At 71.4% G+C, this 901743-nt stretch carries 878 protein-coding genes, 8 tRNA genes, 6 pseudogenes and 5 riboswitches (2 of these 897 cut by a window edge); of the genes and pseudogenes, 435 read left to right on the top strand and 457 right to left on the bottom strand.

Features of this window, described 5'->3' with window-relative positions; all coding sequences use genetic code 11:
- Positions 1 to 179 carry the end of an MrcB family domain-containing protein gene (locus AFR_RS45315; RefSeq protein ID WP_084298113.1) on the top strand. It extends 778 nt beyond the left edge of the window, so 179 of the gene's 957 nt are visible here — the last part of the coding sequence; its start codon lies off the left edge, out of view; its stop codon occupies positions 177 to 179.
- Between the two features lie 217 nt (positions 180 to 396).
- Here AFR_RS45315 and AFR_RS23255 read toward each other — a convergent pair whose 3' ends face one another.
- The 3 genes from AFR_RS23255 to AFR_RS23245 form a co-directional block, all read right to left on the bottom strand.
- Positions 397 to 2544, bottom strand: a complete 2148-nt coding sequence (locus tag AFR_RS23255; protein ID WP_063749544.1) for an MMPL family transporter — start codon at positions 2542 to 2544, stop codon at positions 397 to 399.
- 86 nt (positions 2545 to 2630) lie between these two features.
- Positions 2631 to 2972, bottom strand: a complete 342-nt coding sequence (locus AFR_RS23250) for a nuclear transport factor 2 family protein (protein ID WP_023363399.1) — start codon at positions 2970 to 2972, stop codon at positions 2631 to 2633.
- Positions 2969 to 3667: an alpha/beta fold hydrolase gene (locus AFR_RS23245; protein WP_041841067.1), complete on the bottom strand. Its 699-nt coding sequence runs from the start codon at positions 3665 to 3667 to the stop codon at positions 2969 to 2971. Before AFR_RS23245 ends, AFR_RS23250 begins: the two co-directional genes overlap by 4 nt.
- A gap of 46 nt (positions 3668 to 3713) precedes the next feature.
- Between AFR_RS23245 and AFR_RS23240 the strand changes: the two genes are divergently transcribed.
- From AFR_RS23240 to AFR_RS23225, 4 genes are read left to right on the top strand one after another with little or no spacing between them, the layout of a single operon-like run.
- Complete coding sequence (locus tag AFR_RS23240) at positions 3714 to 4313, top strand: TetR/AcrR family transcriptional regulator (RefSeq protein WP_023363397.1); 600 nt, start codon at positions 3714 to 3716, stop codon at positions 4311 to 4313.
- Positions 4314 to 4338: 25 nt separating this feature from the next.
- Positions 4339 to 5115: an SAM-dependent methyltransferase gene (locus tag AFR_RS23235; protein WP_023363396.1), complete on the top strand. Its 777-nt coding sequence runs from the start codon at positions 4339 to 4341 to the stop codon at positions 5113 to 5115.
- Between the two features lie 2 nt (positions 5116 to 5117).
- Positions 5118 to 5960: a PHP domain-containing protein gene (locus AFR_RS23230; RefSeq protein ID WP_041841066.1), complete on the top strand. Its 843-nt coding sequence runs from the start codon at positions 5118 to 5120 to the stop codon at positions 5958 to 5960.
- 3 nt (positions 5961 to 5963) lie between these two features.
- A complete protein-coding gene (locus tag AFR_RS23225) occupies positions 5964 to 6533 on the top strand; it encodes a histidine phosphatase family protein (protein ID WP_052359440.1) in 570 nt (189 codons plus the stop codon).
- Positions 6534 to 6538: 5 nt separating this feature from the next.
- On the opposite strand, the gene AFR_RS23220 is transcribed toward AFR_RS23225, so the two are convergent.
- Together AFR_RS23220 and AFR_RS23215 are read right to left on the bottom strand one after the other, a co-directional pair.
- Entirely contained in the window at positions 6539 to 7798 is a 1260-nt protein-coding gene (locus AFR_RS23220; RefSeq protein ID WP_023363393.1) for an epoxide hydrolase family protein, read from the bottom strand.
- Positions 7795 to 9012, bottom strand: a complete 1218-nt coding sequence (locus AFR_RS23215) for an epoxide hydrolase family protein (protein ID WP_023363392.1) — start codon at positions 9010 to 9012, stop codon at positions 7795 to 7797. Before AFR_RS23215 ends, AFR_RS23220 begins: the two co-directional genes overlap by 4 nt.
- Before the next feature lie 233 nt (positions 9013 to 9245).
- On the opposite strand from AFR_RS23215, the gene AFR_RS23210 reads away from it, so the two are divergent.
- From AFR_RS23210 to AFR_RS23180, 7 genes are all read left to right on the top strand, one after another.
- Positions 9246 to 12002 carry an AAA family ATPase gene (locus AFR_RS23210; protein ID WP_052359439.1) on the top strand — a complete coding sequence of 919 codons (2757 nt, stop codon included), beginning with the start codon at positions 9246 to 9248 and terminating at the stop codon, positions 12000 to 12002.
- Positions 12003 to 12090: 88 nt separating this feature from the next.
- On the top strand, positions 12091 to 12708 hold the full coding sequence (locus AFR_RS23205) for a VOC family protein (RefSeq protein WP_023363390.1): 618 nt from the start codon (positions 12091 to 12093) through the stop codon (positions 12706 to 12708).
- Positions 12705 to 13430: an SDR family NAD(P)-dependent oxidoreductase gene (locus tag AFR_RS23200; RefSeq protein WP_023363389.1), complete on the top strand. Its 726-nt coding sequence runs from the start codon at positions 12705 to 12707 to the stop codon at positions 13428 to 13430. Before AFR_RS23205 ends, AFR_RS23200 begins: the two co-directional genes overlap by 4 nt.
- A gap of 14 nt (positions 13431 to 13444) precedes the next feature.
- Positions 13445 to 13957 (top strand): hypothetical protein, encoded by a 513-nt coding sequence (locus tag AFR_RS43825; RefSeq protein ID WP_023363388.1) that lies wholly within the window; start codon positions 13445 to 13447, stop codon positions 13955 to 13957.
- A complete protein-coding gene (locus AFR_RS23190; RefSeq protein WP_023363387.1) occupies positions 13954 to 15426 on the top strand; it encodes an MFS transporter in 1473 nt (490 codons plus the stop codon). The genes AFR_RS43825 and AFR_RS23190 overlap by 4 nt, the downstream gene beginning before the upstream one ends.
- On the top strand, positions 15423 to 16145 hold the full coding sequence (locus AFR_RS23185) for an SDR family oxidoreductase (protein WP_023363386.1): 723 nt from the start codon (positions 15423 to 15425) through the stop codon (positions 16143 to 16145). The genes AFR_RS23190 and AFR_RS23185 overlap by 4 nt, the downstream gene beginning before the upstream one ends.
- A 10-nt stretch (positions 16146 to 16155) precedes the next feature.
- Positions 16156 to 17886, top strand: a complete 1731-nt coding sequence (locus AFR_RS23180) for an MOSC and FAD-binding oxidoreductase domain-containing protein (RefSeq protein WP_023363385.1) — start codon at positions 16156 to 16158, stop codon at positions 17884 to 17886.
- 342 nt (positions 17887 to 18228) lie between these two features.
- Here the strand turns inward: AFR_RS23180 and AFR_RS23170 are convergent, their stop codons facing one another.
- On the bottom strand, positions 18229 to 18927 hold the full coding sequence (locus tag AFR_RS23170) for an alpha/beta fold hydrolase (protein ID WP_023363384.1): 699 nt from the start codon (positions 18925 to 18927) through the stop codon (positions 18229 to 18231).
- A 70-nt stretch (positions 18928 to 18997) separates the two neighbouring features.
- Between AFR_RS23170 and AFR_RS23165 the strand changes: the two genes are divergently transcribed.
- The 3 genes from AFR_RS23165 (at position 18998) to AFR_RS23155 (ending at position 21323) form a co-directional block, all read left to right on the top strand.
- On the top strand, positions 18998 to 19600 hold the full coding sequence (locus tag AFR_RS23165; protein ID WP_052359791.1) for a TetR/AcrR family transcriptional regulator: 603 nt from the start codon (positions 18998 to 19000) through the stop codon (positions 19598 to 19600).
- 89 nt (positions 19601 to 19689) lie between these two features.
- Entirely contained in the window at positions 19690 to 20610 is a 921-nt protein-coding gene (locus AFR_RS23160; RefSeq protein ID WP_023363382.1) for an NAD(P)H-binding protein, read from the top strand.
- A complete protein-coding gene (locus AFR_RS23155; RefSeq protein WP_023363381.1) occupies positions 20607 to 21323 on the top strand; it encodes a CPBP family intramembrane glutamic endopeptidase in 717 nt (238 codons plus the stop codon). Before AFR_RS23160 ends, AFR_RS23155 begins: the two co-directional genes overlap by 4 nt.
- A 6-nt stretch (positions 21324 to 21329) precedes the next feature.
- Here AFR_RS23155 and AFR_RS23150 read toward each other — a convergent pair whose 3' ends face one another.
- Together AFR_RS23150 and AFR_RS23145 are read right to left on the bottom strand one after the other, a co-directional pair.
- A complete protein-coding gene (locus tag AFR_RS23150; protein ID WP_238547123.1) occupies positions 21330 to 21626 on the bottom strand; it encodes an STAS domain-containing protein in 297 nt (98 codons plus the stop codon).
- Between the two features lie 36 nt (positions 21627 to 21662).
- Positions 21663 to 22271, bottom strand: coding sequence for a DedA family protein (locus tag AFR_RS23145; protein ID WP_158510561.1), 609 nt, complete (start codon positions 22269 to 22271; stop codon positions 21663 to 21665).
- 158 nt (positions 22272 to 22429) lie between these two features.
- Here AFR_RS23145 and AFR_RS23140 point away from each other — a divergent pair, with 158 nt between their 5' ends.
- The 4 genes from AFR_RS23140 (at position 22430) to AFR_RS23125 (ending at position 27245) form a co-directional block, all read left to right on the top strand.
- Complete coding sequence (locus AFR_RS23140) at positions 22430 to 23464, top strand: phosphotransferase (RefSeq protein WP_084298420.1); 1035 nt, start codon at positions 22430 to 22432, stop codon at positions 23462 to 23464.
- A gap of 26 nt (positions 23465 to 23490) precedes the next feature.
- Complete coding sequence (locus AFR_RS23135; RefSeq protein ID WP_023363377.1) at positions 23491 to 24177, top strand: TetR/AcrR family transcriptional regulator; 687 nt, start codon at positions 23491 to 23493, stop codon at positions 24175 to 24177.
- Positions 24164 to 25642: an FAD-dependent monooxygenase gene (locus AFR_RS23130; protein ID WP_023363376.1), complete on the top strand. Its 1479-nt coding sequence runs from the start codon at positions 24164 to 24166 to the stop codon at positions 25640 to 25642. The genes AFR_RS23135 and AFR_RS23130 overlap by 14 nt, the downstream gene beginning before the upstream one ends.
- 157 nt (positions 25643 to 25799) lie before the next feature.
- Positions 25800 to 27245 (top strand): cellulase family glycosylhydrolase, encoded by a 1446-nt coding sequence (locus tag AFR_RS23125; protein ID WP_023363375.1) that lies wholly within the window; start codon positions 25800 to 25802, stop codon positions 27243 to 27245.
- Positions 27246 to 27359: 114 nt separating this feature from the next.
- On the opposite strand, the gene AFR_RS23120 is transcribed toward AFR_RS23125, so the two are convergent.
- The 4 genes from AFR_RS23120 to AFR_RS23105 all read right to left on the bottom strand — a co-directional run bounded on the left by AFR_RS23120 (position 27360) and on the right by AFR_RS23105 (position 41523).
- Positions 27360 to 27905, bottom strand: coding sequence for a GNAT family N-acetyltransferase (locus AFR_RS23120; RefSeq protein WP_023363374.1), 546 nt, complete (start codon positions 27903 to 27905; stop codon positions 27360 to 27362).
- Positions 27906 to 27949: 44 nt separating this feature from the next.
- A complete protein-coding gene (locus AFR_RS46180) occupies positions 27950 to 40102 on the bottom strand; it encodes a fibronectin type III domain-containing protein (RefSeq protein WP_023363373.1) in 12153 nt (4050 codons plus the stop codon).
- A 90-nt stretch (positions 40103 to 40192) separates the two neighbouring features.
- On the bottom strand, positions 40193 to 40612 hold the full coding sequence (locus AFR_RS43820; RefSeq protein ID WP_023363372.1) for a hypothetical protein: 420 nt from the start codon (positions 40610 to 40612) through the stop codon (positions 40193 to 40195).
- A gap of 56 nt (positions 40613 to 40668) precedes the next feature.
- The gene (locus AFR_RS23105) at positions 40669 to 41523 is read right to left on the bottom strand and encodes an MmyB family transcriptional regulator (RefSeq protein WP_023363371.1); all 855 of its coding nucleotides are present in this window, start codon (positions 41521 to 41523) and stop codon (positions 40669 to 40671) included.
- Between the two features lie 149 nt (positions 41524 to 41672).
- On the opposite strand from AFR_RS23105, the gene AFR_RS23100 reads away from it, so the two are divergent.
- A complete protein-coding gene (locus tag AFR_RS23100) occupies positions 41673 to 42692 on the top strand; it encodes an alcohol dehydrogenase catalytic domain-containing protein (RefSeq protein WP_023363370.1) in 1020 nt (339 codons plus the stop codon).
- A gap of 4 nt (positions 42693 to 42696) precedes the next feature.
- Here AFR_RS23100 and AFR_RS23095 read toward each other — a convergent pair whose 3' ends face one another.
- A complete protein-coding gene (locus AFR_RS23095) occupies positions 42697 to 43005 on the bottom strand; it encodes an ester cyclase (protein ID WP_023363368.1) in 309 nt (102 codons plus the stop codon).
- Positions 43006 to 43035: 30 nt separating this feature from the next.
- Entirely contained in the window at positions 43036 to 43407 is a 372-nt protein-coding gene (locus AFR_RS23090) for a DUF4267 domain-containing protein (RefSeq protein WP_023363367.1), read from the bottom strand.
- A 101-nt stretch (positions 43408 to 43508) separates the two neighbouring features.
- Between AFR_RS23090 and AFR_RS23085 the strand changes: the two genes are divergently transcribed.
- Entirely contained in the window at positions 43509 to 44324 is an 816-nt protein-coding gene (locus tag AFR_RS23085) for an alpha/beta fold hydrolase (protein ID WP_041841063.1), read from the top strand.
- A 10-nt stretch (positions 44325 to 44334) separates the two neighbouring features.
- Here the strand turns inward: AFR_RS23085 and AFR_RS23080 are convergent, their stop codons facing one another.
- From AFR_RS23080 to AFR_RS23060, 5 genes are all read right to left on the bottom strand, one after another.
- Complete coding sequence (locus AFR_RS23080) at positions 44335 to 45396, bottom strand: hypothetical protein (RefSeq protein WP_148308032.1); 1062 nt, start codon at positions 45394 to 45396, stop codon at positions 44335 to 44337.
- Positions 45397 to 45495: 99 nt separating this feature from the next.
- Entirely contained in the window at positions 45496 to 46083 is a 588-nt protein-coding gene (locus AFR_RS23075; protein ID WP_023363361.1) for an aminoglycoside phosphotransferase/kinase family protein, read from the bottom strand.
- Positions 46084 to 46092: 9 nt separating this feature from the next.
- The gene (locus tag AFR_RS23070) at positions 46093 to 47619 is read right to left on the bottom strand and encodes an MFS transporter (protein ID WP_052359437.1); all 1527 of its coding nucleotides are present in this window, start codon (positions 47617 to 47619) and stop codon (positions 46093 to 46095) included.
- 63 nt (positions 47620 to 47682) lie between these two features.
- Entirely contained in the window at positions 47683 to 48249 is a 567-nt protein-coding gene (locus tag AFR_RS23065) for a helix-turn-helix domain-containing protein (RefSeq protein WP_023363358.1), read from the bottom strand.
- A gap of 9 nt (positions 48250 to 48258) precedes the next feature.
- A complete protein-coding gene (locus tag AFR_RS23060; protein WP_023363357.1) occupies positions 48259 to 49146 on the bottom strand; it encodes a LysR family transcriptional regulator in 888 nt (295 codons plus the stop codon).
- Positions 49147 to 49232: 86 nt separating this feature from the next.
- On the opposite strand from AFR_RS23060, the gene AFR_RS23055 reads away from it, so the two are divergent.
- Together AFR_RS23055 and AFR_RS23050 are read left to right on the top strand one after the other, a co-directional pair.
- Entirely contained in the window at positions 49233 to 50012 is a 780-nt protein-coding gene (locus AFR_RS23055) for an inositol monophosphatase family protein (RefSeq protein WP_023363356.1), read from the top strand.
- Complete coding sequence (locus tag AFR_RS23050) at positions 50012 to 50629, top strand: NAD(P)-dependent oxidoreductase (RefSeq protein ID WP_023363355.1); 618 nt, start codon at positions 50012 to 50014, stop codon at positions 50627 to 50629. Before AFR_RS23055 ends, AFR_RS23050 begins: the two co-directional genes overlap by 1 nt.
- Before the next feature lie 7 nt (positions 50630 to 50636).
- Here AFR_RS23050 and AFR_RS23045 read toward each other — a convergent pair whose 3' ends face one another.
- A complete protein-coding gene (locus AFR_RS23045) occupies positions 50637 to 51632 on the bottom strand; it encodes an aldo/keto reductase (protein ID WP_023363354.1) in 996 nt (331 codons plus the stop codon).
- A 127-nt stretch (positions 51633 to 51759) separates the two neighbouring features.
- On the opposite strand from AFR_RS23045, the gene AFR_RS23040 reads away from it, so the two are divergent.
- Together AFR_RS23040 and AFR_RS23035 are read left to right on the top strand one after the other, a co-directional pair.
- Positions 51760 to 52611, top strand: coding sequence for a helix-turn-helix transcriptional regulator (locus AFR_RS23040; RefSeq protein WP_023363353.1), 852 nt, complete (start codon positions 51760 to 51762; stop codon positions 52609 to 52611).
- Between the two features lie 179 nt (positions 52612 to 52790).
- Positions 52791 to 55175, top strand: a complete 2385-nt coding sequence (locus AFR_RS23035; RefSeq protein ID WP_041842578.1) for a phosphoketolase family protein — start codon at positions 52791 to 52793, stop codon at positions 55173 to 55175.
- A gap of 1 nt (position 55176) precedes the next feature.
- Here AFR_RS23035 and AFR_RS23030 read toward each other — a convergent pair whose 3' ends face one another.
- Positions 55177 to 56019, bottom strand: coding sequence for a patatin-like phospholipase family protein (locus tag AFR_RS23030; protein ID WP_023363351.1), 843 nt, complete (start codon positions 56017 to 56019; stop codon positions 55177 to 55179).
- 74 nt (positions 56020 to 56093) lie between these two features.
- Here AFR_RS23030 and AFR_RS23025 point away from each other — a divergent pair, with 74 nt between their 5' ends.
- Genes AFR_RS23025 through AFR_RS23000 form a run of 6 tightly spaced genes read left to right on the top strand, consistent with a single transcriptional unit; the run spans position 56094 to position 59475 of the window.
- Positions 56094 to 56447 carry an ArsR/SmtB family transcription factor gene (locus tag AFR_RS23025; RefSeq protein WP_023363350.1) on the top strand — a complete coding sequence of 118 codons (354 nt, stop codon included), beginning with the start codon at positions 56094 to 56096 and terminating at the stop codon, positions 56445 to 56447.
- Entirely contained in the window at positions 56448 to 56675 is a 228-nt protein-coding gene (locus AFR_RS23020) for a hypothetical protein (protein WP_023363349.1), read from the top strand. It abuts the gene before it with no gap.
- Positions 56672 to 57262 carry a CDP-alcohol phosphatidyltransferase family protein gene (locus tag AFR_RS23015; RefSeq protein ID WP_023363347.1) on the top strand — a complete coding sequence of 197 codons (591 nt, stop codon included), beginning with the start codon at positions 56672 to 56674 and terminating at the stop codon, positions 57260 to 57262. The genes AFR_RS23020 and AFR_RS23015 overlap by 4 nt, the downstream gene beginning before the upstream one ends.
- The gene (locus AFR_RS23010) at positions 57259 to 57729 is read left to right on the top strand and encodes a hypothetical protein (protein WP_023363345.1); all 471 of its coding nucleotides are present in this window, start codon (positions 57259 to 57261) and stop codon (positions 57727 to 57729) included. The genes AFR_RS23015 and AFR_RS23010 overlap by 4 nt, the downstream gene beginning before the upstream one ends.
- 46 nt (positions 57730 to 57775) lie before the next feature.
- Entirely contained in the window at positions 57776 to 58603 is an 828-nt protein-coding gene (locus AFR_RS23005) for an alpha/beta hydrolase (protein WP_023363344.1), read from the top strand.
- Positions 58600 to 59475 carry a sigma-70 family RNA polymerase sigma factor gene (locus AFR_RS23000; RefSeq protein ID WP_238547122.1) on the top strand — a complete coding sequence of 292 codons (876 nt, stop codon included), beginning with the start codon at positions 58600 to 58602 and terminating at the stop codon, positions 59473 to 59475. The genes AFR_RS23005 and AFR_RS23000 overlap by 4 nt, the downstream gene beginning before the upstream one ends.
- A gap of 2 nt (positions 59476 to 59477) precedes the next feature.
- Here AFR_RS23000 and AFR_RS22995 read toward each other — a convergent pair whose 3' ends face one another.
- Entirely contained in the window at positions 59478 to 60023 is a 546-nt protein-coding gene (locus tag AFR_RS22995) for a DUF4240 domain-containing protein (RefSeq protein ID WP_023363340.1), read from the bottom strand.
- A 57-nt stretch (positions 60024 to 60080) separates the two neighbouring features.
- Here AFR_RS22995 and AFR_RS22990 point away from each other — a divergent pair, with 57 nt between their 5' ends.
- The 3 genes from AFR_RS22990 to AFR_RS22980 are packed head-to-tail and all read left to right on the top strand — an operon-like array spanning position 60081 to position 61380.
- Positions 60081 to 60401, top strand: coding sequence for a PadR family transcriptional regulator (locus tag AFR_RS22990; protein WP_238547121.1), 321 nt, complete (start codon positions 60081 to 60083; stop codon positions 60399 to 60401).
- A complete protein-coding gene (locus tag AFR_RS22985) occupies positions 60395 to 61189 on the top strand; it encodes a hypothetical protein (RefSeq protein WP_023363337.1) in 795 nt (264 codons plus the stop codon). Before AFR_RS22990 ends, AFR_RS22985 begins: the two co-directional genes overlap by 7 nt.
- Positions 61189 to 61380: a hypothetical protein gene (locus AFR_RS22980; RefSeq protein WP_023363335.1), complete on the top strand. Its 192-nt coding sequence runs from the start codon at positions 61189 to 61191 to the stop codon at positions 61378 to 61380. The genes AFR_RS22985 and AFR_RS22980 overlap by 1 nt, the downstream gene beginning before the upstream one ends.
- 37 nt (positions 61381 to 61417) lie before the next feature.
- Here AFR_RS22980 and AFR_RS22975 read toward each other — a convergent pair whose 3' ends face one another.
- From AFR_RS22975 to AFR_RS45225, 6 genes are all read right to left on the bottom strand, one after another.
- Entirely contained in the window at positions 61418 to 61936 is a 519-nt protein-coding gene (locus AFR_RS22975; RefSeq protein WP_438829906.1) for an RNA polymerase sigma factor, read from the bottom strand.
- A gap of 473 nt (positions 61937 to 62409) precedes the next feature.
- Positions 62410 to 63162, bottom strand: a complete 753-nt coding sequence (locus AFR_RS22970; RefSeq protein ID WP_023363332.1) for an SIR2 family NAD-dependent protein deacylase — start codon at positions 63160 to 63162, stop codon at positions 62410 to 62412.
- A complete protein-coding gene (locus AFR_RS22965) occupies positions 63162 to 63830 on the bottom strand; it encodes a response regulator transcription factor (protein ID WP_052359435.1) in 669 nt (222 codons plus the stop codon). The genes AFR_RS22970 and AFR_RS22965 overlap by 1 nt, the downstream gene beginning before the upstream one ends.
- A 96-nt stretch (positions 63831 to 63926) precedes the next feature.
- Complete coding sequence (locus tag AFR_RS22960; RefSeq protein WP_023363329.1) at positions 63927 to 65135, bottom strand: APC family permease; 1209 nt, start codon at positions 65133 to 65135, stop codon at positions 63927 to 63929.
- Positions 65132 to 66070 (bottom strand): alpha/beta hydrolase, encoded by a 939-nt coding sequence (locus AFR_RS22955; protein WP_023363327.1) that lies wholly within the window; start codon positions 66068 to 66070, stop codon positions 65132 to 65134. Before AFR_RS22955 ends, AFR_RS22960 begins: the two co-directional genes overlap by 4 nt.
- 1 nt (position 66071) lies before the next feature.
- The gene (locus tag AFR_RS45225) at positions 66072 to 66701 is read right to left on the bottom strand and encodes a phosphotransferase (protein WP_023363325.1); all 630 of its coding nucleotides are present in this window, start codon (positions 66699 to 66701) and stop codon (positions 66072 to 66074) included.
- Positions 66702 to 66829: 128 nt separating this feature from the next.
- Between AFR_RS45225 and AFR_RS22945 the strand changes: the two genes are divergently transcribed.
- Genes AFR_RS22945 through AFR_RS22935 form a run of 3 tightly spaced genes read left to right on the top strand, consistent with a single transcriptional unit; the run spans position 66830 to position 71120 of the window.
- Complete coding sequence (locus tag AFR_RS22945) at positions 66830 to 67636, top strand: FAD binding domain-containing protein (protein ID WP_023363324.1); 807 nt, start codon at positions 66830 to 66832, stop codon at positions 67634 to 67636.
- Positions 67633 to 70311, top strand: coding sequence for a molybdopterin-dependent oxidoreductase (locus AFR_RS22940; RefSeq protein ID WP_023363322.1), 2679 nt, complete (start codon positions 67633 to 67635; stop codon positions 70309 to 70311). Before AFR_RS22945 ends, AFR_RS22940 begins: the two co-directional genes overlap by 4 nt.
- A gap of 17 nt (positions 70312 to 70328) precedes the next feature.
- Positions 70329 to 71120, top strand: a complete 792-nt coding sequence (locus AFR_RS22935) for an SAM-dependent methyltransferase (RefSeq protein ID WP_023363321.1) — start codon at positions 70329 to 70331, stop codon at positions 71118 to 71120.
- Here the strand turns inward: AFR_RS22935 and AFR_RS22930 are convergent.
- Positions 71093 to 73354: a hypothetical protein gene (locus tag AFR_RS22930; protein WP_023363319.1), complete on the bottom strand. Its 2262-nt coding sequence runs from the start codon at positions 73352 to 73354 to the stop codon at positions 71093 to 71095. The genes AFR_RS22935 and AFR_RS22930 overlap by 28 nt on opposite strands.
- Positions 73355 to 73406: 52 nt before the next feature.
- Positions 73407 to 75638, bottom strand: coding sequence for a putative bifunctional diguanylate cyclase/phosphodiesterase (locus AFR_RS43815; protein ID WP_023363317.1), 2232 nt, complete (start codon positions 75636 to 75638; stop codon positions 73407 to 73409).
- A 72-nt stretch (positions 75639 to 75710) separates the two neighbouring features.
- Here AFR_RS43815 and AFR_RS22920 point away from each other — a divergent pair, with 72 nt between their 5' ends.
- Positions 75711 to 77315, top strand: coding sequence for a methyl-accepting chemotaxis protein (locus tag AFR_RS22920; protein WP_052359434.1), 1605 nt, complete (start codon positions 75711 to 75713; stop codon positions 77313 to 77315).
- Positions 77316 to 77382: 67 nt separating this feature from the next.
- Here the strand turns inward: AFR_RS22920 and AFR_RS22915 are convergent, their stop codons facing one another.
- The 5 genes from AFR_RS22915 to AFR_RS22895 all read right to left on the bottom strand — a co-directional run bounded on the left by AFR_RS22915 (position 77383) and on the right by AFR_RS22895 (position 82070).
- Positions 77383 to 78294, bottom strand: coding sequence for an endonuclease/exonuclease/phosphatase family protein (locus AFR_RS22915; RefSeq protein ID WP_023363313.1), 912 nt, complete (start codon positions 78292 to 78294; stop codon positions 77383 to 77385).
- 65 nt (positions 78295 to 78359) lie between these two features.
- Positions 78360 to 79298 carry a cation diffusion facilitator family transporter gene (locus AFR_RS22910; protein ID WP_023363312.1) on the bottom strand — a complete coding sequence of 313 codons (939 nt, stop codon included), beginning with the start codon at positions 79296 to 79298 and terminating at the stop codon, positions 78360 to 78362.
- Between the two features lie 69 nt (positions 79299 to 79367).
- Positions 79368 to 79970 carry a class I SAM-dependent methyltransferase gene (locus AFR_RS22905; RefSeq protein WP_023363310.1) on the bottom strand — a complete coding sequence of 201 codons (603 nt, stop codon included), beginning with the start codon at positions 79968 to 79970 and terminating at the stop codon, positions 79368 to 79370.
- A complete protein-coding gene (locus AFR_RS22900) occupies positions 79967 to 81130 on the bottom strand; it encodes a molybdopterin molybdotransferase MoeA (RefSeq protein ID WP_023363308.1) in 1164 nt (387 codons plus the stop codon). The genes AFR_RS22905 and AFR_RS22900 overlap by 4 nt, the downstream gene beginning before the upstream one ends.
- A 16-nt stretch (positions 81131 to 81146) precedes the next feature.
- Entirely contained in the window at positions 81147 to 82070 is a 924-nt protein-coding gene (locus tag AFR_RS22895; RefSeq protein WP_023363306.1) for a MerR family transcriptional regulator, read from the bottom strand.
- A gap of 117 nt (positions 82071 to 82187) precedes the next feature.
- On the opposite strand from AFR_RS22895, the gene eno reads away from it, so the two are divergent.
- Together eno and AFR_RS22885 are read left to right on the top strand one after the other, a co-directional pair.
- Positions 82188 to 83447 carry a phosphopyruvate hydratase gene (eno, locus tag AFR_RS22890; protein ID WP_023363304.1) on the top strand — a complete coding sequence of 420 codons (1260 nt, stop codon included), beginning with the start codon at positions 82188 to 82190 and terminating at the stop codon, positions 83445 to 83447.
- A gap of 85 nt (positions 83448 to 83532) precedes the next feature.
- Entirely contained in the window at positions 83533 to 84003 is a 471-nt protein-coding gene (locus AFR_RS22885; RefSeq protein WP_023363302.1) for a hypothetical protein, read from the top strand.
- Positions 84004 to 84958: 955 nt separating this feature from the next.
- Here the strand turns inward: AFR_RS22885 and AFR_RS22880 are convergent.
- Genes AFR_RS22880 through AFR_RS22865 form a run of 4 tightly spaced genes read right to left on the bottom strand, consistent with a single transcriptional unit; the run spans position 84959 to position 90582 of the window.
- Positions 84959 to 86272 carry a UDP-glucose dehydrogenase family protein gene (locus tag AFR_RS22880; RefSeq protein WP_023363300.1) on the bottom strand — a complete coding sequence of 438 codons (1314 nt, stop codon included), beginning with the start codon at positions 86270 to 86272 and terminating at the stop codon, positions 84959 to 84961.
- 22 nt (positions 86273 to 86294) lie between these two features.
- Entirely contained in the window at positions 86295 to 87458 is a 1164-nt protein-coding gene (locus AFR_RS22875) for a right-handed parallel beta-helix repeat-containing protein (RefSeq protein ID WP_023363299.1), read from the bottom strand.
- Positions 87455 to 89302: a right-handed parallel beta-helix repeat-containing protein gene (locus tag AFR_RS22870; RefSeq protein WP_052359789.1), complete on the bottom strand. Its 1848-nt coding sequence runs from the start codon at positions 89300 to 89302 to the stop codon at positions 87455 to 87457. Before AFR_RS22870 ends, AFR_RS22875 begins: the two co-directional genes overlap by 4 nt.
- Before the next feature lie 2 nt (positions 89303 to 89304).
- The gene (locus AFR_RS22865) at positions 89305 to 90582 is read right to left on the bottom strand and encodes a glycosyltransferase family 2 protein (RefSeq protein WP_023363293.1); all 1278 of its coding nucleotides are present in this window, start codon (positions 90580 to 90582) and stop codon (positions 89305 to 89307) included.
- Positions 90583 to 91058: 476 nt separating this feature from the next.
- Here AFR_RS22865 and AFR_RS22860 point away from each other — a divergent pair, with 476 nt between their 5' ends.
- Positions 91059 to 92492 (top strand): LysM peptidoglycan-binding domain-containing protein, encoded by a 1434-nt coding sequence (locus tag AFR_RS22860; RefSeq protein WP_148308030.1) that lies wholly within the window; start codon positions 91059 to 91061, stop codon positions 92490 to 92492.
- Here AFR_RS22860 and AFR_RS22855 read toward each other — a convergent pair.
- Entirely contained in the window at positions 92489 to 93094 is a 606-nt protein-coding gene (locus AFR_RS22855) for a TetR/AcrR family transcriptional regulator (protein WP_023363287.1), read from the bottom strand. The two genes, AFR_RS22860 and AFR_RS22855, sit on opposite strands and share 4 nt — an antisense overlap.
- Positions 93095 to 93159: 65 nt before the next feature.
- Here AFR_RS22855 and AFR_RS22850 point away from each other — a divergent pair, with 65 nt between their 5' ends.
- Positions 93160 to 94326 carry an FAD-dependent oxidoreductase gene (locus AFR_RS22850; protein ID WP_023363284.1) on the top strand — a complete coding sequence of 389 codons (1167 nt, stop codon included), beginning with the start codon at positions 93160 to 93162 and terminating at the stop codon, positions 94324 to 94326.
- A gap of 1 nt (position 94327) precedes the next feature.
- Here the strand turns inward: AFR_RS22850 and AFR_RS22845 are convergent, their stop codons facing one another.
- The 3 genes from AFR_RS22845 to AFR_RS22835 are packed head-to-tail and all read right to left on the bottom strand — an operon-like array spanning position 94328 to position 96797.
- Positions 94328 to 94813, bottom strand: coding sequence for a hypothetical protein (locus AFR_RS22845; RefSeq protein ID WP_023363281.1), 486 nt, complete (start codon positions 94811 to 94813; stop codon positions 94328 to 94330).
- Positions 94813 to 96483 (bottom strand): alpha/beta hydrolase, encoded by a 1671-nt coding sequence (locus tag AFR_RS22840; RefSeq protein ID WP_023363278.1) that lies wholly within the window; start codon positions 96481 to 96483, stop codon positions 94813 to 94815. Before AFR_RS22840 ends, AFR_RS22845 begins: the two co-directional genes overlap by 1 nt.
- Entirely contained in the window at positions 96480 to 96797 is a 318-nt protein-coding gene (locus tag AFR_RS22835) for a type VII secretion target (protein ID WP_023363275.1), read from the bottom strand. Before AFR_RS22835 ends, AFR_RS22840 begins: the two co-directional genes overlap by 4 nt.
- A 160-nt stretch (positions 96798 to 96957) precedes the next feature.
- Between AFR_RS22835 and AFR_RS22830 the strand changes: the two genes are divergently transcribed.
- From AFR_RS22830 to AFR_RS22775, 12 genes are all read left to right on the top strand, one after another.
- Entirely contained in the window at positions 96958 to 98241 is a 1284-nt protein-coding gene (locus AFR_RS22830) for a serine/threonine-protein kinase (RefSeq protein WP_238547120.1), read from the top strand.
- Between the two features lie 241 nt (positions 98242 to 98482).
- Positions 98483 to 99619 (top strand): inositol-3-phosphate synthase, encoded by a 1137-nt coding sequence (locus AFR_RS22825; RefSeq protein WP_023363269.1) that lies wholly within the window; start codon positions 98483 to 98485, stop codon positions 99617 to 99619.
- Complete coding sequence (locus tag AFR_RS22820) at positions 99616 to 100464, top strand: SCO3242 family prenyltransferase (protein WP_023363266.1); 849 nt, start codon at positions 99616 to 99618, stop codon at positions 100462 to 100464. Before AFR_RS22825 ends, AFR_RS22820 begins: the two co-directional genes overlap by 4 nt.
- Positions 100461 to 101303 (top strand): sugar phosphate isomerase/epimerase family protein, encoded by an 843-nt coding sequence (locus tag AFR_RS22815; RefSeq protein ID WP_023363263.1) that lies wholly within the window; start codon positions 100461 to 100463, stop codon positions 101301 to 101303. The genes AFR_RS22820 and AFR_RS22815 overlap by 4 nt, the downstream gene beginning before the upstream one ends.
- Entirely contained in the window at positions 101300 to 101905 is a 606-nt protein-coding gene (locus AFR_RS22810) for an EboA domain-containing protein (protein WP_023363260.1), read from the top strand. The genes AFR_RS22815 and AFR_RS22810 overlap by 4 nt, the downstream gene beginning before the upstream one ends.
- Positions 101905 to 102753 (top strand): TatD family hydrolase, encoded by an 849-nt coding sequence (locus AFR_RS22805; protein WP_023363257.1) that lies wholly within the window; start codon positions 101905 to 101907, stop codon positions 102751 to 102753. The genes AFR_RS22810 and AFR_RS22805 overlap by 1 nt, the downstream gene beginning before the upstream one ends.
- Positions 102753 to 103904: a metabolite traffic protein EboE gene (gene eboE / locus AFR_RS22800; protein ID WP_023363254.1), complete on the top strand. Its 1152-nt coding sequence runs from the start codon at positions 102753 to 102755 to the stop codon at positions 103902 to 103904. Before AFR_RS22805 ends, eboE begins: the two co-directional genes overlap by 1 nt.
- 53 nt (positions 103905 to 103957) lie before the next feature.
- Positions 103958 to 105283: an alkaline phosphatase family protein gene (locus AFR_RS22795; protein WP_238547380.1), complete on the top strand. Its 1326-nt coding sequence runs from the start codon at positions 103958 to 103960 to the stop codon at positions 105281 to 105283.
- Positions 105280 to 106350, top strand: a complete 1071-nt coding sequence (locus AFR_RS22790) for a polyprenyl synthetase family protein (protein ID WP_041841058.1) — start codon at positions 105280 to 105282, stop codon at positions 106348 to 106350. The genes AFR_RS22795 and AFR_RS22790 overlap by 4 nt, the downstream gene beginning before the upstream one ends.
- A gap of 57 nt (positions 106351 to 106407) precedes the next feature.
- On the top strand, positions 106408 to 107163 hold the full coding sequence (locus AFR_RS22785; protein WP_274519426.1) for an ABC transporter ATP-binding protein: 756 nt from the start codon (positions 106408 to 106410) through the stop codon (positions 107161 to 107163).
- Complete coding sequence (locus tag AFR_RS22780; protein WP_023363242.1) at positions 107163 to 107924, top strand: ABC transporter permease; 762 nt, start codon at positions 107163 to 107165, stop codon at positions 107922 to 107924. Before AFR_RS22785 ends, AFR_RS22780 begins: the two co-directional genes overlap by 1 nt.
- Positions 107925 to 107939: 15 nt before the next feature.
- Positions 107940 to 108731, top strand: coding sequence for a MerR family transcriptional regulator (locus AFR_RS22775; protein WP_041842566.1), 792 nt, complete (start codon positions 107940 to 107942; stop codon positions 108729 to 108731).
- A gap of 13 nt (positions 108732 to 108744) precedes the next feature.
- Here the strand turns inward: AFR_RS22775 and AFR_RS46175 are convergent.
- A pseudogene (locus AFR_RS46175) lies at positions 108745 to 108936 on the bottom strand (SUKH-3 domain-containing protein); the annotation flags it as partial.
- A 56-nt stretch (positions 108937 to 108992) separates the two neighbouring features.
- Entirely contained in the window at positions 108993 to 111113 is a 2121-nt protein-coding gene (ftsH, locus tag AFR_RS22770; RefSeq protein WP_023363235.1) for an ATP-dependent zinc metalloprotease FtsH, read from the bottom strand.
- 139 nt (positions 111114 to 111252) lie between these two features.
- On the opposite strand from ftsH, the gene AFR_RS22765 reads away from it, so the two are divergent.
- Both AFR_RS22765 and AFR_RS22760 read left to right on the top strand, forming a co-directional pair.
- Positions 111253 to 112431 carry an LCP family protein gene (locus AFR_RS22765; RefSeq protein WP_052359432.1) on the top strand — a complete coding sequence of 393 codons (1179 nt, stop codon included), beginning with the start codon at positions 111253 to 111255 and terminating at the stop codon, positions 112429 to 112431.
- Positions 112432 to 112654: 223 nt separating this feature from the next.
- Positions 112655 to 113440, top strand: coding sequence for an alpha/beta fold hydrolase (locus AFR_RS22760; protein ID WP_023363229.1), 786 nt, complete (start codon positions 112655 to 112657; stop codon positions 113438 to 113440).
- A 16-nt stretch (positions 113441 to 113456) separates the two neighbouring features.
- On the opposite strand, the gene AFR_RS22755 is transcribed toward AFR_RS22760, so the two are convergent.
- Positions 113457 to 114305, bottom strand: a complete 849-nt coding sequence (locus AFR_RS22755; RefSeq protein ID WP_023363226.1) for an alpha/beta fold hydrolase — start codon at positions 114303 to 114305, stop codon at positions 113457 to 113459.
- A gap of 301 nt (positions 114306 to 114606) precedes the next feature.
- Here AFR_RS22755 and AFR_RS22750 point away from each other — a divergent pair, with 301 nt between their 5' ends.
- Both AFR_RS22750 and AFR_RS22745 read left to right on the top strand, forming a co-directional pair.
- Positions 114607 to 114993, top strand: coding sequence for a VOC family protein (locus AFR_RS22750; RefSeq protein ID WP_023363224.1), 387 nt, complete (start codon positions 114607 to 114609; stop codon positions 114991 to 114993).
- A gap of 93 nt (positions 114994 to 115086) precedes the next feature.
- On the top strand, positions 115087 to 115275 hold the full coding sequence (locus AFR_RS22745) for a hypothetical protein (RefSeq protein ID WP_023363221.1): 189 nt from the start codon (positions 115087 to 115089) through the stop codon (positions 115273 to 115275).
- On the opposite strand, the gene AFR_RS22740 is transcribed toward AFR_RS22745, so the two are convergent.
- Entirely contained in the window at positions 115250 to 116218 is a 969-nt protein-coding gene (locus tag AFR_RS22740; RefSeq protein ID WP_023363218.1) for an SDR family NAD(P)-dependent oxidoreductase, read from the bottom strand. The genes AFR_RS22745 and AFR_RS22740 overlap by 26 nt on opposite strands.
- 51 nt (positions 116219 to 116269) lie before the next feature.
- Here AFR_RS22740 and AFR_RS22735 point away from each other — a divergent pair, with 51 nt between their 5' ends.
- Genes AFR_RS22735 through AFR_RS22720 form a run of 4 tightly spaced genes read left to right on the top strand, consistent with a single transcriptional unit; the run spans position 116270 to position 118666 of the window.
- Positions 116270 to 116830 (top strand): TetR/AcrR family transcriptional regulator, encoded by a 561-nt coding sequence (locus AFR_RS22735; protein ID WP_023363215.1) that lies wholly within the window; start codon positions 116270 to 116272, stop codon positions 116828 to 116830.
- Between the two features lie 45 nt (positions 116831 to 116875).
- A complete protein-coding gene (locus tag AFR_RS22730; RefSeq protein ID WP_023363212.1) occupies positions 116876 to 117574 on the top strand; it encodes a hypothetical protein in 699 nt (232 codons plus the stop codon).
- A gap of 37 nt (positions 117575 to 117611) precedes the next feature.
- Positions 117612 to 117914: a PadR family transcriptional regulator gene (locus AFR_RS22725; protein ID WP_023363209.1), complete on the top strand. Its 303-nt coding sequence runs from the start codon at positions 117612 to 117614 to the stop codon at positions 117912 to 117914.
- Positions 117911 to 118666 (top strand): hypothetical protein, encoded by a 756-nt coding sequence (locus AFR_RS22720; protein WP_023363207.1) that lies wholly within the window; start codon positions 117911 to 117913, stop codon positions 118664 to 118666. The genes AFR_RS22725 and AFR_RS22720 overlap by 4 nt, the downstream gene beginning before the upstream one ends.
- Here AFR_RS22720 and AFR_RS22715 read toward each other — a convergent pair.
- Positions 118663 to 119370: a nicotinamide mononucleotide transporter family protein gene (locus AFR_RS22715; RefSeq protein ID WP_023363205.1), complete on the bottom strand. Its 708-nt coding sequence runs from the start codon at positions 119368 to 119370 to the stop codon at positions 118663 to 118665. The genes AFR_RS22720 and AFR_RS22715 overlap by 4 nt on opposite strands.
- 74 nt (positions 119371 to 119444) lie before the next feature.
- Positions 119445 to 119575, bottom strand: a riboswitch (FMN riboswitch).
- Between the two features lie 39 nt (positions 119576 to 119614).
- Positions 119615 to 120391 (bottom strand): DeoR/GlpR family DNA-binding transcription regulator, encoded by a 777-nt coding sequence (locus AFR_RS22710; protein ID WP_023363202.1) that lies wholly within the window; start codon positions 120389 to 120391, stop codon positions 119615 to 119617.
- Positions 120392 to 120515: 124 nt separating this feature from the next.
- Here AFR_RS22710 and AFR_RS22705 point away from each other — a divergent pair, with 124 nt between their 5' ends.
- The 9 genes from AFR_RS22705 to AFR_RS22665 all read left to right on the top strand — a co-directional run bounded on the left by AFR_RS22705 (position 120516) and on the right by AFR_RS22665 (position 129404).
- On the top strand, positions 120516 to 121808 hold the full coding sequence (locus AFR_RS22705; RefSeq protein WP_023363199.1) for an alpha-glucosidase/alpha-galactosidase: 1293 nt from the start codon (positions 120516 to 120518) through the stop codon (positions 121806 to 121808).
- A 72-nt stretch (positions 121809 to 121880) separates the two neighbouring features.
- The gene (locus AFR_RS22700) at positions 121881 to 122768 is read left to right on the top strand and encodes an SIS domain-containing protein (protein WP_023363196.1); all 888 of its coding nucleotides are present in this window, start codon (positions 121881 to 121883) and stop codon (positions 122766 to 122768) included.
- A gap of 40 nt (positions 122769 to 122808) precedes the next feature.
- Complete coding sequence (locus AFR_RS22695) at positions 122809 to 124128, top strand: ABC transporter substrate-binding protein (protein ID WP_023363193.1); 1320 nt, start codon at positions 122809 to 122811, stop codon at positions 124126 to 124128.
- On the top strand, positions 124128 to 125072 hold the full coding sequence (locus AFR_RS22690; RefSeq protein WP_023363190.1) for a carbohydrate ABC transporter permease: 945 nt from the start codon (positions 124128 to 124130) through the stop codon (positions 125070 to 125072). Before AFR_RS22695 ends, AFR_RS22690 begins: the two co-directional genes overlap by 1 nt.
- Positions 125072 to 125890 carry a carbohydrate ABC transporter permease gene (locus AFR_RS22685; protein ID WP_023363187.1) on the top strand — a complete coding sequence of 273 codons (819 nt, stop codon included), beginning with the start codon at positions 125072 to 125074 and terminating at the stop codon, positions 125888 to 125890. The genes AFR_RS22690 and AFR_RS22685 overlap by 1 nt, the downstream gene beginning before the upstream one ends.
- 55 nt (positions 125891 to 125945) lie before the next feature.
- Positions 125946 to 127154 (top strand): helix-turn-helix domain-containing protein, encoded by a 1209-nt coding sequence (locus AFR_RS22680; RefSeq protein WP_023363185.1) that lies wholly within the window; start codon positions 125946 to 125948, stop codon positions 127152 to 127154.
- A gap of 4 nt (positions 127155 to 127158) precedes the next feature.
- The gene (locus AFR_RS22675; protein ID WP_023363182.1) at positions 127159 to 127944 is read left to right on the top strand and encodes a GNAT family N-acetyltransferase; all 786 of its coding nucleotides are present in this window, start codon (positions 127159 to 127161) and stop codon (positions 127942 to 127944) included.
- A gap of 7 nt (positions 127945 to 127951) precedes the next feature.
- Positions 127952 to 128707: a class I SAM-dependent methyltransferase gene (locus tag AFR_RS22670; protein WP_023363179.1), complete on the top strand. Its 756-nt coding sequence runs from the start codon at positions 127952 to 127954 to the stop codon at positions 128705 to 128707.
- 160 nt (positions 128708 to 128867) lie between these two features.
- Positions 128868 to 129404, top strand: coding sequence for a P-loop nucleotide/nucleoside kinase family protein (locus AFR_RS22665; RefSeq protein ID WP_023363177.1), 537 nt, complete (start codon positions 128868 to 128870; stop codon positions 129402 to 129404).
- Here the strand turns inward: AFR_RS22665 and AFR_RS22660 are convergent.
- Complete coding sequence (locus AFR_RS22660; RefSeq protein WP_023363174.1) at positions 129401 to 130297, bottom strand: carbohydrate kinase family protein; 897 nt, start codon at positions 130295 to 130297, stop codon at positions 129401 to 129403. The genes AFR_RS22665 and AFR_RS22660 overlap by 4 nt on opposite strands.
- A 247-nt stretch (positions 130298 to 130544) precedes the next feature.
- On the opposite strand from AFR_RS22660, the gene AFR_RS22655 reads away from it, so the two are divergent.
- The 4 genes from AFR_RS22655 to AFR_RS22640 are packed head-to-tail and all read left to right on the top strand — an operon-like array spanning position 130545 to position 134563.
- On the top strand, positions 130545 to 131375 hold the full coding sequence (locus AFR_RS22655) for an endo alpha-1,4 polygalactosaminidase (RefSeq protein ID WP_023363171.1): 831 nt from the start codon (positions 130545 to 130547) through the stop codon (positions 131373 to 131375).
- A 5-nt stretch (positions 131376 to 131380) separates the two neighbouring features.
- Entirely contained in the window at positions 131381 to 132436 is a 1056-nt protein-coding gene (locus tag AFR_RS47950; RefSeq protein WP_023363169.1) for a 1-phosphofructokinase family hexose kinase, read from the top strand.
- An 11-nt stretch (positions 132437 to 132447) separates the two neighbouring features.
- Positions 132448 to 133299 carry a class II fructose-bisphosphate aldolase gene (locus AFR_RS22645; protein WP_023363166.1) on the top strand — a complete coding sequence of 284 codons (852 nt, stop codon included), beginning with the start codon at positions 132448 to 132450 and terminating at the stop codon, positions 133297 to 133299.
- A gap of 1 nt (position 133300) precedes the next feature.
- Positions 133301 to 134563: a Gfo/Idh/MocA family protein gene (locus AFR_RS22640; protein WP_023363163.1), complete on the top strand. Its 1263-nt coding sequence runs from the start codon at positions 133301 to 133303 to the stop codon at positions 134561 to 134563.
- Here AFR_RS22640 and AFR_RS22635 read toward each other — a convergent pair.
- The 3 genes from AFR_RS22635 to AFR_RS43810 are packed head-to-tail and all read right to left on the bottom strand — an operon-like array spanning position 134556 to position 138477.
- The gene (locus AFR_RS22635; protein ID WP_023363160.1) at positions 134556 to 135821 is read right to left on the bottom strand and encodes a nucleotide disphospho-sugar-binding domain-containing protein; all 1266 of its coding nucleotides are present in this window, start codon (positions 135819 to 135821) and stop codon (positions 134556 to 134558) included. The two genes, AFR_RS22640 and AFR_RS22635, sit on opposite strands and share 8 nt — an antisense overlap.
- Positions 135818 to 137776: a glycosyltransferase gene (locus tag AFR_RS22630; protein WP_023363158.1), complete on the bottom strand. Its 1959-nt coding sequence runs from the start codon at positions 137774 to 137776 to the stop codon at positions 135818 to 135820. The genes AFR_RS22635 and AFR_RS22630 overlap by 4 nt, the downstream gene beginning before the upstream one ends.
- 59 nt (positions 137777 to 137835) lie before the next feature.
- On the bottom strand, positions 137836 to 138477 hold the full coding sequence (locus AFR_RS43810; protein ID WP_023363156.1) for a cellulose binding domain-containing protein: 642 nt from the start codon (positions 138475 to 138477) through the stop codon (positions 137836 to 137838).
- Between the two features lie 55 nt (positions 138478 to 138532).
- Here AFR_RS43810 and AFR_RS22620 point away from each other — a divergent pair, with 55 nt between their 5' ends.
- The 8 genes from AFR_RS22620 to yicI all read left to right on the top strand — a co-directional run bounded on the left by AFR_RS22620 (position 138533) and on the right by yicI (position 147464).
- A complete protein-coding gene (locus tag AFR_RS22620) occupies positions 138533 to 139330 on the top strand; it encodes a class I SAM-dependent methyltransferase (protein ID WP_023363154.1) in 798 nt (265 codons plus the stop codon).
- Positions 139331 to 139411: 81 nt separating this feature from the next.
- Entirely contained in the window at positions 139412 to 140419 is a 1008-nt protein-coding gene (locus AFR_RS22615; protein WP_023363152.1) for a LacI family DNA-binding transcriptional regulator, read from the top strand.
- A 56-nt stretch (positions 140420 to 140475) separates the two neighbouring features.
- Complete coding sequence (locus tag AFR_RS22610; protein ID WP_023363151.1) at positions 140476 to 140928, top strand: VOC family protein; 453 nt, start codon at positions 140476 to 140478, stop codon at positions 140926 to 140928.
- A gap of 5 nt (positions 140929 to 140933) precedes the next feature.
- Positions 140934 to 142043 (top strand): tetratricopeptide repeat protein, encoded by a 1110-nt coding sequence (locus tag AFR_RS22605; protein WP_158510560.1) that lies wholly within the window; start codon positions 140934 to 140936, stop codon positions 142041 to 142043.
- A gap of 112 nt (positions 142044 to 142155) precedes the next feature.
- Positions 142156 to 143463 carry an extracellular solute-binding protein gene (locus tag AFR_RS22600; RefSeq protein WP_041841055.1) on the top strand — a complete coding sequence of 436 codons (1308 nt, stop codon included), beginning with the start codon at positions 142156 to 142158 and terminating at the stop codon, positions 143461 to 143463.
- Entirely contained in the window at positions 143460 to 144362 is a 903-nt protein-coding gene (locus AFR_RS22595; RefSeq protein WP_041841054.1) for a carbohydrate ABC transporter permease, read from the top strand. The genes AFR_RS22600 and AFR_RS22595 overlap by 4 nt, the downstream gene beginning before the upstream one ends.
- A 2-nt stretch (positions 144363 to 144364) precedes the next feature.
- The gene (locus tag AFR_RS22590; RefSeq protein ID WP_023363143.1) at positions 144365 to 145192 is read left to right on the top strand and encodes a carbohydrate ABC transporter permease; all 828 of its coding nucleotides are present in this window, start codon (positions 144365 to 144367) and stop codon (positions 145190 to 145192) included.
- A gap of 34 nt (positions 145193 to 145226) precedes the next feature.
- Complete coding sequence (gene yicI / locus AFR_RS22585; RefSeq protein WP_023363142.1) at positions 145227 to 147464, top strand: alpha-xylosidase; 2238 nt, start codon at positions 145227 to 145229, stop codon at positions 147462 to 147464.
- On the opposite strand, the gene AFR_RS22580 is transcribed toward yicI, so the two are convergent.
- On the bottom strand, positions 147450 to 148001 hold the full coding sequence (locus AFR_RS22580) for a TetR/AcrR family transcriptional regulator (protein WP_023363140.1): 552 nt from the start codon (positions 147999 to 148001) through the stop codon (positions 147450 to 147452). The genes yicI and AFR_RS22580 overlap by 15 nt on opposite strands.
- 94 nt (positions 148002 to 148095) lie before the next feature.
- Here AFR_RS22580 and AFR_RS22575 point away from each other — a divergent pair, with 94 nt between their 5' ends.
- Both AFR_RS22575 and AFR_RS22570 read left to right on the top strand, forming a co-directional pair.
- On the top strand, positions 148096 to 148992 hold the full coding sequence (locus tag AFR_RS22575) for an NmrA/HSCARG family protein (RefSeq protein ID WP_023363138.1): 897 nt from the start codon (positions 148096 to 148098) through the stop codon (positions 148990 to 148992).
- Between the two features lie 39 nt (positions 148993 to 149031).
- A complete protein-coding gene (locus tag AFR_RS22570) occupies positions 149032 to 149799 on the top strand; it encodes a dihydrodipicolinate synthase family protein (RefSeq protein ID WP_023363136.1) in 768 nt (255 codons plus the stop codon).
- On the opposite strand, the gene AFR_RS22565 is transcribed toward AFR_RS22570, so the two are convergent.
- Positions 149776 to 150279, bottom strand: a complete 504-nt coding sequence (locus AFR_RS22565; RefSeq protein ID WP_023363134.1) for a hypothetical protein — start codon at positions 150277 to 150279, stop codon at positions 149776 to 149778. The two genes, AFR_RS22570 and AFR_RS22565, sit on opposite strands and share 24 nt — an antisense overlap.
- A gap of 64 nt (positions 150280 to 150343) precedes the next feature.
- Positions 150344 to 151708, bottom strand: a complete 1365-nt coding sequence (locus AFR_RS22560) for an APC family permease (RefSeq protein WP_023363132.1) — start codon at positions 151706 to 151708, stop codon at positions 150344 to 150346.
- 133 nt (positions 151709 to 151841) lie between these two features.
- On the opposite strand from AFR_RS22560, the gene AFR_RS46825 reads away from it, so the two are divergent.
- Positions 151842 to 152249 (top strand): universal stress protein, encoded by a 408-nt coding sequence (locus tag AFR_RS46825; protein WP_023363130.1) that lies wholly within the window; start codon positions 151842 to 151844, stop codon positions 152247 to 152249.
- 7 nt (positions 152250 to 152256) lie between these two features.
- Positions 152257 to 152853, top strand: a complete 597-nt coding sequence (locus tag AFR_RS22550) for a GyrI-like domain-containing protein (RefSeq protein WP_023363128.1) — start codon at positions 152257 to 152259, stop codon at positions 152851 to 152853.
- Between the two features lie 4 nt (positions 152854 to 152857).
- Here AFR_RS22550 and AFR_RS22545 read toward each other — a convergent pair whose 3' ends face one another.
- From AFR_RS22545 to AFR_RS22535, 3 genes are all read right to left on the bottom strand, one after another.
- On the bottom strand, positions 152858 to 154738 hold the full coding sequence (locus AFR_RS22545) for an ABC transporter permease (protein ID WP_023363126.1): 1881 nt from the start codon (positions 154736 to 154738) through the stop codon (positions 152858 to 152860).
- A gap of 10 nt (positions 154739 to 154748) precedes the next feature.
- On the bottom strand, positions 154749 to 155498 hold the full coding sequence (locus AFR_RS22540) for an ABC transporter ATP-binding protein (RefSeq protein WP_023363124.1): 750 nt from the start codon (positions 155496 to 155498) through the stop codon (positions 154749 to 154751).
- Between the two features lie 70 nt (positions 155499 to 155568).
- Positions 155569 to 156366, bottom strand: coding sequence for a phosphotransferase (locus AFR_RS22535; protein WP_023363123.1), 798 nt, complete (start codon positions 156364 to 156366; stop codon positions 155569 to 155571).
- A 232-nt stretch (positions 156367 to 156598) separates the two neighbouring features.
- Here AFR_RS22535 and AFR_RS22530 point away from each other — a divergent pair, with 232 nt between their 5' ends.
- The 12 genes from AFR_RS22530 to yiaA all read left to right on the top strand — a co-directional run bounded on the left by AFR_RS22530 (position 156599) and on the right by yiaA (position 169319).
- Complete coding sequence (locus tag AFR_RS22530; RefSeq protein ID WP_023363121.1) at positions 156599 to 158200, top strand: ABC transporter substrate-binding protein; 1602 nt, start codon at positions 156599 to 156601, stop codon at positions 158198 to 158200.
- Positions 158197 to 159108 (top strand): ABC transporter permease, encoded by a 912-nt coding sequence (locus tag AFR_RS22525; protein WP_023363119.1) that lies wholly within the window; start codon positions 158197 to 158199, stop codon positions 159106 to 159108. Before AFR_RS22530 ends, AFR_RS22525 begins: the two co-directional genes overlap by 4 nt.
- A 3-nt stretch (positions 159109 to 159111) precedes the next feature.
- Positions 159112 to 159966: an ABC transporter permease gene (locus tag AFR_RS22520; protein ID WP_023363117.1), complete on the top strand. Its 855-nt coding sequence runs from the start codon at positions 159112 to 159114 to the stop codon at positions 159964 to 159966.
- Positions 159963 to 161519 carry a dipeptide ABC transporter ATP-binding protein gene (locus AFR_RS22515; protein ID WP_023363115.1) on the top strand — a complete coding sequence of 519 codons (1557 nt, stop codon included), beginning with the start codon at positions 159963 to 159965 and terminating at the stop codon, positions 161517 to 161519. Before AFR_RS22520 ends, AFR_RS22515 begins: the two co-directional genes overlap by 4 nt.
- Positions 161516 to 162652: an LLM class flavin-dependent oxidoreductase gene (locus tag AFR_RS22510; protein WP_023363113.1), complete on the top strand. Its 1137-nt coding sequence runs from the start codon at positions 161516 to 161518 to the stop codon at positions 162650 to 162652. Before AFR_RS22515 ends, AFR_RS22510 begins: the two co-directional genes overlap by 4 nt.
- Positions 162645 to 163952, top strand: a complete 1308-nt coding sequence (locus AFR_RS22505) for an NtaA/DmoA family FMN-dependent monooxygenase (protein WP_023363112.1) — start codon at positions 162645 to 162647, stop codon at positions 163950 to 163952. The genes AFR_RS22510 and AFR_RS22505 overlap by 8 nt, the downstream gene beginning before the upstream one ends.
- On the top strand, positions 163949 to 164980 hold the full coding sequence (locus AFR_RS22500) for an LLM class flavin-dependent oxidoreductase (protein WP_023363110.1): 1032 nt from the start codon (positions 163949 to 163951) through the stop codon (positions 164978 to 164980). The genes AFR_RS22505 and AFR_RS22500 overlap by 4 nt, the downstream gene beginning before the upstream one ends.
- A gap of 2 nt (positions 164981 to 164982) precedes the next feature.
- Positions 164983 to 166086 (top strand): LLM class flavin-dependent oxidoreductase, encoded by a 1104-nt coding sequence (locus AFR_RS22495; protein ID WP_023363109.1) that lies wholly within the window; start codon positions 164983 to 164985, stop codon positions 166084 to 166086.
- Positions 166087 to 167643 carry an FAD-dependent oxidoreductase gene (locus tag AFR_RS22490; RefSeq protein ID WP_023363108.1) on the top strand — a complete coding sequence of 519 codons (1557 nt, stop codon included), beginning with the start codon at positions 166087 to 166089 and terminating at the stop codon, positions 167641 to 167643. It abuts the gene before it with no gap.
- Positions 167640 to 167984 carry a 4Fe-4S dicluster domain-containing protein gene (locus AFR_RS22485; RefSeq protein ID WP_023363107.1) on the top strand — a complete coding sequence of 115 codons (345 nt, stop codon included), beginning with the start codon at positions 167640 to 167642 and terminating at the stop codon, positions 167982 to 167984. Before AFR_RS22490 ends, AFR_RS22485 begins: the two co-directional genes overlap by 4 nt.
- 309 nt (positions 167985 to 168293) lie before the next feature.
- Positions 168294 to 168821, top strand: a complete 528-nt coding sequence (locus tag AFR_RS43805) for a hypothetical protein (protein ID WP_023363106.1) — start codon at positions 168294 to 168296, stop codon at positions 168819 to 168821.
- A gap of 63 nt (positions 168822 to 168884) precedes the next feature.
- Positions 168885 to 169319, top strand: coding sequence for an inner membrane protein YiaA (gene yiaA / locus AFR_RS22475; protein ID WP_023363105.1), 435 nt, complete (start codon positions 168885 to 168887; stop codon positions 169317 to 169319).
- Here the strand turns inward: yiaA and AFR_RS22470 are convergent.
- From AFR_RS22470 to AFR_RS22460, 3 genes are read right to left on the bottom strand one after another with little or no spacing between them, the layout of a single operon-like run.
- Positions 169305 to 170036, bottom strand: a complete 732-nt coding sequence (locus tag AFR_RS22470; RefSeq protein ID WP_023363104.1) for an ABC transporter ATP-binding protein — start codon at positions 170034 to 170036, stop codon at positions 169305 to 169307. The two genes, yiaA and AFR_RS22470, sit on opposite strands and share 15 nt — an antisense overlap.
- Positions 170009 to 170827 (bottom strand): ABC transporter permease, encoded by an 819-nt coding sequence (locus AFR_RS22465; protein ID WP_023363103.1) that lies wholly within the window; start codon positions 170825 to 170827, stop codon positions 170009 to 170011. Before AFR_RS22465 ends, AFR_RS22470 begins: the two co-directional genes overlap by 28 nt.
- Positions 170824 to 171771, bottom strand: a complete 948-nt coding sequence (locus AFR_RS22460) for an aliphatic sulfonate ABC transporter substrate-binding protein (RefSeq protein WP_023363102.1) — start codon at positions 171769 to 171771, stop codon at positions 170824 to 170826. The genes AFR_RS22465 and AFR_RS22460 overlap by 4 nt, the downstream gene beginning before the upstream one ends.
- 47 nt (positions 171772 to 171818) lie before the next feature.
- Between AFR_RS22460 and AFR_RS22455 the strand changes: the two genes are divergently transcribed.
- The gene (locus AFR_RS22455; RefSeq protein ID WP_023363101.1) at positions 171819 to 172967 is read left to right on the top strand and encodes an LLM class flavin-dependent oxidoreductase; all 1149 of its coding nucleotides are present in this window, start codon (positions 171819 to 171821) and stop codon (positions 172965 to 172967) included.
- Here the strand turns inward: AFR_RS22455 and AFR_RS22450 are convergent.
- Positions 172957 to 173364: a RidA family protein gene (locus AFR_RS22450; protein WP_023363100.1), complete on the bottom strand. Its 408-nt coding sequence runs from the start codon at positions 173362 to 173364 to the stop codon at positions 172957 to 172959. The genes AFR_RS22455 and AFR_RS22450 overlap by 11 nt on opposite strands.
- A gap of 42 nt (positions 173365 to 173406) precedes the next feature.
- Here AFR_RS22450 and AFR_RS22445 point away from each other — a divergent pair, with 42 nt between their 5' ends.
- Positions 173407 to 174024: a TetR/AcrR family transcriptional regulator gene (locus AFR_RS22445; protein WP_041841052.1), complete on the top strand. Its 618-nt coding sequence runs from the start codon at positions 173407 to 173409 to the stop codon at positions 174022 to 174024.
- A gap of 37 nt (positions 174025 to 174061) precedes the next feature.
- Here the strand turns inward: AFR_RS22445 and AFR_RS22440 are convergent, their stop codons facing one another.
- From AFR_RS22440 to AFR_RS22395, 11 genes and pseudogenes are all read right to left on the bottom strand, one after another.
- On the bottom strand, positions 174062 to 174994 hold the full coding sequence (locus tag AFR_RS22440) for a GNAT family N-acetyltransferase (RefSeq protein ID WP_023363098.1): 933 nt from the start codon (positions 174992 to 174994) through the stop codon (positions 174062 to 174064).
- 149 nt (positions 174995 to 175143) lie between these two features.
- The gene (locus tag AFR_RS22435) at positions 175144 to 176469 is read right to left on the bottom strand and encodes an FAD-binding oxidoreductase (protein WP_023363097.1); all 1326 of its coding nucleotides are present in this window, start codon (positions 176467 to 176469) and stop codon (positions 175144 to 175146) included.
- Positions 176466 to 177581, bottom strand: a complete 1116-nt coding sequence (locus AFR_RS22430) for an acyl-CoA dehydrogenase family protein (protein ID WP_023363096.1) — start codon at positions 177579 to 177581, stop codon at positions 176466 to 176468. Before AFR_RS22430 ends, AFR_RS22435 begins: the two co-directional genes overlap by 4 nt.
- A complete protein-coding gene (locus tag AFR_RS22425; RefSeq protein WP_023363095.1) occupies positions 177578 to 178576 on the bottom strand; it encodes an ABC transporter substrate-binding protein in 999 nt (332 codons plus the stop codon). Before AFR_RS22425 ends, AFR_RS22430 begins: the two co-directional genes overlap by 4 nt.
- The gene (locus AFR_RS22420) at positions 178573 to 179658 is read right to left on the bottom strand and encodes an LLM class flavin-dependent oxidoreductase (protein ID WP_023363094.1); all 1086 of its coding nucleotides are present in this window, start codon (positions 179656 to 179658) and stop codon (positions 178573 to 178575) included. Before AFR_RS22420 ends, AFR_RS22425 begins: the two co-directional genes overlap by 4 nt.
- Positions 179659 to 179667: 9 nt before the next feature.
- The gene (locus AFR_RS22415; protein WP_023363093.1) at positions 179668 to 180624 is read right to left on the bottom strand and encodes an ABC transporter substrate-binding protein; all 957 of its coding nucleotides are present in this window, start codon (positions 180622 to 180624) and stop codon (positions 179668 to 179670) included.
- Positions 180621 to 181310, bottom strand: coding sequence for an ABC transporter ATP-binding protein (locus AFR_RS22410; RefSeq protein ID WP_023363092.1), 690 nt, complete (start codon positions 181308 to 181310; stop codon positions 180621 to 180623). Before AFR_RS22410 ends, AFR_RS22415 begins: the two co-directional genes overlap by 4 nt.
- Positions 181310 to 182176, bottom strand: coding sequence for an ABC transporter permease subunit (locus AFR_RS22405; RefSeq protein WP_023363091.1), 867 nt, complete (start codon positions 182174 to 182176; stop codon positions 181310 to 181312). Before AFR_RS22405 ends, AFR_RS22410 begins: the two co-directional genes overlap by 1 nt.
- Entirely contained in the window at positions 182173 to 183006 is an 834-nt protein-coding gene (locus tag AFR_RS48815; RefSeq protein ID WP_438829944.1) for a sulfurtransferase, read from the bottom strand. The genes AFR_RS22405 and AFR_RS48815 overlap by 4 nt, the downstream gene beginning before the upstream one ends.
- Positions 183007 to 183117: 111 nt before the next feature.
- Positions 183118 to 184017, bottom strand: a pseudogene (locus tag AFR_RS48810) (ketopantoate reductase family protein); the annotation flags it as partial.
- Complete coding sequence (locus AFR_RS22395) at positions 184014 to 184742, bottom strand: alpha/beta hydrolase (RefSeq protein ID WP_023363089.1); 729 nt, start codon at positions 184740 to 184742, stop codon at positions 184014 to 184016. The gene AFR_RS22395 and the pseudogene AFR_RS48810, both read right to left, overlap by 4 nt.
- 275 nt (positions 184743 to 185017) lie before the next feature.
- Between AFR_RS22395 and AFR_RS22390 the strand changes: the two genes are divergently transcribed.
- Both AFR_RS22390 and AFR_RS22385 read left to right on the top strand, forming a co-directional pair.
- Positions 185018 to 185887 carry a LysR family transcriptional regulator gene (locus AFR_RS22390; RefSeq protein WP_023363088.1) on the top strand — a complete coding sequence of 290 codons (870 nt, stop codon included), beginning with the start codon at positions 185018 to 185020 and terminating at the stop codon, positions 185885 to 185887.
- Positions 185888 to 185896: 9 nt separating this feature from the next.
- Positions 185897 to 186970, top strand: a complete 1074-nt coding sequence (locus AFR_RS22385; protein ID WP_023363087.1) for a M20 family metallopeptidase — start codon at positions 185897 to 185899, stop codon at positions 186968 to 186970.
- 24 nt (positions 186971 to 186994) lie between these two features.
- Here AFR_RS22385 and AFR_RS22380 read toward each other — a convergent pair whose 3' ends face one another.
- The 3 genes from AFR_RS22380 to AFR_RS22370 are packed head-to-tail and all read right to left on the bottom strand — an operon-like array spanning position 186995 to position 188552.
- A complete protein-coding gene (locus tag AFR_RS22380; RefSeq protein ID WP_023363086.1) occupies positions 186995 to 187435 on the bottom strand; it encodes an SRPBCC family protein in 441 nt (146 codons plus the stop codon).
- Positions 187436 to 187438: 3 nt separating this feature from the next.
- The gene (locus AFR_RS22375) at positions 187439 to 188089 is read right to left on the bottom strand and encodes a protein kinase family protein (RefSeq protein WP_148308029.1); all 651 of its coding nucleotides are present in this window, start codon (positions 188087 to 188089) and stop codon (positions 187439 to 187441) included.
- Positions 188090 to 188135: 46 nt separating this feature from the next.
- Entirely contained in the window at positions 188136 to 188552 is a 417-nt protein-coding gene (locus AFR_RS22370; RefSeq protein WP_023363084.1) for a MarR family winged helix-turn-helix transcriptional regulator, read from the bottom strand.
- 72 nt (positions 188553 to 188624) lie between these two features.
- On the opposite strand from AFR_RS22370, the gene AFR_RS22365 reads away from it, so the two are divergent.
- The gene (locus AFR_RS22365) at positions 188625 to 189098 is read left to right on the top strand and encodes a YbhB/YbcL family Raf kinase inhibitor-like protein (protein ID WP_023363083.1); all 474 of its coding nucleotides are present in this window, start codon (positions 188625 to 188627) and stop codon (positions 189096 to 189098) included.
- 53 nt (positions 189099 to 189151) lie between these two features.
- On the opposite strand, the gene AFR_RS22360 is transcribed toward AFR_RS22365, so the two are convergent.
- The 6 genes from AFR_RS22360 to AFR_RS22335 form a co-directional block, all read right to left on the bottom strand.
- Positions 189152 to 189736: a DoxX family protein gene (locus tag AFR_RS22360; RefSeq protein WP_023363082.1), complete on the bottom strand. Its 585-nt coding sequence runs from the start codon at positions 189734 to 189736 to the stop codon at positions 189152 to 189154.
- Positions 189737 to 189842: 106 nt separating this feature from the next.
- Entirely contained in the window at positions 189843 to 190787 is a 945-nt protein-coding gene (locus AFR_RS22355; RefSeq protein ID WP_023363081.1) for an Acg family FMN-binding oxidoreductase, read from the bottom strand.
- A complete protein-coding gene (locus tag AFR_RS22350) occupies positions 190787 to 191749 on the bottom strand; it encodes an Acg family FMN-binding oxidoreductase (protein ID WP_023363080.1) in 963 nt (320 codons plus the stop codon). Before AFR_RS22350 ends, AFR_RS22355 begins: the two co-directional genes overlap by 1 nt.
- Before the next feature lie 73 nt (positions 191750 to 191822).
- Positions 191823 to 193487, bottom strand: a complete 1665-nt coding sequence (locus tag AFR_RS22345; RefSeq protein WP_023363079.1) for a GAF domain-containing sensor histidine kinase — start codon at positions 193485 to 193487, stop codon at positions 191823 to 191825.
- 66 nt (positions 193488 to 193553) lie between these two features.
- A complete protein-coding gene (locus AFR_RS43800; RefSeq protein ID WP_023363078.1) occupies positions 193554 to 194078 on the bottom strand; it encodes a pyridoxamine 5'-phosphate oxidase family protein in 525 nt (174 codons plus the stop codon).
- On the bottom strand, positions 194078 to 194410 hold the full coding sequence (locus tag AFR_RS22335) for a hypothetical protein (protein WP_023363077.1): 333 nt from the start codon (positions 194408 to 194410) through the stop codon (positions 194078 to 194080). Before AFR_RS22335 ends, AFR_RS43800 begins: the two co-directional genes overlap by 1 nt.
- Before the next feature lie 423 nt (positions 194411 to 194833).
- Between AFR_RS22335 and AFR_RS22330 the strand changes: the two genes are divergently transcribed.
- Positions 194834 to 195475, top strand: a complete 642-nt coding sequence (locus AFR_RS22330) for a response regulator (protein WP_023363076.1) — start codon at positions 194834 to 194836, stop codon at positions 195473 to 195475.
- 3 nt (positions 195476 to 195478) lie between these two features.
- Here AFR_RS22330 and AFR_RS43795 read toward each other — a convergent pair whose 3' ends face one another.
- The 3 genes from AFR_RS43795 to AFR_RS22315 are packed head-to-tail and all read right to left on the bottom strand — an operon-like array spanning position 195479 to position 197978.
- Positions 195479 to 196456 carry a CU044_5270 family protein gene (locus tag AFR_RS43795; RefSeq protein WP_023363075.1) on the bottom strand — a complete coding sequence of 326 codons (978 nt, stop codon included), beginning with the start codon at positions 196454 to 196456 and terminating at the stop codon, positions 195479 to 195481.
- Positions 196453 to 197025 carry an RNA polymerase sigma factor gene (locus AFR_RS22320; protein WP_023363074.1) on the bottom strand — a complete coding sequence of 191 codons (573 nt, stop codon included), beginning with the start codon at positions 197023 to 197025 and terminating at the stop codon, positions 196453 to 196455. The genes AFR_RS43795 and AFR_RS22320 overlap by 4 nt, the downstream gene beginning before the upstream one ends.
- 44 nt (positions 197026 to 197069) lie before the next feature.
- Entirely contained in the window at positions 197070 to 197978 is a 909-nt protein-coding gene (locus AFR_RS22315) for a nucleoside hydrolase (RefSeq protein WP_023363073.1), read from the bottom strand.
- A 58-nt stretch (positions 197979 to 198036) separates the two neighbouring features.
- Here AFR_RS22315 and AFR_RS22310 point away from each other — a divergent pair, with 58 nt between their 5' ends.
- Positions 198037 to 198993 carry a TIGR03885 family FMN-dependent LLM class oxidoreductase gene (locus AFR_RS22310; protein ID WP_023363072.1) on the top strand — a complete coding sequence of 319 codons (957 nt, stop codon included), beginning with the start codon at positions 198037 to 198039 and terminating at the stop codon, positions 198991 to 198993.
- Between the two features lie 60 nt (positions 198994 to 199053).
- Here AFR_RS22310 and AFR_RS22305 read toward each other — a convergent pair whose 3' ends face one another.
- The 3 genes from AFR_RS22305 to AFR_RS22295 are packed head-to-tail and all read right to left on the bottom strand — an operon-like array spanning position 199054 to position 201091.
- Positions 199054 to 199716: a lysophospholipid acyltransferase family protein gene (locus AFR_RS22305; RefSeq protein ID WP_023363071.1), complete on the bottom strand. Its 663-nt coding sequence runs from the start codon at positions 199714 to 199716 to the stop codon at positions 199054 to 199056.
- Complete coding sequence (locus AFR_RS22300) at positions 199706 to 200275, bottom strand: TetR/AcrR family transcriptional regulator (protein ID WP_023363070.1); 570 nt, start codon at positions 200273 to 200275, stop codon at positions 199706 to 199708. Before AFR_RS22300 ends, AFR_RS22305 begins: the two co-directional genes overlap by 11 nt.
- 36 nt (positions 200276 to 200311) lie before the next feature.
- Complete coding sequence (locus AFR_RS22295) at positions 200312 to 201091, bottom strand: SDR family NAD(P)-dependent oxidoreductase (protein WP_023363069.1); 780 nt, start codon at positions 201089 to 201091, stop codon at positions 200312 to 200314.
- Between the two features lie 64 nt (positions 201092 to 201155).
- On the opposite strand from AFR_RS22295, the gene AFR_RS22290 reads away from it, so the two are divergent.
- Positions 201156 to 201734, top strand: coding sequence for a TetR family transcriptional regulator (locus AFR_RS22290; protein WP_023363068.1), 579 nt, complete (start codon positions 201156 to 201158; stop codon positions 201732 to 201734).
- Between the two features lie 2 nt (positions 201735 to 201736).
- On the opposite strand, the gene AFR_RS22285 is transcribed toward AFR_RS22290, so the two are convergent.
- Complete coding sequence (locus tag AFR_RS22285; RefSeq protein WP_238547119.1) at positions 201737 to 202504, bottom strand: hypothetical protein; 768 nt, start codon at positions 202502 to 202504, stop codon at positions 201737 to 201739.
- A 93-nt stretch (positions 202505 to 202597) separates the two neighbouring features.
- On the opposite strand from AFR_RS22285, the gene AFR_RS22280 reads away from it, so the two are divergent.
- Complete coding sequence (locus AFR_RS22280; RefSeq protein WP_148308028.1) at positions 202598 to 203548, top strand: hypothetical protein; 951 nt, start codon at positions 202598 to 202600, stop codon at positions 203546 to 203548.
- Here AFR_RS22280 and AFR_RS22275 read toward each other — a convergent pair whose 3' ends face one another.
- Together AFR_RS22275 and AFR_RS22270 are read right to left on the bottom strand one after the other, a co-directional pair.
- Positions 203549 to 204409: a GNAT family N-acetyltransferase gene (locus AFR_RS22275; RefSeq protein ID WP_023363065.1), complete on the bottom strand. Its 861-nt coding sequence runs from the start codon at positions 204407 to 204409 to the stop codon at positions 203549 to 203551.
- Entirely contained in the window at positions 204387 to 204794 is a 408-nt protein-coding gene (locus tag AFR_RS22270; protein ID WP_023363064.1) for a VOC family protein, read from the bottom strand. The genes AFR_RS22275 and AFR_RS22270 overlap by 23 nt, the downstream gene beginning before the upstream one ends.
- A gap of 45 nt (positions 204795 to 204839) precedes the next feature.
- Here AFR_RS22270 and AFR_RS22265 point away from each other — a divergent pair, with 45 nt between their 5' ends.
- The 3 genes from AFR_RS22265 to AFR_RS22255 all read left to right on the top strand — a co-directional run bounded on the left by AFR_RS22265 (position 204840) and on the right by AFR_RS22255 (position 208790).
- The gene (locus AFR_RS22265; RefSeq protein WP_023363063.1) at positions 204840 to 205172 is read left to right on the top strand and encodes a YciI family protein; all 333 of its coding nucleotides are present in this window, start codon (positions 204840 to 204842) and stop codon (positions 205170 to 205172) included.
- 192 nt (positions 205173 to 205364) lie between these two features.
- Positions 205365 to 206576, top strand: coding sequence for an alginate lyase family protein (locus tag AFR_RS22260; RefSeq protein WP_041841049.1), 1212 nt, complete (start codon positions 205365 to 205367; stop codon positions 206574 to 206576).
- Between the two features lie 30 nt (positions 206577 to 206606).
- Positions 206607 to 208790 (top strand): RICIN domain-containing protein, encoded by a 2184-nt coding sequence (locus AFR_RS22255; RefSeq protein ID WP_023363061.1) that lies wholly within the window; start codon positions 206607 to 206609, stop codon positions 208788 to 208790.
- A gap of 225 nt (positions 208791 to 209015) precedes the next feature.
- On the opposite strand, the gene AFR_RS22250 is transcribed toward AFR_RS22255, so the two are convergent.
- The 3 genes from AFR_RS22250 to AFR_RS22240 are packed head-to-tail and all read right to left on the bottom strand — an operon-like array spanning position 209016 to position 212458.
- A complete protein-coding gene (locus AFR_RS22250; protein ID WP_023363060.1) occupies positions 209016 to 210632 on the bottom strand; it encodes an MFS transporter in 1617 nt (538 codons plus the stop codon).
- Complete coding sequence (locus AFR_RS22245) at positions 210629 to 211441, bottom strand: MBL fold metallo-hydrolase (RefSeq protein ID WP_023363059.1); 813 nt, start codon at positions 211439 to 211441, stop codon at positions 210629 to 210631. Before AFR_RS22245 ends, AFR_RS22250 begins: the two co-directional genes overlap by 4 nt.
- 30 nt (positions 211442 to 211471) lie before the next feature.
- The gene (locus tag AFR_RS22240) at positions 211472 to 212458 is read right to left on the bottom strand and encodes an aldo/keto reductase (RefSeq protein ID WP_023363058.1); all 987 of its coding nucleotides are present in this window, start codon (positions 212456 to 212458) and stop codon (positions 211472 to 211474) included.
- A gap of 210 nt (positions 212459 to 212668) precedes the next feature.
- Between AFR_RS22240 and AFR_RS22235 the strand changes: the two genes are divergently transcribed.
- Together AFR_RS22235 and AFR_RS22230 are read left to right on the top strand one after the other, a co-directional pair.
- Entirely contained in the window at positions 212669 to 213592 is a 924-nt protein-coding gene (locus tag AFR_RS22235) for a helix-turn-helix transcriptional regulator (RefSeq protein WP_023363057.1), read from the top strand.
- A gap of 223 nt (positions 213593 to 213815) precedes the next feature.
- Positions 213816 to 215054: an erythromycin esterase family protein gene (locus AFR_RS22230; protein ID WP_023363056.1), complete on the top strand. Its 1239-nt coding sequence runs from the start codon at positions 213816 to 213818 to the stop codon at positions 215052 to 215054.
- A 51-nt stretch (positions 215055 to 215105) separates the two neighbouring features.
- On the opposite strand, the gene AFR_RS22225 is transcribed toward AFR_RS22230, so the two are convergent.
- The 4 genes from AFR_RS22225 to AFR_RS22210 are packed head-to-tail and all read right to left on the bottom strand — an operon-like array spanning position 215106 to position 218203.
- Positions 215106 to 215882: an ABC transporter permease gene (locus AFR_RS22225; RefSeq protein ID WP_023363055.1), complete on the bottom strand. Its 777-nt coding sequence runs from the start codon at positions 215880 to 215882 to the stop codon at positions 215106 to 215108.
- Positions 215879 to 216799, bottom strand: a complete 921-nt coding sequence (locus AFR_RS22220; RefSeq protein ID WP_023363054.1) for a daunorubicin resistance protein DrrA family ABC transporter ATP-binding protein — start codon at positions 216797 to 216799, stop codon at positions 215879 to 215881. The genes AFR_RS22225 and AFR_RS22220 overlap by 4 nt, the downstream gene beginning before the upstream one ends.
- On the bottom strand, positions 216799 to 217665 hold the full coding sequence (locus AFR_RS22215) for a DUF4097 family beta strand repeat-containing protein (RefSeq protein WP_023363053.1): 867 nt from the start codon (positions 217663 to 217665) through the stop codon (positions 216799 to 216801). Before AFR_RS22215 ends, AFR_RS22220 begins: the two co-directional genes overlap by 1 nt.
- Before the next feature lie 37 nt (positions 217666 to 217702).
- Entirely contained in the window at positions 217703 to 218203 is a 501-nt protein-coding gene (locus AFR_RS22210) for a hypothetical protein (protein ID WP_023363052.1), read from the bottom strand.
- Between the two features lie 87 nt (positions 218204 to 218290).
- On the opposite strand from AFR_RS22210, the gene AFR_RS22205 reads away from it, so the two are divergent.
- From AFR_RS22205 to AFR_RS22190, 4 genes are read left to right on the top strand one after another with little or no spacing between them, the layout of a single operon-like run.
- The gene (locus AFR_RS22205) at positions 218291 to 219217 is read left to right on the top strand and encodes an acyl-CoA dehydrogenase family protein (protein WP_023363051.1); all 927 of its coding nucleotides are present in this window, start codon (positions 218291 to 218293) and stop codon (positions 219215 to 219217) included.
- Positions 219211 to 219933: a PIG-L deacetylase family protein gene (locus AFR_RS22200; protein WP_023363050.1), complete on the top strand. Its 723-nt coding sequence runs from the start codon at positions 219211 to 219213 to the stop codon at positions 219931 to 219933. Before AFR_RS22205 ends, AFR_RS22200 begins: the two co-directional genes overlap by 7 nt.
- On the top strand, positions 219930 to 220538 hold the full coding sequence (locus tag AFR_RS22195) for a class I SAM-dependent DNA methyltransferase (RefSeq protein WP_023363049.1): 609 nt from the start codon (positions 219930 to 219932) through the stop codon (positions 220536 to 220538). Before AFR_RS22200 ends, AFR_RS22195 begins: the two co-directional genes overlap by 4 nt.
- Positions 220532 to 221206, top strand: a complete 675-nt coding sequence (locus AFR_RS22190) for a glycosyltransferase family 2 protein (protein WP_023363048.1) — start codon at positions 220532 to 220534, stop codon at positions 221204 to 221206. The genes AFR_RS22195 and AFR_RS22190 overlap by 7 nt, the downstream gene beginning before the upstream one ends.
- On the opposite strand, the gene AFR_RS22185 is transcribed toward AFR_RS22190, so the two are convergent.
- Positions 221195 to 221377, bottom strand: a complete 183-nt coding sequence (locus tag AFR_RS22185; protein WP_023363047.1) for a hypothetical protein — start codon at positions 221375 to 221377, stop codon at positions 221195 to 221197. The two genes, AFR_RS22190 and AFR_RS22185, sit on opposite strands and share 12 nt — an antisense overlap.
- Before the next feature lie 87 nt (positions 221378 to 221464).
- Complete coding sequence (locus tag AFR_RS22180) at positions 221465 to 222118, bottom strand: sensor histidine kinase (RefSeq protein ID WP_238547118.1); 654 nt, start codon at positions 222116 to 222118, stop codon at positions 221465 to 221467.
- A 30-nt stretch (positions 222119 to 222148) separates the two neighbouring features.
- On the opposite strand from AFR_RS22180, the gene AFR_RS22175 reads away from it, so the two are divergent.
- Positions 222149 to 222784, top strand: coding sequence for a response regulator transcription factor (locus tag AFR_RS22175; RefSeq protein ID WP_041842548.1), 636 nt, complete (start codon positions 222149 to 222151; stop codon positions 222782 to 222784).
- Positions 222785 to 222823: 39 nt separating this feature from the next.
- On the opposite strand, the gene AFR_RS22170 is transcribed toward AFR_RS22175, so the two are convergent.
- Complete coding sequence (locus AFR_RS22170; protein WP_023363044.1) at positions 222824 to 224080, bottom strand: Nramp family divalent metal transporter; 1257 nt, start codon at positions 224078 to 224080, stop codon at positions 222824 to 222826.
- A gap of 171 nt (positions 224081 to 224251) precedes the next feature.
- Between AFR_RS22170 and AFR_RS48460 the strand changes: the two genes are divergently transcribed.
- Positions 224252 to 224485, top strand: coding sequence for an Orn/Lys/Arg family decarboxylase (locus tag AFR_RS48460; protein WP_084298102.1), 234 nt, complete (start codon positions 224252 to 224254; stop codon positions 224483 to 224485).
- On the opposite strand, the gene AFR_RS22165 is transcribed toward AFR_RS48460, so the two are convergent.
- Both AFR_RS22165 and AFR_RS22160 read right to left on the bottom strand, forming a co-directional pair.
- On the bottom strand, positions 224395 to 225174 hold the full coding sequence (locus AFR_RS22165; RefSeq protein WP_023363042.1) for a cytochrome c oxidase assembly protein: 780 nt from the start codon (positions 225172 to 225174) through the stop codon (positions 224395 to 224397). The two genes, AFR_RS48460 and AFR_RS22165, sit on opposite strands and share 91 nt — an antisense overlap.
- On the bottom strand, positions 225171 to 225653 hold the full coding sequence (locus AFR_RS22160) for a DUF2243 domain-containing protein (protein WP_023363041.1): 483 nt from the start codon (positions 225651 to 225653) through the stop codon (positions 225171 to 225173). The genes AFR_RS22165 and AFR_RS22160 overlap by 4 nt, the downstream gene beginning before the upstream one ends.
- Before the next feature lie 128 nt (positions 225654 to 225781).
- Here AFR_RS22160 and AFR_RS22155 point away from each other — a divergent pair, with 128 nt between their 5' ends.
- On the top strand, positions 225782 to 226699 hold the full coding sequence (locus tag AFR_RS22155) for a manganese catalase (RefSeq protein WP_023363040.1): 918 nt from the start codon (positions 225782 to 225784) through the stop codon (positions 226697 to 226699).
- 445 nt (positions 226700 to 227144) lie between these two features.
- Here the strand turns inward: AFR_RS22155 and AFR_RS22150 are convergent, their stop codons facing one another.
- Together AFR_RS22150 and AFR_RS45200 are read right to left on the bottom strand one after the other, a co-directional pair.
- Positions 227145 to 227594 carry a DUF4383 domain-containing protein gene (locus AFR_RS22150; RefSeq protein WP_023363039.1) on the bottom strand — a complete coding sequence of 150 codons (450 nt, stop codon included), beginning with the start codon at positions 227592 to 227594 and terminating at the stop codon, positions 227145 to 227147.
- Positions 227595 to 227670: 76 nt separating this feature from the next.
- Positions 227671 to 228555, bottom strand: a complete 885-nt coding sequence (locus tag AFR_RS45200) for a ricin-type beta-trefoil lectin domain protein (RefSeq protein WP_023363038.1) — start codon at positions 228553 to 228555, stop codon at positions 227671 to 227673.
- A 229-nt stretch (positions 228556 to 228784) separates the two neighbouring features.
- Here AFR_RS45200 and AFR_RS22140 point away from each other — a divergent pair, with 229 nt between their 5' ends.
- On the top strand, positions 228785 to 230482 hold the full coding sequence (locus AFR_RS22140) for an alpha/beta fold hydrolase (protein WP_023363037.1): 1698 nt from the start codon (positions 228785 to 228787) through the stop codon (positions 230480 to 230482).
- A 39-nt stretch (positions 230483 to 230521) separates the two neighbouring features.
- On the opposite strand, the gene AFR_RS22135 is transcribed toward AFR_RS22140, so the two are convergent.
- The 4 genes from AFR_RS22135 to AFR_RS22120 all read right to left on the bottom strand — a co-directional run bounded on the left by AFR_RS22135 (position 230522) and on the right by AFR_RS22120 (position 234813).
- The gene (locus AFR_RS22135; protein WP_023363036.1) at positions 230522 to 232858 is read right to left on the bottom strand and encodes a VIT domain-containing protein; all 2337 of its coding nucleotides are present in this window, start codon (positions 232856 to 232858) and stop codon (positions 230522 to 230524) included.
- Entirely contained in the window at positions 232855 to 233451 is a 597-nt protein-coding gene (locus AFR_RS22130; RefSeq protein WP_023363035.1) for a MerR family transcriptional regulator, read from the bottom strand. The genes AFR_RS22135 and AFR_RS22130 overlap by 4 nt, the downstream gene beginning before the upstream one ends.
- Positions 233452 to 233497: 46 nt before the next feature.
- Positions 233498 to 233983: a hypothetical protein gene (locus tag AFR_RS22125; RefSeq protein WP_023363034.1), complete on the bottom strand. Its 486-nt coding sequence runs from the start codon at positions 233981 to 233983 to the stop codon at positions 233498 to 233500.
- Between the two features lie 218 nt (positions 233984 to 234201).
- The gene (locus AFR_RS22120) at positions 234202 to 234813 is read right to left on the bottom strand and encodes a uridine kinase family protein (RefSeq protein ID WP_148308026.1); all 612 of its coding nucleotides are present in this window, start codon (positions 234811 to 234813) and stop codon (positions 234202 to 234204) included.
- Positions 234814 to 234880: 67 nt separating this feature from the next.
- Between AFR_RS22120 and AFR_RS22115 the strand changes: the two genes are divergently transcribed.
- Positions 234881 to 235585: a cyclase family protein gene (locus AFR_RS22115; protein ID WP_023363032.1), complete on the top strand. Its 705-nt coding sequence runs from the start codon at positions 234881 to 234883 to the stop codon at positions 235583 to 235585.
- On the opposite strand, the gene AFR_RS22110 is transcribed toward AFR_RS22115, so the two are convergent.
- From AFR_RS22110 to AFR_RS22095, 4 genes are all read right to left on the bottom strand, one after another.
- Positions 235561 to 237651 carry a M6 family metallopeptidase gene (locus tag AFR_RS22110; protein ID WP_023363031.1) on the bottom strand — a complete coding sequence of 697 codons (2091 nt, stop codon included), beginning with the start codon at positions 237649 to 237651 and terminating at the stop codon, positions 235561 to 235563. The genes AFR_RS22115 and AFR_RS22110 overlap by 25 nt on opposite strands.
- Positions 237652 to 237738: 87 nt before the next feature.
- Entirely contained in the window at positions 237739 to 238005 is a 267-nt protein-coding gene (locus AFR_RS22105) for a hypothetical protein (RefSeq protein ID WP_023363030.1), read from the bottom strand.
- A 37-nt stretch (positions 238006 to 238042) separates the two neighbouring features.
- Positions 238043 to 238843 (bottom strand): ABC transporter permease, encoded by an 801-nt coding sequence (locus tag AFR_RS22100; protein ID WP_023363029.1) that lies wholly within the window; start codon positions 238841 to 238843, stop codon positions 238043 to 238045.
- Positions 238840 to 239739 (bottom strand): ABC transporter ATP-binding protein, encoded by a 900-nt coding sequence (locus tag AFR_RS22095; protein ID WP_023363028.1) that lies wholly within the window; start codon positions 239737 to 239739, stop codon positions 238840 to 238842. Before AFR_RS22095 ends, AFR_RS22100 begins: the two co-directional genes overlap by 4 nt.
- A 131-nt stretch (positions 239740 to 239870) precedes the next feature.
- On the opposite strand from AFR_RS22095, the gene AFR_RS22090 reads away from it, so the two are divergent.
- Both AFR_RS22090 and AFR_RS22085 read left to right on the top strand, forming a co-directional pair.
- Entirely contained in the window at positions 239871 to 241151 is a 1281-nt protein-coding gene (locus tag AFR_RS22090) for a sensor histidine kinase (protein WP_023363027.1), read from the top strand.
- Complete coding sequence (locus tag AFR_RS22085) at positions 241148 to 241807, top strand: response regulator (RefSeq protein WP_023363026.1); 660 nt, start codon at positions 241148 to 241150, stop codon at positions 241805 to 241807. The genes AFR_RS22090 and AFR_RS22085 overlap by 4 nt, the downstream gene beginning before the upstream one ends.
- Positions 241808 to 241813: 6 nt before the next feature.
- Here the strand turns inward: AFR_RS22085 and AFR_RS22080 are convergent, their stop codons facing one another.
- The 3 genes from AFR_RS22080 to AFR_RS22070 all read right to left on the bottom strand — a co-directional run bounded on the left by AFR_RS22080 (position 241814) and on the right by AFR_RS22070 (position 244555).
- The gene (locus AFR_RS22080) at positions 241814 to 242593 is read right to left on the bottom strand and encodes a hypothetical protein (RefSeq protein WP_023363025.1); all 780 of its coding nucleotides are present in this window, start codon (positions 242591 to 242593) and stop codon (positions 241814 to 241816) included.
- A 69-nt stretch (positions 242594 to 242662) separates the two neighbouring features.
- Positions 242663 to 243322, bottom strand: a complete 660-nt coding sequence (locus AFR_RS22075; protein WP_041842540.1) for a hypothetical protein — start codon at positions 243320 to 243322, stop codon at positions 242663 to 242665.
- 30 nt (positions 243323 to 243352) lie between these two features.
- On the bottom strand, positions 243353 to 244555 hold the full coding sequence (locus tag AFR_RS22070) for a dipeptidase (protein ID WP_041842539.1): 1203 nt from the start codon (positions 244553 to 244555) through the stop codon (positions 243353 to 243355).
- 267 nt (positions 244556 to 244822) lie between these two features.
- Between AFR_RS22070 and AFR_RS22065 the strand changes: the two genes are divergently transcribed.
- Both AFR_RS22065 and AFR_RS22060 read left to right on the top strand, forming a co-directional pair.
- Complete coding sequence (locus AFR_RS22065) at positions 244823 to 246523, top strand: CBM96 family carbohydrate-binding protein (protein ID WP_023363022.1); 1701 nt, start codon at positions 244823 to 244825, stop codon at positions 246521 to 246523.
- Between the two features lie 69 nt (positions 246524 to 246592).
- Complete coding sequence (locus tag AFR_RS22060) at positions 246593 to 247066, top strand: anthrone oxygenase family protein (RefSeq protein WP_023363021.1); 474 nt, start codon at positions 246593 to 246595, stop codon at positions 247064 to 247066.
- A 6-nt stretch (positions 247067 to 247072) separates the two neighbouring features.
- Here the strand turns inward: AFR_RS22060 and AFR_RS43785 are convergent, their stop codons facing one another.
- Complete coding sequence (locus AFR_RS43785) at positions 247073 to 248890, bottom strand: diguanylate cyclase domain-containing protein (protein ID WP_023363020.1); 1818 nt, start codon at positions 248888 to 248890, stop codon at positions 247073 to 247075.
- A gap of 161 nt (positions 248891 to 249051) precedes the next feature.
- Here AFR_RS43785 and AFR_RS22050 point away from each other — a divergent pair, with 161 nt between their 5' ends.
- Both AFR_RS22050 and AFR_RS22045 read left to right on the top strand, forming a co-directional pair.
- Complete coding sequence (locus tag AFR_RS22050; protein WP_023363019.1) at positions 249052 to 249690, top strand: NADPH-dependent F420 reductase; 639 nt, start codon at positions 249052 to 249054, stop codon at positions 249688 to 249690.
- On the top strand, positions 249642 to 250307 hold the full coding sequence (locus AFR_RS22045; protein ID WP_023363018.1) for an alpha/beta hydrolase: 666 nt from the start codon (positions 249642 to 249644) through the stop codon (positions 250305 to 250307). Before AFR_RS22050 ends, AFR_RS22045 begins: the two co-directional genes overlap by 49 nt.
- Here the strand turns inward: AFR_RS22045 and AFR_RS22040 are convergent.
- Together AFR_RS22040 and AFR_RS22035 are read right to left on the bottom strand one after the other, a co-directional pair.
- Positions 250304 to 250867 (bottom strand): TetR/AcrR family transcriptional regulator, encoded by a 564-nt coding sequence (locus tag AFR_RS22040; protein ID WP_023363017.1) that lies wholly within the window; start codon positions 250865 to 250867, stop codon positions 250304 to 250306. The genes AFR_RS22045 and AFR_RS22040 overlap by 4 nt on opposite strands.
- On the bottom strand, positions 250864 to 251274 hold the full coding sequence (locus AFR_RS22035; protein ID WP_023363016.1) for an MmcQ/YjbR family DNA-binding protein: 411 nt from the start codon (positions 251272 to 251274) through the stop codon (positions 250864 to 250866). Before AFR_RS22035 ends, AFR_RS22040 begins: the two co-directional genes overlap by 4 nt.
- Before the next feature lie 126 nt (positions 251275 to 251400).
- Between AFR_RS22035 and AFR_RS22030 the strand changes: the two genes are divergently transcribed.
- Positions 251401 to 254118 (top strand): putative bifunctional diguanylate cyclase/phosphodiesterase, encoded by a 2718-nt coding sequence (locus AFR_RS22030; protein ID WP_023363015.1) that lies wholly within the window; start codon positions 251401 to 251403, stop codon positions 254116 to 254118.
- A 230-nt stretch (positions 254119 to 254348) separates the two neighbouring features.
- On the opposite strand, the gene AFR_RS22025 is transcribed toward AFR_RS22030, so the two are convergent.
- Positions 254349 to 255260 carry a 5'-3' exonuclease gene (locus AFR_RS22025; protein ID WP_023363014.1) on the bottom strand — a complete coding sequence of 304 codons (912 nt, stop codon included), beginning with the start codon at positions 255258 to 255260 and terminating at the stop codon, positions 254349 to 254351.
- Between the two features lie 83 nt (positions 255261 to 255343).
- On the opposite strand from AFR_RS22025, the gene AFR_RS22020 reads away from it, so the two are divergent.
- The 3 genes from AFR_RS22020 to AFR_RS46820 all read left to right on the top strand — a co-directional run bounded on the left by AFR_RS22020 (position 255344) and on the right by AFR_RS46820 (position 258014).
- Positions 255344 to 256486, top strand: a complete 1143-nt coding sequence (locus tag AFR_RS22020) for an acyl-CoA dehydrogenase family protein (RefSeq protein ID WP_023363013.1) — start codon at positions 255344 to 255346, stop codon at positions 256484 to 256486.
- 44 nt (positions 256487 to 256530) lie between these two features.
- Positions 256531 to 256986 (top strand): Lrp/AsnC family transcriptional regulator, encoded by a 456-nt coding sequence (locus AFR_RS22015; protein WP_041842535.1) that lies wholly within the window; start codon positions 256531 to 256533, stop codon positions 256984 to 256986.
- 890 nt (positions 256987 to 257876) lie between these two features.
- A complete protein-coding gene (locus tag AFR_RS46820) occupies positions 257877 to 258014 on the top strand; it encodes a hypothetical protein (RefSeq protein ID WP_158510559.1) in 138 nt (45 codons plus the stop codon).
- A 343-nt stretch (positions 258015 to 258357) separates the two neighbouring features.
- On the opposite strand, the gene AFR_RS22010 is transcribed toward AFR_RS46820, so the two are convergent.
- Both AFR_RS22010 and AFR_RS22005 read right to left on the bottom strand, forming a co-directional pair.
- Entirely contained in the window at positions 258358 to 259203 is an 846-nt protein-coding gene (locus tag AFR_RS22010; RefSeq protein WP_023363011.1) for an alpha/beta hydrolase, read from the bottom strand.
- Between the two features lie 43 nt (positions 259204 to 259246).
- Positions 259247 to 259924: a response regulator gene (locus AFR_RS22005; protein WP_023363010.1), complete on the bottom strand. Its 678-nt coding sequence runs from the start codon at positions 259922 to 259924 to the stop codon at positions 259247 to 259249.
- 44 nt (positions 259925 to 259968) lie between these two features.
- Here AFR_RS22005 and AFR_RS46815 point away from each other — a divergent pair, with 44 nt between their 5' ends.
- Together AFR_RS46815 and AFR_RS22000 are read left to right on the top strand one after the other, a co-directional pair.
- On the top strand, positions 259969 to 260136 hold the full coding sequence (locus tag AFR_RS46815; RefSeq protein WP_158510558.1) for a hypothetical protein: 168 nt from the start codon (positions 259969 to 259971) through the stop codon (positions 260134 to 260136).
- Positions 260133 to 260882: a phosphotransferase enzyme family protein gene (locus AFR_RS22000; RefSeq protein ID WP_023363009.1), complete on the top strand. Its 750-nt coding sequence runs from the start codon at positions 260133 to 260135 to the stop codon at positions 260880 to 260882. Before AFR_RS46815 ends, AFR_RS22000 begins: the two co-directional genes overlap by 4 nt.
- Here the strand turns inward: AFR_RS22000 and AFR_RS21995 are convergent.
- Positions 260868 to 261584, bottom strand: a complete 717-nt coding sequence (locus tag AFR_RS21995) for a class I SAM-dependent methyltransferase (protein WP_023363008.1) — start codon at positions 261582 to 261584, stop codon at positions 260868 to 260870. The two genes, AFR_RS22000 and AFR_RS21995, sit on opposite strands and share 15 nt — an antisense overlap.
- A gap of 150 nt (positions 261585 to 261734) precedes the next feature.
- Here AFR_RS21995 and AFR_RS21990 point away from each other — a divergent pair, with 150 nt between their 5' ends.
- Entirely contained in the window at positions 261735 to 261926 is a 192-nt protein-coding gene (locus AFR_RS21990; protein ID WP_023363007.1) for a CsbD family protein, read from the top strand.
- Between the two features lie 57 nt (positions 261927 to 261983).
- Here the strand turns inward: AFR_RS21990 and AFR_RS21985 are convergent, their stop codons facing one another.
- The gene (locus AFR_RS21985) at positions 261984 to 263387 is read right to left on the bottom strand and encodes a KamA family radical SAM protein (protein WP_438829943.1); all 1404 of its coding nucleotides are present in this window, start codon (positions 263385 to 263387) and stop codon (positions 261984 to 261986) included.
- Between the two features lie 104 nt (positions 263388 to 263491).
- Between AFR_RS21985 and kdd the strand changes: the two genes are divergently transcribed.
- The 9 genes from kdd to AFR_RS21940 all read left to right on the top strand — a co-directional run bounded on the left by kdd (position 263492) and on the right by AFR_RS21940 (position 273565).
- Entirely contained in the window at positions 263492 to 264550 is a 1059-nt protein-coding gene (gene kdd, locus AFR_RS21980; protein ID WP_023363005.1) for an L-erythro-3,5-diaminohexanoate dehydrogenase, read from the top strand.
- A gap of 5 nt (positions 264551 to 264555) precedes the next feature.
- Positions 264556 to 266097 (top strand): amidohydrolase, encoded by a 1542-nt coding sequence (locus AFR_RS21975; protein ID WP_041841048.1) that lies wholly within the window; start codon positions 264556 to 264558, stop codon positions 266095 to 266097.
- A gap of 5 nt (positions 266098 to 266102) precedes the next feature.
- The gene (gene kamD, locus AFR_RS21970) at positions 266103 to 267659 is read left to right on the top strand and encodes a lysine 5,6-aminomutase subunit alpha (protein ID WP_041842533.1); all 1557 of its coding nucleotides are present in this window, start codon (positions 266103 to 266105) and stop codon (positions 267657 to 267659) included.
- Between the two features lie 64 nt (positions 267660 to 267723).
- Positions 267724 to 268458, top strand: a complete 735-nt coding sequence (gene kamE, locus AFR_RS21965) for a lysine 5,6-aminomutase subunit beta (protein WP_023363002.1) — start codon at positions 267724 to 267726, stop codon at positions 268456 to 268458.
- The gene (gene kal / locus AFR_RS21960; RefSeq protein WP_023363001.1) at positions 268455 to 268820 is read left to right on the top strand and encodes a 3-aminobutyryl-CoA ammonia lyase; all 366 of its coding nucleotides are present in this window, start codon (positions 268455 to 268457) and stop codon (positions 268818 to 268820) included. The genes kamE and kal overlap by 4 nt, the downstream gene beginning before the upstream one ends.
- A complete protein-coding gene (locus AFR_RS21955) occupies positions 268817 to 270082 on the top strand; it encodes a glutamate mutase L (RefSeq protein ID WP_041841047.1) in 1266 nt (421 codons plus the stop codon). Before kal ends, AFR_RS21955 begins: the two co-directional genes overlap by 4 nt.
- 470 nt (positions 270083 to 270552) lie before the next feature.
- On the top strand, positions 270553 to 272151 hold the full coding sequence (gene lnt, locus AFR_RS21950; protein ID WP_052359429.1) for an apolipoprotein N-acyltransferase: 1599 nt from the start codon (positions 270553 to 270555) through the stop codon (positions 272149 to 272151).
- Positions 272152 to 272169: 18 nt separating this feature from the next.
- On the top strand, positions 272170 to 272979 hold the full coding sequence (locus AFR_RS21945) for a polyprenol monophosphomannose synthase (RefSeq protein ID WP_023362998.1): 810 nt from the start codon (positions 272170 to 272172) through the stop codon (positions 272977 to 272979).
- A 55-nt stretch (positions 272980 to 273034) separates the two neighbouring features.
- On the top strand, positions 273035 to 273565 hold the full coding sequence (locus AFR_RS21940; protein ID WP_023362997.1) for an FxsA family protein: 531 nt from the start codon (positions 273035 to 273037) through the stop codon (positions 273563 to 273565).
- Positions 273566 to 273633: 68 nt separating this feature from the next.
- On the opposite strand, the gene AFR_RS21935 is transcribed toward AFR_RS21940, so the two are convergent.
- The 6 genes from AFR_RS21935 to AFR_RS21910 all read right to left on the bottom strand — a co-directional run bounded on the left by AFR_RS21935 (position 273634) and on the right by AFR_RS21910 (position 280351).
- Positions 273634 to 273972, bottom strand: coding sequence for an RNA polymerase-binding protein RbpA (locus AFR_RS21935; protein ID WP_015622005.1), 339 nt, complete (start codon positions 273970 to 273972; stop codon positions 273634 to 273636).
- Positions 273973 to 274182: 210 nt separating this feature from the next.
- On the bottom strand, positions 274183 to 275409 hold the full coding sequence (locus tag AFR_RS21930) for a coiled-coil domain-containing protein (protein WP_438829905.1): 1227 nt from the start codon (positions 275407 to 275409) through the stop codon (positions 274183 to 274185).
- A gap of 66 nt (positions 275410 to 275475) precedes the next feature.
- Complete coding sequence (locus tag AFR_RS21925) at positions 275476 to 278214, bottom strand: ATP-binding protein (RefSeq protein WP_023362995.1); 2739 nt, start codon at positions 278212 to 278214, stop codon at positions 275476 to 275478.
- 31 nt (positions 278215 to 278245) lie between these two features.
- A complete protein-coding gene (locus AFR_RS21920) occupies positions 278246 to 279040 on the bottom strand; it encodes an alpha/beta fold hydrolase (protein WP_023362994.1) in 795 nt (264 codons plus the stop codon).
- Between the two features lie 12 nt (positions 279041 to 279052).
- Positions 279053 to 279760 (bottom strand): SRPBCC family protein, encoded by a 708-nt coding sequence (locus AFR_RS21915; RefSeq protein ID WP_023362993.1) that lies wholly within the window; start codon positions 279758 to 279760, stop codon positions 279053 to 279055.
- Between the two features lie 3 nt (positions 279761 to 279763).
- Positions 279764 to 280351 (bottom strand): ArsR/SmtB family transcription factor, encoded by a 588-nt coding sequence (locus AFR_RS21910; protein WP_023362992.1) that lies wholly within the window; start codon positions 280349 to 280351, stop codon positions 279764 to 279766.
- A gap of 74 nt (positions 280352 to 280425) precedes the next feature.
- Between AFR_RS21910 and AFR_RS21905 the strand changes: the two genes are divergently transcribed.
- Complete coding sequence (locus AFR_RS21905) at positions 280426 to 281454, top strand: aminoglycoside phosphotransferase family protein (protein ID WP_023362991.1); 1029 nt, start codon at positions 280426 to 280428, stop codon at positions 281452 to 281454.
- Here the strand turns inward: AFR_RS21905 and AFR_RS21900 are convergent.
- The 4 genes from AFR_RS21900 to AFR_RS21885 all read right to left on the bottom strand — a co-directional run bounded on the left by AFR_RS21900 (position 281451) and on the right by AFR_RS21885 (position 283869).
- Entirely contained in the window at positions 281451 to 282050 is a 600-nt protein-coding gene (locus AFR_RS21900; protein WP_041841045.1) for an HIT family protein, read from the bottom strand. The genes AFR_RS21905 and AFR_RS21900 overlap by 4 nt on opposite strands.
- Before the next feature lie 273 nt (positions 282051 to 282323).
- Entirely contained in the window at positions 282324 to 282884 is a 561-nt protein-coding gene (locus AFR_RS21895; RefSeq protein WP_023362989.1) for a histidine phosphatase family protein, read from the bottom strand.
- Entirely contained in the window at positions 282881 to 283675 is a 795-nt protein-coding gene (locus AFR_RS21890) for a CbtA family protein (RefSeq protein ID WP_023362988.1), read from the bottom strand. The genes AFR_RS21895 and AFR_RS21890 overlap by 4 nt, the downstream gene beginning before the upstream one ends.
- Positions 283666 to 283869: a CbtB domain-containing protein gene (locus tag AFR_RS21885; protein WP_023362987.1), complete on the bottom strand. Its 204-nt coding sequence runs from the start codon at positions 283867 to 283869 to the stop codon at positions 283666 to 283668. The genes AFR_RS21890 and AFR_RS21885 overlap by 10 nt, the downstream gene beginning before the upstream one ends.
- A gap of 60 nt (positions 283870 to 283929) precedes the next feature.
- A riboswitch (cobalamin riboswitch) is annotated at positions 283930 to 284000 on the bottom strand.
- A 126-nt stretch (positions 284001 to 284126) separates the two neighbouring features.
- Between AFR_RS21885 and mycP the strand changes: the two genes are divergently transcribed.
- The 3 genes from mycP to AFR_RS21870 are packed head-to-tail and all read left to right on the top strand — an operon-like array spanning position 284127 to position 286803.
- Positions 284127 to 285341 carry a type VII secretion-associated serine protease mycosin gene (mycP, locus tag AFR_RS21880; protein ID WP_023362986.1) on the top strand — a complete coding sequence of 405 codons (1215 nt, stop codon included), beginning with the start codon at positions 284127 to 284129 and terminating at the stop codon, positions 285339 to 285341.
- 47 nt (positions 285342 to 285388) lie between these two features.
- Complete coding sequence (locus tag AFR_RS21875) at positions 285389 to 286270, top strand: Vgb family protein (RefSeq protein ID WP_023362985.1); 882 nt, start codon at positions 285389 to 285391, stop codon at positions 286268 to 286270.
- A complete protein-coding gene (locus tag AFR_RS21870) occupies positions 286267 to 286803 on the top strand; it encodes a DUF6817 domain-containing protein (protein WP_023362984.1) in 537 nt (178 codons plus the stop codon). The genes AFR_RS21875 and AFR_RS21870 overlap by 4 nt, the downstream gene beginning before the upstream one ends.
- On the opposite strand, the gene AFR_RS21865 is transcribed toward AFR_RS21870, so the two are convergent.
- Positions 286716 to 287111 carry a DUF6223 family protein gene (locus tag AFR_RS21865; RefSeq protein WP_023362983.1) on the bottom strand — a complete coding sequence of 132 codons (396 nt, stop codon included), beginning with the start codon at positions 287109 to 287111 and terminating at the stop codon, positions 286716 to 286718. The two genes, AFR_RS21870 and AFR_RS21865, sit on opposite strands and share 88 nt — an antisense overlap.
- A gap of 212 nt (positions 287112 to 287323) precedes the next feature.
- Here AFR_RS21865 and AFR_RS21860 point away from each other — a divergent pair, with 212 nt between their 5' ends.
- Positions 287324 to 288445 (top strand): sensor histidine kinase, encoded by a 1122-nt coding sequence (locus AFR_RS21860; protein WP_023362982.1) that lies wholly within the window; start codon positions 287324 to 287326, stop codon positions 288443 to 288445.
- The gene (locus tag AFR_RS21855; RefSeq protein ID WP_023362981.1) at positions 288442 to 289110 is read left to right on the top strand and encodes a response regulator; all 669 of its coding nucleotides are present in this window, start codon (positions 288442 to 288444) and stop codon (positions 289108 to 289110) included. The genes AFR_RS21860 and AFR_RS21855 overlap by 4 nt, the downstream gene beginning before the upstream one ends.
- Here the strand turns inward: AFR_RS21855 and AFR_RS21850 are convergent.
- The 8 genes from AFR_RS21850 to AFR_RS21815 all read right to left on the bottom strand — a co-directional run bounded on the left by AFR_RS21850 (position 289101) and on the right by AFR_RS21815 (position 297455).
- The gene (locus tag AFR_RS21850) at positions 289101 to 290900 is read right to left on the bottom strand and encodes a GH39 family glycosyl hydrolase (RefSeq protein ID WP_023362980.1); all 1800 of its coding nucleotides are present in this window, start codon (positions 290898 to 290900) and stop codon (positions 289101 to 289103) included. The two genes, AFR_RS21855 and AFR_RS21850, sit on opposite strands and share 10 nt — an antisense overlap.
- The gene (locus AFR_RS21845; RefSeq protein ID WP_023362979.1) at positions 290900 to 292414 is read right to left on the bottom strand and encodes a glucoamylase family protein; all 1515 of its coding nucleotides are present in this window, start codon (positions 292412 to 292414) and stop codon (positions 290900 to 290902) included. Before AFR_RS21845 ends, AFR_RS21850 begins: the two co-directional genes overlap by 1 nt.
- 9 nt (positions 292415 to 292423) lie before the next feature.
- Complete coding sequence (locus AFR_RS21840; RefSeq protein ID WP_023362978.1) at positions 292424 to 293278, bottom strand: carbohydrate ABC transporter permease; 855 nt, start codon at positions 293276 to 293278, stop codon at positions 292424 to 292426.
- 3 nt (positions 293279 to 293281) lie between these two features.
- On the bottom strand, positions 293282 to 294226 hold the full coding sequence (locus AFR_RS21835) for a carbohydrate ABC transporter permease (protein ID WP_023362977.1): 945 nt from the start codon (positions 294224 to 294226) through the stop codon (positions 293282 to 293284).
- Between the two features lies 1 nt (position 294227).
- Positions 294228 to 295496, bottom strand: a complete 1269-nt coding sequence (locus tag AFR_RS21830; protein WP_041841044.1) for a sugar ABC transporter substrate-binding protein — start codon at positions 295494 to 295496, stop codon at positions 294228 to 294230.
- Entirely contained in the window at positions 295493 to 296515 is a 1023-nt protein-coding gene (locus tag AFR_RS21825; protein WP_023362975.1) for a LacI family DNA-binding transcriptional regulator, read from the bottom strand. The genes AFR_RS21830 and AFR_RS21825 overlap by 4 nt, the downstream gene beginning before the upstream one ends.
- An 86-nt stretch (positions 296516 to 296601) precedes the next feature.
- Positions 296602 to 297138, bottom strand: coding sequence for a TetR/AcrR family transcriptional regulator (locus tag AFR_RS21820; RefSeq protein WP_023362974.1), 537 nt, complete (start codon positions 297136 to 297138; stop codon positions 296602 to 296604).
- Positions 297135 to 297455 carry a DMT family transporter gene (locus AFR_RS21815; RefSeq protein ID WP_023362973.1) on the bottom strand — a complete coding sequence of 107 codons (321 nt, stop codon included), beginning with the start codon at positions 297453 to 297455 and terminating at the stop codon, positions 297135 to 297137. Before AFR_RS21815 ends, AFR_RS21820 begins: the two co-directional genes overlap by 4 nt.
- Positions 297456 to 297611: 156 nt before the next feature.
- Here AFR_RS21815 and AFR_RS21810 point away from each other — a divergent pair, with 156 nt between their 5' ends.
- From AFR_RS21810 to AFR_RS47940, 3 genes are read left to right on the top strand one after another with little or no spacing between them, the layout of a single operon-like run.
- On the top strand, positions 297612 to 298778 hold the full coding sequence (locus AFR_RS21810; protein WP_023362972.1) for an FIST signal transduction protein: 1167 nt from the start codon (positions 297612 to 297614) through the stop codon (positions 298776 to 298778).
- 10 nt (positions 298779 to 298788) lie between these two features.
- Positions 298789 to 300975: a putative bifunctional diguanylate cyclase/phosphodiesterase gene (locus tag AFR_RS21805; RefSeq protein WP_023362971.1), complete on the top strand. Its 2187-nt coding sequence runs from the start codon at positions 298789 to 298791 to the stop codon at positions 300973 to 300975.
- Positions 300976 to 300986: 11 nt separating this feature from the next.
- Positions 300987 to 302096 (top strand): EstA family serine hydrolase, encoded by a 1110-nt coding sequence (locus tag AFR_RS47940; RefSeq protein WP_023362970.1) that lies wholly within the window; start codon positions 300987 to 300989, stop codon positions 302094 to 302096.
- A gap of 66 nt (positions 302097 to 302162) precedes the next feature.
- On the opposite strand, the pseudogene AFR_RS45195 reads toward AFR_RS47940, so the two are convergent.
- Positions 302163 to 302918 (bottom strand): annotated as a pseudogene (locus tag AFR_RS45195) (dihydrodipicolinate synthase family protein); the annotation flags it as partial.
- Between the two features lie 70 nt (positions 302919 to 302988).
- Here AFR_RS45195 and AFR_RS21795 point away from each other — a divergent pair.
- Positions 302989 to 303906, top strand: a complete 918-nt coding sequence (locus tag AFR_RS21795) for a LysR family transcriptional regulator (protein WP_023362968.1) — start codon at positions 302989 to 302991, stop codon at positions 303904 to 303906.
- Entirely contained in the window at positions 303903 to 304469 is a 567-nt protein-coding gene (locus tag AFR_RS21790) for a dienelactone hydrolase family protein (protein ID WP_023362967.1), read from the top strand. The genes AFR_RS21795 and AFR_RS21790 overlap by 4 nt, the downstream gene beginning before the upstream one ends.
- On the opposite strand, the gene AFR_RS21785 is transcribed toward AFR_RS21790, so the two are convergent.
- From AFR_RS21785 to AFR_RS21775, 3 genes are read right to left on the bottom strand one after another with little or no spacing between them, the layout of a single operon-like run.
- On the bottom strand, positions 304462 to 304734 hold the full coding sequence (locus AFR_RS21785) for an HAD family hydrolase (protein ID WP_023362966.1): 273 nt from the start codon (positions 304732 to 304734) through the stop codon (positions 304462 to 304464). The two genes, AFR_RS21790 and AFR_RS21785, sit on opposite strands and share 8 nt — an antisense overlap.
- Positions 304727 to 305086 (bottom strand): nuclear transport factor 2 family protein, encoded by a 360-nt coding sequence (locus AFR_RS21780; RefSeq protein WP_023362965.1) that lies wholly within the window; start codon positions 305084 to 305086, stop codon positions 304727 to 304729. The genes AFR_RS21785 and AFR_RS21780 overlap by 8 nt, the downstream gene beginning before the upstream one ends.
- Positions 305083 to 305796, bottom strand: a complete 714-nt coding sequence (locus AFR_RS21775; protein ID WP_023362964.1) for a TioE family transcriptional regulator — start codon at positions 305794 to 305796, stop codon at positions 305083 to 305085. The genes AFR_RS21780 and AFR_RS21775 overlap by 4 nt, the downstream gene beginning before the upstream one ends.
- Positions 305797 to 305854: 58 nt before the next feature.
- Between AFR_RS21775 and AFR_RS21770 the strand changes: the two genes are divergently transcribed.
- Positions 305855 to 307027 carry an erythromycin esterase family protein gene (locus tag AFR_RS21770; RefSeq protein WP_023362963.1) on the top strand — a complete coding sequence of 391 codons (1173 nt, stop codon included), beginning with the start codon at positions 305855 to 305857 and terminating at the stop codon, positions 307025 to 307027.
- Here AFR_RS21770 and rox read toward each other — a convergent pair.
- Complete coding sequence (rox, locus tag AFR_RS21765; RefSeq protein ID WP_023362962.1) at positions 306929 to 308422, bottom strand: rifampin monooxygenase; 1494 nt, start codon at positions 308420 to 308422, stop codon at positions 306929 to 306931. The two genes, AFR_RS21770 and rox, sit on opposite strands and share 99 nt — an antisense overlap.
- A 151-nt stretch (positions 308423 to 308573) precedes the next feature.
- On the opposite strand from rox, the gene pip reads away from it, so the two are divergent.
- Entirely contained in the window at positions 308574 to 309554 is a 981-nt protein-coding gene (pip, locus tag AFR_RS21760) for a prolyl aminopeptidase (protein WP_023362961.1), read from the top strand.
- A gap of 36 nt (positions 309555 to 309590) precedes the next feature.
- On the opposite strand, the gene AFR_RS21755 is transcribed toward pip, so the two are convergent.
- Positions 309591 to 310343, bottom strand: a complete 753-nt coding sequence (locus tag AFR_RS21755) for a class I SAM-dependent methyltransferase (RefSeq protein WP_023362960.1) — start codon at positions 310341 to 310343, stop codon at positions 309591 to 309593.
- 202 nt (positions 310344 to 310545) lie between these two features.
- On the opposite strand from AFR_RS21755, the gene AFR_RS21750 reads away from it, so the two are divergent.
- Positions 310546 to 311655, top strand: a complete 1110-nt coding sequence (locus AFR_RS21750; RefSeq protein WP_041841043.1) for an EcsC family protein — start codon at positions 310546 to 310548, stop codon at positions 311653 to 311655.
- Positions 311656 to 311667: 12 nt separating this feature from the next.
- On the opposite strand, the gene AFR_RS21745 is transcribed toward AFR_RS21750, so the two are convergent.
- Complete coding sequence (locus tag AFR_RS21745) at positions 311668 to 312348, bottom strand: response regulator (RefSeq protein WP_023362958.1); 681 nt, start codon at positions 312346 to 312348, stop codon at positions 311668 to 311670.
- On the bottom strand, positions 312345 to 313442 hold the full coding sequence (locus tag AFR_RS21740; RefSeq protein WP_023362957.1) for a sensor histidine kinase: 1098 nt from the start codon (positions 313440 to 313442) through the stop codon (positions 312345 to 312347). Before AFR_RS21740 ends, AFR_RS21745 begins: the two co-directional genes overlap by 4 nt.
- A 132-nt stretch (positions 313443 to 313574) precedes the next feature.
- On the opposite strand from AFR_RS21740, the gene AFR_RS21735 reads away from it, so the two are divergent.
- Both AFR_RS21735 and AFR_RS21730 read left to right on the top strand, forming a co-directional pair.
- A complete protein-coding gene (locus AFR_RS21735; RefSeq protein ID WP_023362956.1) occupies positions 313575 to 314291 on the top strand; it encodes a hypothetical protein in 717 nt (238 codons plus the stop codon).
- An 82-nt stretch (positions 314292 to 314373) separates the two neighbouring features.
- Positions 314374 to 314892: a pyridoxamine 5'-phosphate oxidase family protein gene (locus AFR_RS21730; protein WP_023362955.1), complete on the top strand. Its 519-nt coding sequence runs from the start codon at positions 314374 to 314376 to the stop codon at positions 314890 to 314892.
- Here the strand turns inward: AFR_RS21730 and AFR_RS21725 are convergent.
- The 5 genes from AFR_RS21725 to AFR_RS21705 all read right to left on the bottom strand — a co-directional run bounded on the left by AFR_RS21725 (position 314871) and on the right by AFR_RS21705 (position 320144).
- Positions 314871 to 315527: a response regulator gene (locus AFR_RS21725; protein ID WP_023362954.1), complete on the bottom strand. Its 657-nt coding sequence runs from the start codon at positions 315525 to 315527 to the stop codon at positions 314871 to 314873. The genes AFR_RS21730 and AFR_RS21725 overlap by 22 nt on opposite strands.
- Entirely contained in the window at positions 315524 to 316735 is a 1212-nt protein-coding gene (locus tag AFR_RS21720; protein WP_023362953.1) for a sensor histidine kinase, read from the bottom strand. Before AFR_RS21720 ends, AFR_RS21725 begins: the two co-directional genes overlap by 4 nt.
- A 25-nt stretch (positions 316736 to 316760) precedes the next feature.
- Positions 316761 to 318260 carry an alpha/beta hydrolase gene (locus tag AFR_RS21715; protein WP_023362952.1) on the bottom strand — a complete coding sequence of 500 codons (1500 nt, stop codon included), beginning with the start codon at positions 318258 to 318260 and terminating at the stop codon, positions 316761 to 316763.
- 135 nt (positions 318261 to 318395) lie between these two features.
- Positions 318396 to 319178 carry a protein phosphatase 2C domain-containing protein gene (locus AFR_RS21710; RefSeq protein WP_023362951.1) on the bottom strand — a complete coding sequence of 261 codons (783 nt, stop codon included), beginning with the start codon at positions 319176 to 319178 and terminating at the stop codon, positions 318396 to 318398.
- A 42-nt stretch (positions 319179 to 319220) separates the two neighbouring features.
- Positions 319221 to 320144 carry a DUF2332 domain-containing protein gene (locus tag AFR_RS21705; protein WP_023362950.1) on the bottom strand — a complete coding sequence of 308 codons (924 nt, stop codon included), beginning with the start codon at positions 320142 to 320144 and terminating at the stop codon, positions 319221 to 319223.
- Positions 320145 to 320219: 75 nt separating this feature from the next.
- Between AFR_RS21705 and AFR_RS21700 the strand changes: the two genes are divergently transcribed.
- From AFR_RS21700 to AFR_RS21690, 3 genes are read left to right on the top strand one after another with little or no spacing between them, the layout of a single operon-like run.
- Positions 320220 to 321899 (top strand): alkaline phosphatase family protein, encoded by a 1680-nt coding sequence (locus AFR_RS21700; protein ID WP_023362949.1) that lies wholly within the window; start codon positions 320220 to 320222, stop codon positions 321897 to 321899.
- A gap of 49 nt (positions 321900 to 321948) precedes the next feature.
- Positions 321949 to 322308, top strand: a complete 360-nt coding sequence (locus tag AFR_RS21695) for a DUF6204 family protein (RefSeq protein WP_023362948.1) — start codon at positions 321949 to 321951, stop codon at positions 322306 to 322308.
- Positions 322305 to 323162: an LLM class F420-dependent oxidoreductase gene (locus AFR_RS21690; protein ID WP_023362947.1), complete on the top strand. Its 858-nt coding sequence runs from the start codon at positions 322305 to 322307 to the stop codon at positions 323160 to 323162. The genes AFR_RS21695 and AFR_RS21690 overlap by 4 nt, the downstream gene beginning before the upstream one ends.
- Here AFR_RS21690 and AFR_RS21685 read toward each other — a convergent pair.
- Together AFR_RS21685 and AFR_RS21680 are read right to left on the bottom strand one after the other, a co-directional pair.
- Positions 323077 to 323571 carry a GNAT family N-acetyltransferase gene (locus tag AFR_RS21685; RefSeq protein ID WP_023362946.1) on the bottom strand — a complete coding sequence of 165 codons (495 nt, stop codon included), beginning with the start codon at positions 323569 to 323571 and terminating at the stop codon, positions 323077 to 323079. The genes AFR_RS21690 and AFR_RS21685 overlap by 86 nt on opposite strands.
- A complete protein-coding gene (locus AFR_RS21680; RefSeq protein ID WP_023362945.1) occupies positions 323568 to 323957 on the bottom strand; it encodes a VOC family protein in 390 nt (129 codons plus the stop codon). The genes AFR_RS21685 and AFR_RS21680 overlap by 4 nt, the downstream gene beginning before the upstream one ends.
- Positions 323958 to 324115: 158 nt before the next feature.
- Between AFR_RS21680 and AFR_RS21675 the strand changes: the two genes are divergently transcribed.
- Positions 324116 to 326020, top strand: coding sequence for an elongation factor G (locus AFR_RS21675; RefSeq protein WP_023362944.1), 1905 nt, complete (start codon positions 324116 to 324118; stop codon positions 326018 to 326020).
- Here the strand turns inward: AFR_RS21675 and AFR_RS21670 are convergent.
- A complete protein-coding gene (locus AFR_RS21670) occupies positions 326013 to 326483 on the bottom strand; it encodes a heme-degrading domain-containing protein (protein WP_148308025.1) in 471 nt (156 codons plus the stop codon). The two genes, AFR_RS21675 and AFR_RS21670, sit on opposite strands and share 8 nt — an antisense overlap.
- A 148-nt stretch (positions 326484 to 326631) precedes the next feature.
- Here AFR_RS21670 and AFR_RS21665 point away from each other — a divergent pair, with 148 nt between their 5' ends.
- Positions 326632 to 327423: an endonuclease/exonuclease/phosphatase family protein gene (locus AFR_RS21665; RefSeq protein ID WP_023362942.1), complete on the top strand. Its 792-nt coding sequence runs from the start codon at positions 326632 to 326634 to the stop codon at positions 327421 to 327423.
- Here the strand turns inward: AFR_RS21665 and AFR_RS21660 are convergent.
- Positions 327420 to 327914: a GNAT family N-acetyltransferase gene (locus AFR_RS21660; RefSeq protein ID WP_023362941.1), complete on the bottom strand. Its 495-nt coding sequence runs from the start codon at positions 327912 to 327914 to the stop codon at positions 327420 to 327422. The genes AFR_RS21665 and AFR_RS21660 overlap by 4 nt on opposite strands.
- A 76-nt stretch (positions 327915 to 327990) precedes the next feature.
- Here AFR_RS21660 and AFR_RS21655 point away from each other — a divergent pair, with 76 nt between their 5' ends.
- Genes AFR_RS21655 through AFR_RS21645 form a run of 3 tightly spaced genes read left to right on the top strand, consistent with a single transcriptional unit; the run spans position 327991 to position 329691 of the window.
- Positions 327991 to 328437, top strand: a complete 447-nt coding sequence (locus tag AFR_RS21655; protein WP_023362940.1) for a MarR family winged helix-turn-helix transcriptional regulator — start codon at positions 327991 to 327993, stop codon at positions 328435 to 328437.
- A 14-nt stretch (positions 328438 to 328451) separates the two neighbouring features.
- Positions 328452 to 328871 carry an organic hydroperoxide resistance protein gene (locus tag AFR_RS21650; RefSeq protein ID WP_023362939.1) on the top strand — a complete coding sequence of 140 codons (420 nt, stop codon included), beginning with the start codon at positions 328452 to 328454 and terminating at the stop codon, positions 328869 to 328871.
- Between the two features lies 1 nt (position 328872).
- Positions 328873 to 329691 (top strand): alpha/beta fold hydrolase, encoded by an 819-nt coding sequence (locus AFR_RS21645; RefSeq protein ID WP_023362938.1) that lies wholly within the window; start codon positions 328873 to 328875, stop codon positions 329689 to 329691.
- Here AFR_RS21645 and AFR_RS21640 read toward each other — a convergent pair.
- The 4 genes from AFR_RS21640 to AFR_RS21620 form a co-directional block, all read right to left on the bottom strand.
- Complete coding sequence (locus tag AFR_RS21640; protein ID WP_023362937.1) at positions 329688 to 330638, bottom strand: tyrosine-type recombinase/integrase; 951 nt, start codon at positions 330636 to 330638, stop codon at positions 329688 to 329690. The two genes, AFR_RS21645 and AFR_RS21640, sit on opposite strands and share 4 nt — an antisense overlap.
- A gap of 1376 nt (positions 330639 to 332014) precedes the next feature.
- The gene (locus AFR_RS21630) at positions 332015 to 332425 is read right to left on the bottom strand and encodes a VOC family protein (protein ID WP_023362936.1); all 411 of its coding nucleotides are present in this window, start codon (positions 332423 to 332425) and stop codon (positions 332015 to 332017) included.
- Between the two features lie 5 nt (positions 332426 to 332430).
- Entirely contained in the window at positions 332431 to 332808 is a 378-nt protein-coding gene (locus AFR_RS21625) for a helix-turn-helix transcriptional regulator (protein WP_148308301.1), read from the bottom strand.
- Between the two features lie 62 nt (positions 332809 to 332870).
- Entirely contained in the window at positions 332871 to 333479 is a 609-nt protein-coding gene (locus AFR_RS21620; protein ID WP_023362934.1) for a TetR/AcrR family transcriptional regulator, read from the bottom strand.
- Between the two features lie 63 nt (positions 333480 to 333542).
- Between AFR_RS21620 and AFR_RS44570 the strand changes: the two genes are divergently transcribed.
- A complete protein-coding gene (locus AFR_RS44570) occupies positions 333543 to 334988 on the top strand; it encodes a methyltransferase domain-containing protein (protein WP_063749542.1) in 1446 nt (481 codons plus the stop codon).
- Here AFR_RS44570 and AFR_RS21610 read toward each other — a convergent pair.
- Positions 334978 to 335547 (bottom strand): TetR/AcrR family transcriptional regulator, encoded by a 570-nt coding sequence (locus AFR_RS21610; protein ID WP_023362932.1) that lies wholly within the window; start codon positions 335545 to 335547, stop codon positions 334978 to 334980. The genes AFR_RS44570 and AFR_RS21610 overlap by 11 nt on opposite strands.
- A gap of 102 nt (positions 335548 to 335649) precedes the next feature.
- Here AFR_RS21610 and AFR_RS21605 point away from each other — a divergent pair, with 102 nt between their 5' ends.
- The 6 genes and pseudogenes from AFR_RS21605 (at position 335650) to AFR_RS21580 (ending at position 341532) form a co-directional block, all read left to right on the top strand.
- Entirely contained in the window at positions 335650 to 336438 is a 789-nt protein-coding gene (locus AFR_RS21605; RefSeq protein ID WP_023362931.1) for an SDR family NAD(P)-dependent oxidoreductase, read from the top strand.
- 9 nt (positions 336439 to 336447) lie between these two features.
- Entirely contained in the window at positions 336448 to 336873 is a 426-nt protein-coding gene (locus tag AFR_RS21600) for a MarR family winged helix-turn-helix transcriptional regulator (protein ID WP_023362930.1), read from the top strand.
- Between the two features lie 29 nt (positions 336874 to 336902).
- Entirely contained in the window at positions 336903 to 339239 is a 2337-nt protein-coding gene (locus AFR_RS48455; RefSeq protein ID WP_052359426.1) for an ATP-binding protein, read from the top strand.
- Positions 339239 to 339937 (top strand): VOC family protein, encoded by a 699-nt coding sequence (locus AFR_RS21590; RefSeq protein ID WP_023362928.1) that lies wholly within the window; start codon positions 339239 to 339241, stop codon positions 339935 to 339937. Before AFR_RS48455 ends, AFR_RS21590 begins: the two co-directional genes overlap by 1 nt.
- Positions 339938 to 340023: 86 nt before the next feature.
- Positions 340024 to 340717 (top strand): annotated as a pseudogene (locus tag AFR_RS21585) (hypothetical protein).
- Between the two features lie 35 nt (positions 340718 to 340752).
- Positions 340753 to 341532 (top strand): lysophospholipid acyltransferase family protein, encoded by a 780-nt coding sequence (locus AFR_RS21580; RefSeq protein WP_041841040.1) that lies wholly within the window; start codon positions 340753 to 340755, stop codon positions 341530 to 341532.
- On the opposite strand, the gene AFR_RS21575 is transcribed toward AFR_RS21580, so the two are convergent.
- On the bottom strand, positions 341509 to 342336 hold the full coding sequence (locus AFR_RS21575) for a M55 family metallopeptidase (protein ID WP_023362924.1): 828 nt from the start codon (positions 342334 to 342336) through the stop codon (positions 341509 to 341511). The two genes, AFR_RS21580 and AFR_RS21575, sit on opposite strands and share 24 nt — an antisense overlap.
- Before the next feature lie 25 nt (positions 342337 to 342361).
- On the opposite strand from AFR_RS21575, the gene AFR_RS21570 reads away from it, so the two are divergent.
- The gene (locus AFR_RS21570; RefSeq protein ID WP_023362923.1) at positions 342362 to 342997 is read left to right on the top strand and encodes a VOC family protein; all 636 of its coding nucleotides are present in this window, start codon (positions 342362 to 342364) and stop codon (positions 342995 to 342997) included.
- Positions 342998 to 343017: 20 nt separating this feature from the next.
- On the opposite strand, the gene AFR_RS21565 is transcribed toward AFR_RS21570, so the two are convergent.
- Positions 343018 to 343581, bottom strand: coding sequence for a DUF1062 domain-containing protein (locus AFR_RS21565; RefSeq protein WP_023362922.1), 564 nt, complete (start codon positions 343579 to 343581; stop codon positions 343018 to 343020).
- Between the two features lie 374 nt (positions 343582 to 343955).
- Here AFR_RS21565 and AFR_RS21560 point away from each other — a divergent pair, with 374 nt between their 5' ends.
- A complete protein-coding gene (locus AFR_RS21560; protein ID WP_023362921.1) occupies positions 343956 to 344732 on the top strand; it encodes a maleylpyruvate isomerase family mycothiol-dependent enzyme in 777 nt (258 codons plus the stop codon).
- Between the two features lie 1448 nt (positions 344733 to 346180).
- Here AFR_RS21560 and AFR_RS21555 read toward each other — a convergent pair.
- Together AFR_RS21555 and AFR_RS44565 are read right to left on the bottom strand one after the other, a co-directional pair.
- A complete protein-coding gene (locus tag AFR_RS21555) occupies positions 346181 to 346723 on the bottom strand; it encodes a hypothetical protein (protein WP_023362920.1) in 543 nt (180 codons plus the stop codon).
- A complete protein-coding gene (locus AFR_RS44565; RefSeq protein ID WP_023362919.1) occupies positions 346720 to 349482 on the bottom strand; it encodes a LuxR C-terminal-related transcriptional regulator in 2763 nt (920 codons plus the stop codon). Before AFR_RS44565 ends, AFR_RS21555 begins: the two co-directional genes overlap by 4 nt.
- Before the next feature lie 342 nt (positions 349483 to 349824).
- On the opposite strand from AFR_RS44565, the gene AFR_RS21545 reads away from it, so the two are divergent.
- The 3 genes from AFR_RS21545 to AFR_RS21535 are packed head-to-tail and all read left to right on the top strand — an operon-like array spanning position 349825 to position 353623.
- Positions 349825 to 351189, top strand: a complete 1365-nt coding sequence (locus AFR_RS21545; RefSeq protein WP_238547316.1) for a dynamin family protein — start codon at positions 349825 to 349827, stop codon at positions 351187 to 351189.
- Entirely contained in the window at positions 351186 to 353030 is a 1845-nt protein-coding gene (locus AFR_RS21540; protein ID WP_023362917.1) for a dynamin family protein, read from the top strand. Before AFR_RS21545 ends, AFR_RS21540 begins: the two co-directional genes overlap by 4 nt.
- Positions 353027 to 353623 carry a hypothetical protein gene (locus tag AFR_RS21535; RefSeq protein ID WP_023362916.1) on the top strand — a complete coding sequence of 199 codons (597 nt, stop codon included), beginning with the start codon at positions 353027 to 353029 and terminating at the stop codon, positions 353621 to 353623. Before AFR_RS21540 ends, AFR_RS21535 begins: the two co-directional genes overlap by 4 nt.
- Here the strand turns inward: AFR_RS21535 and AFR_RS21530 are convergent.
- On the bottom strand, positions 353611 to 354006 hold the full coding sequence (locus tag AFR_RS21530) for a hypothetical protein (RefSeq protein ID WP_023362915.1): 396 nt from the start codon (positions 354004 to 354006) through the stop codon (positions 353611 to 353613). The two genes, AFR_RS21535 and AFR_RS21530, sit on opposite strands and share 13 nt — an antisense overlap.
- Before the next feature lie 125 nt (positions 354007 to 354131).
- Between AFR_RS21530 and AFR_RS21525 the strand changes: the two genes are divergently transcribed.
- Genes AFR_RS21525 through AFR_RS21515 form a run of 4 tightly spaced genes read left to right on the top strand, consistent with a single transcriptional unit; the run spans position 354132 to position 356694 of the window.
- On the top strand, positions 354132 to 355502 hold the full coding sequence (locus AFR_RS21525) for an MFS transporter (RefSeq protein ID WP_023362914.1): 1371 nt from the start codon (positions 354132 to 354134) through the stop codon (positions 355500 to 355502).
- Between the two features lie 20 nt (positions 355503 to 355522).
- Positions 355523 to 355879 carry a GntR family transcriptional regulator gene (locus AFR_RS21520; protein ID WP_023362913.1) on the top strand — a complete coding sequence of 119 codons (357 nt, stop codon included), beginning with the start codon at positions 355523 to 355525 and terminating at the stop codon, positions 355877 to 355879.
- A gap of 10 nt (positions 355880 to 355889) precedes the next feature.
- Positions 355890 to 356114 (top strand): epoxide hydrolase N-terminal domain-containing protein, encoded by a 225-nt coding sequence (locus AFR_RS47930; RefSeq protein ID WP_238547315.1) that lies wholly within the window; start codon positions 355890 to 355892, stop codon positions 356112 to 356114.
- Positions 356077 to 356694 (top strand): alpha/beta fold hydrolase, encoded by a 618-nt coding sequence (locus AFR_RS21515; protein ID WP_238547314.1) that lies wholly within the window; start codon positions 356077 to 356079, stop codon positions 356692 to 356694. Before AFR_RS47930 ends, AFR_RS21515 begins: the two co-directional genes overlap by 38 nt.
- On the opposite strand, the gene AFR_RS21510 is transcribed toward AFR_RS21515, so the two are convergent.
- The 9 genes from AFR_RS21510 to AFR_RS21470 all read right to left on the bottom strand — a co-directional run bounded on the left by AFR_RS21510 (position 356666) and on the right by AFR_RS21470 (position 364997).
- On the bottom strand, positions 356666 to 356872 hold the full coding sequence (locus tag AFR_RS21510) for a ferredoxin (RefSeq protein ID WP_023362912.1): 207 nt from the start codon (positions 356870 to 356872) through the stop codon (positions 356666 to 356668). The two genes, AFR_RS21515 and AFR_RS21510, sit on opposite strands and share 29 nt — an antisense overlap.
- Positions 356869 to 358074 carry a cytochrome P450 gene (locus AFR_RS21505; RefSeq protein ID WP_023362911.1) on the bottom strand — a complete coding sequence of 402 codons (1206 nt, stop codon included), beginning with the start codon at positions 358072 to 358074 and terminating at the stop codon, positions 356869 to 356871. Before AFR_RS21505 ends, AFR_RS21510 begins: the two co-directional genes overlap by 4 nt.
- Before the next feature lie 89 nt (positions 358075 to 358163).
- On the bottom strand, positions 358164 to 358721 hold the full coding sequence (locus tag AFR_RS21500) for a TetR/AcrR family transcriptional regulator (RefSeq protein WP_041841036.1): 558 nt from the start codon (positions 358719 to 358721) through the stop codon (positions 358164 to 358166).
- Entirely contained in the window at positions 358714 to 359544 is an 831-nt protein-coding gene (locus AFR_RS21495) for an alpha/beta fold hydrolase (RefSeq protein WP_023362909.1), read from the bottom strand. The genes AFR_RS21500 and AFR_RS21495 overlap by 8 nt, the downstream gene beginning before the upstream one ends.
- A 95-nt stretch (positions 359545 to 359639) precedes the next feature.
- Positions 359640 to 360617 (bottom strand): hypothetical protein, encoded by a 978-nt coding sequence (locus AFR_RS21490; protein ID WP_023362908.1) that lies wholly within the window; start codon positions 360615 to 360617, stop codon positions 359640 to 359642.
- 2 nt (positions 360618 to 360619) lie between these two features.
- The gene (locus AFR_RS21485; RefSeq protein ID WP_023362907.1) at positions 360620 to 361522 is read right to left on the bottom strand and encodes a DUF3626 domain-containing protein; all 903 of its coding nucleotides are present in this window, start codon (positions 361520 to 361522) and stop codon (positions 360620 to 360622) included.
- Complete coding sequence (locus AFR_RS21480; RefSeq protein ID WP_023362906.1) at positions 361519 to 362364, bottom strand: undecaprenyl-diphosphate phosphatase; 846 nt, start codon at positions 362362 to 362364, stop codon at positions 361519 to 361521. Before AFR_RS21480 ends, AFR_RS21485 begins: the two co-directional genes overlap by 4 nt.
- Before the next feature lie 55 nt (positions 362365 to 362419).
- Positions 362420 to 363391: a tyrosine-type recombinase/integrase gene (locus AFR_RS21475; RefSeq protein ID WP_023362905.1), complete on the bottom strand. Its 972-nt coding sequence runs from the start codon at positions 363389 to 363391 to the stop codon at positions 362420 to 362422.
- A 13-nt stretch (positions 363392 to 363404) separates the two neighbouring features.
- Positions 363405 to 364997: an ABC-F family ATP-binding cassette domain-containing protein gene (locus AFR_RS21470; RefSeq protein ID WP_023362904.1), complete on the bottom strand. Its 1593-nt coding sequence runs from the start codon at positions 364995 to 364997 to the stop codon at positions 363405 to 363407.
- A 217-nt stretch (positions 364998 to 365214) separates the two neighbouring features.
- Here AFR_RS21470 and AFR_RS21465 point away from each other — a divergent pair, with 217 nt between their 5' ends.
- Complete coding sequence (locus tag AFR_RS21465) at positions 365215 to 365556, top strand: PadR family transcriptional regulator (RefSeq protein ID WP_023362903.1); 342 nt, start codon at positions 365215 to 365217, stop codon at positions 365554 to 365556.
- On the top strand, positions 365553 to 366593 hold the full coding sequence (locus AFR_RS43770) for a hypothetical protein (protein ID WP_023362902.1): 1041 nt from the start codon (positions 365553 to 365555) through the stop codon (positions 366591 to 366593). The genes AFR_RS21465 and AFR_RS43770 overlap by 4 nt, the downstream gene beginning before the upstream one ends.
- Here AFR_RS43770 and AFR_RS21455 read toward each other — a convergent pair.
- The 6 genes from AFR_RS21455 to AFR_RS21430 all read right to left on the bottom strand — a co-directional run bounded on the left by AFR_RS21455 (position 366581) and on the right by AFR_RS21430 (position 371519).
- Positions 366581 to 367441, bottom strand: coding sequence for a sigma-70 family RNA polymerase sigma factor (locus AFR_RS21455; RefSeq protein WP_023362901.1), 861 nt, complete (start codon positions 367439 to 367441; stop codon positions 366581 to 366583). The genes AFR_RS43770 and AFR_RS21455 overlap by 13 nt on opposite strands.
- A 144-nt stretch (positions 367442 to 367585) precedes the next feature.
- A complete protein-coding gene (locus AFR_RS21450) occupies positions 367586 to 368197 on the bottom strand; it encodes a response regulator transcription factor (RefSeq protein WP_023362900.1) in 612 nt (203 codons plus the stop codon).
- The gene (locus tag AFR_RS48450; protein ID WP_023362899.1) at positions 368194 to 369294 is read right to left on the bottom strand and encodes a sensor histidine kinase; all 1101 of its coding nucleotides are present in this window, start codon (positions 369292 to 369294) and stop codon (positions 368194 to 368196) included. Before AFR_RS48450 ends, AFR_RS21450 begins: the two co-directional genes overlap by 4 nt.
- Before the next feature lie 21 nt (positions 369295 to 369315).
- The gene (locus tag AFR_RS21440) at positions 369316 to 370101 is read right to left on the bottom strand and encodes an ABC transporter permease (RefSeq protein ID WP_023362898.1); all 786 of its coding nucleotides are present in this window, start codon (positions 370099 to 370101) and stop codon (positions 369316 to 369318) included.
- Positions 370098 to 371036 (bottom strand): ABC transporter ATP-binding protein, encoded by a 939-nt coding sequence (locus tag AFR_RS21435; RefSeq protein WP_041841035.1) that lies wholly within the window; start codon positions 371034 to 371036, stop codon positions 370098 to 370100. Before AFR_RS21435 ends, AFR_RS21440 begins: the two co-directional genes overlap by 4 nt.
- A 69-nt stretch (positions 371037 to 371105) precedes the next feature.
- The gene (locus tag AFR_RS21430; protein ID WP_041842511.1) at positions 371106 to 371519 is read right to left on the bottom strand and encodes a VOC family protein; all 414 of its coding nucleotides are present in this window, start codon (positions 371517 to 371519) and stop codon (positions 371106 to 371108) included.
- A 72-nt stretch (positions 371520 to 371591) separates the two neighbouring features.
- Between AFR_RS21430 and AFR_RS21425 the strand changes: the two genes are divergently transcribed.
- Positions 371592 to 372572, top strand: a complete 981-nt coding sequence (locus AFR_RS21425) for an NAD-dependent epimerase/dehydratase family protein (protein WP_023362895.1) — start codon at positions 371592 to 371594, stop codon at positions 372570 to 372572.
- Between the two features lie 1404 nt (positions 372573 to 373976).
- Here AFR_RS21425 and AFR_RS47920 read toward each other — a convergent pair.
- Entirely contained in the window at positions 373977 to 374735 is a 759-nt protein-coding gene (locus AFR_RS47920) for a hypothetical protein (protein ID WP_238547313.1), read from the bottom strand.
- Here AFR_RS47920 and AFR_RS21420 point away from each other — a divergent pair.
- Genes AFR_RS21420 through AFR_RS21405 form a run of 4 tightly spaced genes read left to right on the top strand, consistent with a single transcriptional unit; the run spans position 374709 to position 378975 of the window.
- A complete protein-coding gene (locus AFR_RS21420; RefSeq protein ID WP_338012113.1) occupies positions 374709 to 375779 on the top strand; it encodes an IucA/IucC family protein in 1071 nt (356 codons plus the stop codon). The two genes, AFR_RS47920 and AFR_RS21420, sit on opposite strands and share 27 nt — an antisense overlap.
- Positions 375776 to 377395 (top strand): IucA/IucC family protein, encoded by a 1620-nt coding sequence (locus AFR_RS21415; RefSeq protein WP_023362893.1) that lies wholly within the window; start codon positions 375776 to 375778, stop codon positions 377393 to 377395. The genes AFR_RS21420 and AFR_RS21415 overlap by 4 nt, the downstream gene beginning before the upstream one ends.
- Positions 377382 to 378530 (top strand): alanine racemase, encoded by a 1149-nt coding sequence (locus AFR_RS21410; RefSeq protein WP_023362892.1) that lies wholly within the window; start codon positions 377382 to 377384, stop codon positions 378528 to 378530. The genes AFR_RS21415 and AFR_RS21410 overlap by 14 nt, the downstream gene beginning before the upstream one ends.
- A 1-nt stretch (position 378531) precedes the next feature.
- Entirely contained in the window at positions 378532 to 378975 is a 444-nt protein-coding gene (locus AFR_RS21405) for an NUDIX hydrolase (RefSeq protein WP_023362891.1), read from the top strand.
- Between the two features lie 23 nt (positions 378976 to 378998).
- Here AFR_RS21405 and AFR_RS21400 read toward each other — a convergent pair whose 3' ends face one another.
- From AFR_RS21400 to AFR_RS21385, 4 genes are read right to left on the bottom strand one after another with little or no spacing between them, the layout of a single operon-like run.
- Positions 378999 to 379655: a class I SAM-dependent methyltransferase gene (locus AFR_RS21400; RefSeq protein ID WP_023362890.1), complete on the bottom strand. Its 657-nt coding sequence runs from the start codon at positions 379653 to 379655 to the stop codon at positions 378999 to 379001.
- A complete protein-coding gene (gene def, locus AFR_RS21395; RefSeq protein ID WP_023362889.1) occupies positions 379652 to 380149 on the bottom strand; it encodes a peptide deformylase in 498 nt (165 codons plus the stop codon). The genes AFR_RS21400 and def overlap by 4 nt, the downstream gene beginning before the upstream one ends.
- Before the next feature lie 14 nt (positions 380150 to 380163).
- Positions 380164 to 380655 carry a SigE family RNA polymerase sigma factor gene (locus AFR_RS21390; RefSeq protein ID WP_023362888.1) on the bottom strand — a complete coding sequence of 164 codons (492 nt, stop codon included), beginning with the start codon at positions 380653 to 380655 and terminating at the stop codon, positions 380164 to 380166.
- 11 nt (positions 380656 to 380666) lie between these two features.
- Positions 380667 to 381401 carry a hypothetical protein gene (locus AFR_RS21385; RefSeq protein ID WP_023362887.1) on the bottom strand — a complete coding sequence of 245 codons (735 nt, stop codon included), beginning with the start codon at positions 381399 to 381401 and terminating at the stop codon, positions 380667 to 380669.
- An 89-nt stretch (positions 381402 to 381490) separates the two neighbouring features.
- Between AFR_RS21385 and AFR_RS21380 the strand changes: the two genes are divergently transcribed.
- Complete coding sequence (locus tag AFR_RS21380) at positions 381491 to 382615, top strand: hypothetical protein (RefSeq protein ID WP_148308023.1); 1125 nt, start codon at positions 381491 to 381493, stop codon at positions 382613 to 382615.
- On the opposite strand, the gene AFR_RS21375 is transcribed toward AFR_RS21380, so the two are convergent.
- Positions 382596 to 383861 carry a chorismate-binding protein gene (locus AFR_RS21375; RefSeq protein WP_052359424.1) on the bottom strand — a complete coding sequence of 422 codons (1266 nt, stop codon included), beginning with the start codon at positions 383859 to 383861 and terminating at the stop codon, positions 382596 to 382598. The two genes, AFR_RS21380 and AFR_RS21375, sit on opposite strands and share 20 nt — an antisense overlap.
- Before the next feature lie 122 nt (positions 383862 to 383983).
- Between AFR_RS21375 and AFR_RS21370 the strand changes: the two genes are divergently transcribed.
- A complete protein-coding gene (locus tag AFR_RS21370) occupies positions 383984 to 384184 on the top strand; it encodes a DUF5999 family protein (protein ID WP_023362884.1) in 201 nt (66 codons plus the stop codon).
- Positions 384185 to 384285: 101 nt separating this feature from the next.
- On the opposite strand, the gene gcvP is transcribed toward AFR_RS21370, so the two are convergent.
- Entirely contained in the window at positions 384286 to 387090 is a 2805-nt protein-coding gene (gene gcvP, locus AFR_RS21365) for an aminomethyl-transferring glycine dehydrogenase (protein ID WP_023362883.1), read from the bottom strand.
- Positions 387091 to 387178: 88 nt separating this feature from the next.
- Positions 387179 to 387268: riboswitch (glycine riboswitch) on the bottom strand.
- A gap of 95 nt (positions 387269 to 387363) precedes the next feature.
- On the opposite strand from gcvP, the gene mgrA reads away from it, so the two are divergent.
- From mgrA to AFR_RS21340, 5 genes are all read left to right on the top strand, one after another.
- Positions 387364 to 388323 (top strand): L-glyceraldehyde 3-phosphate reductase, encoded by a 960-nt coding sequence (gene mgrA / locus AFR_RS21360; protein ID WP_238547375.1) that lies wholly within the window; start codon positions 387364 to 387366, stop codon positions 388321 to 388323.
- A 9-nt stretch (positions 388324 to 388332) separates the two neighbouring features.
- Entirely contained in the window at positions 388333 to 389007 is a 675-nt protein-coding gene (locus AFR_RS21355) for a nucleotidyltransferase domain-containing protein (protein ID WP_023362881.1), read from the top strand.
- The gene (locus AFR_RS21350; protein WP_023362880.1) at positions 389004 to 389750 is read left to right on the top strand and encodes a nucleotidyltransferase domain-containing protein; all 747 of its coding nucleotides are present in this window, start codon (positions 389004 to 389006) and stop codon (positions 389748 to 389750) included. The genes AFR_RS21355 and AFR_RS21350 overlap by 4 nt, the downstream gene beginning before the upstream one ends.
- A gap of 101 nt (positions 389751 to 389851) precedes the next feature.
- The gene (locus AFR_RS21345; RefSeq protein WP_041841034.1) at positions 389852 to 390202 is read left to right on the top strand and encodes a hypothetical protein; all 351 of its coding nucleotides are present in this window, start codon (positions 389852 to 389854) and stop codon (positions 390200 to 390202) included.
- A 1403-nt stretch (positions 390203 to 391605) separates the two neighbouring features.
- Positions 391606 to 392250 (top strand): nucleotidyl transferase AbiEii/AbiGii toxin family protein, encoded by a 645-nt coding sequence (locus tag AFR_RS21340; protein WP_023362878.1) that lies wholly within the window; start codon positions 391606 to 391608, stop codon positions 392248 to 392250.
- A gap of 5 nt (positions 392251 to 392255) precedes the next feature.
- On the opposite strand, the gene AFR_RS47145 is transcribed toward AFR_RS21340, so the two are convergent.
- Complete coding sequence (locus tag AFR_RS47145; protein WP_169739459.1) at positions 392256 to 392432, bottom strand: hypothetical protein; 177 nt, start codon at positions 392430 to 392432, stop codon at positions 392256 to 392258.
- Positions 392433 to 392744: 312 nt separating this feature from the next.
- Here AFR_RS47145 and AFR_RS21335 point away from each other — a divergent pair, with 312 nt between their 5' ends.
- Entirely contained in the window at positions 392745 to 395243 is a 2499-nt protein-coding gene (locus AFR_RS21335) for a DEAD/DEAH box helicase (protein WP_023362877.1), read from the top strand.
- Here AFR_RS21335 and AFR_RS21330 read toward each other — a convergent pair.
- Positions 395221 to 397002: a sensor histidine kinase gene (locus AFR_RS21330; protein WP_023362876.1), complete on the bottom strand. Its 1782-nt coding sequence runs from the start codon at positions 397000 to 397002 to the stop codon at positions 395221 to 395223. The two genes, AFR_RS21335 and AFR_RS21330, sit on opposite strands and share 23 nt — an antisense overlap.
- On the bottom strand, positions 396999 to 397682 hold the full coding sequence (locus AFR_RS21325) for a response regulator transcription factor (RefSeq protein ID WP_041842508.1): 684 nt from the start codon (positions 397680 to 397682) through the stop codon (positions 396999 to 397001). Before AFR_RS21325 ends, AFR_RS21330 begins: the two co-directional genes overlap by 4 nt.
- 166 nt (positions 397683 to 397848) lie before the next feature.
- Between AFR_RS21325 and asnB the strand changes: the two genes are divergently transcribed.
- Positions 397849 to 399768: an asparagine synthase (glutamine-hydrolyzing) gene (gene asnB / locus AFR_RS21320; protein WP_023362874.1), complete on the top strand. Its 1920-nt coding sequence runs from the start codon at positions 397849 to 397851 to the stop codon at positions 399766 to 399768.
- Positions 399769 to 399809: 41 nt separating this feature from the next.
- Positions 399810 to 400547, top strand: a complete 738-nt coding sequence (locus AFR_RS21315) for a DUF3152 domain-containing protein (protein ID WP_023362873.1) — start codon at positions 399810 to 399812, stop codon at positions 400545 to 400547.
- 196 nt (positions 400548 to 400743) lie between these two features.
- Here the strand turns inward: AFR_RS21315 and AFR_RS21310 are convergent, their stop codons facing one another.
- Positions 400744 to 401313 (bottom strand): helix-turn-helix domain-containing protein, encoded by a 570-nt coding sequence (locus AFR_RS21310; RefSeq protein WP_041841033.1) that lies wholly within the window; start codon positions 401311 to 401313, stop codon positions 400744 to 400746.
- 47 nt (positions 401314 to 401360) lie between these two features.
- On the opposite strand from AFR_RS21310, the gene AFR_RS21305 reads away from it, so the two are divergent.
- Together AFR_RS21305 and AFR_RS21300 are read left to right on the top strand one after the other, a co-directional pair.
- Positions 401361 to 402206: a class I SAM-dependent methyltransferase gene (locus AFR_RS21305; RefSeq protein ID WP_023362871.1), complete on the top strand. Its 846-nt coding sequence runs from the start codon at positions 401361 to 401363 to the stop codon at positions 402204 to 402206.
- 14 nt (positions 402207 to 402220) lie between these two features.
- On the top strand, positions 402221 to 402520 hold the full coding sequence (locus AFR_RS21300; protein ID WP_023362870.1) for a cold-shock protein: 300 nt from the start codon (positions 402221 to 402223) through the stop codon (positions 402518 to 402520).
- Here AFR_RS21300 and AFR_RS21295 read toward each other — a convergent pair.
- Positions 402470 to 403369 (bottom strand): EamA family transporter, encoded by a 900-nt coding sequence (locus AFR_RS21295; protein WP_023362869.1) that lies wholly within the window; start codon positions 403367 to 403369, stop codon positions 402470 to 402472. The genes AFR_RS21300 and AFR_RS21295 overlap by 51 nt on opposite strands.
- Before the next feature lie 82 nt (positions 403370 to 403451).
- On the opposite strand from AFR_RS21295, the gene AFR_RS21290 reads away from it, so the two are divergent.
- Positions 403452 to 404315, top strand: a complete 864-nt coding sequence (locus tag AFR_RS21290; protein WP_023362868.1) for a LysR family transcriptional regulator — start codon at positions 403452 to 403454, stop codon at positions 404313 to 404315.
- Here AFR_RS21290 and AFR_RS43765 read toward each other — a convergent pair whose 3' ends face one another.
- From AFR_RS43765 to AFR_RS21220, 14 genes are all read right to left on the bottom strand, one after another.
- The gene (locus AFR_RS43765; RefSeq protein ID WP_023362867.1) at positions 404316 to 405902 is read right to left on the bottom strand and encodes a PP2C family protein-serine/threonine phosphatase; all 1587 of its coding nucleotides are present in this window, start codon (positions 405900 to 405902) and stop codon (positions 404316 to 404318) included.
- A gap of 28 nt (positions 405903 to 405930) precedes the next feature.
- Positions 405931 to 406551: a class I SAM-dependent methyltransferase gene (locus tag AFR_RS21280; RefSeq protein ID WP_023362866.1), complete on the bottom strand. Its 621-nt coding sequence runs from the start codon at positions 406549 to 406551 to the stop codon at positions 405931 to 405933.
- 60 nt (positions 406552 to 406611) lie between these two features.
- On the bottom strand, positions 406612 to 408876 hold the full coding sequence (locus AFR_RS21275) for an ATP-binding cassette domain-containing protein (RefSeq protein WP_023362865.1): 2265 nt from the start codon (positions 408874 to 408876) through the stop codon (positions 406612 to 406614).
- The gene (locus AFR_RS21270; RefSeq protein ID WP_041841032.1) at positions 408866 to 409423 is read right to left on the bottom strand and encodes a MerR family transcriptional regulator; all 558 of its coding nucleotides are present in this window, start codon (positions 409421 to 409423) and stop codon (positions 408866 to 408868) included. Before AFR_RS21270 ends, AFR_RS21275 begins: the two co-directional genes overlap by 11 nt.
- A 176-nt stretch (positions 409424 to 409599) precedes the next feature.
- Positions 409600 to 410064 (bottom strand): bifunctional nuclease family protein, encoded by a 465-nt coding sequence (locus tag AFR_RS21265; RefSeq protein WP_023362863.1) that lies wholly within the window; start codon positions 410062 to 410064, stop codon positions 409600 to 409602.
- Between the two features lie 139 nt (positions 410065 to 410203).
- On the bottom strand, positions 410204 to 410884 hold the full coding sequence (gene ftsR / locus AFR_RS21260; protein ID WP_041841031.1) for a transcriptional regulator FtsR: 681 nt from the start codon (positions 410882 to 410884) through the stop codon (positions 410204 to 410206).
- Positions 410885 to 410952: 68 nt separating this feature from the next.
- Positions 410953 to 411405, bottom strand: a complete 453-nt coding sequence (odhI, locus tag AFR_RS21255) for an oxoglutarate dehydrogenase inhibitor Odhl (protein ID WP_023362861.1) — start codon at positions 411403 to 411405, stop codon at positions 410953 to 410955.
- 202 nt (positions 411406 to 411607) lie between these two features.
- Positions 411608 to 411988, bottom strand: a complete 381-nt coding sequence (gcvH, locus tag AFR_RS21250; RefSeq protein WP_023362860.1) for a glycine cleavage system protein GcvH — start codon at positions 411986 to 411988, stop codon at positions 411608 to 411610.
- Positions 411989 to 412016: 28 nt separating this feature from the next.
- The gene (locus AFR_RS48600; protein ID WP_438829942.1) at positions 412017 to 412898 is read right to left on the bottom strand and encodes a DUF881 domain-containing protein; all 882 of its coding nucleotides are present in this window, start codon (positions 412896 to 412898) and stop codon (positions 412017 to 412019) included.
- Between the two features lie 1395 nt (positions 412899 to 414293).
- Positions 414294 to 414626 carry a small basic family protein gene (locus tag AFR_RS21240; protein ID WP_023362858.1) on the bottom strand — a complete coding sequence of 111 codons (333 nt, stop codon included), beginning with the start codon at positions 414624 to 414626 and terminating at the stop codon, positions 414294 to 414296.
- Positions 414626 to 415516 carry a DUF881 domain-containing protein gene (locus AFR_RS21235; RefSeq protein ID WP_023362857.1) on the bottom strand — a complete coding sequence of 297 codons (891 nt, stop codon included), beginning with the start codon at positions 415514 to 415516 and terminating at the stop codon, positions 414626 to 414628. The genes AFR_RS21240 and AFR_RS21235 overlap by 1 nt, the downstream gene beginning before the upstream one ends.
- Positions 415513 to 416157, bottom strand: coding sequence for a cardiolipin synthase ClsA (gene clsA / locus AFR_RS21230; protein WP_023362856.1), 645 nt, complete (start codon positions 416155 to 416157; stop codon positions 415513 to 415515). Before clsA ends, AFR_RS21235 begins: the two co-directional genes overlap by 4 nt.
- A 269-nt stretch (positions 416158 to 416426) precedes the next feature.
- Entirely contained in the window at positions 416427 to 418388 is a 1962-nt protein-coding gene (locus tag AFR_RS21225) for a vWA domain-containing protein (RefSeq protein WP_023362855.1), read from the bottom strand.
- 2 nt (positions 418389 to 418390) lie between these two features.
- The gene (locus AFR_RS21220; RefSeq protein ID WP_041841030.1) at positions 418391 to 419815 is read right to left on the bottom strand and encodes a sigma 54-interacting transcriptional regulator; all 1425 of its coding nucleotides are present in this window, start codon (positions 419813 to 419815) and stop codon (positions 418391 to 418393) included.
- A 103-nt stretch (positions 419816 to 419918) separates the two neighbouring features.
- Here AFR_RS21220 and AFR_RS21215 point away from each other — a divergent pair, with 103 nt between their 5' ends.
- The gene (locus AFR_RS21215) at positions 419919 to 420749 is read left to right on the top strand and encodes a PhzF family phenazine biosynthesis protein (protein WP_023362853.1); all 831 of its coding nucleotides are present in this window, start codon (positions 419919 to 419921) and stop codon (positions 420747 to 420749) included.
- Between the two features lie 23 nt (positions 420750 to 420772).
- Positions 420773 to 422407, top strand: a complete 1635-nt coding sequence (locus tag AFR_RS21210) for an ABC-F family ATP-binding cassette domain-containing protein (protein WP_023362852.1) — start codon at positions 420773 to 420775, stop codon at positions 422405 to 422407.
- Here AFR_RS21210 and AFR_RS21205 read toward each other — a convergent pair.
- On the bottom strand, positions 422397 to 424019 hold the full coding sequence (locus AFR_RS21205) for a glycoside hydrolase family 10-like protein (RefSeq protein ID WP_023362851.1): 1623 nt from the start codon (positions 424017 to 424019) through the stop codon (positions 422397 to 422399). The two genes, AFR_RS21210 and AFR_RS21205, sit on opposite strands and share 11 nt — an antisense overlap.
- A gap of 32 nt (positions 424020 to 424051) precedes the next feature.
- On the opposite strand from AFR_RS21205, the gene AFR_RS21200 reads away from it, so the two are divergent.
- Positions 424052 to 424951, top strand: coding sequence for an NAD(P)/FAD-dependent oxidoreductase (locus AFR_RS21200; RefSeq protein ID WP_023362850.1), 900 nt, complete (start codon positions 424052 to 424054; stop codon positions 424949 to 424951).
- On the opposite strand, the gene glgA is transcribed toward AFR_RS21200, so the two are convergent.
- On the bottom strand, positions 424933 to 426156 hold the full coding sequence (gene glgA, locus AFR_RS21195; RefSeq protein ID WP_023362849.1) for a glycogen synthase: 1224 nt from the start codon (positions 426154 to 426156) through the stop codon (positions 424933 to 424935). The genes AFR_RS21200 and glgA overlap by 19 nt on opposite strands.
- 60 nt (positions 426157 to 426216) lie before the next feature.
- Here glgA and glgC point away from each other — a divergent pair, with 60 nt between their 5' ends.
- Positions 426217 to 427449 carry a glucose-1-phosphate adenylyltransferase gene (gene glgC / locus AFR_RS21190; RefSeq protein WP_023362848.1) on the top strand — a complete coding sequence of 411 codons (1233 nt, stop codon included), beginning with the start codon at positions 426217 to 426219 and terminating at the stop codon, positions 427447 to 427449.
- A gap of 217 nt (positions 427450 to 427666) precedes the next feature.
- On the top strand, positions 427667 to 428725 hold the full coding sequence (locus AFR_RS21185; RefSeq protein ID WP_148308022.1) for a DUF6461 domain-containing protein: 1059 nt from the start codon (positions 427667 to 427669) through the stop codon (positions 428723 to 428725).
- A gap of 10 nt (positions 428726 to 428735) precedes the next feature.
- Here the strand turns inward: AFR_RS21185 and AFR_RS46160 are convergent, their stop codons facing one another.
- The 6 genes from AFR_RS46160 to AFR_RS21155 form a co-directional block, all read right to left on the bottom strand.
- Positions 428736 to 429194, bottom strand: coding sequence for a hypothetical protein (locus tag AFR_RS46160; protein WP_148308021.1), 459 nt, complete (start codon positions 429192 to 429194; stop codon positions 428736 to 428738).
- Positions 429191 to 429460, bottom strand: a complete 270-nt coding sequence (locus tag AFR_RS21175) for a hypothetical protein (RefSeq protein WP_023362845.1) — start codon at positions 429458 to 429460, stop codon at positions 429191 to 429193. The genes AFR_RS46160 and AFR_RS21175 overlap by 4 nt, the downstream gene beginning before the upstream one ends.
- 298 nt (positions 429461 to 429758) lie before the next feature.
- A complete protein-coding gene (locus tag AFR_RS21170) occupies positions 429759 to 430784 on the bottom strand; it encodes an AraC family transcriptional regulator (RefSeq protein WP_023362844.1) in 1026 nt (341 codons plus the stop codon).
- Positions 430785 to 430821: 37 nt separating this feature from the next.
- Entirely contained in the window at positions 430822 to 431163 is a 342-nt protein-coding gene (locus AFR_RS21165) for a hypothetical protein (protein WP_023362843.1), read from the bottom strand.
- Positions 431160 to 432566, bottom strand: coding sequence for a DUF4331 domain-containing protein (locus tag AFR_RS21160; RefSeq protein ID WP_023362842.1), 1407 nt, complete (start codon positions 432564 to 432566; stop codon positions 431160 to 431162). Before AFR_RS21160 ends, AFR_RS21165 begins: the two co-directional genes overlap by 4 nt.
- Before the next feature lie 51 nt (positions 432567 to 432617).
- On the bottom strand, positions 432618 to 432896 hold the full coding sequence (locus AFR_RS21155; RefSeq protein WP_041841028.1) for a hypothetical protein: 279 nt from the start codon (positions 432894 to 432896) through the stop codon (positions 432618 to 432620).
- A gap of 345 nt (positions 432897 to 433241) precedes the next feature.
- Between AFR_RS21155 and AFR_RS21150 the strand changes: the two genes are divergently transcribed.
- Positions 433242 to 433946 (top strand): chitinase, encoded by a 705-nt coding sequence (locus AFR_RS21150; RefSeq protein WP_041841027.1) that lies wholly within the window; start codon positions 433242 to 433244, stop codon positions 433944 to 433946.
- Here the strand turns inward: AFR_RS21150 and AFR_RS21145 are convergent.
- The 13 genes from AFR_RS21145 to AFR_RS21085 form a co-directional block, all read right to left on the bottom strand.
- Positions 433936 to 434619: a hypothetical protein gene (locus tag AFR_RS21145; protein ID WP_023362839.1), complete on the bottom strand. Its 684-nt coding sequence runs from the start codon at positions 434617 to 434619 to the stop codon at positions 433936 to 433938. The genes AFR_RS21150 and AFR_RS21145 overlap by 11 nt on opposite strands.
- Positions 434620 to 434667: 48 nt before the next feature.
- Positions 434668 to 435942: a hypothetical protein gene (locus tag AFR_RS43760; protein ID WP_023362838.1), complete on the bottom strand. Its 1275-nt coding sequence runs from the start codon at positions 435940 to 435942 to the stop codon at positions 434668 to 434670.
- Positions 435939 to 437162 (bottom strand): MFS transporter, encoded by a 1224-nt coding sequence (locus AFR_RS21135; protein WP_023362837.1) that lies wholly within the window; start codon positions 437160 to 437162, stop codon positions 435939 to 435941. Before AFR_RS21135 ends, AFR_RS43760 begins: the two co-directional genes overlap by 4 nt.
- Before the next feature lie 4 nt (positions 437163 to 437166).
- The gene (locus AFR_RS21130) at positions 437167 to 438222 is read right to left on the bottom strand and encodes a hypothetical protein (RefSeq protein WP_023362836.1); all 1056 of its coding nucleotides are present in this window, start codon (positions 438220 to 438222) and stop codon (positions 437167 to 437169) included.
- A gap of 22 nt (positions 438223 to 438244) precedes the next feature.
- Entirely contained in the window at positions 438245 to 438640 is a 396-nt protein-coding gene (locus tag AFR_RS21125) for a DUF6232 family protein (RefSeq protein ID WP_023362835.1), read from the bottom strand.
- A 48-nt stretch (positions 438641 to 438688) separates the two neighbouring features.
- Positions 438689 to 439711, bottom strand: coding sequence for an ABC transporter ATP-binding protein (locus AFR_RS21120; RefSeq protein ID WP_023362834.1), 1023 nt, complete (start codon positions 439709 to 439711; stop codon positions 438689 to 438691).
- Positions 439708 to 440502 carry an ABC transporter permease gene (locus AFR_RS21115; protein WP_023362833.1) on the bottom strand — a complete coding sequence of 265 codons (795 nt, stop codon included), beginning with the start codon at positions 440500 to 440502 and terminating at the stop codon, positions 439708 to 439710. The genes AFR_RS21120 and AFR_RS21115 overlap by 4 nt, the downstream gene beginning before the upstream one ends.
- Complete coding sequence (locus tag AFR_RS21110; RefSeq protein ID WP_023362832.1) at positions 440490 to 441410, bottom strand: ABC transporter permease; 921 nt, start codon at positions 441408 to 441410, stop codon at positions 440490 to 440492. The genes AFR_RS21115 and AFR_RS21110 overlap by 13 nt, the downstream gene beginning before the upstream one ends.
- A gap of 2 nt (positions 441411 to 441412) precedes the next feature.
- Entirely contained in the window at positions 441413 to 442540 is a 1128-nt protein-coding gene (locus AFR_RS21105; protein ID WP_238547311.1) for an ABC transporter substrate-binding protein, read from the bottom strand.
- A gap of 93 nt (positions 442541 to 442633) precedes the next feature.
- Positions 442634 to 443731, bottom strand: coding sequence for a serine hydrolase domain-containing protein (locus AFR_RS21100; protein WP_023362830.1), 1098 nt, complete (start codon positions 443729 to 443731; stop codon positions 442634 to 442636).
- Positions 443732 to 443781: 50 nt separating this feature from the next.
- Complete coding sequence (locus AFR_RS21095; RefSeq protein ID WP_023362829.1) at positions 443782 to 444285, bottom strand: hypothetical protein; 504 nt, start codon at positions 444283 to 444285, stop codon at positions 443782 to 443784.
- Positions 444282 to 444956, bottom strand: a complete 675-nt coding sequence (locus tag AFR_RS21090) for a hypothetical protein (protein WP_202964010.1) — start codon at positions 444954 to 444956, stop codon at positions 444282 to 444284. The genes AFR_RS21095 and AFR_RS21090 overlap by 4 nt, the downstream gene beginning before the upstream one ends.
- The gene (locus AFR_RS21085; RefSeq protein WP_023362827.1) at positions 444953 to 445660 is read right to left on the bottom strand and encodes an ABC transporter ATP-binding protein; all 708 of its coding nucleotides are present in this window, start codon (positions 445658 to 445660) and stop codon (positions 444953 to 444955) included. The genes AFR_RS21090 and AFR_RS21085 overlap by 4 nt, the downstream gene beginning before the upstream one ends.
- A 111-nt stretch (positions 445661 to 445771) precedes the next feature.
- On the opposite strand from AFR_RS21085, the gene AFR_RS47915 reads away from it, so the two are divergent.
- Both AFR_RS47915 and AFR_RS21075 read left to right on the top strand, forming a co-directional pair.
- Positions 445772 to 446722 (top strand): sensor histidine kinase, encoded by a 951-nt coding sequence (locus AFR_RS47915; protein ID WP_023362826.1) that lies wholly within the window; start codon positions 445772 to 445774, stop codon positions 446720 to 446722.
- A 56-nt stretch (positions 446723 to 446778) separates the two neighbouring features.
- Positions 446779 to 447387 carry a response regulator gene (locus AFR_RS21075; RefSeq protein ID WP_041842497.1) on the top strand — a complete coding sequence of 203 codons (609 nt, stop codon included), beginning with the start codon at positions 446779 to 446781 and terminating at the stop codon, positions 447385 to 447387.
- 44 nt (positions 447388 to 447431) lie between these two features.
- Here the strand turns inward: AFR_RS21075 and AFR_RS21070 are convergent, their stop codons facing one another.
- A complete protein-coding gene (locus AFR_RS21070) occupies positions 447432 to 447926 on the bottom strand; it encodes a MarR family winged helix-turn-helix transcriptional regulator (protein ID WP_023362824.1) in 495 nt (164 codons plus the stop codon).
- 73 nt (positions 447927 to 447999) lie between these two features.
- On the opposite strand from AFR_RS21070, the gene AFR_RS21065 reads away from it, so the two are divergent.
- Positions 448000 to 450021, top strand: a complete 2022-nt coding sequence (locus AFR_RS21065) for an MMPL family transporter (protein ID WP_041842496.1) — start codon at positions 448000 to 448002, stop codon at positions 450019 to 450021.
- An 88-nt stretch (positions 450022 to 450109) separates the two neighbouring features.
- Here AFR_RS21065 and AFR_RS21060 read toward each other — a convergent pair whose 3' ends face one another.
- Positions 450110 to 450808 carry an anti-sigma factor gene (locus AFR_RS21060; protein ID WP_023362822.1) on the bottom strand — a complete coding sequence of 233 codons (699 nt, stop codon included), beginning with the start codon at positions 450806 to 450808 and terminating at the stop codon, positions 450110 to 450112.
- Positions 450762 to 451334, bottom strand: a complete 573-nt coding sequence (locus tag AFR_RS21055; RefSeq protein WP_023362821.1) for an RNA polymerase sigma factor — start codon at positions 451332 to 451334, stop codon at positions 450762 to 450764. The genes AFR_RS21060 and AFR_RS21055 overlap by 47 nt, the downstream gene beginning before the upstream one ends.
- Positions 451335 to 451474: 140 nt before the next feature.
- Between AFR_RS21055 and AFR_RS21050 the strand changes: the two genes are divergently transcribed.
- The 4 genes from AFR_RS21050 (at position 451475) to AFR_RS21035 (ending at position 455242) form a co-directional block, all read left to right on the top strand.
- Positions 451475 to 452287 carry a DUF4397 domain-containing protein gene (locus AFR_RS21050; protein WP_023362820.1) on the top strand — a complete coding sequence of 271 codons (813 nt, stop codon included), beginning with the start codon at positions 451475 to 451477 and terminating at the stop codon, positions 452285 to 452287.
- Positions 452284 to 452976, top strand: a complete 693-nt coding sequence (locus tag AFR_RS21045) for a class F sortase (RefSeq protein ID WP_041841024.1) — start codon at positions 452284 to 452286, stop codon at positions 452974 to 452976. The genes AFR_RS21050 and AFR_RS21045 overlap by 4 nt, the downstream gene beginning before the upstream one ends.
- Before the next feature lie 292 nt (positions 452977 to 453268).
- Complete coding sequence (locus AFR_RS47910) at positions 453269 to 454834, top strand: hypothetical protein (RefSeq protein ID WP_023362818.1); 1566 nt, start codon at positions 453269 to 453271, stop codon at positions 454832 to 454834.
- Between the two features lie 87 nt (positions 454835 to 454921).
- On the top strand, positions 454922 to 455242 hold the full coding sequence (locus AFR_RS21035; protein ID WP_041842494.1) for a hypothetical protein: 321 nt from the start codon (positions 454922 to 454924) through the stop codon (positions 455240 to 455242).
- Here AFR_RS21035 and AFR_RS21030 read toward each other — a convergent pair.
- Positions 455239 to 455712, bottom strand: a complete 474-nt coding sequence (locus AFR_RS21030; protein ID WP_202964009.1) for a hypothetical protein — start codon at positions 455710 to 455712, stop codon at positions 455239 to 455241. The two genes, AFR_RS21035 and AFR_RS21030, sit on opposite strands and share 4 nt — an antisense overlap.
- A gap of 83 nt (positions 455713 to 455795) precedes the next feature.
- On the opposite strand from AFR_RS21030, the gene AFR_RS21025 reads away from it, so the two are divergent.
- On the top strand, positions 455796 to 456398 hold the full coding sequence (locus AFR_RS21025; protein ID WP_023362815.1) for a class I SAM-dependent DNA methyltransferase: 603 nt from the start codon (positions 455796 to 455798) through the stop codon (positions 456396 to 456398).
- A 1-nt stretch (position 456399) separates the two neighbouring features.
- On the opposite strand, the gene AFR_RS21020 is transcribed toward AFR_RS21025, so the two are convergent.
- Both AFR_RS21020 and AFR_RS21015 read right to left on the bottom strand, forming a co-directional pair.
- Positions 456400 to 458610, bottom strand: coding sequence for a putative bifunctional diguanylate cyclase/phosphodiesterase (locus AFR_RS21020; protein WP_023362814.1), 2211 nt, complete (start codon positions 458608 to 458610; stop codon positions 456400 to 456402).
- 64 nt (positions 458611 to 458674) lie between these two features.
- Positions 458675 to 459655, bottom strand: coding sequence for an aldo/keto reductase (locus tag AFR_RS21015; protein WP_023362813.1), 981 nt, complete (start codon positions 459653 to 459655; stop codon positions 458675 to 458677).
- Between the two features lie 64 nt (positions 459656 to 459719).
- On the opposite strand from AFR_RS21015, the gene AFR_RS21010 reads away from it, so the two are divergent.
- Positions 459720 to 460697, top strand: a complete 978-nt coding sequence (locus AFR_RS21010) for an ArsR/SmtB family transcription factor (RefSeq protein WP_023362812.1) — start codon at positions 459720 to 459722, stop codon at positions 460695 to 460697.
- Between the two features lie 138 nt (positions 460698 to 460835).
- Positions 460836 to 461534 carry a cutinase family protein gene (locus tag AFR_RS21005; RefSeq protein ID WP_052359422.1) on the top strand — a complete coding sequence of 233 codons (699 nt, stop codon included), beginning with the start codon at positions 460836 to 460838 and terminating at the stop codon, positions 461532 to 461534.
- Between the two features lie 634 nt (positions 461535 to 462168).
- On the opposite strand, the gene paaE is transcribed toward AFR_RS21005, so the two are convergent.
- The 9 genes from paaE to paaN are packed head-to-tail and all read right to left on the bottom strand — an operon-like array spanning position 462169 to position 470320.
- Positions 462169 to 463227 (bottom strand): 1,2-phenylacetyl-CoA epoxidase subunit PaaE, encoded by a 1059-nt coding sequence (paaE, locus tag AFR_RS21000; RefSeq protein ID WP_023362810.1) that lies wholly within the window; start codon positions 463225 to 463227, stop codon positions 462169 to 462171.
- Between the two features lies 1 nt (position 463228).
- Positions 463229 to 463720, bottom strand: coding sequence for a 1,2-phenylacetyl-CoA epoxidase subunit PaaD (gene paaD / locus AFR_RS20995; protein ID WP_023362809.1), 492 nt, complete (start codon positions 463718 to 463720; stop codon positions 463229 to 463231).
- Positions 463714 to 464589 carry a 1,2-phenylacetyl-CoA epoxidase subunit PaaC gene (gene paaC / locus AFR_RS20990; RefSeq protein ID WP_023362808.1) on the bottom strand — a complete coding sequence of 292 codons (876 nt, stop codon included), beginning with the start codon at positions 464587 to 464589 and terminating at the stop codon, positions 463714 to 463716. Before paaC ends, paaD begins: the two co-directional genes overlap by 7 nt.
- Positions 464590 to 464599: 10 nt before the next feature.
- On the bottom strand, positions 464600 to 464896 hold the full coding sequence (gene paaB / locus AFR_RS20985; RefSeq protein WP_023362807.1) for a 1,2-phenylacetyl-CoA epoxidase subunit PaaB: 297 nt from the start codon (positions 464894 to 464896) through the stop codon (positions 464600 to 464602).
- A complete protein-coding gene (gene paaA / locus AFR_RS20980) occupies positions 464893 to 465834 on the bottom strand; it encodes a 1,2-phenylacetyl-CoA epoxidase subunit PaaA (protein ID WP_023362806.1) in 942 nt (313 codons plus the stop codon). Before paaA ends, paaB begins: the two co-directional genes overlap by 4 nt.
- Complete coding sequence (locus AFR_RS20975) at positions 465831 to 466688, bottom strand: 3-hydroxyacyl-CoA dehydrogenase family protein (RefSeq protein ID WP_023362805.1); 858 nt, start codon at positions 466686 to 466688, stop codon at positions 465831 to 465833. The genes paaA and AFR_RS20975 overlap by 4 nt, the downstream gene beginning before the upstream one ends.
- Entirely contained in the window at positions 466685 to 467425 is a 741-nt protein-coding gene (locus AFR_RS20970) for an enoyl-CoA hydratase/isomerase family protein (protein WP_023362804.1), read from the bottom strand. The genes AFR_RS20975 and AFR_RS20970 overlap by 4 nt, the downstream gene beginning before the upstream one ends.
- Complete coding sequence (locus AFR_RS20965; RefSeq protein WP_023362803.1) at positions 467425 to 468639, bottom strand: thiolase family protein; 1215 nt, start codon at positions 468637 to 468639, stop codon at positions 467425 to 467427. Before AFR_RS20965 ends, AFR_RS20970 begins: the two co-directional genes overlap by 1 nt.
- Entirely contained in the window at positions 468632 to 470320 is a 1689-nt protein-coding gene (gene paaN, locus AFR_RS20960; RefSeq protein ID WP_023362802.1) for a phenylacetic acid degradation protein PaaN, read from the bottom strand. The genes AFR_RS20965 and paaN overlap by 8 nt, the downstream gene beginning before the upstream one ends.
- A 94-nt stretch (positions 470321 to 470414) precedes the next feature.
- On the opposite strand from paaN, the gene paaI reads away from it, so the two are divergent.
- From paaI to paaK, 3 genes are read left to right on the top strand one after another with little or no spacing between them, the layout of a single operon-like run.
- Positions 470415 to 470819 (top strand): hydroxyphenylacetyl-CoA thioesterase PaaI, encoded by a 405-nt coding sequence (paaI, locus tag AFR_RS20955; protein WP_041841022.1) that lies wholly within the window; start codon positions 470415 to 470417, stop codon positions 470817 to 470819.
- Positions 470816 to 471463, top strand: a complete 648-nt coding sequence (locus tag AFR_RS20950) for a TetR/AcrR family transcriptional regulator (RefSeq protein WP_023362800.1) — start codon at positions 470816 to 470818, stop codon at positions 471461 to 471463. The genes paaI and AFR_RS20950 overlap by 4 nt, the downstream gene beginning before the upstream one ends.
- A gap of 18 nt (positions 471464 to 471481) precedes the next feature.
- Complete coding sequence (gene paaK, locus AFR_RS20945) at positions 471482 to 472789, top strand: phenylacetate--CoA ligase PaaK (protein ID WP_023362799.1); 1308 nt, start codon at positions 471482 to 471484, stop codon at positions 472787 to 472789.
- On the opposite strand, the gene AFR_RS20940 is transcribed toward paaK, so the two are convergent.
- Positions 472786 to 473781, bottom strand: a complete 996-nt coding sequence (locus AFR_RS20940; protein ID WP_023362798.1) for a LacI family DNA-binding transcriptional regulator — start codon at positions 473779 to 473781, stop codon at positions 472786 to 472788. The two genes, paaK and AFR_RS20940, sit on opposite strands and share 4 nt — an antisense overlap.
- Positions 473782 to 473926: 145 nt before the next feature.
- Between AFR_RS20940 and AFR_RS20935 the strand changes: the two genes are divergently transcribed.
- The 3 genes from AFR_RS20935 to AFR_RS20925 all read left to right on the top strand — a co-directional run bounded on the left by AFR_RS20935 (position 473927) and on the right by AFR_RS20925 (position 478116).
- The gene (locus AFR_RS20935; RefSeq protein WP_023362797.1) at positions 473927 to 475093 is read left to right on the top strand and encodes a Gfo/Idh/MocA family protein; all 1167 of its coding nucleotides are present in this window, start codon (positions 473927 to 473929) and stop codon (positions 475091 to 475093) included.
- 19 nt (positions 475094 to 475112) lie between these two features.
- Positions 475113 to 476117 (top strand): sugar phosphate isomerase/epimerase family protein, encoded by a 1005-nt coding sequence (locus tag AFR_RS20930; protein WP_023362796.1) that lies wholly within the window; start codon positions 475113 to 475115, stop codon positions 476115 to 476117.
- Positions 476118 to 476730: 613 nt separating this feature from the next.
- Positions 476731 to 478116 carry an OmpA family protein gene (locus AFR_RS20925; protein WP_158510557.1) on the top strand — a complete coding sequence of 462 codons (1386 nt, stop codon included), beginning with the start codon at positions 476731 to 476733 and terminating at the stop codon, positions 478114 to 478116.
- Positions 478117 to 478665: 549 nt separating this feature from the next.
- On the opposite strand, the gene AFR_RS20920 is transcribed toward AFR_RS20925, so the two are convergent.
- Entirely contained in the window at positions 478666 to 479655 is a 990-nt protein-coding gene (locus AFR_RS20920) for a LacI family DNA-binding transcriptional regulator (protein ID WP_023362794.1), read from the bottom strand.
- Between the two features lie 96 nt (positions 479656 to 479751).
- Between AFR_RS20920 and AFR_RS20915 the strand changes: the two genes are divergently transcribed.
- Together AFR_RS20915 and AFR_RS20910 are read left to right on the top strand one after the other, a co-directional pair.
- Positions 479752 to 480735: a Gfo/Idh/MocA family oxidoreductase gene (locus AFR_RS20915; RefSeq protein WP_023362793.1), complete on the top strand. Its 984-nt coding sequence runs from the start codon at positions 479752 to 479754 to the stop codon at positions 480733 to 480735.
- Positions 480732 to 481517 (top strand): TIM barrel protein, encoded by a 786-nt coding sequence (locus tag AFR_RS20910; protein WP_041842489.1) that lies wholly within the window; start codon positions 480732 to 480734, stop codon positions 481515 to 481517. Before AFR_RS20915 ends, AFR_RS20910 begins: the two co-directional genes overlap by 4 nt.
- Here AFR_RS20910 and AFR_RS20905 read toward each other — a convergent pair.
- The 11 genes from AFR_RS20905 to iolC form a co-directional block, all read right to left on the bottom strand.
- A complete protein-coding gene (locus AFR_RS20905; RefSeq protein ID WP_023362791.1) occupies positions 481486 to 482346 on the bottom strand; it encodes a sugar phosphate isomerase/epimerase family protein in 861 nt (286 codons plus the stop codon). The two genes, AFR_RS20910 and AFR_RS20905, sit on opposite strands and share 32 nt — an antisense overlap.
- On the bottom strand, positions 482343 to 483359 hold the full coding sequence (locus AFR_RS20900; RefSeq protein ID WP_023362790.1) for a Gfo/Idh/MocA family oxidoreductase: 1017 nt from the start codon (positions 483357 to 483359) through the stop codon (positions 482343 to 482345). Before AFR_RS20900 ends, AFR_RS20905 begins: the two co-directional genes overlap by 4 nt.
- A gap of 31 nt (positions 483360 to 483390) precedes the next feature.
- Complete coding sequence (locus AFR_RS20895; RefSeq protein ID WP_023362789.1) at positions 483391 to 484206, bottom strand: ATP-binding cassette domain-containing protein; 816 nt, start codon at positions 484204 to 484206, stop codon at positions 483391 to 483393.
- Between the two features lie 2 nt (positions 484207 to 484208).
- Positions 484209 to 485240, bottom strand: coding sequence for an ABC transporter permease (locus tag AFR_RS20890; RefSeq protein ID WP_023362788.1), 1032 nt, complete (start codon positions 485238 to 485240; stop codon positions 484209 to 484211).
- A gap of 109 nt (positions 485241 to 485349) precedes the next feature.
- Positions 485350 to 486345 (bottom strand): substrate-binding domain-containing protein, encoded by a 996-nt coding sequence (locus tag AFR_RS20885; protein WP_023362787.1) that lies wholly within the window; start codon positions 486343 to 486345, stop codon positions 485350 to 485352.
- Positions 486346 to 486368: 23 nt separating this feature from the next.
- Complete coding sequence (locus AFR_RS20880; RefSeq protein WP_023362786.1) at positions 486369 to 487268, bottom strand: TIM barrel protein; 900 nt, start codon at positions 487266 to 487268, stop codon at positions 486369 to 486371.
- Between the two features lie 9 nt (positions 487269 to 487277).
- Positions 487278 to 488774 carry a CoA-acylating methylmalonate-semialdehyde dehydrogenase gene (locus AFR_RS20875; RefSeq protein ID WP_023362785.1) on the bottom strand — a complete coding sequence of 499 codons (1497 nt, stop codon included), beginning with the start codon at positions 488772 to 488774 and terminating at the stop codon, positions 487278 to 487280.
- Between the two features lie 15 nt (positions 488775 to 488789).
- The gene (iolD, locus tag AFR_RS20870; RefSeq protein WP_023362784.1) at positions 488790 to 490643 is read right to left on the bottom strand and encodes a 3D-(3,5/4)-trihydroxycyclohexane-1,2-dione acylhydrolase (decyclizing); all 1854 of its coding nucleotides are present in this window, start codon (positions 490641 to 490643) and stop codon (positions 488790 to 488792) included.
- A complete protein-coding gene (iolB, locus tag AFR_RS20865) occupies positions 490640 to 491515 on the bottom strand; it encodes a 5-deoxy-glucuronate isomerase (protein WP_023362783.1) in 876 nt (291 codons plus the stop codon). Before iolB ends, iolD begins: the two co-directional genes overlap by 4 nt.
- Complete coding sequence (locus AFR_RS20860) at positions 491512 to 492381, bottom strand: Cgl0159 family (beta/alpha)8-fold protein (protein ID WP_023362782.1); 870 nt, start codon at positions 492379 to 492381, stop codon at positions 491512 to 491514. Before AFR_RS20860 ends, iolB begins: the two co-directional genes overlap by 4 nt.
- Positions 492374 to 493327: a 5-dehydro-2-deoxygluconokinase gene (iolC, locus tag AFR_RS20855; RefSeq protein WP_023362781.1), complete on the bottom strand. Its 954-nt coding sequence runs from the start codon at positions 493325 to 493327 to the stop codon at positions 492374 to 492376. The genes AFR_RS20860 and iolC overlap by 8 nt, the downstream gene beginning before the upstream one ends.
- A 173-nt stretch (positions 493328 to 493500) precedes the next feature.
- Between iolC and AFR_RS20850 the strand changes: the two genes are divergently transcribed.
- Positions 493501 to 494262, top strand: coding sequence for a GntR family transcriptional regulator (locus AFR_RS20850; protein ID WP_023362780.1), 762 nt, complete (start codon positions 493501 to 493503; stop codon positions 494260 to 494262).
- A gap of 172 nt (positions 494263 to 494434) precedes the next feature.
- Here the strand turns inward: AFR_RS20850 and AFR_RS20845 are convergent, their stop codons facing one another.
- Positions 494435 to 494674 (bottom strand): hypothetical protein, encoded by a 240-nt coding sequence (locus tag AFR_RS20845; protein WP_023362779.1) that lies wholly within the window; start codon positions 494672 to 494674, stop codon positions 494435 to 494437.
- Positions 494675 to 494783: 109 nt separating this feature from the next.
- On the opposite strand from AFR_RS20845, the gene AFR_RS20840 reads away from it, so the two are divergent.
- Complete coding sequence (locus tag AFR_RS20840; protein WP_202964008.1) at positions 494784 to 495503, top strand: TetR/AcrR family transcriptional regulator; 720 nt, start codon at positions 494784 to 494786, stop codon at positions 495501 to 495503.
- A 462-nt stretch (positions 495504 to 495965) separates the two neighbouring features.
- Positions 495966 to 496109 (top strand): hypothetical protein, encoded by a 144-nt coding sequence (locus tag AFR_RS46810; RefSeq protein ID WP_023362777.1) that lies wholly within the window; start codon positions 495966 to 495968, stop codon positions 496107 to 496109.
- Positions 496110 to 496293: 184 nt separating this feature from the next.
- On the opposite strand, the gene AFR_RS20830 is transcribed toward AFR_RS46810, so the two are convergent.
- From AFR_RS20830 to AFR_RS20815, 4 genes are read right to left on the bottom strand one after another with little or no spacing between them, the layout of a single operon-like run.
- Positions 496294 to 496965 (bottom strand): class I SAM-dependent methyltransferase, encoded by a 672-nt coding sequence (locus AFR_RS20830; protein ID WP_023362776.1) that lies wholly within the window; start codon positions 496963 to 496965, stop codon positions 496294 to 496296.
- A gap of 60 nt (positions 496966 to 497025) precedes the next feature.
- Positions 497026 to 497616 carry a GNAT family N-acetyltransferase gene (locus tag AFR_RS20825; RefSeq protein WP_023362775.1) on the bottom strand — a complete coding sequence of 197 codons (591 nt, stop codon included), beginning with the start codon at positions 497614 to 497616 and terminating at the stop codon, positions 497026 to 497028.
- Entirely contained in the window at positions 497613 to 499106 is a 1494-nt protein-coding gene (locus AFR_RS20820; protein WP_023362774.1) for an APC family permease, read from the bottom strand. The genes AFR_RS20825 and AFR_RS20820 overlap by 4 nt, the downstream gene beginning before the upstream one ends.
- A gap of 22 nt (positions 499107 to 499128) precedes the next feature.
- A complete protein-coding gene (locus tag AFR_RS20815; protein ID WP_023362773.1) occupies positions 499129 to 499776 on the bottom strand; it encodes a GOLPH3/VPS74 family protein in 648 nt (215 codons plus the stop codon).
- 326 nt (positions 499777 to 500102) lie between these two features.
- On the opposite strand from AFR_RS20815, the gene AFR_RS20810 reads away from it, so the two are divergent.
- The 6 genes from AFR_RS20810 (at position 500103) to AFR_RS20785 (ending at position 505668) form a co-directional block, all read left to right on the top strand.
- Positions 500103 to 501356 (top strand): DUF1800 domain-containing protein, encoded by a 1254-nt coding sequence (locus tag AFR_RS20810; RefSeq protein ID WP_023362772.1) that lies wholly within the window; start codon positions 500103 to 500105, stop codon positions 501354 to 501356.
- 14 nt (positions 501357 to 501370) lie between these two features.
- Positions 501371 to 502582: a DUF1501 domain-containing protein gene (locus AFR_RS20805; RefSeq protein WP_023362771.1), complete on the top strand. Its 1212-nt coding sequence runs from the start codon at positions 501371 to 501373 to the stop codon at positions 502580 to 502582.
- Between the two features lie 62 nt (positions 502583 to 502644).
- Positions 502645 to 503415 carry a dioxygenase family protein gene (locus AFR_RS20800; protein WP_023362770.1) on the top strand — a complete coding sequence of 257 codons (771 nt, stop codon included), beginning with the start codon at positions 502645 to 502647 and terminating at the stop codon, positions 503413 to 503415.
- A gap of 117 nt (positions 503416 to 503532) precedes the next feature.
- Positions 503533 to 504528 (top strand): TerC family protein, encoded by a 996-nt coding sequence (locus tag AFR_RS20795; protein ID WP_023362769.1) that lies wholly within the window; start codon positions 503533 to 503535, stop codon positions 504526 to 504528.
- Between the two features lie 126 nt (positions 504529 to 504654).
- Entirely contained in the window at positions 504655 to 505350 is a 696-nt protein-coding gene (locus tag AFR_RS20790; protein ID WP_023362768.1) for a VOC family protein, read from the top strand.
- Between the two features lie 12 nt (positions 505351 to 505362).
- Positions 505363 to 505668, top strand: coding sequence for a hypothetical protein (locus AFR_RS20785; RefSeq protein WP_023362767.1), 306 nt, complete (start codon positions 505363 to 505365; stop codon positions 505666 to 505668).
- Positions 505669 to 505725: 57 nt separating this feature from the next.
- Here the strand turns inward: AFR_RS20785 and AFR_RS20780 are convergent, their stop codons facing one another.
- The 3 genes from AFR_RS20780 to AFR_RS20770 all read right to left on the bottom strand — a co-directional run bounded on the left by AFR_RS20780 (position 505726) and on the right by AFR_RS20770 (position 511311).
- Positions 505726 to 505971: a hypothetical protein gene (locus AFR_RS20780; protein WP_023362766.1), complete on the bottom strand. Its 246-nt coding sequence runs from the start codon at positions 505969 to 505971 to the stop codon at positions 505726 to 505728.
- 256 nt (positions 505972 to 506227) lie between these two features.
- Positions 506228 to 508456: a M4 family metallopeptidase gene (locus AFR_RS20775; protein ID WP_023362765.1), complete on the bottom strand. Its 2229-nt coding sequence runs from the start codon at positions 508454 to 508456 to the stop codon at positions 506228 to 506230.
- An 89-nt stretch (positions 508457 to 508545) separates the two neighbouring features.
- The gene (locus AFR_RS20770) at positions 508546 to 511311 is read right to left on the bottom strand and encodes an AAA family ATPase (RefSeq protein ID WP_023362764.1); all 2766 of its coding nucleotides are present in this window, start codon (positions 511309 to 511311) and stop codon (positions 508546 to 508548) included.
- Between the two features lie 166 nt (positions 511312 to 511477).
- On the opposite strand from AFR_RS20770, the gene AFR_RS20765 reads away from it, so the two are divergent.
- Positions 511478 to 512254, top strand: a complete 777-nt coding sequence (locus tag AFR_RS20765; RefSeq protein ID WP_148308017.1) for a thioesterase family protein — start codon at positions 511478 to 511480, stop codon at positions 512252 to 512254.
- Here the strand turns inward: AFR_RS20765 and AFR_RS20760 are convergent.
- The 7 genes and pseudogenes from AFR_RS20760 to AFR_RS20730 form a co-directional block, all read right to left on the bottom strand.
- Positions 512251 to 512769: a hypothetical protein gene (locus AFR_RS20760; RefSeq protein WP_023362762.1), complete on the bottom strand. Its 519-nt coding sequence runs from the start codon at positions 512767 to 512769 to the stop codon at positions 512251 to 512253. The genes AFR_RS20765 and AFR_RS20760 overlap by 4 nt on opposite strands.
- 8 nt (positions 512770 to 512777) lie before the next feature.
- On the bottom strand, positions 512778 to 513977 hold the full coding sequence (locus AFR_RS20755; RefSeq protein ID WP_023362761.1) for an ABC transporter permease: 1200 nt from the start codon (positions 513975 to 513977) through the stop codon (positions 512778 to 512780).
- Positions 513974 to 514708, bottom strand: a complete 735-nt coding sequence (locus AFR_RS20750) for an ABC transporter ATP-binding protein (protein ID WP_023362760.1) — start codon at positions 514706 to 514708, stop codon at positions 513974 to 513976. The genes AFR_RS20755 and AFR_RS20750 overlap by 4 nt, the downstream gene beginning before the upstream one ends.
- Entirely contained in the window at positions 514705 to 515877 is a 1173-nt protein-coding gene (locus tag AFR_RS20745) for an efflux RND transporter periplasmic adaptor subunit (RefSeq protein WP_023362759.1), read from the bottom strand. Before AFR_RS20745 ends, AFR_RS20750 begins: the two co-directional genes overlap by 4 nt.
- Positions 515855 to 517454: pseudogene (locus AFR_RS20740) on the bottom strand (sensor histidine kinase); the annotation flags it as partial. The gene AFR_RS20745 and the pseudogene AFR_RS20740, both read right to left, overlap by 23 nt.
- Positions 517451 to 518206 carry a response regulator transcription factor gene (locus AFR_RS20735; protein ID WP_023362757.1) on the bottom strand — a complete coding sequence of 252 codons (756 nt, stop codon included), beginning with the start codon at positions 518204 to 518206 and terminating at the stop codon, positions 517451 to 517453. The gene AFR_RS20735 and the pseudogene AFR_RS20740, both read right to left, overlap by 4 nt.
- Positions 518207 to 518272: 66 nt before the next feature.
- The gene (locus AFR_RS20730; RefSeq protein WP_041841019.1) at positions 518273 to 519454 is read right to left on the bottom strand and encodes an efflux RND transporter periplasmic adaptor subunit; all 1182 of its coding nucleotides are present in this window, start codon (positions 519452 to 519454) and stop codon (positions 518273 to 518275) included.
- Between the two features lie 165 nt (positions 519455 to 519619).
- On the opposite strand from AFR_RS20730, the gene AFR_RS20725 reads away from it, so the two are divergent.
- Complete coding sequence (locus AFR_RS20725) at positions 519620 to 520165, top strand: hypothetical protein (protein ID WP_023362755.1); 546 nt, start codon at positions 519620 to 519622, stop codon at positions 520163 to 520165.
- 1 nt (position 520166) lies between these two features.
- Here AFR_RS20725 and AFR_RS20720 read toward each other — a convergent pair whose 3' ends face one another.
- The 3 genes from AFR_RS20720 to AFR_RS20710 form a co-directional block, all read right to left on the bottom strand.
- A complete protein-coding gene (locus tag AFR_RS20720; RefSeq protein WP_023362754.1) occupies positions 520167 to 520628 on the bottom strand; it encodes a hypothetical protein in 462 nt (153 codons plus the stop codon).
- Positions 520629 to 520713: 85 nt separating this feature from the next.
- On the bottom strand, positions 520714 to 521823 hold the full coding sequence (locus AFR_RS20715) for a hypothetical protein (RefSeq protein WP_023362753.1): 1110 nt from the start codon (positions 521821 to 521823) through the stop codon (positions 520714 to 520716).
- Positions 521820 to 522788, bottom strand: a complete 969-nt coding sequence (locus AFR_RS20710) for a LacI family DNA-binding transcriptional regulator (protein WP_041841018.1) — start codon at positions 522786 to 522788, stop codon at positions 521820 to 521822. The genes AFR_RS20715 and AFR_RS20710 overlap by 4 nt, the downstream gene beginning before the upstream one ends.
- 196 nt (positions 522789 to 522984) lie before the next feature.
- Here AFR_RS20710 and AFR_RS20705 point away from each other — a divergent pair, with 196 nt between their 5' ends.
- From AFR_RS20705 to manD, 6 genes are read left to right on the top strand one after another with little or no spacing between them, the layout of a single operon-like run.
- On the top strand, positions 522985 to 523974 hold the full coding sequence (locus tag AFR_RS20705; RefSeq protein ID WP_023362751.1) for a LacI family DNA-binding transcriptional regulator: 990 nt from the start codon (positions 522985 to 522987) through the stop codon (positions 523972 to 523974).
- Positions 523975 to 524001: 27 nt separating this feature from the next.
- On the top strand, positions 524002 to 525219 hold the full coding sequence (locus AFR_RS20700; RefSeq protein WP_023362750.1) for an extracellular solute-binding protein: 1218 nt from the start codon (positions 524002 to 524004) through the stop codon (positions 525217 to 525219).
- Complete coding sequence (locus AFR_RS20695; protein ID WP_023362749.1) at positions 525216 to 526277, top strand: ABC transporter ATP-binding protein; 1062 nt, start codon at positions 525216 to 525218, stop codon at positions 526275 to 526277. Before AFR_RS20700 ends, AFR_RS20695 begins: the two co-directional genes overlap by 4 nt.
- Positions 526277 to 527152, top strand: a complete 876-nt coding sequence (locus AFR_RS20690; protein WP_023362748.1) for an ABC transporter permease — start codon at positions 526277 to 526279, stop codon at positions 527150 to 527152. The genes AFR_RS20695 and AFR_RS20690 overlap by 1 nt, the downstream gene beginning before the upstream one ends.
- On the top strand, positions 527152 to 527991 hold the full coding sequence (locus AFR_RS20685) for an ABC transporter permease (RefSeq protein WP_023362747.1): 840 nt from the start codon (positions 527152 to 527154) through the stop codon (positions 527989 to 527991). The genes AFR_RS20690 and AFR_RS20685 overlap by 1 nt, the downstream gene beginning before the upstream one ends.
- 1 nt (position 527992) lies before the next feature.
- Positions 527993 to 529201, top strand: coding sequence for a D-mannonate dehydratase ManD (gene manD, locus AFR_RS20680; RefSeq protein WP_023362746.1), 1209 nt, complete (start codon positions 527993 to 527995; stop codon positions 529199 to 529201).
- Here manD and AFR_RS20675 read toward each other — a convergent pair.
- Positions 529187 to 530401, bottom strand: coding sequence for an MFS transporter (locus AFR_RS20675; RefSeq protein WP_023362745.1), 1215 nt, complete (start codon positions 530399 to 530401; stop codon positions 529187 to 529189). The two genes, manD and AFR_RS20675, sit on opposite strands and share 15 nt — an antisense overlap.
- 43 nt (positions 530402 to 530444) lie before the next feature.
- Here AFR_RS20675 and AFR_RS20670 point away from each other — a divergent pair, with 43 nt between their 5' ends.
- Positions 530445 to 531539, top strand: coding sequence for an ROK family transcriptional regulator (locus tag AFR_RS20670; protein WP_023362744.1), 1095 nt, complete (start codon positions 530445 to 530447; stop codon positions 531537 to 531539).
- A 75-nt stretch (positions 531540 to 531614) separates the two neighbouring features.
- Here the strand turns inward: AFR_RS20670 and AFR_RS20665 are convergent, their stop codons facing one another.
- Positions 531615 to 531980, bottom strand: coding sequence for a VOC family protein (locus AFR_RS20665; protein ID WP_023362743.1), 366 nt, complete (start codon positions 531978 to 531980; stop codon positions 531615 to 531617).
- Position 531981: 1 nt separating this feature from the next.
- Positions 531982 to 532758, bottom strand: a complete 777-nt coding sequence (locus AFR_RS20660; protein ID WP_023362742.1) for an oxidoreductase — start codon at positions 532756 to 532758, stop codon at positions 531982 to 531984.
- Between the two features lie 67 nt (positions 532759 to 532825).
- Here AFR_RS20660 and AFR_RS20655 point away from each other — a divergent pair, with 67 nt between their 5' ends.
- Positions 532826 to 533410 carry a TetR/AcrR family transcriptional regulator gene (locus AFR_RS20655; protein ID WP_023362741.1) on the top strand — a complete coding sequence of 195 codons (585 nt, stop codon included), beginning with the start codon at positions 532826 to 532828 and terminating at the stop codon, positions 533408 to 533410.
- Between the two features lie 181 nt (positions 533411 to 533591).
- On the opposite strand, the gene AFR_RS20650 is transcribed toward AFR_RS20655, so the two are convergent.
- The 8 genes from AFR_RS20650 to AFR_RS20615 all read right to left on the bottom strand — a co-directional run bounded on the left by AFR_RS20650 (position 533592) and on the right by AFR_RS20615 (position 541589).
- Positions 533592 to 534155: a histidine phosphatase family protein gene (locus AFR_RS20650; RefSeq protein WP_023362740.1), complete on the bottom strand. Its 564-nt coding sequence runs from the start codon at positions 534153 to 534155 to the stop codon at positions 533592 to 533594.
- A gap of 136 nt (positions 534156 to 534291) precedes the next feature.
- Positions 534292 to 534906 (bottom strand): FMN reductase, encoded by a 615-nt coding sequence (locus AFR_RS20645; protein ID WP_023362739.1) that lies wholly within the window; start codon positions 534904 to 534906, stop codon positions 534292 to 534294.
- The gene (locus tag AFR_RS20640; protein ID WP_023362738.1) at positions 534903 to 536006 is read right to left on the bottom strand and encodes an LLM class flavin-dependent oxidoreductase; all 1104 of its coding nucleotides are present in this window, start codon (positions 536004 to 536006) and stop codon (positions 534903 to 534905) included. The genes AFR_RS20645 and AFR_RS20640 overlap by 4 nt, the downstream gene beginning before the upstream one ends.
- A 131-nt stretch (positions 536007 to 536137) precedes the next feature.
- On the bottom strand, positions 536138 to 536734 hold the full coding sequence (locus AFR_RS20635) for a LysE family translocator (RefSeq protein ID WP_023362737.1): 597 nt from the start codon (positions 536732 to 536734) through the stop codon (positions 536138 to 536140).
- A gap of 117 nt (positions 536735 to 536851) precedes the next feature.
- Positions 536852 to 538201, bottom strand: coding sequence for a carbohydrate-binding protein (locus tag AFR_RS20630; protein WP_041841016.1), 1350 nt, complete (start codon positions 538199 to 538201; stop codon positions 536852 to 536854).
- Positions 538202 to 538369: 168 nt separating this feature from the next.
- Positions 538370 to 539452, bottom strand: coding sequence for a winged helix DNA-binding domain-containing protein (locus tag AFR_RS20625; RefSeq protein ID WP_023362735.1), 1083 nt, complete (start codon positions 539450 to 539452; stop codon positions 538370 to 538372).
- 55 nt (positions 539453 to 539507) lie between these two features.
- Positions 539508 to 541133 carry a glucose-6-phosphate isomerase gene (gene pgi / locus AFR_RS20620; RefSeq protein ID WP_023362734.1) on the bottom strand — a complete coding sequence of 542 codons (1626 nt, stop codon included), beginning with the start codon at positions 541131 to 541133 and terminating at the stop codon, positions 539508 to 539510.
- Positions 541134 to 541214: 81 nt separating this feature from the next.
- Positions 541215 to 541589: a DoxX family protein gene (locus tag AFR_RS20615; RefSeq protein ID WP_023362733.1), complete on the bottom strand. Its 375-nt coding sequence runs from the start codon at positions 541587 to 541589 to the stop codon at positions 541215 to 541217.
- Positions 541590 to 541681: 92 nt separating this feature from the next.
- Between AFR_RS20615 and AFR_RS20610 the strand changes: the two genes are divergently transcribed.
- Positions 541682 to 542146, top strand: coding sequence for a MarR family winged helix-turn-helix transcriptional regulator (locus AFR_RS20610; protein ID WP_023362732.1), 465 nt, complete (start codon positions 541682 to 541684; stop codon positions 542144 to 542146).
- 105 nt (positions 542147 to 542251) lie between these two features.
- On the opposite strand, the gene AFR_RS20605 is transcribed toward AFR_RS20610, so the two are convergent.
- Genes AFR_RS20605 through AFR_RS20595 form a run of 3 tightly spaced genes read right to left on the bottom strand, consistent with a single transcriptional unit; the run spans position 542252 to position 544725 of the window.
- Positions 542252 to 543070, bottom strand: a complete 819-nt coding sequence (locus AFR_RS20605) for a MetQ/NlpA family ABC transporter substrate-binding protein (RefSeq protein WP_023362731.1) — start codon at positions 543068 to 543070, stop codon at positions 542252 to 542254.
- A gap of 15 nt (positions 543071 to 543085) precedes the next feature.
- On the bottom strand, positions 543086 to 543742 hold the full coding sequence (locus tag AFR_RS20600) for a methionine ABC transporter permease (RefSeq protein ID WP_041841015.1): 657 nt from the start codon (positions 543740 to 543742) through the stop codon (positions 543086 to 543088).
- Positions 543739 to 544725, bottom strand: a complete 987-nt coding sequence (locus tag AFR_RS20595) for a methionine ABC transporter ATP-binding protein (RefSeq protein ID WP_023362729.1) — start codon at positions 544723 to 544725, stop codon at positions 543739 to 543741. The genes AFR_RS20600 and AFR_RS20595 overlap by 4 nt, the downstream gene beginning before the upstream one ends.
- Positions 544726 to 544966: 241 nt before the next feature.
- Here AFR_RS20595 and AFR_RS20590 point away from each other — a divergent pair, with 241 nt between their 5' ends.
- The 3 genes from AFR_RS20590 (at position 544967) to AFR_RS20580 (ending at position 549159) form a co-directional block, all read left to right on the top strand.
- Positions 544967 to 546157 (top strand): GDSL-type esterase/lipase family protein, encoded by a 1191-nt coding sequence (locus tag AFR_RS20590; protein ID WP_023362728.1) that lies wholly within the window; start codon positions 544967 to 544969, stop codon positions 546155 to 546157.
- 9 nt (positions 546158 to 546166) lie between these two features.
- Positions 546167 to 546982, top strand: coding sequence for an alpha/beta fold hydrolase (locus tag AFR_RS20585; protein ID WP_023362727.1), 816 nt, complete (start codon positions 546167 to 546169; stop codon positions 546980 to 546982).
- 77 nt (positions 546983 to 547059) lie between these two features.
- A complete protein-coding gene (locus tag AFR_RS20580; protein WP_023362726.1) occupies positions 547060 to 549159 on the top strand; it encodes a catalase in 2100 nt (699 codons plus the stop codon).
- Positions 549160 to 549226: 67 nt separating this feature from the next.
- On the opposite strand, the gene AFR_RS43750 is transcribed toward AFR_RS20580, so the two are convergent.
- Positions 549227 to 551185 (bottom strand): putative bifunctional diguanylate cyclase/phosphodiesterase, encoded by a 1959-nt coding sequence (locus AFR_RS43750; protein WP_023362725.1) that lies wholly within the window; start codon positions 551183 to 551185, stop codon positions 549227 to 549229.
- A gap of 98 nt (positions 551186 to 551283) precedes the next feature.
- Between AFR_RS43750 and AFR_RS20570 the strand changes: the two genes are divergently transcribed.
- Positions 551284 to 552441 carry a branched-chain amino acid ABC transporter substrate-binding protein gene (locus AFR_RS20570; RefSeq protein WP_023362724.1) on the top strand — a complete coding sequence of 386 codons (1158 nt, stop codon included), beginning with the start codon at positions 551284 to 551286 and terminating at the stop codon, positions 552439 to 552441.
- Positions 552442 to 552456: 15 nt separating this feature from the next.
- A complete protein-coding gene (locus AFR_RS20565; protein WP_023362723.1) occupies positions 552457 to 553464 on the top strand; it encodes an NAD(P)H-dependent flavin oxidoreductase in 1008 nt (335 codons plus the stop codon).
- A gap of 7 nt (positions 553465 to 553471) precedes the next feature.
- Here AFR_RS20565 and AFR_RS20560 read toward each other — a convergent pair whose 3' ends face one another.
- Entirely contained in the window at positions 553472 to 554581 is a 1110-nt protein-coding gene (locus tag AFR_RS20560) for a sugar phosphate isomerase/epimerase family protein (protein ID WP_023362722.1), read from the bottom strand.
- 150 nt (positions 554582 to 554731) lie between these two features.
- The gene (locus tag AFR_RS20555) at positions 554732 to 556354 is read right to left on the bottom strand and encodes an ArnT family glycosyltransferase (protein WP_023362721.1); all 1623 of its coding nucleotides are present in this window, start codon (positions 556352 to 556354) and stop codon (positions 554732 to 554734) included.
- A gap of 82 nt (positions 556355 to 556436) precedes the next feature.
- Here AFR_RS20555 and AFR_RS20550 point away from each other — a divergent pair, with 82 nt between their 5' ends.
- The 4 genes from AFR_RS20550 to AFR_RS20535 all read left to right on the top strand — a co-directional run bounded on the left by AFR_RS20550 (position 556437) and on the right by AFR_RS20535 (position 559092).
- Positions 556437 to 557573, top strand: coding sequence for a sensor histidine kinase (locus AFR_RS20550; protein ID WP_041841013.1), 1137 nt, complete (start codon positions 556437 to 556439; stop codon positions 557571 to 557573).
- A 5-nt stretch (positions 557574 to 557578) separates the two neighbouring features.
- Positions 557579 to 558220 (top strand): response regulator, encoded by a 642-nt coding sequence (locus tag AFR_RS20545; protein WP_041842471.1) that lies wholly within the window; start codon positions 557579 to 557581, stop codon positions 558218 to 558220.
- A gap of 92 nt (positions 558221 to 558312) precedes the next feature.
- Positions 558313 to 558813, top strand: coding sequence for a hypothetical protein (locus AFR_RS20540; RefSeq protein ID WP_023362718.1), 501 nt, complete (start codon positions 558313 to 558315; stop codon positions 558811 to 558813).
- Between the two features lie 9 nt (positions 558814 to 558822).
- On the top strand, positions 558823 to 559092 hold the full coding sequence (locus AFR_RS20535; protein WP_023362717.1) for a DUF2277 domain-containing protein: 270 nt from the start codon (positions 558823 to 558825) through the stop codon (positions 559090 to 559092).
- Here AFR_RS20535 and AFR_RS20530 read toward each other — a convergent pair.
- Positions 559089 to 559586, bottom strand: a complete 498-nt coding sequence (locus AFR_RS20530) for an RlpA-like double-psi beta-barrel domain-containing protein (protein ID WP_023362716.1) — start codon at positions 559584 to 559586, stop codon at positions 559089 to 559091. The two genes, AFR_RS20535 and AFR_RS20530, sit on opposite strands and share 4 nt — an antisense overlap.
- A 306-nt stretch (positions 559587 to 559892) precedes the next feature.
- Between AFR_RS20530 and AFR_RS20525 the strand changes: the two genes are divergently transcribed.
- Positions 559893 to 560258 carry an ArsR/SmtB family transcription factor gene (locus tag AFR_RS20525; protein ID WP_041842470.1) on the top strand — a complete coding sequence of 122 codons (366 nt, stop codon included), beginning with the start codon at positions 559893 to 559895 and terminating at the stop codon, positions 560256 to 560258.
- Positions 560251 to 560886, top strand: coding sequence for an SRPBCC family protein (locus AFR_RS20520; protein WP_023362714.1), 636 nt, complete (start codon positions 560251 to 560253; stop codon positions 560884 to 560886). The genes AFR_RS20525 and AFR_RS20520 overlap by 8 nt, the downstream gene beginning before the upstream one ends.
- Here AFR_RS20520 and AFR_RS20515 read toward each other — a convergent pair whose 3' ends face one another.
- The 4 genes from AFR_RS20515 to AFR_RS20500 form a co-directional block, all read right to left on the bottom strand.
- The gene (locus AFR_RS20515; protein WP_023362713.1) at positions 560887 to 561390 is read right to left on the bottom strand and encodes a hemerythrin domain-containing protein; all 504 of its coding nucleotides are present in this window, start codon (positions 561388 to 561390) and stop codon (positions 560887 to 560889) included.
- Positions 561391 to 561445: 55 nt separating this feature from the next.
- Positions 561446 to 562174 (bottom strand): YcnI family protein, encoded by a 729-nt coding sequence (locus AFR_RS20510; protein ID WP_023362712.1) that lies wholly within the window; start codon positions 562172 to 562174, stop codon positions 561446 to 561448.
- Positions 562175 to 562261: 87 nt separating this feature from the next.
- On the bottom strand, positions 562262 to 563035 hold the full coding sequence (locus tag AFR_RS20505) for a class I SAM-dependent methyltransferase (RefSeq protein ID WP_023362711.1): 774 nt from the start codon (positions 563033 to 563035) through the stop codon (positions 562262 to 562264).
- A gap of 41 nt (positions 563036 to 563076) precedes the next feature.
- Entirely contained in the window at positions 563077 to 563874 is a 798-nt protein-coding gene (locus AFR_RS20500) for a L,D-transpeptidase (RefSeq protein ID WP_084298089.1), read from the bottom strand.
- A gap of 89 nt (positions 563875 to 563963) precedes the next feature.
- Between AFR_RS20500 and AFR_RS20495 the strand changes: the two genes are divergently transcribed.
- Positions 563964 to 564701 (top strand): DUF429 domain-containing protein, encoded by a 738-nt coding sequence (locus AFR_RS20495; RefSeq protein WP_023362709.1) that lies wholly within the window; start codon positions 563964 to 563966, stop codon positions 564699 to 564701.
- Here AFR_RS20495 and AFR_RS20490 read toward each other — a convergent pair.
- Together AFR_RS20490 and AFR_RS20485 are read right to left on the bottom strand one after the other, a co-directional pair.
- Positions 564684 to 566006, bottom strand: coding sequence for a sensor histidine kinase (locus tag AFR_RS20490; RefSeq protein WP_052359769.1), 1323 nt, complete (start codon positions 566004 to 566006; stop codon positions 564684 to 564686). The genes AFR_RS20495 and AFR_RS20490 overlap by 18 nt on opposite strands.
- A gap of 41 nt (positions 566007 to 566047) precedes the next feature.
- A complete protein-coding gene (locus tag AFR_RS20485; protein WP_023362707.1) occupies positions 566048 to 566716 on the bottom strand; it encodes a response regulator transcription factor in 669 nt (222 codons plus the stop codon).
- 102 nt (positions 566717 to 566818) lie between these two features.
- Here AFR_RS20485 and AFR_RS20480 point away from each other — a divergent pair, with 102 nt between their 5' ends.
- Genes AFR_RS20480 through AFR_RS20470 form a run of 3 tightly spaced genes read left to right on the top strand, consistent with a single transcriptional unit; the run spans position 566819 to position 569743 of the window.
- Positions 566819 to 567967, top strand: a complete 1149-nt coding sequence (locus AFR_RS20480) for a LolA family protein (protein WP_041842467.1) — start codon at positions 566819 to 566821, stop codon at positions 567965 to 567967.
- Complete coding sequence (locus tag AFR_RS20475) at positions 567964 to 568896, top strand: ABC transporter ATP-binding protein (protein WP_023362705.1); 933 nt, start codon at positions 567964 to 567966, stop codon at positions 568894 to 568896. Before AFR_RS20480 ends, AFR_RS20475 begins: the two co-directional genes overlap by 4 nt.
- Positions 568883 to 569743, top strand: coding sequence for an ABC transporter permease (locus AFR_RS20470; protein WP_041841011.1), 861 nt, complete (start codon positions 568883 to 568885; stop codon positions 569741 to 569743). The genes AFR_RS20475 and AFR_RS20470 overlap by 14 nt, the downstream gene beginning before the upstream one ends.
- 3 nt (positions 569744 to 569746) lie before the next feature.
- Here AFR_RS20470 and AFR_RS20465 read toward each other — a convergent pair whose 3' ends face one another.
- Both AFR_RS20465 and AFR_RS20460 read right to left on the bottom strand, forming a co-directional pair.
- On the bottom strand, positions 569747 to 570247 hold the full coding sequence (locus tag AFR_RS20465) for a winged helix-turn-helix transcriptional regulator (RefSeq protein WP_023362703.1): 501 nt from the start codon (positions 570245 to 570247) through the stop codon (positions 569747 to 569749).
- Positions 570248 to 570305: 58 nt separating this feature from the next.
- Positions 570306 to 571700, bottom strand: coding sequence for an alpha/beta fold hydrolase (locus AFR_RS20460; RefSeq protein ID WP_041841010.1), 1395 nt, complete (start codon positions 571698 to 571700; stop codon positions 570306 to 570308).
- 132 nt (positions 571701 to 571832) lie between these two features.
- Here AFR_RS20460 and AFR_RS20455 point away from each other — a divergent pair, with 132 nt between their 5' ends.
- The 3 genes from AFR_RS20455 to AFR_RS20445 are packed head-to-tail and all read left to right on the top strand — an operon-like array spanning position 571833 to position 574420.
- Positions 571833 to 573005, top strand: a complete 1173-nt coding sequence (locus tag AFR_RS20455) for a sensor histidine kinase (protein ID WP_023362701.1) — start codon at positions 571833 to 571835, stop codon at positions 573003 to 573005.
- Positions 572993 to 573670 carry a response regulator gene (locus AFR_RS20450; RefSeq protein ID WP_023362700.1) on the top strand — a complete coding sequence of 226 codons (678 nt, stop codon included), beginning with the start codon at positions 572993 to 572995 and terminating at the stop codon, positions 573668 to 573670. The genes AFR_RS20455 and AFR_RS20450 overlap by 13 nt, the downstream gene beginning before the upstream one ends.
- Before the next feature lie 54 nt (positions 573671 to 573724).
- A complete protein-coding gene (locus AFR_RS20445; protein ID WP_023362699.1) occupies positions 573725 to 574420 on the top strand; it encodes a Clp protease N-terminal domain-containing protein in 696 nt (231 codons plus the stop codon).
- A 5-nt stretch (positions 574421 to 574425) separates the two neighbouring features.
- On the opposite strand, the gene AFR_RS20440 is transcribed toward AFR_RS20445, so the two are convergent.
- A complete protein-coding gene (locus AFR_RS20440; protein ID WP_023362698.1) occupies positions 574426 to 575442 on the bottom strand; it encodes a DUF695 domain-containing protein in 1017 nt (338 codons plus the stop codon).
- 9 nt (positions 575443 to 575451) lie between these two features.
- The gene (locus AFR_RS20435) at positions 575452 to 576159 is read right to left on the bottom strand and encodes a Stf0 family sulfotransferase (protein ID WP_023362697.1); all 708 of its coding nucleotides are present in this window, start codon (positions 576157 to 576159) and stop codon (positions 575452 to 575454) included.
- An 88-nt stretch (positions 576160 to 576247) separates the two neighbouring features.
- Here AFR_RS20435 and trpB point away from each other — a divergent pair, with 88 nt between their 5' ends.
- The 4 genes from trpB to AFR_RS20415 all read left to right on the top strand — a co-directional run bounded on the left by trpB (position 576248) and on the right by AFR_RS20415 (position 579883).
- Positions 576248 to 577402, top strand: coding sequence for a tryptophan synthase subunit beta (gene trpB, locus AFR_RS20430; RefSeq protein ID WP_023362696.1), 1155 nt, complete (start codon positions 576248 to 576250; stop codon positions 577400 to 577402).
- The gene (trpA, locus tag AFR_RS20425; protein WP_023362695.1) at positions 577399 to 578196 is read left to right on the top strand and encodes a tryptophan synthase subunit alpha; all 798 of its coding nucleotides are present in this window, start codon (positions 577399 to 577401) and stop codon (positions 578194 to 578196) included. Before trpB ends, trpA begins: the two co-directional genes overlap by 4 nt.
- The gene (locus tag AFR_RS20420; protein WP_041842464.1) at positions 578156 to 578893 is read left to right on the top strand and encodes a GntR family transcriptional regulator; all 738 of its coding nucleotides are present in this window, start codon (positions 578156 to 578158) and stop codon (positions 578891 to 578893) included. The genes trpA and AFR_RS20420 overlap by 41 nt, the downstream gene beginning before the upstream one ends.
- An 81-nt stretch (positions 578894 to 578974) precedes the next feature.
- Positions 578975 to 579883 carry a hypothetical protein gene (locus tag AFR_RS20415; protein WP_023362693.1) on the top strand — a complete coding sequence of 303 codons (909 nt, stop codon included), beginning with the start codon at positions 578975 to 578977 and terminating at the stop codon, positions 579881 to 579883.
- Here AFR_RS20415 and AFR_RS20410 read toward each other — a convergent pair whose 3' ends face one another.
- On the bottom strand, positions 579884 to 580522 hold the full coding sequence (locus AFR_RS20410) for a type 1 glutamine amidotransferase domain-containing protein (protein WP_023362692.1): 639 nt from the start codon (positions 580520 to 580522) through the stop codon (positions 579884 to 579886). It lies immediately after the preceding gene.
- Between the two features lie 74 nt (positions 580523 to 580596).
- On the opposite strand from AFR_RS20410, the gene AFR_RS20405 reads away from it, so the two are divergent.
- Positions 580597 to 581463 (top strand): LysR family transcriptional regulator, encoded by an 867-nt coding sequence (locus AFR_RS20405; protein WP_023362691.1) that lies wholly within the window; start codon positions 580597 to 580599, stop codon positions 581461 to 581463.
- A 7-nt stretch (positions 581464 to 581470) separates the two neighbouring features.
- Here the strand turns inward: AFR_RS20405 and AFR_RS20400 are convergent, their stop codons facing one another.
- On the bottom strand, positions 581471 to 581824 hold the full coding sequence (locus AFR_RS20400) for a methyltransferase (protein ID WP_023362690.1): 354 nt from the start codon (positions 581822 to 581824) through the stop codon (positions 581471 to 581473).
- A 134-nt stretch (positions 581825 to 581958) separates the two neighbouring features.
- Here AFR_RS20400 and AFR_RS20395 point away from each other — a divergent pair, with 134 nt between their 5' ends.
- The 3 genes from AFR_RS20395 to AFR_RS47905 all read left to right on the top strand — a co-directional run bounded on the left by AFR_RS20395 (position 581959) and on the right by AFR_RS47905 (position 583878).
- Positions 581959 to 582348 (top strand): SCO5389 family protein, encoded by a 390-nt coding sequence (locus AFR_RS20395; protein WP_023362689.1) that lies wholly within the window; start codon positions 581959 to 581961, stop codon positions 582346 to 582348.
- Between the two features lie 101 nt (positions 582349 to 582449).
- Complete coding sequence (locus AFR_RS20390) at positions 582450 to 582905, top strand: MarR family winged helix-turn-helix transcriptional regulator (protein WP_023362688.1); 456 nt, start codon at positions 582450 to 582452, stop codon at positions 582903 to 582905.
- A gap of 37 nt (positions 582906 to 582942) precedes the next feature.
- Positions 582943 to 583878, top strand: a complete 936-nt coding sequence (locus AFR_RS47905) for a transglutaminase-like domain-containing protein (protein ID WP_023362687.1) — start codon at positions 582943 to 582945, stop codon at positions 583876 to 583878.
- On the opposite strand, the gene AFR_RS20380 is transcribed toward AFR_RS47905, so the two are convergent.
- The 4 genes from AFR_RS20380 to AFR_RS20365 are packed head-to-tail and all read right to left on the bottom strand — an operon-like array spanning position 583799 to position 588244.
- On the bottom strand, positions 583799 to 584977 hold the full coding sequence (locus AFR_RS20380; protein WP_023362686.1) for a YibE/F family protein: 1179 nt from the start codon (positions 584975 to 584977) through the stop codon (positions 583799 to 583801). The two genes, AFR_RS47905 and AFR_RS20380, sit on opposite strands and share 80 nt — an antisense overlap.
- On the bottom strand, positions 584974 to 586149 hold the full coding sequence (locus AFR_RS20375) for a sulfite exporter TauE/SafE family protein (protein WP_023362685.1): 1176 nt from the start codon (positions 586147 to 586149) through the stop codon (positions 584974 to 584976). The genes AFR_RS20380 and AFR_RS20375 overlap by 4 nt, the downstream gene beginning before the upstream one ends.
- Positions 586146 to 587339, bottom strand: a complete 1194-nt coding sequence (locus tag AFR_RS20370; protein ID WP_023362684.1) for an AAA family ATPase — start codon at positions 587337 to 587339, stop codon at positions 586146 to 586148. Before AFR_RS20370 ends, AFR_RS20375 begins: the two co-directional genes overlap by 4 nt.
- A gap of 32 nt (positions 587340 to 587371) precedes the next feature.
- Complete coding sequence (locus AFR_RS20365) at positions 587372 to 588244, bottom strand: alpha/beta fold hydrolase (RefSeq protein ID WP_202964007.1); 873 nt, start codon at positions 588242 to 588244, stop codon at positions 587372 to 587374.
- A gap of 71 nt (positions 588245 to 588315) precedes the next feature.
- On the opposite strand from AFR_RS20365, the gene AFR_RS20360 reads away from it, so the two are divergent.
- Positions 588316 to 588798: a CGNR zinc finger domain-containing protein gene (locus tag AFR_RS20360; RefSeq protein ID WP_023362682.1), complete on the top strand. Its 483-nt coding sequence runs from the start codon at positions 588316 to 588318 to the stop codon at positions 588796 to 588798.
- Here AFR_RS20360 and AFR_RS20355 read toward each other — a convergent pair.
- Positions 588774 to 589550 carry an SDR family NAD(P)-dependent oxidoreductase gene (locus tag AFR_RS20355; protein ID WP_023362681.1) on the bottom strand — a complete coding sequence of 259 codons (777 nt, stop codon included), beginning with the start codon at positions 589548 to 589550 and terminating at the stop codon, positions 588774 to 588776. The two genes, AFR_RS20360 and AFR_RS20355, sit on opposite strands and share 25 nt — an antisense overlap.
- Positions 589551 to 589657: 107 nt before the next feature.
- On the opposite strand from AFR_RS20355, the gene AFR_RS20350 reads away from it, so the two are divergent.
- On the top strand, positions 589658 to 591100 hold the full coding sequence (locus tag AFR_RS20350; protein ID WP_023362680.1) for a sensor domain-containing diguanylate cyclase: 1443 nt from the start codon (positions 589658 to 589660) through the stop codon (positions 591098 to 591100).
- Here the strand turns inward: AFR_RS20350 and AFR_RS20345 are convergent.
- A complete protein-coding gene (locus AFR_RS20345) occupies positions 591064 to 592149 on the bottom strand; it encodes an epoxide hydrolase family protein (protein ID WP_202964069.1) in 1086 nt (361 codons plus the stop codon). The two genes, AFR_RS20350 and AFR_RS20345, sit on opposite strands and share 37 nt — an antisense overlap.
- Before the next feature lie 62 nt (positions 592150 to 592211).
- Between AFR_RS20345 and AFR_RS20340 the strand changes: the two genes are divergently transcribed.
- The gene (locus AFR_RS20340) at positions 592212 to 592631 is read left to right on the top strand and encodes a MarR family winged helix-turn-helix transcriptional regulator (protein ID WP_023362678.1); all 420 of its coding nucleotides are present in this window, start codon (positions 592212 to 592214) and stop codon (positions 592629 to 592631) included.
- On the opposite strand, the gene AFR_RS20335 is transcribed toward AFR_RS20340, so the two are convergent.
- From AFR_RS20335 to AFR_RS20320, 4 genes are all read right to left on the bottom strand, one after another.
- Entirely contained in the window at positions 592606 to 593508 is a 903-nt protein-coding gene (locus AFR_RS20335; RefSeq protein ID WP_023362677.1) for an aminoglycoside phosphotransferase family protein, read from the bottom strand. The two genes, AFR_RS20340 and AFR_RS20335, sit on opposite strands and share 26 nt — an antisense overlap.
- Positions 593509 to 593579: 71 nt before the next feature.
- Positions 593580 to 594569, bottom strand: a complete 990-nt coding sequence (locus AFR_RS20330; RefSeq protein ID WP_023362676.1) for a C40 family peptidase — start codon at positions 594567 to 594569, stop codon at positions 593580 to 593582.
- A 14-nt stretch (positions 594570 to 594583) separates the two neighbouring features.
- Positions 594584 to 594718, bottom strand: a riboswitch (cyclic di-AMP (ydaO/yuaA leader).
- Between the two features lie 134 nt (positions 594719 to 594852).
- Entirely contained in the window at positions 594853 to 595770 is a 918-nt protein-coding gene (locus AFR_RS20325) for a M56 family metallopeptidase (RefSeq protein ID WP_023362675.1), read from the bottom strand.
- The gene (locus tag AFR_RS20320) at positions 595767 to 596135 is read right to left on the bottom strand and encodes a BlaI/MecI/CopY family transcriptional regulator (protein ID WP_041841009.1); all 369 of its coding nucleotides are present in this window, start codon (positions 596133 to 596135) and stop codon (positions 595767 to 595769) included. Before AFR_RS20320 ends, AFR_RS20325 begins: the two co-directional genes overlap by 4 nt.
- A gap of 74 nt (positions 596136 to 596209) precedes the next feature.
- On the opposite strand from AFR_RS20320, the gene AFR_RS20315 reads away from it, so the two are divergent.
- From AFR_RS20315 to cydC, 3 genes are read left to right on the top strand one after another with little or no spacing between them, the layout of a single operon-like run.
- Positions 596210 to 597601 (top strand): cytochrome ubiquinol oxidase subunit I, encoded by a 1392-nt coding sequence (locus AFR_RS20315; RefSeq protein WP_023362673.1) that lies wholly within the window; start codon positions 596210 to 596212, stop codon positions 597599 to 597601.
- 9 nt (positions 597602 to 597610) lie between these two features.
- On the top strand, positions 597611 to 598591 hold the full coding sequence (gene cydB / locus AFR_RS20310; protein ID WP_023362672.1) for a cytochrome d ubiquinol oxidase subunit II: 981 nt from the start codon (positions 597611 to 597613) through the stop codon (positions 598589 to 598591).
- Positions 598588 to 601959 (top strand): thiol reductant ABC exporter subunit CydC, encoded by a 3372-nt coding sequence (cydC, locus tag AFR_RS20305; RefSeq protein WP_023362671.1) that lies wholly within the window; start codon positions 598588 to 598590, stop codon positions 601957 to 601959. The genes cydB and cydC overlap by 4 nt, the downstream gene beginning before the upstream one ends.
- A gap of 3 nt (positions 601960 to 601962) precedes the next feature.
- On the opposite strand, the gene AFR_RS20300 is transcribed toward cydC, so the two are convergent.
- On the bottom strand, positions 601963 to 603309 hold the full coding sequence (locus AFR_RS20300) for a serine/threonine-protein kinase (RefSeq protein ID WP_238547310.1): 1347 nt from the start codon (positions 603307 to 603309) through the stop codon (positions 601963 to 601965).
- Positions 603310 to 603411: 102 nt separating this feature from the next.
- On the opposite strand from AFR_RS20300, the gene AFR_RS20295 reads away from it, so the two are divergent.
- On the top strand, positions 603412 to 604089 hold the full coding sequence (locus AFR_RS20295; RefSeq protein WP_023362669.1) for a hypothetical protein: 678 nt from the start codon (positions 603412 to 603414) through the stop codon (positions 604087 to 604089).
- Here AFR_RS20295 and AFR_RS20290 read toward each other — a convergent pair.
- Entirely contained in the window at positions 604082 to 605188 is a 1107-nt protein-coding gene (locus AFR_RS20290) for an alpha/beta fold hydrolase (RefSeq protein ID WP_023362668.1), read from the bottom strand. The genes AFR_RS20295 and AFR_RS20290 overlap by 8 nt on opposite strands.
- Positions 605189 to 605340: 152 nt before the next feature.
- Between AFR_RS20290 and AFR_RS20285 the strand changes: the two genes are divergently transcribed.
- Positions 605341 to 605877, top strand: coding sequence for a hypothetical protein (locus AFR_RS20285; protein WP_023362667.1), 537 nt, complete (start codon positions 605341 to 605343; stop codon positions 605875 to 605877).
- On the opposite strand, the gene AFR_RS20280 is transcribed toward AFR_RS20285, so the two are convergent.
- The 10 genes from AFR_RS20280 to AFR_RS20235 form a co-directional block, all read right to left on the bottom strand.
- Positions 605831 to 606463 carry an HAD-IA family hydrolase gene (locus AFR_RS20280; RefSeq protein WP_023362666.1) on the bottom strand — a complete coding sequence of 211 codons (633 nt, stop codon included), beginning with the start codon at positions 606461 to 606463 and terminating at the stop codon, positions 605831 to 605833. The two genes, AFR_RS20285 and AFR_RS20280, sit on opposite strands and share 47 nt — an antisense overlap.
- Positions 606464 to 606467: 4 nt before the next feature.
- Positions 606468 to 608708, bottom strand: a complete 2241-nt coding sequence (locus tag AFR_RS43745) for a putative bifunctional diguanylate cyclase/phosphodiesterase (RefSeq protein WP_023362665.1) — start codon at positions 608706 to 608708, stop codon at positions 606468 to 606470.
- Between the two features lie 64 nt (positions 608709 to 608772).
- A complete protein-coding gene (locus AFR_RS20270; RefSeq protein WP_023362664.1) occupies positions 608773 to 609288 on the bottom strand; it encodes a GNAT family N-acetyltransferase in 516 nt (171 codons plus the stop codon).
- Positions 609285 to 609845: a helix-turn-helix domain-containing protein gene (locus AFR_RS20265; protein ID WP_041841007.1), complete on the bottom strand. Its 561-nt coding sequence runs from the start codon at positions 609843 to 609845 to the stop codon at positions 609285 to 609287. Before AFR_RS20265 ends, AFR_RS20270 begins: the two co-directional genes overlap by 4 nt.
- A gap of 25 nt (positions 609846 to 609870) precedes the next feature.
- On the bottom strand, positions 609871 to 610284 hold the full coding sequence (locus AFR_RS20260; RefSeq protein ID WP_023362662.1) for a ChaB family protein: 414 nt from the start codon (positions 610282 to 610284) through the stop codon (positions 609871 to 609873).
- Between the two features lie 37 nt (positions 610285 to 610321).
- Entirely contained in the window at positions 610322 to 611182 is an 861-nt protein-coding gene (locus AFR_RS20255; RefSeq protein ID WP_023362661.1) for a tetratricopeptide repeat protein, read from the bottom strand.
- 36 nt (positions 611183 to 611218) lie between these two features.
- On the bottom strand, positions 611219 to 612169 hold the full coding sequence (locus AFR_RS20250) for a TIGR03557 family F420-dependent LLM class oxidoreductase (protein WP_041842458.1): 951 nt from the start codon (positions 612167 to 612169) through the stop codon (positions 611219 to 611221).
- Positions 612170 to 612246: 77 nt separating this feature from the next.
- Positions 612247 to 612885, bottom strand: a complete 639-nt coding sequence (locus AFR_RS20245) for a DUF3618 domain-containing protein (RefSeq protein ID WP_023362659.1) — start codon at positions 612883 to 612885, stop codon at positions 612247 to 612249.
- Positions 612861 to 613289: a phage holin family protein gene (locus tag AFR_RS20240; RefSeq protein ID WP_023362658.1), complete on the bottom strand. Its 429-nt coding sequence runs from the start codon at positions 613287 to 613289 to the stop codon at positions 612861 to 612863. The genes AFR_RS20245 and AFR_RS20240 overlap by 25 nt, the downstream gene beginning before the upstream one ends.
- On the bottom strand, positions 613286 to 614152 hold the full coding sequence (locus AFR_RS20235) for a hypothetical protein (protein WP_023362657.1): 867 nt from the start codon (positions 614150 to 614152) through the stop codon (positions 613286 to 613288). The genes AFR_RS20240 and AFR_RS20235 overlap by 4 nt, the downstream gene beginning before the upstream one ends.
- A gap of 185 nt (positions 614153 to 614337) precedes the next feature.
- Here AFR_RS20235 and AFR_RS20230 point away from each other — a divergent pair, with 185 nt between their 5' ends.
- Positions 614338 to 615576 (top strand): sulfite oxidase, encoded by a 1239-nt coding sequence (locus AFR_RS20230; protein WP_023362656.1) that lies wholly within the window; start codon positions 614338 to 614340, stop codon positions 615574 to 615576.
- Between the two features lie 58 nt (positions 615577 to 615634).
- A complete protein-coding gene (locus tag AFR_RS20225; RefSeq protein WP_023362655.1) occupies positions 615635 to 616834 on the top strand; it encodes an MFS transporter in 1200 nt (399 codons plus the stop codon).
- On the opposite strand, the gene AFR_RS20220 is transcribed toward AFR_RS20225, so the two are convergent.
- Together AFR_RS20220 and AFR_RS20215 are read right to left on the bottom strand one after the other, a co-directional pair.
- Entirely contained in the window at positions 616737 to 618470 is a 1734-nt protein-coding gene (locus tag AFR_RS20220; protein WP_023362654.1) for an ABC transporter ATP-binding protein, read from the bottom strand. The two genes, AFR_RS20225 and AFR_RS20220, sit on opposite strands and share 98 nt — an antisense overlap.
- Positions 618467 to 620086: an ABC transporter transmembrane domain-containing protein gene (locus AFR_RS20215; RefSeq protein ID WP_202964068.1), complete on the bottom strand. Its 1620-nt coding sequence runs from the start codon at positions 620084 to 620086 to the stop codon at positions 618467 to 618469. The genes AFR_RS20220 and AFR_RS20215 overlap by 4 nt, the downstream gene beginning before the upstream one ends.
- A gap of 164 nt (positions 620087 to 620250) precedes the next feature.
- On the opposite strand from AFR_RS20215, the gene folP reads away from it, so the two are divergent.
- A complete protein-coding gene (gene folP / locus AFR_RS20210; protein WP_023362652.1) occupies positions 620251 to 621132 on the top strand; it encodes a dihydropteroate synthase in 882 nt (293 codons plus the stop codon).
- A gap of 1 nt (position 621133) precedes the next feature.
- Here folP and AFR_RS20205 read toward each other — a convergent pair whose 3' ends face one another.
- The 5 genes from AFR_RS20205 to AFR_RS20185 form a co-directional block, all read right to left on the bottom strand.
- Complete coding sequence (locus AFR_RS20205; protein ID WP_023362651.1) at positions 621134 to 621865, bottom strand: SDR family oxidoreductase; 732 nt, start codon at positions 621863 to 621865, stop codon at positions 621134 to 621136.
- A 78-nt stretch (positions 621866 to 621943) separates the two neighbouring features.
- Positions 621944 to 623005 (bottom strand): amidoligase family protein, encoded by a 1062-nt coding sequence (locus tag AFR_RS20200; RefSeq protein ID WP_023362650.1) that lies wholly within the window; start codon positions 623003 to 623005, stop codon positions 621944 to 621946.
- On the bottom strand, positions 623002 to 623676 hold the full coding sequence (locus AFR_RS20195) for a hypothetical protein (RefSeq protein WP_023362649.1): 675 nt from the start codon (positions 623674 to 623676) through the stop codon (positions 623002 to 623004). The genes AFR_RS20200 and AFR_RS20195 overlap by 4 nt, the downstream gene beginning before the upstream one ends.
- A complete protein-coding gene (locus tag AFR_RS20190; RefSeq protein ID WP_041842455.1) occupies positions 623673 to 624191 on the bottom strand; it encodes a SigE family RNA polymerase sigma factor in 519 nt (172 codons plus the stop codon). Before AFR_RS20190 ends, AFR_RS20195 begins: the two co-directional genes overlap by 4 nt.
- Positions 624192 to 624233: 42 nt before the next feature.
- A complete protein-coding gene (locus AFR_RS20185; RefSeq protein ID WP_023362647.1) occupies positions 624234 to 624803 on the bottom strand; it encodes a TetR/AcrR family transcriptional regulator in 570 nt (189 codons plus the stop codon).
- Positions 624804 to 624873: 70 nt separating this feature from the next.
- Between AFR_RS20185 and AFR_RS20180 the strand changes: the two genes are divergently transcribed.
- Positions 624874 to 626292, top strand: coding sequence for a DHA2 family efflux MFS transporter permease subunit (locus AFR_RS20180; RefSeq protein WP_023362646.1), 1419 nt, complete (start codon positions 624874 to 624876; stop codon positions 626290 to 626292).
- A 35-nt stretch (positions 626293 to 626327) separates the two neighbouring features.
- On the opposite strand, the gene AFR_RS20175 is transcribed toward AFR_RS20180, so the two are convergent.
- Complete coding sequence (locus AFR_RS20175) at positions 626328 to 626711, bottom strand: MerR family transcriptional regulator (RefSeq protein WP_023362645.1); 384 nt, start codon at positions 626709 to 626711, stop codon at positions 626328 to 626330.
- A gap of 9 nt (positions 626712 to 626720) precedes the next feature.
- Positions 626721 to 628178, bottom strand: a complete 1458-nt coding sequence (locus tag AFR_RS20170) for a SulP family inorganic anion transporter (protein WP_023362644.1) — start codon at positions 628176 to 628178, stop codon at positions 626721 to 626723.
- Positions 628179 to 628364: 186 nt separating this feature from the next.
- Between AFR_RS20170 and AFR_RS20165 the strand changes: the two genes are divergently transcribed.
- Entirely contained in the window at positions 628365 to 630050 is a 1686-nt protein-coding gene (locus AFR_RS20165) for a glycoside hydrolase family 99 protein (RefSeq protein WP_023362643.1), read from the top strand.
- A gap of 90 nt (positions 630051 to 630140) precedes the next feature.
- Here the strand turns inward: AFR_RS20165 and AFR_RS20160 are convergent, their stop codons facing one another.
- The 4 genes from AFR_RS20160 to AFR_RS20145 form a co-directional block, all read right to left on the bottom strand.
- Positions 630141 to 630698 carry a SigE family RNA polymerase sigma factor gene (locus tag AFR_RS20160; RefSeq protein ID WP_023362642.1) on the bottom strand — a complete coding sequence of 186 codons (558 nt, stop codon included), beginning with the start codon at positions 630696 to 630698 and terminating at the stop codon, positions 630141 to 630143.
- Positions 630695 to 631285 (bottom strand): permease-like cell division protein FtsX, encoded by a 591-nt coding sequence (locus AFR_RS20155; protein WP_023362641.1) that lies wholly within the window; start codon positions 631283 to 631285, stop codon positions 630695 to 630697. Before AFR_RS20155 ends, AFR_RS20160 begins: the two co-directional genes overlap by 4 nt.
- A 132-nt stretch (positions 631286 to 631417) precedes the next feature.
- Positions 631418 to 633205: a LamG-like jellyroll fold domain-containing protein gene (locus AFR_RS20150; protein WP_238547309.1), complete on the bottom strand. Its 1788-nt coding sequence runs from the start codon at positions 633203 to 633205 to the stop codon at positions 631418 to 631420.
- 107 nt (positions 633206 to 633312) lie between these two features.
- On the bottom strand, positions 633313 to 635325 hold the full coding sequence (locus AFR_RS20145; RefSeq protein WP_041842451.1) for a neutral/alkaline ceramidase: 2013 nt from the start codon (positions 635323 to 635325) through the stop codon (positions 633313 to 633315).
- A 124-nt stretch (positions 635326 to 635449) separates the two neighbouring features.
- Here AFR_RS20145 and AFR_RS20140 point away from each other — a divergent pair, with 124 nt between their 5' ends.
- On the top strand, positions 635450 to 636457 hold the full coding sequence (locus AFR_RS20140) for a LacI family DNA-binding transcriptional regulator (RefSeq protein ID WP_023362638.1): 1008 nt from the start codon (positions 635450 to 635452) through the stop codon (positions 636455 to 636457).
- A gap of 667 nt (positions 636458 to 637124) precedes the next feature.
- Here the strand turns inward: AFR_RS20140 and AFR_RS20135 are convergent.
- Together AFR_RS20135 and AFR_RS20130 are read right to left on the bottom strand one after the other, a co-directional pair.
- A complete protein-coding gene (locus tag AFR_RS20135) occupies positions 637125 to 638165 on the bottom strand; it encodes a hypothetical protein (protein ID WP_023362637.1) in 1041 nt (346 codons plus the stop codon).
- A 144-nt stretch (positions 638166 to 638309) separates the two neighbouring features.
- Positions 638310 to 639701, bottom strand: a complete 1392-nt coding sequence (locus AFR_RS20130; RefSeq protein WP_041842450.1) for a cation:dicarboxylate symporter family transporter — start codon at positions 639699 to 639701, stop codon at positions 638310 to 638312.
- 85 nt (positions 639702 to 639786) lie between these two features.
- On the opposite strand from AFR_RS20130, the gene AFR_RS20125 reads away from it, so the two are divergent.
- Both AFR_RS20125 and AFR_RS20120 read left to right on the top strand, forming a co-directional pair.
- Complete coding sequence (locus AFR_RS20125) at positions 639787 to 641358, top strand: sensor histidine kinase (protein WP_023362635.1); 1572 nt, start codon at positions 639787 to 639789, stop codon at positions 641356 to 641358.
- A complete protein-coding gene (locus AFR_RS20120; RefSeq protein ID WP_023362634.1) occupies positions 641355 to 642038 on the top strand; it encodes a response regulator in 684 nt (227 codons plus the stop codon). Before AFR_RS20125 ends, AFR_RS20120 begins: the two co-directional genes overlap by 4 nt.
- 3 nt (positions 642039 to 642041) lie before the next feature.
- Here AFR_RS20120 and AFR_RS20115 read toward each other — a convergent pair whose 3' ends face one another.
- Both AFR_RS20115 and AFR_RS20110 read right to left on the bottom strand, forming a co-directional pair.
- Entirely contained in the window at positions 642042 to 644204 is a 2163-nt protein-coding gene (locus AFR_RS20115) for a transglycosylase domain-containing protein (RefSeq protein WP_084298086.1), read from the bottom strand.
- A gap of 19 nt (positions 644205 to 644223) precedes the next feature.
- Positions 644224 to 645207 (bottom strand): alpha/beta hydrolase family protein, encoded by a 984-nt coding sequence (locus AFR_RS20110; protein WP_041842449.1) that lies wholly within the window; start codon positions 645205 to 645207, stop codon positions 644224 to 644226.
- 127 nt (positions 645208 to 645334) lie between these two features.
- Between AFR_RS20110 and AFR_RS20105 the strand changes: the two genes are divergently transcribed.
- Both AFR_RS20105 and AFR_RS20100 read left to right on the top strand, forming a co-directional pair.
- The gene (locus AFR_RS20105; RefSeq protein ID WP_023362631.1) at positions 645335 to 645820 is read left to right on the top strand and encodes a hypothetical protein; all 486 of its coding nucleotides are present in this window, start codon (positions 645335 to 645337) and stop codon (positions 645818 to 645820) included.
- Between the two features lie 10 nt (positions 645821 to 645830).
- Positions 645831 to 646616: an LLM class F420-dependent oxidoreductase gene (locus AFR_RS20100; protein ID WP_041841003.1), complete on the top strand. Its 786-nt coding sequence runs from the start codon at positions 645831 to 645833 to the stop codon at positions 646614 to 646616.
- A gap of 21 nt (positions 646617 to 646637) precedes the next feature.
- On the opposite strand, the gene AFR_RS20095 is transcribed toward AFR_RS20100, so the two are convergent.
- A complete protein-coding gene (locus AFR_RS20095; RefSeq protein ID WP_023362629.1) occupies positions 646638 to 647297 on the bottom strand; it encodes a response regulator in 660 nt (219 codons plus the stop codon).
- Positions 647285 to 648517: a sensor histidine kinase gene (locus tag AFR_RS20090; protein WP_023362628.1), complete on the bottom strand. Its 1233-nt coding sequence runs from the start codon at positions 648515 to 648517 to the stop codon at positions 647285 to 647287. Before AFR_RS20090 ends, AFR_RS20095 begins: the two co-directional genes overlap by 13 nt.
- 157 nt (positions 648518 to 648674) lie before the next feature.
- Between AFR_RS20090 and AFR_RS20085 the strand changes: the two genes are divergently transcribed.
- From AFR_RS20085 to AFR_RS20075, 3 genes are read left to right on the top strand one after another with little or no spacing between them, the layout of a single operon-like run.
- A complete protein-coding gene (locus AFR_RS20085) occupies positions 648675 to 648860 on the top strand; it encodes a hypothetical protein (protein WP_023362627.1) in 186 nt (61 codons plus the stop codon).
- A complete protein-coding gene (locus tag AFR_RS20080) occupies positions 648857 to 649570 on the top strand; it encodes an ABC transporter ATP-binding protein (protein ID WP_023362626.1) in 714 nt (237 codons plus the stop codon). The genes AFR_RS20085 and AFR_RS20080 overlap by 4 nt, the downstream gene beginning before the upstream one ends.
- Complete coding sequence (locus AFR_RS20075) at positions 649570 to 652086, top strand: FtsX-like permease family protein (RefSeq protein WP_023362625.1); 2517 nt, start codon at positions 649570 to 649572, stop codon at positions 652084 to 652086. Before AFR_RS20080 ends, AFR_RS20075 begins: the two co-directional genes overlap by 1 nt.
- A 36-nt stretch (positions 652087 to 652122) precedes the next feature.
- Here the strand turns inward: AFR_RS20075 and AFR_RS20070 are convergent, their stop codons facing one another.
- Both AFR_RS20070 and AFR_RS20065 read right to left on the bottom strand, forming a co-directional pair.
- Positions 652123 to 653619, bottom strand: coding sequence for a GntP family permease (locus AFR_RS20070; RefSeq protein ID WP_052359420.1), 1497 nt, complete (start codon positions 653617 to 653619; stop codon positions 652123 to 652125).
- Positions 653620 to 653736: 117 nt separating this feature from the next.
- Positions 653737 to 654420, bottom strand: coding sequence for an SDR family oxidoreductase (locus AFR_RS20065; protein WP_023362623.1), 684 nt, complete (start codon positions 654418 to 654420; stop codon positions 653737 to 653739).
- Between the two features lie 81 nt (positions 654421 to 654501).
- Here AFR_RS20065 and AFR_RS20060 point away from each other — a divergent pair, with 81 nt between their 5' ends.
- Positions 654502 to 655080, top strand: coding sequence for a TetR/AcrR family transcriptional regulator (locus AFR_RS20060; protein ID WP_023362622.1), 579 nt, complete (start codon positions 654502 to 654504; stop codon positions 655078 to 655080).
- Here the strand turns inward: AFR_RS20060 and AFR_RS20055 are convergent.
- Positions 655077 to 655676 (bottom strand): acyl-CoA-like ligand-binding transcription factor, encoded by a 600-nt coding sequence (locus tag AFR_RS20055; protein ID WP_023362621.1) that lies wholly within the window; start codon positions 655674 to 655676, stop codon positions 655077 to 655079. The two genes, AFR_RS20060 and AFR_RS20055, sit on opposite strands and share 4 nt — an antisense overlap.
- On the bottom strand, positions 655673 to 657217 hold the full coding sequence (locus AFR_RS20050) for a DHA2 family efflux MFS transporter permease subunit (RefSeq protein ID WP_023362620.1): 1545 nt from the start codon (positions 657215 to 657217) through the stop codon (positions 655673 to 655675). Before AFR_RS20050 ends, AFR_RS20055 begins: the two co-directional genes overlap by 4 nt.
- Positions 657218 to 657269: 52 nt before the next feature.
- Here AFR_RS20050 and AFR_RS20045 point away from each other — a divergent pair, with 52 nt between their 5' ends.
- The 3 genes from AFR_RS20045 (at position 657270) to AFR_RS44560 (ending at position 659528) form a co-directional block, all read left to right on the top strand.
- Positions 657270 to 658142, top strand: coding sequence for an amidohydrolase family protein (locus AFR_RS20045; RefSeq protein ID WP_023362619.1), 873 nt, complete (start codon positions 657270 to 657272; stop codon positions 658140 to 658142).
- Between the two features lie 80 nt (positions 658143 to 658222).
- The gene (locus AFR_RS47140) at positions 658223 to 658378 is read left to right on the top strand and encodes a hypothetical protein (RefSeq protein WP_023362618.1); all 156 of its coding nucleotides are present in this window, start codon (positions 658223 to 658225) and stop codon (positions 658376 to 658378) included.
- A gap of 10 nt (positions 658379 to 658388) precedes the next feature.
- The gene (locus AFR_RS44560; RefSeq protein ID WP_023362617.1) at positions 658389 to 659528 is read left to right on the top strand and encodes a PfkB family carbohydrate kinase; all 1140 of its coding nucleotides are present in this window, start codon (positions 658389 to 658391) and stop codon (positions 659526 to 659528) included.
- A 250-nt stretch (positions 659529 to 659778) separates the two neighbouring features.
- Here the strand turns inward: AFR_RS44560 and AFR_RS20030 are convergent, their stop codons facing one another.
- From AFR_RS20030 to AFR_RS20015, 4 genes are read right to left on the bottom strand one after another with little or no spacing between them, the layout of a single operon-like run.
- A complete protein-coding gene (locus tag AFR_RS20030) occupies positions 659779 to 660864 on the bottom strand; it encodes a hypothetical protein (RefSeq protein WP_148308013.1) in 1086 nt (361 codons plus the stop codon).
- A 45-nt stretch (positions 660865 to 660909) separates the two neighbouring features.
- Positions 660910 to 661971 (bottom strand): hypothetical protein, encoded by a 1062-nt coding sequence (locus AFR_RS47305; RefSeq protein WP_023362615.1) that lies wholly within the window; start codon positions 661969 to 661971, stop codon positions 660910 to 660912.
- Between the two features lie 46 nt (positions 661972 to 662017).
- On the bottom strand, positions 662018 to 663100 hold the full coding sequence (locus AFR_RS47300) for a hypothetical protein (protein WP_023362614.1): 1083 nt from the start codon (positions 663098 to 663100) through the stop codon (positions 662018 to 662020).
- Positions 663101 to 663142: 42 nt separating this feature from the next.
- Entirely contained in the window at positions 663143 to 664561 is a 1419-nt protein-coding gene (locus tag AFR_RS20015) for an MFS transporter (protein ID WP_041841000.1), read from the bottom strand.
- Between the two features lie 101 nt (positions 664562 to 664662).
- On the opposite strand from AFR_RS20015, the gene AFR_RS20010 reads away from it, so the two are divergent.
- The gene (locus tag AFR_RS20010) at positions 664663 to 665037 is read left to right on the top strand and encodes a MarR family winged helix-turn-helix transcriptional regulator (RefSeq protein ID WP_041842444.1); all 375 of its coding nucleotides are present in this window, start codon (positions 664663 to 664665) and stop codon (positions 665035 to 665037) included.
- A gap of 129 nt (positions 665038 to 665166) precedes the next feature.
- Positions 665167 to 666030, top strand: coding sequence for a poly(ethylene terephthalate) hydrolase family protein (locus AFR_RS20005; protein WP_023362611.1), 864 nt, complete (start codon positions 665167 to 665169; stop codon positions 666028 to 666030).
- A 60-nt stretch (positions 666031 to 666090) separates the two neighbouring features.
- Here AFR_RS20005 and AFR_RS20000 read toward each other — a convergent pair whose 3' ends face one another.
- Positions 666091 to 667101 carry an NADP-dependent oxidoreductase gene (locus AFR_RS20000; protein WP_023362610.1) on the bottom strand — a complete coding sequence of 337 codons (1011 nt, stop codon included), beginning with the start codon at positions 667099 to 667101 and terminating at the stop codon, positions 666091 to 666093.
- A 59-nt stretch (positions 667102 to 667160) separates the two neighbouring features.
- On the opposite strand from AFR_RS20000, the gene AFR_RS19995 reads away from it, so the two are divergent.
- Complete coding sequence (locus AFR_RS19995; RefSeq protein ID WP_023362609.1) at positions 667161 to 667667, top strand: TetR-like C-terminal domain-containing protein; 507 nt, start codon at positions 667161 to 667163, stop codon at positions 667665 to 667667.
- Here the strand turns inward: AFR_RS19995 and htpG are convergent.
- The gene (gene htpG / locus AFR_RS19990; RefSeq protein WP_023362608.1) at positions 667664 to 669490 is read right to left on the bottom strand and encodes a molecular chaperone HtpG; all 1827 of its coding nucleotides are present in this window, start codon (positions 669488 to 669490) and stop codon (positions 667664 to 667666) included. The two genes, AFR_RS19995 and htpG, sit on opposite strands and share 4 nt — an antisense overlap.
- A 206-nt stretch (positions 669491 to 669696) precedes the next feature.
- On the opposite strand from htpG, the gene AFR_RS19985 reads away from it, so the two are divergent.
- Genes AFR_RS19985 through AFR_RS19975 form a run of 3 tightly spaced genes read left to right on the top strand, consistent with a single transcriptional unit; the run spans position 669697 to position 673029 of the window.
- Complete coding sequence (locus AFR_RS19985; protein ID WP_023362607.1) at positions 669697 to 671055, top strand: ferredoxin reductase family protein; 1359 nt, start codon at positions 669697 to 669699, stop codon at positions 671053 to 671055.
- A 4-nt stretch (positions 671056 to 671059) separates the two neighbouring features.
- Entirely contained in the window at positions 671060 to 671560 is a 501-nt protein-coding gene (locus AFR_RS19980) for a GNAT family N-acetyltransferase (RefSeq protein ID WP_023362606.1), read from the top strand.
- Positions 671561 to 671616: 56 nt separating this feature from the next.
- Positions 671617 to 673029, top strand: coding sequence for a hypothetical protein (locus AFR_RS19975; RefSeq protein ID WP_148308012.1), 1413 nt, complete (start codon positions 671617 to 671619; stop codon positions 673027 to 673029).
- On the opposite strand, the gene AFR_RS19970 is transcribed toward AFR_RS19975, so the two are convergent.
- Positions 673013 to 673444 carry an ASCH domain-containing protein gene (locus AFR_RS19970; protein WP_023362604.1) on the bottom strand — a complete coding sequence of 144 codons (432 nt, stop codon included), beginning with the start codon at positions 673442 to 673444 and terminating at the stop codon, positions 673013 to 673015. The two genes, AFR_RS19975 and AFR_RS19970, sit on opposite strands and share 17 nt — an antisense overlap.
- Positions 673445 to 673477: 33 nt before the next feature.
- Between AFR_RS19970 and AFR_RS19965 the strand changes: the two genes are divergently transcribed.
- Positions 673478 to 674263, top strand: coding sequence for an SMP-30/gluconolactonase/LRE family protein (locus AFR_RS19965; protein ID WP_023362603.1), 786 nt, complete (start codon positions 673478 to 673480; stop codon positions 674261 to 674263).
- Here AFR_RS19965 and AFR_RS19960 read toward each other — a convergent pair.
- Positions 674251 to 674712: a GNAT family N-acetyltransferase gene (locus tag AFR_RS19960; protein ID WP_023362602.1), complete on the bottom strand. Its 462-nt coding sequence runs from the start codon at positions 674710 to 674712 to the stop codon at positions 674251 to 674253. The two genes, AFR_RS19965 and AFR_RS19960, sit on opposite strands and share 13 nt — an antisense overlap.
- 77 nt (positions 674713 to 674789) lie before the next feature.
- On the opposite strand from AFR_RS19960, the gene AFR_RS19955 reads away from it, so the two are divergent.
- Both AFR_RS19955 and AFR_RS19950 read left to right on the top strand, forming a co-directional pair.
- On the top strand, positions 674790 to 675701 hold the full coding sequence (locus AFR_RS19955; protein ID WP_023362601.1) for a helix-turn-helix domain-containing protein: 912 nt from the start codon (positions 674790 to 674792) through the stop codon (positions 675699 to 675701).
- Between the two features lie 24 nt (positions 675702 to 675725).
- Positions 675726 to 676085: a VOC family protein gene (locus AFR_RS19950; protein WP_023362600.1), complete on the top strand. Its 360-nt coding sequence runs from the start codon at positions 675726 to 675728 to the stop codon at positions 676083 to 676085.
- A gap of 131 nt (positions 676086 to 676216) precedes the next feature.
- On the opposite strand, the gene AFR_RS19945 is transcribed toward AFR_RS19950, so the two are convergent.
- Both AFR_RS19945 and AFR_RS19940 read right to left on the bottom strand, forming a co-directional pair.
- The gene (locus AFR_RS19945; protein ID WP_023362599.1) at positions 676217 to 677596 is read right to left on the bottom strand and encodes a nucleobase:cation symporter-2 family protein; all 1380 of its coding nucleotides are present in this window, start codon (positions 677594 to 677596) and stop codon (positions 676217 to 676219) included.
- A gap of 74 nt (positions 677597 to 677670) precedes the next feature.
- Complete coding sequence (locus tag AFR_RS19940; RefSeq protein ID WP_023362598.1) at positions 677671 to 677886, bottom strand: hypothetical protein; 216 nt, start codon at positions 677884 to 677886, stop codon at positions 677671 to 677673.
- 214 nt (positions 677887 to 678100) lie between these two features.
- Between AFR_RS19940 and AFR_RS19935 the strand changes: the two genes are divergently transcribed.
- Genes AFR_RS19935 through AFR_RS19925 form a run of 3 tightly spaced genes read left to right on the top strand, consistent with a single transcriptional unit; the run spans position 678101 to position 680655 of the window.
- Positions 678101 to 678871 (top strand): alpha/beta hydrolase, encoded by a 771-nt coding sequence (locus AFR_RS19935; protein WP_041840998.1) that lies wholly within the window; start codon positions 678101 to 678103, stop codon positions 678869 to 678871.
- A gap of 57 nt (positions 678872 to 678928) precedes the next feature.
- Positions 678929 to 679768 carry an alpha/beta fold hydrolase gene (locus AFR_RS19930; RefSeq protein WP_041840997.1) on the top strand — a complete coding sequence of 280 codons (840 nt, stop codon included), beginning with the start codon at positions 678929 to 678931 and terminating at the stop codon, positions 679766 to 679768.
- Positions 679769 to 679770: 2 nt separating this feature from the next.
- Positions 679771 to 680655 carry an ABC transporter substrate-binding protein gene (locus tag AFR_RS19925; protein ID WP_023362595.1) on the top strand — a complete coding sequence of 295 codons (885 nt, stop codon included), beginning with the start codon at positions 679771 to 679773 and terminating at the stop codon, positions 680653 to 680655.
- Positions 680656 to 680657: 2 nt separating this feature from the next.
- Here AFR_RS19925 and AFR_RS19920 read toward each other — a convergent pair whose 3' ends face one another.
- Complete coding sequence (locus tag AFR_RS19920; protein WP_041840996.1) at positions 680658 to 681464, bottom strand: CDP-alcohol phosphatidyltransferase family protein; 807 nt, start codon at positions 681462 to 681464, stop codon at positions 680658 to 680660.
- A gap of 105 nt (positions 681465 to 681569) precedes the next feature.
- Here AFR_RS19920 and AFR_RS19915 point away from each other — a divergent pair, with 105 nt between their 5' ends.
- From AFR_RS19915 to AFR_RS19880, 8 genes are all read left to right on the top strand, one after another.
- Positions 681570 to 682553 carry a zinc-dependent alcohol dehydrogenase gene (locus tag AFR_RS19915; RefSeq protein WP_023362593.1) on the top strand — a complete coding sequence of 328 codons (984 nt, stop codon included), beginning with the start codon at positions 681570 to 681572 and terminating at the stop codon, positions 682551 to 682553.
- Positions 682554 to 682952, top strand: coding sequence for a 6-pyruvoyl trahydropterin synthase family protein (locus tag AFR_RS19910; RefSeq protein ID WP_023362592.1), 399 nt, complete (start codon positions 682554 to 682556; stop codon positions 682950 to 682952).
- The gene (locus AFR_RS19905) at positions 682949 to 684028 is read left to right on the top strand and encodes a glycosyltransferase family 4 protein (protein ID WP_023362591.1); all 1080 of its coding nucleotides are present in this window, start codon (positions 682949 to 682951) and stop codon (positions 684026 to 684028) included. The genes AFR_RS19910 and AFR_RS19905 overlap by 4 nt, the downstream gene beginning before the upstream one ends.
- Positions 684025 to 684828, top strand: a complete 804-nt coding sequence (locus AFR_RS19900) for a methyltransferase domain-containing protein (RefSeq protein ID WP_023362590.1) — start codon at positions 684025 to 684027, stop codon at positions 684826 to 684828. Before AFR_RS19905 ends, AFR_RS19900 begins: the two co-directional genes overlap by 4 nt.
- A gap of 60 nt (positions 684829 to 684888) precedes the next feature.
- Positions 684889 to 685947: a lysylphosphatidylglycerol synthase transmembrane domain-containing protein gene (locus tag AFR_RS19895; protein ID WP_023362589.1), complete on the top strand. Its 1059-nt coding sequence runs from the start codon at positions 684889 to 684891 to the stop codon at positions 685945 to 685947.
- A gap of 73 nt (positions 685948 to 686020) precedes the next feature.
- Positions 686021 to 686710, top strand: a complete 690-nt coding sequence (locus AFR_RS19890) for a RibD family protein (protein ID WP_041840995.1) — start codon at positions 686021 to 686023, stop codon at positions 686708 to 686710.
- A gap of 41 nt (positions 686711 to 686751) precedes the next feature.
- Positions 686752 to 687399, top strand: coding sequence for a GTP cyclohydrolase II (locus tag AFR_RS19885; protein WP_023362587.1), 648 nt, complete (start codon positions 686752 to 686754; stop codon positions 687397 to 687399).
- A 142-nt stretch (positions 687400 to 687541) separates the two neighbouring features.
- Complete coding sequence (locus AFR_RS19880; RefSeq protein ID WP_023362586.1) at positions 687542 to 689509, top strand: SpoIIE family protein phosphatase; 1968 nt, start codon at positions 687542 to 687544, stop codon at positions 689507 to 689509.
- Here AFR_RS19880 and AFR_RS19875 read toward each other — a convergent pair.
- Complete coding sequence (locus AFR_RS19875; protein ID WP_041842441.1) at positions 689455 to 690819, bottom strand: alpha/beta hydrolase; 1365 nt, start codon at positions 690817 to 690819, stop codon at positions 689455 to 689457. The genes AFR_RS19880 and AFR_RS19875 overlap by 55 nt on opposite strands.
- A 119-nt stretch (positions 690820 to 690938) precedes the next feature.
- Here AFR_RS19875 and mptB point away from each other — a divergent pair, with 119 nt between their 5' ends.
- The 8 genes from mptB (at position 690939) to AFR_RS19835 (ending at position 700296) form a co-directional block, all read left to right on the top strand.
- Positions 690939 to 692240, top strand: a complete 1302-nt coding sequence (gene mptB, locus AFR_RS19870; protein WP_041842440.1) for a polyprenol phosphomannose-dependent alpha 1,6 mannosyltransferase MptB — start codon at positions 690939 to 690941, stop codon at positions 692238 to 692240.
- Positions 692237 to 693355, top strand: coding sequence for a glycosyltransferase 87 family protein (locus tag AFR_RS19865; protein WP_023362583.1), 1119 nt, complete (start codon positions 692237 to 692239; stop codon positions 693353 to 693355). The genes mptB and AFR_RS19865 overlap by 4 nt, the downstream gene beginning before the upstream one ends.
- Entirely contained in the window at positions 693352 to 695193 is a 1842-nt protein-coding gene (gene recQ, locus AFR_RS19860; RefSeq protein WP_023362582.1) for a DNA helicase RecQ, read from the top strand. Before AFR_RS19865 ends, recQ begins: the two co-directional genes overlap by 4 nt.
- A gap of 929 nt (positions 695194 to 696122) precedes the next feature.
- A complete protein-coding gene (locus AFR_RS19855) occupies positions 696123 to 696953 on the top strand; it encodes an NAD(P)H-binding protein (RefSeq protein ID WP_023362581.1) in 831 nt (276 codons plus the stop codon).
- A gap of 21 nt (positions 696954 to 696974) precedes the next feature.
- The gene (locus AFR_RS19850) at positions 696975 to 697337 is read left to right on the top strand and encodes a YybH family protein (RefSeq protein ID WP_023362580.1); all 363 of its coding nucleotides are present in this window, start codon (positions 696975 to 696977) and stop codon (positions 697335 to 697337) included.
- Complete coding sequence (locus AFR_RS19845; protein ID WP_023362579.1) at positions 697337 to 698161, top strand: class I SAM-dependent methyltransferase; 825 nt, start codon at positions 697337 to 697339, stop codon at positions 698159 to 698161. The genes AFR_RS19850 and AFR_RS19845 overlap by 1 nt, the downstream gene beginning before the upstream one ends.
- Before the next feature lie 52 nt (positions 698162 to 698213).
- On the top strand, positions 698214 to 699449 hold the full coding sequence (locus tag AFR_RS19840) for an EAL and HDOD domain-containing protein (protein WP_238547308.1): 1236 nt from the start codon (positions 698214 to 698216) through the stop codon (positions 699447 to 699449).
- 10 nt (positions 699450 to 699459) lie between these two features.
- Positions 699460 to 700296: a glutathione S-transferase C-terminal domain-containing protein gene (locus tag AFR_RS19835; RefSeq protein WP_023362577.1), complete on the top strand. Its 837-nt coding sequence runs from the start codon at positions 699460 to 699462 to the stop codon at positions 700294 to 700296.
- On the opposite strand, the gene AFR_RS19830 is transcribed toward AFR_RS19835, so the two are convergent.
- Together AFR_RS19830 and AFR_RS19825 are read right to left on the bottom strand one after the other, a co-directional pair.
- Positions 700293 to 701450: an RNA polymerase sigma factor gene (locus AFR_RS19830; protein WP_023362576.1), complete on the bottom strand. Its 1158-nt coding sequence runs from the start codon at positions 701448 to 701450 to the stop codon at positions 700293 to 700295. The two genes, AFR_RS19835 and AFR_RS19830, sit on opposite strands and share 4 nt — an antisense overlap.
- Positions 701451 to 701503: 53 nt before the next feature.
- Positions 701504 to 701860: a YciI family protein gene (locus AFR_RS19825; protein WP_023362575.1), complete on the bottom strand. Its 357-nt coding sequence runs from the start codon at positions 701858 to 701860 to the stop codon at positions 701504 to 701506.
- Positions 701861 to 701958: 98 nt separating this feature from the next.
- On the opposite strand from AFR_RS19825, the gene AFR_RS19820 reads away from it, so the two are divergent.
- Entirely contained in the window at positions 701959 to 703107 is a 1149-nt protein-coding gene (locus AFR_RS19820) for a hypothetical protein (RefSeq protein ID WP_041840994.1), read from the top strand.
- On the opposite strand, the gene AFR_RS19815 is transcribed toward AFR_RS19820, so the two are convergent.
- Positions 703104 to 704105 (bottom strand): 3-oxoacyl-ACP synthase III family protein, encoded by a 1002-nt coding sequence (locus AFR_RS19815; protein WP_023362572.1) that lies wholly within the window; start codon positions 704103 to 704105, stop codon positions 703104 to 703106. The genes AFR_RS19820 and AFR_RS19815 overlap by 4 nt on opposite strands.
- Before the next feature lie 185 nt (positions 704106 to 704290).
- On the opposite strand from AFR_RS19815, the gene AFR_RS19810 reads away from it, so the two are divergent.
- Both AFR_RS19810 and AFR_RS19805 read left to right on the top strand, forming a co-directional pair.
- On the top strand, positions 704291 to 705853 hold the full coding sequence (locus AFR_RS19810) for a M4 family metallopeptidase (protein ID WP_023362571.1): 1563 nt from the start codon (positions 704291 to 704293) through the stop codon (positions 705851 to 705853).
- A 63-nt stretch (positions 705854 to 705916) separates the two neighbouring features.
- Positions 705917 to 706186, top strand: coding sequence for a hypothetical protein (locus AFR_RS19805; RefSeq protein WP_023362570.1), 270 nt, complete (start codon positions 705917 to 705919; stop codon positions 706184 to 706186).
- 19 nt (positions 706187 to 706205) lie between these two features.
- Here AFR_RS19805 and AFR_RS19800 read toward each other — a convergent pair whose 3' ends face one another.
- Positions 706206 to 706442 (bottom strand): hypothetical protein, encoded by a 237-nt coding sequence (locus AFR_RS19800; protein WP_023362569.1) that lies wholly within the window; start codon positions 706440 to 706442, stop codon positions 706206 to 706208.
- A gap of 87 nt (positions 706443 to 706529) precedes the next feature.
- Here AFR_RS19800 and AFR_RS48445 point away from each other — a divergent pair, with 87 nt between their 5' ends.
- On the top strand, positions 706530 to 706658 hold the full coding sequence (locus tag AFR_RS48445; RefSeq protein ID WP_274519533.1) for a hypothetical protein: 129 nt from the start codon (positions 706530 to 706532) through the stop codon (positions 706656 to 706658).
- Positions 706659 to 706670: 12 nt separating this feature from the next.
- On the opposite strand, the gene fdhA is transcribed toward AFR_RS48445, so the two are convergent.
- The 3 genes from fdhA to AFR_RS19785 all read right to left on the bottom strand — a co-directional run bounded on the left by fdhA (position 706671) and on the right by AFR_RS19785 (position 711983).
- Positions 706671 to 707918, bottom strand: a complete 1248-nt coding sequence (gene fdhA / locus AFR_RS19795) for a formaldehyde dehydrogenase, glutathione-independent (protein WP_023362568.1) — start codon at positions 707916 to 707918, stop codon at positions 706671 to 706673.
- 46 nt (positions 707919 to 707964) lie between these two features.
- Complete coding sequence (locus AFR_RS19790) at positions 707965 to 708963, bottom strand: hypothetical protein (RefSeq protein ID WP_148308009.1); 999 nt, start codon at positions 708961 to 708963, stop codon at positions 707965 to 707967.
- Between the two features lie 146 nt (positions 708964 to 709109).
- Positions 709110 to 711983 carry a M36 family metallopeptidase gene (locus AFR_RS19785; RefSeq protein WP_023362566.1) on the bottom strand — a complete coding sequence of 958 codons (2874 nt, stop codon included), beginning with the start codon at positions 711981 to 711983 and terminating at the stop codon, positions 709110 to 709112.
- A 142-nt stretch (positions 711984 to 712125) separates the two neighbouring features.
- Between AFR_RS19785 and AFR_RS19780 the strand changes: the two genes are divergently transcribed.
- From AFR_RS19780 to AFR_RS19770, 3 genes are read left to right on the top strand one after another with little or no spacing between them, the layout of a single operon-like run.
- Positions 712126 to 713574, top strand: a complete 1449-nt coding sequence (locus tag AFR_RS19780; RefSeq protein WP_023362565.1) for an FAD-linked oxidase C-terminal domain-containing protein — start codon at positions 712126 to 712128, stop codon at positions 713572 to 713574.
- A complete protein-coding gene (locus tag AFR_RS19775; protein ID WP_023362564.1) occupies positions 713574 to 714719 on the top strand; it encodes an FAD-binding oxidoreductase in 1146 nt (381 codons plus the stop codon). The genes AFR_RS19780 and AFR_RS19775 overlap by 1 nt, the downstream gene beginning before the upstream one ends.
- On the top strand, positions 714719 to 716074 hold the full coding sequence (locus AFR_RS19770) for a (Fe-S)-binding protein (protein ID WP_023362563.1): 1356 nt from the start codon (positions 714719 to 714721) through the stop codon (positions 716072 to 716074). The genes AFR_RS19775 and AFR_RS19770 overlap by 1 nt, the downstream gene beginning before the upstream one ends.
- On the opposite strand, the gene AFR_RS19765 is transcribed toward AFR_RS19770, so the two are convergent.
- The gene (locus tag AFR_RS19765) at positions 716065 to 716601 is read right to left on the bottom strand and encodes a TetR/AcrR family transcriptional regulator (RefSeq protein WP_023362562.1); all 537 of its coding nucleotides are present in this window, start codon (positions 716599 to 716601) and stop codon (positions 716065 to 716067) included. The genes AFR_RS19770 and AFR_RS19765 overlap by 10 nt on opposite strands.
- A 67-nt stretch (positions 716602 to 716668) precedes the next feature.
- Between AFR_RS19765 and AFR_RS19760 the strand changes: the two genes are divergently transcribed.
- Positions 716669 to 717208, top strand: coding sequence for a hypothetical protein (locus AFR_RS19760; RefSeq protein WP_023362561.1), 540 nt, complete (start codon positions 716669 to 716671; stop codon positions 717206 to 717208).
- On the opposite strand, the gene AFR_RS19755 is transcribed toward AFR_RS19760, so the two are convergent.
- Positions 717195 to 719384 (bottom strand): rhamnogalacturonan lyase family protein, encoded by a 2190-nt coding sequence (locus AFR_RS19755; RefSeq protein WP_023362560.1) that lies wholly within the window; start codon positions 719382 to 719384, stop codon positions 717195 to 717197. The two genes, AFR_RS19760 and AFR_RS19755, sit on opposite strands and share 14 nt — an antisense overlap.
- A 193-nt stretch (positions 719385 to 719577) precedes the next feature.
- On the opposite strand from AFR_RS19755, the gene AFR_RS19750 reads away from it, so the two are divergent.
- A complete protein-coding gene (locus tag AFR_RS19750) occupies positions 719578 to 720699 on the top strand; it encodes a cellulose binding domain-containing protein (RefSeq protein WP_023362559.1) in 1122 nt (373 codons plus the stop codon).
- Between the two features lie 42 nt (positions 720700 to 720741).
- Here AFR_RS19750 and AFR_RS19745 read toward each other — a convergent pair whose 3' ends face one another.
- Positions 720742 to 721068 (bottom strand): putative quinol monooxygenase, encoded by a 327-nt coding sequence (locus AFR_RS19745; protein WP_023362558.1) that lies wholly within the window; start codon positions 721066 to 721068, stop codon positions 720742 to 720744.
- Positions 721069 to 721264: 196 nt separating this feature from the next.
- Between AFR_RS19745 and smpB the strand changes: the two genes are divergently transcribed.
- Positions 721265 to 721747: an SsrA-binding protein SmpB gene (gene smpB, locus AFR_RS19740; RefSeq protein ID WP_023362557.1), complete on the top strand. Its 483-nt coding sequence runs from the start codon at positions 721265 to 721267 to the stop codon at positions 721745 to 721747.
- A gap of 7 nt (positions 721748 to 721754) precedes the next feature.
- Here smpB and AFR_RS19735 read toward each other — a convergent pair whose 3' ends face one another.
- Entirely contained in the window at positions 721755 to 722231 is a 477-nt protein-coding gene (locus tag AFR_RS19735) for a hypothetical protein (RefSeq protein WP_023362556.1), read from the bottom strand.
- 78 nt (positions 722232 to 722309) lie between these two features.
- Here AFR_RS19735 and AFR_RS19730 point away from each other — a divergent pair, with 78 nt between their 5' ends.
- From AFR_RS19730 to AFR_RS19700, 7 genes are all read left to right on the top strand, one after another.
- Positions 722310 to 723257 carry an ATP-binding protein gene (locus tag AFR_RS19730; protein ID WP_023362555.1) on the top strand — a complete coding sequence of 316 codons (948 nt, stop codon included), beginning with the start codon at positions 722310 to 722312 and terminating at the stop codon, positions 723255 to 723257.
- Between the two features lie 119 nt (positions 723258 to 723376).
- Positions 723377 to 724558, top strand: coding sequence for a hypothetical protein (locus AFR_RS43740; protein ID WP_023362554.1), 1182 nt, complete (start codon positions 723377 to 723379; stop codon positions 724556 to 724558).
- Positions 724559 to 724581: 23 nt separating this feature from the next.
- The gene (locus AFR_RS19720) at positions 724582 to 725439 is read left to right on the top strand and encodes an SCO6745 family protein (protein ID WP_041842433.1); all 858 of its coding nucleotides are present in this window, start codon (positions 724582 to 724584) and stop codon (positions 725437 to 725439) included.
- Positions 725440 to 725540: 101 nt separating this feature from the next.
- Positions 725541 to 726263: an energy-coupling factor ABC transporter permease gene (locus AFR_RS19715; RefSeq protein ID WP_023362552.1), complete on the top strand. Its 723-nt coding sequence runs from the start codon at positions 725541 to 725543 to the stop codon at positions 726261 to 726263.
- Positions 726260 to 726607 carry a PDGLE domain-containing protein gene (locus AFR_RS19710; protein WP_023362551.1) on the top strand — a complete coding sequence of 116 codons (348 nt, stop codon included), beginning with the start codon at positions 726260 to 726262 and terminating at the stop codon, positions 726605 to 726607. The genes AFR_RS19715 and AFR_RS19710 overlap by 4 nt, the downstream gene beginning before the upstream one ends.
- On the top strand, positions 726607 to 727368 hold the full coding sequence (cbiQ, locus tag AFR_RS19705; protein WP_023362550.1) for a cobalt ECF transporter T component CbiQ: 762 nt from the start codon (positions 726607 to 726609) through the stop codon (positions 727366 to 727368). The genes AFR_RS19710 and cbiQ overlap by 1 nt, the downstream gene beginning before the upstream one ends.
- The gene (locus tag AFR_RS19700) at positions 727365 to 728105 is read left to right on the top strand and encodes an energy-coupling factor ABC transporter ATP-binding protein (protein WP_023362549.1); all 741 of its coding nucleotides are present in this window, start codon (positions 727365 to 727367) and stop codon (positions 728103 to 728105) included. The genes cbiQ and AFR_RS19700 overlap by 4 nt, the downstream gene beginning before the upstream one ends.
- On the opposite strand, the gene AFR_RS19695 is transcribed toward AFR_RS19700, so the two are convergent.
- A complete protein-coding gene (locus AFR_RS19695; RefSeq protein WP_023362548.1) occupies positions 728086 to 729267 on the bottom strand; it encodes a thiolase family protein in 1182 nt (393 codons plus the stop codon). The two genes, AFR_RS19700 and AFR_RS19695, sit on opposite strands and share 20 nt — an antisense overlap.
- An 83-nt stretch (positions 729268 to 729350) precedes the next feature.
- Here AFR_RS19695 and AFR_RS19690 point away from each other — a divergent pair, with 83 nt between their 5' ends.
- Entirely contained in the window at positions 729351 to 729899 is a 549-nt protein-coding gene (locus AFR_RS19690) for a TetR/AcrR family transcriptional regulator (protein WP_052359419.1), read from the top strand.
- A gap of 89 nt (positions 729900 to 729988) precedes the next feature.
- Entirely contained in the window at positions 729989 to 740437 is a 10449-nt protein-coding gene (locus tag AFR_RS46805) for a hypothetical protein (RefSeq protein WP_158510556.1), read from the top strand.
- A 323-nt stretch (positions 740438 to 740760) separates the two neighbouring features.
- Here AFR_RS46805 and AFR_RS19680 read toward each other — a convergent pair whose 3' ends face one another.
- On the bottom strand, positions 740761 to 741816 hold the full coding sequence (locus tag AFR_RS19680) for a LacI family DNA-binding transcriptional regulator (protein ID WP_023362545.1): 1056 nt from the start codon (positions 741814 to 741816) through the stop codon (positions 740761 to 740763).
- Positions 741817 to 741887: 71 nt separating this feature from the next.
- Between AFR_RS19680 and larE the strand changes: the two genes are divergently transcribed.
- From larE to AFR_RS19660, 4 genes are read left to right on the top strand one after another with little or no spacing between them, the layout of a single operon-like run.
- Positions 741888 to 742682, top strand: coding sequence for an ATP-dependent sacrificial sulfur transferase LarE (larE, locus tag AFR_RS19675; protein WP_238547307.1), 795 nt, complete (start codon positions 741888 to 741890; stop codon positions 742680 to 742682).
- The gene (larB, locus tag AFR_RS19670) at positions 742675 to 743337 is read left to right on the top strand and encodes a nickel pincer cofactor biosynthesis protein LarB (RefSeq protein ID WP_023362543.1); all 663 of its coding nucleotides are present in this window, start codon (positions 742675 to 742677) and stop codon (positions 743335 to 743337) included. Before larE ends, larB begins: the two co-directional genes overlap by 8 nt.
- Positions 743334 to 744512 carry a nickel pincer cofactor biosynthesis protein LarC gene (gene larC / locus AFR_RS19665; protein WP_023362542.1) on the top strand — a complete coding sequence of 393 codons (1179 nt, stop codon included), beginning with the start codon at positions 743334 to 743336 and terminating at the stop codon, positions 744510 to 744512. The genes larB and larC overlap by 4 nt, the downstream gene beginning before the upstream one ends.
- Positions 744509 to 744853, top strand: a complete 345-nt coding sequence (locus AFR_RS19660; RefSeq protein ID WP_023362541.1) for a VOC family protein — start codon at positions 744509 to 744511, stop codon at positions 744851 to 744853. Before larC ends, AFR_RS19660 begins: the two co-directional genes overlap by 4 nt.
- On the opposite strand, the gene AFR_RS19655 is transcribed toward AFR_RS19660, so the two are convergent.
- The 6 genes from AFR_RS19655 to nhaA all read right to left on the bottom strand — a co-directional run bounded on the left by AFR_RS19655 (position 744850) and on the right by nhaA (position 751091).
- Positions 744850 to 745407 carry a DNA topoisomerase subunit B gene (locus tag AFR_RS19655; RefSeq protein ID WP_023362540.1) on the bottom strand — a complete coding sequence of 186 codons (558 nt, stop codon included), beginning with the start codon at positions 745405 to 745407 and terminating at the stop codon, positions 744850 to 744852. The two genes, AFR_RS19660 and AFR_RS19655, sit on opposite strands and share 4 nt — an antisense overlap.
- A gap of 4 nt (positions 745408 to 745411) precedes the next feature.
- The gene (locus tag AFR_RS19650) at positions 745412 to 746530 is read right to left on the bottom strand and encodes a sensor histidine kinase (protein WP_041840993.1); all 1119 of its coding nucleotides are present in this window, start codon (positions 746528 to 746530) and stop codon (positions 745412 to 745414) included.
- On the bottom strand, positions 746523 to 747194 hold the full coding sequence (locus AFR_RS19645) for a response regulator transcription factor (RefSeq protein ID WP_023362538.1): 672 nt from the start codon (positions 747192 to 747194) through the stop codon (positions 746523 to 746525). Before AFR_RS19645 ends, AFR_RS19650 begins: the two co-directional genes overlap by 8 nt.
- Complete coding sequence (locus AFR_RS19640; RefSeq protein WP_023362537.1) at positions 747182 to 747868, bottom strand: VanZ family protein; 687 nt, start codon at positions 747866 to 747868, stop codon at positions 747182 to 747184. Before AFR_RS19640 ends, AFR_RS19645 begins: the two co-directional genes overlap by 13 nt.
- Before the next feature lie 59 nt (positions 747869 to 747927).
- Positions 747928 to 749142 carry a serine hydrolase domain-containing protein gene (locus AFR_RS19635; protein WP_023362536.1) on the bottom strand — a complete coding sequence of 405 codons (1215 nt, stop codon included), beginning with the start codon at positions 749140 to 749142 and terminating at the stop codon, positions 747928 to 747930.
- A 65-nt stretch (positions 749143 to 749207) separates the two neighbouring features.
- Positions 749208 to 751091, bottom strand: a complete 1884-nt coding sequence (nhaA, locus tag AFR_RS19630) for a Na+/H+ antiporter NhaA (protein WP_338012111.1) — start codon at positions 751089 to 751091, stop codon at positions 749208 to 749210.
- 86 nt (positions 751092 to 751177) lie between these two features.
- Between nhaA and AFR_RS19625 the strand changes: the two genes are divergently transcribed.
- Positions 751178 to 752635: a peptide MFS transporter gene (locus AFR_RS19625; protein WP_023362534.1), complete on the top strand. Its 1458-nt coding sequence runs from the start codon at positions 751178 to 751180 to the stop codon at positions 752633 to 752635.
- On the opposite strand, the gene AFR_RS19620 is transcribed toward AFR_RS19625, so the two are convergent.
- Together AFR_RS19620 and AFR_RS19615 are read right to left on the bottom strand one after the other, a co-directional pair.
- Positions 752632 to 753486, bottom strand: coding sequence for an oxidoreductase (locus tag AFR_RS19620; RefSeq protein WP_023362533.1), 855 nt, complete (start codon positions 753484 to 753486; stop codon positions 752632 to 752634). The genes AFR_RS19625 and AFR_RS19620 overlap by 4 nt on opposite strands.
- Before the next feature lie 64 nt (positions 753487 to 753550).
- Positions 753551 to 753985, bottom strand: coding sequence for a MarR family winged helix-turn-helix transcriptional regulator (locus AFR_RS19615; RefSeq protein ID WP_023362532.1), 435 nt, complete (start codon positions 753983 to 753985; stop codon positions 753551 to 753553).
- A gap of 100 nt (positions 753986 to 754085) precedes the next feature.
- Here AFR_RS19615 and AFR_RS19610 point away from each other — a divergent pair, with 100 nt between their 5' ends.
- Complete coding sequence (locus tag AFR_RS19610; RefSeq protein ID WP_023362531.1) at positions 754086 to 755255, top strand: MFS transporter; 1170 nt, start codon at positions 754086 to 754088, stop codon at positions 755253 to 755255.
- A gap of 4 nt (positions 755256 to 755259) precedes the next feature.
- Here AFR_RS19610 and AFR_RS19605 read toward each other — a convergent pair whose 3' ends face one another.
- Positions 755260 to 755676 carry a nitroreductase/quinone reductase family protein gene (locus AFR_RS19605; protein WP_023362530.1) on the bottom strand — a complete coding sequence of 139 codons (417 nt, stop codon included), beginning with the start codon at positions 755674 to 755676 and terminating at the stop codon, positions 755260 to 755262.
- A gap of 53 nt (positions 755677 to 755729) precedes the next feature.
- Here AFR_RS19605 and AFR_RS43735 point away from each other — a divergent pair, with 53 nt between their 5' ends.
- On the top strand, positions 755730 to 756128 hold the full coding sequence (locus AFR_RS43735) for a nuclear transport factor 2 family protein (RefSeq protein ID WP_023362529.1): 399 nt from the start codon (positions 755730 to 755732) through the stop codon (positions 756126 to 756128).
- Here AFR_RS43735 and AFR_RS19595 read toward each other — a convergent pair.
- On the bottom strand, positions 756047 to 756685 hold the full coding sequence (locus AFR_RS19595; protein ID WP_023362528.1) for a TetR/AcrR family transcriptional regulator: 639 nt from the start codon (positions 756683 to 756685) through the stop codon (positions 756047 to 756049). The genes AFR_RS43735 and AFR_RS19595 overlap by 82 nt on opposite strands.
- A 140-nt stretch (positions 756686 to 756825) precedes the next feature.
- Between AFR_RS19595 and AFR_RS19590 the strand changes: the two genes are divergently transcribed.
- The 3 genes from AFR_RS19590 to AFR_RS19580 are packed head-to-tail and all read left to right on the top strand — an operon-like array spanning position 756826 to position 759096.
- Positions 756826 to 757161 carry a PadR family transcriptional regulator gene (locus AFR_RS19590; protein ID WP_023362527.1) on the top strand — a complete coding sequence of 112 codons (336 nt, stop codon included), beginning with the start codon at positions 756826 to 756828 and terminating at the stop codon, positions 757159 to 757161.
- Positions 757158 to 758102: a permease prefix domain 1-containing protein gene (locus AFR_RS19585; RefSeq protein ID WP_023362526.1), complete on the top strand. Its 945-nt coding sequence runs from the start codon at positions 757158 to 757160 to the stop codon at positions 758100 to 758102. Before AFR_RS19590 ends, AFR_RS19585 begins: the two co-directional genes overlap by 4 nt.
- A gap of 28 nt (positions 758103 to 758130) precedes the next feature.
- Positions 758131 to 759096 (top strand): NAD(P)-dependent alcohol dehydrogenase, encoded by a 966-nt coding sequence (locus AFR_RS19580; protein WP_023362525.1) that lies wholly within the window; start codon positions 758131 to 758133, stop codon positions 759094 to 759096.
- Here the strand turns inward: AFR_RS19580 and AFR_RS19575 are convergent.
- From AFR_RS19575 to AFR_RS19565, 3 genes are read right to left on the bottom strand one after another with little or no spacing between them, the layout of a single operon-like run.
- Entirely contained in the window at positions 759093 to 759938 is an 846-nt protein-coding gene (locus tag AFR_RS19575; protein ID WP_023362524.1) for a sugar ABC transporter permease, read from the bottom strand. The genes AFR_RS19580 and AFR_RS19575 overlap by 4 nt on opposite strands.
- Positions 759935 to 761524: an ABC transporter permease subunit gene (locus AFR_RS19570; RefSeq protein WP_023362523.1), complete on the bottom strand. Its 1590-nt coding sequence runs from the start codon at positions 761522 to 761524 to the stop codon at positions 759935 to 759937. The genes AFR_RS19575 and AFR_RS19570 overlap by 4 nt, the downstream gene beginning before the upstream one ends.
- Entirely contained in the window at positions 761521 to 762777 is a 1257-nt protein-coding gene (locus tag AFR_RS19565) for a sugar ABC transporter substrate-binding protein (RefSeq protein ID WP_041842426.1), read from the bottom strand. The genes AFR_RS19570 and AFR_RS19565 overlap by 4 nt, the downstream gene beginning before the upstream one ends.
- Positions 762778 to 762962: 185 nt before the next feature.
- Here AFR_RS19565 and AFR_RS19560 point away from each other — a divergent pair, with 185 nt between their 5' ends.
- Positions 762963 to 764015: a LacI family DNA-binding transcriptional regulator gene (locus tag AFR_RS19560; RefSeq protein WP_052359418.1), complete on the top strand. Its 1053-nt coding sequence runs from the start codon at positions 762963 to 762965 to the stop codon at positions 764013 to 764015.
- A gap of 261 nt (positions 764016 to 764276) precedes the next feature.
- Complete coding sequence (locus AFR_RS19555; RefSeq protein WP_023362520.1) at positions 764277 to 766061, top strand: carbohydrate-binding module family 20 domain-containing protein; 1785 nt, start codon at positions 764277 to 764279, stop codon at positions 766059 to 766061.
- Positions 766062 to 766077: 16 nt separating this feature from the next.
- On the opposite strand, the gene AFR_RS19550 is transcribed toward AFR_RS19555, so the two are convergent.
- Positions 766078 to 766986 carry a 2-hydroxyacid dehydrogenase gene (locus AFR_RS19550; protein ID WP_023362519.1) on the bottom strand — a complete coding sequence of 303 codons (909 nt, stop codon included), beginning with the start codon at positions 766984 to 766986 and terminating at the stop codon, positions 766078 to 766080.
- Between the two features lie 121 nt (positions 766987 to 767107).
- Here AFR_RS19550 and AFR_RS19545 point away from each other — a divergent pair, with 121 nt between their 5' ends.
- The 3 genes from AFR_RS19545 to AFR_RS19535 are packed head-to-tail and all read left to right on the top strand — an operon-like array spanning position 767108 to position 768558.
- Positions 767108 to 767479 carry a hypothetical protein gene (locus AFR_RS19545; protein WP_023362518.1) on the top strand — a complete coding sequence of 124 codons (372 nt, stop codon included), beginning with the start codon at positions 767108 to 767110 and terminating at the stop codon, positions 767477 to 767479.
- Between the two features lie 34 nt (positions 767480 to 767513).
- The gene (locus tag AFR_RS19540; protein ID WP_041840992.1) at positions 767514 to 767966 is read left to right on the top strand and encodes a GNAT family N-acetyltransferase; all 453 of its coding nucleotides are present in this window, start codon (positions 767514 to 767516) and stop codon (positions 767964 to 767966) included.
- Positions 767967 to 768015: 49 nt separating this feature from the next.
- A complete protein-coding gene (locus tag AFR_RS19535; protein ID WP_041840991.1) occupies positions 768016 to 768558 on the top strand; it encodes a 2'-5' RNA ligase family protein in 543 nt (180 codons plus the stop codon).
- A gap of 1 nt (position 768559) precedes the next feature.
- Here the strand turns inward: AFR_RS19535 and AFR_RS19530 are convergent, their stop codons facing one another.
- Positions 768560 to 769480 (bottom strand): AraC family transcriptional regulator, encoded by a 921-nt coding sequence (locus tag AFR_RS19530; protein ID WP_023362515.1) that lies wholly within the window; start codon positions 769478 to 769480, stop codon positions 768560 to 768562.
- Positions 769481 to 769664: 184 nt separating this feature from the next.
- On the opposite strand from AFR_RS19530, the gene AFR_RS19525 reads away from it, so the two are divergent.
- From AFR_RS19525 to AFR_RS19510, 4 genes are read left to right on the top strand one after another with little or no spacing between them, the layout of a single operon-like run.
- The gene (locus AFR_RS19525) at positions 769665 to 772448 is read left to right on the top strand and encodes a glycoside hydrolase family 78 protein (protein WP_041840990.1); all 2784 of its coding nucleotides are present in this window, start codon (positions 769665 to 769667) and stop codon (positions 772446 to 772448) included.
- Between the two features lie 25 nt (positions 772449 to 772473).
- On the top strand, positions 772474 to 773787 hold the full coding sequence (locus tag AFR_RS19520) for an ABC transporter substrate-binding protein (protein ID WP_023362513.1): 1314 nt from the start codon (positions 772474 to 772476) through the stop codon (positions 773785 to 773787).
- Between the two features lie 5 nt (positions 773788 to 773792).
- Complete coding sequence (locus tag AFR_RS19515) at positions 773793 to 774659, top strand: carbohydrate ABC transporter permease (RefSeq protein ID WP_023362512.1); 867 nt, start codon at positions 773793 to 773795, stop codon at positions 774657 to 774659.
- Positions 774656 to 775483, top strand: coding sequence for a carbohydrate ABC transporter permease (locus AFR_RS19510; protein ID WP_023362511.1), 828 nt, complete (start codon positions 774656 to 774658; stop codon positions 775481 to 775483). Before AFR_RS19515 ends, AFR_RS19510 begins: the two co-directional genes overlap by 4 nt.
- A gap of 402 nt (positions 775484 to 775885) precedes the next feature.
- On the opposite strand, the pseudogene AFR_RS48880 reads toward AFR_RS19510, so the two are convergent.
- Positions 775886 to 776416: pseudogene (locus tag AFR_RS48880) on the bottom strand (helix-turn-helix transcriptional regulator); the annotation flags it as partial.
- A gap of 81 nt (positions 776417 to 776497) precedes the next feature.
- Between AFR_RS48880 and AFR_RS19500 the strand changes: the two are divergent.
- Together AFR_RS19500 and AFR_RS19495 are read left to right on the top strand one after the other, a co-directional pair.
- On the top strand, positions 776498 to 777403 hold the full coding sequence (locus AFR_RS19500; protein ID WP_023362509.1) for an alpha/beta fold hydrolase: 906 nt from the start codon (positions 776498 to 776500) through the stop codon (positions 777401 to 777403).
- Between the two features lie 98 nt (positions 777404 to 777501).
- Positions 777502 to 778962 carry an aldehyde dehydrogenase family protein gene (locus AFR_RS19495; protein WP_023362508.1) on the top strand — a complete coding sequence of 487 codons (1461 nt, stop codon included), beginning with the start codon at positions 777502 to 777504 and terminating at the stop codon, positions 778960 to 778962.
- Here the strand turns inward: AFR_RS19495 and AFR_RS19490 are convergent.
- Genes AFR_RS19490 through AFR_RS19475 form a run of 4 tightly spaced genes read right to left on the bottom strand, consistent with a single transcriptional unit; the run spans position 778907 to position 782323 of the window.
- On the bottom strand, positions 778907 to 779722 hold the full coding sequence (locus tag AFR_RS19490) for an ABC transporter ATP-binding protein (protein ID WP_338012110.1): 816 nt from the start codon (positions 779720 to 779722) through the stop codon (positions 778907 to 778909). The two genes, AFR_RS19495 and AFR_RS19490, sit on opposite strands and share 56 nt — an antisense overlap.
- A complete protein-coding gene (locus AFR_RS19485; RefSeq protein WP_023362506.1) occupies positions 779719 to 780573 on the bottom strand; it encodes an ABC transporter permease in 855 nt (284 codons plus the stop codon). Before AFR_RS19485 ends, AFR_RS19490 begins: the two co-directional genes overlap by 4 nt.
- Positions 780570 to 781361: an ABC transporter permease gene (locus AFR_RS19480; RefSeq protein ID WP_023362505.1), complete on the bottom strand. Its 792-nt coding sequence runs from the start codon at positions 781359 to 781361 to the stop codon at positions 780570 to 780572. The genes AFR_RS19485 and AFR_RS19480 overlap by 4 nt, the downstream gene beginning before the upstream one ends.
- Positions 781358 to 782323: an ABC transporter substrate-binding protein gene (locus tag AFR_RS19475; RefSeq protein WP_023362504.1), complete on the bottom strand. Its 966-nt coding sequence runs from the start codon at positions 782321 to 782323 to the stop codon at positions 781358 to 781360. The genes AFR_RS19480 and AFR_RS19475 overlap by 4 nt, the downstream gene beginning before the upstream one ends.
- Positions 782324 to 782445: 122 nt before the next feature.
- Here AFR_RS19475 and AFR_RS19470 point away from each other — a divergent pair, with 122 nt between their 5' ends.
- Genes AFR_RS19470 through AFR_RS19430 form a run of 9 tightly spaced genes read left to right on the top strand, consistent with a single transcriptional unit; the run spans position 782446 to position 789691 of the window.
- The gene (locus AFR_RS19470; RefSeq protein WP_023362503.1) at positions 782446 to 783585 is read left to right on the top strand and encodes a 4-hydroxybenzoate 3-monooxygenase; all 1140 of its coding nucleotides are present in this window, start codon (positions 782446 to 782448) and stop codon (positions 783583 to 783585) included.
- Positions 783582 to 784385 carry a CoA transferase subunit A gene (locus AFR_RS19465; RefSeq protein WP_023362502.1) on the top strand — a complete coding sequence of 268 codons (804 nt, stop codon included), beginning with the start codon at positions 783582 to 783584 and terminating at the stop codon, positions 784383 to 784385. The genes AFR_RS19470 and AFR_RS19465 overlap by 4 nt, the downstream gene beginning before the upstream one ends.
- Positions 784382 to 785140 (top strand): CoA-transferase subunit beta, encoded by a 759-nt coding sequence (locus AFR_RS19460; RefSeq protein WP_023362501.1) that lies wholly within the window; start codon positions 784382 to 784384, stop codon positions 785138 to 785140. Before AFR_RS19465 ends, AFR_RS19460 begins: the two co-directional genes overlap by 4 nt.
- On the top strand, positions 785137 to 785808 hold the full coding sequence (pcaH, locus tag AFR_RS19455; RefSeq protein ID WP_023362500.1) for a protocatechuate 3,4-dioxygenase subunit beta: 672 nt from the start codon (positions 785137 to 785139) through the stop codon (positions 785806 to 785808). Before AFR_RS19460 ends, pcaH begins: the two co-directional genes overlap by 4 nt.
- On the top strand, positions 785805 to 786308 hold the full coding sequence (pcaG, locus tag AFR_RS19450) for a protocatechuate 3,4-dioxygenase subunit alpha (protein WP_023362499.1): 504 nt from the start codon (positions 785805 to 785807) through the stop codon (positions 786306 to 786308). The genes pcaH and pcaG overlap by 4 nt, the downstream gene beginning before the upstream one ends.
- Positions 786283 to 787758, top strand: coding sequence for a lyase family protein (locus tag AFR_RS19445; protein ID WP_023362498.1), 1476 nt, complete (start codon positions 786283 to 786285; stop codon positions 787756 to 787758). Before pcaG ends, AFR_RS19445 begins: the two co-directional genes overlap by 26 nt.
- Complete coding sequence (gene pcaD / locus AFR_RS19440) at positions 787755 to 788516, top strand: 3-oxoadipate enol-lactonase (RefSeq protein ID WP_023362497.1); 762 nt, start codon at positions 787755 to 787757, stop codon at positions 788514 to 788516. Before AFR_RS19445 ends, pcaD begins: the two co-directional genes overlap by 4 nt.
- Complete coding sequence (pcaC, locus tag AFR_RS19435) at positions 788509 to 788889, top strand: 4-carboxymuconolactone decarboxylase (RefSeq protein WP_023362496.1); 381 nt, start codon at positions 788509 to 788511, stop codon at positions 788887 to 788889. The genes pcaD and pcaC overlap by 8 nt, the downstream gene beginning before the upstream one ends.
- 16 nt (positions 788890 to 788905) lie before the next feature.
- Positions 788906 to 789691 carry an IclR family transcriptional regulator domain-containing protein gene (locus AFR_RS19430; protein WP_041840988.1) on the top strand — a complete coding sequence of 262 codons (786 nt, stop codon included), beginning with the start codon at positions 788906 to 788908 and terminating at the stop codon, positions 789689 to 789691.
- Here the strand turns inward: AFR_RS19430 and AFR_RS19425 are convergent.
- The 3 genes from AFR_RS19425 to AFR_RS19415 form a co-directional block, all read right to left on the bottom strand.
- Positions 789672 to 790727 carry a diguanylate cyclase domain-containing protein gene (locus AFR_RS19425; protein WP_023362494.1) on the bottom strand — a complete coding sequence of 352 codons (1056 nt, stop codon included), beginning with the start codon at positions 790725 to 790727 and terminating at the stop codon, positions 789672 to 789674. The two genes, AFR_RS19430 and AFR_RS19425, sit on opposite strands and share 20 nt — an antisense overlap.
- A gap of 307 nt (positions 790728 to 791034) precedes the next feature.
- Complete coding sequence (locus AFR_RS43730) at positions 791035 to 791394, bottom strand: STAS domain-containing protein (protein ID WP_023362493.1); 360 nt, start codon at positions 791392 to 791394, stop codon at positions 791035 to 791037.
- Positions 791391 to 791696, bottom strand: a complete 306-nt coding sequence (locus AFR_RS19415; RefSeq protein WP_023362492.1) for an STAS domain-containing protein — start codon at positions 791694 to 791696, stop codon at positions 791391 to 791393. Before AFR_RS19415 ends, AFR_RS43730 begins: the two co-directional genes overlap by 4 nt.
- 124 nt (positions 791697 to 791820) lie before the next feature.
- Here AFR_RS19415 and AFR_RS19410 point away from each other — a divergent pair, with 124 nt between their 5' ends.
- The 6 genes from AFR_RS19410 to AFR_RS19385 are packed head-to-tail and all read left to right on the top strand — an operon-like array spanning position 791821 to position 796070.
- Complete coding sequence (locus AFR_RS19410) at positions 791821 to 792498, top strand: response regulator transcription factor (protein ID WP_041840986.1); 678 nt, start codon at positions 791821 to 791823, stop codon at positions 792496 to 792498.
- On the top strand, positions 792495 to 793847 hold the full coding sequence (locus tag AFR_RS19405; RefSeq protein ID WP_023362490.1) for a sensor histidine kinase: 1353 nt from the start codon (positions 792495 to 792497) through the stop codon (positions 793845 to 793847). Before AFR_RS19410 ends, AFR_RS19405 begins: the two co-directional genes overlap by 4 nt.
- Positions 793844 to 794398 (top strand): GerMN domain-containing protein, encoded by a 555-nt coding sequence (locus tag AFR_RS19400; RefSeq protein ID WP_023362489.1) that lies wholly within the window; start codon positions 793844 to 793846, stop codon positions 794396 to 794398. Before AFR_RS19405 ends, AFR_RS19400 begins: the two co-directional genes overlap by 4 nt.
- 4 nt (positions 794399 to 794402) lie before the next feature.
- Positions 794403 to 794780 (top strand): hypothetical protein, encoded by a 378-nt coding sequence (locus tag AFR_RS19395; protein WP_023362488.1) that lies wholly within the window; start codon positions 794403 to 794405, stop codon positions 794778 to 794780.
- On the top strand, positions 794777 to 795085 hold the full coding sequence (locus AFR_RS19390) for a hypothetical protein (protein ID WP_041840985.1): 309 nt from the start codon (positions 794777 to 794779) through the stop codon (positions 795083 to 795085). Before AFR_RS19395 ends, AFR_RS19390 begins: the two co-directional genes overlap by 4 nt.
- A 31-nt stretch (positions 795086 to 795116) precedes the next feature.
- Positions 795117 to 796070 carry a hypothetical protein gene (locus tag AFR_RS19385; RefSeq protein ID WP_023362486.1) on the top strand — a complete coding sequence of 318 codons (954 nt, stop codon included), beginning with the start codon at positions 795117 to 795119 and terminating at the stop codon, positions 796068 to 796070.
- A 10-nt stretch (positions 796071 to 796080) separates the two neighbouring features.
- On the opposite strand, the gene pdxR is transcribed toward AFR_RS19385, so the two are convergent.
- Positions 796081 to 797478: a MocR-like pyridoxine biosynthesis transcription factor PdxR gene (gene pdxR, locus AFR_RS19380; protein WP_238547306.1), complete on the bottom strand. Its 1398-nt coding sequence runs from the start codon at positions 797476 to 797478 to the stop codon at positions 796081 to 796083.
- A 52-nt stretch (positions 797479 to 797530) separates the two neighbouring features.
- Between pdxR and AFR_RS19375 the strand changes: the two genes are divergently transcribed.
- The 3 genes from AFR_RS19375 to AFR_RS19365 are packed head-to-tail and all read left to right on the top strand — an operon-like array spanning position 797531 to position 800437.
- Positions 797531 to 798472, top strand: coding sequence for a DMT family transporter (locus AFR_RS19375; protein WP_023362484.1), 942 nt, complete (start codon positions 797531 to 797533; stop codon positions 798470 to 798472).
- Positions 798469 to 799146 (top strand): B3/B4 domain-containing protein, encoded by a 678-nt coding sequence (locus AFR_RS19370; protein WP_023362483.1) that lies wholly within the window; start codon positions 798469 to 798471, stop codon positions 799144 to 799146. Before AFR_RS19375 ends, AFR_RS19370 begins: the two co-directional genes overlap by 4 nt.
- 37 nt (positions 799147 to 799183) lie before the next feature.
- On the top strand, positions 799184 to 800437 hold the full coding sequence (locus AFR_RS19365) for a PA0049 family protein (RefSeq protein WP_023362482.1): 1254 nt from the start codon (positions 799184 to 799186) through the stop codon (positions 800435 to 800437).
- Positions 800438 to 800480: 43 nt separating this feature from the next.
- Here the strand turns inward: AFR_RS19365 and fliQ are convergent, their stop codons facing one another.
- Together fliQ and add are read right to left on the bottom strand one after the other, a co-directional pair.
- A complete protein-coding gene (fliQ, locus tag AFR_RS19360) occupies positions 800481 to 800750 on the bottom strand; it encodes a flagellar biosynthesis protein FliQ (RefSeq protein ID WP_023360261.1) in 270 nt (89 codons plus the stop codon).
- Positions 800751 to 800840: 90 nt separating this feature from the next.
- Positions 800841 to 801785, bottom strand: a complete 945-nt coding sequence (gene add, locus AFR_RS19355) for an adenosine deaminase (RefSeq protein ID WP_023362481.1) — start codon at positions 801783 to 801785, stop codon at positions 800841 to 800843.
- Between the two features lie 159 nt (positions 801786 to 801944).
- Between add and AFR_RS47135 the strand changes: the two genes are divergently transcribed.
- On the top strand, positions 801945 to 803012 hold the full coding sequence (locus AFR_RS47135) for a SemiSWEET transporter (RefSeq protein ID WP_023362480.1): 1068 nt from the start codon (positions 801945 to 801947) through the stop codon (positions 803010 to 803012).
- 15 nt (positions 803013 to 803027) lie between these two features.
- Here AFR_RS47135 and AFR_RS19345 read toward each other — a convergent pair whose 3' ends face one another.
- Positions 803028 to 805766 carry a hypothetical protein gene (locus AFR_RS19345; RefSeq protein WP_023362479.1) on the bottom strand — a complete coding sequence of 913 codons (2739 nt, stop codon included), beginning with the start codon at positions 805764 to 805766 and terminating at the stop codon, positions 803028 to 803030.
- Between the two features lie 118 nt (positions 805767 to 805884).
- Here AFR_RS19345 and AFR_RS19340 point away from each other — a divergent pair, with 118 nt between their 5' ends.
- On the top strand, positions 805885 to 808116 hold the full coding sequence (locus AFR_RS19340; RefSeq protein ID WP_023362478.1) for a putative bifunctional diguanylate cyclase/phosphodiesterase: 2232 nt from the start codon (positions 805885 to 805887) through the stop codon (positions 808114 to 808116).
- Here the strand turns inward: AFR_RS19340 and AFR_RS19335 are convergent.
- From AFR_RS19335 to AFR_RS19320, 4 genes are all read right to left on the bottom strand, one after another.
- Positions 808097 to 808684 carry a DUF305 domain-containing protein gene (locus AFR_RS19335; RefSeq protein WP_148308008.1) on the bottom strand — a complete coding sequence of 196 codons (588 nt, stop codon included), beginning with the start codon at positions 808682 to 808684 and terminating at the stop codon, positions 808097 to 808099. The genes AFR_RS19340 and AFR_RS19335 overlap by 20 nt on opposite strands.
- A gap of 61 nt (positions 808685 to 808745) precedes the next feature.
- Positions 808746 to 810011: a copper amine oxidase gene (locus AFR_RS19330; protein WP_023362476.1), complete on the bottom strand. Its 1266-nt coding sequence runs from the start codon at positions 810009 to 810011 to the stop codon at positions 808746 to 808748.
- Positions 810012 to 810025: 14 nt separating this feature from the next.
- Positions 810026 to 810736: a hypothetical protein gene (locus AFR_RS19325; RefSeq protein ID WP_023362475.1), complete on the bottom strand. Its 711-nt coding sequence runs from the start codon at positions 810734 to 810736 to the stop codon at positions 810026 to 810028.
- A 200-nt stretch (positions 810737 to 810936) separates the two neighbouring features.
- Entirely contained in the window at positions 810937 to 812019 is a 1083-nt protein-coding gene (locus AFR_RS19320) for an aldo/keto reductase (protein WP_023362474.1), read from the bottom strand.
- A 123-nt stretch (positions 812020 to 812142) separates the two neighbouring features.
- On the opposite strand from AFR_RS19320, the gene AFR_RS19315 reads away from it, so the two are divergent.
- The 3 genes from AFR_RS19315 (at position 812143) to AFR_RS46800 (ending at position 814330) form a co-directional block, all read left to right on the top strand.
- Positions 812143 to 813030, top strand: coding sequence for an AraC family transcriptional regulator (locus AFR_RS19315; protein ID WP_023362473.1), 888 nt, complete (start codon positions 812143 to 812145; stop codon positions 813028 to 813030).
- A gap of 28 nt (positions 813031 to 813058) precedes the next feature.
- Positions 813059 to 814093 carry an LLM class flavin-dependent oxidoreductase gene (locus AFR_RS19310; RefSeq protein WP_023362472.1) on the top strand — a complete coding sequence of 345 codons (1035 nt, stop codon included), beginning with the start codon at positions 813059 to 813061 and terminating at the stop codon, positions 814091 to 814093.
- 63 nt (positions 814094 to 814156) lie between these two features.
- Entirely contained in the window at positions 814157 to 814330 is a 174-nt protein-coding gene (locus tag AFR_RS46800; protein WP_158510555.1) for a hypothetical protein, read from the top strand.
- A 639-nt stretch (positions 814331 to 814969) separates the two neighbouring features.
- On the opposite strand, the gene AFR_RS19300 is transcribed toward AFR_RS46800, so the two are convergent.
- The 5 genes from AFR_RS19300 to AFR_RS19280 all read right to left on the bottom strand — a co-directional run bounded on the left by AFR_RS19300 (position 814970) and on the right by AFR_RS19280 (position 819026).
- Positions 814970 to 815761, bottom strand: a complete 792-nt coding sequence (locus AFR_RS19300; protein ID WP_023362470.1) for an SAM-dependent methyltransferase — start codon at positions 815759 to 815761, stop codon at positions 814970 to 814972.
- 29 nt (positions 815762 to 815790) lie between these two features.
- Positions 815791 to 817851 carry a bifunctional diguanylate cyclase/phosphodiesterase gene (locus AFR_RS19295; RefSeq protein ID WP_023362469.1) on the bottom strand — a complete coding sequence of 687 codons (2061 nt, stop codon included), beginning with the start codon at positions 817849 to 817851 and terminating at the stop codon, positions 815791 to 815793.
- Positions 817851 to 818333, bottom strand: coding sequence for an RNA polymerase sigma factor (locus tag AFR_RS19290; protein WP_023362468.1), 483 nt, complete (start codon positions 818331 to 818333; stop codon positions 817851 to 817853). The genes AFR_RS19295 and AFR_RS19290 overlap by 1 nt, the downstream gene beginning before the upstream one ends.
- Before the next feature lie 244 nt (positions 818334 to 818577).
- On the bottom strand, positions 818578 to 818886 hold the full coding sequence (locus AFR_RS19285) for a hypothetical protein (RefSeq protein ID WP_023362467.1): 309 nt from the start codon (positions 818884 to 818886) through the stop codon (positions 818578 to 818580).
- A 56-nt stretch (positions 818887 to 818942) separates the two neighbouring features.
- Positions 818943 to 819026 (bottom strand) — tRNA-Tyr (locus AFR_RS19280).
- A gap of 78 nt (positions 819027 to 819104) precedes the next feature.
- Between AFR_RS19280 and AFR_RS19275 the strand changes: the two genes are divergently transcribed.
- Together AFR_RS19275 and AFR_RS19270 are read left to right on the top strand one after the other, a co-directional pair.
- Positions 819105 to 819926, top strand: coding sequence for a metallophosphoesterase family protein (locus AFR_RS19275; protein ID WP_023362466.1), 822 nt, complete (start codon positions 819105 to 819107; stop codon positions 819924 to 819926).
- A complete protein-coding gene (locus AFR_RS19270) occupies positions 819923 to 820336 on the top strand; it encodes a hypothetical protein (RefSeq protein WP_023362465.1) in 414 nt (137 codons plus the stop codon). Before AFR_RS19275 ends, AFR_RS19270 begins: the two co-directional genes overlap by 4 nt.
- Here AFR_RS19270 and AFR_RS19265 read toward each other — a convergent pair.
- Entirely contained in the window at positions 820317 to 821270 is a 954-nt protein-coding gene (locus tag AFR_RS19265) for a GlxA family transcriptional regulator (protein WP_023362464.1), read from the bottom strand. The genes AFR_RS19270 and AFR_RS19265 overlap by 20 nt on opposite strands.
- Before the next feature lie 152 nt (positions 821271 to 821422).
- Here AFR_RS19265 and AFR_RS48440 point away from each other — a divergent pair, with 152 nt between their 5' ends.
- Complete coding sequence (locus AFR_RS48440; protein ID WP_274519532.1) at positions 821423 to 821554, top strand: hypothetical protein; 132 nt, start codon at positions 821423 to 821425, stop codon at positions 821552 to 821554.
- 57 nt (positions 821555 to 821611) lie between these two features.
- Here AFR_RS48440 and AFR_RS19260 read toward each other — a convergent pair whose 3' ends face one another.
- A complete protein-coding gene (locus AFR_RS19260; RefSeq protein ID WP_023362463.1) occupies positions 821612 to 822412 on the bottom strand; it encodes a hypothetical protein in 801 nt (266 codons plus the stop codon).
- Positions 822413 to 822604: 192 nt separating this feature from the next.
- On the opposite strand from AFR_RS19260, the gene zwf reads away from it, so the two are divergent.
- Positions 822605 to 823999, top strand: a complete 1395-nt coding sequence (gene zwf, locus AFR_RS19255; protein WP_023362462.1) for a glucose-6-phosphate dehydrogenase — start codon at positions 822605 to 822607, stop codon at positions 823997 to 823999.
- 9 nt (positions 824000 to 824008) lie between these two features.
- Here the strand turns inward: zwf and AFR_RS19250 are convergent, their stop codons facing one another.
- Genes AFR_RS19250 through AFR_RS19240 form a run of 3 tightly spaced genes read right to left on the bottom strand, consistent with a single transcriptional unit; the run spans position 824009 to position 826060 of the window.
- A complete protein-coding gene (locus AFR_RS19250) occupies positions 824009 to 824755 on the bottom strand; it encodes a metallophosphoesterase (protein WP_023362461.1) in 747 nt (248 codons plus the stop codon).
- A gap of 37 nt (positions 824756 to 824792) precedes the next feature.
- Complete coding sequence (locus AFR_RS19245) at positions 824793 to 825470, bottom strand: fibronectin type III domain-containing protein (RefSeq protein ID WP_023362460.1); 678 nt, start codon at positions 825468 to 825470, stop codon at positions 824793 to 824795.
- A complete protein-coding gene (locus AFR_RS19240) occupies positions 825467 to 826060 on the bottom strand; it encodes a hypothetical protein (protein WP_041840982.1) in 594 nt (197 codons plus the stop codon). The genes AFR_RS19245 and AFR_RS19240 overlap by 4 nt, the downstream gene beginning before the upstream one ends.
- Before the next feature lie 133 nt (positions 826061 to 826193).
- Here AFR_RS19240 and AFR_RS19235 point away from each other — a divergent pair.
- The 4 genes from AFR_RS19235 (at position 826194) to AFR_RS19220 (ending at position 828114) form a co-directional block, all read left to right on the top strand.
- Positions 826194 to 826267, top strand: a tRNA-Gly gene (locus AFR_RS19235).
- A gap of 38 nt (positions 826268 to 826305) precedes the next feature.
- A complete protein-coding gene (locus AFR_RS19230) occupies positions 826306 to 827838 on the top strand; it encodes an ankyrin repeat domain-containing protein (RefSeq protein ID WP_023362458.1) in 1533 nt (510 codons plus the stop codon).
- 24 nt (positions 827839 to 827862) lie between these two features.
- Positions 827863 to 827937, top strand: a tRNA-Trp gene (locus AFR_RS19225).
- Between the two features lie 104 nt (positions 827938 to 828041).
- Positions 828042 to 828114: transfer RNA gene (locus tag AFR_RS19220), tRNA-Ala, on the top strand.
- A 231-nt stretch (positions 828115 to 828345) separates the two neighbouring features.
- Here the strand turns inward: AFR_RS19220 and AFR_RS43725 are convergent.
- A complete protein-coding gene (locus tag AFR_RS43725) occupies positions 828346 to 828918 on the bottom strand; it encodes a TetR/AcrR family transcriptional regulator (protein ID WP_023362457.1) in 573 nt (190 codons plus the stop codon).
- A gap of 92 nt (positions 828919 to 829010) precedes the next feature.
- Between AFR_RS43725 and AFR_RS19210 the strand changes: the two genes are divergently transcribed.
- The 15 genes from AFR_RS19210 (at position 829011) to AFR_RS19145 (ending at position 841960) form a co-directional block, all read left to right on the top strand.
- Entirely contained in the window at positions 829011 to 829415 is a 405-nt protein-coding gene (locus AFR_RS19210) for a hypothetical protein (RefSeq protein ID WP_023362456.1), read from the top strand.
- Positions 829416 to 829470: 55 nt separating this feature from the next.
- Positions 829471 to 829983 carry a flavin reductase family protein gene (locus AFR_RS46135; protein ID WP_063749617.1) on the top strand — a complete coding sequence of 171 codons (513 nt, stop codon included), beginning with the start codon at positions 829471 to 829473 and terminating at the stop codon, positions 829981 to 829983.
- A gap of 10 nt (positions 829984 to 829993) precedes the next feature.
- Positions 829994 to 830509: a (2Fe-2S)-binding protein gene (locus AFR_RS19200; protein ID WP_041840980.1), complete on the top strand. Its 516-nt coding sequence runs from the start codon at positions 829994 to 829996 to the stop codon at positions 830507 to 830509.
- Positions 830506 to 831477, top strand: coding sequence for an FAD binding domain-containing protein (locus AFR_RS19195; RefSeq protein ID WP_023362453.1), 972 nt, complete (start codon positions 830506 to 830508; stop codon positions 831475 to 831477). Before AFR_RS19200 ends, AFR_RS19195 begins: the two co-directional genes overlap by 4 nt.
- The gene (locus AFR_RS19190) at positions 831474 to 833690 is read left to right on the top strand and encodes a xanthine dehydrogenase family protein molybdopterin-binding subunit (protein WP_023362452.1); all 2217 of its coding nucleotides are present in this window, start codon (positions 831474 to 831476) and stop codon (positions 833688 to 833690) included. The genes AFR_RS19195 and AFR_RS19190 overlap by 4 nt, the downstream gene beginning before the upstream one ends.
- Before the next feature lie 15 nt (positions 833691 to 833705).
- The gene (locus tag AFR_RS47895) at positions 833706 to 834098 is read left to right on the top strand and encodes an XdhC family protein (RefSeq protein ID WP_169739457.1); all 393 of its coding nucleotides are present in this window, start codon (positions 833706 to 833708) and stop codon (positions 834096 to 834098) included.
- On the top strand, positions 834031 to 834816 hold the full coding sequence (locus tag AFR_RS19185; protein WP_169739456.1) for an XdhC/CoxI family protein: 786 nt from the start codon (positions 834031 to 834033) through the stop codon (positions 834814 to 834816). Before AFR_RS47895 ends, AFR_RS19185 begins: the two co-directional genes overlap by 68 nt.
- Positions 834817 to 834946: 130 nt before the next feature.
- Positions 834947 to 835019, top strand: a tRNA-Asp gene (locus AFR_RS19180).
- A gap of 21 nt (positions 835020 to 835040) precedes the next feature.
- Positions 835041 to 836369, top strand: a complete 1329-nt coding sequence (locus AFR_RS19175) for an SDR family NAD(P)-dependent oxidoreductase (protein WP_023362451.1) — start codon at positions 835041 to 835043, stop codon at positions 836367 to 836369.
- Positions 836366 to 837508, top strand: coding sequence for a leucine-rich repeat domain-containing protein (locus AFR_RS19170; RefSeq protein ID WP_023362450.1), 1143 nt, complete (start codon positions 836366 to 836368; stop codon positions 837506 to 837508). The genes AFR_RS19175 and AFR_RS19170 overlap by 4 nt, the downstream gene beginning before the upstream one ends.
- Complete coding sequence (locus AFR_RS19165) at positions 837505 to 838674, top strand: AAA family ATPase (RefSeq protein WP_023362449.1); 1170 nt, start codon at positions 837505 to 837507, stop codon at positions 838672 to 838674. Before AFR_RS19170 ends, AFR_RS19165 begins: the two co-directional genes overlap by 4 nt.
- On the top strand, positions 838671 to 839831 hold the full coding sequence (locus AFR_RS19160) for a vWA domain-containing protein (RefSeq protein WP_023362448.1): 1161 nt from the start codon (positions 838671 to 838673) through the stop codon (positions 839829 to 839831). The genes AFR_RS19165 and AFR_RS19160 overlap by 4 nt, the downstream gene beginning before the upstream one ends.
- Positions 839832 to 839856: 25 nt before the next feature.
- On the top strand, positions 839857 to 841056 hold the full coding sequence (locus AFR_RS19155; RefSeq protein ID WP_023362447.1) for a CobW family GTP-binding protein: 1200 nt from the start codon (positions 839857 to 839859) through the stop codon (positions 841054 to 841056).
- 3 nt (positions 841057 to 841059) lie between these two features.
- Entirely contained in the window at positions 841060 to 841317 is a 258-nt protein-coding gene (locus tag AFR_RS19150; RefSeq protein WP_023362446.1) for a type B 50S ribosomal protein L31, read from the top strand.
- Positions 841318 to 841417: 100 nt separating this feature from the next.
- A complete protein-coding gene (locus AFR_RS19145) occupies positions 841418 to 841960 on the top strand; it encodes a mycothiol transferase (RefSeq protein ID WP_023362445.1) in 543 nt (180 codons plus the stop codon).
- On the opposite strand, the gene AFR_RS19140 is transcribed toward AFR_RS19145, so the two are convergent.
- Entirely contained in the window at positions 841961 to 842563 is a 603-nt protein-coding gene (locus AFR_RS19140; RefSeq protein WP_041840979.1) for a TetR/AcrR family transcriptional regulator, read from the bottom strand. It lies immediately after the preceding gene.
- 49 nt (positions 842564 to 842612) lie between these two features.
- On the opposite strand from AFR_RS19140, the gene AFR_RS19135 reads away from it, so the two are divergent.
- The gene (locus AFR_RS19135; protein WP_023362443.1) at positions 842613 to 844082 is read left to right on the top strand and encodes an MFS transporter; all 1470 of its coding nucleotides are present in this window, start codon (positions 842613 to 842615) and stop codon (positions 844080 to 844082) included.
- Here AFR_RS19135 and AFR_RS45175 read toward each other — a convergent pair.
- The 8 genes from AFR_RS45175 to AFR_RS19095 form a co-directional block, all read right to left on the bottom strand.
- Positions 843969 to 845270 (bottom strand): MFS transporter, encoded by a 1302-nt coding sequence (locus tag AFR_RS45175; RefSeq protein WP_023362442.1) that lies wholly within the window; start codon positions 845268 to 845270, stop codon positions 843969 to 843971. The two genes, AFR_RS19135 and AFR_RS45175, sit on opposite strands and share 114 nt — an antisense overlap.
- Positions 845267 to 846145 (bottom strand): TIGR03619 family F420-dependent LLM class oxidoreductase, encoded by an 879-nt coding sequence (locus AFR_RS19125; RefSeq protein ID WP_023362441.1) that lies wholly within the window; start codon positions 846143 to 846145, stop codon positions 845267 to 845269. Before AFR_RS19125 ends, AFR_RS45175 begins: the two co-directional genes overlap by 4 nt.
- Positions 846142 to 846639 (bottom strand): nucleoside deaminase, encoded by a 498-nt coding sequence (locus AFR_RS43720; protein ID WP_023362440.1) that lies wholly within the window; start codon positions 846637 to 846639, stop codon positions 846142 to 846144. The genes AFR_RS19125 and AFR_RS43720 overlap by 4 nt, the downstream gene beginning before the upstream one ends.
- 64 nt (positions 846640 to 846703) lie before the next feature.
- Positions 846704 to 847258: a hypothetical protein gene (locus AFR_RS19115; protein WP_023362439.1), complete on the bottom strand. Its 555-nt coding sequence runs from the start codon at positions 847256 to 847258 to the stop codon at positions 846704 to 846706.
- A 150-nt stretch (positions 847259 to 847408) separates the two neighbouring features.
- Positions 847409 to 848422, bottom strand: a complete 1014-nt coding sequence (yjfF, locus tag AFR_RS19110; protein ID WP_023362438.1) for a galactofuranose ABC transporter, permease protein YjfF — start codon at positions 848420 to 848422, stop codon at positions 847409 to 847411.
- Positions 848419 to 849450, bottom strand: a complete 1032-nt coding sequence (locus AFR_RS19105) for an ABC transporter permease (protein ID WP_023362437.1) — start codon at positions 849448 to 849450, stop codon at positions 848419 to 848421. Before AFR_RS19105 ends, yjfF begins: the two co-directional genes overlap by 4 nt.
- Positions 849447 to 850970: a sugar ABC transporter ATP-binding protein gene (locus tag AFR_RS19100; protein ID WP_023362436.1), complete on the bottom strand. Its 1524-nt coding sequence runs from the start codon at positions 850968 to 850970 to the stop codon at positions 849447 to 849449. Before AFR_RS19100 ends, AFR_RS19105 begins: the two co-directional genes overlap by 4 nt.
- Positions 850971 to 851039: 69 nt before the next feature.
- The gene (locus AFR_RS19095) at positions 851040 to 852047 is read right to left on the bottom strand and encodes an ABC transporter substrate-binding protein (RefSeq protein WP_052359414.1); all 1008 of its coding nucleotides are present in this window, start codon (positions 852045 to 852047) and stop codon (positions 851040 to 851042) included.
- A 344-nt stretch (positions 852048 to 852391) separates the two neighbouring features.
- Here AFR_RS19095 and AFR_RS19090 point away from each other — a divergent pair, with 344 nt between their 5' ends.
- Entirely contained in the window at positions 852392 to 853384 is a 993-nt protein-coding gene (locus AFR_RS19090; RefSeq protein WP_023362434.1) for a LacI family DNA-binding transcriptional regulator, read from the top strand.
- Positions 853385 to 853430: 46 nt separating this feature from the next.
- On the opposite strand, the gene AFR_RS19085 is transcribed toward AFR_RS19090, so the two are convergent.
- Genes AFR_RS19085 through AFR_RS19075 form a run of 3 tightly spaced genes read right to left on the bottom strand, consistent with a single transcriptional unit; the run spans position 853431 to position 860165 of the window.
- On the bottom strand, positions 853431 to 854552 hold the full coding sequence (locus tag AFR_RS19085; RefSeq protein WP_023362433.1) for a lytic polysaccharide monooxygenase: 1122 nt from the start codon (positions 854550 to 854552) through the stop codon (positions 853431 to 853433).
- 11 nt (positions 854553 to 854563) lie between these two features.
- Entirely contained in the window at positions 854564 to 857488 is a 2925-nt protein-coding gene (locus AFR_RS19080; RefSeq protein WP_023362432.1) for a glycoside hydrolase family 48 protein, read from the bottom strand.
- Positions 857489 to 857516: 28 nt separating this feature from the next.
- A complete protein-coding gene (locus AFR_RS19075) occupies positions 857517 to 860165 on the bottom strand; it encodes a cellulose binding domain-containing protein (protein WP_023362431.1) in 2649 nt (882 codons plus the stop codon).
- Positions 860166 to 860453: 288 nt separating this feature from the next.
- Between AFR_RS19075 and AFR_RS19070 the strand changes: the two genes are divergently transcribed.
- Together AFR_RS19070 and AFR_RS48435 are read left to right on the top strand one after the other, a co-directional pair.
- A complete protein-coding gene (locus AFR_RS19070; RefSeq protein WP_052359752.1) occupies positions 860454 to 861791 on the top strand; it encodes a cellulase family glycosylhydrolase in 1338 nt (445 codons plus the stop codon).
- Between the two features lie 117 nt (positions 861792 to 861908).
- Positions 861909 to 863486 (top strand): GGDEF domain-containing protein, encoded by a 1578-nt coding sequence (locus tag AFR_RS48435; RefSeq protein WP_023362429.1) that lies wholly within the window; start codon positions 861909 to 861911, stop codon positions 863484 to 863486.
- Here the strand turns inward: AFR_RS48435 and AFR_RS19060 are convergent.
- The 4 genes from AFR_RS19060 to AFR_RS19045 form a co-directional block, all read right to left on the bottom strand.
- Positions 863473 to 864234 (bottom strand): hypothetical protein, encoded by a 762-nt coding sequence (locus AFR_RS19060; protein ID WP_023362428.1) that lies wholly within the window; start codon positions 864232 to 864234, stop codon positions 863473 to 863475. The two genes, AFR_RS48435 and AFR_RS19060, sit on opposite strands and share 14 nt — an antisense overlap.
- A complete protein-coding gene (locus AFR_RS19055) occupies positions 864218 to 864745 on the bottom strand; it encodes a SigE family RNA polymerase sigma factor (protein ID WP_023362427.1) in 528 nt (175 codons plus the stop codon). Before AFR_RS19055 ends, AFR_RS19060 begins: the two co-directional genes overlap by 17 nt.
- 223 nt (positions 864746 to 864968) lie before the next feature.
- On the bottom strand, positions 864969 to 865937 hold the full coding sequence (locus AFR_RS19050; RefSeq protein ID WP_023362426.1) for a TolB family protein: 969 nt from the start codon (positions 865935 to 865937) through the stop codon (positions 864969 to 864971).
- Positions 865934 to 867154, bottom strand: coding sequence for an MFS transporter (locus AFR_RS19045; RefSeq protein ID WP_023362425.1), 1221 nt, complete (start codon positions 867152 to 867154; stop codon positions 865934 to 865936). The genes AFR_RS19050 and AFR_RS19045 overlap by 4 nt, the downstream gene beginning before the upstream one ends.
- Before the next feature lie 100 nt (positions 867155 to 867254).
- Here AFR_RS19045 and AFR_RS19040 point away from each other — a divergent pair, with 100 nt between their 5' ends.
- Positions 867255 to 868601: a CBM96 family carbohydrate-binding protein gene (locus AFR_RS19040; RefSeq protein WP_023362424.1), complete on the top strand. Its 1347-nt coding sequence runs from the start codon at positions 867255 to 867257 to the stop codon at positions 868599 to 868601.
- Here the strand turns inward: AFR_RS19040 and AFR_RS19035 are convergent.
- From AFR_RS19035 to AFR_RS19005, 7 genes are all read right to left on the bottom strand, one after another.
- On the bottom strand, positions 868595 to 870595 hold the full coding sequence (locus tag AFR_RS19035) for a beta-galactosidase (protein WP_023362423.1): 2001 nt from the start codon (positions 870593 to 870595) through the stop codon (positions 868595 to 868597). The genes AFR_RS19040 and AFR_RS19035 overlap by 7 nt on opposite strands.
- Positions 870596 to 870617: 22 nt before the next feature.
- A complete protein-coding gene (locus tag AFR_RS19030) occupies positions 870618 to 873257 on the bottom strand; it encodes a DUF6493 family protein (protein WP_023362422.1) in 2640 nt (879 codons plus the stop codon).
- Positions 873254 to 874549 (bottom strand): DprA-like winged helix domain-containing protein, encoded by a 1296-nt coding sequence (locus tag AFR_RS19025; RefSeq protein WP_023362421.1) that lies wholly within the window; start codon positions 874547 to 874549, stop codon positions 873254 to 873256. The genes AFR_RS19030 and AFR_RS19025 overlap by 4 nt, the downstream gene beginning before the upstream one ends.
- Before the next feature lie 78 nt (positions 874550 to 874627).
- Positions 874628 to 875173 (bottom strand): LysM peptidoglycan-binding domain-containing protein, encoded by a 546-nt coding sequence (locus tag AFR_RS19020; RefSeq protein ID WP_023362420.1) that lies wholly within the window; start codon positions 875171 to 875173, stop codon positions 874628 to 874630.
- A 2-nt stretch (positions 875174 to 875175) separates the two neighbouring features.
- Positions 875176 to 875361: riboswitch (cyclic di-AMP (ydaO/yuaA leader) on the bottom strand.
- Positions 875362 to 875447: 86 nt separating this feature from the next.
- The gene (menC, locus tag AFR_RS19015; RefSeq protein ID WP_023362419.1) at positions 875448 to 876563 is read right to left on the bottom strand and encodes an o-succinylbenzoate synthase; all 1116 of its coding nucleotides are present in this window, start codon (positions 876561 to 876563) and stop codon (positions 875448 to 875450) included.
- Positions 876560 to 877417, bottom strand: a complete 858-nt coding sequence (locus tag AFR_RS19010) for a hypothetical protein (protein ID WP_023362418.1) — start codon at positions 877415 to 877417, stop codon at positions 876560 to 876562. Before AFR_RS19010 ends, menC begins: the two co-directional genes overlap by 4 nt.
- The gene (locus AFR_RS19005; protein WP_023362417.1) at positions 877414 to 878544 is read right to left on the bottom strand and encodes a M20 family metallopeptidase; all 1131 of its coding nucleotides are present in this window, start codon (positions 878542 to 878544) and stop codon (positions 877414 to 877416) included. Before AFR_RS19005 ends, AFR_RS19010 begins: the two co-directional genes overlap by 4 nt.
- A 128-nt stretch (positions 878545 to 878672) precedes the next feature.
- On the opposite strand from AFR_RS19005, the gene AFR_RS19000 reads away from it, so the two are divergent.
- The 4 genes from AFR_RS19000 to AFR_RS18985 all read left to right on the top strand — a co-directional run bounded on the left by AFR_RS19000 (position 878673) and on the right by AFR_RS18985 (position 881857).
- Positions 878673 to 879641, top strand: a complete 969-nt coding sequence (locus AFR_RS19000; RefSeq protein WP_084298079.1) for a serine/threonine-protein kinase — start codon at positions 878673 to 878675, stop codon at positions 879639 to 879641.
- 53 nt (positions 879642 to 879694) lie between these two features.
- A complete protein-coding gene (locus AFR_RS18995) occupies positions 879695 to 880309 on the top strand; it encodes a hypothetical protein (protein ID WP_041840977.1) in 615 nt (204 codons plus the stop codon).
- A complete protein-coding gene (locus tag AFR_RS18990) occupies positions 880306 to 880812 on the top strand; it encodes a hypothetical protein (RefSeq protein ID WP_023362416.1) in 507 nt (168 codons plus the stop codon). Before AFR_RS18995 ends, AFR_RS18990 begins: the two co-directional genes overlap by 4 nt.
- A 130-nt stretch (positions 880813 to 880942) precedes the next feature.
- The gene (locus AFR_RS18985) at positions 880943 to 881857 is read left to right on the top strand and encodes a ricin-type beta-trefoil lectin domain protein (protein WP_023362415.1); all 915 of its coding nucleotides are present in this window, start codon (positions 880943 to 880945) and stop codon (positions 881855 to 881857) included.
- Here the strand turns inward: AFR_RS18985 and AFR_RS18980 are convergent.
- The 6 genes from AFR_RS18980 to AFR_RS18955 all read right to left on the bottom strand — a co-directional run bounded on the left by AFR_RS18980 (position 881854) and on the right by AFR_RS18955 (position 886677).
- Complete coding sequence (locus AFR_RS18980; RefSeq protein ID WP_148308006.1) at positions 881854 to 882939, bottom strand: glycoside hydrolase family 26 protein; 1086 nt, start codon at positions 882937 to 882939, stop codon at positions 881854 to 881856. The genes AFR_RS18985 and AFR_RS18980 overlap by 4 nt on opposite strands.
- 194 nt (positions 882940 to 883133) lie before the next feature.
- Complete coding sequence (locus AFR_RS18975) at positions 883134 to 883418, bottom strand: ArsR/SmtB family transcription factor (RefSeq protein ID WP_023362412.1); 285 nt, start codon at positions 883416 to 883418, stop codon at positions 883134 to 883136.
- Positions 883415 to 884209: a metal ABC transporter permease gene (locus AFR_RS18970; RefSeq protein ID WP_023362411.1), complete on the bottom strand. Its 795-nt coding sequence runs from the start codon at positions 884207 to 884209 to the stop codon at positions 883415 to 883417. The genes AFR_RS18975 and AFR_RS18970 overlap by 4 nt, the downstream gene beginning before the upstream one ends.
- Positions 884206 to 885036: a metal ABC transporter permease gene (locus tag AFR_RS18965; protein ID WP_023362410.1), complete on the bottom strand. Its 831-nt coding sequence runs from the start codon at positions 885034 to 885036 to the stop codon at positions 884206 to 884208. The genes AFR_RS18970 and AFR_RS18965 overlap by 4 nt, the downstream gene beginning before the upstream one ends.
- On the bottom strand, positions 885036 to 885773 hold the full coding sequence (locus tag AFR_RS18960; RefSeq protein ID WP_023362409.1) for a metal ABC transporter ATP-binding protein: 738 nt from the start codon (positions 885771 to 885773) through the stop codon (positions 885036 to 885038). The genes AFR_RS18965 and AFR_RS18960 overlap by 1 nt, the downstream gene beginning before the upstream one ends.
- The gene (locus AFR_RS18955; protein ID WP_023362408.1) at positions 885766 to 886677 is read right to left on the bottom strand and encodes a metal ABC transporter substrate-binding protein; all 912 of its coding nucleotides are present in this window, start codon (positions 886675 to 886677) and stop codon (positions 885766 to 885768) included. Before AFR_RS18955 ends, AFR_RS18960 begins: the two co-directional genes overlap by 8 nt.
- Positions 886678 to 886747: 70 nt before the next feature.
- Here AFR_RS18955 and AFR_RS18950 point away from each other — a divergent pair, with 70 nt between their 5' ends.
- A complete protein-coding gene (locus AFR_RS18950) occupies positions 886748 to 887080 on the top strand; it encodes a cupin domain-containing protein (protein ID WP_023362407.1) in 333 nt (110 codons plus the stop codon).
- On the opposite strand, the gene AFR_RS18945 is transcribed toward AFR_RS18950, so the two are convergent.
- Positions 887064 to 888317: a hypothetical protein gene (locus AFR_RS18945; RefSeq protein ID WP_041840975.1), complete on the bottom strand. Its 1254-nt coding sequence runs from the start codon at positions 888315 to 888317 to the stop codon at positions 887064 to 887066. The two genes, AFR_RS18950 and AFR_RS18945, sit on opposite strands and share 17 nt — an antisense overlap.
- Before the next feature lie 38 nt (positions 888318 to 888355).
- The gene (locus AFR_RS18940) at positions 888356 to 889216 is read right to left on the bottom strand and encodes an NAD(P)-dependent oxidoreductase (protein WP_041840974.1); all 861 of its coding nucleotides are present in this window, start codon (positions 889214 to 889216) and stop codon (positions 888356 to 888358) included.
- Positions 889217 to 889514: 298 nt separating this feature from the next.
- Between AFR_RS18940 and AFR_RS18935 the strand changes: the two genes are divergently transcribed.
- The 3 genes from AFR_RS18935 to AFR_RS18925 all read left to right on the top strand — a co-directional run bounded on the left by AFR_RS18935 (position 889515) and on the right by AFR_RS18925 (position 889740).
- A tRNA-Leu gene (locus AFR_RS18935) sits at positions 889515 to 889587 on the top strand.
- A 1-nt stretch (position 889588) separates the two neighbouring features.
- Positions 889589 to 889661 (top strand) — tRNA-Ala (locus AFR_RS18930).
- A gap of 5 nt (positions 889662 to 889666) precedes the next feature.
- A tRNA-Met gene (locus AFR_RS18925) sits at positions 889667 to 889740 on the top strand.
- A 5-nt stretch (positions 889741 to 889745) separates the two neighbouring features.
- On the opposite strand, the gene AFR_RS18920 is transcribed toward AFR_RS18925, so the two are convergent.
- The gene (locus AFR_RS18920; RefSeq protein WP_023362404.1) at positions 889746 to 891056 is read right to left on the bottom strand and encodes a hypothetical protein; all 1311 of its coding nucleotides are present in this window, start codon (positions 891054 to 891056) and stop codon (positions 889746 to 889748) included.
- 37 nt (positions 891057 to 891093) lie between these two features.
- Positions 891094 to 891666: a DUF6642 family protein gene (locus AFR_RS18915; RefSeq protein ID WP_041840973.1), complete on the bottom strand. Its 573-nt coding sequence runs from the start codon at positions 891664 to 891666 to the stop codon at positions 891094 to 891096.
- A gap of 184 nt (positions 891667 to 891850) precedes the next feature.
- On the opposite strand from AFR_RS18915, the gene AFR_RS18910 reads away from it, so the two are divergent.
- Genes AFR_RS18910 through AFR_RS18905 form a run of 3 tightly spaced genes read left to right on the top strand, consistent with a single transcriptional unit; the run spans position 891851 to position 893642 of the window.
- Positions 891851 to 892807 (top strand): hypothetical protein, encoded by a 957-nt coding sequence (locus AFR_RS18910; RefSeq protein WP_023362402.1) that lies wholly within the window; start codon positions 891851 to 891853, stop codon positions 892805 to 892807.
- A gap of 57 nt (positions 892808 to 892864) precedes the next feature.
- Positions 892865 to 892990 carry a hypothetical protein gene (locus AFR_RS48430; RefSeq protein ID WP_274519531.1) on the top strand — a complete coding sequence of 42 codons (126 nt, stop codon included), beginning with the start codon at positions 892865 to 892867 and terminating at the stop codon, positions 892988 to 892990.
- A gap of 1 nt (position 892991) precedes the next feature.
- Positions 892992 to 893642 carry a DsbA family oxidoreductase gene (locus AFR_RS18905; RefSeq protein WP_023362401.1) on the top strand — a complete coding sequence of 217 codons (651 nt, stop codon included), beginning with the start codon at positions 892992 to 892994 and terminating at the stop codon, positions 893640 to 893642.
- On the opposite strand, the gene AFR_RS18900 is transcribed toward AFR_RS18905, so the two are convergent.
- Positions 893618 to 894742 carry a DNA alkylation repair protein gene (locus tag AFR_RS18900; protein WP_023362400.1) on the bottom strand — a complete coding sequence of 375 codons (1125 nt, stop codon included), beginning with the start codon at positions 894740 to 894742 and terminating at the stop codon, positions 893618 to 893620. The two genes, AFR_RS18905 and AFR_RS18900, sit on opposite strands and share 25 nt — an antisense overlap.
- Positions 894743 to 894798: 56 nt before the next feature.
- On the bottom strand, positions 894799 to 895683 hold the full coding sequence (locus AFR_RS18895; protein ID WP_023362399.1) for an AurF N-oxygenase family protein: 885 nt from the start codon (positions 895681 to 895683) through the stop codon (positions 894799 to 894801).
- Between the two features lie 53 nt (positions 895684 to 895736).
- Between AFR_RS18895 and AFR_RS18890 the strand changes: the two genes are divergently transcribed.
- Together AFR_RS18890 and AFR_RS18885 are read left to right on the top strand one after the other, a co-directional pair.
- Positions 895737 to 896408: a TetR family transcriptional regulator gene (locus tag AFR_RS18890; RefSeq protein ID WP_023362398.1), complete on the top strand. Its 672-nt coding sequence runs from the start codon at positions 895737 to 895739 to the stop codon at positions 896406 to 896408.
- The gene (locus AFR_RS18885; protein WP_023362397.1) at positions 896405 to 896701 is read left to right on the top strand and encodes a DUF4873 domain-containing protein; all 297 of its coding nucleotides are present in this window, start codon (positions 896405 to 896407) and stop codon (positions 896699 to 896701) included. The genes AFR_RS18890 and AFR_RS18885 overlap by 4 nt, the downstream gene beginning before the upstream one ends.
- Here AFR_RS18885 and AFR_RS18880 read toward each other — a convergent pair.
- Positions 896655 to 897671: an AraC family transcriptional regulator gene (locus tag AFR_RS18880; RefSeq protein WP_041840972.1), complete on the bottom strand. Its 1017-nt coding sequence runs from the start codon at positions 897669 to 897671 to the stop codon at positions 896655 to 896657. The genes AFR_RS18885 and AFR_RS18880 overlap by 47 nt on opposite strands.
- A 90-nt stretch (positions 897672 to 897761) precedes the next feature.
- Here AFR_RS18880 and AFR_RS18875 point away from each other — a divergent pair, with 90 nt between their 5' ends.
- The 4 genes from AFR_RS18875 to AFR_RS18860 form a co-directional block, all read left to right on the top strand.
- Positions 897762 to 899189, top strand: a complete 1428-nt coding sequence (locus tag AFR_RS18875) for a flavin-containing monooxygenase (RefSeq protein ID WP_023362395.1) — start codon at positions 897762 to 897764, stop codon at positions 899187 to 899189.
- Positions 899186 to 900028 (top strand): SDR family NAD(P)-dependent oxidoreductase, encoded by an 843-nt coding sequence (locus tag AFR_RS18870; RefSeq protein WP_023362394.1) that lies wholly within the window; start codon positions 899186 to 899188, stop codon positions 900026 to 900028. Before AFR_RS18875 ends, AFR_RS18870 begins: the two co-directional genes overlap by 4 nt.
- Positions 900025 to 900876, top strand: coding sequence for an alpha/beta fold hydrolase (locus tag AFR_RS18865; protein ID WP_023362393.1), 852 nt, complete (start codon positions 900025 to 900027; stop codon positions 900874 to 900876). Before AFR_RS18870 ends, AFR_RS18865 begins: the two co-directional genes overlap by 4 nt.
- Before the next feature lie 91 nt (positions 900877 to 900967).
- A protein-coding gene (locus AFR_RS18860) for a S1 family peptidase (RefSeq protein ID WP_023362392.1) crosses the window boundary here: on the top strand, positions 900968 to 901743 show its 5' portion. The gene runs 238 nt beyond the window's last position; only the first 776 of its 1014 coding nucleotides appear in the window; it begins with the start codon at positions 900968 to 900970; its stop codon lies off the right edge, out of view.

Below are 901743 nucleotides of genomic sequence, written 5' to 3'. Positions count from 1 at the left end.
CATATGAAGCCGCGAATTTGTATTCGACTGAATATTGGTTCGGCGACATGCCGGATGATTCGGAAATAGTGGATGACTTGCGTGTCTTGCTCAATGCGCAACAGCTACTTATCTCGGCTGGGGCGAAGCAGGTGAGGCGGGGCCGGACGTTGAAGAGCCAACGCAGAGTCATGTACTAATCTGCCGCAGAGAACGCGCGCTGCGTCCCGCCGCCGCCCGCGCCCAGTGCGCTGGGCGGTACGCACGTAGTCACCCTTGATAACGCAACAACCTCGCTCGCAGCGACGTCGCGGTGGAGCGGGAGGTTAAAACGGCAAGCTGATTCGCCATGATCGGGATCGCTCCTCGTCGCCTTGTACTCGGCATGCCCTGCGCCTGCACCGACAGGATCCGGCCTCATGACGGCGGGCTTACGCCGTTGGGCGCTTTCGGGGCGGCGGTCGACCGCGAACGTGGGGAGGGTTCCGGCGGGAGGCGCAGTAGGACGGCGAGCGGCCGCGGTAGCGACCAGTTGAGCCGGCCGAGCAGCACCACCAGGGCGGGGGCCAGGAGCGCGCGCACGATCAGGGCGTCGATGGCGATTCCCAGTGCCAGTGCCGTGGCGAGGATCTTCACCTCGACGGCCGGCACGGTGGACAGGGCGACGAAGGCCAGGAAGAGGATCAGCGCCGCGGAGGTCACCAGCCGGCCGGTACGGGCGATGCCGTCGATCACCGCCCGCGGCGTGGAGCCGTGCTCGTCGTAGGCCTCGCGCATCCGGGACAGGATGAAGACCTCGTAGTCCATCGACAGGCCGAAGAGGAACGCGAAGACGGCGATCGGCACCCAGATGGTGATGGCGCCGCTGGCGGGCGTGCCGAAGATCAGGTCGCTGCCGGCGCCGTCCTGCCAGATCAGGACCGTGATGCCGTACGCCGCGGCGATCGAGACCACGTTGAGCAGCAGCGCCTTGATCGGTAGCCAGAGTGAGCGCAGGGCCCGGGCCAGCAGCAGGAACGTCACCAGGACGATGCCGAGCACGACGAACGGGGCGTCGCTGTAGACCGCGGTGACGAAGTCGGCGTCCTCGGCCGGGTGCCCGCCGACCTGAGCACCCGGGATGGTCGCTGCGGCGTCGCGTACCGCCCGCACGGCTGTCCGGCTGGTCGCCGTCGCGGGGTCCTCGCTGGTCCAGACCTGGATGAGTTGCCCGGCGGGGGTGGTCCAGCCGGCGGACGCCGGGGCGACCGCGGCGGCGACACCGGGCAGGGCGGCGAAACGCGCCACCGCGCCCGGCGCCTCGGCGGGTGGCAGGAGCACCTCGGTCGGGCGCAGCACTCCCGGGCTGATCCCGGAGGCCGTGAGCTGTGCCGTGGCGACACCGGCCGGGGTGCTCGCGTCGTACGCGTCCAGCCGTGGTGAGCCGAGCCGAAGGCCCAGCAGGGGTGCCGCGAGTCCCAGCAGGAGCAGGGTGCTCGCCAGGGCGACGAGCGCGGGGCGGCGTACCGCGACGGTGGCGATCCGCCGCCAGGCTCGGCTGCTCGGATCGGTGATCCGGCGGCGAGGCCACTGAAGGCGTTCACCGGCGGTGGCCAGCACGACCGGTACGAGGGTGGTGGCGGTGGCGACGCTGAGCAACGGGATCAGCAGGCCACCCAGGCCGATGCTGCGCAGGAACGGCAGTGGCACCAGCACCAGGGCGGCGAGTGAGACGGCGACCGTGACACCGCTGAACACCACCGACCGCCCGGCGGTGGCCATGGCGGCCACGACTGCGGCCGTGCCGTCCAGGCCGCCGGCCCGCTCTTCGCGCCATCGCATGACGATGAGCAACGAGTAGTCGATGGCGACACCGAGCCCGATCAACGCCACCAGGTACTGGACCACGAACGACACGTCGGTGAGCGCGGTCAGGCCCAGCAGGCAGAGAAAGGTGGCGAGGATCGACACCACGGCGACGAGCAACGGTACGGCGGCCAGCAGCGAGCCGAACACCGCGGCGAGCACGATGAGCGCACCCAGCCCGCCCAGGACGACCTCGACGAGCACCCCGCGCCGCCCGCCGCTCGAGGTCTCCTCCAGCACCGTGGTGCCGGTGACGGTGAGCGGGCGCCCGCCGACGTCGGTCCGGGCGGCGGCGGCTTCGAGCGCAGGTAGGGCTGCGGCGTACGGCTCCGGTCCCGGCAGGACGCGGGGGTAGACCAGGGCGACCAGGACGCTGCCGTCCGGGGATGCCAGCTCGCCGGCGGCGGCCGGCGTGACCACCCGGCTGCCCGGGGCTGCGGCGGTGACCCGGGCCACCTGGGTCTCGAACGCTGCGCGCGCGGGCGGCCCGGCCTGGCGCGGGCGGGCGACGAGGACCAGCGGGTCGACCGCTCCGCCGCCGCCGGTTGCCGTGGTGATGCGCTGGTTGGCCTCGTAGGCGGGCTGGCCGGGCAGGGCGAACTCGTACCGCAGTGCCTCAACGGTGCGCGGGGCGAGGACGCCGCCGGCCGTGGCGACGAGGACCCAGGCGGCGACCACCAGGGCCCGATGGCGCAACATCCAGGTGGTCCAGCGTCGCATGATCCCGCCCGACTAGAAGGGGCTCCACGGTCTGTCAGGAACTTTATCGGCGAGGCTGGTGCAGGTGGACGACGAACAGCCGGCGTTCATGTCTTGATGTCCAGCCTGGCGGCGAGGCCGTCCCGGATCTCGAAGACGTGCAGGAAGCGGCCCGTCGACACCGGCGAGCCGTCCGGTCTGCGTACCGTCTGGTTGATCCGCACCGCGATCCGGCCGTCACCCAGATCGACGGGATCGCCCGGCTCGTCGTGAGTGCGGGTGCTGATCCATTGACGCTGCCAATAGTTGCGCAGGGCGTCCTTGCCCCGCAGCCGGGCCGGGCCGTCCGGCCAGTCGACGTCGTCGGTCAGGAGCGTGAGCAGCTCTTCGGCGTTCTGGTTGTTGTAGGCGGCGTACATGCGCCGGACCAGATCCGCCGTTCCGGTCATGACAGGCCGGCCAGGAGGTCCGCGATGGTTTCCGGCTGGGACAGGAACGGGTGGTGGCCCGCCGCCACCTCGACGACCTTGTCGGCGCGGCGGGCGAATTCGCGCTGGGCCGCTGCCGGGGTGCCGCGGTCCTCGGTGCACACCACGTACGTCGTGGGCAGGTCGTGCCAGGCGACCGCCTGCACGGGCTGCTGGGTGACGGTGATCGTCTGGCGGGTCAGGCGGGCGGTGCCTTCCTGGATGATCTCCGGCGGGCAGTCCTGCACGAACGTCTCGGCGAACAGCTCCGGCACGGCGCCGAACGTGCCGCCCTCGGGGTCGAAGTCCAGGAACTGCGGTGGCTCCGGGGCGCCGAACGTCGACAGCGACTCGCCCGGCTCGGGCAGGTAGCTCGACACGAACACCAGGTGGCGCACCGGCTCGACGCCGACGGCTGCCTCGGCGGCCACGATGCCGCCGTAACTGTGGCCGACGATCACGGTGGGCTCGTCGCTCGAGGCCAGGACTGCGCGCACCGCGGCGACGTCCTCGCTCAGTCCTGCACCCTGTAGCCCAGCCGGCCGGTCACCCTCGCCGCAGCTCGGCAGGGCCGGGGCGACGCTGCTAACGCCGCGCCTCTCCAGCGCTTCGGCGGTCAGGTGCCACCACCAGGCTCCGTCTCGTACGCATGCTCCGTGCACAAACACAACTCTCATGGTGGCAACGGTAGACGTATCGCCAGTTACGTGAAAAAGTGCGGAGGTGGGACGGCACAAACAACCCGAGATCCGCGATCGCATCCTCGACGCCTGTGTCGATCACGCGCTCGCGCACGGGCTGCCCGATCGGCTCGAACCGTTCGTGGCGGCCTCGGGGACCTCGATGCGGATGCTGATCTACCACTTCGGGACCAGGGACGCGTTGCTGACGGAGACGCTGCGCCGGGCGCGACGGCGGCAGCGCGACTTCTACGGCGAGCTGATGTCACCCCGAGCGGACGAGCCCTACCTGCGCACTCTGCGCCGGATGTGGCAGGCCATGACCGGTCCGGAGGGTCGCCCGTTCCTCCGGATGTTCGGCTGGCTCCGGGAGAGCACCGAGCAGCAGTTGTGGCCCGGCTTCCGCCGCGAGGCCACCACGGACTGGTTGCAGCCGCTGGAGGACGGCATGCGTACGGTCGGTCACCCTGAGCTGGCCACCCTGGTGCTGGCGGTCATCCGCGGTCTCATCCTCGACCTCGAGGCCACGGACGACGTGACGCGAGCCGACCAGGCCTTCGACGACTTCCTGACCGCCCTCGCCCTCCTGACGGACCCGGCGTTGTCCAAGCAGGACGGGTCAGTGCCTATGATCGCTGTCTGACAACCGCCTCATCGAAGGGGTTCCGATGACCGATCCCAGCATCGACACGAGCCGGCCGAGCAGTGCGCGGGTGTGGAACTACCTGCTGGGCGGTAAGGACAACTTCGCCGTCGACAGGGAGCTGGGCGAGGCGCTGCGCAAGGCGAACCCGGCGATCGCGTCGGTCGCCCAGGCCCAGCGGCGGTTCCTCATCCAGGCGGTCACGCTCTTCGCCGGTGAGGCCGGCATCCGGCAGTTCCTGGACATCGGTACGGGTCTCCCGACGGCCGACAACACTCACGAGGTCGCACAGCGGGTGGCTCCCGAGTCGCGGATCGTCTACGTCGACAACGACCCGCTCGTGCTGGTGCACGCCCGCGCCCTGCTGACCAGTTCCCCCGAGGGAGAGACGGCGTACATCGACTCCGCCGTGGAGAACCCGGAGCGGATCCTCAGCGAGGCGGCCCGGACGCTCGACTTCAGCAAACCCGTCGCGCTGACCATGATCGGCATCCTGGGTAACGTCGCCGACTACGCGCAGGCCCGCTCGATCGTCAAGCAGCTGCTGGACGCCGTGCCGTCGGGCAGCTACCTCGCGGTGAGTGACGGCACGAGCACCAGTGCGCAGAGCGTGGAGAGCCAGCGGGTCGCCAAGCAGAGCGGCCACCCCTACAACCTGCGTACGCCCGAGGAGATCACCGGCTACTTCGAGGGGCTGGAGATTCTCGAGCCCGGTGTGGTGTCGACCTCGCAGTGGCGCCCGCAGCAGGGAGCACCCACGGAATCCCTCGACGTCTACTGTGCGGTAGGCCGCAAACCCTGATCGTGCCGTTACCTCCGGATCTCCACGTCCACAGTGAGTTCTCGTGGGACACACCGGTGGGCGACATGGAGCAGTCCTGCGCCCGGGCGGTGGAGCTCGGCCTGCCGGCGATCGCGTTCACCGAGCACCTGGACCACACGGTGTGGCGCATCGACGCGGACAGTCCTTACCGCTCGGACCATCTTGCTGCGCTTCTCGACGCCGACGGGCTGCTGACGCCGCCGCCCTTCGACGCCGCCGGCTACTTGGCGGCTGTCGAACGCTGCCGCGAACGGTTTCCCCAGCTGAGGATCCACAGCGGGCTCGAGCTGGGCGAACCGCACCGCCACGCCGGCCAGATCGCCCGGGTGCTGGCCGCCGGCCGCTTCGACCGGCTGCTCGGCTCCCTGCACACCCTTCCTGATCAGGGCGCCTTCGCGGAGCCCTGGGGCATCTACCCGCACCGGGACGCGGACGAGGTGGTGCGGGCCTATCTCGCCGACGTCGTCACGATGGTCTCGACCAGCGAACTCTTCTCGGTGCTGGCCCACATCGACTATCCGGTGCGCTCCTGGCCGGCCGGTGCCGGCCCCTTCGACCCCGCCCGTTTCGAGGAGGAGTTCCGCTGGGCGTTGCGGGCCACCGCACAGTCGGGCCGGGCGCTGGAGGTCAACACCCGGCTGCCGCTGCACGCGACCGTCCTCACCTGGTGGCATCAGGAAGGCGGGGACGCGATCACCTTCGGCAGCGACGCGCACCTTCCCGCTCTGGTCGGCCACGGCTTCCGCGAGGCCGCTGACCTGGCCGAGGCACACGGCTTCCGGCCCGGCCTGAACCCGTACGACCTCTGGCGCAGGGTGGACTGAACGATGACAACAACCGAGATCGCGCTGGTCAGGCATGCGCAGTCCGTTCCGCCGGCTGCTGACGGGCCGGACGACCTCACCCGCCCGCTGACCCCGGACGGGTTGAGACAAGCGGATGACTTGGTCGCCGCGCTGTGCGCACTGCGTCCGGCGGCGGTGTGGTCCAGCCCGTACCGGCGTGCGATCCAGACCGTCCAGCCGGCCGCCGACGTGCTTGGACTGCCGGTTCGCACCCTGGGGGAGCTGCGCGAGTGGGACGACGGCCTCGCGTACACCGACGACTGGGAACGGCACTACGTCCAGAGCTGGGCCGACCCCTCGTACGCACGACCCGGCGGGGAAAGCCTCGACCAGCTCAGCGCGCGGTCCGTCGCCGTCGTGCGGAGGCTCGTCCGCGAGCACCCCGGCCAGGTGGTGCTGGTGGGTGGCCACGGCACGATCATCTCGCGGGTGCTGGCCGGCTTCGGCGTACCCGTGGGGTGGGAGACGGTGAAACGCATGCCGATGCCGGCGATCTTCCGCCTCCGTTTTGCCGGCCCGGACACCCGTCCCGAGGTGTCCGGACCGAGCTGACGGGCTCAGCGGATCGAGCGGAAGGCGGCGCGGAGCTCGCGGGTGAACAGGGCCGGTTCCTCCCAGGCCGCGAAGTGGCCGCCGCGTCCGGCCTGGTGGTAGTAGCTCAGCGTCGGGTAGCTGGTCTCGGCCCAGCTGCGGGGCGCCACGAAGATCTCGCCGGGGAAGGCGCTGAACGAGACCGGGACCGCCACCGGCGGGAGGGTGTGGCCGGCTGACTGGGTTCGTTCCCAGTACGCCCGGGCCGCGGATTCGCCGGTGCCGGTGAGCCAGTAGAGCGAGACGTTGTCGAGGACGTGCTCGCGGGTGAGGTTGCCGGACGGGCGTCCGCCGCGGAAGGCGTGGGAGATCTTGAGGTAGCTGTCGGTGTCGTGGTCGAGCATCCACGCGGCCAGGGCGACCGGCGAGTCCCGTACGGCGTAGCCGACCGTCTGCGGCCGGGTCGCCTGCTCGACGATGTAGCCCTTGCCGCTCGCCGAGAAGGTCTGCAGTGCGGCCGCGGCGGCTTTCTCCTCGGTGGTGTTCGTCGGCAGGCCGGCGGTGCTGCCGAGCGCGGACACCAGCAGGTTCAGGTGGATGCCCAGCAGACCGGCCGGCGCCAGGCGGCCGAGGTTGTCGGTGACGGCGGCGCCCAGGTCTCCGCCCTGGGCGACGTAGCGCGGGTAGCCGAGGCGGCGCATGAGTTCCGCCCAGGCGCGTGCCGTGCGGGCGGTGTCCCAGCCGAGGTCGCCCGGTTTGCCGGAGAAGCCGAAGCCGGGGATCGACGGGAGGACGAGGTGGAAAGCGTCCGCCGCGGTGCCGCCGTGGGCCGTCGGGTCGGTCAGAGGGCCGATGGTCTCCAGCAGCTCGACGATCGAGCCCGGCCAGCCGTGGGTCATGACGAGCGGCAGGGCGTTGCGGTGCTTCGAGCGTACGTGGACGAAGTGGATGTCGACGCCGTCGATCTCGGTCTTGAACTGCGGCAGGGAGTTGAGCTTGGCTTCGAAGCGGCGCCAGTCGTAGCGGTTCGTCCAGAACCGGGCGAGGGCCTGAGCCGTCGCCAGCTGCACACCCTGTGAGCGGTCGTCGACGAGCTCGCGGGTCGGCCAGCGGGTCGCGGCGACGCGGCGGTGCAGGTCGGCCAGCTGCTCGCGCCGGACGGCGACCCGGAACGGGCGGATGCCGGTGGCCGGGGCGGCGTCGGCCGGGACCTGGACCAGCACGGTGGAGGCGGCGACGGCCAGGCTGCCTTGCAGCAGCTGGCGGCGAGTGGGCTGGGGGATCATCGTCGTCCACCCCGCAGCGGACGGAATGCGGCCCGCACCTGCTCCGCGAAGAGTTCCGGCTCCTCCCAGGCGGCGAAGTGGCCGCCGCGTTCGGCGACCCCGTAGTAGTTCAGGGTGGGGTAGGACTGCTCGGCCCAGCTGCGCGGCGTCCGCCAGATCTCGCCCGGGAAAGTGCTGAAACCCACCGGCACGCGAGGGTCCGGCAGCGGTGGCCGGCCGGCGGCGGGCGCGTCCGGTCCATAGGCCTCCCAGTACGAGCGGGAGGTGGACGCCCCGGTTCCGGTCAGCCAGTACGCCGTGATGTTGTCGAGAATGTGGTCGGCGGTGAGGTTGCCCGAAGGTTTGCCGTCGACGAACGCACTCGCGATCTTGTAGTAGGCGTCGGTGTCGTGGTCGATCATCCAGGCGGCGAGGGCGGACGGCGAGTCCAGCAGCGCGTACCCGATGGTCTGCGGCCGGGTCGCCATCTCCACGAAGTAGCCGTTCCCACTGGTCTGGAAGACCTTGAGCGCCGCGAGGGCGGCCTGTTCCTCCTCGGTGGTGTTCGGCAGCGACGCCGGGTCGTTGAGCGCCGTCACCAGCAGGTTGGTGTGGATGCCGGCCAGCCCCTGCGGGCCCAGCCGCCCCATCGCATCGGTGACACCCGCACCGACGTCACCACCCTGTGCCACGTACCGGTCGTAACCGAGGCGGTCCATCAGCTCGGCCCAGGCGCGGGCGGTGCGGACGAGGTCCCAGCCGAGCTCGACCGGCTCCGCCGAGAAGCCGTACCCGGGCAGCGACGGCAGCACCAGGTGGAAGGCGTCCGCGGCGCTGCCGCCGTGCGCGGTCGGGTCGGTCAGCGGGCCGACCGAGTCGAGCATCTCGATGACCGATCCCGGCCAGCCGTGCGTCATGATCAGCGGCAGGGCGTCCGGATGCCGCGACCGGATGTGCAGGAAGTGGATGTCCACACCGTCGATCACGGTGGTGAACTGGGGCACCGCGTTCAGGCGGGACTGGACCCGCCGCAGGTCGTACTCCTTCTCCCAGTACTGGCCCAGCGCTTCCATCGTGGCCAGTTGCACCCCCTGGGAACGATCGCCGACGAGCTCGCGGGTCGGCCGGAGGGTGGCCGCCAGGCGGCGGCGCAGATCGTCGAGCGCCCCTTCGCGGAAACGGACCGTGAACGGTCGGATCGCCCGGCTGGCCGGTTGCTGTTGCTGCGTTGTCATCACTCGCACTGCCTTTCGGTCGGAGTCCCGTTCACAGCCTGGCCAGGCCCGGACACGGCTCGCACCCGTGAGCAACCCTGGTGAGCAACCCTGGTGAGCAACCGGGTGAGCCCCCGTGACCGACGTGACAAAAGGCTTCAAAGGGGTTTCCTTCGGCGCCGATGAGGACGACGATGACGCCGGTCGGCGAGCGCGTTCAGGCACGGAACGAACCTCGACGAAGGCGGACATCGGTGGCGCAATGGGGGACAGGCGCGGGCGACGGCGGAACGCTGCGCCTGCTCGGGCGGAGCCGGGAAAGCGCGGAGCTCGACCGGATGGTGGCCGCGGCCCGGAGCGGTGAGAGCCGCGTGCTGGTGGTGCACGGCCCGCCGGGCGTCGGCAAGACCGCCCTGCTCGATCACGCACGGCAGGCGGCAACCGGCCTGCGGGTGCTGCGGGTGTTCGGTGTCGAATCCGAGATGGAGCTGGCGTTCGCGGCGCTGCATCAGGTGTGTGCGCCGCTGCTGGAGCTGCTGCCCCGCCTGCGGGCGCCGCAGCGGACCGCGCTCGAGACCGTGCTGGGCCTGCGTGCCGGCGCGCCGCCCGACCGTTTCCTGGTCGGCCTGGCCGTGCTGAGCCTGCTGTCGGAGGCGTCCGAGCAGGGTCCGCTGCTCTGCGTCGTCGACGATGCACAGTGGATGGACCGGTCCTCGGCCCAGACGCTGAGCTTCGTCGCCCGTCGCCTGCTGGCCGAGTCGGTCGCGCTCCTCTTCGGTACGCGCGACCGCGACCCGGATCTGCTCGGCCTGCCCGAGCTGGAGGTCACCGGGCTGCGCGACGCCGACGCGCACGCCCTGCTCGACGCGGTCACCCGCGGCACCCTGGAGCGGCACATCCGTGACCGGATCGTCGCCGAGACCCGGGGCAACCCGCTCGCCCTGGTCGAGCTGCCGCACGGGCTCTCGGTGACCGAGCTGGCCGGCGGGCTCGGTCTGCTGCGCGCCGGTGCGCTGCCGGGCCGCATCGAGCAGAGCTTCCTCGGCCGCATCAGGGAGCTGCCCGACGAGACGCGGACATTGCTGCTGGTCGCCGCGGCCGAGCCGGTGGGCGACCCGGCGCCGGTGTGGCGGGCCGCGGGCAGGCTCGGGGTGACACCGGCGACTGCCCTGGCCAAGGGAACGGACGGGCTGCTGTCGATCGAGGAGCGGGTGACGTTCCGGCATCCGCTGGTCCGGTCGGCCGTCTACCACTCGGCCGAGCCCGGGGAGCGCCGGGCGGTGCACCTGGCGCTGGCCGAGGTGACCGACGGGACGACCGATCCGGACCGCCGGGCCTGGCATCTGGCGTCGGCCGCCGCCGCACCCGACGAGGCCGTGGCGGCCGAGCTCGAACGCTCGGCGGGGCGGGCGCAGGCCCGTGGCGGACTGGCCGGCGCCGCGGCGTTCCTGCAACGGGCCGTGCAACTGACGACCGACCCCGCCCGCAGGGCCGACCGGGCGCTGGCCGCGGCCGGCGCCACCCTGCAGGCCGGCGACATCGAGGCGGCGGGCCGGCTGACCGCGATCGCCGTCCGGGACGCTCCGGACGAGTTCACCCGGGCGCGGGCGGCGCTGATCCGCGGCCACATCGCCTTTTCCGCCGGTCGCCACGACGAGGCGCCCCGCGGTCTGCTGGCGGCGGCCCAGCGGCTCGAGCCGTTCGACGCGAAGCTGGCCCGCGAGACGTACATGCTGGCGTGGGGTGCGGCGTTCATGGGCGGTGGCCAGGAAGATCTGCTCGCGATCTCCCGGGCTGTCGCCGCCCTGCGGCGCCGCGGTGGACCGCCGCTGCCGATCGACCTGGTGCTCGACGGGTTCTCCTCGCTGGTCCTGGGGAGCCGGACCGACGCGGTCCGGGTGCTGCAGCAGGCCACGGTGGCGCTGGCGGACCTGCCCGTGGAGGACATCCTGCTGTGGGGCTGGGTGGCCAACACCGTTCCGGTGTCCGTCTGGGACGACGTGGCGATGCAGACGATCACCGACCGCTGGGTCGACGTGATCCGGGCCGCCGGCGCCCTGGGTCATCTCCCGCTCTACCTGACCGGCGCGGGCATGTCACGCTCGTTCACCGGCGACCTCGCCACCGCCGGTGATCTCGCCAGCGAGGCCGACACCGTCGCCGCCGCGCTCGCACTGCCGATCTCGCCCTACCTGCAGCTGCGGCTGACCGCCCTGCGGGGCCGGGAGCCCGAGGCGTCGGCGCTGATCACGGAGACGATCGCCCGGGCGGACGCCGCCGGTGAGGTACTGGGGGTGACGATCGCCCAGTGGTCGGCCGCGGTCCTGGACAACGGCCTGAGCCGGTTCGACCAGGCGATGTCAGCGGCCCAGGTCTGCACCCGCATCGCCGAGCTGTGGATCTCGGTCTGGGCGCTGCCCGAGCTGGTCGAGGCGGCGGCCCGCCTGGGTGAGCTGGAGATCGCCCGGGCCGCCCTGGACCGGCTGACCGAATCGGCCGGGCCGTGCGACACCGACTGGGCTCAGGGCACTCTGGCGCGGTGCCGGGCGCTGCTCAGCGAGTCGTCGGCCGCGGAGGGCCACTTCCGGACGGCCGTCGAGCGTCTCGGCCGCACCGAGCTGCGTCCCGAGCTGGCCCGGGCCCACCTGCTCTACGGCGAATGGCTGCGCCGGGACCGGCGGCGGATCGAGGCACGGGAACAGCTACGGACCGCGTACGAGATGTTTGTCCTGATCGGGATGGAGGCCTTCGCCGAGCGGGCCCGCAGAGAGCTGCTGGCGACCGGTGAGACGGTGCGGAAACGCCGCGTGGAGGCCGCGGCGCCGGACCAGCTGACACCCCAGGAACGCCAGATCGCCGTGCTGGTGCGCGAGGGTTTCTCCAACCCGGAGGTCGCCACCCGGCTGTTCATCAGCCCGCGCACGGTGGAGTGGCACCTGCGCAAGATCTTCACGAAGGTCGGGGTGACCTCGCGCCGGCAGCTCCGCGAGGCCCTGCCCCGGGACACGTGAACCAGTGTGTCTCCCTGGCGCGACGGGGTCGCGGGTCGCGCGAACCTCCTCGGGTCGGCAATCGCTGCGAACGCAGGAGGCGCACGTCATGGACATGAAGCTCGAGGTTGTCGTGGTCCCGGTCTCGGACGTCGATCGGGCCAGGGACTTCTACACGGGACTGGGCTGGCGGCTCGACGCGGAATTCGCCGCCGGGGACGGCTTCCGGGTCGTGCAGGTGACCCCGCCCGGCTCCCCGGCCTCGGTCATCTTCGGCACCTCGGTCACGGCCCAGGCGCCCGGCTCGGCGCAGGGCCTGCACCTGATCGTGAACGACATCGACGCCGCGTACGACGAGCTGAAGCGGCACGGCGCCGAACCGGGCGAGGTGTTCCACGACGCGGGTGGCGTCTTCCACCACGCCGGGACCGACGCCCGGGTGCCCGGCCCGCACCCGGAGCACGCGAGCTACGGCTCGTTCCTGTCGTTCAGCGACCCGGACGGCAACGGCTGGATCCTGCAGGAGGTCACCACCCGGCTCCCGGGGCGGGTCGATCCGGCGGCCACGACCTTCGCCTCGACCGCCGACCTGGCGGCCGGGCTGCGCCGGGCGGCCGCCGCCCACGGTGAGCACGAGAAGCGGATCGGCGCCGAGGACCCGGACTGGCCCGACTGGTACGCCGACTACCTGGTCCGAGAGCAGGCCGGTACAGAGTTGCCGTCGTGACGTCCCGCCGTCCCGAGCCGCTGGAGGGTGCGGTCGCGCTCGTCACGGGGGCCGGCGACGGCGTCGGTGCGGCCACCGCGCGGCGACTCGCCCGCGAGGGTGCGGCGGTGGCCCTCGTCGGCCGCCGCCGTGACCGGCTCGACACGGTGGTCGGCGAGATCAAGCTCGCCGGCGGTCACGCGGTGGCGATGGACACCGACATCACGGAGCCGGACCGTGCGTACGAGGCGGTGCAGGACACGATGGACCGGTTCGGCCGCCTCGACGTGCTGGTCAACACCGCCGCGATCATGCTGCTCAACTCCGCGCTGCACGCCGGTGTCGAGGAGTGGGAACGGATGATCGCGCTCAACGTGCGGGCGCTGCTGCACGTCACGCACGCCGCCGTGCCGTTCCTCATCGACGCCGCCTCGACGTCGCCGCGGCAGGTCGCGGACCTCGTCAACGTCAGCTCGACCGCCGGGCGGGTGGCCCGGCCCGGCAGCAGCGTCTACAACCTGACGAAGTTCGGCCTCAACGGGTTCACCGAGTCGCTGCGCCAGGAACTCATCCCCGAACGGGTCCGGGTCAGCGTGGTCGAACCCGGCACGGAACCGGTGATCGCCGGGGCCGAGGCGCTGTGGGCGGACGACATCGCGGACGCCATCGGATACATCGTCACCCGCGACCGGCGGGTGGCAGTCAACGAGATGCTGGTCCGGGCGGGCGACCGGACGTGGTGAGGGGAGCACAGGCGATGGGATCGACGACACCACTGGGCGCGGTCGTCCGGGGACTGGTGGCCGGAGCCGTCGGCACGCTGGCGATGGACGCCCTGCTGTACGCCCGCTACCGGCATGGCGGTGGCCAGGAGAACTGGCGCCGGTGGGAGTTCTCCGGCGACGTCCACGGCTGGGACGACGCACCCGCACCGGCACAGGTCGGCCGCCGCCTCGTCGAGGGTGTGTTCCAGCGCAAGCTCCCGGACTCGCGGGCACGGCTGGTCAACAACATCACCCACTGGGCGTACGGGATCGTGGCCGGCGCCTCCTACGGGCTGCTCGCCGGGTCGACTTCCAAGCCACGGGTGTCCTTCGGGCCCCTCTTCGGCGCCGGTGTCTGGGCGACCGGCTACGTCGTGCTGCCTCCGGCGGGTCTGTACAAACAGATCTGGAAGTACGACCGGGTCACGCTGGCCAAGGACCTCTCCGCCCATCTGCTCTACGGCACCACCACGGCGGCCGCGTTCGCAGCACTGGCGCGGCGATGATCCGCCTGCGCAGCCGTACCGGTGCCGCGTTGATCACCGCGACGGTCCTCGCCTCGATGGCCGGATTCCTGGACGCCAGCGTGGTCAACGTGGCGATCCCGGCCATCGGCCGTGACCTCCAAGCCGGCGTTGTCGCTCTGCAGTGGACGGTGGCCGGATATCTGCTCACCGCGGCCGCACTGCTGCTGGTGGCGGGCGCGCTCGCCGACCGGTTCGGCCGGCGCCGGGTGCTGATCGCCGGTCTGGCGGTCATGCTGGTGGCGTCCGTGCTGTGCTCGGCCGCGTCCTCGGCCGGTGAACTGATTGCCGCCCGGGTCCTGCAAGGTGTCGGCGCCGCGCTCGTCGTGCCCAGCAGTCTGGCCCTGCTCAACGGCACCCTGTCCGGGGCCGACCGGGCACCCGGCATCGGCATCTGGGCCGGCCTGTCCTCGCTCGGCGGTCTGCTGATCGGCCCGTTCGCCGGGGGCTGGCTGGTCGACCACGTCTCCTGGCGGGCCATCTTCCTGCTCAACATCCCCCTGATCCTGGCCGCCCTGCTGGCGCTGATCCCGGTCCCCGAGGCGGCACACCCCACCGAGGGCCGGCTGTCCATCGACACGGCCGGCGCGCTGCTGGCCGTGCTCGGCCTCGGCGGTCTGATCGACGCGCTGACCACCGGGTCGGTCGAGGGCTGGACCAGCCCCCGGGTGATCGCCGGACTGACCGTCGGCATCGTCTGCCTCGCCGCGCTCGTGCCGGTGGAGAGGCGTGTCCGGCAGCCGATGCTCAAGCTGTCGCTGTTCGGGTCGCGCCAGTTCAGCGCGATCAACCTCGCCACGGTGCTGTTCTACGGCGCTCTGGCCGCCGCCGGATACCTGCTGGTGCTGCGCTGCGAGCTGACACTCGGCTGGTCGGCGACCAGGGCGGGTTCCGTACAGATTCCGGCGTCCGCGGTCTTTCTGGCTCTCTCGCCCGTCAGCGGTGTCCTGGTACGCCGGGTCGGCCCGCGCCTGCTGATGACCGCGGGAATCGCCGCGGTCGGCCTGGCCTTCCTGTGGCTCGCGATCGTCCGCGGCGGGTACGCCGGGGCGATTCTGCCCGCCGTCCTGCTCTGGGGTGTCGGTCTCGGGCTGACCGTGACACCACTGACCGCCGCCGTCCTGGCCGCGGTCGGCGACGGTGACCTCGGCGAGGCCTCCGCGATCAGCGACGTCGCCTCCCGGCTGGGCGGTGCGGTGCTGACCGCGCTGGTTCCCGTGCTCATCGGGGTCCAGGCCGGGCGAGGGCTCGGTCCGGCTCTCACCGACGGGTACCGCCCGGCGATGATCGTGCTCGCTGCCCTCTGCGGTGTCGCCGCGGTGATCGCGGCCGTCTACGTCCGGGCCGGCCAACCCGTCGCATCATCCCCGATCCGCTTCGCTCCACCCGCCCCCTTCCACGGGTGCGCCCCGGTCCGTACCGTCGTCCGACCCTCGGAGGTGTCCTCATGACCGGCTCCCTGCTCGGCCAGACCGTCGTCGTTCTCGGCGGCAGCGCCGGCATCGGCCTTGCCACCGCCCGCGCCGCCACCGCCGAGGGCGCCGGTGTTGTCATCACCGGCCGCACCGGGAGCAGGCTCGAAGAAGCTGCCAAGGACGTCGGCGCGGTCGGTCACGCCGCATTCGACGCCACCGACTCCGGCCGTCTCGGGACCTTCTTCCGTACGCTGCCAGGGCCGGTGAACCACGTGCTGGTCAGTGGGAGCGGCCCGATGTACGCGCCGCTGGCCGAGCTCGACACCGCGGCGGCCGCCCGCCATGTGGGCGATCACTTGAAGCTGTACCTCGACGTGGCCCAGCTGGCGGCGACCGCCGTGCAGCCCGGCGGCACCGTGCTCTTCATCAGCGGCACCGGCGGAAGGCGTCCGGCCGTCGGGCTCAGCGTGATCTCGCTGCTGACCGCCGGGATGCCCGCGCTGGTCAAGAATCTGGCCCTGGAGCTCGCACCGGTCCGGGTCAACCTCATCGCGCCCGGTTTTGTGGACACGCCGCTGTCCGCGTCCCTGCTGGGCGACGGACTCGACGCACGGCGGGCCCAGCTCCGTGAGACGCTGCCGATCAGGCGTGTGGTCGGGCCGGACGATGTCGCCGCGGTCGCCGTGCACCTCATGGTCAACACCGCGCTGACCGGCGCGACCTTCGACGTCGACGGCGGACAACAGATCATCTGAGGAGCGGGCGATGGGCACTCTGCGATCGGTCAACGTAGGCAGACCCCGGAACGTGTCCTGGCAGGGCCGCACGGTCCACACCGGCGTCTGGAAGGCTCCGGTCGACGGCCCGGTGACCGTACGCAGGCTCAACGTCGACGGAGACGGTCAGGGTGACCTCGGCGGCCACGGTGGCGAGCAGCGGGCGGTCTTCGTCTACCAGCTCGACTCCTACCGCTACTGGCAGGACTTCCTGCACCGCGACGACTTCACCCACGGGCAGTTCGGCGAGAACTTCACCGTCGACGGGCTCGGCGACGACGAGGTCTGCATCGGTGACCGCTACCGCATCGGCGGGGCCCTGCTGGAGGTGACGCAGCCGCGGGTCACCTGTTACCGGGTCGGCATCCGGATGGCGGACCCGCGAATCCCGGCGTTGCTCGTGCAGCACCACCGCCCCGGCTTCTACTTCCGTGTCCTCCAGGAGGGTGAGGTGACTGCCGGCGACGACATCATCAAGGTCGCCGACGGCCCGCAGCGCATGACGGTCGCCGAGGTGGACGCGCTGCTCTACCTGCCCGGCCACGCACCCGCGGACGTCGAGCGGGCGCTGCGGATCCCGGCGCTGAGCCCCGGCTGGCAGGCGTCGTTCCGGGCGATGGCCGGGGCGCCCGGCACACCCGGCAACGTCGGCCTGGTCGCGACGGCACCACCGCCGGCCTGGCCGGGCTTCCGCCCGCTGCGGGTGACCGCCGTCGTCCCGGAGAGCACGACGATCTCGTCGATCCTGCTGGCCGACCCCTCCGGCGCCCCTCTGCCCCGAGCGCTTCCGGGCCAGTTCCTCACGGTACGCGTACAGCCCGGCCCGGACGCCGCACCGCTGATCCGCAGCTACTCCCTGTCCGGGGCGCCCGGCGCCGATCAGTACAGGATCAGCGTCAAACGGGAGGACCACGGCGCCGCCAGCACGTACCTGGACGCGCGGCTCCGGGCCGGCTCGCTGCTGGAGGCCGCCGCACCCCGCGGCACCTTCACCCTCGCCACCGGTACGGCTCCCGTGCTGCTGGTCAGCGGTGGTGTCGGCGCCACCCCGGTGCTGGCCATGCTGCACGCACTGGCCGCCGAGAAGTCCGACCGGCCGGTGTGGTGGATCCAGGCCGCCCGCAGCGAGGCTGCCCGCCCGTTCGCCGCGGAATCGGCTGCGCTCCTCGAACGCCTCCCGTCACCACGGTCGCTGGTGTGCCTGAGCCGCCCGGACCCGGGTGACGACTTCACCGCGACCGGCCACCTGTCCGCGGAACTGCTGACCGGGCTCGACCTCCCGGCCGATGCTGACGCGTACGTCTGCGGCCCGGCGGCTTTCCTCCAGGAGGTGACGGCGGCGCTCGTCACGGCCGGTGTTGCGCGGATCCACACCGAGGTGTTCGGTGCGCAGGCGGCGCTGACACCCGGGATCGCCGCGACCCGGGCCGGGCCGCCACATCCGCCCGCCGGCCCGCCCGGCACCGGGCCCGACGTGTCCTTCGCCCGCAGCGGCCTGTCCGTTCCGTGGCAGGACGGCTACGGCAGCCTGCTCGACCTGGCCGAGGCGTGCGACGTCCCGGTGCGCTGGTCGTGCCGCGCCAGCGTCTGTCACAACTGCGAGAGCGGGCTGCTGGCGGGCGAGGTCCGTTACGACCCCGAACCCGCCGACCCGCCCGCCGACGGCACCGTCCTGATCTGCTCCTCCCGACCCACCGGCCCGGTGGTGCTCGACCTCTGAGGGATCGTCGGTCCACTACAGCTGGGAAAGGGGGAAGCGCAGTCGTTCGAGCAGCTCGGGGTCGTCGGCGATGTCCCACTTCGTTGCCGATCGCCGGCGCGTGGCCAGCGAAAGGCATTGCACGCAACGCCGGAACTCCCGCGCGGGGAGCAACTCATCCGACTCGTCGCGAGTCTGAGTGCCCACTGCATTGAGCGAGAGAGGCTCGCCGCACACCGGGCAACGGTGAGTGGGATGCGGTTTTCGGACGGACCCGCCACGTGCGTCAGTCACCGTCGAAGCCTATTCAGCGGGGACCGGGAGCGGTCGTGAAACTCCGAGGCCTGCGCGACTTCTGAGAGATCACCCGGCCAGGAGTGCCTTGGCCACCTCGTCCGGGCTGGTCAGGAGGGCTTCGTGGCCGCCGGGAACCAGGACCGGCTGCACGCCGACCCGGGCGGCGAGTTCGGTCCCGGGGGCGGCCAGGGAGATGTCGTTCTCGGCCAGGACGTAGGTGATGGGCAGGCCGAGCGTCTCCACACCGGGCAGGTCCAGCGCGTCGAGCATGTAGCCGCCGGGCTGAGGCATCAGCTGGTCGTAGACGAGCCGCTGCACCGCCTCGGGTTCGCCGGGCATGAGTCCCTGCTGGAAGGTGGGGAAGTCCAGCCCGATGGTGCGGTCCGGCGAGGCGGCGATGGTGTCCGTGAGGAAACCCTCCATCGGCCCCATCGCCCGGGCCATCGACTCGCCGCGCCGGGGGATGAAGGCGCTGAAGTAGCTGATGCCGGCGAGCCGGTCACGCAGCCGATGGGCGGCGCCGGTGATCGGGATGCCGCCCCAGCTGTGGCCGACCAGGACAACTTCGCGCAGGTCGCGACATTCGACAGCGGTGACGATGTGGTCGACGGCGTCGTCCAGCGACAGGCCGGCCGGGTCGTCGCCGAGGCTCAGGCCGGGCATGGTCAGCGCGGTGGCGCCGTGGCCGGCCTCGCGCACGCGGTGCCCCACCGGATGCCAGGACCATCCGCCGTGCCAGGCGCCGGGGATGAAAACGAAGTGCATCGGACCTCCATGAGTTGATCAGAGTGCACTCTAGCGAGTGGATGACGCTCTCGGCTCTATGATCACCGTCATGCCGTCCGCCCGCCGAGCCGAGTACGCCGACCAGACCCGCCGGGCCATCCTGGAAGCGGCCCGGTCCCTGTTCACGGACCAGGGCTACTTCGCGACGAGGGTCGAGCAGATCGCCGCCGCCGCGCGGGTCGCCCCGGCCACGGTCTACGCCGTCGGCGGCGGCAAGAACGGCCTGCTCCGCACGCTCATCGAGTCGGCCGTGACCTCGGACGAGAACGCCCGCATCTTCGCGGAGATCGAGGCCGCCACCGACCCGGAACGCCTGATCGCGCAGGTCGTCGGCGTGTCCCGGACCAAGTTCGGGCAGTGGTCGGCACTGATGCGTCAGGTCGTCGCCGCGGCTCCCCAGGAGCCGGCGGTCCGCGAAAGCATGGAGATCGCCCACGCGGGGCTGCGCAACGGTATGCGCCTGACCGCCGAGCGCCTGGCAGCGCTGGGTGCACTTCGTGACGGCGTGGACGCAGCCGAGGCCGCCGACATCCTGTGGCTCCACCTGTGCAACGCGGCCTACTTCATCCGCACGGACGACCTCGGCTGGTCGCTCGACAAGTCGGAGGCCTGGCTCAACGCGGTTCTGCCGCGCGAGCTGCTGCGCCGCTGACACGGTCGCCGGCACGCCGGGAAGATTTGCCGGTGTGAGCCTGGCGGCGTGCGGGTGGGTCCAGGCGGCATCGGGGGTAGTAGAACCGCGTGACCAAGACAGTTCTGGTGAGTGGTGCGTCCGGTTTCATCGGTTCCCATGTGGCGACGCGCCTGGTCGAGGAGGGCTACCGGGTGCGTGCCATGACCCGGCACCCCCGGGATTACCACGGTGCGGGTGAGCCGGTCGAGGCCGACGTGTCCGATCCAGGCAGTCTGGCGGCGGCGTTCGCCGGGGTCGACGTGGCCTACTACCTGGTTCATTCGCTGGGGTCGGACGACTTCGAGCAGCGCGACGCCGATGCCGCCCGCAACTTCGCCGAGGCGGCGGCCGCCGCCGGCGTGGAGCGGCTGATCTACCTCGGTGGTCTCGGCTCCAACACCGGGAAACTCTCGGCGCATCTGCGGTCGCGGCGTGAGGTCGAGACGATCCTCAGGGCCGGTGCGGTGCCGGTGACCGTGCTGCGCGCCGCGGTGGTCATCGGTCACGGCGGCATCTCCTGGGAGATGACCCGCCAGCTCGCCGACCGCCTGCCGGCGATGGTCACCCCCCGATGGGTACGCACCCGGACGCAACCGATCGCCCTCCCGGACGCGGTCCGCTACCTGGTGGGAGTCCTGGAGCCGGTCGAGGCCCGCGGCCGCACCTACGAGATCGGCGGGCCGGAGGTGCTGCGGTACATCGACATGCTGCAGCGGGTGGCCCGGATTAGGCACAGCCGCCTGCCGAACCTGACCGTGCCGCTGCTCACACCGCGGTTGTCGTCGGCGTGGCTGCGGTTCGTCACGGATGTCGACTCGGCGACTGCCCGCAACCTCGTCGACTCGATGACCACCGAGGTGGTCGTCAACGACGACGCCATCACCCGGCTCGTGCCGGGAACGCCCATCGGGTACGACGAGGCGGTGCGGCTCGCCCTGGCCGATCGTGCCCGGGCCGCCGGGAACGACCAGGTCCGGGCTGCACGATGACCTCGCCGTGGCTGGCCCGCGCCAGACGTGCCGTGGCGCCCTCGCTGATCGATCAGGTCGAGCGCGACCATCAGCAGACGGACCAGGAGTTCCGCCGGCGGCGCATCGTCGTCGTGGTCACCCTGATCGCCGGCGCCGTCCTCCTCGGGATCTCCCTGTCGGTACGCCCGGGCGACGACGTCTTCTACCTGCTCACCGTGCTCGTCGCGCTGACCTGGGTCGCCGGGGCGCTGCTGTCCGGGCCGCTGCACCTGGGCCACATCCCGTTCCGGGACCGGCTGCGCCGCCCGATCGTCACCCCGATCCTCACCGGGCTGGTGCTGGGCGCTGTTTTTGTGGTGGGCTCGCTCGTCGTCCGTGAGGTGCCGCCGCTGCGTGAGCTCGTCAACAGCGTCCTGGCCCACGCCCGTTACGGCGCCCTGGTGCCGATCGTGGCGGTCACCCTGCTCAACGGCGTGGCCGAGGAGGTCTTCTTCCGCGGCGCCCTGTTCGCGGCGATCGGGCGCCGTCACGCCGTCCTGATCTCCACCGTCGTCTACGCCGCGGCCACCATGGCGACCGGCAACCCGATGCTGGTCTTCGCCGCGTTCCTGCTCGGTCTGGTCCTGGGTCTGCAACGGCGGGCGTCCGGTGGCATCCTTGCGCCGATCCTGACCCACATCACCTGGTCGACGACGATGGTGCTGGTGCTGCCCGCCCTCATCCAGCAGTAGGCGGAATCAGCTGTCGTCGGCCTTGCGCACCAGCACACTGTCGAGACCCGCGATCTGCAGCACCATGTTGACGACCGGGCCGGGCTCGCTGACCGTGAGCTCGATGCCCTTGGCCGCGGCGGCCCGGCGGGCGGCCACGATCATGCCGAGCCCGGTCGAGTCGAGGAACGTGACCGAGCGCATGTCGACGTCGATGTGGCCGCCGTCGAGGCTGGCCACCGCCTGCCGCAGCACTTCCCGCATCGCATCGACGGTCTCCACGCCGATGTCGCCCTCGGGAACGACGGTGATGGTGGAACCCACCCGCTCGATGGTGCAGTCGAAGGACACGTGCGTGACTCACTTCCAGGCGGCAGCTGCGGACCGTTCCGGGAGATCGTATCGGTCGCTTTTGGCGCCGGGTGCGCCCCTCCGCCGCTTCTCGACGAGCGCGCACACGCCGGCCAGGCTCATGCCGAACGCCAGCCCGGCGATCGTGCCCAGCAGCGGCGACCCGGCGAACGCCGCACCACCGAGCCGGCCCAGACCGATGGTGTAGATCGCCCAGGCCGTGCCGGCCAGTGCGGTGAACAGCCGGAAGCGGCCCATCGGCAGAGCCATCGATCCTGAGGTCAGGGTGGTGGCCGTGCGCCCGTACGGGAGGAACCGGCCGACCAGGATCGCAGCGCCGTCGTGCCGTCTGAGGGCTCGCTGGGCCTTGTCCTTGGCCGTCGCGAGCTTGCCGGTGGTCATCCGCCCACCGGCCCGGCCCCCGAGACCGTAGGAGATCCGGTCGCCGATCATGCTGCCGGCCACGACCGCCGCCGCGAGCGCCACCACGTTCGGCGAACCGTTCGCCGACAGCGCACCGAGCCCGATGACCACCGTCTCGGACGGCACGACGGGGATGAACCCGTCGACAGCCACCACCACCAGCACGATGAGATAGAGCCACGGGGATGAGGTCAACCCCAGAAGATGGTCCAGCATCGTCTCCCCCTAGATCCGCTGCCCAGAACGGTACGGATCAGGGAGGCGCAGCTCAGGAGTGCTAAGTCCTCAGGAGTTGGTAGGGATAACGTGACCACGCCGCGGGCGTTCCTCCGGCTGGTGATGGGATGGACCGCATGGTCGAGTCGCAGGCGCCGGTGCTGGAGATGTTGTGGGAGCCCCGGGATTCCCGTCAGGTGCTCGAGGAACGGTTCGGGTTTGCCGACGGGTCGGGGGCCGCCCGCTGGGTTGCCGCCACGGTGGACGAGCACTGGGGTGTTCGGGTCGACCGCTGCGAGCGGATCGTGATGAGTGGCGGCAACGCGCTGGCCTGGGTCACCACATCGTCCGGGCGGCTGCTCGTGAAGTGGTCGGTGATTCCCGATCGATTCCCGCGGCTGGCGGAGACGGCACGGCTCACGGGCTGGCTCCACGACCGCGGGCTGCCGGTCTCGGCGCCGGTTCCGGCACGGGACGGTCGCCTCCAGGTCGAGGCCGGTCTTGTCTCGATCGGCGTTCAGCGGGAGATCACCGGTGACCTTCTCGACACCCGCGATCCCGGTCGGGTGCGGACGGCCGGCGCTGCTCTGGCCCGGTTGCAGGACGCGCTGGCGGTCTACCCGGACGCCGATCGGATCCCCGGCGCCGCACTCTCGCCCCTGCCGTTCGAGGACCGCATCACCGGCTGGCTCGCCTCCAGCGCCGATCACCTGCCGGAGGTCCGCAGCACGCTGCGCGAGCGGGTCGCCGGCGCGCCACCGGGGCGGTTCCCGGCGCAGCTTGTCCACTTCGACTTCCGCTCCGCCAACATCCTGTGCAAGGGCGGTGAGATCGTCGCGATTCTCGACTTCGAGGAAGCCCGGCGCGAGCCCCCGCTGTTCGAACTGGCCCGCGCGGCGGTCCTGCTCGGCACCCGCTACCACAACTGGGGGCCGGCGCCGGCCGAGGTGCACGAGGAGTTCGTCGCCGGTTACGAGTCCGAGCGCCCGCTGACTCCGGCCGAGGGGGAGTGGCTGGACATCCTCCTGCTCTGGCAGGCACTGGAGATGGTGCCACCCGGCGCCGACCCGACCGGGTGGGGAGCGTCAGCGCTCGACCTCAGCCGCCGGCCGGACGTTCGATCTCGAGACGGACGTCCGTCCCGGGCCATCGGTGCCAGGTGCTATAAATAGACCGACGGTCGGTTTATGGAGGCGAGATGGCTCGGTCGGTCAATGAGCGTGATCACGCGGCCCGGCGTGACGCGATCATCAGCGCCGCCTATCGGCTGATCGCCACCAAGGGCTATCAGCAGATGACCGTCCAGGACCTGCTGGACGACCTGACCATCTCCAAGGGCGCGTTCTACCACTACTTCGATTCCAAGCCTGCCCTGCTCGACGCGTTCATCGACCGCGTGATCACCGCGTACGAAAGTCAGCTTGTGCCGGTCGCGTCGGACGGTGGGCAACCGCCGCTGGAGCGTCTCCGGGGCAGCCTGGTGGTCATGTGCGGAGCCCGGATCTGTGACCGGGCGTTCCTGGCGGCGCTGCGGGTGCTGCACTCCGACGACAATGCCGTGGTGATGCAGCGGTCCCGGGTGGCGGGGATCCGCCGGTTCGGGCCGTTGCTCGCACCGATCCTCGCCGAGGGGGCCGCCGCCGGTGTGTTCCGGGTCGATCGTCCCGAAGCGGTCGCTGCGGCGCTGGTGACCCTCGTGCAGGACCTGGTCGACGCGGCGGGGCGGCTGCTGCTGGACCGGGCGGACTGGCCGGCGGTCGACGCCGTCGTGAGTGTCTACACCGAGATCGTCGAGCGCACCCTGGGCCTGCCGCCCGGGTCGGTGGAACTGCTCGACCGTCGCCTGCTCGAACAATGGGTCGAGGAGCACCATGGATCCGAGTGACACCACGGACACCGCCGTCATCGTGGCCGGGATGGGTCCGGTCGGCGCGGCGCTGGCCGCACTGCTCAGCAGCCGGGGTGTGCCGACGGTGGTGGTCGAGCCGCAGGATCGGCCTTATCCCAAGCCCCGGGCCGCCGTGCTCGACATCGAGGCGATCCGCGCGCTGTCAGTGATTCCGGGCATGCCACCGCTGGAGACGTGGGCGACGCCGCTGGCCCGCAACGGTGCCGTCGGCCCGGACCATCGGCCACTCTTCCTGATCGAGCACACCGCCCTGGCGTACGGGCTGCCGCAGATCGTGCGCCTCGACCAGCCTGCTCTGGAAGCGGGTCTGCGCGCCGCCGCCACCAAGGCGGAGGTTCTTTCCGGGCGCGGCGTGTCTGCCGTCGAGCAGGACGACGACCGGGTGACCGCGGTGCTCGACGACGGCCGGCGCGTGACCGCCCGGTGGCTGGTGGGCTGCGACGGCACGGGCAGCACGGTACGCACGGCGGCCGGCGTCGGCTTCCCCGGCGAGACGTTCGAGCAGCCGTGGCTCGTCGTCGACGCCGCTGTCCGGCCGGGTGCCGCCGTCACACCCGGGGTCGGTGGCGCGGTCGACGGCGGCGCGAGCATCGCGTTTGTGCTCGATCCGGCACGCCCGCAGGTGGCCATGTCCCAGCGGGATCGCTGGCGCTGGGAGTGGATGCTGCTGCCGGGTGAGGAACCGCACGACGAGATCGTGCGGTCGCTGATCAGCGCCTGGGTGGATCCCGCCGACCTGGACATCGAGCGGACGGCGGTCTACACGTTCTACGCCCGGACGGCCGAGCGGTGGCGGGCCGGGCGGGTGCTGCTGGCCGGTGACGCCGCCCATGCCATGCCGCCGTTCGCGGGCCTCGGTCTGGGCATGGGGATCCGCGACGTGATCGCGCTGGCCTGGCGGCTCGCCGACGTGGTCGACGGTGGCGACCCGCACGTGCTCGACGCCTACGAACGCGAACGCCGGCCCGACGTCGAGCGTTCCACGGCGCTGGCTCTGCGTATCGGCCGGCTGGTGCAGACCCGCAACCGGACGACGATGCGGCTCAGCCGGGGTGCCCTGCGGGCCCTGGCCTCCCTGCCCGGTCTCAGGTCCCGGCTCGGCCGCGAGCCGATGCCCGCCCGCCGGCTGTCAAAAACCGTGGCCGGCCCGCTTCCCGATGCCGGCCGGGTCCTGCCCAATCCCCGGGTCAGCGTCGCCGGAGGCCCACCGGTACGCCTCGACGAGGTCATCCGTTACCGCTGGGTCTACATCGGACACGGCTGTGACCCGCGCACCGTGGCCGGTGACATCCCGAACGACGCGGTGCTGCTCGCCCTGCACCACCCGGACGCGGCGCCGGGCTGCCTGCCGATCGACGACCTCGACGGACTCCTGGCGGGACGCCCGGGCAGCGTGACGGTGGCCCGCCCCGACCGCTTCCTGCACGGAACCCTGAACTGACACAGCCGCTCTCCGGGGCGGCTTCCTTTTGCATTCAGGTCGTCCATGTACGTGGACGCCGTACAGTCCCTTGAACTTCCTGGGCTACCGCTCTAGCATCGACGGGCATCACTCTGGCAAAGAGTTTAACAATCCCCTCGAGTCAGGCGGCACCCCCATGAGAAGACCCAGATTCCGTACGCAGGCAGCCGCGCTGGCCGCCGTCGCCCTGGTCGGCGGCGGGCTGGTGTTCGCCGGCGGGCGGGCCGACGCGGCGACCACGGCGTACGAGGCCGAATCCGCCACGATCACCGCCGGTGTGGTGGAGTCCAACCACGCCGGCTACCTCGGCAGCGGCTTCGTCAACACCGACAACGCCGTCGGCAGTGCCGTGCAGTGGTCCCCGCAGGCGGTGGCCGGCAGCGCCACCCTGCGGTTCCGTTTTGCCAACGGCACGACCGTCAACCGGCCGATGCGCATCACCGTCAACGGCACCGACGTCAGCGGGGCGGTCACGTTTGCCGGCACCGGCGCCTGGACCACCTGGCAGGAGGCCACGGTCACCGCGACCCTGCGCGCCGGCACCAACACCGTGCTCGCCACCGCCACCACGGCGAACGGCGGCCCCAACCTCGACCGGCTGACCGTCGTCGACGGCGCCACCACACCACCGCCGACCGGCGTCACGCCGGTCGCGCAGAACGGCCAGCTGCGGGTCTGCGGTGTCAAACTCTGCAACCGGTACGGCCAGCCGATCCAGCTGCGCGGCATGAGCACCCACGGCCTGCAGTGGTACCCCCAGTGCGTGAACGACGCGTCCCTCGACGCGCTCGCCGGCGACTGGGGCGCCGACCACGTGCGACTGTCCATGTACGTCCAGGAGGGTGGCTACGAGACCAACCCGCGGCTGTTCACCGACCGGATGCACACGCTGATCGAGCAGGTCAGCGCCCGCGGCATGTACGTGATCGTCGACTGGCACCAGCTCACACCCGGTGACCCGAACGCCAACCTGGCGATGGCCAAGACGTTCTTCACCGAGATCGCACAGCGGCACGGCAGCAAGCCGAACATCCTCTACGACGTCGCCAACGAGCCCAACGAGACGCCGTGGTCGCGGATCAAGGCGTACCACGAGGCGATCATCCCGGTGGTCCGCGCGGCCGACCCCGACGCCGTGATCCTGCTGGGCACGCACGGCTGGGCCTCGCTGGGTGTCTCGGACGGCGGCAGCGAGACCGACATCATCAACAACCCGGTCAACGCCACCAACATCATGTACACGTTCCACTTCTACGCCGGCTCGCACGGCACCGAGTACCTGAACACCCTGTCGCGGGCGGCCGACCGGATCCCCGTCTTCGTGACCGAGTTCGGCACCCAGACCGCTTCCGGTGACGGTGCGAACAACTTCACGCGGTCGCAGCAGTACCTCGACCTGATGGCCCAGAAGAAGATCAGCTGGACCAACTGGAACTACTCCGACGACAGCCGCTCCGGCGCGGTCTTCACCCCGGGCACGTGCCCCAACGGCCCGTACGCCGGTACGTCGCGCCTCAAGCCCGCGGGCGTCTGGGTCCGCGACCACATCCGCACCCCGGCGGACAACTTCCCGTCCTCCTGACAGTCCCGATCCCGGGCGCAGGCCCAACTTCAAGGAAGTTGGGCCTGCACAGGGCCACTCAAGCGCGCCCGGCTCACCTCGTGCTGGGTTCCGGTTCTGCCGGCGAGCGGCGTATCACTCAGCGGAAGCACCGGCCGTGGTCGGTGGTTGCTCGGGGCGAGGGAAGGCGTACAGAGCGAATGGCTCCCCCCGGAGGGAGAAGTTCCGGCGGTAGTGAAAGCCGAGCCTTTCCATGACAGCCCGCGAACGTTTGTTCCGCGTCTCGGTGAAGGACACGACTTCATCCGCATCGAGTTCGTCGAAGGCCATCCTCAAGCCGGCGCGCCCGATCTCAGCGGCGTAACCGTGCCCCCAGAACCGCTGGTGCAAGGCCCACCCGAGTTCCAGGTGTTCGTCGCCGTCGAGGTGTTTCCGGGACAGACCACCTCGTCCGACCACCTCGTCCGTCACCCGGTCGTATGCCATCCACTTGTGGACTCCGTCGACTCTCCAGCACCGGGCTGTCCGGGCCACCTCCAGGTCGATCTGCTCGCGCGTCCACTCCCCGTACCACTCGGCCACGGCAGGATCTCGATACAGAGCGAACAGGTCATCAGCGTGGCGGACGTCCATCGATTCGAGGCGCAACCGCTCGGTGAACCGAACATCTGAGTGCGACATCGCACCATCGAACCGCAGAGCGTCACGCTCCTCCTGCTCGGAGGTCAGCGGCGGTCGCGGCGGACGAGGACCAGGCCGGTGCCGACGCAGATCATCAGGAGGCCGAGGGCGGCCACGAGGGCGATGTTCTGGCCGGTCTTCGGCATGGAAGTGCCCGGCTCCGGGTCGACTGATGGGGCCGTGGGTGCGGACGTCGCGGCCTTTACGGTCACGCTCAGCGTGCGGACCAGCACGTTCCCGTCGGGGTCGACGCCGGTGGCCAGCAGTGTGTGCTGTCCGGCAGCCAGGCCGGCCGGGAGGCGGACGAGCTTCCGGAACGAGCCGTCGGCATCGGTCACGACCGTGTCGAGCAGCTGCGGCTTGGAGTAGACCGCGATCTGGACCGTCGAGTGCGGCGCGAAGCCGTCGCCGACGAGCACGATCTCCTGCCCGGGTACGGCCGTGGTGATATCGCCGTCGGCCGTGGTCAGCGACGGCGCGGACGACGGCGGTGCGGTGGGCAGGGACGGTGCGACCGGCGTCGCGGTGGCTGATGCGGTGGAGGTTGTCGAGCCGCCGGTGCTGAGGGCGACCACCCGCACGGTGTACTCGACTCCGGCCCGGCCGCCGAGCACACAGGACGTCTCGCTGGGTCCGGTGGTGCACGTGGCCGGCCCGGGGGAGGCCACGGCCCGGTACCCGGTGACGGGCACCGGGCTGTTGTCCGGCGGCGCCCACGTCACGAGGATCGACGACGTACGCCCGGTGGCGGTCACAGCCTGGGGTGCACCCGGTGCCGTGGCGACCGTGGACGTGACGGCGTCGCTGGCCCGTCCGGGGCCGGCCTCGTTGACCGCCCGCACGCGGAAGCGGTACGTGCTGGTGTTGTCGAGGCCGGTCACCGTGGCGGTCAGCGGTGAGGTGCCCTCGACGGCGAGGTCGGTCCAGGTCGCGCCGTTGTCGGTGGACACCTGATATCCGGTGATCGTCTCGTCGTCGGGCGGGGTGAAGGTGAGGGTGGCGGACGCGTCGCCGCGGGTCACCGCCAGCTGGGTCGGTGCGGCGGGCGGGGTGGACGCGGCGAACTCGCTGTCGGCCGGTCCGGCGCCGACGGCGTTGCGGGCGCGCAGGGCCACCGCGTACACGGTTCCGCTGGTCAGGCCGGTGACGGTGACCGTCAGTGTGCCCGTACCGGTGGGGGTGACGGGGTTGAAGGTTGCGCCGCCGTCGAGGGAGAGCTCGTAGGCGGTGACAGGGCTGCCGCCGTCGGTGGCGGGCGCGGTGAACGTGATGGTGACGCTGGTGGTGGTGAAGACGACCGAGCCCAGCGTCGGTGCGCCGGGCAGCGTCGCCGGGGTGACCGTGACCGCCGGGGTGGCGGGTCCGGCGCCGGCGGGGTTGACCGCGCGGACGGCGATCGCGTAGGTGGTGCCGTTGGTCAGGCCGGTCACGACGCGGTCGGCGGCCAGCGCCGTCCAGGTCACGCCGCCGTCGGCCGACACCTCGTAGCTGACCGGGTCGCCGCCGCCCGCGGTGAAGGCCACCGTGGCCGAGCCGTCCCCGCGGGTGACGGTCAGCCCGGTCGGCGCGCCCGGCAGCGCGACCGCGGGGGTCACCGTCGTGGCCGCGCTGGGTGCGCCGGTGCCGACCTCGTTGACCGCGCGAACCCTGATCAGGTACGCGGTGCCGTTCGTGAGCCCGGTGACGATCCGGTTGCCGGCCAGGGCTGCCCACGTGGTGCCGTTGTCGGTGGACACCTGGTAGCCGGTGATGGCGGCCCCACCGGTCGAGGCGGGCGCGGTGAAGTTCACCGAGGCGGAGGCGTCACCGGGTGAGACAGCCACCGCGGTCGGCGCGCCCGGAGTGGTCGCGGGGGTGACGCTCGCCGTCGCGCTGGGTGCGCCGGCGCCGACCTCGTTGACCGCACGGAGCCTGATCGCGTACGCGGTCCCGTTCGTGAGCCCGGTGACGATCCGGTTGCCGGCCAGGGTGGCCCAGGTGGTGCCGTTGTCGACCGACACCTCGTAGCGCAGGATGGCGGCTCCACCCGTGGACGCCGGAGCCGTGAACGCGACGGATGCCGACGCATCACCGCGGGCCGCGGTCACCGCCGTGGGCGCACCCGGGGTCGTCGCGGGTGTGACGGTGACCGTGGCGATCGCGCCCGCCCCGACGGCGTTGCGGGCGCGGACAGCGATCGTGTACGCCGTGCCGTTGGTCAGGCCCGTGACAATGCCGCCGGCCTGCAGCGTCTGCCACGTCGCCCCGCCGTCGATCGACGTCTCGTAGGAGGTGACCGGTGTGCCACCGGTCGCACCCGGGGTGAAGGTCAGCGTCGCCGATCCCGGTCCGCGGGTGGCGCTCAGCGCGGTCGGCGCCGCGGGTGTGGTCGCCGGTGTCGTGACGTATCCGGGACTTGCCGGGCCGGCGCCGGTCGCGTTCCGGGCGCGGATCCGGACCGTGTACGCGGTCCCGTTGGTCAGCCCGGCGACGATGCCGTTCCCGGCCAGGGTGGTCCAGGTGACACCGTCGTCGATGGACACCTCGTAGCTGGTGACCCCGCCCGTGGGTGGTGTGAATGCGATCGAGACCGACGCGTTGCCCGGGGTGACCGTCACGTCGCCGGGCGCGGACGGCAACCCGGTCACCGGTGTCACGGCCACGGCCGCGCTCGGTGCGCCGGGGCCGACGTCGTTGCGGGCCCGGACGCGGACCTGCACCTCGGCACCGTTGGTCAGGCCGTCGACCATGCCGGTGCGGGTGGCGCCGGTACCGGCCACGGCGAGTGTGGCCCACGAGGCGCCGTCGTCGGTGGAGATCTCGTACCGGGTGATGGGGCTGCCACCGGCGTTCGGCGGGCTGAAGGTGACCGTCGCCGAGGCGTCACCCGGGGCGGCGCTGAGGCCGGTCGGGGAGGCGGGCACGGTCGCGGGTGTGACGGTGACCGCCGCGCTGGCCGGTCCGGTGCCGGCGCCGCTGAGAGCACGGACCCGGATCGTGTACGCCGTGCCGTTCGTGAGCCCGGTGACGATGCCGGTCCCGGCCAGCGCAGCCCAGGTGGTCCCGTTGTCGACCGACACCTCGTAGCCGGTGATCGTGCTGCCTCCGTCGGATGCCGGGGGAGTGAACGTGACCGTCACACGGCCGTCACCGGGGACCGCGGACACACCCGTGGGTGCGCCCGGTCCGGCGGCGGGAGTGACCGGTGGTGCGACAGCGGCTGGTCCGGCGCCGACATCGTTGCGGGCGCGGACCCGGATGGTGTACGCCGTCCCGTTGCTGAGCCCGCCCACGACACCGTCGTCACCGAGGACGGTCCAGGTGTCGCCGCCGTCGACGGAGGTCTCGTACCCGGTGATCGGCGCGCCACCGTCGCCGGCCGGCGGGGTGAACGTCAGGGTGGCACTGCGGTCGCCGCGGACGGCGGTCACCTGGGTCGGCGCACCCGGGGTGGTGGCCGGCGTGACAGTGACGCTCGGACTGGCCGCCGAGGTGCCGCTGTTGTTGACGGCCCGGATGCGGACGGCGTAGGTGACGCCGTTGGTCAGCCCGGTGATGGTGCCGTCGGCGGGCAGGGTCCGCCACGTCTCGCCGTCGTCGGTGGACACCTGGTAGCCGGTGACCGTACCGCCGCCGGGTGTGAAGGTGACGGTCGCCGACGCGTTGCCCCGGGCCACCGACACGCCGCCGGGCGTACCCGGGAGTCCTGCCGTGGGTGTGGCCGTGGCGTTGGCGCTCGCGGGGCCGGCACCGGCGCTGTTGCGGGCGCGGACCCGGACGGCGTACGTGGTGCCGTTGTCCAGCCCGGTCAGCGTTCCGGTCCTGGTGGTGGCCCCGGACACGGTCAGCGGCGACCAGGTGGTGCCGTTGTTGCTCGAAGCCTCGTACCCGGTGATCGGCGACCCGCCGTCCGCTGGTGGGCTGAAGGTTACCGAGATCGACGCGTTGCCCGGGGTGGCGGTCAGACCGGCCGGGGCGTCGGGAACTGTCGCCGGCGTGACGGTCACCGGGTTGCTCGCCGGACCCGCCCCGACACTGTTCCGGGCGCGGACCCGCACGGTGTACGTGTCACCGTTGGTCAGGCCGGTGACCACCCCGCCGGCCAGCGGCGCCCAGGTCACGCCGTCGTCGGTGGACACGTCGTAGCCGGTGATCGCGGAACCGCCTGCGGCCGGCGCGGTGAACGAGAGCGTCGCTGTTCCGTCGCCGGGTACGGCAGTCAGGTCCGTGGGCGCGCCGGGCACGGCTGCGGGAGTGACGGTGACCGCGGCGCTGGCCGGCCCGGCACCGGCGCTGTTCCGGGCCCGGATCCGCACGGTGTAGGTGGTTCCGTTGGTCAGGTCGGGGACCGTGCCGTTGGCGGCGAGGCTGCGCCAGGTGGCGCCGTTGTCGGTGGAGACCTCGTAGCCGGTGATGGTGGCACCGCCGTCGGCCGGTGGTGTGAACGCGATCGTGGCGGAGGCGTTCCCCGGTGTCGCGGTGACGTCGGTGGGTGCGCCGGGCAACGCCCGTGGCGTGACGGTCACGGCCGCACCGGCCGGACCGGCACCCACGTCGTTGACCGCGCGTACGCGGACGGAATAGGTCGTTCCGTTGGTGAGCCCCGGGATCCGGCGGTCGTTCGCCAGGGCGGCCCAGGTGACGCCGTTGTCGGTGGAGACCTCGTAGCCGGTGATCGCGGCGCCGCCGTCGTCCGCGGGAGCGGTGAAAGCGACCGTTGCCGTGGTGTCGCCCGCCGTGACCCGCAGGCCGGTGGGCGGGCCCGGGACGGCGGCCGGGGTGACCGGGACGCCGTCGCCGGCCGGTCCGGCGCCGGTCGTGTTGACCGCACGGACGCGGACGACGTAGGTGGTGCCGTTGGTGAGCGCGGGGATGACACCGGACGGGGCCAGCGGCGCCCAGTTCCAGCCGTCGTCGGTCGACACCTCGTAGCCGGTGATCGCCGAGGAACCCGGATCGGCCGGTGGTGTGAAGGTCGCCGTGGCCGACCGGTCGCCCCTGGTGACGCTGAGCCCGGTCGGTGCGCCGGGCAGCCCGCCGACCGGTGTGATGGTGACGGCGTCGGTGGCGGCGCCGGGCCCGGCGGCGGTGACGGCCCGGACGCGTACCTGGTAGGTCACGCCGTTGGTCAGCCCGGTGACGATCCGGTCACCCGCGACGGCCGCCCAGGTGGTGCCGTCGTCGACGGAGACCTCGTACCCCGTGACGGGGTTGCCGCCGTCGGAGGCGGGCGGGCTGAACATGAGCTGGAGGCTGCTGTCACCGGCGGTCACGGCGAACGAGGCCGGTGCGTCCGCCGCGGTCGCCGGTGTCACCGTGACGCTGTCACTCGGCGCTCCGGGGCCGGCAGCGGTGAGCGCGCGGACGCGTACGGGATAGGGGGTTCCGTTGGTCAGGCCCGTGACGGTGCCGGTCAGCGTGGTCGTCCCGGACACGGTCAGCGGGGACCAGGTGGTGCCGTTGTCGGTGGACACCTCGTAACCGGTGACCGGGTCGCCGCCGGTGTCGGCGGGCGCGGTGAAGGTGAGGGTCGCGACGGAGTCACCGGCATCGGCCGTCAGCCCGGTCGGGGCAGCCGAGGTGGTCACGGGGATCACCATCACCTCGGCGCCGGCCGGTCCGGCGCCGGTGCTGTTGCGGGCGCGGACGGCGATGAAATAGGCGGTGCCGTTGGTGAGGCCGGTGACGACCCTGTTCCCGGCCAGCGGCGTCCACGTCACACCGCCGTCGATCGTGACGTCGTAGCCGGTGATCGCGCTGCTGCCCGGATCGGCCGGTGCAGTGAAGGACAGGGTGGCGGTCGTGTTCCCGGCGGTGGCGCTGAGCCCCGTGACCACGCCCGGACGGCCCTGCGACGGGGTGGCGGTCACGGGATCGCCGGCAGGTCCGGCGCCGACGTCGTTCACGGCGCGAACCCTGATGGTGTAGGCGTTTCCGTTGGTCAGGCCGGTGATCGTACGGTCGCCGGGCAGGGCCGCCCAGGTGCCACCGTCGTCAGTGGACACGTCGTATCCGATGATCACTGCGCCGCCGTCGTCCACCGGTGCGCGGAACGCCAGGGTGACGGTGGTGTCGCCGGGGTTGGCGGTCAGCGCGGTGGGGGCCTGCGGTGTGGTCGCCGGTGTGGCCGTGACGCTGTCACTCGCGGGGCCGGGACCGACGGCGTTGCGCGCACGGACCCAGAAGTCGTAGGCGGTGCCGTTGGTGAGGCCGGTGACGATGCCGTCGCCCGCCAGCGCCGTCCAGGTCACACCGGCGTCGGTGGAGACGTCGTACCCGGTGATCGCGCTGCTGCCCGGGTCGGCCGGTGCGGTCCAGGTGAGCGTGACGCTGCTGTCGCCGCGTACGGCGGTCAGGCCGGTGGGTGCGCCCGGCACGCCGGCGATCGGCGTGACCGTCGCCGAAGCGCTCGGCGGGCCGGTCCCGGCGCTGTTGAGGGCCCGGATCCGGACGGTGTACGTCGTCGCGTTGGTCAGCCCGGTGACGATGTGGTCGCCGGCGAGGGCCGCCCAGGTGGTGCCGTCGTCGACGGACACCTCGTAGCCGGTGATCTGGTCACCGCCGTCATCAGGCGCCCGGAACATCAGCGTCGCGGTGCCGTCGCCGGCGGTCGCGGACAGGCCGGTCGGCATGCCCGGCGCGGTGGCGGGAGTGACGAGGGCCGGGGCACTCGCGGCGCCGGGACCCGAGCTGTTCACCGCGCGAACCCGGATCGTGTAGGTGACACCGTTGGTCAGCCCGGTAACGACACGGTCGCCGGCCAGGGAAGCCCAGGTGACGCCGTTGTCGGTGGACACCTGGTAGCCGGTGACCGGGTCGCCGCCCGTGTCGTCCGGCGCGGTGAAGCTCAGGGCCGCGCTGCCGTTGCCGCGGACGGCGACCAGGGCGGTGGGCGCGCCGGACGAGGTGGCCGGGGTGACCGTCACCGGGGCGCTCGGTGTGCCGGGTCCGACGCCGTTGACAGCCCGGACCCGGATGGCATAGGTGGTGCCGTTGGTCAGTCCGGTGACCGTCCGGTCGCCGGCCAGGGTGACCCAGGTCGCGCCGTTGTCGGTGGACACCTGATAGCCGGTGATCGGGTCGCCGCCGTCGTTCACCGGCGCGGTGAACGTCAGGGTCGCGCTGCGGTTGCCGCGTGAGGCCCGGACTTCGGCAGGCGCACCGGGTGCGGCGGCCGGGGTGACCGTGGCGCCACCGCTGGCCGGGCCGGCGCCGGCGTCGTTGACGGCCCGGACCTGCACCGTGTACGTCGTGCCGTTGGCCAGTCCGGTGACCCGGCGATCGGGGGCCAGTGCCGCCCAGCTCGCGCCGTTGTCGGTGGACACCTCGTACCCGCTGATCGCGCTGCTGCCCGGGTCGGCGGGCGCGGTGAACGTCAGCGTCGTGCTGCGGTCACCGCGGGCCGCGACCAGCGCGGTCGGTGCGCCCGGCAGGCCGTCGACCGGTGTGACCGAGGTGGCGGCGCCGGCCGGGCCGGGCCCGGCGGCATTGAGTGCGCGGACCCGGATCGTGTACGTCGTGTTGTTGCTCAGCCCGGTGACCGTGCCGTCCGCGGCCAGGGTGTCCCAGCTGACCCCGTCGTCCGTGGAGACCTCGTACCCGGTGATCGGCGAGCCGCCGTCCGAGGCGGGCGGTGTGAACGTGACGACCGCGCGGTTGTCGCCGGGCGTGGCCGTCACCCCGGTCGGGGCACCGGGTGTGGTCGCCGGTGTGGCCGTGCTGCCCGCGGTGGCCGGGCCGGGGCCGACGCTGTTCACCGCGCGGACCCGGAAAGTGTAGGAGGCGCCGTTGGTCAGGCCGGTCACGGTGCGGTTCGCGGCGAGCGGCGCCCACGTCGTGCCGTCGTCGGTGGACACCTCGTATCCAGTGATCGGGTCACCGCCGGTGTCGCCCGGCGCGGTGAAGGCCAGCACGGCCCGGGTGTCACCGATCGTCACGGTCAGACCGGTCGGTGCCCCGGGAAGCGTGGCCGGCGTGACGGTGACGGCCGCGCCCGCCGGTCCGGCACCGGAAGCGTTCACCGCCCGGACCCGGATCGTGTACGCCGTGCCGTTGGTCAGTCCGGTGACCCGGCGATCGGAGGCCAGCGCCGCCCAGCTCGTGCCGTCGTCGGTGGAGACCTCGTACCCGCTGATCGGGCTGGTACCGGTCATCACCGGTGGTGTGAAGGTCAGCAACGCGCTGCGGTCACCGCGCTCGGCGGCGAGACCGGTCGGCGGATCGGGTGTCGCGGGGATCGGGGTGACCGTGGTGCTCGCGCTCGCGGTGCCCGCGCCGACGGCGTTGACCGCGCGGACCCGGACGGCGTACGCGACGCCGTTGGTCAGCCCGGTCACGAGTCCGCTGTCGGGCAGGGCGGCCCAGGTCGTGCCGTTGTCGGTGGACACCTCGTACCCGGTGATCGGCCGCCCGCCGGTGGCCGCCGGGGGAGTGAACGTCACCGTGATCTGCGTGTTGCCCGCGGCGGCGGCGACAGCGGTCGGTGCTCCGGGGACGGTCGCGGGGATCACCGCGGTGGCGGCGCTGGGTGTGCCCGCCCCGGCGAGGTTGCGGGCGCGGACGCGGATCGCGTACGTGGTGCCGTTGGCCAGCCCGGTGACCGTGCCGGTGTTGTCGGTGCCCGAGGTCGCGACGGTGAGCGTGGTCCAGGTCGCGCCGTCGTCGGTGGACACCTGATAGCCGAGGATCGGGTACCCGCCGTCGCCCGGTGTCGTGAACGTCAGGACGGCCTGGCCGTTGCCCGGCACCGCGGAGAGCCCGGCCGGTGCGTACGGCGTACCCCGAGGAGTGGCGGTGGTGCTGTCGCTGGTGGCGCTCGCCCCGGCGGCGTTGGTGGCGCGGACCCGGACGGTGTACGTGACGCCGTTCGTCAGCCCGGTCAGCGTTGCGGTGCGGTTGCCGAGCAGCCCGGCAGCCGTGGTGATCGGCGCCCAGGTCGTGCCGTTGTCGGTCGAGGCCTCGTACCCGGTGATCACCGCGCCGCCGTTGGTCGCGGGCGGCGCGAAGCTGACCGAGATCGTGGTGTCGCCGGCGGTCGCGAACAGTGCCGTGGGCGCCGCGGGCACCAGCGCCGGCAACACCACGGCGGTGCCCGCGCTCGCCGCGCCCGTCCCGCCGAGGCTCACCGCGCGGACGCGGATCGCGTACGTGGTGCCGTTGGTCAGCCCGCCGACCGCGCCGGTGTTGGTGGTCCCGGACGTGGTGACCGCCAGGTTCGACCAGGTCGTGCCGTCGTCGGTGGACACCTGGTACCCGAGGATCGGGTTGCCGCCGTCGCGCGGGGTGGTGAAGGTGACGGTCGCCTGGGTGTTGCCGGCCACCGCGGACAGCCCGGTGGGTGCGTACGGTGCGCCCTTCGGGGTCGCGTTGACACTCGTGCCGGCGGGGCCGGGGCCGACCGCGTTCACGGCACGGACCCGGACCGCGTACGTCGTGCCGTTGGTCAGCCCGGTGAGCGTCGCGGTGCGCGTGCCCAGCAGTCCCGCGGCGGTCGTGATCGGCGCCCACGTGGTGCCGTTGTCGGTCGAGGCTTCGTAGCCGGTGATCGCCGACCCGCCGTCGGTGGCCGGTGGTGCGAAGCTGAGCGCGATCGTCGTGTCACCGGCCAGCGCGACCAGTCCGGTCGGCGCCCCCGGCACCAGCGCCTGCAGAACGACAGGCACTCCGGGGCTGGCCGCTCCGGTGCCGAGAAGGCTCGCCGCCCGGACCTTGACGGTGTAGGCGACACCGTTGGTGAGCCCGGTGACGGTGGCGGTGTTGGTGGTGCCCGAGGTGGTCACCGCCAGCCCCGACCAGGTGGCGCCGTTGTCGGTCGACACCTGGTAGCCCAGGATCGCCGAGCCGCCGTCACCCGGGGTCGTGAAGGTCACGCCGATCTGCCGGTCACCGGCCACCGCGGTGAGCCCGGTGGGTGCGTAGGGCGCGCCCCGGGGCGTGGCGGCCGCGCTGCCGCCGGCCGGGCTCGGTCCGACTGCATTGACGGCCCGGACGCGTACGGCGTAAGCGGTGCCGTTGGTCAGCCCGGTGAGCGTCGCGGTCCGCACACCCAGCAGCCCCGCGGCGGTGGTGATCGGCACCCACGTCGTGCCGTTGTCGGTCGACGCCTCGTACCCGGTGAGGGCGCTGCCCCCGGTGCTCGCCGGCGGCGCGAAGCTGAGCCCGATCGTCGTGTCCCCGGCGGTCGCGACGAGCCCGGTGGGTGCGTCCGGCACCAGCGCGGCCAGGGAAACCGTCGTGGCCGCGCTCGGCACGCCCGCGCCCGCCAGGTTCAGGGCCCTGACGCGTACGGGATAGACCGTGCCGTTGCTCAGATTGGTGAGGGTCGCGGTGTTGGTCGTGCCGGAGGTGCTCACCACCAGGCCCGACCAGGTGGCGCCGTCGTCGGTGGACACCTGGTAGCCGAGGATCGTGTTGCCGCCGTCGGGCGGGGTGGTGAAGGTGAGCGTCGCCTGGGCGTTGCCGGTGGTCGCCGTCAGCGCGGTCGGGGCGTAGGGCGCACCCCGCGGCGTGGCGCTGACCCCGGCGGTGGCCGGACCCGCGCCGACGACGTTGGCCGCCCGCACCTGGAACGTGTACGAGATGCCGTTGGTCAAGCCGGTGACCGAGCCGTTGCGGACACCCAGCAAACCCGCGGTGGTGGCGATCGGCGTCCAGCTGCTCCCTGTGTCGGTCGACACCTCGTAGCCGGTGATCGCGCTGCCGCCGTTGCTCAACGGCGGGCTGAAGGACAGCGCCGCCGCGGCGTCACCGGCGAGGACCACCAGCCCGTACGGCGCGTCGGGCGCGGTTGCCGGCGTGACGGTGGTCGCCGCGCTGGCCGCGCCGTTGCCGATGGCGTTGAGCGCGCGAACCCGTACGGTGTAAGCGGTTCCGTTGGTCAGACCGGTCACCGTGCCGGTCCTGGTGGTGCTCCCGGTGACGGTCAGCGCTGCCCAGCTGGTCCCGTTGTTGGTGGACACCTCGTAGCCGGTGATGGCGCTGCCACCGTTGCCCGCCGGCGGCGAGAACGTCAGGACCGCCCGTGACGGACCCGGTACGGCCGACAGCCCGGTAGGCGCGTCGGGTGCGGTCGGCGCCGCGATCCGGAGCAGATAGTTGTAGGTGCTGTCACCGACCACCAGGGAACTCGGTGCGGTCGCGGTCAGGGCGGTGACCGTGCCCAACGGCGAACTGGTGGCGGTGCCCGGGTTCGGCGTACCCGTGCCGCCGCTCCCGGCGACCAGCGACGGCGCGCCGTTACCGCTCAGGGTGAACGACAGGATCTGACGACTGGAACTCTCGGCGACGTAGAGAGTCGAAGCGCTGTCGAAGGTCATCGCGGCCGGAGTCGGTACGGGTGAACTGGTGCTCCCCGGCACCGGGCTCCCCGTCGTCCCGTTGCCGGCGAAGGCGCTGAGGATCTGCCCCGTGGTGACCAGGTAGATCCGGTTGTTGCCGGTGTCGCCGATGTAGAGGTTGCCGGAGGTGTCGACGGCCAGGCTGCTGGGCTTGTTGAGGTTGGCCAGCGTGGAGATGCCCGGCAGCGTCAGACCCGCGTTCCCGGTGCCCGCATACCGCGTCAGCGCCCCCGCCGCGGTGATCTTCAGGACGGAGGCGCGGCCGACGTACCCGACGAACACGGTGCCGGTGCTGTCCACGGCCAGGCTGTCCGGAACGACCGAGGACAACGTCGCCGATCCGTTGGTCGTCGCCCCCACGGTCCCGTTGCCGGCAAAAACGGACAACGTCCCGCCGGGAGTGACCTTGTAGATCCGCGCCGAGCCGCTGTCGCCGACGAACAGATTCCCGGAGCCGTCCACCGCGAGCGAGGTGACGTTCGTGGACAGGGCCGACTGGAGTGCGTCACCGGCGCTGCCGGTCCCACAGGTGCCACTGCCGGCGACCGGGGACAGCACACCCGCCGGCGAGATCTTCACGACCCGGCAGGCGGAGCGCACGTAGACGTAGACGTTGCCCGCGGCGTCCGAGGTCATCGCGTCCGGACGCCCGATCGGGCTGGCGGACACCGGACCGGCCACCGGGGCCGCGGCAGCACCCGTCCCGCCGTAGATCGACAGCACGAACCCGCCGGCCGCAGCCGCGGGTGACGCCAGACCGATCACCGAGGAGAGGACGGCCAGCGCGACGACCGCAGCCATCGCCACCGAACGCCGCGGACCGGAAACCCGCCGAACCGCCATCGCCCACTCCTGCACCCGCCGCGGCAGCGCGGTCGCCACCGAGGATCAGCGTATGCAGCACAAAAGGCGTAAAAGGGAGAATCACTCGTATCCTGATAGCGGTGGTGCGGGAGTGACGGAGGGGACCGGTCACTCCCTCGTCAACGCGTACCGGTAGAACGCCGAGATGCTCTGCTCGGGCCCCAGGTCGAGCCGCTTGGCCACCTTGTTGTGCGGAAAGGCCCGCAGCCCGTTCGGCAACACGACCACCGCGGCGTTCTCCTTGGTGTCGTAGGCCCACAGGCCGCCGCCGTTGCGAACGAGCAGCTCACCCAGGAACGCGCCCATGCTCATCACGACACTGTGGCGACGCTCGGCGGTGGGACCGGTGGCCAGGAAAGCGTCGCAGAGCCCGTCGAGCCGGTCGGCCTCGTCCGGCCCCCAGCCGAACGGCACCCCCTCGGCCTTCGAACCGCTCCGGAACACCTCCGCCAGATCCCGCATGGCTTCCGCGGTCTCCTCGTCGGTCGGCTCCGCAGGCCTGCGGAACCGGTCGAAGAACTGACTCACGACGCGCCCCTCCCTACCGGAGCGGGCAGCCTACCAACGGGGCTGCGGGGCGACACCTAACGGCGCTGGTCGCGTACCTGGATCATTTCGGCGAGGAGGTCGATGGAGCGGCGGGAGGGGGAGCCTTCCTTGGTGGTGTAGATGAACAGCGTGCGGTCCGGGTCGCCGGGCAGCGTGAGGGTTTCGTAGTCGATCGTGAGCTCGCCGGCGACCGGATGCCGCAACCGCTTGAAGCCGAACGTCCGCTGGTAGACCCGGTGCTCCTCCCACCAGCGGCGGAACTCCGGGCTGCGGGTGCCGAGGTCGGCGATCAGGTCGCGGGTGGCCTGGTCGTCGGGGTGCCGGCCGACCTCCAGGCGGAGGCTCTCGACGGCCGCGCGGGCCTGCTCCTCCCAGTCGAGGAAAAGAGCGCGGGCCTCGTCGCTGAGCAGGACCCAGCGGGCGTAGTTGCGGTCGCGGGCCGGGAGGCGGTCGAAGTCGGCGAGGAGGGCTTTGGCCATGCGATTGGCGGCCAGGATGTCCGAGCGGCGGCCGAGAATGAACGCCGGCTGGTGTTCGAGCGCGTCCAGGAGCTGGTAGAGGCCCGGGCGGACCCGCGCGCTCGACGAAGGGGACGGGGACACCGCCGGGGTGGCGCCGACCAGGTCGCCCAGGTGGGCACGACCGGTCGTGTCGAGGGCCAGCGCACGGGCGAGGGCGTCCAGGACGCTGTCGGACGGGGTGATGGCGCGGCCCTGCTCGAGGCGGACGTAGTAGTCGGTCGAGACGCCGGCCAGGTAGGCCACCTCCTCGCGGCGCAGGCCCGGGACACGGCGGACGCGGCCGTCGGCGGGCAGCGGGACATGGGAGGGGTCGATGCTGCTGCGGGCGCGGCGCAGAAAGTCGGCGAGCTCCCGGTTGGACTCCGGCATGACGCCATTCTTTCAGGCCCTGCCGGATCGTACGTAGGACTGTGAGTCCTAGGCGGAACCGGGTCAGTTATGGCGGTCCATCGGCCTTCCGCGGCTGCTGTACTTCAATGGCAGCAAGCAATCAGCGGTTGCCGGAAAGGAATCAGAAAATGACAACGCAGATGAAGGCCGTCGTCGTGGCGAAGGAGAATGCCACCTGGGAATTGCAGGACCGGGACCGTCCGGAAGCAGGACCGCACCAGGTGCTGGTCCGTGTCCGCGCCTGCGGAATCTGCGGTACCGACGTGTGGATGGCCCGGGGAACCCTGTCGTTCCAAGAGTTCCCGATGGTTCTCGGCCACGAAGGAGTGGGCGAGGTCGTGGCGGTCGGTGACGGGGTGACCGAACGCAAGATCGGCGACCGCGTCGGTGTCCCGATGGTGCAGAAGAACTGCGGCGCCTGCGATTTCTGCCGCGAACAGCACCCGAACAGTTTTGTCACCGCGGCGAATTGTGCGGCGCCGACCCTGACCGGTGTCAACGTCGACGGTGCGCACGCCGAATATCTGGTCGCCGACGTCAGCGGAACGGTGCTGCTGCCGGACGCGGTCACCTACGAGCAGGCTGCGCCGACCCTGTGCGCCGGCTACACCGTGTGGGCCGCGATCCGCCGGGCCGACCCCCGCCCCGGCGGCCGCATCGCCGTGGTCGGCGTGGGCGGTCTCGGCCACCTGGCGATCCAGTACGCCAAAGCCGCCGGCTTCCACGTCACGGCGGTCACGCGTACGCCTGACAAGCAGGACCTGGCCCGGCAGCTCGGCGCGGACGTGGTTGTCGCCGACGGCGCGGCCCTCAAGGCCGCCGGAGGCGCCGACCTGCTGATGCACACGAGCAGCTCGCACGCCGCCGTCACCGACGCGATGGCGGGCCTCAGGCCGTGGGCCAAGGTGGTGATGATGGGCATCGCCGAGGACGAGCTGACCCTGCCGTCGCTGCCGCTGGTGTCGAACAGCTACCAGATCGTCGGCTCGGCCCACAACGGCCTGGAGTACCTGGTCGAGGCGCTCGACTTCGTCGCCCGCGGCCAGGTCGAGCCCGTGGTCGAGGTCTTCGACAAGGAACGGATCGCCGAAGCCTACGACCGGGTCAACTCCGGCGCCGTCCGCTTCAAGGCGGTCGTGAGGTACTGACGGGTCAGGCCCAGGCCCCGGGAACGGCGGCGCCGGCCGGTGCGGACAGTTGCGCCAGCAGGCCCCCGTAGTCCTCGAGGTGCCAGGTGGCGACGATCCGGCCGTCGCGGACCTGGTGGATGTCCAAGGTGCGCATCGTGATCCGCCGGCCGGTCGGCTCGAACCCCAGGAAAGCGCCCTGGTGGGTGCCGCTGACGGTGTTCCTGACAGCGACCCGGTCCTCCCCGACGACGAAGTCCTCGTGCACGACGTCGTAGTCGGGCACGGCCCGGCGGAACTCCCCGATCTGGGCGACGCCGTTCGGTTGTTTCATGACAAGCCTTTCTGAAGCGACGCGGAAGAGCTAGACGAGGAACAGCAGGACCGCGCTGATGAGGACGATCACGGCGGTGGCGAAGTGAACGCCGAAGGCCACCGCACGGGTGCCGCCGTGGCGCAGCACGATGACCATGTCGCCGAGGGGGATGAGGGCGGCGGCGAGCATGAACCAGGCACCGGCTTCGGCGCCGACGAACGCCAGCAGCAGCAGGCCCATGACGCCGAGACTGACATCCCGGACGCCCTTGACGGCCTGATAGGCGGTGTCGGCGCCGGACCGGACCGGCACGCCGTACCCGGCGGCAGCAGTGTGCGGCGCAAGCACAAAACGAACGCCGATGAAGACGATGAAGAGGTCGAGCGCGACAGCAAGACCGTAGGCAATCACAGAGAACACGGCGAGGCCTTTCGACAATATCTAGCACTGCTAGGAACACGATCGACACTAGCATGGTGTTGACAGATTTGCTAGCAGTGCTAGATGTCTAGGGTGGCGGCGTGTTCGCTTATGAGATCGGTTCCGGTAGGCCGGTGGTGCTGCTGCACGGATTCGGCCTGGATCACCGGAGTCTGCTGCCGCTGGAGCCGGTGTTCGAACGGTCGGGGCGGTGGCGGCGCATCTATCTCGACATGCCGGGCGCGACCGGGTCGCCGGCGAACGGCTTGGGCAGCACGCAGGAGGTTGCCGAAGCGGTGGCCGGTGAGATCCGGGCGCGCGTCGGCGACGAACCGTTCGCCGTTCTGGGGAACTCGTTCGGTGGGATGATCGCCCGATACGTCGCCCACGAGCTGCGCTCGCAGGTTCTCGGTCTCGCCACCGTGGCCGGCGTTTTTGTCGCCCGGCACGACCGACGCACCGTGCCGGCCCGGACGGTCCTGCGGCGGGAGCCCGGGATCGTGCCGCTGCTCGGGGCGGAGCTCGACGAATACCGGGCCGACGCCGTGGTGGAGTCGGTGGACGACGCGCGGGTGTTCCTCGAGTACGTTCTGCCGGGCGTTCGCGCCGCCGATCAGCCGGCCCTGGAACGCATCGCCGAGCGTTACTCGCTCGACCGCGAACCCGAGGACGCGCACCCCGAACCCTTCACGCAACCGGCTCTGCACATCACCGGCAGGCAGGACGACGTTGTCGGCTACAGCGATGCCTGGAGCCGGGACGGTCACTACCCGCGAGCGTCGTTCGCCGTCCTCGACGCGGCCGGTCACAACCTCCTGAACGAGCAGCGCGACCTCTGTGCGGCACTGATCACCGACTGGCTGCGAAGAATCGTGAGTGCCGTGCCGGAGGACCTGAGGCCCTCCGGCACGGGGTGATCACCGAAGGTCAGTCTTTGCGTTCGATGACCGAGAAGATCGAGCCGGCTGTGTCGCTGTCCTGGCCGACCGCCCAGAACGACGAGGTCCCGGGGATGTTGGCGATCGCCGACAGGTAGGGCGAGGGCGGTCCCTGCACCGTGGTCCACTTGCCGGCGCGGTAGCGCAGGAACAGTGACTTCGGGTAGTCGTAGGCGCCGACCCAGACCGTGCCCGTGGCGTCCCCGGCGACCGAGGACAGGGTGCCGGTTGTCAGCGCGGTGGTGACACGCTGCCAGGTGCTGCCGTCCCAGTGCATCAGCAGCGGCTTGGGAACGCCGTCGTAGTCGGTGGAGCCCACCGCCCAGGCGTCGGTGGCCGAGCGGGCCCACACGTCGAGGAGACGCGCGGTGGGGATCTTCGGGAGGGCGGCGACCTTCCAGGAGCCGTCGGTGCGCTGCAGGACCAGCGGTTCCGGATAGCCGGCGTCGTCGACGTTCCACGAGCCCACGGCGAACGCCGAACCGTCCGTGGCCCTGGTCACGGCGTTCAGGCCGCCGTACCAGGTGTCCGTGCCCGGAACGGTGATCTCGGTGAAGTCGGTGCCGTTCCATTCGGCCAGGAGGGCGTGGCTGTCACCCCCGGCGAGCAGGGCGTTGCCGCCGCGGGCCTCGACGTCGCTCACGATCTGGCCGCCGAGGATTCCGAACGGGCGGAAGGCCTGCCACGCCGATCCGTTCCAGTGTGCGGCGTACGCGGATTGGGTGTTGTCCGTCCCGCCGGTCCACACGTTGTCGGGCGAGGCGGCGCTGATGCTCGACATGGTGAGCGAGTTCTCCGGCAGCTGGCGCTGTGACCAGGTCCGGCCGTCCCAGCGCAGCAGCGCGTACGGGTGCGGTGAGACCCGGCCGTAGACGTCGTCCTGATATCCGACGGCCCAGGCGTCCGACGGCCCGGTGGCGCTGACGTCCAGCAGCGCGTTCGACGGTTTCAGCGGTGGTGGCGTGACGGTGCGCCAGGCGGTCGCGGCCTGCGCCGGGACCGCGGCGGTCAGGCCGAGCACCACGGCACCTATGAAGACTGGAGTTCGCACGAGCATCTCCCCCGATCGATGGAGCTCTGAGTCTCATCGATGCCGGCGGACCGTGCAGTGTGGAACGACAACCGTAAGAACCTCGTAAGCAATCGCCGGTCAGGGGTTCCAGAAGGTGGCCGGGAGGGCCTCGAGGTCGGTCGCGGAGCGTTCGAGCATCTCCGCGACGGGAAGCAGCCCGATCGAGGCCGGGTCCCCGGCCTCCGCCATGCTGCGGATGACGCCGGCTTGCCGCCGGGCCCGCTGCGGCACCACGGTCGAGAACGCGTGCCGGTCGCCGTCGTAGCCGTACGCGTCGAGCAGCAGCTGCAGGCGGCGGGACTGCTCGCCATGATCGGAACGCGTACCGTCCCAGGGTGAGGCGAGCGGCACCCACGACAGCGCCGAGAACGCCAAGTCCCATTCGCGGGTGGACGGGCCGGCGATGTCCCAGTCGCAGAATCCGACCAGCCGGTCGCCGTCCACCACCGCGTTGTAGGGCGCCGCGTCCTGGTGCCCGACGATCAGCCCGGGCTGCACCGTGCCGCCGATGAACCAGTGCTCGTCCGCCGGCGCCGGGAAGTCGGCCGTGAGGTCGTGGACCCGTCGCAGCCACCGGCCGACCTGCTCCAGCATCGGATCGGCCGAGGCCCAGGGCGCTGACTCCCCGGCGCCGATCGTTTCGCCCGGCAGGGTCTCCTCACGCATCCACCGTGTCTACCGCGCTTCCGTGGTCACCGGTACCGAGTTACGCCCGCCCACCAGGACGTAGACGAACAGGACCGTCATCACGGCGACGCCGGCCCACATGGCCTGTTGCCAGCCGTCGACGAAGGATTCCTGGGCGGCGCGGACGAGTGCGGGCCGGCCTTCGGCCGCGGCGAGTGCGGTGGCGATGCCCTCGCGGGCCGTTGCGGCCGTGCCGTCGTCGAGCCGGGCGTCGATCGCGCCGCGATAGCCGGCGGACAGGACCGCGCCGAGCAGGGCGACGCCGAGCGCCGTGCCGAATTCGCGGGTGACGTCGTTGAGGGCGGAGGCGACCCCCTGGCGTGCGCGGGGCAGGGCGCTGGTGATGGCCTCGGTCGCCGGTGTCATCGTCAGGCCCATGCCGAGTCCCATGGCGAGCATGCCGGGCAGCACCGACAGGTATCCGCCGTCCACGGAGACGAAGAGCGCCATCAGGGCCAGACCGGCGCCGCCCAGGAAGATTCCCGCTGCCATCGTCGGCCGGCTGCCGGCCCGGGCGGCCACCCGGGGTGCAAGGCCGGACGCGGCCATCATCAGCAGCGCCATCGGCATGAGTGCCAGAGTGGCGCGCAGGCCGGACCAGCCGAGCACGGCCTGGAGGTACGGGAACAGCACCACGAAGATGCCCGCCTGCACACCGAAGACCGCGAGCAGCGCCACGGATCCGGTGGCCAGGCCACGCTTCCGGAACAGCCGGACGTCGAGCAGGGGAGCGCCGTGGCGCAGTTCCCACATCACAAAACCGGCGGCGCCGACGACACCGACGAGCAGGCTCAGCAGCGTCACGGGCGCTGTCCAGCCGCGTTCCGGGCCCTCGTGCAGCACGAAGATGAGGCCGACGACGGCGACCACCGAGGACAGCGAACCGGTGATGTCGAACCGCTGCCCGGTCGTCTCGCGGGAGTTCGGGACCGAGCGCAGCGCCAGGATACCGGCCGCGACGACCAGCGCGACCGGCAGCACGAAGAGCCAGCGCCAGCTCGCCACGTCGACCAGCACCGCGGACAGGTACATGCCGAGCAGGCCACCACCTCCGGCGACGCCGGTCCACACGCCGATCGCGCGGGAGCGTTCCTCGTCCGGAAAGGTCGACGTGATGACGGCCAGGGTGACCGGCATGATCATCGCGGCGCCTGCGCCGGCGAGGAGCCGGGCGGCGATCATGACCTCGGACGAGGTGGCCAGGCCGGCCGCGGCGCTCGCCACCCCGAAGACGATCAGGCCCGTGAGCAGCACCGGCTTGCGGCCCCAGCGGTCACCGACGGCGCCCAGCGGCAGCAGCAGTGCGGCCAGGGTGATCGTGTAGACGTTGATGATCCACAGGACGGTGCCCTGCGAGGCGCCGAAGGCGAGGGCGATCTCCTGCTGGGCGACGTTGAGCCCGGACACCGAGGCGATGACGGCCATGAGGGCGACGCAGACCGCGATCAGGATCGCCCGGCGGCGTCGGGGGTCGTTGATGGTGGGGTCGGCGACGCCCACGAGCGGTGAAGTCATGCTCGAAAGCTAGCGCCGACTTGCAGATATGGCATCAGGCCTTGCAGAAAACGCAAGAGGAGATCAGGCCGAGTGGGCGCGCTCGCCCTCCCGGTCGAACATCGTGAGAATCTCGACCGGGCCGTCCAGCGCGGCGATCGAGTGCGGGATCATCGTGGAGAACTCCGCGGCCTCCCCGGTCTCGACCCGGATCTGCCGCTCACCCAGGTGCAGCAGCGCCGTCCCCGAGATCACCGTGAACCACTCCCGCCCGGGGTGGACACTCAGATGCTCCGGTCCGGTACGCCGTTCGGCCGTGATCCGCATCTTGGCCACGTGGGTGCCGCCGCGCTCCGCCGGGTCGCGGGAGAGCATCCACGTGGTCAGCCCGGCCTCCGTGTGCTGGACCGGCCGGATGATCACGTCGGCGTCGTCGACCGGCTCGACCAGGTGGTCGATCGTCGTGCCCAGCGCGCGGGCGAGGGCGACGAGCTGGTCCAGGTCGATGCGGCGTGGTCCCGTCTCGATCCGGCTCAGTGTGGATGGGCTGAGGTCGCAGCGGGCGGCGAGCACGTCGAGACTCCACCCGCGCGCCTGCCGCAAACCGCGAAGCCGTTGCCGGACCACCTCGGACAGCTCATCGTCGGGCATCGCACCAGCCTAGGCCCGCTCGAACGCCTCGCGGACGCAGGCGCGCAGCCAGGCGTGGGCCTTGTCGTTGCTGAAACGCTGGTGCCACAGGACGATCAGGTCCACCGGTGGCACGGTGAAGGGCAACTCGAGGGTGGTCAGCCGCAGTGCGTCGATCATGGCCGCGCACGCGGCGCCGGGGACGGCGACGAGCATGTCGCTGCGGGCGGCGATCGCCAGGGCCGTGGTGCTGGTCGGGGCCGAGGCCACGACACGGCGGCGCAGGCCGTGCCCGGACAGGATGTCGTCCATCGGGTCGGTGAGCCGCCCGCGCCGCGAGACCGTGAGGTGGTCGGCAGCTGCGAAGTCCTCCAGGGTCAGCGCACCGGACGCCAGGGGATGACCGGTCCGCATCGCGACCACGAGCCGGTCCCGGCCGATCCGCTCACCGGTGATCTCCGGGAGTTCGGGTGCGGTGGAGCCGATCTCCAGGTCGACCTGGCCGTGGCGCAGCTCGTTGGTGTCTGCACTGGCCTCGGCGAGCAGGCGTACGGCCACACCGGGCGCCCGCTCCCGCACGATGCCGAGCAGTTCGGGACCCAGGGCCGTCGTCACCGCGTCGTGGCCCCGGACCGTGAAGGTGCGTTCGAGAGTGCCGAGGTCCAGCGGCCGTTCCGGGCGCAGGGCGGTCTCGGCGCGTTGCACCAGATCGTGGACCTCGGCCTGGAGGGTGAGGGCGTGCGGTGTCGGCGTCATCGTGCGACCGGTCCGCACCAGGATCTGGTCACCCGTGGCCTTGCGGATGCGGCTCAGCGTCCGGCTCATCGCCGGCGGTGACAACCGCAGCCGCTCGGCCGCACCCGTGACGCTGCGCTCGTCCAGCAGGGCGTCGAGCGCCGTCAGGAGGTTGAGATCCACGCGTCCCCCATCATTGCGTCTGAGTAAACATTGAAGTGCCAAAGATGCATTGGACATCATGTCAGACCGCGCCCAGAGTGGAACGCATGACAACACTTCTGCAAGACGTCGAGATCGTCGTCAAAGAGGCCGGGGCTCACCTGCTGCGGCGTTACTCCGCCGGGTCGCGGCAGGACAGCTTCGAGGACATCGTCTCCTCGGTACGCGCGAACGACAGCGCCGTCCTCGCCATCCTCCGCCCGGGACTGACCGCGGCCCGGCCGGACGCCGGCTGGGTCGACGACGAGCACGCCAGCGGCCCGATGCCCGCGGGCGAGTGGTGGGTCGTCGACCCGGTCGGCGGCAACGTCAACACCATCCACGGCCTGCGCGACTGGAACATCGGCGTCACCCTGGTCCGCGACCAGCAACCCGTCCTCGCGGTGCTGTACTCGCCGTTGGGCGACGAGCTGTACACGGCCGAGGCCGGCGCGGGCGCGTACCTGAACGGGGTCCGTCTGACGACCTCGGCCAAGACCGGGCTGGACGCGGCGCTGGTCGGGACCGGTCAGGCCAAGCCCGGCCTGGACCCGCGGAACGCGGCGCTCCTCGGTGCGTCCGTGACCGCGATGCTGCAGGCCGCGCTCTACGTCCGTGTGTCGGTGCCGGTGACCCACCAGTTGTCGCAGGTCGCGGCGGGTCGCATGGACCTGCACTGGCAGTTCGACAACGTCCGGTCCCACCTGGCCGGCCTGCTGCTGATCAAGGAGGCCGGGGGAGTGGTCACCGATCTGGACGGCCGTCCCTGGGATCTGACCAGTGAGCACTACCTCGCCGCCACACCGGGGCTGCACGCCGCTGCGCTCAAAGTTCTGGCCGGGTCCTGATGCGGATCACCGTTCTCGGCGCTTCCGGCGCCACCGGGCGTCTCCTGGTCGAGCAGGCGCTCGGCCGCGGCCACCACGTCACGGCGATCGCCCGGAACCCGGCCTTCTCGGAACCAGGGCACGAGCACGACCGGCTGACCGTCGTTCGCGCTGACGTCCGCGACACGGCCGCCATCACCGCGGCGCTGCGGGACGCCACCACGATCGTCTCCGGTCTCGGTGTCAGCCACCGCAACCAGGTCGGCGTGCTGACGGCCGGTGCCCGCGCCGCCGTGGCCTCGGGAGCCGGCCGGGTCCTCTGGATGGGCGCCTACGGCACCGGCGCGTCGGCCGCGGCAGCCGGGCCGCTGACCCGCACGTTGCTGCGGTTCCTCGGCCCGGAGCTGCCCGACAAGGTCACGGCCGACACCCTCGTGCTCGACGCGGGCGGCGCGGTCTTCCACTGTGGACCCCTCACGAACGGTCCACTCGGTGAACGCCGGGGCGTCTCTCCGCTGAGTGCGGCTCCCCGGACGCTGTTCCCCACCCGGGTCAGCCGGGCGACGGTTGCCGCGACCATGCTCGACGTCGCCGAAGCACCCGGCTTCACCAGCGGTGTGCTGATCCCGGCGGCGTGACGTTCCGTCAGTTGCCGGCGCCGAGCGAGGACATGAACGCGGCCGGGTAGCGGTCGCCCCGCGCCGAACCGGCCGGCACGGCCTTCTCGATCTCGGCCAGGTCGTCCGCGGTGAGGTCCAGCTCCAGCGCGGGCAGGGCCTCGGACAACCGCTCCCGGGTACGGGCACCGACCAGCGGGACGATGTCCCCGCCCTGCGCGGCCACCCAGGCGATGGCCAGCTGAGCAACCGTGCAGCCCTTGGCCTCGGCGACCCGGCGCAACGCGTCCACCAGCGTCAGGTTGTGCTCGACGTTCTCACTGGCGAACCGTGGGCTGAAGCCCCGCACATCGCCGGCACCGCCCACCCGTCCGGCACTCCAGTGGCCGGAGATCAGTCCACGGCTGAGCACCCCGTACGCGGTCAGGCCGATCCCCAGCTCCCGCAGCGTGGGCAGGATGTCGGTCTCCACGGCGCGGGAGATCAGGGAGTACTCGAACTGGAGGTCGGCGATCGGGTGCACGGCGTGCGCACGCCGGATCGTCGCGGCGTCGACCTCGGACAGGCCGACGTGGCGGACGTGGCCGGCGTCGATCATCTCCTTGATCGCGCCGACGGTCTCCTCGATCGGGACCGCGGGGTCGAGGCGGGCCGGCCGGTAGATGTCGATGTGGTCGGTGCCGAGCCGCGTCAGCGAGTACGCCAGGAAGTTCTTCACCGCCTCGGGCCGGCCGTCCTGCCCGCCGAACTGGGGTCCGGGCCCCCGCAGCATGCCGAACTTGACGCTCAGCTGGTAGCTGTCCCGGCTCCGGCCGCGCAGCGCCTCGGCGACGAGCAGCTCGTTGTGACCCATGGCGTAGAAGTCGCCGGTGTCGATCAGGGTGACGCCGGCGTCCAGTGCGGCGTGCACCGTGGCGATGCTCTCCGCCCGGTCCGCCTCGCCGTACGCGCCGGACATGCCCATCGCGCCGAGGCCGAGGGCGGAGACAACCGGTCCGGTGCTGCCCAGGGTTCGTGTGTGCATCAGGTGCTCCTCGTGGTCGGTCGTGGCACCCACTCTGCGGGCGTACCGGTGGGGGCGGGAGCGGAGCGCTTATCGTGGGAGAGCCGCTCCCTGGCTCGGGGGCCCGGCCGCGCGGGAGGATTGGGACATGCAGCGTGAGCAGCTCGCGGACTTCCTGCGCCGCCGCCGTGAGGCGATCCGACCGGCCGAGGTGGGCCTGGCCGGCGGCCCCCGCCGCCGCACCACCGGTCTGCGCCGGGAGGAGGTCGCGCTGCTCGCCGGGATGTCGGTCGACTACGTCGTCCGGCTCGAGCAGGGCCGCAGCAGTCAGCCGTCGACGCAGCTGCTCGGCGCGCTGGCCCGGGCGCTGCGGCTCTCCGACGACGAGCGTGACCATCTCTTCCACCTGGCCGGTCATCAGCCGCCGCCCGCCGACGGGGTGGCCCGCCTGGCCCGCGCCGGGCTGCTGCGGATGCTCGACCTGCTCGGTGACACCCCGGCCCTGGTGATGTCCGACCTGGGGGAGGTCCTGGCCCAGAACCGTGCGGCCCTGCTGCTGATGAGCGACCTCACCGGCTTCTCCGGCGACCGGCGCTACATCGCCTACCGCTGGTTCACCGAGCCGGCTGCCCGCGTGACGCATCCGGGCGCGGAGGCGGACCGGCACTCGCGGCAGCTCGTGGCCGACCTGCGTGCGGTCGCCGGGCGGCGGGCCGCCGACTCCACCGTGACCGGACTGATCGACCGGCTGCGGGCGGCGAGCGCGGAGTTCCGCCGGCTGTGGGCCGAGCACGAGGTCGGGGTCCGGCGCGCCGACCGGAAGACCATCGTCCATCCGCGGGTGGGCCCGATCCTGCTGGACTGCGAAACCCTGGTCACGCCCGATCTGGGTCAGCAGCTGCTGGTCCTGACCCCGGCGGACGCCGAGGCCCGCGAGTGCCTGGAGCTGCTGCGTGTGCTCGGCCTCGAGGAGTTCCCTGCGGGCGTACCAGCGGTTTGAGGTCGTGGGTCCGGGGCACGCGGGCGACAGGGGCGAAAGTCCCGGGACCGGCGTCCTTCGCCCCTGCCTGAGGGGGCACGTCGCGCACTAGCGTGAAGGAGGCCAGTCAGGCAGGGATGACGGGAAGGAACGACGTGACCGCCGTATCGGAACATGAGGTCCGCACCCCCGACGACGAGGTGGTGCGCGCCCTGGCCGCTCCGGACGACACGGAGATCGACCGGCTCGACGCCTGGTGGCGGGCCAACAACTACCTCACCATCGGGCAGATCTACCTCGGTGCCAACCCGCTGCTGCGGGAGCCGTTGCGGCCCGAGCACATCAAGCCGCGGCTGCTCGGGCACTGGGGGACCAGCCCCGGTCTGTCGTTCGTCTACGCGCACGTCTCCCGGCTGATCCGGCACACCGGTCAGCAGGCGATCTACCTCGCCGGACCCGGGCACGGCGGTCCCGCCCTGGTCGCCGCCGGCTATCTGGAGGGCACCTACAGCGACATCTACCCGAAGGTGTCCCAGGACGAGGCCGGGATGCAGCGGCTGTTCCGGCAGTTCTCCAGCCCCGGCGGCATCCCCAGCCACGTGTCCGTGACCACGCCGGGCTCGATCCACGAGGGCGGTGAGCTCGGTTACGTCCTCGTGCACGCCTTCGGCGCGGTCATGGACAACCCCGACCTGCTCGCGATCGCCGTGGTCGGTGACGGTGAGGCGGAGACCGGGCCCCTCGAAGGCTCGTGGAAGGGCATCTCGTTCCTGAACCCCGCGCACGACGGCGCGGTGCTGCCGATCCTGCACCTCAACGGCGCCAAGATCGCCGGGCCGACCGTGCTGGGCCGCAAGGACCCCGACGAGGTGCGCTCGCTGCTCAGCGGTCACGGCTACGAGATCATCGAGGTCGAGGGTGAGGACCTCCCGGGCATGCACCACCGCTTCGCCGCCGCGCTGGCCGAGGCCTGGGGCAAGATCCGCGCGATCCAGCACGCGGCCCGCGCGGGGGAGTGGGACGGCGAACGCCCGCACTGGCCCCTGATCATCCTGCGCTCCCCGAAGGGCTGGACCGGTCCGGCCGAGGTGGACGGCGTCAAGGTCGCCGGCACGTGGCGCGCGCACCAGGTGCCGCTCTCGGGTGTCCGCGACAATCCCGAGCACCTGGCACTCCTCGAACGCTGGCTGAAGTCGTACCGTCCGGAAGAGCTCTTCGATTCCACCGGGGCGCCGATGGAGCTGGTGCGGTCCCTGGCGCCCGAGGGTGACTTGCGGATGAGCGCCAGCCCGCACGCCAACGGCGGCAAGCTGACCCGCGACCTCGACATCCCGGATTTCCGTGACTACGCGGTCGAGGTCGAGCGTCCGGCGGCCGAGCACGCCGAGTCGACCCGCAAGCTCGGCGAGCTGATGCGCGACATCTACCGGCGCAACCCCGACCGCTTCCGGCTCTTCTGTCCGGACGAGACCAACAGCAACCGTCTCGGTGCCGTCTTCGAGGCCTCGGACCGCGGCTTCATGGAACGCGTGACCCCCGAGGACGTGAAGATCAGCCGCGACGGGCGCGTCATGGAGGTGCTCTCCGAGCACAACTGCCACGGCTGGCTGGAGGGCTACACCCTGACCGGCCGGCACGGCATGTTCGCCACCTACGAGGCGTTCGCGATGGTCAGCGCCTCGCAGACCGTCCAGCACGGCAAGTGGCTCCAGGAGGCGAGGAACCTCCCGTGGCGCGAGAAGGTGCCGAGCCTCAACGTCCTGCTGACCTCCACCGCGTGGCGCAACGACCACAACGGCTTCTCGCACCAGGGCCCCGGCCTGATCCAGGTGGTCCTCACCCAGCGTGGTGACGTCGCCCGGGTCTACCTGCCGCCGGACGCGAACACCCTGCTGTCGGTCGCCGACCACTGCTTCCGGTCGCGGTCCTACATCAACCTGATCGTCATCGACAAGCAGCCCCAGCTTCAGTTCCTCACCATGGACGAGGCGATCGAGCACGCCCGGATCGGCGCCGGCATCTGGGAGTGGGCCGGCACCGACGACGGCACCAGCGACCCCGACATCGTGCTCGCCTGCGCCGGTGACGTGGTCACCATGGAGACCGTGGCGGCGGCCCAGATCCTCAAGGAGAGGCTGCCCGGTCTCAAGGTCCGGGTCGTCAACGTCGTCGACCTCATGACCCTGGTACGCCCGAAGGACCACCCGCACGGCATGAGCGAGACGCTGTTCACGGAACTGTTCACGGACACCGTCGACGTGGTCTTCTCGTTCCACGGCTACCCCGGCGCCATCCACCAGCTCGTCCACGGCCGCCCGGACGCCGACCGGTTCCGGGTCCGCGGCTTCATCGAGCAGGGCACGACCACCACCCCGTTCGACATGACGGTCCGCAACAAGGCGTCCCGCTATCACCTGGTGATGGACGCGATCAACAACACCAAGCGGCTGCCCCGCGGCGCGACCGAGCTCAAGGCGTGGTGCGAGAGCCAGCTGGCCCGGCACGAGGCGTACGTGGTGGAGCACCTGGAGGACATGCCGGAGGTCCGCGACTGGACCCTCGGCGACTGGGCCGGCCAGGGCTGATCTACCCCCGGAGGTCCGCCGCCCGGGAGCGATGTTCCCAGGAGCGGCGGGCCTCCGCCACCTCCACCAGCGCCTGCACGAGGGGCAGCGCGTCCTCGGCCGCCGCCTGCCCCGCGAGCCCGAACTCCGTCATGCGGGAGAGCTCCCAGAACGCGTACGCGTCGACGTCCGGCGTCAGCACCAGATCGGCGTCCCGGGCGAGCTGCTCGGCGACACCGCTCTGCAACGTGCTCGCAGCCACCATCACCTGCACCATCGTCTTCGGACGCCGCCGCGGCAACGGCCCGGACACGTCGACCGCCACCACGATGTCGGCGCCGAGGCTGCGGGCCAGCCCGGCGGGCACCATGTCGACGAGACTGCCGTCGACCAGCAGCATCCCGTCGCGCTCGACCGGCGGGAACACCCCCGGGATGGCCGAGCTGGCCAGCACCGCGCTCGCCACCGGCCCGTCGCTCATCACGACCCGCCGGGCGGTGGTCAGTTCGCACGCCACGGCGGCGAACGGCAGGTCCAGCGCCGCGAAGTCCCTGCCGTCGAGAGCATCGTTCAGGTACGCCCCGAGCCGCGCCGTCTCGAACAACGCCCGGCCGGTGATGCTGGGCCGCACCAGGCGTTTCCACTGCAGACCACCGGCCATCGACGTGATGTCCGCGGCGCTCAGCCCGCCGGCGTAGAGAGCCCCGACCAGCGCCCCGGCGCTGCAGCCCGTGACGACTGCCGGGGCGAAGCCGGCCTTGACCAGGACGTCGAGCACACCGATGTGTGCCGCACCCCGGACCGCCCCGCCGCCCAGCGCGAGGCCGATCCGCACCGGCTGGTCCTGATCCACGCTGGGCTCCATCGCCCCAGGGTGCCGCGCTGCCCGCCGCTTGCCAATGTTGACTCTCTCGCTTTCACGTGCCAATAATAGTTGGCATGAGCAAAGGCGAGTGGGAGCTGACCGGTGACCGGCTGGTCGAGGTGCTGGCCACGCTGGCCAGCCCGCACCGGCTGCGCGTGCTCGCGGCGCTGACCGGCGGCCGCACCTACGTGTCCCAGCTCGCCCGCGACCTGGGCATCAGCCGCGCACTGCTGCAGGTGCACCTCAAGAAGCTCGAGAAGGCCGGGCTGGTCACCGCGCAGCTGGAGCTGTCCGAGGACGGCAAGGCCCTCAAGTTCTACGAGGCCACGGCGTTCTCGCTGCACCTCACACCCGACGTGGTGGCGGCCGCCGTCACGACCCTGAGCACCGCCGGCGACGGCGACGCCGTACCGAAAGGAACCAGTTAGATGGACATCACCGCCTCGGTCTTTCTCGTCGTCCTGGCCGCCCTGCTCATCTCGGTCGTCTGGTACGCGGGAGTCCGCACCCGGACCGCCGTGTCGAGCGACCTGCAGCGGCAGTACGCCGACCAGGCCGCCGAGACGCAGCGGCTGCTCACCGACGTGACCGCACAACTGGCCGACCTCAACCGGCGCACCGCGGACATGCACCGCATCCTCAAGGACGCCGAATGACCGCCCTCGGCCTCAGCCCGCCGGTCACGCTCCTCAACGTCCCCAACACGATTACCGCGGTACGCACAGCCGCCGCCGTCGGGCTCGCTGTGGCGGCGCTGACCCACCGCAGCGCCCACCTGCTCGTGGCCGCGTACCTGATCTACTGGATCGGCGACATCCTCGACGGCGCTGCCGCCCGGGCCCTGGGCCAGGAGACCCGCACCGGCGCGGTCTTCGACATCGTCGCCGACCGCGCCTGCACCTCGGCCTGCGCCGCCGCCCTGGTCGTGCTGCGCCCGGACACCGCCCTGCCGATCGCGGTGTTCCTCGTCCAGTTCATGGTCATCGACCAGCTCCTGAGCCTGATGTTCCTCCGCTGGCCCCTGCTCAGCCCCAACTATTTCGCCCGCGCCGACCGCCGCATCCACCGCTGGAACTGGTCACCCCCGGCCAAGGCCCTCAACACCGCCGCCGTGGTGCTCCTCGCCCTCTTCGCGCCGGCGCCCGCGGCCGTCACGGTGGCGCTCGCAGTCACCGTGGTGAAGGTCGCCTCGCTCATCGCCGCCGCCCGGCTGCCGGCGGACCTGCCGCTCAACCGGCCATGATCGCCGTCCTGGCGGCCCTGGCCGTCGGGTTCCTGTCGGCCTTCCTGCCCTTCACCCCGGCCGAGCCCTACCTGATCGCAGCCGTGGCAACGACCGGCGCACCACCCGTGGCCCTCGGCCTGGCCGCCGCAACCGGCCAGACCGCCGGCAAGGTCCTGATCTTCCTGGCCGCCCGCGGCGCGATCCGCTCGGCCTGGCTCCAACGCCGCCTCACCAAACGCCGGCCCGCGGCACCGGGCCGGCTGGGGAGGTTCCTGGCCCGGTTGGTCGCTGCCCTGGACCGCCCCCGCCAGTCCACCGGGATCCTCCTCGCCAGCGCCATCACCGGATTTCCACCCCTGCTGGCCGCGAGCGTCTACCTCGGCCGCACCCCGATGCACCCCCTCACCTTCGCGGCGACGTGCCTGCTGGGCCGGGCGATCCGCTTCGTGACGATCGCTTTCGCCCCCCACCTCGCCGGCCACTGACGGCCGCCACCGATTCCTTTCGGGAACCCGCACGGTCGGTACTGACATGGATGCCATCAAGGAGATGTACACACGCTGGGCTGCCGGAGGTATGGGCGAGGACGACCAGTGGGGTGATGTGACGGCCGAGCCGCGCGGCGTGGACTACGTGGAGGTGTCGGCGGGTGGGGTGCCGGCGATGTGGCTCAGCCCGCACGGTGCCGACCCCGACCGGGTCATCCTCGCGCTGCACGGTGGCGGGTTCGTGAGCGGATCGCTCTACACCCACCGCAAGATGTACGGGCACCTCGCCAAAGCGGCGGGCGTGCGGGTGCTGCTGGTCTCGTACCGGCTCGCCCCGGAGTTCCGGTACCCGGCGCAGATCGAGGACGCGGTGGCGGCGTACCGGTGGGTGGCCGGGCGTACCCGGAAGGTTGCGGTGGCCGGTGACTCGTGCGGCGGTGGTCTTGCCGTGCAGGTCGCCCTGCGCGAACCGGGTGCGGCCGCGCTGGTGCTGGTGTCGCCGTGGATCGACATGGACCCGGCCCAGACCGCATCCTCGTACGAGGAGACCGCCACCACCGACCCGTTCTTCACGCGCCGGATGGTGCAGGCTCTCCTCCAGCAGTACCTTCCCGAGGGCGTCAGCGGCCTGGAGCCGGAGGTCAACTCCTTCCACGCCGACCTGTCCGCACTGCCCCCGGTGTACGTGCAGTGCGGCGGCGACGAGAGCGGCCGGGGCGACAGCGAGCGCATCGCGAAGGCGACCGGCGGCGAGCTCGACGTCGTCGACGGGCAGCAGCACATCTTCCAGATGGCCGCCGGGCGCGCCCCGGTGGCCGACGAGGCGATCGGGAGGCTGGCGGCATGGGTACGCCCTCAACTGGGTCTTTGACCGAGGCTGTGTCTCTGACCGAGGCTTTCGAGGCGGAACGCCGGGGCTTGCTCGCCCACGCGTACCGGATGCTCGGCGCCTTCCACGAGGCCGAGGACGTCGTGCAGGACACGTACGTCCGAGCCCTGCGCGGCTGGAAGACGTTCGAGGGGCGTTCGTCGGTGCGCACCTGGCTCTACCGGATCGCGACCAACGTCTGCCTCACGGTGCTCGACGGCCGGGGGCGGCGCGCGCTTCTGACCGGCCTCGTCCCGGACGACCTCGAGGTGTGGGTCGCGGCCGACCCGGGCGACCTGATCACCGACCGGGAAAGCGTACGGCTCGCCTTCGTTGCTGGACTGCAGCACCTCGCGCCCCGGCAGCGGGCCGTCCTGCTGCTGCGTGAGGTGCTGGCTTTCTCAGCCGCCGAGACCGGCGTGGCCCTGGGCATGTCCGTGCCGGCCGTCAAAAGCGCCCTGCAACGAGCCCGGTCCCGGTTGGCCGAGGTGGCCCCGACCCGCGACGACGTCCTCGACGTCTCTTCACCCCGCGCCCGCGAACTCCTCGACGGCTACATGACGGCGTGGGAGGCATCGGACGCCGACGCGTTCCGCGACCTGCTCTGCGCGGACGCGTCCATCGAGCCGGTCGGTGCGCACAGCTCGTACGCCGGTCGCGAGGCGTGCCTGGCTTTCGCGACCCCGTCGATGGGCGCCGCGGGGGATTGGCGCATGGCCCCGACCGAGGCGAACAGCCAGCCCGCAGCGTCGGTCTGGTTCCGCGGCGAACCCTGGGGCCTCGCGGTCCTGACGATCGTCCAGGAAGGCATCAGAGCCGTCACCCTCTTCCCGAACCAGGAGCTGATCGCCGACAACTCCGCGCGGGTGGGCTGAAATCAGGTGGTGGCGCGGGTCCAGGGGCGTTCGATCCAGGTGTTGTGGTCGAGGTAGGCCGTCAGGCGGGGGAAGCGTCGCCTCGTGCCGGGTTCGTCGGTCAGGTCGGTGGGGGTTCCCGTCGGGTCCTCGGGTCCGTCCGGGCCGTCGACGGCGAAGGGGCGGCCGGTTGCGGCGATGTGTGCTTCCATCGGGAGGCCGGTGAACCAGTCGATGCGGGCGTTGTGGCGGTCCGGAGCCAGCTCGACGAGGTTGTCGGGGTCTTCCTGGACGCGCTTCATTGTTTGCCTGCCGTGGGAGACGATCCAGTCTTGGACGACGAGCAGGGCATCGTCGTTCACCGGTCCCAGCAGGAGGGTCGCGGCGTCGTGGACGGGCCAGCTGTAGAGCTCGTCCTGCACTTCAGCCCACAACGCTCCGAAGTGTTCGATCTCGTCCGGGCTCAGGCTGCGGAGGCGGCGGAGGAGCACCTGCGCGACACGTTCGGTGTCGGTGCCCGCCTCCGCGCGGGCGCCCTCGACGATGCGCCAGAAGACTGCCCTGTCCATGGCTCGCACCGTAACAGGGGCTATGCAGAACTAGGAATAGCTATATAGAGTACGGGCATGGCCCAGTTACGAATGACGACGCCGCGGTTGCTGGTGTTGGAGGCGTTGTTGCGCGATCACGAGCGGGAGTCGTACGGGTTGGAGCTGGCGCAGGTGGCCGGGCTCGAGCCGGGGACGATCTATCCGATCCTGGTCGCGTTCGAGGGAGCGGGCTGGCTGCGGAGCCGGGCCGAGGACGTCGACGTGCATGCCGCCGGACGTCCGCGCCGCCGTTACTACGTGCTCACCCCCGCGGGTGTCGAGGCCGCGGGTGCCGCCGTTGCGAAGGCCGCGGCCCGTCGCAAGGCGCCCAGGACGACCGGTGAGCTGGCGTGGTGAACGAATTGCGCCCGGTCGACCGCGCTGTCCTGGCCGTTCTCGGCCGGCTGTTGCCAGCGGCGTTCCGGGAGCGGCAGCAGGGCGAGTGGGCCTCCGACCTGCTGACCCTGCCCGCCGACACCCGCCTGCGCTACCTGACGGGCGCGGCCCGGACCTTGCCGAGCCTGCGCGCCCAGGTGCGGCGCGGTCACGTCGTCCCGGAGCTCGAGGTGGGGCCGGGACTGGCCGCCGGGTTCGCCCGGATCGTGTTCTTCGGGCTGGCCTGGCCGATCCTGTCCTGGCTGCTCTGGGTGCCGTTCCGCTACTACGCATTCAGCGTGGACGACCGCCTGGCCGCCGCCACCGACCCGGAGTACACCATCGATCCGCAGTCGGTGTGGCCGTTCGACGTCACCCCCGGCTGGCTGATGATCGTGTGGTGGCCACCGCACCTCGGCGCCTGGATGGCTGTCCTCTCCGGCCCGTTCCTGATCGTCGCCGTGACCGTGTTCGGCAGCCTGCTGGCCTTGCTGGGCCGTCGTGCCCGCCGTCGTGTGGTGCTCCTGGCCGCGGTGATCGTCGGCGTCGTGGGAGCGGCGGCGACTGGGGTGCTCGTCGCCCTGGAGATCAGCGACAACGGCTTCGCGGCGGGCTTCCTCGGTGCCGTCGCCCTGGGCCTCACCGTCGTGAAGGGACTGTCCACCCGCCTGCGCACCGGTCTTGTTGTCGTCGGCCTCGGCGCGATTGCACTCTTCGTGGCGTTCCACACCGGCGAGGGCCAGGCGATGCTCGGGTGGTTCCAGGACTGATGGCAGCCCGGCGGCGGTACGTGGCCCGTGGCGTACCCGGTGGTTATCAGATCTGGGACAACCGGGCTCGACGGTGGTGGGGCGAGCTCTACGAGGTCTGCCCCGACGACCTGCTCGGTGAGCTGAACGGCGCCGCCGAGCCCGCGCGCATCACCGAACTGCTCCGGAGATACCGCGGTCTCAAGCGGTAGAGGGGTGCGACAGGTGATTCACAGGAACTCATAGCGTTCACCCAGGTGGGCACGCGCCGCGGTCCGCGCCCGCCGGGCGCGTGACTTGACCGTCCCTTCCGGTACGCCCCAGCAGCAGCGCCGTCTCGCGCACCGACAGCCCGTCCAGCACCGTGGCGCGCAGCACGTCGCGCAGCTCAGGTGGGAGCGCCAGCAGGGCCCGTCCCAGATCCTCCGTCACCTCGGCTCCGGACGCGCGGACGGGAGAGACGATCGGAGGTGGTGTTCGCGTCTGGCGGGCCCGGCGCCGGAACGCGTCGACCAGGCGGTGCGCGGCGATGGTCCAGAGCCAGCCGACCGCGCTGCCCGAGACGGAGGCGCCCGCGAAGCTGCCCGCGGCCCGCCACACGGCCAGGTACGTCTCCTGCAGGACGTCGGCGACCACGTCCTCGTCGGCGCACCGGCGCCGCAGCCGGACCGCCAGCCACGGTGAGGTGCGCTGGTACAGCTCGTCGAACGCCTGCCGGTCGCCGCGGGCGATCCGGCGGACGAGTTCCTCCTCGTCGGCGGGCTGCACACCCGGGATCATGCCCTTCCTGGGCACATCCTGGGAAAAGCCGCGTTCTGTTGACCGCGATCGAGAGCAGGCGGACCCTGGGAAGGGTGGGGAGGTAGCGCCATGATCGGAAATTTGCTGCTCGTCGCCCTTTTTCTCGTCGCGGCCGTGATCAGCGGTCTCGCCCTGCTGTCCGGCACGGGCCATCCGCATCCGCGACACCGCGAACGCTGATCAGAGGGCCAGCACCCGCGGCGCCGCAGGCGCTGATCAGGCGGCCGGCGCCCGCGACGGCGCGGACGCTGCTCAGAGGGCCGGCGCCCGCTGCGGCGCGGAAGCTGATCAGAGGGCCGCCGTCCGTGGCGGCGCGGAAGCTGATCAGAGGGCCAGCGTCCGTTGCGGCGCGGAAGCTGATCAGAGGGTCGGCGCCCGCTGCGGCGCGGACGCTGCTCAGAGGGCGGTTGCCCGCGACGGCGTGGGCGCTGATCTGCGGGTCAGCGGGTCAGCAACGGCAGGATCTCCGCGGCCGCGCCGTGCAGATTCACGTCGGCGACCGCGTCCAGTGGTGTGGGTTGCGGGTTGATCTGGACCACGGCGGCGCCGAGGCGGGCCGCCACGTGGGGGATCTCGGCGGCGGGATGAACCAGGCCTGACGTGCCCACGGTCAGCAACAGGTCGCACGACGCCGCGGCCTCGACCGCCCGATCGAGGACGTCCGCGGGCAGGGCTTCGCCGAACCACACCACGCCCGGACGCACCGGACCGGCGCAGTGGGCGCACGCGGGCGGGGGCAGCCGACGTCCCTCCAGCGGCTCGTCGGCGGTCCCGTCCGGCCGGGCGGCGGGTCGGCCGCAGTCGGCGCAGCGTGGTGCGAAGAGGCTCCCGTGCAGGTGCAGCGGGGCCGCCGAGCCGGCGCGTTCGTGCAGGTCGTCGACGTTCTGGGTGATCACCACCGTGCCGGGGTGGCGGGCCTCGACGGTGGCGATGGCGCGATGGGCCGCGTTCGGCGAGGCGCGGCTGACGGCGGTGCGCCGCCACTCGTACCAACCCCAGACGAGGGCGGGGTCGGCGCGGAAGGCCTCCGGTGTGGCCAGGGCCTGGGCGTCGAAGCGTTCCCACAGGCCGGTGAGGGAGTCGCGGAACGTCGGGATGCCGCTCTCGGCGGACACCCCAGCCCCGGTGAAGACGACCACCCGGCGCGCACCGGCCAGCAAGGCCCGGGCCTTGTCGACGCTGTCGGGGACCATCAGGGCAGGCCCGCCCGCAGGGCGTACCCGAAACCGCGGTGGGTGACGATCAGCGGCGCACCGAGCCGGTCCAATTCGGTGCGCAGGGAGGTGACGTCGGCGTCGACGTCCGGTGAGGCGGTGGCGGCCTCGATCTGGCCGCGGGAGAGGACCCGCCCGGAGTTCTGCAGGAAATACCGCAGGACCTCCAACTCGGTACGGCTCAACGGCACCACCTCGCCCCCGCGCCGCGCCTCGTGGGTGTCCTGGTCGAGCTCCACGTCGGCGTAGCGCAGCAGGCGGTCGCCCGACGGTGAGCCGCTGCGGCTCAGCAGGGCGCGGACGCGGGTCAGCAGGACCTCCACGTCGAACGGCTTGGTGATCCAGTCCTCGTCGCCGTACGCGAGACCGGCGATCAGGTCGGCGCTGGCGTCGGGTGCGGTGAGGAACATGATGCCCATGGCCGAACCGCCCGCGCGCAGCCGCCGGCACACGTCCAGGCCGTCGCCGTCGGGCAGCATCGTGTCGAGCAGGACCAGGTCGGGGCTGTGTTCGGCGGCTTTTTCGACCGCCTGTTCACCGGTGCGGGCGGTGTCCACGGCGAACCCGTGGAAGGTCAGTACCGAGGCGAGCATGTCGACGACGGTGGGCTGGTCGTCGACCACCAGAATGCGCGCATTATCCGACATGTTGCCCCCATGGAAACACTGCGTGATGTGACGACGGTGCTCCCGTTGGCCACTGGCCGGAAGAGACCGTCCACATGGCAGGAACGCCGGCCCCGGTCAGACCCGCCTCGCGCGGACGAACCAGAGCACCGCCCCGGCGGCGAACACCGCCAGCCCGGCCCCCACAGCCGGGAGCGGCAGGGTCGCTGCCAGCAGCAGGCAGCCTGCCAGGCCGGTGATCGGGACCCAGCGCCGGGGCGCACCTTCGTCCGGGCGCAGGGTCAGCGCGGAGGCGTTGGTGATCGCGTAGTAGACGAGGACCCCGAACGACGAGAATCCGATCGCGCCGCGCAGGTCCGTGACCAGCACGAGCAGGGCAACCGCGACACCGACGGTGACCTCGGCGCGGTGCGGCACCCCGCGGGCGCCGACCGCGTCCAGTCCCGCGGGGAGGTGTCGGCCGCGGGCCATCGCGAACGTTGTCCGGGACACTCCGAGGATCAGGGCGAGCAGTGAACCCAGCGCCGCCACCGCCGCACCCACCCGCACGACCGGGCCGAGCCACTCCGGCCCGACCTCGGCCAGCGGGGCGGTCGCGGCGGCGAGCCGGGCCGGGCCGAGCGTGCCGAGCAGGGTGAGCGCCACCGCGGCGTACAGGATCAGGGTGATCGTGAGGGCGATCGGGATCGCGCGGGGGATGGTGCGGGCGGGGTCGCGGACCTCCTCGCCGAGGGTGGCGATGCGGGCGTACCCGGCGAAGGCGAAGAACAGCAGGCCGGCGCCCTGGAGGACGTCCCAGGGCGAGACGACCGGCCCGCCGGCGCTCAGGTGCAGCCCACCCGAGGTGCCGGCGACGATCACGGCGATCAGGACGGCGATGACCGCGGCGACGAGGATCCGTGCGACCGGCAGCGACCGGTGGACACCGGCCAGGTTCAGCGCCGTGAGCGCGGCCACGGCGGTCACGGCGAGCAGCCGCTCGTGCCCGGGTGCCACGTAGGCGCCGAAGGTCAGGGCCATCGCCGCGCACGACGCCGTCTTGCCGAGGACAAAACCCCAGCCCGCGAGGAAGCCCCACAGGTCGCCGAGGCGCTCCCGGCCGTACACGTAGGTGCCGCCGGAGGCCGGGTAGACGGCCGCCAGCCGGGCCGAGGAGATCGCGTTGCACCAGGCCACGAGCGCGGCGACCGCCAGCGCGACCGGCAGCCAGGCACCCGCGGCCGCCGTCGCCGGCCCGAACGCGGCAAAAACGCCGGCACCGATCATCGCGCTCAGGCCGACGACCACCGCGTCGGTCGTGCGGAGACGCCGTGTCAGCTCGGTCAAGGTGTCAGTCCGGCGGCGGCGAGCCAGGTGGCCAGCGCGGTGGTGGTCTCGGCGGGGGCCTCGAGCATGACCTCGTGACCGGCGTCGATCGTGGTCTCGGTGAGATCGGTGCAGGCCGCCCGCATCGGCTCGGCCAGGCGGCTGCCGCGCGTCTCGCAGATCGCGTCCCAGGCCGCGTGGACGAACAGCACAGGCATCCGGAGCTCCGGGTACGCCGCCCGCGCGGCGTACGCCACGTTCGCGTCGTCGTTGAGGTACCAGGCGCCGGGCCCGCGGAAGCCCTTGGCGCTCAGCGACGCGACGATGGTGGCGTGGTCCTCGGCGGACAGCATCGTCTCGTCGCGCGGGAGCTGCGGGGCCCGCCGGGCGGCCCCGAACCAGCCACCGTTCGCCCGGACACCGGCACTGCGGGCGGGCCGTTGCACCGACTCGGGGCGGCCGCGGCGGAACAGCAGCGACACCGTGGCCTCGACGTCAGCCTCGAAGTCGGCCGTCACCTGCTCGAAGCTCTCCGCGTAGTAGCGGTAGTAGTCCCACTGGCCGTACGGGAAGCGCTCGGCCGGGTAGAGGTCCCGGTCGACCAGCGGCACCAGCGTCTCCAGCGCGAACCCCTGCGGCAGGTACGGCACACACAGGCTGGCCACCGCCCGGACCCGCTCGGGGTGATGCGCGGCAAGCGCCCACACCACCGGGCTGCCCCAGTCGTGCCCGACCCACACCGCGGGCTCACCGCCGAGACTGTCGTGCAGGGCGATCAGGTCGGCGACGACGTGCTCGACGGCGTACGCGGAGGTGTCGTCCGGCGCGGGCGCCGTGCCGTACCCGCGCAGGTCCGGGGTGACGCACCGCCAGCCGGCGGCAGTGAAGTGCTCGGCCTGCGCCCGCCAGACCAGCCCCAGCTCGGGCCACCCGTGCACAAAGATCATCAGTGACATGTCATTCCGCCCAGTCGGAGGTCGTGGCGATGTGGCCCTCCCAGCGCGTGTAACCGGGGTCGGCGGTGCCGAGTTGGCGGCGCAGCGCCAGCATCTGACGGCACTTGGCGAGCATGGCGCTGCGGCGCTCGTTCCAGGGCGGGCGGCTGCCGTAGCCGGCGAAGAGCTCGGGCAGCGCCCCGGTTTCGGCCGGGTGGTGGGTGCGAACGATCCACTCGCACCAGGCCAGGTCGCCGATCGTGCCGGTGCCCGGGTGCGACCATTCCCAGTCGAGGACCGCGGACACCTCGTACGTGTGCGCGTCGAAGAGCAGGTTGTTGGGCCCGTAGTCGCCGTGCACGACACCCTCGGACTGCAGCCGCCGCAGCATCGTCCCGCAGGAGTGCAGCACGGCGGGTGCCTGACCGGCATCGATCAGTTCCTGCCCGTGCACTCCGGGCAGGTGGGCCAGGTGCAACTCCCCGGTGCGCGCGGCGAGCACCGCAGGGACGGGCAGGCGGCCCGCGAGGGTCTCCAGGGCGTCACGCTCCGTGGCCCAGCGGCGCGGGGCGTCGGGTCCGGTGTACCGCTTGATCACCACACTGCCGTCACCCCGGGTGTCATTGGTGTACCCGTGCCGCAACGGCCGCATCAGCGCCTCGTCTCCCCGTCGATCACTGCCCGCAGGCGACGATAACTGTTCGCGCGCCGGAAACACACGCCGCGTAACGTACCGTTGTTCCGGACCAGGCACCGCAGTGGAGGATCGGGGGATCACACGTGGATCTGCACACGGTCGTCGAGGTGGTCAGCCCGGCCGCGGTGGGGCAGTGGCGTCCTGGTGACGCCTGGCTCGCCGGCGGGACGGCGCTCTTCGCCGAGCCGGATCCCGGCGTCACGCGGCTGCTGGACCTGGCTGCCGCCGGCTGGACCCCGATCACGGTGCGTGACGACGGGCTGGAGATCGCCGCGACCTGTACGGTCGCCGACCTGGCCGGTTTCGAGGGCGCAGCGCACTTCACCGCCTTCCACGGGCTCGCCACCGCGTGCTGCCGGGCGTTCCTCGCCTCCTTCAAGATCTGGAACGTCGCGACGGTCGGCGGCAACCTCTGCGCCGCCCTGCCCGCCGGCCCGATGATCGCGCTGACCGCCGCGCTGGACGGCGAGTGCCTGATCCTCGGTCCGGGCGGCGAACGACGGATGCCGGTCGCCCGCTTCGTCACCGGCGAGGGAACGACCGCGCTGACCGACGGCGAGCTGCTGCGTTCGATCACGCTGCCCGCGGCCGCACTGACCGGGCGTACGGCGTTGCGGCAGGGTTCGCTGTTCACCCACGGCCGGTCCGCGGCGCTGATCGCCGGGCGGCTCGAGCCCGGCGGTGGCCTGGTGCTGACGGTGACCGGGTCCACAGTGCGTCCGTTCCAGCTCCGCTTCCCGGACGTTCCCGCGGCCGGCCTGCTCGCCGCGGCGCTGCGGGACACCATCGCCGACGACGACTACGTCGACGACGTGCACGGCCTCCCCGCGTGGCGCCAGCACCTGACGGGACGCTTCGCGGAGGAGATCCGGGCGGAGCTGGCCGCATGAGCGTCCGGATCAACGGCACCGACCACGAGCGGGCACCGCGGGCAGGGCAGTGCCTGCGCACCTACCTGCGCGAGGAGGGCTGCTTCGGTGTCAAGAAGGGCTGCGACACCGGCGACTGCGGCGCCTGCACGGTGCACGTGGACGGACAGCCTGTGCACAGCTGCGTCTACCCGGCGTTCCGCGCGCAGGGCCGGCAGGTCACCACGATCGAGGGCCTGGCACCGCCGGACGGCCTGCACCCGGTGCAGCAGCGTTTCCTGGACGCGCAGGGCTTCCAGTGCGGGTTCTGCACCGCCGGCATGATCATGACCACGGCCGCGCTGGACGAGGAGAAGCTCGCCGATCTGCCCCGGGCGCTCAAGGGCAACCTCTGCCGCTGCACCGGTTACCGCGCGATCGCCGATGCGATCCACGGTGTCCGCACGGTCGAGGAGCCGGGCGCGGGTGAGGCCGTCGGTGCGAGTCTCGGCGCACCGGCCGGACCGCAGGTGGTCACCGGCACCGCCCGCTACACGTTCGACGTGGACGTTCCGGGCCTGCTGCACCTCAAGGTGCTGCGCTCGCCGCACGCGCACGCCCGCATCGTCTCCATCGACACCACCGAGGCGCTCGCCGTGCCCGGCGTGCAGGCGGTGCTGACCCACGAGGACGCACCGGCCCGGCACTTCTCCACCGCCCGCCACGAGCATCCGGTCGAGGACCCCGCCGACACCCGTGTGCTCGACGACGTGGTGCGGCACGTGGGCCAGCGGGTCGCCGCCGTTGTCGCCGACACCGAGGGTGCGGCCGAGGAGGGGTGCCGGCGCCTGCGCGTGGCGTACGAGATCCTGCCCGCGGTGACCGACCCGGAAGCCGCGATGCGGCCGGGAGCACCGGCCGTGCACGGCGACAAGGACGCGAGCCACCGCATCGCGCGCCCGGCGGAGAACGTCGTCGGTGAGCTGCACGCCGAGCTGGGTGATGTCGCCGCCGGCTTCGCGGACGCCGCAGTCGTGTACGCCCAGACGTTCCGCACTCCCCGCGTCCAGCACGCCGCCCTGGAGACCCACGGCGCGCTCGGCTGGCTCGACGACACCGGCCGGCTGACCCTCCGGTCGAGCACGCAGACCCCGTTCCTGACCCGCCGCGCCCTGGCCGACCTCTTCGACCTGCCCCTGGACGAGGTCCGGGTGCTCACCGGCCGGGTCGGCGGCGGCTTCGGTGGCAAGCAGGAGATGCTGGTCGAGGACCTGGTCGCCCTGGCCGTACGTAAGACGGGCCGCCCGGTCAAGCTCGAGTACACCCGCGCCGAGCAGTTCACCTCGGCCACCACGCGGCACCCGTTCATCGTCGAGATGAAGGCGGGCGCCCGCAGCGACGGCACCCTGACGGCGTTGTCGTTGCGGGTCGTGTCGGACACCGGCGCCTACGGCAACCACGGACCGGCGGTCATGTACCACGGCTGCCACGAGTCGATCGCCGTCTACCGCTGCGCGAACAAGAAGGTCGACGCGTTCGCCGTCTACACCAATACCGTCCCGTCCGGAGCGTTCCGCGGGTACGGGCTGGGTCAGGTCTCGTTCGCGGTCGAGTCGGTCCTGGACGAGCTGGCCCGCCGCCTCGACCTGGACCCGGTGCTGCTGCGCGAGCGCAACATCGTGCGTCCCGGTGAGCCGCTGGCTGCCCCCGGTGACCACGCCGACGACCTGATGATCGCCAGTTACGGTCTCGACCAGTGCCTCGACGCCGTCCGGGCCGCCTCCCACGATCCGGCCCCGCCGGCGCCCGAGGGGTGGCTCACGGGTGAGGGCATGGCGCTGGCGATGATCGCGGCCGGTCCGCCCGGCGGGCACTTCGCGGACGCGGCGGTCACCCTGCTGCCGGACGGCCGGTACGAGATCGCGGTCGGTACGTCGGAGTTCGGCAACGGCAGCACCACCGTGCACACCCAGATCGTCGCCGACACGCTCGGCACCACGCCGGACCGCGTCCTGGTCCGCCAGTCCGACACCGACGTCGTCGGCCACGACACCGGCGCGTTCGCCTCCACGGGTGTGGTCGTCGCAGGTCAGGCCGTCCTGCACGCCGCCCGGGCGCTGCGCGAGCAGCTGCTGACGCTGGCCGGTCCGGGTGCCGTCGGTCTCGCTCCCGACGCCGTCGAGCTGCAGAACGGCCGGCTGACGCTCAAGGACCTGGCGGCCTCGGCGGCGTCCCCGATCCGGGCCGAGGGTCACTGGACGGGCAGCCCGCGGTCGGTCGCGTTCAACGCCCAGTGGTTCCGCATCGCCGTCGACCCCGGCACCGGTGAGCTGCGGATCCTGCGCAGCGTCCACAGTGCCGACGCCGGCACGGTCATGAACCCGCTGCAGTGCCGGGGCCAGATCGAGGGCGGTGTCGCCCAGGCCATCGGCGCGACCCTGGCCGAGCACGTCGACCTCGACGACGGGGGCCGGGTGACGACCGCCGGGTTCCGGCAGTACCACCTGCCGACGTTCGCGGACGTGCCGCACACCGAGGTCGTCTTCGCCGACACGGCCGACTCGATCGGGCCGCTCGGTGCCAAGTCGATGAGCGAGAGCCCGTTCAATCCGGTCGCCCCCGCCCTGGCCAACGCCCTGCGCGACGCGACCGGGGTGCGTTTCACCGACCTGCCGTTCACCCGCGACCGCATCTGGGTGCGTCTGCAGGACGGCTGAAGTCCTATGCTGACGACGTGGCCGAACCTCTGGATACCGGGCGTCCCCACCCCGCGCGCGTCTACGACGTGCTGCTCGGTGGCAAGGACAACTTCGCCGCCGACCGTGCCGCCGCGGCCGAAGGCCTCAAGGTCAACCCGAACGCCGCCACGGCACCCCTGCAGAACCGTGCTTTTCTTCAGCGGGCCGTGCGTTTCCTGGCCGGTGAGGCCGGCGTCCGGCAGTTCCTCGACATCGGTACGGGCCTGCCCACCTCACCCAACGTCCACGAGGTCGCGCAGGCGATCGACCCCACGGCCCGCATCGTGTACGCGGACAACGACCCGATCGTCCTCACCCACGCCCGCGCCCTGCTGACCAGCAGCCCCGAGGGCCGGACGGCCTACGTGGACGCCAGCCTCCAGGACGTCGACGGGATCCTGAAGGCACCGGAGCTCCGCGAGACCCTCGACCTCGACGAGCCCGTGGCGGTGCTGCTGCTCGCGATCCTGCACTTCCTCGACGACGACGCCGACCCGTGGTCGATCGTCGACCGGCTGATGGCCGGTCTGCCCAGCGGGAGCTGGCTGGTGCTGTCGCACATCACCGACGACCACGACCCGGAGTCGTGGGCCCGCTTCGCCGCGATCATGCGCCGCCAGGGCATCACCACCCGCTTGCGCGGCCACGACGACGTTGCTCGCTTCTTCACCGGTCTGGAGCTCGTCGAGCCGGGCGTCGTGCCGATCCTGCGCTGGCGCCCCGACCACGAGGAGACCCTCACCGACGCCCAGGTCGCGCTCTACGGCGGTGTGGCCAGCAAACCATAGGGCACCTGGCTCAGCCGCAGCTCCTTGACCTCTTCCACCGCCGCGGCCCACTCGGGGGCGTCGGTGTAACCCGAGTGGCCCAGGGTCGGCGGGTACGAGATGTCGCCGGCGGCGCGGCCGAAGACCGGGTCCACCAAGGGTCGATCGACGCAGTCGGCGCCGAGGACCGGACCGCCGATCGGGTCGCTCGGGCGGTAGAGGTTGCGCCACGGCCACCGGGCCACCGGGAGGTCCGTACCGTGGACGAGGAACGAGCCCGTGCGGCGCAGCTGGGCCGGGCCGAAGTACGCCGGGAAGAACGGCGCGTACAGCCGGTCCAGCGGGGCGCCGTAGGTCAGCAGCGCGACGGAGCTGCTCTGTTCGTACGTCAGCTGCATGATCACCGCGGCGCCCAGCACCGTGCCCTGGGAGTGGCAGGAGAGCAGCACGTTGGCGGTGCCGTCCCGGCGCAGGTGGTCGATGCGGTTGACGAGCTCGGGGACCGCCCGCTCGGCGTAACAGGGCGGCGCCAGGGGATGGGCGGCCCGTGGCCAGAAGGTGCCCAGGTCCCAGATGATGCCGACGAGCCTCCGGGTGTTGGCATTCCGGAAGGTCTGCCGCCCGAGGTAGAGCAGCCCGGCGGCGAACAGGCCGATGAGCCAGTCGCCGACGTTGGCCATGCCCGCCAGCACCGGGGTGTCGGTGACCGCGGTCTGCTCGGCCGCGTAGCCGATGCAGGCCGCCACGATCAGGACCACGGTGAGGGCGACGAACCGCCCGGCCACCTGGCGCAGAGTTTTGTCGGCGGTGGCCAGGGCCCACTGCTTCGCGATCGCTCTGGCGCGTACGGGATCGGTGTTGCCGGGGTAGGTGATGTTGACCTTGGTGAGCATGGCGCCGCGGGCGAGCCGGCGCAGCGACCAGTATCCGTAGAGGCCGACGATCACGGCTGCCGCGGCGACGACGAGCGCGAGGGCGGCCGCCCAGAAGTAGGGCATCGGCGTGACGAGGGGATCGATGCCCCGGTCGCGCGGCATCGGCTTGCCGAGCAGGTGGGCGACGGCCAGCACCATCGCCGCCGCGTAGGCGCCCGACAGCGCCGACCCGAAGAGCATCAGGATCGCGGTGGCATATCCGAACCAGGCTGCGCCCTTGTTGTGGCGGCGGACGGCGGTGAGCAGGACCACCATGATGATCAGCAGCACGATCTGGACGGTGATGCCGATGTGGACCGCCGCCGACAACCACGGCAGTGACGTGCGGGGTGCACCGGGTGAGCCCGTCGGCACCGGCTTCGCGAACCACATCCAGGCGAGCGAGACCGCGACCAGGCCGAGGGTCAGCCACGGCAGTGAGGCGATGAACCGTGTGGAGGCCCCGCCGTCGTCCTCGGTGCCGGTGTCCGGCCGGTCGGACATGCTCGGCAGGCAGACCAGGACCAGGCTCAGCAGTCCGGTCGCCAGCAGAACGCCCATCAGGCTTCCGGACAGCAGCGTCGGCCGGTCCCGGGTGAAGGGCGCCAGGGCCAGGATCCCGACGAGGGCCAGCGCGGCCGTGACGTGCACGGCCCGCAGCCGGCGTACGGGCCGGGCACTGTTCCACATGCGGCGGTTCTCGAGAGGTGAGTGCTGGCCGTTGTCCGCGTCGACGGCCTCGACCGGGGTGACCTCGTTGGCGCACCACGTCTTGTTGGCGAGCCACCACAGCAGGGCGACGACGGCGATCGGCACGAGCGCGGTCAGCGCGATCCGCCGCCCCGGTGTGTCCAGCCACGGCCAGGAGAGGAAACCCGCCCAGGCCGAACTGCACGACCCCGCACCGCCGGGCCGGACACACTGCCAGCCGGCGAAGTCCATCGACACGTTCACCGTGGCCAGCACCAGCGTCGCGGTGATGGTGAGCGCGAACAACCGCTGCACCGCCTCGCCGAGCCGCTGCCGGAAGCCCGGACGGTCCGCGGGCCGCGCGTAAAAAGCCACGTTGGCCAGCAGGAACGGGATCAGCAACAACCACAGCGCCCGCAGCTTGCTGCCCGCGGTCAGACCACCCCACGAGTACGCCTCCAGGACGCTCGTGCGGTCGTCGGCGGCGATCGACCGCGCCTGCCACACCCGGCGGTAGAAGCCGCTGGCGGCGTCGCCGGAGACCCTCCGCACCGTGGGGTGCTCGAGCATCGCCTCCGGCGGGGTGCCCGAGACCCCGTGGACGCGCAACTCGGTCCAGTCCGCCGTACCGTGCTCGACCCATCCAGCCATGGCGACGGTTTAGCACGCCTTCGACCGGCGGCGCAGTCACCAAGCCGATGTATCAGACGCCCTGACGTGTTGTCGTCATGAGCTGGTCGAGGTCGGGTCCGGGCAGCGGCCGGGCGTACAGGTAGCCCTGCCCGGTGTCGCAGCCCAGGGTGAGCAGTTCGGCGGCCTGCTCGGCCGTCTCGATGCCCTCGGCCACCGTGGTCAGGTTCAGGACCTGGCTGAGCCGGATGACAGCCTCGGTGATCGCGGACCCGGCGGGAGTGCCGTTGAGCTCGCCGACAAAGCTGCGGTCGATCTTGAGGATGTCGACGGGCAGCCGCGTCAGGTACTGCAGGGAGCTGTACCCGGTGCCGAAGTCGTCGATGGCGACGCGGATGCCGTGCTCCCGCAACGCGCGCAGGGCAGCGATGCCGGTCTTCTCGTCGACGATCGCGGACTCGGTGACCTCGAGGACGAGTGATTGCGGCGGCACACCCGTGCGGCCGAGGACGGCCAGGATGTCGTGCACGATCGTGGGCTCGCTCAGCTGTCGCGGCGAGAGGTTGACGCTGATGTAGAGCGGCTGCCGCCAGGCTTTGAGCTGCAGCAGCGCCTGTTCGAGAACGAACAGCCCGATCTCGGTGATGATCCCGGAGCGTTCGGCGATGGGGATGAACCGCACCGGGGAGACGATGCCGCGGGTCGGGTGCTGCCACCGGACCAGGGCCTCGGCGCCGATCGGCCGGCCGCTGGTCAGATCGACCATGGGCTGGAAGAGGACGTGGAGCTCGCCGCGGTCGAGGGCCAGCGCGAGGTCGTCGGAGAGGGCGGCGTCCTCGGCGCGCCGGTCGGTCATCGACGGGTCGTGCAGCGTCCAGGCGTGGGTCCCGGCCCGCTTGGCCTGGTACATCGCCACGTCGGCGCGGCGCAGCAGGTCCTTGGTCGAGTCCTCACCGGTCCCGATCGCCACACCGATGCTCGCCCGGATCGGCAGGACGTCCTCGCCGAGCCGGACGGGGTTCGCCGCCGCAGCGGCCAGGATCCGTTGGGCGGCGGCGGTGGCGTGCTCGGGTGTGGTGATGTCGGTGAGCAGCACCGCGAACTCGTCACCACCGATGCGGGCGGGCACGTCGCCGGTGCGAACGGTCGACCGCATCTGATGGGCGAACTCGACCAGCACCGTGTCACCGGCGGCGTGCCCGTACGCGTCGTTGACCAGCTTGAAGCCGTCGAGGTCGATGAGCAGGACCGCGACGTGCTCCCGGCGCTTGACCGCCTGGGTGATGGCGTTGTCGAGGCCGGTGCGGTTCGCCAGCCCGGTCAGCATGTCGGAGACCACGAGGTCACGGCTGTCGCGGAGCGAGATCACCTGGCGCAGCATGACGGCCGCGGCCATCACGATCAGGCCGATGACCAGACCACCCCAGGGCATCATGTCGTCCTCGCGCACGGTGACGACGAGCATCAGGGTCCCGCCCAGCCCGAGCGCGAGGGCGGGGAGCCGCGCCGACCACTTCGGCTGCTCCGACAGGCGGCTGCGAACCCCGGGCGCCTGAGGTCCGGAGGCCAGCAGCATCGGCGAGAGGGTCAGCAGCAGACAGGCGAGGACCATGAGCAGGCAGGCGAGCGCAGAGTCGGCCGGCTCGGCGCCGTGCACGCTGATCGACGACCACGCCGAGTCCGCGACGAGATAGAGCGCCATGCCCATCACCAGGGGTGCGACGGGATGCCGGAGGTGGGGGACCGCGCCGCCCAGCAGCAGGGTGCTCGCGGCGATCAGCAGCAGCAGGTCGCCGGCGGCAAAACCGATCGTCGAGACCCACAGGTGGCTCGGCTCACCGCTCAGGAACATGGGATTGAGCACGAAATACCAGACCAGCATGAACCCGCCGGCCAGCACGGTGAGGATCTCGGCCAGGAACGCGTGCCGGCGCCGGCCGCGTAGCTCCATGATCCGGCTGGAGAAGGCCCCGGCCGCCAGCAGGACGAACATCAGCAGGCGGCTGAACGTGCCCACCCACCACCAGACCTCGTCCCCGGTCGCCCCGCTCACCATCAGCGTCACCGTGGTGACCACCGCGGCGCTGCGGGCGACCCCCGCGCACTGCCACGCGAGCGGGTACGGGCTGCGCCGCGCCGCCCGGAAGCTGTAGACGGCGCCGAGCAGGTCGAGCAGGGGCACCGAGGCCGCGAGGATCCACGGCCGGGCGGACGCGTCGAGGACGCTCACGACCTGCCCGAGCAGGGTGAGCGTGACGACCGCCAGAACGGCCGGCGAGAGTCCTCGCCAGGTGAGAGTCCGCACGTCCGTACATCGGTCCCGCCACCATCGGTCTGAAGCATTCCGGACGTTTTGCGGGTCGCCTGGTGGTTTCCTATGGGAGTGGCGGACCCCGGCGTGCTCCGAGTGCTGACCGACCGGCGGGTCGGCACCAAGATCATGATCGCGGTGGCCGTCATCGCCACCTTCAGCGTCGCCGACGGCCTCTACGCCCTCACCAGCCTCGACAGGACCAACGACCAGGTCAAGACGGTGTACGGGCACAGCCTCGAGCTCAACACCATAGGAGAACTGCGCAGTGCGGTGAACCGGACCTGGCTGGCCGCCGACGACTACCTCCTGGCCGCGACCGACGCCGAACGCGCGAGTGCCGCGACCGCGCTGAAGACCGCCGAGGACCAGGTCGCGCAGACCACCGCCCAATACCGGACGTTCCCGATCGGCGCCGGCGAGACGGCCGCGATCACGTCCTTCCAGACGAAGTGGGCCGGATATCTGAGCTTCGTCCAGGACCGGCTGCTGCCCGCCGCCGGGGACACCCAGCGGCTCAACGCCGTGCGCTCCGGCGAACAGGCCACCCAGCTGACCGCCCTGCGCGCCGACATGTCCACCCTCTCCGAGGAGACCGTCGCGTCGGCCGCAGCGCAGGAGGCGTCCGCCGAGACCCTCTACCACTCCACACGTCTGTGGGTGCTCGGGGTGCTGCTCGTCAGTGCCGTCATCGGCCTGGTCGTGGCGGCGGGGATCGCCCGGCTCATCGTGGGGCCGCTGGCGCGCTGTGTGCGTACCCTGACCTCGATCGGGGAGGGTGACCTGACCGCGCGGGTGGAGGTCACCGGGCGCGACGAGATCGCCCAGCTCGCCGGGACGCTCAACCACACCGCGCAGGCCATGGCCGACCTCGTCGGCAAGGTCACCGGCAGCTCCCACACCCTCGCGTCGGCCTCCGAGCAGCTCTCCGCGGTGTCGCTCCAGCTCTCCGCCTCCGCCGAGGAAACGTCCGTGCAGGTCACCACGGTGTCGGAGTCGGCCGGACAGGTCTCGCACAGCGTGCAGGCCGTCGCGGCCGGCGCCGAGGAGATGGGCCTGTCGATCCGGGAGATCGCCGACAACGCCGGTGAGGCGGCCGGTGTCGCCGCGGGCGCCGCCCGCACCGCCGAGGCGACGAACACCAGCGTGGCCCGCCTGGGCAAGGCCTCCACCCAGATCGGCGACGTCATCAAGCTGATCACCGCCATCGCCCAGCAGACGAACCTGCTCGCCCTGAACGCCACCATCGAGGCCGCCCGCGCGGGCGAGATGGGCAAGGGTTTTGCCGTCGTCGCCAGCGAGGTCAAGGACCTGGCCCAGGAGACCGCCAAGGCGACCGAGGACATCTCCGCCCAGGTCGCGGCCATCCAGGCCGAGAGCAACGGCGCGGTCGAGGCGATCCGGGAGATCGCCCAGGTCATCGCCACGATCAACGACTACACGACGACCATCGCCTCCGCCGTGGAGGAGCAGACCGCGACCACCAGCGAGATCGCCCGCAGCGTCGGGCACGCGGCCGAGGGCTCGAGCAGCATCGCCGAGACGATCTCCGGGGTCGCGCAGGCCGCCCAGCAGGTCACCAGCGGCGCGACCGAGACCCAGCAGACCGCCGCCGAGCTGGCCCGCATGGCCGCCGAACTGAGCACGACCGTCTCGGCCTACCGCGTCTGATCCCGGCCGCCGCCGACGTGCCGCCGGGGCCTTGACCTGGTCTTCCGCTGACCGGCGCGGGCGAGTCTCAGGCGGTGTCGAGCTCGGCCACGACAGCGCGGTGGTCGCTGCCCGGGGCGCGGAGCACCCAGGAGCGCTGGGTCGACATGCCGCGCTGAAGGATGTGGTCCGGGCGGAGCACCGGCAGGTCGGACGGCCAGGTGAAGCCGAAGCCGGCCCCGGCCTCCTGCTGGGTGTCGCGCAGCGGTGCGAAGGTGTCGAACTGCCGGTCGGTCGTCGTGGTGTTCAGATCTCCCGCGACCAGGACACGGGGGCTCTCGTCGGCGGCCACGGCGGCGGCCAGGGCGGCGATCGTCTGGTCGCGTTCGGCGGTCGCGGCGGGCCGGGCCGAGGCCAGGTGGGCGGCGTAGACGCGGACCGGGCCGTCCGGGGTGGGCACGGTCGCCCGCAGCGCCCGCGTCCAGCCGATGCCGATGTCGACCGGACCGGTCTCGGACAGCGGCAGGGTGCTCCACAGACCGACCGTGCCCGTCACCTCGTGATAGGCCCAGTCGCCGTCGAGCTCCCGCTGCGCCGCGGCGAGGTTCCTGTCGGTGAGCTCCTGGAGGATCAGGACGTCGGGTCCGGCGGCGACCACCGCGCGCAGCGCCAGCTCCGGGCTCGCATTCGCGGCGCCCAGGTTGAGCGTGGCCACCCGCAGGTCGTGATGGTCGGCGGACGAGCGCGGGACCAGCACCGGCCCGAACATCGCGGCCCAGAACACCGCGGGCAGCAGACAGACGACAAAGGTGCGTGTCGACCGGCGCAGGGCGGCGACACCGAGCAGAGCCGGCACGAGCAGGCCCAGCCACGGCAGCCCGCTGTCGAGCGCCGTCCCGGCGGCGCCGGGCACCAGCCGGTGCAGCGCCAGGACACCCGACAGTCCGACCGCGGCGACAGCGATGAGCGCACTGCCCTTACGCCACCGCCCGATCACCATCAGACCAGCCTAGGGGGCGCCGCCGAAGCCCACGGCGACTCCACGACGAGGTCCAGCTTTCGGGCTCAGCTGTGCGCGTGTTCGGGGTCGGGGTGGATGAGAGCGGTGGTGAGGCGGGGGACAGCGTGGCTCAGGCGGTGCTCGGCGTCGACGGCGATCGCGTGCGCCGCGGCGAGGGACAGGTCCGCACCGACCGTGATCTCTGTTTCGGCGTGCAGGCGGTGACCGATCCAGCGCAGCCGGACCGTGCCGACCCCGAGCACACCGGGTGTGTCCCGCAGGCAGGTCTCGGCCCGGTCCACCAGGGCCGGGTCGACCGCGTCCATCAGCCGGCGGTAGATCTCGCGGGCCGCGTCCTTGAGGACGAGCACGATCGCCACGGTGATCAGCAGGCCGACGACCGGGTCGGCCCAGCGCCAGCCCAGTGCCGCCCCGCCGGCGCCGAGCAGCACGGCCAGAGAGGTGAAGCCGTCCGTACGGGCGTGCAGACCGTCGGCGACCAGGGCCGCGGAGCCGATGCGCCGGCCGACCGAGATCCGGTACCGGGCTACGAGCTCGTTGCCCGCGAATCCGGCCACTCCGGCCAGTGCGACGTACCCGATGTGGGTCATGTCCTGGGGGTCCAGGAGGCGGCGGACCGCCTCGTACCCGGAGAACACCGCCGAGGCCGCGATGGTCAGGACGATCACGATGCCGGCGAGGTCCTCGGCGCGTCCGAATCCGTACGTGTACCGCCGGGTCGCCGCGCGCCGCCCCAGCAGGAACGCGACGCCGAGCGGGACCGCCGTGAGCGCGTCCGCGACGTTGTGGAGGGTGTCGCCGAGCAGGGCCACCGAGCCGGAGGAGGCCACCACGACGGCCTGCACGGCGGCGGTCGCCCCGAGCACCGCCAGTGAGATCCACAGTGCCCGCAGACCGGCGCGCGACGACTCCAGTGCGGTGTCCACCTTGCCGGCGGAGTCGTGCGAGTGCGGGGTGAGCGCGTGGCGCAGGCGGTGGCTCATACCCGGGACAGTAGGCGCTGACCCGCCTGCGCGACAACGCCGCAAAAGCCCGTGACCTGCAACAACAACCTACTGGCGGGCCGCGATCGCGAGGAAGCGGTCGTCCGCGTCGGCGTACCGGGTCAGGGCCCAGCCGGTCCGGCCGGCCGCCTCCCGCAGGGGTTGTTCGGCCAGGGGCTCGTCGGGGCGCAGGGTGTGGCCGTGGCGGGCGGCGAGGGCGGCCCGGCCGATCGGGTGGAACAGCACGAGGGTGCCGCCGGTCCGGGTAACGCGGGCGAGCTCGCGCAGCCCGCCGTCCGTGTCGGGCAGGTGGGTGAGGAGGCCGGCCGCGAAGACGGCGTCGAGGCGCCCGCCGGCGATCGGCAGGCTCAGGGCGTCGGCCTCGACCAGGTGGGCGCCGTGCTCGCGAGCGCGGGGTGCGGCCACCGCGAGCATCTGCGGTGTGAGGTCGAGCCCGAGCACAACGCCGTCCGGCCCGGCCGCCGCTCGCAGCGCCGGAAGGGCACGCCCGGTGCCGCAGCCCACGTCGGCGACCACCGCGCCGGCGCGCAGCCCCGCTTCGGCAACCGCCGCGGCATAGGCCGGCAGGTCGCTGCCGAACTTGGTGTCCCAGGTGGCCGCCCGGGCCGCGAAGAACTCCTGCGATTCGCTGCGGGACCGCTGCCGGCTCACGAGTTCAGCCCGTTCAGGGGGATCAGGTCGGCCGGGATGCCGGTGGTCCAGCCGTCCTCCAGCACCGCGAGGGCGTCGGCGAGGGCTGCGCCCCGCAGGCTGGCGGGACGTCCGCCGGGCACGACCAGCGCGTGGTCGCCGGCCAGCCGTACCGGGACGAGCCGGGTGACACCCGGGGCCGGGCGCAGGTCGCCGGTGACCGGGAGCCGGATCAGATCGGGGGCGGCCCGCCCGCTCAGACCGTGGAGCAGTGGCCCGAGCACGGTCACGCAGGCGACCAGACCCGCGAACGGGTTGCCCGGCAGCCCCACGACCCAGCGCGTACCCGGCAGCTCGGCCAGCAACTGCGGGCGTCCCGGGCGGCACGCGACCTGGTCCACGAGCCGGCGCGCGCCGATGCCGTTCAGGACACCGTGCAGGTGGTCCGCGGCGCCCGCCGACGACGAGCCCGTCACCACGACCACGTCCGCGTCGGCCGTGGTGAGGGCGGCGGCCAGGAGCTCGGGCTCGTCGCCGATCAGCACCGCGTCGGTGACGACCCCACCGGCCGCGGCCACCAGCGCCGACACCATCGGCGTGAACACGTCACGGACCTGTCCGGGCCCCGGCACCCCGGCCGTGACCAGCTCATCACCCGTGACGACCAGCCGTACCGTGGGCCGGCCGTGGACCGTCACGGAGTCCGCCCCGGCCTGGGCGAGCAGCCCGGCCACCGCCGGCGTCACCAGCCGCCCGGCGGGCAGCAGCTCGTCACCCGCCCGGGCATCCTCGCCGGCCCGGCGGATGTGCGCCTTCGGCCCCGGGCCCGCAGCGTTCAGGTCGGCGGTCTCGTACGGCAGCACGGCGACAGTTCCCGCAGGCACGACCGCACCCGTCATGATCTCGACCGCCTCACCGGCGCCGAGCGGCGCGGGCCACACCGGGCCGCCCGCGTACACCTGGCCGAGCACCCGCCAGGGCCCGCGGCCGGCCACGGCGTAACCGTCCATCGCCGAGGCGTCGAAGCCGGGCAGATCGCCGCGGGCCAGGACCGGTGCGGCGAGCACCCGGCCGGTGGCCTCGCTCGACGGGACCACCGAGGGCGGCAGGGGAGTGGCGGCGCCGGTCGCGATCTTCACGGCGGTACGCCACGGAACGGGGCTGTGGTCGATGGAGGGCATCGCTGTGAGTGTCACATCAGCGGCCCGTCCCGGCACGGTCGAGGGCGAAGTGTGCGCGCCGGGTCAGCCAGCGCAGCACCTGCCGGGGGTGCGAGGCGGGCTCGGCGATCGGGTGGAACACGTGCTCGATCACGTCGTCGGCCGCCACCAGCGTCAGGCGTTCGTAGAGCGTCATGTCACCCGCGGTGAACGTCGGCAGCCCCGGATCCTCGGCCAGCGTCAGCCGGGGATCGGGGATCAGCGGGTACGGCAGCCGGAGCCGGTGCACGAGCTCGCGCTGGTACCCCGACGACTGCGCGGACAGGCCGTAGACGCGGGCCGCTCCGGCGCGCCGCAGCTCGGCGTGGTGGTCGCGGAACCACGCCGCCTGCTCGGTGCCACCGCGGGCGCCGGGGATCTCCAGCAGGCCGTTGGGCAGGTCGACGCCGGGGCGGCCCGTCAGGGGGTACACGAAGATGATGCTGCGACCCGGACCCAGGGCACTCAGCTCGACCGGCCGCCCGTCCGTGCCGTGGAAGCGCAGGGACGGCAGCCGGGTGCCGGTCAGGCCGGCCGGGTCCCTCCCGGTCACCGCGCCGCCGGTCGTGACGCGGCCCGCGGCCGCGTCGAGCCGGGCATCGAGGGCCTCCCGCTGAGCGGTCAGCCTCCCGATGCGTTCCTGCAGGCCCGTGATGGTGCTCCTGTACGTGGCCAGCGCCGCCGCACACACGTCGGCGTCGTCTGCGCCGTCCGCGATCGACTCGACGAACGGGCGGGTCTCCTCGACACTGAGCCCGAGCGCCGTCAGCTCCCGGATCTGCGCGACCAGACGCACCGCGATCGGGTCGTACTCGCGGTACCCGTTGCCGAGCCGCCGGGGCACGACGAGGCCCGCCGTCTCGTAGTAGCGCAGCGCCCGGATCGTCGTCCCGGTCCGCCGCGCCAGTTCCCCCACCCGCATCCCGCGACCCTAAACCCGCACCCCCGGGTACGGGTCAAGGTGTTCATCGTGACCCTTCCCGGGCTGCCGTTCCGTTGCCACGCTGGCCCCGCGAACATCAGCGAACAGGGAGCCGACATGACCGTGATCAGCCGTGTGACGGGCCGCCAGATCCTCGACAGCCGGGGCAACCCGACCGTCGAGGTCGACGTGGAGCTCGAGGACGGATCGCTCGGAAGGGCAGCCGTGCCCTCGGGCGCCTCGACCGGCTCGCACGAAGCGGTCGAACTGCGCGACGGCGACCCGTCCCGCTTCCACGGCAAGGGCGTGCGCCGGGCCGTAGCGGCGGTCAACGGCGAAATCGCCGCGGCCGTGACCGGCCTGCCGGCCGAGGACCAGGCCCGCATCGACCAAACCATGATCGACCTCGACGGTACGCCCGACAAGCGGCGACTCGGCGCCAACGCCATCCTCGGGGTGTCCCTGGCCACGGTGAAGGCGGCGGCGCTCGCACACCGGCAGCCGGTCTACCGCTACGTCGGCGGCGCCGGTGCCCGGGTGCTGCCCGTGCCGATGATGAACATCATCAACGGCGGTGCCCACGCCGACAACCCGCTCGACTTCCAGGAGTTCATGATCGCTCCGGTCGGCGCGGCGAGCCTGTCCGAGGCCGTACGCATGGGCTCGGAGGTCTTCCACACGCTGCGCAAATCCCTGGCCGCCGCCGGGCACAACACCAACGTCGGCGACGAGGGCGGCTTCGCCCCGCACGTCGTCACCGCCGACGAGGCCCTGGAGTTCGTGCTCGGCGCCGTCGAACAGACCGGGTACCGGCCCGGCACCGACATCACCATCTGTCTCGACCCGGCCAGCTCGGAGTTCTACTCGGACGGCGTCTACGACTACGCCGGCGAGGGCCGCAAACGCACGGTCGAGGAACACGTCGACTACCTGCGCGGCCTCCTCGACCGCTATCCGATCTCGTCGATCGAGGACCCGATGGCCGAGGACGACATCGCCGGCTGGCAACACCTGACCCGCCTCGCCGGCGACCGCGTCCAGCTCGTCGGCGACGACGTCTTCTGCACGGACGTCACCCGCCTGCGCGCCGGCATCGAAGGCGGCTACGCCAACGCCATCCTGGTCAAGGTCAACCAGATCGGCACCCTGACCGAGACCCTCACGACGGTCGACGCGGCCCACAAGGCGGGCTACCGCGTGGTCATGTCACACCGATCCGGCGAAACCGAGGACACCACGATCGCCGACCTGGCCGTGGCCGTCGGCTGCGGCCAGATCAAGACGGGCTCCCTGTCACGCTCCGACCGCACAGCGAAATACAACCAGCTCCTGCGCATCGAGGAGGAACTCGGCGACAGCGCCCGCTACGGCAACTGACCCCTCATCCGTTCGCGTGACGCAATGGTCGATCCCGGACATCCCCGCCTAGGGTCGTGGCAGGCGAACGAGAGGGCGTGCGACTGTGGACGACGACGTATTCCCGCGAACTGGTGCGGACGTCGTCCGGCAGGTCCTGGCCGCCCTGGCGCCCGGCGAACTGCCGTACGTCGCTTCGGTCCTGGAGGCGTACCGGGTCGACCCGTGGACCCTCGACGGCCGGGAGGCCGGCATCCCCGCCGACCAGGTGAACGCGTGGGCGCCCTTCGTGCTCGGCTTCGTCGCCGGGACGGTGGTGGCGCCGGCGGAGGAGCCGGTCTTCCCTGCCGGGCGTGGACGGTTGTCGACGCTGGTGCAGCGCTTCTGGCGGCCGCGCTTGGCTGATCTGGCCGGGGTCCCGGACACGCCGGTCCCGGCGCTGGCGGCGGACGAGCTGCGCCGGGTGTGGGCGGCGGCTATCGACGCCGCGACGCTTCGGGGCTGTTCCGCCCGGGACCGCGAGGCGTTCGCGGCTGCTGTGGTGGCCGCGCTGGCCGTGGGCCACCTGCCGAACTGAGACGACGGCCCCGCTCACGCCCAACTTCCTTGAAGTCGGGCCTTCACGGACTGGGGTGGGCCCGACTTCGTTGATGTCGGGCCTTCACGGACTGGGGTGGGCCCGACTTCGTTGATGTCGGGGCTTTGTGGGCTGGGGTGGGCCCGACTTCGTTGATGTTGGGCCTTCGCGAACACGGTCAGGCCCAACTTCCTTGAAGTCGGGCCTTCGCGGCCTGGGGTGGGGCCGACTTCCTTGATGTTGGGCCTTCCCGGCCTGGGTTGGGGCCGACTTCGGTGAAGTTGGGCCTTCCTGGTCCCCGGCCGGCCCGAGCCTCGGCGGGGCCGTGCCTTCGCGGATGCGGTTAGGCCCAACTTCCTTGATGTTGGGCCTTCCCGGCCTGGGTTGGGGCCGACTTCGGTGAAGTTGGGCCTTCCTGGTCCCCGGCCGGCCCGAGCCTCGGCGGGGCCGTGCCTTCGCGGATGCGGTCAGGCCCAACTTCCTTGATGTTGGGCCTTCCCGGCCTGGGTTGGGGCCGACTTCGGTGAAGTTGGGCCTTCCTGGTCCCCGGCCGGCCCGAGCCTCGGCGGGGCCGTGCCTTCGCGGATGCGGTCAGCCCCAACTTCCTTGATGTTGGGCCTTCCCGGCCTGGGTTGGGGCCGACTTCGGTGAAGTTGGGCCTTCCTGGTCCCCGGCCGGCCCGAGCCTCGGCGGGGCCGTGCCTTCGCGGATACGGTCAGCCCCCACTTCCTTGAAGTTGGGCTTTGCGGTCCGGGTTGGGGCCGGCTTCGCCGGTGTTGGGGCTTCGTGGGGCGGGTTCGGCCCGACTTCGGCGATGTTGGGCCGTTGCGATTCCAGCCAGCCCCAACTTCGGTGATGTTGGGGCTTCCTGGGCGCCGGCCCGGCCCCGCCTCGGCGGAGCGGGCACGGCTCAGGCCCAACTTCAACGAAGTTGGGCCTGAGCTGGCGCCGTCGGTCAGGGGCGGCCGAGCGCCTTGTACTCCCAGCCCGCCGCGCGCCACGCGTCGGAGTCGAGGGCGTGCCGCCCGTCGAAGATCCGCTGGGCGCCGACGACCTCGGCCATGGCCTCCGGGGCGATCTCCCGGAACTCGGTCCACTCGGTCAGGAGCACCACCACGTCGGCGTCGCGGGCGACGTCGAGGGCGCTGGTGCCGTAGTTGAGCTCCGGGTGCGCCTTGCGGGCGTTCTCCATCGCCGCCGGGTCGAACACGTGCACGTCCGCGCCCATGCTCGCCAGCGTGCTGGCCACGTCGAGGGCGGGTGCGTCGCGAATGTCGTCGGAGTTCGGCTTGAACGCCGCACCCAGCGCCGCGATCTTCTTACCCGCGACGTCCCCGCCGCACAACTCGACGACGAGGTCGACGGTCCGGGCGCGGCGGCGGCCGTTGATGCCGTCGATCTCGCGCAGGAAGCCGACAGCCTGGCCCACACCGAGCTCTTCGGCTCGGTGTGCGAAAGCGCGGATGTCCTTGGGCAGGCACCCGCCACCGAAGCCGAGCCCGGGGCGCAGGAACTTCCCGCCGATCCGCTCGTCGTAGGCCAGAGCCTCGGCGAGGTCGTGCACGTCGGCGCCGGTGGCCTCACACACCTCGGCCATCGCGTTGATGTAGGAGATTTTGGTGGCCAGGAACGAGTTCGCGGCGACCTTGACCAGTTCGGCGGTCTGCAGGCTGGTGACCTTCACCGGCACGCCCTGGGCCAGGACGGGGGCGAACGCGGCTCGGAGCTGTTCTTCGGACCAGGCGGAGGTGACGCCGAAGACCATCCGGTCGGGCTTCATCGTGTCGTCGACGGCAAAGCCCTCACGCAGGAACTCGGGGTTCCAGGCCAGCTCGACCTGATCCCCGGCCGGTGCGGTCGTACGAATCAGCTCGGCCAGCCGAGCAGCGGTACCCACCGGCACGGTCGACTTACCCACGACCAGCGCCCGGCGGTGCAGGTGCTTGGAGAGCTCGGTGACCGACGCGTCGACGTAGGTCATGTCGGCGGCCTCGGAACCCTTGCGCTGCGGGGTGCCCACGCAGATGAAGTGGACGTCGCCGAATTCGCCGGCTTCCTGGAAAGACGTGGTGAAGCGCAGGCGTCCGCTCTCGAGGGCTTTGGTGAGCAGCTCGGGCAGGCCGGGCTCGAAGAACGGCACCTCGCCGGAGTTGAGGCGCTCGACCTTGGCGGCGTCGACGTCGACACCGATGACGTCGTACCCCATGACGGCCATGCAGATCGCGTGGGTGGCACCCAGGTAGCCGGTGCCGATCACAGTGAGGTTCATCAGAGGATCTCCTTGGAGGGGGTCAGTGACAGTCGACGTTGGCGAGGCCGAGGGCAGCGCCGGTGGCCTTGTTGGTGCAGGCGACCCGGTTGTTCTCGACCGGGGCGAGGTGGAAGCCGTATCCGGGCCCGTCGACCTGCGCGATGTTGCCGGTGAAGGTGTTGCCGCGGCCCCAGCCGTCGTAGACCTGGTGGGTCTGGAAGCCGTCCTCCGGGCTGCGCTGCCCGGTGTTGCCGCTGATGGTCCAGTTGTTGCCCTTGACGTCGACCCACGAGTCGGCGCCGGTCAGCGCCGCACCGTCGAAGGTGTTGCCGGTGACGGTGCCGCCGGTGGTGCCTTCCTTGATGTCGACGGCCTCGGCCGTGGTCGCGCTGATCGTGTTGCCGCGGACCACGTTGCGGTCGCTGGTGTCGGGGGCGCCGCCGGTGATGCCGGCCCAGTTCGAGTTGGCCGAGCCGATGTAGACGCCCTCGCCGAACTTGTCGCGCCGCTTGCCGGTGTCGCGGATCGTGTTGCCCTCGACCACGTTGTCGGAGCTGAACTTGCGCAGGTGGATGGCCTCGTCGCCGATCTGCTCGACGGTCAGGCCACTGATCACGGTGTGGTTGACGCTGTCGGCCATCACACCTTTCTGCGCGTTGCGGACGGTGAAGCCCACGAGCCGCCAGTGGTCGGCGCCGTCGAGGTGGAAGCCGTAGCCCTTCTTGATGCCGCCGCCGTCGAGGACCGCACCGGGCCCGCCGCAGACGAAGATCGGCTTGGCCGCGGTGCCCTTGGCGTCACCGACGAACGCACCCTCGTAGACGCCGTCCGCCAGCAGGATGCTGGTGCCGGGCTGCGCCTGGTCGAGCGCGGCGGTCAGGCTGTCCGCGTCGCCGACCGAAACGGTCGCCGCCGGGCAGGTCGTGCCGCCGGCCGCCACCGTCGTGGTGGGGAGAGGGCCGGTGGCGGGTGCCGTGCCGTCGGTCGAGGGCGGTGCGGTGGGGACGATCGCTCCCGCGGGGACGGTCGGTCCAACCGGTCCGGTCGCGCCCGCGACCGGCTCGGCTCCGGCCGTACCGGTCAGGGAGATCACCAGGGCGATCACCGCGACCAGCAGGGCCGCGCCGCCGAGCCAGAGGCCGGGCCCGCCCGGCAGCGCCGCGAGGCGCCGCCGGACGACGGGCCAGTTCGAACCCTGGGTCATGCCTGTGTTCCCGCGCCGACAAGCTCCCGGGCCGGCGGGTTCAGCGGCATGGTGTTCGCGTACGGGCCGCGGACACCGGCACGGCGGCGGCGGACACCCAGCGCGGCCGAGCCGATGATCAGGACGATGATGGCCGCCCAGAGCATCGTCATCGGGCTCGCGTAGTGCCGGAACCGGATCCAGAACGAGCTGGTGTCGTGCCAGGCCGAGATCGTGTTGTGCTCGACCTCGACGTCACCGCGGGCCCGTGAGCTGTCCAGCGCGCTCGGACCCACCCCGGCGACCACGTTGTACGTGACCAGCGAGCCGCCGGTCGCGTCGACCAGGGCGATGCCGTGGTTCGTGGCGCCGTGGACGGTGTTGCCGCGGATCTCGGCGACCGAACTGCGGACGTAGATGCCGTTGTCCGCGTCGCTGACCACGTTGCCGGTGATCAGCGCGTTGGTCACGCCGTCGCGGACCGCGATGCCCTGCCGGCGCTGACCGCTGACCTGGTTGCCGCTGATGGCGACCGTGTCGGCGCCCTGGCGGGCCACGATGCCCATGTCGCTGCCGACGACCGTGTTGTTCTGCACGGCGAGGTTCAGCCCGCCGATGATCTCGATGCCGTAGTGCGCGTTGTTGCGGGCCACGCTGTTGGCGATGGAGTTGTTGCCGTAACTGCCGACGAACTCACCGGACGCCGACGCCCCGACGGCCAGCGGCAGGCCGTTGACCGTGAAGCCGTTGCCGCCGTTGCCCTGCGCGGTGCTCGCGCTGACGCGTACCTGCTGGGCGGCGCGGGAGAGGACAAAACCGTCGCCGCCGTTGTCGAGCGAGGTGACCCGCTCGACGTCCGCGCTGGAGGCGAAGCGGTGCAGCACCAGACCGTCCTGCAGGCTGTGGGAGATCGTGGTGTCCGTGATGCTGATGCCGTTGGCGCTGGAGACGAAGAGCCCGAACGCGTTCCCCGTGATGCTGGCGTGCGAGATCTGACCGGACACGTAGGACAGGCCGGGCACGTCGAACCGCGTGTCGGGGGAGACCAGGTTGCCGCTGGGCTGGGCGAAGACGTCGCCGGCACCCGGCGCCGCGTCGGCCTGCGCGTCGGTGGCCAGCCGGTCGGCCTTGGCCTCGTGGCGCTGCGTCTTGGTCAGGTGGGTCGGGCCGTCGACGTCACCGGTGTTCGGCCGGTCCGTGCCGGTCAGGCTCACACCCGCGGTGCGGCCGCTCCAGAACCCCAGGTCCGAGATCTGAGCGTACGACATGGCGAACTGACCGCCGATGGCCCGGATGTACGCCCGGCCGTCGTCGACGCGGGTGTCCGGGAGCCCGGTCCGCACGTCCCAGCTGGTGATCTTCGTGGGTGCCTGCGGGGTGCCCTCGATGGTGATGCCCCCACCGAACGACACGATCGACACGAACCCGTTGGTGGTGCTGGCCATCCGCAGTGTCAGCCCGCCCGGGTTGGCCAGCCGCAGCTTCGCCCCCGAGTTCAGGTAGAGGTTCTCGGTCAGCAGGTAACTGCCGTCGGCCTGGCGCACGAACGTCTGCGGTGCCAGCCGCAACAGGTCCGCGATCGTGTACGGCTCCCGCTGCTGCGTCAGCACCAGGGTGTAGCCGTCGCCGGTGTCGAGGCGGTACGGCTTGGCCCAGCTCAGTCCGCGCGTCGGTGCGACCGCGGTGACGGCGCGGACCTGGGTCAGGCGGCGGTCCTCACCGGCGACCAGGGCGGCCTGCTGCTCGGCGGATTCTGCGGTGGTGCCGGCGTTGGCCGTACCCTCGGGGTCCGCGAGAGCGGGGGAGCTCAGAGCGAGAGCGGCGGCGGTGGTGACCAGCGCCGTGGTCATCCTGGTGGCGCGCATGATCACGCCCCCTTTCCGGCGAGAGCGGGCTCTGCGGTGGTCAGCGTCGCGGCGCTCTGGCCCTCGCCACCGATGCTGTCCGCGGTCCGCGTCAGCCAGCCCTGCTTGTTCATGGTGAAGAACGCGTAGAGCTTGATCGGCAGCGCGATGAAGATGACGACCAGCGAGGTCAGGGGCAGCAGCAGGATCTCCTGCGGGTGCCGGCGCAGGTGCGAGTAACCACGCACTCCGCGGCCCAGCAGCAGCCAGACCAGCGCGATGACGATCGAGTGGACGGTCAGCTCGAGGCGGCTGAAGATGAGGTACGCCAGGGCCATGCCCATGGTCACCGGGGTGAGCAGGATCTGCAGCACCGTGATCTTGGTGACCATCGGTACGCGCCAGAGCCAGCCCTTCCACAGCGCGGTCAGGTACGTGCGGTACGAGTTGCGGCTCCACCGGACGCGCTGCTTCACGAACGCCGAGAACGAGGACGGGAACATCGACAGCGCCCGTGCGGACGACTGGTGAACCGTCTTGTAGCCCGACGCCAGCACCAGCCAGGTCAGCCGGCCGTCGTCACCGGCGACACAGCGGCGGCCCAGGAAGAACTCGTCCTCCAGGTGCGGCAGCACCGGCACGATCGCCGAGCGGCGGTACGCGGCCGTCCGCCCCGAGAGGCAGGCCACGGCCCCGGCCCGGCCCATCGCCGGCACGTAGTCGTAGTACCGCAGGTTGACCAGCCAGTCGGCGATCCGCCGCCAGACGCTGGTGGTGCGCTGGTAGACGTTCTGCTGGGTGCCGACACCACCGACCTCGGGGTCGACGAACGGCATCTGCACGGCATCGAGCAGGCCCGGCTCCCAGCGGGTGTCGGAGTCGGCCAGCACGACCAGCTCGCCGGTGGCGGCACGGATGCCGACCCCGAGCGCCGAGCGCTTGCCGCGGTGCACGAACGGGATGACCTTCAGCCGCGGGTCGTCGACCTCGGCCAGGCGCGCCAGCACCTCGGTGTCCTCGACGTCCGGGACGATGATGACCTCGTACGGGTCCTGCGACAGCCAGCTGTCCAGGCACTCGAGCAGGATCTCCGGGTCCTCACGGTACGCGGGGACGACGACGGAGACGGTGGTGCGGAAGTCGTTGACGACGGGGCGGGCGAAGCGGGACAGCACCGCCCGGTAGAGCCAGAGGACCCAGACGAAGAGGCCGGCGAGACCGAGCGGCATGACGTCACGCCATGACGTCTCGCCCGCGGCCTCGACGATCCAGGACCAGGACACGTCGAAGTAGTGCGACAAGGTGGACTCCCTTGAGCTGGTGCAGCGCATGCGGAAGGGGTGTCACCTGCTCCGAACCGGTGCCGGGAGGGGGAATCCGGGCACGCGGCGGCCACCGGGGAGCGGTGGCGGGGAACAGGGAGCGGAGCCGGCGGCGGCATTGCCGCGACTCGGTGCGGAGCGGGACGCCTTACGGGGTCCGGCTACCGGCTCGACCTGCTGCGTTCAAGGGACGGTGCGCGGGTGGTGCGGGCTGACATACTCATCGAGCGATCTCCTTGGCGGGACCAAGGACGTCGGTTTCGCCTCTGGCTCCCCGCCGGACATGGGCGACCAACTCGCCCGGCGGATCAACACCTCGCCCACGACTCCGTGTGAGTCGTACGTGAAGATACTGTCATTTCGGTATTTGTCCGTCTTCAGCCGATCGGCCAGGGTTCGATGGGATGCACGGACCGGGCCGCTGATCTTCTCGATCGATGAGTATGGTGACGCCCATGGTCCTGCGCTCCCTGCTCGCAGCGCTCGCCCTCGCGCTCGCCGCCGCCACTCCGGTGTCCCCGGCCACCCCGGTGGCGCCCGTCGCCTTTCACCGGACCGAGCAGGGCCGGACCGAGCAGGGCCGGACCGAGCAGCGCTGGGCGGAGCAGCGCTGGGCGGAGCAGCGCCGGGCGGAGCCGGGCGACGTGAAGTGGTACCGCGTCCGGCCCAGCTTCGACGGCGAGGAGGAGTACCTCTACGAGATCGCCGAGCGTTTCCTCGGTGACGGCGACCGCCACGACGAGATCTTCCAGCTCAACAAGGGCCGCGTGCAGGCGGACGGCGAGAGCCTCACCGTTCCGGACGAGATCGAGTCGGGCTGGGTGCTCCAGCTTCCGGATGACGCGACGGGACCCGGCGTGGAGGTCGGCCCGCTGCCGACCGCACCGCCATCGGTGTCCGCTGCTCCGCTCGCCTCACCCCCTGCCGTCGGCGCCGCCCCGGAAGCGGCCGCCGACGAAGACTCCGGCCTGCTGCTGCCCCTGCTGGGTGGCGGCATCCTGGTGCTCGCCGGGGGAGCGCTGCTGGCCTTTTTGCTGGTGCGCCGCCGTCGCGTGCCACCACCGACGCCGCCCGCGTTCATCCCCCGGCAGCGGACCGGACCGCCACCGCTGCGCCCGCTCGACCCGGCCGCCGCCTGGACCGTCGACCGCGCCCTGCGGGTGCTCGTCACCTCGGCCGAAGCCGCCGGCCGCCCGGTCCCGCCGGTTCTCGGCGTCACGATCGACGACAGCTGGGTGAGCCTGCGGCTCTCCGCGCCGGACGAGCAGCCGTTCGCGCCGTGGGAGGCCCGCTCGCAGGGCCGGGTCTGGATCGCCCCGCTGCGCGGTCTCCAGGCGCTCCCCGCCGATCCCGCCACCGGTACGCCGTGCCCGCGCCTGGTCACCCTCGGCACCGCCGCCGGCACCCGCGAGTTGCTCGACCTCGGCCGCGCGCCCGGCCCGATCGCCGTCCGCGGCGACACCACCGCCGCCCGTGCCCTGCTGGCGGCCTGGGCCGTCGAGCTGACGAACAGCCCGTGGTCCGCCGGCGTCCGCGTGGTCGCCGGTGGCCTGCGCCCCGAGATCGAGGACGAGCCGCGCGTGGTCTCGGCCGAAACGCCCGCCGCGGCCCTCGCCGAGATCCTCGGTCCTGCCCCGGACCCCGTCGCCGAGCCTGACGACACCGAGCCTGGCACCGCCGAGCCCGACACCGCCGAGCCGGGGCTAGCGGACGGCTGGCTGGGCGTGCTGATCCTCAGTGCCCTGCCGGACCGCCTGCCCGAACTGCCCGACGGCTGGACCGTGGTGGTCCTCGGCCGCGCCCGGCAGGACGGCTGGCAGATCACCGTCGGCCCCGACGGCACGGTCGACACCGGCCGTCTCGGCATCTCGATCCACGCCGCGCCCTAAGCCAGGCGGCCGATCAGACGGCCCAGCTGCTCCCGGTATTCGGCGAAGAACTCGGGGGAGTCGGCCGGCTTCCCCGTGAAGTCCTCCGCGAAGTGCGCCAGCAACGTCGGTGCGAGAGCCGCCCCGAAAAGCGCCAGCTGCAGGTGACCGGGATCCAGGTCGGCGGCGATCTCGCCGGCCTCCTGGCGGCGGCGGAGGTCGTCGACCATCGCCTTGCGGTATTCCTGGCCGCCCTCCTCGCGGTCACCCTCGAGGGCCTGCCAGATCAGCAGCCGGGCCCAGTGCCGCTGCGTCTCGCCGACCTGTGTGAACGCCCCGACCACCTCGGCCAGGGAGGCGTCCGGGCGGCTGAGCTCCTGGCTCATCGAACGCCACCGCTGGATCAGGGCCCGGTAGAGGCCTTCCTTGCCGTCGAAGTAGTACGAGATCAGCTGCTGGTTGGCCTCGGCCCGCCGCGCGATGGCGCCGATCCGGGCGCCGGCGTACCCGTGCTCGCCGAACTCGATCAGCGCCGCGTCGAGGATGCGTTCGCGGGTGCGTTCCGCGTCGCGCTTGCGCTCGGGCCCGGCCGGTGAGCGCCGGGATCTCGGCTGTTCAGGCATGACCCCGAGCCTATCAATCAAACGAATGGTTGACAGTTTCATGTGAATGATTGACGCTGGGAGCCATGACGGATCTCGACGTGATGATCATCGGCGGGGGCATCGGCGGCCTGGCGCTGGCGCAGGGACTGCGCCGCGCGGGCATCACCACCCACGTCTACGAACGCACCCACGAACGCACCGACTGGCTGCAGGGATACCGGATCCACATCAGCCCGGCCGGGGCCCGCGCCTTGCGCGACTGCCTCGGTCCCGAGGGCTGGCAAGCCTTCCTCGACACCGCCGCGCCCGGTGGCGGTTTTGGCTTTCTCGACGACCGTGGCCGTGAGCTGCTGGCTTTCACCGAGGAGGAGATCGGCGACCGGCACTTCGGCATCAGCCGCACGGGTCTGCGCGAGGTCCTGCTCCGCGGGCCGTTGCACACGGGCAAGACCTTCGTCGGCTACGAGGAGACAGGCGACCACGTCACCGCTCGCTTCGCGGACGGCTCGACCGCCACCGCCGGCTTGCTGATCGGTGCGGACGGCGCCAATTCCCGGGTACGCGCCCAGCTGCTCCCGCACGCGCACCGCGTCGACACCGGTGTTGTCGCGGTCGCCGGTCGTTATCCGCTGAGCGCCGGGGCCTTGCCGCCGGCGTTGACGGGACGTGCCGCCCTGGTCGTCCCGCGGGGGCACGGCTCGCTGTTCACCGCGGTCAGTGAACCGGACGGGTACGTGCTGTGGGGCTTCTCCGATGCCACCACGCGCTTCCCGGACGGCGCCGACAAGCTGGCCGGCCCCCGCCTTCAGCAGCTCGTCGCCGAGCGCATCCGGAGCTGGTCACCGGGCTTCCGCCGGCTGGTCGACGGCAGCGACCCGGCGACGATCAACGCCTTCCGGGTGCGCAGCGCGAGCCCGGTCGACCCCTGGCCCACCAGGCGGGTGACACTGCTCGGCGACGCGATCCACAACATGACACCGATGGCCGGGGTCGGCGCGAACACCGCCCTGCGCGACGCCGACCTGCTCCGCCGCAAGCTCATCGGCGAGCAGCCGCTGCTCGACGCGGTCGCGGAGTACGAGCGGGAGATGCTCGGCTACGGCTTCGCGGCCGTGCGTCTGTCGCTGAGGAACGCGCGGAGCGTCGCGACCTCCACCAGGCTCAGCCGCGCGGGCTTCCGGGGCGTGCTGCGCCTCACGAACGCGGTCCCGCCGCTGCGCCTGCGGATGGCACGCGGTCTGGGGCGCTGAGTCAGAACTGGAAGCAGGGCGAGCTGCTGCGCAGGTAGACGTCGACCTTGCCGCTGCTGCGCCGGGAGATCAGGTAGCCGATGTGGTACCCGTCCGATTCCTTCTCCACGACCAGCTCCGGCGTGGTCGCGTCGTTGCGGTCGTCACGGACGATCTTGTAACCGCTGCGTTCCCAGTACGCGCTCAGATCCGCCATCGAGCGGTCCACCGGCCAGCCTTCCGGGTACTCGACCTGGTAGTTGGTCTCGACGAACTGCTCGCCGTCCCGGTCCTGGTCGTTGCAGGTGAGGTCGGGCTGGTGCAGGCGCTGCTTGAGGGTCGCGCCGGCCGGGAGCGCCTGCAGGGCCTCCTGGGCCCGGTCGGCGACCACCTGCACGACTTCTTCTCTGCTCACAGTGGACTCCTGGGTGCTGTCGCAACCGGCGGCGAGAGCGCCGGCGGTCAGGAACGCGAGGACGAGGGCGACGGTGCGCCGGGAGGACGACATCAGCTGACCTGGCCTGGTTGGTCGGTGACGATCAAGGCGATGTTCCGCCGGGACGGGTTGCCCTGGTCCCAGTATTGCGAGTGTGTCGAGATGGGATCCCAGAAGTCCCCCTCGGCGCTGGTGAAGCGCTGACCGCCGAAGCCGGGGTTGTCGGGATTTTCGCCGTGGATCATGTTGTCGTCCAGCCCGGAGCCGCGGATGACGTCGTTCTTGGCGGTGCTGGCGTAGACGTCGCCGGAGTCGCCGTCGAAGTGCAGGCCGGACGCCGAGTCGACGCCGACGCCCGGGCTGCCGACGAAGATGAGCGCGTCGGCGCTCAGGTGGCCGTCCCGGGCGGCGTACCCGACGGTGGTGCTGCCGTAACTGTGCCCGATGATCGTGTTGTGCGACGGCCCGCCGTCGTGGGTGGCGCGCAGGCCTTCCTGGAAGGTGCGCAGTGCTGGTGCGCCCTCCTCGGCGTAGGAGCCCGAGACGGCGTTCGGGATGGTGTCGGGTGCGTCGTAGCCCAGCCAGACGATCGACGCCGTCGTGCCGTCGCCGTACTGCTCGGCGTCGAAGGCCATCGTGTCGGCCCGCTGCAGGTCGGTCTTGATGCCGGGCAGGTCGGAGGTCGTGCCGGGCACGTAGGTGACGACGTTGTCGGCGGTGTCCGGGTCGCCGATGGAGACCACGGCACGGCCGTCGCCGGCCGGGTCGAAGCCCAGCAGCAGGGCCGGTGGCTGGTTCGGGTCGGCGAGCCGGTTGCCGATGGTCGTCGCGCCGGTCAGGGTGCCCTCGGCGGCCTTGCGCTGGTCGGCGAGCTGGTCGAGCTCGGCGTACATCGAGCCGACCGGGTTGCCCGAGTGCGGGTAGACCTCGCCGAGGCGGCCCTGCTCGGCCATCGCCTTGAGGTAGGCCTCGCGGTTGTTGGCGGCGGTGACCTGGCCCTGCAGGTCGGTGACGGTGCGGTCGAGCACGATGCGGTTGGCCACGTCGCGGTCGGTCGCGGGGACACCGTCGAGCCAGCCGACCAGCTCGGGGTGGTCGGCGATCGCCTGTTCCTGCTGCTCGGGGGTCAGGGTGTCCCACCAGGCGGCAACATCCTTGGGCGGGCGGCCCTTCTGACCGAGCAGGTCCTCCCGGGAGACCGGCCGCAGGCTCAGCGATCCGAACCCCGTCTTCGGGTCGGGCAGGTTGATGTTGATCAGGCTGGTCGTCCGGTCGTCCGACTCCGCGGCCCGGTCCAGGATGCCCTGCAGCTGACCCACGTACGCGCTGACCGACTGCGCCACCAGGTGCGGACTGGTCGTCTCGTCGTACATGCGCTGCGGGGCGCTGACCGTGCCCGCGGCGATGTCCACGTCGAAACCCTGGGAGCTCGCCGACGTGGTCACCTGGCGCAGCGACTCCTGCAGCGCGCGGACGGTGTCGGCGTGCTCACGCAGCGCCAGACCGATCCGCCGGCACGGGTTGTACGCGTTGCTGACCTCGGCCCGCAGCTCAGCGGCCCGTTTCGCGGCGGCCTCGGCGGCCGGACCGGACGGCCACACGTCCTCGATCTCGCGCGTGCCGCGGATGACCTCCTCCGCGGCGTTGTCGATGTCCTCGGCCATCGCGGTCCAGGCCGTGGCGCGCTGGGCGATCGCCTCCGGGCTGGTGTCCCACAGGACCTTCAGTGTCAGCGCGCTCACCGCGGCCCACCGCCGTACGCCCCACCGGCGCGCTGTGCGGCCGCCTGATCCGCCGCCTGATAGTCCTTCGCGGACTGGGTCAGCCCGGCGGCGTACGTGTGCAGCTCACCCTTGAGCCGCGTCATGAACGCCGACCAGCCCTGTTCGGCGGCGCCGAGCGCGGGCCCGCTGGCCCAGCCGTCGAACGACGACCCGGGTGTCAGGTCGCCGGCGTGGGCACTGTGCGCCTTGCCCCAGGTGACGGAGGCCTGCTCCGCGGTGGAACCCACCCTGGTCAGGCCGGGTATGTCAACTTCCTGAACCGGTTCGTACATGCTGTCGTTCCCCCGTGGACGCCGAAGCGCTCTGTGCCGGGCACGGTACAACACCGCGGCCCGTCGCAGGGGGCGGTGACCGCGCGGTCACAGGTCTCGCCGGGGGCACGAACCCCGCGCGGAAGGTTTCATGTGCCGCAGCGCCGGGGAAGCGAACCTGGTGAATGATCGTTATCGGCTACGGGAACGGCTCGGCACGGGTGGCATGTCGGTGGTGTGGCGTGCCCACGACGAGGTGCTCGGCCGCGACGTGGCCGTCAAGGTGCTCGCCCCCGGCGCCGGTGCCGACCCCACGATCTCGGCCCGCATCCGGCTCGAGGCCCGGGCGGCCGCCGGTCTGCGGCATCCGAACATCGTCGAGGTCTACGACTTCGGCGAGGCGGGCCCGGACCGGCCGTACGTGGTGATGGAGCTGGTCGACGGCCGCACCCTCGACGACGTCCTGGGTGGCCAGGCCCTGGACTGGCCCGCCGCCGCCGGGATCTGCGGCCAGGTCGCCGCCGCTCTGGCCGCAGCCCACGCCCGGGGTGTGGTCCACCGCGACGTCAAGCCCGGCAACGTGATGGTGACCGAGCACGCGGTCAAGCTGGTCGACTTCGGCATCTCGGCCACCGCCGGTGAGGCCGACGAGACGGACGGGCAGGTGCTGGGCACCCCGGCCTACCTGGCGCCCGAGCGTCTCGACGGCGGCCCGGTGCGGCCCGCCACCGACGTCTACGCCCTGGGCCTGCTGCTCTACAAGACCCTGGCCGGCCGTCTGCCCTGGTCCGGGTCGACGGTCACCCAGATGGTCGGCAACCACCTGTACGCCGAACCGGCACCGCTGCCACCGGTCCACGGCCTCCCGCCGGAGGTAGCCGACCTGTGCCGCCGCTGCCTGGCCAAGCGCCCGGAGGACCGCCCCTCGGCGGCCCAGGTCGCCGCCGTCCTGACCGGTGCGGTGCCGTCCGGGACAGTGCCGGCCTGGTCCGGCGCTCTGGTGGCCGGCACGCCGACGGTGGCCTTCGCCGCCCCGCGCCGCTCGGCACGGGCGGCCGCGACGATGGCCGGCACCCACCTGCTGGCCGCTGCTCGCCGGGCACGGCGGCCCCGCCGCGCCGGCTCCCTGGTCGCTGCCGGGGCGGCGCTTGCCACGGTCGTGCTGGGTGCGTCGTTCCTGCGCCCGCCGGAGGGGGAGCGTCCCGTCCGGGCGGAGGTCGGCCCTGTCCCGTCGGCGACCGCGACCGCGCCCCGGACCGCCACCTCGACCACCCCGGCACCGCCCGCGTCGACGGCCACCACGAAGTCCGTGAGTCGCGGCGCTCCGAAGCGGCCTGCGGCGAAACGGCCCGCGGCGAAACGGCCCGCGGCCGAGCCGGTCGCCCCGAAGCCCGCCGCCCCCGGGAAGGTCAAGGCCGCGAAGGTGAAGGCCGGCAAGGGCAAGCCGGCCAAGCCCGGCAAGTAACCCGGTTCCAGCACGTCGTCGAGCCCGGAGGCCATCCCCGCCTCCGGGCTCGCTGCTGTGCGCCGGGACTTTTGTACGCCTGGTGAAAAAGTTTTGGTCCTGGATGGAGAACTTTCTCAATATCGACTCTTTCCTTTGTGCTCCGAGCTGGGTTAGCGTCGCTTCACGTAACACAGAGGACACATCGTGTTATCGCGATGCACGTCCATGCCTCGGGCCAGGTCAGGGGAGGGGTCGCTCCATGCGTACCGGAATCTGGTTGATCGGAGCGCGGGGCTCTGTCGCCGTGACAGCCGTGGTCGGCGCCACCGCGCTGCGGGCCCGCCTCGTCGAACCCAACGGCTGCGTCACGGAGCTGCCGCAGCTGCGCAGCCCGGCTCTGCCCGCCTGGTCCGAACTGGTCTTCGGCGGCCACGACATCGTCACCACCCCGGTGCTGAAGAAGGCCGACGCGCTCGCCGCGGCCGGTGTGCTGCCGGGACGGCTGGTCTCGGCGCTGACCGCCGATCTCACGGCGATCGAGCACGAGCTGCGCCCGCTTCCGGCCGGTGACACCCAGGCGCTCGTCGCGGACCGGATCGCGGCCGACCTGCGCGACTTCCGCGACCGCAACGCCCTCGACCGGGTCGTGGTGGTCAACGTGTCGACCACCGAGCCGATCGTGACGCCCCACCCCGCGCACGCCGATCTCGCCCGGCTGACCGAGGCGCTGGCCGGGCCGGATCCGGTGCTCCCGCCCAGTTCTCTTGCCGCGTACGCGGCCTTCCGGGCGGTTTGTGCGTTCATCGACTTCACGCCGTCGACCGGCGCGCGGCTGCCGGCGCTGGCCGAGCTGGCCCGCGTCCAGGGTGTGCCGTTCGCGGGCAACGACGGCAAGACCGGCGAGACCCTGGTCAAGTCGGTGCTGGCGCCGATGTTCGCGCTGCGCAACCTGCGGGTCCGCAGCTGGTCCGGGCTCAACCTGCTCGGTGGCGGCGACGGCGCCAACCTGGCCGACCCGGCGGCCAACGCCGCCAAGGTCGCCAGCAAGCAGCGGGTGCTCGGCGACGCGCTGGGCTACGTGCCCGAGGGCACGAGCCGCATCGACTACGTCGCCGAGATCGGCGACTTCAAGACCGCCTGGGACCTGGTCACCTTCGAGGGCTTCCTCGGTACGGGCATGCGGATGGAGTTCACCTGGCACGGCTGCGACTCCGCCCTCGCCGCGCCGCTGGTGCTCGACCTGGCCCGGCTGACCGCCGCCGCGCACAGCGCCGGGCGCAGCGGCCCGTTGCCCGAGCTCGGCTTTTTCTTCAAGGACCCGCTCGGCGACGGCCCGTCGGCGCTCGCCGAGCAGTGGGCGACCCTCGCGACGTTCACGGCGGGGCTGGAGTCGTGAAGTCGCCGCTGCGTACTCTCGCCGAGCTGGTCCGGGCGCCCGCGGCGCTCTCCGTGCCGGGTGACGTGATCGCCGGTGCCGCCGCGGCCGGATCGCTCGCCCCGGCTACCGCGGGTCTGGCGGGTGCGTCCGTCTGCCTCTACTGGGCCGGGATGGCTGCCAACGACTGGGCCGACCGCGACCTCGACGCCACCGAGCGGCCCGAGCGCCCGATCCCGTCCGGCCGCATCTCCGCCCCGGCCGCTCTCGGCATCGCGGCCGGCCTCACCGCGGCGGGTCTCGCCCTCGCCGCACGGTCCGGCGGCGCTCGGGCGCTGGCCGTCGCCGGTCCGCTCGCGGCCGCGGTCTGGGCCTACGACCTGCGGCTCAAGAACACCGCGGCCGGGCCCGCCGGGATGGCCGTCTGCCGCGCCCTCGACGTCCTGCTCGGTGCGAGCACGGGCAATCCGGTACGCGCACTGCCCGCCGCCCTGGTGGTCGCCGCGCACACGTACACGGTCACGGAGCTGTCCCGCCGCGAGGTCGCCGGCAGCACCACCGCCGCGCTGCCTGCCGCCACCCTGGCCGCCACCGCCGGCCTCGCCGGTGCGGTCGCCGCGCGCAGCGGGACCGTCACCGCGGTCCTGGCCGGTGAGTACGCCACCAGCTACGGCCGTGCCCAGGCGAAGTTGTTCGGTGATCCGTCCGCACCCCGGGTCCGGGCGGCGGTCGGCGCCGGCATCACCGCGCTGCCCGCGTTGCAGGGCGCCCTGACCGCCCGGGCCGGCCGGACCTGGGCGGGTGTCGCCGTCGCGGCCGCTGCCCCGCTGGGCCGGCTCCTCGCCCGCAAGGTCTCACCCACATGAGCACGCTGCGGTACGGGTACGGCACCAACGGCTTCGCCAACCACCGGCTGAGCGACGCCCTGACCGTCATCGCCGACCTCGGGTACACCGGCGTCGCGCTCACCCTCGACCACGACCACCTCGACCCGTACGCGCCCGGGCTGGCCCGGCAGGTGACCGAGACCGCCGACCGGCTGCGCGACCTCGGGCTCGGCGTGGTCATCGAGACCGGCGCCCGCTATCTGCTCGACCCTTGGCGCAAGCACGCCCCGACGCTGCTGCACGACGACCGCAAGCTGCGGCTCGACTTCCTGCGCCGGGCGGTCGCGATCGGCGCGGACCTCGGCGCCGAGGCGGTCTCCTTCTGGGCCGGCGTACGCCCCGGCGACGTCGACGAGCGCACCGCCTGGCGCCGCCTGGTCGACGGCTGCGCCGAGGTGACCGAGGCCGCCACCGACGCCGGTGTGCCCCTGGGCTTCGAGCCGGAGCCGGGCATGGAGGTCGAGGACATTGCGGGCTGGCGCCGCCTGTACGCCGACCTGGGCGAGCCGGAGATGTTCGGGCTGACCCTCGACATCGGACACTGCCGCTGCCTCGAGGAGTTGTCCGTGCCCGACTGCGTCACCGCGGTGGCCGAACACCTCGTCAACGTCCAGATCGACGACATGCGCCGGGGCGTGCACGAGCACCTCGAGCTCGGCACCGGCGAGATCGACTTCCCGCCGGTGCTGCGGGCCCTGATCGACGGCGGGTACGGCGGCCTGGTCGCCGTCGAGCTGCCCCGGCACTCCCACGCGGCGCCCACTGTTGCACGGGAGTCACTGGCGTTCCTGCTGGCGGCCGAGGAGGAGGGGCGATGATCGAGGACCTGCGGGCGGCGCTGACCCGCGTACCGGGGAAAGAATGGCTGGACGACGCGCTGGCCTGCGTGCGCAGTGACCCGGACACCCTCGGGCCGTCGTTCGCGCGGGCCGAGCGGAAGCTCGGCCGCGAGCCGTTGTTCCCGGACAGCGCGTGGACCGCCGGCCGGGCCGGGCGTGCGCTGCTGCTCGCGGAGGTCGGCGACCCGGAGCGGATCGTGACGCTCTATCAGCAGGGTGACGCCGCCGAACGCCTCGCGGTGCTGGTCACGCTGCCGCTGCTCGACGCCGGTGACACGTTCGTGCCGCTGCTGCACGACGCGCTGCGCACCAACGACACCCGGCTGGTGGCGGCCGCGCTCGGGCCGTACGCGGAGCATCTGGACGCCGCGACCTGGCGGCAGGGTGTCGTGAAGTGTGTCTTCATGGGCATCCCGCTCAGCGCGGTCGACCGCCTCGACGACCGGGCCGACCAGGAGCTCGCGGGCATGCTCGCCGCCCTGGCCACCGAACGTGCCGCGGCCGACCGGCGGATGCCCGCGGACGCGCTCGCCCTGCTCGACCGGCTGTCCCTGGCGAACCCCACGAGGAAGCAGGATTGATGCGCATCTTCGACCCGCACATCCACATGACCTCGCGCACCACCGACGACTACCGGGCGATGGCGGCCAACGGCGTGCTGGCCGTGGTCGAGCCGGCGTTCTGGCTCGGGCAGCCGCGCACCAACCCGGGCTCGTTCGCCGACTACTTCGACTCGCTGATCGGCTGGGAGCCCTACCGGGCGTCGCAGTTCGGCATCCGGCACCACGCCACGATCGCCCTGAACCCCAAAGAGGCCAACGATCCGCGCTGCCGCAGCGTGCTCAACCTGCTGCCGCGCTACCTCGACAAGGACGGTGTGGTCGCGGTCGGTGAGATCGGGTACGACTCGATGACCCCGGCCGAGGACGAGGCCTTCGCCGTCCAGCTCGCGCTGGCCGTCGAGTACGAGCTGCCCGCCCTCGTGCACACACCCCACCGCGACAAGGCGGCAGGCACCAAGCGGACGCTCGATGTCGTGGCCGAGTCCGGCATCGCTGCCGGGATGGTCGCCGTCGACCACCTCAACGAGGTCACGGTCGGCCTGGTCAAGGACACCGGCTGCTGGATGGGCTTCTCGATCTATCCCGAGACGAAGATGTCACCGCCCCGGATGGTCGAGATCCTCCAGAAGTACGGCACCGAACGCGTCCTGGTGAACTCCGCCGCCGACTGGGGGCACTCCGACCCGCTGCTGACCGTGGAGACGGGAAAGGCGATGCTGGCGGCCGGGTTCACCGCCGACGAGGTCGACCAGGTGCTGTGGCGCAACCCCGTCGAGTTCTACGGCCAGTCCGGGCGGCTCGACCTGTCGTCGGTCAGTCCCGAGGCGTCGTTCGAGGGCAGCTCCATCAAGCGGGGAGGCAGCTGATGCGGCTGCGGCACCCCGGCGGGCAGACCGTCCACCTGTCGTACTGCACCAACGTGCACGCCGCCGAGGACTTCGCGGGGATTCTCGCGCAGCTGGACACGTACGCCGTACCGATCCGGGAACGGCTCGGCACCGACGTGCTGGGGCTCGGTCTGTGGCTCGCGGCGCCGGTCGCGGCCGGGCTCGCCTCCGACGTCGCGGGGCGCCAGCGGTTGCGCCGGGAGCTCGACGCTCGCGGACTGGAGGTGGTGACGCTCAACGGGTTCCCGTACCAGGCGTTCCAGGCGCCTGTGGTCAAGCACGCGGTCTACCAGCCCGACTGGAGTACGCCGCAGCGGCTCTCGTACACCCTCGATCTGGCCCGGGTGCTGACCGACCTGCTGCCGGACGACGCCGTGCGGGGCTCGATCTCCACGCTGCCGCTCGCCTGGCGCGACCCGTGGACCGCCGACCGGGCCGACGCCTGCCGGCACCACTTGGACGAGCTCGCCCGCACGCTGTCCCGCGGTGAGCGCGACATCCGGGTCGCCTTCGAGCCCGAGCCCGGCTGCATCATCGAGAACACCACCCAGGCCGCCGAGCTGCTGGCGGACGTGGACACCGACCGGCTCGGCGTCTGCCTCGACCTGGCCCACCTCGCCTGCGCCTGGGAAGAGCCCGCCGAGGCGCTACGAACACTGCGCGAGGCAGGGCTACCGATCGTCAAGGTGCAGGTGTCGGCCGCGCTCGCCAGCGCCGACCCGCGAGCCGACGCGGCCGTGCTGGGGGAGTACGTCGAGCCGCGGTTCCTGCACCAGACGCGCGGGCCGCTGGGACTGTCCACCGACGACCTCGACGAGGCGCTGGCCACACCCGGCGCCCGGGACGAGCCCTGGCGGGTCCACTACCACGTGCCGTTGCACGCGCCTCCCGTACCGCCGCTGCAGACCACGGTCGGGGTGCTCGCCGACTCGCTGGCGTTGCTCGCCGGCGGGCCGGAGCCGCTGTGCGACCACTTCGACGTGGAGACGTACACCTGGAACGTGCTGCCGCCGACCTCGCGGCCCGGCAGCCCGGCCGAGCTCGCCTCCGGGATCGCCTCCGAGTTGTTCTTCGCCCGCGCCCAGCTCACCGCGCTGGGACTCACCGCACAACAGGGGGTCACGCCGTGAAGCCCGTGGTCGTACTCGACGTCGCGGGGCTCACCCCCCGCCTGCTGGACCACATGCCGCGCCTCGCCCGGCTCGCCGGTACGGGGTTCCGGGCCACCCTCGGAACCGTGCTGCCGGCGGTCACGTGCTCGGTGCAGTCCACCATCCTCACCGGAGCCCTGCCCGCCGAGCACGGCATCGTCGGCAACGGCTGGTACTTCCGCGACCTCGGCGAGGTCCTGCTCTGGCGGCAGAGCAACGCGCTCGTCGGCGGCGACAAGCTGTGGCACGCGGCCCGGCGGCAGCAGCCCGGCTACACGGTCGCCAACGTCTGCTGGTGGTACGCCATGGGCGCCGACGTGAACTGGACGGTCACCCCGCGGCCGGTCTACCACGCCGACGGCCGCAAGGACCCCGACTGTTACACCGACCCGCCCGAGCTGCACGACGAGCTCACCGCGAAGCTCGGCACGTTCCCGCTCTTCAGCTACTGGGGTGCCAACGCCGGCCTGCCGTCCTCGGCCTGGATCGTCAAGGCCGCCGAGCAGATCATGGCGGACCACCAGCCGGACCTGACCCTCGTGTACGTCCCGCACCTCGACTACGACCTGCAGCGGTACGGCCCGTCCGCGCCCCAGGCCGCCGCGGCCGCCGCCGAGCTGGACGTCACCCTGGGCCCGCTGCTGGACGCCGCCGCCGCGCGGGACGCCACGGTCGTGGTCCTGTCCGAGTACGGCATCACGGACGTGTCCCAGCCGGTCGACATCAACCGGCTGCTGCGCTCCGAGGGGCTGCTGAACGTCTACACGCAGGCCGGGATGGAGTACCTCGACCCGTGGACGTCGCGGGCCTTCGCCGTCGCCGACCACCAGATCGCCCACGTCTACGTCCGCGACCCCGCCGACCTCGAGGCCGTGACCAAGCTGTGCGAAGGGCTGCCCGGTGTCGCCGAGGTCCTCGATGCCACCGCCCAGCACGAGTACGGCCTCGACCACGAGCGCTCCGGCGACCTCGTCCTCGTCGCCGAGCCGTACGCCTGGTTCACCTACTACTACTGGCTGGACGACGCGAAAGCGCCGGACTTCGCCCGCCTGGTGGAGATCCACCGCAAGCCCGGGTACGACCCCGCGGAGCTCTTCTTCGACCCGGCGGGACCCGGCGCCGCGAAGGGCCGCGCCGGAGTCGCCCTGCTCCGCAAGAAGCTCGGCATGCGGTACATGATGAGTGTGGTCGGCCTCGACGCCGGAGCCAGGGCGGTCCGCGGCTCCCACGGGCGGCTGCCGTCCGACGAGCGCGACGCCCCGGTGCTGATCTGCTCGGACCCGGCCTTCGCCCGCGACCGGGTCGAGGCCACCGACGTCAAGGACCTGCTGCTGCGCCTGGCCGGGCTCGCCTCATGACCGTGGGCATGGCGCCGGAGACCGACGCCGCGGGTCTGGCCCGCCGCTGCGAGTCGGCGCTCATCGAATACCTCGACCGGCAGCGCCCGCACTGGCCCGACGGCACGCCGGCCGGTGTGCTCGACGCCGTCCGCCGGTTCGTCCTCGCCGACGGCAAGCGTCTGCGCCCGATGTTCTGCTACTGGGGCTGGCGCGGTGCCGGGCAACCCGACAGCCCGCAGATCGTCGTCGCCGCGGCCGCCCTGGAGCTGTTCCACGCGTTCGCCCTGATCCACGACGACATCATGGACGGCAGCACCCTGCGCCGCGGCCAGCCGACCGTCCACCGCCACTTCGCCGACGTCCACACCCGCCACTCCTGGCGCGGCGAGGCCGTCCGGTACGGCCACAGCGCCGCCCTGCTCTGCGGTGACCTGTGCGCCGCCTGGGCCGACCACATGCTCCACGAGTCGGGCCTGCCGGTCGAATGGATCCACCGCGGCTACCGCCTCTTCACCGTCATGCGGACCGAGGTCATCGCCGGGCAGTACCTGGACCTCGTCTCGGGGGTGGGCGACGGTTCGGTCGCGGGTGCGCTGACCGTCATCCGGATGAAGGCTGCGCGCTACACCGTGACCCGCCCGCTGCAGATCGGCGCGGCGCTCGCGGGTGCCCCCGACGACCTCCAGACGGCCCTGCAGGACTTCGGTGACCCGCTCGGCGACGCCTTCCAGCTGCGCGACGACGTCCTGGGCGTCTTCGGCGACCCGGCGGTCACGGGCAAACCGGTGATCGACGACCTCCGCGAGGGCAAGCCGACTGTCATGATCGCAATGGCCCGGGACCGCGCCGACCGCCCGCAGGCCGCCCGCATCCGGCAGCTCTTCGGCGACCCCGCACTCGACGACACCGGTGCCGGGGAGCTCCGCGACATCATCGTCGCGACCGGTGCCCGGCAACGGATCGAGGACCTGATCTCCCAGCGGGCGTCCGAGGCCATGGCTGCCCTCGCCGGTGCCCCGTTGACGCCTGACGCCCGTACGGCCCTCGCCGCCCTGGCGTCCTCGGTCGTCGCCCGCCACCGCTGAAGTTCCCCGCGCGCGGGCTTGACCCTGACGCAGCGTCAACCCTCCATGCTTGCCGTCATGACCGCGATACAGGTGCAAGGCCTGGAAAAATCGTTCAAGGACCTGAAGGTTCTGCGGGGCGTCGACCTCGAGGTGGAGCGGGGCAGCATCTTCGCCCTGCTCGGCTCGAACGGCGCCGGCAAGACCACCCTCGTGAAGATCCTGTCCACACTGCTCAAGGCGGACGCCGGGACCGCCCGGGTCCACGACTTCGACGTCGCGACGCAGGCCGGTGAGGTCCGCGAGTCGATCAGCCTCACCGGGCAGTTCGCCGCGGTCGACGAGATCCTCACCGGGCGGGAGAACCTGATCCTGGTCGCCCGGCTGCGCCACCTCAAGAACTCCGGCGCGATCGCGGACGACCTCCTGAAGCGCTTCTCGCTGACCGAGGCCGGTGCCCGCCGGGTCGCGACGTACTCGGGGGGCATGCGCCGCCGCTTGGACCTCGCGATGAGTCTCATCGGGGACCCGCCGGTCATCTTCCTCGACGAGCCGACCACCGGGCTGGACCCGGAAGCGCGCCTGGACGTGTGGCAGGCCGTCAAGGACCTCGCCGAGGGCGGCACGACCGTGCTGCTCACCACGCAGTACCTCGACGAGGCGGAACACCTCGCCGACCGGATCGCGATCCTCCACGAGGGCCGGATCATCGTGAACGGCACCCTCGCCGAGCTCAAGCAGCTCCTCCCGCCGGCCAAGGTCGAGTACGTCGAGAAGCAGCCCACGCTGGAGGACGTCTTCCTCAGCCTCGTCGGCGCCAAGAAGGACAACTGATGACCAAGCACTTCTTCGGCGACACCGCCGTCCTGCTGGGCCGCTCGCTGCGCCACATCAGCCGCAGCCCGGACACCATCATCACCACCGTGGTCACGCCGATCATCATGCTGCTGCTCTTCGTGTACGTCCTCGGCGGCGCGATCAGGACCGGGACCGGCTCGTACGTGAACTACCTGCTGCCCGGCATCCTGATCATCACGATCGCCTCGGGGATCGCGTACACGGCGTACCGGCTCTTCTCCGATCTGCAGGGCGGCATCTTCGAACGCTTCCAGTCGATGCCGATCGCCCGCCCGGCCGTGCTGTGGGTGCACGTCGTGACCTCGCTGGTCGCGAACCTCATCTCGCTCGTGGTCGTGGTCCTCGTCGCCCTGGTCATGGGCTTCCGCAGCAGCGCCGGTGTCCTGGCGTGGCTCGCCGTCGTCGGCATCCTGATGCTGTTCACCCTGGCCCTGACCTGGCTGGCCGTCATCCCCGGCCTCACAGCCAAGTCCGTGGACGGCGCGAGCGCCTTCTCCTACCCGCTCATCTTCCTGCCGTTCCTCAGCTCGGCCTTCGTGCCCACCGACACCATGCCCGGACCGGTACGCGCCTTCGCCGAGCACCAGCCGGTGACCTCCATCGTCAACACGATCCGGGATCTCTTCACCGGACAGCCCGTCGGGTCCGACATCTGGACCGCCCTCGCCTGGTGCATCGGCGCCCTCGTGGTCGCCTACGTCTTCGCCGACATCACGTACCGTCGCAGGATCTCCTGAAGGCTGGTGCAGAGCATGCTGACTATCGGGCAACTCGCGTCGTACGCCGGCGTCACCGTGCGGGCGGTGCGGCACTACCACCAGATCGGGCTCCTGCCCGAACCCGCACGGGACGCCTCGGGCTACCGGCAGTACGGCGCGACGGCGGTCGTGTCACTCATCAGGATCCGCACCCTGGCCGAGGCCGGCGTACCCCTGTCCGAGATCGGTGAGATGCTCGACGCCGACGAGACTGCCTTCGCCGCGGCTGTGGAGCGGATCGACGGCCGGCTGAGCGACGAGATCAGCCGGTTGGAGAACAGCCGCAAACAGATTGCGCAGCTGGCCGCCGGGGACAGCCTGGTGCTTCCGCCCGCGGTGGTCCACTACATCGACCGTCTGCGGGAGATCGGAGCGTCGGGACGGATGCTGGAGGCCGAACGGGACGGCTGGATCCTGCTGACGGCCCGCTGGCCCGACCGCATCAGCGAATGGATTCCCTCCAAACTCGCGCAACTGGAGGATCCCCGGCTCGTCCGGCTGTACCTGATCCTGTCCGAACTCCTGGAGACGGAGGGGGTCGACGACCCCCGCCTGGAGGAGGCCGCCGACATCATGGCGGCCCTCGCCGAGCAGGCCTACACCGCCGGCGAGACGATCGCCGCCGAACAGTCGCAGGACGAGCTGTCGTTCGACCTGCTCGACAGCCTCGCCGTCGAGTCCGACCCCCGGGCCGTCCGCATGGTCGACCTGATGCGCCAACGGGGCTGGACCGGCTGGAACAGGATCGAGCGTGTGCCTCCGGTCACCGGCCCACCCGAATCCTGACGCCGGCCTCCGCTCAGCTCGGTGTCAGGTCGCGGGGCTTCACGCCGAGGATCAGGTTGTCGAGAGCCTCCGGCATCCGGCCGAAGGTCGCCAGCCAGGTCTCCACCAGGTAGATCTCACCGGTGTCGTCGATGCCGAGGAAGAACCGGCCGTGGTCGAGCTCGCCGATCGGGAAGAGCGGGCGGCCGAGCTCGGCACTCCAGTCGAGGAAGCGGCCCTCCTCGCCCGCAGCAACACCCTTTGCGCCTTCGAGCCCATGCGTTACTCCGCCGCACCGTTCTTGCTGGCGCCGGTGGCCTCTCGGGGCGCGACGTCCGCCGGGGCTGCCGGATCCTCGGGTGGGAGGCCCGGGGCCGGGGGAATGCCGGGGACCTCGCCGCGGGCCAGGGCGCCCGGTGCGGCGTCGCGGGAGATACCGGCGGCGGCGTAGGCGTCCTCCTCGTCTAGGGTCTCCGACTCCAGGAGCCGGTGGGCGAGGGCGCTGAGCTGGTCGCGGTGGCCGCGGAGCAGGGCGAGCGCCTCCTCGTAACACTCGTCGACGATCTTGCGGACCTCGGCGTCGATCAGCTCCTTGGTCGCCGGGGCGACGCCGTCGAGGCCGAACGGCGACTCGCTGCCGGGTGGGGGCAGGACCGTGACCGGGCCGATGGCCTCGGACATGCCCCAGCGACCGACCATCTGCCGGGCGATGTTGCTGACCTGATCGAGGTCGCTCTCCGCGCCGGTGGTCATGTCGCCGTAGACGACCTCCTCGGCGGCCCGGCCGCCCAGCGCGCCGATGATGCGGCCGCGCAGGTATTTCGCCGAGTAGCCGTAGCGGTCGGCGGACGGGCTCTGGAACGTCACACCCAGGGCCTGGCCGCGCGGGATGATCGAGATCTTGCGGACCGGGTCGGCGCCCGGCGTGAGCATGCCGAGCAGCGCGTGACCCGACTCGTGGAACGCGGTGCGTTCCTTCTCCTCGGGCGTGAGCATGATGCCGCGGACCGTGCCGAGCACGATCTTCTCGAGGGCGTCGGTGAAGTCGGCGGTCACCACCGTGGCGTGGGCCCGGCGGGCGGCCAGCAGCGCCGCCTCGTTGACCAGGTTTTTCAGGTCGGCGCCGACCATGCCCGGGGTGGCCGAGGCCAGGGCCTGGAGGTCGACGTCCGGCCCGACCGGCACCCCGCGGGTGTGCACCTCGAGGATCTTGCGCCGGCCGCTCAGGTCCGGCGGGCTGACGGTGACACGCCGGTCGAAGCGGCCCGGGCGCAGCAGCGCCTGGTCGAGAATCTCGGGCCGGTTGGTCGCGGCCAGCACGACCACACCCTCGCTGCCGGTGAAGCCGTCCATCTCGGTGAGGATCTGGTTGAGAGTCTGCTCGCGTTCGTCGTTGCCACCCAGCGACTGGGCGCCACCGCGGGCCCGGCCGATCGCGTCCAGCTCGTCGATGAAGATGATCGACGGGGCGACCTTCTTGGCCTGCTCGAAGAGATCCCGGACGCGGCTCGCACCCACACCGACGATCATCTCAATGAACTCCGAGGCCGACATCGAGAAGAACGGCACCTTCGCCTCGCCGGCGACCGCCCGCGCAAGGAGCGTCTTGCCCGTACCGGGCGGGCCGGACAGAAGGACGCCGTGCGGGATCTGCGCACCGAGCTTGCGGTACTTCTCGGGCTCGCGGAGGAAGTCGACGATCTCGGTGACCTCCTGCTCGACCTCCTCGATGCCGGCCACGTCCGCGAAGGTCGTGCGCGGCCCGCCCTCGGGCTGGTAGAGCTTGGCCCGTGACTTGCCGAAGCCGCCGATGCCACCACCGGCCCCGGCGGCCGCACGTCTGAGGAACCAGATAAGCAGCCCGACCAGCAGGAGCGTCGGCCCGAACCCGAGCAGCACCTGCTGCCAGATCGGTCGTGGCGCGTCCGGCGGGTTGGCGTTGACGGGCACACCGTTGGCCTGGAGCTTCGCAAAGAGGTCGTCGTCGGCGAAGGACGGCCGCTGGGTGGTGAACCGGTCGACCTGTTCGGCCTTCTTCTCACCGACCGGTGTGTAGGCCGCCTTCTTGCTGAAGGTGCCTTCGATGGTGTCGGCGGTCGAGGTGATGTCGGCCACGTTCTTCGCATCGACCTGGGTCAGGAAGAACGTGTAGGAGACCGGGGTGCGCGGTTCCGGCGCCAGCAGGAACGACGAGATGATCCAGTTCAGCGCGAGCAGGACGAGCAGCATCCAGCCGAACCGCTGCCAGGCCGGCCGTCGTTTGGGCTGGTCCGGCCCGCGACCACCCTCCGGCGCGCCCTCGACCCGCCACGGCGGCGGGGACGGCGGCCGGTCGTCACCCGCGCGGTTGCCGAGGCCGGCACGAGCGAGCGGGCCCTTCTGATCAGACCCAGGAGTGGTCATGGCGCGACGCTACTCCGGTCCGGGACCGGTCGGCCCCTCTGCGTGATGTGGCCTACGCATCTCTTTGTTCATGGACCGGGCCGCAACGTTTCACGTCTCTGCTTCCGTCATGGAGATCGAGGGGGTCAGGATGAAAAAAATGGACCAAGACCGGGACCGCGACGATATATCGGGCAAACGCCGCACAAGGCGCTCACCGCGGTGGGCGTTGTGGTGTGTTGTCGTCGGGGCCCTGCTGATGGCCGGCAGCGGCGCCGCCGTCGCCGGCACGCGTGTCCTGCTCGGCTCCGCGACCGAGACGGTCACCCAGCAGAACCTGCTCGGCGAGACGCGGACCGAGGTCAAGCACGTCAGCGTCAAGGGCGCCAAGACGATCCTGCTCGTCGGTCTCGACACCCGTCCCAACCAGGACCCGAGCAAACTGACCCGCTCGGACTCGATCATCCTGCTGCACGTCCCGGCCGACCACAAAGCGGCCTACCTGGTCTCGCTGCCCCGCGACAGCTACGTGCGGATCCCGAAGTTCGACAACGGCAAGGTCCCGTACGCCGGCGGAAACAACAAGATCAACGCCGCTTTTGCGTACGGGAGCAGGGGTCTGACCGGTGACAAGGCGCTCACCGGCGGCTTCACGCTGCTGGCCAAGACGGTGAAGAACACGACCGGCATCACCCCCGACGCCGGCGCGATCATCGACTTCCAGGGCTTCCGCAAGGTGGTGAACGTCCTCGGCAAGGTCTGCATGAACGTCGACACCACCACGACGTCCATCCACATCGGTCACGACAACGACACCGGCAAGATCTCCCCGCCGTACCGGATCAATCCGGACGGCACGGTGCGGTCGAAGATCCCGGGGGTCACGCCGAACATCTACAAGAAGGGTGACCACTGCTTCACCCCGACCGAGGCGCTGGACTTCGTCCGCCAGCGTGACCTGCTCAAGGATCGCAGTTACGACTACGGCCGGCAGCGCCACCAGCAGCAGTTCCTCAAGGCCATCCTGACGAACATCATGGACAGTGGCCTCGACTCGCCGACCAAACTGCCGGGCCTGCTGTCCGCGCTGGGCAAGACGATGACGGTCGACGACGGCGGCATCCCGCTGCAGGACTGGGTCTTCGCCCTGCGCGGCATCCGCCCCGACGACCTGGTCACCATCAAGACCAACAACGGCACGTTCAACAGCCGCCCCGTCCCCGGCGTGGGCAGCGCCGAGATCCTGAGCGACACCAGCCTGGACCTCCTGAAGGCGGTCAAGAACGACTCCGTCGACAAATTCATCCTGGACAACCCGACGTGGGTCACCCGCAGCTGACCGTCCGATGCGCCCGCCGGGCGCGGCCCGCGGCAGGGCGACACGTGGATCTACCAGGGAGGAACCACCCGTTCCACCGTCGTGTTCAGTGACGGCAACCGCGTCCAGACCGTCCTGCACGAGCGCACCGATGACGGAACGACCTACCGGACATCCATGAAAGTGACTCTCCTCAAGGTTGAATGAAGGTTCATGCAGTCACGCCTCGAGGAGGGACGGATCCGTGGAGAACCTCGCCTCTGTCGGACGGTACGAGACCTTCGGACGGGGGCGCCCGGTCGTCATCCTCAGCAATCCGCAGGCCGATCCGGCCTGGTGGGCCGGGCCGCTGGTCACCGCGCTCACCGGCGCCGGCTATCGGGCCGTCACCTTTGTCCACACCGGGCCCGCCTACGACCCCGAGAGTGTCGCGCGTGATGTCAGCACGTTCCTGGACCACCTGGGCCCGGAGCCGGTCCGCCTGCTCGGCTGGTCCCAGGGCGCGGCCATCGCCCAGGAGGTCGCCCTGCTGCGGCCCGACCGCGTGGTCGCCGCGGCCCTGATCGCCGGGTACGGCAGGCAGGGCGCCGTCGACGAGGTGCTGCAGCAGGCCTGGCAGACCCTCGACGCCGCCGGCCCCGACCTCGACCCCGTACGCCTGGCCATGCTCCTGCTGACCAGCTATCCGGCCGCGGACCTGAGCCACGACGAGACCTTCGACGCCATCCTCGCCGGTGTCTCCCACTGGTCCTCCGGCACGGTCTCGGAGGCACGACTGCGTTCCCGGGCCTTCATCCACGGGTACCGGCACCGGCTCAAGGCCCTGCACGACATCCGGATCCCCTGCCTGGTCCTGGGTTTCGGCCAGGACACCGACACCTTCGCCCGCCGCGCGCGGGAGGTCGCCGCCGCCATCCCGGACAGCCGTTACCTCGAGCTTCCCGACGCCGGCCACCTCGCCCCGGTCACCCGTCCCGCCGAGGTCATCGACCCGATCCTGACCTTCTTCGCCGACATCGACGCCGCGTGAAGGCGCCCTCTCGCTGTCATCCGACGACCTCGCCGACCACGGACACGACCTGACCGAGCTGGTCCGCCGTGGTCAGGTGACCTGTGCCGGGGAGGACCCGCAGGCTGAGGTTCATGCTGCGGCGCACGGCCGGCCCGAGGCGCCCGGGCGGCAGGAACCGGTCGTGCTCCCCGGTCGCCACGACGCACGGCTGCTCAGCGCGCGTCGCCAGGAGGCGTGGGGGGAGAGGCGGCGGTGCGAGCGTCGTGCGGCAGCAGCGGGCCATGAGCGTCATCCACTCGACCTCGGTGGCGGGCGGTTCGGCGCCGGGCGCCACGAAGAACCTGAGCATGCGGCGTGTGCTTCCCGTGGTGGGACGTAACAGCCAGGCCGTCGAAGCCAGGGCCACCTGCGGTTCGACGCTGAGACGGACGAAGCCGGCGGGTGAGATCAGGGCCCGCGCCGCGATCCGGGGTGACGAGGCAGCCAGTGCCACAGCAGCGCCCAGCGAGTTGCCTACAACCACCACGTCGTCGGCGTCCATGGCGGCCAGGACCTCGTCCAGCACCTGCCCGTACCAGGTGGTCCGGCCCCGGCCGGGCCGGTGCGGATCGCTGAGTCCCGGCTGACCCGGCAGGTCGACCACCGTGGTCGGCCAGCGAACCGACAACGCCCGGAGCCAGGGCAGAGCCACGGCAGCGTTGAAACCCGTCCCGGGCACGAGAACCACCCGAGACCGCCCGGCGCCGGCCGACGTGAGCTCGACCGGCCCGGCACTGGTGTCCAGGGTCCTCCGCGTCAGGGGAAAGCCGGCCTGCGCCAACGTCTCCGAACACCACCCGCGCACCGCGCGCTGCCCGTCCGGCGTCTTGTACACAGTCGGCATCGCGTCATTGTCACCCGGCGCGACGGCCTGTCGGCATACTGAGCGGCGGAACGTGTCCAGAACCGGCAGGCCGGCTCCAGTGACCGGCGTGCCTGCCGTCACCGTGTCGAGGCAGTCCGGGCGCACCTGCTGGAGCGGTCGGGTGATCCCGGTGCCGCCCGCGACGCCTATCTCGACGCGGCCAGGCTCGCCACGAGCCTGCCGGAACAGCGCTACCTGCAGGTTCGGGCGGCGGGCCTGCCGGACCCGGGGCCTCGGCGGGCCTAGGATGCAGACCTCCGGCCTGGTGAGGGGCGACTTGATGGAACGTGTGAACGGCATCGGTGGGCTGTTCTTCCGGGCCCGTGACCCCGAACTGCTGGGCCGGTGGTACGCCGAGCGTCTCGGCGTCGACCAGCCACCGTCCTCGTACGACACGTCGTCGTGGTGGCAGGCGCCCGGGCCGACCGTGTTCACCGCGATGGCGGCTGATTCGGAGCACTTCGGGCGGCCGGAGCAGCAGTGGTCCGTCAACTTCCGGGTCGACGACCTCGATGCGATGGTGGAGCAGCTCCGGGGTCACGGCGTACCCGTGAAGGTGGATCCGGAGGAATATCCCAACGGCCGGTTCGCGGAGTTGCACGATCCTGAGGGCAACCCGGTCCAGCTGTGGCAACCCGCCGGCGCCGACCGGCGGGGGCCCGCCTGACGGGGCTGTCACAGATCGCGGCGCTGTCCTGTCCTGACTGGTGCAGGGGCGGCACACCCGTCGCCCGGTTCAGTCCGGAAGGTGAGGTCCGCGATGGCCGTCATCACAAAAACCCACATGCTCGGTGTCGTTCGTCGTGCCTACGGGCCCGAGCAGGCCGAAACCCTGTCGGGGCGCCTGCCCGATCGGATCGACCTGGAGAGTCCCGCCGACAGTGCTCTGCTGTTCGAGCTCGGCCTGACACCCGACCGGTTGTTCAGCGCGCTCGGTGGGGAGCTGTGAGGTCGAGGGACAGCGCCCACAGCCGGCGGGCGGCGCCGGGGTCGAGCGCCCACTCCTTGACGCCGTGGCTGTGCTCAAAAAGATCAGCTTCGTTGCCCACCGTGTACGCCTCACGCCCGTCGTCGAGGTAGTGGCCACCCGTGCGGACGAACTCGGGGGCGACCGCCGCGACGAGTGTGGTGGCGGCGCCCTGCTGGACGGTCTTGTAGGTGAACGCGCCGGAGGCTTCGGCGGCGGCGAGGTAGTCCTTCTGCTTCTGGGTGAAGTCCCGCTGGAGTCCGGTGGAGACTCCGCCGGGGTTGACCGTGTTCGCGAAGATGCCGTCGGCGGCCCAGCGGCGGGTGGCCTCGACGGCGAAGAGCGAGTTGGCCGTTTTGCTCTGGGCGTACGCGGCCTGCGGATCGTAGGCGCGCCGCTCGAAGTGGAGGTCGTCGAAGACCACCGGTGACCTCATGTGTGCCGTGGAGCTCAGCGACACGATCCGGGCCTCGCCCCGCTCCCGGGCGCCCGCGGCGAGTGCTTCGTGCAGGCCGGCGCTCAGGGCGAAGTGCCCGAGGTGGTTGGTCGCGAACTGCAGCTCCCAGCCTTCGGGGGAGTGCTGCAGGGTGCTGACGATCATCCCGGCGTTGTTGACCAGCAGGTGAAGCGGTCCAGTCCAGCGTTCGGCGAACGCGGTGACGGACGCGAGGTCGGCCAGATCCAGCGCGCCGACACGGACGGCGCCGTTGCCGGTCGACCGGGTGATGTCCGCGGCCGTCCGGGCGCCGGCGTCGGTGTTGCGGACCGCCAGGGTGACCTCGGCGCCGGCCCGCGCGAGGGAGCGCGCGGTCTCCACGCCGATCCCGGACGACGCTCCGGTGACAACGGCACGGACGCCGGTGAGGTCGAGCCCGGCAACAACGTCGTCCGCGGTGCTGGTGCCGTCGAATCGAGTAGTGATCATGAATCTACTATACGCACAAGACAACTTCTGTATAGCTGGTAGAGTCGACGTGTGACGGAGATCGAAAGCGGGCGTCGTGAGCAGGTCCTGGAGTCGGCGCTCGTCACCTTCGCCCGCTTCGGGTTCAGGAAGACCTCGATGGAGGACGTCGCGCAGGCGGCGAACATCTCCCGCCCGGGGCTGTACTTCCTCTTCTCCTCGAAGCAGAGCCTCTTCCAGGCGGCCGTCGTCCATGCGCTCGATGCCGACGTCGACGCCGCCGAGCGGGCCCTGGCCGACGTCCGGCGTCCGCTGCGCGAGCGTCTGATCGAGGCGTTCGACCTGTGGACGGGGCGTTACCTCGGCCCGATGGTGCAGGAGGTCGCGGTGCTCAGGGAGACCAGTCCGGAGTTGCTGGGTCCCCTCGTCGCCGGCTACCCCGCGCGTTTTGCCGCGATGGTCACCGAGGCGATCGCCGCCGAGGTGCCTCCCGGCCTGGTGGAGGCCGTGGCCCGGACCCTGATCAGCACGTCCGGCGGCATCAAGCACGAGGTCTCCACCCGGGAGGAGTTCGTCGAGCGGGTGACCGTTGCCGTCGACCTTCTCCTGAGGGCCGGGCGCGCGGCCGGTTGAGGACAGTCACGGTCCGGCCGGCGGCCACCGTGCCACCTTCGGCTCATGACTCCCGAGTACGGCTGGTGGATCCGCGAGACCTATCGCCTCACGCTGCTCGGGGTGCAGACGGCCACAGTGGAGGCCGAGGCAACCGTCGCGCGGCTGACCGAACAGCTCGACCGTGTGGCGCGGGCCGCCCCGCCACCGCCACCGGGTACGACTCTGAGCGCTGCGCTGAATGCCGAGTGCGAGGACCTGGCTCAGCGTCCGGCGGGTCTGCCCGGGAGTCTGGCCGCCGGATATCAGGCGGGCCGGGCGGCGTTCCTGAACGGGCTGCGGGCGCGCGCGAGCAACGTGCGCCGTGCCGGGCCGGACGATGCGCGCCCCTACCCGGGATCCGATGAGCCGCCCGGAAAGCCGGCGGAGGCGTACGGGTACTACCGGTTCCTGATCGCCAAGACGGTTCCCGGTGTGCCCGAGGCGGCCGAACGGCAGCTCGCCGAGGCGCAGGCCGCGCTGAACGTCCTCGAGCAGCGGATCCTCGAACTCCGTGCCCGCCAGTCCCGGTACGCCGCCCGCATCTCCGCGGCCGACGCCCGCTGGCGCAATGCGCTCGCGGCCCACCTGCGGGCGCACGCCGACGAGGTGGCGGCCCGGTCCGGGTACACCGATGCGTTCACCATCGGTTACAACCTGGCCGCCGACAGCCTCGCGCGGCGGCTGCGGCAGCGTGCCGACGAGATCGCCGTGCCGACGTCCTGACCTTTACATATGTAAGTAAACGACATATGGTGGCCGCATGAGGGAGCCGACGTACTTCATCCTGGCCGCGCTCCAGGACGAACCCCGCCACGGGTACGCGATCATCACGCGTGTGGGGGAGTTGTCCCAGCAGCGCGTCGCACTCTCCACCGGCACGCTCTACCAGGCGCTCGACCGGCTGGCCCGGGCCGAGCTGGTCGAGGTCGTCCGCGACGAGGTGGTCAACGGCCGCGCACGCCGGCACTACGCGCTGACGAACGACGGCCACGCCGCGCTGCGGGCCGAAGCCGTCCGGATGGCCGAGGCCGCCAAGGTCGTCCTGCGCGTGAGGCCGGCATGAGCGCCTACACCGTGCTGCTGCGCCTCTACCCGTCCGACCACCCGCGTGACGAGATGCTCGGTGTGCTCGAGGAGAACGGCCGGCCCTGGTGGCGCGAGGCACCGTCCCTCATCGCCGGTGCCGTGCGCGCCCGCACGGGCGAGGGCCAGCCGCCGAGCCTGCGCTGGCTCTACGCCGCCCGCGCCGCCGCGCTGATGCTGCTGGTCGCCGGCACCACCACCCCGCTGATCGACCTGCACTACGGCGTCGAACTGCGTACCGGGATGACGGTTGCCACCTGGATCTGCGCCGGCCTCGCGGCCGTGGCGGTCATGGCCGGCGTCCGCCTCGTGGCGCTCGGTCTGACCGCCGCCGCGCTGGTGCTCAGCGGGATGGACCAGATCAGCACAGTGGCGATCGCCGGTTACACGCTGGCCGCCGTTCTCCTGCTGCTGCCAGGCCGCCGTCTCCGGGTCCTCAACCCGCTCCCGGTCCTGCTCGCCCTGTCCTGGTCGCTGGACTACACGCTGCCGGCCGTGCTGCGAACGGCCCTGGTGGTGGCGGTGATCCTCTGGACCGTGATCGATGAGCGCATCCTGCTGGCCGCCGGCCTGGCGCTCTTCGCCGGTCTCATCACCGCGTCCACCGAAGTGGCCGAGGTCGGTGACACCCGCGGCCTCCTGATCATGGCCGCCTGGCACCTGGCCCTCCCAGCCACCCTGGTCGCCATCGCAGCCCTGCTCACCCAACGCCGCACCAGATTCCTCGGCTAAGCGACCGTCTCCATGGCGGGTGAGTCGAGGCGGGGCGGCTGGAGCGTACGGGAGAGGCGCAGCCAGACGACGAAGCCCCAGATGACGAAGGCGGCGTAGACGGCGTAGAGGATCGCCGAGGGGTAGTAGCCGAAGTGGAGGAGTTCGGGGACGCCGACCAGGTCGACCGCGATCCAGCAGAGCCAGAACTCGACCCAGCCGCGGGCCATCGCGTACGTGGCGAGGATCGAGCCGACGAAGATCCACGAGTCGGCGAGGTAGTACCACCAGGGGACCGGGAAGCCGGCGCCGATCGCGCGGAAGGCGAAGAAGCACCCGACGACGGCGGCCAGGGCGAGCGGGAGGTACAGCATTCGTTCGCGGTTGGTCGCCCAGCGGGGCACGACCGTCTCGCCGCCGGTGGCCTGGCGCCAGCGCCACCAGCCGTAGACGCTGGTGATGATGAAGAAGACCTGGCGGGAGGCCTGGCCGTAGAGCGGGGTGCCCTGGTCGTTGCCGAGGGCCTGACCGAGGAACACCGTGAAGAGCAGGACGTTGCCGACGATGCCGACCGGCCACGCCCACACGTTGCGGCGCAGGCCGAAGAGGGCGGAGCCGAGACCGAAGGCGTTGCCGACGATCTCGCGCCAGTAGATCGCCTGGGTGTCGGTGACCTGCCATTTGGCGTCGTAGAACGCGGTGAGCAGTTGGTCGAGCCAGTGCACGGGCACCTCCGGAAAAAAGCACAGAGGTGCACGCCGGGGAAAGCCGCGCACACAACAACGACGGTCGAGCCACGTTCAGTGCTGCCTACCATCCGGACTTTCACCGTCGGTACCGGAATTACACCGGTTCAACCGGCCGCCGGCTGCGGTCGGGTCGCGGACTGTCACCGCCGGTTCGGAATTGCACCGACCCCGGAGCACTAGGGATGATCGTAGGCCTGCCGGGGCGAAACGGAACTATGACCTACGCAACGATCACCTCGGTGCCGGTGCGGCGGATCGCCTCGACACCCGCGGGGTCGGCGCTCGAGTCGGTGACGAGCGTGGCGACACCGGTGATGGCGCAGATGCTGGCCAGGCAGACGCGGCCGACCTTGGAGCCGTCCGCGACCACGATCACCCGGTCGGCGCGGCGGATCATCGTGGCGTTGGTGTTCGCCTCGATCTCGTCGTGGGTGGTGAGCCCGCCCCGGGCGCTGATGCCGTCGACGCCGACGACCGCCACGGCCATGTTCAGACCGGCGAGGGCCTGGTCCGCGATCGGCCCGACCAGCTCGTACGACTGGGTGCGCGAGACGCCACCGGTCATGATCAGCTTGAGGCGGGGGCGCAGGGCCAGCTCCGCCGCGATGTTGAGCGCGTTGGTGACCACGGTCAGGTCGACCCGTTCGGCGAGCAGCCGGGCCAGCAGGTGTGTTGTCGTGCCGCCGGTCAGCCCGAGGGTCAGCGGACCCTTGGGCAGCAGCGCCGCCACCCGTTGCGCGACGAGTGCCTTCTCCTCACGGTGCTGGCCGACGCGGTAGCGCACCGGCAGCTCGTACGCGACGTCGACCGCGACGGCGCCTCCGTGCGTACGGGAGAGGAGTCTTTGATCCTCGAGGACCTGGAGGTCACGGCGGATGGTGGCGGGGGAGACCTCGAACTCGTCGGCGAGGTGGCCGGCGTCCACGGAACCGTGGCTGGCCACGCGCTCCAGGATGGCCGACACGCGGTCGGCCCGGCGCAGGGAACTCTGGGGCATGTGACCTCACCACGGGTTTCAGGACAGCATCATATTGAGCAAACGCGCAGTCACCATAGTTCGTTTCCAAGCGAAACACCAGAATTCCTTGCGCGCTTCGGACGCGTACGCGAACAATCCCGCCATGACCACGATCGCCTTTCTCGGCGCGGGCAGCGTCGTCTTCACCCGTGAGCTGCTCGCCGACATCCTGACGTTCGACGAGCTCCGGGGCGTCACCCTCGCCCTGCACGACATCGATCCCGAGCGGCTCGAAACCGCCGAGGCGATCGCCCGGCGCACCGCCGAGCAGCTCGGCGCCAAGCCCACGATCACGACCAGCCTCGACCGGCGCACCGTGCTCGACGGTGCCGACTTCGTCATCAACGCCATCCAGGTCGGCATGCACGCGGCCACCGTGCGCGACTTCGAGATCCCCGCGAAGTACGGGCTGCGCCAGACCATCGGCGACACCCTGGGTGTCGGCGGGATCTTCCGTGCGCTGCGCACGTTCCCGGTGCTCGCGGGCATCGCGGCAGACATGCGCGAGCTGTGCCCGGACGCCTGGTTCCTCAACTACACCAACCCGATGGCGATGAACATCGGCTACCTCGCGGCGATCGCCCCGGACCTCAAGGCCGTCGGCCTGTGCCACTCGGTCTACTGGACCGTGCGCGATCTGAGCGATCTGCTGGGAGTTCCGTACGACGAGGTCGACTACACCGGCGCCGGGGTGAACCATCAGGCGTGGCTGCTGCGCTTCGAGCACCGCGGCGAAAACCTCTATCCGCGGCTGGATGCCTTGCTGGAGCGCGATCCCGAGCTGCGCCGCCGTGTCCGCATGGACATGTACAAGCGCCTCGGCTGGTTCCCGACGGAGACCAGTGAGCACTCCAGCGAGTACCTGCCGTGGTATCTGCACGACGACGCCGAGATCGAGCGGCTGCGCATCCCGGTCGGCGACTACCTGCGGATCAGCGCGGACAACGTGACCGAATATCACGAGACGCGGCGTGCGGTGCTGGCCGGCGAGCCCCTGGATGTCAGCCGTGACGCCACCGAGTACGCCCCGCAGGTCATCCACAGCATCACGACCGGCACCCTGCGCCGCATCCACGGCAACGTCGCGAACCGGGGGCTGATCAGCAATCTGCCGGAGGACTACGCGGTCGAGGTGCCGTGTGTCGTGGACGCTCTGGGCGTACGCCCGGAACGGGTCGGAGCGCTCCCGGCGCAGTGTGCCGCGCTCAATCGGAGTTTTGTGAACGTCGGTCAGTTGACCGTGCAGGCGGCGCTGACCGGTGACAAGCGGATGGTGCGGCAGGCCGCGATGGTCGATCCGAACACCGCCGCGACGCTGAGCGTGGACCGGATCTGGGAACTGTGCGACGAACTGACCGCCGCGCACGGTGACCTGATCCCTGAGGCACTGCGCTAGACGTGCATCGTGGAATGTTCGTTTGAGCGCGAGGCCTTGTGAAGCGAAAACAAACGAGCATAATCCTCGAACATGAACGACACGTCGGAGGAAATCGCCAGCCAGCCCGCAGTCTGGGAGCAGGGTCTCGCCCTGACCGACCAGGCCCGTCGTGAGCTCGCTGCACCGGGGGAACGGATGCTGGTTCTGGGCTGCGGCACCTCGTGGTTCGTGGCCCAGAGCATCGCCGAGTTGCGGGAGAGCGCCGGTCTCGGTGAGACCGACGCGGTCTGCGCCTCCGAGTACGTCCCGCGGCGCCGGTACGACCGGGTCGTCGCGATCACGCGCTCCGGCACCTCCACCGAGGTGCTCGACGCGCTCCGGCAGGTGCCCGAGGGCACCCACCGGGTGGCCGTCACCGCGGTCGCCGGGATGCCGGTCGACACCCTCGCCGAGAGCCGCCTGCTGCTCGACTTCGCCGACGAGCGCAGCGTGGTGCAGACCCGCTTCCCGACCACCGTCCTCGCGATCGCCCGGGCGGCGTTCGGTGAGGACCTGAGCCACCTGATCGCCGACGGGCACGCCGCACTGGACGCGCCGCTGCCCGCCGACCCGGCCGCCATCGACCACCTGGTCTTCCTGGGCACCGGCTGGACCGTCGGGCTCGCCCACGAGGCGGCGCTCAAGGTCCGCGAGGCGGCCCAGGCCTACTCGGAGTCGTACCCGGCCATGGACTTCCGGCACGGACCGGTCGCCGTCGCGGGTACGCGGAGCCTGGTCTTCTCCTTCGGCGCCGTGCCGATCGGCCTGGACGAGGTCGGCCGCTCGGCCGGCGCCACCACCTACCGCGACGAGCGTGACCCGCTCGCCCAGCTGGTCCTGGCCCAGCGTTTTGCCCTCGCCCTGGCCGCCCACCGCGGCCTCGACCCCGACCGCCCCCGCCTGCTCACCCGATCCGTCGTCCTCACCGACGCCGCTTGACCAGCAACCGCGACATCCGACGAGATATCGAGGTACAGGGATGACCACCTTCACGCGCGGCCGGTCGGTCCGGCTGCTCGCCGCGACCAGCGCGGCCACCTTGCTCCTGACCGCCTGTACGGGCGGCGACAGCGACGACGGCAAGGACGCGGCAGCGGGGTACGACCCCGCCGCCACCGTCGAACTCACCTGGTGGACCGGGCAGACCTCGGAGGCCGAGAAGGTCGCCGAGAAGCTCGCCGCCGACTACCACACCGCGCACCCGAACGTGACGATCAAGACCTCGGCGGGCGCACCGACCACGGACGACCTGCTCACCAAGCTCTCCGCCGGTTTTGCCGGCGGCAGTTACCCCGACATCTCGTACGCGTTCGGCAACTGGGCGGGTGACCTCGGCGCCAGCGGCAAGACCCAGGACCTGACCTCGTTCGTCGCCGACCCGTCGTTCGCCTGGAACGAGATGCCGGAGGCGGCCCGCACGGTGGCGACCGCGGATGGCAAGGTCATCGGCGTCCCGGCACTGGTCGACAACCTGGCGCTGATCTACAACCCGAAGCTCTTCGACGACGCCGGGATCGCCTACCCGACCGACGAGTGGTCCTGGGAGGACTTCCGGGCCGCGGCCAAGAAGCTCACCGACCCGGGCACCAACACGTACGGGACGGCGTACTCGGTCTCCGGCAGCGAGGACACCACCTGGCACCTGTGGCCGCTGCTGTGGCAGAACGGCGGGAAGATCCTCGACGGCACCAAGCCCGCGTTCAACTCCGAGGCCGGCGTCAAGGCGCTCGAGACGCTGCGGGCCATGGCCGTCGACGACAAGTCGATGTACCTCGACCAGACCGACGAGAAGTACGGCCCGCTGTTCAACAGCGGCCGCGTCGGCATGATGCTCTCCGGCCCGTGGGCGCTGCTCGACCTCAAGGACGCCAAGCTGAAGTACGGCGTGACCGCCCTGCCCGGCGTCAACGGCGACCACCAGACAGTCTCCGGCCCCGACCTGTGGGTGCTCTTCGACCACGACGACGCCAACCGCGCCGGCGCCTCCCGCGACTTCATCAAATGGCTGACCAGCGCCGAGATCGACGCCAAGTGGAACCTCGCGGTCGGTAACCTGCCGCTGCGGAGCGTCGAGCAGAGCACACCCGAGTTCGCGGCCTACGCCAAGGAGTACCCGGGCGGGCAGAAGTTCTTCGACAACCTCGCCAACGCCAAGCAGGCGCGGCCCACCGTGCCCGGCTACGAGGTGATGTCCCGCAACGTCGGCGATGCCATCGCGAAGGTGCTCCAGGGGGCGGCGAGCCCGAAGGAGGCCCTCGACGAGGCGGCCCGCAAGTCCGCCGACGCCCTGGAGGAATGATGGCGCTGACGTTCGCGGCGACACCGCGTACGCACCAGCAGGTGGCACCCCGGCCGCGCGGCAGGCGCGGCCGGGCGGCCCGGCGCACCCTCACCGGGTGGGCCTTCGCCGGCCCGGCGACCCTGATCGTCGTCGGGCTCTCGATCTTCCCGGCGGTCTGGGCGTTCTTCATCTCCCGGACCCGCTGGAACGGCATCGCCCCGGCCCGGGACGTGGGGTGGCGCAACTACGAACGGATCGCCACGGACCCCGACGCGATCACGGCGGCGAAACACACGCTGCTGCTGACCGCACTGTTCGTGCCCGGCTCGATCGTGCTGGGCATCCTCATCGCGGTGGCCCTGAACCAGAAGATCCGGCTCATCGGCTTCTACCGCACGTGCATCTTCGTCCCGTACGTCGCGTCGGCGGCGGCCACCGGCATCCTGGCCAGCTTCGTCTTCAACCCGCAGTTCGGCGCGGCGAACGAGGCACTGCGCCGGCTCGGGCTGCCCGCACAGCAGTTCCTGGAGAGCCCCGGCCAGGCGCTGCTGGTCATCTGCCTGATCGCACTCTGGGGTGAGGTCGGCTTCACCGCCGTCATCTACCTGGCGGCGCTGCAGGACATCCCCCGCGAGCTGATCGAGGCGGCCACGGTCGACGGCGCGAGCCGGTGGCGCACCTTCCTCCACATCACGCTGCCGGAGCTGCGGCCCGTCACGGTCTTCGCCGCGATCTGGCAGACCATCACGGCGATGCAGCTGTTCGACCTCATCTACACGACCACGCGCGGCGGTCCGATGAACAGCACCCAGACCATCGTCTACTACATCTACGAGCTCGCCTTCCAGACCCAGAGACTCGGGTACGGCGCAGCCGTCGCCTACCTGCTCTTCGTGGTGACGATGCTCCTGACCGTCTGCGTCATCTGGTACAGCCGCCGTTCCGGATCGGAGGCCTTCTGATGCGCCGGCTCCCGTTCAGCCCCTGGCACCTGCTGCTGATGCCGCTCGCCCTGATCTTCGTCCTGCCGCTGGTCCAGATGGTCCTGACCTCGTTCATGACCTCGCAGGAGATCAACCAGTTCCCGCCGAAATTCCTGCCGACCAGCATCCACCTGGACGGGTACAGGACGCTGCTGTCGGAGTCGAACATCCTGCAGTGGTTCGGCAACACCGTGCTGGTCTCGGCGATCGCCGTGCTCTCGCACCTGGTCCTCTGCTCGCTCGCCGGCTACGGTTTCGCCCGGCTCAAGTTCGCCGGCCGCGGCCTGGCCTTCCTGGCGATCGTCGCCACGGTCATGATCCCGATCCAGCTGCTGATGATCCCGACCTACCTGATGTTCGCCCGCGCCGGCATCGTCGACACCCTCGCCGCGGCGTTCGTACCCTGGCTGGCCTCGGCGTTCGGGATCTTCCTGATGCGGCAGTTCTTCCTCGGGCTGCCCGCCGAGCTGGAGGAGGCGGCGGTCCTCGACGGCTGCAGCACCCTGCGCACGTTCCTCAGCGTCGTGCTGCCGCTGGCCCGGCCCGCCCTGGCCACCCTGGCGATCTTCACCCTGCTGTCGAGCTGGAACGACCTGCTCTGGCCCCTGGTGGCGATCAGCGACGACAGCAAGTTCACCCTGCAGGTCGGGCTGGCCAGCTTCCAGGGCACCCGGCGGACGGAATGGTCGCAGCTGATGGCCGGCAACGTCATCGCGACGATGCCCCTGATCATCGCCTTCCTGGTGGCCCAGAAGCGGTTCATCGCCACGATGACCTTCAGCGGCCTGAAGGGGTAGAGCCGCCGGTACAGGCTTGCACCACCCGCGCCGCGAGCGCGGTTACGTTCCCCTCATGACCCCACGACCGAGTGCCGACCCGACCATCGGCGAACGCATCCAGGCGCGCCGGCTGCGGCGCGGCTGGAGCATCCGCCACGCCGCCAGCCGCGCCGGCCTCTCCCACGCGACCTGGAGCCGCATCGAACGGGGGCGCCAGGCCGCCGACAACCGTTTTGTCCTCGCCGACATCGCCGGCGCCCTCGAATGCTCACCCGCCGACCTAGCGGGCACCGCGGTGCCCGCCGCCGACCGGGCCGCCGCCGCTGCCCAGGCCGCGGTGCACAACATCCGGCAGGCGCTGATCGACATCGACCTCACCGAACCGGCGTCCCGGCCCGCGCCGCCGGTCGCCGGACCCGCCCGGACCGTCGCCCTCGCCGACACGCTGCGGCAGGCCTGCGACTACGCCGGAACCGCCCGCCTGCTGCCCGGGCTGCTGCGGGACCTGCACGCGGTGGCCGCCGGCCCGGACCGCGGCCCGGCGCTGCGGTTGCTCTGCGACGCCACCTTCATGGCGTCGTCGGTGCTGCGCAACCTCGGTCACCCCGCCGACGCCTGGCTCGGCGCCGAACGCTGCCGCGAGGCCGCCGACGCCGCCGACGACCCCGTGCTGCGGGGCTACGCGGCCTACGCCCGCGCCGGCGCCGCCACCGCCTGCGGCTCGTACGCGCGTGGACTGGCCCTGGCGAGCCGGGCCGTCGACGACCTGCGCCGCCACACCGACCGCCCCGGCGGCACCGCGATGCTGGGCTCGTTGCAGCTCGTCTGCGCGTACGCGAGCCGGGGTCTCAAACGCACCGAGGACAGTCGCGCCTGGACCACGGAGGCCGCCGCTCTGGCCGCGACCACGGGGGAGACCACCGAGCTGGGCATGTTCTTCGGCCCGACCAACGTCGGCATCTGGAGCATCGGCATCGAGGTCGACGGCGGTGACCCGGAGCGTGCCGCGGAGATCGCCCGCACCACCAACCCGGCGACGATCCCGGCGGGGTTCCGGCAGGTGTTCTACTACGCCGACACCGCCCGTGCCCTGGCCCGGACCCGCGGGAGCGAGCGCGAGGCCGTCCGCTTCCTGCTCACCGCCGAACGCCTCGCACCGCAGCACGTGCACACCTCGCCGCTGGCCCGCGAAACCACCCGTGCGCTGCTGGAACGCTCCCGCCGCAAGGCCGGTGGCTCGGAACTGCGCGGCCTGAGCGAGCGGATGCAGGTCGAAAGGTGACATCGTGGGCAGCGTGTTGCTGCGTGCGTACGACAACGAGGTCCGGCCCGTGCCACCCGCCGCCCGGGAAGGGCTGGTGCAGGAGACGGACGGGCCGGTGTTGCGGACGCTGAGCGCCCGCGGTGGGCGGATCTCCTACGTGGATCTCGGCGGGCTGACCGGGGACGAGCTCGATGCGTTCATCCGCAGGCAGCGGGATCACTTCGTCCGGCTGGACCGGCCGGTCGACTGGATCACCTACACCCACGACGAGCCGCAGGATCTGCCCGGCCGCCTCGAGGCCGCCGGTTTTGTCCTCTGCGAGACCGGGACGATGCTCGCCGGGCGCTGTGACCGGCTGGCGTCCCCGGTGCGGTTGTCAGGCGGGCTGACGATCCGGGAGATCGGTACGCGGGAGGACTTCGAGCGGGTCGCCGCGCTGCAGGGTGCGGTGTGGGGCATCGACGCGAGCTGGCTCGTCCCGCAGCTCACCGGTCAGCACACCGGCGAGCCGGACCGCTGGACCTTCCTGGTCGCCGAGTCCGGCGGTGAATTCGTCTCGGCCGGCTGGACGCGCTACTACACCGACCGGTTCGCCATGCTCTACGGCGGCGCAACCCTGCCCGGCTTCCAGGGTCGCGGGATCTACCGGGCGCTGGTCGCCCGCCGGGCGCAGTACGCGCTCGACCGCGGCCGGGAGTTCGTCGTGGTCGACGCCTCGGAGAGCTCCCGGCCGATCCTGCAGCGGCTCGGCCTGCAGCCGTTCGCCACCCGCGTCACCTACCGCTGGACGCCACCCCGGGTGGAATGATGACCGTATGGACGTGGTCGGCCACTACAGCGGAGGCGACGAGAACGTCCGGATGGCCCTGGACCGCAACCGCGTCGAATGGGACCGGACGTGTGAACTGCTCGCGCGCTGGCTCCCGGCACCGCCGGCCACCGTCCTCGATGTCGGCGGTGGCCCGGGCCGTCAGTCTCGCCACCTGCTCGACCGGGGCTACGACGTCACGCTGTTCGACCTGACACCCAAACACGTCGACCAGGCGACCGCCCGCGGGGTACGCGCCCACGTGGCCGATGCCCGGCAGTTGCCCGTGGACGACACGTCCGCCGACGCTGTCCTGCTGCTCGGCCCGCTCTACCACCTGCCCGACGCCGGGGACCGCGCCCGGGCCCTCGCCGAGGCCTGGCGGGTGCTGCGCCCGGGCGGTGTTGCGGTCGTCGCGGCGCTGTCGCGCTGGGGACGGGTCTTCGTCCGTGCCGCCGCAGGTCAGCTCGGCGACCCGGACCGGCACCGGCACACCCTGGCGACGATGCGCGACGGGTACGTCGGTGCCGGCGACACCTGGGACGAGGTCGCCTACCTGCACGACACACACGAGCTCGCGGCGGAGCTGACAGCCGCCGGCCTGCACGACGTCACCGTGGTCGGTGTCGAGGGTCCGGCCGGCGCCTGGGCCCGCCGCGACCCCGCGCTCAACGCCCACGCCCTCGAACTGGCCCGGATCGCCGAGGCGGCCATGGCCGAGACCTCGATCCATCTGCTGGCGCGGGGCGTCAAGGAAAGCTGAGCGCCGTCGGCTATCTTGGCGGCATGTGTTGCTGCGCAGTCATGGAGATCCGTACCGCCTGACGGCGGTACAGCGATCCCTGCCCTACCGCCGGATCAGTGTCACGCCGGCAGACACCCACATCTGTGCTGCCGGACCATCTCGGGTGATCCGGAGTGCCATGTCTCAGAACCATGCCCAGCTGTTCCTGATGGTCGGTCTTCCCGGCGCGGGGAAGACCACCCGGGCCAAGGAATTCGCCGCGTTGCGCCTCACCCCCGACGAGTGGATGGTGCAGCTGTTCGGGGAGCCGACGGCCGGTCGTAAGCGCGACGTCCTGGAGGGGCGGCTGATCCTCGTCGCGCTGGAGGCCTTGCGGCTCGGGACCAGTGTTGTGCTCGACTTCGGGCTCTGGGGCCGTGACGAACGGTCGGCGCTGCGCCGGCTGGCCGCCTCGGCCGGGGCGTCGTGTCAGGTGATCTACCTGCCGGTCGGCCGGGAGGTCCAGCGGGAGCGGATCGCCCACCGGCAGGCGACCGCGCCCCACACGACGTTCCCGATGTCGGAGGACGACATCGACAGCTGGCGGAAGCAGTTCCAGGAACCGGACACCGCCGAACTCCTCGGCGTCGACCGGCCCGAGCCGCCGCCGGGGTGGACCGGCTGGCCGGAATGGGCCGCGGACCGCTGGCCGCCCCTGGTGGTCCTGCTGAGTTAGGCCAGTTCCGCGCGGGTGGCCTGGGCGGCGGTGCCGCCGGAGGCGCGGGTGCTCAGGGAGCCGGCGGTCGCCGCCCAGCCGATCGCCTCGGGGATCGGCAGGCCGGCGAGCCGTCCGGCCAGGAAACCCGCGTTGAAGCTGTCACCGGCGCCGGTCGTGTCGACGACGTCCACCGGGCGGCCGGGTGCCGAGCACTCGCCGCCCGGCCACCAGGCACGGGCGCCCGCGGCGCCGTTCTTCATCACCACGGTGGTGCCGGTCGCGACCAGCGAGGCCGCGGCCCGGTCGACGTCCGTGCTGCCGGTGACCGCGCGCAGCTCGTTGGCGTTCGGCAGGAACACGTCCGTGTACGCGAGGATGTCGGTGATCGACTCCCACTTCTCCGTGGGGTCCCAGTTGGTGTCCAGCGACGTGCCGACGCCCAGGGCCCGGGCCCGCGCGAAGACGCCTGCGAGCCCGGCGGCGAGCCGGGGCTGGAGGTAGAGCGACGCCACGTGCACGTGGCGGGCGGCGGACAGGTGTGCGTCGGTCACGTCCTCCGGCCGCAGGGCCGGGATCGTGCCGGGCAGCGTCAGGATGGCCCGGTCGTCGCCGGGCGGGGTCAGGATCACGCTCAGGCCGGTCGGTACGTCGCCGGACGGCTGCAGCAGCAGGGTGACGCCGCGCTCCTCGAGCCGCTGACGGGTGATGACCCCGAAGACGTCGTCGCCGAGCGCGGTGAGCAGTAACGTGTCCAGCCCGAGGCGGGCGCAGCCGGCCGCCGTGATCGCGGCGGAGCCGCCCAGCACCAGGTCCGCGCCGGTCAGCAGCTGTTCCGCCTGGCCGAAACGCGGGCGGACGTCCCCGCGCAGCACCAGGTCCGGGTTCGCGTCACCGACCACGAGGACATCCATGCTTCTCCTTCGATCACTGTCCAAATGAACATTCTGAATTGCGCACTTGCCCTTTAACACCCCCGGCAAGCAGCACGGGAGCACCATACGCGCACAAACGACTGTTGACACCTGCGCGTTCGATCAGTTGAATCGGCGTCAACGATCCAGCCCAGCCGGTAATCCCCAGCCCGGCATCAGGTCGCCAGGGCGCACCCCCAGTGCCCGAGGCGGGGCAGATCCCTGAGCACCTTTGGGAGTCTCAGCCGTGGTCACCCGTACCGTCCGTCATGCCCTGCTCGCCGGGCTCGCCGCCCTCTCCGTCGCCGCCGGTGTGTCGCTGAACGCCGACGCCGCAACCATCGGCAAGTCCGCCGCCGCGGTGACACTGCCGCCGGTCAACGCCAAGTTCGACTACCAGATCGGTGAGGCCTACCCGCCGCCCGCCGGTGTCCAGGTCGTCAGCCGCGACCGGGAGGCCGCACCCGCCGCCGGGCTCTACAACATCTGTTACGTCAACGCGTTCCAGGTGCAGCCGTCCGAGGTCGGCTGGTGGAAGAGCAACCACGACGACCTGCTGCTGCGCGACTCCTCCGGCGAGTACGTCATCGACGGCGCGTGGGACGAGATCGTGCTCGACATCCGTACGCCGGCCAAGCGCACCGCCCTGGCCTCGATCGTCAACGGCTGGGTCGACGGGTGCGCCGCGGCCGGGTTCAAGGCGGTCGAGCCGGACAACATCGACACGTACGACCGCTTCGACGACCTGCTGACCCGTGATCAGGCCGTCGCCTACCTGCAACTGCTGGCGCCGCACGCGCACAGCAAGGGCCTGGCGATCGCCCAGAAGAACACCACCTCCCTCGAAGGCCGGGGCAAGGCCGCCGGCCTCGACTTCGCCATCGCCGAGGAGTGCGGCCGCTACGGCGAGTGCGGCGACTTCACCGACGTCTACGGCAACAACCTGATCGTCATCGAGTACACGGCGAACGCGTACAAGAAGGCCTGCACGGCGGTCGGCGCCAAGGTCTCGGTGGTCCGCCGCGACGTGAACGTCACCGCCCCCGGGAGCAGCACCTACGTCTACAACGCCTGCTGATCCCGATGATCGTCACGGTGACCCTGAACCCGGCGCTCGATCTGACCTACCGGGTCGGCACGCTGGTCCCGCACGGCACCCACCGCGTCTCGCAGGTCGCGGAACGCCCCGGCGGCAAGGGACTCAACGTGGCGGGCGTGCTGCACGCGCTCGGCGAGCCGGTCCTCGCGACCGGCCTGCTGGGCGGCACGACCGGCGGCCGGGTGACCACCCTGCTGGCCGGTGACGCGGTGCCGGCCGCGTTCGTGCGCATCGCCGGTGAGACCCGCCGGACGGTCGCGGTCGCCGACGACGTCGACGCGACCGGCTTCTGGGAGCCCGGACCCCAGGTCACGCCGGGGGAGTGGGCGGCCTTCGTCGCCCACTTCCGCGACCTGCTCGGCACCGCCGACGTGGTCGCCCTCTCCGGCTCCCTCCCGCCCGGCGTCCCCGTCGACGCGTACGCCACACTCGTCCACCTCGCAGCCGAGTACGCCGTGCCTTCGATCCTCGACACCAGCGGTGAGGCGCTGCGGCACGGTCTGGCGGCCCGCCCCGACCTGGCCAAACCCAACACCACCGAGCTGTCGGCGCTCCTCGCCTCGGCATCGGTCCCGGGCGGGGCCGCGATCACCGCGGGCCGGGACCGCACCTTCGCGGACGCCGCGCCCGGTCGTGCAGGGACCGACGCGGGCCCGTCAGGGGCGCGGGACGCCGACGCCGGCCCGGCTCTGCTGGAGGCGCGCGGGGGCGGCCGTGAGCTCGCGGACGCCGCGCGGGCCCTGGAGCTGGGGGCGAGGGCGGTCGTCGTGTCACAGGGACCGGACGGGCTGCTCGCGCTGACCGTCGACGAGGCCTGGCGCGGCGTCCCCTCCGAGCGCCTCGAAGGAAACCCGACCGGTGCCGGCGACGCCTGTGTCGCCGCCCTCGCCCGGGGGCTGCGCGACCGCACGCCCTGGCCCGCCCTGCTCGCCGACGCGGTGGCCCTGTCGGCCGCCGCCGTTGCCGCTCCCGTCGCCGGTGCCGTCGACGCCGCGACCTACCGACGCCTGCTGCCCGCCGTACGCGTCAGTGCTGCCTGAGAGGAACCACCATGCTCAACCCGACCGGAGAGATCGTCGCCGCCGCCCGCGCCGCGGGCGGCGGCGCAGGCGCCTTCAACGTGATCACCGTCGAGCACGCCGAGGCGATCGTGACCGGTGCGGAGGAGGCGGGCCTGCCCGTGATCCTGCAGATCAGCGAGAACGCGGTGCGCTTCCACCACGGCCGGCTCGCACCGATCGCCGCGGCGGCGCGGGCCATCGCCGTCTCGTCGACCGTGCCCGTCGCCCTGCATCTCGACCACGTGGAAAGCGACGACCTGTTCGACCAGGCGGCGGCGCACGGCTTCGGCTCGGTCATGTACGACGCGTCCACCCGCCCGTACGCCGAGAACGTGGCGGCGACCGCGGCTGCCGTACGCCGCGGCCACGCCACCGGGCTGTGGGTGGAGAGTGAGCTCGGCGCGGTCGGTGGCAAGGACGGCGCGCACGCTCCGGGCGTACGCACGGATCCCGGGGAGGCAGCGGCGTACGTCGCGGCAACCGGTGTCGACGCGCTGGCCGTCGCGGTGGGTTCGTCGCACGCGATGCACACGCGGACCGCACGCCTGGACCACGATCTGATCGGCCGGCTGCGTCTGGCCGTGCCGGTGCCGCTGGTCCTGCACGGCTCGTCCGGTGTGCCCGACGACGAGCTGGTCGCAGCGATCCGCGCCGGCATGGTGAAGATCAACATCGGGACGGCGCTCAACAGTGCGTTCACCGGTGCGGTCCGCGACACCCTGGACGGCGATGCCGCGCTGGTCGACCCGCGGCGCTACCTGGCGTCGGCCCGGACCGCGATGGCGGGCACGGTCGCCGCGGCGCTGCGGCTGCTCGCCACGCCGACCGTGGTGGCCGGCTGACATGGTCACCCTCGCTCTGGTCGGGGCCGGTCTCCGGGGCCTCACGTACGCACGGCACGCGGTTGCCACCGGCTCGGGCCGTGTCGTGGCGGTCGCCGAGCCCGATCCCCGGCGCCGGACGGCCGCGGCGCAGGAGTTCGGCATCCCGGCCGCGCAGGTCTTCGCCGACTGGGCCGGACTGGCCGCCGCGGACCGGCTCGCGGACGCCGCGGTGGTCGCCACCCAGGACCGCATGCACCACGACCCGGCGATCCGGCTGGCCGGGCTCGGCTACCACATCCTCCTCGAGAAGCCGATGGCGCCGACCGACGCCGAGGCGACCGAGATTGCGGCCGCGGCGCAGCAGCACGGTGTCATCTTCGCCGTCTGCCACGTGCTGCGGTACACGCCCTACACGCGGCTGCTCAAGCAGGCGCTGGCGGAGGGCCGCATCGGGCGCCTGATCAGCGTGGAGCACCTGGAACCGGTCGGCTGGTGGCATCACGCGCACTCGTTCGTCCGCGGGAACTGGAGCCGCGAGCAGGAGTCCGGCCCGATGCTGCTGACCAAGTCCTGCCACGACATCGACTGGCTGGTCCACGTCATCGGAGCCGTGCCGGCGCGGATCAGCTCGTTCGGCAGCCTCACGCACTTCCGGCCCTCCGAACGCCCCGACGGCGCGGCGGACCGGTGCCTGGACTGCCCGGTCGAGACCACCTGCCCGTACTCCGCGAAGCGCCTCTACCTCAACGCCCTGGCCGACGAGGAGCAGCACTTCTGGCCGCTCGGCGCGGTCACTCCCGTCGCCACGGAGGAGGCCGTGCTGGAGGCGTTGCGCACCGGCCCGTACGGCCGGTGCGTCTACGACGCCGGCAACGACGTCGTCGACCACCAGGTGGTCAGCATGGAGTTCCCGGACGGCGCCACCTGCTCGTTCACGATGAGCGCGTTCACGCCGATGGAGCACCGCCGCACCCGCCTGATGGGTACGCACGGCTTCCTCGACGGCGACGGTGAACGCCTGCGCTACGTCGACTTCCGTACCGGTGCCGAGGAGGTCCTGGAGGTCGGGGCCGGCGGCCCGTCGGCGTCGGACGGCCACGGTGGCGGCGACGAGGGCCTGACCGAGGCGTTCCTGGCCGCGGTCGCCGCGGGTGACCCGTCCCTGGTCTCGTCGGACGCGACGCAGAGCCTGGCCACCCACCGCGTGGTCTGGGCCGCCGAGCACGCCCGCCGCACCGGCGAGGTCGTGCGCCTGGCACCCGACGGTTCCCTGCTCAGATGAGCGCCGCCCGGGCCAGCAGCGGGCCCGGCTTGGCACGCAGCTGCTCGCCGAGCTCGGCGGTGACGGCGGGCGAGCTCCCGGCCAGGAGCTCCCGCACGGCGTCGGCGATGGCGATCGGCGTCACCTTGTTGGGGTCCAGGGCCGCGCCGGTCCCGCTGGCCTCGACCGAGGCCGCACCCGCGAACTGATCGGTCGAGAACGGCAGGACGAGCATCGGCACCCCGCTGGTCAGCGCCTCGGTGACACTGTTGTTGCCACCGTGGGTGACGGCCAGCGCGGCGCGGGCCAGCAGCGCCGTCTGCGGCAGGTGTGTCCGGGCCAGCCAGGTGTCCGGCAGGGCGGGCAGGGCCCGCGCCGAGCCGGTCGCGACGGCCACCCGGACGTCCAGCGACCGCAGGCCGACGAGCACCTTGGCCAGGACGTCTCCGCGGGCCGACAGGAAGCTGCCGAAGCTCACGTAGACCAGCGGCCGGTCGTCCGCGTCGAGCCACGTCGCGATGTCGGCCGGGACCGTCTCGGTGCGCACGGCCGAGCCGAGGAAGGCGTGCGGTGGCAGCAGCGTGGTCCGGGCCGGATCGTGCAGGGCCTCCGGATAGTTGAGCAGCAGCGGCGCGCCGTGCGCGGCCAGGGCGTCGTCGCTCGGCTTGGCCGAGGGGGACAGCACCCGCAGGGCGGCGTTCCACTCCTGGGTGAACGCGTCGCGGACGTCGCGGCACACCTGGTGCAGGCGGGCGAGGGCCATCGGCGAGGGATCGAACGCCGCCGGCCAGTCGGTCGGATAGCCGTAGACCTCACCCCCGACCGGCAGCGCCGACGGGTGGCCGAGCACAACGTCAGCGTGCGGTACGTCGAACGCCGTCAGGCCCAGCCGGGCACTGAACGCGAGGTGGTCGACGATGATCCGGTCCGGCTTGACCTCCTCGACGGCCTTCAGCACCGCGTGGGCGCGGCCGACCGGGTCCCACAGCAGGTCCGAGCGGCGGGCCCGGGCCTGGTGGAGCAGCGTCTCCACCAGCCCGCGCCGGGTCGCGGCGAAAAAGCCGCGCAGGGCGTCGTCCTCGGGCTGGATCACACCCGCGTTGGAGTTGCGGCCCAGCGACAGGTCGGTCCGCTCGTAGCCGAACGACGTGACGATCGGCGCGGTGGCCGGGCCGGTCGCCACGACCACACGTTCCCCGGCGTCGCGCCAGGCGGTGGCCAGGGTCGCGAGCGGCAGCAGGTGCGAGGCGTAGTCGGGGCTGATGACGAGGAGGGTCACGGCCGGTCGACCTCCTTCGTGACGGTGGTGTAGATCTTGCCCAGTGTGGCGGCCATCGCCTGCACGGTGAAACCGGCGCGGACCCGCTCCCGGGCGAAGGCCGCCCGGGCAGCCTGTCCTTCTCCGGCCGCAAGGTCCAGTGCACCACGGAAAGCCCGGGCGAGTTCCGCCGGACGGGTCGTGTCGGTGAGCAGCCCGGTACGCCCCTGGTCGACGTACGCCGGTGGCCCGCCCGCGTCCGGCCCCACCACGACCAGCCCGGCGGCGAGCGCCTCGAGCAGGGCGAGCCCGAACTCCTCCTTGAGGCTGGCACACACGTAGACCGAACCCGGCCCGGCGCTCGCCAGCCAGCGGGCGACCACGTCGTGCTGCTGGTGACCCGGCATGACAAGCCCGTTGGCCGCCTCGGGGTGGCGGCGCAGCACGTCGGCGATGAGGTCCAGCTGGCCGCGTTCGTCGGCCGACGGGTTCGCCAGGTCGCCGCCGAGGATCACCAGGTTGCAGCGCTGCCACAGCCCGGGGTCGCTCGCCCAGACCTCGACCAGGGTCGCCATGCCCTTGACCCGGTGCAGCCGTCCGACGCTGAGCGCGAGCGGCAGGCCACGCCGTGCCGGTGGCAGGTCCAGCGCCACGGTCGCGCCGGCCGCGGCCTCGGTGACCGTCAGGTCGATGCCTTCCGGTACCACGGTGAAGCGGTCCGGGTCGGCCGCGATGTCGGTGCCGGTCAGCCGCAGCAGGTCGTCATGCAGCCGCGCTCGCGGGAAGAGCGCCACGTGGGCGGCGTCCGCGGTCAGCCGCCGCACCAGCCGGGCCCGGAAGAACAGGTGCTCGCGCTGATCGGCCGCCCCGAAGTCCTCCCGGGGCAGGAACTCGATCGCGCCGTGCGGGTCCGGAGCGAGGGTGAAGACGATCGGGATGCCGAGCTCGGAGGCGGCCTCCGCCGCGGCCAGGCTGCCGACGTCGGCCATTCGGAGGTGCAGCAGGTCGACGGAGTGGGCGCGCAGCAGACGGCGGATGCCGCGGCGGGCCGCAGCCCAGGCGGGCCACGCCTCCGCGGCGCTGCCGGCCGGCCTGAGCAGCGGCACAGCGGCCAGCTGATGGCCCTCGAAGGGGCGCAGGGCCGTCAGGGCGGACTCCGCGGTGCCCCGCGACATCGTCAGGACACGCCCGATGCCGCGTTCGGCGACCAGCGCGCCGCCCAGACGGACCAGCAGCGTCGCGATCCCGCCCGTGTCACCGGCGCCGGCCCGGCTCAGCTGGGGGTCCAGGTCGGCGTGCAGGAACAGCTGGGCGACGGTCAGCCCCTGATCGCGTACGGGTGCAGCGTCGCCCGCGAGATCGGCGGCAGCCAGCCGGGCCACCGCCCCCAGCTCGCCGTCTTCGCTGATCAAGCCGCTGATGATCTCCAGGGCCGTGGGGTCGCCGGTCCGGTCGCCGAGCGCGGCGACGGCCGCGATCCGCACCCGCGGGTCCTCGTCCGCGTCGGAGGCGACGGCGTCGACGGCCCGCGCGGCAACCGCACCGGCGGTGATGCCGAGCGTCTCCACGATCCGGGCGCGGACCTCGGCGTCCGGTGCGTCGTGCCAGGCGGTGATCAGAGCGTCGGCGCCGGTGCCCCAGCCGGCGAGGGTGCGCTGGGCCAGCATCCCGCCGAAACCGCCCGCGACGACCGCGGCCACCAGGTCGTCGAGGGCGTCCTCACGCGCGGGCAGCGACATCAGCGCCCAGGAGGCGTGCTCGCGGAGAACGGCGCGGGGGCTCGACAGCAACCCGGCCAGCACCGGACCCGAGATTTCCGGGTCGGCCGCGCTCAGGGCGTGCACCGCCGCGATCGCCGTCAGATCGTCGGTTCCGCCGGCCGCACGGATGAGGACTGCGGGGTCGGTGAGGCGGTTGTCACCCACGATCTCCGCCAGGATCGAGGACTGAGGGACCGCGGACGACGTGAGGCGCATACCTGAGGGTTCGGCCGCCCCGGCGCCGATGGATGCAGTTCAGCGCGATGAGGTGTGGATCACTGCGTGCCGGTGCAGGCGGTGCGGTTGACCGTGCACGAGGCCGGCCGGTCGCGGGTGCCGGAGAACTGGAAGCGCAGGGCGACGCTGCCGCGGGCGGCGACCGGAACCCCCGAGCTCCAGACGAACCGGTCGCCTGCCCGGCTCAGCGTCGCCTGAGGGGCCGATTCGACCCAGGAAGTCACCAGGTCGCCACCATCGTCCGGAAAGCGCAGCTCGACCCGCCAGTCCCGATCGCGCCCCGAGGTGTTGCGGACGAGCACCTCACCGATGAACCCGTCCGGGAACGAGTCGACCACCCGGTAACGGCCGGTCACGTCGGGTGGCGTGGGTGATCGCGGCGGATTGGTCGCCGGGGCGTCGGTCGCCGCGGTGGTCCTCGGCCGGGATCGTGCGGGTGACGGTGGGTTCGGCGTCGTCGTGGTCAGGATCGGCACCGGCGCTTCCGTGCCCGGCGTCAGCCCGAGCGGCGGCACAGGGAGAAAGGTCGGCGCGGGCGGCGGCGGTGCAGCCTCGGGCGACGACGAGAACCGGGTGGCCGTGACGATCAGCAGGGCGATCAGCGCACAGATCGCGAGCAGCGTCGGCACCCACGGCAGCAGCTCGCGAACGGCGGGCCGGTCTTCCCGGAAAGGCACCATGGCGCGAGAACACTATCGACATCGGACTGCCGGGCGGAACCCCTAGGATCGGCCTGTGGGTCAGGTCTGGCAGGTCGGGGACAATTACGAGGCGTACGTCGGCCGGTGGAGCCGCCGGGTCGCGCGCGAGTTCGTGACGTGGCTCGGTGTGCCCGCGGGCCGCACCTGGCTCGACGTCGGCTGCGGGACGGGCGCCCTGCTGGCGGCAGCGCTCGCGGTGGCTCCGGCCCGGCTCACCGGTGTCGACCGGTCGACGGGGTTCCTGGCGACGGCGCGGGCGCGCGTACCGGAAGCGGATCTGGTGGCCGGGGACGCCGCGGCCCTGCCCATCGAGGGCGGCCGGGCCGAGGTGGTCGTCAGCGGTCTGACCCTGAACTTCGTCGGTGTCCCGGCGCGGGCGGCGGCCGAGTTCGCCCGGGTGGCCGCGCCCGGCGGGACAGTGGCGGCCTACGTGTGGGACTACGCCGACGGCATGGTCATGATGCGGCACTTCTGGGACGCCGCGACCACGCTCGACCCGGCAGCGAGCGCCTTCGACGAAGGCAGCCGCTTCACCCTGTGCCGGCCCGGCCCGCTCGCCGAGCTGTGGACGGCGGCCGGGCTGACCGGCGTCGAGACGCGCGCGATCGACGTGCCGACCGTGTTCACCGGCTTCGACGACTACTGGCAGCCGTTCCTCGGCGGGCAGGGCACCGCGCCCGGATATGTGGCGTCGCTGAGCGAGGAGCGGCGCGGGGCGCTGGCCGGGCTCCTGCGGGAACGCCTGCCGCGGGCCGACGACGGTTCGATCCGGCTCACCGCCCGGGCCTGGGCCGTCCGCGGCCTCGCCACGCAGGCGCGGCCGGTGCGCTGACCAGGTGGTGACGGTCAGTAGGATCGGCTGACCAGGACCGCGGGAGCCCGTCCCGCACGAGTCCCGGCCGGGGGAGGGGCGATGCCGACGATCAGCGACGTCGCCCGCGCGGCGGGTGTCTCGATGAGCACGGTCTCCTACGTCCTCAGCGGTCGCCGGCCGATCTCCGCCGAGACGCAGGCGCGGGTCAAGGCGGCGATCGCCGAGCTCGGCTACCACCCCCACGCCGGGGCCCGGGCCCTGGCCAGCAGCAAGACCAGCGTGCTCGCCCTGGTCGTGCCGCTGCGCGTGGACGTCAGCGTCCCGGTCATCATGCAGTTCGTGACCGCGGTGGTGACCGCAGCCCGCACCTACAACCACGACGTCCTGCTGCTCACCAAGGACGAGGGCACCGCCGGCCTGGAACGGGTCGCCGGCGCCACGATGGTCGACGCGCTGATCGTGATGGACGTCGAACGCGACGACGTCCGCATCCCCGCGCTGGGACGCCTCAAGCAGCCGTCGGTGCTCATCGGCCTGCCCGACGACGCCGCCGGGATAGCGTGTGTCGACCTGGACTTCGCCGCGACCGCCGCCGAGTGCCTGAGCCATCTGGCCGGGCACGGTCACCGCCGCATCGCCCTGGTCGGACCGTCACCCGCCGTCTACGAGCGCGGCACGACCTACGCCCCGCGCTTCCTGAGCGGTTTCACCGAGGCGGCCACCGACCTGGGCCTCTCGACCGTCGCCCACCCGTGCGAGCCGGGCGCCGAGGGTGTTCGCGAATGTCTGGCCCAGATCGACGCCGAGCTGCCCGGGACCACGGCGCTGGTGGTCCACAACGAGGAAGCCCTGCTCCCACTGCTGGGGGAACTCCGTGCCAGTGGGCGCCGCGTGCCGGAAGACCTGTCGATCGTGGCGGTCTGCCCCCGCGACGTGGCGGTCGGCCTGCCGGTCCGGCTCACCTCGGCTGACATCCCCGCCCACGACGTCGGCACGCTGGCGGTCGAGACGGCGATGAACCTGCTCGACGGCCGGAGGACCCCGCAGACCCGCCTGCTGCCTCCGACCATCGTCGAACGGGACAGCTGCGCGGCTCCCCACCGGTGAGCGCGGTCGGCGGGTCCGGTTGCGCCCAGTGCCATGTAACTACTATAAGTGGTTACATGGCACTCGGATGGAAGCTGGTCATCGACAGCAGCGACGCCCCCGCGCTCGCCGACTTCTGGGCCGCGGCGCTCGAGTACGAGGTGGAGGACCCGAGTGCGCTCATCGGGCAGCTCCTGGCCGCGGGTCACCTCCCCGAGCAGGCCGTCGCCGAGCACCGCGGCCGCAAGATCTTCCGTGGCTTCGCGGGCGTCCGCCACCCGGACGATCCGTTCGACGCGTCCAGTGGTGTCGGCAAGGGGCGGCGACTGTTGTTCCAGGACGTTCCCGAGGGCAAGGCGGGCAAGAACCGCCTGCACATCGACGTCCACAGTGAACCCGGTGGTCTCGCTGATCTGGTGGCCCGTCTCGAAAAGCTCGGGGCGACCCGGGTCGAGGAGTTCGACAAGGGTCCCGCCGGTCACTGGTGGATGATGCGTGACCCCGAGGGCAACGAGTTCTGCGCGCAGTGATGAGCGTGGCCGCCGCCCTTGTCGAGAACGGCTATCTGGAGCTGGCGCGGCAGGAGGCCCGGCGCGGCGATTTCGACTGTGCCGACGCCCTCGCCCGGGCCTGTCCCGAAGAGGCGGTCGAGCTCTACCGGCCCTTCGCCGCCGCGGGCGTGTGGATGGCCGTTCACCGTCTCACCGGCGTGCTTCCGGCCGAGGAAGCCATCGCTCTGGTCCGGCCGCAGGCCGAGGCCGGTGAGCGACTTTTTGTGGTCCGGCTCGCTGAGTTGCTGGCTGAGCAGGGACGCATCGACGAAGCGATCTCGGTGCTCCGGCCGGGCCTCGACGACTGGTACCTCGCCCGCGCGCTGGTCGAGCTGACGGCCGGTCGCGACCGCGATGACGAGGTGCTGAATCTGTTGCTGCACCACGAAAGTCTGCGGGCCACCGTCCTGGAACGACAGGGCCGTCCGGACGAAGCGGTCGCCCTCCTGACGTCGAAGTTGCGCGGCCCCGACTCCTACGACGTCGGCCACGCGCAGCAGATCGCCCGCATTCTGGCGTGGCACGATCCGCCCGCGCTGCTGGAGTTCGCCGCCGGCGACGGCCGTGAGTACGCCACCCGCATCCTCGCCGAGTCCCTCGAGGACCAGGGGCGGACCGACGAGGCGATCGAGGTGCTGCGGGGCGACCCGAGCCTCCCCGAGCTGCTGGTGAGGCACGGCCGGCTCGACGAGGCGATCGAGCTGCTTCACCCGCTCGTCGAAGCCGATCCTGAGCAGCACTTCCAGCTCCTGTGCACGCTGCTCATCCGGCAGGGGCGCGCCGGCGAGAGGCCGGAGGTCCCCGGGCTCGACCCGTTCGACGTACGGATGGACTGGGTCGAAGCGCTCGTGGAGTGCGGCCGCACGGAGGAGGCGATCGCGGCGCTGCGGGACGATCCGGACGCTGACAGTGGCTTCGTGCGGGCCCGCCTCGCCACGCTCCTTGCCGACGAGGAGGCGATCGCGGTCCTGCGGCCGGACGAGGAGGCGGAGCTGCTGGCGACGCTGCTCATCCGGCAGGGCCGGCCCGGCGAGGCCCTGGAGCTGCTGCGCCGCGGCGACGGGAAATCTGCTCGTCACACTGTTGACATCTAGGTGAGGCGTTCCCTACCGTCTGCCCCAGCCCCGATCATCGAAGCGCTTCGACACTGCACATCATCGAAGCGCTTCGACGGCGGGAAAGGGATGGACCCCTGGGAGGCACGGCATGTTCAGACCACGGATGAGCCTCGCCGCGGGCGCGCTGCTTCTGGCGGCGTCCCTCGGCCTTACCGCTTGCAGTGATTCCGGCTCCGGCGACGAGGGCGCTGACGCCAAGACCCTGACACTCTGGCACTACGAGGGCCCGACCAGCGCGATGGGCATCGCCTGGAACAGGGCGATCGAGCTCTTCAAGGCGAGCCACCCCGGTGTCGAGGTGAAGTTCGAGGAGAAGAGCTTCGAGCAGATCCAGCAGAACGCCGGCATGATCCTCAACTCGGACAGCGCGCCGGACATCCTCGAGTACAACAAGGGCAACGCGACCGCGGGCCTGCTGTCGAAGCAGGGGCTGCTCACCGATCTGACCGAGCAGGCCACGCAGCGGGGCTGGGACAAGGCGCTGAGCCCGAGCCTGCAGACCACCGCCAAGTACGACGGCGACGGCATCATGGGCAGCGGGAAGATCTTCGGCATCCCGAACTACGGCGAGTACGTCATGGTCTATTACAACAAGGACCTGTTCGCCAAGAACAAGATCGCCGTGCCCACCACGCTCGCGGAGTTCGAGGCCGCGATGGACACCTTCGCCAAGGCCGGTGTCACCCCGCTCTCGGTCGGCGGCGCCGAATACCCCGCCCAGCAGATCCTGTACGAGCTCGCGCTGTCCAAGGCGAACCGTGCCTTCGTCGACAACTACCAGCTCTACAAGAGCAAGGTGGACTTCCACGGGCCCGAGCTGACCTTCGGCGCGCAGACGTTCGCCGACTGGGTGGCCAAGGGGTACATCGCCAAGAACTCGGCCGGCATCAAGGCCGAGGACATGGGTGTCGCGTTCACCCAGGGCAAGTTCCCGATCATGATCTCGGGCAGCTGGTGGTACGGCCGTTTCACCTCGGAGATCAAGGACTTCCAGTGGGGCACGTTCCTGTTCCCGGGGAACTCGCTGCACCCGGGGTCGAGCGGCAACCTCTGGGTCGTACCGGAGAAGTCCAAGGCCAAGAGCCTGGCGTACGACTTCATCGACATCACCATGAAGCCGGAGATCCAGGACCTGCTGGGCAACAACGGTGGTGTCCCGGTGGCGGCGGACCCGGCGAAGATCACGGATCCGAAGAACAAGGAGCTCATCGACAACTTCGCCAAGATCTCGTCGAGTGACGGCCTGGCGTTCTACCCGGACTGGCCGGCACCCGGGTACTACGACGTCATGGTGGGCGGTGTGCAGGGCCTGATCAACGGGTCGAAGACGCCGCAGCAGATGCTGGACGAGGTCGCGAAGCCGTACGACGACAACCTCGCCGATCTGGGCAGATGAGCAACCGGGGAGGCCGGCACGCCGGCTATGGGGTGTACCTGATCCCGGGGGTGCTGGCCTCCCTCGCGGTGATCGTGGTGCCGCTGGTGATGACCGTCGGGATCAGCTTCACACGCTGGTCCGGCATCGGCAGTCCGCCGTGGATCGGGTTCGACAACTACACACGGCTGTTCCACGACGCGAACTTCTGGGCGTCGTTCGGCCACATCCTGCTGCTGATCCTGGCGATGGCGGTCGTGCCGACGCTGCTCGGGCTCCTGCTCGCGGCGGTGCTGTTCGACTACATCGCGAAGATCTTCGGGCCGCGCTGGGCGAGCGTCTTCCGGTCCGGGTTCTACCTGCCGCAGGTGCTGCCGGTCGCGGTCACGGGCATCGTCTGGGGCTGGATCCTGCACCCGAGTTACGGCGCGCTCAACCGGATCCTCGACACCGTCGGGCTGTCCTCGCTGAGCCGCAACTGGCTCGGCGACCCCAAGTATGCGCTCTACAGCGTCATGGCCGTGATGATCTGGTTCCAGCTGGGCTACCCGATCGTCATGTTCATGTCGGGGCTGCAGCGCATCGACCCCGAGCTGTACGAGGCGGCGGACCTCGACGGCGCCGGCTGGTGGCAGCGCTTCCGGCACATCACCGTGTACCTGATCCGGCCCGAGTTCTACGTCGTGCTGGTGACCACCACCATCGCCGCGCTGAAGATCTTCGGGCAGATCTTCGTGCTGACCCGCGGCGGCCCGAGCAACGCGACGCTCGTCCCGTCCTACTTCGCCTACAAGAACTTCTTCGAGAAGGCCCAGGTCGGGTACGGCTCGGCGATCTCGACCGTCCTCACCGTGATCATCATCGTGCTGGCGTTCGTCTTCCTGCGCCTGCAGACCCGTGACCAGCGAAAGGGGCTGTAACGATGACCAAGCGTTATCCGGCCCGGTACATCGTGCTCGCGGTCCTGATCGTCCTGCTCCTGCTCACCGTGGCGCCGCTGCTGGTCGTCGCCCTCAACGCCGTCAAGAGCCCGGCCGACTACGCGAGCAACGGCCCGCTGTCGATCCCGAAGTCGCTGCACTGGTCGGGCATCGTCGACTTCTGGCAGCGGGTCGACTTCAGCCGCAAGCTGCTCAACAGCTTCATCACGGCGTCGGTCGTGGCCGTGCTGGGCGTGCTTCTTTCGGTGCTCAACGCGTACGCGCTGGGCATCGGCCGGGTGAAGGGCCGGGTCTGGTTCCTGGTGTTCTTCCTGGTGGCCAATCTGCTGCCGCAGGAGGTGCTGGTCTACCCGCTGTACTACCTGTCGAAGAGCCTGCACCTGTACGACAGCCTGCTCTCGATCATCATCATCTTCACGGTGATCCAGAGCGCCTTCGGCACGTACCTGCTGTCCTCGGTCTACGCGGAGTTCCCGACCGAGCTGCTGGACGCGGCCGCGGTCGACGGCGCCGGGCGCTGGCGGACGCTGTGGCGGGTGGTCGTCCCGGTGAGCGGGCCGACGCTGGCCGTGCTGTTCACGTTCTTCTTCATCTGGACCTGGAACGAGTTCTTCCTGCCGCTGGTCTTCCTGATCTCGAACGCGAACCAGACCGTGCCCGTCGCGCTCGGTGTGCTGCAAGGGGACAGGCAGATGGACGCGACGACAACCAGCGCGTCGGCCCTGATCGGCATCCTGCCCGCGATGCTCTTCTTCCTGATCTTCCAGCGCACGCTGACCCGCGGCATCACCGCCGGCGCCATCAAGTAGCCCGCCGAGGACTCCGAGAGAGCAGAGGACGTGCATGAAATTCACCGACGGCTACTGGCGCAAGCGCGACGGCCTGACCGTCCTGCACCCGGTCCAGCTCCAGGACACCTCGGTTAGTAAACACTTACTAACCGGGTTTGCCACGGCGAGGCGCGTGCAGGAGCGCGGGGACACGCTGGACGCGCCGATCATCACCGTCGGGCTCAGCGCACCCGCGGCCGACGTCGTCCGAGTCACGATCAGCCACTTCGCCGGTGCCGTGCCGCGCAAGCCCGACTTCGAGATCACCGAGGACCCGGACTTCGTGCCGCAGATCGACGGGACCAGCCTGACCGCGGGTGCGCTGACCGCGCGGTTCGCGGGTGGTGACCGCTGGCGGCTGGACTTCGAGGCCGGCGGCAAACGCCTGACCGGCAGCGGCCACAAGGGCATCGGCGTTGTCGACACCGCCGACGGCGACCACTACGTCCACGAGCAGCTCGACCTCGGTGTCGGCGAAGCGGTCTACGGCCTCGGCGAGCGCTTCGGCCCGCTGGTCAAGAACGGCCAGACGATCGACATCTGGAACGAGGACGGCGGCACCAGCAGCGAGCAGGCGTACAAGAACGTGCCGTTCTATCTGACCAACCGCGGTTACGGCGTGCTGGTCGACCACCCCGGCCGGGTGTCGTTCGAGGTCGGGTCGGAGCTGGTCTCGCGCACGCAGTTCAGCGTGGGCGGGCAGACGCTGTCCTACCTGGTCATCTACGGTCCGACGCCGGCCGACATCCTGCGGAAGTACACCGCGCTGACCGGCCGTCCCGCGCTGCCGCCCGCGTGGTCGTTCGGGCTCTGGCTCACGACGTCGTTCACCACCTCCTACGACGAGGAGACGGTGACCAGCTTCGTCGACGGGATGGCCGAGCGGGACCTGCCGCTGAGCGTCTTCCACTTCGACACGTTCTGGATGCGCGAGTTCAGCTGGTGCGACTTCGAGTGGGACGCCCGGATCTTCCCGGACCCGCCGGGCATGCTCAAGCGCCTCGCCGACCGTGGCCTGCGCACCTGCGTGTGGATCAACCCGTACATCGCGCAGCGGTCGGCGCTGTTCGCGGAGGGCATGGCGGCCGGCTACCTCGTCCGCAAGCAGGACGGTGACGTCTGGCAGTGGGATCGCTGGCAGGCCGGCATGGCCCTCGTCGACTTCACCAACCCCGAGGCCCGCCTTTGGTACGCCGCCAAGCTCCGCGCCCTCCTCGACATGGGCGTCGACGCGTTCAAGTCCGACTTCGGCGAGCGCATCCCGACCGACGTGGTCTGGCACGACGGCTCCGACCCGGAACGCATGCACAACTTCTACACGCAGCTCTACAACAAAGTGGTCTTCGACGTGCTGCGCGAGCACCGCGGCGAGGGCGAGGCTGTGGTCTACGCCCGCTCGGCCACCGTCGGTGGCCAGCAGTTCCCGGTGCACTGGGGCGGCGACAACTCCTCGACGTACGAGTCGATGGCGGAGAGTCTGCGCGGCGGGCTGTCCCTGTCGGCGTCCGGTTTCGGCTTCTGGAGTCACGACATCGGTGGCTTCGAGGGGCTGCCCGATCCGGCCGTGTTCAAGCGGTGGATCCCGTTCGGGCTGCTCTCCTCGCACAGCCGCCTGCACGGCAACCAGACGTACCGGGTGCCGTGGCTCTTCGACGACGAGGCCGTCGACGTGCTGCGGGCGTTCACGAAGCTCAAGCACACGCTGATGCCGTACCTGTTCGGGGCCGCGGGGAGGGCCCACCGGGAAGGCCTGCCGGTGATGCGGCCGATGATCTTCGGTTTTCCGGACGATCCGGCGGTGAGCCACCTCGACCGGCAGTACCTGCTGGGCGACAACCTCCTCGTCGCGCCGGTGTTCAGCGAGGAGGGCGACACGTCCTACTACGTGCCGGCGGGCCGCTGGACGAAGTACCTGACGGGTGAGGTCGTCGAGGGGCCGCGCTGGGTGCACGAGAACCACGGCTTCGCCAGCGTGCCGCTGCTGGTGCGGCCGGACTCGGTGCTGGCGGTCGGTGCTTGCGAGGACCGGCCCGACTACGACTACCGCGACGGCATCACCTTGCGGCTCTTCGAACTCGCCGAGGGCACACGGACGACAACGGTGGGGGAGACGACGTTCGCCGTGACGCGCGAGGGCGGGACGGTACGCGTGGTGCGTACCGGGGAGGACCTGGCCTGGAAGGTCCGGGCGGGGGACACCGTGGTGGAGGTCGCCGCCGGCGAGGCGACCTGCGAGCTACGCCTGGGGTGACGGGTGGATGCCGTCGATGGCGAGGCCGAGCAACCGCCCGGCCTCGCTGCCGTTGTCACCCGGGCAGTGCTCGACCGCCATCGCCACGGCGTTGACCAGGGTCAGCAGGTCCCTGATCGACACGTCGGTGCGGACGGCGCCGGCCGCGCGGGCACTGGTCAGCAACTCGTCACCGGCCGCCTCGACCAGGCTGAGGCAGACGTTGTCGCGGCTCGGAACGAGTGACGAGGCGAGGCCGCGGGTCGAGGACACGTAGGCGCCGACCGCTCGCAGCCAGATCCCGAGGGCGGGACCCGGTTCGGCGCCCTCGGCGAGTTCCCGGGCCTGGGCGCAGAGCGCCTCGACCCGGCCGTGGAAGACGGCGTTCAGCAGGGCCTGCCGGGAGGCGAAGTGGCGGTGCAGTGTGGCCGAGCCGACCCCGGCCTGCCGAGCGATCTCCTCGAGGGAGGCGTCGGCGCCGTCGCGCGCGAACGCCGCAGCCGCCGCGGTCACCAGCGCGTCGTAGTTGCGCTGCGCGTCGGCGCGTCTGGGTCGCATGGCTCACTCCTCCAGCGGTTGTGAAACGGGGTGCCCCTCCGTATCGTAGCGTCCAAGAAACGGGGGCCCACCCCGTTTACTGAAGGGATCACCCATGGAACCTGTACTGGTCACCGGCGCCACCGGCAAGCAGGGCGGCGCGGTCGCCCGGGCCCTGCTGGCAGCGGGAACACCCGTCCGGGCCCTCGTCCGTGATCCGCAGACCGAGCCCGCGAAGGCGCTCACCACGCTCGGGGCCGATCTCGTCGTCGCGGACCTGAACGACCCCGCATCCCTGGAGGTCGCCGCGACCGGTGTCCGGGGTGTGTTCTCGATCCAGATCGCGGACCTCGACAACCTGGCCTCCGACGCCGAGGTCGTCCGCGGTCGCAACCTGGTCGCGGCCGCGCGGGCCACCGGGGTCCGGCAGTTCGTGCACACGTCGGTGTCCGGTGCCGGTGAGTACCACCGCAGCGCACCCGGCTGGACCGAGGGACGCTGGCCGCAGACGCACTACTGGGAGAGCAAGGCCGCGATCGACGAGGCGGTCCGGGGTGCCGGCTTCGAGACCTGGACGGTGCTGAAGCCGTCGACGTTCATGGAGAACCTCATCGGGTGGTCGTACATGTTCGGCAACTGGGAGCGGGACGGCTTCGTGACCGCGTTCCGGGCTGACACCCGGCAGAGCTGGGTCGCGGTGCAGGACATCGGTGCGGCGGGAGCGGCGGCCTTCGCTGATCCGGCACGTTTCCACGGCGTCGACCTCGAGCTCGCCGGTGACCGGCTCACCATGACCGAGGTCGCGGCGATCCTCACCGACGTGCTCGGCCGCGACATCACCGCGCCCGTCTACACCCCGGAGGAGGCCGTGGCGCGGGGCATGCTGCCCATGATGGTGCCGATGCACGAGTGGACCGACGTGGTCGGCAGTCCGGCGCGTCCGGAGCACGCTCACGCGTACGGGCTGGTCACGACCGGTCTGCGGGAGTGGGCGGCGGCCAATCTGAGCTGACCTTTGGCGCCGGGCGGGCCGCTGCGGGAGGCTGGGAGCATGGTGACTCGACCGCTCTGGACCGGCCCCGCCGTCGCACTCGTCAACCTCTTCGACCACACGGGCGCCGTCGAGGCGAAACAGACCGCGCAGCATGCCGCCCGGCTCGTCGCCGCCGGCATCAAGGGTGTCCTGGTCAACGGCAGCACCGGTGAGGCGAGCACGCTGACCGACGCCGAACGGGTGGACCTGGTCTCGGCGGTCCGCGAGGCGTGCCCGGGAGTGCCGGTCATCGCGGGTGCGTCGGGGGAGTGGTGGCAGCCCGCCGCGATCCGGGTCGCCGCGGCCATGGAAGCGGGTGCCGACGCCGTCCTGGTCGCGCCGCCACGGCTCGGCGGATCGCTCACCGAGTACTACCGGCGGGTCGCGGAAGCAGCCGCGGGGGCGCCGGTGCTGGCCTACCACTACCCGGGTGTCGCAGGCGGGCCGGTGCCGGTCGACGCCCTCACCGGGCTGGGCGTCGCCGGGGTCAAGGACTCCAGCGGCGACCCGGTCCGCCTGGGCCACGAGCTCGGCCTCGGCGGTTCCCTCACCGTCTACACCGGAGCGTCGGCACTGCTCGGGTACGCGGGCTGGCTCGGCGCCGCGGGGGCGATCGTGGCCGCGGCCAACCTCGTACCGGAGGAATGTCTGAAGGCCTGGGACCGCGACGCCGCCGCGCAGCACGTGGTCCTGCGCACCGAACGGGAGAGCAAGGCCCTGCCGGGCGGCCTCAAGGAAGCCCTGGCCGCCCGGTTCGGGACGTCACCCTTCCGCCGGATCGGCTGACTCCGGGATCATCCAGATGCGCAGCGGGCCGATGCTCCGGAAACCGGCCGCGTGCGCCGCCGGGAGGGTGTCGGCGGTCTCGTAACCGACCAGCGGCAGACCGGGGAAGTGCGCGGAGATCGCGGCGACGGCGTCCTCCCAGACGTCGTCGCCGCGCACGTTCGAGATGCCGACACAGCCGTCACTGAGATTGCCGATCGCCCCCTCCACCTCGACGACCGGACGATCCGTCCGCGGGTAGCGGCTCGGACCCGGCGACTCGACCGGCTCGCGGTAGATCCACTCGGCGTCGAACAGGACCTCGAACCCGGCCGGGGCCAGGTCGAGGGTGGCGAAGCTGTCCTTGACCGAGCAGCCCGGCGACAGGTCGATCCCGGCCAGGATGTCCCGCGGGCGCTCGGTCAGCGAGACGGCGTCCGGATAGAACGGCGGGGACCGGCGCAGGGCCAGCCAGCGGTCCGGCTCGAACCGCGTCGGCACCCCGGCGGCACGGCAGACCAGATCGCACCAGTCGGCGTTGTTGCGGGCGGCGAGAGAAGTGAGCTCAGGCAGTGTGCCGCCTCCGGGTGAAGTAGGTGATGGCCCACAGGACCACACCGACGACGAGCAGAATGCCGGCGACCTTGTAATCGGCGGTGGCCCGGCCCGAGAGCGGACTGGCCAGGTAGGCACAGGCGACCGCGCCGATCACCGGGATGGCCGTGGGCGCCTTGAAGTGCTTGTGCTCGACCCGGTCACGCCGCAGCACCAGCACCGCGACGTTGACGATGGTGAAGACGCAGAGCAGCAGCAACGCCGTCGTCCCGCCGAGAGCGGTCAGATCGGCGAACCAGATCAGCCCGAACGCGATCAGCGTCGTGAAGATGATCCCGACCCACGGCGTACGCCGGGTCCGGTGCACCTTGCCCAGGATCTTCGGCAGGACACGCTCGTTGGCCATGCCGTAGAGCAGCCGGCTCGCCATCAACATGTTGATCAGGGCCGAGTTGGCCACCGCGAACATCGTGATGAACGCGAAGATCGTCAGCGGGAAGCCGGGTGCGCCGGCCGACACCACCTTGAGCAGCGGCGCGTCGCCCTCGCTCAGGTCCTCCGGCGAGACGAGCGCGACAGCCGAGATCGCCACCAGCACGTAGATCAGCCCGGTGATGCAGAGGCCGGTCAGCATCACCTTCGGGAAGATCCGCACCGGGTCCTTGGTCTCCTCGGCCATGTTCACCGAGTCCTCGAAACCGACCATCGCGAAGAACGCCAGCGCCGTCGCCGCGGTCACCGAGAAGAACGCGGACTCCCCGGGCGGCGAGTTGAACTCCGTCAGCCGCGACAGGTCCCCGTCACCACCACCGAGCGCCCACGCGCCGATGCAGATGACGATCAGTAGACCGGTCAGCTCGACACAGGTCAGCAGCACGTTGACCTTGACGCTCTCGCCGACACCCCGGAAGTTGACCAGGGCGATCAGCGTCATGAAACCCACGGCGACCGCGGTCAGCCCGAGCCCCTCACCGAGCGACAGATCGAACGCCTCGGCGAAGTTCCCCGCAAACGCTTTTGCCGCGCTCGACGCACTGGTCAGCCCCGAACACATCACCGCGAAGGTCACCATGAAGGTCAGGAAATGGATCCCGAACGCCTTGTGGGTGTACAGGGCCGCACCGGCCGCCCGCGGATACTTCGTCACCAGTTCCAGATAACTGAACGCCGTCAGCAGCGCGACGACAAACGCGACGAGGAACGGCAGCCAGACAGCCCCGCCGACCTCCGCGGCAACCTTGCCGGTGAGGGCGTAGACCCCGGTGCCGAGGATGTCCCCGACCACGAACAGCAGCAGGAGTCCGGGCCCGATGACCCGGTTCAGGGTGGGTTGTTCACGCTCTTCAGTGCTGTCCTGTGTTCCAGGGTCCGCCATACCGCGTACCTCCACATCGACTGCCCAAGGCCTCACGGTAAGGGATCGAACGCCCGCGCGCCGCTCGTGCCGACTTGTCCCGGCGCGCCGGGCGGGTGAGGATCGACGCAACCCCCACCATCGGAGGACACAGATGCGCATCGTGCTGGCCGTGAAACCCGGCACCGATCAGCCCTGGATCACCGACGCGGTGGCCCGCCTCGCCCGGCAGACCGGCGCGTCGGTGGCCGTGGTGGCGGTCGACCACGTCGAACTCGAACGCTTCTCACCCGCCCCCCGCACGGTCTTCGTCCAGAGCGCCCGCGAATCCGCCGACCTCGCGGCCCAGCGCCTGACCGCCGCCGGCATCGACGCGGACGCGACCGTCCGCAGCGGCCGCCCCCTCGAAGGGACCCTGGCCTTCGCCGAGGAACAACAAGCCGACCTCATCGTCGTCGGCGCCAGCACCCGCCCCGCCGTCGCCGAACGCCTCCTCGGCAGCGTCCCCCTTGAACTCATCAAAAGATCCGCCCGCCCGGTCCTCGTCATCACCCACCCCTGACGGCCCGATGGCACCGAAGACCGACTTCAAGAAGACCCTTGACTCGTACGCGGCCACGCGCGGCAAGTTCCGGGTCGTGGAGGTGCCTGAGCGGCAGTACCTGATGGTCGACGGGCGGGGTGATCCGAACACGTCACCGGAGTTCGGTGCGGCGATCGAGGCGCTCTATCCGGTGGCGTACAAGGTGAAGTTCGCCAGCAAGAACGAGCTCGGACGCGATTACGTCGTCCCGCCGCTGGAGGGGCTGTGGTGGGCGGACGACATGGATGCCTTCACCGACCGGCGGGACAAGGCGCAATGGGAGTGGACGTTGCTGCTCATGGTCCCGGACTGGATCGACAGCAGCATGGTCGACGCCGCCGTCGCGAAGGCCGGGCCGAAGCAGGACGTCCGGCTGGAGACGTTGTCCGAGGGGCGGTGTGTGCAGACGCTGCACGTCGGCTCCTTCGACGAGGAAGCCGACGTGCTCCGGCGTATGCATGACGAGGTGATTCCGGCTCAGGGACTGACGATGGCCGGCAAGCACCACGAGATCTATCTGAGTGACTTCCGGCGGGTGGAGCCGGCCAAGCTGCGCACCATCCTCCGGCAGCCGGTCGCCTGAGCGGCTATTCGCGGGCGCCGAGCAGGGACACCGGGGCCGGGCGCAGGGCCGACCAGGAGGTGATGATGCTGGTCAGGCCGGTGACGGCGAAGGCGCCCAGGCCGACCACGGCCATCAGCGTCCAGGGCAGGTCCAGGGTGGCGACGCCCGTGACCGCCGAGGTGGTCGTCAGGACCGCGACGTAGGTGCCGATCGCGGCCACCGTGCCCAGGAAGATGCCGATCAGGGTGACCGCTGCCGATTCGAGCAGGGCTGCCCGCAGCACCTGGCCGCGGGTCAGGCCGGTCGCCCGGGCCGCCGCGAACTCCCGGCCGCGTGCCGCCGCGGCGATGACGACCGCGTTGACGACACCGATGAGGGCGTAGAGGCCGCCGAGGCCGAGGACGATCAGCATGATGTTGTTGCCGGTCTCCGTACGGCTCTCGGCGTCGCGGGTGAGCCAGTCCTCGACGCCCGTCACGGGGCCGAGGGCGGTCAGGGCGGCCGTGACAGCAGCCCGGTCCGCGCCGGGGGCGAGGCTGACGAACGTACGGGAAGGCGCGTCGGCGAGTTGCGCGGCGGGGATCACGCCGGCCGGGACCAGCAGGCCCGCGCCGCCGCCCATGGTCGTGGGCACCGCGGCCACGACCGGGAGACGCTGGTCGGTGTCGGCGAAGCGGACCGTCACCGTGTCGCCCGCCGAGAAGCCGTCGCCGCCGGGGCCGCGGGCGACCGCCGTGCCGCGCAGGGCCGTGAGGTCGCCGCTGCCCGGGTGGGCGGCCGTGTACGCGGCCGGGTCGATCACCAGTGCCGAGACGATGTCCGCCTCCCGCTCGTCGTCGCTGCCGGTGGTCACGCTCGCCGGTGTCTCGGTCTCGGTCGACGACGCCGCGATGCCGGGGATGCCCGTGACCGGAGCCGGGCCGGTGGTCTCGACGACCAGGTCGGCGTTCGTGGCGGCGCGCTGCTCGGCGACACCGGACGCGGTGAACGACGTGGTGGCGCCGGCCTGACCGAAGACGATGCCGATCAGGACGATCAGGGGTGCGGCGGTGGCGGCGCTGCGGCGTACCTCGTCGCGGAGGTTGGCCCGGGCCAGCATTCCGGTCACACCGGTGGCGGGGAGCAGGCGGGCGACGGCCGGGACCAGCAGCGGCCCGAACATCGTGAGCGCCACGGCCAGGCACAGCGACACGTTCATCGTCATGGCCTGACCACCGCCGGCGCCACCGACCGGCGCGAGGATGATCAGCGCGATCGCGCCGGCGAGGAAGAACAGGCCCGCGACCCAGCGACCGGCGGTCATCACGCGGCCCGCGTCGGGCTCCCGCAGGGCGTCGAGTGGGCGTACCCGGGCGGCCCGGCGGGCGGCGACCAGGACGCCGGAAACGGCGAGCCCGAGGCCCACCCCGCCGGAGACACCGAGGATCCAGTCGCGCCACTGACCGGTGAAGCCGTCCGGCACGAAGCCGAACCCGGTGAGCAGCCGGGTCTGCACCCGCATGACCCCGATCCCGGCCGGGATCCCGGCAGCGGTTCCGACCAGGCCGAGGAGCAGCGCCTCACCGAGCAGCAGCCGGCGCACGTGCCGCCGGCCACCGCCGACGAGCCGGAGCAACGCCAGGTCCCGGCGGCGCTGGGCCACCGTGAACGCGAACGTCGAACTGATGATGAAAACGGCGAGGAACACCGAGAAACCCAGCGTCACGCCGAGCAGCGCGACCGAGGCGTCCGCGCCGTCGGAGAAACGCAGACGCTCGGCCGGCGTCAGGCCCGGCGGCGGGTCGAGCACCGCCGCCGAGATCAGCAGGAGCAGCGACGACTGCACCAGCGCGACACCGAGGCACACCGACAGGGCGGCCCCGACGAACAGCTTCCAGCGTTCGTCCAGGCCGGACCAGCTCATCCGCAACATCTCAGTGCTCCAGATCAACAAGACGGTCGGCAACCTCGCGGGCGCTCGCACCGGTGACGTGATCGACCAGCCGGCCGTCGCGCAGGAACAGAACACCGTCCGCCCGGGCCGCCGCAGCCGGATCGTGGGTGACCATCACGATGCTCTGGCCGTTGTCAGCCATCGCCCGCAGCAGGTCCAGCACCGTACGCGCGGACGTCGAGTCGAGCGCGCCGGTGGGTTCGTCGGCGAAGAGCACCTCCGGCCGGGTCACCATGGCCCGGGTGATCGCGACGCGCTGCTGCTGCCCGCCGGACAGCTCCCGGGGGCGGTGCCGGGCCCGATCGGCGAGCCCGACGTCGGCGAGGGCCGCGCGAACCTCGGACCGCCCCGGCCGCCGCCGGGCCAGCCGCAACGGCAGCGCCACGTTCTGCTCGGCGGTCAGCGACCCGATCAGGTTGAAACTCTGAAAAACAAACCCGATCCGGGTACGCCGCAACGCGGTGAGCTCCTCGTCCCGGGCAGCCGTGATGTCGGTGTCGCCGAGCAGCACCCGTCCACTGTCGGCCCGCTCCAGACCGGCGGCAAGGTGCAGCAACGTGGACTTGCCGGAGCCGGACGGCCCCATGACGGCCGTCCAGGTGCCGCGCCGGAACTCCACGTCGACCTGATCGACGGCCCGGACAGCGGTCGACCCCCGGCCGTAACTGCGGCTGACGCCGTGCAACGCGACCGCGGTGGCGGCGGCGCGAGGTGCGATGGTTGTGGTCACCGCTCGAACATATGGATTTCCACCTGCAAAAACGCTCCTGTGGTCCCCCCGATCCGGGGTAGGGCTACCCCTACGTGCCGGATCGGGCCGCCGTGTCGCGGCCTGGCAGGAAGCTGAGCAGCCACTCGCGGGAGCGGCGGTTCATCGGCTCGTAACCGTCCGCCCACATCGGTGCATATCCCGGGTGGCCGGCCGCCGCTTTCTCGCGGATGTCGGCCAGGGCCACGTCGAGGAAGCCGATCAACAGCTCCACCACGCGCCGCCGGTCGTCGGTGCTGAGCTCGTGGACGTCGGCGAACAGCGCAAAGCGGCGGGACAGATCCGTACCGGCCCGGGCGTCGGTGATGTCGGCCGGATCACGCAGGGGGATCCAGTGGCGGGCCGCGACCGCGATGTCGAAGAGCCGGTCGACCGGCAGGGCCAGGTCGAAGTCGATGAAGGCGGCGGCCCGTCCGTCGCGGACGACGACGTTCTCCAGGCACAGATCCGTGTGGCAGACCAGCTCGCCCTCGGCGCCGGGCGGGAGGGTGCGGGTGGCCCAGGACATCCCGCTGGGCAGGGTGAAGCCGGCCGCTGCCGAGTGCAGAGCGGATTGCAGGGCGGCCACGCTGAGCAGCAGTTCCTCGTCCGCGGCCCAGTCCGGGTAGGGCGGGACGGCGACATCACCCGGCAGGAAGTCGAGGACCTCCCGGCCGCGGGAGTCGAGGCCGAGGAAACGGGGCGCGGCGGTGAACCCGGCCCGCGCCAGGTGGCCGAGCAGCAGGCGTACGGGCTCGGCGTTGCTGCCGCCGGGACGCCGGACGGTGTCGCCGACCCGGACCACCGTGCCGCCGCTGTCGAGGCCGCCGGGTAGGGGCTGTTCGGTCATGCAGTGATTCTCACCGGGCGGGAGGGGCTTGCTCATTTCCCACTTTGGCTATAGGAAATAGGTATGCCCGCACCGGTGCTCCTCACCCGGCGACTCAGCATCGACCTGTGTCGTCGCGCCGGCATGTCCTGTCGCCGCTGACAGCAACCGACCTTCGTTCTTGTCCGCCCCGCCGTTCCGGATGGGGTGCGCCGCCGCATGTCCGTGCGCCCCGTAGCGACAGGAGTTCGCCGTGCACCGCCGACTTGCCCTCATCGCCACCGCCGCTCTTCTTCTGGCCGGGTGCTCGAGCACCGCCACCGATGCCGCCGACGCCGGGCAGCCGGTCAGTGGCGGGCCCCTGACCTGGGGGATCGAGACCGAGCCGATCACCTTCAACCCCCACCAGTACGCCCAGGCCAAGGCCCGCCTGCTGGTCTGGAACACCTTCGAGGGCCTCCTGACCCACGACACGAACGGCGGTTTTGTGCCGTTGCTCGCCACCGGTTACGAGGCCTCACCGGACGGCCTGACCTACACCTTCAAGCTCCGTACCGGCGTCACCTTCTCCGACGGGACACCGTTCGACGCCGCTGCGGTGAAGGCCAACATCGATCAACTTCTCGCACCCGGGTACGCCCCGGCGGTGGCCGCCGTCCAGCTGAAGAACCTCGAGAGTGTGGAGGTGGCGGATCCGGCCACGGTGAAGTTCCACCTGGCGAGACCGGACGTGCTGCTGCTCGACTTCCTCTCGGCCCCGCAGGGCGCCGTCGTCTCGCCGAAGTCGCTGAAGAGCGCCGCGAACCTCAAGGCCGGCGGTCCCGACCTCGCCGGGACCGGCCCGTTTGTCCTCGACCGGTACGCGGCCGGCCAGGAAGCGCACTACAAACGCAACCCGTCGTACTGGGGTGAGCGTCCGGCCTACCTGGACGAGGTGACCTACCGCTTCCTGAAGGAGTCGTCGGTGCGCGTCGGCGCCCTCACCTCCGGCCAGGTGCAGGTCATCGAGGGAGTCCCGGCCACCGATCAGGAGCTGATCACCGGTGATCCGCGACTGTCGCTGACCCGCGGTCTCAACTCCGGCTCGGCGTACTCGTACTACCTCAACGTGTCGCGGGCGCCGTTCGACGACCTGAAGGTGCGGGAGGCGTTCCGGGACGCGTTCGACGTGGACACTGCTCTGAAGGCCGTCTACCGCGGGACCGCCACGCGGGCGTGGAGTGTCATCAGCCCGACGAGCCCGCTCTACGACAAGTCCCTCGAGGGCTCTTACGGCAACAACCCGGCCCGCGCCAACCAGTTGCTGGACGAGGCCGGCTGGACGCAACGTGACGCCGACGGCTTCCGGACCAAGGACGGCAAGCGCCTGACCGTACGCCTGGTGCAGAACGCGCCGTTCGTCCGCGACCGCCGCGACATCCTGGCTCAGACCGTGCAGGCCGCGGTCAAGCAGAGCGCCGGCATCGACCTGAAAGTGTCCCTGGTCGACCAGGGCACCGCGACCAAGGCCCTCGAGGACAACGAGTACGAGGTCTTCGACAACTCCCGGGCGGACACCGACGCGGGCGCCGCGCTCGGCCTGCTGCTGCACTCGGCCGGGGCCATCAACCGGACCGGCGCCAAGGACCCGGCGCTGGACAGGCTGCTCGACGAGGGGCAGGCCACCGCCGACGCCGGGAAGCGGCTGGCGACCTACCGGGCCATCCAGCAGCAGGTGGTGGCCGACCAGGCCGTCGTCCTGCCGCTGTACGCCCCCAGCGACCAGATCGCCGCGGCCAGAACCGTCGGCGGCCTGAGCTTCGAGCCGACCGCGGGTGTGCCGAACAGCGCCTACAACGTGTGGATCAGCAGGTGAAGGCTGTCCTGCGGCGGGTCGCGACCGGTGTGGTGGTCCTCTGGGCCGCTGCCACCGCGGCGTACCTCGCGCTGCTGGCGGCGCCGGGGGACACCGTGGACAGCATCGTCGGTGACGGTGCGGACACGCCGCTGATCCGCTCGCAGATCATCACCGAGTGGGGCCTGGACCGGCCCGCCGTCGTGCAGTACGCCGACTACCTCTGGCGGCTCGCGCACGGTGACCTCGGCCGGTCGTACCTCCTGCAGAGACCCGTCCGCGACATCATCGGCGAACAGGTGTGGCCCACGCTCAAGCTGGCGCTGTTCGCGGCGTTGCTGGGTGTGGTGCTGGCGCTGATCCTGGCGGTGACGACCCGGCGGCCCTGGGCGCGCCGGGTCAGCTCCACCACCGAGCTGGTGCTGGTCTCCACGCCGCCGTTCCTGATCGGGATCGTGCTGCTCAGCGTCTTCTCGTTCCGCTTCGGTCTCTTCCCCGTCGCCGGTGACCGGGGCTTCGCGGCGCTGATCCTGCCCGCGGTCACCCTGGCCCTGCCGATCGCCGGGGTCCTCACCCAGGTGCTGCGGGAAGGCCTGGACCGGGCGCTCGACGAGCCCTTCGCCGTCACCGCCCGGTCGCGCGGACTGCGGGAGAGCGCGGTGCTGGTCCGGCACGCCCTGCGACACGCGCTGCTCCCGGCGGTCACGCTGACCGGCTGGCTCTTCGGCATCCTGCTCGGCGGCGCCGTAATCATCGAGCAGGTCTTTGGCCGGCCCGGCCTAGGCCAGGTCACCCTGCAGGCCGTCAACGCCAAGGACATGCCGGTCGTCCTGGCCGTGGTGGTCCTGTCGGCCGCGGTCTACGTCGTGCTGAACACCGCCGCCGACCTGGCCTACCTGCTCATCGACCCGCGGTTGCGAAGGAGTTGAGCGATGACCATCGCCACCGAACGGCCCCTCGCCGGGCGCCTCAGCATCAGCCTGCGCCGGCCGCGTCCCGGCGTGGCGGTTGCCACGGGCTTTTTGGGCCTCATCCTCGTCGCCGTGCTGTGGCCGGGCCTGCTCGCCGGTGATCCACTCGCCGCCGACCCGTTCCACGTCCTGCAGGCGCCCTCGGCCACCCACTGGTTCGGCACCGATCAGCTCGGCCGGGACGTCTTCGACCGGGTCGTGCATGGCGCCCGGCACTCCCTGGCCATCGGCGCGCTGGCCACCCTGATCGCCGTCACCGCCGGGATCCTGCTCGGCGTCCTCGCCGGCCTCTCCCACCGGTACGCGGACGAGGCGCTCAGCCGTTCCTTCGACGCCCTCTCGGCGTTCCCGCTGCTGCTCCTGGCCCTGCTGTTCATCGCTGTCGCCGGGCCGGGCACGGTCAGCCTGGTCGTAGCCATCGGCATCGCCACGCTGCCGCACTACGCGAGAGTCGTGCGGGCGCAGACCTTCGTCGTGCGGCAGGCGGGCTACGTCACCCAGGCCGTGGCGTACGGCGACTCGCGGACCCGGCTGGTGCTGCGGCACGTCCTGCCCAACGTCCTCGGGCCGATCCCGGTGCTGGCGATGATCGGTCTCGGTGAGGCCGTGCTCGCCGCCGCGGGGCTCAGCTTCCTCGGACTGGGACCACAACCGCCGTCACCGGAGTGGGGAGCGATGCTCTCCGAGGGCCGCGGCTACCTGCGGATCGCCTGGTGGGCGTCGGTGCTGCCGGGCCTGGTCGTGACCGCCACGGTCATCGCCCTGACCGTCACCGGCCGGCACCTGCAGCGCCGCTTCGAGGGGCGGGACCGATGAACCCCCTGGTACGCGTCGAAGACCTGCACGTCACCTTCGACACCGGCCGCCGGCGCATCGAGGCCGTCCGGGGCATCAGCTTCACCGTGGAACGCGGCGAGTGCCTCGCGATCGTCGGGGAGTCCGGGTCGGGGAAGAGCGTCACCGCCCGTACCCTCGTCGGTCTGGCCGGACCCGGCGCCGAGGTCCGCGCCGCCGCGCTGGAGCTCGACGGTCACGACGCCCGCGGTTTCACCGAACGGGACTGGCGCAAGGTCCGCGGCGGCTTCGCGGGCCTGGTGCTGCAGGACGCCCTCGTGTCGCTCGACCCGCTGAGGCGCGTCGGCGACGAGATCGGCGAGGTGCTGCGGGTGCACCGGGGCAGCAAGAAGGTCGAGCAGCTGCTGACCGAGGTGCACGTGCCCGAGCCCGCGCGCCGCGCCCGGCAGTATCCGCATCAGCTCTCGGGCGGCCTGCGGCAGCGTGCACTCATCGCCTCGGCCGTCGCGGGTGAGCCGCCGCTGCTCATCGCCGACGAACCCACCACCGCGCTCGACGTCACCGTGCAGGCGCAGATCCTCGCGCTGCTGGCCGAGCGGAAGGCCGCGGGGGAGACGCTGCTGCTGATCAGTCACGACCTCGCGGTGGTCTCCCAGGTCGCCGACCGGGTGATCGTGCTGAAGGACGGCAGGGTGCGAGAGTCAGGGACGACGTCGCTGCTGTTGTCCGGCCCGCGGGACCCGTACACGAAGAAGCTGCTGGCGGCGATCCCGTCGGCGGCCTCCCGCGGACGCCGGCTGGCCGGACCGGGGGAGGTTCCGGTTGTCCGGCCGGAGGGCGGTGTGGTGGCCGAGGCGACCGCGCTGCGCAAGGCTTACGGCCGCATCACCGTGGTCGACGACGTCAGCCTGACCATCGGCCGCGGTGAGATCGTCGGTCTTGTCGGCGAGTCCGGATCCGGCAAGACCACCGTGGCCCAGCTGCTGTTCGGCCTGGTCGCACCCACCTCGGGCAGTGTCACCTTCGAGGGTGCGCCGTGGTCGGGTGTGGCCGAGGGTCGGCGTCGGCCGGTGCGCCGCAAACTGCAATTCATCTCGCAGGACCCGCTGTCGTCCTTCGATCCGCGGTGGACGGTCGCCCGGATCGTCGGTGAGGCGCTGCCGCGCGGTGCCGATGTCACCCCACTGCTGGACCGTGTCGGGCTCGCCGCGGACGTGCAGGACCGGTATCCGCGGCAGCTCTCCGGCGGTCAGCGGCAGCGGGTCGCCATCGCCCGGGCCCTGGCGCCGCGGCCGAGCCTGATCATCTGCGACGAGCCCGTCTCCGCGCTCGACGTCTCGGTGCAGGCGCAGGTGCTCGACCTGCTCGCCGACATCCGCGCCACCGACGGCACGGCTCTGCTCTTCATCTCGCACGACCTCGGCGTCGTGCATCACCTCGCCGACCGGGTGCTGGTCATGCACGACGGCAAGGTCGTCGAGCAGGGCCCGGTCGAGTCGGTCTTCGCCCGCCCCGGCCATGAATACACGCGCGCGCTGCTCGCCGCGGTGCCCACCCTGGAGGTCTCCGCATGACCGACCTGCACCTTGCTGTCGCCCTGGACGGGCTCGGCTGGCATCCCGCCGCCTGGCGGACCTCGCCGGTGGACGCCACCGCCGTCTTCACACCGGGCTACTGGACGCAGCTGGCCCGGGAGGCCGACGCGGGCCTGCTCGACTTCGTCACCTTCGAGGACACGTTCGGGCCGCCCGGTGTGCCCGGCGGCGTGACCGGACGGCTCGATGCCGTGCTGGTCGCGTCGCGGGTCGCGCCGGTGACGCGGCACGTCGGGCTCGTTCCGGTGGCCACCACCACGCACACCGAACCGTTCCACCTCTCCACCGCGATCGCGACGCTCGACTACCTGAGCAGCGGCCGGGCCGGTTGGCAGGCCCGGGTCTCCGGTGCGCCCGCCGAGGCGGCCCTGCTCGGCCGGCGGGAGATCGGCGTCGGCGAGGAGCAGCTGTGGGACCTCTTCGACGAGGCCGCCGACGCTGTCGAGGTCGTGCGGCGGCTCTGGGACAGCTGGCAGGACGACGCGGTCATCAAGGACGTCGCCACCGGCCGGTTCATCGACCGCGACCGGCTGCACTACATCGACTTCGCCGGGAAGTGGTTCAGCGTCAAGGGACCGTCGATCGTGCCGCGTCCGCCGCAGGGTCAGCCGGTGATCGCCGCGCTGGCCCACGCCGGCCCGGTCTACGAGTTCGCCGCCCGCTCGGCGGACATCGTCTTCGTGACACCGTCCTCGCCGGCGGACGCCGCCGGCCTCGTCGCCCAGGTGCGTGCCGCCCCGCGCGACGGTGACCCCCTGAAGATCTACGCCGACCTCGTCGTTTTCCTCGACGAGCACGGCAGCGCGGCGCTCGCGCGCCGCGCGCGCCTCGACGACCTGGCCGGCTCCCCGGTCACCTCCGACGCTTTGATCTTCGCCGGTACGCCCGAAGAACTCGCCGACCTGCTCCTCACCTGGCGCGACGCCGGACTGGACGGCTTCCGTCTGCGCCCCGCCGCACTGCCGTACGACCTGGAGGCGATCACCCGCCTGCTCGTGCCGACGCTGCAGGACCGTGGCGTCTTCCGTACCGCACCCGACGCCGGCACCCTGCGCGACCGCCTCGGCCTGCCGCACGCCGCCAACCGCTACGAAGGGGCCCGCCTTGGCTAAGCAGATCATTCTCGCCGCGCACTTCCCCGGCGTGAACAACACGACCGTCTGGAGCGACCCTGCGGCCGGCAGCCAGATCGCCTTCGACTCCTTCGTCCGCCTCGCGCAGACCGCCGAACGCGGCAAGTTCGACTTCTTCTTCCTGGCCGAGGGGCTGCGCCTGCGTGAGCAGCGGGGCCTGATCCACGACCTGGACGTCGTCGGGCGCCCCGACACGCTGACCGTGCTCGCCGGGCTCGCCGCCGTCACCACCCACCTAGGCCTGGCCGGCACGCTCAACGCCACCTTCCACGAGGCCTACGAGCTGGCCCGGCAACTCGCCACGCTGGACCACCTCTCCGGCGGGCGGGCCGCCTGGAACGTCGTCACGTCGTCCGGCCCGTTCTTCGGGGAGAACTTCCGCCGCGGTGGCTTCCTCGACCACTCCCAGCGCTACGAGCGGGCCGGCGAGTTCATCGACACGGCGCGCGAGCTGTGGGACTCGTGGGCCGACTACGCGCCCGACCGCGACAGCGGCGTCTTCGCCGACACCGGCACGTTTGCCCACACCGGCCCGCAGTTCACCATCGAGGGCCGCTTCGGGGTGCCCCGCAGCCCGCAGGGTCACCCGGTGATCCTGCAGGCCGGCGACTCCGACAGCGGCCGGGAGCTGGCCGCCGCCAAGGCCGACGCGATCTTCTCCCGGCATCACCAGCTCGAGGACGGCCGCGAGTTCTACCGCGACGTCCACGCCCGGCTGGCCCGGCACGGCCGCGACCCGAACAGCCTGAAGATCATCCCCGGGGTGTCGTTCGTGCTCGGCGAGACCGAGGCCGACGCCCAGGAACGCGCCCACCACATCCGCCGCCAGCAGGTCAGCCCGCAGACGGCGATCCTGCTGCTCGAACAGGTCTGGAACCGCGACCTCTCGTCCTACGACCCCGACGGCCCGCTGCCCGCCGAGGACCCCTCCGGCGCCGACGAGACGATCATCCAGGGCCGCGCCGGCCAGTACCCCGACCGGCTGGCCACCGCGAACGAGTGGCGCGAGCGCGCCGAGCAGAAGAACCTCAGCATCCGCGACCTGATCATCGAGGTCACCGGGCGGCAGTCCTTCATCGGTACGCCCGCCCGCGTCGCCGAGGAGCTGAATACGTACGTCCAGACGGATGCGTGCGACGGCTTCATCCTCGTCCCGCACCTGACCCCGGGCGGCCTCGACGACTTCGTCGACACCGTCGTGCCGCTGCTGCAGGAACGCGGCGTCTTCCGGACCGAGTACAAGACCACCACCCTGCGCGGACACCTGGGGCTGGCATGAAGTTCCTCCTGATCACGCTGATCACCCATCTCGACCCGACCAGGTCCACCCGGCAGCGGTTCCGCGAGGTCGTCGACAACGCCGTGCTGGGCGAGGAGCTCGGCTTCGACGGGTACGGCGTGGGGGAGCGCCACGAGCGCCCGTTCATCTCGTCGTCGCCACCCGTGGTGCTGAGCCACATCGCCGCCCGCACCTCGAAGATCCGGCTGTTCACGGCGGTCACCACGCTCAGCCTGCTCGACCCGGTCCGCGCGTTCGAGGACTACGCGACGCTCGACAATCTCTCCGACGGCCGCCTGGAACTGATCATCGGCAAGGGCAACGGCGCCGCGCAGGCCGAGCTCTTCCACGTCACCGCCGAGGACCAGTGGGACCGCAACCGCGAGTCGTACGAGCTGTTCCGGCAGCTGTGGCGCTCACCTCGCGTCACGTGGGAGGGGCGCTTCCGGCCGGCGCTCCGGGACGCCGAGACCTGGCCACGCCCGCTGCAGCAGCCGATCCGTGTCTGGCACGGCAGCGCCACCAGCCGCGCCTCGGTCGACCTCGCCGCGCAGTACGGCGACCCGCTCTTCTCGGCCAACGTCACCAACCCCATCGAGCCGTACGCCGAACTGATCCGCTACTACCGCTCACGGTGGGCGCACTACGGCCACGACCCGGCCAAGGCCCTCGTCGGTGCCGGATCGGCCGGCTACTACGCGGCGCCGACCTCGCAGGAGGCCGTCGAGACGTACCGGCCGATCTTCGACGCCCGGCTGGAGGCGTTCACCCGGCTCGGTCTGACACCGGTCTTCCCGACCCTCGAGGACGCCATCGACCGCGGCTCGATCCTGGTCGGCAGCCCACAGCAGATCATCGACAAGATCCACCGTTACCACGCCGAGTTCGGCCACGAGGTCATGCACCTGCACGCCGACGCCGACGGGCTCACCGACAAACAGCACCGCGCCACCCTCGAACTGTTCCAGAGCGACATCGCCCCCGAGCTGCGCCGGACCATCCCCAGCCGTCCGCTGGGAGGGGAGTAGTCATGCCCGTACCCCTGTCGATCCTCGATCTCGCCCCGATCCTGTCCGGTGGCACCGCCGGTGACGCCCTGCGCCGCACGCTCGACCTCGCGCGGAACGCCGAGCAGTTCGGATACTCTCGCTACTGGGTCGCCGAGCACCACTTCACCCCCGGCGTCGCCAGCTCCCAGCCCGCGCTGCTGCTCGGCCAGATCGCCGCGGTCACGGACCGCATCCGGCTCGGCTCCGGCGCCGTGCAGACCGGTCACCAGACCGCACTGTCCATCGTGGAGCAGTTCGGCCTGCTCGACGCGCTGTACCCCGGCCGCTTCGACCTCGGGCTCGGGCGGTCCGGTCAGCGCCGTCAGGAGGCGCTGAAGGAACTGAGCAGCCCGCCGCCACCCGCCGAGGAACACGTCGTCGACGGCCTGCTCATCCCGAAACCGTTCTCGTTCGCGCCGCTGCTGGCCTCCGAACGCTCGGCGCTCCTCACCAGCCTGCTCCAGCAGCCCGGTGCCGAACCCCCGGACTTCCCCGCCGTGCTCGACACGATCGAGGCGCTGCTTGCCGGCACGATCGCCGAGGCACGGGCCGTCCCCGGGGAAGGTGCCGACCTCGAGCTGTGGATCCTCGGCAGCAGCGGAGGCCAGAGCGCCCGGGTCGCCGGTGAACGCGGCCTGCCGTTCGCGGCCAACTACCACGTCGCACCCGCGCACGTGCTCGAGGCCGTCACGGCGTACAGGGAAGCTTTCCGGCCCTCGGCGCAGCTGGCCGAGCCGCACGTCATGGTCTCCGCCGACGTGGTGGTCGCCCCCGACGACGCGACAGCCCGGCGCCTCGCCGAACCCCACGGGCTGTGGGTGCGCAGCATCCGCACCGGCGCGGGGGCGATCCCGTTCCCGACACCGGACGAGGCAGCGGCCCACGTCTGGACCGACGCCGACCGCGACCTGGTGGCCGACCGGGTGGCGACGCAGTTCGCCGGCACACCCGCGGACGTGGCCGAGCGGCTGCGGACCCTCCAGCGGGTGACGGGGGCCGACGAACTGCTCGTCACCACGGTCACCTACGACCACGCGGACCGGGTGCACTCGTACGAGCTCCTCGCCAAGGAATGGCTCGGCTGAATGAGCGACCTGGACCTCGACGCGGGCGTCCTGGTGATCGGCGGCGGACTGGCCGGCACCTGGACGGCCCTGTCCGCGGCCACCGCCGGCGCTTCGGTGGTGCTGGTCGACAAGGGCTACTGCGGGACGAGCGGGGTCACCGCAACCGCAGGCGTCTCGCACTGGCTCGTCCCGCCCGAGGACCGGGCCGCGGCGATCGCCGAACGCCGGGAGATCGCGGGCGGCCTGGCCGAGGACACCTGGATGGCCCGTGTCCTCGAGGAAACCTGGGACCGCCTGCACACGCTGGACCTGCCGTTCCCGCAGGCCCGCGACGGCCGGCGCCCGTACCGGACCATCCGCGGGCCGGAATACCTGCGAGCGATGCGCCGCCTGGTGAAACGCGCCGGTGTCCGCATCCTCGACCACCATCCGGCCCTCGAACTCCTCGCCGACGCCGACGGCCGCATCCGGGGCGCGGCCGGGATCCGGCGCCAGGCCGGCAGCGGCCGCTGGCGGATCCGCGCCGGTGCGGTCGTCCTCGCCACGGGCGGCTGCGCGTTCCGCTCCCGGCTGCTCGGCGCCCACGGCAACACCGGTGACGGCCTGCTGATGGCCGCCGAGGCCGGCGCTGAGCTGTCAGGCATGGAGCTGTCGAGCTACTACACGCCCGCGCCCGCGTTCTCGTCGGTCACGAGGTCGATGTCGTACCTGTTCGGAACCTACATCGACGGGGCCGGTCGCGAGATCGACCTGCCCGCCGGGCCGTCCCGGACCGAGGCGCTCGCCCGTGCACTGCTGGAGGGGCCGGTGCGGGTGCGCTTCGATCGCATGCCTCCGGCGATCCGGAACCGGATGCGGCTCGTCCAGCCGAACCTGATGATCCCGTTCGACCGCCGCGGCATCGACCCGTACACGGACTTCTTCGAGGTCACCCTCCGCGGCGAAGGAACCGTCCGCGGTGTCGGCGGCCTCCGGATCACCTCCGGCGCCTGCACGACAACCGTGCCCGGCCTGTGGGTGGCCGGCGACGCGGCCGCCCGCGAACCGATCGCCGGCGCGATCTCCGGCGGCGGCGCCCAGAACTCCGCGTGGGCCGTATCCACCGGCACGTGGGCCGGTGCGGCGGCCGCGGCGGGCGCCGTCCCCGTGACGGACCGGCGGCTACGACCGCTGGGACGCACCGGGATGCGGCCGAGCACGTCCACGAGCGCCCTCGACGCGCGAGAGGTGGCACTCGCCGTGAAGGACGAGATGAACCCCTACGACAAGAACCTCTTCCGTACGGGCACCGGCCTGCGTACGTCCCTGGCCGTCCTCGACCGCCTATGGTCAGCCTCCGCCGACGGCCTCCGCGGTGACGACCCGGTGGCCGCCCGCGAAGCCGCGGCGCTGGTCGCGGCCGGGCGCTGGGCGTACACGTCGGCACTGCACCGGCCGGAGACCCGCGGCCTGCACCGGCGTACCGACCGGCCCTGGACCGACCCCGCCCTGACCGCCCGCCTCCACACCGGCGGCCTCGACCGCATCTGGCACCGGTTCGTCCCGGTCCCGGTCTCGGCGGAGGTGCCTGCATGATCTCGCTGGTGCTCGCCGACCGCTGCACGTCCTGCGGCATCTGCGTCCGCGTCTGCCCGACCAACGTCTTCGACGTGGCCGCGGACGGCCTGCCCCTGATCGCCCGCCAGGACGACTGCCAGACCTGCTTCATGTGCGAACTGCACTGCCCGGTCGACGCCCTCTACGTCGACCCCGACTGCGACAACCCGGCAACCCCCGACGCCGCGGTCGTCCAGGCCTCGGACTGGCCCTCCCAGTACCGCCGCGACTCCGGCTGGGGCCGCTGGCGCACCCACAACCCCGACGAAAGCTGGCGCATGGACAGCATCTTCACCACCGCCCGCGACCTCTTTCCCTGATCGCTACCCTTCGGGGATGCTCCGGCTGATCGGCTACTGGGACGACCGCTCCCACGTCTGTGACTTCGTGCGCAGCGACGCCGACCCCGCGGCGCAGCGGATGGTCGCTGCCTACCTGCGGTCGGGCACGGTGGTTGCGGTCTCGGCGGGTTTCTCCGTCTGCCGCATCTGCCGGATCCGCAACGGCAGCGCCGAGCTCACCGACGGCGACTTCGTGTGGCCCGAGGGCTTGGCGCACTACGTCGAGGAGCACGGCGTTCAGCTGCCGCCCGAGGTGATCGCTGCGGCCGAGCGTGGCCGGCTGCGCCCGTGGAGGTCGCGCAGGCCGACGTCGACAGCGAATGGTGGGCGGCCCTGTCGCCCCGGCCTTGCTCCGAGCACCTGCCGGGCTGCCCCCGCGCGCCTTCGCCGTTGGCGGGTCCGTGCGGGCGCTGCGGCTCGCCCATCACCGTCGGGGTCAGTGAGACGGTCGACGGGAACCGTCTTGCCTGGGGAGTGTCGACCCGGTGCGACACCTGCGGTGATGCGACCGAGGAGGACGGTTGGGGTGAGCAGCCGGACTTCGTGCGGGCGGCGATCCTCGCGCAGTCCGGGCCGGTCCGCCTGCGAGCGGCAGGCCGCAAGCGCGACCTCCTCAAAGTCTTCCGGGACCGTGGCGCAACCATGGCCGAGGCAGTGACCGCCCACGAGCAGCTGACCGGCGCCGGCCTCGTCGGCACTCCGGCCGAGATGCGCCTCCTCGCCACCCGCCTCACAGCAGCCGGCGCAACAACAGAGCTCGCCGGTGATCAGGAGCACCTACCTACGGACGGTGAGTATCGCTACTCAGGCCTTTGACCTGCGGGTACAGCAGGCTGTTGCTCGCAGGTCACCACCACCGAGCAGCCCCCGGAGAGAGTCATGACGAACCAGATGAAGCCCACCGCAGCCTTTGTCGGCGCCTCCTGGGCCGCGCTTGTGCTCGGGGTGGTGAGTTTTGCGGCCGGGCTGTGGAACGCGGGGATGACCCTCAGCGAGAAGGGTTTCTACGGCGCCGTGCTGGTGCTCGGGCTCTTCGCCGCGGTCTCGCTGCAGAAGGCTGTTCGGGACAGGACCGAAGGGCTGCCGGTCTCGGGGCTCTACCTGGGGCTCTCCTGGTCGGTCATCGCCCTCGCGATCGTCATGCTGGTGGTCGGGTTGTGGAACAGCGGGATGCTGCTCAGTGAGAAGGGCTTCTACGGTCTGTCCTTCGCCATGACGCTGTTCGGGGCCGTCGCCGTTCAGAAGAACGTCCGTGACGCGATGCCGAAGGTGCAGCAGCACCAGTACCGCTACGACGGCTCACCGGCCGCCTGACAGCGGTACGCCCAGACGGTCCAGGAGGCGGCGTCGGAGGGCGCCGAAGCCCGGGTCGTCCGGGGCGCGGGGGTGGTCGAGGGGGACCGCGAGTTCCTCGGCGATCCGGCCGCCGTCGAGGACCAGGGCCCGGTCCGCCAGCAGCAGCGCCTCGTCGACGTCGTGGGTGACCAGCAGGGCGGCGAAGCCGTGGCGGGCGCGGAGGCGGCCGAAGAGGTCCTGCATCTTGAGCCGGGTCAGGGCGTCGAGGGCCCCGAACGGCTCGTCCAGGAGCAGGACCCGTGGCTCGCGGACCAGCGCCCGGGCGAAGGCCACCCGCTGTGACTGGCCTCCGGACAGCTCCGCCGGCCAGGCCCGGGCGCGGTCGGCCAGACCGACCTCGGCCAGCGCCGCCGCCGTACGCGCGCGGACGTCGCCGCCGGTGACGCCCAGGCCCACGTTGTCGGCGACGCGTTTCCAGGGGAGCAGGCGGTGCTCCTGGAAGACGACCGCGTGCTCACGGGGGACCGACACCTCGCCGATGGCGTCGGGGTCGAGGCCGGCGAGAATGCGCAGCAGGGTGCTCTTGCCGGAGCCGCTGCCGCCGAGCAGGGCCACCACCTCGCCCGGGGCGACGGCCAGGTCGGCGCCGTCGAGGACCACTGCCGGGCCGAATGCACGGCGTACGCCTCGCGCGCTCACCACCGGGGTCATGCCGCTCGCAGCCCGCGACGCCATGCGAGGGCCCTCCTCTCGATTGCCCGCAGGAGCAGGTCGGACAGCAGGCCCAGGGCGGCGTACACAAAAAGGCCCAGGACCACGACGTCGGTCTGGCTGAACTCGCGGGCCTCCATCATCAGGAAGCCGATGCCGTTCTGGGTGTTGGTCTGTTCGCCGACGACCAGGCTGAGCCAGGCGGCGCCGATCGCCAGGCGCAGGCCCAGGAAGAGCGACGGCAGCGCGCCCGGCAGGATGACGTGGCGCAGACGGGCCCAGGTGCCGAGGCCGCAGGTGCGGGCCGCCTCGACCAGGCGCTCGTCGATGTCGCGGATGCCCGCGTACGTGTTGAAGTAGAGCGGGAAGAAGACGCCCAGGGCGACCAGGGTGATCTTCATCGACTCACCGATGCCGACCCAGATGATCAGCAGGGGCACCAGCGCCAGGTGGGGGAGCATCCGGGCCATCTGGACGGGCGGGTCGATGGTGTCGTCGCCGAGGCGCAGCAGGCCGGCGGTCGCGCCGAGGGCGAGGGCGAGGACGCCGCCGATGAGCAGGCCGATCGCGGCGCGGGTCAGGGAGTCGAGCAGGTGCGCGCCGAGGGTGCCGTCCGCGGCCAGGCGCCAGCCGGTCTGCAGGACCGTGCTCGGCGCCGGCAGCTTGTCGGGGGACAGCAGACCGCCGCGGGACAGGGCCTCCCAGATCACCAGGATCGCGACCGGGCTGACGATGCGCTGCCAGCGCAACCGGCGGCGCCTGGCCACGACGGGCGCGGGCGCCTCGACGGCGACGGGTGCGGCCACGGTTGTCATTGCAGCTCCGCGGTGAACTGGTCGTCGATGCGCGCCTTCATGTCGACGCTGCCGGGGATCAGCTCCAGCTTCGTGAAGCCGTCGGCGATGCCCTGCAGCTCGGCGCCGATCTCCGGTGTCAGCGGGGCGAGCGGCTGGGCGCTGCGCGCCAGCGCCCGTGCGGTCACCGCCTGATCGATCTTCAGCTCCGGAGCCAGAATCTTGGCGCGTTCCTCCGGGTTGGCGATCCCCCAGGTCGTGGTCTCCTGGTACGCGTCCAGAAACGTCCTGATCTGCGCGCCCTTCGACGTCGCGGCATCGGGGTGGACGAGGAGGTACTCGCGGTTGTTCGCCAGCCCGGTCGCGTCGGCGAGCACCTGCACACCCGGCTGCTCGGCCAGCGCGAAGTACGGGTCCCAGATGATCCACGCATCGACCTGGTCGTTGTCGAACGCGGGACGCCCCTCGGCCGGCTTGAGGTACTTCACGTTGATGTCGGCCAAAGTCATGTTGTTGGCCTCGAGGAGCTTGACCAGCAGCCAGTGCACGTTCGAGCCCTTGTTCAGCGCCACCGTCTTCCCGCGCAGGTCGGCGAAGGTCCGGTAACCCTTGGCCTGCTTGACCAGCACGGCCTCGCCCTTCGGCACCGGCTCGCTGGTGCCGACGATCGAGAACGGGATCTTCGCCGCGGCCGCGAAGATCGGCGGGGCCTCCCCGGTCTGGCCGATGTCGATGGCACCCGCCTTGAGCGCCTCGGTCAGGGCGGGCCCGCTCTCGAAGAGCGACCACTGCACGCCGGGCGCGGCGGCCTTGGCCTTGACCAGGCTGAGCCCGCCGAACCGCTGGTAGCCGACCCGCAGCGGGCCGCTGTCACCGCCGGCGGAATCGGCGTCGTCGCCGCAGCCGCCGAGGGCGACGGACACGGTCAGGGCCAGCAGGGCGGAGATCGCGCGCCGTCTATGCATGGCCGTCACTCTATCTAACCCATAGGAGATATGGGTAGGGTGTCGCCATGACCGCGCTCGACTTCCACTGGTTCCTGCCCACCAACGGCGACAGCCGCGACATCGTCGGCGGCGGGCACGGCGTCCCGGTCGGCGCGGCCGGTGGCGTCCGCCCGCTGACAATCGGTTACCTCGGCCAGATCGCCCGCAGCGCCGAGCAGCTCGGCTTCGTCGGGGCGCTGACCCCGACCGGCGCCTGGTGCGAGGACGCCTGGCTGGCCACGGCGATGCTCACCGAGGTCACCGAGCGCCTCAAGTTCCTGGTCGCGTTCCGGCCGGGTCTCGTCTCGCCGACCCTCGCGGCGCAGATGGCGTCGACCTTCCAGCGGCTCTCCGGCAACCGGTTGCTGCTCAACGTCGTCACCGGCGGCGAGTCCAGCGAGCAGCGCGCCTACGGCGACTTCCTCGACAAGGACTCCCGGTACGCCCGGACCGACGAGTTCCTCGGCATCATCCGCGCGTTGTGGCGGGGCGAGACGGTGACCCACCACGGCGAGCACCTGCACGTCGAGGAGGCCAAGCTGAGCCGCCTGCCCGACCCTGCCCCGGAGATCTACTTCGGCGGTTCCTCGAAGGCGGCCGGACCGGTCGCGGCCGACCATGCCGACGTCTATCTGACCTGGGGTGAGCCGCCGGCGCAGGTCGCACAGAAGCTCGACTGGATCAGGAGTCTCAACCCGGCCCTGCGCTTCGGCATCCGGTTGCACGTCATCGCCCGCGACACCTCCGAGGCAGCCTGGGCCGAGGCCGACCGCCTGCTGCAGGGTGTCTCGCCGGCCGACATCGAGGCCGTGCAGGCGGGGCTGCGGCGCAGCGAGTCCGAGGGTCAGCGCCGCATGCTCGACCTGCACGGCGGCAGCCGCGACGGCCTCGTCGTCTCGCCGAACCTGTGGGCCGGCGTCGGCCTGGTCCGCGGCGGCGCCGGCACCGCGCTGGTCGGCAGCCACACCGAGATCGCCGACCGCATCGCCGAGTACGCCGGCCTGGGCATCACCGAGTTCATCCTCTCCGGCTACCCACACCTGGAGGAGGCGTACTGGTTCGGTGAGGGTGTCCTGCCGGAGCTGCGCCGCCGGGGCCTGTGGAGCCACCCGGACGGCACCGGCACCACGACGCCGACGAGCATCCCCTTCGCCGGGGTCGCGGCTAGTCGATGACCGCGGTCGCCTCGATCTCGACCAGCATGTCGGGCTCGGCGAGCGTGACGACACCGATGCCCGTCAGCGGCGGCAGCGGGGTCACGCCCAGCTTCGCCGCGGCCCGGCCCGCGCCCTCCACGAAGAGCGGCATCTTGTCCTCGGTCCAGTCGACGAGGTAGACGGTCAGCTTCACGACGTTGTCGAAGGTGGCGCCGACGCCGGCCAGTGCCGTGCCGATGTTCAGGTAGCACTGCTCGACCTGGGCCGCGAAGTCGCCCTCGCCGACCTTGGTGCCGTCGGCGTCGCGGGCCACCTGGCCGGCGATGAACACCAGCTTCGACCCGGTGGCGACGGACACCTGCCGGTAGAGATCGACCTGCGGCAGTCCTGCGGGATTGACCAGTGAGATAGGCATGGGGCCAACCATAGCATTGCTATGGAATGCTAAGTTGGGTACGTGGCCAGGACCAAGGACCCCGCGGTGCGCACGCTGCTCCTCGAGCGCGCCGCCCAGATGCTCCGGGCCCGCGAGCCGATCACCCTGCGCTCGCTGGTCGCCGGCACCGGAGTGTCGACCATGGCCGTCTACACCTGGTTCGGCGACATGGACGGTGTGTGGAAGGCGCTGCGGCAGGAAGGCTTCACCCGCCTCGCCGCCCGCTTCGCCGCGTTCACGCCACCCGCGGATCCTGTCGAGGAGCTGGCCGGGCTGGTCGCCGCCTACGTCGGCAACGCCTTGGACCACCCCGACCTCTACCGGGTCATGTTCGACGCGACCGTCGACCTCGAGGACCTGCCGGCCGCCGACGCGACCCTCGAACACCTGGTCCGGGCGGCCGAGCGGGGGCGGGTCGCCGGCCGCTTCCGCGCCGACCTCGAGCCCCTCGACCTGGCCATCCGGAGCTGGGTCATCGGCCACGGCCTGGTCTCCCTGGTCACCCCCGGCCCCCTCCCGCCCGAGACCCTCACCCACGCGGTCCCGATGCTCACCGCCCTCTTCATCGGTACGGGCGACAAGCCCGAGAAGTGCCGCCGTTCGGTGGAACGGGGCTGGGCCGGCGGTCAGCCGGGCTGAGAACGCTGGGCCTCGACCAGGCCCAGCGTTCGACCGCCTAACGCCAGGTCATGTCGAGCTGGCGTTCGAAGACGACGTAACCCGCACGGGCGAACGCAGCGGCCATCGGCACGTTGCCGACGTCGGTGGCCGCCCGGATGCGGGGAACGTCCTGCGCCGCGAGCACGCGGGTGCCCTCGGCCAGCACCTCGTCCACGTACCCGTGGCCGCGCTGGTCCGGCACCACCCCGATGTACGCGATGATCGGGTTGTAGCTGTTGCGCGCCGGGATGACAAAGCCGACCGGCGTACCGTCCGGCAGCGTCGCGACCCGCCACCAGTCGTGCGGGCTGGTGTAGCGCTCGAGCTCGTCCCTGTACTGCTCCTCGGCGGCCTGGCGGGCGGTGAGCCGGGTCAGGTCGTCGCGGCTGTGGGCGTCGAGAGTGCCGTCGAGGACCAGCGTCATCAGGTCGATGAGCTCGGCGGCGTCCCGCGGCTGCCGGAACACCAGCCGCCCGGTCGCGGCCGGGATCGGCGTACCGGGGCTCCAGTGCAGGCGCAGGCGTTCGACGAACAGCTTGGCGCCCACGAGCTCGAGCGCGGCCATCCGGTGCGAGACGGCCTCCCGCGTGTTGTCGTGTTCCCGCCAGTCGCCGGGGACATACCGCGTGTACTCCGGCGGGGTGCCACCGGGCGGGACCAGCTCGGCCAGGGCCTTCTCGACCAGGCGGACGCCGTCGTCGACACTCTCGCCGATGTCGAAGACGTCCATCACGAGCGGAAGCTCGTCGCCGGGACGCGACCACCAGCCGGCGCGCGCCACGAGGCGGTCACCGCGCAGGGCCACCCACAGCCAGTGCGGCTTGCGGCGCCCCTCGGCCAGGTCGTTCGCGATCTCGTCGTTGAGCACGTACGGGAAACGGGTGAAGAGGTCGAGCTCGTCGGGCCCGGTGATCGGGCGCAGGGTCAGATCGGTGTCGTGCAGGGTCAAGGCGAAACTCCGTCTAGAACGGCGCCGAGCCCTCCGCGGACAGGGAGGGCGTGGGCGCGATGTGCGTGGCGTACATGGCTCAGTCCTCCTTCCTGGTCGTAGGTTCCGCGCAGTTGTACCGGCGGCACCCGCCGGCCCGCAACCGGTTTTCAGATCGCCTTGCCGGGGTTCAGGATCCCGTACGGGTCGAAGAGGTCCTTGAGCTGCCGTTGCAGTGCGTGGGCGGCCGGGCCGAGCTCACGGCCGAGCCACGGGCGTTTGAGAGTGCCGATGCCGTGCTCGCCGGTCAGCGTTCCGCCGAGCTTCAGCGCCAGCTCGAAGATGTCGCCGGCCGTGCGCCGGGCCAGGTCGTCGTCGGCGGTGACGATGATCGGGTGGAGGTTGCCGTCGCCGGCGTGGGCGAGCGTGCAGATCGGGACGTCGTGGCGCTCGGCGATCGCCGCGATCTGGAGGACCGCGTCGGCCAGCCGCGAGCGTGGCACCGCGATGTCCTCGATCAGCGGCCGGCCCAGCCGTTCGATCGACGGCAGGGCGAGCCGCCGCGCGGCCAGCAGATCGGTGCCGTCCGTGCTGACCTCGACCGCCACGGCCGGCTCCCGCAGCACCGCGGCCACGAGGTCGGCTTCGCCGGCGCCCTCGGTCTGCAGGATCAGCAGGGCTGCGCCGCGTGAGCGCAGCGAGGTGCCCTGGGCGGCGTCGATGGCGGTCAGGGTGGCCTCGTCGAGCAGTTCGGCGATCACCGGTTGCACCCGGGCGCCCGTGACCGCCACCGAGGCGGCCGCGGCGGTGGCGATGTCGGCGAAGGACGCCGCGATCGTGGTGGTGGCCAGGGGTGCCGGCCGCAATCGCAGAGTCGCCCGGACCACCACACCCAGGGTGCCCTCGGAGCCGACGAACAGGCCCGTCAGGTCGTACCCGGAGACGCTCTTGAGGGTTGTCGCTCCGGTGCTGATCTGGCGGCCGTCGGCGAGCACGACGTCGAGGCCGAGGACGGAGTCGCGGGTCACGCCGTATTTCGCACAGCGCAGGCCGCCCGCATTGGTGGCGATGTTCCCGCCGATCGTGGAGATCTCGTGGCTGGCCGGGTCGGGGGCGTACCGCAGGCCGTGCCCGGCGGCGGCCCGGTCCACATCGGCGGTGATGACGCCCGGCTCGACGACCACGGTCGCGTCCTCGGGGGAGAGCGCGACGATGCGGTTCATCCGTCCCAGGTCCAGGACCACCGTTCCGGTGCCTGCGGTGGACGCGCCGGTGAGGGAGGTTCCCGCACCCCGCGGCACGACCGGCGTACGGGCGTCGTTGGCCAGCCGCAGGGTGCGGCGCACGTCGGCCGCGTCGCGGGGGAACACGACGGCGGCCGGAACGCCGGACGGCGGCCACCCGGAGCGGTCGATGCTCCGGGAGACGACCACGTCCGCCTCGTCGGTCCAGTCGACGCCGGCCGCGGGCAGCCACTGCCTCGGATCGGTGGTCATCGGGCCAGCGCCGCCGTGCCGATGACCAGCAGCGCAGTGTCCTCCTGCGGTGCGTGGACCAGCGCCGACTGCACGTCCCGGAAGTGCCGCTCCAGAGGATCGGCGCGGCTCAGACCGGGGTTGCCGAGCAGACGTACGGCGAGAGTCACCGCGGCGACCGCGTGCCGGGAGGCGAGCACCCGCGCACCGAGCGCGGCGGTGCCCGGCACGTCCTCGCCCCGGTCGAAGCGGCCGGTGGCGTCGAGGATGAGCCGTTCCGCACCGGTGAGCAGCACCTCGATCTCGCCCGCGGCGGATCTGAACCGGTCGGTGCTGGCGACCGGGCGGCCCAGGTTGGCGGGCACGCGCTCGTGGGCGAAGCGGTGGAACGCCTGCTGGGCCGCCCGGGCCACACCGACGTACAGGGCGGCGAGGGGCAGGTGCAGGGCGCCGCCGGCGAGGTTGTCCTGCTGCGCCTTGGCGTCCGCCGGGACCAGGCCGAGCACGTGGTCCCGTTTCACGGGCACGTCGGCGAACGCGACGTCGTGGCTGCCGCTGGCCCGCAGGCCGAGCTGGTCCCAGGCCGGGATCACCTCGACACCGGATGAGTCGCCGGGCACCACGAACGTGCCGACACGGGGCGCGGGCTCGTCGGTGGCCGCCCAGACGAGGAAGTACGTCAGGCCGGCCGCACCCGTCACGAACCGTTTGCGCCCCGAGATCGACCAGCCCTCGGCCGTCCGCCGCGCGGTCGTCGCCGGCAGTCCACCCCGTGCCGGTGATCCGAGCTCCGGCTCGACGCGGCAGTTGTTGAGCAGCACGGGTCCCGGCCGGGCGAGCACCGAGGCGTACAGGTCCGCCGGCCAGTGCGGGTGGCGGGCCTGGAGGAGGTGCGGGAAGAGGGTCATGGACGCGATCAAGGCCACCGACGGGTCGCCGCGTCCCAGCGCGAGCAGGATCCGGGCCAGCTCCGAGACCCCGGCGCCCCTGCCCCCGTACGCCTCACCGACGGTGGCGGTGAGCAGCCCGGCCTCGTGGACCACCCGGAGGCCCTCGGCGGGGAACTCACCCGTGGCGTCGTACTTGGCCGCGGTGGTGGCGAGCGCCGCCGTGACGTCGTCGAGCTCACTCATGAGGCCGGCTCCGCCAGTTCTGCCGCGAGCTCGGTGTTGAGCCTGTCGGTCCAGATCGTGGCGACGTCGAGCTTGCCCGGGATGGCACCCAGGTCGGTGAACGCGTCCGCGACGGCCTGCTGCGACTTGATCGCCTCGGCGGACGTCGGCTGCAGCACCGTCGGCCGTTGCGCCTCCTGGTCCCGCAACTGCTGCAGCGCCTCGGCGACCGGCTGGTGGGTGCCGTCGGAGACCGCCTGGGCGTACTCCTGCTGATGCCCGTCCCGGATGTACGCGTACGCCCGGTGCAGCCGCGCGAGCAGGTCGACGACCGCGGAACTCTTCGCCGGGTCGTCGAGCAGCTTCTCGCGGGCGAGCCACTGGAAGTTGCCGGAGAGGATGTCCTTGCCCGTGCCGATGGTCCGCGCGCCGCCCTGCCGGGCCGTGATGATCGAGTTGCCGTAGGAGGCGAGCGCGTCGATCGAGCCGCTGCCCAGCGCCGCCACACCGTCCTTGGGTAGCAGCGGCGCCGCCTGGATGTCCCTCCAGCCGAGTCCGGCCTGCCTGAGTAGCTCGTAGAGGAAGTACTGGGCTGTGGTGTTCTTGACGTAACCGACCTTCTTGCCGCGCAGCCCCGCGATGTCGGTGATCGTCGAGTCCTTGCCGACGATGACCTCCTGCAGCAGGGTGCTGGCCCGCTGCACGGCGATCACCTTGATGTCGGTGCCACCCGCAGCCGCCACGAAGATCGGCGGGATCTCGCTGGCCTGCCCGACGTCGATGGCGTCGGCGGTGAGTGCCTGCATCTGCTTGTCACCGCCCGGGAAGACCGGCCATTCGACCTTGTACGGGGTGTCGTCCAGCTTGGCCACCTCGAGTGCCGCTGCGGCCTGCGCCCAGCCCGTGGCACCGACCTTCAGGGTGATCTCGTCGGAGGAAGCCGGCGACGCGGAGGAACCGCACGCGGCGATCCCGAACGCGAGTGTCAGCGCGACCAGAGCGGCGAGGCGTTTCACGAGGCCACCGCCAGCGGGGTACGCCGGGAGAGTTCCTGGCGGACGATCGGCAGCACGTAGCGCGCGTAGTCGATCGCGTCGTTGAGAGGGTCGTAACCGCGGATGGACAACAGCTCGCAGCCGATGTCCACGTAGTCGAGCAGTGCGGCGGCGACGGTCTCCGGCGAGCCGACCAGCGCGGTCGAACTCCCGGCCGCGTTGGTGGCGGTCACCAGGGGTGTCCACAGGGCCCGGTCGTGGAGCTCACCGCGGGCGGCGACGTCGAGGAGCCGCTGCGAGCCGACGTTCGCGGGCCGCTCGGTCAGCGGGTAATGCCGGGCCGACGCCGGCACGGGCGCGGCGGCCTGCACCTGACCCAGGATCCGGTGGGCCTTCTCCCAGGCCAGCTCGTCGGTCGCGGCAACGATCGGGCGGAACGACACCCAGATGCGGGGCCTCGGGCGGCCGGCGGCGTCCGCGTACTTGCCGACCGCCTCAATCTGCTGCTTCGTCTCGGCCAGGGGCTCGCCCCACAGCCCGAAGATGTCACCCCGCTGCCCGCCGACCCGGTACGCGTCCTCCGACGACCCGCCGACCGAGATCGGGATCGTGCCGTCGTACGGGCGCACGTCGGAGTGGAAGCCCTCGAACTTGTAGTACGACCCGTCGTGGCTGAACGGCTCGGTCGCGGTCCACGCCTGACGCAGCAGCTGGATGTATTCGTCGCTGCGTTCGTACCGCTGGGTCTTGGTCAGGTAGTCGCCTTCGCGGCGCTGCTCCTCGTCGCTGCCGCCGGAGATGATGTGGATCGCGAGGCGTCCCCGGCTGATCTGGTCGAGCGTGGCGAAGGTGCGCGCCGCGTGGGTGGGGAAGATGACGCCGGGGCGGTGCGCCAGCATCGGCTTGATCCGCTCGGTGTGGTTGACGACGAACTGCGCGAGCTGGTTCGCGTCCACCGCCGACGAGTGGTACGCGACCAGCGTGTAGTCGAAGCCGCCGTCATCGAGGGCGTGGGCGTACTTCCGGGCGTGGGCCGTGTCGAAGGCTGTGCCCATGCCGAAACCGGCCGAGGGGGAGATGGCGCTGATGAACTCTACGGGCATGACGGGGTCCTAACCGGCGGTGGAGAAGGCGGTGGTGTCGACGTGATCGGCGACCTTCACGTCGACCGGCAGCACGCCGACACCCCGCATCAGGTCGGAGACGGGCTGCACCTTGGCGATGACGTCGGGGGTCACCGGGAGCAGCGCGGTCGAGCCCCACGACACGACCACCTTGGCCACGTCCAGCGGTACGCCGTTCTTGTCGCTGTAGACCTGGGCGTACTCGTCGGCGTGCGTGGCAGCCCACGTGTTGGCGGTGGAGAGGCGCTTGAGGAAGTCCGCGATGGCGGCCTTGCGTTTCGGGTCGGCGAGGGACTTGTCCGAGGCGGAGATCACACCGATGCCGCTGGTGCCGCCGTCACGCCCGTCGATCAGCACCTTGGCGCCCTGGGCGACGGCGGTGGCCTGGAAGACCCCGAAGATCGCCCAGATCTCGACCTTGCCGGAGCTGAACGCGGCCTGCGCGGCGGTCGGTACGGCGTACTTGACGGTGACGTCGCTGTACTTCAGGCCGGCCTTCTGCAGCACGTTGGCGAGCAGGTAGTCGGCGATGCTGCCCCGGGCGGTGGACACCAGGATCTCCTTGCCCTTCAGCTCGGCCACCGACTTGATCGCGGAGTCCTTGCGCAGCAGGATCGCGGTGCCCTGACCGTTGGACTGCGAGGCGGCGACGAACTTGATCGGCAGGCCGCCGCTGATCGCCTGCAGCGTCGGGATGTCGGCGGCCGTGCCGGTGTCCACGTTGTTGCTCTGCATGGCCTGGAAGAGCGGCGCCGCGCCCTGGAACTCGGCCCACTTGTGGTCGAAGGAGGCGCCTTCGAGGGCGCCGGATGCCTCGAACAGCGTCTTGAGGCCGTTGGCCTGGTCGCCCAGCGTCAAGGAGACCCGGTCGGACTCGCTGTCGCCGCCGCCGCAGCCGGTGAGGGCGAGCAGCAGGGCGACGACGGGGATGAGGGCACGTCTCATGCGGAAACTCCAAGCCAGGAGAGGAGCTGCGCGCGCAGCTCCACGAAGCGCGGGTCGCCCACGTCACGGGGGCGGGGCAGGTCGACGGTGACCTCGTGGGCGATGCCGCCGTGGTCCATCACCAGGACCCGGTCGGCGAGCAGCAGGGATTCCTCGACGTCGTGGGTGACGAGGAGGATGGCGCAGTCGTGCCGGGCCCAGAGCTCGGCGACGAGTGCCTGCGCCTTGGTGCGGGTGAGGGCGTCGAGCGCACCGAACGGCTCGTCGAGCAGCAGCAGATCAGGCTCGCGGACCAGCGCCCGGGCCAGCGACACCCGCTGGGCCTCGCCGCCGGACAGCGTCTTGGGCCAGACCGTGGCCTTGTCGGTCAGCCCGACCTCGGCCAGGTAGCGCTCGGCGAGGGCCCGGTCGGGGCGTCCGGGCAGGCCCAGGACGACGTTGCGCCACACCTTCTTCCACGGCATCAGCCGCGGCGCCTGGAACGCGACGGCCCGCCGCCGCGGCACGGTGACCTCACCGCTGATCTCGAGGTCGATGCCGGCCAGGATGCGCAGCAGCGTGCTCTTGCCGCAGCCGCTGTGCCCGAGCAGGGCGACGAACTCGCCGGGGGCGATGGACAGGTCCAGCTTGTCGATGACGGCTTTCTCGCCGAACGAGCGTGTCAGCTCCGAGACCGAGACGGACATCAGGACCCCTCGAAGGATGCGCGCCACGCCAGCAGGTAGCGGATGGCGAGACGGACGATCAGGTCGGTGAAGAGGCCGAGGAACGCGTACACGATGAGGCAGACGACGATCACGTCGGTCTGGAAGAACTGCTCGGCGTTGGTCATCAGGTAGCCGATGCCCTGGCTCGCGTTGACCTGCTCGGCGAAGACCAGGGCGAGCCAGGCGCTGCCGAGGGCGTAGCGCAGGCCGACCAGGGCGTTGGGCAGCGCGCCGGGCAGGATGACGTGGCGGATCAGGCCGCCGCGTCCCAGTCCGAGGACGTTGCCGGCCTCGATCAGCTGGGCGTCGACGCCGCGGATGCCCGCGTAGATGTTGAAGTAGAGCGGGAACGTCACCCCGAGCGCCACCAGGGCGATCTTCGGCTGTTCGTCGATGCCGAACCAGATGATGAACAGCGGGATCAGGCCGACCCAGGGCAGGGTTCGCAGCATGCCGACCGTCGAGTCGACCAGGTCCTCACCGACCCGGAACAGCCCGGCGATCAGCGCGAAGAAGGTGCCGATGCTCGCGCCGATCGCAAAGCCGTAGAGCACACGTTCGCCCGAGACCGCGATCGCCGTGGGCAGCTCGCCGCTCAGGGTCATGTCCCAGGCCTTCGCCAGGACGTCGACGGGGGAGGCGAGGACTTCCGGGGGCAGGACGCCGGTGGCGCTGAGGGCGTACCAGATCGCCAGGACGCCGAGCGGTCCGAGCGCGCGGCGGACCGGGCGCGGGACCACCGGTCTGCGGTCCCGCCGGCTCGAGGGGCGCAGGGTCACCTGCTCGCGGGCGGGCAGAGCCGCCTGCGGTGGCGCTTCGGTCCGGATCAGATCCGAGGTTGTCATCGCGGGATCTCCTCACTGCCGGTGGCGATCGGGCGGTCCGGGTCGGAGGACCAGGCCGACCAGGAACCGGGGTAGAGCGCCGCGTCGAAGCCGGCGACAGCCAGGGCGGCGATCTCGTGGGCAGCGGTCACACCCGACCCGCAGTAGACGGCGACGTCGCCGGTGCCCGCGCCGAGTGCCTGGAAGCGTTCGCGCAGCTCCGCCGTCGGCCGGAACAGCGGGATCTCGCCGGTGAGGTTCGCGGTGGTCGGTGCGCTGCGGGCACCCGGGATGTGCCCGGCACGCGGGTCGATCGGCTCGACCTCACCGCGGTAGCGTTCGCCGGCCCGGGCGTCCAGGAGCACCGGGCTCGCGGCCGCCTCCTCCGCGGTGACCGTGGGCAGGTGGCCGCCGGTCAGGACGATGTCGCTGGGCGGCTGCGGTTGCGCCTGCCCGGTTGCGACGCCGTGACCCGCGGCCAGCCAGGCGGCAAGACCGCCGTCGAGGATCCGCACGTCCGGGACACCGGCCCAGCGCAGCAGCCACCAGGCCCGCGCGGCGGCCAGCCCGCCGCTGTTGTCGTAGACGACCACGCCGCGCTTGCGGGTGATGCCCCAGCGCCGGGCCGCGGTCTGCAACCGAGCGACCGAGGGCAGCGGATGACGGCCCGCGCCGGGCTCGTGCGGGCCGGCCAGGTCGGTCTCCAGATCGGCGTAGAGCGCGCCCGGCAGGTGAGCGTCGCGGTAGTGCTGCTCGCCGTCCGGGTCGCCGAGCGCCCAGCGCACGTCGAGCAGCACGGGCGGACCCGGCTCGGCCAGCCGCCGGTGCAGCTGGGCGGCCGTGATCAGCACCCCGGCCCGGTCGCCGGTGGGCTCGGCCAGGGTCGGCAGGGTGGCGGCCAGGTCGTCGTCGCCGAGCGAGCCGGCGGCGGTCCCCTCGGCGGCCGCCCGGTGCACCCGGGCCTGCACGGCCGCGTTCAGCGGTGCGCCGACCCCGGCGAGCCGGCCCAGCAGCACGATCTCGCCGTTCAGGTAGTCGATTTCCGGGGTGGCGCCGCGGGCCAGGCTCTGCCGGGTGGAGTTGCCGCCGCGGTCGTGACCGGGGATGGCCACGCTGCGGAAGCCGTCCGCGGCCGGGCTGATCGGGTCGATGCCGCTCGCCGCGAACACCGCCTCGGCCTCGGCCCGCAGGGCCGCCACGGCACGCTCACGCAGCGGGCTCGCCCGGTAGAGCGCGTCGAGACCGTTGACCAGGTTGCCGAGGAGCTTGCCGGCCTTCCAGCGCGCGATGTCGTCGACGACCTCCACCCTCAGACCGGCCCTGGTCAGCTCGGCGGCGACGGCTCCGGCGTGGCCACCGGCACCGCTGGGATATTCGCCGAGCCAGACCAGGGCGGGCACGGGCTCACCGGCCGAGACGACCTCACCCGGCGTCAGATGACCGGCCGGGATCCAGATGACCGCTCCCAGCACCTGCCCGAAGTGCCGCAGCGCCGCCCGCTCGTTGGCCAGACCGTTCTGCAGCACCAGCACGGGCAGATCGGTCGCCGCGACGCCACTGCTGCCGTCCGCACGTTTCACCGGCTGCCACGCCCATTGCCGCAGTGCCGCCTCGGTGTCCTGGCTCTTGGTCGCCAGCACCAGCACGTCGCCGTCCCGCAGATCAACTTCTTCGGGCCCACCCACCACCGGTACGGACACAGTGGCCGTACCGCCGGGCCGCACGTAGCGCAGGCCGTGCTCGCGCAGAGCCGCCAGCTGCGCGCCGCGGGCGATCAGGACCGTGTCGCCCCCCGCGAGGTGCAGTTCCGCCGCCACCGAGGCACCGACGGCTCCCGCGCCCACGATCACCAGGCGCGTCATGCGGCGGGCCGGGCGATCAGCGGCAGGTCGGTGCCGAGCCGCAGCCGTTCGAGGAACAGCACGATCAGCGCGGCCACCGTGCGGTGGGTGACATCGTTGAGGACGTCGTGCCGTCCGCCCTCGATGGCCACGAGCCGGGCGCTGCCACCGCTGGGGTAGAGGTCGCGGGCCTGACCGAGGGGGCTGACCAGGTCGGCGCTGCCGTGCAGCCCGAGCGCCGGCAGTCCACCGGACCCATCACCTGCAAGTTCGATCAATTCAGTAGGAATTGGCGCCGAAAAAAGAGCGCCGGGGCGGGCTCCTCCGTCTCCCAGCAGTCGCTGGTGGTTCGGGCAGGCTGTCCGCGCCTCCACCTCGGCCTCCCAGCCGATCAGGTCGACACTGCCCCCTGTGGCGACCGGCACCGGGATGCCGGCGAGGATCACGGCGTCGAGGCCGGGAACGTGACGACCCGCGAGGGCCAGGGCGAACAGCGCGCCGGTGTCCGAGCCCGCGATCACCTTCGGGCCCGGCAGGGCGTCGTCGACCAGCACCTTCTCGGCGTGGGCCAGGCTCGCCGTGAGATCGGTGGTGACGTCCGGCAGTACCCGGACGCGATAGCCGTCAGCGGCGAGACGGCGGCCGAGGCGCGCGTACGCCTGCCCGGTCTCGCCGCGCCCGGCGGCGACGATGACGGTGCCGCGGGGGTTGATGCCCTCGGGCTCGTCGAACGATGGCTCGGTCATGGAGGTACCTCGCTGTCAGGGGTGTGCGTCAGCGACCCGGCGCGCGTCGATGCGAGCGGGGTGCAGGGCAGGAGGGTGAGCGCGGGAGCGTCAGGCGTGCGGACAGCGCGACGACCGGGTGCGGCCGAAGTCGACGACCCGTCGCCGCGTGAGGCGGGGGGTGATCGCTGCGGGCATGGGCCAAGAATGGCGGACGCGGTGGGTGCCTGTCCAACAACGATCCGCGATCGCAGGCGAGAAGTGTTACTTATCAATTGGTTGCTACGGTCCCCGGCATGGGACCCGTACTGGACATCGTGGCACTGCGTAGCCTGCTCGCCGTGGCGGACTGCGGAGGCTTCCACCGCGCCGCCGAGGTGCTGCGGGTGAGTCAGCCCGCGGTCAGCCAGCACGTGCGCCGCCTGGAGAAGGCGATCGGCCGCCCGCTGGTCGAACGGCAGGGCCGCCGCACGGTGTTCACCCCGGACGGTCAGGCGCTCATCGCCGACGCCCGGTGCATCCTCGCCGCGCACGACAACGCCGTGCGGCGCCTGATCGGCGCCGGGTCCACCACCATCACCATCGGCACCACCGAACACGCCGCCGACCTGATCCTGCCCGTGGTCACGGCCGTCCTGGCCGCCTCCCACCCGGGCCACGAGGTCCGCTTCCGGATCGACCGCACGGTACGCCTCGACGAGGGGATCGACCGGGGTGCCCTCGACCTGGCCGTGTCCATGGCCGAGGTGTCGGGTGCCCGCGCCGAGCCGGTCGGCTCACTCCCGCTGACCTGGTACGCCGCCCCCGGCTGGCGGCAACCCGCGGACGGGGACCCCTGGCCCGTCGTCGCGATCGAGGAGCCGTGCCTGCTGCGCCGCCGGGCGATCGAGGCGCTGGCGGCGCGGGAGCTGCGGCCGTACGTCGTCTGCGACACCGGGTACGTCGCCGGCGTGATGAACGCCGTCCGCGCGGGGATCGGGGTGGCGCTGCTGGCCGACGCGGGCAGCCCGCCGGACGGGCTGACGGTCCGGCACGACCTGCCCGCCGTGGCGCCGGCAGCGCTCGGACTGCGGGCCCGTCAGGGCGCCGACCCCGTACTGGCCGCCACTGTCACGGAGGCGTTGCGGGCGGCGCTGGGCCACGCGGTGGAGGCCGTCGCCGCGTAGGGTCGGCGCATGGACCTGCTCGCCAAGGCCGCCGAGCTGATCGCCGTACCGTCCACTGCGGACCGCCCTGCCGAGTTGCATCGGGCGCTCGACCTGGTGCTCGACGTGGTCGGGCCCGGCTTCGAGGTGGAACGCTTCAGCTCGGGCGGCAAGCCCAGCGCGCTGGTGCGGACGCCCGGTCCCCGCCCGGTCTTCCGCATCCTGCTCAACGCCCACCTGGACGTCGTGCCCGCCGACACGTACGCCGTGACCCGTGACGGCAACCGGCTCCACGGCCGCGGCGCCCAGGACATGAAGATGGCGGCTCTGGTCCTCGCGGACGTCTTCCGGACGCTGGCGCCGACCCTCCCGTACCCCCTGGGTCTGCAGTTGGTCACCGACGAGGAGGTCGGAGGTTACGACGGGACCGCACACCAGCTCGAGGCCGGGGTGCGCGCGGAGTTCGTGGTCATCGGCGAGCAGAGCAACCTGCGGGTCGTCACCGACTCCAAGGGCCTCTGCCAGGTACGCCTGCACGCCACCGGCACGGCCGCCCACGCCGCCTACCCCTGGCTGGGCGAGAACGCCCTGCTCAAGCTGCACGCGGCGATCGGCGCGCTGCTGCGACGCTATCCGGTGCCGGCGAGCGAGCAGTGGACCACGACGGTCTCCGTGGCCCGCATCGAGACGTCCAACCGGGCGGTCAACCAGATCCCCGCCGACGCCACCGCCTGGCTCGACATCCGCTTCCCGCCGCAGGACACCGACTTCACCGGGCGGACCCGGCACGAGATCGTCGCCTACCTGCATTCGCTCACCGGGCTGACGGTCGAGCTGGACGGCCTCGGCCCGCCCCACCACGCCGACCCCTCTCACCCCGATGTGGTCCGGCTCCAGGCGGCGGCCCGGGCACAGGGCTTCTCCGGCGACCTGCTGCGCAAGCACGGCGCCGCCGACGGCCGGTTCTACTACGCCCGCGGCATCAACGCTGTGATCTTCGGGCCGGGCGGGGACGGCCAGCACGGGCCGGACGAGTACGTCGACCTGACCACCGTCACGCCGTACCGCAACGCCCTCATCACATTCCTCAAGGCCGCCCGGTGAGGTAGCCGTGCGCGCCCCTGGCGCTCAGGCGGCGGACATCCGGCGGGTGAGTTCGGCGGCCCGGGCCCGGGCCACCTTCCGGGCCTGCCCGACGACCAGCGGGCGCAGCAGGAACGGGAACGTGACGTGGACGGTCTCGGTGACCGTGGTGCCGTCACCGGCCGGGACCAGGTCCACGGTGGCCACCAGGTGCACCGCACCGGGGCTGCGGACGTCGCTGACGATGCGCCGGTCCGGCTCGGGGAACGTCATCGTGACCTTGATGAGGTTGTCGTACTTGAACGGTCCCAGGGTGAATCGTTCCACCGACACGTACGAGACCTGGCCCGCCTCGCGCCGGACGTCTCGGACGGCGACGACCAGCGGTGACAGGCCGATGTAGCTCTCCGGTTCGGCCAGGTGGGCGAAGACCTTCGCGGCGGGCGCGGGCACGGTGAACGTCTGGCTGAACTCGGCGATCGACACGTCTCATCGTCCCACGAGCCACTCCACAAGATCATTACTGGTCGGTCGCCGCCCGACGAGCTCCTCCGGTGTGCCTGCCGTCAGGGGTCGCATCAGCTCGAGGATCGCGGACACGTCGACCTGCGGTCCGGGCGCGCCGCGCAGCCGGTCGGGCGAGATGAACGGTGGCACGGGAACATCGAGGGGCCACGGCCGGCGGCCCGCCATCGTCGCGATCCCGAAATCGGCCACCCGCACCGCGCCGGCCCGGTCGCGGAGCACGGTCTCCGCGCCGATGCCACCGTGGACGATCCCCGCACGGTGCGCGGCCAGGACAACCTGCGCGACCTGCGTGACGTCACCCCACGACAGCCGCCCGGCCGGCGCCGCGTCCACCCATTCGCAGACCACAAAATGCCCTTCACCGGTACGCCCGAGATCCCGTACCGCGATCATCCCGGGGTGCCGCAGGCCGGCGGCGGCGGTCACCTCCTGGCGCAGATCGAGGGCGAACGACCGCGGATCGTCCCCGGCCGCCGGCGCCTCCACGAGGTGCGCGGTGACCGGACACCGCAGGACCTCGTCGTAGCCGTCCCACACGCGGGACAGGCCGCGCGACCCGGCGGGCGCGACGAGCCGGTACCGCTCGCCGAGCAAGTCCTCTGGTCTCTCCACGAGCACCGAGCCTGGCCCGCCCCGGCCGGTGGCGCAAGACCGGTGGTCAGCGGGCGAGTTTGCGCAGGATGCCGGGGATGAGCCGGACGAGTTCGCGTTCCTCGGCGGTCAGGTCCTCGCGCAACGCCCGGTCGATGCCGACGGCCCGCCGGTGCCGTTCGCCGTCGAGGGCGTCTGCTCCCGCGCCGGTCAGGGTCACGACCACCTGGCGGCGGTCGGTCTCGCCCGGCGTCGTCGAGACCAGGCCCTGGTCGCGCAGCAGATTCACGGTACGTGTCATCGACTGGTGCTTCACCTGCTCGCCGCGCGCCAACTCCGCGATGGGCAACGGCCCGCCGCGGGAGAGCCGCCCGAGGACCGCGGCCTGGCCCGGTGGCATCCCGTCGTGCACGCGGATCCGCCGGACGAAGTCGCCGACGGCGGCCCTCAGCTCCTCGGCGAGCTCGGCTGTGCTGTCGCTCATAGGAGCAAATCTACAGCATGGCTGTACAGTTCGTTTCTACAGCACTGCTGTACATCTCTCGAGGAGGCTCACGTGTACGACCCCTACGCCCTGGCGTTCCCCGCGGCTGCGTTCCGGCTGAGCAGCCCCGACTTCACCGACGGCGGCCCGCTGCCCGCGACCGCCCTGGCGAGCGGCGGCAACCGGCCACCCGTTCTGTACTGGAACGGACTGCCGGCCGGGACCCGCAGCCTGGTCCTCACCGCGTTCGACGCGGACGCGCCGATCCCCGGCGGGCTCTGGCACTGGGCGGTGAAAGACGTCCAGCCGGTTCATGGGGAGCACACGACACCGCTGACGAACTCGCTGGGTGTGGCGGGCTGGTCGGGTGCGAACCCGCCGCCCGGCACGGGCACCCACCGCATGATCTTCTGCGCGACCGCCCTGGACGTGGCCGTCCTCGACGTCCCCGAGGGTGCGAGCCTGGCGCTGGTCCAGATTCTGATGATCCCGCACACGCTCGGCCGGGGTCTGCTCACGGGCACCTCGGAGGCGCCGCCCGCCTGAACGACGAAGGGCGGCACCCGGTGAGGGGTGCCGCCTGGCGTACGGGGAGAGGATCAGCGGAGCCAGGGGAGGCGGCGGACGATCGGCAGGCGGTTCCAGAGCTTGCCGAGCCCGAGGGTCTCGCCGGCCGCGGTCAGGGCGAAGAGGACCAGGACCCCGGCGTAGATCAGGTGGTCGTCGAGGAAGGGGTTGGTTTCCGGGGGCAGCACGGCGGTCCACATCATGACCATGAGCAGCGCACCCGCGGCTCCGGCGATGCGCAGGGCGACCCCGGCGATCAGGGCGAGGCCGATCCCGGCGAGACCGAGCATGAAGAGCCAGTCGGCCCAGGCCGCGCCGGCGATGCCGTGGTAGAAGCCGGTGAACGGGCCGCTCACCGCCTTGCCGAGGAAGCCGGCGGTCGGGCTGCCGCCGTCGATCCAGGCGTTGGCCGCGGGGGTCGAGTGGCCCAGGCCGAAGAGCTTGTCGAGGAACGCCCAGAGGAAGATCCAGCCCAGGGCCAGCCGGAGCCCACCGAGAACGTAGCGACCTGCGGTCGTCGTCGCGGGAACGGTGACCGGTGCTGCGGTCGGGGGGCTCACGGCCGTGCGGTGGGTGGCGGTGCCGTTGTGGTGGGTGGCGGCGGTCATGTCGTCCACGTCCTTCCTGATGTCTTCCTGCACCTCTATTCAGCGCCCCGGGGCCGGGTCCGCAGCAGAGTCGTGGGACCACTCCACCCGGGACTTTCGGCCCGGGTGGAGTGCTTCAGAGCAGCACGTCGTCCACGGTGCGGCGGGGGGACGGCCGCCCGGGGTCGCCGTACCCGATGCGGACCGCGATCTGCGGGATGCCGGACCGGAGCAGGGAGCGGCGAAGGTGGTCCCGTGCCGCGGGGACCTCGATCGGCTGGGAGATCAACGAGGTCGCCAGCCCGGCGTCCGTGGCCGTGAGCAGGACGGCCTGCATCGCCTGACCCGCGAGGACCTGGTCGAACGGCCGGTCCGCCGCCGTGGCCAGCACCGCGACCAGCGGCTCGGGCTCGAAGTCGCGGCCGGGTGCACGCCGGCGCTCGCCGTAGGGGCGCTGGGGGAGCAGATCCTGGGGTTCGGCGGGCGGCCCACCGGCGCTGACCGGCACACCGTCCGGCGCCAGGTCGGCGTGGGTCCAGGTGACCTGTTCCGCCTGGTAGGCGGGGTCGCGGCGCAGCACCCGGTCGGCGCTGCGGGCGATCTCACCGAAGCCGGCCAGCGCCGTCGTCCCGACCAGCAGTTCGAGGCGGGCACCCTCGGCTCGGGCCGCTTCGATCAGGCGTACCCGGGTCTCGGAAGGCACCGGATCCGGGCGGAAGGGCCTGCGGTTGCTGTGCCGCCGCGGGATCACCGCGGCCAGGTCCCGCTCGGTGTAGGTCGGCGGCCTGCGCCGCGCCGGGGTCAGGGTCGCGATCAGCTCCCCGTACGGACGCAGCAGCACGTCCGCGGGTGTACCCGCCGCGGCCAGCGCCAGCCGCGCGTTGAACGTCGCGGCTCCACAAGCGAGCCGCAGCGCCCACCCGGTGGTGTCGGCGACGGCCGGCCGGCGGGTCCGGTCGGCGAGCACCTCGATCGTCCCGTCCCGCAGCCGGAAGCACCACGGCTGGCTGTTGTGCAGCGACGGCGCCCGGATCGCGGCGGTGGCGGCCCGGCGCAGGTCGTCACCGGTGTACCCGGACATCAGTCGCCGAACTCGATGACGTCGGCCGGTGCGCGGCGGGGTGCGGTGCCCGGCTCGGCGTCGTCTGCGGGATACCCGAGACGGACGGCCAGGTACGGCTCACCGACGCCGGACAGCAGATCGCGCATCAGCTGCCGTGACCACGCGACCTCGATCGTGTCGCTGAGGGGTGCGGTCGCGAGACCGTCGGCGGTTGCCGCCAGCAGCAGCGCCGACATCGCCTCGCCGCCGCACAGCAGGTTCAGGGGCCGGTCGCCCGAGCCGAAGACCACCACGTACGCGGAGCCGGTGTCGTGCCCGTCCCCGGCGCTCAGCCCGGCGTCACCGTCGGGCGCGAAGTCGCGGACCGGCACACGACGCAGCTCCTGGCGTACGGCGGTGGTGGCCGGCACGCCGTCACCCGCGGCGGCCGGACGTGAGGTCCACTGCCGGAGCTCCTCCCGGTACGCCGGGTCGGCCAGCTCGGTGTTCCCGGCGGCCTCGGCGGCGACAGCCAGCAGCGGCACCTGGTCACGCCGGACGACGTGCAGGTACGCACCCTCGGCCTCGACGATCCGCCGCAGACCGTCGAGCAGCGGCTCCGGTACGGGCCGGGCGGCGTACGCCCGCCGGTCGGTGTGCCGCACCACGATCGCCGCGGCGAGACGCTGCGCCCGCGGGTCGGCGGGTTTCTCACCGGTGAACGTGAGCCGGGCCAGCACGCCGGGCTCGGGCATCCGCTCGACGGCGGCCTGCCATCCGGCCGCCGCCAGGGCGGTCCGGGCGTGCTGCAGGGCCGCGCCGCAGCTGAGCAGGAGCAGCCGCCCGTCCGGATCGGCCACAGCGAGTTCACGCCGGTGGTCGGCGTGCAGCGTCATCGTGTCGCCGCTGATCCGCCAGCGCCACGGCTGGGTGTTGTACACCGACGGGGCGTGCAGCGCCGCGAGGGCGGCCGCCTCGAGGGCCTCGGACGGAGTGATCATGGGAGCCTCCTGCTCGGGTCCCCTCCACCGTCCGCGCCGGGTGCCGGGCCGGGCAGGGCCGAAGGTCCCGCGTTCAGGAGCCCAGTGGGACCCGCCAGGTGATCACCGTGCCGCGCCCGGCCCGCGTGCTGCCGATGGTCAGGCTGCCGCCGAGGTCACCGGCGCGCTCGCCCATGTTCACCAGCCCGCCGCGGGCCGCCCCCGGGTCGGTGCCGACACCGTCGTCCTCCACCTGGATGACCACCTCGCCGTCGGCGGCCCGCACCGAGACGCGGACGGCGGTGGCCCGCGCGTGCCGGGCCGCGTTGGACAGCGCCTCGCGGAGCACGGCCAGCACCTCCGGCACCACGTCGTCCGGCACGGCGCTGTCCACCGGCCCCGACACGTCGAGCACCGGCCGGAACCCGAGCGTGTCCGCGGCCGCGTCGACCGTGTCGCGCAGCTCGGTCCGCAACGACGACCCGGCGGGCGCACGCAGCTCGAAGATGGACCGCCGGATGTCGCGGATCGTCGCGTCCAGATCGTCGACGGCGGCGTTGATCCGCGCGGCCGCCTCCGGACGCAGCGCGTGCGGCGCCACCGCCTGCAGCTGCATGCCCGTCGCGAAGAGCCTCTGGATGACCACGTCGTGCAGGTCACGCGCGATGCGCTCCCGGTCCTCCAGCACCACCAGAAGCTCCCGTTGCTCCTGCGCCCGGGCCCGCGCCAGCGCCAGCGCGGCCTGACCGGCAAAACTCGCCAGCAGCGCCGCGTCGTCCTCACCGCCGCCGGTCAGCCCGGCCACGATCAGCACACCCTCCGGCAGATCGGCGCCGGCCAGCGGCGCGGCCAGCACCGGCCCGTCCGGTACGGGTCCAGGCCAGTCCGCGACGTCCCGCAGCCGTACGCCGTCGGTGCCCAGCGCGTCCACGTCGACCGACAGCGCCTTCCCGACCATCTCCTCGGCCCCGTCGGCGACCTCGATCGTGTAGCTCGCCGGTTCCTCACCCGCGAGCAGCACCAGCACGAGCCCGGCCGCGGCGATCTCCCGCGCCCGGCGGGCGATCAACCGCAGAGCCTCGGTACGGCGTACCGGCCCCAGCAGCACCTCGGTGATCTCGGCCGCCGCGGACAGCCACCGTTCCCGCCGCTGGGCGACCGCGAAGAGCCGCGCGTTGTCGATGGCCACACCGGCGGCGGCCGCGAGGGCGACCACGATCTCCTCGTCGTCGTCGGTGAACTGCTCCGCACCCTGCTTCTCCGACAGGTACAGGTTGCCGAAGATCTGGTCGCGGGTGCGCACCGGCACACCGAGGAAGCTGTGCATCGGCGGATGGTGGGCCGGGAACCCGTACGAGCGGGGGTGCTCGGTGATGTCGGGCATGCGTACCGGATGGGGGTCGGTGATCAGGAGGCCGAGCACACCCCGGCCGTGCGGCAGATCCCCGATGGCCGCGTGAGCGGCCGGATCGATCCCGTGCGTGATGAAATCGGAGAGATCCCGGTCGGCGCCGATGACCCCCAGCGCGCCGTACCTGGCCCCGGCCAGCGCGCAGGCCGCCTCGACTATCCGCTGCAGCGTGCTGCGCAGGTCCAGGTCGGTCCCGATGGCGACCACCGCATCGAGCAGCGCCCGCAACCGCTCCCGGCTGGTGACGACCTCGCCCACCCGGTCGAGCATCTCCTGCAGCAACTCGTCCAGCCGGACCCGCGACAGCGGCGTCAGCCCCAGCGACGGCGGCTCGTGCGGTACGACCATCGCCCGATGCTATCGGCGTGCCGGACTCGCCCGCGTGAAGCACCAGCAGCTCGCCGCCCCGCAGCATCACCCTGCACCGTCAGGTGACGGACCTCTGACCTCGAGCCGGGCATCGGTGATGTTGTCGAACCGGCCGTCACCCCCGCGGATCAGCACGAAGTGCCTGCTGACCAGGGCCTGGTAGACCAGCAGCGTCCCCGCCGGTTCGAGATCCTCCGGACCCAGGTGCTGCCGCTCGGGCAGCCGCGCGTTGAGCACGGCGAGATCGGCGTGACCGGCGACCGGCGAGGCGGTCGCCTCCAGATAGAGCGCCTCCGCCCCACCGATCGGCGCATGCGAATCAAAAACGGTCAACGCCACCTCGGCCCGCACCCCGATGTTCCGCGAATGCCGGCTGCCGGCCGCGGACACCCACAGGATCCGATGTTCACCCTCGGCCGCGAAGAACACCGGCGTGACCCACGGCCTGCCCTCCTCGTCGGCGGTCCCGAGAACGACGTAGTGCTGCTCAGCCAGCAACCGCGGCACGGTCGCCCACATCGCCGCGCGCACCGCCTCCTGCTCGCCGCCGGAGATCTCCAGCCCTGCCATCAGTCCTCCCGTTGATCGTCGTCCCGCCGGTTCAGCGCCTTCCGCGCCAGATCGATCGCCATGATGCTCGACGGATCGAGCCGCCCCTGAACGGCCCACTCGTCGATGAGCTGGTCGTCGATCCTGACGAACTCGATCGGCGCCCCTTCGTCACCCGGCGCCGCAGCCTCCCAGTTGGCGCGCAACTCCCTGCGCAGCCACGAGAAGAAGGCCGGTGACGACGACCGGGCCAGCAACGAACAACTGAGTGCGCCGTCACCCGGGCTGATGGACAGACCGGTCACCGAGATCTCGAACCGGCCGCCGTCGATCTCGTCGAGGAGCTTGCGCACCGGGGGCAGCGTCAGGATCCAGTCGGGGTCGGCACGACGCCCTTGACATTGTGGGCATTGAGCACCTCACCGGAACGATTGGCGATCGCCAGGAACTGCCCCTCGTCGCTGTCGAACACGGTGACACAGGAGCAGCCGACCGCCTGGGGCCGGAGCGATCCGAGCTTCTCGGCGGAGAAGCCCGTGAGGTGTTCGTCGTGAAGCCTGGTGTCGCGCAGCGATGAGAGAGGCCCGCAGGCCGAACGACGACTTTCCCACGAAGGCCTCGTAGGCGGAATTGGTCAGCGCCCCCAGGAGGGCTCCAAGGACGAGCAGGAGGACATCCTTGGTGGTCATGCAGAGAGCGTGTCAGGTGCGGGCAACGCCGCGACACGGGACTTTCGGCCCTTGGTGGGGCCCGGGCGGCGCCGGTAGGAAGGACGCATGATCCGTGTTTTTCTGCTCGACGACCATGAGGTCGTGCGTCGTGGCCTGGCCGGGCTGCTCGAGGCGGCCGGTGACATCGAGGTGGTCGGTGAGTCCGGGTCGGCGCAGGAGGCCGCCCGGCGGATTCCCGCGCTGCGTCCCGATGTCGCCGTTCTCGACGCGCGGTTGCCGGACGGGAACGGCATCGACGTGTGCCGGGACGTGCGGGCCGTCGATTCGACGATCAAGGGTCTGATCCTGACCTCGTACGAGGACGACGAGGCGCTCTTCGCCGCGATCATGGCCGGGGCGTCGGGGTACGTGCTCAAGCAGATCCGGGGCACGGACCTGGTCGACGCCGTGCGGCGGGTTGCGGGCGGGCAGTCGTTGCTCGATCCGGCCGTCACGCAGCGGGTGCTCGAGCGGATCCGGCACGGGGTCGAGCAGCCGCGGGAGCTGGCGTCGCTGACCGATCAGGAGCGGCGGATCCTGGAGCACGTCGCCGAGGGGCTCACCAACCGGGAGATCGCCGGGAAGATGTTCCTCGCCGAGAAGACGGTCAAGAACTACGTGTCGAGCCTGCTCGCGAAGCTGGGCCTGGAACGGCGTACGCAGGCGGCGGTGCTCGCCACGAAGTTGCTGGGCGAGCACCCGCGCTGAGGGTCACCGTGGCCTCTGGCCTTGACGGTCGACGACCGCCCGCTGGAGGACGGCGGTGATGCCGGTGATGGTGCCGGCCTTGCCCATGGGGGTGTCCTCGACGAGGTAATTGCGCTGCCCCAGGTAGACCAGGGTGCGCCGGTCGAAGATCCATTCGCGGCGTTCGCCCTGGTCCTCGTAGGCGACGGCGACGCCGTGGCGGCCGGCGCCGTCGACGGCGTCGTCGATGAGCACAACGCCGGGGATGCGGGCGGCGGCGCGGAAGAGGGTGACGTAGACCTGCGGCGGGAGCATCGTCTCGTACATGTTCTCGCCGATCCAGTCGAAGGCCGTGTAGTCCGGGCCGGGGCCCTGGCCCTTCGTCTCGGCGTAGATCTTGCGCAGGAGCTGGTCCGGGTCGGCCGGGATGGCCGAGTGCTCGCTGTTGGAGATCGGGTCGAGCTCGAACGACTCCTTGCCGTCCTGGACAAATCCGCGGTCGCCCTTCTGCGGCAACCACATCTCCCGGATGCGGATGGTTTCGAGGGCCTGCGTCACCACCCCCTCCGAGGCCGAGGTGAACCCGTCGGAGGGCGCGGGCCCGCCACCGAAGACCACCTGCTGGAAGCCGACCTTGCTGCGGACGTACACGAACTGGTCGGCCCGGATCGTGGGTGACGGCGGCAGGGTGACCCCGGTGGCGATCTTGTCGGCGCGCGAGGTGACGCGGTCGGTGTGGACGGGCGGCAGCGCGATGACCGGTGCCGCGACCCGTACGGGTGCCGGACCGGGTGCCGGTGTGGCCGGTGAGCCCTGGTGCAGCGCGACCCCGGCGACCAGCGTGACCAGCACGACCGTTGCGGCGGCGGCCACCGGGAGCAGGACCGGGATCCGGCGGCGGGCGGCGCCGGGCCGGGTGATCTCCTGCAGGAACGCTTCCTTGAGCACCCGCGCACGGTCGGGGGAGAGCTCGGGGTCGCCGGGCGGCAGCAGGTCGGTCATCGGATCTTCTCCTTGAGAGGCGGGCGGCGGAGTTCGGCTTCCGCGAGGGTTCTGAGCCGGGCTCGCGCCCGGGACAGCCGCGACCGGACCGTCCCGACCGGCACCCCCAGCGCCTCGGCCGCCGCCGCATAGTCCAGGCCGGTCCAGACGCAGAGCGTGAAAACCTCCCTCTCGGTACGCCGTAACTGCGCGAGCGCCGCCGCGGCCGCCCTCAGGTGTTCGGCGTCGCGCAGCCGGTCCACGACCTCGTCGGAGAAGTCGGGCACGCTGTCCCGCACCGGCAGCCGGGCGAGGGCGGCCTGGTGCCTGCGGGCCGCTCGCCGGGTGTTGCGCAGCACGTTGGTCGCGATGCCGAGCAGCCAGGGCAGCACGCTGTCACCGTCGGGGCGCAGCCGGGCGCGCAGCCGCCACGCCTCGTGGAAGGTCAGCGACACGACGTCCTCGGCGCCGGCCCGGTCGGCGGTGACACGGACGGCGTGGCGGTACACCGTCGCGGCGTGCTCGTCGAAGAGCCGGCCGAAAGCGTCGGCGTCGCCCGCGCGTAGCCGTGCTCTCAGGGGTAGGTCCACACTCAGTCCTGTCCGCCCGCGCCCTCAGGTTCCCGTGAGCTGGGTCACACCGCCTCGAGGATCAGGGTACGGATGACGGGCGCCGCCGCACCGGTCAGCGAGAAGACGACCTTGGTCGGGTGCCGTGCCGCCGTGTCCTCGACCACCTGACCGTCGCTCTCGATCCGCAGTCCGAGCAGCGGCGCGTCGAGGGGTACCAGATCTCCGGTCGCGATCCCCGCGGCGAGCGGGTCGTGCAGCGGCACCTGGCGCTCACCGAACCGGGTCTCGTAGAAGTCGAAGTAGCTGGTCAGCATGGCGGCCAGCGCCGCGGTCAGGGGAGTGCCGTGCCCGGCCAGCGCGGCCCGGTCGTGCTCCGTGAAGCGGTGCTGCATGGTGACGTCCAGCGGCACGAGCGTCACCGGCCAGCCCGCGCCGAGGACCTCGGCGGCCGCCGCCGGGTCGTTGGCGATGTTGGCCTCGGCGTTCCCGGTGATGTTGCCGGGTGCCCGGACCGCGCCGCCCATCGCCGTGACGTCGTGGACGAGGGTGACCAGCTCGGGCTCGCGGCGCAGGGCCAGCGCGAGGTTGGTCAGCGGCCCGGTGGTGATCACCCGCAGCTCGCCGGGGTGCCGGTGCGCCGCCTCGATCAGCAGGTCGGTCGCGCTGCGGTCGTCCGGCATCCGCGTGGTGTGCGGCAGCTCCACACCGCCGATGCCGTTGCTGCCGTGCACCGGTCCGGCACCACCGGCAAAATCGCCGCCCAGGGGGTGGTGGGCACCCGTCGCGACCGGGACGTCGTCCCGCCCGGCCAGCGCCAGCAGGTCCAGGGTGTTGCGGGCGGCCTGCCCGGCCGCGGTGTTGCCGCTCACGGTCCCGATACCGGTGAGATCAACCCCCGGGTGCCCCAGCAGGTACGCCAGAGCGAGCGCGTCGTCGATGCCGGTGTCACAGTCAAGATGAAAAGCGGTCATCGGGTGATGATGGCGGACCGTGATTGCCGGGTGTGCCCCGTGGGTAGGAACGACGCGTATGACGGAGTACGGAATCCACGCCTCGCACGAGCAGATCCCGCCCGCCGAGTTGCTCGCCGCCGTGGTCGCCGCGGAACGCGCCGGCTTCCAGGCGGCGATGTGCTCCGACCACTTCTCGCCGTGGAGCGCCCGGCAGGGCCAGTCCGCGTTCGCGTGGTCCTGGCTGGGCGCGGCGCTGCAGGCCACCAACCTGTCGTTCGGTGTGGTCAACGCCCCGGGCCAGCGCTACCACCCGGCGATCATCGCGCAGGCGATCGGCACCCTCGGTGCGATGTTCCCCGGCCGGTTCTGGGCGGCCCTGGGCAGCGGCGAGTTCAGCAACGAGCACATCACCGGTGACCCGTGGCCGCGCAAGGAGGTCCGTGAGGCCCGGCTCCTCGAATGCGTGGACGTGATCCGCGACATGCTCGCCGGGAAGGAAGTCACCCGCGACGGTCTGGTCACGGTGGACCGCGCGCGCCTCTGGACCCGCCCCGAGACGCCGCCCGCGCTGATCGGTGCCGCGGTCAGCACCAAGACCGCGGCGTGGTGCGCCGGCTGGGCCGACGGCCTGGTCACCGTGAACGCGCCGGAGGAGCAGCTGCGCGCGATGATCTCGGCGTACCGGGATGCGGGCGGAACCGGCCCGGTATGCCTGCAGGTCCACCTGAGCTGGGCCCCGACCGAGGCCGAGGCGGAGGCCATCGCCCACGACCAGTGGCGCAGCAACATCTTCCCGCCGCCGGTCTGCTGGGACCTGGAGACGGTCGAGCACTTCGACGTGGTCTCGGAGAACGTGACGGTCGACCAGGTGCGCAAGCTCGTCAACGTCTCCGCCGACCTGGAGGAGCACACGGAACTCCTGCGGGGGTACGCCGCGCTGGGCTTCGACCGCATCTACCTGCACCACGTCGGCCAGGACCTGAACCCGTTCATCGACGCCTTCGGCGCGAAGGTCCTCCCGGCCCTGCGCTGACCACTTCTCCGAACGACACAGGCCGGACGCCATTTCCGTGGTGCCCGGCCTGTGCTCGCTTCACTGCAGCGCGGACAGTTCGTTGTAGCCGGGTGCGCGTACCTGGCCGGAGAGGGCGGCGATCGCGTCCATGATCTCGTCGGTGGCGTCTCGACGCGCCTTGCCCGCGCTCCCCGCCGGAGGCGCGAAGCGCAGCGGCGCGCCGAAGCGCACGGTCACGTGCCGGGGCCGCGCGATACGGGTGCCCACGGGCTGGGCGTGTTCGGTGCCCAGGACCGCGACCGGGACCACCGGCGCCCCGGACGCCAGCGCGAGCCAGGCCACCCCGGTGCGCCCGCGGTAGAGCCGGCCGTCCCGCGAGCGACTGCCCTCCGGGTGGATGCCGAACATGCGGCCCTCCTGCAGGACCGCGAGCGCCGTCTCGAGGGCAGCCTGCGCGGCCCGGTGGGCGCCGCGGGGTACCCCGACCGCGCCGACGCCCAGCAGCGACGTGCGGATCAGCCAGCCCTTGGCGCCGGTCTGGGTGAAGTACTCCTCCTTGGCCAGGAACGCCACCGGGCGCGGCGACACCAGCGGGATCAGGAAGCTGTCCAGGGCGGACAGGTGGTTGGCGGCCAGGATCACCGGGCCGCTGCGGGGGATGTGCTCCCGGCCCTCGATGGTCGGCCGGAAGTACAGCCGGGACACCGGGACCAGCACCGATCGTGCGCCTTCAGCCAGCATGGGAACGCTCCACGTAGGAGTCGACGGCGGCCTGGAGCAGCAGGTCGGCGTCCTCGGTGCCGACCGTCATCTGCAGGCTGCCCCACACCCAGAGCTGGGCGAGCCCGTGCAGGTTGGCCCAGAGCGCCCCGGCGGTCACCGTCGCGTCGTCCGTGCCGGGCCGCGCCCGGGCGACCAGATCCACCAGTACGGCGAAGAGGGGCTTGGTGGCCGCGCGAAGTCCCTCGTTGTTCCCCCGCAGCAGTTCGTGCCGGAACATCAGCTCGAACATGCCCCGCTCGGTCCGCGCGAAGTCGAGGTAGAGCCGCCCGAGCGCGAGCAGCCCGGCCCGCGGATCGTCGGCGTGACCGAGCGCGTGGATCCGCGCGCCCAGCCGCTCGTATCCGACCCGGGCGACGGCGGCCAGCAGGTCTCGGTGGGTGGGGAAGTAACGCCGCGGCGCGCCGTGGGACACACCGGCGTGGCGGGCGATCTCCCGCAGGGACAGTGCCTCGGTGCCCTGCTCCGTGACCAGCGTGACGCCGGTGTCCACGAGCCGGGCCCGTAAGTCGTCGGGCATGGGCACTGTCTACCAGCCCGCGTAGACACTGTCTACTCAGCCGGTCAGCATGCCGGAGACGACCACGGTGCGACGGCGTGTCAGCAGCCGGCTGCCGGTGGACAGGACCCGGTTGAGCCGGCCCGACACCGCGCTCGGCGGCGGGTTGCGCCGGTCGAGCACCCGCAGCCCGAAGTCGGCCACCTCGCCCGGCGTCTGGAACGTCGCCCGCTGGGCCATCACGTCCGTGCCGACGACGTCGAAGAACTCGGTGCGGGTCAGCCCCGGCGACAGGGCCAGTACGCGCAGCCCCGTGCCACGCGCCTCGCCCCAGAGCGCCTCGGTGAAGCTCAGCACGAACGCCTTCGTGGCCGCGTAGACGGCCATGTTCGGGCTCGACTGGTACGCGGCCAGGCTCGCGACGTTGACCAGCACGCCGGTGCCCGCCGAGCGCAGCGGCTCGATGAACGCCCGGCTGATCCCGACGAGACTGGCGATGTTGACGTTGAGCTCCTCGGTGAGCCGCTGCGGGTCCTCGCCGTGGAACGGCCCGTGGGTGCCGAAACCGGCGTTGTTGATCAGGCTGGTGATCCGGAGGCCCCGGTCGGCGACCTCCTCGGACAGGGCCTGACCGGCGTCGGGCCGGCTCAGGTCGAGCGGGATCACGGTGGCCTTCACGTCGAGCTCGGCGGCGAGCTTCTCGAGGCGGTCCCGGCGCCGCGCGACGAGAACGACATCGGACCCGCGTGCGGCGATCCGCCGGGCGAACTCGGTGCCGATCCCCGAACTCGCGCCGGTGATCAGGGTGGTCTGGTTGCGGTAGTCGACAGCAGTCATGGTTACACCGTACGACACGATTGACACTCGGTGCCAGAGTGGCACCGAGTGTAGGATCACACCCGTGGGGTTACGCGAACGAACACGACAGGCCGTCCAGTCCGACATCGCCGCGGCGGCGATGCGGCTCTTCCTCGACCACGGCTTCGACGCCGTCACGATGGACCAGATCGCCACCGAGGTCGGCATCTCCCGCCGCTCGCTGTTCCGCTACTTCGCCACGAAGGAGGACATCGTCCTCGGCGACCTGGCCGAACGTGGCCGCATCGTTCAGGCCGCCCTCGCCGCCCGGCCCGAGGGCGAAGGCCCGTGGGAGGCGCTGCGGGCGGCGCTCGTGGTCCTCACCGAGCAGCCCGCCTACACGGTCGAGACGGCAATCGGCATCTCCCACATGTTCCACAGCACACCGTCCCTGCGCGCCCGCCACGTCGAGAAGCAGCTGCAGTGGATGGAGCTTCTCGTCCCGCACATCGAGACCCGCCTCGGCATCGAGCCGGGCGGCGCCCCCGACCCCCGCGCCCAGGCGCTGGTGGCCAGCGCCCTGGCCTGCCTCGACGCCGCAGTCGAGGCCTGGGCCCGCCGCGGCGGCGAAGGTGACGTCGAGATCCTCTACGACCAGGCGGTCGCCGCAGTCCGCGCCTGACCTCAGACGCAGTCCCAGAAGAAGCGGCCCTCGCGTCCGTCCTCGCTGAGGAAGGCATACCCGGTGCCACCACCGAAGTTGAGGGCGAAGTCGTCGCCGTCGGCACCCTCGGCGCCGTCGAGCTGGAAGAAGAAGCGCCAGGCGGAGTCGACGACGGTGGTCCACGGCTGCCAGAACAGCGGCCGGCCCCCGACGTAACTGCGGCAGTCGGCCTCCGCGTCGTCGTCCTCCTCCCGATGCACGCCGGTGCGCACGGCATCCTGACCGGCGATCTCACGGTCGAACCGGACCCGGGCGGCCGCGTCCGGCTCACGGACGTCGAGGAGCAACTCCACGGGAACGCGGTCGGTCCATTTCGCGCCGCGGCGCCACAGGGACGGTCCGGTGGCCCGGGGGATTCCGGTGACGAACCCGGGGATGCGCCCGCCCGGCTGGATGAGCAGGGCGTTCTCGCCGCCCTCGAACTCGAACGTCTCCGCCAGGCACTCCTCGTCCTGCGTCAGAAACAGGTAGGCGAGACGCACGTCCGGGCCGGGCAGCGGGAACTGCCCGGCAAAGGTCATCGGCTCGCCGGAGGTCGCCGACACCGGCCAGAACGGTTCGTCCAGCCAGACCGGCTGCCCGCCGAGCTTGGCCACCGGACCGGTGACGGGCTCCGGAGCCGGGCGCCAGGTCAGCTCCGACCGCGGCGCGAGCCACGCGTCGAAGGGTCCGGCCGCCGACGAGCTCCGGCGCAGGGCCGCCCACTCCGCCATGGTGCTCTCCTTCACGGTCCGATGGTTCAGCATCCGGCACGGTTCGTGGATGGTGGTGGGCGGGGCGGCGTGCTTACGGTGACTGGAGGTGGACCGGGGGAGGTGTCCGTGCGGAGTTACGAGAGCCGGATGCAGCGCGAGTTGCTCGACAGCGGGATCCCGGTCGCCGGGCTCGCGCCGGACGGTGTTCCGGGCGCGGCGGTGTTTGCCGGGATGGAGCGGTCGGACGACTGTGTGGTCTGCGTCAGCATCGTCTACGAGGACGCCGGGCCGTTCGTGACCGTGGACACCGCGCGGTGGACCGGGATCCGGGTGGCCACGCCGGTGCGGGAGGTCCTCGAGGAGTGTTTGCGGGGGCACGGTGACCGGCTCTCGGCCGTGAGCTGGACCGAGGACGCGACCACCATGATCCTGGACGGTGCCGAGCTCGACGCGCGGATCGTGCGCGCCGGCGATCGGTGGTGGGCGGCGCGCTGTGAGCGGGAGGGTGTCGAGTTCACCGTGGTCGCGCGGGACTGGGATCCCGGCCGGGTGCGGCTCGAGACCGTCGCCGACCTGCTGCCCGTGCTGTCCCGGCCCCGGATGCCCTCGGTACGCCCTCAGCCCCGCCCGGCCGGGATCCCTGGTGAGCTGACGCGGGAGCCGCATCGGGAGCTCGTGGACGCGTCGCTGCGGTTCGGGCGGGCGCAGGCGGAGTGGCGGCGGGACGGCGGGCCGGTGCCGGAGCTCCCGGCGTACTGGAGGAGTTTGTGGCAGGCCGCGGTCCGGCGGCAGAGTGACCTCACTGATCAGCCGGTCCCCGTTGCGGAGCACGCCGTGAGTGACATCGTGGCGCATCTGGCCAATCTGCAGCAGCAGGCCGCGTGGTTCCGCAACGACGACGAACGGCGCGAACGCGCGATCACCGAGACACTTCTGCACGGCACCGGACTCAGCGACCGTGTTCCCAGCCGCGCGGCGCAGCTGGCCTGGCAGGCGCGGCGGGGTGCGATCCTCGATGCGGGCGCGCTGGCGGAGCGTTCGTGGCTGGCCGCCTGGGAGGCGTGGGCGCGCCGGTGATCAGAGGTCGAGCTGGAACAGCACGGAACGGTGGGTCGGCGCGTACCCGAGGGAGTCGTTGATCTTCCGCATGACGGTGTTGCTGTCGGCGGTGTCCGCGAGCAACCCGGTGATGCCTGGATGGCGGGTGCGGGTGTGGCGGATGGCTTCGATCTTCATCCAGCGGGCGAGTCCGTGGCCGCGGTGGGCGGGCAGGACGCCGGTGCCGTAGTGCTGGGCGTCGCCGGTGCCGCTGCCCGGGACGACGAGCTCGGTGAAGCCCGCGATCGTGCCGTCGGACTCGTCGAGGGCCGCGACCGTGCAGAGGATGTCGCCGCGTTCCTTGATGGCCGCGGCGATGGCGCGGACGCGGTCGACGTCCCAGGTCTCCACGCCGAAGTCGGCGTCGTCCATGGGCATGTCGTCCATCGCGCGCCGGGACTCCGCGAAGGTTGCCGCCAGCTCGTCGGGGACGGTCCCCTCCCAGCTGATCAGCCTGTACCCGGCGGGCGTCGCAACCTGCGGCGGGTCGTCGGTCAGCGCCAGCCGGGTGTAGGTCAGGGAGAGGACCGGGCGCAGGCCGCGCGCGGTCAGGAAACTCTCGCCGGCTGATCCGGCGTCGACCGGGCCGGCGATCAGGGTGCGCTTCCCCAGCTCGCGGCCGGCGGCCACGACCGTGTCCAGCAGAGTGCCGCCGACGCCGCGGCGGCGTTCGGCGGGGTGCACGTAGATCTCGGCCTCGGCCCGGTGCCCCGCCCCGGCCACGGTGAAGACCCGCAGGTACGCCGTCGCCGCCGGTGAGCCGTCGCCGGTCGCGGCCACCCAGGCCAGCCGGTACGACGAGGAGCTGGACCCGGTCTCACGCAGTGCGGTGATCTTCATCCGGCGATTGTCCCAAAGGGATCGGCGGAGCCCAGTGCGGGCGCGGGATCAGGCAGAAGGGGTGGCCGGCGGGGTCGGCGAACACGCCTGTGCCGGGCAGCGGGGTGGCGCCCAGGGCGATCACCGCAGCGGACGCGGCGGCGACGTCCTCGACCATCACGTCGAGGTGGATCTGCTGGGGGACCGCCGGGTCCGGCCAGGTCGGCGCCCGGTGGTCCGGCGCGCGCTGGAACGCCAGGCCGGACGCCCGGTCGCTGGTCGAGACGACCGCGAAGTCGTCGTCGCGGTAGGTGATCGGGGTGCCCAGCAGGTGGCTGTAGAACGTCGCCAGCGCCAGGGGGTCCGGGCAGTCGACGATCGTGTGGTGGAGCCGGCCGAGGGGCATGAGTCCTCCATGTCGAGAACGGCGGGGCGGGCACGACCCAGGAGCATGACGAAGTTCCTGCTCATCCAGCATCACACCGCCATGGGTACGTGGGCACCCGCCGACGTGCAGCGCCACTACGACTATCAGCGGGATCTCGACGACGAGCTCGACCGGGCGGGGGAGCTGGTGGAGAGCCAGGGGCTGGCCGGGGACTCCCATCTGGTCGCCGGTGACGGGGTGGCGGGTGTGCTGCCCGCGCTCTCGGGGTTCCGGATCGTCGACGTCGAGACGGAGGACCGTGCGCTCCGGATAGCGGCGCGAGCGTCGGCGGCGCCGGGTCCGGGCGGCGCACCGCTGGCGTCACCGATCGATGTGCGTCGGTTGCTGACCCCGTGAGAGCGCTTTCTCGCCGAAACCGGTTCCGGGCGGGTGATCCCGCTCTGTCGCACGAGAAAGCGCTCTCTGACGGGTGAACCTTTCGTCATCCTTAAGTTGGTCGATGTCTGCTTGACCACGTCCCATTCGCCACGATTAAGTTCGGCACTGTTAAGTCCCTTTCCGGTTCCCCGCCCCCACAGGGAGTCCGTAGTGCCGAGATCCCCCCGCCGTGTGCTGCTCGCGACCGGCACCGTCGTCCTCGCCGTCCTGGCGACGGTCGGCGTGCGCTTCGCCGCGAGCGCCGACACGGTCGTCCCCGCCCGGACCACCGCGGCCGCCGCCGTCTTCAGCCACCCCGGTGTCCTGCTCAGCCGCCCCCAGCTGGACTTCGTCAAGGGCCGGGTCGCCGCCAAGGCGCAGCCCTGGACCGCCGCCTACAACCAGATGATGGCCAGCAGGTACGCCTCACTGACGCGGACACCGAAGCCGCGCGCGACCGTCGAGTGCGGCTCCTACTCCAATCCGAACAACGGGTGCACCGACGAGCGTGAGGACGCCATCGCGGCGTACACCGACGCGCTGGCCTGGTACATCACCGGGAACGCCGCGTACGCGACCAAGGCGATCGCGCTGATGGACGCCTGGTCGGCCACGATCAAGAACCACACCAACAGCAACGCGCCGCTGCAGACGGCGTGGGCCGGTTCGGTCTGGCCGCGCGCCGCGGAGATCATCAAGCACACGTACACGAGCTGGCCCAACCAGGGGCGCTTCGCCACCATGCTGCGCACGGTCTACCTGCCCGTGGTCATCCCCGGCAGCGGCAGCAACGGCAACTGGGAGCTGTCGATGATGGAGGCCGCCGTCGGCATCTCCGTCTTCCTCGACGACCGGGCCAGTTACGACCGCGCGATCGCCCGATTCAAGCTGCGTGCCGCCTCGTACATCTACGTGACCGCGGACGGCTCGCAGCCGAAGTACCCGCCGGCCGGTGGCATCGACACCCGCGCCGAGCTGATCAGCTTCTGGCAGGGCCAGAGCACCTTCGTCGACGGGCTCTCCCAGGAGACCTGCCGCGACTTCGTCCACACCGGGTACGGCCTCTCCGCGATCGCGCACGTCGCCGAGACCACTCGCATCCAGGGCGGCGACCTCTACCCCGAGCTGCAGGACCGGCTGCGGCACTCGTTCGGGCTGCACACCAAGTTCGAGAACGGTACGGCCGTGCCCTCGACCATCTGCGGCGGCAGCGTCACCAAGGGCCTCGGCCCGATCAGTGAGGTCGCCTTCAACGCCCTGCACAACCGTCTCGGCATCGCGATGGCCAACACCGAGACCTACACGAACGCCAAGCGGCCGCAGGGCAGCAACAACCTGTTCGTCGCGTGGGAGACGCTCACCCACGCCGCCAACCCCGCCTGATCCCCACCCCCGTCCCCCAGAAGGATCTCTATGAATCGGCGCACCCTCGCCGTGCTCGTGACCACCGCGGTGGTCGGCGTGCTCGGCGTCGTCGGAGTCACCAACGCCATGGCGGCCACCACCGGCTCCGTGGTCAGCACCGCCAACGGCAAATGCCTCGACGTGACCGACGGCTCGACCGCGAACGGCAACCTCCCCCAGATGTGGTCCTGCGCGAGCGGGCCCAACCAGACCTGGACCTACGGCGACGACAAGTCGCTCAAGGGCCTGGGCAAGTGCCTCGACGTCGTCAACGGCGCCACCACCGACGGCGCCACCGTGCACCTCTGGGACTGCTTCGCCGGGCTGACCAGCCAGCAGTGGACGTACACGGCCGGCAAGGACCTGGTCAACGTCAAGGCGAACAAGTGCCTCGACATCAAGGACAACAACCTCGCCGACGGCGCGAAGCTCCAGCTCTGGACCTGCGGCGGCGGCGCCAACCAGAAGTGGACGGTCAACGGTGCCTCGACGCCCCCGACCACCCCGCCGGTGACCCCGACGACCGTGCCGCCGGGCAGCGGCAACCCCGACCTCGGCCCGAACGTGTCGATCTTCGACCCGTCGATGTCGCAGTCGACCATCCAGAACCGCCTCAACACCGTCTTCAACCAGCAGGTCCAGAACCAGTTCGGCAACCAGCGGTACGCCCTGCTGTTCAAGCCGGGCTCGTACAACGTCGACGCCAACGTCGGCTTCTTCACACAGGTCGCCGGGCTGGGCCTGGTCCCCGACGCCGTCAACATCAACGGTGCCGTGCACGCCGAGGCCGACTGGTGGCCGGACGGCTCCCAGAACGCCACGCAGAACTTCTGGCGTGCGGCCGAGGGCCTCTCGGTGACCCCGAACGGCGGCCTCGACCGCTGGGCCGTCTCACAGGCCGCGCCGTACCGCCGCATGCACGTGCGCGGCAACCTGGCGCTCTCCGACGGCGGCTGGTCCTCCGGCGGCTGGATGTCCGACACCAAGATCGACGGCCAGATCCAGTCCGGGTCGCAGCAGCAGTGGATCACCCGTAACTCGCAGATGGGCTCCTGGTCGGGCTCGAACTGGAACCAGGTCTTCGTCGGGTCCCCGGGCTCGCCGGGCAACAGCTTCCCGAACCCGCCCTACACGACCATCGCCCAGACGCCGAAGGTCGCCGAGAAGCCGTACCTGTACGTCGACAACAGCGGCAACTACCAGGTCTTCGTGCCCGCCGTGCGGAACAACTCGAGCGGCACCACCTGGTCGAACGGCACCCCGGCCGGCTCGTCGCTGCCGATCAGCTCGTTCTTCGTCGTCAAGCCGGGCGAGACCGCCGCGAACATCAACGCCGCCCTCGCCTCCGGCAAGAACCTGCTCGTCACGCCGGGTGTCTACAACCTCAACCAGACGCTCAACGTGACCCGCGCCGGCACGGTCGTGCTCGGCCTGGGCCTGGCCACCTTCGTCCCGCAGAACGGCATCACAGCGATGACCGTCGCCGACGTCGACGGCGTCCGGGTCGCCGGTGTCCTGTTCGACGCCGGTACGACCAACTCGCCGGTGCTCATGGAGGTCGGCCCGACCGGCTCGTCCGCCGACCACTCCGCCAACCCGACGGTGCTGTCCGACGTGTTCTTCCGCATCGGCGGCGCGATCGCCGGCAAGGCCTCGGTGTCCCTGCGCATCAACAGCGACGACGTCATCGGCGACCACGCCTGGATCTGGCGCGCCGACCACGGCAACGGCGGCACGGTCGGCTGGAACGTCAACACCGCGGCGAACGGCCTGATCGTCAACGGCGACGACGTCACCTTCTACGGCCTCTTCGTCGAGCACTACCAGCAGTACCAGACCATCTGGAACGGCGAGAACGGGCGCACGTACTTCTACCAGAACGAGATGCCCTACGACCCGCCGAACCAGGCCGCGTACATGAACGGGTCGACGCAGGGGTGGGCGGCGTACAAGGTCGCCGACTCGGTGAACAACCACCAGGCCTGGGGCCTCGGCTCCTACGCCTACTTCAACGTCAACCCCGGTGTGGTCAACGCCCGCGCCTTCGAGGTCCCCGCCAAGTCCGGCGTCCAGTTCCGCAACATGGTCACCGTCTCCCTCGGCGGTGTCGGCACGATCTCCCACGTCATCAACAACACGGGCGCCGCCGTCAACAGCGGCCACCAGGTGACCAGCATCGTCAGCGGTCCCTGACCTTCCCGGTACGCGCACAGCAACGGCCCGCCCCCACACCGGGGCGGGCCGTTCCGCGTGCTCAGCGAGTGCGCGCCGCAGTGGTTCTCCCGGGAGACCGACACGTCGACTGAACTGAGCCGGCTCAGGAAGGGTCGTCACGCCCCACGAGTGGGCAGAGCTCGAGCGGCGCCGAGCGGCCGAACCTGGTGGGCGGCTGCTGCGAGGGCTGCCGAGGGCCGGTGACTACGTGTCGTAGTCCGGAGAACGTTGCGATGAGGTGTTCCGGGCGGTGACGGGTGTGATGAGGTGGCGGGTGCGGGGTGTGCCGATGATGTGCGCGAAGGCGGCGTCCTCGATGGCCTGGTCCTCGGCGGTGAGGCGCCCGTCGTGCTGGAGCTGGTGTTCCCGCCAGGTCGGCACCTGGAATTGCTCGGTGAACAGGTCGGGGTGTTCACCGACCCGGTACAGCTCCCAGCGCGAGGCGCCGCTGCGCAGCCGTGAGCGGCGCATCGCTGCCATGGCCGCCAGGAACGGCGCCTCCTGATCGGGGGCGACCTGGTACTCGATGGACACCACGATGGGCCCGGCGTCCGGCTTCGGCTCGTGGGCCACCGGCGGCGGGATCCAGTAGGACAGCGCGGAGCGGTCCAGGTGCTGATTGTCGGGTACGGGCGACGTCAGGGCGCCGATCGCGCTGAGACCGGCCAGGGCCGCGGCGGCGAACATGGCCGTGTCCAGGCCGAGGTGCTGGGTGATCTGCCCCCAGACCGGGGAGAAGACGGCCTGGGTACCGAGGAAGACCATCAGGTAGATGGCGATGGCCCGGGCGCGTACCCAGCCGGGCAGGAACAGTTGCAGTTCGGAGATGACGGTCGACACGGTGGCGGTCCAGCCGAAGCCGCACACGACCAGCAGCGGCGCCGCGGCCCACAGGCTGGAGGTCAGGGCGAGCGCGCCGAAGGTCAGGCCGAAGGCGATCGCGGCCAGTGCGAGTACCGCGTTGGACGACAGGTGCTGGGTGATGCGGCCCAGACCGAGGGCGCCGGCCACCGCGCCGAGGCCGAGGGCGGCGAACAGCAGACCGTAGCCGTTGGCGCCGAGTCCGAGCTGCCGGCTGGCGATCAGGGGCAGGAGGGCCCAGACGGCACAGGCGGGAGCCAGGAAACCGGCGAAGCGCACCAGGGTCCGCCGGACGACCGGCTCGTGCCGGACGTACCGGCCGCCGGCGCGCAAGGCCGGGAGGAACGGTTCCCGCTCGCCGCGGTTCACGCGGGGCCGGCGCCATGCCAGCAGCACGAGGGTCAGGATCCCGGCCGCCGCGGCCGTGATGGCGAACACCGGCGGGACACCCCAGCGGGCGATGACGACACCGGCCAGGGCCGGGCCGGCGGCCCGGGCCACGTTGACGCTGATCATGTCGAGCCGGGTGGCCGCGGCGAGTTCGGCACGGGGCACCAGCTCGGTGATCAGGGCCTGCCAGGTGGGCGACAGCAGGGCCTGCCCGGCGCCGATGGCGAAGGTGAACGTGAGTAGCAGGGCCGGGGGCATCGACCCGGCGGCGGTCAGGACGGCGAGCAGAATCGCCACAGCGACGAAATAGATCTGGACGCCGAACATCAGCGCGCGGCGGTCGAACGCGTCGGCGAGCACGCCGGCGGGCAGGGCGAGGAGCATCATCGGCAGCGTGGTGGCCGTCTGCACCAGCGTCACGATGGTCGCCGCGTGCGGGTCGTCGACGAACAGCCATTGCGCGCCGACCGTCTGAGCCCACAGGCCGACGCTGCTGACCACGACGCCGAGCCAGAGCCAGAAGAACGCGCGGTGCCGGAACGGCGCCCACGGTGAGACCGCCACGGTCATGCTGGCGCCGATGAGTGGTGCAGCCGGTAGGGCCGGCCCGGGGCGAGGACGTGGATGCGCCGCGGGTTCTCGACCAGGTCGTACAGGTCCTGCGGGTTGCCGTTGAAGGGTGGGAAGTCGGGTGCGTCGACCGATCCCCAGTGATGCAGCAGCAGTGGCGTGCCGGGGTAGGCGTTGGCCATCCTCACGGCACCGGCCAGACCGAAGTGCCAGTCGCTGTCGGAGAAGTCGAACAGCAGGGCGTCGGGTGCGGGCCGGGTGAGGTGGTGCTCGGGGACGAGGCGGGAGTCGCCGGGTGCCCAGATGACGCCGTCGGGTGTGGTGATCCAGAAACCGCAGGCGTCCTCGGGCCGGAAGACGCGGGTGGCGGCGCCGGGAGACTCGTTCTGCCAAGCGTGATCCGCCGGCGTCACCTGCACGCGTACCGCTCCGACGGTGAAGTGGTCGCCGATATCGTGACCGTGCGCGGGCAGACCGTGCTCCGTCATCAGGCCGGCGACGTACCGGGTGGACTGGTGGGCGTCGGTGACCTTGGCGAGGTCCCGGCAGGTCGGGACGCTGTAGTGGTCATTGTCGCTGTGGGTGACCAGGACGGCATCCAGGTGCGGCACCTCGGCGGCGGCGACCGGCATCTCGATCATGACCGGCATGTCGAACCCGCCCAGCACGGGGTCGATCATCATGGTCGTGCCGCGGCTGTTGATCAGGAAGCCGGCCATGCCGAGCCAGCGCAGGATCGTGTCGTCGGAGGGCGCGAACGCGTCGGCGCCGAAAGGCTGCGTGGGTGGGGCTTTGGCCTGCTGCGGCATGGGTCTGCTCCTCGGGGATGACTGGATCGGTTACTTGCCGACCAGGGACATGTGCTGCTCGTTGTAACGGTTGCCCTGCACCCCGATGCGGGCGGCGAGTTCGTCGAGGTCGGCGAGTTCGTCGGCAGACAGCGGTACCTCGGTGGCGGCGGCGTTCTCCTCGATCCGTTCCAGGCGGCGGGTGCCGGGGATGGGGACGATCGAAGGATGCTGGGCGAGCAACCAGGCCAGGGCGATCTGCCCGGGCGTGGCGTCCTTGGCTCGAGCCAGACCGGTGATGTGCTCGACCAGTGCTTGGTTGGCGGCGCGGTTGTCGCCGTTGAACCGCGGGATGGTTGCGCGGATGTCGCCGGCGGTGAACTCGGTGGCGTTGGTGACAGTGCCGGTGAGGAAGCCCTTGCCGAGCGGGCTGAACGGCACGAATCCGATGCCCAGCTGCGCGCACGTCGGTAGCACTTCGGGTTCGGGGTCGCGGGTCCACAGCGAGTACTCGCTCTGCACCGCGGTCACCGGGTGCACGGCGTGAGCGCGGCGGATCGTTTCCGCGGCGGCTTCGGAGAGGCCGAAGTGGCGAACCTTGCCGGCCTTCACAAGTTCGCCGACGGTGCCGGCGACGTCCTCGATCGGCACGTCGGGGTCGACGCGGTGCTGGTAGAACAGGTCGAGCGTGTCCACCCGCAACCGGCGCAGCGACGCGTCGGCGACCCGCTTGATCTGCTCGGGCCGGCTGTCGAGCCCGACCGATGTGCCGCCTTCGATGCGCCACCCGAACTTCGTGGCGATCACGAGTTGGTCGCGGAGCGGGGCGAGGGCCTCGCCGACGAGTTCTTCGTTGACGTACGGGCCGTACACCTCGGCGGTGTCGAAGAAGGTGACGCCGCGTTCGGCCGCGCCGCGCAGCACATCGATCATGGCGTCGCGGTCGCCGGGGTTGGGTCCGTAGCTCTGGGACATGCCCATGGCGCCCAGGCCGACGGCCGAGACCCGCAGGCCCTGGCCGAGAAGTCGCGTGTGCATCGTTCAGTTCTCCTCGGCGGCGACGGTGGCGTGCTGGGTGATCCGGGCGCCGAGGTGTTCGGCAGTGGAGGACTCGGACGGGTGTGGCGGGTGGGCGTTGCTGTTCATGCCATCCACAAGAACACCCTGGCCGCCGGTGTGGCAGGACTTGTTGAAGGGGGTACTGGCAGGTCCTCCATACCGCTCGGTATGCGACGTAACGTGAAGGACATGGACCATCGGCGCCAGATCCAGGACTTCCTGTCGTCACGCCGGGCGCGGATCAGCCCGGAGTCGGTGGGCCTGCCGGTGGCCGGCCGCAAGCGGCGGGTACCGGGGCTGCGCCGCGAGGAGGTTGCCAGCCTGGCCGGGGTCAGCGTGGACTACTACGTCCGGCTTGAACGCGGTGCCCTGATCGCGGCCTCGGACACCGTCATCGAAGCCATCGCCCGTGCGTTGCACCTCGACGCCGTGGAGCGCGCCCACCTGTTCGACCTGGCGCGAGCAGGGCGGCGACCGTCGTCGGCCCGGCCTCGCCGCGCCACTCCCGCCACCGTGGCGGCGCCCGTGCAGGCGGTGCTCGACGCACTGGTCGGCGCGCCCGCGCTGGTCCGCAACCCGATCCTCGACGTGATCACCATGAACGACCTCGGCCGTGCCCTGTACAGCGAACTGCACAGTGACCCGGACCGGCCGGCCAACCTCGCCCGGTTCACCTTCCTGGACCCGCGGGCTCGCAACTTCTGGGTCGACTGGGATCAGGTCGCCGATGACTTCGTCGGACACCTGCAGGCCGCCGCCGGCACCGATCCGGACGACCCGGCCCTGACCCAGCTGATCGGGGAGCTCTCCACCCGCAGTGAGCAGTTCCGCCGCATGTGGGCACGCCACGACGTACGCGCCCACCCCCGCGGCGTCAAACGGGTACGCCACCCCGCGGTCGGCGTTCTGGACCTGCGCTACGAAGTCATGCAGCTCAGCGCGGAACCCGGCCTCACTTTTGTCGCCTACACCACCGAGCCGGGCACGCCCTCACACGACAACCTCTCCCTGCTGGCCGCCTGGACCGCCACCCAGCAGCGCGACGCCGAGCTCTCCGATACGGTGAAAACGCACCCGCATCGACGCGAGCGACGCACTGGCATGCGCGAATAGAGATCGACTACCAGGTCACCCCACGGCGGACATCGACACGGCACGCTGAGGGCTCGCGCAGCTCGGTAAAGACCCGTTGACTGAACTGAGCCGGTTCGGGAAGATCGGAACGTGTTTCCTGGCATCCTCTACCTCTGAGCGAAGCGGTCCTCATCTGACGCAGCGGCTCACGCCGCGCGTCCAGCTGCCATGCCCTTCGAACAGAGAGTCGAGTGCTCCAGTCATGTCTTCGCTCATCGGCACCGTCACCTTGAACACCTTGGATCCGTCCGATCCACAGCTTTCCGATCTTGAACCGCTCCGAGAAGCGCTGGCCGGCGCCCATGTCGTCGGGGTCGGCGAGGGTGCTCACTTCGTCGAGGAGTTCACTCTCGCCCGCGCCCGCCTGGTGCGATACCTCGTGGAAGAGTGCGGCTTCACCACCCTGGCGCTCGAATGCGGCCACGCCGAAGCCGCCGCCATCAATCCGTGGCTGGCGGGAGAAGGTGACGACGACGGCCTGCCGCAGCTTGTCGGGCCTCTGACCGTAGGCGTGTTCGGGCAGCTGCTGCGCTGGCTCCGCGACTACAACCGGAGCCGTCCGAAGCCACTCCAGGTCAACGGTGTAGACCTGCCCAACACGCTGACCTTGAACTCGGATCTCGCGCGGGTCGATGCCTACTTGGCCGGCGTCGATCCGTCAGCCGCCGCCGTGCTGAAGGACATCTTGCCCTCGGCCGGACACATCACCGGCAGCTCAGCCGTCATATCCGCACCCCAGTGGGGCGCCCTCGGCACCGCTGAACAGGACGCCCTCACCGCCGGCCTCGCCCGGTTGTTCCTACGGCTGCAAGCCATGGGACCGCTCTACATCGAACAATCAGGCATCGACGCCTACACAACCGCACGCCGGCATCTCAGCGCAGCTGTTCACACCGATTACCAACTGCGCGCCATGAACGCCCTCTTTGCGGGTGGCGGCGCTCCTTGCGACCCGTCGCTCCGTGAGCACTACATGGCGGCATCCGTGGAGGACCTCGTCGCTACGACCGTGGACGCCCGCATCATCGTCATAGCGCACAACAATCACATTCAGAAGACCACCGTGGTCTTCGACGGCGAACTCACAGCCCTGCCCATGGGCTACTACCTCGCCCGCAACCTGGGTAAGGGATACCGCAGCATCGCTCTGACCCATACGGGAAGGCACGTGCCGGAGATGGCCTTCCCCGCCGAGAAGTCACCGGTGGGTTTCACCCTGGAAGACGTCGGCCTGCCCACGCCCCCGGACGGGAGCATCGAGAAGGCTCTGGTGAACGCGGGCCTCGGCACATCGATCACCCTGACCGACCTCCACGTCTCCACGTCACCGTTCAGCCATGTCCGCTCACAGAGCGCCGTGATGGACACCGATCTGAGCCGAGCTTTTGACGTGGTTCTGTCCAGCCCGGCCGCAACGCGCGACAACACAGTCAGCTTCTGACGGTTGCGCCGGCGGCGGGTCGCGTGACCCGCCGCCGGCGACCTCGCGCACTCAGGCCTTGGCGTTGTAGCGGCGGCGGGCCCACAGGTAGCCGCCGAGGGCGATGGCCGCGCACCAGGCGATCGAGGCCCAGAGGTTGCCGCCGACGGGCGTACCGGTCAGGAGGGCTCGGATCGTCTCCATGATCGGGGTGAAGGGCTGGTATTCGGCGAACTGCCGCAGGCCCGGCGCCATGGAATCGGTGGGGACAAAACCGCTGCCGAGGAACGGGAGCAGGGTCAGGGGGAGGGGGGTGTTGCTGGCCTCCTCGACCGTCTTGGCGACCAGGCCGAGCGCGGTGGCCAGCCAGGTCAGGGCGAAGGTGGCCATGGCGAGCACCCCGGCGATGCCGAGCCAGGCGAGCGGGCCCGCTGACGGGCGGAAGCCGACGGCGAGGGCGACTCCGAGCACGATGAGCAGGCTGATGAAGGTCTGGATCAGCGAGCCGAGGACGTGCCCGGTCAGCACCGAGGCGCGGGCGATGGCCATCGTGCGGAAGCGGGCCACGATGCCCTCGGTCATGTCCATCGCCACCGAAATCGCGGTGCCGGTGGCCGCGCCGCCGACGGTCATCATCAGGACGCCGGGTACGACGTAGGCGAGGTACTCGCTGCGGCCGCCGCCCAGGCCGGCGCCGAGCGTGCCGCCGAAGACGTAGACGAAGAGCAACAGGAAGATCACCGGCATGCCGGCGAGCATCACGGTCAGGGCCGGATATCGGAGCATGTGGCGCAGGTTGCGGCGCAGCATCGTGTTCGAGTCGCGGACGGTCAGGGCGAGCGTGGTCATGACGCGGGCTCCTTCTCGGTGAGGGCCAGGAAGACGTCGTCGAGGTCCGGGGTGTGCACTGTCAGCGAGTCGACCTCGACCCGCGCGTCGTCCAGGGTGGCGAACAGCGCCCGCAGGGACCGCACGCTGCCGTCACCGGGGACGTCCAGGGTCAGCTGGTCGGCGTCGACCTCGGTGACGTCCAGGGCGGTGGCGGCGAGCCGCAGCGCCTGCACCTCGGCGAACCGGAGCGTGACGTGACCGCCGGGGACCAGCTGCTTGAGCTGCTCGGCGGTGCCCTCGGCGACGATCCGGCCGCCGTCGAGCACCGCGATCTTGTCGGCCAGCTGGTCGGCCTCCTCCAGGTACTGCGTGGTGAGGAAGATCGTGACGCCGCCCGCGACCAGACTGCGGACCGTCTGCCACATGGCCTGCCGGCTGCGCGGGTCGAGACCGGTGGTCGGCTCGTCCAGGAAGACGATCCGCGGGTCACCGACCAAACCCATGGCGATGTCGAGGCGCCGCTTCATGCCGCCCGAGTAGGCCGCCACCTGCTTGCCCGCGGCGTCGACCAGGTCGAACTGCACCAGCAGCTCGTCCGCGCGACGCCGTCCGGCCCGCCGGCCCAGGTGGTGCAGGTCGGCCATGAGCAGGAGGTTCTCGCGCCCGGTCAGCAGGGCGTCGACGGCGGAGAACTGACCGGTGACCCCGATCGCCGCCCGGACCGCGTCCGGCTCGGTCGCCGGGTCGTGCCCGCCGACGCGGATCTCACCCGCGTCGGCGCTCTTCAGCGTGGTCAGGATCTGTACGGCGGTGGTCTTGCCGGCGCCGTTCGGCCCCAGCAGGGCGAAGACCGAGCCGGCCGGGACGTCGAGGTCGATGCCGTCGAGAACGGTGTGGTCGCCGTACGCCTTGCGCAGGCCGGTCGCGGTGATCATCAGTTCTCCCCGGCGGGTGCGCGGTGCACGACGATGTTGCCGAACGAGGTGCGGGCGTTGATCTCGACACTCGGGGCGCCGGCCTCGGGCGCACCCGTCGACTCGAGCTCGTTGAGCACCTTGCCGAACTGCGTGTGCAGGTCGAGGTAGGCGGACGTGCCCACGGCGATGCCGACCTCGAGACTCCCGGCGGCCGTCCGCAGGCTGACCGCGCCGCGGTGCACGGCGCCGATCCGGACGCTGCCGTTGGCCGTCGCGGCGTCGACACCGGCGCGCGCCTGACCGACGACGATGTCGCCGTTGGAGTTCTTGGCGCGCAGGTCGCCACCGACCGCGCCGAGGCGGGTCTCGCCGTTGGAGTTCTTGACCACGGCGCCGCCGGTGATGTCGCCGACACTGATCAGGCCCGTGGCCGTCTTCAGGTCGGCGGTCCCGTCCACGGATGACGCCACAATGGCACCACCTGACGTCGTCACGGCCAGCGCACCCGTACGGTCGAGGCGGACGTCGCCCGTAGCGGTCTTGATCCGGGTGTCGCCCAGCGTCCCGGTGCAGTGGAAGGCGGCGACCGCGGCGTCACCGCGCAGCGTGGAGCCGGTGGGCAGCGAGACCTCGACGTCGACCGAGCCGGTCTTGCCGAACAGCCCGATCCCGCCACGCAGCGTCTTGGGGGTCTTGACCAGGAGCCGGCCGTCGCTGAACTCGACTCGGGTCTGCTCGGCGGTCCGGACGTCCGCCTCGGTGCCGGGGTTGCTCGGGCGGACCTCGACGACGGTCCGAGCCTGGTCGCCGGCGGTCACCCGGGCGTCACCGACAACCAGCTCGAGGGTCGCTTCGATCGGGCGGGGAGTCTCAAAAGTAGGCACGGTCTTGTCCTTTCGGGGGTGCACGGAAGAGGGGTGGTCAGCGGGCCCAGCCGGTGTAGCGCTGCCCGCCGACCGGTGCGCGCGTGGTGCGGGTCTGACCGCCGGTCTGCACCGCCGTGGTGGCCGCCCGGACCAGCCAGGCGTTCACCGAGAGCCCGTCACGGCCGGCGGCCTCCTCGATCCGCGACTTGAGCTGGTCGGAGAGCCGGAAGTTGATGCGGGAGACGGCGGTGTCGGCGTCCGGCTCCACGGGCTCGGCCGCCGGGGGAGCCGCTTCGAACGTGGCCTGCTCGGCCGGCGGCGGGGTGACCACGAAGCCCGGCGAGCCGCCCCGCAGGCGGACCTCGACCGAACCGGGTGCCAGGTCCTGGGTGATCTCGTCGGCGGCGGCGGAGAGGGCGTCGAGCATGGCAAGCCGGAAGGCCGACTCGAGGGGTGCGGTGAGCCGGTCGGCGAGGGCGCGGGCCTCGGGGCCACCGAGCTCGGCGGCCCCGGCCAGCTCCTCGCGGAGCCGTTCGACATAAGCGGTGAGGTCCATGACGTCATCATGGCATCAGTATGGCGCCATTGCAACACCGCGTGGTGCCACGGATTAGAAAGATCGCCCCCGGGTACCCGGGTAGGAGTGCAAGACGACTTCTCGAAGCAGGTGGCCGGCCTGCCGTTACCCGGCTCGGGACAGACAGCTGAACGCTGGTGGCGCCTGGCGTCGCTCGGACGTGACGACCTGGTCCTGGCGCGGCTGGCCGAAGGCCACGCCGACGCCACCGCCATCCGCGCCGAGCTGAAGGACGAGCCGTCCGCCGACCCCGACAGCGAACGCTGGGGAGTCTGGGCGGCGGTTCCCTCGTCGCTCGAGGCCCGGCGGACCGAGGATGGTGCCTGGTCGGTGAGCGGCGACCGCCCATGGTGCTCAGGCGCCGGCTCGTGCACCCACGCGCTGGTCACCGCGGTCGCCGAGGACGGCGTACGCCTCTTCGCCGTCGAGGTCCGCGAACCGGCGGCGACACCGCTGGACGACACCTGGCCCGCGGTCGGGATGGCCGGCAGCGACAGCCGCACCGTCCGCTTCGCCGACTGCCCCGCCCGCCCCGTCGGTGGTCCCGGCGACTACGTGGGGCGACCCGGCTTCTGGCACGGCGGCGTCGGTGTCGCGGCCTGCTGGTACGGCGGCGCGACCGGGGTCGCGGACACCCTGCTGGCGGCGGCCCGCACGCGTGACCTGAACCCGCATGCTCTCGCTCACCTGGGCGCGGTCGACGGGCTGCTGCACACGGCCAGGCTGGCGCTGCGTGACGCCGCCGAGCGCATCGACGCCGAACCGTCTGCCGACGCCCAGCAGCTGGCCGTCCGGGTCCGGACCGTCGTCGACAGCGTTGCGACGCAGGTCCTCGACCACGTCGGCCGTGCGCTCGGCGCCGGCCCGCTCTGCCAGGACGCCGCCCACGCGCGCCGGGTCGCGGACCTCACCGTCTATCTGCGCCAAAGTCACGCCGAGGCCGACCTGGCCCAGCTCGGCACGTTGCTGAAGGAGAACCCGCCCGCATGGTGACCGCGATCGAAGGCACCGGAACCGACGACACCCGCTGGCGTACCTGGCCGGCGGTGACCGGCTGGCCGGCGCTGACCCTCGACCCACCGTCCCCGCCGCTGGTGGTGGCCCCGCACCCGGACGACGAGGTCCTCGGTGTGGGCGGCCTGCTGGCGCTGCTGCCCGGCGCCGAGGTGGTGGCCGTGACCGACGGGGAGGCTTCGCACCCGGGCTCCACGGTCCACACGCAAGCGGAGCTGGCCGCGCTGCGGCGGGCGGAGACCGCCGAGGCGCTGCACCGGCTGGGGCTGCCCCGCACGGCTGTCCGGCACCTCGGCCAGCCCGACGGCGGCATCGACGAGCAGGCCCTCACCGCGATCCTGAGCGAGCTGCTGACGCCGGACCGGTGGTGCCTGGCGACGTGGCGCGGCGACGGACATCCCGATCACGAGGCCGTCGGCCGGGCTGCCGCGGCCGCCTGCGCGGCGACCGGCGCGCGCCTCATCGAGTATCCGATCTGGACCTGGCACTGGGCGGAGCCGGACGACGAGCGAGTCCCGTGGAACCGGGCCCGGCGCGTCGACCTGCCGCCGGATGTCCTGGAGGCGAAGCAGGAGGCGATCCTGGCCTTTCCGAGCCAGATCTGGGACCTGGGCCCGGATCCGGCCGACGCCGCGATCCTTCCGCCACACGTGCTGGCCCGGTTCCGCCGCCCGTTCGAGGTGGTGTTCGCATGAGCACGCCGGTCAGCTACTTCGAGCAGATGTACGCGGACAACCCGGACCCGTGGAGCTTCGAGACCCGCTGGTACGACACCCGGAAACACGACCTGACCGTCGCCGCGCTGCCCCGCCGCCGGTACCGGTCGGCGTTCGAGCCGGGCTGCTCGACGGGCCGGCTCACCCACCGTCTCGCCGCGCGGTGCGACGCCCTGCTGGCCGTCGATGCGGTGCCCTCCGCGGTAGCGACGACGGCGGACCGCCTGAAGGACCAGCCGCATGTCATGGTGGCCGAGGCGCAGCTGCCCGAGGGCTGGCCGGACGGCACCTTCGACCTGATCGTCCTCTCCGAGCTCGGTTACTACTTCGACGATGCCGACCTCGACCGGCTGCTCGAGCGGGCCACGGCCTCGCTGGAGCCGGGCGGCGACCTGGTCGCGGTCCACTGGCGGCGGCCCGTCGCGGAGCACGCCCGCCCGGGTGACGAGGTGCACGCGCTGCTGGCCGGGATCACCGGTCTGACCCGGACCGTCCGGCACGTCGAGGACGACTTCCGGCTCGAGGTCTTCTCCCGGACTCCGCCGGGTGCGCTCTCCGTGGCTCAACGCGAGGGCCTGTGCTGAAACGTCTGGCCGTCGTCGTACCCGCGCACAACGAGGAAGGTCTGCTGCCGGACTGTCTCGAGGCGATCGAGGCCGCCGCGGGCCGCTTCGAGGGCCGGACCGAGGTGGTCGTCGCCGCCGACGACTGCGACGACGGCACGGCGACCGTCGCGGAAGCCGCCGGTGCCGAGGTCGTCAGGCTGGCGGCGCGTCGTGTCGGCGCCGCCCGGGCGGCCGGGTTCGCTCATGCGCTCCGGCACGGCACCGACGGGCTGTGGCTGGCGACCACCGACGCGGACAGCCTCGTGGCGCCGGACTGGTTGCTGTGGCACGCCGGGCACGCTGCCCGGGGCACGGAGGTCCTCGTCGGCACGGTCGGGGTCGACGACTGGACCCCCTGGCCGGTGACGGTCCGGGACGCCTACGAACGGCACTACCGGGCCGCGCTGAGGCACGTGCACGGGGCGAACCTCGGGTGTGATGCCCGGGCGTACCTCCGGCTGGGCGGGTTCGCGGCGGTGCCCCACGACGAGGACGTCGACTTCGTCAGGCGGGCCGTCGCCGGCAAGCTTCGTGTGCGCTACGACGCCGGCAGCCCGGTGATCACCAGCTCCCGGCGGCATGCGCGGGCCCCCTCCGGATTTGCCGCCCACCTCGCGGACCTGGCCGACGAAGTGTCACTGCGGTGACAGCGGTTCCGTGCCGCGGCGCAGACGGGCATCGCGGATCAGCGGGAACGCCCACACCGCGACCACCGATGCGGCGAGGACAGCACTGAGGCTGTTCCACCGGCCGTGCAGGACGAGCGCCAGCAGGTAGGTGGTGGCGAGAAGGCTGCGGATGACCGGTGCCGTGCGCATGTCTGATCCCTCCTGGAACGACGGTGGGTCCTGCACCCGCATGCCCGTCCGGGTGGCCCCGCGAGGCCATCGGGCGGCCCGGCCGGGTCAAGACCTGCGCTTGCGCGGTAGCTGCACCTCCACCGCCACCCCGTGTGGTGACAGCGCGCGGGCGCGGACGGTGCCGCCCTGCGCCGCGGTGAGCTGCCGGACCATCCACAGGCCCAGCCCCTTGGTGCCCTCCGGAGGGCCGGGCCGGCGCAACGCCCGCAGCAGGTCGGCGGTCAGGGCGCCCTCGTCGGCGACGGTCAGCCGCAGTCTGCGCATCCGCACGGCCCCCTGCAGGCGGATCCGCCCGGGGGAGTACGCGGCGGCGTTGGTCAGCAGGTTGAGCAGGATCTGCCGGGTCCGACGGGCGGGGACGGGCCAGTTGCCGGCGGCCCGGCTGACAGCCACCGTGAGCCGGTCGGCCGGCACCGCGACGGCCACGGAGTGCAGGATCCGGTGCAGCGGCGCGGGTTCGTCCACCGGCCCGGCAAGTCCGGAGGCGGCCGCCGCGGCCTGCATCAGGACCGCCTGGGCGTGGGATGCGTGCTCGGCGGCGAGCCGGGCCAGCTCGCCCCGGCGTACCTCGGACGGCTGGTCCTGCAGGGCCCGCATCAGCGACGTCAGGGTGGCGACCGGCGGGCGGAGCTCGTGACAGACACTGCGCAGCACCAGCAGGGCCGGATCGGGTGGGGTTTCGCGCCTCAGCAGACGCATGACCGGTTCCGGCCCGGGCAAGCGCACCCCATGCAGAAGGACATCCGGGTTGCGGTGGTCGACGACCACCCGCTGTTCGTTCGCGGGCTCGAGCTGCTCCTGCCCGAGGCCAGTGACGGCCGTGCCTCCGTCGTGGCGGCGACCGGGGACGCGGCGTCGGCGGCGAGCCTCGTCCGGCGTACCGTCCCGGACCTCGTTCTTGTCGATCTCCACATGCCCGCACCCGGGGGAGTCCGGGCGATCGCCGCGATCCGGCGGTCCACACCCCGGACCCGGATCGTCGCGATGTCCGGCGACGACGACGCGGCCTCGGCGCTGGCGGCACTGCGGGCCGGTGCGGAAGGGTTCCTGCCGAAGAGCACCGAGGTCGCCGACGTGCTGCAACCGCTGCTGTCCGTTCTGGACGGCTGGGCGGTGCTCCCGGCCGACCTGCTCGGCGCGTTGCTCGGTCCCGGTCGTGAGCAGCCCGCCCCGGTGGATCTCGACGAGTCCGAACGGCAACTGCTGCAGCTGATCGCGGCCGGGGACACCACGACCGAGATCTCCCTGCACCTGCACGTCTCGGAGCGCACCGTCAAGCGGCAGACGGCGACGCTGCTGCGCAAGCTGCGGGTGTCGAGCCGGACGGAAGCCGCGGCGCTGGCCGGCCGGGCGGGGATGCTCTGAGGCGTCGGCATGACGCGCGGATTCCCGTCGATGTCGTCATCAAACGGCGAAAGTCCTGACGATCAGGAAGACGTTCAGCGCCACGATCAGCGCCGCGACCACGGAGGCGACCACGGTGGTCGAGCGCCGGTTGACCTGGTCGCCGAGGATGTCGCGGCGGCGGGTGAGCCACACGAGCGGGATCAGGGCGAAGGGAACGCCGAACGAGAGCACCACCTGCGACCAGACCAGAGCCGCCGTCGGGTCCACGCCGATCAGGAGGATCAGCATCGCCGGGGCCATGGTCAGCAGACGCCGGAGGGTGAGCGGGATGCTGCGCCCGATGAAGCCCTGCATCACGACCTGCCCGGCGTACGTGCCGACGCTGGAGGAGGCAAAACCCGAGGCGAGCAACGCAACCGCGAAGGCCAGCGCCGCGTACCGGTCGAGGCTGACACCCAGGCCCGCGTGGATGCCCTCGAGGGTGTCGGTGCCAGGGATGCCGGAGCCGAAGAACAGCCGGGCGGCGATCAGCAGCATGGCCAGGTTGACCAGGCCCGCCACACCGAGCGCGACCAGGGTGTCGATCCGCTGGCAGCGCAGGGCCAGCCGCCGCTCCGCCGGATCCGCGGTCGCCGCGGACCGCGTCTTGGTCAGCGCCGAGTGCAGGTAGATGACGTGCGGCATGACCGTCGCACCCAGGATGCCGGTGGCCAGCAGCAAGCTGTCCACCCCGGCGAACGACGGCACCATGCCGGCCGCCACCCCGGCCGCGTCCGCGCCCGAGCGCCATGCGGTGTAGAGGAAGCCGAGCAGGATGACACCGAGCAGACCGGCGATCACGGTCTCGAACCGCCGCACGCCCCGCTGCTGCAGCCCCAGCAGCGCGAACGCCACGACGCAGGTGATCAGCCCGCCGACCGGCAGCGGTACGCCGAAGAGCAGGTACAGGGCGAGCGCCCCACCGATGATCTCCGCGAGGTCGGTCGCCATCGCGACGAGCTCGGCCTGCACCCAGAGTCCCCGCGAGACCGGCCGCGGCAGGTGCTCGCGGCACAGCTCGGCCAGGTCGCGCCCGGTCACGAGCCCGAGCTTGGCCGACAGCGACTGGATGAGCATCGCCATGAGGTTCGCCGCGACGATCACCCAGACGAGCTGATAGCCGAAGGTCGCGCCGCCGGTGAAGTTGGTGGCGAAGTTCCCCGGATCCGCGTAGGCGATGGCGGCGACGAACGCCGGGCCGAACCACGGCGCCACGCGCGCCACGCGGCGGCGCAGCGGGAGCATCAGCTGAGCTGCGGAATCGAGGACGACCATGGCTCGCGCAGTTCCCCCGCAAGCGTCACCCGCGGGCCAGCGGCTGGCCCCGGCGGGACACGATTCAACCGGACCTTCACCGGCCTGTCGGCGCTGGCCGCCTCGCCGCCGCGGCCCGATCATCCGGCTCCGCGGGTCCCGCGGCTGGAGGAGCTCAACCTCGAGCAGGCGATGAGCCCGCGTGATGCCTTCTTCGCGCGGACCGAGCAGGTCGCGGATCCGGACGGGCGGATCTCGGCCGAGATGATCAGCCCGTACCCGCCCGGCGTGCCGGCGATCCTGCCCGGCGAGCGCTACACCCCGGCGGTGGTCGACTACCTGCGCGCCGGACTCGCCGCGGGGATGATCCTGCCGGACGCGGCGGACCCGAAGCTCGAGACCTTCCGGGTCGTCGCCCGGGACTGAACCACCAGGAGGGCGAGAGCCAGCTCGGCGAGGTCACCGCCGTAGTACATCAGCGTCGCCCCGGCCTGCCGGTCCGCCTCCGTGGCCGGTACGTGGACGAGTGCGCCCGCGTACAGCAGCTGGGAGAGGCCGGCGTGCACGGCGATCGCCACGCCCAGCAGGATCAGGCGGGCGGGCACGGAGGGCCGGTGCGGGGCCGGGTCACTGCCGGCGACCACCCACGCGAAGAGGAACCCCGACAGGACGAAGTGGACGGTCGTCGCGTCGTGCAGGGCGGGATCGGCGAGGCTGTGGGCGTACAGGGGGGTCAGGTAGAGGAGGGCGAGGCCGCCGGCCGTGAGTGTCAGGGCGCAGAGCGGGTGACTGACGAGGCGGACCGGCCGGCTCCGCAGGAGGCCGGACAGGCGGCGCGCCGCCGGGAGCGGCAGGGCGTTGAGCAGCAGGGTGACCGGGGCGCCCAGGACCAGCCCGATCGGGGCGACCATGGCGACGAGCAGATGCTGGGCGGCGTGGCCGGTGAAATCGTGGACCGGCAGCGCCAGGCCGAGGACCAGCGTGGCGCACCCCAGCATGAAGGCCGCCGCACGCCACGGCGGCCACCGGGGCACACGCAGGCTCGACCACTCGTAGAGAACCGCGGCGACGACCGGCAGCAGCGCCGCCCCGCTGCCGGCGGCGTGCCCGGTCACCGGGCCGCGGCGGTGCGCTGGACGGCCCAGCCGGCGACCATCAGAACAACGCCGAGGAGCAGGAAGCCGAGATCCCACCACAGCTGGTGCGGACCGGTCCGGACGTGGTGGATGCCGAGGATCTGGTGGTCGATCAGACCTTCTACCAGGTTGAACACGCCCCACCCGGCCAGGGCCCAGCCCCACAACGCCCGCGACGTCCAGGGCGGGCGCCGGTCCCGGCCGAGGCGCGAGTAGAGCAGCCCGATGCCGGCGAGCACGAAGAGCCAGGTGACCACGTGGAACAGCCCGTCCCACAGGGTGTTCATCCGTAGACCGTGCACAGTGTCCGCAGGGTAGAACGGGACGCCGATGCGGTCGGAGTCGGTGCTGGTCAACAGGTGGTGCCACTGCAGGATCTGGTGCAGCAGGATGCCGTCGACAAAGCCGCCCAGTCCCACGCCGAGCAGCAGGCCGGGAGCGCGCAGAGGGTTCGTCATGGCCGGCGCGTACCCGCACCGGGCCGTTTCATGTTCGCCGCGGCCCTGCGGGGCCGGACGCAGGCCCGGCCGGGCCAGGGGCACGGGTAGTGCATCGGCGTGCCCGTTCCGCCCCGATGGAGGTTCTGATGTTCAAGCACGTCGATTACCTGCAGTTCCAGGCGAAGCCGGAGAAGCCGGACGCCCTGCTGGCCCGCAAGATGCAGGAACTCGTGGGTGGCCAGTTCGGTGAGATGACCGTGATGATGCAGTACCTGTGGCAGGGCTGGTCGTGCCGTGTGCCCGGCAAGTACAAGGACATGATCATGGACATCGCGACCGAGGAGATCGGTCACGTCGAGATGCTCACCACGATGCTCGCCCGCCTCCTCGAAGGTGCCCCCGGCGAGGCGACCGAGAAGGCCGCGGCCGCCAACCCATTGCTCGCGGCCGTCCTCGGCGGCATGAGCCCGCAGCACGCCATCGTCAGCGGCGGCAGCGCCCTGCCCCGTGACTCGGAGGGCACGCCGTGGAACACCGGCTACATCGCCGCCAGCGGCAACCTGCTGACCGACTTCCGCTCCAACGTGGCGGCCGAGGCGCAGAGCCGGCTGATGACAAGCCGGGTCTACAACATGACCGACGACCGTGGTGTCAAGGACATGCTGCAGTTCAACCTGGCCCGCGACACCTACCACCAGCAGCAGTGGCTGCTGGGCATCGAGCAGCTCATCGAGGACGGGTTCGTCGAGCACGGCATCGAGAACTCCAACGGCGAGGACGAGAAGGACTTCGCCAACCACACGTTCTACAGCTTCGACCCGGAGAGCAAGGCCGGTGAGGGCCGCTGGGCGCGGGGCCCGGCCCTGATCGGCAAGGAAGAGATCGAGTACGTCCCGGACGCCGTGCCGCTCACCGACGACAAGCCGCTCGGACCCGCCCCGGACCCCAAGCTGTACGTCACGTACGCCGGCGACATGGGCAAGGGCAAGCCGGGCACCGGCGCCGGCGCCCACGCCCAGGGCGTGGCGAACGTGGTCAACAAGATCAAGGGTGCCCTCGACTGATCACCCCGGCACAACAGGAAACCGGGTCGCCCATCGGCGACCCGGTTTCCTGTTGTCTCCCCGGCCCGACACCGCCGACGTGGCACTGACCAAGCGTCCTGTCGGCCGCCACTCGCATCCATGGCTGGCTGGGCCTTGGGGGAGGCGAGCTGCGGGTGATTGCTCTCAGGAAGACTTCGCCGGTCCTGGCCGGGTCCTCGGCACCAGACGCCTGGCGCTCGTCGCCGGCTGAATCTCCGAAGCCGCCCGCCCGCCGCCGGGTGCTCCCCGGGTTCAGCTCAGCTCACCGTTTCGCGGCCCTGGTCATCGACGGCGCAGGGAGCGGGCCGGCTCGGTCGACGGAGCGTGGGCGGAAAGCACGAGGACCTCCTGGGTGATGCGGAGCTTTGGACAAGCTCCACCTCACCCGGAGGTCCTCATGCGTGTTCGTGGGCGGAACGAACACCTACCGCGTGACGCGCTTGGGGGTGGTCAGGAAACCGAGCGCGATCATGCCGATGCCCAGGAACAGGTGCAGCCAGTCGTCCGCCGCGTTCAGCGGGACGAAGTTGGCGGCGCTGTCCTGACCGACGACCAGGCCGTACAGCCACAGGACCAGGTAGATGGCACCGCCGCCGATCAGGTACGACCGGGCGCCGGAGACTGTGCGGGCCAGGGCGAAGCCTGCCAGGCCGAAGAGCAGGTGGACGATGTTGTGCAGGATCGACACCTGGAAGACGCCCAGGAGTTTCGCCTCGGAGTGGTGCCCGGCGAAGCTCATGCTGCTGTAGTCCGTCGTGATGCCGGGGATGAACCCGAGCACCCCGACGAGGAGGAACACTCCCGCGACCACGAGGGCGGTCGTCTGCACGAGGGAACGCGCCGGAGTGACACCCGCCGATGCTCTGCTGACCATTGAATCCTCACTTCCCTAGGAGGCAAGGCGGATTCCCAGGGCGATTCTCCGCAAACGTCGGTCGGCGGCCCTGGGTTCAGGGAAGATTCCAGCCCTGGTCGCGACCGCCGGTGCAGGCGGCGACGCGGACCCCGGTGCCCGAGCGGGTGCCGGTGGACGGATCGGTCAGACAGCCGCCCGTGGCGACGTTGACCAGCGAGCCGTCCCTGCTGCGCCACTGGGCGGGTGTCCGGCCGTCGCACCCCACGATGTGGACGGTGGAGTCCCCGGCCGCGAAGGCGCACATGTTCAGGACGCGCAGCGTGCCGTCCGTGGCGAGCGTCCAGATCTGCGCGACGCTGCTGTTGCAGTCGTAGACCTGGACGTGGTTGCCGTCGAACGGGACACCGCCGTTGAGGTCGAGGCACAGGCCCCCGTCGCCGCGGATGGTGCCGACCTTGGAGGTGTTCGGCGGCACCAGGGCCGCCGGCGGTGCGGTCCGGGCGGGGGTGGTGGTGGCGCCCGGACTTGTCGTCCTGGACGGCGCCGACGACGGCGACGCCGTACTCGGGCTTGTCGAGGTCGGAGCCGGGCTGCTCGGGGCCCGGGTGCGCGGCGCCGTGGTGACGGGCACGGGACCGGCCGGGGCGGTGCCGGGTGTCACTGCCGGCGCGGAGGACGGCAACGGCGGCAGGGGCACGTCGGCGGGCAGGGCGCGCGGGGGAGCGGGCTCCGGCCACCAGGCGACGATCAGGCCGGTGCCGCCGGCCACGATCAGCGCGATCACGACGGCCAGCACCAGCATCGGGCGCCGCCACAGCGCGGGCGCGGGGGCCGCGTGGCTGACGGGGGCGATCGGTGCCGTGACGTCGGCCGGCGGCGGTCCGGGTTCCGCGGGCGGGGCCGCCTCGGGCCAGGTCTCCGCCGAGGCCCCACCCAGGTACGGGCGCACCAGCAGCGGATCGTTGTCGTCGTCCGGCACCGTGTCACCCCCGTCGTTGATCGACCTGCACCGTACCCGGTTGCCGGCCGGTAGCGATGTTCTGTACCCCGTTGTAAGCCCTGTGACCTGCGGAAACAGGTGTGACTCGGACCACCCGAACGGCCAGGGTGTGCGCTCCGTTACGGCGTTCCGTTCCGGTGCGTCCATTCCCTACCGTTTTGATACCCGGCGCAAATTGGGCATCCGGGACCTTTCGAAGGGTTGCCGAATGCGGTTCCGCTCCCGCCTGCTCGCCGCCGGTCTGGCCGGTCTCCTCCTGTCCGGGAGTGTCGTAGCTCCGGCGGTCGCCCGCGAACGAGCGGATGCGACCACCAGCACCGCCGAGGCCCGGCGGGTCGGCAGCGTGCGTACGCCCGACCTGCACTGGTACGCCTGCTACGGCTGGGCCCAGTGCGCGACGGCGAAGGTGCCGCTCGACTACGACCACCCGTACGGCACGCAGACGACGGTCGCGCTGCTGCGGGTGAAGGCGAAGGACCAGAAGAACCGGATCGGGAGCCTGTTCGTGAACCCCGGTGGCCCGGGCGGCTCCGCGACCACGATGGCCCTGGCGGCGCCGTTCTTCCTGAGCGCCTCGCTGCTGCAGCGTTTCGACATCGTCGGCATGGACCCGCGCGGCATCGGCGCCAGTGACAACGTCGCCTGTTTCGCCGACACGGGCAAGCAGACCGCTGCTCTCAAGGGCATGAACGTCGCCTTCCCGGTCACCGCGAAGGAGACCAAGGCGTACCTGAACGGTGCGAGGAAGCTCGCCACGGGCTGCTCGACCACCGGGCGCAGTCTGGCCGGCGCGATGAGCACGGCCGAGGTCGCCCGCGACATGGACGTGATGCGCCGTGCCGTCGGTGACAAGAAGCTGACCTACCTCGGCTTCAGCTACGGCACCGCCCTCGGCCAGTACTACGCGAACATGTTCCCGGACCGGTTCCGTGCCCTGGCCGTCGACGGTGTCATCAACCCCCGCTCGTGGGTCGGTTCCGAGGCGTCGAAGAACGTCATCCAGGACGAGCGGCTGCACTCGGCGGACGGGGCGTACAAGGCGCTGATCCGGGTGCTGAAGCTCTGCGACAAGGCCGGGGAGACCCGGTGCGCGTTCGCGGCCGGAGACCCGGTGCAGCGGTACGCCACCCTCGCGGGCCGGCTCAAGGCGAGACCGGTCACCGTCGACGGTTTCAAGATCACGTACGCGGAGTTCGTCGGCCTGACCCTCGACGCGCTCTACGGCGTGGACGCGGGCGCCGACGTCACCATGCTGGCCGCCGAGCTGTGGAAGCTCACGTCGACCCCGAAGGCCGCCACCGCGAGCAGTGTCACCGGGCGCGCGTTCCCGTACGACAACTCGTCCGACGCGTACGCCGCGGTCATGTGCACCGACGGCCTGCACCCCGGCAAGGCCGCCAACTGGCCCGCGAAGGCTGCGCGCGCCGACAAGCGGGCACCGTACTTCGGGCGGCTGTGGGCCTGGCAGAGCGTGCAGTGCGCCCGCGACATCTGGAAGGTCCGCGACGAGGACGCCTACACCGGGCCGTTCACCAAGCGCACCAGGAACACCGTGCTGGTCGTCGGCAGCTACTGGGACCCGGCCACGAACTACTACGAGGCCGTCTCGTCGGCGGCGAAGCTGCCCAACAGCCGCCTGCTGAGCAGCGACAACTTCGGCCACACCGCGTACGGGACGTCGACGTGCGCGACCCGCGCGATGGACCACTACCTGCTCTACAAGGCGCTCCCGGCCCGCGGCACCGTGTGCAAGGGCGAGCAGCCCTTCATGCACAAGCTCTCGGACGGCACCAAGGAGGCGGCACCGGGTCTGGACCTGGCGACGGCCACCAAGGCGGAGATCGTCGCCGAGGGCCTGCCCGCCGAGGGTGAGCCCCAGCTCCTCCCGCCCGTCGGCCGCTTCTAGCCGGTACACGAGGGCGCCCGCTCGGGCGCCCTCGTGTGCTCAGCGCTTCCAGAAGGCCTTGCGCTCCGGCGGCGGGGCGAACTGCGCGAGCGTGTCGCGGGCCAGAGCCCACTGCTGCTCGAAGTCGCCTCCGGCCTCGATCCGCTCGACGAGGTCGCGCAGACCCTTCAGCTCGTCACCGCTCATGCCCTCCAGCAGCGCACCGAGCCGGCTACCAAGGTCGGCGAGCAGGTCCCGGCGCTCGAACACCGGCCGCCCCTCGGCCTCCCGCAGCCGCTTCGCCTCGATCTCGACGATGGCCTTGAGGTCCGCCACGGTCAGCACCGAGCTCGTCGGCGCCGCCATCTTGGAGCGCGGGCCGCCCGCGGCCATCATCCCGGACGGGACCGCCGCGAACGGCTTGGGGCCACTGCGCGCCGCGGCCGCCCGCACCGGGGCAAAACCCGGCGCGGGAGCACCGGCCGGCGGCGGCATCGGCGATGCGGACCCGGCGACCAGGAACGCGGGCGCCGACACGTCCTGCATCGGCTCCCAGCCCGACGGCGACTCGACGGGCTGCGTCACCCGCCGGGTCTCACCGCCCTCGTTGACCACCCGGCTGTCCACCGCGACGAAGGCGGTGAAGCGGCACAGCACACCGAACCGCAGCGAGGTGGCGACGATGCGCGGCTCCAGATCGCGCTGCCCGGTCGCGTACCGGTCCTCGAGCTCCCGCAGGCGGGCCCGGGCCCACTGGGCGGTGACCGCCGACTCCGCCGTGGTGCGGACCGGGACCTCGCGGGCGAAGTCCTGGTCGTCCCGGGTGCGGCCGCGCACGCTGAGAGCGGATCCCGGCGTACCCGCATAGCGGCCGAACACCACCAGCGGCACACCGGGGAACACCGTCTGCGGGGGCACCGCCTCGACCGTGAAGCCCGTCCCGGTGACGGTCACGTCGGTGAGCACCGGCGCGCCGATCCGGCGGTGGATCTGCTCCATCGCCTCGTCCAGCCGGTCCTCGCTCTCGACCAGCTCGCAGCGTCCGGCGCCGAGCGCGGCGAGCCGCCCCAGGAAGCCGGCGTTGACGGCCCGGTCGATGCCGACGGTGTGCACCCGGGTGCTGCCGATCAGCGGCGTGATCTCGGCGAGGATCTGGTCCTCGTTGCCGACCTGCCCGTCCGTGACGAGCACGAGCACGCGGTCGCGCTTCCCGGAGTCGGCGAGCAGGGACAGTCCGTCGCGCAACGGCGCGAGCAGCTCGGTGCCGCCGCGGGCGTTCGCCCGGGCGAGGTGCTCGACGGCCCGGAAACGGTGGCGGTCGCTCGCGTCCGACAGCCCCTGGCCGAGCTCCTCCGGCCGGTCGATCTGGTGGTCGAAGGTCAGCACCGCGAAGCGGTCCTCGCTGGTCAGGGTGTCGACCACCCGCGCGGCGGCGCGTCGGGCGGCGACCATCTTCCAGCCGCCCATGCTCCCGGACCGGTCCAGCAGCAGGACGACGTCCTTGGGCCGGGTGGCGGTCGTCGTGTCGTCCGGCGGCAGCAGCACCAGCTGGAACGTGCCCTCGGGCTCGTCCGCGGTCTCGTCGGGGACACACACGGCGCCGGAACCGTCTCCGGCGTACGGCAGACGCAGGATGAAGTCGCGGTCGGCGCGCTCACCCGGCGCGATCGTGACGTGCCGGCCCTCGGTCGTCACGGTGTGCAGACTCGACCGGATCTCACCCAGGGGCAGCCCGGCCGGATCGATGTCGACACCGACGGTCAGCCGCAGCGGGTTGGGGAACCCCGGCAGCAGCACCGGGGGAGTGATGCGCGAGGCGTCCGGCACAGCGTCGGTGTCGGAGGCCTGACCGGAGCCGACCGCCGGACCCGGCAGCGGGGTCCCCGGCACGTACCGCGGCGCGACGACGAGCGGGAACCGGAACGTGGCCGCTCCGTCCTCCCACGGCAGCGGGCCGACCAGCGCCAGCTTCACCGTGACCCGCTCACCGGGCAGGATGTTGCCGACCCGCATCGTGAAGACGTCCGGCCGCTCCTCCTCGGCGATCGACGCCCGCTGACCGGCCTCGATCGCCCGGTCGTAGGTCTCCCGGGCCGCCGCCCGCTCCTGCAGCTCGGCCTCGACGCTGCGCCCGTCGGCCGTCATGGTCAGACCGGTGACCGCGGCCCGGTCCGGCAGCGGGAACACGTACGTCGCCTCGAGCGCGGTGTCGAAGGCGTTGACGAACTCGGTGGTCACCGTCGTCCGGGCGACCAGACCGCTGATCGAGGCCTGCACGTCGAGGCGGTCGAGCGGCAGGTTGCCCCGCTCGGTGCGCAGCGCGCCGATCCCGGCGTCGGGCAGGATCCGGACGCGGCCGAGCTCCACCGCATCCATCGGGGTGACGGACAAGGTCATGACGGGCTCCCATCGTCGGTGTTCATCCTCAGCAGGCCACGGTCGGCGAGAAGGTCCAGCAGGGGTCGTGCGGCGGTGGCGATGGCGGCGTAATCGGCGTCGTCCGGGCGTACCGGAAGGACCAGGATCGCGCCCCCGCCCAGAGCGACCCCACCCACGGGGTGTGCCCGGGCGGCATCCGATGGCGGGGGAGCGGGCGACGGCGCCGCCGGCGCAGCCGCCCAGAACCGTGGCCGGACCGGACCGTCCGCATCCTCGGCCCCGACGGTCAACAGCCCTTCCGGTACGCGAGCAGCCACCTGCAGCTCGTCATCCGTGGCCCCGGCCAGCTCGGCCTGGATCGCCGCCAGGGTGTGCCCCTGCGCCTGCCGCCGCTTGACCGCCACGAGCTGCAACAGGTGCCGCGGCCCGTAGAGCGCCGTCCGCCCCCGCATCCCGGCGGGCCGGTCGACCAGCCCCGTCGTCGTGTACCACCGGATGGCCCGGCGGTCGGGAACGTCACGGACCCGGCCGTTGGGCGCACCGGGGTATTCGGCCGCCAAAGCCCGGCCCACCCGCTCCACCAACTCGTCCATCGTCCACACGCCGACCATACTGACACTGTCACCGTGACACTGTCAACGTCGACGCATGCCGCCGTCAGGAGCAGCGGCAGGTGCCCAGGTCGGTGATGCGGACGTCGCAGGAGGGGCAGATCTCCGGGACGGTCCGGCGCGGGGCGGGCAGGGAGCGGCCCGGCGTGAAGTGGCGGCCCGTGTTGCCCGTTCTGATGCGGCGCAGGACAGCGGTCACGTCGGCCTCGGCGACCTGCGACCAGCCGGTGTCGATCAAGTGGCGGGTGATCTCCACCGCGTCGAGGCCGCCGGTGGTGTGCAGGTCGGTGACGGCGCGCTGGAATTGGGGCCAGGCGCCTTCGGGGGTGCGGGGAACAATGCGTTGTGGGTGCGGGACGGGGAATTCCTGGCGGGCCGCGCATTCGAGGCCGGCGAGTGCGATCCGGACGTCCTCGCGGGTGATGAGGGCCCAGCGTCCGCCGCGGCAGCGGAATTGCTGATAAAGGCCGCCGACGTCGATCCGCGGGTGGTCCTCCCGCATCACCTCGACCGCCTCGATGATGGACACCATCGGCGGTTTCACCGGTTGAGGTCGGCGCTGAGCAGGCATCGAGCGGGGTGCATTGTGGCCTTCGCGCCACAGCCGGGCGGCGTTCGGTGCATTGTTACGCCGGATCTGCCGTTCGCTGGAATTCATGACAACCCCCGTTTTCGACGTTGCCATGATCGTAGTTTTGCGAAGATCGTCCGCCCCGATATCCGAACAGTTCGCGTCGCTTGACCGGACGGTCAGGTGGAGATCAAGAATTCGGTTTCCGGGTTGTGGGGGAGCGCGGGAACACCCGACACGAGAAACGCGGCGCGCTCCCAGGTCTTCTGGTCGTCCACAAAGGGGTTTTCCTCGGCCATCCACAGTGCGTAGAGCTCCTCGGTCGTCTCGCCGGCGGCGATCCGGACGGCGTCGCGGCGTTCGGTCTCCTCCTGGGAGGTCTCGACCCAGACCACTGCGTCCAGGTGCGGCTCCAGCTCGCGGCGGCCGGACCCGACACCCTCGACGATCACCAGGGTGCAGTCGTGGGACACCTCGATCGCACCCTCGCGGCCGCGGGCGTCCCACTGCGGTGGCCGGTAGGAGACCGCTCGGCCCTCGCGCAGCGGTGTCAGGACACCGTCGACGAGCAGGGTGGTCCAGTCGAGGACGGCCTGGTTCCAGGCGATGTCATCGGTGTGGATCACGGTGGCGCCGGGCCAGGCCGCGGCGAGACGACGGGCGAAGGTCGTCTTGCCTCCGGCGCTGCGGCCGTCGACCGCCAGCACCGGCGGCCGGTCCGCCGGCTCGCCCACCGCCTGGCGTACCCGGGTCAGCACTTCGTCGGTCGTCGCGACTCGCCATGGCTCCATGGTCGTGGTTTCCCCACTACCGGCCGCGTTGACACCGATCGTGAGGGCCCGCTACCAGAATGTGTCCATGCTCAACCTGGTCAGCCTCTCGCACGTCAACGATCCGGCCACGACCATCGTGTACCCGGGTGATCCGCCGTTCGAGCTGGAGACCGTCGCGACGATCGGCGACGACGGCTTTTTCCTCCAGTACGTCCGCGTGGGTGAGCACACCGGCACGCACTGGGGAGCGCCCGGTCACTTCACCGCCGGCGCCGCGCTGGCCGACGATCTGGAACCGGCCGACCTCTGCCGGCCCGCCGTCAAGATCGACGTCCGCGAGCAGTGCGCCCGGGACGCCGACTTCGAGCTGTCCGTCCAGGACCTGCAGGACTGGGAACGCCGGCACGGCCGGATCCCCGCCGAGTCCGTGGTTGTCCTCTGGACCGGCTGGGACTCCCGCTGGGGGACGGAGGCGTACCTCAACCGTGACGAGGACGGGGTCGTGCACCAACCCGGCTTCAGCCTCGAGGCCGTCGAGTGGCTGACCGCGACGGGCCGGCTCGGGCACCGCGGCGGCACCGGCACGGACACCTTCGGGCCGGACCCCGGCCGCGACACCACCTACGCGGTCTCGCGGCTGGTCTACCAGCGGCACCGGATCAGCCTGGAGGTCCTGGCCGATCTCGGCGCGCTGCCCGCCACGGGGGCCCACATCCTCTGTGGCGGGCAGATCAACAAGGGTGGTTCCGGGTCGACGGCCCTGATCTACGGCGTCCTGCCACCGGGCTGAACGACGCCGTTGACCGTCAGCGTGTACGGCGCGTACTGCTCGATCTGCCCGGTCGGCTCGTCGTAGGCGACGACGGCGACGACCTTGTCGTAGCCTTTGAGCGCCGCGAACTGCTCCACCGGCACCTGGCGCGCGCGGCGGCCCTTCTCGTCCAGGCCGACCAGGCGCACGTTCCAGGCGTGCACCCGCAGCGGCACGATCTGCGTCGGCGAGCGGAAGCCGTCGAGCGTGGCACCGTCGCTGACCACGGCGCCGCCGACCTTGATGTCGTCGATCCACCAGCCACCCTCGTCGATGGCGCTGTCGGTCACGTACCGGAAGCCGAGCAGGACCTTCTTGCCCGCGTACGCGGAAAGATCGTAGGTCCGGGGCTGGAACCCGGCACTGTCGCCGTTGATCGCCTGTCCGAGGGGCGCCGCGACCGTGCTGTCGCCGGCGATCGCGGTGTAGGTGCGCCCGCCGTCCATCGACACGGTGACGTAGCCGTAGTCGTAGCCCTCCTCGGTCGCGTACTTCGTGCGCAGTCGCAGCACCGGGTCGGCCGCGGGCACGGTCACCTCGGTCACCGCCGCCACGTCCAGGTCCTTGGTGTTGCCCGAGAAGAGCGCGCCGTCCTGGACCTTCCACTGCAGAGTCTGCGGCGGCAGGGTCGTGGCACCGGTGAAGGTGACCGACTTCAGCTCGGCGCCCTTCAGATACTTGTTCTTGGCGTCGCGCAGCCGGACGTAGTCGGCACCGTTCGGGGCCGCACCCGGGTAGTCGTACGAGGCGGGGTTGGCGAGGTTCACGGTCGAGCGCACGCTCGGCGTGGTCACCCGCGCGTGCGGCACACCGATCATGGTGCCGCGCGGCGTGTCACCGATGAGCTTGTCGACCAGCGTCATGGTCTGGAAGTCGTGCAGCACGCCGTAGAGCTGAACGTCGCCCAGCGCGGCGGCGACCCCGGCCAGGCCCTGGTGGGTGCCGTCGCGGTGCAGCCGGGACAGCGCCGCGGCGCCGAAGCGGTCCCGCAGGTAGAGCATGAACTGGTAGGTGTTGCCGTAGTCGGCGAGCACCTCGGAGGGTGCGCCCTCGTCCCAGACGTTCAGCGAGTTCTGTGCCCCGCCGCAGTCCCGCGGGTTGGTGTTGTACGGCGTCTTCACCACGCCGAAACCCTGGAAGCAGGCGAGGTGCGTGTCGTTGCCGGCGTGGTGAACGGTCGCGTTGCCGTCGACATAACCGACCAGGGACTGCGCGTAATCGGACAGGCCCTCGTTGACCCACACGTCCTCGCCCGGGTCCGTGTACGACTGCAGCAGGTGCTGCCACTCGTGGGCGAAGGTGCCCTCGTACATCCGCGGGCGGGCGGGCCGGCTGGTGCACAGGTCGTCGGTCGGCTGGTCGGGCGGGTTGGCCCCGGACCGGTGCTTCCAGTCGTACGCGTCGATCGTCATGACGTTGCGGTCGACCAGCTCGTTGATCTGCGCGGAGAAGAAGCCGGCGATGTAGGTCGGCGCCTGCGGGAACTCGTAGTAGTTGTCGTCGCGGACGTTGTCGACCAGCGTCACCGTCTTCGCGCCGTCCCCGGTGTAGTCGGCCCCGGTCAACCGCGGGTCGGTGCCGTCGCGCTCCTGGGGCGTACTGAACGCGGCGGTCTCGCGCGGCCAGATCTTGGTGTCGAACTCCTTGATCAGATCCTTGACCTGCTGATCGGTGATCTCGGTGGAGTCCGCCGCCCGGCAGTCACCGGCGGGGAAGGCGATGTCCTTGGCCACCCACACCTCGGTGTGCTCGCCGACGCCGCGCAGTGTGTAGTCCTTGCGGTAGAGCCCGCCGTCGACGTCGTCGAGCCCCAGCCACTGCCGCACCGTGCCGACGGGCGGGGTCGGCGCCGCGGCGATCCGGGCCCTGCGCTCGAAGGCCTGGCCGGTGGGTCCGAGCTTCGACACGTCGAGCCGCTCGCGGGTCAGCTCCCGGGTGTCGTCGGCCGGTGGCCGGGCCGTGGCCGGAGCGGCCTCGGCCGCCGTGGTGAGCGGCAGGAGGGGTAGGACGAGCAGGGCTACCGCGGCGAGACGGAGGCGGGCCATGGGGACTCCCTTCGGCGCCGCGCCGGTGAGGCGCGCACAGAAGGCGACGCTACCTGTACTAAGGGTGCAAAAGGGGCAAGACGCGGGCTACTCGAAGAGGGAATGGTCACGGCCGCCGTCGGCGCGCCGCCGGGCCCGCCGCCGCAGCTGCACCACCACCAGATCGATCAGGGCGACCACCGCCCACGCCGCCAGGAACCAGCCCGGCACGGTCCAGCCCCGCTGCCACAGCACGATCGCCAGCACCGTGCACACCACGAAGCCGAAGGCGGCCAGCACCAGGCGCAGGTTCAGCGCGCTGTAGGGCCGGTCGGCAGTGCCGTGGCGGCCGGGTGGCTGAGGACCGATCGGCATGGATCGAGCCTAACCACCCGGCCGCCGCCCCGCAGCGTCAGGACACCTCGCGCCGCAGCACCCGGACCGTGCCGAGGGCGAGCGGCAGGGCCACCCAGATCAGCGCCGCGACCCCGAACCGGAGCCACTCGTTGCCGGTCATCCCGGGCTCGCTCAGCGGCACCGAGGTCATGTTGATGTCGACCCAGCCCGCGGCCGTGCGCAGACCCTTGATCATCTCGCCGAGCACCGACCACAGCGTCGGGATGGCGAAGTAGAGCACGATCGCCAGCGGTGAGTTCATCAGCAGCGCGCCGAACGCCGAGCCCATCAGCACGAAGACGATCTGGTTGACGAGCAGCTGCCCGACGAGGGCGCCCTCGAGGTGCCAGCTGCCGTCGCCGCCCGTACCGATGGCGACGAGGTTGCCGGCCGCGGAGAGGATGGCCGCAGCGGCCGTGGTGGCGATCGCGATCAGGACGGCCGCGATCAGCTTCGCCGCGATGATCTTGCCGCGGGCCGGCACGAGCGTGAACGTGGTCAGCGCGGTCCGCTGGGACCACTCGCTGGTCATCGAGAGGATGCCGAGCACCGGCAGCAGGATGCTCGCCGGCAGCAGGCCGAAGGACAGGAGCTCCTCGTAGTTCTGCTCCTCGGCCGGAGCGGCGGCCAGCAGGATCGCGGCGGTGGCCGCCGCGGCCAGCGCGATCACGATCAGCAGCCACAGGCCGGCCCTGGTGTCGGCGAGTTTGCGCAGCTCGACCTGCGTGAGCCGCCACAGCGGGATCCCGCCGCGCACGGTCGGTCGCTGTGGCTCCACGCCGGGCGCAACGGCCGGAGGGTTCTGCACGGCGGTCATCGGACGGCCTCCTTCACCGAGTCACCGGCGGTCAGGGTCAGGAACATCTGCTCGAGGCCACCGCCACCGGCGGGCCTGAGCTCCAGCAGCACCAGGCCCGCGTCCGCGGCGGCACGCCCGATCACCTCCGCGTCGGCCTGCACGACAACGCCCCCGTCGGTCGTCTTCGTGCCGGTCAGGCCCACACGCTGCAGCACCATGTCCAGGGCGCCCATGTCCAGCGCCCGGACGACCGTGCCGCTCGCCGCGAGCAGTTCGTTCTTGTCACCCTCGGCGACGATCCTGCCGCCGCCGATGACCACGAGCTTGTCCGCGACCGCCTCCACCTCCCGCAGCAGATGGGAGGAGAGCAGCACCGTGCCGCCGCGGTCCGCGAAGTCGCGCAGCAGCCCGCGCATCCAGAAGATGCCCTCCGGGTCGAGGCCGTTGGCCGGCTCGTCCAGGACGAGGATCCCCGGGTCACCCAGCAGGGCGTAGGCCAGCCCGAGCCGCTGCCGCATGCCCAGCGAGTACGCCTTCACCCGCCGCTTGGCCGCCGTCTTGTTGAGACCCACCCGGTCCAGGCTCTCGTCGACGCGCCGCCGGTCGATCCCCATGGTCAGCGCCGCGAGAGTCAGAACCTCCCTCCCGGTACGCCCGGAGTGCTGCGCCGAGGCGTCCAGCAGCACCCCGATGCGCCGCCCCGGATTGCCCATCCGCTTGTACGGCTGCCCGTCGACCGTGGCCGTACCGGAGGTGGGTGGTGTGAGCCCGCAGATCATCCGCATGGTGGTGGACTTGCCCGCGCCGTTCGGGCCGAGGAAGCCGGTCACCGTGCCGGGCTCGCAGGTGAACGACACGTCGTCGACGGCCGGGTGGCTCCCGTACCGTTTGCTCAGATGTTCGACCGTGATCATGCGTCTCAGCCTGCCGTCGCCGGGTGGTCCACCGCGTCGGCCGCCGGTCGGCGCCCGCGAACCTTGGTCTAGCGCGGGCTACGACTTTGGTCGGTATCGGGGCCACGACCACCGGCCGTAAAGTTACCGTCGTGGGGGAGCTGGCAGTTCCGAGGACCGGCGGGCGACCGTCGGAATACCGGTGGCTGCTGCCGGCGGGCCTGCTGGACGAGCCCGACCGCCCGCCCGCGCCCCGCTCGACCCGCGACTGGGTCGTCGACGTCCTCGCTTTTCTGCTCGGCCTGGGTTTCACCGTGCTGGCCAGCATCGACCTGCTGAACCCCGACCCGGCTGTCCTGCCGCAGTGGGAACACAATCCGGCCTGGCTCATCTGGACGGACCTGTTCACCGGTGTGGTGCTCGCGGTGGCGCTCTGGTGGCGCCGCCGCTGGCCCGTGCACCTCGCGGTGCTGACGATGGTGCTGGGCGTGTTCACGGTGGCTGGGGCGATCTCCGGCCTGATCGTCTTCTTCACGGTCGCCGTGCACCGCCGGTTCGTCGTGACCGCGGTGGTGGCGGCCGGGGCGATGCTCTCCACCCTCGTCTTCTGCCTGATCCGCCCGGAGCTCGGCACCAGCTTCTGGGAGTCGATGTCCTGGAGTGCGGTGATCCTCGTGATCGTGCTGCTCTGGGGCATGGTCGTGCGGTCCCGGCGCGAACTGGTCGTGTCGCTGCGGGACCGCGCCGAGCGCGCCGAGTCCGAGCAGCAGCTGCGGGTCGTGCAGGCCCGGGCCCTGGAACGCACCCGCATCGCCCGCGAGATGCACGACGTGCTGGCGCACCGGATCTCGCTGCTCAGCCTGCACGCCGGCGCCCTGGAGATCCGCCCCGACGCGGCGCCCGCCGAGGTGGCCGGTGCGGCCGGTGTGATCCGGGCCAGCGCCCACCAGGCCCTGCAGGACCTGCGCGAGGTCATCGGGGTGCTGCGGGAGCCCGCCGGTGAGGACCCCCCGGAACGCCCGCAGCCGACGCTCCGGGAGCTGCCCGCCCTGGCCGACGAGTCCCGCGCCGCGGGTGCGAAGGTGACCCTCGACGTGCAGGTCGACGAGTCCGGGGTGCTGCCCGCGGGGACGGGGCGGACGGCGTACAGGATCGTGCAGGAGGGTCTGACCAATGCGCGGAAGCACGCTGCGGGGACGGCGGTGCGGGTGACGATCGCCGGGGCCGCCGGTGCGGGGCTGACCATCGACATCCGCAACCCCCGGCCGGTCGGGCGTTCGGCCCCGGCCATCCCCGGCACCGGGACCGGCCTGATCGGGCTCACCGAGCGGGCCACCCTGGCGGGCGGCCGGCTCGTCCACGGACCCACCCCCGACGGCGATTTCGCCCTCAGCGCCTGGCTGCCCTGGCCCGCGGCGGGAGACCCGGCATGACCCCTCCGGTACGCGTCCTGATCGTCGACGACGACGCCCTGGTCCGCGCGGGCCTGACGATGATCCTCTCCGGCGCGGACGGCATCGCGGTGGTCGGTGAGGCCGCCGACGGCAGCGAGGTGCCCGAGGCGGTCGCGGCCCATCACCCCGACGTGGTGCTGATGGACATCCGCATGCCCCGCATCGACGGCCTCGCGGCGACCGAGACCCTGCGCAAGCGCGCCGGCGCCCCCGAGGTCATCGTGCTGACCACCTTCGACGCCGACGAGTTCGTGCTGCGGGCGCTACGGGCGGGCGCGAGCGGCTTCCTGCTCAAGGACACGCCACCGGTGGAGATCCTGCACGCCGTCCGTCGTGTCGCGCACGGCGAGGCGATGCTCTCCCCGACGGTCACCCGCCGCCTGATCGCCCACGTGGCGGCACCCGACCCCGGCGGCAGCCGCCACCGCGCGACGGCGGCCCTGCGACAGCTGAGCGAGCGGGAACGCGACGTCGCCCTGCTGCTGGGTCAGGGCCGCTCGAACGCGGAGATCTCGGCCGAGCTCTTCATGAGCGTGGCCACGGTCAAGGCCCACGTCTCCCGCCTGCTGGTCAAGCTCGACCTGAACAACCGCGTCCAGGTGGCGCTCCTCGTCCACGACGCCGGACTCGCCTGAGGCTGGTCACCACCGGTCGATCCACGGCAGGCCGAGCTCCTCCGCCGCCGCGGCGAACGTGCTGCGCCGGTTCGCGGGGATGCCGTTCAGGTGGCGGCGGCCTTCTTCCAGCTGGCCGAGCGCGCCGCCGTCGTGCTCCTGGTCGAGGCTGACGAAAGCCCTCGCGCGGTCGTTCTCGTCGACGAAGATCATCAGCACCGGGGACGGCGCGGTCACCCACGCCTCGATCGCCTCGCGGTGGCCGCGGTTCTCCGGATCGAACGGCGTTGCGCACCGCAGCTGGTGCGCGTGCCGGAAGCCCTCCAGCGTCGTGTTCGACAGCCGGCTCGGTACGCCGAGCCCGATCGGTGTGCCGGACACGTCCTCGAAGTCCACGGTCAGGCGCAGCACGACGTACGGGTGGTTCCGGGGTTCCAGCCACCGCCACTCCCATCGGCGGGGCACGACCGACCGTGACCACTGCGGGAACTCCCCGCCGGGTATCCGGACGAACAGCGCCGCCTTGGACTTCTCGCCGCACGGGACGAGTTCGATCCGGGGGCTGTAGAGCGGCCACGACCGGTACCGGGCGCTGACGAACGGCCGGACGTACGAGAGGTCGGGCTGCTCCCAGTCGGTGACCCGCCACGGGTCCGGACGCGTCGCCGGGACCCGTCGCCGCCGGGGCACGACCGAGCTGCAGGCGTCGGGGAAGCCGAGGATCGCGTCGGGGAAGCCGGAGATCGCGTCCCGGGGTGGGCGGGGCGGACCGGCGCCGAGGGGCGGGCCAGGTTTGTCGGGGTGCACGCGGCCGACGCTAGGGACGCCGGATGACCGCCGGAAGGTGGGTGGCAGGTACCGGCCACCGCACCCGGCCTACCCGGGGTAGCCGATCGCGGCGAGGTCCGGGGCCAGCTCGGCCAGGGACACCTCGGGGTTGAGCCGCCGGACCGTCCCGTCGGTCAGGGGCCGCAGGGCGTACACGTCGGCGACGGCCGCGGCGTCGATCTCGCGTTCGTAGTAGTCCTGGGCGAAGCGCAGGTACGCCGCCGGCGCCGGCTCGGTGAGCATCCGGAACATCCAGCGGGCGCCGTCCGGGTCGGCACCCTCCGGGAAGCTGATGGGGCCGGCGTGCCAGCGGTCGTCACCGGCCTGGCGCCACAGGCACACGGTCGCCGCGAACGAGCCGTCGAACTGGAACGCCGGCTCCTCGAGGTGCTCGGCGAAGACCGCCGGCACGGTGTCGATCACGCCGGGCCACACGTCGTCGTTGACCGCGGGGCTCATCGGTGACTCGTGGTCGAAACCGCGGAGGAGCGCGCCGGTCTTCGCGAAGACGATCGACCAGTTGTCACCGCTGCCGTTGTCCATCGACGCGAGCTCGACGCCCGGGCCCCAGGCCGCGTCGTAGCCGTAGTACGGCAGGTCGGACCCGGGGTCGAGGACGGCGTCGAGCACCGCCAGGGCGCGGCAGCGGTCGCGCAGGGCCGCGATGTCCGGCAGGGCGGCGGCGAGGTCGTGAGCGGTCATGGCGATCATCCAACCCTGTCCGCGCCACTTCGGGAGTCAGCGCGCCGGTGACATCGGCCAGAGCGGTTCCTCCGCGGCCTCCTCGGCCGCGCGCAGCACCCGCAGGATGTTGCGCCCGGTGAGCTTCTCCAGGTCGTCCTGACTCCAGCCGCGGCCGGCGAGCTCCTCCAGCAGCCGCGGATATCCGGACACGTCCTCGAGCCCGCGGGGCAGCCGGTCGCAGCCGTCGTAGTCCCCGCCGAGCCCGACGTGGTCGGGGCCGGCGACCTCGCGGAGGTGGTCGACGTGATCGGCGACCTGGGAGATCGTCGCCTCGGGCCGCGGGTTCGCGGCCAGCCAGGGCTTGAACGGTTCCGGCGGCGCCACCTCGGTCCCGGGCAGCCCCGACAGGAACGAGCCCCCGGCGGGCGCCGGCCCGGTCACGCCTTCGCGACCCGGCCGGGGTGCGGCCGGCCAGGAGTCCGGCGCCGGGGGCAGGCCCAGCCGGGCCCACTCCGCGTCGGCGGCCTCGGCCCAGGCCGCGACCTCGGCCGAGACGAAGAGCGGCACGAACGTCGCCATGCAGACGCCACCGTTGTCACGGAGCCGGATCAGGACGTCGTCGGCGGCGTTGCGCCGGTGGTCCGCGACCGCACGCGCCGACGAATGGCTGAAGATCACCGGGGCGGTCGCCACGTCCAGCGCCGCGTGCATGGTCGTCGCGGCCACGTGCGACAGATCCACGAGCACCCCGATGCGCTGCATCTCCGCGACGATCGCCCGGCCCTCGTCGTCGAGGCCACCCACTCCCGGTACGTCCGCAGCCGAGTCCGCCCACGACGTGTTGTGGTTGTGCGTCAGCGTCACGTACCGCACGCCGAGCCGGGCGAACGCGCGCAGCACCCCGAGCGAGGTCGCCAGGCTGTGCCCGCCCTCGATGCCGATCAGCGACCCGATCCGGCCACCGGCGATCGCCGCCTCGACGTCGTCCGCGGAGTACGCGACGGCCAGGTCGTCCGGGTACTCGGCCACGAGCCGGTAGACGGCGTCGATCTGCTCCATCGTCGCCACGACGGCCTCGGGCTCGCTGAGGTCCGACGGCACGTAGACGGACCAGAACTGCCCGCCGACCCCGCCCGCACGCAGCCGTGCGATGTCCGTGTGGAACTCGGGCCGGTCCGCGGCGAGCCCGGTCACCCTGTACCCGGCCCGGGCCCGCAGTGCCATCGGCAGGTCGTTGTGCCCGTCGATCACCGGCATGGCACGCAGGGCGGGTTCCACGGTCACTGCTGCTCCTCGAAGGTCACGGGCCAGGCACTCCGAACGGTTGATGATCTCCTGCCGCAGCATATGACCGGCGGCGGGCGATTCGCGCGCCGGGACGAGCCCAGGAATCCTCAAGTCCCGCCGTTCGTGTCGTTCGCAACCGGGCGGCACCTGTTCGGGCACGGTCCGCGCACCGGGGACCCCGGAATCTTCTCTCCATGCCCGGCCGACATGCGCCGGACAACGCGGGGGAGAAAGACATTGCGTCGCAAGAAGCTGCAGAAGTCCGTGACCGCCCTGGCCGCTCTGGTGGCCGGTGCCGGGACCGCGCTGGTCGCCTCGGCGCCCGCGTCGGCCGTGGCCGGCCCCGAGCTCAAGCTGGCTGCCGGTGACGACACCTACGTCTCGAGCGGCCGCAAGAACGCCGGCTTCGGCGGCGAGGACAAGCTGGCCATCGGCCGCATGGACGGCGACACCAAGATCGGCTTCCTGAAGTTCCTGGTCCCGGCCGGTGTCAAGGTCACGGGCGCCAAGCTGAAGCTGGTCACCGTCGGCGACATCGCGGGCCGGATCACGCTGAGCCGGGTCGCGGACAGCAGCTGGTCGGAGAAGACCGTCACCGCCGCCACCGCTCCGGCGCTGGGTGCGGACGTCGCCTCGGTGAGCCCGAAGGCCGACGCCGGTGAGCTGACCTTCGACCTCGCCTCGGTCGTCACCGGCCCGGGCGCCTACTCCTTCGCCCTGCAGTCCTCGGCCGCGAACGCCGTCACCCGCATCCGGTCCGCCGAGGGCAGGAGCGGCGCCCCCGCGCTGCTCGTGTCCACCACCGCGACCACGCCGGCTCCGGCCGAGACCGCCCCGGCCCAGCCGTCCGTGCCGGTCGAGCCCCCGACCGACTACGTGCCGGACGAGGTCGTGCCGCCGTCGGCGACCCCGATCGAGGACGAGGACATGCCGCCGCCCGCGACGACGACCCCGGTTCCCACGACGCCCGCGCCCACGACCCCGGCGCCTTCCGGCGGCGACTGCGTGACCGACAAGCTGCTCGTGCCGTCCTGCGGCGTGCTCTGGGGTGCCGCCGCCGGCGGTTTCACCGACGCCCCGCGTGACCAGGCGCTGAAGGACTTCGAGAAGCTCAGCGGGCGTACGGCGAGCATCTTCCACGCGTACCACAAGGGTGACGAGCCGTTCCCGACCAAGTCCGAGATGGCGATGGCCCGCGACGCCGCCAAGCCGCGTGTGCTCCTGCTCAACTGGAAGATCGCGTACGGTTCGACCTGGGCCAAGGTTGCCAAGGGTGAGCAGGACGCCCGCATCGACAAGTTCGCCGCCCGCATCAAGAGCACCTTCCCGGAGAAGTTCTACCTCGTCCTCAACCACGAGCCCGAGAACGACGTCGTCGCCAAGTCCGGCTCCGGCTGGGAGGCGAAGGACTTCGCCGCGATGTACCGCCACACGATCCTGCGCCTGCGCGCCAAGGGTGTCAGCAACGCGATCAACGTCATGGCCTACATGGGCAACGAGAAGTGGATGGCGCAGTCCTGGTGGAAGGACCTCTACCCGGGTGACGACGTCGTCGACTGGATGGGTCTCGACTCGTACGTGAGCGCCGAGAAGGGCTACTACCACTTCGGTCTGTTCGGCGACCTGCTCGACCGTCAGCCGACCGGCGGCGGCCTCGGCTGGTACGACTGGGCCACCACCAAGCACGCCAGCAAGCCGATCATGGTTGCCGAGTGGGGCGTCTACCACCGCGTCGGCAAGGTCGCCGACAAGTCCGCCGGGTTCAGGAGCGTGCTGCCGGAGCTGAAGAAGCGCCCGGGCATCAAGGCGATCGTCTACTTCGACACCAAGCGTGACGACCAGGGCGACCGCGACATCAGCATCGACTCGACGAAGACGGCCCTGGCCGCGTTCAAGACCCTCGCCGCTGACAAGATCTTCGACGTCAAGCTGCGCTGACGAATTTCTGATCTCACGAGCCGCCCGGCGGGCCTGCCGGGCGGCTCGTGCCGTCTATAGAGTGCCCGCATGGACGCCCTGCGCACTGCGGCCCTGCTCGCCGCGACGCTGACCACGGCGATGATGGCGGGCTTCTTCCACGCCTACTCGTTCTCGGTGATGCCCGGCCTGCGCGGCACCGGTGACGCCGTGCTCGTCGAGGTGATGCAACGCATCAACCGCGCGATCCTCAACGGCTGGTTCTTCCTGATCTTCGTCGGCGCCCTCGTCTCCGGCGCGCTGGCCGTGGCCCTGGTCGCGATCGACGGTGACACGGCCGTGCTGATCCCGGCGGTTCTGGGCCTGGCCTGCTACCTCGCCCAGCTCGTGATCACGGGACGGATCAACGTCCCCCTCAACAACGGCCTCGACGCGGCCGGCCTCACCGATCCGGTCGCGGCCCGTGCGACGTTCGAGCAGCCCTGGGTACGCTGGAACAACGCCCGTACGCTGCTGTGCACTGTGGCCGCCGGGTCCTGGTGCTGGGCCCTGATCCAGGCCTGAGGCGGCTCAGCCCGCGATCGCCAGGGTGCCTTTGCCGCTGCGCTTCGCGTCGTACATCGCGGTGTCGGCCGCCCGCAGCAGCAGCTGTGCCGTCCGGGCCGGTCCGGTGGCGACACCGACACTGGCCTTGACCGCGAGCGTGTTGCCCTCGATCGTGGCCGGCTCCATCAGGGCCGCGACGATCCGGCCGGCGGTGGCGGAGGCCTCCCCGGCTGTCGTTCCCCTCAGGATCACCGCGAACTCGTCACCGCCGAGGCGGGCGACCAGATCGGTGTCCTCGCGGACGCAGGCCCGCAGCCGCTCGGCCGCCACGGTCAGCACCCGGTCGCCGATGTGGTGGCCCAGCGTGTCGTTGATGATTTTGAAGTCGTCGAGGTCGATCGCGAGGACACCGATGAGGTCGTCGCCGTCCGCCTCGTCGAGCCCGCGGTGGAACAGCGCGCGGTTGGCCAGGCCCGTCAGCATGTCGTGGGTGGCGTCGAAGCGCAGCTGCTCCTGGAACGCCCGCGCCTCGGTGATGTCGCGGGCGTTGGAGATCAGGCCGGACACGCTGGGGTCGTCGTAGCGGTCGGTGGCCATGACGTCGAGGTAGCGCCAGGTGCCGTCGTGGTGGCGTACCCGTCCCTGCCAGGGACCACCCGCCGGCGCGGGCAGGTCGTCGGGGTGGACCAGCGCCTGCATCGGGGAGCCCAGCAGCTCCTCCGGGGCGTACCCGAGCATGCGGGTGACCGCCGGGCTGGAGAAGGTCACCAGGCCTCTCCGGTCGGTGATGACCGTGAGGTCCGAGGAGTGCTCGATCAGCGAGCGGAAGCGGCGTTCCTGCTCGCCGAGGCGGCGCAGCAGCATGGCGTTGTCGAGGAACGCGGCGATCTGCCGGCCCAGGACGAGCAGCGTGACGGCCAGCGAGCCGATCACCAGGCCCCAGCTGCGGAGGGAGAGCCCCTCGGTGGCCAGGCTGAACAGGCCGGTCGCGTAGATGGACAGCGCGGCGCCGTAGGGCATCAGGCTGAACGGCTTGCGGCGGCGGCGCTCCTCGCCGGGCCCGGTCAGGCGCATCTCCACGGTCTGCGCCCGCGGGCAGGCGGCCATGATCACGCAGGGCACAAAACTGGCCAGCATGAACAACGCGGGGTGTTCGGTCGCCCCGAGCCCGTCCAGCCCGGCGCCGATGGCGGTCAGCACGACGCCGACCAGCGCGATGGTCGCGGCGACCCGCCGGAAGGGCGCGTTGCCGCCGAGGATGAGCTTGGCGATGCCGAAGAAGATGATCAGCATGATGGTCGCGAGCAGCGAATTGAGCACCAGCAGGCTGGGCTCGGCCCCCATCAGCTGACTGATCAGGAACGCCCACAGGAACGACGCGGCGGCGGTCAGCACGGTCGCGGCGTCCAGCCAGAACCGCAGCCGCTCGCGGCCGGTGGCCCGGATCGGGTGGGTCAACATCGCCCAGAGCGGCATCGAGACACCGATGACGATGAACGCCAGGTGCAGATTGCCGCTGAGCAGCGCGCCGACCGTGAGATCGGCGGCACTCTGCACGGTCTGGACGACGTCGCCGACGGTGAAGACCGCCGCGGCGAGGGCCATCGAGCGCCAGAACCGCCGGGTGGACGCGGGTGCCGCGGGATCCCGGGACACCCGCCAGGAGGTCAGCGCCAGCACGACGTCGAGGCCGACCTGGATCGGCCAGAAGCCGGCGATCAGGACCTCGAGCCCGAGGACCGGGAACGAGTACCAGAGGCTGCCGAGCACGAGCACCGCGGCCAGGGCGCGCATGCCGGGGTCACGGAGGAACGCCGGCAGCACCCGCGCCGTCCGCACCATCGTCGCTCCTCCAGGCCCGCGATTCCCCCTCCGGGTACCGCAGCCTGTCTATCGAACGGTGCGGCCGCGACTTGAGAGTGCCGTCATAGGTTGTTGCTTCAACTAACTCTCTGCCGTACGGTTGTCCGTAGGTAGTTGTAGCTTCAACTAAAGGAGTGGTCATGCGCATCGCCATCATCGGGACCGGCAACGTGGGGTCCGCCCTGAGCACTGCCGCCGTCAAGGCCGGTCACACCGTCACTCTCGCCGCCGCCCACCCCGAGCACGCCGCCGACGTCGCCGCCGCGACCGGAGCGCAGGCCGCCGGCACCGCCGTCGAGGCCGCGCAGGGTTCCGACCTCGTGGTTCTCGCCGTACCGGCCGGTGCCGCCCGCGGTGTGGCTGCCGAGCTGGCCGGAGTGCTCGCGGGCACCCCGCTCGTGGACGCGACCAACCCGATCAACGCCAGCTTTGACGGCCTCGACATCGCGGGTGTCTCGTTCGCGCACGAGCTGCAGGAGGTCGTGCCCGGCGCGCCCGTCGTGAAGGCGCTCAACACGCTCTTCGCCGGCCGCTACGCCGACCCGCAGGAGAACGGCCGGCCGCTGGACGCGTTCATCGCCGCCGACGACGAGGGCGCCAAGGCGCGTGTCGCCGAGTTCACCGCCTCGCTGGGCCTGCGGCCGGTCGACGTCGGCGGGCTGCGCAAGGCCCGCTCGCTCGAGGAGATGGCGTTCCTCAACATCACGGTCAACGCCGCCAACGGCTGGGTGTGGCAGACCGGCTGGCAGCTCGCCGGCCCGACGACCGCGACCGCCTGATGGCGTACCCCGCGCCCGAGGTCGCTGTTGCCGGTGACCTCGGGACCGCGGGCCCGCTGGTCGTGCTGCTGCACGGCCGCGGGTCGCACGAGAAGGAGATCATCGCGCTGGCGGACCACCTCCCGCCCGGCCCCACGTACGCCGCGGTGCGCGCGCCGATCGCCGAGGGTGGTGGCTTCGCCTGGTTCGCCAACCGCGGCATCGGCCGCCCGCTGCCCGACTCGCTGCGCCTCTCGATCGACTGGTTCCGCGGCTGGCTCGACACCCTGGGGGAGCGGCCGGTGCACCTCGTCGGCTTCAGCGGCGGCGCGGCCTTCGCCGGTGGCCTGCTCCTGGACGCGCCGTCCCGCTTCGCGAGCACGGCGATCCTGTACGGCACACTCCCGTTCGACGCGGGTGTGCCGACGACACCACGGCGCCTCCCCGGCGTACCCGTGTTTCTGGCCCACGGGGAGCAGGACCGGGTGATCCCGCCGGAGTTGCAGGCGCGGACGTGGTCCTATCTGCACGACGAGAGCGGCGCCACGCTGACCGCCCGGCGTGATCCGGGTGGCCACGGCATCGCCGCGCCGGCCCTCACGGCTCTGCACGACTGGCTGGCCGCGCGGATCGGCTAGGTGCGGGGGCGCAACCCGTCCATCATCAGGTCGAGCAGCCGGTCGGCCTGGTCCCGCTGTCCCGGGCTGCCGGTCGCGAGCGCCACGCCGTTCAGGCCGGTCAGGAGGTCCAGCACCGGGACGTCCGCGCGCAGGCTGCCGCCGCGGATGCCCGCGTCGAGCAGCATCGTCAGGGCGTCCGTCAGTCGTTCCCGGCTGTGCGCGAACGGGTCGCCGCCCGAGACGATGACCATCCGCAACGCCTCGGCCATGCCGCGCTTGGTCGCGAGGTAGTCGACGAAGCGGTCCATCCACGCCCGCAGCGCCCGGTCCGGCTCCCCGGACGCGAGCAGTTCCTCGGCCGAGTCGCAGAGCCGGTCGAGCTCACTGCGGTAGGCCGCCTCGACGAGCGCCTCCCGCGTGGGAAAGTGCCGGTACAGCGTGCCGATGCCGACCCCGGCGCTGCGCGCGATCGTCTCGAGGGCCACGTCCGGGCCGTCGGTGGAGAAGGCCCGGACGGCGACCTCGAGCAGCCGGTCGCGGTTACGCCGGGCATCGGCGCGCAGCGGGCGCTCGCTCATCGCAGTCCTGTTCCTTCCCCGCCTGCGAGGCCCTGACCCTCCAGGAACTCCTTGACGACGCGCTTGGGCGCCCGCGCCAGCCAGGCGTCGCGGAGCAACTCGTGCAACTCGTCCGGTTCGATCACTTCGAGCCGGACGAGCACGGCCGGATAACCCGCGAAGTGCGGCGTCGTGAAGTACACCGCCGGGTCGTCCGCGACCAGGGCCTCGGCGACCCCTACGTCCTCCACGCGTACGCCCAGGATGTCGCCGGAGGGTGCGTCGTCGCCGAGGGCGGCGAGATCGCCCTTGCGCAGGGGGCGCTCCCAGGCCAGGTTCTTGTCCCGCGCCCGCCACTCGCGGGGTGCGCGCTCGGTCGTCGCGGGCAGCGCCGCCATGATCCGCCGGACGTCGTCCCAGGTGGCCACTTCGGTCCCTCCGTCCCCGCCGGCACCCGTTCGCCGCCGAATCCCTCAAGTGATCCAGCACTCACCCGATCACGACGATGACAGCACACCACCAGGCGTGCGGCGGCGGAACGGGGGAGGGGTCCGATGACACTCACGCGCCCCCGCCCCGGCACGGTCCTGGTCGTCGCCGTGATCCTCGCGTTCTCGGCCCTCATGATCAGCGGTTGGGGCGGTGAACGGGTCACCGGGACGGTCTCGAACATCGGCACGGTGCTGATCGCGGCCGCCGCCGGCCTCGCCTGCCTGGTCCGGGCCGTCCAGCGCCGCGGCCGCATGGGCATCGCCTGGTCGGGGTTCGGCCTCGGCGCCCTCTCGTACGCGTTCGGCGAAGCATCCTGGGCCTGGGCCGAGACGGTCCAGGGGCGTGAGGTGCCGTTCCCCGGGCTCCCCGACGTCGGCTACCTCGGCATGGTCCCGCTCACCGCGGCCGGCCTGCTGATGGTCCCCGTCGCCCGGCAGTCGGTCGCGAACCGCGTCCGCAGCATCGTCGACGGCCTGATGATCGCCTGCTCGCTGCTGCTGGTCAGCTGGATCCTGGTCATCGACCCGATGCGCAGCGCCGGCGCCGAGAGCACCCTCGGCCTCTACGTGCTGCTCAGCTACCCGCTCAGCGACGTCGTCCTGGTCACCGTGGTGCTCTACATGCTCGCGCTGCTGCGCCGCGACCGGCAGGACGCCGGCCCGCTCATGCTGATCGGCGCCGCGATGCTGGTCATCGGTGTCGCCGACAGTGTTTACGCGTACGCGACCCTGCACGGCGACTACGCGTCGGGCGGCCTGCTCGACATCGGCTGGTTCGCCGGCTTCGGCCTGGTCCTGCTCGCCGCACGGCTCCCCGGCTCGGGTACGCCCGTGACCGCCGACGACATCGCCGAGACGACCGAGCAGCAGCCGTTCGCCATCCTCGTCCCGTACGCGGCGGTCCTCGGCGCCCTGATCTGCAGCGTGGTCTTCTACGCGATCTCCGGGCGTGCCGACGCGTTCTTCGGCAACTGCCGCTCGGTGCTGATCCTGCTGATCGTCGCCCGGCAGATGCTGACCCTGCTCGAGAACCGCCACCTCACCGCCTACCTGGAGGCGCGAGTCGCCCGCCGCAGCTCCGAGCTCCAGGCCAGCGAGTCACGCTTCCGCTCCCTGGTGCTGCAGAGCTCCGAGTCCGTCGCCGTGATCGACGCCGACTCGACCATCCGGTTCCAGAGCGACTCCGTCGAACGGATCTTCGGCTACCCGGCACACGTGCTCGTCGGCCTCAAACTGATCGACGTCGCCGGCCGCCGCGCCGCCCCGTCGATCTCCGCCGCCCTCGAGTCGATCAGGGATCAGCCGCTGGGGGTCGTTGTCCTCGAGGTGCCCCTGCGCCACCAGGACGGCCGTGTCCGCCTCGCCGAGATGACCATCACGAACGTGCTCCACGACCCGTCGGTCCGCGGGTACGTGCTCAACACCCGGGACATCCACGACGCCACCGAGCTGCAGGAACAGCTCATGCACGAGGCGTACCACGACGGGCTGACCGGGCTGGCCAGCCGTGCCCTGTTCCGGGAGCGGGTCGTCGACGCCTTGGACCGCTGTGAGCGTACGGATGATGTCGCGATCCTCGTCCTCGACCTGGACGGCTTCAAGGAGGTCAACGACAGCCTCGGCCACGCCGCCGGTGACGCCCTCCTCCTCCAGGTCGCCGACCGCCTGCGCGCCGCCGTCCGCGAGGGCGACACCGTGGCCCGCTTCGGCGGCGACGAGTTCGGCGTGATCATCGAGTCGGTCACCGCCCGCGCCGACGCCGAGGCGGTCGGAGGCCGCATCGCCGCGGCCCTGCAGCAGCCGTTCACCGTCGGCGGCCGCGACCTGCACGTGGCGGTCAGCATCGGCCTGGCCTCGGCGGCCGACGCCGACGACATCGACCAGCTCCTGCGCAACGCCGACCTCGCGATGTACCGCGCCAAGTCCGCCGGCGGCGCGGGCCTGGCGGCCTACGACCCGCAGATGCTCAGCGGTCTCGTGCAGCGCCTCGAACTCGAGGCCGACCTGCGCCTCGCCCTCGAACGCAACGAGCTCGCCCTGCACTACCAGCCCACGGTCGACCTGCGCACCGGCGACATCGTCGGCTTCGAGGCCCTGGTCCGCTGGCACCACCCGACCCGCGGCCTCGTCAACCCGCTGGACTTCATCGGCATCGCCGAGGCCACCGGCCTGATCGTCCCCCTGGGCCGCTGGGTCCTCACCGAAGCCTGCCGCCAGGCCGTCGCCTGGGGTGCCGGCACGACCCGCCGCCTCAAGATGGCCGTGAACGTGTCGGTCCGCCAGTTCGACAGCGGCGACCTGTCGGTGATGGTCGCCGAGGTCCTCGCCGAGACCGGCATGCCGGTCGACCAGCTCTGCCTGGAGATGACCGAGAGCGTCCTGCTCACCGACACCGACGAGAACCTGACCCAGCTCCAGCGCCTCAAAGCCCTGGGCGTCACCCTCGCCATGGACGACTTCGGTACGGGCTACTCGTCCCTGGCCTACCTCCGCCGCTACCCGATGGACATCCTGAAGATCGACCGCTCCTTCGTGGACCGCCTCGGCGGCGACCGCGAGGACGAGGCCCTGGTCCGCACGATCGTCCGCCTCGGCCAGAGCCTGGGCATGACCACGGTCGCCGAGGGCATCGAGGACGCGGTGCAACTGGCGACCCTGCGCGACCTCGACTGCGACCTGGCCCAGGGCTACTTCCTGTCACGCCCCCTGCCGGCGCCCGACGCCACCCGCATCCTCGCCGAAGGCCTCGCCACCAAACTCCCCGTCCCCGCCGTCGCCTGACGCGTGTCTGCGGTGCCCGCTGCGGCAGCAACGATCCACCACCCTGCCGTTCCACCCTGACGGCCCGCCCTGGCGGCCCAGCCTGCGGTTCCAGCCTGGCGGCCCGCCCTGCCGTTCCAGGCTGGCATTCCAGCCCCCGCAGCCGAGCCTGGCGGCCCAGTCTGGCGGCGCGGCCGTGCGGCTCGGCTCGGCAGCTTGGCCCGGCCCGGCCCGGCCCGGCGGCGCGGGGGTCAGCCGGCCAGGGCGTCGACCAGGCGGCGGGCCGAACCCGCGAGGTTCCAGCGTTCGGCCAGCGCCAGCAGCGCGTCGGCGTCCTTGGGGGAGGACGGCAGTGTCGCGTCGAAGTCCGGCAACGGCACGTCCAGCGCCACCTTGCAGACCGGGAGTGCCGCGGCCAGGTAGTCGCGGGCCGAGTCGAGTTTTGTGCGCAGGCCCGGCGCGAAGCCGGCGTCCTTGTCGTCGAGCGCGGCCAGGATCGCGTCCACGCCGCCGTACCGGGCGATCAGCCGGGCCGCAGTCTTCTCGCCCACGCCGGGGACACCGGGGAGGCCGTCGCTCGGGTCCCCGCGCATGGCCGCGAAGTCGGCATACCACCGGGCCGGGACGCCGTATTTCGCCTCGACCGCCGCGTTGTCGCTGTCCTCGAGCTTGGCGACGCCACGGCCGCAGTAGAGCAGACGGGTGCCGCGCTCGTCGTCGACCAGCTGGAACAGGTCACGGTCGCCCGAGACCACCTCGACCGGCGCGGGCTGGGTCGCGGCCAGCGTGCCGAGCACGTCGTCGGCCTCGTAGCCCTTCACACCGAAGGCCGGGATGCCCACGGCCGCGAGCACCTCGAGCAGCACCGGCACCTGCTTCTCCAGCGCGGCGGGAACCTCCTCGACGTCACCGTGGGCGACGCGGTGCTTCTTGTACGACGGGACCAGCGCGACCCGCCACTCCGGCCGCCAGTCGGCATCGAGGGCGCACACGACACGCCCGGGCCGCCGGGTGCGGACGAGCTGGGCGATCATGTCCATGAACCCGCGGATCGCGTTGACCGGCTCACCCGCCGACGTCCTGGCAGCGGACTCGGGAATGCCGTGGAACGCACGGAAATACAGGCTGGGGGCGTCGACAGCCAGCAGAGGTCGCTCAGTCACCGCCTCAACCTAGCGGCGCCGTACGACACTTCGCTGAGACCCGCGGGGCAGACGCCGACCCAAACGTTCGTTAAGCTGGCGCGGTGACGGTCGAGCGGATCCTGCCAACCGAAGAGGCATACGAGTTACTGGGTCTGACCCGCGAGATCGCCGACGGCGAACTGGCACCACGGGTCGCCCGGTTCGAGGAGCAGGGTGAGTTCCCCCGTGAGGTGCTGCGCACCATCGGGCGTTCCGGATTGATGGGGTTGCCCTACCCCGAGACCGACGGCGGCGCGGGTCAGCCGTACGAGGTCTATCTCCAGGTCCTGGAAATTCTTGCGGGTTCGTGGCTGGCGATCGCCGAGGCGGTCAGTGTCCACACCCTCTCGTGCTTCCCGGTGTACGCGTTCGGGAACGAGCGCCAGCGCAAGTCCCTGCCCGACATGCTCGGGGGAGATCTGCTCGGCGCCTACTGCCTGTCCGAGCCGCAGGGCGGTTCGGACGCCGCGTCGCTGACCACGCGGGCCGAGAAGGACGGCTGCGACTGGGTCGTGACCGGCACCAAGGCCTGGATCACCCACGGCGGCCACGCCGACTTCTACAACGTCTTCTGCCGCACCGGCGGCCCCGGCCCGACCGGCATCTCGTGTGTCATCGCCGACGCCGACACGCCCGGGCTGCTGCCCCAGATCCCCGAACGCACGATGGGCCTGCGCTCCTCACCACCGGCCCAGATCGTCTTCGACGGCGCCCGCATCCCGGCCGAACGCCTGGTCGGCGACGAGGGCGCCGGCTTCCGGATCGCCATGCAGGCCCTGGACGCGGGCCGCCTCGGCATCGCCGCCTGCGCCGTCGGCCTGGCCCAAGCCGCAGTCGACTACGCCACCGCGTACGCGAAAGAGCGTCAGCAGTTCGGCAAGGCCATCGGGGAGTTCCAAGGAATCGGTTTCATGCTCGCCGACATGGCCACCCAGGTGTCGGCCGCCCGCGCCCTGACGCTGGCCGCCGCACGCCTCAAGGACGCGGGCCGCCCCTTCTCCATCGAGGCCGCCAAGGCCAAACTCTTCGCCACCGACGCGGCGATGCGGGTGACAACGGACGCGATCCAGGTGCTCGGCGGGGCCGGTTACGTCAGCGACCACCCGGTCGAGCGGTGGTTCCGTGAGGCCAAGGTGCTGCAGATCGTCGAGGGCACCAACCAGATCCAGCGCCTGGTCATCGCCCGGTCCCTGACCCGGGACTGAAAACCGGTTCGGTGCCGGAGCCCCACGCCCGGTATCTTGTCGCCGTGGAAGAGATCGACCGGGCGATCGTGGGCGCCCTCACCGCGGACGGCCGCCTGTCCTACACCGATCTCGCCGAACGCGTCGGCCTGAGCGTCTCCGCCGTGCACCAGCGGGTACGTCGGCTCGAGCAACGCGGCGTCATCAGCGGCTACACGGCCAAGGTGTCCTACGAGGCCCTCGAGTTGCCCCTGACAGCGTTCGTGGCGATCCGCCCGTTCGACCCGTCCCAGCCCGACGACGCCCCCGAACGCCTGGCCCACCTCTCCGAGATCGACTCCTGCTATTCGGTGGCGGGGGAGGACTTCTACCTGCTCCTGGTACGGGTGGCCGGCCCAGCAGACCTCGAACGCCTGCTGCAGGAGATCCGCACAGCAGCCAACGTCACTACCCGCACCACAGTCGTCCTCAGCACCCCGTACGAAAACCGCCCACCCCGCATCGAAGCAACCGAACCATAGTATCCTAGGACGCTCTAGCGGATGTGCCCCCAGCCACCAGGCTGAAGCGACACGACAGAGCCCGTCGGCCGCCCAACTTCCTTGAAACAGGGTTAACCGAGCGCCATGGCCTCGACTTCCGTGAAGTTGGGGCCTCCGCATGTCAAGAAGCCCCAACTTCGTTGAAGTCGGGGCTTCGTCATGCCAGGAGGCCCAACTTCACGGAAGTCGGAATGTCTGCAGGCCGGGACACCCCAACTTCACGGAAGTTGGGGTGTCTGCGGGCCAGAAGGCCCCAACTTCAAGAAAGTCGGGTCTTCCGCGAGCCAAGAGGTCCCAACGTCGGTGAAGTCGGGGTTTGGCGGGCCGCGACGCCCCGACTTCCGTGAAGTTGGGGCCTCCGTGAGCCAGGACGTCTCAATCTCGCCGAGCGAGGCCCAACTTTTGTTGAAGTTGGGGCATCTGCGGGTGGCGTCCGGCCCAACTTCCTTGCAGTCGGGAACTCGGCGGATCGTGACACCCCAAGTCCGTGAACCTGTGACGTCCGTGGGCGGGAGGACGCCCAACTTCGTTGAAGTCGGGGCCTCGGAGTGCCGTGAGGCCCCGACTTCCTTGAACTTGGGCCCCCGCGGGTCGCCGACCCTCCCGACTTCGTTGAGGTCGGCGTGTCCGCGGGCTATGAGGCCCGACTTCACGGGAGTCGGGGTGTCTGGCGGGGCAGGAGGCCCCAACTTCAAGGAGGTTGGGGTGTCTGCGGGCTAGGAGGCCCCAACTTCAAGGAGGTGGGGCTTCTACGAGCCAGGAGGCCCCCAACTTCAAGGAAGTCGGGGTATCCGCGGGCAACGACGCCCCGACTTCGTTGATATCGGGAACTCTGCGGGGTCACGAAGCCCGACTTCAAGGAAGTTGCGGTGTCCGCGGGTGCGGCCTTCGTCGATGACGGGGCGGCCGGCGAAGGCGGAGCCCTAGCGGCGCGGCAGGTCCACACCTTGTTGCTGCCGGATTTCGTCACCTTCGGCCAGTCGCGCGACAGCGGCGCCGGGCGGTGACCGTTGTGGTGATCAACCCACCATGCCGCCGCAGGATTGCCGAGCACCCCGATGCCTCACCGCACGAAGGGCCTGGCCGGGCGCAGAACTCGTGTCCGTGAAGCGGCAATGAGTCCGCCGAGCTCGAAGCCGAAGACGACGGCCGCCGACCTGCACGTCCGCGTGGTCGCCACCCACAGCAACCTCATGCGGAGCCCGCTGCCCCTCGGGCGAACGAGCGAAACGACCACACACCTGCTCGCCAACCGAGCCCGTGCCGACCACTCAAACCAAAGAGCGCAACCAACATCCTAGGATGCCTTACGCGACGTGCGCCGCGCCGCGCCACAGGCTCATTCGACGCCTACGGCGCCTGTCCCACCGAAGAAGCAAAAAAGCCGGCTGCAGCCGCCGAGAACCGGTCCGCATCGTCCAGCCAGGGGAAGTGCCCGGCCGCAGGCTGCACGACCAGCTCCACCTTCGGAAAAAGCGCAGCCAGCGCGCCCACAGCACCCGGAGGCGAGTTCAAGTCGTATTCCCCGGCCACCACCAGCACCGACCCCGCAAACCCACCAACCGCCACCCGCGTGACCTCAGCGTCAAATGCCCCCTCGGAGGCAAAGATCCCAGCCGCCTCGTCGTTGCGATGGCGTTCGTCCGAGGCAACACGAGCCCGCGCCGCGTCGTCCCAGCGCCCGTGCCGGAACGGCTCGACCTCCGCGAAGTCGGCCTCTTTCCCCGCCATGACCTTCTCGAGCGCAGCGAAGGCCACCCCGAACCAAGGCTCGTCGCGCCGCAGCAGCGCGACCTCACGCCGGTCGTTGCCACTGACGGGGATCCCAACACCGAACAGGCTCGGTGTGATCAACGCGAGCCGGTCAACGCGCGCGGCGTGCTCCTGGACGTAGAGAACGGCGAGGTTCGTCCCGGCGGAGTGGGCGAGCAGGTCGAAGCGTTCCAGACCCAGGTGCCGCCGCAAGGCCTCCACGTCACCGACCTGCCGATCGCACCGGTAAGAGGCCGGATCGGAAGGGACCGCCGACCCGCCGGTCCCGCGGGGGTCGAGCAGGATCAATTGGCGGTCCAGGGGAAGGCCGCGCAAATAGGCGGAGTCCTGCATCGGCCCGCCCGGCAGGCAGATCAGGGGTTCTCCCACCCCCTTGACGTGGTACGCGAGCAGGGTTCCGTCAGGTGCAGTGAAGGCAGGCATGGCGGCGACCCTCGCAGCGCGGACAAACGACCCGCAACCGAATTCAGGGTGTGAAGCGGTACCCGATGCCCGGCTCGGTGATCAGGTATCGGGGCCGGGACGGGTCCGGTTCGAGTTTGCGGCGCAGGTTGGCCAGGTGGACGCGGAGGTAGCCGGTTTCGTTCTCGTAGGCAGGCCCCCACACCTCGCGCAGCACCTGTTTCTGGGCGACGAGTTTGTCGGGGTGGCGGGCCAGGAGTTCGAGCATGTGCCATTCGGTGGGGGTGAGACGGACCTCGTCGCCGGCGGTGGTGGTGACGCGTTTGGCGGCGAGGTCGATGGTGAAGGCGGCGGTGGTGATGGTGACGCTGTCGGGCTGGGGTGCGGCGCGGCGGAGTGCGGCGCGGATGCGGGCGAGTAGTTCGTCCATGCCGAACGGTTTGGTGACGTAGTCGTCGGCGCCGGCGTCGAGGGCTTCGACCTTGCCGGCCTGGTCGTGGCGGGCGGACAGCACGATGATCGGGATGCTGGTCCAGCCGCGGAGGCCACGAACCACCTCGACGCCGTCGAGGTCGGGGAGGCCGAGGTCGACGATGGCCAGGTCGGGTGGGGTGTGGCCGGCGGTGCGGAGGGCGCTGGTGCCGTCGGCGGCGGTCAGGACCTCGTACCGGCGGGCGGCCAGGTTGATGCGCAGGGCCCGCCGGAGCTGGTCGTCGTCGTCCACGACAAGAATGCGGCTCACGGCGCTGATTGTGCAGCATGCGCGGCAGGCCTAACCTGACAGTCATGGAGAAGACCGAGCGGGCCGAGCGGCCCCGGGAGGACTACCGGCACCTGCCGCCGCGGATCCTGCCGGACGAGATGGTCCCGGCGAAGGCTGTGGTGCAGATCCGGGACACCGTCGTCGAGGGCACTGACAACGAGTGGCACGTCCGCATGGGCTGGGCCGTTTGACGGAGGAGCTGCTGGCCGGCGGCAACGTCGCCGACCAGGTGGTCCGTGCCGGTGACACGGTACGCAAACCGTGGACCGCCGCCACCCCGGCCATCCACGCGTTCCTGCGGCACTTGAGCGCGAAGGGCGTCGAGGGCGTGCCCGGTGTGCTGGGCCGTGACGAGCAGGGCCGGCAGGTCCTGGCGTTCGTGCCGGGTGTGCAGGGTGAGTCGGCGCCGCCGATGACCGTTCCGGAGTTGCATCGGCTGGGTGGCCTCGTCCGCGCGCTGCACGACGCCTCCGCCGACTTCGTGTTTCCGCCCGGCGCGGTGTGGGAGTGTGCGATCCCGCCGGACGGCGCCGACCTCGTCTGTCACCAGGATCTGGCCCCGTGGAACCTGATCCGGGACGGCGACACCTGGACCTTCATCGACTGGGACGCCTCCGCACCGGGCACGCGCCTGTGGGATCTGGCCTACGTCGCGCAGACTTTCGCGCCGCTGCTGGCCGGCGGTGATCCGGCGACGGACGCAAAGAGGCTGCGGGCGGTCGTGGACGGCTACGGTCTCGACGACGCCGGCCGCAAAATGTTCCCGGAAAAGCTCGTCGAGCGCACCCGCGCGATGTACGACCTGCTTGAGAACGGCTCCCGCACGGGCGTGATGCCGTGGTCCCGTCTGTGGGACGAGGGCCACGGCGTCCACTGGGGCGGCGCAGCGGATTATCTGGCCGCGCACCTCCCCACGTGGAGGTCAGTCCTGCAGTGACGCCCGCAGGCACTGGGTGACGTAGGGCAGCTCGAAGGTGTCGCGCCCGGCCAGGTCCGGGTGGGTGGCCGCGAGTTCCCGGACGCGGTCGAGGACGGCGGCGCGTTCGGTTGCGGGCAGCAGGATCACGTAGCTGCGGGAGGCGACGAGGTCGAGGAGCCGGTCGAGGCCGATCCGGTGGGTCCAGGTGAAGTCGCGGGTCTCGGACGGCCCGAACGGTGCGCCGATGCGGTCGTCGCGCCGCATTTCCCGGGAGTCGATGATCTCGCCGAGTTGCCGGACCCAGTCGACGCTCTCGTCGCGGAGGTTCCAGATGAGGCCGAGGCGGCCGCCGGGGGAGAGGACCCGGGCGACCTCCGGGACGGCACGGTCGGGGTCGACCCAGTGCCAGGCCTGGGCGCAGAGCACCACGTCGGCGGAGGCGTCGGGCAGTGGGATCTCCTCGGCGGTGCCGGCCAGCACGGTCACCCCGGGCAGGACGCGGGCGAGTTCGGCGCGCATGCCGTCGGAGGGTTCGACTGCGGTCACGGGCAGGCCGAGGTCGCGGATCTGGCGGGTCAGTTTGCCGGTCCCGGCGCCGAGATCCACGACCCGCGGTTCGCCGCCGGGCAGGAGCCACTCCAGCGCTTCCCTCGGGTACGGCGGACGTGCGCGTTCGTAGAGAGCGGCGACGGGTCCGAACGAGGTGGCGTGATCGCTCATGCGGCCATCATTCCGTATCCAAGGATCCTAGGATGCTGTACGCGCAGTGCGCCACTCCACATGTGTGCACGGGGTGTTTCAGAAATGAGCCCTTCGGGCACCTCTTCACCAGCAAGGCAAAGCAGTTCCTAGCGGTGAGAGGGTTTGACGATGAGCTTCACTGACAAGGTCAAGAACAAGACGGAAGAGCTGACCGGTAAGGCGAAGCAGGGCATCGGCGACGCCACCGACAACGAGCGTCTCGTCGCGGAAGGCCAGGCGCAGGAGACTGCCGCCAAGGCCAAGCAGGCCGGCGAGCACGTGAAGGACGCCGGCAAGGACGTGCGCGACGCGTTCAGCTGAGCCCAGCAGACAGCGACGCCCCCGGGGATTCCCCGGGGGCGTTTTGCTGTGCCGGAACTACTCGGCGACCTGCTGCTTGCGCCACCAGTCCTGGCCGGACTGCGGCAGTGTGTCGATCGGGTCGTAGTACGCGTGGAGTTTGCTGAGGGCGTCCTCGTCGGTGGCCTCGATGGACGTGCGGTAGTTCTTCGTCCAGTAGGAGATGCCGTGCTCGCGGTCGTACTCGGCGAGCATGTGCACCCAGCGTTTGCCGACGAAGGGGACGTCGCAGACGATGCGCGGGGTGGCGTATCCGGGGAGGTAGCCCATCATGTCGTGCTGGAGCTGCTGGGCGTACCAGACGGGGACGCGCCAGTGCTCGGCGTTGGGGATCATGTCGCACATGTAGAAGTAGTACGGCAGGATCCCGGCTTCGCCCTGCAGGCCGAAGCAGAGGTCGAGCAGGTCGGTCGTGGTGGCGTTGACGCCGCGCATGAGGACGCCCTGGTTGCGGACGTCGCGGACGCCGACCTCGAGCAGCATGCGGGCGGCGCGGGCGACCAGTGGTGTCAGTGAGTTGACGTGGTTGACGTGGGTGTGGACGGCGAGGTTGACGCCGCGGCGTTCGGCGGTGATGGCGACGCGGTTGAGGCCTTCGACGACGTCGCCCTGGAGCCAGTGCTGGGGCAGGCCGGCGAGGGCTTTGGTGGCCAGCCGGATGTCGCGGACGGTGGGGACCGAGAGCAGGCCCATCAGGTACGCCTCGAGCTGTTTCCACGGGACGTTGGCGACGTCGCCGCCGGAGACGACCACGTCGCGGACGCCGGGGTGTGCCTTGAGGTAGGCGAGGTGGGCGTCGTACCGGTCGACGGGCTTGAGGGTCAGTTTGAGTTTGTCGACGGTGGGGGTGCTGTTGCCGACGAGGTCCATGCGGGTGCAGTGGCCGCAGTATTGCGGGCAGGTGCTGAGGAGCTCGGCGAGGACCTTGGTCGGGTAGCGGTGGGTGAGGCCTTCGGCGACCCACATGTCGTGCTCGTGCAGGGAGTCGCGGGTGGCGTGGGGGTGTGACGGCCAGTCGAGGTGGCGGTCGGTGGCGACGGGGATCATGTATCGCCGGATCGGGTCTGCGTAGAACGAGTCCGTGTCGGGGGTGGTGTCCGGCACCATGGTGTTGAGCATCTGGGGCGGGATCAGCATCGACATGGTGGCCAGGCGCTGCTGGTCGGTTTCCAGGTCGGCGTAGAAGCGGTCCTCCAGGAGGTCGCCCATGACGGCGCGGAGCTGCTTGACGTTCTTGACGCAGTTGACGCGCTGCCACTGGGCGGATTCCCACTGTTTGGCGGTGATGTCGCGCCAGCCGGGGAAGCGGGTCCAGTCGGGTTCGACCAGGGGGCGGCGCTGGTATTCGTAGGGCTGCCCGGCCTCGGTGGCGGCGTCGTTCTTCAGCTGAGTCAACGGGGCCTCCTGGGGTGGGGGAGCGATCGACTTCGACCATACTGGAGAATCTTCGGTCTAGTAACTATCGGCCCGGAGGATTTACGGTAGGGCGGGCGTACGACAGTCTGTTTCTCGTGAGGATGGTGGGCATGACGTTTCCGGTGGGGCTGAGCCGGGTGCTGGAGCCGGCGGGTGTGCTGCCGCAGGCGGCGTGGCGCCTGGACGCGCGTCCGGAGCTCGGTCCGGACGAGGTGCGGATCCGGGTGGAGCGGCTGAACCTGGACGCGGCGAGTTTCCGGCAGCTGGCGACCAAGCACGGCGGTGACGGTGCGGCGGCGCGGTCCGAGGTGCTGGAGATCATCGGTACGCGCGGGAAGATGCACAACCCGGTGACCGGCTCCGGCGGCATGCTGATCGGTGTTGTGGACGAGGTCGGGCCGGAGTCGCCGCTGCCGGTGAAGGCCGGTGACCGGGTCGCGACGCTGGTGTCGCTGACGCTGACGCCGCTGGTCGTCTCGGACGGGCTGGCGGGCTGGGACGGGCTGAGCGAGCAGGTGCCGGCGGCGGGCCACGCGATTCTGTTCGGCCGGTCGGTCGTGGCGGTGCTCCCGGACGATCTGTCCCCGGAGCTGGCCCTCGCCGTGTTCGACGTGTGCGGGGCGCCGGCACTGACGGACCGGATCGTCAAGGCGTACGTCGGTGCGGCAGCCATCGCGCATGACGCGGAGCCGGTGACGGTGGCGGTGCTGGGTGGTGCCGGGAAGAGCGGTTCGCTGGCTCTGACGGCAGCGCGGCTCGCCGGTGCCCGTACGGTCGGGGTGGTCGTGTCGGACGCGGAGCGGGAGGCGCTGCAGCTGGCGGGGCTGGCCGATCACGTCGCGGTGGCCGACGCACGGGATCCGGTGGCGGTGTCGTCGGCGGTGGTCGACGCGCTGGGTGGTGCGGCGACGGTGACGGTCGTGTGTGTGGACGTGCCGGGGTGCGAGCACGGGGCGATCCTGGCGACGGCGTCCGGCGGCACGGTGATCTTCTTCTCGATGGCGACGAGTTTCCCGGCGGCGGCGCTGGGTGCCGAGGGCCTGGCGGCGGACGTGACGATGCTGGTCGGCAACGGGTACGTGCCGGGGCACGCGGCGTTCGCGCTCGATGTGGTGCGGCGCACACCGGCGGTCAGGGCTCTGTTCGAGGCCCGGATCGCGGCACACTGACGGTCATGATTAGCCCCTCGGTGCTCTACTCCCGTGGCCGTTTCTATTCCGCCGCCGACCCCCGGGCGACGGCGATGCTGGTGCATGACGGCCGGATCGTGTGGCTGGGGGCGTCGGACGACGCCCCGTCCGCGGATTCGGTCGTGGATCTTGATGGTGCGCTGGTGGCGCCGGCTTTTGTGGACGCGCACATCCATGCGACGGACACGGGTCTGGCGGCGGACGGGCTGGATCTGTCCGGGGTGCGCTCGGCGCAGGAGTTGCTGGACGCGGTGGCTGCTTTTGCGGCGACACGGCCGGCGGACGGTGTGGTGCACGGGCACGGCTGGGACGAGTCGACGTGGGCGGTGCAGGAGCCGCCGTCGGCGGACGTGCTGGAGCGGGCGGCGCAGGGCCGGCGGGTCTATCTGTCGCAGGCGTCGGTGCATTCGGCGCTGGCGTCGCGGTCGCTGCTGGCGGCGTGCCCCGGCGTCGAGGGGGTGCCGGGGTACGCCTCGACCGGCTGGCTGCGGGAGCAGGCGCATCACGCTGTGCGGGCGGTGGCGCTGGGCTCGCTGACGCCGGAGCAGCGGACGGCGGCGCAGCGTACGGCGTTGCGGCTGGCGGCGTCGCGGGGTGTGGCAGTGGTGCACGAGTGCGGTGGTCCGGGGACGTCGAGCGAGGCGGATTTCACGTCGTTGCTGGCGTTGTCGGGTGCGGGTCTGCCGCGGGTGTACGGCTACTGGGGTGAGCTCGGTGGTGCGGCCCGGGCGAAGGAGCTGGGTGCGGTCGGTGCCGGTGGTGACCTCTATGCGGACGGTGCGCTGGGGTCGCGGACGGCGTCGGTGCGGCACGCCTATGTCGACGGTGACGGGTGCGGTGACGCGTTCGTGTCGGCGGAGGAGGCCGGTGCGCATCTGCTGGAGTGTGTCGAGGCGGGTGTGCAGGGTGGTTTCCACGCCATCGGGGACGCGGCGATCGAGGCGGTGCTGGACGGATTCGCGATCGCGGCGAAACAGATCGGTGTGGACCGGTTGCGGGAGGGCCGGCACCGGATCGAGCACGTGGAGCTGATCGACAAGCCGATGATCGCGCGGCTGGTGGAGTTCGGTGTGGTGGCCAGTGTGCAGCCGGTCTTCGACGCGTTGTGGGGTGGCCCGGACCGCATGTACGCGCAGCGTCTGGGTGTGCAGCGGGCGATGGCGTCGAACCCGATCGGTGCGATGTACGCGACGGGGGTGTCGCTGGCGTTCGGGTCGGACTCGCCGGTGACGGTGCTGGACCCGTGGGCGGCGGTGGTCGCTGCAGCGGCGCCGCGGAACCCGGTGTTCCGGATGAGTGTGCGGGCGGCGTTCGGGGCGAGCACCCGGGGTGGCTGGCGTGCGGTGGGTGTGGACGACGCGGGGGTGCTGTCGCCGGGCAAGTCGGCGACGTTCGCGGTGTGGGACACCCCGGCGGGGGTCGACGGTGGTCTGCCGGTGCTGCTGCCGGGGGCCGACGGTGAGGTGCCGGCGCGGCCGGTGTGCCGGCGCACGGTGCTGCACGGCGAGACGATCTTCGAGGAGTAGTGGTGGTGGTGGACAAACTCGGTCTGGATCCGCGGGTCGTGAAGCGGGCGCGGGCTCTGGCCGCGAAGGCGGGGCAGCCGGTCGTGGATCTGGCGCGCTCGCACACGACGGTGTCGGTGGAGCGGGCGGTGCTCCGGCTGGCCGGGGTGTCGGGTGCGGACTCCGACGGCATTCCGTGGGTGAACCGCCTCGTCGACGCCGTACGCGCTGATGTGGGTCTGGGTCAGGGTGTGGCGGTGCCGGTGTTCCATGCCCTGGCGTCGCAGGGCCTGGACGACGTGACGGTGCTCGCGCAGAAGGCGGCGGCGGGGGCGGTGACGTTCGGCGTACCGGAGCGGAAGGCCGAGGTGACCGCGGCCCGGCGGGCGGCGCGCCGGGCGACGAACGTGGGTCTGAAGATCGTGGATCGGCGGCGGGTGGAGCGGGAGCGCCTGGTCAAGCGGCTGGGTGATCCGGAGCAGCGGCCGTGGATCTATCTGATCGTGGCGACCGGGGACATCTACGAGGACATCCCGCAGGCGCAGGCGGCGGCCCGGGCGGGCGCGGACGTGATCGCGGTGATCCGGTCGACGGGTCAGTCGTTGCTGGACTACGTGCCCGAGGGGGCGACCCGGGAGGGTTTTGCGGGCACGTACGCGACGCAGGAGAATTTCCGGCTGATGCGGGCGGCCCTCGACGAGACGTCGAAGGAGCTGGGCCGGTACGTGCGGCTGACGAACTACGCGTCGGGGTTGTGCATGCCGGAGATCGCGGCGCTGGCCGGTATGGAGCGTCTGGACATGATGCTCAACGACTCGATGTACGGGATCCTGTTCCGCGACATCAACCCTATCCGGACGTTCGTCGACCAGCGGTTCTCGCGGCAGGTCCACGCCCGGGCGGGGATCATCATCAACACCGGTGAGGACAACTACCTGACGACCGCGGACGCGGTCGAGGCGGCGCACACGGTGACGGTGTCGCAGTTGCTCAACGAGTTCTTCGCGCACGAGGCGGGGCTGGAGAACTGGCAGCTGGGTCTGGGGCACGCGTTCGAGATCAATCCGGAGCTGCCGGATTCGTTCCGGCTCGAGCTGGCGCATGCGCTGCTGGCGCGGGAGTTGTTCCCGGATGCGCCGCTGAAGTGGATGCCGCCGACCAAGCACATGACCGGTGACGTGTTCCGGGGCAACCTGCTCGACGGGTTCTTCAACCTGGCGGGTGCGCTGACCGGTCAGGGGATCCTGCTGGTGGGGATGATGACCGAGGCCGTGGTGACGCCGTGGCTGTCCGACCGGGACATCGCCCTGCAGAACGTCCGGTACGTGCTCAACGGGGCCGGGAAGCTGCACGAGGACTTCGTGCCGGCGCCGGGCGGGTTCATCCGGTCGCGGGCGCACGAGGTCCTCGGTGAGGCCATCGACCTTCTGGAGAAGGTCGTCGACGACACGATGCTGACGGCGATCGCCGAGGGCACGTTCGGGATCATGAAGCGGCCGGCGGACCGGGGCAAGGGCCTCGACGGGGTCGCGAAGCACGAGGACGGCTACTACAACCCCGTGACGGAGGCCTTGGAGGTATGAGCGACTGCACCGAAGCGAGCTTGCGAGCGAAGGGCCAGGAGGGCATGCCAAAGGTAGGCACAGCATGAGCATCGTGCGGCCCTACGGGGACACCACGGGGGACGGGATGGTGCAGCTGTCGTTCACGCTGCCGATCCCGCACGACAAGCGGGCCGAGGGCGCCGCGGTGCAGCTGGCGAACAAGATGGGCATGGACCCGGCGCTGCTGGTGCACGCCAAGCCGATGGGCGAGGGGTTCACCTTCTTCGTCGTCTACGGCAAGGTCAGCCATCTCGTCGACACCGACAAGGTCCAGGTGGTCGAGCGTGACTTCCCGCTGCTGAGCGCCAAGGAGGTCAACGCGGTGATCAAGCGCAAGCTGCGGCGGCGCCTGAACGTCGTCGGGGCCTGCATCGGCACGGACGCGCACACTGTCGGCATCGACGCGATCCTCAACCTCAAGGGCATCGCGGGGGAGAAGGGCCTGGAGTACTACCGGGAGCTGTCGGTGACCAACATGGGCGCGCAGGTGTCGGTGCCGGAGCTGGTCGAGGAGGCCCGGGCGCAGAAGGCCGACGCGGTGCTGGTGTCGCAGGTGGTGACTCAGCGCGACGCGCACCTGCAGAACACCCGGGCGATGTCGGCGGCGTTCCGGGAGGCGTTGCCGGCGGGCAAGCGGCCGCTGCTGATCGTCGGCGGGCCGCGGTTCGACGAGCTGATGGCCGGCGACCTCGGCGTCGACCGGATCTTCTCCCGGGGGACGACACCCCGGGAGGTCGCCTCTTATCTGGTCCACGCGCTGGTCGGGAGCCCGTCATGATCACTGTCACGCATCGCCGGTACGTGCCGTACTCGCACGCGCACTACGCGGGGAATCTGGTCGACGGGGCGTACTCGCTGGGGTTGTTCGGCGACGTCGCCACCGAGGTGTGCATCCGTCTCGACGGCGACGAGGGGCTGTTCGCGTCGTACTCCGACGTGCAGTTCAAGGCGCCGGTCCAGGCCGGTGACGTCCTGGAGGTCACCGCGACGGTCACCCGCATGGGTACGCGGTCCCGGCAGATCGCGTTCACGTCGGCGGTCGTGTGCCGGGGCACGGGCGGGTCGGCGGCGTCCGTTCTCGACGAGCCGATCATCGCGGTGACCGCCACGGGCACGGTTGTCGTGCCCGCGAAGGCGTGACCACTGCTGTCTGTGTGGACGTCGGGTCGACGTACACGAAGGCCTGTCTGGTCGATCTCGACGGCGGGGTGCTGCTGCGCCGCGCGGAGGTCCCGACGACCGCGGGCACGGACGTCCTGACCGGTCTCGACGCCGCCGTGGCGCAGCTGGGCGGGACCGGCGAGCTCTACGTGTGCTCGTCGGCCGGTGGTGGTCTGCGGCTGGCCGTCGTCGGCTACGAGGCGCTGGTCACGGCCGAGGCCGGGCACCGCGTCGGGTTGTCCGCCGGCGCGCAGGTGGTCCACGTGGCCGCGGGTGCGCTCGACGGCCGGGCGGTGGCGGCGCTGCGGGCGTCGCGTCCGGACGTGATCCTGCTCGTCGGTGGCACCGACGGCGGCGACGGTGAGGTGCTGCTGCACAACGCCCGCCGGCTGGGCACCTCGCGGATGCGGGTGCCGGTGGTCGTCGCAGGGAACGCCGACGTGCGGGACGAGGCCGCAGAGGTCCTGACCGGACGGCGCATCCCGGTGACCGTCACCGGAAATGTCCTACCGAGGATCGGTGTCCTGGACCCCGGCCCGGCGCGCGCGGCGATCCGGGAGGTGTTCCTGCGGCACGTCATCGGCGGCAAGCGGCTCTCCCGGGGTGGCCGGTTCGGGTCGCTGGTGCGCGCGGCGACCCCGGACGCGGTTCTGGCCGGGGTGGAGCTGCTCGCGGACGTGACCGGCGCGGGGGTGCTCGTGGTCGACGTCGGCGGGGCGACCACGGACGTGTATTCGGCGCTGCTGCCGGACGCGGAGTCCGAGACCGGCCCGCGGCGTGACGTCGCCGGGACGCTGTGGCGGTCGCGCACCGTGGAGGGTGACCTCGGTGTCGGGGTGGGTGCGCCCGGTGTGGTCGCGGCCGCGGCGGCCGAGAAGCTGCCGGTGCCGGACATCAGCGGCGGGCCGCCATACAGCGCCGGCACCGACCGGCGGCTGGCCGCGACCGCGGCGACTATCGCGCTGCGCCGGCACGCCCGCGGGTATTCGGCCGGGCCCGGTCAGCCACGCACCGGGGGCCGTGACCTGCGGGATGTCCGGCTGGTCGTCGGCTCCGGCGGGGTGCTGCGGCACGGCGGCGGCGAGGAGGTCCTCGACGCGGTCCTGGGTGACACCGCCGGCGGCTGGGCCGCACCGGCGGCACCGCGGCGCACCGTCGACGCGCAGTACGTCCTGGCGGCGGCGGGACTGATCGCTGTCGATCACCCGGCGGCGGCCGCGGGGCTCGTGCACGCTCTGTGACCGCCCCGGGGGACAGCGGATGACACGCCGGTGAACGCGACACGCCCGGACAGGTGGACGCCGGTTGACAGACCGCCGGGGGTGCGACGTACCGTCTTCAGGTCCTACCTCGGGAAGCGACTGTTGTTCGCTTCGTTCCTTCGCCCACTGGCCACGCCCGCACCCGTTCGGTGAGTGCCCGCGTACGCCAGGTCCAGGGGGTGGGGGTCGGCGGAGCGGCGCGGACCGGTCGCGCTGTCCCGGTGTCGGGCAGGGGTGAACGTGGCCAGTAGACAACGGCACGGCGGGGGCAGCCAGCCCGCGGCGGGTCGGTCCGAAGGTCACGCAAGGCTTCTGACGCACCGGCCCGGAAGGATCTCTGGGAGCAATCGGGGCGCGGCCCGCGGGCCGCGCCCCGATTCGTGTCCGCGCAGGTAACGTGCGCGATGAGATCGTGACCGTCGACAGGTACCCTTCCGCGGGTGGATTTATTGACGCTTCAGCCAACGCCGCCGGTGCCCGCACCGCCCCCGGCGGTGCCTGCCGGGCCGCGCCCGCTGCGCCTCTGGGTGTCCGTGCTGCTCGCGCTGGCCGCCGGCGCCGCGCTGCTGCTGTCGTTCCCGCCGTACGGTCTGTGGTTCCTCGGCCCGGTCGCGGTGGCGTTGCTGGCCGCGGCGACACACCGCCGGCGTCTGCGGGGCGGGTTCGGCGTCGGGATCCTCGCCGGGTTCGTGTTCTTCGTGCCGCTGCTCGACTGGACCAACCTCGCCGCGGGCTGGCTGCCGTGGATCCTGCTGTGCACCGCCCAGGCCGCGTACCTCGGTCTGCTCGGTGTTGCCGGGGCGTGGCTGTCGCCGTTGCACGACCGCTGGCGGGCGGTGTGGCCGCTGACCGCCGGCCTGCTGTGGGTGGCGCAGGAGGCGCTGCGGGACCGGGCGCCGTTCGGCGGGTTCCCGTGGGGGCGTCTCGCGTTCAGCCAGGGTGACGCGCCGGGCCTGCGCCTGGCCGTCGTCGGTGGTGCGCCGCTGGTGACCTTCGCCGTCGCGGCCGCCGGTGGCGCTCTGATCGCCCTAGCCTGGCGGCGCTGGACGCGCCCGCGCAGCTGGGCCGGTGCGATCGGCTTCGCCGTCGCCGCCGGTGTCATCGTCGCCGGGCCTGCCCTGATGCCGGTCGCAAAACCGGCCGCGGCCACGACAACCGTGGCGATCGTGCAGGGCAACGTGCCGCGCCTGGGCCTGGACTTCAACGCCCAGCGGGCCGCGGTGCTGCTCAACCACGTCCGGGCCACGGAGAACCTGGCCGAGGAGGTGCGCCTGGGCCGGCAGCCGAAACCGGAACTGGTGATCTGGCCGGAGAACTCCAGCGACATCGACCCGCTGCGCAACCCCGACGCCGCCCAGCAGATCGCCGCCGCGGCCACCGCGATCGGTGTGCCGATCCTCGTCGGCGCGGTCCTGCGCAGCGACGTGCCCGGCGAGATCCGCAACGCCGGGATCCTCTGGCAGCCGGTCACCGGCCCCGACCTCGACCAGCTCTACGTCAAGCGGCACCCGGTGCCGTTCGCCGAGTACATGCCGCTGCGCCCGATCGCCCGGGTGGTCAGCGACAAGGTCGACCTGGTGAAGAACATGGTCGCCGGCGACACGCCCGGCGTGGTCCGCACACCGGCGGCCACGATCGGCGACGTCATCTGCTTCGAGGTCGCGTACGACTCGATCGTGCGGGACACCGTCACCGGCGGCGCGCAGATCCTCGCGGTGCAGACGAACAACGCCACCTTCAACGAGTCCGAGGCGCGTCAGCAGCTCGCCATGGTGCAGCTGCGGGCCGTCGAGCACGGCCGCGAGGCACTGATGGTGTCGACGGTCGGAGTGTCCGCATTTGTAGGCACCGCAGGTCAGGTGTACTCGGAGACGGGATTCAACACCAGGGCCGTGGTCCTGCATGACATGCACGTCGGTGGACCGCGTACTCTGGCGACTCGTCTGGGGCATTGGCCGGAGTTCGCCGCGGTCGGCCTGGCCGTGCTCCTGCTGGCCGGGGCCGCGCCGTTACGCCGGCGCCGCAACGGCGGCAGCCCCGCCGCGTAAGAGGACGACGGAGGAACGGTGAGCGACGCGAACCCGACGGTATCGGGCTCGGAAGGATATCCGGGGATCGGACGCGTCCTCGTGGTCATCCCGACCTACAACGAGGCCGACAACATCCGCCTGATCACGGACCGCGTCCGCCGCGCCGTGCCGTCCGTCGACATCCTGGTCGCCGACGACAACTCGCCCGACGGCACCGGGGACATCGCCGACGAGATCTCCGCCGGTGACGACCACGTCTTCGTGCTGCACCGCGCCGGCAAGGAAGGCCTCGGCGCCGCGTACGTCGCCGGGTTCGCCTGGGCCAAGAACAAGGGCTACGACGCGGTCGTCGAGATGGACGCCGACGGTTCCCACGCCCCCGAGGAGCTGCACAAGCTTCTCGACGCGCTGCGCGACGCCGACGCCGTCCTGGGCACCCGGTACATCCCCGGTGGCAGTGTGCACAACTGGCCGATCCACCGGCTGCTGCTCTCGCGCGGCGGCAACATCTACATCCGCATGGCCCTCGGTATGCCGTTCAAGGACGCGACCGGCGGCTACCGGGCATACAGGATGCCGGTCCTCGACGCGATCGACGTCGCCACCGTCGCCTCGACCGGCTACTCGTTCCAGGTCGAGCTGGCCTGGCGCACCTACAAGCACGGTTTCCGCATCGCCGAGGTGCCGATCACGTTCACCGAGCGCGAACACGGCGTCAGCAAGATGAGCGGCAACATCTTCAAGGAACAGCTGCTCAGGGTGACCGTGTGGGGGGCCACCGCTCGCCGGGACGCCCTCCTGGCCCGGCTCGGCCGCAAGCCGCGCCAGGGTTCGACCTGGCCGTGACCGCGCCCGGGCGTGTCATGCTGGAAGTCGTGCAAACGGCGGAAGGTTGTGAGTGATGCGCCGAGGCCTGGCCCTGCTACCCCTGGGGCTGCTGCTGCTAGCGGTGGCCGAGATCTCCGTGTTCGTGGCGGTGGTGCACGCGATCGGCGCCGGCTGGGCGCTGCTGATCATCGCCGTGTCCAGCGTCGCCGGTCTGGCGCTGCTGCGCCGGGAAGGCATCCGCGGCTGGCGTGCGTTCCGCAGCGCCGCCGAGGCCGGTCGCCCGCCGGGCGCTCAGGTCAGCAACTCCCTCGTCGGGCTGCTCGGTGCGCTGCTGCTGGCCGTGCCGGGCTTCATCTCCGCGGTGGCCGGTCTGCTGCTGGTCCTGCCGCCCGGCCGGATCCTGGCCCGCCGTGGTGTCGAACGTGCCACCGAGCGCCGGGTGTCGTCGGCGGTCGCCGGTGACCTGTTCGGCCCCCGGCACGTCCGGGTGCGTCAGTCGTCGCCGGTCGACGACCCCGCGCCGGCCGACGCCGGTCCCGTCACGGCCGGCCCGCCCGGGGAGATCGTCCAGGGTGAGGTCGTCGAGGGCGAGATCGTCCGCTGACCCGCTGAACCCGCGCACAGAAAATCGCCGTCCCGCAGATGCGGGACGGCGATTGACGTTGCTGCAGGTCAGCGACCCCGGCGGGTGCGGACCTCCTGCAGCCTCTCGTTGAGGATGTCCTCGAGCTCCGAGATCGACCGGCGCTCGAGCAGCATGTCCCAGTGGGTGCGAGGCGGCTTTGCCTTCTTCTGCTCCGGCTCGTTACCGTCGACCAGTCGCGCGACGCTGCCGTCGAACTTGCACTCCCAGGTGATCGGCACCTCGGCGTCGACGGCGAACGGCACCTCGAACTGGTGACCCTTCACGCACAGGTACTCGCGGGTCTGCCGGGGCGCCAGCTCCGTGTTGCGGTCGGACTCGTAGCTGACTGCGCCTAGACGGCTGCCGCGCAGCATGCGTTCGCCCATGATCGGCTTTCCCCTCGCTCGTGGTGCTACTTGCCGTTGGTGTAACGAACAGGACGGTCGCGAGATTCCTGGCGACCACCGTGTGTCGGCGGTGTTAACGCTTCGAGCGTAACCGCCCGGGTCCCCTATCGGCCGACTCAGCCCCGTCCTGAAGTGGACCTTGGTCCACTTTACTGGACTTTGCGAGATCTACGGATGGTGCGATGTCGGTCACCGTGTCGTCGCCGGCCCCTGCGACGGGACCGGCCGTGCCGGACCCAGCGCCGCGAGCGCCGACGCGAGATCACTGACCTGCGCCGAGAGCTGCGCCACCCGGGAGTGGGCACTGTCCGCGTCGGCCCGGGCCGCGTCGAGACGCTGCCGCATCCCGGCCACGTCACGCTCGGCGTCGGCACGAACCTGTTCCAGGGTACGCCGCAGCGCGTCCGCCTCCTGCGAGGTGCGCTGCGCGGCGGCCCGCTCCGACGCCGCCTCGGCCTGAGCAGCCGCCAGCTCGGCCCGGACGGCGTCGCGCTCCGTGCGCGCAGCCCCGGCCTCGTCCTGCGCCGCCTCCACGGCCCGGCGGACCCGGGATGTCTCTTCCTGCGCGGCCGACAGTGACTGGCGGACCTCTGCGGTTTCCTGCTGTGCGGCGCTCAGCGCCTCGCGGGAGGTGGCGAGCTCCCCGCGCACCGCACCCAGTGCTGCTGTGGCCGCTGCGGCCTCCTGACGGGCCGTCTCGACGTCCCGCTCGAGCGACACGGCCTCCCGGCGGGCACCGTCGAGCTCCTTGCGGACACTGTCGGCGTCACGGCGGGCGGCGTCCCGGTCGGCCTCGGCCTGCACCCGCAGCGCCGCGGCGGCGCTCGCGGCGGCCTGCGCCTCGTCACGGCCGGCAACCGCCCCGCGGGCGTCGGCGGCGGCGGAGTCGGCCAGCCGGCGTGCGGCCTCGGCGATCTGCAGGGCGTCGTCACGTTCGGCGCGGGCGACCACGGCCTCCTGCGCGGCGGTCCCGGCGGCCTCGGTGGCCCGGTCGGCGTCGCGGCGGGCGTCGTCGCGTTCGGTGTGCGCCGCGGCGATCTGCCGGGAGGTCTCCGCACGGACCTCGGCCACCTGCCGCTCGACACCGGCGGGCGACATCTCGGCGTGCAGAGCCTCGCTCAGGGTGCCGACGAGCTGGTCGAGACGGTCGACGGCCTCCCAGGTGCGGGCCACCTGCCCGGCGAGCCCGGGCGAGGAACGGTGCCGCATGCGCACGTTGCGGGAGGCGCGCTGGCACTCGCCGTCGTTGTCGCGGCAGTACCGGAAAGGGCGCCCGGCGGCGGCGCGCTGCGGCACCGGCCGTCCACAGTGCGCACAGGGCCGCGTCTCGGGCGCCGCGTCGCCGTCGAAGGGGCCACCATCGGCGCGGTCGGCGTTCGTCAGACCGGAGTTGATCAAGGAAGTGCTGTCATCCACCATCGCGACCCGACCCTAAACCCACCCACCGGCAAGTCCTGGCCACCGCGCCGGGACACGCCCGGGTCAGTGGGCGAGGACGAGCCGCAGGCGGCGTTCGGTCCAGCGCAGCTCCTCGCGCAGCCGGTCGAGGGTGCGCGGGGTGTCCGGCGACAGGGCCCCGGCACGGGCCTCGTCCTCCAGCTGCTCGCACAGGTCGGCGACCGCGGACGCCCCGATGTTGCCGGCGGCGCCCTTGAGGCTGTGCGCCTGATCCTCGAAGGTGGACCGGTCACCGCTCGCGTAGGCCTCGGCCAGGGCCGCCACGTGCTGCGGCGCCCGCTTCAGGAACGACTCGACCAGACGGTTGACCAGGTCGCGTTCCGGCTGCGTACGGTCACCGGCGAGCTCGTCCAAGCGGCGGCCGATCCGGTCCTCCTGGTGCCCGGCGACGACCTCCGGCAGCACCGGTACGGCCGGGTTGCCGTGCACCCAGCGGTCCAGTGTCGCATCGAGCTCCGCCGGGTTCACCGGTTTGGCCAGGTAGTCGTCCATGCCCGCGGCCAGGCAGCGTTCCCGGTCGGCGACCAGCGCACTGGCCGTCATCGCGATGATCGGGGTGCGGGCGGCGCCGGCGGCCTCGCGGCGGCGCAGCTCGGCCGTGGCGGTGAAGCCGTCCATCCGCGGCATGCGGCAGTCCATCAGGATCGCGTCGTAACGGCGGGTCCCGGCCAGCTCCAGGGCCTGGACACCGTCACCGGCGACGTCGGCGCGGTACCCGAGACTGGCCAGCACACCCACGGCGACCATCTGGTTGATGTCGTTGTCCTCGACCAGCAGGATCGTGCCCTTGCCGGCGGGTTTCGACGGTGCCGGCGGCCGGGTGACGACCGGGACCGGGACGACGGCCGCCATGCTCTGCGCGAGCAGGTCGAACAGCGCCGACCGGTGCACGGGCTTGGGCAGGTAGGTGGCGCTGTTGCGCGGGTCGGCGGGGGCGTTCTCGTTCAGGACGACCACGTGCGCGGCGGGGATCGACGGGTCCGCGGCGACCGCCCGGGACAGCCCGGCGGTGTCCACGTCACCCGGGTCCGCGTCGAGCAGCAGCAGGTCGTACGGGCGGCCGTGGGCGGCGGCCTCCCGCAGCGCGGCCATCGCCGCCGGCCCGGTGCCGGCACCGGAGACGATCATGTGCCAGCGGCGCAGGTCGGCTTCGAGCTCCTCGTGGTCCGGGCCGGTGCCGACGAGCAGGATCCGCAGGCCCGTCGCGTCCGGGCACGGTGTGCCGGCCGTTCCCTGCGCGGGCTCGAACGGGATCTCGCACCAGAACGTGCTGCCCTGGCCCGGCTCGCTGTCGACACCGATGACCCCGCCCATCGCCTCGGTCAGCTGCCGGCTGATCGCCAGACCCAGCCCGGTGCCGCCGTACGTGCGGGTGGTCGACGCATCGGCCTGGGTGAACGGTTCGAACAGCCGGTCGGCGTCGGCGACGGTGATCCCGATGCCGGTGTCGGTGACCTCGAAACGGACCCTCGGGCCGGTGGCGTCGACCAGTGCCGCCCGCAGGGTCACGCTGCCCTTGGACGTGAACTTGACCGCGTTGCCGGCCAGGTTCAGCAGGATCTGGCGGACCCGGCCGCCGTCACCGCGTACGGTGGCGGGCAGGTCGGGGCCGCGGCGGGTGACCACCGTCAGGCCCTTGTCCTCGGCGGCCGGGGTGACCAGCGCGGCCGTCTCGGCCAGCAGCGCACCGAGGTCGAAGTCGTCCGGGTCCAGGACGACCTTCCCCGCCTCGATCTTGGAGTAGTCCAGGATGTCGTTGATGACACCCAGCAGCGCGTTGCCGGCCGAGTGGATGCCCGAGGCGTAACGCCGCTGGTCCGCGTCGAGCTCGGTGCCGATCAGCAGCGAGGCCAGACCCAGGACACCGTTCATCGGGGTACGGATCTCGTGGCTCATGGTGGCCAGGAACTCGCTCTTGATCCGCGACTGGGCCAGGGCCTCGTCGCGGGCCTCCTCGGCGCTGTCCCGGGCCTTGCGCAGGTCGGTGACGTCGAGGGAGACGCCGCAGATCGCGTACAGCTCACCGGCGGCGTCGAAGAGCGGGAACTTGTTGGTCTCGTAGACGCGGGTGTTGCCGTCGACGTCGCTGGTCTCCTCGACGTGGACCGCGCCGGCGTGGGCGAGCCGGTCGTTGGCCCGCCAGACCGGCGCGAGCACCGGGTCGAGATATTCGTCGGTGTGGCCCAGCAGCTCGGCCTCGGTGACGCCGAACGCGCCCTGGAACGCCTCGTTGGCCAGCAGGTACCGGCCCTGCAGGTCCTTGACGTAGATCGACGACTGGCTGTTGGTGATGACCGCGCGCAGCATGGCCGCCTGCGCGTCGCGTTCGGCCTCGGCCTGCGCGCGGCCCTCGGCGACCTTCTCGCGCAGCTCGATGTCGTGGCGGCGCTGCTGCTCCTGCGGGCCGACGAACAGCGAGCCCGTGCCCGAGAGCAGCACCCCGTAGCTGCGCCGCAGCGTCCAGTAGTAGACGCCGACAGCCGCGGTGAACAGGTCCCAGGCGGCGGAGGGCCACAGCGACCAGGTGGTCGTCTCCTGGTGCATGCCGGTCATCGTCGCCGTGGTCCAGCTGGCCTCCCAGTACATCGCGGCGTGGAAGGCGTGCCCGACGGCGCAGCTGAAGAAGATCATGGCGGTGGCCACGGCGAGGCGGTTGGTGAACAGCTGTCCCGCGCGGACCACCGGCACCACGATCGCCACCGTGATCGCGGCGTAGGCGCACGTGATCACGATGTTGCCGATCAGAGCCCACTGCTGCGCCACCTACTTCTGATCGGCGCGGCGGGCGTGGCGCTTAGCGGCCGAGGAACTCCTTGACCGCCGGGCCGACCACACCGGCCTTCACCATGTGGGTCTGCCCGGGCAGAGTGCGGTAGTCCGCCTTCGGCAGGGCCTCGCTGAGTGCTTTCGCCGCGTTGCGCATGTATTGCGGGCTCTTGCCGCCGTCCATGACGATCGCCGGGACGGTCACCCCGGCCCAGCGGCTCGCGTCCAGCGGCACCCCGCGACTGGTGTCACCCAGGATGTGCTGGTCGTAGGGCAGTGTCGGCGCGACCGCCCTGAGCTTCTTGAAGACCGGCGTCAGCCCGAGGATGTGCACGGCGAAGGCGGGCATGCCGACGTCCTTGAGGAACTTCTTCACCGCACCGCCGGTGTCACCCCGGGCGATCAGCGCCTCGGTCTCCGCCGTGAACGTGTCCGGCCGCGCCGGCCGCGTGTCGTCGACGATGAACGGCGGCTCGTAGAGCGCGAGCTTGGTGACACCGTCCAGCCGGGCGGCGGCGTCCGCGGCCAGGACCGCACCCGAGGAACATCCCACCAGGTACGCCGTACCGCCGGCCGCCTCGAGCAGCGCGGCGAGGTCCTCGATCTCCCGCTCGGCGGACCAGGGCAGGGTGTTGCCGCTCTCGCCCCGCCCCCGGCGGTCGTAGATGACAACGGTGTACGTGTCGGCGAGCGCCCCGGCGAGGTCGCGGGACGGGCCCTGGTCGCGGTAGCACATCGCGCCGTCCACGACGATCAGCGCGGGGCCGGAGCCCTGCGTCTCGTAGGCGATGGTGGTGCCGTCGGCAGAGGTCACGGTAGCCATGGTCAAGCCCTTTCAGGCGTCGAGGTCGTCGAGGAAACGCTGCCAGTCCGCGGTGTCCGCGGGCGTGAACAGCTCGTGGGCGGCGAGCAGGGTGCCGTTGAGGCCACGGATGAAGCGGTAGAGGGCGTCCGGGGTACGGATGCCCAGGGTGTGGGGGTTGGTGAAGTAGACGACACCGCCGTGCTCCCAGCCGGCCTCGTCACCGGGCCGCGGGTCGGCGCCGAGACCCAGGGCGGTGTGCAGGTGCTGCCAGGTCACGGACCAGTCCTTGACCGGTGGCCCGAACACCGTGACCGGGGTGGCGGTGCGCCCGGGGAAGTAGGTCAGGCACTGCACGAGCGTCCCGAAGAACAGCTCGGTGCCGAACCGCATGGCCTCGAACTCGTCGGCCCAGTCGTCGCCGGGCAGGAAGCCACTGGTCACGCTGCGCAGCACGGTCGCGCTGCCGTCGCGGCCCTCGATCAGGTATTCGTTGGCGAGGAACCGGCCGTCCGGGGCGGGCTCGCTGCGGTAGACGAAGTGCCGGGGATCGTCGGCGACGGTGACCGTGCCGGCGGGGATCCAGCCGTCGCCGAAGGACGTCCGCACGGTGTCACCGTCGATCTCGGTGCGGCCGACGAACCACGAGCTGATGCCCGGCCCGGTGGCGATGGTCTCCCACACCTGCGCCGGGTCGGCCGGCACCTCGGCGTCAAGTCGGATCTCGAAGTCCTTGCCCATGTCTCAGTCCTCCCGGACGACGGTCGGGTGCACGGCGACGATCAGGCGGTGGCTGCGCCCGCCCGGCGCGTCCTCGTCGTGGAAACGGCTCACCAGCTGCGTGACGGCAACGGTCAGCTCCTCGGCGAAGGCGGCCCGGTCGGCGGCCGTCGCGAAACGGACCTCACCGTCGATCGCGAACGTGGCGACCTTCTGCTTCGCCTTGGCAGCGCCGGTGAGCAGCTCACCGACGTCGCGGACGAGACGCGCGGCGACGGCGAGCAGCCAGCGCGCCGAGAGCCGGTCCGGTGCCCGCGCGGGGTCCGGGGCGACCGCGGCCATCGCGGTGGGGGAGATGACGTAGGAGGCGGCGGTGGCCTGCAGCACCCGCTCGGTGACGTTGCCCCGGCGGCGCTCCTCGACCAGCTCGACCAGGCCGTGCTGCTCCAGGGTGCGCAGGTGATAGTTGACCTTCTGCCGGGGGAGTCCGACCTGGGCCGCCAGCATCGTCGCCGAGCCGGGCACCGCCAGCAGGGCGAGCAGCCGGCTGCGGATCGGATCCAGGCTGACCTCGGCCGCGGCCGGGTCCTCGATCACTGCGACGCTCTCCATGCGGCCCACTCTCCCACCGACAAAAACTTTTGTCCAGGCCAGAATCATCGTCGGCGTTCCCCTAGGATCGTGGCGTGCTGAATCCACCGCAGGACCTGGTCGACGATCCCGGTGCGGCGCAGGAGCTGCTGCACAACCAGACCAACGGCGTCACCGGGGGCATCTGGCGGGTGCGGCGCGACGGCGGCAGCGCCATCCTGAAGATCTGCACGCCGGGACGACCCGAGGCCGCTGCGCACTTCCAGGCCTCGGAGGAGCCGTCGCACTGGAACTACTGGCGGCGCGAACTGCTCGCGTACCGGACCGGATTTGCTTCGGGAGCGTTCGCCGACGCCGGGCTGTCGGCGCCTGCGCTGCTCGGCACCGAGGAACGCCCCGACGGGTCCGTCGCGATGTGGCTGGAGGACGTCGCGGGCACACCGGGCACCAGCGCCGGCAGCGCCGACCTGGGCGACGTCGCGTACCGGACGGGAGTCGGACAGGCCCGCTGGCTGGACCGGCCACCGGCCCACGAGTGGCTGTCGCGGGACTTCCTGCGCGACTACACGACGGCGCAGTCCGGCGTCGGCGAGCTCGACTGGGACCACCCGGTCGCCGCCGAGGCCTGGCCGCCGCAGCTCCGCGCCGACCTGCGCACGCTGTGGGAACGCCGCGACGACGTGCTCGCCGCCACCGACCGGCTGCCGCGCACCCTGTGCCACCACGACCTGTGGCCGATGAACCTGATCCTCGCGCCGCGCGGGCCGGTGCTGCTCGACTGGGCGTTCACCGGGCCCGGCGCGATCGGGGAGGACGTCGCCAACCTGACCCTGGACACGTTCTTCGACGGCTTCATCGACGTCTCCCTGATCGACGAGGTCGTCGCGGCGGTCGGTGACGGATACCGCCGCGGGCTCGGCGGTGTGGTCGACGAGGCGACGATCACCCGCGCGATCCGGCTGACCGGCGCGGCGAAGTACTACTGGCTCGCCCCGCGCATGCTCAGCGCCCTGACGCAGCCCCGGCGCGGGACCGTCTACGACTCCCGGGACACCGCCGCGATCTTCGCCGGCCGCGCCCCGGTCCTGTCCGTCGTCACCCGCTGGGCCCGCGAAAGTCTCTAGCGGTGCCCGCCGAACGAAGCGACCAGGGCGTCGGCGACGATCGCGGCGTCCGCATCGGCCACGTCCCCGGGGTATTCCGGCAGCAGATCGTCCCAGACCACCAGCCACGACCCGTAGAGCTGCGCCTGCCCCTCGGGCCGGGCGAAGAACCAGACGTGCAGGTGGGCGCCTCCGTCACCGAGGCGATAGACGTGCGCCCGCGACACCCCCGGCAGTGCCTGCACGTGCCGGGCGAGGTGCACGGTCAGCACCCCCAGCTCGGCGGCCAGGTCGTCCGGCAGATCCTCCAGGTCGTGGTGGTCGAGCGGCTGCAGCATCAGCACGAGCGGTACCCCGGTCCCGCCGATCCGGGTGAGCCGCCAGCGGTCGTTGAACCAGATCCCCTGGTCACGATGGCCGCAGGCGGCGCAGTCGGCCGGGTCCTCACCGTGCCGCGGCGGCTCGGGCAGCACCGGCGGGCGCAACGGCGTGACCCGTAAACCGTCCTGTTCGAACGGACTGATCTCCCAGCCGGTCATCCGGGCCAGGGGTAGCCGGCGTGTGTCGTCAGCCGCGGCAATGGCATGGTCGTAGAACTCGTCGGGTCGCATAGCCATGGCCCGCACACTAGGGCTTCTCGGCCGGCCGGTGGGGGCACCCGGTCGCCGACCGGCGGGCTCGGCCCGGCAGACTTGATCAAGCCGACTCCATGGAGCCAGCTCTATCCGGTCGTCTCTGCCCGGCGCGGGGGCCGGGGGCCCGGTGACCGTCACCGGAAACTCCTACCGAGGATCGGTGTCGTCGATCGGGTCCGGCTCCATCAGCGCTCATCCCCGCCCGTCCCGAACCTTCAACCGCAGGCTCGCCAAGCCGGCTCTGTCCGGGCGGCTCTATCCGGCCGGTGGGAAAGAGACGTGCCAGCGGTCCGCGCGGTGGGTCAGGCGGATCAGCGACAGCGGCGAGACGTCCAGCTGCCAGACGCCGTCGTCGGAGAGACCGAGGGCGTGCGCCAGCGCCGCGCGGACCACCACCGGATGCGCCACGGCCACGATGCGCTGCTCGGCCTGCTTGTCGAGCCAGGCACCGGCGCGCTGCCGCACCGCGGCCAGGGACTCCCCGCCGTGCGGGGTCGCCTCGGGGTCGGTGAGCCAGGACTGCAGGCCCTCCGGGTCGGTGCCGGCGATGTCGCCCAGGCCCAGACCCGTCCATTGGCCGTAGTCGGGGTCGGCCAGGGCGTGCTCGACCACCGGGTCGTCGTGGCCGAGAGCCCGCGCGGTCTGCAGAGCGGCCTGTGACGGCGCGCTGAACCACACGTCGGCCCGGCCACCCAGGTCGGTGGTCAGGGCGAGGGCGGCCCGCAGGCCGCCCTCGTCGAGATCGTCGTCACCACCGAAGACCGCCCGGCGCAGGCCGGGGGTCGCGGCGGAGGCGAGCAGCCGTGGTCCGCTCACGCGGACACGGTCTCGGACTTCTCCCGCTCCACCGCCGGGGGACGGGCCCCCAGCCGGCTCAGCAGCGCGGCGAACGCCAGGCCCAGGGCGACCCACAGGGTGGCCTGGGTCCCGAGCGACGAGATCCGGAAATTCCAGAGCAGGCTCGGCGGGAACGTGTCGGGCACCTCGTCGATGCTCGGCAGCAGCACGTAGCCGACCGTGACCACGATCAGGAACCCGGCGACGGCCGCGATCGCGCGCAGCCACTCCGGTGCTGTCGAGCGCAGCGAGCGGGACGCGACGACCCCGGCCCAGACCGCGACCAGGCCGATCACGACGATCGACAGGTAGCTGATCGTGCGCTGGTTGATGGTCGCCGGATCACCCACGGCCGGTGGGTTCGCCGGATATTTCAGGAACGGCACCAGCACGACGCCGACCAGGGCCGCACCGGCGAGCCCGAACGCCGCCCGCGTGTCGTCCGGCGTGCGCAACCGCCGGCGCAGCAGGGTGTACGCCGTGGCGAGCAGGCCACCCATCGCGACGCCGTAGAGGGCGGTGGCCAGGAACAGGCCGCCCTTCTGGCCGGTGCGGGAGACCAGCTCCTCGTCGTGGTGACCGTCGTCGGCCGCGTGCACGCCGGGGTCGGCCGCCGCGGCCTCCTCGATCGCGATCGCGGCGTCGATGCGGCTCTCACCGGTCGAGTACGCAAAAACACCGGCCAGCAGGCCGGCGATCAGACCGGCGAGCAGGCCTCGCAGCAGGATGGCGCCGTACGACGGTGTGGTGCGGGTCCGGGTCAGTGACACGGAACGCCGAGAAGGTGACGACCGTCGTGCATCAGCTCGTGCAGGTACATGCCGCTCTGTGAGATCGCGCCCTGGTCGAACGCGACCAGGTAGGCGAGCAGCAGCAGCAGCACGACGGCGCCGACGGCGGTCCAGAGCACGCGCGCGGAGACCGCGGGTGCGTTCAGCGGGCGAACCGACTGAATGTTCGACATAACGGATCAGACCTCCTACCGGGATGACGCGTCCCGTTCAACAGGTCTGCGCACGTGTGAGCGTCCTGACTCACGGCTCCCGGGGGATCCGTTCACAGTGGCGCGACCGCACCGGATTTTCACCGGTTTCCCTCACGACGCCGCAGATGGTTCCCACAACCTAGCTGCGGCTGCGTGAGCCGGTCAATCGGGCGGGTCACCACGGGAAGCCGCGCCTCGGTAACATCCAATCCGGTCGTTGTCCGCGGGGAGTGGGGATGCAGGTGCGCAAGGTCGCGGTCGCGGTTGCAGTGGCGGGCACGGTCCTTTTCCCCGCTGTCCCCGCGCAGGCCCGCGCCAACATCTGCCAGACGCAGCCCGGCGTGGCCCAGGTCAGCAAGACCCAGCCGTACGAGGACCAGATGTTCGCGCCCGAGCGGCTCGCACCGTTCGCCACCGGCGCCGGGGTCCGGGTGGCGGTCATTGATTCCGGTGTGGACGCCGGGCATCCGCAGCTCAGGGGCCGGGTCGCCGCCGGCCGTGACTTCCTGCACGGCGACGCGACCGGCCGGCAGGACTGCATCGGCCACGGCACCGCGGTGGCCAGCATCATCGCCGCGCGACCGGCCAAGGGCGCCGGCATGCGCGGTCTGGCGCCGGCCGCGACGATCGTGCCGATCCGGGTCAGTGAGCAGATCGACACCGAGGACGCCGCGGGCTCGAGCGACAGGCCGGTCAGCCCGGTCAAGTTCGCCCAGGCCATCGACTGGGCCGTCGACGAGGGCAACGCCGATGTGATCAACATGTCGCTGGTGATGACCGCCGACGACCCGTCCGTCCGCGCCGCCGTGGCCCGCGCGGTCGCCCGCGGTGTCGTGGTGGTCGCCGCGGCAGGCAACGACGGCAAGCCCGACGACGCGAACCTGCGGCCCTATCCCGCCTCCTATCCGGACGTCATCGGTGTCGGCGCGATCGGCCCCGACGGGGTCGCCGGTGACTTCTCCCAGCACGGCGACTGGGTCGACCTCACCGCTCCCGGTGTGGACGTGACGTTCGCCGCACGCCGCTCGGGCCACACCTCGGGCCGGGGCACCAGCTATGCGTCACCGTTCGTCGCCGCGACCGCGGCGCTGGTCAAGCAGCGGTTCCCGTCCCTGACACCCGCGCAGGTCGCCCGGCGGATCCTCGCCACCGCCGACCCCGCGCCGGGCGGGCGCCGCAGCGACAAGTACGGCGTGGGTGTCGTGAACCCGTACCGCGCGCTGACGGAGACGCTGGGGCCGGACACCCCGCCCGCGCCCGCACCGGTCGTCATGCACACCGAGGACCCGGCGACCGTGGCCCTGGCGGCCCGCCGCGCCCACGCCCAGGACATGTCGCTGCTGGTGGCGGCGATCGGCGCCGGAGTGGTGCTCCTGGTGGTCGTGGTCGCCGCGGCGATGCGCCGGGGACGCCGCCGCGGCTGGCGCCCGCCCGGGCCCGAGTTGCCCTGATCTCAAACCGGTTGCGCGGGTCCGGAACCGGCGGTTAGGTGCTGAGAGTGAACATCCGCGAGATCACGGTGGCCGGCGCGCAGGCCGGGCCGTACGGCATCACCGCCGGCCCCGACGGCGCGCTCTGGCTGACCTTCACCCACGCCGGCCGCATCGCACGGCTGACCACCGGCGGTGAGGTCACCACCTTCGACCTGGGCGCACCGGACAGCCAGCCGATGGTCATCACGTCCGGCCCGGACGGCGCCCTGTGGTTCACCCGCAACCGTGACGACCGCATCGGCCGGATCACCACCGGCGGCGACCTCACCGACTTCGCGCTGCCTACACCCGGCAGCGGCCCGTACGCCATCACGACCGGTCCCGACGGGGCCCTGTGGTTCACCGAGATGAACACCGACCGGATCGGCCGACTCACCCCGGAGGGCGACCTGCGGGAGTTCGAGGTGCCGGCGGAGAAGGCGTTCGTGTCCGTGATCACGTCCGGGCCCGACGACGCGCTGTGGTTCACGCTGAACCAGGCCGACGCGGTCGGCCGGATCACCACCGACGGCCAGGTGACGCTGCACCAGCTGCCCACCCAGGGCGCCGCGCCCGTCGGGATCACCGCCACGGCCGACGCCCTGTGGTTCGTCGAGATCGGCGCCGGGCAGGTCGGCCGGATCACCCCGGCCGGCCGCATCGACGAGTTCGCCCTGCCGGACACCGCCGCGCGGCCCCACGCGATCACCCCGGACGCCACCGGCGGCTGCTGGCTCACCGAGTGGGGCGCCAACCGCGTCGCCCACATCACCGCGACCGGCGAGATCACCGAGCACGAGCTCCCCACGCCGAAGTCCGAACCGCACGGCCTGGTCCTCGGCCCGGACGGCAACCTCTGGGTGGCCCTGGAGACCGGCGGCGTCGCCGTCCTGGAGTGTGCGCAGTGACCACCGAGGACACCGTGAATGCCTGGCTGCGCGAGCGCGGCGCCGAGACCATCGACCACCCCGGCGGCACCCTCTACCTGCACCTCGGCCGCGTCCACGACCGGCTCGGCGCGCTCGGTCACGACCCCGGGGTGCAGCTGGCCGGGCTCGCCCACGCCGTCTACGGCACCGACGGTTTCGACCTCACACTGCTCGACGTGGCCGACCGCGGCACGCTGCGCGATCTGGTCGGTGAACGCGCCGAGACACTGGTCTACCTGTACGGCGCCTGCGACCGTTCCCGCACCTGGAAGACCCTCCCCGAGACGCGGCAGGTGTGGAACCGCTTCACCGGCACCGCCGAGGACCTCCCGGACGACCTGGTCCAGCCGTTCACCGACCTGACCATCGTGAACGAACTGGACGTGGCCGAGCAGGAGCCCTCGATCGCCGCCCGCTACGGCGACTACTTCCGGACGTTGTTCGGCTCCTGGGCGCCGCTGGCGTCCGCACCGGTGCTCGCCGAGAGCCGCCGCGTGCTGGGCGACACCTGAGAGAGTCCCCGAGAAACCCTCAGTGCCAGTCCGCCGAGGACCACGGCGATGACGCCCAGCACGATGGCCGCGTAACCGCCGACCACCCCGTTGCCGGTGCCGGGACCCCCGTCGGCCGTGGCCACCACCAGCACACCGGTGAGCAGACCCGCAGCGCCCGTGATCAGCGCGACGATCGGCCGGCGCGGGGCCGGGCGGGCCAGGGCGAACGCACCGGCGATCGCGCCGGCCAGTGCCACAAAGGCGGCCGCGGTGGCGACCACCCGGTCGGTGGTGAAAGTGTCGGCGGCGAGCAGCAGAGACGACATGGTGTTCCCCCTTGAAGCGCGGTCGAGGACTCGATCCTGTCCTCGCGGCCGCGCCGGGGCATCGTGCCGGCGTCGGCACTTTCCGCTGCCACGATGGCGGTCCTGCCTGCTGCGGGCGTGGTAGTCCGCGAGATCCGCTGCGGTGATCGCGGTAGCCGGATCCCCTGCGCCGACGGGATTCGCCGCGCTGCCCGTGCGGCTAGGGTGCCCGCATGGGCCGCGTACGGGACTGGATGCTCGCTGCGGGCACGGCGGCGCTCCTGGTCGTCACCGGCTGGTCCGGGCACCACCCGCCGACCGGGACCGGCACCGATCTGACCGTGACCGACCTGGCCGGCTTCGTGCTGCTGGCCGCCGGCGGACTCGCGCTGGTCGCCCGCCGGCGTCACCCGGTGGCCGTGCTGGTCGTCACCGGGCTGTGCGCGGTCGGCTACGAGATCGCCGGGTTCACCGTCCTGACCATCGCCTACCTGGTCGCCGTGTACGCCGCCGTCCGCGCCGGGCACCGCACCACCACCGTCGTGATCAGCGTGATCCTGCTCGTCGTTCTGCCCGTCGCGGCGATGACGGCGGGCCGCCAGGACCCCGGTGAGGCGTTCGCGCAGGCCCGGGGTGTGCTCGAGCTGGCCTGGCTGATCGCCGCCGGCGCCGCGGGTGAGGCGCTGCGGCAGGCCGAGCGCCGGGCCGACGTGGCCGAACGCACCCGCGAGCAGAGTGCGCTGCTCCGCGCCGACGAGGAACGGTTGCACATCGCCCGGGAGCTGCACGACTCGCTCACCCATCAGATCTCGGTGATCAAAGTTCAGGCCGAGGCGGCCGTCCACGTGGCTCACAAACGCGGCGAGGAGGTCCCGGAGGCTCTGCTGGTGATCCGGGACGCCGGTCGTGAGGCCGCCCGGGAGCTGCGCGCCACTCTGGAGACCCTGCGCAGTGACGACCGGTCGCCGCTGCACGGCCTCGATCAGGTGCCGGAGCTGGTGCGGCGCGCGCGGTCGGCGGGCCTGGACGCGTCGCTGACCGTCGAGGGGCACCCGGGCGAGGTGCCCGCCGCGGTGGACCGCACCGCGTACAGGATCGTGCAGGAGTCGCTGACCAACGTCACCCGGCACGCGGCGGCCGCCACCGCTTCGGTCCGGATCGGTTACCGGCCCGGCACGGTCGACGTCCGGGTCGACGACAACGGTGTGGCCACGGCGGGGACCCCGCCGGTGCCCGGGGTCGGGCTGCTCGGCATGCGCGAACGCGTGACCGCCCTCGGTGGCCGGCTGCGCGCCGAGCCGCGCGCCGAAGGCGGCTTCACCGTCCACGCCGAGCTGCCCTGGGACGCCTCGTGATCCGTGTCCTGCTCGTCGACGACCAGCCGCTCATCCGCAGCGGTTTCCGCGCCCTGCTCGAGGCGGAGAACGACATCGAGGTCGTGGCCGAGGCCGGTGACGGCGGCACCGGCGTGGTGCTGGCCCGGCAGCACCGGCCCGACGTGGTCCTCGTCGACGTGCGGATGCCCGTGGTCGACGGCATCGAGGCGACCCGGCGCATCGCGAGCGACCCCGCACTGGACGGCGTCCACGTGGTCGTCCTGACCAACTACGGCCTGGACGAGTACGTCTTCAACGCTCTGCGGGCCGGTGCGGCCGGGTTCCTGGTCAAGGACATCCTGCCGGACGACTTCCTGCACGCCGTCCGGGTCGCGGCCCGTGGCGACGCGCTGCTCGCGCCGACCATCACCCGCAAGCTGATCGACCGGTACGTCACCCAGCCGCCGCACCCCGCGTCCACCGCCGTCCTGACCGCGCTGACGACCCGCGAGCGGGAGGCGGTCACGCTGGCCGCGCAGGGTCTGTCCAACGACGAGATCGCCGCGCGCATGGTGATCAGCCGGGTGACCGCGAAGACCCACGTCAACCGGGCGATGACCAAGCTGCACGCCCGCGACCGCGCGCAGCTGGTCATCTTCGCCTACGAGTCCGGCCTGGTCACCCCGCGCCGGGCTCACCCCTGAGGCTGGAGCTCCAGCAGGACGATGCCCGGGTTGGGCAGGGCGAGGCTGATCTCCTGGCCCGGCTGCAGGGTCTGCGGCGGCGACGCCTCGTCCAGACGATCAGCGGCGGCCAGCGCGCGCCACTGCTCGTCGTCCGGCCAGTCCGCGTCGCCGCCGATCTGCTGCCAGCGCGAACGCAGGTCGCCGTGGTCCGCATCGACGCGCCACTGCCGCAGGGTGGCCGGTCCCGCCAGACCGGCCACCTGCAGCGTGACCTGACGGTCGAGGCCGGAGTCGCCGCCGACCTTGGAATGGTCCAGGGTCCCGTTCCAGACCAGTACGCCGACCGTCCCGTCGTCCCGTCGTGCTGCCCACGTCTCCACCAGGCTGTCCGCGCCGTCACCGGTCGCCGTCACGGGCAGCTGGGTGTCACCGAGCCGCTGGGCCAGCGACAGCGCCCAGAACTTCGGCTTCGCCAGGTTGCCGACGCTGAGCAGCCCGAAACCGCCGTGCAGCAGCCGCTGCGGGCGGCCGAGCTCCTCGAAGTGGTCCGAGGCGACCCAGGGGGCGAGGGCGTCGACGCGTCCCGCCGCCGACCGCATCCCGCGCAGCAGGAACGTCGCCGCGAACACCGTGTCGTTGATCGGGTTGCCGTGGGTCGCGGTGACACCCCATTCGGTCCACAGCAGCGGCCGGCCGCCGGCGAGCGGGCGCAGGTCGAGCGGCACTGTGCCGTACACGTGGGTGGAGAGGAAGTCGACCGGGGCGTCCGCGCGTACCTGATCATCGATCCAGCCGACCGCGGCCGTGGCCGGGCCGCCGACCCGGATCCGCGGGTCCACGTCCTTGATCGCGCGGGCGGTGACCTCGTAGAGCTGCCAGTACTCCGCGGGTGTCCCGGACCAGAAGACCGACAGGTTGGGCTCGTTCCACACCTCGAAGGCCCAGTCGTGGCAGTCGTACCGCTCGAGCAGGTGGGTGGTCAGGGCCCGGATCAGCGCGGCCCAGCGGTCCCAGTCCTTCGGCGGAGAGATGATCCCCCGGTACGCGAAGACGGTGCGTTCCGGGTCCCGGGCGAGGTCACGGGGCATGAACCCCAGCTCCACGACCGGTGTCAGGCCCAGCGCGAGCACCGTGGTGAAGACCCGGTCGATGCCGCTGAAGTCGTGGACGGGCTCGCCGTCGACCTCCCGGTAGACGCCCAGGTCGTCGCCGAGGATGGCGTGTGCGCGGACCGACTCGACACCCAGCTCGTCGTGGACCCGGCGCAGCGCCTCCCGCACGTCCGCGCCGATCTCGCGGCCACCGGTCCGGTCGGTGCTGAGCGCGTGGCTCAGGTGCTCGGCGCCGACCATCGGCCGCCACACGTGGTGCAGCGGCCCGTCGTCGCCGAGCGCGTCGACCGTGACGGTCACCTGGGCGTCACCACCGGACGCCTCGACGCGGACCGGGCGTGACAGCGGGCCGATCGCGGTGACCGTCTCCAGCGCCGCGACCGCGTACCAGTAGGTGCGTCCGGCCTCGACGGTCGTGTCGGCGTACGGGCCGTGGGGGACGGCCAGGACGTCGCCGCCGCCGTGGTCGACCACCGTGAACGGCCCGTCGGGCGAGTCCGCGCGGTGCACGGCGTAGCCGATGGCCCGGTCAACCGGCGGCCAGTCCAGGGTGATGTGGCCGCGTCCGGCGACCGCGGTCAGCCCGGCCGGTGCGTCGAGGCCGGCCTCGACGGTCTCACCCGGCTCACGGTCCTGGGCGCCACCGGCACCCATCAGCTGTGCCCAGTTGGAGCGTGCGGTGTCCTCGACCGTCATCAGCGCACCTCTCGCAGCTGGGGCAGGTTCTGGCGGGCGGGTACGTTGAACGTCTCCCGGGCCAGCAGCGGACGCACGGCCTGCTCGAAGCGCGGCGTCACGAACGAGCGCCGCAGCACGTCGTGGGCGAGGTTGTTGCCGATCGCACCCATGATCATCGCCTGGTCCAGGGACAGGTAGCGCTTGGCGACCTGACCGCTGCCGACCGCGATCGCGTCGTAGAACCCACCCGGCCCGTACGCGTCGAGGTTGCGGCGCAGCTTGGCCAGGTTCGCCAGGACCGGGCCCTTCGCGTACGGCAGCGCCAGGAACGCCGCGTGCGGGGTGACCACACCGTCGCCGTAGACCGCGGGTGCACCGGCCGGGCGGCAGTCCCCGAAGCCGGCGTCGTACGTGCCGCCCTCGACGTCCGACGGGTACCCATTGGTGTCCATGCCCATCGCGTCGACACCCCAGGCCGCGTACCCGCCGGCCGGGTTCGACGCGGGGGAGAAGCCCCAGTACCCGTACTTCGCGTCGTTGAGCCCGTGCTCGATCTGCGCGGCGACGGTCGCCGGGTGGTTACGCCCCCAGCTGCGCGGCCCCCACTTCGCCTCGGGTACGAACAGGTCCGGCATCAACGCCTCGAACATGTCCCCGCCCCAGCTCGGCACGAAGGTGATGCCGCGGTACCGGTACGAGCCCTCGTAGACGTCCACACCCAGGTGCGTGGTGTCGAAGCCGAGCGGCTGCATCTCCTGCCAGCTGTAATCGCAGTTGTTCGGCAGCGTCCGCATCGTGTCGTAGTACGCCGTCGCCGGGATCTGTCCGGCCCCGATGCCGAGGTAGGTGGCGATCCGCGGCTCGGTCACGGTGATGTCGTAGTGGTTGCAGGTGAACCAGACGCCGTTCTGCTCGACCGAACACCCCGGCGGCTGCGTGTCCCAGAAGCCGCCGCGGAGCAGTCCTCGCGTACCGATGGGGGTGGTCGCGGCGGGGTTGTAGTAGAAGCCGAAGTTCATCGGTTTCAGGATCTTGTCGGCCTTGCCCCGCAGCTCGGGCAGCGCACCCTCGACGACGCGCAGCGCAGCGGCGAGCCAGCCGTTGTCGACGCTGGACAGGAACGGTGTCACGACGCTGCCGTCCTCGGGCCACGTGGTGACCACGGATGCGTCCCGCGGGTCGTACCAGTTGTAGTACATGCCCGACGGCGTGTGGTGTTTCAGGCCGGCCAGGGTGTCCAGGGTCTGCGACACCCGGCGGCGGGCCTCGGACTTCGAGATGATGCCCAGGTCACGGGCCACGACGGCCGACCACAGGTAACCACCGATGTTCGTCGGCGACGTGTAGGTCGACGGCTTGCTGAGGTCACCCTCGATGTTGTCGGCCACCAGGCCGGTGCCCGGGTCGGTCATCGCGACCATCGAGCGCCACGTGTCCTTCGCGTACTGCTGCAGGGGCGAGGCCGCGGACACGGCGGTGCTGGAAGAACCGATCAACACCAGAGCAACCAGGGGTACGAGCAGACGTCTCACAGGGGCTCCTTACTTGAGTCCGGTGGTCGCGATCCCGCGCAGGAAGTGCCGCTGCAGGACCAGGAACACGATGAGGACGGGCACCACGACGACAACCGCGCCGGCGAGCAGCAGCCCGTAGAAGGTCTGGTTCTGCCCGACGCTGTAGAGCGCCAGCGCCACGGGCAGCGTGTACTTGTCCTCGGTGGTGGCCACGACCAGCGGCCAGAGGAAGTTGTTCCAGCTGGACAGGAACGTGAGGATGCCCAGCGTGGCCAGCGCCGGCTTGCACAGCGGCAGCACGATCCGGAAGAAGATGCGCCACTCGCCGGCGCCGTCGACCCGGGCCGCCTCGATCAGGTCGTCCGGGATCGACTGCAGGAACTGCCGCATCAGGAAGACCCCGAACGGCCCGGCCAGGAACGGCAGGATCAGCCCGGCGTACGAGTTGGCCATGCCCAGGTTGCTGACCAGCACGAACTGCGGCACGAAGGTCGCCATGCCCGGCACCATCAACATGCCCAGCACCAGCAGGAACAGCGTCTTGCGGCCGGGGAAGCTCAGCTTGGCCAAGGCATAGCCCAGCATCGAGCAGAACAGCAGGTTCCCCGCGGTGACCAGGGCGGCCACCAGCGCGGAGTTGAAGAAGTACTGCGGGAAGTCCAGCCGGGCGAACAGGTCCCGGTAGTTGCCGAGGGTGAACGTCTCCGGCCACCACGTCGGGGGTACGGAACGGATGTCGGCCTCGGGCTTGAACGACGACAGCACCATCCACAGGAAGGGGCCGACGACCACGAGCAGACCGAGGACCAGCACCGCGTACAGGATGATTTTGGCGACCCCGTCCTTGCTGCGGGTGGTGGTGCCCAGGGATGCGGTGGTCATGGGTCAGTCCTCCCGCGAGCCGAGCAGCCGGAACTGCAGCACGGACAACCCGACGATCGCGACGAAGAGCACGTAGCTCGCCGCGGCCGCGTAGCCGTAGTTGCCGAAACCGAACTGGTTGTAGATGTGGTAGCTCACCGACAGCGTCGAGTTGAGCGGGCCGCCCTGGGTCATCACGAACGGCTCCTCGAACAGCTGCAGGTAGCCGATGCCGGTGACGACCGCGCCGAAGAGCAGGGTCGGGCGCAGCAGCGGCAGCGTGATGCTGCGGAACTGCTGCCAGCGGCCAGCGCCGTCGATGGTCGCCGCCTCGTAGAGGTCGCCGGGGATGCCCTGCAGCCCGGCCAGGAAGATCACCATGAGGAAGCCGAAGTTGCGCCACGCGGACATGGCGATCAGGGACGGCAGTGCGGTCGAGCTGTCGCCGAGCCAGTTCGGCCCGTCGATCCCGATCAGGGACAGCAGGTTGTTGAGCAGGCCGGCCTCGGGGTCGAGCAGGAAGCGCCAGATCACCGCGATCGCCACGATGCTGGTCACCGCGGGCAGGTAGAAACCGACCCGGAACAGCGCCTTGAACCGCAGCAGCCCGGAGTTGAGCCCGGTGGCCGCGGCCAGCGCGATCACCATGGTCAGCGGCACACCGACCAGTACGAAGATCAGTGTGTTGCCGGCGGACTTGAGGAACAGCTCGTCGGAGAACAGCTTCGTGTAGTTGTCGAAGCCGACGAAGTTCACCGCGAACGGGTTGCGCAGGTCGGTGGAGCGAAGGTCGGTCAGGCTCAGCACCAGCGCGGCGACGACCGGCAGCGCGGAGAACACCACGAACAGGACGGTGAACGGCGCGGCGAACGCCCAGCCGGTCACCGCCCGGCGCCACCGCCGCCGGTCCGGCGCCGGGGTGTCCCGCAGCGGGACCTCCCCGGCCGCCTTCTCCTGGACCGCGGTCATGTCAGCTCCCGGTCCCGATGCTGGAAGCCTTCGTCTCGATGTTCTTCGCGGTCGCAGCGGCGTCCTGGCCGCCGATGGCCAGCTTCTCCACCTCGGTGTCGAAAGCCGCCGAGACCTGCTCCCACGTCGGGATGGCCGGGGGTGCCTTGGCGTCCTTGAGCTGCTCACCGAAGACCTTGAGGTTGGCGTCGCCGGTCAGCGCCGGGTCGGTCCACGCGGACTGCACGGCCGGCAGGTCGGTGACCGCCTTGTACCACTTGACCTGCACGTCGGGCTTGCTCAGCCACTGCAGGAACTTCCAGGCACTGTCGCGGTTCTTGGCGTCCTTGAAGACCGCGATGTTGCTCCCGCCGATGAACGACGTGCCGGTCTTCTTCACCGGCATCGGTGCCACCGCGAACTTGTCGGCAAAACCGGCGCCGCCCTGCTCGTTGAGGATGCCGACGTGCCACGGCCCGGACATGAACGCCCCGATGCGCCCGGCGACGAAGTCCGGCTCGAGCTGACCCTCGGGCAGGTTCGTCGGCGCCAGCTTCTCGGTGAAGAACGACTGGTAGTACTGCAGCGCCTCGGTCATCTCCGGGGTGTCGAAGCTGAACTTGTCACCGGAGGTGATCTCGGCGCCGTTCGACCAGGCGAACGGCATCACGGACTGCCAGCTGCCGGTCTTGCCGGGCTGCAGGTTCATGCCGTACTTCACCCCGGCCTTGTCCTGCATCGCCTTGGCCATCGTCTTGAGGTCGTCCCACGTCTTCGGCGGCGCGGTGATGCCGGCCTTCGCGGCCAGGTCCTTGCGGTAGTAGATGCCGCGCGTCTCGACGTACCAGGGCACGCCGTACGCGGTCCCGTCGACCACCGTGGAGTCCCACGCGCCGGGGAAGTAGCTGTCCTTGGCGAACAGGTCGGTCGGGGTCGGGTCCAGCGCACCCGTCTTGGCGAACTCACCCTGGAACGTGGTGCCGATCATCGACACGTCCGGGGTCTGCTTCGCCGCGATCGCCCCCGCGATCTTCTGGTGCGCCGCGTCCCACGGGATCGCCGTGACCGTGACCTTGGCGTCGGGGTTCTCCGCCGTGAAGTCCTTCGCGAAGTCGGCGAGCTTCTCGCCCTCGGTGCCCATGGCCCAGACGGTGATCTCGCCCGTGGCCTTGCCGTCGCTGACGGCCTTGGCGGTGTCCTGGCTGCCGCCCGAGTCGCGGCCGCAGCCGGCGGCGAGAGTCATCGCCGCGGCGACCACGACAGCTGTCGCGATTCTCCGGTGTCTTCTCATGTCCGAACCTCCGGGGGGTGATGTCCGCAGCTGCGCCTGACGACGAGCTCGGTGGGAAGGACCCGGCGGCGGGCCGCGGTGGCACGCCCGGCGGGGTCCGTGGTGCGTTCGGTGATGCGGTGGTCGAGCCAGCGCGCCGCGGTGGCGCCCAGCTCGCGCATCGGCTGACTGACGGTGGTGAGGTGCGCGAACCGCGCCGCGAGCAGGTCGTCCCAGCCCGTGACGGCGACGTCGTCCGGCACGCGCAGACCGGCTGCCTCGGCGGCGAGGTGCACCCCGAGCGCCACCTCGTCGTTGGCACAGACGATCGCGTCCGGCGGGTCCCGCAGCAGCTCCCGCGCCGCGGCCTGCCCCGATTCAAGATCGAGATCACACGGTACGAGCTGGGCGCGCAACCGTGCGGCTATCCCCGCGTACCGGCCGGCGACGTCGGGGGCACCGCCGGGGTCGCCGAGGAACGCAAACGTGCGGTGCCCGTGGCCGAGCAGGTGCGCGGCGAGAGCCTGCGCAGTGCGCTCGTTGCGCGTACGGATGGTGTCGACGTCCTTGACCGGGTCACGGGCGAGCAGCACCAGCGGCAGCCCGGTGGCGGCGATGCGCTCGACGACGTCGTCGCCGACGGTCTGGCCCATGATGGCGAGCCCGTCGACGCGCCCGGCGAGCTCCTGCACCGCGGCGGCCGCGTCGGCCCGCCCGTGGGTCGCCAGGATCAGCACGCTGCTGCCGAAGCCGGCGGCCGCGGCCTCGTACCCGAGGACCACCTCGGCGTAGTACGGGCCGACGAGGTCGGGGAAGACGATGCCGTTGGCGGCGTGCCGTCCCTCGGCCAGTGACCGGCCCAGCCGATTGGGGGTGAAGTTGAGCTCCGCGGCCGCGGCGTGGACCCGCGCGCGGGTCTCCTCGGTGACCAGTTCGGAGTCGCGCAGGGCTCGCGAGACCGTGGCGATGGACACGCCGGCACGCTGCGCGACCTGGTAGATCGTCGCGGCCTTCGTCTTTGAAAGCGCTTTCATCGCCATGCCGGGAACATAACCAGCCCGAAACGAGCCCGAAACCCGAACGCGGCGGGGTTCCGTGATCAGTGACTTCCGGCAAACCCCTGCGTTTACCCCAGCAGGCGCGTGATCGCCCGCTGCAGCGTGGCGCCGTCGAGGGCACTTCCGGTGGCCAGTGCCTGGGCCAGCGCGCCGTCCAGCAGCATCGCGACAGCCCGGGCGGTGAACGGGTCCGTCAGCGGCGTGAGCAGCGAATACAGCCCGTCGAGCCAGGCCTGGGCGAGCGGTCGCAGCTGCTCGTCGCGGGCAGCGGCCAGGTAGACCTCGTATTCGAGGATCGCCCGGGGCCGGTCGGCGAGGTAGCCGCGGCTCAGCTCAACCAGCGTCGGCGCCAGGTTGCCGGCGGTCAGCCGCCCGGCCCACCCGTCCAGTTCAGCCTGCATCGCGTCACTGGCCTGCTGCAGCCCGGCGGCGACCAGGTCGTTCAGGGTGGGGAAGTAGTAAGTGGTCGCACCGAGCGGCACCCCCGCCCGTGCGGCGACAGCCCGGTGCGTGGTCCGCCCGACACCGGAGTCGGCGATCACCTCGACCGCGGCGCTGGCCAGCGCCCGCCGGCGGCCCTCGGGGTCACGCTTGGCCGGGCTCAATGGGCACCCCCGAGATTGAGAACCACAACACCGCCGACGATCAGGCCCAGCCCGATCACCTTGACGAGGTTGAGCGACTCACCCAGGAACACCGTGCCGATGGCAACGATCGCGGCCGTGCCCAGCCCCGACCACATCGCGTACGCGACGCCGATCGGTATGTGCTTCACCGCCTGCGACAGCAGCACGAAGGACAGCACGTAACCGCCGAGGCAGGCGACGGTCGGCCAGAGGCGGCTGAACCCGTCGGTCGCCTTCAGCATGCTGGTGCCGAAGACCTCACTGCCGATCGCGAGCACCAGGAAGACGTACGCCATGGCCGGCTCCTTCAAAGTTGTACATCTGTACATGTACGATCGTACAGCTAACCCGTCGAGGCAAAAGCCGCCAGCAAATGGTGGCGCTCCTCATGTCGGGCGGCGGACGGCCGATAAGACCCGTGACACCTCTGTCCCCGAGCTGAAGGATCTGTCATGGAACGGTGGTTCGGGGTCGGGCGCAGTCTGCACAGTGATCCGGCAACCGCCGGTGCCGAGGCCGCCCGCGACGCCGTGGCCGGCAGGCGGCCGGGACTGCTCGTCGTCTTCGCCTCGCTGCCGTACTCCACGCCGCCCATGGCCGAGGCCGCGCACGGTGCGGCCGGTGGTGACGTGCCGATGATCGGCTGCTCGACCTCCGGTGAGTTCACCCAGGACGGGCGCGGCGAGAGTGTTGTGGTGCTGGCCCTCGGCGGTCCCGGCTTCGAGGCCTCCGTCCGGGCCGTGCCGGAACGTGCGACCGGCCTGCGCGAGGCGGGCCTGGAAGCCGCGGCCTGCCTTGACGACATCGATCGTGAGCACCGGATGGTGCTGCTGCTCGGAGACGGCCGCAGCAGTGACCAGCAGGAGATGGTCCGCGGTGCGTACGCGCACACCGGCGCCGGTGTCCCCCTGATCGGCGGCTGCGCGGGTGACGGCATGACCCAGACGTCCACGCGGCACTTCTTCAGCGCGGGCACCGGCGTCAGCGTGCTCACCAACGCCGTGCTCGCGGCCGCGGTCGGCTCGGACGCGCCCATCGGCATCGGGCTGGCCCACGGCTGGCGCAAGACCGGCGAGCCGATGGTCGTCACCCGCAGCGAGGGCGGCAAGATCTTCGAGCTCGACGGTGAACGCGCCCTCGACGTCTACCTGCGCCGAAGTGGTGCAAGCCCGGACCTGGTCGACGACCCGATGGGGTTCTTCGGGTTCGCCACGGTGCACCCGCTCGGGCTCTCCCGGCGTACCGGAGAGGATCTGAGGGTGATCTTCCAGGCCGACGCCGCGGAGGGGTCGATCTCCGGGCTGGCGGACACGCCCGAGGGGGCGATGGCCTGGTACATGGAGGCCGACCCGGAGGCGGTGACCGGTGCGGCCGCGCAGGCCGCCGCCGAGGCCGTCGCGGCGCTGGAGGGCGCCGACCCGCTCGGAGTGTTCATCTTCGACTGCTGCGTGCGCGGACTCGCCCTCGGCCCGGACGGCACCGACGCCGCGGGTAAGCAGCTGGGCGAGACCCTCGGACCCGTGCCGTTCGGCGGGTTCGTCAGCAACGGCGAGATCGTGCGGACGGCCGGCGCCAAGGGCATGCACCACCTCAGCGTCGCCGCGCTCGCGGTGAGCTGACCAGCGCCGGATGCCCACGACCTGGTCGACGCTCCAGCTCACCGAGTTCTTCAGCGCCATCACGCGGGCCGGTGACGTCGCCGGCGCCGCGACCCTGGCCGTCGAGCGGGCCGCCGAGGCGACCGAGGCGGAGCTCGCCGCCGTGGTCCGTGGCGGCGAGCTGATCGCCTGCCTCGGCCTGGGCCGCCAACCGTCCGGTGACCTGCTCGCCGGTGTCACCTCGGGCGCGGAGACCTTCACCGTTCCAGGGTTCGGGACCTTTCACAGCACTCTGCACCCGCTCGGCCGCGACACCGAGGGGTTCCTGTTCCTCGGCCGCCTCGACGACGAGTTCGAGGCCGAGGAACGCCAGATGCTGCAGGGCATGGCCAAGGTGCTCGGGCTCGCGCTGCGCGGCCTGGAGACCCTCGCCGCCGAACGCGACCTGCGCCGCGAGCGGGAACGCGAGGCCGAGGCCCGGCTCGTGCTGGTCAACGCGCTGGAGAAACGCGAGCAGCTGCTCGGCACCCTGCTGCAGATCCAGCGGGCCGTGAGCCAGCGGGCGCCGCTGCAGGAGGTGCTGGACTCGGTCACGCGCGGCGCTTCCGGCGTACTGGAAGGTGCTCTGGCCGCGCTCGTGCTGCGGGACGCCGACGCGGCGGACGAGACGATGGTGGCGTCGCTGACGCCGGGCCACGAGGACTCGCGGCACGACCCGCAGGTGCTGGCCGTGGCGGTCGAGGCGATGCAGCGTGACCACCCGGTCGATCACGACGTCGTGGTCGCGGCGCCGGTGCACGTCGGCGGTGACGTCGCCGGGAGCCTGGTCCTCGGGCGGTGCGGGGACACGATCCGCTCCCAGGAACGCCGTGACGTGCTGGCCGCCTTTGCCGAGCAGGCCAGCCTCGCGCTGACCGGCGCGCACTCGGTTGCCGCTGTGCGTCAGGCGTACCACGACGGTTTGACCGGGCTCCCGAACCGCACGCTGTTCCTGGAACGGCTCGACCGGGCGCTGGAGGTCGCGCACCGGACCCGTACGGCGATCGCGGTCCTCTTCCTCGACCTGGATCTGTTCAAGCAGGTCAACGACACGCTGGGCCACGCCGTCGGTGACGAACTGCTCCGCGGTGTCGCGTCCCGGCTCAGCACGGCGGTTCGTGGCGGTGACATGGCAGCCCGGCTCGGTGGTGACGAGTTCGCCATCCTGCTCGAGCCCGTCGACGGCGGGGACCAGGCCCGCGAGGTCGCGGACCGGATCATCGCCTCGATCGCGCGGCCGTTCGAGATCGGCGGCAAGGAGGTGCTGACCCGGGCCAGCATCGGCATCGCGCTCGGTGACGCCGCCTGCACGACGGCCGGTGACCTGGTGCAGGACGCCGACGTCGCCATGTACCGGGCGAAGAAGAACCGGCCGGGCACCTCGGCGATGTTCGAACCCGGGATGCGGACCGAGCTGCTGCGCCACGTGGAGCTCGGCACCGACGCCCGGCGTGCGTTCGAATCCGGCGAGTTCCGGCTCGCGTACCAGCCGATCGTGGCCCTGCCCGGCGGGCGGATCACCGCGGTCGAGGCGTTGCTGCGCTGGACCCATCCGCGGCTGGGACCGGTCGCACCCGACACCTTCATCCCGCTGGCCGAGCAGAGTGGACTGATCATCGACCTGGGCCGGTGGGTGCTGCGCGAGGCCTGCCGTGATCTTGCCGGCTGGCGGGCCGCCGGCCTGCCGGACCTGACTGTCAGCGTCAACCTCTCGAGCCGCCAATTACAGGACGAGCAGCTGGTCGCCGACGTCACCGCGGCTCTGGCGGAGACCGGCGTCCCTGCCTCGGCGCTGACGCTGGAGGTCACCGAGACCGCGCTGATGCGGGACCCGCGCGAGGTGCAACGCCGTTTGCGAGCGCTGAAGTCGATCGGTGTACGCCTGGCCGTCGACGACTTCGGCAACGGGTACTCCTCGATGGCACAGCTGAGCCGCTTCCCGATCGACCAGCTGAAGGTCGACAAGTCCCTGATCGACGGGATCGGCACCGACCGGCGGCAGCGCGCGATCGCCCGCAGCGTGCTCGAGCTCGGCGCGATCCTGGAGCTCGAGACGGTCGCCGAGGGTGTCGAGGAACCCGCCCAGCTGGCGGCGCTGACCGCCCTGCCGTGCACGCTGGCCCAGGGCTTCCTGTTCGCCGAGCCGGTGCGGCCGGAGCAGGTCGGGGACTTCGCCTAAGCTGGAGCGCTGTGGAATCCGACGGATGGGCCGATGAACGGTTCGGCGTGGTGGCCGACACCTTCGCCCGCAACTTCACCGACTTCGACGAGGACGGCGCGGCGGTGACCGTCTACGCCGGTGGCCGCAAGGTCGTCGAGCTGTGGCGCGGTGAGGGCTGGCAGCAGGACACGGTGGTCCCGGTCTTCTCCTGCGCCAAGGCGATCGTGAGCATCTGTGTGCACCTGCTCGCCCAGCAGGGCCGCCTCGACCTGGACGCGCCGGTCAGCGACGTCTGGCCGGAGTTCGGCAAGCCGCGGATCACGCCGCGGATGGTCCTGGGACACCGCGCGGGCCTGCCCGTGCTCGACCGGACGCTCACCTTCGCCGAGGTCACCTCGTGGACACCGGTGATCCGGGCCATCGAGGAGCAGGAGCCGCTCTGGGAGCCCGGCACCGCGTACGAGTACCACGCCCACGTCTACGGCTTCCTCCTCGGCGAGCTGATCCGGCGGGTCACCGGGCTGACACCGGGGGCGTACTTCCGGCAGGCGATCGCCGACGACCTCGGGCTGCGCGCGTGGATCGGGCTGCCCGAGGCGGAGTTCCCGCACCTGGCCCGGCTGAGCGAGGCCGCCGGCCGCCCGCCCCTGCCCGGCCCCGAGACGCTGCTCATGCGCATGGTCACGATGAACGGCGCGTTCGCCTTTCCCGGTCTCGGCGAGCCGCACGGCTGGAACGACCCGGAACTGCTCGCCGCCGAGATCCCCGGCGCGGGCGCGGTGGCCTCCGCGACCGGTCTCGCCGGGCTCTTCGCCGCCGCCGTCACCGGGATCGACGGCTCACCACGCCTGCTCAGCCCGGAAACAGTGACCGGCGCCGTCCGGGAGCAGTCCGCGGGCCGCACCTGGTCCGGGATGGACTCACCGGCCCGCTGGGGATCCGGCTTCCTGCTCGACGCCGCCGGCTTCCGTCCCCTGCTGGGGGAGCGCAGCTTCGGCAACGACGGCGCGGGCGGCCAGTTCGCGTTCGGCGACGACGAGTACGGCATCGGCTTCGCCTACGTGGCGAGCCGGATGGTCGGTTACGGCGACGCCCGGGCCACCCGCCTGATCGCCGCGGTCCGCGAGTCCCTCCAGTAACCGCAGCGCGGCCTGCACCGACTCCGGCGCGGCGGGCAACAGCGGCAGTCGTACCGCGGCGGACGGGATGCGGCCGGTCGCGTGCAGCACACCCTTGATCACCGTGGGGTTCGGCTCGGCGAACAGCGCCAGTGACAGCGGCGCCAGGCGGTTCCCCAGAGCCCGGGCCCGTACGGTGTCGCCGGCGTGCCAGGCAGCGATCAGCTCCGCGAAGCCCGCGGTCGCCAGATGCGCCGATGCCAGGATGCCGCCGTGCGCACCCATCGCCAGCAGTGGTGAGATGACCGCGTCGTCGCCGCCGAGCACCGCAAAACCGTCCGGCGGGTCCGCCATCAGGTCGGCCGTGGCGGCGCTGATCCCGCCGCCGGCGTACTTGATCCCCGCGACACACGGGACGGCGGCGATCCGGCGCAGCGACCCGGCCGACAGCTCCTGCCCGGTCCGGTACGGCACGTGGTAGACGATCACCGGCACGTCGCCGGCCTGCGCTGCGAAGTAGGCGACCACGCCGTCCTCACCCGGCCGCACGAAAGGTGGCACCAGCACCAGCCTCGCGGTGACATCCGGTGGCACGGTCGCGGAGGTCGAACCGACGATCAGCGATGCGCTGTGCTCCCGGCACACCCGTGCGGCCACGTCGACGACCGCCTGCTGCTCAGCGTCGGACAACGCCGACGGCTCCCCGGTCGTGCCCAGCGCCACCAGCCCCCTGGCTCCGGCCGCGAGCACGTCCCGGGCCAGCTGCTCCAAGGCGTCGAGGGCAACGCCGCCGGTGGTCTCGAACGGGGTGATCAGCGGTACGTACAGCCCGGTGAACGTCATGATCCCAGCGTGGTCGCGGCCGAGCATCAGGTCCAGTTCACGTTTCTGCGCCTGACCGTAAGCTGAGCTCATGCTCGACGTGCGGCGGCTGCGCCTGCTCTGCGACCTGTCCCGGCTCGGCACGATCGCCGCCGTGGCGCAGGCGCACACGTACACGGCGTCGGCGGTCTCGCAGCAGCTGTCCGCGCTGGAACGCGAGGCGGGTGTGGCGCTGCTGGAACGCACCGGCCGCCGTGTCACCCTCACCCCGGCCGGGAACGTGCTGGTCGAGCACGCGGTGACGGTCCTGGCGGCGCTCGAACGGACCACCGCCGCGCTCGCCGCCGTGCGATCGGGACTGTCCGGGCCGCTGCGTATCGGCGCGTTCCCGACCGCGGTCCGCACCCTGCTGCCGGAGGCCCTGGTCGAGCTGGGCCGGCACCACCCGGGGCTCGAGCTGATGGTGACCGAGCTCGACCCGGTCGACGTGCCCGCCGCGCTGCGCGAGCGCCGCCTCGACGTGGGGCTCGTGCACGACTACGACGTCGTACCGGACTCACCCGACCCGGCGCTGGACGCCACACCCCTGCTCGACGAGACGGTGTTCCTGGCCGTGCCCGCCCGATCCGCGCACACCACACTGGACGACGTGCGGGACGCGGCGTGGATCGTGGCCGGCCCGGGGACGCTGTGCCACACCGCGACACTGCGCATCTGCGGCGCTGCCGGCTTCGCCCCGCGCGCCCGGCATCAGGCCGACGACTTCGCCACGGTGTTGGCCCTGGTCGCCGCCAACCAGGGCGTCTCGGTGGTGCCCGCGCTCGCCGCGGCGCAGCCGCCCGACGGCGTACGCCTGATCGCGCTGCCGACCCGGCGGCGCAACCGGATCGCCTACCGCAGAGGCGCGGCGGCCCACCCGGCGATCGCCGCGTTCGTCACCGCGATCCGCGCCCGGGCCGGCGTGTCCGGTTTGCCGTCCGCACCGCACACCACCAGGATCATCGGATGACCGACGTCGTTCTCTTCCACCATGCCCAGGGCCTCACCGCCGGTGTTCACGCCTTCGCCGACCAGCTCCGCAGCGCGGGCCACACGGTGACCGTCCCCGACCTCTACGCGGGTGTCACCTTCGACAACCTCGACGCCGGCGTCGCCCACGCCCAGGAGATCGGCATGGACGAGATCGTCGACCGTGGTGTCGCCGCGGTCGCGGGCGTTCCCGACGCCGTGGTCTACGCGGGCTTCTCCCTCGGGGCCATGCCGGCGCAGAAACTTGCACAGACCCGCAAGGGCGCCCTCGGCGCGATCATCTACCACGGCGGTGTCCCGGCCGAGGCGTTCGGCGGCGAGTGGCCCAAGGAGGTCCCGCTGCAGCTCCACCTGGCCGAGGAGGACGAGTGGGCCGAGGTCGACGTCGCCCGCGACCTCGCCGCGGCGTCCACCGACGGCACCCTTTTCCTGTACCCCGGAGCCGCGCACCTGACGACCGACAGCAGCCTGGGCGAGTACCAGCCGGAGACGACGGCGCTGATCCTCGGCCGCAGCCTGGAATTCCTCGCCCGCGTCAGCTGAGCAGCGGCAGCAGCTCGGTCAGCGTGCCGATGGTGTGCGTGGCCGTCAGCCCCTCCGGGAGCCGGCGGCTGCCCCGCCGCACGAACGCCGTGTCGATGCCCAGCGCCGAGGCGCCGGTGATGTCGGCGGCCGGCGAGTCCCCGACATGGACGACGTCGGCGGTGGTCAGGCCGAGCTGCGCCAGCGCCAGCAGGAACGGTTCGGGCCGCGGCTTGTAGGCCCGGGCGTCCTCACTGTAGACGTCCAGCAGAACCGCTCTATACATCGTGGGAGCTGAACTGGATGCCGGCCAGCTGCCAGGTGCCGGAACCGCCGACCCAGACCTGGCTGACCCGGTTGGTCAGGCTCATTTCCTGGCCGCGCCACACCGAGCGGCTGTGCTGGACGCAGCGCAGGATCGCGGCCCGGTCGTAGAGGCAGACGTCGACCTCGCCGGTCTCCAGGTCGGTGTAGCCGAACTCGGTGAACCGGCCTATCCACGCGGACTTGTCGAGAAGGTAACCGCGCTCGCCGATGGACCGGAAGTCGTCGGTCAGCAGGGTGTCGAGCCGGTCGGTGTCCGCCTGCAACTCGGCCGTCTGGAACGCCCGGTGCGCGGCGAGGATCTCTTCGCTCACGCGGCCATTCTGTCGTGCCGCAGGTACGCGTCCAGTGCGGCGGCGCCGCTGAGCATCGCGCGGCTGCGCGCGGACAGCCGGGCCCGCCAGTCCGCCAGCATCGACTCCAGCGGTTCGACACCACCGGCGGAACGCACCTGGGCGATCACCGGGGCGATGTGTTCCAGCAGGTAGCCGCCCCGCCGCAGCTGGTGGGTGAGCAGGGCGTCGCGGACGTCGGCGGCACTGTAGATGCGGTAACCGGTCCGCGGGTCACGGCGCGGATGGACAACACCGGCGCGTTCCCACTTGCGCAGCGTGGCCGGGCGCAGACCGAGCCGGTGCGCGAGGGGCCCGACAAACGTGTCGCCTTCTCCGGGCGGGACGGGTTCCAGGTCGCGCAGCGCGTCCTCGACGGCCAGCAGGGTGCGGCGGTCGTCGACCAGCTGGACGTGACTCTCGTCGATGAGCTGCAGAGCTTCCTCGGTCGCGCCGCGGTTGACCGCCTGCAGGACCGCGGTGGCTGTCGTGTGCCCGTGCCCGGGCAGCAGGGCCAGGAATGCCCGGAGGGCTTGCGCGTGCAGCGTCGTGTAGGTGCGATAGCCGTGGGCAGTGCGCTCGCTGCCCGGGAGGATGCCCGCCGTCTCGTAGTTGCGGATCGCCTGCGTCGACAACCCGTGGGGGCGCGCCAGATCGACCGGTCGGAGGCCGTCTTGAAGGTTCTGGTCCATCGTCCTGCCGATATCGCCGGAAAGTCTCAACCGTCGGTTCAACGATATCGTTGAGGGAATGCTGCGTACTGTCACCTCGGTCCTGGACCTGCTCCCGTCCCGTCCCCGCATCCTGGCTCTGGGTGAGCCCACCCACGGCGAGGACCTGCTGCTGGAGGTGCGGAACGACCTCTTCCGGCACCTCGTCGACCACGAGGGTTACCGCACGATCGCCATCGAGAGCGACTGCCTCATGGGCCTGGTCGTCGACGACTACGTCACCACCGGCGAAGGCACCCTCGACGACGTCATGGCGCGAGGATTCAGCCACACCTTCGGCGAATCCGCCGCCAACCGCGACCTGGTGCGCTGGATGCGCGCGTACAACCAGGACCGGCCCGCCGCCGACCACGTGCGTTTCGCCGGGGCCGACGCCCCGACCGAGATCGCCGCACCCTCCTCCCCGCGCCAGGCCGTCATCTCACTCCACGCCTACCTGTCCTCCTGGGTGGACCCCGACCTCCTTCCCTGTACGGCGGAGCAGCTCGAGCACCTCCTCGGCACCGACGAGCGCTGGACCGAACCCGCCACGATGCTCGACCCCACCCGTTCCGTGGGGCGCACACCCGACGCCGACCGGCTGCGACTGCTCGCCGACGACCTGGCCGCCCTGCTCGACGCCCAGACCCCGCACCTGCTGGCGGTGTCCTCCCGCGACGACTGGGACCGCGCCCGCCTGTACGCGCGTACGGCCACCGGCCTGCTGCTCTACCACTTCTGGATGGCGGACTCGTCGCCGGCGCGGTTGCCCCGGCTGACCGGTGTCCGCGACTCGATCTTCGCCGGGAACCTCCTCGCGGCCGCCCACCGGCGGCCGCTGCTGGTCCACGCCCACAACCTGCACCTGCAGCGGGAGAAGAGCCGGATGCAGATGGGTGGCCTGCCCCTGGAGTGGTGGGGTGCCGGCTCGATCGTGAGCGCCCACCTCGGTCCGGACTACGCCTTCCTGGCCGGCGCGCTCGGCACGATCCGGCACCAGGGAGTCGGCACCCCACCCCCGGACACCCTCGAAGGGATGCTCTACGCCCTGCCGGAGGACCACTTCCTCATCGGCGCGTCCTTTCTTGACGACGTCAAGCCGGTGCCGCGGGTGTCACCGTGGTTCGGCTACTTCCCGCTCGATCCCGCCCACCTGAGCGGCGTCGACGGGATCGTCTTCGTCCGGGACACCCCGGCCGAACCACCGCGGTAGCCGCTCGAGCAGCTCCTGCTGGTTGTCGCCGGCCCAGGCGACGTGTCCGTCCGGGCGCAGCAGCACGGCCGGCACGTCGAGCTCCTCACTGCCGTCGACCACGTGATCGACCCGGTCGGCCCAGCCGCGTACGGAGAGTCGCCCGGTCCGGTCGAGCAGCAGCCCTCGCCCGGCGTGCATGAGCTCGTAGAGGCGGCCGTTCCTGAGCGTGAGGTCCCGCAGCCGCCGCCCGACCAGCTCGGGCCCGTCGCCGAGGTCGTAACGGATCCCGATCGCGATGATCTTCTCGATCAGGAACCGGTTGACCTCCGGGAAGTCCATCAGCTCCGCCACCAGACGCCGCACGGCCTGCGCGCCGGGTTCGAGCGACATCAGTTCCATCTGCGCGCGGGTGTTGTTCAGGACGGCCTCGGCGACGGGCCGCCGCTCGGTGCCGTAACTCTCCAGCAGCCCGGCCGGCGCCCAGCCGTCGACCTCCGCCGCCAGCTTCCAGCCCAGATTGAACGCGTCCTGAAGCCCGAGGTTGAGCCCTTGACCACCGGTCGGCGGATGAACGTGCGCCGAGTCGCCGGCCAGCAGCACCCGGTCGCTCTGGTAGCGCTCGGCCAGCCGCGTGGCGTTGCCGAACCGGGACAGCCAGCGCGGGGAGTGCACGCCGAAGTCGGTCCCGGCGGTCGCCCGCAACTGCTCCCGGAACTCCTCCAGGGTCGGTGCGACCGTACGGTCATCGGCCACCCCGGCAGCGGGCACGATCACCCGGAACACCCCGTTACCCAGCGGCCCGGCACCGAACCGCAGCTGCGTCTTGCGGACCTCGGTCATCACCGCGGTCAGCTCCTCCATCGAAGCGGTCAGCTCCATCTCACCGAGCAGCGTGTCGACCGTGGAGGCCTCACCGGGAAAACCGATCCCGGCCAGCTTGCGGACGGTGCTGCGGCCGCCGTCGCAGCCGACGAGGTACCGCGACCGCAACTGCGTACCGTCCGTGAGGTCCACGGTGACCCCGTGGTCGTCCTGACTCAGGCCGGCCACCTCGGTGCCACGCCGGATCTCGGCGCCGAGACCCTCGGCGTGCTCGGTCAGCAGCCGCACCGTGACCGGCTGCGGAATGGCCAGGACGTACCCGTGCGCGGTGTCGAGCCCTTCCGGCTGCGGCTTGGAGATGCCGGCGAAGAACCCACCGAGCGGGTGCTTCTTGCCCAGCGCCAGGAACCGCTCGAGCAGGCCACGCTGGTCGAGCACCTCGATGCTGCGCGCGTGCATCCCGAGCGCCCTGACCACGGTGGTCGGCTCGGCGTCCTTCTCCAGGATGAGCACACCGACTCCGTGCAGCCGAAGCTCAGCGGCGAGCATCATGCCGGTCGGCCCACCACCGGCCACGATCACGTCGATCATGGAAACCCCCCGTTTCTCCGTAAGGCCGACGATTTTGCCCCGGCACCGGGGTCTTGCCACAAGACCCGGGGTGCGATATACGTTAGAAGTGGCAGGAAGCGGTATCACCGCGTCCTGCCTTTGTCTTGATCGCCCCTTGGAGGTCAGGACCGTGACCGAGCTGTACCCGCCGATCGAGCCGTACGAGACCGGCATGCTCGACGTCGGCGACGGCAACCTCGTGTACTGGGAAGTCTGCGGCAACCCGGCCGGTAAGCCGGCGCTGGTCGTGCACGGCGGGCCCGGATCGGGATGCGGGCCCGGTCCGCGCCGGTACTTCGACCCGGACCGGTACAGGATCGTCCTGTTCGACCAGCGTGGTTCCGGCCGCAGCACACCACACGCGAGCGACCCGGCGACCGACCTGCGGCACAACACCACCTGGCACCTGATCGCCGACATGGAGCAGCTCCGCGAACGCCTCGGCATCGACCGCTGGCTGCTGTACGGCGGTTCCTGGGGCTCCACGCTCATCCTGGCTTACGCCCAGCACCATCCCCGGCGGGTGTCCGAGATCGTCATCGCCGCCGTCACCATGACCCGGCGCGCCGACATCGACTGGCTCTACCGGGGCGTCGGCCGGTTCTTCCCCGAGCAGTGGGAGCGGTTCCTCCAAGGCGCGCCGGGCACACCCCGCGACGGGAACGTCGTCGCTGCCTACGCCCGCCTCATGGAACATCCTGATCCTGCCGTGCGGGAAAGGGCCACGATCGACTGGTGCGCCTGGGAGGACGCGGTTCTGTCCGGTGAGACCGGCGGCGCATCCCATCCGTACGGCGATCGCCCTCCCGCGGCCCGGCTGGCCTTCGTGCGAATCTGCGCGCACTACTTCTCCCACGGTGCGTGGCTGGAGGAGAACGCACTGCTTCGCGATGCCGGCCGGCTGGCCGGCATCCCCGGTTTCCTCATCCATGGCCGACTCGACCTGGGCGGCCCACTGCAAACTGCGTGGGACCTGCACCGCGCCTGGCCCGACTCGACTTTGACCGTGATCGAGAGCGCAGGGCATCTCGGCACCGCCGAGACGCGCCGGCACGTCCTTCGCGCCCTCGACGGATTCGCAGCAGACGATTCCCTCGGCGGGCCTACCTGACAACGGCTCCGGCGCCGAGTCGAAACAGTGTCAGCGTCAAGCGGGCCGGTGGGCGCGGAGGACGCAGGTCAGCATCGGGAGGGTGAACTCGCCGTCCGCGGTTTCCGGGCGGCTCGCCAGGAATGCGCGGATCCGGCCGAGGGCGGCTTGGCGTTCCTCGTCCGGCATGACGAGCATCCCGGCTCGGGTGCCGAGTGTCGCGACGAGGGAGTCGGCGGTGCGGCGCTGCCCGTGTGGAAACTCGGCCTGCTCCGGGGCGACAAAGCCCGAGGCCATACCGGCCGTCTCCGCACGCCAGGCGTCCGGGGTGTCTCGCGGGCCGATGGCGGCGCTACCGCTCACCTTCGCCAGGCCGGCGACCCAGTCGACGCGGTCGTCGACAACGTTCCACAGTCCGGCCAGGACGCCGCCGGGGGCCAGGACGCGGGTGATCTCGGGGCCGGCGACGGCCATGTCGAACCAGTGCATGGCGTTTCCGGAGACGACGGCGTCGAAGGTGGCGTCCGGCAGCGGGATCACCTCGGCGTTCCCCGGCAGGGCCCGGATCTGCGGCAGCGTGCGGCGCAGCTCGGCCAGCATCGCCGGGTCCGGCTCGACGGCGGTGACGTCAGCGCCGGCTGCAACGAGGGTGGCGGTGAGCTTCCCCGTCCCGGCACCGAGGTCGAGCACCCGAATGCCGGGGGCAGCATCGAGCACCCACCTGACCGCGTCCTGCGCGTAGTCCGGACGGTGTTCGGCATAAGCGGCGGCCGCAGCGCCGAACGACGAAGCGTGAGGGAGTTCTTCCATACGCCGACCCTAGTTCGGCCGCGCTCCCGGCTCTGCCCGGTAATTATCGGATTGCCATTAACAGCAATCCAGTAATCCAGGGACAGTGCTGGATTCGGACAAAACGGCGCTACATCATAATGACAGTTATGGTGTAGTCGGTTTGTCGTGTCCACCGTCCGCCTGACCCTGGGCGGGGCTGCGGATCGCTAGCCTGTGCGGCATGGCAGAACCCTCGGAGTACGAGCAGGCGGCGTGGCGGGATGTTCAGCGGTTCAAGGGGAGGCCGTTGTCGGCTGCGTTGCGCAGTGCCGGTGAGGGTGTGTCCAACGGTGCCGCCGCACTCGGTCGGCGTGCGGCCACGTACCTGGAGAACCACCCCGGTGCTCAGTCGACGCTGTCGAAGGGTCGGGACATCGCCGCCAAGGGGGCGGGTGTTGTCGGTGCGGGGGCTCGGAAGGCCGCCGGTGTCATCCCCGCCGGCGCGACCGACTGGAGTGGGACTGCTGCTGGGTCGGTGCAGCGGACGCTGGCGAGGATTTCGCGGGCGGGGCTGTCCCCGAAGCGGGTGGTGAAGCTCCACCAGAAGCGCGGCCACGACGTCAGCAAGCTGTCCGACCTGCGGCGCCTCGATCTCGAACAGGTCCACGCCGTCCGGGGGCGGGCGTTGAGCTGGTACTACCCGGCCACCGCCGCGGTCTCGGGCATGGGGGCCGGGCTGCTGATCTCGGGTGGTGAGCTGGCCACCGCGGCGTCCGCCGGGGCTGCTGCCGCGCCTTCCACCGGTGTCATCGCCGGCGCTTTTGCCGGTGACGCCGCGATCGTGCTCGGCCTGGCTTCCCGCGCGGTCGGTCATGTGTCGCTGCTCTACGGCTACGACCCCGAGGAGCCGGCTGAGAAGATCTTCGTGTTGTCCGTCGTCAACGCCGGGACGGCGGTCTCGACCAGTGCGAAGAGTGCCGCGCTGGCCGACATCTCGCGGCTGACGCAGGCGCTCGTGCGGGGCAAGACGTGGAAGGTGCTGAACGAGTCGGTCGTCACCCGGGTCGCCGTGAAGTTCACCGAGGCGGTCGGCCGTGACCTCACCAAGAAGGGCCTGGGCAAGGTCGTGCCCGTCGCCGGGATCCTGGTCGGCGGCACGCTCAACTGGACCACTCTGGAGGGGATCGTCGACACGGCCGACATGGCCTACCGGCGACGGTTCCTGCTGGAGAAGTACCCGCAGCTGCTCGACGAGGAGCCCTTGGAAGGGGTGGTCGTCGACGACACCGACGAGGACCGGATCAGTGTGCTCGACCAGCTCGTCGAGGAGGGCGGGCCGGACCTGCGCTGAACCCGGACCGGGTCAGTCCTCCCATCCCGTACGGGCTGCCGTGACGAGTCCGGTCTCGTAGGCGACCACGACGAGCTGGGCACGGTCGCGGGCATCAAGTTTGGTGAGCAGCCGTCCGACGTGGGACTTGACGGTGGCCGGGCTGAGAGTCAGGTGCGTGGCGATGTCGGCGTTGGACATCCCTCGGGCGATCAGTGTCAGGATCTCGCGTTCGCGGCCGGTGATCCCGGTGAGCTTGCGGTGGAAGAAGCGGGACGGGCGGGGCTGGGCGCTGAAGGCGGCGATGAGCCGCCGGGTGACGCTGGGGGCGAGCAGGGCGTCGCCGGCGGCGACCACGCGCAGGGCGGCGATGAGCCCGGCGGCGGTGGTCTCCTTGAGCAGGAAGCCGCTGGCGCCGGCCCGCAGCGCCCCGTAGATGTATTCGTCCAGGTCGAAGGTCGTGAGGATCAGCACCCGGGTGTCGCTGGTCGCCCGGCAGATCTCCTCGGTGGCGCCGATGCCGGTCATGTCAGGCATGCGGATGTCCATCAGGACCACGTCGGGGCGGTGGGCCAGGGTCAGCCGGACGGCTTCGCGGCCGGTTCCGGCCTCGCCGACCACGGCAAATCCGGGGGTGCTCTCGAGCAGGACGCGGAAGCTGTCGCGCAGCAGCGTCTGGTCCTCGGCGATGACGACCCGGATCGGTGCGGTCACGGTTGCCCGTCCCCGCCGGAGGTGGCGTACGGGATGGACGCGGTCACCGCGAACCCGCCGCCCGGCTGCGGCCCGGCCTGCAGGGTGCCGCCGTAGACAGTGACGCGTTCGCGCATCCCGCGCAGTCCGTGCCCGGTGCTGCCGTCCGCCACCGCGGCGGTGCCGTTGTCAGCGACCCGGACCGTGACGGAGTGCGGACCGGCGTCGACGCTGACCGTGCATCCGGTGGCCCGGGCATGCCGGACGACATTGGTCAGCGACTCCTGAACGATGCGGTAGACGACGAGGCGGATCCCGGGCGGCGGCGTGGTCTCGCCCGCGAGAGTCGTCTCCACCCGGACACCCGCCTGCTCGGTGCGGCGGGTCAGTGTCCGCAGGTCCTCGTCGTCGCCCGAAGGCACGGCGGGATCCTGATCCGCTCGCAGCAGGCCCACGGCGCGACGCATCTCGACCAGCGCTTCCCGGCCGGCGGTCTCGATGACCTCCAGGGCCGCCATGCTCTCCTCGGGGCGGACCGCCGCGACGTGACGGGCGACTCCGGCCTTCATCGCGATCATGCTCAGGCTGTGGGCCACGGTGTCGTGCATGTCGCGGGCGATACGCAGCCTCTCCTCGGTCACCGCACGGGCGGTCCGCTCCTCGAAGACCTGCTCGGCCACCTCCCGGCGGCGGCGAACCAGGACGCCCACCAGCCACGGCACCGCGACCGCGGGCCCGGCCACCAGCGGCGCCGCCGGCCACAGCAGCCCGAGCGTGGCAGCACCGGCAAGACCGGTGGCCAGCACTGGCACCGAGCGCACGAGTGGCAGACCCGCTCCGACCGGATACAAAGTCAGCCCTGCGGCGGCGCACAGTCCGGGTGAGGCATCCGGCGCGATGACGCCGCCGGCCAGCACAGCTGCGGACGCGGTCAGCGTCACCGCGGCGGCGGGCAACGCCCATCGGCGGCGAACCGATACCGGCAGGGCGACAGCGCCCACCAGGAGCCACTGCCACCAGGACGCCCGTCCGGCTTCCTGCGCTGCGTAACCGCACACCGCGAGAACAAGGACGGCCGCCGTCGCATCAACGGCCTGCGCCCGCGTCCCGATCACGGGGTCAGGCTACCGAGCCCGGCCGTGGTTGCCGTCCGCCTGAGGGCTGTCATCCTCTGGTATCACCGCACGACCGCGGCTTGGTGCCGTGACCGGATGTGTCGCGTCCGGCCCGGCGGCAGAGTCATCGGCATGAGCGCAGAGACAACCGGACCGCCCTTCACCTTCCCCGGCCCGTGGCTGGGCGGCGTGTCCCTCATCGCCGGACCCCTGCTCCTGCTGGCCGGTACGCTCCTGCGGCTCGGCGTCCCGTTCTTCTTCCCGCACCAGCTCGCCGCCTACCAGCAGAACCCCACACTGACCGCTACGGCGTACGCGCTGTTTCTGGCCGGCACGATCGCGCTGTGGCCGGGGATCGTCGCGGTTGCCATGCGGGTCGGTGCCACCCGCCCGGCCTGGGCGTTGTGGGGCGGCAGCCTGGTGATGGCCGGACTCTTCGCGCGCACCTTCCACTACGGCGTCAACACGTTCGCCTTCTCGCTGGTCGACAGCGCCGGCCTGGGCGCCGCCTCACCAGCGGTCAGCGCCTATTACCGCTACCCGGAGTGGGTGGTGTCGAGCCTCACCCTCGCCGTCATGACCGGCTGGGTGGTGCTCGCGATCGGCTGTTTCCTGTCGGGGACCCTGCGTCTGCTGCCGGCGATCGCCCTGGCGCTGATGTCCGGGCTGATGATCGGGGTCCTCAAGGGAAGCACCTGGGCCTCGGCCGTCGAGGTCGCCGGACTCACCGTGGCCCTGGTACCCCTGGGCGTCGCGTTCCTGCGCAACGCCGGACGCCCGTCCCGGAGCGCCGTACCGCTGGTCCTGCTGTTCGTCGTGGGTTCGATCGTCCTCGGGCAGCTCGGCTGACGATGTCGAGGCTGACGATGTCGAGAAAGCGGGAACGGCTTCGTCCCCGGACCGGACTCAGCCACCGACGCGGAGGAACGACATGCAGCCGAGTGAGATCACCGAGATTCTCGACCGCCCGTACAGCCGGGAGTTGCTGGCCCGCGACCTGACGCGGCTGGCCTACGTCGCCCGGGACGGCACGCCGCGGAGCATTCCGATCGCGTTCACCTGGAACGGCGCTCAGATCGTGCTGTGCACGGCGAAGAACGCCCCGAAGCTGCGGGCGCTACGGGCGAATCCGATGGTCGCGCTGACCATCGACACCGAGGTGCACCCGCCGAAGACCCTGCTGCTGCGCGGTCGTGCGGAGCTCGACGTCGTCGACGGCATCCCGGAGGAGTACCTCGCGATGAACGGCACCTACCAGATGACAGCCGAGCAGCGTGTCGAGTGGGAGGCCGGGGTGCGGTCGCTCTACGACGGGATGGTCCGCATCGTGGTGACCCCGACGTGGGTGAAGCTGATCGACTTCGAGACGACGCTGCCGAGCGCGGTCGAGGAGCTGATCCGGGAACAGGCGGAGCGGCAGGTCACGGGTCAGAGCAGCCCGTTCTCGTAGGCGTAGATGACGGCCTGCACCCGGTCGCGCAGCCCCAGTTTGGTCAGCAGGTGCGACACGTGCGTCTTGACCGTCTGCTCCCCGACGTACAGGCGCCCGGCGATCTCGGCGTTGGAGTGGCCGCGGGCCACCTCCAGGAGGATCTCGCGTTCCCGTGCGGTCAGCCGGTCGAGGTCCGGGGGCGGCTCGTGCACGGCTGCCGGGGCGAGGCCGTTGGCGAACCGGGTCACCAGGCGGCGGGTCACCGACGGGTCGATGAGGGCGTCGCCACGGGCCACGACCCGGATCGCGTTGAGCAGTTCCTCGACGGGCATGCTCTTGAGGCAGAACCCGCTGGTCCCGGCACGCAGGCCCCGGTAGACGTAGCTGTCGTCGTCGTAGGTCGTGAGCAGCATGATCCGGGTCCCGGTGCCGCGGGACAGGACGGTTTCGGCCGCCGTCAGGCCGTCCATGCGGGGCATGCGGACGTCCAGGACGGCGACGTCCGGGCGTAGCCGTTCGATCTCGGTCACGGCGGCGTGCCCGTCGCCGACGTCGCCGACACATTCGAGGTCGGGCTGGGTCTCCAGGGCGCTGCGGAATCCGGAGCGGAAGAACTCGTGGTCGTCGGCGAGCAGGACGCGGATCGCGGTCAACGGGACTCCTGGAGCGGAATGGTGATGGCGGTGCGCCACGTGCCGGGCGCGTCGGGTGGGGGGCCGGTCGTGACGGATCCACCGAACAGGCCGGCCCGGTGGCGGATACCGTCCAGGCCCCGTCCGGTGCCGGCGTTCGTACCGGATCGGGGGTCGGTGGTGTTGTTCGCGGTGATCCGGAAGGCGTCGACGGTCCGGGTGAGGGTGAGGTCCAGGGTGCCGTCGCCGTGGCGCAGGGCGTTGGTCAGGATTTCCTGGACGATGCGGTAGGCCGCGAGGTTGAGCGACTTCGGCAGGCTTCGGGGCAGGGCGTCGTCCATGATCAGGTCGACCGTGAGACCGGCGCTGCGGCTGCCGTCGACGAGGGTGTCGAGGTCTTCGAGACCTGGTTGCCGGACGCCGTCGGAGTCGTTGCCGTGCAACAGGTCGAGCATGCGGCGCAGGTCGCCGAGGGCGGCGCGGCTCGACGTCTCGACCTGTTCCAGCGACGTGACCGTCCGGTTCTCGTGGGCCGGCAGACCCGATTGCAGGCCGAGGCGGGCGGCGGCCGCGTGCACTCCCACCGCGCTCACGTGGTGCGAGATCGTGTCGTGCAGGTCCCGGGCGATCGCGGTGCGTTCGGTCTCGACCGCCAGGGTGAGCGTCCGGTCCGCCTGGAACCGCTGCTCCTCGGCTTCACGCTGGATGCGTTCCGCCCGGCGGCGAACTTCCGCGATGTAGCCGCTGCGACCGGTGGTGTGCCGGCCGAGCAGCCAGGGCAGGACCGTGTTGGTCAGGGTGAGCAGGATGTTCTCGGCGGTGGCGTCGAAGCCCTGGATCGCCTGGGTGGCGGTCATGCCCGCGATGAGAGCGGCCAGCGTCGCCCAGGAGCGTCGTCCCTGGACCCAGGCGCCGGCGCGGTACCCGGCGACGGCCAGCCCGGTCGCGTTGCCGATGCCGTCCCGGTCGCCGGTGGCGCTGAACAGCAGGGCGGCGACCCCGACCCGCACGACGGCGTGGACGACCGCCACCGGCCCGGCCGTGCGGGCCGGCAGCGCGAGTGCCAGGTCGGCCAGCAGAATCGCCAGGCCGGCGATCCAGATGGCCGGGTGCGGCGGGCTCTGCGAGTGCTTGAGCAGGAACGGGACGCCATCACCGAGCACACATCCGACCGCGATGAGCAGCGACTGCCTGCGCAGTGCGGCGTTCTCGTCGCCTTCGGCCCGCATGACGCCCCCTCTCCGCATCGCCCGGTCAGACCTTCGCGTCGCGGATGAAGTCGATGATCTCGCCTACACCCTCGGGGGTGCTGGCCGGGGTGTGTCCCGCGCCGGTGATCACCTTGTGGGTGGCGTGCGGGAACTGCGCGGCGGCCGCGTCGCCGGATTCGATCGGGGTGTTCGCGTCGAGGTCACCACTGAGGACCAGGACCGGCACGTCGGGCATCGCGGCGCCGGCCGGGAACGGCGGCTGTGCGGTGGCATCGGCCGGCCAGCGCAGGCACGCACCGGTGTCGTAGTCGGCCCGGGAGACCCACACCTGCGCGGAGAACGGCCTGAAGTCGGCGTTGTCGAGCTTCGCCTGGGTGCTGGTGTACTGCCGGGTGCGCTTCGCGACCGGGTCGGCGTAGTCGAAGTCGCGCAGGTAGTCGTGGCAGGTGACGGCCCAGGACTGCGCGTCGGAGAGTAGGCCGGGGCCGTAGGAGTAGTCCTCGGCCGACTTGAGCAGGCTCTTGCGGACCAGGGCGCGTGCCGGGGCGAGGTCGCCGTGGCGTGCTGCAGCGGCGGCCTTCGCCAGGGCCAGCTCGGTCGCGGTGTCGGGCTGGTTGGAGTAGACCTTCCCGGCCACGGAGGTCATCTGCCACTCGTCCAGCGTGACGCGGTGCTTGACGCCCTCGTGGACGACGGTGAGCTTCTCGGGGTGCTTGCGCAGGCGTTTCATCAGCGCGGCGAGGTCCGAGATCACCCGGTCGCCGTCGCACCGGCCGGTCCGCTCGCAGACCAGGCGCACCGCTCGCCGGAACGCGACGGCGTTGACCTCGCCGGTGGTGTCGACATTGATCGCGTACGCGCCGGCCAGGCTGATCGTGCGCACGTTGTCCGGGTACCGCTGGGCGTAGGTGGCCATCAGATAGGTGCCGTAGGAGATGCCGAGCAGGTCGAGGCGGCTCAGGCCCAGCGTCGCCCGGATGTCGTCGACGTCGTCGGCGACCGCGATGCTGGTGTAGTCGGACACGGTGTCGCCGAGCTGGTCGCCGCACTCACCGATCAGCCGGCGCTGCTGCGGCAACGGGGCGAACACCCGGGCCGGGCCGTCGAGCGCCGCGCAGCTCAGCGGGGTCGAGCGGCCGACACCGCGGGTGTCGATCAGCAGCAGGTCACGACGGTCGAGCAGCGGCTGGAGGGACTCCGCGAACAGCTGGCCGGCCAGGTCGATGGTCGAGGAGCCGGGACCGCCCGGGTTCGGCACGATCGTGCCCAGTCCCGGCTGCGACGTGTCGGTGTGCGGCACCAGGGCGAACCCGACGTCGATCGTGCCCTTGCCGGGGTTGCTGCGGTCCCGCGGCACGGTGATCTGCCCGCAGCGTGCGGTCGGCAGTCCGGGCAGCTCCGGGCACTCGGCCAGGGCCCGCACGGTCTCGGCGGACGCCGTCAGCGTGGACCGGGCACCGGCCGTGGCCATCGGTGCAGCGGCACATCCGGTGACACCCACGGCCACCGCGGCCAGGGCGGCGGCGAATCGTTGCTTCTTCATGAGGTTCCTCTGCGTCCGATGTGGCTTGTCGAGATCCATCCTCGGCGTGCGCGGCGGCCACGTCGTCCATCACCGGCGGGAGTGCCTTCTCCCTCTCGCGGGTGAGACGCAGACCCCCCCTCGGGGTGAGGAGGCTTATCGCAGGGCGGTGCAGTGGACGATCGTCGCGTCGTCGGGAGCGACGTTCTCGTGGGCTTCGGCCTCGCGGACGCGGCGGATGACTTCGTCAGGACCGGTTGTGGTGAGAATTGCCAGCAGGCCGGGCCAGTCGCTGAGGCCGAAGCGGTCCACGAAGCGGCCGGCACCGTTGCTGAGCAGGGCCGCCCCGCGCAGGCCGGCGACCGGGCAGCTTCCGGTACGGGCCTGCGCGGCGGCGCGGGGGTCGTCCTTGGCCAGCCAGAAGCCGCCGGGCTGGTTGCGGTGGGTGCGCAGCTCCGCCAGGATCCGGCGGTAGTCGTCGCTGCCGGCCGGGACGTCCTTCAGCCGCGCCTCGTAGGTCCGGCTGATGACCACCTCGCGGGCATCGGTGACGACCAGCGGCGCCGCGTCGTGACGGTCGAGCACCACGGTCGTGTCGCCGAGCACGAGATGCTCGGCGGTCCCCTCGCGGACGCGCAGCAGGGCCACGGTGGCGGACGGGCTGATCGGACTGGCGACGTCGCAGGTGTCGCGGTGAGCATCAGTGACCTGCTCGATGGCCTCGGCGAGCAGCGTGGTCAGGCTGCCGTCGAGGGGCAGGAGCCCGAGGAGGGTGCCGCCGAGGCGGTGGGCGTACCAGGCGACACCGTGCCGGCAGATCTCCTCGGTGCCGGGGATGCCCGCGCCGTCGATCACCACCGCCGCGCCCGGCACCACGCCGGCGAAGTCCTCGTTGGTCCGGCCGGGCCGCTTCGGAACGCTGTCGATCGTGAAGCGCATGCGGAGCAAACTACCGGCGTGAGGCTCCGCTGGTGGTGTGAGTCAGCCGAACCAGGTCAGGGACTGGCCGTGGCCGCGGGTCCAGGCCAGGGGTGTGCCGTCCAGCGCGAGAACGTTGTGCAGGGACGCGTCCGGCGGGTCGGGGAGGTTGTCCAACGCGACGACGTCCGGGGCCTCGTTGGAGATCCAGTGGCCGGGCAGCGACGTGACCAGCTCGGCGAACGCCTCGCGGCGTGGGGCCGGCACCTGGTAGAGCACCGAGGTGTGGAAGACCACCAGGGTGGCGTCCGGCGGGGCCTGGGCGGCCAGCGCGGGCAGGTCGTCGAGGACGTCTCCGCGTACGAGGTGGGGTGGGTCGGCGGCCGCGACCGCGGCGGCTGCGCGCAGGCGGGACCGGCGGTGGTGGTGTTCGGGCCAGATCAGGGCGTCGAGCCAGGCCACGTCGGCCGGGTCGGTGACGTCGAGGGGGTTGAGGTCGAGGCCGGCGCGCCAGACGACCTGCGGGAGCTGCGCCGGCGGGGTCAGGCCGGTCGCGTCGCACTCGAGCAGCGGCTCGCCGGTGCCGAGGGTGTGGTCGCCGTAGCGGTAGGAGTACCGGTCGGGGTAGAGGCACAGGCCGGCGGACGCGCCGACCTCCAGCAGGGCCAGGGGTCCCGGCAGGGCGGCGAGGACGGGCAGGAGCACGGCGCAGCGGCCGGCCTCGTTGGTCTGGGTGGCCCGCGACAGCAGCTCCGGCTCGATCGCCGGCCAGTGCTCCAGGACCCAGTCGTGGAAGACCGCGGGGTCCTCGACCGGGCCGCCGAGGAAGCGGACGACACCGAAGAGCAGGTTGGGCTGGCGTTTGGCCGGGGGCAGGGTGGCGATCAGGGCCAGCAGCTCGTCGTCGCGGGACACGGCCAGGGCCAGCCGTTCGTAGGTCGGTGAGACACCCCGGGCTTCGCGCGTACCGAAATCGGCGTAGGTCATGGCAGTTGAAGATGCCACACGTGCTACTCATGGTGGGTACTCTCCGGTGTTCACCGCCTCGTAAGGATCGTCGGGTTGTCGTTCTTCAAGCGCTTTCGCCGGACCGCCGCGGTGGTGCTCACCGTGCTGGCCGCGGTGCTGGTCTACCTGGCCCTGATCGTGCCGGACCAGATCACGCGGCTTCCCGAAGGCTCGTCGATTCCCGCGGCTTTTGTGCGGATTCCGATCGAGGGCATCGTGGTGTTCGCGGTGCTGCTCGTGCTGCCGGGGCGCGCCCGGGGGATCGTCGCCGCGGTGCTCGGCGCGGTGCTCGGGCTGCTGACCATCATCAAGATCATCGACATGGGGTTCTTCACCTTCCTGGCGCGGCAGTTCGACCCGGTGCTGGACTGGCCGCTGTTCGCCGACGCGTACCGCTTCGTGAAGGACTCCTACAGCAGGCCGGCGGCGATCGCCGCGGTGATCGGGGCGGTGCTGCTCGCGATCGCCGTGCTGGTGCTGATGACGCTGGCCGTCCGCCGCCTGGCGCGGGTCGCGGCCGCGCACCGGACCGCCTCCAGCCGCGGTGTCGCGGTGGTGGCGACGGCCTGGCTGGTGACCGTGTTCCTCGGCACGTCGTTGGTGCCGGGGGTGTACGTCGCGTCCGACAGCGCCGCCGACCTGGCCCACGACAACGTGCTCAAGGTCCCCGCGGCCCTGGAGGACCGCCGCTCGTTCGCCACCGAGGCCGGTGAGGACGCGTTCCGGGACCTGCCCGCCGACCGGCTGCTGACCGGGCTGCGCGGCAAGGACGTGGTGTTCACCTTCATCGAGAGTTACGGGCGGTCGGCGATCGAGGACCCGAAACTGTCGCAGCGTGTCGACGCGACCCTGGAGGACGGCAACCGGCAGCTGACCGCGGCTGGGTACTCCGCCCGTAGCGGGTTCCTCACCTCGCCGACCTCGGGCGGCGGGAGCTGGCTGGCCCACTCGACGTTCCAGTCCGGGGTGTGGATCAACAACGAGCAGCGGTACCGCAGCCTGGTCTCGGGTGACCGGATGACGCTGACCAGCGCGTTCCGCAAGACCGCGGCGTGGCAGACCGTCGGTGTCGAGCCCGGTGTGACCTTCGCCTGGCCCGAGGGACAGTTCTACGGGTTCGACCGGGTCTACGACTCGCACACGCTGGGCTATCACGGGCCGAAGTTCAGCTGGGCGACGATGCCGGACCAGTTCACCCTCAAGTCCTTCACCGACCGGGAGTACACCAGGCCGGGCCGGGGACCGCTGATGGCCGAGCTCACCTTCGTCTCCAGTCACACGCCGTGGGCGCCGATCCCCGCACTGGTCGGCTGGGACGAGCTCGGCGACGGTTCGATCTTCGCCGAGCAGCAGAAGGGCGCCGCGACGCAGGCCGAGATCTGGAAGGACGCCGCCCTCGTCCGCGCCGAGTACGCCAAGTCCATCAAGTACTCGATCGACAGCCTGGTCTCCTGGGTCCGCGAGTACGGCGACGACAACCTGGTGCTGGTGTTCCTCGGCGACCACCAGCCGGCGCCGATCGTGGTCGGGGACACGGCGAGCCACGACGTGCCGATCACGATCGTCGCCCGCGACCGGACCGTGCTCGACAAGATCGACGGCTGGGGCTGGACCAACGGGATCCGGCCCGCACCGCAGGCACCGGTGTGGCCGATGAACGCGTTCCGCGACAAGTTCCTGACCGCGTTCGGGCCGCAGGACGGGCCCCGCCCGCTGTCCCCGCCGAAACGGTGATCGGCGAATCTCGGTGGAACCCGCTCGCCATGACCTCTACGGTCGCGGCATGAGCACACGCACCATCCGGGTCACCGTCCGCGGCGCCTTCGACGCCCTCACCGACGAGCAGCGCGCCGGCCTGCTCGAGCGTGCGGGGGAACACGACGTGGCGTTCGCCGCCTACACTGCCGAGGGTTCGCTGACCTACGACATCGCGACACGGCCGTTCTTCACCTTCCGGTTCGCCGGCACGGCCGAGACCGAGCAGGACATCCCCGCGGTGGTCCGGCACGCCGAGACGGCCGCGGCCACCTATCTCACCGAGCACGGGTACGCGTACAAGAACCTCACCTCGCAGGCGGTGGACATGTCGCAGGTGCCCCTCGGTAAGCGCGGCAAAAAGGAAGAGGCCCGTCGCACCACATGACCAGTTCTCCGCGTCGTCTCCGGATCGCCGTCCAGCTCGCACCGCAGCACGCCGGCTACACGGCGATCCGTGAGGCCGCCACGGCCGCGGAGGCGCTCGGGGTCGACGTCATCTTCAACTGGGACCACTTCTTCCCGCTCGGCAAGATCCGCGAGGGTAAGCACTTCGAGGCGTGGACGATGCTGGGCGCCTGGGCGGAGTCGACGTCGAGGGCCGAGATCGGTGCACTGGTCAGCTGTGTCAGCTACCGCAACCCGGACCTGCTGGCCGACATGGCGCGCACGGTCGACCACGTCAGCGACGGCCGCCTGGTCCTCGGTCTGGGCGCAGGTTTCCGCGAGTGGGAGTACACGCAGTACGGCTACGAGTTCGGTACGCCCGCTGAACGCGTACGCGATCTCGGCCTGGCCCTGGAACGCATCGAGCGGCGCTTCGCGGAGCTGAACCCGCCACCGACACGCCCCATCCCGGTGCTGGTGGCCGGGGGCGGCCCCAAAACGCTGCGCCTGGTGGCCCGGCACGCCGACATCTGGCACACCTTCGCCTCGGGTGACGAGCTCGGCGAGAAGTCACGGCTGCTCGACGGCTTCTGCCACGACCGGGGACGCGACCCGGGGGAGATCGAACGCTCGACGTTCGTCAGCGGCGACCCGTGGGAGGTCGCCCCGGCCTACCGCGAGCACGGCGTGACACTCTTCGTGGTGCTGGCCTCCGGCCCGGACTTCGACCTCACGGACCTGAAGCGCTGGATCGCCTGGCGCGACGAGGTCACCGCGGACGCGCGTGGAGGTGACCGTCCTGCGGGTACGGTCCCTGCGCAGGAAGCGTCCGCTCGTACGGAAAACCGCTCTTGAGCGCGACCCGGCACGACGCGACGTTGCCGACCTGGTGCAGCAGCGCCAGCCGCTGCACCTCCGGGAACGTCTCGAACGCCCACCGGCTCAGTGCCTCGACCGCCTGGGACGCGACACCGCGGCCGCGGGCGTGCTCGGCCGTCCAGTAGCCGACCTCGGTCTCGCCGAACGCTCCGGGCCGCTTCAGCGCGACGTTGCCCAGCAGCTGCTCCCGCTCGTCGAGCACGGCGAAGCTGTAGCGGGTGCCGTTGCTCCAGCCGGTGTGCTGCACGCTCAGCCATTGCAGAGCCGCCGGGGTGTCGGGGACGCGTACGGTGGTCCAGCGCTGCAGCTCCGCGTCGCCCGCCGCCGCGATCAGCGCAGGCGCGTCCTCGTCTCGCCAGGGCCGGAGCAGCGGAAACGCCGTCACGCCGCCGTCAGACCGCGCTCGACGGCGCTGCGCTCGACACAGAACTCGTTGCCCTCGGGATCGCGCATGGTGACCCAGCCCAGGCCCTCCGGCGTGCGGTGATCCTCGTACACGGACGCGCCCGCGGCGAGGAACCGCTCGACGGCCTCGTCCCGGGTGCCCACCGGGGGCTGGATGTCGAGGTGCACGCGGTTCTTGACGACCTTGTCGTCGGGGACGCGGATGAACAGCAACCCGGGTGCATTCGGCTCCGGCGGGGTGATCAGCACCTCGTCGTCGTCGGGCTCCTCGTCCATCGCGTACCCGGTGACGCCGACCCAGAACAGGGCGAGCGCGTGCGGGTCGTGGGCATCGACGGTGATGTGCCGGACGGGATTGAGAAACATGGCGGGCAGCGTAACCCGTCCGCGGAAAAGCGGTGGCCCCGAACCGGCGCGCTTGCGAAGGTGGTGACGACCAGCCCTCTACCGAGACGAGAAACCCATGCGAGCGACGTTCGTGTCCCTTCCGGCCCCGGCCATCTCACCCAAGGACATGACGTATCTTGCCTTCGCTCAATCTCGGAATCCTCGCCCATGTCGACGCCGGTAAGACCAGCCTGACCGAGCGCCTGCTGCTCCACGCGGGTGTCATCGACCACCTCGGCAGCGTCGACGCGGGCAGCACCCGCACCGACACCCTCGACCTCGAACGCCGCCGCGGCATCACCATCAAGGCCGCCGTGGTCTCGTTCGCGATCGGTGACCTCACCGTCAACCTGATCGACACACCCGGGCACCCCGACTTCATCGCCGAGGTCGAACGTGTCCTCGGTGTCCTCGACGGCGCGGTGCTGGTCGTCTCCGCCGTCGAAGGCGTCCAGGCGCAGACCCGCATCCTGATGCGTACCCTGAACCGCCTGCGGATCCCGGCGCTCATCTTCGTCAACAAGATCGACCGGACCGGCGCCCGGAACCTGCTCACCGAGCTCAGGACCCGGCTGACTCCCGCCGCCGTCGCCCTGGACACCGTCCACGACGCCGGCACACCGGCCGCCCACGTCGGCCCCTGGACGGATCCCGCCCTGGGTAACGTCCTGGCCGATCACGACGACAAGCTGCTCACCGCCCTGGTCACCGGCGAGCACGTCGACCTGCAGCACGAACTGGCCGCGCAGACCCGCCGAGCCCTCGTGTACCCGGTCCTCTCCGGCTCGGCCATCACCGGCGCCGGTGTCCCCGAGCTCGCCGCCGCCCTCACCACGCTGCTACCGGCCGCCTCCGGCGATCCGGACGGCCCGCTCTCCGGGACGGTCTTCAAGGTCGAGCGCGGAGACGCCGGAGAGAAGATCGCGTACGCCCGGCTGTTCTCCGGCACGCTGCGGGTCCGCGACCGTACGCCCACCGGCCGCGTCACCGCGCTGACCGTCTTCACCGACGCCGGCGCCCGCCGCGGATCCTGCGCCACCGCCGGCAGCATCGCCCAGCTCCGCGGCCTGCCCGCCGTGCGCATCGGCGACGCCCTCGGCACACCACCACCGGCCGCCGGGCACCTCTTCGCACCACCGACCCTGGAAACCGTCGTCGAACCCGCGGACCCCGCCGACCGCGGTGCGCTCTACGCCGCCCTGACCGAACTCGCCGACCAGGACCCCCTGATCAACCTGCGCCACGACCTCGCGCTGTCCCTCTACGGCGAGGTCCAGAAGGAGGTCATCCAGGCGACCCTGGCCGACGCGTACGGCCTGCACGTCACCTTCCGCGAGACCACCACGATCTGCGTCGAACGCCCCACCGGCACCGGCGAGGCCACCGAGGAGATCGGCACCGGCCCGTTCCTGGCGACCATCGGCCTGCGCGTCGAACCCGGCACCGGCATCACCTTCGGCCTCGGCGTCGAACTCGGCTCCATGCCCCCGGCGTTCTTCAAGGCCGTCGAGGAGGCCGTCCACGACACCCTCACCCAGGGCCTGCACGGCTGGCAGGTCACCGACTGCGCCGTCACCCTGACCCGCAACGGGTACTGGGCGCGCCAGAGCCACTCCCACGGCACCTTCGACAAGAGCATGTCCAGCACCGCCGGCGACTTCCGCCTGCTCACCCCGCTCGTACTCATGGAGGCCCTGCGCCGCGCCGGCACCCGCGTGCTCGAGCCGATCCACCGGTTCACCCTGGAGCTCCCGGCGGACCTGCTCGGCACCGTCCTGCCCGTCCTCGGCGCCCTGCGCGGCGTACCCCTGCAGACCGATCTGCACGGAACGGTCTGCGTCGTCGAGGGTGACCTGCCCGCCGCCCACGTCCACGAGATGCAGCAACGGCTCCCGGCGCTCACCCGCGGCGAAGGTGTCCTCGACGCCACCTTCGACCACCACGCACCGGTCACCGGCCCCGCACCCCGGCGGACGCGGACCGACCACGACCCGCTCGACCGCAAGAACTACCTGCTGCGCACCGTGCGCCGGGTCAGCTGACGTCCAGATGCGCCTCGATCGCCTCCACCACCAGCGCGTGGTCGTCGGCCTGCGGCAGACCCGACACCGTCACCACCCCGACCACACCCACATCCGGTACGCGGACAGGGAACGCCCCGCCGTGCGCGGCGTAATCGGCCGGGTCCACCCCGTACTTCGCGTCGAGGGTGTCACCCTTGGCCGCCAGCCGGCGCCCCACCAGGTACGACGACGCGGCAAAACGCTCCACCACGCGGACCTTGCGGGCGATCCACGAGTCGTTGTCGGCCGTGCTGCCCGGCAACGCCGCGTGGAACAGCTGCTGGGTACCCCGGCGGATGTCCACCGCCACCGGCAGGTCCCGGGTGGTCGCCAGGTCCACCAGCAGGCTGCCCAGATGCCAGGCGTCCGCGTTGTCGAACCGGGTGAAGGTCAGGCGCCGCTCGTCGTCTTCGAGCCGGGCGATGAGATCGTCGTCGGTCATGACCGCCATTGTCCCCGACGAAGATCAGCCGCGACCCCGGCTCCGGCGCAACCAGATACCCAGCACACCCAGGATCACGAACACCGTCGCCGCACAGCACACCGCCTTGAACACTGCTGACACCCCTCATCCCCGCTAGGGTCTTCCCGTGCGACTGGCCACCTTCAACCTGCTGCACGGCAGGTCACTCTCCGACGGCAAGGTACACGCCGAGCGTGTCGCCTCCGCCGTCACCGACCTCGACGCCGACATCCTGGGCCTGCAGGAGGTCGACCGCGCGCAACCCCGCAGCGGCCTGCTCGACCTCACCGCCATCGCCGCCGAGGCCATGGGCGCCCAGGTCCACCGCTTCGCCGCCGCCGTGGTCGGCACGCCGGGGGAGACCTGGCAGCCCTGGCGCTCCGACGACGACAACGCCCACCCGCTCTACGGCATCGCCCTGATCAGCCGCTGGCCGGTGATCCGCTGGCAGATCACCACGCTGCCGGCCGCACCCATCCGCTCACCGATCTGGGCGCCCGGGCCGGGTGGGGGACTGCTGCTGCTCAAGGACGAACCCCGCGTCCTGATCGCCGCCGTCATCGACACACCCACCGGACCCGTCACCGTCGCCAACACCCACCTGTCGTTCGTCCCGGGGTGGAACATCCGCCAGCTGCGCGCCGCCGTCCGGGCCCTGCGCACCCTGCCCGCGCCGCGGATCCTGCTCGGCGACCTCAACATGCCCTCCGGGCCCGTCCGCGCGTTCACCGGCTGGCGCACCCTGGCCCGCAAGCCCACCTATCCCAGCACCGGCCCCCGAGCCCAGCTCGACCACATCCTGGCCGACCCCCGCGGCGCCGGACTGCTCGGCTCCGTCGTCCAGGTGCGCACACCCGAGGTCGGCATCTCCGACCACCGGCCCCTCATCGTGCACCTCGACCCGCCGCTCCCGGATTAAGCCGGGCGTTCGAAGAGCAGCTCCAGGCCGTCCTCCTCGTCCCACTGCTCACCGACCTGCACGAACCCGAAGCCGGCGATCGTCGCCAGCGAGGCGGCGTTCTCCGGGCTGATGCTGGCCCGGACCACCCGGACACGCGGGTCGGTCTCGGCCCGCGCGATCAGCGCCGCCAGCATCTCCTTGGCAAAACCGCGCCTCCGGTACGCCGGAGCGACCGAGTAGGCGACCTCCACCATGCCGTCGGCGTCCGGGGGACCGTGGAAACCGGCGTGCCCGATCACCACCTGCTCGGGCTCGGCCACCACCGCCCGGGCGATCCACTCGGCGCTCGCCGGATCCCGGGCGATCTGCTCGAAGCGCATCTCCCACAGCCACTTCTCGCCGAGAATGTATTCGGACAGCTCCTGACCTGCGGCGGCACCGGCCGCGGGCAGGTCGGACTCGATCAGTGCCTGCAACGCGGCAGGCGGCAACTCCACAAAACGGATCACGCCGAGATCCTAAACAGCTTCGTGATCATCAGCACTTAGATTGTGCACAACTAAATTGCGCGCTAGCGTTCTCCGCATGGCAGGCACCGAGAACACCACGGGACTCGAGCAGATGATCTGCTTCGACCTCTACGCCGCCTCCCGCGCCATGACCGGCCTCTACCGGCCCGCGCTCGACGCACTCGGGCTCACCTACCCCCAGTACGTCGCCCTCCGCGTCATCTGGCACCGGGACAACCTCACCGTGCGCGAGCTCGGCGCCGCCCTGCAGCTCGACAGCGGCACCCTCTCGCCCCTGCTCAAACGCCTCGAGACCCAGGGCCTCATCCAGCGCCGGCGCGGCACCGACGACGAACGCACCGTCCGGATCAGCACCACCGCGCAAGGTTCCGCACTCCAGCAGCGGGTAGCAGACCTGCCGGAACGCCTCGCCTGCGCACTCGACCTCACGCTCGACGAGTCCACCCAGCTCCACCACCTGCTCGGCCGCATCCGCGGCACCGCAGCAGCCACCACCATCTGACAAGGGGAACCACCATGCAGGCTGTCTACACCGCCTCGGCGACCGCCACCGGCGACGGACGCGGCGGGCACACCCGCTCCAGCGACGGCGTCCTCGACCTCGACCTCGCCGTCCCCAAGGAGATGGGCGGCCCCGGCGGCGCCCACAGCAACCCCGAGCAGCTCTTCGCCGCCGGCTACGCCGCCTGTTTCCACAGCGCCCTCAAGCTGGTCGCCGGCAAGCAGAAGATCACCCTCACCGACACGGCCATCACCGTCGACGTCGGCATCGGCCCCAACGGCCAGGGCGGCTTCGGCCTCACCGTCGCCATCGAGGCCGAGCTCCCCGGCCTCGACGAAGCCACCGCACAGAGCCTGCTCGAGGCCGCCCACCAGGTGTGCCCGTACTCCAACGCGACCCGCGGCAACGTCGACGTCGCCCTGACGGTGGCCTGACATGACCATTGCCCACGTCAACGGCGTCGACCTCCACTACCAGGACTTCGGTACGGGCGACCCGGTCGTCCTCATCCACGGCTGGCCCCTGTCGAGCCGCAGCTGGGAAGCCCAGATCCCCGCACTGATCGCCGACGGCCGGCGCGTCGTCACGTACGACCGCCGCGGCTTCGGCCAGAGCGAGCAGACCTGGGACGGCTACGACTACGACACCTTCGCCGCCGACCTCGACGGACTGCTCCAGCACCTCGACCTGCGCAACGTCACCCTCGTCGGGTTCTCGATGGGCGGGGGAGAAGTAGCCCGCTACCTCGGCACCTACGGCAGCGACCGCATCGCCAAGGCAGTCTTCGCCGGCGCCGTCCCGCCGTACCTCTACAAGACCGACGACAACCCCGAGGGCGCCCTCGACGACGCCACGATCAAGGCGTTCCAGCAGGGCGTCACCAGCGACCGCATCGCGTTCGTCGACGTGTTCGCCACCAACTTCTTCACCGCCGGCAAGGACCTCAAGGTCAGCGACGCCCAGGTCACGTACGCCCAGGAACTGGCCCACGTGGCCTCACCCAAGGGAACGCTGGACTGCATCTCCGCGTTCGGGCTCACCGACTTCCGCGGTGACCTCGCCAAGATCGACGTGCCGACGCTCGTCATCCACGGCGACAGCGACGCGATCGTGCCCCTCGAGAACAGCGGCAAGCGCACCCACGAGGCCATCGCCGGCAGCACCCTCGTCGTGATCCCGGACGGGCCGCACGGCATCAACGCCTCCCACCCGGCCGAGTTCAACGAAGCCCTGCTCGCCTTCCTCAACAGCTAAAGCTTCCCCAGCGCGCGGTTGGTGCGGTTCGCCCGCACCGCCGCGCGTTGCTGTGCCGCCGTCACCTCGATGTACCCCTGCGACGTGGTCAGCGAGGCATGACCGAGCAGCCGCATGATCTCGGAAGCGTTCGCACCATCCTCGGCGAGCCGGGTGGCAAAGGTGTGCCTCAGGGCGTGCAGCTGCGCGCCGCGGGGGACACGGTCGGTGATTCCCGCACGGCGGTAACAGGACTCGACCAGATATTGCAGGCCGCCGCGCTTGAGAGGCTCACCCTTGCGGTCCAGCAGCAGGGGATCGGCAGGCTTGACCCGTCCGAAGCGTCGTTGACGGCTGTCCAGGTAGCGCTCCACGACGGCGTCCAGTTCAGGTTCGATCGGAACCGTCCTGGGCCGACCGCCCTTTCCTGATACTTCTACGCGGCGTTCGCCTGGTCGTCCTGTCAGTGCGCCTGCCGTCAGGGCCAGCAGCTCGGACAGCCTCAGGCCTGCGCAGAGGGCCAGAGCTACCACGGCTACGTCGCGTTCGGGCCAGGGGTCGCGTTGGCGTTCGTCGGTCTGGTTGACGGCCTGCAGGAGTTGCTCCGGCGTGTCCTCGCCGCGCAGAGGCTTGGGGGAGGGGGTGGCCATTTTGGGCTTGCCTACTGCGGGCATGGGGTTGCCGGGGGTGATGCCGTCGATGACCAGGAAGCTGTAGAAGGAATTCCAGCTCGACCAGGCTCGGTAGACGGAGGCCGGGGCACGGTCTTTGGCGAAGGTGGCGAAGGCTGTCCTGAGGATCTTGGGGGAGAGGTCTTTGAGGGTGGCTTCTTTGTCGATCAGGGTGAGGACTGTGGTCAGGTCTCGGCGGTAGGCCATCAGGGTGTGTTCCGAGGGTTTCTGGACGGCTCTTGCTGCGAGGAAGTCTTCGATGAGATCCTTGACCGGTATGTCTTGTTCGTCCTGCATAAGGAATATTATGCAGCATTTTCCATCTTGGTGGGCTGGTGGCGGGTCTGGAATTTTCTGGGCTTCAGTGCGCACCGGCGGCGGGGTGGACTCCGTAGTTGGTTGCTCGCCGGCGTCCCGCTGCGGGTTCTTGGTCCTGCGGTGTTCAGGTCAAGGGCTGGCACTGTGGGATGTTCGTCGGGGTCTTTGTCCGTAGCCACCGTGCGGGGGTTCGTGCGTGGTTGGTGTCCAGCGCGGGTCCGACTCGACTTCGTCGGATCGGTTCTGTGGGGCGGGTTCTCCTGAGGCTTTTACGGGCCCTGGCGCTTAGCTGGCCCAACATCAGCGATGCTGGGCCGCCATGGGGCTCCCGAAGGCCCAACTTCACCGATGTTGTGCCTTCACGGGACTCCCAAAGGCCCGACTTCGCTGATGTTGGGCCTGCCCGCGGCCCCTGAAGGGCCAACTTCACCGATGTTGGGCACGCCAGCGTCACGAAGGCCAGTCTGACCGATGCCGCGGCCTCGCCGGCGTCAGGAAGGCCCAACCTCCTTGAAGTTGGGCCTTCCTGGGCTGGCGAAGGCCCAACTTCATTGAGGTTGGGCCCAGGCCGTGCTTCCTAGGGCTGTTCGCGCTCAGGTTGACATAATGTCAATTATCGACCACGGACAACGTGAGGGCTGCATTGGTTTCCGGCGGGCCTCCAGGGCATTCGCTGACCATCGGCCGCTGAGCTATGCGGGTGTCACCTTCGACAACCTCGACGCTCCTGTTGCAGGCCCTGGCGACGAGGCCGGCCTCGCCCACGCCACCCTCCCGCGCTTCGCGCGAGAACCACCGCCACTTCGCGTCCGCCGACCAGCACGCCGCGGCCAGGCGCAAGATCACCGCAACATCAGCGAAGTTGGGCCATCACCGGGCTCGCGAGGGCCCAACTTCGCCGATGTCGGGCCTTCGCCGGTGTCATGGAGGCCCGACATCGCTGATGTTGGGCAAACCAGCGCCACCAAGGCCCGATCTCACCGATGTCGTCACGCGCGCCGGCGTCAGGAAGACCCAACATCAGCGAAGTTGGGCCCTCGGCGGCGTCGCGAAGGCCCGACTTCAACGATGTTGGGCCTGGTCTCGGTCGGCGTGCCACCTTCGTGAGCGCTTGGAGCGCCTTGTCCGTGATCAGGCGTCTTGTCTGACTGCGGTAGAGCGCAGCGGGCCCACCCTGCGCCCAACAACCACAGCGGCGACGAACTCTTGCCTTCCGTTGCCGCATCGCGGCGACCAGCCGCAGGATGGCGCGAAGTCGCCGCCAAGCTGGTGACCTCATGGGCAGCGCCTCGTGCGGCTGTCCCCCGCCGGTCATCGGTGCCGCGACCTGGCCACGGACGTGCGGTGGCTTGAGGTCAGGCCAGTTCCTGGATGCGGATCATGTTGCCGGCGGGGTCGCGGAAGGCGCAGTCGCGGACGCCGTAGGGCTGGTTGGTGGGTTCCTGAACTACCTCAGCGTTGCTGGCTTCTACCCGTTTGAAGGTTTCGTCGAGGTCCGTGGTGGCCAGGTTGACGCCGGCGTAGGTGCCCTTGGCCATCATTTCGGTGATGGTGCGGCGTTCGTCTTCGGTCACACCCGGGTCGACGTTCGGTGGGTGCAGGACGATGGCGGTGGAGGGCTGGCCGGGTGGGCCGACGGTGAGCCAGCGCATGCCTTCGTAGCCGACGTCGAGGCGTACTTCGAAGCCGAGGGTGTCGCGGTAGAAGGCCAGGGAGGCTTCCGGGTCGGTGTGGGGCAGGAAGCTCGAGTGGATCGTGATTTCCATGGAGGTCACGCTAGTTGCGGCGCGGCTGGCCGCGCTTCTCGATTCCTGATCGGTCTGGTGACCTGTTTTTCGACGCACGACGGCATGCCGGTCGTTGTGCGGGTCTTGGCCCGGTACGTGCTCGGTGGCACTCCGACGAGTTCGGTGAAGCGGGTGCTGAAGGTGCCCAGCGACGAGCAGCCGACGGCGAAGCAGACTTCGGTGACTGTGAGGTCTCCCCCGCGCAGCAGCCACATGGCGCGTTCGATGCGGCGGGTCATCAGGTACGCGTAGGGCGTTTCGCCGTAGGCGCGTTTGAATTCGCGGCTGAGGTGGCCGGATGACATGTGGACGCCGCGGGCTAGGGCTTCGACGTCTAGGGGCTGGGCGTACTCGCGGTCCATGCGGTCGCGGACGCGGCGCAGCAGGGTGAGGTCGCGGAGGTGCTGGTCGGTGGCGGGGCTGCTCACGGGGGCGATGGTGTCATGCCGGGTGTGGTGTTGCCCAGGGTTGCGGTGACGACGCGGTGGACCTCGTGCGGGTCGGGGGGTGTGCCGTGGCGGCCGGCGAAGAGCATGTGGGTGGTGCCGATGAGCATGAGGGCGAGCAGGTCGGTGTCGGACTCCCCCGCCAGGCGGCCTTGGTCGCGTTCGGCGGTGAGGTAGGCGGCGATCATGCGGGTGGCGTCGGCCATGAGGGGGAAGCCGGCGGGCTGGGTGGCGCGGAGGCGGGCGCGGAGGTCGTCGCGGAAGGTGATGAGGCTGAGGATTTCCAGGGCCACCGAGGTGAACAGGGTGGTGAGGGCTTCGGTGACGTTGTCGGCGACGGTGGCCGTTCCGGCGTTCCGGACGAGGGTGTCGGCCTGGTGGTTGATCTTGGCGATTCTGTCGTGGACGAGGGCGGCGAGGAAGTCGTCGAAGTCGGTGAAGTGGCGGTGCAGGACGCCTTTGGCGCAGCCGGCCTCGGTGGTGACGGCTCGGCTGGTCAGGGCGCTGGGGCCGTCGCGGAGCAGGATGCGTTCGGCGGCGGTGAAGAGTTGGTCGCGGACGTCGCGGAGGGCTACGCCGGTCGGCACGCGGAGGCTCCTTCGGCGAACGACTGGATAGACGAGTGGGCAAGCGCCCACTAGCGTGGGCACATGCCCACTCTAGAGCCTCATGAGCAGCGGTCGGTGGCGGAGTCGTTCGGGACGGACGCCGGGTTGTACGACCGGACGCGGCCCCGGTATCCCGATGAGCTGGTCGACCGCATCGTCGGCGGGCGTCGGGGCCTTCAGGTGCTCGATGTCGGGATGGGTACGGGCATCGTGGCGCGGCAGTTGCAGGCGGCCGGGTGTGTGGTGCTCGGGGTCGAGCCGGACGAGCGCATGGCAGCGTTTGCGCGGCGTACCGGATGTGTTGTCGAGGTGGCGACGATCGAGGCGTGGGAGCCCGCGGGCCGGGTGTTCGATGCGGTGGTGTCGGGGCAGGCCTGGCACTGGGTCGATCCGGTGGCCGGCGCGGTGCAAGCGGCGCGGGTGTTGCGGCCGGGTGGGCGGCTGGCGGTGTTCTGGAATGCGGCGCAGCCTCCCCCGGAGCTGGCGGAGGCGTTCGGGGACGTCTACCGGCGGGTGCTGCCGCAGTCGCCGATGACGGCGGGTGTCGACTCGAAGCTGACCGCGGCCGAGATGTACGCGCTGATGGCCGGCAAGGCGGCCGACGGGATGCGCGCTGCGGGTGGTTTCGGTGCGGTTGAGCAGTGGCGGTTCGAGTGGGAGCAGGCGTATTCGCGGGACGAGTGGCTGGCTCAGGTGACGACGCAGGGTGGGCAGAGTCAGGTGCCTGCCCGCGTACGGGAGGAGTTGCTGGAGGGTCTGGGCGCGGCGATCGGTGACGGCTTCACGATGCACTACACGACGGTGGTGGCGACTGCCGTCCGCGAGGTGCCGTTGGTGGGTGGGTTTGTCGGCGCTGCCGTGCGGGTGGGTGACACGGTGCGTAAGGCTCCCCCGCCGGATCCGGGTTTTGTCCGGGGTCTGCTGACGACGTTTGCCGGGCTCGGCTGGGCGGGTGCTCCCCGGTTTCTCGGTACGGACGAGCAGGGCCGCGAGGTGTTGAGTTTTGTCGAGGGTGACGTGCCGTCGGGGCCGGTGTCCGATGAGGCGCTGGCTGCGGTGGCGCGGCTCGTGCGGGAGTTTCATGATCTGACCGGTGGTGTGGTCTGTCATCACGACCTCTCCCCCGGGAACACGGTCTTCCGGGACGGGATGCCGGTGGCGTTCATCGACTGGGACCTGGCCGGGCCGGGGTTGCCGGTGCAGGACCTCGCCCACGTGTGCTGGCAGTTCGTGCCGCTGGGGCCGGGTGCGGACGTCGCCGAGGCGGCGCGGCGGGTGCGGGTGGTTGCTGACGCGTACGGGTGGGTGGATCTGCCCTTGCTGGTGGAGACGGTGTTGTGGTGGCAGGACCGGTGCTGGCGCGGGATCGCGGCGGGGGCCGACGATGGTGTGCCGGCGATGGTGCGGTTGCGGGATGCCGGGGTGGTGGAGTCGGTGCGGGCGGCGTACGCGTGGACGCTGGAGCGGCGGGCCGAGCTCAGCCGTTGAGGGCGCCGAGGAACGTGCGGACGAGCAGGTCGCTGCGGGCGCCGGGGGTGCCGCCTCCGTCGGTGAGTTCCGGGGTGTCGGCGGGGAGTTCGGCGACCTCGTGGATCAGTGACAGGTAGATGCGGCGGCGCCAGAGGGTGCCGGGGGCGGTGATGGCCCCGCTGTCGTGCAGGCGGGTGAAGAGCTGGTCGAGTTCGGTTTCGACCTCGGGGCTCAGTCCCGTGGCGAGGGCGACGGTGAAGCGGTGGCTGAGTTTGAGTTCGAAGACGATCTCGGTGAGGCGGTGCAGGGCGACCAGCGGTGGGGCGGTCCGGACGCGGGCCTGCTCGAAGGCGAGCAGGTAGCGGTCGTTGAGCCGGCTGATCAGGGCGTCGATGAGGGCCTGCCGGGAGGCGAAGCGGCGGTGGACGGTGGCGCGGGCGAGGCCGGCCTCGTCGCCGATGCGTTCGAGGGAGGCGGTCGGTTCGGTGGCGAGCACGGTCTCGGCGGCTTCGAGGATGCGGGCGGTGCTGCGCTCGGCATCGGCGCGTACCCGGCGGGGCGGTGCGACGGCGTCCATGGTCCGCACTCTACATCTGAGACGGCTATCTCTCATCTGTTGACGCAAGTGACACAGCCGTGTTGCAGTTAGTGGGTCAGCACGTCGATCAGAGGAGTACCCATGGATCTGCAACTCGCCGGTAAGCGTGTCCTGGTGACCGGGGCCAGCAAGGGCATCGGCCTGGCGGTCGTCCAGGCGTTCCAGGACGAGGGCGCCTCCGTCGTGGCGGTGTCCCGGCGCAGCACACCCGGGCTCGAGAAGACCGGGGCCGAGTTCTTCGCCGCCGACCTGTCCGCACCCGACGGCCCGCAGCGGATGGTCGAGGCCGTGCTCGCCGCCGACCCCCGGCTCGACGTGCTGGTCAACAACGCCGGTGGCGGCACGATGCCCGAGGGGGCGCTCGGTGACGCCCTCGACGGCGACAACGACGCCTGGGCCGAGGTCTTCGCGCTCAACCTGCTGGCGGCCGTGCGGACGACCCGGGCCGCGCTGCCGGCGTTGAGCCGGGCCCGCGGCGCGGTGGTCAACGTCAGCTCCGACAGCGCCCGCCGGCCGATCGGGGTGCCGCTGCCCTATGCCAGTGCCAAAGCCGCGCTCAACACGTTCTCCCGCGGCCTGGCCGAGAAGTACACCGAGCACGGGGTCAGGATCAACGTCGTCACCCCTTCCGGTACGCGGACAGACCTGATGGAGAGCCCGGACGGTTTTGTGGCGCAGCTGGCGGCGAGCATGAACCTGGAGCACGGCACGTTGCTGGCGGCACTGCCCGGGCAGAGCGGCATGCTGACCGGCGTTCTGATCGAACCGTCCGAGATCGCGCGGGCCGTGGTGCTGCTGTCCTCCCCCACGATGCCCAGCGCGATCGGCTCGAACTGGTCCGTCGACGCCGGAGCACTCAAGGTCGCCTAGGGTGGGCGCGTGACGGAACTCCGGCGGTTGTTCGACGATCTCGTGGGGCTGGAGATCGCGGTCTGGGATGCCGTCGACGCGCGGCTGCGGCAGGACTGCGGGCTGACCGCGGGGCAGTTCATGCCGATGCGGGTGGTGGCGGCGACGCCGGGGTGCCGGGTGCTCGACGTCGCCGCGCAGTTGCAGATCACGGTGGGGGCGGCGAGCAAGGTCGTGGACCGTGTCGAGGCGGCCGGGCACTGCTTGCGGCGGCCCAACCCCGGGGACCGGCGGTCGTCGCTGATCGAGCTGACGCCGGCCGGGGAGGTGGCGCTGGCCGGGGCCGAGGTCGTCTTCGAGCAGGAGTTGCAGGAGCGGCTCGGTGATGTCCTGTCCCCCACGGCGCTGGCCCGCTTCGGCGGCGATCTGGCCAAGCTGCGCGCCGCGAACCGATGACGCAGTGATGTCCCTGTATGTTTCCTCCCATGATGCGGCATCGGGTGGTTCCGCTGCTGATCGTCACGTCGGGCCTGTTCTCGGTGCTGCTGGCGGTGGCCGTGAACGTCGCCACCGGAGGAGTGCTGCCGGGCGGGCTGCAGCCGTGGGCGTGGCTGGCCTGGCCGCTCGTCGGTCTGCTGGCGATGGTCGGGGTCGGTCTGGCGCTGTGGCAGCAGCGGCTCTCGGCGGCGGCGTCCCCTGAGGCCGCTCCGCCGCCGGTGGCTCTCCCGGCCGAGCTGCCGGCGGCGCCCGTGGTGCTGGGGCGTGACGGCGAGCTGGCCGCGCTGGAGTCCGCCGTCGGTGGCGGTGCCCAGCTGCTGGTGATCGCGGCGTCCGCGGGTACGGGGAAGTCCGCTCTGGGGTTGCGGTTCGCCCAGGTGATGCGGGACAGCTACCCCGGCGGGCAGCTGTACGCCGCGCTGCAGGGAGCCTCGGCCGACCCGGTGCTCCCGGAGGACGTGCTGGTGCGGTTCCTGCGGGCGCTGGGGCGCCCGGACGACGAGCTGCGCGGGGACGTGGTGGAGCTGTCGGCGCGGTTCCGGTCGGTGGTCGCCGACCGGCGGGTGCTGGTGCTGCTCGACGACGCCCGCGACGCGGCCCAGGTGCGTCACCTGCTGCCCGGCGGGGAGCACAGCCTGGCCGTGGTGACCAGCCGGCGGCTGCTGTCGGACCTGCTGGGCGCCTCGGTGTTCACCCTCGGTGGCCTGGATCCCGGGTCGGCGCTGGAACTGCTGGCCGTGACCGCCGGCGGTGGCCGTGTCGCCGCGGACCCGGACGGAGCGCGGCGGGTCGTGCAGCTGTGCGGCGGGCTGCCCCTGGCGGTCCGCATCGCCGGCGGGCGGTTGAAGGCCCGGGCGCAGTGGACCCCGACGGCGCTGGCCGACCGGCTCGTCGACGAGGAGCGGCGCCTGGACGAGCTGCGGCTGGCGGACCGGGCGGTGCGGTCGAGCTTCCAGGCCGTCTACGACGAGCTGGCGCCGGGCGAGCAGGTCGTGTTCCGGCTGGCCGGGAGCTACCCGGGTGCGTCGGTCGGGCTGGGCGCCGCGGCGGCCCGCTGTGATCTGGACGAGCAGGCGGTCGCGGACGCCCTCGAACGCCTGACGGACGCGTTCCTGGTCGAGTCGCCGGCGCCGGACCGGTACAGGCTGCACGACCTGCTGCGGTTGTTCGCCCAGGAGCTGGCCGGGGGTGAGGCCGCCGAGTGCCTCGAGCGTCACCTGCGGTGGCTGAGCACGCGGGCCCGGCCGGGCGTGTGGCTCGCCGAGGAACGCGAGGACATCGTCGCCGTGCTGCACGCCGCGGTGGCCGCCGGGCTGGAGGCGCCCGCGCGACGGCTCATCGGGGCGGTGCACCCGCTGGTGACCGGGGGCACCGAGCACGCGTACCGGTTGCGGCTGTGGCAGGCCGGGGTCGCGGCGGCCGGCGAGGACGAGGCTTTCCGCGTACGGGCGCTGCGGTGGGTGTCGCACTCCTACGGGATGGCGGGTCAGGTGGCGCTCGAGCTGCAGACGGCCGAGCAGGCCCTCGACGGTGCGGAGCGGCTCGGCTCGGACGTGCGGGAGATCGCGCTGGCGGCGTGGCGGGTCGGGGACGCCCTGCGGGCCCAGGACCGTTTCACGGAGTCCGAGGCGGCGCTGCTGCGGGCCCTGGACCTGCTGGCCGGCCTGGGCGCCGTCGACGACGAGATCGAGGTCCGGCTCGCGCTCGGAACGCTCTACAACACCTTCTGGAAGCCCGAGCTCAGCGGCCCGCTGCTGGCCCGGGCGCTCGAGCTGCTGCCCGACGGCCCGCAGCCGGTCCGCGGCTGGGCGGTCCTCGGTCTCGGCCTGGCCCACAAGCTCGGCGGCGACCAGGCCAAGGCCCGTGACCTGTACGCGGAAGCCTTCGTGATCGCCCAGCGCTCCGGAGACGACTTCCTGCTCGGCTACTGCCTGCAGGAACGCGGCTGGCTCGCCGCGCAGCAACGGGCGTTCGACGCCGCGCGCGCCGACTTCACCGAGATGCTGGCGATCTTCGAACGGATGCGCAGCGGCACCGGGGTCGGCGGCGCCCACGCCGCGCTGGGCGAGATCGCCGACATGCAGGGGCAGTGGGAGGCGGCGCTGGCACACTACGACGCCGGGGCGGCCGAGTTCGAGCGGCTCGGGATGTGGGTGCGCCTCGGCGAGGTGCTCCTGCACCGCTCCACCGTCCTGAAGATGCTGGGCCGCGAGCTCGAGGCCGAGGCCGCCCGGGAACGCGGTGAGGCGCTCGTCGGTGACGCGCCCCTGCACCGGGGGCCGGGACTGGTGCGGCGGCTCAACGAGCCCACGGAGGAGCAGTGATGAAGTGGATCACCGGTTTTCTGGACACACCGTCGCGGGTCGCCGAGCCGTTCTGGGAGGCGATCACCGGTGCCGGGTTGTCGCCCCGGCGCGGGCCCGGCGGCGAGTTCGCGACGCTGCTGCCCGACGACGGTGACGCGTACCTGCGGGTGCAGGTCGTCGGGGACGGCCCGCCGCGCAGCCACCTGGACCTGCACGTCGAGGACGTGCCGGCGCAGGCCCGGCGGGTGAGCGCGCTGGGCGCGACGGTCGTGCTGGACGACGGTGAGCTCGTGGTGCTGCGCTCCCCGGCCGGTCTGGTGTTCTGCCTGGTGCCCTGGCACGGCGAGCAGGTCCGGCCCGCCGGCGGCCGCAGCCTGGTCGACCAGATGTGCCTGGACCTCCCGCACGCCGTCTTCGACGCCGAGGCGGACTTCTGGTCGGCGGTCACCGGCTTCGAGCGCCGGCCGGGCTCCCTGCCCGAGTTCGACTTCCTGGTACGCCCGGACGGGATGCCCCTGCGGCTGCTGCTGCAACGTGTCGGCGGCGACGAGGCCGGCATGCACCTGGACCTGGCCTGCGACGACCGGCCGGCCGAGGTCGCGCGGCACGTGGAACTGGGCGCGACGGTGGTGCGGTCGGAGCCGCGCTGGACGACGCTGCGGGACCCGGCGGGACGCGTCTACTGCATCACCGACCGCCCGGTGGGGCGTGGCTGACGAGGTTGTCGGTGGGTACTGGTAGAACTGAGCACATTGAAACACGCGTTCGAACTCACCCCAGTGGTGACCACGAAGGGACGACCATGGCTACGGCGGCACGCACCGGCACGCGAGGCCTGAGCACGGACGAGTTGCAGACGATCCGGGACGGCCTGGCCGCCGGGCGGCGGCCGCGGGTGATGTTCACCGAGTCCGCCGGGCAGATCTCCGGGCAGGTGGGCCAGGTCGTGGCGCTCACCGACCCGGCCGAGTCCGACGACTGGGTGGTCGTGCGGTTCGGCCGCGACGAGCTGCCGTTCTCCCCCGACGACCTCAAGATCGCCCCGAAGGGCCCGGTGAAGAAGGCCGCACCCCCGGCGCCGCCCGAGCCGGCCAAGCCCGAGCCGGAGTTCGTCCTCGACAAGCCCGCGCCGGTTGGCCGCCCCCGAGCCGGCGCCTGCCCCGGCCGCCGCGTCCGCCGCTCCGGCTCCCCGCAAGGCACCCGCGCGGGCCGCCAAGCCCAAGCCGCCGCCGGGCCTGACCGTCACCCTCGCCTACACCGACGGCGAGTGGACGATCGCGGCCAACCAGGGCGCGAAGGCCCTGGCCAAGCCCTACGTCGTCAAGCCGTCCGAGGCGATGCGGATGGTCCAGTTCGTCGACGTGCCCGGTGTGCAGGAGGCCGTCGAGCAGATCGTCGCCGCCGAGCGCGCCGAGGCCGAGCAGCAGGCCGAGCGGCTGCGCTCCGAGCTGGCCGAGATCGAGGCCCGGCTGGCGGAGCTGCGCGACGCGGGCTGAGCCGCTCGGCCCGGGCATGCGATCATGGCGCACTGATGGAAGCGTCATGGCGGGTGCCCTGGGTGTGGCGGGCGTTGCTCAGGTTCTCCCGGATCCTCGTGCCGATGTTCTGCCGGCTGCGGGTGTCCGGGGAGGTCCCGGCCGAGCTGCGGCACGGCCCGCTGATCCTCGCGGCCAACCACGTCAGCCCGGTCGACCCGATCGTGATGACCGCGGCGTGCAGCATCGCGCACGTCGCGCCGCGGTTCATGGCCACCGGCGGGCTCTTCGACGCCCCCGTCGCCGGCTGGGCCATGCGCAAGGCCGGGCACCTGCGCGTCGACCGGCACACCGCCCAGGTCGCGCAGGCGCTGCCCGACGCCGCCGAGGCGCTGCGGGCCGGATCGGTGGTGCTGGTCTACCCGGAGGGCCGCATCGGACTCGACCCGTGGATGTGGCCCGAACGTGGCAAGACCGGCGTGGCCCGCATGGCGGCGGCGTCCGGGGCGCCCGTGATCCCGGTCGCGCAGTGGGACACCCACCGGGTGCTGCCGTACGCCGCACCGGTCGGCCTGGCCAAGTCCGTGCTGCTGGCCCTGTGGCACCGGCCCGTCGTGCAGGTCCGCTTCGGTGAACCCGTCGACCTGAGCGGCCTCACCGGCACGGCCGGCGCGCAGGCGATGCAGGCCACCGACCGCATCGTCGAGGGCATCGCCCGCACCCTGGTGCCGCTGCGCCGCGACGAGCTCGAGACACCGCTGTTCGTCGACACGACCCGCCCGCCCGACACCTCCCGGGTCCGGCGCACCCGCTCAGCCGGGCTTGAGCAGCGCTAACTGCGTCACCAGCTGCACCAGCCGGTACGCCTCAGCGACGTCCGCCGCGGTGAAGCCGATCGTGCGGGCGCCCGGCGCGCGGCTCACCCCGGGAATCAGCGTCGCCACGTCCACGGTGTACGGCCCGTACAGGTCGATCTCGACCTTCAACGGGCCGGGGAAAGTCACCAGCGGCACCTGATCGTGGCGGCGTACGGCTTTGGCGGCGGCCCGGTGCAGCTGGTCACGGGCCTCCTCGGGGTGCAACGCGATCGTGGCGGCCTGCCCGACGGCCTGCTTCACGGCGACCGTGGCCGCGGACGGCACCAGCTCGAGCAGTTCCGCACACGCGGTGTCGTCACCACTGAGGAGCACCACGGGCGCGCCGTGATGGCCGGCCAGGGCGGCGTTCAGGCCGATCTCCCCCAGCGACCGGCCGTCGACACGGATGTCGAGGACACCGTCGCCGATCGTGTGGGCCAGCACGCTCGGCCCCGACCCTGCCCGGGCGTGGTAGCCGACGAACAGCACCGCATCGGTGGTGTCGTCGAGACCGGCCATCATCCCCAGCGGGCGCGGCTTGCCCCGCACCAGACGCGCCCGGCGGTCCAGCTCCTCGGGCAGCAGATTACGGAACGTGCCGTGCGCGTCGGCGACCAGGACCTGCGCGGCCGGCACGGCTTCGAGCACACCCGCCACCGCGGCGTTGACCTCGGCGGTCATCAGGGCACGACCACGCTCGTAGTCGTAGCCACCCGGGTTGGTCTCCGTCGGATGCACGATCCCGGAGATGCCCTCCAGGTCGGCTGAGATCAGCACCTTCATCGCCGCGACCCTATAGGTTCGCGCCATGACTGAGCCGATCAGCGCCGGGCAGTTCCACGCCGCCGACGGGGTCGAGGACTGGCGGTCGCTCTATCACGTGGTCACGGCGTACTTCCCCACCGGATCGCTCAGGCGCGGCATCGCGCTCGCCGACCGGATAGGCCAGGTCCTCGGTGAGGCCGACGAGCAGGACGTCACCATCGACCTGCGCCACAGCGGAGTGACCGTGAGCCTGCGCCGGCGCGACGCCGACCTGGCCCGCCGGATCTCGGCTGCCGCCGCCGGGCTGGGCCTGACCGCCGACCCGGCCGCCGTGCAGGTCGTCAACATCACCCTCGACGCCCTCACCGGAGCGGACGTCCTGCCGTTCTGGCGAGCAGTGCTGGGCTACGGACAGATCGGCGACGACTACCTGTACGACCCGGCCCGCCGCGGCCCCGGCTTCGGGCTGCAGCAGATGACCGCGGCACGCCCCGACCGCAACCGCATGCACGTCGACGTCGCCGTCCCGCACGACCAGGCCGAAGCCCGCGTCGCCGCCGCCCTGGCCGCCGGTGGTCACCTGGTCTCCGACGAGCACGCACCCCGGTGGTGGACCCTGGCCGACCCCGAAGGCAACGAAGCCTGCATCGCCACCTGGCTCGCCCCACGGCGCACGTAGTTGCGCCGTGGGGCGGCACCTCATGCGTGCTCGGGTGAGGCGGTGACGACCACGAAGGTGAAGTCCTCGCGGGCCTTGGCGTAGACGGGCAGGGGCAGACGGATGCGTCCGGAGTCGACCAGGCCGCGCACGGCCGGACGGCTCAGGCCGAACCCGGCGGTGAGCAGCTTCTCGACCCGGACCGGTGCCGGGAGTTCGAACCTGACGATGACCTCGTGCGGCGCGGCGTCCCCGCGCTGGAGGTCGTAGAACGGCATGTCGGTGTCCAGCCGCCAGGTGCCTGTCCAGTCGAGCTGGTAGCCGGCCCTCTGCGCGAGGGTCGCATCCATGGTCAGTTGTCGCACCACGGCCGGATCGTTGTCGTGGAACTTCACCAACCGCTCGTGGTCGAGCGCCCGTACGTTGACGCGCTCGTGGACGGGGACCTTCGACGTACGGCCGCACAGCTCGCAGCAGATGAGCAGCCACACGTCGAGCAGCTTGTGGTTGGCGTTGACCCGGATCTTCCCGGTGGGACGGTGACGGGTGGACCTGCACGACACGCAGGCCTTCACGATGGCCGGCAGTCCGACCTCGCTGACCACCCACAGTGCTTTGCGGTCGATACCGGGTTCGCGGCCGTCGGCCGGCCCGTGAACAGGGCGGGATATATGCATGGTTTCGCGATTCCAGGGTTCAGGCAGGAGGCAGCGCCCGGCAGCGCGACGGCGCTTCGGGGGAAACCTCCCGGATCCAGTGGCGGGCAGCCGGTGTCTCGGCGAGGAGCACACCCGGCCTGTCGAGTGGCACGGCTGACCGAGACGGGGAGTGGCTCGAACCCGTCTTCATCCCGCACGTGCGCCACTGGTCACTGACCCATGCGCGCCAGCATGGTCAACCCGAGGGCGGCCGGGCAACGGATTTTCCGGCTCGGGGAAACTCGCTGTCGGTTGTCGGAGGGGGGTGGTACAAAGCCGCGGTGGAAAAGAATCTGGAGTTCGCCGACCTGCTGCGGCTGATGGAAGAACGAACAACCGCGTTCCGGGCGGCGGTCGCCGCGGCACCCAGCCTCGACGCGCAAGTACCGACCTGCCCCGAATGGACGTTGTTCGACCTGGTGCAGCACCTCGGCGAAGGCCGCCGCCGCTGGGCCGGCATCGTGGCCGCCGGCCCCGCCGACGCCCAGCCCCCCTTCTCTCCCCCGCCGCCGCCCCGCGAGCGCGAGGCCCTGCTGGACTGGTTCACCGCGTCGACAGAGCAGCTGCAGACCGCACTGCGGGAGGCCGGCCCCGACCGTGGTTGCTGGACGTGGTGGGGCGAGTCGCAGTCGCCGCGCACCACCGGCGCCGTGGCCCGCCACCAGCTCCAGCAGGTCGCCGTCCACACGTACGACGCCCAGGTCACCATCGGCGCCCCGCAGCCCCTGCCGGAAGACGTCGCCCTCGACGGCGTCGACGAGTTCCTGACCACCTGCGTCGCCACGACGGCCGCGTGGCCGCACGAGCCCGCGATCGTCGACTACCACGCCACCGAAGGCCCCTCCTGGCGTCTCTGGTTCACCGCCGAAGGCGCAAAGACCGCCCGCCTCTCCACACCGATCGCCGACCCCGACCCGGAAATGGCCTACGTCTCCGCCCGCGGCACGGCCAACGAGCTGGTCATGTTCTTCTACGACCGCATCCAGATGGACTCGGTCAAGGTCGAAGGCGACACCCGCGTCTTCGACCAGCTGATCGCCTGGGAACCAGAGGTCTAAGACCCGACAAGGCCCGGCCCAGGCCTGAACGCAGCCCCGGCCGGCTCCGGCCTCCACAGCCGGGCCGGCGCCCCCTCGCCCGAGAACGGTGGCGCGGCTTGCGACTGCGGTCCGGCCGGCGGCCGATCGGCGCCCCTGTCGATAACGGTGGCCCGGTTTATGACTGCGGTCCGGCCGGCCGTCCATCGGCGGCCCTGCCGATAACGGTGGCGCGGTTCGCGACTGCGGTCCGGCCGGCGATCGGCGCCCTCGCCGGCACGCGTGACGGCGGTGGCCGGGGTGAGGCCACCCCGGGCGATGTGACGGACACGTCGCCCCGCAGGACGCGGTTGTCCACGTCCTGCGGGCTCCCCGGGCCTGCCTGCTGCGTGAGCACGTCAGGAAGACCCAATATCAGCGAAGTTGGGCCCTCGCCGGCGTCGCGAAGGCCCAACTTCGCTGATGTTGGGGCCTTCATGACACTGGCGAAGGCCCGACATCGGTGAAGCTGGGCCCTCGTGAGCCCGGTGATGGCCCAGCATCGCTGATGTTGTGATGATCTTGCTGCTGGCCGCGGCGTGCCGGCCGGCGGAGGCGAAGCGGCGGTGGACGGTGGCGCGGGCAAGGCCGGGCCTCGTCGCCAGGCGCAACAGGAGCGTCGAGGTTGTCGAGGGTGACAGCCCCGTCGGCCCGGGGCGCTCTCGCCGCCGGGGCCGAGGCGGAAGCGTTGAAACGGCAGGGAATGCGGCGGCCCGGGGCAACCGCTCACGCCCGGCCTGCGCCGCGTCCTGGACGTTGCTGGAGATCTCGCCGATGGACGCGCCCATCTCCTCCGCGCTCGCCACCGGTCGCGGCTATCTCACCGGCCTACCGGGAGACACCCTCCGAGCCGCGGTCTCTGCCACAAACGAACCAACCGAACCCCGGCGCCGGCCACCGCGGAGACGCCTGCCCGACCGCCTGGTCGTGCAGGTGGGTGGGCCGCGATCCGAACAACACGCCGTCGAACGCGCTCAACGCGGCGTCGTGAACGCAGGTGAGCGAGGAGACGTGGGCGGCGCGCAAGGACGACGGGACGGTTGCCCTGCACGATCGGTCTCGGGCGCGTGACGTTGCCCAGCTCGGGAGATCGGTCCGCGCCGGATCGGGGCGATCGTCACGCGGCTGGCCGCCGCTCCGGACTGGACGAACGTGCAGGCGGTCGGTGATCACCGGCCTTTACGGTCCGGATGCGGCCTGACCGTCGAACGGAAGAGTGAGACCGCGGGGGGTTCGGTTCGGGGCTCAGCCGATCACGCAGCCGGCAATCGGCGGGAGCGACGGTCAGCACCACCCACCGAGGCACGACCTGAACTGGACCTTGATCGGGGTCTCGGAAAGCTCTCCGGCAATCGGCGCGGAAGAGGTCGGGAAGCTTTCCGCAATCCAGACCCTGATCGAACTCTCCGACGCCTATCGCCTGTCGGTTGTCATGGGGTTCGGCGTTGGCGGAGGTAGGCGAGGACGGCTTCGCGGGTGGTGCGGACGCCGAAGAGGGCGCGGGCTTCGGCGATGCGGCGGTTGGCGGTGCGCAGGGAGAGGAATTCGGCGGCTGCGGCTGCGGCGATGGTGTCGCCGGCGGCGAGGCGGTCGAGGAGGGCGCGTTGTTCGGGGACGAGGTCGGCGACGGTGTCGCCGGGTTCGGCCGGGGCGCTCTGGCCGCCGGGGCCGAGGTGGACGCTGCCGAGGCGGGTCAGGTCGTCGATCAGGGCGCGGCCGAGCTGCGTTTCGGCGTCGCAGACGGCGACGATGCCGGCGCCGCGGGCTGCGGCCAGGACGGCGAGCTGGAGGTTCTCCGGGTCGGTGATGCGGCCGTGCAGGACCAGCCGGGCCGAGGTGACGTCCCAGGCGGGGTCGGGCAGGGCGAAGCCCTCGCGGACGGTCCAGCCGTCACGGGTCAGGCGGCGCACGACGGTGTCGGCGTCGGCGCCGGAGGAGACGACGTGGCGGGGTGCGTCGGGCTGTCGTGTCACCGGCCATCCTCACGGTCGGGGTGTTCCGCGGACGCTTCGATCTGGGTCAGGGCCAGGGCGGCTGCCTCCGTTCGGGTGCGGGCGCCGAGTTTGCGCATGCCGGCCCGGATGTGGGTGTCGACGGTCTCGGCCGAGATGCCGAGCTGGCCCGCGATGCGGCGGGTCGGCTCTCCGGCGGCGACCAGGCGCAGCACGTCGGTCTCCCGGCGGGTCAGGCGGGTGCCGGAGCGGGGGCTGCGGGTGTCGCGGTGAACGTGGTGGCGGCGCAGGCCTCGGCGGGCCCGGCCGGCCAGGACGACCAGGCCGGCGGTGTCGGCGAGGTGTTCGGCCTGGAGGAGGGCGGCGACGGCGCGTTCGGGGTCGGTGTCGTGGAGGCCGGCGGCGAGCAGGCAGCGGATCTGTTCACGCAGGGAGGTGCCCGACCAGCCGTCGGCGGCCGCGGTGAAGCCGGTGCCGGTCGCCCAGGCGGTGAGGGTGCGCCGGGCCGCGGCGGGCAGACCCGCCGGGATCGCCGGTGCCGGACCGTCCAGCTCGAACGCCGACGCGAACGCCGCCCGTGCGGTCGCCCCGGTGTCGTAGGCCGCCCACCGGGCGGTGATGTGCCGCAGACCGGTGAGCAGGCCCGCGGTGGTGAGGTCGGGGGGTTGTGCGGCGCGGTCGGGCTGGCCGTCGAGCCAGGCGGCTTCGCGGGCCACCCAGGCGGTCGCCGGATGCCCGTCGGGGGCGGTGAGCCGGCCGCGGGCGGCGGCGAGCAGGCCGGTGTCGGCCTCGACCAGGGCTGCGGCGGCGATCGCGTACCCGCGGGCGTCGGCGGGCAGGGCCCGGTCGGTGAGGTCGGCGGCGCGGCGCAGGGCCCGGTCGGCTGCTTCCTGCGCCGTGAGGGCCGCGCGCGGCACAGCAAGAGCGGGATCGGCTCCAGCCGTGCCCGGCACAGCGAAAGCGGGACCGGCTCCGGCCGTGCCCGGCACGGCATGCCCAGCGGGCAGGACCGATTCGGCCAGGGCCGCAGCCGACGCCACAGTCCCGGCGGGCATGTCAGTTCCGGTGGCCGCGACCGACGGCGGCGACCCGGCCGGCGTGGCGTCCGATGACCAGGCCCGCGGGGCGTGCGAGGAGCCGGTGGCGGGGGTGTCGTCGGGTGCTGTCGCTGCGGCGGCCGAGGCGGCGATCATCGTGCCCTGGAGGACCTCGGACCAGTCGGCGACGGCCAGGAAGCGGGTCTGCCAGCTGTAGGCCAGGTCGGCCGCGCACGCCGCGGCCGACTCCCGGGCGACCCGGGCGGCCTGCGTCAGGCGGCCGTCAGCCACGAGGTGTTCGACGAGGAGCCAGGCGCTCCAGCGGCCGGTCAGCGGGTCCGCCCCCGCCCCGGCGGCTGCGGCGAGCTCGGTGTCCCAGCCGGGTGTGCGGTGTGCGGCGCGGACGGCGGCCAGGGCTGCGGCCACACCGGGTGGCGGTGCCGGGTAGCGGGCGGCGATCTTCTCGGCGGTGTCGCGGGCGGCGGCGGGGTCGGTGGCCAGGTCGGCGAGCAGGAGGATCCGGTCGCGGGCGGCGACGACCAAGGCGGCCGAGGCGTCAGGGACCGGGCGTACGGCCGCGCGGGCACCCAGCGGGTCGCCGGCCTGCAGCAGGGCCTCGCCGCGCAGCACGTCCGCTTCGACGCCCAGCGGTGCGGCGGTGGTCAGGACCCGGGCGGCGGCGTGGGGGCGCCCGGAGGACAGCAGGGCGTCGGCGGCAGCGATCCGCACGCGGGAGCTGACCGTCACGCCGGGCAGTTCGCAGGCGAAGAGCAGCAGGTCGGCGCGGTCGCCGCCGCGGTCGGCTGCGGTCAGTGCCTTCCGGTACGCGCCCTGGTGGTCCCCGGCCGCGGCGAGGTGCCGGGCGGCTTCGGCGTCCGGGGTGAGGGCGGCCAGTGCCCGGTGCAGGTCGACACGTGCGTCGGCGTCGAGGAGGCCGGCGGCGGTCTCTGCGAAGTACGCCGACACCGGCACCAGGCCGTCGCCGTCCTCGGTGACCAGTCCGGCCTCGCGCAGGGCGTCGGCACCCGGGCCGAGCAGGGCGGCCGGGGCGGGACGGCCGAGCAGGCCGAGCGCCGCCAGCGCGGTGCGGGCGGGACGGGGCAGGTCGGCCAGGGCCGTGGCGATCGCGTAGGCGACCTGGTCGATGTCGGTGTCGGGGGTGCCGCGGCCGGCGCCGGCCTGCCGGGAGAGGGCGGTGATGGCCAGCGGGTTGCCGCCGGCGCGCTGGACGACGGCGGCGAGGGCCTCGTCGCTGAGCTGGCCACCCGCGCGGCGGGCCAGGTCCGTCGCCGTGTCCGGTGACAGCGGGAGCACGTCGAGCCAGGCCGTCGCGGTCGCCCGCAGCGCCGCGACCGTCTCGGCGGGCAGGCGGTGCGGGGCGCGCAGGGCGACGACCACGCGGATGTGCTCGGCCAGGTGCGGCAGGGCGGCCAGGGTGGCGGGGTCGGCGTACTGCAGGTCGTCGAGGACGAGCAGGCCGCCGCGGACCCGGGAGTGCACCGCCTCGGCCAGCAGCGGCACGTCGTGGGCGGGCAGGCGGGCCTTGACGGCCCTCGACAACGCCAGGGCCGGTACGGCGGCCAGCATCGCCAGCCCGCCCCCGGCGTACACGGGTCCCGGTGCGGTGGCCGCGATGCGCCGCAGGAGCGTGGAGCGGCCGGATCCGGGCGCGCCGGTGAGCATGACGAGCCCGGGGCGGCGCAGATGCGCGGCGGCCAGCCCGGCCAGGTCCTGCTGTGCCACCCGCGTCCCCCGTCTCTGTCCCGCGGACCGCTGTCCGTGCCCGGGTGGCACGAACACGGGATCTGCGTCGTCTCGCCGGTCCGTAGTCTGTGGTGCGGCAGGCGTCCCGCCCTGCCCGCGAACGGGAAAGGTGGCGACTGTGTCTCCGACGACGGCCGCGGTCAGCACATTCTCGCTGACGGTGTGCTCGGCTGACGAGTCATGAGCATCGGTCCGCTCTCCGCCCGAGTGGCGACACTGTGTGACGAGATAGTTGCCCAGGTCGGTCCGAACGCCGGTGGCCAGGCCATTCAGGTTCGTGATCGGTTGTCCGAGCCGTTACGCGTCGCTATCGCGGGGCGGTTGAAAGCCGGAAAGTCGACACTCGTCAACGCGTTGATCGGGCGCCGGGTGGCGCCCACCGCGGTCGGTGAGTGCACCCGGGTGGTCACACGGTTCCGTTACGGGCCCGCCGACCGGGTCGACGTGGTGCGCCGCGACGGCACCCGGTCGAGCCTGCCGCTGGGTGACGACGGCATGATTCCGCAGCGTCTCGGGGTCGGCGCCGCGCAGGTCGCGTACGTCGACGTGATGCTGACCAGTGAGAAGCTGCGCGACCTGACGGTGGTCGACACGCCCGGTCTGGCGTCGACCGACACGCAGGTCAGTGCCCGCGCTGCGGCCGAGCTCGGTGAGACCACCGCGCCGTTCGACGCCGACATCGACGCCGACTCCGCTTCCGAGGTCGCCGCGGCCGAGGCTGTCGTCTACGTCTTCACGCAGGCCGTCCGGGCCGACGACGTGCGGGCGCTGGAGGCTTTCCGGACGAGTTCCGCCCGGTTGGCGAGCAGCCCGATCAACGCCCTGGGGGTGTTCGGCAAGATCGACACCCTGGTCGGCGGGGCCGGGGATCCGTGGCCGGTCGCCGGTCCGCTCGCCGAGCAGCAGGCGGCGCTGCTGGCCCGTACGGTGTCGGAGGTCGTGCCGGTTGTCGGTCTGCTGGCCGAGACCGGGGAGGCCGGGAGGCTGACGGCCGCCGACTGTGCCGCCCTCAAGGAGCTGTCCGTGCTGCCCGCCGCCGAGCTGCGAGTGCTGCTCGCCTCGGTCGACCTGTTCCGCACCCGGCCCGGCCCGGTCGGAGCGCAGCGCCGCGAACGTCTGCTCGGGCTCCTCGACCTGTACGGCATCGGTTTTGCCCTGGCCCAGCTCGGCGCCGACCCGCAGCTGGGCACCGGCGAGCTGGTCCGCCGGCTGGTGCACGCGTCGGGTTTCCCCCGGCTGCGGCAGACCCTCGACCAGACGCTGCGCTGGCGGGCCGACGCGATCAAGGCCGGCTGGGCGCTGGCCCGGCTCGAGCGGGTCGCCGGGCACGAGAGCGACCCCCGCGACCGTGAGGCGCTGCGCGGCGCCACCGAACGCCTGCTCCGCGATCCGGCCTATCACCGGTTGCGGTTGCTGGAGGTCGCCCAGCGGGTAGCGACCGGCGCTGTGCCGTTGCCGGTCGCCTGGGAGCAGGAGCTGACCCGCCTGGCGACCTCCGAGGACGCCCGGTGGATCCTGCGGCTGCCGCACGCCACCGCGCCCGAGCTGGCCGCGGCCGCGGTCGAGGCCGCGAACCGCTGGCGGGTCTACGCGGTCGCCGGTGCCGGTCCCGCGCAGTCGCGGGTGGCGCAGGTCGCTCACCGCGGTTTCCATCTGCTGGCCCAGGCCGTCCGGGAGCAGGCATGAGCCTCGCCAAAGACCTCGACACCGCCGTGCGGGACGCGCTGGCCGCCGTCCGGGCCGCGGACCCCGACGCGGGGGCCGAGCTGGCCGATCTGCGCCGCCGGCAGCTGACCCGGCCGTCGATCGTGCTCGTCGGTGAGACCAAGCGTGGCAAGAGCTCGCTGCTCAACGCCTTGCTCGGGGTGCCGGACCTGTCGCCTGTGGACGCCGCGGTCGCCACGGCCACCTACCTGCATTTCACGCCGGGGTCACCGGCGGCTGCCGTGGCCTACGTGCCGGGCGCGCCGGAGCCGGTCGACGTGGACGTCGCCGACCTGGCCGCCTGGGCCACCGGTCGTGACGTGCCCGGCGGCGGACGGGCACCGCGCCGGATCGAGATCACCCACCCGGCGCCGCTGCTGCAGTACGTGAGCCTGCTCGACACTCCCGGCGTCGGCGGCCTCGACCCGGCACACACCGCGGTCGCTCTCGACGCGGTCGAGCGGGCCACCGCGCTGCTGTTCGTCGCGGACGCGTCCGCGCCGCTGTCGCAGCCCGAGCTCGACTTCCTGGTCGCCGCCAGCGAACGCATCGACGTGGTCGTGTTCGCGCTGACGAAGGTCGACGCGTTCCCCGGCTGGCGGCGCATCGCCGACGACAACCGGGCGTTGCTCCGGGCGCGGGCGCCGCGGTTCGCCGACGCACCCTGGTTCCCGGTGTCGGCGCGGCTGGCCGAGCTGGCCCTGAGCGTGCCCGCCGGAGAGCAGGCCGCGCTGGTCGAGGCGTCCCGCATCGCCGAGCTGCAGCACGCCCTGGTCGAGCTGGCCGGTCGCGGTCACCAGCTGCAGCTCGCCAACGTGCTGCGGGCCGCCCGCGGTGAGCTGGCCCGCCTGGAGGCGGCCGCCGCCGCCCGGTTGCAGGCCAGCGAGGCCGATCCGGCCGAGGTCGCCCGCGTACGCGCCCAGCGGTCCGCCCTCGCCGCCCGCAAGCGCACCGAGTCGCGGCAGTGGGCGCTGTTGCTCAGCACGGAGACGCAGCGGGCGCGGGTCGAGGTCGTGGGCATGCTGCGCACCCGGATCGCCGCGGTGCAGCAGGACTTCGGCACCCGCATCGACACCGCCCGCGGTGAGGCCTTGACGGCCTTGCCGGACCAGGTCGACGCCGAGTTGCAGGCGGTGGCCGTCCGCCTCTCCGACGACCTGCAGGCGACGTTCCGGCAGGTCGGTGAGCGGGTCCTGGCGCAGGTCTTCGACGACGAGGAGCTCGCCGCCGTCCTGGACCGCCTCAACGCGACACTGCGGCACGCCCTCGGCGCCGGCCCGGCCCGGGAGGGTTCCGGCGACAACATGCTGATCGCCCTGTCCGCCGGCGGGATCGCCTTCATGGCCGGCCGCGGCGCGATCTTCGGCGCGTCGGTGTTCGGGGTCGGCAGCGCCGTCGCCGGTGGGCTGCTGATCCCGGTCGCCGGGCTCGGGCTGGGCCTGGCCGCCGGTGGTTACGTGCTCTACCGCCGCCGGGTGCAGTCCGACCGGCTGCAGGCGCGGACGTGGCTGCGGGAGGTGCTCGGCGAGGCCCGCGCGGCCCTGTCCGACGAGATCTCCTACCGCTTCACCGACCTCCAGTACGCCCTCGGTGTCGCCGTCGACGACGCGGTCGAACGGCGGCTGCGGGAGCTCGACGCACACATCGCGGACATCGACGCCGCCGCGGCCGAGGATGCCGCCGGACGCGCGAAACGCCGCACGCAGGCCACCGCTGACCTCGCCACGGTCCGCGGCCGGATCAGACAGGTCGACGAAACACTCGCCCGGGCACGCACTCTCAGCCCCGCGCCCGCGGACGACGACGGTCAGGAGTTGGCATGAGCGACGAGCACGGCTGGCCGGATTTCCACGACCCCGGCGGGCACGACGACGCCGGTGACCACCACGACCTGGAGTCGCAGCACGAGGCCCCGATCGCGGACGACAGCCCGTTCCACGACGACCTGTTCGGTCACGACGACGACCCGGGCGTGCACGACACGGCTGGCGAGGCGGACGCCGGCGTTCACGAGGACGCCGGCTGGGACGACCTGCACGAGCCCGGCAGCGGCCACGACGACGAGGCGGTGCAGCACAGCTTCGACGGTGCGGCCGACGACCACGGTCTGGGCCCGGTCGGCGCCGACCCCGACGCGACGCCGGAGGCCGAGGTCGTGAGTCTCTTCCCGCCCGTCGTCGACGTCGGCCCGCTGCCCGAACCCGTCGACGGCTTCCCGTGGATCGACACCGGCAGCCTCGGCCTCTACCACTCGGGGCTGGTCGACCCGGCCGCGGCGGCACCCGTGCCGGCCGAGGACCTCGCCGCGTACGCCGGTGAGGACCTGCCGCCGGGCGAGGACCCGTGGGCGGCCCTGGCCGACTCCGACGATCCCGCCACCAGCACCCTCGCGAAGTGGTGGAGTCAGGACAGCTGAGCCGGCTTCCGGAGGCGGTGCAGCCCGAGGGCGATCAGGCCCAGCACCGCACCCTGCAGGGCATTCCCGACCAGGATCGCCACGTACCCGGGTACGGGAATCGCCTCGGCGGAGGCCAGGAGGGGCTGCAGCGCCAGGTTGAGCAGGATGGCCGCGACGCCGTAGCCGAGCCCGGCGAAGGTGAGGGTCAGCAGCGGTTGCCGCACCCGGGCGAGCACCACCACGGCGACCTGCACGACCGCGATCAGCAGGGTGACGAGCAGCGGCGCCCACGGGTGCCCGAAACCGCCCAGCGCGTCGTAGACGCCGGTGATGCTCAGGACCGGCCGGACCAGTCCGAGCAGCGCCAGACCGGCGATCAGAGGCCAGCGGAGTTCTGTCATACGGCGACGGTAGGAAGAACGGCGGCGAAACGATGCCGCCGTGCGGCGTAGGCGTACCCCGGGATGACCCTGAGGTGGCATCATCAGCGCGCCATCCCCCCGACGCCGCCCAGGAGAGCTTGCCCATGACCGCGACCACCGCCCCGGTGAGCACCCGGCGTGAACGCACCGGCTGGTATTTCTACGACTGGGCGAACTCGGCCTTCTCCACCACCGTCATCACGGTGTTCCTCGGGCCGTTCCTGACCACGGTGACCGAGCTGGCCGCCGGGTGTGAGCTGGGCGCCGACGAGTGCAACGGCCGGGTGCACCCACTGGGGATCAGCGTGGCCGCCGGGTCCTACTTCCCCTATCTGGTGTCGCTGTCGGTGCTGCTGACCGTGTTCGTGCTGCCGGTGATGGGCGCGATCGCCGACCGGGCCGAGCGGAAGAAGCCGCTGCTGGCCACCGCCGCGTTCATCGGGGCCGGGGCGACGATCGCGATGGCCTTCGTGACCGGGGAGCGTTATCTGCTCGGCGGGCTGCTGTTCGTCATCGCCAACATCGCGTTCGGCGCGTCCGTGGTCGTCTACAACTCGTTCCTGCCGCGGCTCGCCGGGCCGGACGACCGTGACAAGGTCTCCAGCCGCGGCTGGGCGCTGGGCTATCTCGGCGGCGGTGTCCTGCTGCTGATCAACCTGGCCGTGGTGACGATGCTCAGCGTCGACGGCGACGACCAGCGCACCCTGGACCTGGCCCGGTGGTCGATCGTGTCGGCCGGTGTCTGGTGGGGGGCGTTCACACTGCTGCCGCTGCGCTGGCTCAAGGAGCACCCCGCCGCCGAGGTTGTCGCCGGCCGGGGTGGCAACGTGCTCACCGACGGGTTCCGGCAGCTCGGGCACACGATCCGCAGCCTGCAGGCGTACCCGCTGAGCCTGTTCTTCCTGGTCGCGTTCCTGGTCTACAACGACGGCATCCAGACGGTGATCTCGCTGGCGAGCCAGTTCGGCACCGAGGAGCTGCACCTGGAGCAGAGCGCCCTGATCATCACCATCCTCATCGTGCAGTTCCTGGCTTTCGGCGGTGCGCTGCTGCTCGGCGGGCTCGCCGCGAAGATCGGTGCGCGCAAGACGGTGCTGATCGCGCTGGCGGGCTGGCTCGGTGTGGTGCTGGCCGCGTTCTGGCTGCCCGAGGGTGAGCCGGTGCCGTTCATGCTGCTCGGTGTCGGCATCGGCCTGGTGATGGGCGGCAGTCAGGCGCTGAGCCGCTCGCTGTTCAGCCAGCTGATCCCCGAGGGCCGCGAGGGTGAGTACTACGGCTTCTACGAGATCAGCGACAAGGGCACGAGCTGGCTGGGCCCGCTCGCGTTCGGCCTGGTGTTCCAGCTGACCAACAGCTACCGCATCGGCATCGTGTCGCTCGTGGTGTTCTTCGTCGTGGGTGGCATCCTGCTGGCGTTGGTCCCGATGCGCCGGGCCATCGTCGCCGCCGGGAACACCCCGCCGCGGCTGCTGTAGAGCGGACCCCGGGAGGCCGGATGGACATCGTCGTCGACGCGGACTCGGCGGTGCCGCCGTACGAGCAGGTGCGGCTGCGGATCGCCGAGCTCGCCGCGGACGGCACCCTGGCGGCGGGTACGCGGCTGCCGCCGGTGCGGCAGCTCGCCACCGACCTGGGGCTGGCGGCGAACACGGTCGCCCGGGCGTACCGGGAGTTGGAGCAGGCCGGGCTGGTCGAGACCCGCGGCCGGGCCGGGACGCTGATCACCGCCCGGGCGGGCCGCACGCCGGCCGAGGCGCAGCAGGCCGCCCAGCGCTACGCCGACCGGGCGACCGCCCTCGGCCTGACACCGCAGGCGGCGCTGGACCTGGTCCGCGCCGCACTGCACCTGTGAGGGCTGACCCGTGCTGACTGTGCCGGATGCCGAGCTGGACGATCTGCGGGCACGGCTGCGCGCGACCCGCTGGTCGCCGCCGTGGCCGGGGGCGAGCTGGGAGGCCGGCACCGACCCGGCGGAGCTGCGCCGGCTCGTCACCTACTGGGCCGACGGTTTCGACTGGCGCGCCCGCGAGGCCGAGATCAACGCACGACGTGCTGGGTTTCGAGCGGTACGCCGCGCACGGCGGTGACCTCGGCGCCGGTGTCACGTCCCGTCTCGCGCAGGCCCACCCCGAGGCGCTGGCCGGCATCCACCTGCTCGCGGTCGCCGACCCGGCCGCGCCGCAGGACATCACCCCGGAGGAACAGACCTACCTCGACAGTGCGACCACCTGGTACGCGGAAGAAGGCGGTTACGAGCACGAGCAGTTCACCCGCCCGACAACCCTGGCGGTAGGGCTGGCGGACTCCCCCGCGGGTCTGCTGGCGTGGCTGCTGGAGAAGTACCGGGCGTGGACCGACCGGCCCTTCGGCGACGACTTCGTGCTGACCCAGGCGTCGCTGTACTGGTTCACGAACACCATCTCGAGCTCGTTCCGGCCGTACTACGAGTATCAGCAGCGGATGCACGAGCGGCTGACGGCGGTGACCGTGCCGACGGCCGTCGCGATCTTCCCGAAGGATCTTGTGCACCCGCCGCGCAGCTGGGCCGAGCGCAGTTACCGGGTCACCCGCTGGACGGAGATGCCCCGCGGCGGGCACTTCGCGGCGTACGAGGAACCGGAACTGCTCGGTGACGACCTCACGGAGTTTTTCCGCCCGTTGCGGTGATGGCCCCGGCCGGGCACAGGTCGACGGCCTGAGCGACCCGGTCCGCCGCGGCGGCAGGGTCGGTGTCGAGGACGGCGACCAGGCCCTCCTCGTCCTGGTCGAAGACGTCCGGGGCGGTCAGCACGCAGTTGCCGGCGCCGACGCAGAGGTCACGGTCGGCCGCGACGTGCACGCTCACCACGTCACCGGCAGTTCGGCGAGTCCGAAGACGATGGACGTGTCGCGCTGGGGCAGCTTCGCCGGGTCGGCGGCCAGGGCCAGGCCCGGGAACCGCCGGACCAGCCGGACCAGGGCGATCCGCAGCTCGGCGCGCGCCAGCGGCTGACCGATGCACTGGTGCACACCGAATCCGAACGCCAGGTGCTGCTGCGCCTGCCGGTACGGGTCGAAGTCGTCCCCGCCCGCGAACACGTCGTCGTCACGGTTGGCCAGCGACAGCAGCGCGGTGACGGGCTCCCCGGCGCGGACCGTGTGGCCGCCGACGTCGACGTCACGCCGGGCCAGCCGGGGCAGGCCGGTCCGAACGATCGTCAGGTAGCGCAGGAGCTCCTCGACCATGCCGTCGGCCAGGTCCTCGTCGTCACGCAGGGCCGCGAGGTGCTCCGGGTGCTGGAGCAGCAGCAACGTGCTGAGGCCGATCATGTTGGCGGTGGTCTCGTGCCCGGCGATGAGCAGCAGCAGGGACATGCCGATCAGCTCTTCGGCGTCGAGCTCGCCGGTCGCGACGCGTTCGGTGACGAGCCGTCCGATGAGGTCCTCGGCGGGCTGCTGCCGGCGGGCCTCGATCAGGTCGGCGAGGTAACCACGGAGCTCACCGATCGCGTCGCGCAGTTTCAGCGGGTCGGCGCTCTGGTCCAGCAGGATCGCGCTGCGCTGCTGGAAGAACGCGTGGTCGGCGTACGGGACACCGAGCAGGTGGCAGATGACCAGCGACGGGACCGGCAGGGCGAAGTGCTCGACGAGGTCGGCGGGCGGGCCGGCGGCCGCCAGGGCGTCCAGCGAGGAGCCGACCGCGTCGGTGATCAGGGGTTCGATCCGCCGGATGTTCTTGATCATGAATTCGGCGGTGAGCATCCGGCGCAGCCGCAGGTGCTCGTCGCCGTCCATGCGGATGAAGCCGCCGCTGCGGTTGCGGGGGCCGTTCGGCGCCGGGCGCAGCAGCGGGAAGTTCGGGCTGGACATGTCGGCGCTGAACGCGTCCGAGCGCAGCAGTTGTTTGACGTCGGCGTGCCGGGTGACCAGCCAGGTCCAGCCGCCGGTGGGCAGCCGCACCCGGGTCACGGGCCCGTCGAGGTGCCGCAGATCGGTGCCGGTGACCGGCGTGAACGGGTTGTCCCCGGGGCTGCGGAACGGGAACAGCGGAAGGTCTTCGGTGAGCACGGGCGCTCCTCGCGTAGCGGTGCGTACCGGATACAACGCGCTACGCTATCGCCACCGCGGGGCAAAGAACAACAAATGTCGATGAAGTGTCACCGGGGCGGGGACGACAGACCGCGGTCGACCAGGTCGACGAGCCAGGAGAAGCTGTCGTCGATGTCGTCCGGCCACCGGAAGCCGCCGCCGGCCTCCAGAGTGGCGAAGCCGTGGAAGATGCTGCGCAGCGCCCGCAGCGCGTGGGTCATCTCCTGCGGGGTGATGTCGTATCCGCGCAGGACCGCTGCGAACGGTTCGAGGCCGACCGCGAGCGGGTCGTCGGTGCCGCCCGCGGTGAGGCCGATCGTGGCGGCGTACCGGCCGGGGTGGGTGACGACGAAGTCCCGCAGCGCGCGGGCCGCGGCGGCCAGGGCGTCACGCCCGGCGCGGCCCTGGGTGGCCGCGCCGACCGCGTCCGCGGCCTCGGTGAGGGCCAGAGCGGCGATGCGCCGGTTGAGGTCGTCCTGACCGGTGACGTGTTTGTAGAGCGACGGGGCGCGCACCCCGACCCGTTCGGCCAGCCGGCCCATCGTCAGCTCGCTCAGGCCGATCTCGTCGGCGAGCGCCGCCCCGGCCGCGACAACCGTGGCCGCGTCCAGGCCCGCCCTAGGCACGGACGCCGGCCAGGAAGGGCAGGATCGCACCGAGGCTCTGCTCGGGGAACTGCACGTGCGGGTAGTGACCGGCGCCGTCGATCATCACCAGGTGGCCCAGTCCGGCCGGGAGAGCGGCCACGATCGCCTCGCCCTCGGCCTGCGGGGAAACCCAGTCGGGGTCGAGGCTGCCCTGGACGATCAGGGTCGGGCGGGTGACGTTGGGCAGCTGCGCACCGGCGTCGGTGGGAGCGATCATGCCCATCTTCTGCAGGGCCTTCATCCGGCCGGGCTCCCGCAGCATCGCGGTGATCTGGTCCAGGCGGGCGTCGAAGTCGGCCGGCTTGACACCGGGGTACGCGGCGATCAGGTACTTGATCCACTGCCTGCTGCTGCCGAGCAGCGCCATGGCCATGAGGTGCATCGAGCCGCGACGGTAGGTGGCGGAGCGGAAGTCGCCGAGTTTGATGTCCTGCTTGCGGGTGAAGGGGCCGAGCTCGACCAGGGCGGTGACCAGCTCCGGGGCCTGGGCCGCGGCGATCGTGACCGCACCACCAGCGATCGAGTGCCCGACCAGCACGGCCGGCCCGCCGAGGTGCCGGACCAGGGCGATCAGGTCGCCGGCCAGGGCGGTGCGGGTGTAGGACGGCCACCCGACGCTGGACTCGCCGTGGCCGCGCAGGTCCATCGCGGCGACCCGGTACCCGGCGTCCACCAGGGCGGGGGCGAGGAAGCGGTAGGCCTGCCGGCTGTCGCCCATGCCGTGGGCGAGCACGACCAGCGGTCCGGTGCCGGTCACCTCGTACGCGATGGTCCCGCCGTCGACGTTCAGGAACTCCGTCATGACAACCTCCAGGTCGTTTGCTTAGCCCTTTGGCTAAGCTCCGTAGCTAAAAGCTAACACGATTAGCCAACGGGACCAAGCCCGGAGTGTGTGACCTACTGCATTGCCGTCCGGTGGGGGTGATCGTCCGAGACCGGGCAGGTGAAGATCCACAGCGAGTACCCGCGTCCGATGACCACGGCGGTCGGGGTGCTCGGCGACTGCAACGACAGGAACTCGCCGTTGTCGGCGTCCTCGACGGGACGCCAGGAACCCTCGCCGTCCCACTCGGCGCTGTCGACCCGCAGCAGCAGCCGCATCGCGGTGCCGCACTCCTCGCAGTCCATCGGTCGCGGGTCGCTGAGGTTCCAGTTGGCGAAGCCGCCGACCTTCCAGCCGGAGGCCACCGACAGCGCCCCGAAGTAGAGGTCGTCCTCGTCCCACTCCCGGATGCGGCCGGCGAGCCCGGGCGGGAGCAGGTCGGCGTACTGGTACTCGCGGACCTGCTCCGGGTGCACGACACACGGCTCGGGCAGGTAGTCGTCGTTGACGACCACCGGCTCCGGCGGGTCCTGCAGCACGGTGGTGACGTCCGCGGCCCGCCTGCGGCGCAGCAGGATGCGCGGGCAGTATTCGAGGTCGTCGTGGTCCAGTGGGCACCACAGCACCTGCAGCAGGTCGGTGGTGAGCCCGGGGACGTCGCGGCGGTACAGCTGGGCGACCGGGACCATTGCGATCGGCTGACGGGCCAGGTAATGCGGCTCGGAGGCGTCAGTGTCCGGGAGCGCGGCGCGTTCCTCGTCGGTGATCTGCAGCGGCTCGCCGCGGCGGGTGCGGGCCCAGGCCGCCCCGAGGATGGCCCGCCGGCGCCGGACGGTCTGCGGTCGCAGCAGGGTGGCGGTGTCGTGCGAGCTCGCGTCGCACATCGGCCACGGCTCGTCGGCGGGCCACAGCAGCGGACCACCGACCGAACTGTCGTTCACGGTCGGAGCCCCGGGCCGCGGATGCAGCCGTGTGGCCACCAGCGTGTGCTCCCGCAACTCGGGAAAGACCTGGGCGATGTCGACAGGCCGCGGTGGCGTGGTGCGAGTCATGGTCACTCCTGCAGCGTGTGCGGACGGCCGAGCAGCACCAGGATGTGCCACAGGTATTTGATCAGCTGAGGGTCGGTGTCGGCCCGGCCCAGCACGGCGGCGTCGATCACGTCCACGCCGAGGCTGCGCGCGAGTTGGGGCGCCTCGGGGCCGCGCAGGTGGTCGGGGAACTCCGCGGGTGCCAGCTCGAAGCCGGGGTGGAACGACAGCGGCGCGAGGCGGGCGAGGTGCGCTGCTGTGGGCGTACCGGAGAAGGAAGGGTCGGCGACGACGGCCTCGACGTCGGTGGTGAGGTCGACCCCGCCGTGGATCTGGGCTTCGACGTAGTCGTCGAGGGTGCGGCCGGCGGCCGTGCGGCTTTCGCCGAGCGCGGCCACCCACTCCTCCGCGCTGCCCGCGGCCACCCCCAGAGCCGATCCGGTACGCGCAACCTGCTCGAGCAGCGCCGCGTGGATTCCCCCGAAGGTGTCCGACGTGCCCACGATCGTCGGCTCGGTGACGCTGTCGCCGTGACTGAACGTCGCCCGGGCCGCCACCTCGGGCCGGAGCACGAGGTGGCAGCTGCCGAAGCGTGGCGAAGCGCCGTCGGGGTGCCCGGCGAGGTTGAGTCCGCCGTAGACGGGCCGGCCCGCGGTCACCGACGACGGGTAAGCGCCGGCGAACATGCGGTGCTCCCAGCGTTCGCGGTCGCCGCCGGGGCGGGCGGTCAGGCCGCCGTTGGAGATGCCGGTCTCGAACTGGCTGCGGTAGACGCCCTCGGTGGCCAGGTGCTCGGCGACCGTGCGGCCGTCGCGCAAGCGCCGGTCGGGGTGGAAGCTGACCGTGATCCGGGCGGGCACGGCTGGTGCCCCGGCGGCGCCGAGCCCGCGCACGTGTGCGAGGGCCCGGGCCACCGGATCGGTCATTTCGGTTCGATGACGTTCGTGGCGAGCAGGACCATCAGGACCGAGCCGAGCACGAGGCGGTACCCGATGAAGATGCTGTACGAGTGCCGGGCGATGAACTTGAGCAGCCACGACACCGCGAACCAGCCGACGATGAAGCTGACGATCGTGGCGACGATCGTCGGGAGCCAGCCGACGCCGCCGTTGTCGGCGGAGATGTTGTCGTACTCGGTGACGGTCTGCAGGACGCTCGCGGCGAGCAGCGCGGGGATCGACAGGAAGAACGACAGTTTGGTGACTGTCACCCGGTCGAGGTCGCGGAGCAGGCCGGCGGACATGGTCGCGCCGGAGCGGGACACGCCGGGGATCAGCGACAGGCACTGCACGATGCCGATGATGAGCGTGTCTTTCCAGGTCACGTCCTCCTCGTGGCGGACCTGGGTGGCGGCGTGGTCGGCGAACGCCATGACGCCGCTCCACAGGATCAGCGCCCCGGCGACGAACCACAGGCTGCGCAGCGTCGACTCGATCGTGTCCTGGAAGAGCAGCCCGACGATGCCGATCGGGATGGAGCCGAGGATGACCGCCCAGCCGAACTTGTAGTCGGGGTCCTCACGCTGGTCCTTGTTGAGGACACCGCGGACCCACCCGGAGATGATCCGCGCGATGTCCTTGCGCAGGAAGATCACCGTGGCGATGACCGCACCCGACTGGATGATCGCCGTGAACGCCGTGATGTCACCGGCGTCGATCTGATAGCCGAGCAGCTTCTCCACGATGGTCAGGTGACCCGTGCTGGAGATCGGCAGGAACTCGGTGAAACCCTCCACCGCGCCCAGCAGCACTGCCTCGAAGATGTTCAACCCGACCTGCTCTCATGATCCGACCCGCTGACCGCGGTCGAGAATAGGGGGTCGCTCACGGTGCGCTGCGCCTGGCCCGGGCCGCGGCGATCGTGTACGCCGGGTCACGGTCGAGGTTGTGCCGGTCGCGGTCGTAGCGGCGGGTCGTCCGCGGGTCGGCGTGACCCATCGCGTCCTGCACATCTTCCAGCGGGACACCCTCGGCGCGGGCGGTCGTGGCGAACGCGTGCCGCAGTGAGTGCGGTGACAGCCGGGCCCAGCCGCCGATGCCGGCCTCGCGGGCCAGGCGGCGCACGAGCCGGAACACCGAGTGCCGGTCGATGCGCGTGCCGGTGGCCGTGACCAGCAGCGGCCCGTCGAGCCGGTCGGCGGTGGTGCCCTCGGTGGCAGCGCGGTGGGCGAGGTACGCGTCGAGGGCCGTCGCGGCGTACGGGGTCAGGGCCCGGCGTCTCGGTTTGCCGCCCTTGCCGGTGAAGCGGACGCTGCGGTGGCCGCGCTCGACACCGACGTCACTCACGTCGAGGCCGACGAGTTCACCGACACGCAGCCCCAGGTCGGCCAGCAGGGCCAGGACGGCAAGGTTGCGCACCGCCGCGGGACCGGTCTCGGCCTCGGCCGCAGCGAGCAGCGCGTCGACCTCCTCCGGGGTCAGGCCGACGGTCGCGGAGTGGTCGCGGGACACGTACGGGCGGTCCGCGCCGCCGACGGGGTTCGCGTCGACGGCCCGGAGTTTGACCAGGAAGTCGTACCAGCTGGACAGGCCGGACAGTTTGCGGGCGACGGTCGCCGGTGACAACGGCTGGGCTTCGAGGCCACGGGCGTAGGCGTTGACGTCGAGGAACGACGCGTGCAGCGGGTCGACGTCGCGGGCCGCGCACCAGGCCAGCCAGGCAGCGACGTCCCGCCGGTACGCGTCGCGGGTGTGCGCGGACAGCCGCCGGTTGGCCAGCCACGCCTCGGTGACCTGTTCGGCGCTGCCACCGACGGCGACCGCGCCGCCCTGCTGCCTGGGAACCACGACGGACATGCCCGCCATCGTGTCAGCTCACGCGCACCTGACCGTCCGCGACATGCCAGGTGCGGGTGTGCCCGACCGCCTCGGCGAAGTACCGGTCGTGCGTGACGGTCAACAGCGTCCCCCGGTACGCCCGCAGCGCCTCCTCGATGACCTCCAGGGCGTCGAAGTCGAGGAAGTTGGTGGGCTCGTCGAGCAGCAGGATCCGCGCCGGACTGTTGACCATGACGGCGAGCAGCAGCCGGCGCAGTTCACCGGCGGACAGGCTGCGCAGGGTGGCACCCCACTGGTCCTCGCCGAACTGGTGCCCGGCGAGGAGCCGTTCGGCGTCCTCGGCGTAGACCGGCACCTGGGAGCGGAAGAAGTCCACCACGGTCGTGGCGGTCCGCAGGCCGTCGGACGTCTGCGGCAGCACCGCCAGGGGCACCTCGGCGTGCTCGGCGATCGCCCGCAGCAGGGTGGTCTTGCCGGCGCCGTTGCGGCCGGTGATCAGGATCCGGTCGCCGCGGACGACGTCGAGGTCGACCCCGTCGAGCAGGGTCCGCTCCCCCAGTTTCACGGTCAGGTCGCGGACCGCCAGGACGGTGTCGCGTCCGCCGGAGGTGTCGTCGGGGAAGGCCAGGGTCAGCGGTGGCCGCGTCTGCGGGGCGGCGATCCAGCGGGCGGACTCCATCTGCCGGCGCAGCCGCCGCTCACGGACCTTGGCCTTCTTGGCGACCTTCTTGGCGATGCGCCGCAGGTGCGGGGCCTCGACCCCGGACCGCACGGTCGTCTCGACCGACCAGGCCTGGCGTTTGGTCAGCTCGATGTCCTGCTCCCAGCGGATCCGGTCCTTCTCCTGGGCCTCGTAGTCGAGCAGCAGCCGCTGCCAGCGCCGGTTCTTCTCGGCCCGGTACGCCGTGTAGCCGCCACCGGGGTAGTCCTGGGCCTGCTCGTGGATGCCGTCGAGCTCGATGACGTGGGTGACGGCGGCGTCGAGGAACGCCCGGTCGTGGCTGACCGCGAGGATCCCCCCGGGGAAGTCCCGCAGCCACTCGGTGAGCCAGGCGGCGCCCTCGGCGTCGAGGTGGTTGGTGGGCTCGTCGAGCAGCAGCAGGTCGGGCGCGTCCATCAGCGCCCGGGCCAGCAGCAGCCGCGCCTGCTCACCACCGCTGACCGTGCTCAGGGCGAGGTCGTCGGGCAGGTGGTCGATGTCGAGACGCTGGCGGATCTCCGCGAGGCGGGTCTCGGCGTTCCAGCCCTCCAGGGCCGTCCAGCGTTCCTGGATCCGGCCATACTCGTCGAGGACGTCGTCACCGCGTTCCAGGGCGGCCTCCAGGGACCGCAACCGCTCGGTGACCTCGGCCAGCTCACCGAGGCCGGCGGTGAGGAAGGCACCGACGGTGCCGTCCGGGTCGGCGACCTGCTGCGGCACGTAACCGACGCGGGTGCCGGGGCCGCGGGTGACCGCGCCCGACGCCGGTGGGAGCTCCCCGGCGAGGACGCGCAGCAGGGTGGTCTTGCCGGCACCGTTGGGTCCGACGACACCGACACGGTCCCCCGCGCCGAGGACCAGGTCGAGACCGGAGAAGAGCAGATCACCGTCGTGGGCGCGGCTGATCGAGGCAGCTTTCAGCAAGGAGTCCTCCGAGGGACAGAGACCGACAGGGTACGGCGACCCGGGCGCTCACCAGCAGCGGCGGCGCTCACACGGGTCGGGTCGGTATCACACGGAGGTGACGGCTCCTCGTCGCAGGCAGCAGAGAAATCCAGCTTTGCGCGTCGTCCACGGCGCCGCAACCGATTTACGCGATACTACGTTTGACGTTATATAGCGTCGGCCGTACTGTGGCGGCATGCAGGAGCCCACGTTTCTGATCCTGACCGCGCTGGCGGCGCAACCGCTGCACGGCTACGGGGTCATCCAGTCCGTCACCGAGCTGTCCGCCGGGGAGGTCAAACTGCGCCCCGGCACGCTCTACGGCGCCCTGGACCGGCTCGCCGAGCAGGGACTGGTCGTCGTCGACCACGAGGAAGCCGTCGACGGGCGGCTGCGCCGCTACTACCGGCTCAGCGACAGCGGCGCGGGGGCGCTGGCCGCACAGGTCGAGCGACTGCGCCGGCACGCCGCGGCGGCCGAGACCCAGCTCGGCAAGCGCGGACTCGGCGGCGCTCCGGCCTTCGGGGCGACCGCGTGACGATCACCTGGCCGAGCGCCGACCAGCGTCTGGAACGCTCCTACCGCAGGCTGCTGCTGGCGTACCCCCGGCAGTACCGCCACCGCCACGGCACCGAGATCGTCACGACGCTGCTCGAGCTGGCCGCGCCGGGTCAGCACCGCCCCGACCGCGCCGAGGCGTGGCATCTGCTGGCCAGCGGGGTGCGGCAACGCTTCCGGCTGCCCGCGGGCCGGCCACTCGCCCTGGCGTTCGCCGTACTGATGACGCTGATCGGGGGTGCTCTCGGCGCCGCCGCCGGATCATGGTCGGGGGTGCAGACGTTCGCGGATCTGCCCGACGGGGCCGCCCTCACGCAGCAGGCAGCCGGTCCCGGCGAGAGCGAATCCCTGGTCCACGACGATTCGCCCTGGTCGGCGGCCTCGGTCCACGGATCGACCCAGGTCACCGGTACCTGGGACATCGAGCGGTCCCGGCAGCGCCTGGAGGCCGGCGGCTGGGACGTCGACGCGGTGAACTCGCTCGACGGTACGGCCGCTGTCTACGACCCGGACACCGGCACGACGATCATTCCCCTGCACAACGGCCAGTTCGAAGCCCGCAAGAACGGCGTCACGATGTCGGTGCAGGCGTCCCTGACCGTCGACGGCGGCTCGGTCGACGTCGCCGCGTGGGCCGACACGACACCGGCGCTGCTGCCTCTGATCCTCACCGGCATGGTTGCGGGTCTGCTCGCCGGCTGGCTGTTCGCCGCGGCTGCCGCGTACCGGATCGTGCGGTCACGCCGGACGGTGACCACGGCGATCCTCGCCGGTACCGCGGCGGCCGTGCTCGTCCTGCCCGCCGTCGCGCTCTACGGCAACCTCATGCGGGCCTTCCGATATGCGGGCAATACCGGTCCGGTATTCACCGTCCACAACGCGTTCAACCCCGGCCCGTACTACCCCTTCGGGCCGCACTGGCAGGTCCTGGCCCTGGCGATCGCCGGGACGGTCCTGGTGTCCGTCGCGCTGCTGCTCGCCCGGCCCGGGCCGCACCCCCTGCGTCAGGCGGCGTAACCCACCGAGGAGTGCAGACCCTGGACGTCGGTCACGGCCAGCCGGGTCGCCATCGTGCTGCGGGCAGCGATCTGCGCGGCATAGGCGGCCCGGCGCCGCGCGACACAACCGTCGGACTTGGCCGCACCGGTGTCCTGCTGGTCCATGTGCGTCGTCAGACCGTCCTTGAGCAGGGCCAGCGCCTCGGTACGCAGCTGCGACACCCGCGACTCGGTCACACCCAGCTCGGCGGCGACCTCCGACAGCGGACGCTCCCGCAGGAACGACGCCTCGACGACGAACCGCAGCCGCTCCGGCAGCACGGCCACGGCATCGTGCAGGTAGCCGATCCGCTCCCGGTGCAGCAGCGTCTCCTCGGGGTTCATCGAGTCCTCGGTGACCATGTCGTCGGCCGAGCCGGCGGTGAAACCCTGCAGCGACAGCACCGCGGCGCGCTGCACGTCGTCGTCGACGTTCGCCAGCTCGGCGACACCGACACCCAGCAGCTCGGCGAGCTCCGTCGGGTTCGGGGTCCGGCCCAGCTGAGCGGTCAGCTCCTGGCGGGCGACCTCGGCCCGGCGGGCCCGGGCCCGCACCGACCGGCTGGCCCAGTCCATGCTCCGCAGCTCGTCCAGCAGCGCACCCCGGACCCGCACCGCCGCGAACCGGCCGAACGGGATCCCCCGCGAGGTGTCGAACGCCTGAGCGGCGGTGACCAGGGCGGCGTACCCGGCCGAGGCAAGATCGTCACGGTGGACGTGTGCGGGGACCTTGAACAGCATCTCGCGGACCAGGTGCCCGACCAGCGGCATGTTCTCGCGGATCATGTTCTCCAGCTCGCGGCTGACGGTCTTCGTCTTCGCGGACATTCGAGTTCCCCCTCGTATCTGTCGCCCGGTGACGGCTCACCGGCTGACAGGGGGAACTTTTCGTGGCGACGGGTGCAGGGAACGGTCTCGTTCGGTTGCCGCTCGGTTGCACCGCAAAAAACCCTAAAGTCTGTTGACCTGCGGTTATGCGAGCAACCAACCGTTGTCCAGGGCCAGCCGCACCGCCTCGGCCCGGGTCCGCGCACCCGTCTTGCCGATCGCCGACGACAGGTGGTTACGCACCGTGCCCTCCGACAGGTGCAGCTCCCGGGCGATGTCCGCGACCGTCCCGCCGTCACGGGCGGCCCGCAGCACGTCACTCTCCCGCTCGGTCAGCGGCGAGTCCCCGTGCGCCAGCGACTGCGCCGCCAGACCCGGATCGACCACCCGCAGACCCTCGTGCACCCGGCGCACCGCGTCGGCGAGCTGCCGCGCCGGGGTGTCCTTGACGATGAAGCCGCTCGCACCCGCCGCCATCGCCTGCCGCAGATAACCGGCACGCCCGAACGTCGTCACCATCAACACCCGGCACCCCGGCACCGCCTTGCGCAGCTCCCGGGCGGCCGCGACCCCGTCCAGGCCCGGCATCTCCACATCCAGCAATGCCACCTCGACACCGTGATCACGAACCGCGTCGACGACCTCGTCACCACGGCCCACCTCCGCCACGACCTTCAGGTCCGGCTCCATGTCGAGCAGCGCCGCCATCGCCCCCCGCACCAGCGCCTGGTCGTCGGCCAGCAGAAGACGGATCATGACGGCACCTCCACGCGTACCCGGAAACCCGGACGGTCGTCGCGGCGACCGACCGTGAGCGTCGCGCCGAGCATGTCCGCCCGGCGCCGTAAACCCGACAAGCCCTGACCGTCCGCGGCCGGCGGACCGTCACCCGGCCCGTCGTCGACGATCTCCACACTCTGCGGCGCCAGCCGCACCGCACAATGACCCGCCCGGCTGTGCCGCACCACGTTCGTCACCGCCTCCCGGATCGTCCAGGCGAACAACTCACGGTTCCGCGACGGCACCTCGTCCGCCGCACCCGGCAGCTCGGCCCTGACGTTCGCCGCGGCCAGCGCCTCCCGCGCGGCCGCGATCTCCCCCGGCAACGAGATCCCGCGTACGCCCAGAGCCGTCGCCCGCACGTCGGACAGCGCATCCCGGGCGAGCGCCTCCAGATCCCGCAACTCGGCCCGCGCCCGCTCCAGGTCCACATCCAGCAGCCGCTGCGCCAGCTCCGCCTTCACCGTCACGACCGTCAGCGAATGCCCCAGGATGTCGTGCAGATCCGCGGCGATCCGCGCCCGCTCGTTGGTCACCGCCAGGTCCGCCAGCTCCCGCTGCGCCGCCAGCAGCCGGCTCTGCCGCACCGCTGCCAGCCGGAAACCACCACTCGCCGCCGCACCCAGCAGCACCGCAAGGCCGTAACCCTTGTCCTCCCAGCCCGGCACCCGCCAGGCGAGGACCTCGGCCAGCACCACCAGCCCCGCGGCGAACGGGACCGCCTGACGCAACGGCAGCCCGACCATCGCCGACGCCGCGATGTACACCAGACACGTCAGCGCGTGATAGCCCGCACCCGGGACCTGCAGCGCCGCCAGGCCCAGCAACGCGACCAGGATCAGCCAGTGCCGCACCACCCGGTAGCGCTCCGGCCTGCCGTGCCGGACATCGGTCAGCCACCCCAGCAGGACCAGGTACAGCGCCGCGAACCCGGCCAGCGCGGCCAGGCCCACGTCACGCTGCCACCCACCGGGCCGGTCCAGCAGCGCCGTGAGGTTCTCACCCAGGTAGAACAGCCAGACCGCGGCGAACAGCCACCCGAAGCGGCCCCGCCGCGCGCCGGACTCCGTCATACCGCTGACGCTACCGGCCACTCAGACCCGCGCCGTGTCACGCCGGAACCGCCACATCGCCCCGCCCGCGAACACCGCCGTCCAGACCACCACGTTCAGCGCCGCCAGCCACAGGTTCCCGTCGTGCGTCAGCGGATGACGGGCGATCTCACCGACGCCGTACACCGGGGTGAACTTCGCGATCGTCGCGAACGTGTGCCCCAGCTGATCCACCGGCACGAACAACCCGCCCGCGAACGACAACACCGCCAGCACCGGCCCGAGGATCTGCATGACGTTCTCACTCGGCAGCAGATAACCCATGAACAACCCGAACGCCGCGAACACGAGCGCACACACCCACGCCAGCAACCCGCACTCGATCCACGCGTGCACCGGCAGCTCCGCACCCGCCACCGCACCGACCGCAAACGCCACCACCACCGACACCGCCCCGATGGTCATCGCCACGACCAGCTTCACCGCGATGTACGCCACCGGCCGCAACGGCGTCAGCCGCAACTGCCGGCTCCACCCCGCCGCCCGCTCGATCGACACCATCGCCCCGCCACTGGTCGTGGCCAGCATCGCCCCGTACACCGCCATGCTCACCAGGATGTAACCGGCGACGTTCCCACCACCGACCCGCTCGGAGCGCGACGACGCGTTCGTCCCGAACAACAGGAAGAACACCGCCGGCATCACCAGCGTGAAAATCACCGTCCGGCGGTTCCGCATCAGCCGCCGCAACTCCAGCCTGATCATCCCCAGGGTGAAACCACCGAACCGCGGCAGGTTCCGCGTCACGGGCATCGTCTGCGTGGTCATTTTGTCTCCCCGTCGTCGGCCGTGAGGGTCAGGAACGCCTGCTCCAGATTCCGGGAGGTGATCTCCAGGTCCCGCGCGGCGGTCTCGTTCAGCAGGTAACGCGCCACCAGATCGGTGTCCCGCGCGTGCACGTAGACGGTGTCGCCGCGGACCTCCACGGACTCCACACCCGCCAGCTCCTTCACACGAGCCTCGTCGAACCCGGGAAGCGTCGCCCGCACCGTCCGCCCCGACGCCAGGGCCTTCACCTCGGCCGCCGTGCCGTCCGCAACGATCCGGCCCCGCCGCACGAAGACCACCCGGTCCGCGTACGCGTCGGCCTCCTCCAGGTAATGCGTGGCAAAAATGACCGTCCGGCCCGAACTCGCGTCCTCGCGGATCGACGTCCAGAAATCGTGCCGCCCACCGACATCCATCCCCGTCGTCGGCTCGTCCAGGATCAGCAGCTCCGGATCCGGCAACAACGCCATCGCGAACCGCAACCGCTGCTGCTGCCCACCCGAGCACTTCCCGACCAGCCGCTTCCGGATGTCCGCGATCCCGGCCCGCTCCAACGACTCCTCGACCTCCGAACGCCCCCGCCCGAACAGCACCGCCGTCAGCTTCACGGTCTCCTCGACGGTGTAATCCTTCAACAGACCACCGGTCTGCATCACCGCCGACACCAGACCCAGCGCCACAGCCTCCTGCGGCGGGCGACCGTACACCCTGGCCGTACCGGCAGAAGGGTCCGACAGACCCAGCAACATGTCGACGGTGCTGGTCTTGCCCGCCCCGTTGGGACCCAGCAGGGCCACCACCTCACCGGGACGGATCCGCAGACTGATCCCGTCGACCGCGGTCACCGCACCGAAGCGCTTCACCACACCATCGAGATCAACAGCGAGCTGGCCGGACCCGCGAGTCCCAGCCTCGGGTTGAACGGTAAGCGTCATACCGACGATGCTCGGCCCCGCACACGCCCCAGCCCCGGGTCACGCGTCACGTCCCACCCATGACATCCGTCAGGGGGCCACACAGAACTCGTTGCCCTCAGGATCGGCGAGCACCACATGATGCGTGCCCACCACCGCCCGCACCGACGCACCGGCACCCACCAGCTGTGCCACCTTCTGCTCCACCCGCCCCCACGCCTCGCCGTACTTCCCCACCCGCACATCGATGTGCAACCTGTTCTTCGCAACCTTCGGCTCCGGCACCTCCAGGAACACCAGCCGCGGCCCCACACCCTCCGGATCGTGCAACCACGCCCCGCCACCCTCGTCCTCCCCGGGCGGCCCGAACGAAGCAACCCACTCGTCCCGCGTCCGGAACGGCGCCGGCGGCGGCTCGTCCACATAACCCAGAGCCAGCTTCCAGAACTCCGCCAACTCCTCCGCCCGCACACAGTCGAACGTCAGATCCACCCGCAACGCCATCCCCGGCACCCCGTTTCCGCTGTCAGCGATCACATCTTCCGCGCCGGGTACGACAAAAGGCAGAGTCGGACCATGGACCTGCTCGTACTCGGAGGAACCGCCTTCGCCGGCCGCGCCGTCGTCGACGAAGCCCGCACCCGCGGACACCGCATCACCGTCCTCAACCGCGGCACCACCCCTCCACCCGCAGGCGTCACCGCCCTCACCGGCGACCGCACCCGGCCCGACGGACTCGCCGCCCTGCAGCACGGCACCTGGGACCTCGTCGTCGACACCTGGTCCGGCGCACCCACCGCCGTCCGCGACACTGCAAAAGCCCTCAGCGGCCGCGCCGGCCACTACACCTACGTCTCCAGCCGCAGCGTCTACGCCGACGATCCCGTACCCGCCGACGAGAACTCCCCCACCGTCGACGCCTCCCCCGACACCGACACCTACGCCGCCGCCAAACGCGGCGCCGAACTCGCCGCCGACCACCACTTCAACGGCCCGGTCCTGCACGCCCGCGCCGGCCTCATCCTCGGCCCCCACGAAAACATCGGCCGCCTCCCCTGGTGGCTCAACCGCATCGCCCGCGGCGGCCCCACACTCGCCCCCGGCCCCCGCGACCTCAAACTCCAGTACATCGACGCCCGCGACCTGGCCACCTGGATCCTCGACGCGGCCACCGCCGGCCGCACCGGCCCCTACGACCTGGTCAGCCCACCCGGCCACACCACCATGGGCGAACTCCTCGACACCATCAACACCGTCACCGGCGGCCACGCCGACCTGCACTGGACCGACCCGCAGACCATCCTCGACGCCGGCATCGAACCCTGGACCGACCTCCCGATCTGGCTCACCGGCCACGACTACGCCGTCCTGCACGGCGGCAACGTCACCAAGGCCCTGTCCGCCGGCCTCAAGGTCCGCCCGGTCACCGAAACGGTCGCGGACACCTGGATCTGGCTCCGGGCCCTCGGCGGCACGGCCCCGCAACGCCCCGACCGCCCGGCACCCGGCCTCGACCCCACCCGCGAAGCCGCCTTCCTGGCCACCCTCCAGCCCTGAACTCTCGGGGGCCCCGCTGAGCCCGACTTCCTTGATGTTGCGGTGACCTTGCGGCCTTCTCCCCTCCCTCGCTGATCACCACGACCTCACCCGCCCACGGTCACCAGCGCCCTCGCCCTTGACCGGCACAGTCGGCCTCTGCGAACCCAGGTCCGCTCCCTGAAGTCGGCCCTAGGCGCGACCTGGTTCACATCGCCGAAGTCGCGCCCTTAACGGCCCCGGTAGCCCCAACTTCGCTGCAGTTGGTGCTTCCGCGGTCTGCGGTAGGCCCGACTTCGCTGTAGTTGGTGCTTCCGCGGTCTGCGGTAGGCCCGACTTCGCTGTAGTTGGTGCTTCGGCCGCGCTTCGCGCGAGAACCGGTCTGCGGTAGCCCCAGCTTCGCTGTAGTTGGGCTTTAGGCGGCCCCCGATAGGCCCGACTTCGCTAAAGTTGGGCCTTGGGCGGTCCGCGGTAGCCCCAACTTCGCTGTAGTTGGTGCTTCGGCGGCCCCTGGTAGGCCCGACTTCCTTGTAGTTGGGGCTTCGGCAGCCCTTGGTAGGCCCGACTTCCCCGATGTTGTGGTGACCTTGGGGACTGCGGCCGACCTCCCGTACTCGTCACTGCAGCCTTGATCGGCCCGCGACCGCCCCTTCCCTCCGCCCAACCTCGCTGTAGCCGGGGGTCACGCGCCATCACGTTCGCTGACCGTCGGGGCAGTCAGGTTTACGCACGACCACATTTGCTGACCGTCGGTGTAGTCGGGCCTGCGCGGGATCAGATCACCACAACATCGGTGCAGTTGGGCCTTCACAAGCCTGTGTGGGCCCGACTGCGGTGAACTCGCCTTCATTCAGGGGCAGCGACCTGTCGTCGGGGGCAACGCTTCCAGTCCGATTCGGACCGGCCTGGTGCCTGTGGGAGCGTCCGCAGCACCACCGGGGTCCGGGTGAGCGAACCTCGCCGTCTGTGGTTCCGGGAGTGGGTTCCCCGGCCGGGGATGCACAGGAAGCAACCTCAGCGACACTGCGGAGCCCGCATCACCAAGGCTGCTGGGTTGAGTCGAGGTAGCTCCCCCGGGCGTCAGCAGGCGGCCGAGGCGGCACCGCGCGACCGGCATCGACGCGGCCCGGAACCGTGTTCCACACCACGTTGATCTCCCCGCAAGTCGCGGCGCAGCGCCGCCGACGGTGCCGGACGTAGAGACTCCCCCCGCGCGATATCGACGCCCGCCCAGCGTGGGGCGCCGGCCTTCTGTGAAGTGTGAAGCCGCAGGTCCCGGCCCTGAAACCGGATGGCTGAGCTCAAATCAAATTAGCGGCTGTCGTTGATTCCTTTTTGTTTTGGCTTTTGGTTCTGGGGGTTGTGCGGCCGTGGTGGGCCGCACAACCTGTAAGGCATCCTAGGATGTTGATGGGTGGGGCGTGGTTACTTCGGTGGATGGCCTGCCGGAGAATGGGCCGCGTGCCGACACCGCCGACCGATTCCGTGCCACCGACCGCGCACACCGCCGGGCCGGCTCAGACGCGGCTCGAGCTGCGAACTCTTCGTCCGGAGCTGGTACAGCCATACGACGCTGCGCTCCCGGCCGCAAAGGCCGCTGTCCTCGGCCGGCTCCTTGGTGCCTTCGACCGTGAGGTTCTCCCCGGCGTCACTCACCGCGAACGCCGTGCGGGCATGCTGCACGTCACCTTGGGAGACGGCCGCACGCTGACTGCGCCCGCGGTCCAGCCCTTCTCCCCCACCGAGCCCGGCCTCGCTGCCCACGTCTCTCGGCCCGGCGGTGGCGGGACCTTCACTGAACCCGCCCTCACCGCCCACCTCTCTCAGGCCAGCGGTGGCGGGACCTTCACTGAGCCCGACCTCCTCTCTCAGCCCAGCGGCGACAGGACCTTCGTTGAGCCCGGCCTCGTCCCTCAGCCCAGCGGTGGCGGGACCTTCACTGAGCCCGGCCTCGTCCCTCAGGGCGGTGGAATCGGGACCTTTGATGACCCCGCCGCGCTCGTAAGGGCGATCGGGCTCGGGCCGCACGGGGAACGGTTCGCGGCCGAGGTCGACAACAGCGTCGCCAATCTGGCCCTGGCCCACGCCGATCCGCACCGGGAGTCGGCGCGGTCGGTTCTGAACCGAGCGGCCGGGGATCCCGACGGGCTCGGGCGGGTGGAGCAGCTTGTGCTCGACGGCCACCCGCTGCACCCCTGCTGCCGTACCCGGGGCGGCATGACGGTCGCTGACGTGCTTGCCTACGGGCCGGAGCATCGACCGGTCATCCGGTTGCGGAAGCTGCGGGTTCCGGCTGACCGCTGGTACGGCGACGCCGCGCCCGTCCTCTACGCCCACCCCTGGCAGGCCGAGCGCCTGCGGGCCCGTCACCCGTGGCTGGTCGACGCCGGGGAGACCGGGCCGGTACGCCCGCTGATGTCCCTGCGCACCGTCGCACCGACGGACGGCGGGGGCCACGTCAAGACCGCGGTGGACGTGCAGATGACCTCGGCTGTGCGTACCGTGTCGCCGGCGGCTGTCCACAACGGACCGCGGCTGTCCGTGTTGCTGGAGAAGCTGACCGCGGACCTGCATTTGACCGTGCTGCGGGAGACCGACGCCGGCGCCGTGCTGGTCGACGGCCGGCCGCAACGTCATCTTGCCTACCTGCGCCGACAGGCACCACGGGTCGGTCCCACGGAGACGATCGTGCCGGCCGTTGCGGCCTTGCTGAACAACGGCGGCGCTGACCCGTACCGGTGGTGGGAGAGCCTGGTCCGCGTGCTGGTGCCGCCGCTGGTGACCGTGCTGGACCGGGGGGTCGCGCTGGAGGCGCACGGGCAGAACACCCTGGTGGTGCTCGACGGCGGCCGGCCGGTGCGGATCGTCTACCGGGACCTCGGTGGTGTCCGTGTCAGCACCAGAAGGCTGCTTCGGCACGGTGTCGAGGCGCCGCCCGTTGAGGGTGATCTGCCCAGTGACGACCCGGCTGTGCTGCGGACCAAGCTGGCCGCGGCCGTGCTCGGCACCGTCTGTGCGGAGCTGATCGCGGCGATGACCCGGCAGGGCGCAGACGCCGGCCGGCTCTGGGACAGTGTTGCCGCCGCGCTGGACAGCACCGGAACGCCCGACGCGGTGCACCTCTTGAAGGAGCCGCTGCCGGTGAAGGCCACGACCGCGATGAGGCTCGCCGAGGATCCGCTCGACGATGTCTGGACCTTTTTCGACAACCCGATGGCGGCAGCATGACGCGCATCCTGGCCGCCCGCCGGCTGGCCATCACCGCTTCCCATGCGGGCGCCGCGCTGGCGGTGCACGCCCCGGAGCTGGCCGACGGTTTCACGGCGGCGCTGCCCGAGGCGGCCGAGATCGTCGGGCGGCGGTTGCGCGGCGCCCTGGTCCGAGAGGGGCTGTTGCCGACCGGGCGCGGTGACCGGGTGCACGCGTTCCATCGGGTCGAGTACGACCGGGCCGGTGCGGCCGATCCCGCCGATCTGCTGCCGGACGGGTTGCCGGGCAACGCGGCCGGGTTCGCCGCCGAGCTGCGCAACGGCGTCGTGAACCTGGCGATCGCGATGGCGCGGCAGGAGAAGGTGACGGGCGCCGACCCGGACCATGCCGTGATCGCCGGGGAGCGGCTGGCCGTCGCGGGTCACAACCTGCACCCGTGCGGGCGGACCAGGCTGGGCTGGGACACCTCCGACGTGCTCGCGCACGACCTCGAGTCCGGGCACACGCGGCTCGGGTTTGTCGCCGTCCGCGACGACGCGCACCTCGGTGACGACGTCGGTGCCGCGCTGCGTGCCGTTTATCCGCAGGTGCCGGAGCCGCCGCCGGGGTTCCGCCTGCAGCCGGTGCACGCCTGGCAGCGGGACTCGGTGCTGGGTGAGCGGTACAGGGAGCTGATCAGCGACGGCGTGCTGCGGATCCTCGACGCCGAGCTCGACACGGTTCCGACGGCGGCGCTGCGGACGCTGCTGCTGCCGGTCGCCGCCGACGGGAGCCGCCGCTACGTCAAGGTGTCCCTCGACATCCAGGTGACCTCGACGCGGCGCAGCATCAGCGTGGCCAGCACCCGCAACGGTCCGGCGGTGTCCGCGATGCTGCACCGGCTCGTCGCGGAGGATCCAGCCGCGGACCGGCTGCTGTTGATGGCCGAGACCGCGGGTGCGGCCGTCCCGGTCGGGTCCGGGCGGGACATGTCGGCGATCGTGCGGGACGGGCTCACCGGGCGTCTCGAGGCCGGCGAGCAGGCGGTCGCGGGCAGCGCGCTGCCGTTCGCCGGGGCCGGCCTGGTGGCCGACTTCGCCGCCACGACCGGGCGGCGCGACAACACCACCGCCGCCGCGGCCTTCCTGGATGCCTACTCCCGCCTGGTGCTTCCCCCGCTGCTGCGCCTGACGGTACGCGGGGTCGCGCTCGAAGCTCACCTGCAGAACTGCATCCCCACGTTCAAGAAGGGTGTGCCGCACCGCCTCGCCGTCCGCGACTTCGCCGGCCTGCGGCTGCACCCGGGACGCCTGGCCGCCGCCGGGCACGAGGTGGCGCTGTGGCCGGGTTCGGTGGTCGGCACCCCGGACGCCGCCGTGCTGCGCGCCAAGATCGGGTACACCGCGTTCCAGGCGCACCTGGGTGAGCTGATCATCCGGCTCGGTGAGTCGTACGGGCTGGACGAGGACGCCGCGTGGCGCCTCGTGCGGGCCGTCGTCGACGAGACCTACGCCGGGCTCGGACCCGTCGCGGCCGAGGACCACGCGGCGTTCACCGCACCGACCGTGCCGCACAAGGCACTGGTGCGGATGCGGCTCGCCGGGGCCGGTGACGAGTACCTGCCGGTGGAGAATCCCCTGCATGCGCCCGCCTGAGCACATCGAGGCCGCACTGCGGCGCCAGCAGCGACCGGTCTGCGCCTACGTCTACGACACCGCCGCGCTGCGGGACAGGGCGGCGGTGGTCCGGGCCGCGTTCCCGCCCGGCACCACCCTCCTGTACGCCGTGAAGGCCAACGGCAACCCGCACGTCGTCCGTACCCTGGCGGAGGTCTGTGACGGGCTGGAGGTCGCGTCCGGCGGTGAGCTCGCGCTGGCAGTCGCGGCCGGCGCCCGGCGGATCGTCTTCGGCGGGCCGGGCAAGACCGACGCCGAGCTGGCCGCGGCCGTCGCCGCAGGCGCGCAGGTCAACGTGGAGAGCGCCCACGAGCTGCGGCGCCTGGACCGTGCGGCGCGCGCAGCCGGCGTCGTCGCCGAAGCAGCCGTACGCGTCAACCGCGCGGGTCCCGCCCTGACCGGCAGCCACGCCATGACGGGTACGCCCACGCCGTTCGGTGTCGACGAGGAGGCCCTGCCCGGGGTGCTCGGACTGCCCCTGACCTCGGTCCGGATCATCGGCTTCCACCTGCACGCCGTGTCGAACAACCTCGACGCCGCCGCCCACGCCGGTTTCATCACCGAGGCGCTCGACTGGTCGGTGGCCACCGCCGCACGCCACGGGGTCCCGTTACGGCTGGTCAACGTCGGTGGTGGTCTCGGCGTCGACTACCTCAGCGACGCCACGATCGACCTGACCGCGCTCGGCCAGGACCTGATCGTGCCCGACGGCGTGGAGTTGATCGTCGAGCCCGGGCGCATCCTGGCCGCCGACGCCGGCTGGTACGCCGCGGAGGTCCTCGACCTCAAACGCACCCACGGCCGCTGGTTCGCGGTGCTGCGCGGCGGCACCCACCACTTCCGCCTGCCCGCCGCCTGGGGTTACAGCCACCCGTTCACGGTCCTGCCCGTCGACGAGTGGCCGTACGAGTGGGACCGCCCGCAGATCGAGAACACGAGCGTCGACGCCGTGGGTGAGCTGTGCACACCCCGCGACGTCCTGGCCCGTGATCAGCACGTCGAGCGGCTGCGGGTCGGCGACATCCTGGTCTTCGGCCGCACCGGCGCGTACGCCTGGGACATCTCCCACCACGACTTCCTGCGCCACCCGCCGCCCGTCTTCGAGGTGATCTGACATGTCCACGCACCGCCCCGCCGCCCGGGTCGTCTGCCTCGACGCCGGCAACCGCGTCCTGCTGCTGCACTGGTCCGACCCCGTCGGCGGGAACCTCGTGTGGGAGCCGCCGGGCGGTGGCGTCGACGACGGCGAGTCCTTCCTCGACGCGGCCCGCCGGGAACTCGCCGAGGAGACCGGCCTGGACCCCGCCGCCGTCCAGGACCGCTCGGTGACCGTCGAGCGGGACTTCCGCTGGCGGGGGAAGCATTACACCGGAACGGAGGAGTTCTTCTTGGCCCGGTTCGACGAGCCCGGTCCGGCGCTGGGGCGGGCCGGGCTGATGCCGGACGAACAGGAGGCGCTGCTGGGCCACGCCTGGCTGACGCCGGACGAGCTGACCGACCTGCCCGACCTCCAGCCCCCGCACCTGGCCGAAATCATCCGGCTGCTGACCACCACCTGAGCCACCCCCGGCCGTCGGGACGGTCAGGGAGTCTGTGCTCGGAATTCTGCGCGCCAGCGGCTGACCAGGGTGTCGCCGGCGTCGGGCAGGTGCTCGATGCCGACCTCGGTGAGGCCGGGTGTCGCGAAGGCGTCGATCTCCTCGCGGGTCAGCGGCCACGGCGGCCCGTCACCGTCGCTGCTCGTCGCGGCGGCCGCCAGCACCAGCAGGGTGCCGCCAGGGGCCACCAGCGGGCCGACGTTGGCGATCGCCTTCTCGCGGACCGGGCCGGGCAGCGCCTGCACGTTGTTGCTCTCGACGACCAGGTCGAACGCGCCGCGCCACTGCGGTGGCGGGTCGAGCAGGTCGGCGACGCCGTACTCGACGCGGGAGTCGGGGTGGCGCTCGCGGGCGGTGCGTACGGCAGTCTCGGAGATGTCGAAAGCGGTCACCGTGAAGCCCAGACCGGACAGGAACTCGGCGTCGCGGCCCAGCCCGCAGCCGACCACCAGCGCCGTGCGGCCACCACCGGCGACCAGGCCGCGCTGCACCCACTCGACCAGGAGTTTGCTCGGGCGGGGGCTGTCCCAGGGGACCTCGGCCGTGCCTGCTCCGGCTTCGGCGTACAGGTGCTCGAACCAGCCGGTGGGGTCGCCGGCCGCGAGGGACGCGGCGGAGAGGCGGTCGGTGTCCTCGCTCATGTCCGGGCCGCCGGGCGGGTTCGCCGCAGCTCACGCAGGGCCTGGCGGCGGGTGTCGCCCTTGAGGGTGTCGATGTAGAGACGGCCGTCGAGGTGGTCCGTCTCGTGCTGCAGCGCGCGGGCCAGCAGGCCGGTGCCGCGGATGGTGAGCGGCTCCCCGAACTGGTCGAAGCCGGTCGCCGTCACCGCGAGGGCACGCGGGGTCTCGTAGCCCATGCCGGGCAGCGACAGACAGCCTTCCTCGTCGTCCTGCTCACCGTCAAAATCGGACAGGACGGGGTTGATCAGGTGACCGACCACCCCGTCGACGTTGTAGGAGAACGCCCGCAGGCTCACCCCGATCTGGGGTGCGGCCACACCCGCGCGGCCGGGCTCGCGGACGGTGTCCTCCAGATCGGCGACGAGCTCACGCAGGGCGTCGTCGAACACCACGACGGCTTCCGCGGGGGTCCGCAGGACAGGGTCACCGAACAACCGGATGGGGCGCACAGTCATGGGCCCCAAGATACCTAGGCGAACAGCGCGAGCTGGTCGGCGGCGAGGAGTTCCCGCAGCTTGGCCAGGGAACGCCGTGTCTGGCTCTTGACCACGCTCACCGGCAGATCGAGGACGTCGGCGACCTGCTCGACGCGGTAGTCCTCGAAGTAGCGCAGGATCACGATCGCCCGGTCGCGCGCCGGCAGCTGCGCCAGCGCGTCCAGCATGGTCAGGCGCAGGTCCGGGCTCTGCCTGTATCCCGTGTCGTGGATGACACCGGTGACCGTCTCGGACGTGCTGCGGCGCCGGCGGTGGTCCAGGTAGGCGCGCAGGAGGACCTTCTGGGCGTACGCGGTGAGGTTGTCGGCCTCCCGGGCCTGCTTCCAGCCCAGGTAGAGCCGGGTCAGCGCCGTCTGCGTCAGGTCCTGCGCCAGGTGCCAGTCGCGGCACATCATGAACGCCGTGGTGCGCAGACGCTCCACGGCCGCTCGCGCGAACTCCGCGAACTCCTCGTCCTGCCTCACCGATGCAGCTCCTAGCTGAACGCCGCGACGCGCGGGAACTCCTTGGCGCCGGCCTTCACCAGGTCGGCGTCCATGGTCGGGCCCCACCGCGGATCGGTGACGACGGCGACGGCCTCGTCGTCGGTCAGGGCCAGGTGCGACGGCTTGTTGCGCCGCCCGTCCCAGGCCAGACAGGTGGAGAGGTCGGCCTGGACCGTGAGACCGCCGGGCCACTCCGCTCGCACGATCTTGCTCTGGATGCAGTTGTCGGGCAGACCGTCGACGATGACGGCCGGTCTGCCCGCCGCCGGCGCCGCTCGCGACGTGCCGCTCACGGACAGCCGGATCATGCCGGGCCCCTTGCCGCGGTCAAGGTACATCTGGACGTGAAGCTCCCGCTGCCCCGTCTTGGCGAAGCCGGTGGTCCTCCCGGGCGGGACCAGCTTCTGCAGCAGCACCAGCATCGCTTCCGGGGTGGCCGTGGCCTGCGGCCCGGAGCGCTTCGGCGGCGGTGAAACCGCTGGAAGAGCCGTCGCCGGGCCGCCGATCACCGCTGCCGGGGCACCGGCCGACCCGAAGGGGTCGCCGAGAGCGATCGTGACGGCCATCACCCCGGCGACGGCAGTGCCGCCACCGATTGCGGCGAGGCGCCGGGTGCGGCGGATCCGCCGGCCGTCGGCCAGGGCCGTGCCGACCAGATCACCCAGCGGTGGCGGCCGCTCGGCGTCGAGCTCGGCGCGGAGCAGGTCCCGCAGTTCGTCGGTCACCCTGATCCCTCCGGCTGGAGCCCGTTTCTTGTAGAGACGTGCCGGCAGCACGGCCGCGTGACTGGTCGCGCCGAACTATCATCGCCGGCGTGCCTATCGATCATGACTCGCTGGACTGGGCCCGGGCGATGCTGCTGCGCGGGCAACCCCCGATGGCCGCCTTCCGGATCATGGTCGAGGCCGATCCGCAGCAGTACGGCGTACCGATGGCCCGGGCGCTGCTGACGGACGTGTGGCGGTCGGGGCTCGACTCGACGGTGTTCACCGAGGAGGGCATTGCCGTCGCCTCGGCCACGGCACCGGGCACACCGGGCCGCACGGAGATCCTGCTCAAGCTCTACGCCAGCCACCAGCACGCGCTGTTCGAGCAGGGCCGCCGGGCCGAGGGCATGGCGGCCAGGGCCGTCGCGGGCGAGCTCGCCCGCACGGCGACCCAGCACGTTCCGCGCCGTAACGGACTGGCTCAGTGGGCGCGCGGGCTCGCGGAGCAGGGACGCCACGCGGAGGCGGCCGAGCTCTGCGTGGAGGCGAGCGCTGCCATCCGCCTGGACCCCGTGCTGTCCGGCCATGCGATGTGGGACGAGATCCCGCGGGCGGCCCAGCTCGCCGCCGCCGGCCGGCCGCAGGAGGCCGCCGACGTCTTCGGTGCCGTGGTGTCGGACCGGCGTGCCACCTTCCCTCACAACCGGGACCTGGTGCACCTGCTGCTGCAGCAAGCGCGGTTCCTGGCCACGGCCGGGGAGGACCCGGGCGAGGCCCATCAGGAGGCGGTCGACCTGGTGCGGCACCTCGCCGCCGACGGCGAGACTCATCCGAGCACCTTGCACCGGGAGATGTGGGCCATCCTGGCGGCGGTGTCGGTGGCCGGGGACGAGATGGCGGCCGGCGTGGACCCGTTGCCCGCGTTCGGCTGGGAGATCAGCGAGTGGACACCGGACCTGCGACGGGCGTACTGCGCCGGCATCGACGACCTGATCGCGGCGGCGAGCCGTGCGTCCCGGCCGGCGGTGCTGCGCCGCCGGATCGCCGCACGCTGCGCGGTCCGCGAAACCTGGTTCCGTAAGACCCACGATCCCCGGACCCCGTGCGCACCCGCCTTCGACGACAGTGTCGCCGCGGGCGGGCCGGAAGCGCTGATCGACCGGGCCGCGTTCGCCGTGGTCCGCGGACGTTACGACGACGCGCTGGACGATCTCACCGCGGCACTCCGCTGAGAGCGGCCCGCATCGGAGCGGCCTTGGCGGCGGCCTCGTCGACCTCGGCGTAGGGGTCGCTGTCCCAGGTGATGCCCCCGCCCGCCCACAGGTGGACACGGTCGCCGTCGACGGCCGCCGTCCGGATGCTCACGCCCAGGTCGACGTGGTCGGTGCCGACCCAGCCGAGGGCGCCCATGCCGGCGCCGCGGCCCACCGGTTCGAGGCGGGCGATCTCGGCGAGGGCGGACCGCTTCGGTGCGCCCGTGACCGAGCCGGGCGGGCACATCGCCCGCAACAGGTCGGCCAGGTCGAGGCGCCCCTCGATCGGGGCGGACACGACCGATTCCGCCTGCCACAGCTCGCACCAGCGGCGGACGCCGAACAGTTCGTCGACGCGGACCGGTCCGACGGCGTCGAGGCGGGCGAGGTCGTTGCGTTCCAGGTCGACGATCATGATGTGCTCGGCGCGTTCCTTGGCCGAGGCGAGCAACTCGCGCCGGCCGCGGGCGGTGGCCGGCCGGGTGCCCTTGATCGGCCGGGTGACGACCCGCCCGTCGCGTACCTCGACGAGGGTCTCCGGTGAGGCGGTCGCCAGGGCCCAGCCGGAGCCGCTGAGAACGCCGCCGTAGCGCGCGCCGGGCAGCCCGGCCACCCGGTTCAGGGCGGCGCGGGGATCACCCGTGTAGGGCGCCGAGGAATGGCCGACGACATTCACCTGATAAATGTCGCCGCGACCGATCGCCTCGCGGGCGGCGCTTACCGCGGCGGCATGCTCGGAACGGCTCCAACTGTCGCGCCACGGACCGATGCGCCACTGCTCCGGACCCGCGCCGGGCGCGAAACCGCCCGAATCGTCCGGGGGGATCGCACACGCTCCCATGACGGAGAGTGACTGATCCGCAGCACCATCATGGACGTGAACGACGGCGACGACATCGGGGATACCGGGGACGGGTGAAGGGGCTCCGGGAGGGCCGCCAACCATCACCGATCCGGCCGAGGCGGACACATACAGTGCTGCTCCGCACGGTTCTCCCGCACCGATCGGATGGAACTGGGTGGCCGTTCGGCCGAGGTCTCGCACCCGCAGTCCGTTGCGGGACAGGAACGCGGAGACAAGCTCTGCGGGGTCGCCGGCATCACCCACGGACCACTCGAACCGGCATGACACACGGTAACGGCCCTGGCAGGACGCCGGAGAACCCGGTTGAACACCCCGGCCGGGTGTCGGAAAGTGGTCGTCGGCGGCCCTGCCGTGGAACATGTGAACAGTGGATTCTTTCAATGGGGCACCGTCACCCGGTAAATCCGAAATCGTTCGGATGGGAGTAGCATTCCGCCCCGTTGATGTGAAGCACAACACAAAACCCCTACCGGAGACCTTCGATGTGCCAGCACCTGAACTCCTGTCCCACCGCCGAGGCGACCGACCGCGAAGCGGCCCGGATCGTGGCGACCTTCCCCGAGCAGGGATGGAGCCTGCTCTGCAACGGCGTCATCGTTTTTGAGGACACCGGCGAGCTCCTGCCCGACGGCAGCACTATCGCACCGCACCGAGGACCGGCCGTGCACGCCCTCGCGGCCTGACGGTCCACACCCCGGCCGCCGGCCGGTGACACATCAGCCTGCGGGCCGACCGGAGAAACCCCGGCCGACCCGCGCGGACCGACTCACCCTCGGAAGACCCGTCAGTCCTCGAACGCCTCGGGCGACGGGCACGAGCAGACCAGGTTCCGGTCGCCGTACGCACCGTCGATGCGCCGCACCGGCGGCCAGTACTTCGAGGTCCGGTCCACACCCGCCGGGAAACCGGCCAGCGACCGCGGGTACGCGTGCTCCCACTCGTCCGCCGTCACCGACGACGCCGTGTGCGGGGCGTTGTGCAGCGGGTTGTCGTCCTTCGGCCACTCCCCCGCCGCGACCCGGTCGATCTCGCCCTTGATGGCGATCATCGCGTCGCAGAAGCGGTCCAGCTCGGCCAGGTCCTCGCTCTCGGTCGGCTCCACCATGAGCGTCCCCGCCACCGGGAACGACATCGTCGGCGCGTGGAAGCCGTAGTCGATCAGCCGCTTCGCCACGTCGTCGACCGACACACCCGTCGCCTTGGTCAGCGGGCGCAGGTCCAGGATGCACTCGTGCGCGACCAGGCCCTCGTTGCCGGCGTACAGCACCGGGTAGTGGTCCCGCAGCCGCGCCGCGACGTAGTTCGCCGCCAGCACCGCAACACCCGTCGCCGCCGCCAGGCCGTCCGGCCCCATCATCCGCAGGTACGCCCAGGAGATCGGCAGGATCCCCGCCGAGCCGTGCGCCGCCGCCGACACCGCGTGGTGGTCACCGGGCTCCAGCGGGTCACCCGGCAGGAACTCCGCCAGGTGCGCGCGCACCGCGACCGGGCCGACACCCGGACCGCCACCACCGTGCGGGATGCAGAACGTCTTGTGGAGGTTCAGGTGCGACACGTCCGCACCGAACTTGCCCGGCTTCGCAAAACCGACCAGCGCGTTCAGGTTCGCCCCGTCGACGTACACCTGACCGCCGGCGTCGTGCACCGCGCCGCACAGGTCCGCGATGCCCTTCTCGTAGACACCGTGCGTCGACGGGTACGTCACCATGATCGCGGCGAGCGCGTCTGCGTGCTTCTCGATCTTCGCGGCCAGGTCGCTCAGGTCGACGTTGCCGTTGTCGTCGCAGGCCACCACGACGACCCGCATGCCCGCCATGACCGCGCTGGCGGCGTTCGTGCCGTGCGCGCTCGACGGGATCAGGCAGACGTCACGGTGCGTCTCGCCCCGCGACCGGTGGTAGCCCCGGATCGCCAGCAGCCCGGCCAGCTCACCCTGCGAGCCCGCGTTGGGCTGCACACTCACCGCGTCGTACCCGGTGATCTCCGCCAGCCAGCCCTCCAGCTGCGCGACCAGGGCTTCGTACCCCGTGGTCTGCGACGCCGGGGCGTACGGGTGGATGTTGGCGAACTCGGCCCAGGTCACGGGCTCCATCTCGGTGGTCGCGTTCAGCTTCATCGTGCACGAGCCCAGCGGGATCATGCCGCGGTCCAGGGCGTAGTCGCGGTCCGACAGCTTGCGCAGGTAGCGCAGCATCGCCGTCTCCGAGTGGTGCGCCGAGAACACCGGGTGCGTCAGGTAGTCGGTCGTGCGGGCCAGCGGGCGCGTCCCGCTCTCGGCCGCCGCCGCGGGAGCCGCCCCGAACGCGGACAGAACCGCCTCGACGTGCGCCGTGGTGGTCGTCTCGTCACAGGCCACCGACACCTGGTCGGCGTCGACCAGCCGCAGGTTGATGCCGTCGCCGGCCGCCGCCTCGACGATCCCGGCCGCGCGGCCCGGCACCACGGCCGTCACCGTGTCGAAGAACGCGTCGTGCGCCACCTCGACACCGGCCGCGCTCAGCCCACCGGCCACAGCCAGCGCACGGTCGTGCACCCGCTTCGCGATCTCCCGCAGCCCGGCCGGGCCGTGGTAGACGGCGTACATGCTCGCCATCACCGCGAGCAGGACCTGCGCCGTGCAGATGTTGCTCGTCGCCCGCTCCCGGCGGATGTGCTGCTCCCGCGTCTGCAACGCCAGCCGGTAGGCCGGCGCGCCGTCCGCGTCCTTCGACACACCCACCAGACGCCCGGGCAGCGACCGCTCCAGCCCGGCGCGCACCGCCAGGTAACCGGCGTGCGGACCACCGAAACCCAGGGGTACGCCGAACCGCTGCGTCGTCCCGGCCGCGATGTCGGCACCGATCTCCCCCGGCGCGCGCAGCAGCGTCAGCGCCAGCAGATCCGCCGCCACCGTGACCAGCGCACCCTTGCCGTGCGCGGCCTCGACCAGCGCCGCGTGGTCCCGCACCGCACCGGACGCCCCCGGATACTGCAGGTGCAGACCGAAGAACTCCTCCGGCAGCGTGTCACCGGCGTCGAGGTCCACCAGCTGCAGCTCGAGACCCAGCGGCTCCGCCCGGGTCCGCAGCACGGCCAGGGTCTGCGGCAGCGTGTCCGCGTCGACGACGTACACGTTGCTCTTGCTCTTGGACGACCGGCGCGCGAGCGTCATCGCCTCGGCGACCGCCGTGCCCTCGTCCAGCATCGACGCGTTCGCGGTGGTCAGACCGGTCAGATCGGTGACCATCGTCTGGAAGTTCAGCAGCGCCTCGAGCCGCCCCTGACTGATCTCCGGCTGGTACGGCGTGTAAGCGGTGTACCACGCGGGGTTCTCCAGCACGTTGCGCCGGATCACGGCCGGCGTGAACGTGCCGTAGTAGCCGAGGCCGATCATCGAGGTCGCCACCGTGTTGCGGCCGGCGATCTCGCGCAGCTCGGCGATCGTCTCCTCCTCCGAGGCCGCACCCGGCAGCTTCAGCTCACCGTGCCAGCGGATGACCTCGGGGATCGCGGCGTCCATCAGGGCCTCGAGCGAGGCGTACCCGATGGCCTTGAGCATCTGGGTCTGCGCCTCGGCATCCGGGCCGATGTGGCGTGAAGCGAACGTCATGGCGGCTCCTGCGGGGAGAAAGAGGTCGACGGAAGCAACCTCCCCCTCTGTCATACCCACAGACACACTCGTCGGCACTTCAGAGTCGCCTACCCACACGGTCCTTTTGCCTGAGAGGTTCCGGGGAGGATTTGCCCCTTCGGCGCCACAGCTTCGTGATCTCTCCCGCGCGGGTGTACGGCTGACTAGAACCTACCAGCGGGAAGGTTTCGATCATGTGTCCCTAGGGTGTGGTGTGTGACCTACTCCGCTGCGGAAGACCGCTACGACACCATGACCTACCGCCGCGCCGGGCGCAGCGGGCTGAAGCTCCCCGCCATCAGCCTCGGGCTCTGGCACAACTTCGGCGACGGCCGCCCCTGGGAACGCCAGCGCGACATCACCCGCCGCGCGTTCGACCTCGGCGTCACCCACTTCGATCTGGCCAACAACTACGGCCCGCCGCCCGGCAGCGCCGAGAGCAACTTCGGCCGCATCCTCGGCACCGACTTCAAGCACCACCGCGACGAGCTCGTCGTCTCCACCAAGGCCGGATACCACATGTGGAACGGCCCCTACGGCGAATGGGGCAGCCGGAAATACCTGGTCTCCAGCCTCGACCAGTCCCTCGGCCGCCTCGGCCTCGACTACGTCGACATCTTCTACCACCACCGCCCCGACCCGGACACCCCGCTCGAGGAGACGATGAGCGCCCTCGACGCGATCGTCCGCTCCGGCAAGGCCCTCTACGTCGGCATCAGCAACTACAACTCCGAGCAGACCGCGCAGGCCGCGGCCATCCTCCAGGAGCTCGGCACACCCCTGCTGATCCACCAGCCGTCGTACTCGATCCTCAACCGCTGGATCGAGAAGGACCACCTGCTCGACACGCTCGAGGCCGTCGGCGCCGGCTGCATCGCCTTCAGCCCGCTCCAGCAGGGCCTGCTCACCGACCGCTACCTCGGCGGCATCCCCGACGACTCCCGCGTCCGGACCAGCGTGTTCCTCAACGAGAGCGATCTCGACAAGGGAACCATGGGCCGTATCCACAACCTCAACGACATCGCGAAGCGCCGCGGCCAGTCCCTCGCCCAGCTCGCCCTCGCCTGGGCCCTGCGCGACCAGCGGATGACCAGCCTCATCATCGGCGCCAGCAGCGTCGAACAGCTCGAGACCAACATCGCCGCCCTCGGCAACCTCGAGCTCTCCTCCGACGAGCTGAATGAGATCGACGGCACCTCGCTCGACCTGTAGAACCAACGGGTGATCACCCTCGTCACCGAGCACACGATCCTCGCGGTCGTGGTCGGCTCCCGCGCCTACGGCCTCGCCGGCCCGGGCTCCGACCACGACCGCCGCGGCGTGTACGCCGCACCCACCCGCATGTTCTGGCACCTCGACAAACCGCCGACCCACCTGGACGGCCCCGCCGAGGAACAGTTCTCCTGGGAGATCGAACGCTTCTGCACCCTCGCCCTGCAGGCCAACCCGACGGTGCTCGAGGTCCTCTGGTCCCCGCTGATCTCCTCCGTGACCGCCGACGGCCGCGAACTGCTGGCCGTCCGCAGCGCGTTCCTGTCCCAGCGCGTCGCCTCCTCCTACGGCTCCTACGCCCGTGACCAGCTCAAACGCGTCGCGGCCCGCCGTTCAAAAACGGGAGAGACCAACCACAAGCAGGCCATGCACATGATCCGGCTGCTGCTCGCGGGCGCGCACGTCCTGCGTACCGGAGAAGTGCTGGTCGATGTCTCTCCCCTGCGATCCCGGCTGCTGGCGGTCCGGCAGGGCGAGGTGCCGTGGGAGTCGGTGGTCGCCTGGGCGGACACCCTCTTCGAGGACCTGACCGCCGCCGCGGCCACCACCACCCTCCCCCCGCTCCCGGACCGGGCGGCGATCGACAACCTGCTTCACTCCGTACGGGAAAGGGGTCTGCGATGACACTGGACGTCCCTGCCTGGGCCGCGGAGATCACCGTCGGCTACCCCTTGATCTTCGCAACGGTGAGCGGCGCCCACCTGTACGGCTTCGCCTCCGTCGACTCGGACCTGGACCTGCGCGCGAGCCACCTCCTCCCGGCGGCCGAGGTGGTGGGCCTGCGCAGCGGCCCGGAGACCCTGCAATCCGGCGGCTGGCGCGACGGGGTCGAGCTGGATGTGGTCAGCCACGACCTGCTCAAATTCGCCCGGCTCCTGCACAGCCGCAACGGCTACGTCCTCGAACAGCTGCTGTCGCCGCTGGTCGTGGTGACCTCGCCGGTCCACTCGGAACTCAAAGCGCTGGCGCCCGGGCTCATCACCAGCCACCACGCCCACCACTACCTGGGCTTCGCCGCGACCCAGGAGAAGCTGTTTGCGCGGACCGGCGAGCTGAAGCCTGCGCTGTACACGCTGCGGGTCCTGCTCACCGGCATCCACCTGATGCGCACCGGCCGGCTGGAGACGGACCTCGGCGTGCTGGGCGCCGGCCTTGCCTATGTGCCGGAACTGATCGCGCTCAAGCGCTCGGCGGAACACGGGCCGTTCCCCGCCGCGGCCCGGGCGGCGCTGGCGCAGGACATTCCCCGGCTGCGGGGCGCTCTGGAGGAAGCTCGTGACTCGTCCGCGCTGCCGGGCCAGGCCGATCCCGCCGCTGTCGAGGCCCTGCACGAGCTTGTTGTTCGTACTCGGTTGAGTCGGCGATAGCCGTCGTTCTTGATATTGGTGCGGCGTGCCGCACTGCGCGTAGAGCATCCTAGGATTCTAGGAGTTATCCGTTGGCGGGTCCGGCGGTCTACCCTGACCCCATGCCCACCAGCGCGCCCGACGCCCCGGCCCTCCACCTGGCCCGGCCGCACCGCCCGGTGCTCGTCGCAGGCACGCTCACCGAACTCACCGGCCCCGACCACGGCCACGTCGACCTCCCGCTCCGCCTCTGGTGGAACCCGCGCCGCACCTTCGACCTCGGCCAGCCGACGATGCTCGCCTGGATGTACGAGAACGTCCTCCGCGAGGCTGTCCGGGTTGATGAGTTGCGCAGCTATCTGCACGGGGCGACGCTGGTTCGGCTTTGGCCTGAGTTGAACCTTCCTCGGGGGGTTCGGGTCGCTTGGGAAGCCCGGCATCCGGCGCTCCGGCGGGCTGCTGTCGCCGCCTGACCCGCCCGTCCCCCGGACGGCTTCCGCTCGGTCTCCCTGCATGACTGCCGGCGCAACGTTGGTTCGCTTCCCGCACGCGGGAGTGCTGCACGTTCGGTTCGCTCCCTGCATGCGAGAGCGCTGCACGTTCGGTTCGCTCCCTGCACGTGGAAGTGCCGCACGTTCGGTTCGCTCCCTGCACGCAGGAGCGCTGCACGTTTGGTCCGCTCCCTGCACGCAGGAGCGCTGCACGTCGGGTTCCTCGCGAGGCCTGGGGAACGCCGCACGCTCGCGTGACCGCCCGGTTCTACGCCCGGCGCCAGGACACGTCGCACACTCCCGCGTGTTTCCGGTTGCTGGGGCGCATCGCTCTTCTGGGCGGCCGAAGACCATCTTCTTTGAAGTTGGGCACGCATCCAGCCAGCCCCCGCGGCCTTCCGGCCCAGCCGAAGACCTCGGAGACACGTCTGATCTGCTCGATCACCCCAACTTCAAGAAGGTTGGGCCTTGCACCACCGCTTAAGGGCCCGACTTCCTTGAAGTTGGGCCTGCACGCAGCAAACCCTGCGACTTCCGAGAGGCCAGCCACGACCCCACAACTACCGCTGCGCTGCATGATCAACCCAACATCAAGGAAGTTGGGCCTTCCACCACCGCCCGAAGGCCCAACCTCCTTGAAGTTGGGCCTACATGCGGCAACCCTGCGGCTCCCGAAAGCCAAGCCACCACCCCCACAACTACCGCTGCGCTGCATGATCAACCCAACATCAAGGAAGTTGGGCCTTCCACCACCGCCCGAAGGCCCGACTTCGTTGAAGTTGGGCAGCGTGCAGGTGCCGTGGTCCTGGCCGGCCAGCGCGGCGCCCCACCGCGGCTTCCGGCGGCCGCCAACGCCCGCGAAGTCTGCTGACCTGCGCGATCACCCAACTTCGCGGAAGTCGGGCCTTCCACCTGGCTCCGAAGGGTGGCGGTGTCGGGCGAGCTTGCCGTGCACATCGGCCAGGCCCAACTTCATCGAAGTCGGGCCTTCCACGTGGCCCCGAACGCCCAACTTCATCGAAGTCGGGCCTTCCACGAGGCCCCGAACGCCCAACTTCATCGAAGTCGGGCCTTCCACGTGGCCCCGAACGCCCAACTTCAGCGAAGTTGGGCGTTCCACGTGGCCATGAAGGCTCAACTTCATGCAGGTCGGGCCTTCATGCAGCCACCCCTGCGGTTTCCGACGGCCGTGCGGCCACCCGACAACCAACGGCTGTGCCGCTCGCTCGACCAAACCAACATCAAGGAAGTCGGGCCCTCCGCACCGCCCGAAAGCCCGACTTCAAGGAAGTTGGGCCCGGGGGCAGGCTTGGGCGTGTTGGGGCTCGGCGGCGCGGGGCTGCGGCGGCGCGGGAAATGTCGGGGGGCACCACTAGCGTGAGGCCGTGAGTTCGAACATCGACGACTTCTACCGTGACGTCACCACCATTGCTCTCGGGGTGGGTGAGAAGCACGGCTTTGTGCTCGGTGGCGGTGTCGCCTGGCTGGTCAACGGCCTCGTGCAGCGGCCCACCGAGGACATCGACCTCTTCACCGACACCGCCGGCGCGGTCGGGGCGGCCGCCGGGCAGGTCACCGACGCGTTGACCGCAGCGGGTTATCAGGTGTTCCGGGAGGTTGCCGACGAGATGTTCGAGGGCATGGACGAGGACCTGCGCGAATATCACGTGGCTGACGGTTCCCGGGCGCTGCGGCTGACCCTGACCCGCCTCGACCGGCGGCGGGCGCCCGTCGTCATGGACGTGGGGCCGGTCATGCACCTCGACGATCTGGTCGCGTCGAAGGTCGCCGCGCTGGTCAACCGGCGGGAGGTCCGGGACTACATCGATGTCGCCGCGGCGCTGGACCGTTATCCGCTCGCGCGGGTGATCGAGCTGGCGCGGGTTCTCGAGCCCGGTCTCGACGACGAGGACATCGCCGACGCGGGGCGTTATCTGGACCGGCTCGACGACGCCCGGTTCGCTCTCTACGGACTTACCCCGGAGCGGGTGCGGGCGTTGCGCGAGAGGCTTGCCGGCTGGCCGAGGTGAGGGCGCTAAGAAGCGGGCGGCACGACCTTGGTGTACCAGGAGGTGTCCGGGACGCTGCGGCTGAAGTCAACGTAGACCGGCCCGTAGGAGGACTCGATCTCCCAGTGGTCGAACTGGTCGAGGTCGGTCTCGGCGTAACGGGTCAGCAGCCGCAGCAGCTCCCGGTATTCGTCGTCGGTCATCAACCCATTCTGGCGGCAACCGATTTGCACCCGAGGGCGCACCGGACGGCAACGCGGCGGGGCGAATCTTTGGTCTGCGAGGCCACCACCGCACCTGAGGAGCTCCCGGAATGCGTGTTCGAATCGGTTCCACCATTGCCGTCGTCGCCGCCGTCATCGGCCTCGCGGGTAGCGTCGCCGGCCCGATCTACGCCGCTTTCGGCGTCTGAGCGGTCAGCAGCAACTCCACAGCAGGGTCCCTTTCCGTGGCCGGGCGCTCAGCGTGCCCGGCCACGGTGCTGTGAAAAGCGTGGCGGATAGGCTGGGCGCATCATGACGCTGACCGAACGCCTGCCCGCTTCCGCCGAACCCGATGCCGTTTTCGACGCCTTTCAGACCTGGGTCGCCGAGCAGGGGCTGAGCCTCTACTCGCATCAGGAGGAGGCGCTCATCGAGATCGCCACCGGGGCGAACGTCATCCTGAACACCCCCACGGGGTCGGGGAAGAGCCTGGTGGCGACGGGCGCGCACTTCATGGCGCTGGCGGACAAGCGGACGACCTTCTACACCGCGCCGATCAAGGCGCTGGTCAGTGAGAAGTTCTTCGCCCTGTGCAGGATATTCGGCGCGCACAACGTCGGCATGCTGACCGGTGACGCCAACGTCAACTCGGATGCACCGATCATCTGCTGCACCGCGGAGATCCTCGCGAATCTTGCGCTGCGGGAGGGCGCCGCCGCGGATGTCGGCCAGGTGGTCATGGACGAGTTCCACTTCTATGCGGAGCCGGATCGCGGCTGGGCGTGGCAGGTGCCGCTGATCGAGCTGCCGCAGGCGCAGTTCATCCTGATGTCGGCGACGCTGGGCGACACGACACGGTTCGTCGACGATCTGGCGCGGCGGACCGGGCGGCCGACCGCCGTGGTCAGCAACACCGAGCGGCCGGTCCCGCTGATCTTCCAGTACGCGATGACGCCGCTGCACGAGACGATCGAGGAGCTGCTCACCACGAAGCAGGCGCCGGTCTACATCGTGCACTTCACGCAGGCGTCCGCCCTGGAACGCGCGCAGTCGCTGATGAGCATCAACATGTGCACCCGCGCCGAGAAGGATGCGATCGCCGCGGCCATCGGCAGTTTCCGGTTCACCGCGGGTTTCGGGCGCACGCTGTCGCGGCTGGTGCGGCACGGCATCGGGGTGCACCACGCCGGCATGCTGCCGAAGTACCGCCGGCTCGTCGAGACTCTCGCGCAGGCGGGCCTGCTCAAGGTCATCTGCGGTACGGACACGCTCGGTGTCGGCATCAACGTGCCCATCCGGACCGTGCTGTTCACGGGACTGTCCAAGTACGACGGGGTGCGTACGCGTCTGCTCAAGGCCCGGGAGTTCCACCAGATCGCCGGGCGGGCGGGCCGGGCGGGTTTCGACACGGTCGGCACGGTCATCGTGCAGGCGCCGGAGCACGTGATCGACAACGAGCGGATGCTGGCCAAGGCCGGCGACGACCCGAAGAAGCGCCGCAAGGTGGTCCGGAAGAAGCCGCCGGAGGGCACGATCGGCTGGGGTCAGCCGACCTTCGACCGGCTGGTCGCCGCCGATCCGGAGCCGCTGACGTCGTCGTTCGGGGTGTCGCACGCGATGCTGCTGAACGTCCTGGCCCGCGGCGGTGACCCGTTCGCGGCGATGCGGCACCTGCTGACCGACAACCACGAGGAGCCGGCCGCGCAGCGCCGGCACATCCGCCGGGCTCTCGCGATCGCCCGGGCGCTGCTCGCCGGTGGTGTCATCGAGCGGGTGGTGACCCCGGACGGCGTGCGGTACAGCCTGACCGAGGACCTGCAGCTGGACTTCGCCCTGAACCAGGCGCTGTCACCGTTCGCCCTGGCCTGCCTGGAGCTGCTCGACAAGGAGTCGCCGGAGTACCCGCTGGATGTCGTCTCGGTGATCGAGGCGACGCTGGAGGACCCGCGGCAGGTGCTCTCGGCGCAGCAGTTCAAGGCCAAGGGTGAGGCCGTCAACGCCATGAAGGCCGAGGGCATCGAGTACGACCAGCGCATGGAGCTCCTCGAGGAGGTCACCTACCCGAAGCCGCTGCTGCCGCTGCTCGAGGGCGCGTACGAGACGTACCGGCAGGGCCACCCGTGGGTCGCCGACTACGAGATCAAGCCCAAGGCCGTCGTCCGGGACATGTACGAGCGGGCGATGACGTTCACCGAGTACGTGTCGTTCTACGGGCTGTCGCGCTCCGAGGGGCTGGTGCTGCGCTATCTCGCGGACGCGTTCCGGGCCCTGCGCCAGACGGTGCCGGAGGACGCCCGTACGGAGGAACTGACCGACCTGATCGAGTGGCTGGGTGAGCTGGTGCGCCAGGTCGACTCCAGCCTGCTCGACGAGTGGGAGCGCCTGCGCAACCCGGGCGCCGAGGTGGTCGAGGTCTCGCCGCTGGACGACAAGCCGCCGGCGGTCACCCGCAACGTCCGCGCCTTCCGGGTGCTGGTCCGCAACGCGATGTTCCGCCGCGTGGAGCTCTTCGCGTTGCGCCGTGCCGAGGACCTGGGCGAGCTCGACGCCGAGTCCGGCTGGAACACCGACCGCTGGATCGAGGCCCTCGAGGACTACTACGCCGAATATCCGGTGGTCGGCACCGGCCCGTCGGCGCGCGGTCCGGCGCTGCTGCAGATCGAGACGACGCCGGCGATGTGGAAGGTCCGGCAGATCTTCGAGGACCCCGAGGGTGATCAGGACTGGGGCATCGAGGCCGAGGTCGACCTCGAGGCCAGCGACGAGATCGGCGCCGCCGCCATCCGCATCATCGCCGTCGGCCCGCACTGACGGTCGCCGTGGCAATCGGCAGGTGCACCGTGAATTTGGTGCCCTTGCCGAGTTCGCTGGTGACCTCGATGCGGCCGCCGTGGTCGGTGACGATGCGGTGCGCGATGGTCATGCCCAGGCCGGTGCCGCCGGTGGCGCGCTGACGGGCCGGGTCGGCCCGCCAGAAGCGGTCGAAGACGCGGGACAGGTCGGCCTCCGTCATGCCCACGCCGGTGTCCTCGACGGTCAGGACCGCCTCCGAGGCCTCCTCGCGGACGCGGACCAGGACGTGGCCGCCCGCATCGGTGTACCGGATGGCGTTGGTGAGCAGGTTGCCGAGGACCTGGCGGAGGCGGTCGGGGTCGGCCTCGACCCGGACGGGGGCCGGGACGTCGACGGTCAGGGCGATGCCCGCCTCCTTCGCGACCGCCCGGTGGGCCGTCGAGCCGTTGCCGACCAGGTCCGCGAGGTCCACCGGGGTCCGGGTGTACCCGAGGTTGCCCGCCTCGGCCAGGGCCAGGACCTGCAGGTCGTCGAGGATGCGGCCCTGCAGGAGCGTCTCCTCGTGCAGCGACGCGAAGAGGTCGCGGCTCGGCTCGACCACCCCGTCGGAGAGGCCTTCGAGGTAGCCGCGGAGGTTCGACAGCGGTGTGCGCAGCTCGTGGGCGACGTCGGCGACCAGGCGGCGCTGGCGTTCCTCGCTGCGCTGCACGGCCTCGGCCATGGCGTTGAAGGACGACGACAGCTGGGCGAGCTCACCCCGCCCGTTCGCCGGTACGCGGACGTCGAGCTTGCCCCCGGCCAGGAGCAGCGACGCGAAGGTGAGGCGGTTGACGGGCCGGCTGACGCGGCGCGCGATCCACGCCGTACCGATGAGGGCCACCACGATGAGGCCGGCAGCTCCCAGGACGGCCGGCCGGCCGAGGTCCTCGATGGCGGCGCCGGTCGGGGCGCCGAGGAAGACCTCGACGGCCACCGCGGAGGTGCTGCCGGCGCCGTCGAAGAAGGTCGCCGTCATGCAGCCCTCCCGGCCCAGCGCGCCCTGGGTGGTCGCGCAGGCGGCGAAGGTACGCCAGTTGTCCGCCAGCCAGGCGGTGTCCTCGAGGACCTTGACGGAGGCCCGCTTGACGCAGGCGGAATACGTCGTGATCTGGGCCTTGCTCAGGTAAGGCGCACTGTCCAGGGCGAGCGCGTCGGGCTGGCCGGGGTTCTCGTCCGCGATGCAGCGCACGGCGACCAGCCCGGCCCGGTACTGCGCGAGCTGGCGCAGCATCAGCGCGATCGGCGAGCCGCGGTACGGGTCCCGGGGCTCGGCGCCGAACAGGTTCCTCGGCGCGATCGGTGTGTCCGGCGAGATCCGGCCGTTCAGCTTGAGGAACATGATGTCCGCGGACTTGCTGTCGGCGAACAGCGCGTTCGAGATGCTGAGCTTCGGGCGGGGCTCGACCGAGATCGGGACGGCCTGCAGCGGTCCGGAGGCGCGGCCCGCGAGGTTGTCCGAGTCGACGATCGGCTGGTCGCTGGGGGTGGTGCTCACCTGGATGTGGAGGCCGGTCCGCTCGGAGAGCTCCCGGACGAGCGTGTCGAGACCGTTCCAACGGCCGTGGGTGACGCCGTACCGTTCGATGGCGTCGCGGATCTCGGTCGCGTGTTTCTCCGACGACTCCTGGGCGCGGGTCACCTCACGGGAGGTGAGGCTGAGCGTCAGCCAGGCGGTCGCCCCGATCGCGGTGACGGCCACCGCCACCACCAGCAGGAAGATCCGCAGGCGGAAACTCACTGCTCGGCCATCCTGTACCCCCGGCCGTAGACGGTCTGCACGTACCGCGGCTCGGCCGGGTTCTCCTCGATCTTGCGGCGCAGGTTGACCACGTGGGCGTCGACCGTACGCTCGGAGACCTCCTGCTCGAAGCCGAACGTCTTGTCGATGATCTGGCCGCGGGTGAAGACGCGTCCCGGCTCGCGGGCGAGCAGCTCGACGATGCCGAACTCCTTCGCGGTGAGGTTGACCGGCTCACCGCCGACCCGGACCTCGAAGCGGCCGGCGTCGACCTCGAGCGCGCCGACCCGCAGCGTGGCGGCGTTCGTGTCGGTGGCGCCGATGCGGCGGAGCAGGGCCCGGACGCGGGCGGTGAGCTCGCGCGGGCTGACCGGTTTGGCCAGGTAGTCGTCGGCGCCGATGTCGAGACCGAGCAGCATGTCGTTCTCCGACGAGCGGGCGGTGACGAGCAGGATGGCGATGGACGATTCGGCGCGCAGGATGCGGCAGACGTCGAGACCGTCGACCAGCGGCATCATGATGTCGAGGATGACCAGGTCGGGCTTGCGGGCCCGGGCCTGCTCCAGCGCGGCACGCCCGTCACCCACCGTGAGCACCTGGTGCCCTTCCCGCTCGAGATAGAGCCGGATGAGCTGGGCGTGCTTCGGGTCGTCGTCGGCCACCAGGATGCGTGCGGTCACGAAGGGATTCTGTCCCAGGCTGTCGACCCCGGCCAAGAATTGTCCGGTTCCTGTGAAGAACCCGGCCGATTCCGGTGCCGGCGTGGATCCGGGCCAGTTCCGCACAAGTTCTTCACAGGTGACTCCCTAGGTTCGGCTCGCTTGCCGATCGAGAAGGAGTTTCGCGATGTGTGGACTGAGCGTCTTCGTGAGCAGCCGCCCGCACGCCGGTGTGCCGGACCCCGCGTCGGCCGCCGCGTTCGCCGCGGCGCTGGACACGATGCACCACCGCGGGCCCGACGACACGCAGGTGGAGTTCGGCGACGGGCTGGCGTTCGGCTTCAAGCGGCTGGCCATCGTCGACGTCGCGGAGAGCCGCCAGCCGGCGCACTACCCGGCCGACGGGCCGCAGGCGGGCCGCTGGACCGTGGTGTTCAACGGCGAGATCTACAACTACCGGGAGCTGCGGGCCGACCTGATCCGGGAGCACCAGGCGACGTTCGCGACCCAGGGTGACACCGAGGTCCTGGCGGCGGCGTTCCACTACTGGGGTGCGGCGGCGCTGCCCCGGCTGCGCGGCATGTTCGCCTTCGTCGCGTACGACCACTGGACCGGGACGGTGCACGCGGTCCGCGACCCGTTCGGCATCAAGCCGCTGTACCTGCTGGAGACCGCGGACGGGCTGTTCATCGCCAGTGAGCGCAAGGCGCTGCTGCCGTTCAGCGGTGACTCGGGGGCGGCGCTGGACACCGACGCCCTCGCGCACTACCTGACCCTGCAGTACGTGCCGGACCCGTTGACCCTGCACCGGCACGTGCGACGGCTGCCGCCGGGGCACCGGATGACCTGGACCCCCGGCGGCGGCCAGCGCCTGCACCGGTACTTCCGGCCGTCGCTGCGCCCGCTGAACGTGCGGCCGGACGCGGCGATCCACGCGATCCGCGACTCGTTGCGGGACAGCGTGCGCAAGCACCTGCACGCCGAGGTTCCGGTCGGGGCGTTCCTGTCCAGCGGTGTCGACTCGTCCGCGATCGTCGCGCTGGCCGCCGAGGTGAAGCCGGATCTGCACGCGTTCACGGCGGGCTTCGCCCACGAGGGCTACTCGGAGATCGAGATCGCCCAGGACACCGCGAACCAGCTCGGTGTGCGGCTGACGCCGACCGTGGTCACCGAGGACGACGTGATCCGCGAGCTGCCCCGGATCGTGCAGCTGCTCGACGACCCGGTCGCCGACCCGTCGCTGGTCCCGCTCTACTTCCTGGCCGAGACCGCGTCCCGCTACGTCACGGTGGTGCTGTCCGGTGAGGGCTCGGACGAGCTGTTCGGCGGTTACACGATCTACCGCGAGCCCATGTCGCTCGCGGGCATCGAGCGCCTGCCCGCCGGCATGAAGCGCGGCCTGCGCAACCTGTCCAAGGTCATCCCCGAGGGCGTCAAGGGCCACAGCTTCCTGGAGCGCGGCACCACCCCCATCGAGGAGCGTTACTACGGCAACGCCCGCATCTTCTCCCCCGCGGAGAAGGCCGAGCTGATGCGTTTCACGGCCGACCCCCACACCACCATCACCGCCTCCCTGTACGCCGAGACGGCCGACGTCGACGACGTGGCGTCGATGCAGTACGTGGACCTGCACACCTGGCTGCCCGGTGACATCCTGGCCAAGGCCGACCGGATGTCGATGGCGCACTCGCTGGAGCTGCGCGTCCCGTTCCTGGACCAGGCGGTCTACGCGGCGGCCGCGGGCCTGCCGACCGAGCTGAAGCTGCCGGCGGGCAACCGGACGACCAAGTGGGCGCTGCGCGAGGCGATGCGGGGCATCGTGCCCGAGTCGGTGCGTGACCGCCGCAAGCTGGGCTTCCCGACCCCGACCCGGCTGTGGCTCAAGGGTGACATCGGCGACTGGATCGCCGACCTGATGGACCGTTCGCCGACCGGTCACCTGCTCGACCTCGGTTACGCCCAGCGCCTGCTGGCCGACCACCGTGCGGGTGTCGCGGACAACTCGCGCAAGGTCTGGACCGTGGCGATGTTCTGCCTGTGGCACGCGATCACCGTCGAGAAGGCGATCGACCCGTCACCGGCCCGTCCGGCGGTCGCCGCGGCGTGAGTCCTGCCTCAGCTCCCGGCCGCAGGTTCCGATGGTGTGGCGTGGGACGGACCGGAGCGCTGATCGCCGTGGCCGCGCTCGGGCTGCTGTCCGGGTGCGGCCCGTTCGCGTCGGCGCCCGCCCACACCACCGTGGCGCCGAGACCTGCGGTGTCGCACACAGCGGCACCGGTCCCGATCACCTACCCGGCCGCGGGCCACCGCAAGTACCGGATCGCCGCGGGCAGCAAGCAGGCCGGGGCCAGGGGCCCGCTGCTGCGCTACCGGGTCCTGGTCGAGACCGACATCAAAGGGGTACGCGCCACCACGTTCGCCGACGCGGTCACGAAGACCCTGAACGACCCGCGCGGCTGGAAGCGCAAACTACGCCGGTCCGGTCCGGGTGAGCCGTACGACTTCACGATCTACCTGGCCACCCCGCGCACCCGCGACCGGCTCTGCGGCAGCTCGGCCGACGGCTACACGTCCTGCCGCAACGGCGACAAGGTGGTGCTCAACGTCGCCCGCTGGGTCAAGGGTGTCCCGGGTTACGGCGCTTCCCTGGCGACGTACCGGCAGTACATGGTGAACCACGAGGTCGGGCACCGGTTCGGGCACGGCCACGAGCGGTGCCCGGGCAAGGGCGAGCCCGCGCCCGTGATGCAGCAGCAGACGCTCGGCCTGCACGGCTGTGTCGCGAACCCGTGGCCCTACCTGCACGGCGAGCGGTACGCCGGGGTGTCCGGCGCCTACGACGACGCGGTGCCGGCGCCGGACCGCGGGCGTACCCGGAAGGATTAGGACGACCTGGCAGAGCCGGGAGCTTTGCGGACGAGAAGGTGTTTCGGGACTGGCGTCTCATACAGTGCGAAACGTAGATTTCAGGCATGCAGAAATACATGCCGGTCCGTGCGGGCGCCACCGCGTCCCACCGCCGCTGGGCCCTCGTCCTGTCCCTCGCCGCTGCCGCCGTCGCGGGTGCGACCCACCTGATCGGCTAGGAATGATCGTGGGCCAGGTGGGTGCGCTGGCCGTCGTTGTCGAGGATGCAGAGCAGCTCGGCCGGGCCGTCGTGGGCGCCGAAGGCGTGCGGGACCATGGTCGAGAACTCCGCTGCTTCCCCGGCCCGGACCAGGATCGTCCGCTCCCCCAGGCGCAGGACGACGGTGCCGGAGAGCACGGTCAGCCAGTCCCGGCCGGGGTGCACCCGGAGGTCGGTCGGCGCGGGCCGGGTGACGCGGATCTTCGCGACGGTGTGGCCGCCCGGGCCGGACTCGCGGGACAGCAGCCACGTGGTCATCCCCCGCCCCTCGTCGCGGTGCGGCCGGATCACCACGTCCTCGTCGTCGACCGGCTCCACCAGCTGGTCGAGGGTGGTGCCGAGGGCGCGGGCGATCGGCGCGAGCTGGTCGAGGGCGATCCGGCGGTGGCCGGTCTCGATGCGGCTCAGCGTCGACGGGCTCAGGTAACAGCGGCTCGCCAGCTCGTCGAGCGACCAGTCCCGGGCCACCCGCAGACCCCTGATCCTTTTCCGGACGATGGAGTCGAGCTCTCCGTCTTGCGTCATACGCAAGAGACTATGTCGTTGACGCAATCCGCGGCTAGGGTCGGTTCATGGGAAATCACCACCACGGGCACGACCACCAGCACGACCACTCGACCGACGGCCTGCCCGACCTGCTCGACCTCGACGCCGAGGTCCTGCACGCGTACCAGGCGGAGTTCATCACCGAGGTCGCGGAGACCGCCGGGGAGGAACCGCGCCGGATCCTCGACCTCGGCAGCGGGACGGGTGCCGGCACCCTGGCCCTCGCCGCACGGTTCCCCGCGGCCGAGCTGATCGCCGTCGACGTCTCCCCCGACATGCTCGAACGCCTGCGGGCCAAGGCCGGCCACGCCGGCGTGGGCGGCCGCGTCCAGACCGTCCCGGCGGACCTGGACGAGGGCTGGCCGAACGTCGACGACGTCGACCTGGTGTGGGCGTCGGCCTCGATGCACCACGTCGCGGACCCGGTCCGGGTCCTCCGGAACGCGCTCGGCGCGATCCGGCCCGGCGGCCTGATCGCCCTCGTCGAGGCGGCGGGCATGCCCCGCTTCCTGCCGGACTCCGTCGGCAACGGTGTCGAGGGCCGCCTGCACGCCGCCCTGGCCGCGAACCACGCCGAGGAGATGCCCCACCGCGGCGCGGACTGGGGACCCCTGTTGGAGAAGGCCGGCTTCGCCGTCGTGGCGGCACCCCACTACCGGATCAACCTGGTCGCGCCCCTCCCGCCGGCCACTCCCCGGTACGCCCACGCCGTGCTCAACCGCATGCGGACCGGCCTGCACAACCGCCTCTCCGCCGAGGACCGCGCCACCCTGCACACGCTGCTGGACGGCCACGGCCCGGAGACCGTCCTCGAACGCGACGACCTGACCGTCGTCGGCGACCGGACCGCCTGGATCGGCCGCCGGCAGTAGGCCAGAATCGGGGCATGAGCCAGCCGGGCGTCGTGCGCGAGTTCCACGCCGGCGAGGGCTGGGGTGTCCTCGACGGTCCCGGCGTGCCGGGCGGCTGCTGGGTGCACTTCTCGGCGATCGCCGGACCCGGCTTCCGGTCCCTCGCCGCCGGCCAGGCGGTGACGTTCCGGGCCGTGGCCCCGGGCCAGGACGGATACCCGTACCGCGCGGAGAAGGTCTGGACCACGGCCGGGGAGCCGGACGATCAGATCGCCGACGGCCCGTCAGACGCGTACGGCAGCAGTCTGACCCTCAGCTTCGACGACCCGGGGTAGGTCCGGTCCGGGGTGCGCGCGGGCGCCGGTGCGTTCGGCGCCGATGCCCGCCGCCACCACGAAGGCGATGCCCGCGACCGGCGCCCAGCCGGGCACCTGGCCGAGCAGGAGCAGGCCGATCACCAGGGCGAGGGCCGGTTCCAGGCTCATCAGCGTGCCGAAGGAGGCCGTCGTCAGGCGGCGCAGGGCGAGCAGTTCGAGGGTGAACGGCACCACGGGCAGGATGATCGCCAGGCCCGCGCCGAGCAGGACCAGTTGCCAGGTCATGCCGTCGAGCACCGACGGGCCGACGACCAGCGTCGCGACCAGGCCCGCCACCGGCATCGACACGGCGAGGCCCTGCAGGCCGGAGACCTCGTCACCGACCCACTGGGTCAGCAGGATGTAGACCGCCCAGCAGACCGCCGCGGCCAGGGCAAAACCGACGCCGGCCAGGTCGATGCCGCCGTGCCAGGGCTCGGTCAGCAGCAGCACGCCGACCGCCGCGAGCGCGGGCCAGACCTTGGTGCCGCGCCGGCCACGGACCACGGCGACGGTGAGCGGGCCGAGGAACTCCAGCGCGCTGGCCGTACCGAGGGGCAGGCGGGCGACCGCCTCCATGAAGAGCATCGTGATGCCGGCCGTGACGACGCCGAGGGCGACACTGCCGAGCAGGGTGCGGCGGGTGAACGAGCGCAGGCGCGGCCGGACCAGGACCAGCAGGATCACGCCGGCCCAGGCCAGGCGCAGCCAGGCCGCGCCACCGGCGCCGATCCGGTCGAGGAGGCCGACGGACGCCGCGAGGCCCAGCTGCACGAGGACCATCGCCCCGAGCGCCATGCTCGTGCCGGTCCGGGTTTCGGTACGCATGGACCCAGTCAAGTCCCCGGGACCGTTCGCGTCTACGTGCTGATCCTGGACACACCGTTCACGTTTGGCTGACAATTGGCGGATGGACACGCGCCGCCTGCGATTACTCGTCGAACTGTCCCGCCTCGGCTCGATGCGGGAGGTCGCGGAGGAGGTGCACGTCACCACCTCGACCGTGTCGCAGCAGCTCGCCGTCCTGGCCCGGGAGGCCGGTGCGACGCTGATCGAGCCGCAGGGCCGCCGGGTCCGGCTCACTCCGGCCGGGCGGCGCCTGGCCGAGCACGCCGTGACGATCCTGGCCGCGGTCGAGGCGGCCCGCCTGGACCTGGATCCGGATGCGGAACCGGCCGGTGAGCTGCGGGTGGCGGGCTTCGCGACGGCCGTCCGCCGCTCGCTGCTGCCGATCGCGGCCGGCCTCTCCACCACCCATCCCCGGGTACGCCTGCTCATCCACGAGCACGAGCCGTTCGAGGCGTTCGAGCTGCTCGCCACCGACCTGATGGATCTGGCGCTGACCTACGACTACAACCTCGCCCCGGCCGCGTTCGACCCGGCGCTGGAGACGATGCCGCTGTGGGAGGTGCCGTGGGGACTGGGCGTGCCGGCGGGCACCGCGGACACGGCGTTCGGTGCGTTCCGCGACCACGACTGGATCGTCAACAGCCGTAACACCGCGGACGAGGACGTCGTGCGGACCGTCGCGTCGCTGGAGGGGTTCGCGCCGCGGATCGTGCACCGGGCGGACAGCCTCGACCTGGTCCAGGAGATGATCGTCGCCGGGCTCGGTGTCGGACTGCTGCCACGGGACGAGCCGACGCTGCCCGGCGTCCGCGTGCTGACCCTGTCCGGTCCGGAGGTCCGGTTGCGCAGTTACGCCGTGACGCGCCGCGGCCGGTCCGCCTGGCCGCCCCTGGCCCTGGTGCTGCGGCTGCTCGGCGAGGGCTGATCAGGGGTGGGCGCGGACGACGGCCAGGACCACGTCGTCCTCGGCCGCACCGGCGAAGCGGTCGAGCAGGCGGTCGCAGAGCTGTTCCGCGGTCAGGCCCCCGGCGTCGGCCAGGGCGGCGACCAGCTCCGACAGGCCCTCGTCGAGGCTGGACCCGCGCCGCTCGATCAGACCGTCGGTGTAGAGCACCACCGCGGCACCGGGCGGCAACTCGACGGTGTGGTTGGTGCGGATGCTCCGGCCGCGGGTGCCGAGCAGGGTCTCCGGGTGCGTGTCCAGCAGGTGCACCGAGCCGTCCGGCGAGACGAAGACCGGCGGCGGATGACCGGCGTTGGACCAGCGCAACGTCCGGGTCCGCCCGGTGTCCGGCTCGACCTGGGCGAGCAGCGCGGTGGCGAAGACGTCCACCCCGAAGCCGTTCATCGCCTCACCCAGCACACCCAGCACCTCGGCGGGGGGTTTGCCCACGGCGTACGAGATGCCGCGCAGGAGGTTACGGAGCTGGCTCATGCCCACGGCGGCCTCCCGGTCGTGGCCGGTGACGTCACCGACGACCAGGGTGAGGCTGCCGTCGGGCAGGGTGAACGAGTCGTACCAGTCGCCACCGATCTGCACGCCCTCGGCGGCCGGCTGGTAGCGCACGGCCACCTCGATGTGCGCCGGCTGGTCCGGTGCCGGCAGCAGGCTGCGCTGCAGCGCCTCGGACAGCTCGCGTTCCATGGCCGCGGCACGACGCTCGGCCTGCCGGGTCCGCGCGCGGTTCATGCCCTGCGCCAGTGCCGCACCGAGCAGCCGGAAGAAGTCCAGGTAGGCGTCGTCGACGGCGAGGTAGGGGCTGATCCGGCTGACCAGCATGGCGTCGGACCGGGCCCGGGCTGCCCCGGTCAGCCGGATCCGCGCGACCCGGCCCTCCGGCGTCGTTTCGACGACCACGTCGCGGTCCAGCTCGGCGGGCCAGGCGACGGTGGGAGCCTGCATCTCCGGCAGCAGGATGTCGACACCGGGCAGGTCCTCGGTCGCCGAGCGCAGCACCGGCAGTGCACGGTCGAGCAGCTGCCGCACATCCTCCGCATCGGCGAGCTTGTCGTTGAGCCGGGCGAGCAGGGCCAGGCGGCGCCGGCCGAGCACCTGGGCGGTGGTCTCGGCGGCGATGTCGATGACACCGGCGATCCGTCCGGTCGTGGCGTGCACCGCCGAGTAGGAGAACGTGAAGTAGGTCTCCTCGAGGAAGCCGCTGCGGTTCATGAGCAGCCGCAGGTCCTCGACCCAGGTGGCACCCCGGCCCGCGAAGACGGAGTCGAGCATCGGCCCGATCGTGTCCCAGATCTCCGCGAACACCTCGGTCGTGGTCGATCCGAGCGCGGCGGGGTGCTTGTCCCCGATCATCGGCACGTAGGCCTCGTTGTAGAGCATGGTGTAGTCGGCGCCCCAGAACAGCGTCACCGGTGCCCGGGTGTGCAACGTCAGATCCAGCGCCGCCAGCAGCTCCGGGCCCCAGGACTCCACCGGCCCGAGCGAGGTCGCCGTCCAGTCGATGCTCCGGTACGCGTCGCGCAGCGTACCGGCGGCCTCGAACGGATCACTCACCCCGAGAATGTAGCTTGACCGGATCCGCTCAGTGCGGCAGGCGCCGTACCTTGACCGTGCTGTCGGTGCGGTGCGCCGGGCGGCCATCCGGACCGTTCTGGAGCCGGTCGTGCTTCTCGCACAGCAGCACCTCCCACTCCCCCGCGGGCAGCTCGAGAGCGGCGACGACCTCGCCGGGCTCCGCGAAGTGCACGTCGCCGTGATCCTGGCTCTGCGCGGCGAACGGACCGAAGTCCTGATGCCCCTCGATCAGCAGGATCCCGCCGGGCGCCACGGCCCTCGCGGCCCGGGCCAGGACCTGCTCCCGGGGCAGGTTCTCCCGCGAGTAGAGGAACTGCGCGGACACCAGGTCATAACTGCCGGACGGGAACGACACCGCCAGGTCGTGCTGCTGGAAGTCGACGGTGACCCCGGCCTCGGCGGCGTGGGCGGCGGCCTTCTCCAGGGCGACCGCGGAGATGTCGGCCGCCGTCACGGCCCAGCCCCGGGCGGCCAGCCAGATCGCGTCGCCGCCCTCGCCGCAGCCCAGATCCAGCGCACTGCCCGGCGTCAGGCCCTCGACCTCGCGGACCAGCACGACGTTCGGGTTGCCACTCCACACGTGGTGGCTCTCGGCGTACCGGGAATCCCAGAAGCTCTTGTCACTCATGGGCCGAGGGTGCCCGGTCGGCGTGCCGGACCGCAAAGCTTCTTGCCGTTCCGGCAAAGATCAGGCGCCGACGTACTCCCGGAGGTGCTGGGCGGTCAGCGTCTGCGACGTGGCGACCAGGTCGGCGGGTGTGCCGGTGAAGACGATCCGGCCGCCGTCCTGCCCGGCGCCCGGGCCCAGGTCGATGATCCAGTCGGCGTGGGCCATGACCGCCTGGTGATGCTCGATGACGATGACCGTGTTGCCGTCGTCGACCAGGCGGTCCAGCAGCGCCAGCAGCTGATCGACGTCGGCCAGGTGCAGCCCGGTCGTCGGCTCGTCCAGGATGTAGGTCCCGGCCTTCTCCGCCATGTGGATCGCCAGCTTGAGCCGCTGGCGCTCACCGCCGGACAGCGTGGTCAGCGGCTGGCCCAGGCTCACGTAACCGAGACCGACGTCGACCAGGCGGTCCAGCACGGCCCGCGCTTGCTTCTCGGTGAAGAAGTCCCGTGCCTCGGTCACCGACATGCCGAGGACCTCGCTGATGTCACGCCCGCGCAACTTGTAGGTCAGCACCTCCGGCAGGAAGCGCTTGCCCTCGCACTCCTCGCAGACCGACGCGACACCGGCCATCATCGCCAGGTCGACGTAGACCAGGCCGATGCCCTTGCAGTTCGGGCAGGCGCCCTCGGAGTTGGCGCTGAACAGTGCCGGCTTCACCTTGTTCGCCTTGGCGAACGCCGTGCGGATCGGGTCGAGCAGACCGGTGTACGTCGCGGGGTTGCTGCGCCGCGAGCCCCGGATCGCCGACTGGTCCACGACCACCACGTCGTCGCGGCGCGGCATCGAGCCGTAGATCAGTGAGCTCTTGCCCGAGCCGGCCACACCGGTGACCACGGTCAGCACCCCCAGCGGGATGTCGACCGAGACGTCCTTCAGGTTGTGCAGCGACGCACCCTTGATCGGGAGCACCTCGGTGAACGGCCGCGGCGACTCCCGCAGGGCCACCTTGTGGTCCAGGTGCCGCCCGGTGAGCGAGTCCGAGGCGCGCAGGCCGGCGACCGTACCCTCGAAGCAGATCTCACCGCCCGCGGGACCGGCACCGGGACCCAGGTCGACCACGTGGTCGGCGATGGCGATGGTCTCCGGCTTGTGCTCGACCACCAGCACCGTGTTGCCCTTGTCCCGCAGCCGCAGCAGCAGGGTGTTCATCCGCTGGATGTCGTGCGGGTGCAGACCGACCGTCGGCTCGTCGAAGACGTACGTGACGTCGGTGAGCGCCGAACCCAGGTGCCGCACCATCTTGACCCGCTGCGCCTCACCACCCGAGAGCGTGCCGGACTCGCGGTCCAGGCTCAGATAGCCGAGACCGATCTCGACCAGCGAGTCCAGGGTGTGCCGCAGCGTCAGCAGCACCGGCGAGATCGACGGCTCGTCGAGGTCCGCCAGGAACACCGCCAGATCGCTGACCTGCATCGCCGAGCACTCCGCGATGTTCCGGCCGCCGATCCGCGAGGCGAGCGCCTCCGGGCGCAGCCGCGTGCCACCACAGTCCGGGCACGGCGCGAACGTGGCGACCCGGTCGATGAAGGCCTTGATGTGCGGCTGCGCGGCCTCCTTGTCCTTGGACAGGTACATCCGCTGGACCTTCGGCACCAGGCCCTCGTACGTGGTGTTGATGCCGTTGAGCTTCATCTTCGTCGCCGGGCGGTGCAGGAAGTCGTCCAGCTCCTGCTCGGTGAAGTCGCGGAGCTTCTTCGCCGGATCGAAGTAGCCGGAGTCGGCGTACCCCTTCACGTACCAGCCGTCGACGCTGAACTGCGGGACCGTGATCGCGCCCTCGAGGATCGACTTGTCCCGGTCGATCAGGCCCTCGATGTCGATGGTGGAGACCTTGCCGATGCCCTCACAGCCCGGGCACATGCCCTCGGCGTTGAAGGAGTACGCCAGGGCACTGCCCGCGCTCGGCACACCGATACGGCTGAAGACGATCCGGAGCATCGTGTACGCGTCCGTGGCCGTACCGAGGGTGGACCGGACGTTGGCGCCCATCCGCTCCTGATCGACCACGATCGCCGCACTGAGGTTGTGCAGCGCGTCGACGTCCGGGCGGCTCGGACTGCCCATGAACGTCTGCAGGAACGCCGAGTACGTCTCGTTGATCATGCGCTGGGACTCGGCCGCGATCGTGCCGAAGACCAGCGACGACTTCCCGGAGCCGGACACCCCGGTGAAAACCGTCAGACGCCTCTTCGGCAGATCGAGCGACACGTCCCGAAGGTTGTTCTCCCGCGCACCACGGACCTGGATGACCCCGTGGGAGTCGGCGACATGCTCAGCCGGCACGTCGGCGGGCGCGGCGGGCCGCGAGCTCGTCGCCGGCCGTGGACTCGGCCGGGAGGTTCGTGCCGACCGGCTGCGGCGACGACACCGGCTCCGCCGGCAGGTGCGACAGCGAGCCCTGGATCTCCTTGAAGGCCCCGCCGATGGCGATGCCGAAAACACCCTGCCCGCCCTGGAGCAGATCGACGACCTCCTCCGGCGACCGGCACTCGTACACGGTGGTGCCGTCGGAGATCAGCGTGATCCCGGCCAGGTCGCCGACACCGCGCGACCGCAGCGTCTCGATCGCCCGGCGGATGTTCTGCAACGAGACACCGGCGTCCAGAAGGCGCTTGACGACCTTGAGTACCACCAGGTCACGGAACGAGTAGAGCCGCTGCGTGCCGGACCCCGAGGCGTCGCGGATGCTGGGCACGACGAGAGTCGTCCGGGCCCAGTAGTCCAGCTGGCGGTAACTGATGCCGACCGCCTGACATGCCGTCACTCCGCGATAACCGGTATCGCCGTCCTCGCCGACAAGTGGACCCTCTTCAGAGTCTGACTCGTGCACGCGACTACCTCCCCGCTGCGCGGTGCCGCTTCACCTGGACTTCACGAGCGTATAACTCAGCGCGCCACGAAACAGGGAGGTAATGCTGCGACACGCCGCGTACGGACGACCGGAGCTCTCGTCACCGTCGATGCATCCTGGCCTTTTTCTGCTTTTCAGGATGCATCGACGGTCGGTCAGCCGGCGAAGTCCTCCGGGCGGACCTGGTCGAGGAACTCGCGGAACTTCTCGACCTCGTCCTCCTGCTCGTCCGGGATGACGATGCCCGCCTCCGTCAGCACCTGATCGGCGCAGCGGATCGGCGCACCCACCCGCAGGGCGAGGGCGATCGAGTCACTGGGACGGGCCGAGACCCGCAGGTTGTCACCGATCAGGAGGTCGGCGTAGAACACGTTCTCCTTGAGCTCCGTGATCTCCACGGCCTTCAGCGGCGCCTCGAGCGCCGCGAGGATGTCCCGCAGGAGATCATGGGTCAACGGTCGCGCCGGTTTCACGCCCTGCTGCTCGTAAGCGATGGCGGTCGCCTCCACCGCGCCGATCCAGATCGGCAGGTACCGATCGCCGTCGACCTCCCTGAGCAGGACGATCGGCTGGTTACTGGGCAGCTCCACCCGAACCCCGACCACGCTCAGCTCGCGCACTGCCCGCCTCCGTGTCGCACGTCGTTAGCTACCCCGCAAAGCCGCCGAGACGGCGGCCATCAGGCTCTTTCCCGCCTATCCTGCACGGTACACGGACGCTTGGTCCGCGGCGCCACACGATGCCCGTGTCTGTGCGCGCTCAGCGCCCGAGTGTGTCCCTCAGACCGGCCCGCACCAGCGCCGCGTGCAGCCGCTGCGACAGTGCCTGCAGCTCACGGGCGGTCTCCGCGGCTCTGGCCCGGGCCGCCGGATCGTGCTGGCGCATCAGCGGCGTCAGCAGCTGTGCGAAGAGTCCCACCTCACGGTCCGCACCGGTCCGGAACGCGCGCAGATGGCGCAGCTCCAGCCCGTGCCGCACCAGGCCGACAACAGCCTCGACGATCACCACGGCGTCACCGTCGTACCACCCCGGCGGGCGCGAGACGACGAGGCCGATCTGCTCCAGCTCGCTCAGCATCTGCTCGGCGATGCCGGTGCGCTCCACCAGGTCCGCCCGCGACACCCGCGAGTCGGCGGTGTCGACCGGCACCTCGGACTCCGAACCGACCGCCACCAGCGACGGCCGCCGGTGCACGAGCGGGTCGTCACCGCGTTCCTGAGCCTCGAGCTGCTCGCGGATGACCCGGAGCGGCAGGTACTGATCGCGCTGGGCGGTCAGGACGAACCGCAGCCGGGCCACGTCGTTCCACGAGTACTTGCGATAACCGGAGGCGGTGCGCTGCGGGTCCACCAGCCCCTCCGCCTCCAGGAACCGGAGCTTGGAGATCGTGGTGTCCGGGAACTCGGTACGCAGCTGGGCCAGCACCTCCCCGATGCTCATCAGCGCGTTGTCCCGGCCACCCTGGGCCCGAGGGCCCTGGTGGTCGTGTGCGGCCGCCCCCGACGGGTTCACGCCCCGCTTCCCTCGCCCTCCGGCCGGGGCCCGGCGATGAAGACCAGCCGGAACTTGCCGATCTGGACCTCGTCCCCGTTGCTGAGAGTCGCGGACTCGACCCGCTCACGGTTCACGTACGTGCCGTTCAGAGAGCCCACGTCGCGGACCGTGAAGGTGCCCCCGTCGCGGTGGAACTCGGCGTGCCGGCGAGAAACCGTCACGTCGTCGAGGAAGATGTCACTGTCGGGATGCCGGCCACTCGTGGTCACGTCGTGGTCCAGCAGGAACCGCGCACCCGCATTGGGGCCGCGGCGCACGACCAGCAGCGCCATTCCGGGCGGCAGCGAGCCGGACATCCGGCTCGGTACCACGTCGGTCTCGGGGCCCTCGAGCACCTCGTCGAGCGCACCGAGGTTCAGCGTGGACGTGACGTCGAGTGGGGGAAACTCGTCGTCTGGGCGCGTCATCGGACCACCTCACGGATCTGTTTCGGTCGCCGCCCGACGACACGGGGTGAGCGGACCGGACCCGGGTCCGGAGCGCAGCGCCCCCCGCCGCTGCCCGGAGGTCCGGACGGCACGACTATCGGTTTCGAAGTAGTAACAGTTCTTCATGTGCCCCGCGAGCCTAGTCAGCGCCGAAATGGCGGGCAACCGGACGCGCGGACGATCAGCCGTCCGTCAGGGCCTTGTATGCCTCGGCGTCCAGCAGACCCTCGAGCGCCGCCGGGTCGTCCGGGGCGATCTCGACGAGCCAGCCGGCGGCGTACGGCTCCGCATTGATCAGCTCCGGCTCGTCACCGAGGCTCCCGTTGCGCGCGACGACGGTGCCCGCGACAGGCGCGTAGATCTCCGAGACGCTCTTGGTCGACTCGATCTCGCCCAGCTGGTCGCCGGCCTGCACCACCGTGCCCTCGTCGGGCAGCTGCACGAACACGATGTCGCCGAGCGCGTCCTGCGCGAAGTGGGTGATGCCCACCCGCACGGGCCCGGAACCGTCGCCGGACACCCACTCGTGCTCGGCCGTGTACCGCAGGTCCTCAGGAATCACACGTTCCTCCGTTGACAAGCGCGCCCGTTCAGGAGACCGGACGCGCGTACTGCAGGCTGGTGGGCTGACGCACCGCGGCCACCTCGACCGTGCTGCGTTGCTCCATGGTCACGTTACCGCCGGCCTGGCTCACCGAAGCGACCACCCCACCGGGGATCTGCAGCGCCGTCTGCATGGTCGACGGCACCCCGATCACCCAGAGCGTGTAAGGCCCCCTGAGCTGCTTGCCGTCGACCATCACGTCACCACCGTCGGCATCGACAAAATAGGACGACGCCACGATCCGCACCGCGACACCGTTGTCGCCGATGATCTCCATCACCTCGCCGCCCGCGCCCCGCAACTCCTGCACGGCGTTGAGGATCTGAGAAGCCTTGATCGGCTGGCCCCGCGGGTCGATCGAGATCTTCAGCCCCGGCCCCCGCGCCGGCAACGTGCCCGAGAGCAGACCGAGCTCGTCGGCCCTCTTCCCGGCCTCCGCCAGCGCGGCCTGTCGCCCGGCGACACCCGACGTGAGCTGCCGCTGGCTCTCCTCGAGAGCGTTGATCTCCTGCTGCAGCCGCTGATCACGGGCCTCCAGGTCGCTGAGGATCCCGACCAGATCCTCCTGCCGGGCGGTGGCGAGCCCGGCATCCGCGTCGTTGCTCCGCAACTGCACGACCAGGGTGAACCCCAGCAGCGCCAGCAGCACCCAGATCAGGGCCCCGGCCGACGACACCTTCTTCACCCTTTCCCGTATGCGGGCAGGCGCGCTGCCCCCGGTCACCGTTACGGGTGACGCCTCCGGCCCGTCGCCACCGGCCTCATCGTCACGCTGATGCCGCGGTCGCGCGGCCGCCGTTTCCTGTGGCGAATCTTCCACGGACGGCGAGTTGATCCCGGGCGTGTCGCGGCCCGATCCGGCCCCGATCGGCCCGTCCGGAGCCTGGGAATCCCGCTCCGGAGGCGTCTCGGGGGTGTCATCGCGCGTCCCGGCCCTACCGGACTGCGTCTCCGAACCCCGGAAGGACTCGGACCGCGGGTCACCTCCAGGCAGGTCACCGGGCCGCAACTCCCGGGTCCGCAACTCGTCGAACGGCGTCTCCGCAGCGGGCACACGCGGCGATCTGGTCGTGCCGGGAGCGAAGAACGGCGGTTGCAACCGCATCGTCTCCCCGCCGTCCAGCCGCGACCGGACCGACTGCACGGTCGGCTCGTCGTCCACGGCCGGCGCCATCGCCGTCGGCGCGGGCTCGGCGGAAGTCGCTGCCGGCGGTGGCCTCAGAAGCGTCGTGGCCTCCTCGTCTGCGCCGACGAGCCGCGAGAGCTCGGTCCGCTCGTCGCCGTCGGCTGCGGCCGGCTGGGACGCCTGCCGAGGTTCGGTCGTCGACCCCCGTCCCGACCGCGGCGGCCACGAATCCGTCGGCGGCCCGGCCTGGCCCGCGCTTTCCCACGCACCGGCCGGTCCTTCCGCATCCTCCGAGCTTCGCCCAGCAGCCGGACCTGCGATCCCGCCTGAACCACCCGAACCAGCGGACCCAGCCCAGTCAGCCGAGCCAGCGGCATCCGCCGAGCCAGCGGAACCGGCTGAGCGAGCCGAACCGGCCTCCTGACGGACCGTCTCGGCGTCCCGCTCGAGCGAGGCTGAGCGAGCCGAACCGGCGGAGTTCGGCTCGGTGGCCAATTCACCAGCGTCTACCGGGTCGGGTCCGTCGGCCGATTCCCGAACGCCCGGTGCGGACTCGAGAGAGTCATCCGTGCCCAGCGAGCCGGGCAGAGCCGCCGATCTCTCAGAACCGGGCGTTTCCGCCTCGGTGGGCGCACCGAACGCATCCGCCGAGTCATCCGCGGAGGACGAACCGGTGGATGCCGACGAGTTCATCGGGGCTGTCGTGCCACCGGAGCCGCTCGTGCCTCGCGAGGTGCTCATCGAGCTTGTGGCTCCTGGGGTGCCCATCGCGCCCGTCGAGTCAGCGGCGTCGCGGGAACCAGCAGCCCCATCGGCCTCGCGCGTCCCTCGGGTTTCAGCGGTGTCATCCGAGTCGACGATGCCGCGGATGTCCGACGAGCCGCTCGTTGTCTGTGACCGTGGCGGTGGTGTCAGGCGGATGGTCGGGCCGTCCGCGGACAAGGGGGCGTGGGGGTCGACAGTCGTGTCGGACCAGGTCCCGGCACCGGCCGGGTGGTCGGCCTCTGCCTCTTCCTCAAGCGTGGGGTCAGGGCCGGCCGGGTCCGTGGTCGGTTTGCGGCCGGCGGCGGGCATGCCCGGGCCGCCGTGTGTCGACGGCTGGTCGGTGGGGTCCGTGTGGTCGGTCATGGGCCGCCCCTATGCCCGGAAGAGGTGCCGGCGGATGGCGGCGACGTTGCCGAAGATGCGGACGCCGAGGACCACGACCACGCCGATGGAGAGCTGGCCGCCGACGCCCAGCTGGTCGCCCAGGTAGACGATGATGCCCGCGACGAGGACGTTCGAGATGAAGGACACCACGAACTGTTTGTCGTCGAAGATGCCGTCGAGTTTGGCGCGCACCCCGCCGAAGACCGCGTCCAGCGCGGCGACGACCGCGATGGGCAGGTACGGCTGGAGGGCCAGGGGCACCGTCGGGTGGAAGACGATGCCGAGGACTACTCCGGCGATCAGGGCGAGTACGGCGATCATCAGCCGCCTTTCGACGCTTTGCTGGACGGGGAGGGAGGGGCTGCGGGCGGCGGCGTGGACGGCACCGCCTGGCGCAGGTTGGGTTCGGTGGCGGCGTCCAGGGTGACGTTCTTGACCTCGGCGACCTCGTACGCCATGGCGTACCGGGTGCTGAGCGCCCGGAAGAAGCGGCCCGCCGTGCCGTCGCGGAACTTGTCCGCGAGGGAGTCCGGGCCGATCGCGACGATCTGGTAGGGCGTGCTGACCGGCCGGAAGTCGACCAGGATCGCCTCGCCGGCCTGGCGGATCGTCGACGTGGCGGTGAGCCGCTGGCCGTTGATCGCTATCGCCTCGGCGCCGTCGGCCCAGAGGGCGTTGGTGGCCTGCTGGAGGTCGGTGTCGCGGACGCGGGCCTCGTTCTTGCGTTTGCCGGTCAGCGGGTCGACCGGGGTGGGCCCGTCCGCAACGGTGATCTTGGCGCCGGAGCCGCGGACCGGGGCCAGCCCGGTCTCGGCCTCGAGGTCGCGGAGCCGGGCGACCGCCGCGCCGCCGAGCTGCTTCTCGCGCAGGCCGGCGACCTCGGAGCGAAGACCATCGGCGCGTGCCTGCAGCTCGGCCGTCGCGGTGCGGCGGCTCTCGACCTGGTCGATGAGGGTGTCGCGGGCCTGGGTGCGGGCGGGTTTTTCGGCCACCGTCTGCTGGTAAGCGACCACCAGCAGGAAGCCGAGAGCGATCAACGTCAGGGCGCTGATGCCGCTGAGGACCTTCTTCGGCGTACCGGTGGGGCCTTCTCCGCGGGCCTTGCGGGCCGCGGCGTCGGCGTATCCGGGGTCGAGGGGGTTCTGGAACAGCTCGGTCAGGAAGTCGGGCGCGAACCGGCGCTGCCCGTCGCCGCCGTCGGGCGAGGTCATCCGGCGACTGCTCCGCTCCGGGCGCGGTCGGCACGGTCGGCCCGCAGGAGCGTGCGGGTCTGGGCGAGGTAGAGCACGGCAGCGGCCCAGTAGAGGCCGAGGGCCCACCAGGCCAGGCCCCAGCCGATCGGCCCGGCGACCGCCTCGATCGACGGGACGGCCTCGGCCAGCAACAGCATCGGGAACGCCCCGAGCAGCACGAACGTGCCGGTCTTGCCGACGTAGTGCACCGGCGGCGGGCCGTACCCGCGGCGGCGCAGGAGCAGCAGCGCGACGGCGAGTACGGCCTCGCGGAGCAGGAGGGCCGCGGTCAGCCACCAGGGCACGACCTCGCGCAGGGTGAAGCCGACGAGCGTGGCCAGGATGTAGAGCCGGTCCGCGAACGGGTCGAGCAGCTCACCGAGGCGGCTGACGGAATTCATGCGGCGGGCGACGTAGCCGTCGACCCAGTCCGTGGTGCCGCCGAGGGTGAGCACGATCAGCGCCGCGACGTCGTGCTGGGGGCCGAGCAGCAGGTAGAGGAAGAGCGGCACGCCCAGCAGCCGGATGAAGCTGATGACGTTGGGGATGGTCCAGATGCGGTCGGACGCGCGGACCGGTGCTGCGGGTGCGGGCGTGACTTGCGCAGGCTGCTGCGACATCGTGCCCCCTCTCCCCCTGCCGGCCCCGGGTCCCCACCCGTGGACGTCATCCCTGCCGCGAAATCCCGGGCTTCGAGGTCCGCCGCCCCGGCCCCCCGGTCGGTCGGCCGGACACGCCCGGGCCGGTCACTCGCCGAGCCACTATAACCAGCTTCGTCGCTGCCCTCGTCGACCCCGGGCCGCGTGGCCCGCCGCACTGCGTCCAAGGCGTCCTAGGATGAAGGTGCCGAGCGATGAAGGGCCGGGCCGCAGGACGGCCCGGCACCTCGTCAGCGTTTGCCGCGCCGGCTGCGCACGTAGTCGTCGACGACGTACCGCCCGAGCTCGGAGACGTCCGGGCTGAACACCCGGCCGCCGCTGCGCTTGGCGACGGCGTCCACGAAGCGGCGCAGCCCCGGGTCCTCCCCCAGCATGAAGACGTTGAGCGTCGCGCCGTACCGGGTGAGGAGGTCGACCTCGTGCACCGTGAGCTGCACGGTCTCGGGCAGGGTCGGCCAGTTGAAGTACGCCTGGCCGTCGTCCTCCAGGTGCGCGGTCGGCTCGCCGTCGGTCACGACCAGCACGACCGGCTCGGCGCCGGGGTGCCGGCGCAGGTGCCGCCCGGCGAGTTTCAGCGCGTGCTGGAGGTTGGTGCCCTGCACCATGTCGGGCTCGATCGCGGCCAGCTCGCCCTGCGACAGGGTCATCGCGTACTTGCCGAAGCCGATGATCTGCAGCGAGTCCTGCGGGAACTGGGTCGCCACCAGGTGAGACAGGGCGAGGGCCGTCTGTTTCATCGGGCCCCAGCGGTCGTCCGCGAACATCGAGTAGGACAGGTCGACGCAGAGCGCCACCACGGCCGAGGCCCGGCGTTCGGTCTCGGCGACCTCGAAGTCCTCGGGCTCGAGCCGCACGGGCAGCGTGCCCACACCACCGCCCGCACGGCGGCGAACGGCGTTGCCGATGGTGCGGACGACGTCGAGTGGCTGCTCGTCGCCGAACTGCCAGCGTCGCGACGAGCCGATGAGGTCACCGGCGGCGCCCGCGTCACGCAGGTCGTGCGTCCCGCGCTTCTTGCCGGACAGGTCGGAGAAGACCTGCGCCAGCGCGGTGCGGCCCAGCCGGCGCAACGCCTTCGGTGACAGCGTGAGGCCGTCGTCGTCGCGGGTCACCCAGCCCTGGCGGCGCAGCTCGCGTTCGAGCTCGCGCAGCCTCCGGACGTCGTCCGCGGCGCTGCGGCCGAGCTGACGCTCCACCGCCTCGACGTCGACGTCGTCCAGGGTCGCGCCAGGATGCTCCTGGCCGAGCTGCTCGAGCAGGTCGTCGAGCTCCCCCAGCTCGCCGAGCGCCGCGGTGGCGTCGCCGTAACCGAGGTCCTCGTTGCCCCGCATGCGCTCGCCGCGGTTCCAGTTGAGCTCGGGGCGCAGCGCCCGGAGGTTGTCGGTCAGCTCGCCGAGCTGACCGCGCAGCGGCCCGTCACCGAGCGCCTGGTCCATGAGCTGCGACAGCTCCTCGCGCTGCTGCGGGCTCAGCGACCGCATCAGCCGCTCGGCCGCCGCGGCCCGGCGGGCCAGGGAGTCGACCAGCTCGTCGATGTTCTCCGGGTTCTCCGGGAAGAACTCGCCGTGTTTGCTCATGAACTGCTGGAACGCGTCGTCGGTGTCCTCGCCCCGGGCGTGCTTGGCGAGCAGGTCGTTGAGGTCGCCGACCATCTCCGAGACCCGGGCGTCGGTGGCCGGGTCACGGCCCTGCAGCGCGTCCTTCATGCCGGCGAAGCGCTGCTCGACGACCTCGCGCCGGAGACCGTCGAGGATCTGCTGATAGGTCGCGCGGGCCTCGTCGCTGGCCCAGTTGTAGTCGGACAGCTCCTGCACGGCCTGCGAGGTGGACCGGGGCAGGTTGTCGAGGACCGCCTCGTTGAAGCGCGAATCGTCGTCGTCGCGCCCCCGCAGCTCGTCGCGTTCGGCGGCGAGCGCCTGGTCGAGCAGCTGCTGGGCGCGCGTGACCGCGCCGTCGAGGTTGCCGCGGCGCAGGGCCTCCCGGCGCATCCGGCGCGCCCGGGCCTCGAGGTCGTCGAGGCCACGGCCGTCGCGCGGACCCCGGCGCAGCAGGTCGCGCAGGGCGTCGCGGAGGTTGTCGCCGGCCAGCACCCGCTCGCCGACCTCGTCCACGGCACCCCGCACGTCGTACGGCGGTGCGAGCGGATCGGGCCCGTCACGCCAGGCGCCGTACCGGAAACGATTCTGGGCCATGGTCAGCTCCCGTAGAGGGTGCGTCCGTCGTCGGTCAGCTCCTTGGCCAGCCGGCGGGTGAGGTGCAGCCCTTCCAGGACGAACTCGACACCGGCCGCGGCCTGCCCGGGGCTGGGCGCGTCACCCAGGCCGAGCCGGTCGAGGACCTTCGCCAGGCCCGGGACCGTGCCGATCTGCGCGAGGAGCTCGTCGGCCGACACCAGGTCACCGGTCTCGATGATGGCGCCCTCGGCGACCAGGTCCGTGAAGCCGGACAGGTCGAGACCGGCCAGCCGGGCCCGGAACGTCTCGGCGGTGGCCAGGCGCAGCAGGTGCCCGAGGATCTCGGTCTCGCGCCCCTCCTCGCCGCTCTCGAACTCGACCTTGCCGCGCAGCGTGCTGGTCACCGAGACGGTGTCGCAGATGCGGGCGACGGCCTCACGCTCGTTCTTGAGGCCGGACCGGCGCAGCGCCGACGCGGCGACGGTCTCGGCCGCCGCGATGGCGAACCGCGCCGAGATGCCGGACCGGGAGTCGACAGCGGGCGACTCCCGGACCGCACGCGTGTAACGCGCGATCACGTCGATCAGGTGGTCGGGCACCGCGGCGGACAGGGCCGCCTCCTGCCGGATCAGCGCCGTCTCCAGCTCGATCTCCAGCGGGTAGTGGGTGCGGATCTCGGCCCCGAAACGGTCCTTGAGCGGGGTGATGATCCGGCCGCGGTTGGTGTAGTCCTCGGGGTTGGCCGACGCGACCAGCAGCAGGTCGAGCGGCAGCCGCAGCTGGTAGCCGCGGACCTGGATGTCGCGCTCCTCGAGGACGTTGAGCAGCGAGACCTGGATGCGCTCGGCCAGGTCGGGCAGCTCGTTGACCGCGAAGATGCCGCGGTTGGTGCGCGGGACGAGCCCGAAGTGAATCGTGTCGGGGTCACCCAGGGCCCGGCCCTCGGCCACCTTGATCGGGTCGACGTCGCCGATCAGGTCACCGACGCTGGTGTCCGGGGTGGCGAGCTTCTCGCCGTACCGCTCGGAGCGGTGCAGCCAGGAGATCGGCAGGAGGTCGCCGGTCTCGGTGGCCAGCCGCCGGGTCGCCGGCGTGAGCGGCTGGTACGGGTGCTCCCGCAGCTCGGAGCCGGTGATGTACGGAGTCCACTCGTCGAGCAGGTCGACCAGCCCGCGGATGAGGCGGGTCTTGCCCTGGCCGCGCTCGCCGAGCAGGACCATGTCGTGGCCGGCGAGCAGCGCCCGCTCGACCTCGGGCAGGACGGTGTCGTCGTAGCCGACGATGCCGGGGAAGCGCGGTGCGCCGCGGCGCAGCCGGTCGAGCAGGTTGTCGCGCAACTCCTCCTTGACGGTGCGGAACTCGTGTCCGGAGGCGCGGAGCTCGCCGAGGGTGCGCGGAAGATCGGTCGGAGGCACGGGGACGAGCTGTGTGGAAGCTTCAGTCACCTCGGAAACGCTACTCCCGACCTGTGACAAGTGACGACGGCCGCGTCCAGCGACGGCAAATTGGCTCTGGCCCGGAGATTTCGGCGCCGGGAGGCTGAAGGTCATGGAGATCCTTCGGTACGCGGCCTTCAGCGCCGACCCGGCGGGCGGCAACCCCGCCGGTGTTGTCCTCGCCGCCAGCACCCTGTCCGATGCCGAGATGCTGGCCGCGGCGGCCGAGGTCGGCTATTCGGAGACCGCCTTCCTCACCGAGGACCGTGGTGACGGCGTCTACCGCGCCCGCTACTTCAGCCCGCTCGCGGAGGTGCCGTTCTGCGGCCACGCGACCGTGGGCACGGCCGTCGCCCTGGCCGACCGGCACGGGCCGGGCACGTTCGTCTTCGTCACCAACGCCGGTGAGGTTCCGGTGACGGTCGACGACCAGCGCCTCGCCACGCTGACCAGCGTCGGCGCGCGGGTCGCCGACCTGGCGCCGACCGACCTGAGCGCGCTGCTGGCGGCCCTGCGCTGGCCGGACACCGATCTCGACCCGGAGCTTCCGCCCCGGGTGGCGTACGCGGGCGCCTATCACCCGGTCCTCGCGGTGACGACCCGGCAGCGGCTCGCCGACCTGGACTACGACGTGCCGGCTCTGAAGGCCCTGATGGAGGCCAAGGGCTGGACGACGATCCAGCTGGTCTGGCGGGAGGCCGAGGACCGCTTCGACGTGCGCAACCCGTTCCCGGTCGGCGGCGTCTACGAGGACCCGGCCACGGGTGCGGCGGCCGCGGCCCTGGGCGCCTACCTGCGGGACCTGTGGCTCGTGCCCGGCGATGCGGTCGTGCAGCTGCGCCAGGGCGACGACCTGGGACGCCCGGGCCGGCTCACGATCACCCTCACACCGGGTGAGGCCGGCGTCCGGGTCAGCGGCACGGCGGTGCCCATCCCGGCCTGAGGCGGCGCTAGAGTCGGGTCCCGATGAGCGCCACGATGATCGTCCGGGATCTTGCCTCCGGCCACGGGGACCGCACGCTGTTCAGCTCGCTCGACCTGGTGGTCGCGCCCGGGGACGTGATCGGGCTGGTGGGTGTCAACGGCGCCGGCAAGACGACGCTGCTGCGTACCCTGGCGGGTCTGGTGCCGGTCGAGGCCGGCACGGTCACGCTGAGCCCGCCCACCGCCAACGTCGGTTATCTGCCGCAGGAGCGGGATCGCCGCGAGGGCGAGACCGTGCGGGACTTCCTGGCCCGCCGCACCGGGGTCGGGCCCGCGCAGGCCGCGATGGACGCCGCCGCCGAGGCGCTGGCCGAGGGCGCGCCGGGCGCGGACGACACCTACGCCGCGGCCCTGGAACGCTGGCTCGACCTGGGCGGCGCCGACCTGGACGAGCGTGCGGAGCAGACCGCCGGTGAGCTGGGGCTGACCGTCGCGCTGGAGCATCCGATGACCGCGCTCTCCGGCGGGCAGGCCGCGCGGGCCGGGATGGCGTCGCTGCTGCTCAGCCGCTACGACATCTTCCTGCTGGACGAGCCCACCAACGACCTGGACCTGGACGGTCTGCGCCGGCTGGAGGAGTTCGTGGGCGGGCTGCGGGCGGGCACGGTCCTGGTCAGCCACGACCGTGAGTTCCTGACCCGGACGGTCACCTCGGTCCTCGAGCTCGACCTGGCCCAGCAGCAGGTCAGCCTCTACGGCGGCGGTTACGCGGCCTACCTGGAGGAGCGCGACCGGGCCCGGCGGCACGCCCGCGAGGACTACGACGAGTACGCCGACCGCAAGGGCGCCCTCCAGGACCGCGCGCAGATGCAGCGCGGGTGGATGGAGAACGGCGTCCGCAATGCCCGCCGCAAGGCCAAGGACAACGACAAGATCGGCCGCAACGTCCGCGCGGAGTCGACGGAGAAGCAGGCGGCCAAGGCCCGGCAGACCCAGCGGATGATCGAGCGCCTGGAGGTCGTCGAGGAGCCCCGCAAGGAGTGGGAGCTGCGCATGGAGATCGCGGCGGCTCCCCGCGCGGGCGCCGTCGTGGCCACCCTCCGCGAGGCTCTGGTACGCCGCGGAGCGTTCACCCTCGGCCCGGTGACTCTGCAGGTCGACTGGGCGGACCGGGTGGCCATCACCGGCGCGAACGGCTCGGGCAAGTCGACGCTGCTGGCCGCCCTGCTCGGCCGGCTGCCGCTGGACGGGGGTTCCGCCCAGCTCGGCCCGGGTGTGGTCGTCGGCGAGGTCGACCAGGCCCGCGGGCTCTTCCTGGGTGACGAGCCGCTGATGGCCGCGTTCGGCGCCGCGGTGCCCGAGATGTCCGACGCTGACGTCCGCACGCTGCTGGCGAAGTTCGGGCTGCGCGCCGCGCACGTGCTGCGTCCCGCGGACACGCTGTCGCCGGGTGAGCGGACCCGGGCGGCCCTGGCCCTGCTCCAGGCCCGCGGGGTCAACCTCCTGGTGCTGGACGAGCCGACGAACCATCTCGACCTGACCGCCATCGAGCAGCTCGAGTCGGCGCTGGCGAGCTACACCGGCACGCTGCTGCTGGTCACCCACGACCGGCGGATGCTCGAGGCGGTGCAGACGACCCGGCACTTCGAGGTCGTGGACGGCAAGGTCACGGGCTGAGGTCGCGGGGTGCGCTGACCGGTCCCTCGTTGCCGGAGCGGTCCAGGCCGCTCAGGCAGTACGACGCACCCGCGGCGGGTGGTGACGGGTCCACGACCTTCGAGCCGGCCCGTCCGGTCGCCACGAGGTTCGCCGCGGCGCCGTCGACGCGGTAGAGCGCCCAGCTCACCGGTTCGGCACCCGGACCAGGCTGCCAGTCCAGCTCGACACCGCCGGCGGACTTCCGGGCGGCGGCGAGCCTCGGCGCGGCCGGCGGCTGCGCGGGCAGTTGTCTCATGGCGGGCAGCAGCGCCGGGGCGGCGTAGTGGTGGTCGCGGTACCGGGTGACCGAGCCGAGACGGTTCTGGCGGATCTGCTTGGCGCTGAAGTGCACACTCCCGAGCACGCCGTACTTGTCGTTGAGGGTGAGCTGCCGGTCGAGCTGGTCGGGCTGCTTCCACGGGCCCTTCTCGCCGACCCGGTAGTCGCCCTGGCCGATGTACAGCTGCACGTCGGTGCCCTTGACCAGCTGCGACCACCACGGCAGCGCCTTGGTGTAATCGGCCTTGTCGAAGCCGATGGCCCAGTAGAGCTGCGGCACGATGTAGTCGAGCCAGCCCTCGCGGACCCACTTGCGGGTGTCGGCGTAGATGGCGTCGTAACTCTGCAGGCCGTGGGTGTCCGAACCGCCCTTGTCGGTCTCCTGGTTGCGCCAGATGCCGAACGGGCTGATGCCGAACTTCACCCACGGCTTGAGTTCCTTGATGCGCTGGTCCATCTCGCGGACCAGCGTGTTGACGTTCTCCCGGCGCCAGTCTCCGCGGCTCTGCCCCTTGTCGGCGCGCTTGGCGAAGCTCTTGTCGTCCTTGAAGTCGTTCCCGCCACCCTCCGGGTACGGGTAGAAGAAGTCGTCGAAGTGAACCCCGTCGACGTCGTACTTCTGGACCGCCTCGAGCATCGCGTCCTCGACGAACCGCCGCGCGTCGGGGTTGCCCGGGTCGAAGTACAGCCGCGCGCGCTTGCCGTCGGGGTACGAGATGGCCCAGTCGCGGTGCTTGATCAGCGGGTGGTTCGGAGCGAGCTTCCTGAAGTCGGCGCCGGGCCCCGACGGTCCGGGCTGTGTCCCCCGGTACGGGTTGAACCAGGCGTGGAACTCGAGGTTGCGGGCGTGCGCCTCGGCGATCATGAACTCCATCGGGTCCCAGCCGGGCGACTTCCCGTCGCGTTTCCCGGTGAGCCACTCCGACCAGGGCGCGTACTTCGACTCCCAGAACGCGTCGCCGCTGGGCCGCACGTGCACGAAGATCGCGTTGTGCCGCATCGAGACGGCCAGGTCCAGCCACTCGAGGTATTCCGACTGCACCTGCGCCTTGCTCAGGCCGGGCCGGCTGGGCCAGTCGATGTTCGTCACCGTGGTGAGCCACATGCCCCGCAGCTCCCGGGTCGCCTTGACCGGCACTGTCCCGCAATTGCCCGTCGTGCCGACCGCAGGTCCGACCTGGGCCGGAGCGGCGGGCGGGCCGGCCTCGGGCGGGTCGTAGGTGGCGGCCCGCAGCAGTCCGATGCCGAGGACGGCGACACCCAGGAACACGGCGGCGACGATCAGGACGAGCCGGACGGGGGGACGGCGCATCGCCCCAGTGTGCCTGGTCCTACGCTCGGGGGATGAACGTGGTCGTGGTGGGAGCGGGGATCGCGGGCCTGGCCTGCGCGCGGGAACTGACCGCGGCCGGGGTGGACGTCCGCGTCCACGAACGCGGCCGGGTGGTCGGCGGACGCCTGGCCAGCAAGCGGTTCGACGGCCGGTACGCCGACCTCGGGGCCGCCTACTTTGTCGCCGACGACCCCGACTTTGCCGCGCTGGCCGAGTCCTGGCGTGCCCGCGGGCTGGCCCGGCCGTGGACCGACACGTTCGCGGTGTTCCCCGGCGAACCCACGACCGGCCCGGTGCGCTGGGCTGCGCCGGGTGGCCTGCGGTCCCTGGCCGAGGACCTGGCGCAGGGTCTGGACGTCACTCTTTCGAGCACTGTCGAGACGATCCCGGCCGATGCGGACGCCGTCGTGCTGGCGATGCCCGGCCCGCAGGCGCTGCGGCTGGACCCGCCGGCCGCCGTCGCCGACGCCGCCCGGGCGCAGGTGTGGGAGCCCGTCCTCGCGGCCGTGTGCACGTACCCGGAACGCTCTTGGAAGGATTTCCGGGGAGCGTTCGTGAACGACCACCCGGTGCTGGCCGCGGTCTGGGACGACGGTGACCGGCGCGGTGACCTTGCGCCGGTCCTGGTCGCGCACTCGACGGCGGATTTTGCGCGCCCCCGGCTGACCGACCCCGCGGCCGCGGCGAGCGAGCTGGCCGCGGCTGTGACCGAACTGCTGGGACTGGACGCGCAGCCCGCCGTGCACGTGCACCGCTGGACCTACGCCCAGCCCTCCCCCGGCGAGCCAGGCCCGGTGACCGACGGCCGGGTGTGGCTCGCCGGTGACGCCTTCGGCAAGCCGCGCGTCCAGACCGCCTGGCTGTCCGGACGCGCGACCGCGCGAGCGATCCTTCAGAGCACCGAGCGGTAGACCTCGAGGGTGTCCACGGCGATCCGCGACCAGCTGAACTTCTCCACGGCGCGCCGGCGGCCGGCCAGGCCCATCTCCGCCGCCCGCGCCGGGTCCTTGATCAGCTTGGACATGGCCGTCGCCAGGTCGGCCACGAACCGGTCCGGGTCGACCGGTGTGCCCGTGCCGTCGGTGACCTGCTCGATGGGGACCAGGACACCCGTCTCGCCGTCCGCGACGACCTCCGGGATGCCGCCGGTCGCGGTGGCGACCACGGCCGTCTCGCAGGCCATGGCCTCCAGGTTGACGATGCCCATCGGCTCGTAGACCGACGGGCAGACGAACACCGTCGCGTGGGTCAGCACCTGCACGACCTCGTGCTTCGGCAGCATCTCCTGCACCCAGATGACCCCCTGCGGGTCGCGGGCGTTGCGCAGCTGGATCGCCAGACCCTCGACCTCGGCGGCGATCTCCTTGGTGTCGGGAGCGCCCGCGAGCAGCACGATTTGCGTCTCCGGCGGCAGGTCGTGGCAGGCCCGCAGCAGGTACGGCAGGCCCTTCTGCCGGGTGATCCGGCCGACGAAGACGACACTCGGGCGGTTCAGGTCGATGCCGAGGCGCTCGATCACGTCCGTGCCGCGGTCGGGGGCGTACTGCTCGGTGTCGATCCCGTTGTAGACGACGCTGACCTTGTCCGGGTCGACACTCGGATAGGCGGCCAGCACGTCCCGGCGCATCCCGCCCGAGACGGCGATGACGGCGTCGGCGGACTCGATCGCGGTGCGCTCGCAGAACGACGAGAGGGCGTACCCGCCGCCGAGCTGCTCGGCCTTCCACGGGCGCAGCGGCTCCAGGCTGTGCGTGGTGACCACGTGCGGCACGCCGTGCAGGAGCTTGGCGGTGTGACCGGCGAAGTTCGCGTACCAGGTGTGGCTGTGCACGATGTCCGTGCCCTCGCAGCCGGCCGCCATCGCGAGGTTGACCCCCATGGTGCGCAGCGCGGCGTTCGCCCCGGCCAGCTCGGCCGGCTCCGGGTACGCCGTGACACCCGGCTCGTCGCGTTCCGCCCCGAAACAGTGGACCCGCACGTCGGCGAGCGGCCGCAGGTCCCGGGCGAGGTACTCCAGATGGACGCCGGCGCCGCCGTAGACCTCCGGGGGGTACTCCCGGGTGAGGAGGTCGACGCGGAGGTCAGTACCGTGGGATTTCGAACGCGAGTCGGTCACGTGACGCAGAATAGTCCCTTCGACTGGCGCTGGGGCACGCGGAAAGTTAGCGTCACGGGCATGGCTGTCAAGGTGCTCGCGATCGTTCTGGCAGGTGGCGAAGGCAAGCGCCTGATGCCCCTCACCGCCGACCGGGCTAAGCCCGGCGTTCCCTTCGGCGGCATCTACCGCATGATCGATTTTGTGCTGTCGAACCTCGCCAACGGCGGGTTCCTGAAGATCGTGGTGCTGACGCAGTACAAGTCGCACTCGCTCGACCGGCACATCACCAAGACGTGGCGGATGTCGACCCTGCTCGGTAACTACGTGACCCCCGTACCGGCACAGCAGCGGCTCGGCCCGCGCTGGTTCGCCGGCTCGGCGGACGCGATCTACCAGAGCCTCAACCTCATCAACGACGAGAGCCCCGACTACGTCATCGTCTTCGGCGCCGACCACATCTACCGCATGGACCCGAAGCAGATGGTCGACGACCACATCGCCTCGGGTGCGGCCGTGACGGTCGCCGGCATCCGCCAGCCGAAGTCGATGTCCGACCAGTTCGGCGTCATCGACGTCGGCCCCGACGGCCGCCGCATCAGCGCGTTCCGCGAGAAGCCCGTCGACGTCGAGGGCCTCCCGGACGCCCCCGACGAGATCTACGCGTCCATGGGCAACTACGTCTTCACCACCCGCGCCCTGTGCGAGGCGGTCACCGCCGACGCCCAGAACCCCGACAGCAAGCACGACATGGGCGGCAACATCATCCCCATGCTGGTCGAACGCGGCGAGGCCAACGTCTACGACTTCCGCGACAACGAGGTCCAGGGCAGCACCGAACGCGACCGCGGCTACTGGCGCGACGTCGGAACCCTCGACTCGTTCTACGACGCCCACATGGACCTGATCGCCACCCTGCCGGTCTTCAACCTCTACAACATGGACTGGCCCATCTTCACCAACTACGGCTCCTGGCCCCCGGCCAAGTTCGTCCACGGCTACGACGACCGCCAGGGCCGCGCCGTCGACTCGATGATCTCCCCCGGCGTCGTCGTCTCCGGGTCCCTGGTCGAACGCTCGGTCGTCTCCCCGAACGTCCGCGTCAACTCCTGGGCCCACGTCGAAGGCTCGGTCCTCATGGAAGGCGTCCAGGTCGGCCGCCGCGCCGTCGTCCGCAACGCCATCATCGACAAGAACGTCATCATCCCCGAAGGCGCCCAGATCGGCGTCGACCTCGACCGCGACCGCAAGCGCTACACGGTCTCCGACAGCGGCATCGTGGTCGTCGGCAAGGGCCAGCGCGTAGAGCTCTGAGATTGGTTGAGGGGTGTGGCGTTGTTCGCCGCACCCCTCAGATCAAGTTCCAGGGCATGTCGTGCCTGGTTGCATGGTTCTGACCGTCGCTCACGCCGAGACCGGGCACGGGCACCCAATCGCCTGGCGGCTCATGAACGGGCACCCGCACCCTGCCAGGTCCGTGCGTGGGACCGAGGCGCCCGCGAGGCGGTGCCGGTGACCGTATGGTCGGGGTGTGGGCGATCTTGCGGGGGCGCGGGCGGTTCTGGAGGCGTTGGGCGAGATCGTTTGTCTGACGTTCGTCAAAGGGCTGGACCCGGCCGCAGCGCTGCTGCGAATGGGTGGTTACGCGGACTCTCTGCGGGTGCGTGAGGCTGCCGAGATCGGCGAGGTGATGGACTCGTTCGAGGGCGGTTATCCGCGGATGGCCGCCGCGCTGGACCTGGGCGCCTGGTCCCTGGTCCTCGAGCCGGACGGTTTCTCCGGCGCCGACGACTCGCTGCTGCGGGTGGTGTCGCGGGGCACGGAGACCGTGTCGGTGCTGCGCCACGACTACGCGTCGGCGGCTTTTGCCTACGCCGTCGACGGTGAGATTGTCGCCGGCTTCGAGCCGGGGCGTCCCGAGGCCCCGGCGCACCTGCAGCCGCTGCTGGCCGAGGTCGGCCTCCGCGTCCCGTCGGGCGAGGGCGACGACACGTGGACCGATGCTGTCGCCCGCGCGCTGCTTCTGGCTCAGAGGATCACCGGGGTGACCGTGCCGCCGGATCCCTTCGAGGCGGACCTTCTCTCGGCTCAGATCGAGCCCTGGTTCGTCGTCCCGGCAAGTCCGGGTGATCTCCTCTACGGCTCCGATCCGCCGGCCGGCTCGCTGGTCGCCGCTGTCGAAGCCGCCTCGCCCGACCGTCAGCGCGCGGTGGCCGTGGCCGAGGTCCGTCGCCAGGCCACCGCGCTGGGCCTGGCAGACACGCCAGGTCTCGCCGACGTCCTCCGGGCCGCCGCCACCGGCACAGCAGGCCCGATCAGCGCCGACTCACCCCTCGGCACCCACGTCCGCACCTGGCTGACCGCCACCACCCGCGCCGGCGACTCACTGAACAGCAACCGGCACGCCATGACCGCCGCCGAACGAACCCACGCCTACGCCCTCGGCTGGTTCACCGCAGCCCTCCGCGGCGTCCTCAACCCGGACCCCCAAAAGGCCGCCCTCGCCGCCCTCCGCCCCTTGACCTCTAACATCGCCGCCCTCACGGATCCTGCCGTGCGTGCCGCAGTGATTCACGCACTCACAACGTGACCCTTGCCGGTCAACGAATGTTGTTGATCACGCTCATGGCGGTCCGATGACGCTGCGACTGCAGCTGCGAGAGCAGCACAGCCATCTCGCCCTTCTCCTCAATCCGCTTCTGGAGCAGGTAGCGTGCCCTGTTCTTGGGATCCATCAGCTCAACCTTCGCCCTCTCGTCCTTGGTGAGAGTCCCATCGATGACCCGGACAGAGTTGTTCGCCGGATCCTCGAAATCAGGGTCGAACCTGCTGACGAACACGGTTCCACCGAGATCGAAGTCCTCAGGCCGAACCGGAGGGAGCGCAGGGGGCGACATTGGTAACGACCGAGCCGCAGACGAGGCCCCCCAACCGCTCAGGCCGGCCCAGCCGGCTGTTGGGCGGCGGACAAACGGATAGATGTCCTTCGCCTGCTGGTAGTTGAGGCCGTGCGTCTTGGCATAGGCGCGGATTTCAGCTTTCCGGGTGCTGTGTGTCATCGGTCGGTCCTCGGCGCTTCTTCCAGGGGTGCGACGCCGGCGGTGGCGATGATCCGGCTGCTCCATGTGCAGAGCTGGCTGATGGTCGTGCCGAGGACACCGGCATACCGCGCCGGCAGGACGGAAACGCCGATCATCAGCGCAGGCAGCAGGCCTACCGCGATCAGAATGATGGGCAGATGCGCGATGAGCACGATGGCCGGGCGCCCGGCTGCACCGACAGCTTTGAGAAGAATGAGAAATGAGGACACGGTCGTCTCCTGCATCCGCCGCCCGGTCCAGCAGTAGCAAGGTCGACGTGTGCCTTGGAGGAGGGGCCTGAGACCCTTCAGCCGCTCATGAGTCTGAACCGGGCAAACTCACAACCTGGCGATCCCCATCGCCAGGGAAAACGTTACCAGCCGGCGTCGACAAAGGATGATCTCCGCGGGCTTCTGTGGACGCACGGACCTGGCAGGGTGCGGGTGCCCGTTCATGAGCCGCCAGGCGATTGGGTGGCCGCGCCCGGTCTCGGCGTGAGCGACGGTCAGCGCCATGCAACAAGGCACGAAAAAGATTTGGTTGTCAGGTTTGATCGCGGAGAGTTTGGGAAGGCGTCTCCCCATATCTCTCTCGGTAGGCGCCCGCAAACCGGCCCAAATGAGTGAATCCCCACCTCGTCGCCACCTCGCTGACGCTTATCTGGTCCGGGCCGGCGCGGCTGAGTTCGGCGTGGACACCTTCGAGGCGCAGCCTGCGGAGGTAGGTCAGGGGCGGGACGCCGACGTGCTGGCGGAAGGACTCCTGGAGGACGCGGATGCCGACGCCGGCTATTCCGGCGAGTTCGGCGGCGGTGAAGGACCTTCCCGGCTCGGCGTGCATGGCGTCGAGGGTGCGTTTGACCGTGCGGGGGCGTCGGGCGGTGGGGCGACCGGCCGGGTTCTGGGAGAACGGGTGTTCGACGGCCTGGGCGAGGCCGCTGACCACCAGGTCGCGCCATTGGCGGAGCAGGTGCGGGAAGAGGGTCAGGCCGTCGGGCTGGCGGGCTTCGGCGTGCAGGAGCCGGACCAGGGCCAGCCAGCTGCGGCCCGGGCCGCCGGCGAGGCCGAAGGTCGCGCCGAGTGGGAGGGGGGAGCCGACGCGGCGGTCGAGGGCGGCGTCGAGTTCGCGTTCGAGGGCGAGGCGGTCCACTTTGACGCTGATGAGGCGGCAGTCGGCGGACCAGCGCAGGTCGATGTCGCCGATGGGGCGGAAGACGGCGGCCTGGCTGGGGTCGGCCTTGGTGGCGGCGCCGCGGTGGAGGACGTGGACGCCGCCGGTCAGGGGGGCCAGGACGTGGTAGGCCGTTTCGAGATCGCCGCTGGCCAGGCAGATCTCGGTGCCGTAGCTGATCTCGCCGATGGTGACCGGGCCGATCTGGACGACTTCGCCGGTGAAGGCGAAGCCGTCGATGCTGCCCGCGGGTTTGACCTCGAGCGGCCCGTAGTACATCCGGCGGCAGAAATCGCGGGCCTCGTCGAGGTCCGTCGTGCGGAGGGTGGCACAGACCGCGACGTCGCCGTCCGGTGTTGCCGGTTCCGTGTCTTGAACGGCCGCCCCTGCCGTGTCCATCAGCCCACACTAGACCGGCAGGGGCGGGTGGCGCTGCTCACACGATGGCGGGTACCGGCCACTCGTGCTCGGTGACCATGCCGCTGCGGATGTCCACCTCGGCCAGTGGGGTCACCGGGTCCTGCCAGATGACGTAGCGGCCCTCGGCGAGGTTGTCGAGGACCATGCTGAAGAGGACACCGTCGCGGACGTAGCGGGCGCGGACCGCGGCGTGGGTGCGGCGGGCTGCGTCCTCGACCGGGCTGACCTCGATCTCGTGGCCGTGGAGGCTGCCCGGCGTGTAGAGGACCAGCGCGCCGATGCCCTGGCCGATGTTGAGGACGACCGTGCCCTGACCGGAGGGGTCGAGGATGTGGTGGTGGTGGGCGCCGACGCTCACTTGTCCTCAGCCTCCGGGTTGTTGAAGCCGTCGAACGGAACCCCCAGGTAGGGGAACTTCTTGAGCAGCTTCGAGCTGGCGTCCTTGGCCGACAGCCCCTGCTCGACCAGGGCGGCGGCGTCGTCCGCGGTGAACTTCTCGTCGACCAGCGGCACGGTCACACCCGCGATGGCGCGCAGGGAGATCGACACGACGTCGTCGGCGACGCGGCGGCCGTTGGGGAAGCCGGCCAGGTCACCGCCGAGGATGCCGAACGCGTTCGGCTCCTTGGTCGGCGGGACGGCGGTGTTCAGGCGGAGCATGTCGGCCTGGACGTCACCGGTGTTGTTCTGGAAGTCGTCGATGAGCCCGTCCGGGATGCCGGTGAGCAGGATCGCGACCAGGTCGGCGCGGGCGGTCTTGGCCTTGTTGAGCTCGGCCAGGTTGTCGAACAGGCCCGGGTAGAGCACCGGCAGCAGCGCACCGAGCTCCGGCTGCTCGACGAACTCGGCGAACCGCTTGTCCTCGCTCGGCGGCAGGCTGTTCCACAGGTCCTTCTGCGCCATCGGCACGATGACCTCGTTGAACAGCGGGTTGCCGAGACGCGAGACCTGGACCTGCGGGCCGACGTAGACGTCGTCGCCGTTCTTGCGGCCGTCGCGGACCTGGACCTGCCGGCGGCTGGCGGAGGTCCACACACCGATGACCGCTTCCGGGTCGCGGCCCCGGACCTTCTTCTTGCCGTCCCGGCGTACGTCGTGCAGGGGCAGCTGGATCGCGATGCTGTGCACGTTCATCTTGTCGGTGGCGTTGACGGCCTTGCCGGCGTAGTTGAACAGCTTCGCCCCGACCAGGTGCTTGTCCTGGAACGGCCGCAGCGTGCCGAGGTCGAAGATCGCGCCGAGGTCGACGAAGAACGGGTCGGCGCGCTGGCCGGCGAAGACCTTCTCGCCGGTCTTGAGCTTGTGGACCGCGTCCTCGGCGAGCTTGTCGTAATCCGGGATCGACAGCGGGCCGACGTTGCACGGCGGGCACGGCAGCTTCTCCGCGAGCACGGTGTGCTTGCCGCTCGCGTCGACACGGGTGACTGAGTAGAACTGCCGGCGGTTCCAGTTCTCGCTGTCGAGCGACTCGATCGGACCGGTGTTGTAGAGGAACGTCCGGTCGTTGCGCAGCTCGGTGCGGAACCGGAACTGGTAGGTCAGGTCCGGGCGCCCGTCACCGTTCTTGTCGACGTGGATCTCGTAGAGCACGTCGTCGCCGAACTCGAAGAAGTTCGGGCCGCTCGCAGGGAGCTGCAGCGGCACGTAGTTGGCGATCAGGGTGACGGTGTCCGGGTGGTCCGGGCTGACGAACGCGTAGAGGTCGGCGCTGTCGGCGACCGGGTCCTTGCTGATCTCCGGCGCTTCGCGGTGCGATGACATGAGTCTTCTTCCTTACTCAGAAAACGGGGGGCCTGCTGGTGAGGAAGCGGTTCAGCCGCGCTTGACTGCCTTGAGCAGCTTCTCGGCGAGCTTCTGGTCGGTGATCGTGACCTTCGAGCCGCCGGAGAACACGTCGAACGTGCCCTTCTTGGCGTCGCGCAGCGACAGCACCAGTGGCTCGCCGTCGCCCGAGCCGGGCTTCTCACCCGCGAGGCTCAGCCCCGCCACACCGGCGGCGGAGGCGCCGACACCCACGGTGGCGGCAATGGCAAGAACCCGACGGCGCGACAGGCGGTTGACTGCCCTCTTGCCGTAGTGACCACGACTCATGCTCGGCCTTTCGTCAAACGTCCGGCGGTCTCCCGCCGGACGCGTGTTTCGGGGTTATTGCCCGGGACAAACGTTGTCGACAGCCATCAGTACGAGGCGGCCCCGGCAGCGGTTCAAAGCAATTTCTCAGGAAAGGTTTTCTTCAGGTGCGGAAGGCGTTTGCGCAGGTCGACGCAATGATCAACATCCTGTAGTCAACTGGTCGCACAGTGTGACCAAGGGGCCATCGTAGCGGCACTCCGAACGACCCGCATCCGGGGGAAATGGTTTCACTAAACAGTCTTGACAATTGACGGTGATCTCTTGTTGGTTGGAGGTGTTCCCTTCCCCCAGAGAGGACGACAAATGCGAGTACGACGCATGCTGGCCGCCGCCGTCGCGGCCGCCGCGGCACTCACCGCCACCCTGGTCACCACCAGTGCGAACGCCGCCACCTTCCCCGTTTCCCCGGCGCAGTTCGACCAGATGTTCCCCAGCCGGATAGCGTTCTACAGTTACGACGGACTCCTCGACGCGATGCAGAAATTCCCCGCGTTCACCGGCTCCGGAAATGACACCGCACAAAAGCAGGAAGCCGCTGCTTTCCTGGCGAACATCAACCACGAGTCCGGTGGACTGGTCTACGTCGAGGAGATCAACCAGGACAACTGGCCGCACTACTGCGACGCCGCGCAGCCGTACGGGTGCCCGGCCGGCCAGTCCGCGTACCACGGGCGCGGGCCGATCCAGCTCAGCTGGAACTTCAACTACAAGGCCGCCGGTGACGCGCTCGGCATCGACCTGCTGAACAACCCCGACCAGGTCAAGAACGACTCGTCGACCGCCTGGCAGACCGGCCTCTGGTACTGGATGACCCAGACCGGCCCGGGCTCGATGACCCCGCACGACGCCATCGTGAACGGCGCGGGCTTCGGCGAGACGATCCGCAGCATCAACGGCTCGCTGGAGTGCAACGGCGGGAACCCGGCGCAGGTGCAGAGCCGCGTGGACGCGTACCAGCGGTTCACCCAGATCCTCGGCGTCGAACCCGGCGGCAACCTCAGCTGCTGACGGTCCTCACGATCGGCGGACCGGCCGCCCGGCTCAGGCTGTCGACGAGGCGGAACACCTCGGACAGTTGCTCGCCCGTGAGGCGGCGGGCATCCCAGGCGAGCCTGGACAGCTCCGGGGCGTACGGGTGAGGCCGGGACTCGGGGTCCGGGCGGACGCCGGTCAGGGCGGCCAGGTCGTCCGGATGGAGGCCCAGGATCCCGGCGAAGCCGCTGACGAGCTGCGGGGTCACCTCCACCTCCCCCTGGCCGAGCAGCACCACCGTCGAGTCGGACACGTACGGCCCGCCCATCAGGAGCAGCAGCTCGGCGTTCGCCGGGTGGATGTTCCTGTTCCGGAGGAGGCGCACCAGCAGCGGCCCCGGGCCGTCCGCCGGGTCCGCCGGTGTGGCCTCCGGGGCGGGCCGGTGCACCGGCAGCGAGCGGACGAACTCGTGCACCTCCCGCCTGTCCCCCGGCCGGAGGGCCAGCGCGCCGGTGACGAGCAGGCCGACACTGTGCGCACGGGGGCCCCGGGCGGGTGCGAGGTCCGCCGGCAACGGCTGCCCGGCGATCACGAACAGGTCCGGGGTGTGCAGGCCCAGCACCAGGGCGAGACGGCGCAGCACGGCCGGCGACGAACCGGCGTCGCCGATCCCTCGCGAGGCCAGGAGTCGTTGCAGCGCCGAGGTCATGCCGCCATCATGGCCGCGTACGGCCCCGAAGAGAAGAGCGGTGCGGGGTCATCCCGGCGACAGGAGATGGCCGTACGCCCCGGGGGCGGACTCGGCGATGGCCCGGGCCCGGAGCACCGTGTCGTGCAGGTCCGCGGCGTGATCCGACGGGTCGAGCGAAATCCGGCGGGACAGGACCTTGCGGACCAGCGGGTCGTCGCCGGCGACAAAAGCCGTCAGGCACGTGTCCTGGAAGGCAGCCTTCTGCGGCTGGTCGGGCCTCGTCCAGAGCCACGCGCTCACCGCCCGGATCTGCTGCTGCGACGTGCCGGTACGGATCACGGCCAGGAGGTACGCCCGCAGCGCATCACCGTGCCCCGCCTCGAGCAACGGGACAACGAGCTGCCGGACGGCGCTGGCGTTGCTGTCGTGGACGATGACGCCGAGGTCGTCGAGGCCGAGGTGGGTGCCGGCCCGGGTTCGTTTCTGGTCGAGGCGGTGATGGAGGACCGACTCGGCGTCGGTCCCCGCGGGGAGCTGCGGCGGTGTCCACTCCGGGCTCTCGCGGGCGAGCACAGCATCGAGGCGCTGTTCGAACGCCGCGAGGATCCCGGCGTCGGTGTCCTCGGTCTGCTGATGGACGCTCGCCACGTGATACCTGTCGCACTGCTTGCAGAACAGGCGGGGATCGGACCTGCGCAGCGCCTCGATCAGGTGGCCCGTCTCGAGGAGCTGATCCTCGGTGAGCCGCCGGGCGTCCCAGGACAGGGCAGCGAGCTCGGCCCCATGGGGGTACGGGCGCACCCGCGGCTCCGGCTCGACCCCGGTCATCGCCGCCAGGTCCTCGGGGCGGATCCCCAGCAGGCACGCGAACGCGCTCACGTAGCGCGGTGTGACCTCGACGCGGCCCTGCCCGAGCAGGACGATCGTCGAGTCGGACACGTACGGGCCGTCGGCGACCACGGCGAGCAGTTTGGCGTTCCACGGATGGATGTTGCGGTTGGCGAGCAGGCGGACCAGCAGCGGTCCCGGGCCGGCAGGCACCTCGTCGCCGGTCTCGGGTTCCGGATCAGGCTGGTGCACGGGCAGCGACCGGATGAAGTCGTGCACCTCGCGCCGATGTTCCGGGAGCAGGTCGGAGGCCCGGAACACCAGCTTCCCGACGTTGCGCGACACCGAACCGCGGGCCGGGGCGAGGTCGGCGGGCAGCGGCCGGCCGGCGATCACGAACAGGTCCGCGGTGTGCAGACCCAGAAGCAGCGACAGGCGCCGCAGCACCGCCGGCGAGCTCCCGGCGTCGCCGAAGTCCCGCACGGCCAGCAGGCGTTGGAGGGCGGAACTCACGACGTCACGCTCCTTTCGGTGTGCTCCCCGGCGCGGACCGCAAAAGTGGGAAGGAAGGTCAGGGTAAGACCGGCGGCGCTGAGCCACAGCGTCGCGGACGGGCCGAGCCAGGTGCCGGCGGCGCCGCCGAGCAGACCACCCAGCGGCATGCCGCCCCAGGTGACGAAGCGGAACGTCGCGCTCATGCGGCCCAGGACGTGGTCCGGGGTCACCGACTGCTGCAGGCCGGCCTGAGCGACCAGCCGGACGACACCACCGAACGACAGCAGCACCAGTCCCGCGGGCGCCACCCAGAGTGTCCAGCCCGGGGCGGCGAATGCCATGAGGGCGGCCGGTGGGCAGGTCAGCAGCGGCGCCAGCCAGATCACGCGGCGTGCTCCGAGCCGCGACGCCGCCCGGCGGGCGAGCAGAGCACCGGCCAGACCGCCGCAGCCCATCGCGGACAGGACAACGCCGATGCCGAACGAGCCGAGCTGGACGTCGCGGGCGAGAAAGACCAGCAGCATCGTCTGGTAGGCGATCAGGAAGAGACCGAACAGGCCGTCGGCGGTGACGATCGCGCGCAGCAACGGCTGACCGAGGACAAACCGCAGTCCCTCGGCGATCTCGCGGCCCAGGTGCGGGTCGGCCGACGGTTCCGGTGCCGGCTCCCGCTTGCGGAGCCCCCGGACGAACAGCGCCGACACCACCATCCCGGCCGAGCCGGCCACCAGCGCCACCGGCGCGCCGAAGGCGCCGATCAGCGGTCCGGCCAGGCCCGGGCCGCCCACGCTCACCGCGGACCGGACCGACGCCAGCTTTGCGTTCCCCTCGGTGAGATGGTCACGGCCGACCAGGTACGGCAGATAGCTCACGTACGCGACGTCGAAGAAGACGGTGAGCACACCGTGCACGAGCGCGACGCCGAACAGCAGCCAGATGGACAGTGCGTCCGCCCACCAGGCCAGGGGTATCACGGCGATCACCAGTGCGCGCAGCAGATCCGTGGTGACGAGGACGCCGCGTTTGCGGAGACGGTCGATCCACGCGCCCGCGGGCAGGCCGACGAGCAAAGAACCGGCCATCGTCGCCGCGCTGAGCAGTCCCACCTGGAACTCGGTCGCCGACAGGGCAACGATCGCCACCAGCGGCAGCGCCAGGAAGATCACGCGGTCGCCCAGCTGACTCGCCGCCGTGGCGGTGAACAGGCGGCGGAAGTCGGGGTCGCGGAGCAGTCCCAAGCGGTCAGGCCTTTTCGAGGTCGGCGAGGAGGCGGTGGGCCGCGGGCGCGGGCGCGGTGTCCAGCGCTTCGACGAGGTGGGACGTGCCGTAGACCTTGGTGCCTTTACTGCGGGCCAAGCGGCCGGCTTCCTCGAAGAGCTCGATCGCCTCGGCCGTCCAGACCGGATCCTCGGGCTTGGTGGCCGAGAAGAGCAGGCGGGTGACGTCGTCGGTGGGTTCCGCGGCGTGTTCGAGCACCACCGGCCACGCCGCGCGGCGGCCCTCCGCGCGGGTCAGCCCGCGGGCGGTGAGCAGGGCGGCGCCGTTGTTGTCGCGGCGGTAGCGCCCGTGGAACCGGGTGTCCGTCAGGCGCATCTGCTCGGCGATGTCCAGCACGGCGAGCAGGACCGCGCTGGTCTGCACCACGTCGTGGCCGAGCTGGACCGCCTGGCGCCGGGACTCCTCCTCGACGACGGCGAGGACCGGGCCGCCGATGGCGCTGTCCAGGTACCGGCCCATCAGCCGCGGGATCCAGCGCGACGGCGGGTTCGCCCGGTCGAAGAGTGCGTCGCCCAGGTCGGCGGTGTCGTAGAAGGGCGCGTACGGCGTGGTGTCGGCGGGGAAACCGCCCGCGTGCAGCCGGCGCCACAGGTCGGGCTGGTCCGGGGCGTCGTGGATCAGCCCGTAGAGCAGCTCCGGCATCCCGAGCCAGGGGCCGACCGCCACGGACTCCGCCAGCTCCAGGGCGGCACGGATTTCCCGGCCCCAGACCGGGTCGGGCTCGCCGAGGACCTCGTGCTTGCGGTTGCGGGCGGCCCGCCAGGTCGCCTCGCGGAGCTCCCCCGCGTACGGGAAGAGACGGTCGACGGCCGGCACCCCGGACGGCCGGGGCGGACGATCGAGCAGGTAGCGGGTGGTGTGGGTGCCGGCGCCGAGAACCCTGCGGGACCAGACGGGGTCGGCGCGGGCGGCGCTCATCCGGGCGAGCGCGGGAGTGATGACCCCGTGACCGTCGACCAGGGCGTGGTACGCGGTCGCCTGCAGCACGACGGCCGCGGTGCTGGTGAGGGTGAGGGTCACCCCGGCAGGGTACGAAGTGCTGTCACCGGGAGTCCTCGATGGCCCGGCCCAGCGCCCGCGCGACCTGGTTGAAGACGCGCGGGTCGGCCGAGCTGTAGAGGGTGACGTCCTCCTCGCCGCGGTACGCCGCCTTCAACGTCCAGCGGCGGGAGTGGGACGGCCAGCCGATGATCGCGAGGGCGGCGACGAGTGCGCCCACGCCGACGTACCAGCGGGCCGGGAGCTCGAGCTGCACCCACACCGCGCCGGCGACGGCCAGCAGGACTCCCGCGATGACCCGGCTCAGCCGGCTCGACTCCTGCTGGACGCGGCCGACGTCGCGCAGTTCTTCGAGGACAAAGGCTCTGGTCGCCCCCGACTGCCAGATGAACAGCTCGTCGGTGACGGCGGCATCCGGCCCGCGGTAGTAGGTGCGCACAGATCAGTAGAGCAAGCCGCGCAGCGTGATCGCCATCCTACGAAGCGTTCACGCCTCGAGGGCGACCGGGACCGGACGCAGGACGAGGCGGACGGGGGTGTCCACCGCCAGGTCCGCGAGGCGTTCACCCGTCACCTGGGCGACCACGAGCGACTCCCCCACCTCGACGGTGACGCGGCTCGTCGGGCCGAGGAACGTCGTCGACACCACGCGGGCGTCGCCGTCGGTGTCCGGGACGACGTCGACGGACTCCGGGCGTACCAGGGCGGTGACCTCGGGCCCGCCAGACGCCGGCTGGACCAGCGGCAGGCGCGTGCCGAGCACCGAGACGGCGTCGCCGTCGAGGCGGCCCGGCAGGCGGTTGCTGAGACCGACGAAGTCCGCCACGAACGCGCTGGCCGGGCGCAGGTAGACCTCGGACGGCTCGGCCAGCTGCTCGAGGCGGCCGGAGCGCATCACGCCGACCCGGTCCGCGACCGCCAGCGCCTCCTCCTGGTCGTGGGTGACGAACAGGGTGGTGGTGCCGACCTCGGTCTGGATCCGGCGGATCTCGTCGCGCAGCTGGACCCGGACCTTGGCGTCCAGGGCGGACAGCGGTTCGTCGAGCAGCAGCACCTGCGGCTCGATGGCCAGGGCGCGGGCCAGGGCGACGCGCTGCTGCTGGCCGCCGGAGAGCTGGTGCGGATAGCGGGCAGCGTGGGCGCTGATGCCGACCAGGTCGAGCATCTTCGCGGCCCGGTCGCCGGACGCCCGCCGGCGCAGCTTGAGACCGAACTGGACGTTCTCCAGCGCGGTCAGGTGCGGGAAGAGGCTGTACGCCTGGAACACCATGCCCATGTCGCGGCGGTTCGCCGGCAGGCCGCTGATGTCCTTGCCACCGACCAGGATGCGGCCGCTGTCGGCGTCCTCGAGACCCGCCAGGATGCGCAGGGCCGTGGTCTTGCCGCAGCCGGACGGGCCGAGCAGCGCGATCAGCTCGCCGGGCTGCATTTCGAGGGACAGCCCGTCGAGGGCGTGCACGCCGCCGAAGCTGCGCCGCAGGCCGTCGAGGTGAACCGCGACGCCGTTCATCGGGACGCCTTTCGTCGATCGCCGAACAGGGACAGAAGCAGGAGCAGGACGAACGCGAGGATCAGCGCGGCCAGGGACACCGCGACCGACATCGTGGCGCTGCTCTTGCCGAGCAGGTTGATCGCGACCTGCAGGTTGGTGCGGTTCAGCAGCGAGGCGATGGTGAACTCACCCAGCACCAGCGCCACGGTCAGGAACGCCGCCGAGAGCACGGCCGAGCGGATGTTCGGCAGCACGACCCGGACCATCACCGTCGTCCAGCCCGCGCCGAGGCCGCGGGCGGCCTCGGCCAGCGTCCGCACGTCGATCGCGGACAGCCCGGCGTCGATCGCCCGATAGGCATAGGGCAGGACCAGGATCGTGTAAGCAAAAGTCAGCGTGAGTGACGAGCCACCCAGGAAGTAGTTGACCCACGCGTACACGGGTGCGAGCCCGACGACCAGCACGATCGCCGGGATGGTCAGCGGCAGCAGGCAGATGAACTCGACCAGCGGCCGCAGTCCGGGCAGCCGCAGCCGTACCCAGATCGCGGTCGGCACGAGCAGGACCAGCATCAGCAGGGCGGTCAGCAGTGCCTGGCCCAGCGACGCGACGATACCCTCGGCCAGGTCCGGATAGGTCGCGCTGAGCTGTGGCCAGTCGACCAGCAGCGCCCAGGTGCCGCCGCCGTCGCGGGTGGTGAACTCGAGCATCGCGGCGAGCGGCAGCAGGAAGAAGACACCCGCGACGACGAGCACGGTCCAGCGGAACGCGCGCTGCCGGTTCGCCCGGCGCGCCCTCAGCCCAGCCATTTTGCGGTCCGCTTCTGCAGCAGGGCGTAGAGCGTCATCACGACGGCGACCACGACCACCATGCCGAGCGCCATCGCCTTGCCGAGGTTTTGCTGCCCGAGGACAACCTCGCTGGTCAGGGCGCTGCGGATCTGCAACGGCACGATCGGGTTGCCCTGACTGACCAGGGCGGCGGCCGTCGCGTACGCGGAGAAGGCGTTCGCGAAGAGCAGCAGCGTCGACCCGAGGAACGCAGGGGCGAGCAGCGGCCCGGCGACACGCGTCCAGTACTGCCAGGTGGACCCGCCGAGGCTCTCGGTCGCCTCCCGCCACTGCGGGCGGATGCCGTCGAGGGCGGGCAGGAACACGATGACCATCAGCGGCACCTGGAAGTAGGTGTAGACCAGCACGAGGCCCGGCAGCTCGAAGAGCCAGACACCGTTGGCGTACAGGTCGACACCGACGTGGTCGCGCAGGAAGACGGTGACGAACCCGGACAGGCCGATCGTCGCGACGAAGGCGAACGCCAGCGTCACGCCGCCGAACTGCGCGAGCACCCCGGACGCGGCCGTGACCATGCGGCGCAGCAGCCCGCCGGGCTTGGCCGTGGCCAGGGCGTAGGCCAGCACCGCGCCGAGGACCGCACCGACGACCGCGGTCACGGCGGACAGCAGCAGGCTGCGCCCGAACGCGTCCAGGATGTACTCGTCACCCAGGGCCGAGATGTTCGACAGGGTGAAGCCGCCGTCACCGGCGAACGCACCGATGACCACGACCAGCGTGGGGATGATGAGGAAGAGCACCACGTACGTGAAGAAGGGGACAGTGCCGAGCAGGCTGCTGAGCCGCCCGGCACTGAACTTGCGGCGGGGTGCCCGGACCTCCGGTACGGGGGCCAGGAGGCCCGGGCTGTCCGTGACGGTGGCCATTCTCAGCCGATGGCCTTCGCCCAGTTGGCCGACAGGTACTCCTTGGCCTTGGCGGTCTGCGCCTCGGTCTGGAAGACCGGGGTGCCCTCGGCCTTCGGCAGGGCGGCGTACGCCGTCTTGTCGATCGTGCCGGCCTTCTCCATGGCGTCGGCGCGCACCGGCCGGGCACCACCCTTGAGCCACAGGTTCTGGCCCTCGTCGGAGTAGAGGAACTCCTGCCACAGCCGGGCCGCCGCCGGGTGCGGGGCGTCCTTGCTGATCGCCTGGACGTAGTACGAGCCGACCACCGCGTTGGCGGGGACGACGGTCTTCCAGTCCAGCTTGCCGGTGAGCTTGGTGCCCTGGGCGACGTTCAGGTAGTCCCAGTCGATGACAACGGGGGTCTGGCCGGACTCGACGGTCGCCGGGGTCGGGTCGACGGGCAGGAAGTTGCCGGCCTTCTTGAGCTTGCCGAAGAACTCCACACCGGGCGCGATGTCGTCGGCGGTGCCACCGCTGCCGAGCGAGGCCATGACAACACCCGCGAAGGCGGCGCCGGCCTGGGTCGGGTCACCGTTGAGGGCGACCTTGCCCTTGTACTCCGGCTTGAGCAGGTCGGCCAGGGACGTCGGCGCGGGCACCTTGCCGGCGTCGTAGCCGATCGACATGTAGCCGCCGTAGTCGTTCGTCCAGGTGCCGTTCGCGTCCTTGAGCTCGGCCGGGATGTCGGCCCAGGTCGACGGCTTGTACGGCGCGAACTTGGCGACGTTGGCGGTCGCGACGGCGCCACCGAGGTCGAACACGTCCGGCGCCTTGTCCTGGCCCTTGAGCTGGTCCGCGGCGTTGATCTCGTCCTGGCTCGAGGCGTCCGGCTGCGCCGAATTGACCTTGATGCCGTACTTGGTGCCGAACGCCTTGATGATCTCGCCGTAGTTGGCCCAGTCGGGCGGCAGCGCGATGACGTTGAGCTGGCCCTCCGCCTTGGCCGCGGTGACCAGCGCGTCGAGACCACCGAGGTCGGCGGCGCTGATGGCCGAGGCGGCACCGGAGGAGGCTCCGGCGCTCTCCTTCTCGGGCGGCGAGCAGGCCGCCGTGCCGGCAAAGGTCGTGACCGCCAGCAGAGCCGCGGCGGTACGGGCAAGGGTGCGCACTTCGTCCTCCATCTCATCGGTGCCGACAGGGACGGCACCGCTGTGTGGATCATGGGATTACCGGGTGGATCACCGGCGGGCGGCAGACGACGATCAGGCGTCGACTGCCTGAATGACAGCCGCCGCGAACTGGTCGTTCTCCACCGCACCGCCGTCGGGCGGGGCAAATCGGTCCCGGGTGTAGCCGTACGCGACACCGCTGCGCGGGTCGGCGAAGCCGAGGGATCCGGCCGCACCGAAGTGACCGAACGCGGCCGGGCCGAGAAACGGGTAACGGATCGTGAGGGCCTCGTAACCGAGACCGAACTGGTTGCCGGTGACACCGGTGAGCAGGTCCGGGGCGGGCTCGCCGGGTGTGCCGAAGTCCGTGATCGTCCGCGGGCGCAGCAGCGGCGGAGAGCCTTCCACGCCCGACAGGGCCGCAGCATACAACCGCGCGATGCCTCGTGCATTCGCCACGCCACCGGCCGAGGCCTGACCGAGACGGCGCACGGTCCGGCTGTTCGGGAAGGCCGGGAGATAGGTGGGCGGATCGGCGTGACGGTTGAGCGCGATGCCCGCGAGGCTCCCGGCGTCCGGCGGCAGCTCCTCCACAGTGGACGAGCGGACCGGGTGGTAGCGCGGCTCCAGCTCCGCGGGCAGCCCCAGATGGAAGTCGATGTCGTACGGGGCGCGCACCCTCTGCTCGTACGTCTGCTGCAGTGACCGTCCGGTGACCCGGCGGACGATCTCCCCGGCCAGGGCACCGATCACCAGGGCGTGATAGCCGTACCCGGAACCCCGAGGCCAGTACGGGCGCTGCTTGGCGAGCCGCTCGGCGATGATCCGGTCGTCGGCGATCTCCCGCGGGCCGAAGCCGCCGTCGACACCGATCAGCCCGGCCCGGTGCCCGAGCAGCTCCCGCACGGTGACGTCGGAGGTGAACTGCGGCCAGTAGTGCCGGACCGAACGGTCGACGTCGATGAGCCCGTCCTGCACCAGCAGCGCGACGACCAGATAGGCGGCGCCCTTGGTGACCGAGAAGACACCGGTGAGCGCGTCCGGGTCACCGGTCGAGAGGTCGACGACCTGCCGGCCGTCCCGGTAGACGGCGAGCTGGGCGCCGACGTCGTCCTGCCGTGCCGCCTCCGCCGCGAAGACCTCCCGGACCTTCTCGAAGCCGGGGGCGACCGTGCCGTGCGTCAGGGACATCAGCGTTCCTCCTTCCGGCGTCCTCATCCTGACGCAAACGCCCGTTCAGGTCACGCGTCCCTGCCCACGAACGTGGCTGCCGCCAGCAGGCTCACGCCGGCCGTCCAGGCCACGGGCAGCCACAGCGAGTCGCTGATCCGGTCGCCGAGGATGGGCCCGAGCACTCCGAAATAGCTGAGCAGCAGGACCACGGCGGCCAGTGCGTTCCGCAGGATCGTGCCGACAGCCGCCGCCAGCAGGGTGATCAGCAGCAGGTAGGCGGGGTTGCCCTCCCCTGCGATCAGCACGGTCACGACCGCCACCGGCAGGATCGTCACGGCCAGCACGAAGGTCTTCGCGAGCACCAGGTCGAGACGCCGCGGCACGGCCAGCAGCGTGGTGCGGACCTGACCGCCCTCGTACTCCGAGGTGGCCGCGAGGATGCCGAACACCACGAAGCCTGTCCGGGCGTACGAGAGGGGGACGACGACCGTGACCACCCAGGTGAGGGTGACGGTCAGCGCGACGGCGGGCAGGGTGAGCAGTTTGAGGAATTCCGCCCGGATCTGGTTCACGCGTCCCGCCGCCGGAAGACGACCGTGGCGACGGCCAGCACCGCGGCGGTCCATCCGGCCATGACCAGTCCCCCGGTGACGGCGCCGAGCTCGATCGGGGCGTTCGTCTCGCGGATGAACAGATGCGCCCCGGCCAGATCCGGCAGATAGGTCGCCCACGGCGTCACCCGGGTCAGCAGATAGGTCACCGACACGACCGACGAGTTCAGGATCAGAACCGTGAGCGGCAGGACGCCGCTGCGGACCACGAGCGTGATCCCGTACGCGAGGAGCGCGCTCAGCACCCAGTAGGCGGTGACACCGGCGATCCGTGGCACCGCCCCGGCGCTCAGCGTCCCCGCGACGGCGAGGGACGCGATCGAGGCCGGGACGGCCACCACGGCCACGGTCAGGGCCAGCGCCGCCGTCTTCGCCGCCAGGAGGCGGACCCGCGACGGAACGCAGACGAGGCTGGTGGTGATCTGCCGCCCCCGATACTCGCTCCCGGCCGTCACCACCCCCAGCACCAGCGCGCCGACGACACCGACCGTGAGCTCCAGGTAACCGGCATCGGGATCGGTGCCGGGCGCCCGCAGGTTGACGACCCCGAGCAGCGCGGGCGCGAACAGCCCGATCGCCGCGGCCACCCACACCGACGGCAGCCCGGCAATCTTCAACAGCTCGGCCCTCACCACCGGTCACCCGCCTGCGTGAGCGCGAAGAACGCGTCCTCGAGCGTGTGGTGGTCGCCCGTGACCTCGGCCAGGGTTCCCTGAGCCACGATGCGGCCGTGATCGATGACCACGACGTCGTCGACGGTCTCGGACAGCTCGCCCATCAGGTGGCTCGACAGCAGGACGGTCGCGCCGGCGGCCGCGCGTTCCCGCAGGAAGCCCCGCATCCACCGGATCCCGCCCGGGTCGAGGCCGTTGACGGGCTCGTCGAGGATCAGCACCCCCGGATCACCGAGCAGCGCCGCCGCCAGCCCGAGCCGCCGCCCCATCCCCAGTGAGTAGGTGCTCACTCTCTTGCGGCCCGCCTCGGTGAGCCCGACCAGGTCGAGAACCTCGTCGACCCGCGAGCGTGGCAGCCCGTTGCTGGCCGCGATCCAGCGCAGGTGCGCCCGCCCGGTCCGCGACCGGTGCGCACCACCCTCGTCGAGCAGCGCGCCCACGACCGTCAGCGGCCGGCGCCACTGCACGAACGGGCGACCGGCGACCGAGGTCGTCCCCTCCTGCGCCCGGTCGAGCCCGAGAATGATCCGCAGCGTGGACGACTTCCCGGCGCCGTTCGGGCCCAGAAACCCCGTGACCCGCCCGGGCCGGGCGACGAAGCCCACATCGGACAGAACCGTGGTGCGGCCGCGCCGCTTGGTGACGTGCTCGACAGTGATCACACCGGTCAGTCAACGCGGGCACCCGCGGTGGCACATCGGACCACGGACCGGACCCGAAGATCAGACCCAGGTCCGACGCCTGCCCGGGTACGCCGCACGTAGGGTGCGGTGGTGGAGCACGAACGGCACCGGCCCGCCCGGCGATCGACGGCGTGGCCCGTCGCGGGCGCCGCGCTCGCCGTGCTGGTGTTCCTGCTGGTCGCGACCGGCGGCGAGGGACCGGTCACGGTGGTGCTGCCGACGGCGATCGCGGTGACCGCGGCCGGCGTCGCCGCCTGGGCCGTGCACCGCACCCGCGCGGACCGCGCCGCCTACGAGGCCCGGCTGACCCGCTGGGCGGCCTCCGAGGCCGTACTGGCGGAACGTCTGCGGATCGCCCGGGACCTCCACGACATCGTCTCGCACGGCCTCGGGCTCATCACCGTGCGCGTGGCGGCGGCACGCCTGACAGCCGCCGATCCCCGGGAACCGCCCGGCGGACCGCCCGCCGGACCGCCCGCCGGACCGCCCGCCGAACCGCCCGCCGAACCGCCCGCCGAACCGCCCGCCGACGTGCTCGCCGGACCGCCCGCCGACGTGCTCGCTGACGTGCTCGCCGACGTCGAGGCCGCGAGCCGGGAAGCCACCGCCGAGCTGCGTCGCATGCTGACCGTCCTGCGCTCGGCGGACGACACCGCGCCACGGCTGCCGGTCGACAGCCTCGACCAGCTGCCCGCCATCGTCGCCGGAACCGGTGCCTCCCTGCGACTCGAGCCCGTCGGCGAGGTCTCCCCCGGCGTCCAGGTCGCCGTGTGCCGGACCGTCCGCGAGGCGCTCACGAACGTCGCCCGCCACGTCGGCCCCAGCACGGTCCGGGTGCACGTCTACCGCGACCACGGGTCCGTCGTCGCGGCCGTCAGCGACACCGGCCCCCAGGGACCATGGCCGACGGCACCCGGCGCGGGCCACGGCCTGCTCGGCCTGCACGAACGCGTCTCCGCCCTCGGCGGCACCCTCCACGCCGAACCGGCCGGGCCCGGATTCCGCGTCACCGCCCGCATCCCCGACCTGGCGGCCCCGTGACCCCGGTCCGCGTCGTCCTGGCCGACGACCAGCCCCTCCTGCGCCGCAGCCTGGCCATGATCATCGACAGCGCCCCGGACCTCACCGTGGTGGGCCAGGCCGCCGACGGCGCCGAAGCCCTCTCCGTCACCCACAGCACCCGCCCCGACGTGGTCCTGATGGACGTCCGCATGCCCCACGTCGACGGCCTCGAAGCCACCCGCCGCATCTGCACCGACCCGGCCCTGACCGCGACCAGAGTGGTCGTGCTCAGCATGTTCGAACTGGACGAGTACGTCCACGAGGCCCTGCACGCGGGAGCCGCCGGTTTCCTCCTCAAGGACGCCCGCCCCGAAGACCTGATCACCGCGATCCGGCGCACGCACGACGGCGAGTCACTGTTCGCACCATCCATCCTGACCCGCCTGATCGAGCACTACCTGACGGGACCCCGCAGCCACCACCGGCCACCCGCGGAGCTGACCGCCCGGGAGACCGAGGTCCTCACCCTGATCGGCGGCGGCCTGTCCAACGACCAGATCGCCGCCCGCCTGACCATCTCCATCAAGACCGTCAAGACCCACATCACCCACCTCCTGACCAAACTCACGGCCCGCGACCGCGCCCACCTGGTCATCGCCGCCTACGACGCCGGCCTGGTCAGACCCCGGCCCTTCACCGGCTGACACTCCCGTACCGAGGACCGCCGCCGGCAACCTCCGGACAGCGATCAGCCGGCCTTGGGGGCGCGGACCGCCGCGTGGTGGGCGGACAGGGCTGTGGTCATGCCGTGCAGGAAGCGTTCGACCGTCGCCAGGTCTTCGTCGGTGAAGTCCTTCATCACATTGTCGGTGCGCTGGCCGAGGGGGCCGAAGAACTCCAGGGCGAGGGCCATGCCGGGCTCGCCGTAGCGGAGGTGGACCACGCGGCGGTCGGTGCTCTCGCGGGTGCGGCGCAGGTGGCCGGCGCGCTCGAGGCGGTCGATCGCGGCGGTGGTCGCGCCCGAGGAGAGGCCGATGGCTTCGCCCAGGCGGCCCGGGGTGAGGGGGTCGCCGCGGCCTTCGGCGTGCATGACGGCGATCAGGGCCTGCAGGTCGGTGGGGTGCAGGCCGTGGCTCTGCGCAAACGTGTGCCCCACCTGCTGGGCCTCGACGCTGTACGACCGCAGCAGGGTGACGATCTCATCGCGGAGCCTGTCCCGCTCCGTCTTCCGCGCCCGGTACACGGGTTCAGTGTTGCAGATCGTCGCGCGACCGTGGAGACTCTCGATGGTCGAGATTCTTTGCGGTGGAGGAATGATGGTGCTTCGGACGTTGACCGGACGGTTCACCGCTTGGCTGGTCCTGGCGATCGCCCTGCTCGCCGGCGGGTCGGTCATCGCCGGAGCCGGTGAGGTGCGCACGGCGAACGATCCGACCGCCTCGCTGCCCGCCGCGGCGGAATCCACCAAGGTCGCCGCCCTGGAGCGGCAGCTGCCGTCGGGGCAGACCAACCCGGCGCTGGTCGTCTACAGCCGGGGCTCCGGGGCGCTGTCGGACGCGGACGTCGAGAAGATCGAGGCGGACGCCCAGGCGTTCCGGGCCGCGGGTCCGCCGGTCTTCTCGCCGCAGCGCGACGCCGCGCTGGTCGCCGTGCCGCTGCCCGCCGACGCCCCCGCCCAGCAGCTCATCGACGCGGTGGCCGGGCTGCGGTCCACCGCGCAGGCCGGGCTGCCGGAGGGGCTGACCGCGCAGGTGACCGGTGGTGCCGGCTTCGCCGCGGACATCGCCGACAGTTTCACGGGTGCGAACACCAATCTGCTGATCGTCACGGTGGTCGTGGTCGCGCTGCTGCTTCTGGTCACGTATCGGAGTCCGATCCTGTGGCTGGTCCCGCTGGCCGTGGTCGGCGTGGCCGACCGGGTCGGCAGTGGCCTGGTGGCCCTGCTGTCGCGGCACACCGACCTGACCATCGGGGACTCCACCGTCGGCATCGTCACGGTGCTGGTCTTCGGCGCGGGCACCGATTACGCCCTGCTGCTCATCTCCCGGTACCGGGAGGAGTTGCACCAGCACGAGGACCGGCGTGAGGCCATGCGCCGGGCTCTGCGGGGCGCCGGACCGGCCGTCGCCGCCAGTGCGGTGACCGTGGTGCTCAGCCTGCTGACGCTGCTGCTCGCCTCGCTGGGTGACACCGTCGCTCTCGGCGTGACGGCGGCGCTGGGCATCGGCGTGGCCGCGTTGTTCGCGCTCATCGCCCTGCCGGCCGCACTCGTGGTCTGCGGGCGTGGGCTGTTCTGGCCGTTCATCCCGCGGGTCGGCGAGGGCGGCGCCGAGCAGGAACGCGGCATCTGGGCCCGCGTCGGCCGCGGTGTCGCCCGGCGGCCCGGCCTCGTCACCGTCGTGTCGCTGGTCGTCCTCGGTGTCCTGTCGACCGGCCTGGTCGGCACGCGGCTCGGGCTGTCGCAGACGGAGCAGTTCCGGGTGCAGGCGGAGTCCGTGGACGGGCTCGAAACCCTCAGCCGTTCCTTTCCCGCCGGTGCGGCCGACCCGGCGGTCGTGGTGACCGCACCGGCGCGGGCGCAGCAGGTGCTGGCCGCGGTCACCGCGACCCCGGGCGTCGCGCAGGCCCGGATCGCCGAGGAGACACCGGAGACGACCCGGATCGACGCCGTGCTGACAGCGGCACCGGACACTGCCGACAGTTACGAGACCATCCGAGCGCTGCGTGACAAGGTCGGCGACGACGCGCTCGTCGGCGGCAGCGTGGCGATCGCCCTGGACTCCCGGGACGCGGCCCGGCGCGACCTCCGCGTCATCGTGCCGGTGATCCTGCTGGTCGTCCTGCTCGTGCTGGGCCTGCTGCTGCGTGCGGTCACGGCGGCGGTGCTGCTGATCGTTACGGTCATCGCCAGCTTCACGGCCGCGCTCGGTGCCGGATCATGGCTGTTCCGCGAGGTCCTCGGGTACCCCGGTCTCGACAACCAGGTGCCGCTCTACGCGTTCCTCTTCCTGGTCGCGCTGGGCGTCGACTACAACATCTTCCTGGTCACCCGGGCGCGCGAGGAGGCCGCGATCCGGGGTACGCGGGCCGGCATGATCCACGCGCTGGCCGCCACCGGCGCGGTGATCACCAGCGCCGGGATCCTGCTCGCGGCGGTCTTCGCGGTCCTCGGGGTGCTCCCGATCATCACGCTGACCCAGATCGGCGTCATCGTCGGGCTCGGTGTCCTCCTGGACACGTTGCTCGTGCGTACCGTGCTGGTCCCGGCCCTGGCCACCCTGCTCGGTGACCGTTTCTGGTGGCCCGCGAACCCGGCGGCGAACCGCGCGGCCGACTGATCGCGGGGCCTGCCGGGCCGGCGGCCCGGACCGACAAAAGCGCCGGCGAGCGACAACCTGTCACTCGCCGGCGCTTTCCCGCAATTCCTCAGTTCGTGAGTGTGCCCCGCAGCAGGCTCTTGCCGGAGTGCGCGGTGTTGCCGTCGTACGCCTCGGACGACACGTCGACGAGCCGGTAGCGGTTGAGATCCGCACCCGGCGGCAGCGGCAGCACCACGTCGGCCGCACCGGTGAGCGCGGCGCCGTCGATGTTGCCCATCGCCATCATCTTGGTGGTGTCCTCGGGGTCGATCAGCCACACCTCGTAGTACCCGGGGTTCAGCGGCAGGTTGCGGACGTCGACCCGCAACCGGGTGCCACCGATGACCTCCGCGGCGCCGTGCGCGGCCGCGGGAGCCGTGTCGAGGCGGACCAGGCTCGCCTTCGCGGTGACGTCGGGCGGCGCGGACCGCTCGACGACCCGTTGCACGACGACCGTGCCCGCGATCGCCAGGACGGCGGCAGCGGCGGCGGCCAGCACCGGGAGGGCCCAGCGCCGTTCGCGACGGACCGGCAGGCGGCGTACGGGAGCCGTGGTCGCAGCCGCGATCGCGTCCCACACACGTTCCGGAGGCGGGGGCAGGGAGTCGAGGCCCTGCGTCTCCGAACCGAGCTCGGCCACGTGCCGCAGGTCGTCGATCTCGGCGCTGCAGCCCGGGCACCCGGCCAGGTGGACGGACTCGTCGGCGGCCGGTGTGTCCTCAGAGAGCGCGAGAAGGACCAGCCGATCGGGTTCCAGATGCTGCACCGTCCACCTCCCACCGTCGTCGTAGATTTGCCATGCCCCGCCGGATGTGACTCTTGACCGTGCCCAGCGGCAGTCCGGTCATCGCCGCTATCTGCGGGTGGGTCAGGTCGTCGTAGAACGCCAGCTCGATCGTCCGCCGTTGCTCCACCGGCAACTGTGCCAGCTCGTCGGCCACGACCAGGCGGTCCAGCACACGTTCCGGGCTCTCCTCGTCGGCGACGGGCTGGGCCCGCACGGTGGTCGCGACGCGTTCCTCGCGGGCCGCCGAACGCAGCCGGTCGACGGTCTTGCGGCGGGCGATCCCGAGCAGCCAGCCCAGCATCCCGCCGCGTTCCGGATCGAACGTGTCGCGGCCCTGCCAAGCCGCCACGAAGGTCGTCTGCGTGACGTCCTCGGCGTCGGCGCGGTTGCCGAGCATGCGGACGGCCAGGTAGAGGACCGCACCGCCGTACCTGTCGTACGCGGTGCGCAGAGCGTGCTCGTCGCCCGCCCGGAAGCGCTCGGCGAGTTCGTCGTCGGGATTCATGGACCTCCTTCCTGCCTGCACATTCGCTGGTCGGCCCGCCCGTGGATGCAGCGGAACCATCTTTTTTCAAGTGCATCCACGGACACCGGAGCGAGCGTTACCACCGGTTGTCCGATCCGCACCTCACGAGGAGTCCCCCGATGTTTCTTCACCGCACCGCCGCAGTCGGCGCTGCTGCCCTGGTCGCGTTCGGTGGTCTCGCCGCCGTGACCGCGACACCCGCCTTCGCCGCCACCTCCCAGGTCTCCGTCGTGCACGGCATCCCCGGGCAGAACGTGGACGTCTACGTCAACGGCAAGAAGACCCTGCCGGACTTCAAGCCCGGCACGGTCGCGGGCCCGCTGAAGCTGGAGGAGGGCAGCTACGACATCGTGCTGACCAAGCCCGGTGACGATATCAGCAAGGCCGTGCTGAAGGTCGACGATGCCGAGATCCCCGGCGGCGCCAACATCAGCCTCGTCGCGCACCTCGGCGCCGACGGCGACCCGGTCCTCACACCGTTCGCCAACGACGTCAAGAAGCTCGACGCGGGCCAGACGCGCCTGATCGTCCGGCACACCGCGGCGGCCCCGGCCGTCGACGTGCGCGCGGCCGGCGAGCCCGTCTTCGAGAACCTGACCAACCCCAAGGAGGCCAAGGCCGACCTGCCCGCGGGCACGGTCAAGGCCGACGTGGTCCTGGCCGGCACCGACGACGTGGCCATCGGCCCGGCGGATCTCGACCTCAAGGAGGGCACCGCGACCATCGTGTACGCGGTCGGCTCCGCCGAGGACAAGACGCTGGACCTGGTGACGCAGTCGATCACCGGTCTGCACTCCGCGCCGGGCGGCGTCCCGAGCGGCAGCGGCGGCCTGGCCGACCGTGGCCTCGGCAACACCTGGTACGCGGTCGCGCTGGCCGGCCTGCTGCTGCTGGGCTTCGGCGCCAGGCGGATGGTCTCCACCCGCCGATGAGCGTGAACAAGACGGGCGCGTCCTTCCGGGGGCGCGCCCTGCTCCTCGTCATCGCCGGGCTGGTGCTGCTGATCGGCGCCGGGATCGCCTGGGTCCGTACGCGACCCGAGCCGTCCGTCGGGACCGCGGCGGTCGTGGCCCTGGCCTCGGCCCCGGCGCCCTCGTCCTCGTCCTCGTCCTCGTCCTCGTCCTCGCCGAGCTCGGCGCGCCCCTCTCCTTCCCGGAAAGCCGCGGGTGAGGTCGTCCCGGCCCGGCTGCGGATCCCCGCGATGAAGCTGGACGCGACGGTGGCCGCCGTCGGTGTCGATGCGAAGACGGGCGACTTCGCCGTGCCGCCGAGCGTCGACCGGGTCGGCTGGTACCGCTTCGGGCCCGGCATGACCGCCGACGCCGGCTCGATCGTCGTCGCCGGGCACGTGGACAGCGCGGCCCAGGGGAAAGGCGCATTCTTCGGCCTGGACAAACTCTCCCCCGGTGATCCGATATCCCTCGCGGATGCCGACGGCGTGATTCGTGAATTCGAGGTGATCGCCCGGGAAAGGTACGCGAAGACGCGCATCCCCCTGGACCGTTATTTCGCCCGCGACGGCGCCACGCGGCTCACCCTGATCACCTGCGGCGGGCCGTTCGACAAGAAGACCGGGCACTACCGCGACAACATCGTCGTCACCGCTCAGCCGGTGGGATGACCTGGCACGACGCCTCACTCCGGGTATGCTCGTGGCGGCGCTGCGCATCCTCCGGACTCCCCCGTTCGTACCAGTGGGACATCGTCCGAACGGGGGAGGTCCGGAGTTCGACTTCCGACGCATATCTTTGTATTAATTCGCGCCTAAGAAAGCCTCAAGTTTCCGGCCTGAATTGGCGTTCCGGCGGCCCGGCTCCTAACGTCTGTTTGCCAGCGCCGATGGGGACCGGAAATGGCCTCCTCGACCCCGGCAACAGCTTCCGCCGAATTGGTTACAGAAGAGGTGCCCACCCATGCGAAGGCCGAGCTACCACCGAGCCGCCCAGCGCCGGGGCCCGGACCGCAGGATCATCGCCGCGGTCGCCGTACTCGTCGCGTTCGGTGGGGTGATCGGTGTCACCCAGATCTCCAACGCGGACGAGAGCAAGACCGTCGCCTGCCAGGCGCCCGCCGCCGACCCGGCCGCTCCGTCGGGCAAGAAGGCAGCGTCGGACCCGAAGGTCGGCACCTACACGGACAAGGACGGCGACGTCCAGCACAAGGGCGACGGGCAGCTGGCCAAGGGTGAGAAGGCCCCCGAGGCCCAGCCGGTCGAGGAGTGCAAGACCGGTAACACCACGGCGAAGCAGGTCAACGGCCTGACGATCCTCGCCAACAGCTGCGAGGACAGCGACCTCCAGCCGCACGACGGCTTCCAGCTCGGCAACCGCTGCGTCTCCACCGAGTTCGGTGAGGTCGGCGAGGCCGCGAAGAACCCGACGCTGCTGATCACCGAGTTCCCGGAGACCGTCAAGGCGAACACCCCGTTCACCCTGAAGGTCAGCACCCGCAACCTCGTCCGCGACCGCTTCCTCGCGGCCGGCCAGGGCGGTTACTACGTGGAGAGCTCCGTGCTCACGGCCGAAGGCCTGGTCCGCGGTCACTTCCACACCGCCTGCCGCATGCTGGCCAGCACCAGCGAGGCCGTCGACCCCGCGCCGGTCCCGGCGTTCTTCGTGGCCACCGAGGACAAGAAGGGCGGCGCGGACCCCGACACCGTGACCATCCAGGTCCCGGGCCTGCCGCAGGAGGGCATCGCCCAGTGCGCCTCGTGGGCCGGTGACGGTTCCCACCGCATCCCGATGATGCAGCGCGCCAACCAGACCCCGGCCCTCGACGCGGTCCGCGTCAAGGTCGAGGGTGGTCAGGCCGAGGAGCCGCCGGCCGAGGAGCCCGAGAACCCGCCCGCCACCACGCCGCCCGCCGACAACGGCGGCGGTGACAACAACGGCGGCAACAACGGCGGCGACAACAACGGCGGTGGCGACAACGACAACGGCAACGGCAACGGCGGCGACAACGGCCAGGGTGACAACGGGAACAACCCGAACCCCGGCGCGACCGCCACCCCGAAGACCGACGCCGGGAACACCCCGCCCAAGACCGGCACCGTGACGATCCCGCCGAAGAACGACGCGAGCGCCCCGAAGCCGGCCAAGACCACCAAGCCCGCCGCCTCCACGGGCGACGAAGCCACGAACGACAACAACGGCGACACCGGCAACGGTGGCGACGAGGCGACCAAGGACGACGAGGACGCCGAGAGCCCGGTGCAGGCCGTGGCCGGCAAGACCGCCAAGCCGACCAAGAAGGCCACGAAGGAACCGGCCGCCGAGGTCGTCACGAACACCGACGACGGCGCACCGGACGCCCAGCAGGCCGCGGCCGAGACCACGGACGTCCAGGCCGAGAACAAGTCGAAGCTGGCCCTCACCGGCGCCAACTCGGTGACGATCATCCTCGGCGGGGCACTGCTGGTGCTCTCCGGCCTGGTGCTCGTCGGCGCGACCCGGCGCCGCAGGGCCGCGGCGCGCGACTGACGCCGATCAAGGACAATCGGGCAGCCACCCAGCACGGTGGCTGCCCGATTTTTGTCGTGAAGGAGAATGATGACCGCCGGCTGCACGATCACGGTGTGCCGCGACTGCTGCTGCGGCAACGCGCGCAAACACCCAGGTGTCGACCACGACGGCCAGCTGGTCCAGCTCCGGGAGTCCCTGCCCGCTCCCCACCGCGTACGCGTGAGCGAGTGCCTCGACGAGTGTGCCGAGGCGAACGTGATCGTGGTCCACCCCACGCCGGCCGCCCGGCTCGCGGGTGCCCGGGCGGTGTGGTTCGGCCTCGTGAACACCGACGTCACCGAGGACATCACCGCCTGGGTTCAGGACGGCGGACCAGGGGTCGCACCGATGCCGGCCATCCTCGAGCTCTCGGTGCTGCGCCGCTAGGACTTCTCCAGGGCGTCACCGGCCAGGTCGAGGAAGGCGACACGCGGCTCTTCCAGGCTGTCACGGACGGCCCCGTAGTCCTCCGCGCCCTCCCACACCCCCTGGTTGAGGACGAGGAAGTAGGCGCGGGCGGCGTCGTGGACGGGCACCGGGAAGAGCACGCGGATCATCCGCTCGGCGACCCAGACCCGGTCCATGATCGGCTGGGTGACCGCCTCCCAGGCGTCCCATGCGCTCTGGTCCCGCGGACGGCTGAGTGCCTGCCGCTCGGCCTCGGAGGCCGCCGCGACGAACCGCTCCAGCGCCGCGAGGCGTTCGGTACGCCGGGTCTCAGCGCGGGCGAGTTCGAGTTTGCGCTGCTCGTTGCGAACGTTGGTGCGTTGTGTCGTGCTCTGCACCAGCCAGGAGAGGCCGCCACCGAGGGCGACTCCACCGAGCGACGTCAACGCGGTCCAGGTCTCTGCGGGCATACCGGTCATGGTGCCCGATCGGTGCTCCACTCAGGACTTCCGTCGATGGATCTTTCGTCCGCGGTACCGATAGGTTGCCCGGCATGGAGGCATTCGATCAACTCGCCGAGCTCTACCAGGGCGAGCACAGCCACAATCCGTTCCAGGCCGAAATGATCGACAGGGTCGCCGGGCTCGTGCCGGACGGCGCCGCGGTCCTCGACCTCGGTTGCGGCACCGGGGTGCCCACCGCGCGGACGTTCACCGAGGCCGGGCACCGGGTTGTCGGTGTCGACATCTCCGAGGGGATGCTCGAGCTGGCGCGTGAGCAGGTGCCGGCGGCGGAGTTCGTGCACGCCGACGTGCGGGAGCTGGGCGCCGACTTCGGCCGGTTCGGCGCCGTGACGGCGTTCTTCTCGCTGCTCATGCTGAGCCGGGCCGACATCGAGAAGACCCTGGCGAAGATCACCGGCTGGCTCGAGCCGGGCGGCTGGTTCGCGCTGAGCATGGTGAACATGGACGCCGACAGCCTGCCGGTGGAGTTCCTCGGTGTGCCGGTGTTCGTGACCGGCTACCCGCAGGACGAGCTGGCGGCGCGGCTGACCGAGGCCGGTTTCCGGGTGGAGAGCATCGTGACGGTCGACTTCACCCCGGCGGACACCCCGCCGGAGAGCCAGATCTTCGCTCTCTGCCAAATCCCCGCGTAACTCAGACCCCGGCCGGGGCCGCCGCCGCGTCCCGGGCGAGCAGTGCGGCCACCGAGGCCGCGTCACCCGGGCGGCCGAAGAGGTAGCCCTGGCCCTGGTCGCAGCCGATCTGCTGCAGCATCGCCCACTGACCGTCCGTCTCGATGCCCTCGGCCACGGTCTGCAGCCGCAGCGCCTGCCCGAGACCCACGACCGCGTCGACCAGCGCGACGTCGTCGGCGTCCGTGTCGACGCTCTCCACGAACGTACGGTCGATCTTGATGATGTCGACCGGCAGTTGCTTGAGGTAGTTGAGGGACGAGTAGCCCGTACCGAAATCGTCGATGGCGAGACGGACGCCGAGCTGCCGCAGGGCGCCGAGGGTCTCGATCGCGCCGGTGACATCCTCCATCAGCATCGACTCGGTGATCTCGAGGGTCAGCGCGGACGCCGGGATGCCCGCGTCGGCCAGCGCCGCCGCGACGTCGCCGACCAGGCCGGCGTACTGGAACTGCCGCGCCGAGAGGTTGACGTTGATCTTCAGACCGGCCGCGGCCGGCGTCTCCCGCCGCCAGCGCGCCAGCTGCGCGCAGGCCTCGCGCAACACCCACCGGCCCAGCGGCACGATCAGGCCGTTCGCCTCAGCGTTGGCGATGAACTGGTACGGGCTGAGCAGCCCGTCGTCGGGATGCCGCCACCGCACGAGCGCCTCGACACCGGTCAGCCGCTGCGTCGTCATGTCCACGACGGGCTGGTAGAGCACGACGAACTGCTCCTGCTCCAGGCCGCGTTCCATGTCGACGCGCTGCTGCGCCTCCTCCAGGACCGACCGTGACATCGAGGGGCTGAACAGCTGGTACGCGTTGCGCCCGCTGCGTTTGGCCGCGTACATGGCGAGGTCGGCGTTGCGCAGCAGCTGCTCGGCCGGCAGGTCACCGGTGGCGATGCCGATGCTGAGGGAGCAGCTGACGTCACGGCTGCCGAGGCGTACCTGCTCCCGGCCGGCGGTCAGTAACCGTTCGGCGAGCACCGCAGCCTCCGCGGCGTCGAGGTCCTCGGCCAGGATGGCGAACTCGTCACCACCGAGCCGGGCCAGGGTGTCACCGGCGCGCATCTCACCGCGCAGCCGTCCGGCCAGCGTGGCCAGCAGCTCGTCGCCGGCGTTGTGCCCGAGGTTGTCGTTCACGAGCTTGAAGTCGTCGAGGTCGATGAGCAGCACGGTGACGTCGCTGCCGGGCCGGCGGGCGGCCTGTTCGAGGCGGTCGCGGAACAGCGCCCGGTTGGGCAGCCCGGTCAGCGAGTCGGTGAACGCCTGCAGGCTGAGCTGGTCCTCGAGCTCCTTGCGCCGGCCGATGTCCCGCAGGCTGATCACGGCGGAGCGCAGGGACGGGTCGTCGAGCCGGTTGGTGCCGATGACGTCGAGGTGCATCCAGGTGCCGTCGGGGCGGCGCAGCCGGGCCTCGGTGCGGGAGGTCCCGCCGGGCACCCGCCACAGGTCGCTCATCCACGCGCCCAGCCCGGCGAGCTCGTCGGGGTGGGCCAGGGTCTTGAGGGCGACGCCGCTGAGCTGGTCGGTGCCCATGCCGAGGATGCGCTGGGCGGACGGGCTGGCGTAGCGGATCTCGCCGGCGACGTCGATCGCGAAGACGGCGTCCGAGGCGGCTTCCAGCAGCAGCTCGGTGCGGTGCTCGGCGGCCTTGCGCCGCTCGTCCAGCCGGCGCCGGCTCCGGGAGTTGATCGCGGTCAGCGCGACCAGGCAGAACATGATGGCCAGCAGGCTGACGATGGAGACCGCGTTCCCGGCAGTGACCGCGGGCAGCAGGGCCAGGTAGCCCACCAGCGCCAGCACGCCGAGACCGACCACGACCAGCGGCGGGTAGAGCGCCGCGGTCGCCACGATGATCAGCGCCGAGCCGGGCAGGTAGAACATCAGCCCGTCGTCGTCGATCCGGGCGAACTGGAAGAGCAGCGGCAGCTCGGCGACCAGCCAGAGGACGAGGGAGCGCCGGATCCGGACGTCGCGCGCCAGCCGGAGCCAGGGCAGCGCCAGGGCGGCGAGCTGCAGCACGACGGCACCGAGCGCCCACGGGATCAGCCAGCGATCCGCGGGCGCCCAGTCGGCCGCCACCCTGACGCAGCCGAGCAGCGTGACACCGGCGGCGATCGCGGACCCGATCCGGATCTGACGGGCCCAGTAGTCCGCGGTGTGATCGTCGAAATCGGCACCATGCACGAGCGCAGCAATCGGCCCGCCGGGTGCCGACCTGAGGAGAACCGGGCCCTGAGGCGTACCCCCGTCACCACGCCCACGCCTCAGGGCCCGGACCGCCGTTGCCGACGGGCGGGAAGATCCGGTCCAGCTCATCCAGCGTCTCCGGGGAAAGATCGGTCTCCAGCGCGAGCAGCGGCAGGTCCAGCTGCGCGGCCGTCCGCGGCCCGATCACCGGTGCCGTGACACCGGGCCGCGACAGCAGCCAGGCCAGCGCGACAGTTGTGGGCTCCTGGCCGAGCGCGGCGCACAGCTTCTCGAACTCCTCGATCGCGGCGCGGTGCGGCTCGACCCGCTCCGGCGCGTGCAGCACGCTGCGCCCGGCGGCGCCCTCCCGCTGTTTGCGCAGGGCGCCCGACAGCGCCCCGAAGTGCAGCGGCGAGTACGCCAGCACGCCGATACCCAGGTCACGCGCCGCCGGCAGCACCTCGAGCTCCACGTGCCGGGTCAGCAGGTTGTACTTGGCCTGCTCCGACACCAGCCCGAGGTAGTGGCGGGCGTCGGCTGCGGCCTGGGCGCGGGCCAGGTGCCAGCCCGCGAAGTTGGAGCTCCCCGCGTACCGGATCTTGCCTTGGGTGGTGAGCGTCTCCAGGGCCTGCCAGATCTCCTCCCACGGGGTTTCCCGCTGGATGTGGTGCAGCTGGAAGAGGTCGATCCAGTCGGTGCGCAGCCGTCGCAGCGAGGCGTCGCAGGAGGCGATCAGGTGGCGGGCGGAGAGGCCGCCGTCGTTGGGCCAGTCGCTCATCGGCTGGTAGACCTTGGTGGCGAGCACGACCTTGTCGCGGGCGCCGGACCGCTCGAACCAGCTGCCGATGAACTGTTCACTCAGCCCGTCCCCGGTCTCGCGCCCGTACATGTTGGCGGTGTCGACGAAGTTGACGCCCGCGTCGAGCGCCCGGTCGAGGATCGTGTGGGACTCGGGTTCGCCGATCTGCCAGGCGAAGTTCATCGTGCCGAGGCAGATCCGGCTGACCCGGAGTCCGGTCCGGCCCAGAGGTACGTAGCGCATGGGAAGGACCGTAGGCGGGGAACCGGGATGGCCGTGAACTGTTCGACCGTGCTCGAATGGTCGGATGATCCGGCTCGAGTTCGCACCGGCCGACCTCGCGGGTGTCCGCTTCGCCCACTCCCCGATGGCGGAGGTGGTGGCGAGCAGCGTCGCCCTGACCCGCCCGGACCAGTTCTGGATGTACGCCGCCTGGCGCGCCCAGGTCGCCCCCGCAGTCGCGGCCTCCCACCTGACGACGTTCGCGGCGGTGCTGGCGCGCCCCCACGGCTGGGTGCCGGACTTCCTGACGCCGGTGCCGCCGGTGGCCCGCCCCCTGCTGCGCGACGAGCTCGCCATGATCGCCGCCACCCCGCTCGACCAGGTCGCCTTCGAGATCGCCTCCACGTGGGGTGCAGTGACGCCGCCCCCGGAAGCCGCCCGTTTCGCGACCGATCCCGCCGGCGCGCTGGCGGTACTGGTCCGCGAGATCCGGCAGTACTTCGACGTGGCCCTGGCGCCGTACTGGTCCCGCCTCCGCGCCGCTGCCGAAGCGGAGATCACCTACCGCGCCCGGTCGGCGATCGAGCACGGCCCGCGGGCCCTGGTCCGAGGTCTGCACCCCACGCTGACGTGGGACGAGTCGGCACTGTCCATTGCGCATGGCACCGAGGTCTACGAGTTCGGTCTGGACGGTCACCATCTGGCTTTGATGCCGTCCGGCTTCGCAGGCCCGAAGGTCTTCGCCATGACCGAGACCGATCAGGGCCGCGCCCTCTGGTACCCACCCCGCGGTTACGGCGCCGTCTGGGACTCGGCCACCCGCGTCCCCCCGACCGCGGCGCTGGCGGCTCTGCTCGGCCCGACCCGGGCGGCGGTCCTGGCCCTGCTCGAGATCCCCCACAGCACCGGCGAGGTCGCCACCGCCCTGGGCCTGGCCGCAGCCACCGCCTCCCACCACCTGACAACCCTGCGCGACGCCGGCCTGGTGTCCGGCTCCCGCGACGGCCGCCGCCTCAAGTACCTCCGCACCGGCCTCGGCGAGCAGCTGTACGCACGACCCTGACCTGCGGTTCATTTCAGCACGCGGTGTGAATAAATACTCAGGACCCGTCGCCCGCCGGCCCATTGTGCGTACCGAGTGCATGAAGTTGCCGGCCGTTCCCGCGCCACCCGAGGCGCGGGCCGAGGAAGGGATGACGGCATGCGGTCACGCACAATTCTGACCATCGTCGCAACAGGAATCGTCGGCTTGTCCGGCCTCATCGTGGCCCCCCTGACCTTCGCAGCCCAGGCGCCCGCCAACGCCTGCCCCGACGTGGAGATCATCGGAGCCCGCGGAACCACCGAACGCCCCGGCCTCGGCGTCCTGCTCGGCCCGCTGGCCCGCCAGATGACCACGCAACTCCCCCAGACTGTCCGGTCGACCGCCGTCGACTACCCGGCCTCGTTCAACTACCAGCCCAGCGTCCGCCAGGGCGTCGACGCCTTGGCCGCAACCATGAAACGCACGGCCGCGGCCTGCGCCGACACCGAATTTGTCCTGATGGGCTACTCGCAGGGCGCCAACGTCGTCGGTGACGCCCTGGTCGGGCGATCGGTCCGCGGCCGCGCAGCAGCCCAACCGGCAATCCCCGCCGCACTGTCCGACAAGGTCGCCGCAGTCATCCTCTTCGGCGACCCGACCTTCACCGCCGGCGAACCCTTCAACATCACCGACGGCACCCGCTCCGGAGTCTTCGCCCGCGGCGACGGCCGCCTGGACGCCTTCGCCGACCGCACCCAGTCCTTCTGCAACCGCAACGACCGCTTCTGCCAGGGCGGCACCAGCCTGGCAGCGCACCTCGACTACTCGAAGTTCTTCACCGACGCGACCGAATTCACCGAGAACGAGCTGAGCTGAGCAGGAGGCCTTCCTCAGCCGGGGGTGTTTCTGTTGCTTGCTGGGGAAGGCTCTTCGGGTCAGCGCTTTGGGTCGAGGCAGATCAAGGGATTGATGTCGTAGGTGGGTGGTGGGTTCTGATCGTCGCTCCCGCCGAGATCGGTTCGCTTCGCTCCCCTGCCAGGTGAATGCTTGGTTGCGCTCTCGCGCTGCGCGCCAACCCCAGCGCTGCGCGCCAACCCCAGCGCTGCGCGCCAACCCCAGCGCTGCGCGCCCAACTTCAGCTGTGCGCGCCCAACTTCAGCTGTGCGCGCCCAACTTCAGCTGTGCGCGCCCACTTCAGCTGTGCGCGCCCACTTCAGCTGTGCGCGCCAAACCCGCGCTACCCGCCAAAGCGGCAGCTGCGCGCAACTCCGCCCGCGGACCACTACCCACGCTGCGTGCTACCCACGCTGCGTGCCACCCCACGCTGCGTGCCACCCCACGCTGCGTGCCGACCTACACGCTGGGCAGGAACCTCGGCGCTGCGCACCACCCTCGCACGGCGCCGAGGCCCCGTGCGCGGTGCGCCGGCTGCGTTTGCTGTGGGCGGTCCGATGCGCTGGGGGTCAGATCTCCGGCCGTTCGTCCAGCGGCCGCCTTGAGGGGTTGGTGGTCAGTCGTCGAAGCTGACTGTCAGTTTGGGGGACGTGGGGACTGATTGGCAGGTCAGGATAAAGCCGGCAGCGACCTCGGCGGGTTCGAGGGCGAAGTTGCGGCGCATTTCGGCGTCGCCTTCGGTCACGCGGGCGCGGCAGGTGCCGCAGACGCCGCCCTTGCAGGCGAAGGGGAGGTCCGGGCGGGAGCGCTGGGCTCCTTCCAGGACGGTGTCGCCTTCCGGCACGGTCACCGTGGTCGCCCGCCCGTCGAGGACGACCGTGACCTCGCTGCTCGGGCCTTCGGGGCCGCGTTCCTCGCGCAGCGGTTCCGGGGGTGCCTCGTCGACCCAGAACAGCTCGCGATGGATGCGGGACGCCTCGACGCCGTACTCGCTCAGGACCTCCGTCGCGTCCGTCACCATGCCGAACGGTCCGCACAGCCACCAGTGGTCGGTCCCGCGGACGTCGATGAGCAGCGGGAGCAACGTGCGGAGCTTGCCGGCGTCGAGGCGTCCGGTCAGCAGGTCGACCTCGCGGGCCTCCCGGGACAGCAGGTGCACCAGCTCGAGCCGCGACGGGTGGGCGTCCTTCAGGTCGGCGAGTTCCTCCGCGAACATGACCGTGTCCGCGCGCCTGTTGCCGTACAGGATGCTCACGTGGGCGTCGGGGTGTCGCAGCAGGGAAGCGGCGATGGAGAGGACCGGGGTGATTCCCGAGCCGGCGGCGATGAGCACGTGCCGGCCCGCCGCTTCGAGCTCCGGCGTGAAGGTGCCGGTCGGTGGCGCGACTTCGACGCTGTCTCCGGGACGCAGGCCGTGCACGAGCCAGGACGACACGAGGCCGCCGGGCACCTCACGCACGCCGATGCGGGGACGTTCGCCCGCCGCTGCGCAGATGGAGTAGGTGCGGCGTTCGTCGGCGCCGGCCTCGATCCGGCGAACCGTCAGGGACTGACCCGGCCGGAACGCATACCGCTCGGCCAGCTCGTCGGGGACGTCAAAGGTCACCGCGACCGCGTCGTCGCAGAGCCGTTCGACGGCGGCGACCCGCAGCGCGTGGAACTCGCGGACCACCACGTCAGATCTCCTTCACGTGCTCGAACGGCTCACGACAGACCGGGCACCGCCGCAACGCACGGCAGGCGGTGGCGCTGAACGCGGCGATCTCCTCGGTCTCGGCGTTGCCGCACTGCGGGCAGGCGATCATCTGGCGCCGGGGCGTGAGCGTGAGCGGCACCGGCCCGGCGCCGCGCCGAGGTGCCGGCCCCGGCGGTGAGATCCCGGCCGTCGCCAGCTTGTCGCGCCCGGCGGACGTGATCCAGTCGGTTGTCCACGCCGGCGTCAGCACGGTCCGAACCTCGACCCGCGCGTACCCGGCCCGGCGCAGCGCGCCGGTCAGGTCGTCCTGAATCGTCTGCATGGCCGGGCAGCCGGAATACGTGGGTGTGATCGTGACGACAACCCCGTCGTCGGACTCGTCGACATCGCGCAGGATGCCGAGGTCAGCGAGCGTCAGCATGGGCAACTCGGGATCCGCCACCCGGGCCGCAACGGCCGCCGCGGTCACCACACGCCCCCGGGCGTCGACCGGGCCAGCCCCTGCAGCTCGGTGAGAATCTCCGCGAGCTCCGAACTGTGTTGACCATTCCTACCGTGCTGCTCCGCCGGGACCTCATCGGTCGCCGGGCGCAAGGTCGCCGCCTCGAGCACCTGAGCCCACACAGCCTCGAACTCAGCGCGCAAGGCCGACGGGTCAACCGCCACGCCGGCCTCAGCAAGGCGCAGCTCAACCTCGTGCGGGCGGAACAGCTCGTCGGTCAGAAGGTGCACCGCGTCGGTCGCTACCTGCATGCGCCGGTGCGAGACTTCGGTGCCATCACCGAGGCGGACAACCCACTGGGCCGCGTAGTCGCGGTGGTAGGTGACCTCCTTGACGCCCTTGGCGCCGATCGCCGCCAGGACCGGATCGGCCGAACCCGTGAGCCTGTCCAGCAGCGCGAGACGCCAGGTCGCGAAGACCAGCAGCCGGGCGACGAGGTGGGCGAAGTCGGCGTCCGGGCGTTCGACCAGCCGGACGTTGCGGAAGTCAGCCGGGTCCCGCAGGTAGGCCAGGCTGTCCTCGTCGCGGCCGGCGTCCTCGACCTCGGCCGCGCGGGTGAGCAGCAGACGGGCCTGACCGAGCAGGTCGAGGGCGATGTTCGCGATCGCGAGCTCGTCCTCCAGCTCCGGCGCGCGGGTCACCCACTGCTGCAGCCGGTGCGACATGATCAGCGCGTCGTCACCGAGCATCAGGCAATAGGCCGTGAGATCGGCCCGGTCGACGGCGGCGGGCACAGCGGTGTCCACCCCGGCGAGCGGGTCGGCGAACCCCGTGCCGTACGCCCACCGTGCATCGTCGTCGTGGTCGGTGAGCGCCTCGTAGGCAGCGTCGAAGGACATGGCCATCGCCTCAGATGTGCGGTACGGAGTCGGGGATGGAGTAGTAGGTCGGGTGCCGGTAGACCTTGTCGCCGCTCGGGGCGAAGAAGGCTTCCTTCTCGTCCGGGCTCGACGCGGCCACGTCGTCGGACCGCACGACCCAGATGCTGACGCCCTCGTTGCGCCGCGTGTAGAGGTCACGGGCGTGGTGCAGGGCCATCTGGTGGTCGGCGGCACGCAGCGAGCCGACGTGCACGTGGTTGAGTCCTCGCTTGGCCCGTACGAACACCTCGAAGAGCGGCCACTCATGCTTGATGTCCTCGCTCATGCCGCTGCCTCCTGACGACGGGACGCCTTGGCGGCGTGCACTGCGGCCGCTTCTCGGACCCATGCGCCGTCCTCGTCGGCACGGCGCCTGTTCTCGATGCGCAGGGCGTTGCAGGGGCCGTCACCCGAGATGACCCGCTGCAGCTCGGACCAGTCGATGGCGCCGAAGTCCCAGTGCCCGCGCTCCTCGTTCCAGCTCAGGTCCGGGTCGGGCAGGGTGACACCGAGCGCCTCGGCCTGCGGGACGCTCATGTCGACGAACCGCTGCCGCAGCTCGTCGTTGCTGTGCCGCTTGATCTTCCAGGCCATGGACTGGGCGGAGTTCGGCGACTTGTCGTCCGGCGGGCCGAACATCATCAGCGACGGCCACCACCAGCGGTTGACGGCGTCCTGGACCATCTCGCGCTGCGCGCCGGTGCCCCGCATCATCGTCATCAGCAGCTCGTACCCCTGCCGCTGGTGGAAGGACTCCTCCTTGCAGATGCGGATCATCGCCCGGCCGTACGGGCCGAAGGAGCTGCGGCAGAGCGGCACCTGGTTGCAGATCGCCGCGCCGTCGACCAGCCAGCCGATGACGCCGACGTCCGCGAAGGACAGCGTCGGATAGTTGAAGATCGACGAATACTTCTGCTTGCCCTCGATGAGCCGCCGGGTCAGGTCGCCACGGTCGGCCCCGAGGGTCTCCGCGGCCGAGTACAGGTAGAGACCGTGCCCGGCCTCGTCCTGCACCTTGGCGAGCAGGATCGCCTTGCGCCGCAGTGAGGGCGCCCGCGTGATCCACTCCCCCTCGGGCTGCATGCCGATGATCTCGGAGTGCGCGTGCTGCGCGATCTGCCGGATCATCGTCTTGCGGTAGCCCTCCGGCATCCAGTCCCGCGGCTCGACCCGCTGGTCCTTCGCGATGGTCTCCGCGAACGTCTTCTCGCCGAGGTCGGTCATCGGTTCACCTCCCAGGTGTGGAAGCCCTGTCCGGTCTTGCGTCCCAGTTCGCCGCGGGCGACCTTGTCGCGCAGCAGCTGCGGTGGTGCAAAGCGTTCGCCGAGCTCGCGGTGCAGGTGCTCGGCGATGGCGAGCCGCACGTCGAGCCCGACCAGGTCGGTGGAGCGCAGCGGGCCCATCGGGTGCCGGTAGCCGAGCTCCATGGCGCGATCGATCGAGGCGGCGTCGGCGACACCCTCCTCGAGCATGCGGATGGCCTCGAGTCCGAGCAGCACCCCGAGGCGACTCGTGGCGAACCCGGGCGAGTCGCGTACCAGGATGGCGGTCTTGCCGAGGTCGAGCGCCCAAGCCTGCGCCGCGTCGCGGACCGCGTCGGCGGTCTGCGGGCCGACGACGATCTCGACGAGGTCGCTCGCCGGCACCGGGTTGAAGAAGTGCATGCCGACCAGAGCTGCCGGGCGCTTCAGGCCTTCGGCGAGACCCGCGATCGAGAGTGAACTGGTGTTGGTGGCCAGAACGGTGTGCTCGCCGACCACCGCCTCGACGGCCGCGAGGACACGAATCTTCAGGCCGGCATCCTCCGGCACGGCCTCGATCACCACGTCGGTTTCGGCCGGCAGGGCGGACACGTCCGGAGCGAGGGTGACGCGGCCGAGGATCTGTGCGACGTCCTCGGTCAGCTTGCCGCGCTCCTCGGCCCGGCGCAGGCCGGTCTCCAGCCGTTGCCTGGCCGCGGCGCCGGCCGACGAGTCCTGCTCGACCAGCGTGACGCTGGACCCGGCCGCCGCGAAGACCTGCGCGATCCCTGCGCCCATCCGACCGCCGCCGACCACACCCACCGACTTCGGGGTCATCGGCGTTCTCCGGCCAGGAAGGCGTCCATGCGGGTGCGCTTGTCCTCGGACTCGAAGAGGATCGCCTGCGCGAGGTCGTCGGTGACCGGGTGGCCGCCGGGCGCGTCGGCAACAAGTTTGGTCAGCTTCAGGGCGAGGGTGCCGTTGCGCGACATGCGGTCGAGCAGCGAATGTGCCCGCTTGAGCAGCTCGTCGCCCGGCACGATCTCAGCGACCAGGCCGAGGCGGTAGGCATCGTCGGCGTCGAGGCGCCGGCCGGCGAGCAGGATCTGCTTGGCGACGGACGCGCCGACGAGCTCCCGCAACCGCCAGGTCGCCCCGGCCGCGGCCAGGATGCCCAGGCCCGGCTCGGGGTTCCCGAACACCGCGCCGGGTGAGGCCAGCCGCAGGTCGCAGGCGTACGCGAGCTCGGCACCCCCACCGAGCGCGTAGCCGTCGACGGCGGCGACCGTCGGCAACGGCAGACGGGCGATCCGGTCGAAGAGGCGGCTGTTGATCCCCTGCAACGCCTGATCGCGGCCGCGCTCGCGCAGCTCGGCGATGTCGGCACCGGCGGCGAACGTGCCCTCGGCTCCGGTGAGCAGCAGCAACCGTGGGTTGTCCTCGAGGCCGGCGCAGACCTCGTGGAGCTCGCGAATCATGGCCGCGTTGATGGCGTTGCGCGCCTCCGGCCGGTGCAACGTCACCACGACGCGGTCGTCGAGCTCTTCCACCCGCAGGGTGGTGGGCTGTGCCATCAGACGCGCTCCACCAGCATGGCAACACCCTGGCCGACACCGACGCACAGCGTGGCGAGGCCACGGCGGGCGTTCTCGCGTTCCATCCGGCCGAGCAGCGTGACGGTGAGGCGGGCTCCGGAGCAGCCGAGCGGGTGACCCAGGGCGATCGCTCCACCGTCCGCGTTGACCCGCTCCTCGTCCAGTTTCAACCGGCGGATGACGGCGAGGGACTGGACCGCGAAGGCCTCGTTGAGCTCGACGGCGTCGAGATCACCCACACCCCAGCCGGCCCGTGCCAGGGCCTTCTCGGTGGCGGGCACCGGTCCGAGACCCATGATCTGTGGCGGCACACCGGCGCTTGCTGACGTGACGATGCGGGCGCGCGGCGTCAGGCCGTACCGTTTGACCGCCTCCGCGCTGGCCACGACGACGGCTGCGGCGCCGTCGGAGAGCGGCGAGGAGGACCCGGCTGTGACAACACCGCCGGCGCGGAAGACCGGCCGCAGCGCGCCCAGGCGTTCCAGGCTGCTGCCCCGGCGCGGGATCTCGTCGATGCTGACCTTGCCGTCCTTGACGGCGACCGGGGTGATCTCGGCGGTGAAACGCCCGGCGTCGATGGCGGCGATGGCGCGTTCGTGGCTGCGCAGGGCAAAAGCGTCGCTGTCAGCGCGGGTGATTCCGTCGAGGGCGGCAACCTCCTCGGCCGTCTCCCCCATCGCGAGGGTGACGCGGCGGTCCTCGGGACCGGCGCCGGCCGTGCTGTCCTGGGCGGTGAACGCCGGGTTGGTGAAACGCCAGCCCAGTGAGGAGTCGACAACCTCGCCGGGACGCGCCCAAGGCGTGCCGGGCTTGGCCATGACCCACGGCGCGCGCGTCATGGATTCCACGCCGCCTGCCACCATCAGATCGGCCTCGCCGCTGCGGATCGCCTGAGCGGCCGACACGATCGCGGTCAGACCGCTCGCGCAGAGGCGGTTGACCGTGTAGCCGGGCACGGTGTCGGGTAGGCCCGCGAGCAGCACGGCCATGCGGGCGACGTTGCGGTTGTCCTCGCCGGCCTGGTTGGCGGCGCCGAGAACAACCTCGTCGATCGCCTCGCCGGGGACCCCGGCGCGGCTGACCGCCTCGCGCACGACCAGCCCGGCGAGGTCATCAGGGCGTACGCCGGACAGCGCGCCGCCGTACTTGCCCTGCGGAGTGCGGACGCCGCCGATCAGGAATGCGTCAGGCATTGGTCTCCCCCGCCAGGTGGTAGCGCGACTGCAGGGTGAAGAAGCGGCCGGAGACGAAGTAGGAGTCGGTCAGCGACGCGGTCGCGGCCGGATTGGCCGCGGTGCCGTGCAGGTCGCTGAAGGCCGCCGTCTGATTGACGAAGACACCGCCGGTGAGGTTTTGCGAGAGGTGCACACCGGCATCCAGCGCGGCCTCACGGGCGGCGGCGAGGATCTCCTGGGACGTCGAGTAGACCGAAGCGGTCAGCGCGCCGTACTGCCGCACGGTCTCCCTGAACACGTCGAGGCTGTGCCGGGTGGACTCGGTGGTGATGACAAATGAGACCGGGCCGAACCACTCCCGGGTGTACGTCTTCTCGTCGGCGGCGTCGATCCGCAGCACCACCGGCGTCCGGATGGTGGCCTCGGGGAACTGCTCGTCCGTCACCGCCGTGGACGGGTGGATGACGCCCGGGGTGTCGCCGGCCTCGGTCAGCCGCACCAGAACGCCGTCGTTGACGATCGCGCCCAGCGTGCCGGCGGCCCGCTTCGGGTCTCCGAGCAGCTTGTCGAGCGCCAGCGACAGGTCAGCGCCGAACTCGTCCGCGCTGCGGTGACCCGCGTCCGTCTCGATGCCCGTGGCGGGGACGAGGAAGTTTTGCGGGGTGGTGCACATCTGGCCGCTGTAGAGCGAGAGCGAGAACGCCAGGTTGCGCAACATCCCCTTGTAGTCGTCGGTGGAGTCCACGATGACCGTGTTGAGGCCGGCCTTCTCGGTGTAGACGACGGCCTGGCGGGCGTTCGCCTCGAGCCAGTTGCCGAACTCGCTGGAGCCGGTGAAGTCGACGATCCGCACGTCGCGGTGGGTGGCCAGGGTCGCGGCGATGCCGTCGCCCGGCTCCTCGACCGCGAGGGTCACGAGGTTGGGATCCAGGCCGGCCTCGGTGAGCACCTCGCGGGCGATCTGCACCGTGATGGCGAGCGGCAGGACAGCACCGGGGTGCGGCTTCACGATCACGGCGTTGCCCGTGACGAGGCTGGCGAACAGGCCCGGGTAGCCGTTCCAGGTCGGGAAGGTGTTGCAGCCGATCATCAGGGAGACACCACGACCGACGACGGTGCTGATCTTGGCGAGGCGCAGCGGGTCGCCACCACGCTGCGGCTTGGTCCAGGTGGTCGTCGCGGGGATGCGCGTCGACTCGGCCAGCGCGACAGCCACCGCCTCGAGGCCACGGTCCTGGGCGTGAGCGCCGCCGGCCTGGAAAGCCATGACGAACGCCTGGCCGGTGGTGTGCTGCACGGCGTGCGCCAGCTCGAAGATGCGGGCGTTGATCCGGCGCAGGATCTCGGCGGCCACACCGGCGCGCCCCTGCGGCCCGACGGCCTGCCAGACCGGCGTCGCGGCGCGGGCGGCGGCGATCAGATCAGCCGGCTCACCCCGCGGATACCGGATGTCGAGACTGACGCCGTACGGAGAGCGCTCGGTCGAGATCGTCCCCGTCGCACCGGGGACCTCGATCGGGAAATCGGAACCGAGCAATGCCCGGAAGGCCTGCTCCCCGGTCGCCGCGGCGTCCTCGCCGTAGACCGACTTGCTCGGGGACTCGGGGTAGGCCGACCAGTAGTCGCGCACCGCCGCCGCCTCGATCGCCTTGTCGAGCAGCTCGCGGTGCGTCTCGTAGAACTCGGCGGGGGTTGTCATCGGCGCTCCTGTGCGGTTGGCTGTATCTCATATTTACCGTCCGATCGGTCGGTAATCAAGACGGCAGCCAAGATCAAGCGGAAGCTGGGTGAACATGGCACGGACCGCGGCACACGACATGTTCGATCGCGACAAGGCCTCCCAAAGACTTGGCATGGAGCTTGTTTCCGCAGGTGAGGGCGCTGCCGTCGTGCGCATGAGAGTCACCGCCGAGATGGTCAACGGGCACGGCACGACCCACGGCGGCTACGTGTTTCTCCTGGCCGACACCGCCTTCGCCTGCGCCTGCAACAGCCACGGTCCGGTCACCGTCGCGGCCGGCGCCGACGTCACGTTCCTGCGTCCCACGGCCGAGGGTGATCAGCTCGAGGCGCACGCGCGAGAGCGCTCCACGAGCGGCCGCAGCGGCGTCTACGACGTCACGGTCTCCCGGGACGGCGACGTGATCGCCGAGTTCCGGGGCCGCAGCCGAGTGATCAGTCCGGGACGCCCGGCATGACCGACGAGGAAAGCCTCGCCGAGGGCGAGAGGCTGGTCGAGCTCCTCAAGGAGAGCAACCGGCCACGCCGCGGCAGACCGGGTCACGACCTCCGCGCGGTCCTCGCCGCGGCCGTGCAGCTGTTCAACGAGCGCGGTTACGAGGCCACCAGCATGGACGACGTGGCGAAGCGGCTGGGCATCACCAAGTCGAGCCTCTATCACCACGTCAGCGGCAAGCAGGAGCTGCTGCGGTCCGCGATCGATCAGGCGCTCGACGGCCTCGACGAGGTGATGACCGAGGTCGAGCAGGAGGACGCGCCCGCCATCGAGCGCCTCGAGATGCTCATCCGCAACAGCGTGCTCGTCCTGACCGAGCGCCTCGAATACGTCACCCTGCTGCTCCGGGTCCGTGGCAACACCGCGGTGGAGCTGCAGGCCCTGATCCGCCGCCGGATCTTCGACGCCAAGGTGACCAAGCTCGTCGAGCAGGCCCGCGATGAGGGTGCGATCCGTCCCGACGTCGACGCCGCCACCGCCGCCCGCCTGCTCTTCGGCATGGTCAATTCGCTCATCGAGTGGTACAGCCCTCGCCGCGGCGGCGCGGCGGAGCTCGCCGACACCGTCACCGCCATCGCCTTCGACGGCCTGCGCACGAGGCAATGAGGTTCCGAGGAGAGAGTCATGCAGGACCGCACCCCCCGACCCGAAGATCTCGACCCGATCGAGCGGGCGTCCGTCGACGAGCTGCGCGCGCTGCAGCTCGAGCGCTTGCAATGGTCGCTGCGGCACGCCTACGAGAACGTCCCGCAGTACCGGAAGATGTTCGACGAGATCCAGGCCCACCCGGACGACCTGCACCAGCTCGGTGACCTGGCGAAGTTCCCGTTCACCGACAAGGCCGTGCTGCGGGCGAACTACCCCTTCGACATGTTCGCCGTGCCCCGCGAACGGATCTCCCGGCTGCACGCCTCGTCGGGGACGACGGGACGCCCGACCGTCGTCGGGTACACGAAGGACGATGTCCGGACCTGGGCCCGGCTGATGGCCCGCTCGATCCGGGCCTCCGGGGGCCGCCCCGGCGACCGGGTGCATGTGGCCTATGGATATGGCCTGTTCACCGGCGGTCTCGGCGCGCACTACGGCGCGGAGGAGCTCGGTTGCACGGTCATCCCGGTGTCGGGCGGCATGACCGAGCGGCAGGTCATGCTGATCAACGATTTCAAGCCGGACATCATCATGGTCACACCGAGCTACATGCTGGCGATCGTCGACGAGATGCACCGCCAGGGTGTCGACCCGCGCAGCACCTCCCTCGCCGTGGGCATCTTCGGCGCCGAGCCGTGGACCCAGGACCTGCGCACCGAGATCGAGCAGCAGCTCGACATCCACGCGCTCGACATCTACGGCCTGTCCGAGGTGATGGGACCCGGCGTCGCGACCGAGTGCGTGGAGACCAAGGACGGCCTGCACGTCTGGGAGGACCACTTCTACCCGGAGATCATCGACCCGGTGACCGGCGAGGTGCTTCCCGACGGCGAGACGGGCGAGCTCGTCCTCACGTCGCTGACCAAGCAGGCGATGCCGGTCGTGCGCTACCGGACCCGGGACCTCACGCGCCTGCTGCCGGGCACGGCCCGCCCGATGCGCCGCATCGAGAAGATCACCGGACGCACCGACGACATGATCATCCTGCGCGGCGTCAATCTCTTCCCCACCCAGATCGAAGAGCTCATTCTCCGTACGCCCGAACTGGCCCCGCACTTCCAATGCCTGCTGACCCGCGACGGCCGTCTCGACGCCATGACCGTCAAAGTGGAACGCCGCCACGGCATCGGGGCGCCGGCGGCCGAGGCAGCGGGGCGGCAGCTCGCCACCCTGGTGAAGAACACGATCGGCGTCAGCGTGGCGATCGACGTGATCGAGCCCGACGGGGTCGAACGCTCGATGGGCAAGATGCGCCGCATCGTCGACCAGCGCCCGAAGGACTAACTCACAGCGGCCGTGCTGCCGCGGACCACGAGGCGGGGGTTCAGCACTATCTCCAGGCGCTGCTTGCGGCCCTCGTCCAGGCGCTGGACCGCCGCCAGCACCGCATGGCTGGCCTGGGCGGCCGGATCCTGGTTGATGGTGGTGAGGTCGATGTGGGCCAGCCGGGCGAGGGTGCTGTCGTCATAACCGACGACGGAGATCTGACCGGGAACGTCCAGCCCGCCGCGGAGGAACGCGTCCATGAGACCGACGGCGCAACGGTCGTTGGAGGCAACGACGGCGGTCGGGCGGTCGGAGGCGGCCGCCAGCCGGCGGCCTGCGCGGATGCCACCCTCCTCGGTGTGGTCGCCCGGAACGATCCTGATCTCGTCGGCGAGCCCGGCGCGGCGCATGCCGTCGCGGTAACCACGACGGCGGGCGGCCGCGACGACGCCCCGGCCGCCGTCGACCAGGGCGATGTGCCGGTGGCCGAGACCGATCAGATGATCGAGGGCCTCCGACACGCCGACCTGATCGGCGGAACGGACCACGTCCACGTCACCGGCAGCGACCCGGCGTCCGATCGCGACCACCGGCACCTGCGCGGCGAGCGCCGCCAGCCGATCGTCGGCGGCATCCGGACCGATCAGGAGCAGAGCCTCGCAGCGGAAGTCCAGCAGCGTCTCCACGGCACGGTCCTCGTCACGGTGCCGGGTGAGGGTGGACAGCACGATCTCGTACCCGACCCGGTCGGCCTCGGCCTGGATCTCCTCCACCAGCTCGGCATGGAACTGGCTCCGGATGTCGAGCATGACGCCGAGCAGATGCCGGCGCCGCCGGGCGAGCAGGCTCGCGGTGCGATCGGCGCGGTAACCCAGCTCCGCAGCCGCCTCGAGCACGCGTCTCCGCGTCTCCGCACTGGGCCCGGGTGCGCCGCGCAGCACCAGCGAGACCGACGCCGTCGAGACGCCCACACGGGCGGCGACATCGTCGAGCCGGGGTCGTTGATCCACTACGGAAACCTCCGGTAACCCTTGACACACAACGAGATCGACTTGGATAGTACTCGCAGTTAAAGCGCTTTAAAAGCGCGGACCCGCTCCTCCTGCTCCCGCTCGACATCCTCGGTCCGACACCCTTCAGCCGGAGGTCCCTCCCATGGCAGATCGCTCCCTCGGTGTGGCCGTCATCGGCGCCGGCATGGTCGGCCGCGCGCACGCCAACGCCTACCGCAACGCGTCCACGGTCTTCGGGACCGGCCCGTCGCCCCGCCTGGTGGCCATCGCCGACGTCCACGAGCCGTTCGCCACCGACGCCGCCCGTCGCTACGGCTTCTCCCGCACCGCGACCGACTGGCGAGCCGTCGTCGACGCCCCCGACATCGACGCGGTCAGCGTCGCCGTGGCCAACAACCTGCACCGCGAGATCGTCGAGGCGGCGCTCGCCGCGGGCAAGCACGTCCTCTGCGAAAAGCCCCTCGCTCCGAGCATCGGCGACGCCCAGGCGATGGTCGACGCCGCAGCGGCCACCGACCGCGTCGCTGCCGTGGGCTTCACCTTCCGCCGCTCCCCCGCGATCAACGCCATCCGCGAGCAGGTGTTGCACGGCGGGCTCGGGAGGGTGCGGCACATCGTCGGCAACTACTGGACCGATTACGGCTTCGATCCGCAGCGCCCGATGAGCTGGCGTTACCTCGGCGGCCCGGGGTCGGGTGTGCTCGCCGACATCGGCAGCCACCTGGTCGACCTGGCCGAGTTCTTCTGCGGCCCCACCACCGGCGTGCACGGCACCTCGATGAGCACGCTGATCACCTCCCGGCGCAAGCCGCTCGGGGTCGCCGTCGGGCACTCCGGCGGGGTCGAGCTCAGTGACGATCTGGTCCCGGTCGACAACGAGGACATCTGCACCTTCACCACCTCGTACGCCGGAGGTGCGCTCGGCACGTTCTCGTTGTCACGGGTGGCGTACGGGCACGCCAACTCGTTGAAGCTCGACCTGTTCTGCGAGAACGGGACCGCTTCGTTCGACCTGACGCGGCCGGCCGAGTTCAGCGTCATCGACGGGACGCCCGCGCAGGAGGTAAACGGGGCGCGGCAGGTGTTCATCGGGCCGTGGCATCCGTACATCTCGCGGGGCCTGCCCATGGACTTCCCCACCGTGGGCCACGGGCAGAACGACTTCTTCGTGTTCCAGGCCCGCTCCTTCCTCGACCAGATCGCCGGGGTCGAGCAGCTCCCGCCGTGCCCCGACCTGGCGCACGGGCTGCACAACCTGCGCGTGCTCGACGCGGTCGTGTCGGCCACCGACAAGCCCGTCCACCTCTGAGCCGGAAAGGCCGCCACTCATGAAGCTCGGTGCCTACACCGCCTGCCTGCACGACCGCTCCCTGGACGAAACCCTCAAGATCCTCGGCGAGCTCGGTCTGACGAGCGCCGAGATCAACGCCGGTGGCTTCATCCCCGCACCCCACCTGCCGATCGACGACCTCCTCGCCAGCGCCGGCGCCCGTGAGGACTACCTCGGCCGTTTCGCTCAGGCCGGCATCACGCTGACCGGTCTGAACGTCAACGGCAACCCGCTCAACCCCGACCCCGAGGTCGGTCCGAAGCACGCCGCGGACCTGCACCGCGCCATCGACGTGGCAGCCGCACTCGGCGTGAAACGCATCGTGGCGATGTCGGGCCTGCCCGCCGGTGAGCCCGGCGGCACGGTCGGCAACTGGGTGGTGAACCCGTGGGACAGCCAATATCTCGACGTCCTCGACTACCAGTGGCAGCAGGTGGCGGTGCCGTTCTGGAAGGACGTCGATGCCCGCGCGGCCGCCGCCGACGTCAAGATCTGCATCGAGATGCACCCGCAGAACCTCGTCTTCAACCCGCCGACGCTCCAGCGGCTCGTCGAGCAGACCAACGCCAGCCACGTCGGCGCCGAGCTCGATCCCAGCCACCTCTTCTGGCAAGGCATGGACCCGGTCGCCTGCGTCGAACACCTCGGCGGCCTCGTCTTCCACGCCGCCGCCAAGGACACCCGGATCAACCCCGACCACGTCAAGCTCTACGGTGTCCTGGACGACCGCTTCACCCGGACCGCGGCGGATGCCGACCCGTTGAACATCGGCGGAAAGAACACCCTGAACCAGTGGCCGAAAAACGCCGCCTGGGAGTTCGTGGCCGTCGGCCGCGGCCACAGCGTCAAGGACTTCTGGGTGCCGTTCCTGCAGGCGCTCCACGCCGTCGATCCGGACATGGCCGTGAACATCGAGCACGAGGACCAGGAGTTCGACCAGGTCGAGGGCCTCCGCCTGGCCGCCGACAACCTCCTCGCCGCCGGCGCCCGGGCCGGGATCTGACCATGACCACCATCCGATGGGGTCCGCCCACGCGAACGGTCGACATTGCCGTCGCGGGCCGTGACGAGGTTCCTTGCCGCCTCGGCAAACCTCGCAGCCGGTTCCGCGACCGGCGAGTCCCTCCTCGCAGCGGACGCGCCCGACGCGGTATCCCGGCGACGACCCACGACGGCCTCAAGACCGCAGCAGCCTCGGACCTCCCCGAGACGCTGCCCTGAACCGGGTCGCCGCCGTCGGCAACGAAGCCGGCGGCGGCGGCTCCCCTCACCACCCGCCGGAACCCCCTGAAGTTGGCTCAGTCCACACGGACATTGACAACACGCGATCTTCCACTGCGTGCTCATAACGGCGTTCAGCGTCCGGCACCTCATTGCTCTAGCGGGGAGTTGCTGGGTGCTCGCTTGCGGAAGCGGGAGAGCGGGGGCCCTTTAAGCTGGGCCGAAGTTGCGGACGGCTATCGGGAGGCTACGTGCGGCGAGTGCTTGCGGGGACCGTCGTTGCTGCGCTGCTCATGGGCGCAGCGGGGTGTACCGACGATGACGGCGAAGCTGCCCCTGACGGACCTCCAGCCAGCACTTCCGCCGCGCCCAGTCAGTCGGCAGCGGACGGCCCGGTGCAGACGCGGGTCGTGGATGCCGGTGGAGACCGGCTTCGGATGAGCGTCGGGCCGCTGATCAGATCGGGCGGCACGGTGGTGCTTACCGTGCAGACCACGCTCGAGCAGGCCGGCAACGGTGGAGCAGCCGTGGTCAGCCGGCACTTCTCCTCGATTCTGTCCACGTCGTTCGATGCGGCGCGGCTGATCGACGAGGCGGGGCGCAGGGTCTACCTGGTCTCGCGGAACACTGCCGATGACGGGTGTGTCTGCACCGGGCTGTTGCGGGTCGAGGCCGGGGAGACACGACCGTTGCAGGCGGCGTTCGGCGGGCTGCCGGCCGGTCTCCAGCGGGTGTCCGTGATGTTGCCTCATGCCGGGGTGTTCACCGACGTGCCCATCCTCGACGGTGCGGTGCCCGAGCCGCCGACCGGGGTCAACGCTGCGGGGCGGGTGCAGAAGGCGCTTGATCTCAGCGATGTCGCCGCTTCTTACGGGGCGGGGCTGGAGGCGTACACGGAGCGGGTGGGCGTGGGGGTGAGGACCCGGCGCGGGGCTGATCAGGTGGATATCAGCCTGGACACCGACGTTCTGTTCCGGCTCGACAGTGCCAAGCTCACGTCCCGGGCCTCGAAGACGATCGGTGCTGCGGTGGCCGATCTGAAGGCTGCGGGGCCTGGGCCGTTGACCGTTACCGGGCATACCGACAGCACCGGCACCACGGCCCACAACCAGACCCTGAGCGAGCAGCGGGCGCGGGTGGTCAGCGAGGCACTCACCACGCAGTTACCCGACGGGCAATGGCCGAAGACCGTTGCGGCCAAAGGGGAAAGCCAGCCCACCGTGCCGAACGACTCGGACGCGAACCGGGCTCTGAACCGGCGGGTGACGATCACCTTCAAGGAGCGGCGCAACAACACGGGCGCGGGGAGCACGGCGCCACTGCCGAAGACCAAGGGTGAAGAGGGCAAGGCGCCCGACGGGGTCGAGGTCTCGCTGCCGTTGAACCGGGGGACGATCCGGTTCGTGCCCGGAGCCGCCACGGTGCGCGGACCGTTCCTGCTCGTGAACCTCACGGCGCGTAACACTGGGGAGGGCAAGGCGACCATTCTCGACTTCCTCGGGCAGGGCGTGTTCACGGTACGCAGCGAGTTCGACCCGTTCGCCCGCTACGGGGCTGCGGGTGTCCGGCTCCTGCAGGGTGACACCGCGTCGTACGGGCTGGATTACGAGCTCGAGCCGGGCGATCACCGCTGCCTGTGCGACCGCCTCCTCAACCAGGCAATCCCACCGGGCAGCGAGCGGCTGCTGTCACTGTGGTTCCCAGCTCCGCCGGCCGGAGAGAAGGTGATCACGATCGACGTGGCCGATCGGCTCCGCATCACCGACATCCCGATCAGCTGAACCGCCGGGACCGTCGCTCGACGAAATCAGCAAGCGTGACCACACGTCAGCCACCGGCAGCGGGAATGCTCGACGGCAGGCAGACCGACCTGATGAACGCCCGGTCTACCAACGAGTCGGCGGACGCTAGCGCGAATATTCAGCCGGCAGGAAGGCCAATGACGGTGCGGACGACCAGTCGGCACGCGAGCTGGTGGCGGCCGGACGATCAACCGGCAGCGGGCCGGGCCGATGGCCGCGCCGACAGTAAGCCGGCGAGCCCTCAGGCGCGAAGCTCAGCCGGTAGGCGCGACGGGTGGTGGAGCGAACAATCAGCCGGTGGGCAGGCCGGCGGCGGCGCGGATGAACGACTGCGGGTAGGCCACTGGCGGCGCCGCGGCCGATGAGCCATTGAACGCGCCGATAGCGGCCCGGGCGAGCGCCAGTCGGCGGGCCGGCCGCGGCCCAAACGATCAGCCGGAGGACGGTCAGCTGTGGCGCAGACGATCGGCCGGAGGACGGGCAGCAGGGCCGGGTGAGCAGCCGATAGGCGGGCGCCGGTGAGGGCGATCAACGCGAAGGTGGGCCGGTGGTGGCTCGGATGATCAGGTGGGGTGGGATGACGATTTCTCGGGGGGTTGGGCGGGCGCCGTCGATGCGTTCGATCGCGCGCTGGACTGCCTGCGTTGTCAGGGCATCGACGTCCTGGGCGACCGTGGTCAGCGCGACGTGGGCAAGCCGGGCCAGCCGACTGTTGTCATAGCCGACGACGCTCAAATCACCCGGCACCGCAAGACCCGCGCGGCGCACCACGTCCAGGACACCGGTGGCGCAACGGTCGTTGAACACAGTGACCGCTGTTGGCAGGTCCGTCAGCAGGGACTCCGCCGCCCGTGCGCCGTCCTCCTCCGTGAGGCCGCCCGGGATGATTCGTGGCTCCCCGACACCGGCCATGGCCTGCGTGTAGCCGCGTCGGCGTGATGTTGCGCCCGGTGCGCGGCTGCCGTCGATGTGGGCGATCCGGTGGTGGCCCAGGGAGGCGAGGTGGTCGACGGCCTGGTGCAGGCCTTCGGCGTCAGCCGTGCGGACCACGTCTACCGCAGGATGCCGCACGCCCCGCGCCACCACGAGCACCGGCATCCGGGCGGCCAATTCGGCCAATGTGGCGGCCGGGGATTGTGGGCCCAGCAGGATGAGCGCTTCGCAGCGGTCCTGGAGCAGACCGGCGATGGCCTTCCGCTCGTCGCGACCCGGCGCCACCGCGCTCAGCGCGAGCTCGTAACCATGCTGCTCGGCTGCTGCGTACAGGCCCGTGACCAGGTCGCCGTGGAAGGTGTGTTGGACGCCGAAGACGACGCCGAGGAGGCGGGTGCGGCCGCTGCGGAGGAGGCGGGCGCGGCTGTCGGGGTGGTAGCCGAGGCGCTCGGCGACTTCGAGCACGCGGCGCCGGGTGGCTTCGCTCGCGCCGGCTGCGTCGCGCATGACGATCGAGACCAGTGCCGTGGAAACTCCGGCTGCGGCGGCGACGTCAGCGAGGGTGGTGCGGCGGTCACCGGGCATGGCAGCAGCTTACTAGAACGTTCTAGAGATTGGCCTTGACGCGGCCGCGGGCCGGGGCGCACGCTTCTAGAACGTTCTAGTAGAGGGTGGTCCTCCATGGTGGTCAGGGTGGCGCTGATCGGGTCCGGACGGATGGGTGCGTTCCACGGGGAGACGGTCGATCGGCGGCTGCCCGGCGCCGAGCTGGTGGCGATTGCCGACCCGGTTCTGTCACCGGCAGACCGTCCAGGGGTCCGCGTCTGTGCGGACGCGGCGCAGGTCTTCGCCGATTCCGACGTTGATGCGGTGGTCATCGCGTCGCCGGCTCGGTTCCACGCCGGGCTCGTGGTCGCGGCCGCCGAGGCGGGCAAGCATGTCTTCTGCGAGAAGCCGATGGCGCTGACCCTCGCCGACGCGGACCGTGCGATCGACGCCGCCCACCATGCGGGTGTGGTCCTCCAGGTGGGCTTCAACCGCCGGTACGCCCCCGCCTGGCAGGCCGCCCGCGGGCTTCTCGACGACGGCCGGCTCGGCACCCCGCGGCTGCTGCGGTCGCTCACCCGGGATCCGGGCGGTTTTGATCCGGCGCGGGTCGCCCCGGACACGATCTTCCTGGAGACACTCATCCACGACTTCGACACGCTGCGGTTCCTCAACCCCGGCGCCGAGGCCGTCGAGGTGCATGCGACCGCCGACGCGCTCGTCGAACCGGACTGGCGGGACCGTGGGCTGCTCGACACGGCGGTGGTCACGGTCCGGTTCGACAACGGCGCGATCGGGGTGGCCGAGGCTTGTTTCGAGGCCTCCTACGGCTACGACGTGCGGGGGGAGGTGCTCGGCTCGGGCGGCCTGGCCCTGCTCGGGGACGGGCGACGCACCTCGATGTCGTTCCTGGGGGCGAGCGGTCAGACCGCCGACACGGTACGCAGCGACCAGGAGCTCTTCGCCGACGCCTACACCGCGGAGCTGGCCGCCTTCGTCGACGCGGTCACCACCGGCGGCCCGGCCGACGTCACGGGCGAGGATGCTCGTGCGGCCCTGACGATCGCCCTGTGTGCCGCCGCGTCGGTCCGCGCCGGAGTACCGGTGGCGACCTCATGAGACTGGCCGTGTGCGCCGAGATGGTCTTTCTCGACCTGCCGTTCGAGGAGCGGGTGCGCCGGATCGCGGACCTCGGTTTCGAGGTGGAGATCTGGGACTGGACCCGGAAGGACATCACCGCGCTGCGAAGCACGGGCGCGACGTTCTCCTCGATGACCGGATATGTGACCGGCACCCTGGCCGACAGCGACGGCGCCGACGAGCTCGTGCGCACCGCCGAGCTCGCCCTCGAGGTTGCGGACCGCCTCGACTGTCCCCGTCTCAATCTTCACGGGACCGGTCTCGACGGGTCGGGGCTGCCGGTGGTGCCGTGCGCGACACCCACACCGGCGATGTGGCTGACCGCCGCCCGCACGCTGACGCGGATCGCCGGGCTGGGCGAACGCGCCGGCCGGGTGTTCACCTTGGAAAACCTCAACACGGCCGTCGACCATCCGGGCACACCGTTCGCCCGGGCGGCGGACACGATGACGCTCGTGGCCGCCGTCGGGAGCCCTCATCTGCGGATGAACCTCGACCTCTACCACGCCCAGATCGGTGAGGGGAATCTGATCGCGCTGGTCCGGGCGGCGCTGCCGCTCATCGGTGAGATCCAGGTCGCCGATGTGCCGGGGCGCTGCGAGCCCGGCACCGGCGAGATCAACTACCGGAACGTGGCCCGCGCTCTGGAGGGCTACGACGGGGTGGTCTCGCTCGAGGGCTGGGCGTCCGGGGATTCCGGGGCAGCCCTCGAGCGCTTCCGGGAGGCGTTCACATCAGGTGCTTCGCCACGTACTGGTTGACCTGGTCGAGGTTGAAGCGGCAGCTCTCCTCGGCGCGTTCCTCCCAGGCGAAGACGCAGACGGTGGCGGTGCCGTCGAAGCCGACCTCGGCCAGGGTGCGGAAGAACAGGTTCCAGTCGACCTCGCCCTGGCCGATGTCGAGGTGTTGGTGCACCCGTACCGTCGAGCCGGGCGGGTTGACGATGTAGCGCAACCCCGACGAGCCGCGGTGGTCGAACGAGTCGGCCAGGTGGAGCTGCGTCAGCAGCGGGCCGGCGTGGCGGATCACCGCCGCGAGGTCGCCGCCCTGGTGGAACGTGTGCGGCGCGCAGTAGAGGAACGTGACCAGGGGTGAGTTGATGGCCTTGACCAGGTTCACCCCGGCGATGCCGTCCTCGACGAAGTCGTCCGGGTGAGGTTCGAGGACCAGGCGGACACCTTCGCGTTCGAAGATCGGGAGCAGTTCCTCCATCGAACGCCAGAACTGCGCCTCACTGGCCGGGGCGGCCTCGGGGCGGCCGTTGAACTCGGAGTTCATCACGTCGACGCCGAGGTCCACGGTGATCTCGATGGCGCGTTTCCAGTACCGGACCGCCGCCTGGCGTTCGTCCTCGTCCGGCCCCGACCACTTGTAGAGGGGCAGGACCGACGCGACGGAGACCTCGGCCTCTGCCAGCGCCCCCTTGAACGCCGCCACGTCGGCCGACGACGCCCGGGGGTGCAGGAAGAACGGCAGGAAGTCGTCGCGCGGGGACAGCTCGATGTGGTGGTAGCCCAGGTCGGCCACCACGCGCGGCAGCGAGAGCAGCGGCACCTTGCGCAGCATGTAGGGATCCAGCGCGATCTTCATGACAGCGGCGCCCGGTAGAAGGTGGGCTGAGCGGCCAGGGTCACCGGCACGCGGGATCCGCTGCGCAGAGCGGCAACACCGGCGTCGGACACCACCGCCGCCGCGTAGCCGTCCCAGGCGGACGGCCCGACCGGTTCTCCCCCGCCGGCGACCGAGTCGATCCACTCCTGGATCTCCACGTCGTACGCGAGCAGGAACCGTTCCCGCCAGTCGAGCGGGATCGGCGCCGACCGTTCCCCGGCGGCGCGGACGACCACGGGGCTGAACTCGCCCAGTGCCGCCGTGCCGTCCTCGCCGACAACCTCACCCCGGATGTCGTACCCGTAGCGGATGTTGACCGAGATCTCCACGTCGACGATCGCCCCGCCCGCGAGCTCCAGGATCAGGATGAGCGGGTCCTGCAGCGGGCCGCCGTTGCGGCTCTTGCGCGGGATCAGCACCTGCGCAGCGGTGATCTCCTCGCCGAACATCCAGCGCACCATGTCGATCTCGTGGACCGCGGTGTCGGTGATGGCGCTCTCCTTCTCGTAGAAAGAGGGCACGCCGGCGTTGCGGTGGGTGCAGTGCATCATCAGCGGGACGCCGATCCGGCCGCTGTCGACCACCCGCTTGAGGGCCCGGTACGCCGCGTCGTACCGGCGCATGTAGCCGACCTGCACGAGCCGGCGGCCCGCCGCGACCTCCGCCTCGACGATCCGCAGGCAGGCGTCCTGGGTGGTGGCCAGGGGTTTCTCGCAGAAGACGGGTTTGCCGGCCGCGATCGACGCGAGCACGTACTGCTCGTGGGTGGGCCCCCAGGAGCAGACGAGCACCGCGTCGACCGCGGGATCGGCGATCAGGTCTTCGCCGGTCAGGTGCAGGGTGGCGCCGGGCAGACCCCCGGCGACCTTCTTGGCGGTCTCCACGTCGACGTCGGTGACGGCGGTGACCGTCACCCCGGCGAGCACTGCCGTCATCCGCCGGATGTGGTCCTGTCCGATCATGCCGGTGCCGATGACTCCGACCTTGAGCATGCCTGGGGCTCCTAACGAGCGAAGGGAGAGCTCAGCGGCCGAGCTCGTGCGACAGCTCGGTGAGCTCGTCGCCGCCGGCCATCTGGGTGGTGAGCTCGTCCAGGCCGACCTCGGAACGTGTCTTGTCGAGGGCCGTTCCGCCGAGCTTGAGGATGATGAAGTGGTCCCCCACCAGGTACGCGTGGTGCGGGTTGTGGGTGATGAAAACGACGCCGAGGCCGGCGTCACGGGCGGCGGCGGTGTACTTGAGCACCACACCGGACTGCTTGACACCGAGTGCGGCGGTCGGCTCGTCGAGGATCAGGACCCGGGCGCCGAAGTACACCGCGCGGGCGATCGCCACACACTGGCGCTGGCCGCCGGAGAGCGTACCGATGGGCTGGTTGATGTCCTTGACGACGATGCCCATCTTGCGGAGCTCCTCGTCGGCGATCCGCCGCATCTCCTTGACCTTGAGCCCGGCCAGGGGATATCGGCCGGAGGTCAGTTCGGAGCCGAGGAAGAAGTTGCGCCAGACCTCCATCAGGGACACCACGGCGAGGTCCTGGTACACGGTGGCGATCCCGTGGTCCAGGGCCTGCCGCGGGGAGCTGAAGGTGAGGTCCTCGCCGTCGACCTTGAGGCTGCCCTCGTTGTGCGGGTGCAGCCCCGACATGATCTTGATGAGGGTGGACTTGCCGGCGCCGTTGTCACCCAGGACGCAGGTGACCTCCCCGGCGTTGACACGCAGGTTGATGCCGCGCAGGGCGCGGATGGCACCGTAACTCTTGCCGATGCCGGTCATCTCGATGAGCGGTTCGCCCTTGTTCAGCTCGCGGTCCGCGTGCGAGGCGAGGGTGTCGGTCATGGTCAACCCACCTTCCGGGCGGTGGACATTCTCTTCACGTAGAGGTTGACGAGGACGGCGAGCAGGAGCATCACGCCGAGGAACGCCTTGAACCAGTTCGGGTCCCAGCCGGCGTAGACGATGCCGAGGCTGGTCATGCCGAAGATGAACGCGCCGATGGCCACACCGATGGCGTTGCCGTAACCGCCGGTCAGCAGCGTGCCGCCGACCACTGCGGCGATGATGTAGAGGAACTCGTTGCCGACGCCGTTGCCCGCCTGCAGGGTGTTGAAGCGGTAGAGCAGGTGCATGCCGACGAACCACCCGAAGAACGAGACCGTCATGAAAAGCCCGATCTTGGTACGGATCAGGGGTACGCCCACCGCCCGCGCACTGTCGGGGTTACCGCCCACGGCGAAGATCCAGTTGCCCGTACGCGTGCGCTGGAGCACCCAGGCGGCGAGGGCGACGAAGAGGAACCACCAGATGACCGTGATCCAGACGGTGACCGGCCCGATCTTGAAGCTGGACGCGAAGATCGCACTGAGGGAGTCGAACCCGTCGATCTGGCTGATGTCCGGGCTGGACACGGACCCGGTGACCAGCTTGGTGACACCGAGGTTGGCGCCCTGCAGCACGAAGAAGGTCCCCAGCGTGATCAGGAAGCTGGGGATGCCGGTTTTCATCACCAGATAGCCGTTGACGAACCCGATGAAGAGGCAGAACGCGAGGGAGACGAGCGCGCCGACCCAGAGGTTCATGCCGTAGTTCCAGCACAGCATCGAGTTGACCAGGCCGGCGGTGATCGTGATGACACCCGCGGACAGGTCGAACTCGCCACCGATCATCAGCAGGCCCACCCCGACGGCGACGATGCCGATCGTGGAGGACTGGTAGAGGACGGTGAAGAAGGACTCGGCCGACCGGAACGCCGGTGCGGCGCTCAGGAAGAAGATGAAGATGATCACCGCTGCGACCAGGGCGCCGACCTCGGGCCGGGCCAGGATGCGGTTGGACAGGCTCAGTGTGACCCGGTTGGAGGATTCCGTGGGCACTTCGGCGGGAGGAGGAGGGGTCGTTCTGACTTGAGTCATGACACTGCTCCGATTACTGCCTGTGCGGGGGACGGCCGCGCGGCGACCCGCGGCCCTCCCCCGCGAGCGACTACCGGGTGTTCTTCTTGGTGAACGGGAGGATCGTGGCGATGTTGTCCTTGTCGACGAAGGACGGGCCGGTCAGGACCGCCTTGCCGCCACCGACGTCGTTGCCGTTCTTCAGGTAGAGGTAGAGCGAGGAGACGGCCATGTAGCCCTGGACGTAGGGCTGCTGGTCGATCGAGAACTCGATCTTGCCGTCCTGGATGTCCTGGGCGGCCTCGGTGTTGAGGTCGAAGGTGATCAGCTTGGCCTTGCTGGAGGCGGCCTCCATCGCCTTGAGGGCGTCGATGGCGATCGGCGCGCCCAGCGTGACGATGTAGTCGATCGACTTGTCCTGCGACAGCTTGGCCTGCAGCGTCGACACGACCGCGCCGTCGTCGGCCCCGTTGACCTGGAGGTTCTCGGTGCCCGGGACGGCGCTCTTCACCCCGGCGCAGCGCGCTTCGAGAGCGACCGAGCCGGCGGCCTGGATGACGCAGAGCGGGTGCTTGCCGCCGGCGTCCGCGATCCGCTTGCCGGCGGCCGTGCCGGCCACGGTCTCGTCGGAGCCGAAGTACATCAAGGCGCCGAGCTGCTGGTACTGGTCGATGCCGGAGTTGAAGCCGACCACCGGGATCTTCGCGTCGGTCGCCGCCTTGACCGAGCCGGCCAGCGCGTCCGGGGTGACCAGGGTGGTGGCGATGCCGCTCACCTTGGAGTCGACGGCGTTCTGGATCAGCACCGCCTGCTTGGAGGCGTCCGGGTCGTTGGAGTACTTGAGGGTGACACCCTCGTCCTTCGCCGCCTGCTGGGCACCGGCCTTGATCTTGTCCCAGAAGGTGTCGCCGGGGGTCTCGTGGGTGATCATCGCAATCGTGTAACCGGAGCTGCCGGCGGCGTTGGCGCCACCACCGGAGTCGTCGGTGGTGGCTTCCTTGCCGCCGCCGCTGCACGCGGCGAGGCCGAGGGCCACCACCGCGGACAGCGCGATCAGCCGTGCACCTCGCGTTCGGCGAAGCGTCATGGGGTACCTCCTGCAGGGGCTGGTCAGAGACCGACGGAGTTGAGGTACTGCCGGGTCCGCGTGGCGATCGGCAGCGGAAGGTCGAAGTCGACCGGGTACATGTCCTGCTCGACGACGACAAACAGCTCCGCGTCGAGTTCGTTGAGGGCTTCGAGCACCGACGGGATGTCGGGCAGGCCCGCCGGCGGTTCGACACTGGCGCCCATCGCGACGGCGCGGCCGAAGGCCATGTCCTCGCGGACGGCACGCTCGGCGATCGCCGGGTCCATCTGCTTGATGTGCACGTAACCGATGCGGTCGGGGAACTTGCGGATGATGGCCGGGACGTCGGCCTGCCGGTAGGCGAGGTGGCCGGTGTCGAGGCAGAGCGAGACGTACCGCGGATCGGTCTCCGCCAGGAAACGTTCGGTCTGCGCCTGCGTCTCGACGTGGTAATCGGCGTGCGGGTGGAACCGCATCTTGAGGCCGTACTCCTCGGCCAGGACGCGGCCGAGCGTGTTGCTGTTGTCGATCAGCGCCTGCCAGCCGTCGGGGCTCAGCTCGGCGGGCTCGTGGTAGGCGTTGGTGACGTCGTCGCGGTACCCCGGCACCGGGACGAAGATGAGGTTCTCGGCCCCGAGGGCGGCCGTGAGCTCGGCGACCTTGCGGGTCTCCGCCAGCACCGTGGCGAAGTCCTTGTGCGGGCCACCGACACCGGCCACCGTGCCACCGGCGCAGGACAGGTCGCGTTTGGCCAGCTCGTCGCGCAGCTCGGCCGGGTCGGTCGGCAGATAGCCGTACGGGCCCAGCTCGAGCCAGCGGTACCCGGAGCCGGCCAGTTCGTCGAGGAACCGCGGCCAGGGGGTCTGCCGGGGGTCGTCGGCGAACCAGACACCCCACGAGTCGGGGCAGCTGCCGAGTTGCAGGTGACGGATCTCAGCCATGTCTGTGCCTCAGCTCGCCGTGGGGAAGTGCATGCTGGCGCCGTGCGCGGCCTCGACGTGCGGCCACCGCGAGGTCACGACCTTGCCGCGGGTGTAGAACGAGACACCCTCGGGCCCGTGGATGTGTTTGTCGCCGAAGAGCGAGTCCTTCCAGCCACCGAAGGAGTAGTAGGCCATCGGGACGGGGATCGGGACGTTGATGCCGATCATCCCGACGTGGACACCGCGCTGGAACCGCCGCGCGGCCTCACCACTGTTGGTGAAGATCGCCGTGCCGTTGCCGTACGGGTTCGCGTTGATCAGGTCGATCGCCGCCTCGACGCTCTCGGAGCGGACCACCGACAGCACCGGGCCGAAGATCTCCTCGGTGTAGACGTCCATCGACGTGTCGACCTGGTCGATGACGGTCGGGCCGACGAAGAAGCCCTCCTCGAAACCCGGGACGCGGCGGCCCCGGCCGTCGACGAGCACCTTGGCGCCCTGCTGCTCACCCGTACCGATCAGGCTCTCGATGCGGTCTCGGGCCGCGGCCGTGACGACCGGTCCCATCTCGCTCTTCGGGTCGCGGCCGGAACCGACCACGACGTCGTTGGCCTTGCGGGTCAGGATGTCCATCAGCGGATCGCCGGCGCCACCGACGGCGACCGCGGCGGAGATCGCCATGCAGCGCTCACCGGCCGAGCCGAACGCGGCCGCCGACAGGTGGTTCGCGGCGTACTCGAGGTCGGCGTCCGGCAGGATGATCGCGTGGTTCTTCGCCCCGCCGAGGGCCTGGACGCGTTTGCCGGTGGCGGACGCCTTCTCGTGGATGTAGCGGGCGATCGGCGTGGAGCCGACGAACGACACGGCCGCGACGTCGGGGTGGTCCAGCAGCGCGTCGACAGCGGTCTTGTCACCGTGCACGACGTTGAAGACCCCGTCGGGCAGCCCGGCCTGACGCCACAGGTCGGCGATGAAGTTCGACGCCGACGGGTCCCGCTCGCTGGGCTTGAGCACAAACGTGTTGCCGCAGGCGATGGCGACCGGGTACATCCACATCGGGACCATGACCGGGAAGTTGAACGGTGTGATGCCCGCGCAGACGCCGAGCGGCTCGCGGAAGCTGAACACGTCCACACCGGTCGAGGCCTGGTCGGAGTAGTCACCCTTGAGCAGCTGCGGGATGCCGCAGGCGAACTCGACGACCTCGAGACCGCGCTGGACCTCACCGGCGGCGTCGCTGAGCACCTTGCCGTGCTCGTCCGAGACCAGCTCCGCCAGCCGGTCGACGTTGGCGTTCACCAACTCCCGGAAATTGAACATGATCTTGGTACGGGCGCTCAGCGAGGCCTGCCCCCACGTGGTGAACGCCGCCTTGGCCGCCGCCACCGCCGCCTCCACGTCACCGGTGTCGGCCAGCACCACCTCGTGCTGCTGCTGCCCGGTCGCGGGATTGAAGACCGGGGCACGGCGGGACCCGGCGCCGGCGGTGGAACTGCCGCCGATCCAGTGCTCGATGGTTGTCACTTCGGGTGGTCCCTTCTAGAGGTACAGCCGCTGGCCGCGCTTGGCGGCGTCGTAGGCGGTACGGGCGTCCCGGGTGCTGTCCAGCTCGGAGACCTCGGAGACGGGCACGTCCCACCAGCTCTCGCTCGACGGGACGGGAGAGAGCGGATCGGTCTCGATGTGCACGACCGTGAGCCGGTCGGACTCCCGGGCCTGCTTGAGACCCTCGGTCAGGTCGGCGATCGTGCGGCAGCGGATGACGTTCGCGCCGAGGCTCTCGGCGTTCGCGGCCAGGTCGACGGGCAGCGTCGCGCCGTCGTAGTCGTCGTCCGCACCGCGGTAGCGGTAACTGGTGCCGAAACGCTGCGAGCCCAGCGACTCCGAGAGGGCCCCGATGGAGGCGAACCCGTGGTTCTGCACGAGAACGATGATCAGCTTGATGCCGTCGGACACCGCGGTGACGATCTCCTGCGCCATCATCAGGTACGAGCCGTCGCCGACCAGGGCGTAGACCTCGCGGCCGGGGTCGGCCATCTTGATGCCGAGGGCCCCGGCGATCTCGAAGCCCATGCAGGAGTAGCCGTACTCGACGTGGTACTGCTTCGGGTCGCGGGCGCGCCAGAGCAGCTGGAGGTCGCCGGGCATGCTACCGGCGGCCTGGACCACGACGTCGCGCTCACCGCAGGCGTCGTTGACCGCGCCGATGACCTCACTCTGAGCGGGGAGCGGGCCGTGGCCGAGGTGGTAGGCCTCGTCCACCCGCCGCTGCCACGCTGCGACGTCGGCTTGATAAGACATGTCGGATTTGTAACCGGCCAGAGCGGCGCTCAAGGAAGTCAGGCCCGAGCGGGCATCGGCCACCAACGGCGTGGCGGACTGCTTCGCCGCGTCGAAGGAAGCCACGTTCACGTTGACAAAACGGACATCCTGCGCCGCGAAAGCCGTGCGAGAGGCGGTGGTGAAGTCGCTGTACCGCGTCCCGATGCCGATGACCACATCCGCGTCACGGGCCAGGGCGTTGGCGACCGGCGTGCCCGTCGAGCCCACCCCGCCGACCGAGTTCGGGTGGTCCCAGCTCAGCGCACCCTTGCCGGCCTGCGTGTCCGCCACCGGGATCCCGGTCGCCCGGGCGAAGGCGTCCAGCTCGGCCGACGCCTCCGAGTAGATGACTCCCCCGCCCGCGACGATCAGCGGCCGCCGCGCGGACCGGATCACCTCGGCCGCCCGCTCCACCGCCACCGGCTCCGGCACGGGCCGCGCCACATGCCAGACCCTCTTCTCGAACAGAGCCTCAGGAAAATCAAAGGCCTCCGCCTGTACGTCCTGAGGCAGGCACAGGGTCACGGCGCCGGTCTCGACGGGATCGGTCAGCACCCGCATCGCCGCGAGCAGCGCCGACGGCAACTGCTCGGGCCGCCACACCCGGTCGAAGAAGCGGGACAGCGGCCGGAACGCGTCGTTAACCGACACGTCGTACGAGCGGGGGTCCTCCAGCTCCTGCAGCACCGGCGACGCGACCCGGGTGGCGAACACGTCGCTGGGCAGCAGCAGCACCGGGATCCGGTTGACCGTCGCCAGCGCCGCGCCGGTCAGCATGTTCGTCGAGCCGGGCCCGATCGACGCCGTGCACGCCATCGTCGACAGCCGGTTCTTCATCCGGGCGTACCCGACCGCCGCGTGCACCATGGCCTGCTCGTTCCGGGCCAGGTGGTACGGCAGATCGGCGGAACCGGTCCGCTGGGCCTGCAGCAGCGCCTGCCCGACACCGGCGACGTTGCCGTGGCCGAAGATGCCGAAGCAGCCCGCGATCGTGCGCTGCTCGACGCCGTCCCGCTCGGTCCACTGGTTGGCCAGGAACGTGACGACGGCCTGCGCGACGGTGAGCCTCACGAGCGCTTCCTTTCCGAGGTGGAGGTGAGCGGCAGCCGCGGATCGATCTCCTGCTGACTCCACGTGCCGCGGATCCAGGCGTGCTCCGGGTCGTCGGAGAAGAGCCACTTGCGCTCCCCCGGCCCTGCCATGACGTTGAGGTAGTACAGGTCGTAGCCGGGTGCGGCCATCGACGGGCCGTGCCAGCCGTACGGGATCAGGACGACGTCACCGGCGCGGACCTCGGCGCAGATGTCGATCGGGTGGTCCGTGTGGCCGTACACGCGCTGGAAGCCGGTGCCCGGCGAACCCGACGGCGAACCGGCGACCTCGAAGTAGTAGATCTCCTCGAGCGCGGTCTCGTTCTCGCCCGGCTCGTCGTGCTTGTGCGGCGGGTACGACGACCAGTTGCCCCCGGGGGTGAGCACCTCGACCGCGATCAGGCGGTCCGCGTCGAACGAGTCCGGCGTACAGAAATTGTTGACCTGACGACTGGCCTGACCGGCACCGCGCAGCTCGACCGGCACCTCGTCGGCGGGTCCGTAGCGGAACGGCAGCCGCCGGTCGGCACGGGCGGCGGGCAGCGCGAACCGGCCACCGTTCGGGGCCCGGACCGTGACCGCGGAGTCGCGGGGCAGGTAGGCGAAGTCGGTGACCCGGGAGAAGACCGAGCGGCGGCCGGTGAGGGTGACACGCTCGTCGTCGCAGGTCACGTCGCAGCCGCCGGTCAGCGGGAGGACGATCATCTCCTCGTCGCCGGTGCCGAAGCTGACCCGGGAGCCGATCGGCAGGTCAAGGATGCGCAGCCCGCTGTAGCCCCAGCCGGCGCTCTCCGGTGTCACGACAGTCTCGAACGGCGCGCTCCCGGCCGTTCCTCTGCGCAGCAGCGTCACAGCAGACTCACCGCCCGGTCGACCGCACCCGCGACGTCCCCGCCGGGCGGGTAGAGCAGGCTGCGCCCGATGACCAGACCCTGCACGGTCGGCAGAGCGAGGGCCTTGCTCCACCGCACGTACGCGGCGTCGGCGTCCTGGGACACCTCACCGCCGAGGATCAGCGCGGGCAGTGTCGTGGCGGCCATGACACGTTCCATGTCGTCGACGACGGGAACCTTGAGCCACGTGTACGCCGAGGTCGTGCCGAGCCCTGCCGCGACCGTCATCGCCCGGATCATCGCCTCGGGGCTGAGCTCGTTGCGCACCCGGCCGTCGGCCCGGTGCGAGATGAACGGCTCGACCATCGCCATCAGCTGATGCGCGGCGAGGTCACCGACGGCCCGCCCGCACGCTTGCAGAGTGGCGACCGTCCCGGCGTCGTCCGGGTCGATCCGCAGCAGCATCTTGCCGCCCTCGAATCCCGCCGCGGCCAGGCTGTCCCCGTCGTACGCGGTGAACCGGTCGTCGATCTCGAAGCTGGTCCCGGCGAGCCCGCCGCGGTTCATCGACCCGATGACCACCTTGTCGTCGAGCGCGCCGAGCAGCAGCAGGTCCTCGAGGATGTCGGGCGTGCCGAGCACACCGTTGACGCCGGGCCGTTCGAGCGCGGTGCAGATGCGGTCGAGCAGGTCGGCGCGGTTGCCCATCGCGAGGGGGTCGGGACCGGCCCGCAGCGCACCGCGAGCGGGATGGTCAGCCGCGATGATCATCATCCGGCCGTGCTCACCCCGCCAGCCGGCAGGCCGGCGGCGGGCGGCCGCGGCGGAAGCGATCGCACCCGGGCGGTCCGCGCGGGCGGCGACGATCTCCAGGACGTCACGCACGGCCGCTCACCCCGCCGATCAGCTCGCGGACCTCGGACTCGGTCGGCATCGCGTCGGCGCACGACAGCCGTGTCGCGACGATCGCCCCGGCGGCGTTGCAGAAACGCATCGTGGTCTCCAGATCCCAGCCCGCGAGCAGGCCGTGGCAGAGCGCGCCGCCGAAAGCGTCACCGGCACCCAGGCCGTTGACCACCTCGATCGGCACCGGAGGCACCTGCACCTCCTCCTTGCGGGAACTGGCCAGCACCCCCAGCGGCCCTTGCTTCACGACGGCCAGGTCGACACCGGCGTCGTGCAGCGCCCGGGCCGCGGCGTGCGGCTCGCGGACACCGACGGCGGTCTCGCACTCGTCGAGGTTGCCGACGGCGACGGTCACGTAGGGCAGCGCCTGCTGGACCCAGCTGCGCGCCTCCTCCCGCGACTCCCAGAATATCGGGCGGTAGTCCAGGTCGAGGACGGTGATGCCGGCTTTGTCCCGCGCCCGCAGCGCGGCGAGCGTCGCCTCCCGCGACGGCGACTGACACAACCCGGTGCCGGTGACCCAGAAGATGTCCGCCCTGCGGATCGCCTCCAGGTCCAGCTCGGACTCGAAGATCTCCAGGTCGGGCGCCTTGGGGAAACGGTAGAAGTAGAGCGGGAAGTCGTCCGGCGGGAAGATCTCGCAGAACGTCACCGGTGTCGGCAGCCCCTCGACGGGCGTGACAAAACGATCGTCGACCTCGAAGCCCCGCAGCGCGTCGTGGATGAACTCACCGAACGGGTCGGCGCCGGTCCGGCTGATGACCGCGCTGCGCCGGCCGTACCGCGCCGCCGCCACAGCGACGTTGGTCGGGCTGCCCCCGAGGAACTTCTCGAACGTCCGGACCTCACGCAGCGACACGCCGATCTGTTGTGGATACAGGTCGACGCCGATACGTCCCATGGTCAGTACCTCGTCAGCGGGCATGCGTCCCCCTCGCGACAGTGGATGGACGTGCGGACCGGCGCCTCGTGTGCCGTGCTGATTACGGCGCGATGAAAAGTCGTGGTGCGGGAGAGCTCGGTTCGTTTCGATGTAATAACGTGAGGGCTTCCACGTCAATACTTTGTCATGACAAACTGAAAAACCAAGGGGGTCCCATGGCATCCGATCTCTCCCCACCGCGCAGCCCGGTGCGCCCGGTCGAGGTCGACCGGACCAGCCCCGTGCCGCTCTACTTCCAGGTGGCCACCCGCCTGCAGGAGCTCATCGAGCAGGGCGAGATCGGCGTCGGTGCCCGCATCGAGAACGAGGTCGACCTGGCGGAACGCCTCGGCGTCTCCCGCCCCACCACCCGCCGCGCGATCCAATACCTGGTCGAACGCGGCATGCTCGTGCGCAAACGCGGCGTCGGCACGCAGGTGGTCCACCCCAAGGTCCGCCGGCCCGTCGAGCTGTCCAGCCTCTACGACGACCTGGTCACCTCCGACCGCAAACCGCGGACCGAGGTCCTCGACCTCCGCGTCATCCCCGCCCCGGCCGACGTCGCCGAAGCCCTCGAACTCCCCCCGGGCACCGAGGTCACCTGGATCGAACGCCTCCGCTACGCCGGCGGTGAGCCGCTCGCGCTGATGCACAACGCCATCCCCCTCGACGTGATCCGCCTCGAGGCCGCCGACCTCGCCGGGCACGGCCTCTACGAGCTGCTCCGCCGCGCCGGCTTCGTCCCCCGCATAGCCACCCAGATCATCGGCGCGCGCTCCGCCGCCGCCGAAGCCCGCACCCTCGACGAAAAACGCGGCGCCTCCCTGCTCACCATGACCCGGACAGCGTGGGACGCGAGCGGGCGGGCGCTCGAATACGGCTCCCACCTGTATCGAGCCAGCAGATACAGCTTCGAGCTCAATCTCTCGGCAGGATGAGGCCTTTCAAGGTCAACCTCCAGGCCATGTCGTGCCTGGTTGCATGGCTCTGACCGTCGCTCCCGCCGAGAAAGGGCGGAGCTTCTTGAAGATCAAAATCGAGGCCATGTCGTGCCTGGTTGCATGGTGCTGACCGTCGCTCCCGCCGAGAAAGGGCTGCGTGCTCGCCAGATCACCGGGGCTCGGCCGTAGCTTTCCGCCGCCGGGTCTCCAGGGCGGCGATTACCGCGAACGCGGCGGCCGCTGCCGCGACCGCGGCGAGGTAGCACCACGGTGCGGGGAGGTAGTTGGCTGCTGTCAGCACGGTGGGCTTCTTGTCGGTGAAGGCGCGGAAGATGATCGCGATCGGGCCTTCCCAGATGCCCGCCGCGAGCGTCAGCAGCATGCCCAACCGGTACCAGCCGTCGTCCATGGTTGCCTCCTCGCAAGATACGAACGTATCCACGAGACCATCTGAAATTGCCCGTCACAAGCTGGTCTGCGGCGTTACGTCACGCTGAATGCGCGACTAAGTTGGGTTTGTGCGTGACGAAAGTGGGTGTTCGGTGTGCCGGGGGCCGCTGCGGGTGGTGGTGCGGGGGCGGCGGCCGGTCTACTGTTCGCGGGCGTGTCAGGCGCGGGCGTACCGGGCGCGGAAGAACCCGCCGGCGCCGGAGGCTCCGGAGCTGAGCGGGCGCCGGCGTCAGATCGTCGAGGCCGTCTGGCGCATCGCCGCGGGTCGCGGTCTGCAGATGGCCACGATCCGCGAGATTGCCGCGGAGGCCGGCGTGACGCCGCGGGTGGTGCAGTACCACTTCACGGACAAGCATCACCTGCTGGTCACCGCCCTGCAGACCCTGCACCGTGACAACGAGCAGCACAGCCGCCGGCGCATCGCGGCGCTGCGTGATCCGTCCGACCCGCGGGTACTGCTTCGCGCCACCCTCGAGGAGCTTCTGCCGCTCGACGAGCAGCGCCGCACGAGCCTGCGGGTGCTGACGGCCTACTACGCGTGGAGCCTGACCGACCCCGCCCTGGCAGCGGTCTTCCTGCACGGCGAGCACCCGCTGGAAGACCTGGTCACCGCCCTGATCACCGCGGCCGGCGCCCGACCCTCGATCGACCCGGCCGAGGAGGCGAACCTGCTCGTCGGCGGTCTGAGCGGCCTCGGCCTCGACCTGCTCCACCGCCGCCGCACCCGCACAGACGTCCAGCGAACCCTCGACCACCACCTGAACCGCATCCTGTCACCGCACCCCTGACCCTCACCGGCTGTATGGGAGCCGGCGTTTCTGCCGGAAGCCCCGCTGGCTGGGCCGGCCGTCAGCATGGACCGAACGGCAGCTCATCGACGGGATCCGGGCGGGTTCTCCCGAGCGCAGCGTCTCGACGCGGCCCGGGCCGACACGGACAGTGCCCACTCCGACCTGCCCTAGTGTCACGGCTCGTGGGCCGCGGTCTGTGCGCCGTTCCGCCGCCGGCAGCGCAAGAGAACACGGGCGGAGACCTTCGCGGCGTTGCAGTCGCAGGCGGACGGATCACCCTGGGTCGACTCGACGGGGAACCCGAGCACACCAGCACGCCGCCGGGGCTGCCGGCAAGGGGATCTGTAACGCCAGGAAGCAGCCCAGGCCCAACTTCAATGAAGTCGGGCCTTCGCCCGGCCGCCTGGCGTAGTCACAGCCGAGCCTTCTGACCACGCTCCGAGCCGCGCAAGCTCGGCATTGAAGCGGACGCTGGCCAGGGCCGGTGACGACCCGAAGAAGCCGCCGGAGGGCACGATCGGCTGGGGTCAGCTGACCTTCGACAGGCCGGCCGGACCGGCATACCACCACCCCGCCCGGCACCTGTTCCTCGGCCGATGGTGAGGCAACGGGTAACGGCTGACGGAACCCTTCCGCAAGGAATCGGTCGGCGATGGCCGGTTCATGCGCTGTCGGCCGGCGCCGGATCCTCGTCCCTACGGTGTGGAGGTGGTGGAATTGACTCTCGCCCTCGAGAGAGCGTCCGTGCGGCCCCGAGAGCCCGCCCGGCCGGGAGACCGGTCAGCGACTAGTGCCGGACGGCGACGGTGATGATCTCCGTGCTGGCTGGGGTGAGTGGGCCGCCGTGCCAGTCGCCGTACTGCGCGTCGATGTGGAAGCCCGCCTGGGTGACCAGAGTGTTGAGGACCGGAAGGTCGAGGAAGCGCAGGACGTGGCGCTCGGTGGCGTACGCGGTCTCGGTGAATGTCACGACGTCGCCCACGACGGACTCGACCTGATGCACCACCCGGACCCCGGCGACCTCGACCGCGTGCGAAGGTGTCCAGGTCTCCCAGGCGCGGGCCTGCGGGTGGCGCGTCTCGAAGACGAAGCGTCCGCCCTCGTGCAGCGCGGCCCGCACCCCGGCGAGCGACGCCCGGATCTCCCCGTCGCCGATCAGGCACTGGAACGCGTGCCCGGTCATGACGGCCAGCTCGAACTCCTGCTCCCACGGCATTGCCGCCGCCGTCCCGAACACCCACTCGATGTCGTCGCGCCGCCGCGCCCGCTCCAGGAAAGCGCTGTTCGGGTCGATGCCGGCCAGCGTCCCGCGATGCCCGGCCTCTCGCGCGTGATGCAACATCGCTCCGGTGCCGCAGCCGACGTCGAGCACGCTTTCCGCCCCCATGACGAGGCGGTGATAGAACGCGTCCGCCGGATTCCGGGCAGGATCCCAGGGGTTGACCAGGTCGTAGATCACGTCCTATCAGATACCACAAGGGTGCGGCCCGAACCGGGCCGCACCCTTGCCGGCGACGCGTCAGGCGGCGCGCCACATCCGGTAGAACGGGGTGTTGTCGGGGAGGCGGATGTCGAACGGGAGCATCTCGGTGTAGCCGTGGCGGCGGTACAGGCGGATGTTGTTGTCGTTCGTCGCCTCGAGGTAGGCCGGGGTGCGGCCCAGGTCCTCGTGGGTGCTGTCCATCAGGGCGCCGCCGAGGCCGTGGCTCTGGTGGGAGGGGTGCACGGCGAGGAAGGCCAGGTGCCAGTGGGGGTCGACGGGGTGGTGTTTGTCGAAGACCTCGTCGAGGGCCTCGAAGTTCGGCAGCCACTCCCCCGCCAGCGCGGCGAGGCGTTCGTCGTAGTCGGGGATCTCCGGCATCTCCCGGGTGCGGTCGAACCAGACGGCGGCTGCGGCGAGGCTGCCGTCCGGGGCGTCGATGACGTCGACCTTGCCGCACAGGGGTGCGTGGACCGTGAGCATCGTGAAGAAGTCGCCCATCACGCGCAGGCGGGCCGACGGGTCCGGTACGAGGGAGCGGTTCTGTTCGAGGTCGTCGAAGGACAGGGCGACGAGCCGGCCGACGTCGGTGAGCTCGGACTCGCGGGCGGGACGGATGGTCGGTGTCACTGGTGGGCCTCCGTGGCGGTGTCGCGGATGGAGAAACCGCTGCGGGCACCCATGCCGATGCCCTGGTACGTGCCGGGCCTGGTGCGTCGCAGGATCAGCGCCCAGGTCACCCCCGCGAGGGTCAGCACCGCGTACGCGAGCGGCACCGCCCACGTCGGTGTCGACCCCGGCTCGACGCCGAAGAGGATCTCGATGTTGGTCAGGGCCAGGTACGTCACGACGAGCAGCAGCACCGTGCCGAGCACCGGGGCGCCGAGGCGGTGCCAGAAGTCCTCACCCTCGGGGTTGCGGGCGAAGTAGCCGACGACCGCGGCCGACGTGACCGTGATGAGCAGCAGAACACCGATGCCGCCGGTCGTGCCGCCCCAGAAGAAGAGCTGGACCAGCGGGTCCCAGCCGGCGATCGCGTACACACCGATGACGACGAGGCCGAGGACCGACTGCGCGAGGGAGCCGTTCTTCGGTGCGCCGGTGCCCGGGACCGTACGCCCGAAGGCGCGCGGGAGGACACCTTCGCGGCCCAGCGAGAACGTGTACCGGGCGATGATGTTGTGGAACGAGATCATCGCGGCGATCAGCGAGGTCAGGAACAGCGCGTGGCCCAGGTGCAGGGCGGTGCTGCCGAGCCGGTCCGAGGCCAGGTTGAAGAACAGCTCGGGGCCTTCGGCGCCGGCCCGTTCGACAGCCTTGCCACCGGTCGCGGAGATCATCGCCCAGGACGAGAACGCGTACAGCACCGCGATCAGCGCGACCGCGATGTACGTGGCACGGGGCACGGTGCGCCGCGGGTCGCGGGACTCCTCGCTGAAGACGACGGACTGTTCGAAGCCGACAAAGCCGGTGACGGCCATGACGAGCAGCGCGCCCGCGCCCGCCCCGACCAGGCTGGACGGGTCGACCGGCGCCGAGGACGCGGCGAAGTCGGGCGCCATCAGGTCGGCGATGCTGAAGACGACGACCAGGACGATCTCGGCGACCAGCAGGGTGGCGAGCACCTTGCCGTTGACGGCCACGTCGCGGACACCGAGGACGGCGACCAGCGCCCACGCGGCCAGCGCGATGATCCACCACTGGATCTCGACACCGAACCAGTCGGCGAACAGCGGGGCCGCGATCGCGCCGAAGCCGCCGTACGAGGCGACCTGGAAGCTGTTGTACGCGAGCAGCGCCACCCACGACGCGCCCACACCGAACGGCCGCCCGATGCCCCGGGCGATGTACGCGTAGAAGGCGCCGGCGTTGGCGATGTGCCGGGCCATGGCGACGTACCCGACCGCGAAGACGGCGAGCACGATCGCGACGGCGAGGAAGGCGATGGAGATGGCGGTCAGCCCGGTGACGGCGAGACCGGTGGGGACGACACCGGCGACGACGGTCAGCGGCGCGGCCGCGGACATCACGAAGAAGACGACGGCGGCGACGCCCAGGCGGTCGCGGGCCAGGGCTGTCGAGAGCTGACTCGGTCTGGGGGGTGCGGTGGAGGTGGGCACGGGGGTCTCCAATGAGGGGGATTCAGGCGCGGCGGGCCATCACGGCGTCGCCGACCGCGGCCTCGGCCTGGCCGACGAGGTGCTGCAGCATCACCGGCAGGCGCCGGCGGAGCTGGCCGAACAGGTGTTCACGCTCGGCGGCCTCGAGGGTGACGAGCACGTGCTGGTCGAGGCCGGTGGCGAGCACCAGCCCGGTCAGGACGAGGTCGGGGCTGTCGAGCAGCTCGCCGCGGGTGGCGGCGATGCGGATGCGGGTGCCGGGCCAGCCGGCGACGGTCAGGTCGGTGGGGACGAACCGCACCTTGGTGCCCAGCAGTCCGCGTTTCTCGTGCCGCTTGACCAGGCCGGCGCGGGCGAGACGGCGCTCGACCAGCTCGGTGGCGACACCCGTGGCCAGGAAAGCGATCCAGTCCCGGACCTGGCGGTGGTGGCCCTCCCGCAGCAGTTGCTCGAGGACCGCGGACGTGGCGGCCTCCGCGGTGGGCCGTTCGTCGACGACGGTCAGCCCGGCGTCCTGGATCTCGAGGCGGCGCCACAGGACCAGCTCGGCGAGCAGGCCGGCGGCGAGGCCCAGACCGAGGGTGGCCGGGCTGAGCAGGCACCGGCCCCGGGCGTTGTCGTGGGCGGCGAGGTAGAGATCGTCGGCGAGCGGCAGCTGACTGGTCGCCACTCGTTGGTCCCTTCCGCCCGGGTGCGGGCATGGCTGTGTCACCGCCGGACGTGCTGACCGGCAGTGACGGGTTACCGATTGTGGCGTGCTGGGCTTCCGGCCGACCGTTACGGTGAGCGGCCTTCACGCAACCCCGCGTAGCTTGCCAGCGCCCGCCACCCGGCGCAATGTCCAGAGTGGCCTGTCCTTTGATGCATCCTGCACCATGGCTCTGAGCTGCGGTTACATGCCTCACTCGATCGAGACAGTTAACAGGATCGTTACGTTGGGCAAACCCGAACGCCGCCCTTACCGAACGCTTACGTCCCGGCCCTAGCGTCACAGTCATGACGGACCGCACCCGGGTTTCCCACCTGCTCCGCCGGCTCACCTTCGGGCCCACGGCCACCGAGGTCGACGAGGCCGAACGCACCGGCGCCGACGCCACGCTGACACGTGTGCTCGCGCCGATCGGCCGTACCGTCGGACTGCCCGGCCTGGAAGCCGCCGCCAAGCCGCCCGAGGGTGCGAGCCGCGAGGAGAGGCAGAAGGCGCGGCAGCAGGCCCGCGCCCAGCTCATGACCGCGACCCGCTGGTGGCTGAGCCGGATGGTCACCGAGCCCGGCGCGGCCGAGAAGCTGACGTTCTTCTGGCACGGCCACTGGGCGACGTCGTCGCAGAAGGTCCGCTCGGCGCCGCTGATGCTGGCCCAGCAGCAGACGTTCCGGCGGTACGGCGGCGGGCCGGCCGGGCCCCTGGTCCGGGCCATGGTGCGTGATCCCGCGCTGATCCTGTGGCTGGACGGTCAGAAGAACACCCGCAAGGCTCCGAACGAGAACCTCGCCCGCGAGCTGATGGAGCTGTTCACGCTCGGCGTCGGCAACTACGGCGAAGCCGACGTGAAAGCGGGCGCGCGGGTGCTCACCGGCTGGCAGGTCGACCGGGCGGCCGGTACGGCGAAGCTTCTCCCGCGCCGCCACGACACCACGGAGGTCACCCTGCTGGGCAGCACCGGGCGCTTCGACGTGGACTCCTACGCCGACCTCCTCGTCCGTCATCCCGCCCATGCGCCCTTCCTGGCCCAGCGGCTGTGGGTGCGGTACGGCTCGGACACAGGTCCGGCCCCGCAGGGAGTCGCCGCCGCCGCGCCGGACGGCACCACGGCGATGCTGCGCGCCCTCGCCACGGATCCCGCGTTCGCGGCGACCGCCGGGCAGCTCGTGAAACAACCGATCGAGTGGGTCATCGGCGCCGTCCGGCAACTCGGCGTCGAGGACGTTCCCCTCGCCGCGTTGAAGGCACTGGGCCAGGTGCCGTTCCGGCCACCGAGCGTCGGGGGCTGGCCGGTCGGGCCCGCCTGGCTGACGACCTCGTCCACGCAGGCCCGCCTCAAGCACGGTCAGGCGCTGACAGCCAAGGCACCCGCCGCGGTCGAGACCCTGGCCGACGTCGCCCAGGGCGACCGGGTCGAGGCGCTGGCCCGCCTGCTGGTCGTCGACACCTGGACCAACCGCACCAACACGGTCCTGCAGGACGCGGCCCGCGAGCCGAGACGACTGCTCGCGCTCGGCCTGGCCAGCCCCGAATACGCCGTCCACTGAAGGGAAGCACGGACATGGACACGATCACCCGGCGCAAGTTCCTCACCGCCAGCGGCGTCGTCGCGGCCGGCGCCCTGGCCGCGGGCGGTTCCGCCTACGCGCTGCGCGACATCCTGGCCACCTCGGGGCAGCGTGACCCCGGCAAGATCCTCGTGCTGGTCACCCTCTACGGCGGCAACGACGGTCTCAACACCGTCATCCCGTACGCGGATCCGGCCTATGCCGCAGCCAGGCCCGGCCTCACCTACGACGAGGGGCAGGTGCTCAGGCTCGAGGACGGCTTCGGACTCAATCCGGGCCTGAAAGGCCTGCACAAACTGTACGGGGAGGACCGTCTGGCGATCGTCCGCGGTGTCGGCTATCCGAAGCCCGACCGCAGCCATTTCCGCTCGATGGACATCTGGCAGACGGCCAGCCCGGAACGCCCCGGGACCACGGGCTGGCTGGGGCGCTGGCTCGACACGGCGGGCCGGGACCCGCGGCTGGCCGTGTCGTTCGAGCCGGTCCTGCCACCGGTCCTCGCCGGCGCAACCAGCGCGGGAGCGACCGTGCCCGGCGGCGCGCTGACTCTCCCCCAGGGCGTGACCCCTCCGGTCCTGGACGGTTTCGGTACGCCCGCAGCCGGCGAGTCACCCGCCCAGGCCCGGGCGGCGGCGTGTTTTGCCGACCTGGTCCGCGTCCAGGGCCTGATGACCGACGTCGCCGCGGAGGCCGAGGACGACGACGAGCCGGAGGGCCAGGCCACCGCCACCGGCGGGCAGGCGCCACCCCTGGACCAGCAGCTCGCCCTGGTCACACGCTGCGTGGAGGCCGGCGCCGCCACCCGCGTCTACTCGGTGTCGCTGGGCGGCTTCGACCTGCACGCCGACGAGAAGACGGCCCAGGAGGCCCTGCTGGCCAAGCTCGACAAGCCCCTGGCCGCGTTCGTGGAACGGATGGCCGGCCGCGAGGTCGTCGTCGCGGTCTACTCGGAGTTCGGCCGCCGTGTCCACGCCAACGCGTCCGACGGTACCGACCACGGCACGGCCTCCTCGGTCTTTCTCCTCGGCGACGGCATCAAGGGTGGCCTGTACGGCGAGGCGCCGAGCCTGACCGACCTCGACGACGGCGACCTCAAGCACACGACCGACTTCCGCGACGTCTACGCGATGCTGCTCGCCGACGTGCTGGACGCCGACCCCGGCCGGATCCTCGACGGCTGGGACGGCCGCTTCGACTTTAGTTGACGCCTCAACTAAACCGACGTATCGTGGAGGCAGGTAGTTGAAGCGTCAACCGGAGGCCCTCCATGAGCACCATGCCCGCCCTGTTCATCAGCCACGGCGCTCCCCCGCTGGTCGACGACCCCACCTGGGTCGCCCAGCTGAAGGACCTGACCGCGGGCCTGCCCACGCCGAAGGCGATCCTGATGGCCTCGGCACACTGGGAGTCGGCCCCGCTGATGCTCGGCGCCACCGAGACCGTCCCGCTGGTCTACGACTTCGGTGGCTTCCCCCGGCACTACTACGAGGTGCAGTACCGCGCGCCCGGTGCGCCCGAGCTGGCCGACCGCATCGAGAAGCTGATGCCCGACAGCGAACGCGTCACCCGTACCGACCGCGGCCTGGACCACGGCGCCTACGTGCCGCTGACGGTCATGTACCCCGACGCGGACGTCCCGGTGCTGCAGATGTCACTGCCGACCCTGGAACCCGATCGGCTGCTGGAGATCGGCCGCCGGCTCGCACCCCTGCGCGACGAGGGTGTGCTCATCGTCGGCTCCGGCTTCACCACGCACGGGCTGCCGTTCCTGCGGGACTGGCGCACGGACGCGAAGGCGCCCGGCTGGTCCAAGGAGTTCGACGCCTGGACGGCGGAGACCCTGGCACGCGGCGCGGTCGACGAGCTCGCCGACTTCCGCAACCGGGCCCCCGGCATGCCCTACGCCCACCCGACGATCGAGCACATGGCGCCGATGTTCCTGACCCTGGGCGCCTCCACCGACCCGGAGCAGAGCCCGGACCAGCCCATCGACGGCTTCTGGATGGGCCTGTCGAAGCGGTCCTTCCAGGTCGCCTGACGGGTACGGCCGCGGTGTGAACCTCCGGCATCTTTCAGCATTCTCCCAGTGTGACCAGGGAATCTTGGGGGTACGCACCGCCAATTCCCAGAACCCACGCCCGGAGGTTTCTCCCCCATGCTGGAGGTCACCGCGCTCGGCTGGACGCTGACCATCGCGGTCATCGTGGCCCTGCTCGCCCTCGACCTGACCCTCGGAGTGCTGCGCCCGCACGCCGTCGGGTTCCGTGAAGCCACCGCCTGGTCGGTCTTCTACATCGCGATCGCCGTCGCGTTCGGTGTCGTCTTCGGCTCCGTCGCGGGCTGGGACTACGGCACCGAGTACTTCGCCGGGTACATCGTCGAGAAGAGCCTGTCGGTCGACAACCTCTTCGTCTTTGTGATCATCATGAGCACGTTCGCCGTACCGGAGAAGTATCAGCAAGAGGTCCTGACCTTCGGCATCATCATCGCGCTGGTGCTCCGGGTCATCTTCATCGCCCTCGGCGCGACCCTGCTGTCGCTCTTCTCGTTCATGTTCCTGATCTTCGGGCTGATCCTGGTCTTCACGGCGGTCCAGCTCTTCCGCCACCGCGACGAGGACCCCGACCCCGACAACGCCGTGGTCCGGGCCAGCAAGCGGATCTTCCCGGTCACCGACGAGTTCGTCGGCGGCAGGCTCTTCACCAAGATCGACGGCAAGCGTACGGCCACACCGCTGTTCATCACGCTCATCGCCATCGGCAGCGCCGACCTGCTCTTCGCGCTGGACTCGATCCCGGCGGTCTTCGGCGTGACCGAGGAGGCCTTCATCGTCTTCGCCGCCAACGCCTTCGCCCTGCTGGGCCTGCGCGCACTGTTCTTCCTCGTGAAGGGTCTGCTGGACCGCCTCGTCTACCTCTCGACGGGTCTGTCCATCATCCTCGCCTTCATCGGCATCAAACTGGTGCTGCACTGGGCCCACGAGGACATCAGCAAGTCGGTCCCCGAGATCGGCACCCCGGTCTCCCTGGGCGTCATCATCGTGGTCCTGATCGTCACCACGGTCGCCAGCCTCATCAAGGTCCGCAAGGAGCCCGACACCGTCGCCCACGCCGGCAGCCTCCGCGCCCACGACGACAAGCACAACAACTGATCCACCACAGACGCAAGGCCCAGGTCACGCTCGACCCGACCTGGGCCTTCGTCGTTACCGGCACGCCACCCTGAGCTGGGCCGATCTGCGCACGTTCCGGCCGGACCAGCGATAGGGTCCGCGTCCATGGACATGCTGCGAAGCGCACAGATCGCCGAGGCCGGCCTGACCGACTGGCGCAAGCTGGCCCAGGGACTGCACACCCGATACCTGATCGCCGGCTTCGGCACCGGCGCGCGGTTCGTCACCGCGATCGCCGAGGCGGGCGACGAGCTCGGCCACCACCCACGCGTGTCGATCGGCCGGGGCCACATCGACCTCGAACTTGTCAGCGACGACGCCATCTACCGCGAGGACGACGGCACCGAGCACATCGTCGAGTGGGTGACCCAGCAGGACGTCGACCTCGCACGCCGGATCACCGCGATTGCCGCCGCCCACGGGCTCACACCCGACCCGGCCTCGGTCAGCGAACTCGAGCTCGGCCTCGACACGGCGCAGTCCGCGGTCATCGCCCCGGTGTGGGCCGCCCTGCTGACCGGCAGCGCCGACTCGAAGGGCCGCGGCACCCCCGGCGACGAGATCCGGGACGCCACGGGACGGGTCCCGAACCTGTGGTTCGGGGACGAGGCACCGGGCCCGCGGTTCCACCTCGAGGTCTACGTGGCGCCCGAGACCGCCGCCCAGCGAATCGCCGACGCCCTCGCCGCGGGCGGCACCGTCGTCGACGACAGCAACGCCCCCGGGCAGACCGTGATCGCCGACCAGGACGGCAACCAGGCCACCGTGTGCGTCGACACGGCCGCCGTGAAGCAGAACTGACCGGGACCCGTCATGGCCACCGACCCGTACACCATCGCGCCTCTCAGCCCGCCGACCTGGCCCGCCTTCGACGCGCTGGTGCAACGCCACAACGGCATCTTCGGCGGCTGCTGGTGCATCTGGTTCCACCCCGACAGCCCCGAACGCGGCCAGGACGCGGAGACCAACCGCGCGCTGAAGAAGCGCCAGACCAGGAAGATGTCATCGTCGTTCCTCTACAACGGCACCCGCCGCCTCTACGAGCGGCTCGGCTTCACCTACGACCGCCCCAAGGGCCTCAAGAACTGCGTCATGGTGAAAACCGTCGAGCCCGCGTGACAGACGCGGAACGGCCCCGGCTTCGTTGCCGGGGCCGTTCGTGTCTGCGGTGGGGCGTCAGCCGCGATAACTGCCGATGCCGTTGCCCGTACGCTGGCGCTCGTAGTCCTGGGCGTTGAGGATCTCGCGGATCTGGCGGGTCTCCTCGTGGGTGTGGCGGCCCAGGATGAAGTCGAGCTCGGCGCGTTCGGCCGGGGTCTGGAACGCCGCGAGTTCCGCGCTGAGGCGGCGGTGGGCGACACGCTCGGTGCGACGGTTCGCCAGGTTCACGCGGACGTCGCGAATCTTGGTGGTGAGCTGCATGATCCTTCTCCTCACAATCAGTGACGGCGAAAGCTTCGTCGCTTCCTGCAACAACCATCCCGGCCGAGAGCTTCCGCACCAAATCAAGCAGGTAAAACTCTCGATACAGAAGTGACCGGGGCCACCGGATCCCTGTAGTGCGGGTCACTCTCCGTTGCGGACGTCCTGGTCAGACGTTTTCGCCGCGCGGCCGTGTTCCCGGACACAACGGAGGCCCGCGGCGGTCGCCACGGGCCTCCTGATGCCGTACCGGGGGTCAGAGGGTGAGGGTCCAGGTGTTGATGTATCCGGTGTCCACGCTGTAGATGTCGCGGGCCTGGAGCTTCCAGGCGCCGTTGCCGGCCTCGGAGGACACGTTGACCGTGTAGGTTGTGTTGACGTTGTCGGCGCTGTCCGAGCTGCTGCTGTTCTTCAGGCGGTAGGAGGTGCCGTCCGGGGCCACCAGGTCGACGACCAGGTCACCGCGGTAGCTGTGCACGATGTTCACCGCGACCGTCGACGTCGAGGACGCGTTGCGGCCGCAGCCGCTGATCGTGATGGTGCTCGTGACGGCCGAGCCGGCGTCCGGGATGGACACGTCGGTGCCGTTGGTGCCGGTGCAGCTGCCACCCGCGCCGCCGGTGACGGTCAGCGTGTACGTGGCGGTGCGCGTCGCTGAACCCGTACCGGTGACGGTGACGGTGTAGCTGCCCGAGGGTGTCGACGCGGTGGTGGCGATCGTCAGGGTCGACGACGAGCCGGAGGTGACCGAGGCCGGGCTGAACGAGGCGGTGGCCCCGCTCGGCAGGCCCGAGGCGGTGAGCGCGACGGTCTGCGCCGAGCCGGAGGTGGTGGCGGTGGCGATCGTCGTGGTGGCCGACGAACCGGCCGCGACGCTGCCCGAGGTCGGCGAGGCCGAGACCGAGAAGTCGTTCGTCGGTGTGCCGCCGGTGCAGGTGGCCTCACCGGACTGCGCCGGGACGCTGATCGCGGCCCAGGCGGCCTTGACGATGTTGAACTCGGCGCAGCTGGGGGTGTAGAGGTTCTTCGCGGCGGCGAGCGTGGCGGTACGGATGTTGGCGTACTTCCACGTCGAGGTCTTCGACTGCATCGCGTTGTAGTAGATCTCGCCGGCCTTGCGGATGCCGAGACCGGTCACCGAGGTCGAGTTGCAGGTGGGGCTGGCCGGCTTGCCCGACGGGGCGGAACCCTCGGCGGTCAGGTAGAACCAGTGGTTCAGCGGACCGGCGGCGGCGTGCACCTCGGTCGACGGGATCGAGGTCGACCAGCAGTTCGGGTCGCCCGCGAGCGACGGGTTGTACATGTAGCGGATCGGGCCCTGGCCGACCAGGTCGACCTCCTCGCCGACCTCGTAGTCCGGCGGGTCGAGCGGGCTGTTCGCGTACGCCTCGGTCAGGGCGCCGAAGATGTCACCGGTCGACTCGTTGATACCGCCGTTCTCGTTGCCGCTGCCGGCGCCGCCCGGTGTGGTCTGGAAGACGGCGTGGCCGAGCTCGTGACCGACGACGTCGATCGGCGTGGCCTGGCGGTTGTTCGCCTGGTTGTGGCCGAAGTTCACGTACGAGCCGTTCCAGTACGCGTTCACGTCGTTGAGCCCGACGCGGATCGGCGGGTTGTTGCCGTTGCCGAGGATGCCGTTGCGGTTGAACCACGACGAGAACATGTCGATCTCGCGCTGGGCGCCCCACAGGGCGTCGACGCAGGCGGTCTCCAGGTTGGTGCCGGAGCCGGTGCCCCACGCGTCGTCCGTGCCGGTGTACGCGGTGCCGCCCTGCCCGCCGCAGCGCAGCCCCGGCCGGGTCGTGTCGGTCATGGAGTACGAGCTGCCGGAGCCCGAGGTGTTGATCGTGACGTTGCCGTAGTAGTAGCCGTTGCCCGTGCCCTCGCGCACGTAGTCGACCTGGTCGACCACACCACCCGTGACGGCGTCGACGAAGATGTGCAGGTTGCTCGGCTTGTTCTGGGCTGTCCGGCCCTCGACCACAGCCTCGTAGACCAGCTTCGGCGAACCCCAGGCGAGCACCTTCAGCGTCGGCGCCTCCGCCCTGTCCACCTTGGCCAGCCGGGACTTCGCGGTGGCGGTCGCCTGCGCGGCGGTGACCTTCGCGGTGGTGCCCACGGAGATCTCGGCCGTCTGCGCGACCGCGGTGTCCTTGACCGCGCCGGCCGCGTCGGTGGTGACGACGACGTCACCACCGACGACCTGCAGACCCTTGAAGGAGCGCGCGTAGGTCACGTACTGCAGACCGCGCGTGCCCTGCACGACGCCGGTGCGCTTGAGATCGTCGCCGGCGGCGCGGCGCAGCACACCCGCCGAGGCGGCGCTGTCGACGAGCCGGTCGGCGGAGGAGGCGGCCAGGGCCGCGGGGGCGGGTGCGGGGCTCGGTGCCTGCTGCGGGCCGGCAGTGGCGGGTGCGGCCGCCAGCGTCAGCGCCGCACCGGTGGCCAGGGCCACCGACGCTGTGATGAGTCTCTTACGTCCCACGCTCGTACTCCTTTTCTCGACCCGGTCAGGGCGAGGCCTGGGCGCGGAGTCCCGGGGTCGGGAGGCACCAGGCTGACTGAGCAGTGACGCTATGCATCGACGACCGTCACCGAATCAGGGAAAACCCTTGTCGGCGCCGGGAGGCGCGTGGAGAGCTGGGTCCGCGAGCGTACGCCGAGCTTGCGGTACACCCGGGTCAGCGTCGCCTCGACCGTCTTCACGCTCAGGAACAGCTGGTTGGCGATCTCCCGGTTGCTGGCGCCGTCGCGGACCAGCCCGGCGATCCGCGCCTCGGTCGACGTGAGCCCGAAATCAGTCGGCGCCCCTTCCGTACGGGCCAGCGCGCGCTCGGTCTGCTCGGTCCACGGCTTCGCGTCGGCGGCGAGGAAGATGGTGAGCGCGGCGCCGATCGCGACCCGGGCCGCGGCGTACCGGCGGCGGCGGCGCTCGGCTCCACCCTGGACGAGCAGGGCGTGCGCCTGCTCGATCGGCTGGTGCAGCCGCGCAAAGTGCTGGGCGGCGGCCGCGGACAGCACCACCGCGGAGTCGGCGTGCCCGCTCTCCGAGAGCACCACCGCGGTGGCCCGGTCCAGATAACCGGTGACCCCGGGCGCCGCACCGAGGCGCTGCGCGGCCGTGCGGGCCTCGGCCAGCGTCTCCGCAGCCTCGGTGTGCTCGCCCAGGGCGGCCAGGCCACCGGCGAGGTCACCGTGCCAGCGGACGATCATCGGGTCGGTCGCGCCGGTCTGCAGCTCGCGGAGGCGGCGCAGGGCGGCGACCCCAGCGCGGGTCTCCCCGGCGCGCAGCTCGGCCTGACCCAGCGCGTGCAGGTTGCGCCGCAGGTAGAGGGCGTCACCCTCCTGCTCGGACGCGCGGACGCCCCGGCGGGCATACCCGGCCGCGGCGGCGAGACTGCCACCGGTCAGTTCGGCCACGGCGGCGGTGTACCAGGTCGGTCCCGGGCTCAGCCCTGCCTGCTGGGCCGCGGCCACGGCGCGGTGGGCGTACCGGAGGGAGTCCCGGCAGCGGCCCGCCCGGCCGGCCACCTCGGAGAGGCTGCGCAGCACCTCGACCAGGGCTTCACCAGCGCGGTCGTGCTCGGCCACGGCGAGCAGGGTGAGCAGCTCGGCCCGCGCCTCGTCGAGCCGGTCGTCCATCAGGGCGAACCGGGCGGCGACGTACCGCGGGCCCATGTGCAGCCAGCCGGGGAGCTGCGGCGCGGGCAGCTCGAGGGACCGGGCGAGGGTCTGCGTCCACTGCGGCTCGCCGCGGACCCGCTGCACCTGCGCCAGCGCGCTGAGCGCCATCGCCTCGGTGCACAGGTCACCCGCCCGGGCGGCAGCCGCGGCGGACTCGGCGGCGCAGGTCGCCGCCGCGGACGGGTCACCGGCGAGCATCGCGGCCCAGGTCAGCCGGAGCCGGACGGGAGCGACCAGGGTGACGTCGTCGCCGGCCTCGTTGAGCGCGGCGGCGAACGTCTCCCCCATCTCGGCGAGCGCCTGACCGGCCAGGTCGATCAGCACGAGCCTGGCCGTGACCCGGTGCCGGGCGGGTGCGTCGGCCGCGGCGAGCACCGCCTCGGCGGCCCGTCCGGCCAGCGCGGGAACCCCGGCCGTGACGGCCGTCCCGGCCGAGGCGACGAGCCAGTCGAACCGTTCGGCGGCCAGGCTGCGCGGGCAGCGGTCGGCGGCGAGCAGGTAGAGCTCGGCGGCCGTGCGACCGTCGCCGCGTTTCAGGGCTCGTTCGGCCGCGTCGACCAGGTCCCGGGCGACGTCGGCGTCGGGCCGGCCGCTGCGCAGCGCCCGGTGCCGCACGTTGTCGGTCTCGTCGAGCGCGGCGTTGGCGAGGGCGTCGTGCACCCCGGCGCGGCGGGCGGCACCGGCGTCCTCGGCGAGCACCACCCTCAGCGCGGGTGGTGTGAAACGGACGACCTCACCGTCGACCTCGACGACACCGGCCGCGGCGGCCGTCCGGAGATCCCGGTCGGCGTCCTCGTGACCGGCACGGACCAGCACGGTCAGCGTGGGCTCGGTGGCAAGCGCGGCGACCAGCAGGGTGCCCGCCACCGGCGCCGGCAGCGCCTCGATCCGGCGGCGCAGCAGGGCCCGCGCGGCCTCCGGCAGCGCCGCCGAGCGCCAGGCCGGACCGGGCGCGACCACGGCCCCGAGCTCCAGCGCGAGGAACGGGTTGCCGCCGCTGGCCTCGTGCAGACGGCTCGCCGTGCGGCAGGGCAGGCCACGGGCCTCGAGCAGCTCGGTGAGGTCGCCGGGCTCCAGCGGCGGGACGAGGAGGTCGGCGACGGGAGCCGGGCACAGGCGCGCCGCCCGGTGCCGCCCGGCCGCGTCGGGGAAGCGCTGTGCGGCCACCACCCGCACCCGGGGCCCGGGCCGCCGCCTCATCGCAAAACCCAGCAGCTCCGCGGACTCGGCGTCGAGCCATTGCACGTCGTCGACGACCACCAGCACGCACCGGCTGCGCGAACAGTGCGCGAGCAGGCGGGGCAGGACGAGCCGCCGGGCCAGCGCGGGAGCCCCGGCGCGCGGCGCGGTGCCCTGGCGCAGCACGGCCAGGGCGGCGCGGTGCGCGGGCGGCAGGGCTTCCACGGCACCGGCGGGCAGCTGGGCGACCAGATCGGCGATCCCGGCGTACGGGAGGCGACGCTCACCCGGCGCGGGCCGCAACCGCACGACCAGCTCACCCCGCGCCGCGGCGGTGGCAGCGACGGCGTCGAGCAGGGCCGTCTTGCCGATGCCCTCGGGGCCGTGCAGGGCGACACCGCCCCCGGCGGCGAGCCGGGCCTCGACGGCGGCCAGCAGCGACGCCCGGCCGAACAGGGCGGTCGCGCCCGGCTGCACGCGGATGTCCAGGGCCGTCTCCGCAAGGTAGGCGATGTCTCGAGCGACATCAGCCTAGGAACCCGGCGATCAGCCATCAATGGTTGCGCATATGTCAGTTCTTGCTCTTGGTCACACCGGCGCCGCCTCACTCCGACCGGCCGGGCTGGAGTTCTAGGCTCGGGTGGTGATCAGTTACTTCGAGCGGACCGGCGAGCACCGGTTCCGGGCCACCGAGGCCACGGGCGGTGCGTGGGCCGTCGACGAGCAGCACATCAGCCCGATGACGGGTCTGCTGGTGCACGCCGTCGAGCAGGCGCGGGACCCCGCGGACGGGATGGTCGTCACCCGGATCAGCATGGACATCCTCGGGGTGCTCAAGCTGGAGGAGTTCGACGTCCACGTCGAGGTCGTGCGTCCCGGGCGGACGATCGAGCTGGTCGAGGCCGTGGCCATCGCGCGGGGCCGGCCCGCCGTGCGGGCGCGGATGTGGCGGATGGCCTGCCCGGACACCTCCGCCGTCGCCGGTGGTCAGCCCGCTGCCCTGCCCGGTCCGGAAACCGTCGAGCCGTGGCGGCTCTCCGAGCTGTGGCAGGGCGGCTACATCGCCTCGGTGGAGGTGCGGCCGGTCGGTACGCCGCAGCCCGGCCGGACGACGGCCTGGATCTCCAGCCGCGCCGACCTGATCGCCGGCGAGAAGGTCAGCGAGCTGGCGTCCTTCGTCGCGCTGGTCGACACCGCCAACGGCATCGCCGTGCGGCAGTCTCCCGCGGACTGGCTGTTCCCCAACCTGGACCTGACGATCCACCTCCACCGGCAGCCCAGCGGCCCGTGGGTGGGCCTGGACACGAGTGTGGTCTTCGGCGTGAGCGGTCAGGGGCTGACCTCGACCGTCCTCCACGACGTCGACGGGCCGGTCGGCCGGGCCGAGCAGATCCTGACGGTACGGCCCGCGAAGCGTTAGCCCTTCGCCTTGGTCACCGTGGTGGCGGTGACCGTGCCGTCCGCTGCTGCCGCACCCGCGACACTCACCGAGTCGCCCGCCTTGACGTCCTCGAACTTGCCCTTGGTGGCGGTCTGCACGGTCGTCTTGCCGCCGGTCCGGACCGTGACCACCGTGCCGTCCAGGGTCTCGACGTAGATCGTCGTGCCGTCGACCAGCTTCACCCTCCCGGTCGTCGGCGCGGCAGCGGCCGGGGCGGTCGGTGCAGCGCCCCCACCGGGGAAGCCGCCGTAACCTCCTGCAGCACGGGCGCCGCCTGGCCTGCCCGGCGTCGCCGCGGCCTCGGCAGTTCCGTAGTGCTTCTGCATCTGGAGACCGCCCAGGAAGCCGCCGAGCAGCAGGGCGACCGCCCCGAGCACCAGCGTGCCGCGGTTCCACCAGCGGCGGGGTGCGGCCCGGGCCAGCTCGGCGGCCAGGTCGTTGTCGTCGCCGGCCACCGGGTTCAGAACGGCGGTGTCGTCGGAGGCAGTGGTCACAACGGTCCTCACTCGTAGCGGAGTGCGTCGATGGGGCGCAGACGGGCGGCCCGGCCGGCGGGGAGGCCCCCGAAGAAGAGGCCGATCGCGATGGACACCCCGAGGGCGAGCCCGATGGAACTGGGCACGATCACCGGTTTCACGCCGACGATCTCGAAGCTGCTGCCGATCAGCGCCGCGGCCACACCCAGGGCGCCGCCGATGACACTCAGCAGCGTGGCCTCGATCAGGAACTGGGTCAGGATGACCCGCCGGGGAGCACCCAGCGCCTTGCGGATGCCGATCTCCCGGGTCCGCTCGGTGACGGTCACCAGCATGATGTTGGTGATGCCGATCCCGCCGACCAGCAGACTGATCGCGGCGACCGCACCCAGCAGCGTGGTGAACGTGTCCGCGGTCTCGGTCTGCGTGGCGAGCAGCTGAGACGCGTTCTGGATCCGGTACGGCGTCGTCGCACTGCCCGGCGTCACGTCCAGCCGCTGGTTCAGGATGGTCGCCACCTCGGACTGCACGGCGTCCACCCGGTCCGGGCTCTTCGCCTCGACCAGGATCGAGGTCAGGGCGCCGTACCCGGTGAGGACCTGGCGGACCGCGGAGAGCGGGGCGATCGCGGTGTCGTTGCTGTCCTGGAAGCCGGTCGAGCTCTTCTCCGCGAGGACACCGACGACCGTGAAGAGCGCCCCGCCGACGGTGACCTGCTTGTCGAGCGGATCCGTGCCGGGGAACAGTTCCTCGGCGACGGTCCGGCCGAGGACCACCACCCGCCGGCCCTGAGCCTCGTCGTCGGCGGTGAAACCCGCGCCGCTGCCGACCGGGGTGTTGGACGCCGCGAACCAGCTCGGTGTCGTGCCGACGAACTGGCTGACCTCGTGGTCGGTGCCCTCGAAGGTGACGGTCGCCGAGGAACTGACCACCGGGGAGACCGAGGCGACGTCGGGCGCCAGTGTGGGGTCGATCAGGGCGTCGGAGATGGCGGTGGTCAGGGCGGTGCTGGTGGAACCGCCGCGGCCGGCGCTCATGACGGTGATCGTGTTGGTGCCGAGCGCCTCGATGCGGTCGCTGATGGCCTTGGCCGAGCCGTTGCCGACCGCGACCAGCAGGATCACTGCGGCGACGCCGATGAGGATGCCGAGCATCGTCAGTGCGGACCGGACCTTGTTGGCCGCGAGCCCGCGCAGGGCGAATCGCACCACCTCGGAGAAGCTCATGCGCTGTGCCGCCCGGGAGCCCCGACGGGCACACGGTCGAGCGGTGACTGGCGGACGTCGGTGACGATCCGGCCGTCGACCAGGCGGACCAGGCGTTTGGTGCGGTCGCCGACCTCGGGCTCGTGGGTGATCAGGACGATCGTGCGGCCCGCCGCGCTGAGCCGGTCGAAGACCTCCAGGACGTCGGCCGTCGAGCGGGTGTCGAGGTTGCCGGTGGGCTCGTCGGCGAGCAGCAGAGCGGGCTCGGTGACCAGGGCCCGGGCCACCGCGACACGTTGCTGCTGGCCGCCGGAGAGCTGGTTCGGCTCGTGCCGGGCCCGGTCCGCGAGACCCACGGTCTCCAGCGCGGCCATCGCCCGCTCCCGCCGCTGCCGTGACTTGACCCCGGCGTACGCGAGGGGCAGCTCCACGTTGGCCACCGCCGTCGTCCGCGGGATGAGGTTGAAGGCCTGGAAGATGAAGCCGATGAGGCGGTTGCGGGCCAGGGCCAGCTGCCGGTCGGCGAGGCGGCTCACGTCGACACCGTCGAGCCGGTAGGTGCCGGCCGTGGGGACGTCCAGCGCGCCGAGGATGTTCATCAGCGTCGACTTGCCGGAGCCCGACGAGCCCATGATCGCCACGTAGTCGCCGCGGTCCACGGTCAGCGTGACACCACGCAGGGCGTGGACGGTGGCTGCGCCCGTACCGTAGATCTTGGTCAGGTCGCGGACGTCCAGGACCGGGCGGGTCATCGGGTGCCCCGGCCGGTGCCGCCACCGGTGAACCCGCCGCCGCCGGGCGGGGCGCCGCCACCGGTAAGACCGCCGCCGCCCGGGAAACCACCGGTGTTGCCGCCGGTCGTGCTGCTCGCGGTGGTGATCACGACCTGCTCCCCCGCGGTCACGCCGTCGGTGATCTGGGTGGCCTGGTCGCCCACGAGGCCGATCTCGACCGGCCGGGTCTCCCGGACGCCGCCGGCGAGCACGGTGACCGTGTGCCGGTTGCCGACGGTGGTGACCGCGGCCGCGTTGACGTAGACGGCGTCGGCGACCTTGCCGGTCACCACGGAGACCGAGACGGTCTGGCCCGGTTTGGCGCCGGCCGGGACCTGGTCGAGGCTGAGGGTGACGCCGTACGTGACGACGTTGTCGGCGGTGGTGGCCTGCGGGTCGACAGCGACGACCTTGGCGCTCTGTTCGGTGCCGCTCAGCGCGTTCCAGGTGACGGTGGCTGCCTGCTTCTCCTTGAGCTTCGTGGCGTCGGCCTCGGCGAACGCCGCGGTGACCTGGAGTTTTTTCAGGTCGGCCAGGTCGATGAAGCCGCTGGAATCCGTCGTGGTCGCCTCGGCCGCCTGCCCGCCGCCGGACGAGGGTGAGGACGAGCTGCCGAGTGTCCCGTTGACCGCGACCACCGTCCCGGCCATCGGGGCCTTCAGCGTCGTGCCGGTCACCGCGGCGGCGGCCTCGTCCACGGCCAGCTGCGCCTGCGTGACCGAGTTCTCCGCGGACGACGTGTCCGAGCCGGCGTCCTCCGCGCGGGTCACCGCGTCCCGCGCGGCGTCGAGGTCGGCCTCGGCGGCCGCGAGGGTGCGCTTCGCCGCGGCCGGGTCGACCTTCGCGAGGACCTGCCCCTTCTTGACCTTGTCGCCGACCTGGACGGAGATCGAGGTGACCGTGCCACCGGTGACAAAGCTGGCACTGGCCGAGCTCGCGCTCTCGAGCGAGCCGTCGGCCGTGACGGAAGCGGTGACGGTGCCCTGCTGGACGGCGACGGTCCGCACGGACGCGGCCGCCGCGGTGCCGGTGTCCGGACCGGACACCGTCCCGTACGCCCAGAAGGCACCGGCGACGAGCACCAGAACGAGGACGGCGTTGACCACCACCGACGGACGGCGCAGGGAACCCAGACGGGGCGCAGGCATGACGGACACTGTGGCGGCACCCCCTCGGAGGATCTTCGGGATTGCCTGGGAGCCACCTCGGAACCTCAGGCGGTGTCGTCGCCGGAGGCGGGCAACAGCACCCGGAACGTGGCGCCGCCCGCACCGGCCGGGTCGAGCTCCACCCAGCCGCCGTGCCCGTGCACGATCGCCGCGACGATGGACAATCCCAGACCGGAACCCCCGCCGCGCCCCCGCATCCGGCTCGAATCCGCCCGGTAGAGCCGTTCGAAGACCCGCGGCGCATGGTCCGCCGGCACACCCGGCCCGTCGTCACTCACTTCCAGGACAGCCAGGGGTACCCCCGCAGCAACGTTCCCCGACCGCACCGCCCCGGCCGCGGGCACGTACCCGGCGACCCGCCCCACCCGGACGGTCACCCGGGCGCCGCCGGTGGTGTGCTGCAACGCGTTGGCGACGAGGTTCGTGGCGACCTGCCGCAGCCCGTGCTCGTCACCCAGCACGGTCGGCGGCACGAAGGTGTCGGAGGTGTCGTCGAGGGCGGCCAGGCGTACGGGCCGGTCCGGCACCCGCGCGTGGGCGTCCCGGATGGTGTCGGCGGCGATCTCGAGCAGGTCCACGGGCCGCAGCACCGGCGGCCGTTTCAGGTCGAGACGGGCCAGCAGCAGCAGGTCCTCGACCAGCACACCCATCCGTCCGGCCTCACCCTCGATGCGGCTCATCGTCTCGTCGAGCTGCGGCCCGGGTGGTGCACCACCGCGCCGGTAGAGCTCGGCGAAACCGCGGATCGAGGTCAGCGGCGTGCGCAGCTCGTGCGAGGCGTCCGCGACGAACTGCCGCAGCCGCTGCTCCGAGGCGGTCCGCGCGGACACCTCGGCCTCGATGCGGGCCAGCATCAAGTTGAGCGCGCCACCGAGACGCCCGGGCTCGGTGTGCGGGTCGGTGTCCGCGACCCGCCCGGAGAGGTTGCCGGCGGAGATGTCGGTGGCGAGGCGTTCCATCTCGGTCAGCGGGCGCAACCCGAGCCGCACCACGAACGCCGACCCGAGACCGAGCAGCGCGAGCATCAGCACGGTGACGCCGACGTCGATGATCAGCAACCGGTCGCCGGTCTGCTCCACCTCCATCAGCGAGGAGCCGATGACGACCACACCACCGGTGTTCGGGGCCGGCACGGCCAGCAGCCGCCAGTCCGCGCTGCCGTCGACCGCCGCGACCGTGTACGGCTTCCCCTGTGCGGCACGGGCGCGTACGTCGGTGATGGCCTCGGCTGCCGGGCGGGTGCCGTCGACGGCCGAGCTGCGGGCGGGATCGAGGGTGCCGTCCGGGCCGTAGACGTAGACGACCTGGTCGGCGCCGAGCCGGAACTGCCGCGGCCGGGGTGCGGGCTCCGGACGCTGGGTGCCGGCGAACGGGCGCGCCATGCCGGTGAGCTGCTCGTCGATGCGGTCCCGCAGATAGCTGCGGATCAGCAGCAGACCGGCGACGTTGGCGGCGATCAGCGCCACGGCCGCGAGAGCGCCGACGACCAGGACGAGCCGCGAGCGCAGCGTCCAGTGACTCCACCGTCGGGGACGCCGGCGGAGCCGGGAGGTCACTCCTCGCCGCCGCGCGGGAGCCGCAGGGCGTACCCGACACCACGCACGGTGTGGATCAGCGGCGGATCGGTCTTGTCGATCTTGCGGCGCAGGTAGTAGACGTACGACTCGACGATGCGCCCGTCGCCGCCGAAGTCGTACTTCCACACGCGGTCGAGGATCTGCGCCTTGCTGACCACCCGGCCCGCGTTCACCAGCAGGTACTTGAGCAGGTTGAACTCGGTCGGCGACAGGTCGACGAGCCGCCCGGCCCGGCGGACCTCGTGGGCGTCCTCGTCGAGTTCCAGGTCGGCGTACCGCAGCACACCCGCGGCGGCGGGCCCGTCCAGCTCCGGCCGGCTGCGCCGCAGGATCGCGCGGATCCGCAGCACGACCTCCTCGAGGCTGAACGGCTTGGTCACGTAGTCGTCCGCACCCGCGGTCAGCCCCAGGACCCGGTCCTCGACGGCGTCCCGCGCGGTCAGGAACAGCACCGGGGTGGCCCGGCCGGAGGCCCGCAGCCGCCGGGCTACGTCGAAGCCGTCCAGGTCGGGCAGCATCACGTCGAGGACCACCAGGTCGGGGTCGAACTCCTCGATCGTGACCAGCGCGCCGTGCCCGGACTCGGCGACCCGGACGTCGAACGCCACCAGCCGCAGGGTCGCGGACAGCAGCGCGGAGATGTTGGGCTCGTCGTCGACCACGAGGACCCGGGTCGGACGGGCCGGCGAGGGCTCACTGAGGGCGACGGAACCGCGCGTATCGGCATGCACCCGGAAGAGATATCAGCGCTTCCTTTGAATTCCGTATGAATACCCTAGGAGCGACCTGGGCCGCCGTCACCACGACCGCACGACGGCCGCACCCTCGGCCAGCCCGGACGTGATCTCGGTGTACAGATCACCCCGCAGCCCCACACCCACCTCGAGCCTGGCGCCGTCGCGCAGCACGGTCCCGGAGCCGCCCGTGACGTCGTGCACCGCGGTGCTCGGCACCCGCAGCACGTCGGCGGCCGAGCCGGTGGTGACCCGGACACCCGCGCTCTGCCCGACGAGCAGGTCGTCCGGGGCGTCGTCGAACGACAGCAGCACGCCGTAGCGGACCATCGTGCCGTCGTTCGTACCGGCGGGGTCGACCTGGACAACGGTCGCGCCGAAGATCTTCCCCGCCCGGTCGGCCAGCGTGACCGCCGCCTTCTGCTTCACCGCGAGACGGTCCGCGTCGGCCTCGGGGAAGTCGGCGCTGATCTGCATGTCGTAGACGTCGGCCAGCGTCAGGAAGGCCGTACCGGCACCGATCTGGCTGCCGACCTTTCCCGAGACCGAGAGGATCCGGCCGGCAATCGGGGCGGTGATGGTGGTGCCGTCGAGCCTGTCCTCGGCGTTCGCCAGGGCGACCTCGGCCTGGTTGACCCGCTGCTGGGCGCTGAGCACCGGGTCGGCCCGGCCGCCCTTCGCGGCACACGTCGTCGGCGCGGCGCCACGCGCAGGGGCAGAAGTCCGGGCAGGCGCGCTGGTCCGGGCAGGCGCCGTGGTCCGGGCAGGCGCGGGCGTCTCGGCCGGTGCCGAGCTACGCGACGGCGACGGCTGGGTCGACGGGCTCGTCCAGGCCGCCGGGACCACGCCGCACGAGGAGGTGGGGGCCTCGCGCGCTTCCGTGAGTGCGTCCTGCGCCTCGGTGAGGGTGTCCCGCGCGGAGTCGACCGCGGCGGCCGCATCCGTGTCGTCGATCGTGGCGAGGGTCTGCCCGGGCGTCACCAGCGTGCCCGCCCGCACCTTGACACTCTCGACCGTGCCCGCGACCGCGAAGGACAGGCTGCGGGTCTGCGCCGGTTCGAGGGTGCCGGTCGTGGCGACCTCGAGCGTCACCGCACCCCGGTCCACCGCCACGGTGGCGGCCACGGCCGGCTTCGGGTTGCCGCCGGCGGTCACCAGCCGCGCGGCTCCCGCGCCGAGCAGCAGGACCACGACGATCCCGGCCGCCCACATCCACCGCCGGTGTCCCCCGCGCCAGTCACCCATGGTCCGGAAGTGTCACCGCGGGTCCTCGCGGCCGGCTCGATCCCACCTCGGAGTTCCCTCGGAGCCGGTCTCCACGCAGATTCCGAGGTACGTCCGACGTAGCCGCGAGGTGGGCGGTCTTGTCTGGAGCGTCGTATCCGCAGGATCTTCACCGAGGAGCAAACCGTGCCGCAGCTCAGAACCACGTCACCCCGCCGGATCGCGGGACTGGTCGTCGCCTCGGCGGCGCTGCTCTTCGCCGCGGGTGCCTGCAGCGGGGGCACCGAGGCGACCCCCAGCAGCGGCGGGGGTCAGGCCGGGGGCGGTGCTTTCACCGCGTACACGGAATGTCTGAAGCAGAACGGGGTCACGATCACCATGCCGTCCGGGGGTGCCCGGGTGCGGCCTTCGGGCGCGCCGGACGGTGCCCGCCCGTCCGGGCTGCCGCGACCCTCAGGGAGTGAAAGGACCGGCGGCGGCTTCGGGCGGCCTGCCGGGGTCGACGACGCGACCTGGGAAAAAGCACAGGCGGCGTGCGCATCGGTACGTCCCAGCGGACGTCCCGGCGGTGGCAACGGCACCGGCCGGGGTGATGGCGGCGGCATGAGCGCGGCCTACCGCACCTGTCTGCAGGATCACGGGGTCACCCTGGGCGAGGCGCCCCTGGCGACCGGCGACCCGGCGGTGCAGAAGGCCGCCGAGACGTGCAAGGCGCTCGCGCCGGCGAACTGAGTCAGCGGGGCAGCGCGTCCTGCACGTCGTTCCAGCGGTCGGCCAGCTGCCGGCGCCGGCAGGCGACCAGGTGGCTGGCCAGGATCGCGGGCAGCCCGCCACGGACACACACGTCCGCACCGGCGGTGAGGACACCGGCGACGAGTTCCGCGGGGGCGTCGTCGTCGACCAGGGTGACGATCCGGGACCGGGCCGGCAGCAGCGCCCGCGCGGTGCTCACGTCGTGCACGGTCGCGCCGCTGATGAGCACGATCTCGCCCGCGCGGATGTCGTCGAGGCCCGCCGGATGACGCAACGTCCAGCCCGCGGGCAGGTGCGCGGCGAGCCCGGCGACCCGGCCGGGATAGCCCAGGACGGCGACGACCGGGCTGTGCCGCTGCGTGTTCAGGTCCGGCAGCGGCACCGCCGTCGAGTTCGGGGTGAACGTACGGTTCGTCTCGTTGCGGTCCAGCTGTACCAGCATCAGATCCCCCAGATCGGTGCGCTTCTTTCGACTACCTTTCGCCCCGCGCCTGGGATCCCCATGTGCCCTGCCTGTGCGTCTGTTGTCAGTGCGACGCGTACCCGGCCGCGTCGGCGAGGATGCGCTCGATGAGGTCGTCCGGGAGGCCCGGGTTGCACGCCGCCGGCCCGGCGGTGGCCGGATCGTCGAAGAGCTCCCGCAGCCGCCCGGCCGGCAACCGGCCGTCGGCCGCCGCCGCCCGCCGGACCAGAGCCGACTCGTCGTGGCTGAGCCGTTCGATCAGCTCGGGCGAGGTGGCCGGATCCATCGGTACGACCGCACGGGCCTGCTCGTCGGCCGAGTCCGCAAGCCGCGCGAGTCCGGCGGGGGTGAAGTTCGGGTGCCTCAGCAACCGGCCGCGGGTGACGATCCGGGTCTCCAGGTAGGCCCGCAGCACCGTCTCAGCGGGGGCGCCGGGCTGGTTCTCGCACAGCAGCAGCCGGACCACCGGGTCCTCGTCGGTCCCGAGCATCTCGACGAGGTCGGCGGGCAGTTCCGGGTGGTACGTGCTGCTGCGACGCAGGCCGGGGTGGGCCGACAGCGCACAGCCGCGCAGGACCTCGGGGTCCGTCGTCGTGCAGACCCAGACCAGGGGTTCGAGCCGATCGTCGGGGCCCAGCTCGTAGTCGATCGCCGCGCGCTGCTCCTCGCTCAGCCCGGGTCGCATCGACAGCGCCAGCCGGACCCGGGGTGACGGATCGACGGCCAGGACCGGGATCAGACTGTCGGGAAGGCTGGGATGGGCGGCGACGCCCGCACGGACGTACTCGTTGCCGTCGGCGACCAGGGACAGATCGAGGGGACCCGGCGCCTTCTGGAGTTTCCACCGCTGCGAGGGCTTGCCCGCGGCCTCGAAAACAGGCACTTCCGCCGCCAGCTCCCGGACTGTGCGATTGGCGTCGCAGAGCAGCCGGGCCCGCTGCGACGGGGTGAGACCCGCCGACTCGGCCAGCACCGCGCGCACCTTCACCTCGGGGTGCGCGGCCAGGGCGTCGAACACGTCGTCCGGCCACGCAGGCCGGTACATCATCGTGTAGTGGAGCTCGCTCCAGAACGGGACGAGCCGGACGGCAACCGCGCCGGACAGGGCCGGGTTGAGGGACAGTCCGCGCAACCGGGCCCGGACCGGGTGGTGGTAACCGTCCGGGCTCGTCACGCCGACTCCCGGCGGACGACCCGGACGACCTCGGTCAACTCCCGGGCCGGCAGGGTCCGGTCGTAGATCTCCGCGACCACGGTCTCCGCCAGATGTGCCGCCACGACGGCCTGATCCGTGGTGACGGTGGTCAGGGCGGGCACAGCCAGCCGGGCAGCCGGGATGTCGTCGACGCCGATGACGGCGAGGTCACCGGGGGCGTCCAGCCCTTCGCGGCGCATCCCCGCGAGCACGGCCATCGCCACCTCGTCGTTGTACGCACACACCCCCGTCACGCCCTCCTCCCGCCACTGCCGCACCGCGACGGCGGCGGCCTCCGGGTTTAGCGGCACCACACGTACGGACAGGTCCGGGAAGCCGGAGCGGGCACCCCGGAGGCGCGGCTCCGCAAAGATCCGCACCCGCTCGTCGTCGGGGTAGGCGTACCCGAGGGCGGTGTGGCCCGCCGCGGTGAGGTGCCCGGCCTGGAGGCGGCCGACGTGCTGCTGCGGGATCTCGAGCTCGCGGCCGAGGAGCCCGACGACCAGGGCGACCCCGGCCGCCCGCATCGCGCCGACCTCGGCGGCGGAGAAGTCGGTGAACGCCAGCACGGCCGCGGGTGTGATCGCCTTCCACAGGTCGGTGATGGGGCGGTCGGCGCGGCTGCCGGGGTGGGCGACGAAGGTCAGCCCGGACCGGGCGAGCTCGGTCGAGAGGTTGCCCAGCAGGGTGCCGATCTCGGGGCCGATCGGCCAGTCCGGCAGCAGGCACAGGACCACGTCGGAGCGGCCGGTCCGCAGGGCCCGGGCCGCCGCGGAGGGTGCGTAACCGAGCCCGGCGGCGGCATCGAGGACGCGGGTGCGGGTCGCCGCCGAGATGGTCTGGTGCGGGGTGTCGTTGAGGACGTAGCTGACGGTCGCGCGGGACACTCCCGCGACCCGGGCGACGTCCGCGCTGGTCACCCGTCGTGTCGTGCTGTCTGTCATAACCGTCGCCTCTTGCCGGAGCCGTTCCGCTGACAAAGCTGACACGAGCAAGTTACACGTGTCAGCTTCCGCTCCGCGCACGCCGGGCCGAAACGTTCCGCAAACGATTTCATTCTCATCGATCAACTTCTATTGACAGCGCTTCGTCAGGAAATTCACACTCTCCGCAGTCCCCTCTGGACGATGCGGAGACCCGATGGCGGTGACGATCAAGGATGTGGCCCGGGCGGCCGGGGTGTCGCCGTCCACGGTCTGCCGCGCCCTCTCGACACCGGATCTGGTGCGCGCCGAGACCGGCGAGCGGGTCCGGCGGGCGGCGACCGACCTCGGCTACTCCCCCAACCGGGCCGCCCGGGGCCTGATCACGGGCCGGACCGGCAACCTCGGGCTGATCGTCCCTGACCTGGGCAACCCGTTCTTCCCGGGTGTCGTCAAGGGCATCCAGGCCCGCGCCCGCGAGGCCGACCACGCGCTTTTCCTCGCCGACACCGACGAGGACCCGGCCGCCGAGACCCAGCTGGTGAGGACCCTCGCCAAACAGGTCGACGGGCTCATCCTCTGTTCCCCGCGGATGGGCGAGCAGGAGTTGCGCAGCTTCGCGGCGGAGACCCCGCTCGTCATGCTGAACCGCCGGGTCGGCCGCATCCCGGCGATCACCTTCGCCAACGTCGACGGCATGCGGCAGGCCGTCACCCACCTCACCGCCCTCGGGCACCGGCGGATCGCCTACGTCGCCGGGCCACGGACGTCCTGGTCCAACCGGGAACGCGTCCGCGGGCTCCGGGCCGCGACCACGGCCGCCGGTGTCGAGCTGGTCGAGATCGGCCCGGTCCAGCCGCAGTACGACGGCGGGGTGGCCGCCGCCGACCCCGTGCTCGCCGCCGGTGTCACCGCCGTCATCGCCTACAACGACGTCATCGCGCTGGGCCTGCTCAGCCGCTTCAACGCGCGCGGGATCACCGTGCCCGCCGCGATCAGCGTGATCGGCTTCGACGACATCCCGCTGGCGGCGATGGTCCACCCGTCGCTCACCACGGTCGGCCTGCCCATGGAGAGTTGTGGCCGGGCCGGCGTCGACCTGCTGCTGGGCCTGTTGCAGGACCCCGCCCGCTTCGGCGCCACCCGCCGCGAGCTGGGCACGCAGCTCATGGTCCGGGGCTCCACCGGGCCGCCGCCTCCCGCCTGAGATCCGTCCCCTCGAGGAAGGCTCGCCATGCCACCACTCGCCCGCCGCCGCGTCGTCACTGCCGCCGCCACCACCGCCCTGCTGCTGCTCAGCGCCTGCAGTGCCCCCGACTCCGGAGGATCCGCCCAGGACGACGGCGGTGAGGTGCCCGCCAAGCCCGGCAAGGCCGTCACGCTGAACATCCTCGACGTCGCCGGGAACCTCCAGCTCACCCAGGGCATGATCGACGACTTCGTCAGCAAGAACTCCGGTGTGGTCAGCAAGGTGACCTACTCGAAGTCACCGGCGCCGGAACTCGTCGGGAAGGTCAAGGCCCAGCAGAACGCGAACCGCGTCGACATCGACCTGGTGCTGACCGGTGTCGACGGGCTGTCCGCCGGCATCGAGCAGGGCCTGTGGAACCCGTTGCTGACGAAGTACGCCGACCGCCTTCCCGGCGTACAGGAGTATCTGCCCGGGGCCGCGGCCATGCAGAAGCTGGCCGGGGATTCCGGGGTGACCGTGACCTACTACCCGTCCGGGCCGCTGATCGAATATCTGCCCGCCAAGGTGCCGAACCCGCCGAAGACAGCGCAGGAGCTGCTCGATTACGCCAAGGCCAACCCGGGCGCGGTGCAGTACGCCCGCCCGTCGAACTCGGGGCCGGGCCGCACCTTCCTGATGGGCCTGCCTTACCTGCTCGGTGACTCCGACCCCAAGGACCCGACGGGCGGCTGGGACAAGACGTGGGCCTACCTGGGTGAGCTCAACAAGTACGTGACGCTCTACCCGTCGAGCACCGGCGAGACGATGAAGAACCTCGCCAACGGCTCCGCGAAGATCATCGCCTCGACGACCGGCTGGGACATCAACCCGCGGGTGCTCGGCACCGTGCCCAAGGAAGCCGCGATCGGGACCCTGGAAGGCTTTCACTGGGTCACCGACGCGCACTACGCCGTGGTGCCCAAGGGTGTCTCGACCGACAAACAGTCCGCGATCCTGCTGCTGCTCGCGCACATGCTCACCAAGGAACAGCAGGCCAAGGCTTACGACAAGGGCTACTTCTACCCCGGCCCGGCGGTCAAGGACGTCGACCTGGCCATGGCCCCGGCGGACAGCCGCGCGGCGATCGAGGAGTTCGGACGGCCGGAGTATCCCGACCTGATCGCCAAGAACCCCCTGGAGGTGCCGCTCGGCTCGAAGGAACTGGTTGCCGCCTTCGACCGGTGGGACCGCGAGATCGGTGGCGCCAAGGTGGCCAAGTGAGCTTCGAGGAGCTGCGCCTGGACGGCGTCAGCCGCAGCTTCGGTGGTCACGCGGCGCTCGCCGGGCTGGACCTGACGATCAAGCGGGGCGAGTTCATCGCGCTGCTGGGACCGTCCGGATGCGGCAAGTCGACCGCGCTGAACTGTCTCGCCGGGCTGCTGCCGCTGACCCGCGGCAGCATCTGGCAGGACGAGGCGCGGCTCGACGTGCTGCCGCCCGAGCGGCGCGGCTTCGGGATGGTCTTCCAGAACTACGCGCTCTTCCCGCACCTGCCCGTCCGGAAGAACATCGCCTTCGGCCTCCAGATGCGGCGGGTGCCGCGGGCCGAGATCCGCCGCCGCGTGGACGAGGCGTTGCGGCTGGTGCACCTGGAGGACCAGGCGGGCAAGCTCCCGGGCCAGCTCAGTGGCGGTCAGCAGCAACGTGTGGCCATCGCGCGGGCGGTGGTTCTGGAGCCGTCGCTGGTGCTGATGGACGAGCCGTTGTCGAACCTCGACGCGAAGCTGCGGCTGGAGATGCGGACGGAGATCCGGCGTCTGCACCAGTCGCTCGGGCTGACCACGGTCTACGTGACGCACGACCAGGAGGAGGCGCTGTCGCTCGCCGACCGCCTGGTCGTGCTGCGCGCGGGCCGCGTCCAGCAGATCGGCACGCCGGAGCAGCTCCACACCGAGCCGGCGAACTGGCACGTCGCGGACTTCATGGGATATCGCAACCTGTTGCCGTTGAAGGCCGGGGCCCGTCGCGGTGCCGGTGTGGTCGTCGAGGTCGAGGGCCGGGAGCTGCTCGGCACGCCGGTCGGTGACCTCGCGCCCGGCAGCGACGTGATCGCCGGGACCCGCCCGGAGGACCTGACGATCGGCCCGGCCGGCGGCACGGGGGTGCCGGCCACGGTCGAGGTCGTCGAATACCAGGGTCGCGAGGTGGCCGTCGAGGCCCGCACGCCCGGTGGCATCCCGCTCAACCTGCGTTCCGTCGACCGGCCCGCGGTCGGCGACCGGATCACCGTCACCGTCGAGCCCCGGCGGCTGCTGGTCTTCCCCGCGGACGGTGCGTGATGGTCGCGCTGCGGCACCGCCTCGCCGAGCGCGGCATCGACCGCCAACTGCTCCTCCTGATTCCGGCGGCTGTCTTTGTCCTCCTGCTCTTCATCTACCCCTTCCTGTACGGCGTGGGCCTGTCGTTCCAGCCCGTGGAGGGCGGGGCGCTGGGGGCGTACAGGGAGTTCTTCACCGACGCGTACCTGCGGGACACGATCGGGACGACGTTGCAGTTGTCGTTGCCTGCCGCGCTGCTGAACGTGCTCGCTTCGGTGCCGATCGCGTACCGGATGCGGGGGCGGTTCCGGGGCAAGCGGTTGCTGACCACCGTGCTGGTCGTGCCGATCACCCTCGGCACGGTGCTGACGGCGCAGGGCCTGCTGAACTTCCTCGGGCCGACCGGCTGGTTCAACCGCACGCTGCTGAGCACCGGGCTCGCCGACGCACCCGTACGCCTGACCAACAACTACTGGGGTGTCTTCTTCTCGCTGGTCATCACCGGCTTCCCGTTCGCGTTCCTGCTGGTCCTGTCGTACCTGTCGGGCATCGACCCGAGCCTCGAACGCGCCGCCGCGACCCTCGGCGCCGGGCGCTGGCAGCGCTTCCGGCGGATCACCCTGCCGCTCCTGGCGCCCGGACTCGCCACCACGTTCTGCCTGACGTTCGTGCTGGCGTTCAGCGTCTTCCCGTCGGCGGTGCTGGTCGGGGACCCGTCCGGGACCACGCGGGTGATGTCGATCGCCGCGTACGACGCCGCGTACGTCCGCTACGACTACCCGCTCGCGTCGGCTGTGGCCGTACTGATGGGCCTGGTGGAGTTGATCGTGATCGGAGCCGTGCTCGGCTGGCGGGCGCTGCTCTACACCGGGTCGACGGCCGGAGGGAAGGGCTGATGGCGGCGCGGCGCAGCATCGTGGCGACCCCGGCCGCCTGGCTCGTCTGGGGTGTGGTGGCCGCATTCTTCGTCATGCTGGCCGGCGTCATCGGCTCGGTCGTCGTCAGTTCCGTCGGTACGCAGTGGTTCGACACGTGGCTGCCCACCGGCTGGACAACCCGCTGGTACGCCCAGTCCTGGGACGAGTTCACCCTGCTCCCGGTGCTGATCGTGACGCTGGAGGTGTCGGCGCTGGTCGTCGGCATCTCCGTGCTGATCGGCGTGCCGGCCGCGTACGTGCTGGCCCGGCGCAGTTTTCCCGGCCGCCGGCTGCTCTATCTGCTGTTCCTGCTGCCGATCCTGATGCCACCGATCACCTACGGCATCCCGCTCGCGACCGTGCTCTACAAGTACGGCTTCGCCGGCAACCTGTCCGGCGTCGTGCTGGCCAACCTCGTGCCGTCCGTGCCGTTCGTGATCCTGACGATGACACCGTTCATCGAGCAGATCGACCCGGCCGTCGAACGCGCGGCCCGCATGTGCGGCGCGAACACCCGCCAGGTCTTCGTCCGCATCCTGACGCCGCTGCTCGTGCCCGGGATCCTGGCCGCGTCGATCCTGGTGCTGGTCCGGACGGTCGGGATGTTCGAGCTGACCTTCCTCACCGCCGGGCCCGACTCGCAGACCCTCGTCGTGGCCCTCTACTACTCGATGTCGGCGGCCGGGATCCGCGCGCAGCAGTCGATCGACGCCATGGCGGTCATCTACACGTCGATGATGCTCGTGCTGCTGGTCCTGGCTCTGCGTTTCGTCAACCCCACCCAGCTGGTCGCCCGCGTCCGCGACGAGGGAGACTGAGGTGCGCATCGCCGAGGCCCGCGTGATCGTGACGTGCCCGGGCCGCAACTTCGTCACCCTGAAACTGGTCACGGACGATGGCCTGACCGGTGTCGGCGACGCCACCCTGAACGGCCGGGAGCAAGCGGTTGCCGCGTACCTGACCGAGCACGTCGTGCCCGTGTTGCTCGGCCGTGATCCGGCGCGGATCGAGGACACCTGGCAGCTGCTGTACAAGGGCGCGTACTGGCGGCGCGGGCCGGTCACGATGAGCGCGATCGCCGCGGTGGACACCGCTCTCTGGGATATCAAGGGCAAGGTCGCCGGACTGCCGGTCCACGAGTTGCTCGGCGGGCGCAGCCGCGACGGCGTCACGGTCTACGGCCACGCCTCGGTGTCGTCCCTGGACGGCATCCTGACGGACGTGGGCCGGCTCGTCGACCAGGGCTACCGCGCGGTCCGCGTCCAGGCCGCGATCCCCGGCCTCCCCACCACGTACGGCGTGAGCGCCGACGCCCGCACCTACGAACCCGCCGGCTCGGCCCTGCCCGCGCAGGAGGTCTGGTCGACACCGCGCTACCTCGCCCACGTGCCCGGCGTCTTCGAACGCGTCCGCGCGGAGTTCGGGCCGGACCTGCGGCTGCTCCACGACGCGCACCACCGGCTCACCCCGATCGAGGCCGCCACGCTGGGCCGCCGTCTGGAGCCGTACGCGCTGACCTGGCTCGAGGATCCTGTCCCGGCGGAATTGCAGGAGGGCTACCGGCTCATCCGGCAGCACACCACCACACCGCTGGCGGTCGGCGAGGTGTTCAACAGCATCTGGGACTGCCAGGAGCTGATCACCGGGCAACTCATCGACTACATCCGGGCCAGCGTCGTGCACGCGGGCGGGATCAGCCACCTGCGGCGCATCTTCGACCTGGCCCACCTCTACCACGTGCGCAGCGGGTCGCACGGCGCCACCGACCTGTCACCGATCTGCCTGGCGGCGGCGCTGCACCTCGACGTGAGCATCCCCAACTTCGGCCTGCAGGAGTACATGCCGCACACCGCCGCGACCGACGAGGTGTTCCCGCACGGCTACCACTACGAGGACGGCTACCTGCACCCGTCCACGACGCCGGGACTCGGTGTCGACATCGACGAGGAGCTGGCCGCGCGCTACCCGTACCGCCCGGCGTCGCTGCCGGTGAACCGCCTCGAGGACGGCACGCTACACAGCTGGTGAGAGCTCACGCCGCCGCTCCGTAGCGAACCCCGCCGCCGCGAGGCCGAGGCCGGCGACCGCGAGCACCACGCCGACCCAGGTCGGGGCCAGATATCCGTAACCGCGGGCGATGACCAGCCCGCCGAGCGCGGCACCGAGGCTGTTGGCGACGTTCATGGCCGACTGGTTGACCGCGGCGCCCATCAGCTGCGCGCCGGGTGCCACCGTGATCAGCCGCGCCTGCAGCGCCGGGCCGAGGAACAGGCTGGTCGCGCCGATCAGGAAGGCGCCGATGAAGATGCCCGCGGTGGTGGCGGCGATCAGTCCGAAAAGCACGATCGAGGCGATGACACAGGCAAAACCGATGAGCATGGCCCGTCGCAGGTTGCGGTCGGCGAACCACCCGCCGAGGGCGTTGCCCACGGTCATCCCGAGCCCGAACGCGACCAGCACCCAGGGGACGGCGCCCGCCCCCAGCCCGGTGACCTCGGTGGTGACCGGCGCGATGTAGCTGTTCACGGCGAAGAACCCGGCGAACCCGATCGCCGCCGTGGCCGCCACCAGCCAGACCTGCGGGGTGCGCAAAGCGTGCAGCTCCCGGGCCGGCGACCCGTCCGGGGTGGCCGCGACCTCCGGCACCACCAGCAGCACGGCCGCCAGGGTCAACAGAAAAACACCGGCGATGACCAGGTACGCGATCCGCCAGCCGGAGGTCTGCCCGAGCCGGGTGATCAGGGGTACGCCGACCACGTTGGCCGCTGTGAGCCCGCTGAGCACCGCTGCGTACCCCCGGGCCTCGCTGCCCGGACCCATCAGCGTCGCCGCGAGCAGGCCGGCCGCACCGAAGTAGGCACCGTGCGGCAGCGCCGCGACGAACCGCGCCACCAGCACGAGCTCAAAGGTCGGGGCCAGCGCGGACGCGACGGTGCCGACCACGAAGAGCACCAGAAGACCGAGGACCAGCTTCTTGCGAGGCACGCGGGCGGTCAGCGCGGCGATCGTCGGTGCGCCGACGACCACACCCAGCGCGTACGCGGTGATGGTCCACCCGCCTCGCGCCACCGCGTCAGAGGAGGACTCCGCCCAGGCCTCGGGCAGCAGTCCGCGGGCGATCTCGGGCAGCAGCCCCATCGCGGCGAACTCGGTCAGCCCGATGGCCACGCCGCCCAGCGCGAGGGCGAGCAGTGCGGCCCACCGGTGATTCCGGCTCAACTCAGTCACGAGGGAAGACTTTAGCAACGCCGTTGCGTAATAGGATGGTGAGATGCATCGCTCCGCGGCCGACCAAAGCTTCCTGCGCGGCTACAACGAGGCCCTGGTCATGGCCGTCGCCCGGTCGATGCCCACCTTCGAACGCGCGACCGTCGCCGACGCCACCGGCCTCACCCCGCAGGCCGTCTCCAAGGTGCTGGGCCGGCTCGTCGACGACGGCCTGATCGCCCCCGCGGGCGTACGCCGCGCGGCCATCGGCAAACCCGCCGGCGTCTACGAACTGGTGCCGGCGAGCCGGTTCGCGATCGGCGCCCACGTCGCCCGTCGTACGTTGCGCCTGGTCCTGACCGACCTCGCCGGCACAGTGCACCACTCGGCCGTGACTCCCCTGCCGGACGACTTCACGCCCGCGCAGCTGCTCGACGAGCTGGCGATCGGCGTCAAGACCATCACCGCCGCCTTCCGGCCCGGCGACCGCCTGACCGGGGTCGGCCTCGGCATGATCGGCCCCCTCGACCACGCCCAGGGCACGGTCCGCGACGCCCACCGGCTGCGCCACTGGCACGACGTACCGCTGCGGGCCCTGGCCGAGGAGGCCCTGGACCTGCCCGTCCACCTGGACAAGGACGTGACGGCCGGGGTCACCGCGGAAGCGTGGCGGCACGGCCCGCAGTTCCGCGACGCCGCCCTCATCATGGTCGAATCCGGCGTCGGCGCGGGCCTCTGGCTCGGCGGGACAGCCCACCGCGGCGCCCACACCAACGCCGGCGAGTTCGGCCATACGGTTGTCGCCCTCGACGGCCCGCCCTGCGTGTGCGGCCGGCGCGGCTGCCTCGAAGCGGTCCACGACCGGGCGGCGGAAGCGGGCGACATCACCCGGGCGGCCCGGGTCCTGGCGATCGGCGTCGTCAACCTCCTGCAGACCCTCGACGTGGCCCACGTGGTCCTGGCCGGTGCCGACCTGCTCCAGCACGCGACCACGTACCACGAGGCGGTCCGGCAGGCGGTCTCCACCGAGGTCCCCCGCGCCGACTGGCAATCCGCCGACGTGACCCTCTCCAGCCTCGGCGCCGACGTCATCGCCGCCGGCGCCGCCATGCAGGTCCTCGACCTCCGCTACGGCATCCCCGGCCTCGCCCCGCTCTGAATCCCCAGCCATGGGCGTTCCTCGGCGCAAGCCTGGCCATCCGACGGCCGCGGCTCATCGTCGGTGCACGCAGCGTCAGACGGCCCGGAGACAGAACGGGTGTCCGGCGGGGCTGGCGTAAATGCGACTACCTCGGTGCGCGAGGTCGGCGTCGTCGACGGGCTGCAGGCGGCGCGCGCCGGCTTCGAGGGCGGCCCGGTCGGCGGAGGCGAGGTCGTCCGTGGTCAGGTCGACGTGCATCTGCTGGGTGCCGTTCTGGGGCCAGGCCGGGGCGACGTGGCCCGGGGCCCGCTGGATCACGAGGGCGGGGAAGCCGTCGACGCGCAGGAAGTGGTGGTTGTCGGTCCTGGTGATCGAGCCGCCGAGGAAGCGGTGCCAGAACGTGCTCTCGGCGTCCGGGTCGGCCGCGTCGATGTTGATGGCGGCGAGATCAAGAGCCATGTCAGGCCACCGCCGGCAGGATGCCGCCGTCGACGCGGAACTGCGCGCCGGTGAGCCACTTCGCGCGGCGGGACGCCAGGAAGGCGATCATCTCGGCGACGTCCTCGGGGTCACCGGGCCGGCCCATCGGTACGTTCAGGTGGTCGACGATCTGCTGTTCGACCTCGTCGAAGCCGATGCCCTGCGCCTCGGCCATCCGCGTCAGGTGCTCGGTGGCGCCCTCCGTGACGACAAAGCCCGGCAGGACGCAGAGCACCCGGACGCCGTGCCCGCCCACCTCCAGGGCGAGCTCTCGGCTGTAGGTGTTGAGGGCCGCCTTGGCTGCCGCGTACGACGCCTCGGTGCGCTGCGGCAACCGGCTGGCGATCGACGAGACGTGCACGACAACGCCGGACCCCTGGTCGACCATGCCGGGGACCAATGCCCGGTCGAGGCGGACGGCGCTGAGCAGGTTCATCTGCAGGTCGGCGAGCCACGACTCGTCCGAGCGTTGCAGGGTGGGTGCGGGCGCGCTCGCGGCGGCTGCGTTGTTGACGAGCACGTCGACGCCGCCGAAGCGGTCGATCACCTGGCGGCCGAAGGAGGCCACACCCTCCTCGGTGGCGAGGTCGGCGCGGAGATGGACGGCGGGCAGGTCGGCCGGGGGTTTCCCCCGTGAAGTGGTCAGCACCGTCGCACCGGACGCGGCGAACCGGCGGACGGTCGCCGCACCCAGGCCGCGGCTGCCACCGGTGACCAGCACGCGGAGACCGCTGAGACCGTCATCGGAATTTGTCATGGGACACCTCTGCACTAAACTGAACCGGACTCCGGAAAGCTAACACAAACGGAGTCCGGTTCACTATATGGAGATGCTGGTGCCTACCTCACGTCCGCTCCGCGCCGACGCCCGCCGCAACCGCGAGGCGCTGCTGACCACCGCACGCGAGATGTTCCTGGGTGAGACCGAGACCGGGGTGGAAGACATCGCGCGGCAGGCCGGCGTCTCGGTCGGCACGCTCTACCGTCACTTCGACACCCGCGAAGCCCTCGTCGAAGCGGTGTACCGCCAAGAGGTCGACGAACTGTGCGCCGCCCCGGCGGAGCTCCTCAGCCGGCATGCCCCGGAGGAAGCCCTGCGGCGCTTCCTGCTGCTGCTGGTCGACCATGCCGCCATCGGCAAAGGCATGTCCGAGGCCCTGGAGAGCATCATGACCACGGACTCGCCGATCTTCGACGACGCGCGCACACGCATGGCCGAATCGCTCGATCAGCTGCTCGCCGCGGGCGCGGCCGCGACGACGGTGAGGTCCGACATCGGCGGCCGCACGCTTCTGCGGGCCATGGGCGGCATCTGCGAGATGCGCGCCATCGACGGCTGGCTGGACGAGGCCCGCCAGATCACCGCCATCCTCTTCGACGGCCTCCGCCACGGCCGGCCGTCGCACTGAGCTTCCAGGGCCGGCCGTCGCACGGAGCTTCTAGGGCTGGCCGTCGCACGGAGCCTTCGGGGGCCGGCCGCCGCCGCCAGCCGTCGCACCGAACCTTCGGGGCCCAGCCGCTGGAGTCAGCCGTCGCGTCCGACCGCCGCGGCAAGCCTCCAAGGCCGGCCGCCGCGGTCGGCCGTTGGGGTCAGCCGTTCCAGGTGTCGATGACCTGGTTGCCGCGTTCGAAGCCCAGCGTGGACAGGGTCGCCGTGCCGAGTTTCAGCAGGCCGCCGCCGCTCGCGGGCAGCCCGATCCAGCGGGCGCCGGCCACGCGCAGCGAGTGGCCGTGGGCGATCAGGGCGACGTCGCCGGTGTCGAGGAAGGTGCGGGCGTGGGCCAGGACGCGGTCCAGGCGGGCGCCGACCTCTTCCGGGGTCTCGCCGCCCGGGGCACCGTCCGTCCACAGGGACCAGCTCGGACGGGTCTCGTGGATGGTGGCGCTGGTGACACCCTCGTAGTCGCCGTAGTTCCACTCGGCGAGGTCCTCGGTGGTCTCGGTGACGGTGAGACCGGCGAGCTCGGCGGTGCGCAGCGCCCGATGGCGCGGGCTCGAGATCACCGCCGCGAACTTCCGGCCGGTCAGCCTCTCCCCCGCGAGGCGCGCCTGCGCCACGCCCTCCTCGGTCAGATCCAGGTCCGTGTACGAGGTGTGCCGCCCGTTTGCACTCCACTCGGTCTGCCCGTGCCGGATGAGCACGATCTCCGCCATGACGCCCCCTGTCGGTTCCTGTAGTTCTACCGCGTCGCCGGGCCGGGCACCGGGTTTATCCGTGCACGAACCCGGCAATCGGCGGGAGCGACGGTCTGTACCCACCACCCGGCTACGACATGCTGAATGTGATCTTTCAGTTTCCGGCCAGGAGGTCCTCGAACGACGTGGTGAGGGCGAAGGGGTCGGTGACGGTGGCGGGGTCGCGGCGGTCGAGTTCGCGGGCGAGTTCGGCGGCGGCGCGGTTGACCCGGCCGCGGAGCTGGCCCTCGGACTCGTCGCCGGCCCAGTCGTCGGTGGCCGCGAAGACCGAGGTCGGCACGGTGACCGCCTGCAGGTACGCGAACATCGGGCGCAGGGCGTGGTCCAGCGCGAGCGAGTGCCGGGACGTGCCGCCGGTGGCCGCGATCAGCACCGGCTTGTCGGTCAGCATGTCCTTGCCCACGACGTCGAAGAACGACTTGAACAGACCGCTGTACGAGGCGTTGAAGATCGGCGTCACCGCGATCAGGGCGTCGGCCGCCTCGACCGCGTCCAGCGCGCGTCCGAGCGGGCCGGGCGGGAAGCCTGTGAGCAGGTGGTTCATCAGGTCGTGGGCGAGGTCGCGCAGTTCGATCACCTCGACGGTGAGCTGCACGCCGAGGCCGGCGGCCGCGTCCACCGCCGCCGCGGACAAGCGGTCCGCGAGCAGGCGGGTGGACGACGGCTGGCTCAGTCCCGCCGAGACGACGACGAGAGTGCGCTGTTTCATGCCTGCACCTTCTCCTTGAGGTCCTGGTCCTGGGCGGCGGCGAGCAGCGAGGCGTGGGTCGGCGCCTCCGGCACGTGGGCCGGCTTGAGCGCCGCGAACTCCTTGCGGAGCACCGGGACGACCTCCTCGCCGAGCAGGTCGAGCTGCTCCAGCACGGTCTTCAGCGGCAGGCCGGCGTGGTCCAGCAGGAACAGCTGACGCTGGTAGTCGCCGACGTAGTCCCGGAAGCCGAGCGTGCGCTCGATGACCTGCTGCGGGCTGCCGACGGTCAGCGGTGTCTCGCGCGTGAAGTCCTCCATCGTCGGTCCGTGACCGTAGACGGGGGCGTTGTCGAAGTACGGGCGGAACTCCTTGACCGCGTCCTGGCTGTTCTTCCGCATGAAGACCTGGCCGCCGAGTCCGACGATGGCTTGGTCGGCGCTGCCGTGCCCGTAGTGGGCGTACCGCTCGCGGTAGAGCGCGACCATCCGCTGGGTGTGCGACGCCGGCCAGAAGATGTGGTTGGCGAAGAACCCGTCACCGTAGAACGCGGCCTGCTCGGCGATCTCCGGGCTCCGGATCGACCCGTGCCAGACGAACGGCGGGATCTCGTCGAGCGGTCGCGGCGTCGAGGTGAACGACTGCAGCGGCGTGCGGTACTTGCCCTTCCAGTCGACGGTGTGCTCGCGCCACAACCGGTGCAGCAGCGCGTAGTTCTCGATCGCGAGCGGGATCCCGGCGCGGATGTCCTTGCCGAACCACGGGTACACCGGACCGGTGTTGCCCCGGCCCATCATCAGGTCGACCCGCCCGTCCGCGAGGTGCTGCAACATCGCGTAGTCCTCGGCGATCTTGACCGGGTCGTTGGTCGTGATCAGCGTCGTGGACGTCGACAGCAGCAACTTCTCCGTCTGCGCGGCGATGTACCCCAGCATCGTCGTCGGCGAGGACGGCACGAAGGGCTCGTTGTGGTGCTCACCCAGCGCAAAGACGTCGAGCCCGACCTCTTCCGCCTTCTTCGCGACGGCGACCATCGCCTTGATCCGCTCGTGCTCGGTCGGCTTTCGCCCGTTCGTGGGGTCGGGCGTGACGTCGCCGACGGTGAAGATCCCGAACTGCATGACCGGCTCCTGAGCTCTGGGCCGGGACTGTCTCGTCCCGATCTGACCAGCACAACCGCGCTGACCACAGAACTATTTCAAATTCAAAAGACTTCCGCTGCGGTGCAGGTCACAGTCGTCGTCCGGCCGACTCAGCGCTCGGTGGCCAGGCGGGCGCCGAAACCGAGCAGGGTTACACCGGTGATGGCGTCGAGGGCGCGGCGGACCGGACGGCGGTTGAGCACCCCGCGGACGCGGTGGAGGAATGCCGCCAGGAGCAGCAGGTACGCCAGCGACAGGATTGCGTGACTGAAGGCGTACAGAAGAAGCGTCGGCGTGCCGGCGCCCGGCGCGAGGAACTGCGGGAGAACGGCCAGGTAGAACATCAGGACCTTGGGGTTGGTGATGTTGGAGAGGAAGCCTTGCCGCCAACCGTGCGCGCCGCCCCTGGCCACGCCCTCGTCATAGCGGCCACGGATCGCGGAGCTGATCGCGCGGACGCCGAGGTACACGAGGTACGCGATGCCGGCCCACTTAATCGCGTGCAGCACGGGCTGAGCCTGGACGATTAGGGCGCCCAGGCCAGCGGCGGCCGCTGTGCCCTGCAGCGCGTTCGAGGTCGCCACTCCCGCAGCGCTCCACATGCCACGGCGGCGACCGCCGGTGAGGGTGTTGGCGGTGACAACGGCGAAGTCCGGGCCGGGGATCAGCACGACGACGAGCGCAAAGATCAGAAATGACCAGTACATCCGCCGACGCTAATCCCGCGCGGGGGTGTGACGCTGGCGGGTTTCGGACCTGGCGCTGGAACGAAGACGGCCCGCCGCGCCCAGGGACAGGGCGGGCGGGCCGTGGCTTCGGTGGGGTCAGCGGCCTTGGAGGCTCTTGACGTTGTCGCCGAAGGTCCAGCTGCGGGAGCCGTCCCAGTTGGCCGACCAGGTCATCAGGCCCTTCAGGCTGCCGTTGAAGCTGTTCCACGACTGCGACACCAGGTTCGGTGCCATGTAACCGCCGCCGGCGCCGGGCTGGGCGGGCAGGCCCGGGACCTGCTTGTCGTACGGGACTCGGATTGTCGTGCCCTGGATGACGAGGCCGTTGTTGAGGCAGGTCGTCTGGGCGACGAAGCCCTGGACGCCGCCGGCCGGGTACGAGTCGCCGGAGCAGCCGTACATGCTGCCGTTGTAGTACTGCATGTTCAGCCACCAGAGGCGGCCGTTGTCCGCGTACTTCTTGATGATCGGCAGGTAGGAACCCCAGATGGAACCGTAGGTGACGCTGCCGCCGGTGACGTACGCGGTTTCGGGCGCCATCGTGAGGCCGAAGTTCGACGGCATCTGCGCGAGGACACCGTCGATGATCCGCATCAGGTTGGACTGCGACGCCGACAGGGTGTTGATGTTGCCGCTGCCCGTCAGGCCGGTCTCGATGTCGATGTCGATGCCGTCGAAGTTGTACTGCTTGAGGATCGGCACGATCGTCGCCACGAAACGATCAGCCACCGTGCTGGAGCTGAGGTCGATGCCGGCCGCCGCACCGCCGATGGACATCAGCAGGGTGGCACCGTTCGCCTTGGCGGAGCACATCTCGGCCGGCGTGGAGACCTTGACGGTCGCGTCCATGCCGTTCTCCCACAGCACCGTCCCATCAGAACGGATCACCGGGAACGCCGCGTTGATGACGTTGTACCCGTGCTGCTTCAACCGGCTGTCGTTGATCGGCACCCAGCCGAAGCCGGGGTGAACACCATTGCTGGAGCCGTCCCAGTTCTCCCAGTACCCGACGAGGACCTTGCCCGCGGGCCGCGACTTGACGGCGCAGGTGTTCCCACCAGTGGGTGGAGGCGTGGTCGTGGGCGGCGGGGTCGTCGGCGGAGGTGTGGTGGGCGGGGGTGTCGTGGGCGGCGGGGTGGTCGGCGGAGGCGTCGTCGGCGGGTTTCCGGTGCAGGCGCCCAGATCACGCCAGAGCGACGGGGTCGCGGCGGGATTCCAACCGGCACCTGCGTACGCCGTATGAGTGACGAGTGCTGAGTAGAGCTTGCCGCCGTAGGTCACCTGGGTGCCCGCGGTGTAGGTGTTGCCCTCGGCCCAAGCCGGAGCCGAGCAGACGACCGCGGCGGACTGCACGGCGGCCATGCTGTTCGGAACGAACACGACGGCCGTGGCCACGGTCATCGCAGCGCCCGCTATCAGCGCGAATACGGTACGACGTCTTCTCATGGCCGCTCCCTGACGCATCGATGACCGCCTCGGTCCCCCACATCCTCACGTCCGTTCACCCAAATATCAAGGGTTGTTAACAGATCTCTGGTGGGCCTCATGCGACGGACATGGACAGACCGCATGCGGGACGGGGAAGGCTGCCAAGACGGCCGGTGGAGGCTTCGATCAGGGCCAGCGGACCTGAGCCGGCAGCTCCACGAACCTCGCGTACGGCTGCAGCGCCGCCTCCACCTGCTTGCGTTCCGCCGGCTTCAACCCCACCAGCGGAAACACGTCGATCACCACCGCCTTCTTGCCCAGCGTTCGCTTCCATGTGGCGACCACCCGCCCACTTCGGACGATCGTGGATTGGAAGATGCCGTTGCCGCCGGGGACCACCGCCTGGAAGTGGGCTTCGTCGAGCATCATCGTGCGGTCCTTGTAGCCCAGCATGTATTCGTCGAAGCCCGGCAACGCCGCCCATTCCGGCACGGTGCCCGCGTCCAGCGCCGAGGGGTCGGCGATCATTTCGGTGCCGTCGACTGTCACTGTTGTCAGGGCGTCACCGGCCTCGGCCACGCCGGCCTTGACGTCGGTCATCGTCAGGCCGGTCCAGCGGGCCAGGTCGGCGCGGGTTGCCGGGCCGTGGCTGCGGAAGAAGCGGGTCGCGATGATGCCCAGCGCCTCCGGGCGGGACGGGCGGTTGGGGTGGGGCGCCCACTCGTCGAGCAGCACGAACGTCTGCTCCTTGCCGACGTGCGGGGCGATGCAGGTGACGCCTTTCTGGCTGGCGTACCAGAGGAGGTGGTAGCCGAGCTGGCCGCCGGGCGGGATGCCCGCGTCGGCCAGGGTGGTCAGGCATTCGGCTCGCGTCAGTCTTTTGCCTTTGAGGGCTGTGCCGAGGATTTCGACGCCGCGTTCGGCCATCTCCTCGGTCAGGCCGATGGTCTCGCGGCGCTTGGCCACGCCGGCCAGGGCCCGGGCGCCCATCAGCTCGAGCATCCAGTGGGCGTCAGCGGGCGGGACCAGGTGAACGGTGCCGCGCATCGGCCAGGTGCGGATGGCCTCGCGGCGCTCCAGGGCCTCGTTCACGTCGGAGACCGTGAACGCAGGCAGCCGCGCCCCCAGGGACCAGAGGCCGCTGGCCATGTCCTGGGCCTGCATCGCGCCGAACCACTCCACGACGCCGGACACCGTGCCGGGGCCGTCGCCGGTCAGGAGGAGGCTGCGCATCCGGAGGGCGAGGGCCTGCGAGGTCGTCAGTTCCACGGCCGCAGCCTATGCCGCACCACCGACAAAAATCGGTGGTGCGGCATCAGGACGATCAGCGTCCGCGCTGGGCCCGGTACCGGGCGATCAACGCGTCGGTCGACGAGTCGACCGACGAAGCGGGAGCTGACGGTGCGGTGAGCAGCGGCGCCAGCTGGTTGGCCATGACCTTGCCGAGCTCCACGCCCCACTGGTCGAACGAGTTGATCTCCCAGATCGTGCCCTGGGTGAAGGTGATGTGCTCGTACAGGGCGATGAGCTGGCCGAGTACGCCCGGGGTGAGCTTCTCCGCCAGGATGGTGGTGGTCGGGTGGTTGCCCGGCATCACCTTGTGCGGGACGATCTGGGCCGGCACACCCTCGGCGGCGACCTCCTCCGCCGTGCGGCCGAACGCGAGCGCGCCGGTCTGGGCGAAGAAGTTCGACATGAAGAGGTCGTGCATCTCGCCGGTGTCGTGGTTGGGCACGCTGAAGCCGATGAAGTCCGCCGGGATGAGCTTCGTACCCTGGTGGATCAGCTGGTAGAACGCGTGCTGGCCGTTCGTGCCGGGCTCGCCCCAGAAGACCTCGCCGGTCTGGTAGTCCACCGCGGCGCCGTCGAGGCGGACGTGCTTGCCGTTGCTCTCCATGGTGAGCTGCTGGAGGTACGCGGCGAAGCGGTGCAGGTACTGCGAGTACGGCAGGACCGCGTGCGACTGTGCACCGAGGAACGTGTCGTACCAGACGTTCAGCAGGCCCAGCAGCGCCGGGACGTTCTGCTCGAGCGGCGTGGTGCGGAAGTGCTCGTCGACGACGTGATATCCGGCGAGCAGCTCGCCGAACTTCTCCTTGCCGATGGCCAGCATCACCGACAGGCCGACCGCGGACGGCAGCGAGTAGCGCCCGCCGACCCAGTCCCAGAAGCCGAACATGTTCTCGGTGTCGATGCCGAAGTCGGCGACCCGCTGCGCGTTGGTGCTGACGGCGACGAAGTGCTTGGCCACGGCGGACTGGTCGCCGCCGAGACCGGCCAGCAGCCAGTTGCGCGCCTCGGTCGCGTTGGTCAGCGTCTCCTGGGTGCCGAACGTCTTCGAGACGATCACGAACAGCGTGGACGCGGGGTCCAGGTCGTGGGTCTTCTGATAGAGGTCCGTCGGGTCGATGTTGGAGATGAACCGGCACTCGATGCTCGCGTCGGCCTTGAGCGCCTCGTACGCCATGACCGGTCCGAGGTCGGACCCGCCGATGCCGATGTTGACCACGGTCTTGATCCGCTCGCCGGTGGCGCCGACCCACTCGCCGGACCGGACGCGGTCGGTGAAGGCGCCCATCCGGTCGAGGACCTCGTGCACGTCGTGGGCGACGTCCTGACCGTCGACGACCAGCTCGGCACCCCGCGGCAGGCGCAGCGCGGTGTGCAGCACGGCGCGGTCCTCGGTGACGTTGATGTGTTCGCCGGTGAACATGGCCTCGATGCGCTCGCGCAGCTTCGCCTTCTCGGCGAGGGCGATCAGTGCGGCGAGGACCTCGTCGGTCACCAGGTTCTTGCTGTAGTCCACGTAGAGATCCGCCACCTGGGCGGTGAGCCGCTCGCCGCGCCGTGGATCGCTGTCGAACAGCTCGCGCAGGTGCACGCTCGAGAACTTCTCGGCGTGCCCCTGCACTGCCTGCCACTCGGCGCTGTCGGAAACGTGTTCGCTCATTGCCTTGACTCCCGCCTGGACCTGAACCTTCGCGTTCATCGTGGCACGGATCGAACCAGCCCGCCGCGAACTACCCCCTGTTTAGAACGCGTACGGTCCGAAGCGGCCCCAGGCCACGAAGACGGCCAGGAGCAACAGGACGATGTTGGGTGCGAGGGCCTTGGTCTCGCCGCGGCGGATGTGGACGATGATCGCGCCGACCATCATCAGGGCCAGGCCGGTGGCCGCCAGCGGGACGAGGACCGTGGCGATGTCGAGCACGGCCGGCAGGATCAGGCCGATCGCGGCGAGCACCTCCAGGGCTCCGATGGCGCGCACAGCACCCAGCGGGAAGTCCTCGACGAAGCCCATACCGGCCTTGAGCAGGTCTTCCCGCTTCCGGACGACCTTCATGCCGCCGGAGAAGAGGAACGCGACGGCGAGCAGGCCGGCGACGATCCACAGAGCGATGTTCATGGGGATGACCCTTCGAATGAGTTGAACGTTCTACCGAGAAGGTAGACGCTTCAACTTGAACGGTCAACCGGATGTGACGGTATGATCGGCGCGTGAGCAACGAGGGACGATGGCTCGACGAGCAGCAGCTGCAGGCCTGGATGCGCCTGTCCGCCCTGCTCGTGGTCCTGCCCGCCGAACTCGACGGCGAGATGCAGAGCAGGGCCGGCATGACGCAGTTCGAATACGGCGTCCTCGCCGCCCTCTCCGACGCCCCCGGCGGCACCATGCGCATCAGCACCCTCGCCGGTTTCGCGCGCGGCTCGCTGTCCCGCATGTCCCACCTGATCAAGCGCCTCGAGCGCCGCGGGTGGGTCCGCCGCGAGCTCGACCCGTCCGACGGCCGCTACACCAACGCGATCCTCACCGAGGACGGTCGCGCCAAGCTCGTCGCCACCGCCCCGGGCCACGTCGAGGACGTCCGCCGCCTGGTCATCGACGCTCTGACTCCGGCACAGCTGCGCCAGCTCGGCGAGATCAGCGACCGCCTCCTGCGCAACATCAACGGCACCTGCTGACCGGTACGCACCACGGCGACCCCACAAGCACCACCGGCGACCCCTGATCAGGGGCCGCCGGCCTCCAGCAGAAACGGCCCGGCCGTCCCGGCGCCGCCCGGGTCGTCAGAACGCCGCGAGCACCGACCCCTGGTACTTGTCGGCGATGAACTTCTTGACCTCGGCGGAGTGCAGCAGCTTCTCCAGCTTGACGACGCGCGGGTCGTTCTCGTCGCCCGTACGCACCACGAGCAGGTTGGCGTACGGGTTGTCCTGACCGTCCTCGAGGGCAAGGGCGTCCTTGGCCGGCTGGAGGCCCGTCTGGATCGCGTAGTTGCCGTTGATCACCGAGACCGCGGTGTCCTCGAGGCTGCGCGGCAGCTGGGCCGCCTCGAGTGACTTGAAGGACAGGTTCTTCGGGTTGGTGGCGATGTCCTTCTCGGTCGCCTTGACGCCCACACCGTCCTTGAGCGTGATCAGGCCGTTCTTCGCCAGCAGGTTCAGGGCACGGCCCGAGTTGGACGGGTCGTTGGGCAGGGCCACGACACCACCGGCGGGCACCTCGGCCAGGGTCTTGACCTTCTTGGAGTAGAGGCCGAGCGGTTCGATGTGGACGGGCTTCAGGGCCGTGAACTTGTACCCCTTGGCCGCGACCTCCTCGTCCAGGTACGGGATGTGCTGGAAGTAGTTCGCGCCGATCTGCTTCTCGCTCAGGGCCACGTTCGGCTGGATGTAGTCGTTGAACTCGACCACTTCCAGCTTCAGGCCCTCGGCGGCGGCCAGGTTGTCCTTGACGTAGTTCAGGATCTCGGCGTGCGGCACCGGGCTGACGCCAACCTTGAGGGTGTCGTCGGCGGCGGAGCCTGAGTCGGAGCCTCCGCACGCAGCCAGGCTGAGGACGAGCCCGGCGGCGGCGAGGGAGGCGGCGAACGAACGGTGGCGCATGTGGGGTGTGCCTTTCTATCGGTGGGACAGCCGCCGGACGAGGACGTCGCCCAGCGTCTGGATCAGTTGCACGAAGACGATCAGGACCACCACGGTCGCGATCATCACGTCGGTCTCGAAGCGCTGGTAGCCGTACCGGATCGCCAGATCACCGAGGCCGCCGCCACCGACCACCCCGGCCATCGCGGAGTAGCCGACGAGCGCGATGACCGTGATGGTGAGACCCGCCACGAGACCGGGACGGGCCTCGCGCAGCAGGACCTTGCCGATGATCTGGCGGCGGGAGGCGCCCATGGCGACCGCAGCGGAGACGACGTCCGGCGGTACCTCGCGGAGAGCGGTCTCGACGATCCGGGCGTAGAACGGGATGGCGCCGATGGTCAGCGGCACGATCGCCGCCGTGGTGCCGATGGTCGTGCCGACGACCGCGCGGGTGAACGGGATGACCGCGACCAGCAGGATGATGAATGGCAGCGAGCGGCCGACGTTCACGATCAGGCCGAGCAGTGCGTTGACCGGCGGCGCGGACAGCAGCCCACCACGGTCGGTGAGCACGAGCAGGATGCCGAGCAGCAGGCCGCCGACCGCGGTGAGCAGCGTGGAGACGCCGACCATCCACGCGGTCTCCTGCAGGCCCACCCCGATCAGGTCGCTGAGTTCGGAGAAGGTCATCGGCCCGCCTCCGTGACCAGGACGCCGCGTTCCCGCAGGTGGGCCAGGGCCGGCGCGGTCTCGGCCGCGCTGCCGGGCAGAGCCAGGCGCAGTCTGCCCGCGCGGGTCGCGGCCAGGGTCTCCACGGCGCCGTTCAGGATCCGGACATCGAGGTCGAAGCGCCGGGCGAGACCGGCCAGGATCGGCTCGTCGGCGGTGTCACCGCTCAGGGTGACGTCGACGACGGTCTCCCCCGGCCGGGGCTCCGCCGGTGGCAACGGGAACAGTCCCCGGGCCAGCTCGGAGTCCGGGCGGCGCAGCAGCTCGGCGACCTGCCCGGACTCGACGAACCGCCCGTCGCGCATGACCGCGGCGGAGTGGCAGACGCGCTTGACCACGTCCATCTCGTGGGTGATCAGCAGGATCGTCAGGCCCAGGCGGCGGTTGAGGTCGAGCAGCAGGTCCAGGATCGAGCGGGTCGTCTCCGGGTCGAGCGCGGACGTCGCCTCGTCGGAGAGCAGCACCTGCGGACCGGCGGCGAGGGCGCGGGCGATGCCGACCCGCTGCTTCTGCCCTCCGGACAGCTGCGCGGGGTACGCCGAGGCGCGGTCACCCAGGCCGACGAGGTCGAGCAGCTCCGCCACCCGGCGCGCCCGGTCGGCCCGCGACATGCCGGTCACCTCGAGGGGGAAGGCGACGTTGCCGGCGGCTGTCCGCGAGGCGAGCAGGGCGAAGTGCTGGTGCACCATGCCCACGCGGCGCCGGGCCGCCCGCAGCTGCTTCTCGCGCAGAGCGGTGAGGTCGACGCCGTCGACGACCACCGTGCCGGCGTCGGGCCGCTCGAGGAGGTTCACGCAGCGCAGCAGCGTGCTCTTGCCCGCGCCGCTCTGGCCGAGGACACCGAAGATCTCGCCCTGCGGGACGGTCAGGTCCACGCCGTCGACGGCGACGACGTCCCGTCCCCGCGAGTGATAGGTCTTCCGCAGACCCTCGATCCGAATCACGAACGCACCGTCTAATCCTATGAAGCAGATGGGCATTACGACGACCGAACCTAGCGTCCCGCACCGTCCGGGTGCTTCCGTTTGTAACGACCGTCACCGGGTGTTCCGCCTGACTCGAGCACCGTGGTGCCAACCATCACTTCTTAGTTACTTGCCTACATGCATTAGGCGCTGCACAGTAGGTAGCTAGCGTTCCGCAGCCGGCCCGCGCCCTGACCGACCCCTACACGAGGAACTCCCCATGCCTGACCTGATCACCACACCGCTCACCGCCGGCCTGGTGCGTGGCGCCCTCGAACTGGAACCGACCGAACACGGTCTGCTGCCGCACCGGCTGCCCGCGCGGGCCCGGGCCCAGTGCGCCGACCCGCAACTGCTCATGGCCGAGTCGCAGCCCTCCGGCGTACGCCTGGCCTTCCGGACCCGGGCCACCACGGTCGAGCTGGACACCCTGCCCACCAGACGCGTCTACGCGGGCGCACCGCCGCGCCCCGACGGCGTCTACGACCTGGTCGTCGACGGGAAGCTGAGCGGCCAGGCGAGTGTGGACGGCGGCAACACCCTGGTCATCGACATGGCCACCGGGGCGGCCGAGTCGCGTACCGGGCCGGTGGGCACCGTGCGTTTCACCGATCTGCCCGCCGAGGACAAGACGGTCGAGATCTGGCTGCCGCACAACGAGACCACCGAGCTCGTCGCGTTGCGCACGGATGCTCCCGTGGAGCCCGTCCAGGAGCAGGGCCGGGTCTGGTTGCACCACGGCAGCTCGATCAGCCACGGCTCGAACGCCGCCAGTCCCAGCACGACCTGGCCGGCGATCGCCGCCTCGCTGGGCGGCGTCAGTCTGATCAACCTCGGCCTGGGCGGCAGCGCCCTGCTCGACCCGTTCACCGCCCGGGCGCTGCGAGACACCCCCGCCGACCTGATCAGCCTCAAGATCGGCATCAACATCGTGAACGCGGACGTGATGCGCCTGCGGGCGTTCGGGCCGGCGGTCCACGGGTTCCTCGACACCATCCGGGAGGGGCAGCCCACCACTCCCCTGCTGGTCGTCTCGCCGATCCTGTGCCCGATCCACGAGGACACGCCCGGCCCCGCCGCCGTGGACGTCGAGGCGATGAGCCGGGGCGAGCTCCACTTCCGCGCCACGGGCGATCCGGCCGAACGCGCGGCCGGCAAGCTGACCCTGAAGGTCATCCGGGCGGAGCTCGCCCGGATCGTCGCGGAGCGGGCCACCGACGACCCGAACCTGCACTTCCTGGACGGTCTGGGCCTCTACGGCCCGGCCGACGCCGACGAGTTGCCCCTGCCCGACGACCTCCACCCGGACGCCGCGACCCACCGCCGCATCGGTGAACGCTTCGCCGGGCTCGCCTTCTCCGCCGGCGGCCCCTTCGCTGCCCAGGTGGTTGGCGGCAGCAGCCGGGGGTAATGCCCGCGCATGTCCCCGGCCCTGATGACCACGTCCCAGCGACGGCTGGCCGCCGCGGCACCACGACCGGCGCAGGGCTTCGTCAGCCGCCGGGTCGAGGTCGCCGGCCTTCGCCTGCACGTCCGGTCGAGGGCGGCGGCCACCGGCCGCCCCTGGGTGCTGTTGCACGGCCTCGCGGTGTCCCACCGCTATCTGATGCCGACCGCGGCGGCCCTGGAAGGCGGTCCGGTGCACGTCCCCGACCTGGTGGGCTTCGGGCTGTCGGTCAAACCGCGGCCGGTGCTCGACGTGGTCGGCCACAGCCGGGTGATCGCGGCCTGGCTCGACGCCGAGGGCATCGGCCCGGCCTCCGTGCTGGCGAACTCGTTCGGGTGCCAGGTCGCGGTCGAACTGGCGATCCGGCGGCCCGACCTGGTCGCGGCGCTGGTCCTGGTCGGGCCGACCGTCGATCCGGACGCGCCGACCTCCGCCGGACAGGCCGGGCGCTGGCTGCTCGATCTGACCCGCGAGGATCCGCGTCAGGCGGCCCTCATCGCGGCCGACGTCCGCGACGCGGGAATCCGCCGGGTGCTCACCACCCTGCGGCTGTCGGTGCGCCACCGGATCGAGCAGCGGCTGCCGCTCGTGACCCAGCCGGTCCTGGTGCTGCGCGGCGAGCACGACCCGATCGTCCCGCCCCGCTGGGCCCGCGACGCCGGGCTGCTCGCACCGCGGGGTGCGACCGGGGAGATCCCGGGTGCCGCCCACAACGCGGTGACCACCGCCGGCACCGAGGTGGCGGCGAGAGCTCTCGCCTTCGTGGGTGGGCCGGCCCGGCCGGTTTGATCATCTCCTGGCGTTTGGGGCGTATCGCGCAGGGCACCCCGGAGGAGCATGCCCACCTGGAGACGAGGACCCCGTTCATGGCAGTGAAGCGCCCGCGCAAGTCGCAGCCCACCACCCCGGCACCGGCGGAGAAGGATCCGGCCGGGACCACACCGCTGGCCGGCGCCCTGGCGCCCGAGCAGGGGCTGCAGAGCGGGGAGTTCCTGACCACGGCCGAGGGACTGCGGATCGGCGACACCGACCACTCGCTCAAGGCCGGGCCACGCGGACCGTCGCTGCTCGAGGACTTCCACCTCCGCGAGAAGATCACCCACTTCGACCACGAACGCATCCCGGAGCGTGTGGTGCACGCCCGTGGTGCGGCCGCGCACGGCGTCTTCAAGGCGTACGGCAGCGCGGCCTCGGTCACCAAGGCGCGTTTCCTGGCCGAGGAGGGCAAGGAGACGCCGGTCTTCGTGCGTTTCTCGACCGTGCTGGGCTCGCGCGGCTCCGCCGACACCGTGCGGGACGTGCGCGGCTTCGCGGTGAAGTTCTACACCGACGAGGGCAACGTCGACCTGGTCGGCAACAACATGCCGGTCTTCTTCATCCAGGACGGCATCAAGTTCCCCGACATCATCCACGCCGGCAAGCCCCATCCGGACCGGGAGATCCCCCAGGCGCAGTCCGCGCACGACACGTTCTGGGACTTCGTCTCGCTGCACACCGAGGCGACCCACCACGTCATGTGGGCGATGTCCGACCGGGGCATCCCGCGGTCGTACCGCACGATGGAGGGCTTCGGGGTGCACACGTTCCGCCTCGTCGACGCGGACGGCGGCACGCACCTGGTCAAGTTCCACTGGAAGCCGGTCGCCGGGGTGCACTCGCTCGTCTGGGAGGAGGCACAGCTGGCTGCCGGTACGGATCCGGACTTCCACCGGCGTGACCTCGCGGACGGCATCGACGCCGGCGCCTTCTTCGAGTACGAGCTGGGCGTCCAGGTGTTCCCGGACAGCGACGAGGAGACCTTCGAGGGCATCGACCTGCTCGACCCGACGAAGATCGTCCCGGAGGAACTGGCGCCGGTGCAGCCCCTGGGACTGCTCACGCTGAACCGCAACCCGGACAACTACTTCGCCGAGACGGAGCAGGTGGCCTTCCACACCGGGCACCTGGTGCCGGGCATCGAGATCACCAACGATCCGCTGATGCAGGCGCGCATGTTCTCGTACCTCGACACGCAGCTGACCCGGCTCGGCGGCCCGAACTTCGCGCAGCTGCCGATCAACCGCCCGCACGCCCCGGTCAACGACAATCTCCGGGACGGCATGCACCAGGCGGTGGTGCACCGCGGGATCGCCCCGTACCTGCCCAACTCCCTGGCCGGCACCGAAGGTCCGCGGCCCGAGGGCGGCTACGTCCAGGTGCCGCGCCTGGTCGAGGGGCCCAAGGTCCGCGCCAACCCGGTCTCGTTCGACGACCACTTCTCGCAGGCGACCATGTTCTACGCCAGCATGAGCGGGATCGAGAAGGTCCACCTGATCGAGGCGTTCACCTTCGAACTGGGCAAGGTCTACGAGCAGCCCATCCGGGAACGGATGCTGACCGTGCTGGCCGAGGTCGACACCGACCTGTGTGCCCAGGTGGCCGCCGGTCTCGGCCTGCCGGCGCCGCAGGGCACGCCCGCCACCGATGTCCGGCCTTCCCCGGCGCTCTCGCAGATCACCGGTGTGCCGGGCCCCATCGCCGGCCGCGTGGTCGGTGTGGTCGCCGGTCCCGGCGCCGACCTGGCCGGGATCGCCAAGCTGCGTGCGGCTCTGACGGCGGAGGGTGCGGTCCTGCGGGTGATCTCCCCGATCGGCGGCACTCTCAGGAAGGGCACCCGTGAGGAGATCATCGAGCGCACGTTCCTGACCACACGCTCGATCGAGTTCGACGCGCTGCTGATCGCCGGTGGTGCCGGCAACCTCAAGGACATCAAGCTGACCGTCCTGCTGCAGGAGGCCTTCCGGCACGCGAAGGCCATCGGCGCCTGGGGCGACGGCGCCGAGGCGCTGCGGACCGCCGGCATCGACACCGGAGCACCCGGCGTCCTGCTCGCGGACGGCATGACCGCCGCCTACCGCAAGCAGCTCACCACCGCGCTGGGCCTGCACCGCGCCTGGGAACGGGCCGAACTGGTCATGAGCAGCTGACCCACCGGCTCCCCGGCGGCGGTCACCGCGCCGCCCGCCGGGGAGCCGGCCTGCACCGCCAGGAAGATCAGGCCACCAGCACCGCGGTGACCACGGCCTGCGCCCGGTCGCAGGCGTCCCTGAGCTTGTCCGCGGGGACCGGGTGGCTCAGGACGTAGCCCTGGGCGTACTCGCAGTTCATCTCGCGCAGCCGCAGCAGGGCCTCCTCGTCCTCGACACCCTCGGCGACCACGGAGAGCCCGAGGTTGTGGCCGAGCTCGATCGCGCTTCGCACCATGACCGCGTCCGGGGTGCCGGCGGTCAGATCGCGGACGAAGGTGCGGTCGACCTTCAGTTCGTCGGCCGGGACCCGGCGCAGCTGGGACAGCGAGCTGAAACCGGTGCCGAAGTCGTCGACGGAGACGCTGATGCCGTGCTCACGGACCTCGTGCAGGGCGCGGACCGCCCGGTCCGGGTCGGCCATGATGCTGGTCTCGGTGAGTTCCAGGCACAGCAGGTGCGGCGGGAGCCCGGCCTCGCCGGCCGCGGCCAGCACCCGGGCCACGAAGCCCGGATCGATCAGGCAGCCCGGTGACACGTTGACCGAGACGCTCAGCGGCCGGTCCTCACGCAGCCACTCCGCGGCCTGGCGGACAGCCACACCGAGCAGGTGGTAGGTCAGGCGGACCTCGAGACCGCCACGTTCGGCGATCGGGAGGAACGTGCCCGGCATGAGCAGGCCACGCTCCGGGTGCAGCCAGCGGACCAGCGCCTCCACGGACGTCACGGCGCCGTCGCTCAGGCGTACCTGGGGCTGGTAGTAGAGCCGCAGCTGACCGTGGGGGTCTCCACCGTCGAGCAGGGCCCGCAGGTCGGCGAAGAGCTGCATGCGGTCGGGCATCTCGGCGTCCGCGCCGGCGTCGTAGACGGCGACACCGCCGCCGTTGCTCTTCGCGCGGTACATGGCCGCGTCGGCGTGCCGGAAGAGCTCGTCGGCGCCGCCGTGCATCGGGCCGAGCGCGATGCCGAGGCTGCCGCTGATCGCCGCCGGGCCGTCGTCCAGGGCGAAGTCCCGGCGCAGCTCGCCGACCAGGTGCTCGGCCAGCGCGGAGGCCGCGGGGATGCCGCTGACCCGCGGGAGCAGCACCGCGAACTCGTCACCGCCGAGCCGGGCGACCACACCGTCCGCGCCGACACCGGCCGTCAGCCGTCGTCCGGACTCGATCAAGACCCGGTCGCCGGCGTGGTGACCCATCGTGTCGTTGACGGCCTTGAAGCCGTTGAGGTCGACGACCATCAGGGCGACCTGCCCGTCGTCCACGTTCTCGAGGGCGGCGGCGAGGCGCTGGGTGAAGAGCGTGCGGTTGGCCAGGCCGGTCAGCGGGTCGTGCAGGGCCAGGTGCCGGCTCTCCGTGGCCTGGTCGACCAGCCGGCGCTGGTACCCCAGCACCAGGCGCAGGATCATCCCGACCAGGAAGAGCCCGGCCCCGAAGCCCACCGAGGTACCCACCAGCAGCCGCACCTGGGTCTGCCGCAGCGCCGCCACCTGCAGCTGCGCGGCATCGTGGTAGGCCCGCGCCACCGTGTCGACGTCGTCCTGAAGCGTGTAGAAGGCCGGGGTGACCTCGAGCCGGTCCAGCTGGCTGTGCGCGGGGTCGCTGTCGGCGATGAGCACGATCAGCCGCTCGGCGAGGGCCTGATAGGCGAGTTGCTCCTCGCGCAGCCGCAGCGCGTCGGCCCGCGCCGCGCCGTCGTCACCCGCGACGATCTGCGCGAGGGTGTCGTTCGCGGTCCGGACGACCTGGTCGAAGCGCTGTTTGACGGCGACCGACGGTTCGACCTGGTAGTGCCTCAGGTTCACCTCCTGCATCGCGATCGCGATCCGGGCCTCGGAGAACAGCGAGTCGACCACCAGCGCGCGGCTCTGCTGCTCGGTCGCCCGGGTGGTGTGCACGGTCCCCTGGATCACGTACGCGGCCAGCGCGAGCAGTACTCCGGCCAGGGCGGCGGTGGTCGCCACACTGCGTCCCCGGATGCGCTTGATCACAGCCCTACCTTCGGCAGCGGAAGGCGGTGGTGAAGCCGAACGGGCTCAGGTGGCAGGCGCGGGGACCGATGGGACCACTGAGCCCGAAAGGTGGTCGCATGCGCAGCCGTCACTTGCTTTCCTCTGCCGCGGTGGCAGTCGTCCTGGCCGCGCTGGCCGGGTGCGGCGGCGCCGACGACCCCGCAACGGCACCTGCTGCCGCTCCGGACGTCATCCGCCTCGGCACCCTCGTGCCTCTCACCGGGCGCAGCAGTCCCTCCGGCGAGGCCATGGTGAAGGCCGCCCAGCTGGCTGTCAGCGAGGCCAACAAGGCCGGTGGTGTGCTGGGCCGGCAGATCGAGCTGGTCGTCGGTGACGACGCCTGCGATCCGGGCACCGCCGTCACCGCCGCCCGGACGCTGGTCGGCAAGGACATCGCCGTGTCGGTCGGCGGCTATTGCAGCAGTGCCACGGTGCCGACCCTGAAGATCTTCCGGGACGCGCAGGTGCCGATGATCGTGGCGCAGTCGAACTCCACGGATCTGCTCAGCCCGGGCTACGACAGCGTTTTCCTGGTCTGCGGCACGGTCACCGCCGAGGCGGACTTCGCCGTCGACTGGTTCAAGAAGCTGGGTGGCAAGAAGCTGGCGGTCGTGCACGACGGGACGAGCTTCCCGATCACCCTCGCCCAGTCGACGGTGACCGCCGCGAAACGCGTCGGCGGCCTCACCGTCACGGACGAGCTGGAGCTGAGCCAGGGGGCGCCGAGTTACACCCGCATCGCGGCGTCGGTCATCGCCGGGAAGGCCGATACGGTCTACTTCACCGGGTACTACGCCGAGGCGAACCAGCTGATCAAGGACCTGCGGGACGAGGGCTTCCGCGGCCGGATCGCGGTCGGTGACGGCGCGACCGACGGCCCGCTGCTGGCGAACCTCACGCCGGCCCAGAGCAAGGACGTGTACGGGACCGCGTTGCTCTTCCCCGAGTTCATGCCCGAACTGGCGGACTGGTCGGCCCGGTACCGCGCGGCGAACGGCACCGCGCCGGGCCCGTCGACGGTCGAGGCGTACGACGCGGTGAACGTGGCGCTGGACGCGATCAAGCGGGCCGGCAGCCTCGACCACGAGGCGATCCGCAAGGCGATCAGCACGACCGACATGACGTCGATGTCCGGGCCGATGAGCTTCCACCCCGACGGCACCCGCGTCACGCCGAAGTTCCTGCTGCTGCGCGCGGCCGGTGACACCTTCGAGCTGGAGCCCACGGCCGGCTGAGCGACAATGACGGGCATGCTGCCCGATCTCGCCCGGCCGGTCCTCGTCGCGCCGATGGCCGGCGGGCCGTCGACCACCGCCCTCGTGCGGGCCGCGGCGGACGCCGGTGCCACTGGATTCCTTGCCGCGGGGTACAAGACCCCGGAGGTGGTCGAGGCCGAGGTCGGCACGCTGCGGGCCGCCGGCGTCCCGTACGGCCTGAACATCTTCGTGCCGATGCCGCGGCTCGACGACCCGGCGCCGATCGAGCGGTACCGGCGTGAGCTGCAGCCCGAGGCCGACCGGTACGGCGTCGAGCTGCCGGCGATCCGCGGGGCCGACGACGACCACTTCGCCGCCAAGGTGGAGATCGCCGTGTCCGCCGCGGTGCCACTGGTGAGCTTTACTTTCGGCGTACCGGACAGGGGTGTGGTCCGGGCGCTGCGGGACGCGGGCTCGACCGTGCTGATCACCGTGACCGGCGTGGACGAGGCGCGCCGGGCCCTGGCCGCCGGGCCGGACCTGCTGATCGCCCAGGCCGGGACCGCCGGCGGGCACGCGGCGACCACGGATCCCCGCGAGTACCGGGGCACGTCCGTGGCCACCGGCCTGCTCCCGGAGATCCTCGCCGTGTCCGGCGTGCCGGTGGTCGCCGCGGGCGGCACCGGAACCGCGGCCGACGTCCGGGCCCTGCTCACCGCGGGCGCGATCGCGGTGCAGGCCGGTACGGCGTTCCTGCTCGCCGACGAGGCCGGGACACGAGCACCGCAGCGGGAGGCGATGCTGTCCGGCCGCCACACGGCGACCGTCGTGACGCGGGCGTTCACCGGCCAGCCCGCCCGCGCGCTGCGCAACCGCTTCACCGACACCTACTCCGCGAGCGCACCCGTGGGGTATCCGGCGATCCACCACCTCACCGCGCCGATCCGTGCGGCGGCCGCGGCGCGCGGCGATGCGGAGGCCCTGAACCTGTGGGCCGGCACCGCCTTCGCCGCGGCCGCTCCCGGACCGGCCGCGCACCTCCTCGACAGGCTGTGCGCCTGACCGGATCTCAGCGCTGGTAGATCGTCAGGTCCGCCATGTTGCGGTACGACAGAGCCGCGAAGTCCAGGGACTGCGCCGGGTTGGCCGCACCACCCGGAGCCGTGTCCTGCTCCCAGTTGGCGTGGCGGTACTCCGGGTCGCCGATGGTGGCGAAGAACTGCTGGAAGTTGATGTCGCCCTCGCCCAGCGGGGTCATCACGTAGCCGTTGGCCTGGGCGCTGTCCCGGTCGCCGTCCTTGGCGTGGAAGAGCGGGAACCGCTTGCTGCGCGACGTGACGTTCAGGATCGGGTCGAAGAGGTCGGTACGCTCCACACCACCGCGGTCGACGTACTTCTGGTGCTTGAAGCGCGCGACGTACGCCCAGTAGATGTCCAGCTCGAAGAACACGTACCGCGGGTCGGTCTTCCGGAAGAAGTACTCGAGCCGGCGCGTGCCGGACGACCGGGTCGGCTTGCCGGCGGCATCGAGCGGGCCGCTGTCGAGCAGGAACGAGTACGCGGTGTCGTGGTTGTGCGTGTAGAGCCGCAGCCCCCGCGCCCGGGCGCGGCGCCCGAGGTCGTTCCAGAGGTCCGCGGCGGCGTCCCAGTCGGCCGTGTAGCTGCTGTTGGCCGGGTCGCTGCCCGTGCCGATGTTGCGCATGCCCAGCGTCTGCGCGATGTCCATCTGCTGCTCGAACGTCGCCGCGTTGATCTGCGCGTGGGTGCCGTTGGCGACCAGGCCGTTGTCGTCGAGGATCTTGCGGATCTCCGCGGGGGTGATCTGCCGGCCGAGGATCTCGGTGCTCTGGTTGTACCCCGCGAACTCGATCTCCTTGTACCCGAGCTCGGCGAGCCGGGCGAGGACACGCTCGAAGCCGTACGGGACGCCACTGCTGTCCGGCGCAGCGGCGATCCGGTCGCGGACGCTGTAGAGAATGATGCCGCGGTTACGGCCCGGGATCAGCGGCTCCGGGTGCAGCTCCCGGCCGGCGACCGCGGGGGCGTCGGTCTGGAGCACGTTCATCCCGGCGGCGCCGAGCGCGGCTGCCGCGCCCGCCGAAGCCATCAGGATGCCGCGCCGCGTGAGCCGGCGACGGGTGGCCGCGTCCAGCGGCGTGCCGTCCGAGATCTTGTCCATGGGGTGTTCCCTCCACCGAATGTGACTTCCCTGTGTCGTCCCCGTTACCGATGGACACAGCTTCGATGCAGGAGGCATTTGTTTCGCCAGCAAGTACCGAACTTTCGTCTTCTCGGACGAAAGTCCTTCCCGGACTTATCGGAAAGATCGTCAGCGGCGATAGACGGTCATCGAATGACCGACGTCGTCGATCGGCTCGCCGCTGCCGGCTATGAGCTTCTTCAGCCGGCCCGTGGCCTTGGCCTGGGCACTGTCCGACACCACGAGCAGGCCGCGGACCTCGGACTCGGGGACAGCCAGCGGGTTCGCCGCCTCGATGCCGTACGCGGACGGCACCCCCGCGCCCTTGTAGACGAGCCAGACCCGCTCTCCGGGGTACCGCTCCCGCAGGCGGTCCGCGAGCCGGCCGAGGTCCTGACCCCAGTCGACGTTCGAGTCATGCAGTCGCAGGTGGGTCTGCGACGGGCCGCCGAACGCCTCGTTCGAGTACGGCAGGTAGTACGGGAACGTGCGCAGCGAACTGACCGCCACGAAAAGGACCAGCACCGCCGTGGTGATCTGCGCCCAGCGCCACCGGACCGTCACGACGGCTGCCGCGACCACGGCACCGAAGATCGGCATGAAGATCGCGTACCGGGTGCCGAAGTCGCGGGCGCCGGTCATCGCGACAGCGAAGAGCAGACCGGCGGGCAGCACCAGGTAGAGCGCCGCGACCCGCAGGCGCGGCGTGGCCAGCATCGCGACGGTCCCGCCCAGCCACAGCAGCAGCATCCCGATCGGCGTCTTCACCAGCAGCGCCGCCGGCAGGTAGTACCAGAGCCCGCCCTGGTAGAGCCGCCCGAACAGGAAGCCGGTGAACGTGTTGTCCTCGAAGGCGAACTGGATCCGCATGCCGTCGCGGTAGGGCTCCGGCACCGGCAGCCAGTCGACCAGCAGCCCCCGCAGACCGTGCACCGGTGTCATCCCGGTCGGCTCGATCCAGGTCAGCCGCGGGTCGACGGCCAGATAGACCACCCAGACCACCACGAACGCGATGACGGTGACTCCGGCCGCGGCGGCGACACCCCGCCACCGCTTCAGCGCGAGGAAGGCCAGCAGCATCAGCACCGGCACGGCGGGCAGCACACTCATCCGGGTGGCCAGAGCGGCACCGAGGGCCACCCCGGCCAGCGGCAGATACAGGTACGGCCGGGAACGCGCCCGCCACGCCAGCCAGACCGCGGTCAGCAGGAAGCCGATCGCCGGCACGTCGAGCGTGGCCAGCGAACCGTGCGTGATCACGTCGGGTGAGAACGCGTACAGGGCGAGGGCGACGAGCCCGCCGGCCGGGCCGGTGAGGTCACGGGCGAACGCGAACACCACCAGGCCGAACAGCAGCGTCAGGATGATCATCGGGAGCCGGGCCAGGAACATCAGCTCGTACGGGTCGTTGCCGGCCTCGTAGAGCACGTGCCGGCCGAGCTCGGACTGGTTGCCGCGGAACGCCGGATCGAGCTGCGGGTCCGCGAATGCCAGACCGGCGGCGATGATCAGCTTGCCCAGCGGCGGGTGCTCCGGGTTGTAGCGGAGGCTGCGCTGCTCGAGATAGGTGACGGCCGTGCCGACGTACACGGGTTCGTCGATCGTCGGGGTCTGCTGCACCGCGGTGACCACCATGGCGGCCGCCATCTGACCGAGCAGCACCAGGACCAGCAGCGGGACGAGCCAGCGCGGCCGGCGCCGTGACGGCGGCGGCGTGTCGGTGGTCGGCGTCTCCTCGAGGTCCACGGTCACCCCGAGAACCTAGCCGGAGCGGCCGCGTGACCCCAACCGGCTCACAACCCGGGCATTTCGCCGGCAGGCTATCGTCGCCCGCATGTCCACAGTGGTGCGCGGTCTGCGGGCGCCGATCCGCGGCGCCACCTACCGCCGCGGTGCGTTCCTGCTGCTCGGTGGGGCGCTGCTGCTGCCGTACGGGCTGGTCGCCGTGGGTCTCGCCCGGCAGGTGCGGGACGGTGGGACGCCGCTCGCCGTCGTCGTGCCGATGACGATCGTGGCCGCGGCCATCGGGCTGGTGCCGCCGTTGCTGCGCGGCGCGCGGAGCCTGGAGATCGCCGCTGTGCGCGGCCTGCTCGACGTCGACCTGCCCGAACCACCGGAACGCATCTCGGCCGAGGCGCGGCTGCGGGCGGCGCTGTGGTTCGCGGTGCACCTGACGGTCGGCGGTGGTGTCGGCCTGGCACTGTTCGTGGTGGTCCCGACGGCCGCGGTGCTCGTGACGACCCGCACGGGCTGGGCGGCGGCCGGTCCGGCCGCTCTCAGCGTCGCCGTCCTGGTCGCGACGGTCTATGCCGTCGCCGGGCTGGGCGCCCTGGCCCGGCTGATGGCACCGGTCCTGCTGGGGCCGTCGGCCGACGAGCGTGTCGCCGCCCTCGAGGCCGAGGCGCGCCGCCTCGCCGAACGCAACCGGCTGGCCCGCGACCTGCACGACTCGGTCGGGCACGCGCTCACCGTCGCCGTGCTGCAGGCGGGGGCAGCCGGGCAGTTGCTCGCCACCGACCCGGCCTTCGTCGCGCGGGCCCTGACCGCGATCGAGGAGACGGGCCGGGCGGCGATGGAGGACCTCGACCGCGTTCTCGGGGTGCTGCGCGACGACCTGCCCTCCGAGCCGGACGGCACCCGGCCCGACCTGGGTGATCTCGCCGCGCTGGCCCACCGTACGGGTGCCGGGCTGGCCACGGCGGGCCCGTTGCTCGCCGTGCCGCCGGCGCTGTCGCAGGAGGCGTACCGGATCGTGCAGGAGGCCCTGACCAACGCGCTGCGGCACGCGGGTGCGACGCCGGTCAGCCTCGACGTCACGGCCGCCGGCACGAGCCTGGTCGTGGAGGTCCGCAACACCCTCCGCGGTCGCGGGCTGGCCGGGATGCGGGAACGTGTCACCCTGCTCGGCGGCGACCTCACCGCCGGCCCGGACGGCGACCAGTGGCGCGTCCGGGCGGAGCTGCACTGGTGAGCGGCGTGCCCGAGCCCGTCCGGGTGGCGATCGTGGACGACGACGAACTCGTCCGCATCGGGCTGGCCGCGATCATCTCCACCGCGCCGGACCTGACGGTGGTCGGCGAGGCGGCCGACGGCGCCGAGGTGCCTCCCCTGCTGGCCCGAACCAGGCCCGACGTGGTGCTGATGGACGTCCGCATGCCCGCGATCGACGGCCTCCAGGCCACCCGGCACGCCCTGGCCACCTCGGCGCGCCCGCCCCGGATCCTGGTCGTCACCACCTTCGAGAACGACGAGTACGTGTACGCGGCGCTCCGGGCCGGTGCCAGCGGCTTCCTGCTCAAGCGGGCCCGTCCGGCCGAGGTGCTGGCGGCGATCCGGGTCGTCGCGGCCGGTGAGTCGCTGCTGTTCCCGGCGGCCGTGCGGCGGCTCGCGACCGCGTACGGGCAGCGGACACCACCGGCGAACCTGACCGAACGCGAGGCCGAGGTGCTGCGGCTGATGGCGGAGGGCCTGTCCAACGCCGAGATCGCCGGGCGGCTGGTGGTCGGCGTCGAGACGGTCAAGACGCACGTCGGGAACGTGCTGGCGAAGCTCGGCGCGCGGGACCGGACGCAGGCGGTGATCGCCGCGTACGAGTCGGGCTTCGTGACTCCCTCCTGAGAGGGAGTCGGGTTCCCACGCGGGCGGGAGTCGCACGGTCTCCGGGGCGGACAGGCTGATTCCTGTCAGCAGCGCTACACACGGAGGACATCATGATCAAGCGAGCATTCCTGGCCCTGACCGCCGCGGCGGCAGTTCTGATCAGCTCGGGCGGGGCGGCGACCGCGGCCCGCCCGCAGCCGACCGAGCCGAGCCTGACCGGCAGCGCCAAGCTCTACCGCAAGGCGGGTGACGACATCCGGTTCCGGTTCGACGCCCACGGGCTCGGGCCGGACGCCCGCGGCACCTTCCGCATCGACCACTACCTCGGCGACGAGGGCGGCTGGTTCTCCGGGACCATCGACTGCCTGATCGTCGGCGGCCCGGTCGCGGTGGCGACCGGCGTGATCACCGCGAGCAGCTTCCCGGAATTCGTCGGTGTGCGGCGGGGCTTCTCGGTCTACGACCACGGCCGTCACGACCGCGTCGGATACAGCTGGGTGCTCGACCCGGGCAACACCGAGTCGGTCCCGAAGTGTGTGAGCGCGGCACCCTTCGAAACCGTCGAGAGCGGGAACTTCCGGGCCGTGGAATGGCTCCCGCCGCAGGTCTAAGCTCGATGGATGTGCCGAAACATTCGCCAGCTGCACAACTTCGAGCCGCCGGCCACGCCCGACGAGGTCCAGGCCGCCGCCCTGCAGTACGTGCGCAAGGTCGCCGGGTCGACCAAACCGTCGCAGCGTAACCAGGAGGCCTTCGACCGTGCGGTCGCCGCCGTCGCGGCGGCGACCGCCGAGCTGCTCGAGGCGCTCGTGACGACGGCCCCGCCCAAGGACCGCGAGATCGAGGCGGCCAAGGCCAAGGAACGCGCCGCCCAGCGCTACGCCTCCTAGGTCTTCAGCAGGGAGACCCCGACGAGGGAGAGGTACCAGGCCGAGCTGGTGAAGTCCCGCCCGGTCTCCTCGCCGATGTAGAGGTCGAGGTGCCTGCTGCCGCCCAGCCCCGGCGTGAACTCGTCGGTCACCTTCCAGCGCCCGTCCCGCAGCGCCGCGCACACGGTCGCATGCGGCCGGCCGCCGTCCTCGGTGCGCCCGCAGCCGGCGATCCGGAAGGTCGTGCCGCGGGGCAGCACCCCGGGATCAGCGGCGGCGGAGACGAACGGTTCGAGGCGGCGGCCCGCGGTGTCGCGGGGTGCGGTGTCGAGCCAGTATCCGATGTCGTACGACCAGTTCAGGTACCTGCCGTCCGCCGTACGCCCGGTGCCCTCGGACTCGACCGCCTCGACGAAGCCGGCCGGGTATTCGCCCAGGTCGGCGTCGCCGTGCGCGCAGTCGAGGCCGCGGCAGCCGGTGACGGACTCTCCTTCGCCGTCGTGCAGCTCCTCCACCGCCGTGTAGTAGACGGTGATCTCCCACCCGCCACTGGTGGGCCGGGCGGTGGGCCGCGGCGATTTCGTGGCCGATGCCGATGCCGGCGGAACGGTGGGCGGTGCCGGAGCTCCCCACGGTCCGAGTGACGCCCGCGGCAAGGCGGTTGGGGTTATCGGGGCCGGCTCGCTCCCACAGCCCGCCACCAGGCACAGGACCAGGACTGCCCCGAGAAGCCGCACCTCAGCAGCATGGCAGGAGCGGCGCTCACCGCGTACGGGTTTAAGGCTTGGCTTATATAAGTTGACTCTGATAACGTGCGTGCCGTGCATGCGTTCGATGTGCTCGGCGACCCGGTGCGCCGGCGGATCCTGGAGCTGCTCGCCGAGGGCGAGCAGCCGTCCGGTGCTGTCACCGACGTGATCCGGGCCGAGTTCGGCATCTCGCAGCCGGCCGTCTCCCAGCACCTCAAGGTGCTGCGGGACAACGGCTTCGCCACGGTGCGCCCGGACGGCGCCCGCCGGCTCTACACGGTCGACGACACCGCCCTGCGCGAGGCCGACGCCTGGCTGGGCCGGTTCCGCCGGTTCTGGACACCGCACTTCGCCGCCCTGGCGACCGAGGTGGCCCGGGGCAAACGCGCGCGCCGCCTCGACCCACCTGACGACTCTGAAGGAGACACCGATGCCTGACGTGCAGAAGCAGATCAGTTCCGTGCACCGGTCCACGAGCACCCGCGACCGCGAAGGCGTCGAGGCGCAGGTCTCGACGATGAGCCAGGTCTTCGACACCGGTATCGACGACCTGTGGGACGCCGTCACCAGCGCCGAACGCATCCCGCGCTGGTTCCTCCCGATCTCGGGCGAGCTGCGGCAGGGCGGCCGCTACCAGTTCCAGGGACACGCCGGCGGCACCATCTCGCGCTGCGAGAAGCCCACGGGATTTGCCGCGACCTGGGAGGCCGGCGACGACGTCAGCTGGATCGAGGTGCGCCTGACCCCCGAGGGTGACAACCGCACCCGGCTCGAGCTCGAGCACACCGGGCACCCCAAGGCGGAGTTCTGGGAGCAGTTCGGCCCGGGCGCGGCCGGCCTCGGCTGGGACTCGATCCTGCTCGGCGTGGCCCTGCACGTGTCCTCGGCGGAGTCGGCGGTGAAGCCCGAGGACGCGGCCGCCTGGATGGGCACCGACGAGGGGAAGCAGTTCCTGCGGCTCAGCGCCGACGCCTGGGCCGACGCCGCCGTCGCGGCCGGCGCCGACCCCACGGTCGCCCGTGAGCGCGCCGACCGCTGCTACGCGGCCTACACCGGCGGAGCCTGATCAGCTGTTCTCGGCGATGTACCTCTTCGGATCCTTGTCGGAGAAGTCCAGGCCCTCGCCCTGCGGGTGATCGGCGAAGAAGCGCAGCCACTCCACGGCCAGATCGGCTCTCAGCTGCGGCGTCGCGTGCTTGCGGAAGTCAGGGAGCACCTCGTCCTCCTCTTCCATGAGGTGCTCACTGTTCTCCTTGCGCGCGGTCCACACACCGGCCCACCACCCGTCCGAGCCGACCGGGTGCTTGCGGGCCTCCTCGATGCCGTCGCGGATCTTGTTGTGGTCGCCGATCGCGTCGTCGGTCTCCTCCTCCGCGTCCTCGCCGCCCGCCTCCTTGAGCAGGTGCGGGTAGAAGATCTCCTCCTCGGCGTCGGCGTGGATGTCGAGGTGGAGCGCGAGCGGCTCCCAGATCGCCGCGAGCTGCCCGGCCCCCTCGGCATCGTCGAGGCGGGCGAACCCGACCCGGAACCGGTGGTGGTCTTCCATGATCAACGCGGTGATGTCGTCCATGGGGTCACCGTAGGTCCGCTCGGCCCGCCACGCCCGGCGACCGGCCGATACAGGGTCAGGCCGTCCCGGCGGGGGTCGCCGAGCTGCGGCGGTAGGCCAGGAGCCCGAGCACCAGGGCGGCGAGGCCGAGCACGATGCCGACAACGCCCAGCCACGTCCCGGTGCTGCTGTCACTCTCGGTGTCGGCGGCTGCTTCCGGGGCGGCGGCAACACTCGGTCCCGTCGCGGCGGCCGGGGCATCGGTGGCCGCGGCGGCGGTGAGCTTCAGCACCGGCGCGGGCTTCTCCGGCTCGCTGCCGTCGGTGGTCGGCTCGTCGATCCAGCGCACGATCGTACCGTCCGAATAGGTCTGCAGAGCCTTGAAGACCACCTGCGGCGTCTGCGGCAGCGGCCCGATCGACACGTCGAACTCCTGGAACTGCCCGGGCTTGATCGCGGCGTCACCGGTCGCGGTCCAGGTCACCTTCGAGACGGCCTCGCTGATCTGGGTGCCGTGCGCCTCGATCGGCTTGGCCAGCTTCCCCTTGGTGGCGACCATCGTCCACCCCGCCACCGGCTTGAGCGACACCGACGCGAACGGCGTGTCGGCCGGCAGATTGACCTCGACCTTCGTGGTGTTCGTGTCGTCGCTCTCGTTCGGCACCCGGAACGTGACCTTGGCGTAGCCACCCTGGACAGCTGTGCTCGCATTGACCGTCACGTGCGCGGCCGCCGGCCCCGCGAGGGCGAGGGTGAAAGCGGCGGCCAGCCCGGCCACCACGGCCGAACGCTTCAACAGGGACATCAGAAACCTTCCGGTCGAACCCGGCCGGGGCGCCGGGAACGGTCATTGGTCGCTGCCCGCCCGGCAAAAGTTCCAGCCGTTCTTCACCTACCCGGTACGGAGCACGGCGAGGTACTCGTGGTGCTCGGCGAGCAGCTCCGCCAGACCCGGCTGCGGGCCTGGAGTGAGGGTCCGGTCCCCCACCGTGAAGGCCTTCAGGTGCAGGCCGGTGCCGCCGAGCAGCAGGGCGAGGTCGGCCGGGGTGTAGCAGCGCAGCACCTGGGTGATCTTCTCGTCGGGGCGGGTCACGTCCCACCAGGTGTCGATCGCGGCGCAGGTGACCGGGTCGAAGGTGGTGCGTTCGTGGAGTTCGTGCTCGTAGCCCCGCGCCGGGTCCGGCATCCGGTGCTCCTCGTTGTCGTGCCAGCCCGCCCAGACGAACGGGTTGTAGACGTCGATCAGCGCGACCCCGCCGGGACGCAGCCACTCGGTCGCGATGCGGGTGAGGAGGCGGCGCTGGTCGGCGTCCGAGCCCACCCCGAAACCGTTGAAGTACGTGACCACGTCGAAGCGGCCGTCGAGGCGTACCCGGAAGAAGTCGTCCTTGATCACGGTGAGCGTGCCGGGCGCCGCCTCGGTGACAAATCCCCGGGCCCGGTCGGCCCGGTCGCTGATCTCGACGGCGGTGACGTCGTGGCCGGCCTGCGCGGTCACCACCGCCGTCGTGCCGTAGCCCGGGCCGAGCTCCAGCACGCGCAGCGGGCCCGTCCCGGCGTGCTCGTGCAGCAGATCGACCCGGTGGTGGTCCCGCTCGGTGATCCGGCCCTCGGCCGCACCCCACCACCGGCCGGTACGCGAATAGAAGCCGTCCACCCAGTCCACGGTCACCTCCGCCGGGCGAGAAACAGGTCGGTGCCCGGACGCTAGTCGACGACGGTGACCGGTGTCCCTGGGTTTATCTCGTCCAGAAGCAGGCGCATGACCTTCGGCGGCACCCGCACGCAGCCGTTCGAGACGCTCCGGCCGAACGCGCCGGGGTCGGTCCAGCTGTGGATGCCGGTGTGGGCCGCGCCCAGCCCTTCCGCGACCGCTTCCGGGTTCTCGGGGATCGAGCCCAGGACCAGCGCGTCGAGGCCGCCGTAGACCGCGCCCCGCGTGCCGGTCGTGCCCATGACGAAGGTCCGGCCGAGCGGGGTCGGTGTCGCGGCGGCGCCGGTCGCGACGGTCCAGCTTTTTTTGCGTACGCCGTGACGGAACCAGGTCAGCCGGTGGTCCCCGCGCGAGACGACGAGGTGGTCGCGCAGGGGCTCCTCGGACCAGCCCTTCGGGGGTACCCAGCCCATGCGGCGGTTGGTGGTGGGCAGCAGGACGGCGACCCAGCCCGTACGCCTGGCGACGATCGGCAGGACGACGGGCAGGCCGCTGATCGAGCGTTCGACGAGTCCGCGCGGGCGGCCACCGGGTGCGTCGTAGACGACGATCTTCGAGGCGGGGCGCAGGCCCGTGGCGGACAGCTGTCCCGTGTCCGCGGGCAGGCCGCGCGGGCCGGTCCAGTAGTCGATGACCGGGAGTCCGCGGGGTGCCGGGGCCGCCACCGGGACCGGAACAGGCGCCCGGGCCACAAGTCGCGCCGCGATGCCCTCCAGGACGGGGACCGGCGGGGACGGCACCACGAGCGCTGCGGCACCGGCCAGAATCAGGGCAATTCCTCCGCGGCGCATCCCCCGACGGTAGGAACGCCGGGTGGTTCGCCGCAAACGAGTGGGCACTCCGTACCCGATCGGTGGAACTTTGCCCGATACTCGTTCGCGTGCTCACCGCAGGCGTCGACCTGGCCGCCGATCCCGCCGGGACAGCGGCTGCGTGTCTCGAGTGGTCCGGCGCGGGAGCCATCCTGCGGGAGCTGATCCTGCCCGCGGACGACGAGGCGATCGCCGACCTGATCGTCGCGGCCGGCAAGACGGGGATCGACTGCCCGCTGGGGTGGCCCGACGCGTTCGTGACCTTCGTCAACGCCCATCACACCGGCGTCGCACCGGTCCCCGCGGACGTGCCCGCGCGGGAGTGGCGCCGCCGCCTGGCCTGGCGGCACACCGACGAGGTCACGCGGGCCGCGACCGGGCTCGTGCCGCTGAGCGTCTCCGCCGACCGTATCGGGCACACCGCGATGCGGTGCGCGGCGATCCAGACGGTGCTCGCGCAGCGCGGCCACCCCGTCGATCGCAGCGGTGCGGGTGCCGTCGTCGAGGTCTATCCCGCCGCGTCGCTGAAACTCTGGGGTCTGCCGTGGCGCGGATACAAGACCGGCAAGAACGTCGCCGCGCTCGGTGCCGTGGTCGACGGCTTGCTGGAGGCCGCGCCCTGGCTCGACCTCGGTGTCCACGAGGACCGGTGCCGGCGCAGTGACCACGCCCTGGACGCCGTGATCGCCGCGCTCACCGCCCGGGCCGCCGCACTCGGGCGGGTCACCCGGGCGGACGACCTCGTCCTGGCCCGGGTCGAGGGCTGGATCGCCCTGCCCACGCAGCCGCTAGGGAGCCACGGGTAGGCGCACGTCGACGCGCAGGCCCGGCGGCGGGGAGGCGCCGCGCAGCGCCACGGTCCCCTGGTGGCGGCGGACCAGCTCACGGACGATGGCCAGGCCCAGCCCGGAGCCGCCCGCGTCGCGCGCCCGGGCGTCGTCCAGGCGGGTGAAACGGTCGAAGACCCGCTCGCGGTCCGCCGCCGGGATCCCCGGGCCGTCGTCCGAGACCGAGATCAGCTGGTACGCCCCGTCCGCGCTCACCGAGAGGCGTACGGACGCGTTGGCGTGCCGGACGGCGTTGTCGAGGAGGTTCGCCACGACACGGCCGATCGCGTCGCGTTCGCCGCGGGTGCGCAACGGGACCGCCGGGCGTTCGTAGTCGACCGCCGGGTAGCGGCCGGCGACCTCGGCGAGCAGCTGACCCAGCTCGACCGTCTCCGGCTCGCGGACCAGCGCACGGGTGGTCTCGTCGTCGGCCCGGGCGAGCAGCAGCAGGTCGTCGACGAGCCGGCTCAAGCGGTCGACGTCGGTGAGCAGGTCGTCGGCCAGCGCGGGCCAGTCCGTGGTGTCCGGCAGGCGCTGGGCGACCTCCAGCTCGGTCCGCATGTTCGTGAGCGGGCTGCGCAGCTCGTGGGCCGCGTCCGCGACGAACGCGCGTTGCCGGCCGCGGGCCGTGTCCAGCCGGTGCAGCATGCCGTTGAGGGTCACGGCCAGGCGGTGGATCTCGTCGCGGGAGTCCGGCACGGGCAGCCGCCCCGGGCGGGCACCGCCGGTGATCTCCTCGGCGCCGGTCCGCAGCGCCTCCACCGGCCGCAGCGTCGCCCCGGTGACCCGCCACGCCACCAGCGCCAGCAGTGCCACCAGCGGCGGGAACGTGAACAGCAGGGTCGAGCGCAGCAGCTGGATGCCCTGCGTGAGGTCGGCGGTCGGGCGGGCGACCACCACGCGGCGCGGGGCGTCGGTGGTGCCGGCGTCGACCACGACCACGCGGACCCGGCCGTCCAGCCCGATCCGGTCACCGGGGATGAACCGGCCCTCGCCGTCCTCGAGCGCCTCGAGCTCCGACGCGTACAGGATCGGCACCAGCCGGTCGGCGCCGGCGGACACCGCGAGCACGCGGGCCCGGGCGTCGAGCACCTGCACGCGGACGGCTGGGGCGGCGGGCAGCGGATCGCTCACGCTGTCGGTGTTCACCAGGTCGGCCACGGCCTCGGCCGTGGCCAGCGCCTCGTTGTTGGCCGTCCGGAGCAGGGCGAAGTTCATCGTCGCGACCAGCACCACCCCGCCGGCGGCGAGCCCGGTGAAGAGGACCACGACGGAGACGATCAGCAACCGCGCCCGCAGGCTGAGCCGGCGCAGCCAGGCCACGGTCAGGACCCGTCGATCGCGACCAGGCGGTACCCGGCGCCGCGGACCGTCTCCAGCCGCTCCCGGCCGATCTTGCGACGGAGGTAACCGGCGTAGACCTCGACGGCGTTCGCCGCGGTGTCCAGCGCCGCATCCCAGACGTGGTCGAGCAGCTCGGTCTTGCTGACGACCTCACCCGGGCGGCGCAGCAGGTATTCCAGCAGCGCGAACTCCCGGGCGGTCAGCACCACCTCGGCACCCGCGACGGTCACCTTGCGCTGGGCCGGGTCCAGCTCCAGATCGCCGTGACGCAGCACCGCGGGGCGCTCGGGTGTGCCCCGCCGCAGCAGAGCCCGCAGCCGCGCGAGCAGCACGACGTACGAGAAAGGCTTGGTCAGATAGTCGTCCGCGCCGCAGTCGAGACCGTCGGCCTGGTCGTACTCACCGTCCTTGGCCGAGAGCATCAGCACGGGCAGCCAGTGCTCCTCCGCCCGCAACTGCCGCACCACCCGGTAACCGGACAGGCGCGGGAGCATGACGTCGAGGATCATCGCGTCGTACTCGCCGTGCCGGGCCATCTCCAGCCCGTCCTGCCCGTCACCGGTCACGTCAACCGCGAACCCCTCGGCCTGCAGACCCCGCTGCAGGGCAGCCGCGAGCCGCGCCTCATCCTCCACCACCAGCAACCGCACCCCACTACCTTGGCATGGGTGGGGCAACCCCTAGGGGATGTTCTCAGCGCCGTCACAGGCCGCCCGGCGCACGATGGCTTCAGTCAACGGGAGGTGCTCATCGTGAGTGTGTTCAGGTCAAGGCCCGCGCTGCGCTGGCTCGTTCCGGCAGCCGCGGCAGTAGTGGTCATCGGTGGCGGCGCCGCGGCGGGCACGATCGTCGCCAGCGCGGACCCGTCGCTGCCCGAGCGCAGCGCCGCCCAGCTGCTGGTCGACGTGCAGAACGCGAAGGTCGACGGGTTCTCGGGCACGGTCGTGCAGACCGCCGATCTGGGGCTTCCGGCACTGCCGGGGGTCACCAGCGGAGCGGGAAGCGCCGATCTCATGAAGCTCGTAGCGGGCAGCAACACCGCACGGGTCTGGTACGCCGGGGAGGACAAGGCCCGCCTCGCCCTCATGGGGACGCTCGGCGAGACCGACGTCATCCGCAACGGCTCCGACGTGTGGCTCTGGCGCAGCAGCGACAGCTCGGCCACCCACTTCAAGGTGCCGGCGGGTGAGAAGGACAGGAAGCCCACGGCGCTGCCGTCGGGTGTGCCGTCCACGCCGCAGGAGGCCGCCGACGCCGCACTCGCCGCGATCGACCCGACCACCGCGGTCACCACGACCGGTGCCGCGAAGGTCGCCGGACGGGACGCGTACGAGCTGGTGCTGACGCCGCGCGACACCGCCTCGCTGGTGGGTCAGGTCCGCCTGGCCATCGACGCGGAGAAGCACATCCCGCTGGGTGTCGACGTCTACGCCAAGGACGCCAACGACCCGGCCGTGCGAGTCGCGTTCCAGCAGGTCAGCTTCGAGGTGCCGGACGCCGAGCAGTTCACCTTCAACCCGCCTCCGGGCACCAAGGTGACCGAGCCCAGCCAGGCCGACATCGCCAAGGAGCGGGAGAAGGCCGTCGCCCCGCGCGACGCCGAGAAGAAGGCCGCCGAGGCCGGGACCAAGGTCGTCGGCAAGGGCTGGACGTCGGTCCTGGTGGCGAAGCTGCCGAGCGGCGACAAGGCCGAGGGCAAGGCCGGCGACAAGGCCGAGGGTCCGGCCGCCATGGCCGGTCAGCTCGACGCGGTCATCGGCACCCTGCCGAAGGTCAGCGGCACCTGGGGCAGCGGGCACCTGCTCACCAGCGCACTGTTCAGCGCCCTGGTCACCGACGACGGCCGCATCCTGGTCGGCGCGGTCGCCCCGGAGAAGTTGTACGAGGCAGCCGGAAAGTGACTGACCTCGCGGTCGCCACACAGGGGCTGACCAAGCGGTTCGGCAGCCAGGTCGCGGTGGACACCGTCGACCTGGCTGTCCCGCGGGGAGCCGTCTACGGCTTCCTCGGCCCCAACGGCTCGGGCAAGACCACGACGATCCGCATGCTGCTCGGCCTGATCAGCCCCACCGCGGGCGGTCACGAGCTGCTCGGCTCGCCGATGCCGGACCGGGCCGCCGACGTGCTCCCCCGCGTCGGCGCCCTGGTCGAGGGGCCCGGCTTCCATCCGTACCTGTCGGGGCGGGACAACCTGCGCCGCATCGACGCCGCCGACCGCACCGCCGAGGCCCGGACAGCCGACACCCGCATCGCCGCGGCCCTGGACCGCGTCGGGCTGGGTGCGGCGGCCGCGAAGCGCTACCGGACGTACTCGCTCGGCATGAAGCAGCGGCTGGCCATCGCGGCCGCCCTGCTCGTGCCGCGCGAGCTGCTCATCCTGGACGAGCCGACGAACGGCCTCGACCCGCAGGGCACCCGCGAGGTGCGCACGCTGGTCGGAGCTCTCGCCGCGGAGGGTGCGACCGTCCTGCTCAGCACGCATCTGCTGGCCGAGGTGGAGCAGGTCTGCACGCACGTGGGTGTCATGCACCGGGGCAAGCTCGTCGCCCAGGAGCCGCTGTCGCAGCTGCGCGCCGACGCCGCGCCGCGGGCCCGGGTCCTCACCGACCAGCCGGCCGAGGCGGCCCGGGTGCTCCGCACGCTGGGCCTGACCGAGCTCGCCGAGACCGCGGCCGAGGCCTCCGGGCAGCTCGGCGCGGTCGCCCCCGAGAAGGTCGTCGCCGCGCTGGTGCACGACGGTGTCGCCGTCCGCGGCTTCACGGTCGAGGCGCCCAGCCTGGAGGACGTCTTCGTGTCCCTGACCGGAAGAGGCTTCGATGTCAGTGGCTGAGGTGCAGGCGGCACCCGTACGCCGGTTCTCGTCGCGGTTCCTGCGCTCGGAGCTGCGGCTGATCGCCGTACGCCGGCGCAACCAGGTCGGGCTCGCGGCGCTGGCCGCCATACCGATCGTGCTGGCCGTCGCGATGAAGGTCGCCGCCCCGGACCGGGAGGGACGCGGTGGTGGCGGCCCGGACTTCTTCGCGCAGATCACCGGCAACGGCTTCTTCGTGGCGCTGGCCGCCCTCGGCGTCGAGATCGGCCTCTTCCTGCCGATCGCGATCGCCATGCTGGCCGGCGACGCGGTGGCGGGCGAGGCCAACCAGGGCACCCTGCGTTACCTGCTGACCGTGCCCGTCGGCCGGATCCGGCTGCTCGCCGTCAAGTACGCCGGCATCGTCGCCGGGGCGTTCCTCGCGCCGCTCGTCGTCGCGGTCTCGGGCCTGCTCATCGGCCTGATCCTGTTCGGCGGCGGCGACGTCACGCTGCTCTCGGGCACGCAGGTCGGCTTCGGCGAGGCCCTGCTCCGCCTGCTGGGCGTGTGCCTCTTCCTCGGCGTGTGCCTGTCGGCGCTGGGTGCCGTGGGCCTCTTCCTGTCGACGCTCACCGAGCAGCCGATGGGTGCGACGATCGCGCTCACGATGCTGACCGTGGCCAGCTTCGTGCTGGGTCAGATCCCGCAGCTGGACTGGCTCCACCCGTACCTGCTGACCCGGCACTGGCAGGACTTCGGCGAACTGCTGCGCGACCCGGTCTCCTTCAGCGCGCTGACACCGGGCCTGCTGTCGGCACTGGCCTACATCGTGGTGTTCCTGACGGCGGCGTGGGCGCGCTTCGCGGGCCGCGACGTCACCAGCTGAGCGTCAGGCCTTCGCCAGCTCGGCCTGGTAGGCCGCGGTCAGGCGGGTCAGCACGGACTCCGTGCCCGCCGGCCGCGGTACCCCGAGGTGCAGCTCGCGCAGCTCGTCCATGAAGTCGTCCCACAGCTCGGGGCCGCCGCGTTCGAGGAGTTCGGCGCGGATCGCGAGCTCGCGGGTGACCGGCAGGTGACGGCGGCCCCAGGCGCCGAGGTGGGCGAGCACCGGTACGAGCTGGATCGCGGGCTCGGTCAGGCTGAGCAGGATCCGCTGTTTGTGGCGCGGGTCCGGGGACGACGTGATCATGCCCTGGGCGGTCAGGCGCTGGAGACGGTCGGCGAGGATGTTGGAGGCGATGCCCTCCTCGCTCTCGGTCAGCAGGGCGCGGAAGTGCCGCCGGTTGCCGAACATCATGTCCCGGATGATCAGCAGGGACCATTTGTCCCCGAGGACCTCGAGCGACAGATTGATCGGGCAGCCGGAACGGTGTTCCTCGGACGTCGTCACCGCTTGCACTCTACAACCGGTTGGGTCTACGGTCCACTGCCAGGGCGGCGCCACCCCGTCACCTGCCGGGTGGTCCGCTGGTTTCCGCCAGCACGCGGTCGAGGACGGCGGCGAAGCGGTCCGGTTCCTCGAAGATCGCGCGGTGGCCGGACGACTCCAGGACGGTCAGTTCCTTGACGGGGGCCTGGAGTTGTCCGTACCACTGGTCGAAGATGACGGCGAGGCCGCGCATCTCGCGCCCGCCCTGCACGAGGTAGACCGGCACCTCCAGCCGCGGCGCGTCCCGGCGCAGGTCGACGTCCTGCATCCGCGGGTAGAGCGCACTCCAGGTGTCCAGCAGGGCGTTGATCGTGTGTGCCTTTTGCAGCAGTGTCGACTCGGGGACGTCCAGGTCGGCGAAGGCGTTCGTCTCGTCGCCGTAGGCCTGGTTCTCGTGGAGCATGATCGGCTCGTAGGAGTAGACGTCCGCGTACGGGGGCGGGCCCTGAGCAACGAGTTGCCGGGCGAGGTCGGTGCGGCCGGTCGAGCGGGCCCACGCGAGGATGTCGGTGTAGAAGATCTGGTCGCTCGCGCGCACGTCGACGCCCTGGCCCGTACCGATGTAGGCGCGGAAGAGGTCGGGCCGGCGCTGCACCGCGAGGACACTCAGGACGGACCCGCCGGAGTGCCCGAGCAGGTAGATCTTCTCCGCCCCGAACCGCCGCCGCAGCTGATCCGTGACGGCGATGATGTCGCCGACCTCGCTCTCCGGGCTGACAGTCGCGGCCGGGTCCAGCGCGGGATAGGACGCACCGCCGCCCCGGCGATCGAGCGTGACGACGACGAACCGCTGCTCCAGCGCGGCGAGGTGCCGGCGCACTCCCCCGCGTTCCGAGCCGCCCGGCGCACCCGGTACGAAGAGCAGGACGGGCGCGGCGGTGTCGACGCCCCGGATCATCAGACCGAGCCGGTGACCGTTCGCGTCGACGTGGGTCAGCTCGGCGACGCTGCGCGGACCCGGGATCGGCGGCGTCGACGCAGGCAGAGCCAGGGCGACCGTCGCCACCAGCACACCGGCGCTCACCAGGGCAGTGACGTAGCGACGAAAGCGGCCACCACTTCGAGCCACTGCGGCGCCGTAGGCAGCGCCGAGCAGCATCGGCAGGGACGACAGCAGACCCTGCAGCCCTCGCCCGGCGATCAGCGTGACGAACCCGAAGGCACTGGCGTGCGGCGCGTCCACGGACGGCCCGTCCACGCGCAACCGCAGCACCTCCACGGCGATCCAGAACACCGTCGGCGCGATCAGCATCGACCAGCGGGACCGGCTCGCCCAGCCGGCCAGGCCACCCACCGCCAGGCTCAGCACGACCGACCACACCACCTGCGTACCCGTCAGCGGACCGCGCGGCATCCACCACCCCGCGCCGATCCCCCACAGCACCGCCGGCACCCACCACGTTCGCCTCAGCATGGCCCGAGCATCCGGTCCGCGGCGGGCCGCGCACATCGGCCCGCGGATCCGGTACGGGCACCTACTTCGGTAGGGGGCCCGGGTGACTTCCGGCGCTGCCCCGCCGCGCCGGCGGGACCGTAGGCTCTGCCCATGTCCGCGTTGCTGTTCGCGCTGCTCGTCCCCGGCCCCGGGTCGGCGCGGCGTGACCGGGTGGCGGACGGGATCGCCGTGACCCTGGCCCTGGCCTACGGCGCCCTGATGCTGCGGCTGGGCGACGCGACCAGGACCGGCGCGCTGCTGCCCTGGCCCGCCGACGCCCTCGTCGGCACCCTCTGTGCACTGGCGCTGCTCCGCCGCCGGCAGCACCCGGTGGCCGTCGCGGCGGTCCTGTTGCCGGTCACCACGGTCTCGGTCATGGCCACCGGGGCCGTCATCGTCGCGCTGTTCACCGTGGCGGTCCGGCGGCGGGGGCAGGTCGCGTTGCTGCTCGCCGTGGCCTACGTCGCCGTGGTGCCCGCGTACTTCGTGTTGCACGACAACCCGGAGTTCCCGCTCTGGGTCGACTTCGTGGTCCGGACGTTCACCGCCGCGGGTGCGCTCGGGTGGGGGATGTTCGTGCGGGCGTACAGGCGGCTGACGGCGTCGCTGCGGGAGCACGCCGCGCGCCTCGAGGCGGAGCAGAACCTGCGCGTCGACCAGGCCCGGCTGACCGAACGTGCGCGGATCGCCCGGGAGATGCACGACGTGCTGGCCCACCGGATGTCGATGGTCAGCCTGCACGCCGGCGCCCTCGAGGTCCGGACCGACGCCCGGCCCGACGAGATCGCGATCGCCGCGAGCGCGATCCGGACCAGCGCACACGAGGCGCTCCAGGAGCTGCGCGGTGTGATCGGGGTGCTGCGGGAGGGCGCCGGGGGCCGTCCCGAGCCGCCGCAGCCCGGGCTGACCGACGTGCCCGGGCTGGTGGAGAGCGCGCGGGCGATGGGCATGGCGGTCGGCTTCCGCTGCGACACACCGCCGGGCGGCCCGTCGGTGGTGCTCGGGCGGACGGCGTACCGGATCGTGCAGGAGGGTCTGACCAACGCCCGCAAGCACGCGCCGGGTGAACGGGTGGACGTGCTGGTCAGTGGTGCATCGGGCACCGAGCTGCGGATCCGGATCACCAACCCGTGCCCGGGACCGGCGCGGCCGGCGGAGGTGCCGGGCGCCGGGCTCGGGCTGGTCGGGATGGCCGAACGGGTGGCGCTGGCCGGTGGCAGCCTCGATCACGCGCACCGGGACGGCACGTTCCACCTCGAAGCGCGGTTCCCGTGGCCGAGTTGATCCCCGGGGCGCGGCCGATCCGGCTGGCCATCGTGGACGACGATCCTCTCGTCCGGGCCGGGTTGCGCATCCTGCTCGGCGGCTCCCCCGACATCGAGGTCGTCGCCGAGGCCGGTGACGGCGCGGACGCCGCCGCCCTGGCCGACGCGCACTGGCCCGACGTCGTGCTCATGGACATCCGCATGCCGAAGGTCGACGGGCTCGTCGCCACCCGGCGCCTGCGCTCCCGGCCGGAGCCACCGCAGGTGATCGTCCTGACCACCTTCAACGCCGACGAACACGTGCTCGACGCACTCCGGGCCGGTGCCAGCGGATTTCTGCTCAAGGACACCCCGCCGCGCGACATCATCACGGCGGTCCGCACGGTGGCCGGGGGTGCGGCGACACTGTCACCGACCGTCATCCGGCAGCTGATCGACCACGTCGCCGACCCCGCCGCCGGGCCCCGCCGCGACCGGGCCCGCGCCCGGCTGACCGCGCTCACCGACCGGGAGCGGGAGGTGGCCGTGGCGCTCGGCCGTGGCTGGTCGAACGCCGAGATCGCCACCGACCTGACGATGAGCCTGCCGACAGTGAAGGGCCACGTGTCGCGGCTGCTGGCCAAGCTCGATCTCAACAACCGTGTCCAGGTCGCCCTGCTCGTTCACGACGCGGAGCTGCTCTGACTCGATCGTCAACCTCGGGTTGACTCGGAACATGCGTCAACCTATGGTTGACGCATGACCGACACCTCACCCACGATCCGGCTCGACGACCTCATCGAGTCCATCAAGAAGAACCACTCCACCGCCCTCGAGCAGCTCTCCGACGCCGTCCTCACCGCCGACCACCTCGGTGACGTGGCGGACCACCTCATCGGGCACTTCGTCGACCAGGCGCGCCGCTCCGGGGCCTCCTGGACCGAGATCGGCCGCAGCATGGGCGTCACCAAACAGGCGGCCCAGAAGCGCTTCGTCGCCAAGGGCGAGGCACCGGACCTCGACGCCAGCCAGGGTTTCAGCCGATTCACCACCCTGGCCCGCAAGGTGATCGTGACGGCCCAGGAGGAGGCCCGCACGCGCAGCAACCACCAGATCAGCGTGTCCCACCTGGTGCTCGGACTGGTGGCGGACCCGTCAGCGCTCGGTGCCCGGGCGATCGTCGCCCAGGGTGTGTCGCTCGACGCCGTCCGGCAGACCGCCGCGGCGACACTGCCGGCGGCGGCCGACTCCGTCCCGGCGATGATCCCGTTCGACGCGCACGCCAAGAAGGCCCTGGAGCTGACCTTCCGGGAGGCGCTGCGGATGAACCAGAACCACGTCGGCACCGAGCACATCCTGCTGGCGCTGCTCGAGCTCGAGGACGGCACGGGTGTCCTCGCCGGCCTCGGCGTCGACAAGGCCGCCGCCGAAACGACGATCAGCGCGGACGCCTAGAAACGTCACGCGAGATGGCTGACGCCCTTCCAGGCCGGGTCGGGCGTCACCGTCGTGCGGACCCGCCCCTCGGGCCACGACGCGGTGATCGGCGCCAGCGCGTCGACCGCGGCCTGCCGGTCGGCGTAGAGGTGATAGGTCCGGACGCCGTCGGCACTCTCGTGCGCGACCAGGACCGGGCCGTCCGCGTACGCGAAGAGCCGGTCCTCGAACGCGTGCAGCGCCGCCAGGGAGCCGTCGACCGGGAGCCCACCGGCGTTCGCGCTGCGGAACGGCACGTCGAGCCGGACGTGGGTGTCGGCCGCCGGCCAGCGCGCCGCCTTCAACGGCACGCACACGGAGGCCAGCACCGGACGCCCACCACGGTTGCCGCTGAGCACCGTCCACTGTGGTTCACCACCGGCGGGCATCAGCGCGGCGACGGTGGCGGCGAGTTCGGCGCCGGTGAGGTCCGGGCCCTCCTCGCCCGTCGTGTCGATCTCCCGCACCCAGATCTCCACGCCGTCCTCACCGAGCAGCCAGTCGAGGGCGAGAAAGGCGATCTGCACCCGGGTCGTGTCGGGCAGATCCGGGAAAGCCGGGTGCCAGACGCACACGTCGACCTGGACCGCGTCGTCGTCGACGTCGGCGGCGAACCGCAGCGCGCCGAGCTCGAAACGGTGGCCGTCGAGGTCCAGCCGGGAGTCGAGCGCGGACGGGTTCGCCTGGCGTGAGGCGGCGTACCCGAAGGCCGTGTCGGGGGCTGGCCCGGCGCGACGCCAGCGTTCGGCGGCGGCCCGCAGCGCGCGGTCACCATTGGCGGTCACGACCAGCAGATGCTGCGAGGCCGTCCCGGCGCCGAACTCCCACGCCAGACCGGGGTCGATCGCCGTCACCAAGGCGTTGATCTCGTCGATCAGGACGGGGCCCCAGCTGCCGCCGGCGATCGCCTGCTCGACGCGGGAGCGGCCGGTCGCCCACCATGTCCAGAACGCCGTCACTGCCGTCGCCGGGTCGCCTTTGGCCCGCCTCTTGAAGATCATCGCGGGAGATTACAAGGCGGTGCTCCGGCGGTACCGCGTGACCCACTCGTCGTTGATCCGGTCCGCCTGGCGGCGGTGCCGCGGCGTGATCGCACCGCCCGGTGGCAGCTCCAGACCGAGAAAACCCAGGACGTCGCGGGTGGTCCCGGCCAGGTCCGCGGTCAGTCGTTCATAGGTGATCTCGTACGGCGTGAGCGCGTACTCGGCGAACCAGGCCCGCCAGGCGGCGTTGTGCTCGTCGATCGTGCTCAGCAACCCCGTGATCCGGTCCTCGTCGTAGACCGGTGTGTGCGCGGCGTCGCCGTTGTCACCGGCGTACCAGATCTGGGTCTGCTCGGCCCGCAGCCAGGAGACGGCCTGGGCCAGGGTGTCCTCGCGACGCAGGTGGACGAAGCGCAGGTCGCCGAAGGTCTCCTCCAGCACGCCACGATCGTCGCCGGCCCGGCCGGGAGCCAGCTTCTGGACCAGCTCGGTGGTGGTGCCCCACATCAGTTTCGCGCCGAAGACGCCGTTGCCCGTGGTGCCCGCCCGCTTCGCCGCCTGGGCGAACTCCGGGTAGCCGGCCCCGGGTATCCCCCAGCGTTCGGCCCACATTTCCTGGTCGGGGTCGCGGAAGTAGGACTCGGGATGCCCGGCGACACCGGTCGACCCCAGCAGGCCGATCAGCAACGAGCTCCCGGTACGCGGCGTCGCGCAGACGAAGTACGAGTCGATCATCCCTGCATTATTGCCCTCACCACAGTTCTAGAACTCTTGCCGCGGTTATGACACACTCGTCCAAGAGTTATAGAACTTTGGAGGCGCCATGACCGTGACCACGCACGAGCCCACCACCGCCGGACGGTTCGGGGAATTCGGCGGCCGGTACGTCCCGGAGTCGCTGATCCCGGCCTGTCTCGCCCTCGAGGCGGCGTTCCGGGAGGCGTGGGCCGACCCGGCGTTCCGCTCCGAGCTGGACCACTACCGCACCACGTACGCCGGACGCCCCACCCCGGTGACCGCGGCCCGCAACCTCTCCGCCGAGCTCGGTATCACGCTGCTGCTCAAGCGCGAGGATCTCACCCACACGGGCTCCCACAAGATCAATAACGTGCTGGGTCAGGCGCTGCTGGCCAGTCGCATGGGCAAGACCCGCCTGATCGCGGAGACCGGCGCCGGTCAGCACGGCGTGGCCACCGCGACCGCCGCCGCACTGTTCGGCCTGCGCGCCACCGTTTTCATGGGTGAGCGTGACATCGAACGCCAGCAGCTCAACGTCTTCCGCATGCACATGCTCGGCGCCGAGGTGGTCCCGGTGACCAGCGGCAGCCGCACCCTCAAGGACGCCACGAGCGAGGCCATGCGTCACTGGGTCTCGGCCGTCGAGGACGCCCACTTCTGTCTCGGATCGGTGGCCGGTCCTCACCCGTACCCGTGGATGGTCCGGGAACTGCAGCGGGTGATCGGGGACGAGGCGCGCGAGCAGTGCCCCGACCCCGACGTCGTGGTCGCCTGCGTCGGGGGCGGCTCGAACGCCGCCGGCACCTTCGCCGGTTATCTCGACACGCGGGCCCGCCTGGTCGGCGTCGAGGCGGCCGGCGGCGCGGCGATGTCCTCGGGTTCGCCGGGTGTCGTCCACGGGTCGCGCTCGATGGTGCTGCAGGACTCCCACGGTCAGATCGCCGAGGCCGAGTCGATCGCCGCCGGTCTGGACTACCCCGGTGTCGGTCCCGAGCATGCCCACCTCGGCACCTCGGGCCGGGCGGAATACCGGACCGTCACCGACGCCGAGGTGGTCCGCGCGGTCCGCCACCTCGCCGAGCGCGAGGGCATCATCTGCGCCCTCGAGTCCGCCCACGCGGTGGCGTGGGTGCTCCGCGAGGCCGGCACCCCGGTCCTGCCGACCGGCTCGACCGTGCTGCTCACCCTCTCGGGTCGCGGCGACAAGGACATGTCCCAGCTCATGGAAGGCCTGCGATGACCCTCGAGACCCACCTGCGGACGGCCGGGCGGCCGCTGCTCGTGCCCTACGTGACCGGCGGCATCACCGCGGACTGGACCGACTACCTGGTCGCCTGTCAGGAGGCGGGCGCCGACGCCATCGAGGTCGGGCTGCCGTTCTCCGACCCGATGCTCGACGGGGTCACCATCCAGCAGGCGTCCGACCGTGCCCTCGCCCGGGGCGTCACCCCCGAGTCGATCCTCGACGACCTGAGCCGGACCACGCTGCGGGTGCCGATCATCGTGATGACCTACGCCAACCTGGTACTGCGTCACGGCATCGCCCGGCTGGCCGCGGCAGGCGTGTCCGGTCTGATCGTGCCCGACCTGCCGCTGGACGAGTCCGCGGTCCTCGAGGCCGAGGCGGCCGCCGCCGGCGTCGACCTCGTGCTGCTGGTCGCCCCGTCGACACCCGGCGACCGGCTCCGGGAGATCTGCGAGCGCAGCCGCGGGTTCGTCTACGCGATCAGCGTCATGGGCACGACCGGCGAGCGCGAGACCCTGGCCGCCTCGGCCGCGACCTTGGCGGCCCGGGTCAAGGCCGTCACCGACCGGCCCGTGCTGCTCGGTTTCGGGATCTCCACGCCGGAGCAGGCCGCCGAGGCGGGACGCGCCGGGGACGGTGCCGTCGTCGGCGCGGCGCTCATGCGTAGGGTTCTCGACGGAGCCACGCCCGCCGACCTCGGCCGGGCGGTCGCGGAGCTCCGCGCCGCACTCGACCTGGGGGTGTCTCCTGGAACGCCGCACGCCGAAGTATCAGGTCATCGCGGCTGACCTGACCGCGAAGATCCGCAGCGGTGAGCTGCCGCCGGGATCCGCGCTGCCGCCGCAGAAAGAGCTCAGCGCCGCGTACGGCGTCACACTGGTGACCCTGCGCCAGGCCCTGCGGCAGCTCGAGGACGACGGCCTGCTCTCCCAGCAGCCGGGCCGCGGCACGTTCGTGGCCTCGCCGAAGGCGACCTACCGGCTCGACTCACTGCGCGGGCTGGCCGAGGATCTGCGCGCGCAGGGCCGTACGGTCAGCACCGAGATCCTGGGCCAGACGCTGCGCCGGCCGCCCGCGTGGGTGGCGGCGCAGCTCGGCCCGGGCCGGGTGCTGCGCCTGGAACGACTGCGGCTCCTGGCGGGCCGCCCGGCCGTCCACCAGCTCTCCTGGGTGCGGTCCCCGGTCGGCGACGAGCTCCGCGACACCGACCTGAGCGGCACCTCCCTGTACGCCGCGATCGCCGAGCACGGTGTGGTGGTCCACCGCGCGTCCGAAGTGCTGCGTCCGGAGGTCCTCACCGCGCCGGTCGCCGACCTGCTGCGCCAGGGTGCGGGCACGCCGGTGTTCGTCTCCGACCGCATCACCTACGGCCTCGACGACCAGCCGATCGTGGTCGACCGCGCCACCATCCTCGGCACGGTCATGGAGGTCCGCACCGAGCGCGCGGCAACCGGTCTGTCGATGCAGTGGACGTCGGCGTCCTGACGGCGGACCGCCCGGCGCGCAGGGCCGACCGGCCGCCGCACCGCGATGTTCCGTGGGCTTATTTCACGCCATAATTCTCTTGTGGACGCCCTGGAGATCACGTGCGACGAGTCCGGGTACGAGGGCGAGAAGCTCATCGGCACGACCACCGACGTGTTTGCGCACGCGGGCGTGCGCCTCGGCGCCGAGGCCGCGCGGGCCTGCCTGACCGAGCTGCGTGACCGGATCCGCTCGCCCGCCACGCAGTACAAGGCCACGCACCTGCTGCGGGAGAAACACCGGCCGGTGCTTGTCTGGCTGCTCGGGCCGTCCAGCCCGCTGTTCCGGCGGGCGCACGTCTACCTGATCGACAAGGTCTACTACGTCCTCGGCAAGCTCACCGACGTCCTGGTCGCCGATCCGGCCGGGGCCGGGCTGTCCGGCGACGGCCCGGCCCGGCGGCTGTCCGCGGAGCTGTTCGCCGGCCGGCCCGGCCACGACTATCTCGTCGCGGCCAACAACCTCCTGCGCGGCAAGGACCGGCACGACGTCCAGGGGCCCGTCGAGACGTTCTACCGCCTCGCCGGTGAGCTCGGCGGCCGGTCGCGGGCCGAGGCCTTCCGCGTCAGGCTGCGCGACGATCCCGCCCTGTCGGTGCTGGACCCGCTGATCCCCGCGGTCGTCCGGGCCGTCGGCCGCTGGGGCGCCGACGGCACACCCGTGTCGATCCTCCACGACCGGCAGACGACACTCCCGGAGGAGCGCGTCGCCCGGATCCGGCGGCTGCTCGCCGCGCCCCTGCGCCTCGAAGGTCTGCGCCTGGCCGCCGCCGAGGACGAACCGCGCATCCAGCTCGCGGACATCCTCGCCGGGACCGTCCGCAAGATCGCCCAGGATCAGCTCCACGGCGCCGGCGACACCGAGCTCGTCACCCTGATCCGGCCCTACCTGGACCCGTACTCGATCTGGGGCGACCGGCGCAGCTGGGCACTGCTCAGCGCCCGGGCGTGATCACTCCAACACGCTTTTGAGCAGCTCGGCGGCGACCCCCGCGGACGAGGACGGGTTCTGGCCGGTGATGAGGGTGCCGTCGACGACCACGTGCGGCTGGAACGGCTCGGCCGCGGTGTAGCCGGTGCCGAGGGCGACCAGCCGGTCCTCGATCAGGAACGGCGCCTTCGACGCCAGCCCGGCCTGACTCTCCTCGATGTTGCTGAAGCCGGTGACCCGCCGACCGGCGAGCAGCTCCGGGGTGACCGGCAGGAGTGCGGCAACGCCGTGGCAGACCAGGGCCAGGGGCTTGCCGGTCGCCAGCGCCTTCCCGACCAGTGCCGCCGAGTCACCGTCGTGCGAGAGGTCCTCCATCGGGGCGTGACCGCCGGGATAGAACACCGCGGCGTACGCGTCGAGGTCGACGTCCTCCAGGCGGACCGGCTCCGGCACGACGGGTGCCTCCTCGCCGTTCAGGCTGCCCTTGTCCACCGTCGGCGCCACCCCGCCGGGGGTCGCCACCTCGACGGTGTGCCCCGCCTCGATCAGCGCCTGGTAGGGAACGGCGAACTCCTCCGCCCAGAACCCGGTCGGGTGCTGTGTGCCGTCGGCGAGCGTCCAGTGGTCGGCGGCGCTCATCACGAACAAGATCTTGGCCATCGTCTGCTCCTTGTGTCGGCCTGCCGGGTAACCGTAGGTCGGATGCCCATCGGCCCGCCAATAGAATCATCGGTATGGCCGATCGATTCTCCGATGCCGGGCTGGATCAGCTCCGCACGTTCCTGGCCGTCTACCGGGCCGGTTCCATGACCGCGGGAGCCCGCGAGGTCGGCCTGTCGCAGTCGACGGTCACCAGTCAGATCCAGGCGCTGGAGCAGCAGTCCGGGCGCCAGCTGTTCGAACGGGTGCCGCGCGGTGTGCACCCGACCGCGGTCGCCGACGAGCTGGCGGCCCGGGTCGCCGGCCCCCTCGACGCCCTGGCGCGCGCGCTCACGCCGTCGGACCTGCGGCTGCCACCCGAGCCGGTCCACCTGGCCGGTCCCGCCGAGTTGCTCGCCGTCAGGGCCGTGCCCGCGCTGGCCCCGCTGATCGGCCGGGGTGTCCGGTTGCGTATCACCGCCGGCCTGGCCGACGACCTGATCGAGGGCCTGCAGCTGGGCCGGTTCGACCTGCTGCTCTCCCCCGTACGACCGCGTGGCCGCACGCTTCTTGCCACACCGCTGCACGACGAGGAGTTCGTGCTGGTCGCGGCGGGCCCGCTGGACCCCGAGCGGGCGCCTCTGATCGCGTACGCGGAGGACATCCCGATCGTGCGCCGGTACTGGCGGCACGTTTTCGGCCGCCGCCTGACCAAAAGCCCGGCGGTCGTGATCCCCGACCTGCGCGGCGTCCTGGCCGCGGTGACCGCCGGTGCGGGCTGGTCGGTGCTCCCGCGCTACCTGTGCGCCGCCGAACTGGCGTCCGGGGCACTCGAGCTGCTCCACGATCCCGAGGACCCGCCCATCAACACCGTCTTCCTGATCCGGCGGTCGGCGGCCGGTGCCGGCAGCCACGTCGAGCTGGTCCAGGACACGCTGCTCAGCGAGGGCCGCACCTGGTGAACGCCCCTCACGGGCGGCGGGCGACCAAGTAGGCCTGCGGGACTGCCTCGGTCAGTCCCGGGTGGACCGACGGCTCGCGTACCGACGTCAGCACCATCGTCAGGCCCGCCGCGGTGAGCAGGCCGGCGACGTGCTCGGGCCGGCGCCGCCGGAAGGTGATGTTCTCGCGGACCAGCGTCTCGTCACCGACCTGGAACGCCAGCGCGACGACGCCGCCGGCCAGTTCGGCCCAGCCGCTCAGCAGCGCGCGGTCCCAGACCTTCGCCGCGAACTCGTCGCGGAACCGTTCGGCGTACCGGCCCGCGAACGCATCCCAGGCGGCCCGGGTCTCGGTGAGGTGCTCGGGCTCTCGGAGAAACACCGTCCCATCATGGCCGAGACCCGGACAGGTGACGTCGGCGCGGCGCTCTTTACAATGAAAACCGTTCCCAACAAGATGGACCCTGTCGCCGGCACTCCGGCCGGTGACATCCCCGTTCTCCGGAAGGGTTCACCATGTCGCTCACCGTCTCCCCCGACCTGCTCGCCGTCGCCGAACGCGGCGAGGTCCCGGACGCCGAGTTCGTCGACTGCGTCCGCACCTCACTGCCCTACGCCTGGGACGTCGTCAGCAAGGTGATGGCCGACCTCGAGGCCGGTGGCGAGTTCGCCGACCACGAGATCCCGCCGCCGTCCGACGTGGAGCGTGGCCAGCTCCTGCGCGCCCTGGCCAGCGACTCGATCCGCGGCGGTCTCGAACGCCACTTCGGCGCCAAACTGGCCTTCCAGAACTGCCACCGGGTCGCGGCGTTCCGCTTCGACGCCGTCGGCGGCGACCGCTACCAGGCCTTCGTCTCCCCGCGCGGCCAGCTCCTCAACCAGTCCCCCGAACTTCGCAACTGCTGACGGCGCACGGGCGGGCCGGTCCCCGGCCCGCCCGTCCCCGCACCCCCGCGATGCTGGTGTCGTCCGCACCAACCGCTCATCGCGGAAAGAGTTGACGACACATGACTGCCACCGCCGACCCTGGCGCCACCGACGACGTCCTGGCCGCCCAGCCCGTCGGCTACTGGACCGGCGTCACCCATCAGGCTGTGGTCAGGCGCCTCCGCGACACCCTGGCCACCATCGACGTCACCCAGCCGCACTGGTGGACGCTGACCCGGGTGGCCGCCGGCGAACCCACCCGCGAGGACGTCGTCACCCAGCTCGCCGGTGTCGCGGACGGCCCGGACGACATCCCGCGCGCGATCGACCAGCTGCTCCACCGGGGCTGGCTCGGCTCCGGCATCGACGGCCGCCTGCAGCTCACCGACGCCGGCCGGGAAGCGCAGGGCCGCATCAAGCTTCTGCTCACCGGCCTGCGGGCCGAACTCCACGAGGGCATCACCGACGACGAGTACGCCGCCGCGCTGAGAGTTCTCCGCAGGATGCTCGGTAACCTCGGAGCTGCACCCGGCTGATGGACATTTTCGCGGACATTTTGACAGCCTGGCCGCCATGTCCTACTCCACACAGAGCGCCTTCTCGGATCCGCGCGACCTGGCTCCGCTCTACGCCGGGCTCCCGGAGGATCCCGCGCGGCTGGCGCGCATCGCCCGCGATCTGATGATTCACCGGGTCGAGGGTGACACCTTCGGCTACGTCATCCCGCGTGAACGGCTGCATCACGACGCGGAGACGCGTCACCTCGCGGACGTCCTCCGGATCATCGTCGACCGCAACGACGCTCCCCTGACGCAGTGGCGTGAACCCCGCGATCGCTTTGTCGGTGTGTGCCGCGACTTCGCCCTGCTGCTCTGCTCGTTCCTGCGCCATTTCGGCATTCCCGCGCGGGTGCGGTCCGGATTCGCCGACTACCTCGGGCCGGACGGTTTCCACGGCGACCACGTCGTCACCGAGTTCCGGGACGACAGACACGGCTGGCGGCTCGCCGATCCGATGCTGACCGATCCGGCGCACGTCGACACGGCCCGGGTGGACTTCGATCCGATGGACGTCCCCCGCGACCGTTTTCTGGTGGCCGGCCGGGCGTGGCGGGCGATCCGGGCGGGCATGGCGAACCCGGACGCCTTCGGTGTGCATCCTCCCGAGGAGGGACCGCTGGTCGGTGAGTGGTTCGTCGCGCACGACATGCGCATCGATCTCGCCGCGCTGAACAAGGTTGAGACCCTGCTGTGGGACACCTGGGGCGCGGGCCGCGGCGGCGACCGCACCATGACGGACGAGATCCGCGCGCTCTACGACCGGGTGGCCGACGACGAGTGCGGGCACCTGTTCGCGGAGCATGAGGAGCTGCGGCCACCGGCGACCGTCATCTCGCTGGCGCCGTTCCTCGGTCCCCGGGAGGTCGCGCTCAGTGGGCCCGGTGGGAATGGCGGGCCGGGGCCGTTTCCGGGCGCAGATCAGCGACCAGGGCGGCCAGAGCCGTCGTGATCGGCACCGACGCGACCAGGCCGATCGTCCCGACGGCGCTGCGCAGGATCTCCTGGGCCAGGAACTCGCTGGTCAGCAGCTCGGTGATCGGCTCGCTGCTCGCCGCGATGAGCAACAGCAAAGGCAGGGACGCCCCCGCGTACGCGAGCACTATCGTGTTCACGGCCGATGCCACGTGGGCCCGCCCGACCCGGATCGCCGAGCGGTAGAGCGCGAGCCGACTGGTGGCGCCCGGGGTCATCTCCGCCACCGTCACGGCCTGGGTCACGGTGACGTCGTCGAGCACACCGAGCGCGCCGATCACGATCCCGGCCAGCAGCAGGCCGCGCAGGTCGAGTCCTTCGCGGGTCACCGACAGGTACGAGCTGTCGTCGCTCCCCACCCCGCTCAGATGCAGGAACGAGGTGAACAGCGCGCCGAGCACCCCGGTCAGGACGAGGCTGGCCAGGGTGCCGGCGACCGCGACCGAGGTGTGCACGTTGATGCCGTGGGTGAGGTACAGCGCGGCGAACATGATGGCCGAAGCGCCGACCACCGCGATCAGCAGCGGTGGTGAACCGTCCAGGATCGCCGGGACCACAAAGAGCAGCAGGATCCCGAAGCTCACCGCCAGGCCCGCGAGTGACGTCACCCCGCGCCAGCGCCCGAACGCCAGGATCACCGCGACCGCGACGACCACCAGCCACACCAGCGGTGTGGAACGCTCGCGGTCGACCACCGAGTACGCGTTCCCACCCGGCACCGCGTCCGGGAAGTAGATCAGCACCACGCCGTCGCCGACGTGCAGTGCCGTGGTGCCGGGACCCTGCGGGAGGTCGACCTTCTGATCCGTACCCGTGCCCGGTCCTTCGGTGACCCGGACCGTCGCCGAGCCGCAGCGTTGTTGCTGAGCGCCCGCCGGGCAGGCCTGTTCGAGCACGGCGCTGACCGTGCCGACCGCGCGGCGGCCACCTCCGGCGTCCGGTTCGGACTTCACGTTGCCGGGCCAGAGCACGATCAGCGCGATCAGTGTGGCCAGGGCGGCCGGCACCAGGACGGCCAGGACGATCCGCCGGGTGTGCCGGGACGCGGCCGGGACAGCGGTGTGGTCGTGGCTCACCGCGGCGCCTGGCCGGTGTCGGGGTGGTCGTCGTTCCAGGTCTCGCGGAGCTCCCGCTTGGTGTCACGCCACCACTGGGCCAGGTCGGCTCCCCAGTCCCGGAACTCGCGACCGACCTCGGTGAGGGCGTGGAGGTAACCCGGGTCGTCGAGCCGCGCACCCAGCAACTCCGCGAAGCCGAGACCCCAGAGCACCGGGACCGTGACCAGGGCGAGGACCGCGAAGATCCACCAGCCCGTCACCGCGTACGCGAGGAGGAGCGCGACCTGCACGCCCACGGTGACCATCCCGCCGAGGGAGGCGCGGCGCAGCAGCGCCGGGACGAGCCGCAGGCAGCGCCACGGCAGGCGGCCCGCCGGGATCAGCACCCGCAGGGCAAAACCGGCGATCACCACCGCGAAGAGGGCCGCCAGGATCCGGGTGAGCAGTGCTGCCGGTGGCCACCAGCTGCTGAGCAGAACGCCGGCGCCGACCAGCACGATCGCCACCGCGAACCAGCGGCGCAGGGCGCTGAGCAGGCTGCGGATCGGCCAGGTCATCGAGATGACGTCGGGGCGGGCGGGGTTCTCCCGGGCGACGTCGCGCAGGGCCCGCATCGAACGGCCGACCCGCAGTCGTTCCGCGTCGACCATGGCGAGCAGCCAGCGCCCGTAGGTGTTGCCGGGGTCGAGGGCCAGCGCGGCCCGGGCGGCCTCCTCCGCCTCGTCGCGGTCACCGGCGCAGCGGGCCACGTCGGCCACCGTGAGCAGCCCTTCGACCGATCGTGGTGCGAGGGCGAGACCGTGCCGGGCCGCGGCGCGGGCCTCGGGGAAGCGGCGGGCGGAGGTCAGCGTGCGCGCCCGGACCAGGTGGACCCACGGATCGTGCGGGGCGAGGCGGACGGCCTCCTCCGCCGCGGCGAGGGCGTCCCTGTCCCGGACCAGGGCCAGCAGGGACTCGGCCCGTTCGGCGTGCGCGTCCGCGAGGTCCGGCCGTGCGGTCACCGCCGCGTCGCTCGCTGCCAGCGCGCCCGCATAGTCACGCTGCCGGCGCAGCACGTGTCCGAGCAGGGTCAGCAGGTCCGCGTCGGCGGGAGCGGTGGCCAGGGCCGCCCGCAGCGTCGACTCGGCCTCACCGCAACGGCCGGCCTCGGCGAGATGCCGGGCCCGCCGGTACGCGTCACCGCCGCTCACAGCAGCTTGCGCTTCTTGAGGTACGCGGCCAGATCGTCGTACTCGCCGCTCTCGTTGCCGAAGAGCGCGACGTTGCGGGCGGTGGCGAACCACGCGTCGGTGGATGGGCGTACCTCGCGGACCGCCGCGGCCAGATCCTGCTGCGAGATCATCCGCACCTCGCCGGTGGTGATCGCGTCGCGCATCGCGAACTCGGCCGCGGTCTCACAGACGTGCGCCAGGTCCGCGCCGGAGAAGTGCCCGGTCATCGCGGCCAGGGCCCGCAGGTCGACGCCGGCGACGGGCCGGTCGCGCAGGTGATATTCGAGGATCGACGCCCGGGCGGCGGCGTCGGGCGGCAGCACCAGCACGGTCCGGTCGAGGCGGCCGGGGCGGCGCAGCGCGGCGTCGATGTCCCACGGCGCGTTGGTCGCGGCGAGCACAAAAACACCGTCGTTGTTGCCGTCGACACCGTCGAGCTCGGTCAGCAGCTGGTTGACCAGGGTGCGCATCGCCGAGGAGTTCAGCTGGCTGCGCTTGTGGCCCAGCGCGTCGATCTCGTCGAGGAAGAGTACGCAGGGCGCATGCGACCGGGCGGCGGTGAACAGGTCGTGCAGGTTGCGCTCGGAGCTGCCGACCCACATGTTGAGCACGTCGACGATCGACAGGGAGATGAAGGCCGCACCCATCTCCCCGGCGACGGCCCGGGCGAGGAAGGTCTTGCCGCAGCCGGGCGGCCCGTAGAGCAGCAGCCCGCCGCGCAGACTCTTCCCGAAGAGCGTCCGCAGCTCCGGGTTCCGCAGCGGCCCCAGAAAGGCCAGCTCGAGGCGCTTCTTGACCTCGTCCATGCCCCCGACGTCGGCGAGGGTGATCGTGGCCCGCTCGACGTCGAACGCCCGGTTGTCCCCGTCCTCGTCCGGCGCGGCGGCGGTGAAGCGGGGCGGGACCACACCCTCGAACTCGTTCTCCAGCGCGGCCCAGTCGACGCCGGCCTTCGGCGCCGGGACGGGCGCGGAGCCCAGCGCCGTCGCCATGAGGCCGCGGGCCACCTCGTTCGCGGGCTCGCGGGCCAGGACCTGGGCGGCGTGCCCGACCGCCTCGCCCTGCCGCCCGGCGGCGACCAGCAGCTCGGCCAGGTGCAGCCGCAGCGGCAGGTCGTCGGGACGGGCCTCGACCGCCGCGGTCAGGCTGTCGATCAGGGCGTCGCTCATGGGACGGGATTATGCCCGCAGCCCGCCGCGGGTCAGTCCTTCGGTCGGAGGAAGTCACGAATCAGGGCGGCCACCTCGGCGCCGTGGCTCTCCAGCAGGAAGTGACCGCCGTCCAGCAGATGGATCTCGGCCTCCGGCTCGTCGTCGCGGAACGCCTCGGCACCCGCCGGCCCGAAGATCTCGTCGTTGCGTCCCCAGACCGCCAGGACCGGGGGCCGGTGCTCCCGCAGGTGGGCGTGCAGCCGCGGATAGAGCGCGAGGTTGGTGGCGTAGTCCGCGAAGAGCCGCAGCTGCACGACGTCGTTGCCGGGCCGCGAGACCAGCGCGTGGTCGTGGGTCCAGGTGTCGGGGCTGACCACGGTCGGGTCCGGCACCCCGTGCAGGTACTGCCAGCGGATCGCCTCCAGGTCCAGGGCCGCGCGTACGCCGGCCTCGGTGTCCGCGCCGGGGTGCGCCCAGTACGCCCGGACCGGCTTCCAGAAGTCGTCGACCAGGCCGGCTTCGTACGCGTTGCCGTTCTGCGTGATGATCGCCGTGACCGGTGTCCCGGGGCGCAGGGCGAGGCGCCACCCGATCGGCGCGCCGTAGTCCTGCACGTAGATCGCGTACCGCGTCACGCCGAGACCGGTGAGCAGCTTCGCGGTGAGCTCGGCCAGCGCGTCGAAGCTGTAGTCGAAGTCCGCCGCGTCCGGTGCGTCGGAGAAGCCGAAACCGAGGTGATCGGGCGCGATCACGTGGTAGCGGTCGGCCAGCGCGGGGATCAGGTCCCGGAACATGAACGAGCTGGTCGGGAAGCCGTGCAGCAGCACGACGGCGGGTGCGGAGGGGTCACCGGCCTCCCGGTAGAAGAGCTGATGACCGTCGACGGTGGCGTAACGGTGGTGGACCGGCACAGTAACCTCCATGAGGACTTGATGTGGTTAGTGCGAGCCAAGCAGCCGCGGTGCTAACCTGTCAAGGCTTTCGAGGGGGTTAGATGACGGACGAGGACCTGCTGCTGTGGATGCTCAACAGCACCCCGGTCATTGACGGCCGGCGGACCGACCGGCTCGGGGATCCGGCGGCCCGGGGCGGGACGGGCACCGGCGCCGAGCTCACGGCGGTCCGCACGGCTCGGGACCGGCTTCAGGGGGTCGTCCGCGGCGACCGGCCGGCGGCCGACCTCGCCCCCCTGCTGGAGGGGGTCCACCGGTCCCCCGTGATCGGCGACACCGGGCTCGAGTGGCAGCTCGACGCGCCCGCCGACCGGCTGCTGGCCGTCCGTGCGGTCCTCGCCTGGGCCGAGCTGCACGAGCAGCACCCCGGCCGCCTGCGAGCGTGCGCCAACGACGAGTGCCGTCTCTTCCTGCTCGACCGCAGCCGGGCCGGCACCGCCCGCTGGTGCTCGATGGCGACCTGCGGAAACCGGATGAAGGCCCGCCGTCACCAGGGGCGTTACGGAAGGATCGCGTCGACGTAACCACCGTCGACCCGGACCGCGCCGCCGGTGGTCGCCGACGCCTGGGGTGAGCTGAGGTAGACCACCATGTTGGCGATCTCCTCGGGCTCGATGAGCCGCTGCAGCAGGGACTGCGGCCGGTGCAGGCGCATGAACTCGCGCTGCGCCTCCTCCCACGGCAGGTCCTTGTCGACCAGCTCGTAGACGAAGTCCTCGACACCACCGGTGTGCGTGGGGCCGGCGATGACGCTGTTCACCGTGACACCACTGCCGGCCGCCTCCTTGGCAAAACCGCGGGAGACGGCCAGCAGCGCGGTCTTGGTCATGCCGTAGTGGATCATCTCCGCCGGGACGACCACCGCCGAGTCGCTGGCGATGTACTGGATCCGGCCCCAGCCCCGCTCCTTCATGCCGGGCAGATAGGCCCTGGTCAGGCGTACGCCGGTGAGGACGTTGACCTCGAAGTACCGCCGCCACTCGGCGTCGGTGATCTCGAGCGCGGGCTGCGCGCCGAAGATGCCCAGGTTGTTGACCAGGATGTCGACCGACGGCAGCTGCTCCAGGAGGGCGGCGACACCCTCGTCGGTGGTCAGGTCGGCCGGTGCCGCCACGAAGTCACCCCGCTCCGGCAGCACGGCCCTCACCTTCTCCGGGTCACGGCCGTTGATCGCCACCCGCGCCCCCGCCTCGGCGAGTCCGGTGGCGATGGCCAGACCGATGCCCTGGGTCGAGCCGGTGACAAGTGCGGTCCTGCCGCTGAGATCGAGACGCATGCGCCCTACATTTCCGCGTCTTGTCCTTTGATGCAGCCCGTGGCGGTCGAATGAACAAATACCGGCCCGGCAATCCGTGCAGGCACCGATCAGGACAGGGATGACGCATGCACCCGCTGCTGGCCAGAGGCGCACGGATCGCCCGGAACGGCATGGAGCCCCTGGTCGTCCTGACCCTTGTCGTCGTGCTGCGCCAGTTCGACCTGACCGGCGACGTCCCGCTGTGGATCCTCGCGCTGGTGCTCGGTTTCGGCGCCTTCTGCCAGCAGCCGGAGATTCAGCTCTGGCTCTCCGGCGGGAACCTCCACCGGCGGGCCGGCCTGCGCATCAGCCTTCACATCGTCAACACCACCATCACGATGTACCTGCTCGGCTGGGGACCCCTGCTGGCGATCGCCCACCTGCACATCCTCACGGTGCACCTGCGGCAGTCCGGCTCCCGGGCCTGGAAGCCCGCTGCCGCGGCCAGCGCCGGCGCTCTGCTGGCCGGTCAGGTCGTCGTCGGTCTCGGCCTGCTACCCACCAACCTGAGCGTGGCCCAGTCGCACGGGCTGGCGCTGCTCGTCGCGATCGGCACTGTCACCACCGCCCGGACCCTCGGCAAGTTCGTCGCCCAGAACGAGCGGGCCGAGGCGTCGGTCCGGCACAACGAGGAACGCTTCCGGGCGCTGGTCCGCGACGGCTCCGAGGTCATCACCATGGGTGACGCCGACGGCAACATCACCTGGGTCAGCCCGGCGGCCAAGCCGGTGATGGGTTACCTCCCCGAGGAGCTGCGCGGCAAGGTGCTCAGCGGCCTGTTCCACCCCGAGGACGACATCGCGGCGATGGAGCTCTTCACGCGCCTGCTCGCCTCGGACAGCACCGTCGAGCACTCGGCCGAGCTGCGGGTCCGGCACGCCGACGGGTCCTGGCACTGGCACGAGATCATCGCCCGCAACATGCTGGCCCACCCTGCCGTCCAGGCCATCGTCAGCCACCAGCGCGACATCACCGAGCGCCGGGCGGTGCAGGACCGGATCGCGTACGCGGCCTCCCACGACGGCCTCACCGGGCTGGCCAACGGCCCCACGCTGAACCGCGATCTCGAGCGTGCCCTCGCGCAGGGCACCCGCTACCAGCACCCGGTGGCGGTGCTCTTCTGCGACCTCGACGGCTTCAAGGCCGTCAACGACACGTACGGCCACGACGTCGGTGACCGCCTTCTGCAGACGATCAGCGGTGTCATCAAGCGGGTCACCCGGGACACGGACACCGCGGGGCGGCTCGGCGGCGACGAGTTCGGTGTGGTCCTGACCCGCGTCAGGAACGCCGAGGAGGCGCTGAGCGTGGCCCAGCGCATCGTCGAGGGCATCAGCACCAACGCCTCGGTCGCCGGCCTGAAGCTGGACGTCGGGTGCAGCATCGGCGTGGCTCTGGCGTACCCGGGCGGCTCCGACGTGAAGTCCCTGATGCGGCACGCCGACGCGGCCATGTACCGCTCGAAGCGCCAGGGCCGCAACGGCTGCCAGCTCTACGTCGAGGAAGAAGTCACCGCCCCCTGGAGCTGAAAGAACGCCGCGATGTCGGCAGCCAGGTCCTGCGGCACCTCCAGCGCGGCGAAGTGCCCGCCGCGCGGCAGCTCGGTCCAGTGCCGGATGTCGAAGGACCGCTCGGCCAGCGGCCGCACCGACTGCACGATGTCGTGCGGCAGCACCGCGACACCCAGCGGCACCGGGCACGGTGTGCCGCGACCGCTCTCCTTGGCCAGCCGCGCCGACGAACCGGCCGTGCGGGTGAACCAGTAGATCGACACGTCGCTGAGCAGCACGTCGTCGCTGATCGAGGAGGCCGGATCGGCCCACTCGGTGAACTTCTCGGCGATCCAGGCCAGCTGGCCGATCGGGGAGTCCGTGAGCGCGTACGCGATCGTCTGCGGCCGTGTCGCCTGCAGCACCTGATAACCGGGCCGGTTCGCGGCGAAGGCCGCGATCCGCTCGGCCCGCTCCCGGTCCTGCCCCGACAGCCCGTCGACCGGCCCTGGTGTCGGCAGGTAGTTGACGTGCACGCCGACAACACGGTCCGGCGCGACGCCACCCAGGGCACGAGCCACACCCGAACCCCAGTCACCGCCGTGCGCGCCGAACCGCTCGTAGCCCAGCCGGCTCATCAGCTCGGCGAACGCCCGCGCGATCCGCTCCAGGCCCCAGCCCTTCTCGTGCGTCGGGCCGGAGAAGCCGAAGCCGGGGATGGACGGGATGACCAGGTGGAAGTCATCGGTCAGCGGCTCGATCAGGTCGAGGAACTCGAGCACCGACCCGGGCCAGCCGTGCACGAGCACCAGCGGTAGAGCGGAAGGGTTCGCGGACGGCACGTGCAGAAAATGGATCCGCTGCCCGTCGATCTCGGTCACGAACTGCGGGTACGCGTTCAGCGCCGCCTCGTGCACACGCCAGTCGTAGGTGGTACGCCAGCGTTCGGCCAGCTCCCGGACCCGTTCGAGGGGGATCCCGTAGTCCCACCCCACGCCCGGCAGCTCGTCGGGCCACCTTGCGCGGCCGAGGCGGTCGGCCAGGTCGTCGAGGTCGGCCTGCGGGACGTGGACGCGGTACGGCTCGATATCGTTCATGCGTCTAACGTTAGGCGCACTAACGTTAGTCCGGCAAATGGTAATCTCGCCTCATGGACCACCTCCCCAGCTGGCTGCTGACCCAGACTGCGGCGTACGCCCACCGCCTGGTCGGTGAGCGTTTCGCCGAGATCGGCGCCCGCGGCTACCACTACCGGCTGCTGTCGACGCTGATCGACGACGGGCCGGCCAGCCAGGCCGACCTGGGACGCCGCACGGCCATTCACTTCAGCGACGTGGTCGCCGCCCTCAACGAGCTGGCCGCGGACGGCTACGTCGAGCGGCGGCCCGACCCGGACGACAAGCGCCGCAACACCGTCACCGTCACCCCGCGCGGACAGGAACGCGCCGTCGAGCTTGCCGCCAAGGGTGAGGAGATTCAGGACGAGCTGCTCGCGCCCCTGTCGGCGGCGGACCGCAAGGAGCTCGTCCGGCTCCTGACTCTGCTCAGGAGAGGCGGCGCTCCAGGCTGAGCGCCACGTCGAGGGCCTGGCCCGGTTTGGACTCGCCGCTCTCCGCGTCCCAGACCTCGGAGAGCACCGCCTGTACGAAGCCCCAGGCGACCACGCGGTCGATGGGCATGCCGAGGCCCTCGGCGAACTGCTCGATGCGGATCGGCACCAGGCCGAGCACCGGCTCGTCACCGTCGAACGGGTTGTAGAGGATCGGGCCGACCTCGTACCCGGGGTCGCCGGCCAGGCCGTGGGGGTCGATGGCCAGCCACTGCTCGCGGTCGCCGGCGAGGACGTTCTCGTGGTGGAGGTCGCCGTGCAGCACGACGCGCTCGGTGGCGGACTGGCACAGCTCGATGAAGAGTCCGGCGGCGCGGACGACCAACTGCCGGGGAATCGGGTGCTCGCCGGGGTAACGCCGCAAATGCTCGGCGAAGCCGTTGCCGTAGGAGGTGAGCTCCGCGACGGCCAGGTCCGGTGGCGCGGGCCGGTGCAGCCGGCGCATCATCGCGATCAGGACGTCCGTGGCCTCCTGGTCGTGCTCGAGCACCAGGCGGCGCAGGGTGTGCCCGGGCTCCACCTTCTCGAGGAGCATCGCTCCGCGGGCCTCGTCGTGGCGCAGCAGCCGCACGGCGCCGGCACCGTCGAAGAAGGACAGTGCGGCCGCCTGGTGCACCAGGTCGTCCGTCGAGGGCACGCCCAGCTTGAGCACCGCCGGCGAGCCGTCGGCCCGGCGCACGGGTGCCACCCAGCTGAAACTCAACGGGTACGGGTCACCGGCGGTCAGCCCCCAGTCGTGGGTGACGGCGTCGATCAGCGCCGGGAGGCCGGCCAGCCACTCGCGGCCGGCGTCACCCCAGTTTCCGATGATGTTGCGGGTGAAGGCGGCGGGGAACATCGGGCCATTCTGGTACACAGAAAAAGCCGCCACGTCAGGTGGCGGCCTTTCTGTGTGCGGTGCGAACCGGGTCAGCCCGGCCGGCGCATGCCGGTGATCGCCCCGCTGCGGTCGATCGACGCCATCCGCACATGGTCTCCCGTGTGCGGCGCGTGGACCATGGTGTTGCCTCCGACGTAGAGACCCACGTGGTGGACCGGACTGCCGTAGAAGATCAGGTCACCCGGCTGCAGCTCACTGCGGCTGACCGCCCTGCCCGCCCCGATCTGATCACCCGTGAAGTGCTCGAGGTGCACTCCGACAGCCGCCCACGCCACCTTGGTGAGACCGGAGCAGTCGTAACCGCTCGGCCCCTCGGCGCCGAAGATGTAGGGCTTGCCGATCAGCGAGCACGCCTTCTGCGCCGCCCGGCCGCCCTTGGAGTTGTCGTAGTCGACCGGACAGGGGCCCGTCCGGAACGCACCGCCCGAGCTGCCGCTCGCGCCGTACGCCCTGATCCGCAGTTTCTGCAGATCGTCGACCTTCTTCTGAATGTCCTTCTTCTGCTGTCCCAGCAGCTTGTCGCGTGCCGCGACGGCATCGGTCAGGGTCTTCAGATCACGCTTGTCACCCGCGAGCTGGTCGCGCAGCTTGGCCACACCCGCGATCGACTCGCGCTGGTGCCGGCTGAGCTGATCGAGGAACGTGAGCTTCTCGGTCAGACCGGTCGGCGAGCCACTGACGATCATGGCCTTCACGGCGTTGGGCGAGCCCTGCATGTAGGCCTGCCCGGCCATGTTGCCCACCTGCGACATGGCCAGATCGACCTGCAGCTCCAGCGGTGCGAGCCGCTTGTCGATCTTCTTGAGCTGGGCCCGGTTCTTGATCAGCTGGTTGTGCACGTCGTTGTACTGCTCGATCACCGGTTCCAGCTTGTTCCACTGCTCGTCGATCTGCTTTTCGATGTTCGACGGCGACGGTGTCGCATGTGCCACCCCGGGAGCGAGAAGAATCCCGACCGCGGCGACGGCGCAGGCGATGCCGCGCAGAATTGCGGCGCTGCGCGCCTCAATCCGTTTCACGTAGGTGCAGTGTCCTTTCTTCCCTCGGCCGCCGACCGGGTTAGCTGACGGGTTCGGGCGGGAAGCGCGCCCGGCCACGGTGATGCTGTGGCTTGACCCCTGGTTCCTGGGTCCCCGGCTCGTGAACGACGATTAGGCGGTGGCCGTCAGTTCGCCCGGGATCGGACGAGGGGGGACTGAGCGGCCGGGCACCACCGTACTCCCGATCAAAGCGTTAGAGAACCCGGCGGTATAGGGACACAGAACGCATAACGCCGTGTGACGCACCGTAATTAAGACGGACTTAAAGGGGCCACGCCGAGAGCGCACGGTCGAGCCAGGGCACCACCAGGATCACGGTCGGTAGCACCAGCAGGCCTGCGGCCAGGGTGGCCGCCAGCACCGTCAGACCCTTCGACCGCGGGTCCGGCCCGTCGAGGCGTTCCAGCCGCCGGCGGCGATCCGCGTCCGCGCTGCCCACCTCGGCGGGAGCGTCCGGGCTGACCGCGTCGCTGAGCAGCGCGAGGGCCGTCCGCAGCGGCGCGGCACCGGTGCTGCGCCGCGCCGCGTCGTCCGCGACCATCTCCAGCAGCAGGTGGACGGCGTCGAGCGGCGCACGGCTGCGCAAGGGCCGGGGCACCGCCCGGTAGAACGCGGTGAACGACTCCATGACCACGTCGTGGCGGTGCCGCAGGTGGGCCTGCTCGTGCGCGATCACCGCCGACACCTGTTCGGCGTCGAGGACCTGCAACGCGCCACCACTGAGCACCACCCGCGGCGAGCGCCCCGGCAGGCAGTACGCGAACGGCAGCGGCCCGTCGAGGACGCGCAGCCCCTCGGGCACCTCGGCCGGCAACGCGCCGTGGCGCTCCGCGGTGTCCAGCAGGTCGACCAGCAGCCGGTGCCGGGCACGGCGGGCCCGCGAGCGGCGACTCACCTGCACGAGCGAGACCACCAGGCGCAGGATGATCAGAGCGGCCACTGCCAGCGCGCCGATCAGGGCGATCGCGCCGACCGGGCGGCGGGAGCCAAGCTCACTGACGAGCTCCTGCGGGCCGGCCAGCACCACACCGAGCGCGCAGAGCACGCCGGCGAGGGTGATGCTCTGCCACAGCAGCACGGCCCCGGCCGGCGTGCGGGCGGGCCAGCGCGCGGAGGCGAGGATGCCCGGCACCACGAGCGACAACGTCAGCCCGAGAGCGCCGAGCAGCAGCGCGGTCACGGTGCGGCGCCCGGGTCCTTCCGTGCCGCCTCGATGGCGGCGGTCAGCGCGGTCGGGTCGATCCGGCCGACGAAGTGGGCCAGGGCCGCGTCGCGCACGCCGTCGGGGGCCGCGCTCAGCGCGTCGAGCATCAGCGCGGCCGTCATCTCCTCGCGCGTCTGCGCGGGCACGTAGCGGTAGGCGCGGTCGGCCCGCTGCTGCAGGACGACACCCTTCTTGGCCAGCCGGTCCAGCACGGTCATCACCGTCGTGTACGCGAGGTCGCGGTCACGGCTGAGCCGCTCGTGCACCTGGCGCACGGTCAGCGGCTCCCCGGCGTCCCACAACTGCGTCATGACCTCGCGCTCGAGATCTCCAGAAGCCATGTGACCCACTCTACTGCACGACGTCGTACTACGACGCGTAGTATCTACTACGAGACGTCGTAGAGGGGGCAACCATGGACGTGCTCGACCTGACACGGCTGCAGTTCGCGGTGGTGACGATCTACCACTACTTCTTCGTGCCGCTGTCGATCAGCCTGGCCGGTGCGGCCGCCGGGCTGCAGCTCACCTGGATGCGGACCGGCCAGGAGAAATACCTGCACCTGACGAAGTTCGTGGGCAAGCTGCTGATCGTCACGTTCGCCGTCGGTGTGGTCACCGGACTCGTGCAGGAGTTCCAGTTCGGCCTGGGCTGGAGCAACTTCGCCCGCTTCTACGGCGACGTCTTCGGCCCGACGCTCGCGATCGAGGGCATGCTCGCGTTTTTCCTCGAGGCCACGTTCCTGGCCCTCTGGTATTTCGGCTGGGACCGGCTGCCGCGCAAGCTGCACGCCGCCACGATCGTGATCGTGGCCGTCGGGACCGTGCTGTCCGCGTTCATCATCCTGGCGGCCAACTCGTTCATGCAGAACCCGGTCGCCTACTCCCTCGACCCCGTCACCGGGCGGGCGCGCCTCGACAGCTTCGGTGAGCTGCTGCTCAACAAGGTCAACCTGGCCGCCTTCCCGCACACCCTCGCGGGTGCGTGCATGGTCGGTGGTTCGCTGCTGCTGGGCATCGCGATCTGGCGGCGGCGCTCGGACGCCGGCTTCGCACCCCTCGCCCGCCTGGGCGCGTGGATGACAGTCACGGGTGGCGCCCTGACCGCGCTGACCGGTGACCACCTCGGCAAGGTCATCACCGAGGTCCAGCCGATGAAGATGGCCGCCGCCGAGTCCCTGTACGAGACCACCACCGGCGCGCCGTTCTCGATCTTCGCCATCGGCGACATCAGCGGCGGCAAGCCGTTCTTCAGCATCGAGTTGCCCTGGCTGCTGTCCATCCTGGCCAAGGGCAGCCCCGGCGCCGAGGTCCAGGGCATCGACGACCTCCAGGCCCAGTACGCCGCCCAGTTCGGCCCCGGCAGTTACGTACCGATGATCCCGGTCGCGTTCTGGACGTTCCGCCTGATGATCGGCATCGGCATGCTGGCCATGGCCGCCGCGGCGCTCTACCTGTGGACGACCCGCAAGGGCCGCGAGCTCGACGAGAGCCGCCGCTGGTCCCGCCTCTTCCTGCGCTTCCTGCCGCTCATCCCGCTGCTGCCGACCGCGGCCAACAGCCTCGGCTGGATCTTCACCGAGACGGCTCGGCAGCCCTGGCTGGCGTTCGGGATCTCACGGGTGGCCGACGGCATCTCGCCCGGCCTGACCAGCGGCGAGGTCCTCGCGTCCCTGCTCGCCTTCACGGCCGTCTACGGCATCGTCGCGGTCGTCTGGTTGCGGCTGGTCCGCCACCTGTCCCGGCAACCCCTCGCCCCGCCACCGGTCGAAGCGGCCGCCGAACAGACCGCCGTCCCGGTCTACTGAGGAGCAACGATGATCGCTGTCTGGTTCTCCCTGGTGATCCTCTGCTGGGTGCTGTTCTTCGTCCTCGAGGGCTTCGACTTCGGCGTCGGCCTGCTGGGCCCGATCGCCGGGCGTGACGACCACGAGCGGGGCGCGATCGTCCGCACCGTCGGCCCGTTCTGGGACGGCAACGAGGTGTGGCTGGTCGCGGCGATCGGCGTCACCTTCGCCGCCTTCCCCGACTGGTACGCCGCCCTGCTGTCCGGCCTCTACCTGCCGATGGTCGGACTGCTCCTGCTGCTCGCCGTCCGCGGTGTGGCCCTGGAGTTCCGCGGCAAGGGTGACGGCGAACGCTGGCGGCGACGCTGCGACGCCGCCCTGACTGCCGCCTCGGCCGGGATCGTGCTGCTCTGGGGTGCAGTGCTCGGCGTCCTGACCCACGGCCTCGCCCTGGGGCAGGACGGCCAGGTCACCGGTACGGGCCTGGGCCGCAGCACCGCTCCCCTGCTCACGTGGCCGGCGCTCGTCGGTGCAGCCGCAGCCCTCTTCGCGGCACTGCTGATCGGCGCCATGTTCCTCACCCTGCGGACCACCGGGCCCGTCCACCTGCGCGCCCAGCGGCTCGGCATCGTCCTGGCCACCGGCGGCGCCGTGGGCCTCGGCGCGACCGGCTTCGCCACCGGCTCACGACTGGTCCTCGTGGCGGCGATCCTCTGCGTCGGCATCGCCATGCTCGCCCGCACCGGCCAGGAACTCCTCGCCTTCGCCGGCACGGCCCTGGGCGTCGCGGGCACGGTCGTGGCGGTCTTCACCGCGCACGGTGACGTGGTGCTGCGCAGCACCCTCGACCCCGCATGGTCGCTGACCATGACCGGCGCAGCGGCCACCGACTCGGCCCTGCGCCTGCTCAGCATCGTCGGCGTCGTGGTCCTCCCGGGTGTGCTGGTCTACCAGGCCTTCTCGTACTGGGTCTTCCGCCGCCGGGTCGCCAGCGAGCGGGTGCCGTCGTGAGCCGGGGGCCGGTCGACCCACGGCTGCTGCGGCACGCACGCTCCAGCCGTACCGGGATCGCGGTGTTGTCGCTGCTCGGAGCCGGTCAGGCCGCAGCGACGGTGACCGTCGCCGTCGCGCTGGCCCGGATCGTCACGGGCCACGACGCGATCTTCCTGCTCGCCGCGGCCTTTGTCCTGCGGGCCGTCCTGACCTGGGCCGAGCAGGTCGTCGCCCAGCGCACGGCCGCCGCGGTCACCGACGAACTGCGGCGCTCCTCCCTGGCCGCGGCGCTCGGCCACGGCCCGGCCTGGGTCGCCCGTTACGGCAGCGGCCGGCTCACCGCGGTCCTGTCCGGAGGCCTCGACGCGCTGCGGCCGTGGTTCTCCGGATATCTCCCCGCCCTGGTCCTCGGTGTGGCGCTGCCGCCGCTGGTCATCGTGGCGATGGCCGTGACCGACCGGACCTCGGCGGTCATCGCCGTGGTCACCCTGCCGCTGATCCCGGTGCTCGGCGCCCTCATCGGCTGGGCCACCCAGAAGCAGGCCCGAGCGGCGTGGGAGGCCGACGCCCGCCTGGCGGGCCACTTCCTCGACGTGGTCCGCGGCCTGCCGACCCTGCGGATCTTCGGCCGGGCGGACCGCCAGACCGCCGTCGTGCGCGAGATGTCCGACAGACACCGCTCCGCCACGGTACGCGTATTGCGCGTCGCCTTCCTCTCCTCCACAGCCCTGGACCTGGTCGCAACGCTGTCGGTCGGCCTGATCGCGGTCGAGGCGGGCCTGCGCGTGGCCGCGGGCGCGATGCCCCTCGCCCCGGCACTGCTGGTGATCCTGCTGGCGCCCGAGGTCTACCGGCCACTGCGCGAGATGGCCGCGAAGTACCACGCCGGCGCCGACGCCACCGCGGTGATCGCGGACGTCGACGAGATCCTTGCCGAGGCCCTGCCGGCCACCGGTGACCAGGCTGTTCTCGTGCCGGCGGAAGCCCTGACCGCGGACGGGCGGTTCGGTCTCGGCGGTGCGCGGCCGGCCGTCTTCGCGTCGCGGCTGCGTGTCCGGCACCCGGGCTCCGCTGTGGACGCCCTCGCGCTCGACGGCCTGTCGGTGCAGCCGGGCGAGATCGTCGCGCTGCGCGGACCGTCGGGAGCCGGCAAGACGACCGCCCTGCGGGTCCTCGCCGGTCTGCAACCGGCCACGGCCGGACGGATCGAGCTGTCCGGCCCCGGCCTGCTGTACCTCCCCCAGCGCCCGGCCCTCCCCCACGTCCGCACGGTCGCCGACGTCCTCCCCGGCCTCGACGACGCCTCCATCAATGCCGAACTGGCCCGCCTGGGTCTCGAACTGGAGCCCGGCACGGTCGTCGGCGAGCACGGCAGCGGGGTCTCCGCAGGCCAGAAGCAACGCCTCGCACTCGCCGCGGTCCTGCGGGCCGCCGAACGCGAGCCGCGGGTGCTGCTGCTCGACGAACCCACCGCCCACCTCGACGCCGCCGCCGAGCAGGTGGTGGTCGACCGGTTGCGTGCGGCGGCGGACCGCGGCTGTGCGGTGCTGGTCGTGGCCCACCGGCCCGGCCTCCTCGACGCCGCCGACCGCATCGTCGACGTCCACCCCGGCCCGGCCCCTGCCAGTGCCCCCACTGACGACCGATTCGTCGCCCCGATGACAGCGACCGGCGAAATCGCGTCGGCCGGGTCGCCCGCGTCGACGTCGTCGAGCGCCGGGCCGGCGGTGGCCGGGCTGCCGGGTCCAATCGCGACAACGGCTCGGCGACCTTCGCGGTTCTCCATGGCGGCCCGGTGGCTGGCGCGACGGCCCGGAACCGCGGTCGGCCTCGGAGCCTTGTCGTGGCTGGCCGGGACGTTGCTCACCGGCGCCGCCGCCTGGCTGCTCGTCCGCGCGTCCTCGTTGCCGCCCGTGCTGACGCTCTCCACCGCGGTGGTGCTGGTCCGGGGCAGTGCCGTGGCCCGCCCGCTGCTTCGCTATCTCGAGCGGCTGGTCTCGCACGACGTCGCGTTCGCGCGGCTCGGCGAGTGGCGGTCCCGGGTGTTCGCCGACCTGGTGCCGCGGGTACCCGGTCCGCGGCTGCGCCGCCGCGGTGACCTGCTGACCCGGGTCGCGGACGACGTGGACGCCCGCGTCGACGGGCTGCTGCGCGGACGGCTTCCCGCACTGGCGGCAGCCGTCACCCTCGCCGTCGTCACGGCGGTGGCCGTTCTGGTCCTGCCGGTCGTGGCCGTACCCCTCGCGGCCGGGCTGCTCATCAGTGCTGTCCTCGCTCCGGCGCTCGCCTCCCGGCAGGCCGCCCGCCTCGACGCGGCCACCGCACGCGCGCGGGCCGAACTGCGCGACGCCGTCGTCGAGACCGTCGACGGGATCGAGGAGCTGGGCGTGATCGAGGAGCTGGGCGGGGACGATGCTCTGGGCGTACCGGATCGGCGGAGCCGGGAGCTGGCGCGGCTCGAGGCGCGGGCGGCGCGATCGGCCGGGACCGCGGCGGCGCTGGGCCAGCTGGGCTGGGGAATCGCGGTGGCCGGGACCGCCCTGGTGACCGTGGGCAGCGGCCTGTCGGCCGAGTGGGCGACCGTGCTGCTGCTCGCCGTCGTCACCCTGGGCGAGCCCGTCGCGGCGCTGCCCGACGCCGCAGTGGCCCGGCGGCGCTCGGCCGGTGCCGTCTCGCGGCTCGAGGAGATCAGCGCGCAGCCGCCCACAGCGACCCGGTACGCCGGGACGACCGGCGGCGACGTGGCGATCCGCGACGTGTCCGCAGGATGGGACCCGGATCGGCCGCCGGTGGTGCGCGACGTCAGCCTCGACCTCCGGGCCGGGTCACGGGTGGCGGTGCTCGGGCCGTCCGGCGGTGGCAAGTCCACGCTCGCCGCGGTCCTCGCCGGGCTCCTGGACCCCCGATCGGGAACGGTCACCGGCACCGGACACACGGTGCTCGTCGGGGACGAGACCGACCACGTGTTCGCCTCGACGGTGCGCGAAAATCTGCGGCTGGCCCGGCCCGGAGCGACCGACACCGAGCTGCTCGGGGCCCTGGCCCGGGTCGGGCTCGACGACTGGGCCCGCGGCCTCCCCGCCGGGTTGGACACCTGGGTCGGCGCCGGCGGCAGCACGATCTCCGGCGGTCAGCGGCGCCGCCTGGCCACCGCCCGGGCCCTGCTCGCCGGCCCGGATCTGCTCGTCCTCGACGAGCCGACCGAGGGCCTCGACGAAGCCGGCGCGGAGGCCTTGATGGCCGACCTGCTCACGGCCATGGCCGGCCACACGGTCCTGCTGTTCACCCACCGCACCGAAGGCCTCGACCGGGTCGACGCGACCTACGAGCTGCGCGGCGGCCGGCTGTCTCCGGCCCGGCGGGCGGAGATCGCCGTCGCCCGGTGACGATCAGAACGCAGCGCCCGTCGTTTCGCCGGACTCCGGACGGGCCAGGCAGTGGATCAGCCGCGGGCCTCCGCCGTCGACGCGGATCGGCCAGCCGTCCCGGACCCAGCCCTCGGTCATGGTCCTGTCCTGACTGCGGGAGCTCATCAGGGCGGCCGTGCAGACACCGGCGACGGCCTCGTTGGTCATGAGTTCGTCCTCCCGCATTTTTGCGGCCGCCGCGGGCGGCGGGAACGCGGCGAACGTCTCCCAGACGTGACTCTCGGCGCAGTCCGCCGGCCACGGCGGTTCTGCCCTGCCGCTGATGGAGGTGAGTCCGCTCCAGCAGAGCGGCTCGACCGGGCAGAACACCGGACCGCAGGCTTCCAGGCCGGGAGGCGTGGCGTTGCTCACCGGCGCCCCGGCGATGCTCGGGCTCTCGCCGGTGTCGAAGACCTGCCAGGCGGTGACACCGCCGACGACCAGGATCACCAGGCAGATGGCGGCGATCGCCCACCGCCTGCCCGGGACTGCCCGGCGCCTCACGGCCACTGCCTGCGGTGAGCCGCCGTGCATCGCCGCGCGGGCCGCGGTCGCCAGCTCCGCGGCCGACTGCCAGCGGTCGGCCGGTTCGATCGCCAGCGCCCGGTCGACGACAGCCGCCACCGCCCGCGGGACGTCGGCGCCCAGCGGCGGTGGTCCGGCCTGCAACCGCTGCAACGCCACCGCGTAGGGGTTCTCCCCGCCGAAGGGCCGTTGCCCCGCCAGGCATTCGTAAGCGGCGAGGCCGAGTGAGTACACGTCGCTCTGCGCGGTGGCCGGCCGGCCGAGCACCTGCTCCGGCGACAGGTACGTCGGTGTGCCCAGCACCGCCCCGGAAACGGTGAGCTGCGTGCCGTCGTGGGTGCGGGAGATGCCGAAGTCGGTGATCAGCAGCGAGCCGTCCCGGCGTACGAGAAGGTTGGCGGGTTTGATGTCGCGGTGGACGATCCCCCGGTCGTGAACGGCCTGCAGCCCGTCGGCGGCCTGCGCGATCAGGTGCATCGTGTCGGCGGCTCCGAGCCGCCCGGCCCGCCCCAGCAGCTGGGACAGCGACTCGCCGTCGATGAACTCCATCACCAGGAAGGTGATGCCGTCGTCGCTGCCGTAGTCGTGGATCGCCGCGACAGCACCGTGGTTGACACTGGCCATGGCCTTGGCCTCGACCAGGAACCGCCGGGCGAAGTCGGGCTGATCGGCTATCCGGGGCAGCATCGCCTTGACGGCCACCACCCGGCCGAGCACCTCGTCGACGGCGCGCCACACCTCGCCCATGCCGCCGGCCCCGATCCGGACCTCGAGCCTGTACCGGCCGCCGAGCCTCTGCCCCACCTGCAGCAACACCGTTCCCCGCCCGCCCGGACTGCCCGCCGCAGCCAACCGCCGCGCATCATGCCACGCGCGTCCGCCGCGTCCTCTGCGATGCTCGGTCGCATGCCCTATGCCCGTCCGGACGGCACCGCCGAGAAGCTCACCCACCTACCGCGCCTCGCCAGCTGGGAGAAGAGCACCCACCCGGGCCAGATCCGGTTGCTGGACTACCTTTCCTCGACCCGCCTGCTGCTGGAGCCGGTGCTGGCCCGGCTCACCGGGCCGCTCGCGCTGCGCCTCGACATCGGCCTGCCCGAGACGATCAAGCTTCTCGACCACCACGACCTCGACAACTACCTGTACCCGCTGGCCGCCCACCTCCGGAAGCAGGCGGGGCGGGACTTCGTCAGCGTGTGGGCGACCAAGTACACCGGCCCGGACTCGTTCGTCCGCGTCGAGCAGGCGCGACCGGTCGTGTTCCCCGTCCGGTCGACGATCCGCACCACCGTCTCGTCCGGCAAGGTCGGTTACAAGGAGCAGATCCGCGATCAGCTGACCGGGGTAACCGTGCTGCCGGACGGGCCGGTCCGGCTGGAGGTGGCCTTCACGGTCGGCCCGGCACGGTCCTGGACCACTCTGTGGAAGCCGACGATCGACGCGCTCGGCGCCGTGCTCGGCATCCCCGAGGGTGGCAGGCCCTGGAGTCCGCGCGACGGCCGGATCGACCGGCTCGGGCTGCACTGCTCCGTGGCTGCCACCCTCGGCAACGACGTCCTGATCGACCTCGCCTGGTCTAGCTGAAACGGCCCGCGAGCCAGTCGGCCACCAGGGTGGTGGAGGCGACAACAGCGCCGTCGTGGTTCTGGCCCTCCAACGGTACGAAGGTCACGGGCTGGGAGTAGTCATCGAGCTGATCGAGGAGCGCGCCTGCGGTGATGTCGTACGGGACCGCCTCGTCGTCGGTGCCCTGCACGATGAGCATCGGCGCACTCGGGGCCGACTGGGCCGGGTTGTCGTAGTACGCCAGTTTGCTCACCACCGCGGGAGGCAGTGCGCCACCGTTCAGAAGTTGATGCGGCGTCAATGACATGTATTTTTCGAGGACCTCGTAGAGGCATCCGCTCTGCAGCACGGGAACCCTTTGTTTCGCCGGCTGCGCGAGCACCGACAGCGGATCGAAGCCCGGTTCCACCGCATTCAGGCCGTAAAGAGCCATGACCAGATAACCCTGTCCCGGCGTCCCGGGAATGGCGGGCGCGAGCAGGTCGACATTGGAGACCGGCGCGATCGCCGAGACGCCGCGCAGGACCAGCGGGCCGTCGTAGGAGGGGGCCAGCTGACCCGCGAAGAGCGCACCCTGGCCGCCTTGGGAGTGGCCGTCGATCGCGTATTGCGTCGAGAGGGAGCTGTCGAGGCTGCGGGCGGCCTTGACGCTGTCGATCATCGAGCGGGCGGTCGTGCCCCCGACCAGGTACGGGTGCGGTGCCGGCGTACCGAGGCCCGGGTAGTCCGGGGCGGCGACCGTCCAGCCCCGTTTGAGCAGCTCAGCCACGGCAGCGCGGGCCTCGGGCCAGAACACGGCGGGGTGGTCGGACGGCGCGCACTGATCGGCGATGCCGGTCGTGCCGTGCCCCCAGACGACGGTCCGGTGCGTCTTCTTCTTCGGCGTGATCACCAGACCGGTGACCGTGACCGCGCCGCCGGACAGATTGGTCGAGACGTACTCGATCCGTTTGCCGGTCCCCAGCGACGCCAGTTCGGGCGGCAGCGTGGCGGCGGCCGAGGACAGAACCGTTCCCGGCGCTGCCGTGGCGGCCGCCGGGCCACTACCGACGACGACGCCGAAAATACTCAGAAGGGTGGCCTGAAATACTGCTGTCCACCGCGGAATTGCTCTCATGTATTACACCCTTCTCGGCGCCGGGCCAAAAGGAGATCCCGGATCACCACTCCTATGCAAGCCGCCACCCGCGGCGGAATTCGCACATGCTGTGCGACGGCGACAATTTCCCCACTCACGAATAACCACCACGCGGTGGCAGGATGAGTGCCATGACGGCAATAGTCGGTCTGGCGCAGTCGGGGTCCGTCTACATCGGAGGCGACAGCGCGGGGGTCTCGGGCATGAGCCTGACCGTCCGCGCCGATACGAAGGTCTTTCGCAAGGACCGCTACCTGTTCGGCTTCACGACGTCGTTCCGGATGGGCCAGCTGATCCGCTACTCCTTGGCCCTGCCCAAGCCCACCGGCGGGCTCGACGCGTTCATGGCGACGACGTTCATCGACGCCGTGCGGGAGTGCCTGAAGGCCGGCGGCTGGGCGGCGAAGGAAAACGACCGCGAGGAGGGCGGCACGTTCCTGGTCGGTGTGAAGGGAAGGCTCTACGCCGTCTACGACGACTATCAGGTCGCCAAGGCCGCGGACGGTTTTGCGGCGGTCGGCTGCGGCGATCAGATCGCGCTCGGCGCGCTCTACGCGACGGCCGGCACGGCTCTGACGCCGCGCCGCCGGGTGAAGACCGCGCTGGCCGCGGCCGAGCGTTTCAGTGCCGGGGTCCGGGGACCGTTCGTGTGTCTGAAGGGCCGCTGAGCGCGGCGGTGATCTCGCTCAGGCAGCCGGGTGTGCCGGTGAAGACGATCCCGCGGATGCCGTGGGCCTCGGCCGCGGCGATGTTGACCGGCCGGTCGTCGACAAAAACGACGTCGGCGGGGGCGGCGGCCAGGGTCGCCAGAGCGGCGCTGTAGATGCCGGCGTCGGGTTTGACCAGGGCCAGGTCGGCGCTGAAGATCCGGTGCGCGAAGGCGGCCAGGCCAGTGTGCCGGTCCAGCTCGCGGGCCAGGTCGTGGGGTGCGTTGGAGAGCAGCGACACGGGCGTGCCGGCGGCGTGGACGGTGTCGAGCAGCCGCAGCGTCTCCTGGTTGAGGTGCAGCCAGCTCGCCACGTCCAGCTCGACGAGCCGGCGCAGCAGGCTGCCGCCGGGCGCGGCGCCCATGATCGCCGTCCAGTAGTCGCGGGCGGTGCCTCCGGCGTCGTACGCAGGCCGGTGCGCCCAGTAGAGCCGGGAGAACGCGTCCACCGGCAGTCCCGCCAGGGCGGCGAGGGCCGAGACGTCCGCCGCGGGCTGGGCGACGCTGATGACCTCGCCGAAGTCGAGCAGCAGGTGCGGCGTTCCCATGCGGTCAGGCGTCCGCTCGGACGGCGGTCATGAGGTCGTCGAGGTCGGGTCCGGGCAGCGGCCGGGCGTACAGGTAGCCCTGTCCGGTGTCGCAGCCCAGGGTGAGCAGTTCGGCGGCCTGCTCCGCTGTCTCGATGCCCTCGGCCACCGTGGTCAGATTCAGGACCTGACTCAGGCGGATGACAGCCTCGGTGATCGCCGACCCCGCCGGGGTGCCGTTGAGCTCGCCGACAAAGCTGCGGTCGATCTTGAGGATGTCGACGGGCAGACGCGTCAGGTATTGCAGCGAGCTGTACCCGGTCCCGAAGTCGTCGATGGCGACCCGGATGCCGTGCTCCCGCAACGCCCGCAGGGCAGCGATGCCCGTGTTCTCGTCCACGATCGCCGACTCCGTCACCTCCAGGACCAACGACTCGGGCGGCATTCCGGTACGGCCCAGCACCGCAAGAATGTCGTGCACGATCGTCGGCTCGCTCAGCTGCCGCGGTGAGAGGTTGACGCTGATGTAGAGCGGCTGCCGCCACGCCTTCAACTGCAGCAGCGCCTGCTCCAGCACGAACAGCCCGATCTCGGTGATGATCCCGGAGCGTTCGGCGATGGGGATGAACCGCACCGGCGACACCACACCGCGGGTCGGGTGCTGCCACCGGACCAGGGCCTCCGCGCCGATCGGCCGGCCGCTGACCAGGTCCACCATCGGCTGGAACAGCACGTTCAGCTCACCGCGGTCCAGCGCGGCGGCCAGATCGTCGGAGAGGGCGGCATCCTCGGCGCGCCGGTCGATCATCGACGGATCGTGCAGGACCCAGGCGTGGGTCCCGGCCCGCTTCGCCTGGTACATCGCCACGTCGGCGCGGCGCAGCAGGTCCTTGGTCGAGTCCTCCCCCGTCCCGATCGCCACACCGATGCTCGCCCGGATCGGCAGAACGTCCTCACCGAGGCGCACCGGGTTCGCCGCCACCGCGGCCAGGATCCGCTGGGCGGCAGCGGTCGCGTGCTCCGGCGTGACGATCTCGGTCAGCAGCACCGCGAACTCGTCACCACCGATCCGGGCCGGCACGTCACTCGTCCGCACCGTCGACCGCAGATGGTGGGCGAACTCGACCAGCACCGTGTCACCGGCGGCGTGCCCGTACGCGTCGTTGACCAGCTTGAAGCCGTCGAGGTCGATGAGCAGGACCGCGACGTGCTCCCGGCGCTTGACCGCCCGGGTGATCGCATTGTCCAGCCCGGTGCGGTTCGCCAGCCCGGTCAGCAGGTCCGAGACGACCAGGTCCCGGGTGTCCCGCAGGGAGAACATCTGCCGGGCGGCCATCGCACTCGCCATCACGATCAGGCCGAGGACCAGACCGCCCCAGGGCAGCATGTCGTTCTCGCGCACGGTGACGACCAGCAGAAGCAGACCTCCGACAGCCACCGCGAACGTCGGCAGGTGTGTCGACCAGGCCGACGCCCGCGCCGTCCGGCTCCGCGAGCGCGTGGGAGCCATCGGCTGGTACAGCATCGCCGAGAGGGTGATCAGCAGGGAGGCGATCACCAGGAAGAACCCGGCGAACGGCGATTCGGACGCCTCCACGCCGTGGACCCCCAGCGCGGACCACATGGCGTCACCGACGAGATAACACACCAGGCCACCGACGTACATGGTGAGCGGGCTCGACAGGCGGCTGATCGTGCCGCGGAGGACCACGACGGCCGCGCCGGTGAGCAGGAGGAGATCACCGATCGGATAGCCGATCTCGGCCACCCAAAGGTCCTGCGGGGGGTGGCCGTCGATGGCCGGGTTGATGACGAAGTACCAGACCACCATGAAGCCGGCGCCCAGCACGGTGACGGCCTCGGCGGCGAACGCGTACCGCTGGCGGCCGGAGAGCCGCTGCGCCGGCGCGACGAGCGCAGCCGCGGCGAGCAGCACGAACATCAGCAGGCGGCTGACGACGCCGATCCACCACCAGCCATGGCTCAGGGTGGCCACCGAGGCGGCCAGAGTGACGACGCCGATCAGGGAGAAGAGCCGGCCGGCGCTGACGATCTGCCAGGCGACGGTGTTGCCCCGGCGACCGGCGCGGAGGCTGACGACCACCCCCAGGGCGTCCAGGAGCAGCACCGACAGCCCGAGGATGTACTTCCTCAGCTCACCGTCGAACGCCGCCACGACCTGACCGGCGAGCACGACGACCACCAGGGCGAAGGCAGCGGGTGACGACAGCCGACGGCCGCGCCACGGTGGTGACTGCACGCCCATGTCCCGCCGACTCCCCGCTCTCGCCCGAAAAGGTGACCACCTTTCCATCGGCAGGGGCGTCCGCTCAGACCAGGTTTTTGTAGTAGAAGCTGCAGTCCGCGAGCACACCGTCCGGCCCGGCCGCGTAGTCCGGGACGATGCCGTAGCGGGTCCAGCCGGCGCTCTCGTACAGGCGTTCCGCGGCGCTGGCGGTCTCCGTGTCCAGCAACAGCAGGGTGCGGCCGGAGTCGGCGGCGGCCCGCTCCGCCGCGGCCAGGAGCTGCCGGCCGAGGCCGCGCCCCCGCGCTTCGCGGTGCACGGCCAGCTTCACGATCTCGGCACGGTGGCGGGCGTTGGGCTTCTCCGCGTACGCCAGACTGATCGTGCCGCAGACGCCGGACGGACCCGCAGCGGTCCAGACCACCAGGCTGCCGCCGGCGACCGCCGCGGCCCGGTCACGCCACCAGACGATGGCCGCGTCCCGGTCGAAACCCTCGAGGAAGCCGACCGAGGCGCCGCCGGCCACCGCGTCGACCAGCAGATCCGCGAGCACCGGGACAGCCGCGGCGAAGCCCTCGGCGTCGAGCCGGGTGATCGTCATGGCAGCACCACCACGATGGCGTACCGGGCCGGTTCGTCACCCGGATTACGCAGGCGCGTGCCACCCCAGAGCCGGAACCGCAGGCAGTCGCCGGTCTCCAGGACGTGGACCGTGCCGTTGTCGGTGAACTCCAGGCGTCCGCCGAGCACCCAGACGTGCTGCTCCATGCCGGTCACCGGTGGGCGCTCGTAGGTGATGTCGGCGCCCGGTGCCAGCTCGCCCTCGATCAGCTCGGCCCGCAGCCCGGGGTGCGGCGGCGAGACCGAACGGCGTGTGAAGCCGGACGCCTCGTCACGCCAGATCTGCTGGTCGGCGACGCGGACAACGGCCGGAGGCTCCGTCTCGACCTCGGCGAGCAGGCGGGACATCGTCCACCCGTACGCGGTGCAGAGCTTGCCGAGCAGGGACGCGGTCGGGCTGATCTCGGCGCGCTCGAGACGCGACAGCGTCGAGCGGCTGACGCCGGTGTGCCCGGCCAGGTCGTCCAGGGACCAGCCGCGCACGACTCGCAACTCGGCGACGCGGGCGGCCAATCGCGCATCCAGAGCGTCTCTCATAAACGAGACGATATCCCAGATCTGGTCACTCCTCGCGCTCGGCCTTCAGCGTGCGCCGGCTTTCCGCGTCGTTCGCCTTGCCGATGGCCTCGACCAACTCGTCCTTGGTCATCCGGGACCGGCCGCGCACGTCGAGGCGCTTGGCCACCTCCAGCAGGTGCTGCTTGCTCGCGTTGGCGTCGACACCACCGGCCGTCGGCAGCGCGGTGTCCGCGGCACCGCGTTCGGCCTGTTCGTCGCTGGGACCGCGCTGCTCCTTGGGCTCCCAGTGGTCGCCGACCTTCTCGAACGAGTGCTTCAGGGACGCGAGGGCGGTCCGGTGCGCGCGCTCACCGTCGCCGTACTGGGCGATCGCGCTGTCCAGGGTCTCCGCGTACGTGTCCTGGGCCTTCTGCGGCGAGCGGGCGATCGTGCTGGGCAGATTTTCGCGGGCAGGCATGCTTCGGAGATGCCCGGCCGGCGACGCCGGAAACGCCTCAGCGGAACATCCGCCACCGGCGCTGCACCGGTCGCAGGGCGTCGCGGACGATCTCCGTCCGCGGGTCGTCCGGCGCCGCGAAGGTCTCGAAGATGCGCAGCGCCTCCACACAGCTGAAGCGGGAGGCGTCGCGGTCCCCCAGACCCAACTGGGCGGCGCCGAGCAGGTACAACGTCTCGGCGACCTGCAGCGAGTCCGGGCCGTGGGCGCCGTGGTAAATCTGCGCCGCGTGGGCGAGGTTGTTCCGGGCGCCCCGCCAGTCGTCCAGGGCCAGCTGACAGCAGCCCAGCACGAACAGGACACCGGCCAGGCTCGGATCACCCGGCCCGTAGGTCGCCGCGACGACCGGTACGGCGCGCAGCTGGTTCTCCTGGCACGCGATGAACTCGCCGGAGCGTTCCAGGTAGTAGCCGTACTTGATCAGCAGCGACGCGTTGCTGGGGCAGCCGGGCGCCCGATCCACCGCCTGGTGGATGTGCGGTGCCAGATCCGCGCAGACCTCACGGTCGTGCGGCGTGTCGAACGAGGCCGGGAACAGCCGGTCCAGCAGTTGCACCGCGGACCGCGCCCACCACCAGCCCATCCGCCCCGGCCGCTGCAGATCCTCCAGGGCCGCCCGGGCCGCCGCCGGATCGAGACGGACCCGGTCCCCGCTGCCGCGCCAGCCGGCCGCGAGTCCTGCGATCATCGTCTCCCGGCGTACGGGGTCCCGGGCCGCCTCGGTCAGATCCGGCATCAGCTCCTCGAACAGCTCCCCATCGGACAGCAGCAGACCGAGGTTGAGCTCGGCCGGTCCGAAGTGGGCGCACAACCGCAACAGCTGCACCGCAGCCAGGTGGTCGCCGAGTGTTCGGGCCATGAACGCATAGTGACAGCCCGGCGCCCCGCCCGCTCGCTACCGGAGCCGATCGTGCAATTCCTTATGGAAGAAATCAAGAAAGCCGTCCGGGTCGGGCCCGGCGTTCTGCAGAACGATGTGGTCGAAGCCCGCGTCGGTGTACTTCCGCACCGCTTCCACGTACGGCTCCGGGTCCGGGCCGGTCGCGAACTTCTCGCGGATGTCCTCGGCGCGGACCGTCTGCGACGCCGCGTCGAAATTCACCGGGTTCGGCAGTTCGCTCATGACCTTCCATCCGGTCACGGCCCACCGGGTGGTCTTGAGGGCTTCCTGCACCCCGTCCTCCTCGGTACGCGCCCAGGCCATCGGCACCTCGGCGTAGCGGGGACCGGAACCACCCGCACCCTGGTACGTCTCGACGAGGTCGCTCCGGGGTTCGGTGGCGAACAGCCCGTCCCCGAGCTCGGCCGCCATGGTCGCCGCGTTCTTGCCACCCGCTGCCACGGCGATGACCGGGAGCTTGTCCGGCAGGTCGAAGACGCGGGCGTCCTCCAGCTGCAGGTGCTTGCCCTCGTACGACTGGTAGCCGCCCTGCCACAGCAGCTTGATGATCTCCAGCGCCTCCTTCAGACGCTCGTGGCGTCCGCGCACGCTGGGGAAACCCTGGCCGACGACGTGCTCGTTGAGCCGCTCGCCCGCACCGACGCCGAGCGTGAACCGGTCGTCCGAGACGATGGCCAGGGTGGCGGCCGCCTGAGCGATGATCGCCGGGTGGTACCGCACGGTCGGGCAGGTCACGCCGGTGGCGAGGCCGAGGCGCTGGGTGCGGGCCGCGATCGCGCCGAGCACCGCCCAGGCGAACGGCGAGTGCCCCTGCACGTCGAGCCACGGGTGGTAGTGATCGCTGATCTCGACGAAGTCGAAGCCGGCCTCCTCGGCGCGGACGGCCTGGCGGATCAGCTCCTTGGGCCCGAAACCCTCGGCGGCCAGTTTGTACCCGAACTTCATGATCATCCCCTCGCTCGTGTCACCGGGGTGTGCCCGGCCGGAGGTGCATGAAACGCCGGCCGGGCCCTTCCCACGGGTCAGGAGCGTGCTTCGCTGACCGCCTGCTTGCTCTGCTGCGTCACGTCCTGTGCGGAGGACTGTGCCTGCTGCTTGGTGGTCTGGGCGGCGTCGGTCGCGGTGTCCTTGACCTCGCTGACCGCCTGTTGCACCGTGCCGGACAGGTCGTCCTTGAACTCGGACGCCACTTCCTTGGCCTTGTCGGTCAGGTCGCCGCTGCGTTCCTTGATCTGCTCCCCGGCCCGCTTCTCCGCCTCGGTGACGGGAAGGAGCGTGGAGGCGAGCAGACCGACACCGAAGGCGATGATGCCCACGGCGAGCGGGTTGCCCTGCGTCCGCTCGGCCACGGCCTGCGGCGCCGACTTCACGGCGTCGGCGGCGTCGTGCGCCTTCTCCCCCGCCTTGTCACTGAGCTGCGAGGCCTTGTCCTGCACCGCACCGGCGGCGGAGGACGCCTTGTCCTGCACCGTGCTCGCGGCGCCTCCGGCCGAGTGCCGGGCGTGCTCCGAGGTACCCATGACCTTCTCCTTCACCGACGTCCAGCGTCGCTGAGCGACCTTGGCCGGGCTTGTCTTCTCCGCGAGCAGGTCGACGTCACGCGTCAGCGATGCCCGCGTGTTCTCGATGTCCTGCCTCAGCCGGTCGGGTTCTTCAGCCATTGCGCGTCCTCCTTGAGGGTGTCGACGGTGCGCCGCGGCATCGGATCCACGGTCTTGAGCTGCTTGCGGCCGTTCGCGTAGAGCACCGCGCCGGCGATGCCCCAGACGGCGGCGACGATCAGCGCGGCCCAGCCCGGGTCCATCACGTTGCTGAGACCGAAGACGACGGCAAAACTGAGCAGCACGACGGCCAGGTAACCGGCGAACCCGGCGACGCCGAGCATGCCCGCGGCCTTGCCCGCCTTACCGGCCTCCTGCTTCAGCTCGACCTTGGCCAGCTCGACCTCCTGGCGGAAGAGCTGCGACAGGTCGTTGCTGATGTTGCCGATCAGATCGCCGACCGAGGTCTCGGCCACGTCCTCGGAGCGGTCCCGGGAGTGGTCCGTGGGGTACGGCGCGGTCATCGTGTGCCGCCCGGGTAGTCACGCGCCGGGTCGACGACGAACTCCTCCTCCACCACGAGCGGCGTGCCCGTGCCGGTGGCGGCGTACTCGGTGGTCGCCGTGTACGGGGTGCCGGTCGGAACCGGGTCGGCGTAGCCGCCGGCGGCGGTACCACCCGTGCCGTAGGCGCCGACCGTGCCGGTGCCGCCCGTGCCGTAGGTCTCCGGAGTGGAGACGAAGGAGTCGCTGGACGGCTTGGCCGAGGTGCCCGTGGACGAGCTGTCGTCGGCCTTCATGACGCCCTTGCCGAGACGGCCGACCACGAAGCCCGCGGCCAGCGCCGTCGCCAGGAACGCCCCGGGGCGCCGGCGGGCGAAGTCCTGCACCTCGCGCAGCACACCTTCCGGACCGTTGCGGTCCAGGTAGTCGGCCATCTGGCGGCCGCCCTCGGCCACCCGCGACACCACGGTCGCGGCGGGCGAGTCCTGCCGGTCGCCGCGCATCTCGTCGAGCTGGTCGGCCACCTGACGGATGCCACCGACCAGCTTGTCGTTCTGCGTCCGGGCCTGGCTGCCGACCCGGTCCTTGACGTCGGACGCAACACTGCGAGCCTGGTTCTTCGCCTCGGCGCCGACCCGCTGCACCTGCTCCTTGGCCGTGTCCTTGACCTCGCTCGCCGCCTGGCCGGCGGCCTGCGCGCTCTGACCGGCGGCCTGCTTCGCCTGACCGGCGGCCTGCTTCACCGCGGAGTCGTCGCCACCGGACGTCGTGCCGGTCGTGGTGGCCGGGTAGGTCTCGGCGGGCGTCGTCGCCGGGTAGGTCTCGGCGTACGTGGCGGGCGGGTAGGTGTCCGGTGCGCGGGCGCCCGCTGACGGGTCACTCATGACTGTCCTCCATCGTGGTTCGTCCGTTTGTTGCTCGCCCTTTCGCTACCCGCGCCAGGGGCAGGACACACATCGTTGCCACCAGACAAATAATTTGAGTTTTTCCTGCATAGATCCGCTTTCCCCGGGAACGCAGAAGGGTCTGCTATTTTCCTATCCCACCTATGGGATTAGGATGCCGAGCCATGGATGACATGCTGGACGAAGGCGTTTACGACCGGCTGCGCCTGCGGCAGTGGCTCGCCGGTGAGGCGGCCGGTTTCTCCCGCCGTGACCTGCTCAGACTGACCGCCGCGGCGGGCGCCGGGATGGCCGGCCTGGCCGCCACCGGATCACCCGCCGCCGCTGCCGCCGGACCGATCGTGAAACCGCTGCCGCCCGAGTGGTTCACCGTGCTCGGCACCAACGCCGAGATGCGCTGGTCCGCCCTCGCGGACCAGGATTACCTGGTCCCGATCGACCGGTTCTTCGTCCGCAACCACACCAGCACCCCGATCATCGAGCCCGCGGACTGGCGGCTGCGGGTCACCGGCGCCGGTCTGCGGCACGGCCCGGCCGAGTTCTCGTACGACGACCTGCGCCGGCTGCCCGCCGAGACGATCACGTCCGCCGTGGAGTGCGCGGGCAACGGCCGCAGTTACTTCACCACCCAGCAGGGACAGACGGTGTCCGGCACCGCCTGGAAGCTCGGCGGGATCGGTGTCGCCCGCTGGCGGGGTGTCCGGCTGTCCACGGTGCTGCGGCACGCCGGGCTCGGCCGCAATGCCGTCGACGTCCTGCCGGCCGGGCTCGACCCGAGTTACGTCACCGGCGGTGTCGACCTCGGACCGGTCCGGCGCCCGCTGCCCCTGCGCAAGGCGCTGCACGACGTGCTGGTCGCGTACGAGATGAACGGCGAACCGCTCCCGAGCGACCACGGCCGGCCCGTGCGGCTGATCGTGCCGCACTGGATCGGCATCGCCTCGATCAAGTGGCTGGGCAGCCTCGAGGTGTCCGACCAGCCGCTCTTCTCCCCGTGGAACACCCAGTTCTACCGGCTCTTCGGCGCGGGCTTCCCGGCCGAGGGCCGGCCGTTCGACCGCCAGGTGATCAAGAGTGCATTCGAGCTCGACCCGGGTGCGGAGGTGCCCGCCGGGCGAACGACCCGGCTGCGCGGCCGGTCCTGGTCGGCGGCGGGCGCGATCCGGCACGTCGACGTCAGCACCGACGGCGGCACCCGCTGGCGCCGGGCCCGGCGGGTCGGCGGCAGCGAGGGCGCGGCCTGGCAGCGCTGGGAGATCGACTGGAAGCCGGCCGCCGGTGCCCACGAACTCCTCGCCCGGGCCACCGACGTCCGCGGCAACACCCAGCCGGACGTGGCCGTCCACAACGACCTCGGCTACCTCTTCGACGCCGTCGTCCGCCACCCGGTGGTCGCGGTCTGAGCCTCGCCGGGCGGATATATCGCTGTCGCCCGGCCGCGGATCCCGATCCACTCGGGGTATGACCTTCCTGCTGGCGCTCGCCTGTGGAATCGCGGTGGGCAACGTCTACTTCCCGCAGGCCGACAGCCCGTCGATCGCCGCCGGCCTGCACGTCGACCCGGCCGCGGCAGCAGCCGTGGTGACCGCCGTGCAGGCCGGGTACACGGCGGGGTTGTTCCTGATCGTGCCCCTCGGTGACCGGTTCCGGCATCGCCCGCTGATCGTCACGCTCTTCGCCCTCACGGGCACGGCCCTGCTGGCCGCGAGTTTGATGCCCGCTCTCCTGCCACTGGTCGCCGCCAGTGTGGTCGTCGGGGTGTGCACCGTGGCGGCGCCGGTGATCGGGCCGATGGCGGCCGGTCTGGTGCCACCCGGACGGCAGGGGGTGACCAGCGGGATTCTGCTGAGCGGGTCCACCGCGGGCATGCTGCTGTCGCGGACGTTCAGCGGGTACCTCGGTGAATGGTTCGGGTGGCGGGTGCCCTATCTCGGTGCGGGCCTGCTGGCCCTGCTGATGGCGGTGCTGCTCGCCCGGACCCTGCCGGCCACGCGGCAACCGGTCGTGCGGCTGCGGTATCCGGCGCTGCTCGCCGAGCCGCTGCGGCTGCTGCGGACCGAGCCCGAGCTGCGCCGGTCCTGCGTCTTCCAGGCGACCGTCTTCGCCGGCTTCTCGGCCGTGTGGACCAGCGTCGCCCTGCTGCTGACCGGACCCGCGTACGGTCTGGACGCCCGCGCGGTCGGTCTGCTGGCCCTGGTCAACGCCGCCACCATGCTCTGCACACCGGTCGCCGGTCGGCTGGTCGACCGGCACGGCAGCAACGCGGTCAACCTCGTCTGCCTCGGCGGTGTGATCGTCGCGGCGGTGGTCCTCGCCGTGCCGGGCCTCGGGTTCCTGATCGCGGGCACGCTGCTGCTCGACGTGTTCATGCAGTGCGGGATGGTCGCCAACCAGGTCCGCATCTTCCGGCTGCCCGCCGAGATCCGCAGCCGCCTCAACACCGCCTACATGACGTGCGCGTACACCGGCGGGGCCGCGGGGTCCTGGCTCGGGCTGCGGGCGTACGCGCACTTCGGCTGGCTCGGCGTCTGCACCCTGGTCGCCGTGCTGGCCGGTCTGGCCCTCACCCGTGCCAGGTTCGCCACAGGTCGGCGTACGTCCCGCCCGCGGCGACCAGCTCGTCGTGGGTTCCCAGCTCCACCAGGCGACCCGCGGCCATGACCGCGACCCGGTCGGCGTCGTGGGCGGTCTGGAGCCGGTGCGCGATCGCGATCACCGTACGGTCGTGCAGCACCGCCGCCAGCGACCGTTCGGCGGCGCGGGCGGTCGTCGGATCGAGCAGCGCGGTGGCCTCGTCGAGCACGACGGTGTGCGGGTCGGCGAGGACGACCCGGGCCAGCGCCAGCTGCTGGGCCTGCGCGCCGTTGAGGGTCAGTCCCGCACCGCCGAGCGGGGTGTCGAGGCCGTCGGGGAGCTCGTCGGCCCAGTCGGCGCCGACCACGGCCAGCGCCGCGCGCAGGTCGTCGTCACTCGCGTCCGGCGCCGCCAGGGTCAGGTTGTCGCGGACCGCGTCCCGGAACACGTGATGCTCCTGGGTGACCAGCACGACCTGCCGGCGCAGCAGGTCCGGTGGCAGACCGGCGATCGCCACACCGCCGACGGTCAGGGTGCCGGCGCGCGGACGGTCGACCCCGGCGAGCAGCCGCCCGAGGGTCGACTTGCCCGCCCCCGACGGCCCGACCAGGGCGAGACGCTCCCCCGGCCGCACGGTCAGGTCGACGCCGTGCAGCACGTCGCGGTCGCCCTCGTAGGCGTACCGGACACCGCGGACCTCGATGCGGTCGTCGGCGGGCGGCGTCCGTTCGGTCACGACGGCCCGCGGGATCGCGGCCAGCCCTTCGACACGGGCGAACGAGGCGCCGCTGCTCTGGAGCTGCTCCAGCCAGATCAGGATCGCGTCCAGCGGCACGGCCAGCTGCCGGAGGTAGAGCGCGCAGGCCGCGACGGCGCCCAGCGTCAACGACCCGTTGATGTAGAGCCCACCACCGACCAGCAGCACCGCGACCACCGGCACCACGTAGGACACGTCCACCACGGGGAACAGCACGCTGCGCAGGAAGAGGGTCCGCAGCCGCGTACGCCGGGCCTGCGCGATCGCCGCGTCGGCGACCAGCAGCCGCCGCTTCTGCAGGCCGAGCGCCTCGACCGTCCGGGTCCCGGCGATCGTCGAGGCCAGCTCGTCGGCCAGCACCGAACCGGCGGCACCCTCGGCCAGGTACGCCGTCCGGGCCCGGCGCAGGTACCACCGGGTGGCCACCGGGATGGCCGACAGCCCGAGCAGGGCGACACCACCGAGCAACGGGTCGAGCAGAAACACGGCCACGAGCACGAACAGCGCCTGGACGGCCGCGATCAGCACCTCGGGGATCGCGTCGCGCATCGTGGAGGCCACCGCGCCGACGTCACCGGTGCCGCGCGCGGTCAGGTCACCGGCCGGCACGCGCTCGATCACCGCCGCGGGCAGGGCCAGCGCCCGGTCGAGAAATCGTTCGCGGACCCGGGCGGCCGTCCGCTCGCCGAAGCGGTAGCCGACCGCCAGCGCCGAACGCGCCAGGACGATCTGCGCGACCGTGCAGAGCAGGATGGCGAGGGCGAGCTGGTCGACGGCCGTGACCGAGGCCCGGCCGCCGGTCACCGTGTCGATGATCCGGCCGAGCAGCCACGGCCCGGCCAGCCCGGCGACGGCCGCGAGCGCGTTCAGCAGCACCATCAGCACCACCGCCCGGCGGTCGTCGGCGATCAGGCGGCCCGCGGCCCGGCGGACGTGGGCCCGCCCGGCGATCGGCAGGGCGGTCATCCCACGGACTCCGTCGTCGCGGGCTCACCGGCGGCCCGGGTGACCAGCGCCCGGTAACCGGGCTCGGTGTCCAGCAGCGCCCGGTGCGTACCGGTGGCCGCGAGCCGCCCGCCGACGAGATAGTGCACGACGTCGGCGCGGTCCAGCAGCGCCGGTGACGTCGTCGCGACCAGGGTGGCGCGGCCCGCGCGGGCGGCGGGGAGACGTTCGGCGATGGCCGCCTCGGTGTGCGCGTCCACCGCGGAGGTCGGCTCGACGGCCAGCAGGATCTCCGGGTCGGCGTACAGGGCGCGGGCGAGGCGGATCCGCTGGCGCTGGCCACCGGAGAGGTTACGGCCGTGGGTGTCGACCAGCGACGCGGTGCCGTCCGGCAGACCGTCCACGATGTCGTCCGCCGAGGCCGCGGTCAGCGCGCGCGCCACCGCCTCGTCGTCCGGCTCGGAACGCCCGGCGACAACCTCGCCGAGCGCGCCGGTGAACAGGTAGGCCTCGTTGTCGGCGACCAGGATCCGGTCGCGGACCGCGAGGCCTTCGAGGCGGGCACCACCCCAGACGGCCGCGGTCGGGCCGTACCGGCCGAGCCGGTCGACCACCGCGACCGCGTCGGCGGGCCGGGCCGTGGCCAGCGCGGTGAGCCGGCCGGGGATGACAACAACACCCGACTCGGGATCGCGCAGCACGGCCGGGGCGTCCGGTCCCTGCCCGCTCGGCCGCGGATCGACCGGCAGGCGCAGAAAATCGACGACCCGTCGTCCGGCGATCAGCGCCCGGCTGACATCGAACCCACCCTCGATGAAAAACGCCACCGGGACGACGAGGACGGCCGCGTACCCCCACACCGCGACCAGTTCGCCGACCGTGATGTCACCCTGCGCCGCCATCCGGGCGGCCAGCCAGATGACCACCGCCAGGAACAGCGCGGGCAACCCCACCCCGAGCGCCTGGATCCAGCTCGTCACCGCGCCGACCCGGTACCCCTCCTCGGCGACCCGCTGCGAGTCACGCCGGTAGCGGTGGGCGTACGCGTCCTTGCCGCCGAGGCCGTTGAGGATGCGCAGGCCGCCGATGATGTCGACGAGCCGGTCGGCCAGCGCGCCCTGGCGCTCCCGGTAACGCGCACCGGCACGTTGCAGACGGCCCAGCATCGGCCCGACGACGATCGCCAGCACCGGCACACCGGCCAGCACCACCACGGCCAGCAGCGGCGAGATCTCCAGCAGCAGGACCGCCACCACGACGTACGCCACGGCCGCCCCGAACCCCGGCCCGGTGACCGTCAGGGCCTGGGCCAGCACCCACACGTCGGCGATGCCGATGGTGACGATCTCGCCGGCGCCGATCCGCCGCGGCAGGGCGGCGCCGAGCCGCGTGGCGTGCGCGATGACGGCGCGCACGGTCCGGAAACCACCGTCCAGGCGGATCTTCGTCATGGTGCGGTGCCGCAGGATGGCCAGCACGGCGTTGATCGCGCCGACGGCGAAAAGCACCGCGACCCAGGCGGTCAGCGCGACCGGATCACGCCGTTGCAGCCCGCGGTCGATGGCCTGCGAGAGCAGGTACGGCGGCAGTGTCAGCCCGACCATCCACAGCGAACCGAGCAGCGCTCCGGTGGCGATGCGGAGCTTCTGGCGCCGGACGAGCCACCACAGGTACGGCAACGGGCCACGCACGTCCGCAACCGGCTGTCCTGCTTCCGTCACGCCTTGCACCATAGAGCAGAGCCGATCATCGGCGGGAGCCCGAATTAAGGGGATCCTCGCCGCCGGGTTACTCTCCCGCTGTGAGCGACTACGCACCCCCGCTGATCAGCGCTGACCGGGTCATCGGCGGCCGGGCGTACGACTTCTCGCGCCGGGTCGCGGTGATGGCGATCGTGAACCGTACGCCCGACTCGTTCCATGACAAAGGCCGTACTTTTGCGCTGACCAAGGCCCTCGACGCGGTCCGGGCGGCGGCTGACGCGGGCGCCGACTGGATCGACATCGGCGGTGTGCCCTTCGCTCCCGGCCCCGACGTCTCCCCCGCCGAGGAACTCGACCGGGTCCTACCTGTCGTCGAGGCGGCCCGGGATCTGGCGGTCGTCTCCGTCGACACCTACCGCCCGGAGGTGGCCCGCGAGGTCATCAAGGCCGGTGCGGGCGTCGTGAACGACACCTCGGGGCTGCGCGATCCGGAGATGGCCGACGTCGTGGCCGGCACGGACGCGTCCCTGGTCATCACCCACAGCCTGGCCGCCCCGCGCACCCTGCACCCGAGCCCCCGCTACGACGACGTGACCGCCGAGGTGGGTGCGTTCCTGCGGCAGCGGGTCGAGCTCGCCCTGGCCCGCGGTGTGCGCCCCGACCAGATCATCATCGATCCGGGTCACGACCTGAACAAGAACACGTACCACTCGCTCGAGCTCACCCGCCGGCTGCGGGAGATCACCGCGATCGGCTATCCGACGCTGGCCGCGCTCAGCAACAAGGACTTCATCGGCGAGACGCTCGACCGCCCCCAGCAGGAACGCCTGGTGGGAACGGTCGCGGCCGTCGTCTTCTGCGTGCTTCAGGGCGCCCGCATCGTCCGCGTGCACGACGTCGCAGCGGCCGTGGACGCGGTCCGGATGACCGAGGCGATGCTCGGCCTGCGGGGTCCCGTCCACGCCCGGCACAACATCTGACTCACCAGGGGACCTCTCCCTCGTCCTCGAAGAAGCCGCCGGTCGGGCCGTCGTCCGGCAGGGTGGCGAGCCGGATCGCCGTCGCGGCACCCTGTTCCGGCGTACGCACCCCGCGGAAGCCGTTCAGGTCGGTGGCCACGAACCCCGGGCAAGCGGCGTTGATCAGGATGTTCGTGCCCTGGAACTCGCGGGCGTACTGGATCGTCACGGCGTTCAGGAAGGTCTTGGACGGCGAGTAGGCAACGGCGATCGGTCCGGTGGTGAGCTCGCGACCCACCCCCGACTGCCGGGCCAGGGACCCGACGCTGCTGGACATGTTCACGATCCGCGGTGACGCCGACCGCCGCAGCAGCGGCAGCATCGCGTTGGTGACCCGGACGACGCCGATCACGTTGGTCTCGACGACGGTCCGGATGATCGCCGGGTCGACCCGCGACGGCTCCTGCGGCCGGCCACCGGTGATGCCGGCGTTGTTGACCAGCACGTCGAGACGTCCGCCGCGCTCCTCGATCAGTCGCGCGGCAGCGGTGACGCTGTTGTCGTCGGTCACGTCGAGGGGCACCCCGAACGCGTCCGCGCCGCCCGCCCGGAGTTTCTCCACCGCGGCCTCGCGGCGTCCGTCGTCGCGGGCACCCACGCCGACGGCCCAGCCGAGAGCGCCCAGGCCCGCGGCGATCTCGTATCCGATTCCCTTGTTCGCGCCGGTGATCAGCGCAACGGTCTTCTCGCTCATGCCTCGATGCTGTCCGCACCCGGGGCCGACCTCCAAGACCGTCTGGGTCAGCCCCGATACCCTGGAGGTATCGAGGCTTCAGCGGCCGGCCAGCGCCTCGGCGGCCAGCCCGAGCAGCCCGTCCACGGCCTCGGACGGATCGTCCGGTGCGGGCGGGATCGGCTCCGCGGCGAGGCAGCGGTCGAGGAGGAGCTCGACCAGGGCCGCGCGGTTGAGGATGTCGCCCGTGTCGATCGCACCGGGCAGGATCCTGATCTCGATCGTGTCCCGGACCGGGGTGTCCCGCAGCAGCTGGGTCAGGTTGACGTCGAAGAACTTCGTCAGCCCACCCTCGTCCGCCGCCGTGACCAGGTCGTCCCACGACGGCTCGCCCGCCACGGCGTCGACCAGCGGCTGCGGCAGCGGCGCCAGCCGGCGGCAGGCCGGGTTGGTCTGCAGCACCACGCGCAGCGGCTCCCGCCAATAGGCGAACAGCCGCACGACGTTGGCAAACGCGTGCGGGTCACGGAACGGCGCGCCGTCCAGGTGCAGGTGCACGGCGGCCTCGACCGGCACGGTGAAGCCGAGCTCCCGGGCCGGTCCCAGCAGTTCCTCGAGCGCGGCGCCGTGATCGCCCGTGAGCGGCGGCGTGACGATCTCGCAGGGTCGTTCGCGCTCGGCGCCCTGCGGCACGGCCAGCGCGATGGTCGACCCGCCCGCGTCGTCGAGCCGGAACACCCCCGAGATCTCCTCGACGGTGGTCCCCCACAGCTTCGCCGCCGCGTTGAGCACCGTGTCGATCCGGCCGGCCGGATCGCAGTGGGCCTCGAGCAGTCGCAGCAGCCGGGTGTCGTCGCTGAGCACACGGAACCAGCCCGGCAGCACGGGTGCACGCCGGTCGAGCCCGTCGCTCAGGGTGATGTCGTCGACGAGCAGGCAGAGCGGGCTGCCATCGGCCCGGCTGACCTCGAAACCCTGGGTGAGGTGCAGGAACCGTCCCAGCCCGGGGACCAGGGACGGTTCGCTGTCGTGATGCCACACCGGCCGGACCTGGCCGCCGTGACGGGCGGCCAGATCCTGGGCCAGGGTGCGCCGGCTGACGCCTGGCGGGGCCATCAGCTCGATCTCGAACCCCGTACGCCGGTGCAGCACCGGTGTCACGGCTTGAGCGGCAGGGTCTCCCCGGCCAGCAGGCGCTTGCCGCCGGCCACCTTCGCGTCGTACGCGGTGTCGAGCTTCCAGATCTTCGAGAGCTTGACCGCGTCCTCGACGTCGTAACCGGCCTCGAAGAAGGCGTTGACCTGCTTCTCCTTCTTGGCGTCCACCACGTTGGCCGGGTTCGGCTTGACGGGGAGCTTCTTGCCCTGGATCAGCTTCTTGCCGGCGGCGATCTTGACCGCGTCGATGTCGCTCTTGGGCATCTTCCAGATCTTGGCCAGCTTCTCGGCGTCCGCGAACTCGTAGCCGGCCCCGAAGAAGGCGTCGTACTCCGCCTGGTGCGCGTCGACGATGTTGACGGGCTCCTCCGACTCCTTCGGCAACGCCGACGGCTTCACGGACGGGCTCGCTGCGGGGGCGGCACCCACCTGCATGTTCGGCGCGGTCGCCACACTGTCGTTCGGCGCGGAACCGGGGAACAGCGACGGGACGCTGAGCACACCGGCGATCAGGCCGGCGCTGAGCACCGCGCCACCCGCGACCTGGGCGCCACGCCGGCGCCACTGATATCCCTTGGCCAGCTCCTGGACCCGGGCATAAACCTGGGCCGGATCCGGGGCCTCGTTCTCATGGGTCTCGAAGGCTCTGCGGAGCTGGTCTCCGTGGTCGGTCACGACTTCTCCTCGGCGTGGATCCTGGTCTGCTTCTCCGACGTGAGCCGAAGACTCTTCAATGCCCTCGAGGCGTGGCTGCGGACCGTGGCCGGCGAACAGCCGATCAGGTCGGCGATCGCCTCGTCCTCCAGTTGCTCGTAATAGCGCAGCACGAGCACCGCTCGTTGCTTGCGCCCGAGCGTGGACAACCGGTTCCACAGCTCGTCGGCCTCCACGACGTCCTGGGCGTGGTCGTGCACCCCGCCCCGGGCATCGTCGATGTCGACGAGTCGTTCGCCGACGGCATGGACGTTGCGAGCCGCCCAGCTCCGCCGCCAGGAGAGGTACTCGTTGAGCACCATCCTGCGCACGTACGCCTCGGGTGAGTCAGCGCTGTCTATCCGTCGCCATTTGACCTGCGCTCTGGCCAGCACCTCCTGCACGACGTCCTGCGCCAGATCACGATCGCCCGTCAGGACGACCGCGTAGCGCAGCAGACTGGGAAGCCGGGCCACCGCGAATTGCTCGAAGGTCACATCCACTAGAACGCTTCCTCGCCGCCGTGTGTGCAGTCGTGATCAGAAGTTTTTTGCGGCCGGTTCCTTGTCGTCGCCGAGACTGCCGACCAGCGCGGCGAGCGGGCCGTCGGTGGCCACCGCACCCGGCCCGACGGCGTTCATCGCACCCAGCACCGTCAACAGCATGCCGTAGGCGAAGAAGTCGCGGGTCTCTTCCGCGCCGGCGCCGGTCAGCTCGCGCACCACGCCGTAGAGCCGGCCGAAACAGTCCCGGACCACCGGGCCGATCGCCGGGTCCGCGGCGGCCGCAAAACCGTGCAGCAGAACCGTGATGAGCTCCCGCTCGGCCAGCAGCTCGTCGTAGGCCGAGCCCAGCGCGGACAGGTCGGCCTGCTGTGCGGCGGCGGCGCGGAACCGCTCCTCGATCCGGCTCGACGCGTGCTCCACGGTCGCGATGAACAGCTGCTGCTTGGTGCCGAAGAGCCTGATCACGTACGGCTGGGAGACGCCGGCCAGGCGCGCCACCTGATCGGTGGTGGTGCCGGCGTAACCACCGGTGGTGAAGGCCGTCAGGGCGGCCCCGAGCAGCTGCTCGTGGCGCTGCTCGGCGGTCAGGCGGGTCCTCGTCATGTTGACAGGTTATCAGTTGATAACTTAAGTTCAGCTCGTAGTTATCAGTGAATAACAACTAGGAGCTCCCATGAGCACCCTCGCACCCGAGCGGCCCGCCGAATCAGCGGACAACCGCAGGTCCCGCCCCCTCGCGGCGGTGCTCGCCGCCGTGGGCATCCCGATCTTCATGGTCACGCTGGACAACCTGGTGGTGACCACGGCACTGCCGGTCATCCGCACCGAACTGGGCGCCTCCCTCACGGACCTGCAGTGGTTCGTGAACGCGTACACGCTGCCCTTCGCGGCCTTCCTGCTCACCGCGGCCGCGCTCGGCGACCGCCTCGGCCGCCGCCGGATGTTCCTCGGCGGCATCGTGCTCTTCACCCTGGCCTCGGCCGCCGCCGCGCTCAGCACCGAGGCGTGGATGCTGACCGCCGCCCGCGCCGTGCAGGGCCTCGCCGGTGCCGCCGTCGCCCCGCTCTCCCTGACCCTGCTGGCCCAGGCGGTTCCCGACCGGATGCGCAACGCGGCGGTCGGCATCTGGGGCGGCATCAGCGGTCTCGGCGTCGCGGTCGGCCCGGTGGTCGGCGGCGCGGTCGTCGAGGGCCTCGACTGGTCCTGGATCTTCTGGCTCAACGTGCCCGTCGGCGTGATCGCCGTGGTGCTGGCCGCGACCGTGCTGCGGGAGTCCCGTGGCGGCGCCGTCCGGCTCGACCCGCTCGGCCTGCTGCTCTCCGCCTCCGGCATGCTCCTGCTCGTCTGGGGTGTCGTCGACGGCCCGGACCATGGCTGGTCGTCGGCCCGCGTCCTGGCGATGCTCATCGGCGGGGTCGTTCTGCTCGGCTCGTTCATCGCCTGGCAGCGCCGCAACTCGGCACCGATGCTGCCGCTGTCGCTCTTCCGCTCCCGTGGCTTCAGCATCGTCAACGTCGTCACGCTGACCTTCTCCGCCGGTACGTTCGGCGCGGTCTTCCTGCTCGCCCAGTTCTTCCAGGTCGTGCAGGGCCTGAGTCCGCTGGACGCCGGCATCAGGACGCTGCCGTGGACGATGGCGCCGATGGTCGTGGCGCCCCTCGCGGGCATCTTCGCCGACCGTCTCGGCCTGCGGAACCTCATCGTCGCCGGGCAGACGCTCCTCGCTGCGGGCGTCCTCTGGATCGCCCTGGCCTCGACCACCACGGTCGGCTACGGCGACCTGGTGATCCCCTTCGTCCTGGCCGGCGTGGGCATGGGCCTGACCTTCGCGCCGATCAGCACGATGGCCCTCGCCAGCGTCTCCGCCCGGGAACGCGGCGTGGCCTCCGGCGCCAACAACACGATCCGCGAACTGGGCGTGGCCGTCGGCGTCGCGGTCCTGGCCTCGGTCTTCAGCTCGTACGGTGACTACAGCAACCGCCAGTCCTTCGTGGACGGTCTCGTGCCGGCGGTCGTCGTCGGCGCCTGCATCATCGCGGCCGGCGCGATCCTCGCCTGGTGGCTCCCCCGCCGCCCGGTCGCCCAGGACTGATCCGCATCATGACGCCGGGGCGGTCCGCCCCGGCGTCAGCCGTGCACGTCGATCTGGTCCTGGATCTGCCGGGCGAAGCCCTCCGCGGTGTCCAGCTGCTCCCGCAACGCCTGCACCCGGACCAGCGCGGCCTCGTGGAACATCGCGAGCCGGTCGCGCAGCGCCGCCAGCTCGTCGCCGCGGGCGGTGCCGGCCTCCAGGGCGTCGAGCACCTCGAGCAGGTCCCGCATCTCCTCGAGGGTGAAGCCGAGCGGCTTCATCCTCTTCACCACGGCGAGGCGGGCCAGGTCGGGCTCGGTGTAGAGCCGGAAACCGCCGTCGCTGCGGGCCGACGGGGTGATCAGGCCCGTCTCCTCGTAGTGGCGGATGGTCCGGATGCTCAGCCCGACCCGCTCGGCGGCCTCACCGATCTGCATCATGACGTCACGTTAGTGGTTCGCACGCAGATGCCCGGCCAGGGCGTCGTGCATCCGCGCGCTGGGCTCGTTCAGGCCGACGATCTGCACCGTCTTGCCCCGCGCCTCGTACCGGGTGGTGACCGCGTCCAGGGCGGCGACCGAGGACGCGTCCCAGATCGTCGCCGCCGACAGGTCGACGACCACGGTGTCCGGGTCGCCCGCGTAGTCGAACTGGTGCACCAGATCGTTGCTGGACGCGAAGAACAGCGCTCCGTGCACCGCGTAGACGCGTCGCGCGCCGTCCTCGTCCAGGGTGCTGGTGACCTCGGCCAGGTGCGCGACCCGCCGCGCGAAGATGACCATCGCGGCCAGGACACCGAGGACCACGCCGATGGCGAGGTTGCGGGTCAGCAGGGTCGCCGCGACCGTCACCACCATCACGACGATCTCGCCCGCGGGCATCCGCCGCAGGGTCGCCGGCGCGATGCTGTGCCAGTCGAAGGTGGACACCGACACGATGATCATGACGGCGACGAGCGCGGCCATCGGGATCAGAGCCACCACGTCACCGAGCGCCACGACGAGCACCAGCAGGAAGACCCCCGCCAGGAAGGTCGAGAGCCGGGTCCGGGCGCCCGAGGTCTTCACGTTGATCATCGTCTGGCCGATCATCGCGCAGCCGCCCATGCCCCCGAAGACGCCGGTGACGATGTTGGCCACACCCTGGCCCCACGACTCCCGTGTCTTGTCCGACCGCGTGTCGGTGATGTCGTCGACCAGCTTGGCCGTCATGAGCGACTCCATCAGCCCGACGAGGGCGATGCCCAGGGCGTACGGGGCGATGATCGTGAGGGTCGCCCAGCTGAAGGGGACGTCGGGGAGGCCCGGGACCGGGAGGCTGTCGGGCAGCCGGCCCTCGTCGCCGACGGTCGGCACGGTCACGTGGGTGAGGACGGCGAAGCCGGTCAGCAGCACGATCGCGACCAGCGGCGCGGGCACGACGGTCGTCAGCCGCAGCAGCAGCACGATGATCGCCAGCGCCACCGCCACGAGCGGGTAGACCAGCCACGGCACACCGATCAGGTGCGGGACCTGCGCCGTGAAGATCAGGATCGCCAGGGCGTTCACGAAGCCGACCATGACGCTGCGCGGGATGAACCGCATCAGCTTCGCCACACCGAGAACAGCCAGCACGATCTGCAGGAGGCCGCCGAGGATGACCGCGGCGATCAGATGGTCGAGTCCGTGTTCGCGGACGAGCGGGGCCACGACCAGGGCGATCGCGCCGGTCGCAGCGCTGATCATCGCCGGCCGGCCGCCACAGATCGCGATCGTCACCGCCATCGTGAAGGACGCGAACAGCCCGACGCGCGGATCCACCCCGGCCAGGATCGAGAAGGAGATGGCCTCGGGGATCAACGCGAGCGCGACGACGAGGCCGGCGAGCACCTCGGTGCGCAGCACACGCGGGGACAACAGGGTCGACATGATCCGGAACCCTACTCTCACGTAAGGGTAGAGATCTCAGAGCCTGCTCCCCCGCTTTCTTTCGGGATCATGGCGCGAATGTTTCAGACCTTGGTTCAACTATTGCGGGAATGTGTCGCGCACTGCCACGATGACCGTCGATCCGTCATCCCCACTCCGTCGAGTTCGGATCAGAGGAGCATCCCCGTGCCCGTATCCCGTCGTACGCTGCTGTCCACTGTGGCCGCCGGCTCCGCCGCGGCCTCGATCCCCGCCGTCCTGACCGCCGCCGGACCCGCCGCCGCGGCCTCACCACCCGGTGACGTCGTCGGCAAGATCAGCGTCGGTTACCAGGGCTGGTTCTCCTGCCCCGGCGACAACGCCCCGATCGGCGGCTGGTGGCACTGGAGCCGCGACCGCTTCCAGCCCCCGTCACCCGGCAACACCACGATCGTGTCCTGGCCGGACCTGACCGACCTCACCCACGGCTACCCCACCGCCTACCCCAACCTCGGCAACGGCCAGCCCGCGCGGCTCTTCTCGTCCTACGACCAGCAGACGGTCGACACGCACTTCCGGTGGATGCAGCAGTACGCCATCGACACCGCGGCGCTCCAGCGGTTCAACCCCTTCGGTGACGAAGGGCCGACCCGCGATGCCATGGCGGTCAAGGTCCGCGGCGCGGCCGAGGCCACCGGCCGCAAGTTCTACATCATGTACGACGTCACGGGCTGGACGAACATGCAGTCGGAGCTCAAGACCGACTGGACGACCAAGATGTCCGCGCTCACGGCTTCCCCCGCGTACGCACGGCAGAACGGCAAGCCGGTCGTCTGCATCTGGGGTTTCGGCTTCGACGACCCGGGCCGGCCCTTCGCACCGGGACCGTGCCTCGAGGTCATCAACTGGTTCAAGGCCCAGGGCTGTTACGTCATCGGTGGTGTCCCCACGTGGTGGCGTCAGGGCATCAACGACTCCCGCCCCGGCTTCGGCGACGTCTACCACGCGTTCAACATGATCTCGCCGTGGATGGTCGGCCGCGCGTCGACACTCGCGGACCTGGACTCGTACTACGCCAACGCCAACGTCGGCGACTACGCGGACTGTCAGGCGCACGGCATCGACTACCAGCCCTGCGTACTCCCGGGTGACCTCTCGTCCGGGCACCGCCGCCACGGCGACTACTACTGGCGCAGCCTCTACAACATGATCCGGCTCGGCTCGCAGGGCCTCTACGTCTCGATGTTCGACGAGTTCAACGAGGGCAACCAGATCGCCAAGACCGCACCGACCGCCGCCTGGGTCCCGGCCGGCTCGGGCATCCGCGCGCTGGACGAGGACGGCACCGCCTGTTCCTCCGACTACTACCTGCGCATCACCACCGACGGCGGCCGGATGCTCAAGGGCCAGCTTCCCCTGACCGCCACCCGCCCGACCCCGCCGATCGTCACCGGCAACCCCGACCCGGGACCCGATCCGACCCGCGACCTCGCCGCCGGCCGCCCGGCCGCGGAGAGCAGCCACACCCAGGTGTACGGCGCCGGCAACGCGGTCGACGGCAACCCCGGCTCGTACTGGGAGAGCGCCAACAACGCGTTCCCCCAGTGGCTGCAGGTCGACCTCGGCTCGGCGACCGCGGTCGCGCGCGTCGTCCTGAAGCTCCCGCCCGGCTGGGAGACCCGCACGCAGACGCTGCAGATCCAGGGCAGCACGGACGGCGGCTCGTTCACGACCCTGTCCGGCTCCACCGGCCGCACCTTCAACCCGGCGACCGGCAACCAGGTCAGCGTCACCTTCACCCGCGCCACCGTCCGCCATGTCCGGGTGACCTTCACCGCCAACACCGCGTGGCCGGCGGGCCAGGCCTCCTCCTTCGAGGTCTACGCGGCCTGACCCACCTCTGCGGCTTCCATCCTCAGCCGCAGAGGCCCGGTGGCGGGCCGGTGTCCTCCGGCGCCGGCCCGCCACCCGCCGGGCCCGGCTTCACGGGTCCGGGAAGTCGTCGCCGAGCAGGGCGCGCAGGCGGCTCAGGGCGCGGGCGTTGCGCATCTTCACCGCCGAGGGGGTCACGCCGAGGATCTCGGCGACGGTGTCGACGCTGTGGTCCTCCCAGTGGCGGAGCACCACCACGGCCTGGTCGTGCACCGGCAGTGTCGCCAGAGCCTCCAGCAGGGTCACCGACAGTTCGCGGGTGCTGCCCGCCGGCCGCGCGGGCGGTTCCGGCAGTTCGGCCAGGACGACCTCGGAGTCGCTGCGCCGCTTCTTCTGGTCCAGGAGCGTGTTCATCAGGACCTTTCTGCTGTACGCCTCCAGATTTGCGGTGCGCCAGATCCGGGACCACGACGCGTACATCTTGGCCAGGGTGGTCTGGGTCAGGTCCTGGGCGAGATGCCAGTCGCGGCACATCAGGTACGCGAGCCGCCGCAGCCGGGGTGCCGAAGCCGCGACGAACGCGGTGAACTCGGCGTCGCGGGCCGCACGCCCCGTCAGCGGGAGGGCGCGTTCACTGCTTTCGGAGGACACCACCGACACGTCGGTCACTCGCCCTCCCAGGAGCACAGGTTGCCGACGACGTCCTGCACGCCGGGCTGCTTCTGCAGCATCGTGGCCACGGCGGGGAAAGCGTTCTGCTGGGCCAGCGCGACCCGGAAGGACTCCGGCAGCGCCGCGGGCCCGACCGACTTGACGAAGTCCGGCGAGTCCTTCCACAGCTCCACGAACTTCTGGTACGCCTCCTTGCGGTCCTCGAAGCGGAACTCGCGCACACGGGGGTCGTGGGCCAGTACGGCTCGCAGGTCGTCGCGCTGCCCGGTGGTGATGTCATCGGTCAGGAAGATCGACACGTCGGTGGCGCGCCGGTCCGCCGGTGTCGAGCAGCCCGGCTTGACCGGCACGCGCAGCGCCGCACCCGCCTCCACCTGCGCGGCCGGGTCCGGCCCGGGCGCGATGACGTTGAGCGCGACCACAACGGTGGCCGCCACCGCGGCGGCCGTGGCGCCCGCGAACAGCCGGCGCTTCCGTCGCAGCCGCGCGCCGTCGGTCATCGCCGCCTCGGCCAGGCTCCCGGCCGGCAGTGCGGGTTCGTCGTCGAGGGCCTCCGCGAAGAGTCCTCGCAGGTTCTGGTCCAAAGTTCACTCCCGGTGATTCGGTGGCTTCCCCCTCAAGGACGGGGTCGGCCCCCGGATCGGTCACTGACCGTACCCGGGAACGGCGAAGGGGGCCGCAGTCCTTCCGGACCGGGCCCCCTTCGACGGGCGGCGTCAGCCGATGCTGATCCAGACATCGTCGATGCTGCCGTGGAACTGGTCGTTGTTGGCACCGGTGCCCTTGCCGCCGAGGCTCAGCGGCTGCGGCGTGACGACCTCGAGCGCGGCCGGCACGGTGGTGCTGCCGGCCTCCTGGTCGTCGACGACGATCGTCAGCTCGGTGCCGGCGCGGCGGCACTCGAGGGAGTGCCAGTCGCCGTCGGCGACCGAGCTGGTGCCCTTGGCGACGTGGATAGCGGAGGCCGTCTTGTCGCTCATGACGCAGGTCGGCTTGCCGGAGATGCCGTCGATCTGCAGCTTGTACTGGCCACCAGCGGTCGAGAAGCCCTTCTGCATGACGTTCTCACCCGACGAGGTCTCCGCCGGGGAGAGCAGCACGGCCGCGCCGTAGCTCAGGTTCTTCGTACCGGGGTTGAGGTCCGGCACGTCGGTGGCCTGCAGCACGACCCGGGGGCAATTCGCTCCCGAGCACTTCCGGGGGAACGCGAGACCCTGGCCGTTGCCGTGCCGGACGGTCTGCAGCGCGCCCCCGTTGACGGCGAGCGTCTTGAGCAGGTGCCCGTTGCCGGAACCGTCGTCGAACGTGCCGTCGGTGACCGTCGAGTCGAAGTTGTACGCCGCCACGTACGGCGACGGCGGAGCGGGCGGGACGACCGGGGAGGTCTCACCGGCCCTGGGGCCGCCGAACGACGCGTACCGCTTGCGCGCCGCGCCGCTCATGGTGGTGAAGTCGCCGCCCGCGCTGAGCAGGCCGTTCGCCGGGTTGGCGGCCAGCGTGCGGACACCCACCACGCCGTTGCCCTGCGGCGCCCAGTCGGTCAGGTTGCCCGCGCCGTCGACCGCCGCGAGCTTGACGCGCGGCACGGAACCGTCGGTGCAGACACCCTTGACGCCGTTGTTCGTGGTCGTGCAGGCCTTGTCGAAGTGGCCGCCGACGTAGGTGATGCCGCCCAGCGTGGTGATGGCCTGCGCGTCGCCGTCGAAGACGCGGGTCCAGCGGGCCGCGCCGCCGAACGTGTAGGCGACGGCCCGGCCGCCCTGGCCGCCGAGGGCCGCGTAGACGCCGTTCGCGTCGGCCGCGAGGGCGAAGACCTTCGAGACAGGCTTGGGCAGGAAGCTGCGGTCCACGGCACCGGTGACACCGTCGACCGCGCTGAGGCGCAGCGTCGAGCTCACACCGTTGGTCTTGTGGAACGCGCCGCCGAGGAACACCCGGGTGCCCGCGACGGCCAGCGCGTCGACGGCCACGTCGGTGGTCGGCGCCCAGGTGTCGAGCGCACCCGTGGCAGTGCTGAACGCGGCCAGGTTCGTCCGCGGCGCGCCGTCGACCGCGGTGAGCCGCCCGGCGACGTAGAGCCGGCCGTTGGCGACGGCGAGAGCGTTCGGCTGGCCGAGAACCGTGTGCTTGAGCGCGCCCAGCTTGCCGGTGGTCGCGTCGAGGGAGGCCACGGCGTCCCGGGCCATCCCGGCGACCCGGTCGAAGTCCCCCGCGGCATAGACCGTCGGACCGTCCGCGGCGAGGGCACGGACGGTGGCGTCGGCGCCGGGGTTCCAGTCGAGCAGGCTGCCCGTCCGCGCGTTGAAGGCCGCCAGCCGCTCCCGCTTGACCGTCTTGGTGCCGACGATCGCGCCGGTGAAGGAGCCGCCGACGTAGACGACGTCGCCGCTGTGGGCGACGGCGTACACCGGGCCGTTGAACGAGGGGGCCGGCGTGGGCGTGCTGGACACCACCTCGGCGAGCGCGGCGCCCCCGGCGGCGACGACCACGGCGGAGATGCCCACGATCACGAACCGGCGTACTGCGGATTTCCTGCCATTTCGGTTATTGCGCACAACAGGTGTCAACGGCGCTCGCGCCCAAAGGACGCGAGCGCCGCCACGGGCGACCGCTATGGAGTGACGGTGAAAGTGCGGCTGGTTCCGGTGAAGGGCCGGATCGTGCCGGTCAGGCCCTTGGCATCCCCGTGATGCACGATCCTGTACGTGCCGGTCGCCGCGTCCGCGGGAATCGTCCAGGTGATCTGCGCCGTGGAGACGCCGAGATACTCGCGCTTCCACCGGTACAGCGTCTGCCACTCGGAGTCGGTGGCCACCGTCTGCCAGATGCTGCCGTTCTGCCGCTGCACCTCGAGGAACGTCCCCTCGTCCCGCAGGTTGTTGTTCGGGTGCCCGGTCACGAAGTCGGCCCGCACGTCCGCGCCCCGGGCGTACGAGGCGGCGGGCTGGGTGACGACACTGCCGAACGACTTGCCCAGCGGCGGGGTGTCCAGCACGACACCGGGCCGGACACTGAACCTGTTCTGCGCGAGCGACGGCGGCTGCACCGCGCTGGGTGTGGCCTGCCCGTCCCGCAGCGCGGCCGCGATCTTCGCCAGCTCCTGCGCGTACGCGGACTGCGTGTACCGCCCGAAGTGTGTCGCCGCGCCCTCGTAGTGCTGGAGGTCGTACTCCTCGGGCGTGGTCACGTATCCGGCGTAGGCGTTCGCGTACCCGGCCAGGATCTGGTGGGTCGTCACGCCGCCGAGCTGGGCGGCGACCGCGTCCTGGACCCGCTGCCCGGCGACGATGGTGAACTCGCCCGGCGCGGTCGTGATGGCGAGCTGGCCGATGCGCAGGACCTGCAGCGGCATGACCTGCGGCGTCCACGGCGGGTTCTGGCTGCCCGTGCCGAGGAAGACGTCCTTCGGCGCCTGGCAGGCGCGGACGGCGGCCGGTGTCGGGTTGACCACGATGCCCGCGACCAGCAGCAGCGGGTTGGTGTTCAGGTCACCCTCGTCGACGATCGGCGGGCCGGGCCCGTCCTCGGCACCCGCGGTGAAGTTCTGCCCGAGCGCCCCGGGACACGTCGTGTGCGCCTGCCCGTCCGGCGTGTACGCGCCACCGACCTGCACACCGGAGAAGTCGACGTACCGGCCGCGCGCGGCGATCGGCCCGGACAACTCCTCGGTGGCGCTGTCGAACAGTTGCTGCGCCTTGCCGGCCTGCAGCTGCCCGATGATCCGGGTGTTCTCGAACTCGTCGTCGGTCGGCCCCTGCGCGCCGCCGTTCCGCAGGTTCGGCGACATGTCCCCGGCACTGGTCTGCGCGAACGCGGCCACGAAGTCACCCCGGTGCGCCCAGTCGACGCCGTGCACCTCGTCCTCGATGACGTGCGCCGCGTACCCCTTGTTGTCGGCGCTGATCAGGTGGTTCGCCGGGGTCATGGACGTGCCGTGCGTGGCGAAGAAGTCGATCAGCCCGACGGGCCGCCCGCCCTGTTCGAACCTCAGCACGGTCATCCGCGTGTCGACCGCGTCCGGGAAGCGCGCCTTGTCCGCCGCCGGGTTGGCGTTGAACGGCTCGATCGACCGGTTCACGTTCGCCCCGGCCAGGTTCCCCTCGGCGATCTTCACACTCCCGGGCGCGAGGTCCGCGTCGGCGCTGTCGACCGCCCGCACGATCCCCGCCACGATCGCCTCGAAGACCGGCGCCTCGAACCCGAGCGTCGTCAGGTTCCACAACATGTACTCCGAGTAGCCCCCGGGCGCCGAGTGCGTGTGCGTTGCGGTGAGCACGACGTTCTGGTCGGTGTAGGTGCTGCCGTGCTTGGCCCGCAGCCGCTTGAGCACCTCGACCTGCACAGCCTGCGTGACGAAGTCGATCTCGGTGCTGACAAACGCGACGTGGTTGCCGGACCCGTCGGCGACGACAAAGGCCCGCGCCCACAGCCGCGAGGCCAGGCCGGCGGTCGTCTGGGTGGGGTCGGCATAACCGAGCATGCCGACCTCGGCGGCCTCCCCGGTGATGTCACCGATGCCGACCCCCACCTGATATCCCCCGGGCGCGGCGGCCGCAGCGGGCCGGCCCGGTGCGGGAATCACGAGCAGAAGCAGTGCGGCGAATGCGGGCAACAGACGTTTCACGGGCACCTCCGGGCACACACCGAGGGCGATCAATATTCGCAGACATTAATGCGTTTCATGTTTTCCCGCAGGGACTGTGGAATACTTCCGAAAACTGCACCCGAAACTTACGAGGAGAACGCCCGTGGCCCGCGTGACCATCGCCGCGATCGCCCGCGAGGCCGGGGTCTCGGTCCCCACGGTCTCCCGGGTGCTCAACGGCCGCGCCGACGTGTCCCCCCAGACCCGCGAAATGGTAGAATCCCTGCTCAAGCAGCACGGATACCGCCGCCGCGCGTCCCGCCAGCAGGCCGGCAAGGCCGCCCTCGTCGACCTCGTCTTCAACGACCTCGACAGCCCCTGGGCCGTAGAACTCATCCGCGGCGTCGAGGACGTCATGCACACCTCCGGCGTCGGAACAGTGGTCTCGGCCGTCCACCGCCGCTCGACCGCCACCCGCCAATGGCTCCAGAACCTGTACGTCCGCGCCTCCGACGGCGTGATCTTCGTAACGTCCGATCTGACCACCCCGGTCTACGCCGAACTCCAGCGCCTCAACATCCCGGTCGTCGTCATCGACCCCGCCGGCGGCGCCGCCATCGACGTCCCCACGATCGGCGCCACCAACTGGGCCGGCGGCCTGTCCGCCACCCAGCACCTCGTCCAGCTCGGCCACCGCAGAGTCGGCTTCATCGCCGGCCCGAAAAACATGCTCTGCAGCCGCGCCCGCATGGACGGCTACCGCGCCGGCCTGGAAGCCGCCGGCCTCAAACCCGACGAAGACCTGGTGCGCCAGGGCGACTTCCTCTACGACTCCGGATTCGCGGGAGGCGCCTCCCTCCTGGACATGGACTCGCCACCAACAGCCATCTTCGCCTCCAGCGACACGATGGCCCTGGGGGTCCATGAAGCGGCACGACAGCGCGGCCTCCGCGTCCCGGACGACCTCAGCGTGGTCGGCTTCGACGACCTCCCGGAAGCACGGTGGGCGTCACCGCCCCTGACCACGGTCAGGCAGCCGCTGGCAGAAATGGGCGGCCTGGCCGCAAGAACAATCCTGCGCCTGGCCCAAGGCGAAGAAATCCAGACCCCAAGAATCGAACTGGCAACAGAACTCGTGGTCAGAGACAGCACCAGGGCGCCAGCGCAGTAAAGGCCGACCATCTACGGAGCCCCGCACGGTGGCTACGGATCACAGCCACGACGAACATCCCACAGTGCCAGCCCTTGACCTGACCTCGGCCATTGCCAAAAGCCGTCACGGACGCCGAGCCCAGCCCCGACGAAGGCCACCCCCTCGCCGTTGCCAGGGGTAACCGCAAAGGGATGGGCTCAAGGTGGGGGAACATCCCTCAGCTCCCTACGAGCCAGGACCCTCCCAATGCCGTGACAAAGCTCCGGGAAGGGATGGGAGAGGTTTACTGCGCACCGGCGGCGGGGGTGATCTCCGTCGACGGCAGGCCAGGCATCCCGTCCCAGGCCGAGCACCACTCCCGGTCAGGTCAAAAGATGGCACTGTGGGATGTCCGTCGTGGTCAATTTCCGTAGCCACCGTGCGGGGCTCCGTAGATGGTCGGCCATTCGTTCATGCCTCCTACGGAGCCCCATTTGCGTCGCCAGCGCGCGGGCTCGGTAGATGGTCGGCCATTCGTTCATGCCTCCTACGGAGCCCCATTTGCGTCGCCACCGTGCGGGGCTCCGTAGATGGTCGGCGTTTCGTTCATGCCTCCTACGGAGCCCCATTTGCGTCGCCACCGTGCGGGGCTCCGTAGATGGTCGGCCTTTACTTCTTGCCGTCCTCCTACGGAGCCCCTTGGTTTTTAGTCTTCGATCGGCGGGGCGGTTTCTGCTGCCTTCTTGAGGGCTGCCGTTTCTGCTGTGTACGGGTTGTAGGTGTACGTCCTGTTGTTGTCGCCGGGGATGGTGAAGTATTCGGCGTTGAGTTTTGCCGGGTTGGTGGCGATCTCGCCGCGGCCGGGGAGGTCGTCGGGGTCGTCCCAGCCCCAGGGGGCGTTGGCGGAGTTCGTGCCGCAGGAGTAGGTGCCTACGCCGCAGTCGCCGGAGGTGTCGCCGGCGAAGGTGCCCAGGGAGGCGAAGAGGTTTGTGTTGGCGCGCTGGGACCACATGCCGCCGGCGGTGAAGATGTCGATGAGTTCGTACTTGACGTCGCGGTCGTTGGTGCTGGACGGGGTCTCGCCCTCGGCGGCCGGGTAGTAGACGATGCCGTCGCCGTTGATTTTGTACTGGGGGTAGGCCTTGAGGCCGTGGCCCTGGGTTTCCTGGGCGGTGACCGGGTGCTGGAAGTCGTCGTGGGGTGACGACTGGAGCTGGAGGGTGCCGTCGATGGTTTCGCGGCCGTTCGTCCAGGTGCTGCCGGACGGGGTGTAGGAGTAGAAGCTCGTGTGGGCGACCGTCACCGCCGAGCGCAGCACCCCGTACGTGGAGCCGTTCTTCTCGATGGCGAGCTGGACGCCTTCTCCGTCGTTTTCGTGCTCGGTTTCGAAGAAGGGGTGGTCGACCCAGTCGCGGGGGTGGAAGAAGAAGTAGGTGACGAACCAGTGGGTGCTGGTCTCCGCGACGGAGTAGTACGCCGCTGCGGAGAAGGAGACGCCGGACTGGGCTGCGCGGTCCCAGTTGTTGCGGCCGTTGAGGTCGCCGTCGAAGTCGATGCGGGTGATGTAGTCGGACTTGCCGCCGAGGGCGTGGCTGCCGGTGGCGTCGACGTCCTGGTAGTGGATCGGCGCCCAGCGTAGCGCCAGTTCGGACCGGCTGACCGCGGCTGCGGCGGGTGCCGGGGCGGTGAAGCCGGCGGAGACCAGCGCCAGAGCGAGCGCGGCCGCGATCCTGCCCTTACCGAGCATGTGAGCTCCCACGTTCCGTTTGGATAGACCGTGGGCAATGTAAGAGATCGACGGTGCTCGGTGTGTGTCCGCTGTGGAACGTTCAGGTGGCGGCGCACCGAAGAGTTGCCGCCACCCCGCCGTGCGACGGGGTGGCGGGGAACCTCAGGGTGCTTTCGGGGCGGCCGGGACGGGATCTGTCACCGCGGCCGGTTGGTCGGTGGGGTCGCTGTCGTGGTCGAGCATCGTCGTCTCGTCGAAGGGGTCGCCGCCGGCGAGGACCAGCGCCGCGCGTTCACGGTCGAACTCGCGGGTCCAGGTGCCGATCAGGACCGTGGCGACGGCGTTGCCGGCGAAGTTCGTCAGGGCGCGGGCCTCCGACATGAAACGGTCGATGCCGACGATGAGACCGACACCGTCGAGGAGTTCCGGGCGGTGACTCTGCAGGCCGCCGGCCAGGGTGGCCAGGCCGGCGCCGGTGACACCGGCGGCACCCTTCGAGGCGACGATCATGAAGACGAGCAGGGAGATCTGCTCGCTCACCGACAGGGGCTGACCCATCGCCTGGGCGACGAAGAGCGACGCCATCGTCAGGTAGATCGCCGTGCCGTCGAGGTTGAACGAGTACCCGGTCGGGACGGTGATGCCGACAACGGGTTTGCTGACACCGAAGTGTTCCATCTTCGCGATGAGGCGCGGCAGCGCCGACTCCGACGACGACGTGGACACGATCAGGAGGAACTCGCGGCCGAGGTAGCGCAGCAGGCTGAAGATGTTGATGCGGGCGACGAGCCAGAGCAGCACGCCGAGCACCACGAAGACGAACAGCGCGCAGGTGGCGTAGAAACCCAGCATGATCTGCGCGAGGCTCTTCAGGGCGTCGACACCGGTGGCGCCGACGACCGCCGCCATCGCGCCGAACGCGCCGATCGGGGCCAGCCACATGATCATGGCGAGGATCTTGAAGACGAGGCGCTGGATGACGCCGACCGCGCGGAGCACGGGTTCGCCGCGCGAGCCCATGGCCTGGACGGCGAAGCCGACCAGGAGCGCCACGAGCAGCGTCTGCAGCACCTCTCCCTCGGTCAGGGCCGAGAGCAGGCTCGTCGGGATGATGCCGAGGATGAAGTCCGCGGTGCTCTCGGCGGCCGTGTCACCGGCCGCCTTCTGGCCGGCCTCCGCGACGGCCGGGCCCAGGTCGAGACCGGCGCCGGGGTGGATGATGTTGCCGACGACCAGGCCGATCGCGAGCGCGACCGTCGACATCAGCAGGAAGTAGCCGAGCGCCAGACCACCGACGCGGCCGACCTTGGCGGCCTGGCGGACCGAGCCGACACCCAGCACGATCGTGCAGAAGATGACCGGGCTGATCATCATCTTGATCAGGTTGACGAAGCCCGTACCGATCGGGCGCAACTCGACCGCGAAGTCCGGGACGAGGAAACCGACGGCGATGCCGAGGATGACGGCGACGATCACCGCCAGATACAGGTAGTGGGTGCGGTCCCGCTTGGCCGGAGAAGCCGGGGCCGGCGGGGCGGAGCTCTGGCTGTCCATGCCGCAGACTGTGGCCCGGGTCTCACCGACAAGCACTATTACGTTCATTCTGTTCACCACCGCGACCACGACTGGAAACCATTCGATGACACGACGCTGGAGTATCGCCGGGGAGCTGTTCGCCCTCCAGGTGCTGGTCGTGACGCTGCTCGTCGCCAGCGGGACAGCCGGCGCGGTCCTGCTCGCCCGGAGCGACGGGCACGACGCCGCCGTCGAGGAGGTGACCGCCGTGGCCGAGACGATCGCCCTCTCCCCCGTCGTCGTCGAGGCGCTGCGGTCGAGTGATCCGTCCGCGCTGCTGCAGCCGTACGCGGAATCGGTCCGGGACGCGACCGAGACCGACTTCATCGTTGTCATGGCACCCGACCGGACGCGGTACACACATCCCATCCCGGACCTGATCGGGCAGCCGTTCGCAGGCACCGTGGCCGGCGCGCTGGCCGGTGGGACGGTCGTCGAGCAGTACCGCGGCAGCCTCGGCGAGTCCGTCCGCACGGTCGTCCCTGTGCGGGCGGGCGACGGCAGCATCGTCGGGCTGGTGTCGGTCGGCATCACCGTCGAGGCCATCAACCGCAAGCTGCTGCACCAGGCGCCGGCGGTGGCGGCGGGCACGACGGCCGCGCTGCTGCTCGCCGCGGCCGGAGCGTGGCTGCTCAGCCGCCGTCTGCGCCGGCAGACCCACGGTCTCGGGCCGTCCGAGATGACCCGGATGTACGAGTACTACGACGCGGTGCTGCACGCCGTCCGGGAAGGTCTGGTCGTGGTCGACCGCGACGGGCGGGTGGCGCTGATGAACGACGAGGGGCGGCGTCTGCTCGGGCTGAGCGAGGACACACCGGTGGACCGCGGTGTCGACGAACTGGACCTGCCGGCGGAGGCCGCGGCGCTGCTCACCTCGCGCCGGTCGACCGTCGACGAGCCCGTCCTGGCCGGGGACCGGGTGCTCGTGGCGAGCCAGCGGGAGACCCGCTTCGAGGGCCGTACGCTCGGCACCGTGCTGACGCTGCGGGACCACACCGAGCTGCGGGCGCTGACCGGCGAGCTCGACTCCGTCCGCGGCCTCACCGAGGCGCTGCAGGCCCAGGCGCACGAGGCCGCCAACCGCCTGCACACCGTCCTGACGATGGTCGAGCTCGGCCGCACCGAGGACGCGATCCGGCTCGCGACCGACGAGCTGGCCCTCGCGCAGCAGCTGACCGACCAGGTCGTCGGCGCCCTGACCGAGCCCGCCCTGGCCGCCCTGCTGCTGGGCAAGTCGGCGCAGGCCGGCGAGCGCGGCGTCGAGCTGTCGGTGGACGAGCTGTCACGCGTCGACGGAGAGGCGCTCCCGAGCCGTGACCTGCTCACCGTGGTCGGCAACCTGGTCGACAACGCGCTCGAGGCGGTCGCGGCCGCGCCACCACCGCGCCGGGTCAGCGTGCTGGTGCGGCAGGATGACAACGAGGTGCTGGTCCGGGTGGCCGACACCGGGCCGGGCATGACACCCGAGCAGGCCGCCTCCGCGTTCACCCGCGGCTGGACCACCAAGGGTCCCGGCCACGGCATCGGGCTCGCCCTGGTCAGACAGGTCACCGAACGGTACGGCGGCAGCTACGAGGTCACCCCGGCCACGGGCGGCGGCGCGGTCCTGACCGTACGGCTGCCGGTGCCGTCGTGAGCGCGATCCGGGTGCTGGTGGTCGAGGACGAGCCGCTGATCGCCGAGGCGCACAAGGCGTACACGGAGAAGGTCCCGGGTTTTGCGGTGGTGGGTGTGGCGCACACGGCCCGGGACGCGATGACCGCCCTGCGTGCCGGTGCGGTCGACCTGGTGCTGCTCGACCTGAACCTGCCGGACAAGCACGGGCTGGAGATCGCGCGGGCGCTGCGGGCGGCGGGTAGCGGGACGGACGTGCTGGCCGTGACGTCGGCCCGCGACATCGCCATGGTCCGCGCCGCGGTGGCCCTCGGGGTGACGCACTACCTGCTCAAACCGTTCACGTTCGCGGCGTTCCGCGACAAGCTCGACCGGTACGCGGAATATCGCCGGCAGCTCGTCGAAGGCGGTGAGGTGGCGGCGCAGCACGAGATCGACCGTGCCTTCGCCACGCTGCGCGGCGCACCGGTGGATTCGCTGCCCAAGGGCCTCGACACGCGGACCCTCGACCTGGTCCTGGGGGCGCTGCGGGCGGTGACCGGGCCGGAAGGCCTGTCCGCCGCCGAGGTCGCCGCGCGGATCGGCGCGTCCCGGGTGACCGCGCGGCGTTACCTCGAACATCTCGCCGACGCGGGCCGCGTCATCCGCAGCCCGCGGTACGGCGGCCCTGGCCGGCCGGAAGTCGCCTACCGGCCGGCGTGAGGGTCAGTCGTTGGGCTTCTTGAACTCTTCCTTCGGGCGGCCCTCCATGTAGTCCGCGACCGTGCGGTAGACCGCCGGGTTCACGATGCCGTGCGACATGCGGTCCGGGTGCCCGGCCCAGTCGGGGTTGACCAGGTAACCGGCGACCACCAGGTGCTGGGTGCCGACCACCAGGGCCGCGGTCTTGTCGGCGTCGGTGGTGCCGGTCTTGCCGAAGATCGGGTGACCGACCACGCTGCGGGCGTTGCGCTCGGTGGCGCCGGAGCAGTTGCCGAGCTGAGCCTGGTCACCGACCGGGCAGCGGGCCGCGTCGAGCGCCTTGCGGGCGACGTCCTTGCTGGTCGCCCGGGTGCACTTGGGCTGGCCGATGTCGCTCTTCTTGCCGTCCTGCGTGTAGATCTGCTGGATCGGCGTGGGCACGCAGTACATGCCGTCACCGGCGAGCGTGGCGTACGCGTTGGCGATGTCCAGCGGGGTGGACGCGGAGACGCCCAGCGTGAACGCGCCCCACTGGTGCGCGGAGGCCTCGTCGTCGGCGATCTTGGCGTCGGAACTCGCCCGGAACTTGACCCCGAACCGCTTCGCGACGTCGACGACCTTCTCCGCGCCGACCTGCTCCTGCAGCGGGACGAAGTACGTGTTGACCGAGCTGCCGAAGCCGGTCCACATGTTGAAGTTGCCGACCTCGCTCTTGGAGGCGTTGCTCGGGCAGTAGAAGTGCGTGCCGGGGCAGGCCGCGTCGGAGCTCGGGTCGATGATGTAGCCCGACTTGTACCGCGCCTGGGAGTTGATCGTGTAGTCCAGCTCCATGCCGTTCTCCAGGGCCGCGACCATGGTGAACATCTTGAACACCGAGCCGGCCTGGTACCCCGTGATGTCGCCGCCGCCCGTGATGATCGGGTTGGTGGTGTTCGGGTAGGTGCCGCGGATGCCCTTCGCGGCCTTCTGCGGGTCCGAGGAGAGCTTGTTCTTTGGGTCGGTCGCGCTGTCCAGCTTGTACTTGCGGTTCGCGGCCAGCGAGCGGACCTTGCCGGAGCCGGGCTCGACACCGGCCAGCAGCAGCGCGTTGCGGTCGGAGTCCTTGATGAGCTTGGTGATCTCCTTGCGCGCCGAGCTCTGCGCCTTCACGTCGAGCGAGGTGACGACGCGGTACCCACCGGTCTTGAGCTGGCGCTCACGGTCGTACGTGGTCTTGCCGAAGGCCTCCTGCGTCAGCCACCAGCGGTAGAAGTAGTCGCAGAAGAAGCCCCAGTTGTTCTTCGCGACCGAGACGCAGCCGTTGCCGGGCCGGTTGGTCGTCTTGCCGAGCTTGACCGTCTTGGCCTTGGTCGCCTCCTCGGGCGTGACGTACCCGAGGTCCCGCATGTTGTCGATGATGTAGTTGCGCCGGTCCAGCGCCTGCGGGTAGCCGCTCGGCGTGGTCGGGTCGAACGACGTCGGCGCCTTCACCATGCCGGCGAGCAGCGCCGCCTCGGGCACCGTGAGGTCCTTGGGCTTCTTGCCGAAGTAGACCTGGCTGCCGGCGTAGACACCGTAGGCGCCGTTGCCGAACGGCGCGATGTTCAGGTAGCGCTCGAGGATCTGCTGCTTGTTGAGCTCCTTCTCGAGCTGCAGCGCGTACTTCATCTCGGAGAGCTTGCGTTCCGGGGTGTCCTTGGTGGCGTCGACGGCCTCCTGCGGCGTCTTCGCGGAGTACGCCAGGGTCATCCGGACCAGCTGCATCGTCAGCGTCGACGCGCCCTGCTTGCCGCCGCCGTTCTTGTTGTTGACGAACGCGCGGGCGACACCCTTGAGGTCGACACCGTTGTGCTTGTAGAACTGGTGGTCCTCGGCGGAGACGATCGCGTTCTGCATGTTGACCGAGATGTCCTTGAGCGGGACGTCGCTGCGGAACTCGTCGTACATGACGGCGATCTGGGTCTTGTTGTCCGAGGCGAAGACTCGCGTGACCTGCGGGGCGGTCTGCTGCTCCAGCTCGCTCGGCAGTTCCGCGAACGTCTCCGACCCGGCCTTGGCCGCCAGCCCTGACATGGCGACGGCGGGGAACGAGGCAGCGGCGACCACGACGCCCGCCAGCAGTCCACAGATCAGCAGTGATCCGGCGCTGGCGAACTTGTTGCGGCCGCGGGGAGGCGTAGGGGAAGTCACCGTAAACAGATTAGTCATGATGATCCAGCACTGCCTCTCAGAGTCCGCTCTCCAGCGTGGCGACTTCACCCGTCGCCGCCGCCTGTGGCAGGCGCGCCTTCGCAGCCGCGTCCCCGTAGAGCGCCCAGCGGAAGAACTCCGTCGATGTACCGGTGGTGGCCTCGAAGTCGGCCGCACCGGTGACGTGTCCCCCGTCGGTGATCGTGAGCATCGCGCGTGACCAGGGAACAGCCGCAAAAACCGCGTGCCCCGCGCGGTACGCGACGGTGTTGTCCTTACGCCCGTGGACGAAGAGCATCGCCGCCGGAGGGCCGGTGAAAGCCGCGCCCTGGAAGTCGGTGCCGGCGAGCACCATGCCCGCCTTGAGACGCTCGTCACGATGTGCACTGAACAACCCGGCCGTGGTGATTCCCCCGGCCGAGTGACCGGCGGCGGCGATCCGGTCCGTGTCGATGATCGCGCGGAGCGGACCGGTCGTGGCCAGCAGCGAGTCGATGACAAAGGAGGCGTCGGCGGGCTGGTTGACGATGTCGAGCGCGTAGAAGTCGGCGGCGCCGTACGAGGTCCGGGGGTAGGTCGGGCCGGCGACGACAAACCCGGCCTGGGCCCAGCGGGCCAGCATCGCGGCGTAGTCGCCCGGCTGTGCGGTGAGGCCGTGGCTGAACAGCACGAGCGGGAAGCGCCCGCGGGCCGGCGCCGCGTCGTCGGCCGGCTCCGGGGTGGCGGGCACCGGCCCCTCCGCGGGATACCAGACGGTGGTCGGCAACGAGCGGTCCTCGCGCTGGAACTGCAGCACCTGCCGGCCCACCGCGTGCGCACGCCCGGGCGCACGGCCCGGTGGCGGCGTGTAGGGCGCCGACACGTCCTGCGGGGGCAGCGACGACGCGGTGGTCGAGGCCAGGATGGGCACGGCCGAGGAAGGGGTGGCGGTGGGGGCCGTTGCCGTCTCCGCCGAACAAGCGGCGAGCGCCCCGGTCCCGGCGGTCGCGGCAAGTCCCACGATCAGAGTCCGTCTACGCATGGTGACCATCCTGCGATACGAACCTGTGCTGACCTTGAGAAACGCCGGAGCCGAAGATCACACCTGGTGACTGGCCCGGCTTTTCTACACTTCCGCCGTCATCAATGACCCAACGGGGGAACACTTCATGCGCACCATTCGTACCGCCGGCCTGTCCATCGCTTTTGTGGCTTTTGCCGCCCTGCTCTCCGCCTGCCAGCCGGCCGAGCCCGCCAGCACCGGCAGCGGTGCTGCCCCGGCCACCTCGGCGGCGACCACCACGGCCTCGCCCACGCCGACCGTCGACGTCAAGGCCAACACCAAGGAGGTCTGCACGTCGGTCACCAAGGTCATGATCGACGGCAGCGTGAAGATCGCCGACGACTCGGTGAAGTCGATCGACGAGAGCTGGAGCCAGAGCAAGCGCAACAAGAACCTCCAGACCACCTTCGCGTCCATGGGCAAGAAGATCGCGGCCGAGGCGGACAAGGCCGTCGACCCCGAGCTGAAGAAGACGATCGAGGACACCGGGGCCAAGGTCGCCGCCGGTGCGAAGAAGTCGGACGCACTGGCCTTCCTCAAGAAGGACTTCCAGACCGCCGCCAAGAGCATCGACAAGACGTGCGGAAACTAGGCTGGAGGTCATGACTTCCAGGCCCGTACGGATCGGCTTGCAGATCCAGCCACAGCACGCCAGTTACGCCTCCATCCGCCGCGCGGCCGCGCAGGCCGAGGAGCTCGGCGTGGACATCCTGTTCAACTGGGACCACTTCTATCCGCTGTACGGCGACCCGGACGGCCTGCACTACGAGTGCTGGACCATGCTCGGGGCCTGGGCCGAGGCGACCTCCCGCGTGGAGATCGGCGCGCTGGTCACCTGTAACAGCTACCGCAATCCCGAGCTGCTCGCGGACATGGCCCGCACCGTCGACCACATCAGCGACGGGCGGCTCATCCTCGGCATCGGTGCCGGCTGGTTCGAGAAGGACTACGACGAGTACGGCTACGAGTTCGGCACGCCCGGCAGCCGGCTGGCCGACCTCGCGCAGGCACTGCCGCGGATCGAGTCGCGGTGGGCCAAGCTGAACCCGCCGCCGACGCGGAAGATCCCGGTGCTGATCGGTGGCGGCGGCGAGAAGAAGACGCTGCGGCTGGTCGCCCAGCACGCGGACGTGTGGCACAGCTTCGGCGACGCGGAGACCGTCGAGCGCAAGCTCGGCATCCTGCGGCAGCACTGCGCCGACGTGGGCCGCGACGCCGGCGAGATCGAGGTCTCGGCCGGTGTCGACGGCGCGAGCGACCCGGCCGTGGCCGGCGCCGCGATGGTGGCCAAGGGTGTCTCGCTGCTCACCCTCAACGCCGGCGGTCCCGATTACGACCTGGAACCGCTGAAGCGCTGGCTGGCCTGGCGCGACGAGCAGAACGCCTGACGGCAGACGGGACCGGGTGGCTCAGGCGGCCCGGTCCCGGCCGTCGAGGTAGCGCAGCACCGCGGCGACCCGCCGGTCGTTGCGGTCGTCCGGGGCCAGGTCCAGCTTGGAGAAGATCGCCCGGATGTGTTTGTGCACGGCACCCTCGGTGACGAAGAGCCGCTCGGCGATGGCGGTGTTGCCGAGCCCTTCGGCCATCAGCGCCAGCACCTCGCGCTCCCGGGCGCTGAGGCGGTCGAGGCGCTCGTCCGGTCGGGTCCGCGCGAAGAGCTGCGCGACCACCTCGGGGTCGACCGCCGTGCCGCCCTCGGCCACGCGGTGCAGGGCCCCGAGGAACTCCTCGACCCGGCCGACCCGCTCCTTCAGCAGATAACCCAGACCCCGGGCCCCGCCGGCCAGGAGCTCGGTCGCGAACATCTGCTCCACGTACGCGGAGAGCACCAGAACCGCCAGCCCGGGCTGCCGCCGCCGGGCCTCGACGGCCGCCACGATCCCCTCGTCCGAGTGTGTCGGTGGCATCCGCACGTCGACGATCGCGACGTCCGGACTGTGCTTGTCGACGGCTGCGAGGAACTCCTCCGGGTTCCCGGCGGTCGCCACCACGTCCAGGGACTCGGCGCGCAGCAGCAGCGCCAGGCCCTCCCGCAGCAACGCGTCGTCCTCGGCGATCACGATCCGCACGGCAGCTCCACTTCCAGGGTTGTCGGCCCGCCGGGCGGGCTGGTCAAGGTCAGGGTGCCGTCGAGCGCCTGCACCCGGCGGCGGATGCCGACGAGTCCCGAGCCGCCGTCCTCGTCGGCGCCGCCGCGGCCGTCGTCGGTGATCCGCACGTGCAACCGGGGACCCCGGCTCCGCACGTCGACCTCCACGTGGGTCGCGCCGCTGTGCTTGGCCACGTTGGTGAGCGCCTCGGCCACGACGAAGTAGGCGGTGGACTCGACCGAGGCGGCCAGCCGGGCGGGCACGTCGACCTCCACCTGGCACGGGACGGGAGATCCGGAGGCCAGCCCGCTCAGCGCACCGGCCAGACCGCGGTCGGCGAGCACCGGCGGGAGGATGCCGCGGGCCACCGCACGCAGCTCGGCGAGGGCCTGCTCGGCGGCGCCCTGAGCGCGTTCGAGGAGCACCTCGGCCTCGGCCGGGTCGCGGGTCAGCATGCGACGGGCGGCGCCGAGGAGCACGGTCGTGGCGACGAGGCGGTTCTGGGTGCCGTCGTGCAGGGACCGCTCGATGCGGCGCAGCTCGACGGCGTGGGCGTCGAGCGCGGCGGCTCGGGTCGAGGTCAGCTCGGCGATGCGCAGGGAGAGGTCCGTCTCCGGGCCGGGTGCCAGCAGCCGCCGGCCCCAGCTGCTCTGCAGGCGGGCCATGCCGGGAGCCAGGCCCACGGTCATCACGGCCCAGACGACACCGAGCAGGGTGACCGTGGCGACACCGGGCCAGTCGTGCACGGTCCAGAGGCCGATGCCCGGTGTCGCGTCACCCTCGGGGACCATCCGCCACCAGAGCGGGAAGGTGAAGTCGCGCAGGGCCCAGGCGGGCAACTGGATGCCGATCACCCCGAGGAGGAGGCCACCTGTCGCGTGCGCGGCCACCCAGAGCACCTCACGGCGGGTCGCCGGATCGGCCGCGGCCTCGCGCAGTGCCGTCGGCAGCGGGCCGGGGGCGAGCACCTCGGCACCACGCCGGGAGAGCCGGCGGCGTTCCACGTCCGCGACCGCGTGCAGGAGGCGCAGCGCCGAGGGCGCCAGCAGCAGTCCGATTCCGATCACACTGGTCAGGGCCACGAGGACGAGCCAGGCCAGCACGGCCAGAGCGAGGCAGGCGGTGCCCAGACCGCCGAGCAGCTCGACGAAGGCACGCCACGCGGTGGCCCGCGCCTCTCGCAGTCGTTTCGCCTCCATGGCAGCTGACCCTAGAGCGCGACCGCCACCCGCGGCAGGGCCCGGGGCAGAAAGTACAGCCTGCTGTACCCCGGCCGGGCAGCGCGCGGGATCGGTTCGGGGCCCGTCGATCCCTAGCGTCGGAAGGGACCGGAAACGCCCGTCAGAGGAGCCCGCCATGACCGAACAGAACACCCCTTCCCCGCGCCGGACGGCCGTCTGGGCGCTGCTGATCCTCTGCGCGGTCGGCAACGTGATCGTGTCGCTGCGCGGGGCATCACTCGTCGTGCACCTGGTGCTCGGCATCGTGACCGTGGCGTGCATCGTCGCGCTCGTCGTGCCGTACGTGCGGCGTACCCGGTGAACGCGGTCGAACTGACCCACGTCAGCAAGTCGTACGGGGAGATCCGCGCACTGCGCGACGTCTCGCTGAGCGTGCCGGAAGGCACTTTCCTGGCGGTGATGGGACCGTCGGGATCCGGCAAGAGCACCCTGATGCACTGCGCGGCCGGGCTGGACACACCGACCGGCGGCACGGTGGTCGTGGACGGTGCCGACATCGGCCGCCTCGACGAGAACAGCCGCACCGAGCTGCGGCGCGACCGCATCGGCTTCGTCTTCCAGGCCTACAACCTGGTGCCGTCGCTGAGCCTGCTCGACAACATCACCCTGCCGCTGCGGCTGGCCGGGCGGGCGCCCGACGCGGCCTGGCTGGACAAGCTGGTCGCGCGGGTCGGTCTGAGCGACCGGCTCGAGCACCGGCCCGCGGAGCTGTCCGGCGGTCAGCAGCAGCGCGCGGCGATCGCGCGGGCGCTGGTGACCCGTCCGGCCGTGGTCTTCGCCGACGAGCCGACCGGCGCGCTCGACCTGCGCAGCGCCCACGAGGTGCTGGGACTGCTGCGGGACCTGGTGGACGAGTTCCGCCAGACCGTGGTCATGGTGACGCACGACCCGGCCGCCGCAGCCCGGGCGCACCAGGCGGTCGTCATGGCCGACGGCCGGATCGTCGACGTCCTCCCCCGCCCGACCGCCGCCGACCTGGCCGCGCGGCTCGTCACGCTCGGAGCACGGTGATGGTGCGGCTCGCGATGAAGATGGCCGCCCAGCGGATCACGGCACTGCTGGCCGTGGCGTGTGCGGTGCTGGGTGGCGCCGCGCTGGTGACCGCGACCGGGGTGATCTCCGAATCGGGCCTGCGCTCGCACCTGCCCCCGGGCCGGCTGGCCGGGGCCGACGTCGTGGTGACGGCGCCACAGACCGCGCGGGTGGGCGGCGATCTGCCGCTCGCCCTGCCCGAACGCGCCCCGGTGCCGGCCGGGGTCGCCGAACGACTCGGCCGGGTGCCGGGCGTCGAGACCGTCGTGGCCGACGTCAGCTTCCCGGCGGCGCTGGTCGTGCAGGGTCACGTGCTGCCCGGTGAGGCGGGCCACGGATGGTCGTCGACGACCCTGCTGGCGGATCCGCGCATCGAGGGCTCGGCGCCGAACCGGCCCGACGAGGTCGCTGTGGACTCCGCCGCCGGCATCAGCGTCGGCGATCCGGTCGAGATCGTGGCGGCCGGACGGCCCGCGCGCTACCGCGTCTCAGCGGTGGTGAGCGGCGCGGCCGGCGGGATCTACTTCGCCGACACCACGGCCGCCGGCCTGGCCGGCCGCGGAACCGCCGCGCCGGACCGGACCGGGTCTGCCGCTCAGCCCGGGCTCTCTGCGGGGCCGGACCTGGTCGGGCTCCGGGCGGCGCCGGGTCAGGCTGACCGGGTGGCTTCCGCCGTACGCGCCGAGCTGCGTGGCACCGGCCTGACCGTGGCAACCGGAAGCACCCGGGGCGACGCGGCCGCACCGGAAGCAGGCGCCGCACGGCAACTGCTGCTCCTGATCGCGGGCTCCCTCGCCGGGATCATCCTGATCATCATCGGCTTTGTCGTCGCCGGTGCCCTCGGAGTGGCCCTGAGCGGTCAGCGCCGCGACCTCGCCCTGATGCGGGCGGTCGGGGCGACACCACGGCAGATCCGCCGCCTGGCCGCCGGGCAGGCCCTGACCGTGACGGCCGTGGCGCTCGTCCCCGGGGTGGCGCTGGGCTACCCGCTCGCCGGACAGTTCGGCCGTCTGCTGGCGCGCCTCGGCCTGCTGCCGGACGGGTTGCCGCTGAGCCTGAGCCCGCTGCCGGCGATCGCCGCCGTGCTGCTGCTCGGCCTGGTGGTCGGCGTCTCCGCGGTCAGCTCGGCCTGGCGGCTCTCGCGGATGGCACCGACCGAGGCGGTCGCCGAGTCGCGGACCGAACCGCGGGCCCTGTCCCCGGTACGCACGACGGCCGGGATGCTGCTGATGTTCGGCGGCACCGCACTGTCCGTGGTGCCGCTGCTCGTGCGTACGCCGGTGGGCGCCGCGACCACGTCGATGGCCGGGATCCTGGGTGCGGTGGGGCTGGCCCTGGCCGGCCCGGCCCTGGTGCGACGGGCCGGTGACGCCCTCGGCAAGCGGTTGCCGCGACGGGCGTCCGCGCCGACGTGGCTCGCGGTCGCCAACGTCCGCGGGTACGTGCTGCGCGTCGGCGGTGTGGTCGCGAGCCTGGCCATGGTGCTGGTGTTCGTGCTGACCTACGCCCTGACGCAGACGACGGTGCAGGCGGCGGCCGATCGCGAGACGCGGGCCGGCACGGTCGCCCAGCACACGATCGCGGCGCCCGCGCTGGGTGGGGTGCCGGTCGGGCTGGAGGACGAGGTGCGCTCGACCGCCGGCGTGGAGGCCGTGTCGTCGCTGACCACCACCACGGTGCTGTGGCCGTACCGGATGTTCGGTGAGGAGGACGTCGAGTCGCACACGGCGATGGTCCTGACACCGGCCGCCGCGGACGTGCTCGACCTCGGGGTCACCGGCGGGAGTCTGCAGGGGCTGACCGGGGCGACCATCGCCGTGGGCAGCGACGTCGCCGGGTCCCGCGACGCCGAGGTCGGGCGGACGGTCGCACTGGTCCTGGGTGACGGCGCCCGGGTCGAGGCGAAGGTGGTGGCGGTCTACGACCGGGAACTCGGCTTCGGGCCGCTGGTCGTCTCGCGTGATCTGGTCGCCGGGCACACGAGCACCGGGCTGGACGCGAGCCTGCTGGTCCGGGCGGACTCCACCGACGCGTTGACGGCGCTGGTGGCGGGCCGGCCGGGGTTGACGCTGGGCAGCGCACGACCGGAGGCGAGTGACACACCGCCCGAGGCGTGGATCAACCTGGCGCTGGTCGTGGTGCTGCTCGCGTACCTGTTGCTGAGCATCGCGAACAAGCTGGTGGCGGCGACGGCTCAGCGGCGTACCGAGATCGCGGTCCTGAGATTGAGTGGCACGACGCCGCGGCAGGTCCGCGCGATGATCCGCCGCGAGGCCGCCCTGATCGCCGCAGGCGCGCTGGTCCTGGGTCTGGCGCTGGCCGCTGTCCCCCTGGCGCTGCTGGGGATCGGATTCCTGGACCGGCCGTGGCCGGCGGGCCCGGTGTGGCTGCTGCCCGCGGCCGTGCTGACGGTGGTGGTGACGGCGTTCCTGACGATGGAACTGCCGGCCCGGCGGGCGCTGCGGGTGCCGCCGGCGGAGGCTCTGCGGGTCTGAGGGAGGGCCTGTCCTCGCGGACAGACCCTCCCCGGGTCAGACGAAGATGTCCAGGATCAGGACGCAGCCGAAACCGACGACGGAGATGATCGTCTCCATCACCGACCACGTCTTGATGGTCTGGCCGACGGTCATCCCGAAGTACTCCTTCACCAGCCAGAAGCCGGCGTCGTTGACGTGCGAGAAGAACAGCGAGCCGCAGCCGATGGCCAGGGCCAGCAGGGAGATCTCCGGCTTGTCGAGGGTTGCGGCGAGCGGGGCGACGATGCCCGCGGCGGTGATCGTCGCCACCGTCGCCGAACCCGTGGCGACCCGGATGCCGACCGCGACGAGGAAGCCGAGGAGCAGCGCCGAGATGTTGGCGTCCTTGGCCGCGTCCGCGACCACGGTGCCGACACCGGCGTCGACCAGGACCTGCTTGAAGCCGCCACCCGCGGCGACGATGAGCAGGATGCCGGCGATCGGCGGCAGCGAACCACCGATGACCGCCGAGGTCTGCGCGCGGTCGAAACCCGCCCGCTTGCCGAGTGTCCACATGGCCAGGAGCACACCGGCGAGCAGGGCGACCACCGGGTCACCGGCGACCTCGAAGGCGCTGCGCAGGCCGCTGCCCTCGTTCAGGACGAGCTCCGCGAACGCGCGCAGCAGCATGAGCACGATCGGCAGCAGGATGGTGAGCACGGCGGGAACCACACCGGGGTTGCGCCGGTGGGCCGGCAGATCGGCGTCGACCGGCTTGTCCGGTTCGGTCGTGCCGGCGTTGGCCAGGTCGTCACGGTCGACGAAGTCCTGACCACCGGCGGGACCCGAGCCGGGCCGGCCCTCGGCGGAGGCGCCGGCGGTCACCAGTCGGCCCGGCACCACGAGCGGCACCCGCTTGGCGATGAAGTTACCGAAGATCGGGCCGGCGATGATCACGGTCGGGACCGCGCAGATGAGGCCGAACGCGAGCGTGAGGCCCAGGTCGGCGTTCAGGCTGGAGACCGCGACCAGGGGTCCGGGGTGCGGCGGGACCAGACCGTGCAGAACGGACAGACCGGCCAGCGCCGGGATACCGATCTTGAGCAGCGGCACGTCGGTCTTCTGCGCGACCAGCAGCACGATCGGCACCAGCAGCACCACGCCGACCTCGAAGAACAACGGGAGGCCGATGAGCGCGGCGACACCTGCCATGGCCCACGGCAGGGCCGACCCGGAGAACTTCCGGACGATCGTGCCCACGATGGTGTCGGCGCCGCCGGACTCGGCCAGCAGGGCGCCGATCATCGACCCGAGGGCGATCAGCAACCCGACGCCGCCGACCGTGGTGCCGACTCCGGTGGTGAACGACTTGACGGTGGCGCTGGGGGCAGCGCCGGCAACGATTCCCAGCGTCGCGGCGCCGAGCACGAGGGCCAGGAAGGGATGCCACTTGGCCCAGGCGATGAGAAGGACGACAGCCACGATGCCGAGCACCGCGGCGAGGACGAGTTGGCCGGTTCCGGCGGAGGTGATCGCTTCCGCGGCCAACACAGGGGCAGAGAGCGAGGTCATGAGCGACGCCGTACCCGCTGCCAGGCGGTTCTAAGCGTACGTTCAGCTTGGGCCTCGACCAGCGGAATCCGCCGGGGGCGGCCGCCCGGAAGCGGACGGCCGCACGGCGCCCGTGGCTCAGCCCTGGAGGGCGGTCGCCAGGCCCTGCTTGACGCTGCGGCTCAGCTCGTCGGCGATGATTTCGGGCCGGCCGGCCTCGACGCCGTCGAGGGCCAGGCGGGCGACGATCGCCGGATCGATCTTCTGGTCGGCGGGGATGTTCGCCGCCATGTCGGTGTCCATGTAACCCACGTGCAGCGCGGAGACGGTGATGCCGCGCGGCGTGAGCTGGTCGCGGACCGCGTCGGTGAGCGCCCACTCCGCCGCCTTGGCCGACGTGTACGCCCCCAGGCCGCCCGGGTGCAGCCAGGACAGCACCGACAGGACGTTGAGGAACGCGCCACCACCGTTGCCCTCGATGACCGGGGCGAACGCGCGGGTCACGTGCAGCGTGCCGAAGTAGTGCGTCTCCATCTCGAGGCGGATCTTGTCGAGGTCACCGTCGATGAGGGCGGCGCCCGTGCCGCTGCCTGCGTTGTTGACCACGACGGTGACGTCGCCGGCGACCTTCACGGCCTGCGCGACGGACTCGGGATCGGTGATGTCGAGCGCCACCGGAATGACACCGGGCAGGTCGATCGTCTCGGGGCGGCGGGCGCCCGCGTAGACCTTGGCGCCGCGCTGCACGAGCTGCTCGGCGAAGTGGCGGCCGAGACCGCGGTTGGCACCGGTGACGAGGACTACGGAGTCGTTGAGGTTCATGCTTTTAGATTATGGACGACATCTATCAGCCGCAAGGGTTAGATGACGGACGTCATATAAGATGGGTCCCGGAGGTGCGAGATGGCACGGGTGTCACAGGCTCAGGCGCAGGAGAACCGCGACCGGGTGGTCGAGACCGCCGCACGGCTCTTCCGTGAACGCGGAGTGCAAGGAGTCAGCGTCGCCGACCTGATGGCCGAGGCGGGCCTGACCCACGGCGGCTTCTACAAGCAGTTCAGCTCCAAGGAGGCCCTGGTCGCCGAGGCCACCGGGCGCGCGTTCGGCGAGCTGGGCGCCCTGCTCACCGGCCTGGACGAGCAGCACCCCGATGACCACGCGGCGGCCCGCAGCGCACTGCTGGACTACTACTTCTCCGCCGAGCACCGCGACCACGCCGGCAAGGGCTGCCCGACCACCGCCCTCGGCCCCGACGTGGCCCGCGAGGCGCCCGGCAGCCCGGCCCGTGAGCCGTACGCGGAAGGGGTCGAGGGTTTTGCCCGCTGGATGGGCGACGAGAGTGAGGAGAACCTGGTCGCGATCGCCACGATGGCCGGCGCCCTGATGCTCTCGCGCGCCACGGCCGGCAGCGAGCTGTCCGACAGGATCCTGGCCGCGGCCCGCCGATCGCTGTCCTCCGGCGACGGGCGGTCCGCGGACTAACCGAGGGGGAAACCCGCCTCGATCAGGGCGAGAGCACGTTCGAAATCAGTGAAGTAGTCCGTGCCCTGCTCCGGCAGGAGGCTGTGCGGCGCGACGGCCAGCCCCGCGCCTATCACCGCACCGGCCAGGACCCGGGCGGAGAAGTCGTCCGGCGGCAGCCCGGCCCGCTCGGCCACGGCGGCGCCGAGCAGGCCGATGATCTGCGTGTACTGCTGGGTGTTGCGGGCCTGGAGCTCCGGGACGCTGCGGATCAGTCGCTGACGGCGGCGCTCCTGCTCCCACTCGTCGGGGGTGAGCTGGTCGTAGATCTCCCGGATGCTCCGCCGGATCGCCTCGATCGGGTGCACGTCCGCGGGCTGGGCGCGCAGCGCCGCGACCATCGGCGGGTCGTAGTCGTCGGCGAGGACGACGTCCTCCTTCGTCGGGAAGTACCGGAAGAAGGTGCTCTGCGAGACGTCCGCCGCCTCGGCGATCTGATCGACCGTCGTGGCGGCGTACCCCTGCTCGTCGAAGAGACGCATCGCGTGGGCGCGGATCGCCGCCCGCGTCTTGGCCTTCTTGCGTTCACGCAAACCGGTCGGCAGGGACGACGTCATACCACCGATTCTGCCGCTGCGAGCGGCCCGGCGGGCGACGGGGTGACGATGTCCGCCTCCGGCGCGGGCGAGCGGGCCGGCAGGAACAGCAGCGACAGCACGGCTCCGGCGACGGCGACGGCACCGGCGACGACCAGGGCCAGGTCCATCCCGGAGGTGAACGCCGCCTGCACCGACTGCAGCAACGCCTGGTCGCCGAGATTGCCCGCGACCGCTACACCGGCGGTGGCGCTGTCCCGCACGGCGTCCACCGCCGCCGGGGGCAGACCGGTCACGTCGACCTGATCCCGGTACGCGCCGTTGAGCACGGTGCCGAGCACGGTCACGCCGATCGCACCACCGACCTGACGCAGCGCCTGGATGAGCCCGGACCCGACACCGCTGCGCTCGGGGGTCAGCGCGCCGAGGGCCGCGTTCATGGCCGGCGGCATCGTGAACCCGAGGCCGAGGCCCGCGACGGAGATCCAGAGGGCGACGTAGGCGTACCCGGTGGCCGGTCCGGTGGCCGCACCGGCGAACAGGCCGGCGGCCATGAGCACGAGGCCGGCGGTGACGACGACCTTCGCACCCAGACGCGGCTCGAGCCGGCCGGCGACCCGCGCGCCGACGAGCAGGCCACCGATCACCGGGAGCAGCCGCAGACCGGTGCCCAGCGCGTCGTGCCCGCCGATGGACTGGAAGAACTGCGGCAGCGCGAAGAGGATGCCGAACAGCCCGAAACTGCCCACGGTGGCCAGCAGAGAACCCCAGGTGAAACCGCGCGAACGGAACAGCGCCAGCTCGACCAGCGGCGCCTGGGCGTGCCGCTGCCACCAGCCGAAGACGGCCAGCAGCACCGCACCGCCGATGGCGGTGATCAACGAGCGCGGGTCGGTCCAGCCGCGTTCGCCGGCCTCCACGATCCCGTACGTGAGCGCGACGAGCCCCGCGGTGGACAGCACGATGCCGGCGGGGTCGAAACGGCGGGCGCGGTCACCGTGCGACTCGGGCACCCAGAGCGCCACCGCGACCAGCCCGAGCAGCACCATCGGGATGTTGATCAGGAAGACCGAGCCCCACCAGAAGTGGTCCAGCAGCCAGCCACCGACCACCGGGCCGAGCGGGATGCCCAGCGCGCTCGCCGTCACCCACACCGTCAGCGCCTTGGGCCGCTCGTCCGCATCGAAGAGCACCGTCAGCACGGCCGAGGTGAGCGGCATGAGGACGGCGGCGCCGAGACCCAGAGCGGCCCGGGCGGCGATCAACTGCCCGGTGGAGACCGCGTACGCACAGGCGACCGAGGCCGCACCGAAGACGACCAGCGCGCCGAGCAGCATCCGCTTGCGCCCGAAGCGGTCGCCCAGCATGCCGGCGGGCAGCAGCGCCGCGGCCAGGACCAGCAGGTAGGAAGTGGTGATCCACTGCAGATCACCGGTGGAGGCGTGGAGGTCACCGGCGAGCGTGGGCAGCGCGACGCTGAGCACCGTGCTGTCCAGACCGATGGCGAGGGTGCACAGGGCGAGCGCGGCGAGCGCCCACCAGCGAGATTTGGAAGTAACCATGAAATGAGGGTAACCCCCAAAAGCTTGCGGCTGCCATAATGTGACGTAGGCAATGATCGGGGACGTGACGGAGTTCTGGACCGAGCTGGGCCTGCCGGGCCTCGCCGACGTGCACACCCACTTCCTGCCCGAGCGGATGCAGCGCCGCGTGTGGGCCCACTACGACCAGGCCGGGCCGCTCATCGGCCGGCCCTGGCCGATCCACTACCGCCTCCCCGAGGCCGGCCGGGTCGCCGAACTCGGCCGGCTCGGCGTGCGGATCTTCACGGCCCTCGCGTACGCCCACCGCCCCGGCATGGCCGCGGACCTCACCGCCTGGACGCTGGACTTCGCCGGGCGCACCCCGGGCTGCCTGCCCAGTGCGACGTTCTTCCCCGAGCCGTCGGCCACCGGTGAAGTCCTGTCGGCGCTGGCCCACGGCGCGCGCATCTTCAAACTGCACCTGCAGGTCGGCGGTTTCGACCCCCGCGACGACCTGCTCGACGACGCCTGGGGTGTTCTGGCCGAGTCGGGCACCCCGGTCGTCGTCCACGCCGGTTCCGGCCCCGTGGCCAACGGCTTCACCGGACCCGGCCCGATCGGCGACGTCCTGCGCCGCCACCCCCGGCTGGCCCTGATCTTCGCGCACCTCGGCGGCCCCGAGTACGAGGGCTTCCTGGACCTGTCGGAGCGTTACGAGCACGCCCGGCTGGACACGACGATGGCCTTCACCGACTTCTTCGAAGAGCTCGCGCCGTTCCCACCCGGCCTGCGGCCCCGGCTGCGCGACCTCGGCCTGGCCGGCAAGGTCCTGCTCGGCAGCGACTTCCCCAGCATCCCCCACCCGTACGCCCACCAACTCGAGGCACTGGCCCGCCTCGACCTGGGCGACGACTGGCTCCGCGCCGTCTGCTGGCACAACGCCGCACGTCTTTTCGGCGCGTAGATGCACGTCAGGCGAGCGCGCCTGTGCCACGATCACTATCGATCAAGACCGACGATCCCCCGGACGAGGTGAGGTGTGCGATGAAAAAGGCCCTCGGCTGGATCCTGCTCGCCCTGGTCATCTTCTACATCGGCACCAACCCCGGCCCCGCCGCGGACACCGCGCAGGGCCTCGGCGACGGCATCGCGGAGGTGTTCCGCAACGTCGGAACGTTCTTCTCCGAACTGGCCAACTGACCGGCCGCTGATGCACGTCGTCTGCGTCGGCCTGGCCACCGTGGACCTGGTCCAACGCGTCGACCGCATGCCGGGCCCGGACGAGAAGGCCGAAGCGCTGTCCGCCTCGGTCGCCGCAGGAGGCCCGGCCACCAACGCCGCGGTCACCGCTGCCGCCCTGGGCGCGACGGTCACGCTTGTCACCGCCGTGGGAAGCCACCCGCTGGCCGCTCTGATCCGCGCCGACCTGGCCGAGTGCGGGGTGACGCTGCTCGACGCGACCCCGGAGGCCACCACTCCCCCGCCTGTCTCGGCCGTCACGGTCCTGGCGGCGACCGGGCAGCGCACGATCGTCAGCCGCAACGCCCGCGGTAGCGAGGTTGCCGCCCCGGCCGGACTCGCCTCGGTGCTGGCGTCGGCGGACGTGGTGCTGGTGGACGGTCATCACCCGGCGCTGGCCCGCGCCGCCGCAGCGTCCGGCCGCCTTCTGGTCCTCGATGCGGGAAGCTGGCGGCCGATCTTCGCGGAGCTGCTGCCGCTCGCGGACGTGGTCGCCGCGTCGGCCGCCTTCCGGCTGCCCACCCCGGGCCTGTCCACGGCGGGCTTGCCCACGCCGGGGCCGACCGATGCGACGCACCCGGCCGCGGACTTCGCGACACCCGACGCCAATCCGCCAGCCGCGGCCTATGCAGCGCCCGACGCCGATCCGCCGGCCGCGGACCTCGCAGCACCCAACGCCAATCCGCCCGGCGCGGACCTCGCAGCACCCAACGCCAATCCGCCGGCCGCGGGCTCCGCGGCGCTCGGCGTTGGTCCGCCGACCGCGGACCTTGCGCAGCCTGGGCCGACCGATGTGGTCCCGCCGCCCGGGGACCACGAGGGGATTTCGGCTCGGGAGGCCTTGCGGGTTGCCGGGGTGCGGCGAGGGGCGATCACCCGGGGGCCGGATCCGATCATCTGGTGGTCCGGCGACGAGAACGGCGAACTGGCGGTGCCCGCCGTGCCCGCGGTCGACACCGCCGGCGCCGGGGACGTGTTCCACGGCGCGCTGGCGGTGGCGCTGGGTCGCGGTCTGACGCTGGTGCCCGCGTTGCGCTTCGCGACGGAGATCGCCGGGATCCGGGTGCGGCACGCCGGCCCGCGGTCCTGGCTCGCAGCATTGCGTGGCTGAATCCGGGGGACGCGATGGTTCGCCCGAGCGGCGAACTCCTGACCGCGGTCCGCTCGCCTGCTGTCCGCAAAGGACACCGGGACGACCCAGCGACCCCACGGACCGGCGACCCCGCGGACCGGCGACCCCGCGACCCGGCGACCCCGCGACCCGCGACCCCGCGACCCGGCGACCCGGCGACCCGGCGACCCGGCGGATTGTCGGACTTGCCGACCGGCCGACCGGCCGACCAACGGCGAACGCGGTCTGGTCAGTGGGTGGCCCGGCTCCGGCGGCGGCTCAGGAGCAGGGCGCCGGCACCGGCGGTGATCAGCAGCAGCCCGGCCGTGGCGAGTGCAGCAATCGGCGCACCGGTGATGGGCAGGCCACCACTTGCCTGCTCGTCATCACCGCCGCTCTCACCGCCGTTGCCGGTGCCGGTGCCCGTCGGGGACGGCGAAGGGCTCGGGGAGGACGGGGTCGGTGACGGCGAGGGCGCCTTGGTGAAGGTGACCGTGCCGGTGGCCCTGATGGGGTACTCGAGATATTCGAGGGAGAAGGACATCGTGTCGCGAAGCTCGCGGTAGTCGTCCGGCCTGACACTCGACTTGAGTTCGAAGATCAGATCGAGATCCGTTCCGGACTCCAGGCGGCGTGGCACCTGGCACGTCAGCGAGCCGTCGGCCCAGCAGTCGGCGGGAATGTTCGTGATGCCGCCGCCGCCGATGAACCACGCGCCGAAGGAACCCAACATCACGAACTCGTCGACCGGTGTGGCCTCGCCGTAGTGCAGGCGCACCTTGATGCGCACCGGCTGACCGGGCACGACGGGCTCCGCGGGGCCGGTGACCTTCAGGAAGGTCGCGGCGGGTCCGGCAACGCGTGTGGTCAGCGTCGCCGTGTTGTCCGCCGGGTTGGTCTCCTCGCTGTCGGAGGACACCACCACCGTGGTGGTCAGCTCGGTGCCGATCGGAACGGACTCCGCGACACGACCTGGGGCCTGCCACCACACGCCGCCCTGAGTGACCTCCGTGGGCTCGGGGATGCAGACGACGGTCCGGCCGCCGATCTCACCCTCGCACGGACCTGCTCCGTCACTCGCAGCTCCGCCATCGCCTTGGTACGACACACCTTCCGGGAGCGTCACGGTCATCTTGACGCCGGTGGGTGTCTGCGAGCCCGCAAGAACCGTGCCGATCCTGACGTACAGCAGCTCGCCGGGGACGGCCTCCGCCGCGCCGTCGATGGTGGCGCGCAGGTCGACGGTCGCCGGCGGAGCCGCGACAGCGGGCGTCGCCGTCAGGAGTGCGGCGCCCACCGCGAGGACTGCAAGGCCGGAACGCCGCCACATCATCATGCGCGGCAGTATGGCACCGGGCTGCCGGTCGTGGGGCCCGGTCGTTCAGCTTGTGGACGACCGGCTCCGGCGGCGGCTCAGGAGCAGGGCGCCGGCACCGGCGGTGACCAGCAGCAGCCCGGCCGTGGCGAGCGAGGCGATCGGCGCACCGGTGATGGGAAGGCCACCACCCGCCTGCTCGTCGTCACCGCCGTTCCCACTGCCGCTGCCATTGCCGTCGTTCGTCGGGGACGGCGACGGGGTCGGGGACGGCGAGGGCACTCCGGTGAAGGTGATCTTGGCGCTGGCCGAGATGGTCCGGCCGAAATCCTCGAGACGGAAGAACAGTGTCTGGTCGAGCTCGCGGTAGAAGTCCGGGTCGACGCTGGTCTTCAGTTCGAAGACGAGGTCGAGATCCGTGCCCGGCTCTAGGCGGCGCGGGACGTCGCACATCAGCGAGCCGGGGTCGGCCCAGCAGTCGGCAGACATGTTCACGAGCTCACCCCCGCTGTACCACGCGTCGAAGGACCCGGCGATCAGGAACTTCTCGACCGGCGCATCCTCGCCGTAGTGCAGCCGCACCGTGGCCCGGAACGGTTTGCCGGGCACGACGGGCTCTGCCGGCGCGATCACCTTGAGGAAGGTCGCGGCGGGCGCGACGACGCGCGTGGTCAGCGTGGCTGTGTTGTCCGCCGGGTTGGTCTCCTCGCTGTCGGAGGACACCACGACCGTGGTGGTCAGCACGGTGCCGGTCGGCACGGACTCGGCGACACGACCGGCGACCTGCCACTGCCGTCCGCCCTGGGTCGGCTCCTCGGGGTCGGGGATGCAGACGACGGTCCGGCCGCCGATCGCGCCCTCGCAGGGGCCCACACCGTCACCGTTTCCCTCGTACGTCGTGCCTTCCGGGAGCGTCACGGTCATCTTGACGTTGGTGGGGGTCGGCGGGCCCGGGACGATCGTGCCGACCTGGAAGCCCAGCAACTCACCGGCCACCACCGTCGCGGGGCCCTCGATGGCCGAGCGCATGTCGACGGTCGCCGGCGGTGCCGCCGCCGCGGGTGTCGCTGTCAGGAGTGCGGTGCCCACCGCGAGGACCGCAAAGCCGTACCGCCGCCACACCGTCATGCGCGGGAGTATGGCACCCGGCCCCACCGTCGTGGGGGCAGGTCGTTCAGCTTGTGGACGACCGGCGACGGCGGCGGCCCAGAAGGACCGCTCCGGCGCCCGCGGCCACGAGCAGCACACCGGTGGCGGCCAGGGAACCGGTCGCGGTGCCGGTGATCGGCAGCCCGCCGCCGGCCTGTCCGTCCCCGTTCCCGGTCCCGCCTCCGGTTCCGGTGCCGGTCGGCGTGGGCGACGGCGTACCCGGTGTCGCGGTCGCGAAGGTCAGCTCGATGCTCGTCTGCACCGGGTCGCCGAAGGCGAAGGTCTGGAATCGCAGTTGCTCGGTCGGGGCGTGGTAGCCCGCCGGGTCGCCGGTGGAGCCGAACTCCCACACCAGGTCGAAGTCGGTGTTCGGCTCGACCCGCCGATCGATCTCGCACATCACCGAACCGGGGTCGCCGGAGCACTGGGCGGGCACTCCCACGAGTTCGGCGCCGAGGAACCAGTCGCCGCCGAAGTGGGCGAACATCGCGAAGTCGTCGATCGGCGGGCCGTCGGCGTAGTGCACCTGCACGGTGACCCGGAACTTGCTGCCCGGAACGATGGGCCCCTTGGGGCCGGTTGCCCGGATGGAGGTTGCTGCCGGCCCGGTGACGCGGGTGGTGACGGTGTCCCGGTTGTCGGCGGGGTTCGTCTCGTCGCCGTCGGCGGTCACCTCGAGCGCGGTGGTCAGTTCGGTCCCGGCCGCCAGTGACGAGGACGCGCGGGCGTAGACCTCCCACTGCCGCGCCCCCGGCAACCCTGACGGCTCGCCCGGGTCGGGAATGCAGGTGACGACACGACGGGCCGCGTCGGCGGTGCACGGACCGGAGCCGCCGCCCATCTGCGCGTACGAGAAACCGTCGGGGAGGGTGAGGATCAGCTTGACGTTCGTCGGCGCGGGCGGGCCGGGGATGACGGAGTCGATCGTGAACAGGGCGAGCTCGCCCCGGACGACGGTGGCCGGGCCGGTGAGCCGGGCGTTCATGTCGATCGGACCGGGCGCTGCCGCCGCGGGAGTCGCGGTGAGGCCGACGGCCGCGGGGGCCGCCAGAGCGGCGCCCGCGGCGAGCAGTGCGAAGGTCCGGCCGGTACGCCACCGTAACGTCATGCGCGGCAGTATGGCACCGCCGCAGCGACGGCGGGTACCCGGCTACACAGCCGGTGTGCGCCGCCGGGCCAGCAGTGGGACCAGGTTGAGCAGCAGGCCGATCAGAGCCACACCGGTGACCAGGTTGACGCCGGGGTGGAACTGGCTGAAGTCGGTCGCGGGTGCTGTCGTGTCCCCGGCGATCAGTGCGGTCAGCACGGCCAGGACCAGCGCCGCGCCGACCTGGCCGGACGTCTGCACCAGCCCTGAGGCCAGGCCCTGTTCCGAGTCCGCGATGCCCTGGGTCGCCTGCGCCGTGATCGAGCTGAAGCCGAAGGCAAAACCCCCGCCGAGCAACAGCATCGTGGGCAGGATCGTCACCACGTAGTGCGGGGTGTTGCCCGCCGTGAGCAGGAACCACGCGTACCCGAGCAGCAGTGACGTCATCGAGCTGATGAGCAGGCGCGGGGTCCCGTACCGGTCGATGAGCCGGCCGACGAACGGTGAGCCGAACGCGACCAGGAGGCCGGCGGGCAGCAGCGCGAGAGCCATGCGCAGCGGCGTCCAGCCCAGCACGTTCTGCAGGTACAGGGTCATCATGAACTGGAAGCTCAGGTAGGACCCGAAGAGCGCGATCATGCTCAGGTTGGCCCGGACGACCGTCCCCGTGCGCAGGATGCCGAGGCGGATGAGCGGGTGCCGGACGCGCTTCTCGGTGATGAAGAAGCCGGCCAGCAGCGCGACGGCGACGACCGCCGAGGCGAGCGTGACCGGGTCGAGCCAGCCGCGATCGGGTGCGGACACCACTGTGTAGACCGCGAGCAGCATCCCGGTGGTCAGCGTGGCGGCACCGATGAGGTCGTGGCCGCCGCCGGCCGCGGGGCGATCGCGCGGGATCAGGACGATGCCGGCAGCCAGGGCGCCCAGCGCGAGCGGCACGGGAATGAGGAACGTCCAGCGCCACCCGAAGCTGGTGAGCAGGCCGCCCAGGATCAGGCCCGAGGAGTAGCCGCTGGCGCCGAAGACGGAGAAGACCGACAGTGCGCGGTTGCGGGCCGGTCCCTCGTGGAAGGTGGTGGTCAGGATCGACAGTGCGGTCGGCGCGGTGAACGCGGCGGCCAGGCCCTTGATGAAGCGGGTCGCGATCAGCAGCGTGCCGTCGTCGACGAGCCCGCCGACGAGCGAGGCGACCGCGAAGACGCCGAGGGCGATCAGGAAGACGTGCCGGCGTCCGAGCAGGTCCGCGGTACGCCCGCCGAGCAGGAGCAGCGCCCCGTACCCGAGCACGTAGCCGTTCACGATCCACTGCAGCGAGGTGGTCGACAGGCCGAGCTCGTCGCCGATCGAGGGCAGGGCGACGCCGACCATCGAGACGTCGAGCCCGTCGAGGAACAGCACGGCGCACAGCACGGCCAGGACGCCCCACAGCCGTGGTGTCCAGGCCTGGGTCTGCGGGCTGGGTGCCGCTTCGGTAATAGTCACGCCGTGGAAGGTATATGCGTGTGCATTGAATGTCTACGCATAAGATGCCGCCGCAAATAATTTGTGTGCATGGACCTCCGCGGGGAGCTAGGATGCGGCTCATGACCTCCGAGCCCGCCCTCGTGAACCGCTGGCGTGCGCTCCTGGGCAGCTACAACGAGGTCGCCGGCCACCTGGAGCGGGCGCTGCAGGACGGCCACGGGCTGACGATGGGCGAGTTCGAGACACTCGACCGGCTCGTGACCAGGTCCTGTGAGAAGCAACGCATGCAGGAGCTGGCGTCGGACATGTACCTGAGCCAGAGCGCCCTGTCGCGTACCGTCGCCCGCCTGGAGAAGGGCGGCCTGGTCACCCGCAGCCTCTGCGAGGACGACCGGCGCGGTGTTTTTGTGACGGTGACCGAGGACGGTCAGCGGCGCCACGCGGAGGCCCGGGCCACGCAGCTCGGCGTGCTCTCGGAGCACCTGCCCGCCTGACCCGTCATATCGGCGAAACATGATGACAGCGGGATTACCGCCGGGTAGCAACCGAACCGAGTATTGACGTGTCTCGATAACCCGAGGCGTCGTACTCGTGATCCTCCCCCACCCTAGGGAGCTCCCGGAATGCGTAACCCCGTCCTGCGCCTGCTCGGCGCCGTCACTCTCGCGGCGGCGCTGGTCGCCGCACCCACCAGCCCGGCCCTCGCCGCCAACCCGTACGAGCGCGGTCCCGCGCCCAGCGTCAGCAGCATCGAGGCCAGCCGCGGCCCGTTCGCGATCGCCCAGGTCAGCGTGGCCCGGTCGAGCGTCTCCGGCTTCGGCGGTGGCACGATCTACTACCCCACCAGTACGGCGTCCGGCACGTTCGGCGCGATCGCGGTCTCCCCCGGCTACACGGCCTCGCAGTCGAGTGTCGCCTGGTACGGGCCCCGCCTGGCGTCCCAGGGGTTCGTCGTCATGACGATCGACACCCTCAGCGTGTACGACCAGCCGGACAGCCGTGGCACCCAGTTGCTGGCGGCGCTGGACTACCTGACGGGCAGCAGCTCGGTGCGTACGCGCATCGACGCGACCCGGCTCGGCGTGATGGGCCACTCGATGGGTGGCGGCGGCAGCCTGGCCGCTTCCCGTACCCGTCCCCGGCTGCAGGCGGCAATCCCGCTGACGCCGTACCACAGCACCAAGAGCTGGTCCTCGGTCACCGTCCCGACGCTGGTCATCGGGGCCGAGAACGACACGGTCGCCTCGGTGACCTCACACGCCGAACCGTTCTACACCAGCTTGCCGGGCACTCTGGACAAGGCGTACCTGGAGTTGAACAACGCGTCGCACTCGGCGCCGACCTCGACGAACGTGACCGTCGCGAAGTACAGCATCTCGTGGCTCAAGCGGTTCATCGACAACGACACACGGTACGACCAGTTCCTCTGCCCCCGGCCGAGCGGATCGGCCATCCAGGAGTACCGGGACACCTGCCCGCACTCCTGACCCGCACTCCTGAGTACACGACACGGCCCGGCCTCGTCGTGAGGCCGGGCCGCCGTGCGCTCAGGAGGCGATGCGGACCAGGTTCTTGCCGAGGCCGTCGCCGCGCAGCATGGCCAGGAACGCCTCCGGGGCCTGGTCGAGCCCGTCGAAGACCGTTTCGTGGTACCGGATGGTGCCGTTCGCGACGAGCGGCGCCACGTCCGCGATGAACTCGTCCCGCAGATCGCGGTGGTCGCGGACCAGCATGCCGCGCATCGTCAGCCGCTTGCCGATCAGCTGCGCCAGATTACGCGGCGCCGGCGTCGGCTCGGTGGCGTTGTAGACACTGATCATCCCGCAGATCGTGATGCGGCCGTGGACGTTCATGGCCGAGATCGCCGCCTCGAGGTGGTCACCGCCGACGTTGTCGAAGTAGACGTCGACACCGTCGGGGGCGGCCTGCTTCAACTGCTCGCGTACCGGGGCGTCGTGGTAGTCGAAAGCCGCGTCGAAGCCGAGCTCACCGGTGAGGAAGGCGACCTTCTCCGCCGAGCCGGCACTGCCGATCACCCGGGCGGCGCCCTTGAGCTTCGCCAGCTGCCCGACGACCTGCCCGACAGCTCCGGCGGCACTGGAGACGAAGACGACATCACCCGGCTTGAACTCGGCGGTCCGCAGCAGTCCGGCGTACGCGGTCATGCCCGTCATGCCCAGAACCCCGAGGTAAGCACCGAGCGGGGCCACCGAGGGGTCGACCTTCGAGGCGCCGCGCGCGTCGACGAGGGCGTGCGACCGCCAGCCGAGACCGTGCAGCACCAGGTCACCCGGCTTGAAGCCCTCGGCCGCCGACTCGATCACCTCACCGACCGCCCCACCGTCGAGCGCCTGCCCGACCTCGAACGGCGGCACGTACGACTTGCGGTCGTCCATGCGCCCCCGCATGTACGGGTCGACGCTCATCATCAGGTTGCGCACCAGCACCTGACCGTCCGCGGGACCACCCAGCTCGGTCTCGGCGATCGCGAACGTGTCGGCGGTGGGCCAGCCGTGCGGCCGGGCCGCCAGGCGCACCTCGGTGGAGCGAACAGACATGAGTCCTCCCGGCGTCAGCGAATGTATACACTGCGCACATTAGGAAGGCGGTGTGCGCAGTGTCAACTTCGCGGTCCTACCACCACGGCGACCTGCCGGCGGCCCTGCTGGCCGCCGCCCTGGACCTCCTCGAGGACGCCGAGACGTTCTCCCTCCGCGCGGTGGCCCGCCGGGCGGGCGTCTCGCCCAACGCCCCCTACCGCCACTTCGAGGACAAGGAAGCCCTGCTCGCGGCGCTGGCCGCCGACGGCTTCGACCGCCTGGCGGACAACCTGGAAGCCGCGGCCACCGTCGTCGACATGGCCGAGGCGTACGTGACCTTCGCCCTCGCCCACCCGGGCCTGTTCCGCCTCATGTACGGCCGCTCGGCCACCAACGCGGCCAGTACCAGGACCGCCGCCGTCCTCGCGAGCCGCCTCCCCGCCCGCACCCAGCAGATCGGCGCCTGGGCCCTCGTCCACGGCCTCGCCGTCCTCCTCCTCGACGGCAAACTCGACGACTCCGACCCCGCGCAGCTGGTCAGGACGACGGTGGCCGCCGTCCTGACCCCTGCGGTGCGTGCCTAGACCGTCCGGGCGAGGCGGTCGGCGAGGAGTTTGGCGAAGCGGGCCGGGTCGGTGAGGTCGCCGCCCTCGGCCAGGAGGGCCGTGCCGTAGAGGAGTTCGGCGGTTTCCGGGAGGTTGGGGTCGTCGGCGCGCTGCTCGTGGGCCGTGCGGAGACCGCTGACCAGCGGGTGGTCGGGGTTCAGCTCCAGGATGCGCTTCACCGGCGGGACCTCCTGGCCCATGGCCCGGTACATCTTCTCCAGGGTCGGGGTGATGTCGTCGGAGTCGCTGACCAGGCAGGCCGGGGACGTCGTCAGGCGGGTGGAGAGGCGTACCTCCTTGACCTCGTCCGTGAGGGTCTCGCCGAGCCAGGTGAGCAGCGGCGCGAACTCGCCCGTCTTCTCCTCCGAGGCCGGCTCGCTGTCGAGGTCGACCGAGCCGCGAGCGATCGACTGGAGTTTCTTGCCGTCGTAGTCGGGCACGGCGTCGACCCAGATCTCGTCGACGGGGTCGGTGAGCAGCAGGACCTCGTAACCCTTGGCCTTGAACGCTTCCAGGTGCGGGGAGTTCTCCACCTGGGCGCGGGTCTCGCCGGTCATGAAGTAGATCTCGTCCTGGCCGTCCTTCATCCGCTCGACGTACGCGGCGAGGGTGGTCGGCTCGTCGCCGGCGGTCGAGGCGAAGGAGGAGATGTCGAGGATGGCCTTCTGGTCGTCGGCCTCGCCGAGCAGGCCCTCCTTGACGGCGCGGCCGAACTCGCGCCAGAACGTCGCGTACTTGTCGGCGTCCTTGGTCATCAGGTCCTTGATGGTGGAGAGGACCTTCTTGGCCAGGCGGCGGCGGATCAGCTGGATGTGGCGGTCCTGCTGGAGGATCTCGCGGGAGATGTTCAGGGACAGGTCCGCGGCGTCGACGACACCCTTGACGAAGCGCAGGTAGTCGGGCATCAGCTCGCGGCTGTCGTCCATGATGAACACGCGCTTGACGTAGAGCTGGATGCCGCGGCGGCCGTCGCGCTGGAACAGGTCGTGCGGGGCGCGGGACGGGATGAAGAGCAGCGCCTCGTATTCGAAGGTGCCCTCGGCGCGCATCTGGATCGTCTCGAGCGGGTCGGTCCAGTCGTGGCTGATGTGCCGGTAGAACTCGGTGTACTCCTCGTCCTTGACCTCGGACCGCGGGCGGGCCCAGAGGGCCTTCATCGAGTTCAGGGTCTCGTCGCCGAGGCGGATCGGGAACGAGATGAAGTCGGAGTACTTCTTGACGATCTGCCGGATCTTGGTCTCGTCGGCGTAGTCGTAGAGCGCGTCCTCCTCGTCCTTCGGGCGCAGGTGGACGGTCACCGCGGTGCCCTGGGGCGCGTCGGTCACCTCCTCGATCGTGTACGTGCCCTCGCCGGCCGACTCCCAGCGCGTACCGGCGTCGTCACCGGCCTTGCGCGTGATCAGGGTGACCTTGTCCGCGACCATGAAGGTCGAGTAGAAGCCGACACCGAACTGACCGATGAGCTCGGCCGACTCCTTGCTCTCCTTCAGGCGGCGCAGCATCTCGGCGGTGCCGGACTTGGCGATCGTGCCGATGAGCGACACGACCTCGTCGCGCGACATGCCGATGCCGTTGTCGCGGACGGTCAGCGTGCGCGCCTCGGAGTCCGCCTCGATCTCGATGTGCAGGTCGTCCGGGCTGGCGCCGTCCTCGGCCAGGGCGACCAGGCGGCGCTTGTCCAGGGCGTCGGAGGCGTTCGAGATCAGCTCCCGCAGGAAGATGTCCTTGTTCGAGTAGATCGAATGGACCATCAACTGCAGCAGCTGCCGCGCCTCGGCCTGGAACTCCAGCGTCTCCGTCATGACACCCTCCGTGCTGTTTCCGGGATTCCCCGGCGATCGTATGACCTCACCGTGACCGCCCGTGCACGGGTACGCCCGGTCGCACGCTTTCCGCGTACGGGGTTGCTGTGCTGAACTGTCGTCGCCTGCGCGCTGTACACCGTCGCAGTGAACCGGATCGCCGACCCGGACGTGTGTGACGCAAGGCCCGCGAACAGGAGACCGCCATGACGGCTGCGAACGAACGGCTGCACCCGGCGCCCACGCGCACGGCACTACCTCCGGCCCAGCTCGCACGGCTTGTCCTCTGGACGGTCGTCGGCGTCAACGTCCTGATCGTCGAGCTCGTGTTCCTCACCGCGGAGGCCGCCAAGAACCCGATCCTGGGCTTCGGCAAGTGGCTCGGCCTGCACCTGGCCCTGATCATGGTGCTGCAGCTGGTCCTGGTCGCCCGCCTGCCGTGGCTGGACCGCCGCATCGGCATGGACCGGCTCACCTCATGGCACCGCTGGACCGGCTTCAGCCTCTTCTGGCTGGTCCTGCTGCACCCGGCGTTCGTCCTGCTGGGCTACGCGAACGAGTACAACAGCACACCCCTGACCGAGTTCAACAACCTCAAAGCCCAGACGCCGGTCCTGCTCGGCATCGTCGCCGCCGTCATCATCCTGGTCGCGGCCGGCCTTTCGGTACGCGCAGCGCGCCGCCGTCTCTCGTACGAGGCCTGGCACGCGGTGCACATCTGCCTGTACGTGGCGGTCGTCCTCGGCCTGATCCACCAGATGTTCGAGGTGTCGACGTTCACGTCCACGCCGCTGGCCACCGCGTACTGGTGGGCGCTGTGGGCTTTTGCTCTGGTGTCCCTGGTTGCCGGCCGTGTGGTCATGCCGCTCTGGCGCAACGCCCGCCACCAGTTCCGGGTCGCCGCCGTGGTGCCGGAGGCCGGCAACGTCACCTCGGTCTACGTCACGGGCAAGGACCTCGACAAGCTTCCCGCCCGCGCCGGCCAGTTCATGATCTGGCGGTTCCCCGGGCATGGGCACTGGTGGGACGCCAACCCGTTTTCCCTGTCGGCCGCCCCGGACGGGCGCACCCTGCGACTCACGGCCAAGGCGGTCGGCTCGGCCAGCGCCAAACTCCGCGACATCCCCGTCGGGACTCGCGTCTTCGCCGAGGGACCGTACGGGGCGTTCACGTCGCTGAGCCGTACCCGGGAATCAACCCTGCTGATCGCCGGCGGCGTCGGGATCACACCGATCCGCGCTCTGCTGGAGGAACTGACCGGCCCGGTAACCGTGCTCTACCGGGCACACACGACCGAAGACGCGGTCCTGCTCGGCGAACTCCAGAACCTGGCGCGCTCCCGCGGCGCCCAGCTGCACCTGCTGACCGGACGCACGGGGGCGGGCTCGCCCCCGAACAACCCGTTCGACCCGCAGAACCTCTCCGCGCTCGTCCCCGACATCCACGACCGCGACGTCTACGTCTGCGGCCCGGCGGCCATGACAAACGCGGTCCTGCGCAGCCTCCGCACCCTCCGCCTCCCCACCGCCCAGATCCACTCGGAACGCTTCAGCCTGGCCGGCTGACCCGATGTTCCTGCGCGACATCCGGCCCGCCGACCTCGAAGCCTGCATCCGCATGCGCGGCGACCCGGCGATGATGGCCGACCTCGGCGGCCCTCTCCCCCGCGACGGCATCGAGCGGTCCTTCCACCGCGAGGTCGCCTGGGCCGAGGCCGGCACGGCCTGGATCAAGATGATCCTGCCCACGGAGTCGTCACCGGTCGCCGGCACGGTCACCGTGTGGCAGCACGACGGCCTCTCCGAGATCGGCTGGCTCGTGCTGCCCGAATTCCAGGGCCGCGGCCTGGCCGGGCAGGCGGTCCGCGAGATCCTCCACCAGGCCGGCGAGGACGGCCGCTGGGGTGTCATCCACGCCTACCCCGGCACGGCGAACGGCCCGTCGAACAGCATCTGCCGCTCCGCAGGCTTCACCTTCGTCGAGGAACTCGACCTGGAGTTCGCCGGGCGCACCCTGCGGAGCAACCACTGGCTCGTCGACCCCGGTCGTGCGCGGGCGGGGCAGCCGTGAGCCGGTGGTCCTGATCTAATCGACGTTCATGGTTGAGGGTTAGCGGGGGCAGGACAGTGGAAGAACCTTCTCGGGTCCGGGCGAGTTTTCAGGCTTCGGTCCAGGCCGAGCCGGCGACGGCGAGTCCGGGGCTGCGACGACGGCTGATCATCGGTGGGGCCCTGGTGGTGGTGGCAGCGGTGGTCGTGGCCGTCGGAGTCGCGGTTGCCGGTGGGCCGTCGGAGAAGCCCGCTCCGGCTCGTGCGGTCGAGCACTACAGCGGCCCGGCCGGCGCCACCACGACACCGTCGGCGGCGAGGACGACGAGGGACAACAGTCCGAGCGGGTGGGTGCAGGAGGCGCTCAACAAGGGTGCGGACGCCCTGGTGAAGGGTGACGAAGCCGGCTGGATGGCGCTCGCCGACCCCGGGAAGCCCCAGGTACGCGCGTACTTCCGCGATCTCTACACCTCGCTGCGCGGGCTCGGTGTCAGCCATCTCGAGTTCCAGACGCTGATCCCGAAACCCGTGAACCGGGAGGGAACCTGGGAAGAGGACTTCTACCTGCTGTACTGCTTCAGCATGTCCTCGTGCCCGGGCTTCAAGTATCTCAACCCCGGAAAGCCCGGCGCGCCGATGATCACGCATGCGCTGACGCTGAAAAAGGCCGGGCCGGGCGACTATCGGGTCGTGAAGGTGGGACGGGCGAAGATGGCCCGGGAGAACTGGTCGTCGACACCCTGGCAGGTCAGTTCGCTGAAGGTGCTGAAAGGCAAGCGGGTCGCGGTCGCCGCGAGCGTGGGCAACACCCGGCGGAGCAAAGAGGTTCTTGCCGCTGCGGAGCGCGCTGCTGTGGGAGCCGACCGTTATGCGGGCCTGGTGGGTAATCCCCAGACCCGGTACCGCGTCTACATGGCGACGGACAAGGAATGGCGAACCTGGTTCGGGGGTCACAGCGGCGACTGGGCGATCGGCTACACGACCTTCCCGCAGGATGTGCTGAGCGAGATCGTGCTGCGGATGAGCCGGGCCGGGAGCGGCCGGTCGCTGGAAAACCTGATCAGGCACGAGATGGGGCACGCGGTCACGCTGGGCGGGCTCCAGCTGGGCTATCAGAGCATCGCCAACCCGGCGATGTGGTTGCAGGAGGGCGTCGCGGAGTACATCGCCTACGCGCCCCGGCCGGCCCGTTCGACCACGCGTCTGCCGGAGGTGCGGCGGGCACTGACCGGCGGTGACCGGCCCAGCAGCATCGTCCTGGGTCAGCTGAAGGACAACGCGAGCCGGAACGAGAGCAGCGTCTACTACGGACTGAGCCACTTCGCCGTCGACTGCCTCGCGAAGAAGTTCGGCGAGAAGAAACTCTTCGCCTTCGTCACGGAGGTGCTGCGGAAGAACGACGGGGTCGACGACTCGTCGGTGAAGGTCTTCGGAACGCCCTTCCGGCCGATCGATCAGGCCTGCCGGACGTGGATCAGGCAGCAGGTCTGAGGGTCGTCACCACGCGGAACCGTTCGGCGACCATGAGGGTGTCGTCGTCGACGGTGAAGGCCGGGTCGCCGAGGGAGGCGCGGGCCTCGGGGCTGTGCCAGAAGTTCTCGTGGCCGGTACGCCACTCGGCCACCGTGGTGTAGCCCTCGCCCTCGTCGATGGCGTGCTGGAGGTCGACGTCGCCGAGGCGGACGGTGTGGACCCCGGTGGTTTCGATGACCGCGACCGGCTGGTCGTCGGAGTCCACGACGACGGACACCTCCCCCACCACGGGCAGCGCCTCACCCTCGTGCTCGTAATCCGCGAGCAGGCTCGACGTCGACGTCTTCGCACCGGACAGGATCGCGCCGACCAACTGATCGCGAAGAGGGCCGGGGAAGGCGAAGTAGGCGCGCGGCATCGCGTCGATATCCATGGCCTGCACTGTAGGCGGTTCTAGGCTGGCGGGATGCGGGTGGTGCTGGACGGGCTGGTCATGGGTGAGTCGGTGCGGTGGCACGACGGACGGCTCTGGTTCTGCGACTGGGGCGCCGGGCAGATCGTGATGCTCGACGCCGGGCTGCCGTCGGTCGTCGCCCGGGTCGACGACTTCCCGTCCTGCATCGACTGGCTGCCCGACGGGCGCCTGGTCGTCATCACCGGACGGGGGCCGTTGCTGCGACAGGAAGCCGACGGCAGCCTGGCGGTGTTCACGACGCTGACCTCACCGTTCCTGTTCAACGACATCGCGGTCGACGGCCGGGGCAGGATCTTCGTCAACAACATCGGGTACGACTTCCCTGGTGGGTCGCCCGCGCCCGGCACCGTTTCCGTGGTCACACCGGACGGGGTGGCGCGTGAGGTGGCCGGTGGGCTCGAGTTCCCGAACGGCATGGCGGTCGACGGGGAGACTCTGATCGTCGCCGAGTCACATGCCGGCCGGCTCACCGCCTTCGACATCGCGCCGGACGGGTCGCTGTCCGGCCGGCGGGTCTGGGCTCCGCTGGGGGAAGGCGCGGCGCCGGACGGCATCTTCGCCGCCGGGGACGGCACGGTCTGGTACGCCGATGTGCCCAACCAGCAGTGTGTGCTGGTGCGCGAGGGTGGCCAGGTGCTGCGGACGATTCCCCTGGACCGGGGCGGCTTCGACTGCGCGGTCGGCGACGGCGTGCTCTATGCCGCCACCGCCGTCTATCCCAGCGCCGAGCCCTCGGGTCAGCTGGTCGCCGTCGACCTGGCGGACTACCGGACGTAGTGCCGCAGCCGCACCGCCTCGCCGCGCGGGCCGGTCCAGTCCGCGGTTGTCGTGTGCGTGTAGCGCCAGCCCGTGCCCTCGTAGAACGCGACGGCACGGGAACCCGGCTTGTCGACGACGTTGAGGATCAGTCGGCCGCCGGCCCACACGCTCACGTGGTCCAGCAGCGCGCTGGCGACCTTCAGGCGCCGGGCCGCCGGAGCCACGAACAGCCGGGTGACCTCCCGGGCGTTCTGGACGGCCACATGCCCGACGATCACGCCGGGTGAGCTCTCGGCCACCCAGGCCTGGTCCAGCTCCGGACGGTCCAGCCACGCCCCGGGATCCGACGGCCACTTCAGCGGGTAGCCGTCGGTCAGGCGTACCTCACGGAGAACTTCCACACACCGGTCGAGGTCCTCGGCCTGCCGGGCCCGGATGGTCAGAGGGCGGATGGTCAGGTTGTTCACCCCGCCATCATGAAGCACCGGCACCTCCTCCGACGAACGGTTGACTTTGCAGCGGCTGCAACGTCGAGGATCTCCGCATGGACACGAACACCGGCCTGCTGACCATCGGCCAGCTCGCCCGCCGTACGGGCCTGGCCGCGCGGACACTGCGCTTCTGGTCGAACGAGGGGGCCATCACACCGGTGGGCCGCACGGCAGGCGGCTACCGGCTCTACGACGCGGCGTCCGTGGCCCGGGTCGAGTTGGTCCGCACCCTGCGTGAGCTGGGTCTCGGGCTCGACGACGTACGCCGGGTGCTCGACGGCCGGGCCACGGTCGCCGAGGTCGCCGAGGTGCAGGTGGCCGCGATCGACGCCCAGATCCGGTCCCTGAAGGTGAGCCGGGCCGTGCTGTCCACCGTGTCGAAACAGCGATCCACCACCGAGGAGACAGCCCTGATGAACCGGTTGGCCCGCCTTTCCGCCGCCGAACGTCTGCAGATCATCGACGATTTCAAGGCCGACGTGTTCGGCCGCCTCGACCTCGAACCGGGTCTGCGCGACCGGATCAACGACCTCCGCATCGACCTGCCCGACGATCCCACGCCGGACCAGGTCGACGCCTGGATCGAGCTGGCCGGGCTGGTCCAGGACCCGTCGTTCCGGGCCCGGATGCGGACGTTCCTGACCCTGAACACCCCCGTACCCGGGCAGAAGGCACCACCCGGCGCCAACATCTGGTGGGCCCGGCAGGTCGCGGAGACCGTCGCGGCGGCCCGGGAGAACGGCGTCGGCCCTGGCGAACCGGCCGCTGCGGAAGTCATCACCGCCATGTTCGGCGACGCGGACCTGAGCGCGGTCCTGGTGTCCCTGGAAGCCGGGATCGACGCGGGCGCGGAGCAATATCGCCGACTCGTCGCCCGCGTGCGGGGACAGCGCAGCCACCCGGACGCCACCGAGGAGCTCCGCTGGCTCGCCACGGCTCTCCGCCTTGCCACCGCGCAGTCATGACCACTGCGACTTACGCTGGCGGCCATGGCCTCCTTCATCCGGAACGTCTCGTTCGACTGCGCCGACCCGTACGCGCTGGCGCAGTTCTGGAGCGAGGTGATCGGCCACCCGGTCCACCCGGACTCCGCTCCCGGCGACACCGAGGTAGTCATCGAGCCACCGCAGGGCCCGCGCTTGTTCTTCCAAGCGGTGCCCGAGGTGAAGATCGTGAAGAACCGGGTCCACGTGTGCCTGCAGCCGGGCGACCGCAACCGCGACGCCGAGGTCGATCGCCTGGTCGCCCTGGGCGCCCAGGTCTTCGCTGACCGCCGCACCACGGACGGCGACGGCTGGGTCGTCCTCCTCGACCCCGACGGCAACGAGTTCTGCCTGACCCGCCCTTGATCTTTCAGGCCCGGGAGCACGGACCTGGCAGGGTGCGGGGATCCGCTCATGGAGCGCCGGCGAAATGGATTCCCGCGCCCGGTCCCCGCGGGAGCGACGGTCGATGACATGCACGAACCGTGGCAAAAGATCTAATGGGCTGGTGAATCCGAGGGAACTTCCTCGTCGGAGGGCTCCGAGGACTCCCTCCGCCACTTGAGGTGGTTGAAGAGGAGGTTCAGGAGGAAGACCACCAGGACCGTCGTGGTGATGGAGCTGCCGAAGATGATCTGGAATTCGTCGGGCATCTTCGCGTAGAAGCTCGGTGCGACCACCGGGACCATGCCGGCGCCGATGGCGACCGCGATGATGAGCAGGTTGTTGTTGCCGTCGAACCGGACGCGGCGGAGGCTGCGGATGCCGACCGCGGTGACGGTGGCGAACATGACCAGGGCCGCTCCGCCGATGACCGGGCCCGGCACGGCCGCGATGATCTCGCCGAGCTTGGGGATGAGGCCGAGCAGGACCAGGATGACGCCCGCCGCCGTGACGACGTAGCGGCTGCGGACGCGGGTGACCTGCACGAGTCCGACGTTCTGGGCGAAGGCCGTGTCGAGGAACGAGTTGAACGTGCCGGCCAGGATGCCGCTGACGCCGTCGGCGGCCAGACCGCGGGCGATGTCGTTCTCCGTGAGTTTCTTGTCGACGAGCTGGGCCACCGCGAGCATGTCCGCGGTCGACTCGACGTAGATGACGAGCATGACGATGCACATCGAGATGATCGCGGCGACGGGGAATTCGGGGGCGCCGAAGTAGAAGGGGCGGGCCAGGCCGAACCAGCCGGCGTCGCCGACGGAGCTGAAGTCGACCAGGCCCATGAAGGACGCCACGATCACGCCGAAGACCAGGCCGATCAGGACGGCCAGGGAGACGAGGAAACCGCGGGCGAACCGGTTGATCAGGACGATCAGCAGGATGATCGCGGCGGCGAGGGCCAGGTGGCTGAGGTTGCCGTAGCCGGGGTCGGACTCGTCGTTGCCGGCGATCAGGCCTGCGCCGGCGTCGATCAGGGACAGACCGATGACCGTGATGACCGTGCCGGTGACCAGGGGCGGGAACAGGTGGATAATCTTCGAGAAGGGTTTGGCGATGAGCAGGCCGAAGACTCCTGCGGCCAGCATCGAGCCGTAGACGGCCGGGAGACCGTACTTGCTGCCGATCAGGATCATCGGGGTCAGGGCCGTGAAGGTGGCGCCCGCGACGATCGGGAGGCGTACGCCGAGGATCTTGCCGACGCCGAAGCTCTGCACGATGGTGATGACGCCGGCCACGAACAGGTCGGCGTTGACCAGGATGGCGATCACGTCGGTGCTCAGTCCGAGCGCGCCGCCGACGATCAGGGGCACGGCGACGCAGCCGGCGTACATGACCAGGACGTGCTGGAGGCCGAGGACCGCCAGGCGGCCGAACGGCAGCATCTGATCGACCGGATGTTTTTCGACGGGCACGGCGACCTCCCGGGGCTGGGACATCCCCGGATTGTTCGCCGTGATTGTTTACGGGCCGCTTCGCTGTGTTGCGTTCCGGTGAACGCTGCGTGACGGCGTCAGCAGCCCGGACCGGCGGCCTGCCCCTTGACGATCCGGTAGGCGGAGATGTCGCCCTTCACGAACGGCTTGATCTGCCTGATCGTGGTCGGGACGGTGCTGTTCTGCGCCACGTACGCGACGATGGCCTGGTCGACCGCGCGGCACGTGGCCTGGCTCGCGACCGTCTTCGCCGTGCCGGTGACGCTGGTCGTGTTCAACGCTGCGTAGGACACGCAAGCAATACTTACGGTGATAGCCGCAGCCATAGCGACCTCGCTCAGGTTCACGGGTATCTCCTGCTCAGTGCGTCGGCGGGCGCCGACCGAGCCACTGTAAGCGAAGTTACCTTCAGTAGCCAAGCGTCCCGAGCGGGAAAGATGCATTACTCACTGTGATGTATGGGCGAGGGGTTGCGTGACTCCCGGCGCCGCGGGGCGTTGGAGAAGCATGAACAGGCGCACAGTGCTGGCCACGATCGCGGCGACGGCGGGCGTGGTGACGGCGGGTGGCCTCTACCGCCGGTACGGCGGCGACGAGCCGGTGATCCCCGACGTCCCGCTCGGCGACGAACGGCTCGAGCAACGCCATTCGGTCGCGCGGGGGCAGGACGTCTACTTCTACACAGCGGTGCCCGCCGGGCACGGCGACGGCCGCGGCCTGCCGGTGCTGCTGGTTCTGCACGGCGCCTCCAAGACGGCCAAGGATTTCCCCGCTCTGGGTCTGGGCCGCTTCGCGACCGATTCGGTACGCCGGGGAAACGCCCCCTTCGTGCTGGCCGGCGCGACCGGAGGCCGCCTGGCCTGGCGCCCGTCCGGCGCCGACGATCCGCAGAAGATGGTCCACGAGGAGATCCCCGCCTGGTGCGCCGAGCGCGGGTTCGACACCAGCCGGATGTCGGCCTGCGGCTGGTCGATGGGCGGCTTCGGGGCGTTGCTGCTGGCCGCGACGTTCCCGGGCTTCGTGCAGGCGGTCGCCGCCTTCTCCCCCGCGGTGTCCCCGGGCGATCCGGTGTTCACGCAGGCCGGCGCCCTGCGTGACGTCCCGGTCGGACTGTGGTGCGGCACCGACGACGGTCTGCTCCCCGAGGTCAAGGCCCTGGAGAAGGCCCTGCCGCAGCCCAAGGCGGCCGGTTCCTATTCGGAGGGACGCCACAACTTCGGCTACTGGAGCACGTGCCTGCCCGCGGCCTTCGACCTCGTCGCACGGGTCAACAGGTAGCGGGCCGTGTCCCGGCGACACCAGCAAACTGTCAGGGTCTGCGGCGATACTGCCGCCATGGGTAGGACGATGGTGCCGGCGAACGGCGTGGACCTGTGCGTGGAGACGTTCGGCGACCGCGACCATCCCGCGCTGCTGCTCATCGGCGGCGCCGCCAGTGCGATGGACTGGTGGGAGGACGATTTCTGCCGCCGGCTCGCCGACGGCGGACGGTTGGTGATCCGGTACGACCACCGCGACACCGGGCGTTCCACGGCCTACCCGGTCGGGTACCCGCGTTACACGGCGGCGGACCTGGTCGGGGACGCGCTCGGGGTGCTCGACGCGCTCGGGATCGCGCGGGCCCACGTCGTCGGCCTGTCCATGGGCGGCGGCATCGCGCAGCGGCTCGCCGTCGAGGACCCGTGCCGGCTGCTCAGCGTGACACTGATGTCGACGAGCCCGGGCGACGTCGAGGAGCCGGCGGCCTCGTCCGATGCTGGTGGGACTCCGTCGGACCCGGTCGAGACGGACTGGTCCGACCGGGATGCGGCGGTGGACCGGCTGGTGGCCGACGTGATCGCCTGCGGCGGGAAGTTCACCGCCGACGAGCGGCACCTGCGTGAGCTGGCCGGCCGGATCTTCGACCGCACGACCGACATGGCCGCGTCGCAGACCAACCACTGGCTGGCCGCGGACACCGGCGCACCGATCCGCGAGCGGCTCGCCACGATCACCATGCCCGCGCTGGTGCTGCACGGGACCGTGGACCCGTTCTTCTCCATGGCACACGCGCAGGCCCTGGCCCGCGAGATCCCCGGCGCGCGGCTCGTGCCCCTCGAGGACGTCGGCCACGAGAACCCGCCGGCGGCGGTGTGGGATGTCGTGACCGCGGAGATCCTGAGGCACACTTCCTGACCATGCGCCTCGTCTCGCTGCTGCCCTCCGCCACGGAGATCGTGTACGCCCTCGGCCTCGGCGACGAGCTGGTCGGCGTGACGTTCGAGTGTGACGAGCCGCCGTCCGCCCGTACCGAGAAGGCGGTGGTCGTCGGCGGGCGGGACACCCGCGGCATGAGCCCGGGCGACATCGACGCGTACGTGAAGGAGCAGCTCAGCGCGGGCGGCGACCTCTACACGCTCCACGCCGACGCACTCGCCGGCCTGGACCCGGAGCTGATCCTCACCCAGGACCTGTGCCGGGTGTGCGCGCTGCCGTCCGGCCACGTCACGGACGCACTCGACTATCTGGGGTGCCGCGCCGACGTGCTGTCGCTCGACCCGTACACCCTGGACGAGGTGCTGGCGACGTTCGTGGCGGTCGGCGAGCGGGCCGGGGTGCCGGGACGCGCGAAGGAGCTGGTCGCCGGGCTGCGCACGCGACTGGCCGCGGTGGCCACGGCGGTCGCGGGACGGCAGCGGCCGCGGGTGGCGATCGTCGAGTGGGTCGAGCCGCCGTTCACGGCCGGGCACTGGGTGCCCGATCTGGTCACGGCGGCCGGTGGGACACCGGTGGCCGCGCGGGCCGGCGCCCGATCGGTGGAGACGACCTGGGCGGAGCTCGCAGCCGACGACCCGGAGATCGTGCTGGTCACGCCGTGCGGCTTCCACCTGGAAGGTGCCGCCGCACAGGCCCGCGAGGTCGTGCGTCACTTCCCGGCCGCGCAGGTCTGGGCGATCGACGGCGACGGCCTGGTGGTCCGCCCCGGCCCCCGGCTGATCGACGGGGTCGAGGCGATCGCGGCGATCCTGCATCCGGGCGCGGTCCCGGCGCCGCCGCCGGGTGCGATCGACCGGGTCGCCTGAGCTCAGACGTTGACGGGCGCGGGGCGCGGACGCTGCCGCGGCACCGTGACCGAGCGGCGGGCTACCACCTCGGCGCGGGCCTCGGCGAAGCGGCGCTTCTGCTCCTGGTCCCGGAGCCACAGCACGTCGCGGCCGAAGGACCAGACCAGCGACACCAGCGCACCGGCGACCGCGGTGAGGGCCAGCGCGTCCGGCAGCAGGCTCGCGGTCGCGACGACCAGCACGACACCCTGGACGGCGGCGACGACCTTGCGCGAGAACTTCGGCGGCAGTGCGGCGTTCAGCCAGGGCCAGGCCCACGACGCGGCGACGAAGACGTAGCGGAAGGCGCCGATCGCGATGGTCCACCAGCCGAACGTGCCGGCCACGAAGACGCTGAGCACCAGGATCAGGAACGCGTCGACCTCCATGTCGAAGCGGGCGCCGAGCTGGGTGGTCGAGTTGGTGCGCCGGGCGACCTGACCGTCCACACCGTCCAGGGCCAGGGCGACCCCGATCAGCGTGACGAGCACCGGCAGGGGCACCGGCGCCTCGAACGACGTCACGACCAGCGCGGTCACACCGCCCACCAGCGTCGCGCGGCCCAGGGTCACGGCGTTCGCCGGTCCCAGGGCGCGCATGCCGGTGCGGTGCATCCCCGCGCCGAGGGACCCGGCCAGGATCACGGCGTACGCCGTGCCGGCCAGCCAGCCGGCCGCGCTGACACCCGTGGTGGCGGCCAGCGCCAGCATCAGGATCAGGTGTGCGGCCAGGCCGACGATCGGTCCACGGCTCTCGCGAGCCGTCATCGTGGCGATACTGATAGTCACCGTGCCTCCGGGTGGGCAAGATCGGTTGCCGCGTATGGTTGCCGCTGTCGTCACTGAACACGCTTGATCCGCGCGTTCGGTTCAGCGCACGGAGGAGAAATACCGATGACGGGTGAGGCCCGCGCTTTCTGGCTCGCCGCGCCTGGGGCCGGCGAGCTCCGTCCGGTCACCCTGAGTGATCCCGGTCCCGGTGAGGTTCTGGTACGCACGCTGCACTCCGGTGTCAGCCGCGGCACCGAGACACTGGTGTTCCGCGGCGGTGTGCCGGACAGCCAGCACGAGGCCATGCGTGCCCCCTTCCAGGAGGGTGACTTCCCGGCGCCGGTGAAATACGGCTACCTGAACGTCGGCGTTGTCGAGCAGGGCCCACCCGAGCTGCTGGGCCGTACGGTCTTCTCGCTGTACCCGCACCAGACCCGCTTCGTCGTCCCGGCCGAGTCGGTGACCGTGGTCCCCGAGAACGTCCCGGCCGCGCGGGCCGTCCTGGCGGGCACGGTCGAGACCGCGGTCAACGCGCTCTGGGACGCCGCGCCGCTGGTCGGCGACCGGATCGCCGTGGTCGGAGCCGGCATGGTCGGTGCCAGTGTGGCCGCGGTCCTGGCGCGCTTCCCCGGGGCAAAAGTGCAGCTGGTGGACGCCGACGCGGCCAAGGCCACGGTTGCGGCGGCGCTCGGTGTCGGTTTCGCGCTGCCCGCCGACGCGACCGGCGACTGCGACCTGGTCGTGCACGCCAGCGCCACCTCGGCCGGGCTGACCCGGTCCCTGGAGCTGCTGGCCACGGAGGCTACGGTCATCGAACTGAGCTGGTACGGCGACCGCGAGGTCAGCGTGCCGCTCGGCGAGTTCTTCCACTCGCGCCGCCTGGTGGTCAAGAGCAGCCAGGTCGGCGGGATCGCCCCGGCCCGCCGCGGCCGCCGCAGTTACGCCGACCGGCTGGCGATCGCCCTGGATCTGCTGGCCGACCCCGTCTTCGACGCCCTGATCACCGGGGAGTCGGATTTCGAGCAGCTGCCCGAGGTTCTGCCCCGGCTGACCGACGGCACGCTGCCCGCCCTGTGTCACCTGATCAACTACCCGGCAGGAGAGTGAATGTTCAGCGTCACCGTCCGTGACCACATCATGATCGCGCACAGCTTTTCGGGGGAGGTCTTCGGACCGGCCCAGAAACTGCACGGCGCCACCTTCGTGGTCGATGCCACGTTCAAGCGGCCCGAGCTGGACGCGGACAACATCGTCGTCGACATCGGCCGGGCGAGCGAGGAGCTGCACACCATCTGCGGCACGCTCAGTTACCGCAACCTGGACGACGAGAACGAGTTCGCCGGGCAGAACACCTCCACGGAGTTCCTCGCCAAGGTGATCGCCGACCGGCTCGCCGGCAAGGCGGAGTCGGGCGACCTCGGCGTGGGCGCGCGCGGCCTGACCGGCATCGCGGTCACGCTGCACGAGTCGCACATCGCCTGGGCGAGCTACGAGCGGAACCTGTGACCGAAGCCTTCCACGTGGTGCTGCCGGGCGGGATCGACGACCCGGCGGCACCCAGCGGCGGCAACACGTACGACCGCCGGGTGCTGACCGGCCTGGCCGCCACCCGCGACGTGCACGAGATCGCGGTCCAGGCGACCTGGCCGCACCCCTCCGCGGCGGCACGGTCGGCGCTGGCCCGGGCCCTCGCCGGGCTCCCGGACGGTACGACCGTGCTGCTGGACGGCCTGGTCGGGTGCGCGGTCCCCGACCTCCTGGAGCCGGAGGCAGGACGGCTCCAGCTGGTCGTGCTGGTGCACCTGCCTCTCGGCGACGAGACCGGGCTGTCACCGGCCGAGGCCGCCGACCTGACCGCGCGGGAACGACGCGCTCTCCACGCGGCCGCGGCCGCCGTGGCGACCAGCGCAGGTGCGGCGCGGAGGCTCGAGACGCTGCACGACCTCCCGGCCGGGAGCGTGCACGTCGCTCCCCCGGGTGTCGACGCCGCGCCTCTCGCGGAAGGGTCGCCGGGCGGTGGCCACCTGCTCTGTGTCGCCGCCGTGACCCCCCGCAAGGCGCAGGATGTGCTGGTCACAGCCCTGCAGTCGCTGTCCGGGCTGCCCTGGACGTGCACGCTGGTCGGCGCCCTCGACCGGGCACCGGACTTCACCGGACACGTCCAGGAGCTGGCGGCGGCGATCCCTGCCCTGGCCGGCGGTGAGGGCGGCCGGGTCCATTTGGTGGGGACGCGGACCGGGGAAGCGCTGGCCGAGACCTACGCCGGGGCGGACCTGCTGGTGCTGCCGTCGCTGGCGGAGACGTACGGCATGGTGGTGACCGAGGCGCTGGCGCGCGGCGTCCCCGTGCTCGGCACCCGGGTCGAGGGTGTGCCCGAAGCCCTCGGCACCGCCGCCGACGGCACACTGCCCGGGATGCTGGTCCCCCCGGGCGACCCCGAGGCCCTGGCCACGGCACTTCGCCGCTGGCTGACCGAGCCCGAGCTGCGGCAGCAGTGGCGGGCCGCCGCCCGGAGCCGGCGGGACGGGCTCCGCGGCTGGGACGAGACGACACGACGATTGAGCGAGGTGCTGGACGCATGACCGGAGAGTTCAGTTCGACATGGCTGACGCTGCGCGAGCCCGCGGACGCGGCCGCCCGCGCGGTGGAACTGGTCGAGGCCCTGCGCCTGCCCGCCGGAGGCGAGCTGGTCATCCGTGACCTGGGCTGCGGCACCGGTTCGATGGGCCGCTGGCTCGCCCCGCGCCTGCCCGGCCCGCAGCGCTGGGTGCTGCAGGACCGCGACCCGGCGCTGCTCGCGCACGCCGCCGCGCACCTGCCGGCGGCGGCCGCGGACGGCAGCCCGGTCACGGTCGAGACGGCCGAGGGTGACGTCACCGCGCTGACCGTCGAGGACCTGGCCGGCACGTCGCTGGTCACCTGCTCGGCGCTGCTCGACCTCTTCACGACCGACGAGGTCGCCGCGCTGGCCGAGGTGTGTGTGGCCTCGGGCACGCCGGCGCTGTTCACGCTGTCGGTCGTGGGCGAGGTGACGTTCGAGCCGGAGGACCCGCTCGACGCGGAGGTGGCCGCCGCGTTCAACGCCCACCAGCGGCGGGCCGTCGGTGACCGGAGACTGCTCGGGCCCGAGGCGGTCGGTGCCGCGGCGGAGGCTTTTGCGAAGGCCGGCGCCACGGTCGGAGTACGCCCGAGCCCGTGGCGGCTCGGGCCCGGTGAGGCACAACTCACTGCCGAGTGGCTCCGGGGGTGGGTCGGCGCCGCCGCCGAACAGCGACCTGACCTGCGGCTGGACGCGTACCTGGAGGGCCGGATCGAGGCCGCGGAGGCGGGCCGCCTGCAGGTAACGGTCGGGCATCAAGATCTTCTCGCGCAGAAAGACTGAACCGCCTGCCGCCGCTGCGACGTATTAGTCGCAGAAGGGTGAACCTGAGGGGGCAGCGGAATGAACCGATCGATCTGGGCGTGGGTGCGGGTACTCGGCGGGATGGGAATCCTCGCCGTGTTGCTCTGGCGCCTGGGTACCGGCGCCTTCCTCGACGGGCTGCGGGTGATCGACGGCCCGGCGCTGCTGACCGCGTTCGGGATCGGCGTGGCCACGACGGTCTTCTCGGCGTGGCGGTGGTGCCTGGTGGCCCGCGGCCTCGGCATGAAGCTCTCGCTGAAGGGCGCGATCGCGGACTACTACAAGGCGCTGTTCATCAACGCCGCCCTGCCCGGCGGGGTGCTCGGCGACGTCGACCGCGCGGTGCAGCACGGCCGCGAGGAGGGTGACGTCGGCAAGAGCGTCCGGGCCGTGGTCCTCGAGCGCACGGCCGGCCAGGTCGTTCTCATCTCGGTCGGTGTCACCGTGCTGCTGACCGTGCCGTCGCCGGTGCTGTCGCACCTGGAGGAACACGCCCGCTCGATCGCCGTGGCCGCGGCGACCGTCGCCGGCCTGGCGGCTCTGCTGGTCTTCGCCTTCTCGCGGCTGCGCAGCGGCGCGTCGCGCTGGGCCCGCGCGGCTCGGACGGGCGCCTCCGAGGTGCGGTCCGGGCTGCTCTCCCGGCGCAACTGGCCCGGCATCGTGCTCGCCTCGACCGTGGTCCTGGCCGGTCACCTGGCCACCTTCGTCGTCGCCGCCCGGGCCGCGGGCTCGGACGCCTCGCTGCTGCGCCTGGCGCCGCTGATGCTGCTCGCACTGCTGGCCATGACCCTGCCGGTGAACATCGGCGGCTGGGGCCCGCGCGAGGGTGTGACCGCCTGGGCGTTCGGGGCGGCCGGTCTCAGCGCCACCCAGGGCCTCACCATCGCCGTGGTCTACGGCCTCTTCGCCTTCGTCGCCGCACTGCCGGGCCTCGTCGTGATCATCACGCGGGCCCTGGCCCGGGCGAAGGCCCGCCGGGCCGCCCGGGTCGTCGTGACCGAGCCGGTCCTGGCGCCGATCACCCTGGCCACCCCGGTGGTCGTCCCGCAGCAGCGGATCATGATCCCGGTCCGGGAGCTGGTCGGCACCGGTGCCTGAAAGTGTCACAGCCTCATGTTCGGATTATGTTGGACCCCGGGGTGACGGTGGTCGCTCGTCAGGGGGGCCGTCAGTGCTGCAACGTCCGTATGTCGTGCTCAGTTGCGGGATGTCCATCGACGGCTACGTCGACACCCCGGACGACGAGCGGTTGCTGCTGTCCAACGACGCCGACTTCGACCGGGTCGACGAGGTCCGGGCCGGCTGCGACGCGATCCTGGTCGGCGCGGCCACGGTCCGCCAGGACAACCCGCGGCTGCTGGTCCGCGACGAGACCCGCCGCAAGGCCCGGGTCGAGCGCGGTGAGCAGCCCGACCCGGTCAAGGTGACCGTCACCAACAGCTGCGACCTGGACCCGGACGCCCGGTTCTTCACCCTGGGCGAGGCCGACAAGCTGGTCTACTGCGTCTCTTCCGCCCTGCCGAACGCCCGGCACAAGCTGGGACGGGTCGCTACCGTGATCGACGGCGGTGATCCGCTCGATCTGGGCCAGGTCACCGCCGACCTGCACACGCGCGGCATCCGCCGCCTGATGGTCGAGGGAGGCGGCATGATCCACACCGGGTTCCTCACGGCCGGCCTCGCCGACGAGCTGCAGCTCGTGGTCGCGCCGTTCTTCGTCGGCGACTCGCGGGCGCCGCGCTTCGTCGGAGACGGCACCTTCCCGTGGGGCCCGCGGCGCCGCGCCGACCTGACCGAGGTCCGGCAGATCGGCGACGTGGTGCTGCTGCGCTACGCGCTCTCCGACCGCTACCGGGCCTGACCTGGGTGACCGACGTGTCCGACAAGAAAACTGGGGGGCCGATGACCGAGGCGCTGGGCCTGGGGACGATTCCGAAAGCCACGGTACGCACCCGCGTCACCGTCCCGCTGCGCTTCGCCGACGGCTACTCGACGACCGCGCGGGTGCTCACCTTCGACGGGCTCGTCGACGGCAAGGAACACCTCGCGCTGGGCCTCGGCGACTGGGAACGCGCCGTGCAGGCCACGCCGCTCGTCCGCCCGCACAGCGAGTGCCTGACCGGCGACGTGTTCGGGAGCCAGCGCTGCGACTGCGGCCCGCAGCTGCGCGAGGCGGTCGAGCGCATCACCGACACCGGTGGCCTGCTCCTCTACCTGCGCCAGGAGGGCCGCGGCATCGGCCTGTACGCGAAGCTCGACGCGTACGCGCTCCAGGAGGCCGGGCTGGACACGTACGAGGCGAACGTCGCGCTCGGCCGCGGCGAGGACGAGCGCGACTACACCGCCGCGGCGCAGATGCTGCTGGCGCTGGGCGCGGGCCGCATCCGCCTGCTCAGCAACAACCCCGACAAGGCGGCCCAGCTCGAGGCCCGCGGCGTGCGGATCGCCGAGCGGATCCCGACGGGTGTGCATCTCTCCTCGGCCAACCTGCGCTACCTGGCCACGAAGGCGACACACACCTCGCACACCCTGGACCTGCCCGGCCTCTGACCGGACGCTGGTCATCGGCAGCGACGGGGGTCGATCGGGAGAGGTTCCGGAACCGGGGGAACCGCACCCGTTCGGCATGCTCGCCCGGCGATCGGGCACGATGATGACCAGGACGGTCGTGAATCGGCGAGTGCGAGGTGAGATGGGCGACGAGCAGGACGTGGTCACCTCGGCCGCCGAACAGATGCCCTTCATCGTCATCCTGTGCGAGGGTCCCGACCTGCGGCTCGCCTGGATCAACGACGCCACCCGGGCCCTGATCCCGGATCGCGACGCGGTCGGGCGCACCCTGGCTGAGGTTTTCGCCGACCTCAGCGGCCAGCAGTGGATCGACATGTACAGCACCGTCTACCGCACGGGCGAGGCGATCGCCGGCGCGGAGTGGCGGGCCCACCTGACCAACCCGGACGGGTCGATCCACGAGATCTACTCCAACTTCAGCATCAGCCCGTGGCGGGACGCACGGGGTGAGATCCGCGGTGTCATCGGCGCCGGCTTCGACGTGACCGAGATCGTGACCGCCCGGATCACCGCCGAGCGCGAGACCGCCCAGCTCCAGGAACGCTACGAGCAGACCCGGGACGTCGTCACCGCCCTGCAGCGTGAGCTGCTCCCCCGAGGGCTGCCGGTGCTGCCGGGGCTCCAGGTCGCCGCCACCTACCTGCTCGCGGACACCCACCGTTCGGCCGGAGGCGACTGGTTCGACGCCGTCGTGCGGCCCGACGGCACGGTCGCCCTGGTCGTCGGTGACGTCGTCGGTCATGGCGTCACCGCCTCCGGCGCGATGGGTCAGCTCCGTGCGGTTCTGCAGGACCGGCTCGACAGTGGCGCAGACCTCGTGGAGGCCCTCACCGCCGCCGACCGCTTCGCCCGGCGGCTGCCCGCGGCCCGCGCGACCACGGTCTGCGTGGCCGTTCTCGATCCCGCCGACGGATCCCTGGAGTACTGCACGGCCGGGCACCCGCCGCCGCTGGTCGTCTCGGACACCGGCGGGACGCGCTATCTGCGCAGCACCGGCGGCGGTCCGCTGGGCACCGGCGACGTGGGCGAGTTCCCGGTCCGCTCCGACCGGCTCGAAGTCGGTGACCTGCTGCTGCTCTACAGCGACGGCATCCTCGAACGCCCCGGCCGGGACCCGGCAGCGAGCATCGAGGACCTGGCCCGGGTGGCCGCGTCCGCCGCCACCGGGCGGGCGCTGCACGCACCGGACGCCACCGCCGCCGACCGTGTCTGCACGCAGACCGTCGAGCTCCTGGTCCGCGCCACCGGGCACGACGACGACATCACGCTGCTGGCTGCCCAGCGGGTCACCCCCTCGGCCGACCTCGACCTGGTGCTCCCCGCCGAGCTCACCTCGCTGCGCGCCTCGCGGATCGCCCTCGCCGACTGGCTGGCCGGGGTCGGCGCGACCGACGACGACATCTTCGTGCTGCAGCACGCCCTGGGCGAGCTGACGACCAACGCGATCGAGCACGCCTTCGGCGGCGAGCTCGGGCACGCGGCGGTCGAGGTGTGCGTCACGCTGACACCCGAGGGCCAGATCAGCGCCCGGGTCACCGACCACGGCACCTGGCGCGAACCGGCCCGGCAGACCCTGCGCGGGCGCGGGCTCGCGCTCACCGCCCAGCTCGTGACCCGCTTGACGGTGGTGCCGGGCGAGCACGGCACGGTCGCGACGGTGCTGCACACGCTGACCCGGCCCGCCCGGACCCCGGAGCTGACCGACGGGCGCCCACCGCACATCGCCCTGGGCGAGCCTCTGCGTCTCGAGGACGTGCCCGGCTCGGGCGACGCCGCCGTCCGCGTCGAGGGCCCGGTCGACGCGACCACCGCCGCCCACCTGCAGCAGGATCTGCTGCAGCGCACCCGCGGCGGCCACCTGCCGCTGAGCGTCGACCTCACCGGCGTCACCCACCTGGCCAGCGCCGGGGTGGCCGCGTTGCACTACGTGGCCGACCGCCACCGCCGTGAGGGCACCGAACTCGACCTGCACGCGCGGCGGGGCAGCGTCGCCCAGCACGTGCTCGAGCTGGTCGCGCTGCCCCACCGCGTCGATCAGGCCGCCGGGCACACCGTCCCCGGCGCCGGGAGCGCCGCCGAGATCAAGTAGGCGTCGACGGCACTCCTCATGCAGGTCGAGCCGTACGACCCGTGCCCGGCACCGGCGTACGTCAGCAGCACCCCGTGCCGGCCCAGCTGCCGCGCGACCTCGGTGGCCCAGTTGTAGCCGGTCGCCGGATCGTGCCGGGCGTTGATCAGCAGGAGCGGTGTCCGGGTACGGACGTGCAGGACATGCTGGGGACTCGCCACCGGTTTCGGCCAGCCCAGACAGTCCGACAGCCCGAACGTCGCCGCCGGCAGGCGCACGTCCGGTGCCTCGGCGGCCGCAGCACGCAGCAGACGCTGGTACTCGCGGTAGTTGCGGACCGGCAGCGACCAGTCCGCGCAGAAGACCGCCTGGACCGGTCGCTGCGACGCGGGTGACGCCGTACCGCCGTCCCGCAGGCCGTCGATGAAGGTGGCCAGGGCCGGATAGTTCGGCTTGCGAAGGGCGTCGTGCGCGTTCGCGGCCAGCTCGAACGCCGATACACCGAGGGTGCCGTCGTCCGCACGGGCCATCTGCTGCGCCCAGATCGACCGGACGTCCTCGCCGTGCAGCACGCAGGCTTCGGTGGTGTCGCACCACGCGACGAACGCGTCGAACGAGTCCTGGAGTGCCCACGCCTGAGTTGTCAGGAAGCCGCGGGTGTCCTGGCTGTGGTCGACGACGCTCTCCAGGACCATCGCCCGGACCCGTCCCGGGTAGCGCTCGGCGTAGAGCTCACCGAGCAGCGTGCCGTAGGACGAGCCGTGGAAGGTCAACGACCGCTCACCGAGCGCGGCGCGCAGCGCGTCGAGGTCACGGACCGTGCTGCCGGTGTCGGCGTGGTCGAACACCGGCCCGGTCAGGACCCGGCAGGCGTCCCAGAACTCCCGGTTGGCCTTCCTGGTCGCGTCGAACTCGGCCTGGTCCTTCAGGACGGCCGGGGCCGGCACCTTCGTGGGGCACTTGATCGGATTACTGCCGCCCACACCCCGCGGGTCGAAGCTGACGATGTCGAAGCGGCTGCGCAGCTCGTCGCTGAACCGCGACTGTCCGGTCACGACTCGTCTGACGCCGGAGTCGCCCGGCCCGCCGGGACCGAAGATCAGCGTGCCGATCCGGGTGGACTCCGGGGCGGCACGCCGGGCGACGGCCAGGGTGAAGGTTGCACCCGACGGCTCGGACCAGTCGACGGGCAGCGTGAGGTCGGCACACTGGGCGTCCTTGTCGGCCGCACAGGGCCGCCAGTCGATCGGGGCAGGACGGGCGGACGCCGGTGGCGCCACGGCGGTGACCCCCGCGGCCACCGTAACGAGCACCATAAAACGGGCAATCATCATGGATCGACTCTCACGGATCCCGGACCGGCGGGTAATCCGGAGAATCCCGGATCCGTCCCCTAAGGAGCCTTCCGGCAGCCGCCCGCCGGACACCTGCCCCTGCCAGCGTGCTGTCCGTGCGCGGTGATCACAGGGTGGCGACGGCCACGGGCTGCGCCGGGTCCGTGCTGATCACCCTCGGTGCCCTTCTGGGCCGGCCGGGTCTGGTCCACGTGTACGCCGGCCTGGCCCTGCTCCTGCTCGCCTGGTGGTGGCCGGGCGAACTGCCCCGGCCGTGGCTGACCTTCGCGCTCTGGGCCGGCCCGCTGCTGATCGCTCCCCCGCTGTTCAGCCGGGACGTCTACAGCTACCTGGCGCAGGGCCTGATGGCCGGGAACGGTCTCGACGTCCACACCCGCGGACCGGCCGCGCTCGGCGGTCCGGTCGCCGCCCGGGTGCCCGAGATCTGGCAGGACACCCCCAGCCCGTACGGGCCGGTGTCGCTCCTGGTGTCCCGCCTCGTGACGGAGGTGACCGGGAGCGAGCCGATCGCCGGGGTGCTCGGCCTGCGCCTGACCGCCGTGGCCGGGCTGGTGCTGATCGGCCTCGGCCTCCCGGCGCTCGCCGGTCCCGCGGTCGAGCCGGTCTTCCGGTTGGTCGTGCTCAATCCGCTCGTGCTGATCCACCTGGTCGGCGGTGCGCACAACGACGCGCTGATGGTCGGTCTGCTGGTCGCCGGGCTCGCCGCGGCACTCCGGCGCCGGCCGGTGCTCGGCGTCGTGCTGGTCACCGCGGGCGCCCTGGTCAAGGCCCCGGCGGCGCTCGGGCTGGCGGCCGTCGCCCTGATCTGGGCCGCCCGGCTCCCCGGCCGGTGGCCGGAACTGCGCGCGATCACCGCGACAGGCCTCGTCGCTGCCGCGGCCACCGTCGTGATCACCGCGATCTCCGGCACCGGGTACGGGTGGATCGCCGCCCTGTCCACGCCCGTGTCGCCGGGGAACTGGGCACCCGTCGCCGTGCTCGGCCGCTGGACCGCCGGGACGTTCACCCACGACGACGTCGGCGCCTCGCTGGCGGTGGACCTGTGGCGCTGGGCCGGCCTGCTGGCCACGCTGGTGGTGGCGGGGCTCGTGTGGACGTACAGGAACAGGGTCGGGCCTTTGACCGGTCTGGGTCTGGTATTGCTGGCGGCGGTCGCCTTCGCGCCGGCCTTCCGCCCCTGGTACATGATCTGGGGACTCGTGCCGCTCGCGGCCGGGCTGCCCGCGGCCCGGCGGTGGCTGGCGCTGCTGAGCATCGCGCTGACCCCCGTCGTGCTGCCGGACGGTTTCGCGGCGGACCTGCCGGAGGTGCTGGCCGCCGTGCTGGGCGTCCTGCTCGGCACGGCGGTGTTCGCGCTGGCCACCACTCCGGGCGTCCCCGGGAAGGTGCCGCGATGAGAACGCGGATCACGACCGTCGTGGTCGCCACCATCGCCGTCGCGGTCTTCCTGGTCACCGTGCCGGCCTTCCGGCACTTCTTCGACCTCGGTGTCTACCGCGGCGCGGTGCGATTCTGGCTGGTCGACGGGCGTGACCTCTACGACTTCGACTACCGCGGCACCGGGTACGGCTTCACCTATCCGCCGTTCGCCGCGCTGGTGCTGAGCCCTTTGGCGCTGACCGCGTGGCCGGTCGCGGTGGCCGCATCACTGCTGGTCAACGCCGGTGCCGTGGTGCTGCTGGTGCGCTGGTTCCGCCGCGGCGACCCCTGGATGTGGGCCGCGCTGGCCTTCCTGGCCGTCCTGGTCTTCGAACCCGCCCGGGACACCTTCAGCTTCGGCCAGGTCAACCTGGTGCTGCTGGTCCTCGTGCTGGCCGACCTGCGGGCCTTGGAACGCGGCAGCCGCTGGGCCGGTGTCGCCACCGGCCTCGCCACGGCGATCAAGCTGACCCCGGCTGTGTTCATCGGCTACCTGCTGGTGACACGGCGGTTCCGGGCGGCCGCGATCGCCACCGGGACCACCACCGTGGCGACCGGCCTCGCGGTCCTCGTCGCGCCGGACTCGTCGTGGCGCTTCTGGACCGGGGCGATGTGGGACACCGACCGGGTCGGGCAGCTCGCGTACGTGTCCAACCAGTCCCTGCGCGGCGTGGTCGCCCGCCTCGACGGGGACTCGGTCTGGTGGCTCGCCGCCGTGGCCGTGACCCTGGTCTGCTGGCTGCTGCGGGTCCGGCGGGCCGACCTCCGGGCGGGCTTCGCCCTCACCGGCGCGCTGGCCTGCCTGATCAGCCCGGTGACCTGGGTGCACCACCTGGTCTGGCTGCTGCCGGCGCTGTTCCTGCTCTTCGACCGGGGCCGCCGCGCGGTGGCCGTGGTGCTGTGGTGCGTGCTCAGCAGCAGCGTCGTGTGGCTGTGGTGGGCCGGCGCGGAAGGGCTGCTCGCCTTCGCCGGTGCGAACACGTACGTGTGGATCACCGCCGGCCTGCTGCTCGGACTGCCCTTGGCGCCGGGCCCGGAGTTGTCCACAGCGTCCGCGCCCTCGTCCGAGGGAGTCACTACTATCGCGGAGTGACTTCCGCCCCCGAGATCAATCGGTCCCCCGCCGCCGACGTGCTCAACCGCGTCTTCGGCTACTCCGGATTCCGCGGCGAGCAGCGGGAGATCATCGAGCACGTCATCGCGGGTGGCGACGCCCTGGTGCTGATGCCGACCGGTGGCGGCAAGTCACTCTGTTACCAGATCCCCGCCCTGGTCCGGGACGGTGTCGCGGTGGTCGTCTCGCCGCTGATCGCCCTGATGCAGGACCAGGTCGACGCGCTGCGCACGCTCGGCGTGCGGGCCGGCTTCCTCAACTCGACCCAGGACCTCACCGAGCGGCGCCGCGTCGAGCAGGCCTTCACCGAGGGCCAGCTCGACCTGCTCTACGTCGCGCCCGAGGGCCTGGGGGTGCCGTCGACGCAGCGACTGCTCGACCGCGGCAAGATCTCGCTCTTCGCGATCGACGAGGCGCACTGCGTGTCGCAGTGGGGGCACGACTTCCGGCCCGACTACCTCGAGCTGTCCATGCTGCACGAGCGCTGGCCCGACGTGCCGCGCATCGCGCTGACGGCCACGGCGACGACCGCCACCCACGCCGAGATCGCCACCCGGCTCGACCTGACCGGCGCCCGCCACTTCACCGCCAGCTTCGACCGGCCCAACATCCAATATCGGATCGTCCCCAAGAACGAGCCCCGCCGCCAGCTCCTCGACCTCCTGCGCACCGAACACCCCGGCGACGCGGGCATCGTCTACTGCCTGTCCCGCGCCTCGGTCGACAAGACCGCCGACTTCCTGGTGCAGAACGGCATCGCCGCGCTGCCGTACCACGCCGGGCTCGACTCACGGGTCCGCGCCGCCAACCAGTCCCGCTTCCTGCGCGAGGACGGCCTGGTCATGGTGGCCACCATCGCGTTCGGCATGGGCATCGACAAGCCCGACGTGCGGTTCGTCGCCCACCTCGACCTGCCCAAATCCGTCGAAGGCTACTACCAGGAAACCGGCCGCGCGGGTCGTGACGGCCTGCCGTCGACGGCCTGGCTGGCGTACGGCCTGCAGGACGTGGTCCAGCAACGCAAAATGATCGAAACGTCCGAGGGCGACTTCGCGCACCGCCGCAACCTCGCCGCACACCTCGACGCGATGCTGGCCCTCTGCGAGACGGTGGGGTGCCGCCGGTCCCGCCTCCTGGCCTACTTCGGTCAGCAGGGCGCCGCCGACTGCGGCAACTGCGACACCTGCCTCAACCCCCCGGAGTCCTGGGACGGCACGGTCGCCGCCCAGAAGCTCCTCTCGACCGTCCTGCGCCTCCAACGCGAACGCGGCCAGAAGTTCGGCGCCGGCCAGTCCATCGACATCCTGCTCGGCAAGACCACCGAAAAGGTCACCCAGTTCCGCCACCACGAGCTGAGCGTCTTCGGCATCGGCGCCGACCTCCGCGAGGCCGAATGGCGTGGCGTGGTCCGGCAGTTGCTCGCCCAGGGCCTGCTCGCGGTCGAGGGCGAATACGGCACCCTCGTCCTGACCGACGACAGCGGCAGCGTCCTCCGCAAGGAACGCCAGGTCATGATGCGCCGCGAACCGGAACGCGCCGCCCGCGCCCCGAAAGCCCGGACGAGCAAGACGGCGGCCCCGGCGGCCGACCTGCCGCCGGAGGCTGCGCCCATGTTCGAACGCCTGCGCACTTGGCGGGCCGCCGCGGCGAAGGAGGCCGGCGTTCCGGCCTACGTCGTCTTCCACGACGCGACGCTGCGCCAGATCGCCACGCAGCGTCCGGGCAGCCTGGCCGAACTGTCCACGATCAACGGCGTCGGGGAGAACAAATTGGCCAAGTTCGGCGAGCAGGTCCTCAAGGCCCTGGCCGAGGAGTGACCCGGGCCTGACGCAGCACCGGCAGGGCGTGTGGGTTCCCGCGCCGAGGCCGGTGCTGTCGCCGACGAACAACTCCGCGGCGGCGATGCCACGGCGGTAACCAAGGTCGGTTTGGTTGGGCCTGTCCGAGCCACGCCAAGCCCAACTTCAGCGAAGTTGGGCCTACCCACGCGGCGTTAGCCCCAACATCAGCGAAGTCGGGCCTTCCCGCACCCCGCTAAGCCCAACATCAACGAAGTCGGGCCTACCCCCGCTGGGTTAGCCCCAAGATCGGTGAAGTTGGGCCTTCCCGCGCTGGGTTAGCCCCAACATCGGTGAAGTTGGGCCTTCCCGCGCTGGGTTAGCCCCAACATCGGTGAAGTTGGGCCTTCCCGCGCTGGGTTAGCCCCAACATCGGTGAAGTTGGGCCTTCCCGCGCTGGGTTAGCCCCAACATCGGTGAAGTTAGGCCTATCCGGGCCGCGTTCAGCCCAACATCAGCGAAGCGTGGCCTTCCCGCTACGCGTTAGCCCCAACATCAGCGAAGTCGGGGCTTCCCACGCCGCGTTAGGCCCAACATCAGCGAACTTGGGCCTCGCCGAGCCGCGCGAGACCCACCATCAGCGAAGCTGGGCCAACCCGAGACATCGACCCACTGCGCAACCCCGACGCCGCCTAGCAGCCGCGCTCGGCCCAACATCAGCGAAGTTGGGCTTCCCCGCGCTGCGTTAGGCCCAACATCGGCGAAGTCGGGCCTACCCACACCGCGTTAGCCCCAACATCAGCGAAGTCGGGCCTACCCGCGCTGGGTTAGCCCCAACATGGATGAAGTTGGGCGTGTGGGAGGGCGGTTCGGGCTGAGGGCTGACTCCGGCCGGGCCGTACGGTCCCGGTGGAAGAGCGTTTATCGTCACGCCGCGTGATGGCTGAGGCGGGTCTAGCGTCGAGCGTATGCAGGTCGTTTTGACGGGTGGGACGGGTTACATCGGGGTTGCGCTGATCAAGGAGCTGGTCGGCGCCGGGCATCAGGTCACCGCGCTGGTGCGTAACGAGGCCGGGGCGGCCAAGGTCACCGCGCTCGGTGCGCAGGCCACCGTGGGTGATCTCTTCGACTCCGCGTGGGTGGCCGAGCAGTTCGCCGCCGGGGATGCCGTGGCACATCTCGCGGCCACCGGCGATGCAACAACCCAGGAGCTGGACCGCGGCGTGGTCGCGGCGGCGGTCCGCGCGGGCAAGCCGTACGTGCACACGAGCGGCATCTGGATCTGGGGCAGCAACGACACGATCACCGAGGAGTCGCCGTTCGCACCCCCGCAGCTGACCGCGTGGCGCAGTGCGGTCGAGAAGCTTGTTCTCCAGGCCGACCTGACGGCCACGATCATCGCACCGGGGATTGTCTACGGGTATGGCGGTGGCATTCCGGGTGGGGTGTTCGACGGCAGCGGGAAGCTCGTCGGCCAAGGCACGCAGCACTGGACGACCGTGCACGTCGACGACATCGCGGCGCTCTACCGCACGGTGCTCGAGCGTGGTGAGGGGCTCGGCTACCTGATCGGCGCCTCGGGTGAGAACCCGACCGTGCGTGAGCTGGGCGAGGCTGCAGCCGGCAACGCCGGTGTCACCCCGGAGAGTGTCGACGCGTCTCGTGAGCGGCTCGGTGCTCTCTTCGCCGACGCGCTGCTGCTCGACCAGCAGACCACCGGTGCGAAGGCCCGGTCGCTGGGCTGGGCGCCGAAGGCCGTGTCGCTGCTCGACGATCTTCGCTCCGGCACCTACGCCTGACAAACAGGGCATGATGCGGCCATGGATTTCACTGCGGCAGTCAATCTGCACCTGACGACCATCGGGAAACGGGACCTCGACGGCTATCTCTCGACCGTGCACGACGAGGTCAGCCTGATCATGCCGAACGGCAAGCTGCTGAGCGGTCGGGAAGAGGTCGCCGCCTTCCACCGGGGATGGTTCGACGACCCCGACTGGAGCTGGGAGCTGGACCTGCAGCGCAGCACCACGGCCGGGGACACCGGTGTGGCGATCTTCGCGGTGGACTACCACGATCTGGACGGCAACGGGCAGCCGTACGAGCTCAGTTACCTGCTCACGCTGGTCTTCGTTCGCAACGGCGACACCTGGCTGCTGCTTCACGACCAGAACACTCCGCGTTGATGGAGACCGGCGACCGGCGCCTCATGGCGGCCATCGAGGCGAACTGGGACGAGCGCACACCGATCCACCTGGCGAGCCGTTTCTACGACGTCGAGGGGCGTGATCCCGCCGCGTGGTTCGCCGCCTACGAGTGGGAGGACCTCGGCGACCTCACGGGACGGGACGTGCTGCACCTGCAGTCGCACCTCGGGACCGAGACGGCTGCGTTCGTCCGGCGCGGTGCGCGTACGGTGACCGGACTTGATCTGTCGGGGGCCGCGGTGGACGCGGCCCGGAGGCTGGCCGCGGACGCCGGGCTGGAGATCGAGTACGTCCACGCGAACGTCTACGACGCGCGGGAGGCTCTCGGCGACCGCCGCTTCGACGTGATCTACACGGGTAAGGGTGCGCTCTGTTACCTGCCGGACCTGCGGGAGTGGGCGGCGGTGCTCGCGGGGCTGCTGCGTCCCGGCGGGCAGGTGTATGTCGTGGAGTTCCATCCGGTCCTGACCGGCCTGGGTCTGGTGCCGCGGGGCGACGACGACACGCTGGCGCTGCGCAACGACGTCATCGGCGGGCGCGGGCCGGTGACGCTCGACGCGACGCGGACCTACACCGACGGGCCGGAGCTGGTCGAGGCCACGACCAGTTACGAGTGGGCGCACGGGCTGGGCGAGGTCGTCACCGCGCTGACCGGCGCCGGGCTGACTGTCCGGTCGTTGCGGGAGAGCGACGAGCTGCCCTGGCCGCGCTGGCCGCAGATGGAACAGGCCGCGAGCGGCTGGTGGCGGCTGCCGGCACCGAAACTGCCGCTGATCTACGCCCTTCGTGCGACCCTCGGGTGATGACGGTCGCAGAAGTCTCAACCGAGGGCCGGTCCGGCCGATCAATCAAGCCGTGAACCCAACGTTGCCGTTCCCCCTGCCGGGCACTCAGCTCGTGCACGTCGGCCGGCAGCCGATCTTCGACGTGACCGGCGATGTGGTCGCCTACGAGCTGCTGTTCCGCGGCAGCATGGACGCAGTCGACGCCGGCCGCCGCGACACGTACGCGACCAGCCAGGTCATCGTCAACACCTTCACCGAGTTCGGCATCGACGAGGTCGTCGGCGACCGGACCTGCTTCATCAACCTGACCCGGGAGTTCCTCACCGGTGAGCTGGTCCTGCCGTTCGGCCCGGACCACGTGGTGCTGGAGGTGCTGGAGACGGTCGCCGTGGACGACGAGGTGATCGCGGGTGTCACCGCGCTCGTCGGGCAGGGGTACAGGATCGCGCTGGACGACTTCGTCTGGGGTTCCGGCCACGAGAAGCTGCTGCCGCTGGCCTCGTTCGTCAAGCTCGACCTGCTCGAGGGCGACCTCACGCACCTCGACGAGATCGTCGCGGCCTGCCGGGCGTACCCGGGGATCCAGATCGTCGCCGAGGGCCTGGAGACGGGTGAGCACCTGGCGCTGAGCAACCGGTACGGCTTCGAGCTGCGCCAGGGGTACGTGCTCAGCCGGCCCCAGGTCCTGACCGCCACCAGCCTGACCCCGTCGCGGTTGCGCCGCCTGGAGCTCCTCGGCGCCCTCAGCGCCGCCGACACCGACCTCGAGCGGATCCTGTCGATCATCGCCGGGGACCCCGCGCTGACCATGCGGGTCCTGCGGGCCAGCAACTCGGCCGCGGTCGGTGCCACCACCAAGATCTCCTCGGTACGCCAGGCCGTGGTCATGCTCGGCATCGCGCACATCCGGCAGTGGGCCATGCTGATGGTCGTCGACGACGTGGCCGAGGCCACCGAGGTCCAGATGGCCGAGGCGCTGACCCGGGCCCGCCTGTGCGAGAACGTCGCGGTGGCCTTCGGCGCCAGTGCGGACGCCGCGTTCATGGCCGGGCTGATCGGGGCGGTGGCCGGCATGCTCGGCCTCTCCAACGCCGCGATGGCACACCAGCTGCCGCTGAGCCCGGACATCGCCGGTGCGCTCGAACGGGGTACGGGACCGATCGGTCAGGTGCTGCGGGTGGTCAACGCGTACGAGCGGGGCGACCTGGCCGAGGTGGCGGCGGCGTACTCCGGCGACGACCTCACGGGCACCGTCATGGATGCGATGCGCTGGTCGCGGATGGCCGTTCAGGCGACCCAGAACTAGGCTTCCGCGGATGATGCTGGCCTCCCCCGTCGACACCGCCACCCACGGCGAGTACGCGATCCCCGACACACCCGGACCGCTGCTGCGCTTCACCGGCCGCATCACCGGAGACGCGCGACCGTTCCGCTATCACGTGTACGGCGGCTGGTTCTGCCCCTGGTCGCAGCGCGTGGCGATCACCCGGGCCCTGTCCGGGCTCGAGGACGTTGTCGGCATGTCCTTCGTCGACGGTGACCGTGACGGGCGCGGGTGGGCGTTCCGCGAACGCTACGGTCCGGACCCGGTGAACGGCTTCACGCTGCTGCGCGAGGCCTACGACGCCACCGAGGAGAACTTCGACGGCCACGTCTCGGTGCCGGCGTTGTGGGACCGCGAGAACGCCCGGCTGGTCAGCAACGACTGCGCGACCATCGGCATCGACCTCGCCACCCGCTTCCGGCACCTCGCGACGCCGGTCGTGGACACGTACCCGGAACGTCACCGGGAGCGGATCGAGGAGCTGGACCGGTGGCTCGGCCCGGCCGTCAACCACGGCGCCGGCGCCGCCGCGAGACCGGGTGCGGCCCGGTCCGCGCTGCTGGAGGCGTTCGAGCAGCTCGACGAACACCTGTCCGGCTCGCGCTACCTGATCGGTGACGACCTGACCGAGGCCGACATCCGGCTCTGGGTGACGCTCGTCCGGTACGACGTGGGTGTGAACGCCGGCCGGACCGTCAGCCCCGGCCTGCACGTCCACCCGCACCTGTGGTCGTACGCCCGTGCGCTCTACCGGATCCCCGCGTTCCGCGACACCACCGACTTCGCCGCCTTCTCCCGGCCCGGCGCGGTCCGCCCCGACTGGGATTAACCGAGCTCGGCCAGACGCCCGGCCAGGAAAGCCCGCTCGACCTCGTTGCCGGTCAGGGCCAGAGCCTCCGTGTACGCGGTGACGGCCTCCGCGCGCCGCCCGAGCCGGCGCAGGAAGTCGGCCCGCGCCGCGCTGAGGTAGCCGTAGGTGGCCAGGGCGGGCTCGTCCAGCAGGGGTGCCAGCGCGTCGAGTCCCGCTTGCGGCCCGTCGCGCAGGCCGATGGCCACGGCGCGGTTGAGGGCCACCACGGGTGACGGCCAGAGGCGCAGCAGCACCTCGTAGAGACCGGTGATCTCCGTCCAGTCGGTGTCGTCCCAGGTCGGAGCCTCGGTGTAGACGGCGGCGATCGCGGCCTGCACCGCGTACCGGGTCGGGGGTCCGCCGCTCAGCGACTCGGTGAGCAGGGCCGTACCCTCGGCGATCTGCCCGCGGTCCCAGCGGGACCGGTCCTGGTCGGCGAGGAGCAGCAGCCTGCCGTCGGCGGTGGTCCGGGTGTCGCGCCGCGCGTCGGTCAGCAGGAGCAGCGCGAGCAGACCGGCGACCTCCGGCTCGGCGGGCAGCAGACGGTGCAGCATGCGGGCCAGGTCGAGCCCCGCCTCGACCAGATCGTGCCGCCTGAGTGCGGCCCCGGTCGGCGCGCTGTGCCCGGTGGTGAAGACCAGGTGCACCACGGCCAGGACGGCACCGAGACGCTCGCCCAGTTCCCCCGGGCCCGGCACCCGGTACGGGATGCGCGCGGCCGCGATCTTCTTCTTGGCCCGGGTGATGCGGGCGGCCATCGTCGTCTCCGGCACCAGGAACGCCCGGGCCACCTCGGCCGTCGACAGCCCGCACAGCAGCCGCAGCGTCAGCGCCACCCGGGCGTCCGGTGACAGCGCCGGGTGACAGCAGGTGAAGATCAGCCGCAGCCGGTCGTCGTGCGCCGGACCCGCGACCGGCTCGTCCAGGACGAGCAGTGGCAGCACCCGGCGCAGCGCCGACTCCCGGCGCAGCACGTCGGTGGCGCGGTTGCGGGCGACCGTGGTGAGCCAGGCGCCGGGCCGGGCCGGGATGCCGTGCACCGGCCAGTTCCGCAGCGCCTCGGCGTACGCCTCCTGGGTGCACTCCTCGGCGAGGTCGAGGTCGCGGGTGACACGCACCGTCGCGGCGAGCACCTTGGCCCACTCGCGACGGTGCGCGTGCGCTACCGCCTCACCGATCCCAGCGTTCAGGAGTGGTCCACGAGGGGCCGGATCTCCACGCCGCTGTGGGCCGCCGCGACCTCGGGCAGCGTCGCGGCCAGGGCGATCACCTCGTCGAGGTCCGCCGCCTCCAGCACGTAGAAGCCGCCCAGCACCTCCTTGGTCTCGAGGAACGGGCCGTCGGTGACGGCGGGCCGGTCCGCGTCGCCGCGCCGCACGGTGGTCGCGGTGTCCGGCGGCATGAGCTCTTCGCCGCCGACGACCCGGGAGCCCGCCGCGGCCATGAACGCCAGGTGCGCAGCCTCTTTCTGCTTCCGCTCCTCCGGCGTAGCCGCCGCCCACTCCTTCTCGTCGCCGTAGATGAGGATCAGGTACTTGGCCATCTCGTCAGTCCGTTCGTCCAGGGCCTCTGGCGGGCCCGGTCAGCATCACGACGAAGCAGCCCCGCCCGGATCGACACTTCGCGTCTTAGTATCGGCCGGTGCATTCCAGGATCTCGGTATTGAGCTGTGCGCTGCTGCTCGCCGGGTGCGGGTCGTCGCCTCCCCCGCCCGCCGCGCCGGCGCCGGCTTTTGTCGCGCCGTCGCTCGCCCCGGCTCCGGCCGCGCCGAGCGCGCGTCCTTCCTCGCCGGCACCGTCGGCGGTCCCGTCGTCATCGTCACCCGCCAAGGTCGCTGCCCTGCCCAGTCCCGGCAACCCCGGCGGGAAGGCCTCCGTCCCGGCCGAGGCCAGGGCCGTGGACACCAGCAAACCCGACAGGGTCATCGGTACGGGCACAGCCGCGAGCTGCACCTCGGCGGCAGTGGTCAAGGCGGTCGCGGCCGGTGGCGTGATCACCTTCGACTGCGGGCCGGCGCCGGTGACGATCACGATGAAGGCCACCGCCAAGGTCCGCAACGATCACGGCCCGGCGGTGGTGCTCGACGGCGGTGGCCGCGTCACGCTCAGCGGCGACGGCAGACGCCGGATCCTGTACCAGAACACGTGCGACGAGGCGCAGCGCTTCACCACGTCGCACTGCCAGGACCAGGCGATACCACGGCTGACCGTGCAGAACCTGGCGTTCCGGAACGGCAACGCGACCGGCGAGAAACTCGAGGGCGGCGGCGGGGGTGCGATCTTCGTCCGCGGCGGCCGGCTCAAGGTGGTCAACTCGCGGTTCACCGGCAACCGCTGCGACAGCACCGGCCCGGACCTCGGCGGTGCGGCGATCCGCGTGCTGTCCCAGTCACAAGGCAAACCGGTCTACATCGTCCACAGCACCTTCACCGGCGGGATCTGCTCGAACGGCGGCGCCCTGAGCAGCATCGGTGTCTCGTGGACCGTGCTGAACAGCGTCTTCACCGGCAACAAGGCCATCGGGAAGGGAGCCAACCCGGCCCGCGGCGGCACACCGGGCGGCGGGTCCGGCGGGGCGATCTACACCGACGGTGACAAGTTCGCCGTGAACCTCGCCGGCACGGTCGTACGGGACAACCGGGCCAACGAGGGCGGCGGGGCGATCTTCTTCGTGAGCAACGACCGCACCGGCACGCTGACGATCAAGAGCTCGACGCTCGAGGCCAACCGCAGTGCGGGCTTCGAGACCGTACCGGGCATCTTCTTCCTCGGTGCCCGGATGAGCCGCTAACGCTCGTACCAGCGCAGGAGGGCCGCGCCCACCGACATGCCGCCGCCGAAGCCGGCGATCAGGACGAGCTCCTCGTCGTGCAGCTCACCGGAGCGGGCGGCGACGTCGAGCGCGATCGCGGCGGAGGCGCTGCCGGTGTTGCCGTAACGGTCCAGGACCAGGTGGGTCCGGGCCGAGCCCAGACCGGCGGCCTCGACCAGCTCCTCGATCATCACGCCGTTGGCCTGGTGCGGGACGAAGTGCTTGACGTCCTCCGCGGTGAAACCGGCCCGCTTGAGCAGGTCGGCGAGCACCGGCGGGACACCGGCCATGACGAAGTCGCGGACACCGCGGCCGTTCATGCGGAAGAAGTGGTCGCCGTCGGCCACGGTCTCGGCGGAGGCCGGCAGGCGGCTGCCACCGGCCTTGACGTGGATCAGCTCGTGCGCGTCGCCGCGCGTGACCAGTTCGAGGTCGACCAGCCCGTACGGCGCGGGCACGGCACCGACCACGGCGGCTCCGGCACCGTCGCCGAACAGGATGGCGGTGCGACGGTCGTCGAAGTCGAGGATCCGCGAGTAGACGTCAGCCGCCACGACCAGCACCACGGCGTCGGGCCGGGTCGCGACGAGGCTGTTGGCGAGCGCGAGACCGAAGACAAAACCGGCGCAGACGACGTTGATGTCGAACGCCGCCGCCCGGTACGCCCCGATGGCGTGCTGCACCAGGGACGCGGTCGGCGGCTGCGGCGAGTCACCGGTCGACGTCGACACGATCAGGTAGTCGACCCGTTCGGCGCTGATCCCGGCCCGGTCCAGCGCCGCGACCGCGGCCTTGACGGCCAGGTCGGAGGTCGCCTCGTCGGGCGCGGCGAACCGCCGGGCCTCGATCAGGGTCTTCCGGGTGATCCATTCGGAGGTGGTGTCGGTCACCCGCTCCACCAGGTTGTCGTTCGTGACCTCGAGGTCGGGCACGTACGAGCCCGTACCGAGGATGCCGACGCGCGGTACCGATTGCATGTCCCCGCTTATCGGCGCTCCGGACGGGCGGTTGAGGGATCGGCGGGGGTCTTCGTGTCAGTGATGTCCGTAAATGTACCTCTGCGTGACACGTTTGTTACACAAAAGGCTTCCGATCGTGAGAGATATTCACGAAGCTCTATCTGGTCCCGGCCGTACCCCGGCCGGGCGCGAGAGGAGAAACGGTGCGCACCAGAGCCATCGTCACTGCCACCACGCTAGTCGCGTCGGTCGCGCTGGCATCACCCGCCACTGCCCGCGAGGCCGCCGGACCGGCGCCGGTCACCCCCGCCCTCGCCGTCGACCGGGCCACGAGCGCCGTCGCCAAGCAGGCCGCGCTGTTCGCCGCGAGCCCGGCGGACACGTTCTCGGACCGCGGCGTGATCATCGAGAAGAACGGCGCCTCCCACGTACGCCTCAACCGCGCGTACCGCGGTCTGCCGGTGATCAGCGGTGACGTCATCGCCCACCTGACGCCCACCGGCGCCCTGAACGCCGTCACGAGCACGCAGACACGTCCCCTGACACTGTCGGCCGCACCCGCACTCACCGCGGCGAAGGCGACCAGTGCCGCGGCCAAGGCGCTCGGCGGGAAGAACGCAGGCGTGACCGCCACCCTCGCGGTCGACGCCCGTGCCGCCACCCCGGTCCTGGTCTGGCGCACGGTCGTCACGGTCACCGACCCGGCCGGCGGCGACGGCGTGACCCACGTCCTCGTGAACGCGCAGACGGGCACGGTCGTCGACAAGTGGGCCGAGGTGCAGACGGTCGAGGGTTCCGGCTCCGGCTACAGCGTCGGCACCGTCACGCTGGACACCACGAAGTCCGGTTCCACGTACCAGTTGAAGGACCCGGTGCGGGGCGGCAACTACACGACCGACATGAACAACCGGCGCATCGGCAAGGGCACCCTCTTCACCGACGCCGACAACGTCTGGGGCACGGGAGAGCTGACCAACGATCAGACCGTCGCGGTCGACGCCCAGTACGGCGTGGCCGAGACCTGGGACTACTACCTCGAGAAGTTCGGGCGCTCCGGCATCGCCGGTGACGGCGTCGGCAGCTACAACAAGGTGCACTACGGCTCGCGCTACAACAACGCCGGCTGGTCCGACAGCTGCTTCTGCATGCTCTACGGGGACGGCGACGGCGTGACCTACGGCCCGTTCACCGCCCTCGACGTCGCCGGGCACGAGATGACCCACGGCGTCACCTCGCGGACGGCGGGTCTGGTCTACAGCGGTGAGTCCGGCGGGATCAACGAGTCGATGAGCGACGTCTTCGGTTCCCTGGTCGAGTTCCACTCGGCGAACGCCGAGGACACCGGCGACTACCTGATCGGCGAGAACATCGCCTTCGACCACGAGCCGCTGCGCTACATGGACGACCCGGGCAAGGACGGCAAGTCGGCGGCGTGCTGGAGCACCGCGGTCAAGAACCTCGACGTGCACTACTCCTCCGGCGTCGGCAACCACGCCTTCTTCCTGCTCGCCGTCGGCAGCGGCGCCTCCACGGTCAACGGTGTGACCTACAACAGCCCCACCTGCAACAGCAGCACCGTGACCGGCATCGGCAACGACAAGGCGGGCGCCATCTTCTACAAGGCGCTGACGACCTACATGACGTCGGGCACGAACTACGCCGCGGCCCGGACCGCCACCCTCAACGCCGCCCGTGACCTCTACGGCGCCGGCAGCACCGAGTACGCCACCACCGCGGCCGCCTGGTCCGCCGTGAACGTGGCCTGATCCACTTCCTGTCGCGGGGCCGTACGCCGGTGGCGTGCGGCCCCGCGCCGAACAGAGATAATCATGAACGTGACCAACTGGGAGTACGCACGACTCGAGTACCGGGCGGCGGGCACGTTCGGTGCGGACAAGTACATGGACTGGACCGCGACCTTCTACCACCCGGGCGGAACCCTGCGCTGGGGCACGGACGAGCGCTTCGACGACCTGCGCCACCTGAACCGCGCGGGAGCCGCGGGCTGGCAGGCCTACGACCGCGCCGCGATCCACGTCATCAACGAGCCGCACCGCCTGCACGGCGTCACGTACTCGATGCGCCGTCCCGTTCCGTAGGGGGTGTCCCGCCGGGCCGTCACCGCCGACCGGCGGTGACGGCCTTGCGGGAACGCCAGGACATCACCGACCACAGCGACACCGCTGACAGCAGCGAGCCGACGCAGAGCACCGAGCCGACGGACGCGACCGACGCGAACGAGCCCACGGACCCGATCGACAGACCGGAGCCGACCGACCCGATCGACAGCACGGAATCCTTCGAGCAGATGCTCAGGACCGAGTTCTCGGAGCGGATGGACCATTTCGAATTCATGCGCCGATTGTGCCCGGGAAAACCTGCACCCGTTCTGCTGCGGTCCGGAAACCCTCCTGCCGACCGGCACCCCGCAGACTTCTCGGCATGGTGGTGATCAGCAGTTGGACCGACGGAGACCGTCCCCAGACCCGGCGCGACGTCGCCCGTGAACTCGTGGCGGTCTGGGCCGTGCACTTCCAGCGCTGCTACCGGCTCATCCGCCAGGCCCACTGACCCCGCACCACCTCAGGCGGCGCGCCCGCCGAGCAGACCGTGCGGGTCGATGACGTACTTGCGGGCCGCGCCCTGGTCGAAGTCCTGGTACCCCTGGGGCGCCTGATCCAGCGAGATGGGCGTGGCGTTGACGTTCTTCGCGATCTGCACCCGGTCGTGCAGGATCGCCATCATCAACTCCCGGTTGTACTTCATCACCGGGCACTGACCGGTGACGAACGAGTGGGACTTGGCCCAGCCGAGCCCGAGCCGGATCGACAACGAGCCGACCTTGGCCGCCTCGTCGACACCACCCGGATCACCCGTGACGTAGAGACCCGGGACGCCGATCGCGCCGCCGGCCCGGGTGAGCTCCATCAGCGAGTTCAGGACCGTCGCCGGCATCTCGGTCTCCGAGTCGGCGCCGTGACCGCGGGCCTCGAAGCCGACCGCGTCGACGGCGGAGTCGACCAGCGGCTGACCGATCGCCGGTGCGTCCCGGCCCAGGATCTGGTGCACCTGCTCCACCGGGTCACCCTCGGCGACGTTGACGGTCTCGCAGCCGAAACTCCGGGCCTGCGCCAGCCGCTGCTCGTTGAGGTCGCCGACGATGACAACGGCCGCGCCGAGCAGGAACGCCGACGACGCCGCGGCCAGGCCGACCGGTCCCGCACCCGCGATGTAGACGGTGGATCCCGTGGTGACGCCGGCGCTGACACAGCCGTGGTAGCCCGTCGGGAAGATGTCGGTCAGCATGGCCAGGTCGAGGATCTTCTCCATGGCCTGGTCCCGGTCGGGAAACTTCAGCAGGTTCCAGTCGGCGTACGGCACCATCACGTACTCCGCCTGGCCACCGATCCAGCCACCCATGTCCACGTAGCCGTACGCCGACCCCGGCCGGTCCGGGTTGACGTTGAGACAGACGCCGGTCTTGCGTTCCTTGCAGTTGCGGCACCGGCCGCAGGCGATGTTGAAGGGCACCGAGCACAGGTCGCCGACCTTGATGAACTCGACGTCCGGTCCGATGTCGACAACCTCCCCGGTGATCTCGTGACCGAGGACGAGCCCTTCCGGCGCCGTCGTGCGCCCGCGGACCATGTGCTGGTCGCTGCCGCAGATGTTGGTCGCCACCGTCCGGAGGATGGCACCGTGCGGGGTCTTCCGGCCGACGTTCTCCTTGTTGACGCCGGGCCCGTCCTTCATCTCGTACGTGGGGTAGTCGCCGTCCTGGATCTCGACCCGGCCGGGTCCTCGATAGACAACCGCTCTGTTGCCTGCCATGTCACGCTCCGTTCCTGAATTGTCACGCAGCCATGACGGACATGTTTCACCGGCCACCCGGGAAAGAGAACCCCTGTCGCACCCACAGCACGGCGCGGGTGGTGAAGCCCGGGCCGGCGGTGGTGCTGTAACCGGCGATCCGGCCCTGCTCGTCGATGTCGTTGGCCTCGGCGGCCTCGCCGAGTTTCGGCAGCACCCGGGCCCGCCCGTCCTGCCACACGACGCCGCCCAGATCGCTGCGGCCCACCACCTGATCGCGGTTGTTGAGCTTTTGCACGATGAAGAACGAGGCACCGGCCGGCGGATCCACCGCGGTGAACCGGCCGTCACGCCACAGGTATCCGCGGGAGAACCCTCCACCCTCGACCACGAACGAGCCGGTCACGTGACCACGACCGTTGATGCCGGTGGCGCCGCCGAGCTCGTCCGAGAGCTGCAGCCGCTCGCCCCGCGACCAGCGGACCGGTACGGCGCTGTAGTTCCCCGCGCCCCAGTAGCCCGCGATCTGACCGGCGTTGTTGATGTCCTGGGCGTCGGAGTAGTCGTTGACCGGGTCACCGCCGAGATCGGTCAGCACACCGTCGCGCCAGACGAACCCGTGCAGGGCACTGCCGTTGTCCGCATTGCCGACGATCTCGCTGCGGTCGTTGATCGCCAGGGCCTGGCTGTCGCGGCCACCGGGCAGCGCGCCGAGGTCGATCATCGTGCCGCGCCGCCACAGGAACCCGTGGATCGTGTCCCCGTCGACGAAGCTCCAGCCGACGACCTCGTCGCGGTTGTTGATGTCGCTGACCCGGGTGTATCCGCCGGGCAGGGAGCCGAGCTCGGTGAACCGGCCGTCGCGCAGAAGGAACGACGTCCCGTTCCGGTTGCCGACCACATGACCGAGATCGTTGATCGCGATCGCCTCGCTGTCGTCGCCCGCGCCCAGGTCGATCAGGCGCCAGGAGGGAGCGGCAACGGCGGGCTGCGGCACGAACACCGCCGAGACGGCGACGGCGACGAACACCGCCACGATGCGATACCACGGTGACCGGCTCTGCATCAGATCCCCCTTCACGACGCGCGGGCATCGTTCAGCATCCACCGGTTCGCCGGGGACGGAGGGGGTCGGTGCGAGATCTGACACTTCCGGACAGAGAAGGGCCCGGGAGGTGCGGCCGCCACCGCAGTCTCCCGGGCCCGGTTTCCTCAGCTGCTGAACACCTCGAACTCGGCGGCGACCACGTTGCCGGCCGCCGCGGAGGCGGTCGTGCAGTCCGTGGCGCTGCGCGGGTCGTTCTCCTGTTCGCCGGCGTAGAGCGGGTTGCCGGTGCACTGGTTGGTGAGGACGCGCAGCTTCACGTGGGTGGCCAGGGTCGGCCGGACCGGGAAGGACTTCAGGACCAGGTTCGGGACCTTGGGCCGGAACTGCGCGGTGTCTAACGCGTTCGCCGGGCTGGCGTACGCGACCTTGTAACCCGCGTCGGTCGCACAGTCGGCGCCCGCCGCGGCGTTGCAGGTCAGCACCTCGAACTGGCGGACGGTGCTGTACATCGTGGACGTAGCGGCACCGGCGCCCGGGAAGGCACTGAGCTGCACCCGGGAGACCAGCTTGGCGGCGTCCGTCGGGAGGTCGACGGTGACCTGACGGCCGGCCGCACCGCCGGTGGCGGTCCAGGCGGTGCCCTCGGCGTCGTCGGTCAGGCGGCCCAGGTTGGTGCCGTCACCGCTGATCGTCGCACCGGAGGCGGACGACGCGAGGTTCGCCGGCATGACCACGCCGACGTTCGCGGTGACACCCGGGTAGACGGTCTGGGTGAACCGCTTGTGGCCGTAGCCCGTACCGATGGCCAGGAACTTGTAGGTGCCGGGGGCCAGGGTGACGGTCTCGGGCAGGGCCGTCGCCGGGTCGGTGTCGGCGACCGGCACGGCGCCGAAGTCGTAGTCACCGACGTAGAGGCGGACGGGCTTGCCCGACGCCTCGCCGAGGGCCTTGAAGGTGATCTCGGAGTTCTCGACGTACGGCGACGCGAAGCTCGGCACCGGGTCGGCGTCGGCCGGGCCGCTGGACGCGCCGGCACCCATGCCGCGGGTGGCGAACGCGTTCCAGAGCAGGTCGGCGTTGGCGCCGTCGAAGCGCAGCGCGTCGGCGGTGATCATGTTGTCGCGCATGTCGAGCATGCTGATCGAGCCGGTCGCCGCGAGCAGGAACGAGTCGAAGACCAGCTGCGCCCAGCGCCGGTTGCCCGGGCACTCGGTCGCCGGCGTGGTGCCGGCCGCGCAGCTCTCCTGCAGGGCCCGGGTGCCCGAGCCGTACTTCGCGATCAACGCGCGGCGGACGTCGAAGTTCGTCGCGCTCCAGATCTCGCCGTCGGAGTGGACGGCTGCACCGCGGTCGTACCCGACGTTCGAGTAGTTGAGCGGGCTGTTGCTCATGTCGTAGTTGCGGATGCCCGTGCCCAGGTCGCCGGTCACGTACGCGCCGGTGACGTACGGCGTGTTGCCCCGCGGGGTGTAGCCGCTCTCGAAGAGGTACTCCATGGCCAGGAGGTCCGACCAGCTCTCGCCCATCGCACCGCCCTGGGAGGAGCTGATGCCGCTGTCCGGGCCGGCGATCATCCGGTTGCTGATCGCGTGGGTGTACTCGTGGCCGATGACCGTCATGTCGTAGTCACCGTCGACGCAGGGCGGGTACGCGCTGCCGGCGAAGGGCTGCCACATGTACATGTTGGTGGTCGGCTGCATGCCGTCCGGCGGCGTCGCCTGGTTGGCGTTGTTCCGCGTGGTGGCGGTGGCCGCACCCTGCTGGGCGTTGCCCCGCTCGGCGTCGGCGCCCTTGCCGTACGCGACGGTGTTGGTCTTCTGGAGGTTCCAGGTGGCCTCGGTGAAGCCGAGGTTGTACGACCAGTCGTGCATCCGGTTGTGCATCGCGAAGAGGTTCGCGGTGGCGGCGTCGACGTCGGCCCGCTCGGGCGAGGTCAGCGAGTTCGGGTCGCACTTGCTGGTGTTCCACTGGTTCGTGAACGGGTAGACGTACTCCCGGTCGGGCCTGGCCGTCGCCGGGGTCGCCGGGGAGCCGTTGCCCCACAGGCTGACGGTCTCGGCGGAGTTGCCGGTCGTGGTGAACGTCGGCAGGCCGGTGGCCGGGTCGATGTCCCACGGCTTGCCGGTGGCCGGGTCGATCACCTGACGCGAGCAGCCGGTCGCGGTCGTCGCGCACCAGGTCTGGCGCGTGTCGGCGCCGTTGGCCGGCGGGGTGGCCGGGAAGACCTTCCAGTGCGGGTCGTCCTCGGCGAAGTTGACCAGGTTCTCCCGGAGCAGGACCTTGCCGTCGCGGGCGTCGATGTAGGTCGTGTAGCCCAGCGGGTGCTCGGCGTCCTTCGACATCACGACGACCTCGTACGCGGCCCGCGGGTCGGCGCCGGGCATCGGCACCGCAACGAGCCGGACGCGGGAGTCGGCCAGGTCGGCGCGGTCGATCTTCGCGTCGGCGAGGGCGGCGGCGGTCGCGTCGTCGGCGGACAGCTTCGCGGCGGCGGGCTTCGCGGTGCTCGGGCTCAGCGTCGAGGTGACCTGGAGGACGTCGCTGCCCTTGACCGCGACGGCGACCAGGCCGTCGTGGGCCGCGGGCAGACCACCGTAACGCTGACGCATCAGCACGACCGTGCCCTTGCCGACCTTGGTCTGCGCGATCGTCTCGAGCTCGTCGACCGCGGCGGTCTTCAGGGAGAAGAGACCGACACTGCCCTTCAGGTACGCACGAGCCACGCTGTTGGCGTCGCCCTTGAGCCCCGCGGCGAGGCGGCCCTTGGCCGGGGTCACGGAGGCCGGGGTGCCGAGCTTGTTCCAGCGGGTGACGAGGTTGTCGTCGCGGACCAGGGAGCGCTGGCCGGCGCTGGGGGCGGCGGTGCCGCCGCGGTTGTCGACGAACGCGTACTCGTCGTCGAGGTGCTCGCCGGTCAGCGGCGTGGCCCCCGCGGGCTCGGAGCCTGCGGGTGCCGCCTGCGCGCCGATGGGCGCGGTGGCGAATATCGTGGTCGCGGCGAGGATACCGGCGACGGCGGACCGTCTGCGTCTGCGCACGCATGCCTCCTGAGATCGGCCCGGAGGATCTCTCCGGACGTTCGAGACACTACGCGTGCATAGACGTGCGTAGATGAACGAATTGTTTCAACGATGACGGCGGGCGGCCCGGCGGGTTACGTTGTCCCCCGGAGGGTCGCCGATGACCGCACTGGAACGCCTCGCCACCGGACTGCGCTCCGCGCTGGGCGCCGGCCGGGTGATCAGCGACCGGCAGGAGCTGCGGACGTACGAGTGCGACGGCCTCGCCCACTACAAGGTCACGCCCGGCCTGGTCGTCCTGCCCCGCGACGCCGCCGAGTGCGCTCGGACGGTCAAGGCCTGCGTCGAGGCGGGTGTGCCGTTCGTGGCCCGGGGGTCGGGCACCGGGCTCTCCGGTGGCGCCCTGCCGCACGCCGACGGGGTGCTGATCGTGACGTCGAAGATGCGCACGATCATCGAGGTGGCCCCGGACGACGAGCGTGCGGTCGTCGAGCCCGGCGTGATCAACCTGCACGTCACCCACGCCGCGACCCCGGCCGGCTACTACTACGCGCCCGACCCGTCCAGCCAGCAGATCTGCTCGATCGGCGGCAACGTGGCGGAGAACTCCGGCGGCGCGCACTGCCTGAAATACGGCTTCACCACGAACCACGTGATCGGCGCGCAGATCGTCACCCCGGAGGGCGACCTGGTCGAGCTGGGCGGCCGGGCGCCGGACTCCCCCGGGTACGACCTGCTCGGCGCGTTTGTCGGCTCCGAGGGCACCCTCGGCATCGCGACCCGGGTGACCGTACGCCTGACACGCCTCCCGGAGACCGTGCGGACGTTGCTGGCCGCGTTCCGGACCACCGACGAGGCCGGCGCCGCCACCTCGGCGATCATCGCGGCCGGGGTCGTGCCCGCCGCCGTGGAGATGATGGACGCGCTCGCCATCGAGGCCGCCGAAGCCGCCGTGGCCTGCGGTTATCCGGCCGGGGCGGGCGCTGTGCTGATCGTCGAGCTGGACGGGCCGCGGGCCGAGGTCGAGGCGCAGTTCGAGCAGGTGACCGCCCTGTGCGACGGCAACGGCGCGTTCGAGCTGCGGATCGCGGCGGACCCGGCCGAACGCGCGTTGTTCTGGAAGGGCCGCAAGTCAGCATTCGCCGCCGTCGGCCGGATCAGCCCGGACTACATCGTCCAGGACGGCGTGATCCCGCGGACGGCGCTGCCCGAGGTGTTGCGCCGCATCGGCGAGGTGTCCCGCGCGCACGGTGTCCGCGTCGCGAACGTCTTCCACGCCGGCGACGGCAACCTCCACCCGCTCGTGCTCTTCGACGACGGTGTCCCCGGCGAGGCGGACCGCGCCGAGGAGGTCTCCGGGGCGATCATCGACCTCTGCATCGAGTACGGCGGGTCGATCACCGGCGAGCACGGCGTCGGGATGGACAAGGCGAAGTACATGCCCCGCATGTTCACCGACGACGACCTCGAGACCATGCAGTTGCTGCGCTGCGCGTTCGACCCCGCCGGGCTGGCCAACCCGGGCAAGGTCTTCCCTACGCCCCGGCTCTGCGGCGAGGTGCCCAGGCGGCACAAGGCCGGCGAGACGACCCCGGCGGAGCTGTTCTGATGGCGCTCTGGGAGGCAGCGACCGGCGAGGACACCGTCGCGGGTGTGCCGGCCCGGTTCGTCGCGGCCCCGGCGAGCACCGAGGAGGCGTCCGAGGTCCTGCGCGCGGCCGCCGCCGACGATCTCACGGTTGTGGTGCGCGGCGGCGCGACCAAGCTCGACTGGGGAATGCCACCGCGCCGCGCCGACCTGATCGTGGACACCCGGCACCTCACCGGCGTCGTCGAGCACGCCGCCGGCGACCTGATCGTCGTCCTCCGCGCCGGGACGCCGCTCGCGTCGCTCGACCTGCCCGGCCAGCAGCTCGCCCTCGACCTGCCACTGCCCGGCGCGACCGTGGGCGGCACGGTCGCGACCAACACCAGCGGGCCGCGGCGCCAGGCCTACGGCACGGTCCGCGACCTGCTCATCGGCATCACCGTGGTCCGGCCGGGCGGCATGGTCACCCGGGCGGGCGGCAAGGTCGTCAAGAACGTCGCCGGGTACGACCTGGGCAAGCTCTACACCGGCTCGTACGGCACGCTCGGGCTGATCACCGAGTGCGCGTTCCGGCTCCACCCGCGCCCGGCCGCGCAGGCGGTGGTGCTCCGGACGGCTCCGGCCGCCGCCATCGGGGCACTGCTGGCGGCGGTCCGCGCCGAGCAGGTCGTCCCGGCCGCAGTCGAGCTCGACGCTCCCGCGCAGGGCCCGGTGACGCTGGCCGTGCTGGTCGAGGGCACGGCGATCGGCGTCCGCGACCGGGCCGCGACCCTCGCGAAGGTGCTGGACGGCGAGGTCACCGACACGCTGCCGCCGTGGTGGGGCGCGTACCCGTGGACGGGCGAGGAGGCGGGCCTGAAGCTGACCGCGGCGCTGTCGCGCGTACCGGATCTCCTGGGCTGTGGTGTTGCCCTGCGCGGGTCGGCCGGCACCGGGGTGCTCTACGCCGCCGTCCCTGCCGAGGGGGCGCCGACCGTGGTCGAGCGTCTGCGCGCGACGGCGATCCGGGCCGGCGGCCACGGCGTGGTCCTCACCGCGCCGCCGCCGGTGCGCGACCAGGTCGACATGTGGGGGCCGATGCCCGGGCTGGCCCTGATGCGCCGGGTCAAGGACCAGTTCGACCCGGCGCACGCCTTTGCGCCCGGCCGCTTCGTGGGAGGCATCTGATGGTCGACGGGACCTGGGGCAGCGGGGATCAGCCGCCGCGCGACGTGCTCGGCCCGGTCCGCGCCTTCGACGACCACCGCCCGCCCAGCCTCGATCTGGTCAACGACTGCGTCCACTGCGGCTTCTGCCTGACCACCTGCCCCACGTACGTGCTGTGGGGCGAGGAGATGGACTCGCCGCGCGGCCGCATCTACCTGATGAAGGAGGGCCTCGACGGCGAACCGATGACGGACTCGATGGTCCAGCACATCGACGCGTGCCTCGGCTGCATGGCGTGCGTGACCGCGTGCCCGTCCGGGGTGAAGTACGACCGGCTCATCGAGGACACCCGCGCGCAGGTCGAACGGCGGCACCCCCGGTCCGCCCGCGATCGGGCGCTGCGGTCGGCGATCTTCGCCCTGTTCCCGTACCCGCGGAGGCTGCGGCTGCTGCGGGGGCCGCTGCGGGCGTACCAGGTCAGTGGTCTGCAGGGTCTTGTCGCCCGGACCGGTCTGCTGCAACGGCTGGCGCCGGCACTCGCCACCCTGGAGTCGCTGGCGCCGCGGCTGACGCGGGTCCCCCGTCCGCCGCGGCGGGTCCGCGCCCGAGGCAAGCGGCGCGCCGTCGTCGGCGTCCTGACCGGCTGCGTCCAGGGCGCGTTCTTCCCGGACGTGAACGCCGCGACGATCCGCGTCCTGGCCGCCGAGGGCTGCGACGTGGTGATCCCCCCGGCGCAGGGCTGCTGCGGCGCCCTGAGCGTCCACAACGGACGCGAGCAGGAGGCGCAGGGTTTCGCCCGCCGCCTGATCGACCGCTTCGAACGCGCCGGCGTCGACCACGTCGTGGTCAATGCGGCCGGCTGCGGCTCCTCGATGAAGGAATACGCCGACCTGCTCCGCGACGACCCCCGCTATGCCGACCGCGCCGCGGCCTTCGCCGCCAAGGTCCGTGACCTGTCGGAGATCCTGGTCGAACTCGGCCCGGTCGCTGAACGCCACCCGCTCCCGGTGACCGTCGCCTACCACGACGCCTGCCACCTCGCGCACGCCCAGGGCGTCCGCGCCCAGCCCCGCGCCCTGCTGAACGGCATCCCCGGCCTGGAGGTGCGCGAGATCGCCGACCCGGAACTCTGCTGCGGCTCCGCCGGCGTCTGGAACATCCTCAACCCGGCCCCGGCCGCCGACCTCGGCGACCGCAAGGCCACCAACGTCCTGGCCACCGGCGCGACCCTGCTCGTGACGGCCAACCCGGGCTGCCTCATGCAGGTGGCGTCGGCCGTCCGGCGTCAGGGCGGGGAGATCGCCCTCGCCCACACCGCCAAGGTCCTCGACGCCTCGCTCCGCGGCCTTCCCGTCTCGAGCCTGCTTCAGCCGTAGAGCTCGTCGAGGTAGGCGACCAGCTCGGTGTCGGCCTCGGCCGGGGTCAGGTGGCCGGCCAGGACCTGCACCGAGAGACCGTCGACCAGGGCGTGCAGGCGGCGGGCCGCGCGCTCGTCCTCGGTGGGGACGAGGTGACGGCACAGGTCGTACATCGCGGTGAAGTGGGTGCGCTGGACGCGGGCCAGGGCCGGGTCGCCCAGCCCGAGGGCCAGGAACGAGAACATGATCGAGACCTCGGTGCGGCGTTCGGGGTCCAGCGGCATGGTCTCGCGCAGGATGGCGCTCACGTCGGTCCGCGGCCCGGCCTCGATGCGTTCGGTGACCTTGGTGATGACCAGCTCGCAGGCGAAGGCGAGCAGCTCCGCGCGGGTGGCGAAGTAGTGCCGCAGCGCCCCAGATGACCAGCCCGACTCGGCCGCGACCGTACGGATGGAGACCTCGGCGACACCGTCGCGGTCGATGACACGCCAGACGGCTTCGCCCAGCTCACGGCGGCGTTCGGTGTGGTCCACGATCTTCGGCACCTTCCGATTGTCGCACGACTGTGTTATCAAGGAAACAACACAGTTGTGCGAAAACGGGGAGGGTGCCATGGTCGCGGTGATCGTCGCGTGTGAGATCGGGTTCTGGGTGCTGCTCGGCCTCGGGCTGGCCGCCCGCTACCTGCTGCGGGCCCGGGCCCTCAGCACCGCACTGCTGCTGGCCGTGCCGCTGGTCGACGTCGTGCTGCTCGTCGTGGCGGCGCTGGACCTGCGCGGTGGCGGCGAGGCCGGCCCACAACACGGGCTCGCCGCCGTCTACATCGGTGTCTCGCTGGCCTTCGGCCACCAGCTGATGAGCTGGGCCGACCAGCGGTTCGCCCACCGGTTCGCGGGTGGGCCCGCACCGGTACGCCCACCGCGTACCGGACGGGCCCACGCCGCCCGCGAGCGGCGGCAGTGGCTCAGGCATCTGCTTGCGTATGCCGTGGCCGCCGCCGTGCTCGCCGTCTTCACCCTGTTCGTCGGTGACGTCGCGCGGACCGTGCCGCTGTGGTCCGTGATGGCACCGTGGGCGATCGTGCTCGTCGTCGACTTCATCTGGGCCTTCAGTTACACCGTGTCGCCGCGCCGGGGACCTACGGCTGGTTGATGGTCGGCCGGGGTGGGGTCGCCATGCCCGAGCCGAGGAAGAAGCTCGGGTGCGGCGGCTGGTTGTAGGCGGTGTTCTGCCAGGCCAGCGCCACCCGGTACTGCGAGTCCTGGAGCAGGGTGGTGATCCGGCGGTCCGTCGCGACCGGCGTCGCGTAGATGCGCAGTGCGGTGTTGTCGGCGGTCGGCCAGATCACCTCCTCGCGCCAGTCGCCCCACAGGTCACCCGAGAGGGACGGGGTCGACTTGGTGCCGTTGTTGGAGTGGACGTTCGCCGCGGTCAGCAGCCGGCTGTCCGACGAGGTGCCGTACTTGTCGATGTGGGTGCCGTCGAGCAGTTCGCGGACCGGGTCGCCGTCCCACCAGGCGAGGAAGTTCATCGAGCCCGGCTTGCGGCTCTGCACGACCGAGCCGGACGGGCCGCGCAGGCCGTCGGCGGCTGCGGACCACGACTCGGCACCGGCACTGCCGGCCCAGACGTCCGCGGACACGCCGCGGCCGTTGTCACCTCCGGCCGGGGTCGACCAGAGCACCTGACCCGTACGCGCATCGGCGAACCAGGACGACGGTTTGCTCGCGTCCTCGTCGACCTTGAACACCTCGAGACCGGACCGGGACGGATCGAGATCGCCGACGTGGAGCGCGTCACCGTGACCGAGGCCGGTGTTCCACAGCTTGTAGCCGTTGTCGTCGATGGCCAGCGAGCCGTAGACGATCTCGTCCCGGCCGTCGGCGTCGACGTCCGCGACCGAGAGCTGATGGTTGCCCTGGCCCGCGGTGCCGGAGTTCGTCGAGCTGTTGCTGTCGAAGGTCCAGCGCCGGGTCAGCGTGCCGTTGCGGAAGTCCCAGGCCACCACGACCGTACGGGTGTAGTAGCCGCGGGCCATGATCAGGCTGGGCCGGGTGCCGTCGAGATAGGCGGTGCCGGCGAGGAAACGGTCGACGCGGTTGCCGTACGAGTCGCCCCAGGAGGAGACGGTGCCGCGCGGCGGGACGTAGTCGACGGTGGACAGGGCCGCACCCGTACGCCCGTCGAACATCGTCAGGAACTCGGGTCCGGTGAGGATGTAGCCGCTGGAGTTCCGGTGGTCGGCGCTCGCGGAGCCGATGACCTGACCCGTGCCCGACACGGTCGCGTCGGCGGTTTTCATGGCCACCTCGGCGTCACCGTCGCCGTCGTAGTCGTACACCTGGAACTGCGTGTAGTGCGCACCTGCCCGGATGTTGCGCCCGAGGTTGATCCGCCACAACCGCGTGCCGTTCAGCTCGTACGCGTCCACGTAGACCGGGTCGGTCACGCCGGACTGCGAATTGTCCTTGGCGTTCAGCGGCTCCCACTTGAGGACGATCTCCAGCTGACCGTCGCCGTCGAGGTCGGCGGCACTCGCGTCGTTCGCGGCGTACGCGGAGCCGTTCGGGTTCTGGATCGGCACGTCGAGATAGCCGTTGGCGAAGTTCAGCGCCGTGCCCGAAGCCGCCTGCTCGACCCCACCCACCACAGCCCTGACCGTGTACGCGGAACCCGCCGCGGCCCCGGCGTCCAGATAGTTCGTCGAGGCGGTGATCGGCGTGCTGTTCACCCTGGTCGTGCCGCGGTAGACGTTGAAAGCCACGTCGGCCGGGTCGGCGGCGAGCCACCGCCAGCTGACCAGGTTGCCGCTCCCGGACCGTACGCTGATCAGCCCGCGGTCGAGCCTCTCCATCTGCCGCCCGGCCGCATTGGCCGGCGGTGGAGCTGTCGTCGGCGGCGGTGTTGTCGGCGGTGTGGTCGGCGTCGTGCCACCGGTGCACGCGACACCGTTGAGCGTGTAGGACGACGGGTTGGTGTTCGCGCCCGGGCTCGCGGCGTTGAAGCCGAAGGTCGCGGAGGTGTTGGTGCCGAGCGCCGCGTTGTACCCCGCGTCCTTGACGCTGACCGCGGAGCCCGCCTGCGTGACGACGCCGTTCCACAGCTGGGTGACCGTCTGCCCGGACGGGAAGGTCCAGCCCAGCGTCCAGCCGTTCACCGGGTCGCCGAGGTTGGTCACCTCCACGGAGGCGCCGAAACCACCCTGCCAGGTGTTGGTGACCGCGTAGGTGACCCGGCAGCCGGCTGCGGCCCGGGCGTCGACGACGGTCAGCAGGGTGGCGCCGATCGCCACGACGCCGAGACCGGCGATCTTTCCGATGGTCCGCATCCGGATCCCCTCACGCAGTGACACGTATCAATTGGGAGCGCTCCCAAGAATGCCGCCGCGTAATGCTGCCGTCAAGCCCCCGAAATCTACAGGCAATTAACCTTCGTGAATGCCGGGTCTGTTTCTGGGAGCGCTCCCATGCCATGATGCGGTCATTCCCCTTTCGCGGTTCAGCTCTCCCCGAGGTGAAGTGATGTCCGGAAAGAAACTGCTCGCCTGCATGGCCGTGGCCGCGCTCGTCCCCATCGGTCTCTTCGCCGCGCCGGCGTCCGCCGCCGCCGGGTGCAGCGTCGCCTACACGGTGACCAACCAGTGGCAGGGCGGCTTCGGCGCGTCCGTGGCGATCACCAACCTCGGCGACCCCGTCGCCGGCTGGACCCTGGCGTTCTCGTTCCCCTCCGGACAGACCGTCACCCAGCTCTGGAACGGTGTCGTCACACAATCGGGCTCCGCGGTCAGCGTCAAGGACGCGGGTTACAACGGGTCGATCGGCACGAACGCGTCGACGTCGTTCGGCTTCAACGGCGCCTGGTCCGGGTCGAACACCGTGCCGTCCTCCTTCACGCTCAACGGCGTGACCTGCACCGGAGGCGTCACCACTCCCCCGACCACACCGCCGCCGTCCACACCACCACCGACCACACCGCCGCCCACCACGCCGCCTCCGACGACCCCGCCGCCCACCACCCCGCCGCCCGGTGCTGCGGTCAAGGTGATGGCGCTGGGTGACTCGATCACCGGGTCGCCCGGGTGCTGGCGGGCGCTGCTCTGGCGGCAGTTGCAGCAGGGCGGGTACACCGGTGTGGACTTCGTCGGCACGCTGCCGGGGCAGGGCTGCGGCTTCACCTACGACGGTGAGAACGAGGGCCACGGCGGTTTCCTGGCCACCAACGTCGCCGACCAGAACCAGCTGCCGGGCTGGCTCGCGGCCACCGATCCGGACGTCGTGATGATGCACTTCGGCACGAACGACGTGTGGAGCAACCGCTCCCCCGCGACGATCCTGGCGGCGTTCACGAAGCTGGTCGGCCAGATGCGCGCCTCGAACCCGGCGATGAAGATTTTGGTCGCGCAGATCCTGCCGATGACACCGAGCAATTGCGCGGACTGCAACCAGCGGGTGCTCGCCCTCAACGCGGCCATCCCGGCCTGGGCGGCATCGACGAGCACCGCGGCCTCCCCGGTCACGGTCGTCGACCAGTACACCGGCTTCAATACCGCGATCGACACCCCGGACGGTGTGCACCCGAACGACGCCGGCAACGTCAAGATCGCGAATCGCTGGTATCCGGCGCTGACCGCAGCTCTGTCCTGACGCCGCTCGGCAGGGCCCCGATACCCCGGGGCCCTGCCGCGGTCAGTCGCGGACGGCCATCTCGCCGAGCTCGGACCAGTCCTCCTGCTCGACCGACTGGCTGACGATCTTCGGGGTCGCGGCCAGGTGCGGTGGCAACTCCTGCTGGGCCTGCTTGAAGTGCGCCGACCCGACATGCGCACCGCCCGCGTCACCGTCGCGGAAAGCCTCCACCAGGACGTACTCGTGCGGGTTGTCGAGACTGCGGGACCACTCGAACCACAGGCAGCCCGGCTCCGCCCGGGTCGCCTCGGTGAAAGCCCGCGAGATCTCGGGCCAGCGGTCCGCGTCCTCGGCCTTGACCAGGAACTTCGCCGTAATGAAGATCATGAGTGCCTCCGCGTCGGGGATCGTCCGGCCTGCACCGGCCGCTGACCTGAATCATCCAACCGGCCCACGGACCCTGCAGTGGTCGAGCGGGATCTCCGGCAGTTCGATCCTCCACCGGAATTCGATGGCGTGGACCTGAGGGGCGACGGTTACGGTGAGCACCGGGTGAGGTTCCGGTGACGACGAGGGGGGCCGCGTGGCCAGGGAGACCGGGCGCAAGGTCATCGCGTCCAACAAGAAGGCCCGGCACGACTATGCCGTGCTGAAGACCTACGAGGCGGGGCTGGTGCTCGCCGGCACCGAGGTGAAGTCCCTGCGGGCCGGTTACGCCTCGATCGTCGACGCCTTCGCGCAGGAACACGAGGGTGAGCTCATGCTCTACAACCTGCACATCGCCGAGTACGGCTTCGGCTCCTGGACCAACCACGCGCCACGCCGCACCCGCAAGCTGCTGCTGCACCGGATCGAGATCGCCCGCATCCTGGAGAAGCTTCGCGAGCCCGGCAACACCCTGGTGCCCCTGTCGCTGTACTTCAACGACGGCTGGGCGAAGGTCGAGCTGGCCCTCGCCCGCGGCAAGAAGGAGTACGACAAACGCCAGACCCTTGCCGAACGCGACGCCAACCGGGAGATCGCCCGCGCCATGGGCCGCCACCTCAAGGGCCGCACCAAGGCCTGAGCCCGGCTCACCAGGGCAGCTCGGTCACCTCGGCGGTGGCGGGGGCTGTGGGTGAGTGGGCCGGGGCCGGGCGGTCCGGCTCGGTGGTGCGGCTGTATCGGCCCTGGTGGCGGGTGACCGGCAGCGGGACCATGCGGATCGGGGCCGGCGGGTCGGTGAAGCGCCCCGGGCCCCAGCGGACCCAGAGCGGAACACGGCCTGCCTCGGCCTCGGCGCGAAGTTTTTCCAGGGTGCGTTTGCGGTCGGTGTGGTCGATCTCCACCACGATCGGGGGTGCGCCGGGCCGCGCGAGAGCCACGTCGAGCACCGAGTGCTGCTTGTCCATCGGCGGCGGGAGGGTGACCACGCTCGGGGCACGGCGGTAGACGCGCCAGCCCTGCGCCTCACCCCAGGCTGCCACCGCGTCGATGATGCGGGTGGTCACCTCGTCCTGGGTGAGGTCCGCGAAGGTCAGTCGCGCCAGCCAGGCTTCGAGGTCGTCCATGGCGGCAGATTATCGGCTCCCTCCGACATCCGGCCCGGCGACTTGACCCTCTTGTTGAAAACGGTTATCACTATCGCCATGAAAATCGCCTTCGTCGGAAAGGGTGGCGCGGGGAAGACCACGCTCGCCGCCCTGTTCAGCCGTCAGCTCGCCGCGCAGGGGCGGACCGTGCTGGCGCTCGATGCCGACATCAACCAGAACCTCGCCCCAGCACTCGGCGCCTCACCCGGACAGCACGCTCTGGGCGACAGCCTCACCGAGATCAAGGACCACCTGCGCGGCTCGAACCCGCTGATCAGCTCGGCTGCGGCCATGGTCAAGACCACACCGGCCGGTCGCGGTTCGCGCCTGCTGCGGGTCACGGAGACCAACCCGATCTGGTCCCGCTGCGTCGCCACCACCGGCGGGATCCGCTTCGCCGGTACGGGTGCATTCGCCGAGTCGGACCTCGGTGTGTCCTGTTACCACTCGAAGGTCGGGGCGGTGGAACTGATCCTCAACCACCTGGCCGACGCCGACGACGAGTACGTCGTAGTCGACATGACAGCGGGCGCCGACGCCTTTGCCTCCGGGCTGTTCACGCGGTTCGATCACACCTTCGTGGTGTGCGAGCCGACCGTACGCGGGATCGGGGTCTACCGGCAGTACAGGCAGTACGCCGCCGATCACGGGGTCGCACTGTCGGTCGTGGGCAACAAGGTCACCGACGCGGTCGACGTGGACTTCCTGCGGGAGCACACCGGCACCGACCTGCTCGCCTGGCTGGGCACCTCGCGGCACGTCCGGGCCGCCGAGCAGGGCCGCCCCGGGCCGATCGAAGGGCTCGAACCGGAGAACCGGGCCGTCCTGGACACCATGCGCGCCACGGTCGACGCGACCGTCCGGGACTGGGACCGCTTCCAGGCGCAGGCGGTCGAGTTCCACCTGCGCAACGCGCACGCCTGGGCCAACGACGCCACGGGCGAGGACCTGACCCGGCAGGTCGACCCGGGCTTCGTGATGGGTCCCGCGCGGGTGACGAGCTGAGGGCTCAGGGTTCGTCCGCGTGGCGTACGGATGGGCGGGGTGCGCGAATTTCCTGATTACTCCGATCCGCGGGCGTCCCGGATGCGTACCTGTCGGTGGCACCGACATGGAGGTACACCATGCACGGAATCACCGGCGACCCCTCGTCACCGCAGGACTGGCCCGAGCCCGGCCATCCCCTGCCGGGTGACGAGCCGACGCTCGAACTGCCCGTCGTCACCGCGGAGATGCTCGCGGCGGACACACCGCGGTCGACGCCGACGCTGGCCCAGGCGGCGCTCACCCTGGCTCTGACCGGCGCCGATCCCCAGCGTTCGCGGCGCGTCCCGGCCCTGGGCCGGCTCGGCCGTCCCCGCTCCGGGCCCGCACCCCTGACCGAACCCACGCAGGAAACGCCGCAAATCGGGAACGCTCAGCCGGGAACGCCACAGGCCGGAAACGCTCAGCCGGAAACGCCGCAGGCCGGAAACGCGCGGCTGGAAACGCCGCAGGCCGGGAACGCGCAACCGGGAACGGCGGCACCCGGAACGCTGGAACCGGCATCGGCTGATGCCGCCGCGCCGGGCCGGCGGTGGTTGATCGGTGCGGGTGTCGCCGCCGTTGCGCTGCTGCTCACCGGGGCGACCGTCATCGTCCTCGGCCGGGACGGCAGCCCGCCGGCCGACGGCGGTGGCTGGAGCCCGCCGGTCGCTGCCGCCGCCGCGGCCCACACCGCCACCGCGGCCCTCGAAGGCCGCACGACCGCCGGTTTCGACCTGATCGACGGCGCGAAGAGGGTGACCGTCCGGGCCGCGGACCTGGGCGACAGCCTCTACCGGATCAGCACTCCGGAGACCGGCACCGTGGTGCCCCGAGCCGATGAGCAGGACGGCCGCGTCCGGCTGCGGCTCGACGGTGACGCCCAGGCGGTCGAGGTGCTGCTGAATGCCGCCGTGCTCTGGGACCTGCGGATGGCCGGTGGTGCCGACCTCAGCACGATCGATCTCAGCGCGGGCCGCGTCGGCGGTGTGGATCTGACCGGCGGCGCGGGCCGCATCGCTCTGACCCTCCCCCGGCCGGACGGCACCCTGAACGTCCGGATGAGCGGCGGTGTCAGCCTCTTCGACGTACGGACCGCGGGCGCGGTCCCGGTGCGTGTCCGCGTAGGCAGCGGCGCAGGTCAGGTCACCGTGGACGGCCGCAGCCACGCAGGAGTAGCAGCCGGGAGGACGTTCACGCCGGACTCGTGGGACGCGACGGCGAACCGCGTCGACGTGGACGCGGCGGCCGGGATGTCGGCACTGACGGTCGCACCCTACTAGCGGGTAATGACAGGATGGCGGTCATGACCGACGTGACCCCCGCCCTGGCCCGTGAAGCGTGGCGGCTCGCCGAGCCGCTGCACGCGATGATCTACTTCGTGCCCGAGGCGCAGGAGCGCTACGACGCCCTCGGCATCCCGGTCACGGCGGGTTACTTCGCCTCGCGGGGCGGTGTCTTCGGTCCCGTCGGGCCGGGGCCGGTCGTCGCCACGTTCTACAACTTCGAGCCCGGGCTGGTCGCGCGGGCACTGCCGGCGGTCTGGGAGATCGCTTCACCCGCGGCGGCTCTGGCGGCCCGGCTGGACGCGGCCGGTGCCGCGCTGACCCGCGGGCTCGGTGACGCGGTCAAGAGCCCGGAGGTGGCCGAGGCCGCCGAGCTGGCCCGGCGCGCCGCGGAGTCCGCCACCGCGTACGCCGAGGGCCGGCCGCTGTTCGCCGCCCACGCCGGCCTCGACTGGCCGGACGAGCCGCACCTGAAGCTCTGGCACGCCATCACGCTGCTGCGGGAGTTCCGGGGCGACGGGCACGTGGCCGCGCTGCTGGTCGCTGGGGTCACCGGACTGCAGTCGATCGTTCTGCACGCCGCGTCAGGGCAGGCCAACGGTCGGTTCCTGCGGGCGAGCCGCGGGTGGAGCCGGGAGCGGTGGGCAGCCGAGGTCGCCGTGCTGCAGGAGCGTGGGCTGATCGACGGTGAGGAGCTCAGCGAGAGCGGCCGCGAGCTGCGGGCGCGCCTCGAGGCTGACACGGACCGGCTGGCCGTCCCGGCGTACCAGGTGCTGGGCTCTGAAGGGTGTGAGCGGCTCGCGGAGCTGACGCGGCCGTTCAGCCGGACCCTCGTCAAGGCCGGTTTTCTCGCCGCGGCGGCACCGCCCCGGAAGTGATCCACATCCCAGCCCCGCCGAGGCTGTTGCCAAAGCTTTGCAACTGCTACTGAGCCCCATATGCTGACCCGGAGGTGCCGATCGACCGGGGAGGTTGTCCGATGGACGTTCAGGCGATGCACATCGCCAACGGGATCGTGAACGGCACGGTTTCGGCGATCTTTGCCGTCTTCGCCGCTCTGGCCCTGGCCTTCTGCGTGTGGCGTGCGCGTGCCGACCTCGACGACAAGCTGGCGCCGATGGCCGGCCTGGTCGCGGCGTTCATCTTCGCGGTGCAGATGCTCAACTTCCAGGTGCTGCCCGGTGTCTCGGGTCACCTGCTGGGCGGCACCCTCGCCGTCGTCCTGGTCGGACCGTGGGTCGGCGCGCTGTGCGTCTCGACCGTCCTGATCATCCAGTGCCTGCTCTTCGCCGACGGCGGCCTGACCGCCCTCGGGCTCAACATCACCAACATGGCCATTCTCGGTACGGCCGCGGGGTACCTGCTGGTCGCCGGGCTGATGCGGCTGCTGCCCAAGACACCGGGCGGCGTCGGCGCGACCGCCCTGATCGCCTCGATCGTCGGTGTGGTGGTCGCCTCGCAGGGGTTCGTGTTCGAGTACTGGCTCGGTGGCACGACGCAGCTGTCGCTGCCGTGGGTGTCCGGGACCATGGCCGGCACCCACGTGCTCATCGGCATCGGTGAGGGCCTGATCGCGGCGACCACCGTGGCGACCGTGGCGCGGGTCCGCCCGGACCTCGTCTACGCGCTGCGGCGCTTCCGCAAGCCGCCGCCCGTCGCCACCCCGGCGGCGCCCGCCACGGTCTCCGGAGGTGCCGCGTGAGCAAACGACTCGGATGGTTCCTGGCCGGTGGCCTGCTGGTGGCCCTGCTGCTGGCCGGAGTGGTCAGCAACTTCGCCTCCGGCAGCCCCGACGGCCTCGACGCGACCGCCCGTGAGGGCTGCACGTTCAACGCCCAGGGCGAGATCACCGGCGGCACGTGCATGCTGCAGAAGGAGCAGGACCACCAGCTGTCGGACAGCCCGCTCGCCGACTACGGCATCAAGGGCATCGACAACGAGTACCTGTCGACCGGTCTCTCCGGTGTCCTCGGCGTCCTGATCACCTTCGCCATCGGCGGCGGCGTGTTCTGGCTCGTGCGGCGGCGTACGCCCGAGAAGGTCTGATGGGCGCGGGCCACGCACATCCGCTGCACCTGGACCACCGCAGCCCCGTGCACGCGCTCGCCCCCGAAGTGAAGATCCTGGCCACGCTGCTCTTCACGATCGTGGTCGTGGCGACGCCGCGGACGGAGTTCCTGGCCTTCGGCGGGTACGCCCTGCTGCTCGCGGTGGTGACGGCGCTCGCCCGTGTGCCCGTACCGTGGCTGGCCCGGAGGGCGACGATCGAGCTGCCGTTCGTGGTGCTGGCGGTGGCCCTGCCGTTCGCCGGTCACGGTGAGCGGATCACCTGGCTGGGGATGTCGCTGTCCGTCGACGGCCTCTACGGCGCGTGGAACATCTTCGCCAAGGGCACGCTCGGTGTTGTCGCGTCGCTGCTGCTCGCCGCGAGCACGACCATGCGCGACCTGATCCTGGGCCTCGACCGGCTGCACTGCCCCCGCGTCTTCACGCAGATCGCCACGTTCATGCTGCGCTATCTCGACATCCTCGCCGACGACGCGCGGCGCATGCGGATCGCCCGGCTGTCCCGCGGTTACGATCCGAGGTTTCTGTGGCAGGTCAAGGCGTTCGCGGTCGGTGTGGGCGCGTTGTTCCTGCGGGCGTACGAGCGCGGCGAGAGGGTGTACCTGGCGATGGTGTCGCGCGGTTACGACGGGCGCCTGCCCCGGCCCGAGGGCGGCGGCGCGACGACCGCGGACTGGGCGGTGTCGGCGGTGCTGCCGGTCGCCGCCGCCGCGATCGCGCTGCTGGCGGTGCTGCGATGAGCCTGGAGATCGCCGGGCTGACCTTCGCCTACCCGGACGGCAGCGTCGCCCTGCACGGTGTCGACCTCAGCGTCGCCGAGGGCGAGCGCGTGGCACTGCTGGGCCCCAACGGCGCCGGCAAGACCACCCTGGTGCTGCACCTCAACGGCATCCTGCACGGCGGTGCCGGCACGGTCGACGTCGGCGGCCTGCGCGTCGATGCTGCCGACCGCGCCCGCCTGGCGGAGATCCGGCGCCGGGTCGGCATCGTCTTCCAGGACCCCGACGACCAGCTCTTCATGCCGTCCGTCGCCGAGGACGTCGCCTTCGGACCGGCCAACCTCGGCCTGCGCGGCGCTGAGCTGCAGGCCCGGGTGGACGAGGCCCTCGAGGCCGTCGACATGGCCGCCCACCGCGACCAGGTGCCGCAGCACCTGTCGTTCGGTCAGCGGCGGCGGGTCGCGGTCGCCACCGTGCTGGCGATGCGGCCCTCGCTGCTGGTCCTCGACGAGCCGTCGTCCAACCTGGACCCGGCCAGCCGGCGCGAGCTCGCCGAGATCCTCCAGCGCCTGCCGGTCACCGTGCTGATGGTGACCCACGACCTCCCGTACGCGTTGCAGCTCTGCTCCCGCGCCGTGATCCTCGACGACGGCCGGATCGTGGCCGACGCCCCGACACCCGAACTCCTGGCCGACGAGGAACTGCTGAAGGCCCACCGGCTCGAGCTGCCGTTCGGGTTCAGCCCAGTCGCTCGATGACGGTCGCGTTGGCGGTGCCGCCCGCCTCGCACATCGTCTGCAGCCCGTAACGGCCGCCGGTCCGGTCCAGGACTCCGAGCAGCGTGGTCGCCAGCCGGGCCCCGCTCGCGCCGAGCGGGTGACCGATGGCGATCGCACCACCGTCCATGTTGACCTTCGCCGGGTCGGCGCCGGTCTCGGCCAGCCAGGCCAGGACCACGGACGAGAACGCCTCGTTGACCTCGAACGCGTCGATGTCGGCCAGGGTGAGCCCGGCGCGGGCGAGCACCTTGGCGGTCGCCGGGATGATGCCGGTGAGCATCAGGATCGGGTCGTCACCGACGGCCGTGGCGGTGTGGACGCGGGCGCGTGGACGCCAGCCGCGCTGCCGGGCGATCTCACTCGTGGTGACCACCAGGGCCGCGGCGCCGTCGTTGACCGGGCTGGAGTTGCCGGCGGTGACCTTCCAGTCGATGGCGCCGAACCGCTGCTCCCAGCGCTCGTCGGCGAAGGCCGTGCGGAGACCGGCCAAAGTCTCGACGGTCGTGCCCGGACGGATCGTCTCGTCGGTCTCCAGGCCGGCCATCGGCACGATCTGCTCCGCGAACCGCCCCTGTTTCCACGCCTCGGCCGCCCGCTGGTGACTCGTCGCGGCGAACTCATCGAGCTGGACACGCGTGAGACCCCATCTGCGGGCGATGAGCTCGGCGCTCACACCCTGCGGGACGAGGCCACCGGGGTAACGCGCGGCGACCGCCGGACCGCCGACGAAGGCCCGGGTCCCGCCGGCCAGGGCAGAACTGCCGATCGGTACGCGGCTCATCGATTCCATGCCGGACGCGATCACGATGTCGTAGGCACCGGCGGCGACCCCCTGGGCGGCAAAGCTCAACGCCTGCTGGCTGCTGCCGCACTGGCGGTCGACGGTCGTGCCGGGCACCGACTCGGGGAAACCCGCGGCCAGCACCGCGAGCCGGGTGTTGTTGGTGCTCTGCTCGCCGACCTGCCCGACCGTGCCGCCGATGACGTCGTCGACCTCGGCGGGATCGAGTCCCAGCCGGTCGACCGCGGCACGCAGGACATGGGCGTGGAGGTCGACGGGGTGGATGTCCGCGTACGCGCCGCCGGGCTTGCCCTTGGCGACCGGTGTGCGAACGGCTTCGACGATGACTGCATCTCGCATGGTGCACCTCCGCTGAGACGTGACGGACCGATCGGTCCGATACTACGAGAGTGGCGGACTGATCGGTCCGTTATATTTGCCACATGGCACGCACGGCAGCACCAGGCACCCGGGAACGGATCGTGGCGGCGGCGGCACCGCTCTTCTACACGCAGGGGATCCGCGCCGTCGGCATGGCTCAGGTCGTCGAGGCGGCCGGCTGCGGCAAGAACCTGCTCTACACCCATTTCCCGGCGAAGACCGATCTTGTGGCGGCGTACCTGTCACTGGTCCGTGGGGAGCGGGAGCGCTCGACCGGCCGGGCCGTGCAGGGAGCCCGAGGGCCGGAGGAAGCGCTGATCGCTGTGCTCGGCGAGATCGCCGACCGGGTCCGGGAGCCGGGCTTCCGGGGGTGCGCGATGCGCAACTACCTGACGGAATTCCCCACCGGTGACGACGCGCCGGACCGGATCGCCCGGGACTATTTGGCGAGCACCGAGCAGCAGATCCGGGATCTGAGCCGGGACGACACGCTGGCCGACCGCCTGTGGCTCGTGGTCGAGAGCCTCTACGCGGTGGCCGGACGGCCGGACGCGCCCGCGCGCGCCCGGGTCGCCGTGGATCTGGCGACCGAGCTGGTCGGAACCGGATAGCAACCACCAGGCTCGGCCCCCGTCGGCCACTTGTCCTGTAAATCCCAAAAACGAGGACTGTTCGCTATTCACGTTTTAGGGTTCGCAGCGTGGCGACGCGGGCGCAGAGAGCAACAAAACAGGTAGCCGTGCTGGTGGCGGCGGTGCTGGTCCTGGCCTTGACCGGTCCGCCGACGGCCGCGAGGGCCGCCGCGGCGGGACCGATCAACACCACGGCGCAGGGCCTGCGGGTCGGCATCGGCCTGCTCGGCATCTCCGACGCGCTCTCCCTCGCCCTGCCCGCGGTCAAACGCAGCTGGACGACCGGCGGCAACACCTCGACCGCCTCGACGCTCGGCACCACCCTCTACGTGCCCCTGTCGACCACCCAGATCCTCAACGTCGGCGCGGTGAACGCCACGGCGGCGCCGGTCGCCGGTGGTGGCAAGGCCGAGGCGGGCACGGCCGGTCTGGGTGTGCTCGGCGCGCTCAGCGTCGACGCCGTCAGCACCAGCTGCACGATGACCGCCTCGAACATCACCACCACCACGAACATCGCCAACCTCAACGTCGCCGGCCAGCCCGTCAACCCGGCGGTCGGGCTGGGTGTCGGTGCTCCCGGCATTCTGACCGCGACCGTGGACAAGCGGGTGGCGGCGTACAACACCAGCACCGGGCGGCTGGACTACACCGTGCGGGCGCTCGACATCGACCTGCTCGACGGGGTCGTGGCGAGCGGCAGCATCGTCGTCGCCGAGTCGACCTGCTCGGGCATCGTCAAGCTGGGCGCGGTCAACCTCACCTCCACCTCCGTCGTCCCGGGCGCCGCCGCTGTCGTGCCGAAGGTCGCCGTGACCAACACCGGTGACATCGCCGCGCCGAACACGACCATCCGGATCCCGGCGCCGCCGGCCGGGTACACCCTCGGGACGCCGACCGTGACCGGTGGCGGCACCTGCACGGCGAGCAGCACGTTCATCACCTGCACGGGCGTCACCGTGCCCGGCCAGGGCAGTGTGCTCGTCTCCCTGCCGGTGTCCCTCGCGGCCTCGGCCACGTCGGCCCAGAACTGGGCGCCGTCCGCGAACTCGATCACCGCGGTCAGCACGCCGATCGCCGGGGTCAGCGGCACGACCATCAGCGTCGACGGCGGCGGGACCCTGGTCACCGCGCTCGCCCCGGTCAGCACCGGCGGCTCGATCACGGTCAACCCGATGAACCTCGCCGCCGGCAAGGCCGCCACGACCACGCTCACCGTCAGCAACCAGGGGCCGTCGGACGCCACCACGACGATCACCGTTCCGATCGTCGGCGCCGACAAACCGGCCGGCGTCTCCGTCGTCTCGGCCACCGTCGCCGGCAACCCCTGCACGGTCTCCGCCTCCGCCATCACCTGTACGGGTGTGCGCGTACCCGGCAGCGGCAGCACCGCGATCAGCGTCCGGGCCGCTGCCACGATCACCACCCCGCCCGGCGCCACCTGGGATCTGACCGGCATCACCGGCACGCTCAACGGCACACCGATCACCGGTTCGGGACGGCTGCTGACCGTCAGCGACCCGGACGTGAACCTCGACGCCGGTGTCACCATCACGCCCGCCACGGCGGTGCCCGGTGGCTCACAGGCCACGGCCACCGTCGGCGTGCGCAACATCGGCATCATCCCGGCGACGGGCACCACCATCACGCTGCCGGCGCCGCCCGCGGGCTACACCGTCGGCGCGGTGACCACCACCGGTGGTGGCACGTGCACGACGTCGGGTGCGATCACGTGCACCGGTGTGACGGTGCCGGCGAACGGGTCGGTCACTGTGTCCGTACCGGTGACCCTGGCGGCCGGGGTGACGGCGAGCTGGACCGCGCCGGGTGGGTCTCCGGTCAGCGCGACCAGCGGCGACTCGACCGGCACGGCGAGCGGCACCATCGTCACCGCCGACCCGCGCTGGACTCTCGGTGTCACCTCGAGCGGCCCGGCCGCGCGGACAGTACGGCCCGGGCAGACGGCCACCATGACCGTGACCGTCCGCGACCTCGGGCCCTCAGACGCCCGGAACGCCGAGTTCGTGGTCAAGGCACCGACCGGCACCACGTTCGGCACGCTGACGGGCGCGGCCGGGGCCTGCGCCCAGCTCTCCCCCACCACCCTGCGCTGCACCGAGGACATCCCGGTCGCGGGCCCGGACGTGGTGCTCACCCTGCCGCTCGTCGTCTCCGGTCAGGCCGACCCGGCCGTGCCGCTGGCCGACGGCTGCGTCAGCCTGAACAACGACCTGGACTGCGACGACGCCGCGGACGTGGCGCTCGCGTCGATCGAGCTGCGGACGCCGCTCGCCGACCGGCTCACCGCCGCCACGACCTCCGCCACGATCGTGCCGGGCCACGACGGCACCGGCCGGGTGCGGCTGACCTCGACCCAGACCGAGGACGACCTGGTCGTCACCGTCCCCAAGGCTGCCCTGCCGACCGGTTTCACCGTGACCGCGGCGACCGTGACCGGTGGTTCCTGCACCCTCGGCGGGCCGGACGTCGTCTGCAGCGGCGTCGACCTGACCGCCGGGCAGACCCGGGACATCTCGCTGACGATCGCCGCCGCCTCGTCGGTGACCCCGCCCGCGACCTGGACGGCGACCGGCATCATGGTCTCCGACGGCGGTGAGGACGTCACCATCGACGGTGCCCTGGCGACCGCGGGCACTCCGGCGTCCACGCTGAGCGCGACCGTGTCCGGTCCGCCGGACAACACCGTGCTGCCCGGCGAGACCACCAGCGTCACCGTGACCGTCACCAACGAAGGACCGTCGGACAACCCCGCGGCGACCTTCACGGTCACCGCACCCACCGGCACCACCTTCGGTACGCCCACAGCCCCCACCGACGGCATCTGCGTCCTGGCCAACGGCGGCGGCAGCGCGGTCTGCACCCTGCCCCTCGCCGACGGGGCGAGCAGCCCCGCACTGGTCCTGCCGGTGGTCGTGCCGCCCGGGACGAACTCGATGACACCGCTGACCGGTGGCTGTGCCGACCTGGACAACAACGGCTCCTGCGGCGACCCCGGCGACGTGGCCCTCGACCCGATCCTGCTGCGGGTGCCGTTCGACGAGCGGGTCACCATCGGTGCGGTTCCGGCGACCGTCACCCCCGGCGCCACGGCCACCGCCCGGGTGACCGTCACCGCCGTCCACGGTGACCAGTCCGGTCTCACACTGACCGTGCCGACCGGGAGCCTGCCCGCGGAGCTCACCGTCACCGCGGCCACCTCCACGGCCGCCGCCTGTGTCGTCAACAACGGCGACGTCACCTGCACGGGCCTGGAGATCCAGGACGGCGCGACCGCGACCGTCGAGCTGACCGTCCGCGCCGACCCCGCGAGCATCGCCGGTCTCACCTGGACGGCGACCGGTGTGACCGTCGCCGACGGCAGCGGCGGCCAGCTCGCCGAGGACCCGCTGCTCGCCACGACGGGTACGCCGGTGTTCGTCCTCGATCCCACGGTGACCGTGCCCGCCCCCGGAACCGTCCAGGCGGGCCAGGTCGGCACCATCGGCGTGACCGTCGACAACCAGGGCCCGTCGGACGCCCTCGGCGCCACCTTCGGGGTGCTGGCACCGACCGGCACGACCTTCCAGGCGCTGACCGGCGCGACCGCCACCGTCTGCGCGCTCGAGCCCGGCAACCAGCGGGCGATCTGCACGACGACCCTTCCCGCGACGGCACCCGACCTGGTCCTCAGCTTCGACGTGCTCGTCGACCCCGGCGCGGACTCGGCCGTGGCCGTCAGCGGCGGGTGCATCGACCTGAACAACACCGCCACGTGCACCACGCCGCCGGACCGGGCCATCACCGACATCTGGCTCGCCAAGGCGCTCAGCGAGCGGCTCACCATCGGCACGACCGCGGCCACGATCGTGCCCGGCGAGTTCGGGCTGGGCCGGGTCACCCTCACGTCGAGCCGCCCCGAGAGCAACCTGACGGTCACCGTGCCGAAGGCCGCGCTGCCGGCCGGTTTCACCGCCGCTCCCGTGGGCGGCGCCTGCACCGCCGACACCAATGCGATCACCTGCACCGGCGTCGACCTGACCGCGAACACCCCGCTGGATCTTGCGGTCCGCGTCACGGTCGCCTCGTCGGTCGTCCCCCCGGTGACCTGGACGGTCGCGGGGATCGACGTCGCCGCGGGCAGCGACCACGCCACCGGCGGCGGTCCGCTGGCCATCGCCGGCACCCCGGCCACGGGTGTCTCGGCCACCGTGGCCGGACCCGCTGACGGCACGGTCAACGCCGGTGACACCACCACCCTGACCGTGGTGGTCAGCAACGCCGGCCCGTCGGACGTCACCGGCCGGACCGTGACGATCAGCGCTCCCGCGCCCAGCACGACGTTCGGAACGCTCACCGGCGACGCTGCCACCCTGTGCACGGTCTCGAACCCGACGCTGGTGACCTGCACCGTGAGCCTGGCGGCGACGACGAGCACACCGCAGCTGGACCTCCCCCTGGTGATCGACCCGGCCGCCGACCCGTTCACGCCGATCGCCGGCGGCTGCGTCGAGATCGACGGGGTCGCCGGGTGCGGCAACGCCGACACCGACGTGGACACCATCGTGCTGCGGGTGCCGTTCGACCGGCTGGCGCGCATCGACACCGCTGCGGCTACGGTCACCCCCGGCACCGAGGACACCGCGACCGTCGGCGTCCACGCCCTCCACGGCAACCTGACGAACGTGACTCTGACCGTGCCGCTCGCGGACGTACCGCCGGAGCTGACCGTCACGACCACCGACCCGGGCTGCACCGTCGGCAACGGGGAGATCCGGTGCACCGGCATCGACGCCGCCGACCAGACCACCACGACGATCACCCTGCGCGTCCTGGCCCTGCCGTCGGCTGCCGCGGGTGTCACCTGGACCGCCAACGGCATCACCGCGGCCGCCGCGGCCGGCCAGGTCGCCGCCAACCGCGCGCTCGCCGTGACGGGTACGCCGGTGCACCTGCTCGACGCGACTGTCACCCCGCCGGCGCAGCCGATCCTGCCCGGTGGCACCGGCAACCTGAGCGTGGCCGTCGACAACCTCGGCCCGTCCGACGTCACCCAGGCCGTCATCGGCGTCAATGCGCCGGCCGGAGCGACCTTCGGCACGCTGACCGCGCCGACCTCGGACGCGTGCACGGCGAACGCCGGCCGGACCCGGCTCAGCTGCACCTTCGACCTGGCCGCGGCGGCACCCGTCATCACCTTCCCCGTGCCGCTGGTCGTCGATCCCGGTGCCACCGCGGCGAACCCGCCCACGGGCGGCTGCGTCGACCTGGACAACAACGGCACCTGCACGGGCGCCGACGAGCCGCTGCCGCCGGTCACGGTCGCGACACCGTTCGCGGAGCAGATCACCGTCAGCACCACCCCGGCCGAGCCCGCCGCCGGCGAGAACGACATCGGCCGCGTCGTCGTCACCACCGACCGCGCGCAGACCGGCCTGACCGTTGTCGTCCCGCTCGCCGGCAAGCCCGCGGACGTCTTCCTCGGCAGCCCGAGCATCAGCCCGGCCGGCACCTGCACCGCCGACGCCACGGAGATCCGCTGCACCGGTGTGGACATCGCGGCCGGCAACGCCGCCACGATCACCGTGCCGCTGTCGGTCACCCCGTCCGCGCCCGCGAACCTGACCTGGAACGCCACGAGCATCACCGTCACCAACGCCGGGGGCGACACGGCGAGCGGCAACGGCCTGCTCCTGCAGACGGGGGCCGCCGCGTACCGGCTGACGGCGACCAGCACGGGCCCCGCCGCCGGGACGGTCCTGCCCGGCGGCACCGCCGACCTGACCCTGACCCTCGACAACAGCGGCCCGTCCGACGCGCTCAACGCGCCCGTCACCGTCCGCGCGCCGGTCGGCACCACCTTCGGGCCGCTCGACGGACCCGCCGCCCAGGCCTGCACACCGAACCCGGCCAGCACGGCCCTGACCTGCACCGTCACGCTCGCCGTGACGGACCGGTCCCTCGTCTGGACGCTGCCGGTGATCCTGCCCGGGAACGCGGACCCGCAGGTCGCGCTGACCGGCGGCTGCGCCGACCTCGACGGTGACAACGCCTGCGGCGGCACCGACGACGCCGTCCTCCCGGACATCACGGCCCGCGCCCCGCTCGGCACCGTGCTGACCCTCTCGGCCGACGATCCCCCGGTCACCCCGGGCAGCACCGGTACGGCCACACTCACGATCGCCGCGAGCCAGGCGCGTACGGGGCTGACGATCAGCATCGACACCGGCACCCTGCCCACCGGTCTCACGGCAACCGGCGCCACGGTCGCCGGCAATGCCTGCGCGGCCGGCAACGGCGTCCTCGAGTGCACCGGCGTCGACATCCCCGGCGGCGGCGACGCCCGCGTGGTCCTGGCGCTGAGCGCCACCGCCGACGCACCGCAGGGCGGCGTGTGGACGCCGACGGTCACCGTGACCGGAGGCGGCGAGACCATCACCGGCAGCCCGCAAACCGCCACGGTCGGCGTACCCGTCCACCCGCTGTCGGTGACCGTCGGCGTTCCGGCGAGTGGCACCCTGCTCCCGGGCGGCACCGGCGACCTGTCCGTGGCCGTGACCAACGCCGGCCCGTCGTCGTACCCGAACGCCCGCGTCGCCTTCCGGGCTCCGACCGGCGCCACCTTCGCCACACCGTTGCCCGCCCCGGCCTCCGCGTCGTGTTCGCGTACCTCACCCGCCCTGGTCGAGTGCACGTTCACCCTCGCGGCCGAGACCCGCACGTTCACGCTGCCCGTGGTCGTGCCGCCGAACGCCGACCCGGACGTGGTCCTCGACGGCGGTTGCGTCGACATCAACCTCGACGGCGCCTGCACCGGCGCGCCGGACCAGCCCATCGCCGACATCCAGCTCGCGACACCGCTGGCGGCCGACGCGCGGCTCACCGTCGAGACCGGCACTGCCGTACCCGGTGACACCGCCGCGACCGGCTACGTGGTGATCGACGCCGACCGGGCCTTCACCGGCCTGACCGTGGCGATCCCCCGCAACGCCCTGCCGACCGGCTTCACCGTCGACGGTGCGAGCGGCCCGTCCGGAACCACCTGCACCCTGACGCCGGACATCGTCTGCACCGGCGTGAACCTCGGCACCGGGCAGCGTCGGGTCATCGCCGTCACCGTCCGGGCCGCTGCAAACCTCGGCAGCGGTGTCGACTGGTCCGCCGGCCCGATCACCCTGACCAACGCGGGCGGCGAGTCCTCGCAGACCACCGGCACGCTGATCAGCACGGGCAGCCCCGTCGCGTCTGTCACGTACGCGACGACGGTCTCGGCCCCGGGCACGGTCGAGCCGGGCGGGACCGCCACCCTGACGGTCACGGTCACCAACGCCGGCCCGTCGGACGCCACCGGGCGGACGACGAGCATCCTCGCGCCGACCGGCACGACCTTCGGCACGCTGACCGGCCAGGCCCAGGCCAACTGCACCCCGGTCACGGGCGACACCCGGCTCAACTGCGCCTTCGGCCTGAACGCGGGAGCCGCGCCCCTGGTGTGGAGCATCCCGCTGCTGGTCTCGTCCCTGGCCGACCCGGCCGTGGTCGTCAGCGGCGGCTGTCTCGACGAGGCGGGTGACGGCGCCTGCACCGGCGACGACCCGCTGCCGGGCCTCACCCTGCGGCGCACCCTGGACCAGGCCCTCACCGTCAGCGCTGACAACCCGTCGATCACACCCGGGCAGACCGGCACCGCGACCGTCACCGTGGCCTCGGCCGACAACCGCACCGGCCTCGACGTGACGATCCCCCTCGCCTCCCTGCCGGCCGGGCTCACCGCGACCGCGGCCCAGCGCGGCGGCACACCGTGCATCGTCTCCGCCGCCACGATCTCGTGCACCGGCGTGAGCCTCACCGGCGGCGGCAGCACGGCCATCGTGATCACCCTGTCCGCCGCTTCGAGCGCCACCGGTGGGGGCGTGTGGAGCCCGGGGATCGCCGTCGCGACCGTCACGCGGACGGTCGCCGTCGCCACCGTCGGCGCACCCGCGACCGGGGTGACCGTCGCCGTGGTCCCGCCCGCGGCCGGCACCGTCCTGCCCGGCGGCACCGGCGATCTCGCCGTGACCGTCAGCAACGCGGGCCCGTCGGACGCCCGCCCGTACCGGGTCGCCTTCCAGGCCCCGGCCCGCACGACCTTCCTGGCGCCGACGGTCGGCTACTGCGACCTCACCTCGTCCACCGAGATCAGCTGTGCCGTGGAGGTCGACGCCGCCGACTCGGTGACCTTCAACCTGCCGGTGAGCGTTCTGTCGAACGCCGACCCGGCGACACCGGTCAGCGGCGGCTGCGTCGACACCGACAACAACGGCTCCTGCAACACCACCGTGCCGTCCTTCACGCTGGCCACGCCCCTCGCCGGGCGGGTCCAGCTGAGCCTGACGCCGGTCACGGTCACCCCCGGTCTGACCGGTACGGCCCTGGTCCGGGCCACGGCCGATGGCGCGCTCACCGGCACCACGGTCACCGTGCCGCTGGCCGGACTGCCCGCGGGCCTGACCGTCGAGACGTTCGGCGGCCCGGCCGGCTCCACCTGCGCCCGCGACAGCGTCCGCATCGTCTGCACCGGCGTCAACCTCACCACCGGCGCGAACACCGCCGTGTCGCTCACCGTCCGCGCCGCCTCGAACCTCGCGCCCGGTGTCACCTGGACCGCGGGCGGGATCACCCTCGCCGACGGCACCCAGACGATCAGCGGCGGCGGCCAGGTCGCGGTGACCGGCACCCCGATCGCCCCGGTGGCCTTCGCCGTCGCCGGGCCGACCGGCACCGTCGCCCCCGGCGCCACCACGGCCATGACCATCACCATCACCAACCCGGGCCCGTCGGACGCGACCTCGGTCACCGCGACCGTCGTGGCACCCGGCAACACGACCTTCGGCACCCTGTCCGGCCAGGCCGCCGCGAACTGCAGCCGGACCAGCAGCACCCTGCTGACCTGCACCTTCAGCCAGGCGGCGACCGCGGCCACCCTGGTCTGGACCGTTCCCCTGATCGTGTCGTCCACCGCCACCACCGGCGACACCGTCTCCGGCGGCTGCGTCTCGGTCAACGCCGACACCCGCTGCACCGACTCCGTCGACGTGGAAGGGCCGGAGTTCTCCGTCGGACGCCCGCTGATCGAGACGACCCAGCTGCTTCTCGGCCCGGCGACCATCGCCGCGGGCGACAACGGCACGGCCACCGTCACCGTCACGTCCACGGCCGACAACGAGGCCCTGACCCTGACCGTCCCGCTGGGCCAGCTGCCGACCGGCTTCGACGTCACCGGGGCGACCCTGGGCGACGCCGCCTGCACCGTGACACCAGCGTCGATCGTGTGCTCGGACGTGTCCCTCTCCGCCGGTGAACCCCTCGTCCTGTCGATCGCACTCGGGGTCGCACCGACGGTGGCCGCAGGCACCACCTGGCAGGCGACCGGCATCACCCTGGTGAACACCGCAGACGTGACCGACAGGATCACCGCCGGGGGCAAGCTCGCCGGCACCACGGCCACCGGCGCGGCCGTCACGGTCTCCGTCGGAACCCCGTCGGTACGCCGGCCCGCGCCGGGCCAGACCACGATCCTCCCGATCACGGTGGCCAACGCGGGGCCGGGTGACGCTGACCCGTACACCGCGACGATCGTCCTCCCGGCCCGCACGACCCACGGCACGCTGCCCAGCGGCTGCACCGAGGGCACCACCGACCGGACCGTGAAGTGCACACTGTCGCTGGCGCCCGGCGAGACGGCCGACCTGAGCATCCCGCTGGTCGTCGACGAGGACGCGAGTGTCGGCTCGACCATCAGCGGCGGCTGCGTCGACACCGACGGCGACGGCACCTGCGGCAGCGACGAGGACGTCGCCCTGCCGAACCTCACGGTGGTCGCCCCCAGCGTCGACCTCGAGATCGAGTACGCCAACCCGAAGCCGACGGTCGTCAGGGGCAAGCCGATCCTGCTGAGGCTCCCTTACAGCAACAACGGCTCCCAGAGCGCCGCCGACGTCGTCTTTGTCATCGACCCGCCCGCGGGCGTGACCCTGACCCGCGCGGCGATCCTCCTCGACGCCTCCTCGGCCGCGTTCACCGCGGCGGGCACCGGCGCCCAGGCCGCCGCGGCAAGCACGATCGACGCCACCTGCGTCCCGGCGCCGGACATCGACAGCAACGCGGCCCGCTGCACCGGCCCCGAAGCCCCGATCGGCACGGCGAGCGAGCTCTGGCTCTACCTCGCGGTGGCACAGACGGCGAAGGCCGGCACCTACCCGATCTCCGTCATGATCAGCACAACCAGCCCCGAGGGCGACACGGTCAACAACACCGCCACCGCCGACCTGACCATCGCCGCCGGGACGACACCCGACCCCGACGACATCGTGATCCCCGCGCCGGGCACCGACCCCAGCGACAGCAACCAGGGCACGAACGGCGGCGGCGCCCTCCCCAAAACCGGGCAGGACCTGACCGGATTACTGCTCCTGTCGGTGCTGCTGGTGGTGGGCGGCGTCCTGGCCCGCGTCGCCGCCCGCGGCCGCCGAACCCGCTGACCACATCGCCACCCACCACACATCGCCACCCGCCCCGCGCCGCCGCCCACCCCGCGCCGCCGCCCATGCCGGGCGGCGGCACCGGGCCCAACGGCCCAGCAGCACGGCGGCCGAGGTAAACACGGCTGCTACTCCCAGTCGCGGTCGCGTGAACTCCCTTTCCCTCGAGCTGGTCGAGCGGCCCGGGGCACAACCCGTAAAGCATCCTAGGTTGCTGGGATAGAGACTTTAGGCGTCGCCGCCCCAGCGCGGCGCAGCATGGTGACAGGCAAAGCCGACGGCCCGGCAGCGCGGCCGGATCGCTTGCCGTAAGAGCGGCGACGCTAGGACTGGGTGATCTCCGCGTAGGGCGAGGCGGCGGACAGCAGGAACGACTCCGACGTCAGCGCCGTACTGTTCCGCCGCCGCCGAGCCGTCGAGCCCCGCACCACCAGACTCGCCGGCAGCACCACCGGTTCCGCGGATTCCGCCCGGGCTCCACCGAGGATCGCCAGCAGGTGACGCACCGCGGTCTCCCCCAGCAGGTGCAGCGGCGCCGCCACCGTGGTCAGCGGCGGCGTGATCAGCTCCGCCGCGAAGATGTTGTCGAAGCCGACCACGCTCACGTCCCAGGGCACCTGGAGGCCGTGGGACGCCAGCGCGCGGATCAGGCCGATCGCCATCAGGTCGTTGTACGCGATGACCGCGGTGGTCGGCCGGCGGACCACCTCGACGGCTGCCCGGGCACCGCCTTCGACCGTTGCGGGGTACGGCCCGACGCGCCGGGACTGGATGCCCTGTTCGGTGCCGGCCTGGCGCAGTGACCGGCGCCGCATCCCGTCGGCCCAGGACCGTTCCGGACCCGCCACGTACGTCACGTGTTCGTGCCCGAGGGCAGCCAGGTGCGCAACCGTCTGGCGCATGCCGCGGGCGTTGTCGCTGATGATGCTGGGCACGCCGGGCAGGACGCGGTTCAGCACGACCACGGGGCGTTGCCCGGCGGCTGTCAGGACCGTCTCGTCGCTGATCCGCGAGGTCGCCAGGACGATGCCGTCGGCACTCGCCAGCGCCCGCTCGAGGGGTTCGCTCTCGCGGGCCTCGGCCAGCAGCATCGTGTAGCCGCCTTCGCCCGCCGCGGCCTGCGCGCCCTGGACGAGTTCGCTGCAGAACGGGTTGGTCACGTCCGACACGACCAGAGCGATCATGGCGGTACGGCCGGTGGGCAGCGCCCGGGCGAAGGGATTGGTGCGATAGCCGAGTTCGCGGGCGACTTCCCGGATACGCTCGGCAGTCCCGGCGCTGACCCGGCCCGGCCGGGAGAAGGCGCGGGACACGGTGGACGGCGCCACCCCGGCGGCGCGGGCGACGTCGTAGATCGTGGGCGCCCGATTCTCGGCCATCGGGCTCAGGCTAACCGCAACATCCGGCAATCGCTTGCCACTTCGCCATTTCCGGCTCTTACATGGTCAGCATGGACTTCTTCCCCGGCGTCGGCCGGCTCGGTGTCGCCTTTTCCGGCGGTGTGGACTCGTCGGTGCTGCTCGCGCTGGCCGTGCGTGACCTGGGCCGGGACCGGGTGGTGGCCGTCCTCGGGGTGTCGCCGAGCCTGGCCGCGGACGAGCGCGAGGCGGCTCACGCGGTGGCCCGGTTCATCGGTGTGGCGGTGGTCGAGGTGACCACGTTCGAGGGTGATCGGGACGCCTATCGGGCGAACGGTCCGGACCGCTGTTTCCATTGCAAGGACGAGTTGTTCACGCGGATCGCGGACGAGGTCGTCACCGCGTACCGGCTGGATGCGGTTGCCTACGGGGAGAACGCGGATGACGCGCAGCGTCCGGACCGGCCGGGGAGCCGGGCGGCGACCCAGCACCGGGTGCTGCGGCCGCTCGCGGACGCGGGTCTGGACAAGGCCGCGGTGCGGCGGCTCGCCCGCGAGTTCGCGCTGCCCTGCGCCGACAAGCCCGCGGCGCCGTGCCTGGCCTCGCGCATCCCGCACTTCCAGCCGGTGAGCCGGGAAAAGCTGGCCCAGGTCGAGCGGGCCGAGGCCGCTCTGCGTGGCCTGGGCTTCCAGGATCTCCGGGTACGCCACCACGGCGACGTCGCCCGCATCGAGCTTCCCCCGGCAGATCTCGTACGCGCAGTCGCCGACCCGTTGCGAGCCGAGGTCCACAAGGCGATGCTGGCGGCGGGTTTCCGTTTTGCCGCCGTCGACGTGGCGGGCGTGCAGTCCGGGGCGTTCACGTTGCCGCTGGTGCAGCGTGCCTGACCTCTCGTCGTACGCGGAGCTGGATCTGGACCGGTCCGCCCGCCGCGGTTATCCGGAGGCGGTCTACTGCGCGGGCAAGACGCCGGAGCAGGTCGCCGGGATCGCCGCCGCGGTGGCCGGCCGCCCCGACGTGATCACGCTGTTCACCCGCGCCTCCCCCGCGCACGCGGCGGCGGTTCTCGAGGTGCTCCCGACGGCCTTCCACGACGACGATGCGGGGCTGCTCGCCTGGCCGCCCGAGGTCCCGGCGCCCACCGGCGGCCCGGTGCTGGTGCTGGCCGCCGGCACCTCGGATCTCCCGTACGCCCGGGAAGCACTGCTCACGGCCCGTTATCTCGGCCGCGACACCTCGCTGATCGTGGACGTCGGCGTGGCCGGCCTGCACCGGGTCCTGGGTCATCTGGAGGTGCTGCGCCGTGCCCACGCCATCGTTGTCGCCGCCGGGATGGACGGCGCTCTGCCGAGTGTCGTCGCCGGTCTGGTCAGCGCGCCCGTGGTCGCCCTGCCGACGTCGGTCGGGTACGGCGCCGCGTTCGAAGGGCTGGCCGCGCTGCTGGCGATGCTGAACGCCTGCGCGCCCGGTGTTGCGGTCGTCAACATCGACAACGGGTACGGCGCGGGGCACCTGGCCGCGCAGATCGCCGCGCCCCGGTGAGCCGGCACGCGTGGATCGACGCGTCCGCCGGGGTGGCCGGGGACATGCTGCTGGGCGCCCTCCTGGACGCGGGAGCGAGCCTGGAGGTGGTGCAGCGGGCGGTCGACGCGGTCCTTCCCGACTCGATCGCCCTGTCGGCGGCGACCGTGACCCGGGCGGGTCTGCGTGCCCTCAAGGCCGAGGTGACACCGCTGGTGGCGGCGCCACCGCACCGCACCTGGCGGGACATCCGGGCGCTGCTCGACGGTTCCGGCGACGCGCTCGCCGTGTTCGAGCGGCTGGCCGAGGCCGAGGGGCGGGTGCACGGCGTCGACGCCGACGAGGTCCACTTCCACGAGGTGGGTGCCCTCGACTCCGTCGCCGACATCGTCGGGGTCTGCGCGGCCCTGCGGGATCTGGGCGTGACGTCGGTCAGCGCGGGCGAGGTGGCCCTGGGGGCGGGCCGGGTCCGGACCGCGCACGGCGAGCTCCCGGTGCCCGCGCCCGCGGTCCTGGAGCTGTCGCGCGGCTGGCGGGTCACCAGCGGCGGTGGCAGCAACGAGCTGGCCACCCCGACGGGTCTGGCCCTGATCCAGGCCCTCGCCGGCCGCTGCGAGGACCTCCCGCCGATGACCGTCGACACCGTCGGTGTGGGCGCCGGTGGCCGGGACACCCCGGGCCGCGCCAACGTCGTCCGCGTTGTCCTCGGTGCGCCCGTCCCGTCCACCAGCGCACAATCGGTGGTGCTGGAGGCCAATGTGGACGACCTCGATCCCCGGCTGTGGCCCGGCGTGCTGACCGGGTTGCTGGCCGAGGGAGCCGACGACGCCTGGCTCGTCCCGATCCTGATGAAAAAGGGCCGGCCCGCGCACACCCTGACCGTGCTGTGCACCCCGGAGCGCGCCGCGGCGCTGCGGACGAGGATCTTCCGCGACACGAGCACTCTGGGCGTACGCGAGAGCAGCCGGACCAAGACCGCCCTGCCGCGAGCCTTCCGGGAGGTCACGGTCGCGGGCGGGACGGTCGCGATCAAGATCGGGTACGCGGACGGTCTGATCACCCAGGCGATGCCGGAGTTCGCCGACGTCGCCGCGCTGGCTGCCGGCACCGGCCGCCCGGAGCGCGTGGTGCTGCAGGAGGCCCTGGCCGCGGCCACCGCCGCGGGTCTCATCGCCGGTCTAGCATGGGCGGGGTGACCGTGGACCTGTTCGCAGGCATTCCCGTCCGGGACTACGCCACCGCCGTGGCCTGGTACGAGCGGCTCCTCGGCGGCCCGCCGTCGTTCCTGCCGAACGACACCGAGGCCGTGTGGGAGCTCGCCGAGAACAGGTACGTGTTCATCGAGGTGCGGCCCGCGCACGCCGGCCACGCCATGCACACCGTGTTCGTCTCCGACTTCGACACCCGGATCGCCGAGATAGCCGCGCGAGGCCTCGAACCGGCCGACCGCGAGACGTACGAGAACGGCGTCCGCAAAGCCACGTTCCGCGACCCGGACGGCAACGAGATCGGCCTCGGCGGCGCGCCGAAGGTCTAGGGACGGCGGTCGTGGAGGCGGAACTCCCCGGGTAGCTCGCAGCATCCTTCCGCGTGGACGTCGCGGGTGAGGGCACCGAGGGTGGACGGCGCGAAGCGTGACGGGTCGAGGTGGTAGGTCAGGCTGGTGCCGGTCCCCGGTGGTGCGTCGAGATCGCGGGGCGGTCCGGTGGGACGGAGCCCGGTCAGGGTCTGCTGCCAGGCGCGGCCCGCGTGCCAGGTCTCGATCGTCGTGCGGGTGCTCACGGCGGCGGCTGCGGCGTGAACCCAGCGGCAGGAGGTCAGGACGGAGCCGAAGTAGCCGGCGGTCGAGCCGTCCGGCCCGGTCGGCCAGTTGTCCGTGATCGAGAGAACCAGGTCGTCGAGGATCTCAGCCGTGACGTCGGGTGGACCGGTGGGTGCTGCTTTCGGGCCCGGGTGCAGAGAGGCTATGACCAGGGCGGTCAGGACGCTGGTCGCCAGATGCGGATCGGTCCCGAAATACATGGCCGGCCTGCGCCGGACCGATTCGTCGAAATACAGGACCGTGAGGTCCGCTGCGGTGTACTCCTTCACGGGCCTACGGTGCCTGAACCGGACGGAGAAGAGAAGCTCGGGCGGCCGGGAGCCGGACCGTGACCACAAGACCGCCGCCGGGACCGGGTGCGAGGTCGAGGCTTCCGTCGTGGGCGCGGACGATGCGGTGCACGATGGCCAGCCCGAGACCGGCACCGGCGTGCTCCCCGGTGCGCACACGGTCGGTCCCGCGCCGGAAGGGCTCGACGAGGGTCGGCACCAGATCGGGTGGGAGTGGCTGACCGGTGTTCGCCACCCGCAGCACGCTCGTGCCGGCGTACGTCTCTGTGTGGACCGTGACGGTGCCGCCGGTCAGGAGGTTGTGGACGACGGCGTTCTGGACCAGGTTGGTCACCACCCGGAGCAGCAGCTCGGTGGAACCGCTGGTCCGGGCCATGCCGCCGGTCACGTCCAGGGTGATCCCGCGCTGTTCGGCGAGGGGCAGCAGCGTCTCGGCGGCTTCCTCGGCGAGCAGCGAGAGGTCGGTGCTCTCGCGGGCGAACGTGCCCCGGCTGAGCAGCAGCAGGGCTTCCGTGAGGTCGATGGCCCGGGTGTTGGCGGCGTGCAGGCGTTCGACGAGGTCGGCGGTGTCCCGGTCCGGATCCTGGCGGGCGACGTCGAGCAGGGCCCGGGAGATCGCCAGCGGCGTACGCAGCTCGTGGGAGGCGTTGGCGGCGAACCGCTGCTGCTCGGCGACGTGGTCCTCGAGTCGCGCGAGCATCGCGTCGAAGGCGTCGGCGAGGTCGCGGAACTCGTCCCTGCGTCCGGGGAGCCGGATGCGGTGCGCGAGTGATCCGGCCGCGGTCGCCCGGGTGACAGCGGTGATGCGGGACAGCGGCGCGAGCATGCGACCGGCGAGGAACCATCCTCCTCCGAGACCGAAGACCAGCAGCACCGCCAGCACCGCGGCCGCCCTCGGCGCGAAGACGTGCAGCAGCACGGACCGGACCGGGAAGACACCGGTCATCTCCGTGCCGGTGGGGACGATGAGCAACCGGTCGGGGACGTAACTCAGGAGGAACACCCAGACGGCGCCCATCAGCAGGACACCCGCGACCATGAGGAACCCCGCATAACTGAGGGTCAGCTTGAGGCGGACGCTCAGCCCGAGTTCCCTATCCACCGTCCCCGCCCTCGATGCGGTAGCCGACGCCGGGCACCGTGGTGATGATCCAGGGCTCGCCGAGCCGTTTGCGCAGGGCGGAGACGGTGATGCGTACGGCGTTGGTGAAGGGGTTCGCGTTCTCGTCCCAGGCGCGTTCCAGCAGCTCCTCGGCGCCGACCACCCCGCCCCCGGCGGCGACCAGGACCTCCAGCACGGCGAACTGCTTGCGAGTGAGCGCGACGTGGCGTCCCTCGCGGAGGACCTCCCGGCGGAACGGGTCGAGCCGCAGGCCGGCGATCTCGTGGACCGGCGGCCGGCCGGTGCCGCGGCGGCGGTCGAGGGCCCGGAGGCGCAGGACGAGTTCGCGGAGGTCGAACGGCTTGGTCAGGTAGTCGTCGGCACCGAGGCCGAAGCCGGACGCCTTGTCGTCGATGCGGCCGGCCGCGGTCAGCATGAGGATGGGCAGGCCGCTGCCGGAGGCGACGATGTGCCGGGCCACTTCGTCGCCGGACGGGCCGGGGATGTCGCGGTCGAGGACGGCGAGGTCGTAGGAGTTGACGCTGAGCAACTCGAGGGCGGTGTGGCCGTCACCGGCGATGTCGGCGGCGATCGCCTCCAGCCGCAGACCGTCGCGGACGGCCTCGGCCAGGTGCGGCTCGTCCTCCACGATCAGTACGCGCACGCCGCCTCGACCCGCTCGTGCCGGCTCGGGGACCGGCCACGCCACCAGCGTCGCGACGCCAGCCCGGCCAGCACTGCACCGGCGGCGTTGACCAGCACGTCGTCGACGGACGAGACCCTGTCCAGCCGCAGCACGTACTGCGCGATCTCGATCAGGGCCGAACAGCCCGCACCCAGGGCCAGGATCCGCGGCACGGAGGCCACCGCCGCGAACCGCATCGGCGCGAAGAAGCCCAGCGCCGCGAGGATCACCAGGTTGCCGCCGATCCCGAGCGGGCCCATCGTAGCGAGGTCCCGCAACGGCACCAGGCTGAGCCGGCCCGGGACGACGCCGGCGCCCGGGCCGGGCATCAGGGTGATCCAGACGAACGGCACCGTGCCGTAGACCAGGCCCACCTCGGCCAGCGACAGCCGCCACGGCGTCGAGCCGGCCACGGGACGACGGTGACGGGCCAGAGCCCAGGCCACGAGCAGGGCCGGCGGCAGACCCACCAGCATCATGAACAGCACACCGTTCTCGGTGTCGTAGCAGCCGTGCCACCTCCCGGCCAGGCACGTCGGCGCGGCCATGAAGAGCATCCGCCGCAGCACGAACACCACGCCGGCCAGGGCGAGGACCGTCAGGCCCGCGAGCACGATCCGCCGGGCACGGCCGGGCGGTGTTGTCTGGTCCATGGCACCCATTACAGAGAAGGGACTGTCGCGGCGGCGTCAGCGATTTTGTATACAACCACTCAGCCACCACCGCCTTCGCCGGGCGCCACCCCGGTGACGGCCTGCATCTCCTGCCCGATCAGGTCCTGCAGCGACACGCCGCCGGCGTCACGGTTGACGAGGATGACGCCGGTCCAGCCCGTGTCCGGGTAGCTGCTCCAGTTGGCGCCGACGCCGGGATCGCCCCCGGCGCGCTGGTACACCCACCGGCCGTCGACGATCTCGACCGCGAGCCCGTACGCCCCGAACGACGCCGGCCCGTGGGGAATCTTGGGCGCGGTGAGCACGTCGGCCCAGGGGCGGTCCAGCAGCGTGCCGTCGCGCAGCGCGTGCACGAAGCGGACCAGGTCGGGCGCAGAGGCAAAACCACCGTCACCGGGCGCGTCGACGAAGGCCCGGCCCGGGTTCTTACCGAGCACGTACGGGTACGGGCTGCCCTGGTCCAGGTGGCGCAGCGCGTCGACCACACCGCCACCGGCCACCTCCATGTACGGGTGAGCGAGGTGCCGGTCGCTGAGCCACTGCGGCCGGGTGAAGAACCCGGAACGCGTCATCCCGGCGCGCTCGAAGATGTTCTTCTGCACGTAGTCCCAGTACGTCGTCCCGGCGACGGCCTCCACGATCAGCGCGGACAGGGTGACCTCCGGCTCGGCGTGACCGGCCCCGGGCAGACCCGGGATGCCCGCCAGGGTCGCCTGCCGGGCACGCTGCTCGTAGTAGGCGTGCACCTCGCCGCGGCTGTGGAAGACACGCTCCACGTCCTCGTCCGGAGCGGCCAGCCCGGACGTGCCCGAGAGCAGGTGGTGGACGGTGACCCGGTCGGCGATGTCCGCTGCGAAGCCGGTCAGGTGGGTGCCGACCGGGTCCGACAGCTGCAGTCTGCCCCGCTGGGCCAGCTGCAGCAGCGCGACCGCGTGGAAGGGCTTGCCCGCCGAGCTGAGGCTGAACGCCGTGCCCTCGTGGTTGCGGATCCCCCGCTCCCGGTCGGCCCAGCCGTAGCTGCGGGACAGCACCGTCCGGCCCCGGTGCGACAGCAGCACCACACCCGAGAACTTCCCCTGGGCGGCCAGACGGGCGACGTACCGGTCGTAGGCGCCGCCGGGCAGCGTGTCCGGCGGGATGCGGTCACCGGCGGCGTGGCCGGGCCCGGCTCCCAGGAGCGGTGCGGTGGCGGCGGCCAGCCCGCCCCAGGCGACCAGCCGTCGCCGGTCGATTCCCCGTGCGTTTCCTGTCATGCCCCCAGTGAAGTGGTCCGGATGTTGCCACGGCGTATGCGTTTTCCGGATACGCCGGCGACACCTCAGCCGACCCGGGTGATGCCGACCCGGGCGCGGGCGGTCTTCACGGCCTGCTTCAGGGTGGCGATGTCGTACGCGCCGTAATGGCGGCGGCCGTTGATGAAGAAGGTCGGCGTGCCGGACACACCGCTGGCGTCGGCGGATTCGAGGTCCTCGGCCACGCGGGTGACGTGGACGTGGTCCATCAGGTCGTCGTGGAAGCGGTTCGTGTCGAGGCCGAGCTCCGCCGCGTACCGGAGGAGGTCCATGATCCGCAGTTTGTCCTGGTGGTCGAGGAGCACGTCGTGCATCTCCCAGAACTTCCCCTGCGCGGCTGCCGCCTCGGCGGCCTCCGCCGCGAGCTGCGCCTGGGGGTGGACGTCGGTCAGCGGGAGGTGCCGCCAGACGTAGCGCAGATCGGTGTCGGTGATCAGGTCGCGGACGGCAGGCTCGGCCCGGCCGCAGTACGGGCACTGGAAGTCGCCGTACTCGACGACCGTGACCGAGGCGTCGGCCGGGCCGCGTACGTGGTCACGGTCGGGGTCGACGGCCGGGACCAGGTCGGTCAGGTCCTCGGTCTCGCCGAGGAGCGCGCGGGCGCGGCGGTCGGCCGGCAGCAGCGAAGTGACGCGGAAGACGGTCCAGGTCAGCAACGACGCACCGGCCGCCGCGGTCAGGACACCGATCTTCACCTCGGCGAGTTCGGGGCCCTCGAACGCGAGCGCGGCGATCAGCAGCGACACGGTGAAGCCGATGCCCGCGATCGTGCCGCTGCCGAGGACCGCCGCCCAGCCGACGCCGGGGCGGATGCGGCCGTGGGTGAGCCAGGTCAGCAGGGCGGAGACGCCGACGACGGCGATCGGCTTCCCGAGCAGGTAGCCGAGGATGACACCCCAGGTGACCGGCGAGGTGAACGCGCGGGCGAGGAAGCCGCCGTCGATGGCGATGCCCGCGTTGGCCAGGCCGAAGAGCGGCACGATCACGTAGCTGGACCACGGGTGGTAGATGCGCTGCAGCCGGTCGTTGGGTGACAGCGTCTGGGTCATTCCGAGCGCCGCCGACCGCGCGAGTTCCGGTGTCGGCTGCTCCCGGAAGAGCTTGAACAGCCCGCTGGCGGCCTCGAGCTTCTCCCGCGCCGGGGTGTAGGCCACCGCGGTCAGGCCCATGGCCAGACCGGCGACCACCGGGTCGACGCCGCTCATCAGCATCGCCGCCCACAGGACGATGGCGACGAGGGCGTAGAGGACGGCCCGCCGCACGTCGAGATAGCGCAGCAGCAGCCAGACCCCGAAAGCCGCGAACGCGACCAGCAGCGGCATGACCTCGATGTCCTCGCTGTAGACGACCGCGATCACCAGCAGCGCCACGAGATCGTCGACGACGAAGACCGTCAGCAGGAAGACCCGGGCGGCGTCGGGGACACCTTTGCCGAGCAGGGCGAGCAGGCCCAGGGCGAGGGCGGTGTCGGTGGACATCGCGACACCCCAGCCGTGCGCGCCGGTGCCGCCCGCGTTCAGGGCCAGGTAGATCAGGACCGGGATCAGCATGCCGGCCAGGCCCGCGACGAACGGCAGCACGAACCGCCGGCGCTCCCGCAGGTCACCGAGGTCGAACTCGCGCCGCGCCTCCAGCCCGACGACCAGGAAGAAGATGGTCATCAGCCCGCTGTTGACCCAGGTCCGCAGGTCCTCGCTGACCCCCGTGCCGCCGATGCGGACGGCGAGGTCGGTGCGCCAGAACGCCTCGTAGGACGCGACGTCGACGTTGGCCCAGACCAGTGCCGCGGCGATCGCCGCGACCAGCACACCCGCACTGCCCGATTCGGTACGCAGAAAGGCGCGCAACGGCGCACCGAGCCCGCGCGTCCACTGCGTGCGTTCCTGCATCCGCCCCGGCGAAGTTGTCACGCGCACAGCCTGCCACGGCCGTGAGCACCCCGGCCGCGACGAGATCAACCGTTTACCGGAGGCAGCACCGCGGTAACCGGAGGGACATGACAACACCGACGCGCGAACGGACGTTCTTCGGCCAGCCACCGGTCCTGGCCAACCTGTTCGGCGTCGAGCTGTGGGAGCGGTTCTCGTTCTACGGCATGCAGGGCATCCTGCTGATCTACCTGTACTACTCGGCGGCCGACGGCGGTCTGGGCCTGAACGAGCAGACCGCGACCAGCATCGTCGGCGCGTACGGGGGCGCGGTCTATCTGTCGACGATCCTCGGCGCCTGGGCGGCCGACCGGCTGCTCGGCGCCGAACGGGTGCTCTTCCTCAGCGCGGTCCTGGTGATGGCCGGGCACATCAGCCTCGCGGTGCTGCCCGGCCTCACGGGTGTCACGACCGGCCTGATCCTGATCGCGATCGGCAGCGGCGGTGTCAAGGCCAACGCCACGTCCCTGGTCGGCAGCCTCTACGACGAGCACGACGAGCACGACGAACGCCGTGACGCCGGCTTCTCGCTCTTCTACCTGGGCATCAACCTCGGCGCGCTGGCCGGTCCGCTGCTCACCGGCCTGCTCCAGAAGACCTGGGGATTCCACGCCGGGTTCGGCCTCGCCGCGGCGGGCATGGCGGCCGGGCTCGTCCAGTACACGCTGGGCCGCCGCCGGCTGCCGAGGGAGGCCGACGAGGTGCCGAACCCGCTGCCCGCCGGGCGGCGGCTGCCGGTCGCGGTGATCGTCGCGGCCGTGGCCGTCCTGATCGTGGTGCTCGCGGTGACAGGTGTGCTCCGCGCCGACCGCCTCTCGGACGTGGTGATCGTGCTGAGCGCGCTCGCGGCGATCGCGTACTTCGTCGTCATCCTGAGCAGCCGGCGGATCACCGGCGTCGAGCGGCGGCGTGTCCTGGCGTTCATCCCGATGTTCGTCGCCAGCGCGGTGTTCTGGTCGCTCTACCAGCAGCAGTTCACCGTCGTGACGATCTACTCGGACCGGCGCCTGGACCGCGACCTGTTCGGCTGGGAGATGCCCGTCTCCTGGGTCCAGTCGATCAACCCGGTCTTTGTCATCATCCTGTCCGGGGTCTTCGCGGCGTTGTGGACCCGGCTCGGCCCGCGTCAGCCGAGCACGCCGGTCAAGTTCGCCGCCGGTACGGCCATCATGGGCGTCGCGTTCCTGCTGTTCCTGCCCCTGGCCGGGGGCGGCCCGAACAGCGCACCGCTGCTCGGGCTCGCCGGCATCCTGCTCGTCTTCACGATCGCCGAGCTGCTGCTCTCCCCCGTCGGCCTGTCGCTGTCGACCAAACTCGCCCCGCGGGTCTTCCACACCCAGATGGTGGCGCTGTTCTTCCTGTCCGTGGCGCTGGGCACGGCGGCCTCGGGCACCCTCGCCGGTTACTACGACGAGGCGCACGAGGTCGCGTACTTCGGTGTCCTGGGTGCCGTGGCGATCGTCATCGGCGCCGCCCTGGCCCTCGCCGCCCGCCCGATCAGCCGTCTGATGAGCGGCGTCCGTTAGGCACCGATCCCGTCGAGCTCCGCGATCGCGTCGGCGGGCAGGTCGAGATCGGCGGCCGCGACGTTTTCCCGCAGGTGCGCCACCGAGGACGTACCGGGAATCAGGAGCACGGTGGGTGACCGCTGCAGCAGCCAGGCCAGGGCGACCTGCTGGGCCGAGGCGCCGAGCCGGGCCGCGACCGCGTCGAGCACGCCGTGCTGCAGCGGCGAGAAGCCGCCGAGCGGGAAGAACGGCACGAACGCGATACCCTCCCGGGCGCACCGGTCGACCAGGGTGTCGTCCTGCCGCAGCGCCAGGTTGTAGAGGTTCTGCACGCTGACCACCGGCGCGATCGACTGCGCCTCGGTGAGCTGCTCGGAGGTCACCATGCTGACACCGAGGTGCCGGATCAGACCCTGCTCGCGCAGCTCGGCCAGCACCCCGAACGGCTCCGCGATCGAACCGGCCGTCGGGTGGTCGATGGCACCGACACGCAGATTGACGACGTCGAGGACGTCCACCCCGAGGTGCTTCAGGTTGTCGTGCACGGCATCGGTGAGCTCCTGTCGGGACAGCGCCGGCGGCCAGGACCGGTCCGGGTCGCGGCGCGCCCCGACCTTGGTGACCAGACGCAGCCCTTCCCGGTACGGGTGCAGCGCCTCCCGGATCACCTCGTTCACGGTGTACGGCCCGTAGTAGTCGCTGGTGTCGAAGTGTGTGATCCCGAGTTCGACGGCCGTCCGCAGCACGGCGATCGCGGCTTCACGGTCGCGCGGCGGCCCCCACACGCCGGGGCCGGCCAGTTGCATGGCGCCGTAGCCCATGCGGGTCAGAGTGAGATCGGGGGCAAGTTCCAAGGTTGTGTTCGGCATGTCCTCAGCGTGCGACCGAACCGGCCGGACACCCGCTGCCCCGGTGTTCCTGGGACTGCGAGGGTCACCCTGACGCGGCCACGACCAGGTCGGCAAGCTCGGGTACGCCTTCAGCGCGCGCCAGGGCCTCGGCCAGGGCGGCGTCGTGGATCGGCTGAGCCTGGGTGAGCAGCGCATGACCGGCCGGGGTCAGCTCGGTGTAGATGCCCCGCCGGTCGTCGGCGCAGAGGACGCGGGTCAGCAGGCCACGGTCTTCCAACCGGTTGACCAGCCGCGTCGTGGCGCTGGGGCTGAGCGCGGCGGCCCGGCCCAGCTGCTGCATGCGCATGTGCCACCCGTCCTGCCGGCGAAGCGCGTCCATGACCGTGTATTCGACCACCGAGAGCGAGACTGCGCTGGTCAGCGCTTTCTCCAGGGCCGTTTCGAGAAGCCCGTGCAGGGCGGCGAGCCGCCGCCAGCCCTGGGCACGCACCTCCACCGCGTCGTCGGCGATTCCCATGTGACCCCCGCCTCCCGGAGCGATAGTTGCTTGCGCGGCCTATCGGCGCGTGCAACAGTCAGTTAGGCCGCGTACGCAACTATCTTACCGAGGAGTTCTCATGCCGCTGGGCCTGCTCGCCCTCGCCATCGGTGGATTCGGCATCGGCCTGACGGAGTTCGTCATCATGGGCCTGCTGCCGGAAGTAGCCGGCGACTTCGGCGTCTCGGAGGCGACCGCCGGTTGGCTGATCAGCGGCTACGCCCTGGCCGTCGTCGTCGGTGCACTCGGCCTGACCGCCGCGACCACCCGCCTGCCGCGCAAGCAGGTGCTGCTCGGACTCCTCGGCCTGTTCATCGCCGGCAACCTCGTCTCCGCGATCGCACCCACGTACGAGGTCATGCTGGCCGGCCGGGTGATCGCGGCGCTCTGCCACGGCGCGTTCTTCGGCATCGGCGCCGTCGTCGCCGCGGGTCTCGTCGCACCGCAGCGCAGGGCCGCGGCGGTCGCGATGATGTTCACCGGGCTCACCGCGGCGAACGTCCTCGGGGTGCCCTTCGGCACACTGCTCGGCCAGGCGTACGGCTGGCGCGCGACGTTCTGGGCCATCACCGCGATCGGCGTCGTGGCCTGGTTCGGGGTCCTGACACTGGTCCCGGCCCTCGCCGCCCCGGCGGCCACGCAGAGCGTGCGGCACGAGCTGCGGGCGTTCCGGTCCGGTCAGGTGTGGTTGTCGATCGTCGTCACCGTGCTGGGCTTCGGCGGCATGTTCGGCGCGTTCACCTACATCGCGTACACGCTCACCGAGGTGAGTGATTTCTCCGCCGCGACCGTGCCGTGGCTCCTCGTGCTGCTCGGCGCCGGACTGTTCGTCGGCAACATGGTCGGCGGACGCTTCGCCGACCGGTCCGTCGACGGCACCCTGATCGTCGTCCTGGCCGGACTGGTCGTGGTGCTGACGGTCTTCGCGCTCACCGCGGGCAGCCAGGTGGCGACCCTCGGCTCCCTGCTGCTGATGGGCGGCTTCGGCTTCGCCACGGTCCCGGCCCTGCAGACCCGCGTGATGCACTACGCCGACCAGGCACCGACGCTGGCCTCAGGGGCGAACATCGGCGCCTTCAACCTCGGCAACGCCCTGGGCGCGTGGGCCGGCGGTGCCACGATCAGCGCCGGCCTCGGTTACACGTCCCCGATCTGGGCCGGCGCTGGCATCACCGCCGCCGGACTGGCCGTGATGGTCGCCGCCTCGGCCGCCGCCCGCACCCGCGTCCCGGCCCCGGCTCTGTCCTGAGTGCTCAGTCGCGGACGGTCAGGCGGGCGACCGGAAACTTACGGTCGGTCTTCGTCTCGTAGTCGGCGGCGTCCGGCCAGTAGGCACGCCAGATGCCGTACAGCCGCTCCCAGTCGTCGTCGCCGGGACGCACGACGGTCTGGTCCGCCTGAACGGTGTCCTTGCCCAGCTCGACGGTGACCGGCTCGTCGGCGGCCTCCAGGTTGGCGACCCACTCCGGATCCTTGGGCGCACCCCCGAGGCTGCCGCAGATCACATAGCTGTCACCGTCCGGCGCGGCGACCAGCGGCGTCACGTACTCCTTACCGGACCGCCGCCCTGTCGTGTGCAACAGGAGCAGCGTCTTGCCCTCCCAGTGCCCGCCGACCACACCGTCGTTTGCGCGAAAGTTCTCGATCACCGTGTCGTTGAACGACGCCATCGATTGCCTCCCAGGGTCGCTTCCGACCCTACGCCCGGGGTTAGGGTCGTGCAGTGAACGGCGAACTGGCAGTGGTCGAAGAATGGCTGACAGCGATCAACTCCGGTGACGGCGCCCGGGTGGAGTCGCTGAGCCACGAGGAGGTCGAGATCGTCGGCCCGCGCGGCCGCGGCCGGGCACCCCGCGCGATCCTCAGCGAGTGGCTCGGCCGCTCGGGTTTCTCCTCCGACCCCGTCCGATGGTTCTGCGGCGGCGACGGCCGGGTGGTGGTCGAGCAGCAGGCCCGCTGGACCGACCCGGCGACCGGAGCGGCTCAGGACAGCTTCCGCATCGGCTCGTTCTTCCGGGTCACCGGCGGCCGCGTGGCCGCCTACGAACGCTTCGACGCCGGCGTCGCCGCCGCCCTGACCGCCGCCGGCCTCGACCCGGAGCGCGACGAAGCAACCCGCTGACCGCCCAGCGAGTCGAGGTGGCGCTCCAGCACCGCGGTCATCATCGCCGGGGAACACCGCTCCGGGTGAACGCTGAGCCCGTCCAGGAGCGCGCACAGCCGTACGGTCTCCAGCTCGACGTCGAGCTCCGCGGGCAGCCCACCGGCCGCCCTGGCGGCGTCGAGCACCCGGGCGACCAGGCTCGCCATCTCCTCCCGCATCGCCTCGGCGTGCGGCCGCAACTCCGGCCGGGTGCGGGCAGCCGCCGCGAACGTGTGCCGCAGCGCCGCCTCGTCGCGGCGCATGTCATCGAGAGGTAGCCACTCGGCGAGCAGGTCGACCGTGTGCCGCCGGCGCGCCGCACGGTCGCCACCCTCGGCCACCGAAGCCAGGATCGGTTCGGCGTGGGACCACACCCGCTCACGGATCCGGCGGCCGAGCTCGCCGACCGCGAAGATGATCAGCTCCTCGTGACCGTCCACGTAGTGCCTCACCGACCCGATCGCCAGCCCCGCCTGCTCGGCGACCGAGCGCAGCGACGCCGCCTCGAGACCCTGTCGCGCGACGACGACGAGCACGGCATCGGCGATCTCACGCCGCCGCTGGAAAGGGGCGCGCGGCCGGTGCAGCTGTCGATCGGTGTCAGCTTCCTGGGCGAGGCACTGGCCGTGACATGGCGCTGTGCCAATATTGTGCGCCGCACACTATAGTGTGAGTCATGGGTGACGATGATCTGCTTGCGACGCATCTGCAGGAGTTGCGGCGGGGCACGGTCGTGCTGGCCTGCCTGCTGCTGCTGGAGCAGCCCGGCTACGGATATGCGCTGCTCGATCTGCTCGAGCGGCGGGGTTTTGCCGTCGACGCCAACACGCTCTATCCCCTGCTGCGCCGCCTCGAGAAGCAGGGACTGCTGACCAGCGAGTGGAACACCGACGAGGCCCGGCCGCGGAAGTTCTACCGCACCAGCGCCGAGGGGACCGCCCTGGCCGGGGACCTGAGCCGCGACTGGGACCGGCTCGACACCGCACTGCGCACGCTGAAGGGCGAGTCATGAGCAGCCTCTCCGACCGGTACGTCGAAACCACCCTGCGCCGGCTGCCCGCGCGGCAGCGCAGCGACATCGAGCGGGAGCTGCGGGCGTCCATCGCCGATGCGGTCGACGACCGGCTCGAGGCCGGGGCCGATCCGGACGAGGCGGAGACCGCCGTGCTGACGGAGCTGGGCGACCCGGACCGGCTCGCAGCCGGTTTTGCGGACCGGCCGCTGCAGCTCATCGGCCCGCGGCTCTACCTGGACTACCTCCGGCTGCTGACGACGCTGCTCGCCACGGTCGTGCCGGCCGTCGCGGCAGCGGTCGGGTTCGTCCGCGGCGTCGAGGAGGACTCGGTGGTCACGGTGGTCGGTGACACCCTCGGCGCCGCGGTCACCACGGCCGTCCACATCGCCGTCTGGACGACCGTCCTGTTCGCGATCATCGAGCGCACCCCGGCGCTGCGCCGCCTGCCCGGCCGGAGCTGGACCCCGGACGCGCTGCCGGCCGCACCGCCGAGCCGCCGGGCGCGGTGGGGTGAGCTCGTCGCCGAATCGCTGGCGTTTGTGCTCGTCACCGCGTTCATCCTGCTCTCACCCGTGGTCAGCACCGAGCGGGACGCTCAGGGTGACCCGGTCGGGGTGCTCTCACCGTGGTTCTGGGAGACCGGTCTGGTGTGGGTGTTCGTCGCGCTGGGCGCGGTGCTGCTGGGGTTCTCCTTCGCCCGCTACTACCTGCGCTGGAGTCTGGCTCTCACGCTCGCCGGGGCCCTGGTCACCGTCGTGAACGCGGTCGCCCTGGTCTGGGCCGCGGCGACCGACCGGATCCTCAACCCCGCTTTTGTCACCGCCGCGGAGTGGCCGGCGGACGCCGCCCGGTGGATCAACATCGGCCTGATCGTCATCGCTCTCGGCACCCTCCTGAGCGCCGTGACCGAGGCGTTCGGCCGGTCCCGCCGCCGGTGAGCGGCACACCCGTACCCAAGGAGCAGCGATGAAGGCGATCACCTACCACGAGTACGGCCCGCCGGACGTGTTGAGCTGGGCCGACCGGGAACGGCCGGTGCCGCGCGCCGGCGAGGTGCTGATGCGGGTCGAAGCGGCCTCGCTCAATCAGGCCGATCTGTTCATGATGCGCGGCACGCCCCGGCTCGGACGGCTCGCCTTCGGATTGCGGCGCCCTCGCCGGCCGGTCCTCGGGCGTGCCGCCGCCGGGACCGTGGTCGAGACCGGGCCGGGTGTGAGCGAGCTGCAGGCCGGGGACGAGGTGTTCGGCGAGCTCGATCAGGGCGCCTTCGCCGAGTACGCCGTCGCGCCGGTCCGGCGGTTGACCCGCAAGCCCGCCACCGTCACGTTCGAGCAGGCGGCGACGCTGCCGGTGGCCGCCACCACCGCACTGCAAGGTGTCCGGCTCACCGGTGCCGGCCCCGGCAGCAGGCTGCTGGTCAACGGCGCCTCGGGCGGGGTGGGCACCTTCGCCGTCCAGCTGGCGAAGGCGGCGGGTGCGCACGTCACCGGTGTGTGCAGCACCCGTAATGCCGAGCTGGTGCGTTCGATCGGCGCCGACCGGGTCGTGGACTACACGCGGGAGGACGTCACCCACGGCGAGGAACGCTTCGATGCGGTCTTCGACCTGGTCAACAGCCATCCGCTGGCGGTGATGCGCCGGATCCTGACGCCGGCGGGCACCTACGTCGGGTCGAGCGGGAACGGCGGGCCGGTGCTCGGCCCGATGCCCCGGGTGCTCGCCGCCGCCGTGCTGAGCCCGTTCGTCCGGCAGCGGCTGCGCAGCCTCGTCGCGACTGCGGACACCGCGGACGCCGCCGAGGTGGCTGCCCTGGTCGCAGCGGGCACGGTCACGCCGGTGATCGAGGCGACCCGTCCCCTGCGCGAGGCCGTGGACGCGATCCGGCAGCTGGAACGCGCCCACGCCCGCGGCAAGGTGGTGCTGACTCCCTAACCCTTCACCGCACCGGCGGTCAGGCCGTTGACGATGTAGCGCTGCAGGAACTGGAACACCAGCACCGTCGGGATCGCGGTCAGCAGCGTGCCCGCGCAGAACATCCCGAAGTTGTTGTTGCGCTCCCCCGCCACCAGGCCGTACATGCCGACGGAGAGGGTCTTGGCGCCGGTGTCGGTGAGGAACACGTTGGCGATCAGGAACTCGTTGATCGTGCCGATGAAGGCCAGCAGGCCGGTGACCGCCAGGATCGGTGCCACCAGCGGCAGCAGGATCCGGAAGAACGTCTGCGCGTGCGACGCACCGTCCATAGTGGCCGACTCGTCGAGCTCCCGCGGAACCGTGTCGAAGAAGCCCTTCATCAGCCAGGTGTTCACGCCCAGGGCCCCGCCGAGGTAGAGCAGGATCAGACCCCAGGCCCGGTTGAAGCCGATGGCCGGCCACAGGTCGGTGATCGTGGAGAACATCAGGAAGATCGCCACGATGGCCAGGAACTGCGGGAACATCTGGATGAGCAGCAGGGCCAGCAGACCGACCCGGCGGCCACGGAAACGCATTCGGCTGAACGTGTACGCCGCCAGCGCCGACAGGAACACCGACACTGCGGCGGACACCCCGGCGATGAGCACCGAGTTGCCGAACCAGCGGGCGAACCCGGTGTCGGCCAGCAGGTTGCCGAAGTTGTCCGCCGACGCGCCGGTCGGCACGGCGGTGGTCGACGACAGTGTCCCGAGCGGGTTCAGCGCCGCCGACAGCACAAAGACGATCGGGAAGAGCGAGAACACCACAGCGAGCACCGCGACGCCGTGCCGCCAGCCGACCCGCGTCAGCCACTTGCTCATGCGTAGACCTCTTCCTGTCGGCGCGTACGGCGGAAGCTGACGGCGGAGATCACCGCGACAATCACGAAGATGAACACCGACACGGCGGCGGCGAAGCCGTACTGCGCCCCGGAACCGCCGAACGCCAGCCGGTACGTGTACGTGATCAGCAGGTCCGTCGCGCCGTTCGCCGGGTTGTCGACCGGGAAGGGCGCGCCGTCCGTGGTCAGGTAGATCGCGTTGAAGTTGTTGAAGTTGAACGCGAACGACGAGATCAGCAGCGGGGTCAGCGCCACCATGAGCAGCGGCAGCGTGACCCGCTCGAGCGACTGCCACGGCGACGCCCCGTCGAGCCGGGACGCCTCGGACAGCTCCGGCGGGATGGCCTGCAGCGCGCCCGTGGCGACCAGGAACATGTACGGATACCCCAGCCACAGCTGCACCAGGATGACCGCGATCCGGGCCGACGCGGCGCCGCCGAACCAGTCCACGTCCAGCCCGAACAGGTTGTTGATCAGCCCGAAGTCCGTGTTGAACATGTCCCGCCAGACGAGCAGCATCGCGAACGACGGCATCGCGTAGGGCAGGACGAGCAGCATCCGGTAGATCCCGCGGCCGCGCATCCGGGGCGAGTGCAGGGCCAGCGCACACGCGAGCCCGAGCACGAAGGTTCCGCCCGTGGAGGCGACGGCGAAGAACAAGTTCCAGACGAGCGTACGGGCGAACGGGCCGGACACCGCCGAATCGGTGACGAGGCGGCCGAAGTTGCTCAGCCCGACGCCGACCCGCCAGCCCTGCGCCAGCCGTTCCCCGTCCGCGGCCACGAACGCGCCTGCCTCCTCGTCGGCGGTCCAGGTCTTGCCGCTGGTCGTGTCGCGGATGCAGTCACAACCCGCGTCGTAGGCCCGGCCGGCCTTGCCCTCGTACGCCCGGGACAGGCCCTGCGACCGGATCGCACCACCGGCGGTCGGCACCGCCAGATCGGTGATCTCGCGGCTGCGCGCGCTCGCCTGGCCGCCGTTGAGGACCGTGTAGCCCTCGGCGGCGGTGACCCGTCCGGCGGCGTTCACGGAGACACCGCCGGACGGGAGCTGCTCCAGACCGGCGGCGGTGCCGGCCGAGACCGTCCGCGTACCCGGGTCGGTGACCAGGAACGTGAGCGGCCCGGTCGCGGGATCACCGGTGGTGGCGACGGTCAGGGCGTACTCGGCGGAGCCGGGCACCCGGGTGACCGACGCGGTCTGGATGGCCACGACGGCGTCCTGCTTGTCACCCCGGTGGCCGTCGCTGAAGTTCGTGAAGGCCGTCGCCGCCGTGTACAGCACGGGGAAGAGCTGGAACACGATCAGGAAGAGCGTCCCGGGGACGAGGTACTTGAGCGGCACATGCCGGGGTGTCAGGTAGAGGTAGAACAGTCCGGCGGTGGCCACGGCCAGCACCGCCAGACCGGGCCAGGCGCGCTCGGCGACCAGGGGGAACGCCGCCCACACGGCGAGACCGGCGACCAGCCCCAGCAGGGCGACCTTGAGCAGGGGGCCGGTGAGGCCACCCCGGCCCGGCTGCTGCGCCGGATCCGAGGCGGTCTCCCGTTCGAGCAGAGCGGTCATTGTTTGATCTGGCCCGAGATCGTCTTGGCCGCGGCGGTCAGCGCGGCCTTGGGGTCGGCGCCGCCGATGACGGCGGACTCGGCCTTGCCGAAGGGGTCCCAGACGGTCGCCATCTCGGGGATCGCGGGCAGCGGGACGGCGTTCTTGCCGGCGTCGACGAACTTGGCGAGGTCCGGGTCGGTGCCTTTGACCTGGTCGAAGGCGGCGGTGAGCACCGGCGGGCGCGGCTCGGCCTGGTACAGGGCGACGGCCAGCTCCGGCGTGGTCACGTAGTTGGTGACGAACTCCTGCGCAAGCGCCTTGTTCTTGCCCTTGGCCGCGACGTAGAACGACTGCACACCGAGGAACGGCTGCGCGGGCTTGCCGCCGGCGAAGCCCGGCACCGGCGAGATGTCGTACGCGATCTTGGCCTTCTTGGCGTCGGTGACCGCCCACGGCCCCGACACCAGGTACGCGCACTTGCCCGACGTGAAGGTGGCGATCGAGTTCTCCACCGTGATCGACCGCTTCAGCGCGCCGTCGCCCTTCTCCCCCAGCGCCCGGATCTTGGCGAACGCCGCGATGGACTCGGGTTTGCCGACGCCGAGGTCGTTCTTGTCGTACGCACCGGACGCATCGGTGCCGAACAGGTAGCCGCCGGCCGAGGTGAACAGCGGGTACGCGTGGTACGCGTCGCCGTTCTGTCCGACCTGGAGGCACAGGATCTCACTGGCCTTCTTGTCCGCCTTGAGCTTCTTCCCGTTCTTGACCAAATCCTCGATGGTCGCCGGAGCCTCGGGGGCCAGCTTGGTATTACGGATGAGCGCGAGGTTCTCGGTCGCGTACGGGACGCCGTAGACCTGACCGTTGAACGTGACAGCCTTCAGCGCGTTGGGGGCGAGGCCCTGCTGCTGCTCGGCGGTGAGCTGCACCGGGTCGATCGCGCCGTTCTGCACGAGGTTGCCGATCCAGTCGTGCGCGCCGACCATCACGTCGGGTCCGCTGCCCTGCTGGGAGGCGGTGACGAAGGTCGTCTGCTGGTCCTTGGAGATGGCCTGCACCTCGACGGTGACGCCGTTCTCCTGGCCGAACTTGTCCGCGAAAGGCTTGAGGGCCGCCGCGCGCTTGTCGTCGCCCCAGATCACCAGCTTGCCGGTGGCGCCTGCGGGGGTGGCGGAGGTGGAGTTCTGAGGGTCGTCGCCCCCGCTGCTGCAACCCGCGGTGAGTGCGAGAGCAGCAACGGCAAGGACAACACCCGGGGTGCGGATGCGCATGATCTTCTCCAATCGGGCACAGCAAAAGGAGCCCGAAGAGGGTGGACGGACAGAAAGGGGGGGAACCGGTAGCAAGGCCCCGATAGGCCCTGCCCGGCTGTTGCGGGGACGTTAGCAAGGGATTTCCGTCAATGGAAGACCTTGCAGTCCTTCCGCAAGAAGTTCCAGGTTCTATAGTGACGCCCATGCGCGCACGACTGTCCGACATCGCGCGCCAGGCCGACGTCAGTGAGGCGACCGTGTCGCGGGTCCTCAACGACCGGCCCGGCGTGTCCGCCGACACCCGTCAGGCAGTGCTGACGGCTCTGGACGTCCTCGGTTACGAACGCCCGGAGCGGCTGCGCAAACGCAGCGCCGGGCTGGTCGGGCTGATCGTGCCGGAGCTGGAGAACCCGATCTTCCCCGCGTTCGCCCAGACGATCGAGTCCGCGCTGTCGCAGAGCGGCTACACCCCGGTGCTGTGCACGCAGACGCCCGGCGGTGTCACCGAGGACGAGTACGTCGAGATGCTGCTCGACCGCCAGGTCTCCGGCATCGTCTTCGTCTCGGGTCTGCACGCGGACACCACCGCCGATCACGAGCGCTACCAGCGCCTGATCAACCGCCCGCTGCCGATCGTCATGATCAACGGGTACGCGGAGGGACTCGACGTCCCCTTCATCTCGTGCGACGACCGGCTGGCCGGCGAGCTGGCCGTGTCGCACCTGGTGGCCCTCGGGCACACCCGCATCGGCTTCGTGTCCGGCCCGGACCGCTTCCTGAACGTCCAGCGCAAGCTCGACGGTTACCGCGCGGCCATGCGCCGCGAGCTGGACGTGAGCGACCGCGACCTGGACGAGTTCATCGCCCTGACACTGTTCGGCGTGGAGGGCGGCGAGGTCGCGGCCAACCAGCTGCTGGCCCGCGGGGTCACCGGGATCGTCTGCGGCTCGGACCTGATGGCGCTCGGCGCGATCCGGGCGGCCCGCCGGCGCGGGCTCAGTGTCCCGCGTGACGTCTCGGTGGTGGGCTTCGACGACTCCCCGCTGATCGCCTTCACCGACCCGCCGTTGACCACGCTGCGCCAGCCGGTCGCGGCCATGGGCAACGCCGCGATCCGGCAGCTCGTCGACGAGATCAACGGCCACGGCGCGCCGCGCTCCGAGTACGTCTACGCCCCCGAGCTGGTCGTTCGTGGCTCGACAGCCATCAACAAGGCCGGGCGTACCGCGGAGAGTGTGAACGCCCCCGCCGCCTGACACCTGCGGGCAACACTTGTTAAGTCGATCTTTGAAAAGTTCTTGCCGTCTCCGCCGGCGGCCACTACCGCGCCCACCTGGTGGAATGCTGCGACACGCCGCGCCATAAAGATCCCGTTCTGCAAGCCGAACCCGACAAGTGCCATCGAATCGGGCGTCGGCATCGAGCCGTGTCGCTTTACCGGTTGGAAACACCCTGATAACTTCCCGGCACTTGCGCAAGAAGTTTCACCACTCCTCGCGTTCCCCTGGAGGTCCCCCATGCGTACCCGTCAGGTTGTCGCCGCCGCGACGACCACCGTCCTCGCCGCGGCGCTGCTGGCCGTCGGCGTCGTCCGCCAGGGCGACCAGGCCGAGGCGTCCACCGCCTCGCCGGGCCCCAAGGACGTCATCGTCCACCTCTTCGAGTGGCCCTGGGCGTCGGTCGCGAACGAATGCACGACCACGCTGGGCCCCAAGGGGTTCGGCGGCGTGCAGGTCTCCCCGCCCCAGGAACACGTGGTGCTGCCCGGCAGCGGGTACCCCTGGTGGCAGGACTATCAGCCGGTCAGTTACCAGCTCAAGACACGTCGGGGTGACCGGGCGGCCTTCGCGAGCATGGTCCAGACGTGCCACACCGCGGGCGTGAAGATCTACGTGGACGCGGTGGTCAACCACATGGCCGGCGGTACGTCCACGGGCACCGGCAGCGGCGGGTCGGCCTACAGCCACTACGCCTATCCGGCCGTGCCCTACGGCACCGACGACTTCCACCACTGCGGACGCAACGGCAACGACGACATCGCGAACTACGGCGACCGGTGGGAGGTCCAGAACTGCGAGCTCGTCGACCTGTCGGACCTCAAGACCGAGTCCTCGTACGTGCGGGGCAAGCTCACCGCGTACCTGAACGATCTGGTCGGTCTGGGTGTCGACGGCTTCCGGGTGGACGCGGCCAAGCACATGCCGGCCGCGGACATGGCGGCCTTCATCGACCCGGTGAACGGTGACCCGTACGTCTTCTCCGAGGTCATCGAGGGCGGCTCCGGCGAGCCGACACCCGAGGAGTACCAGGGCATCGGCGACGTCACGGAGTTCCGCTACGGCGACGTCGTGGGCGGGGCGTTCCAGAACGGCAGCCTGTCCAACCTCAACAACCTCGCGAGCTCGATGCGCCTCGCGAGCGGTGACGCGGTGGCCTTCGTGGACAACCACGACACCCAGCGCAACGGCAAGGCCAAACTCACCTACAAGAACGGTTCCTCGTACGCCCTCGCGGAGGCGTTCATGATCGCCTGGCCGTACGGTGTGCCGCAGGTGATGTCGAGCTTCACCTTCAGCAACAACGACGCCGGTCCGCCCGCCGCGAGCAACGGCACGACCAACGCCGTGACGTGCGGCAGCGGCTGGGAGTGCGAGCACCGCTGGCGCACGACCGCGAACATGGTCGGGCTGCGCAACGCCGCCGCCGGCGCGGGTGTCACCAACTGGTGGACGAACGGTTCCAACCAGATCGCCTTCGGCCGGGGCAGCACCGGGTACGCCGCGTTCAACCGGTCCGGCTCGGCGCTGACCCGCACGTTCCAGACGTCGCTGCCCGCCGGCACCTACTGCGACGTCATGGCCGGCGACTTCTCGGGCGGATCGTGCACGGGTCCCGCGTACGCGGTGAACAGCAGCGGTCAGGTGACCGCGACCGTCGCGGCGAACTCGGCCCTGGCCCTGCACGTGAACGCCCGCGGCTCCGGTTCGACCACGCCGCCGCCCGCCTCGGGCTGCTCCACCACCTTCTCGGCGAACGTCACCACCACGTGGGGCCAGAACGTCTTCGTCACCGGAAACACGGCGGCGCTCGGCAATTGGAACCCGGCCGCCGCGGTGCCGCTCTCGTCGGCGACCTACCCGGTGTGGACGGCGACGGTGTCACTGCCCGGGAACACCGCGGTGCAGTACAAGTACCTGAAGAAGGAAGGCTCGACCGTCGTCTGGGAGAGCGACCCGAACCGCACCAGGACGACCGGTGCCTCGTCGCCGTGCACGGCGACCTGGAACGACACCTGGCGCTGAGCCACCGCCGGGCCGGTCACCGTCGCAGCACGACGTTGACCGGCTCGGCCCCGGCACTCAGCAGCTCGATCTGGCGGCGCACGAGCCGGGCCACGCGCGGCAGCATCGCGGTGGACATCCCACCGGCGTGCGGGCTGATCAGCACGTTCGGCAGGGTGAAGAGCTCGTGGTCCACCGGCAGCGGCTCCGGATCCGTGACGTCGAGCGCAAACCGCAGCCGCCCGGTGCGGGCCTCGCGCAGGATCGCCGCGGTGTCCGCCACCCGGCCCCGGGCGACGTTGACGACCACGGCACCGTCCGGCAGCCGGGCCAGGAACTCCGCGCCGACCAGGTGCACGGACTTGTCGGTGAGCGGCACCGCGACCACGACAGCCTCGACGGAGGGCAACAGCTGCGGCAGCTCGGCGAGGCCGTGGACACCCTCCCGCGCCGTCCGGGCCACCCGCACGATCTCCACCTCGAACGGGGTGAGCCGCTCCTCGATCGCCCGGCCCACACCACCCTGGCCGAGCACGAGCACCCGCCGGTCCGCCAGGCTGGGGTACCAGGTGGGTTCGGGTGTGCGAACTCCCGCGGCGCGGACGAAGGCACCGATCCCCCGCTGCGACGCCAGCAGCAGGGCCAACGCCAGCTCCGCGGTGGACGTCTCGTGCACACCCCGGGCGTTCGCGTAGACGTGGCCCGGCGGCAGGTTCTCCGCGACACCGTCGTAGCCGAGGTACTGAGCCTGGACCAGCCGGGTCGTCACCCCGTCGAGCCACCGCAGGTGTTCCGACCCGGGGATGTAGGGGACCACCACGAGGTCGATCTCAGGCCGGGGCGCGGGGCCGCTCATGTCCCACCGGAGCACCTCCGCTTCCACGTCCTCGAGGGCTTCGGCGAGGGACGCACTCGGAAGGCTCACCGTCAGGCGGCTGTTACCCATGTCTCTCCTCCACGCGCCGGGTTCGCACATTGTGTGCGATCGATGGTCGTCGTCCGGGGCGAGACTCGAACGCGTGGGTAGCTTCGCATCCGCCCACCTGAAAAAGCTGGAGGACGTACATATGCCGGACATGGACGTGGCCCTCAAGGACGCGATGACGATCGACGGAGCCATCGGTGTCGCCCTGGTCGACCACACCAGCGGAATGGCGCTGGGTGTCGCCGGCGGCACCCGCGACTTCGACCTCACCGTCGCCGCCGCCGGCAACACCGACGTCGTCCGCGCCAAACTGCGCGCGATGGACCTGCTCGGTCTCGACGAGCAGATCGACGACATCCTCATCACCCTGGAGACGATGTACCACCTGATCCGCCCGCTCAAGGCCCGCTCCGGCCACGGGCTGTTCCTCTACCTGTCGCTGGACCGCTCCCGCGCCAACCTCGCGATGGCCCGCCACCAGCTCCGCCGCATCGAGAGCGCCCTCGACATCTGAAAAAAATGTCGGTGGTCGGTGCCAGACTGCGCGCATGAGTGCAGAGGTAGGACTGCGGGACGTCGAATTACCGGACCTGGAAGTGTTCCTGGACTACGAGCACGACGAGGAGGCCGCCGAGCTGGCGCACTTCCCGCCCCGCGAGCGCGACCGGTTCATGACGCACTGGAAGACCCGCGTCCTGGGCGTCCCGGAAAACCTGGTGCAGACGGTCACCGTCGGCGGCGAGACCGCCGGCAACATCCTGGCCTGGTGGGACGCCGACCGGCGTTTCCTCGGCTACTGGTTCGGCCGCCGGTTCTGGGGGCAGGGCATCGGCACCCGGGCGCTCGGCCTCTTCCTCGAGCTGGAGCAGACCCGCCCGCTCCACGCCGACCCGGCCGCCCGCAACATCGGCTCGGTGCGCGTGCTCGAGAAGCACGGTTTCCAGCGGACCGAAACCCTGGACTACGACGGCACCGAGCACATCCTGCTGACGCTCACCTAGAGCTCGAAACCGGTGGTGCGTCCACCTTGCTGTCAGGGATCATTCGGCGATGTCCACCGATGATGCACCACCACGCTACCGAGTGGGTCAGACCGCCTTGCTGGCCCTCGTCAGTGAGGCCGAGCCGCTGGTCGGGCACTGGCGCCACCGCTTCGACTCGTCGGCTTCGGCAGGGGTCCCGGCGCACGTCACGGTGCTCTTCCCGTTCCTGGACATCGACCGCGTCACCGCAGCGGTGGTGGACGAGCTGGCGACCCTGATCGGCGCCCGCTCGCCTTTTGCGGTCCGGTTCGAGGAGTGCCGGCGCTTTCCCGACGTGCTCTACCTCGCCCCGGCGCCGGACCAGCCGTTCCGCGCTCTGACCGAGGAGATGGCGGAGCGCTGGCCCGAGGCGCCGCCCTACGAGGGGCAGTTCACCGAGGTCGTCCCGCACCTGACCGTCGCTCACGGCCGGCCGCCCGAGGTCTTCGACGAGGTGGAGGCCGACCTGACAGGCCGGCTGCCCCTCACCGCGACGATCTCGTCCGTCAGCCTGCTCGTCAGCGACGGGTCCCGCTGGCGCCAGCACCGGGAGTTCCCGCTGCTCGGCTGAGTCAGCCGCGTTGCGGGGCGGCATCCCAGCTGCGCAGGCGGACCGAGTTGTGGGTGAAACGCGACCGGTAGGCCGAGGCGCTCAGGCCGTAGTGCGCGCGGAAGCGGCGCGCGAAGTAGTTCTGGTCGGGCCAGCCCACCGATTCGCCGATGCGGCTGATGGTGTCGTCGGTGTGCAGCAGCCGGGCCGCCGCGACCTCGACGCGGTGGCGGGACAGGTACGCCATCGGGGGTAACCCGGTCGCCGACTTGAACAGCCGGACCAGGTAGCCGGGAGCGAGGTGCAGAGCCTCGGCCAGCTCGGTCAGCGTCCACTGGTGGGCCGGACGGGCCTCCATCATCCGCATGGCGTCGACAACCGCGGGGTGGGTCTGTCCGGAGCCCGCCTCCACACCGTCGACAACCGCGCGGGCGAGGCAGCTGAGGAAGAGCGAGAGACGGCCGATGATGTCGCCGCGGTGCCTGCTGATGGGGCTGAACCGCAGGCGGTCGAGCGCGTCGAGGTGGTCGACGGCCTCGGCCAGGACCTCCGGGGAGAGGCGGGCGGTGAGGATGCCGCGCCGCTGGTCGGAGTAGGGGCCGGTCCAGAGCAGGTAGCCGAGGAGCGGGTCGGCGCGGGTCCAGGCGAGCTCGCGCTGGAGGAGCTCGGTGGAGAAGCAGCAGTTGTAGAGGTCGAGGCGTTCGCACTCCTCGTAGCCGTGCCACACACCGGGGCGCAGCAGGACGACGTCGCCGACCTCGAGCTGCTGGCGGCCGGCCAGGCTGTGATGGACACCGGCGCCGCCGATCATCACAGCCACCTCGACGAAGCTGTGGGTGTGCACGGGGTGCTGACCCTCGTGCAGATAGTGCCCGGCGTAGGCCAGCGAACCGTCGGAGAAGTAGAGCATCGCGTGCGAGCTCTCGACGGGCGGTTCGGCCATCCGCCGACGATACGGCAGACGCGCGTTTCCGGCGCCAGGTGAATTTTGTGCTACCACCGGTGCACTGCGGGCTATGTCACATCCTGCGGCGGAAGCAGGATCAGGGAGCAGCTGAAACCTCACCGAAACACCGGGACCGGTTCTCCGCAGGCTGCTGTTGAATCGTTTCAGATCGGGAGAGTCCATGTCATCTGCCGCTGCCCCCGTGGGCCTTCGCTTCGAGCACCACACCGACGACGGTCCCCTGCTCGGCGTCGGCACCTCCGCACCGCGGCTGTCGTGGCGGGTGCCGAGGGCCGGCGACGACTACCGGCAGCACGCGTACCAGGTCGAGGTCACCCGGCCGGACCGGCCCGCTGAGCTGACCACCGTCGAGTCCGAGGAACAGATCCTGGTGCCGTGGCCGGGCGCGCCCCTGGCCCCCCGGGAAGCCGCGCAGGTCCGGGTGCGGGTGTGCGGGCCGGGCGAGGAGTGGAGTGCGTGGAGCGCGCCGGCGGAGGTCGAGGCTGCACCGGACACGTGGACCGCGCGGTTCATCAGCCCGGTGACGCTCGGCGCGGAAGGCGGACCGGCGCCCGTGCTCACCGGCACGGTCGAGCTGCCCGGTGACATCGTCCGCGCCCGGCTCCACGCCACGGCGCACGGCGTCTATTCCGCCGAGCTCAACGGCGAGCGGGTCGGCGACCAGGAGCTCGCGCCGGGATGGACCAGCTACCAGCACCGGCTGCGCTTCCAGACCTACGACGTGACCGGCCTGGTCCGGCCGGGCCCGAACCGCCTCGACGTGCTGCTGGGCAACGGCTGGTGGCGCGGGCGGCTCGGCTTCCAGGGCCGGCGTGGCCTCTACGGCCATCGGCTGGCCCTGCTGGCCCAGCTCGAGGTCACCACCGCCGACGGCACCGTGCACGTGCTCGCCACCGACGGCTCCTGGACCGCGAGCGAGAGCGGGGTTCTCGCCGACGACCTCTACGACGGCCAGCGCACCGATCTGCGGCCCGGGCCCCGCGCCACCGGCCCGGTCGAGGTGGTCGACGCCGATCTCGGTCTGCTGGTCGCGCCGGACGGCCCGCCCGTGCGGGTCACCGGCACGCTGCCCGCCGTCAGGGTGTGGACGTCGCCGGCCGGGAAGACCCTGGCCGACTTCGGCCAGAACCTGGTGGGGCGGCTCCGGCTGCGCGTCCGCGGCCTGACGGCCGGCGACGAGGTGGTGGTCCGGCACGCGGAGGTCCTCGAGGACAACGAGCTCGGGGTACGCCCCCTGCGTACCGCCCGGGCCACCGATGCGTACGTGCTCGCCGGTCCGGACGAGGCGATGCTGGAGTCCACGCTGACCTTCCACGGTTTCCGCTACGCCGAGGTGACCGGCGTGCCCGGACTGCGCGCCGAGGACCTCGAAGCGGTCGTGCTCGGCTCGGACCTGCGCCGCACCGGCTGGTTCGAGTCCTCCCACGAGCTGCTGAACCGCTTCCACGACAACGTCGTCTGGGGCATGCGCGGCAACTTCCTCGACGTACCGACGGACTGCCCGCAGCGCGACGAACGGCTCGGCTGGACCGGCGACATCCAGGTCTTCTCCCCTACAGCCAGTTTCCTCTTCGACAGTGCGGGCTTCCTCACCAGCTGGCTCAAGGACCTGGCCGCGGAACAGCAGAAGGACGGCTCGGTTCCGTTCGTGATCCCGGACGTGCTGCGGCAGCCCGGTCCCGCCACCGCGGCGTGGGGCGACGCGGCGACCATCGTGCCGTGGGTGCTCTACCGGCGTACCGGTGACAGAGGTCTGCTGGAACAGCAGCTGCCGAGCATGCGGGCGTGGGTGGACCGGATGGCCGAGCTGGCCGGGCCGGACCGGCTCTGGACCGGCGGTTTCCAGTTCGGTGACTGGCTCGACCCGACCGCGCCGCCGGAGTCGCCGTTCCAGGCGCAGGCCGACCCCGACGTCATCGCCACCGCGCACCTGGCCCGCTCGGCCGAGATCGTCGCCCGGGCCGCGGAGGTGCTCGGTGACACCGCACAGGCCCGCCGGTACGACCTGCTGGCCGCCCAGGTCCGCGCCGCGTTCGCCCGCGAGTACGTGACGACGGCGGGCCGCGTGCTCGGTGACGCCGCCACGACCTACGCCCTGGCGTTGCAGTGGTCGCTGCTGCCGGCGGAGGCCCAGCGGCAGCACGCGGCCCGCCGGCTCGCAGATCTGGTCCGCACAGCCGGTTTCCGCATCGGGACAGGCTTTGTCGGCACGCCGCTGATGACCGACGCCCTCACCGACGCCGGTGAACCGGACCTGGCCTACCGGCTGCTGCTCCAGACCGGCTGCCCGTCGTGGCTCTACTCCGTGACGATGGGCGCGACCACCGTCTGGGAACGCTGGGACAGCATGCTCCCCGACGGCTCGATCAACCCGGGCGAGATGACGTCGTTCAACCATTACGCGCTCGGTGCCGTCGCCGACTGGCTGCACCGGCGGGTCGCGGGCCTGGCTCCGGCCGCCCCCGGCTACCGGCGGCTGCTCGTCCGGCCGGTCCCGGGAGGCCGTCTCACTTCCGCTTCGGCGAGACATCTCACCCCGTACGGGGAAGCCTCGGTCTCCTGGCAGCGGGGTGACGGGCGGCTGACGTTGACTGTGACCGTGCCCGTCGGCGCCACCGCCGAGGTGCACGTACCCGGGGCGGCGACGCCCGTCGAGGTGCGTCACGGCACCCACGAGTGGACCGTGACCGACCCGTCCGCGACGGAGCCGGAGCTCTCGGCCGAGCCGACCATCCGCGAGGTGATGGATCACGAACCCGCCTGGGAGCAGGTGGTCGCGGCGGCTCGTGACGCCGGCTTCGGCGACGAGGCCGAGCTGGCCGGGCGGCTCGCGGCCTACCTCGATGCGCCCGCGACCGGCCTGGCCGACGCCGCCACCGCCGGCGGTTTTGTGCCCGGCACCGCCGAGCTCCGCGCCCGGCTCGAAGCCCTGCCCTTCCTGTAGCCCTGCACTCCCCCGGAGGCCCCTCATGAGATTCCGATCCCTTCCCCTGGCCCTGCTGGCCGCGACCACCCTGGCCCTGTCCGCCTGCAGTGCGGGCAGCCTGGGTTCCAGCGACGACGAGGGCGGCAAGGTCGAGTTGTCGTTCCTGGTCGACAACTCCGACTCCAGCCTCAAACCCGTCGAGCAGGTCGCCAAGGACTTCTCGGCCAAGAACCCCGGCATCACCGTCAAGGTCGAGACGCGGCCGGGCGGCACCGAGGGCGACAACATCATCAAGACGCGGCTGTCGACCGGTGACATGACCGACGTGTTCCTCTACAACTCCGGCTCGCTGTTCCAGGCGATCGCACCCCAGCAGAACCTGGTGCCGCTGAGCGACCAGCCGTACGCGGGCCAGCTCGACGACAACTTCAAGAGCACGGTCACGGCCGGGGACCAGCTGTACGGCGTACCGCTGGGTGGGGTGACCGGTGGCGCGGTGCTCTACAACAAGAAGGTCTTCGCGGATCTGGGGCTGAAGGTGCCGGCGACGTGGGCCGAGTTCATGGCCAACAACGCGAAGATCAAGGCGGCCGGGGTGGCGCCGGTGATCCAGACGTTCGGTGACACGTGGACGTCGCAGCTCTTTGTCCTCGGCGACTTCCACAATGTGTCGGCGGCCGACCCGCAGTTCGCGGCGAACTACACCGCGAACAAGGTGAAGTTCGCGAGCACCCCGGCGGCGGTGGCGGGTTTCCAGCACCAGCAGGAGGTGCACGACGCCGGGTACCTCAACAAGGACTTCGCCAGCGCCAAGCTCGACGACGGGCTCAAGCAGCTCGCGCAGGGCAAGGGCGCGCAGTACCCGATGCTGACCTTCGCGGTGGGCGGCATGGTGGCGAACTTCCCCGAATCGGCGAAGGACGTGGGCCTCTTCGCCCTGCCGGGTGCCGACGCGGCGAAGAACGGCCTGACGGTGTGGTCACCCGCCGGCATCTACATCCCGAAGTCCACCGAGGGCGCCGAACTCGAGGCCGCGAAGAAGCTGCTCGCGTACATCGCCAGCCCGGACGGGTGCGCGTCGCAGGCTGCCGCGTACGCACCGAGCGGCCCGTTCCTGGTCAAGGGCTGCACGCTGCCGGCCGACGTACCGCAGGCGATCAAGGACATGCAGCCGTACATCGACACCCCGGGCAAGTCGAGTCTGGCGCTGGAGTTCCTGTCGCCGGTGAAGGGCCCGTCGCTGGAGCAGATCACCGTCGAGGTGGGCTCCGGCATCCGCAGGGCCCCGGCCGGCGCGGCCCTGTACGACGAGGACGTCAAGAAGCAGGCCCAGCAGCTCGGTCTCGAGGGCTGGTAGACCCGGTGGCAACCAGCGCCCGGAGCCCGTACTCGAACTGGTTCTACCTGCCGGCCGCCGTCATCTACGGCATCCTGTTCGCGGTCCCCACGTTCGCGTCGTTCTTCTTCAGCCTGACCCGGTGGAGCATCTTCGACTGGAAGTTCATCGGCTTCGACAACTTCGTGACGTTCTTCCGCGAGCCCGCCCTGGTCAAGGGTCTCACCAACACGCTGATCTACGCGCTGGTGACCTCCGGCCTCAAGGTCGTGCTCGGTCTGCTCCTGGCGCTGCTGCTCACCTCGCAGATCGCCGGACGCGGCTACCTGCGTTCGGTTGTCTTCTTCCCCGTCCTGGTCAGCACCATCGGGGTCGGGCTGACCTTCACCGTGCTGATGAACCCGGACCAGGGCCTGATCAACGACGCCCTCGGTGTCCTCGGCATCGACGGCCCCGGCTGGCTCACCGACCCGCAGTACGCGCTGCTGTCGGTCGCGCTGGTCGACGTCTGGAAGGGCGTCGGGCTGGCGACGGTCATCTACATCGCGGGCATCGTGTCCATCCCGGCCGAATACTTCGAGGCGGCCCGGATGGACGGCGCCGGCGCCTGGGACAACTTCCGCCGCATCGTCCTGCCGCTGGCCCGGCCCGCGACGGTCACGGTGATCATCCTGTCGCTGATCGGCGGTCTGCGCTCGTTCGACCTGATCTGGGCCATGACCCGCGGCGGCCCGGGTTTCACCTCGGACGTGATCGCCTCGGTGATCTACAAGCAGTACCAGGCCGGGTTCTACGGCCTGTCCACCGCGGGCAACGTGGTGCTCTTCCTCGTCGTCACCGCGATCGTGCTGCCCCTCTCCCGCTTCCTCAACCGCAAGGAGGTGGAGCTGTGACCGGCCGCAAGAACTACCTCCTCAGTACGCTGGCGGTCCTGCTCTCCGGTGTCGTCTTCCTGGTGCCGTTCGCCTTCATCGTGCTCACCGCTATGAAGACCCGCCAGGACGCGGCGGAGCTACGGTTCTCGTGGCCGCACCAGTTCCAGTTCGTGCAGAACCTCGTCGACGTGGTCCAGGCCCGCGACTACATGCTGATCATCGCCTTTATCAACAGCACGATCCTCACCGTGGCCAGCGTGACGATCATGGTGGTGCTGGCCGCGATGGTCGCCTTCGTGCTGCAGCGCCGGCAGAGCCGCTGGAACGGCCTCATCACGTTCCTGGTGCTGTCCGGCCTGATCATCCCGCCCGCGGTCGTCCCGACGATCTGGGTGCTGCAACGGCTCGGGCTCTTCCGCACGATGCCGGGGCTGATCCTGGTCGAGGTCGCCTTCGGCATGTCGTTCTGTGTACTGCTCTTCCGAGCTTTCATCGCGACGATCCCCCGCGAGCTGGACGAGGCGGCGATCATCGACGGCGCCGGCCCGCTGCGGCTCTTCTTCCGCGTCATCTTCCCGCTGCTGCGGTCGGTCGTGGTGACGGCGGTGGTCGTGCAGTCGGTGACGGTCTGGAACGACTTCGTCAACCCGCTCTACTTCCTGCCGGGCGACCAGAACGCGACCGTGCAGCTGACCCTCTACAACTTCTCCAGCCAGTACAACACCCAGTTCAACCTGCTCTTCACCAACATCCTGCTGATCACGATCCCGCCGCTGCTGATGTTCCTCGTCTTCAACCGCCAGATCGTCGCCGGCATGACCGCGGGGGCCGTCAAGGGCTGAGCTGCCGCCGTACCGTCCGACGAGCGCGGCGCCGATCGAGGCCAGGTGGTCGCGGACGCCTGGAGGGCCGGTCACCTCGAGCCATTCGATCAGTCCGGCGAGCTCGCCGGCCAGGGCGTACTCGTTGTAACCGCGGATCGCGACCTCGATGCGGCCGTCGGTCGTGGCGGCGCCCACCACGAGCCGGTCGCCGAGCACCATCCGGAGCTTGGCCGTCCCGTGGGGCACGCACACCCCCTGGATCTCGAGGGGTGTCCGCCTGCGGTCGACCTCGTCGGCGATCTCGCGCCAGCTCCCGGCCAGGTCGAAGTCCCCGGGCCGGTGGACGGGATCGCCGGTCGGCTCGGCGGACGACACCCGGTCGATCCGGAAGGTCCGGCGGCCGGCCTCGGTGCCGGCGACCAGGTACCACCACGGACCTTTGGCGACGATGCCGAGTGGGTGGACCGTTCGCTCGGTCTCGCTGCCGAAGCTGTCGACGTAGCCGAGGCGCACCTGGACGCCGTGGATCACCGCGTCCTGCAGGTCGTCGAGGAAGCGGGCCGGCCGGGGCTCGGACCGGCTCACCCCCCAGCGCTGCGGGTCCGTGACCAGCGACGACGCCGCTGCCTCGGCCTGCCTCCGGAACGGCTCCGGCAGGGCCTGGACGAGCTTGCGCAGCGCCGCTCTCGCGGCCGGCGTCGCCGCTGAGGCCGGGCCGGCGGCCAGGAACAGGGCGCGGGCCTCCCCGGCGGTCAGGCCGGACAGGTCGGTGCGGGCGCCACCCACGAGGCGCCACCCGCCGCCCCGGCCCTGCATCGAGTACACCGGCACGCCGGCCATGGCCAGGGCGTCGAGGTCGCGGCGGGCGGTGCGCTCGGAGACCTCCAGCTCCCGGGAAACCTCGGCTGCCGTCACCTGCTCGCGCTGCTGCAGCAGGAACAGGATGGCCATCAGGCGGTCGGCTCGCATGGCCGCAACATTGTCAGTGAAACCGGTCAGAGGGTGACCTGTTTAGGTCGCCAAGCTGATGGCATGAACTTTCCCCAGCCCACCCTCGTCTCTGTCAACGGTGTGGAACTCGAAGTCTTCGAAGCGGGCCGGCAGAACGCCGGGAAGCCGATCGTGCTGTGTCACGGATGGCCGGAGCACGCCTTTTCCTGGCGTCATCAGCTGCCCGCCCTGGTCGCAGCGGGCTATCACGTGATCGTCCCGAACCAGCGGGGTTACGGCAACTCGTCCCGGCCGGAGGAGGTGACCGAGTACGACATCGAGAAGCTGTCCGGCGATCTTGTCGCCCTGCTCGACCACTACGGATACGACGATGCGACCTTTGTCGGTCACGACTGGGGTGCCATGGTCGTGTGGGGCCTGGCCCTGTTGCATCCGCACCGGGTGAACAAGGTGATCAACTTGAGCCTGCCCTACCAGGAGCGTGGGGAGAGGCCCTGGATCGAGGTCATGGAGCAGTTCCTGGGCGGCGACTTCTACTTCGTCCACTTCAATCGCCGGCCGGGTGTTGCCGACGCCGTCCTGGACAAGAACACGTTCCAGTTTCTTCGGAATCTGTACCGCAAGGCGGAAATTGGAACGTCCATGGTCGACCTGGCCGAAGCAGAAACGCCGGCGGGCGATCCTCTGCTGAGCGACAGCGAACTCGCGGTCTTCGTCTCCGCCTTCGAGAAATCGGGGTTCACGGGCAGCATCAACTGGTACCGGAACCTCGACCGCAACTGGCACCTGCTGGCGGACGTGGACCCGATCATCCGGCAGCCCACCCTGATGATCTACGGCGACCGTGATGCGATCCGGAAGTCGGAAAATCTGACGGACTTCGTGCCCGGTGTGGAGGTGGTCAGCCTGGACTGCGGCCATTGGATCCAGCAGGAGAAGCCGGAAGAGACCACCGAGGCGATTCTGCGGTGGCTCGACAAGCACTAGATCTCCGGCTGTTGACCACCATCACGGGACGGCGCTAGTTTCAGTTCTGTTTCGGGGCGTACATGTGTTCGCATCCCGAACATTCTGGAGGTGGCGCCGTGACCGAGATCCGGAACCTGCTCATCGGCGGCGACGAGGTGCCGGCCGCGGACGGGCGGACCACCGAGGATCTGAGCCCGCACACCGGTGGTGTCGTGGCCACCGTGGCCGCGGCCTCACCGGTCGACGTGACGCGGGCCGTCGACGCGGCCGATCGGGCCTTCGCGGGGTGGGCGGGCACCGGGCCGACCGAGCGGCGCAGGATCCTGATGCGGGCCGGCGACCTCCTGGAGGAACGCGGTGCCGACGCCGCGGCGCTGATGGCGAACGAGACCGGTGGGACGCTCGGCTGGTCGCTCTTCAACGTCGGGCTGGCCGCGAACATGTTCCGGGAGGCCGGCGCCCTGGCCACGCTGCCGGTCGGTGAGGTGCTGGCCGGTGCCGACCCGAGCGCGTTGTCGCTGGCGATCCGGCAGCCGGCCGGGGTCGTCGCCGCGTTCGCGCCCTGGAACGCGCCGCTGATTCTCGGTGCGCGGGCGGTTGCCGCCCCGCTCGCCACCGGGAACACCGTTGTCGTGAAGGCCAGCGAGGACGCACCGCTCGCCTGTGCGTTGTTCCTGGCCGACGTGCTGCGCGACGCCGGGCTGCCGCCGGGAGTCCTGAACGTCCTGACCAACGACCGCACCGACGCGGCCGCGGTCGCCGAGGCGCTGATCGGTGACCGCCGGGTGCGGCGGGTCAACTTCACCGGCTCGACCGGGGTCGGGCGGCGCATCGGCGAACTGGCCGCGCGCCACCTCACCCCCGCCGTGCTCGAGCTCGGTGGCAAGAATTCCGTGCTGGTCCTCGACGACGCCGACCTCGAGTACGCCGTGAACGCCGTCGCCTTCGGGGCCTACCTCAACTCCGGGCAGATCTGCATGTCCGCGGACCGCGTGCTGGTCCACCGGTCGCTCGTCGAGGAGTTCGGCGCGCGGCTGGCCGAGAAGGCGCGGGGGCTCCCCGCCGGTGACCCCGCCGACCCGCACACCGTCATCGGGCCACTGATCAACGCCGGTGCTGCCGACCGGGTCGCGGGACTGGTCGACGCAGCCGAGGCCGCCGGCGCCAGTGTGCTCAGCGGCGGTGGCCGGCCCGACGGCGCGCACTATCCGGCAACCGTGCTCACCGGTGTCACCGCGGACATGCGCATCCACACCGAGGAGATCTTCGGTCCCGTGGTGACCGTGCTCAGCGTCGACGACGAGGAACAGGCGATCACGGTCGCCAACGACAGCCCGTACGGCCTGACGACCGGGGTCCTGACCCGTGACGTGACCCGCGGATTTGCCGTCGCCCGGCGGCTGCGGACGGGGATCGCGCACGTCAACGACCAGTCCGTCGACGACGATCCGACCGCGCCCTTCGGCGGGGTGGGCGACTCCGGTTACGGCCGCTTCGGGGGCCGGGCGGGTGTCGAGGCGTTCACCGATCTGCGCTGGATAACTCTCCAGCAGCGCCCGAAGCAGTTCCCGTTCTGACCTTGGCCAGCTGGATCTGCTCGTAGACGCGGGTCCGCAGTGCGGTGAAGCGCGGGTCGGCCCGGGTGTGCAGCTGGTCGCGCTCGGCGGGCAGGTCGACGGTCAGCTCGTCCTGGATGACAGTCGGGGACGCCGAGAGCATCAGGACACGCTGTCCGAGGTAGACCGCCTCGTCGATGTCGTGCGTGACGAACATGATGGTCACACCGAGCCGCTGCCACAGCGACCGGACCAGATCCTCGAGGTCGGCGCGGGTCTGCGCGTCGACCGCCGCGAACGGCTCGTCCATCAGCAGGACCGAGGGCTCGTACGCCACGGCCCGGGCGATCGCGACCCGCTGCTGCATGCCACCGGACAACTGCCACGGGTACGCGGACTCGGTGCCGGCCAGACCGACCGCCGTGAGCGCCTCGTCGACGAGCTGACGACGCCGGGCCCTGGGCACCTTCTTCTGCCGCAGGGGCAGGTCGACGTTGTCGCGGACGGTCAGCCACGGGAAGAGACTGCGTCCGTACTCCTGGAAGACGATCGCGAGGCCGGCCTTGTCGCCGACCTCGACCTGCCCGGAGGTGGGTTCGAGGAGCCCGGCGATGCAGCGCAGCAGCGTGGTCTTGCCGCAGCCGGACGGCCCGACGAGGCAGACCAGCTCCCCCGCCGCGACCGTGAACGTCAGTTCACGCAGCGCCTCCACCTCGCGGGTGCCGGAGCGGTAGACCTTCCGCAGGCCCTTGACCTCGAGCATGGTGTTCCCTTCGCTCACGAGCGCCGCTGGGCGTCGCGCAGGCCGTGGTACCAGGACAGGGCGTGACGCTCGGCCAGCCGGAACAGTTCGGACAGGGCGAAGCCCAGCAGCCCGAGCAGGATGATGCCGCTCCACATCTCCGGGATGGCGAAGCTGCGCTGGAACTGCACGATGGTGAAGCCCAGGCCGTTGCTCGCGGCGAACATCTCGCTGATCACCATGAGGATGATCGCGATGGACAGCGCCTGGCGCAGCCCCGCGACGATCTGCGGAGACGCCGCGGGCAGCAGCAGGTGACGCAGCCGGGCCACGCCGGTGATGCCGTAGGCGCGGCTGGTGTCGGACAGGACGCTGTCGGTGGCACGGACGCCCTCGACGGTGTTGAGCAGGACCGGCCAGACGCAGCCGGAGACGATCACGATGATCTTCATGCCGTTGCCGATGCCCGCGAACAGCATGATCACGGGGACGAGCACCGGCGGCGGAACCGCGCGGAAGAACTCCAGCACGGGCTCCGAGGCGGCGCGCAGCCGTGGGTTGGCGCCGATCGCCACACCGAGGGCGATGCCGAGGACGGCCGCGAGGAGGTAGCCGGCGCCCAGACGGGCCAGGCTGGGCAGCACGTCGGCGCGCAGCCGGTCGAGTGTCCAGGTGTCGGCGAACGCCACGAGAATCTGCCGCAGCGGCGGCGCGTAGAAGTTCTCGCTGTTCGCACTGGCCAGATACCAGGTGGCGAACAGAACCACCGGCAAGCCGATGACCAGCAGAAAGCGCTTGATCATGCTGTGCAGTCCGGGCATGCCCTCCTGGCCCTCACCGGCACGGCGGCGATCAGCGCCCGCCGGGCGAGGTTCGGTGCGGTCGGTCATGCCGACGCCTCCCCGCGTACGGACTGGTGCCAGGAGAGGAAGTGACGCTCGGTGGCGCGGGCGGCGACGTTGATGGTGACGCCGAGGAGGCCGGTGACGACGATCAGGGCGTACATGGTGGGGATCGCGCCGGAGGTCTGGGCGACCGCGATGACCGCGCCGAGGCCGGGTGCGCCGATGACCAGCTCGGTCGTGACCGCGAGGACCAGGGCGACCGACGCGGCGAGGCGGACGCCGGTGAAGACGTACGGCAGCGCGGTCGGCCACAGCACGTAGCGGATGCGCCCCCACGAGCTGAAGCGGAAGCTGCGCGCCGTGTCGGCCGCGACCGGGTCGACGTCGGCGACGCCGTACAGGACCTGCACGAGGACCTGCCAGAAGGCCGCGTAGACGACCAGCAGGAGGGTCGAGCCGAGGTCGGAGCCGTAGAGCAGGACGGCCAGCGGGATGAGCGCGACCGACGGGATCGGCCGCAGGAACTCCACCGTCGAGGCGGTCAGCGCGCGCAGCACGGGCACTGCGCCGATCACGATGCCCACGGTGACACCGGCGACGACGGCGATGGCCAGGCCGATCGCCCAGGCCAGGAGGGTGTCGCCGACCGCCACCCAGAACGGGCCGGTGGCCGCCTCCCGGCCGAGCGCGGCCAGGATGCGGCTGGCCGGCGGCAGGTAGCTGTCGGACACGATCCCCGCGCGGGGCAGCACCTCGACCAGCAGGAGCAGCCCGGCCAGGCCGGAGAGGCCGAGCAGGGCCGTCCGCGGCGCTCCCCGCTCGGCTGCGGTCACGGCAGGATCTTGGCCAGGTCGGGGGTCGCACCACCGAAGATGCCGTCCGTCGCGCCGAGCTTCGCCAGGGTCTCCACCGACGGCTTGTTGATCGCGGTGGGCCACTTCGGCAGGGTCAAACCCTCCCGGACCTTGGCGTCGATCTTCGTGTACGACCCGAGCACCGCCCGCACCTCGTCGGGGTGGGCGTCGGCATACGCGAGGGACTCGTTCATGGCCTCGGTGAACCGCTTGACCAGGTCGGGATTCTCGCCGATGAGCTTGCTCGACGCGAAGTACGCCGCGACGGTCAGGTCGGGGGCCGCGTCGACGTAGTTCCAGGCCACGACGCGGCCACCGGCGGCGGTCACGGCCGACAGCGACGGCTCGACGACCCAGGCGGCCTCGACCTGGCCACCCTCGACCGCAGCGGGCATGTTGGGGAACGGCATCTCGACGAAGCTGATCGCGGACGGGTCGCCGCCGGCCTTGCGGACCGACTCGCGCACGGTGGTGTCGCCGATGTTCTTCAGCGTGTTGACGGCGATCTTCTTGCCGGCCAGGTCCGCGGCCTTGGTGATGGGGCTGTCCTTGCGCACCACGACGCCGCCGAAGTCCTTGCCCGCCTCGCCGGTCGAGGCGACACCGTTGGCGACCACCTTGATCGGGACGTTCTTGGTCTGCGCGATGAGCAGCGACGTGACGTTGCTGAAGCCGAACTGGAACTGGCCGCTGACCACGCCGGGCACGATCGCCGCGCCGCCCTGGCCGCTTTCCATCGTCAGCTCGATGTTGCGGGACTTGAAGAAGCCCTTCTGCTGCCCGAGGTAGATCGGCGCGACGTCCACGATCGGGATGACACCGACCTTGACCTGGGCGACCCCGTCGGCCGTGGTCGGCGCGTCACCCCCGCCCGAGGAGCCGCAGCCGGCGCCTGCGGCGGCAAGAGCGAGCACGGCCATCCCCGCCACCAACCGGCGCATGACAGAACCTCCCAGGGTTGTCGTTGTGCGCTCTCCGCACGTAAGTTCTCCAGGAGAACGTAGGCGTGTGGCCTGGCTCACGTCAACGATCGATATCGATCCGTCACGCGGGGAGGCCGGAGATGCGCACACAGGTCGGCATCGTGGGAGCGGGCCCGGCGGGCCTGGTCCTGGCCTTGCTTCTCGACCGCGCCGGGATCGACGCGGTGGTGCTGGAACGCCGCTCCCGATCCTATGTGGAGAGTCGTGTCCGTGCGGGGGTCCTTGAGCACGGCACGGCCGACCTCCTCGACGAGCTCGGTGTCGGCGCCCGCATGCGCCGCGAGGGGATGGTCCACCGCGGGATCGAGCTGCGCTTCGACGGCACCGGCCACCGCATCGACCTCGAAGGCCTGACCGGCCGGACCATCACCGTGTACGGGCAGCAGGAGGTCGTCAAGGACCTGATCGCCGCCCGCACCGGCGCCGGACCCCTGCACTTCGAGGCCGAGGTCACCGGTGTCGACGGCACCACGATCACCTACAAGCACAACGGCGTGGAGCAGCGGCTCGAGTGCGACTTCGTCGCCGGGTGCGACGGCTCGCACGGGGTCGCCCGCACCGCGATCCCGCCGGAGGCGCTGACCGTGGCGGAACGGGTGCACCCGTACGCATGGCTGGGGATCCTGGCCCGGGCACCCGCGGCGGCCGACGAGCTGGTGTACGCGTACCACGAGCGGGGGTTCGCGCTGCACAGCATGCGCACGCCGGGCATCGTCCGGCTCTACCTGCAGGTCGAGCCGGGGACCGACCTGGCGGACTGGCCCGACAGCCGGATCTGGGACGAGCTGCGGACGCGGCTGGGCCTGCCGCTCCAGGAGGGTGAAGTGCTGGAACGCGGTGTCACACCCATGCGCAGTGTCGCGGTCGAGCCGATGCGCCACGACCGGCTCTTCCTGGCCGGGGACGCGGCGCACATCGTCCCGCCGACCGGCGCAAAAGGGCTCAACCTGGCCGTGTCCGACGTACGGGTGCTGGCCGAGGCGCTCACCGCGTACTACCGCGACTCCTCGGAGACGTTGCTGGACGCGTACTCGGAGATCTGTCTGAAGAGGGTGTGGCAGGTGCAGCGGTTCTCGAACTGGATGACCACGATGCTGCACCGGCGGCCCGGTGACGACCATTTCGGTCACCGGGTGCAGCTCGCCGAGCTCGCGTACGTGACCGGCTCGACCGCCGCGGCGACGACCCTGGCCGAGAACTACGTCGGGCTGCCGCGGTGACGGCCCGCATCGTGTCGCTGGCCGAGGCGGTGGCCGAGCTGGTGCACGACGGCGACACCGTCGCGCTCGAAGGCTTCACGCACCTCATCCCGGTGGCGGCCGGCCACGAGATCATCCGGCAGCGCCGGCGCGGGCTGACCCTGGTCCGGATGACCCCCGACATCGTCTACGACCAGCTCATCGGGGCCGGGTGCGCCGCCAAGCTGATCTTCTCGTGGGCGGGGAACCCGGGTGTGGGCTCGCTGCACCGCTTCCGCGACGCCGTCCAGCACGCCTGGCCGGTCCCGCTGGAGATCGAGGAGCACAGCCACGCGGGCATGGCCAACCGGTACGTGGCCGGGGCGTCCGGGCTGCCGTTCGCGGTCATGCGCGGTTACAGCGGCACCGATCTGCCCGCCCACACCGCGACCGTGGCACCGATCCAGTGCCCGTTCACGGGCGAGATGCTCACGGCCGTCCCGGCGCTCAACCCGGACGTCGGCATCGTGCACGCACAACGCGCCGACCGGCGGGGCAACGTGCAGTTCTGGGGCATCACCGGTGTGCACAAGGAGGTCGTGCTCGCCTCCGCGCGGTCGCTGGTCACGGTCGAGGAGATCGTCGACGAGCTGACGCCGATGCCCGGCGCGGTGGTGCTGCCGGGCTGGGCGGTCACCCGGGTCGCACTCGTGCCGGGCGGTGCGCACCCCTCGTACGCGATGGGCTTCAGCGAGCGGGACAACGACCACTACCAGGCCTGGGATGCCATCAGCCGGGACCGGGACACGTTCGGGCAGTGGCTGACGGAGGTGCTCGGATGAGCTGGACGGCCGACGAGATGATGACCGTGGCCGCGGCCCGGGCCCTGCGCGGTGACACCCGGTGCTTCGTCGGGATCGGGCTGCCCAGCACGGCCGCGAACCTCGCCCGCCGCACCCACGCCCCCGACCTCGTCCTGGTCTACGAGTCCGGCACGATCGGCGCCAAACCGGACCGGCTGCCGCTCTCGATCGGCGACGGTGTGCTCGCCGAGACCGCCGACGCCGTCGTGAGCGTGCCGGAGATGTTCAACTACTGGCTGCAGCCCGGGCGGATCGGCGTCGGCTTCCTCGGCGCGGCCCAGCTCGACCGCTACGCCAACATCAACACCACCGTCATCGGTACGGACTACGACGACCCCCGCGTCCGCCTGCCCGGGGCGGGTGGCGCCCCGGAGATCGCCGCGTCCTGCGGCGAGGTGATCGTGGTGGTGCGGCAGAGCACGCGGACGTTCGTGGACCGCGTCGACTTCGTCACCTCCGTCGGCCACGGCAAGGGCCCCGGCGACCGCGAACGCCTCGGGCTGCGTGGCCGCGGACCCGTCCTGGTCATCACCGACCTCGGCGTGCTCGAGCCCGACCCCGGGGACTGCGAGCTGACGCTGACGCGGCTGCACCCGGGTGTCACCGCCGAGCAGGCCGTGGCGGCGACGGGCTGGCCGCTGCGGATCGCCCCCGGCGTCACCACGACCGAGCCGCCCAGCGACGACGAACTGACCGCCCTGCGGTCCCTGACCGGAGCCGAGGAGCCCGCATGAGCGCCCATCCCCCGCTGCTGTCCCCCGGGTACAAGTCGACGATCCTCCGTGCGCCGAGCGAGGCGCCCCTGCTGCTGGCGCAGTCGATGACCGAGCTGACCGGCCCGGTGCTCGGCGAGGGCCCGGTGGCGGCCGCCGACGCGGACCTGACGCTCGGCCAGGGCGGCGAGGCCCAGGGCCAGCGCATCGTCGTGCACGGCCAGGTCCGCGACGCCGACGGCCGGCCGGTCCGGAACACGCTGCTGGAGGTGTGGCAGGCCAACGCCGCCGGGCGCTACCTGCACAAATGGGACCGGCACGACGCGCCGCTCGACCCCCACTTCACCGGTCTCGGGCGCACGCTGACCGACGCCGACGGCCACTACCGCTTCGTGACGGTCAAGCCGGGCGCCTACCCCTGGGGCAACCACCCGAACGCGTGGCGGCCCGCGCACATCCACTTCTCGGTGTTCGGGCAGGCGTTCACCCAGCGCCTGGTCACCCAGATGTACTTCCCCGACGACCCGCTCTTCCGGTACGACCCGATCTACCACTCGGTGCCGGAGTTCGCCCGCGACCGGCTCGTGGCCGCGTTCGACCTGACGGCGACGGTCGAGTTGTGGGCGCTCGGCTTCCGCTTCGACATCGTCCTGTCCGGGGCGTCGGCGACACCCATGGAGACCCGATGAGCACCCCGTCGCAGACCGTGGGGCCGTACCTGTCGATCGGTCTCACCTGGGATTCCGGCCCGTACGTGGTGTCTCCCGACGCGCCCGGCGCGGTGTGGTTGCGCGGCGAGATCCGCGACGGCGCGGGCGAGGTCGTGCAGGATGCGCTGGTGGAGACGTGGCAGGCCGGCCCCTCGGGCGAGTTCCACACGGCCGGCTTCCGCGGCTTCGGCCGGTGTCCCACCGACGACGACGGCCGGTGGGCGATCCGCACCCTCAAACCCGGCGCGCTCTCCGGCCAGGCGCCGCACATCGCCGTGACGGTCTTCGCCCGCGGCCTCCTCCACCGGGTCTACACCCGCCTCTACTTCGCCGACGAACCCGCGAACGAGTCCGACCCCGTCCTCGCCACCGTGCCTGCCACCCGGCGGCCGACGCTGATCGCGGCGAGGACCGGCGACGGCTACCGCTTCGACATCACCCTGCAGGGGCCCGATGAGACAGTCTTCTTCGCCGTCTGACGGCCTCTTCGACGGTGTCCTCGCCGCCGGCCCGGTCCACGCCGCCACCACCGACGCGGCCTGGGTGCGGGCGCTGCTGGACGCGGAGGCCGCCCTGGCCCGGGCCGCCGCCCGGACCGGCCTGGCGACATTCGCCGACGCCGCCGCGGTGCTGACGGCCTGCGCCGGGCTCGAGGTCGACCCCGGAGCGCTCGGGGCCGAGGCCGCGGCCACCGGCACCCCGGTCGTGCCCCTGGTCGAACGGATCCGGGCCGCGGTGCCCGGCCCGGCCGCCGCCCTGGTCCACCGCGGTGCGACCAGCCAGGACATCATGGACACCGCCACGATGCTCGTCGCCCGGCGTGCGGTGTTGGCGCTGCTGGCCGATCTGGGCGCTGCGGTGGATCTGACGGCTGAGCTGGCCGACCGGCATCGCGGCACGCTCATGGCCGGGCGGACGCTGCTGCAACAGGCACTGCCGACAACCTTCGGGCTGGTTGCGGCGGGCTGGCTGACCGGGCTGGACGCCGCCCGCCGGCGCCTCACCGAGGTCCGCGACCATCGCCTCGCGGCCCAGCTCGGCGGCGCGGCCGGCACCCTCGCCGCCTACGCCCCGGAAGCCGCCGACGGACCGGAAGCCGCCGCCGCCGGCCCGGAAGCCGCCGCCGCCGGGCCGGAGACCGCCGCCGGGCCGGAAGCCGCCGCCGGGCCGGAAGCCTCCGCCGGGCCGGAAGCCTCCGCCGGGCCGGAAAGCGCCGCCAGGCCGGAAGCTGATCTCGGGGTTCTCATGCTGGCGGCTTTCAGTGCCGAGCTGGGGCTGGCCGAGCCGGACCTGCCCTGGCACACCGAGCGGACCCGCATCGCCGACCTCGCCGGCGCCCTGGGCAGCGCGGCGGGTGCGATCGCCAAGGTCGCCCGCGATCTGATCCTGCTGGCTCAGACCGAGGTGGGTGAGGTGGCCGAAGGCGGGGACGGCGGTGGTTCCTCGACGCTGCCGCACAAGCACAACCCGGTCCGGGCGATCAGTGCGGCGGCTGCCGCGGCCCAGGCGCCCGGCCTGGTCGCGACGCTGCTCGCCGCCATGCCGCACGAGCACCAGCGGGCGGCCGGGAACTGGCACGCCGAGTGGCAGCCGCTGCGCTCGCTGCTCAGGTCGACCGGTTCGGCGGCTTTCCAGCTGCGGGCCGCCCTGGACGGTCTGCGGGTCGACACCGGCCGGATGCGGGCCAACCTCGATCTCACCCGCGGCGCGCTGCTCGCGGAGCGTGTCGCCGGTGCGCTGCGCCCGGCGCTCGGCAGCGAGGCCCACGCCGTGGTCGCCGGTGCGGTGGCCCGCGGTGACCTCGCCGGCGACCCGGCGATCACCGCCCACCTCGGCCCGGACCGCCTCGCCGGACTTTTCGACCCGGCCGGCTACACCGGCAGCGCCGGCGCCCTGATCGACCGCGCCCTGCGGGCGGCCCGCCGATGAGCGTCACGGTTGCGGTTCACCACCGGGAGGACGGGCCGGCGGACGCGCCCGCGGTGCTGCTGATCAACTCGTTGGGTGCGGATCTGTCCATGTGGGAACCGCAGGTGGCGGCCCTGTCGGAGCGGTTCCGGGTCATCCGGTACGACGCACGCGGGCACGGGCGCTCACCCGTACCCCCGGGCCGGTATGCCCTGGACGATCTCGGGCGGGACGCGCTGGATCTGCTGGACCGTCTCGGGGTCGCGCGGGCTCATGTCTGCGGGTTGTCGCTGGGCGGGATGACCGCGATGTGGCTGGCCGCGCACGCCGCCGAGCGGGTCGACCGGCTCGTGCTGTTCTGCACGTCGGCCCTGCTCGGGCCACCGGAAGCCTGGGCCGAGCGCGCCGCCACGGTCAGGAGTGGCGGCACGGGCGCGGTGGCCGATACGGTCGTCTCACGCTGGGTGACCGCAGGTTTTCCCGAAGCGCAGAAACAGCACCTGCGGGAGATGATCGCGGCCACGGATCCCATCGGCTATGCGGGTGCGTGCGCCGCCATCGAGGGGATGGATCTGCGGGACGACCTGCGGCGCATCACCGCGCCGACCCTGGTGGTGGCCGGCGCCGACGACCCCGCGACACCGCCCGGGCACGGACGGGCCATCGCCGCCGCGATCGCCGGCGCCCGGTTCGAGGTGCTGGCGGACGCCGCTCATCTGGCCACGTTCGAGCAGGCCGAGGCCGCGAACCGACTGATCCTGGAGGCACTCGATGGGTGACAGCTACGAGGACGGCATGACCGTGCGGCGCGAGGTGCTCGGCGACGCGCACGTCGATCGCGCCGTCGCCGCCACCACCGCCTTCACCGCGGACTTCCAGGACTTCATCACCCGGTACGCGTGGGGCGGCGTGTGGACCCGCGACGGCCTCGACCGGCGTACGCGGAGCTGCGTGACCCTGGCCGTGCTGACCGCACTGCACTGCCACGAGGAGCTGGCGATGCACGTGCGGGCCGCCCGCCGCAACGGCCTGAGCGCGGACGAGATCGGCGAGGTGCTCCTGCACACGGGCGTCTACGCCGGGGTGCCCGCCGCCAACGCCGCCTTCAAGATCGCGCAGGAGACCCTCGCCGCCGACGAACCCGCAGCGTGACGCTATGGTGCGAGCGATGAGCGACCAGGTCCGTGAACCGCACTACGTGCAGTCGCTCGAGCGTGGACTCGCGGTGATCCGGGCGTTCGACGCGCACCACGCCGAGCTGACGCTGAGTGAGGTCGCCCGGATCTGCGACCTCACGCGGGCCGCCGCACGACGTTTCCTGCTGACCCTGACCGACCTCGGGTACGTCCGCACGGACGGGCGCCTCTTCTCCCTGACGCCGCGGGTGCTCGAGCTCGGATACTCGTTCCTCTCCAGCCTGTCGCTGCCCGAGGTCGCGCTGCCACACTTGGAACGGCTGGTCGCGGAGGTCCACGAGTCGTCGTCGGTGTCGGTGCTGGACGGTGACGAGGTCGTCTACGTGGCGCGGGTGCCGACGCGGCGGATCATGACGGTGGCGATCAACGTGGGGACGCGGTTCCCGGCGTACGCGACGTCGATGGGCCGGGTTCTCGTCGCTCATCTGGGCGCGGAACAGATCGATGCCTATCTGGCCCGGGTACGCCTGGAGCAGCTCACGGCGCACACGGTGAAGTCGGCGGCGTCCCTGCGTACCGAATTGGGGAAGGTCCGGGATCAGGGTTTTGCGATCGTGGACCAGGAGCTCGAGGAGGGTCTGCGCTCGATGGCGGCGCCGGTGCGGGACCGGGCCGGGGCGGTGACGGCGGCCGTGAACGTCTCGGTGCACGCCAGCCGCACGTCGGTCGCGGCGATGCGCGCCGAGCTGCTGCCCCCGCTGCTGGCGGCGGCCGAACGGATCACCGCGGACCTGCGGATCACCACGCAGGCGCCTTAGAGCGGCGTTTCTCCTTGTACATCTCGGTGTCGGCGGTCGCGACCAGGCGGGAGAAGTCCTCGCCGGCGCCGCCGATGGCGTAACCGACGCTGGCACCGATGCGGTGCACGCCGGTGCTGCCGCAGATCGGCTCGGCGATGGTCTCGCGCAGCCGCTGCGCGGTCTCGGAGATGGTGGTGGTGAGATCGTCGCCGACCAGCACCGCCACGAACTCGTCACCGCCGGTGCGGGCCAGCAGATCGTCGGCGCGCAGGTGGTGCTGCAGGCGCTCGGCGACGATCCGCAGCACCTCGTCGCCGGCCTCGTGCCCGGCCGCGTCGTTGACCTTCTTGAAGCCGTCCAGGTCGATGACGAGCACCCCGACCTGCGGCACGGCGAGCGCGGGCAACGCGTCGATGCGGGACTTCAGCAGGGCCCGGTTGGCCAGCCCGGTGAGGTTGTCGTGCGTGGCGGCGTACTCGGCCTCGGCCTGGCTGCGCTCCAGCTGTGAGTGCAGCCGGGCGTGCTGGATGGCGATGGCCGCGTGCTCGGCGAAGAACGCGAGGATCTCCTGCTGCTGGGGGTCCGGCCGCCGGCCGCCCTCGGGGAGGTCGACGCTGAGCACACCCAGCCACTCGCCCGACGGCGCCATGAGCGGCGCGAAGAGGCAGTCCAGGGGGTGCCACATGTCCGGATCGTCGCTGGGCGCGATGTCGGGCACCCAGACGTAGAGCGACTCCGGCGCGCCGAACCGGTGATCGACGAAGTAGAGCGAGCCCCAGCGCTCGGAGCGGCGGAACAGCTCGCGCCAATTTTCCGCCGACCCGCGCATGCCGAGCAGCGCCCGGCGCAGGTCGTCGCTGCCGGCGACCGCGACGGTCGTGTAGTCGCCGTTGTCCTCGGCAAGGTTGAGGGCGGCGAGGCCGAAACCGGCGGCTTCCACGACACCGTTGGCAACCGCGTCGAGGGTCTGGGTCAGATCGAGGCTGGCGTGGACACGCTTGGTCACCGCGTGCAGGGCCCGCAAGGCCTGCAGCTGCGGATCGGAGGCGGTCACCCAGGCTCCTTTCGCCACATCCGTGATCAACCGACCGTAGTGCATGGGCCTACAGGTCGTGGACCCTGATTGATCGGCGGTGCGGCGAACGACCTGAGCTGATCGCCGAACGGTGCGAGCATATTCCGTCATGGAACCGTCACACGGCCGCGGAGCATCCGCCATGTGCGGACCGGATGCTTGATCATGGATGACGCGGACGGCTGTTCCGCTGCTCCCGTGCCCCCTGGAGCAGCGTCGCGACGTCCGCGCCATCCTTTTCAGCGCGTGGGCGCACCGGTTCGGGTGCCCACGCGCTGACGGAACCTTAGCTCGTCTCTGCCCGGAGCCACTCGAGCGCGGCGTCGCAGTCGTCGAAGATCGGGAAGAGCCCGTCGACGTGCATCGTGTGCAGTACGGTGATGACAAAACGGGACGGCCCGGCGAAAACCACCATGCCGTCGTGACGCCGCGCCCGCCGGTGGGCCCGGACCAGCAGACCCAGTCCCGCGTCGTCCAGCGTCGGGACCGCTGAGAGGTCCACAACCACGTGCCGATGCCGGTCGACCGCATCGGTGAGCGTCTCCCGCAACGTCGGCACCACCGTGGCGTCGAGGTCCGCGCGCACGTGCACGACGGCGACCTCCGCACCCTCACCCTCGTCGAGCTCCACGAGCGTCGCGGTCATCGGGACTCCTCCACCTCGAGGACGTGATCCACCCGGGCCAGCCCGAGCATCCGCCGGACCCGCTCGACGGGCGCCCGCAGGGTCAGCTGCCCGTCGGCACGCAGCATCTCGCGGTGCAGCTGCAGAAGCAACACAATGGCAGCCGCGTCTATGCGCGGGCTGTGCCGCAGATCGACGACGAGCCGCTCGGGCCGCCGTGCCGCGGCCTCGGTGAACCGGTCACGCCACCGTTCGACCGCCTCGCCGTCCAGCGCCTCGGTGACGACGACGGTCGCCTCCCGGATCGTGTGGTCACTTCTCACACCTGTCACCCTCGACCCGGCATGTGGCGGGAGATCCGCAGGCATATGACGGTTACGTGACAGTCCGGTCCCGCGGGTGCCAGGTCTTTGTCTCCTTCACCCGTACGCGGGGAGAATGCGGTGCATGTCAGCAGTGTTGGTGATCGAGGACGACGACCGGATCCGCCTGTCCCTGGTGCTCGCGCTGGAGGACGAGGGATACGAGGCGACCGGCGCCCCGACCGCCGAGGAGGGCATCGCGGCACAGCGCCGCCGGCCTGCCGACACGGTGCTGGTCGACCTGATGCTGCCCGGCATCGACGGCTTCGAGTGCATCCGCCAGCTGCGCCGCGCCGACGACGTCCCGATCGTGGTGATCAGCGCCCGCGACGACACCCACGACATCGTCGCGGCGCTCGAGGCCGGCGCCGACGACTACCTGGTCAAACCGGTCGCCGTGAAAGAACTGACCGCACGTCTGCGGGCGCTGCGCCGCCGGGCCCGCGCGACGTCAGCCGACGAGGTGCCCGTGCTGCGCTTCGGTGACCTGGAGATCTCCCCGGAAGCGGGTGAGGTCCGGCTGCGGGGCGCCGCCGTCGCGGTCACGAGGACGGAGTTCCAGCTGCTCTGCGAGCTCGCCGAGCACCCCGGGCGAGTGCTCTCCCGCCAGCAGCTGCTCCAGCGGGTCTGGGGCTACGACGGCGGTGACGAGCGGCTCGTCGACGTGCACGTCGGCCGGCTCCGGCAGAAGATCGAGGACGGCGAGGGCCTCCCCCGCCACCTGGTCACCGTCCGCGGCCTGGGCTACAAGCTCCAGCGATGAGACGCGCCGGTCTGCGGGTCCGCGTCATCGCCGGTTTTGCCGCCGGCGCCCTCGCCCTGTCGGCGACGATGGCCCTCGCGACGTACCAGGTGGCCCGGAAGTCGCTGCTCGGTGAGCGGGAGCGGACCGCCGTGCGGGCGGCCTACTTCGACGCGTCCGTGGTGCGCTCCGGGCTCGGCTCGACGACCCGGCCGGACGTCTCCGCGGTGCTGCGGACCCTGGACACGGGCGAGAACAGGCGCGCGGTCCTGCAGCGCGACGGCCAGTGGTTCAGCTCCAAGGCCGACGTGGGCGTGACCGACGCGATCCCCCCGCTGCTGCAGCGCCAGGCCGCCGCCGGGACACCCTCGGTCCAGCGCGTCCGCGTCGACGGCCACGCCAGCCTGGTGGTCGCCCTGCCGCTCGGCGACAACGACGTCTTCTACGAGGTCGACTCGCTGCAGGAGCTCGAGCACACGCTCGGAGTCCTCACCGTCGTCCTGACCCTGGTCGCCGTGGGCACGGCCGCCCTCGGCGCACTCCTCGGCTGGTACGCGAGCCGCTACGTCCTGCGCCCGCTGACCCGTGTCGCCGACGCCGCGCAGGAGATCGCCGGCGGCGCCTCGAAGTACCGGCTCGACCCGGCGGCCGAACCGGACCTGTCCCGGCTCACCACGTCCTTCAACCACATGGTCGACGAGCTCTCCGCCCGCCTCGAACGCGACCGCCGCTTCGCCGCCGACGTCAGCCACGAGCTGCGGTCGCCGCTGCAGACCCTCGCCGCCGCCGCGAGTGTCCTCGAACGCCGCCGCGAGCACCTCGACGAGCGGACCGCGACCGCCGCGGGCCTGGTCACCGACGAGATCGCCCGCTTCCAGCAGCTCGTCAACGACCTCCTCGAGCTGTCCCGCGGCGACCGCCCGGCCGCCCGCACCGGCACCGACGTGGCCGACCTCGCCCGCCAGATCTGCCGCGACCGCCGTGTGCCCGACACCATCGTGGAGGCCACCGGCGACGCCGCCTGGTGTGTCGACCGCCGCCGGGTCGGCCAGCTCCTGGGCAACCTGCTCGACAACGCCCAGGCCTACGGCGGCGGTGCCATCGCCGTCCATCTGCGCCTCGACGGTGACGTGGGCCGGATCGAGGTCGACGACGAGGGCCCGGGTGTCAGCCCCGAGGACAAACCCGTGATCTTCGACCGCTTCGTCCGCGGCCGCTCGGCGGGCGCCCGCGCCGACTCGGGCGGCGCCGGCCTCGGCCTCGCCCTGGTCGCCCAGCACGCCGCGGCCCACGGCGGCACGGCGGCCGTCCAGGACCGCCCGGGCGGCGGCGCACGGTTCCTGGTCGAGCTGCCGGGGTGCCGCTCATGAGGCGCCGGCTGCTCGCGGTCCTGCTGGTGGCGGCGCTCGGACCGGCTGGTTGCGGCGTACCGGCCGAGGACACGCCCCGGTCGATCGAGTCACCCGGCCGTGTCAACGCCTCCGGCGGCCCACCCCCGGACGTGGGCGGCACCGCCCTGATCCGGCTCTACCTGGTCCGCGACGACCGCCTGGTCCGCGTCCCCCGCCGCGTCCCCGCGCCCCTGAGCCCCCGCGAACAACTCGACGACCTGCTGGCCGGCCCGACCGCCGAGGAGAGCGAGGAAGGCCTGAGCAGCGCCCTCACCACCACCACGGTCCAGGACCTGCGCCTCGGCGACCGCCGGGCCACCATCGTCCTCGGCGACCGCCAGGACCAGGGCGTCCGCACGGACGAAGCCCTCGGGTACGCCCAGATCGTCTGCACCCTGACCAGCCTCCCCGACGTCGGCACGGTGTCCTTCGTGTCCGAGGACGGCAGCCCGGTCGGTGTCCCCCGCGCCGACGGCCGACTCGCCGAGGGACCACTGACGATCGCGGACTACAGCAGTCTGCTGGACTGAGCGCGTGTCTTATCTGGTCGAGGTCTCCCGCGACTTCCAGGCCCAGCAGGGTCTGCCCTCCCCTGTCCGCCGGCGCCGGGCCCTGCCGCCCACGTCCACCATCGACGTGACCCTGCGCGTGGCCGTCACCTTCGACGACGACCAACTGACCGACCAGGGCTGGTTCCTCGACACGGACGCGGTCGCCGAACTCCTCGACACCTGGGCGGCCCGCCTCACCGACGGCCCGTGGACGACCCGCTTCCCGTTCCGCCCGACGTTCGAGCTGGTCGCCCGGCACCTCTTCGCCGACCTGTCCCCGCGCATCCCCCAGCTGTCCTGGCTGGAGCTGGAGGACCGCACCTTCGGCACCCGCACCCGCTACGCCATGCTGCAACCGTGAATCAGCCCTTGACCGTGCAGGTCTACTGCCGGGTGACCGTCACCGTCCACGACCCCGCCGCCGTCACCGGCCTGGCCGTCCAACAGCTCCGCGACAGCGACATCGACTGGGCCACCGAGGAGGACGACCTGGAGACCGCGTCCGCGGAACTCGGCGCGGACCTCCTCAACTCACTCGCCGGCCTGGCCGACCCCGGCACCCTGTTCCCCGCCGTCCCCGCCATCGAGATCACCGGCGCCCGCATCTGGGCCGAACACGGCGACCCCCACCCGCGCTTCCAACCAGGCTTCGAAGACCCCACCTGACCGGCCCGTCACTCACCCGCCGTGATCCTCGTTGATCTTCGGGCAGAGCTACATGGGCGGGAGTGCGGTGCAGGCAGCAGAGCACGACGCAGAGCGGAAGCAGTCGACGGAGGACTGCTCGCCGACCGAAATCCCCCACCCTGGCGGTCTGCTGCAACGGCTCGAACAACGCCCGGGACTTTCCGGAATGGTCGCCCTGACCACGTTCGCCGCACTGGGCGTGGGGGTACTCGCCGCTGTGCCCGACTGGCGCGACATGGTCATGAACGGTGACCCTCCGCCCGCTGATGTGCACACCGCCGAAGTCTCGGTAACGCCAACTCCGTCCTCGGCGGCCACGCCGGATCTTCGTGTCCTCGACCTGGTGCTCCGAGATCCGCTACGCAGCGGCGGAACAGTCGGCGGCGAGCCGGAATTCACGCTGCCTTCGGCAGAGTTCACGGTGCACAATCCCGGCACGCACCGGGCCGTGATCACTCGAGTCATCATGAAGATCGAGGATTCGGCAGTCATCGAGCAGTGCGCTGCGGAGGGCATGCCGGTGGCCGTTTCCGCGGAGTACGACGTCCTCATGCCTCTTCGGCCGGCCGACGGCGCCGAACTGCAGGTGCCTGTGAGTCAGCACCAAGCTTCGGACGAAGCTGACCGCTTCACCCTGCGGTTCGGTTCCCCGGAACCGTTGTCCCCGACCACGGTTCACCTGTACCGGATCCGGTTCGAGTTGGCACTCGGCAGGGACGGCGCGCGGCTGGATGCAGGAACGGCCGTCGTGGCCACACCTCTCACACCTGTCGACGGGGCCGGCTATTTCTGGAGCGCGGATCACGACAGCGGCCGGGTTGTCTTTGGGCCCGATTTCACCGGCCGGGAAGAAGTCATCGCCTGCATGAAGAGCAACAGTGGCGCGATGACATCGCTTCTGTCCGGCGCCGGCGGCCTGTCGCCTGCACTCGCACGGTCCTTGAGTGACCTTCGTACCGGGTGAGCGGGTGGGGTCAGCGGAGGACGCGGCCGATGCGGCGGGCGGCTTCCTGGAGGCGGTCGGGTGGGAGGGCGGCGTAGCCGATGACCAGGCCCGGTGGGCCGGGGAGCTGGCGGTGCCAGGAGAGCGGGTGCACGCGGACGCCCGCCCCTTCGATGCGGGCGGCCAGGGCCAAATCGTCGGCGCGGCCCGGGAGGGTGATCAGGAGGTGGAGGCCGGCGGCGACGCCTTCGACGCGGGCGCGGGGCAGGTGTTCGCGGAGGCCGAGGAGCAGGGCGTCGCGGCGGGTGCGCTGGCGGCGGCGGACCGTGCGGAGGTGGCGTTCGTAGTCGCCGGTGGCCAGGAGGCGGGCGAAGATCAGTTGGGGCAGGGCGGGGTTGCCGAGGTCGCTGGCGTGTTTGGCGGTGACCAGGTCGGCGTGGAGGCGGCGGGGGGCGATCAGCCAGCCGAGGCGCATGCCCGGGGCGAGGGACTTCGAGACGCTGCCGGCGTACGCGACGCGGTCCGGGGCCGAGGCTTGCAGGGCGGCGACCGGGGCGCGGTCGTAGCGGTGCTCGGCGTCGTAGTCGTCCTCGATGATCAGGCCGGGGCGGTCCAGCAGGAGGCGGCGGCGGGCCGGGCTCAGCACCACGCCGGTCGGGAACTGGTGGGCCGGGGTGAGCAGGACGGTCTCCAGGCCGGTGGCGTCGAGCGCGTCGACGCGTACCCCCTGGTCGTCGACGGGGACCGGGACCGGCCGCAGACCCCAGTGGGCGAGCTCGTCGCGGGTGCCGCGCGAGCCCGGGTCCTCGACCGCGACGTCGGTGACGCCGTGGGACCGCAGGGTCTGCGACAGCAGGGCCAGGGCCTGGGCGACGCCGCTGGTGACGATGAGGTCGTCGGCGCTCGCCTGGACACCGCGGGTGCGGCCGAGCCAGCTCGCGAGGCCCGCGCGCAGCTGCGGGTTGCCGCGCGGGTCGCCGTAACCCAGGTCGGCGTTGCTCGCGGAGGCGAGCACCTGCCGCTCGGCGCGCAGCCAGGCTGCCCGCGGAAAGGCCGAGAGATCCGGTACGCCCGGGGACAGGTCCAGGTCGATGTCCGGTGACGGCGGTAGCGGCAACCGCATCCCGGAGGTCTCCCGGGTGCGCGACTCCTGCCGCGGCTTCGGTGCCAGCGCGGTCACCACCGTGCCGGCCCCGGTACGCCCGCTGAGCAGCCCTTCGTCGGTGAGCCGCTGGTAGACCTCGACGACCACACCGCGTGACAGGCCGAGCTCGACGGCGAGGACGCGGGTGGCGGGCAGCCGCGAGCCGGCCGGGAGTTTGCCGCAGGTGATCGCGGCCCGCAGCTCGTCGACGAGCCAGGTGGTGACGCCCTTGGCCGGGGCCGCTGCCGGATGTAGTGCCAAAAAGTCGATTTGGTCCACCTCCACGGCTCCGGATTGGTCCTTCTGCAGGACCATATCGCCGACCAGCATGTTTTGTGTGTCCCGAATCCTGACCGTGGCCGCCGGTTCCGCGGCAATGACCTGCGTCGGCGGCAGTGTGGCCGTCTCCGGCCTCCTCGCCGGCGCGCCCCTGTTCACCACCCAGGCCCTCCGGTACGCCCTCGCGTGCCTCCTGCTGGTCGTCTACGCGCGGCTGGTCCGCTTCCGGCTGGTCCGCCCGCGCGGCGCCGAGTGGCTGTGGCTGGGCGGCATCGCGATCACCGGACTGGTGGTCTTCAACCTCGCGCTGGTCGAAGGGGCCAAACATGCCGAGCCGGCCGTCATCGGTGTGGCCATCGCGGGCGTGCCGCTGCTGCTCGCGGCGATCGGGCCGGTCCTCGAAGGCCGCAGCCCTCGCCGGTCCGTCCTGGCCGGCGCGGCCGTGGTCACCGTCGGCGCGGCCCTCGTGCAGGGCTTCGGGCGTACGGACGGCGCCGGGCTGGCGTGGGCGGCGGTGGCGTTCGGGTGCGAGGCCGCGTTCACGCTGCTCGCCGTGCCGGTGCTGCGCCGCCACGGCCCGGTCGGCGTGTCGGTGCACACGACCTGGCTGGCGGCGCTGATGCTGGCGGTGCTCGGCCCGCTGCACGAGGGACCGTCCGCGATCACCCGGCTGACCGGCACGGACCTGCTGGCCGGCGCCTACCTTGCCGTCGCCGTGACGGCGGTGGCGTTTGTCCTCTGGTACGCGTGTGTCTCCGGGATCGGCGCGGCACGGGCCGGTCTGCTGACCGGCATCGCGCCGATCGCGGCGGCCCTGACCGGGGTGGCGCTGGGCGGCCCCGCACCGCAGGCCTCGGTCTGGCTGGGCATCGCCGTCGTGGCAACAGGTCTCGCCATCGGGCTCCGCGCTACGCCACCTGATCGGCCCGGACCAACGGCGACGATCACGGGCGGTCCGGTTCCACTACTTGTCGGGTCCACTGCTGGGGAGAGGGCATGAACTTCGGCCATCACGACGACGTCTGGCGGGACTTTCCGACCCTCAGCGCCGGTGCGTTGCGAGCCGACGCCGGCCTCGATCCTGCCCGAGCGGAGGCGCTGGTCGAGCACTTCGTCGCGATCGGACGGTCGCGTCTGGAAACCGGCCCGGAGGGGCAGTTCCCGGAGATCCAGGCGTGGCGGCGGGCTTTCGGCGCGCTGGGCCTCAAGCCGACGCAGTACCGCTGCGCGTCCGAGTCGCTGCTCCGGCGCCTGCGCCGCGACGGCGAGCTGCCCCGCGTCCACCCGCTCGTCGACGTCTGCAACGCGATCTCCGTGGCGTACGCGATCCCGGTGGCCGCCCTCGACCTGGACCGGATCGACGGGGATCTGGAGGTCCGCCACGCCGTCGGCGACGAGGTCCACCTGACTTTTGGCGGTGAGAAGGAGCATCCGGCGCCGGGCGAGATCACCTTCGCCGACACGGCCGGCAACGCCCACGCCCGGCGCTGGACCAACCGCCAGAGCGGCCTGTCCGCCGTTTCCGCGACCACCCGCACCGCGCTGATCGTGACCGAGGCACTTCACGAGACCGCAGCTCAAGACATCGGCCACGTGACAGCCGCGCTGGCGGACGCCCTGGGCACCACACAGGTGTCCGTTCTCACCCGGGAAGCGCCCCGATTCACGATATAGTCACCGTCGTCGATGCCCTCCGGTGAAGGCAGGTCCGATGCGTCTGTTCACGGTGCTCGCCGTCAGTGCGGCCCTGCTGGCCGTCCCGCAGGCCGCCTCGGCCTCCGGCAGCTGTTACGACCGCGCGGCTCCCATCACCTACGAGGAGAGCCGGATCGAGACACCGGCACTCCCCGGCGGGACACGGGTGCCTTACACGCTGGTCGAGGCGGGCGGCTTCACGGCGTACGCGGAAGGGCTGAGCGGAGCACTCTGCCGGACCCGGTCGGTCGCCGCGGCAAAACTGCTCCTGCAGCGTCGCGGCGCGCAGCTGTGGAGCACGGCCGTGCAGCGCGCGCAGGGCAAGGTGCAGCAGGGGACGATCGAGCGCTACGACGACCGCCCGCTCTACTGGACCCGGCTGCTCGGCACGCGGGACCTGCGGCAGTGGCAGCCGGCGTTCCCGGTCACGGACGCCGAGCGGGCAAGCCTGATCAAGACCTTCGAGTACGCGTCCCGCGGCGTCTCGTCGACCACCTTCGGCCGGGGTGTCAAGCGGGTGCTGGTGAGCGGGTTCGACCCCTACCAGCTGAACGGTGAGATCCGGCGCTCGAACCCGTCGGGGGCCTCGGCGCTGCAGCTGGACGGTCTGCGGTTCGGTGACGTCCTGGTGCAGGCCGTGGTGCTGCCCGTGACGTGGAGCGGTTTCGACGCGGGCATCGTCGAGGACACGTTCGGGCCGCATCTGACCGCCCGGTCCCGCGACCGCGCTGACCTGATCATGACGATCAGCCAGGGGAACCGCGGTCTGATGAACATCGAACAGTGGGCCGGCGCCTGGCGCGGCGGCTCGCCGGACAACAACAACGAGGGTGTGGCCGAGCCGGTCCCGTCCGCGCCGCGCTGGCCGCAGCCGGATCCGCAGCCGGAGTTCATCGAGACGACACTGCCCTTCGAGAAGATGATCGCGGCGGGCACCGGCCCGTGGCCGACGGCGCTGAACCCGCGGCTGTGCGAGTGGCCCGCCGGCACCCGTCCGGACCCGGCCGCGGTGCGGTGCCACACCAACGGCCCGACGCCCGGTTCGCAGGCGCAGTCCGGTGGCGGCGGCAACTACCTGTCCAACGAGAGCATGTACCGCTCGAACCGGCTGCGGCTGGCGCTCGGCGCGACGGATGTGCCCGGTGGCCACCTGCACATCTCGGCGCTGGTCTACCCGGCCGACCCACTGGTGATCATCGACGATGCGTTCTCCGCCGACCGGGCCGCGACCATCGAGCAGACCGTCGCCCTGGTCAAGGCCGCCGCATGAAAAAAGGCCGCCCCCGGCAGGGACGGCCTCGGTGGTGCAGGGTTCAGGCGAGCAGCGACGGGATGTTCTCGAAGAGCTGCGTCGTGTAGGTCACCATCTCGTGCAGCATCCAGTTGCCCGAGAACAGGATCGCTGCACCGACACCGACCGCCTTCGGGACGAAGGACAGCGTCGCCTCCTGGATCTGGGTGACGGACTGGAACAGCGAGATCGCAAAGCCGATCAGCAGCGCCGTGATCAGCACCGGGGCACACATCTTGGCGGAGATGGTCATCGCCTGCAGGCCCAGCTCGACAATCTTCGTGTCCGTCATGCCATCCTCTTCGGGCCCCGCGCGGGCCCTGGGAGTGCACAACGGGCGCGCCACGGTTGCCGTTCGGTTCAGGCCCGGGGAAACCTCAAGTCAGCGGAAAGCCGCCCTCGCCGACTGCTGCGCGACCGCCTCCAGCTGTGCCCGGGTGAGCCCTGCGGCGTAGAGGGCCAGGCCGTGCTCCTGCGACAGGGTGACGTCACTGACACGGGGGTTGTCGGTGTTGAGCGTGACCGGCACACCCGCGGCCAGCAGCGTGTGGATCTGATGGTCGCGGTATCCCGGAGCGGCACCCGTCTGGGTGTTGCTGGTCAGCGCCACTTCCAGCGTCACACCCCGCCGGGCCAGCTCGTCGAGGAGCGCCGGGTCCTCCGCTGACCGCACGCCGTGGCCGATCCGCTCCGCGCCGAGGTGCTCGACCGCCGCCCGGACACTCTCCGGCCCGGCCGCCTCCCCCGCGTGCACGGTCACATGCAGACCCGCCTCCCGTACGCGGGTGAAGGCCGGCACGAACAGCTCGGCGGCGTACCCGGCCTCGTTCCCGGCGAGGTCGACACCGCACCACAGCCCGGGCCGCGTCAGGAACGTACGGACCTGGGTGAGCGCCTCCTCCGGGCCCAGATCCCGCAGGATCGTCGCGATCAGGCCCACCGGCAGTCCCGTGACCCGGCTGCCGTCGGCGACACCGTCCGCCACCGCGTCCATCACCGCTTCCGGCGCAAGACCGGTCTGCTGCCGGATGAAGTACGGGCTGAACCGGAACTCCACGTAATCGAGCCCGTCGTCGAAGGCGTCCTCGACCGCCTCCCGCGCGACCCGCCGCCAATCGTCCAGAGCTGCAAAAACGCCGATCTGGTCGTCGACCTTCGCCAGGTACGGCAGGAGCCCGCCGAGCGGCCCGTCCGCGACCAGCAGGTCCCGGGGCCGGTCGGCGGCGGCGAGCGGATGGCCGTCGCGGGAAGCCACGTCGAGGAAGGTGCTGGACCGGATCGAACCCTCGAGATGCCGGTGCAGGTCGATCAGGGGATGCGCCGCCATAGTCGTTCGGTCCTCCCGGAACTTGGGTGCAAAAGGGTGGCTTCGGGCCGTGTTGCCTCTCACCGATGGATCTTGTCAGGCCTGCCGCGCCGAGGGCCGATGGGGCAGGTGGCCGCGTTTCGTCCGGCCACTTCCCATCGCTGCAAACGGAAACGGATCATGCACTCCACTGCTCTCCTCGGCTGGTTCGGCGCTGCTCTGTCCATGACTCTCCCCTGGCCCCAGGTCTGGCGTTCCGTCGTCAGGGGCCGCACCGGCGGCCTCTCGGCCACCGCCTGCTGGCAGGGTGTGGCGATGCCGATCGGCTGGATCACCTACGGCCTGCTGACCGGCGAGAGCGTCCAGATTGTCACCAACACGGTCACGGGCCTCACAGGTCTGTCGATCCTGGTGATGGTCCTGGTGAAGCAGGGCGAGCTGCGCACCCCGCGCAAGATGCTCATCAGCGCGGCCGGTGCGGCGGGTGTGCTCAGCGCCGCCGCGGGCAGCGCGATCGTCGCCGTCACGACCGACCTCGGCGAGGCCCGCGTCGCGACGTTCCTCGGTTCGGTACTCGCGATCACCGCGATGCTCTCGGCGGTGCCGCAGCCGCTGTCCCTGCTGCGCGACCGCACGCAGGACCTGGCCGGCCTCTCACCCCTGCGCTGGCGGCTCGCGGCCGCGGCCTGCTCCTGCTGGTTCGCGTACGGCCTGACGACCGGCCAGGTGGCGGTGTGGCTGTCGGCGTCGGTGGGTCTCTCGGCCGCGCTGATCGTGTGCTGGGTGCTCTGGGCCGCGGGCCGTACCCCGGCCGCCGCTGCCGCCCCGGCTGCTCTGACCGTCCCGGCTGCTGTCACCGTGCCGGCTGCTGTGGCCGTCCCGGCCCGGGGTACTGCGCGTGTTCTGCGCCCGGCCTACGCCTCCGCTGCTGCTGTTCGTCCGGCGGTGGCCGGCGCGCGGATCGTCCGGCCCGCCGCCTCGGTCGCCCGCTCGGCCCGTCCGGTCTCCGGCCCGGCCTCGACTCCCGTCACGGCGGCCACTCGGGGCACCGCGGCCACTCCGGTTGCCGCGCTGGTCCCAGCTCCGGGACTGCTCACGGCTCCCGCGCTGCTGCCGGCTCCGACCGGTCCGGCCGCTGCGTCCCGGCGTCCGCGAAACACGTCGCGCCCGGTGCGGGGCACGGCTCGCGTGCCGGGCCAGGCGTCCTGGGCCACCACGGTCCTGCAGGGCGCCCTGGTCCCCGCCTGATCTGCACGGCGTCCGTCACCGGCGGTGGGCGCGGGCCCACAGCGCCGGCCAGCCCGCAGGTTCGAGCCAGGACGCCGGCACCAGCAGGCCCTTCGCGGCGATCGCGTCCCAGAAGACGTCCCGTGCCGCACCGAGTTCTTCCGCGCCGGGCCAGGCCTGCTGCCACAGGTCGTCGCGCAGGGTGGTCTGCGGGTAGCCCGGCACCCGGATGCGCCGCCGGGCCATCACCGCGATCACCGGACGGTTGCCGTCCAGGCCGCCCCAGGACGTGACGGCGAGAGCTCCCGCGCGCAGCAGTTCCGCGTGCGGGCGGCTGGTCATGGCTGCGGACAGTTCCGGTGCGTCGATGCGGATCAGGGTGCCGAGCGCCGCGCGTACCCGGATCGCCACCTGGTCGGCGGTGCGGGCCGGCGCGATCCGTGGCAGGCGGGCGAGTTTGCGCAGCGCACCCGGCAGCGGGGCGTCCACGGTGAGCGGCGCCAACCGGTCCCGGACCTCCTCGTCGCTCAGGGCGGCGACCGCCTCGGCGAGGGGCCGGCGCGCGCTCGCGGCCCACAGCTCGTCCAGGGTGACCGGACCGGCCAGGGCCCGGCGGACGGCACGCAGCAGCGTGGCCGGACTGCTGCGACGCAGCGCGACCAGTGCTTCCGGGCCGTCCGGCGCGTCGATCAGCGCAGCGAGCACCGGCGCCGGGCCCACCGTGCCGGCGGCCAGGTCACCGAGCTGGTCACCCAGATCCGCGACGATCCGCCGCGCCGGTGACGGCCGGGCCGGGCGCCGCGCCGGGGCCGGCTCGGGAACGGAGTCGGCCGGTGGTGGGACCACGGTGCGCGGCAGCGACGCCACCCATTCCTCGGTGCTGCGGCGCAGCTCCGGGTCGGGATCGTCGTTGAAGCGGCCCTGGATCTGGGCCAGACGCCAGCCCCGGCCGGTGAGGCGCACCTCCACGTTCGCCCGGATCCGGCCGTCGGGCCCGCGCAGGGCCACCAGCATCACGCGACCCTTCGCGGCATCCTCCGGGTACGGCTCCTCGGCGATGCAGTTGCCCATGTATCCGGCCCAGCCGACCAGTTGCAGTGCGGTGCGCGCGATCTCCATGCGCATCCCGGAGCCGGGCAGGAGCTGCCCCTCGAACGCGTCGACGGCCGGCGGGACGACGAAGCGCCCCGACTGTGCCGTCGCGGCCTCGACGACCTGGTGCAGGCCGGCCACCACCTCGGTCCACGTGCGGGCGCGGGGCGGCACGGCACCGCCGAGTTCGGCGAGCTGGGCGGCACCGGCGGCGAAATCCGCGACGGTGGCCGGTTCCTCCTGCTCCGGCGCAGGGTTGGTGTCCGGGAACAGCTGGTGGCGCTCACGCTCGAGCCGGGCGGCCGCGTGCCCGTTGAGGCGGGCCACGGCGTCGGCGAGTTCGGCGTACCAGAGGAGGTCGGCGACGGTCTCGGTGTCGGCCGGGCGGCGGCCGAGGGGTTCGGCGCCGTCCTCCGGCTCGAGGTCCCAGCCGGGCAGGCGGTCCGGGGAGAAGTAGCCGACCTGCTCGCGCCACGGTCGCAGCCCGGTCCGGAGCCAGATGCTCCGGGCATCACGACCGTCGGCGCTCGACTCGGGGTTGCCCGTCAGGAACAGGTTGCAGGCTGCCAGGGCGACCTGGCCGTAGTCGCGGGCGAGGGCGAACCGGTCGCGGAGAAAGACGACCCGTTTCGGGCTCAGCGGCACACCCACGGGGATCCGTTCGTGGATGTCGCGCAGGTAGACGGCGGGCCGCGCCGGGTGGCCGGTGAGCCCGGGAACGGCACGGGACGCCGCCGAGGCAGCACGCTTGCTCAGCGTGGCCGCTCCGGCCGCGATCTCGTGCTGGTGCCGCCGGAGGGCCTCCTCGGGTCCGGCCTCGGCCGCCGTGGCGGCAACCCGGGCCAGCACGGTGGCCGCGAAGGCGTCGTCGCGGATCCGGTCGGCGCGGGCGACCCACACCTGGGCGGGCGGCGACCAGAGAGCGACGTCCGCCAGCGAGGGCTCAGCACAGAAATGGCGGTGCAGGGCTGCGGTGATGAGGTCGCTCTCGTGACGCCGGCGGCGCTCGAACAGCTCCTCGTAGCGGTCGTGGCGGCCCTGGCTGCCGCGGATCCGCTCGCGGCGGGCCCGGTCGGCGCTGCTGCCACAGGCCTGCTCCCACAGGTCCGTCAGCACGCGCAGGCGCCGCGGTGCGGAGAAGCCGGCCGTCACCCGGCGCAGCTGGGTCGCCACCACCGACGGCAGGCCTGCGGGGAACGGGTCGACGCCCTCGGGCGCGCGCAGGGCCAGCAGCTGGACCAGCTGCTCCGGGCCGAGCAGGTCGCTGCACGCCACGGCGTACCGGAGGATCGGCCACCGGCCGGCGGCGATCGTCTCGAGGGTGACCGTGCCGAGCGGCCGGGTGGCGAAGGGGCCGAAGAGGGCGACGAGCAGGGCCGTGGGCGCGCCGAGGTGGTCGGCGAAGGCGGGCACGGACAGGGCGGCCAGGACGGCGTCGCGACGGTCGCCCACCCCACCGTCGATGCGGGCCGACCGGAAGCCGTCGCCGAGGTCGACCCCGGCCCCCGCGGCGATCACACCACCCGCGGCGACGAGGGCGTGCAGCCGGGCCAGAGCGTTTGCGGGACCCTCGTCAGCCGGTCCGACGGCCACGGGAGTGCCGGGCAGCAGCGCGGTCCGGGCCACCGCGTGCACGCGGTGGTCCGGTTTCGGCCGGATCCCTCCGGCGAGCAGCACTTCCACCCGATCATGATGACCGGCGCCGTCCAGCGAATATCGCGACGGCCGGGACCAGTTCTCTCAAGCCGGGGACCCCCGAGCCGATCTGCACCGTGACGGCCGAGAAGACGGGAGTTCGACTATGCGCGGTTGGCTTCCGGCCGGCGGCGGGTTACGCGACGAGGACTGGGCCCGGCGGCACCGGCTGCTGACCCTGCTGCTCGCGTCGTGTGTCGTCGTGCTGACGATCTTCGGGTCGCTGCGCCACGGTCTCGACTGGGCCTGGCTGCTGACCGTCCTGCTGATCCTGCCGTGTGTGGTCGGAGCCGTGGTCCTGCGCCCGCGCCGGCTGCCCTCGATCCTCGTAGCCACCGGTTTCACCGTCGCGTGCGGCGGTTTTGTCGCGATGAGCGGCGGGCTCACCGAGTCGCACTTCTCCTTCTTCATCGCGGTCGCGGCGCTGGCTCTCTACCGCGACTGGGCGCCGTTCGGCGCGTTTCTGATCGGCACCACGCTGCACCACGCCGTCTTCGGCACCCTGGTCAGCGACCGCACCTACGACCACCACAACGCCATGGAACACCCGTGGGTGTGGGCGCTGCTGCACGGTCTGGCGGTGCTGCTCGCGGCGGTCTTCCAGGTGGTGGCCTGGGGGCTGACCGAGGCCGAGGAACGCCGCGCCCAGGACAGCCTCGCGGCCAGTCAGGCGCAGCTGAGCGTGGCCTTCGACGAGACCCCGGTGCCGATGGCGATGCTCGCCCCCGACGGCCGGCTGCAGCGCACCAACTCCGCGTACCGGGCCTGGCTGGGTCTGCCGGACGAGCTGCCGCCCGGCTTCTCGGTGAGCGATCTGCCGTTGACCGGGGTGGACGACGAGCCCGGCAACACCTTCGCCGAGCTGGTCGACTCGCCGGACGCCACGACGATCACCCGCGCGTACCGGCGGCACGACGACAACTCGCTGATCTACGTGGAGATCCACAGCAACGGCCTGCGGGACCGCCAGGGCCGCCTGCAGTCGGTCTTCGTCCACTGCCTGGACGTCACCCGGCAGCAGGAGCACGAGGCCGCGCTGCGCCGCCAGGTACGCCAGGACTCGCTCACCGGGCTGCTGTCCCGGGCCGCGTTCGAGGTCGATCTGGTCGGCCTGCTCGCCGGCAGCGCCGGACCGGCGTCGGTGCTCTACCTGGACGTGGACCGCTTCAAGACGATCAACGACGGCTCCGGGCACTCCGCCGGTGACGACGTGCTGCGTGCCCTGGCCGCCCGGCTGCGTGCCGTCGTGCCGCAGGGTTCGCTGGTGGCCCGGCTGGGTGGTGACGAGTTCGTCGTGGCCCTCCCCGGGTCCATCGACACCGGCCTCGAGGTCGGGCGTGCCGTGCTCGCATCGCTCGCCGAGGCGCTGCCGGTCGCCGGTGGCCGCCTCCAGCTGTCCATGAGCATCGGCCTGGCCCTGGCCCACGGGCCGGACCAGGCCGAGCAGGCCGTCCTGGCCGCCGACACCGCGATGTACACGGCCAAACGGGCCGGCGGCAACCGTCTGGAGATCTTCAACGATCAGATGCGGGTTGCGGTGCAGCAGCGCATCGTCGCCGAGTCGCGGCTGCGTCAGGCGCTCGACGGCGACCGGTTCGCGACCCTGCCCGTCTGGTTCCAGCCCATCGTCTCCCCCGCCACCGGCCTGATCGTCGGCGCCGAGGCGCTGGTCCGGATGTGGACGACCGAGGGCGAGCTCCTCGCCCCCGGCCACTTCATCACGACCGCCGAGGAGACCGGCCTGGTGGTGCCGCTCGGCGAGCACGTCCTCGAGACCGCCCTGCGTCACCTCACCGAGTGGCGCCACGAGCTCGGCTACGTGTCGGTGAACGTCAGCCCGCGTCAACTGTCCGAACCGGACTTCGTGCCGATGCTGGCCCGGCTGCTGGCCGGAAGTACGCTCGTCGATCCGTCGCGGCTGGTCCTGGAGATCACCGAGACGGCGCTGCTGTCCACCTCCGTCGACCTCAAGCAGCGGCTGGACGCCATCAAGGCGCTGGGCGTCCGCCTGGCTCTGGACGACTTCGGCACGGGGTACAGCTCGCTGACCTGGCTGCAGTCGGTGCCGGCGGACATCGTGAAGCTGGACCGCTCGTTCGTCGCCGGTCTGGCCGACGACCCCCGCAAGGCGTCGATCATCTCGGCGGTGCTGTGGCTGGCCCGGTCGCTGAACATGTCGGTGGTCGCCGAGGGTGTCGAGGACCTGGCCGACTGGGAGGCGTTGCGGCAGGCCGACTGCCCGGCGATCCAGGGGTACTTCTTCAGCCGCCCGGTCACCGCCGGCGACTTCCAGGAGATGCTCGCCAAGACCCGCCGGGTCAGCCTCGAGGTGGGCTGAGCAGCGCCCGCATCGCGGTGTTCTCCGCCGTCTGCTCGTTGATGACGTGCGCGGCCAGGTCCCGGATGTAGACGTTCCCGCCGTCCTCGAGCACCGAGCGGGACATCGTGATCGCCCCGGTGTGGTGCGCGATCATCTGCCGCAGGAACAGCTCGGTCGCGCGGGCCGGTGCCGCGTCCTCGACCTCCCGCAACTGGTCCGCCCCGAGCATGCCGTGCGCGGCGGCGTCCCCGCCGTGCATCTGCTGGATCACCGGATCGGCCGGATCAGCCGCCGGCCTCCCCCACGCGACCAGCCAGGCGTTGGTCTCGTCGATCTCCCGCTGCTGGTCCTGCGCGATGAACCCGGCGATGTTCGCGACACGTTCGGGCACATCCCGCTTGGCCAGGAGGATCCGGCTCAGCTGCACCGCTTGCGCATGGTGCACGACCATCATCTGCGCGTAGAGCACGTCGACACCGTTCGGCGCGGCCACGGTCGCCGCCACCGGCACGACAGCCGGCTGCTCCGCACTGCACCCCGTCAGGGCCAGCAGGGCAAGGGCCACAACCATTTTCCGTACGGACACAGCACATCTCCTTCGACCGCGGCGCCGGCCCGCCCGGCAAGGACGGGCCCGGCGCTCTGCGTCAGTTCTGGCCGTTGTTGTCGGCCAGGGCGTCCGGCGCGAGACGGTTGATCTCGGTGAAGTCACGGGGCACGAGGTCGAAACCCTGCCAGTGCAACGGCATCGGGCTCTGGTCCTCGTCGCGGGGCACGTGGTGGAAGCCGACGCGCACCCACATCACCGGGTTTGTCATCTTCTCCTTGTCGCGGGCGAAGTCCAGGATGGTCGCGCGTCCGGCGCACTGCGGGTCCGCGTTGCCGGTCGCGTACCTCTCGCAGGCGTGGTTCTGCGTGAAGGTCACGTCCGGTGTCGTCTCCGGGTGGGCCTCGTAGACGTCGGAGGCACCGGTGACCAGCTCGTACGAGCGGGCGTGGCCGTCCTTGTTCTTCGCGATCGGGCTGACGACCCGCCACCAGCGGCGGTTGGCCTTGGAGAAGCTGCCCTCGTTCGTGATGGCCGTGCGACTGGTCTTGAGCACCGCCGACGTGTCGCCCTGCCCGGTGACCTTGGTGTCGTACTGCTCGACCTTCTCGGAGCCCCGCCCGGCCAGATCGAAGTCGACCCGCCAGAACGCGCTGTGGTAGTGGCTGGACGCGAAGTCCTTGTTGCCCTTGCCGATCGGCCAGCCCTTGTCGGCACCGACCCAGTCCAGCGGGGACAGATCGCCGGTGGCGCCGAGACGCGCGGAGATCTCACCGTCGTCGTGCAGGCGGTACTCGGTGACGTACTCGTACCAGCCGACCTTGCTCAGCGCGCGCAGCACCAGGTCGTGGCCCTGCTTGGAGTACGGCTTGGTCGCCGAGTCGTCGTTCTGCAGGCGGTACGCCAGCCCGGACGACTCCGCGCTGACACACAGCACCTCGCGCCGTGTCGGCTCGGCACCACCGTCGGAGCCGACCCGGGCCGAGCCGCCCTTGCAGTCGTCACCGGCCAGGGTCTGCAGGTATTCGCCGCCGAAGCCGTACTCGGTGATGTCGTTGTACTCGGTCTTGCCGCTGTCGTAGGGCACGTTGAGCTGGGCCAGGGTCACCGACTTGAGCACCTTGACCTGGTCCGGCCAGCGCTTCGAGGAGACCAGGACGTTCTCGAGGACCAGCCCGCTCTTGCCCTCGATGCGCCAGCACAGCTCCCACGTGGTGCCGTTCGGCAGCGTTTCCTTGACGGTCGAGGACGCCGCACACTGGGCCGCGGCCGGGGCCGGTGCCTTCGCGGCGGCGGGGCTCTGCGCCGTACCGATCAGACCGCCGGTCGCGATCAGAACGGCCGCCATGATCTTGGTGGTTCTCATGCCCCCGGTCCCCGTTACTTCAGCCGGGCGACCGTGCGCCCGGAAAGGTCGATGATGATCTGGTTGAGATCGATGAACGGGCCGTCGGCGGCCTGGACGATCAGCTGCAGGCAGCGGTGCTTGCCGCAGTTCCGCACCGCGGTGTCGGCCGGCCGGGCCTTGTAGACGTGGGCGGTCACGACGATGTCGTCCTTGCCGGAGTACGTCCTGCCGGTCGCCCGGGCGTACCCGTCCCGCAGCTCGGCCGCGTGCGGGGAAGCGAGCACCAGGTCGAGCGCGGTGCCGACCTCGCGGTCCGCGGCGGGCGGCTGCATCCCGGCGGCGGCGTAGGAGCCGGTGACCTTGCCGGTGCCGAGGTCGACGACCTGCTTGATCAGCTTTTCGGCGCGGTAGTCGTAGTAGTAGACGTCGGCGCGCCGCTGGGCGCCGTCGGTCACGAGCTCGGCCGAGAGGTACTCCGGCCCGGCCGCCCCGGTCACGTCCTCGGTGCCTCCGGTCAGCGGTGCGAGCGCCACCGCCCGGGCCCGGCCGACCTCGTCGGTGGTGAGCGCGTCGCTGCCGGTCCCCGTGGCCTGCTCGGGCGCCGGGCTCGGGTCCGAGACCCGCGGCTGCTCCGCCGCCACACCGGGCCCGCCGGGTGACGGCGGTGCCGCGTTCGCCTGCCACGAGGCCACGCCGAACGCGGCCAGCGCTGTCACGGTGGAGATGCCCAGCCCCCAGGACAATCTCCGTACTGTTGCCGCCCTCAAAGCGACTCCTCCCCCTCGTGACACCGCCGCTTGACGGCGTCGAGGGGAAGAATGCTTGTCGATATGTGTGGTCCGGGTGAGGTTTGCCCTTTAGTGGCGGGTTCGCGACACTCGGGTATTCGGCGGCTCCATCGGTGATCGTGCCGGAGTGACCATGAACCTGCCGTGAGGTGGCGTCAGTACCGCGTCCCGTCCGTACCGAAGAGGGGCAGCAGCGTCGTCCGCTGCCCGTCGACCGTGGCCCCGGCGAAGGCCAGGTTCGGTGCCAGCAGGCTGTTGTTCTCCGCCGGGAAGTTCAGCTTCGGCGCCGACACCTCGTCCAGCGCGGCGACGTGTTCCGCCTCCAGCCGGACGTCCACGGCGTCCAGGTTGTTCTTGAGCTGGTCCAGCCGCCGCGCACCGAGCAGAGTGGACGTGACACCGGGACGCCCCTGCACCCAGGCGAGCGCGACGGCCGCGGGCGTGGCGCCGACCTCGTCCGCGACGCGTTCGAGCACGTCGATGACGTCGTAGTCGTGCTCGCCCGGCACCCCGACCAGACCGCTGCGCAACGTGTCCACGGCACCGGCGCGCCGCCGGGAGAACTTGCCGGAGAGGAAGCCGCTGCGCAGCGGGCTCCACGGCAGCACACCCAGCCCCTTGTCCCGCGCGACCGGGATGAGCTCACCCTCGACCGTGCGCTCCAGCAGCGAATATTCGACCTGCAGCCCGATCGCGGGCGCCCAGCCCCGGAAGAACGCGGTCACCTGCGCCTCGGCCACCTTCCAGGCCGGCAGGTCCGACAGACCCACGTAGCGGATCTTGCCGGCGGTGACCAGGTCGTCGAGCGCCCGCAGCGTCTCCTCGATCGGCGCGGTGCGGTCCCAGTTGTGCACCCAGTAGACGTCGACGAAGTCCGTCTGCAGACGGCGCAGCGACTCCTCGAGCTGGTGCACGATCGCCTTGCGACCGGCGCCGCCGCCGTTCGGGTCGCCCGGGAAGAGATTGCCGAAGAACTTGGTGCCGAGCACGATCCGGTCGCGGAGCCCGGGGCGGGCCGCCAGGAAATCACCGATGATCTTCTCGGAGTGGCCGTTGGTGTAGATGTTCGCGGTGTCGATCGAGTTGCCGCCCCGGTCGAGGTACTCCGTCATGATCGCCTCGGCCTCGGCCGGGCTGCACCCCCACCCGTTGTCCTCACCGAACGTCATGCCGCCCAGCGTGAACGGGCTGATCCGCAGACCCGAACGGCCCAGGGAGACATAGGAATCGAGTGACATCTGCTCGCCTCTTTCGCGTGGTGGAACCGATGCCTCCAGTCCAGCGTGACGGGCGCGGAGGGGGTAGACCGAAACTGTCAGCTGGTTGCACGATCCTGCCAACTTTGGGGGTACCGTGCGGTCATGGCCTTGATCGGTGACCTGCGCGACCTGCTGGACCGGCACGCCCCGCGCGAGGGGCCACCGCTGCCCGGCGTGGTCCTGCTGCGCGCCGACGGGCCGACCGAGCCGGTCTCGGCGCTGTCCGACCCGGTGTTCGTGATCGTCGCGTCCGGCCGCAAACGCACGATCCTGGCCGACCGGGTCTTCGAGTACGGCGCCGGGCAGTACCTGGTCGTCTCCGTCGAACTGCCGGTCACCGCCCACGTGATCGAGGCGAGCCGCGACGAGCCCTACCTGGTCTTCGCCATGTGCCTCCAGCCCGAAGCGATCGCCACCCTCCTGCTGGAGACGGCGGACTCGCGCCGGCTGCCGCGGGAGGTCCCCGGCCTGGCGGTCAGCGAGGCCACCGACGACCTGCTCGACCCGGTCGTCCGCCTGCTGCGCCTGCTCGACCGCCCGGCGGACCTCCCGGTGCTGGCCCCGGCGGCCGAACGCGAAATCCTCTGGCGGCTCGTCACCGGCGAGCAGGGTGCCATGATCCGGCAGATCGGCCTGGCCGACAGCCGCCTCTCCCAGGTCGCCCGCTCGATCCGGTGGATCCGCGAGCACTACGCCGACCTGTTCCGGATCGAGGACGCGGCGCGGGTCGCCGGCATGAGCGTCACGTCGTTCCACCGGCACTTCCGGGCCGTGACGACGATGAGCCCCCTGCAGTTCCAGAAACAGGTACGCCTCCAGCAGGCCCGGACGCGGCTGATCGCGAACCCGCACGACGTCGCCGCCGTCGGCCACGACGTGGGCTACGACAGCCCGTCGCAGTTCAGCCGCGAATACCGCCGCATGTTCGGGGTGCCGCCGGGCCGGGACGCGGTGCGCCTCCAGGCTGTCGCGGCGGGCCCGATCGTGTGACCCCCGGCTCCTGCGGCATGATCAAGACATGCTGCCCGTGGAATTCGGACTCGACACCTTCGGCGACGTCACCGCCGGACCGGACGGGACGACCCTGCCGTACGCGCAGGTCATCCGGCACGTCGTGGAGCAGGCGGTGCTGGCCGACGAGGTCGGCGTGGACGCGTTCGGGCTCGGCGAGCACCACCGCGACGACTACGCGGTGTCAGCGCCGGAGATCGTGCTGGCCGCGATCGCGAGCCGGACCCGGCGCATCCGGCTCGGCACCGCGGTCACCGTCCTCAGCTCCGACGACCCCGTCCGCGTCTTCGAACGCTTCGCCACCCTCGACGCCGTGTCCCAGGGCCGCGCCGAGATCACCCTCGGCCGGGGCTCGTTCACCGAGTCGTTCCCGCTCTTCGGCTTCGACCTCGCCGACTACGACCGGCTCTTCGCGGAAAAGGCCGACCTGATGGCCGCCCTGTTGACCGAGGGCCCGGTGACCTGGCAGGGCAGCGTCCGCCCGCCGCTGACCGACCAGCACGTCTACCCGAAAACCACATCCGGCCGCATCCCCACCTGGATCGGCGTCGGCGGCAGCCCCGAGTCGGTCGTCCGCGCCGCCCGCTACGGCTTCCCCCTGGTCCTGGCCATCATCGGCGGCGACCCGGCCCGCTTCGCGCCGTACGTCGAGCTCTACCACCGCGCCCTGGACCAGTACGAGCGCGAGCAGCTCCCGATCGCCGTCCACGCACCGGGCTTCATCGCCGCCACCGACGAGGAAGCCGTCGAAACCCTGTGGCCGCACGCCCGCGCGGTCATCACCCGCATCGGCGCGGAACGCGGCTGGCCACCCCTGACCCGCGACCGCTTCGAAACCGACATCGCCGAAGGCGCCTGGCACGTCGGATCCCCCGAAACGGTCGCCCGCAAGATCGCCCGCACGATCAGCGTGCTGGACGTGCAACGCTTCGACCTCAAATACTCCGCCGGCACCCTGCCCCACGAGGCGATGATGACCGCCATCCACCTGTACGGCACAGAAGTCATCCCCCGCGTCCGCGAACTCCTCGAAAACGAATAACGGCATTCGGTGCGGAAAATTGCTTGCCCGGTCTGCGGCCAGGACTGGCTGCGGTGGTACCGGGTGAAGGACGACGGCCTCACGTTCCTCCTGTGCCCGGAGTGTGATTCCGTCTGGTTGCCCGGCCAGGACCCGTCCCCGACCGCCCGCCAGGACCTGTCCGAACTGCTCGGCTATCCGCAAGTACACGGCACGGAGTGGGACCTGATCGAACCATGTGCCGCCCCTCACGATTGAAGGATGGGCTGTGCCGCCGCCGTTGCCGCAGGCTCAGCCGGCCCAGGGCCGACGGTGGCGCGATCACTGGCAGGTGATCAACGCGATCTGCCGGGGTCGAGCGGACCGGTTCGCCGCGGCGGGATCTAATACGGGCCGCGGAAAACGCCCTACCAGCGTTGCGGCGGCCTGACCACCAAGATGCACGCCCCGGCCGACGGCCAAGGCCGGTCTCTGGCCTCACTGATCACACCGGGGTAAGCCGCCGACGCCCAACAGCTGATCCCGCTACTTCATCAGCTACGAGTCGCGACTCCCGGACCCGGGCACCCACGGGGTTCGTCCGGATTCCCGAACCGGAGATCCTCTTCGTTACGGGCCATCCGGCAGGTGTTGCGAGATGAACGCATCACCTGCACGATCCCGCAGCCTCGCGACCAGATCGCCGACCGCCTCCGCAGAACCCGTAACGGCGGCCGGCCGCCGGCGTTCGACCCGACCGCGTACAAGCGGCGCACCAGGTCGAACGCGGCTTCGACGGGCGCGAGCACCGGCGTGGATCAGCGGCCCGCTACCTCAAACTGGGCGCCCACTTCCAAGCCACCCGCGACCTCGTCGACATGCTCGACGGAACCTCGGCCGGCCGGACGGGACGTCGTTTCAGGGTTTGCGGCCGATGGCGGCGACCACGGCCATGTCGGCGGGGCCGGTTTTGTCCTGGGGGCCGTCGGGCCATTCGTGGACCCAGACCAGGCCCGGGGGGACGAGCTCGGTGTCGCCGAAGAAGCGCATGATCTCGGCGCGGGTGCGGCCCGAGGCGGCTGAGACGTCGGTGCGGCGGTAGAGGGCCGTGATGCCTTCGAGTTCGGAGTCGGCGGCGGTTTCGGAGACGCCGTGGGAGATGACGATGTAGGAGCCGGCGGGGAGGGCTTCGCGGAGGCGGTCGACCGCGACGAAGGCGTCGTCCTCCGGCACGAAGTGCAGCATCGCCACCAGGAGCAGGCCGACGGGCTGGTCCAGGTCGATCAGCCGGCGGACGCCGGGGTGCTCGAGGATGGCTTCGGGGAAGCGCATGTCGGCCTGGACGACCGTCGCGCGGGGGTTGTCGGCCAGGATCTCGCCGGCGTGGGCGACCGCGACCGGGTCGATGTCGATGTAGACGACGCGGGCTTCGGGGACACGGCGCTGGGCGATCTCGTGGACGTTGCCCACGGTCGGGATGCCGCTGCCGATGTCGAGGAACTGGCGTACGCCGGCGTCGAGGAGGAACTGCACGGCGCGGTTGAGGAACGCCCGGTTGGCGCGGGCCATCTCGCCGGCGGCCGGGATCATCGACAGGAGTCGCTTGGCGGCTTCGCGGTCGGCCTCGAAGTTGTGGTTGCCGCCGAGCAGGGCGTCGTAGATCCGGGCGCTGCTGGGCCGGCTTGAAAAGTCCGCGTCGGCGTCTCCCATGCCGAGGAAGCTTACTCCACTGTGGTCGGTCACGAAGCCACCAATCGGTCAGGGACGGCGCTGAGCGTGGCCGGCCGGCGGAGCAGCGCCGGGACCTGGTGCGGTGTGCTGGGTAGCCCGAACTGGAGACCCTGGGCGCCGTCGCAGCCGGTGCCGGCGATGACGGCCGCGCTCTGGTCGTCGTCGACGCCGTGCACGGTGAGGGTGAGGCCCAGTGCGTGTGCGACGCGGGTCATGCCGGTCAGCAGCTCACGGTCGGCGTCGAGCCCGCTCTGCGTCACGTGCAGCAGCGAGGCCGGCGTGCGCAGGCCGTGCACCGGCAGGTCGCGGAGGTAGGCGAGGCTGCTGTAGCCCGTACCGAAATCATCGAGGACGATGCGGACGCCCAACGCGGCGAGCGCGGTCAGCACGGTGTGGCTGTGTGCGCCGGCCGGGACGGCATCCACGCCGGACAGGTGCAGGTGCAGGCGTTTGGCCGGCAGGCCGCTGCCGGTCAGGGCCTCGCGGACCAGCTCGACGATGTCGGGATAGCCGATCTGGTGCACGGGCAGGTCGAGGCCGACGAACGGGCCCTTCTTGCTGCCGTCCCAGTTCATCGCCTGGCGGCAGGCCTGCCGCAGGAGGCTGCCGGCGAGCCGGGTGGTGGTGTCGCGGTCGCCGGTGAGCTGACCGATCCGGGTGAGGTCGAGGGTGCCCAGGTGCGGGTGCCGCCAGGCCATCCGGGTGTGCAGGCCCGCGACCCGGCCGCTGCTGAGCTTGACGATCGGCTGGTAGGACGGCGGGCCGGTGACCAGGCCGGACACGCTGGTCGCCGACCGGGCCCGGCCGGGGGCAGCGGGCTGCGGGTCGTAGGTGGCCCAGCCGGTGGTGCCGGCCCGGGCCTGCCGCAGGGCGATCTCGGCGTCGACGAGCACCCGGGAGACGTCGAGGCCTCCGGTGGCCACGTCGACGACACCGACGGCGGCCTGCAGCGGCGCGGTGAGGCCGGTGCCCGGCAGCGAGGTCGGCTCGGCCAGGGCGGTGGTGATCCGCTCGGCCAGCTCGGCCAGGTGGGCCAGCCCGGCGCTGTCCTGCACGAGGATCGCGAAGGTGTGGCCGCTGTGCCGGGCGAGCAGGTAGTCGGGGTGGCGGGAGAGCTGCTGGAGACGCCGGGCGACCTCGGTCAGGACGTGGTCGCCGGCGTCGGCGCCGAACTGTTCGCAGACGGCCGCGTGGCCACCGAGGTCGATCAGGCACAGGCCGACGTGCCGGGCGGGGTCGTCGCCGTTGGCGGACTGCTTGAGCCGCTGCACCAGGCGGGCCTTGTTGGCCAGGCCGGTGACCGGGTCGAAGTAGGCGAGCCGGCGGTAGCGGGCCTCGCTGTTCTGCAGGGCCAGCTGGAACTCCCGGGCCGCGCGCTGGGTGGCCCGGTGCAACGACTCCTGCTGGGCCAGCGTGCGGGCCTGCAGGGCGGCGGCGAACCCGGCCGCGAACGCCCCGGCGACCTGCCGGGCCGGGTGGCGGATGATCTCGGCGTCGCTGACGTGGTCGAGGACCAGACCCATCGTGGCGGGCAGGGCCTCGTGCCGGCAGATCCCGAGGGCGACGATCTCCACCCCCACCCGGTACGCCGCGTCGAGGTCGGGCGGGCTCGCGTGGGCGGCGTCGTAGAGACACCCCGCGTACACGTCGAGGGTCTGCGCGGCGACCTGCTCGGAGATGGGGAGGTAGACGCCGGCGGCCTTGGCCGCGGCGAGCCAGGCAGCGCCGACGGTCGTGCCGGCGGCCGCGGAGGCCGGCATCGGGGCGAGCTCGACCGGCACGGCGGAGGCCGGGAGATGCGCGAGGGTGCGCCGGGCGCTGATCACCGTGCGGGCCGCCTGGTCGAGGGCAGCGTCGGTGTACTGCACGGCGGTCTCCAGGGCCGCGGCGACGATCCCGTCGGCCCGCTGCCGGGCGTCCTCGATCAGCCGGTCGGCGCTCTCCGAGACCCCCGGGACGTGCTCGTCCTCGGGCACCGGGTCGTACCCGCACTCCCAGAGGATCTGGTTGAGCGCGGCGATCATCATGGCATGGGTGAGCACGGAGTCGTCGTCGTCCGGTGCGGCCATCAGCGCTCGCCTCCCTCGGTCTCGCCGGCCGGGCGCGGCGTGCGCTGCCCCGGCACCTGCTGCCAGATCGCGACCGCCTGCCGGCGGCCCAGTTTCAGCGCCGTCCGGACGGCCTCGGGGGTCTTGCCCACCAGCTCGGCGATCTCGGTCGGGGTCAAACCCTGGGCGGACAGCTCCAGGGCCTCCCGCCGGGCCGGTGGCAGCTGCGCCAGCACACCGGCGAACCACTCCTCCAGCTCGTACGCGACCAGATCGGGGTCGGTGCGCCCCTCCCCCAGCTCGGCGACGTCGGCGACCAGCACCTCGAGCTCGCCGTGCCCGGCGCTGCGCCGCTGCTTGAGCCAGTGCGACCGGGCGGCGGTCCGCACCCAGGCAACCGGGTGTGTCAGCTCCGACCAGCGGCGCAGCGCTTCACGGATCGCCTCGGCAACGGCGTCCTGGGCCTCCCAGCGGTTGGCGCCCTCGCGCAGCAGACTGCGCACGAGGCCCTCCCAGTAACGCCGGAAGAACTCCTCGATCTGTCCGGAAGAACTCCTCGATCTGTGCGGCCGGCGGCGGGTTCGGGATCGCCGCCGGAGGTGGTGCGGGCGCCGTCGAGCTGCCCACGTCGTCCGCGTCGACCACCGATGTCTCCGTTCGCCGTTGAACTCCCACCTAGATAGGTCTCGGGAAGCCCTTCGGCGTGACATCGACGCACAAGATTCTTTTTTGGACAGTGCTCCAGGCTCAGGTCGCGATCATGCGGATGATGGCGTTCCCTCCGAGCATGAGCACGTCGGCCCCGGCGACCAGCGCCATGGACAGGTGCATGCGGCGGCTGGTCAGCTCGAGGTCGGGGCCGCCCCGCATGCCGAGCACCCCGATGACCAGGGCGAGCAGCACCAGCGGGATCGCGAAGATCAGCAGGATGCCGACCGACCCCGGCGTCCGCCCCTGGGCGACGAGCAGGCTGAGCATCACCGCCGGCCCGATGCCGAACACCAGCACGGCGAGCCCGCCGAACCACCGCAACGACCGCGTCGGGTCATCCGTCACTTGATCCCCACCTTCCGACCGGCGGATTCTACCGGCCGGGTGTCCTGGCGAAGGTGTGCGGGCGGCAGGATTCGAACCTGCTCAGCGCTAGGGCAACCGGGTTACAGCCGGCTCCGACTCTCCAGCTTCGGCGCGCCCGCGGGGCGTACCGGAACGATAGGTGTCCGAGGGGTGGGGGCGACACCGGTTTTTGCCGGGGCCTGGCATGATCACGGTCGATGCCGACTCTGTGTGCCGTCAGCGATCTGCACGTCTCCTACGCCGAGAACCGCCGGATCGTCGAGGGGTTGCGCCCGTCGTCGCCGGACGACTGGCTGATCGTGGCCGGGGACGTGGCGGAGCTGTTCTCGTCGGTCGAGGCGACCCTGCGGTTGCTGCGGTCGCGGTTCGCCAAGGTGATCTGGGCGCCGGGCAATCACGAGTTGTGGACGCACGCCAAGGACCCGGTGCAGCTGAGGGGTGTCGAGCGCTACGAGCGGCTCGTCGCCATGTGCCGGGAGATCGACGTGCTGACGCCCGAGGACCCCTTTGCGGTCTGGCCCGGTGAGGACGGGCCGGTGGTCGTCGCACCCCTGTTCCTGCTCTACGACTACTCGTTCCGGGCGCCGGGGACCACCACCAAGGAGGAGTCCCTCGCGTACGCGTACAGGACGGGTGTGGTCTGCACCGACGAGCAGTTGCTGCATCCGGACCCGTACCCGGATCGGGAGTCCTGGTGCCGGGACCGCGTCGCGCAGACCGAGCGGCGCCTGGCCGCGATCGACCCGGCGCTGCCGACCGTGCTGGTGACGCACTGGCCGTTGCACCGGCACCCGACCGAGGTGCTGTGGTACCCCGAGTTCGCGCAGTGGTGCGGCACCGAGCTCACCGCCGACTGGCACCGGCGTTTCCGGGCGACGGCCGCGGTCTACGGGCACCTGCACATACCGCGGACGACCTGGCAGGACGGTGTGCGCTTCGAGGAGGTCTCGCTCGGTTACCCGCGCGAGTGGGGCAAACGGCCCGAGGCGCCCGCGCTCCCGAAGCGGATCCTCGGATGAGCGGCAGGGCGCTCACGATCTTCGTCGTCGCGCTGCTCTCCGTGCTCGGCCTGGTGTTCGGCATCACCGGTGACGGCCAGGACGAGGTGGTGGCCGACGGCCCGCTGATCGATGCCGAGGTGATCGAGCACCGCGGTTTCGGCGACGACGCGAACGTGGTGCTGCGCGTGTCGGATCCGCGGACCACGCTGCTGTGCAGCATCTGGCGGGACGACTTCGACGGCGACTGGCCGCCGGTGGGGACCGTGCTCGCGGTCGAGTACACCGCGCCCTACTGCGCGCTGCCGATCGTGCACAAGGGCACCCCGAAGGCCGAGCTGATCATCGGTGGATCGCTGGGCCTGCTCGGGCTCGCCGCCCACTTCCTGTGGTCGACCCGCAGGCGGCGGGTCAAGAGCTTCTTGTCCTGAACATCGACCGGTACGCCTGCGGTGTCGTGTTCAGGCGGTGTCCGAAGTGGTGCCGGAGGGTGGCCGCGCTGCCGAAGCCGGCACGGACGGCGATCGTGTCGACGCCCAGGTCGGAGTCCTCGAGGAGACGCCGGGCGAGCAGCACCCGCTGGCCGGTGAGCCAGTCGTGCGGGGTGGCGCCGGTCTCGGCCCGGAACTTGCGGGCGAACGTCCGCGGCGCCATGTGCGCCTGCGCGGCCAGGGTGTCCACGGTGTGGGGCTCGTCCAGGGTCTCCAGGACGTGTGTCAGCAGCGGTTGCAGCGTCTCGCACTCGACCGGCTGCACCGGCGACTCGATGAACTGCGCCTGACCGCCGTCACGGTGCGGCGGGACGACCATGCGGCGGGCGAGCATGGTGGCGACGGCCGAGCCCTGCTCCTCACGGATGAGGTGCAGTCCGCAGTCGACCGCCGCGGAGGTGCCCGCGCTGGTGAGGATGTTGCCGTCGGCGACGTAGAGGACGTTCGGGTCCACCTTCGCGGACGGGAACCGCGCGGCGAGGGCCTCGGTGTGCCGCCAGTGGGTGGTGCAGCGCCGGTCGTCGAGCAGCCCGGCCGCGCCGAGCACGAAGGCCCCGGTGCACACGCTCATCACCCAGGCGCCCCGGGCGTGAGCGGCGCGCAGCACGTCGAGGACGGCCTCGGGCGGCTCCCGGTCGGTGTCGTTCGGCACGATCGCGACCAGGTCGGCCTCGGCGGCCGGCGCCAGGTCGTGGTCGGGAGTGATCGAAAAACCCGCATGGGTACGCACGGGAGCGCCGTCCACGCTGCACACGGAGAAGGTGTAGCCGGGCAGCCCTTCGGCGGTGCGGTCGTACCCGAACAGCTCGCACAGCACGCCGAGCTCGAAGACGGCCACCTCGGGCAGGGCGATGACGGCGACGTTCCTCAGCATGTCCGCCAGCCTACGACGAGTTGGCAGGATTTTGAAGATGTATGGCATCTCTGCCACTGTCCGGCCGTTCGCCACCGGAGCAAACTCAGAACAAGCAACCCGGTGCGCACCGGCCAGGAACACGAGCCAGCCGGAACAAGGGTGTGAAGGTCATGGGATTTGTCGTACTGCTCTTCTTCGTCGCCATCGCGATCGCGTCGGGCTTCGGTCTGACGGCCGACAGCCGTGACAGCGCGGACTGGAAGCCCACCCTCGAAGGTGTGCGCGACCGGGACAGGTATTGATCCGACGCACCGGTCCCGCCCGCGAGTGACGCGGGCGGGACCGGTGCTGCGGTGCTGTTACTTCTTGGCCTTGGCGGGAGCTTCCTGCTCCTCGCCCGCGCCGGCCTCATCGCCCGCACCGGCTTCTTCACCAGCGCCGGCCTCTTCACCTGCACCGGCCTCTTCGCCCGCACCGGCGTCGCCGGCTGCCTCGGCAGCGGCGGCCTTCTTGCCGGACAGGTCCAGGCAGGCCACGAGCAGCGCGGCCCGGGCGTCGGTCACGGCCGCGTCCAGGTCCTCCTGAGCAGCGCCCTCCTCAGCACCGGCGCCCTCCTCCTCGGCGGCACCCGCACCGGCCTCTTCCTTCTGCTCGGCGCCCTTCTCCTTGCCCATGCCCTTGGCCCACTTCTTGGCCACGGCCTTCTTGGCCTTCTTGGACATGTCGGCCGGAGCGGCAGGAGCGGCGGCCTCGTCCTCGGCGGCGCCTTCCTCACCGGCGGCATCTTCCTCGCCGGCACCGGCCGCTTCCTCGTCCGCGGCGGCCTGGTCGATCGCGAACTGGTCGCACGAATCCTCGAGCGCCTGCGCGGAGGCGGCGGCCGCGTCGGCGGCACCGATCTCCTCCTCGGGCGCCAATTGCTCACCGTCGCAGACAACGGCGCCGGCGTTGATTTCCAGCTTCTCGCAACCGGCCACGTCGAAGTTCTGGCCTTCGACCACGATAATCGCGGAAGCCTTCTTCTGTTCGCCCGCGGAGGCGTACTGCAGGCCGGTGACACCACCCACCACCAGCACGCCAGCAATGACTGCGCCGCCGATCGCCTTGCGGTTGACCCCGGTGCTGCTGCCCCCGGTGCGTCGTCGCTGTCGCAGTCTCATCACCACTCCTCGTCGTCGGTCATCAATGTCGTACGAATGCCAGTACGCGACCGAACCGCATGGGGGTTCAGTTCTGCGCCGAATTCATCCGGTTCAAAATCTCGCCGATTTTTTTGATCCGATCTCGATACGGTGGGGACGTCCTGGTCACAAGGGCGATTAGATGCGCCGCGAACGGTGAATGGTGGACCCATGGCGACGAAGAAGACTGTGTTCGTGCTGTTCGGTGCCACCGGCGACCTGGCCCGGCGGATGGTGCTGCCCGCGTTCTACACCCTGGCGATCGAGGGCCTGCTGCCCGAGGACTGGGTCCTGGTCGGCAACGGCCGCGGCGACGTCGCTCACGAGGACTTCCGCAAACACGTCCACGACGTGCTCGTCGAGTTCGGACCGCACCCCGACCGGGGGCCGTGGAAGGAGTTCGAGCAGCGGCTCTACTTCGCGGGTGGCGGCTTCGACACCGACTCCCCCGGCAGCCTGCTCGACGTCATCGGTGAGGCCCGCCGCCGCGTCGGCGCACGCGCCCAGCTCGTCCACTACCTGGCCGTGCCGCCCGTCACGTTCCCGGAGCTGACCAAGGCGCTGGGACAGCACGGCCTGGCCAAGGGGGCCCGGGTCGTCTACGAGAAGCCGTTCGGCACGTCACCGAAGGGCTTCCGCTCGCTGAACCGCATCGTGCACTCGGTGCTGGACGAGTCGCAGGTCTACCGGATCGACCATTTCCTGGGCAAGGAGGCGACGCAGAACCTCCACGTGCTGCGCTTCGCCAACGAGCTGTTCGCGGCCATGTGGAACCGCGACCACATCGAGAGTGTGCAGATCGACGTCCCCGAGGACCTCGGCGTCGACGACCGCGCGGGCTTCTACGACGCGACCGGTGCCGTCCTGGACATGCTGGTCACGCACCTGTTCCAGGTCGCCGCCGAGGTCGCCATGGAGCCACCGGAGACCCTGACGGCACCGGACCTCCAGTCGGCGCGCGAGCGGGTGATCCGCGCGTTCCGGCCGCTGGACCCGGCCGAGGTGGTGCTGGGCCAGTTCGACGGCTACCGCAAGGTCAAGGGCATCGAGCCCCGGTCCACCACGGACACGTACGTCGCCGCGAAGCTGTGGATCGACAACCCGCGGTGGCAGGGTGTGCCGTTCCTCCTGCGTACCGGGAAGAGGATGGCGGTGAGCGAGCAGAGGGTGACCGTCGTCCTGCGCACGCCGCAGGGCCCGCTCAAGGGCCTGCCGGGTCAGGCGAACGCCCTGTCGTTCTCCCTCGCAGGCAACGGTGAGATCGCCCTGAGCCTGCTGGCGAAGAAGCCCGGCATCGAGCTGCACCTCGAGTCGGCCACGGTGAAGCTTCCGCTGGCCGAGCTGCCCGACGCCGAGCCGCTGCCGCCTTACGTGCGGCTGATTCACGACGTGCTGCTCGGCGACCGATCGCTCTTCACCCGCCCGGACGGCCTGTCGGCGGCCTGGCGCACGGTCCAGCCGATCCTGGACAACCCGCCCCGCCTGCACAAGTACGCGCAGGACTCGATGGGCCCGGCCGCCGCGAAGAAGCTGGCGGCCCCGCACGGCTGGCTGCTCGGCCAGTAGGGCCCGGCCTCAGATCACGACGCGGTAGTGCGTGGTCAGCCGCCCGGTGTCGTCCCGGATGTGGAACGCGACACCGGGCGGCTGGTCACGGTCGGCGAACGGCCCCGGCCCCTCCCACGGCAGCCGCAGCGTCGAGATCACACCGGGCGCCACCAGCAGCGGCCGGCCCGCGAAGGTGCTGGCCGCAGCCGTGTGGGCGTGCCCGGTGAGGACGGCTTCCACCTGCGGGTGCGCGGCCATCAGTTCGGCGAGCGGCCCGGGCTCCAGCAGCCGGATCGAGTCGATGAACGGGTGGTGCAGCTCGACCGGCGGGTGATGGAAGGCGATGAAGACCGGCACACCCGCCGGCACGGCCGCGAGCTCCGCAGCGAGCCAGGCGAGTGTCTCCTCGTCGAGCCGCCCGTCGTCCCGGCCCGGGATGCTGGAGTCGGCGAGCAGAAAAACCGCCCCGGCCACCTCGTGCCGGCTGTTGATCGGCCCGTCACCCCCGGCGGCGTCCCCCAGCAGCCCTTTCCGGTACGCGTCCCGCACATCGTGGTTGCCCGGAAGGACCAGCACGGGCAGCTCCGAGGCGAACAGCTTCGCCGCCACCCGGTACTCGTCCTCACGCCCGTTGTCGGCGATGTCCCCGGTGATCAGAATCGCGTCCACCGGGCGCGGCAACGCGTTCAGATACCCGAGCACCCGTGCGGTCTTCTCCGCGGACTCCGGCGTGTCGTCGATGTGGGTGTCACTGAGATGAGCGATCACGAACATGGCATCCCCCTGTGTCGTCCGGCCCTCGGTTAGCAAGCTAGCCGCCGGTCGTGCGGGTCGCTGTCCCCGAGGGGGTGCCGTAGTGGTGGGCGCGGACGCGGATGTCGGCTGTGCGTTCCGTGTCGAGGGCCTGGACGCCGACGGAGGTGATGTCCGGGTCCACGACCATGACCACCGACCAGGCCGCGGCGCCCTGCGGGAGGATCTCGACGAGGAAACCCTCCTCGTCCGACGACGTGTCGGTCCAGGTGAGCAGGATCGCGTCGCGGGTCCGGGGCTCGGCCAGCAGACCGGTCGGAGCGCCGCCCGGCACTCCGTTGCCCGTGGTGCCCGGCAGGCTTCTCGGCGCCGCCCAGCTGAGGTCGGCCGGCGCCGCCACGTCGAACGACGGCGCAGTCAGGCGGATCGGCACCGGGGGTGTGGCCGGGCCGAGGACCGGGCGGATCCGGTACGAGAACGCGGTCCGCGGCATCAGGTCCGGATGGCGGTAGGTGCGCCGGTCCGGGGGCAGGAACTCGAGGATCGTCCACGGCCCGCGCGGGTCCGTGGCGAACTCGGCGATCTGCGCCGCCGTCCCCGGTTCGGCGCCCTCCCAGCGCAGGTCGATGTCGACGGGCGTGGTCAGGGTCGCGGTCAGGGTGATCGCCGGCCCGCCCCGGCCGGCGGAGCAGCCGGCCAGGACGAGCACGACAACCAGCAGGGTGCGGCGGATCATTTGCGCCAGAACTGGATGCCGCTCCAGGTGACGTCGACCGGTCCGGCGCCGCTCTCCGTACGGTAGGCGCCGAACTTGTCGTAGTAACCGCCGCCGCCACCGGTCTGCGAGTGGCGGTTCGAGCCGTTGATGTACGTGCGGTGCGCACCGTTCCCGGTGTTGTGCACCGTGTTGACCCGGACCTCGGTGCCGACGGTCGCACCGGTGGCGAGGGTCGTACCGCCGTGGACGGCGTAGAGGCGGCCACCGCGTTCGACGGCGAGCATGAAGAACGGGCCGCTGGGGCCGAAGGTCTGCTTCAGGCTGATCCGGGACCCCGGCATGCTGGTGATCCGGAAGTACCCCTCGAACTGGCGGACGCCGCTGCTGTAGGTCGCGTACCGGCGTTCGGCGCGCTGGTCGCCGCTCGCCGTCGAGCAGGTCAGCCGGAACGTCAGCCCGCTCGCCGTACCGCACCCGCGTTGCTGCAGGTCGAACGTCGGCGAGTACGACGTCCAGGGCCCGGTCTCGAGAGGTGCGGCGGACGCCGGGGACGGTGCGGCGGCGAGGGCGAGCACCGCGGCGAGGACAGCCGCTGCTCTTCTTCTCATGATGCCTCCATTCGGACGGACAACGTCCACGTATGTGGACGAGTTCACATCAGTGTCAGCCATCGACAAATGTCACTGTGAAAGAAGGCGGGGCGGAAAGCAACAGCCGGAGCCGATAAAGTCTCGCGACGGCGGGCCGTAGCGCAGAGGTCGTCGCGCCGCATTGCCCATGCGGAGGACGCCGGTTCGATCCCGGCCGGTCCGCCACCTGCACAAACGCGGGCAGCCGCAGAGGAGGCACGACCGTGGAGCGGCGACGCGAACGCGAGAGGTACGCGCGCGACCTGGCGCACTTCATGCCGCCCGGCATGGTCACCGTCGCCACCGAACGACGCCTCGCCGGCGACTGGCGCGGCGCGTGCGAGGCAGCCATGGTCGACGTCCACATCGACCTCGCCGACGTAGCCCGCACCTACGGCGCCCACCACGCCGCGCGGATCGAGGCCGATCTGCGCGGCCTCGCCCCCGACCTGCTCCGGCGCTTCCTGCCGCGCAGCGAGGGCTTGCTGCGGCACTCGGCCACTGTGGTGCTGTTCCGCCACGAGCCGCTGCACAGCGACGAGCCCCGGCTGATCGCCAGCCTGCCACGCGGCGGGAGATCACCCCGGCAGGCGATCGCGCTGCGTGTCGGCCACCGCGTCCCCGAGCACTTCTACGACCTGCCCGACTGGGCCTGGCACGCCGACGCCGTCGCCGCCCGGCGCTGGGCGTGCGGCGCCTCCGACACACGACTCCCGTGGCATTTCCCCGACGGGACCCCGTACCCCCAGGGGACCGTGACCCCGCCGGAGGAGGGAGCGGACCGCCCGGCCGTGTTCGAGCGGATCTCCGCTGCCCCGGTCGCCACCGAAGCCTTTGCGGCCGCCGGCCTGCACCTCGATCCGACACCCCGCGGCCAGGTCTACTACTGGCACGACCAGGAGGTCACCGCGTCCCTGGCCGAGCTGGCCACGGCCCTGCCGACGGCGCACGCCGAGATCACCAGACTCACCCACCGGTACGCCCGGACCCGCTTCGCCACCCCCACCCGCCTGTACGCCGTGAACGGCACCACCGTCGCCGAGCGGGAGGAAAAACTTGAGCCGGGCCCCCGCGCCTTCGGGGTGCCGGCACCGATGGACGCCGCCCTGCTCCGCCAGGGTGACCTCACACCCGACGACCTCCACCCACTGATCCACGAGGCGCTCTTCCCCGGCCGCGTCCAGAAGCGGCCACCGCCCGCCGGGCACGAGCCGGTCCCGATCCGCGTCCGATGCGGCACGGAATGGCACACCGTGATCGCCACAGGCGGGCGTCTGCTCACCCCGCACCACGACGACGCGGAGATCCGCCGCGAGTTCGTCCTCGCCGGCCTGGGCGGCCCGATAGGCGGCTGTGCGGCCGCCGTCCGCGCCTGGCGCAGTGGCGCCAAACCGATCCCGAAAGCCGTCCGTAAAGACCGCCAGGACCTCTTCGCGCTGGCACTCCACGGCGACACCGACGGACTGCTGGCCCGCCTGGCAGACGGCATCGACCCCGCCCTGCGAACACCCGGCGGCGGCACGCTGCTCCACCTGGTCGCCCACGTCGACCACCGCCGGGTCCTGCCCGTGCTCCTCGCCGCCGGCTTCTCCCTGGACGACCGCGACCACAACGGCCGCACCCCACTCCACGCAGCAGCGGAATCCGGCGCCGAACCCGCGATGGCCGCCCTGGCAGCGGCGGGCGCCAACCCGACCGCCCGCGACAACGGCGACCACACGGCGGCCACAGTGCTGAGCCGGCTCCGCGCCCGCTGAGGTTTCGCTATGCTGCCGCCCGGCAGGGCCGTAGCGCAGAGGTCGACGCGCCCGGTCTCCAAAACCGGGAGGACGCCGGTTCGAATCCGGCCGGCCCTGCCCCATGCCGTCACGCCTCCGCGCGGCGAGACCGGCCCGACCCCTCGAATCCGGTCGGTCTCGCGCCGAAGTCCAGGACACGGTGGTTTACGCTTCCGCGTGGCGAGGCCGTAGCGCAGAGGTCGACGCATCCGGACCGCATCCGGGGGGACGCCGGTTCGAATCCGGTCGGTCTCGCCCCAGGCACTCACCCATGGGCGCTGTTGCCCGGGTTACTTACGCACGGGCTCGCGGTTTACGCCCGGGGTTGACCGTGCCGCCCGCGGGGTGACGGGTTCGCGCGGTGCACGCAAGCACACCCGGTGCCGCCCAGGCCCAACTTCAAGGATGTCGGGCAAACCCAATCCACCAAGGCCCGACTGTGCCGACCCCGCCTCGGCCGGCCGGGTGGGGCGGGAAGCGGCCGGTCTACTGAGGCGCGGCCAGGCCCCGGGCCAGAATGTCGACGGCGAGGTCACAGCCGCCGGGCTGATCGCCGAGGTGGGCGACCGTCGCCAGGAGGCCGTGCAGCAGCGCGATGACGTGCTCCCGCTGGGCGTCGGCCCGGATGACCCCGTCGGCGTGGGCGCGTTCCAGCAGGTGGTCGAGGCCGCGCTGGAAGCGGGTGAGCAGCTCCTGCGAAGCCCTGTCGGCGGAGTCCGGTGACAGGTGGGCCACGAGCGCCGGGTCGCATCCGGCACCCGCGACCGATTCGAAGAAGTTCCGCACCGCCTGGGCCGTGTCCGGCGTCGCGCCGGCCTGGTCGGCGAACTCGACGAGGTGGACCAGCCGGTCCACGGCGAGTGCGGTCAGCAGGTCCTCGCGGGTCGGAAAGTGGCGGTACAGGGTGGCCACGCCGACCTCCGCCCGGGCGGCCAGCGCATGCATCCCCGGCACGGAACCTTCCTCGGCGTACATGGTGTCGAGCGCGCGCAGGATCGCCGCGCGGCTACGCGCCGCGTCTCTGCGCATGGTCTTCGTGTCCGTGCCACCGCTGTCCATGGCCCAGAAGTCTAGCTGGACGATTCCGTCCGCTTCACGCTATGGTGGTCGATGAAACGGACTATTCCGTCCGCTTTACTGGGAGGGATCCGATGAACGATCAAGAGCTCCTCGCCGGCTTCCGGCGGAGCCGGCTGGACGTGTTCCCGCACGAGGACCACCTCCGGGTGGCCTACCTTCTGGTGCGCGAACAGGGTGAGGCGCAAGGTGCCCAGGAGTTCGTCCGCGGCCTCCGGCGGCTCGCGTACCGGTTCGGCGCGCTGCCGTTCATGCTGCACATGACGCGGACCAAGGCATGGATCAAGCTGATCGCGGGCGAGATCGATGACCCGGGGCAGACCTCGGCACAGTTCCTTGACGCGCATCCGCACCTGCGCCGCAAGGACCTCCTCGACGACTACTACTACTCCTGGGGCCGCCTGAACTCGCTGCGGGCCCGCATCACGTTCGTCGAGGGCAACCGCAAGCCCCTGCCGGCGCCGACGGCGATCTCCTGACATGGCGGCGACCGCACCGGCGCCGCAGGCGCCCCACCGCGCTGACGAGCCCGGCATGCAGCGGATGCCCCTGTCCACGCGGCAGGACGTGGAGGAGGCCTTCACCCGGTCACCGACCTCCCTTGCCGCCGTCGCCGCCCGCGTGGGGGGCGAGCTCGTGGGCATGGTGGCCTCGACCTTCGAGACGGGTGTCTCGTTCGATCCGCCGCGCGCCCTGCTCTCCGTCCGGTCGGGATCGCGGACCTGGCGGGCCCTGCGCCGTTCGCGCTCGCTCGGCATCAGTCTGCTTTCCGAGCAGCAGGGCGGCCTCGTCCGGCAGCTGAGCTCGCGCACCGGCGACCGCTTCGCCGGCCTCGATCCGGTGGAGACGCCGGACGGCGCCGCCCTGCTACCCGGCGCCGCATTGTGGCTGGAGGCGGAGAGCGACAACGAGATCGCCGTGGGCGACCACCAGCTGGTCCTCCTCGCCGTCGCGGACCTGCGCAGCAGCTCCGAAGCACGGCCCCTCATCTATTGGCAGCGCGGTCTGGGCCGGATCGAACCCACGGCCGCCCCGCTGTTCCCTTGATCCAGAGAAGGTGAACTCCGTGATCGTCATCAACGGCACGCCGCACGAGATCGCCATCGCCGACACCCGGCGCTCGCTGCTCGACCACCTGCGCACCGACGCCGGCCTGCACGGCCCGAAAAAGGGATGCGACCAGGGCGCCTGTGGCGCCTGCACTGTGCTCCTGGACGGCCGGCGGGTGCTGGCCTGCCTCACCCTGGCGGCCCAGGCCGACGGCCGAGCCGTCACCACCGTCGAGGGTGTCGGCCGGGACGGAGAGCTGCATCCGTTGCAGGAGGCGTTCATCGCCCACGACGGCTTCCAGTGCGGCTACTGCACGCCCGGCCAGGTCTGCTCGGCGATCGGCATGGCGGACGAGGTGGCGCGCGGGGTGCCGAGCCGGGTGTCCTCCGAGATCGGCGCCGCGTCGTTCGACCTGTCCTCCGACGAGATCCGGGAGCGGATGAGCGGCAACCTGTGCCGCTGCGGCGCCTACAACGGCATCGTCGCCGCGATCGAGGAGACCTACGTGGGCGGACCGCGATGAAGCCCTTCACCTACGAACGGGCCGGCGATGTGGCGGCGGCGGTGGCAGCGGCGGCGACACCCGGCGCGGTGTACCTGGGCGGCGGCACCAATCTCGTCGACCTGATGCGGCAGAACATCGAGCGCCCGGCGGCGCTGGTCGATGTCTCCCGGCTGCCCGCGCGCATCGAGATCGGCCCGGACGGACGACTCTGGATGGGAGCGGCGGCCACCAACACCGACGTGGCCGCCGACCCGGTCGTCCGCCGCGACTTCCCGATCATCGCGGAAGCGATCGTCAACGGCGCCTCGGGCCAGATCCGCAACATGGCCACGGTCGGCGGCAACCTGTTGCAGCGCACCCGATGCCTCTACTTCTACGACACCGGTGCCCGCTGCAACAAGCGGGAGCCCGGCAGCGGCTGCGACGCCATCGACGGCCACAATCGGATGCACGCCGTCCTCGGCGCGTCCTCGCAGTGCGTGGCCACCCATCCGTCGGATCTGGGCGTGGCGCTGGCCGCGCTGGACGCCCGCGTCCACCTCGCCGGACCGGCCGGGCCGCGCACGGCCGAGCTGCTGGACCTGCACCGGCTGCCCGGCGACACCCCGCACATCGAGAACACTCTGCAACCGGGCGAGCTCATCACGGCGGTCAGCGTGCCCATGCCGCCCGCGGCGGCACGCTCGGCGTACCGGAAAGTCCGGGAACGGGCCAGCTACGCCTTCGCGCTCATCTCCGTCGCCGCACTGCTCGAGGTCCGCGACGGTGTGGTCATCTCGGCCCGGCTGGCGCTGGGCGGCGTGGCAGCCAAACCATGGCGCGCCGCCGCGGCGGAAGAGGCGCTGGTCGGAGCCCCGGCAACCCGGGCGGCCTTCGAACGGGCGGCCGACGCGGCGCTCGCCGACGCGCGGCCACTGGCGCACAACGCCTTCAAGATCCCACTGGTACGGCGCGTGCTCGTCGCCACTCTCGAGGAGTTGTCATGAACGCCGACCAGATCGTCGGTCGAGCCGTCCCCCGGCGGGACGGCCCCGCCAAGGTCAGCGGCGCAGCCAGGTTCACCGCCGAGGTACCGGTCGCCGGCCTGGCGCACGCCAAGCTCGTCTGCAGCACCATCGCCGCGGGCGAGATCGTCGGCATCGACCTGACCCGAGCGCGGTCGGCGCCCGGCGTGGTGGCGATCATGACGCACGACAACGCACCGGCCATGCGTATCGCGCCGCTGCTGATCACACTGCAGGGCGCCTCGTTCACCCGCGCGCCCGTCATGCAGGACGCACGGATCCGCTGGAACGGCCAGCCGGTCGCCATCGTGGTGGCCGAGACTCCGGAACAGGCCGACCACGCCGCCTCACTCGTCCGGATCAGCTATGCCCCCACCGAGGCCCGGCTCCTCTTCGACGACCTCAAGATCGGCGCGCCGCAGCCGGATCACGTCCAGGGCGAGGCGCCCGCGGTGACGCTCGGAGACGCGGCTGCGGCCCTGCGGACCGCCCACACCAGCGTCGACCGGGTCTACCGGACGCCGTGGCACACGCACTGCGCCATCGAACCGCACGCCACCACCGTCGCCTGGCACGACGAGCGCAGCCTGACGATGTGGGACGCCACCCAGGCGATCACCCATTCCCAGGCCACCTTGGCCGAGGTCTTCAGCCTCGATCCGCAGAACATCCGGGTCGTCTCGCAGTTCGTCGGGGGCGCCTTCGGCAACAAGATGATGTGGAGCCACCAGATCCTGTGCGCCGCGGCCGCGCGGCTGGCGCAACGCCCGGTCCGGCTGGTCCTGTCCCGCTCCGACGTCTTCCGGGTGACCGGCGGCCGGACCCGCACCGAGCAACGGGTGGCACTGGGCGCCCGGGCGGATGGGACGCTCACCGCGCTGGTCCACGAGGCGACGACCACGACCGGCGTCAACGACGGCTTCGCCGAGCAGTGCACGTTCCCGGCCCGGGTCCTCTACGGCGCTGACGCGTTCGGCATCGACCAGCGCGTGGTGGAACTCCACACGCCGGCCAACTCGTCCATGCGGGCGCCCGGCGAATCGGTGGGCTCGTTCGCCCTGGAGTGCGCGCTCGACGAGCTCGCCGAGCAGCTCGACCTGGATCCGCTCGAGCTCCGTACCAGGCTCGAGCCGGCGGTGCATCCGACCAACGGCAAACCGTTCTCCGGACGGCACCTCGTCGAGGCGTACCGGCTGGGGGCCGAGCGGTTCGGCTGGGCCGAGCGCAGCTCGACACCACGCTCGCGGCGGGACGGGCGGTGGTGGGTGGGCCAGGGCGTCGCCACCGCCACGTACCCCTACACCCGCATGCCGGGCGGCCGCGCTTCCGTCACGGTGAGCGCGGACGGGCACGCGACCGTCCGCACCGCGGCGCACGAGATGGGCATGGGCACCGCCACCGTCCAGGCCCAGTACGCCGCCGACCATCTGGGTCTACCGCTGGACCGGGTGCACTTCGAGTACGGCGACAGCCGCCACCCCGCAGCGGTGCCGGCGGGCGGGTCAGCGCAGACGGTCAGCATCATCGCCTCGGTGGTGGCGGCGACCCGGGCGCTCATCGCGGAACTGCTGCGCCTCACGGCCTCGGACTCACCCCTGGCCGGTGCGGGTACGGACGACGTGTCACTGCGCGACGGCGGCGTCTACCTGCGAGACGGCGGGGCGGGGCAGTCCTACCCGGACATCCTGCGCCGGGCCGGTCGCGGCGAGCTCACCGGCGAGGGCGCCGCTTCACCGCCGACGGAGACGGCTCAGCACGCGATGCACTCCTTCGGGGTGCAGTTCTGCGAGGTACGGGTCCACGACGTCACCGGCGAGGTCCGGGTGTCACGGTGGCTCGGCATGTTCGACACCGGCCGCATCATCAACCCGCGGACGGCCGCCAGCCAGTTCCGCGGCGCGATCGTGATGGGTATCGGCTCGGCACTGAGCGAGGAGACGGTCTTCGACGAGCGGACCGGACGGGTCCTCAACGCCTCACTGGCCGAGTACCACGTACCCGTCCACGCCGACATCCCGCCGATCGAGGTCGCCTGGCTCGGCCACCCGGACCCGATGGCGCCGCTGGGCGGCAAGGGCGTGGGCGAGGTCGGCATGGTCGGCGTGGCCGCGGCGGTCGCCAACGCGGTCCACAACGCCACCGGCCGGCGCATCCGCGACCTGCCGATCACGCCCGACAAGGTGCTCGGACTGTGAGGGGTGTCGGCGGCCGTGCGTGAGATCCTCGACGACATCGTGGCCACGTGGCGCCGCGGCGAGCCCGCCGGTCTGGCCACGGTCACCGCCACCTGGTCCAGCGCGCCCCGGCAGGCCGGGGCGGCGATGCTCGTCCGGGCCGACGGCACCGCGGCCGGCAGCGTCTCCGGCGGCTGCGTCGAGAGCGCGGTCTACGAGCTGTGCCGGGAGGTGGCCGGCTCCGGGGCACCCCGGACGGCGCGGTACGGCGTCACCGACGACGACGCCGCCCAGGTGGGCCTGCCCTGCGGCGGCACGATCGAGGTCTTCGTCGAAACCGGCGAGCTTCACGGAGCTCGCAGTGCTGGCCGACGAGGTGGCCGCCGGGCGGCCGGTGGCGCTGCTGACCTGTGTGGCCGGCCCGCCTGACCGGATCGGCCGGCACCTGGTGCTCACCCCGGACGTCCGGCACGGTTCCCTCGGCGCCGACGGCATCGACGACGCTGCGGCCGGCGACGGGCGGGGCCTGCTCGCCGCCGGCCGCACCGGACTGTTGCACTACAACGCGGACGGCCGGCCCGGCAGCGGAGTCACCGTGCTGGTCACCTCCTTCGCGCCGGCGCCCCGCATGCTGGTGTTCGGGGCCACCGACCACGCCGCGGCGGCGGCCCGCATCGGCACGTTCCTCGGCTACCGGGTCACCGCCTGCGACGCCCGGCCGGTCTTCGCCACCGCCGAGCGCTTCCCCGGCGCCCACGAGGTGGTCGTGGACTGGCCGCACCGCTACCTCGCTGCGGAAGCGTCGGCAGGCCGGCTCGACACGCGCACGGTGGTCTGCGTCTTGACACACGACGCCAAGTTCGACGTACCCGTGCTGAGCCTGGCGCTGAAGCTGCCGCTGGCGTACGTGGGCGCCATGGGCTCCCGCCGCACGCACGCCGACCGACTCGAACGCCTCCGCGAGGCCGGGCTGGCGGAGCCCGCCCTGGCCCGGCTCCGCTCGCCGCTCGGGCTCGACCTGGGCGCGCAGACCCCGGAAGAGACCGCGATCAGCGTGGCGGCGGAGATCATCGCGGCGCGCTCCAACGCCACCGGCAGGCCTCTGACGGGCACCCCGGGACCGATCCACAAGTCAGCACCAGGATGAGGACGTGAACGGCTGCTATCCGAGGCCGGCGCGGGACGCGGTGGACGTGGGGCGCGGGGCGCAGCGGGCGAGGGGTGTCGTGAAACCGGGCCGCGCTGGTCGCGGGGCGTTCGTTATGCTTCCGCGCGGCGAGGCTGTAGCGCAGAGGTCGACGCACCCGGTCGTCGTCCGGGGGGACGCCGGTTCGATTCCGGTCGGTCTCGCCCCGGAAGCGGGGAGGGCCTGTGCCGATCGATCCAGCGGAGCTGGCCGCCTGCCTTTCCGTGCTGGCCCGGCTCGACGACACCGATCTCGACGACCACACCCGGCTCGAGCTCGAACGCGCCGTGACGGCCGCGGCCCGCGGCGTGAAGAAGCGGGCCAAGGCTCGCCGGGACCGTGAGACCCGGTCGGCGGACCGTGCCGTGCTGGCCGCTGCGACCCGGTTTCACACCGAGATACCGCCGGTCGTTCCCGCCGGCACACCGGCGGCGGCCTCGCCGGGCACGCTGCGGCGGGAGCGGCTCTGTTACGTGTGCAAGATCGCGTACCGGCAGGTGGACGCTGATTACCACATGCTGTGCGGGGCCTGCGCCGACGAGAACAGGGAGCGGCGTCAGGCGCGGTGTGATCTGACCGGGCGGACGGCGATCGTCACCGGTGGACGGGTGAAGATCGGCTTTCACACCGCGTTGAAGCTGCTGCGTGATGGGGCCGAGGTCATCGTGACCACTCGTTTCCCTCGGGACGCCGCTCGGCGGTATGCCGCTGTGCCCGACTTCGGGGACTGGTCGGACCGGCTGTCGGTGCATGCACTGGACCTGCTGGACCTGTCCGGGACGTTGGACTTCGTCGCGCTGGCCCAGAAGCGTCTCGGCGGGCTCGACATTCTGATCAACAACGCGGCGCAGACGCTGTACCGGCCGGGGGCGTACCACCGGGAGGTCCGTGCGGCCGAGGACCAGGAGCTGTCCGGTCCTGCGGCGCGGGTGGCGATCACCGCGGGGGCGGCGCACGTGCCGGCCACGGCGGACGAGCTGTTCTTCCCCGTCGGGCAGCACGACGAGACGGGTCAGCAGCTCGACCTCCGCGCGGTGAACTCGTGGGTTCTGCACGACGGTGACGTGAGCCCGCACGAATGGCTGCAGGTGCATGTCGTGAACGCGTTCGCGCCGTTTCTGCTGACGTCCCGGCTGCGGCCGTTGCTGACAAGAAGCAGGCACCCGCAGCGGCACGTCGTGCAGGTCTCCGCGATGGAGGGCAGCTTCTCCCGGCGCGGCAAGACGATTCGCCATCCCCACACCAACATGGCCAAGGCCTCCCTGAACATGCTGGTCCGCACCGTCGCCCCCGATTACGCGGCCGACGGCATCCACATGAACAGTGTCGACACCGGCTGGGTCACCGACGAACGCCCGCACCCGGGCAAGACCGCGCAGCGTGATCTCGGGTTCCGGCCGCCGCTCGACGTCGTCGACGGCGCCGCCCGTGTCTACGACCCGATCGTCCGCGGCCTGCGCGGCGAGCCGGTCCACGGCCAATTTCTCAAGGACTACCGGAGCGTGCCCTGGTGAACGATCCGACTCCCGTGCGGTGTCCCGCCATCACGAATCCCGACGCCGGGCTGGCGGATCCGGCCGACTTCGAGCCGTTGCTGGCCCGGCTGGCGACCGGCGGGAACGTCGCCGAGTCCGAGATCTTCCCACGGGGGACGGTTCAGCCGGACGGGCGGCTGGATCTGTGCAAGCAGGGCATCGGTCCGGTCGAGACCGGCCGTATCGTGGCCGCCGCGGCCGGGTCGCCGCTCGTGCGGCACCTGCTGCTCGGCACCAACGGTCTCGGTGCCGAGGGCGCCCGCGCGGTCGCCGGAGCCCTGCAGCCCGGCCACGGCGTCGAGACGCTCTACCTGGGGTGCAACCGCATCGACCCGGAAGGTGTCGACGCCCTGGCCGGCCGGCTTGCGGACGACACCACGGTCCGGGCGTTGTGGCTCAAGCGCAATCCGGTCGGTGACGAGGGTGTCGCCCGGCTGGCGGCGGCGCTTTCGGGCAACACCACCATCCGTACGCTGGACCTGGTCAATGTCGGGATGACCGTCCGCGGTCTGACGGTTCTGGCCGGGGCTCTCGCCGCCCGGGAACCGCGGCTGCAACGGCTCTACCTGGGTGGCAACGGGTTCGGGCCGGAGGCCGTCGACGCGCTCGGTGTGCTGATCCACGACGCCGGGATCCGCGAGGTGTATCTCGCCGCGAACCACCTCGGGGACGAGGGTGCCGCGGAGCTGGGGCGCGTTGCTGCGGGCGTACCGATGACGCTGGGTCTGGGTGGCAACCACCTGTCACCGGCGGGGGCGGCCGGGCTGGCCGCGCACTGCGGGGCGTGGACGGCTCTGGATCTGTCGCGGCCGCCGTCGGAGCGAGCGCTCGGCGCGCACGGCAACGTGGTCGGTGACGAGGGTGCGGCGGCGTTCGCGGACGCTCTGCCGCAGGCGCGGCTGCGGCGGCTGGACCTGCGGCGCACGGGGATCGGCGGGCGTGGTGCCCGGCGGCTGGTGGCGGCGGTCGAGGGGCATCCGACGCTGGAATATCTGGGGATCAACGGCGGGGTGCCGCGCAAGCAGCGGCGGAAGGCAACGGCGTTGATCGCCGAGCAGGGGCGGCAGGTCACGCCGCCGCACCCGGACGTACGGGCGATCGCGAGCATCTACCGGTGAGCGCGCTCGACGGCGCCGACGCCCTGATCGCGGCCACGCGGGCGCACCGCACCGAACCGTCCGCCGATCCGCGGGTGGAGGCGCTGGCGCTGGCCGTCTCGGCGAACCTGCCCGTGTTGTTGTGGGGTGAGCCGGGCATCGGCAAGTCGGCGACGTTGCAGCAGCTCGCGACGGGTCTGGGACTGCCGATGGAGACCGTCATCGCCAGCGTGCACGAGCCGTCGGACTTCGCCGGGCTGCCCATCGTCGGGGACTCCCCCGCGACCGACGGGGTGCCGATGGCGCCGCCGGACTGGGCGGTACGCCTCGCCCGTACCGGATCGGGCCTGGTGTTCTTCGACGAGTTGTCGTCGGCGCCGCCGGCGGTGCAGGCCGCGCTGTTGCGGGTGGTCCTGGAGCGCCGGGTCGGGAGCCTGCAGCTGCCGGATCCCGTTCGCGTGGTCGCGGCGGCGAATCCACCGACGAGCGCGGCCGACGGCTGGCATCTGGCACCGCCGCTGGCCAACCGCTTCGTCCATCTGCAGTGGACACACGATCCGCGGACCGTCGCGCGCGGCCTGGCGGGCACGTGGCCCGCGGTGACCGTTCCGACGGTACGCCCGGAGCGCGCCCGGACGTCCCTGGCCCGCGCCCGGGGTGCACTCGCGGGCTTCCTCACCGCACGGCCCGGCCTCACGCATCATCTGCCGGAGGACGCGGAGTCGCGCGGTGGCGCCTGGCCGTCGCCGCGCACCTGGGAGATGGTGCTGCGCCTGCTGACGTTCCATTACAGCGCCCGGACCAGCACGAGTGCGCTGGCGCTGGCCGTCGCGGGTGCGGTCGGTCCCGGCGCCGGGATGGAGTTCGTCAGCTACCTGGAAAATCTGGATCTGCCCGACCCGGAACGGGTGCTGGCCGATCCGTCGGCGTTCGAACTGCCCGGTCGTGGTGACCGGCAGCTCGCGTTCCTGACCGCGGTGATCGCGGCCGTGCAGGCCGAGGCGACCCGCCCGCGGTGGGAGGCCGGCTGGGTGGTGCTGCAGAAGGCCGTCGACGCCGGGGTGCCGGACGTGGCGGCACGGGCGGCCGCCGACCTGGCCGCGCTGCGCGAGCCGCAGTGGCCGGTGCCGGCGACCGTCGACGCGTTCATCGACGTGCTGTCGCTGTCGGGCCGCCTGCCCGGGTGAGCGGCACGCTGGACCGCACGAAGCTGCTCGCGGCCCGTTACCGGGCCGCGATCGACCGGCCGTACCTCGCGACGGCGCTGTTCAGCATCACGGTCGTCGAATCGGCACGGGTGCCGACGATGGGTGTGGACCGGCGGTGGCGGTGTTACGTCTCCCCCGCGTTCGTGGCGCGGACGCCGGTGCCCGAGCTGGCGGCGGTGTGGATCCACGAGGTCGCCCATCTGCTGCGCGATCATCACGGTCGCGCCACGCGGCTCCCGCCCGGCACCGGGGACGACCACTACCGGGTGAACGTCGCTCAGGACTGCGAGATCAACGACGACCTCGTCGCGGACCGCCTGCCGCTGCCCGCGGACCGGGTCGAACCCCGGACGTACGGCCTGCGTGCGGGCCTGGTCTTCGAGAAGTACCTCCAGCTCCTGCCGAAGGAGGTCCGGAGCGTCGACTGCGGTTCCGGGGCCCACGGCGTGGACCGGCCGTGGGAGCACGACGACCCGGGTGGTGTCAGCGACGTCGAGGCCGAGGCGATCCGCCGTGACACCGCCCGGCAGCTGCGGTCCCGGGGTGACGTGCCGGGCGGCTGGCGGCGCTGGGCCGACCAGCTGCTGGAGTCGAAGGTGGACTGGCGGAGGCAGCTCGCCGGTGCGGTCCGGGAGGCGGTCGCGTGGGCGAGCGGGGCGGTGGACTACGCGTACCAGCGGCCGTCACGGCGCTCGGCGGCGCTGCGGGGTGTGATCCTGCCCAGCCTGCGCCGGCCCGTGCCGCGGGTGGCCATCGTCGTGGACACCTCGGGGTCGATGGGCGAGCCGGAGCTGGCGGCGGCCCTGGCCGAGGTCGCGGCTGTGCTGCGGGTGGTCGGCGTCGGCGGCAACCGGACGACCGTGCTCGCCTGCGACGCGGCCGTGCAGGTCACCCGGTCGGTCTACAGCGCCGCCGACGTGCAGCTGGCCGGTGGGGGCGGCACGGACCTGCGTGTCGGTGTCGCCGAGGCGCTGCGGTCACGGCCGCACGTGGTCATCGTGCTGACCGACGGCTTCACACCCTGGCCGGACGCGCCGCTGGAGCGGACGCGGCTCATCGCCGGGCTGATCGGCGCACAGGCGCCCGAGCCGCCGGGCTGGATCACGGCCGTCCGGGTCGACCCGACTTTACAATGAAAACCATTTCCAACAAGATGGGGGCATGAGCACCCGTCCGATCACCACCGTCGCGCCGTCGCCGGTCGACCGCCGCCCGCGGGTCACCGTGCTCGCCGGCTTCTCCCCGCACGCCACCGAGGCCGTCGCCCGGAGCCTCCTCGTCACCGATCCGCGCCTGCTCCTGGTCCGGCACGACCTGACCCGGGTACGCGACGGCCACGTCCGCCGCATCGTCCGCACCGCCACCACGCTGCTCGAGGACGAGACCGTCCACCTCGTGCACGGGTGCGTCGCCTGCACGCTGAGCGAGGACGTCCTGCCCACCCTGGTACGCCTGAGCCGTACCCATCCCGCCTCTGACGTGATCCTGGCCCTGCCCGGCGTGGTGGAGCCGGAATCCCTCGCCCGCTGCGCCGCCGGTGCACCCGTCCGCTTCGACTCCTACGTCACCGTGGTCGAGGCGGACGGTTTTCTCGACGAGCTCAGCACCACCGACGACCTGCGGGACCGGGGTCTGCACGCGGCCGACGAGGACCGCCGCAGCGTCGCCTCGGTCGTGGCCCGCCAGGTCGAGTACGCCGACACGATCGTCGTCTGGGGCCGCCCCGACCACCGCACCGAGACGATGCTGCACCACCTCGCCCCGTGGGCGACCCAGCTCCGCGTCGGCGACACGACGACCATCGACTGCACGGGTCTCGCCGCCCGCGTCCGGGGCACCGGCCGGCACGATCCGCGGAAACCGGGCCTGCTGGGACGGGCCCTGGAGGGCTACCCGATCGGTGTGCACGACCCCGGCGACTCGATGCTGTTCCGGGCGCGGCGCCCGTTCCACCCGCAGCGGCTCTTCGACGCGCTGCCGGAGCTCACCGGGGAGGCGTTGCGGGGCCGGGGGCAGCTGTGGCTCGCCACCCAGCCGGACGTGGCCATCGGCTGGGAGTCCGCCGGTGGTGGCATCTCGCTGACGAGCCTGGGCTACTGGCTCGACGCCCTCGACGCCGAGCGGTGGGACGAGGCGAGCGACCTGCGGCGTCTGGCGGCGGATCTCGACTGGGACCCGTACCACGGCGACCGGCGTACCGTGCTGGCCTTCATCGGCCTGGACGGCGACGCCGACGACCTCACCGCACGGCTGACCGACTGCTTGATCACAGACGACGAACTCGCGGGCGGATCCGAGGCCCGGGCCGGAATATCCGACCCCTTCGCAGGCTTCTTCCCCGTGGATCCCGAGGAGGACTGACACATGAAGACTGGTATCCACCCCACCTACGGCTACGTCGTCTACCGCGACCGCAGCGCCGACTACTCGTTCCTCACCCGCTCGACGGCGACGAGCGACAAGACGGTCGAGTGGGAGGACGGGAACACCTACCCGGTCCTGGACGTCGACATCTCCAGCGGCAGCCACCCGTTCTGGACGGGCAAGCAGCGCCTGCTCGACACCGCCGGCCGCGTCGAGAAGTTCCGCGCGAAGTACGCCCGCGCCCGCGGCGAGAAGTAGGTCTCACCCACCCGCAGCGAGCAACCGTTCCCCCAGCGAGAGGACGGTTGCTCGCAGTTCGGGGCCTCCGAGCACCCGGAACGGCACCTAACATGCGGTCATGGACACCACGATCACCGAGCCGTCGATGACCGCCGGCGAGGCCGAGATGCTGCTCTTCGCGCTGGAACGCTCGCGGGCGACGTTCGCCTGGAAGACCGGGGGCCTGGACGCGGCCGCGCTGAGCCGGACGTTCCCGCCGTCCACGATGACGATCGGTGGCCTGGTCAAGCACCTCGCCGCCGTCGAGGAGAAGTACACCAACCTGTTCTTCAGCGCCGACCCCGTGCTGCCGGACTGGTTCCCGCCGGACCTGGGCGCCGACCCGCAGTGGGAGTGGACGACAGCCGCCGACCACTCCCCCGAGGAGCTGTACGCGATCTGGGAGAGCGCCGTCGAGAAGTCCCGCGAGGTGCTGACCGCACTGCTCGCCGACGGCGGCCCGGGCCGGGCGTCCTACTACGACACCGGCACCGGCGAGTCGCCCAACCTGCGGCGCGCGCTGGTCGACCTGCACGACGAGTACGCCCGCCACGTGGGCCACGCCGACCTGTTCCGCGAGGCGATCGACGGGGTCGTCGGGGAGGACCCGCCGCAGGGCTGATCAGACGCCGCCGCGCAGGGCCTCGAACAGCCTCTCGAAGCGTGCGCGGTGGTCGTCCAGCAGCGCATCCGCCTGCTCCCCGGCGATGAGCCGGCGCGCGGTCCCCACCAGCACGGTGATGTAGCCGGCGAGGAAGAACGCGGCGAGCAGCGCCGCATCACCCTCGTAGGCGGGATCGTCGTCGAGCTCCTCGGACAGGGTCCGCTGCAGCTCGGCGGCGATCTCGCGGGCGCGTGAGACCAGCGCGGGCGACTCCGCCACGGTCCGGAAGAACGGCACGGACCGGCCGTCGATGCCCGAGAGCGGGTGCCGCGCGTCGAGAAGCCGGAACGTCGAGTCCCGCAGGGACGTCAGCACGTCGGTGCCGGGGGCACGGTCCCGCACCGCCGACCGCAGGAGCTCGACGGCGTCGGCCGCGCGGTCCAGGAAGAGGTCCTCCTTGCGCGGGAAGTGCTTGAACACCGTCACGCTCGAGACGCCGGCCTCCTTCGCGACCTCGGCGACCGTGACCGCGTCATAACCGCGCTCGAGGAACATCCGGTTCGCGACCTCCAAGATCCGCGCACGCGTCTGCGGCCCGCCCCGCGCACTTGTCCTGGGCATCCACCCTCACTTCCTTGTGCAACTAAACTTAGTCGCTTAATATAGTCGCATGACCTCGACACCGACCGCCATTCTCACCGGTCCACGACCGCCCCGGACGCTCCGGGAGGCCGGGGTCGCCCTGGCCGGCCTGTCCGCGGTGTTCCTCTTCGAAATGCTGGACACCTCGATCCTCACCGTGGCGCTGCCCACGATCGGACACGAGCTCCACGCCTCGACAACCATCCTGCAGTGGGTCACCGGCGCGTACGCCGTGGTCTTCGGTGGGTTGATGCTGGCGTTCGGCGCAATCGCCGACCGGTTCGGCCGCCGCCGCGTCATGCTCACCGGCTTGGTTCTGCTCGGCCTGGCCGCCCTGACGACAGCCTTCGTCACGACCGCTGAGCAGCTCATCGCCGTCCGCGTGGTCATGGGCATCGCCGCCGCCATGACCACACCGGGGTCGCTGGCGCTGGCCTTCCGGCTCTTCGACGACGACGGCCTCCGCGTACGGGCGATCACCCTGATCTCGACCGTGGGCCTGGTCGGGCTCGCGATCGGCCCGACCGCCGGGGGTCTGGTGCTCGCCGTCGCTCCCTGGCAGGTCCTGCTGCTGGTGAACGTGCCGATCGCCGCGCTCGCGTACCTCGGCATCCGGGCCGGCATCGCCGCCGACGACCCGGCGGAGCTACACCGTGATCCGATCGACGTCGCAGGCGCCCTGCTCGGCACCGTGGCGATCGTGCTCACGCTGATCGCACCGACCCTGTTCCTCGCCGGGGGCGCCGGGTCGTGGGCGCCCTGGGCGACCACCGCGGCAGCCGTCACGAGCGCGGTTCTCTTCGTCGTGCGCCAGCGCTCGGCGCGCTTCCCGCTGCTCGACCTCCGGCTCGTCGCGCACCCGCTGGTGGCGAGCGGTCTGGCGTTCAAGGCGGCGGCCGGGCTGGCCACCGCCGGCCTCGGCTTCCTGGTGACGCTGCAACTTCAGCTCGACTGGGGCTGGTCGCCGGCCCTCGCCGCGGTCGGCCTGCTGCCACAGGTTGTCGTCCTCGTGGCGGGTGGCCGGTTCGTCAGCCCGTTCGTGCAACGGGCCGGCCTCGAGCGGGCCGCCTGGATCAGCGCCCTCACGGTCGTCTCCGGCCTCGCGGTCTACGCTCTGCTGAGCCGTTTCGGGTACGCGTGGGTCGCGCTCTCCCTGGTCCTGGTCGCGGCCGGGATGCGTGTGGCCGGTGTGGTCGCCGGAACGAACGTGCTCCGTGGTCTGCCCGGGAACCGCACCACGATCGGCGCGGCCCTCGTCGACACCTCCACCGAGGTGGCCTCCGGCGCCGGCATCGCGGTCACCGGCACCATCCTTGCGGCGCTGTTCACCGGCGACATCACCCGGGCGGGCTGGACCGCCCAGCAGACGTCGGAGTTCCGCGACTCAGTCACGACGGCCGGCCTCACGCTCACGCTGCTGGCCGCGGCGCTGGTCGCCTGGGGCATCGTCCGAGCGCGTCGCGGCGGCCGGGAAGTCGCGCAGCCCGCGCAGGGGTGAGAAGACGACGAACAGGCTCGCACTCCACATGCCCAGCACGGCGATCAGCAACGCCGGCCGCAGCCCGAAGGCACTGCCCAGCGCACCACCGGCCAGCGCACCGAGCGGGATCGAGCCGTACGAGATCCACAGGAACGACGCGTTCACCCGGCCGAGCAGCGGCGGCGGCGTGATCCGCTGCCGGTAGGACAGGGCGGACACGTTGTAGAGCATCGCGTTCGCACCGAAGGCCGCGAACCCGGCCGCGAAGAGCAGCAGCCCCCAGCCCGGCTGCGCCGCCGGGATCAGCAGGTAGAGCGGGCCGGGCACCACCATCGACACCCAGATCGTCCGGGCGGTGCCGACCCACCGGGTCAGCCGGTCCGCGACCGTCCCGGCCAGGACCCCGCCCACGGCCCCGAGCGAGAAGACCAGCCCCACCTGTACGGCCGAAGCGCCCAGCTCCCGCGTCAGGAAGACCACGTCGACGCCGTGCGTGGCCATCACGAAGAAGTTCGACACCGCCGTACAGGCCAGCAGCTTCACCAGGATCGCGTCCCGCCGGACGAAGCTCAGCCCCTCGGCGATCGCCTGTCGCAGCCCTACACGCTCGGCCGCGACCCGTTCGCGGGCCGGTGCCCGGATCAGCGCCAGCGCCATGGCACTGATCAGGTAGGTGACGCTGTTGACGAAGAACGTCCGCGCAGCACCGGCCAGCCCGACGAGCGCGCCGGCGAGGGCCGGACCGGCCAGCTCGGCCAGCTCCTGCGACATCGTCACCTTCGCGTTGGCGTCGACCAGCCGCTCCGGGCCAACCAGGCCCGGCAGCTCCGTCCGGTACGCCACGGTGAAGAACACGGTCAGGACGCCCGTGAGCGTGACCACGGCGTACAGGAGGACGAGGGTGAGGTGACCGGTCAGCGCGCCCACCGGCAGGGCGAGCAGCAGCACCGCCCGGCCGAGATCGCAGCCGATCATCAGCCGGCGGCGGTCCACCCGGTCGGCGAGGACACCGGCGGGCAGCGAGACGATCAGGTACGGCACCCAGCCCAGCACGGCGAGCACCGACACCTGGAAGACGCTCGCGTGCAGCACCGTGGCCGCCAGCAGCGGCACCGCGACACCGGAGATCCGCGCGCCGACCTCACCCGCGGTCTGGCCGCCCCACAGCAGCAGGAACGACCGGCTCCGCCACAGGCTGCCGGTCAACCTCCGAGCGCTGTCTTGATCTCGCGGAGCTGCCGCTGCTCGACGCCGAAGTCCCGCGGCCGGGGACTGTCCGGGTTGGGATCCAGGATCACCTCGGCCGCCCCCAGCTCGGCCAGGGCCCGCACGTCGCCGGCAACCTGGTCGAGAGTGCCGACGCCGGCCGGACGGCTGTCGTCGGCGGGCTCGGCCTGCAGCCTGGCCTTCATGCGCACGACCAGCTCGGGAACGGCCCGGCCCTGCTCGGCGGCCTCCCGGCGGAGCGCGGGCAGACCCGTGTCCCGCAGCCAGCCGAGATCAGGGTTGATCGGGTGCCACGCGGTGCCGGACCGCACCGCCCGGCGGATCGCCCGCCGCGACGGCCCACCCACCCAGACCGGCACGCTCCCACCCTGCGGCCGCGGCCCGGTCCGCACATTCTCGTACGCGGGCCCGCTGACCCGCTCCTTCGCCCACGCCTCGGTGATGATCTCCAGATACTCGTCCGTGACGGGCCCCCGCCGCGCATGATCGGCACCGAGCGCCGCGAACTCCGACGCCGCCCAGCCCGCACCGACCCCCAGCACGAACCGTCCCCCGCTCATCAGGTGCAGCATCGCGCTCATCCGCGCCGTGTGCAGCGGATGCCTGTACGGCAGGAGAACCACCGACGTCCCGAGCTTGACCGTCGAGGTCTGCCCGGCCAGCCACGCGAGCAGCACGAACGGGTCGTGGAACGGCTCGGGATAGATGTCCGCCACCTCCGGGGTGAGGACAACATGGTCGGAGACGACCAGCGTGTCGAACCCGTTGTCCTCGGCGAAGCGGGCCCACCCGAGCAACGCGTCGTAATCCGCCCCGGGCCCGAAGTTGGGCACATTCACACCGAGCCGGATCATCGCTTCTCCCCGAAGATCGTGAACGGCACGGACGGGTCCGCGCCGGTCCTCCCCCGCCGGGCGATCGCGGGCAGGACGGCGGTGACAGCATCGATCAGCCGCCCGGTCGTCACCGGATCACTGTCGATCGCAGCCGGCACCAGACCCTTGTCCGCGGCGAAGACGATCTCGCGCACCCCGGCCGCCGCCGCGACCAGCCGGCAGATCGCGCACGGCTCGCAGCTCGAATAGACGATCGCCCCACCCAGATCGGCGCGGCCCAGCCGCCGCGTGGCGTCCCGGATCGCGACCACCTCACCGTGCCCGGACGGATCGTGATCCTCCAGGTAAGAATTGGCCCCACCCCCGATCACCACCCCGTCCCGCACCACCAGCGCCACGAACGGCAGCTGCCCGGCCGCGGCATGCACCCCCGCCAGCTCAACAGCCCGCGCCAGCGCGCCGTCCTCGTCGAACCGGGCACCGATCAGAGCGTCGACATCAACCGTGGTCATACCGCGACACTAGAAGCGGCCCCCGGCGTCGAGGTCAAGCGAGTTTCCGACGCGGACGGTCGCCTCAGCGCCCGGGAAACGCGAGTTCGGTGATGAAGGCCGTGCCGGCGATCGGGCGGTCCTCGTGCATGGTGATGCGGTCGCCCGGCTGCAGGTGGTGCCAGCGGGCGGCGGTCAGTGGCGCCAGGCGGACCGAGCCGCGGCCGTCCGGGGGCAGGTCCGGGGCGTACTCGACCCAGATCAGGGCCACGGCCAGGTCCGGGAGGCCGGCCGGGGTGACCAGGCCGATGTCCCACAGCGGCCGCAGTTTGCCGTCGCCCGGGATCGGGGTCGTCCGGCTGCCGGGGAGCAGCTGGAGCTCGGCGCGGATGATCCCGTGGAGGACCTCGCGGCGGCGCCACGCGCACCAGGCGGCGTTGCGTTCCAGGTGCATCAGGTGGGCGGCGTCACCGAGGGTCTGCCAGTACGAGGTGGTGGCCGGGTAGGTGTCGCCCAGATCGAGGAGGACGTCGAGGGCTATCTCCCACTCGTTCGCGGCCAGGTAGTCGTCCACATCGGCCACCGGGAGCCCGGCCGGGATCTCGCGTGCCGCCTGGCGCAGCAGTTCGGGGACGTCCACGCGGGCGATTGTGCCTGCTCCGCGGGAGGTGGCCCCGGCCGGGCTGCCCGTCCGTCCGCCGGACACCCGCCAAGCTCCCCCAGGGGTCTGACGTAGTCGCTGATTGCCGCGCAGGCCGGGCTGGTCGAGCTGCGCGGCGATCTCAGCGGGTCAGCGGGCCCGGCGGGTGACGAGGCGCTGGATGACGATGAAGGCGAAGAGGAGGATGCCGATCACGATCTTCGTCCACCAGGAGCTGAGGGTGCCCTGGAAGGTGATGATGGTCTGGATCAGGCCCAGGACGAGGACGCCCAGGACGGTGCCGAAGAGGTAGCCGGAACCGCCGGTGAGGATCACGCCGCCGATGACGACCGCCGCGATGGCGTCGAGTTCCATGCCCTGGGCGTGCAGGCTGTACCCGGAGAGCATGTAGAAGCTCAGGAGCACCCCGCCGAGGGCCGAGCAGAAGCCGCTGATCGTGTAGACGGCGATGCGGGTGCGGCCGACGGGCAGACCCATCAGCAGCGCCGAGTCGGCGTTGCCACCGATCGCGTAGACGGTCCGGCCGAAGCGGGTGTACGCCAGCACGTACGCGCCGATGAGGACCACCACCAGGGCGATCACCACGCTGGTGGAGATGAAGATGCCGGGGCCGAAGCGGATGCGTTCCTGGGCCATGCCCGTCCAGAACGGGTCGGTGATCGGGATGGAGTTGCGGTTGATGAGCAGCGACAGGCCGCGGGCGAGGAACATGCCGGCGAGCGTGGCGATGAACGGTTCCACCTTGAAGTAGTGGATGACCGCGCCCATGCCGAGACCCAGCGTCGTGCCCATGAGCAGGACCAGGGGCAGGACAACGATCGCCGGCCAGCCCGCGTTCAGCAGGGTCGCGGCGACGACCGTGGTCAGGGCGACCACGGCACCCACGGACAGGTCGATGCCGCCGGTCAGGATCACGAAGGTCATGCCCGCGGCGACGACGAGCAGGAACGCGTTGTCGACGAAGACGTTGAGCAGGACCTGGGTGTCGGAGAAGTTGTCGTAGTTGGCGACGCCGATGGCGTACATGGTGACCAGGAGGGCCAGGGTGGCCAGGACCGGGATGTGCCGCCGGTCGGCCCGGCGGCGCCGGCGTGGTGTGGCGGGAGCCGTCGTGGTCTGAGGCGGTGCGCTGACGTCGATCATGCGGGGACCTCGGCTGCGGGAGTGGCGGGGGCGGCGCGTCGGCGCCGGAACACCGCGGCGCGGAAGGCGGCGGACTGGCTCAGGCAGAGCACGACCACCACGACGGCCTTGAAGAGCAGGGTGGTCTCGGCCGGGACACCGATCGTGTACGTGGTGATGTCCAGCGCCGAGATAAGCACCGCACCGAGCACACTGCCCGCGATCGAGAAGCGGCCGCCGGTGAGGGCGGTGCCGCCGATGACCACGGCGAGGATCGCGTCCAGCTCGATGAGGTTGCCGGCCGCGTTGCTGTCGGCGCTGGCCACGTTCGAGCTGAAGATCAGGCCGGCGACTCCGGCGCAGATCGCGGCGAACACGTACGCCATGATCGTCAGTCCGCGCGCCCGGATGCCGGCGAGGCGGCTGGCGGTGGGGCTGGCGCCCACGGACTCGATCAGGACGCCGAGCGCGGACCGCCGGATCAGCAGCACCGCCGCGGCGACCACGGCCGCGACGATGATCACCGAGACCGGTATCGCCAGGAAGTAGCCGGCGCCGATCACCCGGAACGGCGGTGACGAGACGTTGATGATCTGCCCGCTGGTCAGCAGCTGCGCGATGCCACGACCGGCGACCATCAGGATCAGGGTCGCGATGATGGGCTGGATGCCGATGACCGAGACCAGGACACCGTTCCAGACGCCCAGCACCGCCGCCAGGGCGATCGCGATGCCCACGGCCAGCAGCACGCCACCGACGCTGCCCTGGTTCGGCAGGTCGCCGATGATCAGGCAGGCGACCGCACCGGCGATCGCCATCACCGAGCCCACCGACAGGTCGATGCCGCCGGTGGCGATGACGACGGTCATGCCGAGCGCCACCAGGGCGAGCGGCGTCGCCGAGCGCAGCACGTCGATCAGCGAGCCGTAGAGGTGGCCGTCCTGCAGGGTGATCGTGAAGAACCGGGGTGCGAAGAAGACGTTGCTGGCGAGCAGCACGACAAGAACGACGGCCGGCCAGAAGAGCCGGTGCCGGGTGAGGGTGGTCATGGGGTCACTCCGCTCGCGATGGCCTGCATCACCCGGTCGGCGTCGACGCCGCCACCGGTGTTGTCGAGCTCCTCGACGAGGTGGCGGTCCCGCAGCACCTCGATCTTGTGGCTGAGCCGCAGCACCTCCTCCAGCTCGGCGCTGACGAACAGCACGGCCATGCCGCCGTCCGCGAGCTCGACCAGCAGGCGCTGGATCTCGGCCTTGGCGCCGACGTCGATGCCGCGGGTGGGCTCGTCGACGATCAGCAGGCGGGGTTCGGTGATCAGCCAGCGGGCCAGCAGGACCTTCTGCTGGTTGCCGCCGCTGAGGTTGCGGACGGCGGTCTCCGGGTCGGACGGCCGGATGCCCAGCGTCTTGATGTACCGGGCGACCAGCTCGTCCTGCTTGCGCCGTGGCACCGGCCGGGACCAGCCGCGGGTCGCCTGCAGCGCCAGGATGATGTTCTCGCGGACGCTCAGCTCGCCGACCACACCCTCGGTGCGGCGGTTCTCCGAGGAGAACCCGATGCCGTGGGTCATGGCCGTCCGCGGCGTCCGCAGGGTCACGGGCTTGCCGTCGATCTCCAGCCGGCCGTGGTCGGGACGGTCCGCGCCGAACAACAACCGGGCCAGTTCGGTACGCCCGGAGCCGAGCAGTCCGGCCAGTCCCACGATCTCGCCGCCCCGCACGGTCAGGTCGAAGGGCGCGATCGCTCCGGTCCGGCCGAGCTCGTGCGCCTGCAGGATGGGCTCCCGGGGCGCGTCGGCGGTGACCGTGCGCGGCTCCTCCTCGAGGCGTTCGAGGACGGTCAGTTCCTTGCCGATCATCTTGGTGACCAGCTGCATCTGGCTGAGCTCGGCGGTGAGGTACTCGCCGACGAGCGTGCCGTTGCGCAGGACGGTCATCCGGTCGGCGACCTCGTAGACCTGGTCGAGGAAGTGCGAGACGAAGAGGATCGCCACGCCGTCGCGCTTGAGCCGGCGCATCACGTCGAAGAGGCGTTCCACCTCGGAGGCGTCGAGGCTGGACGTGGGCTCGTCCAGGATCAACACCTTGGCGGAGATGTCGATCGCGCGCGCGATGGCCACCATTTGCTGGATGGCCAGGGAGTAGGTGCTCAGCGGCGCGGCCACGTCGAGGTGGAGGTCGAGATCGGCGAGCAGGGCGGCGGAGCGGCGGCGCATCTCGCCCCAGCGGATCTTGCCCAGGCGGCGGGGCTCCCGGCCGATGAAGATGTTCTCGGCGACCGAGAGGTTCGCGCAGAGGTTGACCTCCTGGTAGACCGTGCTGATGCCGGCCTGCTGAGCCTGCAGCGGCCCGCCGAAACGCACGGGGGCGCCGTCGAGCGTGATGTCGCCGGCGTCGATGCCGTACACCCCGGTCAGGACCTTGATCAGCGTGGACTTGCCGGCGCCGTTCTCGCCCATGAGCGCGTGCACCTCGCCCGGGCGCAGGGAGAAGTCCACCCCGTCCAGGGCCACGACGCCCGGGAAGGTCTTACGGATGCCGGTCATCTGCAGGATCGGCGGGTCGACCATGGTTCTGCTCCTTCTCGACGGCGGAGCCGCCCCGGCGCAGCGGCCGGGGCGGCGCCACACGCTCGCCAATCAGTACTTGCGCTCCGCCAGGACGGCCTTGGCCTGCTCCTGGGTGAAGGTGGTCTCCTCGGTCAGCACCCGGGCCTCGACGGTCTCGCCGGCCTTGACCTTCTTGGCCAGGTCCATCAGCTGTGGGCCGAGGAGCGGGCTGCACTCCACGATGTAGTTGATCTTGCCCTCGGAGAGTGCCGTCATGCCGTCCTTGACCGCGTCCACCGTGATGATCTTGATGTCGGTGCCGGGCTTCTTGCCGGCCGCCTCGATCGCCTCGATGGCGCCCAGGCCCATGTCGTCGTTGTGCGCGTAGAGCACGTCGATCTTCGGCTGGGACTTGAGGAAGGCCTCCATGACCTCCTTGCCGTCGGTCCGGGTGAACTGACCGGTCTGCGAGGCCACGACCTTGAACTTCGGGTCGGCCTTGATCACGTCGGCGAAGCCCGCCTTGCGGTCGTTGGCCGGCGCCGCGCCCGGCGTGCCCTGCAGCTCGACGATGTTGACCGGGTCGTTCTTGCCCTCGTAGTCCTTGACCAGCCACTCCCCCGCCTTCTTGCCCTCGAGCACGAAGTCGGAGCCGATGAAGCTCTTGTAGAGCGTGGTGTCCTTGGAGTCGACGGCGCGGTCGGTGAGGATCACCGGGATCTCCGCGTCCTTGGCCTCCTTGAGCACGGTGTCCCAGCCGGACTCGACCACCGGCGAGAACGCGATCACGTCGACGCGCTGGGCGATGAAGGAGCGGATCGCCTTGATCTGGTTCTCCTGCTTGCCCTGCGCGTCGGAGAACTTGAGCTCGATCCCGGCCGTCGCGGCCGCCTCCTGGATCGACTTGGTGTTGGCCGTGCGCCAGCCGCTCTCGGCGCCGACCTGGGAGAAGCCGAGGGTGAGCTTGTCGTCGCCGCCACTGCCGGTGCCACCACCGGCGTCGTCGCCGCCGCAACCGGCGAGGGCGCCGAGCGCCAGGGCGCCGGCCAGGACCGCCGCGGACCACTTCTTGAGCACAACGTCCTCCAGGGATCTCATTTGTTAGCGTTCACAATCTGAACTTCGGGGAGCCGGTCGATCTTGGTACGGAAGGGGGGCCCGGCGGCACCGGCGCAAAGAGATCATGAGCGCGCGGAGCAGCCTGACGACAGCCATACTGCTCGATGCAGTGGCTCCCGTCACATGGTGCGTTTCAGGAGTGTTACCGTTCCCAAACGCGGCGTCAAGAGATGATCGCCGATTGACACCGAGAAACCGCCTGCCACCGCGGCAACACCCAAGGTCACGGGAGACTGTTCGGAAACTTCCGAGAACTACACTGAGATCGACAATCCGCGGCGACAAGGGGAAACACCGTGGCACCGAAGAAGCCCGTAGCGGTGATGCGGGACGTCGCCAAGCTCGCCGGCGTATCGCACCAGACCGTGTCGCGGGTCCTCAACGAGCACCCGAACGTCCGGCAGGAGACCCGGGATCGTGTCCTCGAGGCCATGCAGTCGCTCGACTACCGGCGCAACCTCGCCGCCCGGACCCTGGTGACCCGGCAGTCGCACACGCTGGGCATCATCGGGTTCGAGACCACCCTGTTCGGCCCGGCGTCCATGCTCTACGGCATCGAGGACGCGGCGCGTACAGCGGGATATCTGGTCAGCATCGCGATGGTCCGCAATCTGGACCGGCGGCCGGTGCTCGAGGCGGTCGACCGGCTGCGCCAGCACGCGGTGGACGGCATCATCGCGATCGCCCCCAAGCCCGCAGTCACCAACGGCCTGCTCCAGGCGCCGTCGGGGCTCTACTGTGTCGCGGTCGGTGGCGCCGGCGCGGCCGACGCGGTGCCGACCGTCCGCATAGACAACGCGGCCGGGGCCCGGCTCGCCACGCAGCACCTGCTCGATCTGGGACATCGGACGGTTCACCATGTCGCCGGTCCGGCGGACTGGCCCGAGGCCCAGGAGCGCGTCACCGGCTGGCGCGACACCCTCAACGAGGCCGGTGCCACCGTTCCGCCGATCGTCCCGCAGTCCTGGAACGCCGAGTCGGGCTACTCCCAGGGCCGCGAACTGGCCCGCGACCGCTCGGTCACGGCCATCTTCTGCGCCAACGACCGGATCGCCCTGGGTGTGCTGCGGGCGCTGCACGAGGCCGGTCGCAAGGTGCCGGAGGAGGTCAGCGTGGTCGGCTTCGACGACATGCCCGACTCGGGGTACTTCCTGCCGCCGCTGACCACGGTCCGCCAGGACTTCGCCGAGCTCGGGCGGCGCAGCCTCACGCTGCTGCTCGAGCACATGGCCGTACCGGATGACGCCGAGTCCCCGGCTCATGTCGTCGTCTCCCCCGAACTGGTCGTGCGGAACAGCACCGCTGCCCCACGGTGAACGGGGCCCGGAAGCGCCCTGTCGCTCCCGGACCCCGTACCTCACCTCAGGATGCGGTGCAGCTCAGGTTCTGAACGGTCGTGGGCGCGGTGCCCGTACCGATGAACCCGAAGGTGGTGTGGCTGTTCGGCGCTATCGCGCCGTTCCACGTCTCGTTCTTCACCGTCGCCAGGGAACCGCTCGCGGTGTACTTGCCGCTCCACAGTTGCGTGACCGTCTGGCTGCCGGGGAACGTCCACGACACCGTCCAGTTCTTCACCGCCGTGGAACCCGCGTGCACCATGACCTCGCCCTGGAAACCGCCGCCCCAGCCACCGGTGACCGAGTACATCGCGGAGCAGCCGGTGCTGCCCGCCGGCGGCGGTGTGGTCGGCCCGCTGGTGGGCGGGCTCGCGGGCGGGCTGGTGGGCCCGCTGGGCGGCGGTGTCGTGGGATCGGTCGGCGGCGGCGGGATCGTGCCGTCCCCGACGCCGGTCACCTCACCGTTGCCACCGTCGAAGGTCACGTCCGAGCAGCCGTAGAAGGTCTCCTGGCTGTCCGACCGGGACCAGACCGAGTAGATCAGGTGCTTGCCGGACTTGCCCGACGGCAGGTTCGCCGTCCACGAGTACCGGCCGTCGTTGGTGCCCGGGCCGCCCACCGAGGTGGGGTTGACCACCTGTGAGAACGGCTGCGACTCGAGGTCGCTCCAGGCCAGCGGCCGGGTCGGGCTCCAGCTGTCCTTGGTGATGTAGAGCGAGAACGTCCCCGGGTGCTTCGCCCAGTTGTTGTAGTCGAACCGCATGCTGGCACCCGCCGTGAGGTGGGTCTGCGGCCAGTCGTTGCGGGCCAGGTTGTACCCGGTGAAGTCGTACGGGCCGCCGGTGCCGCCGCTGCACAACTGTCCGTCCGGGATGAAGCCCGACGTGCGGCCCCCACCGTCCGAGCGGAGCACGGCGAACCAGTTGTAGAGCGGTGTCGTGCCGCTCTGCGAGACAGCCGCGGCACAGGCCGGGTTCTTGGGGACGATCGAGCCGTTGGTGCCGGAGAGGCCGTCCTTCCAGCAGAAGTACGTCCGGCTGCCCGGGGCCATCATCGCCCCGTGCGCCTCGGCGGCCGTCTGGACGACGGTGACGCCGACGCCCGTGGCGAGCAGCACCGCGGCCGCGTACAGGAATCTCTTTCTCATGGCAGTTCCTCTCAGCCGTTCGGGAAGAGGCGGGCGAAGTCCGCGTAGCCGGTGGCCACGTCGACCTGGGCCCAGAAACGGTGGTAGTTGAACGTCGGCGCCGGGCCACCGTCGAGGTAGCTCTGGACCTTCGGCCAGTCCGGGTCGTTCTTGTAGAAGGAACGGATGTCCACGAAGGACACCCCCGGCTTGATGACGTCGCCGTTCGGCATCTTGCCGCTCCAGCCCGGCGGGATGTAGATGCCCTGACCGGTCGCGGCGTCGTAGACGTCGTCCATGCGGTTGTAGTCGGCCCGCGTCTCGGTCACCGAGACACCCTTCGGGTCCTTGTACGCCCAGATCGCGTCCAGCAGGCCCTTCGCGGCGGTCTTGGCCCGGGCGTTACCGGACTTCGCCGCGTAGTACGTGAGCAGCTTGGCGTACGAGCCGGCCACACCGAGGTCCTGACCCTTGCTGGTGACCTCGACGTGCAGGCCGGTGTTGGCCACCGGGCTCGACGGGTTCCACGTGGCCGGCTTGCCCGTCCACGCCAGGTCCGACGGGATGGCGAAGCTGGACGCGCCGATCTCGGTGTTGTCCAGCGCCCAGGTGACCCACTTGTCCAGGACGGACTTCGCCTTGGCGTCACCGGTCGTGTAGTAGTACTCGGCGAGGCGTTCCAGCGACCAGGTCTGCATGCCGAACCAGCGGTTCGACGGCGGGTCCTCGTAGACCGGGGCCTCGACGTACGACAGGCCGTAGAACGTCGGGGTGCCGGCCGGCGGCGTCTTGTAGGCGCCCTCCCAGCTGTTGGTCGCACCGCCGGCGATGCCGCCCTCGGACGACTGCAGCCACTGGTAGAACTCCAGTTGCCGGTTGAGGCTGGCCTGCCAGTCGGCCTTGGCCGTCGGCGACTTCGGTGTCAGCGCGCTGACGTTGGAGAGCACGTACGCGGCCATCGGGTTCTGGTAGCCGAAGTGGCTCGTGCTGGAGCCGATCCGCCACGCCCAGCCGGCCTGGGTGTCGGTCGCGCCGCCCCACGCGTAGTACCAGGACATCAGGTTGTTCGAGCTGCTCTTGCCGGAGCCCGCCGGGCACGACGTCGAGGTGCAGCCCGGGTTCTTGAAGTACTTGTCGTAGAAGGAGTACCGCAGGTAGTCACCCATCTTGGCGGCGTTGGCCACCGCGGCGGAGATCTGCGACTGCTTGCCCTGCGCGGTCGCCCACTGCAGCGCCCAGTACGCCGCCTGCACGGCACGGGAGTCCGCGTCGGGGGCGTTGGTGTACTTCCACTGCTTGGCGTACGACGAGTCCTTGGTGAACAGGTCGAGGTAGCCGTTCGGGCCGCCGTGCTTGAACGTGTCGCAGGCCGGCTGCGGCACGGTCTCGAACGTCGACTCCTGCGGGCCACGCTGGAAGGTGTTGATGTAGGTGACCCGGCTGGTGCCGTCACCGCAGCGCCCGAAGCCGTACGTGTTGTCGACGTCCATCAGCCAGTGCATGCCGTAGATGTCGGAGGTGCCGTACGCGGACTTCAGCTCACCGGCGAGCGGGTCCGTGCCGACCGACACGCTGGGGTCCAGCTGTGACGGGTACTGCGACGGCAGCGGGTGCTCGGAGGCGTACGTCGCCGGCTTGGAGGCGTCGTACTTGTCGTTGGTGGGCTGGTCGGCGTGCGACGGGATGATGTACTTCTCCATCGACGCCCACGCCGCGTTGAACGGCGTCCACTCGCCGGTCACCTGACCGTGCTCGGCCTCCAGCCACAGCCAGTAGCTGAACGCCTCGGACGTGGTCTCGTGACCGTGGTCGGGCGCCTCGTCGATCAGCGTCTCGATCGAGTGGTAGGGCACACCCTCCGGGCTGAAGTAGCCGTTGGCCGGGTTCTTGATGTCGTTGTAGAGCTGGGTGAACCGCGCGTCGGCGCTGCCCTCGGCGAGGACGGTCGCGGTGACGCTCGCCGCCGTGTGGCCGGTGGCCGAGGCGGTGATGGTCGCGGTCGAGTTGACCGCGGCCGTGGTGGCCGCGGCGACGGTCACCGTCTGCGCGGTGTTCCAGTTGGCCGGCGTGAACGTCAGCGACGCGGGCGTCGCCGACACCGTGGTGGCACCGGCGCTCCGCGCGACCGTGACGGTGGTGTTCTCGGCCGGCGCCTTGGAGAGCGCCACCTTGAACGTCGCGGTCTTGCCCGGCGACACCGTCAGCGAGGTGGCGTCGGTGATGACGGCCGGCGTGGTCGACGCGTCGACGAAGACCGGCACGTCAGCCGTCGGGCTCTTCACACCCGCCGAGTCGTACGCGATCGCCTGCAGGTGGTACGCCGCGGTCTGCGCCGGGACGCCGGCCCAGGTGTACGCGTACGGCGCCGTGGTGTCGGTGTTGAGCAGCAGGCCGTCGTGGTAGAACTCGACCTTGCTGATGGTGGACCCGCTCGCGGCCGTGGCGGTCGCCGCCATCGGGATCGACGCGGGCGCCGAGAACCGCGTGTTGGCGGCCGGGCTGCTGATCGACACGGTCGGCGCGGCGGCGGCCCCGTTGCACGGCGTGCCGTTGAGGGTGAACGCCGTGGGGACCGGGTTCGCGCTGGTGAACGTACCGTTGAAGCCGGTGCTGACCGACGCTCCGGTGCCGAGGTTGCCGTTCCACGCCGCGTTCGAGACCGTGACGTGGCGGGCGCTCTGCGCGTACGTGCCGCTCCAGCCCTGGGTCACCTTCTGGTTCGCGTCGGGGAAGTCGTACTCGAGACGCCAGCTGGTCACCGGGTCACCGGAGTTGGTGATGGCGATGTCACCGGTGAACCCGCCGGTCCACTGGCTCTGGACGCGGTAGACGACCGTACAGCCGGCCGCGGCCTGCGCGGGCGACGAGCCGGCGACGACCAGGCCGGCGCCGAGGAGCACCGCCGCCGACGCGGCGAGCCCGCGTCGGTAGCGCGTTCTCCGGGAGTGGGATCTCATCGCTGGTCCTTCCTGGGGGTGGGGAGGGTCATGACGTGGCCGCACAGGTGATCGGCGCAGGAACGGGGTTGGAGCCGGTCCACGAGGCGAGGAAGCCGATCGTGGCCGTGGCGTTCGGGGCCAGGGCTCCGTTCCAGCCGGCGTCACGGAGGGACACCGTGGTGCCGGTCTGTCCGCCGGTGGCCCCCCACACCTGGGACAGGCTCTGTCCCGCGGTGAAGGCCCAGCCGGTGGTCCAGCTCTTGGTGGCGGCATTGCCGGTGTTGCGGACACTGACCTCACCCTGGAAGCCGCCCTGCCAGGATCCGGTGATCTTGTAGGTCGCCGAGCAGCCCGTGGCCGGGGCCGGCGTGGAGACCGACGCCGACGGCACCGGCGGGGACACCGAGGTGGACGGTGGGGGCGTCGCTCCGCCCTGACGGTCGGCGTAGAGGATGCCGCGTCCGTTGGTGCCGAGGTAGACACGGCCGTAGATCCGCGGGTCACCGGCGAGCGCGTCACCGGCGTTGCCGTACTGGTGGGCGTCGTCGTTGATCCGGACCCAGGAGGTGCCGCCGGTGTCGGACCGGAAGACCCCCGTCACGCCCTCGACCGTGCCGACCAGGAAGACCGCCGGGTAGGCCGCGCCGGGTGCCGCCTTGCCGAAGGCGACGTTGATCGCCGACGTCACGCCCGCGACCGCGGTGAAGGTGGTGCCGGCGTTCGTCGAGTGCAGCAGACCGGTCTCACCGGCCAGCCAGACGTCCCCGGCCTTTCCGGGTACGGCGTGGAAGTTGACCCGTCCCGTGGAGGGCATCGCGGCGGTCGAGGCGGTGAAGGTGGCGCCCCCGTCGGTGCTGGCGTAGAACTTGCCCGCCGCGTACCCGTAGAAGGTCTTGGGGTTGACCCGGTCGCTCTCGACCTTGGCACCGGCCGGAAGTCCCGTCGAGGCCGTCCAGGAGCTGCCGCGCGTGGTCGAGTAGTGCACACCGGCGCCGCCCGGGGCCCAGACGACCGCGCCGGCGTCGGCCGAGACCGCGACCGAGCCGCCGCCGGTGACCCCGGCCGGCTCCTGGCCGTTGTACCAGTTCTTGCCGCCGTCGGTGGAGACGCCGATGTGCGGTGCCGCGTCGGCGTTGCCCACGCGGACGAACACCTGGGGGTCGAGCTCGGCGAAGTCCAGGCCGGTGTTGCTGCCCAGGCTCGGCGTGTCGTGGAAGGTCGCCGGCACCGTGTCGAGGTCGGCGTGGTGGAAGCCGCCGATGTCGCCGAGCGCGCTGACCAGCGGCGCACCCGAGGGCGGGCTGGCGAGGTCCAGGACCGCGGTCTCCTCGAGCCCTCTGGCCATCGGCTTGATCGTGAACGGTGTGTTGCGGTCCCAGTTGGTCAGCTGCGTCGTGCCGTAGACCGTGGCACCGGTGCCGTAGAGCATCCGGTCGGAGTCGAACGGGTCGATCTCGACGGACTCGTTCATCCAGCCGAGCTTCGGTGTCGACTCGGGCGGCTGCGGGCTGGTGTTGAAGTCCAGCCACGGGTTCGCCGAGATGTCCATGGTGTAGCGCTTGGACACGCTCGGATAACTGGTGAAGTCCCAGATCCGCGTCCACGTGGCGCCGCTGTCGGTGCTGCGGAAGAAGATCGCGTCCGGCCACCAGGAGATCTGCGTGGCGACGATCAGCGTTCCGGGCTTCTGCCGGTCGACCGTCAGGCCGGAATAGCCGAAGTACAGGTCGTCACCGGCGCTGAGCTTGACCGGGCTGACGTCGGTCCACTCCCCGGTCACCGTGTTGAACCGCGAGACCTGACCCTTGCCACCCTCGTACGGGCCACCGGTGTCGCTGGTGGCTGTGTAGAGGTAGTGGTTGACGGGGTCGAGGACACCCTTGTGGGCGAGGTAGCCCGTGGGCTGCCCGGGAATGCGTGCCCAGGTGGCGCCCCCGTCCGTGGAGCGGTAGACCGGGTTCTCCTTGTCGGCCACGCCGACGTAGACGTCGCGGGTGACGTCGTCGAAGGTCACCCAGGTCAGACCCTGGTTCTGGCTCAGGTAGCCGTTGGTGTCACCCGGGTCCTGCACGTAGTTGCCGGCGTTGGGGAACGCCGTGACCTTCGCCCAGGTCGCCCCGAAGTCGGTGCTGCGCCACAGGCCGTTGCCACCCTCGGCGGCGAAGTAGACGCGGCTGTTGTCGTGGGGGTCGACGGCGAGCCGCTCCCCCATGCCGCGGCCCGGCATGTTGCCGCCGTTCTTGAAGGGCAGCTTGGTGACCTGCCACGTCGCACCGCGGTCGCTGGACCTCAGGATCGCGCCGTTGTTCGGGTCCCAGCTGTTCGTGTACATCCCCACCGCCGCGTAGACCCGGTCGGTGTCGACGGGGTCGGTGGCGATGCTCAGCACCCCGTTGTAACCCCAGTTGTCCTGGCCCACCCAGTCCAGCAACGGCACCCAGCTCTGCCCCGCCTGGTTCCAGCGGTACGCGCCGCCGATGTCGGTGCGCGCGTAGATCAGGTTCTTCTCGGTGCGGTTGAAGATCAGGCCGGGCACAAAACCGCCGCCGTCGATGCGCACGTTCTTCCAGGTGTGCGGCTCGGCGGCGGCGGCTGCGGCCCAGGCGGCCGGAGGACGGCCGGCCGCCTGGGCCACATAGGTCGTCGCACCGACGAGCAGTGCGGCGGCCGCCAGAACGATGAAAGGGCGTCGCAAGGGGATTCCTCTCCGGACACGTCACGACGCCGGGGACTGCGCCATCGACGGACGTCTCTCATGGGAGCGCTCCCATGAATGTGTCCTGTCGTGATTTCGTTGTCAAGAGCTCGAAACAAATCAATGTGTCGAGAAAGTTTCCGGCTCGTTGACACAACTGAACCGAGTAGGTAGAAAGATGCCCGTCAATCCATTGTGGGAGCGCTCCCGTCACTCAACTCACCCGAACGGCGCCGTGAGCGCCGCCTGAGGAGGACCCCCGTGAGACGACGCAAGCTCTTCGGCGGCCTGGCCGCCCTCTTCCTGGCGGTGACCACCGTGGTCACCGTCGCGGCGCAGCCGGCCCAGGCCGCCGCCGGTTTCACCGTCAGCGGCGGCCGCATCCTGGACGCCAACGGCAACAACTTCGTCATGCGCGGCGTCAACCACGCCCACACCTGGTACGCCGACAAGCTCGGCTCGCTCGCCGACATCAAGGCGCTGGGCGCGAACACCGTCCGGGTGGTGCTGAGCAGCGGCGACCGCTGGACCCGCAACGACGCCGCGAACGTCACCACGGTCATCAACACCTGCAAGGCGAACAAGCTCATCTGCGTCCTGGAGGTGCACGACACCACCGGGTACGGCGAGGACAGCGCCGCCACCACCCTGGCGAAAGCCGTCGACTACTGGATCAGCATCAAGAGCGCCCTCGCCGGTCAGGAGCGCTACGTCATCCTCAACATCGGCAACGAGCCGTACGGCAACACGAACGCGGCGGCCTGGACAGCGGACACCAAGTCGGCGATCACCAGGCTGCGCGCCGCCGGATTCGAACACTCGATCATGGTGGACGCGCCGAACTGGGGTCAGGACTGGCAGTTCGTGATGCGCGACAACGCGGCCTCGGTGTTCGCCGCCGATCCGCAGCGCAACACGATCTTCTCGATCCACATGTACGGCGTGTTCGACACCGCCGCGGAGATCACCGACTACCTGGGCCGGTTCCGCACCGCGGGCCTGCCGATCGTGGTCGGCGAGTTCGGCCACAACCACTCCGACGGCAACCCCGACGAGGACACCATCCTGGCCACCGCCCAGGCGCAGGGCATCGGCTATCTCGGCTGGTCCTGGAGCGGCAACGGCGGCGGCGTCGAATACCTCGACCTGGTCACCAACTTCAACGCCGCCGCGCTGACCTCGTGGGGTGAGCGGCTCTTCAACGGCGCCAACGGCATCAAGGCGACCTCTCGGGAGGCCTCCGTCTACGGCGGCACCACCCCGCCGACGGACCCCACCTCGCCGTCGACTCCCCCGCCCTCGCCGACCACACCGCCGCCGGCCGGCAAGCAGTGCACCGCCACGTACGCGATGACCGGCTCGTGGGGCAGCGGCTTCCAAGGCGCCGTGACCGTCACCGCGGGCAGCGCCGCCATCAGCTCGTGGACCGTGACGTGGACGTGGCCCAGCGGCCAGCAGTTCACCAACACCTGGAACGCCACGGTCACCTCGTCGGGCAGCGCCATCACGGCCCGCAGCCTGAACTACAACGGGTCCCTACCCGCCGGTGGCGGCACCAGCTGGGGCTTCACCGCCAGCTCGACCGGCACGAACACCGCACCTACGGCGACCTGCTCGGCCGCCTGAGCACGGGTTGCGGCCCGGCCGGCACCGGGCCGGGCCGCAACCGCCGCGCACCCGCGCCGCACCCGTTCCGCTCTCCGGGGCCGACATCCTGGGGAGCCACCCAGCCTCGGGAGCATCGTGACCACGACGCACGCGCCGGCGGACGCCCGTCGTCTGGCCGACGAGCTGCTGACCCTGGAAATCGGCTTCGCCGCGACGGTTCAGGACGACAGGATCGCGGCCGGGCGCATCCAGCGGGAGGCGGTCGCGCTCGGGCGTACGGATCTGGTGTTGCGGGCGCGGGTCGCGGAGATCGTCGTGCTGCTCCGCGAGGGTGACACCGCCGGCGGCGGTCGTGCGATCCACCAGGTCCACCCGGAGGCCGTCGAGCTGGGCGACGACTATCTCCTGGCCCGCTGCCACCGCGCACTCTCGATCTTCTTCCGGCAGCTGGGCGACCTGGCCACCGCGCTCGCCCACGCCGTGCAGTGCATGTCGCACACCGCCGACGACGTCGTCCCGGCGATCCGGGCCCGGCACCTGATGTGCCTGGCGGTGCTGCTCGACGAGACCGGCTCCCCCGGCGAGGCCCTGCGCCGCTTCGGCGAGGCCCTCGAGATCGCCACGGTCCACCGGGACGCCGAGCTGGCGTTGCTGCTGCTCAACAACATGACCTACACCGCCTGCGTACGCGGTGACCTGGCGGCCGCGGAGGACCTCGAGCGACGGATGCGGTTCGCCGCCCGCAGCGCCGGGGTGCCGCTGAGCGCCACCTGCCTGGACACCTGCGCCCGCGTCGCCATGCTGGCCGGCCGGTACGCCGACGTCGAGGTCATCCTCGGCGCGTTCCTGACCGACGACGCCCCGAAGCACCTGCTCGACGAGGGCAACGCTCTCGAGGAGGCCATGCTCACCGCGGCCGAGGCGCAGCGGGAGCTCGGCAACGACAGCCGGGCCCAGGCCATCCTCGACCGCGTGCTGCGCTTGTGTGCGGAGCACGACCTGCCGGGGCTCCAGGCACGGGCCCGGGAGCAGCAGGCCCTCGTGCACGCCGCCGCCGGGCGCTACCGGGAGGCGTTCGAGGAGTACCGCCGCTTCCACACCGAGACGCAGGTCCTCACCTCGGCGCAGCAGGACGCCCGGTCCCGCACGCTGCAGGCGGTCCACCAGGCCGAGGAGGCGCGCCGGGCCACCGACGAGTTCCGCGAGCTGGCCCATCGCGACGCGCTCACCGGTCTGCACAACCGCCGCCACGTCGACGAGGCGCTCCCGGTGGCGCTCGGGGTGATCGGGGTCCGGGGCGGCTGGCTCTCGGTCGCCCTGATCGACCTGGACCACTTCAAGCGGGTCAACGACACCAGGTCGCACGAGACCGGTGACCTCGTGCTGCGGGACGTCGCGGACCTGTTGCTGGGGACGGCGCCGGACGACGCCGTCGTCGGGCGGCTCGGCGGCGAGGAGTTCGTCGTCCTGCTGCCGGGCGCGGACGCGACCGCCGCCTGGATCGCCGCGGAACGGATCCGGCTGGCCGTCGCGGGCCACGACTGGGCACCGGTCACCGGCGGGCTCCCGGTGACCTGCAGTGTCGGTGTCACCTCGGTCCGCGGCCCCGGTCCGGCCCCGGCGGCCGTCCTGGCCGCCGCCGACCGCAACCTGTACGCCGCCAAGCGCGGCGGCCGGGACCGCGTCTGCGGCGACCCGGTCACTTCGTCGTGACCGTGCCCGTCACCTGGACGTCCTTGTCACCGGCGGCCGCCTCGGCGGAGTAGGTGTCACCGGCCGGCGACCGCTTGCCCGCGGCGTGGTTGAACTGCACGGCGAAGGTGTAGCTGCCGGGCCCGAGCTTGGCGCCCTTCGCCAGGGTGAAGCGGAAGACCAGCGTGTCGTCCTTGCGGCTGCTGGTCATGCTGAGCAGGTTGGCCGGCACGGTGCTCCACCGGCCGGTCTCGACCACACCGGCGGTCAGGGCGACGTGCACCGACACCTTCAGCTCGGTGATCGTTCTTGTCGTCGTGAGGACGACGTTGTCCTGCGACCAGCCGTCGTTCGAGTGCGGGTCCAGCCGGCCCGACGACGACAGGAAGCCGTCCTTGCCGGGGTGCGCCGCCTGGGTCCTGGTGGTGGTGCCGCTGCTGGCCGACGCCCGGGGCGCCGCCGGTGTCGCCTTCGTGGGTGCGGGGGTGGCCGGCGTGAAGGTCGTCGGCGCGGCGACCGGGGTGGTGCTGTCGTCGATCCCGCCCTGGTCGGAGAGGCGGACCCCGGCGATCCCCAGACCCAGCACGACGGCGACCGCCGCCGCGGCGGCCAGCGGGCGCATGAGGCTCAGCACCCGGTCCATCGGGCGACGGGTCTCCTCGGCACGGCCGCGGGCGATCCTGTCCCGCATCGCGTCCCGGTCCGGCCGGTGCCTCTCGGCCTCCTCGCGCAGCACGGTGCGGAGGTCGCGCTCATCCTGCTGACGCACTCAGTCCTCCCGTCCTGACCGGCAGATCCATCAGGTGTTCACTGAGCTGGGCCGCCCCCCGCGACGTCAGGCTCTTGACCGCGCCGACGGAGATGCCGAGGATCTCGGCGACCTCCCGTTCGGGCACGTCGAACGCGTACCGCAGCACCACGCACTCGCGGCGCCGCAGCGGCAGGTGGCGCAGGGCCGCCCGCACGTCCAGGACGACCGGGGTGTCCGGCTCGCTGCGATCCCGGCGCAGCAGGCCGAGCCCCAGCAGTCCCAGCCGCTCCCGGCTCCGCTGCTTGATCCACTGGCGGGCCAGGTTGGTCAGGATGCCCCGGGCGTACGCGATCGGGCTGTCGGCCGCCTCGACCCGCTCCCAGTGCTTCCAGACCTCGACGAACGCGTCCGCCGCGAGGTCGTCGGCCACGCCGGACTCGCCCGTGACCAGGTAGGCGAGCCGCGACAGGTCCGCGTGGTGCTGCTCGAAGAAACGCCGGAAGGCGCGCTCGTGATCGGTGTCCCTCACACGGTCCTTCCCTGTCACCGGTACGCGGGTGGAAGCCGGCTGCCCCGGCTGTGTGGGGGGATACGGAACCGGAGCAGCCGGAGTTCAGATTGTTGGCCCACGGCCGTTCAGGAACCCGCGGAGAGGCCGGTTGAGGTCCTGTTGGAACGGCCTCTCCGCGGATCACTTGCCCCCTCAGTGGTCGTGCACGCCCGAAAGGTTGCCCGCCTCCGCCAAGTTTTTTCTACGAGAGCGGCGCCGGGGACTCCGCACCGGGCACCAGCAGGGACGATGCGCCGCCACCGGCGGCCGGGACGGTCCAGATCGCCGGGGTCCCGTCGCTGCCCCGCAGCGTGTACGCCAGGGTCGCGCCGTCGAGCCAGGCGGCCTGGTCGTCGACGCTCGCGGTCTCCGCGGTCGGGGTGCTGCGCAGCGTGGCCAGGTCGAGCACCGACAGTCGCCAGCCCTTCGCCGGGTCACCGCCGACGGCCTGCTTGAACGCGAGCCGTGTCCCGTCCGGCGACAGCGACGGGCACTCGACGTTCGTCAGCAGCGTCTCGACCGTCCGCGCGGCGAAGTCACCCCGGACCAGGTAGCGCTGCCCGGCCGTCGCCATGGTGGCGTAGAACCGGTTGTCGTCCGCGGCGAACGTGACACCCCAGAAGTTGACGTCGGCGTTGCGGTACGCCCGCCCGTCCCGGGTGATCGCAAAACCCTCCAGGCTGGCCACGGTGGTGCCGGTACGCGTGTCGAGAATGCCGGTCCGCGTCGAGAACCCGCTGCTGGTGTACGAGTCGCCGCCGACGAAGGTGGTCCAGGCGACCATCCGCCCGCTCGCCGAGACCCGCGCCCGGTTCGGCAGGCCGGGGAGGTCGACCGTGCGCACGGTCCGCAGTTGCTCGTCCAGCACCGCCACCTCGTACGACCAGGTGGTGACCGGGCGGAGGCAGACACCCGTGCCGGCCGCGGCGTACGCGCGTACACAATCGGTGGCCGACACCGTGCGGGGGCCGGAGGGATCACCGAGCCGGACCGTCGACAGGCGCCGGTCGGTCACCGCGAGCAGGCGGGGACCGGGAGTGAGGGTGACGGTCTCGCCGGTCGTGGGTGCGGCAGCCGTCGGGCGGTCCGCGAGAAGGGTGTAGGCGACCGCGACGCCACCGAGCACCATCGCGGCGAGGGCGAGCGCGAGGAGGCGCAGCCGGGTGGTCATGGTGTTCTCCTTCGCAGCACGACCAGGGTGGCGCCGATCGCCAGCACCACGACGGCGGCGGCGAGACGGCTGGCGGTCTCCGGCCCGAACGTCTGCCAGGCCAGCCCGAACAGCACCGACGACACCAGGTAGGCCAGGGCCTGACCGGTCTGGACGAGCGCGATCCCGGTGGTGCGCAGGCGTTCCGGCAGCAGCGGCCCGGCCAGCGCGACGAGGATCCCGTCGGTCGCCGCGTAGAACAGGCCGTACAGGCCGAGGGCCAGGACCAGGAGCGGCCAGCCGCCGACCGGGCCGAAGAGCAGCAGGTAGGTGCCCGCGAGCGCGACATAACCGCCGAGAACGACCGGCAGACGTCCGACCCGGTCCGCGAGAACACCCAGCGGGGTGGCGAGCAGCAGGTACGCGAGGCTGGTCCCGACGGCCAGCAGCGGGAACCACGCGATGCCGAGGTCCTCACGCCGCTGCAGCAGCAGGAAGACAAAACCGTCGCCGACGGTGGCCAGGCCGAGCAGGCAGGCGGCTCCGGCGAGCCGCCGGACGGGTGGGTCCCGCAACAGGGCGAGGGCCTCGCGGAGGGCCGCCGGCGGTGCCACCGTGACCGTGCGCTGTTCGCGGACGAAGAGCACGAGCACCAGCACACCGAGGACCGCGATGCAGAAGCTGGTGACGAAGACGGCGTCGTAGGACTCCGCAGAGGCGGCGAGCACGGCCAGGGCGACCAGCGGTCCGAGGAACGCACCGATGCTGTCCATCATGCGGTGCACACCGAACGCGCGGCCGAGCGCCTCCTGCGGCACCGACAGGGTGATCAGCGCGTCGCGGGGCGCGGTCCGCAGGCCCTTGCCGAGCCGGTCGGCCGCGATCACCACGCCGAACGCCGTCATCGACCGGCCGGCCGCGAGCAGGCCCAGCTTGGCGACGGCCGACAGGGCGTACCCGAAACCGGCGACCGCCTTGCGCCCCCGGAAGCGGTCCGCCAGATAGCCACCGGCCAGCCGCAGCACGGCGGTCGCTCCGGTGTAGACCCCGTCGACCACGCCGTAGGCGAGCGGGCTCACGTGCAGGCCCAGGACCAGGTACATCGGCAGGATCGCGGTGACCATCTCGGACGAGACGTCGGTGATCAGGCTGACGGTGCCGAGCGCGAGGACGTTGCCGCCGACGAGCGTGAGCCCGCGTCGTGACGTCGCCGGCCGGGTGATGGTCGACAGGTACACACAGGCATCGTCAGGCATTCAGGCGCCGGACAGCAGGCTCACAGAAGAGGGTTGGCCGGGCGTTCACGTATCGGTCGCCTTGGATCCCTAGGTTGCGGCCATGGGCATTCGCAAGTTCGGGCCGGCCGCCGCCACGGCGCTGCTGACGGCCGCCACCGCAACCGTGGTGCTGACCTCGGGCACCCCCGCGTCAGCCGCCACGGCGACCTTCACCCCCACCGCCGACACCTACGTGCAGAGCGACACGGCAGCCACCGGTTACGGCACGGCCACGCAGATCGTGGTCGACAACTCCCCCGTACGCCGGAGCTTCCTGCGCTTCACGGTGAGCGGCGTCAGCGGCACCGTGACGGCGGCGAAGCTGCGGTTGCGCACGATCAGCGGCAACGACGGCAGCCCGGCCGGCGGCACGTTCCGATCCATGACGAGCACGACCTGGTCGGAGACCGGCACCACCTGGAACAACCAGCCCGCGATCGACGGCACCGCGGTCGGCGCGATCGGCGCGGTCGCGGCGGACGGCTGGTACGAGCTCGACGTCACGTCCGTGGTTTCGGGCAACGGCTCTTTCAGCTTCGGGGCGACCTCCGCCAACTCCGACGGCGCCTACTACGACTCGCGGGAGAGCGGCGCGGACGCCCCGCAGCTGGTCCTGACCACCGGCACGACTCCCCCGTCGGACGACCCGGTGCTGGTCGGTGCGGGTGACATCGCCAACTCGGGGTCCGGCGACACCGCCACGGCGGCGCTGCTCGACGGCATCGCGGGCACGGTCTACACCACCGGCGACAACGTCTACAACAACGGGACCGCGGCGGAGTTCACCAGCTATTACGCGCCGACCTGGGGGCGTCACAAGGCCCGCACCAAGCCGTCACCCGGCAACCACGACTACAACACCTCGGGTGCCACGGGCTACTACAACTACTTCGGCGTCGCGAGCTACTACTCCTACGAGCTCGGCAACTGGCACGTGGTGGCGCTGAACTCCAACATCGCCATGGCCGCCGGGTCGGCGCAGGAGCGGTGGCTGCGCACCGATCTGGCCGCTTCGGCCAAGCCGTGCACCCTCGCGTACTGGCACCACCCGCTCTTCACCTCCAGCGCGAACCACGCGCCGTCGACCTCGACCCGCCCGCTCTACCAGGCGCTCTACGACTACAACGCCGACGTTGCGGTGTGGGGGCACAACCACGTCTACGAGCGCTTCGCCCCGATGAACGCCAACGGGGCCGCGGACCCGGCGCGCGGCCTGCGGTCGTTCGTGGCGGGCATGGGCGGCGCGAGCCACTACACCTTCGGCACGATCCAGCCCGGCAGCGAGGCCCGCAACGCCGACGCCTACGGCCTGCTGAAGTTCACCCTCCACGCGAACAGCTACGACTGGCAGTTCGTCCCGGTGGCCGGCAAGACCTACAGCGACACCGGCACGGGCGCCTGTCACTGAGGATCGACACGCAGCACGGTGACCCCTCTCGCTTCGAGGAGGGTCGCCGAGCCGTGGAGTGCCTCGCCCGCCAGGCCGGTCAGCTCGACCGGCCCGGCGGTGCGATTGATCAGGAAGCGGAAGTCACCGCGGATCGCCAGCTCCACCCGGCCGCGCAGCTCCGGCGGCAGCTCACTGCCCACGCCGGCCAGCGACAACAACTCACCGAGCACCGGCGCCAGGCCGTCCGGACCGAGCCGGGTCCCCACGTACGCGGCCGAGCCCGTCCCGGCGGTGCGGCGGGTGACAGCAGGTGACCCGTCCCGGTACGCCGCCAGCACCGTGACGTCCGTCCCCGTGACCGTGGGGTGATCCGCCCACAGAGTGCCGGCGGAGCCGTTGTCGAGCTCGGCCGGCTCGTCGTCCGGCAGCGGCCCGAACTCCTCGATGCGCAGGCCGAGCAGGTCACGGAACGCGCCCGGATGACCGCCGGCCCAGAGGTGGTCGTTCTCGTCGACGATGCCCGAGAAGTACGTGGTGACCAGGTGCCCGCCACCGGCGACAAAGGCGGTCAGGCGTTCGGCGAGAGCGGCCGGGACGACGTGCAGCACCGGCGCGACCACGAGGTCGTAACCGGACAGGTCCGTCGCGACCGGCACCACGTCCGCGCGCACGCCGAGGTCGAGAAAGGCGGAATACCAGTCGAGGGCCTCCTGGCGGTAGCGCAACCGGTCGGTCGGGTGCGAGTCCTGCTCGGCGACCCACCAGGACGTCCAGTCGAAGAGGATCGCCGCGCGGGCGGGACTCCGCGGCGTACCGGACAGGGGTGCGAGACGGCGCAGCGTCTCGCCGAGCTGGACCACCGACCGGAAGACCGCGCTGTCCTCCCCCGCCTGCGGCAGCATCGCCGAGTGGTATTTCTCCGCGCCCGCGACCGACTGCCGCCACTGGAAGAAGCAGACCGCGTCCGCGCCGTGGGCGACGTGGGTGAGCGAGTCCCGGGCCAGCGCACCGGGCGCTTTCGGCACGTTGATCGGCTGCCAGTTCACGGCGCTGGTCGAGTGTTCCATCAGGAACCACGGGCGGCCGCCGGCGAGGTGCCCGGTCAGATTGGCCGAGAACGACAGCTCGTCGAGCGGCCGCGGACCCCGCTGCACGTAGTGGTCGTTGGCGACGAAGTCGACCTCCGCCGCCCAGTCGGCGTAGTCCAGCGCCTTCGTGCTGTCCATGACCATGAAGTTGGTCGTGGCCGGCACCTCGGGCGTGAGCTCCCGCAGGACCGCCCTCTCGGCGCGCAGGTAGTCCTTGAGCGCATCCGACGAGAAACGCTTGAAGTCGAGCTGCTGGGTCGGGTTCGGATGGGTGGCGGCCTGACGTGGCGGCAGGATCTGCGCCCACTCGCTGTAGTGCTGCGACCAGAACGCTGTGCCCCAGGCCGCGTTGAGGGCGTCGAGACCGGTGTACCGGTTCTGCAGCCAGGTGCGGAAGGCGGCGGCCGCGTCGTCGGAGTAGTCGTAGGCGTTGTGGCAGCCGAGCTCGTTGGAGATGTGCCAGGCGGTCAGGGCCGGGTGACCGCCGTAGCGCCCGGCCATGGTCCGGACCAGCCGCAGCGCGTGCTCCCGGAAGATGGGCGAGGTGGGCCGCCAGTGCTGGCGGCCGCCGGGCCAGACCGTCGCGCCCTGCCGGTCGACGGGCAGGATCTCCGGGTATTTGGTGGTCAGCCACGGTGGCGGGGACGCGGTCGCCGTGGCCAGGTCGACCGCGATGCCACCCGCGTGCAGCAGGTCCATGACCTCGTCGAGCCAGCCGAACGTGTACTCCCCTTCGGACGGCTCCAGCCGCGCCCACGAGAAGATCGCGAGGGAGACGACGGTGACCCCCGCGACCCGCATGGCCCGGATGTCGTCGTCCCACACGGACCTCGGCCACTGCTCCGGGTTGTAGTCCGCACCGAACTCGAGCCGGCGACCGGCCCGCGGATCCGTCGGGCGCAGCCAGCGATGAGAGGTTTCCACACGATCTCCTGGGATTGCGGTTTCAGCGGGACAGGACGGTGTGCAGGCGCTTCGCCTCCTTTACCAGGCGGGTGGTTCCCGGGCCGGAGGCGACGTCGGCGAGCCCGTCGAGCTCGGCGGTGACACCCAGCGCGCCGGCGGTCTGTGCTGCCAGCTCGAGAAGGTCCGGGAGGCCACGAGGGGCCCGGGGCAGCAGCGGCGGGAGGGCGGCAGCGAGCACCTCCCAGACCGCGGCCGTGGCGCCGGCGCGGTGGGCGTCGGTCAGAGCGGTGACCACGCGGTTCAGCTTGATCGTGCCGTCGCCGCAGAGATCGCCGAGCTCGGCACCGACGGCCGCCGCGACAGCGCCGTCGGTGGGCACCAGGGCCAGGAAAGCGTCCACGGCAGCGGTGCGGTCGGTCTGGTGACGGGCACCGAACACGTACGCGAGGGCAAGAGCCATCGCCGGTCCGATCGGGCCGGTGCAGTCGGCGAGCAACGGCAGAAGTTCGCCTCCGCCGCGGCCGTCCTGGTCGGCGTGCCCGGCGAGGCCCGGCAGGGACCAGGCCGCGATGACCTCACGGTGGTGGGGCAGCACCATGGTGTCGACGTCCGGGGTCTTCGCCGATCCGCTGGAGTAGTCGGGATTCGGGGAGCGTTCGAGGGCAACCAGCTGCGTCTCCAGCCCGAGCCGGTCGGTGGGGTCCGGGTAGAGCTCGGCGACGACACGCCGGGCTACAAGCTCTTCCGACCGCATCGCTCGGGTCCCCTTGCCGGACAGCTGCTCGAGGCGGACGCTCAACGGATCCGGTAGGCCGCCGGCAGCCAGCCAGGCCGCGAATTCCCGTCCTCGCGGCGAGGTCAGTGCATCCGCTGCGGCCCGCACTTCCGGGTCTGTCACCCGGGGCACCCGCAGCAGAGCCTGGTCGAAGTCGATCGGCCACGGCTCCCATCCCTCGGCCTCGGCACGCTGGAGCCGGGTGAGCAGCACCCGGGCGTCGAGGCTGCCGTTGACGTGCGTCGGGGTGGCGACCAGCATCGGTACCGGTGTCTGCGTGATCCGGACGGCCAGCTCGGAGATGCGCAGCACCAGGATCACGGCCGGTGAATCGGCCGGCCCGGCCGTCTCGGCCATGGAGATCATGCGCGGCCAGAAGGTGCCGTGGTCGTGCGGGGCGATGACGGAACGGATCGCCTCGCCGAGGTACACCAGGCGGGGCTGCCAAGCCCCGTAGCGCTGGACGAACAGGTCCGGATAGCGGTCGAGCACCGGCTGCAGGACCTCGGGGAGCCCGGCGGCGGGCAGCGAGACGAGTCCGGCCAGCACATGCTCCCAGCGGACTGCCGTGCGCTCGTGGAGCAGCGCCACCAGCTGCTCGGCGAGCTCGACGGCACTGGTGATCGGCGGTGGCATCTCCGCGGTCGGCAGCGGCGGTGGCAGCGGGAGAACGACCTGCGGAGCGGCCTCGGGCTCCGGAGCGCCGAACAGTTGTGCGGCACGGGCCGGCAGATCCCCGCCGAGTGCGGTGGCCGCTTCGGCCAGGTGCGTGAGACGAGAGTCCCGGCCGGGGTCGTCGAGCAGAGGAAGGTGCTTGGCGATCAGGGCGAGGGCCCGGTCCTGGATGTCGAGGGCCGGATGTCCGAAGGCAACGGCGATCGTCTCGAGCACCTCCCCGGCGCGGCCCGGGTCACGGCCGGCAGCCTTGTCGAGGATCGACAGCTGGGCCTTGGCGAGGTTCTTCTCCTTGCGGAGCAGGACCAGGCCGCCGGCCTCGCACAGCGTTTCGGCGTCGAGGCGACCGGCCTCGTCGAGGGTTCGCAACGCGCGCTGAGCCAGCGCCGCGATCACCGGCCCGGAGTGCGGGAGGAGCTGGACGTAGGCGACGGTGTGGCGGGCCAGCTCGTCCACCGTGGGCTCGAGAAGATCATGAAGCATCACGAAGGCGCGCAGGAACCCCGGTTTGTCACCGCGGGTGAGGCGGTCGACCGTCGCGTCGAGGATCGGGCCGCGGGCCAGGCGGCCTTCGGCGATGAGGTCGACAATGGCAGCGGGAAAGCGGGGCGCGTTGTCCCACTCGCCGGTTTCCTTGTTCCAGCGGCCGTGGTTGAGCTCCGAGCCGAGGCCGTCGATGGTGAAGACCGCCGGCAGCAGCGCGTCGAGGAACGGGTCGTCGCGCAGGAGCGGAGTCAGGTCTGCTCCACCGTCGTGAAGGGTGTTGAGCCAGCCGCGCAGCACGCTCTCGGTGGCCGGCGGCAGTGTGCCGGACTCACGGAGGAGACCGGCGACGAACGCCCAGCCGCCCTGCCACGCGCCGTCGATGGTGAGCTTCCCGGCCAGGCGGACCGCCAGGTCGCCCAGCCACGGCAGCTCGCGGATCCGGACGAGCTCGAGGAAGGCGGCGGCGGGGACGCGGTCCCAGCGGTCGCGGATGTCCCGCCGGCACAGGAGAGTGGCCGCGCGGGTCGGCGACGACAGGCAGCCGATGATGGCAAGGGCGTACGCACCGGCCGTGGTGTCCTCGACCTTCCACCAGTCCTCGCGCCGCATGCTCTTGAGGCTCGTCTCCACCCAGTCGGCGAGCGCTGTCCGCTCGGCCTCGGTGGCGGCCAGCAGCAGCGCCGCCACGGAGGCAGCGTCGCCCGAGCGCAGCGGCCGGTCGAGGGTCTCGCCGTCGAGGCTCACGACGCGCGGACCATACGGACGGCGAGAGCGTGCTTGCACGGCCCGCGCTCCCCGCGGTGTTTTCCCCACCACGGGCACGTGCAGGACGTGTCGCGGACGTGGTAGATCTCGTCGCCGCTGCGGACCTCGGCAACCTCACCGGTGGCCGTGACCGCGCCGGCGTCGACGAGGGCACGGGCGCCGACCAGGCGGGGATTCATCGTGGCGACGACGTCGGCGGCGTAAGGCAACGTGCGATGGAAGTAGCCCGCTTCGGCGACGTCGTAACCGACGCGGCCGGCCGTGCCGAGCTGGGTCAAAGCGGCCCTGACCCGCTGCGGGCCGAGGCCGGAGGCGGTGGCGAGCGCGTCGATGTCGATCGCCGGGTCCCAGGACAGCAGGGCGCTGATCAGATCGGCGTCGTCGGCGACCTCGTCACCGGCCAGGGCCTCGAGGACCGCACCCTCACCGGAGAAGCCCCGGTAGGGCTCGGGCGACAGGGTCAGCGAGAGCCGCAGCGACGGCAGGCTGAGCTCCCAGGTGCTCGCGACCGGACCGGCACCGGCGGCGACCGGCGGACCGTAGACGCGCAGGGCGGTCGCGTGGCGCAGGAACGGTTTGAGCGCGACCAGGCGTCCCGCGCCCGGCAGGCAGACCGCCCCGGGCACCGGCCGGGAAGTGAGCCGCAGGCTGCGGCCGGCGGGCACCGCCCACAGCACCGAACGGTCACCGGCGGGCAGGCGGTTGAGCAGGGCTCGTGCGTCGGCGATGCCGACCTCGGCGCGCGGGTCGAACCGCGACGTCAGCACCTGCGCCTCGGCGAAGCCGCGCAGCCAGCGCGACGGCAGCGGCACCTTGCGCTCGACGAGCGGCCCGTCGAAGGTCGTGACGGTCAGATCGTCCGGGCCGACCGCGAGGTGCAGCGGATCGGCGCGGCCGACACGGGTCAGCGCGCGCTGCAGCGGGACGTTGACGTCCACATTGGTGGTGCCGTGCGCGGTGATCTCACCGTCGATGCCCGCGGGCAGCACGTCGAGGCGGGCGTAGACACCGCAGCAGCCGGAGAACGACTCGAACCGCAGACGGTCGGACCCCGCGGTCACCACCGGATCGAGGCTGGCCGGGCTGACCGGGCGGAAGTAGCGGCTGCGCGCGACCTCGGCCACCGCCAGCAGACCGGTCGCCGCCGCACCGGGATCGTTCAGGAAGCCCGTGAAGAAGCGGGGATGCGCCGCCGGGCCACCGGAGGTCTGCAGGGTCAGACCGTCGGTGAGAGCCGAGGACCCGAGGTAGGAGTACGCCGCCGAAACCATGCGCACAACATAGAGAGGGGGTGCGACAGAAAGGGAGGGCCCGGCTGCCCCACGGAGGAAGGGCAGCCGGGCCGGATCTCAGAGCGCCAGGCGCTGACCCGGGACGATGACGTTCGGGTTGCCACCGAGCACGGAACGGTTGTGCTTGAAGAGCGCCCGCCAGCCGCCCTTGACGTGCTTCGCCGCCGCGATCGAGGCGAGCGTGTCACCCGGCTTCACGGTGTAGTGCGAAGTCCGGGCCGAGGAATGCGCGGACGACGACGAGGACTTGGCCTTGGTCTTGCCCTTCTTGCCGCAGGTCGGCCACGCGCCGATCCCCTGCCCGTCCAGCACCTTCTCGGCGATCCGGATCTGCTCCGCCTTGCTGGCCTTGTTGGCCGTGCTCGCGTACTTCCCGCCGCCGTACGCCTTCCAGGTGCTGCGGCTGAACTGCAGGCCACCGTAGTAGCCGTTGCCGGTGTTGATCTTCCAGTTGCCGCCGGACTCGCACTTCGCGACGGCATCCCAGTTCACACCGGACTTCGCCTCGGCCGCGGTGGCCGGGCCGAGCATCGCGACCGTGCCCGCTGCGCCGGCCGCCATCAGGCCGAGGGCGCGCAGGAACCGCTGGTGATTCTGTGCCATTTGTGTACAACCTCCACGCCTGCGAGGTCAGCTGTCGGGTTCGGGCTGAGGTTGCCCGGCCGCCGGGTGCGCGGCTTCACCCCGAGGCACGCGGCAAGCGCGTGCCGGGGAACGTGTGGGTCCCCCGCTCCATGCCATTCGATAAAGGTCCCGGCCCGGTCGGCGGCAGGATTCGGCGTTACCGACCGCGGGGTCCACGTCAGCGGACCGGGCCGACGTTAGCCACCCCCGAAGGCCGCCGGCCAAGCCCTGAGCGACTTTCGTGAGCTTCTTCTCAGTGCGAGCCCAGCGGGATCCACTCGGTCGAGACGGTCACTTCATCCAAAATCTCCGGTACGGGAGAGACGCCCAGCCCCGCCCCCGTAGGCACCCGCAGATGCCCCTCTTCCAGCACGAACGGCTCGGTAACGTCGGTGCGGTAGTACCGGTCGGACGCCGAGGTGTCGCCGGGCAGGGTGAAGCCCGGCAGCGCCGCCAGCGCGACGTTCGCGGCCCGCCCCAGACCGGTCTCGAGCATCCCCCCGCACCACACCGGTACGCCGTGAGCCACGCACAGGTCGTGGATCCGCCGCGCCTCCAGGTATCCGCCGACCCGCCCCGGCTTGACGTTGACGATCGCCGCCGCCCCGAGCGTGATGGCCGCGGCGGCCGTACGCGCCGACGTGATCGACTCGTCGAGGCAGACCGGCGTGCTGATGCGCCTGGCCAGCTCCGCGTGCCCGAGGATGTCCTCCTCGTCCAGCGGCTGTTCGATCAGCAGCAGCCCGAACGGGTCCAGCCGGGCGAGATGCCGGGCGTCCCCCACCGTGTACGCGGTGTTCGCGTCGACCTGCAGCAGCACGTCGTCGCCGTACCGTTCGCGGACCGCGCGGACCGGCTCGACGTCCCAGCCGGGCTCGATCTTCAGCTTGATCCGCACGTAGCCGGCGTCGAGATAACCACCGACCGCGTCGAGCAGCTCGCCGATCGACGACATGATGCCGACCGACACACCGCACGGGACGCGGTCGTGGACGGCGCCGAGCTCGCGGGACAGCGGGCGGTCCTGGGAGCGCAGCTCGGCGTCGAGCACAGCCGTCTCCAGCGCCGCCTTGGCCATCCGGTGACCCTTGAACTGCTCCAGGGCCGGGCCGACGGCGTACGCGTCGAGTCGCGGGACCGCCGCGAGCGCCGGGATCAGGTAGCGCCGGAGCACGTCGGCCGCCGCCTCGGTGTACTCGGACGAATACCGCGGGTCGGTCATCGCCACGCATTCGCCCCAGCCCTCGGCGTCGCCGGTGACCACGCGGACGAGCAGCACGTCGCGGGAATTCTCCGTCCCGAACGAGGTCCGGAACGGCGAGACCAGCGGCATGCTGATCCGGCGCAGTTCGACGCCCTGGAGTTTCATCGTCGCTGCTCCTCGGTGTCGCGGGTGAGGACGTACCAGCCGTCCCGGTCGAAGCCGGCGAACCGTGCACCGTCGGCGAGCAGGGTGGTGAGGGTGTCGCGGACCGCCGACCGCCATTCCTTGGCGACCGCGGGCGCCGCGCGGCGCAGGGTCTCGATGTCCTCGGGAACAGCGACCAGCACGACCGGGCCGTAGACCGATCCGGTGAGCGGGCCGCCGGTGTCGGAGCGCCGCAGCGCGATCGTCGCGGTCGGCGGGCTCACGGGTCGCAGGGGCCGACCGGCACCCGCGGCGACCACCGCGGGCGCGTGGAGGTCCCAGCGGACGAAGAGCCGGTCACTCTCGTCGTCGCCGTTGATCCGGTCGTGCATCACGCCGTAGAAGTTGGTGAGGTACTCGGTCGGCACCGCGCCCAGCTTGGCCAGGTTGAAGTAGGCGTTGCGGCCGACCAGCGGGTCGAAGGTCCAGCAGATCGCGGTGATGCCCCGCTGCAGCGCCCAGACACGCTGGTGCTGCTTGAGGGCGAAGCCGACGCTGCGCCCGGCCGCGGCGGGACCGACACCGGCGATGTGACTGTGCAGCTCGCGGTGCGCGGGTGCGGAGAAGAACGCGACGGCCGCGCCGACCAGCGTGGAACCGTCGAAGGCACCGGCCACGTAGCTGCCGGACTTGGCCAGGGCCCGCAGCAGCTCGGTGGTCATCACCGGGCTGCTGCCCTCGGCCTGCCAGATCCCGGCGAGCAGCCGGTCGAGTGCGGCCAGCTCGGCGAGGCTCGACACCGGCCGGACCTGCACCCGGGCAGCCCGCGCGGCGGCCTGCGCCGCCTCGACCGCCGCCGCGACGACCCGGCTCAAGACGGCTCCCCGGCCAGGACGTCCGCGATCAGGCCGGCGATCAGGGCGGCCCGGGCGGGCAGCTCGTCGACCAGGACGTGTTCGTCGTCCGCGTGCGCGCCGCCGCCGACGGCACCGAGGCCGTCGAGGGTGGGCGTACCGATGCCGGCCGTGAAGTTGCCGTCGGAGCCGCCACCGACCGCCGCGCTGCCCGGGGCGGGCAGGCCGAGCCGGGCGGCGACCGCGGTGGCCCGGGCGAAGAGGGCCGCGGACGACGAGGCGTCCAGCGGCGGGCGGTTCGGGCCGCCGAGCACCTCGACGCGGGAGCCGGGCAGGACCGGGCGCAGGCCGTGCATCGCGGCGTCGACCCGGTCCTGCTCGGCGGTGTCGCGGACGCGGACGTCCACGGCGACCTCGGCGACGGCCGGCACCGTGTTCTCCGAGGTGCCGCTCGAAGCCAGCGTCGGGGTGACGGTGGTGCCCCGGGACACGTCCGCGAGGGCGGTCAGGGCGAGAATCTGATGCGCCAGCTCGACGGTGGCGTTGACACCGCGCTCCGGCTCGAGGCCCGCGTGGGCGGCACGGCCGTGGGTGCGTACCCGGTATCTCGAAACGCCTTTGCGCTCGGTCTTGAGGGCTCCACCGGCGGCGGCCGCCTCCAGGACGAGGGCCGCCGCGCAACCGGCGGCCGAGGTCTCGACCAGCTCGCGCGAGGTCGGCGACCCCAGCTCCTCGTCGCAGGTGATCAGCAGGGTCACGCCCTCCGGTACACCGAGCTCGGCCAGGGCGTGCAGCGCGAGCACGAGCCCGGCCTTCATGTCGACGCAGCCGGGACCGCGCAGGACGCCGGCGGTCACGGCGTACGGATGGGTGGTCAGCGATCCCAGCGGCCAGACCGTGTCGTGATGCCCGAGCAGCAGCACCCGGGCCGGCCCGGCACCCAGCCGCCAGCGCAGGTGGGTGCGGCCGTCGGTCGTCGCGATGCGCTCGGGCGCCGCGCCGAGGTGACGTTTTCCCAGGTCGGCGACGACGTCGGTGCTGCGGGCCAGGGCGGCGAAGTCGCTGGACGGCGACTCGCAGACGACCAGCTCCTCGATGTCGGCGAGCAGCTGCGGCAGCCGCCGGGACATCCGGTGCACGAGATCCATGTCAGCTCCGGTCGTGGGTTTCAGGAGCAGCCTAGGCCTTGGGAACCAGCGCGAGGGGACAGAGCCCGGGGCGCGGCGGTAGGGTTCGTCACCATGTGCCCGGGCCACGTCTCAGGACGATCGACGCGGTGACCACTCCACTCCGGCCCGGTGACCCACGGCAACTGGGCGGGTACACCATGCTCTCCCGGCTGGGCGCAGGCGGCATGGGCACGGTTTTCCTGGCCCGGGGCCGGGGCGATCGGCTCGTCGCCGTCAAGGTCATCCGGCCCGAGTACGCGTACGAGGACGAGTTCCGCGCCCGGTTCCGCAGCGAGGTCAACCGCGCGCGTGAGGTGCCGCCGTTCTGCACCGCCGAGGTGCTCGACGCGGACCCCGAGCACGCCACGCCGTACCTGGTCGTCGAGTACGTCGACGGGCCCAGCCTCGCCGAGGTCGTCCAGGACCAGGGCCCGCTGACCGCGGGCAACCTCCACAGCGTCGCGATCGGCGTGGCGACGGCGCTGACCGCCATCCACGGCGCCGGGGTCATCCACCGCGACCTCAAGCCGCGCAACGTGCTCTTCTCCCTCGGTACGCCCAAAGTCATCGACTTCGGCATCGCGCGGGCGCTCGAGGTGACCAGCCAGCACACGCGGACGGACCAGATGGTCGGCACGGTGGCCTACATGGCGCCGGAGCGGTTCGACGCCGCCAGCCGTGCGGTCGGCACCGCCGCCGACATCTTCGCCTGGGGCGCCGTGGTGGCGTACGCCGGCACCGGCCGGACACCGTTCGCGGCGGACTCGGCCGCGGCGACGGCCGCGCGCATCCTCACCCAGCAGCCGGAGCTGTCCGGGCTGCCACGCCCGCTGCTGGACCTGGTCGCGCTCAGCCTGGCCAAGGAGCCCGAGGACCGCCCCACCGCGCACGAGCTGCTGGACCTGCTGCTGGCCGCCGGGCCGCAGGAGGCCCTGGCGCTCGCCCAGCGGCCCGATCTGCGGCACGCGGCCGAGGCGGCCCAGCACTCCGGCCGGCACTCGACCGGCGGGCAGCGGCGGCGCAGCCGGACGCTAACCGACAACACCCCGGCACCCGGCGCCGCCGCCTCGGCCTGACGATCGCCGCCGGCACCGCGCTGGCCGCTCTCGCCGCGGGCGGCGCCTACGCCATGCTCGGCAACCCGGCGTCGTCGGCCGGCCAGGCGGTCACGCCGCTGTCGGTCGCCGAACCGGCCCCGCGCCAGGTCCGCGGGCCGTCGATCCTGGACCGGCTCGACCGGCCCGCCCAGTGGCGTCCGCTCACCGGGGACCCGGGCGGCAGCTGCGTCTTCGACGACGAGCTCGTGGTCACCACCGACGAGTCGAACGTCGTCGAGTGCCCGGGACCCGCGGACAGCTTCGCGGGCGACCAGTCCATCGAGGTCGACGTGACCGTGCGCAACCCCGGCAGTTGTGCACTGATCTGGTTCCGGTTCGTCGGCCGCAGCGGGTACAAGCTGTCGGCGTGCGAGACCACCGTGCGGCTCGACCTGGACAACGACGGTGACGAGACGACACTGACCAAAGTGGCGTCGACGGCGTTCCGGGCCGGGCACCGCGAACGGGTGCTGATCGACCTGCGCGCGCAGACCGCGTCCGTCACGATCGGCGACGCGGTCGTGTTCCAGGCGCCGGTCACCGACCCGGGCCTGGTCGCCGGGAAGATCGTGCTCGGTGCCGGCAGCGACAGCGCCGAGGGCCCGGCCCGGGTGTCCTTCGCCGAAGCCGAATTCCGGTCGCTGTGAAGCGCCTCCTGCTCGTCGCCCTGCTGATCCTCGGGCCGGCCGCTTGCAGCAGTCCCGACCCGGTGTCCCCGGCGCCCACCGCGTCGAGCTCGGTCGCGCCGACTCCCACGTTCACCGACGTGTTCCGCGGCGACTCCTCCTCGGTGGTCCGGCTGCGGGCGTACGACCCCCGGGCGCGTTCGGTCGTGGTCGAGCCCGTCGTGTTCCTGCAGGGGCCGGACTACTGCGCGGCGTACCACGTGAGCGGCACCGATCCGCGCTGCGACCGGGACTGGGTCACCGAGGACAGCCGTACGAAGACGACACTCCCTGTCAGCACGAAGGCGGAGCTGCTGAGCGTGCGCGGCGGGGAGGCGGAGTGCATCGGCGACGACGGCGCCGGGACCTGTCCGCTGCCCCGGGACGAACGCGTGCGGTGGAGCACCGGCGACCCGGACCTCCTGCTCCGTCTGACTGTCCGTGACGGCACAGCCACCCGCCTGGCCGAGCTCTTCCTGCCCTGACCAGGAGTTTCGTACCAACGGGCAAAAAGCATGCACATCCAGTGATCTCTGCGGCCGAACCTCACGTATCTTGACGTACCGGTCGGCGCACCTCGCCGCCCGGCACCTCCCCTGCGGCAGGAACGACACGATGGCTGACGAAGACCTCGAGCGGAACGACCCGGTGCTGGTCCGTCCCTACATCACCACCGAGCCGGGCAGCGCCCCCGGCGGTCATGACGACCGGCCGCTCGAGACCTGGCCCGAGGAGGCGCTGCTGCCGTCCGAGGACAACAGCGCGGCGCCCGCCGCCACCGTCGAGCCGCCCGCCGTGGCCGGTCCCGCCGCGAAGACCAGCGCTCTGCTGCGCCAGCGCCTGATGGTGCTCAGCGGTCTGGGGATCCTGGCCGTCCTGATCGGTGCAGGTCTGCTGGTGTTCGGCACGAGCGAGGACCAGCCGCCGCCGCAGGCCGCCCGGCCCACCGCACCCGCACCCGGCCCGAACGGCTCACTCGGGGCCGCACCGGTCGCGAGCGTCGCCGGTCGCAGCATCGCACCGACCAGCCGCGCCACGAGCCGTCCGGCCGCGCCGGGCCGCACGACCAGCGGCGCACCGGCGGCCGGCGCACCGGCGCCGCAGCAGCCCGGGACGCCGACGGGCACCCCGCCGCCCGCCGCCACCACCCTGGAGCCGCCGCCGGCGCAGGCGCGTACCGGTGCGATCACCGCCGCGAGCGGCCGCTGCCTGGTCCTGGGCGGTCTCCTCGCCCTCGACGGCAGCCCGGTGCAGACCGCGTCGTGCTCCGGCATGAGCTATCAGGAGTTCACGGTCGAGACGGACGGGACGCTGCGGGTCACGAACCGCTGCGCGCAGACCGACGACGACGGCACCGTCCACATCAGAGCCTGCGGCGAACAGCCGGCCCAGCAGTGGCGCGCCGGACCCGAGGGCTCCCTCGTCAACCCCGGCACGGGCCAGTGCCTGACCGACCCCGGCAACGCGGGCGCAACGGTCACCCTCGCGGCCTGCACCGGCGCCGACAACCAGCGATGGACGCTGCCCTAACCGGAGAAACGCTTACTGCGCACCATTTTCCGGTACGCCGCCAGCGCCGCCCCGTCGGTGTCGGGCCGGAAGTTGTGCTCGGAGTCGTCCTGCGTGTCGGTGTCGAACCAGACCACCGCACCGACCTCCGGCGTCCGCTCGACCCAGGACGCCAGCTTGCCGATCCAGGCCGCCTTGCTCACCCCGACACCGCTCACGGCGGCGGTCTCGCTCAGGATGATCGGCTTGCGACTCCCGTACGCCTTCAGCACCGGCGTGAACAGCGTTTTCGGTGTCTCGGCGAAGAAGTCGTAGCCGGACACGCCGACCCAGTCGACGTACTCGTCACCCGGGTAGTAGCGCGAGAAGCGGTTCCAGGACTCGTCGGGCCCCGAGTTCCAGTTCGGGCTCCACACCCAGGCGACGTTGTCCGCGCCGTGCTCGCCGAAGATCCGGTGCAGCCGTTTCCAGGCCTTCACGTAACCCGCGGTGTCCCGGCCGTTGCCGGCGCCACCCCAGGCGAACCAGTCGCCGTTCATCTCCCAGCCCCAGCGCAGCAGGACCGGCCGCTTCATGCCGGCCAGCTTCTTCGCGACGCGGGCGATGATCCGGTCCGACGAGCCGTCGACGATCCCGGCGTAGGGCGCGCCGTGCCAGGAGACCATCAGCGTGCTGGAGGACGCGACCGCGGGCTCCGACGAGGGCACGTAACCGTCCCACGGGTAGAACACGTGCACGATGCGCTGCTCCCGGCCGAGCTGGCGGCGGCGCAACGCCAGGCTCTCCCGGAGCGACTTCCCGCTCAGCGACAGGTACGAGCCCAGCAGGGCTGTTCCGGGCTCGAACGGCACTGGTCCCCCACGCCGCGGCGCCGCCTTCGCAGGCTTCGGCGACGGTGACGCGCTCTTCGACGGGCTCGGGGACGGCTTCGCGGACGGCCTCGCGGAGGTCGCCGACGGCGTGGGTGAGGCCGTGGTCGGAAGTGCGGCGGCGGGCGACGGCGGGGCCGGATCGGCCGAGCAGGCGGCGGGCAGGGTCAGCGCGGCGAGGGCCAGCACCGAACGGCGAGGCAGCCGGCGCCCGCCGGGCTTCTCGGCGGTCATGTCGGCTCCCTGAGGTGATCGCGTGCGCGACGGTCACGCCCGCACTCCACCCTGCCCCGCGCTCCGGTGCCCGCGGCTCGTCCGTTCGCCTCCATCAACCGTCTGACCAGGCCATTCGCGGGTCCCGACCCGCACACCGCGGGCCGCGGGTGCAGGAAAGCCACTCATCCGGCGAACCGGTCGTCACGACACGTTCAGGCGGTGGCGCTCAGCGGGCCCGCGTACCGGATGACCTCGCGGATCAGGCGGTGCGCCGCGGGACCGCTGAGGCGGTAGTAGACGTGGCGGCCCCGGCGCTGCCGGTGGATCAGCGTGGTGTCCCGCAGGTTGCGCAGGTGGTGGCCGACGATGGTGGTGTCGAGGTTCATGACCCGGGCCAGGTCGTCCGGGGTCGCCTCGCCGTCGAGCAGCAGGACGAGGATGCGCAGGCGGTGCTCGTACCCCATGGCCTGCAGGACCGTGACCGCCTCCCCGATCATCGGGACACCAGGGCGACGCGCGGCAGGCGGGTCGCCGCCAGCGAGACCAGCAGCAGCGCGGTCGCGACCAGGGTGATCGCCGCACCGGCGGCGATGTCGTAGCGGCCGGAGAGCAGCAGCCCGGCCAGCCCGCTGGTCACGCCGAAGGCGACCGCCAGGGCCGTGACCGTGGCGAGCCGGTCTGACCAGAGCCGGGCCGCGGCCGCGGGTGCAACGATGAGCGCCAAGGACAGGATCGTCCCGACGGCGGGCACGATCGTCACGATGACCACCTCGATGGTGATGAGCAGGAACAGGTCGACGAGGCCGGTGCGGTAACCCGCGGCGGCGGCGCCGGCCTGGTCGAAGCCGGTGAAGAGGAACGCCCGGCCGCCCGCCAGGAGGACGACCGCGACGACGGCCAGGACCACCGCGGTGACCACGACGTCGCGCGGGCCGACGGTGAGGATGCTGCCGACCAGGAACGACGACAGGTCACGGCTGAAACCGTTGCGGGTGGCGACCAGCCCGACGCCGATCGCGAACCCGGCGGCCAGAATGACCCCGGTCGCCGCGGCGGCGTTCTGACCCCGCCGCCGGCTGAGGGCCGCGACACCGCAGGCCACGAGGACGCCGGCCAGCATCCCGCCGAGGTAGATGTTGATGCCGAGGATGGCGGCCGCGACCACACCCGGGAACGTGGCGTGGGTCAGCGCCATGGTGAAGAACGACAACCGGCGCAGGACGACCTGCACGCCGATCAGCCCGGCCAGCGCTCCGGCCAGCACAGCCTCATAGAGGGCCCAGGTCATCGGAGCCTCCCGGTCCGCAGGCGTCCGGCTCCGAGCAGCACCGCGTACGCGAGCACGAGCGCCAGCACGACCGCGGTGGCCGACGTGAGCCGCAGTCCGTAGCCGACCGAGGCGGTCCAGCTGACCCAGAGTCCGGCGTACCCGGCGAGGAGCGTGAGGATCGTCCCCAGCGCGGCCATGACGGGCAGCCGATCGGTGACCGTCCGCGCGGCGGCGGCGGGCACGACGAGCAGCGCGATCACGAGCACCGTGCCGACCGCCCGGACGGCCGCGACGACCACGAGCGCGACGACGAGGTTGAGCCACAGGTCGAGCAGCGTCGTGCGGTAACCGGCGGCCCGCGCACCGTCCGGGTCGAACGCCCGGAAGGTCCACGCGCGGGCGCCGAGCGCGACCAGCGCCAGGATGACGACGGCCAGGACCGCCGTCTCGGCCAGCTGGCGGGTGGTCACCGTGAGCAGCCGTCCGAAGAGGAACGACGTCAGATCCGAGGTGTACGACGAGCGCCGCGACACCAGCGCGACACCCACCGAGAACATCGCTGTGAGCACCACGGCCGTGGCGGCGTCGTCGCTGAGCAGACCGCCCCGCGTCAGCAGCGTCAGGGCGACCGCTGTCAGCGCCCCGGCGACGAGCGCACCACCGAAGATGCCCTCGGACCCGGCGGCGACAAAGCCGATGACCACACCCGGGAAGACGGTGTGCGTGAGGGCGTCGGCGACGAACGACAGCCGCCGTGTGAACACGAAGACGCTGACCGGGCCGCAGATCAGGGCCAGCAGGGCGAGTTCCGCGAACGCGCGGACCATGAACGGCGCCTCGAACATCAGGGCTCCACCAGCAGGGCGCGTCCACCGGGCAGGTCGATGGCGTGGCCGCCGTACGCCTGCCGCAACACGTCACCGGTGAGCACGTCGGCCGGTGCGCCGACGGCCCACTGGCGACCGTTGAGCAGGCACACCTGGTCGGCGATACGCGCCGCGACGTTCAGGTCGTGGGTGCTCACCACCAGGGCGGCACCGGACGCGGTGAGCTCGCCGAGCGCCCGCAGGATGGCCTCCTGGCTGGTCGCGTCGACGCCGTTGAGCGGCTCGTCGAGCAGCAGCAGCCGGGCCTCGGCGGCGATGGCCCGGGCCACGAGCACCCGCTGCCGCTGGCCGCCCGAGAGCAGCCCGAAGCGCACCCGTGCCCGGTCGGCCAGCCCGACCCGGTCGAGGGCGTCCCGCACGGCCGCCCGGTCCGCCCGGCCCGTGGGCCGCCACCAGCCGATCCGGCGGTAGCGGCCCATCAGGACGACGTCGGCCGCGCTTACCGGGAAGTCGGCGTCGAGACTGTCGATCTGCGGCACGTACCCGACCGGCGCCCGCGCGACGACCTCGCCGGAGACGACCTCGGCCATCCCCAGCACCGCCTTGATCAGCGTCGACTTGCCGGCGCCGTTCGGCCCGACCAGCGCGAGCGTCTCCCCGTCGCGCACCGTGAAGTCGACACCCCGGAGCACGGCCCGGCCCCGATACCCGAGGTCGGCGGTCACGTACCGCAGGGCGACGTCGCCCTCAGCCACCCAGGGCCGCCACGAGCGTCGCGGTGTTGTGCTTCTCGGCGCCCAGGTACGTGCCCTGCGGGGTGCCGGGCTCGCCGAGACTGTCGCCGTACAGGGCGTCCTCACCGCCGACAACCTTGACGCCGGCCTGCGCGGCGATGGCCTCGGCGCTCTTGGCCGGCAGCGAGCTCTCGGTGAAGATCGCCCTGGTCCCGGTTGCCTTGATCTTCGCCACCAGGTCGCCGAGCTGACCGGCCGAGAGCTCGGCCGAGGTGTCCAGGCTGGGGATGACCGAGCCCACGAACTCGAGCTGGTACCGGTCGACGTAGTAACCGAAGGCGTCGTGGTTGGTGACCAGCTTGCGCTGCCCGGCCGGGATCTTCGCCCAGGCGGCGGTGTTGTCGGCGTCGAGCTGGTCGAGCTGCGCGGAGTAGGCGGTGAGGTTCTTCGCGAACGTGCCGGCCCGGCCGGGATCAGCGGCGGCGAGACCCTTCTGGATGTTCGTCACCATGATCTTCGCGTTGCGGGGGTCGTGCCAGATGTGCGGATCGTCCTTGCGCAGTTTCACGCCCTGGCTGGAGTCGACCACCGTGCCACCGAACCCTGCGGACTCGATGGTCTGGTCGAGCCACTCCTCGAGCCCGACACCGTTCTTGACGACCAGCTTCGCGGCGCCGATCGCCTGCAGGTCGGCGGGTGTCGGCTCGTAGTCGTGCGGGTCGACGTTGGGCTTGATGATCTGGGTCACGGCGACGTCGGTGCCGCCGACCGTCCGCACGAAGTCGGCGACCTCGGGTGTGGTCGCGACGACGGCGAGCTTGCCGGCGGGCGCGGCACCGGCCTCGTCACCGGGGGTCGTGCTGCCGCAGGCGGCGAGGGACAGGGCGGCGCCGGCCGCCAGGAGATACCGAATGGCTGCCTTCATGAGCGAAACGGTAATCGTTTTCATTTATATGGTCTAATGGCAAACCCGGCATGTCTGGTAGGCATGCCCCATGGAGATCGTCACCGAAGCCGGCGCCTACCGCCCCGGCTACTTCGAACACCTGCGCACCCCGGACCTGAGCACGGGCACGTACTCGATCCCGGCGGGCGGCACCGACGAACAAAGCCCGCACACCGAGGACGAGATCTACGTGGTGACCGCCGGCCGCGCCCGCTTCCGCACCCCCGACCGCACCGTCGACGTGGCGGCCGGGACGGTGATCTTCGTACCGGCACACGAGCCGCACCGCTTCGTCGACATCACCGAGGACCTCGTCACCCTCGTCTTCTTCGGCCCGGCCGAGGACACTCGCAAACCGGCACCGGTCAGCGAACAACCCTGAGGGGGACCTCGACGGAGACCGGCTTCACGAAGGAGTTGCCGCCGTAACGGACGATGATCCACCCTCGTCCGAGCGCTTTCCCGGCCGCGACAGCAACCTTGATGCGGCCCTTGCTGTTGGTTACGTAGCTGCGCCCCGATTGCCTGGCGCCGGGAACGAAGACGTTCACGGCGACCGTGGCCCCGCTGAGCGGCTCGCCGGCCGAGGTCAGGGTGAACGACCGGATGGTTTTCTGACCCCGATTCAACGTCACGGCGCTGGTTTCGGCCACGACAGCCGGCTTCCTGGCGCCCTGCTTCGGCGGGACGACAACAACCGGCGGCGACGGGCACGGAACCGGAATCCGGCCGGGACGTTCGACGCCCGGCGGGAAGCAGGACGGGTCAGCGGGATCCACGCCGGCCGGCAGAACCATCATCGTCCGAAAGGATGGAGAGCCGTCGGGATAGGTGTAGAACACCGGGCCGGTCTCGGTCTCAGGCACCTCACCGTCGGTGAGCAGATGAGCCTGGTGAGCGTTCTGGAGCTTCTCGGCCAACTCTTCGGTATAGGGAACGGTGGTGCCGCCGGCGGGAATCGTCCAGCGCAGACAGGTGCCCTGCACGACAACCGCCGCGATGTCGGCAGCCGGATCGCAGCGACCGCTCGGGTTGTAGTTGAGCGGGTAGTACACCGCGCCGCTGCTCCCGACACCATGGCTGATCCAGACCGGCTTGTCGTAAGCGCGGTAGCGCGCCCTCGGGGTGAGCGCCGGCGCCTGCTCGATGCCGCCCGGCCGCCCGCCGTCGCCCAACTGCACCCAGAAGTTCGGGTACGGGATGTTGAAGTAGTGACAGACGCCGTTGTAGTAGGCCACCGTCGCGCCCGCGCCCGTGGCGCAGACGACATCCGACGTCACCGGGTAGAAGACGAGGTAACGGCCGGCGAACGGTAGCCAGACCGGCCGGGCGACACCGACGTCAGGCAGCTCGCCTTCAGCCAGTTCCTGCGCCGGAGCGACACCGGCCGGCACCTGTTCGCCCTCGGAGGGGTCGAGCATTTCCGAGTCGGCCGGGAACGGGACGGCAAACCGACGACAGCCGCTCCCGTCGTTCAGCGCGACGACGCCCATCTGCCCCTTGCACTCGGGCATGTCCGAGCCGGCGGCGGACGCCGATCCCGGTACGGCGATGAGCGCGCTCCCAGCGAGCACGACGACGGCTGCTGCGGCGCGGAGCCGACTGCCCAGATGCCTCATGACCTTGGTGATCGGCCACGATCTGCCGCGCTTGAGAACTACTCTCCGCGCGCCTCCAGAGCTCGGATGACCGCCGCCATGTCCTCGGCGCCGTGGCCCAGGGCGAACGTCTCGCCGAACAACGCGTGGCAGGCGTCCAGCAGAGGCACCGGGATGCCGGCGGCATGGGCCGACTCGGCGATGAGGCGGTTGTTCATCAGGACGTCGCGGATCGACGCCTGCACGGCGAAGTCGCGGTCGACGAGCTTGGCCGCCTTGACCCGGGACACGTCGCTGGCCATCGGACCCGCATCGAGCACCCCGCGCAGCACCTCCAGGTCGAGGCCCTGCCGCGCGGCGAAGTTCATCGACTCGGCGAGCCCGGTCGCCATCGTGATCAGGAAGATGTTCACCGACAGCTTCATCAGCAGCGCCTGCGGGACCGGCCCGCACTCGACCACCGCACGGCACATCGGGTCCAGCAGCGGCCGCACCTCCCGGACCGCCTCCGCCTCACCGGCGACCATCCCGACCAGGGCTCCGGCCTCGGCGGGTGTGCGGGACCCCGACACGGGCGCCTCGACGTAGCGCCCGCCCGCGGCCACGATATCCGCCTCGAGCCCGGCCGAATACCCGGGCGACGTCGTTCCCATGTGGACGATGACGTGGTCCCGCGCCAACGCGCCGAACCCGTCCGTGCCGCGACCCAGCGCCTCGTCGATCACCTCACCGCCGGCCAGCATGACCAGCACGACCCGGGCCCGGGCGAAGACCTCGGCCACGCTCGCTGCCGGGCTCACCCCGGCGATGGTCTTCCGGGTACGCGACCAGGCGACCACCGGCATTCCCGCCCCGGCAAGGTTCCGCGCCATCGGCTCCCCCATGACGCCCAGCCCCAGAAAGCCGATCTCTTCGCTCATGGTCGTACCGTAGGGCCGCCCGCACGCCGGCGGGCGGGCCAATTCGCAGATCGCGGCCGGCTTTTATTGCGTTGCCGGTCCCCGCCGGCAGGCCTACCGTGATCAGCAGCAGGAAGCACACCGACCAGGGGCAGGAGACGGACATGATGCACCACAGCACGATCGCCGCACTCCTGATGACCGCCCTCGCCCGGGGCCGGTGGCGCCGCTAGCACTCGCCTAGCGATCCAGCGCCGCCCTCCCGGACCGGGAACGGGCGGCTTTCTTGTTCCCCATCTTTTGTTTCCCAGCACCACCCGCCCTCGTGGCCCAACGGCAGAGGCACGACGTTGAGGACGTCGACGGCGCGCGTTCGAATCGCGCCGAGGGCACGGGCTCGTAGCTCATCTGGTAGAGCACCCGTTTCGCACGCGGGAGGTGGCCGGTTCGACTCCGGCCGGGTCCACGCACGTCGCCGTAGCTCAGCAGGCTGGAGCGCCGCCCTCATAAGGCGGAGGCCGGTGGTTCGAACCCACCCGGCGACACCGGATCATCGCAACCGCGCGCCCACGATGAAAACCGTGAGCACAAGATAGATCGACGCGGACACCACCGCCAGCGCCAGGCTCTGCAGCGCCGCCGCCGAGAAGATCGCCGCGATGAGCACGAACGACACCGAGGTGAACTCCCGCCCGAGCAGGCTGCTGAGCGCAGGCCGCACGTAGACCGCCGACCCGGGCACGATGCCGAGCGTCGTCCGGGCGTTGAGGTCGAGGCTGATCATCGGGAAGTCCTCGTCACCGACGAGCAACTGGTGGTCGGGCACCCCGGTCCGGCTGCGGGCGAGGAGCAACGGTGACTGCTCACGCCAGGGCAGCGCCCGCAACGTCGTCCGGGCGATCTCGATGTGGCCGGCCCGGTGTGCCGCCGCCTCCACGATCACCCGGTCACCCTGGGAGATGCCGAGCAGATCGAGCATCTCCTCGGGCAGCCGGGTGACCGGCTTCTCGATGTCGATCACCGCGGTCCGGCCCACCCGGGCCACGGCGTGCCGGTGCCCGAACAGCGTGTTCCGGACCCGGCCGGCGCGACCGTGGCACGGCCCGAGCACGGCAGGTTCCCCCTGTGGCAGCCCGATGGCGAACAACGTCGTCGAGTCCAGAACCACACGGGCCGCGGGGACCCGGTCGTCGAACACCACGCGTACCGGAATGGCGGTCTCGAGGCCGGGATGGTCCGCGGCCAGGAACGGATTGCGCACGTAGAGGTAGTCGGTCGTGAAGTGCGGGGCGTGGACGGGGTTGAGCACGCAGAAGTACGAGTGGCGGTTGCCGGTCAGGTCCGCGAAGGGCGACGACGGCGTGGTCCGGAGCAGCAGTTCGCCGTCCCGTGGTCCGGGGGCGTGCTCGGTCAGGTATTCGGCACCCTGATATTCGAGGGTGCCGGGCGCCGGGTCGGCGGGACGCACCGTGCGGATCAGGCGGGCGTTCCCCAGCACGACGCCTTCCGGTGAGCGGCAGGGTGGCAGCACCGACAGCTGAGCGCTGCTGACGAGTGCGACGAAGCCGGGGACCGGCAGCCCGGCCGGGGCGAAGGCATCGAGCAGGATCAGGGCAGGGTCGAAGTAAGGGCTGCCGTGTGCCCGCCGGGCGAGCGACTCCGTCAGCTCCTGGCGGTCACCGTCGTCGAAGAGGACCGGATAGCGGCGGCCGAGACGCTCGGCGCCCAGCTCGCCCAAGGTTCCGGCGAGGGTGCCACCGGTGTCGAGGGTGGCCCAGCCGAGCGGGCGGCCGGGCCGGAGGGCCAGGTCGAGGTGATCATTCGCGCCGTCGGCGTAGAGGACAAGCTCGTTACGCTCCATGCACTGGATGGTCACTCACCGCTGCAACGAAGGTCCCTCAGCGGCCGTTGGCGTAGACGGCGCGGAAGCCGAGGTGGTCGGAGAGGGCGGTCCAGCGGGAGGAGCGCATGAGGCGTTCGGCGCTGTCGATCTTGCCGCCGTTGACGAGGGCGTTGAGGACGACGGTCTCGAAGGCGGCGGACTCGACCCAGTCGATGACCTTGGTGAAGCCGCAGAGCATGGTGGCTTTGGTCTCGTGGAGGAAGTCCTGGAGGACGCGGTCGGAGGCGCGGAGGACCGAGCAGCTGCCGAAGTACAGGGTGCGGCCGCCGCAGCGGCCCGACATCCAGGCGGCGACCTCGTCGAGCTCGACCGTCTGTTTACTGGTCAGGCAGAGCTGGGTCGGCTGGCCGTGGAGGGCGAAGAAGCCGACCTTGAAGTCGGCGTACTTCCGGGACAGCCAGGCGTCGAGGTAGTAGTGCAGCTCCTCGGTCGTCGCGGTGTCACGGTGGATGAACCGGATGCTGCCGAGCCGTTCCAGCAGCTCGAGGGTGGGCAGTACGGACCCGCGGCTGGTCAGGTCGTCCTCCCATTGACCCTCGACACAGAACACTCCCCCCACCTTGGGCACGGTGACTCCTCACTCGTCGGCACGAAAGCTCGACGCTAGCCGACCTGGCCCGATCGGGTGGTACCGCCCGACCAAAGGGACATAAGCCTCACACTTGCGCGGGTGATGCCGACGCATCGGCTCGGACCGTGCCGGGATCGTCCCGGTGCCGGGTACGCGGAGGTCACGGGGTGTCGACAACACGATGGCTCGATGGACGGCGATCGCGATCGGCGGTGCGGCGGCCCTGATCGCTCCCGCGGGCGCGGCTCACGCGGCTGAGCAGGCAACACTCACGTTGCAGGCGCCGGCTTCGGTGGCCCGGGCGGGATCGCTGGTCGTGACCGGCACCTTTTCCGCCGGCCCGGCCTCACTGACCGTCACCCGCAAGGACCTCACCGGCTCTCACACCCTGCCCGCGATCACCGCCGACGCGGGCGGTGCTTTCACGCTGCGTGACAAGCCGATGATCGGCGGCACCAACACGTACACGGTCGTCTTTGCCGGTGACGCCGGACACGACCCGACGAACCAGCAGGTCAGCGTGGCTGTCTCCCGCCGGGCGACCAAGGTGACGATCACCACGGACGCCTCGACCTACCGGTACGCGGCCACTGCCAAGATCACGGCGAAGCTCGGCACGACGCACGACTCCCGCACGCTGTGCGTCTACGCGCAGCCGGCCGGCGGCGACAAGAAGAAGATCAAGTGCGGCAGCGGCACGGTCACGGCGACCTACAAACCGACGCGCCGCACGGTCTTGAGCGCCTCCTTCGCCGGTGACCAGTGGTACGCCCCGCTCACGGCGTCGCGGACCGTCAAGGCGGGCGCGAAGATCGAAGAAGTGCTGGTCGGCCAGTACGCGACCTCGGGCAAGTACAAGCTCTACCGCACCAGCGTCGACCCGGCGCTGGCGGTCCGCGTGTCACCGGCGCACCCCGGTGGCTGCATCGGCTTCACCGCCGAGCAGTACCGGTCGGGCAAGTGGCGGACCCTGGCGACCGCCAAGTGCTTCCGGCTCGACGGTGACAGCATCGGCGGCGGCACGCTGCTGGGGTCGCACAGCTCCGGCACCACCTACCGGCTGCGCGCGTCGTTCGCCGGCGACTCGACGAGCGGGGCTGCGACCGGCGCCTGGCAGTACCTGAAGTTCACGAAGTGAGGCTTACCTGAAAGTGCGTTCTTACCGATCGTCGAAACCCGACGCATGATGGATCACGTGACCGATCAACAAACGCCCCCCACCCCGCCGCCGGCGCCCCCGGCACCCGCCCCGGAGCTGCCCACGCTGATCGTGCTGGGCGGCGACAACGCCGGCACCTGCACCGACGGGAGCTGTGACTGACATGGCTCCCGTACTGGTGGAGGTCTGGTCCGACATCGTCTGCCCGTGGTGCTACATCGGCAAGCGACGCTTGCAGACGGCGCTGGGCACCTTCGAGCACGCGGACGACGTCGAGGTGGTGTGGCGCAGCTTCCAGCTCGACCCGTCGCACCCGAAGGGGTTCGCCGAGCCGGTCTACGACCACCTGGCGAAGAAGTTCGGCGGTTCGCTCGCGCAGGTCAAAGGCATGACGAGCCAGGTCGGGGCGCTCGCCGCCGCCGAGGGTCTCGACTACGACTTCGAGCACGCGGTGAGTGTCAACACCTTCGACGCGCACCGCCTGATCCACCTGGCGAACACCCACGGTCTGGGCGCCGAGGCGCACGAGCGGCTCATGCGCGCCAACCTGATCGAGGGCGAGACCCTGGACACCCCGACCCTGGTACGCCTGGGCGCGGAGCTCGGTGTCCCGGCGGCCGAGGCGGAACGTGTGCTGGCCGGTGACGAGTTCACCGAGGACGTCAACGACGACATCCGCCAGGCGCAGATGTACGGCGCCACCGGTGTCCCGTTCTTCGTCCTGAACCGCGCCTACGGGGTCTCGGGCGCGCAGTCGTCCGACGTCTTCCTGCAGGCGCTCCGCACGGCCTACGAGTCGGCGCCCGCCCGCTGAGGCGGCAGCAACTCGAAGTCGGCCCGGCCCGAGCGCACGCCGTTGAGCTGCAGCTCGACGGCGTGCGCACCCGGGTAGTAGCGCCGGGTGGTGATCGCCCGGAACGAGTGCCGCCGGGACAGCTCCAGGCGGTCGCCGGGGGCCAGCGTCGCCGTTGTCAGCTTGAACGTCTTGGTCGTCTGCTTGCCGTTGGCCTTCTGGTGGTGGACGACGTAGTCGATGGCGAGTGTCGCGGCGGCGTCGCCGGTGTTGACCACGGTTGCCGTGAAAGCCACCTCACCGCCGTACGGGATCTCCGCCCCGGCCAGCAGCGGGCCGTCGACGGTGACGCTGGCCGGTGCGAAGCCCAGCAGAGCGAGCGCGCCCGGATGGCCTTTCTTGACCAGCGTGCGCAGGGCGTGCCGCACCACCTTGGCCGTGGTGGCGTCCGGCGAGGCGAGCCAGGCCTTCGCGGTGGCGACGACCAGGTCCGGGTGCTCGCGGCTCAGGTCGTTGAGATGGTTGGCCACCGAACGCCGCACGTACTCGCTGTCGTCGCGGTAGAGCGCCGTGAGGATCGGCACCGTCGCCTCGGGGGCGGCGAGCAGGGCCGGCACGCGCTTCGCCCATGGCAGGTACGCCCGGGTGCCCTCCGAGGCCAGCCGCCGCACGTGCTCGTCGGGTGAGCGCGTCCACTCCAGCACGATCGGCAGCGCCCGCCCGAGGTCGTGGTCGAGCAGGACGCGGATCGCGAACTCCGAGGTCAGCCGTCCGGTGAGCTCCGCCAGCAGAGCGAGGGCGTCGTCGAACGCCGTACCGGTGCCGTCGGTGACCGCGCGGGCCGCGACCGCGCTGGTCACCGGCCAGATCAGCCACCCGCCGAAGGGCAGGGGGCCGGCCGCGGCGGCACGGACGGTCCGGGCCAGGCCGGCGTAGTCCCCCGGCAGGTCGGCGAGCAGGCCGTCCCGCAACCGGTCGCTGCGTTCCCGCAGTGACAGGCCGGCCATCCCCTTCGCGGCCGCACGCAGATTCGGCAACCGGTTGCCGGGTGCCGCCGCGGCGATCGCCGCGATCAGCTGCCCGGTGGTCTGCTCCCCGATGAGCTCGTCGGCGAACGGCACAGTGATTCCCCCTGGGTGGTCGTTACCGGGTCACCCTGCCAGCACCCCCTGACATTTCAGAGGAGCAGCGACCGGCGCCAGAGGGCGAGGCCGGGTCCGCCGATCAGGTCGAGGTCGCGCAGGTAGGCGACGACCTTCTCGCCGGCCCAGCGCATCGTCGCGCGGTGGTGGGGGTTGGCCAGCGCGGCCCGGCGGCCGGCGACCGGGTCGATGCCGACCGAGCGGTACACCTCGGGCGAAATGATCCGGCTGCCGGTCAGGTACGCCGCACGGGCGATGACCAGGCGGTCGAAGGCGAGGCGGCGCTTGCCGGCCGCGCGGACCTGGCGGGCGAGTTCCTCTCGGGCGTACCGGACGTGGCGGGCCTCCTCGATGACGTGGATGCGGGAGACCATGCGGACCAGCGGCTGGACGGTCTCGTCGGTCGAGGCCTCGCGCTGCAGGGCGTCGAGGATCTCCTCGGCGATGAGGATCGCGGCGTACATGCGGGGGCCGGTGGCGGTGGCGGCGATCCACTTGCCGAGGCCGTCGTCGAAGGCGCCGACGCGGTAGACCGGGCAGCCCAGCTTGTCGATCATGCGGCCGAACATGACCGAGTGGCGGCACTCGTCGGCGACCTCGGTGAGGGCGTACTGGGCGTGGGGTGCGGTGGGGTCCTGGCGGTAGTACTCGCGGATCAGGAGCTGCATCAGGATCGTCTCGAACCAGACGCCGAGCGACGCGATGCTGGCGACCTCGTGGCGGGTCAGGGTGATGCGCTGCGGGACGGTCAGGCCCTTCCAGAGGTCGGTTCCGTAGAGGCTGGAGCGGTGCTCCGGCGTGAACCAGCGGTCCTCGGCCAGGGGTGCTTCCCAGTCGATCTCGACGTCCGGGTCGTAGGAGTGCTCGGCCGACGAGCGCAGCAGCCGGGTCGCGGTCCGGTCCCGGTCGGAGACGGCCATGGAAACCTCCAGAAGGGTTGACGTTACCGGAAGTAACAGCTACTTCTCGTACTATGAACTCTGCCGATGAGGGCGTCAACCGTCCCGACGGGCGCAGCCGCCGCTGGGCCGACCACCGCGAGCGGCGCCGCACCGAGCTCGTCGAAGCGGTGATCGAGGCGATCCGCGAGCTCGGTCCGGAGCCCGGGATCGACGCGGTCGCCGCGCACGCCGGGGTGAGCAAACCCGTGCTGTACCGCTACTTCACCGACAAGTCGGGGCTGTGGCTCGCGGTCGGCCGGCATGCCGCCGGGGCGGTGGTCGAGGCCATCGCGCCGGCCGTCTCCGCCGTCCGCGAGGAGCGTGACGTGGTCGCCGCGGCGGTCGACGCGTACCTGGCGTTCATCGAGGCCGACCCGCACGTGTACCGGTTCGTCGTCCACCAGCGCGGCATTGCCCGGGACACCGATGTGGTGGCCGACGCGATGGACACCGTCGCCAGCGGGCTGGCGCGGATCCTGGGCGACCGGTTGCGCGCCCTCGGGCTCGACTCGGGGCCGGCGCTGCCCTGGGCGTACGGGATCGTGGGTTATGTCCAGACGACCGGTGACTGGTGGCTGCGGCAGCAGCAGCCGATCAGCCGCACGGCCCTGGCCGACTATCTGACGACGTTCCTGTGGGGTGGCATCGCCGGCATCCGCAGCGCGGCGGACACTCCCGGCGGGCTGGCGGTGAGCGGGCGATGAGCGACGACGAGGACTACCGCGGCGAGGCCGTGATCGAGACCGGGGAGCTGAGCGTGACCGTCGTGGTGCGGTTGTCGGCGCGGTTCGAGCCGGTCGAGGGGCGCTACCGGTGGGCCGGGCGGGCCGTCCCGGACGAGACCCTGACGGCTCAGCTGCGGGCCGGGGTCCGGGAGGCGACCGTCCGCATCGGCGGTGCGGCCGTCCGTGCCCGGCTCGGCGAGCCCGATCCGTGGGGCGGCGTACGCCTCACCGGGACGGGACGTCCCCCGTGGCACGCAGCTGCCGCGGGGTGACACCGAACCACCGCCGCGCCGCCCGGCTCAGCGCGGACTGCTCGGTCAGTCCCACCATCGCGGTGACCTGCACGAACGGCAGATCGGTCTGGGTGATCAGCCGGGCCGCGGTGGCGCGGCGGACGTCGTCGAGGATCGCCTCGAACGTGGTGCCCTCGGCCGCGAGCCGGCGCTGAAGCGTTCGCGGATGGGTCCGCAACAGCCGTGCGATCGCGCCGACCTCGATCGGCGACGAGCCGAGGGCCTGGGTCAGCAGCAGGTGGACGCGGCCGGCGAGCGCACGCCCCGGCGCCGGGAAGTGGCTGGTGATGTAGTCGACGGCGATGTCGCGCAGCACCTGGTTGCCGCCGGGCACCGCGGTCGTGGCCAGGCCACCGGGCACCCGCAGCACCGCGTCGGGGTGGTCGAAGCGCACGTCCGTACCGAAGAAGGTGGTGTAGGCGGTGACCGGCGCGAGCGGCGGGTGCGGGAGGTGCACGGACCGCAGGCCGTAGGGGCCGCCGTGCAGCAGCACGATGATCCGGTGGAACAGGCCCAGTCCCAGATCGACGACCTGCGGCGGGAGGGGTTCCTCGGTGCCCCGGTAGAGCAGGCCGACCACTCCGGGCCGGCCCGCCGGGTCGGGGATCTGCGAGACGGTCAGCGCGGGGCTGTGGACGAAGAGGAAGCGGTTCGCGGTGTCGAGCGCGTCGCCGAAGGTCGGAGAATTCTCGATCGCGAGGGCGAGCGGCCCCAGGACGGTGGCGTTCTGCTGCCCGGCCAGCCGGAGCCCGAGGTCGTGACAGCCGAGGGCGGCGGCCGCGGTCTCCAGGATGCGCCCGGCCGCGCTCGTCGGGATCACCGCGTCGTCGGAAGCCAGTGCGGCCAGTGGGATCCGGAAGCGCGTGAACAGCTCCGCGCCGTCGCCGCCGAGGCTGTCGACCAGCTCCGGCAGCCCGCGCAGGGATGCTCCCCGGACCATCGAATCCATGCGGCACGATAGCCGATGTGTCGCGCAGAGGTAAATGAGTGTCGCGCGGGGGCAAGTCCGCCGCCCGTACCGTGACGAAGACTGAGGACCGTGGCCGAAGAATTCGACGTCCTCATCATCGGCGCCGGCCTGTCCGGGATCGGCGCGGCCTGGCGCTTGCGGCACGAACGCCCCGGCACCACGTTCGCGGTCCTCGAGGCCCGCGACGCGATCGGCGGCACCTGGGACCTGTTCCGCTATCCCGGCGTGCGCTCGGACAGCGACATGTTCACCCTCAGCTACCCGTTCCGGCCCTGGCGGGGCGTGGAGTCGCTGGCACCGGCCGAGGCGATCCGCAACTACATCCAGGACACCGCGGACGAGGGTGGCATCACGCCGCACATCCGCTTCGGCTCCCGCGTCGAGACCGCCTCGTGGTCCGGCGGCCGCTGGACCGTCCGGCTCACCGACGGCCGGACCCTGACCTGCCGATTCCTGTACGCGTGCGCCGGCTACTACGACTACGCCCGCGGGCACCAGCCGGACTTCGCGGGGCTCGACGACTTCACGGGACGGTTCGTGCACCCGCAGTCGTGGCCCGAGGACCTGGACCACACCGGCAAACGTGTCGTGGTCATCGGGAGCGGCGCAACGGCGGTGACGCTGGTGCCCGCGATGGCGCCGGCCGCGGCGCACGTGACGATGCTGCAGCGCTCGCCGTCGTACCTGACGGTCCTGCCCGGGCGGGACGCCGTCGCCGACGCCCTGCGCCGGGTGCTGCCCGCGAAGGCGGCGCACCGGGTCGCCCGGGCCAAGAACATCGTGCTGTCACAGGCGTTCTACCAGCTCGCGCGGCGCCGGCCGGACCGTGTCAAGGCGCTCCTGCGGCGGTTCGCGCTGCGGTACCTGGACGATCCCGCGTACGTGGACGAGCACTTCACTCCCGCGTACCAGCCGTGGGACCAGCGGTTGTGTGTCGTACCGGGCGGTGACCTGTTCGAGGCCATCCGGGGCGGGAAGGCGTCGGTCGTCACGGACCACATCGAGCGGTTCGTGCCCGAGGGGATCCGGCTGCGCTCCGGGCGGACCCTGGAGGCCGACATCGTAGTGTCCGCGACCGGCCTGTCGCTGCTGCCGATCGGCGGGGTGACACTGACGGTCGACGGGCAGGTCGTGGATCCGGGCACGAGGGTCGCCTACCGCGGGCTGATGCTCAGCGGCGTGCCGAACTTCGCCTACTGCATCGGCTACACCAACGCCTCGTGGACGCTGCGCGCCGACCTGTCCCACCGCTACGTGCTGCGACTGCTGTCCTACCTCGACAAGCACGGGTACGCCGCGGCGACACCGAAGGAGACGCCCGGCAACCGGCGGCCGCTGCTCGACCTCACCTCCGGGTACGTGCAACGGGCCCTCGACCGGTTCCCGCAGCAGGGCGACAAGGACCCGTGGACCGTCCGGCAGAACTACCTGCGCGACGTGGTCACCACCCCGCGCGCCGACGTCAGCCGGGACATGAGCTTCGAGGAGAGCCGATGACACGACTGGGCCCGTACCTGTTCGCCGGTCGCACGGCCGTGGTGACAGGCGCCGCGAGTGGCATCGGGGAGCAGGTGGCGCACGGGCTCGCGGCCCGCGGCAGCGGCCTGGTCCTGGTCGACCGTGACGCCCCACGGCTCGACAAGGTCGCCGGGAGCCTCCGCGCCGACCATCCGGACCTGAGCGTCGAGACCCTCGTCGCCGACCTCGCCGACCGGGCGGCGGTCATCCGCACGGCCGAGGAGATCCGCGCCCGGCATCCCGTGCTCGGGCTGCTGGTCAACAACGCCGGGGTCGCGCTGGGCGGCCGCTTCGACCAGGTCGGCCTGGACGAGTTCGAGTGGGTGATGGCGGTCAACTTCACCGCTCCCCTGCTGCTCATCCACCACCTGCTGCCCGCGCTGACCGCCGAGCGCGGCGCCCACCTGGTCAACGTCTCCAGCCTGTACGGGCTGATCGCGCCGGCGGGGCAGTCCGCGTACAGCGCCAGCAAATTCGCGCTGCGCGGGCTCAGCGAGGCGCTGCGCACCGAGCTGCTCGAGTCCGGTGTCGGCGTGACGACCGTCCACCCCGGCGGGGTGCGGACCCGGATCGCGGAGAGTGCACGGATCGGCGCCGGTGTCCCGGCCGGCGAGGTCGAGGGGCAGCAGCGGGTGTTCGCGGCGCTGCTCACGTACCCGCCTGCGAAGGCTGCGGCCGACATCCTGGCCGGGGTCGAACGCCGGCGCGGCCGGGTCCTGGTCGCCGCGAGCGCCAAGATCCCCGACCTCCTGGCCCGGCTGCTGCCGGTCAGCCACATGCGGGTGATCGGCCGCCTCACCGCGGCGGCGAGCCGATGATCAGAGAGCTTCCGGTACGCGGCGCGCGCATCCGGGTCCGCGAGAGCGGCGACCCGGCGAACCCGCCCGTCCTGCTGCTGCACGGCATCGGGCGCAGCCTGGAGGACTGGGATCCCCAGCACGAACGACTGTCGGACGCCTACCGGGTGCTCGCCGTCGACCTGAGCGGCTGCGGCCTGTCGACGGCGATCCCCGGCCCGATCACCCTGGCCTCGCTCGCCGACGGTGTGGCCGCGACTCTCGACGCCCTCGGCGAGGACCGCCCGCTGCACCTGATGGGCAATTCGCTCGGCGGTGCGGTCGCACTGAAACTGCTCGCGGTCGCGCCTTCACGCATAGCCACCCTGGTCCTGGTGAACAGCGCCGGATTCGGCCAGGAAGTGACCCTGGCGCTGCGCATTCTTGCCATTCCCGGTCTCGGGAAGCCGCTGCTGCGCCGCCTCGATCCGCGGGCCGCCCGGCGCATCGAGCGCAGCCTGTTCCACGACCGTGCGCACGTCACCGAGGAACGGATCGCGTTCGCTCTCCGGGTGGCCGCCCGGCCGGACAACGCGCGGGTCTACCTCGAGACGGCACGGCACCTCGGCACCTTCCGCGGCGTCCGGGCACCCTGGCGCCGGGAACTGTTGGCGCAGGTGAAGGCCCATCGTCGGCCGACCCTGATCATCTGGGGCGACCGCGACCTGATCCTGCCGCACACCCACCTGGCGGCGGCACGGGAGGCGTTCCCGCACGCGCGGACCCACCTTTTCCCGGACACCGGTCACATGCCGCAGATCGAACGCCCGGACGCATTCGCCGAACTGATCCGGACGTTCCTGGCGCAGAGTCAGCATTCGATTTCGTAGAGCCAATTGTGGTGGCGAAGGCAACCTATGATGCGACTCGCGCGTACTCATGGATGCCGGACCACCAACGCTCTACGTGAGGAATGCACCTTTGCGAGCCCGCTTCGTCGCGATGTTCCTGCTCCTGCCGTGGGTGATGGCCGGTCTCCTCACCGGCAGCGCCGCCCCCGCCCGGGCCATCGCGGACGGCCAGGACGTCGCCATCGGGAAGTACGGCTTCGCGGTCAAGCTCACGATGACCGATCTGCCGACCACCGACGGCGGGCGCCGGGACAGCTCGTGCACCGGGGCGCTCATCGCACCCCGCTGGGTCATCACGGCCGGGCACTGCTTCAAGACCGCCAGAGGTACGCGGGTGTCGCGCCCGGTGGCCCGCCTGACCACGGTGACGGCCGGGCGTACCGATCTGACGACCAAGGCCGGGAAGGTGGCCAAGGTGATCTCGGTGAAGCAGTCGCCGACCACGGACGTGGCGCTGGCCAAGCTCGAGAAGCCGATCACCGGCGTGACACCGGCGCAGCTCAGCCGCAAGGGTCCGAAGGTCGGCTCGATCGTCCGGCTGGCCGGTTTTGGCCTCATCGCCGACGACGACGAGTCGTCCCTGGCCACACGTCTGCAGACGGGCCAGTTCGAGGTCGTGTCCCGCAGCACGGCCTACCTCGGCATGACCGGGCACGCACCGAGCTCCACGACCAGCCCCTGCTCGCACGACTCCGGCGGGCCGTACTTCACCCAGCAGAGCGACGGCACCGCGGTCCTGGTGTCGGTCGTCAGTCACGGGCCGTCGTGCCCGCACTCGAAGGTCGACCTGAGCGGCCGCATCGACACCATCCGCGGCTGGATCACGGAGATCGTCGGTGCCGAGGC

Origin of the sequence: Amorphoplanes friuliensis DSM 7358, assembly GCF_000494755.1 — a bacterium.
Classification (GTDB): domain Bacteria; phylum Actinomycetota; class Actinomycetes; order Mycobacteriales; family Micromonosporaceae; genus Actinoplanes; species Actinoplanes friuliensis.
Note: the sequence above shows the minus strand (reverse complement) of the source record. Positions and strands in the feature narration are given on the sequence as shown.

Coding starts and splice junctions, on each gene's coding strand:
- AFR_RS23255 (WP_063749544.1), bottom strand. CDS start 2,544: ATGCGACGCTGGACCACCTGGATGTTGCGCCATCGGGCCCTGGTGGTC.
- AFR_RS23250 (WP_023363399.1), bottom strand. CDS start 2,972: ATGACCGGAACGGCGGATCTGGTCCGGCGCATGTACGCCGCCTACAAC.
- AFR_RS23245 (WP_041841067.1), bottom strand. CDS start 3,667: ATGAGAGTTGTGTTTGTGCACGGAGCATGCGTACGAGACGGAGCCTGG.
- AFR_RS23235 (WP_023363396.1), top strand. CDS start 4,339: ATGACCGATCCCAGCATCGACACGAGCCGGCCGAGCAGTGCGCGGGTG.
- AFR_RS23225 (WP_052359440.1), top strand. CDS start 5,964: ATGACAACAACCGAGATCGCGCTGGTCAGGCATGCGCAGTCCGTTCCG.
- AFR_RS23220 (WP_023363393.1), bottom strand. CDS start 7,798: ATGATCCCCCAGCCCACTCGCCGCCAGCTGCTGCAAGGCAGCCTGGCC.
- AFR_RS23215 (WP_023363392.1), bottom strand. CDS start 9,012: ATGACAACGCAGCAACAGCAACCGGCCAGCCGGGCGATCCGACCGTTC.
- AFR_RS23205 (WP_023363390.1), top strand. CDS start 12,091: ATGGACATGAAGCTCGAGGTTGTCGTGGTCCCGGTCTCGGACGTCGAT.
- AFR_RS43825 (WP_023363388.1), top strand. CDS start 13,445: ATGGGATCGACGACACCACTGGGCGCGGTCGTCCGGGGACTGGTGGCC.
- AFR_RS23190 (WP_023363387.1), top strand. CDS start 13,954: ATGATCCGCCTGCGCAGCCGTACCGGTGCCGCGTTGATCACCGCGACG.
- AFR_RS23185 (WP_023363386.1), top strand. CDS start 15,423: ATGACCGGCTCCCTGCTCGGCCAGACCGTCGTCGTTCTCGGCGGCAGC.
- AFR_RS23180 (WP_023363385.1), top strand. CDS start 16,156: ATGGGCACTCTGCGATCGGTCAACGTAGGCAGACCCCGGAACGTGTCC.
- AFR_RS23170 (WP_023363384.1), bottom strand. CDS start 18,927: ATGCACTTCGTTTTCATCCCCGGCGCCTGGCACGGCGGATGGTCCTGG.
- AFR_RS23165 (WP_052359791.1), top strand. CDS start 18,998: ATGCCGTCCGCCCGCCGAGCCGAGTACGCCGACCAGACCCGCCGGGCC.
- AFR_RS23155 (WP_023363381.1), top strand. CDS start 20,607: ATGACCTCGCCGTGGCTGGCCCGCGCCAGACGTGCCGTGGCGCCCTCG.
- AFR_RS23140 (WP_084298420.1), top strand. CDS start 22,430: ATGGTCGAGTCGCAGGCGCCGGTGCTGGAGATGTTGTGGGAGCCCCGG.
- AFR_RS23135 (WP_023363377.1), top strand. CDS start 23,491: ATGGCTCGGTCGGTCAATGAGCGTGATCACGCGGCCCGGCGTGACGCG.
- AFR_RS23130 (WP_023363376.1), top strand. CDS start 24,164: ATGGATCCGAGTGACACCACGGACACCGCCGTCATCGTGGCCGGGATG.
- AFR_RS23125 (WP_023363375.1), top strand. CDS start 25,800: ATGAGAAGACCCAGATTCCGTACGCAGGCAGCCGCGCTGGCCGCCGTC.
- AFR_RS23120 (WP_023363374.1), bottom strand. CDS start 27,905: ATGTCGCACTCAGATGTTCGGTTCACCGAGCGGTTGCGCCTCGAATCG.
- AFR_RS23105 (WP_023363371.1), bottom strand. CDS start 41,523: ATGCCGGAGTCCAACCGGGAGCTCGCCGACTTTCTGCGCCGCGCCCGC.
- AFR_RS23100 (WP_023363370.1), top strand. CDS start 41,673: ATGACAACGCAGATGAAGGCCGTCGTCGTGGCGAAGGAGAATGCCACC.
- AFR_RS23095 (WP_023363368.1), bottom strand. CDS start 43,005: ATGAAACAACCGAACGGCGTCGCCCAGATCGGGGAGTTCCGCCGGGCC.
- AFR_RS23075 (WP_023363361.1), bottom strand. CDS start 46,083: ATGCGTGAGGAGACCCTGCCGGGCGAAACGATCGGCGCCGGGGAGTCA.
- AFR_RS23070 (WP_052359437.1), bottom strand. CDS start 47,619: ATGACTTCACCGCTCGTGGGCGTCGCCGACCCCACCATCAACGACCCC.
- AFR_RS23065 (WP_023363358.1), bottom strand. CDS start 48,249: ATGCCCGACGATGAGCTGTCCGAGGTGGTCCGGCAACGGCTTCGCGGT.
- AFR_RS23055 (WP_023363356.1), top strand. CDS start 49,233: ATGACAACACTTCTGCAAGACGTCGAGATCGTCGTCAAAGAGGCCGGG.
- AFR_RS23050 (WP_023363355.1), top strand. CDS start 50,012: ATGCGGATCACCGTTCTCGGCGCTTCCGGCGCCACCGGGCGTCTCCTG.
- AFR_RS23045 (WP_023363354.1), bottom strand. CDS start 51,632: ATGCACACACGAACCCTGGGCAGCACCGGACCGGTTGTCTCCGCCCTC.
- AFR_RS23040 (WP_023363353.1), top strand. CDS start 51,760: ATGCAGCGTGAGCAGCTCGCGGACTTCCTGCGCCGCCGCCGTGAGGCG.
- AFR_RS23030 (WP_023363351.1), bottom strand. CDS start 56,019: ATGGAGCCCAGCGTGGATCAGGACCAGCCGGTGCGGATCGGCCTCGCG.
- AFR_RS23025 (WP_023363350.1), top strand. CDS start 56,094: ATGAGCAAAGGCGAGTGGGAGCTGACCGGTGACCGGCTGGTCGAGGTG.
- AFR_RS23020 (WP_023363349.1), top strand. CDS start 56,448: ATGGACATCACCGCCTCGGTCTTTCTCGTCGTCCTGGCCGCCCTGCTC.
- AFR_RS23015 (WP_023363347.1), top strand. CDS start 56,672: ATGACCGCCCTCGGCCTCAGCCCGCCGGTCACGCTCCTCAACGTCCCC.
- AFR_RS23010 (WP_023363345.1), top strand. CDS start 57,259: ATGATCGCCGTCCTGGCGGCCCTGGCCGTCGGGTTCCTGTCGGCCTTC.
- AFR_RS23005 (WP_023363344.1), top strand. CDS start 57,776: ATGGATGCCATCAAGGAGATGTACACACGCTGGGCTGCCGGAGGTATG.
- AFR_RS22995 (WP_023363340.1), bottom strand. CDS start 60,023: ATGGACAGGGCAGTCTTCTGGCGCATCGTCGAGGGCGCCCGCGCGGAG.
- AFR_RS22990 (WP_238547121.1), top strand. CDS start 60,081: ATGGCCCAGTTACGAATGACGACGCCGCGGTTGCTGGTGTTGGAGGCG.
- AFR_RS22980 (WP_023363335.1), top strand. CDS start 61,189: ATGGCAGCCCGGCGGCGGTACGTGGCCCGTGGCGTACCCGGTGGTTAT.
- AFR_RS22970 (WP_023363332.1), bottom strand. CDS start 63,162: ATGGTCCCCGACAGCGTCGACAAGGCCCGGGCCTTGCTGGCCGGTGCG.
- AFR_RS22965 (WP_052359435.1), bottom strand. CDS start 63,830: ATGTCGGATAATGCGCGCATTCTGGTGGTCGACGACCAGCCCACCGTC.
- AFR_RS22955 (WP_023363327.1), bottom strand. CDS start 66,070: ATGTCACTGATGATCTTTGTGCACGGGTGGCCCGAGCTGGGGCTGGTC.
- AFR_RS45225 (WP_023363325.1), bottom strand. CDS start 66,701: ATGCGGCCGTTGCGGCACGGGTACACCAATGACACCCGGGGTGACGGC.
- AFR_RS22940 (WP_023363322.1), top strand. CDS start 67,633: ATGAGCGTCCGGATCAACGGCACCGACCACGAGCGGGCACCGCGGGCA.
- AFR_RS22930 (WP_023363319.1), bottom strand. CDS start 73,354: ATGGCTGGATGGGTCGAGCACGGTACGGCGGACTGGACCGAGTTGCGC.
- AFR_RS22920 (WP_052359434.1), top strand. CDS start 75,711: ATGGGAGTGGCGGACCCCGGCGTGCTCCGAGTGCTGACCGACCGGCGG.
- AFR_RS22915 (WP_023363313.1), bottom strand. CDS start 78,294: ATGGTGATCGGGCGGTGGCGTAAGGGCAGTGCGCTCATCGCTGTCGCC.
- AFR_RS22910 (WP_023363312.1), bottom strand. CDS start 79,298: ATGAGCCACCGCCTGCGCCACGCGCTCACCCCGCACTCGCACGACTCC.
- AFR_RS22900 (WP_023363308.1), bottom strand. CDS start 81,130: ATGCCCTCCATCGACCACAGCCCCGTTCCGTGGCGTACCGCCGTGAAG.
- AFR_RS22895 (WP_023363306.1), bottom strand. CDS start 82,070: ATGCGGGTGGGGGAACTGGCGCGGCGGACCGGGACGACGATCCGGGCG.
- eno (WP_023363304.1), top strand. CDS start 82,188: ATGACCGTGATCAGCCGTGTGACGGGCCGCCAGATCCTCGACAGCCGG.
- AFR_RS22880 (WP_023363300.1), bottom strand. CDS start 86,272: ATGAACCTCACTGTGATCGGCACCGGCTACCTGGGTGCCACCCACGCG.
- AFR_RS22875 (WP_023363299.1), bottom strand. CDS start 87,458: ATGACCCAGGGTTCGAACTGGCCCGTCGTCCGGCGGCGCCTCGCGGCG.
- AFR_RS22870 (WP_052359789.1), bottom strand. CDS start 89,302: ATGCGCGCCACCAGGATGACCACGGCGCTGGTCACCACCGCCGCCGCT.
- AFR_RS22860 (WP_148308030.1), top strand. CDS start 91,059: ATGGTCCTGCGCTCCCTGCTCGCAGCGCTCGCCCTCGCGCTCGCCGCC.
- AFR_RS22855 (WP_023363287.1), bottom strand. CDS start 93,094: ATGCCTGAACAGCCGAGATCCCGGCGCTCACCGGCCGGGCCCGAGCGC.
- AFR_RS22850 (WP_023363284.1), top strand. CDS start 93,160: ATGACGGATCTCGACGTGATGATCATCGGCGGGGGCATCGGCGGCCTG.
- AFR_RS22845 (WP_023363281.1), bottom strand. CDS start 94,813: ATGTCGTCCTCCCGGCGCACCGTCGCCCTCGTCCTCGCGTTCCTGACC.
- AFR_RS22835 (WP_023363275.1), bottom strand. CDS start 96,797: ATGTACGAACCGGTTCAGGAAGTTGACATACCCGGCCTGACCAGGGTG.
- AFR_RS22825 (WP_023363269.1), top strand. CDS start 98,483: ATGCGTACCGGAATCTGGTTGATCGGAGCGCGGGGCTCTGTCGCCGTG.
- AFR_RS22815 (WP_023363263.1), top strand. CDS start 100,461: ATGAGCACGCTGCGGTACGGGTACGGCACCAACGGCTTCGCCAACCAC.
- AFR_RS22810 (WP_023363260.1), top strand. CDS start 101,300: ATGATCGAGGACCTGCGGGCGGCGCTGACCCGCGTACCGGGGAAAGAA.
- AFR_RS22805 (WP_023363257.1), top strand. CDS start 101,905: ATGCGCATCTTCGACCCGCACATCCACATGACCTCGCGCACCACCGAC.
- eboE (WP_023363254.1), top strand. CDS start 102,753: ATGCGGCTGCGGCACCCCGGCGGGCAGACCGTCCACCTGTCGTACTGC.
- AFR_RS22795 (WP_238547380.1), top strand. CDS start 103,958: ATGCCGCGCCTCGCCCGGCTCGCCGGTACGGGGTTCCGGGCCACCCTC.
- AFR_RS22790 (WP_041841058.1), top strand. CDS start 105,280: ATGACCGTGGGCATGGCGCCGGAGACCGACGCCGCGGGTCTGGCCCGC.
- AFR_RS22785 (WP_274519426.1), top strand. CDS start 106,408: ATGACCGCGATACAGGTGCAAGGCCTGGAAAAATCGTTCAAGGACCTG.
- AFR_RS22780 (WP_023363242.1), top strand. CDS start 107,163: ATGACCAAGCACTTCTTCGGCGACACCGCCGTCCTGCTGGGCCGCTCG.
- AFR_RS22775 (WP_041842566.1), top strand. CDS start 107,940: ATGCTGACTATCGGGCAACTCGCGTCGTACGCCGGCGTCACCGTGCGG.
- ftsH (WP_023363235.1), bottom strand. CDS start 111,113: ATGACCACTCCTGGGTCTGATCAGAAGGGCCCGCTCGCTCGTGCCGGC.
- AFR_RS22765 (WP_052359432.1), top strand. CDS start 111,253: ATGGACCAAGACCGGGACCGCGACGATATATCGGGCAAACGCCGCACA.
- AFR_RS22755 (WP_023363226.1), bottom strand. CDS start 114,305: ATGCCGACTGTGTACAAGACGCCGGACGGGCAGCGCGCGGTGCGCGGG.
- AFR_RS22750 (WP_023363224.1), top strand. CDS start 114,607: ATGGAACGTGTGAACGGCATCGGTGGGCTGTTCTTCCGGGCCCGTGAC.
- AFR_RS22745 (WP_023363221.1), top strand. CDS start 115,087: ATGGCCGTCATCACAAAAACCCACATGCTCGGTGTCGTTCGTCGTGCC.
- AFR_RS22740 (WP_023363218.1), bottom strand. CDS start 116,218: ATGATCACTACTCGATTCGACGGCACCAGCACCGCGGACGACGTTGTT.
- AFR_RS22730 (WP_023363212.1), top strand. CDS start 116,876: ATGACTCCCGAGTACGGCTGGTGGATCCGCGAGACCTATCGCCTCACG.
- AFR_RS22725 (WP_023363209.1), top strand. CDS start 117,612: ATGAGGGAGCCGACGTACTTCATCCTGGCCGCGCTCCAGGACGAACCC.
- AFR_RS22720 (WP_023363207.1), top strand. CDS start 117,911: ATGAGCGCCTACACCGTGCTGCTGCGCCTCTACCCGTCCGACCACCCG.
- AFR_RS22710 (WP_023363202.1), bottom strand. CDS start 120,391: ATGCCCCAGAGTTCCCTGCGCCGGGCCGACCGCGTGTCGGCCATCCTG.
- AFR_RS22705 (WP_023363199.1), top strand. CDS start 120,516: ATGACCACGATCGCCTTTCTCGGCGCGGGCAGCGTCGTCTTCACCCGT.
- AFR_RS22700 (WP_023363196.1), top strand. CDS start 121,881: ATGAACGACACGTCGGAGGAAATCGCCAGCCAGCCCGCAGTCTGGGAG.
- AFR_RS22695 (WP_023363193.1), top strand. CDS start 122,809: ATGACCACCTTCACGCGCGGCCGGTCGGTCCGGCTGCTCGCCGCGACC.
- AFR_RS22690 (WP_023363190.1), top strand. CDS start 124,128: ATGGCGCTGACGTTCGCGGCGACACCGCGTACGCACCAGCAGGTGGCA.
- AFR_RS22685 (WP_023363187.1), top strand. CDS start 125,072: ATGCGCCGGCTCCCGTTCAGCCCCTGGCACCTGCTGCTGATGCCGCTC.
- AFR_RS22680 (WP_023363185.1), top strand. CDS start 125,946: ATGACCCCACGACCGAGTGCCGACCCGACCATCGGCGAACGCATCCAG.
- AFR_RS22670 (WP_023363179.1), top strand. CDS start 127,952: ATGGACGTGGTCGGCCACTACAGCGGAGGCGACGAGAACGTCCGGATG.
- AFR_RS22665 (WP_023363177.1), top strand. CDS start 128,868: ATGTCTCAGAACCATGCCCAGCTGTTCCTGATGGTCGGTCTTCCCGGC.
- AFR_RS22660 (WP_023363174.1), bottom strand. CDS start 130,297: ATGGATGTCCTCGTGGTCGGTGACGCGAACCCGGACCTGGTGCTGCGC.
- AFR_RS47950 (WP_023363169.1), top strand. CDS start 131,381: ATGATCGTCACGGTGACCCTGAACCCGGCGCTCGATCTGACCTACCGG.
- AFR_RS22645 (WP_023363166.1), top strand. CDS start 132,448: ATGCTCAACCCGACCGGAGAGATCGTCGCCGCCGCCCGCGCCGCGGGC.
- AFR_RS22640 (WP_023363163.1), top strand. CDS start 133,301: ATGGTCACCCTCGCTCTGGTCGGGGCCGGTCTCCGGGGCCTCACGTAC.
- AFR_RS22630 (WP_023363158.1), bottom strand. CDS start 137,776: ATGCGCCTCACGTCGTCCGCGGTCCCTCAGTCCTCGATCCTGGCGGAG.
- AFR_RS43810 (WP_023363156.1), bottom strand. CDS start 138,477: ATGGTGCCTTTCCGGGAAGACCGGCCCGCCGTTCGCGAGCTGCTGCCG.
- AFR_RS22615 (WP_023363152.1), top strand. CDS start 139,412: ATGCCGACGATCAGCGACGTCGCCCGCGCGGCGGGTGTCTCGATGAGC.
- AFR_RS22610 (WP_023363151.1), top strand. CDS start 140,476: ATGGCACTCGGATGGAAGCTGGTCATCGACAGCAGCGACGCCCCCGCG.
- AFR_RS22600 (WP_041841055.1), top strand. CDS start 142,156: ATGTTCAGACCACGGATGAGCCTCGCCGCGGGCGCGCTGCTTCTGGCG.
- AFR_RS22595 (WP_041841054.1), top strand. CDS start 143,460: ATGAGCAACCGGGGAGGCCGGCACGCCGGCTATGGGGTGTACCTGATC.
- AFR_RS22590 (WP_023363143.1), top strand. CDS start 144,365: ATGACCAAGCGTTATCCGGCCCGGTACATCGTGCTCGCGGTCCTGATC.
- yicI (WP_023363142.1), top strand. CDS start 145,227: ATGAAATTCACCGACGGCTACTGGCGCAAGCGCGACGGCCTGACCGTC.
- AFR_RS22580 (WP_023363140.1), bottom strand. CDS start 148,001: ATGCGACCCAGACGCGCCGACGCGCAGCGCAACTACGACGCGCTGGTG.
- AFR_RS22575 (WP_023363138.1), top strand. CDS start 148,096: ATGGAACCTGTACTGGTCACCGGCGCCACCGGCAAGCAGGGCGGCGCG.
- AFR_RS22570 (WP_023363136.1), top strand. CDS start 149,032: ATGGTGACTCGACCGCTCTGGACCGGCCCCGCCGTCGCACTCGTCAAC.
- AFR_RS22560 (WP_023363132.1), bottom strand. CDS start 151,708: ATGGCGGACCCTGGAACACAGGACAGCACTGAAGAGCGTGAACAACCC.
- AFR_RS46825 (WP_023363130.1), top strand. CDS start 151,842: ATGCGCATCGTGCTGGCCGTGAAACCCGGCACCGATCAGCCCTGGATC.
- AFR_RS22550 (WP_023363128.1), top strand. CDS start 152,257: ATGGCACCGAAGACCGACTTCAAGAAGACCCTTGACTCGTACGCGGCC.
- AFR_RS22545 (WP_023363126.1), bottom strand. CDS start 154,738: ATGAGCTGGTCCGGCCTGGACGAACGCTGGAAGCTGTTCGTCGGGGCC.
- AFR_RS22535 (WP_023363123.1), bottom strand. CDS start 156,366: ATGACCGAACAGCCCCTACCCGGCGGCCTCGACAGCGGCGGCACGGTG.
- AFR_RS22520 (WP_023363117.1), top strand. CDS start 159,112: ATGACCATCGCCACCGAACGGCCCCTCGCCGGGCGCCTCAGCATCAGC.
- AFR_RS22515 (WP_023363115.1), top strand. CDS start 159,963: ATGAACCCCCTGGTACGCGTCGAAGACCTGCACGTCACCTTCGACACC.
- AFR_RS22510 (WP_023363113.1), top strand. CDS start 161,516: ATGACCGACCTGCACCTTGCTGTCGCCCTGGACGGGCTCGGCTGGCAT.
- AFR_RS22500 (WP_023363110.1), top strand. CDS start 163,949: ATGAAGTTCCTCCTGATCACGCTGATCACCCATCTCGACCCGACCAGG.
- AFR_RS22495 (WP_023363109.1), top strand. CDS start 164,983: ATGCCCGTACCCCTGTCGATCCTCGATCTCGCCCCGATCCTGTCCGGT.
- AFR_RS22490 (WP_023363108.1), top strand. CDS start 166,087: ATGAGCGACCTGGACCTCGACGCGGGCGTCCTGGTGATCGGCGGCGGA.
- AFR_RS22485 (WP_023363107.1), top strand. CDS start 167,640: ATGATCTCGCTGGTGCTCGCCGACCGCTGCACGTCCTGCGGCATCTGC.
- yiaA (WP_023363105.1), top strand. CDS start 168,885: ATGACGAACCAGATGAAGCCCACCGCAGCCTTTGTCGGCGCCTCCTGG.
- AFR_RS22470 (WP_023363104.1), bottom strand. CDS start 170,036: ATGGCGTCGCGGGCTGCGAGCGGCATGACCCCGGTGGTGAGCGCGCGA.
- AFR_RS22465 (WP_023363103.1), bottom strand. CDS start 170,827: ATGACAACCGTGGCCGCACCCGTCGCCGTCGAGGCGCCCGCGCCCGTC.
- AFR_RS22460 (WP_023363102.1), bottom strand. CDS start 171,771: ATGCATAGACGGCGCGCGATCTCCGCCCTGCTGGCCCTGACCGTGTCC.
- AFR_RS22455 (WP_023363101.1), top strand. CDS start 171,819: ATGACCGCGCTCGACTTCCACTGGTTCCTGCCCACCAACGGCGACAGC.
- AFR_RS22450 (WP_023363100.1), bottom strand. CDS start 173,364: ATGCCTATCTCACTGGTCAATCCCGCAGGACTGCCGCAGGTCGATCTC.
- AFR_RS22435 (WP_023363097.1), bottom strand. CDS start 176,469: ATGACCACCGATCCGAGGCAGTGGCTGCCCGCGGCCGGCGTCGACTGG.
- AFR_RS22430 (WP_023363096.1), bottom strand. CDS start 177,581: ATGAGTGAGCTCGACGACGTCACGGCGGCGCTCGCCACCACCGCGGCC.
- AFR_RS22420 (WP_023363094.1), bottom strand. CDS start 179,658: ATGCCCGTAGAGTTCATCAGCGCCATCTCCCCCTCGGCCGGTTTCGGC.
- AFR_RS22415 (WP_023363093.1), bottom strand. CDS start 180,624: ATGAGACGTGCCCTCATCCCCGTCGTCGCCCTGCTGCTCGCCCTCACC.
- AFR_RS22410 (WP_023363092.1), bottom strand. CDS start 181,310: ATGTCCGTCTCGGTCTCGGAGCTGACACGCTCGTTCGGCGAGAAAGCC.
- AFR_RS22405 (WP_023363091.1), bottom strand. CDS start 182,176: ATGACAACCTCGGATCTGATCCGGACCGAAGCGCCACCGCAGGCGGCT.
- AFR_RS22395 (WP_023363089.1), bottom strand. CDS start 184,742: ATGACCGAGCCATCGTTCGACGAGCCCGAGGGCATCAACCCCCGCGGC.
- AFR_RS22390 (WP_023363088.1), top strand. CDS start 185,018: ATGGGACCCGTACTGGACATCGTGGCACTGCGTAGCCTGCTCGCCGTG.
- AFR_RS22385 (WP_023363087.1), top strand. CDS start 185,897: ATGGACCTGCTCGCCAAGGCCGCCGAGCTGATCGCCGTACCGTCCACT.
- AFR_RS22370 (WP_023363084.1), bottom strand. CDS start 188,552: ATGAGCGACAGCACAGCCGAGCTCGCCGAGGAGCTGAGGGCCGCCGTC.
- AFR_RS22355 (WP_023363081.1), bottom strand. CDS start 190,787: ATGTCCGGGTACACCGGTGACGACCTGCGCCGGGCCGCCACCGCCGCG.
- AFR_RS22350 (WP_023363080.1), bottom strand. CDS start 191,749: ATGATCACTCCGTCCGAGGCCCTCGAGGCGGCCGCCCTCGCGGCGCTG.
- AFR_RS22345 (WP_023363079.1), bottom strand. CDS start 193,487: ATGGTCGTACCGCACGAGCCGCCGTCGCTGGGGCTGACGCCGCTGTCG.
- AFR_RS43800 (WP_023363078.1), bottom strand. CDS start 194,078: ATGGCAGGGCTGGAGATCTCCGGCGGCGAGCAGGAGGCGGTGCGCGCG.
- AFR_RS22330 (WP_023363076.1), top strand. CDS start 194,834: ATGATCCGTGTTTTTCTGCTCGACGACCATGAGGTCGTGCGTCGTGGC.
- AFR_RS43795 (WP_023363075.1), bottom strand. CDS start 196,456: ATGACCGACCTGCTGCCGCCCGGCGACCCCGAGCTCTCCCCCGACCGT.
- AFR_RS22315 (WP_023363073.1), bottom strand. CDS start 197,978: ATGACCGCTTTTCATCTTGACTGTGACACCGGCATCGACGACGCGCTC.
- AFR_RS22310 (WP_023363072.1), top strand. CDS start 198,037: ATGACGGAGTACGGAATCCACGCCTCGCACGAGCAGATCCCGCCCGCC.
- AFR_RS22305 (WP_023363071.1), bottom strand. CDS start 199,716: ATGCTGGCTGAAGGCGCACGATCGGTGCTGGTCCCGGTGTCCCGGCTG.
- AFR_RS22300 (WP_023363070.1), bottom strand. CDS start 200,275: ATGCCCGACGACTTACGGGCCCGGCTCGTGGACACCGGCGTCACGCTG.
- AFR_RS22295 (WP_023363069.1), bottom strand. CDS start 201,091: ATGACTGCTGTCGACTACCGCAACCAGACCACCCTGATCACCGGCGCG.
- AFR_RS22275 (WP_023363065.1), bottom strand. CDS start 204,409: ATGAAGATCACCGCACTGCGTGAGACCGGGTCCAGCTCCTCGTCGTAC.
- AFR_RS22270 (WP_023363064.1), bottom strand. CDS start 204,794: ATGCCCCTCGGCCGGCTCCACCACACGATCGTCGACTGCCCGGACCCC.
- AFR_RS22265 (WP_023363063.1), top strand. CDS start 204,840: ATGACGAAGTTCCTGCTCATCCAGCATCACACCGCCATGGGTACGTGG.
- AFR_RS22255 (WP_023363061.1), top strand. CDS start 206,607: ATGAATCGGCGCACCCTCGCCGTGCTCGTGACCACCGCGGTGGTCGGC.
- AFR_RS22250 (WP_023363060.1), bottom strand. CDS start 210,632: ATGACCGTGGCGGTCTCACCGTGGGCGCCGTTCCGGCACCGCGCGTTC.
- AFR_RS22245 (WP_023363059.1), bottom strand. CDS start 211,441: ATGCCGCAGCAGGCCAAAGCCCCACCCACGCAGCCTTTCGGCGCCGAC.
- AFR_RS22240 (WP_023363058.1), bottom strand. CDS start 212,458: ATGCACACGCGACTTCTCGGCCAGGGCCTGCGGGTCTCGGCCGTCGGC.
- AFR_RS22235 (WP_023363057.1), top strand. CDS start 212,669: ATGGACCATCGGCGCCAGATCCAGGACTTCCTGTCGTCACGCCGGGCG.
- AFR_RS22230 (WP_023363056.1), top strand. CDS start 213,816: ATGTCTTCGCTCATCGGCACCGTCACCTTGAACACCTTGGATCCGTCC.
- AFR_RS22225 (WP_023363055.1), bottom strand. CDS start 215,882: ATGACCACGCTCGCCCTGACCGTCCGCGACTCGAACACGATGCTGCGC.
- AFR_RS22220 (WP_023363054.1), bottom strand. CDS start 216,799: ATGATCACCGCGACCGGCCTGCGCAAGGCGTACGGCGACCACACCGTT.
- AFR_RS22210 (WP_023363052.1), bottom strand. CDS start 218,203: ATGGACCTCACCGCTTATGTCGAACGGCTCCGCGAGGAGCTGGCCGGG.
- AFR_RS22200 (WP_023363050.1), top strand. CDS start 219,211: ATGGTGACCGCGATCGAAGGCACCGGAACCGACGACACCCGCTGGCGT.
- AFR_RS22195 (WP_023363049.1), top strand. CDS start 219,930: ATGAGCACGCCGGTCAGCTACTTCGAGCAGATGTACGCGGACAACCCG.
- AFR_RS22185 (WP_023363047.1), bottom strand. CDS start 221,377: ATGCGCACGGCACCGGTCATCCGCAGCCTTCTCGCCACCACCTACCTG.
- AFR_RS22180 (WP_238547118.1), bottom strand. CDS start 222,118: ATGCGTCTGCTGAGGCGCGAAACCCCACCCGATCCGGCCCTGCTGGTG.
- AFR_RS22175 (WP_041842548.1), top strand. CDS start 222,149: ATGCAGAAGGACATCCGGGTTGCGGTGGTCGACGACCACCCGCTGTTC.
- AFR_RS22170 (WP_023363044.1), bottom strand. CDS start 224,080: ATGGTCGTCCTCGATTCCGCAGCTCAGCTGATGCTCCCGCTGCGCCGC.
- AFR_RS48460 (WP_084298102.1), top strand. CDS start 224,252: ATGAGCCCGCGTGATGCCTTCTTCGCGCGGACCGAGCAGGTCGCGGAT.
- AFR_RS22160 (WP_023363041.1), bottom strand. CDS start 225,653: ATGACGAACCCTCTGCGCGCTCCCGGCCTGCTGCTCGGCGTGGGACTG.
- AFR_RS22155 (WP_023363040.1), top strand. CDS start 225,782: ATGTTCAAGCACGTCGATTACCTGCAGTTCCAGGCGAAGCCGGAGAAG.
- AFR_RS22150 (WP_023363039.1), bottom strand. CDS start 227,594: ATGGTCAGCAGAGCATCGGCGGGTGTCACTCCGGCGCGTTCCCTCGTG.
- AFR_RS22140 (WP_023363037.1), top strand. CDS start 228,785: ATGCGGTTCCGCTCCCGCCTGCTCGCCGCCGGTCTGGCCGGTCTCCTC.
- AFR_RS22135 (WP_023363036.1), bottom strand. CDS start 232,858: ATGACCTTGTCCGTCACCCCGATGGATGCGGTGGAGCTCGGCCGCGTC.
- AFR_RS22130 (WP_023363035.1), bottom strand. CDS start 233,451: ATGGTCGGCGTGTGGACGATGGACGAGTTGGTGGAGCGGGTGGGCCGG.
- AFR_RS22125 (WP_023363034.1), bottom strand. CDS start 233,983: ATGGTGTCCATCATCGAGGCGGTCGAGGTGATGCGGGAGGACCACCCG.
- AFR_RS22120 (WP_148308026.1), bottom strand. CDS start 234,813: ATGGAGCCATGGCGAGTCGCGACGACCGACGAAGTGCTGACCCGGGTA.
- AFR_RS22115 (WP_023363032.1), top strand. CDS start 234,881: ATGCTCAACCTGGTCAGCCTCTCGCACGTCAACGATCCGGCCACGACC.
- AFR_RS22110 (WP_023363031.1), bottom strand. CDS start 237,651: ATGGCCCGCCTCCGTCTCGCCGCGGTAGCCCTGCTCGTCCTACCCCTC.
- AFR_RS22105 (WP_023363030.1), bottom strand. CDS start 238,005: ATGCCGATCGGTCCTCAGCCACCCGGCCGCCACGGCACTGCCGACCGG.
- AFR_RS22100 (WP_023363029.1), bottom strand. CDS start 238,843: ATGACCGCCGTGCAGAACCCTCCGGCCGTTGCGCCCGGCGTGGAGCCA.
- AFR_RS22095 (WP_023363028.1), bottom strand. CDS start 239,739: ATGATCACGGTCGAACATCTGAGCAAACGGTACGGGAGCCACCCGGCC.
- AFR_RS22085 (WP_023363026.1), top strand. CDS start 241,148: ATGACCCCTCCGGTACGCGTCCTGATCGTCGACGACGACGCCCTGGTC.
- AFR_RS22070 (WP_041842539.1), bottom strand. CDS start 244,555: ATGCCGGTGATCGACGGGCACAACGACCTGCCGATGGCACTGCGGGCC.
- AFR_RS22060 (WP_023363021.1), top strand. CDS start 246,593: ATGGACGCCCTGCGCACTGCGGCCCTGCTCGCCGCGACGCTGACCACG.
- AFR_RS43785 (WP_023363020.1), bottom strand. CDS start 248,890: ATGGTGCGGACGGCGCGGGTGCTGCCGGCGTTCCTCCGTGACCCCGGC.
- AFR_RS22050 (WP_023363019.1), top strand. CDS start 249,052: ATGCGCATCGCCATCATCGGGACCGGCAACGTGGGGTCCGCCCTGAGC.
- AFR_RS22040 (WP_023363017.1), bottom strand. CDS start 250,867: ATGAGCGAGCGCCCGCTGCGCGCCGATGCCCGGCGTAACCGCGACCGG.
- AFR_RS22030 (WP_023363015.1), top strand. CDS start 251,401: ATGACACTCACGCGCCCCCGCCCCGGCACGGTCCTGGTCGTCGCCGTG.
- AFR_RS22010 (WP_023363011.1), bottom strand. CDS start 259,203: ATGCCTGCCTTCACTGCACCTGACGGAACCCTGCTCGCGTACCACGTC.
- AFR_RS46815 (WP_158510558.1), top strand. CDS start 259,969: ATGGAGAAGACCGAGCGGGCCGAGCGGCCCCGGGAGGACTACCGGCAC.
- AFR_RS21995 (WP_023363008.1), bottom strand. CDS start 261,584: ATGAGCGATCACGCCACCTCGTTCGGACCCGTCGCCGCTCTCTACGAA.
- AFR_RS21990 (WP_023363007.1), top strand. CDS start 261,735: ATGAGCTTCACTGACAAGGTCAAGAACAAGACGGAAGAGCTGACCGGT.
- kdd (WP_023363005.1), top strand. CDS start 263,492: ATGACGTTTCCGGTGGGGCTGAGCCGGGTGCTGGAGCCGGCGGGTGTG.
- AFR_RS21975 (WP_041841048.1), top strand. CDS start 264,556: ATGATTAGCCCCTCGGTGCTCTACTCCCGTGGCCGTTTCTATTCCGCC.
- kamE (WP_023363002.1), top strand. CDS start 267,724: ATGAGCATCGTGCGGCCCTACGGGGACACCACGGGGGACGGGATGGTG.
- kal (WP_023363001.1), top strand. CDS start 268,455: ATGATCACTGTCACGCATCGCCGGTACGTGCCGTACTCGCACGCGCAC.
- AFR_RS21940 (WP_023362997.1), top strand. CDS start 273,035: ATGCGCCGAGGCCTGGCCCTGCTACCCCTGGGGCTGCTGCTGCTAGCG.
- AFR_RS21935 (WP_015622005.1), bottom strand. CDS start 273,972: ATGGGCGAACGCATGCTGCGCGGCAGCCGTCTAGGCGCAGTCAGCTAC.
- AFR_RS21920 (WP_023362994.1), bottom strand. CDS start 279,040: ATGGCTACCGTGACCTCTGCCGACGGCACCACCATCGCCTACGAGACG.
- AFR_RS21915 (WP_023362993.1), bottom strand. CDS start 279,760: ATGGGCAAGGACTTCGAGATCCGACTTGACGCCGAGGTGCCGGCCGAC.
- AFR_RS21910 (WP_023362992.1), bottom strand. CDS start 280,351: ATGGAGAGCGTCGCAGTGATCGAGGACCCGGCCGCGGCCGAGGTCAGC.
- AFR_RS21900 (WP_041841045.1), bottom strand. CDS start 282,050: ATGGCTATGCGACCCGACGAGTTCTACGACCATGCCATTGCCGCGGCT.
- AFR_RS21885 (WP_023362987.1), bottom strand. CDS start 283,869: ATGTCGAACATTCAGTCGGTTCGCCCGCTGAACGCACCCGCGGTCTCC.
- mycP (WP_023362986.1), top strand. CDS start 284,127: ATGCAGGTGCGCAAGGTCGCGGTCGCGGTTGCAGTGGCGGGCACGGTC.
- AFR_RS21865 (WP_023362983.1), bottom strand. CDS start 287,111: ATGTCGTCTCTGCTGCTCGCCGCCGACACTTTCACCACCGACCGGGTG.
- AFR_RS21860 (WP_023362982.1), top strand. CDS start 287,324: ATGGGCCGCGTACGGGACTGGATGCTCGCTGCGGGCACGGCGGCGCTC.
- AFR_RS21850 (WP_023362980.1), bottom strand. CDS start 290,900: ATGACGGTCGAGGACACCGCACGCTCCAACTGGGCACAGCTGATGGGT.
- AFR_RS21840 (WP_023362978.1), bottom strand. CDS start 293,278: ATGACCACCGCATCCCTGGGCACCACCACCCGCAGCAAGGACGGGGTC.
- AFR_RS21835 (WP_023362977.1), bottom strand. CDS start 294,226: ATGACCGCGGTCCAGGAGAAGGCGGCCGGGGAGGTCCCGCTGCGGGAC.
- AFR_RS21830 (WP_041841044.1), bottom strand. CDS start 295,496: ATGAGAAGACACCGGAGAATCGCGACAGCTGTCGTGGTCGCCGCGGCG.
- AFR_RS21825 (WP_023362975.1), bottom strand. CDS start 296,515: ATGGCGATGAAAGCGCTTTCAAAGACGAAGGCCGCGACGATCTACCAG.
- AFR_RS21815 (WP_023362973.1), bottom strand. CDS start 297,455: ATGGCGTACGTCTTCCTGGTGCTCGCGATCGGCAGTGAGGTCTTCGGC.
- AFR_RS21810 (WP_023362972.1), top strand. CDS start 297,612: ATGGAACGGTGGTTCGGGGTCGGGCGCAGTCTGCACAGTGATCCGGCA.
- AFR_RS21805 (WP_023362971.1), top strand. CDS start 298,789: ATGCCCACGACCTGGTCGACGCTCCAGCTCACCGAGTTCTTCAGCGCC.
- AFR_RS21795 (WP_023362968.1), top strand. CDS start 302,989: ATGCTCGACGTGCGGCGGCTGCGCCTGCTCTGCGACCTGTCCCGGCTC.
- AFR_RS21790 (WP_023362967.1), top strand. CDS start 303,903: ATGACCGACGTCGTTCTCTTCCACCATGCCCAGGGCCTCACCGCCGGT.
- AFR_RS21785 (WP_023362966.1), bottom strand. CDS start 304,734: ATGTATAGAGCGGTTCTGCTGGACGTCTACAGTGAGGACGCCCGGGCC.
- AFR_RS21775 (WP_023362964.1), bottom strand. CDS start 305,796: ATGGACCAGAACCTTCAAGACGGCCTCCGACCGGTCGATCTGGCGCGC.
- AFR_RS21770 (WP_023362963.1), top strand. CDS start 305,855: ATGCTGCGTACTGTCACCTCGGTCCTGGACCTGCTCCCGTCCCGTCCC.
- rox (WP_023362962.1), bottom strand. CDS start 308,422: ATGATCGACGTGATCGTGGCCGGTGGTGGGCCGACCGGCATGATGCTC.
- AFR_RS21755 (WP_023362960.1), bottom strand. CDS start 310,343: ATGGAAGAACTCCCTCACGCTTCGTCGTTCGGCGCTGCGGCCGCCGCT.
- AFR_RS21750 (WP_041841043.1), top strand. CDS start 310,546: ATGGCAGAACCCTCGGAGTACGAGCAGGCGGCGTGGCGGGATGTTCAG.
- AFR_RS21735 (WP_023362956.1), top strand. CDS start 313,575: ATGAGCGCAGAGACAACCGGACCGCCCTTCACCTTCCCCGGCCCGTGG.
- AFR_RS21730 (WP_023362955.1), top strand. CDS start 314,374: ATGCAGCCGAGTGAGATCACCGAGATTCTCGACCGCCCGTACAGCCGG.
- AFR_RS21720 (WP_023362953.1), bottom strand. CDS start 316,735: ATGCGGGCCGAAGGCGACGAGAACGCCGCACTGCGCAGGCAGTCGCTG.
- AFR_RS21715 (WP_023362952.1), bottom strand. CDS start 318,260: ATGAAGAAGCAACGATTCGCCGCCGCCCTGGCCGCGGTGGCCGTGGGT.
- AFR_RS21710 (WP_023362951.1), bottom strand. CDS start 319,178: ATGCGCTTCACGATCGACAGCGTTCCGAAGCGGCCCGGCCGGACCAAC.
- AFR_RS21705 (WP_023362950.1), bottom strand. CDS start 320,144: ATGACCTACGCCGATTTCGGTACGCGCGAAGCCCGGGGTGTCTCACCG.
- AFR_RS21695 (WP_023362948.1), top strand. CDS start 321,949: ATGAGCACACGCACCATCCGGGTCACCGTCCGCGGCGCCTTCGACGCC.
- AFR_RS21690 (WP_023362947.1), top strand. CDS start 322,305: ATGACCAGTTCTCCGCGTCGTCTCCGGATCGCCGTCCAGCTCGCACCG.
- AFR_RS21680 (WP_023362945.1), bottom strand. CDS start 323,957: ATGTTTCTCAATCCCGTCCGGCACATCACCGTCGATGCCCACGACCCG.
- AFR_RS21670 (WP_148308025.1), bottom strand. CDS start 326,483: ATGACCGACGACGATCTCATCGCCCGGCTCGAAGACGACGAGCGGCGC.
- AFR_RS21655 (WP_023362940.1), top strand. CDS start 327,991: ATGGCAGGCACCGAGAACACCACGGGACTCGAGCAGATGATCTGCTTC.
- AFR_RS21650 (WP_023362939.1), top strand. CDS start 328,452: ATGCAGGCTGTCTACACCGCCTCGGCGACCGCCACCGGCGACGGACGC.
- AFR_RS21645 (WP_023362938.1), top strand. CDS start 328,873: ATGACCATTGCCCACGTCAACGGCGTCGACCTCCACTACCAGGACTTC.
- AFR_RS21640 (WP_023362937.1), bottom strand. CDS start 330,638: ATGCAGGACGAACAAGACATACCGGTCAAGGATCTCATCGAAGACTTC.
- AFR_RS21630 (WP_023362936.1), bottom strand. CDS start 332,425: ATGGAAATCACGATCCACTCGAGCTTCCTGCCCCACACCGACCCGGAA.
- AFR_RS21625 (WP_148308301.1), bottom strand. CDS start 332,808: ATGGACCGCGAGTACGCCCAGCCCCTAGACGTCGAAGCCCTAGCCCGC.
- AFR_RS44570 (WP_063749542.1), top strand. CDS start 333,543: ATGCCCACTCTAGAGCCTCATGAGCAGCGGTCGGTGGCGGAGTCGTTC.
- AFR_RS21610 (WP_023362932.1), bottom strand. CDS start 335,547: ATGGACGCCGTCGCACCGCCCCGCCGGGTACGCGCCGATGCCGAGCGC.
- AFR_RS21605 (WP_023362931.1), top strand. CDS start 335,650: ATGGATCTGCAACTCGCCGGTAAGCGTGTCCTGGTGACCGGGGCCAGC.
- AFR_RS48455 (WP_052359426.1), top strand. CDS start 336,903: ATGATGCGGCATCGGGTGGTTCCGCTGCTGATCGTCACGTCGGGCCTG.
- AFR_RS21590 (WP_023362928.1), top strand. CDS start 339,239: ATGAAGTGGATCACCGGTTTTCTGGACACACCGTCGCGGGTCGCCGAG.
- AFR_RS21580 (WP_041841040.1), top strand. CDS start 340,753: ATGGAAGCGTCATGGCGGGTGCCCTGGGTGTGGCGGGCGTTGCTCAGG.
- AFR_RS21575 (WP_023362924.1), bottom strand. CDS start 342,336: ATGAAGGTGCTGATCTCAGCCGACCTGGAGGGCATCTCCGGGATCGTG.
- AFR_RS21570 (WP_023362923.1), top strand. CDS start 342,362: ATGACTGAGCCGATCAGCGCCGGGCAGTTCCACGCCGCCGACGGGGTC.
- AFR_RS21540 (WP_023362917.1), top strand. CDS start 351,186: ATGAGCCTCGCCAAAGACCTCGACACCGCCGTGCGGGACGCGCTGGCC.
- AFR_RS21535 (WP_023362916.1), top strand. CDS start 353,027: ATGAGCGACGAGCACGGCTGGCCGGATTTCCACGACCCCGGCGGGCAC.
- AFR_RS21530 (WP_023362915.1), bottom strand. CDS start 354,006: ATGACAGAACTCCGCTGGCCTCTGATCGCCGGTCTGGCGCTGCTCGGA.
- AFR_RS21525 (WP_023362914.1), top strand. CDS start 354,132: ATGACCGCGACCACCGCCCCGGTGAGCACCCGGCGTGAACGCACCGGC.
- AFR_RS21520 (WP_023362913.1), top strand. CDS start 355,523: ATGGACATCGTCGTCGACGCGGACTCGGCGGTGCCGCCGTACGAGCAG.
- AFR_RS21495 (WP_023362909.1), bottom strand. CDS start 359,544: ATGACGGAGTTCCTGAACGTCGACGGCGGGACCATCGCGTACGAGGTG.
- AFR_RS21490 (WP_023362908.1), bottom strand. CDS start 360,617: ATGACTCGCACCACGCCACCGCGGCCTGTCGACATCGCCCAGGTCTTT.
- AFR_RS21485 (WP_023362907.1), bottom strand. CDS start 361,522: ATGACCGATCCGGTGGCCCGGGCCCTCGCACACGTGCGCGGGCTCGGC.
- AFR_RS21475 (WP_023362905.1), bottom strand. CDS start 363,391: ATGTCCGTCGTGGTTCCCAGGCAGCAGGGCGGCGCGGTCGCCGTCGGT.
- AFR_RS21465 (WP_023362903.1), top strand. CDS start 365,215: ATGCAGGAGCCCACGTTTCTGATCCTGACCGCGCTGGCGGCGCAACCG.
- AFR_RS21455 (WP_023362901.1), bottom strand. CDS start 367,441: ATGTCCGCGAAGACGAAGACCGTCAGCCGCGAGCTGGAGAACATGATC.
- AFR_RS21450 (WP_023362900.1), bottom strand. CDS start 368,197: ATGATCCGTCTTCTGCTGGCCGACGACCAGGCGCTGGTGCGGGGGGCG.
- AFR_RS48450 (WP_023362899.1), bottom strand. CDS start 369,294: ATGACGGAGTCCGGCGCGCGGCGGGGCCGCTTCGGGTGGCTGTTCGCC.
- AFR_RS21440 (WP_023362898.1), bottom strand. CDS start 370,101: ATGACCACGCAGACGATGCCCGTGACGCGGAACCTGCCGCGGTTCGGT.
- AFR_RS21435 (WP_041841035.1), bottom strand. CDS start 371,036: ATGACGCTTACCGTTCAACCCGAGGCTGGGACTCGCGGGTCCGGCCAG.
- AFR_RS21430 (WP_041842511.1), bottom strand. CDS start 371,519: ATGGCGTTGCGGGTGGATCTGACGTTCGACTGTGTGCGGGCGGAGGAG.
- AFR_RS21425 (WP_023362895.1), top strand. CDS start 371,592: ATGGACCTGCTCGTACTCGGAGGAACCGCCTTCGCCGGCCGCGCCGTC.
- AFR_RS21415 (WP_023362893.1), top strand. CDS start 375,776: ATGACGCGCATCCTGGCCGCCCGCCGGCTGGCCATCACCGCTTCCCAT.
- AFR_RS21410 (WP_023362892.1), top strand. CDS start 377,382: ATGCGCCCGCCTGAGCACATCGAGGCCGCACTGCGGCGCCAGCAGCGA.
- AFR_RS21405 (WP_023362891.1), top strand. CDS start 378,532: ATGTCCACGCACCGCCCCGCCGCCCGGGTCGTCTGCCTCGACGCCGGC.
- AFR_RS21400 (WP_023362890.1), bottom strand. CDS start 379,655: ATGAGCGAGGACACCGACCGCCTCTCCGCCGCGTCCCTCGCGGCCGGC.
- def (WP_023362889.1), bottom strand. CDS start 380,149: ATGACTGTGCGCCCCATCCGGTTGTTCGGTGACCCTGTCCTGCGGACC.
- AFR_RS21375 (WP_052359424.1), bottom strand. CDS start 383,861: ATGTTCCACGGCAGGGCCGCCGACGACCACTTTCCGACACCCGGCCGG.
- AFR_RS21370 (WP_023362884.1), top strand. CDS start 383,984: ATGTGCCAGCACCTGAACTCCTGTCCCACCGCCGAGGCGACCGACCGC.
- gcvP (WP_023362883.1), bottom strand. CDS start 387,090: ATGACGTTCGCTTCACGCCACATCGGCCCGGATGCCGAGGCGCAGACC.
- mgrA (WP_238547375.1), top strand. CDS start 387,364: ATGACCTACCGCCGCGCCGGGCGCAGCGGGCTGAAGCTCCCCGCCATC.
- AFR_RS21350 (WP_023362880.1), top strand. CDS start 389,004: ATGACACTGGACGTCCCTGCCTGGGCCGCGGAGATCACCGTCGGCTAC.
- AFR_RS21345 (WP_041841034.1), top strand. CDS start 389,852: ATGCCCACCAGCGCGCCCGACGCCCCGGCCCTCCACCTGGCCCGGCCG.
- AFR_RS47145 (WP_169739459.1), bottom strand. CDS start 392,432: ATGACCGACGACGAATACCGGGAGCTGCTGCGGCTGCTGACCCGTTAC.
- AFR_RS21335 (WP_023362877.1), top strand. CDS start 392,745: ATGACGCTGACCGAACGCCTGCCCGCTTCCGCCGAACCCGATGCCGTT.
- asnB (WP_023362874.1), top strand. CDS start 397,849: ATGTGTGGACTGAGCGTCTTCGTGAGCAGCCGCCCGCACGCCGGTGTG.
- AFR_RS21310 (WP_041841033.1), bottom strand. CDS start 401,313: ATGACGCAAGACGGAGAGCTCGACTCCATCGTCCGGAAAAGGATCAGG.
- AFR_RS21305 (WP_023362871.1), top strand. CDS start 401,361: ATGGGAAATCACCACCACGGGCACGACCACCAGCACGACCACTCGACC.
- AFR_RS21300 (WP_023362870.1), top strand. CDS start 402,221: ATGAGCCAGCCGGGCGTCGTGCGCGAGTTCCACGCCGGCGAGGGCTGG.
- AFR_RS21295 (WP_023362869.1), bottom strand. CDS start 403,369: ATGCGTACCGAAACCCGGACCGGCACGAGCATGGCGCTCGGGGCGATG.
- AFR_RS21290 (WP_023362868.1), top strand. CDS start 403,452: ATGGACACGCGCCGCCTGCGATTACTCGTCGAACTGTCCCGCCTCGGC.
- AFR_RS21280 (WP_023362866.1), bottom strand. CDS start 406,551: ATGAGTGACAAGAGCTTCTGGGATTCCCGGTACGCCGAGAGCCACCAC.
- ftsR (WP_041841031.1), bottom strand. CDS start 410,884: ATGAGCATCGGGGAGGTGCTGGCCCAGCTGCGTACCGAGTTCCCGGAC.
- odhI (WP_023362861.1), bottom strand. CDS start 411,405: ATGACGCGCCCAGACGACGAGTTTCCCCCACTCGACGTCACGTCCACG.
- AFR_RS21240 (WP_023362858.1), bottom strand. CDS start 414,626: ATGATCGCCGTACTCGCCCTGATCGCCGGAGTAGTCCTCGGCATCGTC.
- AFR_RS21235 (WP_023362857.1), bottom strand. CDS start 415,516: ATGACCTCGCCCGACGGCGGCGACGGGCAGCGCCGGTTCGCGCCCGAC.
- clsA (WP_023362856.1), bottom strand. CDS start 416,157: ATGTCGCAGCAGCCTGCGCAAGTCACGCCCGCACCCGCAGCACCGGTC.
- AFR_RS21225 (WP_023362855.1), bottom strand. CDS start 418,388: ATGGCCCAGAATCGTTTCCGGTACGGCGCCTGGCGTGACGGGCCCGAT.
- AFR_RS21215 (WP_023362853.1), top strand. CDS start 419,919: ATGGAGATCCTTCGGTACGCGGCCTTCAGCGCCGACCCGGCGGGCGGC.
- AFR_RS21210 (WP_023362852.1), top strand. CDS start 420,773: ATGAGCGCCACGATGATCGTCCGGGATCTTGCCTCCGGCCACGGGGAC.
- AFR_RS21205 (WP_023362851.1), bottom strand. CDS start 424,019: ATGCGCCGTCCCCCCGTCCGGCTCGTCCTGATCGTCGCCGCCGTGTTC.
- AFR_RS21200 (WP_023362850.1), top strand. CDS start 424,052: ATGAACGTGGTCGTGGTGGGAGCGGGGATCGCGGGCCTGGCCTGCGCG.
- glgC (WP_023362848.1), top strand. CDS start 426,217: ATGGCTGTCAAGGTGCTCGCGATCGTTCTGGCAGGTGGCGAAGGCAAG.
- AFR_RS46160 (WP_148308021.1), bottom strand. CDS start 429,194: ATGACACACAGCACCCGGAAAGCTGAAATCCGCGCCTATGCCAAGACG.
- AFR_RS21175 (WP_023362845.1), bottom strand. CDS start 429,460: ATGCAGGAGACGACCGTGTCCTCATTTCTCATTCTTCTCAAAGCTGTC.
- AFR_RS21170 (WP_023362844.1), bottom strand. CDS start 430,784: ATGGACACGGCAGGGGCGGCCGTTCAAGACACGGAACCGGCAACACCG.
- AFR_RS21160 (WP_023362842.1), bottom strand. CDS start 432,566: ATGTCATCGCACCGCGAAGCGCCGGAGATCAGCAAGGACCCGGTCGCC.
- AFR_RS21155 (WP_041841028.1), bottom strand. CDS start 432,896: ATGAGTCGTGGTCACTACGGCAAGAGGGCAGTCAACCGCCTGTCGCGC.
- AFR_RS21150 (WP_041841027.1), top strand. CDS start 433,242: ATGCGAGTACGACGCATGCTGGCCGCCGCCGTCGCGGCCGCCGCGGCA.
- AFR_RS21145 (WP_023362839.1), bottom strand. CDS start 434,619: ATGACCTCGGCGCTGCAACGACTCCTGGCCTCGCGAGGGATCGGCGAC.
- AFR_RS21120 (WP_023362834.1), bottom strand. CDS start 439,711: ATGAACGGCGTCGCGGTTCACCTCGACGGCCTGCGGCGCAGCTTCGGC.
- AFR_RS21115 (WP_023362833.1), bottom strand. CDS start 440,502: ATGGCTGGGCTGAGGGCGCGCCGGGCGAACCGGCAGCGCGCGTTCCGC.
- AFR_RS21110 (WP_023362832.1), bottom strand. CDS start 441,410: ATGGCCACCGTCACGGACAGCCCGGGCCTCCTGGCCCCCGTACCGGAG.
- AFR_RS21100 (WP_023362830.1), bottom strand. CDS start 443,731: ATGTCCCTGACGCACGGCACGGTCGCCCCCGGCTTCGAGAAGGTCCGG.
- AFR_RS21075 (WP_041842497.1), top strand. CDS start 446,779: ATGATCATCGACAGCGCCCCGGACCTCACCGTGGTGGGCCAGGCCGCC.
- AFR_RS21065 (WP_041842496.1), top strand. CDS start 448,000: ATGGTGCTTCGGACGTTGACCGGACGGTTCACCGCTTGGCTGGTCCTG.
- AFR_RS21055 (WP_023362821.1), bottom strand. CDS start 451,334: ATGAATCCCGACGACGAACTCGCCGAGCGCTTCCGGGCGGGCGACGAG.
- AFR_RS21050 (WP_023362820.1), top strand. CDS start 451,475: ATGTTTCTTCACCGCACCGCCGCAGTCGGCGCTGCTGCCCTGGTCGCG.
- AFR_RS21045 (WP_041841024.1), top strand. CDS start 452,284: ATGAGCGTGAACAAGACGGGCGCGTCCTTCCGGGGGCGCGCCCTGCTC.
- AFR_RS47910 (WP_023362818.1), top strand. CDS start 453,269: ATGCGAAGGCCGAGCTACCACCGAGCCGCCCAGCGCCGGGGCCCGGAC.
- AFR_RS21030 (WP_202964009.1), bottom strand. CDS start 455,712: ATGCCCGCAGAGACCTGGACCGCGTTGACGTCGCTCGGTGGAGTCGCC.
- AFR_RS21025 (WP_023362815.1), top strand. CDS start 455,796: ATGGAGGCATTCGATCAACTCGCCGAGCTCTACCAGGGCGAGCACAGC.
- AFR_RS21015 (WP_023362813.1), bottom strand. CDS start 459,655: ATGCGCTACGTACCTCTGGGCCGGACCGGACTCCGGGTCAGCCGGATC.
- AFR_RS21010 (WP_023362812.1), top strand. CDS start 459,720: ATGATCCGGCTCGAGTTCGCACCGGCCGACCTCGCGGGTGTCCGCTTC.
- AFR_RS21005 (WP_052359422.1), top strand. CDS start 460,836: ATGCGGTCACGCACAATTCTGACCATCGTCGCAACAGGAATCGTCGGC.
- paaC (WP_023362808.1), bottom strand. CDS start 464,589: ATGTCCTTCGACGCTGCCTACGAGGCGCTCACCGACCACGACGACGAT.
- paaB (WP_023362807.1), bottom strand. CDS start 464,896: ATGAGCGAGGACATCAAGCATGAGTGGCCGCTCTTCGAGGTGTTCGTA.
- paaA (WP_023362806.1), bottom strand. CDS start 465,834: ATGACCGACCTCGGCGAGAAGACGTTCGCGGAGACCATCGCGAAGGAC.
- AFR_RS20975 (WP_023362805.1), bottom strand. CDS start 466,688: ATGACCCCGAAGTCGGTGGGTGTGGTCGGCGGCGGTCGGATGGGCGCA.
- AFR_RS20970 (WP_023362804.1), bottom strand. CDS start 467,425: ATGGCACAGCCCACCACCCTGCGGGTGGAAGAGCTCGACGACCGCGTC.
- AFR_RS20965 (WP_023362803.1), bottom strand. CDS start 468,639: ATGCCTGACGCATTCCTGATCGGCGGCGTCCGCACTCCGCAGGGCAAG.
- paaN (WP_023362802.1), bottom strand. CDS start 470,320: ATGACAACCCCCGCCGAGTTCTACGAGACGCACCGCGAGCTGCTCGAC.
- paaI (WP_041841022.1), top strand. CDS start 470,415: ATGGCACGGACCGCGGCACACGACATGTTCGATCGCGACAAGGCCTCC.
- AFR_RS20950 (WP_023362800.1), top strand. CDS start 470,816: ATGACCGACGAGGAAAGCCTCGCCGAGGGCGAGAGGCTGGTCGAGCTC.
- paaK (WP_023362799.1), top strand. CDS start 471,482: ATGCAGGACCGCACCCCCCGACCCGAAGATCTCGACCCGATCGAGCGG.
- AFR_RS20935 (WP_023362797.1), top strand. CDS start 473,927: ATGGCAGATCGCTCCCTCGGTGTGGCCGTCATCGGCGCCGGCATGGTC.
- AFR_RS20930 (WP_023362796.1), top strand. CDS start 475,113: ATGAAGCTCGGTGCCTACACCGCCTGCCTGCACGACCGCTCCCTGGAC.
- AFR_RS20920 (WP_023362794.1), bottom strand. CDS start 479,655: ATGCCCGGTGACCGCCGCACCACCCTCGCTGACGTCGCCGCCGCAGCC.
- AFR_RS20915 (WP_023362793.1), top strand. CDS start 479,752: ATGGTGGTCAGGGTGGCGCTGATCGGGTCCGGACGGATGGGTGCGTTC.
- AFR_RS20910 (WP_041842489.1), top strand. CDS start 480,732: ATGAGACTGGCCGTGTGCGCCGAGATGGTCTTTCTCGACCTGCCGTTC.
- AFR_RS20905 (WP_023362791.1), bottom strand. CDS start 482,346: ATGAAGATCGCGCTGGATCCCTACATGCTGCGCAAGGTGCCGCTGCTC.
- AFR_RS20900 (WP_023362790.1), bottom strand. CDS start 483,359: ATGCTCAAGGTCGGAGTCATCGGCACCGGCATGATCGGACAGGACCAC.
- AFR_RS20895 (WP_023362789.1), bottom strand. CDS start 484,206: ATGACCGACACCCTCGCCTCGCACGCGGACCGCGAGCTGAACAAGGGC.
- AFR_RS20885 (WP_023362787.1), bottom strand. CDS start 486,345: ATGACGCTTCGCCGAACGCGAGGTGCACGGCTGATCGCGCTGTCCGCG.
- AFR_RS20880 (WP_023362786.1), bottom strand. CDS start 487,268: ATGGCTGAGATCCGTCACCTGCAACTCGGCAGCTGCCCCGACTCGTGG.
- iolC (WP_023362781.1), bottom strand. CDS start 493,327: ATGCCCGCTGACGAGGTACTGACCATGGGACGTATCGGCGTCGACCTG.
- AFR_RS20850 (WP_023362780.1), top strand. CDS start 493,501: ATGGCATCCGATCTCTCCCCACCGCGCAGCCCGGTGCGCCCGGTCGAG.
- AFR_RS20845 (WP_023362779.1), bottom strand. CDS start 494,674: ATGGACGACGGCTGGTACCGGTTGGGCATGCTGCTGACGCTCGCGGCG.
- AFR_RS20810 (WP_023362772.1), top strand. CDS start 500,103: ATGACGGACCGCACCCGGGTTTCCCACCTGCTCCGCCGGCTCACCTTC.
- AFR_RS20805 (WP_023362771.1), top strand. CDS start 501,371: ATGGACACGATCACCCGGCGCAAGTTCCTCACCGCCAGCGGCGTCGTC.
- AFR_RS20800 (WP_023362770.1), top strand. CDS start 502,645: ATGAGCACCATGCCCGCCCTGTTCATCAGCCACGGCGCTCCCCCGCTG.
- AFR_RS20795 (WP_023362769.1), top strand. CDS start 503,533: ATGCTGGAGGTCACCGCGCTCGGCTGGACGCTGACCATCGCGGTCATC.
- AFR_RS20790 (WP_023362768.1), top strand. CDS start 504,655: ATGGACATGCTGCGAAGCGCACAGATCGCCGAGGCCGGCCTGACCGAC.
- AFR_RS20785 (WP_023362767.1), top strand. CDS start 505,363: ATGGCCACCGACCCGTACACCATCGCGCCTCTCAGCCCGCCGACCTGG.
- AFR_RS20780 (WP_023362766.1), bottom strand. CDS start 505,971: ATGCAGCTCACCACCAAGATTCGCGACGTCCGCGTGAACCTGGCGAAC.
- AFR_RS20755 (WP_023362761.1), bottom strand. CDS start 513,977: ATGAGCTTCTCCGAGGTGGTGCGATTCGCCCTGCGCGGGCTCGCGGCC.
- AFR_RS20750 (WP_023362760.1), bottom strand. CDS start 514,708: ATGACCCGCCCGGTCCTGGACGTCCGCGACCTGACCAAGATCTACGGT.
- AFR_RS20745 (WP_023362759.1), bottom strand. CDS start 515,877: ATGCCTGCGCCCCGTCTGGGTTCCCTGCGCCGTCCGTCGGTGGTGGTC.
- AFR_RS20730 (WP_041841019.1), bottom strand. CDS start 519,454: ATGGGTGACTGGCGCGGGGGACACCGGCGGTGGATGTGGGCGGCCGGG.
- AFR_RS20720 (WP_023362754.1), bottom strand. CDS start 520,628: ATGCTGGTACAGCTGGACCGCAACGAGACGAACCGTACGTTCACCCCG.
- AFR_RS20710 (WP_041841018.1), bottom strand. CDS start 522,788: ATGACAGACAGCACGACACGACGGGTGACCAGCGCGGACGTCGCCCGG.
- AFR_RS20705 (WP_023362751.1), top strand. CDS start 522,985: ATGGCGGTGACGATCAAGGATGTGGCCCGGGCGGCCGGGGTGTCGCCG.
- AFR_RS20700 (WP_023362750.1), top strand. CDS start 524,002: ATGCCACCACTCGCCCGCCGCCGCGTCGTCACTGCCGCCGCCACCACC.
- AFR_RS20690 (WP_023362748.1), top strand. CDS start 526,277: ATGGTCGCGCTGCGGCACCGCCTCGCCGAGCGCGGCATCGACCGCCAA.
- AFR_RS20685 (WP_023362747.1), top strand. CDS start 527,152: ATGGCGGCGCGGCGCAGCATCGTGGCGACCCCGGCCGCCTGGCTCGTC.
- AFR_RS20670 (WP_023362744.1), top strand. CDS start 530,445: ATGCATCGCTCCGCGGCCGACCAAAGCTTCCTGCGCGGCTACAACGAG.
- AFR_RS20665 (WP_023362743.1), bottom strand. CDS start 531,980: ATGGCTCTTGATCTCGCCGCCATCAACATCGACGCGGCCGACCCGGAC.
- AFR_RS20660 (WP_023362742.1), bottom strand. CDS start 532,758: ATGACAAATTCCGATGACGGTCTCAGCGGTCTCCGCGTGCTGGTCACC.
- AFR_RS20655 (WP_023362741.1), top strand. CDS start 532,826: ATGGAGATGCTGGTGCCTACCTCACGTCCGCTCCGCGCCGACGCCCGC.
- AFR_RS20650 (WP_023362740.1), bottom strand. CDS start 534,155: ATGGCGGAGATCGTGCTCATCCGGCACGGGCAGACCGAGTGGAGTGCA.
- AFR_RS20645 (WP_023362739.1), bottom strand. CDS start 534,906: ATGAAACAGCGCACTCTCGTCGTCGTCTCGGCGGGACTGAGCCAGCCG.
- AFR_RS20640 (WP_023362738.1), bottom strand. CDS start 536,006: ATGCAGTTCGGGATCTTCACCGTCGGCGACGTCACGCCCGACCCCACG.
- AFR_RS20635 (WP_023362737.1), bottom strand. CDS start 536,734: ATGTACTGGTCATTTCTGATCTTTGCGCTCGTCGTCGTGCTGATCCCC.
- AFR_RS20630 (WP_041841016.1), bottom strand. CDS start 538,201: ATGAGAAGACGTCGTACCGTATTCGCGCTGATAGCGGGCGCTGCGATG.
- pgi (WP_023362734.1), bottom strand. CDS start 541,133: ATGAGCGAACACGTTTCCGACAGCGCCGAGTGGCAGGCAGTGCAGGGG.
- AFR_RS20615 (WP_023362733.1), bottom strand. CDS start 541,589: ATGAACATCGCTCTGTGGATCGTCGCCGGCCTGCTCGCCGTCGCGTTC.
- AFR_RS20605 (WP_023362731.1), bottom strand. CDS start 543,070: ATGCGCCACCGTTCGTTCGCCGCCTCCCTCGCCGCCGCCGGGCTCGTC.
- AFR_RS20600 (WP_041841015.1), bottom strand. CDS start 543,742: ATGACCTTCTCCGAACTCAGCGACCTGATCGGGGTGGGCCTGCAGGAG.
- AFR_RS20590 (WP_023362728.1), top strand. CDS start 544,967: ATGCCTGACCTGATCACCACACCGCTCACCGCCGGCCTGGTGCGTGGC.
- AFR_RS20585 (WP_023362727.1), top strand. CDS start 546,167: ATGTCCCCGGCCCTGATGACCACGTCCCAGCGACGGCTGGCCGCCGCG.
- AFR_RS20580 (WP_023362726.1), top strand. CDS start 547,060: ATGGCAGTGAAGCGCCCGCGCAAGTCGCAGCCCACCACCCCGGCACCG.
- AFR_RS20570 (WP_023362724.1), top strand. CDS start 551,284: ATGCGCAGCCGTCACTTGCTTTCCTCTGCCGCGGTGGCAGTCGTCCTG.
- AFR_RS20565 (WP_023362723.1), top strand. CDS start 552,457: ATGCTGCCCGATCTCGCCCGGCCGGTCCTCGTCGCGCCGATGGCCGGC.
- AFR_RS20560 (WP_023362722.1), bottom strand. CDS start 554,581: ATGGACAAGATCTCGGACGGCACGCCGCTGGACGCGGCCACCCGTCGC.
- AFR_RS20550 (WP_041841013.1), top strand. CDS start 556,437: ATGTCCACAGTGGTGCGCGGTCTGCGGGCGCCGATCCGCGGCGCCACC.
- AFR_RS20540 (WP_023362718.1), top strand. CDS start 558,313: ATGATCAAGCGAGCATTCCTGGCCCTGACCGCCGCGGCGGCAGTTCTG.
- AFR_RS20535 (WP_023362717.1), top strand. CDS start 558,823: ATGTGCCGAAACATTCGCCAGCTGCACAACTTCGAGCCGCCGGCCACG.
- AFR_RS20520 (WP_023362714.1), top strand. CDS start 560,251: ATGCCTGACGTGCAGAAGCAGATCAGTTCCGTGCACCGGTCCACGAGC.
- AFR_RS20515 (WP_023362713.1), bottom strand. CDS start 561,390: ATGGACGACATCACCGCGTTGATCATGGAAGACCACCACCGGTTCCGG.
- AFR_RS20510 (WP_023362712.1), bottom strand. CDS start 562,174: ATGTCCCTGTTGAAGCGTTCGGCCGTGGTGGCCGGGCTGGCCGCCGCT.
- AFR_RS20500 (WP_084298089.1), bottom strand. CDS start 563,874: ATGCGCCGCGGAGGAATTGCCCTGATTCTGGCCGGTGCCGCAGCGCTC.
- AFR_RS20470 (WP_041841011.1), top strand. CDS start 568,883: ATGTCAGTGGCTGAGGTGCAGGCGGCACCCGTACGCCGGTTCTCGTCG.
- AFR_RS20460 (WP_041841010.1), bottom strand. CDS start 571,700: ATGCTGAGGCGAACGTGGTGGGTGCCGGCGGTGCTGTGGGGGATCGGC.
- AFR_RS20455 (WP_023362701.1), top strand. CDS start 571,833: ATGTCCGCGTTGCTGTTCGCGCTGCTCGTCCCCGGCCCCGGGTCGGCG.
- AFR_RS20445 (WP_023362699.1), top strand. CDS start 573,725: ATGACCGACACCTCACCCACGATCCGGCTCGACGACCTCATCGAGTCC.
- AFR_RS20440 (WP_023362698.1), bottom strand. CDS start 575,442: ATGATCTTCAAGAGGCGGGCCAAAGGCGACCCGGCGACGGCAGTGACG.
- AFR_RS20435 (WP_023362697.1), bottom strand. CDS start 576,159: ATGATCGACTCGTACTTCGTCTGCGCGACGCCGCGTACCGGGAGCTCG.
- trpB (WP_023362696.1), top strand. CDS start 576,248: ATGACCGTGACCACGCACGAGCCCACCACCGCCGGACGGTTCGGGGAA.
- trpA (WP_023362695.1), top strand. CDS start 577,399: ATGACCCTCGAGACCCACCTGCGGACGGCCGGGCGGCCGCTGCTCGTG.
- AFR_RS20410 (WP_023362692.1), bottom strand. CDS start 580,522: ATGGCCAAGATCTTGTTCGTGATGAGCGCCGCCGACCACTGGACGCTC.
- AFR_RS20405 (WP_023362691.1), top strand. CDS start 580,597: ATGGCCGATCGATTCTCCGATGCCGGGCTGGATCAGCTCCGCACGTTC.
- AFR_RS20395 (WP_023362689.1), top strand. CDS start 581,959: ATGTCGCTCACCGTCTCCCCCGACCTGCTCGCCGTCGCCGAACGCGGC.
- AFR_RS20390 (WP_023362688.1), top strand. CDS start 582,450: ATGACTGCCACCGCCGACCCTGGCGCCACCGACGACGTCCTGGCCGCC.
- AFR_RS47905 (WP_023362687.1), top strand. CDS start 582,943: ATGTCCTACTCCACACAGAGCGCCTTCTCGGATCCGCGCGACCTGGCT.
- AFR_RS20370 (WP_023362684.1), bottom strand. CDS start 587,339: ATGAGCGACGCCCTGATCGACAGCCTGACCGCGGCGGTCGAGGCCCGT.
- AFR_RS20365 (WP_202964007.1), bottom strand. CDS start 588,244: ATGGAGGTTACTGTGCCGGTCCACCACCGTTACGCCACCGTCGACGGT.
- AFR_RS20360 (WP_023362682.1), top strand. CDS start 588,316: ATGACGGACGAGGACCTGCTGCTGTGGATGCTCAACAGCACCCCGGTC.
- AFR_RS20355 (WP_023362681.1), bottom strand. CDS start 589,550: ATGCGTCTCGATCTCAGCGGCAGGACCGCACTTGTCACCGGCTCGACC.
- AFR_RS20350 (WP_023362680.1), top strand. CDS start 589,658: ATGCACCCGCTGCTGGCCAGAGGCGCACGGATCGCCCGGAACGGCATG.
- AFR_RS20340 (WP_023362678.1), top strand. CDS start 592,212: ATGGACCACCTCCCCAGCTGGCTGCTGACCCAGACTGCGGCGTACGCC.
- AFR_RS20335 (WP_023362677.1), bottom strand. CDS start 593,508: ATGTTCCCCGCCGCCTTCACCCGCAACATCATCGGAAACTGGGGTGAC.
- AFR_RS20320 (WP_041841009.1), bottom strand. CDS start 596,135: ATGGCTTCTGGAGATCTCGAGCGCGAGGTCATGACGCAGTTGTGGGAC.
- AFR_RS20315 (WP_023362673.1), top strand. CDS start 596,210: ATGGACGTGCTCGACCTGACACGGCTGCAGTTCGCGGTGGTGACGATC.
- cydB (WP_023362672.1), top strand. CDS start 597,611: ATGATCGCTGTCTGGTTCTCCCTGGTGATCCTCTGCTGGGTGCTGTTC.
- AFR_RS20295 (WP_023362669.1), top strand. CDS start 603,412: ATGCCCTATGCCCGTCCGGACGGCACCGCCGAGAAGCTCACCCACCTA.
- AFR_RS20290 (WP_023362668.1), bottom strand. CDS start 605,188: ATGAGAGCAATTCCGCGGTGGACAGCAGTATTTCAGGCCACCCTTCTG.
- AFR_RS20285 (WP_023362667.1), top strand. CDS start 605,341: ATGACGGCAATAGTCGGTCTGGCGCAGTCGGGGTCCGTCTACATCGGA.
- AFR_RS20280 (WP_023362666.1), bottom strand. CDS start 606,463: ATGGGAACGCCGCACCTGCTGCTCGACTTCGGCGAGGTCATCAGCGTC.
- AFR_RS43745 (WP_023362665.1), bottom strand. CDS start 608,708: ATGGGCGTGCAGTCACCACCGTGGCGCGGCCGTCGGCTGTCGTCACCC.
- AFR_RS20270 (WP_023362664.1), bottom strand. CDS start 609,288: ATGACGATCACCCGGCTCGACGCCGAGGGCTTCGCCGCGGCTGTCCCG.
- AFR_RS20265 (WP_041841007.1), bottom strand. CDS start 609,845: ATGAGAGACGCTCTGGATGCGCGATTGGCCGCCCGCGTCGCCGAGTTG.
- AFR_RS20260 (WP_023362662.1), bottom strand. CDS start 610,284: ATGCCTGCCCGCGAAAATCTGCCCAGCACGATCGCCCGCTCGCCGCAG.
- AFR_RS20255 (WP_023362661.1), bottom strand. CDS start 611,182: ATGGCCCGAACACTCGGCGACCACCTGGCTGCGGTGCAGCTGTTGCGG.
- AFR_RS20250 (WP_041842458.1), bottom strand. CDS start 612,169: ATGAAGTTCGGGTACAAACTGGCCGCCGAGGGTTTCGGGCCCAAGGAG.
- AFR_RS20245 (WP_023362659.1), bottom strand. CDS start 612,885: ATGGCTGAAGAACCCGACCGGCTGAGGCAGGACATCGAGAACACGCGG.
- AFR_RS20240 (WP_023362658.1), bottom strand. CDS start 613,289: ATGACCGCGCCGTACCCCACGGACCACTCCCGGGACCGCTCCGAGGAC.
- AFR_RS20235 (WP_023362657.1), bottom strand. CDS start 614,152: ATGAGTGACCCGTCAGCGGGCGCCCGCGCACCGGACACCTACCCGCCC.
- AFR_RS20230 (WP_023362656.1), top strand. CDS start 614,338: ATGGATGACATGCTGGACGAAGGCGTTTACGACCGGCTGCGCCTGCGG.
- AFR_RS20225 (WP_023362655.1), top strand. CDS start 615,635: ATGACCTTCCTGCTGGCGCTCGCCTGTGGAATCGCGGTGGGCAACGTC.
- AFR_RS20220 (WP_023362654.1), bottom strand. CDS start 618,470: ATGACCGCCCTGCCGATCGCCGGGCGGGCCCACGTCCGCCGGGCCGCG.
- AFR_RS20205 (WP_023362651.1), bottom strand. CDS start 621,865: ATGAGCGAGAAGACCGTTGCGCTGATCACCGGCGCGAACAAGGGAATC.
- AFR_RS20185 (WP_023362647.1), bottom strand. CDS start 624,803: ATGACGAGGACCCGCCTGACCGCCGAGCAGCGCCACGAGCAGCTGCTC.
- AFR_RS20180 (WP_023362646.1), top strand. CDS start 624,874: ATGAGCACCCTCGCACCCGAGCGGCCCGCCGAATCAGCGGACAACCGC.
- AFR_RS20175 (WP_023362645.1), bottom strand. CDS start 626,711: ATGATGCAGATCGGTGAGGCCGCCGAGCGGGTCGGGCTGAGCATCCGG.
- AFR_RS20170 (WP_023362644.1), bottom strand. CDS start 628,178: ATGTCGACCCTGTTGTCCCCGCGTGTGCTGCGCACCGAGGTGCTCGCC.
- AFR_RS20135 (WP_023362637.1), bottom strand. CDS start 638,165: ATGCTCGGTAAGGGCAGGATCGCGGCCGCGCTCGCTCTGGCGCTGGTC.
- AFR_RS20130 (WP_041842450.1), bottom strand. CDS start 639,701: ATGGACAGCCAGAGCTCCGCCCCGCCGGCCCCGGCTTCTCCGGCCAAG.
- AFR_RS20125 (WP_023362635.1), top strand. CDS start 639,787: ATGACACGACGCTGGAGTATCGCCGGGGAGCTGTTCGCCCTCCAGGTG.
- AFR_RS20115 (WP_084298086.1), bottom strand. CDS start 644,204: ATGACTAATCTGTTTACGGTGACTTCCCCTACGCCTCCCCGCGGCCGC.
- AFR_RS20110 (WP_041842449.1), bottom strand. CDS start 645,207: ATGCGTAGACGGACTCTGATCGTGGGACTTGCCGCGACCGCCGGGACC.
- AFR_RS20105 (WP_023362631.1), top strand. CDS start 645,335: ATGCGCACCATTCGTACCGCCGGCCTGTCCATCGCTTTTGTGGCTTTT.
- AFR_RS20100 (WP_041841003.1), top strand. CDS start 645,831: ATGACTTCCAGGCCCGTACGGATCGGCTTGCAGATCCAGCCACAGCAC.
- AFR_RS20090 (WP_023362628.1), bottom strand. CDS start 648,517: ATGGAGGCGAAACGACTGCGAGAGGCGCGGGCCACCGCGTGGCGTGCC.
- AFR_RS20085 (WP_023362627.1), top strand. CDS start 648,675: ATGACCGAACAGAACACCCCTTCCCCGCGCCGGACGGCCGTCTGGGCG.
- AFR_RS20075 (WP_023362625.1), top strand. CDS start 649,570: ATGGTGCGGCTCGCGATGAAGATGGCCGCCCAGCGGATCACGGCACTG.
- AFR_RS20070 (WP_052359420.1), bottom strand. CDS start 653,619: ATGACCTCGCTCTCTGCCCCTGTGTTGGCCGCGGAAGCGATCACCTCC.
- AFR_RS20065 (WP_023362623.1), bottom strand. CDS start 654,420: ATGAACCTCAACGACTCCGTAGTCCTCGTCACCGGTGCCAACCGCGGT.
- AFR_RS20060 (WP_023362622.1), top strand. CDS start 654,502: ATGGCACGGGTGTCACAGGCTCAGGCGCAGGAGAACCGCGACCGGGTG.
- AFR_RS20055 (WP_023362621.1), bottom strand. CDS start 655,676: ATGACGTCGTCCCTGCCGACCGGTTTGCGTGAACGCAAGAAGGCCAAG.
- AFR_RS20050 (WP_023362620.1), bottom strand. CDS start 657,217: ATGGTTACTTCCAAATCTCGCTGGTGGGCGCTCGCCGCGCTCGCCCTG.
- AFR_RS20045 (WP_023362619.1), top strand. CDS start 657,270: ATGATCGGGGACGTGACGGAGTTCTGGACCGAGCTGGGCCTGCCGGGC.
- AFR_RS47140 (WP_023362618.1), top strand. CDS start 658,223: ATGAAAAAGGCCCTCGGCTGGATCCTGCTCGCCCTGGTCATCTTCTAC.
- AFR_RS44560 (WP_023362617.1), top strand. CDS start 658,389: ATGCACGTCGTCTGCGTCGGCCTGGCCACCGTGGACCTGGTCCAACGC.
- AFR_RS20030 (WP_148308013.1), bottom strand. CDS start 660,864: ATGATGATGTGGCGGCGTTCCGGCCTTGCAGTCCTCGCGGTGGGCGCC.
- AFR_RS47305 (WP_023362615.1), bottom strand. CDS start 661,971: ATGACGGTGTGGCGGCGGTACGGCTTTGCGGTCCTCGCGGTGGGCACC.
- AFR_RS47300 (WP_023362614.1), bottom strand. CDS start 663,100: ATGACGTTACGGTGGCGTACCGGCCGGACCTTCGCACTGCTCGCCGCG.
- AFR_RS20010 (WP_041842444.1), top strand. CDS start 664,663: ATGACCTCCGAGCCCGCCCTCGTGAACCGCTGGCGTGCGCTCCTGGGC.
- AFR_RS20005 (WP_023362611.1), top strand. CDS start 665,167: ATGCGTAACCCCGTCCTGCGCCTGCTCGGCGCCGTCACTCTCGCGGCG.
- AFR_RS20000 (WP_023362610.1), bottom strand. CDS start 667,101: ATGTCTGTTCGCTCCACCGAGGTGCGCCTGGCGGCCCGGCCGCACGGC.
- htpG (WP_023362608.1), bottom strand. CDS start 669,490: ATGACGGAGACGCTGGAGTTCCAGGCCGAGGCGCGGCAGCTGCTGCAG.
- AFR_RS19985 (WP_023362607.1), top strand. CDS start 669,697: ATGACGGCTGCGAACGAACGGCTGCACCCGGCGCCCACGCGCACGGCA.
- AFR_RS19980 (WP_023362606.1), top strand. CDS start 671,060: ATGTTCCTGCGCGACATCCGGCCCGCCGACCTCGAAGCCTGCATCCGC.
- AFR_RS19970 (WP_023362604.1), bottom strand. CDS start 673,444: ATGGATATCGACGCGATGCCGCGCGCCTACTTCGCCTTCCCCGGCCCT.
- AFR_RS19965 (WP_023362603.1), top strand. CDS start 673,478: ATGCGGGTGGTGCTGGACGGGCTGGTCATGGGTGAGTCGGTGCGGTGG.
- AFR_RS19955 (WP_023362601.1), top strand. CDS start 674,790: ATGGACACGAACACCGGCCTGCTGACCATCGGCCAGCTCGCCCGCCGT.
- AFR_RS19950 (WP_023362600.1), top strand. CDS start 675,726: ATGGCCTCCTTCATCCGGAACGTCTCGTTCGACTGCGCCGACCCGTAC.
- AFR_RS19945 (WP_023362599.1), bottom strand. CDS start 677,596: ATGTCCCAGCCCCGGGAGGTCGCCGTGCCCGTCGAAAAACATCCGGTC.
- AFR_RS19935 (WP_041840998.1), top strand. CDS start 678,101: ATGAACAGGCGCACAGTGCTGGCCACGATCGCGGCGACGGCGGGCGTG.
- AFR_RS19930 (WP_041840997.1), top strand. CDS start 678,929: ATGGGTAGGACGATGGTGCCGGCGAACGGCGTGGACCTGTGCGTGGAG.
- AFR_RS19925 (WP_023362595.1), top strand. CDS start 679,771: ATGCGCCTCGTCTCGCTGCTGCCCTCCGCCACGGAGATCGTGTACGCC.
- AFR_RS19915 (WP_023362593.1), top strand. CDS start 681,570: ATGACGGGTGAGGCCCGCGCTTTCTGGCTCGCCGCGCCTGGGGCCGGC.
- AFR_RS19910 (WP_023362592.1), top strand. CDS start 682,554: ATGTTCAGCGTCACCGTCCGTGACCACATCATGATCGCGCACAGCTTT.
- AFR_RS19900 (WP_023362590.1), top strand. CDS start 684,025: ATGACCGGAGAGTTCAGTTCGACATGGCTGACGCTGCGCGAGCCCGCG.
- AFR_RS19895 (WP_023362589.1), top strand. CDS start 684,889: ATGAACCGATCGATCTGGGCGTGGGTGCGGGTACTCGGCGGGATGGGA.
- AFR_RS19885 (WP_023362587.1), top strand. CDS start 686,752: ATGACCGAGGCGCTGGGCCTGGGGACGATTCCGAAAGCCACGGTACGC.
- AFR_RS19880 (WP_023362586.1), top strand. CDS start 687,542: ATGGGCGACGAGCAGGACGTGGTCACCTCGGCCGCCGAACAGATGCCC.
- AFR_RS19875 (WP_041842441.1), bottom strand. CDS start 690,819: ATGATTGCCCGTTTTATGGTGCTCGTTACGGTGGCCGCGGGGGTCACC.
- AFR_RS19865 (WP_023362583.1), top strand. CDS start 692,237: ATGAGAACGCGGATCACGACCGTCGTGGTCGCCACCATCGCCGTCGCG.
- AFR_RS19855 (WP_023362581.1), top strand. CDS start 696,123: ATGCAGGTCGTTTTGACGGGTGGGACGGGTTACATCGGGGTTGCGCTG.
- AFR_RS19850 (WP_023362580.1), top strand. CDS start 696,975: ATGGATTTCACTGCGGCAGTCAATCTGCACCTGACGACCATCGGGAAA.
- AFR_RS19845 (WP_023362579.1), top strand. CDS start 697,337: ATGGAGACCGGCGACCGGCGCCTCATGGCGGCCATCGAGGCGAACTGG.
- AFR_RS19835 (WP_023362577.1), top strand. CDS start 699,460: ATGATGCTGGCCTCCCCCGTCGACACCGCCACCCACGGCGAGTACGCG.
- AFR_RS19825 (WP_023362575.1), bottom strand. CDS start 701,860: ATGGCCAAGTACCTGATCCTCATCTACGGCGACGAGAAGGAGTGGGCG.
- AFR_RS19815 (WP_023362572.1), bottom strand. CDS start 704,105: ATGCAATCGGTACCGCGCGTCGGCATCCTCGGTACGGGCTCGTACGTG.
- AFR_RS19805 (WP_023362570.1), top strand. CDS start 705,917: ATGAACGTGACCAACTGGGAGTACGCACGACTCGAGTACCGGGCGGCG.
- AFR_RS19800 (WP_023362569.1), bottom strand. CDS start 706,442: ATGAATTCGAAATGGTCCATCCGCTCCGAGAACTCGGTCCTGAGCATC.
- AFR_RS48445 (WP_274519533.1), top strand. CDS start 706,530: ATGGTGGTGATCAGCAGTTGGACCGACGGAGACCGTCCCCAGACCCGG.
- fdhA (WP_023362568.1), bottom strand. CDS start 707,918: ATGGCAGGCAACAGAGCGGTTGTCTATCGAGGACCCGGCCGGGTCGAG.
- AFR_RS19790 (WP_148308009.1), bottom strand. CDS start 708,963: ATGCAGAGCCGGTCACCGTGGTATCGCATCGTGGCGGTGTTCGTCGCC.
- AFR_RS19780 (WP_023362565.1), top strand. CDS start 712,126: ATGACCGCACTGGAACGCCTCGCCACCGGACTGCGCTCCGCGCTGGGC.
- AFR_RS19775 (WP_023362564.1), top strand. CDS start 713,574: ATGGCGCTCTGGGAGGCAGCGACCGGCGAGGACACCGTCGCGGGTGTG.
- AFR_RS19770 (WP_023362563.1), top strand. CDS start 714,719: ATGGTCGACGGGACCTGGGGCAGCGGGGATCAGCCGCCGCGCGACGTG.
- AFR_RS19760 (WP_023362561.1), top strand. CDS start 716,669: ATGGTCGCGGTGATCGTCGCGTGTGAGATCGGGTTCTGGGTGCTGCTC.
- AFR_RS19755 (WP_023362560.1), bottom strand. CDS start 719,384: ATGCGGACCATCGGAAAGATCGCCGGTCTCGGCGTCGTGGCGATCGGC.
- AFR_RS19750 (WP_023362559.1), top strand. CDS start 719,578: ATGTCCGGAAAGAAACTGCTCGCCTGCATGGCCGTGGCCGCGCTCGTC.
- AFR_RS19745 (WP_023362558.1), bottom strand. CDS start 721,068: ATGATCTTCATTACGGCGAAGTTCCTGGTCAAGGCCGAGGACGCGGAC.
- AFR_RS19735 (WP_023362556.1), bottom strand. CDS start 722,231: ATGGACGACCTCGAAGCCTGGCTGGCGCGACTGACCTTCGCGGACCTC.
- AFR_RS19730 (WP_023362555.1), top strand. CDS start 722,310: ATGAAAATCGCCTTCGTCGGAAAGGGTGGCGCGGGGAAGACCACGCTC.
- AFR_RS43740 (WP_023362554.1), top strand. CDS start 723,377: ATGCACGGAATCACCGGCGACCCCTCGTCACCGCAGGACTGGCCCGAG.
- AFR_RS19720 (WP_041842433.1), top strand. CDS start 724,582: ATGACCGACGTGACCCCCGCCCTGGCCCGTGAAGCGTGGCGGCTCGCC.
- AFR_RS19715 (WP_023362552.1), top strand. CDS start 725,541: ATGGACGTTCAGGCGATGCACATCGCCAACGGGATCGTGAACGGCACG.
- cbiQ (WP_023362550.1), top strand. CDS start 726,607: ATGGGCGCGGGCCACGCACATCCGCTGCACCTGGACCACCGCAGCCCC.
- AFR_RS19700 (WP_023362549.1), top strand. CDS start 727,365: ATGAGCCTGGAGATCGCCGGGCTGACCTTCGCCTACCCGGACGGCAGC.
- AFR_RS19695 (WP_023362548.1), bottom strand. CDS start 729,267: ATGCGAGATGCAGTCATCGTCGAAGCCGTTCGCACACCGGTCGCCAAG.
- AFR_RS19690 (WP_052359419.1), top strand. CDS start 729,351: ATGGCACGCACGGCAGCACCAGGCACCCGGGAACGGATCGTGGCGGCG.
- AFR_RS19680 (WP_023362545.1), bottom strand. CDS start 741,816: ATGGCCGAGAATCGGGCGCCCACGATCTACGACGTCGCCCGCGCCGCC.
- larE (WP_238547307.1), top strand. CDS start 741,888: ATGGACTTCTTCCCCGGCGTCGGCCGGCTCGGTGTCGCCTTTTCCGGC.
- AFR_RS19640 (WP_023362537.1), bottom strand. CDS start 747,868: ATGGACCAGACAACACCGCCCGGCCGTGCCCGGCGGATCGTGCTCGCG.
- AFR_RS19635 (WP_023362536.1), bottom strand. CDS start 749,142: ATGACAGGAAACGCACGGGGAATCGACCGGCGACGGCTGGTCGCCTGG.
- AFR_RS19625 (WP_023362534.1), top strand. CDS start 751,178: ATGACAACACCGACGCGCGAACGGACGTTCTTCGGCCAGCCACCGGTC.
- AFR_RS19620 (WP_023362533.1), bottom strand. CDS start 753,486: ATGCCGAACACAACCTTGGAACTTGCCCCCGATCTCACTCTGACCCGC.
- AFR_RS19615 (WP_023362532.1), bottom strand. CDS start 753,985: ATGGGAATCGCCGACGACGCGGTGGAGGTGCGTGCCCAGGGCTGGCGG.
- AFR_RS19610 (WP_023362531.1), top strand. CDS start 754,086: ATGCCGCTGGGCCTGCTCGCCCTCGCCATCGGTGGATTCGGCATCGGC.
- AFR_RS19605 (WP_023362530.1), bottom strand. CDS start 755,676: ATGGCGTCGTTCAACGACACGGTGATCGAGAACTTTCGCGCAAACGAC.
- AFR_RS19590 (WP_023362527.1), top strand. CDS start 756,826: ATGGGTGACGATGATCTGCTTGCGACGCATCTGCAGGAGTTGCGGCGG.
- AFR_RS19585 (WP_023362526.1), top strand. CDS start 757,158: ATGAGCAGCCTCTCCGACCGGTACGTCGAAACCACCCTGCGCCGGCTG.
- AFR_RS19580 (WP_023362525.1), top strand. CDS start 758,131: ATGAAGGCGATCACCTACCACGAGTACGGCCCGCCGGACGTGTTGAGC.
- AFR_RS19575 (WP_023362524.1), bottom strand. CDS start 759,938: ATGAGCAAGTGGCTGACGCGGGTCGGCTGGCGGCACGGCGTCGCGGTG.
- AFR_RS19570 (WP_023362523.1), bottom strand. CDS start 761,524: ATGACCGCTCTGCTCGAACGGGAGACCGCCTCGGATCCGGCGCAGCAG.
- AFR_RS19565 (WP_041842426.1), bottom strand. CDS start 762,777: ATGCGCATCCGCACCCCGGGTGTTGTCCTTGCCGTTGCTGCTCTCGCA.
- AFR_RS19560 (WP_052359418.1), top strand. CDS start 762,963: ATGCGCGCACGACTGTCCGACATCGCGCGCCAGGCCGACGTCAGTGAG.
- AFR_RS19555 (WP_023362520.1), top strand. CDS start 764,277: ATGCGTACCCGTCAGGTTGTCGCCGCCGCGACGACCACCGTCCTCGCC.
- AFR_RS19550 (WP_023362519.1), bottom strand. CDS start 766,986: ATGGGTAACAGCCGCCTGACGGTGAGCCTTCCGAGTGCGTCCCTCGCC.
- AFR_RS19545 (WP_023362518.1), top strand. CDS start 767,108: ATGCCGGACATGGACGTGGCCCTCAAGGACGCGATGACGATCGACGGA.
- AFR_RS19540 (WP_041840992.1), top strand. CDS start 767,514: ATGAGTGCAGAGGTAGGACTGCGGGACGTCGAATTACCGGACCTGGAA.
- AFR_RS19535 (WP_041840991.1), top strand. CDS start 768,016: ATGTCCACCGATGATGCACCACCACGCTACCGAGTGGGTCAGACCGCC.
- AFR_RS19530 (WP_023362515.1), bottom strand. CDS start 769,480: ATGGCCGAACCGCCCGTCGAGAGCTCGCACGCGATGCTCTACTTCTCC.
- AFR_RS19525 (WP_041840990.1), top strand. CDS start 769,665: ATGTCATCTGCCGCTGCCCCCGTGGGCCTTCGCTTCGAGCACCACACC.
- AFR_RS19520 (WP_023362513.1), top strand. CDS start 772,474: ATGAGATTCCGATCCCTTCCCCTGGCCCTGCTGGCCGCGACCACCCTG.
- AFR_RS19500 (WP_023362509.1), top strand. CDS start 776,498: ATGAACTTTCCCCAGCCCACCCTCGTCTCTGTCAACGGTGTGGAACTC.
- AFR_RS19485 (WP_023362506.1), bottom strand. CDS start 780,573: ATGACCGACCGCACCGAACCTCGCCCGGCGGGCGCTGATCGCCGCCGT.
- AFR_RS19475 (WP_023362504.1), bottom strand. CDS start 782,323: ATGCGCCGGTTGGTGGCGGGGATGGCCGTGCTCGCTCTTGCCGCCGCA.
- AFR_RS19470 (WP_023362503.1), top strand. CDS start 782,446: ATGCGCACACAGGTCGGCATCGTGGGAGCGGGCCCGGCGGGCCTGGTC.
- AFR_RS19460 (WP_023362501.1), top strand. CDS start 784,382: ATGAGCTGGACGGCCGACGAGATGATGACCGTGGCCGCGGCCCGGGCC.
- pcaH (WP_023362500.1), top strand. CDS start 785,137: ATGAGCGCCCATCCCCCGCTGCTGTCCCCCGGGTACAAGTCGACGATC.
- pcaG (WP_023362499.1), top strand. CDS start 785,805: ATGAGCACCCCGTCGCAGACCGTGGGGCCGTACCTGTCGATCGGTCTC.
- AFR_RS19445 (WP_023362498.1), top strand. CDS start 786,283: ATGAGACAGTCTTCTTCGCCGTCTGACGGCCTCTTCGACGGTGTCCTC.
- pcaD (WP_023362497.1), top strand. CDS start 787,755: ATGAGCGTCACGGTTGCGGTTCACCACCGGGAGGACGGGCCGGCGGAC.
- pcaC (WP_023362496.1), top strand. CDS start 788,509: ATGGGTGACAGCTACGAGGACGGCATGACCGTGCGGCGCGAGGTGCTC.
- AFR_RS19430 (WP_041840988.1), top strand. CDS start 788,906: ATGAGCGACCAGGTCCGTGAACCGCACTACGTGCAGTCGCTCGAGCGT.
- AFR_RS43730 (WP_023362493.1), bottom strand. CDS start 791,394: ATGACCGCGACGCTCGTGGAGCTCGACGAGGGTGAGGGTGCGGAGGTC.
- AFR_RS19410 (WP_041840986.1), top strand. CDS start 791,821: ATGTCAGCAGTGTTGGTGATCGAGGACGACGACCGGATCCGCCTGTCC.
- AFR_RS19405 (WP_023362490.1), top strand. CDS start 792,495: ATGAGACGCGCCGGTCTGCGGGTCCGCGTCATCGCCGGTTTTGCCGCC.
- AFR_RS19400 (WP_023362489.1), top strand. CDS start 793,844: ATGAGGCGCCGGCTGCTCGCGGTCCTGCTGGTGGCGGCGCTCGGACCG.
- AFR_RS19370 (WP_023362483.1), top strand. CDS start 798,469: ATGAACTTCGGCCATCACGACGACGTCTGGCGGGACTTTCCGACCCTC.
- AFR_RS19365 (WP_023362482.1), top strand. CDS start 799,184: ATGCGTCTGTTCACGGTGCTCGCCGTCAGTGCGGCCCTGCTGGCCGTC.
- fliQ (WP_023360261.1), bottom strand. CDS start 800,750: ATGACGGACACGAAGATTGTCGAGCTGGGCCTGCAGGCGATGACCATC.
- add (WP_023362481.1), bottom strand. CDS start 801,785: ATGGCGGCGCATCCCCTGATCGACCTGCACCGGCATCTCGAGGGTTCG.
- AFR_RS47135 (WP_023362480.1), top strand. CDS start 801,945: ATGCACTCCACTGCTCTCCTCGGCTGGTTCGGCGCTGCTCTGTCCATG.
- AFR_RS19340 (WP_023362478.1), top strand. CDS start 805,885: ATGCGCGGTTGGCTTCCGGCCGGCGGCGGGTTACGCGACGAGGACTGG.
- AFR_RS19330 (WP_023362476.1), bottom strand. CDS start 810,011: ATGAGAACCACCAAGATCATGGCGGCCGTTCTGATCGCGACCGGCGGT.
- AFR_RS19320 (WP_023362474.1), bottom strand. CDS start 812,019: ATGTCACTCGATTCCTATGTCTCCCTGGGCCGTTCGGGTCTGCGGATC.
- AFR_RS19315 (WP_023362473.1), top strand. CDS start 812,143: ATGGCCTTGATCGGTGACCTGCGCGACCTGCTGGACCGGCACGCCCCG.
- AFR_RS19310 (WP_023362472.1), top strand. CDS start 813,059: ATGCTGCCCGTGGAATTCGGACTCGACACCTTCGGCGACGTCACCGCC.
- AFR_RS19300 (WP_023362470.1), bottom strand. CDS start 815,761: ATGGGAGACGCCGACGCGGACTTTTCAAGCCGGCCCAGCAGCGCCCGG.
- AFR_RS19295 (WP_023362469.1), bottom strand. CDS start 817,851: ATGGCCGCACCGGACGACGACGACTCCGTGCTCACCCATGCCATGATG.
- AFR_RS19275 (WP_023362466.1), top strand. CDS start 819,105: ATGCCGACTCTGTGTGCCGTCAGCGATCTGCACGTCTCCTACGCCGAG.
- AFR_RS19270 (WP_023362465.1), top strand. CDS start 819,923: ATGAGCGGCAGGGCGCTCACGATCTTCGTCGTCGCGCTGCTCTCCGTG.
- AFR_RS19265 (WP_023362464.1), bottom strand. CDS start 821,270: ATGCTGAGGAACGTCGCCGTCATCGCCCTGCCCGAGGTGGCCGTCTTC.
- AFR_RS48440 (WP_274519532.1), top strand. CDS start 821,423: ATGGGATTTGTCGTACTGCTCTTCTTCGTCGCCATCGCGATCGCGTCG.
- AFR_RS19260 (WP_023362463.1), bottom strand. CDS start 822,412: ATGAGACTGCGACAGCGACGACGCACCGGGGGCAGCAGCACCGGGGTC.
- zwf (WP_023362462.1), top strand. CDS start 822,605: ATGGCGACGAAGAAGACTGTGTTCGTGCTGTTCGGTGCCACCGGCGAC.
- AFR_RS19250 (WP_023362461.1), bottom strand. CDS start 824,755: ATGTTCGTGATCGCTCATCTCAGTGACACCCACATCGACGACACGCCG.
- AFR_RS19245 (WP_023362460.1), bottom strand. CDS start 825,470: ATGATCCGCCGCACCCTGCTGGTTGTCGTGCTCGTCCTGGCCGGCTGC.
- AFR_RS19240 (WP_041840982.1), bottom strand. CDS start 826,060: ATGAGAAGAAGAGCAGCGGCTGTCCTCGCCGCGGTGCTCGCCCTCGCC.
- AFR_RS43725 (WP_023362457.1), bottom strand. CDS start 828,918: ATGGACAGCGGTGGCACGGACACGAAGACCATGCGCAGAGACGCGGCG.
- AFR_RS19210 (WP_023362456.1), top strand. CDS start 829,011: ATGAACGATCAAGAGCTCCTCGCCGGCTTCCGGCGGAGCCGGCTGGAC.
- AFR_RS46135 (WP_063749617.1), top strand. CDS start 829,471: ATGCAGCGGATGCCCCTGTCCACGCGGCAGGACGTGGAGGAGGCCTTC.
- AFR_RS19195 (WP_023362453.1), top strand. CDS start 830,506: ATGAAGCCCTTCACCTACGAACGGGCCGGCGATGTGGCGGCGGCGGTG.
- AFR_RS19190 (WP_023362452.1), top strand. CDS start 831,474: ATGAACGCCGACCAGATCGTCGGTCGAGCCGTCCCCCGGCGGGACGGC.
- AFR_RS19155 (WP_023362447.1), top strand. CDS start 839,857: ATGAGCACCCGTCCGATCACCACCGTCGCGCCGTCGCCGGTCGACCGC.
- AFR_RS19150 (WP_023362446.1), top strand. CDS start 841,060: ATGAAGACTGGTATCCACCCCACCTACGGCTACGTCGTCTACCGCGAC.
- AFR_RS19145 (WP_023362445.1), top strand. CDS start 841,418: ATGGACACCACGATCACCGAGCCGTCGATGACCGCCGGCGAGGCCGAG.
- AFR_RS19140 (WP_041840979.1), bottom strand. CDS start 842,563: ATGCCCAGGACAAGTGCGCGGGGCGGGCCGCAGACGCGTGCGCGGATC.
- AFR_RS19135 (WP_023362443.1), top strand. CDS start 842,613: ATGACCTCGACACCGACCGCCATTCTCACCGGTCCACGACCGCCCCGG.
- AFR_RS19125 (WP_023362441.1), bottom strand. CDS start 846,145: ATGATCCGGCTCGGTGTGAATGTGCCCAACTTCGGGCCCGGGGCGGAT.
- AFR_RS43720 (WP_023362440.1), bottom strand. CDS start 846,639: ATGACCACGGTTGATGTCGACGCTCTGATCGGTGCCCGGTTCGACGAG.
- yjfF (WP_023362438.1), bottom strand. CDS start 848,422: ATGATCGACGTCAGCGCACCGCCTCAGACCACGACGGCTCCCGCCACA.
- AFR_RS19105 (WP_023362437.1), bottom strand. CDS start 849,450: ATGACCACCCTCACCCGGCACCGGCTCTTCTGGCCGGCCGTCGTTCTT.
- AFR_RS19100 (WP_023362436.1), bottom strand. CDS start 850,970: ATGGTCGACCCGCCGATCCTGCAGATGACCGGCATCCGTAAGACCTTC.
- AFR_RS19095 (WP_052359414.1), bottom strand. CDS start 852,047: ATGAGATCCCTGGAGGACGTTGTGCTCAAGAAGTGGTCCGCGGCGGTC.
- AFR_RS19090 (WP_023362434.1), top strand. CDS start 852,392: ATGCGGGACGTCGCCAAGCTCGCCGGCGTATCGCACCAGACCGTGTCG.
- AFR_RS19085 (WP_023362433.1), bottom strand. CDS start 854,552: ATGAGAAAGAGATTCCTGTACGCGGCCGCGGTGCTGCTCGCCACGGGC.
- AFR_RS19080 (WP_023362432.1), bottom strand. CDS start 857,488: ATGAGATCCCACTCCCGGAGAACGCGCTACCGACGCGGGCTCGCCGCG.
- AFR_RS19050 (WP_023362426.1), bottom strand. CDS start 865,937: ATGACCACCCGGCTGCGCCTCCTCGCGCTCGCCCTCGCCGCGATGGTG.
- AFR_RS19040 (WP_023362424.1), top strand. CDS start 867,255: ATGGGCATTCGCAAGTTCGGGCCGGCCGCCGCCACGGCGCTGCTGACG.
- AFR_RS19025 (WP_023362421.1), bottom strand. CDS start 874,549: ATGGTTTCGGCGGCGTACTCCTACCTCGGGTCCTCGGCTCTCACCGAC.
- AFR_RS19020 (WP_023362420.1), bottom strand. CDS start 875,173: ATGGCACAGAATCACCAGCGGTTCCTGCGCGCCCTCGGCCTGATGGCG.
- menC (WP_023362419.1), bottom strand. CDS start 876,563: ATGAAACTCCAGGGCGTCGAACTGCGCCGGATCAGCATGCCGCTGGTC.
- AFR_RS19005 (WP_023362417.1), bottom strand. CDS start 878,544: ATGGATCTCGTGCACCGGATGTCCCGGCGGCTGCCGCAGCTGCTCGCC.
- AFR_RS18995 (WP_041840977.1), top strand. CDS start 879,695: ATGCTCGGCAACCCGGCGTCGTCGGCCGGCCAGGCGGTCACGCCGCTG.
- AFR_RS18985 (WP_023362415.1), top strand. CDS start 880,943: ATGGCTGACGAAGACCTCGAGCGGAACGACCCGGTGCTGGTCCGTCCC.
- AFR_RS18980 (WP_148308006.1), bottom strand. CDS start 882,939: ATGACCGCCGAGAAGCCCGGCGGGCGCCGGCTGCCTCGCCGTTCGGTG.
- AFR_RS18975 (WP_023362412.1), bottom strand. CDS start 883,418: ATGATCGGGGAGGCGGTCACGGTCCTGCAGGCCATGGGGTACGAGCAC.
- AFR_RS18970 (WP_023362411.1), bottom strand. CDS start 884,209: ATGACCTGGGCCCTCTATGAGGCTGTGCTGGCCGGAGCGCTGGCCGGG.
- AFR_RS18965 (WP_023362410.1), bottom strand. CDS start 885,036: ATGTTCGAGGCGCCGTTCATGGTCCGCGCGTTCGCGGAACTCGCCCTG.
- AFR_RS18955 (WP_023362408.1), bottom strand. CDS start 886,677: ATGAAGGCAGCCATTCGGTATCTCCTGGCGGCCGGCGCCGCCCTGTCC.
- AFR_RS18950 (WP_023362407.1), top strand. CDS start 886,748: ATGGAGATCGTCACCGAAGCCGGCGCCTACCGCCCCGGCTACTTCGAA.
- AFR_RS18945 (WP_041840975.1), bottom strand. CDS start 888,317: ATGAGGCATCTGGGCAGTCGGCTCCGCGCCGCAGCAGCCGTCGTCGTG.
- AFR_RS18940 (WP_041840974.1), bottom strand. CDS start 889,216: ATGAGCGAAGAGATCGGCTTTCTGGGGCTGGGCGTCATGGGGGAGCCG.
- AFR_RS18920 (WP_023362404.1), bottom strand. CDS start 891,056: ATGGAGCGTAACGAGCTTGTCCTCTACGCCGACGGCGCGAATGATCAC.
- AFR_RS18910 (WP_023362402.1), top strand. CDS start 891,851: ATGGCTCGATGGACGGCGATCGCGATCGGCGGTGCGGCGGCCCTGATC.
- AFR_RS18905 (WP_023362401.1), top strand. CDS start 892,992: ATGGCTCCCGTACTGGTGGAGGTCTGGTCCGACATCGTCTGCCCGTGG.
- AFR_RS18895 (WP_023362399.1), bottom strand. CDS start 895,683: ATGGCCGTCTCCGACCGGGACCGGACCGCGACCCGGCTGCTGCGCTCG.
- AFR_RS18890 (WP_023362398.1), top strand. CDS start 895,737: ATGAACTCTGCCGATGAGGGCGTCAACCGTCCCGACGGGCGCAGCCGC.
- AFR_RS18885 (WP_023362397.1), top strand. CDS start 896,405: ATGAGCGACGACGAGGACTACCGCGGCGAGGCCGTGATCGAGACCGGG.
- AFR_RS18880 (WP_041840972.1), bottom strand. CDS start 897,671: ATGGATTCGATGGTCCGGGGAGCATCCCTGCGCGGGCTGCCGGAGCTG.
- AFR_RS18870 (WP_023362394.1), top strand. CDS start 899,186: ATGACACGACTGGGCCCGTACCTGTTCGCCGGTCGCACGGCCGTGGTG.
- AFR_RS18865 (WP_023362393.1), top strand. CDS start 900,025: ATGATCAGAGAGCTTCCGGTACGCGGCGCGCGCATCCGGGTCCGCGAG.